Source organism: Sphingopyxis sp., from assembly GCF_965279755.1.
Classification (GTDB): Bacteria; Pseudomonadota; Alphaproteobacteria; order Sphingomonadales; family Sphingomonadaceae; genus Sphingopyxis.
Map to the genome: position 1 here is coordinate 1,892,501 of NZ_OZ257261.1, position 896,545 is coordinate 2,789,045.

Sequence of the window (896,545 nt, forward strand, 5' to 3'; positions counted from 1 at the left end):
AAGAGGTTCCAGGAAATAGCCCCTCCATTATAGACCGTACCCTAAACCGACACAGGTGGGATGGTAGAGTATACCAAGGCGCTTGAGAGAAGTCTCCTGAAGGAACTCGGCAAATTGCCTCCGTACCTTCGGAAGAAGGAGGCCCTCATTCCGGGCAACCGGTTTGAGGGGGCACAGGCCAGGGGGTAGCGACTGTTTAGCAAAAACACAGGGCTCTGCTAAGTCGGCTTCAAGACGACGTATAGGGCCTGACGCCTGCCCGGTGCCTGAAGGTTAAGTGGAGGGGTGCAAGCTCCGAAATGAAGCCCAGGTAAACGGCGGCCGTAACTATAACGGTCCTAAGGTAGCGAAATTCCTTGTCGGGTAAGTTCCGACCTGCACGAATGGCGTAACGACTTCCCCACTGTCTCCAGGAGATGCTCAGCGAAATTGAATTCTCCGTGAAGATGCGGAGTACCCGCGGTTAGACGGAAAGACCCCGTGCACCTTTACTGCAGCTTCAGAGTGGCATTAGGAAAGAACTGTGTAGCATAGGTGGGAGGCTTTGAAGCACTGGCGCCAGCCGGTGTGGAGCCATAGGTGAAATACCACCCTGTTGTTTTCTGATGTCTAACCTCGATCCATGAAACTGGATCAGGGACCCTCTGTGGCGGGTAGTTTGACTGGGGCGGTCGCCTCCTAAAGAGTAACGGAGGCGCGCGATGGTAGGCTCAGGACGGTTGGAAACCGTCTGTTAGAGTGCAATGGCATAAGCCTGCCTGACTGCGAGACTGACGAGTCGAGCAGAGACGAAAGTCGGTCATAGTGATCCGGTGGTCCCGAGTGGAAGGGCCATCGCTCAACGGATAAAAGGTACGCCGGGGATAACAGGCTGATGATTCCCAAGAGCTCATATCGACGGAATCGTTTGGCACCTCGATGTCGGCTCATCACATCCTGGGGCTGGAGCAGGTCCCAAGGGTTTGGCTGTTCGCCAATTAAAGTGGTACGTGAGCTGGGTTCAGAACGTCGTGAGACAGTTTGGTCCCTATCTGCCGTGGGCGTCGAAATTTGAGAGGAGTTGACCCTAGTACGAGAGGACCGGGTTGAACATACCTCTGGTGTACCTGTCGTGGCGCCAGCCGCGCAGCAGGGTAGCTATGTATGGACGGGATAACCGCTGAAAGCATCTAAGCGGGAAGCCTCCCTCAAGATAAGATTTCTTAGAGCCGTGGAAGACCACCACGTTGATAGATCGGATGTAGAAGCGCGGTAACGTGTGGAGCTAACCGATACTAATTGCTCTATTCGCACTTAAGAGTCCCGCCATCAACGACAAGCCTGACCGGTTTGTCCGCGAGTGACGGATGATTGATCAGACAGTATTGCACGGATATCGATTGAAACCCTTTTTGACCCTACGCCGGCTTCATTGCTTGGTGACCATGGCGTCAGTGACCCACCCGATCCCATCTCGAACTCGGCCGTGAAACCTGACAGCGCCGATGGTACTACCGCTTAAGCGTTGGAAGAGTAGGACGTCGCCAGGCATTGCAGCCGACGTAAGGTCGAAACGGAAACCCATTCACAAAGTTAGAGGCCGGCAGAAATGCCGGCCTTTTGCTGTTTTTGCGGTCCTGAAATGGCGCCGTGAACTGGTTGACGCGGGATGGAGCAGCCCGGTAGCTCGTCAGGCTCATAACCTGAAGGTCGTAGGTTCAAATCCTACTCCCGCAACCAACAATTGGCCCGCCCGGTCTTCGACTTGGCGGGCTTTTTCGTGTCCGCAATTTGCGTGCCGCGACGCCGTTCACCCCTTCAGCGTCATCGGCAACCCCGCCGCGACGAACGTCACGCGGTCGGCCGCGGCGGCGACTGTCTGGTTCATATGGCCCGCCGCATCCCGGAACGCGCGGGCGAGGGCGTTTTCGGGAACGATGCCGAGCCCGACCTCGTTTGCGACGAGCAGGATCGGGCCCGTTGCCGAGCCCATCGCTGCGACGAGATCTTGCGTTTCAGCGCCAATATCGCGGTTCGCGTGCATAAGATTCGACGTCCAGAGCGTCAGGCAATCGACAAGCAATATGCGGTCCGGGGCTGTCTCGGCGTCGATTGCCCTGGCGAGCGCGAGCGGCGCTTCGACGGTGCGCCATCGCGGTCCGCGATCGGCGCGGTGGCGCTCGATGCGTTCGGCCATTTCAGCGTCCCACGCTTCCCCCGTTGCAACGAAAACCAGATTACCGCCGAATGCTTCGGCAAGAGACTGGGCGTGGCGGCTCTTGCCCGAACGGGCGCCGCCGAGGATCAGGTGGATATGTCCCCTGCTCATGCTACGCTTCGCTCCATCGCCAGATCGATCAGCGCGTCGATCGCGATATGGCGCTCGAGCTCTGCTGCCACGGCATCTAACGCGGCGTCGACCGTCGCGGCATAGTCCTTGCCTCCGGCTTCGGCGCCAAGGCGCGCGAGAAGGGCCCGTCGGACCTCTGCACTCGCAAGCACCCCGTGGAGATAACTTCCCATAATCCGCCCATCAGCACTTGCCGCGCCTTCGGGCGCTCCCTCGATTGTCGCGAACGGCTGTCCGGTTGCCGGTCCCACAGTTTCCCCCATATGCATTTCATAGCCGGTCATCGTAGCGCCCAACGCGGTTCCCGAAACCGAGCGGAGCATTTTTACCGGCGTGAGGCGCGTATCGACGTCGAGCAGGCCGAGGCCCTGGACGCGCCCCGGAATGCCTTCGATCCCGTCGGGGTCCGCGATGCCGCGCCCGAGCATCTGATAGCCGCCGCACAACCCCAGAACATGGCCGCCGCGCCGGACATGTGCGGCGATGTCGGTATCCCAGCCTTCAGTGCGCAGCGCCGCAAGATCGGCGATCGTCGCTTTCGATCCCGGCAGGACGATCAGCGCTGCTTCGGCCGGGATCGGTTGCCCCGGCGGTACCATCACCAGCCGCACGGCCGGCTCGAGTTTCAGCGGATCGAGGTCGTCGAAATTGGAAATGCGCGGCAGGATCGGGTATGCGACGATGATCTCGCCCGCCGCCGCTTCGGCGTGACGTTCGAGGATGACCGCATCCTCGCTCGGGAGGTGTCTGACCGACGCGAGCCACGGCACGACGCCGAAACCACGCCATGCCGAGCGCTTCTCGATTTCACGATAACCGTCCTCGAACAACGTAGGATCGCCGCGAAACTTGTTGATGAGGAAGCCTTGGATCATCGCCGCATCCTTTGGATCGATTACCGCTTTCGTCCCCACGATCGCAGCGATCACTCCGCCGCGGTCGATGTCACCGACCAGCACCACAGGGACCTTCGCGGCGCGCGCGAAGCCCATATTGGCGATGTCGCCCGCGCGCAGATTGATCTCCGCAGGCGAGCCCGCCCCCTCGACGACCACGATATCGGCGGCGGCGTGAAGGCGCTCGAAGCTTTCGAGCACTTCGCCAAGCAGCGGCCGCCGCGCCTCGCGGAAATTGGCTGCGCCGAGCGTGCCGCGGACGCGGCCGTGGACGATCAGCTGTGACGTGCGGTCGGCCTGCGGTTTCAGCAGCACGGGGTTCATGTCGCTGTGCGGTGCTACCCGGCAGGCGAGTGCCTGCAGTGCCTGCGCGCGGCCGATTTCGCCGCCGTCGATCGTGACCGCGGCGTTGTTCGACATATTCTGCGGCTTGAAGGGCCGGACCGAAAACCCCCGGTTGGCGAGCGCGCGGCAAAGGCCCGCGACGAGCACCGATTTGCCGACGTCCGATCCGGTTCCTTGCAGCATCAAAGCGCCCATGCCGCGGCTCCCACTATCAGCCACAGCAACAGGCATGCGACGACATAGACACGCAGCGCGTGCCGGATGTCGAACGCCGAGGCATTTGTCTGTCCATCACCGATCCAGGGTTTGTCGTGCATGATCCCGTCATAGGGGATCGGCCCGCCAAGACGAAGCCCGAGTGCGCCGGCCATCGCCGCTTCGGGCCAGCCGGCGTTCGGTGAAGCATGCTTGTGTGCATCGCGCCACATCATGCGCCATCCGCCACCACCGGCGAGGCAGAGCAGCAAGGCAGCCAGCCGTGCGGGCACCAGATTGGCGACATCGTCGGCGCGTGCCGACGCCCAGCCGAAAGCGCGCCAGCGCTCCTCCCGGTGACCGATCAGGCTGTCCGCAGTGTTGACCGCCTTGTAGATCCAGACGCCGGGTAGCCCGAAGAGCAGAAGCCAGAACAGCGGTGCGGCGACGCCGTCGCAAAAACTTTCGGCGAGGCTTTCGATCGCGGCGCGCGACACGCCGGCTTCGTCAAGCGCCGCCGTATCGCGCCCCACGATCGCGCCGACCGCGTGGCGCGCATCGGCGAGATGCCCGGTTTCGAGCGCCGCTGCCACGGCGCGGACATGGTCGAACAGGCTCCGCTGCGCGAGCGCGGGCCAGGCGAGGATTGCAATGGCGACCCACGCCAAACTGCCGAAGACCGTCTGGAGCAGTCGATCGAGGGCGACGGCGAAGGCCCCGGTGCCGAGCACGAGCAGAAGCAGGGTCAGGATGCCGAGCGCACGGCGCTTTGCGAAACTTGCCCCGGCCCGGTTCCAGCGCGCTTCGCAGATATTGAGCATCGCCGCGAACAATCCAACGGGATGGCCGATGCGGCGATGGAGCGCTGTTGGCCAGCCGAGCGCGGCGTCGAGCGCGAGTGCTGTCAACGCGACGGGATCAGCCATGCGCCAGCGCGCCCGCGAGCCGGGCGAGCGCTTCGTCGCTGCCGGGAAGGCCAAGGCGCAGCCAGCGCGGCTGATCGGCGAACGGCCGGGTCAGGATCGCAGCGTGAGCGAGCCGCTCAAACAGCCCGCGCGCATTGTCCGTTTCGATGAGCCGGAACAGCGGGCAATCGCCGGTAGCCGCGAGGCCATGACGTAGAAGCACGGTGTCAAGCGTGACTGCCTCATGGTCGAGCTGCGCGCGCATCGCTTCGATCCAGCGCCGGTCGCGATAGGCGGCGGTACCGATGGCGATGGCGGCGGCGGAAACTGGCCAGGCACCGAGCAGGGCGCGCAGCGGATCCAGAAGGACCGGAGGACCGACGACGAAACCGAGCCGCACGCCCGCAAGGCCGAAGAATTTGCCGAATGACCGGAACAGGATGAGCCGCGCGTCGTCCGACACTTTGGGTGCGGCGCTGATCGCGCGGGTGCAGTCGGCGAAGGCCTCGTCGACGAGCAGCCAGCCTTTGCGCGCCTGCAGCTGCCCGGTATCGGTAAGGCATCCGTCAGGATTGTTCGGATTGGCGAGTAGCAGCGTGCCTTCGGTGTCCTTTGCTTCACTTCGTCCAACCGGAATCATCTTCGCGAATATTTCGCCATGGGTGCGATAGGATGGCGCAACATAATGGGCGCTTCCGCCGATGATCTGCCCGACGAGACGAAGGCCGATCTCGCTCCCCGGAACAGCGCAGACATAGTGCGGCGCGGTGCCGAAATGAGCCGCCGCCGCCGCTTCCAGATCGGCCAGCGCTTCGCGCTCGGGCAGCCGGTGCCAGTCGATCGCGATCGTATCCGAGCCCGGCCAACGGTGCGGATTGATCCCGGTCGAGAGATCGAGCCACGGCCGATCGCCGGTGCCGAAATGCCGTTTCGCGGCTTCGAGCGCGCCGCCGTGCCAGGTCCAGTCGGGGGTCATGCAATATGGGCCCAAACCAGTGCTGCGAACAGCAACAGGCTTTCTGTTATCTCGACCCCTGCGCCATGACCGTCGCCCGAAATGCCACCGATCCGGTGTTGCAACCACAAACCCCAGAGCAGGAGCGCGAGCGGTGCTGCCAGCAGTGAGGGCGATGCAAGGGCGCAAGCAACGAGCAGCAATGCCCAGGCGCCGAAATCAACCGGCCGCACGACTCCGCGGAATTTGGATCCCAACCCGCTGTGCAGATCGGGCAGCCAGCGCGACCAGACCAGGGGGCCGATCCGCGCCGCGAAGGGGACGAGCGCGATGGCGATGAAGGCTTTTGTGTCGATCAGTCCGTGCAGCAGCACCAACTTGGCGATCAACTGCAGCGCGATGGCGACGACCGCGAAGCTGCCGGCGTGCGGGTCGCCGAGTACGGCGAGCAGGCGCTCGCGGTCCTTGTGTACTGCGCCGCTCGCATCGGCGATGTCGCCAAGCCCGTCGAGGTGGAGCGCCCCGGTAACCGCAACCCAGATCAGCAGCGCGGCGAAGGCTCCCGTCCATGGGTCGATCAGCGCACCAGCCCGGCCGCCCGCAGCGACGATCCCGCCGACGATCAGCCCGACGGCCGGAAACCAGCGCATCGACGCCGCGAACTCGGCGCCCGATACCGTAAGGGGCGGCGTCGGCAGCCGGGTCAGGAACTGGATCGCGACGATCAGACCTTTCATGGCAAAGCCTTCATATGCGAAGCTCGATGATCTGGGCATCCGGCGCCTCGCCGCGCCAGATGCGGAAGGAAAGCCGTGCGGCATAGGGCAGGTCGAACCCCCAGAGCTGGCGCTGGTTGAAGCCGCAGAGATGGTGAAGCGCCGCGCGCATCGCGCCGCCATGGGTGACGACGAGCGTCTCGATCGGCGCCAGCGCACCGATCGCCCCCGACACGCGGGATACGAGTGATGACCAGCGTTCGCCGCCGGGAGGAGGGTTGGCGTCGGGATCGGCCCAGAAGCGCGCGAGGGCGTCGGCATCGACGGTGCTTGCGGCCTGCCCCTCCCACGCCCCGAAGTCGAGTTCCCGCCAGCGGGCGTCGGATGCCGGCTCCAGATTTCTTGTCTTGCCGATCGCTTCGGCCGCGCGGGCGCAACGCTGGAGGTCGGACGTGATCAGCCGCTCGAATGCAATTCCCTCGCTCTGCCGGACACAGGCGTCGATACCCTCCGCCGTCGGTGCGCCGTCGGTGCGACCCATGAACAGCCCGGGCGTTTCGGGCTCGCCGTGGCGGAGCAGGTGGAGCGTGAACCCGGTCATAGGCTGGCTGCGACCGCCGCTTCCTCGAAAGTCGCCATCTCGCCATGCGCGGCGAGCGCGGCGCGGACGATCCCGGCCGCGACCGCCGCCCCGCTTCCTTCGCCGAGCCGCATGCCGAGCGACAGGATCGGGTCGAGTCCCATCCGGTCGAGCAGCCGCGCGTGGCCCGGCTCGGCCGAGCAATGGCCAGCAAGGCAGTGCGCGGTGATCGCCCGATTATCGGCCGCGAGCGGCGCGACTGCCGAGCAGCAGATGAAACCGTCGAGCAATACCGGAATCCCGAGCTGGCGGGCGCGGACCACTGCGCCCGCGATTGCTGCGATCTCGCGCCCGCCGACGCGGCGCAATGTCTCGACCGCCGAGTTCGGTGCGGCGCCGTGAAAGGCGAGGGCCTGCGTCACGACCCCGGTCTTTCGTGCGATGCCCCCGGCGTCGACGCCGGTGCCGGGACCAACCCAATCAGCCGCCGATCCACCGAAGCTCCGTGCGCAGAGCGCCGCCGCGGCGGTCGAATTGCCGATCCCCATTTCACCGAGGACGACAAGGTCGAGGCCTTCCTCGACGACCCCGGCTCCGGCGTTCAGCGCGGCGAGGCATTCGGCGTCGTCCATTGCGGGCGCGATGGTGAAGTCAGCGGTGGGGCGATCGAGGTCGAGTGCGACGACCTTCAGCTCCAGCCCGGCCGCGCCCGACAGCGCATTGATTGCCGCTCCGCCCGCGCGGAAATTGGCGACCATCTGCCCTGTGACGCTCGCCGGAAAGGCACTGACGCCGTGAATGGTGACGCCATGGTTGCCGGCGAAGACGATCATGCTTCCGCGATCGATGCGCGGACGCTCGCGGCGCTGCCAGCCCGCGAAGAAGATCGCAATCTCCTCAAGCCGGCCGAGCGATCCGGCGGGTTTGGTGAGCGCCGCCTGCCGGGCTCGCGCCGCCGTCGTCGCCGCGCCGTCGGGCGCGCGCGCGGCGGCAAGCGCGTCTTCGAACGAGGCGATCGATGGAAAGGTCATTCGGCGACATATCCTGCGGGCGGGGTGCGGGTAATGAAGTGGCCTTTGACGCCTTCGGGCCAGACCGCATAGGCGACGCGGCCATGCTCGCTCGCGGCATAATGGACGGCATAGTCGAGGATGGCGCGCGCGGCGTCCTCGTCCGGCGAGAACCGGCCGAGGACATAGCCGACCTTGTCCGGCGCGCGCAGATGCACGGTGCAATGGTCCTGACAAGCGAAGAGGCAGGGCATCTCCTGCACCGCGATTCCTGCGTAGTGCGACTCGTCCGCCTTGAGGCGCTTCAGCAACTCGGCGAGGCGCGCGCCGCCACGCACGCCGCCTGCATCGTCCCGGGATTCGCGGCTGTGGCGGCAGGTGTTGCATACCACCACCGCGGGCCCGGGATCGACGCGCGTCAGCATCAGCCGGCCGTCGCTGCGTGCGGCGGTGCCGGAACGCCGATTGCCACCAGCGCGCGATAGAGCGCGTAGAGGCCGATCAGGATCGCAGCATTTCGCACGAATTGCTCGGCAAGCAGGTCGGGCGCCATCGCGGTGTGGAGACCACCCAGCACGAGCGCCCAGCCAAGGATGATCGCCTTGAAGGCGGTGAAGCCCGCCGCATAGGCCAAGCTCAGCCGCGCCACGACCGAACGGTAGCGCAGCGCGCCGAGCGCGGCATAGCTCGCCAGTGCCGAACCGACCGCAGCGGTGCCGAGACCGGCACCCCACGCGATCGTCGTTGCGTCGTGCGGATAGGCAAGCAGGGCGAAGCCAACGAACTGGCTGACCGCCCAGGCGAGCAGCATCAGCGCCAGCCCGTCGCGGCGGCGCATATGCACCGCCGCGAGCGCCGCGAGCGAGGGGAACGGCGTCGCGCAGCCGAGCGCGAGCGTCGTTACGCTGCTCGCCCCCGTGAGCAGCGCGACCCACAAGGTCGAGGCGCCCCGGTCCGAAAGCGCCGCCATCAGAAGCGACCCCGGATGCCGGCATAGATGCTGCGGCCGAGCGAGCCATAGCGGTAGGCGGTCATATAGTGTTCGTCGAAGACATTCTCGGCGCGCGCGAACAGCTTGACCGCGTCCGTCAGCGCATATTCGGCGCGCAGGTCGACGAGCGTGTAATCGTCGAGCCGCTGCGCGTTGCTGGCATTATCGTAGCTTTTGCCCGACCAGCGAACCGCGGCGCCGAGCTCGAGCCCGAAATCGAAGCCATAGCTCGCCGACGCATTCGCGATGTTGCGCGGACGGCGCGGCAACCACTTGCCGAAATTCGCGGTGCCCGGCGAGCGGTCCTCGGCGACGATCCAGCTGTAATTGCCGTCGAGCCGCAGTCCGCCCAGCGTCAGCGCGGCCGCCGCCTCGATGCCATGCGCCTCGCTGCGCGCGACGTTCGAATAATAGCCGAAACGGCGGGTCGTCGGGTCACCGGGTACGAAGCACAGCGGTACGGTCGAAGTCGACGAACAGCTGTTGTAGATGATCTGGTTCACCGTCTTGCGGTCGAACCAGCTTGCGCCGATCACGAGTTTGCGGTCGAACAGATGCTGTTCGATGCCGGCTTCCCAGCCATGGGCTTCCTCGGGCTCAAGCCCGACATTGCCGTATTCGCTGAACAGCTGATAGAGCGACGGCGCCTTGAAGCCTTCGCCATAGCTGGCGCGCAGCACCGTTCCGGTCGACAGGCGCCACACGCCGCCCGCCGCGAACAGCGTCTGGCCGCCATAGCGGTTGTGATCGTCGTAGCGGACGCCGCCGTTCAGCGTCAGCCCGGCAAGCGGCTCGACGCTGAGCTGACCATAGACGCTGGTGATTTCGGCCTTGCCGCGCGCAAAGGCCGGGACCGGCGTCGCGAGCGATGCGGCCGGCGAGCGGCTGCGAAAATCCGACCGCTCGTTTTCAACGCCGAAGATCGCGTTGATGCGGTCGTTGAAGGCGAAGCTGCCCTGATATTCCCAGCGCTTGTTCTGGCCATCGGCCTCGAAGCTTTGTGGCCGCGCGCGCGTCGGGTTATAATTGTCGCGGTTGGTGTCGGTGTAGGCATAGGCGACACGATTGCGGAAACGGCCGTTCAGGAGGCTGAAATTAAGCCCCGCATAGCCGACGAATTCCTTGTTGAGCCCATAGTCTGCGCTGTCGGTGTTGAAGCCGTCGAATTCGACCCGTCCGCTCGAATAATAGCCACGGACATCGGCGCTGACATTGTCGGCAAGCGCGAGCTCGGCGCGGCCCGAGACATTCGTGTTGCGATAGCCGTCGGCCTCGATACCGCCGAACGCCTTCGCGTGCGACGAAATGCCGTCGGTAAAGAAGCGCTGGCCGCCGAGACGCCATGCGAGCGGGCCGGTCTTGCCGCCGATTGCGGCGCGCGCGCTGACCGTGTCGCGCGACCCGGCCTCGATATCGAAGCTGCCTTCGAGGGGCTTTTCGGGCGACGCGGTGACGATGTTGACGACCCCGCCGATCGCCTGGCTGCCCCACAGGATCGACTGCGGTCCGCGCAATATTTCGATCCGGTCGATGTCGCCGACGAGCAGATTGGTGAAGTTGAAGCCGCCACCGGTCGATGAGGGATCGTTGAGTTTCACCCCGTCGATCACCGCGACGGTGTGGTCGGATTCGGCGCCGCGGATACGCAGCGAGGTCGAGGTGCCATAGCCGCCGTTGCGCGAGATGCTGACCCCCGGCGTACGCAACAGCAGCTCGGTGACACCGATATCCTGCGCGCGGTCGATCGCATCCTTGTCGAGCACGGCGACCGACGACGGGATCTCGTCGAGCGTCAACGGCGCCCGCGTTGCGGTGACGACTATGCTGTCGGCATCGTCCGCTTCTTCGGCAAAGGCGGGCAGCGCAGCCGCGATGGCGGCCACGGAAATGGTGGTACGAAAAACAGTCCTGAACATGATAACCCCATCGACAAGGCCGCTTGCGCGCAGGGTCGACGGAGCCCGTCCTTGCAGGACGCACGACATCGGCCCGTGCGTACGCACGGCCACCTTTGTCGTCGCTCGGGTTCACTCCCCGTCCGCCCGGCACACCCTGTCCGCACGAAAGACGACGGCGACGGGCAGGTCTCCTGGCTCGCGGGTCAATGCCGGTTCGGGCCGCCTTCTCGGGATGTAAGTCCCAATGGCATGTGGCCCGATGGCTCTCCGCTTACAGTTGCAGGGGCAGCCGGGGTTTCGCACCCCATTCCCTTTTGATCCCCTCTCGGGGAACCTGTCGCTGGCGGCGCCCCTAACGCAATATCGGGGCGGCGGTCAATTGCTGTGTTGCAAGCACGATCAGGCCGCCTTCATCCAGACGACAAGCGCGAAGCGCGTGACGCGCGCGGCCAGAGTGCGATGCGGGGTAAAGCGATCGAGGAACAGCGCCGTGCCCGCCGGACAACAGGGGCGGATGCGCGGCAGGCCGGCAAGGCGATAGTCGGGGATTTCGAAGCCATCATCGACCTGTTCGCCGAGCGGCGCGGGCTGGCGCGCCGCCACGACTTCCAGACCCCCGCTGTCCGGCCCCGCGTCGGCGAGCGGAATCCATGCGGTGACCAGCACCTTGCCGCAGCCGGTGCCGTCGTCGCGCGCGACATCGCTGTGCCAGGCGTGGCGATGCTCGGGAAAACAGGCGATGCTGGCGCGGACGCGGACGATCGTGCCCGCCAGCTTGCGCCCGCAAAGCGCTTCTGCCGTTTCGACGAGGCGCGGGTCGTTCGCCAGCGCCTGCAGCCGCGCGCCGCGATGCGCGTCGGTGCAAACCGCGACGCGCAGCAGGTTCGCGACGCTGCGTTCACGGGCATAGATCCGGTCGATGCGTTCGGTCAGCGGCGCGTCCGGGCAGCTCTGCTCGAACGGCAGGTACAGCGCGCGCGACACGCGATCGATATGCGCGGCAATGTCGTCCGCTGCCGCGCGCACGGTCGCGCGATCGAATATGGGCAGGGCGGCGTGGCCTTGGTCGGCAAACCGGGCTTCCGGGGTCATCGCGTGCGCCCGAACAAGGTGACCGTCGGCCAGTCGCCGCTGCTCTCGACCCGCGCGTCGATGCCATAGACGGCGCGCAGAAGGTCAGGGGTCAGCACATCGGCCGGGCTTCCGTCGGCGACGATCCGGCCGCCATCGACGATCAGCAGCCGGTCGCAATAGCGCGCCGCCATGGTGAGGTCGTGAAGCACCGCGAGCACGAGCTTGCCCGCATCGGCCTCGGCCCGGAGCAGATCCATCACATCGATCTGGTGACCGGGGTCGAGGCTGGCGAGCGGTTCGTCGGCGATCAGCGCCGGTGCTTCGACCGCGAGCGCGCGCGCAAAGAGCACGCGAGCGCGTTCGCCGCCCGACAATTCGGTCGCGATCCGGTCGCGCAGACCCAGCACATCGGCGCGTTCCATCGCGCGCTCGATCGCGGCTGCATCGGCGTCGCTGATCCGCGACATCGGCGCCAGATGTGGCAGGCGGCCGAGCCCGACGAGCCGTTCGACGGTCAGCGGCCAGTGCAGCGTCTGGCCCTGCGGCAGATAGGCGATACGCTGCGCGAGGTCGGCGCGCGGCAATGCCACGGCGTCGATGCCGTCGATACGCACGCTGCCACTCGCCGGAACCAGCGCCAGCATCGCGCGCGCCAAAGTCGATTTGCCCGCGCCATTCGGGCCGACGATGCCGGTCAGCGTGCCGGCGTCGAAACGGGCGTCGACCCCGCTAACGACGGTACGGCGACCGAGCGCGACGCCGACATTGTCGAGGGCGATCGTCACCACAGCCGTTTCTCCCGCATCAGATGGACAAGGAAGACCGGGACGCCGAGGAAGGCGGTCACAACGCCGAGCTTCAGCTCGTTCGTCGTCGGAATGATTCGCACGCCGATGTCGGCGAGCGTCAGCAAGGCCGCGCCGCCGATCGCCGATGGCAGCAGGATCGCCGACGGGCTGCGGTCGGTGAGCGGGCGGATCAGGTGCGGGACGATCAGGCCGATGAAACCGATCGCGCCCGACACGGCGACCGCGCCGCCGACCGCAATCGCGGTGCCGACGAGCAGACGAAGCCGCATCCGCCGGATATCGACGCCGAGCGCCTGCGCGGCATCCTCGCCGAGCGTCAGCGCGTCGAGTGCGCGGCCATTCCAGAGCAGCATCGTCATGCCGATGACGACGCAGGGCAGCGCGATCCAGACATGCTGGAACGACCGGTTCTCGAGGCTGCCGAGCAGCCAGGTCATGATCTCCATCGCCGCAAAGGGATTGGGCGACAGGTTGAGCGCGAGGCTGGTGCCGGCAACGGCAAGGGTGCCGACGGCGATGCCGGCAAGGATCAGCGTCAACGGACTTTCGGACCGCCCCGCGAGCGCGAAGAGCAGGGCGAGCGAGAGCAGGGCGCCGCCGATCGCGAGCAGCGGCAGTGCCGCCGGGTGCATCTGCGCAAAGCCGAAATAGAGCGCCGCGACCCCGCCGAGCGCTGCGGCGTTCGACGTGCCGAGCACCGAGGGTTCGGCGAGCGGATTGCGCAGATAGCCCTGCAAGGCCGCCCCCGACAGTCCGAGCGCGGCGCCGACGATCAGCGCCAGCAAGGTGCGTGGCAGGCGCAGGTCGAACAGGATCGTTGTGGCGATCGCATCGCCATGACCACCGGCGGCGACGATCAGGCGCGCGACCGACAGGTCGACGGGACCATAAAGCAATGAGGCAACCGCGGCGATCAATGTCAGCGCCACGAGCGCCGCGATCAGCATCCAGCGCGGGGTGCGCGTGCGTGTCATTGCCGGATCCCGTCGATGGCCGCGATCTGCGCCACAATGCTGCGCGCTGCGATCGTATATTCGGGGCTGCCGCATACGGTCCAGGCCTGCGGGATGCTGATGCGCGGGATGCCTTGAAGGGCAGGGTGGTGGAGCATTTCGCTGCCTTGATCGGTGATGGTGTCGGTCGCGCTCTCGACGATCAGGAAGTCGGGCTGCGCCGCAACCATCTCCTCAAGGCTGAGCTGCGACAGCGGCGGTTTTCCGAGCTTGCCGGCCAGATTGACGAAGCCGACGCGGCCCATCAGTTCGTCGATCAACGTGCCTGTGCCGGTCATATAGCCGCGCCGTTGATAATAAGCGGCGACGCGTCCGCGCCCGGGTTTCGGCAGGCCCGCGAGATCGCCGTTCATGCGTGCGACAAGCGCTTCGCCGCGCGCCGGATGGCCGACCGCCTTGGCGGTCTGGCGGATCGAGGCATAAATCTGGTCGAGCCGGTCGGCGGTGTCGAGGTCGAGCAACGGATAATGCTGGCCGGGGAGTGCGGCCAGCGCGGCGCTGCGGCTGGCGGGCATACCGACGACCAGATCGGGGTCGATCGCCAATATCTGTTCAGCCGAATTGCTGAGCAGGGGCAGGCCCCGGGCCTTCGCTGCCGCGCCCGACAGTTCGGGGTCGGCGGCATTATGCGTCAGCCCGGCAATCTGGCTGCGGTCGGCGAGCGCGAGGACGAGCTGGTCGGCGCAGAGGTTGATCGAGACGATGCGCTGCGGGACAGCAGGCGCCTTGACTGCCGGCCCCGGTACGGCCGCCCATAATGCGCCCGCGCCGCCGAGCAGCAACGCCGCACCGGCCGCATGGACCGATCTCAAAACTCGACCCCCGCCTGCGCGCGGACATTCTGTTCGCGGAAGGGGTGTTTCACCTGGGCCATTTCGGTGACGAGGTCGGCGGCGTCGATCAGCGCCTGCGGCGCGTTGCGGCCGGTGATGACGACATGCGTCATGTGCGGCTTGGCCGCGAGCGCTTCCAGCACCTCCTCGACCGGCAGATATTCATAGCGCAGCACGATGTTGAGCTCGTCTGCGATGACCATCTTGTAGGCGGGATCGGCGATCATCCGCTTCACTTCCTCCCACGCTTCGCGCGCGACCGCGATGTCGCGGCTTCGGTCCTGCGTGTCCCAGGTGAAGCCTTCGCCCATCGGCTTGAACTCGGCAAGCCCGGGGAAGCGGTCGAACACCGCGCGTTCCCCGGTCGCCATCGCGCCTTTGACGAACTGGACGATACCGACCTTCATGTCATGACCGATCGCGCGGATCGCCATGCCGAAGGCGGCCGAGCTCTTGCCCTTGCCGGGACCGGTATGGACGATCACCAGCCCCTTTTCGACGGTCTTGGTCGCCAGCTTTTTCGCCTGCGCCGCCTGCAGCTTGACCATCCTGGCCTTGTGCTCGGCGTCGGTACGCGGCGGCTTCATCAGAAGCGCACCCGCACACCGCCATAGGCCGACCGGCCATGGACCCCGTAATTGAACGCGGTCGCGTAATCGGCGTCGAACAGATTGTCGACGCGGCCGTAAAGCTCAAGATTCTGGCCGATCGGGAACGACGCGCGGATGCCGGCGAGGGCATAGCCATCGAGCCGCACGGTATTGGCCGCATTGTCGAAGCTGTCGCCGACCAGCGTCAACGTTGCACCGGTCGACAGGCCGAACGACCAGTCATAGTCGGCCGACAGGCTGACGGCATGTTCGGCACGGCGCGGCAGGCGGTTGCCGTCGAACCCCGGACGGCCCGACCGGTCGCGCGCGTCGATCAGGCTGTAGGAAGCGGTGATGTTCAGTGCATCGACCGGGCGCAACGCGATCGCCGCCTCGATACCCTTGGCACGGGTGCGGTCGATATTGCCATAGGTGAAGGTCGCGTTGTCGTAATTGATCTGGTCGGTCGTGTTGCGAAGGAACGCGGTCAGCGAGAGCGTCGCACGCCCGTCGGCAAGGCTCTGATCGATCCCGAAGTCATAGCTTTTCGAGCGTTCGGGGCGGAGCGCGGCATTGCCGCTGAATGCGTCGTAAAGCTGATAGAGCGAGGGCGCCTTGAAGCCTTCGCCGTAGCTGGCGCGGATGCTGGTCGCGCCGTCGTTCGGCGAATAATTGGCGTTGGCGCCGAAGGTAGTGGCGCCGCCGAACTGGCTGTGGTCGTCGTGGCGAACGCCGCCGGTCAGGGAAAGGCCGGCGAACGGCTGGACGATACCGAGCGCATAGACGCTGTCGATGTTCGCCTTCTGGCTGTCGGTCGAGCCGAAGCCGAAGAAGTCATAATCGGGGCGCTCATGCTCGTAGCCGAAGACCAGCTTTGCATAGTCGACGGGCGCGACGACACCCTGATATTCGAAGCGCAAATTGGTGCCCGAATAGCCATAGTCGGCCGGCGTGCCGCGGACGAAATAATAGTCGCGGTCGTTCCGCAGCCAGGTCACCGCTGCGCGGCTGGTGAAGCGGCCATCGAACAGCGCGAGGTTGAGGCCGGCATAACCCGTATATTGGTCGAGCTTCGCGACATCGCCGCTGTCTGCCGGGGCGCCGAAGAAGCTGTCATAGTCGAGGTCGGCGTGGATGTAGTAACCGCGCAGGTCGAGGCTCAGCGCATCGCTGAACGCGATCTTGAGCCGGGCGTTGCCTGCGAAATTCTTGTAGCCGTCCTTTTCGGTCCCGACCGCCGCCGACGAGATGCCGTCGGTACGGAAATAGGCGCCGCCGATGCCGCCCGAGATGCGTCCCGACGTGCCCGACACATCGGCCTTGGCGCCCAGCGTGTCGTTATAGCCATAATCGGCCGAGGCGTTCGCCGCGAAGCCTTCGGCGGGCCGGGCGGTGGTCAGGCTGATGACGCCGCCGATCGCCTGGCTGCCGTGGACGACCGAGTTGGAACCGCGCAGGATCTCGATCCGGTCGATATTGGCGGTGAGCAGATGGCCGAAATCATAGCCGTCGCCGATGCCGCTTGGGTCGTTGACCTTGACCCCGTCGATCAGCACCAGCGTCTGCGTCGTCTCGGCGCCGCGCAGCGAGACGCCCGCGACCGAGCCGGTGCTCCCGGTCCGGTTGAAGCGCACGCCGGGGGTGGTGGCAAGCAGGTCGATGATATCGACCGTCTGGCGCGTCCTGATTGTATCGGCATCGATGATCGTGATCGCTTGGCCGGTCTCGTCGCGCGGCTGCTCGATACCCGACGCGGTGACGACGATGTCATCCGGATTGTCGCCGTCCGCAGCAAGCGCCGGCGTCGAAGCCGCAAGCGCGGCCGTGGAAAGAAGAAGATGCTTCAACATGGGAAACCCCCGCACGCCACGAGCGAGGCTGGGGCCTGCCGGCGCTGCGCGACCGGCCAGTGCGCGGATCATGACGGGCGTTTGCGCCGCGATCCCTCACACCGAGGCGGCCCCGGCCGCCTGGTCGTCGCTCGACGGAGTTTTCCGTGCCTTGGCCTTTCCCTGGACCGAGGCATTGAGCGACCCACACCGGCAGGTCTCCTGGCTCGCGGGTCATCGCTTGACGCACGCCTTCCCGGGAACAGGTCCCAGTGGCTGCCCCGGACGGGTCCGGTGCGGTGCGTCGCGCTCGCCACTTACAGTTGCAGGGACAGCCATGGATTCGTCGGCCACGGAGGCCGCTTACCATGTTCCCTTTTAAGCCCCTTGCGGGGCACCGGCGCGATCATGCGGGACATCGCCCCGCGCCGCCGCCCATAGCGCAGCGTCGGATTTTCGCAATCGGCTTTCGCCTGCAACGGATTCAGGCGTCGGGTTTCCATGCGCGGTAGAAGGTGTCGACGGCATCCTCGACCTCGGCAGCGACCCGGTCGAGGTCGCGCCCCTCCGGCAGGCCGAGAATTGCGAACTGATAGAGACCGGACTGGCAGAGGCCCGAGAAATGCTGCACCGCGCGCATGGGGTTGCCCAACCGAAGCTCGCCGCGCGCCATTTTCTCGGCCACCCATTCGGCCGCGCGCGCCTTGCCGCGGCGCGGGCCGCGATCGTAGAAGGTTTCGGCGAGGTGCGGGAAGCGGTCGGCCTCGCCGACGACGAGCCGGTAGAGCGAGAGCAGCGGGGTCGAGGTCAGCTTGGTCATCAGCACATTGCCGAAATTGCGCAGCACTTCGGGAACCGGACGATCGACCGGCAGGTCGAGCGTCAGAACCTGGCCATAATGATCGACGATATCGTCGACGATCGCCGCGAACAGATCTTCTTTCGACGGAAAATAGCTCCAGAGCGTGGTTTTCGAGCCGCCGACCTTGCTCGCGATCGAGGACATGGTGGTGCCGGCATAGCCATTGGCGAAAAAGGCTTCGCGCGCGGCATCGATAAAGGCCTTGCGCCGCTGCGCGGTCGCATCGTCGGCGGGTGCCGTACTGGCTGGTATCATTTCGATTGACAACTTAGTCTCCGGGGTTCATTGGCGCATGATACCAGCTAGTATCGTTGGATTCCATGCATAATAAAATTCTCCCCTCCGCCCTTGTTTTCAGCCTGCTTTCGGCGTGTGCGAGCGTTCCCGATCTTGGGCCCAAGCCTGTTCCGGTCGCGGCCGGGGCGCTCGAGTCGTCGGCAAGCTTCGCCGATGCGCCGGGCGCCTGGCCGGTCGAAGGCTGGTGGCAGGGCCTTGGTGATGCCCAGCTCGATGCGCTGATCGCCGAAGGCCTCAAAGGCTCACCCGATATCGCAACCGCCGCAGCGCGCGTCCGTGCTGCCGAAGCGATGGCGCAGCAGGCCGGCGCCGCATTGCTTCCGCGCGTCGGCGTCGAAGGAAGCGCCGGCGGCACTCAGCAGAGCAAGAACCTGGGTATCCCGCCCGCCTTCGTGCCCGACGGCATTCAGGACACCGGCCATGTCGCCGCGACCTTCGGCATGGACCTTGACCTCTGGGGCAAGGACCGGGCAGCACTCGCTGCTGCGACCTCGGAAGCGGAGGCTGCCCGCGTCGACGAGGCGCAGGCGCGGCTGATGCTGACGACCGGGATCGCTTCGGCCTATGCCGATCTTGCCGGCTATTATCGGGCGCTGGACGTCGCCAAGGACGCGGTGCGCGTCCGCGGCGCCAGCGCCGATATTTCGGGCAAACGCGCCTCGGCGGGGATCGAGAACCAGTCCGCCGAGCGTCAGGCCGAAAGCCGTGCCGCCTCGGCGCGCGCCGACGTCGCTGCGCTCGATGAAGCGATCGCCACGACGCGCAACCGGCTCGCCGCGCTCGTCGGCGCCGGTCCCGATCGCGGCCTTGCGATCACGCGTCCGACGCTCGCTACGCCCGATATCGGTCTGCCGCCGCAGGCGGGGATCGACCTTGTCGGCCGGCGTCCCGACATTGTCGCGGCGCGGCTTCGTGCCGAAGCCGCGGCGAAGCGCATCGATGTCGCGCGTGCCGATTTCTATCCGAACATCAATCTGTCGGCGCTGATCGGGCTCCAGTCGCTCGGCCTGTCGAACCTGTTCGACAAAGGGTCCGAATATGGCAATTTCGGCGCGGCGATCAGCCTGCCTATCTTCGATGGCGGCCGGCTGCAGGGCCGTTATCGCGGCGCGCGCGCCGATTTTGACACTGCGGTTGCCAATTACGACCGCACGCTGATCGCAGCGCTGCGCGATGTTGCCGACCTTGTCGCCAGCCGCGCCGCGACGACGCGCCAGCTGACCGACCGCCGCGCGGCGCTGAAGGCTGCGACCGATGCGGCGCAGCTCGCCGGCCTCCGCTATCGTGCCGGCCTGTCGAACCAGCTCGAACAGCTCGTCGCCGAAGACAGCATGACCCAGCTCGCGCGTCAGGTCTCCGACCTCGAAGCGCGCAAACTTTCGCTCGATATTGCCCTGATCCGTGCGCTTGGCGGCGGTTATCAGACCCAGACAGGAGAATGACGATGGCCGAAGATACGGCTGCGGCGACCCCCGAAACTCCCGAAGCAAACGGCGCGGCGCCCGAGAAGCGCAAGCGGCTGCTCCGCATCCTCGCGCTCGTTGTCATCACGATCGCGTTGATTTGGGGCGTTTGGTACTTCCTTACGCAAGCTGGCCGCGTGTCGACCGACAACGCTTATGTCGGCGCGGACTCCGCCACCGTCACGGCGCTCGTCCCGGGCCCGGTGAAAGAGGTACGCGTCAGCGGGACGCAGACGGTGAAGAAGGGGGATATTCTCGTCATCCTCGACGACGCCGACCAGCGGATCGCCGTCGCCGACGCCGAAGCTGCGCTGCGGCAGGCGCGCCAGCGCTATGGCCAGTCGAGCGCGACCGCCGATGCCGCGCGGGCGCGGGTGACGGCGCGCGGCGCCGATATTTCGTCGGCCCGGGCGCGTCTTCGTGACGCCGACGCGACGGTCGCCAAGGCGCGCGCCGAACTCGCGCGGCGCGAAAGCATCGCGGGCACCGGCGCGGTTTCGGCCGAGGAACTGACCGCGGCACGGACGACACTGGCGTCTGCGGCTGCGGCGCGCGATCTGGCCGCCGCGGGCATCGCGTCTGCCGAAGCGACGCGGGGATCGGCAAGCGGCGATCTGGGCGCAGCCGAAGCGGTCGTGCGTGGCACGACGATCGATACCGCGCCCGATGTCGCTGCCGCGCAGGCGCGGCTCGAAAAGGCGCAACTCGATCTCGAACGCACGGTGATTCGCGCGCCGGTCGATGGCGTCGTGACCAACCGTCAGGTGCAGGTCGGCCAGCGGATCGCCGCCGGCGCGCCGATCATGATCATCGTCCCGGTCTCGACCGCTTATGTCGACGCCAATTTCAAGGAAAGCCAGTTCAAGAGCATCCGCATCGGCCAGCCGGTCGAGCTGACCTCTGACTATTATGGCGGTGATGTCGTCTATCGCGGCAAGGTCATCGGCATCGCCGGCGGCACCGGCGCGGCCTTCTCGTTGATCCCGGCGCAGAATGCGACGGGCAACTGGGTGAAGGTCGTCCAGCGCCTGCCGGTGCGTATCGCGCTCGATCCGGCAGACCTGAAGGCGCATCCGCTGCGCGTCGGCCTGTCGATGGAAGCGACGATCGACACGCGCGGGAACTGAGCCGACCGATGGCCAGCGCCGCCGCCCCCGCATCTGCCATCCCCGCCGAGCCGCAACCGCTTACCGGCGTCCGGCTGATCGTCGCGGCCTTTGCGCTCGCGCTCGCCAATTTCGTCGTGGTGCTCGACACTACGATCGCGAATGTCTCGGTGCCGCATATCGCGGGCGGGCTCGCGGTGTCGCCGACCCAGGGGACATGGGTGATCACCAGCTATGCGGTCGCCGACGCGATCAGCGTGCCGCTGACGGGTTGGCTTGCGATGCGCTTCGGCACCGTGCGCTGGTTCATGATCTCGATCATCGGCTTCGGTATCTTCTCGTTCCTGTGCGGCGTGTCGCGCACGCTCGACGGGCTGGTGCTTTTCCGCGTGCTGCAGGGCCTTGCCGGCGGCCCGCTGATGCCGCTGTCGCAGATTTTGCTGCTGCGAATCTTTCCCAAGGAAAAGGCCGGGGTCGGCCTCGCGATCTGGGCGATGACGACAACCACGGCGCCGATTCTCGGGCCGATCCTCGGCGGCACGATCAGCGACAACTGGACCTGGCCGTGGATCTTTTTCATCAACCTGCCCGTCGTCGCGATCTGTGCGTTCGGCGTTTACACGCTCCTGACGCCCTTCGAGACGAAGCGCGCCAAGGCGCGTATCGACGTCATCGGCCTGATCCTGCTCGTCGTGTCGGTGGGCGCATTCCAGATCATGCTCGACACCGGGCGCGAGCACGACTGGTTCGGCTCGGCGTGGATCGTCGGCCTCGCGATTGTTGCCGCGATCAGCTTTGCCGCCTTCGTGATCTGGGAGCTGACCGACGCCAATCCGGTCGTGAACCTCCGCATCTTCCGTTTCCGCGGCTTCACCTTTGCGACGATGGCGATATCGCTGGGCTTTGGCGCCTTCTTCTCGCAGGTCGTGCTGACACCGCTGTGGCTGCAACAGGTCGCGGGCTATACGGCGACGGAGACCGGATTCATCGTCGCCTGGCTCGGCGTGTTCGCGGTGCTGTTGTCGCCGGTCGCCGCCGGGCTGATGACCAAAATCGATGTCCGGATCACCATCTCGGGCGGCATCCTCTGGATGGCGTTCATGTCGATCCTTCGCGCGAGCTGGAACGCCGATGTCGGCTATTGGACGCTGGCTTTGCCGCATATCCTGCAGGGGATGGGTATGCCCTTCTTCTTCGTCGGGCTGACCGCGCTCGCACTAAGTTCGGTGCCGGCGCAGCATCAGACGTCAGCGGCGGGGTTGATGAGTTTCCTGCGCACGCTCTGCGGCGCGATCGGCACCGCGGTTGCGACGACCGCGTGGGACGATGCGAGCCGGACCTCTCGCTCCGAACTCGCCTCCTCGCTCAACAATCCCGATGCGGCCATGACGTCGCTTCAGAATGCCGGGCTGACGCTCGAACAGGCGCGCGCCTCGATCGAGCGGCTGGTCGACGTGCAGGCCTCCACGCTCGGTGTGCTTCACCTTTTCCTCGCCGCCGGGGTGGTGTTCCTGATTGCTGCGATTTCGGTCTGGTTCGCGCCGCGGCCCAAACAGATTTCCATGGGCGGCGGGCACTAGAGCGTTTCGAAGTCGGGCGAAATCGCCTGACGGCTGGGGAAATGCGGTAGAAGAGACGCGCTATCTGGCGAACAGCTGGTCCAGGTCGGCGAACGCCTTGAACTCCAGTGCGTTGCCCGCGGGATCGAGGAAGAACATCGTCGACTGCTCGCCCGGCTGACCCGCAAAGCGCGTCTGCGGTTCGATGACGAAGGCAACGCCGTGACCTTGCAGCCGGTCGGCGAGTGCCCGCCATCGGTCGGGCGGCAGGACGACGCCGAAATGCGGCACGGGCACGTCATGGCCGTCGACCGGATTATGTCCGGCAACATTCTCGCGCCGCGCGACGCGGTGCGCGACGATCTGATGGCCGTAAAGGTTGAAGTCGATCCAGTCGGTATCGCTGCGTCCTTCGGGGCAGCCAAGGACCGTGCCATAAAAATGGCGCGCGGCGGCGAGGTCATCGACGGGGAAGGCGATGTGAAAGGGTGCGATTTCGGTCATGCACCGGTTTTGCCGCAGCTGTCGATCGAATGCCAGCCCGGGCTTGGGCTGGCGCGCAGACCATGCTAGGCGCGCGGCCATGCTGACAATCAATGGAATCACAGTACGCCTTGGCGGGCGCGCCATTCTCGAACGCGCCACGGCCAGCCTGCCGGCGAAAAGCCGCGTCGGGCTGATTGGGCGCAACGGTGCGGGCAAATCGACACTGATGAAGGTGATGATCGGCCAGCTCGAAGCCGACGAGGGCAGCATTGACATGCCGCGCAAGACGCGCGTCGGCTATATCGCGCAGGAAGCGCCGAGCGGGACTGCGACGCCGTTCGACACCGTGCTCGCTGCCGACACCGAGCGCGCCGAATTGCTGGCAGCTTCGGAGACCGAACAGGATCCCGACAAGCTGGGCGATATCCACGAACGGCTGATCGCGATCGACGCCTATACCGCGCCCGCGCGCGCGGCGCGCATCCTGATCGGCCTCGGTTTCGACGAGGATATGCAGGGCCAGCCGCTCGACAGCTTTTCGGGCGGGTGGAAGATGCGCGTCGCGCTTGCCGCGCTGCTCTTCTCCGAACCTGACCTGCTGCTGCTCGACGAACCGTCGAACCACCTCGACCTCGAAGCGACCTTGTGGCTCGAGAATTTCCTGCGCGCCTATCCGGGGCAGCTCGTCGTCATCAGCCACGAACGCGACCTGCTCAACAATGTCGTCGACAATATCCTCCACCTCGAAGGCGGGAAGGTGACGCTCTACGCCGGCGGCTATGACGCGTTCGAGCGCCAGCGCGCCGAACGCGCGGCGCAGCTCGCGGCGGCCAAGGCGTCGCAGGATGCCCAGCGCGCGAAGCTTCAGGATTATGTCGCGCGCAACAGCGCGCGCGCCTCGACCGCGAAACAGGCGCAGTCGCGCGCCAAGCTGCTCGCCAAGATGCAGCCGATCGCCGCGCTCGCCGAAGACCAGACGCTGGCGTTCGATTTCCCGAGCCCGGACGAACTGAAGCCGCCGCTGATCACGCTCGACCTTGCGAGCGTGGGTTACGCGGATCGCCCGGTCCTGCAGCGTCTGAACCTGCGCATCGATCCCGACGACCGGATCGCGCTGCTCGGCCGCAACGGCAACGGCAAGACGACGCTCGCGCGCCTGCTCGCCGCGCAGCTGGCGCCGATGGCGGGCGCGATGGCGGCGTCGGGCAAGATGCGCGTCGGCTATTTTACTCAGTATCAGGTCGAGGAACTCGACGGCAGCGATACCCCGCTTGCGCATATGACCCGCGTGATGGAGGGCAAGACGCAGGCGGCGATCCGCGCTCAACTCGGTCGCTTCGGCTTCTCGGGCAACAAGGCGACGACCGAGGTTAAAAAGCTGTCGGGTGGTGAGCGCGCGCGGCTGGCGCTTGCGTTGATCACGCGCGATGCACCGCATTTGCTGATCCTCGACGAACCGACCAACCACCTCGACGTCGATGCGCGCGAGGCGCTGGTGCAGGCGCTCAACGCCTTCGACGGCGCGGTCGTTCTGGTCAGCCACGACCGCCACATGCTCGAACTCACCGCCGACCGGCTTGTGCTCGTCGACGATGGCACCGCGCGCGAATATTCGGGCAGCATGGACGATTATGTCGACCTGATCCTCGGCAAGGGCCCGTCGAAGGAAAAGATGTCGAAGGCCGACAAGAAGGAAGACCGCAAGGCTGCCGCAGCGGCGCGCGAGGCCGCCGCGAAGGTCAAAAAAGAGGTTTCGGATGCCGAGGCCGATCTGGCGAAATATCAGGTCATCCTGTCCGCGATCGACAGGGCGATGTTCGATCCGGAGGGTGCCGCGAACGAATATAAGGGTCTGACAATGAGCGAGTTGTCGCAGCGGCGCGGCAAGATCGTTGCGGCACAGGAAGCAGCGGAGCAGCGCTGGGTAGCGGCGAGTGAGGCGCTGGAGGCTTTCGAGGCGGCGACGGCGTAGCGTTCCGAGAGGGCTTGTTTCGGGCGGTTCCACGCGTGAGAAAGCGGCTTCGCTTTCCTCGAATCGCAAGGAAATATAGCCCGATGCCTCTATTGACCCTGCTCCTGTTCGCCGGCGATCCTGTCGTTGTCGCGCGCCCGCCGGCGCCTGCGCGGCCGGTCTTTTGCGCCGATGACTGTATTTCGCCGGTCGAAGCAGTAACCTATGCTTCCTATCTGGCACCGAAGGCCGGCCTTGCAGGCACCTTTCGCATGGAGGTCAAGGCGGTCGGCGAGCAGAGAGGGGTTTACTACCTCAATTCCGAAGCCGACTATCGTGATCGCAATTGCCTGACGATCGCCATTCCGGCCAAGGTCATGACCGAACTCGCGGGCGGCGAAGGGCTGGAGGCGGCGGAAAGGCGTTTCAAGGGACGCATCACGCTGGTGCGCGGCGTGGCACAACGCGTAAAGATCGTCTTTTTCGACGATGGCGGCACGCCGACCGACAAATATTATTATCAGGTCCAAATCCGGGCCGGAGACGCCGGTCAGATTTCCACGCGGGCCGGCTATTCGGACGACCGCGCGCTTTCACAAGCACCGTAGCCAGCGAGCCTCCCAGACCTTGACTCGCGCGATGGCGTGAGAGATAATAGTTTCAATTGAAACTAGATGGGAATGCGACATGGCCGACCTTTTCGACAATCCGCTGGGCCTCGACGGCTTTGAATTCGTCGAATTTTCGGCACCCGAAAAGGGCATTCTCGAACCTGTGTTCGCAGCGATGGGCTTTACCCAGATCGCGCATCACCGCTCGAAGGACGTCCAGCTGTGGCGCCAGGGCGGCATCAACCTGATCGCCAATTACGAACCCAAGTCGCCCGCGGCCTATTTCGCCGCCGAGCATGGCCCGTCGGCGTGCGGCATGGGCTGGCGCGTCCGCGATGCCGCCAAAGCCTATAGCGAAGCCGTCGAACGTGGCGCCGAGCCGGTCGAGGTCAATCCCGGTCCGATGGAACTCCGCCTCCCCGCAATCCGCGGCATCGGCGGCTCGATCATCTATCTGATCGATCGCTATGGTGACGACCTCAGCATCTACGACATCGACTTCATCTATGAGGAAGGCGTCGATCGCCACCCCGTTGGCGCGGGCATGCAGCTGATCGATCACCTGACGCACAATGTCTATGGCGGCCGGATGGCGCATTGGGCGGCTTTTTACGAGCGCATCGCGGGCTTCCGCGAGATCCGCTATTTCGACATCAAGGGCGAATATACCGGCCTGACCTCGAAGGCGATGACCGCCCCCGACGGCAAAATCCGCATCCCGCTCAACGAGGAAGGCGCGGGCGGCAAGGGGCAGATCGAGGAATATCTGCGCGCCTATAATGGTGAGGGCATCCAGCATATCGCGTTCAGCTGCGACGATCTCTACGCCGCGTGGGACAAGCTCAAGGCACTCGGCAACCCCTTCGCGCCGTCGCCGCCGGCGACCTATTACGAGATGCTCGAAGAGCGTCTGCCGGGTCATGGCGAGTCGGTCGAGGGCCTCCAGTCGCGCGGCATCCTGCTCGACGGATCGACGACCGAAGGCGATCCGCGCCTGCTGCTCCAGATTTTCGGCCAGACCGTGATCGGCCCCGTCTTCTTCGAATTCATCCAGCGCAAGAAGGACGAGGGCTTCGGCGAGGGCAATTTCACCGCGCTGTTCAAATCGATGGAAATGGACCAGATTCGCCGCGGAGCCCTGACTGTCGAGGAACCTGCCGAATGACGAGCCCGATCAAACTCGGCGGCGTCCATCACGCCGCCTATCGCTGCAAGGACGCGAAGGAAACGGTCGAGTGGTACGAGCGCATGCTCGGCATGACCTATACGACCGCGTTTGCCGAGGATCATGTGCCGTCGACCGGCGAATATGACCCTTACATGCACGTCTTCCTTGAAGCGGGGAATGGCAACATCCTCGCCTTCTTCGAACTGCCGAACCAGCCCGTCATGGGCCGCGACGAGAATACCCCGGCGTGGGTTCAGCACCTCGCGTTCAAGGTCGGCAGCTATGAAGAGCTGGTTGCCGCCAAGGCGCATCTGGAAAGCGAAGGCGTCGACGTGCTCGGCCCAACGCATCACGGCATCTTCAAGTCGATCTATTTCTTCGACCCCAACGGCCACCGCGTCGAACTGGCGTGCGACATCGGCACCGCCGAGCAATATGCCGAGCTGAAACGCGTCGCGCCGTTGATGCTCGAAGAATGGAGCCAGACGAAGAAGGCGCCGCGCCACGCCGACTGGCTGCATCAGGCGGCGAACGAGTAAAACGCTCCGTCATTGCGAGGAGCGTAGCGACGAAGCAATCTCCAGTCATCGGTCAAGCACAACGCCGGTGGCTGAAGATTGCTTCGCTTCGCTCGCAATGACGGCGATTACTTCCGGTCGAGCCCGATGCTTTCCAGCGTCGCGCCGCTGCACTTGTCGGCTTCCTTGGTCTTGCCGTCGCCCGACAGGGCACCGATCGCGAGGAAACCCGCGACCACCGCGACGAGGAATGCGCCGGTCACCCAGATCAGATATTTGTCGATGAACGCCTTGATCGGCGCCCCGAACAACCGGAACAAGATTCCGACGAGCATGAAGGAAAAGGCGCGGCTCGCGAGGCTGGCCCACAGGAAGGTCCAGAAATTCATGTGGATGAAGCCAGCGGTGATCGTCAGCAGCTTGAACGGGATTGGCGTCGCGCCCTTGATCAATATGATCTCGGCGCCGAACTCGCGCAGGTAACAGGCGGCCGGCGGAAAGGCATCGGTCAGCCCGAGTACCCCGAGAAGCCACAGGCCCACGCTTTCATAGAGGAAATAGCCGATCGAATAGCCGAGCATGCCGCCCGCGACCGACGCGAGCGTGCAGATGATCGCATAGCGCACCGCTTTCTTCGGGTTCGCCAGACACATCAGCCCGAGCAGCGGGTGCGGCGGGATCGGAAAGAAGCTCGCCTCGACGAACGCCACCAGTGCCAGCCAATATTCGGCGTGCGGGTGCGCCGACTTCTCCATCGTCCAGTTGTAGAGCCGCTGGATGATCGACGGCTTGCGGACGATTTCGGTCATGCTGGTCCCTTGGCGCGAGAATTGCGCTGCGACGTCTATGCCGCCCGGCTCGAGCTAAGTCGAGACGATCAGTGACGGAAGTGGCGCATGCCCGTGAAGACCATCGCGAGGCCGGCTTCGTTTGCGGCTGCGATGACGTCATCGTCGCGGATCGAGCCGCCGGGTTGGATCACGCAGGTCGCGCCCGCCTCGACCGCCGCCAGCAGGCCGTCGGCGAAGGGGAAGAAGGCGTCGCTCGCAACCGCGCTACCGACGGTGCGCGGCTGCGCCCAGCCGTGCGATTCGGCCGCTTCGCGGGCTTTCACAGCAGCGATGCGCGCGCTGTCGCGGCGGTTCATCTGCCCCGCCCCGATGCCCGCGGTCGATCCGCCCTTCGCATAGACGATCGCGTTCGACTTCACATGCTTGGCGATCGTCCACGCGAACAGCGCGTCGGTCAGTTCTTCCTCGGTCGGTGCGCGGTCGGTGACGATTTTCAGGTCAGCGCGGGTAATGTGGCCATTGTCGCGGCTTTGCGCCAGCCAGCCGCCGGCGATCGTCTTCATCATCAGCCCGCCGCGCGCGGGGTCGGGCAGTTCGCCGGTGAGCAGCAGGCGAAGGTTCTTCTTCTTCGCGAACACCGCGCGCGCGTCGGCGTCGGCGTCGGGGGCGCAGACCACTTCGGTGAAGATGCCGCTGATGAGTTCTGCGGTCGCGCCGTCGAGCGGCCGGTTGACCGCGATGATCCCGCCGAAGGCCGAGACATCGTCGCACTTCAGCGCCGCGTCATAGGCCTCGGCGATCGTCGCGGCGGTCGCGACGCCGCACGGGTTGGCGTGCTTTACGATCACGCAGGTCGGATCGGCTTCGCGGAATTCGGCGACCAGTTCGAGCGCCGCGTCGGCGTCGTTGATATTATTGTAGCTGAGCTCCTTGCCCTGCACCTGTTCGGCTTGCGCGATGCCGCGCGCGGCGGGGCCGGCGGGCAGATAGAGCGCGGCCTTCTGGTGCGGGTTTTCGCCATAACGCAGTTCGTTCGCGAGCTTGGCGGTCAGCGGCAGCGTGTCAGGGAACATCTTGCCCTGATCGGCAAAGGCGAACCAGCTCGCGATCATCCCGTCATAGGTCGCGGTGTGCGCGAAAGCGGTCGCGGCGAGGCGCTTGCGCAAGCTGAGCGTCGTTGCACCGCCATTGGCGTCCATTTCGGCGATCACCGCGGCATAATCCTCCGGTTCGGTGACGATGCCGACGAAGGCGTGGTTCTTCGCCGACGAGCGCACCATCGCGGGGCCGCCGATGTCGATATTCTCGATGATCTCGTCGCGGGCGGCGCCTTTCGCGACCGTCGCGGCGAAGGGATATAGGTTGACCACGACCAGATCGATCGCGCCGATTCCATGTTCCTCCATCGACGCGACATGTGCCGCATCGTCGCGCACCGCGAGGATTCCGCCATGCACGGTCGGGTGCAGCGTCTTGACGCGGCCGTCCATCATCTCGGGGAAGCCGGTGAGGTCGGAGACGTCGAGGACATTGTGCCCCGCCTCGCGCAGCGCCTTGGCGGTCCCGCCGGTCGACACCAGTTCGACGCCATGCTTCACAAGCGCGGCGGCAAGCTCGGCGAGCCCCGCCTTGTCGCTGACGGACAGGAGGGCGCGGCGGACGGGAATCAGGTCGGTCATGGAAAGGGCGGCCTTTGCAGGATGGGAAAGACGCGGCCCCCCTAGGCGGGTGGGGCCGCTATCGCAACCCTTCCGCCCCTTTTTAGAGGCCCAGCGCCACCGCAATCTGGTCCCAGCGCACCAGTTTGAAATTCTGCGCGTTCGGCGCGTTGTCGCCGTCCTGCGCCAGGAAGATGCCGTCTGGAAAGGCGGGGCCGAAATTGCCCGCTACCGCCTCGATCCCGTCGGTCTCGCTCGTCGCGCCGAACGTGCCTGCGGCAACCGCGAAGCGGCCGACATAATCCATCGAAGGCAGCTTGAAGACCGCATAGGCATTGTCGCCCTGCGACGACGCGAGCAGGTAGCGCTGGCCCTTGTGATCGATCGTCGCAAGGCCCTCGACGTCGGCGACGAGGCGCTGGTTGTCGACCGGCGCGACAAGACGTGCGGTCGCGGTGCGGCCGTCCGGAACGAGCTGCCAGATCCCGGCATCCTCTTCGCCGACATAGAGTGTGTCGCCGTCGAAGACGCAGCCTTCGGATTGGGTCGGGATCTTATATTCCCACTGCGTCGTGAAGCTCGGGGTGCCATCGACGGTCAGCGTGCCGACGCGAACCGTGCCATCCTTGATGATGAGCGCGGCGGTCAGCGGCGCGCCCGCTGCGGTCTTTTTGAGGCAGAAGCCATAGGCCTCGCCGGTGCCCGCCGGCGCGCGGCCGAGCGGCGTCAGCGCGGCGGTTGCCGGGTCGAGACGGAAGACTGCGATATGGGCGTTGATGCCATCGTTGCGATCGCTCGCGGCGACGATATTGCCCGCGACGTCGACATTGTTGACGAGCCCGCCCTTGATGAAGGCGATGTCCTTGCCGCTGAGGTCATACACATGGACACCGGCCTTCTTGTCGGTCGCGATAATCAGCGCGCGGTTCGGATTGGCGGGGTCGACCCAGATCGCCGGGTCGTCGGCGGCATCGGCCTTGCCGGTGCCGACCGGCGCGGTCTCGCCGGTTGCCGTCACCTGAACCGGGGGCAGGCCGGTGATGACAGGTTCGCTCGCGGCGCAGCCCGCGCCGGCGATGGCGAGCGCCGATACGGCAAGCAATTTCGAAATCCGGTTCATGATCATTCCCTGTTTTATTTGCCCCGCGCAACGCAGCGCCCGCCGTCGGGGCCGGTGTCGCCCGAACAGCGCCGCGCAGCAAGCGTCGGCTCGTCGATTTCGCTCAGCCGGTTGCCCTTGGCCGTCCGCTCCAGATCGAAGCCGTCATAAAGCTTGCCCGATGCGGTGAAGGTCCGGAACTTGAGGCGTTTCGCATCGACGTCGATGATCTGGTAAAGTTCGGTCGCCTCGGCGATCCTGTCGGGCTGCCATGGCGTGCGGTCGTTGAGCGTATACATCTTCGATCCGGTTACCGAGACCAGATAGACCGGCCCCTGGATCATGCCGTCGGCGCGCGCCTTCGCGCTTGCCTCGCGGCCAGCCTCGGACGTCAGGCGGCTGTAACAATGATCGTGGCCCTGCAGCACCAGATCGACCTTGCGCTTGTCGAAAACGGGCTTCCATGCGGCCTTGATCTCCGCCGTGTCGTTCGGACGCGCGCAGGTAAAGACCGGCTGGTGGAACAGCACGACGTTCCAGGTCGCCTTCGACGATGCCAGCGTTTTGTCGAGCCAGTCGGTCTGCGCCTGCATCGAGCCGAGGTCGATCGCAGCGGTGCCGTCGAGGACGATGAAGCGCACACCCTGATAGTCGGTGTAATAGGTCGTCGCCTTGACCGGATCGGCGCCGTTTGCAGGCAGCGCGAACTGAGCCGGCCAATAGGGGCCGAGGCGGCGGCTCTCTGTGCCGTCAGGCTTGATCAGGTCGACATATTCGTGATTGCCCGTCGCCGGCACCTGCGGGACGATTGCGTAGTTGTAGCCGCCCGCCTGATTCCACTCGCCCCATTCGTCGTCATGGTCGAGGTCGTCGCGCTGCGCGGCGAGGTCGCCAGCGTGAACGACGAGGCGGATGTCGCCATTGGCGTGGAACGCCTGCCGGATCACCCGGCTGGCATAGGTCAGGATGCCGTTCTGGATGTCGCCGAGATAGAGGAAGCGAAAGGGCTTCACTTCGGCCGCCGCGGTGCGGAACTGATACCATTCGCTCCAGCCCGCCGAACCTTTGACGCGATAGGCATAGACGGTGTCGGGAGTCAGATCCTTGAACCGGATCTGATGATAAAGCGCCGGGCCATAGCTGCTGTCGACAGGCATCGCCTTGCCGGTGACCAGCGCGGCCTTCTCCTCCAGCGTAGGCCCATCGACCGACACCGCAAGCTGGGCCTGGGACTCGGCCTGTGCGGTGTCGGTGCGAAAGGCGACCGCCATCTCGCGAGCCGGGTCTGCACCGGGCGTGAGGACGATGCGGTCGGGAAGATTTTTGGGCGCATAGGGAAGACCCGCAGAGCGGGGGATGGGCTGGCCATCCTCCGTCTGCGTCACGATGGGAAAGCCCGTCGAGGCGGGCTCGGCGGCGGTCGCCGCGGCGGCAGCTACTGCCGAACCAAGCGCCAGTGAAATCAACAGTTTCGCTTTGCCCTTGCCGGACATGGCATTTCCCCTGTGGTTCGATGCTCTGTGGTGCAATCGGCTGCGCCCCGTTCCAGCAAAGCATCGATCCGTCAATACAACAATATTTCCGTCACTTATCTGACATCGAACCGTCATGTGCATCGCCGCAAACTGTCACATGGCCCCCCTAGAGGCCCGGCAACCAACAAGGGGGTAACAACCATGATTCGACCTTTTAGCCTGCATTCCGCCGCCGCTCTCGCCATCGCGACGGCGCTCGCCGCCACCCCCGCCGCCGCGCAGGACACCGCGCCGATCCAGAATGAAGACGGCTCGATCACCAGCGCGCAGGACATCGTCGTCCTCGGCAGCATCGGCTATCGCAACCGTAGCGAGAATGAAGCCGAGCCGGTCGTCAGCTATGACAGCGAATTCTTCCAGCGCTTCGAACCGCTGACCGCGGGCGACGCGTTGAAGCGCGTGCCGTCGGTAACCTTTCTGTCGGACGTGATCGAGAGCGACGGCGCTCGCCTGCGCGGTCTGCCGCCAGGCTATACGCAGATACTGATAAACGGCGAGAAGGTGCCGGGCTCGAACGCCGACCGCAGCTTCTTCCTCGACCGCATCCCCGCCGAACTGATCGACCGCGTCGAGATCGTCCGTTCGTCGTCGGCGCGCCGGACCGGCGACGCGGTTGCGGGTACGCTCAACATCAAGCTGCGCGACGGTTATGAGCTCGACGGCGGATATATCCGCGCCGGGGGCCTCTATTTCGACGACAATGAACTCGAACCCAGCCTCGGCGGTGTCGTCGGCGGCGCGCTCGGGCCAGGCCGCTTCCTGATCGGCGGCAACTTCCAGGGCCGCCACAACCCGAAGAAGAAATTGTCGCTGCGTTACAGCGATTCGCCAGAGAATAATCCGAACTATGCGACCGACGATTTCGAAAACCGCGAGGATCAGAGCGATGTACGCGACGGCAAGGATTACTCGTTTAACGCGACGTACGACATCAAAGGCGACACGACCGATTTCTCGGTGAACGGCTTCTATGTTCATACCGACCGTACCGAGACCGAGCGAAGCTTCGAATATAATGATCCGACGGCGATCAACGGTCCGATCCGTGCGACGCCTCCGGGCAATCTGACCGTCGACAACGCCAATGTCGCTAAGATCAATCAGGACAATTACAGCGTCAACGGCAAGCTCGCTCACCGCTGGTCGGCCGGCGAGACGAGCCTGAAGGTCGGTTACGCCTATTTCGACGAAGATCGCTTCGAAACCGAATATGAGGTCGAGTTCGACCGCGCGCTGCCGCGCTTCACCGGCGACCAGACGCGTACCGGGATTACCGACAAGGAATTTTCGGTACGGCTTGAGCATGAGGTCGAGTTGGGCGACACCGCGAAACTGGTCTTCGGCGGGCTGTGGCAGGACAAGGATCGCGACACCTCGATCACCGAGGCCGTTCGTGACCGCTACAATCTGACCGCGGCGAACCGTCAGGGCTATGATCAGTTCACACGCAACCCGACTGAGTTCATGCGTCCTTTCGGTGCCTTCGTGCCCGCGGTCGGCGGCGTGAACACGATCCAGGAAAAGCGCCTCGACGGCTTCGTTCTGGTCGAGGGCGACATGCCCGGCGTGAAGTGGGAAGCCGGCGTCCGCTATGAAACCACCGATCTTACCATCGACGACCTCACGGTGCCCGCGGCGATCCAGCGCACGACGAACGATTATGAAAAGCTGTTGCCTTCGGCATCGGTGAAAATCGATGTCGGCGCGCGGGGCCGTATAACCGCGTCGGCGGCGCGTACCAGCCGTCGTCCCGAGTTCAACTTCCTGTCGCCCGCGACGCTGGAGGCCGAACTCGGCGACAATGATCTGCTCGGCAATCCGCTGCTCGATCCCGAAACCGCATGGGGCTTCGACCTCGGCTATGAGCAGCGCCTGGGCCGTTCGGGTATCGCCGGAATCAATGTCTTCTATCGCAAGGTCAACGACCTGATCGAAGTCACGAATACCGGCGTCGTTGGTTCGGAGGGCGCGGGAACCTTTGTCTACCAGCCGCAGAATATCGGCGACGGCAAGGTGTGGGGCGTCGAGTTCGACCTGTCGACCGACCTCGGCTTCGTCGGCCTGCCCGACACCGGCGTTTTTGGCAACGTCTCGTGGCTCGACAGCAAGATCGTCGACGAATTCGGCAAGCGTCGTTTCAACGGCCAGAGCGAATATGTCTACAACTTCGGTGTGATCCAGGATGTTCCGTCGATCGGTGCTGCCTTCGGCGCGACATATCGCAAGCAGGGCGGCGCGTTTGATCGCACGGTCGGGGAGGAAGTCTTCACCACTTATGGTGCCGATCTCGAAATCTTCGTCGAAAAGCGCTTCGGCAAAAGCTTCACGATCCGTGCCGTGGGTCAGAACCTGCTGAATGGAGCGAAGCGCGAGCGCTTCAACAAGTTCACGACGATCGAAGATCAGAATGACCGCAGCTTCGACGAATATGAACTCGAAAAGGAAACTGCCGGTCCGGTGTTCCAGCTGATGGCGCGATACGCCTTCTGACGAGATATCGGGTAGGGGGCGGATTAGTCCCGCCGCTCCCTAACCGATATGCTTGAAGATCCAGCCGATGCTCGCGCCGCCCGCCGGCGCGGTGCCGGTGACCACGAGCTGTTCGGTCGGGTGCGGACGGCCGTCGCCGTCGACCCACAGGCTCTCCTCGATATCCAGCGTGCCTTCCGAGGTACGGAACTGCCACAGCGGGCCGCCCGATATGCGAAGCAGCGCGCCGAGCTTGTCGGCGGTCAGGCTGGCCGAGATATTGCGGCCGAGGTGGAAGCGGATGATGAATTTCTTGTCGCCCTTGCGCCGGGTGCGCGGGGCGGGGAGCAGCATGTCCTCGCCGCGCAGCTCGCGGCCGTTCGGCGACAGGATCAGCAGGCGGCGGTGGATCAGACCGTGGCGGCGCCCATAGCCGTCGTGGCTCATCTCGACGCGGCTGCCCTGCGGCGTCTCGCGCCGGTCGAGCTCGACTTCGGTGACCCCGCGGCCAAGTGCGCCGCTGGCAAGGATCGCGGTCGAATTGGTGTCGCCGATCGTCAGCGTCGAATGCGCGGCGGTGGTGCGAAGCCCGCGCGCCAGATCGGCCGGGATCGTCGCGCCGGTCAGCGCCGCGCCGCCGCAATTGACGACGATGCGTTCATCGCCGTCGCTGAGTTCGAAGGCGAGGGTCGACGCGCAGCCGGCCTCGGTCACGCGCGCGATCGGCGGCGGCGCCGCATCGGCGAGCAGCACGACCTTGTTCGCGACCAGACGCTGATAGCCCCAGTCGCGCGCCTGCTTCAGGGGCCGGGTACGCACGCCGCTGGCGGTGACCACCGCCTGGATCTGCGCGGCCGCGGTCGCGCCGCTGCCCTGCCAGCTGCCCATGCCGCCGTCGCTGTGGACGAGGCCGAGCAGCGCCGGGACGGCGCGTGCGAGCACTTCATGAAGGAAGGGCGGCACCTCCATGCGGCGCATGTCATAGATGCGGGCCAGCATCGACAGCGCCATGATCGCATCAAGCTGTGCCTGCGGCGAGCGCGCGATATTGCCTCCGTCGGCGTAAAAGCTGGTTTCGATGACCTTGCGGAGCCCCGCTTCGCCGAAGACCTGCCGCGGCTCGCCGCCTGGCATCAGCAGCGAGGCCGCGACGATGCCGATCCATGCCACCAGCTGCCCGGTGCCGGGGCGTGTCTTGTCGGCGACACGGTCGAGGTGGCGAGCGGAACGCGCGAGATGGTTGAGGACTGCCGAGCGATAGACGAGGTCGCTCGACGACAGGATCAGCGGTGCGTGCGCCGCCCAGAACAGGATACGCCAGCCGGTGTTGTCGGCCTTCCACGCGGGTTCGCTCACCGTCTCGCCGTGCGTGCCGAGCCAGTGGCGGACGATTGCCTCGGCGATCGGCGCGCCGTCGGCGCGCGTGCCGGTCGCGGCGAGGTCGCGCAGCCAGGCGAAGCTGTGCAGATAGTCGGCAAAGGTCGGCGCGACGTCGAGCGCGGCGAAGTCCAGCTCGCCCAGCGAGAGCCGCAGCCCGCGGTGCAGGAAATGGCCGGCGCGGATCGCGGTGCCCGCGCGCTTGTCGCCCGGCACCGGATCGGTGGGCACGCCGAGCAGCTTCAGCGGGAAGCGGCCTTTCAGGCGAAAGGCATGCAGCGGGGTGCGCCAGGTCAGGCGGGTGATGTAATTTCCGACGCGGTCGCCAAGCGACAGGCCCTTGTCGGCAGGCAGGCGGATCAGCCGCTTGCCGGGTTCGATGCTGTCATCGATCGGCGGGGCGTCGGCGCCCGGATCGGGAATCGGACTGGACGGGGCAGAGGTCAGCGGTCTCCCCTCCATTGGATCAGGCGCCGCCGCGCAGGCGCCGGATATTGTCGGCGTAAGCGTCCGGACCGCCCTTGAAGGTCGCGGTCCCGGCGACGAGGACGTCGGCGCCGGCGGCTATCGCGAGTGGCGCGGTGGTCGCGTCGATCCCGCCGTCGACCTCCAGCCTGATGTCGCGGCCCGACTTGTCGATCATCTTGCGGACCGCCTCGATCTTGCGAAGCTGGTTCGTGATGAAGCTCTGGCCGCCGAAGCCGGGGTTGACGCTCATGATCAGCACCAGGTCGATGTCGTCGATCAGATAGTCGAGCATTTTCGCCGGGGTCGCGGGGTTGAGCGACACGCCGGCCTGTTTGCCGAGCGATTTGATATGCTGGACGCTGCGGTGGATATGCGGCCCCGCCTCGGGATGGACGGTGATGATATCGGCGCCCGCCGCAGCGAAGGCGTCGAGGAAATGGTCGACGGGGCTGATCATCAGATGGACGTCGAACGGCAGGCTGCTGTGCGGGCGAAGCGCCTTGACGACCATCGGACCGATCGTCAGATTCGGCACGAAATGGCCATCCATCACGTCAATATGGACCCAGTCGGCGCCCGCCGCCTCGATCGCGCGCACTTCCTCGCCCAGCCGTGCGAAATCGGCGCTGAGGATCGAGGGCGAGATACGGACGGGCGGCGGCGTAGCGGTCATGGCCATCGGCCTTAACCATCTGTCACGGGTCGGGCAAGCAGGCGAGGGCCGCTATCAGCGGCTGTCCACAAATAAACTTGCGGGCGCCTAGCGCCAGCGCCAGCCGCCTTCCGTTTTGGCACGATAGAGCGGCAACGGGGCAAGCCCGGCGAGGACCACGAAGACCATCATGGGAACCGGCTGGTTCCGCAGCAGCATGGTCACCCCGGTAATCAGCGCGATATGCATCGCCAGCATTACCCATCCCCGCCAGGCGATCGGCATGCCGGTGCCATAGCCGCGGCTCTTGGGGCGGAACCAGGGGCGATTGTCGAACAGAAGATGGAGCATCTCAGCTTTCCTCTTTCTTTGGCGGCCGGCCGCGTTTCGGCGCTTCGGACTGTTTGACGGTCACGCCGCGGCGGCCGAGCGCTTCGCGCAGCAGGATTTCGATCTCGGCATTGGCGCTGCGCAGTTCGGCCGCGGCCAGCCGCTCGATCGCGGCGTAGAGCGCCGGATCGAGACGAAGGGCAAAAGCTTTCTTCGACTGCGCGGACATCGGACGAACTCAGTAAAGCGAGCCGGTGTTGACGATCGGTTGGGTGTCGCGTTCGCCGCAGAGTACGACCATCAGGTTCGATACCATCGCCGCGCGGCGCTCGTCGTCGAGTTCGACCACCTGCTTTTCGGACAATTGGGTCAGCGCCATCTCGACCATCGACACGGCGCCTTCGACCAGCTTGACGCGCGCGGCGACGACCGCCTCGGCCTGCTGGCGGCGAAGCATCGCGCCGGCGATCTCGGGGGCGTAGGCGAGGTGGGTCAGCCCGCATTCGTCGACCGTGATGCCGGCGACGTCGAGCCGCTCGATCAGCGCCTTGCGCAGCTCGCCGCCGACTTCGTCGTGGTTGCCGCGCAACGTGACCTCGTCGTGCGTATGGTCGTCATAGGGGTAGCGCGAGCCGATCGAGCGTACGGCCGCCTCGATCTGCGCGAGGACGAACTCCTTGTAATCCTCGACATCGAACAGCGCCTGCGCGGTGTCGGTGACGCGCCACACGACCTGCGCCGCCATCTCGATCGGATTGCCGCGCGCGTCGTTGACCTTGATCTTTTCCGAAATGACGTTGTTTGCGCGCACCGCGATCTTCTTGCGGGTCAGCCAGGGCAGCACCCAGCGCAGCCCTTCCTCTCGGTCGGTGCCTTTGTATGCGCCGAACAACTGGATCGCCGCGGCCTCATTGGGGTTGATCAGGTAAAAACCGCACAGGATGATCGAGCCCGCGACCGCAGCCGCGATCAGCACGCCCCATTTCCATGCGACCTCGACCCCGTTGATGTTGGTGATCACCGCCCAGGCCGCCACGCCCGCCAGCAGCACCCAGATGAGCAGCATCAGATAGCCGCTCTGCGTAGCGGCGCGCGTCTCGCGGCTGCGATTCAGCGCCGGCGTTCCACTGTCGACCATATTTCCCTCCGAATCATTCGATATAATGATGATATCATATTTATATCGTTTCGCACGGCGGTCAACGGGATTCGCGCGGGCAAAACAAAAGGGGCCATAAAGACCCCCTTTGCCTTCCCCGGTTCTGTTCGAACCTATTCGGTCGGAAAACCGCGTTTGCGGAGCAGCGCCTTCACGTCGGGGTCGCGGCCGCGGAAGGCGCGATAGGCTTCGGCGCGGTCGGTCTCGTTGCCCGTCATCAGCAGTATGGTGCGGAACTTGTCGGCGACGGTGCGATCCCACGGGCCGCCGGCTTCGTTGAAGGCCGCCCAGGTGTCGGCGTCCATCGTTTCCGACCAGAGGTAGGAATAATAGCCCGCCGAATAGGCGTCGCTGCTGAACAGGTGGCCGAACTGCGGCAGGCGGTGCCGCATGACGATTTCCTTCGGCATACCCATTTCGGCCAGCGTCTCGCGCTCGAACTTGTCGACGTCGGTCACCGGCGTCTTGCGGTCGTGGAGCTTCATGTCGAGGATCGCGCTCGACAGATATTCGACCGTCGAGAAACCCTGATTGAACTTGTCCGAGGCGAGGATCTTGTCGACCAGCGCCTGCGGCATCGGTTCGCCCGTCTGATAGTGTGTCGCGAATTTCGACAGCACTTCGGGCGTCATCAGCCAATTCTCGTTCACCTGGCTCGGATATTCGACGAAGTCGCGCGGCACGCCGGCCAGCGCGGGATAATAGACGTGCTGCAGCAGGTAATGGATGCCGTGTCCGAATTCGTGGAACAGCGTCGTCGCATCGTCGAGGCTGACGAGCGTCGGTTCGCCCTTCGCGCCCTCGGTGAAATTATTGTTGTTCGAGGCTAGGACGTTGCGCTCGCCGCCAAGCCCCTGCTCGCTGCGATAGGTCGTCATCCACGCGCCCGACCGCTTCCCGTCGCGCGCGAAATTGTCGAGGTAGAGGACGCCGACATTCTCGTTCGTCTTGAGGTTATAGACCTCGAAGGTCTTCACCTTGGGATCGAAAACGGGGATCTTGCCGCTATTCTCGCGGAAGCCGAGGTCATAAAGCTGCCCCGCCGACCAGAACATCGCATCGCGCAGCTTGTCGAGCTGAAGATAGGGCTTCACCTCGCTTTCATCGAGGTCATATTTCGCCTTGCGGACCTTCTCGGCATAGAAGCGGTAGTCCCACGGCTCGATGGTGATCTTCGGACCCTTGCCGGCCTTGGCATCGGCGTCGGCGATCGCCTGCATATCGGCGACCTCTTCCTTCACGCGCGCGACTGCGGCGGGCCACACCTTCATCATCAGCTCCATCGCCTTTTCGGGCGTCTTTGCCATGGTGTCGGCCATGCGGTAATTGGCGTGCGTCGGGAAACCGAGCAGCACCGCGCGCTCCTGGCGCAGCTTCAGGATTTCGGCGATCGTCGCATTGGTGTCGTTCGCGTCGCCATTGTCGCCGCGATTGACGAAGGCTTTCCAGACCTTTTCACGAAGGGCGCGGTTGGTCGCATTCTGCAGCACCGGCTGCGCCGACGAGCGGGTGTTCTTGATCGCCCACTGGCCGGTCTTGCCCTGCGCCTCGGCGGCCGAGGCAAGCGAGGCGACGAAGCCGGGTGCGAGGCCGTCGAGCTCGGCCTTGTCGGTGACGAAGGTATAGAGCTTTTCATCGCCGAGAAGCTTCGACGAGAAGGTCGAGAACAGGCCTTCGAGCTTCGAGTTCAGGCCGACGAGCTTTGCCTTGTTCGCAGGTGACAGATTCGCCCCGTCGCGGACCATCTCTTCATAGCTGCGCTCGACGATGCGGATCTGCTGCGCATTGAGCCCGCTCGAATTGCGCTTGTCATAGACCGCCTTGTAGCGCGCGAAGAGTTTCGGTTCGAGGAACAGCTCGGTGTAGAAGGTGGTAAGCTTCGGGCTCCATTCGGCGTCGATATCCTCGACGCGGTCGTTCGACTTGTTCGAGGTCTGGACGCCCCACAGCGCGAAGACGCGTTCCATCGATTCGCCTGCGAGCTGCATCGGCACATGGGTGTTCTCGAAGGTCGGCTCCGCGGGATTGTCGATCACCGCCTGCACTTCGGCCTTCACCTCGGCCATGCCCTTGGTGAAGGCATCGGGAAAGAGTTCGGGGTCGAGCTTGTCCCACGGCGGCACCCCTTCATAGGGGCCCGTCCAGGGCGCGAGCATCGGGTTTGCATCCGCGGTTGCGGCGGCGGGCTTGGCGGCGGTTTCGGCAGCGATGGTCATCGGACTATAACCCATCAGAAAGGCAGTCGATGCAAGCAGCATCGACGAACGGACAAAAGGCTGCGCCTTGCGCGACATTCTTGTATCTCCCCGGGGAAACGGTTTCGACTGAAACCATGTTGCCCCGAGCCTTAACCCGAGATGGCAAAAAGGTGCAAGTCTAGGGGGCGTCGCAATATAGACGTCCCTCCTGCACCCAGCCGAAGTTTTCGAGAGCCGGGTCCTGCGATGCCGTGCAGAAAATGCCGATCTGCGGCACTGATCCGATGCTGATGGCTGCGACAATCAACTGGACGGCCAGCAAGGTCGCGACGGCAGCCCGCTGGCGGCCATCGGTCATGCGCCAAATCCCGGCTGCACCACGCCCGGCACATCGACCCGGAAAGTGAAGAGGCCTCCCGCGTGCGGCTGGACCTTGCGCTCCTCGTCGGTCAGATTCTTGCCCGCGCTGGTGACGAAGGCGGTCCTCATGTCGGCGCCGCCGAGCGCGATCATCGACGGGCGCTGGACGGGCAGCTCGACCGTCTGGAGCAGTTCGCCCCGCGGCGACAGCCGGACGACGCGCCAGCCGTCCCAAAGCGCCGACCAGTAACAGCCTTCGGCATCGACGGTGCCGCCGTCGGGCCGGCCGTGGCCGAACTCGAACTGGTGGAACAGGCGGTCCTCGCCAAGTTCGCCCGTTGCCGGGTCGACGTCATAGGCGCGCAGCGCATGCGTCGGCGTGTCGGCGTGGTAAAAGATGCGGCCGTCGGGGCTGAACGCCGCACCGTTGCTCGTCAGCAGCCCGCCGACCATGGGCGTCAGCGATCCGTCGGGATCGAGGCGGAAGAGCATCGCGCCGGGGTTTGCCTTGTCGCTCGTGACGCTGCCGACCCAGAAACGGCCTGCGGCATCGACGCAGCCGTCGTTGAAGCGCTGTTCGGGAATGCCCGCGAGCGCCGCCGGACCAAAGGGTCGCGGCGTGTCGCCCCACGCGTCGATCAGCGCGCAGCCGTTTTTCAGGCCCATCACCAGCCCGCCGGTCGCGCGCGGCGCGACGCAGCCGGCGGGGCCGGCCAGCTGCATCGTCTCGGTCGTGCCCGTTTCGGGGTCGGTGCGGTGAATGCGATGCGCGTCGATATCGACCCAATAGAGGCGCCCTTCGGCGACGTGCCAGCGGGGCGATTCGCCGAGCAACGCGCCGGCATCGAGAAGCAGTTCAGCCATGATCGCACCCTAGCGCGCCCCGCCGGCGCTGCCCAGCGGTCGCAAACCTATTCGGTGTGGCGCGGATCGGCGCGCGATTTGCTCGTCTTTGCTGCCGTAGCGGCATTTCTACTTGACGTGGACGTAAACGTAAGGTCAGTTGCGCAGCGAAACCCGTGCCGCAAGGGGCGGGGCATGTCGCGTACCGGTTTTCAAATCCCGGACGCCCCCGGGAAAAGGAAAGATGATGTCGCTCGATAACCTCTCGCGCACGGCCTACAGCGAGGACCATGAGGCCTTTCGCTCGACGGTGCGCCAGTTCCTCGAAAAGGAAATTGCTCCCAATCAGGCGCAATGGGCGGAGGATGGCATCGTGCCGAAGAGCATCTGGCCCAAGGCCGGCGAACTCGGTCTCCTCTGCCCGACGGTGCCCGAGGAATATGGAGGGCTTGGCCTCGACTTCGGTTACAACGCGATCGTCGATGAAGAGAGCGCTTATTATGGCCGCGTGACCACCGGCTTCTCGCTCCAGTCGGACATCGTTACCAACTATATCACGCGCTACGGCAGCGAAGAGCAGAAGAAACACTGGCTGCCCAGGATGGTATCGGGCGAGGTGATCACCGCGATCGCGATGACCGAACCGGGCACCGGCTCCGACCTTCAGGGCATGCGCACGACCGCGAAGAAGGACGGCAATCACTATGTCATCAACGGGTCGAAAACCTATATCACCAACGGCCAGAACGCCGACCTGATCCTCGTCTGCGTCAAGACCGACACCGAAGTCGAGCCGGCGTGGAAGGGCGTGTCGATCGTTCTCGTCGAAGCCGATCGCGAAGGGTTCCAGCGCGGTCGCAACCTCGACAAGATCGGACAGGACGAGGCCGACACGTCGGAGCTGTTCTTCAACGACGTCCGCGTGCCGATCACCAACTGCCTCGGCGAAGAGGGACAGGGCTTCATCTATCTGATGAGCGAACTGCCGCAGGAACGCCTGTCGATCGCGGTTTCGGCGCAGGCTTCGGCGCAGCGCGCTTTCGATGACACGGTCGAATATACGCGCGACCGCAAGGCGTTCGGCAAGCCGATCCTCGACTTCCAGAACAGCCGCTTCGTTCTCGCCGACCTGAAGGCGAAGCTGCAGGTCGGCTGGGCACACCTCGACTGGGCGCTCGCGCGTCACCTCAAGAAGGAACTGACTCCCGAAGAGGGCGCCGCGGCAAAGCTGTGGCACACCGACCTGCAGTGGGAGGTGATGGACAAGTGCCTCCAGCTGTTCGGCGGCGCGGGCTATATGAACGAATATCCGATCGCCCGTGCCTGGCGCGCGGCGCGCGTGACGCGCATTTTCGGCGGCACGAACGAAATCATGAAGGAACTGATCGGGCGCAAGCTCTGATCCGCTAATCGCAGGAAAGGAATTCTCCCATGGCTCATGCATATATCGTCGACGCCGTCCGCACCGCAGGTGGCAAGCGCGGCGGCCGGCTCGCCGGTGTCCACCCCGTCGATCTTGGCGCGGCGGTGTTCGACGCGATCGCCGACCGCAATGATTTCGACACCAACGCGATCGACGACGTCATCACGGGTTGCGTGTCGCAGGGCGGCCAGCAGACGATGGACGTCGGCCGCAACGCCGTGCTCGCCTCGAAACTGCCCGACTCGATTCCGGCCGTCACGATCGACCGCCAGTGCGGCTCGTCGCAGCAGGCGATCCAGTTCGCGGCGCAGGCGGTGATGTCGGGCACGCAGGACATCGTCCTTGCCAGCGGCATCGAAAGCATGACGCGCGTGCCCATGGGCAGCGTCGCGACCCTGTTCATGAAAGAGGGACTTGGCCACTACAAGTCGGAGCGGCTCGAGGAGAAATTCCCCGGCATCATGTTCAGCCAGTTCGCCGGCGCCGAAATGATCGTCAAGAAGCACGGCTTCACCAAGGATGACCTCGACGCCTATGCGCTCGAAAGCCATCGTCGCGGCAAGGCCGCGACCGAAGCGGGCCATTTCAAGCGCGAAGTCGTCGGCGTCGAGATCGACACGCCCGAAGGCCGCCAGATCCACCTCGTCGATGAAGGCATCCGTTTCGACGCGACGCTCGAGGGCATTGCCGGCGTCAAGCTGCTTCAGGAAGGCGGCTCGATCACCGCGGCCTCGTCGAGCCAGATCTGCGACGGTGCCTCGGCGGCGCTCGTCGTGTCGGAACAGGCGCTGAAGGATCACAACCTCACGCCGCGTGCGCGCATCCACCACATCTCGGTGACTGCGGGCGACCCCATCATCATGCTCGAAGAACCGCTGTTCGCGACCGAACGCGCGCTCAAGAAGGCGGGCATGAAGATCGAGGACATCGACGCCTATGAAGTGAACGAGGCGTTCGCGCCCGTGCCGCTCGCGTGGCTCAAATATCTCGGCGCCGATCACGCGCGCCTCAACCAGCATGGCGGCGCGATCGCGCTCGGCCACCCGCTCGGTGCCTCGGGCACCAAGCTGATGGCGACCCTGCTCGGCGTACTCGACGCGACGGGCGGCAAATATGGCCTGCAGACGATGTGCGAAGGCGGCGGTCAGGCCAACGTCACGATCATCGAGCGGCTTTGATCAAAATCTCCCCTCCCGTTTGCGGGAGGGGTCGGGGGAGGGCCTGTCGGCTTGCGTCCCCGCCAACATGCCCCACCCAAACCCTCCCCTGAAGGGGAGGGCTTAAACGGAGAGAAAAATGAAACTCGATTCCACCGTATCCGCCGTCGTCACCGGTGGCGCCTCGGGCCTCGGTGCCGCGACCGCGCGCCTGCTCGCGTCGAAGGGCGTCAAGGTCGCGATCTTCGACCTGCAGGAAGAAAAGGGCACCGCCCTCGCTGCCGAACTCGGTGGCGTGTTCTGCGAATGCAACGTCACCGACGACGCGTCGGTCGATGCCGCTTTCGAAAAGTCGCGCGCCGCGATCGGACAGGAACGCATCCTCGTGAACTGCGCCGGCACCGGCAACGCGATCAAGACCGCGAGCCGTTCGAAGGAAGACGGCAGCATCAAGCATTTCCCGCTCGATGCCTTCAACTGGATCATCCAGATCAACCTCGTCGGCACCTTCCGCTGCATCGCCAAGTCGGCGGCGGGCATGATGACGCTCGACCCGATGGAAGACGGCGAGCGCGGCGCGATCGTCAACACGGCGTCGGTTGCGGCCGAGGACGGCCAGATCGGTCAGGCCGCCTATTCGGCGTCGAAGGGCGGCGTCGTCGGCATGACCCTGCCGATCGCGCGCGACCTCAACACCGAAAATATCCGCGTCAACACGATCCTGCCGGGCATCTTCGACACCCCGCTGCTCGCCGGCGCGCCGCAGAATGTTCGTGATGCGCTTGGTGCTTCGGTGCTCAATCCGAAGCGCCTCGGCAACCCCGCCGAATATGCCAATCTCGCGCTCTGCATGATCGAGAATGGCTATTTCAACGGCGAGGACGTCCGCCTCGACGGCGGCATCCGCATGGCGCCGCGCTGATATGCCGAAACCGGAGAGCTGGCGGCTGAATGCCGCCAGCTACCCCGTCCACCTCGATCTGCAGACGCGGTTCCAGGACATGGACGTCAACGGCCACCTCAACAATGTGGCCTTCGCGGCGCTGTTCGAAAGCGGCCGCGTCTTGCTGAACCGTGAAGTCCGCCCGCTGACGGAGCGGCCGTCGAACGAGCGCACGATGGTCGCGGCGGTCGAGATCAACTATCTCGCCGAGGGCAATTTCCCCGACCCCGTGCTGATCGCGACCGGTATCGGCCGCCTCGGCACCTCGAGCTGGACGATCGTCCAGGCGATGTTCCAGAACGGCCGCTGCATCGCGACCTGCGACACGGTAGTCGTGTGCCGTACCGACGGCGAAGCGAAACCGCTGCGCGCGGAGATGGTCGCGGAGCTGAAAGCGAAGCTGGCGAAGCCGGCCTGATTTTTCGTCATTGCGAGGAGCCGCAGGCGACGCGGCAATCTCCAGCTATCGACCTTCGGAAAGATCGATTGCTGGAGATTGCTTCGCTTCGCTCGCAATGACGAGGTGAGTTACAGCTTCTTGTCCGCATCGGGCACCGACCGGATCAGGTCGCGTGCGAAGCCGATCAGCCCGATCTGGCGGCGGCGCTTCAACCGCTCGGCGCGCAGGATCGCACGGACCTCGTCGAAGCAGCCGTCGACATTGTCGTTGATCAGCACATAGTCATAGCCGTCCCAGTGGCTGATCTCGTTCGCGGCGCGCTCCATCCGTGCGGCGATCACCTCGTCGCTGTCGGTGTTGCGGCTGCGCAGGCGGCGTTCGAGTTCTTCCATCGTCGGCGGCAGCACGAAGACGCGCACGACGTCGGGGCCGGCCTCCTGATAAAGCTGCTGCGCGCCCTGCCAGTCGATGTCGAACAGGACGTCCTTGCCCGCCGCGAGCAGTTCTTCGACCGGCGCGCGCGGCGTGCCGTAACGGTGGCCGAAGACGTGCGCCCATTCGAGGAACTCGCCGTCGGCGGCCATCTTCTTGAAGGTTTCGGTGTCGACGAAATGATAATGGACGCCGTCGACCTCGCCGGGGCGCGGCGGGCGGGTGGTCGCGGAGATCGAAAGCGCGATGTCGCTGTCGGCATCGAGCATCATGCGCGAGATGGTGGTCTTGCCCGCGCCCGAGGGCGAGGAAAGGACGAACAACACGCCGCGGCGGTTCAGATGGACGCTTTCGGTCATGCGCGCTAATTGCGCGATGAGGCGCGGTGGTCAAGGGGCAGGGCGGATGGCCGGGATTTCACGAAAAGGCTGGCTGGTCGCGGGCGCGTTGCTGGCGTTGCTCGCCGCCATCCTGATCGCGATGGGCCGCCCGCCGATCTGCCCGTGCGGTACGGTCAGCCTGTGGCACGGGACGGTCCAGTCGAACCAGAACAGCCAGCAGATTTCCGACTGGTACAGCTTCAGCCACGTCATCCACGGCTTCATCTTCTTCGGGCTGTCGCGGCTGCTCATGCCGCGCGCGCCCCTCTGGGCGGCGCTGGCGGTCGCGATCGGGATCGAGGGCGCGTGGGAAATTCTCGAAAACTCGCCGATCATCATCGACCGCTATCGCGAGGTCACGATGGCCTATGGCTATTCAGGCGATTCGGTCCTCAACTCGGTGTCCGATGCCGGCTTCATGATGCTCGGTTTCCTTGCCGCAAGCCGGATGCGCTGGTGGGCGACGCTGGGAATCGCGATCGCGTTCGAGCTGTTCACCCTGTGGGCGATCCGCGACAATCTGACGCTCAATGTCCTGATGCTGGTTTCGCCCATCGAGGCGGTGAAGGACTGGCAGGCCGGCGGCTGACCCGGCGGGTGGACGCCTCCACCCCGCCGGAGGGACCCGGCGGGGCTTTGGGCGGACCCGGTTGCCAAACGGGGGATGGCATGTTCGGGGTCAGCAATTCGGATCGACGCGCGCGTCAGAGGCGGCAGCGCAGCGTGCGGTTGCCGCTGGCGCGATAGGTGTCGGTGCGCGGATTGTAGGAACGGAACTTCACCTGGCAGGCGCGAACGTGGCGATACCATTCGCCCTGCTTGGTGAAATGCTTCGGCGGCGCGGGCGGCTTGGCGCCCCAGCCGCTGTTCCACTGACCAAAGCGCGTGTCGGCTTTCGGCGTTTCCTTTTTCGGCGGGGTTTGCTGGTGGCCTGCCTGCGGCCGGCCCTGAGCCGCGACCTGCGGTGCCATGGCCAGGCCGACCGCCGTCAGGGCGCCGGCGAGCATATGCCGGATATTCATCGTCATTCTCCTTTTCGGGGGGGATCGGAGGCGCGCGCCGACGGAAGGTCGGGCGCTTCGCTGGCGGTGACCGCGCCGTCACGGTCGCGGTCCCAGGCGTCGAGCATCGCGGCAGCGGGCGCCACAAACTCGGCGCGCGAAATGAAGCCGTCGCCGTTGCTGTCTTCGGGCTGCGGAAAGGGGAAGCCGCCGCCCATGTCCGGCGGAGGGGGAGGGCCGTTGGGATGCGCGCCGTCCGGGTGTGCGCCGCCGGGTGGAGGCCCCGGCGGAGGCCCCGGAGGGCGCCCGCCGGGACCGCCCGGCGGCGGACCGCGGAATGTGCCCGCGACCCGGGGTCCACGGGGACCGCCGCCGTTTGTCTGTTTCAGCTGCTCGATAGAGATCTGGCCGTCGCTATCGGCGTCGAGCACCGAGAAGCGTGCGTGGAGAAGGGTTTCGAGTTCGTCGAGCGTCACGCGGCCGTCGCCATCGACGTCGGCGAGCATGAAGCCGCGATGGTCGGGAGGTGGTGGTGCAGGTGGAGCCGGGGGTTGCGCGGCAGCGACGGTGGCTGTCAGCAATGGTGCGAGGACGAACGGCACGCGAAGCATCGGCATTCCTTGTCAGCGACGCATCGTTGCGCCGACAGGAACGCTAGGGGCCGCACCTTGCGGCCGGATGTCGGCCATGTTTCACAATGTTGCGAAACAATGCCGCTTTGTCGCCGGAGGGCCGCGTGCGGCCGGCCTAGTGGACTGCGCTGCCGTGCCCGTTGCTCGAAACCGGAATGGCAGGCGGCAGCGCATCGCCGATCGTCTGCCCGTCGGTGGGCAGGGTCGCGGTTCCGGCATAGGTGTCGACGACGCCGGCGCGGGTCAGCTCCGGATCGGCCAGATGCGCCTCTTCGGCGGCCTTGCGGGCCTCGGCACGGTCGGCCCATTTCTTGGTGAGATAGGCGGCCGCGGCTGTCGCGGCGAGCGCGGCATAGCGCTGCGGAAACAGGCGGCGCGCCGCGAACAGCGTGCCCGCGCCGATGACAGCGCCTGCGATGGGGTGGCCACCCTTCTGGCGACCGATGGCGCTTCCGAGAACGCCGCCTACGATGCGACCGATCATCTTCATCTTCCTTCCTCCCCCCCATAATCCGCAGAAGGCCGGCTTGGTTCCGGTTCAGCGGTCCGGGCCGAGCATCGCGCGCGGGTCGACCACCCGGTCGAACGTCACGCCATCGACATAGCCGAGTTCGAGCGCGGCGTCGCGCAGCGTCGATCCGCTTTCATGCGCGTGCTTTGCGATCTTCGCGGCCTTGTCGTAGCCGATCTCGGGCGCGAGCGCGGTGACGAGCATCAGCGAGCGGTCGACAAGTTCGGCGATCCGGCCTTCATTTGCCTGCAGCCCTTCGACGCAGCGCTCGGCAAAGCCTTCCATTCCGGTCGCGAGGAGGTCGATCGAGCGCAGGATATTGGCGCCGATCAGCGGCTTGAAGACGTTGAGCTCCAGATGCCCCTGCATCCCGCCGACGGTGACCGCCTGATGATTGCCGATCACCTGCGCCGCGACCATCGTCAGCATCTCGCACTGGGTCGGATTGACCTTGCCCGGCATGATCGAGCTGCCGGGCTCGTTCGCGGGCAGATCCAGCTCGCCAAGCCCCGCGCGCGGGCCCGATCCGAGGAGGCGGATGTCGTTAGCGATCTTGGTGAGCGCGACGGCGAGGGTGTTGAGCGTTCCCGATAGCTGAACCAGCGGGTCGTTCGAAGCAAGGGCCTCGAACTTGTTGGCGGCCGATGCAAAGCCAAGCCCGGTTATTTCACTGAGCTCCGCCGCGATGTCTTCACCGAAATTGTGGGGGGCATTAAGCCCCGTTCCTACCGCCGTGCCGCCTTGTGCCAGCGCCAGAATCTCCTCCTGCGCTTGATTTATCCGGTACGCGCATCGGCTTAGCTGTTGAGCGTAGCCCGAGAATTCCTGCCCGAGCGTAAGAGGCGTTGCGTCCTGCAGATGGGTACGCCCGATCTTGACGATACCGTCCCACTGCATGACCTTTTCCATCAACTCGTGGATCAGGAGGCCGAGCGCCGGCTTCAGACGTTTTTCAACCGCGATTGTCGCCGCGACATGCATCGCCGTCGGAAAGCTGTCGTTCGACGACTGGCTGCGGTTGACGTCGTCATTGGGGTGAACGGGCGTCTTGCCGCCGCGCGTGCCGGTCAGCATCTCGTTGGCGCGGCCCGCGATCACCTCGTTGGCGTTCATATTGCTCTGGGTGCCGCTGCCGGTCTGCCAGATGACGAGCGGGAACTGTTCGTCATGCTCTCCCGCGACGACCTCTGCCGCAGCCGCCTCGATCGCATCGGCCTTGTCCGCCGTCAGCCCGTGCTTGCGGTTCACCCTTGCGGCGGCCTGCTTGACGAGCGCGAGCGCGTGGACGATCTCGATCGGCATCCGCTCGCGCGCGCCGAAGGGGAAGTTCTCGATCGAGCGCTGGGTCTGCGCGCCCCAATAGGCATTGGCCGGCACCGCGATCTCGCCGATGCTGTCGCTCTCGATCCGCGTTTCGCTCATAGAATCAACATCCTTGTCACCAGAAGCGCGCTCGCCCAGATCATCGCGACCAGACCGAGCAATTGCCAATAACCCCCGTCGCCGATGCGGCGGCGCAACCAGGCGGCGGCGAGCCACACGATCACCAGTGCGGGGGTCAGGACGATCAGGCTGAAGCGCAGCAGGCCGTCGGCGATCTGGCTTTGCGCATAGCCATCCTCGAACAGGGCATAGCCTTCGACCCCCCACCAGAAGGCGCCGGTCAGGACGAGCATCCCCGCAAGGGCCCAATATTGCCAGAAACGGCTGGGGGGCCAGTTGGCACCCACCGCGCTACCTCTTCTTGCCGAAGTCCACGGTGACGACGTTCGATCCGTCCTCGCTCGACACCTCGGGGCGATCATTGTCGGCTTCGTCATGCGGCTCGGGCGCCTCGACATCGTCGTCGGCAACCTGGAACTGCAGCCCGAAATCGACCGACGGATCGACGAAGGCGGTGATCGCGGCATAGGGAATCGTCAGGATCGACGGCGTCTGGTTGAACGACAGACCGACGCTGAAATGATCCTCCGCGACCGTCAGATCCCAGAAACGATTCTGAAGCACGATGGTCATTTCGTCGGGGAACTTCGCGATCAGATGCGCCGGAATGTCGACCCCGGGTGCCTGCGTCTTGAAGGTGATGTAGAAATGATGCTCACCCGGCAGATGATCCGATCCCTCGATCTGGGACAGCACGCGGCCGACCACGGCACGCAGCGCATCCTGCACGATTTCGTCATAGGGAATCAGGCTGTCGCGGACATCGTCACTCATGCGGCGGAAATGAACGCGGCGCGGGCGGGGGTCAAGGGGGGAGAATCGCCTTGCAACGCGAAACAGAGCCACTAAGGCGTCGGCCATGCGAACCGCCACTGTCCAGCGCACGACCAAGGAAACGGATATCGCGATTGCCGTCAATCTTGACGGAACGGGCGATTATTCGGTGTCCACCGGTATCGGTTTCCTCGATCATATGGTCGAGCAATTGTCGCGCCACTCGCTGATCGACATCTCGATGCAGGTGAAGGGCGACCTTCATATCGACCAGCATCACACCGTCGAAGACAGCGCGCTCGCGCTCGGCGAGGCGGTCGCCAAGGCGCTCGGCGACAAGCGCGGCATCGCGCGCTACGGCGAGGCGCATGCGCCGATGGACGAGACGCTGACGCGCTGCGTCCTCGACATTTCGGGGCGCCCGCACTGCGTCTACAAATCCGGCTTCTCGCAGCCGCGGCTCGGCGAGATGGATACCGAGATGTTTCCGCACTGGTTCCACAGCTTCGCGCAGACCGCCGGGATCACGCTGCACATCGAGACGCTGTATGGCGAGAACAACCATCACATCGCCGAGAGCATGTACAAGGCGCTCGCACGTGCGCTGCGTCAGGCGGTCGAGATCGACCCGCGCAAGGGCGATGCGATCCCGTCGACCAAGGGCGTTCTCTAGAGGCCGTTCATGAGCGTTGTTGCCCTGATCGACTATGGCGCGGGCAATCTTCGCTCGGTGCATAATGCGCTCGTCGCGGCGGGCGCGGAGAATGTTGCCGTCACCGCCGATCCCGACGTTGTTGCGAAAGCCGACCGTATCGTGTTGCCCGGCGTCGGTGCATTCGCCGCCTGCATGAACGGCCTGTCGGCTATCGACGGGATGATCGAGGCGATGGGCCAGCGTGTGCGCGGCGACGGCGCGCCCTTCCTCGGCATCTGCGTCGGCATGCAATTGCTCGCCGATGCGGGCGAGGAACATGGTCGGCACGCGGGACTGGGCTGGATCGGTGGTACTGTCCGCGCCTTCGATCCCGCGCCGGGGCTGCGCATTCCGCACATGGGCTGGAACGATGTCGTGCCGGGCTTCGCGCATCCGGTGATCGCGGCGGGCGAAGCCTATTATCTGCACAGCTATCATTTCGCCGATGCGGTCGATGTCGCCGCGACCAGCAGCCATGGCGGGGCTTTCACCGCTGCGGTGGCGAAGGACACGATCGTCGGCGTTCAGTATCACCCCGAAAAGAGCCAGGCCTATGGCCTTGCGACCCTGGAAAGATTTCTCGCATGGCGCCCCTGATCCTCTTCCCTGCGATCGACCTCAAGGGCGGGCAGGTGGTGCGGCTTGCCGAGGGCGATATGGCGCGCGCGACCGTCTATGGCGACGATCCGGCTGCGCAGGCGCGGCTGTTCGCCGATGCGGGCGCATCGCACCTGCATGTCGTCGATCTCGACGGTGCCTTTGCGGGTGCGAGCGTCAACGGCGCGGCAGCCGAAAGCATCATCGCGGCCTTCCCCGGCAAGGTGCAGGTCGGCGGCGGTATCCGCGACCGCGCGGGCGTTGACCGCTGGCTGGCGCTCGGCGTCGAGCGCGTCATCATCGGCACCGCGGCGCTGAAGGATCCCGAATTCGTGAAGTCCGCCGCGCGCGATTTGCCCGGCCGGATCGTCGTCGGCGTCGATGCCCGCGACGGCATGGTCGCGACCGAGGGCTGGGCCGATGTGTCGGACGTTCGGGTCGAGGATCTCGCGCGCCGTTTCGAGGATGCGGGTGTTGCCGCTCTGCTCTTCACCGACGTCGGCCGCGACGGGTTGCTCAAGGGCTGCAACGTCGAGGCGACCGTGGCGCTGGCGCAGACGGTCGATATTCCGGTGATCGCATCGGGCGGCGTTGCCGACTTGGGCGACATCCACGCGCTGCGCCCGCACGTTGCGAACGGCATCGAAGGCGTGATCACGGGCCGTGCGCTCTATGACGGCCGGCTCGATCTGGCCGAGGCCATCGCGGCGGGGGCGGCATGACCGTCCGCGTCCGCGTCATTCCCTGCCTCGACGTCGCCGACGGGCGGGTCGTGAAGGGGGTCAATTTCGTCGACCTGCGCGACGCGGGCGACCCGGTCGAGGCCGCGCGCGCCTATGACGCGGCCGGCGCCGACGAGCTTTGCTTTCTCGATATCAGCGCCAGCCATCAGGGGCGCGGCACCTTGCTCGACATGGTCAGCCGCACCGCCGAGGTCTGTTTCATGCCGCTGACTGTCGGCGGCGGCGTGCGCAGCGCCGAGGATGCGCGCGCGCTGCTGCTCGCGGGTGCCGACAAGGTTGCAGTGAACAGCGCCGCGGTCGCGCGGCCCGAACTCGTCGCCGACATCGCCGACCGTTTCGGCAGCCAGTGCGCGGTCGGCAGCATCGACGCGCGCCGCGTTGAAGACGGGCGGTGGGAAATCTTCACCCACGGCGGCCGCAAGCCGACCGGGATCGATGCGCTTGGCCATGCTGTCCGGCTCGCCACCCTCGGCGCGGGCGAGTTGCTCGTCACCAGCATGGACCGCGACGGCACGAAGGATGGCTACGACCTCGCGCTGATCCGCGCGATCGCCGACGCCGTCAGCGTGCCGGTGATCGCCAGCGGCGGCGTCGGCAATCTCGACCATCTCGTCGCCGGGGTGATCGAGGGCGGCGCGAGCGCGGTGCTCGCGGCCAGCATCTTTCACTTCGGCGAAGCAACGGTCGCCGAAGCGCACGCGCGGCTCGCCGCCGCCGGATTGCCGGTGCGAGCGCACTGAATTTTCTTCTCCCTTGATGGGCGAAGTTGGATGAGGGTGATGCCGCGTTATCGCACCGTCGGCCCGGACCGCAACCACACCCGCACCGCTGCGACTAAGCCAGCAAGCTGGCAAGTCTCGCTGCCTCCCCCATCAAGGGGGAGGGTTTCTGGATTTCTGCCGGTTGAGGGGTGGCCATGGGGGGAGGGGGCTGCAATAGAAGCCTTATGACTTCCAAACTCCGTCTCGCCGACCGCACCAACGACCTGTTCCCGATCCTCGGCTTTGTCGCCGCGATGGCGAGCTTCGCGATGCCGCTCAACGCCTGGCTCGTCGCGGTCATCCTGATGGGCGCCGTCGTCGCGGCGGTCCACCATGCCGAGGTGATCGCGCACCGTGTCGGCGAGCCGTTCGGGACGCTGATCCTCGCGCTCGCGGTGACGGTGATCGAGGTCGGTCTGATCCTGACGCTGATGCAGGCCGAACCCGAAAAGGCGCAGACGCTCGCGCGCGATACGGTGTTCGCCGCGGTGATGGTAATTCTGAACCTCTTGATGGGCCTCTGTCTGCTTGCGGGCAGCATCCGCCATCATGAACAGCGCTTCCAGCGCACCGGCATCGGCGCGGCACTCGCGACCCTGACCGTGCTGACCGTCGTGACGCTGGTGCTTCCCAACTTCACGTCGAGCGTTCCGGGGCCCTTCTATTCGGCGACGCAGCTCGGGTTCGTCGCGGCGGTGTCGCTGATCCTCTATGCGACCTTCGCGCTGGTGCAGACGGTGCGCCACCGCGACTATTTCCTTCCCGATGGCGAGGAGCATGACGAGCCTGACGCCCATGCCGCACCGCCGAGCATCAAGCGCACTGCGACCTCGGGCGCGCTGCTGCTGGCCAGCCTGTTTGCGGTGGTGCTGCTCGCAAAGAATTTGTCGCCCGTGATGGGCGCGCTGCTCGCCGAATGGGGCGCGCCGCCGGCCGTCCTCGGCGTGCTGATCGCCGCGCTGATCCTCGCGCCGGAGGGGCTCGCGGCGGTGCGTGCGGCAAAGGCCGACCGCCTGCAGACCAGCCTCAACCTAGCGCTCGGTTCGGCGCTCGCGACGATCGGCCTCACCATTCCGGCGGTCGCGATCCTGTCGATCATCACCGACCTGCCTATCAGCCTTGGTCTCGACGCCAAGTCGACCGTGCTGCTCTTCCTGTCGCTGATCGTGTCGGTGCAGACGCTCGCGAACGGCCGCACGACCGTGCTGCAGGGGGTGATCCACCTGATGCTGTTCGCGATCTACCTGTTCACGACCTTCGTGCCCTGAGCCAAGCTATAGTTGTGTGTCCCCGCAAAGGCGGGGACCCATCTCCTGCCGGTTCAAAATAGCACTATCCGGAGATGGACCCCCGCCTTCGGGGGGTACACAGCCTGTTTTTACGACTTCCGGACGAACACCGTTCCCGCCGAATAGCCTGCGCCGAACGAACAGATCAGCCCGGTATCGCCTGCGACCATATCCTCATGGTTGAGGTGGAAGGCGATGATCGACCCCGCGCTCGACGTGTTGCCATAGGTGTCGAGCACCGTCGGGCTCTCATCCTCGCTCGCTTCGTGACCCAGCACGCGGTGCGCGATCAGGCGGTTCATGTTCGTATTCGCCTGATGCAGCCACAGGCGGCGCATGTCGGCGCCCTCCAGCTTCAGCACCGCCATCTGCTCGACGATCAGGTTTGCGACCCACGGCACGACTTCCTTGAACACCTTGCGGCCTTCCTGAACGAAAAGCTTGTCGCTCTTCGGGCCCGACTGGTTGATCCCGCCGTGGCCACGGTTGAGGAATCCGAAATTGTTGCGGATGTTGTTCGAGAATTGCGTCTTCAGTTTGGTGCCGAGAATGTCCCAATGTCCGGCGGGTGCGATGGCCTTGTCCTCGACCAAAATCGCGGTTGCGACGTCTCCGAAGATGAAGTGGCTGTCGCGGTCGCGCCAGTTGAGGTGCCCCGAACAGATTTCGGGGTTCACGACGAGCACGCTCTTCGCGTGGCCGGCGCGGATATAATCGGCGGCGGTCTGGATGCCGAAGGTCGCCGACGAGCAGGCGACATTCATGTCGAAGCCGAAGCCGTCGATACCGAGCGCGTCCTGAATCTCGACCGCCATCGCGGGATAGGGGCGCTGCATGTTCGACGCGGCGCACAGCACCGCGTCGACGTCGCCCGCGTCGCGCCCGGCGCGCGCCAGCGCATCCTTTGCGGCCAATACCCCGATCTCGGCAAGGATCGACAGTTCGTCATTGCCGCGTTCGGCGATGCGCGGCGCCATATGTTCGGGGTCGAGGATGCCGGCCTTGTCGACGACGTAACGCGATCCGATCCCGCTCGCCTTTTCGATAAATTCGACGCTCGATTCAGCGAGTTCGGCGATATCGCCTGCCGAGATCGCCGCTGCATTTTCTCTATTGTGCAGCGCAACATACTGGTTAAAACTCGTGACAAGTTCTTCGTTGGAGATGCGTTCGGCGGGGGTGAAAAGGCCGGTTGCGGAAATGACCGGCTGCGGTGCGTGCGACATGCGAGTCCTGCGTGTTCTGGTTTGAATACACGCTGATTAGGCCCGCTCGTCGCGGCGTGCAACGCCCCTCGATCCGGTGAACGATCACCGACATCATGGTTAACCTGCCACTAACCATTTTTGTGGCAGATTGTCGGATGCAGGCCTCCGGGGGGATGGCTCCCTGGGCGCCGTGCGGGAGCATGACCATGGCGACGCGTTCAGGACCGGCCGCAGGCGACCTGTCCATCTCGGAAATCAAGGAATTCGCAGGCTTCCCGGCCGCGACGCAGCGGTATATCCGCCGTTCGCTCGACATCGGGCTCGAACGCGATGATGCGATCGCCCGCTGGTCGCGTGACATGGTCGAGGAAACCGCGATCCGCGTTCAGGCGCGCGTCTATCAGCGGCTGCACGACATTCGCGGACATATTCCCGACGACAGCGGGCTCGACGCGCTCGAACATTTCATGGCGCCGCTGATCGCGGTGTCGGCGTTCGATCTGGGGCAGGACCGCCTCCACGCCTTTGCGCCCTATCGCTTCCTCTATGAACGGCTGCTCGGCGCGCATGCGCGGCCGTGGCTGCCGGGCGCCTTTTGCGCAGCGGCATCGCTGCCGCACCTGCATCCCGACAAGCGCAAGGTTCTGCTCCAGTCGATCAGCGAAGCGGCCGCGACCGCGCCGGGCTGGTCGGCGCGCGAACCGAGCTTCTATCCCGAGTGGGTCGAGAAGGTCGACGAGACCAAGCCGGCGAACTGAAGTTCAGGCAAATAGTGCGCGGTAGAGGCCGAACGCACTGGTCGCGGTGAGGACGACGCCGACCAGCGTCAGCATCAGCTTCACCGAGAAGCGTTTCGCCATGAACGCGCCGACCGGTGCGGCGAGGACGCCGCCGATCAACAGGCCCAGCGTCGCGCCGGCGATGTCGGCGAAACCCAGATTCCAGATGAAGGTCGCCGAGACCGCGAGCGTCAGGAAGAATTCGACGCTGTTCACCGTGCCGACGACCTTGCGCGGCTCGGCCCCCTGGACGAGCAGGTTCGAGGTGACGACCGGACCCCAGCCGCCGCCGCCCGCGGCGTCGAGAAAGCCGCCGATAAGGCCGAGCGGCGCGATCACCGTCGGCTTCTGGACCTTCGGCGGGTAAAGCAGGCCGCGCACCAGCAGCCAGATGCCGATCGCGACGAGATAGGCGAGCACGAACGGCTTTACGAAGTCGGCGTGCAGCGATGTCAGGACATAGGCGCCGAGGACGCCGCCGATGACCCCCGGAATCAGCAGCTTCCAGAACAGCGGCCATTCGATGTTGCGGTGGATCAGGTGGCTGATCCCGGAGACTGCGGTCGTGAACACTTCGACGACATGGATCCGCGCCGATGCGGTTGCGGGCGGCACGCCCATCACCGCGACGAGCAGGGTGTTGCAGATGACGCCGAATGCCATGCCGAGCGCGCCGTCGACGAGTTGTGCGGCGAAACCGATCAGGATGAAGGGCAAAAGCGAAGAGGGGTCCAGCGCCGCCAGATCGAACATATCTACATCCCAACTATTTTAATAGAGAACCGGCTGGCGGTTTTTTCGGGGATTCGCCAGCCCAATTTTTCTGCTGGCGATGAAGGGATTTGTTTCCGCGGCCAAAAGGCTTTGCCTAGCCGGTCACATTGTCGGGCAAAAATTCGCGGACATAGTCGATGAAGGCGCGCAGCTTGGGCATGACCTGCTTCCGGCTCGGATAATAGAGGAACAGGCCCGACGTCGCGGCGGCATAGTCGGTGAGGGTCAATTCGACCTCGCCCGCCTCGACCATTGCCTTGGCGACGGGCTCGGCGGTCATGATCATCGCGATGCCGCTCCGCATCGCGACGGTGGCCGCAATCCAGTCGTTGACGATCACCGGGCCGGTCACCGCGACGTCGAAGTCGCGGTTCCCCTTCTCGAACGTCCAGGGCATCAGTCCGCCCGATGCGAGGCGGAAGCGCACGCAGCGATGGTTTCGCAGGTCCTCGGGGGTCTCGGGCCGCCCATAGCGTTCGAAATAGGCCGGCGTGCCGGCGACGACGAAGCGGAAGGGACCGGTCAGCCGGACCGCGATGACGTCGGCGTCGAGCGATTCTCCCATCCGCACGCCGGCGTCGAAGCCGCCCGCGCTGAGGTCGGACAGCGCGTCGTCGGCGTAGATTTCCAGCTCGATCTCGGGATAGGTTTCGCAAAAGCCCGCGATGATCGGCTCGAACAGTGGCTGCACCGCGCCGCGCATCAGGTTGATGCGCAGCCGCCCGGCGGGCCGGTTGCCGAGATTGCGTGCGGCCTCATAGGCGTCGGCGATCCCCGAATAGGCGGGGGCGGCGCGCTCGAGGAACATCTCGCCGGCCTGGGTCAGGCCGACGCTGCGCGTCGTCCGCATGAAAAGCGGCGCGCCGATGCGGGCTTCAAGCGCCTTGATGGTCTGGCTGATCGCGGAAGGGGAGACACCGAGGTCGGCAGCAGCCGCAGAAAAGCTCCGCCTCTCCGCAACGCGGAGGAAAGCTTCGATCCCGTCGAGCGCCCCATGGGGGATTGTTAAATCCTGCTTCAAGGCACTTGCAGATTATAGAGGATTATCTATTTGCGCAACAGCACCTAAAAAGGTTGCACAACGAAACGAAAGGAACCTCTCCCATGTCCAATCAGCTCTCCGCTTTCCGCCGCTTTCCTGCCGCCTTCGCGATCGTCGCGGGTTCGGCTCTCGCCTTCACCGGCCTGATGGCTTCGACCACCCCGGCTTATGCCCAGACCGGCAGCGACTATCGTTGCTCGGGCCTCGCCGAGCAGGCTTACACCGCCTCCAACGGCGTCGAAGGTGGCAAGCAGGCCAGCGCAAAGCGCTTCGTCGTGACCGGCAAGAAGCTTTGCGAAGCCGGTAACGAACGCGCCGCCGCCAAGCAGTTCCGCGCCGCGCTCAAGCTCGCCGGCGTCGCCGAAGTCGAAACCGACAGCCAGATGGCGTCGCGCTAAGACAAACTGACACCTAATCTCCGGTCCGTCCTCTCCCTCTCCCCGACGGACCCCACAAACTGGGGCGACACCTTATAAAGGGTCGCCCCATTTTATTTGGACTCGCAAGGATCAGGTGCAGCGCTTCCAGCCGGGACCGTGCACGGCCTTGCCGGGCGTGGCGCCGGTATGGTCGCCGTCCCGCAGCACCGCAGTCCCGTTGACGAACACGTCGCGCACACCGGTCGAATAGCGATGCGGATCCTCGAAAGTGGCGTGGTCGGCGATCGTCGCGGGGTCGAACACCACGACATCGGCATAATAGCCCGGCTTCAGCGCGCCGCGGCCTTCGATACGAAGATTCGTTGCGGGCAGCGAGGTGAGGCGGCGCACCGCTTCCTCGAGCGGGATCAGCTTCTCGTCGCGGACATAGCGGCCGAGCAGGCGCGCGACATTGCCATAGGTACGCGGATGCGCGCCCGATTTCAGGAAGACGCCCTCGGGCGCCTGCGATGCGGCGTCGGACCCGAAACTCATCCACGGCAGCTTGATCTGCCTGCGGACATTGTCTTCGGACATCAGGAAATAGACGGTGCCGACACGCGACCCGTCCTCGACGACCAGATCCATCGCGGTCTCTTCGGGCGATTTGCCGCGCATGGCCGCGACTTCGGCCAGCGTCTTGCCGGTGAGCGGTTTCAGCGCCTCGCTCTTGAAGCCCGACAGGATCATCTTGTCGGCGCCGGCGCCGAAATAGAGATTTTCCCAGTCGGTGCCGGGCTTCTTCATTTCTTCCGCGACGCGGGCGCGGATAGCGGGGTCTTTCAGTCGCGCGATCCATTGCTCGAGCCCGCCCGCCTGCACCCAGGTCGGCATCGCGGCGTCGAGCCCGGTGGCGCCGGCGGTATAGGTGTACATGTCGGTGGTGATTTTCAGCCCTTCGGCGCGGGCATCCTCGATCTTCTTCACGATCGTGTCGAGCTTGCCCCAATTGCTGCGGCCCGCCATTTTGAGGTGATAGATTTCGGCCGGCGCGCCCGACCGGCGCGCGATCTCGATCAACTCATCGACAGCGTCCTCGATCCGGTCGCCTTCGGACCGCATGTGGCTGATATACATGCCGCCGCACTTGCCCGCCTCGGTCATCAGCGCGACGAGCTCGTCGGTTTCGGCATAGGATCCGGGGGCATAGATGATCGAGCTGCCGACGCCGAGCGCGCCGTCGTTCATCGCCTGCCGGACGAGCAGTTTCATCCGCCCGAGCTGTTCGGGGGTCGGATCGAGATCATCTTCGCCCAGTTCGTGGACGCGCACCGTCGCCGCGCCGACAAAGCTTGCGACATTGGTCGAAACGCCGCGCCTTTCCAGATAGCCGAGATAATCGCCGAGGCTGGTCCATTCGATGGGATATTTGATGTCGCCCTGACGCTCGGTCTCCTGCCGCTTCATCGTGGCGTTGAGCGGCCCCATCGACCAGCCTTCGCCCATCACTTCCAGCGTCACGCCCTGCCGGATGTCGCTCTGGCTCTTCGGGTCGGCGATCAGCGATTCGGTCGCCCAGCTCAGCATGTTGACGAAGCCCGGGGCGACCGCCATGCCCCTGGCCGCGACTTCGGTCCGGCCCTTGCCCGTTACCTTGCCGATCGCAACGATCCGGTCGCCCTTGATCGCAACATCGCCGACGACCGGCGCCTTGCCCGATCCGTCATAGATCGTGCCGCCGCGGATCACGACGTCATAGGCGGGGTCCGCCGCCGCAACCGGCGCGGCGCTGCACAGCAGCATCAGGGCGAGGGTGAAGGTCCGGCCGGATGCCATGCGCGTCTCCTGTCGTTTTCGGGATTATTCAGCCGTGCAGGCTCATCAGCGAGTCCATCAGCCCGTCGTCGGCGCTTGAGCAGACGCCCAGGACGAGCGCCTCCTCGCACCCGTCAGCGACGACATAGGCGTGGCCCATCGACGAATCGATGTAGATGCCCTGGCCGACCTCGAGTGTGACGGGGTCGTAGAATTCGCTGTGCACCTCGATCCGTCCTTCGAGGACATAGATGAACTCCTCGCCCTGATGGTGGACGAGCTCGCCAAACTCGCGCGCGCTGTGGGCGCGGATGCGTGTCAGGATCGGGATCATCCGCTTCTGGCGGAGATCGGTGCAGAGATAGTGATAGTCGTAATTGTCGGTGGTTACGCGCGCCGCACGGTCGATCGTCGCGATGCTGCGCCGGCCGGTCACGCGCGGCGCCGCGTCTTCCTCATCCTCGGCGAAGAGGTCCGACATGCGGAGCTTCAGTCGCTGGCTGAGCTGCTGGAGCTTGTCGTAGCTGAGCGTCAGGCGGTCATGCTCGACCTTCGACAGCGTCGATACGGGAATGCCCGATTTCGCGCTCATTTCCTTGAGGGTCCAGCCGTTCCGCGCCCGGATTCCCTTCATCACCGCACCAAGCGTCGGCGGACTCGCCCGGTCTGCCATTAAAATGTCCATTCCATATTTGACAATTTTCTAATCAGGATCATTATGTCCCCACCGGGTCAACAGTTGTTGTCCCTTGGTAAGGGGTCGCGACGTTCGCCGCAAGAGCCAGCGAATGTGCAAGGGAAAGGGGAAAACGATGCGTTTTATCCGCAAGGCCATGATCGGGCTTGCCGCACTGGCGGCGGTGCCGCTCGCGGCGCAGGGGCCGGTCCCTGTGCCAGCCGCCAAGAAAAGTGTTGCAGCGCCCGTACCGGTGGTGGAGCCCGTCGATACCGCCGCGCTCAATCCCGCTGATCTGGAAGCATTTCTCGATGGTTTCCTCCCCTATGCGCTCGAACGCGGGCGGATTCCGGGCGCAGTCGTCGTCGTAGTGCGCGGCGATCAGGTGCTACTCGAAAAGGGCTATGGCTTTTCGGATGTCGCCAAGCGCAAGCCGGTCCTGCCCGAGACCACGCTTTTTCGGCCAGGATCGGTGTCGAAGCTCTTCACCTGGACCGCGGTGATGCAGCAGGTCGAGGCGGGCAAGCTCGACCTCGACAAGGATGTGAACAGCTATCTCGATTTCAAGATTCCGCCTTATCAGGGCAAGCCGATCACGCTGCGCAACATCATGACGCATACCGCCGGCTTCGAGGAATCGGTCCGCTATCTGATCAGCAACGATCCGAAGGCGGCGATGACGCTGAAGAAGCAGATGCCGCTGGCGCTGCCGCAGCGTGTCTTCGCGCCGGGCACGACGCCTGCCTATTCGAACTATGCGACCGCTCTCGCGGGCTACATCGTCGAGCGCGTCAGCGGCGAGGACTTCGACTCCTACGTCGAAAACCATATCTTCAAGCCGCTGAACATGACGCACGCGAGCTTCCTCCAGCCGCTGCCCGCCAATCTTGTCGCCGATATGTCGGGGGGCTATCCCGACGTCACGCAAAAGGCGCGGCCGTTTGAAATCGTGATCCCCGCCCCGGCGGGAAGCCTGTCGGCCAGCGGCGCCGACATGGGCAAGTTCATGATCGCGCACCTCAATGACGGCGCAGGGCTGCTGAGGCCCGAAACCGCGAAGATGATGCATGATTTCAAGGCCCCCGGCGTCGGTCCGCTCAACAGCATGGCGCTCGGATTCTATGAACAGCAGGTCAATGGTCACCGCGCGATCGCGCATGGCGGCGATACGGTCTGGTTCCACTCCTATCTGTGGCTGTTCCCCGACGCCGATGTCGGCGTCTTCATCTCGATGAACAGCGCCGGCAAGGAAGGTGCCGCGGGCGCGATCCGCAGCGCGCTGTTCCACAAATTCGCCGACCGCTATCTGCCCGGTCCCGCGCCGACCGGTCAGGTCGATGCCAAGACCGCGAAGCAGCATGCACAGATGATGGTCGGCAATTATGTCAGCAGCCGCGGCTCGTTCACCAATTTCATGAGCCTGTTCGGTCTGCTCGGCCAGCCGACGGTCGGCCTGACCGAGGACGGCAAGATCACCGTGCCCGGGCTCGACGGGCTGAGCGCGGGCGCGCGCGACTGGGTCGAGGTCGAACCCTTTGTGTGGCGCGACACCAACAGCGGCGAGCGCCTCGCCGCCGAGGTCAAGGACGGCAAGGTCGTGCGCTGGAGCCTCGATGCCGGATCGCCGTTCATGGTGTTCGAGCCGGCGTCGACCGGGGTGAATGCTGCTGTGCTCAATCCGGCGCTGATCTTTGCGCTGTTCATCACCGTGCTTGCGGCGCTCGCCTGGCCGGTGCGCGCGATCGTCCGCCGCAATTTCGGCGCGACCTTCGCGCTCGAGGGCAAGGCACGCCGCGCCTACCGCCTGTCGCGCGTCTTCGCCTGGCTGGTGATCGCAGCGGTTGCGGGCTGGATCGGTCTGATCGCGGCTTTCTCCGCCGATATCGGCAGCATCGGCGGCCCGCTCGACTGGCTGATCCACTTGCTCCGCGTACTGACCCCGGTTGCCGCCTTCGGTCTGCTGGCAACCGCCGCATGGCATCTGTGGCTCAGCGTCCAGGGCAAGCGCAAATGGACGATGAAGCTGGGCGCGGTGCTGCTGATCCTCGCCGCGCTGGTGCTCGTCTGGGTGACGCTCGCCTTCCACCTCTATGGCTTCGGGATGGTCTATTGATGGCCACGCAGGGCATAAGGAATCTGACGCTCGACCTTCGGGTCGAGCGTTTTCCCTATCACCAGCCTTTCCGCATCTCGGGTCATGTCTTTACCGAGACCGCGCTGCTGGTCGCCGAGCTTTCGGACGGCACGCATGCGGGACGCGGCGAGGGCGCGGGGGTTTATTATCTCGGCGACGATATCGACCATATGCTCGCCGAGGCCGAACGGGTGCAGGGCACGATCGAGTCTGGCGCGACGCGGGAGGATCTGCAGACGCTGCTGCCGCCGGGCGGCGCGCGCAACGCGCTCGACTGCGCCTTCTGGGATCTTGAGGCGAAGCAGGCCGGGCGGCCGGTGTGGGAGCTGGCGGGGCTCGATCGCCCCGCGGCGCTGCGTTCGACGCTGACGCTTGGCGCAGACAGCGCGGCGAATATGGCGAAGGCGTCGCTCGCGATCGACCCCGAGGCCCCGGTGAAGGTCAAGCTGACCGGAGATCTGGCCGACGACATCGCGCGCGTCGTCGCGATCCGCACCGCGCGTCCCGACGCATGGATCGGGGTCGATGCGAACCAGGGCTATGATCGCGAGACGCTGGAGGCGTTGCTTCCGGTTCTAGTCGACACGCGCGTCGCGCAACTCGAACAGCCGCTCCGGCGCGGGCGCGAAGCCGACCTCGACGGGCTGAAGCGGCCGCTGCCCTTCGTCGCCGACGAAAGCGCGCTGTCGCTTGCCGACACGGTCTCGCTCGTCGGTCGCTTCGACGTTGTGAACATCAAGCTCGACAAGTGTGGCGGGCTGACCGAAGGCCTTGCGATCGCGCGGCAGGCGAAGAAGCTGGGGCTCGACGTGATGGTCGGCAATATGATGGGCACCAGCCTGTCGATGGCGCCCTCCTATATCGTCGGCCAGCTCTGCGACATCGTCGACCTCGACGGGCCGACCTTCCTTGCGCGCGACCGTGAACCCGGCGTCGAATATCGCGGCGGGATGATACGCTGCCCCGACGAAATCTGGGGTTCATGACAATTTGATGTCCTAAACGGGTTGACAATTTTCCGATTAGGACAATAGTCCTGCTTCAGGGATATTCACAAAGGGAGGCTGGAATGACGTCGTCATTCCCGATGACGCGCCGCGCGGCACTCGCGGGCGCGGTCGGGGTCGCTTTGTCTGCGCCGATGATCAATCGCGGCGCCTTCGCTTTCGCGGCGGAACCGGCGCGCGCCTATTCGCGCCGCGCGGTCGATCTGGTTGCGGCGTCACTCGTCATCGACATGCTCGCGCCGCTGAAGATCACCATGTCGCCCGATTATATCGCGCATCGCCTGACCGACGCCGAGGCGGCTGAGTTCCGGGCGAGCGGCATCACCGGCTTTCACAACAGCTACGGGCTCGGCGGCCCCGACGCCAAGGCTCAGGCGCTCGAATATATGGCCGGCTGGCAGGGTTTCGCCGGCCGCAACAGCCATGTCTTCACGCTCGTCGATACGGTGGACGATCTCGACCGCGCCAAGAAGGACGGCAAATGCGCCGTCATCATGGGCATCCAGAACGCCGACCAGTTCGAGGCGGTCGAGGATGTCGCGCTGTTCCGCCGCCTCGGCCTGCGTTGCGCGCAGCTCACCTATAACAGCCAGAATATGATCGGATCGGGCAGCACCGAACGCGTCGACGGCGGGGTCAGCGACTATGGCGCGGCGATCATCGCCGCGATGGAAAAGGAAAAGATGCTCGTCGACGTGTCGCATTGCGGCGACCGGACGACGCTCGATGCGATCACCATCGCGAAAGGGCCGATCGCGATCACCCACAGCAATGCGCGCGCTCTGGCAGGCCATCCGCGGGCGAAGTCCGACGAGGCAATCAAGGCCGTCGCTGCAAAAGGCGGGGTGATGGGGATCACCGGCGTCCGCATGTTCGTCCGCGCGACCGACCCGACCAACGTCGGCCATATGGTGGACCATATCGATCATGTCGCGAAGCTGACCGGGATCGAGCATGTAGGCATCGGATCGGACGCCGACCTCAACGGCTATGACGATATGGTGCCGGAGGAATATGCCGCGCTGAAGGCGAGCTACAAGGGCAGCTATGCCTTTCGCGACAAGATCGACATCGACGGCTTCGATCATCCCCGGAAGGTCTTCGACCTGGCCGAGGAACTGATCCGGCGCAATTATTCGAATGAAAACATCACGGCCGTTCTGGGGGGCAATTTCCGCCGCCTGCTCGGCCAAGTCTGGGGGTAAGACCATGAAACATGGGTTGTTTATTGCAGGAAGCATGCTCGCTCTGGTCGCGGCGACGCCGGCATGGGCCGACGAGGCCGCGGACGAAAGCGGCGGCGAGATCGTCGTTACCGCGCAGAAGCGCGTCCAGAATGTGCAGGACGTTCCGATCTCGATCAGCGTCGTCGGCGGCGAGGAACTGCAACAGCAGGGCTCGGCTTCGCTTGTCGATTATGCGGGTTATGTTCCCGGCATGAATGTCAGCAACGGCGGTACGCCGGGTCAGACTACGATTACCCTGCGCGGCGTCGCGCCGCTCAACGCCAGCCAGACCGTCGGCATCTATCTCGACGACGCGCCCGTGGGGTCGAGCGCGCTCTACAACCGCGCCGGCGCCTTCACGATCGACCTCATGCCCTATGACCTTGAACGGATCGAGGTGCTGAAGGGGCCGCAGGGTACGCTCTATGGCGCGAGTTCGATCGGCGGCCTCGTCAAATATGTCACCGTCCAGCCCGATACGCGTCGGTTCAAGGTGCGAGCCGGGATCGAAGGCTTTGATATCAAGGGCGGCGACGGCTTCGGCTGGGGCGGACAGGTTTTCGTAAACGCGCCGATCGCGACCGACACGCTTGCGATTTCAGGAAGCTTCGCTTGGCGCAAGACGCCGGGCTGGGTCGACAGCGTCAACAATGCCGCGCTCAAGGACCAGAATGATTATGAGCAGCGCGGTGGTCGCGTCGCTCTGCTCTGGCAGCCGACACCGCAGCTCAGTGTGAAGCTCGCCGGCATCTGGCAGTCGCTCGATTCGGACGGCAATGGGCTTTACGCCGCTGATCTTTCCGGAAACCGGCTGGGCGACGGGCGCTCTTACAACAACTATGTTCCCGAATCCTACGACATCGATCTCGATTATTATGCGGCAACGATCGACTATGATTTCGGCGCGGCGACGCTGACGTCGGCAACAACCTACAGCAAGACTCAGAGCCGCCAGGTGCAGGATGCGAGCTATGCTTTCGGCGTATTGTTCCCGCTGCTCACCGGCGGCGCGATCGCGCCGGGCATCACGCCTTTCTCGCTCGATCTCGGGCTCAAGAAATGGACGCAGGAAGTGCGTCTCGCATCGCCCAGCGGTGGGCGCTTCGAATGGATGATCGGCGGCTTTTATACCGACGAAACGACGAGCAACGCGCAGCTTGTCCGGTCGTATGACATGGCGGGCAATCCGATTGCCCCGCTCGATCCGCTGGCGACCGTGGGCCTGCCCGCGACCTATAAGGAATATGCGGTCTTCGGTAATGCGACCTTCAAGCTGAGCGAGCAGTTCGAGGTCACCGGGGGCCTTCGCTGGGCGCGCAACGAGCAGACCTTCACCCAGATCAGTTCGGGTGCGATCGTCCCGACCGCCAATGATCCGGGCACCTCGGCCGAAAGTGTGTGGACCTTTTCGGTCAGCCCGCAGTTCCACATCAACGAGGATGGGATGCTCTATGCGCGCGTCGCCACCGGCTATCGCCCCGGCGGCCCGAACGTCATCGTTCCCAATGTTCCGCCCAGCGTCGATGCCGACCGCATGACCAACTATGAAGTCGGGCTGAAGGCCGATCTGGCCGACCGCATGGTAACGGTCGATGTCGCGGGCTTCTGGATGGACTGGACCGACATTCAGGTCACGCGTGCCTTTGGCGGGGTGTCGGGCGGTGCCAATGGCGGCAAGGCGACCAGTAAGGGCTTCGAGGGCAATATCGCTTTCCGTCCCGCGCCGGGCCTGACAATCACCGCCACCGGCAGCTATACCGATGCGACGCTCAGCGAGGATGTGCCCGAAATCAGCGGCCTCGACGGCGACCGCCTGCCCGCAGTGCCGAAGTTCAGCGGCGCGCTGCGCGCCGATTACGAGTTTGAACTCGGCGGTAACAAGGGTAGCGTCGGCGCCGGCGTTCGCCATGCCGGCAGCCGCCTGTCGCTGGTCGAGAGCGATCCGCTCACCGCCCGCGCGAAACCCTACACGTCCGTCGATCTCAATGCTTCGCTGACCTTCAACGATCATTGGACGCTGCGGGCCTATGCCCGTAACCTTCTCGACAACAAGGGCGAGATGGCGCGTTCGACGATGGCCGACGGGCTCAACCGGCCGAGTTTCCTCGCGATCTCGCCGTTGCAGCCGCGTACGATCGGCGTTGCACTCGACATGGCCTTCTGAGCGAACGGGAGTTGGACACGATGAACGCGCCTATCGGCAGGCTGGCCGACAGTCTGACCCTGCCGTCCCCCTATCTGCTGTTCCTCGGCGATACGACCGAGCCAAGCTATGCCAAGACGGCCTTTGGACTCGCGGACTGGGCGGGCGATCGTTGTACGGGCGAGTGGGCGATCGAGGGTTGCACCGTTACGACGGGACTCCCGCGACTGGCGCCGGCCGAAGCGCGCGCCGCCGGGGCGCGGTCGCTGGTGATCGGCGTTGCCAATCAGGGCGGTATCATCGGCGAAGCGTGGGTGGCGGTGCTCGTCGAGGCGATGGAGGTGGGGCTCGACATCGTCAGCGGCCTTCATACCAAGCTGACCGGCGTTCCCGCGCTTGTCGAAGCCGCGCGGCGTACCGGGCGGCGGCTCATCGACATCCGGACCCCGCCGCCGTCGATCGGTGTGGGCACAGGACGCAAGCGGACAGGCAAGCGGTTGCTCACCGTCGGAACCGACTGCGCGCTCGGCAAGAAATATACGGCGCTGGCGCTGCACCGTGCCTTCCTCGCGCGCGGCCTCGATGCCGATTTCCGTGCGACAGGCCAGACGGGCATCATGATCGCCGGCGGCGGCATGCCGATGGACGCGGTCGTTTCGGACTTCGAAGCTGGCGCGGCGGAGATGCTCAGCCCCGACGCCCCAGACGATCACTGGGATGTGATCGAAGGGCAGGGCTCGATCTTCAACCCCGCCTATGCTCCGGTGTCGCTCGGTCTGCTGCACGGTAGTCAGCCCGATGTCTTCATTGTCTGTCACGATCCGACGCGCAAAGTGATTCTCGGCCTGGAAAGTTTCGCGCTGCCGTCGGTGGAAGAGGTCATCGACATGACGATCCGGCTCGGCAGCCGGACCAATCCCGCGATCCGCTGTGGCGGCGTAAGCTTCAACACCTCGAGCTACGATGCCGAGGCTGCCGAAAAGCTGATGGCGGCCGAACGGGACCGCCTTGGGCTCCCGGTCGCCGACCCGATCCGCGGCGGCGCGGCGTTTGAGGCACTCGTCGAAACTATTCTCGCATGAGTGTGGGCGAGACGGGCGGCAGGGCGAGCTGGTTCCAGCGCTTCCTGCTGCCCGGTTTTGCTTTGAAAGCGGTCATCATCGGTGGCGGCTATGCGACCGGGCGCGAGCTCGCCGAATATTTCGTGCCGTCGGGGCCGTGGGGCGGGCTGGCCGCGATGCTGCTTGCGACGGTCATATGGAGCGTCGTTGCGGCGATTACCTTCGCGCTCGCCCGCAAGCTCGGCGCCTATGATTATCGCGCCTTCTTTCGCGGGCTGCTCGGTCCCGGATGGGTCGCGTTCGAGGCCGCCTATCTGATCTTCGTCGTCCTGATCCTCGCGGTATTCGGGGCGGCGGCGGGGGCGATCGGTGCGGCGACCTTCGGCTGGCCCGAATGGACCGGATCGCTGTTGCTGGCGGCGCTGATCGTCGCGGTCACGGCATGGGGGACCGGCGTTGTCGAGCAGATGTTCAAATATGTCTCGATCCTGCTCTACACCGTCTATGGCCTGTTCCTGGTCCTCGCGCTGGCAAGCTTTGGCGGATTGATCGGGCAGGGGTTCGCCAACGCGCCGCCTCCGCCTGGTGGCTGGATGGGGGGCAACTGGCTGGCGGGCGGCATCACCTATGCCAGCTATAATATCGTCGGCGCGGTGGTGATCCTGCCGGTGCTGCGGCACCTGACCAGCCAGCGCGATTCGGTCGTCGCGGGGCTGCTCGCGGGACCGCTCTCGATGCTCCCCGCGATCCTCTTCTTCGTCGCGATGATGGCCTTCTATCCTGCGATCGGGGCCGAGACCCTGCCGTCGGACTTTCTGCTCCGCCAGATGAACATGCCTTGGTTCCATGTGCTGTTTCAGGTGATGATCTTCGCCGCGCTTCTCGAAAGCGGCGCCGGCGCGATCCATGCGATCAACGAGCGGATTTCGGGCGCGGTCGAAAGCCGCGGGCGTCCGCCTCTGTCGCCGAAGGCGCGCGCGATCATCGGCGCGCTGATCCTGACCGGCTGCATGTTCGTCGCGGGCGAGATCGGCCTCGTCGATTTGATTGCCAGCGGATACCGCTTCCTTGCCTGGCTGTTCCTTGCCGTCTTCGTCGTGCCGCTGCTGACGCTCGGCACCTGGCGCCTGCTGCGCCCGTCCACCGCTCCCCATATGGAGGCCTTGCCATGAAAGCCGTTCGCCTGATCGCCCTGTCGCTGCTGCTGTCCGCCGCGACGCCCGCGTGGGCCGATCCGCCCGCCGATATCGTCACCAGTGTCGAGGCGCTGCGGCAAAAGGTAGGCGCTCCCGGCGTCTCGATCGCGATCGTCGAGGATGGCAAGACGACGCTTGCGCACGGCTGGGGCGTCCGCAAGCTGGGCGAAAGCGCGCCGATCGACGCCCAGACGATTTTCCAGACCGGCTCGACCGGCAAGGCGATGACTGCCGCCGCGCTGGCAGTGCTGGTCGATGAAGGCAAGATTGCGTGGGACGATCCCGTCATCAAGCATATGCCGTGGTTCCGCATGTATGATGCGTGGGTCACGCGCGAGATCACGATCCGTGACCTGCTCGTCCATCGCAGCGGGCTCGGCCTTGGGCAGGGCGATCTGATGTTCGTGCCGCGCACGCATTTGACGCGCAAGCAGACGGTCGAGCATGTCGCCTATCTCAAGCCCAAGACGAGTTTCCGCTCGGCCTATGCCTATGACAACATCCTTTACGCGGTTGCCGGCCAGCTGATCGAAGAGGTCACCGGCCAGACGTGGGAGGATTTCATCCGCGCGCGCGTACTGCGTGCCGGCGGCATGAAGAATGCCACGAGCGACAGCGAGGAACGCTTTGCCGTCGCCAACCGGTCGTGGCCGCACGCGCGCCTGTCGGGCGTGCTGCGCGGGATCGGACCGACAGAGGCGCTGAACGAGCGCGACGAGCTCGGCCGCAACGGCGCGCCGGCGGGCGGACTCGCGCTCAGCGCCGAGGATATGGCGGCGTGGCTCAAGATCCAGCTCGCGTATGGCGCGCTGCCCGACGGCAAACAGCTGTTCAGCCAGAAGCAGGCAGCGGAAATGTGGGCGCCGGTAACGCCGATGCCGATCAGCGAATTGCCCGATGCGCTCAAACCCGCGCAGCCGACGCAACAGGCCTATGCGCTCGGCTGGCAGGTGCAGGATTATCGCGGCCACCGCATCATCCAGCATGGCGGCGGCGTGTTCGGATCGATCACCCGCGTCGTGATGATCCCCGACAAGAATGTCGGTTTTGCGATCATGATGAACAGCGAGGACAGCGGGATGCTGCTTGGCCTCACCTATGAGCTGCTCGATCATTATCTCGGGTCGCCGGACTATGGCTGGACGCAGAAATGGGAAGATTGGTATCAGGCGCGGCTTGCCGGCGGGGTCGAATTCCTCAAGCAGGCGAAAGCCTCTCCGGCGAAGGTCGGCCCGTCGCTGAAGCCTGCCGACTATGCCGGGCGCTACCGCGACCCATGGTACGGCGATGTCGTGATCGGACAGGATGCGAAAGGGCTGACGATCGACTTCACCTCGACGCCGCGGATGGCGGGGCGGCTGAAGCATTGGCAATATGACAGCTTCGTCACAGATTTCGGCGATCCGGCGATCGAGCCTGCCTATGTAACCTTTGCGCTCGACGCCGATGGCAAGGTGACCGGCGTAACGCTGAAGCCCGTCAGCAAGATCGCCGATTTCAGCTGGGACTATCAGGATCTCGACCTGAAGCCGGTGGAGGACAAGAAATGAAACGCGCCGCCGCCCTGCTGGCCGCGACCATGCTTGCCGCCTGTTCGGGCGGCGGTGACAAGCCGAAAGTGGCCGAGGCGCCGCTGCACAGCCGGATGCTCGTGCTCGACACGCATCTCGATACTCCGCTCCATTTCGAGCGGCAGGGCTGGAACTTCGCCGACCGCCATGACCTCGCGACCGACCTGTCGCAGCTCGACATCCCGCGGATGAAGGATGGCAATCTCGATGGCGGCTTTTTCGCCATCTACACCGATCAGGGGCCGCTGACCCCGGCGGGCTATGCCGCCGCACTGGCACATGCGCGTAAACGGTCGGACCTGATCGACAAGATGGTGGCCGGCAACAGCGGCGTGATCGGCGCGGCGCGCACCGCCGATGATGCGCGGCGTCTGAACCGCGAAGGCAAGCTCATCGCCTTCAAGTCGATGGAGAACAGCTATCCGCTGGGCGAGGATCTGTCGCTGCTGAAGGAATTCTATGACAAGGGCCTGCGCCTCGCCGGCCCCGTGCATGGCAAGAACAACCAGTTCGCCGACAGCGCCACCGACAAGCCGCGCTGGAACGGCCTTAGCCCGCTGGGCAGGCAATGGGTCGCCGAGATGAACCGCCTCGGCATCGTGATCGACGCGAGCCATTCGTCCGACGCGACCTTCGACCAGCTGCTGGAGTTTTCGAAATATCCGATCCTGCTGTCGCACTCAAGCCTGCGGTCGGCGCACGATCATCCGCGCAACCTCGACGAAGGGCGGCTGAAGGCGCTCGCCGCGAAGGGCGGCGCGATGTGCATCTCGACCATCTATATGTCGGAGATGAACATGTCGCCCGCGCGCGCGAAGCTGTTCGGTGAATATGAGAAGATTGGCGAAATGACGCCCGAAGCGCAGGCGGAGCTCGCCCGCCAATGGCGCGAACTCGACAAGACCGAGCAGATGTGGGCCGCCGATTTCGAAGCCTATATGAAGATGGTGCTGCGCGCGATCGAGGTCGGCGGCGTCGATCATATCTGCTTCGGTGCGGACTGGGATGGCGGCGGCGGCCTCAAAGGGATCGAGGATATTTCGGCGCTGCCCAAGGTCACCGAACGGCTGAAGGCAGCGGGCTATTCGGACGCCGACATCGAGAAGATGTGGAGCGGCAATATACTGCGCGTCGTCGCGGCGCAGGGGAAATAGCGCCGCGCCGGCTTACTTGCGCCGGTAGCGGAAATACCAGACCTCATGCCCCTGCGCCCGGGCCTTGGCTTCGTAGCGTGTCTCGGGCCAACCGGCGGGGCGGACGAGGAAATCCCGTGCATCCTTGGCCAGCCATTCGAACTGGTGACGGTGACGCCGCATCACCATCAGCGCGTGGGCGAGATAGATCGGGTGGTCGGTGCCGAAACGGAATTCGCCGCCGGGTTTCAGCTTTGCCGCGATCAGGTCGACGGGGCCGTCGTTCATCATCCGCCGCTTGGCATGGCGCGCCTTCGGCCACGGATCGGGGTGGAGCAAATAGGCGAAGCTCAGCGCTGCGTCGGGAATGCGGCGCAGCACTTCCAGCGCGTCGCCGTGATGGATGCGGACATTGCCGAGCGGCGGATGCGCGCCGCCTTTCCCTTCCAGATGCGGATCGCCGCTGACATGGACGAGCGCCTGCGCGACGCCGTTGAGGAAGGGTTCGGCGCCGATAAAGCCATGATCGGGCAGCATGTCGGCGCGTCCCGCCATATGCTCGCCGCCGCCGAAGCCGATCTCGAAATGCAGCGGCCGGTCATATCCGAACAGGAGCTGTGCCGTCACCGGCCCTTCGGCCGGAACCGCGATCTGCGGCAGCAGCGTGTCGACCAGATCCTGCTGGCCCGCGCGCAGGGGCTTGCCCTTCGCGCGGCCATAGAGCCGGTTGAGTGTCGTCGGATCGCCTGATTTGTAAGCCGTCATGCCGCGCGCCCTAGCCGGGTGGCCGGACGCGGGCAAGCCGCTCCGCCTCCGGCAAGCGGAGGCGGGGTATATCAGCCGGCGACGGCCGCCTTCAGCTTGTCGGTGAGGTCGGTGCGTTCCCACGGGAAGGCGTCGCCTGTCGCGGTGCGGCCGAAATGGCCATAGGCGGCGGTCTGCTTGTAGATCGGCTTGTTGAGGCCGAGGTGGGTGCGGATGCCCTTCGGCGTCAGGCGGACAAGCTGAGGGATCGCCAGCTCGATCGCGGCTTCGCTCACACCCTCGGCGGCGGTGCCGTGCAGGTCGACATAGATCGACAGCGGCTCGGCAACGCCGATCGCGTAGCTGAGCTGGATCGTGCAGCGGCGCGCCAGGCCTGCGGCGACGATGTTCTTGGCAAGGTAGCGCGTGACATAGGCGGCCGAACGATCGACTTTCGTCGGATCCTTGCCGCTGAACGCGCCGCCGCCGTGCGGGCTGGCGCCGCCGTAAGTATCGACGATGATCTTGCGGCCGGTCAGGCCGGCGTCACCGTCGGGTCCGCCGATCTCGAAACGGCCGGTCGGGTTGATGTGATAGACGGTGTTCGCGGTCAGCAGCTCGGCGGGCAGCACGTCGGCGATCACGCCGAGCACATATTTGCGCAGCTCCTGATATTTCGCTTCGTCGCCTTCGCCGCCGTGGAAGAAATAACCCGGCGCATGCTGGGTCGACACAACGATCGCGGTGGCCTCGACCGGACGCTCGTTGGCGTAGCGCAGCGTGACCTGGCTCTTCGCATCGGGTTCGAGGAAGGGCGCGGTACCTGCCTTGCGGTCGGCGGCCATGCGCTCGAGGATCTTGTGGCTGTAATCGAGCGTCGCGGGCATCAGGTCGGGGGTCTCGTCCGACGCATAGCCGAACATGATACCCTGGTCGCCGGCGCCTTCGTCCTTGTCGGCGCCTTCGTCCACGCCCTGCGCGATGTGGGCCGACTGGCCGTGCAGGTTGTTTTCGAAGCGGAATTCGTTCCAGTGGAAGCCCGACTGTTCATAGCCGATTTCCTTGACCGTGTTGCGGACCGTCGCTTCGATCTCCTCGAGTGCGCCGGGCGCCCATTCGTCATTCTCGAACACGCCCTTGCAGCGGATTTCGCCGGCGAGCACGACAAGCTGCGTCGTGGTCAGCGTTTCGCATGCGACGCGCGCTTCCGGATCTTTCGACAGGAACAGGTCGACGATCGAATCCGAAATCTGGTCGGCGACCTTGTCGGGGTGGCCTTCGGAAACGCTTTCGGACGTGAAGAGGAAGCTGTTGCGCATGGGGGGCCTTTTCGTGAATCGAATATAAAGAAAAGTTTATGTGTGGGCGCTGTTAGCGTCCGCGCCGCCGGAATGCAATGGCGGCTGCGAGCAATAACAGCGCAAATCCGACGGGCAGAAGGTTCCCATAGCGCGCGAAGGGTGTCGGGGCATGCGCCTTGGGAACGAAGGCGTCGATGCGCCCCGCCTGGTGCATCGGCAGCGAGTCGAGGATGCGGCCGTTGGCGTCGATCACGGCGCTGATCCCGGTCGGCGTCGCGCGGATGACGGGCAGCCCTTCCTCGATCGCGCGGAGCCGCGCCTGCGCCAGATGCTGCGGCGGACCCCAGCCACCGAACCAGGCGTCGTTCGATGGGTTGAAGATGAAATCGGGACGATGCGTGCGGTCGACGACCTGCCCCGAAAAGATGATCTCGTAGCAGATCTGCAGGCCCGCCTTGCCGAAGGCGCCAAGGTCGAGTGTGTGCGGGCCGGGGCCGGGCCAGAAGTCGAGATCGCCGGGGGCGAGGCGCGACAGGCCGATCGCCGACAGGATCGGCCGCATCGGCAGATATTCGCCATAGGGGACAAGATGCGCCTTGTCGTAACGCGGGCCGAGCGTGCCGTCGGCATGGACGGTCATCACCGCATTACGCGCGCCGATCGCTTCGCCGTCGGAAGCGAACTCCAGCTTGAGTGCGCCAAGCAGCATCAGGTCGCCCGGGTTCATCAGACTGGTCAGCCGTCCGCGCGCTTCCGCGGGCGAGCGGTCGTAATAGACGGCCGGATACCCCGTTTCGAGATAGTCGGGAATCGCCGCCTCGGGCCAGAGGATCAGGCGCGGGGTGTCGTTTTTCGGTGTGGTCAGCCGCGCGAGCTTGGCGAAATTGGCTTCGGCCTTGTCACCCTCCCATTTGTCCTGCTGCCCGACATTGGGCTGGACGACGGTGATAGCGATATTGCTCGCCGTGGGAGTCGATGTCGAGCCGTTCGGCAGCAGATAGAGCAGACCCAGGAATCCGGCGATCGCCGCGCCCGCCCCGAGTTGGTGCAAAAGCTGCGAGCGCGGACTCGGGGCGGTGCTGAGACCGGGGTCATTAACGCGCGATTGCATGACCCAAGGGACATAGCCGGCCGCGAGAATGACCGTAGCCGATCCACCATAGGTGCCGATCAGACGCAGCAGGCCGAAAAAGTCGCCGATCGTTGCGACAAGCGGATTCCACGCAAAGCCGGTGAAAACCCAGCTTCGCAGCCATTCGGTCAGCGTCCAGAGCGCGGCAAAAGCGAGCACGAACGAAAGCGTCAGTTCCGTTCGCGGCGGGCCGAGCCGCCGCACCAGCCACGCCCCGAGCGCCGCCAGCGCCGGATAGACCGCAAGGTAGAGCGCGAGCAGCACGACCGCGACCCAGCCGAGCCACGCGGGCATCGCGGCCTGATAGGTAAAGGCGGTCGCGATCCAGTTGAGGCCGATCGTGAAGTGGCCGACGCCGAACGCCCAGCCGACCCCGAAGGCGCTGCGTTTGCGCGGACTGCGAGCCACGAGCAGCATCCAGCCGGCGAAGGCGAGCAGGGTCAGCGGCCACAGGTTCAGCGGTGCGAACCCTGTCGCCGATACGGCGCCGAGCAACAGGGCGAGGAGCTTTGGCCAGCGGTCGGCGAAAGCGGCGATGCGGGAGGAGATCGCGGTCACGCGCGCAGCTTTAGCCGCGCGTCCGCCGCCCCACAATGGCGCTTGCCAAGCATCCTGCATTTCCACAGCATGCGGTGGGGTGTGCGTTGGGGGGTAATGTCATGTGGTGGATATTTTTCGCGTTGACGGGTGCTTCGCAAAGCATTGTTTCAGCTTACGAACCGGCGACGACGGACACAGTCGAAGACGCGGCTGGCCAGGCGATGGCGGCTGCGCAACTGGCGGCGCTTTCCGAGCCGCGCCGACGCGAGGTGCGATGCGCAATGCTGGCCAATGCCGTGATGTACGATGTCGGCCGCGGCGTGTCCAAGCGCGACTATGGCCTGAGCGATGCAAAAGCCGAGGCACTTGCCGGGCGGCTTGCAGAGGCGCTCATGCAGGAAACGGGGATGGTCGAGGCGGAGGTGAAGGCCGTCTACAAACAGGATTTCGAAGATTATAGTTTTGCCGCGCTGGGCGACGGGCAAGGCCAGAAGGCCGCGCAAAAGACGCTCGACGCCGCCATGAAGGATTGCGCGCCGCTCTATGCCAGCATCGATCTGTCGGGAGACGGTGACGGCGTAGTGACGGGACTGAAGCCGGTTATGCGCGTGGACGGCGTCGCAATGCCCGATGCCGCGCAATGCTACGTCATTCTGGGCCATGTTTCGATCGGCATTCCGGCTTTCAAGGACGAAGCAAAGGAACTTGCCGCGATGAAGATGCGTCTGAAGGCGCGACTGGTCAAAAGCGTCGGCTCTGATGTCGCCGCAGCCGAATTGCTCGCAGCCGAGGGCGTTTTCTCACCTGAGGCATTCGACGCGCTGCCCGAGGAGGAAACCGAGCCGAAACTGGCGCAATGCTTCGGTCTCGCCGCCGAATGATCAGAGCATATATTTCATCTTGATCGACTGGCGCAGGTCGCCCGTCACGGCAAAGCTCGCCGCCTTGAAGCTCGGCGGACCGACGGTGATCGTCGGGTTGCGCGAAAAGCCAAAGCCTTCCTTGGGCAGGAAAATCGCGAGATCCATCTTGTTATTGCTGTTCTCGTCATGCACGACGGCGATCGCATAGGTGCCGGCCGCGGGCGCCTGAACCTTGAAATCGGCGGCATCGACTGCCTTCACCGCCATCCGGACCGAGGCCTTGTCCTTGCTGCAATCGGGAAAGGCCTTGGGATTGGTCGTCAGGCACACGAGGATCTGGCCCTTGGTGCTCCGCAGCCCGGTGATGCTGACCTCAATCGTCGGCGGCGCGCTCGCGGCGGCGAGCAGCAGGGGCAAAAGTGCCAAGCCCGATATCCGTGCCGCACGCCTTGTCCCAGAAGCGGAAGTAAAGCCCATAATTCCCCCGATAGGCCGCATGATGCGCCTCGTGATGCGTTGCGGTTATCAGCCAGCGCCCTGCGGGTCCATGAACGAGTGCGCGCGGGAACATCTCCCACCCCATATGATTGCCGACGCCCATCACCGTCATGATCGTCAGCACCAGCCCCAGCACCGCGACATGGATCGGGATCAGGAACACCAGCGCCGGGATAACGACCGCGCCGGTGATCGCCTCGACCGGATGAAAGCTCATCGCTGCCCACGCCGTCGGCGGACGGCTCTGGTGGTGGACGGCATGCGCGATGCGGAACGGCCGAGGACGGTGCATCCAGCGATGCGTCCAGTAAAACCATGTGTCGTGGATCAACAGATAGGCAAACAGGCTGACCGGCAGATACCATAGCGGTAAGGCGTCGATGTCGGTGTAGATTCGCGTCCAGCCATGGTCCTGCCATCCCCATGCGACGACGCCGGCGGGAATGCCGTAGATCGCCGCACTTGCGAGGCTCCAGCCGATCTCGCGCTGCATCTGCGGGCCGAGCCCCCGATACAGGCCGGGATGCTTCCAACGCGTCGCGAGCGCAAAACCGCCGCTGCTCAGCAGATACCGCACACCGACGATGGCGGTCATCGCGAGCGCGGAGAAAAGGATCGCAGGCATCCACGAGCCCTAGCCGCCCGCGCGCGCGGCGGCTAGGGCAGACGCATGGCTGTGCGCAATTCAGACTTCTGCGACATCGCGATCGTTGGCGGCGGGCTCGCGGGCGGGCTCGCGGCGCTGGCGCTCGCGGCGAAGCGGCCCGATCTCGACGTCCGGCTGGTCGAACCCGGCCCCGTCGGCGGCAACCATGTCTGGTCCTTTTTCGACAGCGACATCGAAAAGCGCGATCGCTGGCTCGTCGCGCCGCTCGTCCGCTATCACTGGGATCGATATGATGTCGCCTTCCCCGCGCACGGCCGGACGCTGCGCATGGGATATAAGAGCATAACCGGCGAAGCGCTGGCCGAGGCCGTCGCGGCGGCGCTGCCCGCAGGGTGCATCATCGCCGACAAGGCCAAGCATGTCGCACCCGACCATGTGCTGTTCGCGCGCGGCGGACGGCTTTCGGCGAAGCATGTCATCGACGCGCGCGGCGCGGGCAAGCTTTCGGACCTCGACTGCGGCTGGCAGAAATTCGTCGGACAGGCGCTGACCGTCGAGGGCGGTCACGGTATCGAGCGCCCGCTGGTGATGGATGCGACCGTCGATCAGATCGACGGCTATCGGTTCGTCTATCTGCTGCCCTTCGATGCCGAGACGGTCTTCGTCGAGGATACCTATTACAGCGATGCCCCCGACCTCGACGTCGCCACCGTCCGCGAGCGGATCGCCAGCTATGCCGCGCGCCGCCAATGGAATGTGACCGCGACGACCCGTGAAGAGACCGGCGTGCTTCCCGTGGTGATCGCGGGCGATTTCGATCGACTCTGGCCCGAATCCGACCGCACCGGGCGGATCGGCGTGCGCGCCGGGGTGTTTCACGCGCTGACCGGCTATTCGCTGCCCGATGCGGTGCGAACTGCGGCGGCGCTGTCCGATCTGGTCGGTAGCCCCGAATTGCCCGAGCGGCTTCGCGAGCGCGGCGCGGCGTCGTGGCGCCGTCAGCGCTTCTATCGCATGCTCGGCGCGATGCTGTTCCGCGCCGCGGCCCCTGCCGAACGCTATCGCATCTTCGAGCGCTTCTATCGCCTGTCGCCCGGCCTGATCGCGCGTTTTTATGCCGGCCGGTCGCGGGCGGCCGACAAGCTGCGTGTCCTGTCGGGCAAGCCGCCTGTCGCCGTCGGCCGCGCGCTCGCCGCGCTCAGGAGCTTCGACTGGAAATGACCCGCACCGCAATCGTCATCGGCGCCGGATTCGGTGGCCTCGCCCTTGCGATCCGGCTCCAGTCGGCGGGCGTGGCGACGACCATTGTCGAAGCACGCGACAAGCCCGGTGGGCGGGCGTATCACTGGGTCAGGGACGGCTTCACCTTCGATGCCGGCCCGACGGTGATCACCGATCCGCCGTGCCTGCAGGACTTATGGGCGCTGAGCGGACAGGATATGGAGGCCGACGTCGACCTGATGCCGGTCATGCCTTTCTATCGCCTCAACTGGCCCGACGGCACCAACTTCGACTATTCGAACGACGAGGCGGCACTCCGCGCCGAGATCGCGAAACTCCATCCCGCCGATGTCGATGGCTATGACCGCTTCCTGACCTATTCCAGGGGCGTCTATGAGCAGGGCTATGTCAAGCTGGGCGCCGTTGCCTTCCTCGACTTCGCCTCGATGATCAAGGCGGCGCCGGCGCTGATGAAATATCAGGCTTGGCGCAGCGTCTATTCGATCGTCTCGTCTTATGTGCAGGACGAAAGGCTGCGGCAGGCGTTGTCGTTCCACACCTTGCTGGTCGGTGGCAATCCGATGACGACGAGCAGCATCTATGCGTTGATCCACACGATCGAGAAAGACGGCGGCGTCTGGTTCGCGCGTGGCGGGACGAATGCGCTGGTGAACGCGATGGTGCGGTTGTTCGAGCGGCTGGGCGGGACGCTCCGCCTTGGCGATCCGGTGACCGCGATCGAGACCGCGGGCGACCGCGCGACTGGCGTGACGACCCAGAACGGCTGGCGCGGCGACGCCGATATGATCGCGTGCAACGGCGACCTGATGCACAGCTACAAGGATTTGCTCGCTCATCCGCGCGCAAAGAAGGTCGCGAAGGGCCTCGCACGAAAGCGCTGGTCGCCCTCGCTGTTCGTCGTCCACTTCGGGGTGAAGGGCGACTACCCCGACCTCGCGCACCACAGCATCCTTTTCGGCCCGCGCTACAAGGGGCTGCTCGACGATATCTATGGCGGGGTCGTGCCCGACGACTTCTCGCTCTATCTCCACCATCCCAGCATCACCGATCCGGGCATGGCGCCCCCCGGACATTCGACCTTCTATGCGCTCGCCCCGGTCGCGCATCTGGGGAAGGCGAAGGCCGAGTGGGACGGCGATTTCGGCGCGCGCTTCGCCGACGCGATCCTCGACGAGGTCGAGCGCCGCGTCGCGCCGGGCCTCCGCGCCAATCTGGTCACGCGCTTCCACTATACCCCCGCAGATTTCGGCCGCGACCTGTCGGCGCATCTCGGCAGCGCGTTCAGCCTTGAGCCCGTCCTGTGGCAAAGCGCATGGTTTCGCGCGCATAATCGCGACGATGCGATTTCCAACCTCTACTTCGTGGGGGCAGGAACGCATCCGGGGGCAGGCATCCCGGGCGTCGTCGGCAGCGCGAAGGCGACGGCTGCTCTGATGCTCGAAAGCGGATAGAGTCTTTACTTTCCCGTCATTCCCGCGAAGGCGGGAAGCCAGCTGGATCCCCGCCTTCGCAGGGACGAAAAACTAGAGCAGAGTGATCGAATGAAACGCCTTGCCGTCTATTGCGGGTCCGCGACCCCCGAAGATCCGATCTACATCGAAACCGCGCGCCACGTCGGGCGGACGCTGGCCCGGCGCGGGATCGGCGTCGTCTATGGCGGCGGCCGGCTGGGGCTGATGGGCGCCGTTGCGGACAGCGCGCTCGAAGCCGGCGGCGAAGTAATCGGGGTGATCCCCGACGCGCTCGTCGGGACCGAAGTCGCGCATCGCGGCTGTACCGAGCTGCACGTCGTGTCGGGGATGCACGAGCGCAAGAAGATGTTCACCGACCTCAGCGACGGCTTCCTGACCATCCCCGGCGGGGTCGGCACGATGGACGAATTGTGGGAGGCGATCAGCTGGGCGCAGCTCGGCTATCATGCCAAGCCCGTGGGGCTGCTCAATGCGGCGGGCTTCTACAACGAACTCATCGCCTTCAACCGCCGGATGATCGAGGTCGGCTTCATCCGCCCGGCGCACGCCGGGATCATGATCGTCGACGCCGGGTTCGACGAGCTGCTCGACAAGATGGCGGGCTATCAGCCGCACGAACCCATTTTTGCGATGAAGGCCGACGATCTCTGATGCCGGACAGGGGGGGCTATGACGCACAGGCCCTTCACGGCTTCGCGCACGACAGCATCGCGCGCGGGTCGAAAAGCTTCGCATTGGCCAGCCAGCTTTTCGACCGCATCACGCGCGAACGTGTCTGGCTGCTCTACGCCTGGTGCCGCGCCGCCGACGATCTGACCGACGGGCAGGATCATGGCGGCGCGATGACGTCCGGCCACGATGCACGGGCGGCGGTCGCGGGAATCCGCGCACTGACCGACCGCGCCTTTGCCGGAGATCCGACGGGCAATCCCGCTTTCGATGCGCTCGGCTTTCTGCTGACCGAGGTCGATATACCGCGCGTCGTTATCGACGACATCATCGCGGGTTTCGATCTCGACGCGAGGGACTGGCGCCCGCGCAGCGAGGCCGATCTGCTTCGCTATTGCTATCATGTCGCCGGCGCAGTCGGGGTCGCGATGGCGCTTGTCATGGGTATCGACCCCAAAGACGAAACGACGCTCGATCGCGCCGCCGACCTTGGCATGGCGTTCCAGCTCGCCAATATTGCGCGCGACGTGGCGGAGGACGCCGCTGCCGACCGCTGTTACCTGCCCGTCGAATGGATGGTCGAACTCGACATACCGCCCGGCCAGCATATGCACCCCGCCTTTCGCCCGCGCCTTGTGGTGATGGCGAAATGGCTGTCGGAGATGGCCGAGGAATATGAGGCGTCGGCGCGCTGGGGCGCGCGCAAGCTGCCGCCGCGCAGCCGCTGGGCGGTGCTTGCCGCCGCGGGCATCTATGGCGATATCGCGCGCGAGGTGAAGGCGCGAGGCGATCATGCGTGGGACCACCGCGCCGGCACCTCGCTTGTTTCCAAGCTCGGCTGGGTGGCGCGCGCGGGCTGGTCGGTGCTGCGCCGGCCGCCGCAGCACCGGATCAGCCGCGACGGCCTGTGGACGCGGCCGCGGCATGGCGAAGCAGCCGGCGGGGTCGCCGCATGAGCGAACTCGAATGGGCGGCGGCGGCATTCGTGCTGGTCAATGTTGCGCTCGTCGCGCTGCGGAGCGTGTGGAACTATCCCTTCGCGCTCGTCGCGGTCACCCTCTACGCCTTCGTCTTCTTCGAGGCGAAGCTGTACAGCGACATGCTGCTGCAGGGCTTTTTCTTCGCGCTCAATCTTTACGGCTGGGCGGCATGGCTGCGCGCGCGCGCTGACGACGGCATTCCGGTCGGCTGGATGACGACGCGCGCCCGCGCGATCTGGGGAAGCGTCACGGTGGTGGCCTGGATCGCGTGGAGTTCGCTGATGCACCGCTACACCGACGCGGTGGCGCCTTGGATCGACGGCGGCATCGCGATGCTCAGCATCACCGCGCAATGGCTGCTCGCGCGGCGGCGGGTCGAAAGCTGGTGGCTCTGGATTCTCGTCGACCTGATCGCGGTGCCGCTCTTTGCGTGGCGCGGCCTTTATGCGACGAGCGCGGTCTATATCGTCCTGCTCGGCCTGTCGATCGACGGGCTGGTCCAGTGGCGCCGCGCCGCCGCCACCGGGGCGACGGCATGACGCGTCACATCTGCCTGCACGGCGCCGAAAGTACCGGCAAATCGACGCTCGCGCCGCGACTGGCGTTCAAGCTGGGCGCGCTGGTCGTCCCCGAATATGGCCGCACTTATGCCGAGGCGAACGGCACCGAGTTCGACGAGATCGACCTGCTCGCAATCTTCGACGGCCATGTCGCGGCGACGAAGGCGGCGCTCGCGCAAAAGCCCGAATGGCTCGTCTCCGACACCGATCCGCTGATGACGCAGGCGTGGGCGATCATGCTGCTCGGCCGCCGCCTGCCCGAGATCGATCTGTGGGACGAGACCGCCGACCTTTATCTGGTCCCCGCGATGGACCTGCCCTGGCAGGAAGACGGCACGCGCCTCTTCGGCAGCGACCTGGCGCGGCGGCAATTCATGGACGTCGCGATCGGCGAGCTTGAGCGGCGGAATCTTCCATGGGCCTGGGTCACCGGCGACGGGAACGAGCGGCTGGAGAATGCGCTTGGAGCGATTCAGGCGGCGGGGCTGGTGTAGCGGCGGACGGATATGGTTGTCGGCTTTGGGGTGGGAAGCGGACGTTCAAGTTGACAACAAGCGCGGCGTCTTGCGAATGGCCGAGCATGATACAATTGAGTGAAGGACAGGTCTGGGAGTTTCGCGCGCGCGGAGGCGAGAAGCACGCGCTCGTCAAAATTCAGAAGATTGAATTACATCCGGATGACGGTGACGAGGTTTTCCATATTTCGATGATCGGCCTTCGATGCCTCCATGGAACGGAACTTCCGCACGCACCCGTCTCACGCCAAACCTTGGAAAACAGCATAACACGATTGGCGCAGGATTTTGGTCAGTTTCCAGACTATCGGGTAGGACTCGCGGAGTGGCGAAGGGCCAAAGGCGGCGTTTTTTCAATTTCATTGGCCGAGATCATTCAGATTGGCGATATTGACCACTCTTAGCCAACGTCCGCTACCGGTCGTTAGCCACACCTTTTTCTGCCGGGTGCTACGGGCAAACGTATCCGACCCCACCATTTTCACTACAAACCAGATAGATGCCTTCGTCGGATCGGCGCAGACGGAAGCGTCCCTCAACATTCTCGCGCCAGTACATATGTGCCAAGTATTGAATTTTGAGCACACGTGAAGGAGGTCGCCCGGACAAAACGCGGGTGACGCGTAACTCCGCCGTCGCGCTTCCGGTGGTGACCATCCAATCATTGTCAGGTCTAAAATTGAGATTCTTGAGCGTTCCGATGACGACAAGTTCGCCTTCATCGCTCACGCCGCCTTGAGACGTGACACATCCCGCACAGAGCAGAGGCAAAAGAAAAAGGGCGCGCATCATGAGGGTGGAATAGCTCATCCATCGACGTCCGCAATCGGTCGTTAGCTGTCGTTCACCCCGCGTAGGCATCCCGGAGTTCGCGCTTCAGCACCTTGCCGATTGCGCTGCGCGGCAGTTCGTCGACGACGGTGATCGCGCTCAGCCGCTGGGTCTTGCCGACTTTCGCGTTGCAGTCGGCGCGAACGCTCTCGGCATCCGCGTCCGGTTTCAGGACGACGAAGGCGACCGGCGTCTCGCCCCATTCCTCGCTCGGCATACCGACCACAGCGGCCTCGACGACGCGATCGTCGGCGAGCAAAATGCCCTCCAGATCGCTCGGGAAGATGTTGAAGCCGCCCGAGATGATCATGTCCTTCGCGCGGTCCATCAGCGTCAGGAAACCGTCCTCGTCGATCCGGCCGATGTCGCCGTGGCGATAGAAGAGATTCCCCTCGGCATCGTGCCAGTGCATCGCCTTGGTCGCGTCAGGGCGATTGTTGTAGCCGGTCATCATCGCCGGTGAGCGTCCGACGATCTCGCCGACCTCGCCCTGCGGCAGTTCGTTGCCCTCTTCGTCGATCACCTTCGCGATATGGCCGGGCGCGGGCTTACCGACGGTGTGGAGCTTGTCGGGGAACTGGTGCGCCTCGAGGATGAAGGCCGCGCCCCCCTCGGTCATGCCATAGATTTCGACGAGCCCGCCCGGCCAGCGTTGCAGCACATCGGCCTTGAGCGCTGCAGGGAAGGGTGCCGAGGTGCAATATTTCATCACGAAGCTCGACAGGTCGAAGTCGCCGAAATCCTCCAGCGCCATGATCCGCCGATACTGCACGGGCACCAGCATCGTGTTCGTCGCGCGTTCGCGCGCCGCGAGCTCGAGGAAGCCGTGCGCGTCGAACTTCTTCATCAGCACGACCTGTCCGCCAGATCCGACCGTGGGCATGAAGCTGGCCATCGTCGTGTTCGAATAGAGCGGGGTCGACAGGATCGTCACCGCCTTGGGGCCATAGGCGGGCGCGCCGCGCTGGATATGCTGCCAGCGCATCGCATGGCTGTGGACGATGCCTTTCGGCGTGCCGGTGGTGCCCGATGAATAGATGATGTTGAACCCGTCTTCGGGCTGGATGTCTACCGGTTCGGGCTTCACGCCTGCGGGCGTCATCCATTCTTCTAGCGGCACGCCCACATCGCTGCCGTCCATTGCGATGCGATCGGTCGCGGTTACCGTCTGGCCTTCGAGGCTGGCCGATGCGGCGGCATCGAGGAACAGGTGGCGCGCGCCGGTGTCGGCGATCATCGCCGCCATCTGTTCGCCGGTCGCGCTGTTGGTGATCAGCCCCGCGACGCCGCCGGCGCGCAGCGTCCCGAGGATCGCGGCCATCTGCTCGACGCTGTTGAGTCCGGCGACCGCGGTCCGGTCGCCTTTCACAAAACCGTCGGCCTGCAACCGCGCCGCGATGCGGTCCATCACTGCGTCCAGTTCGGACCAGCTCAGTCGCCGCGCCGGGTCGGCGGCAGCTATGTCGTCGGGGCGCTCGGCGGCGTAGCCGCGCACCAGATCGGGCAGGGTGGCGAAGTCGGAGTCGAGCAATGAGGCGCTGGTCATGGGGTGAGGGTTAGCACGTCAGAGGCGCGGCGCAATGCCGGGGGAACAGCGATCGGGGGGCGCGGATGGGCGAAGTCGGGGGTGAGGCGGACGCGGTTCGGATGCCGCTGATCGCGCTTTTCCATCCGGCGCGCGGCGCGGCGCTTTACGATGCCGTAACGTCGGCGGGGATGGTGGCGCATGGCCTGCCCGATCCGGTTTACGGGCTTCGGCCCTGGCTCGATTGCTGTTTCGATATTCTCGCCATCAACCCCTTTCTGGGTTGGCAGGAGCCGTTCGAGTTTGTCCGACTCGCGCGCAGCCTTGCGGGGCGCCGGCCGCTGCTGGTGCTATCGGATCGCGATTCGTTCGAGGACCGGATGACCGGACTCGACGGAGGGGCCGACGACGCGCTCGGCTGGATCGACGATCCTGCCGAGCTCATCGCCCGCATCGCGGGGCTGATACGCCGCAGCCGCCTTGCTTCGGGCCAGCTGGGCGAGGGCGAGCTTCGCATCGACCTGATCGACCGGCGTGTCGAACGGGCGGGGCAGGTGATCCGCCTGCCGCTCCGCGAATTCGATCTGCTGGCGAATCTCGCCCGCGTGCCCGACCGGCCGCTATCGCGCGCGGCGCTGTTGAAGGCGGTGTGGCGGATAGATTTCGATCCCGGGACCAACCGGGTCGAAGTGCATATGTCGCGGCTGCGCGCTAAGGTCGATCGCGGCTTTGCCTGGCCGATGCTCCAGACGGTCCAGGGGCGCGGCTATGCCTTGCGCTCGCGGCCGGATCCGGTGCTGTCGATTTGACCGATCTTTCCGGCGGATTTGACGCTTTTTGAGCTGGCGCCTGTCATGGGTTGCAGCTTGCTTGACCGAAAGTTTCAGTTTGCTACGGGTCTTGGACATAAAGATACGAACACGCCCCTTGGAGAGAGAGCCCGATGCACCCCTCAGTCCACGCCCAGACCCATCCCGACAAGCCCGCCGTTATCGTGGCCGAAACCGGCGAAGCGATCAGCTATGCCGAGCTCGACGAGGCTTCGAATCGCGCGGCGCAGCTGTTTCGCGCGCATGGTCTGGGGCATGAGAGCGTCGTTGCCTTCATGCTCGACAACACGCCGCACTATTACGGTCTGACCTGGGGCGCGCAGCGCGCTGGGCTTCGCTATGTCTGCATTTCGTCGCGGCTGACGCAGGACGAGACCGATTATATCCTCGAAAATTCGGGTGCGAAGATGCTCGTCGTTTCGGCAAGCCTCGCGCCGGCGGCGCAGCAGCTCACGACGCAGATTGAACGTTATTCGATGGGCGGCGACATCCCAGGCTGGCCGAAGATCGAGGACGAGCTGGCGAAGATGCCCGCGACCCGCATCGCCGACGAGCGTGCAGGGGTCGACATGCTCTATTCGTCGGGCACGACCGGCAGGCCCAAGGGTGTGAAGGTTCCGCTGCCCGAAGAGCAGGCGATCGACGCGGCGAACAGTCTGGTCATGCTCGCGAATGCGGCCTTCGGGATCAACGCCGACAGCGTCTATCTCTCGCCCGCGCCGCTCTATCATGCCGCGCCGCTGCGCTGGTCGATGACGGTCCACCGGCTGGGCGGCACCGTCATCCTGATGAAGAAATTCGATCCCGAGGGTGCGCTCGCGGCGATCCAGCATTATCGCTGCAACGCCGCGCAGTTCGTTCCAACGCATTTCGTCCGGATGCTGAAGCTATCCGACGACATCCGCGCGCAATATGACGTGACCTCGATGAAGAGTGCGATCCACGCCGCTGCCCCTTGCCCGGTGCCGGTCAAGCAGGCGATGATCGACTGGTGGGGGCCGGTGCTGCTCGAATATTACGCGGGTTCCGAAGGCAATGGCATGACCTTCGCGACGAGTCAGGATTGGCTCGCGCACAAGGGCACCGTCGGGCGGGCGCTCAACGGCCTCGTCCATATCGTCGGCGAGGATAATGAGACGGAAGTCCCCGTCGGTACGGAAGGCGCAGTCTTCTTCGAAAGCGACAGCGTCTTCGAATATCATGACGACCCCGAGAAAACGGCGTCGAGCCGCAATTCGAAGGGATGGTCGACCCTTGGCGACGTCGGCAAGCTCGATGAAGGCGGCTTCCTCTATCTCACCGACCGCAAGAGTTTCATGATCATTTCGGGCGGCGTGAACATCTATCCGCAGGAGATCGAGAATCATCTCGTCACCCACCCCAAGGTCGCCGACGTCGCGGTCGTCGGCGGGCCGCACGAGGAGATGGGCGAGGAAGTGATCGCGGTGGTCCAGCCTGCCGACATGGCCGATGCTACCGACGCGTTCCGCGCCGAACTGCTGGCCTATGCGCGCGAGAAGCTGTCGGGCGTGAAAATCCCGCGGCGCATCGACTTCCTCGACGCACTGCCGCGTCACGACACGGGCAAACTCTATAAACGCCTGCTGCGCGACCAATATTGGGAGAAGGCGAAGGCGGGAGCCTGAGGCATGACTGCGCGCGTCGAATTCTTTTTCGATCTTTCGAGTCCGTGGACGTGCCTTGCCTTTCACAATCTGCCCGGGGTGCTTGAGCGGACCGGCGCGCGCGCGACATGGCGTCCGATTCTGGTCGGCGGCGTGTTTAATGCGGTCAATCCGGCGGTCTATGCGGCGCGTGAGCAGGCCGACAACCGGCGGATGCAGCACGGCTGGAAAGTGCTGAAGGACTGGGCACAGCTTGCGAGCGTTCCGATGAATTTTCCGTCGCAATGGCACCCGGCGAAGAGCGTGAATGCGATGCGTTTCGCCGCCGCGATCGAGGAGGATCAGGCGGCACTGGAGCGGTTCGCGCGCGGCGCTTTCGCAAGCTACTTCGGCCGCGAAGACAATCTCGACGATCCCGACGTTCTGGAAGCCGTCGCCAACGCCGAAGGGCTTGATGGCGCCGCGATCCGCGCTGCGGCGGCGACCGATGCGGTCAAGGCTCGGCTGCGTGCCAACACCGAAGAGGTTGTCGCGCGCGGCGGCTACGGATCGCCGACGATTTTCGTCGACGGCACCGATATGTATTTCGGCAACGACCAACTGCCGCTCGTCGAGGCGGCTCTGAAACGATGAAGGACTCTCCCATGAAGGACCGCATTTCGATCACCATGCTGAAGGACGGCATCGCCGATGTCCGGCTGATCCGCGCTGACAAGATGAACGCGCTCGACGCCGAAATGTGGTCGGCCCTTGCCGAAGCGATCGATGAACTGAAGGCCAAGGAAGGTCTGCGCGTCGTCGTGCTGTCGGGCGAGGGGCGCGCGTTCTGCGCCGGGCTCGACCTGTCGAGCCTCAGCGCCGATCGCGATCCGGGCGCGAGCAGCGCGGGTGGGACGCTGTCCGACCGGATGCGCGGCCTGTCGAACAATGCCCAATACGCCGCATGGGGCTGGCGCGAATTGCCGGTTCCGGTGATTGCCGCGGTGCACGGCGTCGCCTTTGGCGCGGGTAGCCAGATCATGGCTGCCGCCGACATCCGCATCGTCCATCCCGACACGCGCCTCGCGATCATGGAAATGCGCTGGGGCCTCGTTCCCGACGTTGCAGGCATGGCGCTGTGGCGGACGCAGGTCGCCGACGATGTGCTGCGCGAGATGATCTATACCAACCGTGAATTCACCGGGTCGGAAGCGAAGATCATGGGTTTTGCGACCCATGTCTCGGACGAGCCGCTGGCGAAGGCGATGGAACTGGCGCAGGTGATCGCGAACAAGAATCCGCACGCGATCCGCGGCGCCAAGCGGCTCTGCAACATGCTCGCCGATGCGACCGACGCCGAAATCCTGCAGGCCGAGAGCGACGAGCAGGTGAAGGTCATCCGCACCCCCAACCAGATGGAGGCGGTGATGGCGCATATGGAAAAGCGGAAGCCGAACTTCGCCGACTGAAATCCTCCCTGCGGCTCAGCCGTGGGGAGGGGGACCACCGAAGGTGGTGGAGGGGCTGCAAGCGTCAGTGAGCGCTACACGCTCGGCCCCTCCGTCAGCCCTGCGGGCTGCCACCTCCTCATCGCTTCGCGACTGGGAGGATTGGTCAGAGCAGGCTTAGGAAGCGCGCGGCATTGTGCCATTCGGCCTCGCGCCGCGCGCGCGCCTTTTGCGCTTCGCTGTCGGCACCCCAGCGGCGCTCCTGATAGAGTTCGTCGAGGCTGACCGCCGTCCACAGGGCTTCGGCAGGATAGGCTTCTTCGGCGAGCGCTAGTCCGGCGACGAGCGATCCGCCAATCGTCACGAGTATGGTCAGCGGGGCGAGGCGGAACGGGGTGTGCGCCAGGACCGCGCCACGCAGACCCGCGACCGTTGCGCCCGGCTGATCGATCGGAAGCACGCCCTGCGCCAAGGCGAATTCGACGCCATAGCGCTGCTCCGCCCAGGCGAGCAAAGGGTTCCAGCTTGCTGTCTGTTCGGCCTGCAACACGGCGTCGCGGTCCTCGCGGTAGCAGAAGAGCTCGCTCTCGGCATAAGCGGCGATCGGCTCGGCGAAGGCGACGGGATCGGCACCCGCAATGTCGATCGCGGCGTTAGCCATTCCCGTCATCGGCATCGACGCGGGATCGATATCTTCGCCCTGCGCATCCCATTCGGCGGCGCTCGCATCGGCGAGTGCCCGGCTCGCAACGATCAGCGGGGCGCGGGATGGCGTACGGACCGGGCGCCCGTCGAGCGCAATGCCCCAGCCGCCATCCTCCGCGATGACGTCGGCCTGTTTCCAGAAACGCTTCATAGGGTTTTGGGCGACCGCCAGCGGCGCGCGAGGATCTTCGGCATCACCGCGAAATCGAACACGCCGACCAGCACCACGGCAACCCCGATCCAGCGATCGGTCGGTTGGCCAGCCAGCACAAAGCCGCCACGGATCAGCACGAAGCCGGCGAGAATGAAGAGCGCGCCCATCAGCCGCATCGCAGAGAGAGCGAAGAAGCGTGTCTTCGCGAGAGCATCGTTGGCCTGAGTCATGCGCCGTCCCTATCGCCTCCAAGCTGGCGCATCAAATGCGCAAGGGCGCCGTGCCCGCCCGCCTCGATCCCCGCAGCGACGCGTTCGCGCTCATCGGGTGTTTTGTTCTGCGACAGCTTCAGGGTCGAGCGCCACGCGACGATCCGCATTTCGAAGCCGGTGATCGCACCGGTCATCCGGCTGAACAGGGCGGGGTTCATCTTGTCGCGCGTCCATGGCGGGTTCGCGCCGGCGCGCGCCTCATGCTCGGTCGACAGCGTATCGAGCTGTGCGACGAGTTCGGCATCGCCCAGCTTTCGGAGCGTGCCCTCCATCTCGATCGCGACATAGTTCCACGTCGGAACCTGATCGGGCGCCGTGTACCAGCTCGCGCTGACATAGGCGTCGGGGCCCTGCACGACCGCGAGCGCCCTGGCGCCGTCGAGATGCTTCGTCAGCCCGTTGCCGCGCGACACGTGGAATTGCAGGGTCGCGGCATTGGCGCTCAGCACGACCGGTGCGTGGGCGACGCGCGGGCCGTCGGGCGTGTCCGCAAAGATTCCCGCGAAGGCGATCTCGCGCACGAACAGCGCGGGCAGATCATCCTGCCGCGGCCGGAATTTGGGGTCGGGATGCATCAGCGGGCCTTGGGCGGGCGCGGTGCCTTCGGGGCCGGGCGTTTCGCGGCGGGCTTGGCGGTTTTCGGCTTCGGCTTCGCCTTGGGCTTTGGTTTGCCGACATGATCGGTCGGTTTGCTCGTCGCCGTGCGCCCGCGCCGCTCGCCGCGGCGGGCTTTGCGGATCTGTTTGCTGTGCGCCTTCGCTGCCGCCTTGGCCGCGGCTTTCGGGGGTGGGCCCTTGGGGCCGTCGTCGGCGCCGATGTCGCCGAGCAACAGGTCGAAGCCGAGCGCGTCAAAGCTCGTGGCGAAATGTTCGGGGATTTCGGCGCTGATGTCGATGCTGCCACCGTCGGGATGATCGATGCGCAGGCGGCGGCTGTGCAGATGCAGTTTGCGGCTGATCGTCCCGGTCAGGAAGGCACCCTTGCCGCCATATTTGCCGTCACCGACAATCGGATGGCCAATCGCCGCCATATGGACACGCAACTGGTGCGTGCGGCCGGTGAGCGGTTGCAGTTCGACCCAGGCGGCGCTGTTCCCGGCGCGTTCGATAATCCGGTAGCGCGTCTTCGAGGCCAGGCCTTTCTCGTCGACATGCATCTTTTCGCCGCCCGATCCGGGCTGCTTGGCGAGCGGCAGGTCGATCTCGCCCTGCGCGATGTCGGGTACGCCGACGATGAGCGCCCAATAGGTCTTTTTGGCGCTGCGGTTCGAGAAGCTCTTCGCGAAATAGGCGGCGGCGCGCGGGGTCCGCGCAATCAGCAGCGCGCCCGACGTGTCCTTGTCGAGCCGGTGAACGAGTTTCGGCCGCACCGGTCCGTCATATTTGAGCGCGTCGAGCAGACCGTCGACATGCTGTTCGGTCTTGGTGCCGCCCTGCGTCGCGAGGCCGGGAAGCTTGTTGAGCACCAGCGCGCTCGCGTCGCGATGGATCAGCATCGATTCGGCCAGTTTGACGTCGGCGTCGGTCAGCGGGCGGCCCTTGCGCGCGGGACGGGCAGCGGTTTCGACGGGCGGGGTCGGCATGACGAGCTTTTGCCCCGTCTCGATGCGATCGGACACATCGGCTTTCTTGCCGTCGAGCGTCAGCTGTCCCGAGCGTGCCCAACGCGCGAGCAGCGCGTGCGGCGTGCCCGGCCGATGGCGCTTGAACCAGCGGTCGAGGCGGATGCCGTCGTCGTCTTCGGCAATGGTGGCGCCGTCCATGTTGTTGGCGTCCGTGCTCATGCCGGCACCTGTCGCATTATTAGCAGGCCGGCGCCGCAAACCGCGATGCCGATGACCACCGAGGCGAGAACATAGGCGGCCGCCTGCGCAACCTGTCCGCGCTCGAACAGCGACCAGAATTCCATGCTGAAGGAGGAGAAGGTGGTGAAGCCGCCAAGGATGCCGACGCCGAAAAACAGGCGCGCCGTGTCGCTGCCGCCGCTGCGCGCGAGCCAGCCGATGAGCAGGCCCATCAACAGGCTGCCGAGAATGTTGATCGACAGCGTCCACCAAGGAAAGCCGGGGCCGAGGCGCGCGAGCATGATCTGGCCGATCAGGTGGCGCGCGCCAGCCCCGATCGCACCGCCGACCATGACAGGGAAAAGTCCGTTCATGCTGCCCGCCCTAGCCGCAAATGCACGCGGCGGAAAGCGCGCGTGTCTGCCATGCCTATGCGTCGGGTGCGGCCAGTGCGCCGGCGGGGCGTTCGTGCGTGGCGCGCCAGTCGGCGGGTCGATCGAAGTGGCCTTGCCATATGCCCAGCCGTTTGGCCTGCGCCCCGGCTTCCTCGACCATATAGGCCTCATCGGCCGCGACCGCCCATCCTCGCCGCACCATCTCGGCGGCGAGGTCGACGCCCTCGGGTTCGGCGGCGGTCCGGCAGGTGGCGAGCGTGCGGCCATAACGGTCTTTCGCAGCGAATTCGCAATGGAGCGGGCCGCGTCCCGCAATTTTTTCGAGCGCGCTTCGGGCTTCGCGTCCGCACGGCCAGCGGCTGCCATCGGCGCTGGCGCAATCCTGCCGATATTCGACCGCATCGATACCGGTCAGGCGGATGGTCGTATCATCCCGATCCTGCCGGATCGTCAGGCTGTCGCCGTCGATCACGTGGGTGAGCGGGACGGGCGTGACCGATGGCGGCATTCCCGTCCAAGCCGCGACGGCAAGCGCCGCGAGCAGGAGCAGCGCTGCGGCCGACCGCAGGCGACGGCGCCAGCGCATGCGGGTGAGGGGCGAGAGCGGCATGGCCATCGACTGGCGCGCGGGCACGGCCTTGGCAAGCGTGAATAAGGAATTGACTTTGAGAACAAACAGTGTCCAAAATGGACCATCTTCCGCACGGTCGCCTCGCAACGGCTCATGCTCATTCGCTGCCTGAGTCCGATATGGCGGCAGATGCGAACGAACAAAAGGTGAATATCACCGGAATGACGACATAAGGACGCCGGGGCGGAGCAAAGGGACAGGGGACGCGATATGGACCAGGCAATTCAGATGCTGTCGGGGATGCCGACATTCCCGTCGAGCGGAATGCGAATGAGCGAGCCGGGCCATTGCGGCGGCAAATCCCGTCTTCTGTTCGTCGGACATTCGGCCATCGGCAGTGAACTCGAAAAGATCGATGGCGTCGGTGTTTCATTCGTGCCGGCTGAAACGGCCGTGGACCATCTGCGCGCGCGTCCTGTGGTCGATCTGCTGTGGCTGGCGCCGGCGGACGGCATCGACGCGGCGCTGTTGAGCGCGCTTTGCCACGCACTCGTCGACCGGGGTGCGGCACTGGTGTGCGAGACATCGCTCGACGACATCGATCGACTGGCGGCGGCGATTCCCGATGATCTCCGGGTCGAATGGCTGGTCGACGCCGATGCGACCGACCGGCGTGTGGCTTTGGCCGCCGCGCGACGCCGCGCCGACGCTCAGGTGGTGCATGAGGTGACGCGCGATCCCGCGATGGAGCGGATCGACCGGCTGCAGGAAGAGGTTGCCCGTATCTCGCGCCTGCTCGGCGAGCTTGCGGGGCAGCGCGGGGGGCTTACCGGAACGCCCGCAGCCTATGCGCCGGCGAACGAGGATTATGACGATTATGCAGGGCAGGTTCGCGCGCCCGGGCGCGATTTCGCCGCGATGCCGCGCAGCTTTGTGCCGGAGGAGCGGACGATCGATCGCCAGCGCGCCAAGGCGGTGCGCCGGATGCTGCGCCAGCGGCGGATGCGCGAACAATATTTCCCGGCCGACCTGTTCGCAGATCCGGCATGGGACATGCTGCTCGACCTTTATGCGGCGCGGCTCGAACGTCAGCCGGTATCGGTATCGAGCCTCTGCATCGCTGCTGCGGTACCGGCGACGACCGCGCTCCGCTGGATCAAGACAATGACCGATGCCGGGCTTTTCCTGCGCGAAGCCGATCCGCTCGACGGTCGGCGCATCTTCATCGCGCTGTCGGAAAGCGCTTTCGAGGCGATAGCGCGCTATTTCGAGGCGCTGGAGGAGTAGGCGGGCGCTTGCCAGCGCGCCCGGCCTGTGGCAGGGGCGCGCTTCCCGCGTTTTGCGCCGGGGCGCTTAGCTCAGTTGGTAGAGCATCTCGTTTACACCGAGAGGGTCGGCGGTTCGAGCCCGTCAGCGCCCACCACCGCCGGATCCTTCCTTTTTGCGATCAAGCCGGTGAGGCCAGTTTGGTGCCGATCACGCCGGCGATGATCAGGGCGAGAAACCCGATCTGCGTCGAGTTCAGCCGCTCGCCGAAGAGCGTCACGCCGAGCAGGGCAACGCCGACCGCGCCGAGCCCGGTCCAGACCGCATAAGCCGTGCCCGCGGGCAGTCCACGCATGGCCAGCGCGAGCAGGCCCATGTTCACGAAGCTGAGTGTCACGGGCACGATCGATGCCTGCCAACTGGCATGCGTTGCGGCCCACTTCAGGCTCAGCGCCCAGATGATTTCGGTTACGACCGCAAGGCCGAGGACGAACCACGCCATCGGATATCTCCTGTAGCGGGCTCGAAAATGAGGCAGCGGCCGGAAACCCGAAAGAGGCGGCTGCGCGGGCGCCATAGGCGAGGCGACAGGATAAGCCAATGGGGAGCCCGCCAACGGGTCAGACGGATTTGCCGCGACCCGTGTTGCGCGCGCGCCATACGACGGCCAGCGTAAAGAGGCCGATTCCGGCCCAGACGACATTGAGCACGGCCGAGGGGATCGCGCCATTATAGCCCGAATTGACGATGAAGCCCGCCGCGCCGAACACGTTCATCCATTGATAGACATAGCCGCGCGCCTCGAGCTTGCCGAGCGACAGCAGCACATAGGCCGCGAGGATCAGCACCGCGGCCGACCAGCCGATAACCTCGATCGCTATCCGCAGTGCGTCCATGTCGATCCTTTTCGGGGGTTGGCGCGCGCTCAGCGCATCGTGCGTTCGAGCGCCTCGACCGCGTCTTTCGCTTCCTTGAGGCCAAGGCCGGTCGCGTCGCGCAGCCGCTTGATCGCCTCGATCTTGCGGTTCTGGCGGATCAGCTCGCGAATGCCCTCGTCATCGATTGCGATGTCGACCGGGACGGCGGGTCTTGCGGCGACGGGCGGCCGCGACAGCGTGCGCGGCGGGCTCGTCAGATCGCGCCCGCCGCCACGACGCAGCGCAAGGACCAGTCCCGCGCCGCAGAGGAAGCCGAGGGCGAAGAGAAGAAACCCGCTCATCGCCCTGGTCTACATCAGGCCGCGAGCTTGCGCAGCACGTAATGCAGGATGCCGCCGTTCATATAATATTCGACCTCGTTCGCGGTATCGATGCGGCAGAGCGTGTCGAAGCTGAAGGTCGAGCCATCGGGGCGGGTGACGTTCACCGTCACGGTCTGGCGGGGCTTGAGATCCGCGACGCCGGTGATGGTGAACTGGTCGTCGCCGGTGAGGCCCAGCGTCTCGCGGCTCTGGCCTTCGAGGAACTGCAGCGGCAGCACGCCCATGCCGACGAGGTTCGAACGGTGGATACGCTCGAAGCTCTCGACGATCACCGCGCGGACGCCGAGCAGATTGGTGCCCTTCGCCGCCCAGTCGCGCGACGATCCGGTGCCATATTCCTTGCCGGCGATGACGACCAGCGGCGTGCCGTCGGCCTTGTGGCGCATCGCGGCGTCGTAGATCGGCATGACCTCGGCGCCGTAGCGCGACATGCCGCCCTCGATGCCGGGGACCATTTCATTCTTGATGCGGATGTTGGCGAAGGTGCCGCGCATCATGACGTCGTGGTGGCCGCGGCGGGCGCCGTAGCTGTTGAAGTCGGCCTTGCTAACCTGATGTTCCATAAGCCATTTTCCGGCCGGCGAGTCCGCCTTGATCGAACCGGCGGGCGAGATATGGTCGGTCGTGATGCTGTCGCCGAGGATGGCGAGCGGCTTGGCGTTCACGATGTCGGACACCGGCGCCGGGGTCATCGTCATACCCTCGAAGTACGGCGGGTTGGCGACATAGGTCGAGCCCGCGCGCCACTGGTAGGTGTCGCTGCCCTCGACCTCGATCTTCTGCCAGTGCGCGTCGCCCTTGTAGACATGGGCGTAGCGCGCGACGAACATGTCGCGGTCGACCGCGCCCGCAACCGCATCGGCGACTTCGAGATTGGTCGGCCAGATGTCGGCGAGGAACACGTCCTTGCCCTGCTGGTCCTGCCCGATCGGCGTGGTGGTGAAATCCTCGATCACCGTGCCCTTCAGCGCATAGGCGACGACGAGCGGCGGCGAGGCGAGGAAGTTCGCGCGGACGTCGGGCGACACGCGCCCTTCGAAGTTGCGGTTGCCCGAGATCACCGCCGCGGCGACGAGGCCATTCTCGTTGATCGCCTTCGAGATCGGCTCGGCCAGCGGCCCCGAGTTGCCGATGCACGTCGTGCAGCCATAACCGACCAGATTGAAGCCGATATTGTCGAGATGCTTCTGCAGCCCGGCCTTCTCCAGATAGTCGGTGACGACCTGCGACCCCGGCGCGAGCGAGGTCTTGACCCACGGCTTGGGCTTCAGGCCCAGCGCGTCGGCTTTCTTCGCGACCAGACCCGCGGCGACGAGCACGCCGGGGTTCGAGGTGTTGGTGCAGCTGGTGATCGCGGCGATGGTGACGTCGCCGTCGCCGATGTCGAAATCCTTGCCCTCGACCGGCACGCGCGTCTGCGCCTTTTTATAGGTGTTGACCATGTCGGCGTTGAACACATCGTCGACGTCGGGGAGCGAGACGCGGTCCTGCGGCCGCTTCGGCCCCGCGAGCGACGGAACGACGGTGCCGAGGTCGAGTTCGAGCGTGTCGGTGAAGATCGGGTCCGCGGCGCCCTCGACGATCCACAGCCCCTGCGCCTTGGCATAGGCCTCGACCAGCGCGATATTCTCGTCGCTGCGCCCGGTCAGGCGCATATAGTCGAGCGTCTTGTCGTCGACGCCGAAGAAGCCGCACGTCGCGCCATATTCGGGCGCCATGTTCGCGAGCGTCGCGCGGTCGGCAAGGCTCAGCGAGGCGAGGCCGGGGCCGAAATATTCGACGAAGCGGCCGACGACGCCCTTGGCGCGCAGCATCTGCGTCGCGGTGAGCACGAGGTCGGTCGCGGTGACGCCTTCCTTCAGCTTGCCGGTGAATTTGAAGCCGACGACTTCGGGGATCAGCATCGACACGGGCTGGCCGAGCATCGCGGCCTCGGCCTCGATCCCGCCGACGCCCCAGCCGAGCACGCCGAGCCCGTTGATCATCGTCGTGTGGCTGTCGGTGCCCACGCAGGTGTCGGGATAGGCGACGGTCTCACCCGATGCGTCCTCGCTCGACCACACCGCCTGCGCGATATGCTCCAGATTGACCTGGTGGCAGATGCCGGTGCCCGGGGGCACCGCCTTGAAGTTCGACAGCGACTTTGACCCCCATTTCAGGAAGTCGTAGCGTTCGCCGTTGCGATAATATTCGATCTCGACATTCTGCTCGAACGCCTTGGGGTGGCCGAATTCGTCGACCATGACCGAGTGGTCGATGACGAGGTGGACGGGGACGAGCGGGTTGATCTTCGACGTGTCGCCGCCGAGCTTGGCGATCGCATCGCGCATCGCGGCGAGGTCGACGACGCAGGGCACGCCGGTGAAATCCTGGAGCAGCACGCGCGCGGGGCGATACTGGATTTCCTGGTTCGAATGCGGATCCTTCTGCCAATCGACGAGCGCCTTGACGTCGTCGGTCGAGACGGTGAAACCGCCATCCTCGAACCGCAGCAGGTTTTCGAGCAGCACCTTCATCGAGAAGGGCAGGCGCGACACGTCGCCGAGCTGTGCCGCGGCCTTGTCGAGCGAATAATAAGCGTAGTTCTTGCCGCCGACGCTCAGCGTCGAGCGGGTTCCCAGCGTGTCGTTGCCCGTGGTCGTCATAGGATTGCAGTCCCCATGTTGGCGCGGCGGGGAATGACTGTCCGGTGGCGGAGCGGGAGAGCGGGGCCAACGGGAGTCGCACGCGCGGTTTATGTTGGCGCCGCCTTACGCCGGGGGTGGGGAAATGCAAGGGGGTGGGGGGGCGAGAAACTTCGCTCGAAATAAGCGGGCGGGAGACGATTGCTCATCACCCGCCCGGAGGATTAACTGTCTTTTATGGTTGTGTTGGGGCTACGCTTGCCATGTGCGGTCGTAACGAAACGTCCGGAGATGGCGCTGCGGTAGGTGCCGCCGGTGCTCCCGCCGCCGCGTGCTTCATGTACAGTGGTGCGGGGGCTGGCGCGGCCGTGCTTCGCTGTGACAAATCGTCCAGATATCGCGCTACGAAATGATCCGCCTTTTCCCTTGGCCATCAGAGTGCTCCTTCGTCTTGAAAATGAGGGGCCGCGTCAAAGCGGCCCCTGGTCAGCCGCGCGGCGGGAACGGGTCTTCGCCGTAGCTGTCGCGCTCCCGAATTTGGCCATTCCGGCCGTGGATCAGGAGTTCGCTGCTTTGGTTCCGAGCGATGTTCCGTGCCGCGTCGATAGCGGCCTGTTGCGTCTCATGAATCGAGGTCGCGCGCTCGTTGCCAGCGCCCCGTACCGCCCAGCTATCATTGTGCGGGACGACATGTTGGTTCTTGCCTGCCATTGGTATATCCTCCTTCCTCGCGTGAGGGTAAGACGGTTTGCGACACCGCTCCCGATCGCCCTGATTGGCTTTCAGGGGAGTGGGCGGCGGAAGTTGGGCCATGCGGACATCGGAAAAAAATTTTCCTACAATGTCCGCGCAACTGCTTTTTGTCGGCCTACCCCAGCGAGCAACATGGCGGAGAGCGGTGAGCGGACTCAGTTTGACCCTTGAAGAAGCTAGGCAGGCAATCGCCGGTCTGTCCGATGCCGATCTTCTTCGAGTGGAGAAGATGGGCCGAATTTTTGCGCTTCGAGCCGGTTGCGAAGTCCGACCACTACTCAATGACGCAATAGCTTCGACCTTAAGCGGGGCTCGAAAATGCCCGCGCGACATGCCGATGCTTCAGTTTCTGGTCGGCGTAATTCGAAGCAGGGCGTCTGCGCGCAAGGAATCGCAAGTTAGAGGCCCTGAGATGGTCGCCTTGGACGCCGAAGGTCCGGTCGGATTGCTGGTTCATGAAACAGTGCCTTCACATGAGCGCGACCCTGAAGACGTTTGCGCGGCTGAAGAAGAAATTGGCCTCCGGAAGGCTGCGTTGGAGGAGCTGTTTGCGGGTGATGAGCCTGCGACGCTTTTCCTTTGGGCGCTTCTGGAGGGGTTGGAGAAGGAGGAGATTATGACGATGAATAATCTTGACGAAATCGCCTACGACACGATTCGACGGCGCGTGCGCCGCCGAATTGATCGGAGGTTCCCCAATGGATGGGAATCGTGACGGGAAAGAAACCATGCGACCCCACATTCGACCCGCTTTTTGAAGAACTGATCAACGACGTCACTCGGCTAACAGATGTCGAAATCTTTGCCGAGTTTGAGGAGGAGGGGGCGAACCCAGCAATGGTTGTCGCCGATATGCGAGAGTTAATTCAGCTAGCGATTTTAGATGATGGGAAGGCGCGACTCGCCCGCGCGAAAGCGGCTGTTCAGCAGAATCGATCAAGAGCGTCTCATAACCGACGCGTGATCGGCATTCCTGAAAAAAAAGCACTGCTTGAGCGCGTTGCAGCTAACGACCCGAAACTAAAGAGCCGCCTCACCATGGCGGCCCGTAATGGTGAAGGTATTACAGAGGAAGAAATGTCATCGATATTGGAAGATTTGCTGGAGCTTGGAGCTATTGACGACACGGGTAACTTGATTTGAAACCCGTCGGTCCGGCCGAGAATTTGCTCCACTCTCTCGGAATAACCCACGCCCATGAGATCGATATCGAGGCGATCGCATGGGCGGCGGGTGCACAGGTACGGGATGGGCGTTTGGCGAGCTGTGAAGCTCGCATTATTGGCTTTCAAGATCGGGCCATTATTACCGTGCGGGGGGCAGGAGATTGGCGCCGCCGCCGATTTTCAATCGCGCACGAACTAGGCCATTGGCACTATCATCGAGGACGATCCTCCCTCTGCCGTCCTTCTGAAATCGGTAATCCTGCAAGCAGCAATTCTGCGGAGCGTCAGGCTGACAATTATGCCGCGGACCTTTTGATGCCGAGCTACATCTTTAAAGCCATGATGGGCGTGTCGTCCCCATCCTCATTCGAGGTAATAGACGATCTATCGGCGCAGTTCTCGACAAGTCGCGTTGCAACAGCCTTGCGGTACGTATCCTTGACCGAGTTGCCGTGCATACTGATCTGCCATGACGTGAGGGGAAGGCGTTGGTTTCAACGTAGCCGCACAGCGTCAGATCAATGGTTTCCGCGCAGCGAGCTGGATGCGAGTTCTCGTGCGCTAGAAGTGTTGCATAAGCGCACTCGTCAATATCGACCGTCGAAGATTGGAGCACACGTCTGGTTCGATAGGCGTGATGCCGAGCGACATTGTGTGTTCGAGCATACCCGGGCCTCCTTCGGTGGCGAAATTCTGACGCTACTCACGCTGTCCTCGAACATGATGGTCTAAGAATACCTCCAACCCTATCGCAAACTCCAAAACCCACTTTCCTACATTATCCAAATAGGTTCATAATCATTCCGATTCATTCCAGGTAATTCGGGAGATGGAGCTATGGGGCGTAAAGTGGCGCGGGGTTCGCGGGGGAAATCGGGGGTTTCTGAGGGTGGTAACGCGGCTCGCGGTGCTGGGCCCCGGATCAAGTCCGGGGTTCACGGGCGAGACAATCCCCTCATGCCCGGCCTGCGCATTCGCGAGGATGGCTTTACGGTGGCGCGGACGCGGACGTTTCTGGTTTTGCTGGCGCAGACGGGGTGCGTGACCGACGCGGCGCGGGTGGCGGGGGTCAGCCGGACTTCGGTCAATCGCGCGCGCAAATTATTCGCGCCGTTCGACAAGGCGTGCCGCGACGCGCTGGCCAAGGCGCTGCGCGGGCTGGAGGCGGTCGCCTATGAACGCGCGGTCGAGGGGCGCGAGATGGTGATCCTGCGGGGCGGCAAGGAGGTCGAGCGGCGGATCGTGCCGTCGGACTCGCTGCTGGCGATGCTGCTGAAGCGCGGCGACCTGAAAAACGGGCGCGATGTGCGGCTCACACCCGAGGAAGCGAAGACCTATGAATTGCCCGAGGCGGTGCGGCACCGCTTCCTGTCGCGCGAGGAATATTTCAGCGGCATGGTCTTCGACAAGCATCCGGGCACGGGCAAGGTGCAGGGGCCGACGCAGGAAGAAACCGACGCGGTGCTGATCAAGCGGATCGAGATGGTCAGGCGCTACGAAAGGCATCAGCGGCGAATCAAGGGACAGTGCCTCGCGTGCGGGCAGCCGATGATGCTGAGCCAATATGACATGGATGCGCGCGCGCGCGCGAAGGCGGAGCAGCGGTTACTGCCGTCGCCGCAGGATGGAGCCTGACGCCGTGCCTGAGCCGGCCGCGCGGCCCGGCTCAGCGGAGCGCGTTGGCGATCGTCGTGAAGATGGTCGCGAGGTTGAGCCCGAGCATCTGGAAGGCGATGATGCACGCGACCGAAATCAGCGCCGCGATCAGCCCATATTCGATCGCGGTCGCGCCGCGCTGGTCGCGTAACAATCCGGCCCTGCGTATCATCCTGTCGCTCCCGCTGCTGTGCCTTGCCCGGCGATAGCGGGCGGGTACGAAGCGATGGTTGGGAAAATGCGTTAACGGCGCGGCGCGCGCGGCGGATCAGGCGGTGGCGCCGAGGGGGACGGGCGCGGGGCGGAAGGCGCGGACGCGGTTGCGGCCGGCGCGCTTGGCTTCGTAGAGCGCCTGATCGGCGCCCTTCATCAGCCGCGACAGGCCCTCTCCCGGTGTGCCGACCGCGATGCCGATGCTGGCGGTCGGGCAGAGGCCCGGCGGAATGCGGTCGGCGCAGGCGGCGTGCAGCCCCTTGCGCACCGTTTCGGCCAACTGGCGGGCGGCGTCGATGGTCAGGCCGGGGACGAGCAGCGCGAACTCCTCGCCGCCGATGCGTCCCGCGACCATGGCGGCGGGGCCGACCGCGCGGACATGCGCGCCAAACGCCGCGATAATTGCGTCGCCGACCGCGTGGCCATGCGTGTCGTTGACCGCCTTGAAATGATCGAGGTCGGCGATCAGCAGCGCGGCGGGCTGGCCCGCGTCGAGGCTGCGGCGGAGCGCCGCGCCGGCCGCGGCCTCGAACCCGCGGCGGTTGAGCAGGCCAGAGAGCTGGTCGTCGTCGGCCTCGCGCCTCAGCTCGGCGATCATGTCGATCGCGACCGCGACCATCAGGCTGATCGCCGCGACGATCGACACCATCGCCTGGCTGAACTGGACCGTGGTCCAGTACACCGACTGCTGAAACCCGACATAATCGTCGAAGCCGCCGCTGAAGGTCAGGATGACGACGGGGCGGACGATGAGGTTGGCGGCCGAGAAGGCGGCGACCCAGAAGAGCAGGCGGTCGATCAGGTGCGGCTTGGCGACGGGCCACAGCGCGCGGACGACCATCAGCGCGATGACGCCGGCGCCGACGCTGATTGCATAGATGCGCGCGGGGATGCTGGGGCTGACCAGCAGGAACCAGGTGAAGATCGCGAGCGAGACCGCGGCGACAAGGCCCATGACGCGCCACGGGACGGGCAGGCCATAGCGGCGGATGATCGCGGCGGCGAAGAAAATGCCCGTCGCGAGGAAGCCGGCGTTGGCGGGCAGCCGCTGGAGCTCCATCGGCAGGACGGGCGCGACGTCCTGGATCAGGAAGGCGAGCGCGGTGAACAGATAGGCGGCGGCGGCATAGGCGACATAGCGCTCGCGCCGCTGCAACCACATCAGGAAGAAGGCGGTTGCGAACAGCAGGCCAATGCCCGGGTTGAGAAGCGAAATGAAGAGCTGTCCGTTCAACGCGACATCCTGCACCGGCCCCCGCGCGATGCTAGCCGGACCATAGATAACAAGTGGTTACGGCAGCGGGAGCGCCGCGGACAGTGTGTAACGGTTAGGAGTATGGGGTTTTCGTCGAAGCGGCACCGGCCCGCTTCCCCACCCGGCCCCCCATAGGCTACTATTGTCTGGGAGGCCGGGCGGGGGAGGGGGCCGGTGCCGTGCCCCGATGTCAGGCCGTGCCGCGGACAGCGAGGCGCACTGGAATGCGCGTGCCGCTGCGCGTGAAATCCTCATCCTCGAGCGCCATCGCGACGAGCGCTTCGCCCGCGGCGTCGAGATCGGGCTCGAGCGTCGTGAGCGCGGGGTCGGCCATGTTGCCGGCGCGGATGCCGTCGAAGCCGATCAGCGCGACATCGTGCGGCACGCGGCGCCCGGCTTCCTTGAGACCCTGCAAGACGCCGAGCGCGAGCATGTCGCTGGCCGCGAAAATCGCGTCGACCTCCGGGTGCGCGGCGAGCAGCGCGTGCGCCGCGGCGACACCCTGCGCGTGGCGGTCGGCGGCGGCGGGCGGCTCCGAAATGATCGGCGCGATGCCGTGCGCCGCGAGCGCCTCGACAAAGCCGTCGCGGCGCTCGTCGAACTGGCGCTGCGGCGAACGCTGCGGCCCGACGAAGGCGATATGCTTGCGGCCCGATGCGACGAGATGCTCCGCGGCGAGGCGGCCGCCGATGCCGTTGTCGCTGCGCATCCAGTGGAACGGATCGCCGGGACTGCCCCAGCATACGAAGTCGAACCCCGCCCCCTGCGCCTCGGCGAAATAGTCCCACGCGGCGCGGTTGCTGGTGGTGCCGATGACGATCATCGCGTCGGCGAGCCCCGAGGCGACGAAATCGGCGCGGAAATTGGCCTCGCTCTCCTGAAACGAGACGAGCAGGTTGAAACCGCGCGCCGAGGTTGCGGCGGCGATGCTGCCGAGGAGGGCGAAGTAGAAGGGATTGATCGCGCTGCGATCCTCGCCGGGCCGGCAGATGGTCACGAGCGCGAGCGTCTCGCTGCTTTTCAGGCGTAGCGACGAGGCGTGGCGGTCGACGACATAGCCGAGCTCGCGGGCGGCGGCCGACACGCGTGCGCGCGTTTCGGCGTTGACGCCGGGGCTGCCCCGAAGCGCGCGCGAGACGGTCGATTGCGACACGCCGGCGCGCTCGGCGACGTCGAACGATGTCGGGCGCAGCGTTTTCATGTGCAGTCCGTCTCCCCTCTCCGGCCGTCTCTCGCGTCCGCGCGGGGGCTTGTCAATCGGTGGTCAGAGGCCGTCGAGCGCGAGCAGCGCGAAACTCGCAAGCCAGTGCTCGCCCATATAGTCGCCGGTGACATGCGGGAGGGCGGCGGCGAGGTGGCGCGCTGCGGCGGCTTCGGCGACCGCGGCGACGGGGTGGGCCGGGCCAAGCGCTGCGGCAATCGCGCGCCAGCTCCACGCGCGGCTGAGATTGAGGCCGTCGAGGTGCGCGATCTTGCCGTCACTGCGGTCGGAGACGGTCGCGGGGGTGAAGAGGGTGGCGGGCTGTTCCTGTGTCGCGCGGGGCAGGAAGGCGTCGAACCAGCCGGTGAAATCGCCACCGAGGACGACGGCCATCAGATGCGCCTCGGTGAGCGCGGAAGAGAGGAACTCGTCGCCGCCGGGTTCCCATGCCTGGCAGTCGCGGTCTTCGCCGAACCAGTCGCGGGCGCGGGCGTCGATCTGTGCGACCAGTCCGGGATCGCGGCTCGCGGCCCAATGGCGCGCGAGGAGCAACGCGAAGGCGATGTTGAAATGGGTGCCGACGCGCAGCGGGTAGGTGAGCTTGGGCAGGAAGGCATGGAAGCGCGCGGCGAAGGCGAGGGCGAGCGGTTCGAGCGCGGCCGCCCATGGCGCCTCGTGCCGTTCGGCCTCGGCATGGAGCGTGAGGAGCCAGCCCCAGCCATAGGGGCGCTCGAACGCAGCCGAATAAGGACGATCGAGGAAGGCGAGTTCGCCCGCGACCTTTTCGGGGACGAGCATTTCGCCGGCGCGGGCGCGGATTTTGGCGGCGATGGGAAGGTCGGGGAAAAGGCGCGCGAGGCGCAGTATCTGCCACCAGCCGTGAACGCAGCTGTGCCAGTCGAAGCTGCCGTGAAAGATCGGGTGATGCTCGCGCGGGGGCTTGGCGTCCTCGGGTCCGACGAGGACGAGGTCCATCTTGTACGGATATTCGCGGCCGAGGTGGGCGAGGGTCGCGGCGGCGAAGCGCACGGCGTGGTCGGGGGTGAGGTGGGTCATGTCAGAAAGCAAACAGGTAGATGAAGAGGATGTTGACCGCGAGCAGCGGGACTGCGGTACCGATCTGTGCCTTGATCACGCCATAGGGGTTTTTGAGTTCGAGCAGCGCGGCGGGGACGAGGTTGAAGTTCGCCGCCATCGGGGTCATCAGCGTGCCGCAGAAGCCCGCGAGCATGCCGATCGCCGCGACGACCGCCGGATCGCCGCCATAATGCTTGATGAGCAAAGGCAGACCGACCGCCGCCATCATCACCGGAAAGGCGGCGAACGCGTTGCCCATCACCATGGTGAAGAGCGCCATGCCGAGCCCGAAGGCGAGCACCGCGCCGAACAGGCTGCCCTGCGGGATTGCGGTGCCGATGAGGCCGCCGACGACTTCGCCGACTCCGGCGAGTGCGAACACCGCGCCGAGGCTGGCGAGCATCTGCGGCAGGATCGCGGCCCAGCCAACCGAGTCGAGCAGGCGGCGGCCCTGTTGCAGCGGGAGCAAAGGCGGTGGTTTGAGGCGCGTCATGCCCACGGCGAGCGCGATGATCACGCCGCAGGCGAGCGAGATCAGCGTCGCCTGCTTGGGATCGGCGAGACCGGGCACCCATTTGAAGAGCAAGGTGCCCGCGAGCGCGACCGCGGGGATGATGAGGGCAACCAGCAGCAGGAAAGGACCATGCCTCTCGGCCCGTTCCGCCTGCACCTCGACAGGAACCTCGCCGCCGGCCGCGCGGCCGGTCAGGCCGGTGCCGGCGATTGCGACCAGCGCGAGGACGAGCAGGCCGTTGCCGAAATCGCCGAGATAATCGCCGCCGATCATCGACAATGCGAGAAGGCCCCAGAAGGCGGCGTTGCCGAAGCGCTTGCGATTGCCGCGATCGTAGAGGCCGAGCAGCGCGAAGGCGGCGAAAGTCCAGCCGGCGAGGATATAGACGAAATCGAGCGTGATCATGCGCCCGCCTCCTGCTTGCGCATGCGCCTGTCGAGGCGCCCGAGGCGGAAGCTGTGAATCAGGAAGGCCGCGATTGCGGTGGGGATGGCCCAGAGCGAAAGGTGAAGCGGCTCGATCTGATAGCCATAGCCTTCGAGGATACCGCGCATCAGCAGGATCGAACCGAAGGCGAGGAAGATGTCCTCGCCGAAAAAGACGCCGACATTGTCGGTCGCGGCCGAATAGGCCTTCACTTCCTCGCGCTCGTCGTCGGTGAGCGCCGGGCACTGCGCCTCGGCGGCCGCCTCGGCCATCGGGGCGACGAGCGGACGTACGGTCTGGGCATGGCCCGCGACCGAAGTGAGGCCGACTGCGGCAAAGGCCTGACGCAGGAAAAGATAGCCGGTGAGCAAACGCCCGAGCGTTGCGCCCTTCAACCGGCCGATGATGTTGCGGGCGTGCTGTTGCAGGCCGTACGCTTCGAGCAGGCCGATGACGGGAAGGACGATCCAGATGATCGAGACATAGCGCGTGTCGTTGAATGCCTTGCCGAAGGCCGCGATAATCGCGGTTACGTCGAGCCCCGCGGCGAGGCCGGTTGCGAGGGCCGAGGCCATGATGACGAGCAGCGGATTGAAGCGGAGCAGGAAACCCGCGATGATGATGGCAATGCCGATCAGGACGAGCATGGCTTAATTCCCTCCCCCTCGATGGAGGAGGCAGCGAGACTTGGCGGCTTGCCGCCTAGTCGCAGTGGTGGGGGTGCGTTGTCGACCTGAGTTGGTCGTGCGTGGACGTGCCCTCACCCTCATCCAACTTCGCCTAATCGCTTCGCGATAAGGCTGCGTATCCTTCCCCGATCGAGGGGGAAGGAGGATTTGCGCCGCTGCCGTCAATTGTCGTCCCCTGCCTTCCCATAGCCGCCGCCGCCCGGCGTTTCGATCACGAAGACGTCACCTGCTTGCACATCGGCGCTTCCGGTGGCGGCGAGCATCTCGACCGAACCGTCAACGCGTTCGACCCGGTTGCTGCCGGGCGCGGCGTCTTTGCCGCCAGCAAGGCCGGAGGGCGCGATCCGGCGGCGGTTCGCGAGAATGTTCGCGGCCATGGCTTCGCGGAAGCGGATGCGGCGGGTCGCGCCGTCGCCGCCGCGCCATCGGCCCGCGCCGCCCGAGCCTTTGCGGATCGAAAATTCCTCGACGATGACGGGGAAGCGCGTTTCCATCACCTCGGGGTCGGTCATGCGGCTGTTGGTCATATGCGTCTGGATCACGCTCGTCCCGTCGAAGCCGGGGCCGGCGCCCGACCCGCCGGCGATCGTCTCATAATATTGATGGGCGGTGTTGCCGAAGGTGAAATTGTTCATCGTGCCTTGGGCGGGCGCCATCGCGCCGAAGGCGGCGAACAGCGCGTCGGTGATGACCTGGCTCGTCTCGACATTGCCCGCGACGACCGCAGCTGGATAGGTCGGCGAGAGCATGGAATCTTCGGGAACGATCAGCGTGACCGGAGCAAGGCAGCCCTCGTTCATCGGGATCGGATCGTCGAGCATGGTGCGCAGGACGTAGAGGACGGCGGCGCGGACGACGGGTGCGGGCGCGTTGAAATTGTCGGGGAGCGTCGCCGACGAGCCGGTGAAATCGATGGTGACGTGGCGCGCCTCGCGGTCGACCTTCACGGCGACCGCGACTTCGGCGCCATTGTCCATCGCGTAGGTGAAGGCGCCGTCGTCGAGGCGCGCGATAAGCTGGCGAACAGCGGCTTCGGCCTGACGCTGGCCGTGGGCCATATAGGCGGCGACAGTCCGGGCGCCGTGCGCGGTGGAGAGGTCGGCGAGCGCGCTGGCGCCGCGCTGGCAGGCGGCGACCTGTGCCTTGAGGTCGGCGATGTTGAGCGCGGGATTGCGGGCGGGCCAGTCGCTGTCGAGAAGGTGCGCGTGGACGTCGGCGTCGAGGAAGCTTCCGTCGTCGACGATCAGCACATTGTCGAAAAGGATGCCTTCGTCTTCGATGCTCTTGCTGTCGGGGGGCATCGAGCCGGGGGCGATGCCGCCGAGGTCGGCGTGGTGCCCGCGTGTGGCGACGAAGAAGGCGGGGGTATCGCTTTCTATGAACACCGGCATGATGACGGTGATGTCGGGGAGGTGGGTGCCGCCGTCGTAGGGGGCGTTGAGCGCATAGGCATCGCCACGTTTGATACCGCGGCCATCGCCCGTGCGCTGGCGCAATATCGTGCGCACGCTTTCGCCCATCGAACCGAGATGCACCGGCATATGCGGGGCGTTGGCGACGAGGCGACCCTCGCTGTCGAAGATCGCGCATGAGAAGTCGAGCCGTTCGCGGATGTTGATCGACGAGGCGCTGTGCTGGAGCGCGCCGCCCATTTCCTCGGCGATCGCCATGAACAGGCTGTTGAAGATTTCGAGGCGGATCGGGTCGGGTGTGGCGAGATCGTCGCGTATGACCGCAGCGACATTCGCTGTGCGGGCGCGGGCGAGGAGCAGGGTGCCCTCGTGCTGCACCTCGGCGCGCCAGCCCGGCTCGACGATCGTGGTCGAAAGCGCGTCGATGATGATCGCGGGGCCGGCGATGGTTCGGCCGGCGGCGAGAGCGCCGCGCTGGTAGAGCGGGATGTTGCGTGGCCCTCCGGCGAGCCAGGCGGTGACGGTTTCAGGGGGCGTGCCGGCCGCGGCGGCAAGCGGTTGCAGCGTCGCTGGCGCATCACCGGTCTCGGTCAACTCGACACGGATGCGGTCGACGACGAGGCTGTCATGCGGGGCATAGCCGAAGCGCTGGCGGAAGGCGGCGGCGAAGGCGGACGCGACATCGGCGGGTGAGCCGGGCGGGAGTTCGATCGCATTGTCGCTGTCGGCGAGGCGGACGAAGAGCAGGGTTTCGCGGCTTGTCCGGGCGTCCGGTGCGAGATCGGCACGGGCCGCGTCCGACAGTTCTGCCTCGGCGGCGGCGAGTGTTGCGGCGCATGCTGCGTCGAGCGGTATCGCCAGCGTGCGCTCGCGGATCGCCGACGGCCGGGCGAGGCCCATGCCATAGGCCGAGAGCACGCCTGCGAGCGGGTGGAGCAGGATCTCATCGACGCCGAGCGCGTCGGCGACGAGGCAGACATGCTGGCCTGCGGCACCGCCAAAGCCGACAAGGCTGTAGCCCTGCGTCAGATCATGGCCGCGCGCGATGGTGATGCGCTTGATCGCGTTCGCCATCTGCTGGACCGCGATGCTTAGCAGGCCTTCGGCGAGCGCTTCGGGGGTGATATTGCCGACCTCGGCTGCCAGCGCCGCGAATTTCTCGACCACCACCTCGCGATCGAGCGGCTGGTCGCCGTTCGGGCCGAAGAGGTTCGGGAAATGATCGGCCTGGATCTTGCCGAGCAGGACGTTGCAGTCGGTGACCGTCAAGGGCCCGCCGCGGCCATAGGCGGCGGGGCCGGGGTTCGCGCCGGCGCTTTCGGGGCCGACGAGCAGGCGGGCGCCGTCCCAGCGGCAGATCGAGCCTCCCCCGGCGGCGACCGTGTGGATGCGCAACATCGGGGCGCGGATGCGTGTGCCCGCGACTACGCCCTCATTGTCGCGTTCGAGCCGGCCGGCATAATGGCTGACATCGGTCGAGGTGCCGCCCATGTCGAAACCGATCAGGCGGTCCTTGCCGAGCGGCGCGGCGCTGCCGACCATGCCGACGATCCCGCCCGCGGGGCCCGAGAGGATCGCGTCGCGGCCGTGGAAGGCCGATGCAGAGGCGAGCCCGCCCGAGCTCTTCATGAATTGCGGGTCGATGCCTCCATCAACGTTGGCGCCGAGCTGGGCGACGAACTGATCGACATAGTGGCGCAGCACCGGCGAGAGATAGGCGTCGGCGAGCGTCGTGTCGCCGCGACCGACGAGCTTGATGAGCGCGCTGACGTCGTGGCTGGTCGAAATCTGGGTGAAGCCGGTCTCGCGCGCGATGGCGGCGAGGCGTTGTTCGTGCGCGGGAAAGCGATAGCCGTGCATCAGCACGATCGCGATGCTGGACAGCCCACGGTCGCGCGCGGCTTGCAGCAATGCGCGTGCGGCGCTCTCGTCGAGCGGGGTCAGGATGTCGCCTTCGGGACCGACGCGTTCGGCAATTTCGGCAACCCCGGCGTGCGGCGGCGGGGTGCGGTCGAGTTTCCGCGCGAAAAGGTCTGGGCGGTCCTGATAGCCGATCGTCAGCGCGTCACCGAAGCCTTTGGTGATCGCGAGCAGGGTTGGCTGACCCTTGCGTTCGAGCAGCGCATTGGTCGCCACGGTGCTGCCCATGCGGATCGCGAGCGGGGGCAGGTCGCCCGTCCCGGCGCTGGTCAGGTCGCGGATCGCATTGACCGCGGCGTCCCCCGGGCGCGCGGGGTCTTCGCTGAGATATTTGGTGGTGACGACGGCGCCATCGGGGCCGCGCGCGACGACATCGGTGAAGGTGCCGCCGCGGTCGATCCAGATGTGCCAGCGATCGTCAGATGGTGGAGCCATTGTCCGGCCATCGAATGACGATGGCGAGGCTGTTGTCAACGGCTGTGCGCTGCCAGCTCCCCTTGAGCTGCCGTTCGATCAGCGAGCGGATGAACTGGGTGCCGAAGCTTTCGGTGCCGATCTCGGGCGTCGCGGCAAGATTGCTCTCGATCCAGCGCAGCTCAATGTCGCCGTCGCTACGCCGCCAGTCGACCGCAAGGTCGCCATTGCCCGACAGCGCGCCATATTTGATGCTGTTGGTCACGACCTCGTGCAGCGAGAGCGAGATCGTCTGCGCGGCATCGTCGTCGAGCCGGACTTCGGGGCCGGTGACGCCTGCCTGCCGTTCGGCCGACCAGCCCGCCAGTTCGAGCTCGCGCCGGATGATCGCGCCCAGCTCGACGAAGCCGACGGCGCCGGTGACGAGCATCTGCTTGGCATCCGACAGCGCGCGCAGGCGGCCGTCGAACTTCGCCTCGAAATCCTTGAGGTCGCTCGACTCGCGCAGCGTGATCCGCGCGAGCGCGCCGATGCGGGCAAAGGCGTTCTTCATCCGGTGCGCCATTTCGCCGATCATCAATTCCTTGTCTTCGGCGTGGCGTGCCTGCTCCTCGGCAAGTGCCTGCGCCGCGCCGACGCGGCGTTGCTGAACACGATGGAGCTGGGTCGCGAGGATCGCGAGGAGCAGACCGAAGACGAAGATGCCGAACGGCCGGCCCAGCCGTTCGAGCAGACGGCCATAGGAAATCCGCATCGTCCATTCGCGGTCGGCGACGCGTATTTTCTGTTCGTGCGCGTCCCAGCCGATCTTGCCGTGACGATAGAGCAGCTGCGCGTTCGGGCCGTCGCCGGCATAGACCTCGATCCCCGTGATGCCGTTGATCTGCTCGCCGAGCACCGCCTGCATCATGTCCTGCGCGCGGAACGGAGCATAGATGAACGCCTCGACCGGGCGCGTCCCGGGGCGCGTCGCTATGTTCGTCAGCGGCGAGACAGGCTGGCGCGTATAGACGGGGATATAGATCAGGAACCCCTTCTGCTTGTGGGTCGCGGCGCGTTCCTGTGCCAGCGACACGACCCCGCTCACGGCGGGCTGGCCCGTCTGCCAGGCGCGGCGCATCGCGGCGCGGCGCGTGGGGTCGCTGTACATGTCGAAGCCGAGCGCGACCTGACGGCGCGGCGTATAGGGTTCGACGAGCGTGACGACGAACCCGATTTTCTGGTCGGTCGCCGCGGGCCACACCTTGATGTCCTGCCCATAATTCTGGCGCAGCTGCGCCTCCGGCAGGTCGGGAATGCCGGCGGGCATCGCAGCGGCGATGCCGATGCCCTCCATCCCGGGGGTGCGGATCTGCGGCTGGAGCGAGGAGAGATATGCGCGGATACCGGGGCCGCTCGAGCTCGGATCGGACTGATAGAGCGCGCGGACGCCTTCGAGTACCGCGACATGATCGCGTAGGCGCATGTTGACCTGCATCGCGACCCGCGAGGCTTGATCGGCCTCCTCGGACTGGTTGTAGAGAAAGCTCGCCGCCGACGCGACGATCGCTGCGAGCAGGATGACAAGTCCGACAAAGCGGACGAGCAGCCCCATCAGCCGGTCTGCCCAGGTAGAAGGGCGCATAATATGAATCCCGCTGATTGCTGCCGCAGCAGCGCCCCCCTCCGGATGCCGTGTTCCATGCCGGGCGCGCGATAGCAAGATTATTTCGTCGCCGTTCCGGTGGTGCCCTACGGGTTGCGGCGGGCAACCTTTCGCCTATGCTGGCGGCCGGGAACGAGGAGGAGAGACGCGATGATCATCTATGGTTCGGTGGTATCGCCCTTTGTGCGCAAATTGCTGGGCTTTCTGGGCGAAAAGGGCATCGATTTCGAGCTGAAGGGCGTCGGCATCGGCGATCCCGATCCGGGGTTCCGCGCCGCCTCGCCGCTCGGCAAGATGCCCGCGATGGACGACGACGGCTATCTCCTCGCCGATTCGAGCGCGATCATCCACTATCTCGAAGCGAAATATCCCGAGCCCGCGCTGATCCCCGCCGACCCGCAGGAGCGCGGGAAGGTCATCTGGTGGGACGAGTTCGGCGACACGGTGTTCGCGGCGTGCAGCGGCAAGATGTTCTTCAACCGCATCGTCTCGCCCAAATTCCTCGGCCGCGAAGGCGATCTGGCTGCGGCGGCGCAGGCGGAGGCCGAAGAACTGCCGAAGTTGCTCGACTATCTCGAAAGCGCGATCCCCGCGTCGGGCTATCTGGTCGGCGACCGCCTCACGCTGGCCGATCTGGCGGTCGCGTCGCCGCTGATGAACTTCCGTCATTGCGGCGCATGCATCGATGCCGCCGTCCATCCGAAGGTCGCGGCGTGGAGCGAGGCGATCCTGTCGCGCCCCAGCCTCGCGCCATGGGTGGCGAAGGAGGAACGGCTGATCGCGAAGGTGCTGGCCGCCTGATCGCTGAGACTTTCTTAAGGCGGACGATCTAGCATTGGCCGCGAAGGAACCGACCGACCTTGCGACACCGATACCCCCTGCCGCTGCATCACAGCTGGCCCTTGTTCGAAAGCGCGCAGCATTTCGACCTTGGCTGGACCAACCGCGCGAGCGTGCGTCCACCCGAAGGGAAAGCCGCTGCGACCTTCGATAATGAGGAGGCGATGGCGCGGATGGGCGTCGGGCTGTGGCGATGCGATCTGGCGGACGACCGGCTGACCTGGTCGGACACGGTGTTCGACCTGTTCGGGTTTCCGCGCGAGGCCGCCATCGCGCGCGCCGATGCGGTGGCGCAATATTGCGAGGGATCGCGCGTCGCGATGGAGCGGCTACGCGCGCATGCGATCACCCACCGGCGCGGCTTCACGCTCGACGTCGAACTCGGCGGAACCTTGCCGCGCTCGCGCTGGATCCGCCTGATCGCGGCTCCCGTCTGCGAAGGCGATACGGTCGTCGCGTTGCACGGGCTGAAATTTCCGGCGCCCGACCATGGCGGCTGGCTGGACGACGATCCGCCGCCGCGTCAGCCGAGCGCGATCTCGCGCGTGATCCCGATCGCGTCCAGGAACACGGGGTCGTGACTGACGACGAGTAGCGCGCCGTCATAAGCCGCAAGACCGGACTCGATCGCCGCGAGCGAGTCGAGGTCGAGATGATTGCCCGGTTCGTCGAGAATCAGGAGCTGCGGCGGCTGCGGCGCCCCGAGCACGCAGGCGAGCCCGGCGCGAAGCATCTGGCCGCCGCTGAGTTTGCCGACGCTATGGTCGGCGGCCTCGGCCCTGAAGCGAAACCGCGCGAGGGCCGCACGGCACTGGTTGTTGGTCGTTCCCGGATTCAGCGCGAGGAAATTGCCGGCGATCGACAGCATGGGGTCGAGCAGCGAGACGCGCTGGTCGAGCATTGCGAACGGCACCGGCACCCGGACATTCCCCGCCCATGGCGTGAGCGTTCGGGCGATCAACGCCAGCAAGGTCGATTTGCCCGCGCCGTTGGGGCCGGTGATCGCGATCCGTTCGGGACCGGTGACGGTCAGCGACAGGCCATCGATGATCGGCCGGCCCTGCTCATATCCGGCAACGACATGATCCAGGTCGAGGACGGTGCGCGAGGCGGGAAGGCCGGTGGACGCGAGCCCGGCGGACAGCGGATCGACGATTTCGATCCGGCCGCGCGCCGCCTCCAGCGCCTGTTGGGCCTCGCCGCGCTGGCGGTCGGCCAGCCGGGTGGCGGAGGCGCGCGTTTCCTCGGCGCGGCGCTTGAGGCCTCCGATGATGATTTTCGGCATGTCGCCGCGCGCGGCCTTGCGGCGGCCGCCGGCGTCGCGGCGGTCCTGCTTCTCGGTCGCGGCCTGGGCCTGACGGCGGGCGTGATCGATCCGCTTTTCGGCCCCGGCAAGTTCGGCTTCGGCCGCCGCCTGTTCGATATCCTTGCGTGCGCGATAGGCGCTCCAACCGCCGCCATAGCGTGCGGCGCCGAGCGAGGTCAGCTCGACGATCGCGTCCATCGCCTCCAGCAATTCGCGATCATGGCTGACGATGATCGCCCCGCCATGCCAGCCGCGAAGCAGGCCCTGCACCGCAGCCCGCCCGGCGCGGTCGAGATTGTTCGTCGGCTCGTCCAGCAGCAGGAAATCGGGCTCGGCGAAGATCGCGCCGGCGAGCGCGGCGCGGGTGCGCTGGCCGCCCGACAGCGCCGTGAGCAGCGTGTCGGCCGGCAGCGGCAGGCCGACGGCGGCAAGCGCTTCGTCGATGCGCGCCTCGAGCGTCCAGTCGGCATCGCCGATTTCGTCGACGCTTGCCTCGCCCGCTTCGGCCTTTCGGAGCAGCACGAGCCCGGCGCGCGCGCCGAACAGGTCGGCGATGCTGTCCTGCGGGTCGACCTGCACCGTCTGGCGCAGCATCGCGACCGTCCCGTCGATGGCGATGGTGCCCGACGATGGTGTCAGGTCGCCGGTCAGCAGACGCAGCAGCGTCGATTTGCCGACGCCGTTGCGACCGACGATGCCGGTGCGTTCCGTCTGAAAGGCGAGGTCGAGGTCCGAAAGGACGGCGCGGCCGTCGGGCGTGGACCAGCTGATATTGGCGAGGGTGATCGAGGACATGGATACAGCTTTCCTGAAGGCAAGGCTTGCGGGCGATGCGGTCAGTTCAGATCCATGATCCTGTTCACTCCTTGGGGGTTGGATGAGGCGGAACTATAGGGCGGATTCGCGAATGGGCAAGGGGCGAGCGAGTGGCGACTTAGGGGTGGGGAGCGGACGTTGACCCGAAGTGCCGGCCCTCTTAGCGTGATGGATAAGAAGGGGGCGGCAGATGTCTGACTACGAAGATGCAGCGAAGATTATCGAAGACGCTTTACGAGCAGAAGTTGTGTTAACCGGGGGATTTATTCGGCTTCGACCCGCTACCGATGAAGTGATTGCACTCAATATCATGGAAGCACTTAGTGTTGCCGGATTTGAGATCGTTCGTAAGACCGACAGCGAATAGCTGTCCACAATCGGTCGCTAGCGGTCGTCACACCATGTCTATAATTCGATGATGATCCGCACCTTGGCTTCGCTGGTGCCCATCGCGAGCGCGATCTGGCGGCGGCTCCGGTCGATCAGGTCGTGGAGTTCCTCGGGCGCGTGATCGCCGAGCAGTTCGGACGCCTGCACGCCCAGAATGTCGGCGAGCGCCGCCATCCGGCCATGCTTCGGGCGCGCGCGGCCCTTTTCCCAGCCCGATACCGACGGGGCGCTGACGCCCATACGGTCGGCGACCTCGGCCTGATTGAGCCCGGCACGGACGCGGAGGCGGTGCAGGCGGGCGCCGAAGGCTTCGTCCTCCGCGCTCGGGACAGGCTCCTCGTCATGGGTGACCGCGCTGCGGAGCTGCGCCGCGCTGAGCGCCGCCTGCGAAACCGGCGCGTCGAAGCGGCATCCGATCAGGCGGTCGCTGACCCAGACCACGGTCGCAGAGCTGTCGCCGGCATGCGGCAGGTCGATCTCGATCCGGTCACCGGCCGACAGATCGACGTCGCTTTCCAGCAGCAGGCCGCTCTCGGAAATATTGTGGATCAGCACCTTGATGCCGCCGCCGCCGTTCTGCGTCCCTTCGGCGGGAAGGCTGAGCTTGCGGCGAGCGCTGCCGCGCGCGTCGGCGCCGGGCGCCGCGGGGAGAAAATATCCGGAAATGGCCATGGAAGAAGGTGTCGGGGCAAGCCGTTAAAAGAAGGTTAGCATCGGGCGCCCCGGTCCGGCACGTCGGTGTAAAATGCGCCGGAGCGCCGCAAGTTGCATCGCGCCCCGATTTTTATGCCAAACCGATGAGTCAGAGCCAGCCGATATGTTTAAATCGCCAGAAGAGAGAGCCGGAGCCGCCAAAGATCAGTGCGAGGGCGAAGGGATAGCCGAATTTCCAGCTCAGTTCGGGCATGAGTTGGAAATTCATGCCGTAAATGCCCGCGATCGCCGTCGGCACAGCAAGGATTGCGGCCCAGGCGGCGAGTTGGCGCGTGATGGCGCCCTGGCGTTGCTGTTCGAGGAGGGAGTTGGTGTCGACGACCGAGGCCGCGACCTCGCGGAGGCCCTGCAGGCGGAATTCGGCGCGTTGCACATGGTCCCATATGTCGCGGAAATAGGGACGCACCGCGTCGTCGATCCACGGCAGGTCGTCGGTGCCGACAAGGCGGTTCGCGACATCCTTCATCAGCCCGACGATGCGCTGGAAGCGGATGATTTCGTGCCGCTGCGAATAGAGGTGACGGATTTCGCCGGCATCGAGCGGCGTGTCCATGACGCTTTCCTCGACCAGCAATAGCCGGTCCTCGATCGCGTCGATCACCGGGAAATAGCCGTCGACGATGAAATCGAGGATGGCATAGAGGACATAGTCGGGGCCGTGCGCCAGCTTGTGCGGCAGCGTTTCGAGCCGCGCGCGCACTTCGGTATGCGCGCGCGCAGAGCCGTGGCGGACGGTGACGGCGAAGTGGCGGCCGAGGAAGATCGCGGTCTCGCCCCCCTGGATCGTGTCGCCGTCGAGATTGCCGGTCGCGGCGATGATGAAAAGCTGGTCGCCATACACCTCAACCTTTGGAAGCTGCTTCGCCTTCAGCGCGTCCTCGACCGCGAGCGGGTGCAGGCCGAAGCGCTTGGCGATACCGCCGAGCTCTTCCGGCGTCGGTTCGTAAAGGCCGAGCCAGAAGAAATCGTCAGTGTCGCAATCCTCTGGAATGACGTCATCGGGTCCGAGTTCGCGGACGAGTTTGCCCTGATGATAGTGGCGGGCGGCCATGATCGGCATCGGCGGCGTTTCCTTCCTTGCGTTGCGCTCTCTTAGTCGGTGGTGGTTGCGGGGGAAATGGTCTTGCGGCGTCGCCGATGTGTGTTGGTCCGATAAATCGCTTGCAAGGCATGCGCTACAAATGTAGCACGCTACAAATGTAGCGCATTGGAGTGATTCGCGATGCTGTCCAGTTTACCGCCGCGGGAACGCGAGATTGTCGATGTCCTCTATGAACGGGGCGCCTCGACGGTGACCGAAATCGGCGAGGCGCTGACCGACGAACTGTCGGGTTCGGCGATCCGCGCCATGCTGAAGCGGCTCGAGGCGAAAGGCTTCGTGGCGCGCGAGGCGTCCGAACGCGGCTTCGTCTATGCGCCGAGCGTGTCGGACAAGACCGCGCGCAAGTCGGCGTTGAGCCAGGTCGTTCGCGTCTTCTTCAACGGATCGGCGACCAGCGCCGCGGCCGCGCTGCTCGGGATGCAGGACGAGATGAGCAACCAGGAGCTCGACGATCTGGAAAAGATGATCGCGAAAGCGCGCGAAGGGAAACCGTCATGATCACCACTGCCATGCTGCTGGGCCTTGCCTGGAAATCGGCGCTAGTCGCGGGTCTGACCCTGGGCCTGCTGCGCCTTGCACGGTCGCGCTCGGCCGGCGAACGGTCGATGATCGCGCACGCCGGGATCATCGCGCTGCTCGCGCTGCCTGCCGCGATGCTGCTGCTGCCTTCGTGGACGCCGCTTCCCGAAAGCTGGAGCGTTGCGGCGGAGCCTGCCACGGTCGCGCTGCCGCCGGTTGCGACGGAGGCGATGCAGGCCGGACCCGTGGTGTCGGCCGCGCCGGCGGCGAGCGAGACGGCGGGCTTCGCGTTGCCGGAGGTCGGCGATCTTGCGCCCTTTCTCTATGCGATCCCGCTGGCGCTGCTGTCTGGAATGATGCTGATCGCGGTGATCCGGCTGTTCGCGATGCGCGGCCGTGCCGAGGTGCTGACCGAGGGGTCGTGGCTGTCGGCGCTGGCCGAGGCGCAGCGGCGGATGGGCTTCAAGCACGGCACCGCGCTGCTGGTCAGCGAGGAATTGCGCTCGCCGATCAGCTGGGGCGTGCTGCGCCCGACGATCGTGCTGAGCCCCGTCGCGGTCGAAGCGGTGGGCGAGGCCGAAGCGATCATCGCGCACGAACTGGCGCATGTTGCGCGGCTCGACTGGGCGAAGCTGCTCGGCGCACGCACCGTCTGCGCGCTCTTCTGGTTCAACCCGCTCGTGTGGATGCTGGCGCGCGAGAGCCATCAACTGCGTGAGGAAGCGGCCGATGATGCGGTGCTGATGGCTGACATCGACGGTCCCGATTATGCGACCTTGCTCGTCGGCGCGGCGCGTCACGACAATCAGGGGGCGCTTATGGCCGCGCATGGCGTCGCGCCGGGCAAGGGCAGCCTCAAGCGCCGGATCACCCGCGTGCTCGACGGCAGCCTGAAGCGCGGTCCCGCCAGCGCGAGCTGGATTCTGATGAGCCTGGTGCTGCTGGCCGGGATCACCGCGCCGCTCGCCGCTTTCTCGGCGACCGCCGACCAAAAGGCGACGGAGGTCTCCCCGGTTCCTCCGCTCGCCGCCGTCCCGGCCGTGGCGCATCCGTCCGCCACGGCCGTGGGCGCTGCCCGGAGCGAAGGCGAAGCTGCGATTGCCGCCGCGAGCGCGTCGCACAAGCCGCTGACCGCCGAACAGCTCGTCAGCATGCGCGCGGTCGGGGTGACCCCCGAATATGTCGAGCGGATGCGCGAGCAGGGCGGTTCGATGGACCCCGACGACATCATCGCCGCGAAGGCGACCGGGGTCGACGCTGCCTATGTGCGCGCGATGCGCGGGGTCTTCCCCGGCGCCGACATGGACGAGATCATCGGCGCCTCGGCGCTGCATATCGAGCCCGGCTATGCCGCCGAGATGAAGAAGCAGTTCCGCGATCTGTCGATCGACGACCTGACCGCGATGCGTGCCATGGGAATAACCGGCGACTATATCCGCAAGATGCGCGGAGCCGGCTATTCGGTGAAGGATGCCGACGCCGCGATCGAGCTGCGCGCCACCGGCATGATGGCCGGACCGAAGCGGCAGACGACGATCCGCACCGACGAAACGCGGGTCGATGTCGGACCCGGCGGGATCGAGGCGCGCGCCAACGGCCGCGTCGCGCGGATCGCGGTGCCCGAACCGCCCGAGCCGCCGGCGACCCCCGAAAACTGACGTTCGGACGTTCGTCCAACCCCGACTTCCGTTGATCGAACCCCTGTTTTGAATTGCCGTTGCGACGGCGAGCGATGGCGCTCGTCCGGCGCGCGAAGGGAGAAGTGTGCCATGAAGACCCTGATTTTTGCGACCGGCGCCGCGCTGATGACGGTGCTGGCCTGCGCCGCGCCGAGCACCGCCGCCGACCCGCTGGTGCTGAACGACGTTGCCTGGAAAGCGGCTCCGGCCGCCGGCAAGAGCGATCCGCGGCTGCGCGTCAGCCGCGGGAAATCGAACAGCGATGTCGAGCTGGACGGGTCGCGCCGCGAGCTGGGCCCTGTCGAGGCGGTGCTGCGGAGCGCGCGCGGGCCGGTATCCTTCACGATCGTCCATGCGGCCGGGACGCTCGCCTGTTCGGGCGATCTGAAGGCGCCGTATGACGGATCGGGACATTGCCGCTTTGCTGCCGATCCGGACTTCGAGGCCGGGCTGGCGTCGCGCGGACTGGCGCCCGAGGACCGCGACGACCTGCTCGCGATGTTGCTGGTCGATGCGACGATCGAACTGGCCGACGGGCTGACCGCCGAAGGCGTGAAGCCCAAGGATGACGGCGACCTGATCGCCGCCGCGGCGCTGAAGGTCACGCCCGCCTATGTCCGCGACCTCAAGTCCGAGGCGATGGCGCTGACGACGATCGGCGACGCGATCGCGTGCCGTGCGCTCGGCGTCGATGGCGCCTATGTGCGCGGGCTCGCCTCGGCGGGGTATCGAGGACTGAGTGCGGACGATGTCGTGGGTATGAAGGCGCTGGGCGTCTCGCCCGAATATGCGGCGGCGATGAACCGCGCGCGGGGGAGTGGTCAGTGAAATCTGCGATAAGCCTCGCGGCGCTGACCGCCGCGCTTTCCATAATGCCTGCGGCGGCGCAGGAGGCGGCGCCGGTCCCGACCGGCGACACGCCGCCGCCCGCCGGGGCCGAGGTTCCAGCGACCGCGAAGAGCGCGGCGCGGCAGGTCTTCACACCCGCCGACTTCGCGCGCTACGCGCCGCGCAACGCCTATGACATGCTGGCCCAGGTTCCGGGCTTTTCGATCCGCGACAATGAAAATCTGCGCGGACTGGGACAGGCGACCGGCAATGTGCTGTTCAACGGCGAGCGGCCGTCGAACAAGGCCGACGACATGTATACGCAGCTGTCGCGGATCCCCGCGGGCAATGTCGAGCGGATCGAGATCATGGATGGCGCGGCGCTCGATATTCCGGGTCTGTCGGGTCAGGTGGCCAATATCGTGTATCGCGCCGACAGTTTTTCGGGCCAGTTTTCGTGGAAGCCCGAGTTTCGTGCGCATTACACCGATCCGCTGTTCACGCGCGGCGACGTGTCGGTGCGCGGACGAACGGGCGAGATCGAATATGAGGCGGCGCTCAACAACAATGACTCGGCGCGAAGCGGTGCCGGCGGTCCGACGCTGATCTATGATGGCGCGGGCAATATTATCGAGCGGCGCAAGGATATCTGGAACACCCATTATGACACGCCCAAGCTGTCGGGGCGCATCACCTGGGATCCACCGGGCGACACGGTCGCAAACCTTGGCGGTCATTATCAGCGGAAATATGACCGCTATTATGAAGATGGCCTGCGGATCGGCCCCGGCGCGCCCGACCGCCTGCGGACCGTCTATGAAAATGCCGATAGCTGGAATTACGAGGTCAGCGGGGACTATCAGTTCGGCCTGGGCCCCGGAAAGCTGAAGCTGATCGGGCTGAGGCGTTTCAGCCACGAACCCTATAAGCAGGAAATCGTGACGACGCCGGCCGACGGATCGCCGGCGATCGGCGACCGCTTTTCACAGGTCGGCGATCTGGGCGAGACGATCGCGCGCGGCGAATATCAGTGGAAGATGTTCGGCGGCGACTGGCAGCTGTCGGGCGAGGCGGCGTTCAACACACTCGACAATGTGGCTTCGCTTGCGGTGCTCGACCCTGCCGGCGTGTTCGTCGATGTGCCGTTCGAGGGCGGCACCGGCGGGGTCAGCGAGGATCGCTATGAGGGACTGCTGAGCTTTGGCCGCAAGCTGACCGACAAGTTGAGCTTTCAGCTGATCGCGGGCGCCGAGCATTCGACGATCACGCAGACGGGGCCGAACGGCCTGACGCGGAGCTTCTTCCGGCCGAAGGGGTCGTTGACGCTGTCGTGGACACCGACAGCCGATTTCGACGCCTCGCTGAAGGCCCGGCGCCGTGTGCTGCAGCTCAGCTTCTACGATTTCCTCGCGCGCGCCTTCCTCAACGACGGCAACGAGAATCAGAGCAACAATGACCTCAGGCCCCAGCAGGACTGGAGCTATGAGCTCGAGATCAACAAGAAGCTCGGCGCGTGGGGATCGACGAAGCTCTATGTCGTCTATCGCGACGTCGAGGACCGGGTCGATGTGATCCCGATCGGCGAGGATGGCGAGGCGGTCGGCAACATCGACAAGGCCAAGGCCGGCGCGATCGAGTGGAGTTCGACGATCAACCTCGACCCCGCAGGATTGAAGGGCGTGAAAATCGATACCAGCGTGCTGCTCCAGAAGTCGTCGCTGCGCGACCCCTTCACCGGCGAAAAGCGGCAGTGGAGCGGGTTCACCGACACGGTGGCGAGCATCGACCTGCGTCACGATATTCCCGGCAGCGACTGGGCGTGGGGCGGCCATGCCGAATATTCGCACAACCAGCCCAATTATCGCCGTAGCCAGACCGACAAGGTGTGGGAAGGGCCGGTGTGGGCATCGGTGTTCGTCGAGCACAAGAATGTCATGGGGCTGACTGTCCGCGCGTCGGTCAACAATATCTTCAACGCCCGCTCGCGGCGCGATCGCACGGTCTATCAGGGGCTGCGCGGGGCGAGCGCGATCGCGTTCGTCGAGGAGCGCGACCGGTTGATCGGGCCGATCTTCGCCTTTTCGGTGCGCGGGAAATTTTAGGGTCAGGGCCCATTAATTCCCCGCTCGAGGCGTCGAAATGGCGAAGATATCGGGTCCGTGCCGATGCAGCGGATAGCATCGCGACCCGTAAGGCCGCGCGGGCGCGAGATCGAAGCCATTTCGGCGTCCTTTCGGGATTTGACCGATTTTGCCCATGGCTTCGTCGATAAGTCTGGAAATATTGACATATTCCGGCGCCTTTTCTCCTCGCCTTGAGCAAAATCGCTTCAAACCTCGATCGCGGAATCAATGGGTCCTGACCCTAAATCGGCTAAGACTGCGGGATGACCCGCCGCATCAAGATCTATTTCGACGGAGGCTGCCGGCCCAATCCGGGCGCAATGGAGATTGCGGTGGTGACCGGCGGGGTCGCGATCATCGACCGCGATGCCGGTTTCGGCAGCAGCCTCGACGCCGAATGGCTGGCGCTGATTGCGGCGCTGCGGCTGGCACGCGAACGTGCGATGGATGATTTCGTCCTGCTCGGCGATGCGGCGGCGGTCATCGCGCAGGCGACCGGTGCCGTGCGTGCGCGGGGTGCGGGCCAGCAGCATCTGGCGGCATTCCGCGGTATTGTCGGCGATGGCCCGGCCCCACGCCTCCGGCATGTCGGGCGCGCGCAGAATCTGGCAGGAATCGCGCTGGCGCGGCTGCATCCGCGCTGAGGTCGCGCGTCAGGCGTAGGCGTCGATAGCGGCGAGATGCTTCGCTTTGTCGGCGTCGCTCAGGAAAGAACCGGTGAAGCTGTTGCGGGCGAGCGTGACGAGGTCGGCCTTCGACAGGTCGAGTGCGTCGGCGACCGCCTGATAATTGGCGTTCACATAACCGCCGAAATAGCTGGGATCGTCGCTGTTCACCGTCGCGCGGAGGCCGGCGTCGAGCATGGTCTTGAGCGGATGGTCGGCGATGTCGTCGACAACGCAGAGCTTGAGGTTCGAAAGCGGGCAGACGGTCAGCGTCATGCCTTCGCTGGCGAGCCGCGCGACGAGCGCGGCGTCTTCGAGGCTGCGGTTGCCGTGATCGATGCGGTCCACCTTCAGCAGGTCGAGCGCTTCGTGGACATAGGCGGGCGGGCCTTCCTCGCCGGCGTGAGCGACGATCTTGAGGCCGAGGCCGCGCGCACGGGCGAAGACGCGTTCGAACTTCGCGGGCGGGTGGCCGACCTCGGATGAGTCGAGCCCGACGCCATCGATGCGGTCGAGATACGGCAGCGCTTCGTCGAGCGTCGCTTCGGCGTCGGCTTCGCTGAGGTGCCGGAGGAAGCAGAGGATGAGCTTCGACGTCATGCCGTAGCGCGCCCGCGCATCGTCGAGCGCGCGGGTGATGCCGCCGATCACCGTTGCGAACGCAATACCCCGTTCGGTGTGCCCCTGCGGGTCGAAGAAGATTTCGACATGGCGCACAGCATCGGCGTCGGCGCGCGCGAGGTAGGCGGCCGTCAGGTCATGGAAATCCTGTTCGGCTTGGAGGACGCCCATCCCCTGATAATAGATATCGAGAAAATCCTGAAGGTTCGAGAAGGCGTAGGCCGCCCGCACCTCTTCGACGCTCGCGAAGGGAATGGCGACCTTGTTGCGCTGCGCGAGTTCGAACATCAGTTCGGGTTCGAGCGAACCCTCGATATGCAGATGCAGCTCGGCCTTGGGCAGGCCGGCAATGAAAGCGGCGCGTTCGGCCGCCGATGTGAAACCGTCAGCCATTGGGAGCGTCCTCTTCGCGCAGGATGATCGCCGCCTCGGGCTTGTGGCGGCGGATTTCGTCGATCGTCAGCCCGTCGATCTCGTGCGGAAAGATCAGCCAGCGGTCGGTTTCGTGGACGAAATAATCGGGGCGGAGGTCGGTGACGTTGCGGCCGGGCTTGAACCAGACGGTCGCGATGCGGATGTCGCGCGGCATATTGTGGCGGCAGCGCGCCTTCAACTCGGCGATGAAGGCGCGGATGCTGCGGCCGCTGTCGAAAACGTCGTCGATGATGAGCAGGCTGTCCTCGGGGTTAAGCGTGTCGATGAGATAGCCGAGCGCGAAGACGCGGACGTGCGGATCCTGATCGTCGATGCCTTTGTAGGAGGAGGTGCGGATCGCGATGTGGTCGCAATGGTGGCCGTGATAGTCGAGCAGTTCCTGGACCGCGATGCCGACCGGCGCGCCGCCGCGCCAGATGCCGACGAGGTGCGTCGGTTTGAAACCGCTGTCGACAATCTGCATCCCGAGCCGCAGCGAATCGGCGAGAAGGTCGTTGGCGCTGATGTAGATTTTGTCGTCGCTCATGGCCCGGAATTAATCCGCCCCTCGACATTTGTCATGTCCGTCATTATGTATGGTATTGTGTATGGATATCTGGGATCGAGTCGATGACGGGCGAGCTTGAAGGCCGTGACAAATGGCTGTGGATCTATCGGACGGGATTGCACGGCCTCTGCCCGCGCTGCGGCGAGGGGAAGATGTTCCGGCGCTGGCTGAAGGTGCAGGATCGCTGCCCGAACTGCGGGCTCGACTATGATTTCGCGGCGCCCGACGACGGCCCGGCCTTCTTCTCGCTCTGCTTCATCGCCTTTCCGCTGCTGTTCCTCGTCGTGTGGTTCGAGGTCGCGTTGAACCCGCCCTGGTGGATGCACCTGTTCACGTCGATCCCGCTGATGGTCATCCCGTGTCTGGCGGTGCTGCAACCGATCAAGGGCTGGCTCGTCGCCTCGCAATATGTGAACAAGGCGCAGGAGGCGGGCACCGATGCGCTGTGGGCAAAGCTCCATGCCCGCGCAAAGGGGGAGACGGTCGACGGTGACGGCTGACAACTGGGTTCCCGACCTCGCGCGCGCGGGCGGCGCCAAATATGTCGCGATTGCCGAGGCGATTGCGAGCGCGGTCGAAACCGGCAGGCTGCGGGCGGGGGACCGGCTACCGCCGCAGCGCGATCTGGCCGCGCGGCTCGGCATCGATTTGACCACGGTCACCAAGGCCTATGAGCAGGCACGCAGCCGCGGGCTGATCGGTGCGCGCGGACGCGCGGGCAGCTTCGTGCTGCCGCAGGAGGCGATCGCGGCGGGGCCGCCGCCGCGCGATACCGGAATGAACATGCCGCCCGAGGTCGAGGGCGGAACGCTGCTCGCGGCGTGGGAGCGGACGTCGAGTGCGCTGCTGCGCGCGCCGGGCGCCGGCGGGCGGCTGCATTATCCGCCGGCGGGCGGGCGCGAGGCCGACCGCGCGGCGGGGGCGGCGATCTTCGCGCGGATGGGGCTCGTGAGCGAGGCCGGGCAGGTGGTCGTGACCGCAGGCGCGCAGAACGCGCTGCACGCGATCGTCGGCGCGGCGCTGGCGCCGGGCGATGTCGTCGCATGCGGCGCGCATATCTATCCGGGCTTTCTGTCGATTGCGAAAAAGGCCGGGCTGCAGCTCGCGCCTTTGGCGCCACTGGATGCCGAAGCCCTGGAGGCGCTGTGCCGGACGACCAGGGTCGCGGCGGTCTATGTGGTGCCGACAAATGACAATCCGACGACGGTGACGCTGGGCGAGGAGGAGCGCGCCGCACTCGCCACAGTAGCGCGACGCTATGGTGTCCAGATCATCGAGGACGACGCCTATGGCCAGCTTGCCGAAACGGCGATCGCGCCCTTGTCGCGTTTTGCGCCCGAGCTTGGCTGGTATGTTGCGAGCACCTCGAAGACCATCTCGCCCGCGCTGCGCGTCGCGTATGTCCGCGCGCCGTCGCTCTCCGCCGCGATGGCGCTTGCGACCGAGGCGCACCAGACGGGGGGTATGGCACCGCCGCTCAACGCCGCGCTGGTGACGCGCTGGCTGGAGGACGGCAGCTACGACCGGCTGATTGCCGAAACGCGCACCGAGGCGGTCGCGCGGCTGGGGCTGGCGGCCGAGATTTTGCCCGCAGAAAGTTATGCTGCGCATCCGTGCGGCTATCATCTGTGGGTGCCGCTGCCGGCAGGCCGCAGCGCAGAAAAAGCAGCGGCGGTGCTTCGCGCCGTCGGGATGATGGCGATTCCTGCACATGCCTTTGCGGCGGGTGAAGGTGACGCCGGTGCGCTGCGGGTGTCACTGGGTGGGGCGCTCGACCGCGCGGCTCTGCGGCGCGGTCTGGAGGTGTTGGCGACCGAGTTAACCGGATGATTTGATGGGCGGTTTGGGCTTAGGAAGCGGACTTTGTCGATCTTCCCCATCGCAAGTCGATGGGGAGGATTTCAATGACCGCTTCCGGTCGTTTGCCGACATCAATTCGTAGGCGTGGGTTTGGCCGTGCCGTCTGGAAAACGCCATCCCTCACCGATTTCCAGTTGAACATAATCGACGGACGGCTGCCAAGCTTCGTCAGCCTCGATCTTTCCGATGCATCCCCAGCAATCGCCCCCGCAGTCTCTCGACATAGGGTCGTTCTCAACATTGAGCGCTCGCGCACAAAGCGTGCATTCTGCGAACGTTTGCTCCGCTATCCTTGATTCGATCCGTCGCCAAGCAAACGACATCTGCCGAACCATCACAATTATCCCCAACCCAATTAGCGCTATGACTGCGCCACCCCCCGCGATGGCTCTTGTCACCTCATAGCCGCCATTTGCGGGCGGATTGAGAGTGCCGAACCATCCCCAAAGACCTAACAGTATCCCGAAGCCGAATACGACCCAGCCTATCGCTTTGCCAATTTTGGTCATCGTCGCTCCATGCGATTAGTGTCGCTTTGCGAGAGCAGGCTATTTGCTGCTTCGAACGACCGCAATCGGTCGTTTCCTGTCGTCCGGCCGCATCGGGGACGAGCCTAAAAAATCTGGTCCGACGTCTCGCAGGATTTGCGGACGGTCTCCAGTTCGTCGAAGAGCGTTTTCGTCTCGCCGCCCGAGACCAGCACGGTGATTTCAGGGAAGCGGGTCGAGCCGCGCAGGCGGACCGTGTCGCGGCCTGTGCGTTCGACCTTGCTGCCCTGACCGATGTCGATCATCTGCGCCGCAAAGCCATTGGGCATGATCCTTGTCTTGAAGGTGACGATGCAGCCATGGATTTGAATTTCCAGAACCTTCTCGCGCCTTTTCGGCCGGTCGCCCGACGCGACCAGCAGCTTGCCGGTACGGGCGAGGTCGTCGAGGGCGACCGCTGAGGGATTGGCGGCGAGGACAGTGGTCGCGAGCGCGATGCCCAACAAGACGCTCATCGATCGGACCTCCTGCTATCGGCGTGCAGCGGCGCTGCGATCGCGGATCGCCTTGAATTCGCTGTCGGGCTTCCAGCCGGGCCATTTGGCCGAGCGGGCGAGTTCATCACCGATCTGGTAAAAAATCTGAATATCCTGAACCGCGCCATCGAGGTTCCAGCTGGCATCCCACGCATCGCACGCCTGATGATAGCATTTGCCGGTATAGTCATCGACCCACTTCTGCCCCGCTTCCTTGCCGCCGGTCACAAGGTCGGACGCGCCCGCGATCCCCATCATGAGGAGGACGGGAACGCCGCGTTTGGCCATGCTGAAATGGTCGGCGCGGTAGAAGAGGCCGCGTTCGGGGAGGCTTTCGACGCTGACGGTGCGGCCTTGCGTGGCGGCGACGCGCGCAAGATCGTCCTCCAACGTGCCTTGCCCCTTGCCGACGAGGATCACGTCCTTCGCTTTGCCCGCAGTCTGGAGAATATCGAGGCCGAGGTTGGCGACGGTCTTTTCGGGCGGGTAGACGGGATTTTGCGCATAGGCTTCGGAGCCCAGCAGGCCGCGTTCCTCGGCGGTCCAGAAGGCGAAGAGAAGCGTGCGGTCGGGCGGCGGTGCGGCCCTGAACAGCCGCGCCATTTCGAACAGTCCTGCGACGCCGAGCGCGTCGTCATTGGCACCCGCGCGGTAGATGCGGCCCTGTTCGTCCGCCTTGCCTTCGCCATAGGCATCCCAGTGGGCGCCATACATCACGACCTCGTCGGGGCGCTTGGCGCCGGGGATTTTGGCGAGGACATTCTGGCTCTGCACGACTTCGTGCTTCACCGGAACTTCGGCGGCGAAGGTCGTGCCGAGATCGACGGGGCGGAAGGATTTGCGGCGCGCGGCGACGCGGAGTTTCGCCAAATCCTGCCCGGCACCGGCGAACAGCTTCGCGGCGGTCTCGCCCGAAATCCAGCCTTGCAGCACGAGACTGGTCTGCTTTTCGGCCGGAACGACGAGGCCGTAATTCTCGCCGCCGCCGCTCTTCACGACGTTCCAGCCATAGCCGACGCCGTCGGTGTCGTGGACGATCAGCGCCGCGACCGCGCCACGCCGCGCCGCCTCCTCGAACTTGTAGGTCCAGCGACCGTAATAGGTCATCGTCCGGCCGCCGAACTTGCCGAACGCATCCTCGCCCTTCGCGGCGACGAAGTCGGGATCGTTGATGAGGAAGACGGCGACCTTGCCCTTGAGGTCGACGCCCTTGAAATCGTCCCAGCCGCGTTCGGGTGCGGTAACGCCATAGCCGACGAAGACCATCGGCGCGTCGGCGACCTTCGCCACATCATTGGGCTGAAGCGTCGAGACGTAGATGTCGGTGCCTTGCACCAGCGACGGCGCCGTGCCCTTGCCGCCGAAGGCGAGCTTTGCCGGCGTGCCGAGCGCGGTGTGGAGGAGCGGCACCGGCTGGGTCCAGCCGCCGTTCGTCCCGGCAGGTTCGAGCCCCAGCGCCTGCAGCCGGCCGATCAGATAACCGATCGTACGTTCCTCGCCGATCGTGCCGGGCGCGCGGCCCTGAAACTGGTCCGAGGCGAGCGTCCGGACGGTTTGGGTCAAGTTCGCTGCGCTGATATCCTGCGCCGCGGCGGGAGCGGTGGAGGCGGTAAGGAGGAGTGCGGCGGCGGCAAGGCGCAAGGTCATGAAAATCTTTCCGGTTGTCTGGAAGGGTGAGCCTAGCCAGCGGCGGCGCCTTTGTGAACCGCCGCGCTGTCACGGGACGGCAATCTTGCCGCCATAGCGCTGTGGCAAAGGAGCCTTGCGATGGACGACAGCCTTTCCGACCTCGACCGCATCAAGGAAGAAATCGCCGACAGCTTCGACGAGGAGCTGGAGATGGAAATGGACGAGAGCAGGCTGGAGAGTTTGCTGGCTGACATGGCCGAGCATCCGGATCGCGAGTCGATCGACCGCCGCATCTATTTTCGCGAACTGTTCCGGTTGCAGCACGAACTGGTGATCCTGCAGGACTGGGTGCAGACGCAGGGGCTGAAGGTCGCGGTGCTGTTCGAGGGGCGCGATTCGGCTGGCAAGGGCGGTGCGATCAAGCGGATCACCCAGCGGCTCAATCCGCGCGTCTGCCGCGTCGTGGCGCTGCCCGCGCCGAGCGAGCGCGAGCGGTCGCAATGGTATTTCCAGCGCTATGTCCCGCACCTGCCCGCTGCGGGCGAGATCGTGCTGTTCGACCGCAGCTGGTACAACCGCGCCGGGGTCGAACGGGTGATGGGATTTTGCACCGAGGACGAGTGCGAGGAATTTTTCCGGTCGGTTCCCGAGTTCGAGCGGATGCTCGTGCGGTCGGGGATCATCCTGCTGAAATACTGGTTCTCGATCACCGACGAGGAGCAGCAGTTCCGGTTCCAGATGCGCATCCACGATCCGCTGAAGCAGTGGAAGCTGTCGCCGATGGACGTCGAATCGCGGCGGCGCTGGGAAGATTATACGCGCGCGAAGGAAGATATGCTGGAGCGCACGCATATCGAAGAAGCGCCGTGGTGGCTGGTCGAGGCGGTCGACAAGAAGAAGGCGCGCCTCAATTGCATCGCGCATCTGCTGGAGCAGATACCCTATCGCGAGGTTCAAAAGCCGGCAGTCGTCCTGCCCGAGCGTGTCCGGCACGACGATTATGCGCGGCACGAGATCCCGCCCGAAATGTATGTGCCCGAGAAATATTAGGCCCGAAACAGTTCAGGCTGCGCCCGTTTCCAGCAGATTGTCGCGCAGCGTCGCGATCGCCCGCTGCACCTTGGCGAAATCGCCGCCGAGGCCGGTCGCGTCGATCAGCTTTTCGCCGATGCATTCGTCCTGAAGGTCGCGGCCTTTCGGGGTGAGGCGGATGCGGACCTGCCGTTCGTCGGCGGGGTCGCGGCGGCGCTCGATAAAGCCCGTCTGCTCGAGCTTTTTGAGGATCGGCGTCAGCGTGTTCGATTCGAGGAACAGTTTTTCGCCGAGCGCGCCGACGGTCTGGTCGTCCTGCTCCCACAGCGCGACGAGCGCGACATATTGGGTGTAAGTGAGCCCGAGCGGTTCGAGGATCGGCCGGTAGGCGCGCCCGAAGGCGAGGTTCGCCGAATAGACGGCGAAGCAGAGATAGTCGCTGAGCGGCGGGGTCTTCGGGGTGGCGGGCTGGGTCATCGTCGGTCCTTGGGTGCGTTCCATCGCGCACGATAAGATCGCAAGGCCCGCTTGCCAACCGGGCGGCGCGCGAAGGCACCGCCCGGCAAGGCGAGGGTCAGGCGAGAGCGGGTTCGGCGAGCGTCAGGTCGATGTCGATGTTGCCTGCAACCGCCTTCGAATAGGGGCAGATCGCATGGGCAGCTTCGATCAGATCCTGCGCGACGGCACGGTCGACACCCGGAACCTGCACGGCAAGCCGGGCGCGGAGCACGAAGCCGCCGTTCTTGTGGAGCAGGTCGATCGTCGTGTCGATTTCGGGGGTCACGGGAAGCGCGACCTTCTTCTGCTGGGCAGCAAGGCCGAGCGCGCCGAGGAAGCAGGCCGACCAGGCGGCGGCGAAGAGATTTTCGGCAGCGGGATGCGGTTCGGCGAGCTGGATATCGACGACACCATTGTCGCTGCGGGCATAGCCTTCGGCGCCGCCTTTGACGTGGGTGGTGCCGGTGAAGAGGATTTTGTCAGCCATTGGTCATTCCTTTCGAGATTAAATCGGATCCGTTTAGATCGGATGCGATTTAATTAGGTCAGCCGAAGGCAGAGGTCAATAGGGCGCGATTAAATCGTATGCGATTTAATCGTCCGGCCGCGCGAAGCGATTGAATCTGCACGGAAGAAAATTACGGTCGACGGCGCAAAAGCAGCCAGGTCGCGAGCGACGAAGCGACCGCGGCGATGGCGGCGACGAAAGTCCCCGCTTCGGTGTGCGCGAAAGGCAGGCCCCCGGTGTTCATCCCGAAGAAGCCGGTGACGAGGGTCGCGGGGAGCAGCAGCGCGCTGATCACCGACAGGAAATAGAGATTCTGGTTGGTCTTTTGCGCGGCCTGCAGGTCGAGCTCGTCGCGGAGCTGGCGGAGCTGCGCCTGCGTACTCGCGACGTCGGTGTCGAGCGCGTGGAGGCGCTGGACATGGCGTTCGGCGACGGGGGCAAAGAGCACGGGCAGGTCGGGATCGCGTTCGAGCCTGACGAGCGCGGCGCGCATCCCGGCGACGAGGCGGTGGAGCCGCGCACCGCGGCGGCGCACCGCGATGAGATCGCGCGTCGCCGGGCTCATCCGCTCGTTGAGAAACTCGTCCTCGGCGGTCTGGATATCGGCCGAGAGTGCGTGGACATGCTGGCTGAGCCCGTCGACCATCGTACCGATGACGAGGCCGAGCGCATCGGCGCCGTCGGAGACGTCAAAGCCGGCAGCGATCCTTTGGCGCATCACGTCGGCGGCGCGGATCGGGTGATAGCGACCGGTGAGCATCAGCGTCGGGGTGATGACGATGTGGAGCGCGCCGATCTGCGAGGTCTGCGCGACGTCGAACTCGCGCTCGAAATCCTGGAGGACGAGGCCGACGATACCGCCCTCGACCATCACTTGCTGATGCGTGTCGCGCGCGAGCATCAGCTCGTGGACGGGCTCGGGCAACTTCGTTGCCCGTTCGAGCCAGCGCTGCGTCCGCTCGTCGGCGAGATTGAGGTGGAACCAGCGGAAGCTGGCGTCGGCGCAATCGTCGCAGTCATCGACCAGCGCGGTGCCGTCCGCCGTGCGCGCGCAGCCCCAGATCAGCCCTGGCTGCATCACGATCGCCCCGAAGTCGGGGGCCGGCGGTTCGCCCCTGCTGGCCGTGGCGCGGCTCCTTTAGAAGATGGCGTTCAGGACCGCGTATAGCGATCCCGCGAGCAGAATCGAGACTGGCAGCGTGAGCACCCACGCCATCAGCAGGTTGCGGATCGTCGCCATCTGCAGCCCCGACCGGTTCGCGGCCATCGTCCCCGCGACGCCCGACGAGAGGACGTGGGTAGTCGAGACCGGCAGGCCGAGCATGTCGGCGGCGCCGATCGTCCCCATCGCGACAAGCTCGGCCGAGGCGCCCTGCGCATAGGTGAGGTGCGACTTGCCGATCTTTTCGCCGACGGTGACGACGATGCGCTTCCACCCGATCATCGTGCCGAGTCCGAGCGCAAAGGCGACCGCAACCTTCACCCAGGTCGGGATGAAGCGCGTCGCGCTGTCGAGCGAGCCCTTGTAGGTCGTAAGCGCTTCGGTTTCCGCCTGGGTAAAGGTCAGCGTCTTTTCCTTGCCGAGCCGCTTGATCGCTTCGGAGGCGAGATACATGTCGTTGCGCATATTCTCGGTCGCCGCCGCAGGAACCTTGGCGAGCGAGCCATAGCCGGTGACCTGCGTTTCGACCTTGTCGATGAGCGCGCCAAGCGCCGGAAGGGTTTCGGGCGAGAGCTTTTTGTCGGCGATATAGGCGGTGACGGCGCGCGTGGCATCGGCGGGCGGCGCAGCGCCGGCGCCGTGCGCAGCGAGAGCGCCTTCCGCCGCGTTCGAATTGACGACGAATTCCTGCACATATTTCTCGGGCACCGCGCGGTTGAGCGCATAGGCGGTGGGGACGGTGCCGATCAGGATGAGCATGATCAGACCCATGCCCTTTTGCCCGTCGTTCGAACCGTGCGCGAAGCTGACCCCGGTGCAGGTGAAGATGAGGAGGCCGCGGATCCACAGCGGCGGCGGGGTGTTGCCCTGCGGCGCTTCATAGAGCGTCTTGTTGCGGATCAGCACCTTCATCGCGAGGAAGAGCAGCGCCGCGACGGTGAAGCCGAGCAGCGGCGAGAGGAGCAGCGCATAGCCGATCTCGGTCGCCTTGCTCCAGTCGACACCGGCCGTGCCGCTTTTGCCATGGAGCATCGCATTGGCGACGCCGACGCCGATGATCGAACCGATCAGCGTGTGCGAGGAGGAGGAGGGGATGCCGAAATACCAGGTCGCGAGGTTCCAGACGATCGCGGCGATGAGCAACGCGAAGACCATCGCAAAGCCCGCGTTCGATCCAACCTGCAGGATCAGTTCGACGGGGAGGAGCGAGACGATGCCGAAGGCGACCGCGCCGGTCGAGAGCAGCACGCCGAGGAAGTTGAAGAAGCCCGACCAGACGACGGCATAATTGGCGGGCATCGAATTGGTGTAGATGACCGTGGCGACCGCGTTGGCGGTGTCGTGGAAGCCGTTCACGAATTCGAAGCCGAGCGCGATCAGCAGCGCGAGGAAGAGCAGCGCGAACGGCAGGAACGCGGTCGCATGGACCCCGGCCGCGGCGGCGTCGGCAAAGACGCTGTAGGCGACATAGCCGAGCGCGGCGAGGATCGCGGCGGCAAAGCCGATATTGCCCGCGGCGCCGAGGCCCTTGTCGAGATCGGGGCGATCGACGGGTGCGAGGTCGGCGGCGTTGGCGGTCGTGGCATTCATCGGTGGTCCCCCGGAGTCGGAATGGCGACCAGCTATTCCCCGCCTATGACACTGATGTGACGCGATGGTTTTAGGGGCGCGGCAGCGCGATGTTCTGCGAATAATAACCATATAGGTTATTTTTTATTGACATCGTCACGCTATTATGGCACAAGCATCCCATCATGAAGAATTGCGAGTCGGGCCGGCGCCTTTCCGTTGCGGAAGGGTGTTCCGGCCCGAATGTTTTTGGGGTGCGATCTATGGCGGATTGTGAGGGAGAGGATGAAATCGCGGCATTCCAGACAGGCCCGCTTCAACGGCGCAAGGCAAAGCCGCAAAGCTGGACCAAGGTCCGGCGCGCGGCCTTTCTTGCCGAGTTGGCGCATAGCTGCAACGTGACGAGGGCCCACAAAGCCGCGGGTATGGGGGATCGTAGCGCCTATGTACTGCGTCAGCGCGACCCGGCCTTTGCACATGGCTGGCAGGAGGCGCTGCGAGTAGGTTTCGAACGGCTCGAGACTGCCTTGTTGCGGCGCGCGCTGGAGGTGGTGGGCGAGATCGAACTCGACGAGCGCGAGGAGCCGGTCGAAAAAATGTCCGTCGAACAGGCGATCGGGCTTCTGAATCAGCATCGGCGGAGTGTCCAGCAGGGCGCCGCTTATCGGCGGCGGCCGCAGGCACGGCATATCGCCACGCAGGAAGAGACCGATGCGGTCCTGCTCAAGCGGATCGCGATGGTCAAGCGCCAGCGGGCGCGGCGCTCGGCAACCGTCGACGGTGGCGAGCTGGTCGCGCGCCCGATCGACGACGGGGACAATCCGTGAAGGCCGGGAGTAGCAAGAGCGCAGCCGAACTGCGGATCGTGTCGGACCATATTACGAAAGAGTTCGACGATATGACGCGCGAAGAATTGTGCTTCATTTTGCGCGGGCTGACGCCTGCGCAGAAAGCCGAGCTGGCGACGCGTTGGTACGGGTTCGAGAATGACGGGCAGCGCGAGCCTTCGGGCGATTGGCGCATCTGGCTGATCCGGGCAGGGCGCGGCTTTGGCAAGACGCGCGCAGGGTCGGAATGGGTCAGCCAGATTGCGCGCGACTGGCCCGAGGCCCGGATCGCGCTCGTCGCGGCGACGCAGCCGGACGGGGTCCGGGTGATGATCGAGGGACCGAGCGGTCTGCTCGCGGTCGCGCGTGGCGGCGAAGAACCGCGCTGGACGAACGCGCGGCGCGAACTTGTCTTTGAGAGCGGGGCGGTCGCGACGCTCTATTCCGCCGAAGCGGGGGAGGAGCTGCGTGGGCCCGAACATCATTTCGCCTGGTGCGACGAGCTTGCCAAATGGCGGCGCGGCGAGGCGGCGTGGGACAATCTGATGATGGGGTTGCGGCTTGGCGACCGACCGCGCGCGCTGGTCACAACGACGCCGCGCGTCAACGCGGCGATGGCACGGGTGACGATGGCGCCGGGGATGGTGGAGACGCTGGGGAAAACGCGCGACAATCCCCATTTGCCCGACAATTTCGTCGTCGCGATGATGGAAAGCTATGGCGGGACGCGGCTGGGACGGCAGGAGCTCGACGGCGAATTGCTCGAGGATGTCGAAGGCGCGCTGTGGACGCGCGGGCTGGTCGAGCGGTGTCGGGTTGATGCCGACAGCATCGGCAAGCCCGTGCGGGTGATCATCGGCGTCGATCCGCCTGCGACGAGCCATGGCGATGCGTGCGGGATCGTCGTCACGGCGTTGCTGCGCGACGGGCGGCTCGCGGTGGTCGAGGATGCCAGCGTCGACAATCCGCCGCCGACGGTGTGGGCGCAGGCGGTCGCGAGTGCGGCGGCGCGCTGGGGCGCCGACCGGATCGTCGCCGAGAGCAATATGGGGGGCGAGATGGTCGAGGGCACGCTGCGCCAGGCCGACTGCGCGCTGCCGGTGGTGCCGGTGCATGCGAGCGTCGGCAAGGCGCGGCGGGCGGAGCCGGTGGCGATCGCTTACGAGCGCGGCGATGTGGTGCATGCCGGGGTATTTGCGGCGCTGGAGGACCAGCTTTGCGGATTGCAGGTTGGCGGCGGCTATGCGGGGCCGGGGCGGTCGCCCGATCGGGCGGATGCCTGCGTGTGGGCACTCGCAGCTTTGCTGGACGCGCTGCGGAAGGGGAAGGTGCCGGGGGTGCGGGTGGTTTGAGCTTTACCGCATCAAGAGATTGAATCTACATGGCGGACAACGCTGGCCTTGGGGGGCGAATGAGACATTCGATGGCAGCTCTGATCGCGATCTTGCCTACCCTTGTGGCAGGATGCTCGGCGCCAGGCGATCGCTTCGAGAATGTGAAGACCATCGCGGCTGTCGAAGCCTTGTTTCACATCGACATTTGCGAGGAGGCCAGGATTCTTGGCGGCGAACCGACCGCGTTCGGCGCGGGAACGAAGGAGCTCGTCATCGGCTTCCCGAACAGAAGCTGTGTGGAAGAGTTTTTTCGCGCCATGAAGCACGGTGGCAGGGCGAAGGACATTCGGGATGGCAAGGAATATTTCCGGATTATCGGTGGACAGGAAAATCCGTCCCTTCTGTTCGCCGTCGATCGCATCGACGATACCAGCGTGATGTTACGGCTGATCGACCCAAGCTAGGCTGTCGGGGGACGGAGACCTTGCCGGACGGCCTGAAAGGCGCGCGTGCGCCCCGGGGGATGCGAGCGTCGGCAAGGCGCGGCGCGCGGAGCCGGTCGCCATCGCCTATGAGCGCAGGCAGGTGGTGCATGCGGGGTGTTTGCGGCTTTGCTGGAGGGGCGGCGGAAGGGGAAAGGGCCGGGGGTGCGGCGGTTTTGAGACTGGTAGCCGGCTTTCATAGCGAGCGGAGGCTGGCTACACCACGTGGATCCGGAAATTATGGACCGGCATTGAAAGGACGATCTGTGAACCGTGATTTCGATGTCGAGGCTGGCCAGATATGGCTCGTGAAGCATGCCGAGAAGATAGGGAACTGCAAAGCTGTCGTTCTTTTAGTCGAAACGATTGGAGGGGATTGCATCGTCCATATCGCGCTGATCGATGAATATGGGGAAGCCGTCGTCGAACATATGCCATTCAGCAAGGCCACCTTTTGCAACAGCGTCACCGAATTGCTCGGCAAGTCCAGCGCGACTTATGACTTGAGGTCGGGATATAATTATTGGTGCGAGGAATATGAGCGGGGCGCGGCTGGAATATTCGGGACGGAGATATCCGAGTGCGCGATCCTGGATTGATTTGCCGAGTTGCGGTCATTCGTCGATCTGGGCATATCATCCCGATATTCAGCGGAGTTAACGCGATGAATTGGTAACAAGAACTGACGCTGATCTGTCTGACGCTTATTGCGGGGCGGGCCATAGACAAATGGCTCGGCGACGATGTTGTTACGGCGCTTATCGGCGTTGGTCTTGCCGTCGTTATTGCATTCCGCATTCGAGATTATCTGCGGTCGAAACGACCTCGGGACGACTTGGCTAGCCCATAAAGTTCATTATCCGCCGTCACCCCGGGCTTGACCCGGGGGCCATGAGTTCGGCGCTGCTGTGGATCCCGGATCAAGTCCGGGATGACGAACGAGCGGAATAGGTGGGCCGCGGGTCAGGCGCGGGGTGACGAGATAACGGTTCAGGCCGTCGAGCGAAACGAAGCACGCAGGAGAACATCATGAACTGGTTTGGCCGCAAGGCTGCGCAGGTGCCTGCGCGGCCTGCTTTGTCGCGTGTGTATGGGAGCTGGTCGGCGCCGGCGCCGATGAGCTGGGAGGCGCAGGTGCGCGAGGGGTATCTCGCCAATGCGATTGTGCAGCGGGCGGTGCGGCTTGTGGCCGAGGCTGCGGGGAGCGCGCCGGTCGTGGCGAGCGATCCGGCGTTGGCGGCGCTCGTGGCCGCGCCGTCGGGCGGGCAGGGTCTGGTCGAGACGCTGGCGTCGCAGCTGCTGTTGCACGGCAATGGCTATGTGCAGATCCTGACCGATGGGGCGGGGGCGCCGGCTGAGCTGTTTGCGTTGCGGCCCGAGCGGGTGACGGTCGAGGCCGATGCGCGCGGGTGGCCGGTGGCCTATCGCTACAAGGCCGGCGGGTCGGCGGCGGTGCTGCCGGCCGAGGACGGCGCGGCGCGCGTCGCGGTGGTGCATGTGAAGGCGCTGCATCCGCTCGACGATCATTATGGCGCGGGGTGCCTGGGTGCCGCTGCGGGTGCGATCGCGGCGCATAATGCAGCGGCCAAGTGGAACGCGGCGTTGCTGGAGAATGCGGCGCGGCCTTCGGGAGCGCTGGTGCATGATCCGGGCGACAAGGGGATGCCCTTGTCGGCGGAGCAAGTGGATCGGCTGCGCGAGGAGCTGGCCGAGAGCTTTGCGGGCGGGGCGAATGCGGGGCGGCCTTTGCTGCTCGAAGGCGGGCTCAGATGGCAGGCGTTGTCGCTGTCGCCGGCCGAGATGGATTTTCTGGCGCTGAAGGATTCGAGCGCGCGCGAGATCGGACTAGCGTTCGGGGTGCCGCCGATGCTGCTCGGGCTGCCCGGGGACGCGACCTATGCCAATTATCGCGAAGCGAACCGCGCACTGTGGCGGCTGACGGTGCTGCCGCTGTGCGCAAAGATATTGGGGGCGATTTCGCAGGGGTTGCGCGGCTGGTTCGACGGGGCCGAGCTGCGCGTCGATCTGGATAAGGTGCCGGCGCTGGCCGAGGACCGGATGGCGCTGTGGCGCGAGGTGTCGGCGGCCGACTGGCTGACCCCGGACGAGAAGAAGGCGCTGTTGGGGGTGACCTAGATCGCGTCGTCACCCCGGACTTGATCCGGGGTCCATGACTTCGGCGCTGCTGTGGATCCCGGATCAAGTCCGGGATGACGATATTGGAGAATGGCGATGGATGAAGACGAAGCGCTGGCGCGGCTGATCGCGCTGGCGGGGACGAGTGCGGCCGGAGCGCCCGGTGCGCCTGATGCGGCGTTGCTGCGCGCAGTCGTCGAGGAAGCGAGCGAGCTGGGGGCGCGGCGGGCGCTCGCGCGGCTCGGCCTCGCCGACGAGGCGGCGCGCGATGATGTGAGCGATTTGCGGCAGCTGCTCGGCGCGTGGCGCGATGCGAAGAAGAGCGTGTGGGCGGCGATCGTCGATTGGGCGGTGCGCGGAATGCTGGCGCTGCTCGTCGTCGGGCTGGCGATGAAGCTGGGGCTTCCGGGGCTGCTGAAGTGAGCGTGCGCTTTGCGGGCTATGCATCGGTGTTCGACCGCGTCGACCGCGGCGGCGACGTCGTGCGCAGCGGGGCCTTTGCGGCGAGCTTGCGCGAGCGGCGCCCGGTGCCGCTGCTGTGGCAGCATCGGCCGGGAGCTGTCGTGGGGACGATCGAGATGCTGGCGGAGGATGCGCGGGGACTGCGCGTCGTGGCGCGGGTGACGCATCCAGCGGCAGCGAAGCTGGTCGCGCGCGGCGCGCTGACGGGGCTGAGCTTTGGATATCGGGTGCGGGGTTCACGCGGCGACAATCCGCGCGAGCTGGTGGCGCTCGATCTGGCGGAGGTGAGCCTTGTGGCGGCGCCGATGCAACCTTTGGCGCGGGTGATTCAGGTGGTGAAGGAGTGACAAGCATGGACGATATGGAAGTGAAAGCGGACGCGCTCGACGGGGCGTTCGATGCGGTGCTGGCGGCCGAGGCGGTCGATGAGCTGAAGGCGTCGGTTGCGGCGCTGAAGGCGCAGGTCGACGCGCAGGCGGTGGCGGCGTCGCGGCTGCCGCTCGACGGCGCGAAGGCGGCCGATCCGGCGCGCGAGGCCTTTGTTGATCGCTACCTGCGGCGCGGGATCGATGCCGGCGTCGAGATGAAGAGCCTGTCGGGGGCGAGTGCCGGCGAGGGCGGCTATGCGGTGCCGCGCGAGATCGACGGGAGCATCGCGGCGACGCTGAAGACGCTGTCGCCGATCCGCAGCATCGCGACGGTCGTGCAGACGGGGACGAGCGGATACCGCAAGCTGGTCGCGACGGGATCGTTCGGTACGGGATGGGTCGGCGAGACCGCGGCGCGGCCCGAGACCGCGACGCGCAGCTTTGCCGAGATCGCGCCGCCATCGGGCGAGCTCTACGCCAATCCGGCGGCGAGCCAGGCGATGCTCGACGATGCGATGTTCAATGTCGAGGACTGGCTGGCCGAGCAGCTCGGCCGCGAGTTCGCGGTGGCGGAAGGCAGCGCCTTCGTGAACGGCAACGGTACGAACCGGCCCAAGGGCTTCCTGACCTATACGGCGACGAACGAGGTCGACAGCGTGCGTGCCTTCGGGTCGCTGCAATATCTGGCGACGGGGACCGCGGGCGCCTTTCCGGCATCGAACCCGCAGGACAAACTGGTCGAGCTGGTCCATTCGCTGAAGGCGCCGTACCGGCAGGGGGCGTGCTGGGTGATGAACAGCGACACATTGTCGCGTATCCGCAAGTTCAAGACGACCGACGGCGCGTTCATCTGGCAGCCGGGGATGGTCGAGGGGCAGGCGGCGACCTTGCTCGGCTATCCGGTGGTCGAGGCCGAGGATATGCCCGACGTCGGCGCGAACAGCCTGTCGATCGCGTTCGGCAATTTTCGCGCCGGTTACCTCGTCGCCGATCGCGGCGAGACGCGGATCTTGCGCGATCCGTTCAGCAACAAGCCTTTTGTGCATTTCTATGCAACCAAAAGGGTGGGCGGTGCGATCATCGATTCACAGGCGATCAAATTGATGAAGTTCGCCGCCAGCTAAGCAGCGCTGGTGCGCGAGGGCGCCCGGTCCATGCTCCCTTCCCTTTCGGGATCGGGCCGGGCGCCGACTTCTTCCCGACTTTCCGACATTTCGAAAGGATGGCCTTGCCATGCCGACCCCCTTTTTCGCCGATCTGGTGCGCGAGACGTGCCAGGAGGGCGGGACCGGGCCGCTGACGCCGACCGGCGCGGTGCCCGGCCATCGCCGCTTCGCCGACGCCGTTCCGGCCGAGACCCTGTTTCATTATGCGATCGCGGGGATCGCGCAGCCGGCGCAGTGGGAGACCGGCACCGGCCGGATCGACGGCGCCGGGCGGCTGGTGCGCGACAGCATCGCCGCCTCGTCGAGCGGTGGCGGTCGCGTCGATTTCTCGCCGGGGCTGAAGACACTGGCGCTGACCGTGACCGCCGAATGGTTCGCTACGTCATCGGCCGAGGCCGACGCGGCGGCGAGTGCGATTGCGGGCAAGCAACCGCTATCGACGATGCACGAGAGCGTCGCGACGGGCGCTGCGGGCGATATGGTCACCGCGCGCCGGTCGGACGGCTGGGTCAATATCCCGCTGTCGAGCCTGGCGTATCGCGGCGCCGACGGGCGTTACGCGCTCGGCGGTGCGATCACCGCGCCGCTGCATGTGCGCGCAGCCGGCGCGGGCGACGCCGCGCGGTTCGAATGCGCGGGCGGCCAGTCGCTTTACCTCTACGCCGACACCAATGTGCTGGGGCTGTTCAATGTCGCGGGCGCGTCGGCAGGGCGCGACGGAATCCGTATCGGCACCGATTTCGTTGCGTTCGATGTCAATGCCGCCGAGGCGCTGCGCTTCGATGCGGGCGGCCACTGGCTGCCCGGCTATGACAATTCGCGCAACATCGGCAGCGCGTCGCTGCGTATGGCGACGCTCTATGCCGGGACGGGGACGATCAACACGTCGGACGCGCGCGAAAAGAGCTGGCGCGACGGCGCGAGCGCGGCCGAAATCCGCGCGGCGCAGCGCATCACCGCCGCGCTGGGCTTCTATCGCTGGAACGATGCGATCGCCGAAAAGGGCGCCGATGGTGCGCGGCTGCACTTCGGCGTACGCGCGCAGGCGGTCTGGGCGATCATGGCCGACGAGGGGTTGATCGATCCGCTGGATGGCGAGACGCCGCCCGACAGCCGCTATGCCTTTCTGTGCCACGATGCATGGGAGGACGAAGGCGACAGCGACAGCAAAACGCCCGGCGGACGCTTCGGCATCCGTGTCGATCAGCTCGCGCTGTTCCTGATCGCGGGGCAGGACGCGCGGATTGCCGCGATCGAGGCGGCGGCATGATCGGCGGCGAGGCACTGGGATCGCGCGCACTGGGCGACGTCGCGCGGCGCGAGATGGCGAGCGAATGGGGCGGTCCGGCGCCGGATGTGGCGGGCGCCATGGTGGTGACGCGCGACAGGGACCGCCGTGCGGTCGTCCGCAAACCCTGAGCGGAGGGAATGACGATGACGATGATGCTGAAGGATCCAGGGTCGCGGATCGACCATGCGTTCGAATGGAGCACCGCCTATCCCGACGGGCAGACGATAATGGCGAGCGCGTGGAGCGTCGTCCCCGACGAAGCGGACGGGCTGACGGTCGCCGCGGCGGGACACGGGCTGACCGACGCCGCCGCGACGCTGACCGGCGGCATCGCCGGGCATGTGTACCGCGTGACCAACCGGGTGACGATGGGCGACGGGCAGATCGACGAACGATCGATCAGCGTGCGGGTGGAGGAGAGATGATGGCGGAAAGCGCCGTGCCGGGCGATGCTCCGGTCAATCTGAACGAGGCGCGCGGCTGGTTGCGGCTGGGTGCGACGATCGACGATGCGGTCGTCGCGCAGCTGATCCGTGCCGCGACGAACGTCTGCGAGGCGTTTATCGGCCAATGGCTGATCGTGCGCGAGGCCGGGGAGGTGGTGCCGCTGGGCGACGGCGCAATCAGGCTCGGTGTGCGGCCGGTGGTCGCGGTCGATGCGGTGGCGTTGCTGGCCTCTGACGGCAGCGAGACGGTGCTGGCCGAGAGCGGATACCGGGTGACGATCGCGCGCGATGGCAGCGCGACGATCGTCATCCACGATCGCGGTGCGGCGTCGCGGGCGCGGATCGCCTGTCGCGCCGGTATGGCGGCGGAGGCGAACGGGATTCCCGAGGCGATCCGCCAGGGCATCCTGCGCATGACGCAGCATTTGCACGAAGCGCGCGACGGCGGCGGCGCGGCGCCCCCGGCGGCGATCGCGGCGCTTTGGCAACCGTGGCGCCGGATGACGCTGGGCGGCGGGCGATGAAGACGGCCGAGCAGGCGGTTCGCGCGCGCGTGCTTGCGCTGCTGGTATCGGACGAGGCGCTGGCTGGGCGCGTCCATGGCGTGTTCGACGGCAACCCGCCGCGTGTTACGGCGCCCTATATCGTGGTCGGCGGGGCCGAGAGCAGCGGCTGGGGCACCAAGGACCGGCCGGGGCGCGAAGTGCGGCTGACGGTGACGCTGTTCGGTGCAGGCGAAAGCCGCGCCGACGAGGCGGCGGCAGGGATCGAACGGGCCGTGGGCAGCCTGCGCGGGCCGGCGGACGTATGGGCGATCGTCGGCGCGTGCGTGGTGCGGACGCGCTTTGCCTTTGCCCGCGAAGGCGGGTGGCGGCAGGAGGTGGTCGTGCGGTGCCGGTGTCTGGCGGGTTAGCGACGCGTGGGGTGACAGCTAACGACCGATTGCGGACATATTACTTTCGGCTATGATCTGGTCATGAATTTCATCGCTCTTGTAGCAGGCGCAGTAGCGTTTGCCTCATGCTTGGTAGGCCTCGCCTTGCTTTGGCGCGCGAAGGCGTATGCGGTGCTGACCTACCTGTTCGCACTACCGGTGCTACATCTGGCCGTGCTTGGATTTTTACCGAACGGTCCGCGTATTATTGCATCAGCAATGGGTGCGCTTTTGATCGCTGCCCCGGTGGCGTTCATGCAGAGGAAGGCGAAGGCGACAAAGACGGCGCTCTAGAGGACGTCCGCGTTCCACTCCAAAGCCGACAATCGTCGGCTCGGCATGTGGCTCAATCGTCGCCGGGCATCGTGTTGGTCGAGGAATAATCCTTGAACTTGTCGGTGAAGCCGGCGTGATAATCCTCGACCTGCATTTCGGCATTGTCGGCGGCGTCGGTGGCATTGTCGCCGCCCGCGCGGTTGGCGGCGGTGACGGCGGCGCGGAAGGCTTCGCGCTCGGTATCGCACGCACCCTTTAGCGACATTTCATATTCGGCCTCGCCCATCTTCGCCTCGAGCGATTTCTTGAGGTGGCCGCGAAGGCATTTGGTGAAGGCGTTGCGCGTCGTGTCGACGTTGCCGGCCGGTGCGGGCGCCATGGCGGCCAGAGCCATACTCAAAATCAGCATCCTGCGACTCCCCAATTTGCAGAAACTTTTTTGTGTCGAGGAGATTAGACGATGGCAATCGAGAATGGGAGTGCCTTTCTGTTGAAGATCGGCAACGGCGAGGCGCCGCCGGCCTTTGCGACCGTGGCCGGGCTGCGCACGACGCAGATGGCGGTGAACGGCGAGGCGGTGAACGTCACGACCAAGGATTCGGGCGGCTGGCGCGAGCTGCTGTCGGGGGCAGGGGTGCGGTCGGTTTCGGTCAGCGCGGCGGGCATCTTCACCGGGTCCGCCGCCGAGGTGCGGCTGCGCGGCCATGCGCTGGCGGGCACGATCGACGATTATGAGCTGAGCTTCGAGAGCGGCGAACGGCTGCGCGGGCGGTTTCTGGTCACGCGCCTTGACTATGCAGGCGATTATAATGGCGAGCGCCAATATACGCTGAATCTGGAATCGAGCGGCGCGGTGGTGAGCCTGTGAGCGCGGCGAATGGCCTGCGCGGCGAGGCCGAACTGCGCGTCGGCGAGGCCGTGCATGTGCTGCGCCCGAGCTTTGCCGCGCTGGTTGCGGCCGAGGCGGAGCTGGGCCCGCTGTTCGCGCTGGTCGAACGCGCAGCCGAAGGCCGGCTGGGGCTGGGCGAGCTGGCGACCCTGTTCTGGCATTGCCTGCGCGATCGGCCGACGGCGTTGACGCGCGAGGCGGTCGGCGAAGCGGTTGTCGCCGGCGGTCTGGCGGCGGTGACCCCGGCGCTGCGCGTGCTGCTGGGGCAGATATTGCAGGGACGGTGACGTGACGGAGGAAGGCTTCGGTTCCGCCGCATTGGTGCTGGCGGGGGTGACGGCGCGCGTTCTGGGCTGGCGGCCCGATGATTTCTGGATGGCGACGCCCGCCGACGTCGCCGCGGTGCTGGCGGCGTGGCGCGAGGGTCGCGGCGACGGCGGGCTGGACCGGATGGGGCTGGCGGCGATGATGGAGCAATTTCCCGATGGATGAGATCGAAGAGATGGTCGTGGCGGTGCGCGCCGACACGGGCGCTTTCCGGCGCGAGATCGCGGCGCTGCGCGGCGAGCTGGAGGGGCCGCTGGTGGCGGGCGCCGACGCGGCGGGACGCGGGATCGAGCGGGCGCTGACGCGCGCGATCCTGAACGGCAAGCTGGGGTTCGAGGATCTGAAGCGGCTGGCGATGTCGGTGATGGCCGACATCGCGCGCGCCGCAATTTCGAACGGGATCGGTGCGGCGACGGGCGGCGGATCGGGGGCGAGCGGTGGAGGCGGGCTGCTGTCGCTCGGCACCTCGATCGCGATGGCGCTGTTCGGCGCGCCGGGCCGCGCGACGGGTGGGCCGGTGAGCGCGGGGCGTGCCTATCGCGTCGGCGAGCGCGGGCCCGAGCTGTTCGTGCCGACCGCGAGCGGGCGGGTCGAGGCGGCTGGCGGCACAGTGCGCAATATCGCAATCACAGTGAATGTGCAGGGGCAGGCGGCGAGCGAGCCGCAGCGGTTGACGCAGACCGGACGGCAGTTGGCGCGCGCGGTTCGGCGTGCCGTTGCGGCGGGTGAAGACTGATGGGCTGGGCGCTGCTCGCGGCGGCCGAGCCGCATCATCGCAAGAGCTGGCTGAAGCGCTTCGACCCGCGTTTCTGGACGGTCGATTTCGCGCGGCCGATGATGGCGAGCGTGGTGACGACCGCGCCCGACGCGCTGCGGGTCGAGGCGGTCTTTTACCGGAAGCAGGATCTGGCGGGACTGATATGGGAGGCTGTGGACCGCTGGGATCATGTGCTGCTCGGCTATGAGACGAAGCGCGATTTCCGGCACACGCAGCTGAGCTTCCGCTGGCGATCGGGCGGGGTGAAGCCGCTCGACGCGCTGCACGGGCCGACCTTGACGATCGAGGGGCGCGACGCGGCGGGGAGCCCGCGCGCCTGGTATGTAAGGCTGTGGAATTATGCCGTCGGGACGGGCGAGGAGGCGATCGTCAGTCTGGATTTCGACAATCTGGCGGGCGGTTTCCTGCACCCCGGCGAGGCCGACCCGGTGTGGGCGGGCGATGTCGACCGGATGTTCATTTCGCTGGTGCCGCCGGGTTATGACGGCGGATCGGGCGGACTCGCGGCGCCGGCGGAGGGCTGGGCCGAGATGCGCGGCATCGCGGCTGCCGGGTCGGGATCGGTGCTGGCGGTCGGCGATGCCGTGCTGCCCGAACAGGGTCTGGGGATCGCGAACGGCTATGACGATGTCTATCATCTGACGCCCGCCCGCGTGGTGCGGCAGATCGTCCAGCTCGGCTATCGCGGCGACGTCGTCCATTATGTCGGGATGAGTCATTATATGCGGCTCGCGGCCGATGGCGATGCCTTTCGGACGAGCGTCGCGGGCGGGGCGATCAATGCGCCGTGCATGGCGTGGCACCGGGCGTTTGCAGGGGAATGCGCGGCGGCGGGGCTGGGGCTGATCTGGTCGCTCTCCTATGAATTGTTCGACGCCTATTGCCCCGAAGGCTGGAAGCAGCGCGACGCCGATGGCGCGCCGGCGCTGACCGGTTGGGAGCCGCCGTCGACTTTGTTGTCGCCTGCGAATGACGAGGCGATGGGCTGGGTGCAGCTTGTCGCGCGGGCGTTTGTGGGGCTGGCGGTCGAGGCGGGGATGGCGGTAAAATTCCAGGTGGGCGAGCCATGGTGGTGGGTCGCGGACGGCGGACGGATTTGCGCCTATGACGCCGCGACCACGGCGGCGCTGGGCAGCGCCAGCGTGGCGATTGGCGATGTGCGCGGGTGCCTGACGGCACCGCAGCGGGCGATGCTCGATGCGCTGGGGGCGCTGCTGTCGGCGTCGACCGATGCGCTGGTCGCGGCGGCGCGCGACGAGGCGGGCGGGGCGGTGACGAGCCATCTGCTCGTCTATCTGCCGACCGTGCTCGACCCCGCCGCGCCCGAGCTTCGCCGCGCCAATGTGCCGATGGGCTGGGCCGCGCCCGCGTTCGATGTGCTGCAGCTCGAGGATTATGACTGGGTGACCGGCGGGCGCGGCGGCGCGACCGCGGGCGCGCGGACGGCGATGGCGGTGCGGCTCGGCTATCCGGTTGAGGCGCAGCATTATTTTTCGGGCTTTGTGCTTCGCGCCGAGGAGCGCGCGCAATGGGCAGCGATTGCCGATGCGGCCGACGCGGCGCGGCGCGATGTGGCGCGGACCTTCGTCTGGGCGTTGCCGCAGGTGGCGCGCGACGGGTTTGTGGCGTTCGACGGGGAGGATGATGTGCAGGCTTTCGATGCGGTCGATTTTCCGCTGGCGATCGGGCGCGAGGCGACGGCGCTGACCGAATTTTCCACACAGGTCGTCCGTTCGCCGTCGGGGCACGAGCAGCGCGCGAGCGAATGGGCCGAGGCGCGGATGCGCTATGATGCGGGTCCAGGGGTGCGGTCGGAAGCCGACGTGCGGACGCTCGCCGACTTCTTCCGGGCGCGGCGCGGGGCGGCGCGGGCGTTCCGCTTTCGCGATCTGTTTGACTGCAGCTCGGCCGGCGATGGCGGGTTGCCGGGGCCGGGAGACCAACTGCTCGAGCTGGGCGACGGGGTGCGTCGTCAGTTCGCGCTGGTGAAGCGCTATGGCGTGGGGGACGCCGAACAGGTTCGCAGCATACGCCTGCCGGTCGAAGAGAGCGTGCGCGTGTCGGTCGACGGGATCGAGACGGCCGCTTTTGTGGTGACCGGGGACGGCGAGGTGCTGCTGGATGTGCCGCCGTCTGATGGCGTGGCGGTGCGCGCGGGTTTTCTGTTCAACGTCGCGGTGCGTTTCGCCGAGGACCGGCTCGAGGTGAGCCGCGCGACCTTTCTGGCGGGCGAGATTGCCAGCGTCCCGCTGGTCGAGGTGCGGGCGCCATGGTGAGCGCTCCGGACTGGCTGCGCGAAGAGCTGGTGTCGCTCGCCTGGTGCTGGCGATTGTCGCGGCGCGACGGGGTGGTGATCGGACTGACCTCGCACGACCGCGACCTGATCGTGGGGGGCGTGCCCTATCGCGCGGCGCCGGGGATGAAGCCTTCGGCGCTGGAGACGAGCGATAGCCTCGACGCAAGCACGATGGATCTGGAAGGTGCGGTCAGCAGCGAGGCGATTGCGGCCGCCGATCTCGATGCGGGGCGCTGGGACGGGGCGGAGCTGACGCTGTTCGTGACCGACTGGACCGCGCCTGACGCGGAGCCGGTGACCGTCGCGCGCGGGTCGCTAGGCGCGGTCGAGCGACGCGGCGCGGCGTTTACCGTGGAGTTGCAAGGCGTGACGCGCGCACTCGACCAGCCGGCATGCCCAGCGACTTCGCCCTCGTGCCGCGCGATGCTGGGCGATCCGGCGTGCCGTGTCGATCTGGCGGGTCGCACGCATGTCCGGCGTGTGGTCGCGGCGGAGGAACGGACAGTGACGCTCGATACGCCGCTCGCGCCCGGCGTGATGACGTTCGGCGAGCTTGGCTGGCTGGAAGGCGCGGTCTGCGGGCTGGCGAGTCCGGTAATCGGCGCGGACGGCGATACGCTCACCCTGGCCGAGATGCCGCCGGTGCTGCCGCCGCTACCGCTGCGCGTGCGGCTGGTTGAGGGGTGCGACAAGCAGCTTTCGACGTGCCGGGCGCGCTTTGCCAATGCAGTCAATTTTCGCGGCGAGGCGCATCTGCCGGGCAATGATCTGTTGACGCGCTACCCGGGTGGCTGACGATATCGGCGCGCGTGCCCTCGCGGCGGCGCGGGCGATGGTCGGGGCGCGGTTCCGGCCGCAGGGGCGCGATCCGGGGACGGGTCTCGACTGCGTGGGGCTGGTGTGGGCGGCCTATGCGAGGGCGGGGTGCATGCTGCGGGCGCCGCGCGATTATCCGCTGCGCGGGTGGAACGAGGAGCGGATTGTCGCTGCGCTGGCGGCGGCGGGATTTCGCGTCGTGACCGATGTCCGCGATGGCGATGTGGCGCTGATCGCGCTGCCCGCGGGGCAATTTCATCTCGGGCTGATCGGCGGGGACCGGATGGTGCACGCGCATGCCGGCTTGCGGCGGGTTGTCGAAACGCCGCCGGACGACGGGTTTGCAGACGCCACGCGCTGGCGGTTCGAATGACAGGGGGACAATCATGGCAACTCTGGTGCTGACGGTGGTCGGCGGGATCGTGGGCGGGCCGGTAGGAGCGGCGATCGGCGCGGCGGTGGGCCAGCAGATCGATGCGGCGATCTTCAAGCCCAAGGGGCGCGAGGGGCCGCGGCTCGCCGACCTGAAGGTGCAGGCCTCAACCTATGGTCAACAGATTCCGAAACTGTTCGGGACGATGCGCGTCGCGGGGAGCGTGATCTGGGCGACCGACCTGATCGAACGCCGTAACAAGCGCGGCGGCGGCAAGGGGCGGCCCTCGACGACCGAATATAGCTATGCGGTGTCGCTGGCGGTCGCGCTGTCGTCGCGGCCGGTGGGCGCGATCCGCCGCATCTGGGCCGACGGCAATCTGCTGCGCGGGGCGAGCGGATCGTTTCAGGAGCGCTGCGTCTTTCGCTGGCACGACGGGCGCGAGGACCAGCCGGTCGATCCGCTGATTGCCTCTGCCGTCGGAATGGATTCTGCGAGCGCGTTTCGGGGTCTCGCCTATGTGGTGTTCGAGGAACTGGAGCTTGGCGCGTTCGGCAACCGCATCCCGTCGCTGACCTTTGAGGTCGAGGCCGATGCGGGTCCGGTCGATAGCGGCTTCGTTGGCAACAGCCTGCTCGGCGAGGCAGAGCGGTGTGCCGGGCTGTGGCCGGTCAATGGTTATGCGGCGTCGGGCGACAGGGTGCGCGATGCGCTGGCGCCGCTGTTCGAGATCGACGGCACACGGCTGGCGAGCGATCCGGCAGGGTGGCGGCTCGCCGCGCCGGCACCGGACGCCGCTACATTCGCGCTCGACGATTTTGCGGAGAACAGGCGCGTGTCGGCGCCGGCGGACATCGCCGAGCGGCGCCGTGCGCCGCTGTCGTCGCTGCCGGGCGCAATCCGCCTTCGCCATTATGAGCCCGAGCGCGATTATCAGCTTGGGCAGCAGATGACGGCCGTCGCAGGCGGCGGGGTTCGCGAAGAGCGTATCGACCTGCCTGCGGTGCTGGCGGCGGGATCGGCGCGCGCGCTCGCCGGGAAGCTGGCGCGGTCGGCTGCCGATGGGCGCGAAACCTTGCTATGGTCGGCGGACCTCGCCGCGCTCGCGCTGCCGGTCGGCGGCCTGATCGCGTTCGGCGACGGAAGCCGTTGGCAGGTCGCGGCGCGCACGGTGCGCGATGCCGATATCATGCTGGAATTGCGGCGGCATCAACCGGCGCCGGTCGAGATGGTTGCCGCCGATCCGGGCGTCCCGGTCACGAGTCCCGACTGGCCCGATGCCGACGCGGTCGTGAGCCTGTTCGACCTGCCAAATATCGGCGGAGCGGCGGCCACGGCGCCCCGACTGGTCGTCGCTGCCGCGGGGAGCAACGACGGCTGGCGCGGGGCCGATGTCTGGATGCAGCCCGCGGCAGGCGCCGAGCCGATTGCGGTTGGTTCGGCGCGCCCCGCTGCTGCGCTGGGGATGCTCGATGCGGCGCTGCCCGCGGGGACGACCCGGCTTTTGGATCTGGCGAATGCGATCGAGGTGAGACTGGTCAATTCGTCGATGACGCTCGAATCGGTTGACGACCGGGCGCTGCTCGGGGGCGCGAACCGGGCGATGGTGGGCGGCGAGCTGCTGCAGTTCGGACGCGCCGAAATGGTCGGCGCCGACGTCTGGCGATTGTCGCGCCTGCTGCGCGGGCGTTGCGGGTCGGACTCAACAGCACATGCGGCGGGGGAAGCGTTCGCGCTGGTCGAGGATCCTTTTCTGCTTCCGATTCCCGACGATCTCGCACGGATGGCCGAAGGCGGCGGTGCGATCCTGCAATGGGCGTCGCGAACGGACAGTGCCGTCAGCGCAATCGCGGTGCCGGCGGTGGGGCTGGCGCTGCGTCCGCCGGCGCCGGTGCATGGCAGATTGCGTCGCACCGGCGATGGCGGGATCGAGATCGGCTGGGTGCGATGTTCGCGGGTCGATAGCGGGTGGCGCGACCATGTTGATGTTGCAGGCGGCGAGAGCCGCGAGGCCTGGCGCATCGACTTGATGCCCGTGCTTCCGGGTGTCGGGCCGTGGGAGACCAGCTTACCATCGCTGGTGATCGACGCCGCGACGGTGGCGGTGCTGCCGCCGGCCACGATCGTCTCGATCCGCCAGATCGGCGACTTCACCCTCTCCCCGCCGCTTTCCCTGCCGCTGAATTGATGAGGAGGCTTTGATGGCCGAACCGATGGAAACCGCACGCTTTTCCCTGCCGCTGCTCGCGATGGCGCAGGCCCAGAAGGAGGTGACGCATAATGAAGCGCTGACCCTGCTCGACGCGCTGGTTCATCTTGCGATCGAGGACGGACCGATCGCCACGCCGCCGGCCACGCCAGATTCCGGGCAGTGCTGGCTGGTAGCAGCGGGTGCGAGCGGCGACTGGACCGGGCAGGCCGACAGCATCGCGCTCTGGTGCGATGGCGGCTGGAGGTTCGTGGCGCCGCGCGCCGGCACGCGCGCCGTTCGGGTTTCCGACGGAGCGGTGCTCCGATATCGAGGCGGCGAATGGTCCGGACCGGAGGCCGTTTCGACTCCGGCCGGGGGTGTCACAATCGATGCTGAAGCACGTGTTGCCATTTCGGCTTTGATTCTGTTACTGGAGGCGCATGGCCTTCTGATTTCAGGCTGATTTTGCCTTTATTCGAATGGCAAGTGCGACTTTTTGGCAACAGATTGACGATTTGTTAGCTTGCGCGGAACCAAAGGCACAGGTAGGACGTCTGTCGAGACGTATATCTCAATTGAAAGGGGAATTCACTATGAGGAAGCTTGCCGTCGCTGTGGCGTTGGCCTCCACTGCCCTGGCGTCGCCTGCTCTGGCGCGCGACAACTCGTGGTATGTTGGTGTCGGTGGTGGTGTGATGCTGGTCGAAGATCTCGACCTGGACATTGGCACTGTCAATAACGCTGGTACGCTCGATCATCGCAAGGGCTACGACGTCGAAGGCACCGTTGGTTACGACTTCGGTGGTTTCCGCGCTGAAGTCGAAGTCGGCTATCGCGAAGCGGACATCAAGGGTGGCACGTTCGTGACCCCCGGCATTCCGCAGACTCCGAGCGGCGCTGGCCTGCTCTACACGGGTTCGCCGCGCCTTAACGGCGACAGCAACGCCCTGAGCTTCATGGTCAACGGCCTGCTTGACTTCGGTGACGATGATGGCCTTCAGGGCTTCGTCGGCGGTGGTGTCGGTGTCGCCCGCGTGTCGGTCGAACCCGTCTTCGCCGGTCCGTTCCTTGACGATTCGGACACCGGCTTCGCCTGGCAGGCAATCGCGGGCGTTCGCGCTCCGATCAGCAAGAACTGGGACGTTGGCCTGAAGTATCGCTTCTTCAACGCCAGCAACCTCGATCTGGTCGATCAGGTCGGTCGCGACGTTTCGACGCGCTTCCGTTCGCACTCGATCCTCGGCACGCTGACCTACAACTTCGGTGGTCCGGAAGTCGTAGCACCGCCGCCGCCGGTCGTGGCTCCGCCGCCGCCGCCGCCGGTCGTGGCTCCGCCGCCGCCGCCGCCGCCGGTTTGCCAGCCCGGACCGTATATCGTGTATTTCGACTGGGATCAGTCGGCGATCACGCCGGAAGCCGCTTCGACGCTGGACAACGCGATCAGCGCCTACAACCGTGGCTGCTCGGGTACGCAGGTTTGGCTCGCCGGTCACGCTGACCGTTCGGGTTCGGCCAAGTACAACGTCGGCCTGTCGCAGCGCCGCAACGATGCGGTCCGCAGCTACCTGACCGCTCGCGGCATCTCGGATGGCGTCATCTCGGCAGAAGCGTTCGGCGAAAGCCGTCCGGCTGTCGCGACCGCCGACGGCGTGCGCAACGACCAGAACCGTCGCGTGGAAATCAAGTACGGCCCGGGTTCGGGCAACTAAGATTTTCAGGCCCGGTTTCGGGTTGGAAGACAAAGAGGGGCGGTACCGCAAGGTGCCGCCCTTTCTTTTTGTCCTCGCTGTGTGACCGTCCCGCGTTCCGGCGCGCTTTTTATTTGCAGCTTCCGAAAAATGTTATACCATAACATATCCGGTCGGGAGACTGCGGTTCGGGTGCCGTAGCCCCGCCAGTAGCGCGGACGAGCGTGTGAGGCGCCTCGGGCCGCCCGACAGGGAGCGACAGGATGCGTAGACGCAGCAAGTTCCACCGCAGCATTTTCCGGGCCGATCCCAATGGCGAGCCGGCGATCAACACGACGCCGCTGATCGACGTCATGCTGGTGATGCTGGTGATGTTCATCATCACCCTGCCGCCGCCGACGCACAGCGTCGATATCACGCTGCCGACCGAGGGTGGGCACGGCAAGATCCTCGACGAAAACCGGGTCACGATCGACACCAGCGACGTCATCCGCTGGAACGGCGAAGCGGTCGATCTGGCCCAGCTCGGCCAGTTGGTCAAAACCGCGGCCGAAAGGCCCGAGCAGCCGACGCTGATGCTCGAACCCGACGCGCAGGCGCGCTATCTGCGGGTCGATCAGGCGATCGGCGCGATCCGCCGCAACGGCGGCAGCAAGATCGCCTTCCCGGGCATTCACCAATATGGCGGGCTGATCTGAGCCGCCGCGTGCGTCCGCCGGCTTAGCTGGCGGGCGCGGTTCCGGGGCGGAGATATTGCGTGAAATAGCTGACATAGTCGGCCTTGCCGAGCGGGACGCCCATGTGACGGAGGATGCCGTAGGCGGCGACGAGATGGAAGTAGAATTGCGGCTGCGCCCAGTCGCGGACATATGTGGCGGCGGTCATGTCGAAGACCATGCCATTGGGCAGGTCGAAGCTGACGGCCCTGCCGTCGTCATCGCCGAACGCGCCCGCATCGAGGCCATCGAGCCATGCGAGCGTCGCCGCGATCTGGGATTGAAGTCCGGCGAAATCGCCCGCATCCTCGCCGAGATCGGGCGCGCCGGTGGCGCCGAGGCGTGTCGCAGCCTGAATCGCTTGGGCGCAGGAAAAGCGGACCTGCGAGGCAAACGGGAACATGTCGGGCGCGAGGCGCGAAGCGATGAACTGCAGTTCGCCGACGCCATTTTGCTCTCCCCAGTCGAGCGCCCTGCCGAGCTGGCCGGACAGCGCGCGAAGGCCGTTCTGATAGGCGGGTATGGTGAGGTCGTAGATCGTGATCGGCATGGTGGCTTCCCTTGAAGGATCGCTGGGTCAGGCGGCGGCGAGATTGTCCTGGAACTGGAGCCGCGCAAGGCGGGCGTAGAGACCGTCGGCGACGACGAGCGCGTCATGCTTGCCCTCCTCGACGATGCGGCCATCGTCCATCACCACGATGCGGTCGGCGGCGCGGACGGTCGCGAGACGGTGCGCGATGACGATCGTCGTGCGGTCGTGCATCAGCGTTTCGAGCGCGTCCTGCACCAGCTTTTCGGACTCGGCGTCGAGCGCAGAGGTTGCTTCATCGAGCAGAAGCAGTGGCGCCCGGCGGAGCAGCGCGCGCGCGATCGCGACGCGCTGGCGCTGGCCGCCCGAAAGGCGCGCACCGCCTTCGCCCATGAAAGTGTCGAGCCCGTCGGGAAGTTTGCGCAGGAACTCCTCGGCATTGGCGGCGCGCGCGGCGTCCCACAGCTCGTCGTCGGTCGCGAGCCAGTTGCCATAGCGAAGATTGTCGCGCGCCGAGGCGGCGAAGATCACCGTTTCCTGCGGCACCATCGCGATGCGGGCGCGGAGATGCGCGGGGTCGAGATCGGGCAGCGGCACGCCGTCGAGACGGATCTGGCCACCCTGCGGATCGTAGAAGCGCTCGGCGAGCTGGAAGAGCGTCGATTTGCCGGCGCCCGAGGGGCCGACGATCGCGACGGTCTCGCGCGGCTGGATCGCGAGGCTGAAATCGTGGAGTGCCGGAGCATCGGGCCGCGTCGGATAGCGGAACTCGACATGGTCGAACTCGAGCGTGCCGGTCGCGGGTTCGGGCAATGCGCGCGGGCTGGCGGGCGGGGCGATGCTCGGCTCTGCAATCAGCAGTTCATGGAGGCGTTCGGCGGCGCCGGCGGCGCGGAGCAGGTCGCCATAGACTTCGGTCAGCGCGCCGAACGCGCCCGCGACGAGACCGCCGGTCAGCACGAAAGCGGCGATCGTGCCGCCGGTGATCGTGCCCGCCGCAACGCCCGCTGCACCGTACCAGAGAAGGGTGGTGATCGAGCCGAAGAGAAGACCGATAACGATCGCGGTCATTGTCGCGCGGAGGCGGATGCGGCGCTTTGCGGTCGCGAAATTGCTCTCGACGGCGCTGGTGAAACGGTCGGCCTCGCGCGCCTCTTGCCCGAAGGCCTGGACGATTTTCATCGCGCCCAATTGCTCGGCGGTCGTCGCGCCGATATCGGCGACACGGTCCTGGCTCGATCGCGAGACATTCTGCAGCCGGCGGCCGAGCAGGACGATCGGCATGATGATTACAGGAATGCCGACGAGGATGCCCGAGGTCAGCTTGGGCGAGAGCGAGAAGAGATAGACGATCCCGCCGATCCCCATGACGGTGTTGCGCAGTGCGACCGAGACCGTGGTGCCGACGGTCTGCTCGATAATTGCGGTGTCCGACGTCATGCGCGAGGCGATTTCAGACGGGCGGTTTTCCTCGAAGAAGCCGGGAGCGAGGCGGAGGAGGTTGCGCTGCACCGCTTCGCGGATGTCGGCGACGGTGCGTTCGCCGAGCCAGCTCACGAAATAGAAGCGCACTGCGGTTGCGAGCGCGAGGATCACCACGATCACGTAAAAGAAGCGGAAATGCGGGCTGACGTCGCCGCCGCCGGCGACGAACCCCGAATCGATCATTTCCTTGAACTGATAGGGGATCGCGAGTGTCGCGAGCGCCGCGACGCCGAGTGCGATCGCCGCGACCAGCAACTGGAGCGGATACCGGCTGGCATAGTGCCAGACCATGCGCAGGCTCGACAGCTTGCGGGGCGGAGCGGATTGGTCGGATTTGGTCGCCATTGCCATCGCCCCTAGCAGCCGCGCGGGTGCCGCTCAACGCCGCAGAATGGTGCACGGCTTCAAGGACCATGAAGCGGGGCTGCGTAAAGGGAGCGCGAGACCCGCTCGCGCTCCCTCGTTGCCGGCTTCAGCGGTTGTCGAGCTGCGCCCGCACCGCGCGCAGGCCCGCCTGCGTGATGCGATAGGGCGCACCGCCGTGCGAGGCGATGAAGCCGCGGCGGCGGAGGCGCCGGAACAGGCCGAGCCCGCCGCTTTCGAGCATATGGCCGTCGCGGGTGAAGCAGAGCGCTTCGATCAGGCGGCCGTCCTCGTCGCGGCGGTGACGGATCATGCCACCCTGCGCCAGCACGTGCAGCACGCGCTGTTCGGATTTCGAGATATTCATTGGAAATGTCCGGGATTTTTCGAGCAACAAAAGGCGCGCCGACACATGGGCCAGCGGCACTTGCATCATCCCTTTCGCCGGGATGTTAGCGGTTGCCCGCAATCTCAGACATAATCGCTCCGAAGGGCGCAACGGTGCCCGCCGTCCCATAATATTATCGACGAAACGGGCGCGCAATGATTTTGATGCATTGCACAATGACAGCGTTTCCCTAGACTGCTCAGGAAGCAGGCGCCGCCAGAGCGCCCCACCGGACGCAAGGAAGTTTGAACATGCTGTATCACGCCTTTGACATGCAGAAGAGCTGGCTCGCGGGGGCGAGCGCACTGGCGACCGCAGGGGCGCAGGTGATTCAGCATCCCGCGAACCCGCTCGGCTATTTCGGGGGCAGCCCGGCCTTCGCCTCGGCGCTCGAAGTGTTCGCGCACGCTGCGGCACCGCGCGGCAAGCCGGGCTTCGAATTGTATGATGCGGTGGTCGAGGGCGAAACGGTGCGCGTGACCGAGAAGGTCGAGGCGCGCAAACCCTTTGGCCAGCTCAAGCATTTCAAGCACAAGGCGAGCGAGGGCAAGCCCAAGCTGCTGATCGTCGCGCCGATGTCGGGCCATTATGCGACGCTGCTGCGCGGCACGGTCGAGCGGATGATCCCCGACCATGACGTGTGGATCACCGACTGGCGCGACGCGCGCAACGTGGCGCTGGAAGCGGGCAAGTTCGACCTCGACGATTATGTCGACTATCTGATCTCGTGGCTCGAGCATATCGGGCCGGGCGCCCATATGCTGGCGGTATGCCAGCCCTCGGTGCCGAGCCTCGCCGCCGCGGCGGTCATGGCGGCCGACAAGCACAAATGCCGGCCCAAGACGCTGACGATGATGGGCGGACCGATCGACACGCGCAAGGCGCCGACCGCGGTCAACGAACATGCGATGACGCGCCCGCACGCCTGGTTCCAGGAAAATGTGATCGTCACCGTTCCGGCCTGGTATCCGGGCGCGGGGCGCCGCGTCTATCCGGGGTTCCTGCAGCTCGCGGGCTTCATGTCGATGAACCTTGGCAATCACATGATGAGCCATTGGGGCATGTTCAAACATCTGGTCGAGGGCGACGGCGAGAGCGCCGACAAGACCAAGGAATTTTATGACGAATATCGCGCCGTCTGCGACATGACCGCCGAATTCTATCTTCAGACGGTCGACGTCGTGTTCCAGCGCCACCTGCTGCCGAAGGGCGAGATGCTCCACCGCGGCAAGCCGGTCGACCTGACGAAGATCGAGGATATCGCGATCCTCGCGATCGAGGGCGAGCGCGACGATATTTCGGGGATCGGCCAGACGAAGGCGGCGCTGACGCTCGCCAAGTCACTGCCGGCGGAGAAGAAGAAATACCTGATGGCGAAGAGCGTCGGCCATTACGGCATCTTCAACGGCAAGAAATGGCGTGACGAGATCGCGCCGGTGGTCGAGACGTGGATTTGCAGCAACGGCGGGTAACGACCGAAGGCCGACAGTTGTCGAGACTTGCGAGGCACCCGACAGCGGTCAATAATCAGAAATTAGAAAGACATCGTGGCTAACGGTTGCCGTATGTTGATGGGTGCGGTCTGTCTTGCGTGAATAGCGCTTCGGACCAGACGGTACTCATATCTCGCGACGAGATTTCCTAGGGGCGGTGCGATGAGTGAACACGTCTGGGTTAGCAATATCCTGAATAGTGAGGCCTCTCTAGGCGCTTTTGTTAGAACAAATGTAAATATAGAGCACGTTGTAGAGGCAGATCAGAAAAACAAGGACGGCGGATCTGTTTCGCAAGATCTTTTTCCCACCAGAATTTGGGCATCGTCGGGTGTTGAAGAGCATGACATGGCATTCGAAACGAGGAATCCCGATCCCGATCTGTTTTTTGCAGGAGGCTACTGGATTGTCTCAGAATTTGCTGCGGATATTCTTCGTCGGTTCGATCTCGGCGGAGGCGCGCTATACCCGGTGAGCGACGGGGTTTTTAAGAGTGACAATGAGACCCGGCTCCCGAAAGAATATTTCTGTTGGATATTCGGAAATAAGAAATCCGCGTTTCTGAGCCAAGACTCACGAAACGTCAGAGCGCCAAAGATTGAGGGGCTTTGGTGGAAAATGCCCTGGACTCCCGCTGACGATGATGTCGCGGTTTCAGGTCGGGCATTGAAAGGGCCGGATGTCTGGCTCGACGATATGTTGTTCCAATCCGTTTTCCTGAGCGGCCCATTAGGCGATGCGCTGGATGCAGCGGGCCTTAGCGAGGCGTTCCGCTTGTTCAAATGCCGGGTGATTTGAGCGTCTGAAGGGGGCGTTTTATAGATGTTGCTCGAGAAGAGCCGCCACCACCCCTAAGCAGACATGGCACGCTCCTCAATGCCAGGGCGACGTCCGCACGCTCCAATAGACAAGATAGAGCAGCCCCGCCCACAGCATCAGGATGAACGCCATGCCCGTGCGGCTCGATGGGCGGTCGCTGACGGCTTCGGCGGCGGCGTGGAGTTCGGTCCAGAGCGCGGCCGGTATCAGCCGGCGGACAAGGATCAGGCCGAGCGGGACGATGATCAGGTCGTCGAGCCAGCCGAGCACCGGGATGAAGTCCGGGATCAGGTCGATCGGAGACAGCGCATAGGCGGCGACCGCGACCGCCAGCAGGCGGGCGTACCAAGGCACCCGGGGGTCGCGCGCGGCGAGCCAGGCGGCGTGCGCCTCGACCGCCAGCCGGTGGCCGAGATCGCCGATACGCTCCGAAAGCGATTTGCCCGAAAGTGGTTTGCCGGTCATCGCGATCTACACTAGCCTTCGTTCATGGCTATCCAACTGAAAAGCGCGCGTGTCGAACGCTGGCCCGTCGCGGGGCAGTTCGTGATCAGTCGCGGCGCCACCGATCATGTCGACGTGATCGTCGCCGAGGTCGAGGGAGAGGGCGCGACCGGGCGCGGCGAGGGGACGCCGATCTATTATCTGGGCGAGGATGCGGCGGGATGCCGCGACCGGATTCTCCACGCATCGGGGCATATCGCCGACATGGGCGCGGCCGACGCGCGCGCCGCAATTCAGGAAATCATGGGCCCCGGCGCGGCGCGCAACGCGCTCGATTGCGCGCTGTGGGATCTGGAGGCGCGGCAGCGCGGACTGCGGCTGTGGCAACTTGCGGGCTGCGGGGGGGCGCCGACCGCGCGCACGACCGCCTTCACCATTTCGCTCGGTACGCCGGGGGCGATGGCCGAGGCGGCGGCGACGGCCGAGGCCGACGGCTATCACCTGCTCAAGCTGAAACTCACCGGCGAGGGCGACCGGCTGCGTGTTGCGGGGGTTCGCAAGGGCGCGCCGAATGCGCGGCTGATCGTCGATGCGAACGAAAGCTGGGGGCAGGTCGACATATTGGGCGAGGCCGAGGCGCTCGCCGATATGGGGGTCGAGATGATCGAACAGCCGGTGCCGGTCGGAACCGACGCGCTGCTCGACCAGCTTTATGCGCCGGTCCCCTTCGTCGCCGACGAAAGCTGTCACACTGCCGCCGACGTCGCGCGGATCGGGCCCTTCTATGACGGGGTGAACATCAAGCTCGACAAGGCGGGCGGGCTGACCGAGGCGCTGCGCATCGCCGATGCCGCCGACGCGGCGGGGCTGTCGATCATGGTCGGCTGCATGCTGTGCACCAGCCTGGCGATCGCCCCCGCTTTCGTGCTGGCGCAGCGCGCCAAATGGGTCGATCTCGACGGGCCAGCGCTGCTCGCGCGCGACCGCGAGGGCGGGTTCGAGTTTCGCGAGGGGCGGATCGCGCCGTCGCTGTGATTGGTCCGGAAACATTACAGTAAAGTAATTTTACTATCTGTCTTCCGGACTATATTGTTGACCGCATGAGCAACGAACCCCGTCACCACGACATCGTCATGCCCGCGCTGCTGCGCCATGCCCGCACCACCTATGGCGGCGCGATGCGCAGAGCGCTCGATCGCGCGGGTTTTGACGACATTCCCGCCAACGGCCTTTATGTGATTGGCGGGCTCGCGCTCGGCGCGGAGGATGTGCCGCTGAGCGCGCTGATTCAGGATCTGCGCATTTCCAAGCAGGCGGCGGGTCAGCTGGTCGATACGCTGGTTATGCGCGGCTATCTGGAGCGGCAGGTCGATGCCGAGGACCGGCGCCGGCTGGTGATCCGCCTGACCGAGCGTGGCGCGGCCGCCGCTGCGATACAGGGCAAGGCGCGCGCCGCGGTCGACGCCAAGCTTGCGGCGCGCGTCAGCGCCGACGACATCGCCGCGGCGCGGCGGGTGCTGTCGGCGCTGATCGATATTGCGATCGAGGCGCGCGAGCGCGCGGAAGCGGAGTCCGCCTAGAGCGCCACTTCGGCGTGCTTGCCGAGATCGCCGTCCTTCATCGTCATGCCCGTCATCAGCTTGAACAGGCCCTTAATACCGGGGTCGGCGGTCCAGATTTCGGCGTCTTCCAAGTCGAAACGCAGCAGGACGAGCTTTGGATCGTCCTTGCCGCCGGGGTACCAGGCCGCGATGCCGTTATTCCACAATTTGTCGAGCACCGCGCGGCTTTCCTCGCGGCGAAGCGTGCCCGAGATGCAGGCGAAGAGGTCGTGACCCTTCGATGAGAATTGCGCCATTGCCGGGCCGCCCGCGGCGAGGCGGTTATCGGTTGCGGTAAAGAACCACCACGCGCTGTTCGCATCCTTGTCGAGTTGCGCATTCATCGGGACATGATGTTCGCGCTCGCCGGTCAGGCCGACCATCACATAGGGGCTGGCGTCGAGCGCCTTCCAGAAGCTTTTCCTGATATCGTCGCTCATCGGTCGGCACTCCTTGTCGGCCCCCCGATGAACGATAAACGCGCGGCATCGCGCGATGTTGCGCGCTTCAGCGCAGGCGTGGCTCCGAATAGCTGACGACTTCATATTCGATACCGTCGGGATCGAAGAAATAGAAGCGTCTGCCGGGCTCGTAATCGCCATGGTTGAACGGCGTGAGGCCGACCGCCTTCACGCGCATCTCGATCGTATCGAGATCGTCGACCTGCACGCCGACATGGTTGAGCGGCTCGCCCTTGGGATAGTGCGTGTCGGCATGCTGGCCGTCGGGGCCGGTGTAGAGTGCGATGTAGGCGGCGTCGCTGCCGAGATGGATCGTACGGCCGCCGTCGCGTGCGGGACCACGCCAGCGCTCGTGCCAGCCGAAAATCGCCGACAGGATGCCGGCGGTACGGTCGGGGTCGCTGACCGTCAGGTTCACATGTTCAATGAAGGGGTGCGTCATGACTCTGGCTTTCGTGATTCGGGTTGACGCCGCGACATATGAAAGCTCAAGTGAAGTTTAGATCAAGCGTAAAGCGAAGGAGAGCGACGATGCACCGCACCGACCTGATCGCGATCGGCGAACTCGCCGCGCGTACCGGCACAGCGGTGTCGGCGATCCGCTTTTACGAGACGAAGGGGCTGCTCGAGTCGCTTCGCACGAGCGGTGGACAGCGCCGCTTTCTGCGCGCCGATATCCGCCGCGTCTCGTTCATCCTGATCGCACAGCAGATGGGGCTGAGCCTCGAGGAGATAGCGGCGGAGCTTGCGGATCTACCGGCCGGGCGCACGCCGAACGCCGCCGACTGGACGCGGATCAGCACCGGGCTGCGCGCGCGGATCGATGCGCAACTGGCGGCGCTGGCACGGACGCGGGACCTGCTCGACCAGTGCATCGGCTGCGGTTGCCTGTCGCTGAAGAAATGCGGGCTCTACAATGCGCAGGACAAGGCGGCGCAGCGCGGCGCGGGGCCGCGCTATCTGCTCGGCGACAGGGCAGGCGAGATAGCCGAGGTCGATTGACGCCCGGCCGGGGCCGGATAAAATGCTGCGATGGGAAATAATTGGAGAGGTTCGATGAAGGCGCTCTATCCGGTCCTGCTGATCGCGGGAGCGATGCAGGCCAGTCCCGCTCTGGCCGAGGAAGTGGCCGTCTCGCCGCTGATCGGCACCTGGGCGGTCGATATCGACAAGCTGCCGATCCCGCCCGAGGCGCGGCCGAAGAGCGTCACGATCACCTATAGCGACGCGGGCGGCGGCCAGTGGCGGACTTTGGTCGATGTGACGATGCCCGACGGAAAGACCGTCCGCGCGAAATCGACATGGACGCCCGACGGCAAGCCCGTCCATGTCGACGGCAATCTGGAGGCTGACACCGTCGCGACGCGGATGCCCGAACCGAATGTCATGATCACCGCGCTCGCGCTCGGCGGCGTGCCGGGATCGATGCGCGCCTATACGGTGTCGCCCGACGGCAAGACGATGACCGAGACCGTGGTCTATTTCACCAGGGAGGGCACGCCCGGGATGCGGGCGAACCTGTTCCACCGGGTCAAATAGCGCCGGGCGCCGGACGCTCAGACCGCCGCGAGGCGCTCGATCTCGGGCGCGCCGGCAAGCCAGGGGCCGAAGCGGGCGCCGATTTCGCGGAAATGCGACGCGGCGCGATGCGCCTCGACCGCCGCCGTGTCGTCATAGCATTCGAGCACCTTGTAGGTTCCGGTCTCGTCGGTGCGGAACAGGCGGTAATAGCTGTTGCCGGGTTCGTCGGCATTCACCGCGGCGGCGAGCTCGGCGAAGACGGCTTCGAAATCGGCTTCCTTGCCGGCCTGCACGCGCAGCGTTGCGATCACTCCAATGGCGCTCATGTCATTCTCCCTTGATGTCAGGCCTTGAGGTCGGGATCGACCTCCCACCCGTCTTCTACCTGGATGCCGAAGCTGTTCAGCATCATCGAAACCTGTGTGTACTGGCCGACGGTCATCACCAGATCCATGCGGCCCTTGTCGCCGAGCGGCGCAAGCGCGGCCCAGCTGGCGTCGCTGACGAAATGATTGGCGGTCAGCTCGTCGGTTGCGCAAAGCATCGCGCGCTCGATGTCGGTCCAGTCTGCGGCGTCGGGGCCGGCCTTGATCCGCTCGATTTCGTCTTCGGAGAGGCCGCTGTCGAGCCCGATGCGCTTGTGCTGGGTCCACTCATAGCCCGATCGGCAGTTATAGCCGGTGCGCAGGATGATAAGTTCGCGGTCGCGCGGGGTAAGCGCGCTGCGCTTCGACAGGATATAATTACCCCAGCCGAGGAAGGCGGTCATCGCCTTGGGCGCGTGCGCGAGGGTGCGGAAGATATTGAGGATGCGCCCGCCGCCGACGCGCCCACCGATCTTATTGGCACCATCGGTCGCGAAAAAGGGTTCGAGCGCGGCGTGCTGGTCGGTATCGAGCCGGTCGAGATCGACCGGCTCGATACGCGGATGCGTCAGACGCAAATCAGAAGACCTCGAACAGGCCCGCCGCGCCCTGGCCGCCACCGATGCACATGGTGACGACGGCATATTTGACGCCGCGGCGCTTGCCCTCGATCAGCGCGTGGCCGACGCAGCGGGCGCCGGTCATGCCGAAGGGGTGGCCGATCGAGATCGAGCCGCCGTTGACGTTGAGCAGTTCGTTCGGAATGCCGAGCTTGTCGCGGCAATAGAGAACCTGCACGGCAAAGGCTTCGTTGAGTTCCCAGAGGCCGATGTCGTCCATCTTGAGTTCGAAGCGTTCGAGCAGCTTGGGGATCGCGAAGACGGGGCCGATGCCCATTTCGTCGGGCTCGGTGCCCGCGACCGCCATGCCGACATAGCGGCCGAGCGGCTGGAGGCCCTTCTTCTCGGCAACCTTGGCTTCCATCACGACGCACGCCGAGGCGCCGTCGGCGAGCTGGCTGGCGTTGCCCGCAGTGATCGTGTGGCCTTCGCCCATGACCGGCTTCAGGCTGGCGAGCCCTTCAAGCGTGGTGTCGGCGCGGTTGCACTCGTCCTTGTCGGCGATGACGTCCTTGAAGGTGACTTCCTTCGTTTCCTTGTTCACGACAGCCATGGTGGCCGGGCAGGCGACGATTTCGTCGTCATATTTGCCCGCGGCCTGCGCGGCGGCGGTGCGCTGCTGCGACTGGAGCGAATATTCGTCCTGAACTTCGCGGCTGATGTTGTAACGCTTCGCGACGACCTCTGCCGTGCCGATCATCGGCATGTAGGTGTCCTTGTGCATCGCGATCAGCTCGGCGTCGGTCTCGATGAACACCTTGCCGCTGCCGCTGACCTTCGAGATCGACTCGATGCCGCCGGCAACCGCAATGTCCTGACGGTCGACGATGATCTGCTTTGCGGCGGTCGCGATCGTCATCAGGCCCGACGAGCACTGGCGGTCGATCGACATGCCGGGGACGGTGACGGGCAGGCCCGAACGCAGCGCGATCAGGCGGGCGACGTTCATCGTCTGCGAGCCCTGCTGCATCGCGGCGCCGAACACGACGTCGTCGATCTCGCCGCCTTCGATGCCGGCGCGCTCGACCGCGGCGCGAACCGCATGCGCGCCGAGCGTCGGGGCGAGGGTGTTGTTGAACGAGCCGCGGCCCGCCTTGGTCAGCGGGGTGCGGGCGGTGGAAACGATGACTGCGTCACGCATGGTGGAGTTCCTTCTGCTTGGTGCCGTTTATTATCTTTTCGGGGGAGGTCGGCGGGTGATCTTTGACGGGATCAGATGAAAAACTGCGTGATCCACTCGGCGATCAGTGCCGGCTTTTCCTCGCCCTCGATCTCGACGGTGATTTCGTTGGTCTGCTGCCACTGGCCGGGGCGCTTCTCGTCGAGTTCGAGCAGCTTTACATGGCTGCGCACGCGCTTGCCCGAGCGGACGGGAGCAAGGAAGCGAACCTTGTTTCCGCCATAGTTGACGCCCATCTTGATGCCCTCGATCTTCGGCGCGTCGGTTTTCGCGCCGAGCATCGGAATCAGCGACAGCGTCAGAAAGCCGTGCGCGATCGTGCCGCCGAAGGGCGTCATCTTGGCCTTTTCCTCGTCGATGTGGATGAACTGATGGTCGCCGGTCGCGTCGGCGAACTTGTTGATCATGTCCTGATCGACGAGCACCCATTCGGACGTGCCGATGTTCTCACCGACCTTGGCTTGCAGTTCCTGCGGCGTGATGGTGGCCATGTTCATCCCCTCAATAGCTGGTTCGGGGCGCGTTCTAGGCCTCTCTTGCCGCGTTGCACAAGGGCCTAGCGGCCACGCTACGGCGCCGTAGCGTCAGGTGGCCTTGGCTGCCTTTGCCGCCGCTGGCTTGGGCTTTGGAGACTCGGGATAGGGCATGATCATCGTTCCGTCGGGCGCCGCGGTAAAGGTCGTTTGCGTCGGATAGGCGAATTCATATCCTGCCGTTGCCATCGCCTCGAACAGCCGGATCGCGACATCGGTGCGCGCCGCAGCCACTTCGTCGAACTGATCGCTGAATACGTCGAAGAGCAGCTCGAAATCGAGGCTCGACGCGCCGAAGCTCAGGAAGCTCGAGCGGATGAATTCATGACCCGCGGCGGTAACCTGCTCCTCGAGCAAGGCTGGCAGGTCGCGCAGCATTTGGGGGGTCGTTTGATAGATGACGCCGATCTTGAAGGTGATCCGGCGGCGGTGGAGATGCGCGAAATTGGTGATTTCCTTGCTCAGCAAATTGGTGTTCGAGATGACCAGCAATTCGCCATTGAGCGAGCGGAGCCGCGTGCTCTTCAGCCCGATGCGTTCGACCGTCGCGGTGCTCGTGTCATATTTGATTGTCTCGCCGACGCGGAACGGCCGGTCGAAGATGATCGAGAGCGAGGCGAAAAGATCCGAGAAAATGCCCTGCGCGGCGAGGCCGATCGCGATGCCGCCGATGCCAAGACCGGCGATCAGGCCGGTGACATTGACCCCCATATTGTCGAGGATGACGATCGCCGCGATCGCGAACAGCGCGACGCTGATCAGCAGGCGGATGATTCCCATCGCGTTGCTCAGCGTCTCGTTATGCCCCTCCGCGGCGCGGCGCTGGATCAGCCCGAGGACGATCTCGCGCGCCCAGATCGCGACCTGCATCACCACGGCGATCGTGAAGACGAACTGGACGAACTGCATGATGATGGCGGGCGGCTGCGCATAACCCGCGACGAGCCGGATCGCGACGATCGCGAGGACGAAGGACTTGGTCTTGTGGATGACGCGGCCCGCGATGTGCGTGAAGGTCATCTCGCCCTCGGCCGACAGGGCGTGCTTCAGCGCAAAGCGCCGGACCATCGAAAGCAGGAAATAGATGAGGAGCCCGGCGCCGACCGCGATCCCGATCTGTAACCAGTGCGTATTTACCCAGCCGACGCTGGCATCCCAATAGTGGCGCAGGTCGGCAAGCGGGTCCGCGGCTGCCGCAGTGGTTTCGGCGGGCGCGGTTTTGGCGGCGGCGAGAAGCGTCAGGGTCATGCTTTCCTCTTGGCGGATCAGGCGGAACGAAGCAACGCCGCGGCGTCGGGCGCGCGTTCGAGCCAGGCAAGAAGACCGCGTTCGTAACGCGACAGATAGCGCGTCGCGCGCGGCAGCGGCCCCGCCTTGGCGGCAAAATCGCTCCGTTCCTGCACGGCGGCGATCATCGCGGGGTGGACATAGGCCTTGCGCGCGACCGCCGGCGTGTTGCCGAGCCCGTCGGCGACATGCGCAAGCATCGCCTTCAAGGTCGGCGGTTCGGCGGCGTCATACAGGAAGGCGAAGGCCTCGACGCTCGCGGACCAGGTTCGGAAATGTTTCGCGCTGAACTCCTCGCCCATCGCATCGCGGATATAGGCGTTCACATCGCCCGACCCGACCGCGCAGACGCCGCCGCTGTCCTGATACTGGAACAGATTCTGGCCGGGCAGATCCTGGAGGCGGCGGACGAGCGTGGCGAGGCTGCGGTCGCTGATCTTCACATCCTTCTTCGTGCCGCCCTTGGCGCGATAGGTGAGGCGGAGCGTCTTGCCCGAGATTGTGGCATGATGCTGGCGCAGCGTCGTCGCGCCAAAGCTCTTGTTCGCCGTGGCATATTGCTCATTGCCGACGCGCAGCGCGGCGAGGTCGAGCAGGCGGACGACCGCACCGACGATGCGATCCTGACAGAGCGTCCGCCGCGCCAGATCATCCTCGAGCCGCGCCCGGAGCAAGGGAAGCGCATGGCCGAAGGCGGCGCAGCGGTCATATTTTCCCGCGTCCCGCTCCAGCCGGAATTCGGGGTGGTAACGATATTGCTTGCGCCCGCGTGCGTCGTAACCGGTGGCAAGGATATGGCCGTTGGGGGCGGGGCAGAACCACGCGTCCTCATAGGCGGGCGGCAGCGCGATCGCGTTCAGCCGGTCGATTTCGTCGCGGTCGCGGATGATCTTTCCCTTGGCGTCGCGATAGCGCCAGCCGACGCCCGAGCGCGCGCGGCTGATGCCGGGCAGGCTGTCATCGACATGGATCAGGCGAACGGCGGACATGGAGGCATAGCGCCCCGTCCCCGCCGATGGTTCCCGCGTCAGTTGGCGGCGGGAAGGGTGTGCCGCGCCGGAACCTGTGCCGGGCGCGCGGTGAGCGGACGCCAGCCGGCCTCGTGCTCCCGCCGCCGGACATAGGTCGAAAGCCCCATTTCGAGCGCAAGCATCATGTAGATGAATGGCTGGAAGGCGATGCCGACGAACAGCGATCCGATCATATAGGTGATGTGACCATGCTGGAGCGCAGTCGCGAGCGGTGCGATCCATTGCTCCTCGCCGCGGCGGGTCTTCAGATAGCGTCGCCGCAACCGTTCGAGCTGGATGATACTGACGCCGTGGAGCAGCAGCCAGAGCGCGATGCCCGGATAGCCCTGTTCGCCGAGCATTTCGAAATAGCTCGAGTGATAGGCGCGCGAATGCTCCTCATAGACCGTCGGTTCGGCATTTTGCGGCGCGTTCGGGTCATAGGCGCTGGCGGCCTTTTCGACGCGGACATGGTTCTGGATATAGGCCTCGAACCCGCCGCCGAAGGGATGTTCCTTGGCATATTCCCACGTCCACGCCCACACTGCGACGCGCGTTGAGGCAGACTGGTCGGACTTGTGATCGCGAATCGTTTCCATCCGCGCGGTGAAGCTTTCGGGGAGGAACGGGACGACCGCTACGGTCAGAAGAACCGCGCCGGCGATATAGAGGAAGCGGTGCTGGACCGCGCGGAGCGACAGGATCGCGAGGATCACGAGGCAGACGAGGCCGGTGCGCGCCTGCGTCCCGATCGGCAGCAGTGCGCAGGCGAAGACGAGTGCGAAGCAGAAGGTCGAAACGCGCCAGTCGGGCGTGAATATGGTCCCGTGCTTGCGATACCAGAGGATTAGCGGGATGATCGAAATGCCGACCGCCGACATGATCGAGCCTTCGTAGAGCCCGTAATTCTCGTTGAGCAGCAGCTGAAGCTGGCCGTAACCGCCGCCGCCCGCTGCGGTCTTGATCCCGCCAGCAATCGCGATCGCCGCCGCCGACAGCAGCATGATCAGGATCAACGCCTCGATGCGGAGCTTGGTCCGGAGCGTCAATGGCAGGAAGATCGCCCAGACGAGCGCCTTCCACACCCAGCTCCATTTGTCCGCCGCCTCGACCGGGAAGTCGGCGTTGATCGTCGTCATCCAGCAATAGAAGAGCAGCGCGACGAGCAGAAATTGTCGTCCCGACCATCGCGTGTCGCGCTTGTCGTCGACGGTGAGCCAGCCGACGATCGCGAGTCCGAATACGATCAGCGAGATCGGGATCGAGTTGATGAGGAAGTAGCTGAGCCGCTGCGGCGCGACGATGTCGATGTAGCAGAAGCACAGCACGAACAGGAACGGCTTGCGAAAGCCGAGCCCGATGAAGGCGAAAAGAAAGGCGACGAAGGCAATGTCACGCATCGGACGAGCTGTCTTTTGCGCCGGCTTCGGCATCGCGGCGTTGCTGCCACAATTTGCGCGGGCTCACCTCGTGATCGAGGTCGTCGCGGTGGAGCAGGCGCCAAAGCGCGATCGCCATCAGGACGTGCGTCAGGCCAATGGAAAAATTGTCGACCATCGATACTGTTTGCCCGAAAACCCCGCATGGCCCAAGTGCCTTGCCGTGGCTCTACCCCCCTTGGGTTGACGCCGCGTTAAGGCTTATATGTCAAAGCACTGACCCGATGACCCGTATTCTCCACGTCCTTGATCACAGTCTGCCCGCGCACAGCGGCTACACCTTTCGAACGCGCGCGCTGATGAAGGCGCAGGTAACGAAAGGCTGGGCCGTTGCGGGGGTTACCGGCGTGCGCCATCCGGTGCCGGGCCCCGAAGTCGAGACGGTCGACGGGCTGACTTTTTATCGCACCCCCGCGATCGCGCCTGCACGCTCGCCGATCCGCGAATGGCGCGAGATTGCGGCTTTGGCGGCGCGGACCGAAGCGCTGGCGCGCGAATGGAAACCCGATCTGCTCCACGCGCATTCGCCGGTGCTCGACGGCCTCGCCGCGCTGCGCGCCGGCAAGCGGCTCGGCATTCCGGTGATCTATGAAATCCGCGCCTTTTGGGAGGATGCATCGGTCGGCAACGGCACGGGGCGCGAAGGCAGCGCACGCTATTTCCTGACCCGCCAGCTTGAGACGCATGCGGTGAAATCGGCCGATGCGGTCGCGGTGATCTGCGAGGGGCTGCGCGGCGACCTGATCGCGCGCGGGATCGATCCGGCGAAGATCGTCGTGTCGCCGAACGGCGTCGACCTCGACCTGTTCGGCAATCCGCCGCCGCGCGAGGATGCGCTGGCGGCCGATCTCGGCATTGCGGTAGACGATGTGGTGATCGGGTTCATCGGCAGCTTCTATGATTATGAGGGGATCGACGATCTGATCGCGGCGATGCCCGCGCTCGTCGCGGCACAGCCGGGCGCGCGCCTGCTGCTCGTCGGCGGCGGGCCGATGGAGGCCGCGCTGAAGGCGCAGGCCGCGGTATCGCCGGTCGCGGAGCGGATCCATTTCGTCGGCCGCGTGCCGCACGATCAGGTCGCGCGCTATTATTCGCTGATCGATATCCTCGCCTATCCGCGCAAGAAGATGCGGCTGACCGATCTTGTCACGCCGCTGAAACCGCTGGAGGCGATGGCGCAGGGCAAGCTGGTCGCGGCGTCGGATGTCGGCGGTCACCGCGAGCTGATCGAGGATGGCGTGACCGGCACGCTGTTCGCGCCCGACGATCCGGCGGCGATCGCCGCTGCGCTGGCGGACCTGCTGCGGCAGCGCGCGATGTGGGAAGACCGTCGGCGCACCGCGCGTATTTTTGTCGAAACGCATCGTAACTGGTCGTCAAACATTTTACGTTACGAACCGGTTTACCAACGCCTGCTCAGCGCCAAAGCGCCGCGGGCGGCCTGACGAGATCTGAACGATATGGACGATTATAGCGAAGCGCCGAAGACCAGCCGTAGGGGCGCCTTGCTGCGCGCCCTGCGTCCGGCTCTCCCCGCGGTGATCGGCGCGGCGGCACTGACCTTCCTTTTCGCCGCCGTTATACCCATGGCTTGGGTCGCGGGGATCAGCTGGAACCTCTATCTCGACCGCCTGTCCGACTTTTTCGTGCCGCCGGTCGGCAATGCCGCGCGGCTGTCGCTCGCGCTTGGCATGGCGCTGATTGCGGCGCTGATCGCCGGCTTCGTCGCGCTGCTGATCGCCGAGCCCGAGCAATCGGGCCTCGCCGCGCTCGGCCGACGCTTCAAACGCCGCGAGGCGGAGGAGCAGGATGATGATATTCCGGTGCGCCGCCGCGCCGACCTGCACCCCGATGATTTGCCGCGTTCGCCGATCCGGGCGGGTCGCGATCTCCCCGCTGAGGGGCTGGGCCCTGTGGGCGCGGCCGTCGAGTCTGCCGCTCCCGAGGCGATGGACGAACGGGAAGAGGACGAACTGATCCTCGCCGACCTTGCGCCGGTCGAAGTCGAGGAACCCGGCGCCGAGCCCTGGTTGCAGCCGGTCGAGCGCGCCGGCCCCGCTATGCCTGATCCCGCCGACAATTCGATCGCCGCGATGGTCGCGCGTCTGGAAGCGGGGCTTGCACGCCGCCGCCCTGTCGCCGCGCCAGCGATCCCGGTTCCGGGTGCTGAAGTGGTCGAAGAAGGTGAGCCCGAAATCGACTTCGCGCTCGAAGCCGCGCTCAGCACGCTCCAGCGGATGAACCGGTCGACGGCCGGCTAATCTTCCACGGTCAAAATCTCGATCCGGAAGGCCCGATCCTCACCGGGCTCGATCGCCACATCGGCGACGATATGACCCGGTAGCCGCCATTGGGCGGTATTCAGTCGCTTGCCGAGCGCCTCCAGCGAAACCCCTTCGGCGGCGCAATCGAACAGATGGCGCGCGCCGACAAAATTGGCGCTTGCCCAAGGACGCAGAGTCGACTGCCCCAGCGTGACGCCCGCGCCGAGCTCGGCGGCGAGCAGGCGGGTCAGGCGGCGATGCGGGCAGGACGGATGCGCGGGCGCGGCAGGGGACCAGCGGCTCATGCCCGGCCTCCGGCGCCGAAACGGCGGTCGCCGCATGGCGCGATCCGTCCGGCGTAATGGTCTGCCCGCCATTTGTTCATGAAATGTTCCACGCGACATGTCATGCGGCGGCCGGCCTCGCGTCCACCGCGCAGGTCGCTGACGAGTCGCGGGTCGTGCACGGCGGCGCGCCCGAAGACGCTCGGCGGCATCTGCGATTCCTTCAGAAAAGCCTCGATCCGCTGCAACAGGCTGCGCTCCATATTGTCCTCCCGATTCCGCAGTTTCCAGGCGACTCGCCCGATAGGATATTTCCTATTTGGTAGGCGTTTTCCTACTTGTCTAGGAAAATTCCTATCGCTATGTATGAAATAGGAAGGACCAGCCAGCGGTGACTCCATGACCGATTTCGACCCCGATCCGCGCATCGCGCTCGACCGACTGTTGACCGAGCGCGGCATCGACTATGCGCAGCTGTCGGCGCGCATCGGGCGCAATCCCGCCTATATCCAGCAATATATCAAGCGCGGGTCGCCGCGCCGGCTGGCCGAAGAGGACCGCGCGCGGATCGCGGCCTATCTCGGTGTGACGGAGGCGCTGCTCGGCGGACCCGAACGCCGCGTCGCAGTCCCGGCACGGCAGCGCGGCGGTGACATGGTGCTCGTTCCCAAACTGGCGATCGGCGCCTCGGCGGGTGCGGGCGCGAGTATCGAGGGCGAAGCGGTCGAGGGTCAGGTCGCGTTCGACCCCAAATGGCTGCGCGACCTCGGCGCCGATCCGCGCGCGCTCAGTATCATTCGCGTCGAGGGCGATTCGATGGCGCCGACGCTGAATGACGGTGACGACATATTGGTCGACGGCGGCGATGCGGCGGCGCGGTTGCGCGATGGCATCTATGTGTTGCGGATGGACGATGTGCTGATGGTGAAGCGCATCGCCCGCGCGCCGGGGCAGGGGCGCCTCTCGGTCATCAGCGACAACCGGCAATATCGCAGCTGGGACGATCTGCCGATGGCGGCGGTCCAGCTGGTCGGCCGGGTCGTCTGGACGGGGCGGCGGGTGCGCTGACGCGATCGCGGCCAAGCCTGCGTCTACGCGTCATCAGGGCATCGGCTGCGCCATCACCGCTTCGATTTCATGCTCGAGCACTTCGGCGCGCTCGCACTGGTCCTGTTTGCCGTCGCGGCATTTTTCGGCCGCCTTGTCGCGCTGGCGCGACAGCTTGCCCAGCCGTTCCTCGCGCTCGCGCATCGCGCGGCCGCGGTTGCGGTCAGCCTCGTCCTGGCTCGTCGTCGACCAGTCGGCGACCTGACTGACCGCCTTCACCGGAGCGGTGACGACCGTCTTGACCGCGCTGACGCAGCCGGTGAGGAGGGGGGCGGCCAGTGCCGCAACGATCAGGGCTCGCATAATTCTCTCCTCGCCGATGCCTTCTCATCGCATAGGCGCGCGAAGGTGAACAGTCGATTGCGACGGGAAGTGGCGACAATCGGCGCATCTGTCATATCACTGAAACAAATGGTTAAAGTCCCGTTTACCCAGTTTGGGTAGGTCGGCGGCGCCACACCGATCTGCTCATGGGATTATGATGAACGCTGTCGACCTTGCCCTGTCTCCTGCGTCCGGCCATTCGGCCGCGATCGGGAGCGACGCGCATCTGTCGCAAGTGATCGACATTTTCCGTACCCGGCCGCAATTGCGCGTGCTGACCGTGCTCGATGAGGAGGGCGCGCCAGCCGGCATTATACGCGAGCAGCGGGTGCGCGAACTTCTGTTCTGCCCCTATTGGTTCTCGCTGATGCAGAACCCGTCGATCGGCGGATCGATCGAATCGATGGTCGAGCCCTGCGATACCGCGGACATCGGGGAATCGACCGCCAGCCTGCTGCGCATCGCAGCGCGGTCGAAATCCCAGGAAGCGCTGGTGCTCGTCGACCGGGGACGCTTCGTCGAAACGCTCGACGGCGCGCAGCTCGCCAGGCTGGCGATGCTGCGCGAGGTTGAGCTGGCGCAGGAGAGTGCGGCGCGGGCCGCATCGGTCGAAGACGCCGGCCGGCGTTTCCGGCAGGATATCGCGGCGCTGACGAGCGCGTTGTCCGAAATGGCTCGCGAGGTCGAGGATGTGTCGCGCGGGCTTGGCGAACGCGCCGAACAGACGGGCCGCGATGCGGTATCGGTTGCCGGCGCGACCGCGCAGACGCTGACCGGACTGCAGGAGCTTGGCGATCGCGGCCGCGCGCTTGCGGCCAGCATGACGCGGATCGTCGACGACGGCAGCCGGGCACGGGTCATCCGCCGCGACGCCCACCAGAAGGTGCGGCAGGCCGGCGCGCGCGCGAGCGCGCTGCAGACCGCGAGCCACTCGATCGAGGAAATGCTCCGCCTGATCATCGACATGGCGAGCCGCACCAACATGCTTGCGCTCAACGCTGGAATCGAGGCGGCGCGGGCGGGCGACGCGGGGCGCGGCTTCGCGGTCGTCGCGGCCGAGGTGAAGACGCTCGCCACCCAGACGCGCGCCGCTGCCACCGATATCACCCCCTATATCGAGCGTATCCGCGAAATCGTCGCGCAGGTCGCCGACGGTTTCCATGAGGTCGAGCGCGCGATCGACGCGAACAACGGCTTTTCCGATGCGGTCGATGAGGCGGTCGACGGACAGAGCGCGACGACGCTTCTCATCGCAAGCTATGTCGAGCAGGCGGTGGCCGCGGGACACGAGATCGACGGGCGCGTCCACCATATCGGCCGCGGCGCCTCGGCGGTCGGGCAGGGCGCTGTGTCGCTGGGCGAGCTGTCGTCGGGGCTGACGCGCGCCGCGCTGTCGCTTCACGAGCGCGCCAACCAGTTCGTCGGGGCCATTGCAGCCGCCTGATGAAGGCTCAATCCCGGCGCGGGACATATGGTTTACAAAGACTTGCCGGCTGGCCCGACTATGCTAGCTTCCTTCTTGCGTCGGCGGCGCGCTGGCCGCCGGGGGAGGAGGGTCATATGACGAATATCCAAAAGGGTCTGGCCGAGTTCATCGGCACTTTCTGGTTGGTCTTCGGCGGTTGCGGGAGCGCGGTTCTGGCCGCGGCCTTTCCCGACGTTGGCATCGGCCTGCTCGGCGTTTCGCTCGCTTTCGGCCTGACCGTGGTGACGATGGCCTATGCGATCGGCCATATTTCGGGCTGCCACCTCAACCCCGCCGTGACCGTCGGCTTGTGGGCGGGCGGGCGCTTCAGCGCGCGCGATATTCCGCTCTATGTCGTCGCACAGGTGCTCGGGGCAATCGTCGCGGCCTTTCTGCTCTATTATGTCGCGAGCGGGACCGGAACCTTCGATCCGGCGACGAACCAGCTTGCGTCCAATGGTTTCGGCGATGCGTCTCCGGGCAAATATGATCTCTGGTCGGGCCTCATCATCGAGGTCGTGCTGACCGCCGTCTTCCTGTGGATCATCATGGGATCGACCGACGGCCGCGCACCAGCCGGCTTCGCGCCGATCGCGATCGGCCTTGGCCTGACGCTGATCCATCTGATCTCGATTCCGGTGACCAACACGTCGGTCAATCCGGCGCGCAGCACCGGGCCGGCGCTCGTCGTCGGCGGTATCGCGCTGCAGCAGCTGTGGCTGTTCTGGGTCGCCCCGCTGATCGGCGGCGTGCTTGGCGGCTGGCTCTACAAGACGATCGGGGCGGACAATTTCCCCAAGCCCAACATCGAGGGCGAATGACGATCCGGCCGGCGGGGCGCTGCTCCGCCGGTCCTATTTGAGCAAGTCGATCGCAAAGGCGCGGACTTCGTCCGCCATGTCGGGCCGCTCAAGCGCGACCGCGAGATTGGCCTGGATATAGCCGGCCTTCGATCCGCAATCGTAACGCGCGCCGTCGAAGGTGACGGCATGGAAGGGCTGCTCGCCGATCATTGTCGCCATTGCGTCGGTCAGCTGGATTTCCCCGCCGGCGCCCTTCTCCTGATTTTCGAGTACGCGCATCACTTCGGGCTGGAGGATGTAGCGGCCCGAAATGATCAGGTTCGACGGTGCCTCGGCGCCCTTCGGCTTCTCGACGAGGCCCTTGACCTCGGTCAGCGCGCCATCGGCCTTGCCGGGCGCGATCACGCCGTAACTCGACACCTGTTCGTGCGGCACTTCGAGCACCGAGATCAGGTTGCCGCCAACCTTGTGATAGGCGTCGACCATCTGCTTCATGCAGCCTGGCGAGCCGTGCATGAACTCGTCGGGCAGGAAGATCGCGAAAGGTTCGTCGCCGACGATATCACGCGCGCACCAGATAGCGTGGCCCAGCCCCATCGGCTCCTGCTGACGGACATAGGCGCAATTGCCGGGGCCTAGCCGCGTGGGTTCGAGCACCGACAGATCCTTGCCGCGCTCCAACATCGTCTTTTCGAGCTCGAAGGCGATATCGAAATGATCCTCGATCGCACTTTTGCCACGGCCGGTGACGAAGATCATCTGCTCGATCCCTGCCTCGCGGGCCTCGTCGACCGCATATTGGATCAGCGGCCGGTCGACGACCGGAAGCATTTCCTTGGGGATCGCCTTCGTTGCGGGCAGGAAGCGGGTGCCGAGGCCGGCAACGGGAAAGACGGCTTTGCGGATCGGTTTCATGAACGCGCTTCTAATGGTTCGGGGGACGACTGGAAAGCGGCGCGAGCGTGTCAGGCCGGCGGCGTGACGACAATCACGACACGGCGGTTATCCTGCCGTCCCTGTTCAGTGTCGTTGGGCGAGAGCGGAATCGTCTCGCCGCGGCCGATGATCTGTTCGGGGGTGAAGCGCATCCCGTTCGATTGCAGCACGCCCGCGACGACCCGCGCGCGAGCCTCCGACAGCGTCTGGTTATAGGCGCTGGCACCGGTCGAATCGGTATGCCCTTCGACGCGCGCGGTCGGGATGTCTACCGCGACCAGATGCTGCGCGAGCTTGCCCAGCGCGTCGATCTGATCGGGCAGGAGTCCGCTTTCATTCACGGGAAAGAGCAACCGTTCGTTGATCGTGAGCGACCATTCGTCGCCCGCTTCGACGAACCCTTCGCTCTTCAGCGCGGCAACCTGTGTCGGGCTGAATCCCTTTGGAACGGGCATGCTCTGGCAGGCGGCAAGAAGTGCGGTCAGCAGGATGAGGGCGAGGTGCCGGATCGGCGTGTGCAGGGGGTGGGTCACGATATCTCTCCGCTTGGCTCTACTTCGAGCGGTTGATCAGCTTGTCGGCATACATGGCGGCGTCGGCAGCGGTCAGCAGCGCGCGCGCATCGGCGCCATCGTCGGGATAGACGGCTGCACCGACGCTGAGGCCAAGCCGATAGGATTCGCCGCCGGGCAGTGCGATCGGCTGTGACACGCTGGCGCGGATGCGCTCGGCGAGCCCTTCGGGGCGGATGGCTTCGTCGAGCGGATCGATCAGGACGATGAATTCGTCGCCGCCGATGCGCGCCGCAAAGTCGCCCTTGCGCAGCGTTTCCTTGATCCGCTCCGACAGGGCGATCAGCACGGCGTCGCCGGCGGCATGCCCGTGGTTGTCGTTCGCCGCCTTGAAATTGTCGGCGTCGATGAACAGCAGTGCGAACCGCTGGCCCTTCGCCTCCGCCGTCTGGATGCGCAGCCGGAGTTGCTCGTCGAACGCGGCGCGGTTGGGCAGCGTGGTCAGCATGTCGTGTGAGGCGCGGTGCGCGAGCACCGCCTTTTCGCTCTCCATAGTACCCTGCCAGCCCTGCAACTCGTCGAGCAGCGCGTTGATGTCGCCGCCCAACCGGTCGAGTTCGGCGATGCCGAGCGGCTGGACGCGTTTGTCAAAGCGGCGATGGAGACGCACATCGTGCGCGACGGTCGCGATTTCGCCGAGCGGCTTGACCAGCTCATATTCAAAACGGCGTGCGAGTATGATTGTGCCGAGCGCGGTGACGAGCAGGCAGCCGAGACCCGCCAGCGCGCCGATGCGGACATAATCGATCAGCGTCGAGCTGTCGCCCCACACCTCGATCCGGCCGATCACCGACCCGTTGCGTTCGACCGTGGCGGCATAGGGCTGCGGAAAGAAAAGGCGGGTCAGAAGTGGTGCAGGATCGCTTGTCGGCGACGTCCATTGATAGAGCGACCGCTCACGATCATCGACGAGGCGCAAGCGCGCGATGCCGGGGATCCGCATCAGCGGTTCGAGCCCTTCGTGCGCGGCCTGCGGATCGTTGAACACCAACGCGGGTTCGGCGCCATAGGCGCCGAGCTTCGCTGCGAGTTCGATATTTCGGTCGGCGTAGCTGCGCAGGGTGGTGATGCCCGCAAGCAGGATCGTCATGCCCGACAACGCGACGGCGAACAGCGTAATGCCGAAATGAAAGCGCGACAGCAGCTTCTGTAATGTCGTGCGCGGTGTCGCTGGGCGTTCGGAAGAGCGGTCGGTCATCGCGCCCCTCCGTCATCGCTGCCGATCTTGAGAACGCGTGGGTCGATCCTGAGCGTGCCGCGGCCGATTGCGTCAAGATTGACCGCGAAGCTGATCTTCGTCGCGCGGGCGCTCAAACAGAACATCGCGCCGAAGCTGCAATTCGGATCGTCGTCGGAGATGGTCAGCACCGGCTTGCCACGCACCCAGCCGATCAGGCTCTGGCGATCGGAGATGGACATGCGGCCGAGGAAGAGAATGTCGCAGCCACCGGCCATCGCGCCGCCAGCGGTCGTACGGCGGACGTTGATCGCCCGTCCGCCAGGGATTGCTGGCGCGATCCGGTCGGTCAGCCGCGGCGCGCCGACAATGCACATCGTGCGCGGCGCGGGCGGTGACCAGTGGGCATAGCTGACGATACCGCCGATGATGCGATTGACGCCGCGCGTCAGCCCCTCGGGGCTGTCTTCGACGACCGTCTGACTCGCAGCCTGGATCGCCATCTGGGGCGCCGAGTAGGACGATCCGAACAGAAGAAGCGAAACCAGCACTTTGCAGCGACCCCCAACTGCATCCAGGAAGTGATCCTGCCCGGAAGCGGGGGCGTCGGCTAGTCTAAACCACCGTCAAGTCAAGGAAAAGCGGCGCATTGCGGCCATTTTGCAACAATGTTGCTGCCAGGGAGTGCTTTGAGTCAGAACCTAATCCGCGCGCAGCCTTTCGGCGAATCCCTTGCGCAGCTTCGCCAGCTTCGGGGGGATCACCGCCATGCAATAGGGATTGCGCTGACCCTCGCCGTCCCAATAGGCTTGATGATAATCCTCGGCGGGATACCAGGTCGATGCGGGTTCGATCGTCGTCACGATCGGCGCGGGCCACTCGGCGCCGGCGCGGGCGATGCCCGCTTCGGCGGCGGCGGCCTGTGCGTCACCCTGCGGAAAGATCGCGCTGCGATACTGGGTGCCGATGTCATTGCCCTGCCGATTGAGCTGCGTCGGATCGTGCGTCGCAAAAAACACGTCGAGCAGGTCGCCATAGGTAATGACGGCGGGATCGAAGGTGATGCGGATCGCTTCGGCATGGCCGGTATCGCCGCCGCAGACCTGCTTGTACGTCGGGTTCGCGACGGTGCCGCCGATATAGCCGCTTTCGACGCCGTCGACACCGCTGAGCGACTGGAACACCGCTTCGGTGCACCAGAAACAGCCTCCGGCCAGAATTGCGGTCTCACGGGTCATGGCATTATCCTCGATGGGAAAGGTATGCCCCGTAAATAGGATTGAGGAACGCCTATTCCAAGGGCGGCGGGCTGGCGATCAGCGGCGGTTCGAGCGCGAGGCCGGCGGCGCGTGCGGCATCGATCGCGCGGACCTCGGCCTCGATCGATGTGACGCGCGCCCGCCAGCGAGGGTGGGTGCCCGCCTGGAACAGGGGCTGTCCCTCATGTTTGCCGAAGCTCGTCCAGAAACGGATCGCGGCATGCGGATCGTACCCCGCGCCGGCGAGCAGCCAGGGCGACAGCCGATCGGCCTCGATCTCGGTCTGGCGGAACAGCCGCGCGCTGCGGCCGAACTGCTTGCCAAGTCCGCGATCGACACCCGCGGCATCGAGGCGGACGCGATGGCGTAAAATATTGTGCGCAAGCTCGTGCGCGACCGCGGCGGCAAGTTCATCGTCGTTGGTGGCGAACTGGACCAGGCCGCCGCTTACGACCACCAGCCTGCCGTCGGCCGCACCCTCGGGCCTGTCGCGGGCATCGACGCGGAAGTCGGTCGCACAGCCGGGGACCGGCTTGACGGACACCGCCGGACCCGACGCGCCCGATATCCGTGCCACGACGCTGGCGGGCAGGGCTGCGAAGAGCGTCTCAGCCCCCGCGATGCGCGCGAAGGGATCCTTGTCGTCACCCGACGGAACGGCGACGCCGTTGAGCGCAAGCACGGGCGTGCCAACCTTTAGTCCGGCGAGGTCGGCCGGCGATCCGGGCGCGATGGCGGCAAGGAAGGGCGCGTCGGCATCGCTTGCGCGATAGGCGGCGAGCGCCGCGGGCCGCTGTGCGGCGCTGTAAAGACGGGCATCGCCCCAGATCCAGCCGAACTGCGGCTGCAGCGCGGGACACCAGGCGGCGTTCGCAGTGGTCAGGCGAAAGCCGATCGCGGCGATCCGCCCCTCGAGCGCGGCGAGTTCGGGATAGGGCGACGAAGCCGATGCCGACGCCGCGGCGGGAACCGTCGGTGCGGCCGCGAACAACGTAGCGGCGACAAGGAGGAGAGATCGCATCCTTGCCGCATATCAATCGCGACCTTTCGCGGCCATGACTTTTCGCCGGTGCGGGATTTGCAGCGCCTCTTGCCTATCGCCCGGCAAGCGGCGATAGGGCGGCCATGTCGCGCCCCAATAACCGACCCGCCCTGCTTTCGCGCTGGCTCTGGATCGTCGCCCTGCTCGTGATCGCGGTCGTTGCGGTTGGCGGCATTACCCGCCTCACCGAATCGGGGCTCTCGATCACCGAATGGAAGCCCGTTTCGGGCGTACTGCCGCCGCTGACCGATGCGGCATGGCTGACCGAATTCGAGAAATACAAGCAGATCCCGGAATATAAGGAGATCAATGCCGGCATGTCGTTGGCCGCGTTTAAGGGCATCTTTTTCTGGGAATGGCTGCATCGCATTCTCGGCCGGCTGGTCGGCATGGCGTTGCTTGTCCCGCTTATCTTCTTCGCGTGGCGGCGGATGATCCCCGCGGGCTATGGCTGGCGGCTGCTTGGCCTTGCGGCGCTTGTCGGGCTGCAGGGCGCAATTGGATGGTGGATGGTCGCCTCGGGCCTCGTCGATCGCACCGATGTCAGCCACTTCCGGCTTGCCACGCATTTGCTGACGGCGCTCTTCCTGCTCGCCGCGCTGGTCTGGACCGCGCGCGATTTTGCGCTGATGGCGCATGACCCTGCAGCGCCCAAGGCGCGCCTGACGCGGACGGCCGGCGTTGTCATCGCGATCCTGTTCGTCCAGCTGCTGCTCGGCGCCTGGGTCGCGGGGCTTAACGCGGGCTATGTCGCAAGCACTTGGCCCGCGATGAACGATCATTTCGTTCCCGAAGGGATCGACTGGTCGCATGGCATCGGGTTCGCGCTGACCAACGATCCGTTCCTGATCCATTTTCTTCATCGCTGGTGGTCATGGGTCGCGGCGCTGGCGATCCTGCTGGTCGCCCGCACGCTAGCCCGGCAAGGCGCGCGCACCGAGGCGGCGCTGCTTGTCCTCGTCGTCGCGGCGCAAATGACGCTCGGCATTCTGACCGTCGTCACCGGCGTCTCGATGTGGATCGCGGTGCTGCATCAGGTGACCGGCGCGATCCTTGTCGCGACCGCCGCCGCATCGCTCCACCGTCTCGGCCGCCTCGCCGCATGATCGGTGCGGCGCTGCTGTTGCTGGCAAGCCAGCTCGACCCCGCGCCTCCGCCGCCGACCCCGCCGCTTTCTGCTCCATCGGCCGTCGCGCCGTTGCAGTTCGCGCCGCCGCTCGGCCAGCCGATGACCTATCGCGTGACCAGCCGGCGGCTGGGGCGCGACGGGGCGATGATGACCTATGCGCTTGTCTATGCACTGCAATGGGACCGCGCGGGGCGCGGGCTCCAGCTGACCGCAACGCTGCGCCGGATCGAAACCGATGCGCGGCCCGAACTGGCGCGGAGGCTGACCGGCCTGCTGCGGCCGCTTGTCGGTCAGCCGATGACCTATCTTGTCGCGTCTGACGGCAGCAGCATCGACCTGGTCGATCCCGACGCGCAGTGGCAACGCGTGCTGGACCGCGTCCAGGATATGGGCGCAAAGGCGGAACGGGACGAGGCGAAGCAACTGGCGGCGCTGCTTGCCGCGCTGTCGCCGGCCGATCGCGACAAGATGGTGACGGCTGACGTCCGCGCGCTCGTGGCCCCGGCGAATATGGCGATCCCCGCCTCAAATAGTGCAGCCGATGTGGCGGTGGTGCAGGAAGGCGGCCGGCGCACCGTGACGCGGGTCGAGCGGACGGCCATCGGGGCTGGCGCGCCCGACTCCCACGAGCAGGTCGAGATCGCAACCGTCTGGACGATCGATACCGCGACCGGGCTCGTCCTGAGCGAGGAGCGCAAGACGTTGGCCGGCGCGGAAGCGCGCCTTGTCGAAGAGCGGATCCGCGGCCTCACGCGCGGCGATCCAAGCTGATGGTATCATAATACCCGTCAGGAAAGCCGCTTCAAGCTTGACTTTGCGCGTGCGTGGCGCCATTGGCCCGCTCCGAAGCGCCGCTTCGTCCATTCGGGACAGGCGGCGCGGTTTATTTTCGGGCGGCGGCATGGCTGCTCGTCCTAGTCCATATCTGTCAAGGAGGTCGCCATGATGAAGGCGCTGACCAAGACGACCGCTTCGGCCAATGCCGGCACGGTCGAAAAGAAATGGGTGCTGATCGACGCCGAGGGTCTCGTTGTGGGCCGCGTTGCATCGATCATCGCCAACATCCTGCGCGGCAAGCACAAGCCGTCGTTCACCCCGCACGTCGATTGCGGTGACAATGTCATCGTCATCAACGCGGAGAAGGTGGCGTTCACCGGCAAGAAGCTGGCCGACAAGCGCTATTACAAGCACACCGGCTACGCCGGCGGCATCAAGGAAACCAGCCCCCAGAAGATTCTGGAAGGTCGTTTTCCCGAGCGCGTGCTCGAAAAGGCCATCGAACGCATGATTCCGCGTGGCCCGCTCGGCCGCCAGCAGATGCGCAACCTGCGCATTTTCGCCGGCACCGAACATCCGCATGAAGGGCAGAGCCCCGAAGTGATCGACGTCGCGTCGATGAACCGCAAGAACAAGGTGGGTGCATAATGGCTGACGAACAGACCATGACCGATCTCAAGGATCTCGCCGGCGCCGTCGAAGGCAGTGTTGCCGCTCCGGTTTCGACCACGCCGCTCCGCGAAAAGCAGGTCGACAAGCAGGGCCGCGCCTATGCGACCGGCCGCCGCAAGGACGCCGTTGCCCGCGTGTGGGTCAAGCCCGGCACGGGCAAGATCACCGTCAACGGCCGCGACCAGGAAGTTTATTTCGCACGTCCGACGCTGCGTCTCGTCATCAACCAGCCCTTCGGTCTGACCGAACGCACTGGCCAGTATGACGTGATCGCGACCGTCAAGGGCGGTGGTCTGTCGGGCCAGGCCGGTGCCGTTCTGCACGGTATCGCGCAGGCGCTGACCCGCTTCGAACCGGCGCTTCGCAGCCCGGTGAAGGCGGCAGGCTTCCTGACCCGCGACAGCCGTGCGGTCGAGCGTAAGAAGTACGGCAAGGCCAAGGCCCGCCGCAGCTTCCAGTTCTCGAAGCGCTAAGTTTCTTTCGCCGACGGGCGAAGAAGGGAAGGGCGGTCCGGCAACGGGCCGCCCTTTTTCGTGGGTTTCACGGGAGTGTAATCGGCTCGTCGCAAAGCGGTTAACAGTCTGTAACCAAATATTGTGTAATTTTTCCGCGCGGTTAAGCTGCCCCCATGTCGCCGAGTCCCGACCCGGACGAGGCGTCACCAAACTACGGGGGTAGTATATGAATAAGTTCGTTTTTTCGCGGCGCGTGCGCCGCGGAGGCCTGATGGCGTCGGTATGCGTCGCGGGTCTGATGCAGGCTGCGCCTGCGCTCGCGCAGGACATGGCCACGCTGCCGCTGACGCGCGGTGATATCCTTGCCGACCTGAAGCCCGAAGCGCAGAGTGGCGCAGGCTTCGTCACAGCGACCGATCCCGAACCGCAACAGGCCACCTTGGCTATGGTCACCCCAGGCCCGCAGATCGTTTCGATCGTCGCGGAGCCCGAACCCGAAATCCTGATCGCCAATCCGGGAACGACGGTTACCGCGCGCGATCCGAACAATGTCACCGGCATCGGCCAGATGATCATCAACAACGGCGACGGCACCGTCGGTCTTTGCACCGCGACGCTGATCAATCCGCGCACGGTCATCTTTGCCGCCCACTGCGTCAATTCGCGCACCGCGACCGCCTATGGAGCGAATTCGGGCGGCACGCCCATTGCCTTCGGGTTCGAGAACAACACGCGCGCTAATGCGGCGGGCCAGCCTGACGAGCTGCTGCTGTGGATCACGGGCGCCAACGCGAACAAGACCAATCTCGCCCAGTCCTTCTATAACTCCAACTGGGTGAATTATAACAATCTCTCGCTGGAGACTGCGGCGAACAAGTTCCTCTATGGCGATGTCGCGATGGCGACGCTCGACACGCCGGCCGCCAATGTGCCGACTTGGGCACTGCTCTTCTCGCCGCTTCCCGATCCCGGCACCATTGGCGCTGCGGGCACTGGCTATAATGTCGGTATCTTCGGTTACGGCGGCATCGGTACCGGACAGGCTGGCCAGACCGCCGGTTCGGATTTCCGTCGCCGCGCGGCCGAGAATGTCATCGGCGCGCTGACCGATCTGCAGACGTTCGAGGGCTTCCTGTTCGGCGGCGCGCCGAACGGGTTGACCCAGAATCTGTATTTCATGGACTTCGACGATCCGCGCCGCGGCATCAGCGGTGCGAGCCCGTTCGACTTCAACGCGTTCCGCGACAATGCGCGGGTGACCAATGGCACGCCGACCGAAGGCATCACGGCGCCTGGCGATTCGGGCGGCCCGCTGGTCCTCCAGACCTTTTCGAAGCAGGTTGTCGCCGGCGTTCTGTCGGGCGGCTATTCGCGCTTCTTCAACGGCCAGCTTCCCTATAGCTATGGCGCGGTCAGCTTCTACCAGCCGCTCTATCTCTATTGGGACTGGATCGCGGAGAACAATCCGTATCATTATGTCTCGGCCAAGGCCGGAAACGGCTCGTGGACCGACCCCAATCACTGGGTGACGACGCTCGACCCGTCGTACATGATCCTGTCGGGCGGGCAGTTGGTGAACGGCATTCCGACCCTGACCGGTGAGCAGAAGACCGGAACGACCGGCGACTTCGGCCAGATCTGTTTCCAGAGCGGCGGGACGAGCGACTGTTATGACACCAAGACCGGTGTCGAAACCGTCGAAACCCGGCCGATCGGAACGGGTAGCGACGCAGATGCGTCGTCGGCGGAACAGACCGCGGAGGCCAGCACGGCGGTTACACGCGACGATCTGATCCCGGGCCTTACGCCCGAGGCGCAGGCTGTTGCCGCGGCGTTGCCGCCCGCGACGCTGGCGAACGGCCTGCCGGGCGCGAGCAACTTCGTGCCGAACAATGCCGATCCGGTTCGCACTGCCGGCACGGCGCCGCGTTATTTCGACGTCACGCTCACCGCGAGCGGGCTTACCACCCTCTCGGCGGCGAACGTCACGATCGATCGCCTGACCATCGCAACGGCGGGTGCGGGGCTGCAGGTCGACTCGGGTGCTTCGCTCAGCTCGCTGATGAACGTCAATCAGCTCGCGGGCATGGTCATGGTCAACGGCACGCTGTCGTCGGTCGGCGACTACAGCCTGATGGGCGGTGCGCTGCTCGGCAGCGGCCGTGTCAACGCGCCCTTCCTGACCAGCGTTCTCGGCCAGATCGCGCCGGGAACTTCGACCACGGTCGGTACGCTGACGATCGGCGGCAATGTGGTCCTGTCATCGGGCACCGGGCTGTTCATCAATCTCGGCCCCAACGGCACGTCGGACCGATTGGCGGTCGTCGCCAACGGCACGTCGACCGGCACCGCCAACCTTGGCGGGGTGGTCAACTTCTCACCGGCGGCGGGCTATTCGATCAAGGCGGGTGACAGCTACACCTTCCTGACCGCAGCGGGCGGTGTGACCGGCACCTTCAGCAATCCTGGCTCGATGTCGGCAATCCTGACGCCAAAACTGACCTACAGCCCGAACGCCGTGTCGGTGCTGATCCAGGCGGGTCTGTATCGCGACGCCGTCAATCATGGTTCGTCGGTGCAGAATGCCTATGCGCAGCTGCTCGACCAGTCGCGCGGCAACGCCGGGCTGGCTGGCATCTATGGCACGCTCGATCTGCAGAATGCGGCGACGATCCAGGCGACGCTCGACAGCTGGGCGCCGCGCACCGAAACGCTGCGTAGCTCGCTCGCGACGGTGGCGGCCGACAATATGTCGCGCTTCTACCGCGACCGTCTCGCCAGCCTCGACGCCGGCGATATGGGCGGCAAGCTGGCGATGATCGGCAAGCCGGTGCAGCTCGCCTCGCTCAGCATGAACGCGACCGGCATGGACCAGACGCGCACCGACGCGGGCGGCGAAGTGACCGTGCAGGAAGGGCGCCTGCCCGAGAGCGTCAGCGGCTTCCTCGCCGGTGGCTATCTCGATGGTGACAGCCGTCCGATGGCCGCAGCGGTGCCCGCGGGTGGTCGTGACCAGTTCGACGGCTTTTACGTCGCGGGCGGTCTCGAAACCGCGCTCGACGACAATGCCGTCATCGGTCTGTCGCTGAGCTACACCGACATCGACGGCAACACTGCCTCGGCCGGCCAGGCTGTCAGCGGCACGCTGATCCAGGGCACGCTCTATGGCAAGGCCCAGCTCGGCGGTGGGGTCGAACTGTCGACGCAGATCAGCGCGGGCGCCTTCGATTCGAAGAGCACGCGCATTGCCAGCCTGATCGGGACGCCGTTCACGCTGACCGGCAAGGACAGCTCGCTGGTGTTCACCGGCGAGGTCACGCTCGGCAAGGACTTCGACCTCGGCTCGGTCGAGTTCGGTCCGCGTGCGGGTTTGCGCGCCAGCCACATCGGCTTCTCCGACATCAAGGAGAATGGTGGTGGTCCCGCCCTGCGGCTCGATCGCAGCGCGTTCAACAGTGCGCAGGGCCGCCTCGGGCTCGAACTGTCGGGCAAGCCGGGCGCGAGCTTCAAGCCGCATCTGCGGGCCGACTATGTCCATGAATTCATGGATGCACCGGCCTCGTTCGGCGGCACCTTCGTTGGCGGCCCCGGACCGAATGCGGTCTTCGGCCTCGCCGGCGGCGACAAGGACTGGTTTGAAGTCGGCGGCGGCCTGACGGTCTCGACCGGCAATGTCGACCTGTCGGTCGGCGCCGAGACGACGATCGGCCGCAGCGATGTCTCGTATCAGAGCTATCGCGGTACGGTGACCTTCCACTTCTGATCGAAGCGGGAAGTGAAAAAGGGGGCGGTCCGGAAACGGGCCGCCCTTTTTGTTGCGCATTGAAGCCGGACACAGGGCGACCTAAACTGGCGCCATGGTTTTCGACCTTCGCCGCGCGCTCCTCAGCAAGGAGGAAAAGGATTCGGCCCGGCTGATGGATTTCGAGTTCCGGCAGCGTGCGCGCAGTTTCAGGCTGATGGCCGAAGCACTGGGAATCGACAGCGGCGTGCTGGTGCAGTCGATCGCGCTGCACGACGACCCCGCGATTCTTGACGGGCTGGCGAACGACTTGCCTAAATCGCGCGAGGAACTCGGCGAGCTCTACGTCCGGTGCCGCACGCAGGCCTATCAGCAGCTGGCGGGCGAAATCGGCGACCCGACGCCGCACCGCCTCGGCTAGAGCAGGTCGAGGCTTCCGAGCGCGAGCGCCTGCCGCGCCGGGCGTTCGGCCATCACCGCGAACATCTCGTCGCCGCGTGTCGTGCGCTCGACGCTCATCGAGGCGAAGACCGCCATGAAATAGCCGCTGAGCGCGCCGATGCGATAGTCGGTCCAGAGGCTTTCGGTATCGGGATCGATCCCGCGCTGACGCAGCGCCGCGATCCAGTGATCGAAGGCCGGCCGATCGGCGGCCGCGCGCTCGAACGGATCGGCGATGCTGGTGCCGACCAGATAGGCGAGGTCGGTCGCGCCGCTGCCGCGTCCCAGCGTCTGCCAGTCGACGAGCCAGCAGCGGTCGCCGGCGGGACCAAAGAGAATATTGTCGATGCGCAGATCGCCGTGGACGATCGTCCGCGCCGCGGGCTGCCGCGTCAGATAGGCGTCGAGCCGCTCGATGATCCCCGCGCCGATGTCCAGAACCCCGGAGTCGAGCCGCGTCGCGTAACGCTCGCGAAAACCGGCATAGAGTTGAGGAAACATCGCACGGATCACGTCGCCATTGTCGCGCGTCAGCCAAGGCAAGGAGTCGAGCCGCGAATCGTCCCAGAGCAGCGCGTGCAGCCCGGCGGCGGCCTCGATGCAGGGAACGAGGCCGGCGAGACCGAGGCCCGCGAGCTGGTCGCCCTGACGCGCCGGGGCAAGGTCCGACAGGATCAGCACGAAATCGACCTCGTCGTCGGCGATCTCGGCATGGTGGCAGACCGGTGCGGCGACGCCACTGGTTCCCGCCAGTTCACGGTACCAGCTCACTTCCTTGATGTAGGTGCCCGTGATCTTGGCGATGTTGCGGCTCGCCTCGTCATGACTCGGGCATTTGGCGACCACCGTTGCGGGTGCGTCGACTTCGTGCGCCCAGTCGAGCGTCAGGCGAAAGCTGTCGCACATCTGCCCGGTACCGACCTTGCTTGCGGTGAATCCGCGCAGCGCGTCCGCTTCCTGTCCCAGCTTGCCGGCGAGCCATGCGGGTGACATCGCCTCGGGCGAGGTCGGGAAGCTCAAGACGCGGGATCCATCAGGCCGGTGAGGCCGGTGGGGCTGTGCGGGCCGACGAACAATTGTTCGAGCACCCCGACGCCGCGGTGGATGCTGCCGCCGTCGTCGAGTTCGGCGGCGACCAGCGCCTGGATGTGCATCGCGAGCGGATTGCCCCAGCCGCGCTCACCCTCGGCCATGCTGTCATGTGCGACCGCCAGCTCGGGGCCGTGGTCGAGACCGTGGCCCCAGACGGGGTGCGTGTAGCCGAGCCCGCTCATCGCGAACACCGGTCCCGTGGGCGACAGCGTCAGCGAGCGGCCCCTGCCGAGATCGGCGGTCATCTTCGCGATCCGGCGCGACCCGGACGCCCATGTCGCGTCGAAGGTCGAGGCGTCGAAATGTTCTTCGGTGCCGCCGTCGCGCGCGATCACCGCGCGGCGGTTCCACGGATTGCCCGCACCATCGTCGTTGCTGTGGAAGAACAGCGCGCGATCCTCGAAATTGCACGGCGTCCACAGCCAGAAGAACTGGTTGAAATTGCCCTCGGGTGGCGGCTGCGGCTCGCTCGCGCCGACGGGGCGGACACCCCAGCTGCGGTCGCGGGTACCGGTCCAGTCGCTGCCGACATCGGCGCGCTGGCCATCGACCGACAGCCAGCCCGACCAGCGGCCGTTCTGGGTCATGCGGGTGTAGTCCATGAACAGGCGGGTGCCGTTCCGGCGGATGAAGCGCGGTTCCTCGATCGGGAAATGCCGGCCGGTGAAAGTCAGCTCGGCGGTGAGGGAGCCGTCGTTCGCGCCGACGCGGAGTGTGACGACCTCCAGCGGCGCATCGATGCTAAGCGCGATCGGACCGACCGACAGGTCGAGGCGCTCGCCGCCCGAGCGGCGGCTGGCGCGAAGATTATGCTGCACGCCGTCGACGATAACGCAGAAGCTGGCGTCGACGATGCCAAGCTGCGGGTAAAAGCCCATTGCCGCGGCGAAGAAGACCGACCCGTCGGGGCTGTAGCCATTGAAGAAATAGCGGTCATAGAAGTTGCGGTCGGTCCCCGCGAACGCAATAGGTTCGCTGGTCTGATGCAACGGAAAATCGTCGCCTTTTGTCAGCATATGTCCTCATCCCGTTTTTTCTTGCAACGTAACGGGAAGATGGCCCGCGTCAATGCACGGGTGGGTCGATCGGCGGCACTGCGCCGACGGGAGCCACCGGTTCGCCGGGTGCGCGGGGCGGCAGCGCGTCGGGCGGGACATCGTCGATCTGCATGTCGGGGGTCGGAACATGCTCCAGATTGCGGACGTGCACGTCGATGCGCGCGCCATCCACGGCCAGTTCGTTGAAGCTTGGTGGGGTCGAACGGATGCGCTTCGACAGCGTCCCCGCGCCGATCATGCGGATCGGGCCGGCGGCGGTTTGCTTCACCAGATCGAAGGCGTCGTGGACATGGCCGGTCAGCACCGCCGCAACGCCGCGCGCCGCGAGCGCGGTCAGCGCCGCCTCGCCGCCGCGGGTCAGGGCACGGCCCCGTGTTCCCGCCTCGACCAGCGGGTGGTGCGCGGTGACGAGCGTGACCGTGCCGGATGGCAGTGCGTCGATCGCGGCGAGCGTCTTGGCCAAGGCGCGACCGGTCACCCAGCCTTTCGACCAGTCGAGCCGCCATTGCGCGCGCGCGGTTGTCTTCAGCGGGACGACCGCGACGCCGGCCAGATCAAGCTCGCGCTCGACGAGCCGTTCGATTCCGCGAATGCGTTCATAGGGCCAGAAAAAGCGCCCGAGCGGATTGAAATAGGGCAGGTCGTGATTGCCGACCTCGACCGTCACAGGAACGTCGAGCGCGTCGATCCAGTCGCAGGCGGCCGCGAACTCGTGGCTGCGCGCGCGCATCGTCAGGTCGCCGGTGATCAGCACGGCATCGGGCGTCTCGCGGCGCACGCAATCCTCGAACCACGCGAGTGCAGTGCGATCCTCCAGCCCGAAATGCAGGTCGCTGATATGGAAGAGCCGGGTCATAGGGTCGCGACGAAATCGACCCTGCTCATCCCCAGCGCGAAGCGCGCAGGCGAAGACATTTCGGCCAGCTCGCCATCATATTCGAGGCTGATCTCGGCGTCGCTTTCCAGGATGATCGTCTCTGCGGTCGCGAGGGACTCGCTCGGCCCCTCGCGGAAATCGCCGCCCAGCCATGCAAGCCCGTGGCGCAGCACGTCGATGCTGCCCTCGGTCAATATGCCGTCGGCGCGCAGGCCGGTTTCGGTCGGGGTCAGGATCACAGCGGGATAGGATTTGCCATGTCCGGCGACGCGAACGCCGGGCGCGTTCAGCATCGCCTCGAGCGCTTCGGGTGCCGCCCGGCTCGCCTCGATGATGCCATCCTGTCGCATTGTCTCGCGCACCTCGGCCCAGCGCGTCGCCGGCCCTGCGACGACGGTGATGAACGCCTCGCCGCCGTCCGATCGCACGGTCGGGATGGGGCGTTGCCGCGCCTTGCCGGCGAGCGCATCGGCCAGGATGTCGGGCGCGGGCCGGTCGCCGTGCAGCGCCTTCGACAGCAGGTTGAGCGTGCCGCCTGGCAATGGCAGGATCGCGCCGTTCCAGCCGGCAGCCTTTACCGCCGCGGCGTTGATCGTGCCGTCGCCGGTCCACACGAGCAGCAGATCGACGCCATGGTTGCGAAGCGCGGCGCCATCGGGAATATCCTGATCGGGAAGGGCGAAGGTCGCAACGAGCGGGGCGCCAGCCGCCTTGCAGGCGTCGGCGATCGCGGCCTCGATCGCGGGATCGTGGCTGCCGCTCCGGTTGTTGCAGAGGAGGGCGGGGCGGGAGAAGGCGCTGGTCATCGATCCATCCTACGCACGAAAGGCGAAAAGGTCGCGCTTGTTCGGGGAGGCCGGGGATTGTAGGGCGCTCGGGCTGCGGGGCGCGAAGTCAAAGGACGGCGTTTGATCAAATTCATCATCGTGGTGGTGCTTCTGCTGCTGATCTTCGGCGGCGGCACCAAGATGGTCGTCGCGGGCGGCGCCAAGTCGCTGAACATGGCGGACCGGCTGCTAGGCCCGGACGGCGGTGCCCGGCTGCTGCTCGGCGACCAGCCCTATGGCAATGGCCCGCGCCAGATGCTCGATATCTGGGTACCCGAAAATGCGGGCGCGGATGCAGCGCTGCCGGTGATCGTCTTTTTCTATGGCGGCGGTTGGGACAGCGGCGACCGCGCCAGCTATGGCTTTGCAGGTCGCGCGCTGGCGCAGAAGGGCTTCGTTGTCGTCATTCCCGATTATCGTCTGACCCCGAAGGCGCATTGGCCCGATTTTCTGGAGGACAGCGCCGCCGCCGTCGCGTGGACCCATCGCTACATCGGCGGGCTCGCTGGCGATCCCGACCGGATCGCGCTGATGGGGCATTCGGCGGGTGCCTATAATGCCGCCATGCTCGCGCTCGACCCGACCTGGCTGCGCGCCGCGAAGAGCGACCCGTCGGTGATCCGCGGCGTTGCCGGACTCGCGGGCCCCTATGATTTCCTGCCGATGGAAAAGGGCGGCCTTGCGGACAAGGCGATGGGCAAGGTGATGCCCGCCGAAAAGACCCAGCCGATCCACTATGCGCGCGGCGATGCACCCCCGCTGTGGCTGGCCAGCGGTGACGAGGATACGACGGTGCGTCCGCGCAACAGCCAGAACCTCGCCGCCGCGATCGAGAAGGCGGGCGGCTCGGCCGAACTGCGCATCTATCCGGCTATGGGCCACACCGGCATCGTGATGGCGCTCGCCGGGCCGTTCCGCAGCAAGGGACCGGTGCTCGCCGAAGCGGCCGACTTTCTGCGCGGCGTGACGGGGCGCCGAATCGCGCCGGTGGAGCAGGCCGCCCAATGAGCATTCCCGCCATCGTCATGGCCGGCAGCCGTCCCGGTCCCGATCCGCTGCTGACCGGCAGCGGCGCATCGACCAAGGCGTTGCTTCCGATCGCGGGTCAGCCGATGCTGGTCCATGTCGTGCGCGCGCTCCGCGCCTCGCCGCTTGTCGGGCCGATCACGCTGCTCGCGCAGAACAGTGCCGAACTGGCGGCCGAGGCGGGTCTTGCGGGCATAGCCGACCTGCATTTTTCGGATTCGGGGCAGGGGATCAGCAGCTCGCTCGCCGCGGCGCTTCCCGATAATGATGCGCCGGTGCTGGTTACGACCGCCGACAATGTGCTGCTCACCCCTTCGATGATCGCCGAGTTCCTGACCGGTGCCGGGGATAGCGATGTCGCGGTCGCGATGGTCGAGAAGGACGTGCTGCTCGCGCGCTATCCCGAATCGAAGCGCACCTGGCTGAAATTTCGCGGCGGCTGGTGGTCGGGCGCGAACATGTTCCGGCTGCGCGGGCGCCGCGTGCTGCCTTTGCTCGACTTCTGGGGCCGTATCGAGCGCGACCGCAAGAAGGGGCTGAAGATCATCGCCGCGTTCGGGCCGTGGCTGCTGCTCGGCGCCTTGCTGCGCCTGTTCACGATCCAGCAGGGGATCGCACGCGCCGGGCTGCGCTTCGGATTGAAAGCGAAAGTCGTGCCGATGTCGGAGGGAGAGGCGTGCATCGACGCCGACAAGCCCGTCGACATCGTGCTGATCGAAAAGATCATGGCGGCGCGCTGAGCACCACGTCATTGCTAGGAGCCGAAGGCGACGAAGCAATCTCCAGCCATCGGCATATGCAAACGATAGCTGGAGATTGCTTCGCTTCGCTCGCAATGACGGGAATTGTCAGGCCGACGCGAGCGCCTGATCGACCGCGGCAATCGCGAGCGCAAGTTCATCCTCATAGGGAATCGTCGCGTCGATATCGACGATCGGCGCGCCGTTGAAGGCGAGCAGCGGCACCGTCTCGACCTTGCGGGTGATCAGCGCGCGATCATGGTCGGGCTTGCGCGCCATCACCGTATCGACATCGACGTGGAGCCGGATCACGAGCGTCGGGACATAGGCCGCCATATCGGCATAGAGCGCGCGTTCCTCGGCCTGCATCGCGGCAAGGCGGGCGTTCGTGGCGCGGCCTGCGAGGATCGGGCCGTCGTGGAGGCCGGGCACCTCGAGCTGCGGATAACGGTCGGTGACGATCGTGATGCCCGCGCGGCGCGCATCGAGCAGGCCCTCGAACTTCGCGCGGCGCTTCTTCGACTTGTTCAGCGCGTAGCGCGCGGCGATCTGTCCGGGGATCGGCTCGCCGGGCTCGCGGAGCCTGTCCGCAATTCCGTCGAGGAAGCGGTGGAGCGGCGGGCCGACGATCGGCCAGCGGCCGATACGACGACCCTGCTCGCCCGAACCAAGACCAAGGTAGCCGCTCTCGGCAGCTCGCGTCTTCTGCACATGCGCGAGCAGGTCCGCCGACAGGGTCGACTTGCCCGATCCGTCGCTGCCGACCACCGCAATCAGGGGAGCGAGATCGCTCCCCATGCGATCAGCTCAGTTCCTTGAAGAAGCCGACCATCTTGAGCCCGCCGATGATGAAGCGGACGACGACGAGCGCGCCATAGGCATAGACCCAGGTCCACTGCTGCGGCGTCAGCACGTCGAAGTTGAAGTCGAGGCGCGCAAACCAGGTCAGGAAGACGGTCGTCGCGAGCAGGAACAGCTTGTTCTGTTCGCGCCAGATCATGCGCTTCCACCAGAAGGGATATTTGGGCTTCACCCAGCCGTGGAGGCGCGGAAGTAGCGCAGGAACGTCCTTCGCCCATTCGGCATGCGCCGCGCCGAATTTCTCGCGGAGGAATTCTTCCTCATAGATCGAGATGCGCTCGTAGATGAGGACGCCAAGCAGGAAGACGATTGCGCCGAACACCCAGCTGCCCGACAGCATCGCGAGGCCGGTGAAGTTCAGGATACGGCCGACGTAGAGCGGGTTGCGCACCAGGCTGTACGGCCCGGTCGTGTTGAGTTCGCTCGCCTCGGCGGCGACCTTGGCGCGGCCCGAGGTGCCGAGCGCGGCCCAGCCGCTGGTGAAGATGCGGACGATCGCGCCCGCGCTTGCGACGCCGAGCGACAGCCAGAACCAGGCACAGTCGCCGAATGCGGTCTGGAACGGACCCCAATCCTTGCTGCACCAGGCGATCATGACCGAGATCGCGATGGTGATGTAGATATAGGTGCCGCGAATGAAGAAGAGGCGCTTGCCGCTGCGGGCGAGTTCTTGCTGATACATGGGATTCCGCCTGTTGGCCGCAGATGCGGCAATTATCTGGCGTCCCCTCTAACCGATTTTGCGGCCAAATTAAGACCTAAGTTACACGAGCCGCAGCTTGCGCGCCGTCTTGCCCAGCGAAGCGCGGTCGGCGTGGGGTAGCGCGAAGCGCAGCGACGACCAGATTGCGCCCGCCGCGATGACGACGATCAGTGGCAGCGCGATCGCGTCGGGCAGGCGGCTGACGAGCAATGCCAGGCCGCCGGCGACCAGCGTAATCGCCAAGCCGCGCAGCGCGACCTTGGGGAATTGATGGTCGAAGGGGTGCAGTCGTTCGCTGGTTGCCAGTTGCAGCATGGGGATTCCCGCCATCACGACAAGGCCGATCGACATCGCCAGCGTGACGCCGGTCAGTTCGTTCATATGGCCGACGATCAGCCAGCCCGCGCCGAGCGCGACGACCACGCCCACGATACTCGCGGTGAGCTGATGCCGGAACGCCGCGACCACCTGAAGCACCGGCTGCGAAATGCCGAGCACGGCTTCGAGCGCGCGCGCGAAGAGCAGGATGATCACCGCGCCCTGCGCGATATGCGCCTGATGCCCGAACAGCCCGAGCAGCGACGAACTGCCCGCCGCGAGCACGGCGGCGAGCGGCAGGGCGATCGCCGCGATCAACCGCGTCGCATAGGCATAGATGTCGGAAACCTGCGCGCGGTCTTCGCGCTCGGCGCTCGCCGCGAGCGGCGCCATCACATAGACGAAGGCGATGCGGACGAGCTGGACCACGCTCGACAGCTTGCGCGCGATCGTGAAGAGCGCCGATGCGCTCGCGCCCGCCGAGCCCGGCAGCAGCAGGTTGAGGATCAGCGCCGGCGCATCGCCGAACAGCCGGGCGATGATGTTCGAAGGCAGGATCGACAACCCGGCCCAGAAGGTGTTGCGTTCGACCTCGCTGCCTCGGCCGCCGCCGCGCAGATCGGCGAAATTATAATAGCGCGCGAGCAGCCGGACGCAGAGGATCGCCGTGATCGCCAGGGAACAGAGGTGCGCGATGAACAGGCCCTTGAGGCCGAGGCCGCCCGCGAAGAACAGCCCGGCGAACACCAGCCGCATGATCTGTTCCCAGACGATACGCAGCCGGATTTCGGCGCCGAACACCATGCGTGCCCGCATCGCCGAGGTTGCAATCTCGACAAAGGCCCAGAGCGGCAGCGCCCATACGAACAGCTGGATCGCGGGGACGACGAGCGGCCGGTCATGCTCGGCGACATTGAGGAAGGGGGCGAGATCGGCCGCAAAGGCAGCGATCAGGCCTGCCACGATCAGGCACGGCCCGACGCCGAAGATCATCGCGGTGCGGAGCGCCGCAGCTGCTTCGGCATCGCTCGCCGATTGCGGCACCGTGCGCTGCATCGCGCTCGTCATCCCCATATCAAAGATATTTTCGAGCAGGTTCACCGTCGCCCACAGCACGGCGTACAGGCCGTAACCGGCAAGCCCGAACATCAGCACATAAAGCGGCTGTGCGACGATCTCGACCACCGCGCCCAATCGGGCGAGCACGGTCGTGCCGAGCCCCTTTGCGACGCTGCGGCTGGTTACTGTGGGCTGGGCGGTCTCTTCGCTCATGTTTCGCGCCCCTAGCGGTTCAGCCCCCGCCCCGCCAGCGGCTTTCGCATTTGCGAGCATCACCCTCTTGCCGACTCCCTCGTTCAGGTCTAGGCCGACCGCGACTGCATCAGGGGAGCCAGAGACATGGCCGAATTTCGTCTGCCCAAGAACAGCCGCCCGCAAAAGGGCGGACAGGTCCACAAGGCCGATGGCGCGACCAACGTCAAGAAATTCAAGGTCTATCGCTACAATCCCGACAGCGGACAGAACCCGCATTTCGACACGTTCGAGATCGACACCGACAAGTGCGGTCCGATGGTGCTCGACGCGCTGATCAAGATGAAGAGCGAGCAGGACAGCACGTTGACCTTCCGCCGCTCGTGCCGCGAAGGCATCTGCGGCAGCTGTTCGATGAACATGAACGGCAAGAACGGCCTCGCCTGCACGACCGCGATCGAGGATCTGAAGGGCGACATCCAGATCACCCCGCTGCCGCACATGGAAGTCATCAAGGATCTCGTCCCCGACTTCACCCATTTCTATGCGCAATATGCGTCGATCGAGCCGTGGCTGAAAACCAAGACGACGACGCCCAGCGGCAAGGAACGCCTCCAGTCGCCCGCCGAGCGCGAAAAGCTCGACGGGCTTTACGAGTGCATCCTGTGCGCCTGCTGCTCGACGAGCTGCCCGAGCTATTGGTGGAACAGCGACAAGTTCCTCGGCCCCGCGATCCTGCTTCAGGCGTATCGCTGGCTCGCCGACAGCCGCGATGAAATGACCGGTGAACGCCTCGACGAGCTGGAAGACCCCTTCCGTCTCTATCGCTGCCACACGATCATGAACTGCGCCAACGCCTGCCCCAAGGGCCTGAGCCCGGCGCGCGCGATCGCCGAGATCAAGAAGCTCGAGGCCGAGCGACAGGTCTGATGCGCCGGGGCGTAGCGCTCGCCGCGCTGGCGCTCGCCTCCTGCACGCCGAAACCGGTCCTTCTGGAGGCGCCGCGGCTGCCCGATGCGGTGGCGCTGGGCAGTGCGACATGGCTCATTCCGGGCGGTTTCGAGCCCGGGCGTTCGCCCGACGGAAACAGCGTCATTCTGGCTGGTCCCGAAGGCGCGATCCTCGTCGACACGGGCCGGCACCTCGGTCATGTCGAAGCGATCGAGCGCGGATTTCGTGCGCTCGGCTTTCCGCTGGCCGCGATCGTCAACACGCACTGGCACCTCGATCATGTCAGCGGCAATCCGACGCTCAGGGCCCTTCATCCGGGGGTGAAGGTCTACGGCACGTCGGCGATCGATGGCGCGCTGACAGGGTTTCTGGCCACGAGCGCGGATGCGTCGCGCAAGGCGCTGTCCGACGGCAGCGTGCCCGAAAGCGCGATTCCCGATGTCAAAGGCGACCTTGCGACCATCGCGCGCGGGGCAGAGCTTCGCGCCGATGTGGTCGTCGACGAACCGCGCGATCTGAGTATTGCAGGTCGGCCGCTCTCGCTTCGCATTGCGCGCCGCGCTGCGACCGAACGCGACCTTTGGATCTATGACGCGGCGGAGAAGCGCGCGATCGTGGGTGATCTCGTTACCCTCCCTGCCCCCTTCTTCGATACCGCATGTCCCGAGGGCTGGCTGAAGGCGCTCGACGACATCGCGTCCTCGGGTGCCAGACAGGTCGTTCCCGGGCATGGCCCCCTGATGACGATCGCCGAGTTCAACGGCTGGCATCGCGCCTTCACCGATTTTATGGCTTGCACGCGCGGGTCGGGCGCGCTTGAGGCCTGTTCGGCAGGCTGGCTTGCCGGCGCCAAGTCGTGGATCGGCGACGACACGGCGCGTGCGAAGGCGATGGCTGATTATTATGGCGGATTGATCCGCGGCGGAAAACTGGACGGATATTGCAAGGCATGAACGACGGCATCGAGGAACCGAAGCGGCGCGAGAATTTCACTGCCGAGGAACTGGCGGACGGCTGGGTGAGCTGGAATCTCAAGGACCCGAGCCGCTTCAACGCCTTCATCGAGCCACTGTCGGTGCGCGTCGAGCGGCCGACCGAGGATGGCCGCCCGCGCGCCCGCGTCCGGATGCTGCCGGAGCGCAAGCACAGCAATCTCGGCGACAATGTCCATGGCGCGGTGACGCTCGCGCTCGTCGACATTGCGCTCTTCGCTGCCTCGCACCAGTTCGGATCGCTCGATGCCGGCCATTCGGTAACGCTCGACCTGTCGACGCAGTTCGTCGGGGCGGGCCGGCTCGGCGAACCGATGGACGCGGTGGTCGAGCTGGTGCGCGAAACCGGACGCCTGATCTTCCTGCGCGGCCTGGTCGTGCAGGGCGAGGGCGACGCGCATATCGTCCTCAGCTTCGCTGGCACGATCCGCAAGGCCAGCAAAAAATGACCACAGTCCTCGCTGCCTATGATGCGCTCGTCGCGGCGGGCGAGCTGAAACCCGATGCCGAGCAACGCGCGGCGGCCGAACGGCTGAACCGGTTGCAGGAGGAGCTCGAGGCCGCGCCGCCACGCGGCAGCCTGCTCTGGCGCATCGCCGGCCGCAAGCCCGAGAGCCCGCGCGGCGTTTATCTTTGGGGTGCGGTCGGGCGCGGCAAGTCGATGCTGATGGATCTCTTCTACGACCAGCTCGCAATCCAGCGGAAGAAGCGCGTGCATTTCCATGCCTTCATGCTCGACGTCCACGCAAAGATGCGCGAGGCCCGCAAGACCGAGAGCGGCGATCCGATCCCGCAGGTCGCGGCGATGCTGGTCGAGAATGTCCGCTGCCTCGCGTTCGACGAAATGGTGGTCAACAACAGCGCCGATGCGATGATCCTCTCGCGCCTGTTCACCGCGCTGATCGACCATGGCGTTACCGTCGTCGCGACGTCGAACCGGCCGCCGAAAGACCTCTACAAGGACGGGCTCAACCGCGAGCATTTCCTGCCCTTCATCGCGCTGGTCGAAGCGAAGCTCGACGTGATGAGCCTCAACGGGCCGACCGATTACCGGCGGCACCGGTTGGGCGATGGCAAGCGCTGGTTCGTTCCCGCCGACGATGCTGCGAGCGCGGCACTTTCCGCAGCATTTTTTCGCCTGACCGACTATCCCCCCGAGGACCGCGCCAATGTGCCGACGCTCGATCTCGACGTTGGCGGCGGGCGGTTGCTGCACGTGCCTAAGGCGCTGAAGGGCGTCGCGGTATTTTCGTTCAAGCGGCTCTGCGCCGAAGCGCGCGGCGCGTCGGACTATCTGGCGGTCGCCCGTCACTTTCACACCGTGATCATCGTTGGCATTCCGCGCATGGGACCCGAAAACCGCAACGAGGCGGCGCGCTTCGTGACGCTGATCGATTCGCTTTACGAGTATAAGGTGAAGCTGCTGGCGAGCGCCGCAGCCGAGCCCGACGATCTGTATATCGCGGGCGACGGGGCATTCGAATTCGAGCGGACGGCGAGCCGGCTGTCCGAAATGCAATCCGACGATTATCTGGCGCTAGGCCACGGCCAGGAAGACGCCGCCTAATATCTTGCCCCAGCGCGAGGAGTTGACGGTGACCGCGATCAAATCGCGGACATAGCGCACTTCATGCGCCAAATGGCCGGCCGCTTGCTCGACGATACGCCGTGCGGTGCGGAACGGCTTCGGCGCCGCGACCTGGATGCGGCGGGGTTGCGCGGGCGGGGCGGGCAGCGTGGCAAAGCCGCCGCTCGTCACGCGCGGATCTTCTGCGATCGCGCGGCAGAGCGCCTCCATCCGTTCGATCGCCAGCCGGTTCGCAACCGCGCGGTCGCGGCTCAGCAGCTCGAAACTGTGGCTGAAGGCCGAGAACTGGATCGCGTCGCTGGCGGCCGAATGGTCGAGCGCGTCGCGCATTTCCTCCTCGGACATCGCGCAGAGCTGCGCGGGGCGGAAGCGGCTCGCGCGATCGAGCAGGCCGCTTACCGGCACTTCGCACAGGCCATGATGCACGCGCATGCCAAGGTTGCCGGGGTCGAGCGATATCTCGCATCCATGTCCGGCCCAAGCGCCATTAAAGCTGCTGTCGAAGCGGAAGCCGAGGCTGGCAAGCGCGCGGAGCGTATCGTCATTGGCGCCGAAATTGCCCGCGCGAAAGGCAATGGGCGTGGGGGCGCCCGCCGCGACCAGCATGTCGCGGGCAAAGCCGATCAGCTTTTTCTGCGCCGCCAGTGGGAAATCGCCGATGTTGCGTCCGGTCAGCCGTCCTGCCGGGTTGAAGCGCGCGAAGGTCAGCCATTCGGTGTGGAGATGAAGCTGCACCTCGTGCCCGCGTTCGATGATGGGGCGGACGATCGCCTCGATGACGCTCGGGCCGTGGACCAGCGCGGGCATCGGATCGACGAAATAGACGCCGGTGAGGCCGTGGCGTTCGAGCATGTCCATCTGGAAATGAATGCCGAAATCACCCTCGCGGCAGCGGCCGAGGATCGAGCTTTCGAAATTGGCGCGCGCACCGATGCCCCGCTGGTAGAGGCCGGCCGACAGCTCGGTGTCGAAACTGATGATCGCGCGCGTCACCGTGCCACCCTAGGCCTTGCCGGATAAGGGAGGGTTAAGGCGGGCCTCCGGGAAAGGTCAGAAGCGCAACGTCACGTCGACGCCCGCGCCTTTGGTGTCGCCCCACGGGAAAATCTGGACGCGGTCGTTCGCCCTGGTGGTGACCAGATGCCCGGTTGCGGTGCCGATCGCCGCACCGACAAGGACGTCGCCGACGCGGTGCTTCTTCGCCTCGACGCGGCTGAGGCCGACGAAGGAGGCGACGACATAGGCGGGAAGGCCCGCTTCCCAGCCATAGCGGTTGTGGAGTGTCGCGGCGGCGGCGAAACTGGTCGATGTGTGACCCGAGGGAAAGCTCTTGTTGTCGCTGCCGTCGGGGCGGCGCGAGGGGAAGGCCTCTTTGAGCCCTTGCGTGATTAGCATCGTGCCTCCGATGCTGCCCCCCGCTTCGAGAACGCCTTCCCAGTCGCCCTGAACCGCGGGAACGCCAAAGGCCGCGACGATCAGCGCGTTTTTTGCGACCGTCCCGGCATCGTTCCAGCCATCCTCGCTGGCGCAGGCGGGCGCTGCGATGCTAAAAGTCATCAGCGTGGCGACGCCCGCTGTCGTAAGTCTCGACATGATCTTGTCTCCCGAAAAGGCTCCCCCCTTTTCCCGGGCACCAACCGCATATCGCCTGGCGCTGGCAAGGCCAAGGCATTGTGACGCGATGGTCACAATCTTTTGCAAAACCAGATCACAGTCTCTGCTAAACCTTGTTTATCGCTATTGCGAACTATTTTCAAAAAAACCCGGAATTTCGTCCTTTTCGCGGTTGTTTCGTTAAGGGAATCGGCGTAGGGGCGACGCCAGTCTTGGGATCGATATTGCGGTTTTAGCCCGTGACCGCGCCGATCCGTGAACCACAGCCGGGCTTGCCACGAAGGGAGTGCCGCGCGCCATGGGACGCAAGAAGATCGCATTGATCGGAGCCGGGAATATCGGTGGAACGCTGGCGCTGCTCGCCGCGCAGAAGGAACTGGGTGACGTCGTCCTGTTCGACGTCGTCGAAGGCGTGCCGCAGGGCAAGGCATTAGACCTTTCGCAGGTCGGCCCGATCGCCGGCTTCGACGCGAAGATCACCGGCACCAATGACTACAAGGACATTGCGGGCGCCGACGTCATCATCGTCACCGCCGGTGTTGCCCGCAAGCCGGGCATGAGCCGCGACGATCTGCTCGGCATCAACCTGAAGGTCATGAAGGCCGTCGGCGAAGGCATCAAGGCGAACGCCCCCGACGCCTTCGTCATCTGCATCACCAATCCGCTCGACGCGATGGTCTGGGCGCTCCGCGAATTTTCGGGCCTGCCTGCGAACAAGGTTGTCGGCATGGCCGGGGTGCTCGATTCGGCGCGCTTCAGCCACTTCATCGCCGATGAGTTCGACGTGTCGGTGAAGGATGTGAACACCTTCGTGCTCGGCGGCCACGGCGACACGATGGTTCCCGTCGTCCGCTACTCGACCGTCAACGGCATCCCCGTTCCCGACCTCGTCAAGATGGGCCTGTCGAGCCAGGACAAGATCGACGCGATCGTCAAGCGCACCCGCGGCGGCGGCGGCGAAATCGTCGCGCTGCTCGGTACGGGTTCAGCTTTCTACGCCCCCGCCGCGTCGGGCATTGCGATGGCCGAAGCCTATCTGGGTGACCAGAAGCGCATCCTGCCCTGTGCCGCCTATGTCGATGGCCAGTATGGCCTTGACGGCCTGTACGTCGGCGTTCCGGTGCTGATCGGCGCCGGCGGCGTCGAGAAGATCGTCGAGATCGAGCTCGACGACGCCGACAAGGCGGGCCTTCAGGTCTCGGTCGACGCGGTCAAGGAACTGCTCGACGCGTGCAAGAATCTGGATCCGTCGCTGGCGTGAGCCTTCGCTTCGCTCTTTCTGCTGTGCTGCTTGCGGCCGGACCGGCCGCAGCAGCCGAGCAGCCGACGCTCGACCAGTTGATGGCGACGCCGTCTGCCCCGGACATCGCCGCGCAGTGGAAGGCGATCTGCCTCGACCACGCCGGCGATGCCAAGGCACAGAAGGCGACGGTGAAGGCGTCGGAACTCACTTGGCCCTATCAGGCATATTTTTTGAAGGACAAGGGCGCCCCGGCGTGCGTTTTGGCCTCGTCGATCGCAGCTTCGGACACGGTGGATAGCCTGTTCGCAGCCACCGAGGCTGCGGCTTCGCCGGCAGCGCTTGTCGATCGGAAGAATGACGCCGATCAGGCGTCGGCCGCCACCGTCATCGAGGGCATGCCCTATATGGTGACGGTCGGAATTAAGAAATCCACGGGAAATCAGGTGGCAACCGTCATTCTGACCTCCTTGAAGAAGGACTGAAAATGAGCATCCTCATCGACAAGAATACCAAGGTCATCACGCAAGGGATGACCGGTGCCACCGGCACTTTCCACACCGAACAGGCGCTCGCCTATGGGACGCAGATGGTCGGCGGCGTGACGCCGGGCAAGGGCGGCACGACGCACATCGGCCTGCCGAACTTCAACACGGTTGAAGAGGCGAAAGCCGCGACCGGCGCGACCGCTTCGGTCATCTATGTGCCGCCGCCGTTCGCCGCCGACTCGATCCTCGAGGCGATCGACGCCGAGATCGAACTGATCGTCGCGATAACCGAGGGCATTCCGGTGCTCGACATGGTGAAGGTGAAGCGCGCGCTGTCGGGTTCCAAGTCGCGCCTGATCGGCCCGAACTGCCCCGGCGTGCTGACCCCCGGCGAATGCAAGATCGGCATCATGCCCGGCAGCATCTTCTCGAAGGGAAGCGTCGGCGTCGTCTCGCGCTCGGGCACGCTGACCTATGAAGCCGTGTTCCAGACCACGAACGTCGGCCTGGGTCAGACGACTGCGGTCGGCATCGGCGGCGACCCCGTCAACGGCACAAACTTCATCGACGTGCTCGAACTCTTCCTCGCCGACGAAGCGACCAAGTCGATCATCATGATCGGCGAAATCGGCGGCGATGCCGAGGAACAGGCCGCCCAGTTCCTGATCGACGAAGCGAAGCGCGGCCGCAAAAAGCCGATGGCCGGCTTCATCGCGGGCCGCACGGCGCCTCCGGGCCGCCGCATGGGCCACGCCGGCGCGATCGTGTCGGGCGGCAAGGGCGACGCCGAAAGCAAGATTGCGGCGATGGAAGCCGCCGGCATCAAGGTGTCGGCGAGCCCGTCGGAACTCGGCACGACGCTCGCCGAAGTTCTGAAGGAACGCGTTTGATCGACCGGCCCGCCGGCGCCCTTTGCCGGCGGGCCTTCGCTCCCCATATAAAATCTACCCCAACCTCCCCGTGGAAAAGCAGATGAACCTCGAACGACAAAGCTTCGACGTCGATGAAGTCCAGGCCGGGCCCAGCTGGGCGCCGAAGAACTGGCCCGTGATCGACAGCGACGATCTGACCGCCGCGCTCGATCCGCAGCAGATGCAGGTCGCGGTGAAGGCCGCTGCGGCAAAGTCCGGCGCGCCGCTGTCGAGCGCCGAGGTCGAACGCGCGGCCGATGATTCGATCCGCGCGATGATGCTGATCCGCACCTATCGCGTGCGCGGCCATCTTGCTGCCAACCTCGATCCGCTCGGGCTGAGCACGCGCGAGCTGCCGGCCGACCTGACGCCCGAATATCACGGCTTCACCGGTGCCGCGCTCGACCGGCCGGTCTGGCTCGGCGGGGCGCTGGGTCTTGAAAAGGCGACTGTCCGGGAGATCGTGGCGATCCTGCGCGCCAATTATTGCGGCAATGTCGGCCTCGAATATATGCACATTTCCGATATCGAGGAGCGTGCGTTTCTTCAGGAGCGGATGGAAGGCGCCGACAAGATCATCGAGTTTTCGGTCGAGGGCAAACGCGCCATCCTGAACAAGGTAATCCAGGCCGAGGAGTGGGAGAAATTCCTCGCGCGCAAATATGTCGGCACCAAACGCTTCGGTCTCGACGGCGGCGAATCGATGATCCCCGCGATGGAAGCGATCATCAAATATGGCGGCCAATATGGCGTGAAGGAAATCGTCTATGGCATGGCGCACCGCGGGCGTCTCAACATGCTCGCGAACGTCATGGCCAAGCCATACAAGGTGATCTTCCACGAATTTTCGGGCGGCTCGGCCAACCCCGACGACGTCGGCGGTTCGGGCGACGTCAAATATCACCTCGGCACCTCGACCGACCGCGAGTTCGGCGGCGCGTCGGTGCATATGTCGCTCGTCCCCAACCCCTCGCACCTCGAGGCGGCCGATCCGGTCGTGCTCGGCAAGGTCCGCGCGCAGCAGGTCGTTCGCGACGATCTCGACAAGCATGAGCAGGTTCTGCCCGTGCTGATCCACGGTGACGCGGCGTTCGCCGGGCAGGGGATCGTCTGGGAATGCCTCGGCTTCTCGGGCATCCGCGGCTACAATACCGGCGGCTGCATCCACTTCATCGTCAACAACCAGATCGGTTTCACGACCAGCCCGCAATATGCGCGTTCGTCGCCCTATCCGTCGGACGTCGCGAAGGGCGTGATGGCACCGATCCTGCACGTCAATGGCGACGACCCCGAGGCGGTGACCTTCGCGTGCAAGCTCGCGATCGATTTCCGCCAGCAGTTCAAGCGCGACGTCGTGATCGACATGTGGTGCTACCGCCGCTTCGGCCATAACGAGGGTGACGAGCCTTCGTTCACGCAGCCGCTGATGTACGCCGTCATCCGCCAGCATCCGCCGGTGTCGCAGCTCTGCGCCGCAAAACTCGAGGCCGAAGGCGTGATCGACGCCGGCTGGGCCGACGCCCGCCGCGCCGAATTCGTCGCGCAGCTCGAAGAGGATTTCGAATCGGCGAAAAGCTACAAGCCGAACAAGGCCGACTGGTTTGCCGGTCGCTGGTCGGGACTGCACGCCCCCGCCGACGCCGAGAACGCCCGCCGCAATATCTCGACCGGGGTTTCGGACAAATTGTTCGATTCGATCGGCCGCACGCTGACGACGATTCCCGCCGATCTGGAAGTGCACAAGACGCTGCGCCGCGTGATCGACGGCCGCGCCGCGATGTTCGCAGACAAGAGCGACACCGAAATCTTCGACTGGGCGACCGCCGAAAGCCTCGCTTTCGGCACGCTACTCAGCGAAGGGTATCAGGTCCGCCTGTCGGGTCAGGATTCGGGTCGCGGCACCTTCAGTCAGCGCCACGCCGTCTGGGTCGACCAGACCGACGAGCATAAATATATTCCGCTGACCACCGTCCCGCACGGCCGGTTCGAAGTGCTCGACAGCCCGCTTTCCGAATATGGCGTGCTCGGCTTCGAATATGGTTATGCGATGGCCGACCCGAAGAGCCTCGTGCTCTGGGAAGCGCAGTTCGGTGACTTTGCCAACGGCGCGCAGATCATGATCGACCAGTTCATCGCTGCGGGCGAAGCCAAGTGGCTGCGCGCCAACGGTCTCGTGATGCTGCTGCCGCATGGCTATGAAGGGCAGGGCCCCGAGCATAGCTCGGCGCGCCTCGAGCGCTTCCTGCAGCTCTGCGCCGGCGACAATATCCAGGTGTGCAATATCTCGACCCCGTCGAACTATTTCCATGTCCTGCGCCGTCAGATGCTGCGGCCTTTCCGTAAACCGCTGATCATCATGACGCCGAAATCGCTGCTCCGTCACAAGCTGGCGGTCTCGCAGCGCTCGGACTTCATCGGCGAGGCGCATTTCCGTCGCATCATGTCGGACCGCACCCCGCCCGCGGACGGTGACATCAAGCGCGTCGTCCTCTGTTCGGGCAAGGTCGGCTATGACCTGATGGAGGCGCGCGATGCCGCTGACATCAAGGATACGACGGTGATCCGCATCGAGCAGATCTATCCCTTCCCGGGCGAGCCGCTTGCGGTGCGCCTGAAGCGGATGAAGAATCTCGAAGAGGTCGTCTGGGCGCAGGAAGAGCCGCGCAACAATGGCAGCTGGTTCTTCGTCGAACCCTTCATCGAGGAAGCGCTGAACGAAGCCGGCCACAAGGGTATGCGTCCGCGCTACGCCGGCCGCGCCGCTGCTGCGTCGCCCGCGACCGGCCTGATGAGCCGGCACCAGACCGAACAGTCTGCGCTTGTCGCCGACGCCCTCGGCCTTTCGGTTCGCGCCGAAATCCGCCGTGCCAAGAACAAAGCCTGAGCCAGAGCTTAAGCCCTAAGGAACTGCATGATGAGCACCGAAGTCAAAGTCCCCACGCTGGGTGAAAGCGTCACCGAAGCGACGATCGGCGAATGGCTGAAAAAGCCCGGCGAAGCCGTCGCACTCGACGAGCCCATTGCCAGCCTCGAAACCGACAAGGTCGCGGTCGAAGTGCCGTCGCCCGTCGCCGGCGTGCTGGGCCAGCAGCTTGCCGCGGTCGGTGATACCGTCAACGTCGGCGCGGTGATCGCGACGGTCGAAGCCGGCGGTGCGGCCGCTGCACCGGCGCCTGCCGCGCCCGCGCCCGCCAAGGCTGAAGCCGCTGCTCCGGCGCCTGCCGCGACGGGCAGCGAAGATGGCGTGACCACATTGTCGCCCGCCGTTCGCCGCCTCGTCCTCGAGCATGGGGTCGATCCGACAAAGATTCAGGGCAGCGGAAAGGACGGCCGTCTGACCAAGGAAGATGTGCTTGCGGCCGCCAGTGCGGCTCCCGAAGCCGCGCCCGCTCCGGCCGCAGCCTCCGCAGCGGCGCCCGTCGCCAGCGGTGCGCCCGGCCGTCAGGAAGAGCGCGTCAAGATGACGCGCATGCGCCAGACGATCGCGAAGCGGCTGAAGGCAGCGCAGGACACGGCTGCGATGCTGACGACGTTCAACGACGTCGACATGTCGGCGGTGATGGCGACGCGCGACAAATATCGCGAGAGCTTCGAAAAGAAGCATGGCGTGCGCCTAGGCTTCATGAGCTTCTTCACCAAGGCGGTCGCGCTTGCCGCGCATGACATTCCGGCCGTGAATGCCCGCATCGACGGTGACGAGATCGTCTATCACAATTATCTCGACGTCTCGGTCGCGGTCAGCGCGCCGAACGGCCTCGTCGTGCCCGTCGTCCGCAATGCCGACAGCCTGTCGTTCGCCGAGATCGAAAAGGCGATCGCCGACCTCGGCAAGCGCGCCAAGGACGGCACGCTGACGATGGACGACATGACCGGCGGTACCTTCACCATCTCGAACGGTGGTGTGTTCGGCGGCCTGATGTCGACCCCGATCATCAACCCGCCCCAGTCGGCGGTGCTCGGCCTTCACCGTATCGAAGACCGTCCGGTCGTCCGCAATGGCGAGATCGTGATCCGTCCGATGATGTATCTGGCGATGAGCTATGACCACCGTCTGATCGATGGCCGCGAGGCAGTAACGTTCCTGAAGACGATCAAGGAAGCGATCGAGGATCCGACGCGTCTGCTGATCGATCTTTGACGCCTTCCGGACCCGGTTTCACTGGCAGGGGAGTATAGGGCTATGACGGTCAGGACTGATGCAGCGTTCGGTCTCGCGATGATCGCGATGCTGTCGGGTTGCGGCGACGCCGGGAACGGCATGCAGAAAGGCTTCGAGGACGGGTTCAAGACCCAGTTCATCGAGAATTTCAACAAGTCCTGCCAGTCCGGCGCGGGCGGCGGCGGTCTGTCGGCGGACAAGATCGCCGAAGTCTGCAAATGCACCGCCGACGCGCTGATCGAAAAGCACAGCCCGGCGGATCTGATGGGCCTGAAGCCCGAGGATGCGATGCCGGTAATGAAGGAATGCGCCGCGAAGTCGGGGCTCCCCGTTTAAGCGTCCGGCGATGGCCGCGATGCAGCATTGAGGTAAATGGAAATGGCTGATTACGACTACGACGTCCTTGTCATCGGTGCCGGCCCCGGCGGTTATGTCGCGGCGATCCGCGCGGCGCAGCTGGGTCTGAAGACCGCTTGCGCCGAGGGGCGCGAAACGCTGGGCGGCACGTGCCTCAACGTCGGCTGCATCCCGTCGAAGGCGATGCTCCATGCGTCGGAATATTTCGACGCCGCCGCCAATGGCGCGATGGCGAAGATGGGCATCAAGGTGAAGCCCGAGCTCGACCTGCCGACGATGCACGGCCAGCGCATCGACGCGGTCAAGGGCCTGACCGGCGGCATCGAATTCCTGTTCAAGAAGAACAAGATCGACTGGCTGAAGGGCTATGCGCAGTTCACGTCGGCCGACACCGTCGAGGTGGCGGGCAAGAGCGTCCGCGCGAAGAATATCATCGTCGCCACCGGCTCGTCGGTGACCCCGCTTCCGGGCGTTGCGGTCGATAACGACAAGCAGATTATCGTCGACTCGACGGGCGCGCTCGAACTCGCGAAGGTGCCGGGCCACATGGTCGTGATCGGCGGCGGCGTGATCGGGCTCGAACTCGGCAGCGTCTGGCGCCGCCTCGGCGCGAAGGTCACCGTCGTCGAATATCTCGACCAGATCCTGCCCGGCATGGACGGCGACGTTCGCAAGGAAGCGAACAAGATCTTCAAGAAGCAGGGCATCGAATTCAAGCTCAAGACCAAGGTCACCAACGCCGAGGTGAAGGGCAAGAAGGCGGTACTGACGCTCGAGCCGGCGGCGGGCGGCGACGCCGAAACGCTCGAAGCCGATGTCGTGCTCGTCTCGATCGGCCGCCGTCCGAACACCGAGGGCCTCGGCCTCGACAAGGCGGGCCTCAGCCTCAACCAGCGTGGCCAGATCGAAACCGACCATGATTTCCGTACCTCGGTCCCCGGCATCTGGGCGATCGGCGATGTCATCCCCGGCCCGATGCTCGCGCACAAGGCCGAGGACGAAGGCATCGCCTGTGCCGAGAATATCGCCGGGCTGACCGGCATCGTGAACCACGATGTCATCCCGTCGGTCGTCTATACCTGGCCGGAAATCGCCGGTGTCGGCCTGACCGAAGAGCAGGCGAAGGAACGCGGCGAGGTCAAGGTCGGCAAATTCCCGATGCTCGCGAACAGCCGCGCCAAGACCAACCACGAGCCCGACGGCTTCGTGAAGGTGATCGCCGATGCCAAGAGCGACCGCGTTCTCGGCGTCTGGTGTATCGCCAGCGTTGCGGGCACGATGATCGCGCAGGCCGCACAGGCGATGGAATTCGGCGCGACGTCGGAAGACATCGCCTACACCTGCCACGCGCACCCGACGCACAGCGAGGCGATCAAGGAAGCCGCGATGGCGGTGACCGGCAAGCCGATCCACATCTGACACCTCGATGCTCGGCATCGATAATGGACTGATCATCCGCCTGCTCGATCTGGCAGGGATCGGCGTGTTTGCCCTGTCGGGCGCGCTGATGGCGGTGCGTCTGCGCCAGACGCTGGTGACCGCCTGTTTCTTTGCGCTGGTCACCGGCGTCGGCGGCGGTAGCGTGCGCGATCTGCTCATTGGTGCGCCGGTCTTCTGGGTGCAGGACGGGGCCATCGCCGCGGTCTGCATCGCGATTGCGCTGACAGTCTGGGCGACGCCCGAGCGCTGGTGGCAGCAAGGGCAGCTGCTCGAATGGGCCGACGCCGTGGGGCTCGCCGCCTATGCGGTGTTCGGCACGGCGAAGGCGCTCGCTTGGGGCGTTCCCCCGGTGCCGGCGCTGATGATGGGCGTCATCACCGGCTGCGTCGGTGGCACGATCCGCGATATATTGGCGGGGGTTCCGTCGATCATCATGCGGCCCGAAATCTATGTGACCGCGGCGGCGCTCGCGTCGGGCCTATACCTCATTCTGCTTTGGCTCGGCCTCGGAACCGCAATCGCCGCGGTAGCGGGCGCACTTGCGGGCTTTATTTTGCGCGGTGCAGCAATTCGCTGGTCATTGGGGCTTCCGACCTATAGGGGGCCTCGCGAATCGCGGTAAACAGCGGCCTAACCGAGCCGCAACGCTCCGTTTAACTTTGATCCTCTAGGATCGCGGCTGACGCGCAGGAGAGCGTGTCGTGGGGACCGTGTGCATTTTGTCGACATTGTTGATCCTGTTCGGCGCCGGTGTCGAGGCGCCCGGCTGTGCGAGCGCGTGCAGCGATCCTGTGTCGACCGGGCGCTGGATTGTCGGACTGTCGCTGATCATCTTCCTCCTGCCACTGGTCGCATCCTTCTTTGCCAGGCTTTTTCTTCGCCGCCGTCTGACACCGTTGACAGGTCGTAAACCCCGATCGCTTCGGCGCCCGTCGATCCTGTCGCGATTGATGGGCTGACAAGATGGTAAGTAATATGGCACTCTATGTGTCATGACCGCTGCGCTTGACACCATCGCCCGCCAGGTCCGCGACCAGGCCGTCGCTCTGCCCGACCTCTTTGGCCGTTTCGATTTCGATCGCCCGCCCGAGCGCTGGGCGCCCGAGCAGGAGGCGACGAGCGAGCTCAGCAGCGTGCGCGGGATAGACCGCAGCGCCTATCTGGACGATGCGGACCTTCTCGCGCGCATCCGCGAATATACTATGCTCGGCGACCGGACCGGGGATGCCTATGCGGCGCTGATGCCGAAGCTGGGCTTTCAGCGGACAGTCGCGATGCTGACCGAGGCGTGCGATAAAGGGCTGGAGGCCGTCGAGGACGCGCCGCCCGAGCTGGTGGCGCTGATCCGCGAGATGGAACAGCGTCCCGACTGGGTCGATATGGCGATGGTCGAGGAGGGCGCGGCCTATGAGCGCAACGCAACCGCCAATCTCTCGCCCTTTCTGATCCGCGGCGCCTTCATCGCGACCTTCCTCAACAAATATTCGGCGCTGCCGATGGCGCTGACCGGCACGCTCAGCCACGCGACCGCCGCGCGGCGCGTGAAGGAGACCGCGACCTTCTTTGCCACCACCGCACTGCCCGGCGCGCTCGATCGCTTCGGGCCAGGGTTCAAGGCGGCGGCGATGGTGCGGCTGATGCATTCGATGGTGCGCGTCAATGTGCTCTCGCGTCCCGGCATGTGGGATGCCGAAACCTATGGCGTGCCGATTCCGCAGCTCGACCAGATGCCTGCGGGGCTGATCCCGATCTATTTCCTGTCGCAGGATGTGCTGAAGAGCGGCCGCAAGAGCTTCAACCGGATCGAGCGCGGGCGCGTCGAACTCGCGCGCTATCGCTGCTTCCTGCTCGGGCTGCCCGAGGACTTGCTCGCCGATACGCCCGAAGAGATCGTCCGCATCTGGCGCACGCGCAGTGCGACGCTCCGTTATGAATATGACGATCCGGTCTGCGGCGGGCTCCTGCGTGCGACGATGGAGGCCGAGCTGTCGAACGACAGCTCGCCCGCCGGCCGCGTCAAGCGCCGGCTCGAACGCTCGGTCAGCCGGGTCTTCTTCGTCAAGGCCTTCCTCAACGGCAATGAGGAAGCGGCTGAAAGCATCGGCGTTCCCGTCGGCCGCCGCGACAACATTATTTACGGCGCGACGATGCTCGCGCTCGCCGGGCGCATGGTGGCGTACCGCGTCGCGTCGCGCGTGCCGGGGCTGCGCCATCTGGCCGACCGGCGCCTCGTTCGCCGGATCAACCGTCAGCTCGAAAGCTATGGCCGCGCCGAATTCCAGTCGAACGCCGCGCATTATCGTCCCGTCCCGGCTTGACCGCGCCGCGTCATCCGGCATGTTGGCCTGCTAACAGCAAGGGGCCAGCGTGGCATGACGACCGAACAGACGACGGCGAACGGCATCAGCATCACCTTTGAGGACAAGGGGCCGAAGGATGCGCCCGCGATCCTGCTCGTGATGGGATTGGGCGGGCAGTTGACGCTCTGGCCCGACGAGTTCGTCGATGCGCTCGTCGCCCACGGCTTTCGCGTCATTCGCTACGACAATCGCGACGTCGGCCTGTCGACGCGCTTCGATTCGGCGGGGGTTCCGAACCTCAAATGGATGTTCGTGAAGGCAGCGCTGAAGCTGCCGGTGCGGAGTGCTTACACGCTCGCCGACATGGCAGCCGATGGGATGGCGCTGCTCGACCATCTCGGCATCGAGCGCGCGCATGTCGTCGGGGCGTCGATGGGCGGGATGATCGCGCAGCATATCGCCGCGCGTTATCCGGCGCGTGTACTCTCGCTGACCTCGGTCATGTCGACCACGGGCAATCCGCGCCTGCCGCGCGCGCAGAAGGAGGCGATGCGCGTCCTCGCCAATCGCCCGATGAACGGCGATCCGGAAGCGCTGATCGCTTATTCGGTCAACGCCGCGCGCGTGATCGGCAGCCCCGGTTATCCGGCGGCCGAGGACCGGCTGCAGCGCCGCGTGCGGAATGACTTCGAGCGCGGCTGGTATCCGCAGGGCGTCGCGCGTCAGATGGCCGCGATTGTCGCCGACGGCGACCGCCGTGCGATGCTGAAGACCATCAAGGCGCCGACGCTGGTGATCCATGGCGAGGCCGACCCGCTGGTGCCGATCGCCGGCGGCCGTGACACGGCGGAGACTATTCCCGGCGCGCGGCTGTTGACAATCCCGGGCATGGGGCATGACCTGCCGCTCGCGCTCGTCGATACGTTGGCGGACGCCGTCGCCCAGCATGCGAACGGGGTTGCGGTCGCGGCCTGACCTCGCCCGCTCCCGCAGGCGGGAGGAGGCGAGAATTACTTCAGCAACAGCGCAAGCGTTCCCAGAAAGCCCTTCGCCTCGGCATCGCTCACCCGCGGCACCGCAGGCACGAAGGCGCGGCAATCGAGGCACGATGCCTGCACCGATCCTGCCCGGGTGAGCAGCGACATATCCTGCACAAGGCGTCGTTCGGCGAGCTGGCGGTTCATCGCGGCGATTCCGAACCAGCCGCGTGGCAGCGACGCATTCTCCTGTTGCTCGGCGCCGGTCCAGGCGGCGATCATCTTCGAAAATTCGCTCGGCTCATCCTCATAATATCTGGCGTAGTAAGCGCCATCGATCTTCGCCATCTTCGCCGCTGAGGCGAGCGCATCGGGCAGTCCGCCGAACTGGTCGACAAGGCCGATCTGGCGCGCGGTGCCGCCCGCCCAGACGCGGCCCTCGGCGATCTCGCGAATCTTCTCGACCGGCTGCTTGCGGCTCTTCGCGACAAGGCCGGTGAAGCGCGCATAGATATCCTCGACGCTCGCCTGCGCCATGGCGTTGAACTCGTCGTTCACGCCGCCGAACACGTCGGGCTGGCCCGATAGCGGGGTCGTCGCGATCCCGTCGGCGTTGATCCCGATCTTGGCGAGCGCCTGATCGAAGCTGGGCAGGATACCGAACACGCCGATCGATCCGGTGATCGTTTCGGGCTCGGCGAAGATGCGGTCGGCGGGGGTCGAAATCCAGTAGCCGCCCGAGGCCGCGACATTCGCCATCGACACGACGACGGGAAGCTTCTTCGCCTTGGCCTGAAGCAGCGCCTGCCGGATCTGCTCGGACGCGAGCACCGAGCCGCCCGGCGAGTCGACGCGAAGGACGATCGCCTTGGTGCCGCTATCGGCGACGGCATCGAGGATATGCTCGGCAATCGTGTCGCCGCCGGCGGTGCCGTTCGCGGCGTCGCCGTCGACGATCTCGCCGACCACCGGGACCACCGCGATCGCCGATCCGCTCTGCGACGGCGGGTTCGCCGCGACCCAGTTTTCGAGGGGGATCGCATTATATTCCCACGGACGGCTGCTGTCGTCGGCGCCGCTGATCTCGGCGACGCGCGCGCTGAACGCCATGCGGCTGCCGACCTTGTCGATCAGCCCGGCATCGACGCCGGCCTTCGACAGGTCGTTGCCCGCCGCCTTCACCGCGCCGGCAGTATCGGCGACGAACGCGTCGATCTTTGCCTTGGGCCGCGCCTTCTTGACTTCGGTCAGCCAGTTTTCCCACAGCGCGCCGGCATAGGCCATATCGGCCTCCTTCGCCTCGGGCGACTGGTCGCTGCGCAGATAGGGCTCGACCGCGCTCTTGAAGGTTCCGACGCGATAGATGTGCGCGGTGATGCCGAGCTTGTCCATCAGCCCCTTGTAATAGAGGCGCGATCCGCCCGGCCCGGCGATCGCGACGCCGCCGATCTCGTCCGACCAGATTTCGCTGGCGTGCGATGCAACCTGATAGCTGTCGGCGGTGTAGGCGGTCGCAAAGGCAAGCACGGGCTTTTTCGCGGCGCGCACCTTGTCCACCGCGGCGCCGATCTCGGCCAGCGAGACCTGCCCGCCGCCGAGGAAGCGGTCGAAGTCGAGGACGACCGAGGTGACGCGCTTGTCGGTCGCGGCGGTTTCCAGCGCCTGGACGACATCGCGGGTGCGAATTTCCTTGAGCTGGTTGCTGCCCGACAGCGCCGCAAGCGGATCGACGTCGGACGGCTGTTCGGTGACGATGCCGTCGAAATCGATGACGAGCGCGCCCTGGCTCACTGGCAGCGCGGCATTGGGCCGGCCCGCGAGCACGCCGAAGAGTATGGCAAAGAACAGCAGCAGAAAAATCAGCGCGAGCGCATCCTTGATCGCGACGAGCAGGTTCCAGACCTTGCGCGGGAAGCTGGTACGTCCGCCGGGCTTGTCGTCGCCGGGCAGCGGCCGGCGGACGGGAATGGCCCAGGGGCCGGCGGGATCATTGGGAGAGGTCGCGGTGGTGTCGGTCATGCGCGCGAACCTAGGGATGCGCTTCGGCCTTGGCAATGCACGCTTCGACGGGCGGGCAATGGCGCCGTACCAGCGACGTCAGAGCCAGCCTTCGCGCCGGTACCAGCTCACGGTTTCTGCCAGGGCCTTGCCGGTTTCCAGCTCGGGTTTCCAAAGCTCGACAGGCGGGCCGGCGCCTTCGGTCGCGACCCAGTCGGGATGCGCGATATAGCGCGCGCGGTCCGGGGTCAGCTTGGCATTGTCGCGGCGGACGAGCTTGTCGAGCTGCCCCGCGGTCTTGAGAATGATCGGCGGGATCGGGATAGCCGAAACGCGCGCGCGTTCGACCGCGCGTCCGATCGCTTGCGCGAAGCTTCGATACGACCAGCCGGCCGGTGTGCCGTCGTCGGGTTCGTAAATCTGCCCGATGCTGACGCTATGGTCTGCCGCGACGGTGACGAGCAGGCGTGCGAGTTCGCTCACATAGATCGCCGACATCCGGCCCGGCGGTACCAGCGCCACGCCGCGTTGCGCCATGCGGAACAGGTCGAGCATTTCGGTATCGCCCGGACCGAATACGGCGGGCGGACGCACGATCGTCCAGTCGAGGCTGCTTGCCTCCACAACCGCCTCGGCGCGCGCCTTCGACCAGCCATAGTTGGAAAGGTCGGGCTCGCGCGCGGCGAGCGAGGAGACATGGACGAAGCGGCTGACGCCAGCGCCCTGCGCTGCCTCGAGCACATTGGCGGTAGCGGTTGCGTTGCCCGCCTCGAAATCGGCGCGGGTCGGGACGTTCACGACGCCGGCGATGTGCATTACGACATCGCTGCCCGCCGCCATCCGGGCGAGGCTGTCCTTGTCGTCGAGCGCCCCCGCGATCCACGTTACGCCCTCGCGGGCATCCTGCGGGCGGCGGGTGAGCGCGCGGACGTGCCAGCCCGCCGCGATCGCCTGCGCCATGGTTGCGCGCCCTACGAAGCCGGTCGCCCCGGTCATCGCGAGCACGCGGCCGCTCACAGCAGCACCATATGGTCGCGGTGGACGATCGCGGTGCGCGGCGCATAGCCAAGCGCGGCTTCCTGCGCGTCGCGGCCGAGGCCAAGGATCGCGGTGGCGTCGGCGGCTGGATATTCGGAGAGGCCGCGCGCGATGACACGCCCGTCGGGGTCTGCGATGTCGAGAATGTCGCCGCGCACGAAGCTGCCGGTCGCGGCGGTCACGCCCGCCGCCAGCAGGCTCGCGCCGCCGCGCAGCGCCTTCGCCGCGCCCGCGTCGATCGTCAGCCGACCTTTCGCCGTCAGCCCGCCCGCGAGCCATGCCTTGCGAGCGCTCGCGCCCTTTTCGGCTACGAATAACGTATGGCGCGCTGCGGTCGAGAGCGGCCGGTCGATCCGGCCCGAGGCGATCGCGAGGTGCGCGCCCGCGGCATTTGCGATGCGCGCCGCCGAAATCTTCGACACCATCCCGCCCGATCCCATGCCCGACGCCGATCCGGTATCGGCCATCGCCTCGATCGCCGCGTCAATCCGCTCGACGCGCGCTATGTGGTTTGCACCGGGCTGAGCAGGATTCTTGTCGTAAAGGCCGTCGATGTCGGACAGCAGGATCACGCCGCCCGCGCCCGCCGCCTGCGCGACGCGCGCCGCCAGCCGGTCGTTGTCGCCGAAGCGGATTTCCTCGGTCGCGACGCTGTCATTCTCGTTGATCACCGGCACGACGCCAAGCCCGAGCAGGCGGTCGAGCGTCGCGGCGGCATTGAGATAGCGGCGTCGATGCTCGAGATCGTCGAGCGTCACCAGTATCTGGGCCGCGGTCAGCTCCTCGGCGCCCAGCACCTCGGCCCAGACCTGGCTCAGTGCGATCTGACCAGTGGCAGCCGCCGCTTGCGCGTCCTCAAGGCTCGCGCGTCCGCCTTTTGCGAGCCCCAGCCGCCGCGCACCGAGCGCGATCGCGCCCGACGAGACGACCGCGACCTGCTGGCCGGAGCGGGTGCGTTCGGCGATGTCGGCGGCAATGCCCGTCAGCCAGTCGCGCCGGACGGCGCCGTCGGTATCGACGAGCAGCGCCGACCCGATCTTGACGATCAGGCGTGAACAGGAGGCGGGCGGAAACAGGCTCATGATGCGCGCCGCTTAGCGCGCGCGGCGAGCCAACGCTATTGTTTCGTGCCGCCGCCGAAGGTGTAGCTGAGCGCGACGCCGACCGAAGGCTGGCTGCGCGTCCCGAGTTCGCGCGTGACGGGCGAATCGGCCGCGTCGCCGACGAGGCGGTCATAGCGGCCATAGAGTGCGACGCCCCAGCGCTTGCTCAACTGGCGCAGATAGCCTGCGGTGACCCCGACCGACTGGACGCCGCCCTTCGGATCATAGGCCGCAAGACCCGATGTCGCGGCGGCAGCAGGCGTCACACCGAAATAGGCACGGTGATAGCGATCGTCGCCGAAGGTCACGCGCGGGCCGATCGAGAACAGCCAGTCGTCGCCATCGCGCGTGATATAGTCGGCGCTGGCTTCGCCGACCCAGCCCTTGTGGCCACTCAGACCCTTGCGCCCTTCGATGCGGACGCGAAAGGAGGGGGTCAGCGAGACTTGCGCGAAACCGCCCGCTTCGATCGAAAGACCAACCTTGGGCAGATCGGCTCCTACGTCGGCGGCGGTTCGCTTGCCAATGAAGCCGAAGGCGGGCCCGAACGCGAATTTACCCGAATGGACAAGCGGCGAACCGAAACTCTCGTCGGGGGCTTCGAACTCGAACGGAACCCCCTCGGGCGAACGCGAGAGATCTACATACGGCCCGACCGACAAATCTTCCGATCCCGGCCATGACGGGGACAATTGCGGCCCAAGGATGATCCGGGTGCGCTTCGCGGGGGCGTCGTCATCCTGAGAGGCGTGCGCCGGCGCGCTCGCGAAAAATGCCAGCGGCATTGTGCTGAAGAGAAAGGCTAAAGATCTGCTGCGGCGGGTCATGCGGAACTCCTTGTGTTCCGTGTGAAATTCGTCGCGGCCATCTTCGTTCCTAAAGCGGCGACCAGTCGCTCGATTCCTCGCTCTCGTCCTCGCCGGGCTCGGGATAGCCGATCGCCTCGAGAAGCTTGTCGAGTACCGCTTCGATTCCCGCGCCGCTCGCGCCCGACAGCGCCATCACCGGATGGCCGCTTTCGGCTTCAAGCTCGGCCGAGAGCGCCGCGATCAATTCGTCGTCGAGCGTGTCGACCTTGTTGAGCGCGACGATCACCGGCTTGTCGATCAGGTCGCCGCCATAGGCCTCGAGCTCGTCGCGGACGATGCGATAGCTGGTGGCGACATCCTCGTCGTTCGCATCGACGAGGTGGAGCAGCACGCGGCAGCGTTCGATATGGCCCAGGAAACGATCGCCGACCCCGGCGCCTTCGGCGGCGCCCTCGATCAGGCCCGGAATGTCGGCAACGACGAATTCATTACCCTTGTGGCTGACGACGCCGAGCTGCGGGCGGAGCGTGGTAAAGGCGTAAGCGCCGACCTTGGCCTGCGCGTTGCTGACGGCGTTGATGAAGGTCGACTTGCCCGCGTTGGGCAGGCCGACAAGCCCCGCGTCGGCGAGCAGCTTGAGGCGCAGCCACACCCATGCTTCCTCGCCCGGCCAGCCGGGACCGTGCTGGCGCGGGGCGCGGTTGGTCGACGTCTTGTAGCTGGCATTGCCGCGCCCGCCGTCGCCGCCGCGCAGGAAGTGGACGCGCTGGCCCTCCTTCGTGAGGTCGGCGAGCAGGGTGCGATCCTCGTCGTCGTCGAGGATCTGCGTGCCGATGGGCACATGGATGATCAGATCGGGACCACCCGCACCGGTGCGGTCGCGGCCAGCGCCGGGGGTGCCGCGCTTTGCCTTGAAATGCTGGGTATAGCGAAAGTCGATCAGCGTGTTGAGCCCGGCGACGGCTTCGAAGATGATGTCGCCGCCCTTGCCGCCGTTACCGCCGTCGGGACCGCCATATTCGACATATTTTTCACGACGGAACGACACGGCGCCGGGGCCGCCGTCGCCGGATTTGATGAAAATCTTGGCTTGATCGAGGAAATGCATCGAGCGCCTTTAGTGGGAAGGCGCCGAAAAGGCCAGCTTTGCCTCAGCCGCGCTTGCCGATCCCGTGCGACAGCATCGATTCCAGCGCAATCTCGCGCGCGCGGCTGCGCGGGACGCCCAGCGCGCGCGACAGCGGACCGCCGAACAACGCGTCGCCGAGCGCCATCAGTACCAGCTGCATCGTCTCGTCCTCGATCGGGGCCTCTGCTTCGCTATGGTCCTCGCGCAGCTCTTCGACCAGGTCGCGGATCGCCTTCAGGATCGGATCGAGCGCATTCTCGTTGCCCGACAGGATCATCCAGCTCGCGAGCGCGCCGGCACCTCCGGTGTCGAAGGCGTCGAAGGCAAGGTCGACGACTTCGCGCGGATTCTGGTCGCTCGCACGCTGGCGGAAAATCGTCTCGCGGATCGTCGTAGTGATGAAGGCGGCCATCTTCTGGATCAGCGCCTGTTGCAGCCCCGCCGCGCTGCCGAAATGATGGAGCAGGTTTGCGTGCGTGCGGTCGACCCGCGCCGCGACGGCTTTCAGTGTCACGGCCTGCGGGCCGCTTTCGATCAGGATCTGACGGGCTGCCTCAAGCGCGGCGGCCCGGCTCTCTTCCGGACTCAGCCGCTTTTTGACTGCAATTGACACCACTGTAAGTAACCTTTAACATTCACCCCACCGGACGTCCCCACGTCCTTGCAACCCCTTTCCGACGGTGAGGATCATATGTCCAGTCTTTCGCTCTCCCCGACGCCGAATGACCTTACGATAACGCCGCGCGACGTCCGCTTCGGACGCGACGACACGCAGGGCCGCTGGTGGCTCAACGGCGACCCGATCGCTTCCGCCTTTCATACCGCGCTGTCGGTGACCTTTCCGAAGGGCGAGGCGATGTTCATCGAGGCGGTGAAGGCGCACCGTGAGGGCGTGCCCGACAAGCTGGCGCGCGAAATCCGCGCCTTCACGCAACAGGAAGTGATCCATAGCCGCGAACATGTCGTCTTCAACAAGAAGGCGGCCGAAGCCGGATATGATCTCGGCGAACTCGAGGCTGACGTCGACGAGGTGATGGCGCTGATCAAGGCTCGTCCGCCGATCGTCAACCTGATGGCGACGATCGCGCTCGAACATTATACCGCGATGATGGCGGCGGTGATGCTGAAAGACCCCAGGATGTACGAGGGCGCCGAGCCCGAATGGGGGGCGCTCTGGAAATGGCACGCGATCGAGGAAATCGAGCACAAGGGCGTCGCCTACGACACCTGGCTCCATGCGACGAAGGACTGGAGCCGCTTCCGCCGCTGGCGCGCCAAGTCGCTGATGATGCTGCTCGTCACGACGCGTTTCTGGCCGCGCCGCGTCAAGGGGATTAAGGCGCTGCTCGGGCAGGACGGCCTCACCGGCTGGCGCGTCACGGCGCGCATCTGGTGGTATTTGCTCGGTTCGCCGGGTGTCCTCCGCCGCAGCTTCCTTCCCTGGCTTTCCTATTTCATGCCGGGTTTTCATCCCTGGAACCACGACGACCGCGCGCTGATCGGAAAATATGAAAGCGATTATGCCGACGCGATCATGCCCGCGCATTCGTCGGCGCCCGATCTGGCCGTAGCTGCCGCCTGATCCAGAGGTTCCGCAAGGGCGGGCATCGGGAACGGAATTCTCTCTCTCCCCTCCTGACCCGTCCTTGCGGGGCGCACCGGACTGGACGCGCGCGGCGCTCTCCCATATTCCTTTCCCGGTGGGGAAGGGGACGTCATGCAGTCATCTCTATCGGCGGCGGAAACGATGCAGATCGAGCTGCAGCTCGCGGGCCGCGCTTCGTTGCTTCAGTTCGGTTGCGGCAACAGCACCCTCGTCGCGGCGCGGCAGGCTCAAAATATCGTCAGCGTCGACAGCGATGCCGTCTGGCTTGCCGAGGTCGGCGCGAATCTTGCGCGGGCGGCGATCGACTTCACCCCCTTCCACGCCGACATCGGGCCGACGGGCGATCATGGCTATCCGGCCGGCGACGCGCACGCACGCGACTGGCCGCGCTATCATGTCGATGTCTGGCGCCGGCTTTCGGCCAGCCCCGACGCGGTGCTGATCGACGGTCGCTTTCGCGTCGCGTGCCTGTTGCAGGCGCTGATCCACTGCAAGTCCGACTGCCTGTTCCTGTTCCGGGGTTTCGACGATCATGCGAGCTATCGGACGGTGCTGAAGCATGTCGACACGCTCGCGCGGATCGATAGCCTCGCAGTGCTGCGCGCGAAGCGACAGGTCGACGGCACCGCAGTGCTGCACGACCTGTTCGACCATTTCCTGATCCCCAATTGACCGCTGCGCCTCCGCTGCGGCATGTCGGGGTCATGTTTACATCGCCCCCCACCATCGAGACCGACCGGCTGCGCCTACGCCCGACGCGCTTTGCCGACAAGGATATCCATATCGCGATGTGGGCCGATGAACGCGTGACGCGCTACATCGGCGGCGAACCGCGTGCGCCCGACGTCAGCTGGGCCAAATATCTGAGCTCGGCCGGATTGTGGCCGGTGATGGGCTTTGGTTACTGGGTGTTTGCCGACCGGGCCAGCGACGCGCTGATCGGCATGGGAGGCTTGAGCTATTTCTGCCGCGGCATCCCCGAGCTGGAGGATTTTCCCGAAGCCGGCTGGGCGTTCGACGCCGACCATTGGGGGGCGGGTTATGCGACCGAGGCAATGACCGCGGCGCTCGGCTGGGCCGACGCCAACCTCGATGCCACGGAAGTGCGCTGCATCATCGACCATGGCAATGCTGCATCGGAACGTGTGTCGGAAAAGCTCGGCTTCCGGCACATCGGCGACAGCGACGCGCTGGGGAATGTCGTGGGCGTCTATTCGCGGCCGAAGGGCGGTTAGGCGGCCTCCACCACCAGCACGCCGCCGTCGGCGCTGACGACGCGGACCTTCGTTCCTTCGGCGGCATCGGGGCCATGTACCGGCCATTCGCCATCGCCGACCTTCGCTCGGCCGCGGCCGTCCTCGATCGCGCGGGTCACGGTCAGCACTTCGCCGATCAGACGGTGGCCGCGCTGGTTGAGATTGGGATCGGTGGTGGTGATCGGGTTCGCCTTCAGCCAGCGGCGACCGCCGTAAAGCGCGACGATCGCGAGCACTGCGAAAATGCCGAGCTGGAGCGGGATGCCCAGCGGCAATACCCACGCGAGCACCCCGGTCACGATGGCTGCGGCGCCAATCCAGATCAGGAAGAAACCGGGCGCGACGATCTCGGCGGCGACGAGCAGCACGCCGACCGACAGCCACACCCAATGCGGGTCCATTTCGGAAAGGAAGTCGGGCATGTCAGGCTCCCGTCTTGCGTTCGAGCGCGTCCCTGGCGAGTTCACCGATGCCGCCAAGCGTGCCGATCAGCTGCGTGGCTTCGACCGGGAACAGGATCGTCTTCGCGTTCGGGCTGGTCGCGAACTGGCTCACCGCCTCGACATATTTCTGCGCGATGAAATAGTTGATCGCCTGCGCATTGCCGCCCGCGATCGCGTCCGACACCATCTGCGTCGCCTTGGCTTCGGCCTCGGCTTCGCGTTCGCGCGCCTCGGCGTCGCGGAACGCTGCTTCGCGGCGGCCCTCGGCCTGCAGGATCTGGCCCTGTTTTTCGCCCTCGGCGCGCAGGATTTCCGACGCACGCGCGCCTTCGGCCTCAAGGATGTTGGCGCGCTTCTCGCGCTCGGCTTTCATCTGCCGCGCCATCGCGTTCGAAATGTCGGCGGGCGGGCGGATGTCCTTGATTTCGACGCGCGTGATCTTGACACCCCATGGCGTGGTGGCGTCGTCGACGACGTGGAGCAGGCGAGTGTTGATCTCGTCACGCTTCGACAGCGTTTCGTCGAGGTCCATCGAACCCATCACGGTGCGCAGGTTCGTCGTCGTCAGGTTCATGATCGCCAGATAAAGATCGCTGACTTCATAGGCAGCCTTGGCCGCATCGAGCACCTGGAAGAAGACGACGCCGTCGACGGCGACCATCGCATTGTCCTTGGTGATGATTTCCTGGCCCGGAATGTCGAGCACCTGCTCCATCATGTTCACCTTGCGGCCCACACGATCGAAGATCGGCATGATGAAGTTGAGCCCCGGCTGCGCGGTGTGCGTGTAGCGGCCGAAACGCTCGATCGTATAGGCATAGCCCTGCCGGACGGGTGTCAGGGCCCAGACCAGGAACACCAGAGCCAACACCACCAGCGCAAGCGCGAATTCCATCGATCATCCCCTCTCGCAAATTCAGTGCCTTCCTTATTGCGGCAATGCGCGCCCTGCGCCACAGAAAAGCGCATGACCGACTTTGCTCCGCGCTCGCTGCTCTACGTCCCCGGATCGAACGCCCGCGCGCTCGAAAAAGCGCAGGGACTCGCCGCCGACATGCTGATCATCGATCTGGAGGACGCCGTTCCCGCCGATCGCAAGGCGGAGGCGCGCGCGGCGATGCGCGCCGCCGTGAACGCGGGCTATCCGGAAAAGCGCATCGCGGTTCGCGTGAACGCGACGGGCACCGGCGAACAAGCAGATGATATTGCGGCGCTCGCTGGGTTGGCGCTCGACGCGGTGGTGCTGCCGAAGGTCGATGCGACTTCCGATCTCGATCCGCTGCGCGGGCTCGGCCTGTCGATCTTCGCGATGATCGAGACGCCGGCCGCTATCTATGCTGCGCGCGACATCGCCGCCGATCCCGCGACGCATGGGCTGATCGCGGGGCTCAACGACCTCGCGCACGAACTGAAACTGCCCGATGGCATGGACCGCCGCGCAATGAGCCATGCGATCCAGGCGATCGTCCTCGCGGCGCGGGCGGGCGGTGTCTGGTGCTTCGATGGCGTTTACAACGCGATCGACGATGCTGCTGGCTTCGCGGCCGAAGCGGCCGAGGGTCGGCGGCTCGGTTTCGACGGCAAGACGCTGATACATCCTTCGCAGGTCGATCCGTGCAACCTCGCTTTCGCGCCGTCAGCGCGCGAGATCGCCGAGGCCGAGGCGCTCGTCGCCGCAGCCACCGGCGGCGCGCAGCGGCATGAGGGGCGGATGATCGAGGATATGCACGTTGCGGCCGCACGCGCCTTGCTGACGCGCGCGGGGCGCTGAAGCCGCCGTTCGTCGTTCGACGAACGTGCCTTGCCTGCATCTTTCCGCCATGCCATGCGGCGCGTCCATGAAAATCCTGAAATTTCATGCCGCGATCGCGGCCGTCGCCCTTGCCACCATCGCTCCCGCCGTCTCCGCAGCGCCCGCCGCCGGCGACGCTCCGATTACGGAGACCGATCTCGCAAGCCATATCAAGACGCTCGCCAGCGATGCGTTCGAGGGTCGCGCCCCCGGTACCGAGGGTGAGGACCGCACGATCGCCTATGTCGTCGGCGAATGGGCAAAGGCCGGGCTCGAAGCCGTTCCGGGCAGCACGACGCCCTGGCTGCAGGGTGTACCGCTTGTCGAGACGACGGGAACCGGCGGCACCGCGACGTTCAGGGTGAACGGCCAGAATGTCACGCTCGGTGACGACAGCATCACGCTGACCGGCCGCGACCCGTCGGTGTCGCTCGCGAACCTGCCGGTTGTCTTTGTCGGCTATGGTCTGGACGGCAAGGGCAAGGTCAACGCCGATGTCACCGGCAAGCTCGCCGTGATGCTGTTCGACAATGCCCCGTTCGGCGAGAAGCTGCCGCGCTACCGCGAGCGACGCCAGATGCTTGCCGAGGCCGGTGCGGCTGGTGTGCTCGTCATTGCGACCGATGCCGTACCCTGGACCCAGCTTCGCGCTTCGGCCGGCAGCAAGGCGACGCGCCTTGCCTCGGCCAAGCCCGGCGCCCCGGTCACGGGCTTCCTGTCGGCCGAAGCGGCCGATGTGCTCTTCGGGAAAGCCGGACAGGATGGCGCCGCGCTACGCAAGGCGGCCGAGGCCGCCAATTACAAGGGCACCGCGCTATCGGTCACCGCCGATATCCAGACGACCTCGATCGTCCGCCCCTTTGAAAGCAACAACATCATTGCCAAGCTGCCGGGCGCTAGGCCCGACGGCAAGGCGGTGCTGTTCCTCGGCCACTGGGACCATCTCGGCATCTGCGCGCCCGACGATCCGAAAGACCGGATCTGCAACGGCGCCGTCGACAATGCGAGCGGTATCGCAGTGCTGATCGAGGTGGCGAAGCGTCTCGCCAGCGGCACGCGTCCCGATCGCGACATCTATTTCATGGCGACGACGGCGGAGGAAAAGGGCCTGCTCGGCGCCCATTATTTCGCCGCCAATCCCGTCGTGCCGCTTGCCGACATCACCGTCGCGCTCAACATCGACACGATCGCCATCTCGCCGCGCGGAACGCCGGTCGCGACGATCGGGCGCGGCAAGCCCGCTTATGATGCGGTGGTGCGCGACGTGGCGACGAAACTCGGCCGCAAGCTTGACGAGGATGGCGAGGCCGATGCCTTCGTCCAGCGTCAGGACGGCTGGGCGCTCGGCGCGAAGGGCGTCACATCGCTGATGGTCGGCGGCAGCTTCTCCGACATGCCGCTGCTCGAAAAGTTCCTCGAAAGCGATTATCACGGCCCCGCCGATGAATTTTCGGACAAGGTGCCGCTCGGCGGCGCGGCCGAGGATGCTGACCTGCATGTCGCATTGGGACGCGCCTTCGCCGATACGAAGCGCTGGCCGGGAAAATAAGGGTGTCGCCCCCGCGCAGGCGGGGGCGATGTTAGCTGTCACGCCGCCTGCTTGGCGCGCTCCGACATTTCCTGATTGAGCATTTCGGCGAGCAGGAATGCGAGTTCAAGGCTCTGCCCCGCGTTAAGGCGCGGGTCGCAATGCGTGTGGTAGCGGTCGGCCAGATCCATCTGGGTGACGTCCATCGCGCCGCCGGTGCATTCGGTGACATTCTGGCCGGTCATCTCGATATGGATGCCGCCGCCATGCGTGCCCTCGGCGCGGTGCACGGCGAAGAAGCCGCGCACTTCGGCAAGGATGCGCTCGAACGGGCGCGTCTTGTAGCCGTTGGGCGTCTTGATGACATTGCCGTGCATCGGGTCGCACGACCAGACGACGGGATGGCCTGATTCCTTTACCGTGCGCACCAGCTTGGGCAAATGCGCCTCGATCTTGTCGTGGCCGTAGCGCGTGATCAGCGTCATGCGGCCCGCGACATGGTTCGGATTCAGCGTGTCGAGCAGGCGCAGCAGCGCGTCGGGTTCGAGGCTGGGGCCGCACTTCATGCCGACCGGATTGCCGATGCCGCGGAGGTATTCGATGTGCGCCGAGCCCTCGAAGCGGGTGCGGTCGCCGACCCACAGCATGTGACCCGACGTATCGTACCAGCCGCCGGTCAAGCTGTCCTGCCGCGTCAGCGCCTGCTCATAGGGGAGCAGCAGCGCCTCGTGGCTGGTGTAAAAACTGGTGCCCTTGATCTGCGGGACGGTCTCGGGCGTCACGCCGCACGCTTCCATGAAGGCGAGCGCTTCGGAAATCCGCGCGGCGGTCTCCTGATATTTCTTTGCCCACGGGCTGCGGTCCATGAAATCGTGCGTCCAAGCGTTGACCTGATGCAGGTTTGCATAGCCGCCGTTCGCAAAGGCGCGCAGCAGGTTCAGCGTCGCCGCCGACTGGTTATACGCCTTGACCATCCGCTGCGGGTCGGGTTCGCGGCCTTCGGCCTCGAACGCGATGTCGTTGATGATGTCGCCGCGATAGCTCGGCAGCGACACGCCATCGACATCCTCCATGTCGGCCGAGCGCGGCTTGGCGAACTGGCCCGCCATGCGGCCGAGCTTCACCACGGGCATCTTCGACGCGAAGGTCAGCACAACCGCCATCTGAAGGAGGACGCGGAAGGTGTCGCGGATATTGTTCGGATGGAACTCGGCAAAGCTCTCGGCGCAATCGCCGCCCTGCAGCAGGAAGGCCTTGCCCTCCGCCACCTTGGCGAGTTCGTTCGTCAGGTCGCGCGCTTCGCCCGCAAAGACCAGCGGCGGATAGCCCGACAGCTCCTTTTCGGCGGCCGCGAGCGCGGCATCGTCCTTATAGGTGGGGAGCTGCCGCGCATCGTGCGAGCGCCAGCTGTGCGGTTGCCATTGTTGCGTCATATCTATCGTCTTCTGCATTTCGGGGTCCGAATCGTGCGCCGCCATGGCGCGAATGCGTCCCCGACGCAATGCAGCGAAGGATAACGCGTGCAAAAATTAGCATTTTGGTGGCTTTTACGCACCTATGCTTTTCTCGATCAGTGAAAAGTGATAAATTATTGCAACAAGGCTGCGTGGGTCGCGGCAGCCAAGGCATTCGACGCTCGGTAACGTTAAGATGCTGATGGCCTCTTGAGGGCCTCGACGCGGAAGGGCTCTATATGGCCAGTTTCGACCCCGCCTGGTTCGGTTATGGCGCGCTTCTGGTGCTTCTCGCGGCCAGTCTGGTCGCTCGCGTCGACCATGTCCGTATCGGCCTCGCGATCGCGGCCCTGCTCGCGCTGCCGGTCGCAGTCTTCGGATGGCGCGGGACCGGCTACAGCCTGCTCATCCTCGCCATCCTACTCGTCAATCTCGGGCTGATCGCGCGACTGTGGCTCAACCGTGCCAAGGTCAGCTTTTCGGCCGAGGAACAGGCCCTGCGTGATCGCCACTTCGACGGGCTCGGTGCGGTCGCGGCGCGCGCCCTGATCGATCAGGGACACTGGATTTCGGCAAAACGCGGCGAGATGCTGATCCGCGAGAATGAGGCCGCGCCCTGCCTGTTCTACCTTGCCGAGGGCACCGCGGCGATCCACCGCGACGGTCAGGATGTCGGCGCGCTCGCCGACGGGGCGCTGATCGGCGAGGCGACCGTGCTTGACGGGACCAATGCGACCGGCACCGTCGTGCTGACGAGCAATTCGCGGCTGTGGTTCATTCCCGCCGCGGGCTTGCGCGCCTGGCTGGCGGCGCGCCCAGACGTCGCGGCGGCGCTGCACGAAGGCTTTGCGCGCGCGCTGCGCGGCAAGCTTGCGACCGCCAATGCGCGCATTGCCGACCGATCGTCCATCGCATAGGCTTGCCGCCTTCGATCTGTAACAGGCGGACCCTAGGCGAGGCGCATGACACTGACACTTTATGGTATTCCCAATTGCGACACGGTGAAGAAGGCGCGCCGTTGGCTTGACGATCATGGCGTTGCCCACCGCTTTCACGACTATCGCAAGGACGGCCTCGACGCGTCGCAGCTTCAGGGCTGGATCGACACGCTCGGCTGGGAAAAGCTCCTGAACAAGAGCGGCACGACCTTCCGCAAGCTGCCCGATGCACAGAAGGAAGGCCTTGATGCCACATCGGCGAAGGCGCTGATGCTCGACCAGCCCGCGATGATACGCCGCCCGCTGGTCGACGCCGACGGCGCGCTTAGCCTGGGCTTCTCGGTCGATGACTGGCAGAAACGCTTTGCGGTATGAAGGTCTGGCGCGCCGTACTGATGCTGCTGGCGCTCGCCGGCTGCGGGGCTGAACCGATGGCCGCGCAACCCACCCTCGACGGCAAGCCGCCGATCGTCATCGCGCACCGCGGTGCATCGGGCGAACGGCCCGAACATACGCTGGCCAGCTATGAGCTCGCGATCGAGCAAGGCGCCGACTTCATCGAACCCGATCTGGTGTTGACCAAAGACGGCGTTCTCGTCGCGCGGCACGAGAACGAGATTTCGGAAACCACCGACGTCGCCGACCATCCCGAATTTGCCGCCCGCAAGGCGACGAAGACGATCGACGGCAAGGCCGTGACCGGCTGGTTCACCGAGGATTTCACGCTCGCCGAGCTCAAGACGCTGCGTGCGAAAGAACGCATCCCACAGCTGCGCGGCACCGCGCACGACGGGCAATATGAAATCCCGACCTTCGCTGAAATTCTCGACCTGCTGGTCCGCGCCAACAGGGGACGTGACCATCCCGTCGGCGTTTATCCCGAAACCAAGCATCCGACCTATTTCATAGCGATCGGATTGCCGCACGAGGCGCCGCTGCTCGCGATCCTCGAGAAATATGGCTATCGCGGCCGGACGGCGCCGGTGTTCATCCAGAGCTTCGAGGTTGCCAACCTCAAGGCCCTTCGCGCGAAGAGCGACCTGCCGCTAATCCAGCTCATGGACGGTGAGGGCGGACCCGCCGATGACCCGAAACAGACCTATGCCGCGATGGCGACGCCCGAAGGATTGAAGGCGGTCGCCGCCTATGCCGACGGGATCGGGCCGTTCAAGGAAATGATCATCCCGCGCAGCGCGCTCGGGACTCTGGGCGATCCGACCGCCCTCGTCCGCGACGCGCATGCGGCGGGGCTCAAGGTCCATCCTTGGACCTTTCGGCGCGAGAATTATTTTCTGCCGCTCGCCGACAAGGCCGGGCTCGATCCGGCGGGGCACGGAGATCTCGGCGCCGAGATCGAGGCCTATCTGAAGACCGGCATCGACGGATTGTTCAGCGACAATCCGCGCGAAGCGGTACCGGCGGTGAACGCGGGAGCAACGCAATGACCGAACGCAGCCTTGGCCGCAGCGGCTTGACGACCCGTCCCTTCGTCCTTGGCGGCAACGTCTTCGGCATGACCGCCGATCGCGCGGCGAGCTCTGCGATCCTCGATCGCTTCGTCGAGCACGGCGGCGGGATGATCGACACCGCCGACGTCTATTCCGCATGGGTTCCGGGTCACAAGGGCGGCGAGTCGGAAACCGAAATGGGCGCCTGGCTGAAGGCGAGCGGCGCACGCGACAAGATATTGATCGCCACCAAAGTCGGCATGATGCCCGGCGGGCTCAAGCCCGATTGCATTCGCGATGCGGTGCAGGGGTCGCTCGACCGGCTAGGTGTTGATGCCATCGACCTGTATTTTGCGCACAAGGACGATCCCGACGTCCCGCTGGACGAGGTGCTGGGCGCCTTTGCCGAGCTGGTCGATGGCGGGATCGTGCGGTCGATCGGCGCCTCGAACTACAGGGCCGACCGGCTTGCCGAGGCGCTGCGCGTTGCGGATGGAAGGGGCCTGCCGCGGTTCACGGTGATGCAGCCCGAACTCAACCTGCTCGACCGCGTGCAATATGAAGGGGCGCTGCAACAACTCTGCATCGATCAGGGGCTGGGCGTCATAACCTATTTCAGCCTCGCCTCGGGCTATCTGACGGGCAAATATCGCGGCGCCGACGACCTCGGTAAAAGCCGGCGCGGCGCGCGTGTCGGACCCTATATCGAGGGCAAGGGCCCGGCGGTTCTCGCCGTGCTCGACCGCATCGCGGGTGAAACCGGCGCGACGCTGTCGCAGATCTCGCTTGCCTGGGTCGCGGCACAGCCCGGCGTCACCGCCCCGATCGCAAGCGCGACGAGCGTCGCGCAGCTCGACGAGATCATGGGCAGCGTCGAGGTGACGTTGACCGGCGATCAACTCGCCGCGCTGACCGCCGCGGGCGCCTGAACGCAGCCTTCCGAGAGGGAAGGCCCGGCACGGGCAACGGGGGGGGGCGGGGGAGCCTGTACCGGGCCGGCGCGGCCGCGCGTGGGATCGGGCGGGTGCTCAGTCACCATCCCATTGAAAGACTGCCTCAAGCGGCTTGTCGAAGATGCGGGCGATCCGGAATGCGACCTCGAGCGACGGCGAATATTTGCCCTGCTCGATCGCCGCGATCGTCTGCCGCGTCACGCCGACGCGGTCGCCCAGCTCGCCCTGCGTCATCTCGCCGGCCAGAAAGCGGAGCGTGCGGATGTCGTTGGTGAAAGGCGGCTTAGCCATGTCGGCTGCCCTGCAGAACGGCGCACATGATCATGCGCCGGTCCGATAGGCGCTGACTTGGCTTGCCAGCCGCACCAGTTCGGCGACGACGATCGATGCGAGCAGGCCATTAAGGACCGTCGCCAGATCGCCCGTCCAGTAACCGAGTGCAAAACAGCAGATCGCGCCGACGATCAGCACATAATAGGCGCGGCTGGCCGCGCGGCGGGTGATGTCCCGGTCGCGTTCGTCCGCCGGGGCATTGGCATCGCGTGGGCGATGGATCGCCAGTGCGACCGACGCGACGGTCAAGACCAGCGTCATGGCGATGGCGACGACGATCAGCATGCCGCCCTGTACGGCAAGTGCCGGGGTTCCCGTCAGTCCCCAGGGGAAAACCATCGCGTACCAGCCAAAGGCGAGAGCGATTACTGCCAGCGTTAGCCAGTCGATTTTCTCACGAAATGTCATCGGGCGAATCTCCATGTTCTGTATTAATGACACTATGTTAAAAATATCTAACATTGAGTCAAGATGATTTTACATCATGGGCGTCGGGGCGGAGTTTCGCGCTTTCGCTCGTGGGCAGGACGAGCTAGACCCCCGCGCCATGTCCACTCTTCCAAAAACCCTCACCCTCGACACGTCGACAAGCCGCGCGAACCCGACGCCGCAGTTGATGAAACGCCTGACGGTGCCGCGCATCCGCCAGCGCAAGGGCGGCGAACCGCTCGTCATGCTCACGGCCTACACCGTCCGAATGGCACAGCTGCTCGATCCGCATTGCGACATGCTGCTGGTCGGCGATTCGCTGGCGCAGGTCATCTATGGCCTTCCGCATACGGTCGGCGTGACGATGGAGATGATGGCGCTGCACGGTGCCGCCGTCGTGCGCGGCAGTTATCATGCTGCAGTGATCGTGGACATGCCGTTCGGCAGCTATGAAGGCGGTCCCGAACAGGCGTTCCACAATGCCGCTCGCCTGCTGAAAGAAACCGGCGCCGCGGCGGTGAAGGTCGAGGGCGGCAAGGTGCTCGCCCCGACGATCGAATTTCTGACCCAGCGCGGCATTCCGGTGATGGGCCATGTTGGCCTGACACCGCAGGCGGTGAACATCCTCGGCGGCTATGGCGTTCGCGGCAAAAGCGAAGAGGAAGCGCGGTCGATTGTCGAGGACGCGGTTGCGGTGGCGCAGGCCGGTGCCTTCTCGATCGTCATCGAGGGCGTGCTCGAATCGATCGCGATCGAAATTACCAACAAGGTCGCCTGTCCGACGATCGGCATCGGCGCATCGGCGCAATGCGACGGCCAGGTGCTCGTGACCGACGATATGCTCGGCATGTTCGAACGCGTACCCAAATTCGTGAAACGCTATCAGGATATGGCGGGTGTCGTGAACGGCGCCGTGAAGGAATATGCGGACGAGGTCAGGTCTCGTTCATTCCCGACCGGGGATCAGACCTACGCAGGCTGAGGCCCGGGTATAGCGCGCAAGTGAATTGCTTGGCCTTTTTCGGTGCCGTCGCTAAGGAAGCCGGCGGCGCTGGGCCAATTTGAAGTCTATGGAGGTTTAATTGGCCCTGAGCCCGACGAACGATGCGGCATTGTTGCAGGAAGTCGATGAAGCGGTCCGCAAGGATCGGGTCGATACGATCATGCAGAACTATGGGCGCTGGATCGTCGGCGGCGTCGTGGCCGCGCTCCTCGCATTCGGCGGCTATCTCTATTGGGGGCACCGTCAGGACATCGCGCATGGCGAAAAGGCCGAGCAATTGCTTGCCGCTTTTGACAAGGTGAAGGCGAACCAGCCGACCGCCGCGAACGCTGCGCTCAAGACGCTCGAAGGCGAAGGCAATGCCGCCTATCGCGCCGCCGCGCTGATCGAGCAGTCGAACCTGAAAGCGCAGTCGGGCGACATGAAGGGCGCCGCCGCGCTGATGGCGAAGGTCGCAGCCGACACCAAGATCGACCAGTCGCTCCGCGACATGGCATTGATTCGCCAGACCGCGCTCGAATTCGACACGCTGAAACCCGAAACGATAATCGCGCGCCTGAAGCCGATCGTCGATGCGAAGGATCCGGTTTCGAGCTGGTTCCCCAGTGCGGCCGAACTCAGCGCCGCGGCTTATTATCAGCAGGGCCAATATGATCAGGCGGGCAAGCTTTACGGCCGTATCGCCAAGCTGCCGACCGTGACCAAGACGTTGCAGTCGCGCGCAGTCCAGATGGCGGGCATGCTCGGCGTCGATGCCGTCGCCGACCGCGCGGCGGACAGCCTCAAGGCAGAAGTGGAAGGCGCCCGCGCCGCCGCGGACACAGCAAAGGCGGCGCAAACCGCCGCAGGGGACCAGAAAGGCACGCCGGGCGCAGCGGCGGCCGCAAAGAGTGAGGAAGCCAAGTAAGATGCGGAAACGCCATTATGTGATTTGCGCGGCGCTGCTGGCGCTGCCGCTTGCGGGCTGCGGCGCGTTCAAGGGCAATGGTGGCCCCAAGACGCCGACGGTCGGCCAGCGCGTGTCGATCCTTTCGAATGACAACAGCATCAAGGTCGACCCGGTAACCGAGGCGGTCGCGGTCGTGCTCCCCGAGCCCGCCGTCAATGTCGCATGGGCGCAATCGGGCGGTAATGCTTCGAAGTCGATGGGCCATCCGGCGTTGGGCGCTGCGCGCAGCAAGCTGTGGGAAGCGCGCGTTGCCGGCAGCACCAACAAACAGCGTCTCGCCTCGTCGCCGGTGGTGGCGGACAATCGCCTGTTCGTCGTCGATACGGACGCGGTGGTGACGGCCTATGCCGCCGACACGGGCGCCAAGCTCTGGAGCGCGTCGATCGGTAGCACCGGCAAGGATTATCGCGACTCGCTGTTTGGCGGTGGCGCAGGGGTCGACGGCAACACCGTCTATGCGACGAGCGGTTCGGGCGATGTCGCGGCGCTCAACGTCGCCGACGGCAGCGTGCTGTGGAAGGCGAAGCCCGCCGGGCCGCTGCGCGGCGCGCCGACGATCGCGTTCGGTGGCGTCTATGTGATCAGCCAGGACAACCAGATTTTTGCCCTCAACCAGGCGAACGGCGCGGTGCAGTGGCAGGCGACCGCGTCGATGGAGCCCGGCAGCGTGTTCGGCGCGGCTTCGCCGGCCGCCGGGCAGGGCACGATCGTCGCCGGCTATTCGTCGGGCGAGGTTCAGGCCTATCGCTACGAGAATGGCCGCGACCTTTGGGAGGACGCGCTCGCACGCACGTCGATGGCGCTGTCGGTTTCGACGCTGTCGGACGTCGATGCCGATCCGGTGATCGACCGCGGCCGTGTCTTCGCGCTCGGCCAGGGTGGCCGCATGGCGAGCTATGAACTCGTCACCGGCCAGCGCAGTTGGGAAATCTCGATCGCGGGCATCTCGACGCCCTATGTGGTCGGCGAGTGGGTCTATGCGATGACCGATGACGGCAAGCTGCTGTGCGTCGCGCGCACCAGCGGTAAGGTTCGCTGGATTCAGCAGCTCGCGCGCTACCGGATCGAGACCGAAAAGAAGAAGAAGGATCCGGTTCGCTGGACCGGTCCGATTCTGGCCGGCGGACGTCTGATCGCGGTAAACAGCGAAGGTCAGCTCGTCGAATTCTCGCCCGCCGACGGATCAACACTGGCGACGACCGAATTCAAGGTGCCGCTGTCGCAGTCGCCGGTGGTCGCGAACAATATTTTGTATATTCTGGCAGACGACGGATCCATCACGGCCTGGCGCTGATCGCGTCCGGGCCGGGGCGGCCCGGATAAGATAGGAACCAAGCCATGGCGCGATCCGCAACGATCGCCATTGTCGGTCGGCCCAATGTCGGCAAATCGACGCTGTTCAACCGGCTGGTCGGCAAGCGCCTTGCGCTCGTCGACGATCAGCCGGGCGTGACGCGCGACCGCCGCGAGGGCGACGGCAAACTGCTGGGCCTCGAATTTCTGATCGTTGATACCGCGGGGTTCGAGGATCAGGATGCTGCGACGTTGCCCGGCCGTATGCGCGTCCAGACCGAAAAGGCGGTGCGAGAGGCCGACGCCGCGCTGTTCCTGATCGACGCGCGCGCGGGCGTGATGCCGCTCGACGAGGAAATCGCGCGCTGGCTGCGCAGCGAGAATACGCCGGTCATCCTTTGCGCGAACAAGGCCGAAGGCAAGCAGGGCGAGGCCGGGCTGATGGAGGCGTACAGCCTCGGCTTCGACACCGTGTTCGCGCTCAGCGCCGAACATGGCGAAGGACTGGTCGATCTGTTTGACGCGCTGCGTCCGATCGTCGAACCGTTCATGGACGATGCCGTCGAGGCCGTCGAAGCCGAAGAGGGCGAGGATGAACCGCTCGGCCCGATGAAGCTGGCGATCGTCGGCCGGCCGAATGCCGGCAAGTCGACGTTGATCAACCGCATGATCGGCGAGGATCGTCTGATCACCGGGCCGGAGGCGGGCATCACGCGCGATTCGATCCGCGTCGACTGGCAGTGGGAAGACGGCGGCGAGGTCCACGAAATCCAGCTGTTCGATACGGCCGGGATGCGCAAGCGCGCCAAGGTTCAGGACAAGCTCGAGAAGCTCTCGGTCATGGACGCGCTGCACGCGGTCGACTTTGCCGAGGTCGTCGTCCTGCTGCTCGACGCAACCAAAGGTCTTGAGGCGCAGGATCTCCGCATCGCCGACCGGGTGTTGCAGGAAGGCCGCGCGCTGATCGTCGCGCTCAACAAATGGGACGTCGCGGAGAATCCTTCGGCGCTCTACAACGGCGTGCGCGCCGCTCTCGACGACGGGCTCAGCCAGGTGAAGGGTGTTCCGGTGCTGAGCGTATCGGGCGCGACCGGCAAGGGTATCGACACGCTCGTCCGCGTCGCGTTCGAGCAGCGTGCAATCTGGACTAACCGCGTGTCGACCGCAAAGCTCAACCGCTGGTTCGAAGGCGCGGTGGAAACCAATCCGCCGCCGGCGCCGGGCGGAAAGCGCATCAAGCTGCGCTACATCACGCAGGCGCGCACGCGTCCGCCGACCTTCGTCGTCTTCGGCACGCGAACCGATTCGCTGCCCGGCAGCTACGAGCGTTATCTGGTCAACGGCATGCGCAAGGAACTGGGGTTCCAGGGCGTTCCGGTGCGGCTCAATTTCCGCAATTCGCGCAATCCCTATGACGAGTGACACGGCCGCCGTGGTGGTCGATGCGCGCGGAATGCGCTGTCCCTGGCCCGCGCTCCGGCTGGCCCGCGCGATGCGCGAAGCGGCCGAAGTGCGGCTGCTCGCCGACGATCCGCAAGCGGGCCGAGAAGTCGCAGCGCTGGCGGCCGAGCATGGCTGGCAAATAGGTGATCATGCCGCCGGCGGTTGGATCGTCCGCCGCGACTGACCCGAAATGGGGCGTCTTTCGTCGGAACGTCCGATCGTCGTAACGGCCTTTTAACCCACTTTGGGCAAGGGTGGCCCGGGACCACGACCGAATTTGAACACCGAGGGACAGGGCATTGGACGAGATCCTGGTCGATTGGGATGAATTCCGTGCAACGCGCACCCAGCTGGGCGCGGCGTTCGTGCGTATTCTCGGCTATTTCCGCGAGGACGGCACCAAGTCGGTGGCTGCGATCGAGGAAGCGATGCGCGCGCGCGATGCGCGCGGTCTCGTCATGCCTGCGCACACGCTGAAGAGCGAGGCGCGCCAGTTCGGCGCCGAACGCCTCGGCGCGCTTGCCGAAGACATCGAGATGTTCGGGCGTCATTGCGTTGAAGCGCAGATCAGCCCCGAGGAATATCTGCCGCACGTCGTCACGCTGCGTACTTTGTTCGAGGAAACGCTCGACGCGCTCGAGCGCGAGGCGAACCCGCTCGTCCAGCGCCGCCCGTCGGGTTTCGGTCGCGCCGTCGGTTACTGAGGCGGCGCGGTTTTCCGCATCGGTTGCGGGCTCAGGCGCGACAGGCTGCGCCAGATCCATTCGAGCGGACCATAGTTGAAGCGGTCGAGCCACGGTTTCGACCAGAGCAGCATCGCCGCCCACATGCCGAAGCAGAAGAGATAGAGCGCGGTGCGCCCGACGCTGCCGAACAGCCCGAGCCCATATCCATAGAAGATCGTCGTCATCACGATCGAAGTGGTGAGATAGTTGGTGAAGGCCATGCGGCCCGTCGCGGCTAGGCGCGCGCGCACGGCGTCGCTCGATACGGTCTTGATCAGCAGCATGATCAATGCGGACCAGCCGATCGTCATGATCACGTCGAACGGCATCGACAGCGACAGCGAGGCGCCGAAGGTCGACACGGCGCTGAACCCGCTCGCATATTGATAGCAGCCAAGCGCGACGAGCGGCGGGATCGCGATCAGAAAGCCGGCAAGCGCCCATTTTCGGTAGCGCGCGGCCTCCCATTCGCCGGTCAGCATCCGCGCTTTGAACAGCGCCATGCCGATCAGCATCAGGCCCATCGTCTCCCACAGGAACATCAATGCCTGGACAAAGGGTTCGGTCGCTTTCGGGCCGAGTTTCTCGCCTACGATGCTGCCATAGCTGCCGAGGTGGACGGCTATTTCCTTCGCATAACCCGGGGACCCGGGGCCCATGTCGGCGTTCATCCTGGCGAGGTCGTCCCGAACCTGCGCCATCGCCTCGGGCGGCAGCTTCCCCGCCTCCGCTAGCGCGAACATCAGCCAGCCCGACCCGAGGATGAGCAGCGCGACGATGAAGAAGGCGACGGCCCAGATCACCAGCGCCTTCGCCGACAGGTTGCGGAAGGCGAAGAGGATGAGACCGCATATCGCGTAGAGAAACAGGATGTCGCCGAACCAGATGAAATAGAAATGGATCAGGCCGAAGATCGCGAGCCAGACCATGCGCGAATAATGCGATCCCGCCGCGCTGCGGCCGCTTGCCTGTGCGCTCTGGATCACCAGCAGGGTGCTCGCGCCGAACAGCATTGAGAACAGCCCGCGCATCTTCGAATCGACGAACACGAAGTTGAAGAACCAGGTCGCGAGGTCGAGACCGCCGACCGGCCCGCCCGCGAGCGGGTTGACGTACGCCGAAAAGGGCAGGGCAAAGGCGACGATATTCATCGCCAATATCCCCATCACCGCGACACCGCGGATCGCGTCGAGGCTCTCGTAGCGTGCTGCGGTTGCTTGCGTTTCCATGCCGGTTCCCCCTGCGGCCGAGAAAGGAGACCTATCGGGCGGCCAGGGAAGCGTCGAGGAGTTTGTTAAGCGTCTATTGACATCTATGTCAGTAATGCTATTCCCCCAGCATCAGATGATTCGTGAAAGAGCCGCCATGACCCCGACCATCTTCTCCCACCCCGATCGTCAGCCGCAGAAGTTCCGCCCGTTCAAGGCGTTCCAGCACTTTCGCAAGCTCATCAAGGACAAGGAAGATACCGAGCAGGTTTTTCACATCTTCGAAAACCTGCCGCGCAAGGGGTTCATGGACGACGCCCGCGCCTTCGTCGAAAGCGATTTCGGCCGCAAGCTGATGGAGCGTGAGCCCTATCTGCCCGACCTGCTCGACGACCATAGCTGGATCGACGAGCTGCCCGAGGGCACGGTCGGCCACGCCTATGTCACCTTCATGCGCCGCGAAGGCCTGTCGGCGGCCGGTCTGGTCGCCGAGGCGGACAAGATGGGCCGACCCAAATTCGACGATCAGGTGCAATGGTACGCCAATCGCCTGCGCGACACGCACGACCTGTTCCACATCCTGACCGGCTACGGCCGCGATGCGCTCGGCGAACAGTGCGTGCTGGGCTTCACCTACGGCCAGACCGGCAATTACGGCAATTTCTTCATCGCCTATGCCGGCGGCTATGAAGTGAAGCGCAGCATCAAGAGCGATGCGCCGGTGATGGGCGCGATCCGCCAGGGCCAGCGCAACGGCAAGGCTTCGAAGGCGATCATCGAGCAGGACATTCGCTCGCTCCTCGCCGAACCGCTCGACGCCGCGCGCGCCCGCCTCGGGATCGGTGAGCCGACGCTGTATAAGGAAGCCCACCGCGCCTATCGCAGCCGCGGCATCGATCCGTACAACTTCCTCGCGGCAAAGGCTGCGATGGCGTGAACGGAAAAAGCCCCGGTGAAAGCCGGGGCTTTTTCGTATCAGCGCAGTTCCTTGCGGATCATCAGTTTCAGGCCCGACCATACCGCGTCGACCGCGCAGACTTTCACGTCGACCCAGCCCATCGGCAGGCAGACTTCCCGGATCACATCCTCGGTGATGTCGGTCGGGACTTTCGAGGCCTTTTTGGGCCAGCTCACCCAGACGAAGCCGGCGGGGTCGATCAATGTGCGCAGGTCGGCGAGCAGCTGTTCCAGTTCGGCGCGCTCGGTGGAGAAGACGTGCGCCGCCTGCAGGCCCGTCTCGGGGGCAGGCCGCTCGTCGAGGGCGATGTCGCCGATCTCGCTCCGCACGCTCTCCGGCATCGCGTGGAGCCACGCCGACATGCCGTCCTTCAGCGACAATTTCTTCGCGAGCGGCGTGCCCGAATAGCCGGCGGTCATAGCCGCGCGATCAGTGCCTGCGCCGCCGCGGGATTACGGACCTTCGCGCCTGCGATGAAGAAGAGGAAGACGTCGCGGTCGCCCTTGGCCCAGTCCTTTGCCTGTTTCGCCCAGCCGTCGAGCGCTTTGGCGTCGTAGCCGGTTTCGACGTCATCCCGGCTGCGCTGAAGGCGCGCATAAGTGAAGTCCGCAGTCTGCTCGTCGATGCAGGGAAATTCGTCGCTGTCGGCATAGACGATCGCCATGTTCCGTTCGCGAGCCAAGTCGATGAAGGCCTGATCGCGGAAACTTTCGTGACGAACCTCGATTGCGTGACGGAGCTTCATTCCGTCCTGCACATCGGGAAGCAGGTCGAGAAAGCCGGCGAAATCGTCGCGGTCGAATTTCTTCGTCGCCATGAACTGCCAATGGATCGGGCCGAGCCGGTCGCCGAGCCGCGTCAGCCCCTGCGTCAGGAATTTCTCGATCGATCCGGCGCCTTCCGCCAGTATCTTGCGGTTGGTCGTGAAACGTGACGCCTTGACGCTGAACTTGAAACCATCGGGGACCGACGCCGCCCAATTGGCAAAGCTCTCGGGCTTCTGGCTGCCATAATAGGTGCCGTTGATCTCGATACCGGTCAGATGCTGGCCGGCATATTCGAGCTCGCGCTTCTGCGCGAGGCCGTCGGGATAGAAAGGGCCACGCCATGGCTCGAAGGTCCAGCCGCCGATGCCGATGTGAATGCTCATAACCTCAACACCTCCGTCATCCCGGCGAAGGCCGGGATCTCATCGTCGCGCTTTTCCGCACCGGCGAGATCGTGTCAGAGTCACGTGCCTCTGAACACCCTTCGCCGGGATGACGAGGTGGGAATATCAGGCCAGCGCCGCGTCGGCTCCCATCAGGTTCGGGAAAAAGCCTTCATGGGCTTCGCGCAGCTCGGCCAGCGTCACCTGATGATCGCTGCCCTCCAGCTCGAAGACAATTCGGTCCTTGATCGTGCGGCCGACCGGGTCGACGGGCACATCGGCGCGGCCCGCGGCGTCGAGGAAGTCGGCGAGGCAGGTGTCGCAGACGGTGACGAGATAGAGGCCCTGATCCTCACCGAAGAAGCTTTCGGCGACGCCGAAGGGCTGTTCTTCGCTAATCAGCACGCCGATGTTCGACTTCAGCGCCATTTCGGCAAGCGTCACCGCCATGCCGCCGTCCGACACGTCATGGCAGGCGGTGATCCAGCCGGCGTTGATCGCGCCGCGGATGAAATCACCAGTGCGCTTTTCGCAGCGGAGGTCGACGGGCGGCGGCGGGCCTTCTTCGCGGCCGTGGATTTCGCGCAGCCACACCGACTGGCCGAGGTGCCCGGCGCGTTCGCCGACCGCGAGGACGATGTCGCCGGTGCGCTTGAAGCCGATGCCGACCGCGCGGTTTAAATCCTCGATCACGCCGACGCCGCCGATCGCGGGGGTCGGCAGGATCGCGCTGCCGCCGCCGGTGGCCTTGCTCTCGTTATAGAGGCTGACGTTGCCCGACACGATCGGATAGTCGAGCGCGATACATGCCTGTGCCATGCCGTCGAGGCAGCCGGTGATCTGGCCCATGATCTCGGGACGCTGAGGGTTCGCGAAGTTCAGGCAATTGGTGATCGCGAGCGGCGTGGCGCCGACCGCGGTGATGTTGCGCCAGGTTTCGGCGACCGCCTGCTTGCCGCCCTCGACCGGGTCGGCGTAGCAATAGCGCGGGGTGCAGTCGGTCGACATGGCGAGCGCGCGGCTGGTGCCGTGGATGCGGACAAGCGCGGCGTCGCCGCCGATCTGCAGCGTGTCGCCGCCAACCTGGCTGTCATATTGTTCGTAGATCCAACGACGCGATGCGATGTCGGGCGAACCCATCAGCGTCTTGAGGTCGGCCGCGACGTCCTTCGTCTCGGGCACGTTGGTCAGTTCCGCCTGCTTCGGCGTGGGCACATGCGGACGGTCGTAGAGCGGCGCGTCATCGGCGAGCGGCGCGAGCGGAATGTCGCAGACGATCTCGCCATGATGTTCGAGCACCATGCGGCCGGTGTCGGTGACGGTACCGATGACCGCGAAGTCGAGTTCCCATTTGTGGAAGATCGCGGCGGCGAAATCCTCGCGGCCGGGCTTCAGGACCATCAGCATGCGTTCCTGCGATTCGGACAGCATCATCTCATAGGCCGTCATGCCGGTCTCGCGCTGCGGCACATCGTCCATCTTGAGGTGGAGGCCGACGCCGCCCTTCGACGCCATTTCGACCGACGACGACGTAAGGCCCGCGGCGCCCATGTCCTGAATCGCGACGATCGCGTCGGATGCCATCAGTTCGAGGCACGCCTCGATAAGCAGTTTCTCGGTGAAGGGATCGCCGACCTGCACGGTCGGGCGCTTTTCCTCGGCGTCCTCGCCGAAGTCTGCGGACGCCATCGTCGCGCCGTGAATGCCGTCGCGGCCGGTTTTCGAGCCGACATAGACGATCGGATTGCCGACTCCGCTCGCGGCCGAATAGAAGATCTTGTCCTGCTCGGCGACGCCGACGGTCATCGCGTTGACCAGGATGTTGCCGTCATAGGCCTTGTGAAAATTGACCTCGCCGCCGACGGTCGGCACGCCGACGCAATTGCCATAGCCGCCGATGCCGTGGACGACGCCCGAGATGAGATGCTTCATCTTCGGATGATCGGGGCGGCCGAAGCGCAGCGCGTTGAGGTTCGCGACCGGGCGCGCGCCCATGGTGAACACGTCGCGCAATATGCCGCCGACCCCCGTCGCCGCGCCCTGATAGGGTTCGATGTACGAGGGGTGGTTATGGCTCTCCATCTTGAAGATCGCGGCGAGCTTCTTGCCGTCCGGCCCTTCGCCGATGTCGATGACGCCGGCATTTTCGCCGGGGCCGCAGATCACCCAGGGCGCTTCGGTCGGGAGCTTCTTGAGGTGGAGGCGCGAGCTTTTGTAGCTGCAATGCTCGGACCACATGACCGAGAAGATGCCGAGTTCGACAAGGTTGGGTTCGCGCCCGAGCGCGTGCAGGACGCGATCATATTCTTCCGGAGAGAGGCCGTGTTCGGCAACGATCTCGGGGGTGATGACGGAGGCGGGCGCGGCTGCTGTCTGAGTCATGGCGCGCCTTTAGCGACACCGGCGCAAAACGAACAGACCCCATATCGCCTTTTGGACGATATGGGGTCTGCGGTCGGAGCTCTCTTTTCAGCGCGAGGCCAGCGTCGTCGCGGGCTTGGTCAGTGGTTCGACTTCGCGGAGCGAGAAGCTGACCTGCTGCGAGCCGACGGTGCCGCGGACGCGGTGCTCGCCGATACGCAGGCGGAACGGTTTGCCGGTCTTTTCCTCGAAGCCGCTGATGATGCGCGTGTCGCCGACCTGCGTCACCGTATAGCTGTAGATATTGCCGTCATGCTCGAAGCGCTGCGCGGCGGTTTCTTCGGCATGGACGGCGCCAGGCGCGAGTGCGAACAGGGCCAGTGCGGGAAGAATGATCTTTTTCATGATGCAAGTCCTTGTTTATAAAACAAAACTTGCCTTTGGAGCCCCTCTCTTCTTGTGCGGTGCAGCATGAGCGGTGAAACACCGCCGGGCAATTGCAAAAAATCGAACCGTGATTGCGGATATGCGAACGGGTCAGGCGCTGCGGGGTAAGAAAACAAGCACCAGCCATGCCGCCGCACCCGCCGCCAGACCCGTCGCGACCGTTCCCCAGGCGATGTCGGCCAGCGTCACCTTCACCGACCAGATTTTCATCGTCGCATGATTGGTGAGGTCATAGGTCATGTAGCAAAAGAAGCCGAACAGCGCGCCATAGCCCGCCGCGATCTGCCATTTTCCGGCAGCCAGCGCTGGCTGGACCGCGAAAATCTGGATGCCCAGCATGTAGAGCGCATAAAAGACCAGCGCGGGGGCTGGGCGCCACCCGTCCATCAGCAATTCGCCGATCTCGGGGCGATAGAGTTTGGGGCCGATTTTGGTGAGCCACAGCGCATCGAGCAGGCCGAAGAGGATGGCCGTCGCGACATAGGCGGCGACCGAGGGCAACATCATGATGTCCTGACCTTTCGGTTTGCGCCCGCCCACCCCGCGACTGCGGCCAGCACCGCATAGGCTGTGAGCATCGTTGCCGGAATTGCCAGCGAATAGACCGGCTCTTTCGGCCCGAACCAGTCAATCGCCTGAAAGAGCGCAAGCAGCGCGGCGAGAATCCACAGGCGCAAATTTCCCGGAGGCGACCGCGTTCGCCGCGCATAATAAAGCAGCGCGACGCCGATCAGCAGGATTTCGAGCGGCATCGCGATCAGCGGATGATTCCACAGGCCAAGGCCGATCTTTGGCGGCGCTCCGAACAGGGTGAGGTCCGGAATATGGACAAGCAAGTCGATGAACCAGTGCGAGACGACCACCAGCGCCGCGCCGACCGCCGCTGCACGCCGTTTCGTGGCGATCTGTACCAACAGGCCGAACAGTGCAGCCCACAGCAATGCACCAAGCAGGCTATGCGTGAAGGGCATGTGATAAAGATCCATCGGGTTCATCGCGGTGATGCCGGGGACGATCCGCATCGCCTCGATGCCGGGCACCAGAAGCGCGGCGAAGCCGATGTCGACAAGCTGCGCGGCGACGAAAAGCGTGCCCAGACCGGCGGCCCTTGGCCGAGCTGCGGCGACGAACGCCGGTGCGAAATGCCCGATGAACATGCGCCGAAATTATCGCCATGCCCGGCAACGTCAAGCGCGACCGCACTTGACCATCGGGGGGCGAAGAGGCCAAAGCAGGAAGATGACGGAAACCCCCGGAACCGCAATTTCCTCCCTGTCGTTCGAGGCCGCAATGGGCGAACTCGAAACCATCGTGCGCCGGCTCGAAAGCGGCGACGTCAGCCTCGAGGAATCGGTGGCGCTTTACGAACGCGGCCATGCGCTGCGGACGCATTGCGAGGCGCGGCTCGCGGCGGCGCAGGCGCGGATCGAACAGGTCAGTCTCGGCGCCGACGGCCAGCCGGCGGGAACCACCCCCTTCGGCGAGGGCTGAGCCGATGACCCTCGTCGAAGGCGATATGGACCAGACGGCAGAATTGCTCGCCACCGCGCAGGATGAGGTGATGGCGGGAATCGACGCGCTGTTCGACCGGCTGCTCGCCGTCCCTGCGGACCCGCGCGCGCAGCTTTACGAGGCAATGCGTTACGCGGCGATCGCGGGGGGCAAGCGGCTACGTCCGTTGCTCGTTCGCGCCGCCGCCGACCTCTTCCATGTCGACCGGACGTCCAGCCTGCGCGTCGGCGCGGCGGTCGAGGCGATGCATGTCTATTCGCTGATCCACGACGATTTGCCTTGCATGGACGATGACGACTTGCGGCGCGGCAAGCCGACCGTTCACCGCGCCTATGACGAGGCAACCGCCGTGCTTGCGGGCGACTCGCTCCACGCGCTGGCGTTCGAATGGCTCTGCGATCCCGCGACGCACGGCGACCCGTTCGTGCGTTCCGAGCTGTGCTGCGAACTCGCGCGCGCTGCTGGCCCTGCCGGCATGGCGGGCGGCCAGATAATGGACCTCGTTGCCGAGACGTCCGATTTCGATCTTCCGACCGTCACCCGGCTCCAGCAGCTCAAAACCGGTGCGCTGATCGGCTTTTCGGTCGAGGCGGGGGCGATCCTGGCGCGCGTTCCGGCGGAGGGGCGGCGCCCGCTGCGCGGATATGCACGCGATATCGGGCTCGCTTTCCAGATCGCCGACGACATCATGGATATCGAGGGGGATGAGGCTCTCGTCGGCAAGGCGCTGCACAAGGATGATGCGGCGGGCAAGGCGACCTTCGTCACTCTGATAGGGCTCGACCGGGCGCGCGAACAGGCGCGGTTGCTCGTCGATCAGGCGATTGCGCATCTTTCCGGTTTCGGCGAAGAGGCGGCGCTGCTGCGCGCGATCGCACGCTATGTGGTGGAAAGGGACCATTGATGCGGATTGGGGTTTATCCGGGGACGTTCGACCCGATCACGCTCGGCCATATGGACATTATCCGTCGCGGCGCGAAGCTCGTCGACCGGCTGGTGATCGGTGTGACCACGAACATCACCAAGTCGCCACTGTTCGACGATGACGAGCGGATCGAGATGGTGCGGCAGGAGGTCGCGGATATCGATGGCGATATCCGCGTCGTCGGTTTCAACGCCCTGCTGATGGATTTCGCAGAGCGCGAAGGTGCCAGCGTGATCGTGCGCGGGCTGCGTGCGGTTGCCGACTTTGAGTATGAATATCAGATGGCGGGGATGAACCAGCAGCTCAACGACCGGATCGAGACGGTGTTTCTGATGGCCGACGTCGGCCTGCAGCCGATCGCCTCGCGGCTGGTCAAGGAAATCGCGATCTTCGGCGGCGACATCCACAAGTTCGTGACTCCTGCGGTCCGCGATGCCGTGGTCTCGCGCATCAACGAGCGCGGCCTTCGCCAGGGCGACGCCTGAACCGGTTCGCCATCGCAATCATTGAGCGTTCAGCTTTTTCCCGCTAGGTCGCCCCAAGCGGGGCGCGAATTCAGATTTCAATAAGAGGCCGATCCAGCATGACACTCACTTTCCGCCCCCTGCTTCTGACGGCAATGGCGATCGGCCTCGCGGCCTCGGCGGCCGCGCAGGACGCCCCGCCGGCGCCCGCGCCGCAGGGCAGCGAAGCGTCGCCGCCGGTCGAGACCGTGCCGCCGGTTGAAATGCCTGCCCCGGCTCCCGCGCCGGCTCCCGCCCCCGCAGCCGATACGGCTGCGCCGGCTGCCGAAGTGGCGCCAGCCGTTCCGGCGATGACGCCCGACCAGTACATCAACAACCCCGAATATATGCTCAACCTGGACCTTTCGACGGGCGGACGCGTGGTGATCCAGCTCTATCCCAATGTCGCGCCGGGTCACGTCGAGCGGCTGAAGCAACTCACGCGTGCGGGCTTCTACAACGGGGTCAAGTTCCACCGCGTGATCGACGGCTTCATGGCGCAGACGGGCGATCCGACGGCGACCGGGCAGGGCGGTTCGCAGCTCCCCGACCTCAAGGCCGAATTCAACGACACGCCGCACCTGCGCGGGACGCTGTCGATGGCGCGCGCCGAGAATCCCGACAGCGCGAACAGCCAGTTCTTCATCATGCTGCAGCCGCGCTTCAGCCTCGATCACCGTTATACGGCTTTCGGCCGTGTTATCTCGGGCATGCAATATGTCGATGCGGTGCATAAGGGCGAGCCGCCGGCAGTGATGTCGCGCATCGTCCAGATGTCGGTCGCCGCCGACAACAAGCCGCAGCCGCCTGCCTCGGCGCTGGTCGAGGATCAGCCGGCCGCGAAGCCGGCGGTCAGCGTCGACGAGCTCAGCGCGCCGATCAAGCCGTAAGCGCGAACGCAGGCGCTCCAAAAAAAGGGCAGACTCTGCCATGCGCGTCGACGCCTTCGATTTCGATCTGCCGCCCGAGCGTATCGCGCTTCGTCCCGCGCGTCCGCGCGACGCGGCGCGGATGCTGGTGGTCGAAAGCGGGGCCATGCGCGATATGGGGGTGCGCGACCTGCCGTCGCTGCTCCGCGCGGGCGATTGCCTCGTCTTCAACGACACGCGGGTGATCCCCGCGCAACTTGAAGGAAAGCGCGGCGCTCGTGAAGAGGACGGCGCGCAAGGCGCGTCGGGGGCAAAGATCGGCGCGACGCTCCACAAGCGTATCGACCTCCGCCGTTGGCAGGCCTTCGTCCGCAATGCCAAACGGCTGCGCGTCGGCGAGACGGTCGATTTCGGTGCGGGGGTCGAGGCGCTGGCCGAAGAACGCCTGCCCGATGGCAGTTTCATCCTCGCCTTTGGCGGCGAAGAGCCGGTCGAAGTCCTGCTCGAACGCGCGGGCACGATGCCGCTGCCGCCCTATATCGCGGGCAAGCGCGCGACCGACGAGGCTGACCGCAGCGATTATCAGACGATGTTCGCCGACAAGGACGGCGCGGTCGCCGCGCCGACCGCAGCCCTGCACTTCACGCCCGAATTGCTGGCGGCACTGGCGTCGGCCGGAATCGTCACCGAAACCCTGACCCTGCACGTTGGTGCCGGCACTTTCCTGCCGGTGAAGGCCGACGACACCGAAGACCACGTCATGCACGCCGAATGGGGCCGGATCGACGCCGCGACTGCCGATCGCCTCAACGCCGTCCGCGCGAACGGCGGGCGCGTCATCGCCGTAGGTACCACCAGCCTCCGCCTCCTCGAAAGCGCCGCCCGGGATGATAATATCATTGCCCCTTTTGAAGGGGATACGGCGATCTTCATCACGCCCGGCTATCGCTTCAAGGCGATCGACGGGCTGATGACCAACTTCCACTTGCCGCGCTCGACGTTGTTCATGCTGGTCAGCGCGCTGATGGGATTGGAGACGATGCAGGCGGCCTACGCCCACGCGATCGCGGAGGGCTATCGCTTCTACAGCTATGGTGATGCGAGCCTGCTGCTTCCCTGAATGGCACAACTTGCTGTGCGAAGCGGGGAAAATTTACAATATCGCAAGGCATTGCGGGCATTGCGGACCCCTGACTTAAGGGGTGGGCAAGGCTTAGTTAATGGACATGCCGTCGGGCATCGATGACAGCGACCGGGACAGCGCGGCCAGCGAGGGCACGCGCGGATTTTTCGGCAAGCTCGGCGCGCGCAAGGCGCGGCCGCGCAGCGACGCCGCGCTGCTGGCCAATCTCGACACCCGCGAGGCGCTGTTGCTGCTCCGCAATTTCGAGGAAAGTCGTCGTGGCTGGTTCTGGTCGACCGATGCAAAAGGGCGCCTGACCTATATCACCGATGCGGTCGCGCAGCTGATGGGGCGCACCGGCGGCGAACTTGTCGGCACGAATTTCACCGAGTTGTTTCTGCCCGTCGACAGCCATGGCGAACGCCAGCGGACCCTGCCCTTCCTGTTCACCAGGCAATCGAAGTTCGACGAGCTGCCACTGCGCAGCGCGTTCGAGGGCGATGACCGCTGGTGGGCGATATCGGGGCGACCGCATTTCGACAGCGCGGGCAATTTCGCGGGCTATCGCGGCAGCGGCGCCGACATCACCGCGCAGCGCCGCTCCGCAGAAGATGCCTCGCGCCTTGCGCTCTACGATTCGCTGACCGGCCTCGCGAATCGCTTCAGCATTTCGAAGAAGCTCGACACGACACTCGCTGCCTTCGCGCAGCAGCAGCGTAGCTGCGCGATCATGCTGCTCGACCTCGACCGCTTCAAGCAAGTCAACGACACCCTCGGTCACCCTGCCGGCGACGCGCTGCTCAAACAGGTCGCCGAACGCCTGCTCAAGATCGTTGGCGACAAGGAAATGGTCAGCCGTCTCGGCGGAGACGAGTTCCAGATCATCCTTCCCGACGTCGAGGATCGCGGCAAGCTCGGCGACATGGCGGCGGATATCATTGCCAGCCTGTCGCAGCCCTATTCGGTCGAGGGCAGCCGCTGCATCATCGGCGCGTCGGTCGGCGTCGCAATCGCTCCCTTCGACGGCCAGACGAGCGACGATCTTGTCCGCAACGCCGATCTTGCGCTCTATGCGGCGAAGGGCAACGGTCGCGGGCGCTTCTCCTTCTATTCGAGCGATCTGCATCAGGTGGCCGAAGATCGTCGCAAGCTGGAGGAGGATCTGCGCGATGCGCTCGTGCGCGGCGAGATGGATCTGACCTATCAGCCGGTCGTCAATGCCAAGACCAACATGGTGACCGGCGTCGAGGCCCTGATCCGCTGGACGCATCCCGACCGCGGCGTCATTTCGCCGGCGCTGTTCATCCCGATTGCCGAGGAAGCCAATCTCATCTGGCCGCTCGGCGAATGGGTGCTCCGCAAGGCATGCCAGGAGGCCATGCGCTGGCCCGGCGAACTACGTGTTGCGGTCAATGTTTCGCCGATGCAGTTCGCCAACGACGATCTGCCGAAAGTCGTGGCGAGCGCGCTCGCCGCAGCGGGCCTGCCGGCCGACCGGCTCGAACTCGAGATTACCGAAAGCGTATTCCTCGGCGATTCGAACGAGACGGCGCGGATGTTCAAGGCGCTAAAGGGGCTCGGCATCCGGCTCGCGCTCGACGATTTCGGGACCGGCTATTCCTCGCTCGGCTATCTGCAGTCGGCGCCGTTCGACAAGATCAAGATCGATCAGAGCTTCGTGCGCGGTGCGACGGTGAAGGGATCGCGCAACGCCGCCATCATTGCCGCGATCGTCGCGCTCGCCGAGGCGCTCGACATGGAAACGACCGCCGAGGGGATCGAATCGCACGATCAGCTCGACCTGATCCGCAAACTCAATGTCAGCCATGTGCAGGGTTATATCTACAGCCAGCCGGTGTCGGGCGACGAGCTGCTCGAGCATAGCGAGGCGGGATCGTGGACGATCAAGCCGTCCGGTCCGGCGCGCCAGCGCAACGACCGTTTCCAGATGTTCCGCAAGGTCGGGGCGATCCACGGCAACCATCGCTACAATGTCGTCATCCGCAACCTCTCGGCGACGGGCGCCTTTATCGAGGGGATGCTCGATGTGCCCGTCGGCACCCAGTTCGTGATCGATTTCGGCGAAGGGCAACTCGCAACCTCCACCGTCCGCCGCTCGATGAAGCATCAACAGGGTGTCGAGTTCGAGCAATCGCTGGTCAGCGACGGCAATGGCGGGCTGTGCACGCGCCACCGCGTCTCGCCCTATCTGATCGCCGCGGCCAGCCAGCAGGCGTCGTCCCAACTGGCGCTTCCCGCCTTTACGACGACGAATGACTGGAAGGCGGCCTGACAGGGAACCCGCACCGCGCATGATCCGTTTCTCTGTCAGCAATGGAGGCGGATATGACCGAAACGAAGATCTTTGCACGACTGAAGGCCGATCACGACCGGCATCGCGAACTGCTCGACCGTATCGACAAGACGCAGGGCGACAGCGACGATCGCCGGACGCTGTTCGAAATGTTCCGCGTCGAGGTGACCGCGCACGCCGCGTCGGAGGAAATGTCGCTCTATGCGACAATGCTCGCCAACCCCGACCTGCGCGACGAAGCGCAGCACAGCGTCGCCGAGCACAAGGAGATCGAGGATTTTCTGACCGAGCTTTTCGAGATGGATTTTTCCTCGACGGGCTGGCTCACGCGCTTCCGCACGATGAAGGAGCGCTATCTCCACCATATCGACGAGGAAGAGGAAGAGATGTTCCCGACCGCCGAAAAGGGTCTGTCGGACGCCAAGAAGCGCGAACTCATCAAGATCTTCGAAAAGGAAAAGCCGAAGGAAAAGGCGAAGGCGGCCGAGGAAGAGCCGTCGAGCGAGGAGGAGCGGGCTTAGGCCGCTCGGCTCGACTTTTGGCGCGCGCGGGGCCATAGGCGCGCGCCATGACCGACAGATTCGCTTTTCAGGTCGCCGCGACCGACGGCGCCGCGCGCACCGGCGTGATCCGCATGCGGCGCGGCGAGATCCGCACCCCCGCTTTCATGCCCGTCGGCACCGCGGCGACGGTGAAGGCGATGCGGCCGGTGGAAGTCCGTGCGACGGGCGCCGACATCATTCTCGGCAACACCTATCATCTGATGCTCCGTCCCGGTGCCGAGCGCATGGCGCGGCTCGGCGGTCTGCATAATTTCATGGGATGGGATCGGCCTATCCTCACCGACAGCGGCGGCTATCAGGTCATGAGCCTGTCGGCGCTGACCAAGCAGAGCGAAGACGGCGTCTCGTTCCGGAGCCACCTCGACGGCTCGCGCCACATGCTGACTCCCGAACGCTCGATGGAAATCCAGCGCTTGCTCGGCAGCGACATCGTCATGGCGTTCGACGAATGCCCGCCCAATGGCGTCGATGCAAAGCGCGCCGCCGCGAGCATGGAGCGCTCGATGCGTTGGGCGGCCCGCAGCCGCGCAGGGTTCGATGCGGGCGAAGAGCACGCGTCGCGCTCGGCGCTGTTCGGCATTCAGCAGGGATCGCTGGACGAGACGCTGCGCGCCCGCTCGGCCGGAGCGCTGACGGAAATAGGTTTCGATGGCTATGCGATCGGCGGCCTTGCGGTGGGCGAAGGGCAGGAGGCGATGTTTGGCGTGCTCGATTATGCGCCGGGTCAGCTTCCCGCCGACAAGCCGCGCTACCTGATGGGGGTGGGCAAGCCCGACGATCTCGTCGGCGCGGTCGCGCGCGGGGTCGATATGTTCGACTGCGTCCTGCCGACGCGCTCGGGCCGCAATGGCCAGGCCTTCACCTGGGAAGGCCCGGTCAACATTCGCAACGCGAAACATGCCGAAGATATGGGGCCGCTCGACGCGTCGTGCGATTGCCCGGTCTGTACGACCTGGTCGCGCGCCTATCTCCACCATCTCGTTCGCGCCGGCGAAATGCTCGGCGCGATGCTGATGACGCAGCATAATCTGCATTTCTATCAGTCGCTGATGCAGCGGATGCGCGATGCGATCGCGGCGGGGGCGTTTTCGGCGTTCCAGTCGGACTTCGCCGCCCGCTACAGGAAGTGATCAGTCGAGCTTGCTGAGCAGGTCGAGGAGCGACTGCGGAATCGTCTCGTCGACCGCAGAATCATAGGCGCGGCGGAGCGCCACGTTAATCTCCTGGCCTTTGCCAGGGAGTTTCTTTTCGGCGTCTTTTCCGGACGGCTTTTTGGGCGGCATACCGGGTTCAGACGACATCATATTGCCATTGGCTCGACATGGGCTCTTTTGCTAACCGCGCGGAAACCAAAGCGCAATGCGCCTTAGTTACTTCCCTATGAAACTATTTTACGGCTAGATCGTTCCCAAGGGGTGAAATTATGTCGGGCGATGGCGCATATATTGCTGCCCAGCCCGCAAATCCGCCGCTTCTTGCGGCTTCAGGAGGGTTCTCTATGTCTTTGGGTCAGGCGATCGCGCCGCATCTTCCGTATCTCCGGCGTTACGGCCGCGCGATTTCGGGAAGCCAGCAAAGCGGTGATGCGCTCGTCGCGCGGCTGCTCCAAACGCTGGTCGCGCATCCCGACGCGATCGACACCGGCAGCGATCTTCGCATCCAGCTCTATCGCATGGTCCACGACAATTTCGGCCTGATGGCCGATCAGGGCGCTGCGGCCGGCGAAACCGTTGCCGCCGAGATCGCGGTCGCCGACGCACGTCTTCGCCGCATTCCCTCGCTCGCGCGTCAGGCGCTACTGCTGACTGCGGTCGAGGGTTTTGGCGCCGAGGAAGCGGGGCGAATCATCGGCCGCGACGCTGCAGCGGTCGATGCGCTTATCGCCGAAGCGATGGACGAGATCGACCGTCAGACCCGCGCGCGCATCCTGATCATCGAGGATGAACCAATTATCGCGATGGATATCGAGATGATTGTGCGCGAACTCGGTCACGACGTCGTTGCGGTTGCCACAACCCACACCGAAGCCGTGGCGGAGGCGCAGAAGCACCTGCCCGGCCTCGTCCTCGCCGACATCCAGCTTGCCGACAACAGTTCGGGGATCGAGGCGGTGCAGGAGATTCTTGGTAGCATGAGCGTGCCCGTCATCTTCATCACGGCTTTCCCCGAAAGGCTGCTGACCGGCGACCGGCCCGAACCGGCCTTCCTGCTGACCAAGCCCTATCAGCCTGCGACGCTGCGCGCGGCGATCTCTCAGGTGCTGTTCTTCGACGAAAGCACGGTCCCGGCCTGAGGCGCTTGCCACCCGCGTCCGCGCGGGCGATAGCGGCGGGCGATGACTGTTACGGATGCTTCCGCGCGCCAGTCCGCGCTCGACCGCCTCACGGCCAATGCGCCCTTTCTCGCGCGGCTTGCCGAGATTAATCCGGACGACGTCGCGCGCTTTCTGGCACAGGGGACCGACGCCGCACTGGCAAAAGTGGCGCCGCCGCCTGTGGATGACGACATCATGCGGGCATTGCGTCAGTGGCGTGGACGGATGGCACTGCTGCTGGCGCTCGGCGATCTGTCGGGCGAACATGATGTGGCGACCACGACGCGGCTGCTCTCGGTCTTTGCCGACCAGGCGTGTGACGCGGCGCTCGCGGCTGCCTTCGCCGAACGCGTTCCGGACGAGGAAGCGCGCGGCCTGTCGGTGATCGCGCTCGGCAAGCTCGGCAGCCACGAACTCAACTATTCGTCCGACATCGACCCGATTCTGATCTTCGATCCAGAGATCTTGCCGCGCCGTTCGCGCGACGATCCCGATGAGGCGGCCGTGCGGATCGCGCGCCGGATGGTCGAGATATTGTCGGCGCGAACTGCTGACGGCCATGTGCTGCGCGTCGACCTCCGCCTCCGCCCGCATCCCGAGGTGACGCCGATCGTGCTGCCCGAAAGCGCCGCGATCTCCTATTATGAGTCCGAGGCGTTGGCATGGGAGCAGGCGGCCTTCATCCGCTCGCGCGCGTCGGCTGGCGACCGCGCATTGGGCGAAAACTTCCTCTCGGCGATCCAGCCGTTCATTTGGCGCCGCAGCCTCGATTTCCGGCAACTCAAGGAAATCGGCGCGATGAGCGACCGGATCCGCGACCATTTCTCGCAAGGTCAGGCGTTCGGCCCCGGCTATGATCTGAAGCGCGGACGCGGCGGGATCCGCGAGATCGAATTTTTCGCGCAGGTGCACCAGCTCATCTACGGCGGCCGCGATCTGTCGCTCCGCGTGCCGGCGACCGTGGATGCGCTCGCGGCGCTGGCGAAGGCGGGCCGCGTCGATCCCGACCTCGCTGCGCGGCTGACCGGCCATTATGCGACGCTCCGGCGGATCGAGCATCGGCTGCAGATGATCGAGGACCAGCAGACGCATTGTTTGCCGACACAGGCGGCCGCGCTCGATGCCGTCGCGCGTCTCGACGGTCATGCCGATGGCGCGGCGCTGCTCGCGGCGCTCGAACCCGTCACCAATGATGTCGCGGCCTGTTACGACCAGCTCGTCGTCGAGCGTGCAACGACGACGGGTCTGCCGCGCGAAGAGAATGAGCTTGCCGGCGCGCTGATGGCGATGGGGTTCGAGCCGCCTGACGCGGCGCTCCGTACGATCGCCGAATGGCGCGGCGGGAAGCTGCGCGCGCTACGCAGTCCCGCGGCGCTCGACGCGCTCGAAACCGTGCTGCCCGAATTGATGAAGGCGATCGGGGCTGCGGCTGATCCGCAGGCGACGCTGATCCGCTTCGACAAGCTCGTCGGCGGGCTGCCGAGCGCGATCAATTTCTTCCATCTGCTCGCCGCGCAGCCCGAACTGGCGAAGATCGCGACGCGCATTCTTTCGCTCGCCCCGACGCTGGCCGACGCGCTCGGCGCCCGGGTCGAGCTCATCGAGGGGCTGATCGACAAGCGCGCGTTCGAGGCGCCGGCCACGAAGAATGAACTGATGTCCGAATGGGCGTCGGGACTATCGGGTCTCGACTATGAACGGCTGCTCGACCGCGTCCGTGACCGCGTCGGCGAGCGACGCTTTGCCTATGGCGTCCAGCTCATCGCCGGGGCGACCGATCCGATGATGATCGCCTGCGGCTATTCCGAGCTTGCCGAGGCGGCGCTTCAGGTGCTCGCCGACGCGACCGTCGCCGAGTTCGTGGCGGCGCACGGCCGGATCGAGAGTAGCGAACTCGTCGTCATTGCGCTTGGCCGGCTCGGGGGCAGGGCGCTGACCCATGCATCGGACCTCGATCTCATCTATCTCTTCACCGGCGATCATCTCGCCGAATCCGACGGGCCGCGGCCGCTTGGTGCGACGACCTATTATAACCGCCTCGCGCAGCGCGTGACCGCGGCGATGTCCGTACCGACGGCGGCGGGCAAGCTTTACGACGTCGACACCCGGCTGCGGCCGCAAGGGGCGCAGGGCCCGCTCGTCGTCACGCTCGACAGCTTCGAACGCTATCAGCGCGAGGAGGCCTGGACGTGGGAACATATGGCGCTGCTCCGCGCGCGCCCGGTCTATGGGTCGGATCATGCCAAGGCGGAGGTGCATCGCATCATCGACGAGCTGCTCGCCGCACCGCGCGACCGCGATAGCGTGGCAAAGGACGCTGCCGAGATGCGCGACAAGATCGCCGCGCACAAGCCACCACAGGGTCTGCTCGACATCAAGGGCGGTCCCGGCGGGCTCGTCGATCTGGAATTCGCGATGCAGGTGACGCAGCTTGCGACCGGTCGCTGCCACGATCCCAATATCGGTTCGGCGCTCGCCTGCCTGCGCATCGAGGGGCTGGCGCCGGCCGAGGTGTGCGAGGCCCACGGTCTGCTCGGCCGGATGCTCGTCATGCTTCGCCTCACAGCGCCCGAGGGGGAACCCGCGACGCCCGCCGCGCGTCAACTGGTCGCGAGTGCGTGCGGCGAACCCGGCTGGCCGCAACTGCTTGCCGCGCACGATTCGGCGCGGCAGGAGATCGCCAACTGGTGGGCCTCGATTCGCCCGCCGCAGCAGGAGACAAAGCCATGACGCTTGCTATCGGGGACGCGATTCCCGCTGTGAAGCTGCTCGACGCCGACGGCGCGACGATCGATCTTGCCGCGATGAAGGTCGCGCCGCTTATCGTCTATTTCTATCCCAGGGCCGATACGCCGGGCTGCACGGTCGAGGCGCAGGACTTTACGCGCCTCGCGCCCGACTTCGCGCATCTGCACGCGCAGGTGCTTGCCGTTTCGCGTGACGCGCCGGCAAAGCTCTGCAAGTTTCGCGACAAATATGGCCTGACCGTCCGCCTTGCCTCGGACGAGGATGGCGCGGTGTGCGAAGCCTTCGGCACATGGGTCGAAAAACAGAACTATGGACGCACCTATATGGGGATCGAACGGTCGACCTTCCTTTTCGGCCGCGACGGCAGGCTCGCGAAAGAATGGCGCAAGGTCCGCGTGAAGGGCCATGCCGAGGCCGTGCTGGAGGCCGCAAAGGCCCTGTAATGCAAACGCTGGGTGAAGCCGCGCGCGCGGTTCTGCTGACGCCGGACCCGCAAGAGAAGCGCCGCGCGGCGCGCACTCTCGCCCGGGCGTGGCTGCGCGGCGATCTCGCGCATCGCTGCGACGTGGCGATGCCCGAACGGCCTGCCTGGCCGACGAAGCCTCAATTGCTGCCGCCCGGCCGGATGCCCGCGCGCCGCAAGGGTGGTTCGGCGCGCGGGCGGATCGCGATGATCCACGCGCTCGCGCATATCGAGTTCGTCGCCATCGATCTGGCCGTCGATCTCGTCGGACGCTTCGGCGGCGAATTTCCCCGCCGCTTCGTCGACGACTGGATCGGCGTCGCAGCCGACGAGGCGATGCATTTCGCGCTGCTCGACCGGCGTCTCCGCCAGCTTGGCAGCTTCTACGGCGACTTGCCCGCGCACGCCGGATTGTGGGAGTCGGCCGAGGCGACGAGCGACGACGCGCTGGCGCGGCTCGCGATCGTTCCGATGGTCCTCGAAGCGCGCGGTCTCGACGTGACGCCGGCAATGATCGAACGCTTTCGGGCCGCCGGAGACGAGGCATCCGCAAAGATTTTGTCGCGCATTTTCAACGATGAAATCCGTCATGTGACCGCCGGCACAGTCTGGTTTAACCAAAAGTGCGATGAACTGGGATTCAACGCCGTCGAAACGTGGCAAAGCCTCGTAAAATCGCGATTCCGGGGCTCGCTAAGGCCTCCGTTCAACGACTCGGCGCGCCATGAAGCCGGTTTAACGCAAGACTTCTACGCTGTTATTGCTTGGTAAGGTCTGGGCCGTCATCAACACTCGCGGGCAGGGAATATTCCCAACCGAAACAAACATCCGGCACCAGCGGCCCCCAAAAAAGGGCACTGGCGACAAGGACTGCGGGGTCGATACGTGCGATACGCTTCTCTGGCGCAAAAGTTTCATTTTGGTCTCATTTTCTGCGCGAGCGCGCTAACCGCGATCACCGCTCCGGCGGTTCACGCGGCGGAAGCCGGCAGCAATGACGCCAGCATCACGGTTCCCGACGAACCCGATCAGGACAATTTCCCGGCTGGCGTAACCGCGCCGACCGAAAATCAGGAAGCACGCGCGATCTTCCAGGCGTGGAAGCGTCTCGACACTGGTCTGGCTGCGAACATCGGCGTTTCGGTGCCGTCGCGTCGTCCGATCGAGCAGATGTCGTTGTCCTCCTCCTATGGCATGCGCGTCCATCCGGTCACCGGCAAGCTCGCGCGCCACAATGGCGTTGATATTCCTGCCCCCTATGGCACCCCCATCTATGCGACCGCCGACGGCATCGTCGGCCGCGCGCAGCGCCTTGGCGGTTACGGCAATTATGTCGAGATCGAGCATGGCAACGAGATCGAGACCCGCTACGGCCATATGTCGTCGTACATCGTCCGTCCCGGCCAGTCGGTGCGCAAGGGCGACATCATCGGTTATGTCGGCTCGACCGGCCGTTCGACTGGCAACCACCTTCATTATGAAGTCCGTATCGAGGGCGCGCCGGTCAATCCGATGCCGTTCGTTCGTTCGGACTCGATGGCCATCGCAGCGCTGACTGGCGAGAATCTCGCCATGGGTGGTCCCGAGTAACAGGTTTCTCTGGGTCGGAGAGGAGGGGCGCCCCACGGTTAAACGGCCGGGGCGCCCTTTTCATTTGAGCTGGCCCACCCTATCTTGCGCGCATGGCCACGCAGCTTTCCGATATCACCCTTTCGTCCGCCGCCGCGGCGCGCGTCCGCTGGATCGCCGATCGCAAGGGCGAGGGTGAGGCGGCGCTCCGCCTCGCGGTCGATGGCGGTGGCTGCTCGGGCTTCACCTATCGCTTCGGGCTCGCCGAAAGCATCGACGCCGACGACATCGTGACCGAGACCGACGGCGTGAAGCTCGTGGTCGACCCGATCAGCATCGATCTGGTGCGCGGCTGCGTCGTCGATTTCGTCGATTCGCTTGGCGGATCGTCGTTCAAGGTCGAAAATCCCAACGCCGCCTCGGGCTGCGGTTGCGGGTCCAGCTTCTCGATCTGACGCCTTTCACAGCGGCGCGCTTGCTGGCATAGCGAGCCCATGAAAATCGCGACCTTCAATATCAACGGGATCAAGGCGCGGCTGCCGCGCCTCGTCGAATGGCTCGAGGAAACGCAGCCCGATGTCGCCTGCCTGCAGGAACTGAAATCGAGCGACGAAACGATGCCGACCAAGGAAATCGAGGCGGCGGGCTATGGCTTCCTCTATCACGGGCAAAAGGGCTTCAACGGCGTCGCGATCCTCGCCAAGGACGCCCAGCCCGTCGAAATCCAGCGCGGCCTTGCCGGCGAAGCCGAGGATGAGCAGTCGCGCTATCTGGAGGCCGATGTGTGCGGCGTGCGCGTCGGCTGCATCTATCTTCCCAATGGCAATCCGCATCCGGGGCCGAAATTCGATTACAAGCTGCGCTGGATGGCACGGTTGCGCGAGCGGGCGAAGGATTTGCTCGCGTCCGAAATCCCGACGATCCTGACCGGCGACTATAATGTCATCCCGCACGACGACGATGTGTGGGATCCGCGCGGCTCGATGGCGAACGACGCGCTGATGCAGCCCGAATCGCGCGATGCGTGGTTCCGCCTTCTCGGCGACGGCTGGACCGACGCCGTGCGCAGCCGCCATCCGGCGGGCGGGGTGTGGACCTTCTGGGATTATCAGGCGGGCGGCTGGCAGCGCGACCATGGCTTCCGCATCGACCATCTGCTGCTCAGTCCCGCGATGGCCGACCGGCTGGTCGATGCGGGCGTCGACAAGGATCATCGCGGCCGTGAGAAGGCAAGCGATCACGCGCCGACCTGGGCGGTCTTTGCCTGACCCTCAAACGTCGGGGTACAGCGTTTTCTTCACCCGCGCCGGATCGAGCGCATAATGATGCGCCACCGCGTCCGCGATCACGCTTTCCAGGCTGCGCGTCGGCTTCAGATCGCGCCCGTCCTGGCGCGCTGCGACGGTGAGCCCCGGCCAGTCTGCCGACACCTTGCCGCCCTGTTCCAGCCCGCCGCCGAAGAACATCGCGGTCGATGCCGTACCATGGTCGGTGCCGCCGGTGCCATTGACCTCGACCGTACGACCGAATTCGGTGGCGACGATGACGAGCGTGTCGGTCCAGGCCGGGCCGAGGCCAGCTTGCAGCGCGCCGACAAGCTGGTCGAGCCCGCGAAGCTGCGCGGTCAGCCGGCCCCGCTGGCCGCTGTGGGTATCCCAGCCGCCCGTTTCGACCATCATCACCCGCGCGCCGTCGGCGGGGAGCATCAGCGATGCGGCCAGCTTGCCGAGGTCGGCGCCGTTGCGGCCGTTGTTGCCGCCGATATCGCTCGCCAGCTCCTGCGTCTTGACCGCGCTGTCCCACAACGGGCGAAGCAGCGCGTCGTCGGCGTAAAGCGCGGTCAGCCGTGCGATCAGGTCGGAGTCGGCCTGCGGCAGGCGGCTCGGCGCATAGGTGCCGACCGGGAGGCTGCCCCGCAACGCCAGCGGCACCGCAGGCGCGATCGCGATCGCATCGCGCTCGGCGGCGGGCAGCAGCGTCAGCAACCGTCCGACCCAGCCGTCATCGCGCTCATAGGGGCGCGAACCACCCCCCTCGAGGACATTCTGTCCGTCGAAATGGGATCGATCGCGATAGGCGGTCGCGACCGCGTGGGCGAAATGCGCCTGCTTCGCGCCGAACAATGTCGCGCCCGTCGCCAGCGCCGGATGCAGGGTGAACATGGCGTCGAGCTTCGCGCCGCCTGCGCTCTCGTCGGCGAGCGCGCGGCGTGCATCGGCAAAGCCAGGGTCGCCCGTCGGCGCGACCGCCGCCAGCCCGTCGGCGGCGCCGCGCTGAATCACGAAGACGAGACGTTTGGGCGTACCGGCTGCGGCGTAAGCGAAGCGCGGCAGCGCAGCGGCCGCGGCGACGGTGATGCCCGACAGGATGATCGAACGGCGCGAGAGGGTCATCATTCTATCTCCGCAGGAAGGCCGGGCTTGCGAGCAACATTGCAAGTCCCTGCCCAGGACTGTCCGCGCGCGCGATCGCCTGCGCGGTGTCGGGGGTCAGCGCGTCGGCGAGGACGAGCGGCGCCAGCTTTCGGGCATCGGCCAGGTCGCCGATCCGTCCCGCGATGCGGCTTGCGAGTTCGACGCGCTGCATCAGCGCCGCCGACCCCGCCCAGGTCGCGACGAGGTCGTCGTACCCGGCGGGGGAGCCCGGCCGCCACACCGGCTGGCCGAGCTGGCTAAAGAGCGCGGGAATATTCTGTTTATCCCCAAGCGCCGGAACCTTCAGCGCGCGCATCGTCGAGACCATCCAATCCCACGGCGATTTGAACATCGCCCGCCCATCGGCCCACGGCTCGGGCGACGCGATCAGCGTATGATAGAGCGAGTGCAGGTCGCCGCCGGTCTTGCGGAAATCGGCCGCGAGTCGCTCGACGAGCGCGGGTGGCGGCGTGTCGCCGCTGAAATGGCGGGCGAGCTTCGTCGCTATGTGCGTCGCGGTGGCGGGATGGGTGGCAAGGTCGCGCAGCACCGCCTCCGCCTGCTTCGCGCCAGGCTGGTCATAGCGTTTGCCGAGGATCGTCTGCGCGCCGGGTTCGTGGAGCGGCTGGATGAACACCGTGTCGCCGGGCCGCGCGCCTCCGGGCATCAGCCGCTGTCCTGGGCCCCCGCCGAGTCCGGCAACGGTGAGCCCGGTGAGGGCCTTTGCGAAGGACGTGACATCTGCCTGCGTATAACCCGTGCGTACGCCGAGCGTGTGTAGCTCCATGATCTCGCGGCCGAGGTTTTCGTTGAGTCCGAGTTTCGCCTTTTTCTGCCTGTTGCGCGCGCGTTCGGCGATGGGGCTGTCGGGGCCGAAGCTCTGGGCCTGGTCGAGGTAGAGCAGCATCGCCGGATGGCGTACCGCCGCGATCAGCAGATCGGAAAATTTCCCCATAATATTCGGGCGGATCGCTTCAAATTCATAATTGCCCGTAAAGCCGATTGTCGTCAGCTTGTCCGCCGACACCGCGAAATGATTTGCCCAGAAATGGGTGAGCCGCTCGGGGAAGGGGGTCGGCGTCGCGACCGCGTTGGCGAGCCGCGCGCCTGCCGCCTCGACATAATGACGCCGAATTTCGGAGCGCGATAACTTGCGAAGCTCGGCGGGCATCGCTTTCTCGTCCTCGCTCATCGATGCGTCTTCCTTTCGCATCGCCTGCTTGTCCTCGCGATAGGCAATATAGGCCGCCGCGATCGCCTCGCGCCCGGCGAGCGCCGCAAAGGCCGGCGGCGCGGGCTCATAATCGCCGAGCTGGCGCGTCAACCAGGCCTTGGGGTCGGCGACCACGGGATCGTCCCAGCGGCGACCGAGGCCGAAGCGGTTGGCGGCGAGATATTGCGGTGCCATGTCCATGCCTTTCCGGTTCAGAAACGCATGATCGACCGCATTTGTCGCAAAGCTGTCCCGCTTTTCAGAGCTTTTTGTCGTAGAGCAGATACGTCCGGTTGACCGTCGCGTTCAGCACCTCGGCAACCGCGTTCATGCCCTGATTGTCGTCGAGCACCCAGCCGATGTCGCCCTCTTCGGCGCCATAGATCGTGACGCCGTCGCGGCGGATATATTCGATCATCATGAAGGCGAGCGTGCTCGCCATACGGCTGTTCTGCAATTTCTTGACGACGCCCATCAGCGGCACGCGCAGCCGCTTGCTGCGCGGCTTCCTCAGCCACCAGAGCAGCTTCGCCCAGTTGAAGGGGAACAGCGATCCCTCCATGTCGATCAGCCGTTCGTTGATGTTCGGCAGCACGATCATGAAAGCGACCGCTTCGCCATCGACTTCGGCGACACGGATCAGATCCTCGTAGACGATGTCCTTCAGCTTCTTGCCGACATGCGCGATTTCGCTGTCGGTCAGCGGGACGAAACCCCAATTATCCGACCAGGCATCGTTGAGGATGCCCATGATCAGCGTCGCTTCGGCATCGAATTTCGACTTGTCGACGCGGCGGATGCGGATGCGCGCGTTCTTCTCGCCCGCGGCGACGATGCGGTTCACGATCGGCGGGAAGCCGTTCAGGATTTCGACCGAATAATTGTGCAGCTTCTTGACCGGGCGATAGCCTTCGGCCTCGATCCACCCTTGGTAGAGCGGGCTGTTGTGGCCGAGCATGATCGTCGGCGGTCGTTCAAAACCGTCGACCAGCAGGCCGGGTTCGTCCCAGACCGAAATCGACAGCGGACCGAGCGCGCGGTTCATCCCCTGACCGCGCAGCCAGTCCTCGGCCGCGGCGATCAGCGCGTGCGCGGTGTCGGCATCCTCGGCCTCGAGCAGGCCCCAGTTTCCGGTGCCCGGACCCATGCCCTGCGACGCGGGCTGTTCGAGCGCGAGGAAGTCGATATGCGCCGAAATGCGCCCTGCCGTGCGGCCGCCCCTTCGCGCGAGAAAATATTGCGCCTTGCCGTGCTCGAACCACGGATTCTTGCCCGGCGTCAGCAGGTCGAACACCTCACCCTTCAGCGGCGGCACCCATGCCGGATCGCCGCGATTGAGCCGGTACGCCAGCTCGACGAACTCGCGCGTGTCGGCCTTGTTCCTGACCGGATGGATGGTGATCGGGCCTTCGTTATGGGCGGTCATACTGGTTTCCTGAAAGCGGCACCCTATATTGGTGGCGCCGCATTAGGGCATTGCTATGGCACTGGCGAGCCGCATTCGGCCATTTTGCTGCCACGAAATCATGATGAAGAACCCGCTATGTTTGCGATGAACACTCTTGCAGACCGGCATTCGGCCTTGTCCGTGCCGCCGGTCCCGAAATCGGCGATCACCGACGATATGGCGATGATCCGCGCCGCGTCGGAGCTGACGCGCGATCTGGTGACCCCCAGCGCGCGCATCTACTGGACCGACTTTCTCGGATCGACTTTCGTCGGTTACGCCGGCATCGCGGCCGCCATCCTTGCGCCGTCGACGGCGTGGATGCTGGTTGCGGCCTTCGTTTCCGTGCTCGCGCTCTATCGCGCCGGCAGCTTCATCCACGAGTTGACGCATATCCGCAAGAATGCGTTGCCGGGTTTTCGCCTCGCGTGGAATATCCTCGTCGGCGTCCCGCTGCTGATCCCCTCCTTCATGTATGAGGGGATCCACAGCTTGCACCATAACCGCACCAAATATGGCACGGTCGAGGACCCCGAATATCTGCCGCTCGCGCTGATGAAGCCTTGGACGGTGCCCTTGTTCGTCGTTGCCGCAGCCTTCGCGCCGCTCGCGCTCGTCTTCCGCTATGCGGTGCTGACTCCGCTATCCTTCCTGATCCCGCCGTTGCGCCGCATTGTGCGCGAACGTTATTCGGGAATGATCATCAACCCGATGTTCCGCCGCAAGTCGCCCGAGGGCGAGTTCCGCCGCCAATGGGCCTGGCAGGAAGGCGGAGCGTGGCTCTGGTCGACCTTGCTGGTCGCTGCCGGCGTTTTCAGCTGGGTGCCGCTCCGCGCGCTGCTTATCTTCGGCGCGATCGCCGCCGCGACGCTCGTTCTCAACCAGATCCGCACCCTCGTCGCGCATCTGTGGGAAAATGACGGCGAAGTGCTGACCGTCACCGCGCAGTTCCTCGACAGCGTGAACGTCCCGCCGCCGGGCCTGCTGCCCGAACTCTGGGCGCCGGTCGGGCTGCGTTATCATGCGCTGCATCACCTGCTGCCGGGCGTTCCCTACCATGCGCTCGCGGAGGCGCACCGCCGCCTGAAGGAGGCGCTGCCGGTGGATTCGCAATATCACAAGGCGAACTATCGCAGCCTGCCGAAGCTGGTGCTGAACCTCGTCGCAGGCTCCGCGCGGGGAGCGGCGGCCTGACGCCTATTCCTCGGTCCGGATCAGGATCATCTCGCCGATCAGCGCGAACAAGATGAACGGTCCCCACGCGGCAAGGAAGGGCGTGTAGGCACCAAGATCGCCCATCGCGAGCGCGAAATTGTCGGCGACGAAATAGGCGAAACCCAGCACCATGCCGATGATCGCGCGCACGAACAGCTTGCCCGACCGCGCGAGGCCAAAGGCCGCTACGGCGCCGAGCAGCGGCATCAGGATCGACGACAGCGGCCCTGAAATCTTGTGCCACAGCACGCCTTTCAGCGAATCGACCGGCCGGCCTGCGGTCTCCAGCTCGCTGATCGCGGTCTGTAGCCGGTTGAAGGGCAGTTCGTCGCCGTCGACCTGCGCCAGCGTGAACTGGTCGGTGCGGACATCTTTCATCGCGACGATCGTGCCGAGCTGTTCGAGGGTGCCCGAGCGGCGAAGGAAACGCCGCGCGTTCGTCAGTTCCCAGCCGCCCGCGACCGGCTTTGCGCTATCGGCCTTCAGCATCGACGACAGCACGCCGCCGGTGCGCTCATAAATGGTGATGTTGCGGAGGATAACCGTCGGCCCGCCGGTTTCTACGGTCATAGCATTGATCAGATCGTCGCCCGACCGGACCCAGATATTCGCCCGCACCCCGCTGTCTTTGGGCACCTGCGCATATTCGACCTTTTGCCAGGCATTGAGCGCGGCGGTCGACCGGGTGACGATCCGTTCGTTGAAGACGAAGCTGACCCCGGCGACGAGGAAGGCCGCGAGGAACAGCGGCGCCAAGACCTGATGCGCCGACATGCCGGAGGCCTTCATCGCGATCACTTCGCTGTTCTGGTTGAGCGTCGCGAGCGTCAGGATTGTCGCGAGCAGCACCGAAAACGGCAGGAACGTCTCGACGATCTGCGGCATCCGCATCCCGACATAGCGCCAGACATCATTGTCGCCATTGCCTGCGACCGCCAGAATCTTGCCGCTTTCGCCAAGCAGATCGAGCGTCTGCAGCACCAGCACCAGCGCGAACAGGATCGCGATCGTGCGGACGAGGAAGGTCCTGCCGACGTAAACCGCCATCGTGCGCGACGGAAAGAAGCTAAGGGTCTGCATGTCAGCTGGTCCGCGGTTCGCGCCGGAAGATGCGGATCAGGCCGCGGACGCGCTGGCCGATCTTCGACGCGACGCGTTCGAGCGCGCCGATCGGCTGGCCGCCGGGAACGTGCGCGAGCGTATAGTACATCCAGACTGCAAGCGCCGCGAATAACAGGAATGGCACCCACAGCGCGATGATCGGATCGACCGACCCCCGCGCGCCCAGATCCTCGGCATATTGGTTTATCTTGTGCTGCGTCACCAGCAGCACGATCGACAGGAAGACGCCGAGCGCCGAGGTGGATCGCTTGGGCGGAATCGCCATCGCGACCGCGATCAGCGGAATCAGGAACATCGACGCGACCTCGACGATGCGGAAATGGAAATTCGCGCGCGATTCCAGCCGGGTCTTCAGCGATTCCTTCTTGTCCTTGCCGGCGACCAGCAGCTCGGGAATCGTCAATTCGCGGTCGGCTCCCCCGCGCAGGCGGAACGCCTCGATCTTGGGCAGCGGGATCGGCAGGTCGTGATTGTCGAAGGTCAGCACGCGCGGCACGGAAAATTTCGGCGATTCGTGGATCAGCACGCCCTGCGACAGTCGCAGGATGATCGTGTCGGGATCGTCGGTGGCCATGAACTGGCCGCGCGACGCGGTCGCCGAGACGGTCTGCCCGTCCTTGTTCTCGCCGCGCACGAAAATGCCGCGCAGGCTGCGGCCGTCGTCATAGCTTTCCTCGACGCGCAGCGTCATGCGCTCGCCCATCTTGGTGAATTCGCCGACCTTGATCGACGCGCCGAGCGCGCCCGAGCGCAGGTCGAACTGCAGCCCTTCGTAAGCGTAGCGGGCGTAGGGCTGCACGAATCCGACGATCGCGAGGTTGAACAAGGCCAGCGCGAAAGCAAAGGCATAGGGAACGCGCAGCAATCGCCCGAAACTCATGCCGACGCCGCGCAGCACGTCGAGTTCGCTCGATGTCGCGAGGCGGCGAAAGGCGAGCAGGATACCAAGCATCAGGCCGATCGGAATGCCGAGCGACAGATATTCGGGAATCAGATTCGCGAGCATGCGCCACACGACGCCGACCGGGCCGCCCTCGGTCGCGACAAAATCGAACAATCGCCGCATCTTGTCGATGATCAGGATGGCGAAGGCGATCGTGAGATTGGCGACAAGCGGGACAAGGATCAGTCGCGCGATGTAGCGGTCGATGGCGGGTAGCTTATTCAATCTTTCGTCGCCCCATCACCATGATTTGGCCGCAAATGGTTCCGATATCCGATTCAAGGGCAACAGGGCACCCAGGTCAGCGTGTTTGCTGGCGTGGCTATAACCACTTGGAGCTATTGCGTCATGTCGAAATTTCTATCGACTTCGCTCTGCGTGGCTCTGCTTGCCGCATCGGTAGCAGCGAACGCAGAGGGGCAGGTAATCTCGAACGATCTGGCCAAATGCCGGAGCGGCCCGTCCACCCTGGTCCAGATCAGCGGCGTCAAGGCCGGCACCGGCAAGATCCGCGTGCAGAGCTATCGCGCGAACGCTTCCGAATGGCTCGCAAAGGGCCGCTGGCTGACCCGCGTAGAGGTGCCCGCGCGCGCGGGTGCGATGACGGTATGCGTGCCGCTGCCCGAAGCGGGCAGCTATGGCATTGCGGTGCGTCACGACGTCAACGGTAACGGCAAGACCGATCTGCGGTCCGACGGCGGCGGGATGTCGAACAACCCGAGCATCAACATCTTCAATCTCGGCAAGCCGAGCTACACGAAGACTGCCTTCACTGTCGGCAATGCGCCGCGCACGATCACCATCACCATGAAATATATGTAGGGGCCGATGGCAAGCGTCGCGCTTCTTTCCAATCCGCGCTCGACGGGCAATCGTGCCCTGTTGCCGCGCGTGCGGGAATATTGCGCGGCGCACCCCGACATCTTCCACTATGAGGTCGAGGACGTCGACCAGATCGGCGAGGCGATCCGCACGATCGCGATGGTCGGCCCGCGCATCGTCGCGATCAACGGTGGCGACGGCACGGTCCAGGCCGCGCTGACCGAACTTTATTCGGGCGGTCATTTCGGTGGTTCGCCGCCGCCGGTCGCGGTGCTTCCCAACGGCAAGACCAATCTGATCGCGCTCGACCTTGGCGCCGAGGGCGATCCGCTGAAGGCGCTCGAACGTGTCGTCGAGCTGGTCGAAAGCGGGCGGCTGGACGAGCATGTGATCGAACGTCAGCTGATCTCGCTCGACGGCGGCGACACGCGGCCGGTGCTGGGCATGTTCCTCGGCGGCGCTTATCTGGCCGATGTGATGCTCTATTGCCGCAATCGCATCTACCCGCTCGGCTTGCCTAACGGGGTGTCGCATGTGCTTGCAGCAATCCTCGGCCTGTTCGCGATCATCTTCGGCCTCGGCGGCGGGCGCCTGCCGCCCAAGCCGCAACCAATGACGGTGTCGCTCGTCCGTCAGGGCGAGTTCAAGGGCAAATTCTCGCTGCTGATCGTCACCACGCTCGAAAAATTGCTACTCAATATTCGTACGAGCGAAAGCCATGGCACGAACGGCAATATGAAGCTGCTCGCGACCGACAGCAATGTCGGCGCGGTGTTCCGCATGCTCGGCGCAACCTGGCGCGGCACCTTGGGTCAAAAGCCCCTGCAAGGCGTGCATTTCCAGCAGGGTGACGAGATCCGGATCGAGGGCGAACGGTCCAACGTCATCCTCGATGGTGAGATTTATCAGGCGAAGCATGGCAAGCCGATCATCCTCACGTCGACGCAGCCGGTGCCCTTCCTGCGCCTCGCTGCCTGAGCGCCGCCATGCCGGCCCTGACCGATCTCGTTCGCGAAGAGCTTTCGGCCCCGGTCGATCCGCGTGTCGCCGCGATGGCAGCCGCGATCGCGGCGGAATATCCCGGCAGCGCACGCGCGGTGCTTTTCTATGGCAGCTGCCTGCGGGAAAGCGAACTCGACGGGCTGATGCTCGATTTCTATCTGATCGTCTCGGACTATGGCGATGCCTATCCGAAGCGCTGGATGGCCGTCGCCAATCGTCTGATCCCCCCCAACGTCTTCCCGTTCCAGCACGCCGGGCTGATCGCCAAATATGCGGTGCTGAGCGAGGCTGACTTTCACCGATTGAACAGCGCGGAGACGCGCAACGTGTCGGTATGGGCACGCTTCGCGCAGCCGTCGCGGCTCGTATGGGCGGTCGACGACACGGCGCAGGAGCGTGCGATCGCGGCCGTATCGCGCGCGGCACCGACGCTGCTCGCCGCCGCCGGACAGATCGATGGTGAGGAACTGCTCGACTGGTGGCGCCGCGCCTTTTCGCTGACCTATTCGGTCGAGTTGCGCGCCGAACGCTCGGGCCGGGCGCAGTCGGTCGTCGATGCCGAACCCGATCGCTACCGCCGCTTCGGCGAGGCCGCAGCCGCTGTGCTTCCGGCCAGCGCAGCTAGTAGCGGCGGCTGGGCGCGCCGCCGGATCGAGGGCAAGCTGCTCAGTATCGTCCGCCTCGCCAAGGCCAGCCTGACCTATGCCGGCGGGATCGACTACCTCGCCTGGAAGATCAACCGCCATGCCGGCACGAAGATCGAGATCAAGCCGTGGCAGCGGCGCTGGCCGCTCGTCGCGGCGCTGACTTTGGTCCCGCGCCTCGTTCGGGGCGGCGCGATCCGCTAAGCATTTTTCCCGGAAAATGCGGTCGCTTGATCAGCTCGCCAGTCGTTGTGCATCACCAGATCGGCGGATCGCTTGCTCAAGCGCGGTCAGCGTGAACGGCTTTCGCAGCACGTCGTGGTCGCCAAAGGCCTCGTCCTCGCTCGCATCGCCGGCATAGCCCGTGACGAACAGCACGGGCAGGGCGGGCCAGCGCTGCTTGAGTTGCGCGATCATCTCGGGCCCCGTCAACTCGGGCATCAGAACGTCGGACAGGATCAGGTCAAAGCCGCCATGCGTATCGACCAGCCCCTCGGCCTCCAGCGGATTGCTGCACGCGACCGCCTTGTGGCCAAGCTCTTCCACCGCATCGACCGTTGCTGCGAGCACGCGCTTGTCGTCCTCGACCACCAGAATGCTCAGCGCTGCGCCCGGTCCCGCGTCGGCGTCGGCATCGCCGGTTCCGGGCGCGGCGGCGCCCGCCGCCTGCGGCTTGGCGACCGGCAACAGCATCGCGACGCTCGTCCCTTCGCCTTCGGTCGATGAAATCTGCACCTCGCCGCCCGACTGGCGGCAGAAAGCGAACACCTGGCTCATGCCGAGCCCGGTGCCCTGACCCGCCGGCTTGGTGGTATAGAAGGGGTCGAATACGCGTTCGAGTACCTCGGGCGACATGCCGCAGCCGGTGTCGACCACCTGCACCGCCAGCGCGGCCGTATTTTCCGATTCATCGCGAAGGGTCCGGATCGTCAACGACCCGTGACCGTCCATCGCGTCGCGCGCGTTGACCGACAGGTTAAGCAGTGCATTCTCGAATTGCTGCCGATCGACCCAGCAGGCGAGGCCGGCAGCATGGAGATCGAGCGTCAGTGCGATACGGTCGCCGATCGTCCGTTCGATCAGCTCGGCAAAGCCCGTGATGCACTCGTCGATCGGCGTCATTTCGGGGCGTGCCGGTTCCGATCGGGCGAAGGCGAGGAGACGGCGCGTCAGGTCGGCGGCGCGATTCGCGCCGTCCATTGCATTGTTCATGTGCCGCAGCGCCTTCTCCGGCGCGGTCGTTATCAATCGCTGCGCCAGCTCCAGCCCGCCGACGGTCACTGCCAGCATGTTATTGAAATCATGAGCAATACCCCCGGTGAGCTGGCCGACGGCCTCCATCTTCTGTGCCTGACGTAGCTGCGCTTCGGCCGCTTCGCGTTCGCTCATCTCGCTGCGGAGCGCGAGGTTGGCTCTCTCCAGCTCGGCGGTTCGTTCGTCGACCGCCGCCTCCAGCTGCATCGCGCGATCAGCCTCGAACAGCGTCTCGCGCCGCGCCACGCGCCGCTCGCCTTCGGCGCGAACGAGCGAAACGGTCGCCGCAATGGCGATCACGGCGGCGACGGCACCCAGCAGCGAGAACAGCAGGATCGCCTGGTTGAGGCTTGCGCGGTCCGACGCCGCGATGCGGTTACGTTCGGCAAGGATCGCGCGCTCGTTGCGGATCAGCTCGGACAACAGGCGGTCGATACGGATCAGCGCGGTGTCATGGCCGGCGGCATTATATTTCGAGATGGCGGCGATGGTCTGGCGGTAGTTGGCGCTGAGCGCCGCGTCGCCGAGCTGCTCGCCGCGACTGGCCAATTCCTTGGTCAGCTTGCCGACCAGTTCGGCCTGCTTCGGATTGTCGCGGACGTTGCGCTGGAGCAGCGTCAGATATTGCAGCGCCAGCCCCCATTGCTGCTGATAAACGCGCCCGTCCTCCTTTTGCAGTCCGACCGCGAACCGGCCGAGCGCGGCTTCGGCACGGGCCAGCGCGGCGTCGAGGCTACGCGTCTGCGAGATGATTTCCAGGCTGTGCGCCTGCCAGCCGAGCGAACGGTCATAATCGTCGTTCGCGCGCGCGAGCAGCAGGACGAGCGCCGCGACGACCCCGGTCAGGATCGCGCCCAGCCCGATCGTCACCCAGAAGCGCAAACGCTCCTGCTGCCCCTCGCCGTCATGATCCAGATCCCGCTCGAACACGGCGTCTTTCTACCGGACAAGCGCCGCACGGCAAAGCCGCGAAGGGCTTTGCGCGCGCGCAAAGGCTCGACTCGCCGTGAAAAGGAATCCGCTGGTCGGCGCTAGCTCTCGGCTCAGCCGATGATTCCGACGCGTTTGCCCGCGCGCTCGAAGCGGCCGAGGATCTCGCTGACCTGTTCGCTCGAATGCTCGGCGCACAGCGAACAGCGCAGCAGCGTCATGCCCGCGGGGGTCGCCGGCGGGCGCGCCAGATTGACGTAGAGCCCTTCTTCCAGCAGCGCTTCCCACATCATCGCACCCTTTTCGAGATCGGGCATGATCACCGCGATGATCGCCGACTGCGGCTCTTCGGTGCCGAGCGTGAAGCCCAGATCGCGCAGGCCCTTGTGCAGCGTCTTGGAATTTTCCCACAGATGCGCGCGTTTGTTCGACCCGTGCATCAGCTTGCGGATGCTGGTCGCGGCGGTCGCGACGACGCTCGGCGGCAGCGAGGCGGTGAAGACATAGGGGCGGCAGACGAGCCGCATAATCTCGAACTTCGGATGGTTTGACACGCAGAAGCCGCCGACGGTGCCGACACTCTTGCTGAAGGTGCCGATGATGAAATCAACATCGTCGATCACGCCCTGCGCCTCGGCGACGCCGCGGCCATGTTCGCCGATAAAGCCCATCGAATGCGCTTCGTCGACCAGCACCATCGCGCCATTTTCCTTGGAGACGCGGATCATCTCCTTCAGCGGGGCGACGTCGCCAAGCATCGAATAGACGCCTTCGAGCACGACGAGCTTGCCTGCTTCGGGCGGCAGGCGCTTCAGCCGCTTTTCGAGCGCTTCGATATCATTGTGGCGGAAGGCAACGATTTCGGCGTCGCCCATCTTGCACCCGTCATAGATCGACGCATGGCTGTCGATGTCGAGGATGACATAGTCGCCCTTGCCGGCAATCGTCGAAATGATGCCGAGGTTCGCCTGATATCCGGTCGAAAATACCATGGCATGATCCATGGCGTAAAATTCCTTGAGCGCGTCCTCGCACTCCTTGTGCCCCTGATAGGTGCCGTTGAGGACACGGCTGCCGGTCGTACCCGCGCCGAATTTGTCGAGCGCATCCTTGCCCGCGGCGATGACATCCTCGTCGAAGGTCATGCCCATATAATTATAGGTGCCGAGCAGGATCGTCTCGCGCCCGTTGCAGATCGCTACGGTCGGTGAGAGCACTTTTTCCATCACCAGGTTGAACGGGTCGGTAACCCCGGTCGCGAGCAACGCCTCGCGCTGCTGGATCAGCGGGTCGAACTTGCTGAAAAGATCGGTCATTTCGGTACTTTCGTGATCCCCGGCGAAGGCCGGGGTCCAGATGTGTGGCGCGGCATGTCGGTGGACCCCGGCTTTTGCCGGGGATCACGGCAGCCTTAGCCCTGCAGCTTCTCGACCGCGGCGACGAGCTGGCCCACGGTCTCGATCTCGGCCTGCATGTTCATGCTGATGATGATGTCGAACGTGTCCTCGACCTCGGCGACGAAGTCCATCACGGTCAGACTGTCCCATTCGAGATCGCCGGCGAAGGTGGTCGCGGCGGTCAGTTCGACGCCCTTCTTGTTGAAGGGGGCGATCAGGCCGTAAATCTGGTCGGTGAGGGCGGTGCTCATGTGGTGCGTCCCATAAAGGAATAAAGTTGCGTGCGGCATGCCGCGATGGTCCCCGCATGGCAAGCGAATGCGGCGGGAATCGGGCAGCATCTTGCCGTTGATGGCGCTTCGTGCCATCCCCCCTGAAGGGCGCTGACAGGGGATGGGACTGTATGAGCAGCGAAAAAGAGGGCGTGGCGCCGGAGCGTCCGGCGATTTCCTTTCCGCCGAATGCGGTGCACCTCGTCCGCACCAATCAGCAGATCACGATGCAGCTGTCGCAGATGGCGGATCAAAAAGCGTCGATCCTGATGGGCGCGACCTTCGTGGTCTTCACGCTCGCGGTCGGACAGGCGCGGTCCGGCGCCGGGGCTTTCGCAATGCCGCTGACCGTCCTTGCGACCTTTTCCTTCCTTTCGGCGCTGCTCGCGATCTCGGCTGTCCTGCCGCGCGTCGGCAAGGCGCCGCCCGCCGTCTACAAGGACGGCAAGGACCACAGCAATATCCTGTTCTTCGGCCGGTTCGAGCAGATGGACGAGCAGGAGTTCATCGATGCAGTGAAGGCGCGCCTAAGGACCGAGGAAGACCTCTACGAGACGATGCTGCGCGACACCTATCAGAACGGCGTCATCCTTGCCCGGCGCAAATACCGCTTCCTTGCCTATGCTTACCGGCTGTTTGTCGTGGGGCTGACGCTGACCTTTCTCGCCTTCGCCTACGAGATGACTATCGTCTGGAGCAGCTGAGGCCGACATGACCGACGTCTTCATCAGCTACAAGCGCGAGGAACGCGCGCGCTGCGTCGCCATCTACAATGCGCTCGTCGACCTGAAGCTTTCAGTCTGGTTCGATGCCCATATCGAGCCCGGTACTTCGTTCGATCGCGAGATCGAGCGCGAGGTACGGACCGCAAAGGCGATCCTTGTCCTCTGGTCCGAACTCGCCTGCGACAGCGACTGGATCCGCGCCGAGGCGCGCACTGGAAAACAGGGCGAGCGGCTTGTCGCCGCGCGCCTCGACGATTGCCTTCCGCCGCTCGAATTCGCGTCGGTGCAGGCGGTCGATCTGTTCGACGCCGGCAACTTCCAGTCGGGCGAGGGGTGGCGCCAGATCGTGGGGCGCATCGGACGACTGACCGGCCGCGATGGCCTGGGCGACTATGTTCGCTGCGAACAGGCTGCGGACGCCAAGCTGTGGCAGGCCTGGATCGCGGCGAACGGCGGCGATCCGCTGGTGGCCAAGGCGCAAGAGCGGCTTGCCGCGCTGGGCGAGAGTGGTCCGGTTCCGGCGCCTGCGCCAACCCCGTCGCCCGCCCCATCGACGCCGCCGCCCGTTGTACCGGTTCCGGATGAGCGCGATCCTGTCGTTCCGACCGATGCCGCCACCGGCTTGCTTTCGGCGCTCAACCCCTATCGCTGGCCGATCGCGGGCGCTGTAGCGCTGCTGGTTGTCCTGCTCCTGTGGGTAAATTGGGGCGGCTCGAACCCGGCGACGAGCGAGGCGGCAAAGCCTGCGGTCGGAGAATCGGCCGGCTCCGCGCCCTCGGCCATCGACGAGCCCGGCGGCGCCACGGAGGGGGCGCAGCCGAAGGCGGCCGACGTCGCGGCCGCCCGGGCCGATCCGAAGGAAGAGCCCGCGGCACCGCCGCCCGCGACCAAGCAGGTCACGATCCCGGACGTGTCGCGTCTCAACTGCGATCCCGGCCCCTATATCGTCTTTTTCGAATGGGATCGGTCGAGCCTGACACCCGAAGCGGCGGGCGTGCTCGATCTTGCGGTGTCGCGGTGGCGACAGTGCGGCGGCGGCAGGGTGACGGTCGCGGGCCACACTGACACGACCGAAAGCGCCGCCTATAATGTCGGCCTCAGCCAGCGGATGGCGGCGAGTGTGCAACAATATCTCGAGGCGCACGGCATTTCCGGTGCGCTGATCACGACGCAGGGCTTTGGCGAATCGCGTCCGCGCGTAAAGACCGGTGACGAGGTGCGCGAGGCGATGAACCGCCGGGTCGAGGTAACGCTTCGCGGCAATTGATGGCGCTTCGCCGCCGCTGCTTGTTGCCATTTTGCCACCCACCAGATGGAATCGACCGGGCTGCCGCCAAAGCGATTGAACGACCGCGGGGCCGCGCCTATCCGGGCCGGCTATGCTGGAGCAGGCCCACCCCCTGACCGCGGATCGCCCGCAGGATTTCCGCGCCGAATTCCGCGCGACGCTGGCGCTTGCCTGGCCGCTGGCGGCGGCGAACCTTCTCCAGATGCTCGTCCACGCAATCGATGTGCTGTTCGTCACGCGGCTTGGCGAAACGCCGCTTGCGGCATCGTCGCTGGGTATCTCTATCTTCGGGTTGTTACTGTGGACGGGCAGCGGGCTGGTCGGCGCCGTTGCGCCGCTCGTCGCCGCGGAGCTCGGTCGCCGTAAGCATGCCGTGCGTGAAGTGCGGCGTTCGGTTCGTATGGGTCTGTGGATCAGCGGGTTGGTGTCGATCCTCTTCATGGGGGTGTGCATGGCAGGCGCGCCGATCCTTCGGGCGACGGGGCAGATGCCTGAACTCTCGTCGCTTGCGGGCAGTTTCTTGGTCGTCCTCATGTGGGCCATGTTTCCGATGATCGCGGCCGGCGTGCTGCGCATTTTCGTCTCGGCTCTTGGCCGACCGAGGATCGGGACGGTGATCACCTTTCTTGCTCTTGGCGTAAACGCACTCGGCAACTGGGTATTCGTGTTCGGAAATCTCGGCATGCCGGCGCTCGGGCTTCGCGGATCGGCGCTGTCGAGCGTGATTACCTCGATCGCCATGCTGCTGGCTTATGTGGTCGTCATTCAGACCGACCGCCGCCTTCGCCGCTATCGCCTGTTCGGAAATTGGTGGCGGCCGGAATGGCAGCGGTTCCGGGACATTTTCAACATCGGAACGCCTTTGGCTCTGACGATTCTGGCTGAGGCGGGGCTATTCACGGGCGCGGCGCTTCTGATGGGGCGGATCGGCGAGGCGCAGCTTGCGGCGCATACGATCGCCCTGAATGTCGCCGCGCTTGCCTTTCAGGTGCCATTCGGCGTCGCGCAGGCGGCGACAATCCGTGTCGGCATGGCTTATGGCGCGCGCGATCCGGTCGGCATCGGCTTCGCGGGCCGGGCATCGTTGTTCCTTGGTATCGGCTTCATGGGATTGACCGCGCTGTTCATGTGGTCATTCCCGTCATTGATTCTGTCGGCATACAGCGTCGATAAAGCACATAACCCTGCTCTCGTTGGCTTCGCGATGCAGTTTCTCGTCGTCGCCGCGGCTTTCCAGCTTTTCGACGGCGCGCAAACAGTCGCCGCGGGGGTATTGCGCGGGGTTCAGGACACGCGCATCCCGATGATCATCGCGATCTGCGGTTACTGGATCGCGGGCTATGGCACCGCAATCTACCTCGGCTTCTGGACTCCGCTTCAGGGCGTCGGCGTGTGGATCGGTCTCGCAGTGGGCTTGATCGTCGTCGCGGCCCTCTTACTTACGCGCTGGCGGATGCGGGCCCGTCTCGGGCTGCTTCCGGTCTGACGCAAAAAAGTTGATAGAGTCCGCTTGACGGTCCTTTGACTCCGACCCATATCCCCGCCTGTTAGCACTCCCGCATGGCGAGTGCTAAGGGACATCATTCGCCTATTGGAGAGAGTTTTATGACTCAGTTTCGTCCGCTGCACGATCGCGTGCTCGTCCGCCGCATCGAAGCCGAAGAAAAGACGGCTGGCGGGATTATCATCCCCGACACCGCCAAGGAAAAGCCGCAGGAAGGCGAAGTCGTCTCGGTCGGCACCGGCACCCGCGCCGACGACGGCAAGGTCACCCCGCTCGACGTCAAGGCCGGCGACCGCATCCTGTTCGGCAAATGGTCGGGCACCGAAGTCAAGGTCGACGGCGAAGAGCTGCTGATCATGAAGGAATCGGACATCCTCGGCGTCATCGCCTGAGGCATCCACTGAATTCAGAATGAAGTTGCGCAGTTTTCTGCGCCTTTGAAAGGAATAAGCACATGGCTGCTAAAGACGTAAAATTCAGCCGCGACGCGCGTGAGCGCATCCTGCGCGGCGTCGACACCCTTGCCGACGCGGTGAAGGTTACCCTCGGACCCAAGGGCCGCAACGTCGTGATCGACAAGAGCTTCGGCGCGCCCCGCATCACCAAGGACGGCGTCACCGTCGCCAAGGAAATCGAACTCAAGGACAAGTTCGAGAATATGGGCGCCCAGATGCTGCGCGAAGTCGCATCGAAGGCGAACGACAAGGCCGGCGACGGCACCACGACCGCGACCGTATTGGCGCAGGCGATCGTCCGCGAAGGCATGAAGTCGGTTGCCGCCGGCATGAACCCGATGGATCTGAAGCGCGGCATCGACCTCGCGGTCGGCAAGGTTGTCGAAACGATCAAGGCGCAGTCGAAGCCGGTTTCGGGCACGTCTGAAATCGCGCAGGTCGGTATCATTTCGGCCAATGGCGACAAGGAAGTCGGCGACAAGATCGCTGAAGCCATGGAAAAGGTCGGCAAGGAAGGCGTGATCACCGTCGAGGAAGCCAAGGGCCTCGATTTCGAACTCGATGTCGTCGAAGGCATGCAGTTCGACCGCGGCTACCTGAGCCCCTATTTCATCACCAACCCGGAAAAGATGCTCGTCGAACTCAGCGATCCCTACATCCTGATCTTCGAAAAGAAGCTGTCGAACCTCCAGTCGATGCTTCCGATCCTCGAAGCGGTTGTGCAGTCGGGCCGTCCGCTGCTGATCATCGCCGAAGACATCGAAGGCGAAGCGCTCGCGACTCTCGTCGTGAACCGTCTGCGCGGCGGCCTGAAGGTCGCGGCCGTCAAGGCCCCGGGCTTCGGCGATCGCCGCAAGGCGATGCTGCAGGACATCGCGATCCTGACCGCCGGCGAAATGATCAGTGAAGACCTGGGCATCAAGCTCGAGTCGGTCACGCTGAACATGCTCGGCCAGGCCAAGCGCGTCACAATCGACAAGGACAACACCACCATCGTCGACGGTGCGGGTGAAGGCGATGCCATCAAGGGCCGCGTCGAACAGATCCGTGCGCAGATCGAAACCACGACCAGCGACTATGACCGTGAAAAGCTGCAGGAACGGCTGGCGAAGCTCGCCGGCGGTGTTGCCGTGATCAAGGTCGGCGGCGCTTCGGAAGTCGAAGTGAAGGAACGCAAGGATCGCGTCGATGACGCCCTCCACGCGACCCGCGCTGCGGTCGAAGAAGGCATCGTCCCCGGCGGCGGTACGGCTCTGCTGTATGCGACGAAGGCTCTCGACGGCATGTCGGGCGTCAACGAAGACCAGACCCGCGGCATCGACATCATCCGTCGCGCGCTGCAGGCTCCGGTTCGCCAGATCGCCGAAAACGCGGGCTTCGACGGCGGTGTCGTCGCGGGCAAGCTGTTCGACCAGAACGACAGCAACTTCGGCTTCAACGCCTCGACCGACGTCTATGAAGACTTGGTCAAGGCCGGTGTCATCGACCCGACCAAGGTCGTCCGCACCGCGCTGCAGGATGCAGCCTCGGTTGCCGGTCTGCTGATCACCACCGAAGCCGGCATTGCCGAAACCCCCGACGACAAGCCCGCCATGCCCATGGGCGGCGGCGGCATGGGCGGCATGGGCGGCATGGACTTCTAAGTCCGTACCGTTCGGCGCTCAGCCAACGAGAAACGGGGCCGGGGGAGCAATCCTCCGGCCCTTTTCTTTGGCTGCGTGGGACCCCCGGCGAAATAGGATGGGTGGGACATTGCCAGTTCATCCTGCCGGGCATAGCTAGGGCGCCATGATCCTGCTTCTTGCCCTTGCCGCATCCGCGATCGCCGCCGACCCCGTGCCGTTCGAACGCTGCGGCTATCGCATCGTTCAGAGCTATCCGCACGACGCGACCAGCTTTACCCAGGGCTTGTTCTGGCAGGATGGTCATCTGTATGAGGCGACCGGCCAATATGGGCAGTCGCGTGTCGCCCGCCTTGACCTCGAAACCGGCAAGGCGCTGGCCGAGACGAAACTGCCCGCCGACCAGTTCGGAGAAGGCATCACGCGCTGGGGCGAGCAGATCATCGGCGTCACCTGGCAGAATGGCATCGGCCACCGCTGGTCGATCAAGGATCTGAAGCCGCTCGGCACCTTCAAATATGACGGCGAGGGCTGGGGCGTCACGATGGTCGGGGACAGCCTTGTCCTCAGCGACGGCTCGTCGGACCTCAAATTCCTCGATCCCGTAACGATGGCCGAGCAGAAGCGCGTCACCGTCCGCTTCGGCGGTCGCCCGCTGGCAATGATCAACGAACTCGAGACGATCAACGGTCAGGTCTGGGCCAATATCTGGATGACCGATTTCATCATCCGCATCGATCCCGCGACCGGCAATGTCGTCTCGCTCCTCGACCTCGCCGGGCTGAAGGCCGATGCCGGCGCGACCGGCGGCGACAGCGTGCTCAACGGCATCGCCTGGGATGCCCAGAAGAAGCGCCTGTTCGTCACCGGCAAATATTGGCCCAAGCTCTACGAGATCGCGCTCGCCGACTGCCGCTAGACTTTGAGCGCCGCCTCCATCCGTTCCGCTGCCGCGTCATAAACCCGCGCTTTCAATCCGGCGGTGACGGCATCGGGTGCCCGGTCGGGGTGGCCGCCGGCGAAGGGCGGCGCGGGATCATATTCGATCGCGAGCTGAATCGCCTGCGCCACGGCATCGCCCTTCAACCGGGCGATCAGCGTCAGCGCGAAGTCGAGGCCCGATGTCACGCCGCCGCTGGTCACGACATTGCCGTCCTCGACGACCCGCGCGGCTTCATGCACCGCGCCGACCAGCGGCAGCAAATGCGTATAGCCCCAGTGCGTCGTGGCGCGCTTGCCCTCCAGCAGTCCGGCTCGGCCGAGCAGGAAGGCGCCGGTGCACACACTCGTCACCCATGCGGCGCCAGCCGCCTGCCGCGCGATGAAGTCGATCGTCGCCGTGTCGTTCAGCGCCTCGGTCACCCCATGGCCGCCGGGAACGCAGAGGATGTCGGCTTGGGGTGCGGACCCGAAATCATGCGTCGGAAGGATGGAAAAGCCGCTGTCGGTCGCGATCGGGTCGAGGCTCTTCGCGGCGCCAATCAGCTTTGCACCGGGCATGCGGCACAGCGCCTGCGCCGGCGCGGTGAAGTCAAGCTGGGTGATGCCCGGAAAGAGCAGGAAGACGATGCTGGTCTCAGGTGTGTCGGTCATCGGATGGTCCTCGCGTTGGCAGTGGATCACCCAGGCGCGCGGCTTGCATCGACCAACTGGGCCGACCCCGCTTCCCGATGGGACTCCATCTTCATGCGCCAGTCGCGGGGCAACGCCAGCCTAGTGCGACCCGGCCCGCGAGGAAAGATTATTTGCTGGTTTCGCCCGTCTTGGCGGCGGGGCCGGGCGGCGGCGGCGTGCCGTCGCGGCTTTCGAGCATCTCGGCCGCATCGTCGAGCGCCTTTGCCTCGCTGACCGTCACGCCGCCGGGGCCGGGTTCGTTGTCGGTGCGGCTGCATCCCGCCGCAAGCAGGGCCGGCACGATGGCCAGAGGCCAGAGGTTATGCATATGCGCTCCCATAAAAAAGGGCCCCATCCGCCAGGATGGAGCCCTTCGTTATCAGCCCGAAGGCGTGCCCGCGACTTACTTCTTGTCGTTGGCTTCGGCCTTCTTGGTTTCGTCGGCGATCTTGTCGCCCGCCTTCGAGGCGGCGTCGCCGGCGGCGTTCACGGTGCCTTCGACGACATTGCCGGCCTTGTCGGCGGCGCCTTCGACGGCGGCGCCAGCATCCTTGGCGGCAGCAGCGGTCGCGTCTGCAGCGTCTGCTGCGCCTGCAGCGGCGGCATCGCCCGCAGCGGCGGCGTCGTCAGCAACCGCACCGGCGGCTTCCGAGGTTTCCTGCTGAGCCTTTTCCGAGCAGGCGGTGAGGCTGAAGGCCGCGGCGGCCATCGAAGCGAGAATGATCTTGCGCATGGGTAGTCCTTTCGAATGCAATGGCCGGGGGGCCATCGGTGAAAAAGTTTAATCGGGGTTCAGTTGCTTGGCAACTGGAGAGCGTAACGCTCCAAAAGGAAAGGGGCCGCCGGCATGACCGACGACCCCATGTTCCTTTGGCCAATGGCCGAAAGACGCTTACTTCTTGGCAGCGTCGACAGCGGCCTTCGCCTGGTCGTTCGCTTCCTTGGCAGCGCCGGCAGCTTCGGCAGCCTTGTCGGTCGCAGCGGCGGTGTCGCCAGCAGCGGCAGCGGCACCGGCGTCGGTCGCAGCGTCCTTGGCGGTCGCAGCGGCGTCGGCAGCGCCTTCGGCAGCCTGCATCGCGCCGTCGGCAGCGCCTTCGGTGGTGGCTTCAGCGGCCGGGGTTTCGGTGGCGGCGTTGTCGGCAGCCTTTTCACCGCAAGCGGCGAGGCCCATCGAAGCGGCCAGAACGAGCGACAGAGTGATCGATTTCTTCATTTGGGAATACCCCTCTCAATTAACTGATCGACCGGCATGGAACCAGATCGATCCCTTGGAATTGCCAATCGCGCGCAGAATTACTCGCTCGCGGGAAGGCGCGCAACGCTCTTTTTTCGTCTTTGCTCTCCTTTTGTCGCAATTTGACGCGTGGAGGCGAGCCGCATCGAATTTGCCACCGGCGCTTGGTTGACCAGATATAAAGAAAGCTTTATATGTTGGCCCATGGCAGAGCTGATCGACATTTTTCGCGCCCTCGCGGACCCGACCCGATTGCGGGTCGTGGCGCTTTTGCGCGAAATGGAACTCGCAATCGGCGAACTCGCGGTCGTGCTCGACCAGAGCCAGCCGCGCGTCTCGCGCCATGTCCGTATTTTGGTCGAGGCGGGGATTGTCGAGCGACAGCGCGAGGGAAGCTGGGTTTTCCTTCGGATCGCGAGCGACGGATCCGGCGCGCGCGTTGCCGCAGAGGCGGGGGAGTGGCCCTTTTCGGAACGCGAGGCGCTGGTGATTGCCTATGACGCAAGCCGCCTTGCCGCCGTCCGTGCCGAGCGGGCGGCGGTCGCCGACCGCTATTTCGCCGAGCACGCCGCCGAATGGGATGCGATCCGGTCGCGTCATGTCGCCGAGAGCGAGGTCGAGGCTGCGATGCTTGGCATGATGACCGGTCGCCCGCTCGGCCATCTGCTCGATATCGGGACCGGGACCGGCCGGATGGCGGAAATCTTTGCTCCGACGGCGCACCGTATCACGGCGCTCGATCGCAGCCCGGAAATGCTTCGCATCGCGCGCACAAAATTGGCTGGACAGACGGTGCCGATCGACCTGGTGCAGGGCGATTTCCTGAATCTTCCGATCGCCGACGCCAGCGTCGACAGCATCGTCATCCATCAGGCGCTGCATTTCGCGCACGAACCCGACCGGGTGATCGCCGAGACCGCGCGTGTGCTCCGCGGTGACGGCCATTTGCTGATCGTCGATTTCGCGCCGCACGAGGACGAGGAGTTGCGCACGCTCGGCGCACATGCGCGCCTTGGTTTCTCCGACGCGCAAATCCGTAGCTGGTTCGCAGCGGCGGGGTTGGCGCTCGAAAGCACCCAGACGCTCGAAGGGGGTGACCTGGCGGTCAAGCTCTGGCTCGGCCGTCGGCACAGTGACGAAGATCGCTCCCCTCTCTCCCATAATGATAAAAGGCTCGCAGCATGACGTCCAATCTCGATCAGCTGGCAGAGGCGCGCCGCGCCGCCGCGACTCCGCTCTTTGCCAATCTCGACGGAGATATCGGCGTCAGCTTCGAATTCTTCCCGCCGAAAACGGAGAAGATGGAAGCGCAACTGTGGGAGACCTTCCGCACCCTCGAGCCGCTCGGTCCCAGCTTTGTGTCGGTGACCTATGGTGCCGGCGGCTCAACGCGCGAGCGCACCCACGCGACCGTCGCACGCATCGCGGCTGAAAGCGCGGTGGCTCCTGCTGCACACCTGACCTGCGTCGAGGCGTCGCGCGCCGAGATCGACGAGGTCGCACAGGCCTATTGGGACGCCGGCGTGCGGCATATCGTCGCGCTGCGCGGCGATGTGCCCGGTGGCGGTCCGTATCGCGCGCATCCCGACGGCTATGCGAACGCGATCGAACTCGTTGCTGGTCTGAAAACGGTGGCGCCGTTCGATATTTCGGTCGCCGCCTATCCCGAGGTTCACCCGGACGCGTCGTCCGCCGAGGCCGATCTCGACAATCTCAAGCGCAAGCTCGACGCGGGCGCAAACCGCGCGATCACCCAATTCTTCTTCTCTCCCGATGCCTTCCTGCGCTTCCGTGACGCGGCGGCGGCGGCGGGGATCGATGCCCCGATCATCCCGGGCATCCTGCCGGTGTCGAACGTGTCACAGACCAAGCGCATCGCCGATATGTGCGGTACCGCGATCCCGGCGTGGATGGTGTCGCTGTTCGACGGGCTCGACGATCATCCTGCCGCGCGCCAACTCGTCGCCGCGACAATCGCCGCCGAAATGTCGCGCCGCCTCTATGCTGGCGGGGTGCGCGATTTCCATTTCTACACGCTCAACCGCGCCGAGCTCAGCTACGCCATCTGCCACCTGCTGGGCCTGCGCCCGAAAATCGCCCCCGCGACGGAGAAAGCCGCATGACAAGCGCCCGCGAAGCCCTGCAGGCGGCAGCGAAAGAGCGCATCCTGCTCACCGACGGTGGCTGGGGCACCCAGATCCAGCTGCGCAAGCTGACCGAGGCCTGCTACGCGGGCAACTTGGGGCTCGGCCACGATCAGAAGGGCAACAACGACATCCTCGCGCTGACGCGTCCCGACGTCGTGACCGCGATCGGCGAGGCCTATCTGGCTGCGGGTTCTGATATCGTGTCGACCAACACGTTCAGCGCGAACCGGATCAGCCAGGCCGACTATGGCGCCGAGGCGCTGGTCGGTGACATCAACCGCGAAAGCGCAAGGCTGGGTCGCGAGACGGCCGAGAAATATGAAGCCCTTGACGGTCGTCGTCGCTTCGTCGCGGGTGCGGTCGGGCCGACGAACAAGACGCTGTCGCTGTCGCCCGACGTCAACAATCCCGGCTATCGCGAGATCGATTTCGACGAGCTCAAGGACGTCTATCTGGAGCAGGTTATCGCGCTTGCCGAAGGCGGAGCGGACTTCATCCTGATCGAGACGATCTTCGACACGCTCAACGCCAAGGCGGGGATCGCTGCGACGCTGGAGGCCGAGGCCAAGGTCGGCCGCGAGCTGCCGTTGATGATTTCGATGACACTGACCGACCTCTCGGGCCGCAATCTGTCGGGGCATACGGTCGAGGCCTTCTGGTATGCGGTGCGTCACGCGCGGCCGCTGACGATCGGGCTCAACTGCTCGTTCGGCGCGTCTCAGCTGCGCCCGCATGTGAAGGTGCTGTCGGACCTCGCCGATGCGCTGGTAATGGTCTACCCGAACGCGGGCCTTCCCAATGAACTCGGCGAATATGACGAGTTGCCCGAAACGACCGCAGGCCTCGTCCGTGAATGGGCTGAAAATGGTCAGGTCAACATCCTTGGCGGTTGCTGCGGATCGACGCCGGCCCATATCGCCGCGATGGCGAAGGCCGTGCAGGGTCTGCCCGGGCGGCATATTCCCGACGTTCCCGTCCGCACGCGTCTCGCCGGGCTCGAGCCCTTCACGATGGCGGCGGCCTGACCCGGTGGACGACAATCCGACATGGACGATCCGCGAGGCCGGAGCCGCCGACGCGCCCGCACTGGCGCTCATCGGCGCGGCGACCTTTCTCGAGACCTTCGCCGCCATTCTCGACGGCGATGCGATAGTCGGCCACTGCGCCGCGCAGCATAATGAAGCTGCCTACTGTGCCTGTCTGGCCAACGGCGGGCGGGCGTGGCTGGCCGAGGTGCATCCCGGCGGCGCGCCGGTCGGCTTCGCTCTCGTCGGCAAGCCCGATCTCGCCGCCGCGCTCGATGGCGATATCGAGCTCAAGCGCATCTATTCGCTGTCGCGCTTTCACGGCTCCGGGCTCGGCGCAGCGTTGATGAAACAGGCGCTGGCGGCCGCAGCCGGCCATCGCCGCCTGCTCCTCGGCGTCTACGCCCGCAACGATCGCGCGCTCGCTTTCTATCGCAAACAGGGATTCGCCGACATCGGCACCCGTCAGTTCAATGTCGGCGGCAAGCTTTACGACGATCTCGTTCTCGCCCGCCCGCTCGCAGCCTGAAGACCGGAATTATAAAATGACTGCCCCGCAAGCCTCCTCCAGCTTCGTCAATATCGGCGAGCGCACCAACGTCACGGGTTCGGCGGCGTTCAAGAAGCTGATCCTCGCCGACGATTATACCGCGGCGGTCGAGGTCGCGCGCCAGCAGGTCGAAAACGGCGCGCAGGTGATCGACGTCAATATGGACGAAGGCCTGCTCGACGCCGAATATGCGATGACGACCTTCCTGAAGCTCATCGCCGCCGAGCCCGATATTGCGCGCATCCCGGTGATGATCGACAGCTCGAAATGGGATGTGATCGAGGCGGGGCTGAAATGCGTGCCCGGCAAGCCGATCGTCAATTCGATCAGCATGAAGGAGGGCGAGGAGCCCTTCCTTGCGCACGCGCGCAAATGCATGGCCTATGGCGCCGCGGTCGTTGTGATGGCGTTCGATGAGGTCGGGCAGGCCGACACGAAAGAGCGCAAGATCGAAATCTGCGAGCGCGCCTACAAGCTGCTCATGACGATCGGTTTCCCGCCTGAAGACATCATCTTCGATCCTAACGTGTTCGCGGTCGCGACGGGGCTGGAAGAGCATGACAATTATGCGGTCGACTTCATCGAGGCGGTGAAGGAAATCCGTGTCCGTTGCCCGCATGTGCATTTCTCGGGCGGCCTGTCGAATCTCAGCTTTGGCTTCCGCGGCAACGAGACGGTGCGCCGCGCGATGCACAGCGTCTTCCTTTACTATGCGATCCCCGCCGGGCTCGACATGGCGATCGTCAATGCGGGGCAGCTCGACGTCTATGACACGATCGACCCCGAGCTTCGGAACGCATGCGAAGACGTCATCCTCAACCGCAAGATCGAGGGCGAGGCGGAATCGCCGACGGAGCGGCTGATCGCCCTCGCCGAACGCTACAAGGGCAGCAACCCGGCGCAGGAAAAGGCGGCCGAGGAGTGGCGCGGCTGGGAGGTGCGCAAGCGGCTCGAACATGCGCTCGTGAAGGGCATCGACGCCTATGTCGTCGACGACACCGAAGAGATGCGCCTGCTGCTGCCACGCCCCATCGAGGTGATCGAGGGGCCGCTGATGGACGGGATGAATGTCGTCGGCGACCTTTTCGGATCGGGCAAGATGTTCCTGCCGCAGGTGGTGAAATCGGCGCGCGTGATGAAGAAGGCGGTCGCGCACCTGTTGCCCTTCATCGAGGCATCGAAGGAACCCGGATCAAAGGGCAAGGGCAAGGTCGTGATGGCGACCGTCAAGGGCGACGTCCACGACATCGGCAAGAATATCGTCGGCGTCGTGCTGCAATGTAATGGCTTCGAGATCGTCGATCTGGGCGTGATGGTGCCTTGGTCGAAGATCCTGGAAGCCGCGAACGAGAATGACGCCGACATGATCGGCCTCTCGGGCCTGATCACGCCCTCGCTCGACGAGATGGTGACGGTGGCCGAGGAAATGCAGCGCGCCGGAATGACGATGCCGCTCCTCATCGGCGGCGCCACCACATCGAAGGTGCACACCGCGCTTCGTATCGATCCGGCCTACAAGGGTCCGGTGCTGCATGTGCTCGATGCCAGCCGCGCCGTGGGCGTCGCGACGTCGCTGGTCAGCGACACCGGGCGCGATGTCTATGTGCAAGGCTACAAGGACGATTACGCCCATGTCCGCGACGTGCGCGCGGGCAAGGGGCAGAGCGTCCTCCATACCCTCGAAGAGGCCCGCGCCAATTATTACGACGCCTACCTCAGCGACAAGCCCGCGCCGCCGCTGCAGCCCGGTCTGCACCGCTTCGACGACTGGTCGCTCGAGGATCTGCGCGAATGCATCGACTGGACGCCCTTCTTCCGCGCGTGGGAACTGCACGGCACTTATCCCTCGATCCTTGAGGATGATGTCGTCGGTGAGACGGCGCAGGCGCTGAAAGCCGACGCCGACGCGATGCTCGACAGATTGATCGCCGAGAAGTGGCTGACCGCGCGCGGGGTTTGCGCCTTTTGGCCATGCGCGCGCGACGGCGACAGCGTGACGATCCACCTCGCCGATGAAGAGCGGCATGTGACGCTTCCCTTCCTGCGTCAGCAGATCAAGAAGAGCCGCGACCGCGCCAATATGTGCCTCGCCGACTTCATCGATCCGGCGGGCGACTGGATGGGCGGCTTCGCGGTCGGTATCCACGGTATCGAGCCTTTTTCGGAGCGCTTCCGCGCCGACAAGGACGATTATTCGGACATCCTGCTGAAGGCGCTCGCCGACCGCTTCGCCGAGGCCTTCGCCGAGCGGCTGCACCAGCATGTGCGCACCACCCTCTGGGGCTATGCGCCCGGCGAACAGCTGACCAACGAGGCGCTGATCAAGGAAGAGTATCGCGGTATCCGTCCCGCACCGGGCTATCCCGCCTGTCCCGACCACAGCCTGAAACCGATCCTGTTCGATCTGCTCGCGGCGGGCGACAATGCCGGACTGGTGCTGACCGAAAGCTTCGCGATGCTGCCGACTGCGGCGGTCAGCGGCTTCTATTTCGGTCACCCCGAAAGCCAGTATTTCGGCGTCGCGCGGATCGGCAGCGATCAGCTCGAGGATTATGCGGCGCGGCGCGGCGTCGACATTGAGACCGCGACGCGCTGGCTGCGTCCCAATCTGGACTGACCTTACCCTTTTTTGGTGTGTCCCCGCGAAGGCGGGGACCCAGAGCGTTCGGTCCCAAACGCTTGCGTGGTCACGCTCTGGACCCCCGCTTTCGCGGGGGAACATGATGGTAAGAACGGTTGGTGGCGCTGTCCGATATGGGGACAGCGCGCCGGTTAACCAGCTTCGGGAAGGACTGGCGCGCGCGAAGCTGTTATAAAGCGGCGATGTTCCAGATCCTCTTCCGTCGGCCGCTGATGCCGTTGCTCGCCCTTCCGCTGCTTCTCGCACCGGTGCCGCTGCCCGCACAGACCGCTGACGCGCCCTATGATGTGAATGGCCGCGGCTTCGGCCGGCTACAGGATGCGGTCGATGCGATCGGCGAGGGCGAGGGCACGATCCGTATCGCACCCGGCTATCACCGCGATTGCGCGATCCAGACCGCCGGCCGCATTGCCTTTGTCGCGGCCGAGCCCGGACGCGCGATTTTCGACGGCGTGACCTGCGAGGGCAAGGCCGCGCTCGTCCTGCGCGGGGCCGGCGCGAAGGTCGACGGCATCGTCTTTCAGAACATGCGCGTGCCCGACGGCAATGGCGCGGGCATCCGCCTCGAGAAAAGCGATCTCGAGGTCGCGAACAGCATGTTCCGCAACAGCGAGGAAGGCATCCTGACCGCCGACGATCCCGAAGCGACGCTGACGATCGACCGGTCGACCTTTTCGCGCCTCGGCCGCTGTGACCGCGGTCTCAGCTGCGCGCACAGTGTCTATACCGGCATCTATGGCCGCGTGGTCGTGACGCACACCCGCTTCGAAAAGGGCAGCGGCGGTCATTATCTCAAGACGCGTGCGGTGCAGGTCGATGTCAACGACAACAGCTTCGACGATACGCAGGGCAATGCGACCAACTATATGATCGACCTGCCTTCGGGTTCCGTCGGGCGCATCGTGAACAATCTGTTCGTGCAGGGCCGCAACAAGGAGAATCATTCGGCGTTCATCGCCGTCGCTGCCGAGGAACGCAAAAATCCGTCGCGCGGGCTCGCCATCGCGGGCAACCGCGCCAGCCTGTCCGACGGGGTGAGCTGGCCGTCGGTATTCGTCGCCGACTGGAGCGGCGAGCCGCTTGCGATCGGCACCAACGAACTCGGGCCGCGCCTGACGAAGTTCGAGAAGCGCTAGAGCCTCAGGCCTCGCCGCGCGTTTCGATCAGCGACGCGGCGAGCGCTTCGGCCGGGGTCTTGCCGCCCCACAGCACGAACTGGAACACGGGATAGAAGCGCTCACACTCGTCGATCGCGCTCTCGATCAGCGTCTCGGTCAGGTCCAGCGGCAGTTGCGCGTCGGCGCCGACGAGCATGCCGTGCCGATAGAGGATCGTGCCGCTGTTCGACCATAGCTCGAAATGGCCGAGCCAGAGCTGCTCGTTGATCATTGCGAGCGCTTCGTGCGCGACGCTGCGCTTGTCCTCGACGACGCGGATGTCGGGAAAGGCGAGGAGCTGGATCACCCCGTCTTCGGGGCGCCACACCGCGCGCAGCTCATAGGTCGTCCAGCTGCCTTGCGCGGTCGCGACGATCTCGTCCTCGCCGACCATCTCGTGCGGCCAGTCGTGCGCGGCGAAATAGGATGCGATCATGTCGATCGGTGCCGCTTCCTGCCCGTCATCGTCGTCGTAGATATCGTCACTCATGCGCGCGCCTTAGACCGAAAGCGGCGGAGACGCGAGTCCGCGTCCCGCCGCCTTCGGGGATCGTCCTGTGTATAAAGGTCCGGAATCAGGCCTTGGGTTTGCGCGTCGCAGGCTTTGTCGCCGGCTTTGCCGCTGCCTTCGGCGCGGCGGCGGGCTTCGCTGCAGCCTTCGGAGCCGGTGCGGGCTTCGAAACGCCTTCCAGCTTGTCGAGCCGCGCCTTCAGCGCTTCGGCTTCGGCGCGCGCCTTTGCAGCCATTTCCTTCACCGCCTCGAATTCCTCGCGGCTCACGAAATCCATCCGGCCGACGAATTCCTTCGCGCGCTCGCGCATGGCGCTTTCGGCCTCGCGGCCCGCACCCGCGACGGTTCCGGCGATGCCGTTGATCATCTTGGCCAGATCGTCGAAAATCCGGTTCTCGCTCTGCATGTCTCTTCCTTCCAGGGGGATAACCCCTTGCCCTTCAGCTTATTTGGGTGCTCGCGGCGGCGGGGACAAGGGTTTCGGCATTGGGATTGGCCTGATCGATCTGGAAATTCAGGAAAGCCGCGAAGCAGAGCCAGGCGATATAGGGCGCGAGCAGCCAGGCTGCGGCCTTGCGGATCGGCGCGAAGGCAAAGAAGGTCGCGACCGCCACCATCAGGATGAAGATGATCAGATAAAGCGCCGTCGTCACCTGATGGGCGCCGAAAAACAGCGGCGACCAGGCGAAATTGGCAATCAGCTGGACGAAGAAGAGCATCAGCGCAAAGCCGCGCCCCTTCGCGCCGCGCGCGTGCAGGACCATCGCGAGCGCCAGCCCCATCAGGATATAGAGGACGGTCCACGCGGCGCCGAACACCCATCCCGGCGGGACGATCGCGGGCAGGTCGAGCGCGGTGAACCAGCGATTGGAATAGCCGCTGTTCGACAGCAGTCCCATCAGGCTGCCGATCAGCACGATCGACGGCACGGTGACCATCGCCCATCGCCAATAGGACATGCGTAACTGGCCCGGCGTAGCGATCTCGGTCATGCGGATATGGTCCCTTTCGCGATTCTGCGGCGCACAGGTGTTGCGGCTGTTATTTCCCCCGTCAAGCGGCTCGCTTGCATGCGGCAATCAGAAATTCGACATTGCCTTCGGGTCCGGTGATCGGGCTTTCGACCGTTTCAACGACGCTCCAGCCGATCTGTTCCAGCCAGCCCGCAACTTCGGTGCAGACTCGCGCATGGACCGAGGGGTCGCGGACGACGCCCTTTTTGCCGACCTCGTGCCGTTCGGCCTCGAACTGCGGCTTGATCAGCGCGACCAGCCGCGCGCCGTCCTCCGCAAAGCCCATCGGCACCGGCAGCACCTTCGACAGCGCGATGAAGCTCGCGTCGCAGACGATCAGGTCGATCGGCTCGGGAATATGATCGGCGGTCAGGATGCGCGCGCTCGTCTGTTCGTGGACGATCACCCGATCGTCCTGCCGCAGCTTCCACGCGAGCTGATTGGTGCCCGAGTCCACCGCATAGACGCGTGCTGCGCCGCGGCTCAGCAGCACGTCCGTAAAACCGCCGGTCGACGACCCCACGTCGATGGCGACCGCGCCCGTCACGCCCCAGCCCAAATGTGTAAGCGCATGATCGAGCTTGATCCCGCCGCGCGACACCCACGGATGGTCGCGGCCCTTCACGCTGATCTCGGCATCCTCGGCGACCTGCTGCCCCGCCTTGTCGATCTTGCGGTCGCCGACGAAGGCGAGGCCCGCGAGGATCAGCGCCTGCGCGCGCGTCCGGCTTTCGGCGAGCCCGCGATCGACGAGCAGCTGGTCGGCGCGCTGCTTCGCCATCAGCCGCCCGCCTTTCCGGTGAGCAGGCCCGGGGTCAGGATCTGCGGCAGGATTTCAGGCTGCGCGGCGCCCGGTGCATACCAGAGATAGAGCGGCACGCTGTTGCGGCCATGCTCGGCGAGCGTTCGCGTGATGACAGGATCGCCGTTGGTCCAGTCGCCGACGAGGGTAATCACGCCCTTGTCCTTGAAGACCTCCTGCACCGCCTCGCGATGGATCGCGCCCGCCTCGTTCGCCTTGCACGACAGGCACCAGTCGGCGGTGAAATAGACGAAGACGGGCTTGCCGGTCGCGCGCGCCTTGGCGAGAGCAGCAGGGGAGAATATTTGCCCGTCGGAGGTAGCGCTTGTGGCGGACGTTGGCCTGTCGGCAAGCAGGACCGCATTGCTTCCATTTATATAAATCGCCCCTGTCGCTAGCAACATGAGGAGCCAACCTCCTTGCCTGCCCTTTTGATAATTCCCTAAGGCTTGAAAGGCGATGGTGCTAAATACAAGTGCCTGAAGCGCCGCTTTCCAACCGAGATCGTCCGCTTGGCGCCACAACAGCCAAGCCAAGCCAAGCGCGGTCAATCCCATCGGCACCGCCATCCACTTGCGGAATCGCTCCATCCATAGGCCCGGTTTGGGCAAGCGTTTGCGCAGCGCTGGGAGGAAGCCGATAGCGAGAAAAGGGAGCGCTAGCCCCAACCCCAATCCGCCGAAAATAGGCAGCGCAGCCCATCCAGGCAGCACGAGCGTGGCGCCAAGTGCCCCGCCAAGCAGTGGGCCACTGCAGGGTGTCGCAACGAATGCGGCCAACGCTCCGGTCCAGAATCCGCCCGCCGCACCGCCTTTTTGGGTCAACGCCTGCCCCCGCCCGAAAGACGGTAATTCATACATGCCAGCGAGGTTCAATGTTATCGCCAGAGCGAGCAGGAGCAGGACCAAAACGCTGACCGGATGCTGCAACTGGAACGCCCAGCCAATCTGTTCGCCTGCCGCGCGCAAGGCGAGTAGCGCGCCGCCGAGCAGCAAGGCGGTGAAGACCGCTCCCGCCGTGTAAGCGATGGCCTCCACCTTCGCATCGCGCGCGTCGCCGCCGGAACGCGCCAAGCTCAACGCCTTCAGGCTCAGGATGGGGAAAACGCACGGCATCAGGTTGAGGATCAGTCCGCCGAGGATCGCGCCGCCGAGCGCGGTCCAGAACAGCTCCATGTCGATCCCGCGCGCAGCGGTGACGATCGGCTGGCCTGAAAGGCGCACGGCTTCGGGTTCGAAGCGCACGGCCAGCCCGCGTCCGTCCGAGAGCTTGAGCAATCCCTGCACCGGCCCCGCCGCATCGCCCTTCACCTTGGTCTCGACGATGATCCAGTCGCCGTTGCGGCTGAAGCTCTGCGCGGCCGGATAATCGACGACATTCTGCGTTTCGAGGAACAGGTGCGGCGCATCAAGCGCCGTGCCATCGGGCAGCGGAACGCCGAAGCGTACCCTATCGCCCTTGCGCTCCCACGCGCCCGCGCGGTCGAGCGGCTGGGGCAGCTTTGCGCGCCAAGCATCGAAGCGTGCGCGTTCGGCCGGTGCGATCTTGCCGTCGCCCGCCTTCAACGCAACCGAGATCACCGCCTTTTCCGGGACGCACACCTTGTCGGTGCAGGCGAGCCAGTTGGCGATGCCGGTCAGCGTCAGGTCGGTTCCCGGCGCGACGCTCTTGTCCACCTGAACATCGGCCAGCAGCGCATAGGGATGTTCATAGACATGGTTCATCATGCCGAAGAGGGTGAGCGCTTCGGGCACCGGATAGCGGAAGGGGGTGACCGTGATCCCCTCGGGGGCGTTCCATTCGACCGACAGGCCGAACCCGGCGTCGCCGCCGTTCAGCCAATAGCCGTGCCAGCCCTTTTCGGGGGTCATCGACAGCGCGATCGCGGTTGCGCCGCCCGGTGCGGGTTTGGGCGATTCGGCGACCAGCTTTGCCGCGATGTGCGGCGCCTGCGCCCGGGCAGGGCTCAACGCCAACGCAAACAGCGCCAAAAGGGCCAATATCGCGCGCGAAACTGTCATGAAAACCTGTCTAGGCAATATCGTTATCCGCCCGCCGCCGTTCATCGTCTAAGGCTTGCCATATAGGCGGGTTTCGACGAGAGGACAGCCCGCGCTGATGCCCCCATCGGAGAAGCTGCCCGTGAAGATCAAATATCTCGCCACCGCCGCAAAACTCGCTTGCGCTGCCGCCCTTGCCGTCTCCGCCGCCGGACCGGTGGTCGCGCAAAATGCAGCCGCGCCCGCCGCGAAGGTCACCGCCGCGACCCCGGCGCCCAAGCTGGTCGTCGTGATCTCGGTCGACCAGTTTTCTGCGGACCTGTTCACCGAATATCGCAGCCACTTCACCGGCGGCCTCGCGCGGCTCGCCTCTGGCGTCGTTTTCCCGGCCGGCTATCAGTCGCACGCCGCGACCGAAACCTGCCCCGGCCATTCGACGATCCTGACCGGCAACCACCCGGCGCATACCGGCATCATCGCGAACAATTATTTCGACCTCTCGGCCGCACGCGACGACAAGAAGCTCTATTGCGCCGAGGACGAGACGGTGCCCAGCAGCAGCTCGAAGAAATATTCGGCGTCGATCAATCACCTGCTCGTCGCGACGCTCGGCGACTGGATGAAGGTCGCAAACCCGAAGGCGCAGGTCGTTTCGGTCGCGGGCAAGGACCGCGCCGCGATTATGATGGGCGGGCGAAAGGCCGACGAACTCGTCTGGCTCGTGCCGACCGGGCTCACCAGCTATCCCGGTGTCGCGCTGTCGCCGACCGCGCAGCAGGCGGGCACTGCGATCGCTGCTGCGATTGCCGCACCGCGTCCCCCGGTCGCGCTTCCCGCCGAGTGCGGCTCGCACGACATCGCGATCCCGATCGGCGACAAGGGAGCGACCGTCGGCACCGGCCGCTTCCAGCGCGACGGCGGCGACTTCCGCCGCTTCATGGCCTCGCCCGAAGCCGACGGCGCGGTGCTCGCTGCCGGCGCCGCGCTCCGTCAGGCGCGCAAGCTGGGTGAAGGCGATACCACCGACCTCCTGATCCTCGGCCTGTCGGCGACCGACTATGTCGGCCACAGCACCGGTACCGAAGGCAGCGAAATGTGCATGCAGATGCTCGCGCTCGACCGCGAGCTCGGCGATTTCTTTGCGCGGCTTGATGCGACCGGAATCGATTATGTCGTCGCACTGACCGCCGATCATGGCGGCCATGACCTGCCCGAACGCAACCGTCAGAACGCTTGGCCTGCCGCCGAGCGCGTCGACAAGGCGCTCGATCCCGATGCGATGGGAAAGGCAGCGGCCGAAAAGCTCGGTCTGTCGCAGCCCTTGCTCTATGGCGACGGCCCGTTCGGCGACATGTATCTGTCAAAGGCGCTCACTCCGGCGCAGCGCAAGGCCGCACTCGCCGATCTCGTCGCGCGCTACCGCGCGCATCCGCAGGTCGAGGCGGTGGTGACCGGCGAGGAACTGGCGAAATATCCGATCTCGAAGCGTTCGCCCGACGTCTGGAATCTGATGGACAAGCTGCGGGCCTCCTACAATCCGCAGCGTTCGGGCGATTTCATCGTCGTGCTGAAACCGCGCGTGACGCCGATCCCCGAATCGGGCCTCGGCTATGTCGCGACGCACGGATCGGTCTGGGACTATGATCGCCGCGTGCCGATCCTGTTCTGGCGCAAGGGGCTCACCGGCTTTGAACAACCGAACGCCGTGATGACGGTGGACATTTTGCCGACGCTCGCGTCGGTGATCGGCGTACCGCTCGATATGAACAAGATCGACGGACGCTGCCTCGACCTGCTCTCGGGCCCCGAGAGCAGTTGTCGATAGACGAGAAGAAAAAGGGACGATGACAAAGACTTTGCGAACTTTCGCTGGCCGGCTGCTGCTGGTCGGGTGCGGCAATATGGCGGGCGCGATGCTCGATCGCTGGCTCGCCGCGGGGCTTGACCCGGCCGCGGTCGCGGTCGTCGATCCCTTGGCCGCGCCGCGCGAGGGGATTTCGCAATTCGCGTCGCTCGCCGAATGGAAGGATGCGGGCGGCAACGCGGACTGGATCATGCTCGGCATGAAACCGCAGCAGCTCGGCGAGGTCGCCGACGATCTGGCAGCGGTCGCGGGCGGCGACACGCACCTGTTGTCGATCCTCGCGGGCGTATCGCTCGCTGACCTTGCGCTGCGCTTTCCCGGGGCGAAGGCGCAGGTTCGCATCCTGCCGAACCTCGCGGCGCGCATCGGCGCCGGCGTGTCGGCGGTCGCCAGCCTCGGCGTCGCTGACGACGGCGCGGTCCAGTCGCTGCTGAAGCCGCTTGGCACTGTCGTCGCGCTTGCCGACGATACCACGATGGATCTCGTCACCGCCTTCACCGGCAGCGGCCCCGCGTTCGTTTTCCGCCTGATCGAGGCTTATGCGGCGGCGGGCGAACGCCTCGGCCTGTCGTCAGAGGATGCGCTGAAGCTTGCGACGGCGACCTTCGGCGGCTCGACCGCGCTTCTCGCCGATAGCGGCGAAAAGCCGGGCACGCTGATCGCGCAGGTTGCGAGCAAGGGCGGTACGACCCAAGCCGGGCTCGATGTGCTCGACGAGGGCGGCCAGCTTGCGGCGCTATTCACCGGGGTCTTGCGCGCCGCGCGCGACCGCGGGCGGGAGCTCGCCGACATCGCGCGCGGCGAGGGCTAGCTCAGCTTTCGCTTCCCAGCTTGGAGACCCGCGCGCGATCGCCCGGCGTCATCAGCGCCTCGCTGACCTGCCAAAATCCGGTCACCGCCTGCTGACCCGCATGGGTATAGGCACGGCTCATCGCGTCGCGCAGCTGCTGAAAGATCGCGGCCTCGACCGCGCGGCCGGCGGGGGTCAGGCGCAGCTCCTTCTGTCGCCGGTCCCGGCCGCCCTGTCGCGTCGTCAGAAATTCGCGTGCCTCCAGCTCCTTCACCACCCGTCCCAGCGACTGTTTGGTGATCCCGAGCAGCCCGAGCAGGTCCGAAATCGTGATCCCCGGCGCGCGCGCGATGAAATAGAGGGCGCGATAATGCGCGCGGCCGAGCTCGTTTTCGGCCAGCCGCACGTCGATCGCGCGCCACAGGGCGCCATGCCCGAAAAACTGATATTCGATGCCGCGCCGGACCTCCTCTTCGCGCAAGAAAAGGGCAGAGGCGGCGGGAACTTGTGAAAGAAAATTTTCATTCGGCATAGTCGCTATCGTTGCGCCGAGCGCCTGCCTTTGGCAAGAGGCGCGCAGCTTTCACCCCCGAGTCACTCCCGAACAATAAGGGTTCTGTCATGCTTGCTCCCGCCTTCGCCCGCCTTCCGCACCCCAATCCGACGGCGGATGATGTACGCGCGGTGGCGATTGCTGATCCGGCCTTCGGGCGCGTCTTCACCGATCATATGGTGTCGATCACCTATAAGGAGGGGCTTGGCTGGCACGACGCGAAGGTCATGCCGCGCGGCCCGCTGTCGCTCGATCCGGCGACCGCCGTTCTCCATTATGCGCAGGAGATTTTCGAGGGACTGAAGGCCTATCGCCTCGACGACGGGTCGATGGCGCTGTTCCGTCCCGAAGCCAATGCCGCCCGCTTCAACGCGAGCGCACGGCGCATGGCAATGGCCGAGCTGCCCGAGGAGATGTTCATCGCCGCGGTCAGGGAAGCCGTCGCCGCCGACGCGCACTGGTTCCCGCCGGTCGACGGCGGCGCGCTGTATCTGCGTCCCTTCATGTTCGCGAGCGAGGTCTTCCTGGGCGTGAAGCCCGCGGCCGAATATCAGTTCCTCGTCATCACTTCGCCGGTCGGCAATTATTTCAAGTCGGGCGCGCCCGCGATCTCGCTCTGGGTGTCGGAGGATTATACCCGCGCCGCACCGGGCGGCACCGGCGCCGCGAAATGCGGCGGCAACTATGCCTCCAGCCTCGTCGCGCAGCGCGAGGCGATCGCCCAAGGTCACGACCAGGTCGTCTTCCTCGACGCTGCCGAGCATCGCTGGATCGAGGAACTGGGCGGCATGAACATGTTCTTCGTCTTCGACGACGGCAGCATCGTCACCCCGCCGCTGACCGGCACAATCCTGCCCGGCATCACGCGCGACGCGATCATCACGCTCGCGCGCGACGCGGGGCTGACGGTGCGCGAAGAACCCTATGCGATCGACCAGTGGCAGGCGGATGCCGAGAGCGGCAAGCTGACCGAAAGCTTTGCCTGCGGCACCGCCGCCGTGGTCACCCCGGTCGGCAAGGTTACGCGCGGCGAAACCAGCTTTACCATAGGCGCCGGCGGCCCGGGACAGGTCACCGAAATGCTCAAGGGCAAGCTCGTCGATATCCAGCGCGGCCGCGCAGCGGACCCGCACGGCTGGGTCACGCGACTCTGAGCCCACGCGCCTTGCATTAGGCGTCGCCGCGTTCTAGAGCGCGCGTCGCACCGGCCGTTGGGGCGTCGCCAAGCGGTAAGGCAGCGGCTTTTGATGCCGCCATGCGCAGGTTCGAATCCTGCCGCCCCAGCCAGCCGGTCACAGCCGCCGATACAGAATTGGGTCGCGATTGCGGCACGGCGCGGTTAGGCTGCGCTGGGCCATGGCATCGGGTGAGCGGATCGAATGAAGGGCAAACGCGCGGTCATCGTTTCGGCCGAGTTCACGAGCTTCGTCGGCCGTGGACCCTGCAGCGCCGCGCATCTGCCGCCCGACGCGCTGATCCTCGGCTTCGGCGACATCGGCGAGCCTGCGGTGAGCGTGCTCGATTTCGCCGACCTGTCGGACGACGCAAGCGGCGAACTGCTCGTCTTCGCGATCAGCCGCAGCGCCTGCGTGCGCCTTTTCGATCTTGTGCCCCGCACGGGCGGCCGCTGGTATCTGCCCGCCGATCTGCGCGGGCTGGGCCGCGCGGTGGTTGCGGTCGAGGGGGAAGGTGAGGCGGCAACGCTCCTCCGCATCGCCCGCAGCCTCGAACTGCTATGCCAGCTTTTCGCCGCGCTCGCCGCCGACCGGATGGTCGAGGTTCGCGGCGCGACGACGCTGGGCGAGGATGATATTGTGCGGGTCGCCGCCGCGCATCAGATCATTGCCGAACATTGGCGCGAGCGGCTGACAGTCGACGAGGTCGCGCGCCGCTGCGGCCTCGGCAAGGACAAGCTGACGCGGGGCTTTCGCGAACTCTATCGCTGTACGGTGGCCGAGGCGGTCAGCGCTCGGCGGCTCGAATCGGCGCGGCAGCTTCTGTCAGAAAGCGACCTGCCGATTTCCAGCATCGGCTACCGCTGCGGCTATCTCAGCAATGCGAGCTTCACCCGCGCCTTCGCTCGCCGGTTCGGTATGGCGCCGACCGAGATGCGGCGGCACGACGCGGCCGAACTGCGATCGTCGGTGAAACGCTGACGGCGGATTTCATTCGCCGCGCTGAAAGATCATCGCCATCTGTTCGATGTCGAGGTCGCGCTCCAGTTCGTGTAGCACCTCATCTTCGATCAGCCCGGCGCGGTGGATGCGGATCAGCTCTGCGCGGCTTGCCGCGATCGCCGCAATGACGATATCGAAGTGCGGGCGCAGATTATCCATTTCCGTCCCCGCATCCTGTTCATAGCGTTCCATGAACCGCATTCGCTTGCGCGCTTCTTCGAGCATATACGGATGGACCAGCGTGCCGTCCTCGTCATAGGCGCGCGCCTCGATCACCGTCATCCGCGCCCGCGCCATCGCGCCTTCCGCGGCCGCCATCGTCATTTTAGCCGGCGGGTCGGCATCGACCGGCCGGATGCGGCGGATCAGCCAGCCGAGGCTCGATCCCTGGATGACCACGGTCGCAAAGATCGCGGCGAAGGCGCAGATCAGCATCAGGTCGCGGCCGGGCATGTCGGCGGGCAGCGTCAGCGGCACCGCCAGCGTAACCACGCCGCGCATCCCGGCCCAGCTGAGAACGGTTGCCTGTCGCCAGCCGAGCGGCCGCGCCCGCTTTGCGCCCAGCCGGCGGCCAAGTTCGAGCAGCCCCTCGGCGGCGAATATCCAGACGAAGCGTGCGATGACGATCGTCAGCACGACGCCGACGATCATCTGGATCGTCGATGCCGGTATCGCGGCGATCCCCCCGAACCGCTCGATTGCGCCGCGCAGCGAGAAGCCGATCAGAACGAAGACGAAGGCTTCGAGGATGAAGACGAGCATCTGCCAGACCGAGTTGCCGACGAGCCTTGTGTCGGCGGACAGGACGACATGCTGGTACCAGCCAAGGACCAGGCCCGCGGCGACGGTCGCGATCACCCCCGACACATGCGCGGCTTCGCCCGCCAGATAGGCGACCCAGCACAGGGTGACATGCGCGATGACGACAAGGACGCGATCCTGCAGACGGCGCGTCACAAAGACCCACAATCGGCCCATTGCGGCGCCGACAACCGCACCGCCGATCGCGACAATGGTAAAGCTTTGCACCGCCTCGCCGACATGGAAGACGCCGCTCAGCGTCGCGGCGACGGCAAAGCGGAAAAGGATCAGGCCGGTGGCGTCGTTGAGCAGGCTTTCGCCTTCGAGCAGCGCGGTCACGCGCCGTGGCAGCGTGACGCCCTTGAGCACCGCGCGCGCCGACACGGCATCGGGCGGCGAGACGATCGCGCCCAGTGCGAAACAGGCGGCCCAGGGCAGGCCCGGCATGATCCAGTGCGCGACCACGCCGACCGCCAGCGTCGTGAACACCACCGCGCCGACCGCGAGCGACAGGATGCCCGGCAGGTGGCGCCGGAAACGGCCGAGCGCGGTGTAATAGGCGCCGTCCATCAGCAGCGGCGGCAGGAACAGTACCAGCGCAAGTTCGGGGTCGAGCGAGACGACCGGAAGGCCGGGAACGAAGGCGAGCGCGCCGCCGCCGACGAGCAGCGCGGTGGCCGGCGGCCAGCGCAGCTTGATGGCAAGCCAGTGCAGCCCGACGATGACCGCCAGCAGGACGAGTATCAGTTCAAAGGCCTGGACGGCATGCACCGCGTCAGGTCCGGTCGCGCGTGTTATCGAAGGATGATGTCATGGCGAGGCCCCTCCTGCCGATCGGGTCGCGCCGAAACTGGCGCGATTTTCCGCAGGAATCAATGGCGTCGGCAAATATCGGGAGAGGGCCTTTATCCCCCGCCCGCCGCACTTGGCGGCCGCGACGGGGGAACAGGTTGTGTGTGCACAAGAAGAACAATAGGTGAACAAATGTTCTTCGTCAACCCCAAGCCGTGCTTTTCCTCCTTCAGGTTGACGTTAACGTCAATTGGCGCCAATGCCGTTACGAAACAGCCGCAGGAGAGCAAGCATGGCCGCGCAACCCCAATTCGATCTGACCGGGCGAATTGCCCTCGTCACCGGCGCGTCGTCGGGGCTCGGGGCGGGCTTTGCAAGGATACTCGCTGCGTCGGGTGCGAAGGTCGTGCTCGCCGCGCGGCGTGCCGACAAGCTCGCCGAACAGGTCACGGCGATCGAGGCAGCGGGCGGTCAGGCGATCGCGGTCAGCATGGACGTGACCGACGAAGCATCGACCAAGGCGGCCTATGACGCTGCCGAAGCGGCGTTCGGCACCGTCGATACGATCGTCGCCAATGCCGGCGTCGCGACCGAGAAGATGGCGATGAGCCTGTCGGTCGACGATGTCGATTTTCTGCTCGCGGCGAACGTCCGCGGTGTGTTTCTGACCGCGACCGAAGGCGCGAAGCGGCTCGACGCTGCGGGTAGCCGCGAAAAACAGAACGGCCGCATCGTCCTGATCGGATCGATCACTGCCGACAAGGTGTTCCCCGCGACGTCGGTCTATGGCGCCACCAAGGCGGCAGTGCGCCACCTTGGCAAGGCGCTTGCGCGCGAATGGGCGCGGCGCGGGATCAGCGTCAATGTGATCCAGCCGGGCTATTTCGAATCCGAAATGACCGCCGAACTGTTCGACAGCGACGTCGGCGCGCAGATGGTGAAAAGCTTCCCGCGTCAGCGGATGCGGCCCGCGACCGACCTGCACGCGCCGCTGCTGCTGCTCTGCTCGGACGCCGCACAGGGCATCACGGGCAGCGTCATCACGATCGACGACGGACAGACGCTGTGAGTGGCGAACTGCTCGTCGAAGCGCGCGGTCCGGTCGAGATCGCGACGCTCAATCGCCCCGACCGGCTCAATGCGCTGAGCGTCGGGCTGGTTGACGAGCTCAACGACTATTTCGGCGGCCTCGCCGACCGCAAGGACGTGCGTGTCGTCATTCTGCGGGGTGCCGGGCGCGGCTTCTGCGCCGGGCTCGATATTCAGGAAGATCGCACAACCGACGAGACCGCGGTGCTGCGCACGCTGCGTACCCAGACGAGCATCGGCAATATCTATCGCAAGATGCGCGCGTGTCCGCAGCCGATCATCGCTCTCGGCCACGGCGCCGCGGCGGGTGGGGGGCTATCGCTGCTGCTCGCGTCCGACGTGCGCTATGGTACGCCGTCGTTCCGCTGCAACGCCGCCTATATCCGCATCGGGCTGGGCGGGTGCGACATGGCGTCGAGCTATTTCCTGCCGCGCCTCGTCGGTGCCAGCCTTGCGTCGGAGATGATCCTGACGGGCCGTTTCGTCGATGCCGACCGGGCGCTCCGCGCCGGGCTGATCAGCGAGATCGTTGAGGAAGAAGCCTTGCTCGACCGCGGCCTCGCGCTGGCGGACGAGATGCTGGCGACCGCACCCTGGGGTCTGCGGCTTTCGAAGCAGGCGCTCAACCTCAATATCGATGCCCAGAGTCTCGACGCCGCGATGGCGATCGAGGACCGGCAGCAGGTGATCCTGTCGGCAACCGAGGACCATAAGGAAGCGCTGGCCGCGTTCCTCGGAAAACGCGCGCCCGACTATAGCGAGCGATAGCTCCCCCGCCGTCTCATCTTGACTCTGCGATCTATTGGCATAACAAATGTCAAAATAATTGCAGGGGGAGATGGCGATGGCGGGTCGCTTGTGGGCCGGAGGGGTGCCGGGTCGCGGAAACCTGGCCCGGAACATGTTCGGGGATATGTTCCGGCGTTCGGCCTGCCTTGCTTCGATAGCCCTGCTCGCGGCGGCGCCGGCTGAAGCCAGCCAGGCGCCGCCGCGTCATCCCAATATCGTGATCCTGCTCGCCGACGACTGGGGTTTCAGCGACGTCGGCTCGTTCGGCAGCGAGATATCAACGCCGAACATCGACGCGCTCGCGCAGGCGGGGATGCGCTTTTCCAATTTCCATGTCGCGGGATCCTGCTCGCCGACCCGCGCGATGCTGCAGAGCGGGGTGATGAATCACCGTGCCGGGCTCGGCAACATGCCCGAGACGATCCCCGACGAACATCGCGGCAAGCCCGGGTACGACACGGTGATGAACCTGCGCGTCGTCACGATCGCGCAATTGCTGAAGGCGGCGGGCTATCGCACCTATCTGACCGGAAAATGGCATCTGGGGAGCGACGCGAAACGGCTTCCCGGCGCGCGCGGCTACGACCGTGCCTTCAGCCTTGCCGACGCCGGCGCCGACAATTTCGAGCAGCGCCCGATCGAGGGCATGTACGACACCGCCGCCTGGACCGAGAACGGCAAGCCTGCGACGCTGCCGAAGGACTATTATTCGTCGCACTTCGTGGTCCAGAAGATGATCGATTATATCGACGCCGACCGGGCGGGCGGTCAGCCCTTCCTTGCGTCGGTGAACTTCCTCGCCAATCATATCCCTGTGCAGGCGCCCGACAGCGACATTGCGCGTTACTCGGCGATGTATCGCGACGGATGGACCAGGCTGCGCGAAGCGCGGGCGAAACGTGCGATGGCGCTCGGCATCATGCCGGCGGGTACCGCGCTGGTCACGATGAAGACGACGCCCGACTGGGCGAAGCTCGATGCCGAGGAACGCGCCGCGGCCATCCGCGTGATGCAGGCCTATGGTGCGATGGCGACCGCGATGGACCGCGAGATCGGCCGGCTGGTCGCGCACCTCAAAGCGACCGGCGAGTATGAGAATACGATCTTCGTCTTTCTCTCGGACAATGGTGCCGAGCCGACGAACCCCTACAACCGGCTGCGCAACCGGCTGTTCCTGGGGATGCAATATGACACCTCGATCGCGAACATCGGCCGGCGCGGCAGCTTCAGTGCCGTCGGTCCCGGCTGGGCGAGCGCTTCCGCCTCGCCGTTGTCGGGCTACAAGTTCAGCGCGACCGAGGGTGGGCTCCGCGTCCCGCTGATCATCGCCTGGCCCGGCCATGCCGGGATCAGGGCGGGTGCGATCAACGACGGGCTGGCGCATGTCACCGACATATTGCCGACGCTGCTCGATCTTTCGGGCGTGCCCGGTCATGGCGGAACCTGGAACGGACGTCCCGTCGAGCGGCTTGCGGGGCGGAGCCTCGTGCCGATGCTCGCGGGTACCGAGGGCAGCGTCCATGGCGACGCGCCGCTTGGCTATGAACTGTCGGGCAATGCGGCGCTGTTCCGTGGCGATTACAAGCTCGTCCGCAATCTTGCGCCGACCGGTGACGGCACGTGGCGGCTATTCGATCTGAAGATGGATCCCGGCGAAACGAGCGACCTGTCGGCGACGATGCCCGATCGCTTCGCGGCGATGCGCGCCGACTACGCTGCCTTCGCGAGGGATAATGGCGTGCTCGAAATGCCCGTCGGCTACACCGCCGACGAACAGATCAACCTTTATGCGTGGCGGCAGCAGGGAAAGAAGCGCGCGATTCAGGCGGGTGTCGTGCTTGGCGGGGTCATTGTGTCGCTGGCGCTGATCTTCGCGGGGTGGCGCCGGCGGCGGAAACGGCAGCGCGTCTAGGCCGCGATCAGCGCCTCGATCATGTGCGCGACGACCGCGCCGGCATCCTCGACCGACAGCCCCTGATCCTGCCGGATCGCGCGCCAGTTCTGGAACGACAGCGTCGCGATCAGCGCCTCGACCCGATAGCGGTCGGCGGTCACGTCGGCGGGCAGCAGGCGCAGCACAAGATCGCGCTCCATCGTCACGACCTGCGCATATTGGCCCATCAGATAGGGCGACTGGAACCGCTTGACGTTCGCGGCGAGGCGGAAGGGCAGCATCGTCTCGAACACTCGCGCGCGGCGGCGGGTCAGGTCACGGATATTGGCGCGCCAGTCGGCGCTGTCATAAGGCGCGGTGATCGTCGGCCAGATGCGCTCGGCGACGGTCCGCGAAATCTCGCGATAGAGCGAGTCCATGTCGTCGAAATGGCGGAACACGGTGCGCAGCCCGACCCCGGCTTCCTCGGCGACGCGCGCCGCGCTCGGCATCAGGTCGCCGCCCTCGATCAGGTCCATCATCGCGGCAACGATACGCTTGTGGCTCGACCGGCTGCGCTCGCGCCGTCCGTCGACACGCTTGCCCTCTTCGGCGGCCGCGATCCCCATGTCTCCCTCCATATGCCTCCGCTGGCCCAGCTGGCGCCCCGCGTCAATGGTCCGGCTTAACCATCTTGCGCCTCGGGGAATATAATGACACATATAGTGCCATAATATGGATGGCAACGGCCGGGGTGGGGTTATGGGCGGTCAAGCGATGCTTTTGAGTGCGATATGGGGCGCCGCGCTCCTGGGTTGGGTTGGCTTCCTCTTTTTTTACGACGGACTCCGGCGTCCGCTTCGTGCGCGCGAGATCGACGATTTTCTCGCGACGCTTGGACCGCGCATGACCGAGACCGGAAATGATCTTGGCCGGTTGCGCGATTTTCTCGAAAGCGACGATGGGCGCGAGTTCGTGATGGTGAACCTCGTTCGCACTCGGCCTGGCCTGGTGACCGATCCAGCGAGCGGCGAGGCGCGCGAAGGGAGCGAATGGCTCCGCCGATATTCTGAACCCTTTGTGCGCGGCCTGATTGCACGCGGCGGGCACCCGCTTTTCGTCGGGCGCAAGATCGGCGGCTATATCGACGCGTGGAACACGCCTGCGGATCCGGGCTGGTCGCTCGCCGGGACGATGCGGTACCGCAGCCGCCGCGATCTCGTCCGGATGGCAACCGATCCAAGGTTTCGCGCCGCGCATCTCAACAAGACGCTGGGGATCGAGGCGACCTTCTCTTTCCCGACCCAGCGCCAGATCGCCTTTTACGCGAGTCCGCGTGTCATCATGGGCTTGACGCTCGCGCTTGCTGCGGCGCTCGGTCATATTCTGGTTCTGACTTTTGCGGGGGGGACGGCATGAAGAAAAGATGGGTGGCCCTCGGGGTTCTCGCCGCGCTGGGCGCAGGCGGTTATTGGGGCTTTCAGGCGAATAAATACCGCCTTCCGGGTATCATCCAGGACTGGCGCGACCCGGTGCAGCCCAACCGTCCGGTGGTCTGGCAGTCGGGGCCAGCGAAGGCGCCGGACGGAAAGCGGCCGCCGAACATCATCCTGATCGTCGCCGACGATCTCGGCTGGAACGACATCAGTCTCAATGGCGGCGGGGTCGCCGGCGGGATCGTCAAGACGCCGAACATCGACGCGCTCGCGCATCAGGGCATGAATTTCACCACCGCCTATGCCGCGAACGCGACCTGTTCGCCGTCGCGCGCAGCGATGATGACCGGACGCTATCCGACGCGCTTCGGCTTCGAATATACGGCGGTGCCCGTACAATTTGCCGAGAATCTGGCGCATGGGTCGGGCATCGGGCCGCTGAAGACGGTGTTCCACAAGGAGCTGATCACCGACGATATTCCCGACTATCCCGACATGGGCGTCCCCGCGAGCGAGGTGACGATTGCCGAGGCGGTGAAGGCGGCGGGCTATCACACGCTCCACATCGGCAAATGGCATCTGGGTGAGGCGCCGAAGCTGCAGCCGCAGGCGCAGGGCTTCGACGAAAGCCTCGCTATTCTGGCTGGCGGCGCGATGTTCCTGCCCGAGGATGATCCCGACACGGTCAATGCCAAGCTGCCGTGGGATCCGATCGACCGCTTCATCTGGGCGAACCTGCGCCACGCGGTGACCTTCAACGGCAGCACGCGTTTCCACCCCAAGGGGCACATGACCGACTATTTCGCCGACGAGGCGATCAAGGCGATCGACGCGAACAGGAACCGTCCTTTCTTCATGTACCTCGCCTTCAACGCGCCGCACACGCCGTTGCAGGCGACGAAGGAGGATTATGCGAAATTCCCCCAGATCAAGGATCACAAGACCCGCGTCTATGGTGCGATGATCGCTCAGCTCGACCGGCGGATCGGCGACGTGATGGCGAAGCTGAAAGAGGCAGGGATCGACGACAATACGCTCGTCATCTTCACCAGCGACAATGGCGGCGCCTGGTACAACGGCATCGCGGGGCTGAACGCGCCGTATCGCGGATGGAAGGCGACCTTCTTCGAGGGTGGTATCCGCACCCCCTTCTTCATGCGCTGGCCGGGGCACATTGCGCCAGACTCGCGCCGCGCCGACATCACCGGGCATCTCGACATCTTCGCGACGATCGCTGCCGCCGCGGGCGCGAAGCTGCCGGCCGACCGCATCATCGACAGCGAGAATATCCTCTCCGGTCCGGCGAAGCGGCAGGCGCTTTACTGGCGCTCGGGCGATTATCGTGCGGTGCGGATGGGCGACTGGAAATTGCAGGTGACGAAGCGCCCCGAAAAGGCGCGGCTCTACAATCTCGCCACTGATCCGACCGAACAGCGCGAACTGTCGGCAGCCGAGCCGCAGCGCGTCGCGCAGCTTCGCGCAATGATCGAGGCGCAGAACAAGGGCATGGCAAAGCCGATCTGGCCCGGGCTGATCGAAGGGCCGGTCCGCATCGATGTGCCGCTTAATACACCGTGGAAGGATGGGCAGGACTATATCTACTGGACCAACTGACTTGTGGAACCGCGCCGCCGCGCGTTAAGGGGGCGCCCATGGCAAGTGGCACCGGTTCCCGGGACGGCGGTAACGCGCGTCCGACGATGGCGGATATCGCCAAGGAACTGGGCGTTGCCAAGATCACCGTCTCGCGCGCCTTGTCGAACCATTCGACGGTCAAGGACAGCACGCGCAAGCTGATCCGCGAGACCGCCGAGCGCATGGGCTACCGGCTCAACATATCGGCGCGGAACTTGCGGCAGCGGCGGACGCGGACGATCGCGGTGGTCATCGAAATGGCGCCGTCGCACGACCGCCTGATGAGCGAGCCTTATCCGCTTTCGCTGCTCGGCGGCATCATGCAGGAACTGACTGCTGCAGGGCAGAATATGGTGCTGACGACGATCGATCTGTTCGCCGAGCACCCACCCTCGACCGATGGCGTCATCCTGCTGGGGCAGGGTGTCCATGACGACGCTGCCACGGCGGTCGAGGCGATGGGGCTGCCCTACGTGGTCTGGGGCGCTGCGCACGGACCGCCCGAGCGCATCGTCGTCGGCAGCGACAATCGCGCCGGGGGCCGGCTGGCTGCCGGCTATCTGGTCGAACGGGGACGGCGAAATCTGCTCTTCCTTGGCGAGACCCAGCATGGCGAGGTCGAGGACCGGTTGAACGGGTTCGAAGCCGGGCTGAAAGGGTCGCAGGCGGTGGTCGTCGACAAGATCGCCTGCGCCTTCACCACCTCGGCAGGGCGCGAGGCGGTCACCCGCTTGCTGGAGCGGGGCAAGGCCTTCGACGGCATCTTCGCCGCGAACGATGCAATCGCAATGGGCGCGGTCGAGGCCGTCGAGGCGCACGGGATGGCCGTGCCGGGCGACGTGTCGATCGTCGGCTTCGACGATTCCCCCGGCGCATCGATCTTCTCGCCGAAGCTGACCAGCGTCCGGCAGGACTGGGCGGTCGGCGGCGAACTGCTCGCACAAAAAGTGCTCGATCTCGTCGCCGGTCAGCCGGTCGAGTCGCGCGTCATGCCGGTCGAACTGGTCGTCCGCGAGAGCTGATTTCCCAATTGCAGAAAATCCCCGGATGAGGCCGGTCTATCACAAAATGGTATCGATATCTTGACATCGATACCATTTTGCGGGACATCGCATCCAGAAGCTGGGGCCGGTGAGCCTTGGCCACGGGTGAGGACTAAGTGGCGATTTCTGAGCATTCCCCTGAAACGATGCGGCTCGTCCGGCGCGGTGCCGACGCGGTCGGCGATCAGGCGGCGGCGCTGTTCGCGCTCGCCAATGGACTGGTCGGCGTCGGGGGCGTGATCGACGAGCTGGCCACGGCGCCCGCCGCCTATCTGCCCGATGCCTATATCAGCCGGCCGATCACCTATCATGAGAGCTTTCCCGGCTATGCGACCGCGACCGACACGCGCGTCGCCTGCCCCAGCCCGCTGTTGCTCCGCCTCCATGTCGATGGTGAGCCGGTCGACTTTGCCACAGCAGAACTGGCCGAAACCGAAAGCGCCCTCGACTTCGCGACCGGCAGCCTCTCGCGCGTGTCGCGCTGGCGGCTCGTCGACGGCCGGACGATCGAGATTGCGGCCGAGCGTATCGTGCCGCTTGGTGGCGCCGCCTGCGTCGCGTCGCGCATCCATATCCGCCCGCTCGATTTCGCCGGCAGCATCCAGGCCTCGCTGACCTATGGCTATGAAGGTGCGGGTGCCGGGGATGCCGAGGCCGACGATCCGCGCATTTCGGCCCGGCTGCGCCCGGTCTGGACCGTCCTTCCTTCGCAGCCGGGTGACACGCCGTCCGTCATCCGGTTCGCGCAGGGTGCCGTCGAGCTCGCCTATCGCCAGCATGTGATCAGCCCGGCCGCAGAGGTTGCAGCGGTGGGCGCCGGTCATGTCGTGCGAGGCGAGCTGGTCGCCGGCGGCACCCTGACGATCGACCGCGTGGTCGCACTGGCTGCGGCCCGCAGAGGCCCGGTCGATCTCGTCGCGCTGGACGACGTCACCGCGAATTTTGACGCGATTGCCGAAAGGCAGCGCGCTGCAATGCAGGCGCTGTGGGACAGCGCGGCTTTCGCGGTCAACGGCGACGATACGTTGACCGCTGCGCTGCGTTTCGACCTTTTTCAGCTCCACCAGTCGGCGAGCCGCGATCCGGGCCACAGCATCGGCGCCAAGGGCCTGACCGGCGAAGGCTATGAAGGCCATTATTTCTGGGACGCTGAAACTTTCATGCTGCCCGTGCTCGCCTTGCAGGCGCCCGCAAGGGCGAAGACGCTGCTCGCCTATCGCATCGGCAAGCTGGACCGCGCGCGTGCCCATGCGAAAGCGCTGGGTCATACGCGGGGCGCGCTTTATCCATGGCGGACGATTGCGGGCGACGAATGCTCTTCGCACTATCCGACGGGGTCGGCGCAATATCATATCAACGGCGACATCGCTTACGCGCTCGCGCTTTACGTCGCGGCGTCGGGTGACGAGGACTTTCGGACCGAAGCGGCCGAAATGCTGTTCGAAACGGCGCGCATGTGGCTGGAGATCGGTGCCTTCGATCCGCGCCGCGGCGGCGCCTTCTGCATCCATGGCGTGACCGGCCCCGACGAATATTCGGCGCTGGTGGACAATGATTTCTACACCAACGCCATTGCGTGCCGGCATTTGGCTTTTGCCGCCGACACCGCCGACTGGCTGCGCTCGCGGTGCGAGCTCGCCGCGCTTGCGAGCGCGATCGGCCTTGACGATGGTGAGGTCGCCGACTGGCGAAGGGCGGCCGACGCCATGTGGCTGCCGGTCGACCCGGCGCTCGATATCAATCCGCAGGACGATGCGTTTCTGGGTCGCCCCGAATTGCCGGGTCTTGCGGCATCGGGTGATCGCCATGGGCCGCTGCTCATGCGCTATCACCCGATGATCCTGTTCCGCCATCAGGTCGCGAAGCAGGGCAATGTCGTCCAGGCGATGGCAATGGACCTCGTCGAAACGCCGGTTTCGCGCCAGCAGCGGAATTTCGACTATTATTCGCGTGTCACCACGCATGATTCGACGCTGTCGTCGGTGTCCTTCGCGATCACCGCGGCACGGCTCGGTGACGAGGCTGCGGCGCTCGGCTTCCTGCGCGAATGCGCGTTCGTCGATCTCGAGAACCGCCACGGCAACACCTCGCACGGACTTCATATGGCCGCGCTCGCGGGAAGCTGGCTGGTGCTGGCGCAGGGCTGGGGCGGGCTCCGCCTCGACGGCGCGGTGCCGTCGTTCCGGCCCCGGCTTCCCGCCGCGTGGCAGGCTTACCGCTTTCGCCTGCAATGGCAGGGCAGCGTGATCGAACTCGCGGTCGATACGGTGGGCTGTACCTATCGCCTGCTGTCGGGCGATCCGCTCGCCATCCTCGACCATGGCCGTTCGCTGACCCTTGGCGCGGATCCTCTTTTCGTATCGCGGCCGGGGCTGAAAGGCGTCATCTTCGACCTCGACGGCGTCCTTACCGATACGGCAGAGGATCATTATCAGGCGTGGCAGGCCCTCGCCGACGCGCATGGTTTCTCCTTCGACCGCGAAGCCAACCACCGGCTGAAGGGTGTCGACCGGGCAGGCTCGCTTCGCCTGATCCTTGACCATTCGGGCGCGACGGTAGACCCCGATGCCTTCGCGGCGATGCTCGCCGAAAAGAACGACATATATCGCGCACGGCTTGCGGATTATTCGCCCGCGAACCTGTTCGACGGTGTCCGCGACCTGTTCGACGGTCTGCGCGCTGCCGGGTTGCGGATCGGGCTCGCTTCGGCCAGCCGCAACGCCCCCGACGTCGTGCGGCTGCTCGGCATCGCCGACCAGTTCGATTTCATCGCCGATGCGGGCGCGGTCGCGCATGCGAAGCCGGCCCCCGACATTTTTCTGGCCTGTGCCCAGGGCATGGGCCTGACCGCAGCGCAGTGCATCGGCGTCGAAGATGCGCGCGCCGGAATTTCGGCCATCCATGCGGCGGGCATGGCGGCCATTGGCATCGGGTCTGAAGAGGCGCTGCCCGATGCCGACCTCAACGTCCCCGCCATCGGCCAGCTTTCGGTCAGCCAGATCCTGTCGACAGAACGGGACTCGGCGTCGGGTGGCAGCCTTTCAACCAGACCAGATAAAGTGGAGGAAATCTCATGTTGAACCGGACCCATCTGCTGGCGTCGATCGCGCTCTTCGCGCTGCCGACGGCCGCCTTTGCCCAAGAAGCGCCTCAAGCTGACGACGCCGCCCCCGCGAGCGACGAAATCATCGTGACCGGTACCGCCGGGGGCGGCATCAATCGCCAGGCGGCCGCTTTCGCGATCACCAACATCACCGCCGACGCGATCGCCAAGGCGGCACCGAACAGCACCGCCGATCTGTTCAAGGTCATCCCGGGCGTGTCGGCCGAAAGCTCGGGCGGCCAGAACGGCGCGAACATCTTCGTGCGCGGCTACCCCTCGGGCGGTGACGCCGAGTTCGTGACGCTGACGACGCAGGGCGTTCCCTATTTCTCGCCCCCGACGCTGTCCTTCCTCGAGAACACGCAGCTCATCCGCATCGACGAAACGATCGCGCGGGTCGAGGCCGTGCGCGGCGGCACCGGCGCGCTGTTCGGCAACGGCCAGCCCGGACTGACCGTCAACTTCGTCCAGAAGGAAGGCGGCCGCGATTTCGAAGGCCTCGTGAAGGCCGGCATCACCGACTATGGCGATGTCCGCGGCGACCTCGTCCTGTCGGGCCCGCTGGGCGAGAATACCAGCTTCATGGTCGGCGGCTATTATTCGAGCGGTCACGGCATCCGTAATCCCGGCTTTACCGCCGAAAAGGGTGGCCAGATCACTGCGAACGTCCGCCACGATCTCGACAAGGGGTCGATCCTCGTCTTCGCGCGCTATCTCAACGATCATGGCCAGTGGCTGCTGCCGATCCCCGTCGTGCGCGACGGCAACAAGGTCCGCCAGTTCGGCAACATCGATCCCGGCACCGGCGCGCTCGCGGGCCCCGAAACACGCCTCAGCACGCTGCCCGACGGCACCCGCGCCGACCTCGCCGACGGCCGCGGCGCGAAGCTGATCAACATCGGCACCAACTTCGATTACGAACTCGGCGACGGGCTGCAACTCCGCTATCGCGCGAGCTACCTCAACGGCGATGCCGACACGACCGGCCTTGTCCCCGCCAGCACCGCGACGACCGCCAACGCCTATGCCGCGTCGCTCGGCAGCACGGTCGGCAGCCTGACCTATGTCAACGGCGGCCAGACCGTTGCCGGAACGCAGCAGGTGATCCGCGCCGGTACCTGGATCGTGCGCAAGCAGATCGAGGATTTCACCAACGATCTGAACATCGAGTGGGCGAGCGGGAACAACAAGTTCACCGTCGGCGGCTATTATTCCGACTTCTCGTCGAACGATCAGTGGAACCTCGGCAACGTCCATTTGCTGACGGCGGAGAACCACGGCCGCCTGCTCAACCTGACCCTCGCCAACGGCCAGGTCGCATCGAGCAACGGCTATACGCAGGGCAGCTTCTTCAACGTCAACGCCGCCTATGACGGCCGCGAATATGCCTTCTATGCGATCGACGAATATCAGATCACACCCGAACTGCGCTTCGACGCCGGCATCCGGTATCAGAATTACCGCGCAACGGGGTCGATCGAGAATAACAGCTCGGTCGACACCGACAACAACCCCGATACGCTCTACAACAATGGCACGGCGGTGCTGAACGGCACCTTCCGCAACATTGCCTACAAGAAGGGCGCATGGTCGTGGACGGCGGGCCTGAACTACGACTTCTCGTCGCAGGTCGGCGCCTATGTCCGCTACAACCGCGGCAACACCAACCCCTTCTTCGACAATCTGCGCGACGGCATCTTCGTCTCGCCGCGCGTCGATAACTATGAAGGCGGGATCAAGGTCCGCACCGATCTGGTGTCGCTCTATGCCACGCTGTTCCACACGAAGTTCAGCGGACTGGTGACCACGGTCATCCAGAACGGCGCGCCGGTCGCCGACATCGGCGGTGCGCGCAGCACGGGCATCGAACTCGAAGGCCAGCTGCGCCCGGTCGACAATTTCACCGTCGCCTTCTCGGGCACCTGGCTCGATGCCAAATATCGCAACTTCTTTGCGGGCGGCGGCACGATCGACCTCAGCGGCAATCGCGTCCAGCGTCAGCCGAAGTGGCAGTGGCGTGTGACCCCATCGTATGATTTCGAGTTCGGCAACGACAGCAAGGTCTCGCTCTACTCGACCTTCAGCTACATCGGCGACCGCTTCTCCGACACGGCGAACACGCAGAGCCTGCCGCATTATTTCAAGATCGATGCGGGCGTCTCCTTCGACGTCAACCGCGCGCTCAGCTTCGCGGTCACCGCCGACAATCTGACCGACAAGGTCGGCCTGACCGAGGGCGATCCGCGCACGCTGGGCCAGACCGGCGGCGAAGTCGTCAACGCGCGGCCGATCCTCGGCCGGTCGTTCCGCTTCAGCGCAGCCTATAAATTCTAAGAGGCGTGGAGGGGATCGACCTCTTTTCGTAACTCTCCTACTGGGTGGTCGCGGCCTCTTCGCGGCCACCCCTTCTTATTCAGGGCTCGGGGGACGGAAATGGCACGGACACGGCTGATCGCCGCACTTATCTTGACCTACGTCGCCTTTGCGATGCTGCTCAACAGCGTCGGGACGGTCATCCTCCAGTCGATTTCGAGTTTCCATGTCACCAAGCCCGAGGCGAGCACGCTGGAAGGCTTCAAGGACATCACGATCGCGGTGGTATCATTCCTGACCGCAAGCTATCTGCCGCGTATCGGGCTCAAGCGGGCGCTGATCGCGGCGCTCGTCCTCTCCATCGCCGGTTGCATCCTGATGCCGCTCTTCGGCAGCTTCGATGTCGCGCGGCTGCACTTCGCACTGGTCGGCGCGGCCTTTGCGGTCGCCAAGGTCGTCGTCTATTCGATGATCGGCCTCGTCACCCGCGACGCGCGTCACCACGCCAGCCTGACCAGCCTGATCGAGGGCATGTTCATGGTCGGGGTGCTGTCCTCCTATTGGGTGTTCAGCGCCTTCATCGATCCCCAGGGGCTGCGCTGGCTGGGCGCCTATTGGGTGCTCGCGATCATTCCCGCGCTCGCGCTGGCCTTTCTCCTTTCGGCGCCGGTCGACGAGCGACCCACCCAGGAAGGCGAGACGCCGGAAGAACCCGAACGCGCGCCGATGCTCGCGATGCTGCGGCTCGCCGCGTTGCCGCTGGTGCTCGTCTTCATCGTCTGCGCCTTCGTCTTCGTCCTGATCGAACAGGGGATCGGTACCTGGCTGCCGGTTTTCAACAACGAGGTGCTGCACCTGCCCGCGCAGATGAGCGTTCAGGCGGCGAGCCTGTTCGCCGCGTGCATCGCAATCGGCCGCTTCGGGGCCGGGGCGGTTATGGCGCGCTTCGACTGGTATCCGGTGCTCAACGTCTGCCTTACGCTGCTCGCGGCGCTGATCATCCTTGTCCTGCCGCTCGCCGACGGATTGTCGCCCCGACCGATCGTGAACTGGAGCGATGCGCCGATCGCGGCCTTCCTGTTCCCGATGATCGGCATCGCGCTTGCGCCCATCTATCCGACGATCATCTCGGTGATGCTGAGCGCGATGCCCGGCCGTCAGCATCCGCCGCTGATGGGCCTCGTCGTCGTCTTTTCAGCGCTGGGCGGCACCACGGGATCGCTGGTTACCGGCCAGTTGTTCGCGCATCTCGACGGGCGCACCGCCTTCACGCTGATGCTCGTGCCGACCGCTCTCCTCGCGGGCGGGCTGTTCCTGTTGCGGCGGCAGATCACGAAAAACGCAGCGGTTCAGCCTGCCGCGTAGAACAGCTTGATCGCAATAACGGCGCCCTCGATGGCCGACAGGCCGGCCGGATGATCGAGGAGTAGTGCATCGCCGGCGGCAAGATCGAAGACCGTGTCGCCGCAGGTGATCGCTGCAGATGCCGGACTGACGACTAACAGCGCGTCGGCAGAGGTAGGCCGCGCCGCGCTCCACCGGTCAAGCTTTGCCGAAACCCGTCCGCGACGGGTCATGACATTGAGCGCCACGCATCCGCCGCGCCCGGGCTCGGCATGTACGGGCTGCTCGCCACCGAAAACCAGCGGGGTAGCGTCGGCATCGATGCGCCGCGTGTCCGCACCGCCGACCGTGATCGCCAGCTCGCCGTCGAGCAACAGGAACGCGCGATCGATTCCCGGAAACGACGAGAACGGGCCCGGCGCCGCGATCGCCGCGACGCTCGTGCGCCAGAGGAAAGCCGTGTCGCCGGTGCCCTCCGGAAAGACGGCGATGTCGCGCGTGACCCCGCCGCCATTCTTCCACGGCCGCGCAATACGCTCCTTTGCGGGCAGAAAGCGGGGGCCCGTCGTCACAGGATGCCGGGCAGGTCCAGACCCTTTTCGCGCGCGCAGTCGAGCGCGATATCATAGCCGGCGTCGGCGTGGCGCATGACGCCGGTGCCGGGGTCGTTCCACAGCACGCGCTCGAGCCGCTTTGCCGCTTCGGGGGTGCCGTCGGCGACAATCACCATGCCGCTGTGCTGCGAATAGCCCATGCCTACCCCGCCGCCATGATGCAGCGACACCCAGGTCGCGCCCGAAGCGGTGTTGAGCAGAGCATTGAGCAGCGGCCAGTCGGACACCGCATCGGACCCGTCGCGCATCGCTTCGGTCTCGCGGTTGGGCGAGGCGACAGAGCCCGAATCCAGATGATCGCGGCCGATCACGACAGGGGCCTTGAGTTCGCCGCTCGCGACCATCTCGTTGAACGCCAAGCCGAGCCGGTGACGGTCGCCGAGCCCGACCCAGCAGATGCGCGCGGGAAGGCCCTGGAACCGGATTTTCTCGCGCGCCATGTCGAGCCAGTTGTGGAGGTGCTCGTTGTCGGGCAGCATCTCCTTCACCTTGGCGTCGGTCTTGTAGATATCCTCGGGATCGCCCGACAGCGCCGCCCAGCGGAACGGACCGATGCCGCGGCAGAAGAGCGGGCGGACATAAGCGGGGACGAAACCCGGGAAGTCGAACGCGTTCTCGACGCCCTCATCCTTCGCCATCTGGCGGATGTTGTTGCCATAGTCGGTGGTCGGAACGCCCGCGGCCTGCAGGTCGAGCATCGCCTGCACATGCACCGCCATCGAGGCCTTTGCCGCTTTCGCGACGGCGGCGGGGTCGCTCTCGCGCTTCGAGAACCATTCGTCGAGCGTCCAGCCGGCGGGGAGGTAGCCGTTCACCGGATCATGCGCCGAGGTCTGGTCGGTGAGCAGGTCGGGGCGGATGCCGCGGCGGACCATTTCGGGCAGCACGTCGGCGGCGTTGCCGAGCAGGCCGACCGAGACCGGCTTGCCCTCGGCGTGAGATGCCTCGATCATCGCGATCGCCTCGTCGATGCTTCCTGCCTGCTTGTCGAGATAGCCGGTGCGCAGGCGCATCTCGATGCGGCTCGGCTGGCATTCGATCGCGAGGCAGCTCGCCCCCGCCATCACCGCCGCCAGCGGCTGCGCGCCGCCCATGCCGCCGAGACCGGCGGTGAGCAGCCAGCGACCGGCGAGGCTGCCGCCATAATGCTGGCGGCCCATTTCGACGAAGGTTTCGTAAGTGCCCTGAACGATACCCTGGCTGCCGATGTAGATCCAGCTGCCCGCGGTCATCTGGCCGTACATCATCAGGCCCTTTTTATCGAGCTCGTGGAAATGGTCCCAGTTCGCCCATTCGGGAACGAGGTTCGAATTGGCGAGCAGGACGCGCGGCGCATTCTCGTGCGTCCGGAAGACGCCGACGGGCTTGCCCGACTGGATCAGCAGGGTCTCGTCGCCTTCGAGCCGCTTCAGCGTCTCGACGATTTTGTCATAGCTTTCCCAGTCGCGCGCCGCGCGGCCGATGCCGCCATAGACGACCAGCTCGTGCGGGGCCTCGGCGACGTCGGGGTGCAGATTGTTCATCAGCATCCGCATCGGGGCTTCGGTCAGCCAGCTTTTGGCGCTGATCTCGGGGCCGGTTGCCGGGCGGATCACGCGGCTGTTGTCGAGACGGGTCATGTTCGTCCTTTCGCAAAATCGAGGGTCGCGGCGATCACTTGCTCCAGCACGGGCCGGATCGCGGGATCGGGGTCGAGGGGGGAGGGCCAGTTGGCGTGGGTGATCGCGTCTGGCTCGGCCATATAGCCGCGCTGGGCGAGCTCCATCTGGATCGCATGGATACCTTCGTCGGGGCGGCCATAGTGGCGCGTCGTCCAGCCGCCCTTGAAGCGGCCGTTGACGATATGGCTGTGGCCGCTCGCGGCGCAGATGTTGGCGACGATGGTTTCGAGTTCGGGCGCGCAGGTCGCGCCGCCATTGGTGCCGATGTTGAACTGGGGCAGCTCGCCGTCAAACAGGCGCGGGACATGGCTGCGGATCGAATGCGCGTCGTAGAGCACGGCGCGGCCGTGTGCCGCCTTCAGGCGATCTAGTTCCTCGGTCAGCGTGTCGTGATAGGGTCGGTGCCAGGAGTGCAGCCGCTGCATGATTTCGGCCTCGTCCGGCCGGTCGAAACGATAGAGCGGGTCGCCGTCGAAGGTCGTTGTCGGGCACAGCTCGGTCGTCGCCTGTCCCGGATAGAGCGAGGCCCCCGACGGGTCGCGGTTCATGTCGATGACGCTGCGCGAAATGTTGGTTGCGACCAGCGTCGCGCCCATGTCTGCGGCGAAGGCGTAAAGCTCGGCGATCCACCAGTCGGTGTCGATCTGCGCATGCCAGGGCGAAACGAACTGCTCGTCGAGGCCAGCCAGATCGGTGCCACCGTGCGGAAAGGCGATGACGAGCGGCGCGTCGCCGCGATGGACGCGCAGCCAGTCCATCAGCCGACGCCCGGAAGGCCGGCGGGCACCGCGGCGACAAGGCTGCCCGAGCGGATCAGAGCGGTCGCCGCTTCCATATCGGGATGGAAATGCCGGTCGTCTTCGAGTGTCGGCACCTCGGCGCGCAGATGCTTGTGCGCGGCTTCGAGCGCCTCGCTCGACTGCAACGGCGCGTGGAAGTCGATGCCCTGGCACGCCGCGAGGAGCTCGATGCCGAGCACCGCGCTGACATTGTCGGCCATGTCGAGCAGGCGCCGTGCGCCGTGTGCAGCCATGGAGACATGATCCTCCTGATTGGCGCTGGTCGGGATCGAATCGACGCTGGCGGGATAGGCCCGCTGCTTGTTTTCGCTGACCAGCGCGGCGGCGGTGACTTGCGGGATCATGAATCCCGAGTTGAGCCCGGGGCGCGGGGTGAGGAAGGCCGGGAGGCCCGACAGCGCCGGATCGACGAGCATCGCGATGCGGCGCTCTGAAATCGAGCCGATCTCGCACAGCGCCATCGCGATCATGTCGGCGGCGAAGGCGACGGGCTCGGCGTGGAAATTGCCGCCTGACAGCGCTTCGTCGGTGTCGGCGAAGATCAAAGGATTGTCCGAAACCCCATTGGCCTCGATGCCGAGCGTCGTTCCCGCCTGCCGCAGCAGGTCGAGAACTGCACCCATCACCTGCGGTTGGCAGCGAAGGCAATAGGGGTCCTGCACGCGCGGATCGTCGATCGCGTGCGAGGCGCGGATCGCCGATCCCGCCATCAGCCCGCGCAGCGCATCGCCGACCTCGCGCTGGCCGGCGTGGCCACGCAGCGCATGAATGCGCGCGTCGAACGGCGCGTCCGACCCTTTGGCGGCTTCGGTCGAAAGCGCGCCCGTGATCAGCCCAGAGCGGAACAAGGTCTCGGCGCGGAACAGTCCCGCAAGCGCATTGGCGGCCGAAAATTGCGTGCCGTTGAGCAGCGCGAGCCCTTCCTTGGGGCCGAGGTCGAGCGGAGCGAGACCGGCCTCAGCGAGTGCATCGGCGGCGGGCAGCGTTTTGTCGCCGACCTCGATTTGACCAACGCCGATCATCGCCGCGGCCATATGAGATAACGGCGCCAAGTCGCCGCTCGCGCCGACCGAGCCCTGCGAGGGCACGACCGGGGTCAGGCCCTTGGCCAGCATCGCCTCCAGCATCGCGACCGTCTCGCGCTTGACGCCCGATGCGCCCATGCCAAAGCTGGCAAGCTTCAGCGCCATCATCAGCCGGACGATCTTCGCCGGTGACGGCGCGCCGGTTCCGGCGGCATGGCTGAGCACGATATTGCGCTGGAGCGTCGACAGTTCGTCGGCGGCGATGCGGACGCTCGCGAGCTTTCCGAAGCCGGTGTTGATGCCATAGACCGGCGCGCCCTTTGCGACGATCCGTGCAACCGCGGCGGCGCTGGCGTCGATCGCGTCCCATGCGCCGTCATCGAGCGAGGCGTTCGCGCCCTCGTAAATCGCGCGCCAGTCGGCGAGCGGGGTCGCGCCGGGAGTGATCACTATCTTCGTCATTGTCCCATCCAGATTCGTTGGTGCAGCGGGTTGAAGCCGATCCGCCCGACCAGATCGGCGGGGCGTTCGATGTCCCAGATCGCGAGATCGCAATGCTTGCCGACTTCCAGCGTCCCGACCTCGGCCCGCATCCCCAGCGCGCGCGCCGCGTGGCGTGTCACACCGAGCAGGCACTCGTCGACGGTCAGCCCGAATTGCACCGCCGCCATATTCAGCGTCAGCAGGATCGAGGTGAGCGGCGAGGTGCCGGGATTGCAGTCGGTCGCGAGGGCGATCGGAACCCCCGCGGCGCGAAGTGCGGCGATGGGTGGCAATTTCGTTTCGCGAAGGAAATAGAAGGCACCGGGCAGCAGCATCGCGACGGTACCGGCTTCAGCCATCGCGGCGATGCCGTCTTCGTCGAGATATTCGAGATGATCGGCCGACAGCGCGCCATGCCGCGCCGCGAGTGCAGCGCCATGCTGGTTCGAAAGCTGCTCGGCGTGGAGCTTGACCGGCAGGCCATGCGTCCGCGCCGCCGCGAACACCCGTTCGGTCTGCGCCGGGGTAAAGCCGATATCCTCGCAAAAGGCATCGGCCGCATCGGCCAGCCCCGCCGCTGCGATCGCGGGCAGCATCGTCTCGCAGACAAGGTCTACATAGCCGTCGGCATCGCCCGCATATTCTGGCGGCAATGCATGCGCGCCGAGGAAGGTCGTGCGAACCGTTACCGGCCGCACCTCGCCGAGCACGCGCGCGGCGCGCAGCATCTTTGCTTCGTCCGCTGCCGACAGGCCATAGCCCGACTTGATCTCGACCGTCGTCACGCCTTCGGCGATCAGTGCGTCGAGGCGGGGCAGGGCGCTAGTGACCAGATCAGCCTCGCTCGCCGCGCGCGTCGCGTGGACGGTCGAGACGATCCCGCCGCCCGCGCGCGCGATCTCCTCATAGGAGGCGCCCTTCAGGCGCAGCTCGAATTCGGCGATGCGGTCGCCGGCGAAGACCAGATGGGTATGCGGGTCGATCAGGCCCGGCGTGATCCAGCGCCCGCCGCAATCGATCGTCTCGCTCGCCGACGGCGCGTCGACCATCGACCCGACATAGGTGATCGTGCCGGCCGTCATGCCGATCGCGCCATGCTCGATCACGCCCAGTCCGGGCTGGCCCTCCTGCATCGTCGCGAGGCGGGCATTGGTCCAAAGGCGATCGCTGTGCATCGAACCCCTCTTGCTTGTTGGCGCCGACTCAATAATGTATATACATTAATTGCGAAAGCAGGACGATGTCCAGATGGGATGTTTGATGGCGCTTTGGTGCGAACAGGCATGGCTGGTTGACGGATGGCGGAACAACGTTCGCCTGACCTTTGAAAACAGACGTATTTCTTCTGTCGAAACCGACGTCGAAGCAGATGCTGGCGACGAGCGTCACGCGATCCTGTTGCCCGGCCTGCCCAATCTCCACAGCCACGCCTTTCAGCGCGGCATGGCCGGGCTTGCCGAGCGCGCGGGTCGTGGCGACGACAGTTTCTGGACGTGGCGCGAGGTCATGTATCGCTTCGTCGACCGGCTCGATCCCGAAGGCGTCCGCGGGATCGCAGCGCTCGCCTATGCCGAGATGCTCGAAAGCGGCTTCACCCGCGTCGGCGAGTTTCACTATTTCCATCATGACGTTGACGGGCGTCCCTATGGCGATCTCGCGGCGACGGCAGAGGCGATTGCCGCGGCAGCGGGCGAGACCGGAATCGGTCTGACCCTGCTGCCTGTCTTCTATGCTCATTCGGGTTTCGGCGGGGCCGCACCGACGCGCGGCCAGCGCCGCTTCGTCAACGACGTCGACCGGTTCGCGAAGCTGCTCGAGGGATCGCGCGCCGCCGTCACCGGCCTCGACGATGCGGTGGTCGGCGTTGCACCGCACAGCCTGCGTGCAGCGACCGCGGATGAACTGGCAAGCGTGGCGGCGATGGCCGCGGGCGCTCCGATCCACATCCATATCGCCGAGCAGATGCCCGAGGTCGAAGCCTGCCTCGCATGGAGTGGCGCGCGGCCGGTCGAGTGGCTCTATGATCATGCCGATGTCGGGTCCGACTGGTGCCTTGTCCATGCGACGCATATCACCGACGCAGAACGGCACGCGATCGTCGCGAGCGGCGCGGTCGCCGGCCTGTGTCCGATCACCGAGGCCAATCTCGGCGACGGCCTGTTCCCCGCGCGGGAGTTTCTGGCCGAGGGCGGGCGCTTCGGCGTCGGTTCGGACTCGAATGTCGAGATCGACGCCGCGGCCGAGCTTCGCCTGCTCGAATATGGCCAGCGCCTCGCGCATCGCGGCCGTAATCTGCTCGCGGCCGGCGCGGACGCGTCCACCGGCGCCAGCCTTTATCGCGGTGCGCTCGCCGGTGGCGGGCAGGCGCTCGGTCGGCCGGGCACGGGTCTCGCGGTCGGCGAAGCCGCCGACATCGTCAGCCTCAAGGTCGGCGATCCTTTCTTTTCGGGCCGTTCGGGCGATGCGATCCTCGACAGCTGGATTTTCGGGGGCGGCCGCCGGCTCGTCGATTGTGTCTGGCGCGGCGGCGTGAAGCAGGTTGCGGGCGGCCGGCATATCGCACGCGATACGATCGACGCGCGCTATCGGGCGACGATCGCGCGGCTGCTCGCATGAAGCAGAGCGGCGCCATCCACGCGCAGATCCGCCGCGATATCGAGGCGCGGATCATGTCGGGCGATTGGAAGCCCGGCGATCGTATCCCCTATGAGCATCAGCTGATGGCGACCTATGGCTGTTCGCGGATGACGGTCAACCGGGCGCTCCGCGCGCTGATCGAGGCGGGACTGCTCGAAAGCCGCCGCCGCGCCGGCACGATCGTTTCGCACCCGCGCATCCACCGCGCCGCGCTTGAAATCCCCGATATCCGGGACGAGATTTCCGCGCAGGGCGAAGCCTATCGCCTCGACCTCGACCGCCGCGAGATTCGCGCGGCGAACGAAGAGGACAAGCGCCTGCTCCAGATCGATGGCGGCGAGGTGCTCGCGATCGAATGCCGCCATCACGCCGGCGGCCGCGCCTATGCGCTCGAACGCCGCCTCATCAATCTGGCGGCGGTGCCGGGGGCGGCCGACGTTGATTTCGCTGCCGAGCCGCCCGGATCGTGGCTGCTCGCGCATGTCCCCTGGACCGAGGCCGAGCATCGCATCACCGCATTCAACGCAGGCGCCAAGGAACTCGTCGCGCTCGGCATATCGGCCGGTGCCGCGTGCATGGCACTCGAACGCTGGACGTGGCGCGGCGAGGAACGCATTACCTATGCGCGGCAGGTCTATCCTGGTGACCGTCACGCGCTCGTCGCGCATTTTCGACCCTGAAGGAAAAAGCCATGGATTTCTCGCGTCTCGAAACCAGCAGCAAGATCGGCGACGGCTGGGTCTATCCATCAGCGGTCGCGGCGAACAGCGGCTGGCTGGAGGTCGACGCGGAGGCGGGGCACCGCATTTATTGGGAGGAATATGGTCCCGCCGATGGCGAACCCGTCATGTTCCTGCACGGCGGCCCCGGGGGCGCCTGCTCGCCCGAAATGGCGCGCTTCTTCGATCCCGCGCGCTACCGCGTCATCCTCTTCGACCAGCGCGGCTGCGGCAAGAGCGAACCCAATGTCGCCGCCGCCGGCCCCGCTGCGGCGCTGCGCAACAACACCACCGCCGACCTGATCGGCGACATCGAAAAACTGCGCGACGCGCTCGGCATCACCGGCCGGATGCACGTCTTCGGCGGCAGCTGGGGCAGCACGCTTGCCATGGCCTATGCGATCGCCTTTCCGCAGCATTGCGCGAGCCTGATCCTGCGCGGCATCTTCCTCGGCGCGGCCGAGGATCTCGACTATCTCTATCAGGGCAATGCCGCGACATGGCACAAGGCGCCGCACGCGCTGACCGCGCCCGGCGCCTATATCAGCTATCCCGATGAATGGGGCGAACTCCTCTCGGTTCTGACAGTCGAGGAGCGCCGCGACGTCATGGCGTCGTACAAGGCGATTTTCGACATGGTCCCCGCGAACGGGGCCGAGCGTGAAAAGCAGCTTCATGCCGCGCTGACCTGGTCCTTGTGGGAAGGTGTGATCTCGAATATGATTCCCGAGGACGCGGCGACGGGGAAGTTCGGCGACGCCGATTTCGCGCTCTGCTTTGCGCAGATCGAGGCGCATTATTTCGCGAACGACCTGTTTATCGAGCCCGGCCATCTGCTGGGAAGCGCCGCTACCCTTGCGTCGATCCCGGTGCATATCGTCCACGGCCGCTTCGACCAGGTCTGCCCGCTGACGCAGGCCTCGCGGCTTGTCGACGCGCTGCGCGATGCCGGTACCGAACCCGCGACTTATGTGATCACCAATGCCGGGCACAGCGCGATGGAACGCGAGAATGCGCTGGCGTTGACCGCAATCATGGACGGGCTGCCACGTCTGTAGGATTTGGCGGGCTGCCAATGGAAAAGAGCCCCGCCAGACCGACGGGGCTCTTCCAGGCCGCTCACACACAGCATAGCTGCCGGCGAAGACCCTCGCCCTGCCGTTCGGGGTCGCGACGAACGACAGGAATTCCGGTTCGCGGTCTCTAGGGGCTGCTGCTGGTCGGAGCATCCCCCGCCGGGGGGATAGTCAGCCGAGGATCGGAGAAAGAAGCCGCATCAGCGCGGCTTCGCCATCGACATCGCATTTTAGATGGATCTGCTTGATCTGGCCGCGCAGCGTTTCGGCCGTGACGCCGCGCTCGGCGGCGATGCGTGCCCGCGACTTTCCTTCGAACAGCCGCACCGCGATATCGGCTTCGGCCGGGCTCAGGCGATAGATGGCCGACAGGAACGGGGCCACGCCCGCGCGGTCGCGCTTCGGGCCGTTGGCGATCAGGATCGCATGGGGAAGGCTGCCGAGCGACCATTCGCGCTCGGGAAGGCGAAAGCCCTCGATCACGAGCGGAGGCCGGCCGGGGGGCGTTGCGATCTTGGTGCGGACATGGCCGGGGCCATCGTCGGCGACGAGCGCCCGTACCGCGTCGCGCAGGGGAAAAGGCGCCCCGGCAGCATCGATCGACCGGCCCGAAATCCGGACGGCGCCCGCTTGCAGCATCTCCCCGGCGCCGGTGCTGTGTGCCAGCAGTTGCCCGCGCGCGTCGAGGATGAAGGCGCTGACGCTGATCGCGTCGAACGCACCTGCCAGCAGCTTGGCCTGTTCGCCCTCCAGCTTTTCCTGCAGTCGCACCGCGCGCCGCGCCGCCCGCGCGCCCGATGCAAAGGTCTTGCGCTGCGATGCTGTCGTCCGCCCGTCCTTGCGGTTTCTGAGCGTCGCGAGGCCGACGATGCCGAAATCGTCGATCACCAGATTGGTCTGGCAGCCAAAGGGAATGCCGATCTGTTCGCACCAGTCGACATAATCGGACGAAATCAGCCGGGGGATTTCGCGGTCATAATGATCCTCGTGCAGGACCGGGTCATAATATCCGCGCTCGACATGCTGGTTCGACGCCGCGACGCGAAAATTGTGCGTTTCCGCGCCCCAGCCACTGTCGGCGAAATGCTCGACCAGCCCGCCCCCGAAATTGGTCACGATGTTGAACGGTATCTCGCGTGCGCCGCCGACGCCGATCAACTGGCCATGGCTCGACCCCGTATGCTGCGCCAGCGTGTCGAGCGCGTCCAGCCACGCGTCGGGCTGCAGTGCCGCCTGCATGAAGATATCGTCCCAATCGGGTTCCGCGCGTTGCCCCATCGAATCCACTAACGGTTTCGGCCCGCTTGCGTAAAATCACAGCCCGCCCGCTGAGTCCATGACGGACCGGGACGGTTTATCGCAAAATTTTGGGGATTTAAGCCGTCGGCGCTCTGGCTGGCAGCTGAAATATTATTGCGTCGGGCGAAGCGTTCGGTAACAAACGGGTCATTCGACAGGAGATTATGATGCGCTTTGCCGTTGCCCTGATGCTGCTCCCCGTTTTGCCGCTCGTTCCGGTCAGTGCTCCCGCTTTCGCGCAGGCTGTACCGCAGGCCGGGGCGCAGGACGAAGCGCTGCTCCGCTTCCTCGATCAGGCATTCGACGAGCGGCTCACCCTCAGCCCCGAATCGCAAACGCGGCTTGGGCTCAAGACCGGCTATGACCGGCTCGACGACTATACCGATGCGGCAGCGGTGCGCGGTCAGGAGATGGCGGAGCGCCAGCTCAAGGATATGCGCGCACGCTTCAAGCCCGACCAGCTCGGCGAGAGTGCGCGCGTCAGCTACCGCCTGTTCGAATATGAAGTCGAACGCAGCCGTGAATCGCTTCGCTTCCGCAACCTGCGCTTCCCCGTGTCGACGAACGGCAGCCCGGCGGGCGCTATTCCGGTCCTGCTCATCAACAATCACAAGGTCGATAGCGTGCAGGATGCCGAGGCCTATATCGCCCGTCTGCGCGACACCGACCGCGTGATGCGCGAAGTCGCCGCGACGATGCGGACACAGGCCGCAGCGGGGATCCTGCCCAACAAGGTCAATTTTGCGCCCGCGCGCGCCGACGCGTTGAAGATCATTGTCGGAGCGCCGTTCGATGGCGGCGCCGATTCGACGCTGATGGCCGACTTTCGTAAAAAGGTCGCCGCGCTGGATGCACCGGAGGCGGCCAAGGCGAAGCTCCTCGCCGATGCCAGTGCCGCGCTGACGGGGCCGTTCAAACATGGCTATGACACGCTGGTCGCCGCGATCGATGAAATCGAGCCCAAATCGAAGGGCAATTTCGGCGCGTGGAACCTGCCCGACGGTGCCGCCTATTATGCCGACCGGCTCAAGGCCTCGACCACAACCAGCCTCACCGCCGACGAGATCCACGACCTCGGCCTTCGGCAGGTTGCGGCGATCCGGCAGGAGATGGAAGCGATCAAGCGCGAAGTCGGCTTTACCGGCACGCTCGAACAATTCTTCGACCACATCCGCACCGATCCGCAGTTCAAATATCCGAACACCGAAGCGGGCCGCGAAACCTACCTCGCCGATGCCCGCGCCGTGATCGCGTCGGTGATGGACGCCGCCCCGCGCTATTTCCGCGTGCTGCCCAAGGCGCCGCTCGAGGTGCGCGCGGTCGAGAAATGGCGCGAGGGGACGGCCTCGACCGCCTTCTACAACCCGCCGTCGGCCGACGGCACGCGCCCCGGCATCTATTACGTCAACCTCGTCGACATGAACCAGACGCAAAGGGTGCAGGTCGCCGGCATTGCCGCGCACGAAGGCGCGCCGGGCCATCATTTCCAGATCGCGCGCCAGCAGGAACTCACCGGCATTCCCAAGTTCCGCAAGTTCGGGGGATATGGCGCCTATATGGAGGGCTGGGGACTCTATTCGGAGCGGCTCGCGAACGAGATGGGGGTGTACAAGACGCCCTATGACCGCTTCGGCATGCTGTCGCTGCAGGTGTGGCGCGCGATCCGTCTCGTGCTCGATACCGGCATCCATTCGAAGCGCTGGACGCGCGAACAGGCGATCGCCTATTTCAAGGCGAACAGCTCGGTGTCCGACACCGACATCGCGCGCGAGGTCGACCGCTATTTCAACTGGCCGGGACAGGCGACGAGCTACATGGTCGGCCAGCTCAAGATCGCCGAACTCCGCAAACGCGCCGAAAGCGAGCTGGGGCCGCGCTTCGATATCCGCGACTTCCACGAAGCGGTGCTCGCCGAAGGCGCGCTGCCGCTCGATATCCTCGAGGAGCAGGTCGATCAGTATATCGCTGCGGCAAAGGGGCGGTAAAGAGGACGTGGTCGAAGTCGGGGCGCGGCGCGGCCGCCGCAGCCCGAACGTCTGGCCGGACTCATGGCAAAATAGCGCGGTCCGCTTTTGCAGCTTTGACCCTGAAGACTGCTGAAACTGTAATCGGTAAAAGCTGATCTTACCCCGGCTCTATGCCAGCGTGGGCCGGGTTCTTCCGGTTTTCGCAAGAATCTTCGCGGGCGCGAGTCCGCTTTCGGGCTATTTCCCCGTCTCTCTCCATAACCGACGCTAACGATCGCCTGCGCTTCATGCGCAGCGCCATGCGCGGTGGTTGGAGGGATATGATGAGGGATCCGCTTTTCCTGCGCACCGGCAGCTATACCGCCATAGCGGGCCTGTTTGCACTTTTGGTCGTGAACGGCGCCGCTGCCCAGACGCCGCCGCAGCGAATCCTGCGACCTATCGTGTTGCCCACGCCGGCCCCCACGCCCGCGCCGGTAGAGGAGGAGGTCCGCGTCGACAGCGCCGAAGGATCGACGCCAGCCCCGCCGCCGCCCCGCACGACGGGGCAGATCAGGCGTGCTCCTGTCGTCACCACCCCGGTCGTTACGCCGGCGACGCCCAGGATCCGGCGCGCGCCCGTGATCACCGCATCACCGCCCGAAGCCGCTCCGCCTCGTGACGAGGTCGCACCGCGGCGGCGCCTTCCCGTCGTGACTTCTCCGCCCGAAGCCTCGCCGGAACCGGTGCGGGTCGTCCCGCGAAGAAGGGTGCCTGTGATCACCTCGCCGGATACGGCTGTTGCGCCCGACGCCGGACAGCTTCGGCGTAGGCCGCCGCCGATCGAACCGACGGGGCCGGTACGACCGCGGCCCGGCATGACGACGCCGGCTCCGGCATCCGATACACCCTCCCCCGAAATGCGGCGGCGACCGCCGGTCATAACGACACCCTCCACTGACGCGGGCGAGCTTCGCCGGCGTCCCCCGGTCGTCACGGCGCCCCCGACCGGAGACGTGCGGCGGCGACCGCCGGTGATTACGACGCCGGACGACGCGCGGGACGAGGCGCCGCGTCCGGCGCCCGCCACCGCGCAACCCGACCGGCGGCCGCTGACGCCGGTGCGCCCGCGCCCCGGATCGCAGCCCGTTGTCCTGGCCAGCGAAATCGTCCCGCCGCCCGACGGGCAGACGCTGCCGCTGGCGGGTTCGGTTACCTTGCGCCCCGGCCGGTTCGGCGATGTGATCAGGAGCCTGCCGGTGACGCGGCAGATCGGCGGGGACGAGTTGCGCGTCAATCCGACCATCAAGGTCGGCAAATCGCAACTCGATTTCCGCAAGATGCTCGCCAATCCGATGGCGCTCATCAATGTGTCCAAGCGATTGGCAAGCATTCCCGATCTGGTCGCCGTCCGGCCGGGCGATCTGACGGCCTTTGAAGTGGGCAGGGGCGTCGTCGTTCGCGATTTCCTGTCCTACAGTTTCAAGCCCGGCGCCTGCAGCACCGAAAGCAATCGGGCGCGGATCGCGGCGACGGGGGTTTCCTGTTTCACGCGATCGTCACCGACCGAAATCGACAACAGCTATGCCAAGGCGGGAAGCCTCCGGTTCGTGCGCGATCCGGGTCGCCGCGCGAAAGCGCTGTCCGACGCGCGTGCGCGGCGAGCCCAGGTCGGGCAGGACATCGACACCAGCCTTGCAGAATTCCGGGCGCAGCTTGCGGACCCCGCGAAGCGCGCCGAACTGGCTGCAGCCGTCGGCGACGCCGAACTCGCGCGATTGGACGCAATGGATGACACGACCCTGACCGGTGAGCTGATCAACAGCAGCGAGCATCAGATCGAGCAGGTCTTCTATGTGCCCACCGCCGCACCGTCGCAGCAACCGGCAACGCCAGCGCCGCCGCCGCCGCCGAAGGTGGAAGATGTGAGCGCTTCCTACCCGCTCGGCACCTATAATTACCTCGCAGGTTTCACGCTGGGGCGCGATTTCGAATGGAGTCAGGGGGTCCAGACCACGATCAAATGGTGCCTCGTGGGATGCAAGAAGACCTATTATGCCAAGGTATCCGCGGGCTTCGGCTACAAGTTCGGCCTGCGTTTCCCGATCCAGCTGACCGGCACCTATAATTATGCGCTGAAAAACAATGCGCAAAGCGGCACGGTCACGACGCAGATCGCCACAATTGACGGCAGTGCGGCGGACTATGCCTCGACCGGACTGCCCGGCAACCTCGTCTATAACGGCAAGGAACTGGTCGCCAGCTTCAACGCCCATGCCGGTGTCGGTGCCAAGCTGCCGCTGGTCGGACAGATCGGACCGATCGACATCCCGCTGGTCGATTACGACCTCACCACGCTGTTGCCGGGGTCGTTCGCCAACGGCCAGTTCAAACCACCCGAGCCGGGCGTTCCGGGGCCGTCGGCGCCTTTCATCCTCGAGCAGCTCGACCTGCTCGGCGGGCGCGGCAATTTCGGCATATTGGGCGCGCAGGTCTTTCCGGCGGTCGATGTGCGGATGGATTCGACCCTGCTGTCGCTGACGCTGACCGATCGGTTCGCCGGCAACAAGGCCACCATCCTGCCGGCGGGAACCACGTCGGTCCCGGTGGCGCTAAAGAATGGCGCGGCGGAATTCCTTATCGGCAATCCGCAATATGGCATCCAGTTCACCTTGACGCCGGGCCTGAATGCGCGGCTGTTCATCGATCTGGCGGTGTGGGGCGCAAAGGTCGACTGGCCGGTCTGGTTCCCGCAGCTCGCCGTCACCGTGCCCTCGGACGGGCTGAAGTTCGAATGCCATGCGGGAACCGTCTGCTCGAACGAATTCCGGTTCACGCCGAATGGCGCCCAGTCGATCTTCCTCGGCCGGGTCGAGCAATGGGGTCTCGATTTCGAGGCGCTCTGGCTTCCGAAATGCATCGACGAGACCTGCAAGTTCGGGGTCAGGCTGGCGCAGAACACGGTCATCTTCGAAGGCAAAAAGATCGACGCCGACAATCCGGGCGGGGATGAAAAGGCGCTGTACCAGTCGATGCTGCCGCTTTTCGTCGAAGCGAAAAAGCGCGCGCAAGCCTATGTTGCCGACGCCCAGGCCCGCAAATCGCAGGAGGTTTCGAACGCGATGGGCATATTGGCGCAGGCGATCTGGACGAAGCAGTGCAAGGACAGCCTGTGCTTCGACAATGTTGCCGCGCTGGCCGCGCAAATGGGGCCGCGCGCGGCGCAGATCGCACAGGCGACGCCAAGCCTCGGGACGATGAAGATCAATCAGCAGGTGAACAAGGAATTCGTCCCGAAATTCCAGAAGGAAATCGACGATTCCAGGCTGCGCCAGTCGGCAGCGGAGGCCGCGCTGGTCACGAAGCAGGCCAAGCAGGGCAAGCAGCCGAAACTGGTCCGGTAAAAATCGGATCGATCCGTGTCCGCTTTGGACGCGCGATGCCGTCTAGTCGGGAAAGGCGACCCGACACCGTGCGTCGCTATTCGAGGGAGTGAAGACCATGCGACCCATGTTTTGGACGATCCTTGCCCTGTCGACCACCGCAAGCCTGACCGCCGCCCCCGCGCAGGCGCAGTTCGCTGCCGAAGATGCCGTCGAAGCGCCCGCTGACGCCGCCGCGAGCGGCTATGATGAACCCGCTTATGATCAAGGCGACCCCGCAGCGGACCCTTATGCCGAAGCCGCCGACCCCTATGCGGCCGATCCGGCCTACGGCACGGCGGCGCCGCAATCGATCGGCGACCGCAGCGTGGCGGATCTCGCCGCCAGCGTCCTCGGCGCCAAAGGGACCCGGCACGTTCAGGATGCCGAGACCGTCGTTCGCACCGTCATCGGGAAAGCCGGGACCAGGGGCGGAACGCCCGGATCTCCCGGCGCCGACCCCGTCGGTCTGGTTCAGGACATTCTGACCGCTGCCCGAAAGACGAAGGATCCGCAGTAGCCCGCCATCCGGCGCCAGTAGCAATCCCCGATTGAAGGATTTTCGCATGACCAGAATTCGCAAAGTATCGGCAACACTCCTCGGAGCGGCCGCATTGTTCGCCGGAACGGGCATGGCGGGCGCGCAGGCGAAGGGCGAACCCGACCTGTTCGCCTTTTCGGAGGGCGCCCGCCTCGTTGCCTATCCCGACGATGTCCAGATCAGCCAGATGGACAGCAGCCCGCTCAACCTGATCGACGGTTCGTCCATAACCGACTGGACCGGTCAGGCCTCGCCCTCGCCGGTGTTCGTGCTGGAACTGGCGGAGCAGACCGAACTCAGCCGCATCTCCTTCGACGCCGGCCCGCTCAACCGCGATGCCAAGGCGGTGCGCTCGGTGACGGTCGAGGTGTCCGACACCTCGTCGACCAGCGGGTTCGAGACCGTTGCCTCGGTCAAGCTGAAGCCGCTCAAAAACGGGCAGAGCTTTTCTTTCGACCCGGAGTTTCTGCCCGTCGGCCGCTGGGTGCGGCTGACCGTCGTCGATAATTATGCCGGTGACGAATATTCGGCGCTCACCGGCTTTCACGGCTATGGCCGGCAGCTGACCAATGTTGCCAAAATGCCCAATGTGACGGGCACCTATCAGGGGCACAGCGGCTGGGGCACGATCAGCCTGACGCAACAGGGCGATCAGGTCACCGGATGCTACGAGCTTCTCCAGGGCCGGGTCACCGGCGTCATCAAGGGGCGGACGATGATCCTGAATATGACCGAGACCGGGCTCGACGGCGCACCGATCAAGCATCGCGCCTATTTCGGGATGAGCGCCAACGGCCGCGAACTGATCGGGATGGGCCGCAACACCGACCCGTCGCTGATCGGCTATTTCGATTTCTACGCGGCCGACCGCACCAGCAATCGCGCCGGCAGCTGCGGGTGATGCGGTTCCAGAACAAAGGACATTCGATCATGAAGCACTACGCATTCTCCGCTCTTCTTGCCGGTTCGCTGGCGCTTTCCGGCTGCGGCCAATCGGGCGATACGGCAAAATCCGGCGAACAGGCCGATGCGGCGGCAGCCGCCCCGGCGGGATGGAATGCCGCCGATGCCTGCGCGATGGTCGACAAGGCGAAAATGGCCAAGACCGCCGGCAAACCCGTCGCCGAGGCCAGTCTGGGCCTTGTCCATGTCAGCAGCGGCGGCAGCGATGCGACGACGTCGGAATGCAGCTATATCATGGAGGACGGCAGCCGCGCGTCGGTGATGCTGCGCTGGTCGCCGATCGGCGACAATACGCCGCAAGCCATGGCGCTCGCGCTCAACACGGCGAAACAGTCGGCCGAAGCCTTTGGGGGCAGCGCCGAACCGGTTGAGGGACTCGGCAAATCGGCGTTCTGGATCGGCAAGATCGACGCGATGAACATATTCATCGGCGACGACAAATTCGCGATCATCACGCTGCCGAGCCATCCGTCGTCGAAGGAACAGGCGACCGCGCTCGCGCGCGAACTCGGGGCCTGAGGCTATATGATCCGGTTCGTCCGGCTGCCTTTCACGCTTGCCAAACCCCTGACCGGCCCGCATAAATCCCGCGGACTCAACGGGCGGTCTGGCAGCGCGGAGAAAGTCGATCGATCCGGATCCCGACACCGCCCCCGCCTTTCCGGGGAGTGCCGACGAACTGGTGGCGCTGCTTTACAGCGAGCTTCGGGTGATCGCGCGACGTGAGCATTTTCGGGCAGGACAGCCCCAGACGCTCCAGCCGACCGCGCTTATCAACGAGGCCTATGTCAAATTGCAGCGCCGCGCCGGCTGGGAAAGCCAGTCGCATTTCCTGGGCTGCGCCGCGACCGCGATCCGCCACATCCTGATCGACGCCGCGCGGGCGCGTATGGCGTCGAAACGCGATGCTCCGTCTTACAGCTTCACACAGAGCCTCGATTCGATGGCCGCGGCGATCCCGGAAGACGCCGAGATCGTAAAACTGGGCGAAGCGCTGCGGGTGTTGTCCGAAGTCGACACCAATCTCGCGAAAGTTGTCGACTGCCGCTTCTTTGCCGGTCTCGACGAAAAGGAAACCGCCGCGGTTCTGGGCGTGTCGGACCGGACAGTGCGGCGCTGGTGGGTGCAGGCGCGCGCGTGGATCCACGTCGAAATGGCCGCTTGAAAATATCTGTCTAGCGGCCGGCGGCGAGGCGCTTCCTCAAGGCCGGAAAGACTTTCAGATAGGTTTCGCCCGTTGGTCCCATCGCCTTGAAAATTGTCTCGGCGCGATCCGCCGACGCTTTCGCCTCGGCAATCCGCCCCATCTTCAGCAAGGTGATCGCGCGCGCGCGATCGACGATGGCGTTTACCGGTCCCGGGGGCATGTCCTCGAGGGTCGCATCGACTTTCTGGAGCACGGCATTCGCCTGCGCCGTATCGCCCGTTTCGGCGAGCGCCTCGACGAGCGTACCCGCGATGATCAGCGTCGGCTGCGCTGCGGGGCTCAGCTTCTCGCTTGCCATCGGCCAGGATTCGGTCAGCAACAGGCTGGCTTCCTTATATTTGCCCAGCGACAGTTTGACGCGTCCGAGGTGGAACAGATCGACCGCTAGCCCTGCCGACCGGCCGAATACCGCGCGGCGGCGGGCGACGACTTGCTGCAGGATCGGTTCGGCCCGCGCGGGCTGATCCAGCTTGGCGAAGCGCACGCCCCTGAGCTGATCCATCGCGAGCGCCAATGTGCTGTCGCCCTGGCCGTTGGCGGCGGTAATCTTGTCCGCGCGGGCAAAGATTTCCGGCATCGCGTCGATCTGGTTCGCCTCGATCATATAGGCGAGCAGATTATTGTAGACGGTCATCCGGTCGCGATAATTGTCGGCATAGGCGATGTCGGCGTTGTCCAGCGTCCCCTTCAGCAGCGTGATCGCGTCCTCGATCCGGCCGGTCCGGCGAAGCAGCTGCGCCCGCGTCAGGTTGACATCGACAAGCTCACGGCGAAACCGCACCGGGTCGGTCCGGAAGACCGGCTCGGCGGCGTCGATGAACGGCGCCATCGCATCGGTCTTCCCCAAGGACGCTGCAGAGGCGGCCGCGCGGATCTTGAGCTGCGCTGTGGCGACCGGATCGGTCTTGCCGATGCCGCGCGCCAGCGCCTTGGTGATCAGCGCGTCGCCGCCGACCGGGTCTTCCAGATTGACGTAAAGGTCGAACAGCGTCGACACGAGGGTGGCCGATTCCGCGCTGGTATCGACCGAATTGACCAGCCGGTCTGCGGTCGAATCGAGCATCTGCTTGACCGTGATGCTGTCGCCGACATCCGACTCCGCGGTGTCGCGCAGCATGACCTGCAGCATTTGGTTGATCGATGCCGAGCGCTGCGCCGCGTCCTGCGCCAGATCGCGCTCGATCGCGGTCTGGTGCGATTGCCAGACTATACCGCCGATCCCGACGAGCAGCGCGGCAACGGCGGCGGTGCCGGCTGTTACTGCCAGCTTGTTGCGGCGGACAAAGCGCCCGAACCGGTACCGTGTCGTTCCCTCCCGCGCCTTGACCGGTTTCAGGGCCCGATGCCGCTCCACGTCGTCGGCCAGATCGGACACGCTGGCATAGCGCTGGTCGGGGTCGCGCCGCATCGCTTTCAGCACGATCGCGTCCAGATCGCCGCTGATCGCCTGCGGCCGGGCCGTGCCATCGTCGCGCGCGGCGACCTTGCTCGGTAGCGGCGGGTCTTCCTGCAGGATGCGGCGCACCATCATGGGAATCGAACTGCCCTCGCGCTGCCAGGGCGAACTGCCCGTCAGCAACTGAAACAGCACGGCACCCAGGGCATAGATGTCGGTCGAAACGGTGACCTGCTCGCCGCCGAGCTGCTCGGGCGCGGCATAGTCGGGTGTGAGCATCGCCTGGGTGGTGTCGGCGGCAGCGAAATCGCCGTCGATCAGCTTGGCGATACCGAAATCGAGCAATTTCACCGATCCCGTCTCGTCGACCATGATGTTCGACGGCTTCAGGTCGCGGTGCACGACGAGATGGGCATGCGCGTAAGCCACGGCCGCGCAAATGTCCGCGAACATCCGGAGGCGGGTGGCAAGATCGGTGCCGCGCTCGCGGACGAATGCGTCGATCGGCTGCCCGTCGACATAGTCCATGACCATATAGGGTCGCCCGCCGGCAGACACGCCGCCGTCGATCAGCCGGGCGATATTCGGGTGATTAAGGCTGGCGAGCAAACGGCGTTCGCGCGCGAAAAGCTGCGCGCGGTCCGAGGCGTCGATGCGCAGCAGTTTGATCGCCACCTTCTGCACGAAATCGTCGGTCGTGCGGTGCGCCAGATAGACTTCGCCCATACCGCCGCGGCCGAGATAGGCATCGATCGCGAAACCGCCGATCGCGGTCCCGGGCGCAAGCGAAGCAAAGTCGCCGGCGGTTCCGGAGTCGTCGGAGAGCGGCGGCAAGCTACCGTCGAGTACTCCGGCGGCGCGGTCGGCGACGAGCATCGCCTGAACCTTGGCGACAACATCGGCAGGAGCATCGGACTGGCCGAGCAGGCGATCCTGATCGGGGTGGGGCAGGTCAACCAATTGGTCGAACAGTTTTTGTACCGCCGACCAGCTTGCTGCTCTATCGTCCATAAAACCGTCCCCCTTGGACAAGGGGTTATCAGAAGCCGGAGGAATCGCAACGAATGGGCGTGTCGGCCTCGGCTGAACACCGGTCTGTCCACGCAAGCCCTATATGGGATGGTGCCGGCTAGAGGGTTCGAACCCCTGACCCCCTGATTACAAATCAGGTGCTCTACCAACTGAGCTAAGCCGGCGCTGGCGCTCCTTTGCGTCAAATGATGCCGAAGGTCCAGCCTTCCGTTCGGGCGAGGGCCTCGGAGAGCGGGGATGGGGACCAGAGTGCTGCTTCGCCGGCAATCGTGCGCAGCCAGGCAGCGGTCAGCAGCGCATCGCTTGCATGGTCGCTCACCGGTCCGCGCAGCCCTGTTCCGGGGGAGCCCAGCGCCACAAGCGCGGCGTCGAGCGCCGCGCCGTCGCGAATCTTGCTGCGGCCGGGAACGCCGCCCGCGGCGCGCGCGGCGAGGCTCGTATAGATTTCAACGAGCAGCGGGCCCTTCGCGGGCACCGGATCGATCGGCCACAGCGGGAGCGTCCCGTGCAGCCGGTGGAGCAGCCGCATCCCCGCAAGGCTGGCTTTGCCGACCTGCGCTGCGCCGACGAGATTGAAGTTGCTGACGCTCGCCGCCTGCTTCGTTTCGCGCTGGTGTCGTTCGACGACGCGCAGCCGTCCTGCGCCCGGCTCGAACAGGTCTCCGACCTCGCCGCGTCCATGGCGGAAATGCCGCCGCGCCTCGGGGTGCGCCAGAAAGCCGCCGACCTCATAATGGGGATCGACGGCTGTCGTTCGCTCTACCAGCGCCCACAGCGCGGGCAGCTCGGCGGGACTGTCCGCCCACTCCGGAAAATAGGCGCCCCGATCCTCGAACGCAAAAGCGGCAGAAAAATCGAAGCCGATCAGCATGTCGGCGCCTGCCGCGGCAACATCTTGCAGCCATGCGAGGATTTCGGCGCGCGACCAGATATGCCCTGGCCGTACCAGTGCGGGCGCGGCCGCGCCGCTTGCCACCGCCAGCGCAATTCCGCGCTGACGCGGCCCGCGGGCGCCGGACCAGTCGAGAGCGGCAAAATGGGTGAAACGGCGCATCGCTGCGCTCTAGCCGATGCAACTGACCTTGCACAAAGGCCCATTGCGTCCCACATGCCCCCCATGCTGATCGAAACCGAATCGACGCCCAATCCCGCGACGCTCAAATTCCTGCCCGGCCGGGCGGTGATGGAGACGGGAACCCGCGATTTCGCGAGCCCCGAAGAGGCCGAGGCCTCGCCGCTCGCGACTGCGCTCTTCACGCTTGGCGACGTCACCGGCGTTTTCTTCGGCCGCGACTTCGTCTCGGTGACGATCGCGCCGGGTGCCGAATGGGCCGATGCGAAGCCCGATGTGCTCGGCATCGTGATGGATCATTTTCTCGCCGAGATGCCGCTGTTCAATGCGGGCAGCGCGGCGGGCATTTCGGTGCCTGGCGAGGACGAAGGCTTTGCCGACGATCCCGCCGATGCCGACATCATCGACCAGATCAAGGAACTGATCGAGACGCGCGTCCGCCCTGCGGTCGCCAACGACGGCGGCGACATCGTCTATCGCGGTTTCGACAAGGGCAATGTGTATCTGAAGATGCAGGGTGCCTGCGCCGGCTGTCCCTCCTCGACGGCGACGCTGAAGAATGGCATCGAGTCGCTGCTCAAACATTATGTGCCCGAAGTGACGGCCGTCCACGCCGTCTGACCCATCCAAGGAGATCAAGCCGATGAGCGAGCCGCTTTCCGACAGCGCCCTCGACCAGCTCTTTCGCACGGCGCGCACGTATAACGGCTATCTCGACAAGCCGGTGTCCGAAGCGCAGCTCCACGCGATCTGGGATCTGGTCAAATATGGCCCGACCAGCGCCAACGCGCTGCCGGCGCGCATCGTCTGGTGCGTCTCGGACGAAGCGAAGCAGAAGCTCGCGGCCCTCTCGATGCCCGCGAATGGCGAAAAGATCCTGAGCGCGCCGGTGACCGCGATCATCGGCATGGACACCGAATTTTTCGAACATCTTCCTGAGCTGTTTCCGCATGCCGACGCGCGGAGCTGGTTCGTCGGCAATGATGCGCTCGCGCACGCGACGGCGTTCCGCAATTCCAGCCTGCAGGGTGGCTATTTCATCCTCGCAGCGCGCGCACTCGGGCTCGACACCGGCCCGATGTCGGGCTTCAACAACGACGCGGTCGATCAGGCTTTCTTTGCTGACCAGCCGACAGTGAAGAGCAACTTCATCACGACGCTCGGCTATGGCGACCCGGCCAGCATCTTCGAACGCAGCCCGCGTCCGGGCTTCGAGCGTTTCAACAGCATTGTCTGAAGGGCGAACGCTCGTCATCGATAGCGCCAGCGAGGCCTGTTCGGTCGCGCTGGTCGAGGACGGGCGCGTCGTCGATTTTCGTCACGACATCATCGGCCGCGGCCATGCCGAGCGGCTCGTCCCGCTGATCGCCGAGCTGGCCGGTGGCGGGCGTGCGGGGTCGATCGCGGTCGGCTGCGGCCCCGGCAGCTTTGCCGGCGTGCGGATCGGCGTCGCAGCGGCGCGCGGTCTGGCGCTCGGCTGGCAGGTTTCCGCTCGCGGCTTCTCGACACTGGCGCTAGTGGCGGCCGCCACGGCCGACGCGATCGCCGGAGCCGATGGCGCGCTGGTGGTGATGGAGGGCGGGCATGGCCAATGGTTCGTCCAGCCCTTTGCCGCCGACCTGTCTCCTCGTGCCGACCTCCGCTCGCTGCTGCCCGATGAGGCGGTCCTCCTCGACGACGCGCTGATCGTTGGCAATCGTGCCGAAGATTTCGTCGCGCGCCGCGGTCGGGGCCAGGCGATCGCCGCGCTTCCCGACGCACGGGCCTTTCCGCGCCTTCCGGCCGCAGCGGTCTTTCCCGACCCTAGCCCGATCTATGGGCGCGCGCCCGACGCCAAGCCGATGGTGGGCGCATGAGCGAAGCGATCCGGCTTGCCACGGCGCGTATTGCCGACGTCTCGGCCGTGATGCGGGTCATGGAGGCTGCGTTCGACCCCGCCTATGGCGAGGCGTGGAGCACGGCGCAGCTGCTGACATTGTTCGCGCTGCCGTCGGCGCGCGTCTGCCTTGCATGGGATGGCGAGGTGGCATGCGGTTTTTCGGCGGCACGTATCGCCGGTCCTGAAAGCGAGCTTTTGCTGCTTGCGGTCGATCCCGAGTGGCGCGGGCGCGGTGTCGGACGTTTGCTGATGGACGATTGGCAGGCATGGGCGGCGGGCGAGGGCGCCGATGAGTATTTCCTTGAAATGCGCGCCGACAATGACGCCATTCATCTTTACGAGCGCGCGGGCTTTTCGGAATGCGGGCGTCGTCCCCGCTATTACCGCGGGGCCGACGGGGTGATCCGCGACGCCATCACGATGCGCCGGAATTAGGTTTCAGGCCGCAATCGGTCGTTGCGCAATTACATCCAGAATGGCATGAATTGCTGCCGGGCAATACAGGTAGAATATAATCGCCCTTTCTTCCGGGATCTCGCAAAAAGGAAATTCCTCCCATGTCGGATCAAGCCGATACCAATGAAATGCTCGTTACGCTGACGGCCGATATTGTTGCCGCCCATGTCAGCAACAACAGCGTCGCCATTTCGGACCTCGCCCTGTTGATCAACAATGTGCACGCGGCGCTTGCGAATCTTGGCGAAAAGCCGGTGGTCGAGGAAAAGCCGGTTCCGGCCGTATCGATCCGCGCATCGGTGAAGCCCGACCACATCATCTGCCTCGAGGATGGCAAAAAGCTCAAGATGCTCCGCCGTCACCTGATGACGCATTATGGCATGACCCCCGACGACTATCGCGCCAAGTGGGGCCTGCCCGCCGACTATCCGATGGTCGCGCCCAACTATGCCGAACGGCGGCGTGCGCTGGCGAAGGAAATCGGTCTTGGCACCAAGGGGCGCGGTGGCGGCCGCAAGCGCCGCAAGGTCTGATCTGCCAGGTCATTGACCCGTTCGGGACAGCAAGGGGGCGGCGCCGGCGGGTGCCGCCCTTGTCCTATCAGCGACGCCACCCTATACAGTTCGCATAAGAACAGACACGACTGCGTACAGCAGGAAAGGCCCGCATGTCCGGAACCATCGACCTCGAAGCATTGTGCCACGAAAAGGGGCTGCGCATCACCGAGCAGCGCCGCATCATCGCGCGCGTCATCTCCGATTCCGAGGATCACCCCGACGTCGAAACGCTCTATGAGCGCGCGTCGAAGATCGACAGCGGCATCTCGATCGCAACCGTCTATCGCACCGTCCGCCTGTTCGAAGAGGCAGGGATTCTCGACCGTCACGATTTCGGCGACGGCCGCTCGCGCTACGAAGCCGCGCCCGAAGCGCACCACGACCATCTGATCGACGTCGAAACCGGCAAGGTGATCGAATTCGTCGATCCCGAGCTTGAGGCGTTGCAGCGGGTCATCGCCGAACGTCTGGGCTTCCGCCTCGTCGATCATCGCATGGAGCTTTATGGCGTCCGCCTCGATCGGAAAGACTGACGCCGTTGCCGCCCGCGCCGCGATCGCGGCGGGGTACCCGGCACCGATTTCGCTGAGGGGGAGGGCGCGCATCCTGTGCAGGGTGGTGCTGCTTCTCCTTTCGCTCCTGATCTTGGTGCCGCTGCATTATCTCTATCGCATCTTCCGGTACGGTTCGCCGTTTCCGAAGCTGTTCCTGTTCCTCGCGGCGTGGATCGTCGGCGCGCGGGTGACGAAGCATGGCACGCCGCTCCGCCGCGATGTGTTCTTCATCTCGAACCATGTGAGCTGGGTCGACATATTGTCGCTTGCGGGTGCCAGCGGGACGGCGTTCGTCGCCAAGGCCGAGCTCGGACAAGTGCCGGTGATCGGCTGGCTCTGCCGCCTCAACCGCACCGTCTTCGTCAGCCGCGAGGATCGCGGCGGGGTCGCCGACCAGATCAATCGCCTCCGCGAAGCGCTCGCCGACAATTGGTCGGTGACGGTCTTCCCCGAGGGGACGACCACCGACGGCCAGTCGCTGCTGCCGTTCAAGACGTCGATGATGCAGGTGCTCGAGCCGCCGCCGCCTGCGGTTCTGGTCCAGCCCGTGATGCTCGATTACGGTCCGATCGCCGAATGGATCGGCTGGATCGGCGTCGAGCAGGGTATCGACAATGCCAAGCGCATCCTCGCGCGCCCGGGGACGTTCAGGCTGCACATCCATTTCCTCGAACCCTTTCATCCGCGCGATTTCCCGGGACGCAAGGCGATCACCGCCGAGGCGCGACGCCGGATCGAGGATGCTTTGGTCGCGACGCTCGGCAAGCCGCTGCGTCCGTTCCCGCACAATGTCGCGCCGGTGCGCTACGAAGCGGAACAGCCTGCCGCATGACGGGCGGAATCCCCTTCATTTCCGCGGCTCCATCCTCTATCGGGGCTGCATGACCGCTACCCCTCCCGCCAAGACTTTCCACGTCAAATCCTTCGGCTGCCAGATGAACGTCTATGACGGCGAACGCATGGCCGAGATGCTGGGCGCCGAGGGCTATGTGCCCGCCACCGACGGGGCCGACGCCGATCTTGTCGTACTCAACACCTGCCACATCCGCGAAAAGGCGGCCGAGAAAGTCTATTCGGACATCGGCCGGCTGAAGCGCGCCGACGGCAGCACGCCGACGATCGCGGTCGCGGGTTGCGTCGCGCAGGCCGAGGGGGCCGAGATCGCGCGCCGCGCGCCGAGCGTGGACGTCGTCGTCGGTCCGCAGGCCTATCACCGTCTGCCCGACCTCATTGCGCGCGCCGAAAAGGGCGAGAAGGCAATCGACCTCGACATGCCGCTCGAAAGCAAATTCGGCGCGCTGCCGAAGCGCGCCGGTGGCCAGCGTCCGACGGCGTTCCTGACCGTGCAGGAAGGCTGCGACAAATTCTGCACCTATTGCGTCGTGCCTTACACCCGCGGCGCCGAGATCAGCCGGCCCTTCGTCGACCTGATCGCCGAGGCGCGCGCGCTGGTCGCAGGCGGGGTGCGCGAGATTACCTTGCTCGGCCAGAACGTCAACGCGTGGGACGGCGAGGACGAGCGGGGCCGGACGATCGGGCTCGACGGCCTGATCCGCGAACTCGCGCGTGAGGACGGCCTCGAACGCATCCGTTACACCACCAGTCATCCGAACGACATGACCGATGGGCTGATCGCGGCGCATGGCGAGATCGACAAGCTGATGCCTTTCCTACACCTGCCGGTGCAGGCGGGCAGCGACCGCATCCTCGCCGCGATGAACCGCAGCCATTCGGTCGAATCCTATCTCCGCGTCATCGAACGCGTCCGCGCCGTGCGTCCCGATATCGCTATTTCCGGCGATTTCATCGTCGGCTTCCCCGGTGAGACCGAGGAGGATTTTCAGGCGACGCTCGATATCGTCCGCGCGACCAATTACGCGATGGCGTACAGCTTCAAATATTCGCGCCGCGCCGGCACGCCGGCCGCGACGATGGACGACCAGGTCGACGAAGCGGTGATGAACGATCGCCTCCAGCGACTGCAGGCGCTGCTCAACGAACAGCAGCAGGCGTTCAACCAGGCGACCGTCGGCCGCACGACGCGCCTGCTCCTCGAACGCAAGGGCAAGCTCGACGGCCAGCTGATCGGCAAGTCGCCCTGGCTTCAGTCCGTCCACGTCATTGCGCCCGGCCTCGTTATCGGCGACATGGTGGATGTCGAGATTACGTCGGCAGGTCCGAACAGTCTGGGCGCGATTTTGCGCCAATTGCAGGAGGCTTGATGTCCAAACGCCCGCTCGCCGCATCCCCCGCCGAACCCGGCGACCGCGTCAGACTGACCGCGGAATTCGAGCGAACGCAACTATTGGGCATTCTCTTCGGTGAGTTCGACCGCAATCTTGTCGCGATCGAAAACCGCCTCGGCGTCTATATTTCGGCCCGCGGCAACCGCGTGCAGATCGAGGGCGAGGCCGAAGCCGCCGCCCGCGCCCGCGATGTCCTCACTGACCTTTATGATCGCATCGAAAAGGGGCAGGAGGTCGACGCCGGGCTGGTCGATGGTGTGATCGCGATGTCGGCGCAGCCGACGCTCGCCGGCATCATCCGCCATGACGCGAGCGAGGCGCCGGCGGTGATGATCCGCACGCGCAAGAAGACGATTGTCCCGCGCGCGCCGTCGCAGGTGCCCTATATGCAGGCGCTCGCGCGCGACGACGTGATTTTCGCGCTCGGCCCGGCGGGTACAGGCAAGACCTATCTCGCGGTCGCGCAGGCCGTTGCGCAGCTCATCACCGGCAGCGTCCAGCGTCTGATCCTGTCGCGCCCCGCGGTCGAAGCGGGCGAGAAGCTCGGCTTTCTGCCCGGCGACATGAAGGAAAAGGTCGATCCCTATCTACGTCCGCTTTACGACGCGCTCCACGACTGCCTGCCCGCCGAGCAGGTCGAGCGCCGCATCGCGTCGGGCGAAATCGAGATCGCGCCGCTCGCCTTCATGCGCGGCCGCACGCTCGCCGACGCCTTCATCATCCTTGATGAGGCGCAGAACACGACGATCCCGCAGATGAAGATGTTCCTGACTCGCTTTGGCATGAACAGTCGCATGGTCATCTGCGGCGACCCCAAACAGGTCGACTTGCCGGTGCCGACCAGTTCGGGCCTCGCCGACGCGGTCGCTCGGCTCGAAGGGCTGGAGGGTATCAACGTCAGCCGCTTCACCAGCGCCGACGTCGTGCGCCACCCGATCGTCGGGCGGATCGTCGAGGCGTATGAAGGGCCGGGCAGCTAACCCGTCTTGCGGCCGAACATGCGCCGCACGCCGAAACCGGTCGGCTGGCTAGGCGGCGGCGGTGCAGGCGGTTGCGGGTTGCGGCTGCGGACCTCGAAGCGGCCACCGATACCCTCGGCCATCGCGCGCTTTTCCTGCCATTCGTCGAGAAGTTCCTGGCGCTCGGGTTCGCCCGGCATCAGCTCGTCGGGCGCGGTGCGATCGTCGAAGGTCCGCTCGCGCGGGACATAGTGCGGCGATTGATAGCCATGTTCGCGATAGAGCAGCGGCTCGAGCTCATAGAGCGCCACGTCATCCGCCGTCGCGGCGATGTGGCGGACGCGGTACGACAGGCTGTGATCCTCGGGCCCGAACGTATCATTGTCGGGGATGATATAGCCGTTCTGTGTCGTCGCGACGCGCAGGAACGCCAGGATCGTTTCGAAATTCGCCATCCACGGCAGTTCGTGTGGCTCGACACGGATCTCGCGATCGATGAAATGCGCCGCGCCAAAGGTGCGGATTCCCGCGAGCGGCTTGCCGTCCGGAGATTCTCCGCCGCCATAGAGATAGGGATGGATGTGCAGCATCCCGGGCGCGCTGCCCGCAGCGAGCGCGTCGAACATCTCGCCGGGGAACAACTGGTCGCTCTGCGTCCAGTGAACGGCGCTTGCCGGCACCTCGTCCATCGCGAGACGTGACAGCAACGCGCAAACCTCCAACCGGCGGAGAAACTTCGGCAGCGTCATGCCGGGCTTCTGGTAGCCGATCTGCGACAGCATCCGGTCGATGTCGGGGGTCGAGGGGATGACGCCGTCGGCCACGCCGATCAGGATATGCGATTTATGCCGCATCAGCCGCTCGCCCATGTCGGGGCAATAGATGCGCGTGATCGCCGAACTCATCGCGGGCTGGAATACTTCTGCCTTCGCGGGGCCAGCGATATATTCCAGCGTGACCATCAATTCGCCGCCGCCATAGAGGCGATAGAAGACCCCCGGCTTGGCCTCGACCAGATTATAGCCGACCCCGGTGCGCGCGGTTTCGATGTTCACGAAACTGCGCATCACCGCTTCGAGATGGGTGACCGGATGGTCGAACAGCAGTGCTGACTGGATGTCGTTCGGAAAGGGCATGGGCAGGCTCGCGCAGATGATCCTGACGCGCGTATCGCATGCCGGGTTTGAACTTTGGTTAATCCCGGCAACCCGGCCGCAGCGCCTCAGCTGCCGACTTTCTGGAACCTCACTTCGTCGGAAGGCGCAATGTCGCGGGCGCCCTTTCGCACCGTCCCGTCGGGCCAGCGAACCTGATAGATGAAGCGGCCCGACAGCGGCTTGTTGGCGCCGGTCTGGATTTCGGTCCAGCGACACCCCATCCGGTCCCACGGATCCGTCTTTTTCCGCTGGCAAACCCGGAAAGCAAAGGCACTAACCAGCCAGACTTCGGCGTTCGGCGGGCTCGTGACAAAGCTCGTGCGCAAGACGCCGTCACTGCGCACCGCGCCGGTGCGTTGTCTCCGCGTTGGCGTCGCGATCGCTGCTGCCGTTGGCTGTGCGCCAGCGTCGCCGGCTTTATAGACGCCGGGACCGGAAATCGTCCGACTATTGCCCGCGTTCACCAACACCAGCCGGTCGCCGGGACGCAAGTGGATAGGGTCGCCTTTCGCGAGCTTCCTGCCCACGGGGTAGGTTTTTGCCGAGGGGCCCGTTGACTGGGCGATCACGGAATATGTGACAGCCGCAGCGGCATCATAGGCGATCACCCGGGGTGATTTCGGCGCCAATCGTGCGCGGTTCGTCTCGATCGCGGCGGCCATCCTACGCGCCGCTTCGGCCTCTCCATCTTTGGCCCCGCTGTCCGTCGCCTTGGCGAGGAGGGCCCGCTCATAGGCCTCAAGCGGTTCGGCATAAACTGCGGTCGAATAGCCGGCCTGCTTCAGTTCCTGTCGCAGCCGCGAAACCATGAGCGCGATATTCCCGTAGCGCAGTACGGCGGGATCATTCTCGTCGGAATTGATGCGGAGCGGCAGGGGATCGACCGGGTCGAAGCACTTCCCGCCCTCCGCGCAGGCGACCAGATAGGCTTGCGGGCTGCGCGGCGCCTCGGCGACCTGCGCTTCGGCGGCAAGGCGGACGTCATAATATCCGTCGGGATACCAGCTTCGTTTTTTCACTTCGGCCGCCAGCGCGTCCATCGCCCCGGCGTCCGGCAGCATATCATCCTGCGCCGCGGCGGACGGCGCCCCCGCGAGCAACGCGACCAGCGCGACGGCCGCGCGCATCCTCAGCTTCCCACTTTCTTGAAGGTTACGATCGCCGCGACGCTCTCGTCGTCATAATTGGGGACGATATCGCGGGTGCCCTTCCGCACCACGCCGTCGGGCCAGCGCACCTGATAGACATAGCGCCCCGAAAGCTGCTTCTCGACCCCCGTCTCGACCTCGGTCCATTTGCAGGCAAAGCGATCCCACGGATCGGGCTTCTTGCGCGTGCAGACCTTGAAGGCGAAGGCGTTGATCAGTAGCACCTCGCCCTGTGGGGGCGATGTCTTGACGATCACCGCGCTGCCTTCGCCTGCGCCGCAGCCGCCGTCGGCGAGCACCTTGGGCAGCTTCGGGGCAAGCCGCTGACGGTTCGCCTCGACCGCCTCGGCCAGCGCGAAATAGGGGTCGGTATAGGTTTCGTCCCCGGCCGTCGCATCCACCGCCGCGGCAGCCGCATCGGCCGCAGCCGCCGCGGCATCGGCCACCTCGATCGCTGCCGCATCGCCCGCCATTCCTTCTTCGGCCGCTGCCGTTTCGGCCTCGGACAACGGCTCGGGTCCATTCTTCGCCTCCTCGATCTTCGCTTTTTCGAAGGCGAGCAGCGGACCGGCATAGACCGCGAGCGGATATTTCATCCGCTCGAACTCGGCGCGCAGGCGGGCGGTCTCCAATGCGACGCCGCCATAGCGTGCGGTCAGCGGATCGGTGTCGTCGAGCCGCACATATTCGGCGTTGCAGTCGATCACGTCATAATAGGGCGGCTCGCCGTCGCCCCAGTCCATCGTCAGCTTGTCGCGCGGGAAATCGGCCATCTGGCCCTCGGCGGCGATGCGGATGTCGTAATAGCCGTCGGGATACCAGCTCTGCGGCGGCACCTTTGCCTCGATCGCTTTCAGGCCCGCCGCGTCGATCGGCTCCTTCGCTGCCGTCGTGACCGGCGAGGCGAGCGCCGCCAGCAGCATCACCATCCGCGCTTTCCGCATCTCAATCCTCCTGTTTCAGCCGTCGCGGCCCGCCGAGCCATCCGGCGACGAGGAGCGCCGCCGCCGCCGTGATCGCCGCCCACGCGCCGCCGAGTATCAGCTTCACGCGCCCGATCGATGCGGCGGTCCACAAGGCCGCGGGGTCATAGGCCGCATCGGCGAGCGCGTCCGATGGCAGGTCGGGGCATTCGCGTTCGAACACCAGCTTCGCATCGGGCGTGCACTCGGTGCCGCGTACCAGCGGCGCGCCATTCTCTCCCGCGATGACATAGGAGGAGGACGCCCAGCCATAGGCACTCGCCGCCCCGAGCAGCAGCGCGAGCAGCGCGCTCTGCACGCCCCGCCGCGTCCACCATTTCGCCTGTCCGCTGCCGATCACCCCGGCCGGAATCGCAAGCGCCAGCAAGGGCGCGATCCAGCCGATCGCCGATCCGGGCGGCGCCAATCCGCCCAGCCAGGCCGCGAGCAGCAGCAGCGCCAACCCCGTGCCGCCCGCAACTGCGCGGACGAACCCGTTGTTCCAGCTCATCCGCTTCGCCCCGCGCGGCTTGCCGGGAATATAGTCGCCCTTCGGTCCCTCGATCAGCATCGCGACGACATCGCTCAGCTTTGCGATATGATCCTCGACCGGTGGCGACAGCGCGTCGAACCAGTGCGGCACGCTCATGAAATATTCGAGGCTGCGTTCGGGGACGACATCCTCGATGCGGAAGGGAAGGATGGGCAGGCCAAGATGGACCGCGCGCTCGACCTCGCGCAGAACCTGCGGCGAGCTGTTGGCATGCTGCGAAAAGACGAGGATGAAGACGCTCGCCGATTTCAGCCCGTCCAGAATCGCCTCGGCCCATGGCGTCCCCGCGACGATATCGCGCGGCGCGATCCAGCAGCGATGCCCGCGCTCTTCGAGCAGCGCACACAGCATGTTCGCGATCGTCCGGTCCCTGGACGAATAGCTGATGAAGACCTGCGGCGGCATAGTCCCTGTTCCCCCGTTGCCACCATGCCGTGCCGCGCGCAGCAGGGCAATCGGCAATGATTGTTACGCGGCGGCAAGGTCGCGACATTCGCGGGCAAGGGAGGGGGGCTATCCGGCGGACAAATAAACAGCCGGAGACTGCCCGATGCACCCCCAAGTCCAGACCCCCGACGCTGACTTCGACGGCGGCTTTGCCGAGGATATGATGGCGCTCGAACGGCTGCGCCTCGGCCGGCGGCGCGCGCTCGGGCTGATGTTTACCGCGGGCGGTGCGGCGCTCGTCGCGGGTTGCGGCGGCGGCAATGCCGAAGGGTCAACCACCACGACCCCGGTGACGGTGACTCCCACGCCGACGCCCACACCAACCCCGACGCCCACCCCGACCCCCACCCCGACGCCGACCTCGACCTGCACCGCCTATGCGAGCGAGACGAACGGGCCTTATCCTGCCGACGGCACCAATAGCTCGTCGGGGTCGACATCGAACGTCCTGACGGTCAGCGGCGTCACGCGCAGCGATATCAGGTCGAGCTTCATCGGATCGACCACCACCGCACCCGGCGTGCCCGTGACCTTCACGATCACGTTGGTCGATGCCAACAACAGCTGCGCACCGATCGCGGGCTATGCGATCTATGTCTGGCACTGCGACCGCGCGGGCAATTACTCGCTCTACAATCTGCCCGCCGAAAGCTATTTGCGCGGGCTTCAGGTGACGGACACCAGCGGCAAGGTCACCTTCACGACGATCTTCCCCGGCTGTTACGCGGGCCGCTATCCGCACATCCATTTCGAGGCCTTCACCAGCGTATCGAACGCGACGAGCGGACGCTATGCGCGACTGATCTCGCAATTCGCGCTGCCGGCGGATGCCTGCACGACGGTCTATGCATCGGCGACCGGCTATACGACCAGCCAGAGCAATTTCCGTTCGACCTCGATCGCCAGCGACAATGTGTTCGGCGACAACAGCTCGGCGCAGATTGCGGTGATGACGATGGCGATGAGCGGCGACATCACCAACGGCTATGCCGCCACCGCGACGGTCGGCCTTGCAACCTGAGATCGCTCGCTTCGCCGTTCGCGACCGCTTCATTCCGGCCGGGCCTTCTGTTAGGCCGGGGGCGAGTGAAGCGAAAGGCGGCGGCATTTTGGACCAGCAGACCCGCGTCCTGATCATCGACGACGATGCGGCGATCCGCGCGCTGACCGCCGAGTTCCTGAGCGGCCACGGGATCGAGGTCGCGACCGGCGCCGGCGCGCCCGACCTGTATGCACAGTTGAAAACCGGCCGCTTCGACGCGATCGTTCTCGACGTGATGATGGCTGGCGAAGACGGACTGACCGCGCTCTCGAAGCTGCCGATCACCGACCGGCCGCCGGTGATCCTCGTCTCGGTGCTCGGCAACGACGTCGATCGCATCGTCGGGATCGAGCTTGGCGCCGACGACTATCTCGCCAAGCCCTTCAATCCGCGCGAACTGCTTGCGCGCCTCCGCGCGCTCGTCCGCCGCAGCCGGCTGCGCGAGTCCGACGCCGGCGGATCGGTGTGGGCGTTCGGCGACTGGCGGCTCGACGCTGCGCAGTGGCAGCTGACCGCGCCCGGCGGTGCGGACGTTGCGCTCACCCCCGGCGAATTTCGCCTGCTCCTCGCACTCGTCGAGCAACGCGGTCGGCTCGTCGACCGCGACCGTCTGCTCGCGGCAACGGGCGGCGAAGAGGCCGATGTCTTCGACCGTTCGATCGACGTGCTGCTCAGCCGCCTGCGCCGCAAGCTTGCCGACCACGGTGGCCGCGACCTCATCCGCACCGTACGCGGCGAGGGATATCAGCTCGCGCTCGCCGCGCATCCGGCCGAGTAACAATGCCGCGCCGGACCATCCTGTTCCGCCTGTCGGGGCTCGTCCTCGCGGCGATCCTGATCATGGCGATGCTGTCGGTCGCAGTGACTTTTTTCAGCCCGCCGCCGTTTCGCCCGCCCGTTCGCACCTCGGACCTGCTCGGCGCCTTCGAACATCCCGCCGAGCCGGCAAAGGGCATGGGAATGCGCGAGGTCCGCTTTACCGATAGCGCGACCCTGCCGCCTCCGAACCAGGGCGAACGCTGCGACGCCGCCTTTTCGGCCGAGGTGGCCAGACTGCTCGCGCGCGATCCCGGCGACGTCCGCCTGTGCGTGACGGCGACGCCGCACGGCCCGCAGGAGGCAGGCTTCCCGCGCGATTTGCGCGACCAATTCTCGCTCGCGGTACGCAGCGGCGCGGGCTGGCGTGTCGCGACCCTGCCGCCGGCGCCGATGATCACGCCCTGGCACATCCGGACGCTCGGCTGGCTCATGCTCGCGGGGATCGTCCTGTTCGGACTTTGCCTGCTCGTCGTGCGCTCGATCACGCGCCCGTTGCAGCAGCTCGCAGCCGACGCGCGCGAGGCGGGGATCGACGGCCCGGCCTTCCGCGACGATCCCGCTGCCCCAGCCGAGGTGCGTCAGCTCGCCGCCGCCATCGACGGGATGCGGCGGCGGCACAGCGCGCTCGTGACGAATCGCGCCGAATTGCTCGTCGGCATCGCGCACGACCTCGGCACGCCGCTTACCCGGCTCGCCTTCCGTATCGAGGGCCTGCCCGATGCAGCGCGCGAGACTGCGCGCGGCGACATTGCCGAGATGCAGAAGCTGATCGCCGCCGCGCTCGAATTTGCGCGCGGGCGCGAGCGGGAGAGCGAGCCCGTCGCGCTCGACATGCTGCTCGCCGACCGGGTCGCGGTTCTCGACAGCGCCGATGCACCGGCGCGCCTGTTGTCCGCCGAGCCGCTGGTCGTCAGCGCCAACCTCGTCGATCTGATGCGCGTGATCGACAATCTGATCGTCAACGCCCAGCGTCACGGCGGCAATGCCGAACTGTCGTTGCAGCGCGCCGGGGCCTTCGCCGAACTCATCGTACGCGATCATGGTCCCGGGATCGACCCCGACGCGGCGTCGCGTCTGTTCGACCCGCTCTATCGCGGCGTCGTCGAGGATGCCGACGGGCGACCAGGCATTGGCTTCGGCCTCGGCCTTGCCATCGTCCAGTCGAACGTCGAGGCGATGCGCGGGACGATCGGCGTCGCCAATCATCCTGAGGGCGGGGCGGTGTTCACGATCTGCCTGCCGCTGATGGCCTGACCGCCGCCACGCGGTCCTGACCCACCCTGACAGGCGGTGGCCCGCCACATCGTCACCGCGCTGCGCGGACGAAGTCCTGGCCATTCCTATTAGCAAACGATTCTCAATAGCAAATCACTTGACCCTAGCATTTTCGCGCCCTAAAGCGCCGCTATTGCGAGTCAGTCGCAAATTTGCAGGGGAAGAAAATTGACTATCCTTCGTTCGTCGTCCGCCACCCGCCTCGCCGCAGGCAGCGCGCTGGGTCTTGCGCTCGCCGCCGCCGCGCAGCCGGCCGTCGCGCAGGACAATGACGGCGAATATTGGCTCGCCCGCAAGACGCAGATCGTCGTCACCGCGACGCGCATCGCGACCTTGGCCGAAGATGTTCCCGCCACCGTCACGGTGAAGACCGACGAGCAGATGGCCGACGAAATGGTCACCGACATCCGCGACCTCGTCCGCTTCGAACCCGGTGTCAGTGTCCAGCGCCAGCCCGCACGCTTCGGTGCCGCGCTCGGCGCGACCGGCCGCGCCGGCAACGACAGCTTCAACATTCGCGGCATCGGCGGCAACCGCGTCCTGATCCAGGTCGATGGCGTGCGCGTTCCCGACGGCTTCAGTTTCGGCGCGCAGGCGTCGGGCCGCGGCGACTATGTCGATCTCGGCCTCGTCAAATCGGTCGAAATCCTGCGCGGCCCGTCGTCGGCGCTCTACGGCAGCGACGGTCTTGCCGGCGCGGTCAGCTTCATCACCTCGGACCCGGTCGATTTCCTCAAGGATGGCAAGAATCTCGGCGGTCTTCTCCGCGCCGGATACAGCAGCGCCGACAATGAATTCAGCGAAACCGCGATTCTCGCCGGGCGCAGCGGCGACTGGTCGGTCATGGCCGCCTATACGCGCCGCGATTATAACGAGCTCGACAACAAGGGCACCAATCCCGGCGTCGTCCTGATCCCCGCGACCGGAACGCTGACCTCGGGTCTCGTCCCCGGTACCGGTCCGCAGCGCACGACGCCGAACCCGCAGGACGGCCGCTCGAACGCCGCGCTGGCACGGATCGTCTATGATCCCGCGAACGGCCACAAGCTGCGCCTGACCGGCGAATATCTGGACACGCATCTTTACACCAACGGCCTCACCGGCGTGACCGCAACGCGCAACGCGCTCGGCGTCGTGACTTCCAGCGTCGACCGGCTCGAAGGCTGGGACAGCGGCGAGCGCAAGCGCGTCTCGCTCGACTGGAGCTGGGAAGGCGAGGGCACGATCGATTTCGCGCGCGTCGCCGTTTACTGGCAGGACGGCGAGGATAATCAATATACCGAGGAAGACCGCACCCCCGCCGTCGACCGCACCCGCCTCAACACGTTCGAGAACCGCGTGATCGGTGCCGCCGCCGATGCCCGCGCGGACTTCGCGACGGGCGCCATCAACCACCGCCTCGTCTTCGGCGGCGACATCAGCCAGACGCGCCAGCAGGGCCTGCGCGACGGCACCGTGCCGCCAGCAGGCGAAGTCTTCCCGACGCGCGCCTTCCCCAGCACCGACTTCACCCGCGCCGGGCTGTTCGTGGGAGACGAAATCTCGATCGCCGACGGTCGCTTGCTGCTCTATCCGGCGGTCCGCTTCGACTGGTACAAGCTGTCGCCGAAAAATGATCCGCTGCTGCCGACCTTCAGCGGCGCCGGGCAAGACGGTTCGCGCCTGTCGCCGAAATTCGGCGCGGTCTTCAAGATCACCGACGAGGTGCGCCTGTTCGCCAATTATGCAACCGGCTTCAAGGCGCCAGAACCCGGCGAGGTGAACCAGTTCTTCGAAAATCTGGCCTTCGGCTACACCTCGGCCCCGAACCCGAACCTCGGTCCCGAACGCAGCGAAAGCTTCGAGGGCGGCGTCCGCTTCAATAGCGATCATGTCAGCCTCGACGTCACCGCCTTCTCGGCGCGCTACAAGGATTTCATCAGCCAGGAAGTGGTGAGCGGCAGCTTCACGCCCGCCGATCCGGCCGTCTATCAATTCATCAATCTCGATCGTGTCCGCGTCAAAGGCGCGGAAGCACGGTTCGAGGGGCGGGCGTCCTCCGGCCTCTATGCGACGCTCGCCCTATCCTATGCCAAGGGCGACGTAATCGACCCCAGCGGAGCGCGTTCGCCGCTTTCGACGATCGATCCGCTGAAGCTCGTGGCCGGCGTTGGCTACCGCGCATCGGATGGTCGTTTCGGCGGTCAGTTCATCATGACGCACAGCGCGCGCAAGGAGGCGTCGCGGACGACGGGCATCTGTACGCCCTCCTGCTTCCGCCCCGATGCGTTCACGATCCTCGATGCGACCGCCTATTTCCGTATCATCGACGGGCTGACGCTGCGCGGCGGTGTCTTCAACATCCTCGACAAGAAATATGCATGGTGGAGCGACGTCCGCGGCCTCGCGTCGACCTCGGCAATCACCGACGCCTATACCCAGCCCGGCCGCAACGCGAGCGTGTCGCTGAGCTATCGCTTCTAAAAACAAGGAAGGACTGCACCGATGAAAAAACCATATCGCTCGATCGCCGCCGGCCTGCTGCTTCTCTCGGCCGCGCTTCCCACTGTGGCGTTCGCGCATCCGCCGATCGCGAAGGAAGACGCCGCCGCCAATTTCGAGCAAGACCGCGCCGATATCCTCGCGATGGCGGGCAACTACCGCGTCAGCTTCAACATGCAGGAATCGACGCGCTGGGATCCGACCTACGAAGTCCTCGAACCCAAGCGTTCGGGCGGCAACGAAGTTGTCCGCGTGATCGAGGATACGGGGCGCGTGATCCGCTTGCAGCATATGCTCGTCATCACCGGCGACGACGACAAGTCGCACATCATCAAGCATTGGCGCCAGGACTGGGAATATGAGCCCGCGAAGGTGCTCGTCTATTCGGACCGCAACCAGTGGACCTGGGAAGATGTGCCCGAAAAGATGCGCACCGGCCGCTGGTCGCAGACGGTCTATCAGGTCGACGACAGCCCGCGCTATGGCGGCTGGGGCCAGTTCGAAACGCAGGGCGGCGTCCGCCGCTGGCGCTCGAACTGGACGTGGCGTCCGCTCGCCCGCCGCGATGCGGTGCGGAAGCCGGTCTATGACCGCTATCTGTCGATCAACCGCCACCAGCCTTCGCCCGACGGCTGGGTCCACTGGCAGGACAATAGCAAGATGGGGACGAAGGACAGCAAGCTCGTCCCGATCGTCCAGGAATATGTCCTCAACACCTATATCAAATATGACCAGTATGACGTGAAGGCCGCCGACGATTATTGGGCCGCCACCAAGGATTATTGGGCCGCCGTCCGTGCCGAATGGGACCGCGTCGCCGCCACCAAGGGCGGCATCGCGATCCAGGAAGAGGCCGAGACCGGCACCGTGATCAGCGGCCGCCTGCTCTCGATGGCCGACGAGATTCAGGACAAGAAACTGACCACCGACAAGGCGATCGCCGAAGCGAAGAAGCTGATCGAGGCGAATACGCGCAAGCTTTGACGACCTTCACCATGTGAAGCCCGGAACTGGGGGCGGCTCCGCAAGGGGCCGCCCTCTATTTTATGTGAGCGTGGCGGCGTGCCATGCAGAAGGTCCGCAGAGCGACCGCGTCATGATAGGCGTTGTGCGGCACCTTGCTGAGCTCGGCGGATGAGAAGCTGACCACTTCGGCCAGCTCGAAACTGACCGCCGAGAGGATCAGCCGCCGCCCGTCATCAGTCGCAAGCAGGCGCGCGGCGTGAACGATATCCTCGGGCCAGTCGGCGACGAGCACCGGATGCGGGTCAGCCGCCAGATAATCTGCAAAGGCGTCCTGCATCGCCGCATAGGCGACGGGCTCGGTCGCGAGCGCGGGAAGCACATGCGCCGCGACCCACGGTGTCGGGTCGCAGCACTGGACCGCCTCGTAAAAAGGCGGCAAGTTGTCGGTTTCGGGAACCAGCGCGATCGAGATCAGATCGCCACCGAAACCGTTGAACTCCGCATCGAGATAATAGCGCAACGCGCTATTTCGCGCGCGCGCCGTCGACGCTCCAGATCCCCGCGCCGCGCGTCGCGACGAACAGGAAGATGAAGCAATAGAGCGCGATCGTCTCGCCGCCGTTGACGATCGGGAAGGGCGCGTTGCTGCCGTGCGCAACCCAATAGCCGACCGCCGACATGCCGCTGGCGATAAAAGCGGCGGGGCGGGTGAACAGGCCAAGGACGATCAGGCCGCCCGCGATCAGCTCGATCGCGCCGGCTGCCTGCAGCATCGGGTTGAGCGGCATCGGGAAGGCGACCGGAAAATTGAAGAATTTCTGCACGCCATGGGCAAGGAACAGCAAGCCGGCCACGATGCGGAGCAGCGCATAGGCCTGTTCGGTAAAGCCATCGAGAAACTTCATGGATCATCCCCCTCTTGTCGAAGACCGGGCGATGCTAGTGCAGCTTGGAAGATGCGAAAAGCGCAATATCCGAAACATAATGTTTCCAGCATCTTGGTGCCGCATCGCGAAAGAATTTGCGCGCGCGGACGATTTTTTCGCGCACGATGTCACATCCTCCGGCCCTGTCTCGTCAAGCCTGTACAACCCACGACAGGAGACACGACATGACCAAGGTAACCGACCCTTTCGCCGCCTCGCCGCAGCTCATGAAGCAGTGGATGGGCGCCAGCCTCGCCGCCGAAAAGGGGCTTGAAAAGAGCCTCGTCGAACTGGTGAAGATCCGTTCGTCGATCCTCAACGCCTGCGCCAACTGCATCAACATGCACACCGCCGACGCCCGCGCGAACGGCGAGACCGAACAGCGCATCTACCTCGTCGCCGCCTGGCACGAAGCCCCGGTGTTCACCGACCGCGAACGCGCCGCGCTCGCCTGGACCGACGCCTTGACGCGCCTGTCGCAGGGGCACACACAGAAGGAAGCCAGGGCCGCGCTCGAGGCGCATTTCACGCCGGAGGAACAGGTGAACCTGACGCTGATGATCAACATCATCAATGGCTGGAACCGCATCGCGGTCGGCTTCGACCTCTGGTACGAAGGCGGCGCCCCCGCAAAGGCCGCCTGATGACGACCGAAGGCATTCAGCCGGGCGACGGCGCGGCGGCGAGTTTCGACCCGCTGCGTCCGCTCCTCACCCGCGTCGCCTATCGCATGCTCGGTTCGGTCGCCGATGCCGAGGATGTGGTGCAGGATGCCTTCATCCGCTGGCTCGGCACCGACCGCGATACGGTGCGCGAGCCCGCGGCGTTTCTTCGCCGCACCGTGACGCGGCTCTGCCTCGACCAGATCAAGTCGGCGCGCGTGCAGCGCGAGACTTACGTGGGCCCCTGGCTTCCCGACCCGCTGGTCGAGGAGGAGGAAGAGGATGATGTCACCCTGCCGCTGATGCTCGCGCTCGAACGGCTCTCCCCCCTCGAACGCGCTGCCTTTCTGCTCCACGACGTCTTCGGCGTCGAATTCGACGAGGTCGCAAAGACGATCGACCGCGATCCCGCCGCGACCCGCCAGCTCGCGGCGCGCGCCCGAACCCACGTCCGCGATGCGCGCCCGCGCTACAGGATGGAGAAAGAACGCGGCCTCGAAATCGCGAACGCCTTCTTCGCCGCGTCGCGCAGCGGCGACATGGGCGCGCTCGGCGCGATGCTCGCGGCCGATGTCGGCATGTGGGCCGACGGCGGCGGCAAGCGGCCGGCGGCGATGGGCGTGGTGACGGGGCACGACATCGTGCTGAAGCTGCACCGCAGCCTCGCCGTCCTGTTCGGAAAATATGGCTCGACCCTCGTCCACACCGGGACGATCAACGGCCTGCCGGGCTTCGTGACTCGCGAGGCCGACGGCGAATTCCAGACCACCGCGCTCGAGATCGAGGACGGCAAGATCACCGCCATCTATGTGATGCGCAATCCCGACAAGCTGAAGCATATGCATTGAGGGCGCGCGCAGAAACGACCGATTGCGGACATCTCGCCGCGTGATAAGCAGCGTTCCATGGCAGCCACATATTACTTTCTATCGGCCCCCAACGATCACGGTGTGTTGGACTGGTTTCGCTCTCAGTCCGAAACGGCAGAAGAACATTCGAACGAGGTGCGAGTGCTGCTGCATTATTGCCAGTTCGGCGCGTTAGCTGAAAACCCCGATGGGAGCTTCGACCCTTCAAGATCACCGATTGTTTCGATCTTCTTCCCGAAGGTTCGGCGAGGCGCGCTTTGGACCGTGGGCGAGGTCCACTTCATTTATAAATCGAAGGAATTTCCTGAACTTGAGCGTCTTCGCAAGCGCTTCCAAGCTTGGATCAATGAAAGCCCAGCAATTTGGGAACGGAAGCATGATGGCCGCGAAGCTTACGGATACTATCTCGATGGCACGGCCAAAAATATTGCGGATGTCGTATTCGCGCTGCCTTCGGGGCTGGCCGCTTACGAAGCCGGACAATATTTCGTTGCCGAATCCGATAATGAAGGGGTTCTAGACCGCGTATGCGGCGCACTCCGACTTCGCGGCATTGATTGCAGCTAGGGCGCGTCCGCTAACCACCCCAAAACTGCCATCATCAAACCCATTTGCCAACGCTGTGTTGCGTATGTAATACGGAAATTCGAGCATGTTCGATTTCCTGAAATCCAAGAAGGCACCGCCTCCGGCCCCGTCGCCCGAACTGCCGGGCGGTCCGTACCCCGACGCCTTCGCGCCGGCCGCCCCGCCGCCTGTGCCCGAAAGCCGGATCCGCAAATGGACGCGCCGTATCTCGCGCGGCTTCGCGATCTTCGCGTTGGTCATGATCCTGCTGATCGGCTGGCTTGCACTCACCGCGCCGCTGTCGAAATCGCTGCAGCCGATCGCGCCGCCCGAAATCACGCTGCTGGCTTCCGACGGCACCCCGATTGCGCGGATGGGGGCGATCGTCGACGCGCCGATTGATGTCGCGAAATTGCCGAAGCATGTCAGCGGCGCCTTCATCGCGATCGAGGATCGCCGCTTCTATAATCACTGGGGCGTCGATCCGCGCAGCGTCGGCCGCGCGGTCTGGTCGAACCTCACCGGCGGACGGACGCAGGGCGGCAGCACGATCACGCAGCAGCTTGCGAAATTCACCTTCCTGACCCCGAAGCGCACCCTCGGGCGAAAGGCGCGCGAGGCGCTGATCGCCTTCTGGCTCGAAGCCTGGCTGAGCAAGGACGAGATCCTCGAACGCTACCTCTCCAACGCCTATTTCGGTGACAACACCTATGGATTGCGCGCCGCGTCGCTCCATTATTTCTCGCGCCAGCCCGAAAAGCTGACCCCGGCACAGGCGGCGATGCTCGCGGGGCTGGTGCAGGCGCCCTCGCGCCTCGCGCCGACCAAAAACCCCGATCTCGCGGCCAAGCGGATGAAGCTGGTCGTCGCCGCGATGGCGGACACCGGCTATCTGACCGCGGCGGAGGCCAAGGGCATCCGCACCCCGCGCATCGACGTCCGCACGCGCAACACGCTGCCCACGGGCACCTATTTCGCCGACTGGGCGCTGCCCGAGGCGCGGCAGCTCAGCGATGTCGGCTATTCGCGCCAGACGATCCGCACCACGCTCGACGCGCGGCTTCAGGGGATCGCGCGCCGTGTCACCGCGCGCGGCGAACTCGGCAAGGCGCAGGTCGCGCTCGTCGCGATGCGCCCCAATGGTGAGGTCGTCGCGATGGTCGGCGGCCGCGACTATGCCGCCTCGCCCTTCAACCGCGTCACGCAGGCGCGGCGCCAGCCGGGTTCGACCTTCAAGCTGTTCGTCTATCTCGCCGCCCTCGCTGACGGCAAAAATCCCGATGACCTGATCGACAACCGCGCGATCGACACCGGGGCCTATCAGCCGAAGAACAGCGGCGGTGTCTATTCGGACACGATCACGCTCGAAAATGCCTTCGCGACCTCCAGCAATGTCGCCGCCGTGCGCCTGTTCCGCGAGGTCGGCGACGACAAGGTGATCCGCATGGCGCGCGACCTTGGCGTGACCTCGCCGCTCGCGAAGGGCGATCCCAGCCTCGCGCTCGGCACCTCCACCATGACCCTGCTCGAACTCACCGCCGCCTATGCCGCGGTCGCGGCGAACAGCTATCCGGTCGTGCCGCACGCCTTTGCCGAAGAGGAGCCGGGCTGGCTCGAACGCTGGGTGTGGGGCCCCGATCATTTCTCGACCCGCGTCCACGACGATATCGAACAGATGCTGCGGGCCGCGGTCAATCGCGGCACCGGCCGCGCGGCGCGCTTGCCGCAGGCCAATTTCGGCAAGACCGGGACCACGCAGGACAGCCGCGATGCGCTGTTCGTCGGCTATGCGAACGGGCTCGTCGTCGGCATCTGGATCGGCAACGACGATAACACGCCGCTTCATGGCGCCGCCGGCGGCGGCATTCCGGCGCGCATCTGGCGCGATTTCATGATGCAGGCGAGCGGCCGCGCCGCCACCCCGGTCAAAAAGGCGCCGCGCCCCGCCGACCCCGCCGGCCCGGTCCAGCCGCTCGACATTCCCGACATCCCGGAGGTTCCGATCGCCGACAAGACCAGCGTCGGGGTGAAGGACGGCAATGCGGTCATCACCACCGAGATCGGCGGGACGAAAATCGACCTCAGGCTGCCGATCGGCGACCGGCCGCCGACCGCGCCACCGGCGCAGTCTCCGCCAGCCCCCGCGCAGCGATAGATACGCGAAATTTCGCTGTCCTACTTCGGCGAGCGGCGATACCGTCCGTCATCATTCAGCTTGCCGGGTTCGCATCGGACCAATGCGAATTGCGAGTGAAGTTGCCCAGTTTTCGGCCCTTTTTCGGAGTGTCTCTTTTTCATGCTGAGCGTCGAAACCCATGAAGCCAGCCCCTGGCCCGACGCGCTCGACTGGGAAGCGCGCGCGGCGGAGGCCGCTGCTGCGGCGCTCGCGCTGACGCCCTGGGCCGGGCTCGCCGACGCCGCGCCGCTGGTCGAGATCGCCGTGCGCCTGACCGACGATGCAGAGGTTCACACGCTCAACCGCGATTTTCGCGGCAAGGACAAGCCGACCAATGTCCTGTCCTTTCCGCAGGTTCAGGCCGACCTGCTCGATACGCTCAGCAACAGCGACGACGGTGAAATCCTGCTCGGCGATATTGTCCTTGCGCGCGAAACCTGTGCACGCGAGGCGGCGGAGAAGGGGGTTTCGATCCCCGATCATGCGACGCATCTGATCGTCCACGGAACGCTGCACCTCGTCGGCTACGACCATATGGACGACGCCAGCGCGACCGCGATGGAGGCGCTCGAAGTGAAAGCGCTTGCATCGCTGGGCATCGCCAATCCATATGCGGATCAGGACTAACAGGGGAAAATGACGCACATGCCCGACGATCAGGGATCTTCGAACCGATCGGAAGAGGACAGTAGATCCGGCCTGCTGGCCGGATTGAAGACATTGCTGTTCGGCGGTGACAAGGAACCGTCGCTGCGCGAACAGATCGAAGACGTCATCGATGAGGCCGAGGAAGAGGGACAGGACCGGCGTGGCAGCAGCGCGGTCGGCGACCTCTCGCTGATCGAGCGCAAGATGGTGCGCAACCTTCTTCACTTTGGCGAGCAGACCGTCGACGACGTCGCGGTCCCGCGCGGCGAGATCATCGCAATCCCCGAAAGCGCCAGCTTCGACCAGGTCGTCGCGCTCTTCGCCGACGCCGGGCACAGCCGCCTGCCGGTCTATCGCGAGACGCTCGACGAGGTCGTCGGCATGATCCACGTGAAGGATGTGTTCGCAGTGCTTGCGGCCAAGACCGCGCCGCCGCCGTTGATCGACCTGATCCGCCAGCCGCTTTATGTGCCGCAGTCGATGGATGTGCTCGACCTGCTCGCCGAAATGCGCGCGAAGCGTACGCATCTCGCGATCGTGATCGACGAATATTCGGGCACCGAAGGCCTCGTGACCTTCGAGGATCTGGTCGAGGAAATCGTCGGCGAGGTCGAGGACGAGCATGACGACGAGCCGACCGCGCTGTTCGAGCCCGGCGAAAACGGCTGCTGGGATGCCGACGCGCGCGCCGAACTCGACGACATCGGCGAGGCGATCGACCCCCGCCTCGGCGAGGTCGACGAAGATGTCGATACGCTGGGCGGCCTTGCTGCCGTGCTTGCAGGCCATGTGCCCGAGGTCGGCGAAATCCTCCAGCATCAAAGCGGCTGGCGGATCGAGGTGACCGAGGCGGACGAGAGGCGCGTCCACCGTCTGCGTCTGCATCCGCCGGTCGCAATCGACCCTGAAGCCCCGCTGGACAAGCCCGACGACTTCTGATCGGAAACCCCGTCATTACGAGGAGCCGAAGGCGACGAAGCAATCTCCAGCTAGCGGCCTCAGCCTCAAGCAAGGCTGATAGCTGGAGATTGCTTCGCTTCGCTCGCAATGACGACTATGAATAAGGTCCAGCGTGCACCGATTGCCTTTGGCGGGGCAAGGGACTAGCGGAGGGCGGATGGAAGTTTCGGATCTTCGCATCGCGCTGTTCAGCGGCAACTATAACATGACGACCGACGGCGCGAACAAGGCGCTCAACCGGCTCGTCGGCTATCTGATCGTGCAGGGTGCCGCGGTGCGCGTCTACTCGCCGACAGTCGCCAACCCCGATTTCGAGCCGACCGGCGACCTTGTCAGCGTGCCGTCGATGGCGATCCCCAATCGCCCCGAATACCGCATCCCGCTCCATTTCTCTTCGCGGGTCCGCGAGGATATCGCGAAATTCGCGCCGAACATCCTCCACATCTCCAGTCCCGACCGCGTGTCGCGACAGGCGGCGGCGTGGGCCCGGCGACGCAAGCTTCCGGTCGCCTGCTCGGTCCACACACGCTTCGAGACCTATTTCCGCTATTATAATCTGTCGTTCCTCGAACCGATTGTCGTTGCCTGGCTGCGGAAGCTCTATCGCAAGTGCGACGCGCTGATCGCGCCGTCCGAAAGCTTCGCGCAGGTGCTGCGCCAGCAGCGGATGAACTATGACATCGGCATCTGGACCCGCGGGGTCGAGCGCGACATCTTCAGTCCCTCCCGCCGCGACATGAGCTGGCGGCGCAGCTGGGGCATCGCCGACGATGTTCCGGTAATCGCCTTCCTCGGCCGCCTCGTGATGGAAAAAGGGCTCGACGTTTTCGCCGACACGATCGACCAGCTTCAACGCCGCAAGGTGCCGCATCAGGTCGTGGTCATCGGCGAGGGGCCGGCGGGCGACTGGTTCGAATCGCGCCTGCCCGACGCGAAGTTCGTCGGCTTTCAGGGCGGCGAGAATCTCGCTCGCGCGCTGGCGTCGTGCGACATGTTCTTCAATCCGTCGGTGACCGAAACCTTCGGCAACGTCACGCTCGAAGCCATGGCGTGCGGCCTGCCCGTCGTCGCGGCGCGGGCCACCGGCAGCGCCAGCATCGTCAAACATGGGCAGACCGGCTATCTCGTCTCGCCCGGCGCGATCACGCTCTTCGCCGACGATCTCGAACGCTATTGCCGCGACGCCGGGCTGCGCGCCGCGCATGGCGCGGCAGCACGCGAGGAGAGCGGCGCCTATCAGTGGGACGCGATCAACCAGTCGGTCGCCGACACCTATCTGCGGCTGATCCGCCAGAAACAGCGGCGCGGATAATGGCGGCGGACCTGTTCGGAGGCGATGCGCCTGCGCAGGCTGCAAGCGCCGCGGGCCCGATTCCTCTCGCCGAACGGCTACGCCCGAAACTATTGGCGGAGGTTGTCGGGCAGGAGCATCTGACCGGCCCCGATGGCGCGATCGGCCGCATGGTCGCGGCGGGGCAATTGTCGTCGATCATCCTCTGGGGCCCGCCGGGCACCGGCAAGACGACGATCGCCCGCCTGCTCGCCGAGGCGGTGGGCATGCGCTTTGCGCCGCTGTCGGCGGTCTTTTCGGGCGTCGCCGATCTTCGCACCGCCTTTGCCGATGCCGAAAAGATGGCGGCGGCGGGCAAGCGCACCCTGCTCTTCGTGGACGAGATTCATCGCTTCAATCGCGCCCAGCAGGACGGTTTCCTGCCTTATGTCGAGCGCGGCACCGTCGTGCTGGTCGGCGCGACGACCGAGAACCCCAGCTTTGCGCTCAACGCTGCACTTTTGAGCCGGGCACAGGTGCTCGTCCTGAACCGCCTCGACGAGGCCGCGCTGGGGACGCTGGTCGCCCGCGCCGAAGACGAGACGGGTAAGCCGCTGCCCGTCACCGACGAGGCGCGCGCTGCGCTGATTTCCAGCGCCGACGGCGACGGACGCTTCCTGCTCAATCAGATCGAGACGCTGTTTTCGGTGACGATCGAACAGCCGCTCGATCCGGGCGAGCTTGCCGCCTTCCTGCACCGCCGGATGCCAGTCTATGACAAGGATCGCGACGGCCATTACAATCTGATCTCGGCGCTCCACAAGGCACTGCGCGGGTCGGACCCGCAGGCGTCGCTTTACTGGCTGGCGCGGATGCTCGTCGCGGGGGAAGAGCCGCTCTACGTTCTCCGCCGCATCACGCGTTTCGCCAGCGAGGACATCGGACTCGCCGACCCGCAGGCGCTGGTGCAATGCCTCGCTGCGAAGGATGCCTATCAGTTCCTCGGCTCGCCGGAGGGTGAACTCGCGATCGTCCAGGCGTGCCTCTATTGCGCAACTGCGCCCAAATCGAACGCCGCCTACATGGCGCAGAAGGCGGCGTGGGCTGCCGCGCGCGACACGGGCAGCCTCGCGCCGCCCGCGAACATTCTCAACGCGCCGACCAAGCTGATGAAGGATCTGGGCTATGGGGCGGGCTACAGCTACGACCATGACGCGCCCGAAGGCTTCTCGGGCGACAATTACTGGCCCGACGAGATGACGCCCGCAGAGCTTTATCGCCCCGTCGATCGCGGATTCGAGAAGCGGATCGCCGAGCGCATGGCGTGGTGGGACGAACGCCGCCGCGAGGTGAGGGGCGGGTAATGGCATCGCCGCGCTTCGACAGCTGGGACGATGTCGTCGCCTTTGCGTGCGGTCTTCCCGATGTCGACATGGCGCCCTTATATGGCACGCCCTGTCCGAAGGTGAACGGCAAGGCGTTCGTATCGCCGGGGCGCGAGCCGGGCAGCTTCCACATCATGTGCCCGCACGAGGAAGAGGAGGTTCTGCTTGAAACCGATCCCGACACCTTCTGGCAGACCCCGCATTATGAAGGCTGGCCCGGCCTTCTCGTCCGCTTCGGCGCAAACGACCCCGAACGGATCGCCAACGTCATTCGCCGCGCCTGGTGGGATCGCGCCAAAAAGGCGCAGCGCACGGCGTTCGGCGAGCGGCCCTGACATTATGACGACGATAAGCAACGGCTCGATATCGCGAAGCTCGTCGCCGCCATCGTCGCGGCCGACGACAAGGGGCTTTAGTCACGTGATCCCCGGCGAAAACCGGGGTTCATTGGCGCGAATGCAATCTGGACCCCGGCCTTCGCCGGGGATCACAGAGATTTCGGCCTATTTCACTCGACCCCCGGATAACGATTGAACGTCGGCATTTCGTCCAGCTTTTCCATCCAGCCGATGCGCTCGGCAGTCTGGATCTGCGCGCCGGCAGGGATCAGGTCGGGGTCGTCGAGCGTGCCCGACTGGACGTCGATCAGGCCGGGAAAGATCATATCGTTCGTATAGAAGAGGCCGGTGCCGCACGCCTCACAGAAATGGCGACGACCATGTTCGGACGAGGCGTAAATTTTGGGCGTGCCGCTAATCTCGACATCATCCGCCTTCGCCATCGCCCAGCCGACCATTGGCGCGCCGGCATGGCGGCGGCAGTCCTGACAATGGCACAGCGCGTGATGCTCGACGGTCGTCGGCATCGAATAGCGGATCGCTCCGCAATGGCATTGGCCGCTGGCGCGGGTCTCGGTCATCGCATCCTCCTCTACTTGTGATGGGAACATAACATAAACATAATATGAGTCCAGCGCGGCAAACGGTGGCGCGTTAGCGGGCTGTTAACCACGCTGCCCTAAGGTCTTCATGACCGAAGATCTGGGGAATTTTCATGCATCATCCGCGCTTCATCGCGCCGCATTCCGGTTCGCGGCCTCGTCTCTTTTTGACGGGGCGAGTGGCCGCATGACCAAGCTGATCATCCAGATTCCCTGTCTTAACGAGGCGGAAGACCTGCCGAACACGCTGGCGGCGCTGCCCCGGCGGATCGAGGGGATCGACACGATCGAAATCCTCGTGATCGACGACGGCAGCACCGATAACACTGCGCAGGTCGCGCGCATGTGGGGCGTGCATCATGTCGTGCGCCACCGCACCAACCGCGGGCTCGCCGCCGCGTTCCAGTCGGGGGTCGATGCCGCGCTGCGCGCCGGGGCCGACATCATCGTCAACACTGACGCCGATGGCCAATATGCAGGCGAAGACATTGAAACGATCGTCCGTCCGGTGCTCGAGGGTCGTGCCGATATTGTGATCGGCGACCGCGGCGTCGGCGACAACGCGCATTTCGGTCCGGTGAAGCGGCTGCTTCAGCGGCTCGGCAGCGCGATCGTTCAGCGCCTTGCCAATGTGCATGTATCGGACGCGGTCAGCGGTTTCCGCGCGATCAGCCGCGAGGCTGCGCAGCGGCTCAACATCACGACCGAGTTCAGCTATACCACCGACATGCTGATTCAGGCGGGACGCAAGCGCTTCGCCATTCTCAGCGTGCCGATCCGCACCAACGCAACGCTGCGTCCGTCGCGATTGTTCAAGTCGATCCCGCGTTTCATCGTCAACACCGGCATCACGATGGCGCGCGCCTATACGACCTATAATCCCCTTCGCGCCTTCGTCGGGTTTGGTCTTGTGATCGCGTTCTTCGGCGTCGTGCCCGTGCTGCGTTTCTTGTGGTTCTGGGTGAATGGCGGCGGCGACGGACATATCCAGTCGCTCGTCATCGGCGGCGTGCTGCTGATGCTCGGTGCGCTGGTCGCGGTCTTCGGCGTGCTCGCCGACCTGATGGCGACAAACCGCAAGCTGATCGAGTCCAGCCTGACGCGGCTGCGGCATATCGAGGCCCGGCTGCCGCAAACTGCTGAGCCGGAGGAGCCTGTCATCGCGAATCAGCGAAAAGGCGCGGCGTGACCGCGTCCGCTGTCAGCACAGCCGCTGAGGTCCGCCGGCGACGCCTGCCGACCGCCAATTCCCTGTTCTGGCCGTTGGCAGGAATCGTCGTCGTGCTGGCGGGGCATCTGTGTCTTGCGTTGACCCGGGCGATTAACTGGGACGAGTTCTATCATTACAGCCAGGTGCAAAAGCTCGCGCAAAACACGCTGACCGAACCGCTGCAGACGCTCTACACGCGTGCGTTCGTCTGGGTGGTCGATCTTCCAGGCGTCGGGGTCGACCATATTGTCGTGATCCGGCTTTTCATGTTTCTTTGCGAAATCGTCGTCGCCGCAGCCATCTTCGGCGCGGCGTCGCGTTTTGTCGCACGTGTGCCTGCCGCCGCCTGTGCGCTCATCTATCTTACCGCAGGATATGTGCTTCAGCATGGAACCTCGTTTCGCTTCGACGCACCGGCGGCGGCGCTGCTGATGACGGCAGCGTGGATCCTGCTCCGGTTCCGGCTGAGCGCCGGCGCGATCTTGGTGATCGGCCTGCTCGCGGGCCTGTCGGCAATGTTGACGATCAAGACTATCCTTTATGCGCCGGTATTTCTCGGCATCGCGTGGCTCCTCTGGTCCGAGGCCCGAGACAAGCGGCGTCTGGTGTTTCAACTTGTGGCGGTTGGTGTTGCTGCGCTCGGTTCTTTCGCGCTGATCTATCTGGCTCATGCCAGCACCCTTGCCGGAAACAGCGACGTCGAGGCGATGAAGGTCGTCTCGCGTGCGGGCGGCAAGATGTTTCACTTCGGCTATGTGACCTATTGGTGGTCGATGGTGAAAGCGGTGCAACTGTCGCCGGTTCTCGCACTGGTCATATTGGCGTTTCCGGTCGTGGTCTGGAGCACGGCGCTGTCGAAGCCCGAAAAGCTGGCGCTTACCGGATTCTACCTGCCAATCCTGACGCTGTTTTTCTATCACAACACCGCGCCCTATTTTTACGTCTACATGCTGCCGCCGGTCACGGTCGCCTGTGGCGTGGTGCTTGCGTGGCTGGTGGAACGTTATAGCGCCATGGCGGTCGCCGCGCTGTTGCTGCTGGGTGGCGGGCTTGTTTTTTACAATGAACCGCCCAACCCGATCGAACGCCAGCGGCAAATGCTGCGCGTCGCCGATACGATGTTCCCGCAAGGGGTCGCCTATTTCGATAGCTGCGCGATGTTGGGGCGCTTTCCCAAGGCGAATGTGTTCATGACGCCGTGGGGAATCGACCAGTATCTTCTCGGCGGCTTCCCGAGTCTTGAGGAGGTTATGGCGTCCAGGCCAGTGCCCCTGATCGTGAACGACGATTATATGTTCGAGGATGCCTTGAACGGAAAAGAACCCGTCCCCGCCTTCCTCCCTGGGGATCTAGCTGCGATCCGCGACACCTTTGTGCATCTGTGGGGGCCGTTCTGGATCGCCGGCGAAGACATTCCCGCCCGGTCGAACGACTATCGTTTCCAGATTCGCGTTCCGGGTTCTTACACCGTGCGCGGTACGAGTGTCGTGATCGGCGGCCGCTCGGTAGCACCCGGCCAGTTCGTCTATCTCGATCGCGGTGCTTATCGGGCCTCGACGGCGGGCGATAAGGGGGCGCGTTTGATCTGGGGCAAGGATATCAAGGTGCCGGCGCAGCCTGATGCGGGGGGGGCGCTGTTCATGCCGTTCTAGGTGTTTAGTCCCGGCACCTGGCGGCCGGATCAGTTGCGGCGTCGGCGTTGCAATGTGGCGAGTCCGTAGACAAGGTCGCCGGCGATCGACGACACCCGCAGCGCCAGCGTTGCCGCCATCAGCCCGGCGGCGGGCACGCCGCCGCCGGCCAAGGCCAGCAGCGCGGCCTCGCGAACGCCGAGTCCTCCCGGCGCCACCGGCACGATAAAACCGGCGAGCCAAGCGAGCAGGAACAGCGCGGCAAATTGCGCAAGGCTTGCGCCCGCCGGCAGCACCGCGCTGCCGACAAGCGCTGCGGCCGCCGCGAAGGCGCCGAACGCCAAAATCTGAAAGGCGAGGGCGGTCAGCAAGGGCCGCCGCATGACGAGAGAGGTGCCGACGACGAGGGTCGCAGCGCCAATTGCGGCAACGGGCGAACGGTCGAAGGTCAGACAGGCGGCGGCGACCGACATGCTGCTCACCAGATGAAGGCCAACCTCGACGACGGCCGACTTGGCGAGCGTCTTGTGCTCGATTCCGCTCTTCGATCCCTCGACCTGCCGGCTGACATATTGGAATATCGAGCCGGGAAGATATTTCAGCAGCACCCCGCGGGCATAGATGCGCCGCATGTCGGACGGTGGAAACGTGCGGTCGAGATCGGCCAGCGCGGTCCACCCGTGCGCCAGCGCGCGGTCGGCGGCGGCGAAGAGCAGGGTGCCGACGGCGATCCCGCCGACGAGACCTACCGACAGATGCGGCTGCAGCGTCGACCAGTCGAGCCCCCACAGTCGCTCGCCGATGAAGATCAGGCTCCCCCCCAGCGCAGCAGCGCCGCCCCATTTGAGGAGGCGGGCGGCAGCGGTCTTGCGAGGCGCGGAGGCGGCGTCAGCCATGCAGGATGCTGGTGTGATCCGGATAGGGCACGCAATAGGAGCGGCCGAAATAACGGGTTTCGTTCAGGCCGCAACCCTCGATCGCGGCGCGATAGCGGCGGCGACCGCTGTCGTCGAACAGGATCAGGCCGCCGGGCTTCAGATGCGGAAGCGCGCGGGCGAGACAGTCGGTGCGGCGGCGTCCATCGACCACGATCAGGTCGAACGGGCCTTCGGCCTCGGCGATCGCGCCGATATAGGCGTCGCCCTCAAGCTCGCGGTGGAGCAGGCGGATATTGCCGAACGCAGCGACCTTCGTCGTCAGCAGGCGGTGCCATTCGGCATGATGTTCGACCGACACCACGCTCGCCGCACGGCGCGCCAGCCAGACAGTGCTTGCGCCGGCGCCATATTCGAAGACGCGGGCGTCGGGATGGGCGCGAAGATAGGTATCGGCGTCGCGGGTCGCGGCGACGTTCCACCACGGCAGGCCAAGCGCGATCATGCGTTCGATATCATGGATGGCGAGCAACGAGGCGGCCCAGCGGCGCCAGCCATAGGCATCGCTCTCGCGGGCGTCGGCGGTCAGCCTTTCCATGGGACCAAGGCCCGCAATAGCGTGCATGAACCCGGCGTAGGACCGCTTGACCAATTGCATAGAAACCTCCCGCCACCAGAATGGCGACAAGACTATATTAACCAAAAAACCCCTTTTGAAAGGTTAATGGAGCGCGGATTAGTCGCCCAGATCGACGCCATGGCTCGTCGCCCAGTCGCGATATTGCCCGCGCGGGTTCGCGGTCGGCTGCGCGAGGATCGCGGGCATGTCGGCACGAAGCGCATTTAGGTCGAGCGAGCGGATCATCGCCTTGACCGGGCCGACGCCAGCCGGCGTGATCGACAGGCGCTCGATGCCAAGGCCGAGCAGCGCCATCGCTTCCAGCGGCCGACCACCCATCTCGCCGCAGACGCCCAAGGCGACCTTGGTCCCCGACACCAACTTCACCACGCGCGCAAGATAGCGCATCACGGTCGGCGACAGCCAGTCATAGCGTTCGGCGAGCCGCGGATGCGCGCGGTCGGCGGCGAACAGGAACTGCGTCAGGTCATTGGTGCCGATCGACAGGAAATCGAGGTGCGGCAGCATAAGGTCGAGCGTTTCGACCAGCCCTGGCACTTCGAGCATCGCGCCGTAGCGGATCGCGACAGGCAGCTTCTTGTTATGGCTCGCGAGCCAGGCGCGCTGCTTGACGAACAGGTCGCGCGCCGCCTCATACTCCCACGGCTCCGAGACCATGGGGAACATCACGTTGAGCGTGCGGCCGGCCGCCGCTTCCATCAGCGCGCGCGCCTGCACCTTCAGCAGGCCTTCGCGGTCAAGCGCGAGGCGTAGCGCGCGCCAGCCCATCGCAGGATTTTCCTCCTGCGCGCTGTCGTCCACGTTCATATAGGGCAGCGCCTTGTCGCCGCCGATGTCCACGGTGCGGAAGATGACAGGCCGGTCGCCGGCTGCGTCGAGCACGTCGCGATAGAGGCGCTGCTGCCGCTCGCGCTGCGGCAGCGTTGCCGACACGAGGAACTGGAATTCGGTCCGGAACAGCCCGATGCCGCGCGCGCCGGTCAGATCGAGCGCGGCGATGTCCTCGCGCAGCCCGGCGTTGATCATCAACTCGATCGGGATGCCGTCCTTGGTGACGGCGGGCAGGTCGCGCAAGGCCGCCAGATTGGCGCGGCGCTTCTGCGAAACTTCCAGCTTGGCGTCGAACGCATCCTGTACCGCCTGCGTCGGACGGACCTGTACCGTCCCGGCCGCCGCGTCGAGCAGCAGCAGGTCGCCTTCGCGGATCGAGGTGCGGACGTCGCGGACGCGGCCGATTACCGGTACACCCATGGCGCGCGCGACAATGATGACGTGCGCGGTCAGCGACCCTTCTTCCAGCACAACGCCCTTCAGGCGTCGGCGATCATATTCGAGCAGTTCGGCGGGGCCGAGGTTGCGCGCGATCAGGATCGAATCCTGGCGCAGGCCCATCTGCGCGGCGGTGCCCATTTGCCCCGATACGATGCGGATCAACCGGTTCGACAGATCTTCCAGATCGTGCATCCGGTCGCGCAGCAAGGGATCGTCGATCTGGCGCATCCGCATCCGGGTGCGCTGCTGGACGCGTTCGATCGCCGCTTCGGCAGTCAGGCCGCTGTCGATCGCCTCGTTGATCCGGCGCGACCAGCCCTCGTCATAAGCGAACATCTTGTAGGTCTCGAGCACCTCTTCCTGTTCGCCGCCGATGCCGAATTCGGCCTGGCTGGTCATCCGGTCGATCTGCTCGCGCATCTTGTCGAACGCGGCATAGACGCGGTGCCGCTCGGCTTCGGTGTCGTCGGCGACCGTATGCTCGATAGTGATACGCGGCTGGTGCCAGACGGCGATGCCGGCGCCCATGCCGTCGACCAGCTTCTGCCCCGTCAGCCGCTGTGCCGACTGGTCGGCCGCGGCGGCATCGATCCGCGCGGTCGTGTCCACAAGGTCGGCGTTGGAGATCAGTTCCGACAGCACCATCGCCACGGTTTGCAGTGTCTCGATCTCGATCTCTTCATAGCGACGCGGATCGGCATGCTGGACGCAGAGCACGCCGACCGCCTGTTCGCGGCGGATAATCGGGACGCCGGCGAAGCTGTGGAACAATTCCTCGCCCGTTTCGGGGCGGTACGAAAAGTCGGGGTGGGCGGCGGCTTCGTCGAGGTTCAGCGTCTCGATCTGCTCGGCGATCGTACCGACCAGACCCTCGCCAAGGCCAAGACGGGTTACGTGCACGGCTTCCTGCTTCAGGCCGCGCGTCGCATAGAGTTCGAGCGCGCCGTCGCGCAGCAGATAGATCGAACAGACCTCGCTATCGAGGCATTCGCCGATGATCCCGACAACTTGATTAAGCTTGCTTTGCGCGTTGGTGCGCGCCGCCATTACCTCGTGCAGCCGGGTCAGGATCGTGCGCGCGGACTGCGCTGCGGTTGTCGGCGGGGGTGGGGCATTGGTCATGTCCCACCCGTGCTAACAGATGCCGGGGGCCGCCGCCAAGGGCGCGCGCTAAATTTCCTGTCGGACTCGATCAGCCTTGCGGGCTGGAGCCCGGCGGGGTCGACGCGGTTGTCGGCGCTGCCGGCGCGGTCATAATCGCCGGCGGCGGCGCATATTTGGAGTCCCATGCCGCCACATCGATCTGATACTGGGCATAGGCCTCATAGAAATCGAGGAAGGGTTGGTCGAGCCGGGCAAGCTGCGCGGGCGACTGCTCGATGACCTGTGCCGTCGGAGTCGACGAAACGAGCTGCGCGACTTCGTTGGCGCGCGCGCAGAAAGCCCGCTGCGCCGGCGGCTGCGCGAAATAGTTGAACAGTTGGGTCGAAAGCCGGTCGCGTTCCTTGATCCCGTTCGTCTTGTTGGCTTTGCCCAGGTCGGCGATTACAGTCTTTTCAGTCGACTTGATCGCTTTCGCGTGCGCCTTGATGATCCCGTTATAGGCCGAGACGAGCGTGGCTTCCTCGGTGCCGCGGCAGCCGATTGCGGCGACATTGAGCGCGATCTTGAGTTGCCAGAAGGCCTTGTCGCCCGTCACGCCGCTGTTCGCGGTAACGAAGCGGCCGTCGACTCCACGGCCGGGAAGTATCTGGGTCAACGACGCATTCCCCGGCGGCAACGGGCGCGGCGGGATGATGATCGCTACCGGCTTGGGCGGCGGGGGAGGGGGCGCGACCGGTTTCGGAGCGCAGGCGGCCACGCTCGCGAGCAGCCCGGCGATGATGATCTTGCGCGACAAATTCATGAAATCTCTCCCCAACCGCATAGCCATGCGGCATCAACCCCGAGCGCGCAACGCATCGTCGGCCTGTTGCACCAAAGTTGCGATGATATCGGCGACGCTCTCTTCAGACGTTACCATACCGACAGATTGCCCTGCCATTAACGAACCGCCGTCGACGTCGCCGTCGATCACTGCGCGGCGCAATGCACCCGCCCAATAATGTTCGATCTGAAGCTGCGCTTCCATCATGTCGACCGAGCCTTCGTCCAGCAGGTTCGCGACTTCGCGCTGCTTTGCCGTAAAGGCCTCGGTGCTGTTGTTCTTGATGGCACGAACCGGGATCACGGGCAGGCGCGGGTCGATCTGAACGCTTGCGACGGCGTCGCGTGCGGAGGCGCGAATGAAAGCCTTCTTGAAATTGGGGTGCGCGATGCTTTCGGTCGCGCAAACAAAGCGCGTGCCGAGCTGGACGCCCGAGGCGCCCATTTCCAGATAGCCGGCAATGGCCTCGCCGCGGCCGATGCCGCCGGCAACGAAGATCGGGACCTCATTTGCGAGCGTCGGCAGGATCTCCTGTGCCAGTACGCTGGTCGACACCGGGCCGATGTGACCGCCAGCCTCCATGCCCTCGATCACCAGCGCATCGACGCCCGAGCGCACCAGCTTCTTGGCGAGGGCAAGGGTGGGGGCAAAGCAGATGACCTTGGCGCCCGATGCCTTGATCGCCTCGAGGCTGCCTTTCGGTGGTAGTCCGCCGGCAAGGACAACATGGCCGATCTTGTGCTTCGCGCAGACGTCGATCAGGTCGAACAGCTGCGGGTGCATGGTGATCAGGTTGACCCCGAAATTGCGCGTTGCGAGCGATTTGGTCGCCGCAATCTCGGCATCGAGCAACTCGGGCGTCATTGCGCCGCACGCGATCACGCCGAAGCCGCCGGCGTTGCTGATCGCACTCACCAGATTGCGCTCCGAGACCCAGCTCATCGCGCCGCAGAGAATGGCGTGGTCGCTGCCGAGAAGCTCGGTTCCGCGTGCCATCAGATCGTTAATTTTGCTCATTGGCTGCGCCTTTGCCAGCCTTGGCGCGCTGGCGCAATCACTTCGGCGACGAAGCGCATCGGCTGGCCGCAGCCCTGAATCCGTTCGGCGCGGCAACTTCACCTTTGGGCGCAGAAAGCAAATTTAGGGATTGTCTACCAAAACACTTGGGATACTAGTCTGCCCGACTCAAAACGGGAAAGGCAGATAATGAGCACTCCGAAACTACAGCCGAAGGATCAGGGCGTGGAAACGCCGCGTGCTGTCCAGACCGTGCTCGATGCACTGGAAAAGCTGAAGTTCGGCGCGATCCAGCTGACCGTCCATGAAGGGCGGCTCGTGCAGGTCGATGTGACCGAACGGCATCGCTACCCTAACTGATTTCACCAGCTCCCGACGGGGATCGTCCCCATATCTGCCGCAGACCGGACCGCCGGATGTGGCAATTTTCGTGCATCATCAAAGCAACAGGGAAATTGTCATGACCGCAAAATATCCTTCCACTCGCCATCGTTTGGGGGCGTCATCCCTAACACTTTCGCTTCTGCTCGCGCTGGGGGCCATGCCGGCTGCTGCGGCAGAGGCGTCCGCAAATACATCGGAGAATGGCACGGCGACCGTCGCCGTGTCGGCCGCCGCGACCGCGGCCACCGCAGCTGCGCAGGCTGACGACGAGGTCAGCCGCGGCGACGTGATCATTGTTACTGCGCGTCGCCGTCAGGAAACCGCACAGGAAGTGCCGGTTGCGATCTCGGTCATTCGGGGCGATTCGATCGAGGCCACCGGCAACTTCAACGTCGTGAAACTTCAGCAGCTGGCGCCGACATTGCAGGTTTACACCACCAACCCGCGCAACACTTCGGTCAATATCCGCGGTCTCGGCGTGCCTTATGGCCTGACCAGCGACGGCTTCGAGCAGGGCGTCGGCATCTATGTCGACGACGTTTACAATTCGCGCGTCGCCGCGGCGACCTTCGACTTTCTCGACGTCGATCAGGTCGAGGTTCTTCGCGGCCCGCAGGGCACGCTCTATGGCAAGAATACCACGGCCGGCGCGATCAACATCACGACGAACCAGCCGACCTTCGATTTCGAGGGGCGTGCCGAAGTGACCGTCGGCAATCTCAATTTCCGGCAGGCCAAGGCTGCGGTCTCGGGGCCGCTGACCGACAAAATCGCCGCGCGCATAGCGATCGCCACGACCAGCCGCCGCGGCACGCTGTTCAACGTGCGGACCGATCGCTGGATCAACGAGCAGGACAATCTGGGCCTGCGCGGGCAGTTGCTGTTCCAGCCGAACGATGACCTGTCGATCACGCTGTCGGGCGACTACAGCAAGCAGGATCCCGAATGCTGCGGCACCGCCTTCGTCCGCGTCGGCAGGACACAGCGCGCGCTGACGCGTCAATATGACGCGATCATTGCGCGCTTGCAGGCCGCCAACCCGAACTACAACTATATCGTGCCGAGCCGGAACGTGTATGATCGGCTGACCGACATCGATGCCCCGCTTCAGGCTGGCAACATCATCGGGGGCGCTTCGCTGCGGGTGAAGTGGGACGTCGGCCCGGGCACCTTCACGTCGATCACCGCTTGGCGCTTCTGGGATTGGAAGCCGCAAAACGACCGCGACTTTACCGGCGCCTCGGTCGTATCCGCGTCGAACAACCCGTCGCAGCAGGACCAGTACAGCCAAGAATTCCGCTATAATTACGAAGGCGACAAGCTCGATTTCGTCGTCGGCCTGTTCGGTTTCAAACAGCGGATCGACACGCAAGGTCTGGAACGGCAGGGTATCGACGCCACGCGCTACAGCCTCGCGCCGTCGAACGATCCCAATAATGTCTACAACCGGCCCGAGGTGCTGAACGGCCTGACCGCGAACAATACGCAGTTCTTGAAGTCGGACAGCGCCGCCCTGTATGGCCAGCTCAGCTACAAGCTGACGCCCGAACTGACTATTCAGCCGGGCATCCGCATCAATTATGACAAAAAGGAGGGTTTTTACCAGCGCGTGGTGACCACGGGCGCAGGGCAGGTGATCGCTAGCTGCGCGCCCTCCGCGACGGCTGGCAACGCCGTGCTGACGGCGCAGTGCGGGGTCTATCAGCCGCAGCTGACACAGCCTTCGGTCAGCGACTGGAACTTCAGCTACGATCTGAACATCAACTACAAGATCGCGCCCGACATCCTAGCCTATGCGACCTACGCCAAAAGCTTCAAGACGGTCGGCATCAATCAGAACGGCCTGCCGCTCGATACGAACAATCAGCCCGTCCTCAGCGCCAGCACGGTGGAGCCCGAGTCGGTCAATCATTACGAATTCGGGCTTAAAACCCAATTCCTGAACCGCCTCGCAACATTCAACCTTTCCATCTATCGCACCGACATCAAGAATTTCCAGGTGACCGTTAACGGTGGCCAGTTCGGAACCGTGCGCGGCTATCTCGCCAACGCCGATAAGGTTCGATCGCAAGGGATCGAGGCGGACTTCAAGATCCGTCCGTCCGATCGGTTCACCGCCTATCTCAATGGCGCCTATACCGACGCCGAGTATGTCAAATTCTGCAATGCGCCGCCGCCACCGGAATTGAGCGGCGGTTCGAGCACCGGAATCGTCGTGACGGGCCCGTGCACCTACACGGGCACGATCGGGGCGCCAGCGACACCCGGCGCCGTAAGCCCTCCCTTCGTCGACGTCTCCGGCTTCAATCTTCCCGGCGTATCGAAATATGCCTTCTCCTATGGCGCGGAGACCAATATTCCGGTCACCTTGCTGTCAAAGGACGGGCAAGTCTATTTCGGCGTCGACGGCAATTACCGGTCGCACTGGAATTCGAACGCGTCGCCGTCGATCTATACCGACGTCAAGGGCTATGCTCTGACCAACTTCCGCGTCGGTTTCCGCGCCGATGGCCTCGACATCTTCGGCTGGGTCCGCAACGCCTTTGACGTGAACTATATCGAGACCCTTCAGGTCGCACCGGGCAACGTCGGCCTCATCGCCGGCCAGCCGGGCGATCCCCGGACCTGGGGCGGGACGATCAAGGTCAGCTTCTAAAGGTATCGACGCCGCTCAAAGGAAAAGGGCCGCTCCCGCGAGGGGGCGGCCCTTTCTCATGTAGCCTGTGCGTCAGCGCTGCTGCGGGTTCTTGTCGCGGTCCTGATCGGAACGCTGGCCGCCCTGCTGGCGGTCGTTGCCGTCCTGCTGTTGCTGCTGGCGGCGTTGTTCCTCGTCGCGCTCAACCTGGGGGGGCTTCTGGTTATGTTGGTCGGGGGTGTTAGCCACTTTCCGTCTCCTTTTGTCGCGTCATGCCATCATGTCGCGACTCTTCAGCAACCCTTGCCAGATCAGTATGTTGCGCCGCTTCGCCGGGGCGTGGTGAAGTCGGGACGGGCGGCTCGTCGCCGTTGCAACCCGGCCTGTCCTTGATCGGTTCGTTCGATGACTGAATTCAGCTTATTCGTTTAGGTCGATTGAGAGGTGCGGCGTAACCTGCCCCGGTTAGAACGAAAGGATGACGCCATCGACTCGACGCCCGCCCGCGCCGACCGTCTTCAGCGGACACATTGTCGCGGCTTCGTCACGCGCTCGTCATCCCGCTGCATCACCATCGCATAACAAACATAAAAAGGAGAGACTGCATGAACGACCAGACCCCCATCGGCAGCGGCTGCCCGGTTCATCAGCCTGGCGGCGTCCGCGCCCTGCTTGGCCGCACCAACAAGGATTGGTGGCCCGACATGCTGGCGACCGAAATCCTGACTCCCAATGGTTCCTCGAATCCGCTGGGCGACGATTTCGATTATGCCGCGGCGTTCAAGTCGCTCGACTATCAGGCGCTGAAGGATGACCTGACCGCGCTGATGACCGACAGTCAGCCGTGGTGGCCGGCAGATTACGGACATTATGGTCCCTTCTTTATCCGCATGGCGTGGCACGCCGCGGGCACCTATCGCACCGCCGACGGGCGCGGCGGCGCCAACAGCGGGCAGCAGCGCTTCGCGCCGCTCGACAGCTGGCCCGACAATGGCAACCTGGATAAGGCGCGGCGCCTGCTTTGGCCGATCAAGCAGAAATATGGCAACAAGATCAGCTGGGCCGACCTGTTCATCCTGACCGGCAATGTCGCGATCGAAAGCATGGGCGGGCCGGTGTTCGGCTTCGGCGGCGGCCGCGCCGACGTGTTCGAACCCGAGCGCGACATTTACTGGGGCAGTGAGGATAAGTGGGTCAACGAGGGCGTGCAGACGCGCATTGATCCAGATAACGGATTTGAGGCGATCGAAGGGCCGCTGGCCGCGATCCAGATGGGCCTGATCTACGTCAATCCGGAAGGGCCGGGCGGCAATCCAGATCCCTTGCTGTCGGCGCGCGACATCAAGGAAACCTTCCACCGCATGGCGATGAACCATGAAGAAACCGTCGCGCTGACCGCTGGCGGTCACACCTTTGGCAAGGCGCATGGCAATGGCGACGCGTCGTTGCTCGGCGCCGCGCCGTCGGGCGGCGATCTGGCGGCGCAGGGCTTCGGCTGGGTCAGCAGCCACGAGAGCGGCGGCATCGGCGAACATGCCGTGACCAGCGGCATCGAAGGGGCGTGGGTGAACACCCCGACCGAGTGGAGCGAGAATTATTTCCGCCTGCTGCTCGATTATGAATATGAGCTCGTCCACTCGCCCGCCGGTGCGCAGCAATGGCAGCCGATCAACCAGAAGGAAGAGGATATGGCCCCCGCGGCCTGGAATCCGAACCTGAAGGTGCCGACGATGATGACCACCGCCGACATGGCGCTGAAGATCGATCCGGAATTCCGCAAGATCAGCGAAAAGTTCCGCAACGACCATGAGGCGTTCAAGGACGCGTTCGCGCGCGCCTGGTTCAAGCTGTGCCACCGCGATATGGGACCGAAGATCCGCTACCTCGGCCCCGAAGTTCCCGCCGAAGACCTGATCTGGCAGGATCCGGTTCCCGCCGGCACCATTCCGTCGGACGCCGAAGTGGCAGCGGTGAAGGCGAAGATTGCGGACAGCGGTCTGACCGTCAGCCAGCTGATCAAGACCGCCTGGGCGTCGGCGAGCACCTTCCGCAAGTCGGATTTCCGTGGCGGCGCCAATGGCGCACGCGTCGCGCTGGCGCCGCAGAAGGATTGGGAGGTCAATGAGCCTGCCGCCCTCGCCAAGGTGATCGATACGCTGAACGGCCTGCGCGGCTCTATGTCGCTGGCCGACGCCATCGTCCTCGGCGGCGTGGTCGGGCTGGAGAAGGCGGGCGCCACCAACGTGCCGTTTACCGGGGGCCGCGGCGATGCGACCGCCGAGCAGACCGACGCCGAAAGCTTCGAGGTGATGGAGCCCGAGGCCGACGCCTTCCGCAACTATGTCGGCAAAAAGAAGCTCGCGGTGAAGGTCGAGGAAATGATGCTCGACCGCGCCTCGCTGCTCGGCCTGTCGGTGCCCGAAATGACGGTGCTGATCGGCGGGCTGCGCGTGCTCGGCGCCAATCATGGCGAGCGTGGGCATGGCCATTTCACCAAGCGGTCGGGGCAGCTGACGAACGACTATTTCGTCAACCTGCTCGACATGACCAATGTGTGGAAGGCCGTCGATGGTTCGGACGATCAGGAATATGTCGCGACCGACCGCGCGGGCGGCGGCGAGACGTGGCGCGCGACGCGCGCCGACCTGATCTTCGGATCGAACGCCGAACTGCGCGCCGTGGCCGAAGTCTATGCCGAGAACGGCCATGAAGAGAAGTTCGTGAAGGACTTCGTCAAGGCCTGGACCAAAGTGATGAACGCCGACCGTTTCGACCTCGCCTGATCTTCCGGCGCCGCTGTCCCCGCATCATGCCGCGGGGCACCGGCCGCCGACAAGACGACGGGTCGTGGATCCGCCCCCGGGGACATGGGCCTGGGGGCGGGTTCTTTTTTGGAACTGAGACAAAAAAGAGGGCGCCAGAAGGCGCCCTCTTCATGACCCGAAGGTGCATCCGGCGATCAGAAGCGCTGCTGGCGCTCGTAGAGATCGCGATAATGCTGGATGCGGGTGACGCGCAGGCCCGGCATGCCGCTGCGGTCGATCGACCGCTGCCAGCCGGCGAACTCCTCAAGCGTCAGGCCATAGCGTTCGCATACCTCGTCGACGGTCAGGAGACCGCCATTGACGGCGGCGACGACCTCTGCCTTGCGGCGGACGACCCAGCGGGTCGTTGTCGGCGGCGGCAGCGAGTCGAGCGTCAGCGGTTCGCCGAGCGGACCGATGACCTGAGCGGGCCGGATTTTCTGATTCTCGATCATGTTCATTCCATATTGTCTTCGTCGTGGGGGGTCGGCGAGGCCGACGACCAAGCTGGTACATGCGAGGGGTTCAACATCGGCTGAAATCCTCTGGTAAACAGGCCGTTCATAGTTTCGGTCAGGGCGTTTGCTTCGTCGGACAGGTCGAGGAAGCGAACGGGCCGGGCCGCCGTTTGTTCCGTCGCGGCGGGCGCGGCTGCGAGAAAATGGCTGAGTGCGTTAACGCGCTCCGCATGGCGTTCACGAGTCGCGCGCTCGCGCAGCAGCCGTACCGTCGGCAGCGCCGCCTGGCGCGCCTGCGAAACCGCCAGCAATATGTCGAAGTCCGGCCCGGACAGGCGCGTCGCATCGGCAAACTGCGGAAATTTTGACGGGGCAGCGTTCATGCCACCCGTCTAACGCGGAGGGGCTAAGGTCCAGTAAATGCCCATTTCATCACCTGTTAGCGAAGCTTAATCGGCGTCAATATCTTGACGGGGCTGGCGGAAAAGCTGGCATTTCGGGCGATACATCCCTAGATGGCGCGAGCGATGATAGAGACGATTTCTTCCCCTGCTGGCGCCATCGATGCCGACTTCCACCTTGCCGAACCCCTGAAGGATCGGCGAGTCGTCGTCGCCATGTCGGGTGGAGTCGACTCCAGCGTCGTTGCCGCGCTCGCCGCGCGGTCGGGTGCCGAGGTCATCGGTGTGACGCTGCAGCTCTATGATCATGGCGCCAAGGCGAAGCGCGTTGGTGCCTGTTGCGCCGGGCAGGATATCCGCGATGCCCGGGCGGTCGCCGACCGGCTCGGCTTCGCGCATCATGTCCACGATCATGAAAGTCGCTTTCGCGACACGGTGATCGACCAGTTCGCCGACGAATACATGAACGGCCGCACGCCGATCCCTTGCGTCCGCTGCAACATGGGGGTGAAGTTCACCGATCTGTTCCAGCTCGCGAAGGATCTGGGCGCCGACTGTCTGGCGACTGGGCACTATGTCCGCCGCGTGATGGGTCCGGGTGGCGCCGAATTGCACCGCGCGGTCGATCCGGCGCGCGACCAAAGCTATTTCCTGTTCGCGACGACGCAGGAACAGCTCGACTTTCTCCGCTTCCCGCTCGGCGGGCTCGAGAAGAGCGTCGTGCGCGAGATCGCGCGCGACCTTGGGCTCGGCGTTGCAGGGAAGCCGGACAGCCAGGACATCTGTTTCGTTCCAGATGGCGACTATGCGACCCTCGTCCGCAAGCTCCGCCCCGACGCCGACGATCAGGGGGAGATCGTGCATGTCGACGGCAGCATCCTCGGCACGCATCGCGGCCTTATTCATTATACGGTCGGCCAGCGGCGCGGAATCGAGATCGGCGGACAGGCCGAGCCGCTTTACGTCGTCCGGCTCGATGCGGAGAAGAAGCAGGTCATCGTCGGGCCGCGCCGTGCGCTCGCGGTTTCGGGGGCGCGTCTCGGCGAAGCGAACTGGCTCGGCGCGGTCGAGGAGCGCGCAGTGATCGCCAAGGTGCGCAGCATGGCAAAGCCGGTCCCGGCGAAGATCGCAGGTGATCGGTTGATCTTCGCAGCGCCCGAATATGGCGTGGCGCCGGGGCAGGCGGCGGTGCTCTATGATGCGGCGGACGAAAGCCGCGTGCTCGGCGGCGGCTGGATCGAAGAGACGTTCGCCGCGGAATAGATTGCGCTTTTCCCGACGATGCCGCAGCTTGGCCGGCAAAAGAGGGAGAAGAGAAATGGTCAACTGGGTCTTGCGCGGCGCCGTCCTGCTTTGGGCGCTTCTGTTCCTGATTATCGGCGGCAGCGGCTTCCTCGATCCGATGGCATATAATGAGCAGTTCAAAATCGTCGTCGAGGGTGTGGCCGTAAACACCTTGCGCGCCGACTTGTCGGCCTTCTTCCTTGTATCATCCGCCAGTGCAGCGATCGGGGCGCTCATGCCCGGCTGGACGCGTGCCTTGTTCGTCCCCGCCGCACTATACGGAACTGCGCTGGCCGGCCGACTGTTCGGCGCCGCCAGCGGTGACATAGTCGATGGCAGCATCATCCAGGCGATGATCATCGAGGCGTTGTCGACCGGGCTGATGCTCGGCAGCTGGTGGGTGCTGTCGCGACCGGCGTCCGCCGCGGCCGGGGAATCGGCCGATACGCAGCACTGACAGTGTCGACAGCTTGTCTTTTTAACCATTCTGTGAGTAACTGGCGCCGGGTCGCTTCTGTTTCCTTTGGTGGTGGAAGGGGGAGCGTATGGCAGCCGACGACAAGCGAGGTGCCGACAGGCGAGGGGATGACAGGCGCTTAGCCGACGACCCCGATTATAACGGGCCGGAGCGTCGCAAGGGCGACCGGCGTTCAGGCAAGGATCGCCGCGAGACCGACCGGTCCTGACGCGGGGAGACCGGCCGGCAGGAGACATGTCGTGACCGCTTTACCCCGCCTTTCGGTCGATATCGTGTCCGATGTGATGTGTCCCTGGTGCATCATCGGCTGGCTGAAATTCGAAAAGGTCATGGATCATTTCGCGGGTCGGTTCGACTTTCGCGTGCAATGGCATCCGTTCGAGCTCAATCCGGACATGCCACCCGAAGGCGAGGATGCCGTCGCGCATGTGATGCGCAAATATGGCATTACGGCCGAACAAAGTCGTGCGAACAGCGGCAAGATGTCGGGAGTCGCGGCGGACCTTGATTTTACCTTCAATCGCGGACCCGGTTTCCGCATGCGCAACAGTTTCGACGCGCACCGGTTGCTGAGCTGGGCCGGAGCGCTCGAGGAGCCCGAGCAGCAGGCGGCAACGGGCGTACAAACCGCGCTGAAACTTGCGCTGTTCCGCGCGCACTTCACCGATAATCGAGACGTCAGCGATCATGGCGTGCTTGCCGATGTCGCCGCATCGGTCGGACTCGACCGCGACCGGGCCTTTACGATTCTGGCGGGTGAAGAATTTGGTGAGATGGTGCGGGTCGAGGAGGCCTATTGGGCCGACCAGAATGTGACGGGCGTGCCGGCATTTATCCTCGGCGGGCGGATGCTGATTCCGGGCGCGCAGGATCCCGAAGTGTTCATCCGGGTGATCGAGGCAAAGATACTCGCGGCCGCCGCCTGACGGAACGACAGCGCATCATGGCGCGTTTTCCGGCCACCCCCTGAAAGGAGCCGGCGATGATCGACGATCCCCGCAATAGCGATGACGAAGCCCGCGAAGCGCGCAACCGCGAGCAAGACGACGAGGACGCCCAGGCGCAGACCGTTGCCGAGGCTGCACGGCACGCTCGCCCGCTGGAAGATAGCGACAAGCCCAAGAGCAGCGACGCGAGCGGCGATGTGCAGGATCTGGTCGACCATATGCGCCAGATGGAACGGTCAGGCCGCATCGACATGGACGCCTATCGCGGCGAACGCAGCGATGATGACGAGGATGACGAACTCGGCCCCGGCGGTGTCGAGGATGACGAGCCGCGCGGGGCGCCCTGATCTGGGGTCAGGCCCTAATCGCGCGGGCTGCGAAGGACATCGGCCAGTGCGATCGGGCCCAGCGTGAACAGGAAAGCGCCCATCATCAGCGTGAAAATCAGCACCGGGGTTTGCAGCAACGGGTTGGCCATGACGATATCTCCTTGATCGTGATGCCCTGCTATGTGCCGGCTTCGCACCTCACGCATTGATCGAGGTCAAAACGGTGCCGCGTCGGATGTGATCGCTCCGACTTGCTCGCCAAAGCGGACGCGGCCCTCAGGATTCTGCCAAGGCTTCGCGCTTAGGGTCGGAACATGTCCGGACCCGATTTTCGTTTCGACAGGCGCTATGCCGTCCGCCCGCGGAGGTTGCGCAGACCTCCGATCCCGATACGCCGCAAACCATGGGCAAAGTTTCGGCTCGCTCCCGCGATGACGATCGCCTTCTTCGCGACGATCGCGTTTCTTCAGCGCTCTCCAGACACGCGGGGAGGTGTCAGCGCGCCGGTAGTGAACGACATGCTGACTGCGGACTTCGGACTTTGCCATACCGGTGGTGGACGTGACTGTGTCGTCGATGGCGACACCTTCTCGTTCGCGGGAGAAACCTATCGCATCGCCGACATCGATACGCCGGAAACACACCCGGCGCGCTGTGCCGGGGAAGCTGCGCTTGGCACTGCGGCGACGGAACATTTGAGGACATGGCTCAATGCGGGTGCCTTCAGCTTGGAAGGCGTGGACCGTGATGCCGACCATTATGGCCGCAAGCTCAGGATCGTGACGCGCGACGGCACAAGCGTCGGCGATGCGTTGATTGCCGAAGGTCTGGCGCGTCCTTGGGAAGGTCTCCGACGTCCGTGGTGCTAGTCGGCGGGCGCGGGCGGCAATTCGTCGCGCAGCGGCTTGTTCGGGCCCGCGAGCTGACGGTCGATATCGTCGGCAAGCAGCCAGGCGACCGGATCGTCGCCTTTGGCACGCAGCGCGTCACGCCGCGCGATCAGCGCTGCCTTGCGATCAGCCTCGGGCAGCGCTTCGACCTCGAGATAAAGGCGCACCGCCGCGAGCCACGGCGCATCGTCGGTCAGCACATCCTCGGCCCAGCGGCTGAACGGACCGCCCGCAGGCACCCATGCGCCATCGCGCCGGTCGAGGAAGAAAAGCAGGCGCGATCCTTTGGGCACCATATAGCGAATGCAGCCCCCTATTTCGGAGAGCGGGTGTGCATTCTCGAGGTCATAGGGATTGCTGAGCAGCGCAAAGCGGCCGGTGGCGAGCGCGATCGGTAGCGTCGTCGGGGCGGCCGCCGGGTCGCCCTTCAGGACTGCGACGGGCCGGATATCGATGCGCATCGCGTCCGGGTCGGTCGCCTCGTCCATCGCGGTACCGCCTGTAACCGTGGCGAGCAGGATCATCTCGGCCTGCCCGGTCAGCTCGATGTTCGTGGGTATCCGGTATCCCGCCACCGGCGAGCAGGCGAAGGCAGGCGGCGAGAGGGCGAGAGCTACCGTCGTGGCGAGACAAAGAAGAAGACGATGCATCGCGCGAAGCTAGCGTGACGCCAGGCAGTTGGAAAGCGGGCGCGGCTTTCGGGCGGCTCGTCGGAGCCTCTGGAGCCGACTCGCTTTCCATGCGTATGATGCCAAACGCTCCCGTCCCCTTCGGGAGCGGCAAGGAGACTCATCATGGCCGATCATGACCACAGCGCGATCAAGGAAGATATGAATGTCATCGGTGCCGACGGCGTCCATATCGGCACCGTCGACCATCTCGATGGCGAACGGATCAAGCTGACGAAGGCCGACAGCGTCGACGGCAAGCATCATTATCTGCCCGCCGGCCTCGTTGCCGCGGTCGAGGGTGACACGGTACGCCTGTCGGCGAATGCCGTAAACGCGATCGACCTGTTCGAAGAAGCCGAATAGCCGGACATAGATGGCCGGGGCCGCAATCCGGCGCCTTGGCACTCAAAACTGGCCCGTCCCCGCCACAGCGGGGGCGGGCCGTTTTCGTTGGCATTTGTGATTTTTCAAACCCTTGCCGCTAAAGCCGCGCGGCAATGGATCGAACGGGACAGAATAAGGCGCCGGTGACGCGCGGCGTTTGGTGGCGCGTCGCAGCAGGATTGCTGCTGTTCGCGGCGGGCTATGCGATCGCTAACCGGTTTCAGCTCGCGCATGGCGTTCTCTATCGCTTCGCCGCGGGCGACACCGGCGGCGGTATCGTCGCCTTCCTCTTCATGGCGTTTCAGGCGGCGGTGTTCCTTGCCGCGCTGCTGCTGTTTCCACGGCGCTGGGCGGCGGTGCTTCTTGTGCTCGCCGGCGTTTCGACCCTCGTCAACATCGGCTATACGCAGATCATCCCCGAACTCGTCGACGGCGGAACACTTGCGTGGATGATCGCCGAGGCGAGGCAGGCGGGGCACGCGGCGGGTCAGTTCGGCCCGGCCTTTGTCTGGACCGCGTGCCAGGTGGCGACGGCGCTGGCGCTGTTTGTGGCAGCGCGTTCGCTCATTCGGAGCGCCGTGACGCTGCCGTGGACGAGGCCGCTCGCCGCGCTGCTGCTGTTCCTGCTTTTCATCCCGAGCCCGATCTATCGCGATTTCGAGGTCTGGCCCGAAAGTGCCGAGCGCAACCTCTATGGCCTCGGCGTCGATCTTCTCCTCGCGCCGCCGCCGCCGCCGCGCGGCGCGGTCGATATCGTGCGAGACCGGAATGCCCTGACGCCGCGCCATGTCGTCTGGCTGGTGGACGAGAGTATCGCCGAGGCGCCGTTTGCGAAGCTTGTCAAACCGAGCCTTGCGGCGATCCCGCATCTCGATTTCGGGGTCGCGGCGTCGGTCGGCAATTGCAGCGCCCCTGCGCAGGTCGCGTTGCGCTCGGGGGTCGACGTCCGCCACACCACGCCCGCAACCGATCTTCGCCGGACCCCGTCGATCTGGGCCTATGCGCGGGGCGCCGGATACAGCACGACGCTGATCGACGGGCAGACTGCGGGAGCGCCGCAGAATCTGATGCTGCCGCCCGAGCGCGCGTTGATCGATGCCTATCGCCCGATGGTCGGCGGGATCGATACCGACCTGCGGATCGCCGACGCGATCAACGCGGAGCTGAAGACCGGGGACAAGAGCTTTACCTATGCGGTGCTCCGCGGCGTCCATTTCCAGTATCGCGACCATTATCCCCATGGCGCCATTCCGGCGGACAGCCCGGTCGCGCTGCAATATGAAACCGCGCTTCGCTGGTCGAAAGGCAAGTTCTTCGAGCGACTGCTTGCCGGTGTCGATCGCGAAGCGGTCGCGATCGTCTACACCTCCGATCATGGCCAGAATCTGACCCCCGGCGCGCTGCCGCATTGCAGCCGCGAGGCGGTCGCCGACGAGTTCCGTGTGGCGCTTCTCGCCTTCCTGCCGGCGCGCGAGGCGGCGCGTTATGCCGCCGCGCCGCGCGCCGGGCATTCGGCGAGCCAGATCTTTCCGGCGACGCTCGGCTGGATGGGCTATGATCGCGTGGCAGCCGCAGAGCGTTACGACGAGGATCTGACGAAACCCACCGCGCGCTATGTGTGGTTCGGGCGCACAGTCATCCCGCTAGCGAAGGGCGATACGATTTCGGTTACCCCCGGACCCGATTTCCCCGGCTCTCGCCGGCCCTGACAGGAACGGAGCCGGCAGGGGGGGGTATCCGGCTCCGTTCCTGCCCGTCCCTCGCGACCCCGAAGGACGGGTTTGCACCGGCACCCAGGGAGATGCCGGCGCGGGTGGGGATTAGCGGCTCGTCGCCTCCGCACCGCCCTGAACGCGGGCGCGGATTTCGGCCTTCGCCAGCTTGGTCACCAGCGGACCGGTGACGCTGTCGGCCTTGCTGTAAATCTCGGCGAGCGGGACGTTGTAGAGCTTGCCGCCGTCGACGATCACTGCGGTGCCGCCAACGACGCCGCCGACCTGTGCCAGCACGGGGGTGGCGAAAAGCGCGCCCGCGCCGGCGAGAAGAAGGATGGTCTTGCGCATGGAATCTCTCCTTGGCTGCGGGCAGCCGCATGGGCCGCCTCGTTGCGCGACAAACCCGCCGGTGCGCCCACTTGTTGCCTGGCAGGCGACGGAGCGTCGCAGCGGCGCGGCAAACCGCGAGCGCGAAACGGAGCCAGAGCGGATGCGAATGCTTTCGGGCGGCCGCGCTTGGCATGATAGACGGAGGCAGGGCGCGGACAGCAGGGGAGGATTATGCAGAAGAATCGATTTGGCCGGCCGCAGATATTGCGGACAGGCGGGCTCGTCGCTGCGGCCGCGATGCCGCTGATACTCGCGGGATGCGGGGGGAAGCCGCCGCAGGGAACGTCGCGCCCACCCGACCGGCTGGTGATGGCGAGCGCGGTCGTCAACGCGTTGAAATGCGAGCTCGCCGAAACCTTCGCCGACGGAAATTACACGCGCGACATGCTCAAGACCGATCCCGACGGGACGAGCAAGGTCGAGGTCACGCTGTCGCTGGGCGATAGCAGTGGACGGACGCGGAGCGGCGAGGCCGGGCTGGACGTCGAGGCGTTCGGGATCGGCTTTACCCCGACGGGCTCGCGCGAACGATCGGTCACGCAGGGCCAGTCAATCGACTTCGAGTTCAGCTTCGCGGCGCGCGACGGCATGGCGATTTCGCCCGAATGCGCGGCGCTGAAGGCGGACCCGAAAGCCCTTGCAGCGGCCAAGCGCGGGGAGAGGCCGAATGTCGCGGTCGCGGTGGTCCGGGACGCGCCGTTCAAAAAGCTGCTGGGCGGGATCAAGGCCGAATATGACAAGGTACGGCCGGGCGAACCGAAGGTCAGCTTCGGGGCGATCAGCTATTCGACCGAGTTCGAGGTCGCGCGCGAGGAGAGCTTCGGCGCCGAGGTCGCGTTCCTCGTGTTCAAGATCGGCGGCACGCAGACGAACAGCCGCAGCGCGTCGCAAAAGGTCACGCTGAAATTCGACCTGAGCAAGCTGCCGCGGCTGACGCCGGGGGTCTGATCGCTCAGCGCGGGCGCGGCGCTCCGGCGATCAGCCGGGTCAGCGTCGCGGCGCGCGCCCGTTCGGCTCTCCAGTCGCGCTCGGGCCGGGCGCGCATGCGTTCGAGAAGGACGGCGAGTTCCTTGCGGCGGTCGCCTTCGGTTACGGCCTGCATCGGCTTTCTCCTTTCGCCCGCCAGCATAGCAGGGCGCGGCACCGATTGAAGGGCACCCGCCGCGCCGCCGGGGCGGCTGGCCCCGCTTCGCTGCGTCCGCGCCTCAGAGGGTGGGCGGAAGCTCGCTCAGCCGCTCGTCGCGCTGCGCGCTTTCGCGGTCGCGTTGCCGCTGGATCTTGCGGTCGCGGCTGTTGTACCGCGCCCAGAAGACGGCTGCGACTCCCGCTGCGATGAGAAGGCCGATGAGCATATAGGCTAGAAGGATCCGGGTTTCGATGGTGCACACTCCGTCATGGAGCAAAACGGCACTCCGCATCCCATACGGCCCGCACACGCAAAGGTTCCTTCATGGCCCCGGATAGAGCGCGGCGGCGCCATGATCGTAGCTGAGGCTTTCGGACAGGCGAAAGCGGCCCTCGGCGGGCATCCATTGCCAGACGTGCATGTAACGCGCGCCGCCGACCATATCCCAGCGGCTCTCCTTCGCATTCCATTCGAAGAAGACATGGCTCGCCTCCTCCAGCGCCCCCCAATTGCCGAGTTGGCGGATCGTGCGCGATCCGGGGACGAGCATCCGGCGGTTCTTATACCCCGCGTCGGTGCCGCCCGGCGCGCGGTCGGCGCAACGCTTTTCCATGCCCGCGACGAAGCTGTCGCGGTCCGGAATTGCCAGCCCGTCCTTGTCGTGGAGCATGCGATATCCGGGGGTGAGCAGGTCGGGCAGGACCTTTGCATCGCACCCCTCGAACGCCGCCCAAAAGAGGCGTGCGTCGTTGGCGGCGATTTGTGAAGCGAGCGCGTCGCCCGTGGGCATCGGGGCCCACACCGGTGCGGGCGCCGACGCAGACAGCGCTGCGGCGAAGAGGAGAGAGAAAGCCATGCGATATTCCTTGCTGTATTGATATGATAATACAGTGCAATTGCGGCGTTGCAAGCCCGCACCCGTCGAGGGTGCGCGCGGACAAAGGTCGCGAACATTGTCCACGCCGCGACCGGGCGGAACGTCGCAAAGATCGCGTCAACGCGCAGAAGGATATTGACTTGGGCGGGCGAGGGGCGCCGAATACGGTGTCCCGATGTCAAGGCGAGTGCGCGCGATGATCCTGTTGGAATGGCATCACAGGCTTGCAGGAACCGGCCGGCCATGATCGCGGCGCTGATGATCCTGAGCGCGGCGTCGCCCGGCGCGCCCGACGCGCGCGTCATCGAGTGGCTCCTGATGAGAAAGGAATATTGTACCGCGACCGTCGACGGGTGCATCGATCACGACGGGCGGCAGGTGCATGCCAATACGCGCTATGCCGTCAGCAACGTCGTTTGCGAGGATCCGGAGCCGGATAGCTGGTCGTGGCGGTGCAGTTTCGATGTCCGGCAAACCCGCTGGATGGAGGGCGAGCAGGTCGGCGAGGCGGCAGACCGGAAGATGACCGGGACGTTCGACGCCGTGGGCGTCATGGGCCACAAGGGCAAGAAGATCACCGACTTCATCTGGATGCAGCGCGCGGAGGAGTGATCGCCGGATCCGGCTGGAGCGGTTGATCGGATGCGTCTGAATTTGACCGATTGCAGCCGTCTCTATCGTCGTCACCCCGGACTTGATCCGGGGCCTGCCTTCTTGAAGGAAAAGGCGGATCCCGGGTCAAGCCCGGGATGACGAAAAAGGAGAAAGCGTTCGCTAATCACCCCGAAGCGGACACCGCATGTCCCGGCATCGTCCGCGCCGCCCGGGCTGGCGCCGCGCCTTATGCGTCCCTATCTGTGCGGACGATGACTTATCAGGACCGGACAATCAGCCAGAGACCCATCGTCGTGATCGCGCGGCTGAAGGCGAAGCCGCTGGCGGCGGGGCAGCTGATCGCCGCGCTGGCCTTTGCCGGGCTGGCGCTGCGACAGGGATGGCCGGTGCGCGGCGACGGGGCGGGGCAGGTGATCCGGTCGATCCTGTTCGGCGACGCGGTGGCGACGGTCGCAATGCTCGCCGCGGCCTTTGCCTTCTGGACCTGCCTGCGGCTGTGGCGCCAGCGCGACGCCTATATCTTCCACGATGGCCGGCGGCTCTATCGCGGCGGCACGCTGTCGTGGCCGCTCGACGCGATCCGCGACGTGGTGGCCGAGCGTAACGGCATCGGCCTGACGTCGCTGCGGCTGGTGGTCGACGACGACAGCGAGGTAACGCGGTCGCTGGTCCCGCTGCCTTTGCTCGACGGCTCGGCCGAAGCGGTGCGCGGCGGCGTGCTGTTCGCGGCCGGCGGGATGCGCGGGGTGCCGCACGGGGTCACGGTGAATTGAGGCACGCGCCCCGCGCCCGCTATAGCGCGATGACCTGTTTCAGATCGTCGAAATAGCGATCCATCTGGATCCGCGCGGTATCGCTGATCCGGATGAAGATGCGGCGCCGGTCCTTCGGGTCGGCGTCGCGCGCGAACCAGCCGTTGCTTGTCATCGAATTGATCCAGCGCAACGCGGTCGTCGCGGGGACGCCGGATGCGATGCACAGGCTGGAAACGGCAACCTGCCGATGCTCGTAATGCGACGCGTAAAGATCGAGCAGCATGTCCCAGGCCGGATCGGAGAAGAGGTCGCCGGGGAAATAGCGCAGCCGTTTCTGGCGCCCGGCGAGCAAGTCGCGAACCAGTCGGGCGCGGCCGTCGGAAAAGGCGACCGGTGTTCCGCCGGCATCGGGCCGCTGCTGTTCGTCGGAGAAAGACAAGTTACCGGGTGGTAATCGCGAGCAAAGCCGGGTGACCATAGTTTCGAGCGCTGCAAGTCGAGGCCCGATTTCCTCGCCATTACTGATTCCGTGCCCGGCAAATTGTCCCATATTCACCCCCCAAGTTCACTGAGGACTTGAGAATCATGATCCGCTTTAGACCATTTTACTTGAAATGTTATGTCCAAAGCGGAGGGGATTTCTACCAAACTGGCGGGGTTCGGGATAAGTCCGTGCGAACATGCCGGAATCTGGTCAGAGGAAATATCCAGATTGGTATCGAATTCGGCACGACATAACATTCGCCAGTCTTGCGACGGTGCGTGGCGGAGCCGTGGCTGTGCGCGTCGAGCGCGGGGGTGGCGGGATCGGGCGTGGCCTCGGTCGGCTGGCACCCTCAATTCGTCACCCCGGACTCGATCCGGGGCCCATGCGGCGTGACGGTCAAGCGCAATCAATGGGTCCTGACCCCAGGGTTTATTGCGCTTGTCGCCGTAATCCATGAACTGTCACCTTAATTCCCGATCAGGCCAGCATGGCCTTGTGCGGCTTCCATTATTCCCGTCTCTCTCAGCCAGTCCTCTACCAGCGATGGCCACTTCTCTACCGGATGGCCCAGCGGTCGCATGGCGAACGCATGGCCACCCTTGGCGAAGAGATGGACCTCGGCCTTCACCCCCGCGGCATCGAGGGCGCGGGCATAGACGATGCTGTTACAGATCGGGTCGACGGGATCGTCCCATGCCTGCAACAGGAAGGTGGGCGGGGTCATTCTGCTTGCCTTGATTCCGGGGTCGAGCGTGCCACCCGCCCGGCACAGATGGCCGGGGAACATGGCGACGGCAAAATCGGGGCGGCTGCTTATCTGGTCGATCGCGTCGACCGGCTTGTACGCAGGAGTGAATATATTGCTGGTCTGCGCGACAAGATAGCCGCCAGCGGAAAAGCCGATAACGCCGATTTTTCCCGTATCGATCGACAGGGATTTTGCGCGTGACCGCACGAGCCGAATGGCACGTTGCGCATCCTGCAACGCCCAAAGATGCTTTGGGGTGACGGCGCAGTCACATTCGCTGTCATAGTGATGATTGCTCTTTGGAACGCGATATTTCACGAGAACGCACGTGATTCCCCTGGAGGTCAGCCAGTCGCAAACCTCCGTCCCTTCCAGATCGATCGCGAGCTTCTGAAATCCGCCGCCCGGAAAGACGAGCATGGCGGTGCCGTTGCCTGCAATTTTCGCAGGAAAGATCGTCATGGTCGGTTCGGAGACATTGAAGACGCCGGTGAGCGGCAGCCCGGCGAACCGGTCGGGATTGGTCGCCGTCTCGCTATATTCGGGGGGAATATCGACACCATCCATATTCGGTGCCTTGCCGGGCCAGAGCGAAACTTGCTGCCCGCCCGCCGGAGGTTGCCACACGCCGTCCTTGCGGCCATCGGCTTTCTGCGGAGCGGCGAGCTGGGGGCCGGCATTGCCACGGGGTTTTGCGGGCTCGGCTGCGCCGCAACCAGCCACCAAATATTGTACGGACAAGGCGCCGGCCAGAAGCAGGCGGCCGTGCCGGAAAAATCTGCGCATCCCCATCATACTCCTGTCCCGTCGGTCGCGGATGACCGTGCGGACCCTGCCTGCCGCAATATCGGCCTGCCGCCCAGAGGATGATTTTTCGGGTTTGCCCCTAGTTTTTCTGGGGGCGGGGCATGGATCCCGGATCAAGTCCGGGATGACGAAGAAGGGGGCTGCGGCCTGCTCCGTTTACCCACCAAGCGGTGGCAACCCCAATTCCGCCGCCAAGTCCCGCCAATCGGGATTACCCGCCTCGATCATCTCGATCTTCCACTGGCGCTGCCAGTTCTTGATCTGCTTCTCGCGCGTGATCGCCGCGTGCATCGTCCCGGCGAGTTCGAACCAGACGAGCGTCTTGAGGCCGTAGCGCTTGGTGAAGCCGTCGAAACTGCCGCCCCGATGCTGGACGATGCGCTGGATCAGGTGCGAGGTGACGCCGGTGTAGAGCGTGCCGTGTCGCGCGCTCGCCACGATATAGGCGCAGGGCTGGAAGTCGGCGTGCATGGGGGGAGGCTAGGGCGGCGATGGACCCCGGATCAAGTTCGGGGTGACGAAGATAGGGTGGGAATCGAGGCTTCTCTCCCGATCGTCATGCCGGACTTGATCGGGCATCCATGCGTGGTCGGGCTAATTGGAGATTGTCGCATGTGTCACGGAAGTCCCCCTGATCCTCATAGGCCTTAGAGGGTGAATGCCTGTATGACTTCTCCATCAGGAGTCACAACAAATTCAGATTCTTCAAGGATTTGTATTCCGTCCTGTATTAGAGAAATAAACTCTTCAGCATCAGAGAAGTAATTTCGATACGCGGATTTAATGGATTCGCCAGATCTGGAACCTACGAGAACAATATCAGCCTTGTCTGATAGAATTTCTTCTAACCTATTATATTCTGATATAGCCTGATTAACAGTTTCAAAACTTCTTATCTCAAGCTGATTCTCAGAAAATAAATCAGCCTCATAACGAAATATAAGTATGGATGCTCCGTCAAGGTTTATGGATCCTTCGCTTCTCCTTATTTCAGAGAAGAGGCGGATCATATGAGTCTTATTTTCAAGATCTTCAAATTTTTCTATAATATCTTTATTTGTATGATCTGGGAGGCAGGAAAATGATCCTTCAAACCCCCGAGACAAAATTTCGCTACAGACTTTAAAAAATTCAATGAAATCTGGATTGCCTCTATCGAACTTCGGGTCATTTTCAGTAATAAATCCAGCTAACTCAACTGCTGTAGCCCACGCATGTTGAATTGAAGTGCGATATTGAATTTCAACTAGTAAACCGTTCCATGGCTGTTTCTCACCGGCGCGACCTTTCTTAGGTTCCACATGATAGGTGTAAACGTCATGAATGCCGCGATAACCACTTGGCTTGGGGTTTTTGATGTAGTTCCATCGATCATCATCGGCGCCACGACGTTTGTGGTCAAATCTTGCTGTATGAATCAGCCTTCTAAAATGATGTAGATCGTCGATATCTTGAAATATGACCCGGCATCCTGCGATGTCGTGCATGCGAGATAATCTCATTTCCGGTTCACGACTGAGCTTATCTACTATCGTTGGCCTGCGCTTCAAGCGCTGCGCTATCTGAACATCGATGTCCTTTGCTCGGTTGTAAAGAACAGTTTTGAAGGTATTCAGAATGTTAGCATGTGATGCTCGCCAATTCTCCAGAACAACCAAATCTTCTGGCTGCTCGTTAGGTCTCCCAATACGTTGTCCAGCTCTATCCACTCGGCCTTTTGAGAACCTAGGCTCCTCGTAGGGGCGCTTGGCGCTGGTCACTACAAACCTGTATTCCTTAATAGATGCATCTTCGGTTCTTATTTTGGTAATCGTTAATTAGGTCGATTTTCTAAATCGATCAAACCGAAAACCCGCCCGAGTTGCGCCGGTTCGAGCTCGCCGCCAGCACCTTCTTGCCCGTCGGGGTCAGGGCCCATTTGGCGCCCTGTTGCACCACGAGGCCCAGCGCGACGAGTTCGTCGCGGACGGGGTCGCTGGGCATTTGCGGGCGGCGGTTCGAGAGGCCTTCCAGCGTTGCGCGCTGGGGCTGGCTGAGGATCAGGAGTTTGGGTTTTTTCTTGTCGGTCATTTCGGGGGCCTTTTGCGTCTTTTAGCGGTGTGCCGTGGCTTCGGCGTCGCTGGCCCTCCCCGCGGCGGCTAGGGAGCATAGCTCCCAAGCCTTGCTGCCCCTCCCGCAGGCGGGAGGGGATTAGATATTACTCGGCGGCGATGCCGGCCTGTTTGAACATGTCTTCGCCGTCGCTTTCGGCGTCGTTGACTGGCGCGGCGTCGTCGCTGGTCTTGGCCTTCTTGCGGCTGTCGAAGCTGGTCCACACGGTGTTCCAGTCGCCGCGCGTCGCGCCCTTGCTGTATTCGGTCGCGCGCGTCTCGAAGAAGTTGGCGTGCTCGACGCCGTTCAGCAGCGGGGCGAGCCAGGGGAGCGGGTGCTCGTCGATCATGTAGATCGGCTGGAAACCGAGCTGCCCCAGGCGCCAGTCGGCGATATAGCGGATGTAGCGCTTGATCTCCTTCGGCGTCATGCCGGGGACGGGGCCCTGTTCGAACGCGAGGTCGATGAACGCATCCTCCAGCCGCACCGTCTTCTGGCAGGTGTCGATGATGTCTTCCTTCACCGCCTTGGTCAGGCAGTCGCGTTCCTTGGTGAAGGTGTGGAACAGCTTGATGATGCCTTCGCAGTGGAGGCTCTCGTCGCGGATCGACCAGCTGACGATCTGGCCCATGCCCTTCATCTTGTTGAAGCGCGGGAAGTTCATCAGCATCGCGAAGCTGGCGAAAAGCTGCAAGCCTTCGGTAAAGCCGCCGAACATCGCGAGCGTGCGCGCGATATCCTCGTCATTGTCGACGCCGAAGGTGCCCATATAGTCGTGCTTGGCGCGCATCTCGTCATATTCAAGGAACATGCCATATTCGCTCTCGGGCATGCCGATCGTGTCGAGCAGGTGGCTGTACGCCGCGATATGCACCGTTTCCATGTTGCTGAACGCGGTCAGCATCATCTTGATCTCGGTCGGCTTGAACACGCGGCCGTATTTCTCGTGGTAGCAATCCTGCACCTCGATATCGGCCTGCGTGAAGAAGCGGAAGATCTGCGTCAGCAGGTTGCGTTCATGGTCGCTGATCTTCTGCGCCCAGTCGCGGCAATCCTCGCCCAGCGGCACTTCCTCGGGAACCCAGTGGATCTGCTGCTGGCGCTTCCAGAAATCGAACGCCCACGGATATTCGAAGGGCTTGTAGGTCTTGCGGGCTTCCAGCAATGGCATCGGCGTTTCCTCGGGTCTCTATGTCTCGGGTCGGGTGCCCCGGCTTGCGCCGGGGATCACGCGTTTATTGGCAGGCCAGACACTCGTCGTAATCGGTGCTTTCGGCGCTGAGTTCGTACTTCGGCGCTTCGGCGGTGTTGTCGGCCTCGACTCCGCCCGCGAAGCCGGCGCGCTGCACCGATTTCGAGCGGAGATAATAGAGCGATTTGATGCCGAGTTCCCACGCGCGATAGTGGAGCATCAGGAGATCCCATTTCTCTACGTCGGCGGGGATGAACAGGTTCAGCGACTGTGCCTGATCGATGTACGGCGTGCGGTCGGCCGAGAGTTCGAGCAGCCAGCGCTGATCGATCTCGAAGCTGGTCTTGTAGCAATCCTTCTCGTCCTGCGACAGGAAGTCGAGGTGCTGGACGCTGCCGCCGCGTTCGAGGATCGAGTTCCACACATTGTCGCTGTTCTTCGCCTTGTCGACAAGGAGGGCTTCGAGATGCGGGTTGCGGATCGAAAAGCTGCCCGACAGCGTCTTGTGCGTGTAGATATTCGCCGGGATCGGCTCGATGCACGCGCTGGTGCCGCCGCAGATGATCGAAATCGACGCGGTCGGCGCGATCGCCATCTTGCAGCTGAAGCGCTCCATCACGCCCTGATCGGCGGCGTCGGGGCAGGGGCCGCGTTCCTTGGCGAGCAGCATCGACGCCTGATCGACCTGCGCGCGGATATGCTTGAAGACGCGGAGGTTCGACGATTTCGCCATCGCGCCCTCGAACGGCAGGCCGCGTGCCTGCAGGAAGCTGTGGAAGCCCATGACGCCGAGGCCGACCGAGCGTTCGCGGCTGGCGCTGTACTTGGCGCGCGCCATTTCGGGCGGGGCGCGGTCGATATAGTCCTGGAGGACATTGTCGAGCATCCGCATCACGTCTTCGATGAAGCCCTTGTCGCCGTTCCACTCGTCCCAGGTTTCGAGATTGAGCGACGAGAGACAGCAGACCGCGGTGCGATCGTTGCCGAGATGGTCGCGGCCGGTCGGCAGCGTGATTTCCGAGCAGAGGTTCGAGGTCGACACCTTGAGGCCGAGGTCGCGATGATGCTTGGGCATCATGCGGTTCACCTGGTCGATGAAGATGATGTAGGGTTCGCCGGTCGCGAGGCGCGTCTCGACGAGCTTCTGGAACAGCGAGCGCGCGTCGACGGTGCCGCGGACGCTCTGGTCCTTCGGCGAGCGGAGGTTGAATTCGGCGCCGTCGCGGACGGCCTCCATGAACTCGTCGGTGATCAGGACGCCGTGGTGCAGGTTCAGCGCCTTGCGGTTGAAGTCGCCCGAGGGTTTGCGGACCTCAAGGAACTCCTCGATCTCGGGGTGCGAGATGTCGAGGTAGCAGGCGGCCGAACCGCGGCGGAGCGAGCCCTGCGAGATGGCGAGGGTCAGGCTGTCCATCACGCGGACGAAGGGAATGATGCCGCTGGTCTTGCCGTTGAGGCCGACGGGTTCGCCGATACCGCGCACCGCGCCCCAATAGGTCCCGATGCCGCCGCCGCGGCTGGCGAGCCAGACATTCTCGTTCCACGTGCCGACGATGCCCTCAAGGCTGTCGTCGACCGAGTTCAGATAGCAGCTGATCGGCAGGCCGCGGCCGGTGCCGCCGTTCGAAAGAACGGGCGTGGCCGGCATGAACCACAGCTTCGAGATATAGTCGTAGAGGCGCTGCGCATGGTCGGCATCGTCGGCATAGGCCGCGGCGACGCGCGCGAACAGATCCTGATAGGATTCGCCGGGGAGGAGGTAGCGGTCCTCGAGCGTTTCCTTGCCGAAGTCGGTCAGCAGCGAATCGCGGCTGCGGTCGACGGTGACGTCGAACCGGCGCGCGTGGACCGCAGGCTCGCCGGCATCGTTGAGCTTCGCTGCCGGCGAATCGGGCTTCGATTCGCTTGCTGCCGGAGCATCATTTTTTGCCAGTTCCATCGTCGCCACGTCGTTCATCTCCACCCGCTCGGTCTCGCGAAAATCCATCTAGATCGCCCCTGTTTCCTGACGCGCCAGCGGCGCGTTTGTTCCTGTCTTGTTCGACTCAGGGCGAAGCCCCTGTCTTAGCATCTAAACCCACCCGGCGGGCACATATTTTTGGCCGCACAAAGGGTTTTTCCGTGCCCATATGCCTTGGGCGACGGAAATCCGCCATTTACAGCCAATCACAATTTATTGGGGTGCCCCCGTGGTCTACCCACCATCTATAGTGCCACGTCTGTCGCTAGGCGCAAGACGGTAAATGACAGATTAGGGACTCGGTTCGTCGATATTTTGATTCGTCTCGTCGACGGTCCTGCACGCTTCACGGAGCGATAGCCAGCGTTTCTGCGGGGTTCGGGCGCCTGCGACGAAATTGCGCCGGCGCACCGAAAAATCCGCACCGTGCCCCCGGCGCCACACGCGCGCGCCGGACAACGAAAAAGGGCCCCGGCGATGCCGAGGCCCTTATTCTAATTCTTGTTCCGAGATTAGGCCGAAGCACCACCGTTGCCAGTGCCGCCGCCGCCCAGGAACTTCCAGAACCAACCCATGTCAGATCTCCTGTTGGCACTGCCCACGAGGAACAGTTAACGGAGCGTATACCTTAATTAGTAAGGTAAATCGAGTCTTAACTATATTGGCGACCGGCGATCAGCGCCAATCTGGCAGCTATGCGGTACGACTATGGGGTGATGCAGAAAGGCTATTCACCAGTTCGGAGAATAGTTGAGGCTTTCCAAGAAGATATCCCTGACCGACGTCGCAACCCAGTTGTTCGAGCAGGGCGAGCGTCGGCGTATCCTCGATCCCTTCGGCGACCGCGACGGCGCCGAGACGGTGCGCGAGATCGATCGTCGATTTGACGACCTCGAGGTTTCGCTGCGAATCGCGCATGGTCATCACGAATCGCTTGTCGATCTTGATCTCGTCGGCCTCGATCTCGGTCAGATATTCGAGGTTCGACTGGCCGGTGCCATAATCGTCGATCGACAGGCGGATGCCCGCGCGGCGCAGCTGCGCCAGCGTCTGGCGTGCCTGACGGCTGTTCTCGATCTGCGCGGTTTCGGTGATTTCGATCGTCAGCTTTTCGGCGGGCAAATGATGCGCGGTCAGCATGACGCGGATCGTGCCGACCAGATCGCTATGGTCGAGCAGGGTCGCCGACAGGTTCACCGACATATGGATGTCGAGCCCGCGCTGGCGCAGGTCGGACGCCGAGCGGATCGCCTGATCCATCACGAAGAGCGTGAGGCGATAGATGTCCTGGCTCTTTTCGGCCTGGACGATGAATTCGTCAGGCGGAATCGGCCCGCGCGTGGGGTGGGTCCAGCGCGCCAGCGCCTCGACCCCGGTGATCTGCTTCGTGGCAATCCGGTACTGCGGCTGGAAGGCGACCCAGATGTCGCCGCCCGTGAGGGCGTCCTCGAGCTGCGAGTGGAAGGACAGTTGCCAGCCGGCATCCTCCTTCTGGCGCGGAGTATATTTGGTCCACAGCGAGCGGGTGCGGATCGATTTTTCGGCGGCTACGAGAGCGGCGGCGAGCCGCTGCGCGTTCGATCCCTCGAACTCGTCGTTGACCCCGAAGGCGATCGCGACGTCGATGCGCAGCTCGCCGATCGTCAGCGGGGCGTTGAACAGCGCGGAGAGGCCCGCAAGCTGACCCTCGATCTGGCTATGCTGATAATAGGGCACGATCCAGGCGAAGGTGCCATCGAGATCATGATGGAGTATGGTGCCCTGCGAGGCGAGCTGCAGGCGGCGCGTGACCTGTTCGACCAGCTTGCCGATCCCGTCGCCGGGGATGAAGGCCGCGAGATCCTCGAAATTGACGACCTTGGCCGCGATCACCGTAGCGCTGCCGAACGGCGGCTGGCTGCGCAGCGCCTCGAAATTCGGCAAACCCGAAACGGGGTTTTCATGCTGCGCCGAGCGGCGTCCGCGGGTGCGCGACACATTGGTGCCGATCGCGGCGACGAGGAAGCAGGCACTACCGATCGAAAGGCTGACCAGCGAGGTCATCAGGATGAGCTTGACGGCAATGAGAACGCCGATGGTCGACACCGCCGACATGGTGAACCAGCGTGCGCGGCGGAACAACATGCCGCCGAGCATCGTGAGCGATGCCACGATCAGCGCGGGGACCCAGCCGATATCGACCGGCATGCGCCGTTTCAGCGTCTCCGCGCCGATCAGATGGATGAAGGCCCCCGGCACACGATCGTTTCCGGGCAGATAATGTGTATCCTGGAACGTCGGCGAGGTCGCGGCGAAGATCACGTCCTTGCCCGCGAGTTCGCGGCGACCGACCTTGCCCGCCATCACGTCGCTGGCGCTGTAGGTGGTGATCGTGTCGACGTTGTACGAATAGTCGAGGGCATAAACCCCCGCCTTGTCCACCTTGCGGTTTGCGAGCGTCGAGGAGAAGCTGGGGATCAGCTTGCCGCCGACATCGAAGGCGAGCGGGATGCGCCAGACCTGCCAGAATTCATATTCCCATCCGATCGTCGCTACATGGACGTCATTCCCGAAAGCCGGGCCGGGAAGGTTGACGATTTCCGCGGTCGCGCCATGGGCGTTCTTTGCCGCCGCGGCCAGCACGATCCGGCCCTGCATCCGCTTCACGGCATCGGTCAGCAGCGGCAGGTCGCGGTCGTTCTGACGCCGCTCATAGGTGAAATCGACGAACAGGCGTTTGGCCTGCGCGTCGTTGATCGCGTTGATGACGCGGGCGTGCTGGGCCGCCGAGAAGTCACCGCGCAGGGCCTGCGCCATTGTCTTGTCGTCGAGTGCGACGACGACGATCTGGCCCGAGACCGGACGCCATGCGAGACGGCCGACTGCGGCCTCGATCACGCGATCGATCGGTTCGGCCACCGACGACAGACCCGCCGCGATGCTGAGGAGCAGCGACAGGGCGATCGTGCGCCAGCTGATGATCAGGCTCTTGACCTTGATGGGCACGCACGTCTCCGCAAGATTGCGCTGACGTGCCTAGACCGGGTTGGTTAGCATCGCGTTAATCATGAACGGAGTCTTGCCGCGCCCCGTGGAGGGAGCGGCAAGCGATTCCGCAGATATCAGGCGATCGCGGGAAGCGGCGCCAGCGCGGCGTCGCCCGCAAGGACCGACGACGCAAGTCCGGTCGCCGCGGGGACGATCTGTTCGAGATAGAAGCGCGTCGAGACGATCTTCGCCTCCAGAAACGCGCTATCGCCGCCACCGGCTTCGAGAGCGGCCTTCGCGGCCTGCTGCTCGGTCGCCATCAGCCAGCCGCAGGTCGCGGTCGAGAGCATGGTGAGGTAGGGGTAGCTGCCCGCGAGCCGGTCGGGCGCGCTTGCCTGTTCGAGCCAGTCGGTGACGTGGCGGCAGATCTCTGTCAGCTCGGCGAGCTGTGGAAAATCGGCCGAGCCACGGGCAATGTCGTCGATCAGGCTGCGGACGCCGTCGCCGCCCGCGAGACCAAGCTTGCGCCCGACGAGGTCCGCGGCCTGGATGCCGTTGGTGCCTTCATAGATCGGCGCGATGCGGGCATCGCGATAATGCTGCGCGGCGCCGGTTTCTTCGATGAAGCCCATGCCGCCATGCACCTGCACGCCGAGGCTGGCGACCTCGCAGCCAATGTCGGTCGCATGCGCTTTCGCAAGCGGGATCAGGACATCGGCGCGGAGCGCCGCGGCGGCATCGCCGAGCTTGCCAAAATCGGTCTGCGCGGCGGCATAGTAAATCAGGGCGCGCGCGGCTTCGGTCTGCGCGCGCATCCGCCACAGCATGCGCTTGACGTCGGGGTGGTGTTCGATGGTCACCGGGGTGCGGTCGGCGGCGCCCGCGAGCGACGACTGGACGCGCTCGGCGGCATAGCGCGCCGCCTGCTGCAGCGCGCGCTCCGCGATCTGGACGCCCTGACAGCCGACCATCAGCCGCGCGTTGTTCATCATCACGAACATCGCCTTCATGCCGCCCATTTCGCCGCCGACGATCTCGCCGAGGCAATCCTCGCCCTCGCCATAGACCATCACAGCGGTCGGCGAGCCGTGGATGCCGAGCTTATGTTCGATCGAGGCGCAATGGACGCCGTTCGAAATCGTCGGATTGCCCTCCGCATCGAGGCGGTATTTGGGCACGAGGAACAGCGAGATGCCGCGCGTCCCCTCGGGCGCGCCGGGCGTGCGCGCGAGGACGAGGTGGACGATATTGTCGGTGAGGTCATGCTCGCCGAAGGTGATGAAGATCTTTTGCCCCTTGACCTTGTAGAGGCCCGCGTCCGGTCCGTCGGTGACCTTTTCGGCGGTCGAACGCAGCGCGCCGACGTCGCTGCCCGCGCCCGGCTCGGTCAGGTTCATCGTGCCGTTCCACTCGCCGGTCACCAGCTTCGGCAGCCACGTCTGGCGCTGATCCTCGGTGCCATAGGCCATCAGCGCGTGGATCGCGCCGGCGGTCAGGATCGGGCAGAGGGTGAAGCCCATATTCGCCGTCCCCAGCGCCTCGATCGCGACGGCGGCGAGCGTGAAGGGCAGATCCTGCCCGCCATAGGCGCCCGGACCGTCGAGGCTGCCCCAGCCGGCTTCGACGAACTGCTTGTACGCATCCTTGAACCCGGGGGGCATGGTGACCGTGCCGTCCTGCCATTTGGGGTTGGTCACGTCGCCAACGCGGTTGAGCGGCGCGTACACGTCCGCTGCGAATTCGCCGATGCCGGTGACGATCGCCTCGACCATGTCGGGGGTCGCGGCGGCATATTTCTCGTGCGCCGCCATCGCGTCGACGCGCGCGATATGGTTGAGAACGAAAAGCTGTTCGGTGGTGGGCGGCGTGTAAGTCATGGCAGGACACTTTGCTGGTGAATATCGTTGCGCGGGCGCTATAGCGCGGCATGGCCGACGGTCAAACGCGCATGACGACAGATATCCGCCCCTTTGGCGCGGAGGCAATGGCGCGCGCCGGGGGGCTGATCGGGGAGGGGCAGCCGGTCGCGGTGCCGACCGAGACCGTCTATGGCCTCGCCGCCGACGCCCGCGATTCCGCTGCGGTCGCGCGCATCTATGCCGCAAAGGGTCGGCCCGATTTCAACCCCCTGATCGTCCATGTGCCGAGCCTTGCCGCCGCCGAAAAGCTCGGCGTGTTCCGCGCGGCCGAACGCGCGCTGGCCGAACGCTTCTGGCCGGGCCCGCTGACGCTCGTCGTGCCGCGCACCCATGACTGTCCGGTGGCGAGCATCGCGACCGCGGGGCTCGACACGATCGCGATCCGCGTGCCGGCGCACCGCGCGATGCGCGCGCTGCTCGAGACGACGGGGGCGCCGCTTGCGGCACCCAGCGCCAATGCGAGCGGGCGGGTCAGCCCGACGAAGGCCGAGCATGTGCTGACCAGCCTCGACGGACGGATCGCGCTGGTGATCGACGACGGTCCGACGAGTGCCGGTGTGGAGTCGACGATCGCGCGCGTGAAGGAGGGCGCGGTCGAAATGCTGCGGCCGGGGCCGGTGACCGCGGCGATGCTGGGCGAGGCGTCGGGTCTGGAGGTGACCGGGGTCGAAGGCGCCGAGATCGTCGCGCCGGGGATGCTCGCCAGCCATTATGCGCCGGGCAAGCCGGTGCGGCTGGGCGCCGCCGGGTTCGCGGACGACGAGTTCGGGATCGGTTTCGGCGATCTGGCGGGCGACTATCAACTCAGCGCCAGCGGCGACCTGACCGAGGCCGCGGCGCATCTGTTCGACGCGCTCCACGCCGGGGCGGCGAGCGGCAAGACGAAGATTGCGGTGGCGGCAATCCCGGCCGAAGGGCTCGGCGCCGCGATCAACGACCGGCTGGCACGCGCGGCGGTCTAGGCTGCGGCCGGCTCCACGGGATCGCCGTGCGGGGTCTTGCGCGCGACGATCAGGCACGCGGCAACGATCAGTACCGCGCCGGCGATCGTCGGCAACGTCACCGGTTCGGCATAGAAATACCAGCCGAAGCCCATCGCCCAGAGGAAACCGGTATATTCGCTGGTCGCGAGGATCTGCGCCTCGGCGCGGGCATAGGCCCAGCTCAGCAGCAACAGCGACAGCGTCGCGAGGATCGCCGCGCCGACGATATGCGGCGCGTGCCCGGTGCCAGGAACCGCAAGGAACCACGGCGCGCCGAGCGCGAGGAACAGGGTCACGAACAGATTCTGGAAAAAGGCGATCTCCATCGGTCCCGCCATCTTCGCCTGCCGCCGCGCAAGGATGAGGTTGTAGGCATAGAAGACCGCCGACAGGAACACCGCGCCGACCGCCCATAGGGCCTCGGGCGCATAGTCCCCGCCGCCGAGCTTGCCCGCGACGATGACAATCACGCCGACGAGCCCGAGCATCGACGCCGCGATCGAACGCGGTCCGATCGTCTCGCCAAGGAAGATCGCGGCCATGTACAGCGTCATCAGCGGCGCGATGAAGGCGAGGGCGATTGCCTCGGCCATCGGCAGCCGCGCGAGCGCCCAGAAAAAGGTGATCGCCATCCCCGCCACGAACAGCGCGCGCCAGGCATGGATTTTCAGCGTCGGTGCATCGGGCATCGCCGGCCGCATCGCGAAATAGACGAGCCCGCTGAGCAGCGCGCCGGTGCCGGTCCGCCAGAGCACGGCGTTATAGGCGCCGATGTCGATCGACAGCCCCTTCATCAGCACATCCATCGCCGAAAAGGTCGCGATCCCCGCGCAGGCGATCAGGAAGGGGATGACGGGCGAGGGCGAATCGGGGCGCATGACGAGCGCCTTAGCCGAGATGACAGGGGGCGGCGCTACTCGATATTGTCGGTCCCCCGGATGAAGGCGGCGACGTCGCGGTGCATTTCGGCCAGCAGGTCGGGCTTTACATAGACCATGTGACCCGCCGGATAATATTTATAGGCGATATTCGCTTGGATATCCTTGGGGACAGGCAGGTGCCGTAGCTCATAACGCCCGGCGAAATAGGGCGTCGAGACGTCGAAATATCCGCCGGTGACGAGCAGTTTCATCTTCGGATTCTGTTTCATCGCGACCGCCAGATCGGGAAGCACATTGGGCAGGGCGATCAGCGCGCGGTCGGCGCCGGGCGGGCGATGCCGGTAATCCCAGCTTTCATAGACATCGAGCCCACCTTCATAATGCTGCCCTGCGCCATAGCCGAGCGTGCCACGCGCATAGTCGTTGAAGGCCGCAGTGTACGCTGCGCCGATCGCGGTCCCTTGCGGATCGTTCGAGGCGACCTTGCTCAGCGGATCGAGCGTCGCGCCGGTGAAGCGCGTGTCGAGCGTGCCGGTCGTCAGCCCCTTGTCGGCGAGCAACTCCTTTTGCAGCGCGCCATATTCGATGCGGAGATTGGTCTTCAGCAGATAATCGACCGGCAGGCCGGTATAGGTGCGCAGCTTGGCCGCGACCGCTTGCCGTTCGGTATCGGAGAGGTCGTTGCCCTTCATCAGCGCGAGCGCATAGTCGGTGGTGGCGAACGCTTCGGCCTCGGCGAGCCAGGAGGCGAGGTCGCGGCCCGCACCCGCGCGCTTGTGATACCAGGCGGTCGCAGCATAGGTCGGGAGCGAGACGATGTAAGGAAGGTCGACCCCCGGATTGGCCTGCGGATCGTCGGGAACCAGATCCCAGTTCAATATGTCCGACAGCAGGATCACACCGTTGAGGTCGATGTCCTGCTTTTGCAGCGCGAGGGTCATCCCCGCCGCGCGCATCGTGCCGTAGCTTTCGCCGTAAAGATATTTGGGCGATTTCCAGCGGCCATATTTCGACAGGAAGTCGCGGACGAAGACGGTGAAGGCGTGAATGTCCTGATCCACGCCGAACCACGCCTTGTCCTTGTCCTTTCCCGCGACGCGGCTGAAGCCCGTGCCTGGGGCATCGACGAAGACGAGGTCGCTGACGTCGAGCAGGCTCCGGTCGTTGGCGACGGTGCGATAGGGCGCGCTGCCGTGCGCCAGATCGGGCGTTTCGACACGCACAGGACCGAAGGCGCCCATGTGGAGCCAGAGCGTGGGCGAACCGGGGCCGCCGTTGAACAGGAAGGTGACCGGCCGGCTTTCGGCGGGGGCACCCTCCCTGAAATAGGCAGTGTAGAACATCGACGCTTCGGAATCGGGGACGTCCTCGGCGGCGTCCTTGTCGCGCTTGCGTTCGATCGGGACGGTGTCGTCCCAGCCCTTGGGATGAACGACGAGCGTGCCCGCGACCGCGCGATACGGGATGGCGACGCCGCCGATGGTCACCGAACCGCGACTCTCGACCTCGGTCGGGCTGAACATCGGCGCGTCGGGCGCGGGCTTTTCGGCCGCGGGGCGCGCCTCTTTCGACTGCGCGGTTGCACAGCCGCCAAGCGCGAGGGCGAAGGTCGCCGCGACAAGGATCTGTTTCATCGGAAGCTCGCCATCCCTGCGCCGTCGATATTCAGTTTCTGCCCCGAACAATAGGGGTTCGCGTCGCTGACGAACCATAGCACCGCCGCCGCGACATCATCGGGCGTCGACACGCGGCCGAACGGGAATTTGGCATCGAGGTGGTGGATATCGTCCTCTCCGGTGATCGCACGCGCCAGCTTCACGCCCATGTCGCTGACGGTGAGCGAGGGCGAGACGATGTTGACGCGCACGCCGTTCTTCATCTCTTCCTTTGCGAGCGTCAGCGCCAGCGCCTCGCCCGCGGCCTTGCCCATATTATAGGGCGCGCCATTGGCGCTGTGGCTGAGCGTCGCGACGCTGGAGATGACGATGATGTCGCTGCGCGCATGCTGGCGCAGCTGCGGCAGCGCCAGACGCGACAGGCGGTGCGGGCCGATGGCGTGGATCGCGAGCAGTTTCTCGACCTCGGCGGCGTCGGTATCGGCCACCGTCTTGCCGCGGCTCGCGACACCGGCATTGTTGATCAAGATCGACAGCGGCCCGAAATCGGTCTCGATCGCGGCGACCATCGCGGCGCTCGCTTCCTCGTCGGCGACCGACGCCTGATAGGCTTTCGCCTTGCGACCCAGCGCGATGATCCCGGCGACCGTTTCGGCGGCGGCTTCGCTGTCGCGGGTATAGTTGACCGCGACGTCGGCGCCGGCCTTTGCCAGCGCCAGTGCGATCCCGCGGCCGATGCCGCGAGAGGCGCCGGTGACGAGCGCGGTCCGGCCCGCAAGGTTCATGTCCGCCATGTCTCTCTCCCTAGTCCATCAGTTCGTTATAGATATCGTCGTCGCTGCGGCTGGCGGCGTTGCGCCATTTGGGTGCTGCCTTGCGGTTGAGCACATGGCCTTTCGCATCGAGCACCGCGACGGTCGGGGTGCCCTTGATACGGAAGCCGAAGCGCTTCGGCACCTCCGGATGCCTGCCGAGCCCGGCGACATGCGGCATGCCGATATCGGCAAAGACGATCGCGTAGCGGGCGCGAACGGGTGCGAAGCGATCGGTGCCGAGCAGGTTCGCGAGCCAGGCGCTGTCGTGGCAGCCGTTCGTGCCCATGACGAGCAGCACCTTTTTGCCCGAGGCTTTCGCGGCGGCGAGCGCGGCGTCGATGGCGGCCAGCGGATCGGCGGCGGGGTCGAAGGCATCGGTCGCATAGGGTTCGGCAACCCCCGCGATCGTCCGCGCTTCGGCGGCACCGGCGGGCGTCAGGGGGAACAGTGCGACGGCGAGGATCAGGGGGGCGAGACGCGTCATGCGGCGACGATAGGTTTTGCATGACGTTTCCGTCAACGTCAGTTAGCTTCGCCGCCATGAGCTGGAAAAAAGAAGTCGACGAACTCGGGCAGCGCCGGGCGATGGCCGAGAAGATGGGTGGCGAGGAAAAGGTCGCGCGCCAGCATGGGCGCGGCAAGATGGACGCGCGGGCGCGGCTCGCGGGCATCGTCGATGCGGGGAGTTTTCGCGAGATTGGCAAGATCGCCGGGCGCGGCAGCTATGCTCCCGACGGCGAGCTGGAAGATCTGGCCGCGAGCAATTTCATTTTCGGGCGCGCGAATATCGACGGACGGCCGGTTGTGGCCTCGGCCGACGATTTCACCGTGCGCGGCGGTGCCGCCGATGCGGCGCTGCACCGCAAATTCGTCCAGTGCGAGGCGATGGCGCATGAATATCGCCTGCCGCTGATCCGTATGATCGACGGCACCGGAGGCGGCGGGTCGGTCAAGACGCTCGAGGATATGGGGTATACCTATATTCCGCACGTTCCCGGCTGGCACGAGATCATCGCCAATCTCGATACCGTGCCGGTGGTCGCGCTTGCGCTCGGCCCGACGGCCGGACTGGGTGCGGCGCGCGTCGTCGCGAGCCATTACAGCGTGATGGTGCGCGGGCTGTCGCAGTTATTCGCGGCGGGGCCGGCGGTCGCGGCGGCGATCGGCGATACGCTAGACCGCGAGGAACTGGGCGGGGTCGATGTCCATACGCGCAACGGCGTCGTCGACGACGAGGTCGCGTCGGAGGCCGAGGCCTTCGCGGCGGCGCGGCGCTTTCTTTCCTATCTGCCCTCGTCGATCCACGAGCGCGCCGCGCGTACCGAATGCCGCGATCCCGTCGACCGGCGCGAGGAGGCGCTGCTGTCGGTCGTGCCGCGCGAGGCGAAGCAGGTCTATTCGATGCGGCGTATCGCGAATGCGGTGTTCGACGCGGGAAGCTTCTTCGAGATGGGCGCGCGCTGGGGACGCGCCGCGATCACCGCCTTCGCGCGGCTCGACGGTTATCCGGTCGCGGTGCTCGCGAGCGATCCGTCGTATCTTGGCGGCTCGTGGGACGCAAAGACGAGCGAGAAGGCCGAGCGGTTCGTGAAGATGGCCGACCAGTTCCGGCTGCCGATCGTCCACCTCGTCGACAATCCGGGCTTCATGATCGGCGGCGAGGCCGAGCGGACGGGAACGATCCGCTATGGTGTGCAGGCGATGAACGCGATCTACCGCGCGACGGTGCCGCTGGCGTCGGTCGTTGTCCGCCGGGCCTATGGCATCGCGGGCAGTGCGATGTCGAACGCCGAACGCTTTCAGTATCGCTTTGCCTGGCCGTCGGGCGACTGGGGCAGCCTGCCGATCGAGGGCGGGGTCGAGGTTGCGTACAAGAGCGAACTCGAAGCCGCCGAGGATCCGGCGGCGCATCTGGAGGCGATCCGAGAGCGGCTGAACCGCGTGCGCTCGCCGTTCCGCACGGCCGAGAAATACGGGGTCGAGGATATCATCGACCCGCGCGACACGCGGCCGCTCTTGTGCGAGTTTGCCGAACTGGCGTGGCGGGTGCTGAAGTAACCGCCCAAATTCGTCATTGCGAGGAGCGCAGCGACGAAGCAATCTCCCGCCCGCGTCATGCCGACCCGCTGGCTGGAGATTGCTTCGCGGCGCTCGCAATGACGGGGAGGGGACAGGCATGACCACCGCGCGCCATCTCGGTATGGACTGGCTACGCATCGGGGCGTTCGCGCTCCTCATCCTCTATCATATCGGCATGTATTTCGTGCCGTGGGGCTGGCATGTGAAGATCGCGCAGCCGATCGAATGGGTCGCCATCCCGATGCTGGCCACCAATGGCTGGCGTCTCGCGCTGCTGTTCCTTGTCTCGGGCTATGCGAGCGCGGCGCTCTTCGCGAAACTCGGCGGCAGCGGCGCCTTCGCCCGGTCGCGGAGCGCACGGCTGCTGATCCCGTTGCTGTTCGGCATGATCGTCATCATCCCGCCGCAACCGTGGATCGATCTTGCCGGACAGCATGGCTATCCTCATGGCTTCGTGCATTTCTGGCTGCACGATTATTTTGGCTTCCAGTTCATCGACGGCATCGCGCTGCCGACCTGGCAGCATCTGTGGTTCGTCGTCTATCTGTGGATCTATACGATGCTCGCCGCGCTGCTGCTGGCGATCGTTCCGGCGGCGCTGCGTGCACGGATTGCCGATGGCGTCGCAGCCGGACTGAACGGGTGGGGGCTTCTGCTCGTGCCGATGATCGTCTGGATCGCGATCCATGCGCTGTTCCCCGATCATGACGAGACGCACGCGCTGTTCGACGACGGGCCGTCGCACCTCCATTATCTGACCGCTTTCATCGTCGGGTGGCTGCTGCGCGTGCGGCCGGCCCTGTTCGGCGCGGTGGCGCGGTGCTGGAAGGTCGCGGCGGTGCTTGCCGTCGTCGGTTTTCTGCCGATCGCGTGGGTCGAATGGACCTGGCCCGGCGATGTCCGCGCGCCCCAGGGCATCATCCTGATCTATCATGTCGCGCGGCAGGTGCAGGGCTGGGCGACGATCGTCGCGCTCGTCGGGATCGCCGACCGTTTCTGGAACCGCGACCATCGGTGGCGCGCGACGCTCGCCGAGGCGGTCTTTCCTTTCTACATCGTCCACCAGACGATCATCGTCGTCACGGGCTGGTATCTGCGGCAGGCGGGAGTCGCCGCGCTGCCGTCCTTCGTCGTCCTGCTGGCGGCGACCGTCGCGGGGTGCTGGATTTTCTATGCGGCGGGGCGCAGGATCGGCTGGCTGCGTCCTTTGATTGGACTGCAGCGCAGATAGGGAGGACGGCATGGGCGCATTGAAGGGCATTATGGCGGTCGCTGGCATCGTTGCGATGATGATGGGCACGCTGTTCCTGCTTCAGGGGCTGGGTATCGTCCGCTGGCCGTCGGACAGTTTCATGGTCGGCGACCGCAACTGGGTTCTCTATGGCGCGATGATCGCTCTGGCGGGCGGCGTGCTGGTGTCCTTTGCGAACCGGAAGCCTGATCGCTAAGCGACTACAAGCGTAGTTTATCTGTATTGCTTTTGTGATACACCTCCGTCCACCGGGGCTGGATTGGAGAATAGAATGATTCGTTCCGCGCGCGTGTTGCCCGCCCTTTTGCTCGCCGCGACGGCGGCTGTTCCGCTGATCGTCGCTCCGGCGCTTGCTGCGCCCGAGACCGAACAGGCCATGAGCGGCGATGTCGTCGCCGAGAAATATGCCGCGCTGCTCGAGCGCGATTATGTCTATCCCGAAACCGGCAAACGCTACGCCGCGGCGCTGCGCGACGGCATCAAGGCCGGACGCTACAGGCTGCTGACCGGCGAAGCGCTCGGTGCGGCGATCGACGCCGATGTGCGCGCGGTCGCCGAGGACGGGCATCTGCGGCTGCGCGTGCCCGAGACGGCGCCGGCTGCGCCGGGTGCCGCGGCGCCCGCCCCGCGCCCGAAAAAGCCGCCGGTCGAGCAGGCAGGCTGGATCGCGCCGGGGATCGCTTTCGTGCGGTTCAATATCTTCCCCGACGACCCGGCGGTGACCGCCGAGGCGGCGAAGTTCATGACCGACCATGCGGGTGCAAAGGCGATCATCTTCGACATCCGCACCCACAATGGCGGCGGGCTCGACCAGATGGACGCGATCTTTCCCTGGCTGTTCGCGCAGCCGACGCGGCTTGTCACGATGGCGACGCGCGCGTCGGTCGATGCCGAGGGCGGATCGCCGATCGACGGCGTCGCCTCGTTACGGACGGTGAAGGGCGATCCCGCGATGGTGACGCGCGAGCATTGGGCGACCCCGAACGGCGACAAGCGGCTGCAGGCAGCCAAGGTCTATGTGCTGACCTCGGGCGCGAGCGCGTCGGCCGCCGAACATTTCGCGCTCGCCATGAAGCACACGCATCGCGGCGTGCTGATCGGGGCGCCGACCGCCGGGGCCAATCATTTCGGGCGCGGCGACGAACTCGGCGGCGGTTATGCGGCCTTCATTCCGGTCGGGCGGACTTATGATCCCGATACCGGCAAGGATTGGGAAGGTGCGGGCGTGCAGCCTGACATCGCGGTCGCACCCGCCGATGCCTTGGTGCGCGCGCTGACCGACCTCGGCATCGCGCCCGCCGAAGCCAAGGCGCTGTCCGATACGCGCATGCCGGCTTGGCCGATGGAACGGCGCAAGCCGCGCGGGGCAAAGCCCTAGCCGGCCGAACCCGCGAGCGAGGTGAGCGCGTCGCCATCGACGCGCATCACGGTCCATTCGTCCATCAGCTTCGCGCCGAGGCTCTGGTAAAAGCCGATCGAGGGGGTGTTCCAGTCGAGCACCCACCATTCGAGGCGAGCGCAGTCGCGGGTCACACAAAGCTTCGCAAGATGCGCAAGCAAGGCCTTGCCGAGGCCCGATCCGCGCGCTTCGGGGCGGACGAACAGATCCTCAAGGTAAATGCCGGGGCGCCCCTCGAAGGTTGAGAAATTGTGGAAGAACAGTGCAAAGCCCTGCGCCGTGCCGTCGATCTCGCCGATGACGACCTCGGCATAGGGGCGCGGGCCGAACAGGTTGGTGGCCAGCTTCGCTTCGTCGAAGCGGACTTCGTGCGCGAGCTTTTCATAGTCGGCGAGGTCGCGGATGAACTGCGCGATGAGCGGCAGGTCGGCGGGCGTGGCGGGACGGATCGAGAGGGTCATGGCAGCCATCTGTCGCGCCGGGCGGCGGCTGTCAAATGCGCTTTCGGGCGCGAAGGATGATGAGCGCCGCGATGACCAGAGCCGGCTGGCCGATCACGGCGGGCGCATCGGCCCAGAAAGTCGCCGGACCGCAGATGCCGGCGGCGACCTCATAGATGTGGAGCAGGCCGTGGAAGGTCAGCCACAGCCCCCGACGACCGCCGCGCGCCAGCGCAGCAGGGGGTTGGCGGCGGCGTAGAGCAGAATGAGGCCCGAGCCGAGATAGGCTAGGCCGATGTCGCGGATGAAATGCGCGTTCGGCGGGCCGGTCGTGACGACCGTCGGCACGAACACATACCAGTCGAGCGGCTTGACCAGCATGAAGAGACCGTTGGCGATGGTCGTGACTGCGGCGATCAGCAAGAGGAGCTGGGTGAGGCGGTCGAGCCCGTCATGTTTTTGCGGCATCCTCATCCTCCCCCGAAGGTGGGCCGCGATACGCAGCCCGCCCTAGATCCCGTCTTCCTCGACGCGCACGATCCGCCCGACTTCCAACTCGTCGATCCTGAGCTTGCGGATGCGCGCCTTGCCGACATGGAGGCGGCCGATCGCTACCGCGCCGACCGCGAAGGCCCCGAGGGCGAAAGCTCCGACCGCCAGCGCGAGGGCGGTGCCCGTGCCGATGGTTGCGGCTCCCGTTGCCGATGCGCCGGTCGCGACCACGCCGGTGGCCTGACCTTTGCGTGTTACCGTCACGCCGCCTTGCCGTGGAGCGTGTCCATGCTCACCGCGCTGCCCGCGTCGATCTCGGCCGCCTTGGCTTCGACGAGCTTGACGACATGGGCGATCATGTCGGCGTCCTCGATCGTGTGATCGGTGATGCCCGAAAGATAGACCATATGCTTGCCGTTGCCGCCGCCGGTGATGCCGATGTCGGTCTCGCGCGCCTCGCCGGGTCCGTTGACGACGCAGCCAAGGACCGAAAGCGACATCGGGGTCTTGATGTGACTCAAGGCGTCCTCGAGTGCCTGCACGGTGCGGATGACGTCGAAGCCCTGCCGCGCGCAGCTGGGGCAGGAGACGACGCGAACGCCGCGGGTGCGGAGGCCCAGCGCCTTCAGGATTTCGTAGCCGACGCGGATTTCCTCTTCGGGTTCGGCCGACAGGCTGACGCGGATCGTGTCGCCGACGCCGCCCCACAGCAGATTGCCGATGCCGAGCGCGCTTTTCACCGTGCCGCCGATCAGGCCGCCCGCCTCGGTGATGCCGAGGTGCAGCGGGCAGTCGACCGCATCGGCGAGCTGCATATAGGCCGCGACCGCGAGGAAGACGTCGCTCGCCTTCACCGCGACCTTATATTCGTGGAAGTCGTGATCTTGCAGCAGCTTGATATGGTCGAGCGCACTTTCGACCAGCGCCTCGGGACAGGGCTCGCCATATTTTTCGAGCAGATCCTTTTCGAGGCTGCCGGCGTTGACGCCGATGCGGATCGCGCAGCCGTTCGCCTTCGCGGCGCGGACGACTTCGCCGACACGCTCGGACGATCCGATATTGCCGGGGTTGATGCGCAGGCACGCGGCACCGGCGTCGGCGGCTTCGAGCGCGCGCTTATAGTGGAAATGAATGTCGGCGATGATCGGGATGCGCGCCGCGCGGACGATCTTGCCGAGCGCGGCGGTCGAATCGGTGTCGGGGCATGACACGCGGATCAGGTCGGCGCCCGCCTCTTCGCAGCGGCGAATCTGGTCGATCGTCGCGACCGGATCGCTCGTCAGCGTGTTCGTCATCGTCTGCACCGTGATCGGCGCGCCGCCGCCGACGGGGACGTTGCCGACCATGATCTGGCGGCTCGTCCGCCGTGCAATGTCGCGCCAGGGGCGCAGGCCGGGATTGTGGTCGCTCATGCAAAAAGCCCGAAAGAGGGGAGATATGCGTCGCTCTTTAGCGGTGCGCGAGCGACTTGGCAAAGCGCAAGCGCAGGTCCGGCGGCTGTTGCGCGAAAGACACAGTTCGTCATCTAATCGTCTCCATGGCGCAATTTTCGTTTGTGCGATGCAGCAAGATCGGCAATTTTCCGGCCGTTCGACGTTATACGCCCGGTCAAGACAGAGGTGTGAGCGCTGACGGCAGGCTGGGACGATCCGGTTATTATCATTAGGGGGATCAACCCATGAAGTTTCTCACCAAGGCGTGTTTCGGCATGCTCCTCGCCGCGTCGGCCATCTCGACTCCTGCTTTCGCGCAGGAAGAAGAGAATGAAAACGCGATCGGCCCGTTCACGCTTTCGGGTGGCATCTCGGTTACCTCGGACTACCGCTTCCGCGGTATCTCGCTTTCGAACGAAAAGGCTGAAGTCCAGCCGACCCTGACGCTCAGCCATGACAGCGGCTTCTATGTCGGCGTCTGGGGCTCGGGCCTTCCCGACAGCCCTGCCTATGGCAAGTTCGAGCTCGACGTCTACGGCGGCTATGCCACCGAGATCGCTCCGGGCACCAAGGTCGATGTCGGCGTCACCTATTACACCTATCCCGGCAGCCATGACGGCGGCGCGCCGACCGACTATTTCGAGGCGATCGGCAAGCTGACGCAGACCCTTGGTCCCGTGTCGGCGACGGGAACCGTTGCTTATGCCTGGGATCAGAAGTCGCTGGGCAGCGACGACAATATCTATCTGAACCTTGGCCTGTCGGGCGGGATTCCCAACAGCCCGGTCACGCTGCTGGCGGGCATCGGTTATACCGACGGTTCGCTTGGCCTTGTGTCGGCCGACGGCAATTATCTCGACTGGAACGTCGGCGCTTCGTTCGCCGCCGGTCCGGCCACCTTCACGGTTCAATATATTGACACCGACGTGAAGAAGACGGGCATCAAGGCCGTCGACACGCTTTACGATCCGACCGTGGTCTTTACGCTGGGCGTGGCTTTCTAAGCCTCCTTGCAGGTCAGCGACCACGCGCTCGAGGGGGCGGCTTTCGGGGGGAAGCCGTCCCCTTTTCGTTTCTGCACCGGCCTATTTTGACGCTGCGGCCTTTTTTGCGAGCGCATCGCGCGCGCCGCGCAGGCCGAGGAATTGTTCGGCGAGCATCCAGTCCTGGCGTGCGAGTTTGGGGTCGGACAGGCTGACGTTTTGCGCTTCGCCGAGCAGGCGCGCGGCCTTCGCCTGCGCTTCTCCGGTCAGCAAGGGATAGCTTTCGGCCAGCGCGTGGACCTCCCATCCCAACGGGACGTGGCGATAGGTTTCGACATAGGTCTCGCCGTTCGTGCGGATCACATTGATGTCGTTTGAGAAATTCTGGTCGGCAGGCGGCAGCTTGTCGAGGCCCGCGACGAAGGTCGCGGCGATCTCCTTCGCTTCGGCCGCATCGACGTCGGGGAGCAGCGCGAGCGTCGCCATGGCCGAGATCGAGGCCGATTCGGTGCGCAGGCTGTTGTCGGGATAATCGGCCCAATTGACCCCGGCGTTCGGCCGCCGCCGCTTGAGCCATTCGACCGCGCGGCCGCGCGCCGCCCGAACCTTTGCCTGCAACGCCGCATCGGCCTTCAGCACCGGGTCGACGTCGCGCAGCGCGATCACCGTGAGCGCGGTGATGTAAGTTGCAGCATTGTCGGGGCGGTCGGCGGCGTCCATCGCGCTCGACCACCAGCCTTCGCGGTTCTGTGCGGCGAGCAACGCGTCGACCACCGGCGCGGGGGGCGCGCGGTTCATCGCGCCATAGGCGGTGAGCGTCCAGGTCGACACGATCGTGAAGGGCGCGCCCTCGACGACGACGCAGTGGCAGGGATTGCCAAGGAATTTGGTCACCGCAGCGTCGAAGCGCTGGAGCTCCTCCGCGCTCGGCGATTTCTCGACCGCGATCAGCTGGGCGAGCGCCCAGAAAATTTTCCCGTTGGTATTGGTTTCGGCGTCGTTCAGCGCGCTGACCAGCGCATTCGCCATCACCGGTTCGGTGGACTTGACGGTCTTGTCGAAGCTCGCCGCGACAGCGGCTTGGTCGAAGGCGGGAGCGCTGTTTGCAAAATACCAGCCGCCGCCGCCGACCGCGGCGATCGCCAGCGCGGCGGCGCTGCCAAGCGCGAGCGGAGAGAAGCGGCGCTTCTTCGGACCGGCGGGGCGAATGTCGTCGGCGGTGGGCGCGGCGGTCGCCTTGTTGAGCCGGCGGTCGATCGCGACCAGCACGCGCTGCCACGCGGGATGCGCCTCGCTGCCGTCAAAGTCCGACATGTTGAGGACGTTGACGTTGTAGAATTCGGCCGGCAGCGCCTCGGGGTCGATCTTTTCTAGCGCGATCGCGACGAGCGAGCCCCGGTCAAGTCCGATGCGGCTTTCGATGCGGACCCAGCGGCGCTGGATCGCCGCGGGCGTCCAGCAGCCGAGCACGACCTTGGCGCCCTTCACCGCGCGGTCGATGACATCGGGAAATTCGGCCCCGGCATCGATGCCCTCGGCATCGAAAAAGACATGATGGCCGCGCGCGATCAACAGGTCGCGCAGCTTTACCGCATGGTCGGTGTCGGCGCGGCTGTAGCTGATGAAAATGTCATAGGGGCGCTCCAATGGCGCGCCCGACCCCTCGGCAGTCATCGTGGTCGCAACCTTCTATTCCCCCTGCGTCGCGATACCCTGATGCAGCGATAGCACCCCTGCAACACATCGCAAGTCGCTTGACGATATCGATGAACCGTTTATTTCGAGCGACGAGTTGAGCGAGGAGTCTTTCTATGACCGAACGTGCGTCCGCTTCTGCTACCCCTCCCAGTCCCCCTTCACCCCCATCGCCGCCTTCAACCCTTCGCGAGAAGGGCGAGCGGTCGCCGGGGGTGAAACTGGTCATCGCGGTGCTGATCGCGGTGGCCCTGATGGTTCCGCTACTGATGGTCTATGGCCTGCTCTGGGATCGTCAGCAGCAGGCCGAAACCGCGCAGGCGTCGATCGGGCAGGGCTGGGGCGGGCAGCAGACGATCGGCGGCCCGGTGATCGTCATCCCGTACCGCACAACCGAAACCCAGACGGTGCAGGAGAACGGCCGCGACGTCACGCGCACGGTGAACAGCATCCGCAACCTCTATCTCTCGCCGCAGGCGAACAAGGCCGACGTCGCGATCAAGCCCGAAAAGCGCAAGAAAGCGATCTATGAGACCGTCGTCTATGAAAGCCAGATCGCGGGCAGCGCCGATTTCGTGCTGCCCGCCGACATTGCCCGCTATGGCGTGACGCGCGAAGCGCTGATGCTTGACCGCGCCGAGGTGCGGCTGGGGATCAGCGATGCGCGCGGGCTCGTTGATGGCAACAGCCTCGCCGTCAATGGAACCCCGATCGCGCTGCAGCCTGGCAAGGGGCTGCTCTCGACCGGCAATTCGGGCACCTTCGCCTTCATCGACTGGACGGGCGCCGCGCCGCTGAAGGTCGACTACAAGATCGGCGTGCGCGGCCTCGGCGATTTCAAGCTGATCCCGCGCGGCGTCGATACGCGCTGGACGGTGAAATCAAGCTGGCCGAACCCGAGCTTCGGCGGCGATTTCATCCCCAATTCGCGTAGTGTGCGCAGCGATGGCTTCACGGCCACTTATACGATTCCCAACCTCGCCCTGGGGCAGGCGCAGGTGCTGACCGGCGACCTCTCGCCGCCGGTGAATACCGATTACGCCAACGGCCCACGCTATGCCGATGCGGTCGAGGTATCGGCGCCCGCCGCCAACGACGGCACGATGGAAACCTCCGGCGGCACGGCGAAAGCGGTGGCGATCAGTCTGATCGAGCCTGCCGACCTCTACAGCCAGATCGATCGCAGCATCAAATATGGCTTCCTGTTCATCGGCTTCACTTTCGTCGCCTTCCTGATGTTCGACATCGTCGCGGGCGCGCGGGTCGCGGCCGCCGAATACCTGCTGACGGGCGTCGCTCTGGTGCTGTTCTTTGTGCTGCTGCTGGCGTTCGCCGAGGTGATCGGCTTCACCCCGGCCTATATGCTCGCGTCGGCGGGGATCATCGGACTGCTGACCTTCTACAGCGCCGCGGTGCTCAAGAGCTGGAAACGCGCGCGCTTCCTCGCCGCGATGCTGATGGGGCTCTATGCCCTGCTCTATGTGCTGCTGAACCTCGAGGCTTACTCGCTGCTCATCGGCTCGGTGCTGATGTTCGTCGCGCTCGCAGGCGTGATGTACATGACGCGCAACATTGACTGGGGCGGGCTCGGCAAGAAGGAGGAGGCTTTGCCCGCCGCGTAGGCGAACGATCCTCCCTGTCGCGAAGCGATGGGGAGGTGGCAGCCCGCAGGGCTGACGGAGGGGCTGCGAGGTTGCGGCCCCTCCACCCCCTTCGGCGGTCCCCCTCCCCACGGCTTCGCCGCAGGGAGGATATTCTTACCGCCAGCGCAGATTATGGGGGCCGAGATCCGCGAGGGTCTTGGCCCCCATCAATTTCATGCCGCGCTCGATCTCGGCGCGGAGCAGGCCGACGGCACGGCTGACGCCTTCTTCGCCCGCTGCAGCGAGCGCGTAGAGGTAGAGCCGCCCGCCCGAACAGGCTTTCGCGCCCACCGACAGCGCCTTCAGCACATGCGTCCCGCGCGTGATGCCGCCGTCGCAGATCACCTCGATCCGGTCGCCGACCGCATCGACGATCTCCGCCAGCGCATCGAACGGCGAGATGCTGCCGTCGAGCTGGCGGCCGCCATGGTTCGACACCATGATCGCGGTGGCGCCAATGTCGACCGCGCGCTTCGCATCCTCGACCGCTGCGATGCCCTTCAGGCAGAAGGGCCCGTCCCATTGCTTGCGGATCGCCTCGGCGCGCTTCCAGTCGAGGCTCTGGTCGAGCATCGAGGTGAAATATTCGGCGACCGATTTGGGCACGCTCGATCCCTCGGACACATGCGTCGCGAGGTTGGGCAGGCTGAACTTCTCGCGCAGCACATAGTTTAGGCCCCAGCCGGGCTTGGCGGCATAGCTCAGCATATTGCGCGCCGCGAAGCGCGGCGGCGAGGTAAAGCCCGAGCGGAGGCAGCGTTCGCGGTTGCCGCCGACGATCGTATCGACCGTCAACGCAACGGCGTCGAATTTCGCGTCGCGCGCGGCGTCGAGCATCGCCTTGTTGAGCCCCTCGTCATGATGGACATAGAGCTGAAACAGCTTGGGGCCGTCGGTGAGCGCGCCCGCCTCGGCAAGGCTGATCGTCGCGAGGCTGGAGATGCCCGCGACGGTGCCGGCGTTCGCCGCAGCGCGCAGCACGGCACGTTCGCCCTGCCAGTGGAAGAGGCGCTGGAGCGCGGTCGGCGAGAGGAAGAGCGGCATCGCCATCTCGCGCCCGAACAGCGTCGTCTTCATATCGACACTCTCGACCCCGGCGAGCACGCGCGGGACGAGGTCGCAGCGGTCGAAAGCGTCGCGGTTACGGCGGCGCGTCACCTCGTCATCGGCGGCGCCGTCGATATAGTCGAACACCGGCCAGGGCAGACGCCGCTTCGCAAACGCGCGGAAATCGTCGATGTTATGGCAGTCGATCAGGCGCACCCTGTTCCCCCGTTTGTCTGATGTCAGGCCGGATTTCCGGTGAGCCGCGCGAAAGCCCAGCGCGGTTCGACCGGCCGCGTCGCATCCTGCACGTGCGCGGCAACGCGCGCGCCGATCGCGGGCGCCAGTGCAAAGGCGCGGCCGGCGCCGCCGCCGACCACCCACGCCCGGTCCTGTCCGGGCAGGCGGTCGAGCAGCAGGTCGCCGGTCATCGTGCGGCAGTCGTGCGCCGCAGCGCTCGCAACCACGGGCGCATCGGCGAGGCGCGGCAGCCGGGTGCCGAGCCACTGGCGAGCCTCGGCAAGCGCGCGCTCGTCGGCGCGGCGGTCGAAGCTGTCGGGATCGACGCTCGCGTCGGCGGCGCTCTTCCAGACGCGCACTCCGACGCCCTCGGCATCGGGCAGCAGATTGAAGCCATAGGCGCGGTCGACGAAGGCGGGCATCGCCGGCGGGCGAAATTGCGTGTCGCCCTGACCGGGCCCGAAATGAAAGACCTGCTGCCGGATCGCGCCGAGCCGTGCGGGCGTCAGCGTCTGCGGAAACAGCTCGGTCAGCCACGCGCCGCAGGCATAGACGATGCTGCGCGCGGTGCCGCCGTCGGGCAACTGATAGACATCCTGCTTCTTGTCGCGCAGCGGCGCGGGCATCACCACATCTTCGGGATCGATCTGCGCGTCGAGGATCGTCTCGAGCACCGCGCGCCGCCCCGCGATCATCGCGCCTTTCGCGGCGTGCAGCACCGTCTCGTCGGGATGCCAGGCGATCTGGGTGAAGCGGTCGCGCAGCCGCGCGCCGGTGACGCGGTCGACCCCGCGCGGTTCGGCCAGCATATCGGTCGCGGTCAGCGCGGTCAGGCTCTCGCACGGCAGCAGGATCGGCAGGCTCGCGGTGTCGGACAGGCGCTGCCACGCCTCGCGGCTGTCGTCGACGAGCGCTGCGTAGAGCGCGTCGCCGCCCTGCACCGGATCGAGCATCATCGACGGCAGGTTCGATGCGGCGCGGCCGTTGCCGGCGCCATAGGCGTCGAACAGCCGGACGCTCAGCCCGGCGCGGGCCAGATGCCACGCGGTCCATGCGCCGATCGCACCGGCGCCGACGATAGCCACGTCGACATGCTTTGCCGGGGCCTTCGCGCCCTTGCGGCGGCGCGCCGCGCGCGGCTCGGGCGGGGGTTTGGGCTTGGGCTCCTTCTTGGCACCACCCAGCGCGAGCGCGAGCGGCACCGCACCCATCGCGGCGATCAGGCGGCGGCGGTCCATCAGAAGCTGATACTCTTGAAATAATAAGCCTCGTCATTGCGATCGGCGGAGCCGCGCGGCAATCCAGAGCAGGCGTAAACCGCCCTGGATTGCTTCGCTCCGCTCGCAATGACGAATTTGAAGGATGGCGTCACGCTCTAGCCGCCCTTCTTGTAATAGCGATAGCCGCCGATCCAGGTTTCGAGCGGGACCATCTTGCGGATCTCGTCGGGGCTCGCGAGCAGGGGATCGCCGTCGAGGAACAGGAAGTCGGCACGCATGCCCGGCATCAGCGTTCCCAGCCGGTCCTCGGCAAAGGCGGCAAAGGCGGCGGTGCGGGTGAAGCCGTCGAGCGCGCTTTCGCGGCTGACCGTTTCCTCGGGGCGCCAACCCCCGATTGGCTGGCCGGCGGCGTCGGTGCGCGAGATCGCGGCGGCGATGCCAGGGAAGGGGTTCGCGCTCTCGACCGGCACGTCCGATCCGAAAGCCAGGCGGACCCCCGCCTTTTCCATGCTGCGCCACGCATAAGCGCCCTTCAGCCGGTCGGGGCCAAGCCGCGCTTCGGCCATCTGGCGGTCGCTTGTCTGGTGCGTGGGCTGCATCGAGGCGATGACCTTGAGCTCGGCAAAGCGCGGGATGTCGACCGGATCGACGATCTGCGCATGCTCGATGCGCCAGCGGCGTTCGCCGGGCAGGTCGCGGCTGAGGTCGCCGATCGCATCGAGCGCCTCGGCATTGGCGGCGTCGCCGATCGCGTGGATTGCGACCTGGAACTTGTCCATCGACGCGCGGACCATCTTGTTGCGGAGCTGCGCCGGGGTGAGCAGCGGCAGGCCCTTCTGCCCCGGGGCGTCGCTGTACGGTGCCTTCAGCCATGCGCCGCGCGAGCCGAGTGCGCCGTCGAGATAGAGCTTCACCCCGACCATGCGCAGGCGGTCGTCATAGAGCCACGGCGTCGGTTCTGACCCGGCGATCAGCGCCATATTGTCGATGTCGCCGCCATAGCTCAGGATGCGGACCGCGAGCTGTTTCTTGTCGCCGGCACGGCGATAGGCCTGCCATTCGGCGATCGAGGTACCCATGTCGGCGATACTCGTGATCCCCTGCGAGATCAGCTTCTGTTGCGCCAGCAGGAAGGCGCGGTCGAGGTCGCGGGCGAGCGGCTTGGGCTTGGCGCTGTCGATCAGGCTCATCGCGGCATCGACGAACACGCCGCTCGGCTTGCCGCCCGCCGCCTCGATGCGCCCACCCTCGGGCGCCTTGGTCGCGGGCGTGATCTTGGCGACAGCCATCGCCGCGCTGTTCGCCCAGCCGGCATGGCCGTCGATCCGTTCGAGCCACACGGGCCGGTTCGGCACGGCGGCGTCGAGATCGGTGGCGGTCGGGAAGCGGCCGAGGCCCCATTTCTCCTGATTCCAGCCGCGGCCGATGATCCACGGCATTTCGGGATTTTCGGCAGCATATTTCCGGATCGCGGCTTGCGCCTCGGCCAGCGAATTGGTGTCCGAGAGGTCGAGCAGCATCAGCTGGAAGCCCAGCCCCATCACATGGCCGTGCGCGTCAATCAGGCCCGGAATCATCGTCCGGCCCTTGCCGTCTTCCTTGAAGTCGGGGCGTTCGGGGCGCTTGTCCTTGCGGTCGAGCAACTGCTTCACCTTGCCGTCGCTGCCGATGAGCAGGCCAGTGAAGCGGACGACCTTGCCGTCCTTGTCGAGCGTGATGCCGTTGACATTGTCGACCAACGTGTCGGCGTGCGCGGGAACCGCGAAGGTGAGGGCGAGCGAGGCGAGGATCAGGCGTTTCATTTCGGCAACCTCGTCACGAGCGAACTGGTATCCTTGCGGCCGCCGCCGGCCTTCTGCACCTCGGCGTAGAACTGATCCACGAGGCTCGCGACGGGAAGCGTCGCGCCGTTGACGCGCGCCTCGTCGAGCGCGAGGCCCAGATCCTTGCGCATCCAGTCGACGGCAAAGCCAAAGTCGAACTCGTCCTTCGCCATTGTGCCCCAGCGGTTGAGCATCTGCCAGCTTGCCGCCGCGCCGCCTGACACCGCTTCGAATACCTTGTCGGTGTCGAGCCGCGACGCCTGCGCGAAGCGCAGCGCCTCGGAAAGCCCTTCCAGCACGCCCGCGATCGCGATCTGGTTGACCATCTTGGTGGTCTGCCCCGCGCCGGGACCGCCGATATGGACCATGCGCGCGGCATAGGCCTGCATCACCGGCGCCGCCGCCTCGAACGCCACCTTTGTGCCGCCGCACATGATCGACAGCGTGCCGTTCTGCGCGCCCGCTTCGCCGCCCGAGACCGGCGCATCGAGGCTGTGGATGCCGAGCCCTTCGGCTTCGACCGAAAGCTGGCGCGCGATCCGCGCCGAAACGGTGGTGTGATCGACGAACAGCGCGCCCTTTTTCATCGCGCGGAAGGCGCCGTCGCGGCCGAGCGTTACCTGCGCGAGGTCGTCGTCATTGCCGACGCAGGTCAGGACGACATCGGCGTCCTTCGCGGCCTCGGCGGGCGTCGACGCCGCAGCGCCGCCATAGGTGGCGACCCATGCGTCTGCCTTGGCCCGGGTGCGATTATAGACGGTCAGGTCGTGCCCCGCCTTGACGAGATGCCCCGCCATCGGTCCGCCCATGACGCCGGTGCCGATGAAAGTGACGCGCAATTTCTGTTCGCTCATGCAGGGTCCATAGCATTGTTTGCTTCACGCGCCAGATAGGCTAGGGCGCCTGTCGTTATGACCGATCAACTCACCCTGACCTCCGCGGCCGATCTTCCGGCCATCACATTGGACGATGTGCGTGCGGCGGCAGAGCGAATTAACGGCGCGGTCGTGCGGACGCCGACCCTCCATTCGCAGACGCTGTCGGAGCTGGTCGGCGCCGAAGTCTGGCTGAAGTTCGAGAATCTGCAATTCACCGCAGCGTACAAGGAACGCGGTGCCTTGAACGCGTTGCTGCTGCTCAGCGACGAAGCCAAGGCGCGCGGCGCGATCGCAGCGTCGGCTGGCAATCATGCGCAGGGCCTGGCCTATCATGGCAAGCGGCTCGGCGTGCCCGTCACCATCGTGATGCCCAGCACCACGCCGCAGGTGAAAGTTTCGCAGACCGCGAGCCACGGCGCGACCATCGTCCTGCATGGCGAGACCTTCGACGATGCCTATGCGCATGCGCGCGTGCTGGAGGTCGAACGCGGCCTGACCTTCGTCCATCCCTTCGACCATCCGCATGTCGCGGCGGGGCAGGGAACGGTCGCGCTCGAAATGCTCGAGGATGTGCCCGATCTCGACACGCTGATCGTGCCGATCGGCGGCGGCGGACTGCTCGCCGGCATGGGCACCGCGGCGCGCGGGATCAAGAATGACATGCGCCTCGTCGGCGTACAGGCCGAACTCTATCCGTCGATGTATGCCGAACTGAACGGCGTCGACATGGCGTGCGAGGGTGACACGCTGGCCGAAGGCATCGCAGTGAAGGAGCCGGGCGCCTATACGCGCAAGCTCGTCGCCGACCTCAACGACGATATCGTGCTGGTGGCCGAGCGTCATCTGGAGCGCGCGGTCAGCCTGCTGCTGCAGATCGAAAAGACGGTGGTCGAAGGCGCGGGCGCCGCGGGCCTCGCGGCGATGCTCGCGCATCCCGAAGAGTTTGCGGGGCGCAAGGTCGGGCTGGTCCTCACCGGCGGCAATATCGACACGCGCCTGCTCGCGAATGTGCTGCTGCGTGATCTGGCACGTTCGGGCCGCATCGCGCGCCTGCGCATCCGCTTGCAGGACCGGCCGGGCGCGCTGTTCAAGGTGATGAAGCTGTTCGACGAGAAGCAGGTCAACATCATCGAAATCTATCACCAGCGCATCTTCACGACCTTGCCCGCCAAGGGCCTGATCACCGACATCGAATGCGAAGCGCGCGACCGCGAGCATCTCGACAGCCTTGTCGCCGCGCTCCGCGACGCGGGCTATATGGTGACGACGGTCGAGCTGGCGTGAGGCTGCGGCCCTACTGGATCGGGGTTGAGGGCAGTTACGGCATAGGGGTCACCGCGAAGGACGAGAAGGAGGCCCTTGCCCTTGCTGCGCATGCTCTTGGCGCGTCCGACGTCAAATCGATCGATCCGCTTTCGAGCATGAGCGAGCTGGATCAGGGCCATGTCATTCCGAATATGGGCAACTGGTTCAAACGCGGCGTTTGGTTCCCGCTCGGCTTCGACTAGAGAGAGCGAGAAATGAAAGACTTCACTCTCTCCTTCACCGCCACGCCCGAGAGCATCGACGAGCTCGGCCATGTCAACAATGCCGTCTGGGTCCAATGGATCCAGCAGGTCGCGACGGGGCATTGGGATGCCGCGGCGCCGCAGAGCCACAAGGACGCCTATATCTGGGTCGTGGTGCGTCACGAGATCGACTATCTTCGCGCGCTTGGTCCCGGCGAAGCGGTGACCGCGCGGACGTGGGTTGCCGACAAGCCGCAGGGCGCGAAGTTCGACCGTTTCATGGAATTCACCGGCGCCGACGGCAAGGTCCATGTCCGGGCGCGGACAGTGTGGGCGCTGCTCGACAAGGCGAGCGGCCGGCCGCTGCGTGTTACGGACGAGATTGTCGCGCCGTTCGCGGTCTAATTCTGGTCCTCGATGCGGTCGCGCAGCGGCCTCTCCTCCAGCGCCGCCAGCGTTCTCAATATCGCGCCATGGACATCGCCGACCTCCTCGAAGAGGGTGCGATAAACCCCGCCGATCCGCTCGCTGTACGCCGCGATGCGGGCGAGTTGGTCTTGGCCTTCGTCGGTGATCCGGAACAGTTTGCGCCGTGCGTCACCGGGGTCGGCCTGCTGGGTGATCAGGCCGAGGCGGAGCAGCGCGGGGCATTTCTGGACCACCAGCTGGTGCGACTGACCGAGCGCACGGGCAAGGTCTGCGGCCGACGCCTCGCCAGCCTTGGCGAGTGCGGTGAGCAGCGAACAGGATTTTACCGGCACGACGATGCCGGCGGCGTCGAACAGGGGGCGCGTCTGGTCTTCGATGGTCGTGCTCAGCGCCTCGCTGAGCCGCCCGAGAAAGGCGACATCGTCAAGGTCGGAGGCCATGTCAGGGGAGGCGGGCATAGTCGATCGTCGTTCCGTCGCGGTTGATGCGTTGCAGTGCCGCGACCCTGCCTGCTTTGCGCAGGATACGAAAGCGGAAGTCGCGCACGCCCTCGATGGCGAACAGGTCATCACCAAGGGGGTCGAGTTGCAGGCGGAACCGGTCGCGCCAGGTATAGAGCAGCTTGCCGCCCACGATATCGATCCGTCGGCCTTCGTAGCGGCCCGCGACGGCCTTAAGGTCGGCCGGCCTGACGTCGGCCGGCGCGGCGAGCGTCGGGGCAAGCCAGTCGATATCGGCCTGCTTCGCCGGGTCGGCCCGGGCGATGTCGGCGAGTGCCAGGCGGTGCGCGACGCCCAGCGCGTCGGCCGATGCCACGGCATGATCGGGTGCGACGCCCTGGCCTTCGAAATCGCCATGGTCGACGGGGTCCATGATCTGGCCGATCGGTACCTGAACGAAGAAATCATTTCCCACCGGTTTGCGGTCGACCGGATGCGCGCCGCCCGCCGTACGTTCGCCGACCAGCGTTGCGCGGCCGAGCTTGTGGAGCGAATAGGCGAACCATTCGGCGGCCGAGAAGCTCGTCGAGGCGGTGAGGATATAGACGGGCTTGCCCGTCAGGCGCTTGGCGGGAAGGGCGGGTAGCACCCACTGCCCGCGCGCGATGCGCTTGCCGTCGTCGCTGTAATAATAATCGAAGAGCTCCTGATCCTTGTCGCCGCGAAAGAGCTGGCTCGCGAGCAACTGCGCCATTTCGAGTGCGCCGCCGTTGTTATAACGAAGGTCATAGATGACGGCGTCGCTGTTCTCGATGAAGCGCATTGCCGACGCTGCGGCGTCATAGCCGAGCTCGGGGTCGGCGAAATGCGACAGGCCGACATAGGCGACATTGCCATCCAAAATGCGAAGATCGGTAAAGCCGAAATTGTCGCGCGCCTCCGCCTGCCGTTCCTTGGCGCGAAGAACCACCGAGAGCAGCGGATCTTTCTTCGCGGCATAATCGGCGACGAAGGCGGGATCGACGCCGACGAAGAAATGGAGATCATTGCTCGCAGCGACCAGATCGCGCGTCAGTTCATCGGCCAGCGCGGCCTTGGTCCCGGCATCGTCATAATCGCCCCTGTCGAGGTGCTCGCGCAATGTCCGGGCGATGATCTTCGCCTTGTCGGGAAAGATATAATTTGCCTCGAGCGTCCGGCCGAGGTCGTCGACGACCGCGCGCCGTTCGGTGGCGGTGAGCGGCGGGTCGCCTGCCGCAGCGGTGCAGGGTAGCCACGCCGATAGAGCGATCAGAATCGACCCCATTGTCCTTGAACTCTGCACAGCATTTTCACTCCCGACTCATTTATACAATATATTGCGCAATATATTGTATAAATGAGTCGGGCAAGCGGAAGTGGCGTCGCTCAGGCGTAGGATATCCATCCGCGCCAGGTGAAAGCCGCATAGAATTGTTCGACACCGGAGAAGCCGGCCGCGCGCAGCACCGCTTCATCGTCTTCGGGGCTGAGCATCGCGACGTGCGTTGCAACCGCCTGCCGGCCCTTGGCGACCTGCTCGGGGTCGCCGCCCGAGGCGATGGCAAAGGCGGCGTAGCGGTCGAGCCAGCGGTCGCGCACGTCCGCGCCTTGCGGGAAGCTGCCATGCGCGGCAACGAACGGCGCGCCGGGCTTAAGGCGGCGGCGGATTTCGGCGGCGGTGCGGATGCGTTCTTCGGTCGCGAGGAAGTGCAGCGTCAGCAGGCAGGTCGCGCCGTCGAACGGCCCGGCGGGGGCGTCATCGATATAGCCCTCGACCAGATCGGCGCGGTGGGCGTCGGGACCAAGCACATCGGCGGCGAGGTCGAGCATCGGACCCGCGGGATCGACGCCGGTGAAGCGCCAGCCCGGATGAGCCTCGGCGAGCGCCCGGAGTTCGAGGCCGCCGCCCGCGCCAAGGACGAGGATATGCGCGTCCTCGGGCACCTGCTCGGCGAGCAACAATCCGGTCATGCGGTGCAGTCCGTCGAGACCGGGGACGAAGCGCCGCGGTCCTTCGGTATAACGCGCGACCGCTGCCGGATCCTTGAAACTGTCGAGAAAATGCTGCGCGCCATCAGCCATGGTGGGGATCCTTTTCGTGGGAAGAACGCGCGGCCATGCGCGTGTGGAAATCGGCGGCGAGCGCGGCGAGCGTGACCCCGCCTAAACGGTCCAGCAACAGCGCCTCGGCCTCGCGGAAGCTCGTGTCGAGCGCGGCGTTGACCGCCTGTTCGACGAGGCAGCCGGGTGCTTCGGTGCGGTTGCCCATCGCCATCAGATTGGGTCGCCCGATCGCATCATAGATGTCGCGCATCGTGATCGACGCCAGATCGCGCGCGATCGTCCAGCCGCCGCCATGGCCCTTTTCGCTGTGGACGAAGCCCGCGTCGCGAAGCCCGCCGAGGATGCGGCGGATCACCACCGGATTGGTCTGCATCGCCCTGGCGAGCTGCTCCGACGTCATCGGGGCGCTCTGCTCGGACATGTGAAGCAGGACGTGGAGCACGCCCGAGAGTCGGCTGTCGCGTTTCATGTAACTTTAAATAGTGCGTGATATGGCAGCGTCAAGGCCGGTGGTTGACAGCGCGCGAAGGCCGCTGCTATCCCGCTGACTACCGGGAATTTTCTGCCATTTTGGGGGTGTCATGAAATTTCTTCCGGTGCTGTTCCTTTCCCTGCTGACCGCTTGCTCTGTCAATTCGCCGCCGCGCGAGACGAGGGCTGTCGCCGCGACTCCGGCGAACGATGTGCTGATCTTTCGCGAGGGCGACGAGTGGAAGGCGCGGTTCCGCTTCGCGGCCGATGCACCGGTCTGGGCCTTCGAGCGCTCGGCGCTGCTGCAGGTCGGCGAAACGCCCTGGCGGCCCGAGAGCTGGGAGGTGTTGACGCCGGGCGTATCGCTGGTGCGGATCGGCGATTTCGACGTCTTCGTCGCGGCGAAGGGTCATGTCCCGCGCGAAGTGACGATCCGGTTCCAGCCGCTCGCGAAGGATCTGATCGCCGACTATGACCCCGCGATCATCCTCTCCGACGGCACGCTCGCCATCTATGGCGGGCATTATAATCTCTTCCCCGCGGAAAGCCGCGAGGCGGTTGAGGCGCTGCGGGAGCCACGGGAGTATCCGGCGCATATTTCACTCACCGCCGGTGGTGCGCCGCTGCTCTTTGAAGGACGGCGGGTGACCCGGGCCGACGATATCGGCGACAATTATGTCTATATCGGCGATGTTGCGCTTTCGCCCGATGATCCGGTGGCCACGATATTGGACCCCGGACTGCCGGGCTGGATCTCGGCGCGCCTTCGCGATTTTACCCCGTCGGTCTTTCGCGGGTTCGAGGCTGAAATGGGGCCGCACAAAAGCAACCGCCCGATGGTGATCGCAAGCTGGGCGGGTGCGGACTTCGCGGGATCGAGCACCGGGGGCAGCGTGACGCCGGGCCTCATCACGATGCGACTTGAGGGCAAGCAGCTCATGAAGGAGACGCCGGACGCGCTCAACCGGATGCGCTGGTTCATCGCGCACGAAGCCGCGCATTTCTGGCTTGGCCAGACGATCGGCTATGCCACGCCCGACGAGGCGTGGATTACCGAGGGCGGGGCAGATTTTCTGGCGATGCAGGTCGCGCTGCGCGCCGACCCCGCCTATGATGGCAAGGCCTTCATGGCCGATGCGCGCGGCGATTGCGTCGCCGCACTTGCCAAAGGCTCGCTCGCCGACGCCCGGCGCCGCAACGACCAGCGCGCCTATTATGCCTGCGGATCGCTTTTCGCGCAGGCGGTGGACAAGGCCGGACAGCCGCGCGGCAAGGGCTTCCCGGACTTCGTGCGCGGACTGATCGAAAGCGATGCCGACGGCAAGGTGACGGGTGCAGAATGGCTGAAGGCGGCGCGCGCTTTCGGGGTGTCGGCCGACCGGATCACACGGATCGAGACGCTGATTGCGGGCAATCTCGATGCGGCGCCGGCGATCGATGCCCTGCTTGGCGATTGACCGACGCGGGAAAGGCGCATAGACCCGCCCGCGATGACCAACGACCGATCCACTCGATTCAAGGCGTATTGGCGCTCCTTTACATAGGAGCGGCATGGCATCACCCTTTGACCATCGCCGCCGTGTTCGGAAGGCGAAGGATCATTGTTCCACCACCCCACCGGTCACGGCGTGCGTTTTTTAAGAAGACGCGACATGACCGATACCTTGCTTGCCCTGTCGACCGACCATTGCCGCATCACACCGCTGACCGCGGACGATGCGCGCGAACTGGCCGCGATCACCGATGATTCGGTGACCTCGCGGATCGACTTCCTGCCGGCGCCCTTCACCGAAGGCGACGCGCGCGCTCTGATCGCCCGGTCGGGCGGCGGGGACGTCTTTCACGCGGTGCGCGGCAGTGGAAGCGCCGAACTCAACGGCGTGATCGGCGTCCATCGCCGCGCGGGGCAGGATTACGAGATCGGTTACTGGTTCGCGGCGAGGGCGCGCGGGCGCGGCATCGCGACCGAGGCGGTGCGTGCAGTCGTCGGCGCGCTGGTCTCGTCGCGGCCGGGCTGTTCGGTTGTTGCCGAATGCCATCCCGATAATGTGCCGTCGCGCGCCGTGCTGCGCCGCGCCGGTTTCGTGTCGACGGGGCTTGCGGGGCGGCGGCCGGGGCGGATGCTGCACGCTTGGCGCCCGGCACCGCTCGACCGCATCGACGTTTGCTGAGCGGCGCGGTCAGGCCGCTTCACCGACCTCTTCGGTCAGCGCCTTGACGATCGCGGCGACCGAATTGGGCGCATAGGCAAAGCCCATATGGCCGCAGTCGACCTCGATCCGCCGGTCGCTCTCGTCGCGGGTGCCGCGCGCGCTGTTCACCGCGACGACGCCGTCATGCTTCGACCAGAGCGCGAAGGTCGGCATTTCGGGGCGCGGCGCTGGGTGGAAGTCGATCGGCGGATTGTCGACCGGGTGCCGCGCGACGAGGTGATAGAGGCGCCACGCGCGGTTGGCGCGGCGGCTGCCCGAAAAGGGCGAGCCGAGCGTCACGACGCGCGCGACCTTGTCCGGATGGTGCTTTGCATATTCGCGCGCGTAAATGCCGCCGAGGCTCCAGCCGACGAGCGCGGGGGCATAGCCGGTGCGATCGATGATCCACTGCACGCGCGTGTCGATGCGTTCGATGATGTCGGGCGTGGCGCCGCGGTTGAAGCCGAGACCCCAGGCATAGCAGCGAAAACCCGCGCGGCGGAGGTCGCCGCGCAGCGCCTTCGTCGCCCAGTCGCCCGACAGGAAGCCGGGAAGGACCATCACCGGCGGATGTTCGCTGTCGGGGTTTGGCTCGGGCGGCATCGGGCGGATGCGCCCGCCGATCGCGCGCAACACTGCCCCGACCTCGCGCCACAGCAACGACAGCGACGGCGGCGCGTCGGGGTCGGGAATGCGCGCCGGCCATTCAGCGCGCCGGGTGAGGAAACCGCGGATCATCGTGGGCCTAATCCCATATTCGTCATTCCCGCGAAAGCGGGAATCCTGCTGACCCTTGCCTGATATCGAGATGGGGAAGCGGGACCCCGGATCAAGTCCCCGGGGTGACGATATTGGTTCTAGCCTTTCGGGACGAGCTTCAAGAGCTTGCCGCCTTCGCCGTCGGTGAGCAGCCAGACGGTGCCGTCCTCGCGCACCTCGACCTCGCGGATGCGCTGGCCGAAATCCCAGCGGTCCGATTTGTGCAGCGTATCGCCGTCGATCGCCATCCGGATCAGGCCTTCGCCCGACAGCGCCCCCATCAGCAGGCTGTTCTTCCAACCCGGATAGACGTCGCCGCCGTACCAGGCGAGCCCGGCGGGCGAGACCGAGGGGTTCCACCACAGCTTGGGCGCCGCGAATTCGGGGCGCGTTGGGTGATCGGGGATGTCCTTGCCGTCATAATGATCGCCGTTCGAGACGATCGGATAGCCGTAGTTCGCCTTTGCCGCGACCAGATTGACCTCGTCGCCGCCCTTCGGCCCCATCTCCTGATTCCACAGCTTGCCGGCGCCGTCGAAGGCGAGGCCGAGGATGTTGCGGTGGCCGAGTGACCAGATCTGCGCGGTGACGCCGCCTTGCGACGCAAAGGGATTGTCCGCAGGAATGCTGCCGTCGGGCTTCAGTCGCAGGATCTTGCCGAGGTTCGCTTTCATGTCCTGCGCAGGATCGAACTTCTGCCGCTCGCCCGAGCCGATGAACAGATATTGGCCGTCGGGCGAGAAGGCGAGGCGGTGCGAAAAATGGCCGCGGCCGGGAACCTTCGGGTCCTGCTTCCAGATCGTCTGCAGACCCTCGATCCGCGGGCTCGCGCCGTTCACGAACTTCGCCTTGCCGACCACCGCGCCAAAGGTGCCGGCGTCGCCTGCCTCGACCCAGCTCAGATAGATCGTGCCGCTGGTCGCGAAATCGGGCGCGAGGACCACGTCGCCGAAACCGCCCTGACCACCATAGGCCACCGTCGGCGCGCCCGCGACGTCGAGCGTCGCGCCGCCTTCCTGCCAGAGTTTCAGCTTGCCCGACTTCTCGGTAACCAGCGCCTGCTTGCCGCGCGGCAGAAAGGCCATCGCCCAGGGCTCGTTGAACTTTGCGATCTCCTGCACCGCGAAGGGTGCGCTCGCGAGTGGGGTCGCGGGCTGTTCGCCGGTCGCGTCGAGTTTGGCGGTGTCGGCCGGGGCGGCATTGCTGGTGGTGCCGGCCGAGCAGGCGGCGACGATCATCGCCGTCGACAGGGCGATCGCGGGAATCTTCTTCATGGGGAGGCTCGCTTTGCTTGGGGGACGGACAATCAGTCTGGCGCGCCGCGATAACAAAGTCGAGAGGTGGCGGGCCGTTACCGGTTCGCCGCCTCGCGCCGCGCGGTGATTTCTTCGACGCTGTCCATGATCGAATCGATCGCTTCGCTGGCAGGCGGCGCGTCGGCGCGCTTCTGGGTGAACTGCCCGCTGTTCATGATCTCTTCGAGGGCGGAGCGGGCGCGGGAGACGCGGCTCTTCATCGTGCCGAGCGCGCAGTCGCAGATGCTCGCCGCTTCCTCGTACGACAGGCCGCCGGCGCCCACCAGGATCAGCGCCTCGCGCTGGTCCTGCGGCAATTCCATCAGCGCGCGCTGGAGGTCAGCCATCTCGCCGCTGTCCTCCTGGCTGGCGGGAGTCGAGAGCGTGCGTTCGACCGCGCCCTCGTCATATTCGCCGTGGAACTTGTTGCGGCGCATCTGCGACAAAAAGGTGTTGCGCAGGATGACGAAGGTCCACGCCTTGATCGACGTTCCCTTCTCGAACCGTTCGCGCGACGCCCATGCCTTCACCATCGTGTCCTGCGTCAGATCGTCGGCCAGATCGGGATTGCCCGACAGGCTGCGGCCATAGGCGCGAAGATGGGGAATGACGCCCGCGAGCAGCGCCTTGAATTCACCGTCCGAAAGCGAGTTATCGTCTTGCGGCGGCAGCGCCGTATCGGTTCGCGTCATTATTGCTTCGGGCTTTTCGAATGGTCGCCGTCGAGTTGCGACAACAGGTCCAGCATATCGTCGGGAAGCTGTTCCGCGACGATGTTGCCATAGATCATGCGCAGCTTTGCGCTCACCGGCTCGGGCGACTGACGCCCGGTCAGCGTGCGATGCCACTGATCGCTGCTCGTGCCGGGAAAGCTTCCATTCGCCCGGCGCGGCTCGGCGATCGGGCGAGGATGCCGCCCGTTGCCATTTGTCCGATTGTTGCCATGCGTTGCCATGACGAAGCAACGAGGAAGGCGCTTGCTGGTTCCCGCCCCGAAAGATTTTTGCGACGAATGCGTTGCCAAAATGCAACGTCAGCCCTAATTAAAACGGCGTGAGGGGTCACACTACAGTCGGTAAACGCCGATGTGCCGGGGAACCGCTCCTTGCTTTCCGTTATTTATGTGAGTGTTGCCGACCCGTTGGTCCGCGACGCCGACATTGCCGCGATATTGACGTCGGCGCGCCGTAACAATGCGCGCGACGAACTGACCGGCGCGCTCATCTACAATGGCTTCAACTTCATGCAGGCGCTTGAAGGGCCAGACGAAAAGGTCGAAGCCTGCCTTGCGATTATCCGCGCCGACGCGCGGCATAGCGGTATGGTCGAACTTCGTCGCCGGACGATCGAGACCCGAACCTTCGCCGAATGGTCGATGCTCTATGATCCGTCGTTCCAGGGACATGATCATGACCTTTCGCGGCTGGCCGCAAATGGGCATCTCGATCAACAGGACGAGCGGTTGATGGGCAATTTCCTGGCCTTGGGCCGTCGCAGGCCGGCGGCTTGAGGGCGTCCGCCTTGCATTGACGTTTCGATGCGTTAAGCCAAGGACTGTCTTCCTCTTTTCCCGACAAAGGTTTGTTTATCAGCGACGAAACGCCTCAACCGCTCGACGATGCCAGCTTCAAGCAGGAACTGGCGGCCATGTTGCCGCACCTGCGTGCTTTTGGCCGCAGCCTGACCGGCAACGCCGATATGGCTGACGATTTGGTTCAGGAAACGATGCTGAAGGCGTGGAAAGCGCGTGGAAGCTATATTCCCGGCGGGTCGAGCATGAAGAGCTGGGCCTTCGTCATCCTGCGCAACTGCTTCCTGTCGCAGATGCGGCGCAAGAAATTCACCGCCGAATATGACGAACTTGCCGCCGAGCGTCTGCTCGTCGCACCCGACGATCAGACGGACAGCCTGCATCTTGCCGACGTCCAGCGCGCGCTGATGATGTTGCCGGTCGACCAGCGCGAGGCGCTGATCCTGATCGGCGCCGGCCAGCTTTCCTATGAGGAAGGGGCGGAGATCTGCGGCTGTGCGGTGGGCACGATGAAGAGCCGCGTCTCGCGCGCGCGGTCGGCGCTGCACGACATATTGGAAGGCGGCAATATGCCGCTGCGCAGCGAAGACCCGCTCGTGCCGAGCGAGGCCTTTGCCACCATCATGCGCGATGTCGATCATCTGACCGGTGGCGGACCCTCGCCGGATTGAGGAAGGCTATGCCGCCAGCTGAGGAGTAAACAGCAGGCTCTGGCTGACCGCCGCGCGCACCGTATTTTCCCCGAAGGGCTTGGAAATCAGGAAGGTCGGCTCGACGCGGTGGCCGGTCAGCAACCTTTCCGGAAAGGCGGTAATGAAAATCACCGGCACGGGCGCGATCGCCAATATGTCCTGCACGGCGTCGATGCCCGAAGAGCCGTCGGCGAGCTGGATATCGGCGAGAACCAGTCCCGCGTCGCTGTTCTCGAAAGCCGCGACGGCATCCTCGTGCGTGGTGGCGACGCCAGCCACCTCGTGACCCAGGCCGCGCACGATCTGTTCCAGGTCCATGGCGATCAGCGGCTCGTCCTCGATGATCAGCACCGACGTGCGCGCCTCGCGATCGATTTCGCCCACCGCTTCGGCGAGCAGGATTTCGACTGTCTCGTTATCGGCGCCGGTGATTGCGGCCGTCTCTTCGACCGAAAACCCTTCGAGCGCGGTCAGCAACAGCATCTGGCGGCCGAGCGGCGTGATGCGGCGAAGCCGGCGGTTCGCGGCGCGGACCAGCGGATCCTCCTCGTCGTCGCCTTCGCCATCGGAGATGAAAGCGCTTTCCCATATGCGGTGGAAATTGCGGTAGAGATCGATGCGGGTGTCGGGGCCGGTGCGGAATTCGTCGGGTGCTGCAACGATAACTTCGAGCGTCGTGTGGACGAAATTGTCGCCATGCTGTTGGCTGCCGGTCAGCGCGCGCGCATAGCGACGCAGGAACGGCAAATGTCCGCGGATTTCTTCACCCAGGCTCATGCATGATCTCCCTCTTGTAATAGATCATACGCGGCGGCGGCGAAAGCGGTTCCCTTGCTCCATCCGAAAAGCATCGGGGCGGTTTGCAACCGTTGGCGCCGTAAAGCGTAGAGTCAGCCGGGACGCGGTTGGGCCGGCGCGTAAGGGACAGGATTTCATTCACTTACCTTGGGCAACTGCGCCACCATACTTTTACAGGAACCGTTTTTCATGGCAGAGCGCCCCATAGCGGATATCGATGCAAAGGCGTCGGCAGGAAGCGGGGGGCGGAATTTGGTGGACGGTGGGGATTTCGGTCCGGAACAGCGCGAACGCTGGCGGCTCGACACGCTGCGCGAATATCGCATCATGGATACGGGTCCGGAGCCGGCGTTCGACCGGGTGACGAAGCTGGTCGCCGATCTGTTCGAAGTGCCGATCACCCTTGTATCGCTGGTCGGCGATTGCCGTCAGTGGTTCAAGTCCGCGCATGGGCTCGGATCGACCGAGACTCCCCGCGATATCAGCTTTTGCGACCATGTGGTGGTCGGTGAGGAGGCGATGGTCGTCACCGATGCGCGCCTCGATTCCCGCTTCGCCGAAAATCCGTTGGTCACGGGCGACCCGTTCATCCGCTTTTACGCCGGCGTGCCGTTACGCGCTTATAACGGCGCAATCCTGGGGACGCTCTGCATCATCGATCGCGAGCCGCGGCCGACGCTCGGCTTTCGCGAGATGGAGCGGCTCAAGGATTTTGCGACAATCATTATGGCCGAGGCGGATCTTCGCCGGATCGTCGCCGAGCGCGACGAGGCGCGGCGGACGCTGGAGCGCGCGCTCGACTATTCGGGTATCGCCACCTGGCAACTCGACACGCGTATCGACGCGCTGCGCTGGCGCGGCGCCACGGCCGAGTTATGGGGCGCTGACTATGCAACGGCGCTCCAGACGAGCGATGCGGCGTTCGAGCGCATTCATCCCGATGACCGGGCGATGGTGCGCGCCGCACTCGACGAATCGATGGCGAGCGGCACACCTTATGCGATCGAGCATCGCGTGCTGCACCCGGACCGCGGAGTGCGCTGGCTGGGTGTGCGCGGCGACTGGGACGTGCGCGACGATGATGCGGCACTCACCGGCGTCTGCATCGACGTCACCGAACAGAAGAGCCGGCAGGAAAACGCCAATCTGCTGATGCGCGAACTGCATCACCGGATGCGCAACCTGTTCGCGACGGTCAGCGCGATCATCTCGCTGACGCGGCACGCCGCGCGCGATGTCGACGATTATGTCGAGCGGATCAGCAGCCGCCTCGACGCGCTCAACCGCGCGCAGAATGTGCTGCTCGGCGCGAACTTCATGACCGGGTCGATGCACGCGCTGATGCGCGAGGTCGAGGCGGCCTTTCCGCGCATCCGCTGGTCGGGCCCCGACCTGCTGCTTCCCGAAAATGCGCTGGTCGCGATGGCGTTGGTCTTCAACGAGCTTGCGACCAACGCCGCCAAGCATGGCGCGCTCACCGGCGAGAACGGCCTGGTCGAGGTCAGCTGGTCGCAGGATAGCGAAGGCACCGAGCCACGCCTGTTCCGACTCAATTGGGCGGAAAGTGGCGGCGCGACCGGCGTCGTGCCGCCCGCGCGGACGAGTTTCGGGACGCTGCTGATGGAACGCAGCGTGAAGAACAATCTCGGCGGCACGATCGAGCGGCGGTGGGAGCCCGGCGGACTCATTGTCGATATCGCGCTTCCGGCGCGCTGGCGCGAGGCATAAGCGCGACGACTGAACCCAAGATATTTGTTCCTTATATGTTCTCATGCTAGACATGAGACATGTCCGCCAAACCGATTCTCGAAAAGCTGGCCGTGCTGGCCGACGCGGCGAAATATGACGCATCCTGCGCCTCGTCGGGAACGGTGAAGCGCGATTCGACCGGCACCAAGGGGATCGGATCGACCGAGGGCATGGGGATCTGCCACAGCTATGCGCCCGATGGCCGCTGCATATCGCTGCTCAAGATATTGCTGACCAACTTCTGCATCTATGACTGCCGCTTCTGCATCAACCGCGCGTCGAGCAATGTCGAGCGGGCGCGCTTCAGCCCGCAGGAGGTCGTCCGGCTGACGCTCGATTTCTACAAGCGCAATTATATCGAGGGACTGTTTCTTTCGTCGGGAATTATCCGCTCCGAGGATTATACGATGGAACAGCTGGTCGAGGTCGCACGCATCCTGCGCGAGGAGCATCGCTTTGGCGGCTATATCCATCTGAAGACGATCGCCGGCGCCGATCCCGGCCTCATCGCGCTCGCCGGCCTTTATGCCGATCGGCTGTCGACCAATGTCGAACTGCCGACCGAAGAAGGACTGTCGAGTTTCGCGCCCGAGAAAAAGCCCGAGACGATCCGCAAGACGATGGCGTCGGTGCGCGTCGGCGCGGAGGATGCGATCGAGGCGGCGAAGAGCCGGCTGATCGGCAGGGCGATGCCGCCGCGATTTGCGCCCGCCGGCCAGTCGACGCAGATGATCGTCGGTGCCGACGCGGCGCGTGACGACGATATTCTCAAGACCGCGACGAACCTCTATTCGGGCTACCAGCTCCGCCGCGTCTATTATTCGGCGTACAGCCCGATCCCCGACGCGAGCAGCGACCTGCCGCCAGTGCGCCCGCCGCTGATGCGCGAACACCGCCTCTATCAGGCCGACTGGCTCCTCCGTTTCTACGGCTTCGAACGCGCCGAGATCATGGAGGGCGCGAGTGGGGGGATGCTCGACCTGAGCATCGATCCGAAGCTCGCGTGGGCACTGATGCGGCGCGATGCCTTCCCGGTCGACATCAACCGCGCGCCGCGCGAGCTGCTGCTGCGCGTGCCGGGATTGGGGACGAAGGCGGTCGACCGCATCGTCGCGGCGCGGCGGCTGGGCAATTTGCGGCTCGGCGATCTGGCGAAGCTGACCGCGTCGGTGAAGAAGGTCTTGCCCTTCATCGTCACCCCCGATTGGCGGCCGGGAAAGCTCACCGACAGCGCCGATCTGCGCGCCCGTTTCGCGCCGCCCGCCGAGCAGCTGGCGCTCGCGCTGTGAGGGAGGTGGTTCTCGCCGAGCCGGGCGACTTTGCCGAATGGCGGAGCGCCGCGCGAGGATTGCTTGCGAGTGGGGTCGCGCCCGAGGACGTCAGTTGGCGGGGCAGCGCCGAGGGGGCGTCTCTGTTCGGCGACGACGGGACGGCGGCGCCTGCGGGCGCGGTGTCATTGCCGCGCGAATTGCTCGAAATCGCCGAACGCGTGATCTGTCATCGCGACGCCGGGGTTCCGGCGCGGCTCTACCGGATCATCTGGCGCGCGGCGCGCGACCGGCACTTGCTCGCGCGGACGACCGATGCCGAGGTCGACTGGCTGCGGGGGGCTGACAAGGCGATCCGCCGCGATGTGCACAAGATGCACGCCTTCGTTCGCTTCCGCCGTCTTGGTGAAGAGGCCGGGCGCGAAAGTTTCGCCGCATGGTTCGAACCCTCGCACCGCATCCTGCGGCTGACCGCACCCTTTTTTCAGCGCCGCTTCTACGGGATGAACTGGGCGATCATAACCCCCGACGCGCGCGCGATCTGGCAGGACGAAAAGCTGGTCTATGGTCCCGGCGGGACGAAGGGCGAAGTACCCGACAGCGATATCGTCGAGGACCAGTGGCGCGCCTACTATGGCGCGATCTTCAACCCCGCGCGGGTGAAAATCGACGCGATGCGCGCCGAGATGCCGAAGAAATACTGGAAGAACCTGCCCGAGGCACAGGATATTGCGCCGTTGCTCGCGGGCGCGGAGGCGCGGGTGGAACGCATGCGCGAAGCGGCCGTTTCTCTGGCGAACCCTCTGACCGACAAATGGCGGACGCGCGTGCCCGATGCCTTGACCCTTAGTGATGATGTGAAATCGCTCGACGACCTTGCGCGCGCGGTCGATCACTGCACGCGCTGTCCGCTCTATTGCGACGCGACGCAGGGTGTGGTGGGCGAGGGGCCGGCGGCGGCGCGCATCATGGTGGTCGGCGAGCAGCCGGGCGACCAAGAAGATCTGCAAGGGCGGCCGTTCGTCGGCCCCGCGGGACAGGTGTTGAACGAAGCGCTCGAGGAAGCAGGGCTCGATCGGACGCGATTGTTTCTGACCAATGCCGTCAAGCATTTCAAGTTCGAGCCGCGCGGGAAGAGACGGTTGCACCAGAATCCGACGGCAGGCGAAATCGACATATGCCGCTGGTGGCTCGACAAGGAGCGGGCGTTCGTCCAGCCCGATTTGATCGTGACGCTGGGCGCGAGCGCGCTGCGCGGCGTGACGGGCAAGAGCGCAAGTATCAAGTCGATGCGCGGTGCGGTGCATGAACTGGAAGGGGGGAGCAAATTGATCGCGACGATCCACCCGTCCTTCCTGCTCCGGCTGCCCGACCGCGACCGCGCCGCCGAGGAGCGCGCGATGTTTGTCGCCGACCTGATCCGCGCGCGAGAACTCGCCGACTGATGGCGAAGGTGAAGACCTGGATCGAGCCGCACCCGAGCGGCATCTATGTGAAGCCCGCCGACCTGTGGATAGACCCGTCGCGTCCCGTCGAGCGCGCCGCGGTGACGCACGGCCACGCCGACCATGCGCGGAGCGGGCATGGCGCGGTCTTTGCGACCCCGGAGACGCTGGCGATCATGGCGCTGCGCTATGGCGTCGATGCCGAGGCGAGCCATAATCAGGCCTTTCCCTATGGCGACGGCTTCGAGCGCGGCGGGGTGCGTTTCAGCTTCCATCCGGCGGGGCATGTGCTCGGCAGTGCGCAGATCTTGATGGAATATCAGGGCGAGCGGATCGTTGTGACCGGCGATTACAAGCGGCGGCCCGACCCGACCTGCGCGTCGTTCGAGGTGGTGTCGTGCGACATCTTCGTCACAGAGGCGACCTTTGGCCTGCCGGTGTTTCGCCATCCGCCGACAGGCGACGAGATCGCCAAGCTGATCGGCGCGGTGCGCGCCGAGCCCGACCGTTCGGTGCTCGTCGGCGCCTATGCGCTCGGCAAGGCGCAGCGCGTGATCGCCGAATTGCGCGGCGCGGGATGGGACGCGCCGATCTATATCCACGGCGCGCTCGAACGCATGTGCCAGCTCTATGCGGTGCACGGCGTTGACCTCGGCGAATTGCGGCTCGTTTCGGAAACCGACAAGGCCGAGATGGCGGGGCAGATCGTCCTCGCACCGCCGTCGGCGCTGAACGACCGCTGGTCGCGGCGGTTGCCCGATCCCGTCACCGCGATGGCGTCGGGCTGGATGCGCGTGCGCCAGCGCGCGCGGCAGCGGATGGTCGAACTGCCGCTCGTCATCTCGGACCATGCCGATTGGGACGAGCTGACGACGACGATAGAGGAAGTGAATCCGAAGGAGAGCTGGATCACGCACGGCAGCGAGGACGGCCTGCTGCGCTGGTGCGAGCTGACCCAGCGCAAGGCGCGCGCGCTTCATCTCGTCGGCCGCGATCTGGAGGAAGAGGCTTGAAGCGCTTCGCGGCCCTGATCGACCGGCTGATCTACACGCGCTCGCGCAACAGCAAGCTAGCGCTGATCGTCGATTATCTGAGGCATACGCCCGATCCCGATCGCGGCTGGGCGATCGCGGCGCTTACCGAGAGTCTGGACTTTCCGGCGGTGAAAGCGGGGACAGTGCGGACCTTGCTCGCGACACGGGTCGATGAGGAATTGTTCCGGCTGTCGCGGCACTTCGTTGGCGATACGGCCGAGACCGCCGCGCTGCTGTGGCCCGATGCGGGGGGGATGAAGGAAGATCTCACGGTTTCGGCTGCCGTGGATGCACTGTCGGCCGCCAGCCGCAGCGATGCCCCCGCGATCGTCGCGTCGCTGCTCGACCGGCTCGACGCCGACGGTCGCTATGCGCTGCTCAAGCTCGCGCTCGGCGGGATGCGCGTCGGTGTGTCGGCGCGGCTCGCGAAACAGGCGTTCGCGCAGGCGTTCGACGTCCCCGTCGACGATGTCGAGGAGTTGTGGCACGCGATCCTGCCCCCCTATGCGCCGCTGTTTGCGTGGGGCGAGGGACGGGCGGAGCGGCCTGATCTCAAGGATGTCGCCTTCTTCCGCCCGTTCATGCTCGCGCATCCGCTGGAGGAGGAAAGCCTCGACCTTTCCGACTATGCCGCCGAATGGAAATGGGACGGTATCCGCGTCCAGATCGTTCGGGGCGGCAGCGAGACGCGCATCTACAGCCGCGGCGGCGAGGAGATCAGCGGGGCCTTTCCCGAGCTGGTCGCGGCTTTCGATCAGGATGCGGTGATCGACGGCGAGTTGCTCGTGCGCGGCGAGGTGCAGGGGGGTGAGGCGGCGAGCTTCAACGCGCTACAGCAAAGACTCGGGCGGAAGACGGTGTCGAAGAAGATGCTCGCCGACTATCCAGCGTTCGTGCGCGTCTATGACCTGCTGGCAGTCGACGGCAACGACCTGCGCGGGCTGCCGTGGACCGAGCGGCGGCGGCAACTGGAAGCCTTTGTGCCGCGCCTTGCCACCAGTCATTTCGACCTTTCGCAGGTGATTGATGCGGCCGACTTTGACGACCTCGCCGAACGCCGGGCGGGCGCGCGCGATGCCGCGATCGAGGGGGTGATGCTCAAGCGACGCGATGCGCCCTATGTGGCGGGGCGGCGCGCGGGGCTCTGGTATAAATGGAAGCGCGACCCGCTCACCGCCGACTGCGTGATGATGTATGCGCAGCGCGGCAACGGCCGCCGTGCTAGCTTCTATTCGGACTATACCTTCGGATGCTGGTCCGACGCGGGCGAACTGCTGCCCGTGGGGAAAGCCTATTCGGGTTTCACCGACGAGGAATTGAAGTGGCTCGACAAGTTCGTGCGCGACAACACCCTCAATCGCTTCGGCCCGGTGCGCGAGGTCGAAAAGTCGCTCGTGCTCGAAGTCGCGTTCGATTCGATCCATGCGTCGAAACGCCACAAGTCGGGCCTCGCCATGCGCTTCCCCCGTATTGCGCGCATCCGCCGCGACAAGCCGGCCGAGGAGGCCGACCGGATTGTAACACTGCAAGCGATGGTGACCTGAAAAATAACGGCGAAAATTGCCGTCACGGGGTTGCAACCCATGCGCGCGATACCGAGTTAAAGGCCGCAAAGACCCCAAAATAAAAAGGAGACTGCCATGACCATCGCTTTCCCGCCCCTGCCTTACGCCCAGGATGCGCTGGTGCCGCATATTTCGGCCGACACGCTGGCGACGCACCATGGCAAGCATCATAAGACCTATGTCGACAAGGTCAACGCCGCGATCGAGGGCACCGACCTTGCGAGCAAGACGCTCGAGGAAATCATCCACCACGCCGAGGGTTCGGGCAACAAGGGTCTGTTCAACAACAGCGCCCAGTCGTGGAACCACGCCTTCTACTGGAACAGCCTGAGCCCGACGAAGACGGCGCCCGCCGGCGACCTCGCCGCCGCGATTGATCGCGATTTCGGCTCGCTCGACGATCTAAAGAAGAAGCTCAAGGAAACCGCGATCAACCATTTCGCGTCGGGCTGGGCCTGGCTGGTCTCGCGCGACGGCACGCTGTCGGTCACCGACACGCATGATGCCGGCACCGAGCTCACCGCCGGCATCAAGCCGCTGCTCGTGATCGACGTGTGGGAACATGCCTATTACATCGACCGCAAGAATGTCCGCCCCGACTATGTCAACGCGGCGGTCGACGAACTGCTGAATTGGGACTTCGCCGCCGAGAATTTTGCGCGCGAAACGACCTGGACCTATCCGGCGTAAGTTTCGAATAGCCGTCATCCCGGCCTTCGCCGGGATGACGGCTATGCCGTAACGAAATTTGGCCCGCGCGGGCCTATCGGGATCGTCCGCCTTCTCCTATAGGGCCGCCATGACGATCAGCCTGTTCGAACTTTTCAAAATCGGTGTCGGTCCTTCGAGCTCGCATACGGTCGGGCCGATGGTTGCCGCACGGCGCTTTACCGTGTGGCTCGACGAGGCGGGGCTGCTGACGAAGACCGCGCATGTCGAGGCCGACCTTTATGGCTCGCTCGCGCTGACCGGAAAGGGTCACGCCGCCGACACCGCCATCGTCGCGGGCCTTGCCGGCGAAATCCCCGCCTCGACCAGTCTTGCCGCGATCAAGGCGCATTGGGACCGGGCGGAAAGCGAAGGCTTCCTCTACCTCCTCGGTCGCCAGCGCGTGCGATTTCAGCCCAAGCGCGACCTGCATTTCCAGATGCGCCAGCGCCAGCCGTTCCACAGCAATGCGCTAAGCTTCACCGCGCGCGACGGCGAGGGCGAGATCCTCGCGAAACGCATGTATTTCTCGATCGGCGGCGGCTTCGTCGTCGACGAGGACGAGGCGGGCCGCAACAGCCGCGGCGCCGAGGATGAAGTCGAACTGCCCTACCCCTTCACCTCGGGCGCCGACCTGATGGCGATGGGCAAGGCGTCGGGCCTCAGCTTTGCCGAAATGATGTTCGCCAACGAAGTGCGTCACCGCCCCCCGAACGAGGTGACGGCGGGTATCGATGCGATCGCCGAGGCGATGGATGCCTCGATCGATGCCGGCTGTTCGAGCACGGGCATTCTGCCCGGCGGGCTCAAGGTCAAGCGCCGCGCGCCGCAGATCGCCGACGACATCCGCAGCCGCCACGAAACCAATCTGATCGACCCGCTCGCGATGATGGACTGGATCAACCTGTGGGCGATGGCGGTGAACGAGGAAAATGCCGCGGGTGGCAAGGTCGTCACTGCGCCGACCAACGGCGCGGCGGGGATCATCCCTGCGGTGATCCGCTTCTACCGCCGCGGCTATCGCGGCGATGCAGCGGGTGTGCGCACCTTCCTGCTCGCCGCGGGCGCGGTCGGCGCGCTGTACAAACGCAACGCCAGCATCTCGGGCGCCGAGGTCGGCTGTCAGGGTGAGGTCGGCGTCGCCTGCTCGATGGCGGCGGCGGGGCTGACCGCCGCGCTCGGCGGCACCAATGCGCAGGTCGAAAATGCCGCCGAGATCGGCATGGAGCATAACCTCGGCCTCACTTGTGATCCTATTGGAGGGCTGGTCCAGATCCCGTGCATCGAGCGCAACGCGATGGGCGCGATCAAGGCGATCGACGCCAGCCGCATCGCGATGATCGGCGACGGCACGCATGTCGTCAGCCTCGACACCGTGATCGCGACGATGCTGCAAACCGGCCGCGACATGCGCGACAAATATAAGGAAACGTCGAAGGGCGGACTGGCGGTTAGTGTGGTGGAGTGTTGAACTCGCCAAAGTAGATAGGGAGAACTCTGTGCGCCTGCCTTTCAGAAACTATCTGTCAACACCCCTCACGATTTTCATCGAACCTGTATGCGATCAATATGATGTTCCGGCGGGTGGCGAAGCCGTCGTGACGCTAGAAGATGGCCATCCGCATTCGATCGATGTCCATCCGGATAATTGGGTGTCGATCTGGAACGAGGGTCCGGAGTTCGCGACGGTTGAACTCTTCGATGAGCATCAATTCTCGTTTCTAGGGAAAAACAAGGACTAGAGGCGGGTCTGTAGTCTGGCTCAAATTCGTTGCAACGCCCCCGGCAATTCCTCGCGCAATTTGTCGATCAGCAACCGCACCTTCGGCAGCAAATGGCGGCGCTGCGGATAGACCGCCCAGATCGGTTCCTCCTGCGGGCGGAGCGGGTCGAGGAGCGAGACGAGGGCGCCGCTCTGCAAATGGGGCATCACATAGAAATCGGGAAGCTGGCAGACGCCATGGCCTGCGAGCGCGGCTTCGGTGACCGCGGTGCCGCTGTTGCAGCGCCAGCGGCCGGCGGGGCGGTGGGTGATTTTCTTGCCCTGGGCGCGGAAATGCCAGGCGGGGGCGGTGCCGAGCAGGCATTCGTGACGCGCGAGGTCGTTGATCGACGCAGGGGTTCCGGCGCGTGCGAGATAGGCGGGCGCGGCGCAGAGATAGAGGCTGCGCGAGGCGATACGCGTCACGACCAGCCCCGAGTCCGGCAGCGTGCCGGTGCGGATCGCGAGGTCGAAGCCCTCGGCGAGCAGATCGACGACGCGGTTGGTGAGTTCGAGCGTCACCGTCACGTCGGGAAAGGCGAAGGCATAGTCGCGGGCGATCTGTGCGACGAAGCGCTCGCCCATCGCGATCGAGCAGGTCATCCGCACCTCGCCGCGCGGCGCGCCGTCGTCGCTGACCGCTGACAGCGCATCGTTGCGCGCCGCGATGAGGTTGCGGAACTGCTCGATCAGGGTGCGGCCCGCCGGGGTCGGGACGACGCGGCGTGTGGTGCGCACGAAGATCTGCGCGCCGATGCGATTCTCGAGGCGGATCACCGCGCGGCTGATGTGCGAGGTCGAGGTGCCGAGCCGCGCCGCCGCCGCGACGAAGCTGCCCGCGTCGGAGATTGCGACGACCTCCTCGATGCCGTCCCAGCTCATTATCCCTCCAATGCAACAATATATTGCCGATTGGCCCCTTTATCGTGCTTTGGATCGGTGTACAGCGGGCGCAATCATTTTCCGTGAGGAGTACCCCATGAAGACCCGCGCCGCCGTTGCGTTCGAAGCGAAGAAGCCGCTCGAAATCGTCGAACTCGACCTTGAGGGCCCGAAGGCGGGTGAGGTGCTGGTCGAGATCATGGCGACGGGCATCTGCCACACCGACGCCTATACGCTCGACGGTTTCGACAGCGAGGGCATCTTCCCGAGCGTGCTGGGGCATGAAGGTGCAGGGATCGTGCGCGAGGTCGGCGCGGGCGTGACGAGCGTCGTTCCCGGCGACCATGTGATCCCGCTCTACACCCCCGAATGCCGCCAGTGCAAAAGCTGCCTGTCGGGCAAGACCAACCTCTGCACCGCGATCCGCGCCACGCAGGGCAAGGGGCTGATGCCCGACGGCACGACGCGGTTCAGCTACAAGGGCCAGCCGATCTTCCATTATATGGGCTGCTCGACCTTCTCGAACTTCACCGTGCTGCCCGAGATCGCGGTCGCGAAAATCCGCGAGGACGCGCCCTTCCAGTCGAGCTGCTACATCGGGTGCGGCGTCACCACCGGCGTCGGCGCGGTGATCAACACCGCGAAGGTACAGGTCGGCGACAATGTCGTCGTCTTCGGGCTCGGCGGCATCGGGCTCAACGTAATCCAGGGCGCGCGGCTGGCCGGCGCGAACCAGATCATCGGCGTCGACATCAATCCCGACCGCGAGGAATGGGGCCGCAAGTTCGGGATGACCGACTTCCTCAATTCGAAGGGCATGAGCCGCGAGGATGTCGTCGCGGCGATCGTCGCGATGACCGACGGCGGCGCCGACTATACCTTCGACGCGACCGGCAACACCGAAGTGATGCGCATGGCGCTCGAAGCCTGCCACCGCGGCTGGGGCACCTCGATCATCATCGGCGTCGCCGAGGCGGGCAAGGAAATCGCGACGCGTCCGTTCCAGCTGGTCACCGGGCGCAACTGGCGCGGCACCGCCTTCGGCGGCGCCAAGGGCCGCACCGACGTGCCGAAGATCGTCGACATGTACATGACGGGCAAGATCGAGATCGACCCGATGATCACCCATGTCATGGGGCTGGAAGAGATCAACAAGGGGTTCGACCTGATGCACGCGGGCGAGAGCATCCGCAGCGTCGTGGTTTACTGAGCCATCTAACTTTCTTCTCGCCCGCGCTTGTCGAAGCGTCGTTCTTCCGCCATGCGGCAGCGCGGAAGACGGGTGAGGGAGGGAAGATGTGAGTGGACCCTATGTCCTGACGTTCAGCTGCATCGACGCGGTGGGCATCGTGGCCGCCGTGACCGGGCTGCTCGCGGATCGCGACGGCTTCATACTCGACAGCCAGCAATATGCCGACCTCGATTCGGGGCGCTTCTTCATGCGCGTCGAGTTTCGCGGCGCCGGCCCGCGCTTTCCTGATGGATTAGCCGGGGTCGAAGAAGCCTTCGCACCGATCGTCACCCGCTTTGCGATGGACGCGCGGATAAGTGACCGCGCCGCGAAGCCGCGCTTCGTCATCGCGGTGTCGCAGGGCAGCCATTGCCTCAACGACCTGCTCCATCGCTGGTCGACGGGCAATCTCGCGATCGACATCGTCGGCGTGGTGTCGAACCATGAAGCGCAGCGGCGGCTGAGCGAATGGCATGGTGTGCCCTTCCACTATCTGCCGGTCAGCGACGCGAACCGCGCCGAGCAGGAGCAGGCGATCCTCGACGTGATGGCGCGCGGCGGGGCCGAATATCTGGTGCTCGCGCGGTACATGCAGGTGCTGTCGCAGGATCTGTCGGCGAAGCTTTCGGGGCGCTGCATCAACATCCATCACAGCTTCCTGCCGGGTTTCAAGGGCGCCAAGCCCTATCACCGCGCACAGGAGCGCGGGGTCAAGCTGATCGGCGCGACCGCGCATTTCGTGACGAGCGACCTCGACGAGGGGCCGATCATCGAACAGGCGGTCGAGCGCGTCGATCACCGCGACAGCGTCGACGAGCTGATCCGCATCGGCCGCGATACCGAAGCGCAGGTGCTGGCGCGCGCGGTGCGCTGGGTGGCCGAACAGCGGGTGCTGATCGACGGGCGCAAGACGGTGGTCTTCCGCTAGGGGCGGTTCGTCATTTTCGGTGAACGCGAAGCATCATCGTGGCTGGCCCTGACCGGGCGGCCAGTATAGGTATCGATCCGCAACCAAAATCAGGAGGAGCAAAGGCGTGTACAGTCACAATATGGTGGGGGCGAACGACCTCGACGCGGCCAAGAAATTCTATGATGCGACTTTTCAGGCGATCGGCGGCAAGCCGGGAATTCAGGATGACAAGGGACGCCTCATCTATATGCACAATGGCGGCCTGTTTCTCGTCGGCAAGCCTATCGACGGAGAGGCCGCAACCGTCGGGAACGGCTGCACGATCGGTTTTGCGATGGAAGGCCCCGAACAGGCGAAGGCCTGGCACGACGCCGGCGTCGCCAATGGCGGCACCTCGATCGAAGATCCGCCGGGCGTGCGCGAAGGCGGCTTCGGCCAGCTCTATCTCGCCTATCTGCGCGATCCGTCGGGCAACAAGCTCTGCGCGCTGCATCGCGTCGTCTGAGGATCGGTGATGCGCGGCGAAGCGGGATTGCTGGACGACTTGAGCGCGCTTGCGATCCCCTTCGCCGCTTACGAGCATGTCGCGGTGTTCACTGTTGCGGAGAGCGACGAGGTGAACGCCGCGATACCCGGCGCGCATACCAAGAATCTGTTTCTCAAGGATAATGGTGGCGCCTTCTGGCTCGTCACCCTGCCGGGTGAGGCGCGCGTCGATCTGAAAGCCTTGCCCGCCGCCATCGGCAGCAAGCGCGTGAGCTTCGGCAAGGCCGAAGACATGGACCGCCTGCTCGGCATCAAGCCGGGCTCGGTCACGCCGCTCGCGGCGATCAATGCCGCGCCGGGCAGTATCACCGTGGCGCTCGACGAAGGGCTCGCCGCCGCCGATACCGTCAACGTCCATCCGTTGCGCAATACCGGCACGCTCGGGCTGTCGGGTGCGGCGATCCTCGGCCTGTTGCGTCATTGGGGCCACGTACCGCTCGTCGCAGCGATTCCGGTTCAGGCCGTCTAGCGCGCGCCGAACAGTCCGGGGTTTTTGAACCCCTTCGCCAGATGGTCGATCCATGCGCGGACGAGCGGCGGCAGGCCGGTGCGGGTGGTGAAGACGAGGTGGACGATGCCGTCCTCGCTCCGCCATTCGGGTAGCACATGGACCAGCGCGCCCGATCGCAATTCCGCAGCGCAGGCGTGATCGGGCAGCATCGCGACACCGAGGCCAGCGAGCGCGGCGGTGCGGATCGCGATGAAATCGCCGCAGCTGAGGCGAGGGGTATGGCGGACATTCTCGACCGCGCCCCCGGGCCCCTCTAGCCGCCAGATCACTTCGCCGTCGTCGCCCGATGAACTGAGCGTCGGCACCTCGCCCAGCACCTCGATCCCACGCCCCGCGATCCGGTTCGCGAGCGAAGGGCTGGCGATCAGGATGCGGCGGCTGTGTGCCAGCGTGCGCATGGTGAGCGCGGCGTCGCTGTCGAGCCTGACGCGAACGCGGAGCGCGACGTCGATGCGTTCGGCGATGATGTCGACCGGCCGGTCGGCTGCGACGATCTGGACATGGCCCTTGGGGTAGAGGGCAAGAAAGTCGGGCAGCATGTCGGCGACGATCGACACGAGCCCCGTCGGGCAGGACATGCGGACGGTGCCCCTCGGTTCGCTGAGGCTCGCCTCGACCAGTGCTTCGGCGCGCTCGGCGGCGGCGACGGCGAGCTGCGCCTGAGCGTGGAAGGCGCGGCCGATGTCGGTGACGCGGAAGCGCCGCGACGAGCGTTCGATCAGGCGCGCGCCCAGCCGCTCCTCGAGGGCGGCGATGCGGCGGCTGAGTTTCGATTTCGGCAGGCGGAGCGCGCGGCCCGCGGGGGCGAAGCCGCCATTCGTGACCACCGCGTCGAAATAGCGCAGATCGTTGAGGTCCTGCATATGATCGTTCTATTGATAGAACGATAAGTGTCAATATCGGCGACTACAGTCCGGATCGTTGCGGATTTATCTCTTTCTCATCGGACGGCGAACGGATCGCCGCCCACGAAAAGGAGAATGACCATGACTTATGATCTCAAGGGCAAGGTGGCCGTCGTCACCGGTGGCAACAGCGGTATCGGCCTCGGCATCGCGCAGGAACTCGCCGAGCAGGGCGCGAAGGTCTTCGTGACCGGCCGCCGCCAGGAAGAACTCGACGCCGCCGTGAAGGCGATCGGCCATGGCGCCGTCGGTGTTCAGGGCGACGTCACCAGCTTCGCCGACCTCGACCGCCTCTATGACGTCGTCCAGCAGCATGGCGCGCCGATCGACATCCTCGTCGCCAACGCGGGCGGCGGCAGCTTCGCCCCGCTCGGCGCGATCAACGAAGAGGATTTCGACAAGACTTTCGGCCTGAATGTGAAGGCGACCTTGTTCACGGTGCAAAAGGCGTTGCCGCTGCTGCGCGATGGCGCGTCGGTGATCCTGACCGGCTCGACCAGTTCGACCCGCGCATTGCCCGCATTCAGCGTCTATAGCGCGACCAAGGCCGCCATCCGCAACTTTGCACGCGGCTGGATTCTCGATCTCAAGGACCGCAAGATCAGGGTCAATGTTCTCGCCCCCGGCGGCACGCGCACGCCGGGTCTGCACGGGGTCGCGGGTGGCGATGCCGGCTGGGACGAATTCGAGGCGGGTCTCGCCGCCGGCGTGCCGCTCGGTCGTCTGGCCGAACCGCGCGAAATGGGCAAGGTCGCTGCGTTCCTGGCTTCGGATGCCGCGAGCTATGTGAATGGCGTCGAACTCTTCGTCGACGGCGGCTTCGCCCAGATCTGATCGGCGCAAAATTTCGTCCGGCCCCGTCGTCCGCAAGGACGGCGGGGTTGCGCCGTTCGCTTGCGCGCGGCACAAGCTTGGCATGCCCATCGAAACTCTCTCCACGGTTCGCAGCCATGGCGGCACGCAGGGCGTGTACAAGCATGCGAGCACCGTCACCGGCACCGACATGACCTTCGCGGTCTTCGTCCCCGATCATGCGCATGGCGCGAAGCTGCCGGTGCTCTGGTATCTGTCGGGGCTGACCTGCACCCACGCCAATGTGATGGAGAAGGGCGAATACCGCGCCGCCTGCGCCGAGCATGGGGTGATCTTCATCGCCCCCGACACCAGCCCGCGCGGTGAAGGCGTTCCCGACGATGCCGAGGCGGCCTATGATTTCGGGCTTGGCGCGGGCTTCTATGTCGACGCGACCGAGGAACCTTGGGCGAAGAATTACCGGATGCGGTCCTATATCGAGGACGAGCTGCCCTCGCTGGTGTTGCGCAATTTTGCGAGTGCCGACCTGACGCGGCAGGCAATCACCGGCCATTCGATGGGCGGGCATGGCGCGCTGACGATCGGCCTGCGCAATCAGGATCGCTTCCGGTCGGTTTCTGCCTTCTCGCCGATCGTGGCGCCGTCGCAGTGCCCTTGGGGCGAGAAGGCGCTGACGGGCTATCTCGGCGACGAGCGCGAGGACTGGCATGCCTATGACGCGTGTGCGTTGCTCGATCAGGGGCTACGCGTCCCCGACCTGCTCGTCGATCAGGGTGACGCCGACAATTTCCTTGTCGAACAGCTCAAGACCGAATTGCTGGTCGAGGCGTGCGAACGGAACGCGCAGAAGGCCGAAATTCGCATGCAGCCGGGATATGACCACAGCTATTATTTCATCTCGACCTTCATGGCCGAACATGTCGCGTGGCATGCGGAGCGGTTGAAGGCGTAGCGATGGTAGAGATCGAAGCGATCCGAGTCTTGTTGTGGGATGAGTGGGATCCGATCGGCGTCAACGAGACGTCCTGCTTGATCAACGAGTATGACGCTTATGCCGGCGAGATACAGACCATGATCCAGCGGGACGCCGATGCTGAAGAGATAGCTCGGCATCTTTCCCGGATCGTTAACGAAAATATGGGTCTAGACGCGGACCACGGGCGCGCTCTGGCTGTCGCAAGGAAGCTCGTCGCGCTTCGGTCCTAGATCTTCCGATTACGAGAGATTCTCCGGAATCAACAGGCTCGACCCCGTCGTGCGTCCGGCTTCCAGATCGGCGTGCGCGCGCGCGGCATCCTGCAGCGAGTAGCGCTGGCCGACGGTGATCTTCACCGCGCCGCTTTCGATCATTTCGAACACGCGCGCGGCGCCCGCAGCGCGTTCGCCGGCGTGGAGATAATAGTCGAACAGTGTCGGGCGGCTCACGAACTGCGAGCCGTGCTGCGCGAGGATGCCGAGGTGGACGCCGGTCACCGGCCCGCCGGCATTGCCATAGCTGACGATCAGGCCGCGCCGCGCTGTGGCTTTCAGCGATGTGGTCCATGTCGCCATGCCGATGCCGTCGAAGGTGACCGGCACGCCCTGACCGTCGGTAATTTCGCGGACATGCGCGGCGACATCGTCACTCTTGTAGCGGATGATATGGTCGGCGCCGGCCTCGCGCGCAGCATGTTCCTTGGCTTCGGTACTGACGGTGCCGATGACGGTGGCGCCGATCGCCTTCAGCCATTGGACAAGGATCAGTCCAACCCCGCCGGCTGCGGCGTGAACGAGCACGGGCCATCCCGCCTCGACCTTGGCGCAGCGCTCGACGAGCGCCTCGACGGTGCAGGCCTTGAGCAGCGCCGCCGCCGCCGTGTCGTCGTCGATCGAGGCGGGAAGCTTGAACAGCGACGCGGCGGGAACGATCCGCGCCGAGGCATAGGCGTTGCGCTGCGGCCCGAAGGTCGCGACGCGGTCGCCGGGCTTCAGGCCGTGGACATCGGCGCCGACTGCGACAACTTCGCCCGCCGCCTCGACGCCGAGCCCGCCGGGGAGCTCGACGGGATAGGTGCCGTCGCGGTGATAGGTGTCGATATAGTTGAGCCCGACCGCGGTCTGACGCACGAGCACCTGACCGGGCCCCGGATCGCCGAGCGTGACCTCGCGCCAGTCGATGACCTCGGGTCCGCCCTGGCTTTCGATAAAGGCTTCGATCGCTTTCATGCGCCGCTCTCCTGCTGCCCGGTCCATCTGGTGGGCCGGACAGAAGAGCGCAAGAGCGGAGCGCCCATTTCGCGCGTCATTGCGAGGAGCCCCAGACTTGATCCGGGGCGACGCGGCAATCTCCCGTTGTCGGCCATGTGCAAGGTCGATGGCTGGAGATTGCTTCCCCCGGCTTCCGCCAAGGTCGCAATGACGATGATTTGAAAGTTATTTGGGGCGGCGCGGGCTGCGTTGGCCGTAGGGCTTGGGCTTGTAGCGTTCGTTGCCGCCCGGGCCGCCGGGACCACGCGGGCCGCGTGGACCGGCGCGATCACCGAAACCGCGATCGCCGCCTGGCGCACGGCCGAGCGTGCTGCGAGGCGCGTTGTCGCGCGGACCCTTGTCGCGGCGCGGCGGATAGGTCGGACCGTCGGGTGCAGGCGTGATCGCGACGCCGCTGTCATCCTCGCCATCGGCGTTGGCGCTGCGCACCACGGCCTCGGCAAAACGGTCGGCAATCGCCCGCGGGATGTTGAACATCGTTTCCTTGGGGCCGATGCGGATCGCACCGATCTCGTTCTTGCTCACATGGCCGCGGCGGCAGAGCAAGGGCAGGATCCAGCGCGGGTCGGCATTCTGGTGACGGCCGATGTTAAGGCGGAACCACACGCTGTCCTCGAAACCGTCGCGGTGATCGCCGCCGCCGCGTTCCGGACGTTCGAACCGCTCGCCGCGTTCTCCGCGTTCGGGACGGTCGCGGCCACGCGGGCCGTTGTCGAGCAGGTCTTCTGGCGGCGGCATCAGCGCGCGGTGCGCCTGCACCAGCGATGCAGCAATATCCTCGGGCGTGCGCTCGGCCATCAGGCGCTGTGCGAGTTCGATATCTTCGGGCTCATGCTCGACCGGCGTGAGCAATTTCTCCATCAGCCGTTCCTGATCGCGCTTGCGCACGTCGGCGGCAGTCGGCGCATCCATCCACTCGGCTTCGATCCGGGCGCCGCGCAGCATGCCATCGACGCGGCGGCGACGCGGATACGGTACGATGATGACCGCCGTGCCCTTTTTGCCGGCGCGGCCGGTGCGGCCCGAACGGTGCTGGAGCGCCTCTGCATCGCGCGGAATTTCGACGTGAATGACAAGGCTGAGCGTCGGCAGATCGATACCGCGTGCGGCGACGTCAGTCGCAACACAGACTTTGGCGCGTCGGTCGCGAAGCGCCTGCAGCGCTTGGTTGCGCTCGTTCTGGCTGTGCTCGCCCGACAAGGCGACGGCGGAGAAGCCTCGCTCGACAAGGCTGGCGTGCAGGCGGCGAACATTATCGCGGGTGGCGCAGAACAGCATCGCGGTTTCCGCATCGTGCAGGCGGAGCAGGTTGACGACCGCGCCCTCGATGTCGGCGGGGGCGACGGTTACCGCCTGATAGGCGATGTCGCCGTGACCGCGGTCTTCGCCGACGGTCGAGATACGCAGCGCATCGCGCTGATACCGCTTGGCGAGCTGGACGATCGGCTTCGGAAGCGTCGCCGAGAACAGCAAGGTGCGACGCGTCTCGGGCGTGCCGTCGAGGATTTCCTCGAGGTCATCACGAAAGCCCATGTCGAGCATTTCGTCGGCCTCGTCGAGGACGGCAACGCGCAGCGCGGTGAGGTCGAGCGCGCCGCGTTCGAGGTGATCGCGAAGGCGCCCGGGGGTGCCGACGACAATCTGCACGCCCTGGCTGAGGGCGCGGCGTTCCTTGCTGGCGTCCATGCCGCCCACGCAGGTTGCGATGCGCGCCCCGGCCTTGCCGTACAGCCAGCTGAGTTCGCGGCTCACCTGCAGCGCGAGTTCGCGCGTAGGTGCGACGATCAGCGCGAGCGGCGAGGTGGCGAAGGGCAGGCGGTCGCCCTCGATCAGCTCGTCGGCCATGGCGAGACCGAAGGCGACGGTCTTGCCCGAGCCGGTCTGGGCCGACACGAGCAGGTCGCGCCCCTTGGCCTCGACCTCGGTAACCTGTGTCTGGACGGGGGTGAGCGCTTCATAGCCGCGCGCGGTAAGGGCGTCCGAAAGGACGGGCGAGAGATTTTCGAAAGACATTTTGTTCTCTTATCCTGTGCGGCAAAGGTGCCGTAGTTGCTTCTCCGCCGCCCGGGATTCGATTCAGGTCTGATGCCCGAGTCCGAACAATTGGGTCATGGATGCTGAAACGGGTTTCAGCATGACGAGGAAATATGTGGGTTTTTTCCTAAAGTGCCTGGCCCGTCGCGTGTCCGCTGGCCCAAGCCCATTGAAAATTATAGCCGCCCAGCCACCCGGTGACATCAACGGCTTCGCCGACCGCATACAGTCCCGGCACGCTTTTGGCCATCATTGTTTGCGACGACAGATTTGCGGTCGAAATCCCGCCGACGGTGACCTCGGCCTTGGCATAGCCTTCGGTGCCGTTCGGATGGAAGAGCCAGCGCGAAAGCCGCTCCTCGGCCTCGGCGAGCTTGCGGTCGGTCTGCGCGCTGAGTTCGCCGGGCAGCGCGAGGCGGTCGGCGAGCGTATGCGCGAGGCGGTCGGGGAGGGCGAGTGCGGAGGCGAGCGTGGTCCGCGGGCGATTGCGCTTCGTTTCGAGTAGCCAACCCCGCTTGGCATCGGGCAGGAAGTCGATCGTGACGGGCTCGCCATGGCGCCAATAGCTGCTGATCTGAAGGATCGCGGGGCCGGACAGCCCCTTGTGCGTGAAGAGCGCGGCTTCGCGGAAGGCGCTCTTGCCGGCGCGTGCTTCGACCGGGGTCGCGACACCCGACAGGTCGCGGAACAGCACATCGTCGCCGCCGAGCGTCAGCGGGACGAGCGCCGGGCGCGGCTCGACCACCTTGAGTCCGAACTGGCGCGCGAGGTCGTAAGCAAAGCCCGTCGCGCCCATTTTGGGGATCGACGGGCCGCCCGTCGCGACGACGAGATTGGATGCGGCGAAAGTCTGCTCGCCGAAGCGGACGGAGAAGGCGCCGTCCGCATGCGCCACGTCGGCCACCGGCTGGCCGCAGCGGACATCGACGCCGCCCTTCGCGCATTCTTCCAGCAGCATCGCGACGATCTGCTTCGCCGATCCGTCACAGAAGAGCTGACCCAGCGTCTTTTCGTGATGTGCGATGCCATAGGCGTCGACCAGCGCGATGAAATCGGCTGGCGTGTAACGCGCGAGCGCGGACTTGGCGAAATGCGGGTTCGCCGAAATATAACGGTCGGGCGCGGTGTGGATATTGGTGAAGTTGCAGCGCCCGCCGCCCGAGATCAGGATCTTCTTGCCGACCTGATCAGCATGGTCGAGCAGCAGGACGCGCCGGCCCCGTTGCCCCGCGACCGCGGCGCACATCAGTCCGGCCGCGCCGGCACCCAGCACGATGGCGTCATAGTCGGGGGCGGCCATTGCGGTGTCAGTGCAGCTTTGCGATCGACAGGCCGTCGGCCTTGGCGCGGACCTTCACCGATTCCTCGCTGCGCGTCAGCGCTTTGGCGATGGCTTTGAGCGCCATGCCCTTTTTCGCCAGCGTGTGCAGCTTGTCGATCTCCGCCGCGGTCCACGGCTGTTTGTGGCGTTCGAACTTGTCCTTCATGCCCTGACCTCCGGATCGGCGTCCGCCGCAAGGATTTCGATCGCATCCTCGCGGCCCTGAAATTCGACCATCTCGCCCGTCTCGGCGCCCATCAGCGCGCGGCCGAGGGGCGCGGTGAAGGCAATCAGCGCCGCGGCCGGATCGGCTTCGTCATGCCCGACGATGGTCACCGCGCGCTCGGCGCCGTTCAGCGTGTAGCGGACGCGGCTGCCGATGCCGACGACATCGACTTCGGGTGCGTCCTGCACCTCGGCGGTCGCATGGCGGGTGCTTGCGTAACGCAGGCGGCGTTGCAGCTTCTTGCGCGCTTCCTCGCTGGCCTCGGCCGCGATCGCGGCCTCCAGGCGCGCGACTTCCTCGCCGAGCAGCCGGCGTCCGCGCGGGGTCACCAGGTTCGCGCCGACCGGAATCGGCCATTCGAACGCGGGTTCCATATGCTCGTCGTCGCTCTCGCGGCGGAAGGCTACGCTCATGTCTCTCTCGATGGCCAACAAGGGGGCGAAGAAGGGGATGCGCGCCTGTTGCCGCACGAAGGTGGCGACAAGATGGCGCGAATTTTTGTGCGCGGCGTAACCCCGGCGCGCGCGGGTGCGAACTTGGGGACGATGCCATCCCCCGCATCATTCAATCCGTCAGGGAGACACAATATGACGAACACGCTTAAAATGTCGCTGGCCGCTTCGGCCGTTCTCGCCATGGCCGCCGGCGCGATGAGCGCGAACGCCGCCGCTGCCGAGGGCAAGACCGAAAAATGCTATGGCATTGCGCTCAAGGGCAAGAATGACTGCGCCGCCGGCCCGGGCACGAGCTGCGCCGGAACCTCGACGATCAACTATCAGGGCAATGCGTGGAAGCACGTCAAGCCCGGCACCTGCCTCAAGCTCGGCGGCACGCTGACCGCGCACGCGGGCAATGCGAAGCCGATCCCGCGCAAGGGCTGACCCTTTCGATGTCCGTCCCCTCGCTCCATTCGCTGCCGCTGCGTGCCGGCATAGGGCTCCGGTCCCGGCACTATGCCGATGTGCTGGCCGCGGCGGAGGAGGGGACGGCGCCCGCCTGGGTCGAAGTGCACCCCCAAAATTACTTCGGCGCGGGCGGGCCACCGCATCGCTGGCTGACCGCCATCGCGGCACAGAGACCGCTCAGCTTTCATTCGGTCGGCCTGTCGATCGGGTCGGCGGCGGGCGTCGACCGGGACGAGCTCGAGGCACTGGCGGCGCTGTGCGGCCGCTATGCACCCGCAATGGTCTCCGACCATCTGAGCTGGAGCCATACGCCGCACGAGCGCTTCCCCGATCTCCTACCCATTCCCTATACGCATGCGGCGCTCGCCCATTTCGCGGACGAAGTCGGCCGCGTGCAGGATCGGCTCGGCCGGGCGATTCTGATCGAAAATCCGTCGCGTTACCTCGCTTATGCGGCGAGCGATTGGGACGAAGTCGATTTTCTCCACGAGCTTTGCCGCCGCAGCGGCTGCGGTCTGCTGCTCGACATCAACAATGTCGAGGTATCGGCATTCAATCTCGGCCTCGATCCGCTGCCGTGGCTCGACGCCTTCGATCCCGCGGTCGTCGGAGAGATTCATGTCGCGGGCCATGCGGTCAAGGACGACGGCATGGGCGGGACGATCGCGATCGACGACCATGGGTCGCCCGTCGGTGTGCGTTGCTGGGATCTGCTCGCGCGCTTTCTGCGGCGCGCGGGGCCAAGGCCGGTCCTCGTCGAATGGGACACCGACACCCCCGATTATGCCGCGCTGATGGCCGAAGTCGCGCGGGCCGATGCGCTGCTGGCCCCGGTCGATGCCTGACCGTCAGCAGGCGGCGATCGCCGCAACCCTGCTGAACGGGCCGGACCATCTGCCCGCCGGCCTTTTCCTTGGCGACGAGGCGGCCATTCTGCGCGGGCTGCGCGTCCACGCAAACAGCATTTCGCATGCCCGGCTCGTCGCGCTCGAAGAGACATTTCCCCACACCCGGCACCATCTGGGCGAGGCCGAATTCAACCGGCTGTCGCGCGCCTTCGTTGACAGCGGCGCTGTCGCGGGGCGCCCGCTTGCTGCCATCGGTGCGGGCTTCGCCGACTGGCTGGAGATACCGGTCGCGGCCGATCTGGCGCGCATCGAATGGGCGTGGCTCGAAAGCTATCACGCCGCCGAGGCGCGAGCGTTCACGCTCGCCGACCTGGCCGGTCTGGATGAGGCCGGACTGCTCGCGCTGCCCGTCCGCCGCCACCCGGCGGTCCGGACCTCGAGGCTCGCGAGTGATGCCGCGGCGCTGATCGATCCGGCGTTCGCGGGCGCCGTCGCGCTGCTCGTCGCGCGGCCGGACGCCGAGGTGCGGCTGGTCGCGCTCGACCCCGCCGCCGTCGGGGCACTGGCACTAGCCCGGGAAATTTCGCCGCTCGGTAACCCGATCGCGCATCTCGCCGAACATCATCCCGACGGCGGCGCGGCGATCGCGGTGCTGATCGACGCCGGAGCTTTCGAGAGGGTTGGATGAGATGAACCGTGTAATCGCCATTTATGATCGGGGCGTGGCAATCGCCGCCTCGCGCCTGCCCGAGGCGCTCGCGCTGCTCCTGCTCCGCGTCGCGCTGGCGGGCGTCTTCTGGCGATCGGGGCAGACGAAAGTCGTCGAGGGGAGCGTGCTCACGATCAACCCCGACACCTATGATCTGTTTCGCAGCGAATTTTCGGGCCTGCCGCTCGACCCCACGATCGCGGTGCCGCTCACGACCTATGCCGAGCATTTCTTCCCGGTGCTGCTGATCCTCGGCCTTGCGACGCGCGTCTCCGCCGGGGCGCTGCTCGTGATGACGCTCGTCATCCAGATCTTCGTCTTTCCCGACGCTTGGTGGCCGGTCCACTCATTGTGGGTGGCGATGGCAGCGATCCTGATCGTGCGCGGCGGCGGACTGTTCTCTCTCGACGCGCTGCTTGCTAGGTTGCGCGGCAAATGAGCCTCGACGAACCTTCGCTGGCGCGGCTGATGGCTGCATCGCAGCGGGGGGACCGTGCGGCCTATCGGGCGCTGCTCACCGATTGCCGCAAATGGCTCGAACGCTATTTCGCGCGCCGTATCGCGCCGCACCAGATCGACGATCTGGTGCAGGAAACTCTGGTGTCGATGCACCGCAAGCTCGCGACCTGGGACAGCGGCCGGCCCTTTCTGCCCTGGCTCGCCGCCATCGCGCGCTATCGCTGGATCGATGCGCTGCGCCGTCAGCGCGACGAGGCCGAACTCGGCGACAATGACGCCGCCGTCCGTGCCGAGGACGAGGCGGTGCACGCGCAGCTCAGCATCGACCGCCTGCTCGGCTATCTGTCACCCGCGCAGGCGCAGGCGATCACGCTGGTCAAGATCGAGGGCGCGTCGATCGCCGAAGCGTCGAAAATCTGCGGCCAGAGCGAGTCGCTGGTGAAAGTGAATATCCATCGCGGGCTGAAGAAGCTCGCGCAGCTGATTGAAAGTGAATGAGATGAAGGACGCATCGATCGACGATCTGATCGAGGGCCTCGCCGGTGAACTCGAACCCGTGCGGCCCCGGCGCGTATTGCGCGGCGGCCTGTGGGTCGCGGCGGGCTGGATCGCCGGCGGCGCATTGCTGCTCTGGCTGTTCGGCATGCGCCATGACCTTGCTGCAGGACTGGCGATGGCGCCGCTGCCGATGCTCGCCTTCTGGCTGATCGTCGCGCTCGGCCTCGCTGCGGCGTGGAGCGCGCTTCGCATGGGGCTGCCGGGGGTCGGGCGCGACTATAGCGGCTGGCGCTGGGCGGGTCTCGCCGCGCTTGCACTGCCGCTGACCGCGATCTTCATGGGCTTCGGCGACAGCCACAGCGCGATGGAGGCGATGCGCCCCGACCATGGCATGCGCTGCACGCTCGACGGGCTGATTGCCGGCGTCGGCGTCGGTGCGGCGCTGTTCGCCTGGCTGAAGGGCGGCGCGCCGACCTCGCCAGAGCGCGCGGGCTGGGTGGTCGGCATAGCGGCGGGCGCCGCGGGGGCGGCCGCGGTGGCGCTGCATTGCTCGTCGGACGACATGATCCACATCGCGCTCTGGCACGGGCTGGCGATCCCGCTATGGGCGGTCGCAGGCCGCCTTTTCCTTGCGCCATTGCTCCGCTGGTAGGCCGCTGGACATCGCATTCTCTCTGTGTTATGTGAATAATACACAAGGAGATCGATGATGCGAAACTGGACGATGGCAATGCTACCGCTGGCGATGGCGCTTTCGGGCTGCAATGGCGACGGCAAGAGCGGCGAACATGGCGCGAAGCAGGATGAGCGCGCGGCGCCCACCGGCCCCGCCACGACGCAGAGCTTCGACCTCAAGGGCTTCACCGGCGTCAAGGTCGCCGGACCCGACGATGTCACCATCCGTCAGGGCGATGCGTTCGCGATCAGCGCGACCGGGCCGAAGGACGAGATCGACGAGCTCGAGATCACGCTCGACGGCGCGATGCTATCGATCGGCCGCAAGCGCGAAGGCTTCAGCTTCAGCCGCCACGACAGCGATGGCGTGAAGATCGCGATCACCATGCCGAAGCTCGACACGCTGCGCCTTACCGGGTCGGGATCGATTGATGCCGACACGCTCGATGCCGACGCGGCGAAGCTGGACGTCACCGGTTCGGGAGACCTGACGGTCGGCAAGCTTACCGCGAAGAGCGCCGACCTTGGCGTCTCGGGATCGGGCAATATCGAGATCAAGGGCGGAACGGTCGCGACCGGCGATTTCGGGATCACCGGTTCGGGTGACATCGACGCCGAGGGATTGGCCGCGCAGACGCTCGACATTTCGATCACCGGATCGGGGGATGTCGACGCGCAGGCGACCGTCAGTGCCGCCATCAACATTCTCGGTTCCGGCGACGCCAAGGTTTCGGGCGGCGGCAAATGTACGACCAAGGCGATGGGTTCGGGCACCGCGACCTGCAAATAAGGGCGATATGGCGCTGCCGTCCCGAACGCGGTAAGGCGGCGCCATGACCAGCATATTGCGCCTGACCGCCGTCGCGGCCGCCGCCCTGCTTCTGTCCGGTCCCGCTTCGGCGGCGGAGAAGCGCTATGGCCTCACCAGCTTCGAGGCGATCGAGGTCAATGTCGACGTCAATGTCGAGGTCGTGACCCGCGCACCGGTGAGCGCGGTCGCGACCGGTTCGGCCGACGCGCTCGACCGGCTGACGCTCGAAACCCGCGACGGGCGGCTGGTGATCGGCGAAAAAAAATATGCGGGCGACGAGAACCGCCGCGCCCAGTCGGGCGCGGTGACGGTGCGCGTCAACGCCGCGAACCTCAAATCGGCGACGCTGGCCGGTTCTGGAACGTTGCGGATCGACCAGTTGAAGGGCGCGCGCGTCATGATAGCGCTGCGCGGGCCGGGGCAGATTTCGGTCGGCGACATCGCCACCGACCGGCTGAACGTCGCGATGATCGGCAATGGCACGATGACGCTCGCCGGCAAGGCGAAGCAGGGGCAGATGATGCTGTCGGGGGCGGGCGTGGTCGACGCCGGCAAGCTCGCGGTCGACGACCTGATCAGCGACAGCGAGGGCGCCGGCGACCATATCTTCAACGCGGTCAAGACCGCTGCGATCACCTCGCGCGGCGTCGGCAAGGCGGTCGTCCTCGGCCGCCCCGCCTGCACGGTGCGCAACCTCGGCAGCGGAACGGTGACCTGCGGTCCGGCGAAACTGGCGCCTTAAGCACAGGCCGGTTCGATGAACGTCAGGGAATTCCGATCTCTCATGGGTGAAGCACTTCGAAAGGAAGGGCTGGAAGAGCTCCGGCTTTTTCCCAAAGGCCCAAAGGTTTGGGTGCTTCCGGGGGATTCATCGGACGATATCATCAGATTCTTCTGGCCTCACGCCTACAGGCGGCCTTGGGGATTTTCTTACTCGGGGGCCATCGGTATCGAGATACCGAAACTTCGGGAATGGCTGCGGAGTCACAAGGCAGGTAACGAAGGATTGTTCCAATCGTGTTTCGTCAACTACATGATTGCCAACGAAGATATTCTTGGGGACTTCTGCGTTACCCATAGCGATCCTGTTCCCGATGATCTTTGGGCGGGGTTGCTTAGGGACAGACTTGATAAGGTACCCACTAAGTTGTCCAACTTGGTAGCAACCTATCGGCGGAACAGAGAGGAACTTGGCTGGCTCGCGCATCCCGAGTGGCGGCACCCTTGGGATTTCCTCCTGAAATGGTGCGCTAATCCGGATCCTGCGCTGGACGTTCCGCGCATGCTGCCCGAGGGGCGCATCGGTTAAGGCCGGGCTTCCTCTCTGCAAGCGAACCGACAGGGCATCAATGCCCCGCCGACCCCAAGCCATCGACCTTCTTCGACTGGCGGACGATGAGGCCGGGGAAGAAGCGCGCGAGACGCGACAGGCGTTTCGCCATCTTGCCGACGGTGACATGGACCCTGGTGCCGTGCACCGCCTCCCACGCCGCCTCGGCGACGCGTTCGACCGGCACGATTTCGAACCCGCTCGACGACAGGCGCTCGCGTGCGGGTTCGTTGCTGTCGGCGCTGACCTGGTCGAGTAGCGGGGTGTCGATAAAGCCCGGCATCAGCGAGCGGACGCGGACGCCGTGCTTGGCGAACTCGATCTCGAGCGCCTCGGTCAGCCCGCGCACCGCGAATTTGGTCGCCGAATAGACCGCGAGCCCCGCGACGCCGTAAAAGCCTGACGCCGATCCGGTGTTGAGGATCGTCGATCCCGGCGTCGCGCGGAGCAGCGGCATCGCCGAATAGATGCCGTTGACCACGCCGCCGAAGTTGATCGCGATCAGCCGGTCGGCCTCTTCGGGCGCCATGTCGATGAACTGGCCGCCCGATCCGATGCCGGCATTGTTGAACAGCACGTCGAGCCGATCGCCGCTGGCCTTCGCGAACTCGGCGAGCGCGGCCTTCCACTGGTCGCGGTCGCGCACATCCATGATGTGGCGCGACGAGGCGCCTTCGGGCAGCAGCGCGGCGGTTTCGTCAATGCCTTGCGCGTTGACGTCGGCGATACCGACGAACCAGCCCTGGCCTGCAAAATGGCGCGCCGTCGCCCTGCCGATGCCCGATCCGCCGCCGGTGATGAAGATCGCCTTCCGTGCCACCCCGTCTCTCCCTTACATCATTGTCAGCGGGAGATGAGGCGAAGCTGGCGCGAACGTCAAGCGACAATCGCGGCGACTCCATTCCCCTAGACGCGGCGCCACTTTCACCCTATGTTCAGGGAACGGGGCGCAATAATCTGGGCTCCGGACGTATAGAGGGGCGATTCTTGCGGTTATTGCTGACCCTTTTGGCGCTGTTGACCGGTATTGCTACGGCAGACCGGGCCGCTGCCGCGCCCGCCGTTCCGATGGCGATGGGGTCGCTCGTGCTGCTTGCGGAAACCGCGGGCAAGACCGAGGTCAGCGACAGCGAACGCCGCCCCCCTGCGACCACCCCGACCCGCCGCACCACCAGTGGTGGCAGCGGCAAGCCGCGCAAGGCGGCCCCGCCGCATCTTCCCGGCCTTCTCACCGGCGCTGATCGCGCGCTCGAATAGCATTCGGCGCTGACGTCCCCTTTTGAGGGGCTTTCCCTGCGTTAGCGGGGATTTTCTTTATATTCCGCGCGGCGCGCACGCCGCCCACGCACATAAAATCCAAGGAAAATCATTATGTTCGGCAGCCTTGCCAAGAGCTTGTTCGGCTCGTCCAACGAGCGCTACGTCAATTCGATCCGCAAGATCGTCGCCCAGATCAACGCCTTCGAACCCGAACTGGAGGCCTATAGCGACGACCAATTGAAGGCGCAGACGCAGAAATTCCGCGACCGCCTCGAAGCCGGCGAAACGCTCGACGATGTGCTGCCGGAGGCGTTCGCGACGGTCCGCGAGGCGTCGAAGCGCACGCTCGGCATGCGCCATTTCGACGTCCAGATGATCGGCGGCATCGTCCTTCACCGCGGCGAAATCGCCGAAATGGCGACGGGCGAGGGCAAGACGCTGATGGCGACCTTGCCCTGCTATCTGAACGCGCTCGAGGGCAAAGGCGTCCATGTCGTGACGGTCAACGACTATCTCGCGACGCGCGACGCCGAATGGATGGGCGCCGTCTATGGCTTCCTCGGCCTTTCGACCGGCATCATCGTCCCGAACCTCAACGAGACGCAGCGCCGCGAGGCGTATAACTGCGACATCACCTATGCGACGAACAACGAGCTGGGGTTCGATTACCTCCGCGACAATATGAAGTTCGACCGCATCCAGATGGTCCACCGCGAATTCAACTTCGGCATCGTCGACGAGGTCGACTCGATCCTGATCGACGAAGCCCGCACGCCGTTGATCATCTCGGGCCCGACCGACGACAAGTCGGAGATGTATGTCCGCGTCAACGAGGTCGTGCTTCAGCTGGTCGACGAGGATTATGAGAAGGACGAAAAGTCCAAGTCGATCAGCCTGACCGAAGACGGCACCGAGCATGTCGAGCGCCTGCTCGAAGCCGCCGGCCTGCTTCAGGGCAGCAACCTCTACGATATCGAGAACACGCAGGTCGTGCATCACGTCAACCAGGCGCTGAAGGCGATCCAGATGTTCAAGCTGGACATCGATTACATCGTCAAGGACGGCAAGGTCGTCATCATCGACGAGTTCACCGGCCGCATGATGGACGGCCGCCGCTGGTCGGACGGCCTGCATCAGGCGGTGGAGGCGAAGGAAGGCGTCCAGATCGAGCCCGAGAACCAGACCCTCGCCTCGATCACCTTCCAGAATTATTTCCGCATGTATCCCAAGCTCAGCGGCATGACGGGCACCGCGGCGACCGAAGCGGCCGAATTCTTCGACATCTACAAGATGAACTGCGTCACCATCCCGACCAACCGGCCGATCGCACGGCAGGATGACGAGGATGAATTCTACAAGAATATCACCGACAAGTTCGGCGCGATCGCCAAGACGATCCGCGAAGCGCAGGAGCGTGGCCAGCCGGTGCTCGTGGGCACCGTGTCGATCGAGAAGTCGGAGCTGCTGTCGTCGTTCCTCGAAAAGGAAAATGTCGCGCACAGCGTCCTCAACGCGCGCTTCCACGAGAGCGAGGCGCATATCGTCGCGCAAGCGGGCCGCACCGGGGCGGTCACCATCGCGACGAACATGGCGGGCCGCGGCACCGACATCAAACTCGGCGGCAACGAAGAATTCCGCATCGATGACGAACTGAAGGACATGGCCGCAGGCCCCGAGCGCGAAGCCGCCGAGGCGCGGATCCGCGAGGAAGTCGCCGCCGAACGCGAAGCCGTGCGCGCCGCCGGCGGGCTGTTCGTGCTCGCGACCGAGCGTCACGAAAGCCGCCGCATCGACAACCAGCTGCGCGGCCGTTCGGGGCGCCAGGGCGACCCCGGCCTGTCGAAATTCTACCTCTGCCTCGACGATGACCTGCTGCGCATCTTCGGCCCCGACACGCTCTTCTCCAAGATGATGAACAAGAATCTGGAGGATGGCGAGGCGATCGGGTCGAAGTGGCTGTCGAAGGCGATCGAGACCGCACAGAAGAAGGTCGAGGCGCGCAACTATGACATCCGCAAGCAGGTCGTCGAGTATGACAATGTCATGAACGACCAGCGCAAGGTCATCTACGAACAGCGCGGCGAGATCATCGACAGCGAGACCGTCGACGAGGTGATGGCTGCGATGCGCGCCGAGACGGTGAACTCGATCGTCGCCGATGCGTGCCCGCCGGGAAGCTACCCCGAGCAGTGGAACATCGAGCAGATGAAGGAGCGGGTGGCGAACATCCTCGAGCTGTCGCCGCCGATCGACGACTGGATGCAGGAAGATTCGGTCGACGCCGAAGTGTTCGAGGAACGCATTCAGCAAATGGCCGACGCCGCAGCGGCCGGCAAGGCGGCCCAGGTCGATGCCGAAACCTGGCGCAGTGTCGAAAAGTCGGTGCTGATCCAGACGCTCGACCATCACTGGAAGGATCACCTCGCGACGCTCGACGCGCTGCGTCAGGCGATCTTCCTGCGCGCCTATGCGCAGAAGCAGCCGATCAACGAATATAAGCAGGAGGCGTTCGCGCTGTTCGAGCGCATGCTGCAGAATATCCGCGAGGATGTGACTCGCACCATGGCGCGGATCGATTTCCAGTATCAGGAACCCGAGGCGATGCCGCTGCCCGAGCTTCCCGATTTCCTGACGACACACATCGACCCCTTCACGGGCGAGGACAACAGTGCCGACATCGATGCGGGCGAACTCGGCGTGATCGCGAACACACTGCCGCCGATGCAGACGCCGCGTCCCGACATGCCCGAGGGTGAGAATCCCTATGCGGCGCTGGAGATCAGCCGCAACGCGCCGTGTCCCTGCGGTTCGGGGCGGAAATACAAGCATTGCCACGGCCAGCTCTGACGCTCGCCTGAGGATATGACCGGACTCGCCGCCCTCTTCGGCCTCACCGCGTTGCTCTATGCTGCGGTGGGGTTTGGCGGCGGGTCGACCTATACTGCGCTGCTGCTCCTTGGCGGCGTCGCGGTCGGGCTTGTTCCCGCGATCAGCCTTGCGTGCAATGTCATCGTCGTCAGCGGCGGGACCATACGCTTCTCGCGCGCGGGCGTGATGCCGTGGGCAAAAGCGCTGCCGCTGATCATCGTCGCCGCGCCGCTCGCCTTTCTGGGTGGGCTGACCCCGGTGAAGCAGGGTTTGCTTGTCGTTCTGCTCGGCCTGTCGCTGCTCGCCTCGGCGCTGGCGCTGCTGTTCCAGCCGCAGGCCGCGAAGCCGGTAACCCTGTCCGCGAAGCTGCTGCTGCCGATCGCGGCCGGGCTCGGCTATCTCGCGGGTGTTGTCGGCATCGGCGGCGGGATTTTTCTCGCGCCGATCCTCCACCTCCTCCGCTGGGCCGAGGCGCGCTCGGTCGCCGCGACGGCCAGCCTATTCATCCTCGTCAACAGCCTGTTCGGGCTGACCGGTCAGCTCATCAAGGGCAAGGGCAGCGAGATGGTCCACGCGATCGCGGGGCACTGGCCGTTGCTGATCGCGGTGCTCATCGGCGGGGCCATCGGGACGCAGCTTGCGGTCAAGACGGGGCCGGCAACCCTGATCCGGCGGCTCACGGCCTTGCTCGTCGGCTTTGTCGCGATCCGCCTGCTTGTTGGTTTCTAAAGCTTTTTTGCCACCTTGCTTTGCCGCACGGCGGTGCTAGCATCCTCCTCACAAGCTTGGCGGCCGCGTAGCCAGACAAGCAACGCAGCAGGCAGGAATATCGGGGCCGCGCACGCCCGACCATCGCGCGCGGCTGGACGTTGGCATGTTGCGTGGAAAGGGCTGGGGCATTTCCTTTTTCGACGAGATGACGGGACAGGTGAGTCCGGGGCAGGCGGGCGAAGTCCGTTCGCCCTATCGCGATTATTCGGACTGGTTCGACCGCGAGGATGCGGCGCGTATCCAGCGCAAGGCGCAGCAGGCCGAGGCCTTTTTCCGCACCACCGGCATCACCTTCAACGTCTATGGGCAGGATGAGGCCGACGAGCGACTGATCCCCTTCGACGTCGTTCCGCGTATCATTTCGGCGAGCGAGTGGCGCCGCCTGTCGCGCGGCATCGAGCAGCGCGTTCGTGCGCTCAACGCCTTTCTCCATGACATCTACCACCGGCAGGAAATTCTCCGAGCCGGCCGCGTGCCGACCGAACTCATCTCGCGTAACGAAGCGTTCTTGCCGATGATGATGGGCATGGACCCGCCGGGCGGCGTCTATACGCACATCAGCGGCATCGATATCGTCCGGACCGACGCGAATGAATTCTATGTGCTGGAGGACAATGCCCGCACTCCGTCGGGCGTGTCCTACATGCTCGAAAACCGCGAAACGATGCTCCAGATGTTTCCCGAGCTGTTCGCGAAGATTTCGGTGCGCGAGGTCAGCGACTATCCGCTGAACCTCCTGAAGTCGCTTTCCGCCTGCGCGCCGCCCGCGTGCAACGGGACGCCGACGGTCGCCGTGCTGACGCCGGGCATCCACAACAGCGCCTATTTCGAGCATAGTTTCATCGCGGACCAGATGGGCGCTGAACTCGTCGAGGGGCATGATCTGCGCGTGGTCGGCGGGCGCGTCGCGATGCGGACGACGCAGGGCTATACGCCTATCGATGTCCTCTATCGCCGCGTCGACGACGACTTTCTAGACCCGCTCAATTTCCGGCCGGACTCGATGCTGGGCGTGCCGGGGATCTGGGACGTCTATCGCGCGGGCGGGATAACGATCGCCAATGCGCCGGGCACCGGGATCGCCGACGACAAAGCGCTCTACAGCTATATGCCCGACATCATTGAATTCTACACAGGCGAGAAGGCATTGCTCCCCAATGTGCCGACCTGGCGCTGCTCGGAACCCGAGCATCTGAAGGAGGTGCTCGATCGCCTGCCCGAACTGGTGGTGAAGGAGGTTCACGGGTCAGGCGGTTACGGCATGCTCGTCGGCCCCGCCGCGAGCAAGAAGGAGATTGCGGCCTTCCGCGCCAAGCTGGAGGCGAACCCGCGCGGCTATATCGCGCAGCCGACCTTGTCACTGTCGACGGTGCCGATCTTCACCAAGGCGGGGCTCGCGCCGCGGCACGTCGATCTCCGCCCCTTCGTGCTGATGTCGCCGCAGGGCATCACCATCACCCCCGGCGGGCTGACGCGCGTCGCGATGGCTAAGGGGTCGCTGGTGGTGAATTCCAGCCAGGGCGGCGGCACCAAGGACACGTGGGTATTGGAAGACTGATGCTCGGGAAAACGGCCGGATCGCTCTACTGGATGGCGCGCTATCTCGAGCGCAGCGAAAATAATGCGCGCCTCATCGACGCGGGTTTTCGCATCGCGCTGACGCGATCGAGCACGGCCAAGGCCGAATGGCGCTCGGTGCTGGTAACCGCAGGGCAGGATTATGCCTTCAGGCAGACGCAGCAGGATTATACGTCGCAACGCGTGATCGACTTCATGCTGCGCGATCCCGCGAACCCGTCGAGCATCCTCTCGGTGGTCAAGCAGGCGCGCGACAACGCCCGCACCGCGCGCACCTATCTGACACGGGAAGTGTGGGAAGCGGTCAACACGAGCTGGATGACGCTGGGCGCGCTGCTGAAGCGGCAGGTGCGTGAGGATGACCTGCCCGACGTGCTCGCCGCGATCCGGCAGCAGAGCGCGCTGGTGCGCGGTGCCTTTTCAGGGACGATGCTGCGCAACGACGGCTATAATTTCGCGCGGATCGGAACGTTTCTGGAGCGCGCCGACAACACCGCGCGCATCCTCGACGTCAAATATTATCTGTTGCTACCGTCGGTTGCGCATATCGGAAGCTCGATCGACAATGTGCAGTGGGAGACGATCCTGCGGTCGGTGTCGGCGCACCGCGCCTATCACTGGCTCTACGGCACCGAGATCAGCGCCCTGAAGATCGCGGAGTTTCTGATCCTCTACAAACAGATGCCGCGCAGCCTGGCTTTCTGCTGCGAGCAGATGAACGACAATCTCGGCCTGCTTCAGCGCACCTACAATGAAGAAACCGAGGCGGTTCGGTTGGGCAGCGCGATCTGTCACGAGCGGCTGTCGCGCCCGATCCAGTCGATTTTCGATGGCGGGCTGCACGAATTCATCACCGATTTTCTTCGCGCCAATGCCGCGTTCGCGCAGCAGTTCGAGCGCGACTACCGGTTCGTGGAGTAAACATGCGCCTGCGTGTCGAGCATATCACCCGTTATCAATATGACACTCCGGTCCGCTATGCGCTGCAGCAGCTCAAGCTGACGCCGAAGGAACGGCCGGGGCAACAGCTGATTCACGACTGGACGATCGAGATCGAAGGCGGGGCGCAGCAGCTCCATTATACCGACCATCACGGCAATGGTGTCGATCTGGTGTCGGTCGACGGCGGGACGAACGAGCTTGTCCTCCGGTGCGCGGGCGAGGTCGAGCTTGTCACCTGGGACGGGGTGATCGGCGCGCACCGTGGGGCGATGCCACTCTGGACCTTTCTCCGCCCGACGCCGCTGACGCGCGCGGGCCGCCAGGTGCGGGCGTTGGCGGCGCAGCTCGGCCGCGACTATGCGTCCGACATCGAACGCGCGCATGCGTTGTCGGCATTGATCATCGACAAGCTGGCCTACCGGATCGGCGTGACCGACGCCGAGACGACCGCCGAGCAGGCGCTGGCCGGCGAAGGCGGGGTGTGTCAGGACCATGCGCATATCTTCATTGCCGCGATGCGCCACCTCGGGCACCCGGCACGCTATGTGTCGGGCTATCTGATGATGAACGACCGGACGCATCAGGATGCAACCCACGCTTGGGCCGAGGCGTATTTTGACAATATCGGCTGGATCGGTTTCGACGTGAGCAACGGCCACTCGCCCGACCAGCGCTACATTCGCGTCGCGACCGGCCTCGATTATCGCGACGCCGCCCCCGTTCGCGGGATGCGCTATGGTGCAGCGCAAGAAAATCTGGTTGTCCAATTGCAGGTGCAGCAATAAGCGAACTGAGGGCGACCGAAGATAATCCGGGCGGGGAAACGGGATTCGATGACTTATTGCGTAGGCATGCGTTTGAACAAGGGGCTGGTGTTCATGTCGGACACCCGCACCAACGCGGGCGTCGATGACATCTCGCAGGTCCGCAAGATGCGCAGCTGGACGGTGCCGGGCGAGCGCGTGATCACCCTGATGTCGGCGGGCAATCTCGCGACGACGCAGGCGGTCGTCAGCCTGCTCGACGAGCGCACCAAGGCCCCCGAAGAACGCCATCCCTCGATCCTCGCCGCGCCATCGATGTTCGCGGTGGCGACGATCATCGGCGAAACGCTGCGTCAGATCGTGATGCGCCACAATGACGAGGGCCAGTCGGCGGCCGACTCGCTGTTCCGTGCCTCGCTGATCGTTGGCGGCCAGATCAAGGGTGCCGAACCGCGGCTGTTCCTGATCTATCCCGAGGGCAATTTCATCGAAGCGGGCGAGGACAATCCCTTCTTCCAGATCGGCGAGACGAAATACGGCCGGCCGATCATCGTGCGGTCCTACGATCCCGCGATGTCGTTCGAAGATGCGGTGAAGCTGCTCTGCGTGTCGTTCGATTCGACGATCCGCGCCAACGCCGGTGTCGACCTGCCGATCGACCTCAAGGTCCATGAGCGTGACGATTTTGTCGGCGTGCGCGAACGCCGCTTCGAACGCAACGATCCCTATTTCGAAAGCGTCGCCGACGGCTGGGCCGAAGCGCTGGGAATAGCGCTGGCCGAGCTGCCGGACTTCCATTTTTAGAAACATGTCGCCCCCGGCGCAGGGGGCGACGCTTAACGGTTCTTCCGCCCTTCGATCAGCCCGTCGACGAGGCTGGGGTCGGCAAGGGTTGAGGTATCGCCGAGCGATCCGAAATCATTTTCGGCTATCTTGCGCAGGATGCGGCGCATGATCTTGCCCGACCGGGTCTTGGGCAGGCCCGGCGTCAGGTGGATATGGTCGGGCGTTGCGATCGGGCCGATTTCCTTGCGGACCTGCTGCTTGAGCGCTGCCTCGACATCTGCCGTGGGCTCGACACCGGCATTGAGCGTGACATAGGCATAGATGCCCTGACCCTTGATGTCGTGCGGGAAGCCGACGACGGCGGCTTCGGCGACCAGATCGTGCAGCACGAGCGCGCTTTCGACCTCGGCGGTGCCCATGCGGTGACCCGACACGTTGATGACATCGTCGACGCGGCCGGTGATCCGCCAATAGCCGTCGGCATCGCGTCGGCAGCCGTCGCCGGTGAAATATTTGCCCTTGTAGGTCGAGAAATAGGTCTCGGCGAAGCGCTGGTGATCGCCATAGATCGTCCGCGCCTGCCCGGGCCAGCTGTGCGTAATGCAAAGGTTGCCCTCGGCCGCTCCGCCGGTCTGTTCGTCGACGAGCACGCCGCCCTCGGCATCGACGAGCTGCGGGCGGATGCCGAAGAAGGGGCGCCCCGCGCTGCCGGGCTGCATCGGATGCGCGCCGGGCAGGGTGGTGATCATGATCCCCCCGGTCTCGGTCTGCCACCAGGTGTCGATGACGGGGACGCGGCCCTTGCCGACAATCTGGTGATACCAGCGCCACGCCTCGGGATTGATCGGCTCGCCGACGCTGCCGAGCAGCCGGATCGAGCTCAAATCATGGCGCGTCACATAATCGTCGCCCTCGCGCATCAGTGCGCGGATCGCGGTTGGCGCGGTGTAGAGGATGTTGACCTTGTGCTTGTCGACGACATGCCAGAAGCGGTCGTGATCGGGGTAATTGGGCACGCCCTCGAACATCAAGGTCGTCGCGCCATTTTGGAGCGGGCCATAGACGACATAGGAGTGTCCGGTGACCCAGCCGATGTCGGCGCTGCACCAGAAGATTTCGCCGGGGCGATAGTCGAAGCCGTACCAGAAGGTGCTGGCGGTCCACACCGAATAGCCGCCGACGGTGTGGAGCACGCCCTTCGGCTTGCCCGTCGAGCCCGAGGTATAGAGGATGAACAGCGGATCTTCCGCGCCCATCGGCTCGCACGGGCAGATGTCGCTAACGTCGGCGGAGAGCGCGTCGTACCAATGGTCGCGGCCTTCCTTCATCATCACGTCGCCGCCTGTGTGCGCGATGACGAGCACCGCCTTCACATCGACACGCTCGAGCGCCTTGTCGACATTGGCTTTCAGCGGGACGGTCTTGCCGCCGCGCAGCCCCTCGTCGGCGCAGATCACCCAGTCGCTCGCGCAATCCTCGATCCGGCCGTGGATCGCCTCGGGCGAGAAGCCGCCGAAGACGACGCTGTGGACCGCGCCGATGCGCGCGCAGGCGAGCATCGCCACCGCGCCCTCGGGGATCATCGGCATATAGATGGTGACGCGGTCGCCCTTTTGGACGCCCATTTTCTTCAGGGTGTTCGCGAAGCGGATGACATCGGCGAGGAGCGCGGCGTAGCTGATCGTGCGCGTCTCGCCGTCGGGCGCGTCGGGTTCGAAGATGATCGCGGTGCGCTCGCCATGGCCCGCGGCGACATGGCGGTCGATCGCGTTGTGGCAGAGGTTGAGGACGCCATCCTCATACCATTTGATCGATACGGGGGCGTAGGACCAGTTGGCGATCTTCGTCGGCGGCGTGATCCAGTCGAGCCGCTTCGCCTGTTCGGCCCAGAAGCTATCGGAGTCGTTGATGCTCTGCGCATAGAGCCGGTCATAGTCGGCGGCGGTGCAATGCGTGTTGGCCGCGGCGTCGGCAGGAACGGGAACCAGCGGTTCGGACGGCGGCAGTTCGGACACGAGCGAGTCTCCCTGATGGGTTTTCATTGTTCGTCCGAAGCGATAACCCGCGAGTTATAAACTGCAAGGCACATGCACGCCTATGAAGGGATGGAATATGGTTCAATTGGGCCAGCACACTGGCGAACTGCTCGATCGGCTGGGGGTCGACCGAGCCTTGTGGACCGACGGTTCCATGCCCGCGGTGACGCCGCTGACCGGCGAGCAACTGGGGCAGGTGAAGGTCGCCGACAGCGCCGATGTGGATGCTGCGCTCGATCAGGCGACCGCGGCGTTCCGTGCATGGCGCGTCGTCCCGGCGCCCCGTCGCGGCGAACTGGTGCGACTGTGGGGCGAGGAACTGCGTGCCGCGAAGGACGATCTCGCAAAACTCGTGACCATCGAAGCGGGCAAGGTCCCGTCAGAGGGCGCGGGCGAAGTGCAGGAAATGATCGACATCTGCGACTTCGCCGTCGGCCTTTCGCGCCAGCTATACGGCCTGACGATCGCGACCGAGCGGCCGGGGCACCGGATGATGGAGGTCTGGCATCCGCTGGGTGTCGTCGGTGTGATTTCGGCGTTCAACTTTCCCGTTGCAGTGTGGGCGTGGAACGCCGCGCTGGCGCTGGTGTGCGGCAACAGCGTGGTGTGGAAGCCCTCGGAAAAGACCCCGCTGACGGCGCTTGCCGTGCAGGCAATTTTCGCGCGCGCGGCGGCGCGCTTCGGCGATGCGCCCGCGGGTCTGTCGCAAGTGCTGATCGGCGGACGCGAGGCGGGCGAGGCACTCGTCGATGACCGGCGTGTCGCGCTGGTCTCAGCCACCGGCTCGACCCGAATGGGCCGCGCGGTCGCGCCACGGCTCGCCGGGCGCTTCGCGCGTGCGATCCTCGAGCTTGGCGGCAATAATGGCGTGATCGTTGCCCCTTCGGCCGACCTTGACCTTGCGCTGCGCGGCGTCGCGTTCGGCGCCATGGGGACTGCTGGACAGCGCTGTACGACGACGCGGCGCCTGTTTCTGCACGACAGTATTTACGATGGCTTCGTCGCCAAGCTGAAGGCCGCCTATGCCAGCGTGGGCGTTGGAAATCCGCTGGAGGACGAGGTGCTCGTCGGCCCGCTGATCGATCGCGCGGCCTATGAGATGATGCAGGATGCTTTGGGCGCTGCACGTGCGGCTGGCGGCATCGTGCTCGGCGGAACGCGCGTCAGCGAAGGCGCGAGCTTTTATGTCAGGCCCGCGCTCGTCGAGATGCCCGGGCAGGTCGGGCCGGTGCTCGATGAGACTTTTGCGCCGATCCTCTATGTGATGCGCTATGACGATCTGGATGCGGTGATCGATCTGCACAACGACGTCGCGGCAGGCCTCTCGTCGGCGATTTTCACGACCGACATGCGCGAGGCGGAGCGCTTCCTCGTCGCCAGCGACTGCGGCATCGCCAACGTCAACCTCGGCACCAGCGGCGCGGAGATCGGCGGTGCGTTCGGGGGTGAAAAGGAAACGGGCGGCGGCCGCGAAAGCGGGTCGGATGCGTGGCGCCTGTACATGCGCCGTGCGACGAACACGGTGAACTATTCCGACGCGTTGCCGCTGGCGCAGGGAGTCAGCTTCGACCTGTCCTAACGCGGCGGCAGCGGGGCGGTCAGATCGATCCGCGCGATCTCGCGGATCTTGCCCTGATCGATCCGCGCCTCGACCAGACTCGTTCCCATCAGGCCGAAGATACGGCCGGCCAGAAAGACCGGCCGCGAGTTGCCGTACCAGTCGATGCATGACACCTCGCATATATAGTCGGGGTGGGTTTCGACATCATCGGCGGGCGTCGCGATCAGCTCGCCCGCCGAAGCAAGCATGCCAGAGGGCGATTTGGTCAGGAAGCTGAGGTCGGAAGTATCCGATCGCCACCACCAGCGACCCGACTCCTCGCTCCCCTTCACCGTCGGCACGCCGATGATGCCATTGCCGCCTTCATCTACGACGCTGTTGAAGGCGTGGCTGCGGCCCTCGCTTTCGTAGCGGCGGGACAGGAAGGTCGAGGACAGGATGCGCGCTTCCTTGCCGAGCCCGATCAGCGTGAGGTTCAATCCTTTGTCGTCGCGATAGCCGTTGATGATGATGTCGTTTCCGACGCGTTCGGTGCGCACGACATTGTGCGGGATGTCGATCACCACAGCAGCCTGCGGCCGCTTGACCGGAACCGCGACCGCCTTGCTCGATTGCGGGCCGTTTTCGGGGTCGGGCGGGTAACCACCCCAGCTGTCGCGGCCGCCGAATACCAGCCAGTCGTCCGCGAAACGGTTTTCGACGACGCGCTTGCCGGTCGAGGGAAGCGCGGTGAAGGCGCCGTCGGGAACAGGCTCGAAGATCGTGCCGAACGTGCCGGTGCGGATCTTCAGAAAGGCATTCTCGGCCGGAGCTTCATAGTCGCCATCGCAGCGGATCGAGCGCCAGTCGACCAACGCACGAAACTCGCCGTCGCGTTCATCCATCGACAGATGGTCATAGGGAGCGCCCGACACGCCGGCGACGCTCGCCTCGCGGCTGTCGATCGGCAGGCGATAGAGCGCCCCGGGCGCGACGTCGCGGCGCGCGGGGCGGGGCACGACGCGATGGTTTCCGTCCTCGTCCTCGTCGCCGGCGCAGCTCGGCATGCGCCACGTCTCGATATCGTCGATCGACGAATTCCACAGATAGACGGTTTCGGGCGACACGAACATTTCGGCGTGGCTGGGACCAAGGAAGCCGGTCGTGCGGCATTCGAGGCTGCGTTTGCGGCCAAAATCGCCCAGCGGGCAGATCGAGATCGCGTGGATCGTCGGATCGGCCGTCCGCAGCAGCGGCTTGTAAATCGATCGCGCGTCGAGCAGCGGCGTGCCGTCGGCCTGCTTCTGCTTCCGCTCTGCCTCGGGCAGCCAGCGTCGCAGGACCGGACGTGCGTCCAGCTTTTCGAACTGCTCGAGCGAATAGGGAGTATAGACGACCAGCTTGTCGCCGACGATGCGCGTCGCATAATTGTCGACATCGTAATAATCGTCGGAGGTGATGAGGAATACGCCTTCGCTCTTCACCTTGCCGCTCGCCTGATCGAGCGTGAAGATCGACATTTCGGTGGCGCTGTCTTCATAGCTGTAAGCGGTGATGATGACATGATCGCCCTCGACCAGCATCTCGTCATACCAGTCCGCGCCTTCGAAATCGTCTTCCCACTGATGCTTCTTCGGGCGCGCGGCGGGCATGCGGCGATAGACGTCTGCCCGGTCGGTCAGTTGCATCGTCTTTACATTGATCGCGAAGATGCGGCCGTCCTGCAGGACGAGCAGATAGTCACCGATCTGCTTGACGATGTCGCCTTCGTCGACGCCCGCAGTCTGGACGTTGGTGATCGACGTCGGGGCCGAAGCCCGCGTTCCGGTCACGACGACGCTGTCGGCACTCTCCTCGGCCGGGCAATCTTCGGGCTTCTCGCATAGCGGCGGTTCGCTGCTTTGCATGACCGCGGCAACGACGATTTCATCGGTACCGCCCGCATGGGCCCGGCGTCGTTCGGTAAGCCGTTCGAGCGTCTTGAGATAGGTCCGGAACTCGCTTTCGCCGCTATATCGGACGAGTTCTGACGACGTGACCCGGTCGAACCGGCTATCCTCGATCGCGGGGATCGGAATCGGCCCCGTCCCGGTCTGTTTCGGCACCGTGGTACAGCCCGCCAACGATGCCGCGACTCCCAACAGCAACAGCCCTCGCATGATCTGACTCCCCCTTGGCCCGGAGGAAATTATATCATCGATGACGGTGACGGGTTAGCGCAAATGCAGGACGATCAGGCCGCGCGCCAGCCAAAGCCCTCATCAAGCGCGACGACCTTGCCGGCAGTGCCAACCGGCTCCGCCGTGCCGTCGGTCAGGAACGCCAGCATCGCTGCGTCGGCAACGTCGACATGCGCCAGCGTGCGCTTGTCCTCGGGCGTCCGTGCCACCACGACGCCGGCCTTTGGCGCGCCGTCGCGGCCGTAGAACACCGTATAGCTCTCGATCGTCGCCGGGCCTGCATAATCCTCGACCAGTTCGGGCACCGGCCCGCGCTTTTCCTCGGCCTCGCCCTGATAGTCGAAATCCTGCGGGAAGCTGGCCGCCGCGATCGGCTGATTGCCCAGCACGATACAATGATTGTCGGTCGCAAAGCCGCCATTGGCGAACAGAAAGCCGTAGCGCCCTTCAGAGCGTAATTTCTCGACCATCGAGACGATCGCGTGGCTCATGTAATTGGCGATCGGACCGCCGCCGAAGGTCAGCCCGCCAAAGACCGTCGCGGGCCTGTCGATCGGCCAGCCGAGCGTTCGCCGCGCCATCTTGGGCACGCAGGGGAAACAGCTGTAAAGCTCGACGCAATCGAAATCGGCGACGGTCATCGCGTTCAATTCGAGCGTGCGGTTGATCGACGTCTCCATGCTGACGCTGCCGTCATAGCGGTCGCGGTGGAGGATGCTCGCGGGTTCCTTCGCCGCGGCGCCCATACCGACATAGATCAGCCGGTCTTCGGCGATGCCTCGCCGCCGCGCTTCGGCAAGGCTGGCGACGAGGAATCCCGCACCCTGATTGACCGATGAGTTGGCGACCATCAGCTTCGAATAGGGGAAGGCGATCGGTCGGTTGCGTTCATCGACTTTCAGAATGTCTTCGGGCGTCGCGGGCTTGCGGATCCACGCGCCGTCGTTCGCTGCGGCGACCTCGGAAAAGCGCGACCAGATTTCGGCGCTCTCGGCCTGCGCTTCGCCAAGGCTTTCGCCCCACGCCGCGCGGGTCGCATTTTCATAGAGCGGATAGACATCGACCGGCGCCGACAGGCCATGCTTCTGCGCATAATTTGGCTCGCGCCGCGTCGCGACCTTGCGGATCGCGTTATAGCTCTTGTCCTCGCCCTTCGCCGCTTTGGCCGCGCGGCCGGCCGCCGTCCGCAGCGCTTCGGCACCGACGATCGCGGCGAGCTTGACCTCGCCCGCGCCGATGCGGTTCGCCGCCTCGTTGAGCAGGCGCACCGGCGTGTCGCCGTGGGGCGCCGCCGACTGATAATTGATTGCCGGGTTCGCGCCGATCGCGGCGGCGAGCGGTTCTGGTAGCTTGCCAAGGCTGTGGAAGCTGATCTGGTCGACGATCGCAAGGCTGTCGATCTCGGCCAGCGGCACGCCCGCATCTTCGGCCGCGACCTTCAGCGCCGCGACCATCAGCCCGAGCGAGTCGAGCCCCTGATCAGGATCTTCCGGGCGGTCGTTGACCTGACCGACACCGATGATGACGGGAATGCGCTCGGGATCGGCAATGCTCATGTCAGCGCGCCTTCCACTCGGGTTTGCGCTTCTGCGCGAAGGCGAGGGGGCCTTCGCGGGCATCCTCGCTCGCCATCAGTATCTTGCGCTCGCGCTTGTTGTCGTCCCAGTGCGCGTCGTCGCCCGCGATCTGGCCATCGATGATGCGCAGTGCGACGCGCTTCGACGCCTGCACCGACAGCGGCGCATTGCCCGCGATCTTTTCGGCCAGCGCGATCGCGGTCGGCATCAGATCGGCGAGCGGGACGACGCGGTTGGCGAAACCATAGCGCAGCGCGGTCGCGGCATCGAACGGATCACCGGTCAGCAGATGCTCCATCGCAATCTTCTGCGGCAATTGCTTGACGATCCGGAACGCGCCCCCGGCGGCGGCGAACAGCCCGACCTTGACCTCGGGCAGGCCGAACTGGGCATTTTCGGACGCAACGACGATGTCGCACATCAGCGCGAGTTCGCAGCCGCCTCCAAAAGCGAAGCCATTGACCGCGCCGATGACCGGCTTCGAAACCGGGTGCGCGGCAAAGCCGCCGAAGCCCCACGCCTGTTGCGCCTTGTCGTCGGGGGCCAGTTGTCCGCCGCGCGAGAGCGCGACCAGGTCGGCGCCCGCACAGAAAGCCTTGTCGCCTGCGCCGGTGATGACGACGGCGCGGATTTCGGGGTCGTTCTCCGCTTCCTCAAGTGCGGTGCCGATGCCGACATGCACGTCCGCGTTGACGGCGTTGCGTGCCTCGGGCCGGTTGATCGTGACGATCAGGATGTGGCCCTGACGAGTTGTCAGAACGGCAGGCTGAGGGGCGTCGGTCATCATGTCTCTCCCAAATGGCCGGATCGGCGAACACGCGAATCCGGCCTTCGGGAAAACTATCGTCCGAAGTTAACGTTTACGTCAACTGCCAAAAGCAGCAGAGCCGGTCAGATCGACTGGCCGGTCTTCGCCCAGTCGGCGAGGAAACCTTCGATGCCCTTTTCGGTCAGGATATGCTTGAAGAGGCCCTTGATGACCGACGGCGGTGCGGTCATCACGTCGGCGCCGATTTTCGCGGCTTCGAGCACATGGATGCCGTGGCGCACGCTCGCCACCAGAATCTCGGTCTCATAGGCATAATTGTCGTAGATCAGCCGGATGTCGGCGATCAGCTGCATCCCGTCGAAGCCATTGTCGTCATGGCGACCGACGAAGGGCGAGACGAAGGTCGCGCCGGCCTTTGCAGCGAGGAGCGCCTGCGCGGCCGAGAAACAGAGCGTGACATTGACCATCGTGCCGTCGCTGGTCAGCGCCTTGCAGGTCTTCAACCCGTCGATCGTCAGCGGCACCTTGATGCAGACATTGTCGGCGATCTTGCGGAGGATTTCCGCCTCTTTCATCATCGTTTCATGGTCGAGCGCGACGACTTCGGCCGACACCGGACCGGTGGTCAGTGCGCAGATTTCCTTCGTCACTTCCTTGAAGTCGCGCCCCGACTTCGCGATCAGCGACGGGTTGGTCGTTACCCCGTCGAGCAGACCGGTAGCGGCGAGTTCCTTGATGTCGGCGATTTCGGCGGTGTCGGCGAAGAATTTCATGGCGAGGGCTTCCTTGCGGGCAGGGTGATTCGGATTGGTTCCGGCCCTAGAACAGTGCGCGCGAAATATGAACCGCCCGCTTTCTGCGAAAGCACTGGCGTTCCATCTTTGTTCCGATTATGCGATCCGCATGGCCAAAGCGAAGCGTCAATATGTCTGCCAGAATTGCGGGTCGGTCTCCTACCGGTGGCAGGGGCAGTGCGCCGATTGCAACGAGTGGAACACGCTGGTCGAAGAGGCTGGAGAAACCGCCTTTTCGGCAAAGCACGACCTGAGCAAGGGCGGGCGCACGCTGGTGCTCGAAACACTCGATGCGCAGAGCGCGATGCCCGAACGGATGCTGTGCGGCATTTCCGAATTCGACCGTGCCTTGGGGGGCGGTTTCGTCGCCGGGTCGGCGACGCTGATTGGCGGCGATCCGGGGATCGGCAAGTCGACCCTGCTGCTGCAGGCCGCGGGACGGCTGGCGAAGGCCGGCAAATCGGTCGTCTATATCAGCGGCGAGGAGGCCGCGGCGCAGGTGCGTTTGCGCGCACAGCGCCTTGGGCTCGGCGACGCGCCGGTGGCGCTCGCCAGCGCCACATCGGTGCGCGACATCCTTGCGACCCTCGACAGCCGGACCGCCGATTTCGTCGTCATCGATTCGATCCAGACGATGCACAGCGACCTGATCGACAGTGCACCCGGAACGGTGAGCCAGGTCCGTGCAAGCGCGCAGGAACTGATCCGCTACGCCAAGGACAGCGGCGCGGCGATCGTGCTCGTGGGCCACGTCACCAAGGACGGGACGATCGCGGGGCCGCGCGTCCTCGAACATATGGTCGACACCGTGCTGGCGTTCGAGGGCGAGCGCAGCCATCAGTATCGCATCCTCCGCGCCGTGAAGAACCGCTTCGGCGGCACTGACGAGATCGGTGTTTTTGCGATGGGCGAGGAGGGGCTGGGCGAAGTATCGAACCCGTCGAGCCTGTTCCTGACCGACCGCAGCCGCGACGTACCGGGGTCGGTCGTATTCCCCGCGCTGGAAGGCACGCGCCCGGTGCTGGTCGAGGTGCAGGCGCTGACGGTCCGCCTTGCCAGCGGCGCGACCCCGCGCCGGGCGGTGGTCGGCTGGGACAGCGGGCGGCTCGCGATGGTGCTTGCGATACTGGAGGCGCGGTGCGGACTGCAGATGGGGGCGGCCGAGGTCTATCTCAACATCGCCGGCGGCTATCGTCTCACCGATCCGGCAGCCGATCTGGCGGTTGCGGCGGCGCTGATCTCGGCGTTCAGCGAGCGGCCGGTGCCGTCCGATGCGATCGTCTTCGGCGAGCTTTCGCTCTCGGGCGAAGTGCGACAGGTATCGCACGATGCCCTGCGTCTTCGCGAGGCGGCAAAGCTCGGCTTTTCAAGGGGCTGGGGGCCAAAGGGAATGAAGGCTGTGAGCGGGATCGGCGTCACCGGCTTCGGCCGGCTCGGCGAACTCGTTGACCTGATGCTCGGTCGCGACTAGCTCGCCCTTATGGGTAGTTTGACAGCTCTGGATATCCTCGTGCTGACGCTGGTCGGCGGCGGCGCGGTGCTCGGTTTCATGCGCGGTCTGGTGCAGGAGGTAACGACGCTTCTCGCCTGGGTTCTGGCGATCGCGGCGGTGCGCTTTTTCCATCCGATGGTAACCGATCTGCTTTCGGGCTGGGTCGAGGCGCCCGGCGGCGCGGCGATGCTCGCGTTCGTGATCCTGTTCGGCGGCGTGTTCGCCTTTGCCAAATGGGGATCGCGCGCGATGGGACAGCGCAGCCGTGCGTCGCTGGTCGGCGGCGTCGACCGCGGGCTCGGGGCCGGATTCGGCGCGATCAAGGGACTGATGGTCGCGACCTTGCTCTTCATGGCGGCGACGTTGCTCTATGACATCGGTTACGGCGCAGCGCAGCGACCCGCGTGGATGACCGACAGCCGTACCTATCCGGCGCTCAGCGCCACCAGCGCGGCGCTGAGCAAGGTTGTCGCCGATCGCCGCGCCGAAGCGCGGTCGGCGCAGGAAGATGCAGACAAGCAGGCGGCCGCTGCGGCGAGTGCGCCATGAGCAGCGCGCTCTACAATCGCGACATATTGTCGCTCGCGGTCGGATCGGTCGACTTTCCGCCGCGTGACGATGCGCGGTATCGCGTGTCGGCGCGCGCTCCGCTTTGCGGCAGCGCGATCATCCTCGACGTCGATACCGACGACCAGGGCCGAGTGACCGGCATCGGCATGCATGTCGAGGCGTGCGCGCTCGGTCAGGCCTCGGCAACGTTGCTCGCGCGCCACGCGATCGGCAAGGACGTTGCCGAAATTCGCGCCGCGCGCGCTGCGATTGGTGGCTGGTTTGCGGGGGAGGGCGATCGTCCCGACTGGCCGGGATTCGACCTGCTCGCCGCTGCGCGCGACTATCCCGCGCGACACGGCGCGATCCTGTTGCCGTTCGACGCTGCGGTCGCGGCGCTCGGCGAACAGGCGGCGCCGGTATGAGCCTTGCGATCCTGACCGCCGCGGCGGCGGCTGAGGCAGCGGGCGAAACCGCGACCGACGCCGCGCTGCTCGAAGGCGCGATCCTGCTCGGCGTTGCAACGCTGTTCGTGCTGATCTTCCGCCGTCTCGGCCTTGGTGCGGTGCTTGGCTATCTGATCGCCGGCGCGCTCGTCGGGCCGCACGGGCTGGGCCTCGTTGGAGGCGGCGAATCGAAACTCGCCTTCGCCGAGATCGGGATCGCCTTCCTCCTTTTCCTCGTCGGACTCGAACTCCATCCAAGACGTCTTTGGGAGATGCGTCGCGCGATCTTTGGCCTGGGTCTGGCGCAGGTGGTGATCACTGGCCTCATTCTCGCCGGACTGATTCTGCTCACGCTCGGTTTCAGTTGGCAGGCGGCGCTCGCGCTCGGCCTGCCGCTTGCGCTTTCCTCGACCGCGCAGGTGTTGCCGAGCCTCAAGAGCTCGGGCCGGATCAACTCGCCCTTCGGCGAAAAAGCCTTCTCGATCCTGCTTTTTCAGGATCTCGCGATCGTCCCGATGATCACCATCATCGCGGCGCTGTCGCGTGCACCGGCCGACGCTTCGGCGCCCCCGGGCTGGCTGATGGCGGTGTACACCGTTGGCGCGATCGCGGTGCTCGTCCTCGTCGGACGCTTCATCGTCAACCCGCTGCTTCGCCTGATCGGCCGCTATGGCGAGCGTGAACTATTCGTCGTCGTCGGCCTGCTCGCCGTGCTGGCGAGCGCGGCCTTCATGCACAGCCTGCACCTGTCGACCGCACTCGGCGCGTTCGTTGCGGGCATGATGCTCGCGGACTCGCCGTACCGGCACGAGATCGAGGCTGATATCGAGCCCTTCCGTCTCGTCCTGCTCGGCCTCTTCTTCCTCGCTGTGGGGATGGTGCTCGACGTCGGGGTGGTGGTGGCGAAGCCGATGCTTGTCATCTCGCTGGCGGCGGGGCTGGTGGCGATGAAGGTCGCCGTGCTGACGGTGCTCGTGCGCCTGTTCGGCAAGCCGTGGAGCGTCGCGCTCGGGCTCGGTCTGCTGCTCAGCCAGGGCGGCGAATTCGGCTTCCTGCTCTTCACCCAAGCGGCCGATGCGCTGCTTATCGCGCCGCAGGCGGCGAGCTTGTTCAGTGCGGTCGTGACGCTATCGATGATGACGACGCCGTTCCTGATGCTGTTCGCGCGCAATCTGGAATTTTCGCCGGGAAGCAGTGCAGATCTCGACGATCCCGAAAACGCGCCGCGCGGATCGTCGATCGTCATCGGCTATGGGCGGTTCGGCCAGATCGTCGCGCAGATGCTGCACGCGGTCGATTGCTCGGTCACCCTGATCGACAAGAAGCCGAGCCAGATCGAGCTGTCGGGCCGTTTCGATACCAAGGTCTATTTTGGCGACGGGCTTCGCGTCGACGTGTTGCGCCGTGCCGGGGCTGAGGAAGCGCGGCTGATCGTGTTCTGCACCGACGACCCGACGATCGACGCCGCGGCGCTGGCGCCGGTCGTCGCGGCCTTCCCCAACGCGCGCGTGCTGACGCGGGTATTCGACCGCCGCCAACTGCTGGCGATCGATGGCGCGGGAACGGTCGGCGCGGTGCGCGAGGTGTTCGAAAGCTCGATCGCGCTCGGAATGATGGCGCTCCAGCAGCTCGAGGTCGCGCCGCGCGAGATCGAGGATGTCGAAACCGCACTGCGCCAGCTCGACGCCGAACGGCTCGATTTGCAGATCAGCAAGGGCGACCTCTCGGCGGGGCGCGAGCATCGCTTTGTCGCGGGCGGAGGGCGGCAGGCGACCAGCGTGCTCGAAGCCCTGCGCGAACGGCGGCGGGCGGCAAAGCGCGCGCGCGAAGAAGCCGAAAGCGAAGCGGCCGCCTAACGCTCCCGCGCCATCCGTCCGGCCGAATAGACGATCGGAATCATCGCGAATTCGGTGACTTGCGGTCGCTCATCTGAACGCCAGCCGTGATGCCGAGGAAGGCGACGGTCCTCAGCCCGGCCGCCGTTGTCCTGTGGCCTCTTGCTTTCAGCTCGCCCGTATCGGCAATCGCCACCAAATTTCGGTCCCATGTGACACATATTGCAGTCATTCGCAGCAGACTGGCGCATGCGGAGGTCTGAGAAAGGGCGGATTGAAGGACGAGCAAGGGGGGGTGGGGAGCGGACATTGCCTCGCAGCGCTATCTAAAGAAGCTGATCACCTCACCATCGACCCATAACCTATTGGGCGGCCCGTCCCTTGTGAATTGAACCGTCACAGGTTTTTCGCGACCGTTCGGCACAAGCACCAGTTCGCCATGCTGCACGGCAGCCTGAACGAAATCGGGCTTATACTGTCCCACATAATGAGCGCGTTCCATGAATATGATACGCTGCCCGCCACGAACTGCGCACTCGGGACACACCGGCTTTAGTCTGTATCGATAAGCATATATCTGGAAGGTGTGGCCAAACTTTTGTACCCGCCCAAGGTGACGAACGGAGAGTTGATCCTTTTGACAATCAACTGAGCCCGAGAATCCGCCTGCCAATAAAGCAGGTCTTAGGCCATCAAGGCATTCAGTCGCGAGAGAGGGGACCGTAGCACCGGCGAAAGCCAGCGACGCAAACGATATCAAAACGTTTACCCGGTGTCCCATATGCGCAAGCTACAACGACGCCCAAACGTCCGCAATCGGTCGTTAGCGGTCATTCGACCCAGATCGGCATGAATGGAAGCTAACGATCCAATTGCGGACATTCCATTTCGTGTTATCGAACTTCCCATGGGAGCAGAGTCTCGATTTGTCATCGTCGCGATGATTGTTGCGCTCGGCGGGTGTGGCAAATCGGACCTTCCAGATGACCCACTGTTTGTCGGCGTGGAAAACTTAAACTACGCAGATGGTACAAAAATCATACAAGAGCGGCTGCAAACTCGATTTCCAAAAGGTAACGCCGAACAAGGCCTAAAGGATTTTCTTACGGAGCAAGGCTTCGAGATCAGGGCCCAAGCGAATCAATCTGCCTCCCCCAGCCGGATCGCGTCGCTCAAGTTCGGTGCTTTCTTCTGCGGAAGCCAAGTTCGCGTCATTTGGGAAGCTGATGCGGTCGGCCGAATTGAGAACATTGAAGCGCGATATGCCGATACTGGCTGCCCCTAGCCGTTGTCGACCGTCCGTTCCCACCCCAAAAGCTCCCGTTCCTCAAGTCTTCTGCCGCATCCGCGCGCGCTTGAAACCGTCGCGCGCCGTGCAGCGGCCCAGCCACGCCTTGGTCGCCTCGCCCAGCACATCGTCGGCGCCCAGCGTCGTAGCCAGAAATGCAGCATAGCCGATCGCGATGTCGGCGGTCGTGAAGCGTCCGGCGACGAGCCATTCGCGTCCGTCGGCGAGCGCCGCCTCGATGCTCTTCGCCCGTCCGCCGAAGAACGCCTTATAGTCGGCAACCGCCTGCGCCAGCCGGCGGTCCTCGGGCTCGACGCGGGTGTAGCGGATCATGATCGCAAGCGGGAAGGTCAGCGTTGCGTCGCTGCGGTGCAGCCAGTTGCGCCAGTCCCAATAGTCCGCCTCGTCGCGGGTCAGTTCGAGCGGAGTGCCTTCGGCGATGCGTTCGCAGATCGCGGCCGATTCGGTCATCAGTCGGCCATCCTCGACCCAGCCGGGAATGGTCATCAGCGGATTCACCGCGCGATAGTCTGGTTCGAAGGCGCGCGGCGGGAATTTCAGTACACGCAGGTCGACGTCGATCCCGGCTTCCTCGACCGCCCACAGACAGCGAAGCGAGCGCGCATCGGCGCAGTGATACAGGATCGGTAACGTCATGCGGCAACCTCCTTCGGGCGATCGATGTGGCGGCGATGTTCGCGCCAAGCGATGAAAAGGCCGCTCGCGATGATCAGCGGTGCGCCGATCCAGGTCGTTTCGGCGGGCAGGGTGCCGAAGAACCACCAACCGCACGCGATCGACCAGAGCAGCGCCGAATAGTCCATCGGGATCACGACGGCGACTGGCGCCAGTCGCAGGGCGCCGGTCAGCGACATCTGCACCACCGCGCCTGACAGGCCGAGCCCGACGAGGAGCAGCCATTCGTGCGCGCTGTGCGCGGTGTAGAAAAAGGGCAGCGCGATCCCCAGCGGGATCATCGACAGCAGGCTGAACCAGAAGACGATCGTCGCCGCCGCCTCGGTCCGGCCAAGGTCACGGACAGCGATGGTGATGAGGGCGGTCATGATCGCGCCGCCAAGCGCGATCAGTGTTCCCATGCCGTGGGTGCCGGCAAAGCCCGCGACAAAGCCCGCGCCGGGGTTCAGCACGACGAGCACGCCGACGAAGCCCACGATCACCGCGCTCCAGCGCTGCCAGCCCGCGCGCTCGCCGAGCAGGATGGCCGCAAAGATCACCGCGAAGATCGGCACCGACAGGTTGATGGTCGTGGCCTCGGCCATGGGAAGCAGGATCATGCCGCCGAAATTGCACGCCATACCCGTCAGCCCCATCGCCGCGCGCCGTGCGTGCGATCCGATGCGCTGCGTCTTGAGCGTCGCAAGGCCGCCGTGCGTCATCACCCAGATCAGGATGAAGGGGATGACCAGCGCCTGCCGCCAGAAAAGGCTTTCGAGGATGTGGATGCCCGCCGCGTCGATATATTTGACCAGTACGAACATGAACGACAGGCTCGCCATCGCGAGCAAGCGCAGGGCGATGCCGCCCAGATAATGCTGCGGCGGACCGGAAGGCGGAACGGTGATCATCGGCTTTTGCGCATATCAGTCAGGTTGCGCCAGGCAAGCCGTCATCCCCCTTGCCGACGGGATATAATCAAGCTAGGGGCGCACTCCGGCCTAGGGGTATAGCTCAGTTGGTAGAGCATCGGTCTCCAAAACCGAGGGTCGTAGGTTCGAGTCCTACTGCCCCTGCCAGGTCGTCCCATATCGTCCGACGGGCCGCGACGCGCCCCCATCCTCGGCGTTCAAAAAACCCTGAAAAGCCTGTCCCGGAAGATCGTCGCCGCGGACCGGCTGTTTTGACCGCTAAACGTTCCGGTCACCGATCTTTGATGCGAACCGACTGGAGCGCCGCGCCTGACATGCTATGGGCATGCTATGCTTCACATGCACGGCCGCGGCGGTACCGTCGAAATCGATGGTGTCAACTATGACTGGGAACTCCTGAGCGAGCCCCAATTGTCCTCTTCCGATGGCTGGAAGGGCATGACGGTCGCCTTGCGCCAGAGAGATATGCCACGCGAAGCCGTGCTGGAATTTCCGACGCCAAAGCGCCTGCTCAAAGGATTGCCGAAAGGGCGTTCGCACATCAACGACGCGATAGCTTCGCGAGGGGTGCGCGCGGCCTTGTCGGCAGGATGGGACCCGGCTTCTCGCGGCAAGCCCACGGTCTTCATGGTCGATGCCAACGGCGATTAAGCGCGATCGCCCAACCAATCGGCCCTGATCTCTCCCCTATGCCCCTCCGGCGCCAGCGCAGCGCGCAGGGCTTCCAGCAGAGGGGGCAGCGCCTGCGTGAAGGCGTAGGGCGGGTTGACGATGAAAAGGCCCGCGCCGTTATAAATGTCGGGCTGATCGCGATTGTAAAGCCAATGCTCGACCACCAGAAACTTCGGGATGCCGAGTTTCCGCAACTGTTGCTTCCACCGCACATGCGTCTCGCGATCCTTTAGCGGATACCAGATCACGGTCACGCCATGCGCCCATTTGCGGGTAGCCGCGGCGAGGGTGGCGGTGATGCGCGCGCGTTCATCGCTCTGCTCGTACGGCGGGTCGACCACTATCACGCCGCGTGCGGTGCGCGGCGGCACCATGGCCAGCCAAAGCTCGTATGCGTCGCGCTGATGCACGGCGGCGGGTGTGTCGCGCATCGCGCCGCGCAGGGCATAGACGTCTTCGGGATGCTTCTCGTTCAGGATCAGAAAATCCTGCGGACGCAGAAGCTGCGCCAGAAATCGCGGCGATCCGGGGTAGAGGTGAGGCTCGGCCCCGGCATTCACCGCCTGTACGGCGGCGCGGTAATCGTCCAGCAAGGGGGTCGGGTCAGCGAAGGCCCGCAGCACGCCTTGCGTGGCCTCGCCGGTGCGCCCGGCCTCCTCGCCATCAAGGTCGTACAGCCCGCAACCGGCATGGGTGTCGATCAGGGTCAGCGCGCCCGGTTTTTGCTGCAGCGCGCGCACGAGGGCGATCAGCAGGCTGTGCTTTACGACATCGGCGCTGTTGCCGGCATGGAAGGAATGGCGATAATTCATTGTTATTCAAAATCCTGGCGATCTGCTTTTATACCAACGGCTGGGCGCAAAAGCTGAGCGCGAGGCAATGGAAGCAACCAATCCAGTGCCCGTATAGATTCGGGCGCAAACCTTCAAAGCATTCTGCGCAAGGCCTTCAGCCCACGATAGCGATCATTCCGCCTCGCGAAATTCGATCAGATCCCATTTGTTGCCATAGAGGTCGAGGAACACCGCAACCGTGCCGTAATCGGCCTCCAGCGGTTCGCGCTCGATCCGCACGCCCCGGTCGAGCAGGCGCTGGTAATCGCGCCCGAAATCGTCGGTTTGCAGAAACAGGAAGACGCGGCCGCCCGACTGGTTGCCGATGAAGGTCGCCTGCTCTTCGGTCGCGGCGCGCGTGAGCAGGATCGTGGCGCCGCCCGGCGGGTTGCCCGGCGGAGCGACAAGCACCCAGCGTTTGTCCTGTGCGGGCTGATAATCGTCGGCGACCAGCGTGAAACCCAATGTCCCGACATAGAAGTCGATCGCCTCGTCATAGTCGCGCACGACGAGCGCGATGTGCGCGAGCGACTGGCGCGTCATTCGCGCAGGCCGCGGAGCGCGGCACCCGCGGCGAAAGGTCCGATCATGGTCAGCAGCAGGCTGGCCGCGGCAAGCAGCTTCACCGCGCCGCGCCCCGACGGATCGAGCATTCCGGCGCCGAAGATCAGCATCGGCACCGCGAGCGGCAGGATCAGCAGCCCGCCGATCGCGCTGCCGCCCTTGTGGTTCGCGGTCAGCGCGGCGCTGAGGACCGCGAGCGAGGCGAGGGCGGGGATGGCGATGGCGATGCCCGTCGCGAGCGTTGCGACCCGCGCGGGATCCTGCGCCAGCAGGGCCGAGGCAGGAAAGAGGGCGATGAGCAAAGGAAGCCCGAAACCAATGGCATGGGCAGCGATCTTTACGGCGGCAATGAGCTCATCGGCAAAGCCGCGCACGGCGAGTTGATCGAGCACGCCCGCATCCTTGTCGGGCTTCACCAGCCGGTCGATCGGGAGGAGCGCGGCAAGCAAGGCTGCGACCCATATCATCCCGCCGCCAGCCCGGCGCAGCAGCGGTGCGTCGGGTCCGACCGCGAAGGGAAAGGCGGTCGCGACGAGCAGAAAGAAGAGCACCGGCAGCCACAGCGCCCCGCTGCCCCACGCGCGGCGAAGGTCGCGCCAGAAGAGGGCGATCAGCGCGGTCACAACCCGGCCTCGTCATTGCGAGGAGCGTAGCGACGCGGCAATCTCCAGCCATCGACCTCGCGCAATGGCCTGCGCTGGAGATTGCTTCGCTGCGCTCGCAATGACGGATATGGGCTCAAACCAGCGCCCCCATGTCGAGCTCGGCCAGATCGGGAACCCCGAGCGCGAAGTGCGAGGCGAGCAGCACGGCGCCGCCGTTTGCGCGATGCCTTGCGATTCCCGCGACCAGCCGCGCCTGCGCGGCATCGTCCATGCCGTTCGCGGGCTCGTCGAGCAGCCAGATCGGCGCCCCGCTGGCGATGACGCGGACCATCGCGGCGCGCTTGCGCTGGCCGGTCGAGAGCATCGATACGGGGACGTCGGCAAGATTCCCGAGCGCCATCTCGCCCATCGCCCGGTCGACCGCATGGCCGTCGACGGTGTCGACCCGCGCCCAGAAATCGATCGCGCGGCGCAGCGGAAGTTCGGCGTCGAGCGCCGCGGCTTCGTCGATCAGGGCGACACGCTCGCGGCGCTCGACCGTCCCGGCGGCCGGGCGCAGCAGCCCAGCGGCGAGGCGGATCAGGCTCGACTTGCCTGCGCCGTTGGGGCCGCGCAGCCACAGCGCCTCGCCGCGGTTCAGCGTCAGTGACAGTCCCTCGAACAGCAGCCGGTCGCCGCGGATGCACGCGACATTGTCGAGCCGCAGCAGTTCGCTCATGCCCCATCTTCCAGCGCGTGCATGTCGTCGTCGGAAAAGCCGAAATGATGGCCGATCTCGTGGATCAGCACATGCCGCACCAGCCAGTCGAGCCGTTCGCCGCCCTCGATCCATTCGACGAGGATCGGAATGCGGTAGAGCGTCACGCGGTCGGGCATCCCGCCGCTCTGGTCGATGCTGCGCTCGGTCAGCGGACGGCCTTCGTAGAGGCCGGTGAGGTCATAGGGATGGTCGATGTCGAGCGATTTCAGCGTCTCGTCGTCGGCAAATTCCTCGATCTCGATCACCACATCCGTGATGTGCGGCTTGAACATATCGGGCAGTTGTTCGAGCGCGGTTTCGGCCATCGCGAACAGCGCGTCGGCATCGGGGGCGCCCGCCGTCCATCCGGGCAGGAGTTCGGCCGGGCCTTTAACGGGTTGCGTGGTCTTGTCGCTCATCGCACCCTTCCTTATGGCGACGGCACGCCCTTTACCAGCCGGAGAAGAATATGGTCCAGAAACTCGACGATGCGCAGCGCGCCGCGCTGTTCGCACGCTTTCCTGACTGGGCGCACGAGCCGGTGCGCGACGGCATCACCCGCCAGTTCAAGTTCGACGACTTCGCGCAGGCGTTCGGGTTCATGGCGAGCGTCGCGATCATCGCCGAAAAGATGGACCATCACCCCGAATGGTCGAACGTCTATAACAGGGTCGACATATTGCTGACGACGCACGACGCCGATGGCCTGTCGGAGCGCGACGTCGCGCTGGCCGAAGCGATCGAGGGGCTGCTCTGAGCCGCCGATGATCCGGTTCGATCGCTCCCATCAGCTTCTTGCGGTCGGAGTGGCGATCCTTGCGGGGTTCGTCGATGCGATCGGCTTCGTCGAATCGGGCGGCTTTTTCGTGTCGTTCATGACCGGCAATTCGACGCGTCTGGCGGTCGGCGTGGCCGAATGGCTTCCGGTTGCGCAGTTCGCCGGCGGCGTCATCGCGGTCTTTGTCGCCGGCGTGGTTGCCGGTTCGCTCGTCGGCGGACGCGCCGGCGCGGCGCGGACGTCCGCCACGCTCTTCGTCGTCACGATCCTGCTCGGGCTCGCGGCGGTGCTGCGCTGGCTTGCCGCCGATCTCCCCGGAATACTCTGTCTCGCCTTTGCCATGGGTGTGGCGAATGCCGCGATCGTCGGGCGCGACGGAGCGGTTGTCGGGGTCACTTATATGACCGGCACACTCGTCCAGATGGGGCACAAGATCGCAAACCGGCTGCGCGGCGAGGGCGACGGGCGCTGGCTCCACCACTTCGGGTTGTGGGTCTCGCTCGTCTGCGGGGCGATTGCCGGGGCCCGGACGATATTGTGGTCGGAACCGGTCGCCTATGGACTGGCCATCCTTCTCGCTGCGCTGCTCACCCTGCGCGCCGGGTGGCTGCAGCGGCGGGTGAGCTAAGCCGCGTCTTGCCTTCGCGCTGGCATGGTTCCACAAGGGCGCAATAAAGTAACAAGGGGGATCGACCGCATGTCCGACAGCCTGCTGCGCCGCAAGACGATCGTGCCGGATCAGGGACACGGACATGGTCTGGCCAGAACGCTGAGCTGGCCGCATCTTATCGCGCTTGGCGTCGGGGCGATCGTCGGCACCGGCATATTGACGCTGATCGGCGTCGGAGCCGACAAGGCGGGTCCGTCTGTCATCCTGTCGTTCGCCGTGGCGGGGCTGATCTGTGGCTGCGCCGCGCTCGCCTATGCCGAGATGGCGACGATGATCCCGGCGTCGGGCAGCGCCTATACCTACTCCTATGTCGTGATCGGCGAGTTGATCGCATGGGTCGTGGGGTGGAGCCTGATCCTCGAATATTCGCTGGTGGTGAGCGCGGTCGCGGTCGGCTGGTCGGGCTATGCGGCGCCCTTGCTTCATGCTTGGGCCGACGTGCCGATGACCTTGATGCAGGGACCGGAACTCCGCGGCATCGTCAACCTGCCCGCGATCGCGATTATCGCCGTCGTCGCGGGGATGCTGCTGTTCGGGACGCGCGAGAGCGCGACGGTGAACGCAATCCTCGTGCTCGTGAAGGTCGCGGCGCTGGTCGTGTTCGTTGCGGTTGCGCTGCCCGCCTTCGATGCCGCGAATCTCGAACCGTTCAGCCCCTATGGCTTTGCGAAGCATGTGGCGCCCGACGGAGTCGAGCGCGGTGTGATGGCCGCGGCGGCGATCATCTTCTTCGCCTTCTATGGCTTCGATGCGATCGCGACCGCGGCCGAGGAAACGAAGAACCCCGACCGCGATCTGAAAATCGGGATCGTCGGATCGATGGTTGCCTGCGTCGCAATCTATATTCTTGTCGCGATCGCGGCGGTGGGCGCGATCTCGTACAGCAAGTTCGCGAACAGCCCCGAGCCGCTGGCGCTGATCCTGCGCGAACTGGGGCAGGCGCGCGCAGCGCAATATCTCGGCATCTCGGCAGTCATCGCATTGCCGACGGTGATCCTGGCTTTCTTCTTCGGGCAAAGCCGCATCTTCTTCACCATGGCCCGCGACGGCCTGCTGCCGGCCAGCCTGGCCAAGTTGTCGGCGCGAGGTACACCGGTTCGCATCACGATCTTCACCGCGATCATCGTCGCCATCCTCGCGGGCTTCATTCCGCTCGACGAGCTGGCGGCGCTTGCCAATGCGGGGACGCTCGCGGCGTTTACCGCCGTGTCGGTTTGCATGCTGATCATGCGTCACCGGGCGCCCGACGCACCGCGCACCTTCCGTGCGCCGCTGCCCTGGCTGATCGGCATTATCGCCATCGGGGGCTGCCTCTATCTCTTCTATAGCCTGCCTGCGAAGACGCAGCTCTGGTTCGCGATCTGGAACGTCGCGGGGCTCGCGGTCTATTTCCTCTATGCGCGGCGCAATGCCGTCGCTGGCTGACGAAGCGTCTATTCCGGCGGGATAAAAGCGGTTGCATCCGGGCCGCCGGCCATGCAGGCAGCGGACGGGGCAGATTGGAATGACGGGGGAATGGGGCATGACCCGATGGGTGCGGTGGGCGCTGGCGACGACGATGCTGGTCGCGCCGGGGAGCGTGGCGATGGCAGGCGAACAGCCGCTGTACCAGCCCGCGCCCGAATGGATCACGCCGGCGAAGCTCGCCAATGCGTCGGGCACTGCGGCGGGCCTGGCGATCCTCGACATGCAGCAGCGGATCGATGGCGCGACGGTGTGGAATTATGCCGACACGGCGATGAAGCTAAACACCCCCGAAGAGCTGGCGCAATACAGCAATGTCACCGTGTCCTGGGCGCCCGACAAGGGCGATCTGATCATCCACCAACTCGTCATCGTGCGCGACGGGGCGGAGATCGACGCGCTGGCGGGCGGGCAGAAGTTCACCGTGCTGCGCCGCGAGCAGTCGCTCGAACAGCGCGAACTGACGGGCATATTGTCGGCGACGCTGCCCGTCGAGGGGTTGCGCGCGGGTGACATCCTGCGGCTACGGATGTCGACGACGGTAAAGGACGACGCGCTCGGCGGCCGGGCGCAGGCGACGATGCCGCTGATCGCCGAACCCGCGCGCGTCGGGCAGGCAGGATATAAGCTGTCGTGGCGGGGCGGCGAGGCGATGCAGTGGAAGGTGCAGGCAAAGGGCGCCGATCCGAAGGCGCGCCGCGTCGGCGATTTCATGGAACTGCCGATTCCGGTCCCGCTGCCCAAGCCCACCGAAATTCCGGAGGACGCGCCGATCCGGTATCAGCGTCTGCCGATCATCGAGGCATCGACCTTTGCCGATTGGGCCGACGTATCGAAGATCATGGCGCCGCTCTATGCGACCGAAGGAACGATCGCCGACGGCAGCCCGCTGGCGGGGGAGGTCGCCGCGATTATGAAGGCCACCGACGATCCGGTGAAGCGCGCGGCGATGGCGCTGCAACTGGTGCAGGACAAGGTCCGCTATCTGGCGGTCGGGATGGACGGCGGCAATTATGTGCCGCAGACGCCGACCAAGACGTGGGAGGTGCGCTACGGAGACTGCAAGGCGAAGACACTGCTTCTGCTCTCTATGCTGCGCGCGATGAAGATCGACGCCGAGCCGGTGATGGCGCACGCCGCGCTTGGCGACATGATACCCCAGCGCGTGCCGAGTGCGCTCGCTTTCAACCATGTGCTGGTGCGCGCGACGATCGGCGGCGAGAGTCTGTGGCTCGACGGCACGATGCTGGGTACGCGGCTTGGCGACATCCGCGACACGCCTGCACTCGGTTATGTCCTGCCGGTTCGCAGCACCGGCGCCGCGCCTGAAAAGATCGCGCTGCGTGCGCCGGCGCGGCCGGTGATCGACCTGCAGGTCGACGCCGACGAAAGTACGAGCGTCGATCTGCCGTCGGTTATCAACCTCGACATGGTCGTGCGTGGACAGCTCGCCAATCTGCTGACGCTGGCGGGATCTCAGCTCGGACCGAAGGAAGCGCGAAACCTCCATGAGCAATTCCTGCAGCATTATGTCGGCGAGGCGCAATATGACACGCTGGTCGCGACCCCCGACGCGAACGACGGCAGCGTAACGATCAAGGCGCGCGGCGTGTTCGGGTCGGGCTGGCACCGAGAGGATCTGCGGACCGAGCGCTGGATGTCGCGCGTCCCAGACATGATCGCGTTCGAGCCTGACCGCGCACGCGCGGCCTGGGCCGACATCCCTGTTGCCACCGCGGCGCCCGATCGGGCGCGATACCGGCTGCGGATCAGGCTTCCCGATGGCGGGCGCGGCTACACGATCGATGGTGAGGCACCGCTTGCCGACCGCTTCGCCGGGTTCGACGTCAATCGTTCGGCGACGCTGGCCGATGGGATATTGACGGTCGACGAGACACTGGTGACCAGCGGGATCGAGATTCCGGCCACGAGCGTGGCGGCGGAACGCGACAAGGTGGCGACGATTCTCGCGCGGACGCCGCGGCTCGTCGCGCCCGACAATGCGACGCGGCGATGGGGGCTGGCGCAGGCGGCTTCGCGCACGCAGCTTGAAGCGATCAACGCGATTTACAAAAAGAAAGCTGCCGAAGCCGACGAGGAGAATGTCACGGCGCTGACGAGTAGCGCGTCGTTCCAGCAAGGGATCGGCGACTATAAGGCGGCCGCGGCGACGTTGACGCGTCAGATCGCACTGCTGCCGTCGGCTGAAGCCTATCTCGACCGCGCCTCGGCGCGCCGCGAAATGAGTGATCTCGCTGGTGCGCTTGCCGATGCCGAGGAAGCGCGCAAGCTCGATCCCTCGTCGGTCGCGGCGATTTCGGCGATCGCAAACCTGACCGCCGAACGAGGCGACGTGACGGCGGCGGCGAAGCTGTTTGACGACCGGATCGCGCTGGGCGGCAAGACGCGCGACGATTATCGCATGCTAAAGGCGGCCATGGTCGGCGAGTTTGGCGATGCGAAGGCCGCGATCGACGAACTCGACACGCTGATTGCGACCAAGCCCGGAAACCCGGCGATGCTGAACCAGCGTTGCTGGGTCAAGGCGACGCGAAACATCCAGCTCGACACCGCGCTCAAGGATTGCACGTCGGCGATGGAACTCAGCGACAGCACCGCCGCGATCCTCGACAGCCGCGCGCTCGTCTGGATACGGATGGGCCGCGACGAGGATGCGCTGCGCGATCTCGACGCCGCGCTGTTGCAGGTGCCGGGCATGGGATCGAGCCGCTTCCTGCGTGCGATCGTCTACAAGCGGGTCGGCCGCGACGCTGACGCCGCGACCGACCTGGCGATCGCGCGCCAGATGTCGCCGTCGACCGAGCGCGACTATGCGCGCTTCGGTCTCAAGCCCTAGACGGAATTTTCGTCAGTCGAACAGGTCGCTGAGGAAGCTCTTGGTATAGCTCTTCTTCTTGTAGGGCTTCGCATAGTGCCGATCGTCGTCATGGCGCTGCTCGCGATACTGCGGCTGCGGCGCGGCCTGCCTTGGGGGAGGCGGGGCGCCAGCGCCTTCGCTGCGTTCGATGATCTTGTCGAGCTCGCCGCGATCGAGCCAGACGCCGCGGCATCGCGGGCAATAGTCGATCTCGATGCCCTGACGTTCGGACATCGTAAGGCTGACACGGCAGGATGGGCAAAGCAGCCCTTGAGGTTCGGTCACGGAATTTCCTTTCCTTCACGAAGACATGGCAAAATATGCCGAATCTCCCACCTCGCCTCCGGCTTTAGGATGAAATAGCGCGCCAGTCGAACGCCAACGGTGCTTCGCGAAAGGCGAAGCGGTCGAGGTGGCGTGCGACGACGCCTTTCATCGCCTCGACATGCTCATCGCTGCTGGCGTCGATGCGGACCGACAACGCGTCGGGCCCGGCATCGAAGGTCACCAGCGCGTCGCCCGCCCAGGTGGCACCGCGCGCATCGCTGGGAAAGGCCACGGTGCCATGCTCGGGGGTGAATTCGACCGCGAGGTTATGCTGCCAGTGCTTGCAGAGCTGCTGCAGATATTTGCTCGCGTGGGCCGTGGGGGTGTTGGCGATGACGCTCATCATCACAGGCGCTCGATCTTCTGCGCGGCCTCGTCGATCAGCGCGACGATGTCGTGCAGCGTCGCCTCTTCAAGGTCACGGTCGCCGAGCCGGTTCATCAGCACCGCCTTCAGGTTGCCCATCGCGCGGCGGACCGACGCGCTGTCGGTGCGTTGCCGTTCCTCGCCGACTTCGGTCAGGCGGGCGATCAGGCGTTCGATGCCGTCCTTGTTCGCATCGAGCTCGGCGCGGCCGGCGTCGGTAATCGCAAACAGCTTCTTGGCGCCGTCGCTCTCGGTCGCGGCGATCAGCCCCATGTCATCCAGAAGGGTGAGCGTTGGGTAGATTACGCCCGGGCTCGGCGCATAGGCGCCGCCGGTCAGCTCTTCGATCTGGCGGATCAGGTCATAGCCGTGGCGCGGCTCGTCGGCGATCAGCTTGAGCAGAACAAGCCGCAGCTCGCCGCTGTCGAACATACGCCGGCGCCGGCTGCGGCCTTCGTCATCGTCGCGAAAGCGTCCGCCAAACCCGCGGCCGCCAAAGCCATGGCCGCCGCGTCCACCACGGTGCATCCCGTGGCGCATGGCCTCATGCCCAAATTCGCGCCCAAATTCTCGCATTGCGCGGTGCATGGCATGGCGATTGTCGCAGCCATGCCGGTTCATTTCATGTCGCATCATAAACTCCTTCATGCGATTCGATGCGTCTAAGATATATCTTAATATATTTTACGCAAGGGGCGGCGGCGATTTTTCATCACGCTGGCAGTTTCGGTCAGTTTTGCGGGGAAAAGCGCAGATGAATCAGCGGATAGGCGCGGCCCTGTCCATCGCGATCCGACCGGCCGACGCGAACAAAGCCCATCTTTTCGTAGAAGCCGACGGCCTGGCCATTCTGTTCGTTGACCTCGGTCGTGATCGCCCCGCACAGCGCGATAGCATGGTCGACGAGAGTTTTTCCGACACCTTTGCCGCGCCAGTCGGGATCGATGAACAGCGCCTCCATATTGCTGCCATCGAGCAGCATGAAGGCGATCGCGCGATCCTCAGCATCGACCGCGAGCCACAATTGTGCGTCCGGCAGGAAGCCTTTGACCTCTTGCTCGATAGCGGCGCGATCTTCGGGCGTCAGGAAATCATGGGTCGCATCGACCGCACGCTGCCAGATCTCGACAGCATGTGCGCTATCGGCGGGGGTGGAGGTTCTGATCTTCATCCGGTTCCTCTAACGGGGAGTGGATCGGCGGCCAACGGCCCTTTTCCGCCGGCGCCGCTTGACTCGGACGGCGTTACTGCTATTGGCGCGTCCGTGTCGTGCGGGCTCCGGCCCGTTCGATTCCGTCCGAGACAGTTGGTGAAGGGGATTTGCCCTTCTTAATTTCCAGCCGAGACGGGGAACAGTCTTTTTCGGTCGCCCGCCTGTGCAATCAGGTGACGCGTCTTGACCGACCCCATCGGACATCGTTGCGCAAATGCAGGTGAGCCTTGGCTCGCGCCGGCTTTTGCGTGTGTTAGCCGCCCGGCGGCACGAGCGTTTCGGCGCCTCGCGCATCCGGGCAGATGAGTGGAGTATAGGCATGGATCGTACGGAAAAGGCCGAAGCCGTATCCTCGCTGAACGCTACGCTGGGATCAGCTGCTGCTGTTGTGGTCGTCCGCAACCTCGGCATGACCGTCGCTCAGTCGACGGTGCTGCGCCAGCAGATGCGCGACGCAGGGGCCGACTTTCGCGTCACGAAGAACCGTCTTGCCAAAATCGCGCTCGATGGCACGTCCTACATCGGTATCGGCGACCTGCTGACCGGTCCCACGGCCCTTGCAACCTCGACCGATCCGGTCTCGGCTGCGAAGATCGCCGTGGAATTTGCCAAGACCAACGACAAGCTTGAAATCGTTGGTGGCGGCATGGGCGACGTGGTCCTCGACGTGAATGGCGTCAAAGCGCTGGCTTCGCTTCCCTCGCTCGACGAGCTCCGCGCCAAGATCATCGGTCTGGTGCAGGCTCCGGCCACCAAGGTTGCGCAGATTGCCGCAGCCCCGGCGGGTCAGTTGGCGCGGGTTTTTGGCGCATATGCCGCCAAAGAAGCAGCGTGATTTCGAACTAAACCTGAAACTTACTGCCGGGATATCCCGGTTCTGATGGAGAATGAACATGGCTGATCTCGCAAAGATCGTTGAAGAACTGTCGGCTCTGACCGTCCTCGAAGCGGCTGACCTGTCGAAGCTGCTCGAAGAAAAGTGGGGCGTTTCGGCTGCCGCTGCTGTTGCTGCCGCTCCGGCTGCTGCCGCTGCTGGCCCGGCTGCTGAAGAGCAGACCGAATTCGACGTCATCCTGACGGGTGACGGCGGCAACAAGATCAACGTGATTAAGGAAGTCCGTGCGATCACCAACCTGGGTCTTGGCGAAGCCAAGGCGCTGGTCGAAGGCGCGCCGAAGGCCGTCAAGGAAGGCGTCAACAAGGCCGAAGCCGAAGAAATCAAGGCCAAGCTGCTCGCCGCCGGCGCGACTGTCGAGCTGAAGTAATTCGGTTCGGGTCCGGCGGGTTCGCCCGCCGTGCTTGCGATCCAAGAGAAAAGGGCGGCGCCGCGAGGCACCGCCCTTTTTTTATGCCCGGAAAGGAGCCTTAGTTGCGGGTCCAGCCCGGCTTGAACTCCTTGCGTGCATAGCCCGGTTCGAGGCGGCGCACTTCCTGCTCGGCGGGTGCGGCCGGGGTTTCGCGCTGCGAGATCTCCCATGCACTTGCAGGCTTACGGCGCATGTCCTTCTGCTCCGCTAGCGTGGCTTCATACGCGACGCGTTCCTGCCGATCGAGGAAGCGGGCGCGGGCGAGGCGCTTGTGCAGGGTCGCAAAGGGATTCTCGGGGGTCGGGCCGGTCATGGCCATTGCCTCGTGACGCCCCATGCTTCCGCTCGGCGCGGCGGCAAAGGTGGGTGTGGTCTGCGGCGCGATAGGTTCGGGCGCTGGTTCGGCAACGGTCGCCGCTGCTCCCGGAACCCATTCAGCTTCGGTGCGCGCTTCGTCGAAGTCCCAGACCTCGCTCGACGCACGGCGGCGACGCGCAAAGGCAAGGCCAACGCCGCCGGCTAACAGCAGCGCCGCAGCGCCGCCTGCAATCTGCCAAGGCAGCATATCATTACCGGCCGCGGCCTGTTCGACCGGGGCAACGGGTGCGGTATCGATCACAGGTTCGGCCGGTACTGGAACGGGGGCGGCTACGGGGGTGGCTTCGGAAAGGACCGGTTCGCTCGCGGCGGCAACCGGCGCGGCTGCTTCACGCGGCGCGGCGGGCGCCGGCGTGGCTTCGCGCGGCTTGGCAGCAACGCGCTTGGGGGCGGGCGCCGCGGCGGCCTTCGGTTCAGCCGCCTTCGGTGCGGGCTCGACCGGGGGAAGGTCCAGCGGAACGCGAATGACCGGCTGCGGCGTCGCGGTCGAAGTCGCTGGCGGTGCGGCGATCGTGGGAGCCGGTGCCGGCACCGGCACGGTCGTCGGGGCGACCGGCGGCGTCATCGTGACGGTCGGTGCTTCCTGCGCAAAGGCAGCGGGGGTGGACAGGACCAGGAACGCGGCAATCGCGCTCAAGGCGGGGCGGGAGAGGGCGTTGTTCTTCATCATAGTGAAGGGCAAACGAACGGTGCGAGCAAAGTGCTGCCCGAAACCGACGATTTCCGCGACGGAACGTGCGCGCCGGGGGACGGGGCGACTAATCCGCCCGGCCCGCCCTGTATGGCGACCGGCTTTGCGACTAGCCGATGGGGGCGGGTTGGGGCTTCGCGAGTGCCATGGAAGCCGAGGCTGAAATCGCTGCTCCGACCAGCGACATATCGCGATCGAGGCGCTCGTCGAGCACCGGCGAAGGAAGTGAAACCAGCTCCGCGATCAGCGGCATCGACAGCGACAGGCGAAGTGTTCCGGCGGGGCGCCCGTCGGACATCTGGTGAGTCTTGACCGGCTGGCCCAAGCGGATTTCATGCCCCAGCCACTGGCGTGACTGGCGCGCGATCAGGCCATGCATGGCGCGGGCGACATCGAAGTCGCAGCCGGGCCAGCGCACCGACAGATCCAGCGTCCGCAGCGTTTCGGTTGCGAGGCAGCTCGTGCCCGCGCCCGGCACCTCGGCGAGCTCGAGCCTTTTGACCAGCCGCATGACGTGGTGGCTGAAGCGCGCGATGACATCGGCAACCCGCTCTTCGGGAAGGGCCGCAAAGCGCTCTATTTCGAACAGGGCTGCCTGCAGGCGCAGGAGCAACCCGAAATTACCCGAAGCGGCGAGGACGTCAGCGCCGGGCCAGTCGGCGGGCCATTCGGCGCGCGTCGCGACGCGGCGATAGCCCTCGGGCAGCGGGTGCGCGCGATCGCGGAGGCTGGCCGGGACGAGTGCGATGCCGCTGAACGGCGGGCCACCGGCAAATTTCGATCCCGTCATCAGGACGACGCAGCCAAGCGCCAGATAGCGGCGCACGACACCCGGCGCCATGCGAAGCTGACAGGCATCGACGACGAAGGTTGCCGCATCGCCATGACTCGCAAACAGCCGCTCGACATCGCCGATGGCGGGCAGCGTCAATCCCGACTTCGATCCATGAACGACATGGACGACTGCGCGGCGGCCCCGCGCGGCTGCATTGTCGATATGGCGCGCGAGCTCGGCCGCCACCGCAGCCGAGGCGCGGGGACGTCCCGCCGCGTCGCGGACCGCGACGTCGACGAGTTCGGTTCCGGCAAAGGCGGGATCGATCGCCGACTGGGCGACGACGCGCGCGCCGATGGCGGTTTCGGCGGCGAAGAAACGGCCCGCAGCGCTGTGGATACACCCGCTGCCGACTTCGTCGCGGCCGAGCAGCACGGCGGTGATCGGCCGGCCGTTATGCGCGGCAGCCAGGCCGACATATTCGAGGTCGGTTCCCGATGCGGCAAAGACGATCGACGTATCGGTCAGGCCGAAATGGTCCGCAATCCGCAGGCGCAACATTGCCAGTGCGTCGGCATAGTCGCTTGCGGCCATCGGCCGTTCGAGCCGGTCGTGCCAGCCGTCGAGCAACGCATCGAAACTATATTGCGAAATGCTGCTGATCGTCGAGGAGCCATATGCCAGCGCATCGCTCGGCTGGACTGTCGCATGATATTGATTGCGGCCGCCGGCATCGGGCCGGATGCGCCGGTCGCCTCCGCTGGCGAGCGCGTCGGCAAGGCGGGCTGCTTGGCGCCGCGCGGGGGGCGAGCGGCGATCGTCGAAGGCGTTGGCGGCGAACAGCATGGCGGGGCATCCGGTTGGTGAGGGATACGACGGACCTACTGCGGCAAGATGACAGTGATTTTGCGCTTTGGTTTCAGCGCAGTCACCAAAGGGTCATCGCGTTGCAACCTCGGCATGGTGAAAGATGGTCATGCGAATGACACATCCCGAACCGACGCGGCTGCCCGATCGTCTGCGCGATACGCAGCGGCTCCTTTTCATCGCCAAGCATGCCCGCTGGACCGGCGGACTGCATCCCGACGACGGCAATCACGCGCTCTACCACCGCGAGACGCGCGAGATTCTCGAAGGGCTCGGCATCCCGCTTGTCGTCGAGAACGACTATGCGGCGCTGTTCACACGGCCCGAGGCCGATTTTGTCTTTCCTCTCCTGAACCGCGGGGGCTTCTATAATTCGGAGATGCTGCTGCCGCTGCTCTGCAACCGGCTCGGTCTTCCCTATGTCGGCGCCTCGCCCATCGTGCGCGGGCTGTCCGACGACAAGCATCTGACCAAACTCGAAGCGGCGGCGCGCGGCGTCCCGACAGCCCCCTGGACGCTCTTCCGCCGCGGCGCGCCGGTCGACGTGTCGCGCTGCCCGCCCGCCAAGCGCTGGGTGATCAAACCGAACAACAGTTCGGCCTCGTGGGGCATTCGCGATGCACACGACCGCCTCGAACTCGCGCAGGCCGTCGCAGAAATCCATTCGCTCGATCACGACGCCATCGTCGAACCCTTCCTCGACGGCAGCGATGTCGAGGTGCCGGTGATCACATGCCGCGGCGAGCCCACGATGCTGCCGATGATGATTTTCGAGCAGGCCGACCCGACGCACCTTCGCACCTATCAGGAAAAGCGCGATCTGGTCGATCGCAGCGCCAAATACAGCCTGAAGCTGTTCGACGCCGGCGCGCTTGCCGAACAGATCATCGATTATACCCGACGAATGGCCGAGGTGTTCCGTCCGTTCGACTATGGCCGGTTCGAATTCCGGATCGACTTCGCGACGGGCGAGGTCCGGCTGCTTGAGGTCAATCTCAACTGTAACCTCTGGTCCGACAAAGTATTCGGACGCGCGGCGGTTGCCGCTGGCTTTACCCAGGCCGATCTCATCGAAACGATCGTCGCTGAAAGCATGATCCGCCAGCTCGTCGGTTTCGCAAGGCGCGACGCGACATGAGCGGCTCGATCCTCATCCTTGCAGGTCGTCGTCCGGGCGCGGTCGATGCGCTCGCCGAAGCGCATGGTGTCGGCGACAAATGCCTTGTTCCCGTCGCAGGGCGGCCGATGATCGCGCATGTGCTCTCTAGCGCGGCGAAGACCAGCGCGACGCGCATTTTTGTCTCGACGCATCATGGCACGTTGCTTGATGATATTGCCGATCCGGTGACCGAAGAGCTCGGCGACCGGCTCGTCATCGTGTCTGCTGCCGACAATCTCGCGGACTCGGTGCTCGCCGTGGCCGACCGCGCCGAATTTCCGCTGTTCATCACTACCGCCGACAATTGCCTGCTTACGCCCGAAACGATCGCCGAGATCGGGGCCGAGGCGGCACGGCTTGGCGCGGGTGCTGGCGTGGCTCTTGCGCGGCGCGAGGATGTGCTCGCGGTGCATCCCGAGGGCCAGCGGCGCTTCTATGAATTTTCAGACGTCGCGGTGTCGAACTGTAACGCATACTGGATCGGCGATCGCGCTGCGCTCAAAGCGGCCGAAGCGTTCCGGGGCGGCGGCCAGTTCGTCAAAAAGCCGATCCGCGTGATGCAGGCCTTCGGGCTGATCAACCTGCTGCGCTTTCGCTTCGGGCTGGGGCCGATCCACCACATCTTCCAGCGCATTTCGCGCCATCTGAAAGTCGATATCGCCCCGCTGCTGGTAAGCAACGGGGCGACGGCGATCGATGTCGACAATGACCGGTCGCTTCGCGTGACCGAGGCGCTGATGAAGCGCCCCGACCTGGTCAATCCGCGACCCAGTTCCCGTGAAACCCAGGCGGAACGCGATGCGGCAGGTGAACGACAGCTTGCGGTGACCCGGTAAAATCGTCGGCGTTCAGGATGACGAGATCGGTGGTCTCGTCATTCATGTTCACGACCAGCCCGATCAGCCAGCCATCATTCTCGGCGCCGCTTTCGCTGCGCGGCACGAAGACGAACTCGCCGGGATGGCGGCCGGGGCCGAAGTCGTGCGCGTCGGTCACGCCCTTTTCGAGGTCATGGCGGAATAGCCGCGTTTCTGCGAGCTGCCATTCAGCGTCCTCGGCCTCCGGAATCGCGACGCTGTAGATGTAACGATAGGGCTGCGTCGTCAGCCGTTCGTCGTAGCGGGGAAATTCCTGGGCATGGTCATGGATGACCGCGCGCGTCGTAGTGCCGGCGGCGGGGTCGATGGTCCAGCGTTCCATGCGCGACTTCTCGCTGTCCGGACCGCGCTTCGAGGTCGCGAACATTGTTTCGTGCGCGACGACGTCGACGATGACCTTGCCGTCCGCAGTCTCATGGGCGTTGGCTGGGTGGAAGACATAGCAAGGCTCGACCGGCACCCAGACGATCTCGTCGCCGCGGCCATTCCGGGGGAGGAGGCCGACGCGCGCCGGATGCGCGTCGTTCCACGCATAGGGAAAGCGATAGCCGCCGAGCAGCATCTTCATCGAGAAGGTGACGGGCAGATCGAACACGAGCACGTAGTTCGCCGTGATCGCGCAGTCGTGGATCGAGGGGCCGTCGCTGACCGCAACCGCTTCCTCGCGGACGACATGGGCGTCCTTGTCGATGACGACGTGCCAGACCTTGTTCGGCTCGTCGCCCTTGTAGGTGACGGCGTGCAAATCGCCGGTCGCCGGGTCTTCGTGCGGGTGCGCGGTGTAGCTGCCGGCGAGCGTCCCGTCGAAGGGATTGTGCGCGATGGTGTTCAGCTCATAACCGAGCTCGACCGGCTTGCCGCCCGCCTCGACGATCGCGAAGGTGCGGCCGGCGATGCCGACGACATTGGTGTTCGGCGCGTCGCTGGTCTCGCGCGGGCCGGGAGGCAGCGCTTCGCCGAGTACGGCGCAGGCTTCGGTGCCGCGGACCCAGCGATTGCGATACCAGTCGGCCTTGCCGCCCTCGATCCGGATGCCATGGACCATCCCGGCGCCGGTGAACCAGTGGTAGCTGGCAGGGTCGGGCTGCGCGGCCGGGTTGGGGCCGTTGCGGAGGTAGCGGCCGGTCAGGCCCGCGGGGATTTCGCCGTCGACGCGCAGCGCCTCGAGCGTGAATTCCTCGGTCATCGGTTTGTGGATACCGGTGAGGAAGGGATGCGCGTCGGTGGGGCGGGGGAGGCGTTTGCGGTTGAAATCGGCGACCTTGACGATGCCCTTGGTGACGGCGCCGCGGATCAGGTTTTCGACGTTGCTGGCCATGGTGATGCTCCTTGGGCGGAAGTTTGCGAAGGTGCCGCGCAGCGTGGGGTTGCGCGGGCGACTCGAAATGTTTACGGTGCAAACATGATCGAAGAAGATAACAGTGTCAACATGGAAAATGCGCCCGCCAAGGGTGCGGGCTCCTACCATCATGGCGACCTGCGCGTGGCGGTGATCGCGGCGGGGCTGAAGCGGCTGCGCGACGGTGACGAGACCGGGCTGGGGCTGCGCGCGCTGGCGCGCGACGTCGGGGTCAGCGCGACCGCGCTTTATCGCCATTTCCCGGACAAGGAGGCGCTGCTCGACGCGCTGGCCGACGAGGGGCTCCGCCGGCTTGGCGCGCTCCAGTCGCAGGCGTGGCTGAAGGCCGGCGGCGGCCGCACGGGTTTTCTTGCGGTCGGAATCGCCTATGTCCGCTTCGCCTATGACGAGCCGGCGGTGTTCCGGCTGAGCTTCACCCGCCAGATGGCCGAACGCTGCGAGCCCGGCGTCAATGGCGGCGAAGTGGGTTACAGCCTGTTGCGCGCGGGGGTAGCGCAGACGATGCCCTATCTCGACGATCCCGACGTCGCGGCGCTCCATGCCTGGTCGCTCGTCCATGGCCTTGCGATGCTGATAATCGACCGCCGCATCGAGTGGGACGACGCGCTGGTCGAGCGGGTGGTCGGTATGACCTTTGGCGGGGTCGACTGAACCCCGGCGGGGCTGCGCGAAAGCGCATGATTTTGCGACGAAATGCGGATAGACCGCGTCAATGTTATCGGTTTATTTTCCACTTTTCGGCTAGATCGGGGGCATGAAGCACTCGGCCTCCCCCAGAGTCGAGGCGGCTTTGTGGTCGCTCCTGACGGCGCTCGGCTATTTCCTGCTGGCGAGCCTGTCGCTGCACGCGACCAAAGGCGCCGACAATATCGCGGCGATCTGGCCGCCAAGCGGCTATTTCCTGGCGCTGTTGCTGTTGATGCCCGCGCACGCGCGCGGGGCGTCTTTCGTCGGCATGGTGGGGGCCAGCCTCGCCGCAAACGCGCTGAGCGGCGCGCCGCTGTGGATGGCGGCCGCCTTCAGCTTTGCCAACGCGGTAGAGGCCCTTGCCGCCTCCTGGCTCATCCGCCGACGCATTACCGGCGAACTGTCGTTCATGAACCCGCGCGCCGTCACCAATTTCTGCATTGCGACCCTGTCCGCCAGTGCGCTCAGCGCCTCCATCGCCACGGCGCTCGTAGGCGTTGGCCTGGCAAGCCGCACGCCCGACTTCTTCCTATCGTGGCTGACCACGGTGGCGCTGGGCATGCTTATCGTCGCGCCGCCGATTGTGATGCTCGCCCGATTGTTCGAGACCAAGGCCTTCTCGAACATTTCGCACGCGATGATCATAGAGGCCAGCGCGCTCCTTGCCGTCGCGGCCGGGCTGACCGCGCTCTGCTTTTCGCAATCGCATTTCCCCGCGACCTTCCTGCCGACCGTTGCGGTCATCATCGCGGCGTACCGGCTGGGGCCTTTCGGCGCCGCGGCGGGGATGCTGATCGTCGCGATCCTCGCGGCGTGGCTGACGGGGCAGGGCTATGGCCCGATCGCGGCGATCGACGGCAGCCAGAAGAGCAAGGTCTTCTTCCTGCAATTCTATCTGGTGACCCTGCTGTTCACGACCCTGCCGCTCGCCGCGCTGCTGGTGACGCAGCGCCGGCTTGCCAAGCGGCTGGAGCAGAGCAACCGCTGGCTGACACAGGCGGAGGCGGCGGCGCATGTCGGGCACTGGCGTGTCGACCTTGTGCGCTGGACGATCCAGTGGTCCGCCCAGACCTATCGCGTTCACGGGGTAGAGCCGGGAACGCCGGTCGACGTCCGTTACAGCGTCGAACAATATGTGCCCGAGGATCGCGCCGTGGTGCAGAAGATCCTGGAGGAGGCGGTCCAGACCGGCCAGCCCTTCGAATATCAGGGTCGCATCCGGCGCACCGACGGCGAGATCCGCCATGTGAAGTCGCATGGGTCGATCGAGATGAGCCGCGGCGGCAAGGCTGTCGGCATCTTCGGCACCGTGCAGGACGTGACCGAGACGGTCGAGAATGCCCGTATCCTCGAGGCAGCACGGAGCGCGGCCGAGCGGGTCGCCAACACCGACATGCTGACCGGGCTTCCCAACCGCCGTCACACGCTGGATTTCCTCGAGCGGGCGCTGGTCGGCGCGCGCGAACATGGCGCACCGCTGGCGGTCGCGATTTTCGACATCGACCATTTCAAGCGGATCAACGACAATTACGGCCATGCGACCGGCGACGAGGTGATCCGCCGCGTGGCACGCCGCGCCAAGGCGTCGCTGCGCGACGAGGATCTGGTCGGCCGCTTCGGCGGTGAGGAATTCGTGTGCGTCCTGCAACGCTCGAGCGCGAACGCCGCCGAGATGGTCGCCGAGCGCCTGCGCAAGGCGATCGAGGCCGAGGGCGCCGAGGGAGCGGAACTGCCCCCCGCAACGGTGAGCATCGGGCTCGCGATCTATGACTGCGAAATCGACGCCGAGGAACTGCTCCACCGCGCCGACCAAGCGCTCTATGTTGCGAAGCGTGAAGGCCGGAACCGGCTTCGCATGGCGGCCTGACCGGTCAGCTCAAAACCCGCTGCACAAGCTCCTCGCGTGAGCCGACGCCGACGCGGCGGTAGATGCGGCGGCGGTAATCGTGGAGCGTGTGGGCACCGACGCCCGTTTCCTTCATGATCCGCGCGGGCGGATGCGCGAGCAGCAGGTGCTGCGCGACCTCGCGTTCGCGCGGCGACAGGTCGAAGGCGGCGAGGCGCTTCACGATTTCCAGCGGGAGCGGCACCTGTCGTTCGATCAGTGCATAGTGATGATCTGCGCTGTGAGGCGCCGCTGGCGCATCGCCGGCAACCGGGCGCGTGACGGGGTAGAGGCGGATAAGGATCCGGCCATAGGCGGTCATGCGGACGACCACAGGGTGCCGCGCCGACGAAGCGATCAGCGGTGCGAAGAGATCGGGTGCGGCGGTCGCAAAGGCGTCGCGGCTGAAACGCCCGTCGAAGCGCAGGTCCAGCAGTGCGCGGAGGAGTTGCTCGTGCCGGCCGCTCGCCTCGATAATGTGGCCGTCGCCGTCGAGCGTCAGCACCGCGCGTTCGGCATTGTCGGCGAAGGCGGTCAACGCGGGCTGGTCGAGATTGTCGGCGGCGAGCGCGTGGGCAAAGGCCGGAGCCGCGCCCATCAGCGCCTCGACGTCCCGCCGCGAATAATAGGACCGCCCGGGTTCGCGGGTCGCGAGCACGACGCCGCGCACGGTACGGCCGTCGCGCACGAACACGTCGAAGCCGTGCCCGACGCCATAGGGCCGGCACACCTCATTATAGAAAAAGGAGTCGGCGAAATTCTCCTTGCGGCAGGCCTCGGCCGCGAAGCCGAAGGGGCGGCCGCCGCGCACGAGGCTGGTGAAGCTCGGCACCTCCATATCGTAGCAGCCGAGCAGCGAACTGTTCGCCTCGATCGCCTCGGGGATGATCCACGGCAGATGGAAATCGACCGGGCGCCCGGCGGCATCGATCCAGACGAACATGCAGAAATGGCTCGGCACGAGATGCTTCAGCGTCTCGAGCATCTCGGGAATCACGGTGCGGCTGGGCAGGCCGAGACGGGCGAGCTGGGAGAGATGCGACAGCGCGCTGCTGGGGCGCATCGCGGTTCGGTCCATGGACAAGCTTTTGCTCCCTTGGTCGAAGAGGATCGATCGCGACGCCGATTGTGAGGGGATCGTTCGGGTTCGGCAGTGCCTCGGGTCACTCGCCAATTCCCCCCTGTCAGGGGGAAGAAAACCATGCCGCCGGTCCGATAGGCAAGGCGTGTCGCAACCAGAGAGCGGGCTTGCAGCGCAAATAACGGCGCGCGGCTCCGGTAGCCGTCCGACCTGTTTCCGGGTGGGACAAAATTGCCGTTTTTCCAATCATTCGAGAGGAATAGAAAATGGATAAATTGAGTTTGGAGGCCTTTCAGGGGCCGGTGAACGAAGCCGCCGAACGATCGCGCGCGCTGATCAATATTCTGGAAAAGAATATCAACCTCGACCCCCGGAGCGGCCGGGCGGATGTCGGTGACCCCGATGCGATCATCTCTGCCTACGCCAAGTTCCTGGGCGACGATGCCAAGGTTGCGGGCGAGGAAGTCGTTGCGATGGTGCAGGACGGCTTTGCCCATCTGGCCGGCGGCGACGAGAAACAGAAGATCGCCATGCCGTGGCGCGCGCTGGAGCGGCGCGATGTCGCCGGGATGCTGGGATCGTCCGACTGGCAGGCGCTCGGCTTCCGGCCGCTCGCCTCGACCGACAGCGTGCGCAAGCTGCTGGGTAGCGGCAAGTTCGGCGATCCGCCGCCCTATCTGTTCGAGGATCCCGTGATCGAACGGCTGGGCGAATGGGCGGCACGGCGCAACATCCTGGATTTCGATCCGCTGGCCCTGCCGCGTGCGGGTGGTGGAGGCGGCGGTGGCGGCGGGGGCGGTGGCGGCAGCGCCCCGCCGCCGGCGCCGCCACGGGGAGGCAATCAGGGGGGCAGTCAGGGTACGCCGCCGATCCCTCAGCAGACGCAGGACGACATCATGGCGATCATCAAGGGCACGGCGGAGTGCCTGATGAACGCGAGCTGGTCGATCGAGGGAATCTGGGGCGTACGCATCTGCCTCGACCGCAAATGCGCCGACAAGATCGAGGCTATCCTGCTGGGGCAGGGCGGCACGACGGCGTCGGCGATGATCGGCTATTTCCTCGCGAACTTCGGCAAGCTGACATGGAAGGGCGTGCTGACGTCGGCGGGGGGCTGGGTCGCGCTCGCGCTGCTGCACTTCAGCCTCTATTGGGGGCTGCTGATCCGCCAGAACAAGACCGACAACGGCGTGTGCCTGGTCCATGTGTGGCCGTGGTGGTCGGGCCTGACCGGCGGCATATTCCACGGCTGGGCGCAGGGCCGCTAAATCGGGCGAACGCAATAAGACGGGGGGCGTCGCGGCGCCGCCCGTTTTTGCTGCAAGAACAGATAGCTCGGGCTTTGGCGAGGCCCGCTTTGCTGATAGTCTGGCGCACGACCACAGAGGGAGAGGCGCCATGGACCGGGATGAGGATATGATCGCGCGGCGGATGCTGCTGGCGGGTGCGGCCGGGATGGCGATGGCGGGGCTGATACCCGTTGCCTTTGCGAAGACCGTGAAGCCGGGCGTCAAGGGACTGATCGCCAATGCGTCGGATACGGCACTCGACCGGCTGGCGCAGCCGGGGGCCTTTTATGCCGATACCGCGGTTCGTATCCTGCTGCCCGGCGCGGGCGGCAAGCTCGCCTCGAAATTGATGGGTGCGGGTGACAGGCTGGGGCTGACGACCAAGCTGACCAGGAGCCTGAACGACGCGGGCGGCAAGGCGGCGGGCGAAGCCAAGCCGATCTTCCGCGCCGCGATCGACAATCTTGGCTGGGGCGACGTGCCCTCGCTGGTGTCGAAGAATGACGGCGCGACGCGCTATCTGCAGTCGAGCGCGGGCGGGGTGCTGGGCGAAAAGGTTCGCCCGCTGATTGTCGGCGCGCTCGAAAGTGTCGGCGCATACCGCCAGCTCGACCAGCTATCGGGGAACAGCCAGCTGCTCTCGCTCGCCGGGATCAGCCATGACAGCCTGACCGGGTCGGTTACCGATCAGGCGCTGAAGGGCATTTTCCTCTATATGGGCAATGAGGAAATGGCGCTGCGCCGTGATCCGGGGAAGCTGCTCAAGAGAATATTTTGAGCGGCGACAAGTCGTTCGGGGCGCCGACCAGATCGACCTGCTTGCGGCGGGCGGCATGCTGCGCCGCGACGGTCGAGGCGCCGGTCATGGTCAGCGCGAGGAAGCCGACCGCGACCGCGTCGACGATCAGCAGCGGCCAGTCGAGCGCCGCGGGCGCGACGATTGCGGCATAGCTCAATGTATAATGGACAATCATCAGCGGCAGGACGCCGACGATCATCAGCGCGATCGTCCACCAGAAGCTGCCCGCCATGATGCCGATCGAACGGATCGGCCCGATCGCGGCATTGCCCGCGGCCCAGGCGCTGCTCCAGGCGGTGAGATAAACGCCCAATATGCTGCCTCCGGCGACAAGCGCATAGCCGGTCCAGCGCGCGGTCTCGCCGGTCAGGCCGATAAGGCCGGTCAACGGCGGGCCGAACAAGGTCCACCATTGTTCGAGCCCGTGGATCGCGAACAGGACAAGCCACAGCCCGATTGCGGGCCATTCGATCCGGCGCGCCCGGGCGGCGTCGCCGCCGAACAGGATGAAGCGCGCGAACCAGTATCCGGGCAGCAGCAGCGCGAGCGTCTTGGCAAAGCCGAACTGCATGCGCAGCGGATCGGCCTCGGCCGCCTTGGCGCCCGCGATCCCGTCGTACATGCCCGCCTGCCATTCGACGATATGCTGCGCGAATTCGACAAGGACGGGGATCAGAAAGAGGAGCGGGCAGAGGCGCGCGAAGGCCCAGGCGTGGCGATAGATGGACGCGATATCAGTCTTCATTGCCTGTTCCTTCGGGGGCTGGTCCTTCGGGGTCGAATTGAATGAGGTCGCCGGGCTGGCAGTCGAGCGCGCGGCAGATCGCGTCGAGCGTCGAGAAGCGGATCGCGCGCGCCTTGCCGGTCTTGAGGATCGACAGGTTGGCGACCGTGATGTCGATGCGCTCGCTGAGTTCGGTCAGCGTCATCCGGCGTTGCCAGAGCAGATCGTCGAGCTGGATACGGATCGCCATCAGATCGTCTGTTCCAGCTCGTCCTGCATCGCCGCGCCCCCTTCAAACACGCGCGCGAGCACGAAGAGGAGGAGGACGGCGAGCCAGCCGGTGACGCCGAAACTCCAGCCGAAATATTCCCCCGTCTCGGCGCTCGCACGGATGCTGACGAGGCCGAAGGCGAGGTCGAGGAGCTGGATGGTAAGGAGCGCCCACGCGATCTGGCGCAACCGCGCGGCGTTGGCGGCGGCAAAGGGGCGGCCGGCGCGCGCATCGTCGATCATCGCGATCAGCCGCGTCAGGATGATGTGCGCCAGCAGGATGACGGGCGCGGTGATGAAGGTGATCGCGCGCAGCCAGCCGACGGCCGCCTCGGGATGCGCGATGCGCTGGTGCAGCGCCTTTTCGATGAAGATGTCGGGCGCGAAGAAGCCCACATAACCGAGCGCGGCGACGATCAGCAGGCCGGTGACCCAGTTCAGGATATTCAGTCCGGCCAGCAGCCGACGGCTCCACAGCAACATAAGGCCCCCGCGTTATCATCCGATTTGTCATATTGATAATCGATATTATGATTATTGCAAGTCGATATGCTTCGCAGGCGAAGGACGAAGAAAAAGGCGCGGGAGCGATGCTCCCGCGCCTCTTGCTGTCTCCGATCCGGCGGGATCAGTCGGCGGGCTTCGCTGCCGTTCCGGTGTCGGTCGCGCCATCGGCGTCGGCCACCGCGCTGGGCTGGGCGCTCGGGGTGGCGCCGGCGTCGGCGATAGCGGCGGCGAACTGCTCAGCGGTGAAGCTGGTCGCAAGGCCCTGCGCACCGACAAAGAACGCCTTGCGCGGCAGGCGCACGTCGCCCTGCGCGCTCGCGACGACGACGCCTTCTGCGTCAGAGGATTTTACCTTGCCGATGACCGCACTGCCATTGACGCCGCGGATATCGGCCCCCGGCTGAAGCGCGGCGGTGAGCTGGGCCTCGAGGGCGGCTTCCTGCTGCGCCAGCGCGGCCGTCAGCTGCGCGAGGGTCAGCGTAATCGCTGTGCCCTTGTCGGTCTGCATGAAAGCGTTGGCGGGAAGGGGGGCCTGCTTGTCGCCGAGGCTCACGACGACGGTGCCGCCATCTGCGCTGGCGATCGGGCCGATCTCCTTGCCTTCGCTGTCATAAACGACGGTGCCGGGCGCAAGGTTCACACTTGCCGCCGCAGCGGGGGCGGGCGCCTGCTGCGCCAGAGCCGGCGTCCCGGCAGCGAGCGCCATGCCGAGGGTGAGAGAGGTGAAAAGGCCAGTGTACTTCCGCATTGTCTTGGTTTCTCCGGATATTGCGTAATGGAACAGAGCTTCGAACGCGCTTGGGCGGAGAGGGATCATGCCGAAATGGGCGAAGCGTTGCTCTGGCGCGGTGAATCGAATTTTTTCCGGTCGAGACGATTTTCGGGCGGGCCGCTCCGTTGACACCGCGCACCCCAAATCCTATATCGCGTCCTCACCCGACCGTCCGGGAAGCCATCTGACTTTGCGCAACAGAGGGCACGGATAGGGCGATCGGGATTTCGAGATGCGTTGGAAAGCTGCGGTAAACCGGCAACGGTTGCTTGCGGCTTTTTTGCGTCTCTCCTGCGCTCGCGAGCTATTTTATCAAGGCGAGACAATCACTTATGGCGACCAAGGCGAAGTCGGTGGGCAAGGCCCTCGAAGCAACCGCAAGCAAGCGAATCCGTAAGCTGTTCGGCAACATCCACGAAGCGGTGGAGATGCCCAACCTCATCGAGGTGCAGCGCGAATCCTATGAGCAGTTCCTGCGCTCGGATCCGTCGGTCGGCTATGTGTCGGGCCTCGAAAAGACGCTGCGCAGCGTTTTCCCGATCCGCGATTTCGCCGGCACCGCCGAGCTCGACTTCGTTCACTACGAACTCGAAGCGCCGAAGTATGACGTCGACGAATGCCGTCAGCGCGGCATCACCTATGCGGCGCCGATGAAGGTCACGCTGCGCCTGATCGTCTTTGAAGTCGACAGCGAAACCGACACCCGTTCGGTCCTCGATATCAAGGAGCAGGACGTTTACATGGGCGACATGCCGCTCATGACCGAGAATGGCACCTTCTTCGTCAACGGCACCGAGCGCGTCATCGTGTCGCAGATGCACCGGTCGCCGGGTGTCCTGTTCGACCATGACCGCGGCAAGACCCACTCGTCGGGCAAGTATCTGTTCGCCGCTCGCGTCATTCCGTATCGCGGTTCGTGGCTCGACTTCGAATTCGACGCCAAGGACATCGTCAACGTCCGTATCGACCGCAAGCGCAAGCTGCCGGTGACGTCGCTCCTCTATGCCCTCGGCATGTCGGGCGAGGAAATCCTGAACTATTTCTATGACCGTCTGGTCTTCGAGCGTGCCTCGGACGGCTGGAAGGTTCCGTTCGTCGTCGAAAACTGGCGCGGCGCGAAGCCTGCGTTCGACGTCGTCGACGCCAAGACCGGCGAAGTCGTCTTCGCGGCCGGCCACAAGATCAGCCCGCGCCTTGCCAACAAGGCTGCGAAGGATGGTCTCGACACGCTGCTGATCCCGACCGAGGAAATCTTCGGCCGTTACAGCGCCTATGACCTCATCAACGAGTCGACCGGCGAGATCTACATCGAAGCCGGCGACGAAGTGACCGCCGACAATCTCGAAAAGCTCGACGGCGCCGGGATCGACAAGCTCGTCCTGCTCGACATCGACCACAACAACACGGGCCCCTGGATCCGCAATACGCTGAAGGCCGACAAGGCCGAGGACCGCGACCAAGCGCTGAGCGACATCTATCGCGTCATGCGTCCCGGCGAACCGCCGACGCGCGAAACCGCCGAAGCCCTGTTCGCGGGCCTGTTCTTCGACGCCGAGCGCTATGACCTGTCGGCCGTGGGCCGCGTCAAGCTCAACATGCGCCTCAGCCTCGACGCCGAGGATACGGTCACCACGCTGCGCAGCGAGGATATCCTCGCCGTCGTCAAGGAACTGGTGAACCTGAAGGACGGCAAGGGCGAGATCGACGATATCGACAACCTCGGCAACCGCCGCGTCCGTTCGGTCGGCGAGCTGCTCGAGAACCAGTATCGCGTCGGCCTGCTCCGCATGGAGCGCGCCGTGAAGGAGCGCATGAGCTCGGTCGACGTGTCGACTGTCATGCCGAACGACCTGATCAACGCGAAGCCGGCGGTTGCCGCGGTACGCGAATTTTTCGGCTCGTCGCAGCTCTCGCAGTTCATGGACCAGACCAACCCCTTGTCGGAAGTCACCCACAAGCGCCGCGTGTCGGCGCTCGGGCCGGGTGGTCTGACGCGCGAACGCGCGGGCTTCGAGGTCCGCGACGTTCACCCGACTCACTATGGCCGTATCTGCCCGATCGAAACGCCGGAAGGCCCGAACATCGGTCTCATCAACTCGCTCGCGACCTTCGCGCGCGTCAACAAATATGGCTTCATCGAAACCCCGTACCGCAAGATCATCGACGGCAAGGTGACCAACGAGGTCGTCTATCTGTCGGCGATGGAAGAATCGAAGCACACGGTTGCGCAGGCGAACGCCGACCTCAACCCCGACGGCAGCTTCATCGACGAACTGATTTCGGCGCGTGAAGCGGGCGAATTCCTGATGGCGCCCAAGGCGCAGATCACGCTGATGGACGTGTCGCCGAAGCAGCTCGTTTCGGTCGCGGCGTCGCTGATCCCGTTCTTGGAAAACGATGACGCCAACCGCGCGCTCATGGGATCGAACATGCAGCGTCAGGCTGTTCCGCTGATCCGCGCCGAGGCTCCGGTCGTCGGCACGGGCATGGAAGGCACTGTGGCTCGTGACTCGGGCGCAGCGATCGCGGCACGCCGCGGCGGTGTGATCGATCAGGTCGACGCAACGCGTATCGTCATCCGCGCGACCGATATGGTCGAACCCGGCAAGTCCGGCGTCGACATCTATCGCCTGCAGAAGTTCCAGCGTTCGAACCAGAACACATGCATCAACCAGCGTCCGCTGGTGAAGGTTGGCGACGTTGTCCGCAGCGGCGACATCATCGCCGACGGTCCGTCGACCGAGCTCGGCGAACTGGCGCTCGGCAAGAATGTGCTCGTCGCGTTCATGCCGTGGAACGGCTACAACTATGAGGACTCGATCCTCATCAGCGAGCGCATCGTGAAGGACGACGTCTTCACCTCGATCCACATCGAGGAATTCGAAGTCACCGCACGCGACACGCGCCTCGGGCCGGAAGACATCACGCGCGACATTCCGAACGTCGGCGAGGAAGCGCTTCGCAACCTCGACGAAGCGGGCATCGTCTACATCGGCGCCGAAGTCGGCCCGGGTGACATTCTGGCCGGCAAGATCACCCCCAAGGGTGAATCGCCGATGACGCCGGAAGAAAAGCTGCTGCGCGCGATCTTCGGCGAAAAGGCCAGCGACGTGCGCGACACCTCGCTCCGCCTGCCGCCGGGCGTGTCGGGCACGGTCGTCGAAGTCCGCGTCTTCAACCGTCATGGCATCGACAAGGACGAACGCGCGATCGCGATCGAACGCGAAGAAATCGAGCGCCTGAAGCAGGACGCCGACGACGAACGTGCGATCCTCAACCGGGCGACCTTCTCGAGCCTGAAAGACCTGCTGATCGGTCAGACGACCAGCGCGGTACCGAAGGGCCTGAAGAAGGGCGACGAAGTCACCGAGCAGATGCTGATCGACCTCGACCGCGCCGACTGGTGGAAGCTGGCTGTCGTCGAAGACAATGCCCAGACCGCCCTCGAAGCGATCAAGGCGCAGTATGACGATGCGATCAAGCGGATCAGCGCGAAATATGAAGATCGCGTCGAGAAGCTGCAGCGCGGCGACGAACTTGCCCCGGGCGTGCTCAAGATGGTCAAGGTTTTCGTTGCCGTGAAGCGCAAGCTGCAGTCGGGCGACAAGATGGCCGGCCGTCACGGCAACAAGGGCATCATCAGCCGCATCCTGCCGGTCGAGGACATGCCGTTCCTCGAAGACGGGACACACGTCGACTTCGTGCTCAACCCGCTGGGCGTGCCGTCGCGTATGAACGTCGGGCAGATCCTCGAAACGCACCTCGGCTGGGCATCGCGCGGCTTCGGTCGCCAGATCACGGCAGCGCTCGAGGATTGGCGTCTGGCGAATCCGGACCCTGAAGCGGGCGCACCGCCCGAGGCGGTTCGCGAAGCGCTGCTTCAGGCCTATGGCGATGAATATGCGGACGAAATCAAGGCGCGCAGCACGGACGAGGTCGTCGAACTTGCCTCGAATCTCTCGGTCGGTGTGCCCTTCGCGACCCCGGTGTTCGACGGTGCACGAGAAGGCGATGTGTCGGCTATGCTGGAACGCGCCGGTCTCGACCGGTCGGGTCAGGTCGATCTGTACGATGGCCGTACCGGTGACCGCTTCGACCGCAAGGTGACAGTGGGATACATGTATATCCTGAAGCTGCATCACCTGGTCGACGACAAGATCCACGCACGTTCGATCGGGCCGTACAGCCTTGTTACCCAGCAGCCGCTGGGCGGTAAGGCGCAGTTCGGTGGCCAGCGCTTCGGTGAAATGGAAGTGTGGGCGCTGCAGGCCTATGGCGCGGCGTACACGCTGCAGGAAATGCTGACGGTGAAGTCCGATGACGTGATCGGCCGCACCAAGGTTTACGAAGCGATCGTCAAGGGCGACGACACCTTCGAGGCCGGCATTCCCGAAAGCTTCAACGTGCTCGTCAAGGAAATGCGCTCGCTGGGCCTCAACGTCGAACTCTCCTCCTATGCGGAGCAGGATCCCGACGAAGGTCCGGACGCTCTTCCCGAAGCCGCCGAATAAGATTTTTCCTCACCCCTCTCGCCACGCGCGAGAGGGGAAGATGGAGCTAGAATATGAACCAGCTTACCAACTTCATGAACCCGGTCGCGAAGCCCGAAACCTTCGACATGATCAAGATTGGCATCGCGAGCCCGGAGCGTATCCGCTCATGGTCGTTCGGCGAGATCAAGAAGCCCGAGACGATCAACTACCGCACGTTCAAGCCCGAGCGTGACGGCTTGTTCTGTGCGCGCATCTTTGGTCCGATCAAGGATTATGAATGCCTGTGCGGCAAGTACAAGCGCATGAAATACAAGGGCATCGTCTGCGAAAAATGCGGTGTCGAAGTCACGGTGACCAAGGTCCGCCGTGAGCGTATGGGCCATATCGAGCTCGCCGCTCCCGTCGCGCACATCTGGTTCCTGAAGTCGCTGCCGTCGCGCATCGGCCTGCTGCTCGACATGCAGCTGAAGCAGCTCGAGCGCGTGCTGTATTTCGAAGCCTATATCGTTCTCGAGCCGGGCCTGACGCCGCTTGAGAAGTTCCAGCTTCTGACCGAAGACGAACTGCTCGACGCACAGGATGAATATGGCGAAGACGCCTTCTCGGCCGGCATCGGTGCCGAGGCGATCCGCGTGCTCCTCGAGAATCTGGACCTGGAGCAGGAACGCGTCGACCTGTTGGACGAACTCGCGGTCACCAAGTCGGAACTGAAGCCCAAGAAGATCATCAAGCGGCTGAAGGTCGTCGAGAGCTTCATCGATTCGGGCAACCGCCCCGAATGGATGATCCTCGAAGTCGTTCCCGTGATCCCGCCCGAACTGCGCCCGCTGGTGCCGCTCGACGGCGGCCGGTTCGCAACGTCGGATCTCAACGACCTGTATCGCCGCGTGATCAACCGCAACAACCGCCTGAAGCGCCTGATGGAACTGCGCGCGCCGGACATCATCGTCCGCAACGAAAAGCGCATGCTGCAGGAAGCCGTCGACGCGCTGTTCGACAACGGCCGCCGCGGCCGTACGATCACCGGTGCGAACAAGCGTCCGCTGAAGTCGCTGTCCGACATGCTCAAGGGCAAGCAGGGCCGCTTCCGTCAGAACCTGCTCGGTAAGCGCGTCGACTATTCGGGCCGCTCGGTCATCGTGACCGGCCCGGAACTCAAGCTGCACCAGTGCGGCCTGCCGAAGAAGATGGCGCTCGAACTGTTCAAGCCCTTCATCTACGCGCGTCTCGACGCCAAGGGTCTTTCGATGACCCTGAAGCAGGCGAAGAAGTGGGTCGAAAAGGAACGCAAGGAAGTCTGGGACATCCTCGACGAAGTCATTCGCGAGCACCCGGTCCTGCTGAACCGCGCCCCGACGCTTCACCGCCTCGGCATTCAGGCGTTCGAGCCCGTCCTGATCGAAGGCAAAGCGATCCAGCTTCACCCGCTGGTCTGCGCTGCGTTCAACGCCGACTTCGACGGTGACCAGATGGCCGTTCACGTCCCGCTGAGCCTCGAGGCGCAGCTGGAAGCGCGCGTGCTGATGATGTCGACCAACAACATCCTCAGCCCCGCGAACGGCAAGCCGATCATCGTTCCGTCGCAGGATATGGTTCTGGGTCTCTATTATCTCTCGATGGAGCGTCCGGGCGAACCGGGCGAGGGCATGCTGCTCGCCGACATGGCCGAAGTGCATCAGGCGCTGTTCACCGGCGCCGTGACGCTGCACACCAAGGTGGTGAGCCGCGTCCCGCAGACCGACGAGCAGGGCAACGAGTATCTCCGGCGTTTTGAGACCACTCCGGGCCGCATGCTCATCGGCGAATGTCTGCCGAAGTCGCACACGGTGCCCTTCGACGTCGTCAACCGCCTTCTGACCAAGAAGGAAATCGGCGACGTGATCGACCAGGTCTATCGTCACACCGGCCAGAAAGAGACCGTGCTGTTCGCCGACGCCATCATGGCGCTGGGCTTCCGCAACGCGTTCAAGGCGGGCATTTCCTTCGGCAAGGATGACATGATCATCCCGGACTCGAAGGAAGGCATGGTCAACGAAACCCGTGCGCTGGTGAAGGATTTCGAGCAGCAGTATCAGGACGGCCTGATCACGCAGCAGGAAAAGTACAATAAGGCCATCGACGCCTGGTCACAGTGCGGCGACAAGGTCGCGAACGCAATGATGGACGAAATCCGCGCCGAGCCGAAGGATCCGAAGACGGGCCGTCTGGCCCCGATCAATTCCATCTACATGATGGCGCACTCGGGTGCTCGTGGTTCGCAGGCCCAGATGAAGCAGCTTGCCGGCATGCGCGGCCTGATGGCCAAGCCGTCGGGCGAGATCATTGAAACGCCGATCATCTCGAACTTCAAGGAAGGCCTGACCGTTCTCGAGTATTTCAACTCGACTCACGGTGCCCGTAAGGGTCTGGCAGATACGGCGCTCAAGACGGCGAACTCGGGTTATCTGACCCGCCGTCTGGTCGACGTGTCGCAGGATTGCGTCGTGATCGAGGAAGATTGCGGCACCGAACGCGGCATGGAAATGCGTGCGATCATCCAGGGCGGTTCGACGATCGCCTCGCTGGGCGAACGCATCCTCGGTCGTACGACGCTGGAAGATGTCGTCGACAAGGACGGCAACGTCATCGCGCCGGTGGGCACCTTGCTCGACGAGCCGACGACGCAGCGTATCGAGGACGCCGAAGTCCAGTCGGTCAAGATCCGTTCGCCGCTGGTTTGCGAAGCGACGCTGGGTGTTTGCGGCAAATGCTATGGCCGTGATCTTGCGCGCGGTACGCCGGTCAACATCGGTGAAGCTGTCGGCGTTATCGCCGCGCAGTCGATCGGCGAACCCGGCACGCAGCTGACGATGCGTACGTTCCACATCGGCGGGGCGGCGCAGGTCAACGAACAGTCGAACGCCGAAGCGATCTCGGACGGCACGATCGAATATCGTGACATGGCGACGATCGTCGACCAGCGTGGCCGCCGTCTGGCGCTGTCGCGTTCGGGCGAAATCGCGGTCATCGACAGCGAAGGCCGCGAGCGCGCGTCGCACAAGCTGCCTTATGGTGCGCAGATCCTGCACAAGGACGGCGAGAAGGTGAAGAAGGGCGACCGGATCGCCGAATGGGATCCGTTCACGATGCCGCTGATCACCGAAAAGCACGGTGTGGTGAAGTATCAGGATCTGGTCGACACCAAGACGCTTGCCGAACAGGTCGACGAAGCGACGGGCATCGCCCAGCGCGTCGTGATCGAATATCGCTCGGCGGGCCGCGCCAAGAAGGAAGACCTTCAGCCGCGCCTGACCTTGCTCGACGATCAGTCGGGTGAAGCCGCACGCTATCTGCTCGCGGTCGGCACGATGTTGTCGGTCGAGGACGGTCAGACGGTGCAGGCGGGCGACGTTCTGGCGCGTGTCAGCCGCGAAGCATCGAAGACGCGCGACATCACCGGCGGTCTGCCGCGTGTTGCCGAGCTGTTCGAAGCACGCATTCCGAAGGACAACAGCGTTATCGCGAAGATCAGCGGCCGCATTGAATTCGTCAAGGATTACAAGGCGAAACGCAAGATCGCGATCGTTCCGGAAGAAGGCGATTCGATCGAGTACCTCATTCCCAAGTCGAAGGTGCTGGAAGTGCAGGAAGGCGACCAGGTCAAGCGCGGCGACGCGCTGATTTCGGGCTCGCCCAACCCGCACGACATCCTCGACGTGATGGGCGTCGAGGCGCTGGCCGAATATCTGGTCGCGGAAATCCAGGAAGTCTACCGACTGCAGGGCGTGAAGATCAACGACAAGCACATCGAGGTGATCGTTCGCCAGATGCTGCAGAAGGTCGAGATCACCGACGGCGGCGACACCACGCTGCTGCCGGCCGAGCAGCTCGATTATCTGGAGATGATGGAATATAACGCCAAGCTTCCGAAGAATGGCCGTCCCGCCGTCGGGCGTCCGGTCCTCCTCGGCATCACCAAGGCGTCGCTGCAGACCCGCAGCTTCGTTTCGGCGGCGTCCTTCCAGGAAACGACCCGCGTTCTCACCGAAGCATCGGTGCAGGGCAAGATCGACTCGCTGCAGGGCCTGAAGGAAAATGTCATCGTCGGCCGCCTTATCCCGGCGGGTACGGGCGCTGCCATGAACCGTGTCCGCGTGACCGCTTCGTCGAAGGATGCTGCCCTCCGCGCCGCGATGCGCGCGAACCAGGAACATCTGATCGCGCCGCAGACTGCCGCAGAAGAGCATGCTGCCGAACTGGCGCAGGGCCCCGAAGCGGCGCTCGGCGACGATCCGCTGGGTACGGTCGAGGGAGAAACCCACGGCACCGATGCTGATGCCGGCGATTACCTGATCCAGGGCGACGAGGCGTAAGTCTCTTTCCCTTCGGGTAATGAAGCGAAAGACAAGAAGCCCCGCCGGAGCGATCCGGCGGGGCTTTTTCTTTGGGCGGACTGGGGGTGGGAAGTTGCAGTTGCGGATGCTCAGCGTGGCGCGAGAAATCCGCTCATGCTCTGGAACATTATAGACAACCGGACCCGCCCGTACCGCTGGCGAGAGGTCAATGCCATCGTTGAGGCCGTAGAACACGACAACAGTTGCACCGATGCCGACCAAGCGCCCGAGAGCGATCCGAGATTGACGGTGGTTTATGATGCGCTTGAAGCTGTTTCAGTCCACGAGGTAGTCGTCTGGGCAATTGAGCAGCCTTGTCCGGTTACCCTCTATATCTATGATCTTGGCGGAGGATTTGTCGGCGACGAACATTTCAATAAAATGGAGAATCGCTTCCCCGAAGAAGGCGACAGCGCCGAAAGCTGAATCACGACAATCGGCCGCCAGCAGGCAAGGAAAAGGCCCACCGGTGGAGACCGGCGGGCCCTTGGTTTTGGAAATAGGCGGGCCGGTGCGACTGCGCCTGAAAGGCGGCCGGCCCGGGCTGTCCTAGGGCGCGAGGATCGCGACGGCGAGGTACAGCAGCAGAGGCAGGCCGAAGCCGAGCAGCGTCAGGGCGACAAAGGCGACGCGCGTCCACAAGACATCGATGCCGAACTGGTCTGCCATCCCGGCGCACACGCCGAAGATCATCCCGTCGCGACGATTCTTGCGAAAACCCTGTTTCATTTCTTTCCTTTCCATCCCGGCCGAATGGCCGGCGTTTTTAGTGGGCAACGGGGTCCGGTCAGGCGACCAGACCACCGAAGTGCGCAGCGTTCGGGCCGACAGCGGCAAGGAACATCAGCGAGCAGTAGAGCGAGGCAACCGCGGCAACCGCGTAGCTCTTGAACGATTCGACGTTGAGGTGGGCCATGATATTATCCTTTTTTGTCCTCCACCCGGACCATCCGGTGGATGCCCAATCTATTGCAGGAGGCGTGCCAATTTCATTCATTGGCGGTTAACCGCCGTTTTCGAGTTTGAGACATTATATTTCAGCGGAAAATTTGCGGTACAGAGGTAAAAATTCCCGATTATGGGAAAAATTCCATATCGCCTTGCGGCGGCACGGGCTGGTGTCGCGCGAATGGCTGCGGTAGGCGAAACGGGCATGACGCTCGCCCGCCTTTCGTTGACCGATTTTCGCAACCATGCTGGCGCGGACATGGCGGCCACGCCGGGCCTCGTTGCGCTGCATGGCGACAATGGCGCGGGCAAGACCAACATACTGGAGGCGATCTCGCTGCTGGCGCCGGGGCGCGGACTGCGGCGGGCGGCGCTGGCGGACATGGTGCGCGACGGGGCCAGCGGAGGCTTCGCGATCTTCGCCGAAGTGCAGGCCGGGGCCGATTTGCCGCCGGTCGCGCTGGGAACGGGGATCGAGGCCGCGCATCCGGGGCGACGGATCGTCCGCATCAACGGTGCGTCGGCGGCGGCGGCGTCGCTCGGCGAGTGGATATCGGTGCTGTGGCTGACGCCGGCGATGGATCGGCTGTTCGTCGAGACCGCGGGCAACCGGCGGCGCTTCCTCGACCGGTTGGTGCTGGCGCTCGATCCGCGCCATGCGCAGCACAGCACCCGCTATGACGCCGCCCTGCGCGCGCGGGGCAAGCTGCTTGCCGACATCGCGACCGCCGACCAGCAATGGCTGGCAAGTCTGGAAGCGCAACTCGCCGAGCATGGCGCGGCGATGGACGCGGCGCGGCGGGCGACACTCACCGCGCTCTCGGCCGAACTTGCGGAGCAACCCGATGCGCCCTTTGCGCGGCCGCTGCTGACGCTTGTCGACAGCGAGGGCGCGCCGCGCGATGCATCGCATGGTGTCGAGGCGCTGAAGGCGCTTTTCGCGGGCCGCCGCCGGATCGACGCTGCGGCCGGCCGCGCGACCGCCGGACCGCACCGCGACGATTTGTCTGCCGTTCATGCCGGGACGGGCCGGTCGGCGGCGCGCTGTTCGACCGGCGAGCAAAAGGCGATGCTGCTGTCGCTCGTCCTCGCACACAGCGATTGCGTCGCCCGGCTGCGCGGAGCGCGTCCGGTGCTGCTGCTCGACGAGGTCGCCGCGCATCTCGACCCCTCGCGCCGCGCCGCGCTCTATGAGCGGCTGGCGGGGCAGGGCGGGCAGGCCTGGCTCACCGGGACCGAGGCGGCTCTGTTCGATGCGATGCCGGGACCGGTGACGCGCTTTCATATTGCCGGCGGGCGGATCAGTCCTTCGGCTTGACCGTGACCCAGATGCTGATCGGCGCCGCGAATTTGCCCGGCTCGGGTTTTCCGACGTCGATGCGCTCGGCAGTGACGAGCTGTCCCGTCTCCAGCGTGAAGCTGGCCCACGGCTTCGGCATGCGGTTGAAGCTCATTTTCTGGAGCGGCTGGCCGGTGGCCGTGTTCATGATCGTTGCGATGATACCCATGTGTGGCGGGTAGCGGCGGGCTTCCGATTCTGTCCAGAAGGGAATGACCGTTAACAACCGATTGCGGACGCCATGCCTCGTCAGTAACCTGAGAACATGGAAGCAGAGCTTAGATCGCTTGCAACGCAAGATGGAGAGTTTCTCCAAAACGTCCGGCCTGACGAAAATGTTTTTCGCATCTCCGTTCGCGCCGAAATCGGATCCAAGGGAAGCCGCGGAGCAGATTTGTTCGATTTTGATGTTTGTTCGCCAAGCTGGCTCGATTCCGAACTTGATCGATACGTATCTTTGCCCGGCGGAAAGCGGCTATTCATGCGCAAGTTCGACGCCAACGCTATAGAGGAATATGTCCGCAAGCGCATTCGGCATGCCACCGGTGCGACATGGAATGACGTTGCGCGCAAGATTGGCGAAAGGGCACGATGGGAATTTGCAGACATTGAAAGCTAATGTCCGCTTCCACCCCTAAGCCGACGGCGCGGCGCCTCAGAGTATCTCGCGCACCCGGTCCTGCGGGCGGCAATAGCGGACGCCCTTTTCGGTCTCGACGAAGGGGCGGTCCACATAGGCGGGATTTTCGACCATCGCGGCGATGATCGCGTCTTCGTCGGCGTCTGTCAGCCCGCGTTCCTCGGCGTCGGTGCCGCGCAGGCGCAGCGCGTCGCGTGCCGACATGCCGGCATCGCGGAAGAGCTGGCGCAGCTTGTCGGCAGTGTAGGGCGTCTTCAGATACTGGACGACCTCGACCTCCACACCCGGCGTTTCTTCGAGAATCGCGAGCGTGTTGCGCGAGGTGCCGCAGGCGGGGTTGTGCCAGATAATTGCCTTCATGCGCCGCGTCCTAATGAGAGCTTACAGCAGCGTAAACCCGCTATTCATGGCATATATGGCACATCTTCCCGCATGAAGGGGAACCACCAGCTTGCCTTTCCCGGTCCGGATACGATCTATGCAGGATCGAGGGACCGCCAGAGGCGGCCATTGCGGGGTTGCTGTTTACGTGAATGACATGATCGATCGGCGGAAGTTGCTGGGAGCCATGGCGGGCGCTGGTGCGCTGGCCGCAGCCTCGGCGCGGGCCGCCCAATTGCCCGACTGGATCGCCCAACCGTCTGCCCCCCCGGCGCCGGTGCAGGCGCCGGTCGACTATCTCGCCGTGGCGCGCAAGCAACTCGCCTTGCAGTCGCGCAATATCCACCAGAGTGACCGCGTCGGCATCGTCGATTTCGGACTGCCTTCGTCGCGTCCGCGCTTCGCGCTCGTCGATATGGCGGCGGGCAAGATCGAGATGTTCCCGGTGACGCATGGCCGCGGATCCGACCCGCAGCATGACGGCTGGCTCAAGCGCTTCTCGAACGCGCCGGGCAGCCTTGCCTCGTCGCGCGGCGCCTATCGCACCAGCGATTATTATTGGGGCGCCAACGGGTCGTCGATGCGGCTTGCGGGGCTGGAACCCGACAACAACAACGCCGACATGCGCGCGATCGTCATCCACGGCGCCTGGTATGCCGAACCGTCGCTGATCGCGACGCAGGGCAAGCTGGGGCGCAGCGAAGGCTGCTTCGTCTTCGGCGAAGAGCTGCTGCCGATGGTGCTCTACAAGCTGGGGCCTGGCCGACTGCTGTTCGCCGACAAGCTGAGCGTGCCGCCGCCGATGCCGGTCTTCCCGCTGCCCGCCGAACCGGCGCCGGGGACCGAGAATATGGTCCGCACCGGCGCGACGAGCGGGACTTTTCCGAAGACAGCGGACTGACAGTCGGAGCGAACTATCGTCAGCCTGGCGTGCAGGGTCAGTCTGGTATCCAGAAGGCGATGCTATAACGGCCCTGTGTGCGGAACGGTCTGCCTTCCGCGTCCAGTGCAGGCCGGAACTTCGCTCGTTCTTCGATTAACCTGCAAGGAACCTGGTCGAGGGCATCATGTCCGCTTGACGATTGCACAACGCAATTTTCTGCCCGCCCGGTGGTCGATATGTCGAAAGCGATAATCACATTGCCCTGAAGATTGTCGCGGAGCGCGCTACCGGGATAGTCGGTGACTTTGAACCACGCGTTCTTGTTGATCGGGGTTGCCCCGCCAAAATCTTCGGTCTTTTGCCACGGAGCGGCCGTTTGAGCACTAACCGTTGGAACGAACGCGACGCCCATAACGACGGCAGCGCAAAGGCCGAACGATACGCTCCGCGTCATGGGAATCATTGCCTCAATAAATGCCCGTCGTTGCCTGCGTCGTCGGCACCGTCGGCACCACCGCCGGCGGGTTGGGCGAGATCACCACCGCGGCCGCGCGGCCGGGCTTGGCGAAGCTCGCAACGACGGGTGCGTCGCGGCCATAGATGTCGGCGAGCTTGCTGACGCCGGTGCCCGCCGCATTGGGGATCACCGTCCAATAGGCGACATAGACCGGGAAGGGCTGGTCGAAGCTGAACTTCGTCGTCTTGCCGCTCGCGATCGCGGCGCCGAATTCCTCGGGGCTCTTGCCGGCGAAATAGACCGCCATCAGACCCGAGAAGTGCAAAGCACGCTCGGTGCGGATGCAGCCATGGCTGAACGCGCGCGCGGCAGCGGCAAAGGCGCCCTTCGACGGCGTGTCGTGGAGGTAGATGGCGTGCGGGTTCAGCATCTCCATCTTCATCACGCCCAGCGCGTTGTTCGCGCCCGGCTGTTGCACCACCGACAGCGTCTTGCCGCTGCCCGTCCAGGTGTAGCCCTGCGCGCGGGCGCGGGCCGGATTGCTGGCGATGGTGGCGCCGATGCCTTCGTTGATGATGCTGCGCGGCAGTGTCCACGTCGGGTTGACGATGATGCCGGTCGCCATCGGGTTGAGCTGCGGCGTCGGGGTCGTCGGCTTGCCAACCACCGCCTTGTGCGTCGCGATGGTCGTGCCGCCGTGGATCACGCGGGTCAGATATTCGGGCACGTTGCTGACGACATAGCGCTCGCCAAGGCTGCGCGGCATCCAGCGCCAGCGCTCCATATTGACGCGGATAGCATTGGCGTCGGCCGGCGTCTTGGCGGTCTTGAGCGAGGCTTTGAGCACCGCGAAATTGGGATGGATGGGATCGAGCGCGGTCAGCGTCGGGGCAATACCGCCCGACGTCAGCGCGGCGGTGAGGAGCGCGATCAGCGGCGTGTCCTTCGTGTCGCTGTCGGTCATGAACCACTGCTTGCGCGCCACGTTGGGCGTGCGGCCGTCGCGCAGATGCGTGGCGAGCAGCAGGAAGCTGTCGGTTGCGACCTTGTCGAGCCGCGTCTGATCGCCGCTATCGATCGCCGCCTGAAGCCCGTCGGGGTTGTAATCCTTGGCGAACAGTCCCTCGTCGCCGATCGTCTTGATGAAGGCGAGCAGCGCCTTGGCATTCGTGGCCGACCAGTCGGGCAGATTGGCTTCGGCGACGGTTTCGATGGTCGGGGCGTCGTCCTTGACCTTGTCGGGTTGGAGGACAACCGAATCCTCCTTGACGTTCGTCTGCGCGAGCGCGGGAGCCGCGAGAAGCGTCAGGGGGAGGAGCAGCGCCGCAGGATGGCGCACGAAGGGGGAAGAGTTTTTGACCATGACCAAGGCCATAGCCAAAAACTTTCCCTAGTTAAAGTGAGCTACCGCACACTCTATCGCTTGTGGGTGACGATCAGGCGGCGCCCTCGGCGTCCTGCTTCGCGAGCCACTCTTCCAGCCACTTGATCGTGTAATCGCCGTGGATGACGTCGGGGTCGGCAAGCAGCGCCTGATGCAGCGGGATGTTCGTCTTGATGCCGCCGATCACCATTTCCTCGAGCGCCCGGCGCATGCGCATCATGCAGCTTTCGCGGCTGCGGCCATAGACGATCAGCTTGCCGATCATGCTGTCGTAATAGGGCGGGATCGAATAGCCGGCGTAAAGCCCGCTATCGACGCGCACGTGCATGCCGCCGGCGGCGTGATAGTTGGTGACCTTGCCGGGCGAGGGCAGGAAGGTGCGTGGATCCTCGGCATTGATGCGGCATTCCATCGAATGGCCACGGAATTCGAGGTCTTCCTGCCGGACCGACAGGCCCATGCCGCCCGCGATGCGGATCTGTTCGCGGACGAGGTCGAAGCCGGTGATCATTTCGGTCACCGGATGCTCGACCTGGATGCGGGTGTTCATCTCGATGAAGAAGAATTCGCCATTTTCCCACAGGAATTCGATCGTGCCGGCGCCGCGATAGCCCATTTCGGCCATCGCGTCGGCGCAGACCTTGCCCATGCGCGCGCGTTCCTCGGCCGAGATGATCGGCGAGGGGGCTTCCTCGAGCACCTTCTGGTGACGGCGCTGGAGCGAGCAGTCGCGCTCGCCGAGATGGATGGCCTGGCCGTTGCCGTCGCCGAACACCTGAAATTCGATGTGGCGCGGGTTGCCGAGATATTTTTCCATGTAAACGGTCGGGTCACCAAAAGCTGCCGCCGCTTCGCTCGATGCCTGACCCATCAGGCTTTCGAGGCTGTCCTCGTCGGGAACGACCTTCATGCCGCGCCCGCCGCCGCCCGAGGCGGCCTTGATGAGGACCGGATATCCAATCTCCTGCGCGAGTCTTTTCGTTTCCTCGTTGAAGGTCACCGCGCCGGGCGAACCCGGAACGACCGGCAGACCAAGCTTCACCGCGGTGCGCTTTGCCTCGACCTTGTCGCCCATCGTGCGGATATGCTCGGGCTTCGGCCCGACGAAGACCATGTTATGCGCTTCGATAATCTCGGCAAAACGCTCGTTTTCCGAGAGGAAGCCATAGCCGGGGTGGATAGCGTCGGCGCCGGTGATTTCGGCGGCCGAGATGATCGCGGGAATGTTGAGGTAGCTGTCCTTCGCGGCCGGCGGGCCGATGCACACGGCCTCGTCGGCGAGGCGGACGTGCATCGCGTCGGTGTCGGCGGTCGAATGGACCGCGACCGTCTTGATGCCCATTTCATGGCATGCGCGGTGGATGCGCAGCGCGATCTCGCCGCGGTTGGCGATCAGCAGTTTTTCGATGGCCATTGGTGGGGCCTCAGCCGATGGTGAACAGCGGCTGGTCGAACTCGACCGGCTGGCTGTTCTCGACATGCACTGCCTTCAGCGTGCCCGCGGCGGGCGCGACGATCGGGTTCATGACCTTCATCGCCTCGATGATCAGGATGGTATCGCCGGCCTTTACGGCCGAGCCGACGGCCGCGAAGTTCGGTGCGCTCGGTTCGGGCGCCAGATAGACGGTGCCGACCATCGGCGACTTCACGGCGTCGGCGAAATTGTCGGCGGCGGGAGCTGCAACGGCAGGGGCTGCGGCCGGAGCGGCGGGTGCTGCCGCGGGAGCGGCAACCGGTGCGGGCGCATAGGCGACGGGTGCGGCGGCGGTCAGCGTGCGGGCGACACGAACCTTGCGCTCGCCATCCTCGACCTCGATCTCTGAAAGCTGCGTATCGTCGAGCAATTCGGCGAGAGCGCGCACGAACGCCGGATCGATGTTGATGCCATGGTCTTTATGGTCACCCATGAGAATTTTCCTGTTGTTGCGGCGTCCATGGAAAGGACGCTCTGACCCCGTTTTTGATGCGTCCTATTGTCAGAGTCGCGCGGCGGCGTCCAGCGCCAGCGTATAGCTGTTCGCGCCATGTCCTGCAAAATGCGCGGCGGCCGCCATGCCGACATAAGAGATATGGCGAAATTCCTCGCGTTTCATCGGGTCCGACAGATGGACCTCGATGACCGGCACCCGGATCGACTTGATCGCGTCGTGAATCGCTATCGAGGTGTGGGTGTAGCCCCCGGCGTTGAGCAGCACCGCCTTGGCGCCCTCGACATAGGCTTCGTGCAGCCAGTCGATCAGCACGCCTTCATGGTTCGTCTGGCGGCATTCGAGGCGAAGGCCCAGCGTGTCCGCCTGCGCCTCGAGCCGCGCGTGGATCTCGTTGAGGGTATCGTGGCCGTAAATCTCGGGCTCGCGCGTGCCGAGCAGGTTGAGGTTCGGTCCCGAGAGGACATAGACGGTGGGCTTATCAGGACGCTCGTTGGTCAAGGGCGCGGTCTTTCGGTTGCGGCGTTGCTCGCTCCCCCTATATGGGCTGCTCGGTAAAAGGCAAAGCGAGGCGGATTCCCACGTGATCTCGGTCATTCTCAACGGCGAACCCCGGCAGGTGCGCGAAGGCAGCATCGCCGATCTCGTTGCGTCGCTGGGCCTCGACGTGAAGAAGGTGGCGGTCGAGCGCAATCGCGCGATCGTCCCGCGCTCGACGCTTGCCGATGTCGCGCTCGCCGAGGGCGACGCACTGGAAATCGTTCATTTCGTAGGAGGCGGCTGTTGACCGACAATTGGAGTGTTGCCGGACGGACGTTCACGTCGCGGCTGATCGTCGGCACCGGCAAATACAAGGATTTCGAGCAGAACGCCGCCGCAGTCGAAGCCTCGGGGGCCGAGATCGTCACCGTCGCGGTACGCCGCGTCAATGTGTCGGACCCGACGGCGCCGATGCTCACCGATTTCATCGATCCGAAGAAGATCACCTATCTGCCGAACACCGCCGGCTGCTTCAACGCCGATGACGCGATCCGCACGCTCAGGTTGGCGCGCGAAGCGGGCGGCTGGGATCTGGTGAAACTGGAAGTGCTCGGCGAGGCGAAGACGCTCTATCCGAACATGCGCGAGACGCTGGAAGCGACCGAAGTGCTCGCGAAAGAAGGCTTCCTGCCGATGGTCTATTGCGTCGACGATCCGATCGCCGCGAAGCAGCTTGAGGATGCGGGCGCGGTCGCGATCATGCCGCTCGGCGCGCCGATCGGGTCGGGGCTGGGCATCCAGAACCGCGTCACGATCCGCCTGATCGTCGAGGGCGCATCGGTGCCGGTGCTCGTCGATGCGGGCGTCGGCACGGCGAGCGATGCGGCTGTGGCTATGGAGCTCGGCTGCGAGGGCGTGCTGATGAACACCGCGATCGCGGAAGCCAAGGATCCGATCCGTATGGCGCGCGCGATGAAGTTGGCGGTCGAGGCCGGGCGCGATGCCTATCTGGCGGGGCGCATGGGGCTGCGTCGCTATGCCGACCCGTCGAGCCCGCTGGCGGGACTGATCTAGGTCGGCATAGCGCGGCGGATCAAGGCACCCGCTTTACTGGCGGGACCAGCCAACTGCCGTCGGTCGCGCGGCGCTGCGGCAGGTAGAGGCGCAGGTTCATGCTGAACGGACCGGCGGGGGCGGGGAGCCAGTTGGCTTCCTTGTCGGCGCCGGGTGACGCATTCTGGATATAGAGGTCGAGCGAGCCGTCGGCGTTGAACGTCAGCTTGTCGCGGTCGCCGATCGCGAAGCGGTTGATCGGGTTGGCGACGAAGAACTGGTCGGCGCCGTACATGGTCAGCGACCAGAAGGCGTCGGCGGGCGGGATCTGGTCCTTTTCGAAATGCAGGACATAGTTCGACGCGCCGGTGAGCGGCTTGCCGTCGCTGTCGAGCGGCGCCATCGGATAGATGGCTTCCTCGGGCGGCAGGGCGCCGAGGCCCGCGAAGCCGATGAAGGCGCGCTGCAGATAGTCGTTGCCATAGACGCCGATGTTGCTGCCCATCGATCCCCAGCCGTTGCGGGTCAGCGAGATGGCTTTGCGGCGATTGACGATGCGCGGATAGGCTTCGGCGGCGGCGCGGGCGAGGCCGCGCTGGACGGCGGGGTCGGCCCTCGACAGGTCGAAGCTCTGTCCGGGGACGATGCCGATACGCTCCATCCTTAGCACGATCGCATAGTCGCTCGCGTGAGGCGGGTTGCGCTTCATCAATTCGGCGAAGCGCGCGAAGAAGGCTTGCGGCGCCATTTGTGCAACCTGATCAACCGGCGGCGTCTTCATGTCGACCGTCAGGTCGGGTTTCGGCATCACGGTAGCAGCGGGCTTGCCCCAGGCCGAAAGCGGCGCAGCGCCGAGGCCTGCCTGCAGCGTGTAGACATGGGCATAGTCGGCCGGGCCGTTCGTCTGGATGCGTCCGATGATCCAGCCCATCTCGGTCGGGCTGCGGACCATACGCATCCCCTTCGGCAATGTACCGTGCCAGGCTGGGCCGACGATCGCGACGGTGCCGCCCTCGTTGCCGGTCGTGCGCGTTCCGAGCGTTGCGAAGACGTCGGTCCACATGTCCATCAGCGGGATGACATGATAACGGCCCTGCGTGTTCGGGAGCGTCAGAACCAGCGGCTCCTTGCCGACGTCGAACCATAGCGAGGAATAGAGCGTGTCGGCGTTGGGTCGCACGACGTCCTTGAAGGTCGCGTCGGGGTAGGACTTCATATTGGCGAACTGGTTGACCGGCGCGCGGAGGCGGCCGGAGACGCCGGCATTGGTCGACACCCGTCGCGTCGTTTCCATCAGCACCAGCGGATAGGCGTAGGTGTAGGCCTCGATACCGATCGCATAGGCTTCTTCTTCGCTGACCGGGGCCGCATAGGCGGTGCCGGACAGAAAGGCGGTCACAAGGGTCAGGAGAGCAAGCAGGGTCTTCATCGGTCGAACCTTCGCGTCATGGAGCTCCCAGCGCCTTAGCTGGCGGGCAGGCGCCGGTCTGTCATCCTGCCGACAATCTGTTGGGAATTTTTCGGCGCGGGCGTAAAGCCGGGAGGGAAGGAATGGGCAATGGCGACACGGCTGCATCCATGGTCGCATGGCGAACGAGAGGACGCACTTCGCTGTTGTCCGCTGTTTGCCAATTGGCCCGCGGCGCAGCTCGCCGATCTGGCGGGAATCGCGCGCGCCGAATATTATCCGCGCGGCGCCGAAATCTATGCCCATGATCCCGAGAAGCGCGAGGCCTTCGTCATCGCATCGGGCGGGGTCGAGGTCAGCCGCGGCTCGGCGGCGGGCAAGAAATTCGTGCTGAGCGTTCAGGGGCCGCACGAAATTCTTGCGATCGTCCGGCTGCTCGCCGCGCCGCCGATCCATTATGTCTATGCCGCCTATGAGGACAGCGTGCTGCTCCACCTGCCGTGCGATGCGCTGGCCGCTATCCTCGACGCCGAGCCGATATTGTGGCGCGACGTCGCGATGCTGATGTGCGCGCGTCATGGCGACAGTCTGCGCCAGCTCAACGATCAGAAGCTGGGGTCGCTCGAACAGCGCATGGCGGCGATGCTGGTCGACCTTGCGCGGATCCACGGCGTCGCGGGCGCAGCGGGGATCGAACTTGGCCTCCGGTTGCCGCAGGAGCAGCTCGGCGCGATGCTGGGGGTGACACGCCAGAGCGTGAACAAGCTGCTCCGCGGGCTTGAGGAGGCGGGGCTTATCGCGGTCGACTACAATCGCATCACGATCCGCGATCCGGCGATGCTCGACACGCTTGCCGCGCGCCACGATTGAGCCGCCAGCCGGTTGTCGCCGATGCTGAACGGTCTGTCCCGTCGCGACGGAACTGCGGCCATCTCTCGCCCGTTTCTTCTGCACGAGGCCGCTCCCCCGCCTCGAAAGCAAGGAGAACCCCCGTGGGTGAACTGAAAGACAAAGCCAAAGGTCTGGCCAACGAAGCTGCCGGCAATGTGAAGCAGGCGATCGGCAAGGCGACCGACAACGAGCGCCTGCGCGCCGAAGGCGCGGCGCAGGAGCGCAAGGGTGAGGCCCAGAATCTCAAGGGCAAGGTTAAAGGCGCGCTTGGCGACAAAGTCTGACGATTAGCGTTCGTCCGCAAAGAAAAAGGCCCCGGGGATTCCCTCTCCCCGGGGCCTTTTGTATCTGATGTCGAAGCAGGCTTATTTGCCGCCCGACGCCACCAGGTCGACGTCGGTCATGCCGCCGTCGCGGCGCACGAACAGGACATAGGCGAGGTCGCCCTTCGTGCCGCCGAGCATATGCTCGTTGCCACGGATGCGGTGATCGCTGGTGTAGCCGGCGCGGATCGCCATGGTGTGGTAATAGTCGAGCACCCCCTGAACCGAGGCGGCGGTCTGGAAGTTGACGACGCGGACGTTGCACTTGCCGCCAGCGACACCCGCCGCTTCGCGCAGCGTCGCGCGTGGATACACCTTGAACGCGGCGGGCAGGCGGTCGGCCCATGCGTTGCCATAGGTCAGCTTGGCGTCGCAGGCGCCCTTTTGCTGGTCGCGGGCGAGTGCGCCGATCGTGACCGGACGCTTTGCGGCGCAATCGCCATTGCAATTTTCCTCGAACGGCAGCGCCTTGGGCGCGGCGAGCAGCTTGCCCGCGGCCTGTGCCGCCGCCGCTTCTGCCGCCGCGGTCGCCTTGCCGCCGGCGATGCCGGGAACGCCGCCGTCGACAGGGCGGTTGCCCGGCGCCGCGGCATTGCGGCTCGACTGGCCGGTCAGCTTGGGATCGACCATGATCTTGTCTTCGAGCGCGCCCTTCACTGCTGGGTCGGCATCGGTCAGCCCGTCATCGAGCGGCTTCAGATCGGCCTTTGCCTGAGGATTGTCGCGGCACCCCGCGAGCGGCATTGCTACCGCCATCATCAGGCCCGCCACCAGCCATTTTCCGCGCACCATCATCGCTAACGCTCCCTTAATATCATGCCCGGAATTGCAGGATTCTGGTTAAGAAGATGTGAGTAAAAATCGTTAATTGGTAAGACTTTATTAGTGGAAAACTGTGCCGGAGCGAGACGGATTCGCGTTTTGGGCAGGTCGCTCAGCTTTCGACCGGCCCATCGGGGCCAAGAGTGAAGCCGCAGCCGAGCTGCTTGGCATCCTCGCTGTCGGTGAGTGCCGCCACCGTTTGCCACCCGTCGGCACGCAGGCTTGCCGCAAGCGCGGGATCGTGACCGATCGGCAGCAGGATGCGCCGGTCCGCGTCATCCTCGGCGCCGAGACCGTCGTCGATCAGCGGATCGGGATAGAGCGAGAAGCCGACCGCCGATTCCTCATGATCCTCACCGACGGGGATCGCATAACCGCCGCCGCGGCCGATCGCGTCGCCCTGACCGGGGACAAATATCTGGAAGCCGAACCAGCTTTGATATGCGAAGCCGTGGCGTTCGGTCGGATCGAGCGTCAGGTTGACGCGGCCGCGGATCGGCGCCGCGATCGCCTCGAGCGCGTCGATGCGCGCCCCCAGCACGCCGGTCGTGTCGAAAGCGCGAAGGTCGGCAATCGCCCGGTCGAACGGGCCGGTCGCGCGTAGCAGCGGTAGATACGCTGCGGCGCCGAGGCGAACGAGTGCGCCGGCATCCTTGGCGTCGAGTTCGTCGCGTAGCGCCTGCCGGTCGCATGCGACAGGCAGCGGACCGTCCGCGAGCAGATCGACCGCGTCGGGCAGGGTGAAGTCGATCGTCGCGGAGCCGATGCCCGCTGCATCGAGCGCGTCGATCGCGACCGTCACGATCTCGCGCGCCGCCGCGACGCTGTCGCTGCCGATCAATTCGGCGCCGACCTGCAGCATTTCGCGCGCCGGGCGGAGCTGGCTTGCGCGGAGCTTAACCACCTGTCCGGCATAGCAAAGCCGGAGCGGACGCGGCGCATGGGCCAGAAGCGAGGTCGCGATACGCCCGACCTGCCGTGTGATGTCGGGGCGCAGCGCAAGGGTGCGCTGCGACACCGGATCGGTGAAGCGCAGCAGGTCGCGCGTCGACCGGTCATCATCGCCGCCCAGTGTCTCGCGGAATTCGGCGAGCGGCGGCGACACCCGGCCATAGCCGTGCGACCGCATCGCATCGACGAGCGCGCGCGTCACGCGCGAGGCGGCTTCCGCCTGAGCGGGTAAACGGTCGCGCAGACCTTCGGGCAGCAGGGCAGGGGCCTTGGTCATCGATTGCGGCCTTAGGCGGGTGGGAAGGCGGATTCAACAAATCTCCCCTCCCGCAAGCGGGAGGGGGACTTATGGTTTAGAACTTCAGACCCTTCACCGTCTTCACGCCGGGAAGCTGGCAAAGCTGCCACAGAAGCGGCTCGGGCATCGGCGAGTCGAGGCTGAGCAGCAGCACGGCTTCGCCGCCCGCGGCGCGGCGGCCGAGGTGGAAGGTGCCGATGTTGAGTCCTGCTTCGCCGAGCGCGGTGCCGATGCGGCCGATGAAGCCCGGCGCGTCCTCGTTGACGATGTAGAGCATATGGCCGTCGAGGTCGGCCTCGACCTTGATGCCGAACATCTCGACGAGGCGCGGGTCGCCGTTGCTGAACAGCGTGCCCGCGACCGAGCGGTCGCCCTGTTCGGTCGCGACGGTAACGCGCACGAGCGTGTGATAGTCGCCGTCGCGGTCATGGCGTACTTCGCGGACATCGAGCCCGCGTTCGCGTGCGAGATGCGGGGCGTTGACCATGTTCACGCTGTCCGAATAGCGGCGCATCAGGCCGGTCAGCACCGCGGCGGTGATCGGCTTGAGGTTCAGTTCGGCGGCCGCGCCCTCGACCTCGATCGAGATCGTCGTGAGATTGTCGTGCGCGAGCTGGCCGACGAGGCTGCCGAGCTTTTCGGCGAGGCTCATATAGGGGCGCAGCTTCGGCGCTTCCTCGGCCGACAGGCTGGGGACGTTGAGTGCGTTGGTGATGCCGCCGGTCAGCAGGTAATCCGAAAGCTGCTCGGCCACCTGAATGGCGACATTGACCTGTGCTTCGTCGGTCGATGCGCCGAGGTGCGGCGTGCAGATGAAGTTCGGGGTACCGAAAAGCGGATGGTCGGCGGCCGGCGGTTCGGTCTGGAACACATCGAGCGCCGCGCCCGCAACATGACCGCTGTCGAGTGCATCCTTCAGCGCCGCCTCGTCGATCAGGCCGCCGCGCGCGCAGTTGATGATCCGCACACCCTTCTTCGCCTTGGCGATATTCTCGGCTGACAGGATGTTGCGCGTCTGGTCGGTCAGCGGCGTGTGGAGCGTGATGAAGTCGGCCTTCGCCAGCAGGGTGTCGAGATCGGCCTTTTCGACGCCGAGTTCGATCGCGCGTTCGGGGGTCAGGAAGGGGTCGAAGGCGACCACCTTCATGCGGAGGCCCAGCGCGCGCTCGGCAACGATGCTGCCGATGTTGCCGCAGCCGATCAGGCCGAGCGTCTTTGAGGTCAGCTCGACGCCCATGAAGTCGTTCTTCGGCCATTTGCCCGCTTGCGTCAGCGTGTTGGCTTCGGGAATCTGGCGCGCGAGGGCGAACATCATCGCGATCGCATGTTCGGCGGTGGTGATGCTGTTGCCGAAGGGGGTGTTCATCACGATGACGCCCTTCTTCGACGCCTCCGGAATGTCGACATTGTCGACGCCGATCCCGGCGCGGCCGACGACCTTCAGGTTCGTCGCGGCGGCGAGGACGTCGGCAGTGACCTTGGTGGCCGAGCGGATGGCGAGGCCGTCATAGTCGCCGATCATCGCGATCAGCTCATCCTTGGTCTTCCCGGTGATGACATCGACGTCGATGCCGCGCTCCTTGAAGATTGCGGCAGCTTTGGGGTCCATTTTGTCGGAAATCAGAACTTTGGGTGCGGTCATTTCAGGTCTCCGTGTCCCGGCGAAAGCCGGAGTCTGTCGCGGAATGGGGGAATGGGCCCCGGCTTGCGCCGGGGATTACAATCAGGCGTTGAGCGAAGCGTAGGCCCAGTCGAGCCAAGGGCCGAGCGCTTCCACATCGGCGGTGTCGACGGTCGCGCCGCACCAGATGCGAAGGCCCGGAGGCGCGTCGCGATAGCCCGCGATGTCATAGGCCGCGCCTTCGGCTTCGAGCAGCCCGGCGAACTTCTTGATGAAGGCTTCGTCGGCGCCTGCGACCGACAGGCAGACCGAGGTCTTCGAACGGCTGGCGGGATCGGCGGCGAGGTGGCTCAGCCACTCGCGCTCCGAAACGATCTTGTCGAGCGCCGCGGCGTTGGCATCGCTGCGCGCCTTCAGGCCGTCGAGACCGCCGAGCGATTTCGCCCATTCGAGCGCGAAGATCGCGTCTTCGACCGCGAGCATCGACGGGGTGTTGATCGTCTCGCCCTTGAACACGCCCTCGGCGAGCGCGCCCTTCGAGACGAGGCGGAACACCTTCGGCAGCGGCCAGGCGGGGGTGTAGGTTTCGAGCCGTTCGACCGCGCGCGGACCGAGGATCAGCACGCCATGACCGCCTTCGCCGCCGAGCACTTTCTGCCAGCTGAAGGTCGCGACGTCGATCTTGTCCCACGGCAGGTCATAGGCGAACACCGCGCTGGTCGCGTCGGCAAAGCTCAGGCCTTCGCGGGTTGCAGGGATCCAGTCGCCGTTCGGAACGCGCACGCCGCTGGTGGTGCCGTTCCAGGTGAAGAGCACGTCGTTCGACCAATCGACTTGGCCGAGATCGGGAAGCTGGCCGTAATCGGCGCGGATGACGGTGGGGTCGAGCTTGAGCTGCTTCGCGGCGTCGGTGACCCAACCTTCACCGAAGCTTTCCCATGCGAGCGTCGTGACGGGGCGGGCGCCGAGCATCGTCCACATCGCCATTTCAAAGGCGCCGGTGTCGGAGCCCGGAACGATGCCGATACGGTGCGTGTCGGGGAGCTGCAGCATCTCGCGCATCAGGTCGATGCAAAGCTGCAGGCGCGTCTTGCCGATCTTGGCGCGGTGCGAGCGGCCCAGCGATTCGGTGTTCAGTTTTTCGGGGGACCAGACCGGCGGCTTGGCGCAGGGACCGGAGGAAAAATACGGGCGCGCAGGGCGCAATTCAGGCGTCGTCACTTCACTCATTATAGTCTCTCCTTGCAGAGAGCTCGCGCGGCGTTGGGACCGCGTGGCCCGGCGCCGCGTTTAGGGAGTGCGCGTGGGCTGTCAAACAAATTGCGTGGACCGCGCGAAATTTTCGATGAGCCGAGCCAAAGGTATACGGCTTGTTAACCATCTCGTCGGTAATTTGACGGTCATGCCGATCCCGACTTTCCTGAAGCCCCGGATCCTGATCACCGCGACCGCGGCGCTTGCGCTGTCCGCCTGTTTCGGTTCGCCCGAGGTGATGAAGCAAGGCGGGAGCAAGCGCCCGACCGCGAGCACGCCGCAGCGTCCGCAAGTCGTCGGCACACCCTCATTCACCAGCCCCGAGGCGCAGCAATGCGCGTTCGATCTTAAGCAGGCCGGCGTGCGGTTCACGCCGCTACCCAATCAGGATCATGGCGGCGGCTGCAGCTCGATCGATTCGGTGAAGCTGCTCGACATCGGCACCCCGGTTTCGGGTCTCGGCGCGATGACCTGTCCGCTGGCGAAGAGCTTCGCGGCCTGGGCGCGCTATGCGGTGAAACCCGCCGCGCGCCAGTATTTCGGCCAGGAGGTCGTGAAGATCGAGACCTATGGCACCTATAGCTGCCGGAACATCTACGGCGGTCGTTCGGGCCGACTGTCGCAGCACGCCTATTCGAACGCGATCGATGTGTCGGGCTTCGTGCTCGCCGACGGCCGGCGCATCATGCTCGACGGCGGCTGGAAGGGCGACAAGCCGTCGCAGGATTTCCTGCGCGCGCTGCACAAATCGGCCTGCCGCCGCTTCGGCACCGTGCTGAGCCCCGATTACAACGCGGCGCACTACAACCATTTCCACCTCGACATGAGCGGGAACGGTTACTGCCGCTAGCATCGTCATTGCGAGCGCAGCGAAGCAATCTCCAGTCGTCGGCCTTGCGCCGGACCTGGCGCTGTGGATTGCCGCGTCGCCTGCGGCTCCTCGCAATGACGGTAAGGCGGGTTGGGCCGCTGCCTGTCTTGGCAAAGTCACGCGAAACGGCTAGCCGTCCGCTAATGACAAAAGACAAACAACCCCATCGTTCGCGTTTCCACAAAGCCAAAGACGACGCGCAGTTCGCCAAGCAGGCCACCACCACCCCGCAGACCGCCGACCCGGCGTACAAGCTCGCCTTCCAGGACAATGACTTCCTGCTGCGCGAGGACCTGCGGCCGGTCCGCTTCCAGCTCGAGTTGCTGAAGCCTGAGCTTCTCCTCGACGAAGCCGGGATCGAATCGACGCTCGTCATCTATGGCTCGGCGCGCATCCCCGAACCCGATACGGCGGACGCGCTGGAAGCCGCGGCGACCGACGATGTTCAGCGCAACATCGCGCGCCACCTGAAGGCCAAGGCCAAATATTATGACGAGGCGCGCAGCCTTGCGCGGATCGCCAGCCAATATCCGTGCGACGACAGCGGCTGCCGCCACTTCGTCGTGTGTTCGGGTGGCGGGCCGTCGATCATGGAGGCCGCGAACCGCGGCGCCGACGACGAGGGGCGCGAATCGATCGGCCTCAACATCGTGCTGCCGCACGAGCAGGCGCCGAACCGTTTTGTCACCCCGTCGCTGAGCTTCCAGTTCCACTATTTCGCGCTGCGCAAGATGCACTTCCTGCTCCGCGCGCGCGCGGTCGCGGTCTTCCCCGGCGGCTTCGGCACCTTCGACGAGATGTTCGAGCTGTTGACGCTGATCCAGACGGGCAAGATCAAGCCGATCCCGATCGTGCTGTTCGGCAAGGAATTCTGGAACCGCGTCGTCAATTTCGACGCGCTGGTCGAGGAAGGCGTCGTCAGCGCGCGCGACCTCGGTCTCTTCAAATTCGTCGAGACCGCCGACGAAGCCTGGGCGATCATCCAGGACTTCTACGCGAACGCCGAACATCATTGATCCGCATCACCTCGGCGAGAGTCGGGGTGATCCTATTTCTGGCCTTCCAGATACAGGATAAGCGCCTTGCGGTCCGGGGCGTCGATGACGCCCGCGAACGCCATGCGCGTGCCCGGCGCATATTCCATGGGGCTTTTGAGGAACCGGTCGAGGTGCGCAGCGTCCCAGTTGCCGCCTTTCGCCTTCAGCGCTGACGAATAGGAGAAGCCGGCGTGGCTGGCGACGGCGCGGCCGACGACGCCGTGCAGATTGGGGCCTATGCCGTTGGCACCGCCCTTGTCGATCGTATGGCAGGCGACGCAGCGCTTGAAGATCTGCTCACCCATCGCGGCTGTCGGTTCGACGGCGGGGACGGGTTCGGCGGTTGCGGAGTCGGCCGGAGTCCCGGCGGCAGGCTGATCAGCCTTGCCGCAACCGGCGAGCATAAGCGCGCCCGCCAGCAGGGCGGACGCGATGCGCATTATTTCTTGGCTTCGGCCGGGGCGGCGGGGGCAGGCGCCGCAGCGCCCTTTTCGGCGCCTTCAGCGGCGGCGGGTGCCGCTGCCTTGTCGCCTTCCGCCGGCGCCGCGGCGGCATCACCCGCAGGGGCGGCTTCAGCGGCCGGAAGCGGCACGTTCGAGCCCATCGTGTTGAGATAGACGATCAGATTGGCGCGGTCTTCGGGGCTCGACAGGCCGGCAAACGACATCTTGGTGCCGTTGGCAAACTTGCGCGGGCTGGCGAGCCAGCTGTCGAGATTTTCGAAGGTCCAGGTGCCGCCATGGCTCTTGAGCGCGTCCGAGAAGGCGAAGCCGCCGCGGCCATGGCCGATCTCGTCGCCGACGACGGCGTAGAGGTTCGGGCCGATGCCGTTGGCACCGCCCTGCGTGTCGGTGTGGCACGCCGCGCACTTGGCAAACACGGCCTTGCCCTTTTCGACGTCAGCTGCGGCAAGCAGGTTGGGAAGCGGAACCGCGGACTTGCCGGCGCCTTCGCCGCCCTCGGCATCCTCGATCGGAAAGCCCGGCTTTTCGGGATTATGGCTGGCGTTGAGCATGCCCGAGCCGATCGACAGGCCCAGAGCGCAAATGCCGGCGAACAGCACCCAGCCGGCAATAGTATTGTTGCGATTGTCCATGCTTGCAGCCCCGTTCGCTAACGCCCGCCCATGGGCGCGTATTTGATTTGGTCGCTCCCTTACTGGGGCACGGTGCGCGGCGCAAGAGGATGAAATGGCTTGCGGTGCCGGTTGCGCGCACCCGCCCGCCCCGCTATGCGCCGCCGCGCAGTTCGGGAAGGCAGTTATGGGCAGCTATTCGGCTTCGGCGCAGCGGTTGGTGGACGAAATGAAGGCGGCAGCGCTCGGCGAGCCGGCGCGCGGCCTTGCGTTTCAGGGCGCCCCCGGCGCGAACAGCGATCTTGCCGCGCGCGAATATGATGCGAATTCGCTGCCGCTGCCCTGCTATTCGTTCGAGGACGCGATCGAGGCGGTGCGCGACGGCAGCGTCGAGCGCGCGATCATCCCGATCGAGAACAGCCTGCACGGCCGCGTCGCCGACATCCACTTCCTGCTGCCCGAATCCGGCCTTTACATCGTCGGCGAGCATTTTCTGCCGATCCGCTATGGCCTGATGAGCCGTGACCTTGGCCCCGTCACCCGCGCGATGAGCCACGAACAGGCGCTCGGTCAGTGCCGCAAATGGCTGCGCGCGAACGCTATCTCGCCGGTCGCGCACAGCGATACGGCTGGTGCCGCCGCGTGGGTCGCCGACAGCGACGAAGTCGGGCTGGCCGCGCTCGCGCCGCCGCATGCCGCCGAACTCTATGGGCTCACGCTGCACGGCACCGGCATGGAGGACGCCGATCATAATATGACGCGTTTCGTTATTCTGGCGCGCGAGCCGCTAGCGGCGATTCCGGCCGATGTGCCACTGATGACGACCTTCGTGTTCGAGGTGAAGAATATTCCCGCGGCGCTCTACAAGGCGCTCGGCGGCTTTGCGACGAACGGTGTCAACATGACGAAGCTCGAAAGCTATCAGGTCGGCGGCAGCTTTGCTGCGACGAAATTCTATGCCGATATCGTCGGCGCGCCGGGCGACGAGCGCATCGACCGCGCGCTCGAGGAACTGGATTTTCAGACGAAGTCGCTGAACCTGCTCGGCACCTATCCGCAGGCGCGGCTGCGGCCCTAACCGCCGCGCGCGCGAAGCATCCGCGCGGTCGCAAAGCTCTGGACGATAAACAGCGTCACCAGAATACTGGCAATGACGAGCCCGAACAGGTCGAAGGGCGAGAAATTGGTCCCGGGGATATCGCCGGGGCCGACGAAGGCCATCGTCGCGGTCATCGCCATCAGCATCAGCCGGAGTTCGGTCGGGCCGCCGGCCATGTAGGAGAGGCGGAATTCGCCGACGACCTTTGCCGCGATGAAGGTGTGGATCGAGAGCAGGAAATAGCCGATCACCGCCATCAGCGCGACGTCGAGCCGGAAATAGGGACTCACTCCGATCGCACCGACCATCAAGAATGTCGCGAGGGCGTCGACGCTATGATCGACGAAATAGCCGTAGTTCGGCCGTTCGATCTGCCGCCAGCGGGCGAGGCTGCCGTCGAGCGAATCGCCGAACCAGTTGACGATGTAGCCCGCGAGGCAAAGCCCCAGCCATTCGTCGTCGATCCAGCTCAGCATGTAACCGCTCGCGACCATCACCGCGCCAAGAAAACCAAGCGTCGTCAGCTGGTCGGGGGTGACCCACGCGGGCAGGCGGGGGCAGATCCAGTTCAGGAGCCGGCGCTCGCCGCGCGCGAGGATGTTCTGCTGGATACGCGTCGGCGCACCGGCGGCGGGGGTGGTCGTCATGAAAGCCTTTCACGGTCGCCGTCGCAAAAGCGTCAGCGGAATGTCATCGTGGCGTCATAGGCGTAAAAGGCGCTTTTCGCAAAGGGCCGCCGTCGCCCTTCGCGCGGCGGGCCGACGGTCTGCCGCCAAAGTAGCGCGTTTGGTCGATTGGCAGCCGTAGTGATGGGCGATAGGCCATAGCGCGAAGGGGACGAAGCATGACGGATATTTCGATCGGCCGGGCTGCGCGTCGCGGTCTGGCAGGCCTGTTTGACGCACGGGGGCGCGATGACCGCGCCCAATTCTGGTTCTTCCTGCTCCTGATCTTCGGGCCGCTGACGATCGTTCAGATGGTAATACAGACAGTGATGGCGTGGCCGTCATTCGGGGCGTCGCCGGCGGGTGACGCCGGCGCTGTGCCGGCGAATTTCGCCATGGTGGAAGGGCAGTTCCGCGCCATGGCGACCGCCGCCTATGTAGCCGCCGGGCTGTATCTGCTGGGCAGCCTGCTGCTGCTTACCGCGACGGCGCGCCGTTTGCATGATCGGGGCCGCGCGGGGTGGTGGGCGGTGATGCTGCCGCTGGCGACCTTTGCGACGGGGCAGGGACAGGCGCGACGCATGACTGAAATTGCCGAACAAGCGCCGCGGGCATTTGCGGAGTTCGAGAAAAATCCCTCGCCCGATTTTTCAGGGCTCTGGGACCTTCAGGTGAAGATGCAGGCTGGCACATCGGGACCGGACTGGACCGCGATTCTTGGCGGACTGGTCATTCTGTGGCTCGTCGTAGAACTGGCGCGGGCGGGGGCTGCCGGGCCGAACCGTTTCGGACCACCGCCCGAATGATCGGCAATCTCCCCGGCTAATCCTGCCAGGGACCGATCTCACCGACCTCGCCGATCGTGCGGTAGCGGACGCCGTCATCGACCCACGCGACCTCCCACATCGGGGCCGGCCGCGCCCATTCGCCGATCACGAACAGCGGCAGCCTGTTGGCGGCGACAAAGGCGAGGTCGTCGGCGGTCGGACCGGGTACGACGGTTTCGGAGCGCTGGCGCAGCCGGATGATCGCGAGCGTACCGGCAGGCGGCGCGGGCAGCGCCTGCCGCGTCGGGAAGCCCATGCTGGTGGCGATGGCGGGATAGCCTTTGCCGTCGCGGGCGAGCAGCAATATCTTGTCGGGGTTGGCATAGGGGCCATCGACAGGGCGCCCGACGACTTTGCGGCCGGCGACCGCCGCATATTCACGCACGTCGCTGTCGGCGATCGCGGGCGGCGCATCGGGTTGAGCGGTCGTAGGGGGCGATGCGTCGCTGGCTGTCGTGCCAGGGATGGCAAGCGCCGCGAGCATCACGGGCAGAAGTGCGAACAAGCGAATGGCTCCGAAGCGGCGTTACAGAACGGCAGGCAGAATCTTGCCGGCCTCTTTTGCAGGAATTTCGGTGAGTAGCTCGTATAAACTGCCCATCGTGCGGCAGACATCCTCTTCGGGCGCGTTTTGCGACCGAAGCGTCGCGCGCAGCCGTTCTTCGGGCACCCCCGATCGCTTGATCAGCTTGCCGATGAACTCGCCGGAGAGCGTTGCGTCCTTGGCAGCCAGTCCCCATTCGCGGTCGCCATATTGGTCGTGGACGACCGAGAACATCTGATACCGATAGTCGGGCGAGATATAGTGGACGCTGTTTCCCTGTCGCAGATAGGTGCGGGGGTTACGAATGAACTCGGCGCATTCGCGAGGATTTTCGCGCATCTTTTTGATCATTGCGGCGCGAAATCGGGCGTCGGCGACCTGCAGTTCATAGGGTAGCTTGTCGATTATCAGATAATAGGTCTCGGTCAGCTCGCGCATCATGATGCGATTTCGGGGCTCCGCCGAGCCGCTGTAGGTCGTCGAGACATTCTGCAGGGTCGAATAGGTTTTCGGACTTTTTTCGCGGAGCGTTGCAAGGGTCCGGCCATCGGCGGCCGCTTTGGGGAAGCCGTCGATGAATTCCGCGATATGCTTGTCGGCCTCTGCCGCTTGCAGTGCGGCGAGTGCGGCCGGGTTGTGATCGCTCTCGGACGCGTCGCCGCCTGCCATCCGCCCGATCGCCGACAGCGCGAAAAAGGCTAGGGCAATCCATGTCCAGACTCCGGGGCCTTTGACGCCGCCGCTCGCCGCCGCCTTTTCCCAGCGTGCGACGAGTTCGGGCTGCCAATGCTCCTGTTCAAGCCAGGGATAATCGCGGCGCACGGTCTCGATCAGGTTCGCCATGCGCGGCTTGTCGATGCCGCGCGTCCACAACATGCCCTTCGGCTTGCCCTTGGTCAGCTCGATCCATTCGCGGTGATAGGTATGTCCAGGCGTGTTCAGCTCGCGGATCAGGCTCTCGCCCTCATGCGCGTTGAACAGCCACGGAATGGCGGGATGGACGCCAAGCTCCTGCGCGCGGTCGGACCAGTGAAAATAGTCCGCGACCTTGGAAAACAGCCCGGCGCCGCGCGGATAGCGGTCGGCGAGCAACTGCGCGAGCCAGCCCTCGACACGGGCATAATGGCCGAGGTCGCCCATGCGATCGTCGGCGAACAGCGCGTCGATGTGCTGTTCGAGTTCGTCATTCTCGGCCGGCGTCAGATCGCCCTCGCCAAGGAACAGGTCGACGACGCGCTGGAAACGTTTGTCGTCATCTTCGCTGTATTCGACGTTGAAGGCGGGCTTTTCCTCGAGCTCGGGCTGGGGCGGCGGGGCGTCGTCGGCGCGCATGGCATCGTCGGGAAGCGGATTGCCGAGGCCGAAATCATCCTCTTCCGCCTCATCCTCTGCCGAAGGCGGATGAAGAAATTGTCCTGACAGCGCGGCATCGCGCGCGTGGCGCAATTCCATATAGGCTTCGGTCTCGGCCTCGTGATCGAGCGCTTTCAGCAGATGCGAATAGGCCTCACGGATCGTCTTGCGGTCGTCAGTTGGTGCGATGTGGAGGATCGTCCACGGCCAGAAATCGCCGCTCACAGCCGGTTATCCCGTTCCAGCTCCTCCAGCGCCGTTGCCATCGCGCCGCGCGCCTCCTCGATCGCGCGGGGATCCTGCGTTTCGAGCACGCCTTCGAAATGGAGGAGCATCCGCCCGATATGCTCGCGGCGATCGTCGATGAATTCCTCGTAGAGCCGCGCCGCCCACCCGACGACATACTGGTTTTCGGCGACGTCGCGCGGATGCGTCTTGAGTGCCGCGAGCTGGTCGCGCCGCGCCGCGAGCTGTTCGGGGGTCAGTGCATCGCCATCGTCGGCGATCAGCATCGACCGGGTCTCGCCGGTTTCGGGAATAGTCACATCGACATCAAGCAGACCCGAACTGTCGTAGGTGAAGCGGCAGTCGATCGAGACCTGCCCCGCCGGTTTCTTGGGGATCGGGAACTCCATCGTCCCGAGCAGGATGTTGTTCGCAACTTCGCGCGATTCGCCTTGATAGATGTTCAGTTTGATGTGCGTCTGGTTGTCGGACATCGACGAATAATTGTTCGTTCGGCTGATCGGGGTCGGGCTGTTGCGGCTGATAATCGGCGAGAAGAGTCCGCCGCGCAGCCGCCCGTGGCTGTCATATTCGGTGACTTCGACCCCCAGTGTGAAGGGGCAGATGTCGGTCAGCCGCACTTCGTCGAGCGCCGCGTTGCGCGCGACGAGCCCGGCCTGGATTGCGGCGCCGATCGCGACGGCGTGGTCGGGATGGACGACATGGTTCGGAAAACGCCCGAACATCTTGGTGATCGCCTTGCGGATGACCGGCATCCGGGTCGCCCCGCCGACGAGCACGATGTCGCTCAGTGCCTCGATGCGGAGGTTGCTGTCGCGCAGCGACCGCAGGATCGGATCGCGCAGGCGAGCGAGCAGCGATGTGGACAGCGTCTCGAACCGTTCGGTCGTGATCGACAGGTCGAACTGCCGGTCCGTCAGCGTCAGCGTGACATTGGCCTCCGCCTGATCGGTGAGCATCCGTCGCGCCGCATCGGCCGCCTGGAACAGGCGCGCGTCGAGCAGGTTGCGGCGAACGTCCGATGGAAACTCGTGCGTCTCCATCCAGTACGCGACGATCGCGTTTGTGAAATCGTCGCCGCCGAGGCGGTTGTCGCCCGACGAGGCGCGGACCTCGACGATCGCGTCGAACATCTCGACGATCGAAACGTCGAAGGTGCCGCCGCCAAGGTCGAAGACGAGGAAGGGTTCGCGATCCTCCTTGTCGGCGATGCCGAAAGCGAGCGCGGCGGCGGTGGGTTCGTTGAGCAGGCGGGCGACCTTCAGACCGGCGAGCTCGCCCGCGCGGCGCGTCGCCTTGCGCTGCTTGTCGTTGAAATAGGCAGGGACGGTGATGACCGCTTCGGTCACCTCCTGCCCGGTCGCGGCCTCGATATCCTCTTTCAGGCTGCGCAGCACGATTGCCGACAGATCTTCCGCCTTGAACGAATAGCGGCCGATCTTGATCGTGCGATTGGTGCCGATGAAGCGTTTGAAGCTGGTCACCGCCTCGGCGGGTTTCAGTACCCAGTGGTTGAGCGCGGGCTTGCCGACCAAGGTCGTCCCGTCGGGCAGGATCGCGACCGCCGAAGGGGTCAGCAGATCGCCCAGCGCATTGGGGATCAGCCGTGTCTCGCCATCTTCGAATATTGCCGCTGCGCTGTTGGTCGTACCCAAGTCGATGCCGACGATCATCGTGCCCCCAAGATCCCCTGAACCGGCGATCCTGACGACCGCGCCCCGTTACGCGACCTGCCTCAACTCGTTTCGTCGATCAACGCAAAGTTGATCCGCAAATCAATGCGCTTCGCCCCAGCTCTTGCCGATGCCGATCTCGACTTCCAGCGGGACCGAAAGCGTCAGAACCGGCTCGGCGGCGGCGCCCATGACGCGGCGGATCACGTCGCCCGCGGCTTCGGCCTTGTCCTCGGGCGCTTCGAAGACGAGTTCGTCGTGGACCTGGAGGAGCATCCTGACGTCGCCGAGGCCCGCCTCTTCGAGTGCGCCCGGCATCCGCGCCATCGCGCGCTTGATGAGGTCGGCGCTGGTGCCCTGAATCGGCGCGTTGATGGCGGCGCGTTCGCTGCCCGCGCGCTCGTTCTGGCTCGCGGCTTTGAGACGCGGGAACCAGGTCTTTCGGCCGAACAGCGTCTCGGTATAGCCCTTGGCGCGCGCGCTATCGAGTGTGTCGGTGATATAGTCGCTGATGCCCGGGAAACGCTCGAAATAGCGCGCGATCAGCGCCTGCGCCTCGTCGGGGGTGACTTCCAATCGGCCCGCGAGACCCCAGCGCGAGATGCCGTAGAGGATCGAGAAATTGACCGTTTTCGCCTTGCCGCGCGTGTCGCGATTGCTTTCGCCGAACAGCTCGATCGCGGTCGCGGCGTGGATGTCCTGCCCCTGCGCGAACGCCTCCTTGAGTTCGGGGACGTCGGCCATATGCGCGGCGAGGCGGAGCTCGATCTGGCTATAGTCGGCGGCGATCAGCACATGGCCGGGCGCCGCGATGAAGGCGTCGCGGATCTGGCGGCCGGTTTCGGTGCGGATCGGGATGTTCTGCAAATTCGGATCGGTCGACGACAGGCGCCCGGTCTGCGCGCCAACAAGGCTGTAGCTGGTATGGACGCGGCCGGTCTTTGCATTGATCTGTTGCTGCAGCGCGTCGGTGTAGGTCGATTTCAGCTTCGCAAGCTGGCGCCATTCGAGGATCTTGCGCGCGATCGGCACCCCGTCGCGTTCAAGGCGTTCGAGCTCGCTCTGGTCGGTCGACCAGTCGCCTGACTTGCCCTTGCGCCCGCCCTTCAAGCCGAGCTTGTCGAACAGGATTTCGCCGAGCTGCTTGGGGCTGCCGATCGCGAAGGGTTGACCCGCCAGCTCGTGAATTTCGCCTTCGATGCGCAGCATCTCGTTCGCGAACTCGCCCGACAGCTTCGCCAGATACTCGCGGTTCACCATGATGCCCGCGCGTTCCATCGTCTCGACGATCGCGGCGAGCGGCCGGTCGACCATCTCGTAGACACGCGTGCCGCCTTCGATGGGCAGGCGAAGCTTGAGCAGCTTCCACAGGCGCCAGGCGACTTCAGCGTCCTCGGCGGCATATTCGGTTGCGCGGCCGAGCTGCACTTCGGCGAAGCTGATCTGCGACTTGCCGGTGCCGCACACCTCCTTGAACGAAATGCAGACGTGATCGAGGTGTAGTTTCGACAATTCGTCGAGCCCGTGCTGATGCTTGCCCGCGTCGAGCGCGAAGCTCATCACGAGCGTGTCGTCGTAGGGCGCGATGGTGATGCCGTGCTGCGCGAGCACGCCGATGTCATATTTGAGATTATGCCCGACCTTCAGCACCGCATCGTCGGCGAACAGCGCATGAAGGCGGCCGATCGCGTCATTCAGGGGAATCTGATCCGGCTTTTCGGCGAACATGTCGGTGCCGCCATGGCCGAGCGGGATGTAACAGGCCTTGCCCGGGCCGGTCGACAGGCTGACCCCGACGAGGGTGCCGGTGACGCTGTCGAGCGTCGCGGTCTCGGTATCGACCGCGACGACATGCGCGGCGCGGGCTTCTTCGATCCAGCGGTCGAGCGCTTCGATCGTCGTGACCGTTTCGTAGAGCGAGCGGTCGATCTCGGGCCAGGCGGGCAGGGTGGGTGTCGAGGGGCCGGCGGGTGCGGCCGCAACGGGTGCCGAAGCGCGCGGCAAGGTCGGCGGCCCGCTCGGCGTCGCACCGGTGTCGATCTTCGCCGAGAGCGAGCGGAACCCATGCTCGTCGAGGAAGGCCTTGAGCGGCAGCGGCGGGATCGCATCGAGCTTCAGCGTGTCGAGCGCGTCGGGGAGTGCGACATCGCGTTTCAGATCGACAAGAACGCGCGACAACTCGGCCATTGCGCGATGCTCGATCAGATTGTCGCGCAGCTTCGACGGCTTCATCGTCTCCGCGCCGTCGAGCGCCGCGGTGAGATTGCCATATTCCTGGATCAGCTTGGTTGCGGTCTTCGGACCGACGCCGCGGACGCCGGGGACATTGTCGACGCTGTCGCCCATTAGCGCGAGTACGTCGCCGACGAGATCGGGGGTGACGCCGAATTTCTCGTTCACCGCGTCGAGGCCGAGGCGGACATTCTTCATCGTGTCGAGCATGTCGACGTGTGGCGAGCCATCGACGGGCTCGCGGATCAGCTGCATCAGATCCTTGTCCGACGAAACGATCGTGACGTCCCAGCCCTCGCGCACCGCGGCCTCGGCATAGGAAGCGATCAGGTCGTCGGCCTCGAATCCCTCCATCTCGATGCACGGCAGGGAAAAGGCGCGCGTCGCGTCGCGGATCAGCGGGAATTGCGGACGCAGATCCTCGGGCGGCTCGGGCCGGTTCGCCTTATACTGGTCGTAGATCTCGTTGCGGAACGACTGGCTCGAATGGTCGAGAATGACCGCAAGGTGCGTCGGCCCGTCGGCGTCGTGCAGATCCTTGGCGAGCTTCCAGAGCATCGTCGTGTAGCCATAAACCGCGCCGACGGGCACCCCGTTCGGGTTCGTCAGCGGCGGCAGGCGGTGATAGGCGCGGAAGATGTAGCTGGAGCCATCGACCAGATAGAGATGATTCTTGTCCGACATCGCGCGGATGTAGCAGGGGAGGCGCGGACGGCCTAGGGCGATGTTCCCGCTTTCGTCCCCTTACATTCGGGAAGACGACTGACGATTTTTCGGTTTAAGGCCGATGTCAGCTTTGAGGTGGGAAGCGGACGGTCCCTCTGTGATCCCCGGCTTTCGCCGGGGATCACATTAGCAGCAATCGGTCGTTACCGGCCGGTCGCTGCCACTCTGACCCCGACACTTGACCGCCGCCCGGTCACCGATAGGGGTGAGGTGAGTGTAAAATTAACCGACAGTTGAGACCTCGGGACTAAGGTCGGACGCGAAAGGGCGAGGCTTTTCAATGTTCCGATTGTTCAAACATTATGTGCCCCATGCGGTTGTCTGGCTGGCGCTGATCGAGTTCATCGCGCTGCTCGGTTCGGCCGAGGTGGCGTGGCATACCTACGCCCATTTTGCAGGTTTCGACGCCGGCAAGCTGAGCGCGCGCGCGGCACCGCTCGCGACCTTTGCGATCGCTAACGCGCTCGCGATGATGGCGACGGGACTCTACAGCAGCGAGGCGTTGCGTTCGATGCGCTTTGCGACGGCCCGCCTGCTCGCCGCGATCTCGCTGGGCGTGATCTTCCTGTCAGTGGTCGGCTTCCTCTTTCCCACCGCCACACTTTGGCGCGTGAACAGCCTGTACGCGATGGTGATCGCGATTGCGGCGCTGTTCGTCATCCGCTTGATCCTGACGCAGTCGGCGGGGGCCGATGCTTTCAAGCGGCGAATCCTAGTGCTCGGCGCCGGCAAGCGTGCCGCGCGGTTGCAGGCGCTGGCGGAAGCGCCGGGCAGCGGCCTGGTCGTTGCAGGCTTCGTCGCCATGTCGGCGAGCGAGCGGACCGTGCCGGACGCTGTGCCGCGTGAGGATATCGCGAACCTGTCCGACCATGTTGTCGCGCTCGGTGCGGGCGAGGTCGTGCTCGCGATGGAGGAACGCCGCGGATCGCTGCCGCTGTCGGATCTGCTCCGCGTCAAGACGACGGGGGTCCATGTTAACGACATCGCGAGTTTCATCGAGCGCGAGACCGGGCGGGTCGACCTTGCGACAACCAATCCCAGCGCGCTGATCTTTTCGGACGGCTTTTCGGCCGGACAGCGCATCTCGCGCGTCGGCAAGCGGTTGTTCGACATCGTCGCCAGCCTGCTGGTGCTGGTCGTCGGCCTGCCGCTGATCCTGATCGCGGGGATGGCGGTCAAGGCCGACAGCCGCGGCCCGATCCTCTATCGCCAGTCACGCGTCGGCCTGTATGGCGAGGCGTATGACGTGCTGAAAATCCGATCGATGCGGACCGACGCCGAGGCGGCAGGCAAGGCGGTGTGGGCGGCCGAGAACGACCCACGGATCACGCGCGTCGGGCATATCATTCGCAAGGCGCGCATCGACGAGTTACCGCAGCTCTGGTGCGTCCTGAAGGGCGAGATGAGCATCGTCGGCCCGCGCCCCGAACGGCCGAGCTTCGTCGAGGAACTCGAACGCGAGCTGCCCTATTATGCCGAACGCCATATGGTGAAGCCCGGCCTGACCGGCTGGGCTCAGATCAACTATCCCTATGGCGCCTCGGTCGAGGATGCGCGCGCGAAGCTCGAATATGATCTCTATTACGCCAAGAATTATTCGCCCTTCCTCGACCTGCTGATCCTGCTCCAGACGGTGCGCGTCGTGCTGTGGCCGGAGGGTGCGCGCTGACGATGGCGACGCTCGCCGCCCTGACGCAGAGTCTTTCGGCGCTGGCGCTGGCCGGATTTGGCGGTGTCACGTTGTGGCTTTTGCTGCGTCCGGCTGCGCGGATGGCTGCGCTGATGCCCGCGCCGCGCTGGTTGACGATCGCGGCAGCGGGCTGCGCGCTGTGGTGTGCCGCGCTCTATCGCTTCGCGCCCGGATCGTCGCAGGCGCTGGTGGTGCAGTCGGTTCGCGATCTCGCAATGCTCGGCTGGCTTGGCGCGACCTTCTGGCCGACGCGGGCGCCGATGCCCGGCTCGCTGCGGTTGATATTCCGTATGCTCGCGACGATCTGCGTGGTCACGCTGGTCAGCGGCGTTGCCGCCCATTGGCGGAGCGACACGGCCGGTGAGTGGCTCGGCCCGGCGCTCGGCGTTTCTTCGATGCTCGTCGCCGTGGGCGGGCTGCTGATCGTCGATGGCGCGGTGCGCCGCGCGAGCGCGGGGCTTCGCATGACCGTGATGGCGGTCGCGGGCGGCTTTGCAATGCTCTGGGCGTATGAGCTCAATCTGCAGCTGATCGGTGCGCTGACCGGCACGCGGGCATCGACGCTGGTCTCGCTTTTGCCCGCCGTCGCGCTGATGCTGCTGCCGACCTTTATCATCGCGGCAATGGATGTCGGGCGCGAGCGCATCCGCCTGTCGCGCGCCGTCACGATGCGGACGATGATCCTGCTCGGCGCGGCCGCCTATCTGATCCTGATCGGGCTGGCGGGCGCGTTCGCGCGGCTCGTTGGCGGCAATTATGGCGAGCTGGCGCAGGGTTTGTTCCTGATCGTCGCGCTGGGCGCCGGGGGGCTGCTGCTGCTGTCCGCGCGGACGCGGGCCTGGCTGTCGGTGATGATCTCGAAGCATGTCTTCGAGCATCGCTATGATTATCGCGCCGAATGGATGCGTTTTACCGCGACGCTCGCGCAGGGAGCAAAGGAAGACGGAGGGAGCGACGACCGCAACCTGCATCGTCGCGTCGCCAAGGCGCTCGCGGAATTGACGGGCAGCCCGGGCGCGCTGCTGATGCTGCCCGACGCGCAGGGCGCTTTCCGCGTTGCAGAGCAATGGCACTGGCCCGCCGGGGTGGAAGAGGAAGCGGCCTTGCCGCTGCGCTCGTCTTTCGTGCTGCAGGAGACACGGCATATCGTCGATCTCGACGCCGAACGGCGCGGGCGGGGACAGGCCGGGGAGGATCTGGCGATCCCCGGCTGGTTGCTCGCCGACCACCGCGCATGGGTCGTGGTGCCGGTACTCCATTTCCAGCGGATGATCGCGGTTGCGGTGTTGCACCGGCCGCCGGTATCGCGCGCGCTCGACTGGGAGGATCTCGACGTGCTCCGCATCGCGGGGCAGCAGGCGGCAAGCTATCTGGCCGAATCGCAGAGTCAGGCCGCGCTGTCGGAGGCGAAACGCTTCGACGAATTCAACCGTCGCTTCGCCTTCATCATGCACGACATCAAGAATCTCGCGAGCCAGCTCAGCCTGCTCGCGCGCAATGCCGAGCGTCATGCAGACAAGCCCGAGTTTCGCGCCGACATGGTCGAAACGCTGAAGATTTCGGCGGGGCGGCTCTCCGACCTGCTCGTCCGCCTGTCGCCGCGCGAGCGTCGCGCCGCCGATGCGGGGCGGGCGCTCGTCGAACCGCTGCTGAAGGACGTCGCGGCCGAAGTGCGGACACGACGCGCGCTGTTCGTCGGGTGTCAGGCGGGGCTCGCGGCATGGGGCGATGCGGGCTCGATCCGTCAGATCGTCCAGCATTTGGTCGCAAACGCGATCGACGCCTCACCCGCGGATACGCCGGTCCAGCTGATTGCGGTGGCCGAGCATGACCGGGTGCGGATCGACGTGATCGATCAGGGTGCGGGGATGAGCGGCGCCTTTATCCGCGACGAGCTGTTCAAGCCGTTCGTATCGACGAAGGATGGCGGCTTCGGGCTGGGCGCTTTCGAGGCGTTGCAGTTGGCGCAGGCGATGGGCGGGGCGATCGATGTTGCGAGCGAACCCGGCAAGGGCAGCGACTTTACGCTGTGGCTGCCGCTGGCCGACACGCGCGTCGATGCCGGCACCGGAGAGCCGATAGGGAAAGTGGCATGAGCGAGGCGGGGACCGAACAGAGAATTTTGCTGGTTGTCGAGGATGATCCGGGGCTGCAGGCGCAGCTCAAATGGGCCTATGACGATTATCGCGTGCTGATCGCCGGCGATCATGACAGCGCGCTCGAGTTGCTGCGCGCCGAGGAGCCCTCAGTGGTGACGCTCGATCTGGGCCTGCCGCCCGACGCCGATGGGACGCGTGAGGGGTTCCGGGTGCTGAAGGCGATCCTTGCGAGCAAGCCCGATACCAAAGTCATCGTCGTGTCGGGACATGGCGAACGCGCGAGTGCGCTGGCAGCGATCGCGAGCGGCGCATGGGATTTCTATCAGAAGCCGATCGACATCGACGAGCTGGGCCTGATCGTCCGCCGCGCGTTCCACGTCCGCGATCTCGAGGTCGAGAATGCACGGCTCGCGGGGCAGGGAGCGAGCGACAATCGCGTGCTCGGCGCGATGATCACCGGGGCGCCCGAAATGCTGAAGGTCGCGCGGACGATCGAGCGCGTCGCGAACCTCGACGTGTCGGTCATGCTGCTAGGCGCGAGCGGCACCGGCAAGGAACTGCTCGCGCGCGGTCTTCATGAGGCGAGCGGACGGCGCGACGGCGCATTCGTCGCGATCAATTGCGCGGCGATCCCCGAAAATCTGCTTGAGAGCGAATTGTTCGGGCACGAGAAGGGCGCCTTCACCGGGGCGGTCAAGACGACCGAAGGCAAGATCGAACTCGCGCATGGCGGCACCTTGTTTCTCGACGAGGTCGGCGACATTCCGCTGCCGCTGCAGGTCAAGCTGCTGCGCTTCCTGCAGGAACGCACGATCGAGCGGATCGGCGGGCGCAAGGCGATTCCGGTCGACACGCGGATCGTCTGCGCGACGCATCGCGACCTTGACGCGATGATCGCCGCGCAGAGCTTTCGCGACGATCTTTATTACCGGCTCGCCGAAATGGTCGTGAAGATCCCCTCGCTGGCCGAGCGGCCGGGCGATGCGGTGCTGCTCGCGCGCCATTTCCTGCATCAATATGCCCCGACGATGAATCCGGCAGTGCGCGGCTTCGCGCCCGACGCATTGCAGGCGATCGACGAAGGGCGCTGGCCGGGCAACGTCCGCGAACTGGAAAACCGCATCAAGCGCGCAGTCATCATGGCCGACGGCAAGCTGGTGATGCGCGCCGACCTTGATCTCGCCGCAGGTGAGGAGCTGGAGGGCGAGGATTATCTGAACCTGCGCGCCGCACGCGAGGCGGCCGACCGGGTCGCGATCCGCCGGGCGATGACGCAGAGCGAGGGGAATATCTCGTCGGCGGCCAAGCTGCTCGGGATTAGCCGCCCGACGCTCTATGATCTGCTCAAACAATATCGGATGCAGGCCTGAATGAAGCTGACCCGACCCCTGCTGACCGTGCTTATCGCGGCGACGGCGCTGGCCGGCTGCGACGGCGCTCGACCGGAGGGGCCGCGCCAGCGGTGGCAGCAGCAGCGCGCCGAACTGCAGCGCGCGGTTGCCGACGATCCGTCTGCGGTCCGCCCGCGTGTCGAACTGGCGCGGGCACAGCTGCGGCTCGGCGATGGCGTCGGCGCCGAGGCGTCGGTGAAGGCGGCGCTCGCTGCGGGGGCCAACGCCGACTATCTTCGGCCGTTGCTCGCGCGCGCCTATGCGCTGCAGGATGAAGGTATCCGCGCGCTCCAGACGCTCGACGAGGGGCCGATCGCGCCCGAGATGATCGGCGAGGCGGCGTGGGTCGCCGGCGACGTTCATCTGGGCAACGGGGATATCGATGCCGCGCGCGACGCCTATGACCGGGCGGTCCGCGAGCGACCCCGCGATTCGCGGCTATGGGTCGATGTCGCGCGCTTTCGCGATGCCAACGCCGACACGCTCGGTGCGCGCGATGCGATCGACTATGCGATCGAACTCGACCCCGCGAATAGCGCGGCGCTGGCTTACAAGGCGAACCTCGTACGGACGCAGGCGGGGCTGACCGCTTCACTGACCTGGTATGACAAGGCGCTCGCCGCCGATCCCGACGATGCTGACGCGCTTATCGATCAGGCCGCGACGCTGGGCGATCTCGGCCGGTACCGCGAGATGCTCGTGGCGCTCCGTCATGCCGCGGCGCTCGTGCCGCGCGATCCGCGTCCCTATTATCTGCAAGCGGTGCTCGCCGCGCGCGCCGGCAATTATGCGCTCGCGCGCAGCCTGCTCCAGCGCACACGCGGCGAACTCGACGACCAGCCCGGTTTCATGCTGTTGAGCGCGATCGTCGAGCTGGAACTGGGCGGTGAAGCGGTGGCGGCGAGCTGGGCCGATCGCCTGCTGGCCGAACAGCCGCATAACTTCACCGCGCGCCGTATTCTCGCCGCTGCCGACTGGGCCGATGGCGATGCCGACGGTGCCGCCGAGGCGCTGGCGCCGATCGCCGACCGTCCCGATGCCGACAGCTGGTCGCTGCTGCTCGCCGCGCGCACCGCGTCCGAACTCGGGCACCGCGGCGAAGCGGCCGACTATCTCGCGCGCGCCGCCGCGCTGGCTCCGGGCGATGCGACCCCCTTTGCGACCGACGACAGTTTCGGCCTGCTCGCGAGCGGGGCCGACGCCGATCCGCTCAATCCGGCCAAGGCAATTCCCGCTATCTCGGCCGATATGGCGAGCGGCAATTTCGCGAGCGCGATCGCGCGCGCGACCCGTCTGCGCGATGCCAACCGCGGGGTCGCCGACGCGCATATCCTGCTCGGTGATGCGGCGCTGGCGGGCGAGCGTTATGATCTGGCCATCCAGTCGTTCCGGGCGGCGCGCGATCTGGATGCGGGCGAGCGGACGACATTGCGGCTCGCGAACGCGCTGTTCCGTGCGGGCGACGCCGCCGGTTCAGGCGCTGCAATTCTGACGCTTCGCGACAGCCAGCCGCAGAGCATCGCGGCCGACCGGCTCGCGGGCCATCTGGCGATGGACATCGAGCATTGGGATCAGGCGATCGTGCATTTCGAACGCGTGCGCAGCCGGATCGGCAACCGCGACGTCGCGATCCTGCGCGATCTGGCGCGCGCCTATGCCGCCAAGGGACAGGGCGATCTTGCGCTGCCGTTGATCTCGGCCGCGTACCGGCTGCAACCGCTGAATGCAGAGATCATGCTGTTCTATGCCGACCTGTTGCAAAAGCAGGGGGACCGGCAGGCGGCGGCGGATCTTCGATACAAGGCCGAACAGATCGGGCGATAGGCCCGCGGCGAACTCTCAGGCGTCGGTAAGGTTGAGCAGTGTCCGGGCGTCGAGCCCGACGCGGCGCATTTGCTGTGCGATTGGCGGCCAGACGTTCGACAGGAAATCCTCGCGCATCAGATCGCGGAGGCGATCGGTCGCACCCTCGGCGACGAACATGCCGACCCCGCGCTTGACCGTGACCAGCCCCTCGTCCTGAAACGTCTGATACGCCTTGGCAACGGTGAGCGGATTGGCCCCTTCCTCGGCGGCGAGCGAGCGCACCGACGGAAGCATGTCGCCGTCGCGATAGGTGCCATCGAGGATCGCGCTGGCGATCACGTCGCGCAGCCGCTGATATACGGGTTTGGTCTGATCGAGCATGCCGCCTTAATGCCATAAGACAGCAGCACAGTCAAATCACGAAAATTAGAAAATCTGGCACTTGTTTGAAATTAAATTTCCCAAGCGCTGACAACCTCATCATATTCGGGTCGCGGTCGTTCGGACAGGTCGGCGCCTGCGGTGCCGAGGAAGAAATATCCAACGATCGTATCGCCTTCGCGGGCACCGAACGTCTTCGCAACCGCCGGACTGTAGGCGGCCCAGCCGGTAAGCCAGCTGCCGACGAAGCCGTGCGCGTGCGCGGCGTGGAGCAGGTTCATACCCACCGCACCTGCCGACATCTGCTGCTCCCACACCGGAACCTTGCTGTCCTGCACCGGAGTCGAGATCAGCACGATCAGGGTCGGCGCCTGATGCGCGAATTGGTCGAACGCCGACAGGTCCATGCCGGCCGCGCCCGGATTCTCGGCAACCCATTCGTCCTTGAGCAGCTTGGCAAGCGCGTCGCGCTGGTCGTCGGCCACAGTCACGACCCGCCAGGGCGCGAGTTTGCCATGATCGGGGGTACGGAGCGCAAGGCCGATGATGTCCCTGAGCTGCGCGGCATCGGGGCCGGGAGTGACCATGTCGCGGCCTTTGCCCGAGCGGCGGGTGGCGAGATAGGAGCGGAGCGAGGAGGTGTCGTTGAACATGCCCGCCATGTGGGCGCCTTCGTTGCCGAGTGCAAGTGTTGCGAACCGTTCGCAATAGATTCTGGCCCGGCCGGGATGGTTACACGCGCAATTAGATTCTTCCCTTGAGCAATTTTCGCGCTAGGTTGGTCCATTCGCGCGGCGGGAGGCCGCGACAAAAATATCCGGGAAAAGGGACGCGTTTACATGAAAGATATCGGCCTTTGGCAAGAGGGCGACTGGATCGCGGTTATTGCGGTGGTTCTCCTCGGGGCATTTTTGAGCGTCGGCGCGCTGATCGCGACCAGCCGGAAACCTCAATTCGCAGGGCACCCCAAGGGCCTCTACATGCTGTTCTTCGCCGAGATGTGGGAGCGTTTCTCCTACTACGGCATGCGCGCCATCCTGATCTTCTATCTGACGCAGCACTGGCTGTTCGGCGACAGCAAGTCGAACCTGATCTATGGCGCCTATACGAGCCTCGTGTATATCACGCCGGTGCTCGGCGGCTATCTGGCCGACCGGTATCTCGGCCAGCGCAAGGCGGTTCTGTTCGGCGGCGTCCTGCTCGCTGCGGGCCACAGCCTGATGGCGGTCGAGGGCGTTGGCGGGCAGAATGACCCGACCATCAACGTCTTCTGGGCCGCGCTTGCCTTCATCATCGTCGGATCGGGCTTCCTGAAAGCCAATATTTCGGTGATGGTCGGCCAGCTCTACAAGCTCACCGACACCCGCCGCGACAGCGCTTACACGATCTTCTATATGGGCATCAACGCGGGCGCCGCGCTCGGCACGATCCTTGTCGCCTATCTCGGCCAGACGATCGGCTGGGGCTTCGGCTTCGGTCTCGCCGGCATCGGCATGCTTGCCGGCCTTATCGTCTTCGTGCTCGGCAAGAAGGCGCTTAACGGCGCGGGCGAGGCGCCGGCTCCGCTCGCAAAGTCGCGCGAGATGACGATCTACGCAGTCGGCCTTGGCGCCGTCGCGGTGATCTGGGCGCTGGTGCAGTATCAGGATGTCATCCAGACGCTGCTTGCCATCTCGGGTGTCGCGCTGCTCGGTTATGTCCTCTACGAAAGCTTCAAGCTCGAAAAGGAACCGCGCGAGCGCATGTTCGCGATCCTGTTCCTGATCAGCCTCAATCCGCTGTTCTGGGGCCTGTTCGAACAGGCGGGTGGTTCGATGAACCTGTTCACCGACCGCTTCGTTGATCGCGGCGGCGTGCCGGCGGGTATCTTCCAGTCGATCAACCCGATCATCATCATCCTTGTCGCGCCGCTCTTCGCCACCCTCTGGATGTGGCTCGGCAAGCGCGGCGCAGAGCCTTCGGCTCCGGCCAAGTTCGGTCTCGCGCTTGCGCAGATGGGCTTTGCGAACCTCGTTCTCGTCTGGGGTGCGCAAGCCTATGGCGTCGCTGCGATGACGCCGGTGATCCTCGTCTTCGCCTATTACTTCTTCGCGACGACCGGCGAACTCTGCCTCAGCCCCGTGGGCCTCAGCGCGATGAACCGGCTGGCGCCGACCTTCCTCGCGTCGCTGATCATGGGCGCGTGGTTCTACATGACCGCGGTCGGAAACTTCGTTGCGGGCAAGATCGGGGAAGCCACCGGCGGCCACGACGGCCAGATGACCAAGCAGGGCCTGCTCGACGTGTATGAGCTGTTCGGCTGGATCGCGATCGGTGCGGCGGTGGTCGTGCTGTTGCTCAGCCCGATCGTGAAGCGCTGGATGCATCTCGATACGCTGAGCGATCGCGATGACGGCCTGGCGGGTATCGGCGAGGCCGAACCGCAGGCTGCGGGCGTTCATCCCGAACCCAAGGGGGCATAACATATGATCAGGGGCGTAAGGGGCAGCCTTCTGGCTGCGGTGTCGATGGCGCTTGTCGGCTGTGCGGCGACAAATGACGCGCCGGCGTCGGCGGGCGACAAGCCCGCCGCGACGGCATCGGCGGACAAGGCGGCGAAGTTCGACAAGGATCCTTATCCGTCTACCTACAAGGGATATCCGACGCGGCTGACCGTCGTCCGCAACGTCACTATCTTTGACGGCGAGGGCGGGCGGATCGACAATGGATCGATCGTCCTGTCGAGCGGCAAAATTCTGTCGATCGGCGGTGCCGATCTGGCGCTGCCGACCGATGCCGACGTCTATGACGGCACCGGCAAATATGTCACCCCCGGCGTGATCGACATCCACAGCCATCTTGGCGATTATGCCAGCCCCAGCGTCGAGGCCAATTCGGACGGCAACGAGATGACGGGCCCGGTCACCGCCGAGGTTTGGGCCGAACATAGCGTCTGGCCGCAGGACCCGGGCTTTACCCGTGCGCTTGCCAATGGCGGCATCACGACGCTGCAGATCCTGCCGGGCAGCGCCAATCTGGTGGGCGGCCGTTCGGTCGTGCTCAAGAATGTGCCCGCGCGCACGGTACAGGGAATGAAGTTCCCCGGCGCGCCCTATGGCCTGAAAATGGCGTGCGGCGAAAATCCGAAGCGCGTCTATGGTGCCAAGGGTCGTATGCCCTCGACCCGTATGGGCAATATGGCGGTCGACCGCCAGACCTGGCTGAAGGCAGCGGCGTACAAGAAAAAGCTCGACGAGGGCAAAGCCGTTGACCGCGACCTTGCGATGGAAACGCTTGCGGGCGTCCTGTCGGGCGAAATCCTGATCCAGAACCATTGCTACCGCGCCGACGAAATGGCGCAGGTCATCGATATGAGCCATGAGTTCGGCTACAAGGTTTCGGCGTTCCACCACGCGGTCGAGGCGTACAAGATCGCCGATATCCTGAAGAAGGAAGGCATCTGCGCCGCGATGTGGGCCGACTGGTGGGGCTTCAAGATGGAAGCCTATGACAGCGTGCCCGAGAATATCGCGCTGATGTACAAGGAGGGCGCGTGCACGATCGTCCATTCGGACGACGCGAACCAGATCCAGCGCCTCAATCAGGAAGCCGCCAAGGCGCTTGCCTCCGGCCGCCGCATGGGGATGCAGATCACCGACGAACAGGCTTGGACCTGGCTCGGCATCAACCCCGCCAAGGCAATCGGCCTTCAGGACAAGATCGGCAGTCTCAAGCCCGGCAAGATGGCCGACGTCGTGCTGTGGAACGGCAATCCGTTCAGCGCTTACACGCGGCCCGAAAAGGTGTGGATCGATGGCGCGCTGATGTTCGATGCCAATGATCCGAAACGACGGCCGGTGACCGACTTCGAGCTTGGGCAGCCGGGCGAAGGAGACGTGAAATGATGCGCGCTCTGCTTCTTTCCGCCGCCGCACTGATCGCGGTTCCCGCCGCAGCGCAGGACGTCGCGATCACCAATGCAAAGCTCGTTATCGGCGACGGCAGCGCGCCCATCGACGGTGGTACCGTCGTCGTGCGCGGCGGCAAGGTCGTTGCAGCCGGACGCGGTGTTGCGGTTCCTGCAGGCGTCGAACGTATCGATGCGCAGGGGCGCTATGTGACCCCGGGCATCGTTGCGGCGTTCAGCCGCGTCGGGCTGACGGAAGTCGATGCCGTTCAGGGCACCAACGACCGGTCGGCGACCCGCTCGCGCTTTTCGGCAGGGCTAGACATTGCGCCCGCGCTCAACCCGATGGGCTCGCCCGTCGCGGTGAACCGGGCTGCGGGCGTCACCCGCGCAATCGTCGCGCCGGGATCGAGCAGCAATCTGTTCGCCGGGCAGGGCGCTGTCGTCGATCTGGGTGACGACATGGACATGGTGACCCGGCCGCGCGTGCTGCAATATGTGGCGTTCGGCGAGGACGGGTCGGCGAAGGCCGGCGGCAGCCGCGCCGCTACCTTCCTGCTGTTTCGTGAGCAGTTGCTCGCGGCGCGGAGCTATGCCCGCAATCCCGCGACGCTTGCCGAATGGGGCAATGACGCGATGATCCAGCGCGCCGACGCGGAGGCGCTGGTGCGCGTGATCAACGGCACGACGCCGCTGTTCGTCCGCGTGGACCGCGCCGCGGACATATTGAACGTGCTGAAGCTGAAAGGCGAATTTCCCGCGCTGAAGCTGGTGCTCGTCGGTGCGACCGAGGGCTGGCTCATCGCGCGCGACGTCGCCGCCGCGAAAGTGCCGGTGCTGGTCTCGCCGCTCACCGATTTGCCGGGCAGTTTCGAGCAGCTTGGCGCGACGCAGTCGAATGCCGGGCGCTTGAAGGCCGCGGGCGTCGACGTGTCGGTCGGTGTGTTCGACGACGATGACGCGCACAAGATGGGCTATACGATGCAATATGCCGGCAATCTCGTCGGCCTGTCGAAGGTGCCGGGGGCGAGCGGGCTGACCTGGGATCAGGCCTTCGCCTCGATCACCAGCGCGCCCGCGCGTGCTGTTGGGATGGACGCGACGATCGGCTCGCTAAAGGCCGGCCGCGTCGGCGATGTCGTGATCTGGGACAATGATCCGCTCGAACTCGGCAGTCGTCCGACGGCGATCTGGATCGAAGGCAAGCGCCAGTCGCTCGTCACGCGGCAGGACCGCCTGCGCGATCGCTATCTGACGCCGACCGAAGGGAATCTGCCCAAGGCCTATGACAGGTAAGGGTCGCGCCTGATCGAAAGCGACTGCCGGGATTAGGAGAGGGAGAGGGCTCCAATGCAACCCATGTCGCTTTTGATCGTGACCGGCGTCTTGTTCGTCGGAACCCACTTCGCGCTGTCGCATCCGCTGCGTCACGGGCTGGCGAGCCGGCTTGGCGAGCGCGGTTTCGCGGTCGTCTATTCGATCGTGGCGATCGCGACCTTCGTGCTGATGGTGCAGGCGTTTCGCGGTATGCCGCCCGAGCCGCCGCTGTGGGCAGTCGACGACCCGCTGTGGGCGCTCGCTTCGCTGCTCGTGTTGTTCGCGAGCATATTGTTCATGGGATCGCTGATCGGCAATCCGGCGCTGCCCGCGCCGAACGCTGCGGCTGCGGCGCAATCGGCTCCGCGCGGGGTCTTCGCCATCACGCGCCATCCGATGATGTGGGGCTTCACGCTGTGGGCGCTCGCGCATGTGCTGGTGATGCCGACGCCGGGCCAGATTATATTATCGGCGATAATCATCTTCCTCGCGCTCGTCGGATCGGCGGGGCAGGACGCCAAGAAAGCTAGATTGATGGGCGACGCTTGGCGGCACTGGGCCGCACGGACCAGCTTCGTACCGTTCGGGCGGCAGGTCGCGGGGGTGACGCCATGGGGCGACACGATCCCGCGTGGACACGCCCTGTTCGGCGGGATCGTGCTGTGGCTGGCCGCGACATGGGCGCATGGCGCGATGGGATATATGGTTGCGGGGATATGGCGCTGGATGGGATAGGGGCCTGATGAACCGCGATGAAAAAATCTCCGACCTTTCGCTGCGCCTGCTGGGCCGCGCCTATGACCAACTCGACGAAGCGGAACAGCGCGTCGTTCGCGCGATCGCCGAGCGTCAACCGACGAGCCGCGAACCCGGCGACGAAGACGATGACGATGGCTTGCAGGGAAGCTTCGGCGAACGGCTCGCCGATCGGGTAGCCGCCGTCGGCGGCTCGTGGGGCTTTATCATCGCCTTCGGGCTCGTGTTGTTGGTCTGGATGCTGGTCAATTCGAAGGCTTTCGACAATCTGGGCCTGACCTTCGATCCTTTCCCCTTTATCTTCCTGAACCTGATGCTGTCGATGCTCGCTGCGATCCAGGCGCCGGTGATCATGATGAGCCAGAACCGGCAGGCGGCGAAGGACCGGTTGACCGAGAAACTGGATTACGAGATCAACTTGCGCGCGGAACTGGAGATCATGCGGCTGCACGAAAAACTCGACCAACTGCGCTTTCACGAACTACGCGAGAAGGTGGATGAGCTTTGCGACCGGCTGGATCGTAAGGAATAGCCGGGACGTCGGCTTAGGAGTGGTTAGCGGACGTTCCCTCTGTGATCCCCGGCGAAAGCCGGGGTCCAGGAAATTCCGGCGCAAAGCTGGCGTTGTGCCGCTCTGGCCCCGGCTTTCGCCAGGGTACACGCCAACGGCAACTCAAAGCCCGCTGCGACGCCGCAGTGCCCCTACTCCCACTCGATTATCCGATACCTCGTAACATACTGAAATTAATCAGGAAAAAATTATTTCATCCGAAATGGCCGACAGCGAAACTGGCAGATTTCTACGCTTATGAAATCATTGGGGAATTTCGGCTACTTTTCTTGAGCTCGCCTTCGACTACAATCGATATCAATCGGAAATCATCACTCTTTTGATCCGAGAGGATGTCCGTGCACAATCGCGTTCACAACTGCCATCAACTCTTTTGCTCCTAACGTCCAATTTGCGCCTCATGTCGGCCATTCCCATGATGCCCGGGTTCCATCTTATAGCAGACATTTGCGTCGGCGGGCTCGAATACTATTCTTCTCCCGACATCAGTGACGGCCACGCCACAGACAGACGGGCAGCCCGCTTTACAAGGTCTACACCTCCCATACGTTTTCTCGCCCACTCCCAGCCTTTTACCGGCGTTATCATTTCGTCGATAATCGGAAGCCACGATTGCGGGGGAGGCGGATAACGAAAGAAGCGGCATGCGAGAAGGAAGAAAGGCAACTGGTCGAGCTTGATTGCGGAAAGCTCGGTATAATGGCCTGTCGCTTCTGCTTCTCTCCGTACGGCCGCCAATAGCTCATTCCCGTTCGACCCGATTTTCAGTCCTCCAAGCGCGCTGCCCGTGCGCTGACCTGACCAAAGCTTTTGCTCGCTTCTGGCATTGGGCACCCAAATCTGGAAGTTACAGTGGGGCAGTTGTTCAGTCTGCAATTCGCCCAAGCGGGTGACAACGTCGTCATTGCCAAAAGATTTAGCGAAGAGCGCGAGGTGCGGATAGAGGACGCTGGCTGCGGTCAGCTCCTTGCGCACAGCCTCGTCGCTACGATCTGGCGCGCGGATAAGCGAGGCATAGTCGTGTTCGACAACGGGGTACAATTCGCCTCGATTGAAGTTGATTATCGCCGCGCGGGCCATTTGCGACACATAGTGTGCGCCGGCTTCGAACGTGTCTGGAATTATGGCGAGCAGCATCGCCGCAAGAATGACATCGATCGACTGATCTTCATGAACTGGCGTGTAGAGAGCGCGATTGGCTTCGATCATATCGGCGATGCCCTGCGCGGTATCGACTAACTTTGCACTCGGGTTGGACACGAGGCGAAGGGGCTGCCCGGCTTCAGTCTCCAGCCAAGCTCGAAACAGGCCGCCGAGTGCAAGGCGCCCCAGCGTTTCAAATAGCGCGAGATTGATATCCAGCGAGTCTCGCGAACCCACAGCATAGCTTAACGCATGCCGATTGCCGGCATGTTTGACGATTTTCTCGAGGTACAGCTCGTCCCACGTCCGCAAATAAAGATCTGCCACCTCGAACAGGCTATGACTTGCTTCGAGCTTTCTACCCTTGTCTTTCTCGATAAGCGGCCAAAGTTGCTCCCATGCCCGGAGCATCACATATTCACTCGCCCGATATGGCGCTTCGAGGTTTCCAGCCTCTCGGCCCCAGACAAGCAGAATCCAAAGCGCCAGGTAAAGGCTCCGCACTCGCTCGATGGGCTTGATCTTCTCGTCCCCCTCGACATCTTGAACAAGGCGGGCGAATTGCTGAAACGAAGAGTCTGGCTCCTCGACTAACGCCGCAGCTCGTCGAAGATATTGGCGACGCGCGGCGGGAAACACCTCTTCTCGTAGCGCACCGTCCACGATCATGCCTGTTAGAGTATCCCCAGTCCAAACCCTGTATTCTATCTGCGAGGTCCGCTCTCTACGCATGAATCCGTCGACGACCGGTTTGACATTCTGAAGGACAACCCCGCCGATCGTTATGCAGACAACGACGGGAAGTTTCTGATGTTCGGGAGCAAGCGTGTCGAGATAAGCGTCACGCAATTCGCCAAGGGAAGGCCGCACCGCTTGCGGATTCCCGTCCCAATCGGTCCTTGTTAGATCCCCCTGCTTAATTACGAAGAGAAACAGCTTCCGGGTTCCGTCGTCATCGGACCCAACTGCGGCGACATCGACGCCAAATTGCCGCGGACCCACCTGCGGTCTTGAGACGACTTCGAAACCGATTGCCGTGAGCAATTCGGGCACGATGGCGTCAAGTTCGTCCCGCTCTTTGAGGCCGCGGAAAAACTCCCGTACAATGGACCTCATTCGTCGGTCTCACCACGCAACAGGAGGTCGCGTCGATATCGAGCCCAGAAGGGCTCAAGCATATCGTAGCGAAGGATTTCGGTCGAGAAGCCTTGCGAGACCATCGGCGTTTCTTGCCTGACGATCTCCTCGTCGGCCAAATAAACGTCATGGATGGCAGCATCGCCGTATAGCATCATCGACGTCGGGAAAATTTCCCCGAAGATCGACATTTTCATGGCGTTTTTGGACATCGCCCGACTCTCCTCGCGATGCTTTTGATCTACGAGGACGCGATGATGCTCGGACGGCACCAGCTCTGTGACTTCATTGGCAGCCTCGATGTCCGATCGATACCCGTCGTGAGCAGCAAGCACGCGCTTAAGTGCATCGCGCGCGTGTCGCGGACCCGATTTAACCGCCTTTTCCAGGTACGCGCGAGATGCCGTCCAAAACGTCATGAGCAGTGGGTCGAAGATCAGATGCTCGGCTTTGCGACGGATACGGATGGGAGCGGTACGCAAGGCGCTTACCAGTATCGAGGCCAGCGTAGCCGGAAAGGCGAGCAGGATAGCAGATGCCCTCCGAATAGCGCGAAGAGACTCCTCCTCCGACCAGTCGCTCATATCGATGTCGAATTTTGGCGTGTTCTCGCCGATGCCCCGGCATATATCGAGGACGGCATCGAAATGCCGAAAGCTTGGCGAACGTAGCCAACTGCCGATTAGTTGCGATCGAATTGTCGGATCACTTTCGAGTATTGTTCTCGCGGTCGAATCGAGCTTCTTCATTCTCGTCGCGCGGCTGACAAGCAGGTGGTCGAGAAGCGCGTGGGCTTCGCCGGCGAGCGGCCCGTTCAATGTCTTAGATATTATCTGATCGATGGCATCCACCGCATCATCTTCTCCGGCGCCGATCGTCATCAATGCAGCAAAGGCCGGTTTGGTCAGCGTCACGGGCGCCTTTGAGATTGCGAACATCATTTCCGAGGCGATCGCGGATCGGACATGCTCGTCCATCCTGCTGGCGCAGTCGGCTATCGCCGCTATTCCTTCCTTCTCCCTGCCTGGAACCGTGGCAGCAACGTGGAGAAGTGAACGCATCGGCGCTACCACGCCGTCTCCAACCTCACGGCGGATAGCTGCTCGCAGGGCAGTGGTGGCGCGGTCCAACTCATTCGGTTGATAGGCATTGAATCTTCCAAGTAAGCTCGCAGCTGTCCACCGCTCATTGTTATCGCCGTTCTCGAGAATTCGGATGAGAGCAGGAAGGAAGCGCCGGCGATTTACCTTGAGACCAGAATGATAAACCGAGTGCCTGAGATGCTCGGGGGCGGATCCTGATTTAATCGCCTCTAACAGAGACCAGGGACGCGACGACTTCCCTTCACTCCATCCGCTGAACCATTCGGAAAGATAGTAAGGAAGCTGTGAGCCGTTGGAGCGTGCTGTAAGACCGGTAACTATTTGAAGTACCTGAGCTTGGTCAAACTTTAGCTTTGGAAGCACATCCTCAAGGAACTGCTGGCAACCGTAGGACAGCGGATCGTCGCTCGGATGCGCAAAGATTCCGACCAGGTCGATCTGACCAGTTCGATGCGCCGCAGCGGCGTGGCGTACGAGGCTGTCCCAATGCGCCTCGTCTCCCGGGAATGCATCCGAGACATATTCAGGTAGGCTGCCAGAAGCAGCAGCGGCGAGCATAGCGCTGCGGCTATGTGCAAAGGCTGTTTTGGTTTTCGGCACGGCCGAAACAAACCACCAACCTTGGTCGTCCGCAACGGCAAATTGATCCGACGCCGTTGGTGGGTCCAACCCGCGAGGGTCGGGGCTCGCGGTTGTCGTTATCGCAGCGCCCGTGCCCGATCCTGTAGCGCCAGCGCATAAGGCCTCTGGTCGCGGACCATGCGACTGATGACGTTATTCAACGCTTGCAAGGCTTCAAGATTGGCAACGAGTTCGGAGGCATGTTCCGCCAGCAAGACGCGGGTCAGGTCCGTCAACGCCGAGCCGGCATTCGATCGAATTCTGCCGCTCCCCGCTTCGAGCGCATCGTCGATCCAGCGGATCGCTCTCATTCGGAGCGATGCGCCCGCTTGTGCAGCGAAGAAGGAGGCAAATGCCGATAGCTCGCTATCGTCATTGGCTAAATGATCCTTGGCGAACGCTTCATAGTAGGGCGCGAGCGATTCGACATGCTTCATAACGAGCGGATTATTCGCTATCTGGTGTGCCGCATCGACGCCAAGCATGTGCCGCAAAATACTTCTGCCTCGCCACCATTGCCCGCCGTCGATCCAGCTTGGCGCAAAGACATAGGCAAGCATCTGGTTCCAGTTGGAAATGAAGTTTGCGGCGTCGACATCCTTGTAAAGTCGCAGGAAAAAGCAGTCGATCATATGCTCGACGGTGAATTCTCCGCGCGGCCCCAGAGCCAGGACGGGTTCCCAAAGAATGCGGCTATCCCCTGCCGTTGCGAGTGGAATGCAGGCCGCGATGGTCCGGATGATTGTGAGGCCGAATTCGTCGAGGCGATCGAACCCGTCTCGTTCCTCGACTGGCTCAAACGGGTCGCCGCGCAGCCGCCAATCGACGTAGTCCCACAGTATCCGGATGGTACGGCGATGCTCTGCGGCCTCCTCAACCGGCGGCACCAGATCTTCCACCAAGGCCCAATCGAGAGCGGCGCGCAGTAATTCTGTCGCCAAGCCAAATGAGTAGCGACGCAAGTTGCGCAGGCCCGTGGCGTTGAGCGCGTTACCGGTCGATCTCATATAGCGACTGCACCAAATCCGCTCGACGCGCAGCGCAAGCGCCGTCAGATCGAGTCGTGTCGGACGATCGCCGGACAGCGGTCGGCGGGCTAACCGCCCACGCCAGCGGAGGATAGCGTTTGGTGAGAGGGGTTCGCCTTCCATCCGCGAAGTCAGCGCATTCAATGCGGCAGCGAAAACGATCGCCTCGACGATGGCATAATAGGAGGCGCCCAATTCGGTTCGAAGATCGCGAGCGGCCGAAGAAATGGTACGAATTACTCCGACGTCGCCGGTTGCAATACCACGCGTCAATACTCGGTCCCACCGCGATGACGTTCCCCAGTCTGCTGCCTTTGCGTGCACCGCTGCCAAACAAGCCCAAACCATGTCCGGCCCTATTTTGATCCAGCCGTCGGCCAGCATCTCGGCTTTTTCCGGCTGGGGCAGCGCGCGCTCGATCAGACAGGTGAGCCTCTCCGCATCCTTCGGCCGACTGGTGAGCCAGTCTCGGCTCCGTACCACAAGCGTCGATGCGATCGCGGTTTCGAGAACCATGCGATCCTCGGGCACAAAAAGGGCCATCCCTTCTTCGTCGTCGAGAGCCTCAAGCAAGTCGGATGCAACATCCGTGTCGAACTTAACGCGAAGATATTGTTCCAGCGAGCCCAGCACCTGGGGCAAATTTGGCGTGATGGGACTAGCGTCTTGCTTCGCCTGAATTTCGGTAGCGATATCCTCGGGACATTCGAAGCTTTGGATCAAGGCATCGTCAGCGTCTCTATCCTCACGCCAATTCTCGGGATCGAGCTGCGCGATCAATAAGCGCTTCGACAAATTTCCGTTCCCGGTCTCTACCGGCCAGGCAGAAATCGCTTTGAGCGCTTCACGGTCGAAGCCTGTATCCGCTCGTCTGAAATCAACGATGGTCTTTCGAAGCGAAGAATTCCGGTGAGCGGCTTGCTCCCATTCGAAGCCGATTTTCCGAAGATCTTCGCCAGCACGATACCAAGCGAACATGTCTGTTCCGAAACGGAATTTCAGCCGTTGTTCGTCCAACACAATAAGTTCTGGCGACGTCAGGAGAGGCGCGAGCACTCCTCGGAGCAGATGAGGGGCGAGTTTCGCGCAATCGCATAGCACACCGAGTATCGCGGCAGATTGCGACCGCTCAAGAAGCATGGCGCATATCTCATCAACGCCGTCCCCCGACGAAATCTTCATCCATAGCCATCGCTCCAGCGCGTCAAGCGCTCCGTAAAGTTGGCTATTAGTGGATTCTCGCGTGTGCGCCCAATCAAGCACACGTCCATCACCTGCGTAGCTTCGCTCTGTGCCGTCCGGCCACCTTAGCCGAATGGAGGTAGCAGCATCGGCGTATTCGTCAGACCACCGCTCCGTGCAGAACTGCACTAGCTGTAGCAAACCGTCTATTGCTGCCTCGGTTGCGTCGAAGAGGAATGGGAAGAACGGGCTATTCCAATAGATTGTCGGCCGGTCGTCATGCTCCCATTCGAGGCCCAATCGTCGATCGAGGCTGAATGACGCTCGTTCTTCCTGCGGATTGTCGTCGATGATGCAAGCCAGGAGGACCTCAGTGGCTACCGCGGGTGCGACTTTGACGAGGGGTGCCAGGGCCGAATTCCGTAAAATGGCGCGGCGGAACCCGCTGTGAAGTCGTCCGCTCGGACCTAGCGGCCAAGGCGGGAGCTTCTTGGGCTCAAGAAACGAGCGAGGAACCGGCGCTCGATCCCGCCGCGACTCTCGTGTGCTCCCACGCGGCGGAAACCTCTCGGCACGCAAGCTTCTCACTCTGGCCTGAGAATCGTCGGGTAGGGACGAACGACGGACCATCTCAAGTGCGAAAGCGGATACTTCGGTCGGAAGCTCGTCAGCCCCGGCGAGGCCGGCAGCAAAAACATCATCGCTATCATCGTTTCTGCCGCCGTAGGATCCATGGGCCAAGCTGATTATCTGCTCGGTTCTGGCCGTCTCAAGCGCAAGACGTGCTAAACTGGATCGGCCTACTACAGGGTTCCCATTGATAAGTGGTGGTGCTTTGTTGAGCCAGAGATGGCACAGCTTCGCAACGCTGGTGGAGCCCAACGCCGCGACTTCGGAACAATGCTTTTCAAGAAAACGTATCAGCGGGGGCCAGGCAGACCAGATCGGGCGACGCATCTCCGCTTCGATATAGAGGCCAAGATCCGTCCCCTGCGCTAGGCGTTCGGGAACCGTCGCGATGTGCATAAACCGTCGAAGCAGGCGATTGAGCAGCTTGCCGCCGTCTGCGAAAAGCAATTTTGAGCGGGCTGCCATATGCTTGTCGGCGTAGGGGTCACGGCAAAGAGCATCGAGAAGAACGTCGATGGCGTCAGACGCACCGGCGACTTGGGCCGCGGCAAATGCCGAGTCCCAGCCGGATTCGGCTTGAGCCGGTTCACGCAGGAGATATTGCCCCAGTAGTCTGAGCGCTTCTACCCACAGCGGCTGACGCGCGAGTGTTGCCCAATGGGCAACGTCGTGCGCAATTTCCTTCAGATATTGATAGCGTGCCCAATCGGAAGCGAGATCGTGCTGGAAACTGAGCCTATTACGCTGGCTCAACGCCATGGGAAGGCGATTGCCGCCCGCTTTCCACGCCGCGCGTTCGGATGAGCTGAGATCGGAAATGGCGAAGCTGCGCTCATATTCTGCGTCTCGTCGAGCCAACGCGGTCATGAAGCTGTGCAGTTCGGGGTCGCCCGCCGTCCAATAACCCCATAGGCGATCCGCAATTTGCGAACGCGCCGCCATTTTGCCTGCATCGGCAGCCGCGAACAGGGACGATGCAGACACAATCCAGGCAAGCGTTCTCAGGTTGGCAACCACCGCAACGAAGGCGTTGTCGTACGCATTTTGAGCGAGTGACGGGATATTCAGCAGTGCATCTCGAACCTGGCCTGCGTCGAGAGACTGCACCTGAACGACGTGGGCGCCTAGCAAGCTGGACAGCGGATCAAGGTGAATTTCAAAGCCGGCGCGCTGCGCGACCGCAATGATCTGCCATTTCGGGGCACCCGCGGGACGAGCGTTCTTAAGGTGACGGAGGAGTTGAGCGAGCCGGGATATAGTCACGCTGTCGGCGCGCTCTACAGCATCGAGAACGAGTATGTTGTGGCTTGCCATGCTGGTCGGCAAGAGTTCGGAGAGCGGCGCTGTGAGCCCCACCTGTTCGCGAGACGCTTCGCTTAGCGCGGCTTGCAGAGCCTCCGGGCCAAGCCATATTTGACGGGCCTCAGGGTATTTCGTGTCGAGAACCGATTTTACTAGGGCTGATTTCCCGACGCCGGAATCTCCGCTGACCAAGCATGCCTCGGCACTGCTCAAGGCGGCAAGAAGACCAGAATCGTCGCGGGAAACCTCATATCCGTTTGGCAGAAGCGTTTCGATCGTTCCGCGCTGATCCGACGTTAGGGCCGTCAGTCGGTCCCATGATTTGAAAATGTCTTTGTGGCCAAATTCTTGCCAAGCCTTAATCTCGGCCTCATGGGCCGCTTTCCATTCTTGTAGTTTCGACACAGTGGCTATTGATGGATTGTCGTCGATCCATTTTGCATGGATGGCACACATCCATATGCCGTTTGCTTCGCTGCTCCTTTGATCCGCAGAAAGAGATGGATCGCTCCTCGGGCCGCGCTTCGCCGCAGCAACAATATGAGACGCGATCCCAGTCATCGTCACGCCGCTCTTCCGGTCGTCAGATGGTCCAATAGTCAGATAGTTGCACGAAGGGTGCGAACAGATATACGCGGCACGCTTCGCGATCTGCTCTTTGGTTGGTGCGCTGAAATCGTCCCTGCCCGCCATGTCTCGTATCTAGGATGTTCCTGCGCAAGTCCAAGGCCGGATTTCTACTGCAAGCTTTGTTTAGTGGTCATGCAGAGCCACCGGCGCGCCCGACACACTCGAGGGCTTCTCGTTATGATCGACAAGACGAAATCGATAATCTCGAAGTTGGCAAGAGATTGGGATTTCGCAACACCGCGGATAGGCGACACACAACATTTGCTACGCTGCATTTCAGTCCAAAAGCTGCCCTTTTGCAGTCGGCCAGCAGTCGGATCGGATCGAGGGGCAGTGGACGAGCAAGCCCGCCGCATGCCATCAAGGCCAAAGGGGAGCGATTATGGTTGATAGGGCGATCCTGGAAGTTCGCGGCGAGCGAGCATTGCGATGCGGAGAGCGCGACCGACTTGGTTTCGGGGAGGTCGCAGCGCGGATCGCCGACGCGATCACCGACCGAGCGTCGTCTGACGGTCTCGTCATAGGACTCGACGGCGAATGGGGGTCAGGAAAATCGAGCCTGCTCACCTTGATCCAACGCGAGCTTGAACGTCGGCGCGAAGAAGACCGTCCAACGATCATCAGCTTTCGCCCCTGGCTCGTCGGCAATCGCGATGCGCTTCTGACCAGCCTGTTCAGCGAACTTGCCGAGAAAATCGCTAAGGTGAATCTCACCCGCGGCGATGCCACCGCCGACACGAAGCTCAAGGCCGAGCAGGCAGCCAAGACAGTTCGCGCCTTCGCCCGCGCGCTCGGTCGGGCTGGCGAAGTTGTCGAGGTCGCGGGGGAACTGTGGGCGCCGGCCAAATATGGTGGAAAAATCTTGAAGGGCATCCGCAGTTGGGCTGAGAAGGACAAGGAAGGCGACACGACCGACCTCGCCGCGCTCAAAGACAGCATCAAGATTGACCTTCAGGAACTCGGTCACCGGTTCATCGTCACCGTTGATGATGTCGACAGGCTTGAGCCCGCCGAAGTCATCGAGGTCTTGCGGCTTGTACGTTCGGTCGCCGACTTCCCTAATGTCATCTACATCCTCTGCTACGATGTCGACCGGCTTGCCGAGGCGATCGAGAACGGCGCTGACATCGAAGAGGGCGAGCGATTTCTCGAAAAGATCGTGCAGCTCACGGTCATGGTGCCGAAGCCCGAACCCTTCGAGCTTCGACAATGGTTCGCCGATGATCTCGCGCCGCTCATCGGCCCACTCAGCGACGCGGCCGAGGAACGGCTGAAGCTGGTGATCGACCAAGAGGGCGGTAACCAGCTCCGCACGCCAAGATCAGTCGTTCGAACCCTCGATTCGATCCGCTTTTTCTGGCCGGCCATGCGCGCCGAGCAGATCGATGTTGCCGATCTCGTCTGGTTACAACTCGTAAAGGATGGCGCGCCGGCGCTTTACCGGTGGACCGAAACCTATGTTGCGAGCGTCGCGGCCACCTCGTTCGGCACCGCAACAGTGACGGAACAGACCATTGCCGCGCGCGAGAAGGATCTCGTTGAAGCCGTCGGCGACGGATTGCTCGATGACATGATGTACCGGAATTTCATTTCCGAAATATTGCCCGGGCTTGAGGCTAGACTAGGCGATGGGGACGAGCCGCCAGTCCGGATTCACCGAGGGGTCGATGCGCGGGACCGGGAGGCGGCGATTTCCGGACGCCGCCTCGCAAGTCCTGACCATTACCGTATGTATTTCGGCCTCATCGGACCATCGCACGCAGTGACGCAGCAGGGTTTCGATCTCTTCTGGGCGGCGGTCGATGACGGGCCGGAAGCAGCAGCGGCTGTGCTACTCGAATTGCAAGGTCACCAGGCGCTTGGAAGTTTGCGCAAGATTGACGTGCTGCTCGAACGGCTGCGCGGAATGGACGAGGCGCTCTGGACGCCTGCGCGAGCGCGCTCGCTCCTTCTTGCGCTCGGCACGATGATGGACGAAGCCGAGCGCCGGGCACCACCCGATCGCAATATAATCACCGGTCTCGACCGGGCCCAGCGGCTTGTGCCGATACTGCTACGCCGTCTGGACCCGGACGAAAGGGGGGCGGTGATTGATGCGCTATTCGAGAACGGCGCCGCACTCGACTGGCTGACAACGCTACTTCGCCGCGAAACCTTTGCGCAGGGCCGCTATGGCGACCGCAAGCGCCCCGAGAGCGAATGGTATTTGGCCCCCGACGAGCTCGATCGCGTTTCTGGATTGATGATTGCGCGCTATCAGGCGCTGTCGTTCGACGCTCTTGCGTCCCACCGGCACCCGATCAGCATGCTCTTCGCCTGGAGCCAAGCAGGCGATGAGGATGGACCTCGCGCACTGATTACCAAAGCGGCGGGAACCGATGCGGGACTGATCAAAGTTCTCGATACACTGACCTCGGGGATGGAATCGAGCGATCGCGGCCGATACACCGTGCTAAAGAAGGATAATGTTGAGCCGTTTCTGGACTTTGCAGCCGCGCGGGAGCGGCTCGATGCCATTGCCAAGGGCGATGACCCGGAGCTTGCCGCTGCCGCGAAACGGTTGATCGGCGCGGCTGACGACGCCAAATATTGGTAGCTGTCCGGCGTTAGGGCAGGACGCCGATATTCTCGGCATTGGCGAGTAAGGCGATTGGCAGTCCCTGATAACTAAACATCCGCCGTTCGCCCTGATTCTGCTGCATCGCGGCGATATGCGCCTTGAATGCCTCCACCGTCGCCGCGCCGACGAGCGGCGCTACACGGGAAAAATAGGCTTTGGACTCGGCGCGCGCAAACATCGGGAATGGCGCGAAGCGGCGTGATGCGTAGACGAGCGAGTAGGGATACCAGCCGCCCATCGCGGCGCCCGCCGAGGCGCGCAGGTAGAGTAAGAAATCAGCTTGCATCATCGAATCGAAGCTCGGGACGCTGCCGCGCGGGAAGGCTTCGGTGAGCATGTCGGCCTCGAGGCTGATCCGGTTCAGGTCCATCCGTTGCTTTCGTGCCTCAAGCGACTGGATATATTGGTAGAAGACTGTGAAGCTCTCGGTCGCCCTGCCTTGGGCCGAGTTGCGCTCTTCGACCAGATAGGGCCGGTCGAGTGCTGCCGCGACGAGATCGAAACGCTCCTCGTCGAGCGCCTGCGCGATGGTAGTCAGAAAGGCGTCGTGCGCCGCGATCTTGTAGCTGTCGAACTGAAAATTGTTCCAGCTGTGGAGGTCGCGGTCTCGAAACATCAACGTGCCGAGCTGTTCGTGGATCGCGAGAATGCGGTCCCAGTCGCGCGGGTCGCGGGTGAAACGAACCGCGGTCAGCACGAGCTCGGCGAACTGGCGCAGATAGGGGCGGATGGCCTCGAGCGACATCAGAACCGCCTCGTCGTAGGGCTCGCCGTCGTCTTGGACGGGCGCGAGAGCTTTGAGCTCGGTGATTAGCGCATCGCCATACTCGCGAATCAGACCTCCCGCCGCGGCTGTGCTTTGGCGGAGCGCATCCTCGGCGCGCTTGGCGCGAGAGCTGGTGCCCGAGGCCACCGGGGCGGCGGCAAGGATTGCTTCCGGGATAGCTCCGAGCTTTGGTTTAACATGCTGTGGACGGTCGAGCGCCCAGCGCAGGAGCTGCTCGTAGCTCTCGCCGAATTGCTCGGCCGAGCGGAAGTCGAAATATATGCGGCCCTTATAGAAGACCGGGATATGCGCTTGCCCTTCTTCATCCTCGTCGGTGATCAGCGCCGCATATTTGTCCTGCGCGCCCTTGCCGTAGAGCTCGGGCGAGATGATCTGGCTCTCGGTGCCGACTCCGCCCGCGCGGCTATCGGCCTTTTCAACATACTTTTTGTCGCAGATCATCAGCACTTTAGTGACGCTCTTGTCGGTCACCATCGATTCCATAAACTGGTAGCTGTCATGGCCGGGCTTCAGGTCCCAGACGTCGAGCGTCACATCGACACCGTCTTCGCGTAGCCGCGTCGCGAGCGCGATCACCCACGACTGGTGCGTCGGCGAGGACCAAGCATAGGAAATGAAGGCGCGGGGCGCAGCAGGTTTCGGTTCGGTCATCAGGGCCTTTTCGCCGAGCAAGCGGGCTCGGGCAAGGGTCAGCGGCTCGAAGTTTCGCCGGTGCGCGCAGGAGCGAGGAAGCGGTAAGCAAGGATCGCCGAAAGAAACAGCAGCGGGCCGAGGAATACGATGATCTCGAAGGCGCTGGTGGTCGTGCTGCGCGTCACCCCGAGGAGGTCGCGAAGGCCCGCCGCCGCGAGAAGAAAGCCGGCTAGCGTCGCCATGTCCTGCCATCCCTTAGGTGCTCTCTTGGCGCGCAGCAGCTCGATCCCGACGCCGAGGGTCAGGAGGACGAACCAGCCGCCGCTAATCAGGATCAGCACCTTTTCGGTCCAGGGGCGGCCTAGCGCTAAATCCCAGTTGAGCTGATCGCCTTGGTTTACGAGGACCCGGCCTGGGACCTGCTTAACGACCCGTATGTTGGTGGCGCCGTGGAAAATGGTGTCGACGCTCACCCGCGCGTCCGGCCAGAGATGGACATAGTCGAACGGGAACCCCGCAACGCTCGGATAGGCGGGAAGCGCGATCCGGCCCGTCTGGGTCGTCGGATAGGTGAAACCGTCGGCAGCGCGGCAGCTTATCTGCACCCGTTGCGGAGGGGTGACGCGATCGGGATCGCGATTCCAGACGACGAGCGTCGCGCAATTGTCACGGCCGCGCATCCGATCGGAGATTTCCGCTGGATCGACCGTTACCGTGAACGATAGCTCGGCGGCATTTTCCTCCGGGATCAGACGGTGGATGACCGCGGTGATCGTGAAGGCGGGCGTATCTACGTTCTTGCCGATGTCGACCGCATCGATTCCGCGACCGCTGAGCTCGCCATTGACGAGGGTCACAAACAAGATGGGGAGAAGCGGCAGCAGCGCCGCGGCGAGAATCAGCCAGTAAAGTTTCCGCCGCTGCGCACGCGCCAAGTCGGCCGCATGCGCCACTGTGCGGCGCATCCGCGCACGCATACTGCCTATGAATTCGCTGACGACCCCCATCGCTCCCTGCTAGGACGCGCAGACGGCATGGGCAACCCGGGCTTACGGTCGGCCGGACCGATACAGGAGGGACATCGACTTGACGCTCATCATGGGCTGGCGCGAAGGCGACCTCGATCGCGTCTGGATCGTCAGCGACAGCCGGCTGAGCCGTCCGGGCCGCATCGGTCACGAGCGGCTGACAGACAGTGGGGCGAAGCTGCTCGCCGCCGAGCTCGTGATGCGCCGGCAGACCCCGCTCCTCGTGTTCGGGACCCCCGTCGCCCGCCGGACAGTGGCGTTTGCTTATGCGGGAAGCGCGCTCGTCGCGCTTCAATCCTATGCTGCGGTGCTGCCGCTCTGGGGACACCTCCAGACGGTCGGCCAGGAGATTTTGCCGCCCATCGCAGCGCTCGCCGAACATCTCGGGCGTTTCGTTGCCGCCTACGCCCATGAGGTGTCGGGCGCGCATGGCCTTTTCCAGGCGTGCGAATGCGCCGTGATCGGCTTTGACGACCGGCTCGGTGCGATCGACGGCTGGAGCGTACGTGCCGAGGAGGGGGTGTCCGAGCAGGCGGCTCTTCGACGCCTTGATCTCGCGCCCGGTGCCATCGAAATGATCGGAAGCGGTGCCGAGGTTGCGCGGGCGCGGCTCGCATCGTTGACGCGCGAGCCTGGGGGCGCATGGCATCGAGAGCCGCTCGCGATGATCCGGGCGGCATTGCATGGGGAGGCTATGGGCCATACCGGTGCTTCCATGGGCGGCGATGTCGGTGGAGGCGTCCAGATCGGCTATGTTTCGCCGGAGGGGTTCGAGCTCATGTACGATGTAGTTCCCGGCACCCCCTTCGCCGAAATGCGGTTTCGGGGGTTCGACTTTTCGGAAATCTCGCGGGTGGGCGAAGCGTTCGTCAACCTGCCAGGACTCGCCTGAGGCCGCATGGCTGCCGTCACCTTTTTGCTGGGCCGTCGCTCGCATCATGCTGGAGATATGCGGCGCATGACGCCGACTGGCACGTAGCGGCCACACAGGCGTTCCAGACGCGGTGATTCGCTTGGATGACCGCAATAGGGTCGATATCTTCGACCTCGTGGAGATCGATGTTGACACGTATCATCGCTTTTGGAGTTCTTGCTCGAAAGCGGGGTGGCTACCATCGGACGGAGAGCAGAGGCTTAGTTCGATATGTGGAGTGCGAGACGCCGCGCGCACCGCGGTAGAGCATCTCGTTTACACAGAGAGAGTCGCCGGTCGAATGTCCGCTTTCCACCGCGAAGCGCCCAAAAGCGGCCAGACCGCAACCGGCCAGTCCCGGCGGCCAGCTGCCTGTGTGGCCCCGGATATTGGTGGAGCTTTTTGGTGGGTGGCAAGCGGCCAGTCGGAAATCCGTCATTCGCCGATTGCTCCGATCGGCACCGTTGCCAACAGCTCGGCTGGCCAAGGGTTGCACACTCTTACTCACGTGTCGTACCGCTCACTCATTGGATGCGGTTGGGATCGACCAGGCTAATTGGGATAGGAGTCACCAAGCGCATTCGATCGGACATAGCCATGTCGTCCGTCGAAGCGAACGAGGCGCCATTCTCCATTCGCGCGTTTGGAAATCTGGACCGTCGCCCCCGCAGGGATTTCGGCGATGTGCTCCGAATCGGCATCCGGCCACCGATACAAGGCCGTCGCCACGGGCAGGACCATCTCACCGGCCGGGCCGCTGGCGAATTCGATCTGACGGTCGAAGACGCGAGCATAGCTGTTCGGCAGGCCCGCTTTCCAAGACGCGAAGGGCAGAGCCGCGACGATCGCTATGGTGAGAAACGCAGCGATGATCCCGCCGCGCTTCGGCCATCCGTGGCGCGGCGGCGTCAGCGGTTGCAGAAGGTCGAGCTTTTCGGAAACAGACTGCAGGTCGCGGCGGACGAGCCAATGACCCGCGGCGCCCCAGACGATCCCGGCCACCGCCGTTCCTGCGAGAATCTGTGCCGCGACCTTGAACCATGTCTGGCTGACTTCTTCCTGCTGAAGAATCGCCGCGATTACCACGAGGGCCGCCGCAAGACCCAGCGAGGCAGCAACGCCGAGATTTTTCCGCCAGCGTTTGCGCGCCACCCGGTCCTTGAGCGGCTCGATGCCGCGAATGACCATGGTCGCGAGCGCGCTTGCGCCTGCCGGGCCTAAGAGTGCGCCGTATCGATGCGTCATCGCAGCGCGAATTTCCGCGCCCTGCGCCTCTTGATAGGCCTCTTTCGATTTCCCCTTGTGATCGGCCGCGCGTTCCTCGGTCACGTCGATCGCTTCGCGGAGCAAGCGTTTCCCCGCGAGACTCTCGGTCAGCGCGACCCAGTCCACGCGATCTTCCGCTTCGGGCAGTTGGAGCGCGCGGGCGAGAAGCGGCTCTCCTTCGACGATCAACGCGTCGGAGCCCACGGCATGGAGCGCCGCGTTCGCTTCGCCGGCTTGAACTGAAGCGCGTGCAGCATTGGCGGCCGCGGCAAAGCCGATGCTGAGGATTGCACCCGCCGGTTCGTCCGCGGCCCGGACATCCGAAAATGCGACGGCGCCGCGCGCCACTAGGTCAGACCAATTGTCCCTGACGATCTCGGCCCATCCGGCGAACCCGATCGCGCCCAACTCCAGCGTGGTGCTGCCATCGACGAGCGCCTGACGGACATCGAGATACAGCCTGCTGCCCCGCCCCTGGCAATCCGAGCAGGTTATCTGGCCTGATCCGCCGCAATTGTCGCAACCTGTCTCGCCTGATCCGCGGCAGGGCCTGCAGGTCTCGTTCACCCGTCCGCTACCCCCGCAACCCCAACAGGTGTCGCGATAATGTTCGGTCTCGTTGTTAGGGCCGGTTCGTGTTCGCGGGAAATAGCCTGGGCCGCCGCAACCCTTGCATATCACTCTGACTTCGCGGGTCCCCGAGCAATTATCGCAGGTGACACGGCCGGTGGCGCCGCAGTTGCCGCAGTTCACGGTCCTCCTGCCCCGGCAACTGTCGCATGTCTCGGTTCTGGTATGCCGGAACGCATAATCCGGCAATGGCTTTCGCGAGACCGGACGAAGCCAGTCGTTTGGCCGCGAACAGGCGCATTCGGTCAGCGCTGTATGGAGCGGCCGGGCGTCCAGGGCAGCCCTGACTTGATCCTCGATCGGATCATTCAGCAGCGGCGCATCGGCCCGCGAGCGCGTGTCTTCCCAGTCGAAGGTGAAACCGGCTTGACCAGCAAACGAGATGCGCTGTGCTTCCGGGCCTACGACATGCCACGCCTCTACATTGCCTTCCAATCTGCTCTGCAGCCAGGTCTCGAGCCCCCTTAATATCGTGTCTGGATTCTCCACCCGGTCTGCTCCCCCGAACAATGCTTCGGAAGATATGCCCTCTGTTGCCGGATTTCTTCAAGCCTTTACGAACAGTTGGCGATCTTGCTTGTCAGCCGCGATATGGCCGGCGGCGGTCTGGCCGTTTGGGCGATATCGATAGATCCGGCAGTGTGCTTTGGACGATATATCCACCGCAGCGGCCGCTCAGTGCGAAAGTGTCGGCCTTTGCGAATTACCGGAGCGCATTATTTGAAACCGGAGCGCAAGCAGCACTCGGTTTGTTGCTACAGCGACCGCCGACCATGAGATGCCATTGAAGCGCCTTGGTGGGCAAATGCGTTCGCCGGCGGCGATCCGACCGAGACGCGATGTCGGAAAGCCGCACGGCGATACGCGGGAAAAGGCACAGGTGCCAGCATACCGATCGGTCTGGGCTCGCGCTCGTGCGCCTCTCAAATGCAGCAGGCAAAGAAAGGTTTCATTCGCCGCTCGTCGGCGATTCAGCGGGCTCTCGCTGTCGCACGCACATCGGCCGCAGGGCACCAGCGAAGCGTTTCCTCCCCGAACTCCGGATCCCCCACCGCAATCCGGTCGATCCCGAGGACCCGCAGCGTCTCGCCGGTGGTCGCATCCGTGATCCATCCGGCGCCGCGCCGTTTCGCGCTGGCGACCGCGTTCATGCGGGCGGGATTGAAGGGCTGCATATCGATCCATCCGGCGCGCTTGCCGTCATAATAAAAGAGAAGCTCGCGAGCAGAGCCGCATGCAGCCGCAACTGGCGCATAGTGACCCGGGCGGATGTTGAAGGGTGCGACGGGCTCGGGGTTCGCAGCCGCCGCGGGAGCCGGCGCCGCGCCGCCCTCGGCGAGTTCGGGGCGCGCTGTCCGAACCGCTGCCTGCATCTGCGGCGACAATTGGCCGAAACTGCATTTGTTGAACGCGGTATCGTTGACGTCGACGCCGCCGCTTCCGTTGAGGAAGCTGACGAAGCGCTTCGTGAATTTGCCCGGCGCGCCGGCTTTCACGGCGAGGCTTCCGTAAAGCCCGGTGTCCTCAGCGGACCAGGCCAGCGTATATCCCTTGTAGTGACGGCTGGTCTCAGCGCTTCCGGGAGCGGGGCCCGTCCGGGTTATGCGATGGACCTTCGCATAGGCTTTATAGCCCGGTCCGCCCTGGTTCACGTCGCCGAAGCTCGTCCCATCGTAAAAGAAGAGCCCTGTCGCCTTGGCGCAGCCTTGGAAATCTTCTGCATAGAGTCCAGGCGCGATCGGCAGATTTGCCGCCGCATGAGCGGGCGTTGTGGCGAAGCCGCCGAGTCCGAGAAGTGCGAAAGAAAATCTGTGCATGGCTTGCATTGGGGCCCCTGATCTTTGCGGTCGACGAAAGAATGCATCGCGTTGTCGCCGGACGCCACATGTATTTTCCCGGAAAGCGGAGGCGGGCGCGGGTCCGATCTTGCAACCGCGGCGCGGCGGCGCGGGTGAGGGCGGCGGAAGCCCGCCGCCCTCCTTCTATCAGAAGTCCATCGCCGGCATCGGCGCGGCCTTCTCGTCCTTCGGCAGCTCGGCGACGAGCGCCTCGGTGGTGATCAGCAGCGAGGCGACCGACGCCGCATCCTGCAGCGCGGTGCGCACGACCTTGGCGGGGTCGATCACGCCGGCCTTGACGAGGTCCTGATATTCGCCGGTGGCCGCGTTGAAGCCCCAGCTATAGTCGTCGCTTTCGAGCAGCTTGCCGACGATCCACGCGCCGTCCTCGCCGGCATTGTCGGCGATCTGGCGCGCCGGGGCGCGGAGCGCGCGGCGGACGATATCGATGCCCGACTGCTGGTCGTCGTTCGCCGCCTTCAAGCCCTCGAGCGCCTTCAGCGAGCGGAGCAGCGCGATGCCGCCGCCCGGAAGAATGCCTTCCTCCACCGCCGCGCGCGTCGCGTGGAGCGCGTCGTCGACGCGGTCCTTCTTCTCCTTGACCTCGACCTCGGTCGCGCCGCCGACGCGGATCACCGCGACGCCGCCGGCGAGCTTGGCGAGCCGCTCCTGCAGCTTCTCGCGGTCGTAATCGCTCGTCGTCGTCTCGATCTGCTGGCGGATCTGCGCGATGCGGCCGTCGATGTCGGACTTCGAGCCGACACCGTCGACAATCGTCGTATTATCCTTGTCGATGACGACCTTCTTTGCGCGCCCGAGCATGTTGATCGTGACGCTCTCGAGCTTGATGCCGAGTTCCTCGCTGACGACATTGCCGCCGGTGAGCACCGCGATATCCTCGAGCATCGCCTTGCGGCGGTCGCCAAAGCCCGGCGCCTTGACGGCGGCGACCTTGAGCCCGCCGCGCAGGCGATTGACGACGAGGGTTGCGAGCGCGTCACCCTCGACATCCTCGGCGATGATCAGCAGCGGCCGGCCCGACTGGACGACGCTCTCGAGCAGCGGCAGCATCGCCTGCAGGTTCGAGAGCTTCTTCTCGTGGATGAGGATATAGGGATCGTCGAGCTCGACCTTCAGCTTCTCGGCATTGGTGATGAAATAGGGGCTCAGGTAACCGCGGTCGAACTGCATGCCTTCGACCGTCTCGAGCTCGGTCGCGAGGCTCTTCGCTTCTTCGACGGTGATCACGCCCTCGTTGCCGACCTTTTCCATCGCCTCAGCGAGAATCCGGCCGACCTCCTCGTCGCCATTGGCCGAGATCGTCGCAACCTGCGCGATTTCGCTGTTGGCGCCGACCTTCTTGGCATGCGCCTTCAGGTCTTCGACGACCTTGTTCACGGCCAGATCGATGCCGCGCTTGACGTCCATCGGGTTCATCCCCGCGGCGACCGCCTTCGAGCCTTCGCGAACGATCGCCTGCGCGAGTACGGTCGCGGTGGTCGTGCCGTCGCCGGCCTTGTCGTTCTGCTTCGAGGCGACCTCGCGCAGCATCTGCGCGCCCATATTCTCGAACTTGTCGGCAAGCTCGATTTCCTTGGCGACGGTGACGCCGTCCTTGGTGATGCGCGGTGCGCCAAAGCTTTTGTCGATCACGACGTTGCGGCCCTTGGGGCCCAGAGTGACCTTCACTGCATTCGCAAGCGTATCCACGCCGCGCAGCATGCGATCACGCGCGTCCGACGCAAATTTCACTTCCTTGGCAGCCATTTTTACCTCCTTCTTGCTGTCCTTTCAGTGGTTGGATGGATGCGGCGTCAGGCCGCCTTTTTGAGTGCCTCGGCCTCTTCGATTACGCCGAGGATGTCGCTCTCCTTCATGATGAGCAGTTCCTCGCCGTCGATGCGGACCTCGGTGCCCGACCATTTGCCGAAGAGGATGCGGTCGCCGGCCTGGACGTCGAGCGCCGTGACCGTGCCGTCCTCGGCGCGGAGGCCCGGACCGACGGCGACGACTTCGGCCTCCTGCGGCTTTTCCTTGGCGGTTTCGGGGATGATGATGCCGCCCGAGGTCTTCTCCTCGGCTTCGATGCGGCGGACGACCACACGGTCGTGCAAGGGACGGAAATGCATGCATAACCTCCATGTTGCATAACGATATGATAAGCCGGCGCGCCTGTCCGGGACGCGCGGCGCCGATGAGCTAGGAAGTGAATTTTTTCGCTTCAAGAGGGTCGGCGAAAATTTTTCGATGGCAGCTCCCGCAAGAAACTAACGCCCCTTATCAAAGGCCTGAACCTTCTTGACTCGACTCGCTTCGCTCCCAAAATCTGTCCCTGCGGCGCTTTGCCGCACGACGAGAAAGGAATGGCGACAAGGAAGGAGGCACGATCATGTCCGAGCCATTTTCCCGTTTTCTTCACCCCTTTGACGTGGCGCGTCACCCGAGCCTCGAGCCCGAGGTCAAGCGCGCCCTCCTGGCATCCTGGGCATCGGATCGCTCGGCGGTCCGAAACAAGCCCGCGCTACGCAAGCCGCCGGGCGCGCGCCGCGCTGTGCCGGTCGACGACGTGCTCGCGGCGCTCAGGTCGCTCGACGGCGGTGAGGCGCGCGCGCCTTGACCGATCGGGCGCTGATCGCCCAGCTGGACGGTTATGGGCTGACGACCGCCGAGATCCATTATTACCGGCCCGACCATCCCTCATTGCTCCAGCTCTTTGTCTGGCAGGATTATGACCTGCCGCCGGATTTTCCAGTGCTGTTCGATTTTCTGGCGATGTGGCGGCGCCAGATCGAAGCCGCGCTCCATTCAGTACGGATCGCGCACGATGCGCTGATCGGGCCCGCCGAATGGCGTGCGGCCGATATCGTCCGGGCGATCGACTGACGGATCGGGAGCGTCGCCGCGTGCCGCAACCGTTGTTGCGTATTGGTTTGTCTGAAACAGGAGTGCGGGGCCGCCGCTGAGCAGCGGCCCCCGCGAGACGTCAGGCGTTCTCGGGTGTCTTTTCCTTCGACGATCCGATCCGGCGCGGTTCGGCGGCGTTGCTGCCGATCTCGATCTTGCGCGGTTTCATCGCCTCGGGAATGACCCGGTTGAGCTCGATGGCGAGGAGGCCGTCGGCGAAGCTCGCCGCGCCGACCTCGATATAGTCGGCGAGCTGGAAACGCCGTTCGAAGGCGCGGCGCGCGATGCCGCGGTGGAGATAGGTCCTCTTCGCATCTTCTTCCGCGGGTTTGCCCGTAACGGCCAGCTGGTTCTGCTGCGCCACGATCTCGATCTCGTCGGGCTTGAAGCCCGGGACCGCGAGCGTGATGCGGAAGCGGTCGTCGGCCTCGCGCGCGATGTCGAAGGCCGGATAGCCATCCGACGTCTCGCTGCGCTGCCCTTTTTCGAGCAGGTCGAAGAGATGATCGAAGCCCACCGTCGAGCGGCGGTAGGGAGTAAAGTCAAAGTCGGTTCTCATTTCCAAATCCTCCTGATTGAAGCAATTCGGGCATGAGATGCGCCGGTACACAGAGCCGGCGCTCTCCATGTCCTGCAGACCCGGAAAATCCGGCCTCCGGCAAAAAATTAGGAAGGCATTTGCCGGTTTCAAGACCCGCGATCCATGCCGGACGGCAGCTCGTCGCAAAGCGCGGAAGGCCGGCCGCGGCCGAGGTGCGGAGCCGCGCTGAGCGGCTCCGCGATGAGTCAGGCGACGCGGCTCCCGCCGGTGTCGTTGCTCCATGCAGCGATCTGGTCCTTGACCGCCAGCTTCAGCTTCTTGAGCCGCGCGATCAGGACCTCGTCGGGTCGGCGCTGCCGCGTTTCCCGATCGATTTCGGCTTCGAGGCGGGCATGCTCGCGCCGGAAGTATTCGATATGTTTGCTGGACATCTTCTTCTCCATGCCAAGTTGAGGATGTTGCAGCCGCGTTGGCTGCGGCAGGAATGTAGGAAAGGCAGTGTTCTGATTTCAATGGGTTGAAGTGTCTATGCGCACCCACATGGGTGGGCGCGACGCCTGCGATAAGTACCACGAGCTACGAGCTCATTGGGTCGGCTATCCAAGAGCCAACTCCAAGCAGACCGTTCGCTGCCGGCTTTCCTGCGGCAGGAAATGGGACCGCCCCGTGGCCGGCCCCACTTCGGAACAGCGTTTAGCGCAGAGCTGCCAGAACGGCCTCGGCCAGCGGCAGGCTGGAGGCCGGGTTCTGGCCGGTCAGCAGATTGCCGTCGCGCACGACATAGGCGCCCCAATTGGGCCCCTTTTCATAGCGCGCGCCCGACTTGCGCAGCGTGTCGGCAAGCAGCCAGGGTGCGTTGTCGGCGGTCCCGAGCTCGACTTCCTCCTCGTCGCTGAACGATGTCATCGCGCGTCCGGCGAACGGCCAGCTCCCGTCTGGTTCGCGGGTGGCCAGCAGCGCTGCCTGGCCATGGCAGACGGGCGCGATAAGGATACCGGCACGATCGGCCTCGATGAGGATGCGGCCCATGTCCGCATCCTTGTATAAATCCTCGACCGGGCCGTGTCCCCCGGGAATGACGATCGCGTCGTAACGGCGGCCATCGACATCTGCGAGGACGAGCGGGCTGGTGAGCCGATCGGCAATCGTGTCGAGATAGCGGCTGAAATGATCGACATTCTCCTGGCCGACGACGTCCGGATTCATGCTGTGCGGGTCGATCTTCGGCGCGACCCCGCCCGGCGTGGCGATATCGACCGTGCAGCCTTCGGCAAGGAACTTCTCGTCCATCACGACGAACTCTTCGGCCCACACGCCGCTTTCATATTTGGAACCGTCGGCGCGGGTCCAGGTGTTGGCAGCCGACAGAACGATCAAAATCTTGGTCATTGCTCTTCTCCTAACAGGGGTTCTGCGAAATCGATCAGGACCCGGGCCGCGGAAGGGCACGGGATGCATCTACCGACAGGCGTGACGGCCAGACGCTGATGGCCGATCGGCGCACGAACGACATCGTGCTCGCCAGCAATCCGTAATGCGGTGGCTTATTCATTCCTCAGAGGCAGGCCTGCCTCATGCTCGGTGAGCCTCAGATATGCTATGAAATCAGGGCCCACAAAGACTTTGCTTCTGGGTCAGCCATGCCTATGAAGCATGGCTCATGGAACTGCGCCATCTTCGCTATTTCGTGGCCGTGGCCGAAACGGGCAGTCTGACCGAAGCTGCCGAGAAACGGCTGCATACGTCGCAGCCTTCATTGAGCCGCCAGTTGAAGGACCTCGAGGCCGAGGTTGGCGCCGAGTTGTTCGTCCGCGGACCCCGCGGGATCGCGTTGACGCCTGCGGGGACTGCATTTCTCGATCATGCCAGGCTCGCGCTTGGTCAGGCAGGTGAAGCCATCGCCGCGGCGCGGCGCGCGGCACGACCTGCCAAGGCGAGCTTCGCTGTCGGATTTCTCACGGGTCACGAGGTCGAGTGGCTCCGACATGTCACAAGCCTGCTGCGCGACGAACTCCAGGCGACCGACTTTCGCGTCACGAGCGACTTCTCGCCGGCGATCGGGGCTGCGGTCCAGCGGGGCGAGATCGATCTCGGCTTTTCGCGGATCGAGCCGCAGCCGAACGTGGTCTACAAGGTCATCGACTATGAGCCCATCCTCGTCATTCTGCCGCGCGAACATCCGCTAGCGGCAAAATCGAGGATCGATCCGCGCGAGATCGATCCCGCTTCTTTCATCGGCTACTCCGACACGCCGCACGTCCTGCGCGACATCGTGCGGCGCTATTTCCGCGAACGCGGGCTTGCAATGACACCGACGCACTTCCTTGACGGCTATGCCACGGGGATATCGCTCGTCGCATCGACCCGGGGAGTCACGCTCCTTCCCGCCTATGTCGAAGCGCTGCTCCCGGCCTCACTGGTCAGCCGGCCGCTCATCGAGAACGGGCCGGTAATCGAGGTCGCTGCGGGGTACCGGGCCGACAATCCGTCGCCCGTTCTGGCGGCGTTCCTGCGCAATATTGACCGCTTGGCGTCGGCGCGGCGGGCGGAGCGAGAGGTTTAGCGCGCCAAGGGAAACGACGGCCGCTTCTACCGCACCAAACCTGAAAGCAGACCGTCCGAAAGCGGCCAATGCTGTTTAAAAGTCCCAAAAGGGCTTCCGCGCAACATCAGGATCGGACCGTCACCGGGCACGCAGCAATCTTTCCTGCAGCTTTGGCGTCATTAATCAGTGTTCCGAATACTCGACGGGTGTGCATAGCGGTCGACTTTTAGAAGCATCGGCGAGCGACGGATCGACGAAACAGGACGTGCGGCCGGGACCAACTGTGCCACGAACGATTATGGCCCATGGATCGGGTCAGCCGACCTTCGTCCAAATTTTCGTGCGGCATATAAATGCGACGCAGCCTTTCAGTTCGAGTTTTCCGCCGGCAAGCAGCTTCAAATAACCGCGCGACGCGCCATCACCGGTTTCCGGGTCGTAAACTGGTCCACCTTTCCACTCGTTCGGCCCGCCTTTGAAGCCATTTAACACTACGAGGTTCTTGATCCGGCGCTGCCTGAGCCTCGTGTCGGAATTGCGGACATCGCGAAGGTCGGGGTTGGCGCGCAGGCGCGCTGCGTCGATGACCTTGCCGCAAAGAGCGGCTCCGCAACGGTAAATCTCCACGCGTCCGCCTTCGCTTCCTGTGGCCCAGACGCCGGTGATGTCCGCGGCGGAAGCGGGCGCCGATGCGATGAGGCCCACCGCGCCCACGACTATTATAACCTGCGTTCTCATGCGGCGTCCTTCGCCAGTTCGGCCTGATCGAGGATGGTCATCGTCTTCTCGAGCAGGTGCCGGTCATCAATATCCCAAGGATGGAACCCCGGACGAATATAAGTGAAGACGCCCGACAGCAGCAAGCGCATCGTTCCGGGCCGGCGATAGAGATAGGACAAGAGCGAACGCCAGGTCGCCCAGTTGTTCAGGCCGTCCTGACGTAGCAGGTCGGCCGTATTGCGGAAGATCACATAGTGGAACCGCAGCGTAGTCACGCACATGACGAGGCTGCGCTTGAGCCAGCGCCGGAACGGCGCCATGTCCCGAGTGGCATGAAGATAGGTGTCGAACGCGACCGCTTTATGTTCGATTTCTTCCATGGCATGCCATTGCCATAGGCGCTTGGCCTCGTCGGTTGCGCCGGCCAGATGCTCGGGGTCTGCTAGCGCATCGTGCGCGAGTGTCGCTGTAAAATGCTCGAGCGCACAGGTCGCCGCCAACTGCTGAAGCGGCGGACGGCGCTTGACCCAGGCGATGGTACGGCGCGCGCGCTCCTCGAGTGGCGCGATATCATAGCCCGCGTCCTCGGCCTGCCGGTTGAACACGACATGCTCGCGAGAATGCATCGATTCCTGGAAGAGAAAGTCGTCGATCTGCTCGCGTAGCGGCTCGGGCGCGCCGCTGCGATAGTGCCGGACCGCGGTCATGAAGAATTTCTCGCCGACTGGGAACGTCGAGGACAAGGCATTGAAAAAAGCCGTACGCCCCGGGTCTCCGCCGTGCCACCAACGCGGTGGCGCGATTTCCCGGCCGAATTTCCTGTCGCGTTTTTCGATCCTGAGATCGATGGGGGTAGGGGTCGGCGGCATCGTGCAGCTCCGTAATAACATTGACATCAATGTTTATATAATCTGTGCGTCGAGGATGCAAGCCGAGTTTTTCCGATGGCGGAAAGGTGCTGGCATGCGCGTCGGGACCGCATGCACAGATCATTGTGACATCGACGCGCTTTGCGCTAAGGACATTGGGAATTACGGCCCCAGGTGGGGGGCGGCCGCAAGGAACCAGAAAGATGTACAGCAAACCGCCACCGCGCCAGAAACGGCGCAAGCGGCTCGGACCCGAGGTTCGCGAAGAAGGACTGGCCGCCGCGCGCAAGCTGCTCCTGAAAGGCGGTCCCGCCGCGGTAACGCTCGCCAATATCGGCGACGAAATCGGCATGTCGCACGCCAACGTTCTCCATCACTTTGGCTCGGCCGCCAGCCTTCAGTCGGCGCTGATGGGGTCGATGGTCAACGATCTTACCGTTGCCCTGGACCATGTGGTCGAGATGCTGAAGACTGACGCGGCCGCGCCGCGCGTTATTGCGGACCGGGTCTTCGACGCGTTCGACAAGGGCGGGGCGGGGCCGCTGGCCGCGTGGATCATCCTGTCAGGCGACGTCGAGCACCTCGAACCGGTCCGGGCGGCGGTTCGCTCGCTCGTCGATGCGATCGTCGGCCAATCGGGCGACGAGGGCGCGCCGGGGCGTGTGCGCCAGGCGGTGCTGATGATGGCCGTGACGGCGTTCGGCGACGCAGTGATCGGACCTTATGTGCGCGACATGCTCGATCAGAAGGACGATGCGATGCGCGACCTCGTCGCGCGCATTCTGCCCTTGTTCCTCATCCCGTCAGGCTTGCCGCCCGCGGCGGCCTGACCAGCGTTTGCTGTCGGGAGCGATCGCGCCCGGCTAAAATTGTTTGCGCACGCTCAGGCGCACCGTCCGGCCGAGCGGGTCGATCTCGTCGCGGGAGAAGCCGCCCGGGGTAGTGCCACCGGCGATCGATATCTTGCGGTAGCCGTTCAACAGATTGCGGATATCGAGCGATATTCTGAGGCCGCCGTACCACGGCTTCTTCGTCGCATCGGTTTCGGCGGGTTCGACGAACGCGCTGAAGCCGAGGGTCATCGAGGGCTCGTACCGGAATTTCGCCGAGCCGCTTGCCGAGCTGACGCTTGCGCCGCCGCTCCAGCTCCCGTCGAGGGTCGCACCGAAACCCGGCCGACCCGCGACGAGATTGAACGCCAGGATGTGACGCGGCTGGCCACTTCCTCTAAGGCGATCGATAACGGGCAGTCCGGGGCGAATCTCCATGTCGCTTCGGAGCTGCCAGCCATGGTTTACGGTGAAGCTGAGCGTCCACGGACGGGACGTTGCGGCGGCGTCGGGCGCCGCGAACGTCGGGCGTATCCGAAGAGTCAGGCCAGTGGCGAGCGTTTCCACGCGGTCGCGCGAAATGTTCACAGGCCGGGCATCGAACGCAGTGAGACGGCCGCTCGTGTCGCGGACGACGCGGTCCGGAAACGCGGCCTCGACATCGGGGGTGAGCGCCGGGAAGGAAGCGATCGCGCCTTTCGCGTGCTGCCGGCGGTAGCCGAGCGTGAGCGTCGCTATATCGCCGGGCAAGGGGCGGAGCATCGCGTTCAGCGACAGTGTCTCGATTCGCCCGCTCGCAAGGTCCGGATTGCCCCCGAACAGACCGGTCGGTTGCGCATATTCCTGGCGCGCGAAATCGAACATCCGGCTGACAATCTCGATCCGGGGACCATAGAGCTGGTCGAACGTCGGCGCGATACGCTCACTCCCAACGTTCGCGCGCAGGTCGAAAGCCGCGATAGGACTCCAGTGAACACCGAAATTCCACTTTCGCCGCATACTCGTCCGGGTGGCCGTTCCTGCCTCGGCGGTGATATCGACCTCAAGGTCGCCGATCGGCTCGAGCGCTCCACGTCCGCGGCTGGCAACCGGCAGCAAAAGCGACCAGCGCGCGTCGGCGCGCGCGCTCGAAGAGCGTTCGCGCGCTTCGCTGCCGCTATCCCCGGTCGTGAACCAGGCGTCGTTGCGGCTCGCCTCGAGCGTGACGCTCATTGCTGCGGGGCCCGCAGGCAGTTCGAAAATCTGCCTGGTGCCGTTGACGCTTAATCCCATCGTCTCGTTTCGAAACCGGCTGCGGTCCGTGACGGGCTGCGTCCCCGGCCAATCGCCATAAGGGTCGAAAGCCGGATCGTCGGCGTCCACGCGCGCCTGCGCGGCGCTCACGTCGAACCCGCGATCATAGGCATTGGCACCGGTGCTACGCGAATAGAGGAACGAGACGTTGGTCTGCCATCCCGCGACAGCACCCGAAAGCGCCGCCGAGGCCCCCAGGGCATTGGAGCGCTGCCGGCTCTCGAGTGCGCGGATGCCCAACAATCGGCCGACGGCGACGGCCTGCGCGCCCGCATCGGTCCACCGGCTGCCCGGCGGCAAGATGATCGACCCGGCGGGTAGCCCTATGAGTTGCTTCCCGTCTCCGAACGACGCATTGAGGCCGAACGAAGCAGAGAACCGGCCGATCGGGCGGCTTACTCCGGCGTTGATATTAAGGGCACGCGCGGCCCCCACGACGGTCTCGAAGCGTTGGGGATCGAGACCTGCGCGGGAGGCAGGGGAAAGGCTGGCAACAAGCGCAAGCACGTCGTCGCGTACGGGGAGACGCCGCGCGCTCCTGCGAAGCGCGCTATCCTCCGACAGCGACGCCTGGACGGTCCAACGGGTGTCCCCGTCAATGGCGGTCCTGCCGAGCGCGGTCTGTGCCGCCCGCCTTCCGCCGGCGGTGGGGACCGTCAACCCGATATCGGTATCCCAGCTTGCATACCGGGGTTTCAGTTCGAGATTGACCACGCGCTTTCCCGACGAGAAGCCGAATTGGGCAGATGCCTCCGGGGGCAGTACCGCGACGCGCTCGAGCGCTTCTGGCGGATAATCCTTGATCTCGTTGACGCTGCCGATCCGCTTGCCGTTGACGAGGAGCTCGGGAGTCTCGCCCTTGCCGCCGATCAGGGGCGCGATATCGCCCAGCAAGGCCCCGATATTCGGCGCTCCATATGCGGCGATCTCGTCCTCGCGAAGCTCGGTTTCCGCAGCAATGGCGGCTTCTCCCCGACGCCGGCCGATGACGATAATCTGGTCCGTCGAAGAGGGCGAGGAGGGCTCCGCTGACGGCTGGGCGGGTGCCGGCTGCGGTGAAAGAGAGGCTGTTGCGGGCGGCATGGGCGAGGCTTCCGACGCACGCGCGCCGCTGGCGCCGGCGAGGAGGCTGATCGTGGCGGCGAGCCCGAAAATCGCGGCGGGCCCGGCAAGCGCCTCACCGCTCCGGTCAGGCGGGGGTTGGTGGGAAGGGGCTGAGGCAACGCCGGGCTTCAACGGCGGGCTCCGGTCCGCTTGTGCGTGAAATACGTCATCCTCGCCCCGGAACGGAAAAATGGGCGCGCGGGGTCCGCGCGCCCGAGGCTGTGGGTCCGCTGCCTATGCCATCGGCAGCGGGGAGGGATCAGCTGATATCGATCGCGCCTGCGGGTGCGGTCTTGGCAAGCGTGCCGACGATCGTGCAGGCACCGCCGCTCGTAACCTGCGGGATCGAGGTGTTGATCACCAGCGCATCGTTGGTCGAATCATTGAAGTTCGCCGTCACGTTACCGGCGCAGTTGCCGGGCGTGATGCTGGTGTTCACGAAGACGTTGTTGAGCGTCACCGTCTCGGGCGGGCCAGCGCTCCAGGTCACGGTATAGGGCGAGCCGGTGAAGGAAACGGTGAGGCAGCGGATGTCGCCGAGACCGAGCGATGCGGACGCAGTGGCGCTCGTCGCGGTCACATTGGCGGTGACCGTGAGACGGCACGTAAGAAGCGGGCCGCTGCCCTTCTGCACCTGGACGTTACCCGACCACGTCCAGGTTCCGGGCGCCGGCGAATAGGTCTGCGCGCTCGCGGGCTGGGTTCCGAGCAGGGCGAGGGAGCTCGCGACCATTAATGCAAATTTCTTCATCATCCATCTCCTAAGCATTTATAATGTTTCGGAATGCTGCACTGTAACGACTCAGTGAAGCAAGGAGATGATAGCTTACATATACATTAATGTCAAATTGAATCGTAATAAATATCAATGATATGAAATTAAAAATGAAGTAAAAATATGTTTATTATTTACCATATTATTAATCTATATTCGGATTTTGGAAGATTCATCTAAACTATCCTAAAATTCTAGAACCTTTTGGCGACACTAAACCCGATTATACGCGGATCGAGAGTGAAAATATTCGCGCTGAGGCCCGTGTCGTCGGCATTGGTGAAGACATCGGTGATCGGAGCATCGTCGAATAGATTTTTCACATAGAGCTGGAAGCTGAGGTCCGAGGCTGGGCGTGTGAGCGTCAGCGCGAGATTTGCGTTGTCCCATCCTCGGATCCGATCGTAGGCGGTGTTGTACACACGTGCATAGCTCTTCGACTGGCGGTAATAGTCGCCACGCAGCGTCAGCTCCCAGTTTCCGCCGTCGAGGAAGACCGTATATTGCGCGCCGATGTTGAAGGTCAGGCGCGGTGAGTTGGGAAGCTCGTTGCCCGACAGGTCCGCGTTGAAGCCGCGCCCCTGGTTGGGGGCACCGCTTCCGCCCTGCGCGATGTCGAGACCGATCTTGCTGGGGTCATAGGCAGCGAAGGGGTCATAGGTGAAACCGTATAGAGCCCAGAAAGGAATACCGCCGGGAACGTCCGGATTGAAACCGCCGAGACGATTGCCGCCCGGACACATTGCGGGCAGAGCGAATTGCTCGAGCCCTGTATTCGCCGCCAGAATGCGCTCGACAAGGACGCGCGGTGCCACGCAGTTGGATGGCGCCTGCAACCAGGGGCGCAGCAGAATCCAGTCTTCGTTGCCCTGCGTGCGGTCCATCACGTCGATCGACTGTTCGCCGTCTTTGAGCCTTGTGCGAAGATAGCCGAGGTTGGCGTCGACCCGGAACGCGCGCGACGGGCGCCAGGCGGCCTCGAGCTCAAGGCCATAGCTCGTCGCGTTGAAATTCTCGTTGAACGCGATGCGATCGACGATCTGCGAAATCTGATAGTCTTTATAGTCATAGTAGAAGGCGGTCGCATTCAGCGTGAAGCGTCCGCCGTCGAAGCTGTTCTTCGTGCCGATCTCGAAAGCGTTCACATATTCGGGTTTGAAGGTCTGCGGCAGCGGCAGATATTGAACGATTTCGGGGTTGATATCGACCCGCGGCGGGTTCGTCCCGCCGCCCTTGTAGCCGCGCGACGCCGAGGCGTAGATGAGCGTGTCGTCGGTGAAGGCGAGTTCGGGCTTCCAGTCGAGTACGACGCGGCCGGTGAACTTGTTCCAGCGCTGATTTATGTCGGGCTGCGCCGGATAGCCGCTGTTTACGCGCCCGCCGGTCGACGAGCCGGGGTTGGGTCCGTCGGTGCCGCCGCCGAGCAGGAGCTGGCTCGGGATCTGGGTCGATGCCTTGCGATCCTGCGTATAGCGCGCACCAACCGTCAGTTTCAGCGTGTCGGAGAATTTCCAGTAAAGCTCGCCGAAGATGGACTTCGATTTGGTACGGATTCCGTTCTGGCTCAGGAAATAATTATGCCCCTGGTTGTCGAGGCTGCCGATCGGATTAGGGTCGATATAGATGCATTCGGCGCTCTCGTCGCCAAGCGGGCAGGAGCGCGGGACGGGAATGCCGCCGGGGCCGCTCGTGCCGTAAAAATATTGTCCGATCAGCGTGAAGAAGTTGTTGAAGACATAATAATCGTCCTTCGATTTGAAATCGAGATAGTTCGCGCCGAGGTTGAAGTTGATCGGGCCGTCCCAGTCGGACTGCAGGCGCAGTTCCTGCATCCACTGGCGGTTGCGCGACTGGCTGATGTCGACAGATAGCAGCCGATCCGAGCAACCGAGCTGCGGATCGCAAAAGAGGCCGCCCGGCGTCGCGCCCGGAAACACCGACGTGTCGATCGGTTCGAAGAAGAAGTCGAGCAGCGGTTGCAGCGAGTCGTTGAAGCCCGGGTTGGCGACGAACCGATTATAGTCCTGCGACGAGTAATAGCGGTCGCGGGCGTAGGCAGTCTGCGACACCAGCTTCAGTCCGTCGGACGGCTCGAATTCCATGTTGAGCTGAAAGACGTCGTTCTTGGCCCGGAAGACGGGATCGTAGCTGGTCGCGATCTCGCGCAGGTTGCGCGACTGGGTGACGCCGGCGAACGGGTCGCCCGGGCGGATCAGGGGCACCGCTTCGAACGTGTTCGGATCCTGGCCGATCGAGATCGCATAAGGGGCCAGATAATAGGAAAGCGAATAACCGTTTGGTGCGCCAAAGGCGGCGTCGTCGTACAGCGATCCCGCGAGGCAACCCTGGCTCATCCGCCCGCGCACGAACGGGTCCGTCACGTCCACGTCGCCGACGCGGCTTGGCCCGGGATCGGTCGTGCACAGCTGCTTGCCGGTCCGCGACCGGTTGTCGTCCTCCTGGAAATGCTGCCAGATCGCGTTGATCTTGAAGCGGTCGCTCGGTTCCCACTGCAGCGACGCCCGCGTCGACCAAAGCTCGCGACCGTTCACCCGGCGATCGGTGAAGCTGTTATAGTCGAAACCATCGCGGCTGGTGAGCGCGCCGGCGATGCGAAATCCGAGCGTGTCCGTGACCGGAACGTTGATCATCGCGTTCGCGCGCATCGACTTGTAGTTCCCGACCTCCACCTTGGCGGCCAGACCGAAGTCCGGCTCGGGCAGCGCGGGTATGATGTTGACGACCCCGCCGGTCGCGTTCCGGCCGTAGAGCGTGCCTTGCGGGCCGCGCAGGACCTCGACCCGCGCCATGTCGAAGAGTTCCGACTCGAAAAGCCGGTTGCGGATCAGCGGCGTGTTGTTGAAGCTCACCGCGACCGCCGGGTCGCTCGATGCCGATATCGCCTTGGTCCCGACCCCGCGGATCGAGAAATTATACATGCTGAAATTGCTCTTCGAGAAGTTTACGTTCGGCACCGCGCGGAGCAGCTCGGAGCCGCTTTCGATCTTGTATTTATCAAGTGCCTCGGCGGAAAAGGCCGAGATAGCGACAGGCACATCCTGGATCTTTTCTTCCCGCTTCTGCGCCGTGACGATGATGATATCGGGGTCAGGGGACTGGTCGGCCTGCGGCTCTTCGCGCGATTGCTGGGCCGCTGCTGGCATTGCGAGTGCGACCCCCATTGCGATCAGACTAATAGTGCGCAACGCGGGCATCGACCGGAAATCTGCCATTTTGTCTCCCCTGAATTGTGCCGGATTGCCGGCCGGAGTTTTCTCCTGCGCCCGAAGCTGATGCATGTTCATTTCATTGTCAATATACATTGAAGCCAATGTTTATATGTCCATTCAGTCTAGGTATTTTAGTTGGTTAGCTAGATCAACGATCAGGCGGTGCGATCTACGAACTGCTCCGGCCCGCAAACAAGCCCCATGCGAAAACAAGAATCCGCAAGGCTAAGGGTTAATCACGGGCACGGCGCGAGCACCGAGGCGTGGCAGGCCGAGGACATCGCGGCGGGGCGTGTCATCGCGCCTGCGCCGACATCTGGTTTGGCCGCGGAAGTTGACCGGAGACACCAACTATTTCTCGGCAGAAATGATTGCCGGCGAAGAAGGAGCGCGACATCGCACCGCTTATTGCGGTGTTCAACAGATCCGCCTGATCGGAAGGGATCTCCGTGCTCGATGGTGTCGGCCAGTAGGATTGTCCGCGAGATAAACCGCTCAGACCTACTCGGCCAACATCCGCTTTTTTCCATTCTGTACTAAAAGCCGCCTGACCGAGAACGGCCATTTCACGAATGTCGACCGCGCTGAACTTTTCGTGGCTTGCAGGCGGCGTATCGATCGGTGGCTGCCGCAACCCCGTTCCTGAACTCGCGTTCCATCCTGCCAGTCCATATGAACCATCATAACGGGCTGAATTCGATCGTGATGAGATCGCTGTATGTCCCGGCCACATGCGCCCCCACTTCGCCCAGGCGCAGATCGAAGGGCAGCGACGATCCCGCAAGGGTGCGCGGCAGATCGAACATGGCGTCATAATGCTGGCGCAAATCGATCTCGATGCCGTTCAGGATGGCATAATAGCCGATCGAATCTGCCGCGGGACTGCCGTTTTCCAGTTTGAGGAAGCCCCGGTTGGCGGAATCGATGGTGAGCCGCGAGATGGTATTGGCGCGGACCTGGAGAAAGACGCGGCGCGCTTCATTCGCCGTCATTTCGCCGAAGTCGACGCGGCTCACCGCGGCCCCCTGGCCGAAAGCGCCCGCCGCGCCGGCAATGTTCATCTGAGCCCGCGGCGGCGAGACAAGCTTAAAAGTCACGGGATTCCCTGCGTGGCTGGACGAAATTGCACCGCTGTCGCGAAGCTCCATTTCGAGCGTCTGGGAATGCTCGCCCGCCTCGGCGACCGCATCGCGAATTGCCACGACCTCGAGTGATAGGCGGTATCGTTTGCCGGGATCCAGTTGAATGCGCCAGATTCCGGGTGTCGCGGTCGCTGCCATCGCGGTGTCGCCGGCGCCGGCATTGAAACGGACCCGCACGCCGGTATCGCCGACTTCGGTTTCGTCGAGTGGCAGACGGTCGGGGCCGAGCAAGGCGATGTCCATCGCGCAGCGCTCGGCCGAGCGGCTCTCGATGCTAAAATTCATTCTTCCCGCCGCCGGGGCGCTTGCGAACGGGTCATAGTCGAGGCGTAGCACCGATGGCTGTTCGACGACCAAAGCGTCGCAAGCTGCGGCAGAATTGGCGGTGCCGGCCGCGGTAATTCCCCATAGGGTGGCGATGGCGAGCCTATGGCGTGTTGAGCGTACCGACATCGATCAATCCTTTGGAGTCTCGGGTGATTTCGAATGTGGCGACGACGGCGCCGCCGACGATCAGTCGATAATGTCCAGGCGCCAGCCGGTCGGCGACGAAGCGGCCGCTGCGGTTGGTGAAGAAAGGCCGCGGCTCGAGCTTCTTGTCGTCCACCGCCTCGACGGTGCCGCCGACGAGCGAAAGCGGGCCTTGCGGCCCGACGAGATACCCGGTCGCGATGCGAGAGGCATCGCTGCCGATCTCGGCGCGGTAACCCGAGCCGAAGCCGGGGAATGTGTTGATGACGCCGCTGCCGATATCATAGCCGACGGGGAGCGGATCGATCTTCACTTCATAGCGGTTGATGCCATAGGCCCGGTTTACGGGAATGACTGCCGGTCCGAACAGGCCCGATCGCGCCACGATCCGGTCGCCCGATTGGATGCGCACCTGGCTTCCTGCCAATGTGTCATGGACCGGCGCGATGATGAAACCGTCGTTCACCGTCCGCCCTAGTCCGATCGCTCCGTCGGCGAAGCCGATAAATCCGCGGAGATTCCAGTCGGAAATGGTCGAACTCGGGCCATCGGGACTGCGCGATTCGATCCGGTTGTGGTTCACAACAAGGTCGAAACGATTGTTTATATAGGCGAGCCGCCCCGCCAAGGCGGTGCCCTCGCGCTCGTCGGTAAAGCGGAGATTACCGCTCAGTTCGTCGAGCCTGCCTTCGGACGACCGGCTGATCTCGACCTCCTTGCGCTGCGTGCTGCTGTCGTAACGCACATCGCCATACCAGCCCGGGCCGAGGCGCACCGAGACGCCGACCGACACGCGCCAATCACCGCCACGATCGTCGTTGATATGCGACGCTGTGCTGTTCACGCTGAACCGCCCGAAAGTGCGTCCGATATTCGCATCGAACCGCTGGATGTCGCGCCCGTCGCCGCGCATCTTCGTATATCCATATCCCAGCCCCATGCTGATCTCGAACGGCGCGCGCCACTGGAGTAGCACCGCCGACTGCCATGCCTGGAGATTGCGGGCTTCGCGCGTGAAGGCGTCCTGGAAATTGGCGCTACGCAGCACCGAAGAGATGTTCAGTCGCAGATCGCGCTCGCGCAGCAACGAGAATTCACCGCGATAGTCGAACGAAAGCGCTGTTCCGAACCCGAAACCGTTGAGGCTCCGGCTCGCCGATGCCTCCACCTGGATGAAGCCGAGCGGCGAGCCCCATAGCGCCGACCCGCCAGCCTGGACCGAGAAACTCGTCGCCTGCGCGTTGACCCCCAACGTCAGAGCATTGGAAATGCCGCGGTAGATATAGCCGGTCGCGGCGGGCGTTCCATAATGTAGCCGCGTGTCACCCTCGCGAAGCCCGATTGCGCCCCCGAATTCCGTGACCCCCGGATTGAGCAGATCGGCGCCGCTGAAGATGTTGAAATCGAGAATCTCGCGGCGTCCGCCGACATCGTCGACGACCAGCCGCACATTGTTGGGTCCTGCGGCGAAGGGAAAGTCCCCGATATCGTAACGGCCCGCCGCGAGCCTCAGTGTCTGGACACGGATATCGTTGACATAGACTTCGACGCTCGACTCGCGATCGAGAACAAAGTCCTGGCGGCCGATCGGACGCACATTCTGAAAGGGGCGTATCGTCGAAAAGGCCCGTTCGACTCCGAAGCCGAGGATGCGGCCCGAGCCCTGAAAAGATGTGCTGCCCGGGGTGAACTCGCCGAGCGTGGCGCGGACCGCGCTATCGTAGAAATCGCGCGTGGCCCGGATCTCGCGGCGCTCCCAAGGATGTTCGCGATTGTTGCCGTCATAACGCATGCCGCCTGTCACGGTAACGCCGTCGAAGCCGCCGATGTTCATGATGCCGTCGACATCGACGCTGAGTGGCTGGAAGCCCTGACCCCCGTCATGGACATAGCGCTGGGTGGCGGAGATATTGGCGCCCACAGCAAAACCCGCGGGCTGATCAAAGGTCTGCGGGACGGGCGCGCCGTCGCGCTCGACCACGCGCACCGCGGTTGCGCTGGTTGCGTCGGTCGGTAAAGTCGCCGTGACGCTCAGGCTCAGCGTATCGAAGGCGATGCTCAGCCCATCGCCGTCGAATGCGGCAAAGGCTACGATATTGCGCCCCGCGATGCGGGCTTCGATCAGGGCCTTGATTTTCGGGGTGATGACCGGACCAAGGAGCTCGAGCAAGCGCTTCGCGTCGATCTCGCCATCGCCCTTGCCGTCAACCGAGATGGAAATGGTGCCGAGGAACTTTCCGTTCAGCGTCAGCGGAACATCGAGCGGAACCCGGGCCGAAGCACCGCCTGCCGGAGCGGGCACTGCGCCCTCTGAGTCTGCGGTAATTGCGGGCGACGCGTCCGAAGGCTGAACGGTTGCAGATGCCGGGCCGGAGACGGCGCCGAGCATCGATCCGCACAGGCAGATTGAAAGGTGTCGCAGCGAGTGCTCCATGCGTCACGGTATTTCCAGCTTGGACGTAATCGTGCCCGTCAGTCCGGGGACATCCTTCGCAGCGACCGACGCCAGCCGGTCCTGGTGCGGCAAGAGCGCCGAAAAATCTCCGAGTTGAACATGGTCGGTATCGAGCTCCACGCTCTTTCCTGCGGCGTCGGTGAAGGTCCAACGCGCCGAGTTGAGCACCGCAATTCCCGTTCCGGGATTGCGGAGCCGCAGCGCCAGCCCACCATCGGCTTTGTGCTCGACGACCTCGACAACGATGTCGGACCGGGCGGACTCCGGCGAGACGATGATATGGCTGAGGAAATTGAAGCTGACCTTCACATCCGCCTGAGCATTGGCGTCGCCCTTCGCGGCGCCGGTGCGAAAATCGATCGGCAATTGCGCCACGCGCACACCATACATCCGCGCCTCGGCGAGGGCGGCATCGCCGATATAGCGTATCTGTACGGTCTGTTCGCGCCCGGGGGGAATGGCCGTCTGCGCGGGATAGACCAGCAGGTCCTTGTCCTCCGGTGCCCGGGTCGGCGTTCCGGCCTCGTCGACACTCGCACGAAAGGGGATCATTTCGAGCATGATCGGCACTTCGCCGGTGTTCTTGATCGACAATGTCAGCCGGGAATCGGGGCCCGAGGGGCGGATCGTCGCGAGCATGGGCTGGATTTGATAGCCCTGCGCCTGCGCCGGCGAGGCGTTGGCGAGAAGCCCGATAGCTGCGGCACAAAGTGAATATGCGATACGCATGAGACATGTCCCCGCCGTCAAAATGCAGCATGGGACCGCCCGTGAAGGCGATCCCATGCATGACCCGTCCGATCAGATGGACGAAGCGGTGAAGCTGAACACCTCGGTATAGGTGCCAGCAGGCGCGGCATCAGCCGGGAACACGTTGGGGGTCGAGAAATCCGGCTGGGTATTGGCGTTCTCGACGTTCACATTGAGCCAGAGCTCGAGCGGAAGGCCGTTGGCGACGCTCTGCGCATAGCCGGCCTGCTGCCGCGTGAAGAGGCCAACGGCTTCGGCATTGCCCGGCGCCGTGTCGGTTTCATTGATCACGAAATTGGCATTGGTGGGCGACTTCAGCGTCATCGCATAGTTGATGCGATTGCCGGCAGCGCTGAGCAAGTCACCGTTCAGCGGATCGGTGACCATCTTCGTTCCCGAAGCGGCATTGCACGAAAGGCGCAGGTTCGCGACCTTCTGGTTGTCGGTGAAGGCGATCGAGGCGGTGCCGCTCGAGACATTGGTGAGATTGACGTTGCAATAGGGGGCAACGACGCCCTGCACACTGAGTGTTTCCGCCATAGCGGGGGCGGCGTTGAAGCCGACCAATGCGATAGCTGCGGAAGCGAGGAATATTGAATTGCGCATGAATAATTCCCTTGATTTTAAGTGGTTACCGGGGATTTCCGGCTTCGTATGCCCGATGATCGAGCAAAGGAATTCGATCCATTGGTGAATCGAAATCGAAAATTCATAGCAACTTCAAAATAGTGAAAAGTGTTTTTACAATATCACTCAATAATCCTGATCTATATAAATTAATATAGATAGGACTTTGGAATTGTTGTGAATGCCCGATGAGATTTTTATGTCACCATATCATTCATGTTACAACTCAGGCTAATACGTCTGTATTTTTACCTATGTGCATTTCTGGTCTAGCCCGTACTCTAGGGGTACGAGATTTCGGATCGCTTGGGCCGTCATTCTCAGGATGGGGCAGCAGGCAATCTATTTCAGACAAGCTATTGCAAGCATGGGAGGCTTAATTCGTTGAATGAATCTTAATCAAAGGCTAAGAGGGCCGGTCGACGAACTCCGAGTCGCAGTCGAACAAGGGAAATCGCAATTCCCGCACGTGGGCCTGCCCAGGATCGCAAATTTGCTGAAGACCCAGCAAGAGCGATCCCCGGAGGGAAATCATGCCTTATATATTGATGCAGCCTATGACGGCGCGGGAGCTCGAAGTGCTGACGCTCGTTGCTTCGGGTGCCTCCGCGAAGGAGATCGGTCGAGAGCTCGAGATCAATTCGCGTACCGTCGAGTCCCATATCAGCCACCTCAAACTGAAAACCCGTTCGCGCAATCGCGCCCACCTTGTGGCGATGGCGCTGGAAGAAGGGCTCATCGACAACCCATGCCATGTCACTTTGGGAGTTGTCGCTAGCATAGCGCCGGTCGAAACGAAGCCTCGAAAGGGCGGCAGGAGTGCCTTGGCAGACGGAAGTGTCGCCATTTCGCGAGGTATCTCCGAACAATAAAGTCTTTGCTTATAAGAGGTCTTCCATGCTCTCAGGGCAACCGGCAGTCACGCTGACGGTTGAGTTCGAGTTATAGAGGACCAGAACACAGCGCGGCCCTGCACGCCGTCAATTGCCGGATCACTCGCGAACGATGCTGATAGGTATTGTAGCGCTTCCCAACACACCCATTCGCAAAATCGCTGGCGAGAGCTTCTGTCAGCTGATCTATCTCGTCAGCCAGCTGCTCAGGGCCTGTGACGACCACAGAAGACGGGTGTCGTAGTGGAGCAAACTCGGGGAAACGACCGCCTTCATTGTCCCAATTCTCGACAGCTGATTGTCGCTCCATCTCCGGCTTTGAAAGAACTCTTCGAACTTGGCGAACGGAAGCGAAGGAGGAAAGCGCGGTCTTCGAAAAAGTCGATACCTTTGGCATGGCGCAGCTCCACAAAATGAGCGGGAGCTTCGACGCATCTCTCAGTCGCATCGGCGCTCAGAACTGAGGGATGCGATCAGTGCTATCTGGTGCGGCATGCGGAAAAATACTAGGTCTGACCCCCAATAATCACGGAAGTTTGCCGTTTTTGCTTTGCAGGGGCGGGAGTTCGACAGAAGGCCCTTTCTCGCTGCCCCTAACTGATGAGGTGCCGTCGGCTTTGGGGGTTTCCAGAAGAAAAAGCAGACTGGCTGTTATCGGCCAGGTCCGGCAGTTGATTGCGCTGGCGGGATCGCGATAGCTCCCACGGCCGAAGTGGGTGGTCCGGTGACCGTCCGCTCTGGAACGAATGTGGGAGGTCGCGGACAATGGCGAACTAGGGCTGCCGCTTCACTGTCTGACGAACCCAACATCGGCTCAGCATGACAGGTCGAAACCCAAGCTTGGCATAGAGATGCCGAGCCTGCTCGCCAACAAGTGCGCCGAGGAATATGAAGTCGCAGCCCTGCGCGACCAACTGGCCCGAGAAATGCGCGATCAAGGCTGAGGCGATCCCGCGTCGCCGATAGGTCGGGAGCGTGAATAAATCCTCGATCATTCCGGGGCCTGATGGCGCGGCGGCGCAGGCCCCATAAGCAACGGGGATGCCATCGATGCGTGCGAGGTGGAAACGATAAGGCCCATCCTTGGCGCGATATCCCGCAACGATCCCATCGGTTACATCTGCAGAGAGGATCGTCCCACCCGTACGCGCACCTTCCTCATGATCGCGGCGAACCAATGTCGCCAGCGCCCGCCAGTCCCCATCGGTTTCGATTGGGATGATGTCGCTGCCCGGAACGGCTTGGAGTGTACGGTCCAGAACCATCTGGATGACCGCCGGTTGTTCGATATAGCCATCGAGTGCCAAACGGGCGGAGAAAGCTTCGGGCGTGAACGGGTCGGTATGGACGACGCGCCATGGCGCGTGTGCGAGGTGTTCGTCCATGCTCGCGATTAGCGCCTCGATTTCTTCAGGCTGCTCGGCCGTCACGGCGTCAGCATGGTTCGCGTCCCACACCGTCGGGTGAGCCACGTTCGCAACGATCCGTCCATAAGGGGTCGCAATGACGTTATGGCCCAGCCCCCGTTGCCAACGATAGGCTTCGATGAGCCTTCTCATGTCCATGGGCATCTCCCGCACATCACGTCGTCTGCAAACGAAGGGCAGCATATAGATGATGGTGCGTTCAGCGGCAGTGGTAATATTCGGTCGGTATCCGTCGTGGCGGCGCCGCGAGGCGTACGTCCGCTTCCTGAGTTTCCCACCTAAAAGCTGACAGGCCGCAAACGGCCATTTTCCGGCGCTCGGTAAGTCTCGCTCGTTCGCGCGGTCAGAACTGGACTGGGAGGCGGTCGGTCGGTTTTTCCAAACATCAGAATGTGAAAGCTGTCTAATACTCGGAAGGGCGTGCCCTTTCGGAGTCCGATCAGGATGGTGCCGCGCAAGTTGACGACAAACCGGCAAGACCGTATCTTTTTTCGATGGTTATGCGGAAGATCAAAGCCTCCCCAAATCTGAGAAGGCGATTGCGGCGGGCATTCACGATGGCAGCGTCCGTTGCCATCCTGCTTGTCGTGGGCGCGATATCTCCGGCTGCGGCGCAAAAATCGCCCGAGACGATCCGGCTCGCCCCTCAGTCAAAGGAAGGCGCGGTACTGCTGCGCGTCGATACAATATCGGCCGACTATCAATTATGGCTGCAGAAATCGGGCTCGTCGGGTTTCGGATCGCGCGTCTATGTACTCAAGGTCGAGCCCGGCGCGGCGCAGGAAATTTATGTCGCCCGCACGCTCAAGCCGGGGCGGTATCGCCTGGCCAGCATCTGGCAGCAAAAAAGATGGGGCCTGCTGTTCCCGGTCGAGACGGTCGAGTTCGACATTCAGGCAGGAACGATCACCTATCTGGGGAAACTCGACACATCGACGCTGCTGCGGACCCTCCAGGCCCAAGCCGTCGCGGCGGGCGAAACCGTCTCCATGGCGCCCGGATCGGGCTTCAGCACCGACAAGCACGGCCTCCGCCCGACGTTCGAAGCCCGCGATGACGCAGGACTCGCTGAAGCCCGCGCGTTCGCGGCGCGAACGATGCAGGCGGGCAACGAGATGGTCCGGCTGGGCGAGCTCCACACGGCCGCCGCAAACTAGCGGCGGCGGGTCCCGGACAGCTCTACGATTGCATTGACGCCCGGAACGGTCGGCTGACTGGCTGCAAGCGGCCAACTCTGGAGCAGGACCTATACCGATCTTCCGGCTTAAAATTATTCGGAGGCGCGTTCCATCCAGATCACTTGGGGCGCCTGTTTCTTTCTGTTCTGGTCGATGACGCTCACGGCGTCAAAAATGCGCGTCATCTGTTTGTGGTCCGCCCCGCCAACCTGTTCGCCCTCCATCCAGCGCGTTTGCCGGACGTCGAAACTGCAACGCCAGGACCACTGGTGCGCCTTCAAGGCCTGGCAAACGACGTTGCTGACGGCAAAGCGCGTGCTGGGCCGCAGCTGCCGCCCGTCATGGTCGACACACCCGTCTACTGTCGCGGTACAATATTCCTTCCGGAGCAGGAGCCATTCGATGACGGCCGCGTCCGGCGCACTGATCGACGCAGCGCTCAGGAGCATCAGCGCCGAAATCATGACGGCCGAGCTGCCAAAAGCGCTTCCATCGACTTAGCATGCACCGCGTCTCGGCTCGTCAGTTTTGAAAATGCGTGACCCATTATCCCTTGCGCTCGCTGATATCTTGATATCGCATTCGGCGCCGTTCATCAGCACAAGTCAATACCATCGCGTGAAAGCCGGAAGCCCTTCGACCTGTGATTTAACGTCAGCTCTTCTCGGTTCTCCTCTTGAAGCGGTCAGTCCGCAAGCGGCCCCCAGGGACTTTTTGCAGAAAAAGCACGCCCGCCCGATCGAAATCGGACGGGCGTAAGATGAAGAGCCGTGTTTCCTGAAAGGAAGAGCCCTCCTGGGTCGCATGGCGCGGTTAGCCTCGCTGGTAGACCTGTTATTGTACTGCGACGCCAAAAAGAGCAGCTCTCACGCCTCAGGGCTTGGCCGCAACCGGAAGGCGGAATGGTGCGCCGAGCCTGTTGAAGGCGTTCATCGCCGCAATCGCGATCGTCAGGTCCACGAGGTCTTTTGGCTCGAATGCCTCGGCTGCTGCTGCATAGGCCTCGTCGGACGCATGGGTCTCGCTGACGCGCGTGACTTCCTCCGCCCAAGCCAAAGCCGCGCGATATTGGTCTGGAAACAGATGCGGGACTTCATGCCACACCGGAAGCAGCGCGACCTTGTCGATCGACATGGTCTTGAGCAGGTCCCGGGTATGCAGATCGATGCAGTGCGCGCATCCGTTGATCTGGGAGACCCGGAGGAAGACGAGGTGGATCAGTTCCTCAGGGAGAGCTGTGCTGTTGGTGACATAATGGTGCACGCCGTACAGCGCCTTCGCTCCGGCGGGAGCGACTTCGGACCAATTCAACCGGTTCATCTGATCTTCCTTTCTTCCTAAGCCAAAATCGGCGTCACCATGCCTGACGAGCGGGATCCCTCCGCTGTGACATCCCGCGCAAATTAAAATGCCGGTTCGACCGGATGTTGGCGATAGGGATCGGAAGAAAGGTCCGAGATCAAACTAGCGCAGTGTACCGTTCAGGCCGCGCCAAGAAAGGAGGGGCCGCGGCATTGTCGTACCGCGACGGAATGTCCGCTTATCTGGAATCTAAGTTGAAAGCCGCCTGACCCCAATCGGCCAGATTCGGCTGCAACTTTAGCGGGCCAGCTCCACGATGGTCGAATGGCCGATATGGGGAGGGTTGCAGAACGGAAGCATTTGGCCCAGCCTCGAGAAATGCGATTGCTATCCTGCCTATTCTTGCTGTCGGTGAGCTCATTAGCAGCAGCTTCTATGCCCGTGAGCAAAAACTACGGCTCATGGCTTGTAACCAGCGTATCAAGTGTGGATGGTGCTAATGGCGGCGATGCTTCCGTGATATTGGCTCAGGGTGATGAGCACAATGACTTGGAGGTTCGCTGGAACGAAGGCAGCGCCTCAGTCAACGTGTCGATGTATATCGACAAGTGCATGGGAGAGGAGAGCTTTGAAGCATCCTATTCCATGGAAACAGATAAATGGCTGCAGATGTCGGATAAGGAAGTTCAGACGCGGCTGCGCGCGAACATTCTTGCCTGGTTGGATCGGGCCAACCGAACTTGTGCATCACCCCCGGCATTCAAATTGAACGCTTTGGAGGCGGCCGCCACAGATTTCACCACTCGATTGCGAGGCTTCGCAGGATATTCTGACTGAAGCTCGCTGAACGGTTGGTTTGAGCAGTCCTCGACCGTGCAGAATGTTCGGAATGGTTGGATTTCGGTCGCGGCCAAGCTGCGCGCCTCTAACGTCCGCTTTTCTCAAAATCACCCCCTAAGCTGCCCGACCGCAATCGGCCAGAATTGACCAATATGATACGACTGAATGTGGGTGGCGGGGTGATGCCAAGCGTAAATTTATCGCTTTCCTACAATATTCAGCGATGCCATTCGGGAGCGTATGCAAAAGCGCGAACCGAAATGGCGCGACCGAGCGCTCGCTGTCGAATTCTGGATCGCGACGGTTCTCGTCGGCGGCTCATTCCTCGTCGGCGCCTGGCAAGCTCTCGAATATCTGTTCTAGCGGCGCGTGCAACGCGCCGGTGGCGAGCGGTGAAGGAGCGATAACCTCGGGGGCGACGCCGTCGACATCGACCAAGTCTTCACTCACCACGATACCCGTGATGCGTACACGCTTTTCAATCTGGTCGACCGGAACGCGGTGCAAATCGAGACGCCACCGGCCGCCAAGGTCACGGCGAAGCGTGAAACCGCCCGCGTCGCGGATTAAGGTTCCCGTCTCTTCGATTCTCGTCCCGATCGTCGCCATGGCTTCCAACTACGAAACGTACCAGGATTGCGCCAGAAACTTTGGCTGACCTCTTTTTGACCCAGCCTGGTCGATCAGCGCCGCCGGAATGGTTCGCAAGCCACGCCGTCGCCGTCGCCATCCATCTCTGGCCGATATCCGGGCTGACCGCGGTATAACGGCGCGGCTCCCGAAGCCCACGCTGCATTGCAATTGCGGTAATAGACGCTGGACGGCGCCGGCGATGCGAGAGGCCGACGACTGACCGGTGCCTGCGGCTTGGGCCGATGGGTCCTGGGATTGGCGGCCCGATAGTCCGCAGGTTGCTGAAAGTCGGAAGCCCAGATGCCCAGTTTGAGTGCCTTGGCTCGCGCTTCTGCGCCGAGATAGCGATCACTAAACTGTGGCAGTGCGACCGCAAGGCCCGCTTCGACCATCGCTTGGCCCAGATCCACGTGCCGCGCGGTGCAGCTAGCGACGATCCTGTCATATTGATCGACATCATGTTGCTCGCACCGCAATTCGGCGCCATTTAACATCTGTGCCAATTTCGCCGCCGCTTCTTTCCCGCATGCCCAGCTTTGACCCTGACGCGAACATATCTGGTCAAGCTCGGGGGCATCGATTCCGTGCAAGCGGACGGCGATCCCTGCCATGTCGAGGGAGTCGCCGTCCTTTGCACGGCCGGAGCCACTAATGTCCTGCGCGGATGCGGAAAGCGGGGTCAGCGCCAGTGCGATTACAAGAAGCCATTTCATCCGAAGGAATCTAGCGCGGCTAGTTTACCAATTTCTTGAACATCCTCGAGCGATTGAGCCGAACGCCGAAAAAAAGACGCCCGCCCGATCGAAACCTGGCGGGCGTCAGATGAAGATCTCTGTTTCCTGAAAGGAAGAGCTCTCCTGGGTCGCAGGGGGCGGATAGCTTGCTGCGCTGATCGATAATTGTACCGCTGCGCCAAAAGATCGCTCCCTCGTGTCGAAGGGCGCAGTTCTTGCACGGCAGGACTCTTCAGGCCCCGCTCCGACGGGCCATTCCGATCCCCGCTCCGCTGTAGTCGGCGCGCCACCGCGCGCAACGGCTCGCGCCGTCCTTCGCTTCGCTGCGGCCCTGCGGGTGCGCCCGCCGGCCACCGCGCCGCCTGACTGGCGCGCGAGGCTCGGGAATGGCCCGGCCACGAAGCGAGGAGAAGAGTGATGGCTGCGATCGGAATTGTCACCGGCACGATCGAGACAGGTTTCAACGGACAGCTGCGGACTTTGTCGATCCGTGCGGCAATCGAAATTCGCTGCAATCGAAACAAGTCGGCCGATGTTCAGCCCGACTATCGGATTTTTTCCGACGGTGCCGAGATCGGCGCAGGCTGGATCCGCTGCAGCGAGCTTTCCGGCAAGACCTATGTGTCGCTGAGCTTCGCCGCGCCCGAATTCGGGCCGCGCCGCCTCTACGCGAACCTCGGCCGTGCGGCAGGTCAGGACGACGATAATTGCTATGCAATCCTCTGGAATCCCATGGACTGACCCAGTGTCTTGCCCGATCGGCTCCTTCGCATCCGGATTGGCGACAATCGGGGTGCAAGGGGGCCGACACCTTGTTAGGATGACCCGCAATGCGTAGCAGTCTCGATCATCTCCCGGCCCAGAAACAGCGCGAACTCGAACGCGTCGTCCAGGTCATCTTCGAGGAATTCGATGATGCGCTGGCGCTCGCCACCCAGGACTGGAAGCGCAAAGGCCGCATTTCGAAGATCATTCTCTATGGCAGCTATGCTCGCGGCGGCTGGGTCGACGAGCCGCATACCGCCAAGGGTTATCAGTCGGACTATGACCTTCTCATCATCGTCAACGACAAGCGCCTGACCGACCGCATCGAATATTGGTCGAAGCTCGACGATCATCTGATGCGCGAGTTCGGCATCTCGAAGGCGATCCGGACTCCGGTGAACTTCATTGTTCATAGCGTCGACGAGGTGAACGCCGGACTGGCACATGGTCGCTATTTCTTCATGGATATCGCGCGTGACGGGATCGCGCTTTATCAGAGTGTCGATGACGAACTGCCGGAGCCGCAGCCTAAGACGCCTCATGCCGCGCTAGAGATGGCGCTAGAATATTTTGATGAATGGCTTCCGGCTGCGCAGGGTATGCAAGAAACAGCAGATTTCAGCTTGCAGAATGGTCGCCTAAAGGACGCGGCATTTCTGACGCATCAAGCAGCCGAACGCTACTATCATTGCGTGCTGCTAGTATGCCGCTTCTACACCCCGCACATTCATAATCTCGCTTTCCTGCGCACACAGGCCGAGAATGTCGATCCGCGCCTGTTCGACGCGTGGCCGCGCGGCGAGAAGCGCGAGCGCGCGATGTTCGAGAAGCTGAAGGAAGCCTATGTGAAGGCGCGCTACTCGAAACATTATCGCATCTCGGAAGAAGAGCTGACCTGGCTCGGCGAGCGCGTCTCGGCGCTGGCCGGCATCGTCGAGTCGATCTGCCGCGAACGGATCGCGCAGCTTGAAGACACCGCGCGGGCTGCGGGCTGAGATGGAAGGGACGCCGACCGCCGCCGACCTTTTCGCCGCGCTTCGCGTGCTTGTGGCGATCGACGAGGAGCGGGGCCTTTTTGACCGCGAGGCGCCCGAGGGCGGCTACCGGTCCGAAGCGCTCGAGCGCGCGCTCGACGTCGTGCGGGCGGCGATCGCCGAATAGCATCGGGATATGGCGAACGCTTGGAGCGCCGCCTATAGCGGCGGCCCGTTCGGGATCGGCCCGGATGCTATTGGAGATTTTATATGAACCACGCCGAACTTTCGGACAGCGTTGCCGCTGCGCTCGGTCTTTCGAAGGCTGAAGGCAAGAAAGCTGTCGACGCCGTGTTTGCCGCGATTGTCGATGCCGCCGCCAAGGGCGACGAAGTGTCGGTGAACGGCTTCGGCAAGTTCAAGATCAAGGAATCGGCCGCTCGCGAAGGCCGCAATCCGTCGACCGGTGCCACGATCCAGATCGCGGCCTCGAAGAAACTGGGCTTCGGCGCCGCCAAGGCCGTCAAGGATCGCCTGAACGGTTGAGAGCTCACTCCCCGCCGGCGCGCCGGCGGGGAACAGTGCGCGGCATCTGATGGGCGCGCTCTGGCGGCGGCAGGCGCCGCCAGGGGTCGCGTGCCTTGTCCGGGCCGCGCAAGCGCACTTGGCTCGCTTTCCTTGCGGCGCGGCGGCTAAGCACAGGCCCGCGCGCACGCCGCGCCGCTGCGGGCTCGCCAAGAGCGCGTTTGTCTGGCCCTGCGGGCCGGGCGGCTTTGTGGCTCATCAGGTTTCGCTGGTTGAGATACGTGTCTCGCGCGAGCCAGCCCGTCACTGGAAATTGCGGCTGCGCTGGCGAAGCGGCTCGCGGCTGTCGGGGCCGCCGCCATTGCTGGCGCCGTCGCCGCGGCCGGGCGCGACGGCAAAGCCCGTCCGCCCGATGCGGCCGAGCATGTCGTCCTGATTGATGATGCGGTCGGCGATGACATGGATGATCTCGCCCTCCTTTTGTACCCGGCCGCGCATCGCGATCATCGAGGCGGCCATGATCGGGCGGCGGTAGATCTCGAAGCGGTCAGGCCAGAGGATGCCGTTGGCGATCCCGGTCTCGTCCTCGATCGTCACGAACAGCACCCCCTTGGCGCTGCCCGGGCGCTGGCGGACGAGAATGATGCCCGCCACTTCGATATTCTTGCCATTCGGGATGCGCTGGAGGTCGGCGCAGCGGACGATGCCCATCGCGTCGAGCTCGTCGCGCAGGAAGCTGAGCGGGTGTGCGCGCAGGCTGAGCTGCGTCGCGCGATAGTCTTCGACGACCTCGCGTCCTTCGGTCATCGCCCTCAGCATCGTCGGGGGTTCGATGCCCTCCGGGCTGAAGCGCGCTTCGCGCTCGTCGGCGGCCTGAAAGAGGGGAAGCGGGGCTTCGCCGAGGCCTTTTGTCTTCCAGAGCCCCTGCCGCCGGCTCTCGCCGATCGGGTGGAAGGCGTCGGCCTCGGCCAATCGCTCGATCGCCGCGCGCGGCACCCCGGCGCGGCGCCAGACGTCCTCGACTGCGTCATAGGGCAGGTCGCCGCGCGCGCCGACGATCGCGGCGCCATGGACGTTTGCGAGCCCGCGGACCTGGCGAAAGCCTAGCCTGACCGCGAGATATTTTCCGTGCGTGGCCTCCAGCGTGCAGTCCCAGTGGCTGTGGTTGATCGAGACCGGGCGGACATCGACGCCATGGTTGCGGGCATCGCGGACGATCTGCGCGGGCGCGTAGAAGCCCATCGGCTGGGCGTTGAGCAGCGCCGCGCAGAAGACGTCGGGGTGATGATGCTTCATCCAACAGCTCGCATAGGCGATCTTGGCGAAGGAGGCGGCGTGGCTCTCGGGAAAGCCGTAGCTGCCGAAGCCCTCGATCTGCTTGAACGTCCGCTCGGCGAAATCCTTGGGGTAACCGCGCTCGACCATGCCGCCGACGAGCTTGTCGTAGAAATGGCTGACCCCGCCGGTGAGCTTGAAGGTCGCCATCGCGCGGCGGAGCTGGTCGGCCTCGGCGGGCGTGAAGCCCGCGCCGACGATCGCGACCTTCATCGCCTGCTCCTGGAACAGCGGCACGCCGAGCGTCTTCTCGAGCACGGCGCGCAGCTCGGGCTTGGGATATTCGGGCTTCTCCTTGCCTTCGCGCCGCCGCAGATAGGGATGCACCATGTCGCCCTGGATCGGGCCGGGGCGCACGATCGCGACCTCGATCACCAGATCGTAGAAGCATTTGGGCTTGATGCGCGGCAGCATCGACATCTGCGCGCGGCTCTCGATCTGGAAGACGCCCAAGGTGTCGGCCTTCTGGATCATGCCATAGACCGCGGGATCGTCGTCCTGCAGGTCGGCCATGCCGACAGCGACGCCCTTATGCTCGGCGAGCAGGTTGAAGGCGCGGTTCATGCAGCCGAGCATGCCGAGACCGAGCACATCGACCTTCATGAACTTGAGGACATCGATATCGTCCTTGTCCCATTCGATGATCTGCCGGTCTTCCATGCGCGCGGGCTCGATCGGGACGAGGTCGTCGAGCCGCTCCTCGGTCAGTACGAAGCCGCCCGGATGCTGCGAGAGATGCCGCGGCGTCCCAATGAGTTGGCGGGCGAGGTCGAGAGTGAGTCTGAGCCGGTGATCCTGCGCGTTGAGGTTCAGCTTCTCGATCTCTTCGTCGCTGATCCCGTCAACCGACCAGCCCCAGACGAGACCGGTGAGCATCTTGGTGAGGTCGCGCGGCAGCCCGAGCGCCTTGCCGACCTCGGCGACCGCGCCGCGCGTCCGGTAGCGAGTGACCACGGCGGTGAGCGCGCTGCGATGGCGGCCGTAGGTCTCGTAGATCCACTGGATGATTTCCTCGCGCCGCTCATGCTCGAAGTCGACGTCGATATCGGGCGGCTCCTTGCGCTCGCCGCTCACGAAGCGCTCGAACAGCAGTTCATGCTTGATCGGGTCGATCGAGGTGATGCCAAGCATGTAGCAGACGCAGCTATTGGCCGCCGAGCCGCGCCCCTGGCAGAGGATGCCGCGCCGCCGGCTCTCGGCGACGATCGCATGGACGGTGAGAAAATAGGGTGCGTAACCAAGCTGATCGATGAGCCTCAGTTCATGGTCGATCTGATGGCGATAGGGCGCGGGCAGGCCGCCCGGGAACATTGCCTTGGCGGCGTCTTCGGTGAGCTGCGCGAGCGCCTCCTGTGCGCTGCGGCCCTCCATCACCTGCTCATAGGGATATTGGTAGCGGATCTCGGCGAGATCGAAGCGGCAGGCGTCCGCAATATCGGCGCTGGCCGCGATCGCATCGGGGAAGAGCGCGAAGCGCCGCTCCATCTCATGCGGCGACTTGAGGCAGCGATCCATGAAACGCTCGCGCCGGAAGCCGAGAGCGTCGATCGTCACCTTCTCGCGGATCGCGGTGACGACGTCCTGCAGCGGCCGCCGCTCGGGCGCATGATAGAGGATGTCGCCGGTCGCGACGCTGCGGACGCGCTCTGCGCGGGCGAGCGTGTCGAGCGCGCGCAGCCGCTCGGCATCGCCGGGGCGGCGGCGGAGCGAGAGCGCCATATGGGCGTCCTGACCGAAGACATCGCGCAGCTCGGCGAGGTTGAGCCTTGTCGTATCGCCCGGCTGATCGGGGAGAAGGATCGCGATCTGCCCCTCGGCATGGGCGGCGACGTCGGGCCAGTCGAGCCAGCAATTGCCTTTGCCGCCGCGCGCCTTGCCGAGGGTGAGAAGCCGCGTCAGCCGAGACCAGGCGGGGCGGTCCTTCGGATAGAGAAGCAGCGACCGCCCATCGCGGAGGTCAAGGCGCGAACCGGCGATCATCCGCGTGCCCGTCGCCTCCTGGCCGCTGAGGCCGCGCACCACGCCCGCGACGCTGCCGCGATCGGCAAGCCCGAGCGCCTTATGTCCCTGGAGCGCGGCGGCCGCGAACAGCTCCTCGGGCGCGGACGCGCCGCGCAGGAAGGAGAAATGGCTCGTGACCTGCAGTTCCACATATTGTGTCTCGCGGGGCATGGCCTCAGCCGAAGACCCCGTGCAGATACCAGCTGAGATCGCCGGTCTCGGGCGCGACCGCGTCGCCGCGGCGAAAGAGCCAGAAGCGTTCGCCGGTCTCGGCTTCGACTTTGAAATAATCCCTGACCGCCCACATCTCGCGGGTGCTGCGCCACCATTCGCCATGGATGCGTTCGGGGCCATCGCCCGCGACCACCCGGTAATCTTTGCCGCGCCAGCGGAAGCGGCGCGGTGGATGGTCGGGGAGCAGCGCGACGACGCCCGACAGCAGCTCGGGCCGCTTCAGTAATCGCGCGGGACGTGCCCAGATCGGCCAGCCCTTCGGCTCGCCGAGCGGCGCGAGCGCGCGCACCGCGCGCTCGGGGACGTCGCTCTCGATCGCGGTCATCCGGAACAGCGCGGCGTCGCCAACCCGTCCGGCGAGCTGATCGACGAGCGGCGCGATATCGGGCGCGCGCTCGCTGGCGATGAGATCGGTGGAAAAAGCCAGGGCGCCGAGCGGCTCGACGCCCGGCGCCGCAAGCCGCATCGCCTCGATGCCGAGGCCCGGCTCGATCGTCTCGATCCGCAGCGCGAACATGCGCTTGATGTGCCGGGCGTCGCGGGTGGCGCGGGCGGTGCCGAGCGCGACGACCTGCTCGCCGTCATCGACGCGCACCGAGGTCAGGACCGCGCCACGGAGTCCGAGGCCGCGTGTTTCGAGCATCGCGACGAGATCATCGACGAGATCGCCGATGACCTGCGCGATCGCCTCGGGCGTCGCGATCGGCTCGACCAGCCGGCGTTCGACCTCGGGCATCTCGAACGGGACAAGCCCGACGATCGGCTCGGGCGCGAGCCCGCGCGCCTGGTCGAGGCGCTCGACCGTCCTGAGGCCGAGGCGCCGCGCCAGCGGGCCGCGCGGCATCGGATAGAGATCGGCGATGCGTTCGATTCCGAAGCGTGCCGCCGCAATCAGCGCGTGCGGCTCGAGCCGCAGCGCCGCGAGCGGCAGGTCGGCGAGCGCCTGCGTCTCGGTGCCAGGCGCAAGTGTTACGATTGTCTCGCCCGAATAGCGCGCGAGCGCGTGCGCGGCACCTGGCGTGCCGGCGATCGCGATGCAGGCGGTGAACCCCAGCCTTTTGAGGAACCCGATCAGGCGGCGGCAAAAGCGCGCCTCGCCGCCGAACAGGTGGGTCGTTCCGCTGAGATCGAACCAGAGGCCGTCCGGCCCGGCCACGGCAGCGGTCGGCGTCCAGTGCCGGACGGCGTGGAGCGCGAGCCGGTCGAGCAGCGCCCGGTCGGCGCCGGGATCGGCCTCGCCGACGTCGAGGTCGGGCACGAGGGCGCGGGCGTGCGCCGCCGCCATGCCGACGCCTAGCCCCAGGTCGAGCGCGAGCGGGCAGGCGGCGGTTACGATCTCGCGCTGCCCCGCGCGCGCGATCAGGATGCGTGGCCTCAGGCCCCAAAGCGCGGGCAGCGCCGGCGGCGGCGTGACCGCCGCGCCCGCCTCGTCGCCCGGCGCGGGCCGGAAAGGGGAGGGAGCGGCCTCGGAGCGGCGGCCCATCTCGCGCAGGGTCGGGCGCTGGTGCGCGGGCAGCGCTTCGCTCGCGGCCTGCGCCCAGCGGGCGCCGGGGCGCCAGCCGCCGCCGCGGGGGACCGAACAGGCGCCGGGATTGTCGTCGACCGGCACCGGAAGCGGCGCCGCCGGCGAAGGGGCGCCGCGGTTAGGCCGCGTATTGGGTCGCTCTGTCCTGCGCAGCCGCTCGATCGCGAGCTGCGGCAGGAAGAGCGAGGCGACCCTGGTCATCGCACGCCTCCAGCTCGAGGGAAAAGGGCGGCCCGCCGCGCTGGCGTACGAGCTCGATGGTCCATCGCGCGCGGCCGACCCCGGGCGCGGCGAGGGGAGCGGAGGGCGCACAGCCGATCCGCCAGCGGGTCATTGCGAGCGAAGGCTCACCCAGCGGGCAGCGGCCCTGGCGCCGGTGTCGGCGGTAGAGCAGCAGCGGCGTCTGTCCTTCGGACGCCGCAAGCTGCAGGCGCCGCGTCGCGGTCTGGTCCGCCACTTTCACTTCGGCGATCACGCAGGCGAGCGAGCCGTCGCGAAGGCCGTCTTCGGCCAGGGCGAGGACATCCTTGTCGTCCTTGCCCTGCGCATAGAAGACCTGCTGGGGCGCGAGCCCCGCTTGCTCGATGCCCGGCGCGTAAAGATCGAACCGCGTCAGCGCCCACAGGATGTTGAGGCCGGGCGCCGCGGCGAAGCGCGCGGCGATCCCGGCGGCGAACAGGGTCGCCGCGGCATCGTCGCTCCAGCTCGGGCTGGCGCCGGCGATTTCATGAAGGCCCGCGCCATTGAGCCCATGGTCGGCGAGCTTATGGTCGAGCGGCCCGATGCCGAACGGGAGGATGGCGCCGCGCGCGCTGCGCACGCGCGCCACCGCCTCGCGAAGCGCGGCAAGCTCCTCGGCCGAGGGCCGGGAGACGGGTGATGGCAATGCGAAGGTCATAGGTCATCGACTCAAATGTTCCCTATATGTTCCATTGAGTCGGCTTCGCCGTCAAGGCGCTCGCGGTGAATGCTGTGGATCGTTTGGCGTTACGGAGGCTAGGCGTCCGAGAACAAACGGAATTCGCTATTTGGGTGCGCGGCCCGTGGATGTCGCCGCCGACCTTTGCGCAAGCAGATGATCCGAACGAGGTCGAATCGCTCATTCCCGGGCGGCTGGCGCCGCCATTGCGGCAAGGCTGCGCTTGTCGCGCTGGCCACCGAACCAGCGATCGAGTGCCGCCGCGATGAGCGGCGCTTCGCCCGCCGCCTCGAACAAAGTCAGCGACGAACAAAGCTTTCGGGCGTCGGTCTCACCGAAGACCGTGACCGCCGTGGTTCCCGTAAGGTCCTGGAGCGCGGTCACGCATTCGACATAGCGCGGACCGAGCACGGGATGATCGAGATAGGCTTTCGCTTCGTCGACCGACGCGATCGCATAGCGTTGCGCCATGGCGCTGCGCCCGAGCCCCTTGAGCTGCGGGAAGATGAACCACATCCAGTGGGTGCGCTTCGCGCCGCGCCGGATCTCCTCGAGCGCGCGCGGATAGAGTGGCTCCTGCGCTTCGACGAAGCGCTGGAGATCATACTCCCCGGTCATAATTTCAAAGCCCCTTGCGCCGGCGGCGCGCCATAAACCTGCGTGACGTCAAGGCTGCCCCCCGGCAGCCACTGGAGCACTTGAGCCGCCGGGACATCGGGGTCAAGCCAGTCGGCCCAGCTCTCGGGCGCGAGCGGGATGATCTGGCGGTGATGGTAGGGGGCGACATCGGGGCCCGCGTCCATGGTGAGCAGGGTGAACGCCTCGCCTTCGGGATATACGCGCCAGATGCCTGCCATGCAGAACCAGCGCTGTCCTTTCATCGTGAAAAGCCATTTATCGAGGCGCTTCTGTGTCTTGTCCGCCGGATCTGTGAACTCGTAGAAGCCGTCGCATATGACAAGGCAGCGATGCGAGGTGAAGTCGCGCTGCTCGGAGCGGAAATTATAGATCGGGTTGCCCTTCGGGCCCGGCCAGCTCCAGCGCCGGTTGACGAGTTCGCCATGCCCGCGGCCCTTGTCCGCGGTCCGGACGATCGGACCCATATCGGTGATCTTGATATCTTCGCGCGCCTCGACGTTGGGCGTGCCCTCGGGCGTGTCGAGCTTGATCTGGAGATCGTCGAAATCCTCGGCCACCGAGGCGATGTCGATGATCAGCCTATAGTCGTTGCACATATCCCGTCCTCGGTCTTGCGACTCGCTTTCGTTCCTATTATGTTCCGGTCATGGATTCAACGCCCACGCCATTTGCCGAAGATGCACCCAATGGTGCCATGCGGGCAATCGTGCGGCGCAATCCCGACAACGCCTCGGAGATCGAGATGGTTCGCGCGCTCTGGGGATCGAATCCCCGGTTCGGCGATGGCGTCGATTTTCGCTTCGTCCGATCCGAGGGCCGCGCCTTTCCGGCGCGCCGCTGCCTCGTTCCGGCGTCGGAATTTCACATGGGCGTCGGCGACAAGCGGTACCGCGCGACGCTCGACGGCGGTAATTTCTTCTACCTCGCCGCGATCTGGGACCCGCCGCTCGGCGACTTCCCTCTGTCCTACCGGATCGTCACCGTCGCCGCGAACCCGGACATATCGCCCTATCAGTCGCGGCATGGCGCGATCATCCACCGCCGCCAGGTGATGGCATGGCTCGACGCCTCGGTTCCCGAGGCCGAGCTTTTGATCTCCCCGCCAGCCAACACCTTCCTCGTCGAGCCGATCGGGGGGCAGGCGCTGCTGCCGCTGTGACGGCGATGCCTAAGCTGAGCGGGCAGGGCGACCTGTTCGGCGCGCCGCTGCTTCCGGGGCTGACAGCCGCCCCGGGCTTCATCTCGGCTGGCGAAGAGCGCGCGTTGATCGCGCACCTCGCCGCCGCCGACCTCGAACCCTTCGCGTTTCAGCAATGGACCGGCAAGCGGCTGACGCGCTCCTTCGGCTGGACCTACGACTTCAAGACCGGCCGCTTCGCGCCTTCGGACCCATTCCCGGCCTGGCTCCGGCCGATCGCCGCGCGCGCCGCGGCGTTCGCCGGCATCGATGCCGCCGATATCGCGCAGGCGCTGCTGATCGAATATGGCGAAGGCGCCGGTATCGGCTGGCACAAGGACCGCCCCGTCTTCGATCATGTCATCGGCATCTCGCTGGGCGCCGAGGCGGTGATGCGGTTTCGTCGCCGGACCAGGACCGGCTTCGATCGCGCATCCTTGCCGCTCACGCCGCGCGGCATCTATCATCTCGCCGGCGAGGCGCGGCGCGATTGGGAGCATAGCATCACCGAAATGCCCGCGCCGCGCTGGTCGATCACCTTTCGCAGCCTCTGCCGGGACGCATCGCTCTAATCCATTTCGGAGCAGAATGCGGGGTCGAGGTAGTGCAATGCACTAGTGTGCCTGATATTATTTCCGCGACCGAGGCAGGGCGAGGAACCGATGGCGTGGATATTGGACAGTGCCCATGACAGCAGGCCGCTCATCGCGCACGGCGCGACCGAATATCCTGCCGGAGATATCGGTGCGCGACATCCGGATGCGCCAGGGTCTGTCGCAGATTGCATTCGCCCGGCGCTTCGGTCTCAACATCCACACGCTTCGCCAGTGGGAGCAGGGGCTTCGCGAGCCCGAGGGCCCCGCGCGGACCTACCTTACCGTTATCGATCGCATTCCTGGCGCCGTCGCGAGTGCGCTGGAGACCCCCTGATGTACGCTGATTGCTACCCCAAGGCGTCCGGAGCCCCCCCGGCTTTGTTTCTCTTCGCCAGAGCACCCATGCCCTTTTTTGCCCAGGCGGCGTCGCCAGATAGCCGGTCATGGCTACGCGGCAGAAGCGCTATACGATCCGAACCGGCGACCGGCGCCGGACGCGACGGAGCGCGCCGAGCGAGGAAAGCTGGGTCGTCGTCGACGACCTCCCGCGCCGGATATCACTCGGCGCAGCCGAGATCGATATCTTCGAGGCGATGTTTGGCGATATTCTCGACGATCTCTTGCGGGGCGACGTCTAGGCACGGAACAGGAGATCCGCGATGACCCTCAAGCTGCGCGCGGCGCTCTATCTTCGCGTCTCGACCTCCAAGCAGGCCGAGCAGGACGTCTCGATCCCCGACCAGCGCCGGCAGGGCGAGGCTTATTGTGAATCGCGCGGGTTCGATCTCGTCGAGACCTATGTCGAGCCCGGCGCGTCGGCGACGACCGATCGCCGACCGGAATTCCAGCGGATGATCGAGGCGGGGATGGCGAAGCCGCCGCGGTTCGACGTGATCGTCGTTCACTCGTTCAGCCGCTTCTTCCGCGATCATTTCGAGCTTGAGTTTCATGTCCGCAAGCTCGCCAAGAATGGCGTCAAGCTCGTGTCGATCACGCAGGAAATCGGCGACGATCCGGTCCATGTCATGATGCGTCAGATCATGGCGCTCTTCGACGAATATCAGTCGAAGGAGAATGCCAAGCACACGCTGCGGGCGATGAAGGAAAACGCCCGGCAGGGATTCTGGAACGGCGCCCTGCCGCCCATCGGTTATCGCCTCGTGGTGGCCGAGCAGCGCGGCTTGCGCGCGAAGAAGAAGCTCGAAATCGATCCGCTCCACGCCGAGACCGTCCGGCTGATGTTCCGCCTCGCGAATGCAGGCGATGGCGACGGCCCCCTCGGCGTCAAGGCGATTGCCCATTATCTCAACTCGAGAGGGATGTTCACGCGCTCGGGTGGACGCTGGGGCGTGGGGACCGTCCATCAGATTCTGACCCGGCGCAGCTATATGGGCGTGCACGAATTCAATCGCATCGCGAAAGGCGGCCGCGTGAACCCGGACGCCGACGTGATTACGATGGCGGTGCCGCCGCTCGTCGATCCAGAACTCTTTGATGCCGTGCAGGCGCGCCTGAAGTCGCGCCGTCCCGACAGGATGAACCCGGCATTGGCGGGAACCGCCTCTCTCCTGACGGGGATCCTTCGTTGCGCCGCCTGCGGCGGCGCGATGACGGTGATGACCGGAAAGCGCGGACGCTACCGTTACTATTCTTGCGGCAACCGGCGGCGCCAGGGCCTCACGTCCTGCAGCGCCGGGGCTATTCGCCTCGATCATCTGGACGAGGTCATGGCGCGTTTTGTCCAGAATCAGTTGCTGGACGCGGATGCGATGGAAGCGATTCTGGAAGCGTTGCTCGATCGAAAGCGCACGCGGGTGGCGGAACGCCAACGTCATATCGGCGATTTAAATCGGCGCGCTGCGGAAGCGCAGCAGCGATTGAGCCGACTTTACGAAGCGATCGAGAACGGGGTCGCCGATCCCGCCGACGCCGATCTGGCCGGACGGATAGATTCGTTGAAATCAGCGCGCGATCTGGCGAATGCCGAAGCGGCTAAGGCGGGGGATGTCCTCAACGCGTCGGGTATTGGCGCCGTATCGTCGAATATGCTCGCCGAATTCACGACCCGCGCGCGGATACAAGTGCGTGCTGGCGGCCCGAAACAACGACGCGACCTGCTGCACCGGTTCGTCCAGAGAATCGAAGTTCACGACCGACTGATAAGGGTCGGAGGAAAACGAGAATCGCTGCTGAAGACGGTGGTTTCTCTAGGAAACGAACAAGTCAGTGGGCAAGTGCCCTCTGCTGTACTGAAATGGCTCCCCGGGTAGGATTCGAACCTACGGCCGCTCGATTAACAGTCGAGAGCTCTACCGCTGAGCTACCGAGGAACACGCCGCCTAAGCGGGCAAGGCGGTCCCTTTGCCGCCGGTCGCGGGATTAATCAAGCCCTCAAACGATAAATTGTTCCATCGCGATGCGTTCGTCGAGGCCCTGATCGGGATCGAAGAGCAAAGTCAGTGGCCGGCTGCGGTCGGTGGTGACCAACACCGTCTTCACATCGCGGATTTCGCGCTGGTCGGCGACCGCGCTGACCGGCCGTTTCGCGGCTTCGCGGACGTTGAAACGGATGCTCGTCGATTCGGGAACGAGCGCACCGCGCCAGCGCCGCGGGCGGAAGGGGCTGATCGGAGTCAGCGCGAGCATTGCCGAATCGAGCGGAAGGATCGGGCCGTTGGCGCTAAGATTGTAAGCGGTGGATCCTGCGGGGGTCGACACCAGCACGCCGTCGCACGCGAGTTCCTCGAGCATCGTCTTTTCGTTGATCATAACCTCGAGCTTCGCCGCCTGACGCGTCTCGCGGAGGAGCGAGATTTCGTTGATCGCGGGCAGGATGTGCCGCTCTCCGCTGATCGTGGTGATATCGCCCGACAGCGGATGGATCAGATAGGGGCGCGCCGCCGATATGCGGTCGAGCAGGCCCTCGACCCGGAACTCGTTCATCAGGAAGCCGATCGTGCCGCGGTTCATTCCGAACACCGGCAGGCTCCGCCGCTGGTCGAGGAGCTGGTGCAGCATATGAAGCAGGAAGCCGTCGCCGCCGAGCGCGATCAGCATGTCGGCCTCGCCCAGATCGACGAAATCATATAGCGGTCGCAGCTCGGCCTCGGCCTCTTCCGCTGCGGGCGCGTTCGATGCGACGAGCGCGATCTTGCGTTGCATCATGGTCCCCGTGCCCCCTCGGCCTTTGGGAGCGGCCTGTCAGCCGCCCGTTGCACTCATATGACGCGCGACCGCCGGTGTGGACTTTCGTTCGATATGAAAGTCATGCGCGCGGGGTTTGCCAGCCAATGCGACATCAATCAAGCCATCGACATCGCCGCCGTCGCGCAGCGCAGCGCGCAGGTCGACATGATCCTCCTGACCCAGGCACATATAGATACGTCCTTCGACCGTCAGACGAATGCGGTTGCAGGTCGCGCAGAAATTGTCGCTGAGCGGCGTGATGAGGCCAAGGGTGACGGGGCTTCCCTCGACCGCGAAATATCGCGCCGGACCGCCGGTGCGCTTGTCGACAGGAAATATCTCGCGTTCCGCCCGCAGCGGGGCAATGAACTGGTGGAGCGGAATATAATGGTCGCTGCGATCCTCGGCGACCTCGCCGAGCGGCATCGTCTCGATCAGTGTCAGGTCGAAGCCGTTGGCCCCGCAATAATCGAGCATCGGCGGCAGCTGGTCTTCGTTGAGCCCGGCAAGGGCGACCATGTTGACCTTCACCGCGAGGCCGGCCTCGCGTGCAGCCTCGACCCCGCGCAATGCGACATCGAGATCGCCGACGCGGGTGATATGGCGAAAGGCCACCGGATCGAGCGTGTCGAGGCTGACGTTGATCCGCCGAACCCCGGCGGCGGCGAGCATCGGCGCATGTTCGGACAACCGCATCGCATTGGTGGTCAGCGTCAGCTCGTCGAGTCCGTAGCCGATCAGCGCGCCGAGTCGCGCGGCCAGCATGTCAATGCCGCGCCGCACGAGGGGTTCGCCGCCGGTCAAGCGGATACGGCGGATGCCGCGCGCGACGAATCGTTCGGCGAGATCGCCCATTTCCTCGATGCTCAGCACCTGCGATCGCGGCAGAAAGCGCATATCTTCGGCCATGCAATAACGGCAGCGAAGGTCGCAGCGATCGGTGACCGACAGGCGCAAATAGCTGATCCGGCGGCCAATGCCGTCGATCAGGGGCGCGGATGGAGAGGAATTTGCGGCCATCGGCGATATTCTGGTGCAAAATGGAAGGGCTTGGCAAGCAATCGCTGCTATGGCGGCGCTCATGAATCGGATGATTGACTCGGGCGCCCCAAGCGTCCGGCAGATTGAATTGCTACAAAAACAGGCCGGCGCGGATATCGGGGTGATCCTGGTCCAGGTCGACCAGCTCGCGCGCATCAACAACAGCGCGGGCACCGAAACGGGTGATGCGCTGCTTGAGGAAGTGGCGCGCCGGCTCGAAAGTTTTGCCGGCGACGAATTCGGACGGGGATCATTGGTCGAGCGAACCGGCGGGCCACGTTTCGTCATCGTGCCCGCGACATCGCTGTCGCTTGGAGCCTTGCGCGTGCAGGAACGTGCGCTGCACGTCGCGCTCGCCGAACCGATGGTGGGCGATCCGAACGGCCGGCTGGCAATCCGTATCGCTTCCTCGCTGATCACCCGCGACGAGGATATCGCGGCGCAGCTTCGCATCGCGGCCGATCAGCTCGGCCGCCCCGCATCGGCGCGCGATGGCGCGATGGTCAACGCGGCGCTCTCGCATGATGAGGTCGTCGTCTTCTATCAGCCGCAATATGACGTCGCGACCGGCGAAATGACCGGGGTCGAAGCTTTGCTGCGCTGGCAGCATCCCGAGCTGGGTTTACTGGGCGCCGGGCCGCTGGTGACCGCTGCGCGGGCCGCGCGGCTCGAACGCGAACTCACCGAACACACGCATCGCGTCGCGCTTGCTGAAATGGCGCAATGGCCAAAGGCGCTCGGCAAGCTGCGCGTATCGCTCAATATCACCGCCGCCGATCTTGGCGATCCCGAATTCGCGGACCGCTTTGCGATGATGGCGAAATGGGCGGGGGTCGATCCCGACCGGATCACGCTCGAGCTCACCGAACAGGCCATGCTCAGCGATCCCGCGAGCGCCGCGGCGCAGCTCGCGCAGCTGCGCGCGTTTGGCTGCGCGATCGCGATCGACGATTTCGGCACCGGCTATTCCAGCCTGTCGCTGCTCGCGCGGCTTCCGATCGATTATCTCAAGATCGACAGCGGCTTCACTCGCAGCCTCGATGGCAGCGACCGCGACCGCATCGTCGTGCGCGCGATTGTCGATCTGGCGCGCGCGCTGGGTCTGCTCGTGGTTGCCGAGGGTATCGAGACCGAGCAGCAACTCGGCCGGCTCAAAGAGCTGGGCGTCGCGACTTGGCAGGGCTTCCTGAAGTCGGGTCCAGTGCCGGGCGATCAGCTGCTGGAGATGCTGACGTCCTAGGCGGACTGTCGCGCCAATTTCCCCAGTCCTTTCGATAGCTGTAGCGCGCCATTGAGCCGCGCACCCGTGCTGACCCAGTCGCCGCTGATCGACAGCTTGTTGTCGGGGCGCAGGCGCGCGCGACCTTTCAGCCGTTCGACATAGGTGATCAGCCCGGCGACGTTGGCAAAGGCGTCGCCGTGGAAGCTGATGAGCGCGCCCTTGGTGCCGACGTCGAGCTTCGCGATCCCCGCGAGCTTGGCGTTCGCCTTGATCTCCATCAGCTGGATCAGGTTCGCGGTTTCGGGCGGCAGCGGGCCGAAGCGGTCGATCATCTCGGCCGCAAAGGCATCGAGCGCCGGGCGGTCCCCGGCGTCGTTCAGGCGGCGATAGAGCGCCATGCGCAGCGGCAGGTCAGGGACATAATCCTCGGGGATCAGGATCGGCGCGTCGACGGTGATGACCGGTGACAGCGCTTCGCGCGGCGGCGCGGCGCCCATGCCCTCGGCCTTGGCCACCAAAATGGCTTCCTCGAGCATCGACTGGTAGAGTTCGAAGCCGACCTCGCGGATATGCCCCGACTGCTCGTCGCCGACGAGATTGCCGGCGCCGCGAATGTCGAGATCGTGGCTCGCGAGCTGGAAGCCCGCGCCGAGCGTGTCGAGATCGCCGAGTAGTTTGAGCCGCTTTTCGGCGGTGTCGGTGATCGCGCCGCCCTCCGGCGTGGTAAGATAGGCATAAGCGCGCGTCTTCGAACGCCCGACGCGGCCGCGTAGCTGATAGAGCTGCGCGAGGCCAAAGCGGTCGGCGCGGTGGACGATCAGCGTGTTGGCGCTCGGAATGTCGAGCCCGCTCTCGACGATCGTCGTCGAGACGAGCACATCATATTTGCGGTCGTAGAAAGCGCTCATCCGCTCTTCGACCTCACCAGGCGCCATCTGGCCGTGTGCGACGACATATTTGATCTCGGGCACGCGCGTGCGCAGGAACTCTTCGATGTCGGGAAGATCCTTGATCCGCGGTGTGACGAAGAAGCTTTGTCCGCCGCGATCATGCTCGCGGAGCAGTGCCTCGCGCATCACCACCGGATCCCATGGAGCGACATAGGTCCGCACCGCGAGGCGATCCACGGGAGGCGTCTGGATGACGCTCAGTTCGCGCAGACCCGACATCGCCATCTGCAACGTGCGCGGGATCGGCGTCGCGGTAAGGGTCAGGACGTGGACGTCGGTCTTGAGCTGCTTCAGCCGTTCCTTGTGGACGACGCCGAACCGCTGTTCCTCGTCGACGATGACGAGGCCGAGATTTTTGAACTCGACCGATTTCGCTATCACCGCATGGGTGCCGACGACGATGTCGATCGTGCCGGCGGCGAGGCCGTTGCGTGTCTTCTGCGCTTCGGCTGCCGGGACCAGCCGCGACAGCCTGCCGATGTTGATCGGGAAGCCTTTGAAGCGCTCGACGAAGTTCGTGTAATGCTGGCGCGCGAGCAGAGTGGTCGGAACGACGACCGCAACCTGCACCCCCGCCATCGCCGCGACGAAGGCGGCGCGGAGCGCGACCTCGGTCTTGCCGAAGCCCACGTCGCCGCAGACGAGCCGGTCCATCGGGCGTCCCGATGCCATGTCTTCGAGCACATCGCCGATCGCGCGGTCCTGATCGTCGGTTTCCTGATAGGGGAAGCGGTCGGCGAAGGCGGGATAGGCGGCATCCTGCGCCAGCACTTCGCCCGAGCGCAGCGCGCGCTGCGCTGCGGTCGCGAGCAGTTCGCCTGCGATTTCGCGGATCCGCTCCTTCATCCGCGCCTTGCGGCGCTGCCAGGCTTCGCCGCCGAGCTTGTCGAGCGCGACACCATCGCTCTCGCCGCCATAGCGCGAGAGGACGTCGAGGTTCTCGACCGGGACGTAGAGCTTGTCGCCGCCCGCGTACGTCAGCGCGACGCAGTCGTGCGGGCTGTTGCCGACCGGAATCTGGGTCAGCCCCTCATAGCGGCCGATGCCATGGTCGAGGTGGACGACAAGGTCGCCGACGCTGAGCGTCGCGAGTTCCGCAAGAAAGGCGTCGGCGCTCTTGCGGCGCTTCTGGCGGCGGACCAGGCGTTCGCCGAGGATATCCTGTTCGGTGAGCAGGCTGATCGCGTCGCTGGCAAAGCCGTGGTCGAGCGGCAGGACCACCATCGCGGTTGCACCGCCGCTTTCCGCCGATGCGGTGCCGAGCGCATCCTGCCAGCTGTCGGCAGGTGCCAGCGAGGTGACGCCATGGTCGCGGAGCAGGCCCGACAGCCGCTCCCGCGCGCCGCCCGAATAGCTGGCAATGATGGTCTTGCGGCCCTTGCGCCGCTCGTCCGACAGATGGTCGGCAACCTTGTCATAGACGTTGAGGTCGGCGGTGCGTTCGGGGGTGAAGTCGCGCGCGGCGAAGGTTTCGAGATCGATGACCGATGCCGACGGCGGCACATCGAAGGGCGAGACAAGGTGGATGGGGCGTGTGCGCTCGGCCCCGGACCATTCGTCCGGGGTCAGATAAAGCGTTTCGGGCGCGAGCGGGCGATAGCTGCCCGCTTGCTCGCGCTCGGCCGCAACGCGATTCGCATGATAGTCGCGGATCGCGTCGAAGCGCGTTTCGGCGGTCGCGTCGGTGCGGTGGCCGCGCAGCACCGGCGTCGCGGGATCGATATGATCGAACAGGGTCGCCAGACGTTCCTCGAACAGCGGCAGCCAATGGTCCATGCCCGCCTGCCGCCGGCCTTCGCTGACCGCCTGATACAGCGGATCGCCGGTCGCCTGCGCGCCGAAGATTTCGCGGTAGCTGGACCGGAAGCGCTTGATCGTTGCCTCGTCGAGCAAGGTCTCTGCTGCCGGGAGTAATTGCAATGCCTTGGCGGGGCCGAGGCTGCGCTGGTCGGCAGGATCGAAGCGGCGGATGCTCTCGATCTCGTCGCCGAAGAAATCGACACGCAGGCCGGTCTCCTCGCCGGCGGGGAACAGGTCGAGGATGCCGCCGCGCACCGCGAACTCGCCCTGGTCGGCGACGGTATCGACGCGGCTGAAGCCGTTCGAGACGAGCAACTCGGCGAGCGCATCGCGGTCGATCCGCTGCCCCGCGGCGAGCGTCGTCGCGAGTTGGCGGATACGGAAGGGCGTCAGCGTGCGCTGGGTGATCGCGGCCACGGTGGTGAGGATCAATTCGCCGCGCTTCGCCGGCGCCTGCAACGCCGACAGGGTCGCGAGCCGGTCGGCGCTGACGCGCATCGACGGGCCCGCGCGATCATAAGGCAGGCAATCCCACGCCGGAAAGCGATGGACGATCAGGTCGGGCGCAAAGAAGGGGGCCGCGTCGGCGACGGCCTGCATTGCGCTATCGTCGGTCGCGACATAGACGAGCCGCTTGTCGGTCGCCCGCGCAAGGTCTGCGAGCAGCAGCGGCAGGAAGCCGTCGGCCGCGCGCGCAAGCGTCAGCGGCTTCGAGGCCGACGCGATGGCGGCAAAAATGTCGGCAGCGGGACGCGTCATGGCAGCGGAATATAATCCAGTCGGCGCATTGCGGTGATCAACTCGGGCTTGTCCAGATGTGCCGGCGGGTGGCCGGTGCCGAGCGCCCACGCCATGATATCGACGTCGTCTTCCTCGACAACCAGCTCGTACCAGGCGATCTCTTCCTCGCCCCAGTCGCCGGAATAGCGATCGAAGAAGCCGCCGATCATATAGTCGGCCTCGCGTGTGCCGCGATGCCAGGCGCGGAATTTCAGGCGTTTGAGGCGGTCGGTGTGCGGCACGGGTAGAATCCTGACAGCCCATGCGGCCAAGAGTGGCGCACGGGGAACAATCTCTATAGTCAGCCCAGATAGTCATGCGACCTGAGATACTCAATCCGCTCTTTGCCGCGCTGACCGACCTGAAGGGTGTCGGACCGCAGCTTGCCAAGCCGCTGACGCGGCTGGGGCTGGAGCGCGTGGTCGACGTCCTGTTCCATTTGCCGACGGGACTGATCTCGCGTTTTCCGGTCGACCGGCTCGATCAGGCACAGGCGGGGCAGACGATCATCGTCGACCTGACCGCACAGGACTATCGCCCCGGTCGCAGCCCGCGCGCGCCCTTCGGCGTCGAGGCGTTCGACGACGCCGGCGACCATGTGCGCCTGACCTATTTCGGACGAACCTCGGGGCTGGCGCGCAAGCTGTTTCCCTTGGGAGAAAAGCGCCGCATTTCGGGTCGCCTCGATTTCTATGGCGACATGCGCCAGATCGTGCATCCCGATCAGGTCATCGAGCCGGGCGACGAAGCCGGGATCGCCGAGCATGAACCCGTCTATCCGCTGACCGAAGGCCTCACCAACGCGCGGCTGTCGCAACTCGGCGCGGTGGCGCTCGAACGGCGTCCCGATCTGGCCGAATGGATCGACGCGCCGCTGCTGGCGAGCCGTAACTGGCCCTCCTGGCGCGAAGCGATGGAGCGTGCGCATGCCAGCCCGCGCGACGAGGCGGCGCGCGACCGGCTCGCCTATGACGAGATTTTCGCGAGCCAGGTCGCGTTGATGCTGATCCGGGAAGGGCTGCGCGCGCGCAAGGGCAGGGCGATCGTCGGCGACGGGCGATTGACCGATGCGCTGCAACTGCCGTTCGGCTTGACCGGGGCGCAGGAGCGCGTCGGGCGCGAGATTGCGGGCGACATGGCGCAGGATCGCCCGATGCTGCGGATGCTGCAGGGCGACGTCGGATCGGGGAAAACGCTCGTCGCGCTGCGCGCGATGCTCGCGGCGGTCGAGGCGGGGACGCAGGCGGCGCTGCTCGCACCGACCGAGATCCTTGCGCGGCAGCATTATGCGACCTTGCAGCGGATGCTCGGCGGGCTGCCGGTGAACCTCGCGATCCTGACCGGGCGCGACAAGGGCAAGATACGCGAATCGACCTTGATGGGGCTTGCGGACGGCAGCATCGACATCCTCGTCGGCACCCATGCGATCTTCCAGCAGGCAGTGGCGTACAGGGATCTGTCGCTTGTCGTCGTTGACGAGCAGCATCGCTTTGGCGTTGCGCAGCGCTTGATGTTGACCGCCAAGGGCAACCGTCCGCCGCATCTGCTGGTGATGACGGCGACCCCGATCCCGCGCACGCTGCAACTGGCCAATCATGGCGAGATGGACGTGTCGCAGATCGACGAGATGCCGCCGGGGCGCACCCCCGTCGACACGCGCGTCATCTCGCTCGACCGGCTCGACGATGTGGTGGGTTCGCTCGACCGCCATCTGGCGACGGGGGCGCAGGCCTATTGGGTGTGCCCGCTCGTCGCCGAGAGCGAGGGAAGCGAACTCGCCGCGGCCGAGGATCGCGCCGCCTTGCTGCGCGCGCGACTGGGCGACGGACGCGTCGGGCTCGTCCACGGCCGGATGAAGGGCCCCGAAAAGGATGACGTCATGGCGCGCTTTCAGGCGGGCGAGATCGGCGTCCTTGTCGCGACGACCGTGATCGAGGTCGGGGTCGATGTTCCCGCCGCCAGCCTGATGATCATCGAGCATGCGGAGAATTTCGGGCTGGCCCAGCTTCACCAGCTCCGCGGCCGCGTCGGGCGCGGCACGGCGAAATCGGTGTGCTTGCTGCTCCGCTCGCAGAACCTGTCCGAAACCGCGCGCGAGCGGCTGGCGCTGATGCGCGATACCAACGATGGCTTCGTGATTGCCGAGAAGGATCTGGAACTTCGGGGCGGCGGCGAACTGCTCGGGCTCAAGCAGTCGGGCGACGCCGATTATCGCGTCGCGACGCCCGAACAACTGGTGCGGCTGTTGCCCGTCGCGCATGATGATGCGCGGCTGTTCGTCGAGCGCGATGGCGGCATGGACGGGGCGCGCGGCGAGGCGGTGCGCCTCTGCCTCTATCTCTTCGAGCGCGATGCGGCGGTGCCGCTGCTGCGGAGTGGTTAGTTGACGTCCCCGCGTGCACCCATGGCGCGGATCATCGGCAGATAATCCTCGGCGGCGATCGACTTTTCGAACTGCACACCGGTCTTGCCGCCGAGCGACCAGACCACCTTTGCGGCGGTGCGGCCGATGATCGGCATGCGGAAGACGACGAGATCGCCGATCTCCAGCCCGCGCTCGTACCGCATCAGCATACCGTCGGCGCTGATGTTGACGCAGGTGCACATTTCCTGCCGCCCGTCGGGCAGCACGAATGGCAGGCGGCAATAGACGTCGCTACGCGGCGCTATTCGCTGGTCGAGCCCGACATAATGGGCCTTGTTGGTGTCAATCTTGCGCATACGTCCCGGACCTTTGTGGTTTGTCAGGGACGTTCTACGCGATTGCTAAAGAATCGGTAAATGATGTTTGTCGTATCAGCGCGTCACCAGGCCGTGTTTCTTCGATCCCAAGCTTACCGGAACGTCGCTTTCGGAAGGCTGAATCCGATGCTGCGGATCACGGACCACGACCCCATCGACCTTGACCGCGCCCTCGTCGAGTTTGCGGCGCGCTTCCTTGTTCGAGGCGGCGAAGCCAAGCTCGCGTAGCGCTTCGACAATCGACAGCCCTTCCGCAGGCGCGGCTGCGCGCGGCAGGTCGCCGCCAATCTGTCCCTTTTCAAAGGTTTGCGACGCGGTTTGGGCTGCCGTCTGCGCCGCGTCTGCGCCGCGGCACATAGCGGTCGCTTCGTTCGCAAGGACCTTCTTCGCCTCGTTGATCTCGGCGCCTTCCAGCGCCTCCAGCCGCGCGATTTCATCGAGCGGCAGATCGGTGAACAGCTTCAGGAATTTGCCGACGTCGCGGTCGTCGCAATTGCGCCAATATTGCCAATAGTCGAAATGGGGCAGCTGTCCCGAATTGAGCCACACGGCGCCCGACGCGGTTTTGCCCATCTTGGTTCCCGCAGCGGTCGTGAGCAGCGGAGTCGTCAGGCCATAGAGGTCCGCGCCGTCCATCCGCCGGCCAAGCTCCATGCCGTTGACGATATTGCCCCACTGGTCCGATCCGCCCATCTGGAGCCGGACGCCCCGCTCCTTCGACAGATAGCGAAAGTCGTATCCCTGCAGGATCATGTAGTTGAACTCGAGGAAGGTCATCGGCTGTTCGCGGTCGAGCCGCAGCTTGACCGAATCGAAGGTCATCATGCGGTTGATCGTGAAGTGGGTGCCGACTTCCTGGAGCAGTTCGATATAGCCGAGCTTGCCGAGCCAGTCCTGATTATCGACCATCACCGCGTCGGTCGGGCCGTCGCCGAAGGTCAGGAACTGCTGGAAGATGCTGAAGATCGACGCGATGTTGTCGGCGATGGTCTCGTCCGTCAGCATCTTGCGGCTCTCGTCGCGCCCGGTCGGATCCCCGATGCGCGTGGTGCCGCCGCCCATCAGCACAACCGGCTTGTGTCCGGTCTGTTGCAGCCGGCGCAGCATCATGATCTGGACGAGGCTGCCGACGTGCAGGCTGGGCGCGGTTGCGTCAAAGCCGATATATCCGGGGATCACCTGTTTCGCGGCAAGCGCATCGAGCCCTTCCGCGTCGGTCGTCTGGTGGATATAGCCTCGCTCGTCGAGCAGGCGCAGCAGGTCGGATTTATAGTTCGTCATAGCGGGCGGGCGCTTAGCATGGGGTTTGAGATTTGGATAGCATGCGGAAAGAGCTGATCTGCCACGCCGATACGCCCGCGAGGGCGGTACGGTCGGTCGCGGTCGAGGTGGAGCTGTCGTTTGAAGACGGCTTCGCGCTTCGCTTCGTCGTCGACGGCGAGGTTGGCGGGATCGTGCTGCCGCCCGGCGAGGGCGAGCTGGTTATCGCAGACAGCGGTACCGAAGGATTGTGGCAGAGCAGCTGTTTCGAGGCGTTTCTGACCGAAGAGGGTCAGCCCGACTATACCGAATTCAACTATGCCCCCGACGGGCGATGGGCCTGCTACCAGTTCGACGATTATCGTTCGCTGCTGCGGGCCGACCAGCTGGCACCCTGGCGGATGGAGGTCGAGCGCGATCCGGGGCGCTATGCGTTTCATGTCGAACCCGGTATTTTCCCTGACACGGGGTCCAGGCTGGCCTTGGCTGCGGTGATCGAGGAGATCGACGGCACGAAAAGCTATTGGGCCCTGTACCACCCGCCCGGAAAGCCCGACTTTCATCATCCCGATTGCTTTGCGCTGACGCTTGGGGCACCCGACGCGGCATGACTATTTCCTTTGGCATCGACCGCCTGCTCGCCGATCCGGCGCTCCTGAAATCGCTTCAAGGCCAGCGCGTCGCCTTGCTTGCGCACCCGGCCTCGGTCACCGCCGACCTGACGCACAGCCTCGATGCGCTGGTCGCGGCCGGGGTGAATGTCACCGCGGTGTTCGGTCCGCAGCATGGCGTGCGTGGCGACCTGCAGGACAATATGATGGAGTCGCCCGACTTCACCGACCCGACCTATGGCATGCCGGTGTTCAGCCTTTACGGCGAGGTGCGGCGGCCGACCGGCCAGTCGATGCACACGTTCGACGTGATGCTGATCGACTTGCAGGATCTGGGCTGCCGCATCTACACCTATGTGACGACTTTGCTCTACATCCTCGAAGCGGCCGCCGAGCATGGCAAGGCGGTGTGGGTGCTCGACCGGCCCAATCCGGCGGGGCGCCCCGTCGAGGGCACGCGGCTTCTGCCAGGCTGGGAAAGCTTCGTCGGCGCGGGGCCGATGGTGATGCGCCACGGCCTGACCATGGGCGAGATGGGGCATTGGTTCATCCGTCACTTCCATCTCGACGTTGATTATCGCGTAGTCGCGATGGAAAACTGGGCGCCTGATGGTCCCGGCTTCGGCTGGCCGACCGATCGCGTCTGGATCAACCCCAGCCCCAATGCGGCAAACCTCAACATGGCGCGCGCCTATGCCGGGACTGTGATGGTCGAGGGTGCGACGCTGAGCGAAGGGCGCGGCACGACACGCCCGCTCGAACTGTTCGGCGCACCCGACATCGACGCCAAGGCCGTCATCGCCGAAATGCAGCGGCTCGCGCCCGAATGGCTAACGGGCTGCCGCCTGCGCGACATCTGGTTCGAGCCGACTTTTCACAAGCATATGAAGCAGCTCAACAACGGCATTCATATCCATGCCGAGGGTGCGTGGTACGATCATGCCGCGTTCCGCCCGTGGCGCGTGCAGGCACTCGGATTCAAAGCGATCCGCCTGCTCTACCCGGACTATCCGCTCTGGCGCGGTAAGGATTTCAAATATGAGTATACGGACGATGTGCTTGCGATCGACGTGATCAACGGCGGGCCTGCTTTACGCGAATGGGTCGACGATGCCGGGGCGGTGGCGGGCGATCTCGACGCGCTGACGCTGCCTGACGAGGCGGGGTGGCGTGAGGAGATCGGGGACCTGCTGATTTACTGAAGAAGGGTATGGCTATGCATCGGCGGCACTTCCTGGGAACGGCAGCACTGACCGGCCTCGCGGCGGGCTTGCCGGTACCGGCCTTCGCGGTCGACACGGCGGGCCTTCCCGATCTCGCGGCGAAGGCCGTCCCGATCGGCAAGGCCGAGCGTATGGCACGCATCGCCAAGGCGAAGGAACTGATGCGTGCCAATGATATCGGCGCGCTGCTGATCGAGCCCGGATCGAGCCTCATCTATTTCACCGGGGTCGAATGGTGGCGGAGCGAGCGGCTGACCGCCGCGGTGCTGACGCGCGAAGGCGAGGTCGCGATCGTCACGCCCTTCTTCGAAGAGCCTTCGGTGCGGGAAAGTCTGGGTGTCGACGCCGAGGTGCTGACATGGAACGAGGATGAGAATCCGCTGGCGGCGGTCGCGGCGTGGCTCGGCAAGCGCGGATTGGCAACGGGAAAGATCGGCGTCGAGGAGACGGTGCGTTATTTTGCGGTCGATGGCCTGCAAAAGGCGATGCACGCCGCAACCGTGGTCAATGGCGCACCGGTGGTTCGCGGGTGCCGGATGCACAAGTCGGCCGCCGAGATTGCGCTGATGCAGATCGCGTCCGACATCACGCTCGCCGCCTATCGTCACACCGCTCCGCGCGTTGAGGCAGGGATGACGCCCGCCGACATCGGCGCGATCATGAAGGCCGCGACGCGGGCGCTCGGCGGTAACAGCGAGTTCGAACTGATCCTGCTCGGCGAGGCGAGCGCCTATCCGCATGGCAGCGGCAAGCCGCAGGCGGTGAGGGACGGCGAGGTCGTGCTGATGGACTGCGGCGCCACCGTCCACGGTTATCAGTCGGATATTTCACGGACCTTCGTTTACGGCAAGGCGACGGCGCGCCAGCGGCAGGTGTGGGACCAGATGCGCAAGGGGCAGGACGTGGCCTTTGGCGCCGCGAAGCTCGGCACGCCGGCGGGCGCGGTCGACGATGCGGTGCGCGCCTATTATCAGAGCCTCGGCTGGGGGCCGGGCTACAAGCTGCCCGGTACTTCGCACCGCACCGGGCACGGCATCGGCCTCGACGGTCATGAGCCGGTCAATCTGGTGCACGGTGAAACGACGAAGCTGGCGCCCGGCATGTGTTTTTCGAACGAGCCGGGCATCTACATCCCCGGCGAGTTCGGGATCCGCCTTGAGGATTGTTTCCATATCACCGATCGCGGGCCGCAATGGTTCAGCGAACCGCCACCGTCGATCGATCGGCCGTTCGGCTAGCCCGGCACTCTCGGCCGCTGGACGAGGCTTACCAGCACGAACGAAATGATCATCAGCAGATACCAGCTACCGAGCTTTTCGAACCCGACCATATGCCAGCCATCGTTCTGGCTCGGGTAAGTCCAGGCGCGAGCGAAGGTGCCGATATTCTCGGCAAACCAGATGAACAGCGCGACAAGGCCCCAGCCGACGAGCAACGGCATCCGGCGATGCGTGTGGAGCGGGCGGAACCACACCTGGCAGCGCCAGAAGAGCAGCGCGGTCGCCGCGAACAGCAGCCATCGGATGTCATAGATCCAGTGGTGCGCGAAGAAATTGATGTAGATCGCTGCCGCAAGGACATAGCTCGTCCAGATCGGCGGATAGCCCGAATAGCGGAAGTCGAAGATGCGCCAGACGCGCGCGATATAGCTGCCGACTGCGGCATACATGAAGCCCGAGAAGAGCGGCACCGCGCCGATGTGGAGCAGGCTTGCTTCGGGATATTGCCACGACCCCGCGGCGGTCTTGAACAGCTCCATCACCGTGCCGACGATGTGAAAGATCAGGATGACGATCGCTTCCCTCGGCGTCTCCAGCCGGAAGGCGAGCATGCCGAGCTGGATCAGCACCGCGCCGATCGTGATCGCGTCATAGCGGTGGAGCGGCGCATTGTCGGGCCAGAAGAGATGCGTGCCGAGCAGCAGCGCGAGCATCAGCCCGCCGAACAGGCAGGCCCAGCCCTGCTTGAAGCCGAAGACGAGGAATTCGAGAAACCAGCCGCGCGGTCCGGGCTCGACCGCCATCGCCTCCAGCCGGGCGCGGACGGCGTGGAAGCGGCTGTGGCCGCGTGCGCCGTCGCCCGCGGGCTCAGACATGCACAGAGACGTAGGCGATCAGCATCGCGGCGGGCAGCAATAGCGCCTGCGCAAGGATGGTGCCGGCCAGGCGGCTGAGAGAGATGAAGGTGATCGCGCGGCGGAAATCGCTTTCGTCGACTTTGCCCTCGACCGCGTCGTCGGTCATCACCGAAAGCTGCGGATCGATGAAGGCGAACAGCAGGATCGTCGCGAAGCCGTTGATCAGCGCGGAGAGCTGCGACGCGGTGACGCGGAATTCGGGCGCCAGATAGCCTGCGTAGAGCGAGGCGACGACCCCGACCGCGAGCAGCGATTGCGCGAGGCAGTTCGCGATCAGCACACCCCAGCCGATTCCTTTCGGCATCTTCCAGCTTTTGAGGTGCGAGAGGCTGGGAACGGTGAGCGAGCGGCCGAAGGTCCGCAGGCCGCTGGGGCTGATCGCCTTCACCGCCAGCTTCGTCGTCGAACGGTTGTTCTGGTACCAGCCGATCGCCGCGGCGAACATGCGTTGGCCGGTGGGTACGAGCAGAATGCCGATCAGGGTCGCTACACTGGCGGCGGCGAGGACGAACTGCATATCGATGAAGAGCGAGGCGCCGCTGCCGTCGTGGATGCGCGTCTCGATCCGCTTGGCGAGGAACGGCCCGAGGAAACTGTTCGATGTGCGCGAGAAGAGCACGAGGATGTTGAACAGCGCGAACGACATCGCGATCCGCCGCGTGCGGACGCCCGCAATGCGCGCGGCATAGGCGAGCGCGCCGATCAGGTTGATGAAGCCGGTGAGCAGCAGGATGGTGACGAGGGGGAGGTCGATCATCTTCGCGCCCCTACACCCCGTCCACGCCGCGTCAATGCTTTCGCGTCAGCTCGCGCATCGCATCGTCAAGCCCGGCGAGGCTTAGCGGATACATGCGGTCGTTCATCAGCTGTTTGATCAGCTTCACCGACTGGGTGTAGCCCCAATGCGCTTCGGGCACCGGATTGAGCCAGACCGCGGCGGGATAGACATGGGTGATGCGCTGCATCCAGACCGCGCCCGACTCTTCGTTGAAATGTTCGACGCTGCCGCCCGGATGGGTGATTTCATACGCGCTCATCGACGCGTCGCCGACGAAGATCACTTTATAATCATGACCATATTTGTGGAGGATGTCCCACATCTGGTGGCGTTCGGACCAGCGGCGCTTGTTGTCCTTCCACACGCCTTCGTAGGGGCAATTGTGGAAATAGAAGAATTCGAGATTCTTGAATTCGGTCGTCGCGGCGCTGAAAAGTTCCTCGCAGAGCTTGATGAACGGATCCATCGATCCGCCGACGTCGAGGAACAGCAGCAGCTTGACCGCATTGCGCCGCTCGGGTCGCATGCGGATGTCGAGCCAGCCCTGCCGCGCCGTGCCGTCGATCGTGCCCGGAATGTCGAGTTCGTCGGCCGCCCCCTCGCGCGCGAACTTGCGCAGGCGGCGGAGCGCGATCTTGATGTTGCGGGTGCCAAGTTCCTTGGTGTTGTCGAGATTCTGGAACTCGCGCTTTTCCCAGACTTTCAGCGCGCGCTTGTGCTTGCTCTCGCCGCCGATCCGCACGCCTTCGGGGTTGTAGCCCGAATTGCCGAAAGGCGATGTGCCGCCGGTGCCGATCCACTTGTTGCCGCCCTGATGGCGCTTTTGCTGTTCCTCGAGCCGCTTCTTCAGCGTGTCCATGATCTCGTCCCAGTCGCCGAGCGACTTGATCGCTTCCATCTCCTCGGCGGTGAGATATTTCTCGGCAACCGCCTTCAGCCATTCCTCGGGCACGTCGACGGGGTTCTGACCATAGTCGGTGAGCAGGCCCTTGAAGACCTTGTTGAACACCTGATCGAACCGGTCGAGCTGCCCCTCGTCCTTCACATAGATCGCGCGGCTGAGATAATAGAATTGCTCGGGCGTGCGGTCGATGACCTCGCGGTCGAGCGCCTCGAGCAGCATTAGATGCTCTTTCAGACTGGCGGGAATGCCCGCGGCGCGAAGTTCGTCGAGAAAGCCCAGAAGCATGGCAAAGACCTATCGCGTCGGCGCGGCGGGCGCAATCACTTTACGTTTACGGAAACTTGGGTTGCGACGGAGAGTTGGAGCGACGGAAAACTGCGCAACTTCACTCGTAAATCGCATCGGAGCAGCTTGGGCCGCGCCTGCCAAAGCCACTAGAGACCCGCATGCGCGAGGGATTTTCGAGGCTTTAAGGCGACAAAAGATACGGATACGCAGCGCCCGATTGTCTCCATTGTCGCTTTTGGCGGCATGGGAGCGGCGGGCCATTCGCGTGAAGGGGGGCGAGGCGGGCAGGGGCGTCATCCAGAAGGATAGATCATTGCGGCGTATTTTAGGAAAGCGGTTTTTGGATATGCCTGGAAACGACCGGGAGCCGTCATCCACAATGTCGTCATCCCGGCGAAGGCCGGGATCTCGCCTGTGCACCCTTACGACAGGGTGAGATCCCGGCCTTCGCCGGGATGACGATTAAGTGACGGTCAGGAATCAACCCCACATCCGCTGTTCATCGCCAATCTGGATAGAAAAGGCCGAAACGTCCGATTGCTGCTAATGTGATCCCCGGCGAAAGCCGGGGCCCAGAGCGGCACAACGCCAGCTTTGCGCCGGAATTTCCTGGACCCCGGCTTTCACCGGGGATCACAGAGGGACCGTCCGCTCACCACCCCTAAGCCGACATTATCCTCACAGCAAAAATTCACCCGCCAGCGTCGTGACGCACTGCCCGGTCAGTTCGACCTGATCGCCGACCAGACGGCATCCGACATGGCCGCCGCGCGCGCTTGCCTGATAGGCGGCAAAGGCATCGCGGCCGAGGCGCGTCGTCCAATAGGGGGTGAGGACACAGTGCGCCGATCCGGTTACCGGGTCCTCGGGGATGCCCGCTCCCGGCGCGAAGGCACGGCTCACGACGTCGGCCCCCGACGGATCGCCCGCGCCCGGCGCGGTCGCGATATACAGGATGTCGCCTTCGCTGAGTGCCGCGAGGTCGGGCTTCAGCGCGCGAACTTCTTCTGCGCCGTGATAGACGATCAGCGCATAGCCGCCCTCGTGCCACAGCGTCTCGACGACATCGCCGCCCATCGCGCGGGCGATGTCGGGAAGTGGCTTTGCGGTCGGGCGATAGGAGGGAAGGTCCATCCGATACCCCTCGTCATCGCCGTTGCGGGCGACTTGCAGGATGCCGGCCTTGCGCGTGCGAAAGCGCATCTCGTTCCGCCACTGTGCCGCCGACAGCAGGACATGGCCGCTGGCGAGCGTTGCGTGGCCGCACAGCGCGACCTCGAGTGTCGGGGTGAACCAGCGCAGCTCGTAATCGGCCTCGCCGCTCTCGTCGGGAACGAGGAAGGCGGTTTCGGCAAGGTTATTCTCGGCCGCCATCGCCTGCAGCACATCGTCGGCCAGCCAGTCGTCGAGCGGCATGACCGCGGCCGGATTGCCGGTGAAGGGTCGGTCGGCGAAGGCATCGACCCGCGTGATCGGAAAGGAACGGAGCGCCGTCATGGATAGAGAAGCCCTTTCGTCCAGATGTCGCCATTGCGAACATACAGATTGCGTTCGTGCAGCCGGTGCGCGCGGTCCTGCCAGAACTCGATCCGGTCGGGGGTGACGCGCCAGCCCGACCAGCGCGGTGGGCGCGGCACATCCTGCCCCTCGAACCGCGCCTGCATTTCGGCAAAACGCGCCTCGAAGGTTTCGCGATCGGCCAGCGGGCGCGATTGCTCGCTCGCCCAGGCACCAAGTTGACTGTCGCGGCTGCGCGTTGCGAAATAGGCATCGGCGGTCGCATCGTCGACCGGCGCGACGACCCCCTCGATACGGATCTGGCGGCGCAGCGACTTCCAGTGGAACAGCAGCGCAACATGGGCATTGGCGGCGAGTTCGCCGCCCTTGCGGCTGTCGAGATTGGTGTAGAAGACGAAACCGTCGGGGCCGTGCCCCTTGAGCAGTACCATGCGAACCGAGGGCCGCCCGTCGGGCGTCGTGGTCGCGAGCGCCATCGCATTGCCGTCATTGGGCTCGCTGGCGCGGGCTTCGGTGAACCAGATGTCGAACAGGGCGAAAGGATCGTCGGTCATGCGCGCGGTCATACTGCGACCGGCCGCGATGGTCGAGCCGGGAAAGGGAACTTGACCCCTCCGCCGGATGTTCCCACATCGCGCGCTAATCAGGCCTTCACGGCCGGTCACTTATCGGGCTATTGGAGACAGATGGCAGATCCCTATTCCACCCTTGGCGTCGCGCGCGGCGCGAGCGAAGCGGAAATCAAGTCCGCATATCGCAAGCTCGCCAAGGAATTGCATCCCGACAAGAACAAGGACAATCCGAAGGCGTCGGAGAAATTCTCCGACGTCACCCGGGCCTATGACCTCTTGTCCGACAAGACGAAGCGCGCCCAGTTCGACCGCGGCGAGATCGACGGCGATGGCAATCCCGCGATGCCGTTCGGCTATGGCGGTGGTGGCGGTTTTCGTGGTGATCAACGCACAGGCCCCGGCGGTTTTAGCGGCTTCGGAAACGAGAGCTCCGATTTCGGTGACATTTTCGAGGGTCTGTTCGGTGGGCGCGGCGGCGGCGGCGGCAGCCCGTTCGGCGGCTTCGGCGGGCGAAGCGCGCCGCCGGCCAAGGGTGCGAATGTCGCCTATCGCCTGTCGGTTTCCTTCATCGATGCCGCGACGCAGGCGATGCAGCGGATCACGCTCGCCGACGGCAAGACGATCGACGTCAAGCTTCCGGCCGGGGTCGAAACCGGCACCCAGATGCGCCTTGCGGGTAAGGGGCAGGCCGGTCCCGGCGGCAATGGCGACGGGATCGTCACGATCACGGTCAAGGATCATCCCTTCTATGAGCGTGAGGGCGACAATATCCGCCTCGACCTGCCGATCACGCTGACCGAGGCGGTCAAGGGCGCGAAGGTGAAGGTGCCGACCGTCGATGGTCCCGTGATGCTCATGGTTCCCGCCGGCTCGACCTCGGGCAAGGTCATGCGCCTCAAGGGCAAGGGCTTCAGCCAGAAGGGTGGTGGCCGCGGCGACCAACTCGTGCGGCTGATGATCGACATTCCCGCAGAGGACGCCGACCTGTCGAAACTCGTCGAGGCGTGGACCGACGGCCGCGCGGTGCGGACTGATCTCGGCGTGTGATGCGTGGCTGACGGCAAGCAGCAAAAGATCGTCGCGGCGCTCGAACGCGAAGTGGCCGCCGAAGTCGGCCAGGAATTTCTTGCCGAAGGTCATTCGCCGCATTCGCCCGAAGCACGCGCCGAACGCGCAAAGCGCGTCAAGCTGCGCGCCCGGGCGCAGGGGGTCATCGAGCGCGGGCGCGAGTCGCTGGGCCCCGGCACGCGCGGTTTCAGGATCCTGCGCCGCGTCATTGTCGGCACTTATACCGATGGCTTCATCCACGCGGGCAATCTGGCCTATCTGGCGCTGATCGCGCTCTTTCCCTTTTTCATCCTTGTCGCGGCGGTGCTCAGCGTTCTGGGCGGCAGCGCGGGGGGCGAGGCGGCGATCGAGGCGGTTTTTTCGGTCATGCCGCCGTCGGTGGCCAAGGCGCTCGCCGGCCCGATCCGCGAAGTGATGTCGGCGCGCACGGGCATCTTCCTGTGGCTCGGCGGTCTCGTCGCGCTGTGGACCGTCGGCAGCTTCATCGAGACGATGCGCGACATATTGCGCCGCGCCTATGGCACGCATTTCAGCCGTGGTTTCTTCCATTACCGGCTGCTGTCGATCGGCATCATCACCGGCGCGGTCGTGCTGATGATCCTGTCGTTCAGCATGCAGGTGCTGATCGTCGGCATCGAACAGTTCGTCACCCGCATCCTGCCCGCAGCTTTTCAATCGGCGGGCACCGTTGCGATCTCGCGCGGGGTGTCTGGATTCGGGTTGTTCGTCGCCATCTACATGCTGTTCTACAGCCTGACGCCGTCGAAATATCGCACGCGGCAGTTCCCCAAATGGCCCGGCGCACTGTTCACGACGCTGTGGTGGATCGCGGTCACGCTGGCGCTGCCACCGCTGCTGGCTAGCCTGTTCAGCTATGACGTGACTTACGGCAGTCTTGCCGGCGTGATGGTCGCGCTGTTCTTTTTCTATCTCGTCGGATTGGGTATGGTGATCGGCGCCGAACTCAACGCCGCGCTCGTCGAGGTTGAGGATTTGGGCCACGACGCTATTGGGCGCGTCGACGATGTAATTATTGAAAAGACCGGAGACGAAAAATGACGGGTCTGATGACGGGCAAGCGCGGGCTGATCATGGGGCTGGCGAACGACAAGTCGCTCGCTTGGGGTATCGCAAAGGCGCTGCACGCGCATGGCGCCGAACTCGCGATCTCCTATCAGGGCGACGTGATGCTGAAGCGGGTGAAGCCGCTCGCCGACGAACTCGGCTGCGATTTTCTGATCGATTGCGACGTTGCCGACATGGACAATCTCGACGCTGCCTTCGCGACCCTCGGCGCGCGTTGGCCGACGATCGACTTCGTCGTCCATGCGATCGGCTATACCAACAAGGAGGCGCTGCGCGGCCATTATGCCGACGTGACGCTCGACGACTTCCTGATGACGATGAACATCAGCGTCTACAGCTTCACCGCGGTCGCGAAGCGCGCTGCGGCGATGATGACGCCGTTCGACCCCGAGACGGGCAATGGCGGCGGCTCGCTGCTGACCCTGAGCTATTATGGCGCCGAAAAGGTGATCCCGCACTACAACGTCATGGGCGTGGCCAAGTCGGCGCTGGAAACCAGCGTCAAATATCTCGCAAACGATTACGGCCCGCAGGGCGTGCGCGTGAACGCGATCTCGGCCGGTCCGATCAAGACGCTGGCGGCGTCGGGCATCGGCGATTTCCGCCTGATCCTGAAGTGGAACGAGCATAATGCCCCGCTCCGCCGCAACGTCACGATCGACGATGTCGGCGGCTCGGCGCTCTATCTGCTCAGCGACCTTGCGAGTGGCGTCACCGGCGAAACGCATCATGTCGACGCGGGTTATCACACCGTTGGCATGAAGCAGGAAGACGCCCCGGACATCTCGCTTGTCTGACGCAATCGGCATCCGCGCCGCAACGGCGGCGGATGCCGAAGCGGTCGATGCGATCATCCGGGCGGCCTTCGCCGGGACGGACTTCGGCCATCAGGGCGAAGCCGAACTGGTGCGGATGATCGATGCCGACGGCGACGCGCTGGTGTCGCTTGTGGCTGAACGGGACGCCTTGATCGTCGGGCATGTCCTGTTCAGCCGCATGGATATCGAAGCCGATGGTGGGGCGTTGGCTGGCGCGGGCCTCGCGCCGGTGTCGGTTGTGCCCGGGCTTCAGGGGCAGGGGATAGGCGACGCGCTGATCCGCGCCGGGATTGATGCCCTCCGCGAACAGGGCGTCGCGATCAGCTTCGTCCTCGGCCATCAGGCCTATTACCCGCGCTTCGGCTATTCGCCCGATCTCGCCGCGCGCTTTGCGTCGCGCTTTGCCGGGCCGCATTTCATGGCGATGATGCTGGACTCGGGCGCGGCTTGGCCGCTAGGCGGACGGGCGGATTACGCTCCCGCATTCGGCCGGATGGGATAGGGCAATGAGTTTCAACAGCTTCGGACGCGTTCTTCGTTTCACGACGTGGGGAGAAAGCCACGGTCCCGCTCTCGGTGCCGTCGTCGACGGCTGTCCGCCGCGCCTGTCGCTGTCCGAGGGTGATATCCAGCCTTATCTCGACAAGCGTCGCCCCGGCCAGTCGCGTCACACGACACAGCGGCAGGAGCCCGATCAGGTCCGCATCCTGTCGGGTGTGTTCGAGGGCAAGACGACCGGCACGCCGATCAGCCTGATGATCGAGAATGTCGACCAGCGATCGAAGGATTATGGCGAGATTGCTCAGGCCTATCGCCCCGGCCACGCCGATTACGCCTATGACGCCAAATATGGCATCCGCGACTATCGCGGCGGCGGCCGGTCGAGCGCGCGCGAGACCGCGGCACGCGTCGCCGCAGGCGGCGTCGCGCGCCTGATCATTCCCGAAGTGCAGATCCACGCCTGGGTTGCGGAAATCGGCGGCGATGCGATCGACCCTGCGAACTTCGATCTCGAAGAAATTGATCGCAATCCTTTTTTCTGCCCCGATCCTGCTGCGGCCCAGCGCTGGGAAGGGCTGATGGATGCGGCACGCAAGTCGGGCAGCTCGCTTGGCGCGGTGATCGAATGCGCCGCGAGCGGCGTTCCCGCAGGCTGGGGCGCCCCGATCTATGCCAAGCTCGACAGCGACCTTGCCGCCGCGATGATGGGCATCAACGCGGTGAAGGGCGTCGAGATCGGCGCCGGCTTTCAGGCCGCGCGGCTGCGCGGTGAGGACAATGCCGATCCGATGCGTCCCGCGACCGACGGCAGCAACCGCCCCGATTTCCTGTCGAACAACGCCGGCGGCATCGCAGGCGGTATCTCGACCGGGCAGCCGGTCGTCGTGCGCGTGGCTTTCAAACCGACCAGCTCGATCCTCACGCCCGTGCCGACGATCAACAAGGCCGGCGAGGCGACCGATATCGTGACCAAGGGACGCCACGACCCGTGCGTCGGCATTCGCGGCGCGCCGGTGGTCGAGGCGATGATGGCGCTGGTCCTTGCCGACCACAAGCTGCTGCATCGGGCGCAGAACGGCTGATGCCATAGTGGATTTCGTTGCCGCATTTATCGCGGAGCAAAAGGCGGTCATCGGCCTGCTCGTGCTTGCGGGGATGTTCGCGGCCTTCGTCTGGGAACGCTTCTCCCCATCGGTTGTCGCCGTCGCGGGGGCAGGGACGATGCTCGCGCTTGGCCTGCTCGACGAGAAAGGCGCGTACGGCGTCTTTTCGAACAGTGCTCCGCTCACCGTCGGGGCCATGTTCATCCTTTCGGGCGCGCTGATCCGCACCGGGGTGATCGACAAGGTCGGCAATTATGTCGTCGACCGCGCAAAACGACATCCGCGCCTGGCGGTGATCGAGGTGTTCGGCGGCGGCTTGCTCGTGTCGGGCTTCATCAACAGCACGCCCTTCGTCGTCGTGATGATGCCGGTCTGCTTCCGGCTGGCCGAGGCGCTGGGCGTATCGCCCAAGAAATTGCTGATGCCATTGTCGGTGATCGCCGTGCTCGGCGGTTGCCTGACCCTGATCGGCACCTCGACCAACCTCGTCGTCGCGGGCATCGCCGAACAGGCAGGGATCGGCGATTTTGGTCTGTTCAGCATCACGCCTTATGGTCTTGCGGTCGCCGCCGCGGGCGTCGTGGGGTTGCTGATCATGGCGCGTTTCCTGCCCTCCGACTATCCCCGCATTGCCGAAAAGGCCGACGGGACGGAGCAGCTTTATCTCACGGAGCTCGGGCTTTGCGAAGATGACCCTGCTGTCGATATGGCACTGGAAGCCGCAAGCCTCGGCATTCCGCCGGGCCAGATCGTCGGGGTGATCGCGGGCGGGCGACTGATCACCGGCCGCGACGCGCAGAACCACAGGCTCGCCGCGGGCAACCGCATCGTCGCGCGGCTCGATGGCGCGGCGCTGATGACGATCCGCAGCGAGGGGCGCTTCGCCATCGGCATCGGCGAAATCCCCGATGCGGACTCGACCGTGGTCGAGGTGACGGTGTCGCCCAGTCACCGGTCGATCGACCGTCCGCTCGCCGAGATTCCTTTTCTTCAGCGCCAGCGCGTCCGCATTCTCGGCGTCGCCCGTTTTCGGCATCTGCCCGGGCCGACGCTGTCCGAAAACCGCATTCGTGCCGCCGATCGTCTGCTTGTCGATGCCGATGACGCGAATATCGCGCTGCTCCGCGACAATCCCAATCTGATCGGCCTTGCAATGGCATCGGTCACCGCCTTCCGGCGGCGCCGCGCGTGGATCGCAATTCTCGTGATGGCCAGCGCGGTGCTGCTGTCGGCAACCGGGCTGATGTCGATCGGCATCGCGGCCTTCATTGGCGTGGGGGTCGTGCTACTCACGCGCTGCATCGACGCGTCGGAGGCGTGGGGCAGCATCGACGGCGACGTGCTGATCCTGATCTTCGCCATGCTGGCGGTGGGCGCCGCGCTCGAGCAGGCGGGATCGGTGGCTCTGATGGTCGGCGCGCTTGAGCCGGTGCTGGCAGATGCGCCGCAATGGGCCGTGATCGCGATCGTCTATTTCTCGGCGCTGCTGCTCTCCGAACTGCTCAGCAATAATGCCGTCGCCGCGCTGATGGGGCCGCTCGTGATCGGGATCGCCCAAGCGTCGGGTGTGCCGCCGCAGCCGCTGCTGATCGCGTTGATGCTCGGCGCCTCAGCGTGCTTCGCAACTCCGGTCGGTTATCAGACCAACACGCTCGTCTACGCCGCCGGCGATTATCGCTTCGTCGATTTCGTCCGGATCGGCGTGCCGCTCAACATAATGACCGGCGTTGCGGGCTGCGCCGCGCTCGCCTTCTGGACGCCCTGATTGGCCCGCGGGCGATTGCCCGCGCGCCGTCACCCTGTTACCCCCGCCTGATAGGAACCGCCACGCGCGGGACAGGGAGATTTCGATGGCACACCGCCTGACTTTGTACATTTTGATCGGCATGGTCCTCGGGATCGTCGCTGGATTCGCGGTGCGGACGTTCGTTCCCGCCGATAGCCAGGAATTCGCCTATTGGCTCCGCAGCTTCGGCATGCTCGCCAACATCTTCCTCAACCTCATCAAGATGCTCGTTGCACCGCTGATTCTCGGCACGCTGGTCGCGGGGATCGCGCATATGGGCGACAGCTCGGCGCTGGGTCGCATCGGCACGCGTGCGCTCGTCTGGTTCATCCTCGCCAGCCTGATCTCGATCAGCCTCGGCCTCGTCATGGTCAATCTGCTCGAACCCGGTGCGGGGCTGAATCTGGCGGTGGGGGCGCATTCGGCGGCGGAAGTGGGCGAAGTGAAGAAGCTCGATATGTTCGAGTTCATCGAGCATATTTTTCCGAAGAACATCATTCAGGCGATGGCGGAGAACAACGTCCTCCAGATTCTGGTTTTCGCGCTCTTCGCGGGCGTCGGGCTGACAGCGCTCGGTGAAAAGGGCAAGCCGCTCGTTCGGGGTGCCGAGGCGCTGGCCGAGCTGATGCTCCAGATCACCAACTATGTCATGCGCCTTGCGCCGCTCGCGGTGTTCGGTGCGCTGGCCAAGGTGGTCGCGCAATACGGGCTCGGGATTCTCGGCACCTATGCCGAGTTGCTCACCGAATTCTATATCTCGCTGGTCCTGCTCTGGGCGATCCTGCTCAGCATCGGTGCGATCTTCCTCGGCAGGCGGATCGTCCAGCTGATCCGCTACGTCCGGGAGCCGCTGCTGATCGCCTTTTCGACAGCCTCGTCCGAAGCCGCGATGCCGAAACTGTTCGAACAGCTCGACCGCTTCGGCGTTCCGCGCCGTATTTCCGGGTTTGTGTTGCCGCTCGGCTACAGCTTCAATCTCGACGGATCGATGATGTATGCCAGCTTCGCGACGATCTTTATCGCGCAGGCCTATGGTATCGAACTGTCGATCACGACGCAGATCCTGATCCTTCTGACGCTCATGGTGTCGTCGAAAGGGATTGCGGCGGTGCCGCGTGCCAGCCTCGTCGTCATCACCGCAACGCTGGCGATGTTCGATCTACCGGTCGAGGGGGTCGCGATCGTCTTTGCAATCGATCATTTCCTCGACATGGGACGTACCGCGACCAACGTCGTCGGCAATGCCGTCGCGACCAGCGTCATCACCAAATGGGAGGGGATGCTGGAGGTCGAGGAGCCGCTCGATGCCGAGCGTCCGCATGCGCCCGCGCATACCGCACATCGCGGTTCGCGCGGGCTGGACCTTCAGGAAGATATGGTGACCGACGAGCGGCAGAAGCCGCCCGCCGATATCTGACCCTTACCGCCGGTCGTCGGAGCCGACCGGCCGCTCGAAGCGAGTGGGCCGTTCCGCAGGGGCCTGACGCGGCGCGGCAGGTGGCGGGGCGCTTCGCACCGCCGGTGCGGCTTGCGGCGTCGGAGCGGGGCGGAAGCCCTCGGGCCGTCCGCCTGCCGGAGCTTCACGCGGCGGACGACGGACTTCGGGACCACGCGGAGTCGCGCCCGGCGACCAGTTGCGCGGCGGGCGCTGGGCCCCGCCCTGCGGACGGTCGGGCCGCGTGCCCGGCGTCGCGTCGGGACGCCATGGGCGCGTACCACCGGTGCCGGGCCCGCGATCGGGGCGTTGCGGATTGGTCGTCGTCGGGGGCGTGCCCGGCTGACCGTCATTCGGCCGGCCGTTCCAGCCGCCGGGGCGGCCCGGCCGGCCATCGCCATTGCCGTCGCCGCGCCCGGGCTGACCGTTCCAGTTGCCCGGGCGGCCCGGACGACCGTCACCATTGCCGTCACCGCGACCGGGACCGTTCCAATTGCCTTTGCCGCCATGATGTTTCCACCACGCGCGGCGCCCGCCCCAATAGTCCAGATACTGGCCACGCAGCGGATAGCGATTGCGATAGCTGTCGAAGAGCCACATGCCGTAGCCCGGATAATAATAATTGTCATACCAGCCGCCGCCAAAGCCGATCTGTGCGAAGCCGCTGCCATAATCGGCGCCATCGTAGCAGTCGTAGCCATAGCCATCGTCATAGGCGTAGCCGTCATAGTCATAATAGTCGGCGCCATAGCGCGTCGCGCAATCGCCACCGGCATAGCTGGCGCCAGAGACGTCGCCATAATAGCAGCCGCCGAGCGTCGTCGTCGCAAGCGCGCCGAGCGCGATGGAGAGAGAGCGTCCAAATGCCTTGGGCATGGCTTTATCCTTCAGGGTCCAAACGGATGTGGCCCTTCATCTTGCCATCAAATTGAGCGAGTCGACTTGAATTTGCGGTGAATGGAGTCCCGCACCGGGAAAGGCGTTACTTGCATTGGTGTCAGTAGTTCGGTAGCCAAGAGGCAAATGCAACGATGGAAGAGGCCGCCCCGATGAACGCCCCCGCGAAACTCAACTGGTCCGAAGGCCGTTTCGGCCCCGACACCGCGCACTGGTTGCCGCGCAATCCCGACAGCGGGCTCGACCATATTCCGGGCGAGGATGGCATGCCGATCATCGGCAACACGCTCGAACAATTGCGCGACTATCCGTCGTTCACCCGGCGCATGGTCGCCAAATATGGCCGCGTCTATCGCAACAACAGCTTCGGCGGGCGCAGTGTCGCGCTCCACGGGCCCGAGGCGAACGAGCTCGTCATGTTCGATCGCGAGAAGATTTTCTCGTCCGAACAGGGCTGGGGGCCGGTGCTCAACCTGCTGTTCCCGCGCGGGCTGATGCTGATGGACTTCGAAAAGCATCGGGCCGACCGCAAGGTGCTGTCGGTCGCCTTCAAGCCCGAGCCGATGCGCCATTATGCCGACTCGCTCAACGAAGGCATCCGCGACCGGGTGCAGACGTGGAGCGGCAAGACCTTCACCTTCTATCCCGCGATCAAGGAGCTGACGCTCGATCTCGCGGCAACGAGCTTCCTCGGCATTCCCTGGGGGCCGGAGGCCGACAAGGTCAACAAGGCCTTCGTCGATATGGTGCAGGCGTCGATCGGCGTCGTGCGCCGCCCGCTGCCCTTCACCGCAATGGGCCGCGGCGCGAAGGGGCGCGCCTATCTCGTCGATTATTTCGGCAAGATGGTCCCCGAGCGCCGCGAAGGGGCGGGCGAGGATATCTTCAGCCAGATCTGCCGCGCGAAAGATGACGAGGGCAAATATCTCAGCACCGAAGCCATCGTCGATCACATGAACTTCCTGATGATGGCTGCTCACGACACCATCACCAGCTCGGTGACGACCATGGTATGGATGCTCGCGAAGCATCCCGAGTGGCAGGACAAATTGCGCGAGGAGATGTTGAGCGTCGCGCCCGCCGGCGAAGGCGTCGGGCATAACGGCCTCGGCGAACTCGAGCTTACCGAGTGGGCGTTCAAGGAATCGCTCCGCCTCGTGCCCCCGGTCCCGAGCTTCCCGCGCCGCGCGCTCAAGGATTTCGAATATGGCGGCTACCGCATTCCCGCCGGCACGAGCGTCGGCGTCAGCCCCGCCTATACGCACATGATGGAAGAGCATTGGCCCGAACCCGAAAAGTTCGACCCGATGCGTTTCGCGCCCGAACAGGCGCGCGAGCGGCACAAATATGCCTGGGTGCCCTTCGGCGGCGGCGCGCACATGTGCCTGGGGCTGCACTTTGCGTATATGCAGGCGAAAATCTTCTTCCATCATGTCGTGACGACGCACCGCATCACCGTGCGCGAGGGGTATGCGCCCGAATGGCATATCCTGCCGATCCCGCGCCCCAAGGACGGACTGACAGTGACGTTCGAACCGCTCTGAGCTTGCCGGACCGGCGCGCACGCGCCATCTGGGGCGCGTGACGAGTCTGCGCCCCTATCTCATCTGGTTTGCCATCGCGGTGCTGGTCACGTTCGGTGCGATCCATGCGATGCAATGGGTGCGCGAACATCCCGAGCATTTCCCCGGCGCCCGCTTCGAATTCGAACATCCGCAGGGCTGGGCAACGCATCGCAAGCTGATGAATTTCGTCGATGAAGACGCCGCCTGTTTCGCGGCCTTTGATCGCGCCAGGGCGGGCTATGAGCGGCGGCCGGCGGTCGGCAGCGGCCAGTGCCGCGCGAGCCAGCGCATGGTGCTGACCGGCAACAGCTTCGTGCCGACGATGCGCCCTGCGAATGCCGCGCCGGGCTGCGCGGTGACGGCGGCGATGGCGCTCTGGACCCGCGACGTCGTGCAGCCGGCGGCGCGCAAATATTTCGGGCAGAATGTCGTCGAGCTGGAAAATCTCGGCAGCTACAACTGCCGCAAGATCGCCGGCAAGCAATCGCAGAGCGAGCATTCGACCGCCAATGCGATCGACATTTCGGCCTTCGTCCTCGCCGACGGGACGCGCATCACGCTGGTCAATGACTGGAAGCCGGGCGACAAGCGCAGCGAGTTTCTGCACGCGGTACGCGACGGATCGTGCGACCTCTTTTCGACGGTGCTGTCACCCGATCATAATGCGGCGCACGCCAATCATTTCCACCTCGACATGGCGGTGCGGATGGGTGGCTGGTCGATTTGCCGCTAGGCCGGGGTCAGACCGTAAAGCTCTCGCCGCAGCCGCACGCGCCCTTGGCGTTCGGATTTTCGAAGACGAAGCCTGCGGCAAAATCATCTTCCACCCAGTCCATCGTGCTGCCGATCAAGTAGAGCACCGACGCGCCGTCGATGTAGAAGACGCCGCCGGGGGTTTCGATCTTCTCGTCGAACTTCTGCTCTTCGGTGACATAATCGACCGAATAAGCGAGACCGGAACAGCCGCGGCGCGGCGTCGACAGGCGAACGCCGATCGAACCTTCGGGCGCCGACGCCATCAGCTTCGCGATGCGCGCTTCGGCGCCGAGGGTGAGCGTCACGGCGGCCGGGCGGGCCACTCTCGTCTTTTCGGGTGTTTTTACTTCGGTCATCACAGCATTCCCAGTTCGAGCCGCGCTTCGTCGCTCATATTCTGCGGGCTCCACGGCGGATCCCAGACAAGGTTGACCTCGGCATCGCCGACTCCGGGCACCGCGCCGACGCGCAGTTCGACCTCGGCGGGCATCGACTCGGCGACCGGGCAATGCGGCGTGGTCAGCGTCATCGTGACCATCACATGCCCCTCGTCGATCTCGACATTGTAGATCAGGCCGAGGTCATAGATGTTCACCGGGATTTCGGGATCGTAGATGTCTTTCAGCGCGTTGATGACGGCCTCATACAGATCTCCGCCGACCGCGCCGGGCTCGACCGCCGCGGGCTTGGCCGCGAGGAAGCCCTCCAGATAGTCGCGCTTCCGCTCCAGCTTTTCGGGTGCGGTCTCGACATCCTCCACGCGCGCCTTCGGGGGTGCCTCGACGCTCGTGACTTCTTCCACCTTGATCATGCGATCCTCGCTCATCCGAAAATCCTCTCGACGCGGGCGAGGCCATCGATCAGCGCCGCCACATCGTCCGAATTGCTGTAAACGCCAAAACTCGCGCGCGCGGTCGCAGGTACACCCAGATGCTCCATCAGCGGCTGTGCGCAATGGTGCCCGGCGCGGATCGCGACCCCGCTTTCGTCCAAGATAGTGCCGATATCGTGCGGATGAACCCCCGCCATCGCGAAACTGACGATTCCGGCGCTGTTTTCGGGGCCGAACAGCGTGATGCTGTTCTTGCGCGCCAGCGCTTCGCGCAAGCTGGTCACCAGCGCGACTTCATGAGCGTGGATCGCGTCAATGCCGATCGCCTCGACATACTCGACCGCTGCAGCGAGCCCGATCGCCTCGATAATCGCAGGTGTGCCCGCCTCGAAGCGCGTGGGGGCAGGGGCGTAGGTCGTCTTGGCAAAGGTGACGCGGTCGATCATCGACCCGCCGCCCTGCCAGGGCGGCAACGTGTCGAGCTTGTCGCTCCACAGCACGCCGATGGCGGTCGGCCCGTAAAGCTTGTGGCCCGAGAAGGCGTAATAGTCGCAGCCCAGCGCTGCGACATCGACGGGCAGGCGCGGTACAGCCTGACAGCCGTCGATCAGCAACTCGGCGCCGACGCTGTGCGCCAGCTCTGCGGCGCGCGCAACGTCGAGCGGGCTGCCGAGAACGTTCGAGACATGCGCGAAGGCAACCATCGTGTGTTCGGGGGTGAGCAGCTTTTCGGCGGCGTCGAGGTCGATGCAGCCTTCCTCGGTCAGAGGGCAGACATCGACCTGCCAGCCGGCGAGCTGCCAAGGGACGATATTGCTGTGATGCTCCAGCACCGACAACAGTACGCGGCCCCTCTTCGGGTGTGAATATGCGACCAGATTGATTGCCTCGGTCGCGCCGCGAACGAACGCAATCTCGTTCTCGCGCGCGCCGATAAACGCCGCGATCCGCCGTCGCGCTGCCTCATAGGCGAGCGTCATGTCTGCCGACCGCGCATAGACGCCGCGGTGCACGGTCGCATAGTCGCGGCCCATCGCATTCACCGTCGCGTCGATCACCGCCTGCGGCTTCTGCGCGGTCGCGGCAGTGTCGAGATAGTGCCAGCCCGGCGTCAGGCCGGGAAAGTCGGCGCGGACGTCAGTCAAGGTGCGAAGCGCGGTCGCGGTGCTCACACCAACTCTCCCAGCTTCGCGAGCGCCAACGCCTGCAGCTGTTCTTCATCGTCGGCGCCGTCGAACACGCCGGCAACGAACGCCTGCAGCATCAACTTCTTCGCCTCGCCCGGCGGCAGCCCGCGCGACTGGAGGTAATAGAGCGCCATCGCATCGAGCTCGCCGATCGCGCAGCCATGCGCGCACTTCACATCGTCGGCGAAGATTTCGAGTTCGGGCTTGGCGTTCGCGGTCGCGCTGCGGTCGAGCAGCATCGCTTTCACATCCTGCTCGCTATCGGTCTGCTGCGCATCGCGCGCGACCGCGACCTTGCCGAGGTAGGTGCCGGTCGCGGTGCCGCCGAGAACCGAGCGCACGACCTGCCGCGACGTCGCACCGGGTTCGGCGTGAGTGACCGTGGTGACGATCTCCAGATTCTGCTCGCCGCCGCCGATCTGCGCGGCGCCGAGATGGAAGTCCGCGCCTTCGTGCAGGATTACATTAAGTTCAATACGGCCATAGGAACCGCCGATGTTGAGCACATGCAGCGACGCGGCCGCACCCTTGCCGAGTACGACTTCAATCTGACGGATATCGCCCGCATCCTGCACGATCGCGCGCGCGAACTTGCCGCCCGCGGGCACGATGATGCTCTCGGGCGCAGGCAACGGCCACGCTGCGGTTACCGCGCCGATATCGCTATAGCGCCACGCTTCGTCGCGGCGAGAGGGGAGGGTGGCAGTCGTCAAACCACGATCTCCCGCACTTCGTCACCCCGGACTTGATCCGGGGTCCATGCGGTCCTGGATGCCGGATCAAGTCCGGCATGACGATGGAAGGGAAGGTGCGGGTGAATGCTCACGCCGCAATCTCCGCATAACCGTGTTCTTCCAGCTCGCGCGCCAGCTCGGGTCCGCCCGACTTCACGATCCGGCCGGCGGCAAGGACATGCACAAAATCGGGCTGCACATAGTCGAGCAGGCGCTGATAATGCGTGATCAGTAAAACCGCCTTGTCGGGGCGACGCATGATGCTGTTGATCCCGTCGCCCACGGTGCGCAGCGCGTCGATGTCGAGGCCGCTGTCGGTCTCGTCGAGGATCGCCAGCTTGGGATCGATGATCCCCATCTGCACCATCTCGTTGCGCTTCTTCTCGCCGCCCGAAAAGCCGACGTTCACCGGGCGCTTCAGCATGTCCATGTCCATCTTGAGCAGCCCCGCCTTCTCGCGCGCCAGCTTCAGGAAGTCGCCGCCCGACAGCGGTTCCAGGCCGCGCGCCTTGCGCTGGGCGTTCAGGCTTTCGCGCAGGAACTGGACGTTCGACACGCCAGGAATTTCGACCGGATATTGGAATCCGAGAAACAGGCCGGCGGCGGCGCGCTCGTGCGGATCCATTTCGAGCAGGTCGTGCCCATCGAAAGTCACCGAACCATCGGTGACTTCATAACCGGGCCGCCCGCCGAGCACGTAGGAAAGCGTCGACTTGCCCGCGCCATTCGGCCCCATGATCGCATGGATCTCGCCCGCATTGATGCTGAGCGACAGCCCCTTCAGGATCGGCTTGTCGGCGACGGTAGCGTAGAGATTTTCAATTTTCAGCATTCAATTTGACTCGTCTTCATAGAGGATGCGGCCTTCGCCCATAGCGCGGCGAATAGCATCCTCGGTATCAAAGGCTTCGGCAACGGCGCGGGAGCGAGAAGTCGCATCGGGATAGATCGGGTCAGCGATCATGGCGGTTTCGGCTTCACGGACAAGTTCGGCGCGTCGTGTTTCGCAAGCAGCAAGCGCCTTGTCGACGGCGCTTTTAAGTCCCGATGGACTTTGCAGGCTCGACATATCCATATGCTGCTCGAAGCAGCCCACATATTTATCGAACGCCGGTGCCATCGCGTTCGGAACAACCACGCCTTTCGGCGTGCGCGCACTGACGCTCCCGCTCAGCGCAACAGCCGACAGAAGCAGCGCAGAGATCGTCGGTTTGAACCAAAAACGCGTCACCCCACGCTCCCCTCAAGTGAAATCCCGAGCAGCTTCTGCGCCTCGACCGCAAATTCCATCGGCAGTTGCTGCAGCACTTCCTTGGCAAAGCCGTTGACGATCAGCGCCACCGCCTCTTCCTGCCCCAGCCCGCGCTGCATCGCATAGAAGAGCTGGTCGTCGCTGATCTTGCTCGTCGTCGCTTCATGCTCGACGGTCGCGGTCGGGTTGCGGACTTCGATGTACGGCACCGTGTGGGCGCCGCACTGGTCGCCGAGCAACAGGCTGTCGCACTGGGTGAAGTTGCGCACGCCCTCGGCGTTCGGCGCGACGCGGACGATGCCGCGATAGGTGTTGTTCGACTTGCCCGCACTGATCCCCTTGCTGACGATGGTCGATCGCGTGCGCTTGCCATTGTGGATCATCTTGGTGCCGGTGTCGGCCTGCTGATAATTGTTGGTGACCGCGACCGAATAGAATTCGCCGACGCTGTCGTCACCGTTGAGCACGCAGCTCGGATATTTCCACGTGATCGCGCTGCCCGTTTCGACCTGCGTCCACGACACTTTGCTGCGCTTGCCTTGGCACAGCGCGCGCTTGGTCACGAAATTATAGATGCCACCGAGGCCCTCGGCATTGCCGGGATACCAGTTTTGCACCGTCGAATATTTGATCTCGGCATCGTCGAGCGTCACCAGTTCGACCACTGCGGCGTGGAGCTGGTTCTCGTCGCGCATCGGCGCGGTGCAGCCTTCGAGGTAGCTGACGTACGCGCCCTTGTCGGCGATGATCAGCGTCCGCTCGAACTGGCCCGTATTCTCGGCATTGATTCGGAAATAGGTCGAGAGCTCCATCGGGCAGCGCACGCCCTCGGGCACATAAACGAACGTCCCGTCCGAAAAGACCGCGCAGTTGAGCGTGGCGAAATAATTGTCGTGCATCGGCACGACCTTGCCGAGCCACTTCTTCACCAGCTCGGGATATTCGCGGATCGCTTCGGAGATGGAGAGGAAGATGACGCCCGCGCGCTTGAGTTCCTCGCGGAAGGTCGTCGCGACGCTGACGCTGTCGAACACCGCGTCGACCGCGACCTTGCGCGCGCCCTCGACGCCGGCGAGCACCTTCTGCTCCTCGATCGGGATGCCGAGCTTTTTATAGACCTCGAGGATTTCGGGATCGACCTCGTCGAGCGACGACAGCTTGGGCTTCGCCTTCGGCGCCGCATAATAGTACGCGTCCTGATAATCGATCGGCGGGACGTTGAGCTTCGCCCAGTCGGGCGTCTCCATCGTCTGCCAGTGGCGGAACGCCTTCAGACGCCAGTCGAGCATCCATTCGGGCTCGTTCTTCTTCGCCGAGATGAAGCGGACCGTATCCTCGGTCAGTCCCTTGGGCGCGAAGTCGGTCTCGATGTCGGCCGACCAGCCATGTTCATAATCGGCGACCTTGGCCGCGGCATCGTGCGCGGCCTGGTCCTTGACGGGAAGTTCGGTGTTGTCGGTCATACTCTGATCTCGTCGCCGGCCAATGCAGGCGCGGGCCGGGTGAAGGAGGGTTTGGGTGCGGCGGCAAGGCTCGCAAGGCTTATTCCGGCCAGCGCGCCGCGCACGGCACCGTTCACGACGCCCCAGTGCGGCTGCACCTTGCAGCTTCCTTCGAGCGAACAGTCATGCCGCCCTTTGGACACGCAGGCGGTGAGGGCGATCGGCCCCTCGACCGCTTCGATGATGTCGGCAACGCTGATCGCCGCCGCGGGCCGCGCCAGCCGCACCCCGCCGCCGCTGCCGCGCGAGGCGACGAGCAGGCCGGCGCGGGCGAGGCCGCTCACCAGCTTCTGCGCGGTCGGCCCGGGGATGCCCGTCTGCTCGGCGAGCATGCCGGCGTGGATGGGCACCGATCCGCATTGGCGGGCGGCGGCGCTCATCAGCACCACGGCATAATCGGCAAGGTTGGACAGGCGCATATATTTTTCCGTCGCAGTTGCGAACGATTCTTAACTGGAGTAAATTACTCCACTTATATAGGCGAAGGGTTTTCGAGGTGCAAGCAAGCGCTATTTGGAGGCGCAAAACAAAAAGGCACCCATCCGGCCGAAGCCAAATGAGTGCCAAGATGAAGGTCTCTGTCCTCGTCAGAGGAAGAGCTCTTCTGGGTCGCAAGGCCGGATTATGTCGCGCCGGTGATTCGGGATTGTATGAAAACGCCAAATCGACATACGGCGCTATTTTGTTTCGTCCCGTCGCGGGAACCGGCGGTTTCAGGTATCCGAAACGAGTGGACTGACCTTGCCGGCGAGCTGCTTGCGGCCCCGGGTTGTCGCTTCGGTATAAGGGGTGGGGCGCGCGAGCTGGCCGGGGGTGGCGCCGGCAAAGCGCTTCATCTCGCGGATCAGGTGCGACTGGTCATAAAAGGCGTCGCCGAGCTGGGCTTCCTCAAGGCACTCGCCGCGCGCGAGCGCCGAGGCGGCGCGCACGGCGCGATATTTGCGCGCCAGCATGCGCGGTGAAAGGCCGTAATAATGTTTGGTCATCCGCTCGACCGAACGGATCGACATGCCCGTTGCCTCGACCAGATCGGGAACCTGCGGGCTCACCGACTGGGTCAGCCAGTGATCGACGGTGCGGGTGAACCAGGCCGGCGCCGGCTGGTTCTTCTGCAGGATTTCGCGGGCAATATTATTCGCGATAACAAGCCGTTCGGAGGTGTCCTTTGCGGCGATCAGCGCTTCGGCCACCTCGTCGATCCAGTCGCCGAACAGGTCCGCGGCGTCCATCGCGCGGTCGGTCAGCTTGTCGGCATGGTCGCCCATCAAGGTCGCCCAGCCCACCGGTTGCAGGCCGAAGCCATAGATACGCAGCGGACCTTTGCCGCGTGCGCGGACGCTGCCGCTGGTCGGGCCGACGATCGTCGCGCGCTTGGCAGGAAAGTAATGGCCATCGGGGAAAATATACTCGCCCTCGGCCATGCTCATGATGCGAAGCTGCGGCCGGTCAGCGCGTTCATACTCGTCGAACACCGGCATATCGAGCCGGACGAAATAGAAACTCGACACCATCTCCGCCAGATCGGGATCCGGCGGAAAATATTGCAGTTCGAACGGCGAGCCGCCGTCCGCGCCCGTTGGCGAAGAGGATGATTCCGACATGACGAGACCGACCCAGTGCAGCTTTGTTGCTGCCTTTTTCTGTCCGCCATAATTTTCGATTTGTCGTGGCGCGTCAAGCCGCAATTCCGTGTTAACGTTCCGCCGCGATCCAGGCGTCGACGCGGCGTTCGAGAATGTCGAGCGGCACCGGTCCCGATTGCAGCACGACGTCGTGAAACGCGCGATAGTCGAAGCGTGGTCCCAGCGCCGTTTGCGCCCGCGTCCGCAGCTCCATGATCTTGAGCTTGCCGATCAGATAGGCCGTCGCCTGACCGGGATAGACGATATAGCGCTCGATCGCCTTGTCGATGTCGCCCTGCGGGTTGGGGGTGTTGTCCTTCAGATATTTGATCGCCTGTTCGCGGCTCCAGCGCTTGTCATGGATGCCGGTGTCGACGACGAGCCGGCATGCGCGCCAAAGTTCCATGCCGAGGCGGCCGAAATCGCTGTAGGGATCGGTGTAGAAGCCCATGTCCTTCGCGAGTTCTTCCGAATAGAGGCCCCAGCCCTCGGTATAGGCGGTGAAGCCGCCGAAACGGCGGAAGGGCGGCAGCCCGGTCAGTTCGGTCTGCACCGCGCGCTGGAGGTGATGGCCGGGAACACCCTCATGATAGGCGAGCGCCTCGAGTTCGGTCTTCGACATGTCGCGCAGGTCATAAAGGTTCACATAATAGGTGCCGGGGCGTGATCCGTCGGGCGAGGGCGAGGAATAAAAGGCCTTGCCTGCCGACTTTTCGCGGAAGGCCTCGACCGCCTTCACCTGCAAAGGTGCCTTGGGCAGCGTGTTGAAGAAGGCCGGAAGCCGCGCCTCCATCGCCTTTACCTTCGCCGAGACTTCGGACAGATAGGCCTCGCGCGTCGTGTAATAATATTGCGGGCTCGTGCGCAGATGCTCGAAGAACTGCGGCAACGTGCCCTTGAAGCCGACCTTCTTCACGATCGCCTTCATCTCGCCATGGATGCGCGCGACTTCGGCGAGGCCGAGATCGTGGATCTGCGCCGCGGTCATGTCGGTCGTCGTGTAGTTGGCGAGCAGGGCCTCATAATAGGCCTTGCCTTCGGGCATCCGCCACACGCCGTCCTGCGTCGGTGCGATCGCCTGCTGGCGCTTCATCTCGGTCTGGAGCCGGGCATAGGCCGGGCCGGCGCTTTCGGTCCACGCTGCCTTTGCGCCCGCAACCAGCCGCGCCTTCTCGGCGGCTTCGACGTCGAGCTTGCCGACCTTCGCGGTGATATCCTCGATCACCGCATTGTCGGGCTTCAGCAGATTGTCGATGTCGGAGATGACATAGGGATAGACCCATTTCGGCGGTGCATAGCCTTTGGTCAGACGATCCGCCGACTGCGCCGACAGCGCGTCGAGCAGCGGGCCGAGCCCCCGGATTCGTTCGATATAGGCCTCGGCCTCGGCGACGTTCGCGACGCGGTGGATGTTGATCAGGAAGGCGGGAAGCTGGCTCTGCGCGCCGTTCATCTGATCGAAGATATAGACATGGTCGCGCCAGGCGAACAGCCGCTCGGCGCGGGCCGCCTGCGCGTCGAACAGCTCGAACGACAGGGCATCGTCGGTCGATAGTTTCGCCGGATCGAAGCTTGCACGCATCGCCTCGGCGCTCACCTGCTGCAGCTTGTGGCTGGCGACCGCGGCTTCGTCGCTGACGTCGTTCCATTTGCCATAGTCGGCGTCGCGGACGCCGCGATATGCCTTGCCCTGCGGCGAGAGTGAGAGCTGCGCCTCGTCATATTTGTCGAAAAATTGCGCCAGCGTCGCGCCGGCAGGGACGGCTGGCGGGGCTTCGGTGGCGGCCGTTGCAGGCGCTTCGCCGACCGCGGCGGGCGTGCAGGCGGCGGTCGCAATTGCGATCAGTGCGGCTGGCAGCGCGGTGGACAGACGGGCCATGATGCGAAGCTGCGACACTTTTATCTCCCTGTTTTCCGGATAAGGGCGGGCTTGCCATAGCGGCCTTGCGCGCGCAATGGCGGGGCATGTCGCTCTTCGCTTCCGCTGCCGATGCTGCCTATGCGCTCGTCCGCCCGCTCGTCCACGCCACTGATGGCGAGGCCGCGCATAATCTGACCCTGAACGCGCTCCAGCCGCTCCCGCGCGCGCGGCACGCATTTACCAGCCCGACGCTGGCGACCGAACTCGCCGGCCTGCATTTCCCGAACCCGGTCGGGCTTGCGCCGGGGTTCGACAAGGATGCGCGCGTCGCGCATGCGATGCCGCATTTCGGCTTCGGCTTTGTCGAGGTCGGGACGCTCACGCCGCTGCCGCAGGAGGGCAACCCTCGTCCGCGCCTGTTCCGGCTGGTCGAGGACCGCGCCGTGATCAACCGCATGGGTTTCAACAATGGCGGACAGGCGAAGGCGGCCGAGCGCATCGCATGCCTCCGCCGCTATGGTCTGCCGGTGCCGCTCGGCATCAACATCGGCGCGAACAAGGACAGCGCCGACCGCATCGCCGATTATGCGAAGGGCACCGCCGCGATGGCGCCGCTCGCGGATTATCTGACGGTCAATATCAGCTCGCCCAACACGCCAGGGCTGCGCGCCCTGCAGGACAAGGCGTCGCTCGAGGCGCTGCTCGACGGCGTTGCCGCCGCGCAGCCCTTGGGAGCCGCCAAGCCGGTGTTTCTGAAGGTCGCGCCTGACCTCGAACCCGCCGACATCGACGACATCGTCGCGGTCGCGTTCGACAAGGGGCTTGCGGCGGTGATCGTCTCGAACACCACGATCGTCCGCCCCACGCTCGCGTCGCGCCATGCCGACGAGGCTGGCGGCCTGTCGGGCGCGCCGCTGACCGGACTTGCGCTGCAACGGGTTAAGGACTTCCGCGCCGCAAGCGGTGGCAAGCTGCCCCTGATCGCCGCCGGCGGTATAGCCTCGGCCGAACAGGCATGGGCGCGCATCCGCGCAGGGGCGAGCCTGATCCAGATCTATTCGGCGATGGTCTATGAAGGGCCGGGGCTTGCGGCGCGGATCGCGCGCGGCCTCGAAACACTTGCCGCGCGCGACGGTTTCGCGCGTGTCGCCGATGCAGTCGGGGCAGGGGACTGACCCCATCGGGGTTGCGCTGAATCGAGCCCCGCGCCAATGTCGCGCGCATGATCAAACGACTCTTTGCGCCGCTCGGCCTTTTCGTCCTCGCCGTCCCGTCGCTTGCGATGGCGCAGGGCGTCACCTCCTCGGCCGACCCGCGCGCAACGGAGGCCGGGCGGCAGATCCTGCACGACGGCGGCACTGCAGCCGATGCAGCGATCGCGATGGTCGCGGTCCTCACCCTCGTTGAACCGCAATCGAGCGGCATCGGCGGCGGCGGTTTCATGGTCTATCATGACGCCAAGGACGGCAGCATTGCGACGATCGACGGCCGCGAAACCGCGCCGGCGGCGGCTAAGCCCGAACGCTTCCTGGGGCCCGACGGCAAGCCCCGCGGTTATATGGACGTGATCCCCGGCGGGCTTTCGGTCGGTGTCCCCGGCAATGTCCGCCTGATGGAAATGGCGCACAGGAAATGGGGCAAGCTTGAATGGAAGGCGCTGTTCCAGCCCGCGATCAAGCTGGCCGAGGACGGCTATCAGGTCACCCCAGCGCTGAACACCTGGCTGGTCCAGTTCGAGCCGACGTGGAAGGAATTCCCCGACGCGCGCGCCATCTATTATGTGAACGGCAAACCTGCCCCGGTCGGCACGACGATCAAGAATCCCGCCTATGCGAAAATCCTGCGTGAGATCGCGGCCCGCGGTCCCGAAGCCTTTTACGCGGGCGCCAATGCCAAGGCGATCAGCGATGCGGTGGCGAAGGCGCCGCGCAACGCGACGCAGCTCACGCTGAAGGATCTTGCGGCCTACAAGGCGAAGGAACGCCCGGCCGTCTGCACGACCTACCGCATCTACAAGGTCTGCGGCATGGGGCCGCCGTCGTCGGGCGCGACGACCGTCTTCGGCATCCTTGGCATGCTCGAAACCTATGACATGAAGGCGATGGGCAAGGACAATCCGATGAGCTGGCATTTGCTCGCCGAGGCGATGCAGCTCGCCTACGCCGATCGCGGTGCCTATCTCGGCGACGCCGACTTCGTCGATGTTCCCGTGAAAGGCCTGCTCGACAAGACGTATCTGGCAGAACGTCGCCAGCTCATCTCGCCTTTCGGCGCCGCCGGCCATTATGAGCCCGGTACCCCGCCCGGCACGAAGCCGCGCGCCGAGGCGCCGCCGGTCAAGGAACAGGGAACGACCCATTTCGTCGTCGCCGACAAGGACGGCGACGTGATGTCGATGACCTCCACCGTCGAGAGCATCTTCGGCAGCCAGCTGATGGCGAACGGTTATTTCCTCAACAACGAGCTCACCGACTTCGACCTTGCGCCGACCAAGGACGGCGTGCCGACGCAGAACCGGGTGCAAGCGGGCAAGCGCCCGCTCTCGTCGATGTCGCCGACAATCGTCTATGGCCCCGACGGCAAGGTCGTGCTCGCGGTCGGATCGGCGGGCGGCAAGCGGATCATCATGCATGTCACCAAGACGCTGATCGGCGTGCTCGACTGGGGGCTCGACGCGAAATCCGCGATAGAGCTACCTAACCTCTTCTTCGGCCAGCAGGGTGTGCTGATCGAGAATAATGCGGCCGGCGAGGCAATTGCCGCGAAGATGAAGCCCTTTGGCTACAGCTTCACCGCGACCGACCTCGGGTCGAAGCTCAACGCGGTCGAGCGCACGGCCGATGGCTGGCGCGGCGCTGCCGATCCGCGAGGGCCGGGCACATCGTCGGTAGACGGCGCGCCGGCACAGAACTAATCAGGCGATAATAACAAGATAAAACAACATACTCCCAGGAGAGCCAGAGGCATGAAACTGGAAAACCCCCATCTCGACCATTTTCCGAGTCTGGTCGCGATGTTCTTCGACCGCGCGGGTCGTGGCGGCGAAGATCCGTTCCTGTGGCGCAAGGCCGACCGCGCGTGGCAGCCGTTGAGTTGGCGGCAGGTCGCGAACCAGGTATCGGCGCTTGCCCACAATCTGCGCGAGCTTGGGCTGAAGGATGGTGACCGCGTCGTGCTGGTAAGCGAGAACCGGCCCGAATTCTGTATCGCCGACCTTGCGATCATGGCGGCCGGCTGCATCACCGTGCCGACCTACACCACCAACACCGAACGCGACCATCAGCATATCCTCGACAACAGCGGCGCCAGCGCGGTCATCGTCTCGACCGCGAAGCTCGCGCGCGTTCTGATGCCCGCGGTGCTTCGCTCGAACGTCAAGCTCGTCATCAGCATGGAGAGCATGCGCGTCGGCCAGCAGGGCGACGTGCGGGTGATCGACTGGGATCCGCTGGTCACCGGCGGCGAGGCGTGGGTCGAAGAGACGAAGGCGAAAGGCCTCGCGCTGACGCGCGACGATACCGCCTGCCTCATCTACACCAGCGGCACCGGCGGCGCCCCGCGCGGGGTGATGCAGCACCATGGCGCGATCCTGCACAATGCGGCAGGCGCGACCGAGGTGCTCGTCAACGACTTCGGCATCGGCGACGAGGAGGTGTTCCTCTCGTTCCTGCCATTGAGCCACGCCTATGAACATTCGGGCGGGCAGTTCCTGCCGATCATGGTCGGCGCGCAAATCTATTACAGCGAGGGGCTCGAAAAGCTCGTCTCGAACATCGAGGAGACGCATCCGACGATCATGGTCGTCGTGCCGCGCCTGTTCGAGGTGATCCGCGCGCGGATGATCAAGTCGGTCGAAAAGCAGGGCAAGCTTGCCAACTGGATGCTGGGGCAGGCGCTGCGCGTCGGCGAAAAGGATTATGAGCGCCGCATGGGCGTGTTCGACCGCCCGGTCGACATATTGCTCAACAAGCTGTTCCGTCCCAAGATCCAGCAGCGTTTCGGCGGCCGGATGAAGGCGCTCGTTTCGGGCGGCGCGCCGCTCAACCCCGAAATCGGGGTCTTCTTCCACTCGATCGGCCTGACTCTGCTGCAAGGCTATGGCCAGACTGAGGCGGGGCCGGTGATCAGCTGCAACCGCCCGTCGGTGGGGCTCAAGATGGACACCGTCGGCCCGCCGCTGATGAACACCGAGGTCAAGATTGCCGACGACGGCGAAATCCTTGTCCGCGGTGAGCTGGTGATGAAGGGCTATTGGCGCAACAAGCCCGAGACCGAGCGTGTGCTGATCCCCGATCCGGCCGAGCCCGACAAGGGGCCGTGGCTGCACACTGGCGACATCGGCCATATCGACGACAAGGGCCGCATCGTCATCACCGACCGCAAGAAGGATCTGATCGTCAACGACAAGGGCGACAATGTCTCGCCGCAGCGGGTCGAGGGGATGTTGACGCTCCAGCCCGAAATCCTGCAGGCGATGGTCTATGGCGACAAGCGCCCGCATCTCGTCGGCATCATCGTTCCCGATCCCGAATGGATGACCGAATGGGCCGAGGCCGAAGGGCTGCCCAAGGACCTGAAACTGCTGAAGGAACATGAAAAGTTCCGAGCGGCGGTGCGCGCCGCGGTGGACCGGGTCAATGAACAGCTTTCGGTAATCGAAAAAGTCCGCAAGTTCGACTTCGCCGACGAAGCCTTCACGATCGAGAATGAGCAGATGACGCCGTCGATGAAGATCCGCCGGCACATCCTTCGCCAGGTCTACGAAGACAAGATCGCCGCGCTCTACAAGGCCTGATCCGGCCGGGCCAATCCGCATCGGGCGAAACCCAGGCGACCGCCGAGAAGACGGGTGCAGACGGCTGCCTGGGCTTCGCACGATGCGGACGTGCGGCCTCTTGTGTGCAGGCGGGGGTGCGACCCGAAAGAGCTCGGTGCAAACCGGAACCCCGCCCGCGACTGAACCGCAGGTTCAGCCAGCGTCCCCCGCCGGTTTGCGATAGGGGACGAATGAGCCAAAGACGCAGGTCGGACCGCGAATGCCGCTTGTGCGGTCGACCAGATAAAAGAAATCACCCTCGCAGGTCGACGAGCCGAACTGGCGCACGACCATGATGTCGCTGTCGCGGGCGAGCCCGGGGCAACTGCCTTTCAGGTCATTGCGGTAAACCAGATTGCGGCCCGACCGATAAAGCAGGATATTGTCCGACACGCGGATTGTGTCGGCCGTGCGGTAATTGGGCATGCAGCGCGTTGGCTCGCCCGGCACCTTGCCGGCAAGCTGCTTGTCGAGCGTTTCGGCCTGCTTCGGGCTGAGCGCCGCAGCACCCGGTCCGGCGGTGCCGCCCGGCGCGCAGCTCGCGATCAGCGGGGCTGCAAATATCGTCAGCGCCGCGGCACCGATCGGCTTGATCCGGGTCATCGTCAGGCTCCTTGCGGCATCGATGATGCTGGCAGTGTCAAAATGAACGGGTGGTGAAGCCGCGGCATCAGGCGGCGTCCTTCAGCGCGCGGATGCGGCCGAGTTCGGCGGCACTCGGCGCGCGCAGGAACGGGTTGGTGGCGCGCTCGGCGCCGATGTTCGTCGGCACGGTCGGCTCTCCCGCCGCGCGCGCTGTCTCGACCGCGGCGAGGCGCGCCGCGAGGGCTTCGTTTTCCGGATCGACGGTCACGGCGAACTTCGCGTTCGACAGCGTATATTCGTGCGCGCAATAGACGCGCGTCGCATCGTCGAGCGTGGCTAGGCGCTGCATGTTCGCAAACATCTGTTCCGCGGTGCCCTCGAACAGCCGGCCGCAGCCCATCGCGAACATCGTGTCGCCGACGAAGATTGCGGCATCGTCCGCAAAATGATAGGCGATATGCCCTGCGGTATGCGCGGGGACGTCCCACACCTCGGCGATATGATTGCCGAGGCGGACCGTGTCGCCGCCCTTCACCTGCACGTCGAGCGTCGGGATGCGTTCGAACTCTGCGGCGGGGCCGGTGATCGTGCAGCCGCCCCAAGCCTTTGCCGCTTCCTTGATCGCGGCATTGCCGCCGGTGTGGTCGGGGTGCCAGTGGGTGTTCCAGATGTCGGTGATCGTCCAGCCGCGCGCTTTCGCGGCGTCGAGGACGGGTTCGGCAACCGCAGGATCGACGACCATCGTCGCCTTGCTGTCGGGCTCGTGGACCAGCCAGACATAATTGTCGCTGAGGACAGGAATGCGGACGATTTCGAGCGACGTGGCCATGGCAATCTCCTTTCCTTCGCGACCTCTTTCGCTTTTCAGACGGAACGACGCTCGCTCAGCCTTGGCCTTTCAGGTCGCGATGGCGTCATATCCCTTCGCGTTGAACGCAATCAGGCAGAAACCGTTGCCGAACGGGTCGGCGAACATCGCCTGTCTGCCATAGGGCAGGTCCAATGTCTCACCTTCCTGTACCGCCCCGGCGCGAATTGCTTTCAGGATGGCGGTATCGAGATCGTCGACGGTGAAATCGGGATGCACCGGCGTCCAGTGTCGGTCATAGCGGCGCACGCCGCCACCCTCGGGGCCGATGGCCGACCCATCGGGTTTCAGGATCAGATAGATGGGGGCGTCGCTGCCGATGAGTTCGACGATATCCTCATCGAACCGCCGGCCGACGATCAGGCCCAACCCCTCGGTATAGAAGTGCTCGGCTGCACCAAGGTCCGGGACGTCGATATTGATCAACAGTCCCGGCATGCCCGCTTACCAGACGCCGGTATTCGGCATCGAGGCCCAAGGTTCCTGCGGCGGCAGATGGCCGTCCTGCAGCAGCTCGACCGAAATGCCGTCGGGCGAGCGCACGAACGCCATATGGCCGTCGCGCGGCGGGCGGTTGATCGTCACGCCGGCGTCCATCAGCCGCTGGCAGGTCTCGTAGATATCGTCGACGCGGTAAGCGAGGTGCCCGAAATTGCGGCCGCCGGTATACTCCTCGGGCGCGCTGCCGTCTTCGGGCGGCCAATTATAAGTCAGCTCGACCTCGGCGACGCCGGCCTGCCCCGGCGGGGCGAGGAAGATCAGGGTGAAGCGGCCGGCCTCGCTGTCGAAACGGCGCACTTCCTCCAGCCCGACCAGCTTGAAGAAGTTGATCGTGGCGTCGGGATCCGAAACGCGGATCATCGTGTGAAGATATTTGGTCATATGGACATATTAGGCGCGAAGCGCCCGACCTTCAAACGCTTCGAACAGGGATACGAATGCATCGGGCACCGGTGCGGTCGCGCCCTGGGCTTCCTCGACATGGACGCTGACCTCCAGCCCCGTCGCGCGCAGATCGTCCTGGCCCGCACCATGCAGCTCGAACAGGAAGGTCATCGAACTGCGCCCGACGCGCGAGCAGCGGACGCAAATGTCGATTTCCTCGTCGAGCAGGATCGGTACCTTGTAATCGACCTCGGCGCGCGCGACGTGGAATTCGGGGCTGTCGTTCGCGGGCCAGCGGTCATAGACTCCCGCCGCGCGCCAATATTCGGTGATGCCGATGTCGAAATATTCGAGATAGCGGCTGTTGAACACCACAGCCTGTGCGTCGATCTCGGCATAGCGGACGCGCTTTTTTACGCTGAATTTGAAGTCGCTGCGGGCCATATCTGTCCTCTAGTTTCGGGTCGCGAGACGCGCGACCGTGTCGATCAAAAGCGCAATGTCGGTGTCGCGCGACAGCCGGTGGTCGCCGCCCTTGACCAGCGTCACCTGCACATCCTCGCTCGCGAGCGCGGCCGACAGGCGCAGGCTGACATCGGGCGGGACGTCGCCGTCTTCCTGCCCGTGCAGCAGGCGCACCGGACAGGTGAGGGGGATTTCGGCATCGAGCAGCCGGTTGGCCTCCCCCGACTGCCAGAAAGCGCGCGTCGTTACATAGGGCTGGTCGCTGTACGGCGTCTCTTCGAGCAGCGCGCCTTCGGCAAGGATGATCGCCTTTTCGGCCGCGTTGAAGCCCCAATCGGTGAAATCGGGCGCCGCTGCGATCCCGACGAGACCCGCCACGCGGCCCGGCCCGTCGCGCCGGACCAGCGCCAAGGCGGTCAGCAGCATCAGCCAGCCGCCCATCGATGACCCGACGATCAGCAACGGCCCCTCGGCCTTCGCGTCGATCAGGTCGAGCACGTCGCCGCGCCAGTCGAGTAGGGTCTGCTCGGCGAACAAGCCGTTGGACAGCCCGCATCCGGCATAGTCGAGGAGCAGGCAGGCGTGTCCTTCCGCCGCTGCCCAGTCGAACAGCGCGGTCGCCTTGCCCCCTGCCATGTCGGACATATAGCCGGGCAGGAACACGATCGTCGGACTACGGCCGGCGATATGGCGACAGGCAAGCCGCGGCCGGCCGGACCGCTCGAGGAAATCGGGAACCGCGGGGTCGCTCACGCTGGTCAGATGACCCAGTCGATCGTGCTCATCTGCATCACGGCCTGCCCCTTGGCACGCCGTTGTTCGACCATGATCTTGTTGAGCCGCTGGATCGTGTCGCTGCCGGTGGTGATGCACCAGCCGGGCACGACCGCATGGACCAGTGCGCAGAGGCCGCCATAGATCATCGTCACCCCGAATTTCGACGCGACGCCGAAATGCTCGATGTAGTTTTCATCGACGCTCTTCGGGTGATCGACGAACAGGCGCTTGAACATGGGTTGGGGCTCCTTCCGGCTGCGGCCGCCCTAGCGGGAGAGGCTTTCGCCCGCAAGGGCAGCGCGTCCGGAGGACGTCAATTCGCGAGGAAGGCGTCGACCGCTTTCGCAAAGGCCTCGGGCTGATCGAGCATGATGAAATGGCGGCTGCCGTCGATCCGCTGGAGCGTCGCGGTCTTTGCGGCCGCGAAAGCGCCCTTGTAGAGGCCGTCGACCATTTCGGCGGGCATCGAGCTGGCGTCGAGCGGGTAAAGCATCGTGAACGGCGCGGTGATCGTGCCGAGCTCGGGCCGCAGATCGGTCGTCATGTCGTCGTACATCAACTGCGCCGACACCTTGGCGTTCGCCGCCTGCGTCCAGGCTTTCACCTGCGCGCGCCCCGCATCGGTCGCCGACATGATCTGTAGCGTCCGCTCGTCGGCCTCTGCGGTATTTTTCGCGGCGAGCATCTTCTGCATCGCGGCCGCCTGCGGCTCGACGGTGGCGACGGTCGCGGTCGGCCCGAACAGCATGCCGAAGAAGGGCAGGCTGTCGACGACCATCAGCCTGCCGACTTCTTTCGGCGATCGCGCCGCGATCATCATCGCGGTCAGGCCGCCGAGCGAATGGCCGATGATCGCGGGGGCCGGGCGGCCCTGATCGACAATGCAATCGTCGATATAGTCGGCAATCTCGCGCATCATCGGTTCGAGCACGGGGCCCTCGGCATTGACGCCCGGCGCGTCGCCGCCGAAGCCGCGCACCTCGACCAGATGCAGGCGATGGGTCGCTTTCAGCCGCTCCGCAGTGGGTACCCAGACGTCGCGCGGCGACGACAGGCCGGGGATCAGCACGACGTCGGGGCCATCGCCTTCGACCTCGACGGTGATCCTTTTGCCCTCGAGCAGGCCTGCTCCACAGCCTTCGGCCGCGTCGGCGTGTGTCGCCAGATTGGCAGTCAGCAGGATGAAAAGCGCGGCAATCGAAACTCGTTTCATGGCGTCAGTCCTTCAGGAAAATATCTTCGATGGGCAGACCGAACAGGTCGGCGATGCGAAAGGCGAGGGGGAGCGACGGGTCATATTTGCCCGTCTCGATCGCGTTCACCGACTGGCGCGAGACCTGCAGCCGCTCGGCGAGATCCTGCTGGCTCCAGTCGCGTTCGGCGCGCAGGACTTTCAGGCGGTTTCTCATGCGCGGCCCGCGCGCCGTTCGGCTGATGCCATGATCATCTGTCCCAGCCCCAGGCCGATCGCCCAGACCGGCACGACCCACCATGCGGGTACATGCGGGGCGACGCCGAAGGTTTCGAGAAAGCCCCACAGCGTCCCCGCCAGCAACACGAGTGCGAGACCGATCAGCGCCGCGCTGGTCTGACGATACCGCAGATATTCATCCTCTTCCTCGATGACGTAGCGTGCGAGCGTCCACACAAAGAAGATCATCGGCGCCGACGGCAGAAGCGCGATGGCCCAAAGCAGCGGCCCTTGCGGGTCGAGATAGTTGCGAACGGTCATCGCGATCCCGAGGCACAGGACATAGCCGACGGACCAGATCAGCATCCGCCGATTGTATCGCCGTGTTGCCGGCGACAGGGCCCCCGCAGCGGCCTGCCGATTGTTCGCTGCCTTCGTCAGTGGAACCATAAGCAGGGCGGCTGCGGCGACGAACGGCAGCGACCGCCATCCGCCCAAGATACCGCGATGCTCGCAATAGGCGATCGCACACATCGCGGCCGCGAAGGCGAGCGCCCACAAGCCCGGTCGCCGACCCGCAAAGCCGGTTCCGCTTGTCGTGACCTTTTCGGGCATGTCAAACTTCCTTATCTGATGGACAAGCAAGCTTTACATATTCGCTGATATAAAGTCAAGCGACATTGACATAATGACAAGCTCGCTAATAGGCAGCTTCGGCCTTATTCCATCAACCGGCTCGGCCAGCCAATGCGGACCAGCGTCTGGTCGGGGTCGGACAGCGCGAACTCGTACATGCCCCATGGCTTGTGCGTCGGCGCTTTCTGCCGCTCGATGATATGCGCGCGCACGCGCTCCGCCAGTGCATCGACCCGTTCGGTGTAGAGATAGAGGCCGAACGGGTTTTGCCCCGGGATCAGCCAGCCGTCGGGCGTTTCGCTGGTCAGATGCAATTGCCATCCGGCACCGTCGTCGAGCAGGCGGTACGTGCCATGATCGCCGACGACGGCGAGGCCGAGTTGCTCGTAAAAGGCGGTGCTCGCGTCGAGGTTGCGGCACGGCAGGATCGCGGCGATATGATGGTTGAGGGCATCGGTCATGCTGGCAGTCTATGTCCGCCACTCCCGTGACGCCAGCGCCAGTTGACGAGATGCGCGGCGGCGAGCGTGAGCGCGCCGACCGAGGTCAGTAGCCGGTCGGCGGCTTCGGGATCGGCGGCGACGATCCAGCCCTCATGCGCCGACAGGCCAAATGCGAGCAGGCCCAGCCCCGAGGCTGCGAGCACCGCCGGTGCCAAACGCCGATGCTGCCGCCAACCATCGCGCATCGCTATCGCCGCCGCTGGCAGGGCAAGCAGCAAGATCGCCGCATGAACCCCCTCGGGCAGCGCGATCCATCGACTGAGCGCGGGGGCGAGAAGGAGGAGCAGGGGTAGGGCAAGACAGTGTATCAGGCAGGTGAACGACAGGGCGATCCCCGTCAGGTCGGCAAGGCGCGGGCGCGCGGCGGGGAGGCACATATCCGGTCTTTCGCGGGAGGGGTTCGGACACCAGATAATGATACAATGTATCATTGCAACCCCGATTGTGAATCCGCCCCTTGCCGCCCATATCGCATACTGGCAAAGGGGCGCAGTTTTGGTGCGCTTTCCGGGCACCGACCCAACCGCCAGAAAGGCCGATTTTTCTATGTCCCAGATGATCCGCGTCACTCTTCCCGATGGCTCTGCCCGAGAAGTCGCGCGCGGAACTACCCCGGCGCAGATTGCGGCGGATATCGGCCCTGGCCTCGCCAAGGCGGCGCTTGCCGCGAAGATCGACGGCGAACTGCGCGACATCATGCGCCCGCTTGAAGAGGACACGAACCTTGCGCTGGTGACGAGCCGCGACGAGGCTGACGCGCTCGAACTCGTGCGCCACGACTTTGCGCATGTGCTGGCGGAAGCGGTGCAGAACCTGTTCCCCGGCACGCAGATCACTTTCGGACCTTCGACGAACGACGGCTTCTATTACGACTTTGCGCCGACCGCCGAGCATGGCGCGTTCCGCGACGACGAACTGCCGCTGATCGAGGAGGAGATGCGCAAGATCATCGCCGCCGACCTGCCTTTAACGCGCGAAGTCTGGGAACGCGACGAGCTGATCGCCAAATGGGCAGCGGAGGGCGAGACCTTCAAGGCCGAATGGGCGCACGAGCTGCCGCAGGGCGAGGAACTGACCGTCTATCGCTCGGGCGACGGCTGGATGGATATGTGCCGCGGGCCGCACTTGGCCTCGACGGGCAAGCTCGACCCGGCGGCGTTCAAGCTGACGCGCGTGTCGGGTGCCTATTGGCGCGGCGACCAGAAGAATGCGCAGCTTTCGCGCATCTATGGCACCGGCTGGCTCAACAAGAAGCAGCTCGCCGAGCATCTCGTGCGGCTGGAGGAAGCCGCGAAGCGCGACCATCGCAAGATCGGCCGCGAGATGGACCTGTTCCACCTGCAGGAAGAGGCGCACGGCAGCGTCTTCTGGCACCCCAAGGGTTACCGGATCTATCGCGAGCTCGAGGCCTATATGCGGCGCGCGATCGACGGTGCCGACTATCAGGAGGTCAAGACCCCGCAGGTGATGGACGCGCGCCAGTGGGAGCAGTCGGGCCACTGGGGCAAGTATCGCGAGAATATGTTCGTCATCCCCGACGAGGTGCCGAATATTGAGGATGAAGGTCCGCTCGTCTCCGACGATGCGGAGTGGATGGCGCTGAAGCCGATGAACTGCCCCGCGCACGTCCTGATCTTCCGTCAGGGTATCAAGTCGTACCGCGACCTGCCGCTGCGCATGGCCGAGATGGGCTGCTGCCACCGCAACGAGCCGCACGGCGCGCTGCACGGCATCATGCGCGTCCGCCAGTTCACACAGGACGACGGCCATATCTTCTGCCGCGAGGACCAGATTGTCGAGGAAGTGCGCAGCTTCTGCCAGCTTCTCGACCGCGTCTACAAGCAGCTGGGGTTCGAGAAATATGCGGTGAAGCTGGCGCTGCGTCCCGAGATGCGCTTCGGCACTGAAGAGATGTGGGACAAGGCCGAACAGGAACTCCGCGAAGCCGTCGAACGCGCCGGCATGGCGACCGAGGACTATGGCTGGGAAGAGCTGCCGGGCGAAGGCGCCTTCTATGCGCCGAAGCTCGAATTCCACCTGACCGACGCGATCGGCCGGACGTGGCAGTGCGGGACGATCCAGTCCGACCGCGTGATGCCCGAGCGCCTTGATGCAAGCTATGTGGGCGAGGATGGCGAGCGCCACCGCCCGGTGATGCTCCACCGCGCGATCCTCGGCACCTACGAGCGCTTCATCGGCATTCTGATCGAGCATTTCGCCGGCCGCTTCCCGACCTGGCTTGCGCCGGTGCAGGCGGTCGTCGCGACGATCGTCTCGGACGCCGACGATTATGCCAAGGATGCGGTGGCCCAGCTTGCCGCGGCCGGTGTTCGCGTCGAGGCCGATCTTCGCAACGAGAAGATCAACTACAAGGTTCGCGAGCACAGCCTGCAGAAGGTCCCGTATCTGCTCGTCGTCGGCAAGCGCGAAGCCGAAGAGGGCACCGTCGCGATCCGCACCCTAGGTCAGGACGGCCAGCGCATCATGCCGCTCGCCGAAGCGATCGCAATGCTGAAGGGCGAGGCCACCCCGCCGGACCTGCGCGATTGAGCGCGAAGCCGCGGCGGCGATGGCGGACATGGGCGGCGCTTCTTGCGCTGCTCGGCATGGCACTGCTCGCCAAAGGCTATTGGAACGCGACCCGCGATCCCGTCGTCCGCACGGCGGGGGTCGCGGTCGCCGGCTGGCCGGCTGGCCAGCCGCCGCTCAAGATTTTGTTGATTTCGGATGTCCATGTCTCGACCCCCGACATGAGCCCCGCGCGGCTCACCCGGCTGGTCGGGCAATTGAACACACTGAAGCCCGACCTCGTCGTCATCGCCGGTGACCTGATCAGCGGCAAGCGCTTCGCAACGCGCCATCACACACCCGACGAGATTGCGGCACCGCTCGCGGGTTTCAAGGCGCCGCTAGGCACCGTCGCGGTCCTCGGCAATCATGATTTCTGGCATAATGCCCCGGCGCAGGCGACCGCGCTCCGCAAGCGCGGCATCACCGTCCTCGCCAACTCGGCCGTCCGGCGCGGTCCGCTGATCGTCGGGGGCATTGCCGACGAGGTGACAGGGCACGACGATGTACCCGCTACCTATGCCGCGATGGATGCCCTCGGCGCCGGCCCGCGTGTGTTGCTGACGCATAGTCCCGATGTGGTGCCAAAGCTGCCCAAGCCCGTCGCCGCCGTGCTGACGGGGCACACCCATTGCGGGCAGCTGGTGTTTCCCATGATTGGTGCGCTGACCTATTCATCCAAATATGGTGATCGCTTCGCCTGCGGCCGGATCGACGCCGGCGGGCAAGCGGTGTTCGTAGGTGCGGGCCTTGGAACCAGCATCTTGCCGCTCCGCTATGGCGCCCCGCCCGACGTCTGGCTGGTGACATTGGGGCCCAAAGAATGAACGGCATCCTGCATCTCGTCGGCCTTGGTCCGCTTGCCTTCGCCATCGCCGCCGCGATGACCTTCGGCGCCGCCTTCGTGCGCGGCCTTACGGGCTTCGGCATGGCGATCATTCTCGTGCCGCTGCTCGGCATGCTGATGCCCCCCGAACAGGCGGTCGTGCTTGGCATCATCCTTCAACTGCTGATCGGTCCGGTCGGTTTCCGGCGTATCGCGAACGATGCCGACCGACACACCGCGGTGCCGATCGCGCTCCTCGCCATGCTCGCGACCCCGCTCGGCATGCTGGCGCTGAAGGCGGTGACGCCCGATGTGGCGCGGCTGCTGATCGCGGTCATCGCCATCGGTGCCTTCCTGCTGATCCTCATGCCGCAGCACCCTGACGGACACCGGCCAAGCGCCGGGGCAATCGGCGCGACCGGCATCGCGTCGGGTATCCTCACCGGCTTTGCCGCGATGCCGGGACCGCCGGTCGTGCCCTTCTACCTGCGGCAGCGGATCGAGCCCGCGACCGCGCGCGCGTCGATGATGCTCGTCTTCTTTGCCACCGCGATCGCGGGGACGCTCGCATCGCTCTGGCTCGGCCTTGCGACGATGAAGCTTTTCACCCTGTCGCTGCTGCTCTTCCTGCCGATGGTGCTGGGCGATCAGGTCGGGACGCGGCTGTTCGGGCGCGTTCCCGTGCCGGTGTGGCGCGGGATCGTCGCGGTCATTCTGGGCGCCGCCGGCATCTCGGCACTGGTCCGCCTGCTGACCTAAAGGCTGCGCAGCGCCTGCGCCGGCTTGGCCGACAGCAGCGGCCAGCTTCCCGCAATGCCGATCAGGAACGACAGCCCCGCGCCGCCGACCAGCGTCAGCCCGACGATCAGCGGATCGGGGGCGAAGCCGAAGTCGAAGAGCTGCGTCACGACATACCATGCGCCGGCAAGGCCGAGTGCCAGCGCGAGCGCGCCGAGGATGGCGGCCAGCACCGCATATTCCATCGCCTGCGCGCCGAGGATCTGGCCGCGTGTGGCACCGAGCAGCTTCAGGATGACGCTGTCATAGACGCGCCGCTCGCGGCTCGCCGCGATCGCGCCGATCAGCACCGCGATGCCGGCGAGGATCGCGATGCTCGCCGCCGCGGCGATCGCCTGACTCATCTGGGTCAGCAACGTGGTGACCTGCGATACGACCTCGCGCACCTCGATCAGCGAGGCCGAAGGAAAGGCGCGCGGGATGCTGCGCGCGAGTTCAACCTCGGCCTTCGGCGGAACCGCGACCGTCGCGACCATATTGTGCGGCGCAGCGTCGAACGCGCCCGGCGAGAAGACGAGCACATAGTTGAGGCCGAAATTGCCCCACTCGACAATGCGGAAGGACACGACTTTCGCCTGCACCTCGACCCCCAGCACATTGACTGACAGCGTGTCGCCGAGTTTCAGCCCCAGCGATGTCGCAACCTCCTGCTCGACGCTGACCAGCGGCGGCCCCTTGTAATCGGCGGGCCACCATTTGCCGCCGACCAAGGTGCTGCCGTTCGGCAGCGCCGGGCTATAGGTCAGCCCGCGGTCGCCGCGCAGAACCCATGCGCCCTCGGGCAGTTCGGCGAGTTCGTCGACGCGCTGGCCTTTGAACTCGGTGACGCTGCCGCGCAGCGCGGGGATCATGTTCACCTGGGCATCGGGGGCGGCGTCGGTCACCATCGTGCGGAACTGGCCGGCCCGGTCACGCGGGACGTCGAGGACGAAGAAGCTCGGCGCCCGCTGCGGCACGGTGCGCGCGATCTCGGCAGTGATGCTGGTCTGGATCGCCGCGAGGGTAACGAACAGCGTGAGGCCAAGGCCGAGCGCCACGACCAGTGCGCCGGTTGCCGAGCCGGGGCGGTGAAGGTTCGCCAGCGCGAGGCGCAGCAGCGGACGTTTGGGGCGCGGCACGCGGCTCGCGCCGGTCCGCACCAGCCAGCCGAGTCCGACCAGAATTATCAGCAGGCCGATCGCGGCCCCGATGAAGGAGAGCGCAAACAGTGGCTCGCGCGCGGTCCCGACCGCCAGCGCGATGGTCGCGGCGAGCGCAGCGCCGACTGCGACGATTGTCTGCCGGTCGGTCCGCATTCCGCCATCGACGGTCGCGCGGTAGAGGCCGGCGGCGGGCACATGCCGTGTCGCCGCGAGCGGAGGCAGGGCGAAGGCGATGGCGATCAACAGGCCATAGGCCGCGCTGACGGTCAGCGGCAGCGGATAGAGCGCGAAGCCTGGCCGCACCGGCAGCACATCGCCCGCGATCCAGCCGATCAGGCTCGGCGCCAGCGCGCCGACGATCAGCCCGGCGCCGATCGCGACCGCCGCGACGGCAAGGATCTGCAGGCCATAGATGCGCAGCACCGCCGCGCTGTCGGCGCCCAGCACCTTCAGCGTCGCAAGGCCAGGCCGTTTGCCCGCCAGATAGCTGGCCACGCCGTTGCCGACGCCGATCCCCGCAATCACGAGCGCGGCAAGCCCGACCAGCGACAGGAACTGTCCCATGCGTTCGATGAAGCGCCGCGTTCCCGGCGCGCCATTGCTGCGATCGGTGATGTCCCAGCCCGCACCCGGAAACTCTGCGGTCAGCCGCTTGCCGACCGCTTCGGGATTGGCATCGGCGGGCAGGCGGACGCGATATTTGCTTTCGTAGAGGCTGCCGGGCTGGACGAGCTGTGTTGCCGGCAGATCGTTCAGGCCGATGATCGCGACCGGGCCAAGTGCGAACCCTTCGCCAAGCCGGTCGGGCTCTTCGGCGATGATGCCGTCGATCCGGAAGGTTCTTTCGCCGAACTTTACGTCGCCGCCGATCTTGAGGTCGAGCCGGGAGGCGAGATCCTTGCCGATCCAGATCGCGCCAGCAGGCGGTGGACCTTTGCGGGCGCCGGTTTCGAGACGCATCGCGCCATAGAGCGGATACGCCCCATCGACGGCCTTGAGCTCCGAAAGCAGCGCATCGCCACCGGGCGCATTCGCCATGGCGCGCAGGCGAACGGTCGAGGATGTCGTGCCGGCGCTTTGAAATGCCGCCATTTCCTTGGCGTTTGCTTCACGCTGCGGAATGCCGAATTCGATATCGCCACCAAGGATCGTCTGCCCGCGCCGTTCGAGTTCGGACGTGATGCCGCTCGTCAGGCTGCCGATCGCCGCCAGCGTTGCGACGCCGAGGAACAGGCACACCGCAAGCAGGCGAAGCCCGCGAATGCGCGTTGCAAGATCACGGCGCGCGATGCGCCAGAGCGTCGCGAGGGGCAGCACGCTTATGCGGTCCGTTCTTCGATGCGCCCGTCGTGCATCACCACGACACGGTCGCAATGTTCGGCCAGTTCGGGGTCGTGGGTAATGATGAGCAGCGTCGCGCCGAGCGCCGCGCGGCGCGCGAAGATCAGCTCGATGATCGACTGGCCGGTCGCTGTGTCGAGATTGCCCGTCGGTTCGTCGGCGAAAATGATCGCGGGGCTGCTCGCCATCGCGCGCGCAATCGCGACGCGTTGCTGCTCGCCGCCCGAAAGCTGCGCGGGATAATGGGTGAGGCGGTGGCCCAGCCCGACGGCCTCCATCTCGGCGCGCGCCTTGCCGAAGGGATCATCAATGCCGGCGAGCTCCAGCGGAACCGCGACATTCTCCAGCGCCGTCATCGTCGGCAGCAGGTGAAAGGCCTGCAGGACGATGCCGACCCGGCCGCGTCGGGCACGGGCGAGGTCGTCCTCGTCCATCGTGCCGAAATCGAGGCCCGCAACCCTGATCGTCCCGCCGCCTGCGCGTTCGAGCCCCGCCAGCACCGCCATCAGCGAGCTTTTGCCCGACCCCGACGGGCCGAGCAGCGCGACCGATGTGCCTGCCTCGACCTCCAGATCGACGCCCCGCAAAATTTCGACGGGGGCCTTGTCGCTCCCCAGAGTCAGCGTCACATTATGGGCGGCGATCGCCAATTGCGGCGCCACGGCCGTTTGGGGTCGGGAAGCGTCGGTCAAGAAGGGACCCTTTGGAAATGAAAACGGCCGGATGGCGTTCTGCCTTGATATATGGTTGCGTGATCGCTCTTTGCCAACCGCTCGCTGCTTGCGGTTCTGCCGAGGCGCCTGCGGCGTCGACGAACGACAAGGCCGGTGAAGTAAAAACCGTCGCGATCCCGGCAAACGCGCCGCTCGTCATTGCGTTTGGCGACAGCCTTTACGCCGGCTATCAGCTAGGCCCGAAGGAGGGACTCGCGCCGCAGCTTCAGGCCGCGCTGGCCGCCGATGGTGTCATCGCGCGCGTCCAGAATGCCGGGGTTTCGGGCGACACCACCGCGGCGGGCCGCCAGCGGCTCGCCTATGTGCTCGACAATGCGAAGGCGAAACCCGCGCTGGTCGTGCTCGGCCTCGGCGGCAACGATATGCTGCGCGGTATCGACGCGGCGCAGACGCGCGCCAATCTCGATGCGATGCTGGCTGAGCTCAAAAAGCGCGACATTCCGATCGTGCTCACCGGGATGGTCGCGGCGCCGAATATGGGCCCCGATTACGCCAAGGCTTTCAACCCCATATACCCCGAACTTGCCGCCAAATATGGCGCCAGCCTGTACCCGTTCATCCTCGACAATGTCGTCGGCAAGCCCGACCTGATGCTGGGCGACCATATCCACCCCAATGCCAAAGGCGTGACGGTCGTGGTGCAGGGGCTGGCGCCGCTCGTCGAGGATGCGCTGCCCGACGCGAAATAAGGTTCAGCCGAGCAATTTACCGGCACGCGCGCGCCACGTGGTCGCGAGCGCGCCCATCGCTGCAAGATCGCGCAGCGCCGCAGGCTCGCGCTTGCCCGCGCCGCCGATCAGCAGGTGGAACACGCGCTCGACGCTCCAGTCGGGCAGGGGGCGATCGACCAGGTCGAGCGTGTCACCCGCGGCGACGGCGCCTTCCTCGACCACGCGATAATACCAGCCGCTGCGCCGCGTTGTCACAACGGTCGCGGGAACGGTGGCCACGCCGAACCGGTGGCCGAGCTTCCAGCACGGCTGACGTCCCTGGCTGATCTCGACCAGCGCGCTGCCCAGCCGGTAGCGGTCGCCGACGCATGCCTCGCTTTCGACCAGCCCCTCGGTCGAGATATTCTCCCCGAACGCGCCCGGCCCGCTCAGCAGATCATGGCCGCCGAGCGCATCGGCCCACCAGTCATAATGGTCGCGCGGATAATGATGGATCGCCTTGTCGACCCCGCCATGCACCGTCAGATCGGCCTGTTCATCGCCATCGATGCCGAGGAAGCCGACGCGCAGCGCACCTTCGACGGGTGCTTTCGCGATCGCGCTCGCTTCGTCGCCGCGAAAGGCGCGCGCCTTGCCCGTCAGAACGGCGTCGATGGCATAGCTCATGCCGGTGCTCCCCGCGGGCCGAACAGGATGATCGCAGCCCCGCCCAGACAGATTGCCGCGCCGATCATATCCCAGCGATCGGGACGTGCGCCCTCGATCGCCCACAGCCACAGCAGTGCTGCGACGATATAGACCCCGCCATAGGCAGCGTAAGTGCGCCCGGCATGGTCGGCATCGACGAGGGTGAGAAGATACGCGAACAGCGCCAGTGACAGCATCCCCGGTGCGATCCACCAGATCGGCTTGTCCAGTCGCAGCCACGCCCAAAAGGCGAAGCATCCAGCGATCTCGGCGAGCGCGGCGGTGATATAGGCGAAAGCGGTCATCGGCTTACCGTGGCCGGATCGCGGGCAAAAGAAAAGGGGCGACCCTCGGGCCGCCCCTTTCCGTGTCTTTCGCTGTTCTAAAGATTAGAACGCGAAGCCGAGGCCGACAGCGAAGGTGTCGAAGTCGCTGAAGTTGCCGATGAACTGGTGGCGATATTCAGCCTTGGCGTACAGGTTCTGGCCCAGCTTGTGCTGGTAGCCGGCACCGACATAGGGATCGTCGATGTCGCTGAACGTGTAGCCGCCGGTGGCGTAAAGCTTGCCAGCGGTGCCGACCTTGGCGCCGATGCGGCCGCCGGCCGAGAACTGGACGTCGAAGCCGTCCTTCAGAATCTTGTCGCCAGCAACTTCGGCACCGACAAACGCCTTGTCGCCAAGGTTGAAGTCATAGCCGGCTGCGGCGCCGATGGTGGCGTCGTCGAGACCGCTGCCGGTCACATACCCGCCACGCACTTCGACGTGGGCTTCGCCGCCTTCGGCAGCCAGAGCGGGGGTAGCGACAACGGCCGAGAGGAGAGCGGCGGCAACTGCGAACTTCTTCATGATTTTTTCCTTTTCAGTCTTCGGACCACGCCCTTTGGGTCGCGGCCGACCCCCTAAATGGCGTTCGCGCCTGTCGCTTCAATGAACGGATCGTTCAGAATGTGACAATTTAATTACCTGTGTTATTTTTACCACACGGTATGGAATGGGTGCGCGGAAACACCACGCATTTCTGCGCCTTTCAGCTTTCGGTCATCTGAAAATCAGCCGAGGGCGGCCTGTTTTTCCTCGGCGATGCGGTCCAGTTCGGCGCGCGTCGGCTTCGTCGCCGCGCTCTTCAACTGGCCGCAGGCAGCCATGATATCGCGCCCGCGCGGGGTGCGTACCGGAGCCGAAATTCCGGCTTTGAAAATCAGGTTGCTGAACGCCTTGACCCGCTCGGGTGACGAGCATTCATAGATCGCGCCAGGCCAGGGGTTGAACGGGATGAGGTTGACCTTCGCGTGCAGACCATATTCGCGGATCAGCCGGACAAGTTCGCGCGCGTCGTCGTCGCTGTCATTCTTGTCCTTCAGCATCACATATTCGAAGGTGATCCGCCGCGAATTGCCGGCGCCCGGATAGGCGGCGCACGCCTTCAGCAGCTCGTCGATGCCATATTTGCGGTTGAGCGGGACGATTTCGTCGCGAACTTCCTTCGACACCGCATGCAGCGAGACCGCAAGGTTGACACCGATCTCTTCACCCGCGCGCGCCATCATCGGCACAACCCCGCTCGTCGACAAGGTGATCCGGCGGCGCGACAGCGCAAGGCCGTCGCCGTCCATCACGATCTTGAGCGCGCCCTTGACCTCGTCGAAATTGTACAGCGGTTCGCCCATGCCCATCATCACGATGTTGGTCAGGATGCGGCCATCGGCGGTGTAGTTGCCGCCTTCATCATCGTCGTCTTCGGGATCGGGGCCGAAACCCGCCATCGTGCCCTTGGGCCATTCGCCCAGTTCGTCGCGCGCCAGCATGACCTGTCCGACGATCTCGCCTGCGCCCAGGTTGCGGACGAGGCGCATCGTGCCGGTGTGGCAGAAGCGGCAGTTGAGCGTGCAGCCCACCTGGCTCGACACGCACAAGGTTCCGCGATCGGCGTCCGGGATGAACACCATTTCATATTCCTGGCCGTCGGCCGCGGCGAGCAGCCATTTGCGCGTGCCGTCGCTCGACACCTGCGCCTGCCGCACCGTCGGGCGACCGATGATGTAGCGGTCGGTCAGCCACGGACGCATTGATTTGGCGATGTCGGTCATCGCCTCGAAGTCGGTCACGCCGCGATGATACATCCAGTGCCAGATCTGCTTGGCGCGCAGCTTCGCGCCCTTGGCATCGAGGCCGGCCTCGACCAGCTCGGCGCGAATCGCGTCGCGGCTCAGCCCGACAAGGTCGATACGGTTGCCGCCGCGCAACGGAACGGTGCCCGTCGTGACGGGGTCGATATGGCCGGGAATCTGCATGATGCGCGGCCATATAGTGGCAAAGCGCCGTTTGCGCCAGTCCCGGCGGCAAACGGCGCTCAACCTGGTGTTTAGAGGTTTTTCAGCATCGCCAGCACCTGCGGCACATTGCCGTTCGCCTCGGCATCGCGAAGCGGCAGGACATTCTGCACCAGAATCTCCTCGGGCGTCGGCTCACCCGCGAACAATGCCGTCACCTCGTCGGCAAAGGCGTCGAGCGGCATATAGCCCTCGCGCGTCGACTGGCCGGGGGTCAGGTCGGTGCGGACGGCGGGCGGCGCGAGTTCGATCAGCTCGACCTTGCCCTCGAGCTGGATACGCAGCGCCTGCGTATAGCTGTGCAGCGCGGCCTTGGTCGCCGAATAGGTCGGCGCCTTGGGGAGGGGGACGAAGGCAAGGCCCGAGGTCACATTGACGATCGCGCTATCGTCTTGCGCCGTCAGATGGTCGATCAGTGCATCGGTCAGCCGGATCGGGCCGAGCAGGTTGGTGACGACTGTGTCCTCGGCCAGCCTCAGGTCGCGCGCCGCAGCCGCATCCTCGTAACCCATGATCCCCGCATTGTTGACGAGGACATTGAGCGCCGGGAATTTGCCGACGATGTCCAGTGCAAAGGCCTGGACCGCATCGGGATCGGTGACGTCGAGCTGGGCAGCATGCATGTTCGCGTGGCCCGCGACCGCGTCTTCCAGCTTTGCTGCGTTGCGGCCGGTGATGATGACGATGTTGCCGGCGTCGTGCCAGCGCTGCGCAAGCGCGAGCCCGATGCCCGATCCGCCGCCGGAAACAAGGATGGTGTTGCCGCTGGTCTTCATGGGGAGTCTCCTTTCGGGGGTGGTGAGAAGCCCAAAATATCCCTATACTCTCCAAAAGAAAGAAGGCACCCGAAAGTGCTATAGTTACCCGAAAGAGAGTATTGGATTTTCCGTCATGTCAGCGCCCGAAAAAACTTCCTATGATCCGGATGCGCCGGTCGATCCGCGCGTCGAACTGCTCGTTAACGAGCTGATCGGCCGAGTCGCCGACAAATGGACCTTGCTGGTCCTGGAGGAGCTGGAGGATCATGGGGTGTGCCGCTTCACCGAACTGGCGCGGCTCGTTCCGGGCATCAGCCAGAAGATGCTGACGCAGACGCTGCGGGCGATGGAACGCGACGGGCTGGTCGAACGCACCGTCCATCCGGTAATCCCGCCCAAGGTCGAATATCGGCTGACCGGACTTGGCTACAGCCTGGGTGAAGCCTTTTGCGGCGTATGGCACTGGGCCGAGGCCCATCTTTGCGAAGTCGAAAGGGCCCGCGCGACTTTCGACGCGCGGGAGTAGTCCGGCCGGGCCGCCGAGTGCCGGAGCGGCCCGATCCAGTGGTTCCTATCGTTATCGTTCGACCGCCGAAATGCGGATCGGTTCGCTGCGGCTGGCGCTGGCGATGACGACATCGGTCTGCGTCGACGCGGCGCGCAGCGTGTCGCGCTGGCATTGGCGGACGTCGTTCTTGCCCGCGAGATCGAAATCGGATGCCGCGCCGCAGACCGCAACGACCGCGCGCCACACCCGGCGTTCGAGGGTCTTGGCGTCCCTTTCGTTCGCGAGGTCGAGGTCAGCATGCGCAACGGTGACGCTGGGACGAGCGGGTGCATTCTGGGCGAGGGCGGGCTGGCCGATCGAAACGGCGGCCAGAGCGGCAAGGATCGAGAGCGTTTTCATCTTATGTCTCCATCGGCCGGCTGGAAGAGGAGGGGAGGAAGCCGGTAGGGAGAAGATAGGCCGCGCATCGACCGGTCGGGAGCAACGATGTTGCGCGACCGTTCTGCATAATTGCAGAATGCGGCGATGAGGATTATTCCTCACAAGGCATCATGTTCGACTGGAACGACCTCAAATCCTTTCTCGCGGTCGCGGAGACCGGCAGCACGCTCGCTGCCGCGCAGGCGCTGCGCGTCAGCCAGACGACGGTGGCGCGGCGCATCGCGGCGCTGGAGGAGGCAATCGGCCTCGATCTCTTCGAGCGTCGGCAGGCGGGCTATGCGTTGACCCCGGTTGGCGAGACGATGCTCGCGAGCGCGCTCGCGGTGCGCGACGCCGCCGACCGGTTTCAGGACGCGGCCGGCGCGCGCTCGCGCGACGCGGGCGGTACAGTCAGCCTGACGACAATGGAAATCTTCGCGGTGACCATCCTGCCGCCGATCCTGCGTGACCTCCGCGCCGCGCATCCCGGCATCCACATTCATCTCGATACCTCCGACGAACCGCGCGATCTCGCGACTGGCGCGGCGGACATCGCGCTGCGTAGCAGCAAGCAGCCCGCCGGCGCGGGGCTCGTCGGGCGGCGGATCGCCGACAATCCGTGGACCGTTTACAGCAGCCGCGACTATGCCGACCGCCACGGCATCCCGCACAGCCGCGAACAACTCGCCACCCACCCGTTCATCGGCGGTGGCGGCCATGTCTGGGAACCCTATCAGGCGTGGCTCAGGCAATACGGGCTCGAGGAGTCGGTGGTCATGAAATATGACAGCGCCTCGGGGCTGCTCGCCGGGGTGCGCGCGGGGATGGGGTTGACGATCCTGCCAGCCTTCCTCGCCGACCGCGAACCCGACCTCATCCGCTGCATCCCGCCAAAGGTCGAAGACACCACGGGCCTCTGGCTTCTCACCCACGAGCGCCTGCGCCGCGTCCCGCGCATCCGCATCGTCCTCGACTTCATCGCGAATGCGCTGACGAGGCTGGGGCGGGAGTAGGATCGACCGCCGACAAATCGCTGTCCTACAGTATTCCGCCGGCATAGCGTCAGCGACCATGGTCGGCCGATCCCCTTCATCGCCACGCGCAAAAGCGAATCTCGAATGAAGTTGCGCAGAAATCCGCCATTTCCTGGACCCGCCTCAGCGGATGTTCGCGCACCCCAGCGCCGCCGCGTCGATCGCGGTCGCCGCGCCGCGCAAGCGATAGGTGTCGGCGATTGCGCCGCCGGTAGCGGTGTTGCTTTCGACGCTCATGCTCGGCGCCGATCGCATCGCCGCGATGATTGCAGCGTCCATTCGCGCGTCGCTCGCCCAGCCGTGGACCCCGTTACCGGTCAGGATGAAGCGGCGGCTGCCGACGGTCAGGCGCAGTTCGCGTGCCGCACCGCGTTCCTTCGACAGGCGGATATAGAATTGGCCGCGGATGCGCGACTTCGGCCAATATCCGACGCTGGCATAGGCTTTGACCAGCGGACGGCCGATCGTCGCCGACGGCGCGGCGAGGGCATAGCAACGCGGCGTTTGCGGCTCCCGAAAGGCGCCCCAGCCATCGAAAATGCCGAGCGCGGTGCGCGGCGCTGCGAGCGCCATCGCGGGGGCGGCCGCTGCGATCAGGAAAAGGAAGGCCAGGCGCCGCATATTTCCCGTTTGCGCGAATGGGGACGCTTTGCAAGCATGGCTTGCACCGCGCCGCGCGGACGTTAAGGAAGATGGACATTTTCGGGGACGGGATTCGGGGCGAATGGGCCGCTCCACCGGACTCTCAGGGACTTTTCCCGCGGCACAGGGATGATGTGACAATATGAAAGCGACGATTGAGCGTGCGATCCTGCTGAAGAGCCTCGGCCATGTCCAGTCGGTGGTCGAGCGGCGGAACACGATTCCTATCCTCTCGAACGTCCTGATCGAAGCCGACGGCACCGGCCAGCTCAAGCTGATGGCGACCGACCTTGACCTGCAGGTCGTCGAAACCATCGCGGCGAAGGTCGAAACGCCGGGCACGACCACGGTATCGGCGCACACGCTGTTCGAAATCGCGCGCAAGCTGCCCGAAGGTTCGGAAGTCAGCCTCGCTGCGGCAGAGGGCAAGATGCAGGTCAAGGCCGGCCGCTCGAACTTCAACCTGCCTACCTTGCCGCGCGACGACTTCCCCGTGATTGCCGAGGGTGACCTGCCGACCAGCTTCGAGCTGCCGGTCGCCGAACTCATCCAGATCATCGACAAGACACGCTTCGCGATTTCGACCGAAGAAACGCGCTATTACCTCAACGGCATCTTCTTCCACGTCGCAGAGGATGCGACGGGCCCGGTGCTGAAGGCCGCAGCGACCGACGGCCACCGTCTCGCGCGCTACACCGTGACGCGTCCGGATGGCGCGACCGGCATGCCCGACGTCATCGTGCCGCGCAAATGCGTCGCCGAAATCCGCAAGCTGCTCGACGAGGCCGAAGGCAATGTCGAGATCAGCCTGTCGGCGTCGAAGATCCGTTTCCAGCTCGGCAATGCCGTGCTGACCTCCAAACTGATCGACGGCACCTTCCCCGATTACAGCCGGGTCATTCCGACCGCGAACGACAAGCTGCTCAGGGTCGATCCGAAGAGCCTGTATCAGGGCGTCGATCGTGTCTCGACGATCGCCAGCGAAAAGACGCGCGCGGTCAAGGTCGGGCTCGACAAGGACCGCATCACGCTCAGCGTCACCAGCCCCGAAAACGGCACCGCGGCCGAAGAGCTGGCGGCGGGCTATGACAGCGACGCGATGGAGATCGGCTTCAACGCCCGCTATCTCAGCGACATCCTCGGCCAGGTCGACGGCGACAGCGTCGAACTCCACCTCGCCGACGCCAATGCCCCGACGCTGATTCGCGAAAGCGAGAAGAGCCCGGCGCTGTATGTTCTGATGCCAATGCGCGTCTGATCGCATCCGTCTCGGCCCTAGGGCGCGGGGCCGCAGGCGGGTTTACCGACCAACCTGTGGGGGTATAGTGCAAAAATTGATATTGAGCGCCGCGCTGGCGTTCGGGATGGCGAGTGCGGTGTCCGCGCAGACCGTCACTGAACAGGATCGCGCCGACGCGCGCTGCTTCCTGTCGGCCCTGAACTTCAAGGTCATCAAGCCGAACGGCGAACCCGTCACCGCATCGCAGGCGGCGGTGCTCGACATGATGAGCGCTTTCTACATCGGCCGCCTGCGCAGCCGGCAGCCTGCCTCCACCCCGACTGCGGCGATCATCACGCCCGACATGGTGCGCGACGTGCAGGCGCGCTTGCCCCATGTCTTCGGTCCATGCCTCGAAGGCTGGAAGCAATATAATGTCGACCTCGGCGAAACCGCCAAGATCCTGAAGATCGTCGAAGACGCCGGCTGACGGGCCGGGCTGACGGCGGTCAGCCCGCCTTCGACACCCGCCAGATCGTGTTGCCGGTATCGTCGGCGATCAGCGCGCTGCCGTCCTTGGCAACCTTGACGTCGGCGGGGCGGCCGCGCGTCGTCTTGCCGTCCTTCGCCAAGAATTGGTCGAGGAAAGGGACGGGCAGGGCGTCGACCGGCTTGCCGTTCGCGCCGAACTTCACGAACACGACGTCATAGCCCGACACCGGCTCGCGGTTCCACGACCCGTGCAGCGCGATCAGCGCGCCGTTCGCCCAACGCTCGCCAAGGTTCAGTCCTTCGGTAAAGGTAAAGCCGAGCGGGGCGACATGTGCGCCAAGCGCATAGTCGGGCCGCTTCACATATTGGCGGCGATCCTCTTCCTCTGGCGGAACGCGCGGGTCGATATAGCCACCCCAATAATACCAGGGCCAGCCATAGAAATCGCCTTCGTCGACGTCGGTCATATAATCGGGGACCAGATCGCTGCCCAGCATGTCGCGCTCGTTGACCACGGTCCACAATTGCTTGCTGCCCGGATAGAAGGCGAGGCCGACGGGGTTGCGGATGCCCGCGGCGAAGGTGCGGACATATTTGTTCTCGGGCCGCACCTCGAGCACGCTGGCGCGGCGGACCTCGTTGCCCATGCCCTTCTCGCCGATGTTCGAATCGGCGCCGACGCCGACATACAGCCAGCCGTTCGGCGATGCCGCGAGGCTCTTGGTCCAGTGGCGGTTGGTGCCCTTGGCGGGCAGATCGACCAGCTTGGCGGGTTTGCCGCTCATCTTGGTCTCGCCCTCGACATAGGGGAAGGCGATGATCGCGTCGGTGTTCGCGACGTAGAGCGTCTTGCCGATCAGCGCCATGCCATAGGGCGAGTTGAGCCCGGTGATATAAGCGGTCCTGACTTCGGCCTTGCCGTCGCCATCGGCATCACGGAGCAGGGTGATGCGGTTCGCCGACTTGCCGCCGGCGCCAGCCTTGCTCATCAGGCTGCCCATCACCTTGTTCTCGATCCCCGAGCTGTCGCGCGGCGGGCTCTGCGCCTCGGCGACGAGCACGTCGCCGTTCGGCAGCACGAGCATCGATCGCGGATGGTCGAGGCCTTCGGCAAAGCGTGCGACGGTCAGGCCGGCGGCGGCGCGCGGGGCCTCGCCGGCGGGCCATTTCGTGGCCTCTGGCACGTTCATCGTCGGGAAGCTCTCGGGGCGCTGCGTCGCCATCACCGGCACGCGGCCGCTCAGCTCTGCCGTCGAGAAACGCGCCATATCGGGCCGCGAGAGGACATAATAGGCGATGCCGCCCGCGATGATCAGCAGGACGAGGGCGATGCCGGCATATTTGAGGATTTTGCGCATGGACGCAGTCTTACACGCCGATACGGCGACGGCAAAGGGGCGATTCGGCGGTGGTCATGGTTAACCTGCAGCCATCGTCGATTAACCTTACCTGCCTGTTCATCACGGTTGGGAACGGCACGGTTAGGGGCGGGCGCTAGGACAGCATCCATGCAACGGGCCGGGGACAGCATGCAACTGCCAGCACCTTTTCTTGCCGATCGCGGTGCGATCGACGACGCGACCATGCTGATCCGCGAACATGGCGAGGAAGCCGGCTTCGCCGCAGCCGCGCGCGCCGAGCAATATCGCGTGCTCGGCAATCATCTCTATTTCGCGCGCTGGCGCCAGATCGAGCGGCTGATCACTTATCTGTCGATCGAGACCGCGCTCGACACGGTCCACTAGGCGTCAGATCCGCAGGCCCGCCGTTTCGGGCAAACCCGCCATGATGTTGAGATTCTGGACGCAGGCGCCGCTCGCACCCTTGCCCAGATTGTCGAGCCGCGCGACGAGCCGGATCTGGCTGGCGCTTGGGTCGGCATAGAGCGTCAGGTCCATGCGGTCGGTCGCTGCGTCGCTTTGACGCAGCAACAGCTCGCTCTCGTCCCCGGCGCGGCGCACGCTGACGAGCGGCGAGCCGCCGAAATGCGCGGCGAGGGCGGCAAACGCCGCGTCGGCGGTCGCTTCGTCGAACGCCAGTGGAACCTCGACCAGCATGCCGCGATAGACCGGCACGACGGCGGGCGCGAACAGCGGCGCGTGAGCGAGGCCGGCATGCTGCTGCATCTCCGGCACATGCTTGTGCGCGAGGTTCAGGCCATAGCTGCGAAAGCCGATATCCTGATCGGCCTCGAAGCGGGCGATCAACTCTTTGCCGCCGCCCGAATAGCCCGACACCGCGTTGACGCTGAGCCGCGCATCGCGTGCGACGATACCGGCAGCGACGAGCGGCGCGACCAGTGCGAGGAAACCGGTCGGATAACAGCCCGGATTGCTCACACGCTTCGACGCCGCGATCGCATCGCGCTGCGCGATGCGAAGCTCAGGGAAACCATAGGCCCAATCGGGATCGACCCGGAAAGCAGTAGAGGCATCGATCACCCGTGTGCGGCCGTTTTCGATCATCGCCACGGCTTCGATCGCCGCTGCATCGGGCAGGCAGAGAATGACGAAATCGGCATCGTTCAGGGCTTCGCGTCGTGCCGCAGCGTCCTTGCGGCGTGCGTCGTCAAGCGTCACGAGCGAAAACTCGCTGCGCCCGGCAAGCCGCTCGGCGATTTCCAGGCCCGTCGTTCCCGCCGCGCCGTCGATGAAGACCTTTTGTGTCATGGTTTTATCGCAGTCGTTTGGTGCCGCTGACGGGCACGTCATTGCCCTTCGCGGCCGACCGCTTCGCAACCTCGGCGAGCGGTTCGACGCGCACTTCCATCCACTGGCGGCTGGCGTGGATGATGTTCTGACTATCGGCCATGATACCGACATGACCCGGGAAGAAGACGAGGTCGCCGCGCGCCAGATCGGCGGGGGCGACATCCTTGTCGGGACCGAGCGCCGCGAGTTGCAGGTCGCTATCGCGCGGCAACTGGATGCCCGCCGAGGCCCAGGCAAGCTGGACGAGGCCCGAACAGTCGATGCCCTTCACGGTGCGGCCACCCCACAGATAGGGGGTGCCGACCATGCTCTCGGCAACCGCGGCAGGATCATCATGTTCGCGGCCGACCTCGATCAGCGCGGCCAGCGGCAGATAGCCGTGCGCGGTGTGGAGCCATTCGCCTTCGGCATTGCCCATCACCAGCGCGCCGCGCGGCAGCACCGCGGGGCCGCCGCTTGCGGCGTCGGGTTCCGAATGAAGCATCGCCTCGGTCATCTCGACGCGGTGCGTGGGCGCGATCGGCGCCGCAAGCGCATCGGCAGCGAGATAGCCGACATAATGATCGGCAAGGCAATAGCCCCAAGCCCAGCCGCCGGTGAGGTCGAGCAGGGCAAAGCCCTCGCCGAACAGCAGTTCGCTTGTCTGCTCGGCGTCGAGCGACGGCGACGCGCGCATGACGGCGGCAGGCAGCACGCCGCTCATCATCATCGGCGCGGCATAATGCGGAGCGAAATGGGTGCCTGCGACCGAGATATCGGCAAGGTCGGGGCGGATGGCGACGACACGCGGATCGAATGCCTGCGACGTGCCGCTCAGCCCGAAGCGGTCGCGGCCCTGACCGGCAACGCCGGGGCGCCCCATCCGCACGCGGTTTGCCGCTGAATTCTCACCACTATTCGCTGTCACTTGTCGTCCTGTAAGAAACCGCTTTCCGCGCCGGGCGGACAATCGCGGCGCATTAGACCAGCGGGCGCCGCTTTATCAAGGACGTTCACCCTTCCTGCGCCGGTCGTAACGCGTCTGCAGCATCGCCCACGCCGCACGCAGCCCGAGCGCCGCGCCACCCTTGGGGCGCCCGTGCTTCGCCGACGGACGCCACGCGAAAGTGTCGAAATGCGCCCAAGCGGTCCCATCGGGCACGAAGCGCTTCAGGAACAACGCTGCGGTGATCGATCCCGCAAAGGCCGAACTCCCCGCATTGCCCAGGTCGGCGATGTCGGTTTCGAGCAGGTCGGCATAGCCGTCCCACAGCGGCATCCGCCACAGCGGATCGTCACGGTCGGTGCCGCCCTTGAGCAGATCGTCGGCGAGCGCATCGTCATTGGCAAAAAGGGCAGGGAGGTCGGGGCCGAGTGCGACGCGCGCGGCGCCGGTGAGCGTCGCGAAATCGACGATCAGTTCGGGCTTGTCCTCGCCGGCCTTTGTCAGCGCATCGCCGAGCACAAGGCGGCCTTCGGCGTCGGTGTTGCCGATCTCGACGGTCAGCCCTTTGCGGCTTTTCAACACGTCGCCGGGACGGAAGGCATCGGCCGAGATCGCATTTTCCGCCGCTGCAACCAGACAGTGGAGACGCACCGGCAGCCCGCTCGCCATCACCAATTCGGCGAGCGCGAGGACATGCGCGGCCCCGCCCATGTCTTTCTTCATCAGGCGCATGCCCGACGCGGGCTTGATGTCCAGCCCGCCGCTGTCGAAGCTGATCCCCTTGCCGACAAGCGCAATGCGCGGATGGTCGTCCTTGCCCCAATCGATCTCGATCAGGCGCGGCGCATGATGTTTTGCGGCGGCGCGACCGACCGCGTGGATCATCGGATAACCCTGCTCCAGTGCTTCGCCCTTTGTGACGGTCAGCTTGCCGCCATGCGCCTTGGCGATGCGCTCGGCCGCATTCTCGATCGCCGCAGGCCCCATATCGGCAGCAGGCGTGTTGACGAGGTCGCGGACGAGCGCTGTCGCGCGCATTTCGGCGACGACGGGCGCGATCGCGCCGACTTCGGTCGTGAGCAACACGCGCGGGCCTTTTACGGCCGGGTTCGATTTATAGGCGTCGAAACGATATTGTGCGCTGAGCCATCCGAACAGCGCCTTGCCGGCCTGTCCGCCTTCGACGCGGTAGCGGCCCTCGGGCAGGATCAACGCGAGCTTCGCAAGGCACCATGCCGAAAGCTCCTCGGCCTTCGCAACCGTCGTCACCACCGCCCAGCGTTCGGGATCGTCGCCCGGCAGGATCGCGTGGACAAAGGCGTCGGGTTTGAACCCGACAGCGGACAGATGCGCGCGCTCGCGAGCGCTGCGACCCTTCAGCCATTCGTCATAGCTCTTCTTGTCGACGAGGTGGATGGTGCGGGCGTCCTGGCCCTGGTCGGGCTGGATCAGGTCGGAATAGTCGGTCATGCCGATGTGCTAGGCCGATGGGGAAACTTTGTCGATTCCCGGCGTTGTTGCGGCATGACCTACCGAACGCCCCTCACAATCCTTCCTGTGATCCTCCTCATCGCGGGTTGTTCCGACGACAAGCCGACCAAGGCGGAGAAGGCGGTCGCAGCGTCGGTTGCTGGCGCGCCGCCGAATGGTGCTGCGGACGAGGTCGCGAAAAATGCGCCGGCCTCCGACGTCCGCGAAAAGAGCGAGCTGATCGAGTTTGCCTATTCCTATCCGCGTGACGCGGCGCAAATTCCCGAACTGGCGAAGTTTCTGGACGGCGACCGGCAGGCGAAACGCGATGCGCTGGTCGCCGCAGCCGACCGGGACCGGGCGGCATCGGCGAAGGGCGATTTTCCCTATCATGCCCACAGTCATCTGCAGAAATGGCTCCGGGTCACGAGCACACCCCGCTTCCTCAGTCTGTCGGCAGAAATCGAAACCTATATGGGCGGTGCCCATGGCATGACGGGTTTCGACACATTGCTATGGGATCGCAACCGCCGCACCCGGCTGAAACCGGTCGACCTGTTCACCAGTCCCGAGGCATTCGACGCTGCGATCCACGACGATTTCTGCGTGCGGATCAAGCAGGCCAAAGCCGCGAAGGGAATTCAGATGACCGATGATCCGGATAGCCCCTTTTCGGCATGCCCTCCCGCGTCGGCACAAACCGTCTGGCTCGGGTCATCGGGCGGCCGCTATCTCGATCGCATGACGATCGCGATCGCCCCCTATGAGGTCGGGCCGTTTGCCGAGGGTAGTTACAAGATCAACGTGCCGGTGACAGCAGAGCTCGTGAAAGCCGTGAAGCCTGAATATCAGCGCGATTTCCTGCCCCTGAATTGAGGAGGCGAACGATGCCGGCCAAATCGAAGGCGCAGCAGAAAGCTGCGGGAGCAGCGCTCGGCGCCAAACGCGGCGACACCCCCAAGTCGAAACTCAGGGGTGCCTCGAAAGAGATGGCGGACAGCATGTCCGAAAGCAGCTCGCGGCGCTTGCCAAGGGTTCGACCAAGGGCAAGCCCGGGCACGTCGACTGATTATTCGGCCGCTTCGAGCTCCGCGACGGGCGCAGCCTTGGCGGCAGCGCTCGCATTGGTGAAGGTCAGCACGCCGTCGGCGATCAGGCCGGTCTTCATCTCTACCCGGTCGCCCAGATAATCCTGATTGAGCCGCCAGGGCAGCTTGTCGGCATTCTTCGGCATTATGTGGATCGAGCGCTGGATATAGCCCGACGAGAAGTCGAAGATATTCTCTTCGGTCAGGCTGGCCGGATCGGCGAGCGCCGGCGTGGCGATCGTCGTGTTCGATGCCTGCATGTGGTTGAGCACGCGGCACACATATTCGGCGACGATATCGGCGCGCAGCGTCCAGCTCGCATTGAGATATCCGAACACGGCCGAGAAGTTCGGCACGTTCGAAAACATGCACGCCTTGTAATAGAAGTGCTCGCTCCAATCGATCGTTTCGCCATCGACGCGCACCGGAATCTTGCCCGCCACGGCAAGCTTCAGGCCCGTCGCGGTGACGATGATGTCGGCATCGAGATGCTTGCCCGATTTCAGCTGGATGCCGGTCGCATCGAAACGCTCGATATGATCGGTCACGACCGACGCCTTGTCGGCTTTCATCGCCTCGAAGAAATCGCCGTCGGGAACCAGGCAAAGCCGCTGCTCCCAAGGATTGTAAGGCGGGGTGAAGGCCTCGGCATCATAGCGGTCGCCAAGCGCTTCCTGCACCTTCTTGCTCAGGAAATCCCTGAGCTTCTCGGGCTTTTCGCGCGCGCGCTTGAAAACGATGTCCTGCATCTTCACATTCTTGAAGCGCGTGATCTTGTACGCGAGCCCGTCGGGCAGAATCTTGCGCAGGAAATTGGCGATCCCGTCCTTCGCGGGACGGATCGCATACCAGGTCGGGGTGCGTTGCAGCATCGTGACATGCGCCGCGCCCTTGCCATCGCCCTTTTCGGTCATCGAGGGAACGATCGTTACCGCAGTCGCGCCCGACCCGATCACGACAACCTTCTTTCCCGAATAATCGAGATCCTTCGGCCAGAATTGCGGGTGGAGGATCTGGCCCTTGAAGTCCTCACGGCCCGCGAACTGGGCGTCGAAGGGCTCATCATAGTCATAATAACCCGAGCCAAGATACAGCCAGCGCGCGGTCGTCGTCGACTTCGCGCCCTTCTCGTCTTCCATCGTCACCGTCCAGCGCGCGGTCGTGCTGTCCCAGTCGGCGCCGACAACCTTGCTGTTGAAGCGGATCTTTTCGCGGATGCCGCGCTCGTCGACGATGCGGTTCAGATATTCGAGGATTGCGGGGCCGTCGGCGATCGACTTTTCATGCTTCCACGGCTCGAAGACAAAGCCCAGCGTGTGCATGTCGCTGTCGGAGCGGATGCCGGGATAGCGGAACAGGTCCCAGGTGCCGCCAAGGTCAGCGCGGCGCTCGGCAAGGCCGAAGCTGCGGCCCGGCGAATACATCTGGAGATGCACCGCCATGCCGATGCCCGAAATGCCTGCGCCGACGATCAATACATCCTGATCCACCGGGCTCGCCGTGCCTGCCATGATTTCGTCTCCCATTTATCTTTAAGGTGCAGCTTACGCACCGCGTTGCATTTTGCAATCGAATTGACGTTTACGGAAAGTGCCGCTGCGGCTATGGGACTTTGCGATTGTCACAATGTTGTCATTATGACGTCACCAATTTGCAATTTTGAACCGCTGCGTGGGGCGGGTAGCGGGAATATCAGTCAAATTTGATGCGACAGATCGCAGTTCTTCCCTATCGATTCGGCGGCACGGACAAGGACGGGCCGACCGAGATTCTCCTCGTCACCTCGCGCGGTACGGGCCGATGGGTCGTGCCCAAGGGCAACCCGCTGACCGGGCTCGACCGCCACGCGTCGGCGGCGATCGAGGCGGAGGAGGAGGCCGGCGTGCTCGGCGCGGTCTGCCCGACCTCGATCGGCAGCTATGAATATCGCAAGCGGCGCGCGAATGGCGCCGCGATCATGTATAATGTCGAGGTGTTCCCGCTCGCCGTGACGCGCGAACTCGACGAGTGGAAGGAAATGGACGAGCGCGAGCGGCGCTGGTTCACGCTCGATCAGGCCGCGTCGTCGGTCGACGAGCCCGATCTTCAGGCGATGATCCGTTCGTTCGGCGACCGCGGCTTTCGTGCCGCCGCGCAGCGTTCGGGTGTCGTCTTCAACGTTGCGGAAAAGACAGGGGTCAATCGCATGTTTGCCTGGTTCCAGCGCCTGCTTCCCAAGCAGGGCAATTTCTTCGAGCTGTTCGAAGCGCATGCCGCCACGCTTACCGCGGGCGCCGAAGCACTCGCGCGGATGCTGCAGGGCGGCGAGGGCATGGCCGACCATGTGCAGGAAATCATCGAGCGCGAGCATGACGCCGACGCGATCACGCGCGAAGTGCTCCAGACGGTGCGTCGCACCTTCCTGACCCCGTTCGACCGCAGCGCGATCACGGACCTGATCGCCTCGATGGACGATGCGATCGACGAGATGCAGAAAACCGCGGGTGCGGTCGACCTTTACGACGTCACGGAGTTCGAGCCCGAGATGCGAGACATTGCGGGCATCATCGTCGATGCCGCCCGGCTGACGGCAGAGGCGCTACCGCTGCTGCGGAACATCTCGGCGAATGGTGCACGCCTCCACGAGCTCACCGAACGGCTCGTCCGTATGGAGGGCCATGCCGACGACATTCACGCGGCGGGTCTCAAGCGCCTGTTCAAGGAGCATGGCGAGGCGAATCCGACGCGCTTCCTGATCGCGCGCGAACTATTCCGCCATCTCGAGCGCGTCACCGACAGCTTCGAGGATGTCGCGAACGAGATCGACGGCCTGGTCATCGACCACGCGTAAGCGGGGACATTTTCGATGCACGAACTCGCTTTTCCGCTCCTCGTCGCGCTGATCCTCCTCGCGCTGGCGTTCGACTTTCTGAACGGCCTGCACGATGCCGCGAACAGCATCGCGACCGTCGTCGCGACGCGGCTGCTGCGCCCGGTGCAGGCGGTGATCTTCGCCGCTTTCTTCAACTTCGCGGCCTATTTCCTCAGCCTTGCCTTTCCCGAGTTGCACAAGGTGGCCGAGACGATCGGCAAGGGGATCATCGACAAGGATCTGGTGACCCCCGCGGTGGTGTTTGGCGCGCTCGTAGGCGCGATGTTCTGGAACGTCGTGACCTGGCTGAAGGGCATTCCTTCCTCGTCGAGCCATGCCCTCGTCGGCGGTATCGTCGGCGCTGGTGTCGCGCATGCCGGGTTCGAGGGGATCGAGTGGACCGGGCTCAACAAGACGGTGCTCGCGATCTTCCTGTCGCCGATGCTCGGGATGCTGCTCGCGATGCTGGTGATGCTGCTCAGCAGTTGGGCGCTGCGCCGCGCGAGCGCAAAATTCGCCGAAAGCACGTTCCGGACGCTGCACCTTTTTTCGTCGGCCGCCTATTCGCTGAGCCACGGGCTCAACGATGCGCAGAAGACGATGGGGGTCATCACCGTCCTTCTCTATTCGACCGGCTATCTGACCGGTGAATTCCACGTCCCGCACTGGGTGGCGATCAGCTGCTATATCGCGATCGGTCTGGGCACCTTGTCGGGTGGCTGGAAGATTATCGAGACGATGGGAGGCCGGATCACCAAACTGTCGCACCATCAGGGCTTTGCGGCCTCGACCGGCGGTTCGATCGTGGTGTTCACCGCAAGCCTGCTCGGGATTCCGGTTTCGACGACGCACACGATCACCGGCAGCATTATCGGCGCCGGCGTTGCCCGCCGCGCGAGTGCGGTTCGCTGGGGCGTTGCGAGCAATGTCGTTGCGGCATGGTTCATCACCATCCCGGCCAGCGCGGTCGTTGCCGCCGCTTTTTACGCCATCACGCGGCTGTTCTGATCAACGCGTCGGCCGATAGTTTACGGTCGCTCCACCCGTCATCCTGACGGGCAGATACAGGCCGTTGCCATAAGCCGTGATCTCGCCGGTCTCAAACCCGTCGACATGGGTGCGGATCACAAACGCGCCTTCACGCCGCTGATCGACCGCGCGCCGGATCTTGCCCTTCAGTTTTTCAAGGTCGTTGGTGAAATTCTGGGTCAGCGCGTCGGCGATGAGCGGCGCGAAGCCTTCGCTTTGCCCGATCAGAATCAACAGGTCGCCGCCGACCCCGTCGGTGTCGCCGTTGACGATGATGTCGGTGAAGCGGACCTGCGCCGATCCCGGCTCGTTCACCGGGATCGCGGTCATCCAGATCGTGCCGCGCGTCGGTTCGCCGCTGCGCGCTTCCAGCTTCGCCTCAACATCGACCCCGACGGCGATCCGTCCGCCCGGCGAACCATAGATCGTCGATGGCCCGAACTTGACCATCATCGGTCCCAGCTTCGGCAGCACGAAGGGCCTCGTGGCACGCTTCGCCAGCGCGCGATCGACCACCGGTTGTAGTTGCGCATAGTCGGCGATCACAGGCACGCGGATATCGAGATGCGGGCGCGGGGTCTCGCGGATCAGCTTTGGCAGCGGGGTCGGCTTCGGATCGTCGGGGCGTTCGGAAACAAAAGTTTCGGTGACTCCTTCAATGCCGAGGTTGAGATTGAGCTTCTGCCCGTTCAGACGGTAGCCGCCATAGAGGATCCGCTGCGGCGTCACGCGCATCCAGACCGGCGGATTTTCGCGATTGAGCTCAAGCGAGGTGAAGCTTTGCCGCCAGATGTAGGCGGCCTGACTGCGCAGGTTGATCTTGCCGATCTCGCGGTTCACCTCGCGCTCGACGCCGGCGATCACGGGCGCCAGCTTGGCGTCAGCCTGATCGGTGAAGGTGATCCGCTTGCCGAGGAAATCGATCCCCGGTGCCTTGGTCCAGCCATAGCTGATCCGCGCCTTGCCCTGCATCCGCCAGTCGGACGTCAGGTCGATGCGGATGCGCGCATGGACCATCGCCGACCCCGTCGCCGTCTCGCCCTTCAGCACGCCGCCGACGTCGCGCGCGGCGACCGTTGCGCTGATCGGCATGTCGATGACGATCTCTTGTCCTTCGCCGCGGAATCGCAAGGCACCGCGCGTGACTTGGCCGACGATCGTGCAGGCTATCGGCGGGGTGACCTTGATCTTCCTGCCGAAAACCTTGACGCGTTGCGGCTTGACGCAGGCACGCTCACGCTGGTTGATGGTCCACAGCGTCTTGGGCACCGCACGTTCGAGTTGCGCCTTGAGCGGGCCAATGTCGGCGTCAATCGGCACCGCGATCAGCGACGTCTGAGAGGGATAGGGCGCCTTGTCGGTGGCATGGGGAGGCGCCTCGGCCCCGCCTTTGGCGGGATTGCAGCCTGCCAGAAGCACCGTCAAAACTATCGCCGCCGTCAATCCTTTGATCGCGCGCATGACCTCTTCCCCGTTGATGATCCTTTCCTACTATCAACGCGTTAAAGTCGTTCCCTGCTTTTTGCGATCAGGCGGCTACCACTCCGAACAGATCATGTTCGTCGGCGTCCTCGATTTCGACGTCGACGATGTCGCCGGGTTTCAGCGTTTCCGCGACGTCGCGAAGATAGACATGGCCGTCGATCTCGGGCGCGTCGGCCTGGCTGCGGCCGGTGGCGCCGATGCTGCCGTCTTCGTCCGCTTCACCGACTTCGTCGATGATCACGGGGAGCGTGCGGCCGATCTTGGCCTCCAGCTTGGCGGCGCTGATCGCGGCGGTTTTCGCCATTATGCGCTGATAGCGCTCTTCCTTGACCTCTTCGGGTACCTGATCGTCGAGCGCATTAGCCTGCGCGCCGGCGACGGGTTCAAAGCGGAAGGCGCCGACACGGTCGAGCTGCGCTTCGTCGAGCCAGTCGAGGAGATACTGGAAATCCGCTTCGGTTTCGCCGGGGAAGCCGACGACGAAGCTCGAACGGATAGAGATGTCGGGGGCGACCTGGCGCCAGCTTTTCAGCCGCTCGAGCACCTTCGCTTCGTTCGCGGGGCGCTTCATGCGCTTGAGGACGCTCGGTGCCGCGTGCTGGAAAGGGATATCGAGATAGGGCGTCAGCAGCCCTTCGGCCATCAGCGGGATCACCGCATCGACGTGCGGGTAGGGGTAGACATAGTGGAGGCGCACCCACGGGGCGCGGCCTTCGCTTGTGCGGAGCTGGCCCAGCTCGCGCGCGAGGTCGGTCATGTGTGCGCGCACCTCGCGGCCGTGCCACTGACGCGGGTCATGGCGTATATCCACGCCATAGGCCGAAGTATCCTGGCTGATGACCAGCAGTTCCTTGGTCCCGGCGGCAACGAGCTTTTCGGCCTCGCGCAGCACCGCGTCGATGCGGCGACTGACGAGTTTGCCGCGGAGGTCGGGGATGATGCAGAAGGAGCAGCTGTGGTTGCAGCCCTCGGAAATCTTCAGATAGCTGTAGTGGCGCGGGGTAAGCTTCAGCCCGCCCTCGGGGACAAGATCGATGAACGGACCCTGGGTGGGCGGTGCGGCGTCGTGGACGGCATCGACGACCTGCTCATATTGATGTGCGCCGGTGACCGCGAGCACGTTCGGGAAGCGGGCGCGGATGACCTCGGCCTCGTTGCCCATGCAGCCGGTGACGATGACGCGGCCATTCTCGGCCATCGCTTCGCCGATCGCTTCGAGGCTCTCTTCCTTCGCCGAGTCGAGGAAGCCGCAGGTGTTGACGAGCACGACGTCGGCGCCCGCATAGTCGGGCGACAGACCATAGCCGTCGGCGCGCAGCTTGGTGAGAATCCGTTCGCTGTCGACGAGCGCCTTCGGGCAGCCGAGCGACACCATGCCGACCTTCGGCTGGGTGGGGAGTGTTTTGACTGTCATGATTGGCGGCGCGCATAGGGCATTTTGCCCGGCTTGTCACGCGCCGCGCGCTGGCGCATGGATCGCTGCAACCCTGACAGGAAGGATGGCGGCAGATGATTGGAGTTTTCGCGGCGATTTCGGCGGCGATGGCCGTGGCGGCCGGCGCGTTCGGTGCGCATGGCGCGGCGGGGCCAACCGAAGCCGAATGGCTGCGCACCGGTGGTATCTATCAGCTGATCCATGCGGTTGCGGCGCTCGCGATCATGGGCTTCGCGCGCGGCCCGGCCATCACCTTGCTGGTCGGCGCGGCGATCTTTTCGGTGACGCTCTATGCAATGGCGCTCGGCGCGCCGAAGTGGTTCGGGGCGATCACGCCGGTCGGTGGCACCCTGCTGATTATCGGCTGGCTGTGGGCCGCCTGGCTTTACTGGCGCGCCTAATCGGCCTCGCAGGGCTCGCAGCGGATGACCTCGACGATCATGTCGCCGGGTTCGAGTTTCTGCACCTCGGGCTCCCAGAAGCCATAGGGCTTGCCACCGCGATAGACGCGCAGCCCGCGGCCGCCGCTCGCCAATTGGTCGAGGCTGCGTCCGATTTCCTCGGCGCTGATCGGGCGCTCGCGTAGCTGCACCTTGCCGCCGATCGCGGCGAGGTCGGCCATATAGTCGGCGACATGCTCGCCCTGCGCCGATCCCGCGAGCAGCAGGCCGGTGAAGCTGACCGGGTTGATGACATTGTTCGCGCCCGCCTGCCGTGCGAGCAACTCATTGTCCTGGGCGCGGATGACCACGCTGATCGGCACATTCGGCGCGAGGTGGCGCACGGTCAGCACGATCAGGATCGAGCTGTCGTCCCGGCCGGCCGAGACGAGAACCGACTGCGCTTCGCCGATCCGCACATCGACGAGCGTGTCGTCGTTCGACGCATCGCCTTCCATCACGTTGCAGCCGGCCGCTTCCGCCGCGTTGATCCTGTTTCGCGCCTGATCGATCACGACGATGCACGACGGGTCGGTGCCGCGCGCGATCAGTTCGCGCACGGCCTCGGCGCCACTGGTGCCATAACCGAGCACGACGATATGGTCGGTGAGTTTTGCCTGGATGCGGGCCATACGCCATTTTTCCCATGTGCGCTTGATGACGAAATTATAGGCGGTGCCGACGAAAATGAAGAGCACCATGATGCGGATCGGGGTCACGATTACCGCCTCGATCAACCGCGACCGGTCGGACACCGGCGCGATGTCGCCGAAGCCGGTGGTGGTGACCGAGATCATCGTGAAATAGACGACGTCGAGGAAGCTGATCTGCCCGTCGTGGCTGTCCTTCAGCCCCGCGCGATCGATCCAGTGAACCAGAACGACGATCGCGATCAGGAAAAAGGCGACGCTGAGCCGTGTAATGACGTCGGCCCATATCGGCCATTTGCTAGCGCGCTTCAGCAGATGGAGGCCGCTCTGGATCTGAAGCTTCGGGTTCGGTCTTTTGCTCATCGCGCAGGCAACTGCTTGAGCGGATCGACCGGCGTGCGGTTCTTGCGGAGCTGGAAATGGAGCTGCGGCGTCTGGACTTGCCCGGTCGCACCGGACAGGCCGATGACGTCGCCGGCCTTGACCGCCTGACCGCGCCGGACGTCGATCTGCCCGGCATGGCCATAGGCGCTGACCCAGCCGCTGCCATGGTCGATCAGGATCAGCCCGCCATAGACCGCAATCTGGTCGCCGGCATAGGCGACGATGCCATTCGCCGTGGCGTGGATCGGGGTGCCCTTGGGCGCCGCGATGTTGATCCCGTCATTGACCTTGCCGGGGGCGAGTGGGCCGAACCTGCCGATGACCTTGCCCGACAGCGGCCAGACGAAGCGGCCGGTGAAGGCGGCAGGGGTGGCGATGGCGGTGGTAACCGGTCGTCGCGGCGCGGCCGATGCCGCAGCGGGCGCACTGCTCGCGGCGAGGGCGGGCTGGCTGCCGGTCGCAATATCGTCGATGTCGAGCTTGAACGCGGCTGCGCGCGAGGCGACGTCGATGCTCGCCGGATGCTGCGGCCGCGCATGGGCGGGCAGGCGCAGGCGCTGGCCGACACGCAGGATATAGGGTTCGCTGAGCGCGTTGATCGTGATGACCTCCCCCCAATCGACCGCATAGGCACGCGCGATACCGATCCCGGTCTCACCCGCGCCGACGCGGTGGTAGAGGCCGGCAGGAATACGCAGCTGCTGCCCGGCACGCAATGTGTAGGGCGCGGCCAGATCATTCTCCATCGCGATTGCTTCGGAGCCGGCACCGCTCATCTCGCCGATCGAGCGCAGCGTATCGCCCGGACGAACCGTGTAGCTCGACGCGCTCACCTGTCGGGCATCGGTTGCGACCGATTTCAGCGTCCAGGTCGGGTGCGCGTCGCCGCCGACGACGTCGACCGACTGGCGTTCATAATCGGGTGCTGCCGGATAGCCCGTCGACTGCGGGGGAACAGGGCGCGGGGCAGGCGCGGTCGAGGCCGGAATGCATCCGGCCAGCGTGGCGCTGGAAACAAGCAGGAGAAAATATCTCGGCGGCCCCATGTCACCCCTTTGCCAAAGCAATGGGATGAAAGCTAGCCAGCCTTTTCCGTGGCATAGGCCCCGCGCAACGCTGCAAGCGAAGCGTCATGCGTCAGGTCGAGCTGAAGCGGGGTGACCGAGATATGATTGTCGTCGATCGCCTCCAGGTCGCTGTCATGACCCAGGCTATGCTCAATGCCGTGCAGCCCGAACCAGTAATAGCGATAGCCGCGCGGGTCGGTACCCTCGACGATCGAGCCGCGCCCATAGTCGTGGAAGCCCTGCCGCGTGACACGGATGCCCTGCACCTCGGCGGCGGGGATCGCGGGGAAATTGACGTTGATCAGGGTGCGCGGTGCCATCGGCATGTCGAGAAGCGGGCGCAGTACCTTCGCGCCCCACGCTTCGGCCGCTTCGAACGGCACGCTGTCGCCCATGCCTTCCTTGGCATAAACCTGACTGAGCGCGATCGACCGGATGCCCGCGAGCGCGCCTTCGATCGCCGCCGAAACGGTGCCCGAGTAAGTGATGTCGTCGCCAAGGTTGGCGCCGCGATTGACGCCCGACAGGATCAGGTCGGGCTTTTCGGGCATAAGCTTGCCGATCGCCATCATCACCGAGTCGGTCGGGGTGCCGCTGCACGACCAGCGGCGTTCACCATGCTGGCGGATGCGCACCGGACGCGACAGGGTCAGCGAGTGCCCCGCGCCCGACTGTTCTTCGGCAGGCGCACACACCCAGATATCGTCGCTGAGCTGGCGTGCGATCGCCTCCAGCACGGCTATGCCGGGCGCGTGATAACCGTCGTCGTTGGTGAGGAGGATGCGCACGGTCTTGTCTTTCTATCTTCGTCACCCCGGACTTGATCCGGGGCTTGCCTTGTCTGGAAGTCGAAGAAAGGCGGGTTCCGGATCAAGCCCGGGATGACGATGGTTTAGGTTGCTGAAGTCAGCTTGGTGATCCCGCCCATATAGGGCACCAGTGCCGCCGGGATCGTGACGCTGCCGTCGGCCTGCTGATAATTTTCGAGGATCGCCACCAAGGTGCGGCCGACCGCGAGGCCCGATCCGTTCAACGTATGGACGAATTCGTTGCCCTTCACGTCCTCGCGGCGGAAGCGCGTGTTCATGCGGCGTGCCTGAAAGTCGCCGCAGTTCGAACAGCTCGAAATCTCGCGATAGCTGTCCTGACCCGGCAGCCAGACCTCAAGGTCATAGGTCTTGCGCGCTGCAAAGCCCATGTCGCCGCTACAAAGCAGCATCTTGCGATAGGGAAGTTCCAGTGCTTCCAGTATCTTCTCGGCTGCCCTTGTCTTGCGTTCGAGTTCGGCCTCGCTGTCTTCAGGACGCACGATCGAGACCAGCTCGACCTTCCAGAACTGATGCTGGCGGATATAGCCGCGCGTGTCGCGCCCTGCCGACCCGGCTTCGGAGCGGAAGCAGGGGGTGAGCGCGGTCATCCGGATCGGCAGATCGGCCTCGGGCAGGATGTCCTCGCGCACCGCGTTGGTCAGGCTCATCTCGGAGGTCGAGATCAGCCAGCGACCGTCGGTGGTCTGGAACAGATCCTCGCGGAATTTCGGCAACTGGGTCGTGCCGAACGCCGCCTCGTCGCGGACCATCAACGGTGTCGCGCATTCGACATAGCCGGGTTCTCCGGTCTGCATGTCGAGCATGAACTGGCCGAGCGCGCGTTCGAGTCGGGCCATCTGGCCGCGCAGAAACGCAAAGCGCGCACCCGACATTTTTGCCGCGGTCTCGAAATCGAGGCCGAGCGCGGGGGCGAAATCGGCATGTTCCTGCGGCGTGAAGTCGAACGTCCGCGGGGTGCCCCAGCGCGAAATCTCGACATTGCCGTCCTCGTCTTCGCCGTCGGGCACATCGGCTGCCGGGATGTTTGGCAGCGCGGCGAGGATGTCCTGCAGTGCCGCAAGCTGCTCGCGTTCGGCGTCTTCCTTGGCGGGAAGGGCCGTCTTCAGCTCGGCGACTTCGGCCTTCAGCGCTTCGGCCTTGTCCTTGTCGCCCTGCGCCATCGCCTGACCGATCAGCTTCGAGGCCTCGTTGCGGCGTGCGAGCGATCCCTGAATTTCGGTCTGCAAGGCGCGCAGCGACGCGTCTGCCGCCACGATCCGGGCGGACAGGGGTTCGAGACCGCGGCGCGCGAGGCCGGCGTCGAACGCTTCGGGATTTTCCCGGATCAGGCGGATATCGTGCATGCGCCGCGCTATGGCGGGGGCGCCCGCGCGGCGCAAGCCCGGTTTAGCGCTCGACCAGCCGCGCGAGCTGGCCGATCGCGGTGCCCCAGCCTTCGTAAAAGCCCATCTCGTCATGCTTCGCACTGTCTTCGGCGCTCTTGTGGAGCACGCGCGCGGCGTAGAGCGTACCGCCGTCCTGCGGCTCGAAGGTCAGGATCGCGGTCAGCGCGAGCCATGGCTCGACGGGCTGCCAGCCTTCGGTGAGGACAGTCGTGAAGACCAGCTTCCTTTCGGGTACAGCCTCGAGGAAACAGCCGTCGACATGCGCCTGCCACTCGCCGCCGTCTTCGCGCATTTTTGTCACAAAGCCGCCGCCGGGGTGCAGGTCGAGCGTATCGACGCGGCATTCGATGGGGGCGGGGATCCACCATTTCGCCAGATTTTCGGGAACGCTCCATGCGTTCCACACGACGGCCGGCGGCGCCTTGATCAGGCGCGAGATGGTGAGTTCGGTTTCGGTGCTCATATCCTGGTCTCCGGGGGGTGTTGGGCTTCGGCGAAGGCGGCGAGACGGTCCGTGCGGCCCTGCCAGACGGCGCGCTGCTCGGCGAGCCAGCCTTCCGCCGCCGCGAGCCGATCGGCGTTGATGTGACAGGTGCGCACGCGCCCCGCCTTCTCCGACCGGATCAAGCCAGAGCTTTCGAGTACGGTCAGATGCTTGAGGAAAGCAGGCAGGCCCATCTCGAACGGCTCGGCAAGGCGGGTCACGGGTGCTGCGCCTTTCAACAGGCGACCGATCACAGCCCGCCGCGTCGGATCGGCCAGTGCGTGGAATACAGTGTCGAGGGCGGTTTGTTGGTTCACCATATGGCGAACTATAGATAATAGTTCGCCATATGGCAAACTATTTGCGGCCGACATGAAAAGAGGGCCGTCCCATCGGGAACGGCCCTCAGTCAGGTGGTGCAGGTAGCCCCCCGCAACCGCCAGTGGATAGGTTTATGCCGCGTTGGCGTCGTCGTCGTTGCGGTTCGCGGCGCGGCGGCGCGCGACGAGCGCAGCTGCAGCGGCACCGAACAGGATCATCATCGGCGGCGCCGGCACGGGGGTCGGATCGCCCGACGAGCCGCCGTGGCTGCTGCTGCCATTCGAGCTCGACGACGAAGAAGAGGATGACGAGCTCGACGAGGACGAGCTGCTGCTCGACGACGAACCGGTGCTGCCGAAGCTGCTGCTGGTGCTGGTCGCGCCCGACGAGGTGCTGCTCGACGAAGAAGAGGATGACGAGCTCGACGAGGACGAGCTGCTGCTCGATCCGCCCGAGCTGCCGCCGCGCGACGAGCTGCCCCAGCCCGACGAACCGTGCGACGAGCCGCCCTTGGACGAGCTGCCCCAGCCCGAGCTGCCCTTCGACGAGCTGCCGCCACCCGACGAGGACGAGCTCGACGAAGACGAAGAGGAGCTCGACGACGAGCTGCTGCTCGACGAAGAGGTGCTCACGCCGCCGGTCGAGGTCGAAACATTGCCCGATGAGGTGCTGACATTACCCGACGAGGTCGAGACGTTGCCCGACGAAGTGCTGACGCCACCGGTCGAGGTCGAAACGCCGCCGGTGGAAGTGCTGACACCGCCGGTCGAAGTCGAAACGCCACCCGTCGAGGTCGAGGTCGAGACGCCGCCCGTCGAGGTTGACACGCCGCCCGAGGTCGAGCTGGTCGAGGTCGACACCCCGCCCGTGGTCGTCGAAGTGACGACGATGCTGCCGCTGCTGCCGCCGCCCGAGCTGCCGCCGAAGAAGCCACCGAAGAAACCGCCGCCGAAGCCGCCGCCAAATCCGCCACCGATCACGGTCACGCCGCCGCCGCTACCGCCGCCGCCTTCCCAACCGCGCTGCGGGAAGGGGGCATAGGGGATCGGGGGCAGGGGGATCGTCTGCGTGACGACCTGCTGCTGCGGAGTCGCGGTGCGGATCACGCGCTTCGTCGTGACGACGCGGCGGATACGCTTCACCGGCTTCTTCGCGGCATAGCGCTTGCGCACGACCGCCTTCTTCTTCGGGCCGCACGGCGTGCAGGACTGCACGGTCGATGCCCGCGCCTTCGGCACGTCGGCGATCTGCATCGCGCCGCTACCGATCAGCGCGCCACCGCAAGTGCAGGCACAAAGCTTGGCGAGGGCCATCCGGACAGACATATATTTCTCTCTCTTTCCCGTTGCAGGTGCGACAGGGGCGTCCTGTTGCACCTCCCGCTAGGGCCAAATGGCCAAAGCTTTATGAATGCGTCCATTGCGTTAACTGCGTTTGTCTGTCCGTGATCGGGAAAAGGGGTCCGGAATCAACAGAAATCAGCATTACTGTCCCAAATCAGAACGATAACGCCTTCGATTCGGCCCTATTGGTTAATTTTGAGCGCCCGGCGAGCCTCTGGGCGCCGCCTTCATCGACGCCCGGTTCAGCTTTGCTTCAGCGCTTCGTCGCTAGCCGCTGCTTCGGCGCTTGTGTCGCCCCTTGGGGCTGGTTATAGGCGCGGCGCATTCCCCTGGCTGTCCGTTCCGGGCGGCAAGGGACAGGAAAGGACGCGAAAAGCCCTTTATGCCAACCCAGATTGCCGATGTTGGCGCCGACGCGCTCCTGGAAGCGAAGTCGAACCTCGATTCGGACTATGTGCCGAGCGACACCGAAGAGTTCATGAACGAGCGGCAGCAGGAATATTTCCGCAATTTGCTGCTCGCGTGGAAAAAGTCGATTCTCAGCGAATCCGAATCGACGCTCGCCCATTTGCAGGACGGACCGCTGCGCGAACCCGATCTGGCCGACCGCGCGTCGAGCGAGACCGACTGGGCGATCGAACTCCGCACCCGCGACCGCCAGCGCAAGCTGATCGCCAAGATCGATTCGGCGATGCGTCGTATCGACGAAGGCGAATATGGCTATTGCGCGGTGACCGGCGAGCCGATCTCGCTCGCGCGACTGCAGGCGCGCCCGATCGCGACGATGACGCTGGAGGCGCAGGAACGCCACGAGCGCAACGAACGCATCTCGCGCGAGGACTGACCCGAAACGGATCAGGATCGGGGTTATCGCCCCGGCCATTTACGTTTCCGCAATTGCTGGCTTCTAGATTCGGCGTCTGACATTCAGCGCGGGGATAGGTTGCAATGGAATCGCGTGAACCTTTATCGGTCGACGAAGAGGTCGCTTCGCTATCGCGCAGCGCCGACCGCGACAGCCTGTTCATGCAGGCCAGCCTGCTTGCACCGGGGCAGCCGACGCCGCTTGTCGTGCGGGTCCGAAATCTTTCTGCGGGCGGCATGCTTGCCGAAGCGCCGACGCGCGGTATCGCGCAGGGTATGACGATCGAGATCGAACTGAAGAATGTCGGCTTCGTGCCGGGCCGGGTGGTCTGGATCGGCGAAGGCAAGTTCGGCATCGCGTTCGACCACCCCGTCGATCCGCAGGCGGTTCGTCGCCAAGTCGTTCAGAAAATGGAAGTTCCGCCTCATATTTCGGCGTTGAACGGACCTCTCTACCGCCGGCGCTGACCGTTCCGGGGGGAAGGTGTCAGCGGGGCGGTAGCGGTCAGGCGACGGTCAGGCGGTCGCGGCCATTTCTTCCTTGATACGCAATTTCTTCTTTTTCATCAGCGCCACTAACGCCGTATCGGGGCTGGGGCGGCGCTCCTCATTCGCAATTTTCTCGTCGAGGTCCGCGTGACGGGACTTCAGGGCGGAAAGGTGCGACGTGGTCATAGGCCATTCTCCTTTTCGACTCGTGTTGGCAGGTCCGAGTAAATCACGAATCGGGTTCGATGTCGTCGCGATTCGGCCAGCCGGTCCACGATGCGGACGGCCCGTTGCAGACCGCAGCCGATCGTGGCAGGAGCGGGGAGTGAACCCCGAAGAAATCACCCAACGTCTGGAACTGCTTCGGCTCGAGCATCGCGATCTCGACGCCGCGATCATCGCGCTTGGCGACGCAGGCATTCCGGATCAACTTCAGCTCGCGCGGATGAAGAAGCGCAAGCTGCGGCTGCGCGACGAAATCTCGTGGTGCGAGGATCAACTCGTTCCCGACATAATCGCCTGATTCAAAACGGGACGGCGAACCATCCATATTTCATGGTTACCGTCGTTGCGGCATTGAGGGGCCGCGTGCCATCTCTTCGCCCATGGTAACGGGTCGAACAGCCAGCGATGCGATGGGCCTTCCGGTGCAGCGGGCGCAGGTCGAAAATCTCTATGTCGACGCGATGCTCCTCGCCGACGAGGCGCATGCCGCCTTTGCGGCGCAGCGCGACCTTGGCCGTACCCCCGGCGACAGCCTGCGCCAGATCGGGCTTGCTTGCGAATCGCTGAAGACGACGACGCGGCTGATGCACATCATCGCGTGGCTGCTCCACCGCCGCGCGATGATGGCGGGAGACCCCGGTGCCGGTCCGAACGATAGCGCCGCGCGTATCGGCGAGCCTGTGACAGCCGACTGGGACATCTGCGCCGGGTTCGACGAGCCGCTGCGCCGCATCGTCGCCGCAAGCGAACGCCTGTTCGAACGGATTGCGGCAATCGAGTCGGGATGGCAGGCGCCGGCGGTGGCACCGGTGCAGGCGCTGCTCGCGCGCCTCGAAGCGCGGCTCTAGCCGCTCAGCCCTTCCATCCGATCCATGCGCCATGCGGGTGCGACTGGGCCAGCGTATGCCCGGCTTCGCCGCCCGGCCAGTGGCGAACGACCAGTTCGTGGACATGCGCCGCGCGATTGGCTTCGAGCGAGATCCAAGCCAGCGGGCGCTCGGCAGTGGCTTCGGCGCCGGCCTCTTCCATCGCCGTCGTCACTCGCATCTGCTGATCCTCGGGAACATATTGCCAGACAATCGAATGCATCAGCACGCGGGTCGTCCCCGCGGCCTGCGGCTTCTTGAGTTCGGCCTCGACAAAATCGGCGGCGTTGGCGCGGACCAGAGCGGGTTTTCGTTCGTGCGCGGCCTTGATCGCCGCCTCCAGCCGCGCGAAGCGTTCGGCCTGCTCGGGCCAGATATAGGCCTTGAGCCGAAGCGCCTGCGCCGGATCGGTCAGATCGACCGGTGCGACGTCGCAGCCTTTCAGGCCAGCGATCTCGATCGGCAGCTGCGGCGGATATTGACCTTCCCATTCGGGCTTGAAGGCAATCGCGCCCGGCACCGGGCCAACCTGCACCCCGCCAAGATCATAATGATAGCGGTCGATCATCAGGTTTATCCCCGCGCTCGAACCGATCTCGAGGCAATCAAACCGCGCTGGAAGCCCCTGTTCGGCGAGCCAGAGCATCGCGGCGATGAAGTTCGACGACCGCGCCGCCTCGTTGGTCTGCGGCGGCCCGTCGAGCCAAGGCAGCAGCGCCGCTTCATGCTGCGCGACGATGGCAGCGACGATCGTCGCGTCGTTGATATCCTCGGCATCGGCATAGATGGGCGCGAGCGCGGGCACCGCCCCGGACAGATGCAGCGCATGCAGCCCGCCCGCCGCGCGCAGCGGCAGCGCGTCGGCCAACGGCGCCCCGGTCCAGTCCGCCATGCGGCGCGCGAATTCGGTGGCGGGCTTGTCGAGCAGCGTTGCAAGCGCAGCAACAACCCGCGCCGTCACGGGCGCACCGCTGGAGCGGCAATAGGCGACCTGATTGGCAAAGGCGGTTCGCACCGCCGCGGCTCCGGTGGCGTTGATGTCGATGAACTCGTAACGCTCGCTCATTGCCCTTTCTCCCGTCGCCGCTTATGGGCGCGGTGCTTATGCCCGAACCGATCATCTTTGCCATCCCCAAGGGACGCATCCTCGACGAGGCGCTGCCGTTGCTCGCGCGCGTCGGGATCGAGCCGTCGGCGGACTTCTTCGACAAGAAGAGCCGCGCGCTGGTGTTCGGGACGAACCAGCCGCATATTTCGCTGATCCGCGTCCGCGCTTTCGACGTTGCGACCTTCGTCGCACATGGGGCCGCGCAGCTCGGCATCGTCGGGTCGGACGTCGTCGACGAGTTCGACTATTCGGAGCTCTACGCACCGGTCGATCTCGGTATCGGCCATTGCCGCCTCTCGCTCGCGGGGCCGGAGGGCAGCGCGCCGCCGGGAATCGGTGAAAGCCACATCCGCGTCGCGACCAAATATCCCGCGACGACGCGCCGCTGGTTCGCGGGGCAGGGCATCCAGGCCGAATGCATCAAGCTCAACGGCGCGATGGAGATCGCGCCGAAGCTGGGGCTCGCCTCGCACATCGTCGATCTGGTTTCGACCGGCCGCACGCTTGTCGAGAACGCACTCGCCGAGCAGACGATCATCAGCGAAGTTTCGGCGCGGCTGATCGTCAACCGCGCGGCGTTCAAGCTGCGCTCGGCCGAAGTGCCCGCGCTGGTCGAGAAATTCCGTCAGGCGGTGGGTGATGCGGCGGCTTGATGCCTCGGCGCCCGGCTTTGCGGCCGAGTTCGACGCGCTGGTCAATGATCGGCGCGAAAGCGCGTCTGACGTGTCCGCCGACGTCGCGGCCATTATCGCGCGCGTGAAGGACGGGGGCGACGCTGCGCTCGTCGACTATACCGCGAAATTCGACCGCTTCGACCTCGACGCCAGCGGATGGAGCATCTCGAAAGAGGATTGCGCCGCCGCCTATGAGGCGCTGGCGCCCGAACTGCGCGCTGCGCTGAACCTCGCCGCTGACCGTATCCGCGCCTATCACGCGGCGCAGCTTCCCGAGGACCGCGACTATCGCGATGCGGCGGGTGCACGGCTCGGCGCGCGCTGGCGCGGCGTCGATGCCGCCGGTGTCTATGTGCCGGGGGGACGGGCCGCCTATCCGTCCTCGGTGCTGATGAACATCATTCCCGCGAAGGTCGCGGGGGTCGAGCGCATCGTGATGATGACTCCGACGCCGGGTGGCGAGACCAATCCGGTGGTGATGGCGGCCGCACATATCGGTGGGGTCGATGAAATCTGGCGTGTCGGCGGGGCCCAGGCCGTTGCGGCGCTGGCCTATGGCACCGACCAGATCGCCCCGGTCGACGTCGTCACCGGCCCTGGCAATGCGTGGGTCGCCGAGGCGAAGCGCCAGCTTTACGGCGTCGTCGGGATCGACATGGTTGCGGGGCCGAGCGAGATCGTTGTCGTCGCCGACGCGAAGAACGAGCCGCAGATCATCGCGGCGGATCTTCTCAGCCAGGCCGAGCATGATCCGACCAGCCAGTCGATCCTGTTCACCGACGATGCTGCGTTTGCCGATGCTGTCGTCACGGCGGTCGCGCATGTCATTCCGACGCTGAGTACCGCAGACACGATGCGCGCAAGCTGGGGCGCCAATGGCGCGGTGATCGTCGTGCCGACGCTCGCCGATGCGATCCCGCTCTGCGACCGGCTCGCGCCCGAACATCTCGAACTCGCGGTCGATACGGCCGAGGCCGACGCGCTCTTCGCGAAGGTGCGTCATGCCGGCTCGGTCTTCCTCGGCCGCCAGACCCCCGAAGCGATCGGCGACTATGTCGCGGGTCCGAACCATGTCCTCCCAACCGGACGCCGTGCGCGCTTTTCGAGCGGGCTGTCGGTCACAGACTTCATGAAGCGCACCAGCTTTCTTGCGCTCGACGAAGCCAGCCTTGCCGCGATCGGCCCCGCCGCGGTCGCGCTTGCCGGGGCTGAAGGGCTGCCCGCCCACGCGCTCAGCGTCGCCAACAGATTGAGTAAAGACAGCCTTTGAACCCCAATCTTCGTCATTCCGGCGAAGGCCGGAATCTCGACCTGGCGTATTGACGCGCCGACGAGATCCCGGCCTTCGCCGGGATGACGAATTAAGCTAAAGCAGAGAAGCCATGAACAAACGCGCTCAATCCCGCTCCGCCGCCCGCCTTGCCGCCGTGCAGGCGCTCTATCAGCACGAGATGGAAGGCACGCCGGTCGCGCAGCTCGTCCACGAGTTCCATCAGCACCGTATCGGCGCGACCATCGAGGATGCCGAATATGCAGACGCCGACGTTCCCTTCTTCGACGATCTCGTGAAGGGCGCGCTCGCGCGGTCGGAAGAGGTCGATGCCGCGATCACGGCGCGGCTTGCCAGCGGCTGGACGATGGACAGGCTCGACCGCACGATGAAGGCGATTCTGCGCGCCGGCGCCTATGAATTGCTCGCCCGCAGCGACGTGCCGGTCGGCGCGGTGGTCAGCGAATATGTCGATGTGGCGAAAGCCTTTTTCGATACTCGCGAGGCCGGGTTCGCCAATGGCCTGCTCGATGCGATCGGCAAGGACGTCCGGAAGTAGCCATTAAATCCTCCCTGCCGCGAAACGGTGGGGAGGGGGACTGCGCGCATAGCGCGTGGTGGAGGGGCCGTGCTATCGCCTTTCCGTCAGCGCTGCACCAAGGCGCAGTTTATCCCGAGCGCTTGCAAGGCAGTCGAAGGGCGCTGCCACCTCCCCATGCCTGCGGCACAGACAGGATCGGTATCTTTTATACCGTAACGGTATTCGCTACGCCTTTCGCAATGAGCGAAACCGATTTCATCGCCCGCCTCCGGCAAATCGCCACCGATCCCGCCGCGCGCGGGCTCACAGACGATGCGGCGGTTCTGGGCGACCTCGTCCTGACCCACGACATGATCGTGGAGGGCATCCATTTTCTTCCCGACGAACGGCCGCAGGATGTGGCCTGGAAAATCGTCGCGGTGAATCTCTCCGATCTCGCGGCAAAAGGCGCGGTGCCTGTCGGGGTGCTGCTCGGTTACAGCCTCGGGGCGGACGTCGCTTGGGACGCGGCGTTCGCGGACGGTCTCGATATCGTGCTGCGTCGGTACGCCTTGCCGCTGCTCGGCGGCGATACCGTCAGCGTTCCGGCGGGCGCGCCGCGCAGCTTCGGCCTTACCGCAATCGGCCGTGCCCCGGCCGAAGGTGCTCCCTCGCGCGCCGGAATGCGGCCCGGTGACCAGCTCTGGGTCAGCGGCTCGATCGGCAATGCGGGGGTCGGGCTCGCGATGCGGCTCGGCGAGATCGAGGCAAACGAAACCTGTCTCGCCGCCTACAGCCGGCCGCAACCGCAGCTAACGCTGGGACAGGCGCTCGTTCCGCATGTCCATGCGATGATGGACGTATCCGACGGATTGCTCATCGATGCCGGCCGCATGGCGGCCGCCAGCGGCTGCGACGTCACATTGATGATCGAGACGATTCCGCTGTCGGCGGCGCTGCTTGCGGTGCGTCCCGACGTCCTCGATACGCGGCTCGCAGCGGCGAGCGCGGGCGATGATTATCAACTGCTCTTCGCGGCCGACCCTGGCAAGGCGGGAGCGATCCGCGAGATAGCGGCCGGGCTCGGGCTCGCCGTCACGCCGGTCGGTCATGCGGGGGTGGGCGAGGGGCTGACCCTGATTCACAGGGCACAGCGGATCGCGCTTCCCGAGCGTCTCGGTTTCACACATTAACCGCCAGAAGCGCGGAAAATAGCCAAAAGTGCGGGCTTGCCCTCGGCTTTCTTTATTCCCATAACTTCCGCGTCCAAATTTGGGGCGGTCGCATCAGGGGAGAGAGCGAGCCGGCAACAATAAGTCGGACGTTCGACTGTTATCTCTGCGTTCGCCCTTCTCAATGGGGAAGGAAGAGACACGCATGAATCCGGTTTTGATCGCGATAGGGTGCGGCTTTTTGGCCGTGCTCTATGGGTGGATTACCTCGCAGCAGGTGCTCAGGGCATCGGCGGGTAACGAAAAGATGCAGGAAATCGCGGCCGCCATTCAGGAAGGCGCCAAGGCCTATCTGGGCCGCCAATATCGTACCATCGCCATCGTCGGCGTCGTCGTCGCCGTCCTTGTCTGGTGGTTCCTCGGCGAAGTTTCCGCCACGGGCTTCCTGATCGGCGCCATATTGTCGGGCGTCGCCGGCTTCGTCGGCATGAATATCTCGGTCAAGGCGAACGTCCGCACCGCGGCCGCGGCGCAAACCGGGCTGCAGGCGGGTCTGACCATGGCGTTTCGCGCCGGCGCGATCACCGGCCTGCTGGTGGCTGGGCTCGCGCTTCTCGCGATTTCGCTCTTCTTCTATTATCTGACCGGCCCCGGTGGCTACACCGTCGGCGGTGACGATCGCACCGTCGTCGACGCGCTCGTCGCGCTCGCGTTCGGCGCGTCGCTTATCTCGATCTTCGCGCGTCTCGGCGGCGGTATTTTTACCAAAGCCGCCGACGTCGGCGCCGACCTGGTCGGCAAGGTCGAGGCCGGAATTCCCGAAGATGATCCGCGCAACCCTGCGGTGATCGCCGATAACGTCGGCGACAATGTCGGCGACTGCGCCGGCATGGCCGCCGACTTGTTCGAAACCTATGTCGTCACCGTCGGCGCCACCATGGTGCTGATCGCGCTGCTGCTGAAGAGCGCGGGCGACCAGCTGCTGCCGCTGATGAGCCTGCCGCTGCTGATGGGCGGCGCGTGCATCATCACGTCGATCATCGGCACCTATTTCGTCCGCCTCGGCGGCGGCAAGAATGTCATGGGCGCGATGTACAAGGGCTTTCTCGTCACCGCGGTCCTCTCGATCCCGGCGATCTGGTTCTCGACCAGCTATGTGCTCAAGGGCGACATGGATACCGCGGTTACCGGCCAGGCTTTCAACGGCTGGGATCTGTTCTATTGCTCGCTGCTCGGGCTCGTCATCACGGGACTGATCATCTGGATCACCGAATATTACACCGGCACCAACTATCGCCCGGTGCGCTCAATCGCCAAGGCTTCGGAAACGGGTCATGGCACCAATGTGATCCAAGGCCTTGCCATCAGTCTTGAATCGACCGCGCTGCCGACGCTCGTCATCTGCGCGGGCATCGTCATCGCCTATCAGATCGCGGGCATCATCGGCATCGCCTTCGCCGCCACCGCGATGCTGGCGCTCGCCGGCATGGTTGTTGCGCTCGATGCCTATGGTCCGGTCACCGACAACGCCGGCGGCATCGCCGAAATGGCAGGCCTCGACGATTCGGTTCGCGAAAAGACCGATCTGCTCGACGCCGTGGGCAATACGACCAAGGCGGTGACCAAGGGTTATGCCATCGGGTCTGCGGGTCTCGCGGCGCTGGTGCTGTTCGGCACCTACACCGCCGACATCACCGAATATTCGGCCAAGCTCGGTTTGACCGAGCCGCTGACCTTCTCGCTGTCGTCGCCCTATGTCATCGTCGGGCTGCTGCTCGGCGCGCTGCTGCCGTATCTGTTCGGTGCTTTCGGCATGACCGCGGTCGGCCGCGCGGCGGGCGAGGTCGTCAAGGATGTTCGCGAGCAGTTCAAGAACAACCCGGGCATCATGACCTATGAAAGCAAGCCCGACTATGCGCGCACGGTCGACCTCGTCACCAAGGCGGCGATCAAGGAAATGATCGTTCCGTCGCTGCTGCCTGTACTCGCGCCGATCGTGGTGTATTTCGTCATCCGCGGCGTGGCCGGTCCGGCGGCGGCGCTCGAAGCGCTCGGTGCGCTGCTGCTCGGCGTGATCGTCGGCGGGCTGTTCGTCGCCATCTCGATGACCTCGGGCGGCGGCGCATGGGATAACGCCAAGAAATATATCGAAGACGGCAACCACGGCGGCAAGGGCAGCGAAGCCCATAAGGCCGCGGTGACCGGCGACACCGTCGGCGATCCCTACAAGGATACCGCAGGTCCGGCGGTGAACCCGATGATCAAGATCACCAACATCGTGGCGATCCTGCTCCTCGCGGCACTGGCGCACGGCGCGGTCTGACCCGCGCCCCCTCTAGGGCAAGAAAAAGGCCCCGTCGGAGCGATCCGGCGGGGCCTTTTCTTTCGGGGTTGTGTCTTATCGCTGCGCCTTCATCTGCTGCGCATAGCCCGCCTGCACCATCGCGCTCATCCGGTCGAACAGCGCGTCGGGATCGCCGCGCCGTAGCGCCGGGATCGCGGCCTCGGCGCCCTCGGCGACCACCAGTTCGCGCGTGCCCGTCGCGACCGCGTCGAGAATCTGCTTGGCGGCGAAATCCGGCGACAGGCCGTTGTCGATCGCCTTGTCGCTCTCGCCTCGGGTGCTGCCATCGGCATTCAGCGCATTGCGGCTGACGTTCGTCTGGACCGACCCCGGCGCAACGACCAGCACCTTCAGCCCCAGATGCTCATTTTCCGCGCGCACGCTGTCATGATAGCCGATCAAGCCGTGCTTCGCGGCGCAATAGGCGCTGCGCAGCGGCACGCCGGCGATGCCCGCGACGCTAGAAATCGCGACGATCTGTCCGCCGCCGCCGGCGATCATCCGAGGCAGCAATTGCTGGGTGAGGGCGATCGGGGCGAGCAGGTCGACATCGACGATCTTCTGATAGACCGAGAAATCAGTATCGACCGCCAGGCTGCGTTGCGAGATGCCGGCGTTGTTCACCAGCCCGTCTATTCGTCCGCACCAGTCCCATGCCTCGTCGGCCAGCGTCGGCAGCGCGGCATAGTCGGTGGCCTCGAACGGCAGGATCATCGTGCCGGGGCCGCAATCCCTTGCGACCGCCTCCAGCGCCGCGACATTGCGCCCCGACAGGATCAGCCGCGCGCCGCGCGCCGAAAGTTCGCGCGCCAGCGCCGCGCCGATTCCCGATGACGCGCCGGTTACCCACCAGACTTGATCCTTCATAACATCCTTCCCATCTTGAACTCCGTCTCAAGGTGAAACGGACCGGAATCGTCGTCAACCCGGTGAGCCACGGTTTTCCGTGGAAGGGGTGGCAATTTTGTTGCGACTCTGTTATAATAAATATCAACACGTCGACAGTTTGCCTCTGCCCGCCGGGGCGCAAGGGCAACTGAGGGCGTCCGTATGGAGCCATATCCCTTGCCACTGTGACTGGCTAGCGCCGCCCAAAATCGCCGATCCACCTTTTCGATAAGGGCAGGATGCACTCGGCTTTTTGCGCTTCCCAGTTCGCCGGCAAGGCCAGGAAAGGAAATTGCATGTCTGCAAGCACGCTCTTGTTCGAAGTCGGTGATTATGTCGTTTATCCGAAGCATGGCGTGGGGCGCGTCATCGAGCTTCAAAAGTCCGAAATCGCCGGAATGCAGCTGGAACTCTATGTTCTGCGCTTCGAAAAGGAAAAGATGACGCTTCGCGTTCCCACGAACAAGGCCGAAGGAGTCGGCATGCGCAAGCTGTCGTCGGACAAGACGCTGAAGGAAGCGCTTCAGGTTCTGACTACCAAGCCGAAGGTCAAGCGCACCATGTGGTCGCGCCGCGCGCAGGAATATGAAGCCAAGATCAACTCGGGCGACCTCGTGTCGATCGCCGAAGTGACCCGCGACCTGTTCCGCGCCGACGATCAGCCGGAACAGAGCTATTCGGAGCGTCAGATCTTCGAAGCGGCGTCGAGCCGCCTCGCGCGCGAACTGGGCGCGATGGAAGAGAGCGACGAAAAGACCGCGCAGGCGAAAATCCTTCAGATCCTCAACGAGCATGCGCCGAAATATTATCTGGAAAAGGCCGTCTGAGCCTTTCGTTCCGGACGAAACAGGAAAGGGCGGTCCCGCGGGGCCGCCCTTTTTCGTTCACGTCATTGCGAGCGCAGCGAAGCAATCTCCAGCGATCGCCCCGCCGCATCGATAGCTGGAGATTGCGTCGTCGCCTCCGGCTCCTCGCAATGACGAGGCTTAGGAAGGGGGTCAGGGATAGCGCGCTTCGACGAAATAGAGGCCATCGGGCGGCGCATTCAGCCCCAGCGCGGAGCGGTCCGCCGCATCGAGCGCCGCCTTCAGATCGCGCGCCGACCATTTGCCTTCGCCGACCATGCTGAGACATCCGACCATCGAACGCACCTGATGGTGCAGAAAGCTGCGTGCCGCTGTTTCGATGATGATTTCGTCGCCATGGCGGCTGACGCTGATCCGGTCGAGCGTCTTCACCGCGCTTTCGGCTTGGCAATGGACCGAGCGGAAGGTCGTGAAATCATGCTGTCCGACCAGCACCTGCGCCGCGCCGTGCATCACCTCGGCATCGAGCGGTTTGGCGAACTGCCACGACAGCCCCTTGTCCCATGTCAGCGGCGCGCGGCGGTTGACGATGCGATATTCATAGGCGCGCCCGATGCACGAAAAGCGCGCGTGCCAGTCGTCGGCGACCTCGGCGCAGGCCAGCACCGCGACCGGGGCAGGGCGAAGCTGCGCGTTCAGCGCCTCCATCAGGCGAAAGGACTGGATCGCCTTTTCGATGTCGACATGCGCGCGCATCGCGATCGCATGAACCCCGGCATCGGTGCGCCCCGCGCCGTGCACCGGCGTGTTCTCACCGGTGATGCGCTTGACCGCGTCTTCCAGCGCCTGTTGGACGCTCGGACCATGGCTTTGCCGTTGCCAACCCATGAAAGGGCGGCCGTCGAATTCGATGGTGAGGGCAAAGCGCGTCATGCGATCCGCGTGCCCTTCGGGATCGCACGGCCGCGCAGCAGCTCGCCCGCGTCCATTGCCGGCTTGCCCGCACGCTGTACGCGCGTCGCGCGCACCGCACCCGGGTTGCACGCGACCGTCAGCGCGTCGTCCAGAGTCACACCCGGCACCGCGCCCGCGACCGTATCCGCAGGATGCACAACCTCGGCCGCCAGGATCTTGTAGCGCTCGCCGCCCAACTCGAAGAAAGCCCCCGGCATCGGGTTGAACGCACGCACCTGTCGTTCGACCTGCACCGCGCTGGTCAGGAAATCGAGCCGCGCCTCACCCTTGTCGATCTTCGCCGCATAGGTGACGCCTGCATCGGGCTGCGGCTCGGGCGCAAAGGCGCGCAGATCGCCCAGCACCTTCACCATCATCAGCGCGCCCATTTCGGCGAGCTCGTCGGTGAGCAGGCCCGCCGTCTTGCCGGTAATCGGCGTCGTCTCGATCAGCCGCATCGCGCCGGTATCCAGCCCGATGTCCATCTGCATGATCGTCACGCCCGTTTCGGCATCGCCCGCGAGGATCGCGCGCTGCACCGGCGCCGCGCCGCGCCAGCGCGGCAGGATCGAGCCATGGACGTTGAGGCAGCCTTCGCGCGGCGCGTCGAGGATCGCCTGTGGCAGGATCAGGCCATAGGCCGCGACGACCGCGATATCGAGGTCGAGCGCGGCGAATTCGGCCTGCGCCTCGCCATTTTTCAGGCTCTTCGGGGTGCGGACGGGCAGGCCATGGGCGTCGGCCCAGCGATGCACCGCGCTCTGCTGCAATTTCTTGCCGCGCTGCGCCGGCCGCGGCGGCTGCGTATAGACGGCCACGATCTGATGCCCCGCAGCATGAAGCGCGGCGAGCGTCGGCACCGCAAAGGGCGGCGTTCCCATAAAGGCGATACGCATGGGTGCGGCCTTTGGCGGAGGATGGGGTGCGGTGCAAGGACGATGGCGGGAGATTGCTTCGTTTCGCTCGCAATGACGAATGTTGCGGGGGACGAGCTGGCCCACTACCACCGCTCCATGGCCTCCACGGAAATCGAAGCGCTCGTCCAGCAACTCGCCCGCCTGCCGGGGCTCGGCCCGCGTTCGGCGCGGCGCGCGGTGCTGCACCTGATGAAGAAGCGCGAGAGCAGTTTTGCGCCCTTGCTCGCGGCGCTTCAGACGGTGTCCGAACGTCTCGTGACGTGCGGCATCTGCGGCAATGTCGATACGCAGGACCCGTGCGCAATCTGCGCCGACCCGCGCCGCGATGCGCGCAGCCTCTGCGTCGTCGAGGAAGTCTCCGACCTCTGGGCGCTCGACAAGTCACGGCTCTTTCCCGGCAAATATCATGTGCTCGGCGGGCGGTTGTCGGCGCTGGAAGGAGTGCGCCCGCAGGATCTCAGCATTGACGCCCTCGTCTCACGCGTCGCGGCGGGCGGGATCGACGAGGTGGTGCTCGCGATGAACGCGACGCTCGAGGGCCAGACGACGGCGCATTATCTGGCCGAGCGGCTTGATGGCTATCCGGTGCGGTTGACGCAACTGGCGCATGGATTGCCGGTCGGTGGCGAGCTCGATTATCTCGACGAGGGAACGCTGGCGCAGGCGCTTCGGGCAAGGCGGCCGGTGGGTTAGTACGGAGAAGCGAGTTGAAGAGTAAATTTTCTGTGGCGGTGATGGTCGCTTGTTCGGCGTGTTCATCCACTGCAGACTTCCAGCCGGATGAAACGGAAATTGCCAAGCTTGAGCGCAAGCTGGCTGCAAACCACTGTGTCGGGAAGCTCGACAAGTGGCAACGAGCATATGTCCGCAAAGAGTCGCTCTCGGAAAATGAGAAAGGAAAGTTCGATCGCCGGATGATCGAATTTACGCTGCAGAAAGCGGACGGGGAAGCGGTGGTATCTGGCCGGAAGTCAATGAAGCAGTATGAAGATTGGGCGATTGCCGGTGGTTGTCAGGAACCAGACTGTTTGTTCGGCGGCTATGTCATCCCAACCGACGAATTGATCCTCGAATGCGAAGCCCCACCAGCCCCTTGACCCCGCGCCCGCGCGATCATACCTCGCATCCATGGCCATCCTACCCATCATAGAGACCCCCGATCCGCGGCTGCGCGTCATTTCCAAGCCCGTCGAGACCTTCGACGCCGAGCTCAAGACGCTGGTCGCCGACATGTTCGAGACAATGTACGACGCCCCCGGTATCGGGCTAGCCGCGATCCAGGTCGGGGTGCCGAAGCGCATTCTGGTGATCGACCTGCAGGAACCCGATCCCGAGGATGAAGAGGGCAAGGCCCTGATCCGCACCCCGCGCGTCTTCATCAACCCAGTCTTCTCCGACGAGAGCGAAGATCACAGCATCTATCAGGAGGGCTGCCTGTCGGTCCCCGAACAATATGCCGAAGTGACGCGCCCCGCCGAGGTCACCGTCGACTGGCAGGACGAGGACGGCAACAAGCACCGCGAACGCATGACCGGGCTGATGGCGACGTGCATCCAGCACGAGCACGACCATCTGGAAGGCATTCTCTTCATCGACCATCTGTCGAAGCTGAAGCGCGACATGCTGCTCAAGAAGCTGGCGAAGCAGCGGAAAGCGGCGTAATTCCCTCTCCCCTTGTGGGAGAGGGTAGCGAGACTTGCGAATTTATTCGCTAGTCGCAGCGGGTGAGGGCGTTTGCCGCGATGCTTTGGCCCCTCACCCAACTCCAGCTAGGCGTCGAGTCGCCAAGCCTTCGTATCCCTCTCCCACAAGGGGAGAGGGTTTTCGCTCAGTCCGGTTTCTTCGCCACGCCGACCATCGCGGGGCGCAGCAGCCGGTCCTTCATCATATAGCCCGCCTGCATTTCCTGCACGATCGTGCCCGGCGCCTTGTCGCTCGGAATTTCGAGCATCGCCTGATGCTGGTTCGGGTCGAGCGGCAGGCCGATCGCGGCGATGCGCGTGATGCCGTTGCGTTCGAACACGCCGAGCAGCTCACGCTCGGTCGCCTCGAGGCCGGTGATCAGCGGCTTGATCGCGGCATCCTCACGCTGCTCGTCGGTCAGCGCAGCGAGCGCGCGGCCCAGATTGTCGGCGACCGACAGGATGTCGCGCGCGAATTTGGTCGACGCATAGGCATGCGCGTCGGCGACCTCCTTTTCGGCGCGGCGGCGCACGTTCTGCGTCTCGGCGCGTGCGTAAAGCACATCCTGCTGCAACGCGGCGATCTGTTCCGTCAGCTTTGCGGTCTCGTCCTGCGCATCGACGGCAGCTTCGGGGGCGATGTCTTCGGCCTGGCCGTCTTCGACCGGCGTGTCGTTTTCGATGTTCGTCATAACCCTATCGTATCAGTCTTGAGAGTGATTGTGCGGTGAAATCCACCATGGGAACGATCCGCGCATAGTTCAAGCGCGTCGGGCCGATAACCCCGACGACGCCGACGACGCGGCCATCGCTGCCATGATAGGGCGCGGCGATAACCGACGATCCCGACAGCGAAAAGAGCTTGTTCTCCGACCCGATGAAAATCCGCGTCGCGCTGCCCTCGCGCGCGCTGTCGAGAAGTCCGGCGATTTCCTGCTTGGTCTCGAGTTCGTCGAGCAACTGGCGCACGCGGTCGAGGTCGCCGACCGCGCTCTCGTCGAGCAGATTCGCCTGCCCGCGGACGATCAGAACCGGGCGGTCGGCGCCGTCCGACGACCAGATGGCCAGCCCGCGGCTGACCAGATCCTGCGCCGCGCGGTCGATGGCGATCCGCTCGGCCTCGATCTCGTGGCGTACCCGCGCCATCGCTTCGGTCAGCGTCAGGCCCGACAGGGTGGCAGAGATATAATTGCCCGCCTCGACGAGCGCCGAGGGGTTGAGCCCTGCCGGAATGTCGATCACGCGGTTCTCGACCGTCCCGTCGCCCGCGACGAGCACAACGAGCGACTGGCTCGCCGAAAGCGGTACGAAAGCGAGCTGTTTCAACACCCGCTCATGCTTGGGGACGAGAACAAGCCCTGCGCACGCCGACAGGCCCGATAGTGCCGCGGTTGCCTGTGCCAGCGCGCTTTCGATCGGCCCGCCCTCGGACAGGCTCGCTGCGATCTGCGCGCGATCCTCGGCGCTCGGTTCGGCAACCTGCATCATCCCGTCGACGAAGAGGCGGAGGCCCTGTTCGGTCGGCAGGCGTCCTGCGCTGGTGTGCGGGCTTGCGAGCAGGCCGAACTCTTCCAGATCCTGCATGACGTTGCGGATCGAGGCCGGAGAAAGGTTCAGCGCCGCGAGCTTCGACAGCGTTCGCGACCCGACCGGCTGCCCGGTTTCCAGATAGGCGTCGACGACCAGCCGGAACACATCGCGCGCGCGCGTCGTCAGTTCGGTGATCGGCGGGGTGGTCATGGGGAGGATTTAGGGATGCAAGGGGGCATGGGCAAGCTTTGCTGGCCAGCGCATCCAAGTCGCGTTAGCCTTCCCCGGTGGAGAAAGCCATGACCATACGTCCGCTGAATATCGACGACCCGCTCGACGATTTCGACCATCGCGACATCGCACTGCTCGGCCGCAAGCACCGCGTCTATGTGATGGGCAGCGGCCCCGCAGTGGTCGTGATGACCGAAATGCCCGGGATCAGCCCGCACGTCGCGCGGTTTGCGCGCTGGGTCCGCGACGCCGGGTTCACCGTCTACATGCCGCATATATTCGGCAAGGATGGCGCGGTGCCGCGTATGCCCGGCGCGGTGTTGACGATGATCGGCGGCTGCATCAGTCGCCAGTTTCGTGCCTTTCAGGCGAACGAAAGCTCGCCCGCGACGCAGTGGCTGCGCGCGCTCGCGGCGCTGGCGCACAAGGAGTGCGGAGGCAAGGGCGTCGGCGCGATCGGCATGTGCTTCACGGGCAATTTCGCGCTGTCGATGATGCTCGAACCCTCGGTGCTCGCGCCAGTCCTCGCGCAGCCTTCGCTGCCGCTCAACGATCCGGCGGGCATGCATATCGCCCCCGACGAACTCGCAGCGGTGAAGGCGCGGATGGAGGCCGAGGATCTGACCGTGCTCGCCTATCGCTTCGAAGGCGACAAATTCTGCAAGGCCGCGCGTTTCGCGGCCTATGAAAACGCCCTCGGCGACCGCTTCATCGGCCGTGTGCTTGCCGACGAACATGCAAATCCCGACAGCCCGATGAAAAATCCGCACAGCGTCGTGACCATCCACCTGATCGACGAGGAAGGCCAGCCGACCCGGCAAGCCCGTGATGAAATCCTCGATTTTTTCAAGATGCGGTTGAGCGAATGAAGGTCGCGGCCTAAGGGCTGCGGCAATCATCAATCGAAAGGATCATCCATGCGCCCCTCCGGCCGCGCGCCCGACCAGATGCGGTCGATCGCCATCGAAACCAATTTCACCATCCACGCTGAGGGCAGTGTCCTCGTCAGCTTCGGCAACACCAAGGTGCTGGTGACCGCCAGCGTCGAGGAAAAGGTTCCGCCCTTCCTCCGCGGCAAGGGGCAGGGCTGGGTGACGGCCGAATATGGCATGCTGCCCCGCGCGACGCACACGCGCGGCAGCCGTGAAGCGGCGAAGGGCAAGCAGTCGGGCCGCACGCAGGAAATCCAGCGTCTTATCGGCCGCTCCTTGCGCGCCGTCGTCGATATGGCGAAGCTCGGCGAGCGCCAGATCGTTATCGACTGCGACGTGATCCAGGCCGATGGCGGCACGCGCACCGCGTCGATCAGCGGCGCGTGGGTCGCGCTGCGCCTCGCGGTCGATAAACTGCTCGAGAGCAAGGCGCTCACCGTCGATCCGATCGAGGACAGCGTCGCGGCGATCTCGTGCGGCATCTACAAGGGCACGCCGGTGCTCGACCTCGACTATGATGAGGATTCGGTGGCCGAGGCCGACGGCAATTTCGTGCTGACCGGCAAGGGCCAGATCGTCGAAGTGCAGGCCAGCGCCGAAGGCGCGACCTATGACGAGGAAGGCTTGCTGCGCCTGCTACGTCTTGCGCGCATTGGCTGCACCGACATCTTCGCCGCGCAGGCGAAGGCGGTCGGTCGCTGACATGACCCGCAGGCTCGCCCCCGGCAGGCTCGTCATCGCGAGCCATAATGCGGGCAAGGTGCGCGAAATCCGTGCGCTGCTCGAACCCTTTGGGATCGAGCCCGTGTCGGCGGGCGACCTCGGGCTTCCCGAGCCCGAGGAAACGGGGACGACCTTCGTCGAAAATGCGCTGCTGAAGGCGCATGCGAGCGCGTCGGCCGCGGGTCTGCCCGCGCTTGCCGACGACAGCGGTCTCGAAGTCGCCGCGCTCGGCGGACGCCCCGGTGTCTACACCGCCGACTGGGCCGAACGGCAGTGGTTCGAGGGCGAAGAAGGCCGCGACTGGTATATGGCGATGGGCAAGGTCGAAGGCCTGCTTGCCGAACAGGGCGCGGACGTGGATCGCAGCGCGCGCTTCGTCTGCACGCTGGCGCTGGCCTGGCCCGACGGCCATGCCGAGGTGTTCGAAGGCAGGGCGGAAGGCAGCCTCACTTGGCCGCCGCGCGGCACGCTGGGCTTCGGTTATGATCCCGTCTTCGTCCCGACCGGTAAAAGCCTGACTTATGCCGAAATAGATCCCGCCGAAAAGCACGCGATAAGCCACCGCGCCGACGCCTTTGCGAAGCTGGTGGCGGGGGCTTTTTAAGCTTGCTCGACCGGTATACGATCCTGTGCGAATTTCGCGGCGGCACCTACGTTTCTCAGTCGGTTGCAGCCAGCGCCAGAGAAGCCGTCGATGAGTGGTGCATGGAAATGGCAACAAAACCGCCTGTCGCTGATCTGTCAGCGGCACTTGCGCAAATCTTTGAGGCGAATTCCGAGGGGCCGACCCCTTTGGACGGGTTGGAAAACGTCTGGTGCAAAAGCGGGGAATGTGACGGCGACTTGGCGCTGCTTCATATCGTAAAGACGCAGCCTGCATCGGACAATCGGAATGTTTTTGGCTGAACCTCAGGCGCGAAACCTGATCCTTCCGTCGATCTCGATGAAGCGCGACCCGTCGCCCTTGTCGAGCATATCGCGCATTGCCTGTTTGCGGCATTCGGGATTGTGGTTGATGCGGAGCGCGACGAGCCTGCGCATCTCCTCCTCAGCGAAGATCATGTCGTGGGCATCATCGATGCTCACGCCGAATTTCTCGCGCGTCCGTTTGACGAGCTGGATGAAGTCCTGATCGGCAATATCCACGGGGATCCTCCGCAGGCAAGTCTAGCCATGCAGACAATCGCTGAAAAGTGACTATATCGCCGCGCATGGCCGAACCGCTCGCCCTTTATGTCCATTGGCCGTTCTGCGTCAGCAAATGCCCTTATTGTGACTTCAACAGCCATGTGCGCGAGAGCGTTGATCAGGCGGCGTGGCGCGCGGCGCTGCTTGCCGATCTGCGGCATGAGGCGGCGCTGCTGCCCGACCGGCCCGTGTCGTCGATCTTCTTTGGCGGCGGAACGCCCAGCCTGATGCCGCCCGAAACGGTCGCGGCGGTGATAGCGGCGGCGGATGAGGCATGGGGCCTTGCCAGCGATTGCGAGATCACGCTGGAGGCGAATCCCAATTCGGTCGAGGTCGCGAACTTTGCCGCGCTTGCCAGTGCCGGGGTCAATCGCGTGTCGATCGGTGCCCAAAGCTTCGACGCCGAAATCCTACACTTCCTCGGTCGCGCGCACAGCGGCGACGAAGCGCGGCGCGCGATCGCGGCGGCGCAGGACCATTTCGCGCGGGTCAGCTTCGATCTCATCTATGCGCGGCCGGGGCAGACGCTCGGTCAGTGGGAAGCCGAGCTCAATGACGCGCTCGCCTTCGGCACCGGCCACCTCTCGCTCTACCAGCTCACCATCGAGCCCGGCACACGTTTTGCGACGCTTGCCGCGAAAGGCGACCTCGTCATTCCCGACGGCGATACGGCGGCCGACCTGTTCGACGCGACGCAGGCGATCACGCGCGCCGCGGGCCTGCCGCGTTACGAAGTGTCGAACCATGCGCGGCCGGGGGACGAGAGTCGGCACAATCTGACCTATTGGCGTTATGGCGATTACGCCGGGATCGGCCCCGGTGCACACGGGCGGCGGCTCTGCCAGGCGACCGAACGCCACAAGAAGCCCGAGAATTTTACGGCAGCGGTCACCCGCAACGGCCATGGTCTGAAGGTCGAGACCGACCTGCCGGCGCACGAGCGCGCGACCGAGGCGATGCTGATGGGGCTGCGGCTGACCGAGGGCATCGATCTCGCCCGTATCGAGGCGCGGAGCGGATTGCAGCGTGAGGCCTTCATAGATGGCGGTGCCGTGGCGCGATTGGTGGAGCAGGGGCTGATGCGGGGGGGCGGTGACCGGCTTGCGGTGACCGACGACGGTATCCTCCTTCTCGACTCGATCCTTTCCGAGGTCGTACGGACCGGCTAGGCTTGGCCCGAAGCGAGGCGAGTTTGATCGAAGGCATCATCCGCGACTGGGACGCCCATCTGGCGCACGAGAAGCGCCGGTCGGAGCATACGCGCCGCGCCTATATCGCGACGGCCGAGCGTTTCTGCGCGTTTCTGAGTCATCATCGCGGCGGTGTGGTCGACGCCCGGATGCTGACGTCGCTGACCCCCAACGATCTCCGTTCCTATCTTGCCGACCGCCGCGCCGAAGGGCTTGGAAACGCATCTGCGGCGCGCGAGCTGTCGGCGCTCCGCACCTTCCTCCGCTTCATGGGCGGGTCGAACGCCAGCGTCCCGCAAATGCGCGGCCCGCGCGTCAAGAAGGGCCTGCCGCGCCCCATTGCGCCTGCGGAGGCGCTGCAACTCGCGCAGGATGTCGAGGACAATGCCCGCGAGGGCTGGGTCGGCGCGCGCGATTTCGCGTTGCTGTTGCTGCTCTATGGTGCAGGACTTCGCATTGGCGAGGCGCTGGGCCTGACTGGTGCGGCGCTGCCGCTCGGTGAAACGCTGCGCGTGACGGGCAAGCGGAACAAGACGCGTATCGTGCCGATCCTGCCCGTCGTCGCGAGCGCCGTGGCACGCTATGTGGAAGCCTGTCCGTGGCCGATCGCGAGAGAAACGCCGCTATTCCTTGGCGCTCGCGGCGGGCCGCTCCAGCCCGGCGTCGTCCGTGCCAGCGTTCGCTCGGCGCGCCGCGCACTGGGCCTGCCCGAACGCACGACTCCGCATGCATTGCGCCACAGCTTCGCGACGCACCTGCTCGCGGGCGGCGCCGATTTGCGCAGCCTGCAGGAATTGCTGGGACATGCCAGCCTTGCCTCGACGCAGGTTTATACTGCGGTGGACGCCGCGCATCTGCTCGACATTTACCGATCCGCGCACCCGCGTGCCTAGTCGCGCGGCTTCCAGGTGAAGACGCGCCAGATATAGATCAGCACCAGCGATCCGACTGCGATCAGCGCCACCGGGCCGACGAATGCGTCGAGATTGGAAAAGCGGCTCCCGAACCAGCTTCCCGCCCCGGCCAGCGCGGCGATCCAGATCGTCGAACCCGCTGCGGTCCAGATCAGAAATTTCGCCTGATTCATCCGCACCATGCCGGCCGGCAGCGACACCATCGTCCGTGCGACGGGCATGAAGCGCGCGATGAAGACGATCGCTGGACCATATTTGACGAAGAAACCGTGCAGCCGCTCGACCTCGGCCCAGTCGAGGGTCAGCCAGCGTCCGTGCCGGTCGATAAAGGGTCTGAGCCGTTCATAGCCGATCCAGCGCCCGATTGCGTACCAGACCCAATTGCCTGCGGTCGTTCCCGCGACCGCAACTGCGATCAGCGTCCAGAAATCGAAGCGCCCCTGCGCCACCGCGATGCCGCCCAGCCCCATGATCACCTCGGACGGGATCGGGGGAAATACATTCTCGAGGAACATCAGCACGAAGATGCCGAGGTAGCCCCAGCCCTGGATCAGATCGAGAATGAAGTCAGTCATGAAGGCAGAACGCGGAAGTGCGTCAGCCGATCCGCCGCAGAATTGCGTCCCAGATCATGCCGGCGGTATCGCTGTTGTTGAACCGGTCGATCGCGACGATCCCGGTGGGCGATGTGACGTTGATTTCGGTCAGCCATTCGCCGCCGATGACGTCGATCCCGACGAACAGCAGCCCGCGGTCCTTGAGCTGCGGGCCAAGGATGTCGCAGATTTCCTGCTCGCGCGGGGTAAGCGTTGTCGCCTCGGCATAGCCGCCGACCGCAAGATTCGACCGGAATTCGCCTTCGCCGGGCTTGCGGTTGATCGCGCCCGCGACTTCGCCGTCGATCAGCACGATCCGCTTGTCGCCCTTGCTCACGCTCGGCAGGAATTGCTGGACCATGAAGGGCTCGGGCCAGACCTGTCCGAACAGTTCGACCAGCGCGCCCAGATTGCTGCCGTCGGCGTCGATGCGGAATACCGCCTTGCCGCCGTTGCCGTGCAGCGGCTTGATCACCACCGCGCCATGGCGGGCCTGAAAATCCTTCACGGCGTCAAGATCGCGGGTCACCATCGTCGGCGGCATGAACTCGGGGAAATCGAGCACGAACACCTTTTCGGGCGCATTGCGCACCGACACGGGATCGTTGACGACCAACGTCTGGCCCGCCAGCCGCTCGAGCAGCCAGGTGCCGGTCAGATAGCCAAGGTCGAAGGGCGGATCCTGTCGCATCAGCACGACATCGATATCGCGGCCAAGATCGAGCATGACCTGTTCGCCGAACCGGTAATGATCGCCCGCTTCGCGCTTCGCCTCCAGCACGCGGTGCGCTTTGGTGGTCAGCCGCCCGGCCTCCCACGTCAGCCCCCGCACGTCATAGTGATAGAGTTCGTACCCGCGTTCGAGCGCCTTCAGCATCAGGTGGAAACTGCTGTCTCCATTGATATTGATTCCATCCATCGGGTCCATTTGCACGGCGGCGCGCAGGGTCATCGACTACTCCAGATTTTGCCAGACGTGGACCAGATGGCGAGGCAATCGCTTCGGCGCAAGGAGCATCACGTCGATGCGGATGTCGTCGGTTGCCCGGGCAAAGCGCGGAACGAGCATTTCGGCCGCCGCAGCGACGCGTCGCAGCCGCCACTCGTCGATCGCCAGATCGAGGTCTTCGGCGCGGTCGCGCCACTTCACCTCGATGAAGGCAAGCGTCTTGCCGCGCCGCGCGACCAGATCGACCTCGCCGGCAGGGACGCGGAGCCGCTCGCCGAGGATGCGCCAGCCATGGAGCCGCAGCCACCAGGCCGCGCGCCGTTCCGCCTTGCGCCCGCGCGCTTCGGCGGCGGCGCGGTTCAAGCCTGCTCTTTCAACGACAGCGCGCGCGCATAAACGTCGTGCCGGTCGAGGCCATATTGCTTTGCGACCGCCTTCGCAGCCTGCGCGACGGGCTTGTCGATCATGGCGGCGCGTAGCGCGGCGTCGAGCGTCGCCTCGTCGGCTTCCTCGGTCACCGCTTCGCCCGGCGGGCCGACGATGATCACGATCTCGCCCTTTGGCGGGGCATCGGCGTAGCGCGCGGCAAGCTCGGTCAGCGTTCCGGTCACACACTCCTCGTACAGCTTGCTGATCTCGCGCGCGACCGCCGCGTCGCGGTTGCCAAGCCCCTCGGCAAGCGCGCCCAGTGCCGCCGACAAACGCGGTCCGCTTTCGTAGAAGACCAAAGTCGAGCGCAGCGCGGCGAACTCGGCGATCGTGTCGGCGCGCGCCTTTGCCTTGTTGGGCAGGAAGCCCGCGAACAGAAAACGGTCGCTCGGCAATCCCGACAACGTGATCGCCGCGATCGCCGCGCAGGGGCCGGGCAGGGTGGTGACGTGCCGTCCAGCGGCGCGCGCATCGCGCACCAGCTTGTATCCGGGATCGGAAACCAGCGGCGTTCCCGCATCGGAGACCAGCACCACGATTTCGCTGTCCATGCGCGCAACCAAGCCCGCACGGACGCGTTCGTCGCTATGATCATGATAGGGGGTCATCGGCACACGCAAACCCAGATGAGCGAGCAGCTTAGCTGTCACACGCGTGTCTTCCGCCGCGATCACGTCTGCCAGGGCAAGCGTCGCGGCAGCACGCGCGCTGATATCGCCGAGGTTGCCGATGGGCGTCGCGACGATATAGAGACCGGGCAAGGGAGATTTTGAGATGGTCGAATCCGGCATGCAGCCGAAAATGGCAGAAACTTCTGCCGAGCGCCAAGCTTATGCATCGCCGCGCCGGCAATTGCTGCGCGGGATCGGCGTTGCGGCGATGGCAGGGCTGCTTGCCGCGTGCCAGATGGTCCCCAAGGCGAACGGTCCCGCGACTCCACCGCCGCCGCAAACCGGTGGCGACAATGTCGGTCCCGGCCTGCCGACCGATACCGACCGTCATCGCGTTGCGCTGCTGGTGCCCGAGACCGGACCGAACGCTGACGTCGGCATGGCGATTGCCAACGCCACGACGATGGCTTTGCTCGACTCGCGCACCGAAAAGGTCCGCATCACCACCTATGACACCGCGCTCGGCGCCGCTGCCGCGGCGCGTCAGGCGGTCGCCGACGGGAACAAGCTGATCCTTGGCCCGCTGCTCAGCGAAGATGTCGCCGCCGTCGCACCGATTGCGCGCGAGGCGAAGGTGCCGGTGATCAGCTTCTCGAACGACAGCAGCGTCGCCGGAAACGGCGTCTTCATCATGGGCTTCGTCCCTGGCCAGTCGGTCGAGCGCGTCGTCGCCTATTCGCGTGCCAAGGGGCACCAGCGTTTCGGGGCGCTCGTGCCCAAGACCGTCTATGGCGACCGTTCGACCGCGGCTTTCCGCGCCGCGGTTTCGGCTGAGGGCGGGACGCTCGTCGCGATCGAAAGCTATGATCGCAGCGCGACCGCGCTATCGGGCGCCGCGCGCCGCCTCGCCAATGCGGGGCCGATCGACGCGGTGCTGATCGCCGACTCGGGCGGCAATGCGATCCGCGCGGTGCCGGTGGTGAAAAGCACCGGCAACAAGCAGATCCTCGGCACCGAACTCTGGAACACTGACGCGACCCTCGGCGGCAATGCCGCAATGCGCGGCTCGTGGTTCGCCAGCGTGTCGGACGGCCTCTATGGCCAGCTCGCCGCCAAATATCGCACCCGTTATGGCAAGGCACCGTACCGGCTCGCCAGCCTTGGCTATGACTCGGTGCTGCTGACGGTGCGCATCGCACGCGACTGGAAGCCGGGGACGACGTTCCCGGCATCGCGCCTGCTGGCCGAGGATGGCTTTGGCGGCATCGATGGCATCTTCCGCTTCAACAACCGCGGGATTGCGGTTCGCGCGCTCGAAGTCAGTGAAGTGGGCGCGGGCGGTTTCCGTGTGGTCGACCCCGCACCGGTCAAATGGTGATGCGATCCGGCGTTGCTTAGCCGCCACAGTCGGACGAAAAGCGTCATCTTTATGCCACGGGCAGCCTTTACGGCGCGCTCGCGTTCACTATATGAGCGGGGCGCGCGCAGATCGTGTCGATTTCGCGCGCCCGAATTCAACGATCAGGAGATACAGCTATACCACCGCCGATGACCCGCCGCTCGATGGCGCCGCTTCCGCCCAAAAACGGTCCGCGTTACAATGAATTCATCGCTTCGCCCAAGGTCCGCGTGATCGACGAGGAAGGCGAGAATCTGGGCGTCATGCTGACCGCCGAAGCAATCGAGCAGGCCGCTTCCGTCGGGCTGGATTTGGTTGAAGTCTCTCCGAACGCCGATCCGCCGGTGTGCAAATTCCTTGACGTGGGCAAGTTCAAATACGAAGCCCAGAAAAAGGCGAACCTGGCGCGCAAGAGCCAGAAGACGCAGGAAATCAAAGAGATCAAGATGCGTCCGAATATCGACGATCATGATTTCGACGTGAAGATGAAGAAGGTCTTCGACTTCCTGGGCGAGGGCGACAAGGTCAAGATGACCATGCGCTTCCGCGGTCGCGAGATGAGCCACACGCAGCTTGGTCTTAACGTCCTTCAGCGCGTTGCCGAACTGACCTCGGAAATCGCGAAGGTCGAGGCGCATCCGCGCACCGAAGGCCGCCAGATGCTGATGGTCATCGCGCCGAAATAAGCGCCCGGCGTCAGCCGATGGGAAAATTGAGGGCGGTCGTTCCAGCGGGACGGCCGCCCTTTTCGTATCGGCGCTCGACCATGTGGACGTCGCCATTCGCAGCGATTGCGACAAGGGTTGAGGCGCGCGTGCCATAGACGTCGCCGAGCAGAAACAGCGCCGGGTCGCTTTCCGCCGTCAGCGTATCGAGCAGCCCTTCGGGATCGGCTCTCGCCTCGACGACCGCCGCCAGCGCCGCGCGCAGCCGCTCGGCACGCGGGCACGGCTGGTCGACGGGTTCGTTGGCGAGCGCATGGACACCGGGCGCCAGCGCTGCGATCAGCGGCTTCGGCCGATTGGTCAGCAACCGCGCGTCGCCATTTGCCGCGAACAGGTTGAACGCGTTGAACCGGTCGAGATCGGGTGCTGCGGGGTCGGCAAACCGGCCGTCGCCGCGCAGCATGTCGACGACCAGCGCGCCGCGCGACTCCTTAGCGGGATCTGGCGTCGCCCCGCGCACATTGGTGACGACCACGATGCGTCCGCTCGGACGATGGACGCCGAGCCATGTTCCGCCTGCCTGCAGGTCGCGTCCGGCAACGATGCCGCTGCCATCGTCCCATGCGGCAAGCGCCGCCGCCGGGCGGGCATGAAATTCGTCCCGATTTCCGATCAGGATCAGCGGCCAGTCGGGGTGGACGCGGTGGGCAAGGGCAACGACGCACATGCAGGCGCATATCGGCCGTCGCGGCCGCTTTGCCAAGCCGCCGCCTCGGTGTGTTGCAACGATATGTCACTTATTGCCGAAGCGGGGGAATGATGATAATCTGCGCGCATCTTTCTGGAGGGGGAGATCAATATGACCGTAGCCGTCAAAACGCCGTGGCACCTGTGGGTGGTCGGGGGCGTATCGCTGCTCTGGAACGCGATCGGAGCGTTCGACTATGTGATGACCAAGATCGAGAATCCGGATTATCTTGCCACCTTCACGCCCGAGCAGCAGGCGTGGTTCGCCAGCTTTCCGGTTTGGGCGAACGTGGGATGGGCGCTCGGCGTCTGGGGATCGGTGCTCGGATCGATCCTGTTGCTCGTCCGCAGCCGCCACGCGGTCGCAGCGCTCCTGATCTCGCTCGTAGGGCTTGGCGTTAGCTGCATCTACCAGTTCGGCCTGCATTATGGCGACCTGATGCGGATTTTCGGGACTTTCCCGATGATCTTCACCGCGGTCATCTGGGTCATCCTGATCGCGTTGTTCGTTTACGCGCGCAAGCAGTCGGCCGCCGGCGTTCTGCGCTGACAAAGGGGAAGGGCGCCGGAAAGCGGCACCCTTTTCCTATCGCGCGCGAATGAAGGCGCGCACGTCCTGCGACAATTTATGGCGATCCTCGTCGCGGATATACATCATGTGCCCCGCGCCATAATATTTATACTCGATCCGGTCCTGCGGGATACCGGTGCGCGACAGCGAATATTCGGCGGCGAAAAAGGGCGTTGCGAAGTCATAATATCCCTGACCCACGAACACGCGCAGTCCCGAATTCTCGCGCAGCGCCTGCCCGATATAGGGCGCGACGTTCAGATAGGCGTTGGTGTCGCGCCCGCCGATCCGCCAGTCCCACGGGCCGACATTGCCGATCGACTGATATTCGCGGTCGGTCTTGAACCCCAGTCCGTCGCGGCTCCAGCTGTTGATCGCGGCGGTGTAGCTCGCGTCGATGCCATAGAAGCTCGGATCGTTGTCGGGTTCCTCGCCGGCGCTGTCATAATCCTTGCCGGTGTAACGGCTGTCGAGGCGCCCGACCGTCATTCCGCGGTCGCGTAGCAATTCCTTGTAGAAACGGCCCGGCGTCACGCGCAGATCGGCGCTTTCGAGATAGGTCTCCGAAAGGCCGGTAAAGCGGGCCAACTCGCGGCGGATCTGCGCGCGTTCCTTACCCTGCAGCTTCTGGCCTTTGAGCAAAGCGCTCGCATAGGGACCTATCGCCCACTGCCGCGCTTCCTCGACAAAGGCTTCGACCGACGGCCCGCTCGCCTTGCCGTGATAGAGCGCGGTCGCGGCCATCGAGGGCAGGTTGGTGATATAGCCAAGCTCGTTGCCCGGCGTGTCAGCCCCCGCCGCGAAGTCGAGCACGGTCGAAATCAGGATGATCCCGTTCAGCGCGACGTCGTTGTAGGTTTCGTTCATCAGCTGGTTGGCGACCGCCGCCGAGCGCGTGGTGCCATAGCTTTCACCGCCCAGAAATTTGGGGCTGTTCCAGCGGCCATTGTCGTTGAGCCAGCGGCGGATGACCTGTGCGACCAGCTTCGCGTCCTGTGTCACCCCGTAATAATCCTTGGGGTCGGCCTTGCCGATCAGGTGCGAGAAGCCCGTGCCAGGCGGATCGATGAAGACGACGTCGGTGACGTCCATCAACGCGTCGGGATTGTCGACGATGGGGTAGGGCGGAGCACCATCGTCGACGCCCGTGCCGGGGATTGCGACGCGCTTGGGCCCGAACGCCCCCATCATCAGCCAGACGGTGCCCGATCCCGGGCCACCGTTGAACAGGAAGGTCACCGGCCGGTTCGGATCGCGCGGTTCCTTGACATAGGATGTGGTGACAACGGCGACTTCGGGCACGCCATCCTTGTTCTTGATGATCGTCTCGCCGATCGTCGCGGCATAGCTAATCTTCTGCCCACCGAAGGTGCCGCTGAGCTTGGTTGTGCGGACTTGGGGTTCGACGTCGGCGGGCTTGTCGGTCTTGGCCTTGTCGTCGGGCTTGTCCTGCGCGTGGACGCCGACAGGAATGGCGGCGGCAAGCGCCAGCGCGATAAGCGACGGACCGGTTTTCATGATATTCTCCCCGTTTAGGGAGCGGACCCTAAGCGGGGCGGGAAGGGGCGGCAAGGCCGCTGGTCGGCCCGAAGTCGCGCTTGGTCGAAGCGGGGCTCAACGCCCCCACTTCGTCTTGCTCGACTTCCCGAAGCGTCCTTTGCGGGTGCCTGGCTTCCCTTCGTTCGATCGTCCGACGCGCGGCGCGACCTGTTCGTCGGCAGGCAGGCCGAGTTCGTCGGCCTCCAGCCGGCGGATTTCGTCGCGCAGGCGGCCCGCTTCCTCGAATTCCAGGTCGGCGGCAGCGTCGCGCATCTTCTTTTCCAGATCCTGGATGTAAGCGCGCAGATTGTGGCCGACCATATGATCGGGTTTGTCGTCGCCCAGGCTGACCGTCACCTGATCCTTCGACGCGACGTGGGCGATGATGTCGCCGATGTTGCGCTTGATCGTCGTCGGGGTGATGCCGTGTTCTTTGTTATACGCTTCCTGCTTTTCGCGGCGGCGGTCGGTCTCGCGCATCGCGCGTTCCATGCTGCCGGTAATACGGTCGGCGTAGAGGATAACACGGCCGTCGACGTTGCGCGCGGCGCGTCCGATCGTCTGGACGAGCGAGGTTTCGCTGCGCAGAAACCCTTCCTTGTCGGCGTCTAGGATCGCGACGAGCCCGCATTCGGGAATGTCGAGCCCCTCGCGCAGCAGGTTGATCCCGACGAGCACGTCGAACACGCCGAGGCGCAGGTCGCGGATGATTTCGATACGTTCGAGCGTTTCGACGTCGCTGTGCATATAACGGACCTTCAAGCCCGCCTCGTGGAGGAACTCGGTCAGATCCTCGGCCATCCGCTTGGTCAGCGTGGTGACGAGCGTGCGATAGCCCGCCGCCGCGGTTGCCTTCGCCTCTGCGATCAGATCATCGACCTGCTCCTCGACGGGCTTGATGAACACGGGCGGGTCGATCAGGCCGGTGGGGCGGATCACCTGTTCGGCGAACACACCCTGCGTGCGGTCCATTTCCCACGTGCCCGGCGTTGCCGACACGCTGACCGTCTGCGGCCGCATCAGATCCCATTCGGCGAAGCGCAGCGGCCGGTTGTCGATGCAGCTCGGCAGGCGGAAGCCATATTCCGCGAGCGTTATCTTGCGGCGGTGGTCGCCCTTCGACATCGCGCCGATCTGCGGGATCGTCTGATGGCTCTCGTCGACGAACAGCAAGGCGTTGTCGGGCAGATATTCGAACAGGGTCGGCGGCGGTTCGCCGGGCAGGCGGCCGGTCAGAAAGCGGCTGTAATTTTCGATTCCCGCGCAGCTGCCCGTCGCGGCAATCATCTCCAGGTCGAAATTGGTCCGCTGCTCCAGCCGCTGCGCTTCGAGCAGCCGGCCCTCGGCTTCGAGTTCCTTCAACCGTTCGGCGAGCTCGTGCTTGATCGCTTCGGAGGCCTGCTTCAGCGTCGGTCCCGGCGTCACATAGTGGCTGTTCGCATAGACGCGGACTGCATTCAGGCTTGCGATCTTCTTGCCCGTCAGCGGATCGAACTCGACGATCTCCTCGATCTCGTCGCCGAAGAAGCTGACGCGCCACGCCATATCTTCATAATGCGAAGGGAAGATCTCGAGGCTGTCGCCACGGACGCGAAAATTGCCGCGTGCGAAGGCGGCGTCGTTGCGCTTGTATTGCAGCGCGACGAGCTTGCGGATGATCTCGCGATTGTCGACGCTCTGACCCTTTTTGAGGTCGAAGATCATCGCCGAATAGGTCTCGACCGATCCGATGCCATAGAGGCACGACACCGATGCGACGATGATCACATCGTCGCGTTCAAGCAATGCGCGCGTCGCCGAATGGCGCATGCGGTCGATCGCCTCGTTTACCGAGCTTTCCTTCTCGATGTAGGTGTCCGACCGCGGCACATAGGCTTCGGGCTGGTAATAGTCGTAATAGCTGACGAAATATTCGACCGCATTGTTTGGGAAAAAGCTCTTGAACTCGCCGTAAAGCTGCGCCGCGAGGATCTTGTTCGGCGCGAGGATCAGCGCCGGGCGTTGCAACTCGTCGATGACCTTCGCCATCGTAAAGGTCTTGCCCGAACCGGTGACGCCGAGCAGCACCTGATCGCGCTCGCCATCGAGTGCGGTCGAGACCAGTTCCTTGATCGCGGTCGGCTGGTCGCCGGCGGGCTCATAGTCGCTAACCAGTTCAAATCTCTTGCCGCCTTCGACCTTTTCCGGGCGTGCGGGACGGTGCGGGACATAGGCCTCGCTGGTGTCGATTTCGTCGAGCGATGTGCGAATCTGGATTGCCATTGCCGCCAATATGGTATCGATGGGCCTCAACCACAAACAATATGCTGGGCAACCAAAAGGTCGCGGCCGAGTATTCCGAACTGCTCAACAGGAGGATGAAATCCATGAAGAAATTTGTCACGATCGCGGCCCTTGGGGTTGCGCTGGCCGTCTCGGGCTGCAGCAAGGGCGAGAATAATGCCGGCGGCACCGTGAAGCGCGAAGCGGGTAACTGGAAGACCGACGTCAAGCTGGTGAAATTCGAGATGCCGGGCATGCCGCCTGAAATGAAGGACGGCATGGCCAAGATGCTCGAAGGGGCCAGCGGCATGGACCAGTGCTTCACCGCAGAACAGGTCGAAAAGGAAGACATCGCCTCCGAACTCGCCAAGGGTCCGGGCAATGGCAGCGAATGCACGTGGTCGAAGAAGGAAGTCACCGGCGGCAAGATCGACGTCGCGGGCACCTGCAAGGCCAATGGTCAGACCGTCGAAATGGCGATGGCCGGTACCATGGAAGCCAAGAAGACCGACGTGACGATCACGACGAAGGGCAAGGCCCCGACCGGTCAGGGCGACATGGAAATGGTCATGCAGATGACCAGCACCCACACTGGCCCGTGCAAGCCGGGCGCGGCACCGGCGAAAAGCTGAGGGCAGCATCGCGGATGCTATTCGGAAGGGCGTCGGAGCGATCCGGCGCCCTTCTTTTTTTGGGAAGGGAGAGGCGGGATGCTTGGCTATGTTACGATGGGGGCGAACGATCTGGATCGCGCCCGCGCCTTTTATTCGGATCTGCTCGGCACGATCGGTGCCAGCGAATTGATGCGTATGTCGGATACCGAAGCGAACGGCTTCACCCTCTATGGCACGGGGTGGGGCCAGCCCGGAATCGCGGTGACGCGGCCATATGATGGCCAGCCCGCCGATCGCGGCAATGGTCATATGGCGGCGATCGTCGTCGACGAGCGCGCGAAGGTCGATGCGCTGCACGCAAAAGCGCTCGAACTTGGTGGAACTTGCGAAGGAATGCCGGGCCTTCGCGGCGACGGAGGCGAGCAGGCTTTTTACGCGGCCTATTTTCGCGATCCGGACGGCAACAAGCTCTGCGCGTTCCGGATCGGACCGGCCTGAACGCCGACCCGGTCGGTTCGATTGCGAAGCGGGGAGTGGTGGAGCGGACTTGCCGGACGGGATGTGGGTGGGGCCACGGACCCGTCCGGCGAAGTCACTGTTTATGGGGACACAAGATGTACCGAAAAGCGCCAGGGACCAGCTCGCGCCCTTCGATCTTGTGACCCCATTCGTCCCAACCAGGCATGCGGCCCGGCCCGGACCACGACAGCCAAAGCGTGTCGCGACGATTGCAAAGTCTCATGACAGCGCGCGCGATGGCAGTTACAATGGGTCACATCGCGGCGTGTAGCCGGATGGCAGGGCTTTCTTAACCATTAACCGCCGATTTCTGGGCCATTTGGCGGCGGGTTCTGCTTTTGCTATAAGGTTCCGGACATCTGTTACCGTTACATGGTAGCGAAATCGGTGGCCGTCTTCGTCGATTGGCGTATCACCCCCGCGCCACGCCAGAGGGCATTTGAGGGTTGCATGGACCGCACGAAAACGAACCAACTTCAGGGACGCGACGAAGACGACCGGATCATCGTCGATGAATTCGAGCGGCTTCGCACATCGCCATTGTTCACGCGCTCGCCGGTTCTGTCGCGCCTGCTGCAGTTCCTCGTCGAGCATCGGCTGCAGGGTGGGCGGAGCGCGCCCAAGGCTTATGCGATCGCGACTGAGGCATTGGGGCGCAACGCCGATTTCGATCCGGCCGTCGACAGCTATCCGCGCGTCATGGTGGGCCGGCTGCGGACGCTGCTCGACCGCTATTATGCCGAAACGCCGTGGGTGCATCGCTTGCGTGTGCCGCAGGGAAGCTATGAGATCGTTGTCCAGCACCGCTCGTCACCGCCGGGGCGATCGGTCGATGCTGACGGCGTTCCTGCCACCGGTACTCCTGCCGTACAGGCACCGCCCGCCAGCACTGCGGGCCGTGAAGCGAAGGAACGGCGCCCGCTTTCGCTGCGCTGGCTCTGGGTTCCGCTCGTCGTCCTTCTCGCGCTCGCGGTGGGCTGGTGGGCGTCCGCCAATTGGGGGCGGCTGACCAGCCCCGCTGCCGGGCAGATGCCGCTGCTGCAACTCAGCGTGCCGCAATCGGGCGAAACCCCGGTATCGCGCGCGCTGGCCCGGGCGCTGGACGCGCGGCTCCGCGACGGTTTGCGTCGGTTTGATCTGGTCGACCTGCAAAGTTCGGGGGCTGGCCGGGCGGCATCTGCCGAAAAGCCCGACTACCGGCTCGACGTGTCGATCGTGCGGATGATCGACGGTCCCGCCGACGTCACGCTCGTTCTCAATCGCGTCGTCGACCAGCGGACGATCTGGTCGCAGCAATTTCATCTGCCTGAAAGCGAAATGCCCGAATTCGCGCCCGTCGATACTGCGATCGCGCAGATCGCCGGCGACTATGGCGTGATCGTGCGCGACCAGGTTCAGCAGCACCCCGACGATTTTGCGCCGGGATATGCCTGTCTGGCGCAGTTCAACCGGATGCGGCAGATGCGTAGCCCGCTGGGCGCGCGGCAGATCGACGCGTGTCTCCGCTCGACGCTCGAGCGAAAGCCCAACGATCCGGTAGCGTTGGCCGCACTGTCACTCCTCCGCTTCGGCGACTGGCAGTCGGGGCGCGGAACGCCCGAGGCCGCCGCCGCCTTTGCAGAGGGGCGCGCGCTGGCGCTCAAGGCCTATGAAAACGGCGCTGGCACGTCGGCGGGCCTGTTCGCGATGGCACGTTCGAATTTCTACACCAGCAATTGTTCGGCCGGGCTGGCGATGGGGAATGAGGCGCTCCGGCTCAACGCCTATGACGCCGATCTCGCTGGCTTCATGGGGCTGTTCAAGCTGTCCTGTGGCGACGAAGAGGCGGGAACGCTCTTGCTGCAGCGGTCGCTGGATCTCGATGCTTCCTATCCGGGCGTGCCCGCGGTGACGCTCGCCTTCGTTCGCTCGCAGGCTGGCGATCAGGCTGCCGCCAAGGCTATTCTCGACCGCGTCCCGTCACCCAGCAAGATGGAGCCGCAATTCCTGCTCGTCCGCTCGATCGTGCTGGCGCGGCAAGGAAATGTGCCCGAAGCGCGCGCGGTGTGGCAGCGGCTGCTCAAATATACCAAGCAGCCTGCCAATGCAGCGCCGGAAGTCGTTCTCAGGCAGTTCATGATCACCCCCGCCGTCATCCTGCGTGCATCGGCGGCGGTGCGCGAGTCGGGGGTCGTCCCGTCGTCTCCGGCGACCTGACCGGCGCGGTCCGGTCTTGAACGCAGCGCCGGCATCTCCTATCTTCAGGGAATGTGCCGGAGGGCAAAAGGGGGACGCGTTCGGGCGGGAAAGCCGCCAAGGGAGCCTTGATCGACGGACACCCGGCCCCGACCGGTGCCAGCCCTCTTGCCAGCCTTGCTGCTGGGCACTAGGGCAAATTTCAACATTCACGCCATAGTCAGAAAAAAGGAACTGTGCATGAGCGATTCGGCCGAAAAGGTTAAGAAGATCGTCGTCGAACATCTGGGCGTCGAAGCCGACAAGGTTACCGAAGAAGCCAGCTTCATCGACGATCTGGGCGCCGACAGCCTCGACATCGTCGAACTGGTGATGGCGTTCGAAGAAGAATTCGGCGTCGAAATCCCCGACGATGCGGCGGAAAAGATCGCCACCGTCAAGGACGCGATCGACTATATCGAAGCGAACAAGGGCTAAAGCCCTGCGGTCCGGCCTGGCCGGATGCGGCGGCCGCGCCGTCCACGCATTTCCGGCTTCCCGGTCTCGAGCGCATGCGCGCAGTGACCGGGAAGCTTTTTTTATGCGCTAGGCTTCTCTAGAAGCGCGCCAGTGATGATGCGGGCCCCTGCGGGGACGGGGGCCGACGAAAGGAATGTCTATGCGCCGGGTTGTGGTGACGGGTTTGGGTTTGGTGACGCCGCTGGGCGCCGATGTGGAGACCACATGGGCCAACCTGATTGCCGGCAAGTCGGGCGCGGGTCCGATCACGCACTTCGACGCGTCCGACCAGAAATGCACGATCGCGTGCGAGGTCAAGGGACCCGATCATGAATATGGCTTCGACCCCGGCAAGCGCGTCGATCACAAGGTCCAGCGCCAGGTCGATCCCTTCATCATCTTCGGTATCGACGCTGCCGGTCAGGCACTCGAAGACGCCGGCCTGACGGAACTCACCGAAGAGCAGAAGGTGCGTGCCGGTTGCTCGATCGGTTCGGGCATCGGCGGTCTGCCCGGTATCGAGAGCGAAAGCTTGCTGCTCGCCGAAAAGGGCCCCGGCCGCGTGTCGCCGCACTTCGTCCACGGTCGCCTGATCAACCTGATCTCGGGTCAGGTCAGCATCAAATATGGCCTGAAAGGCCCCAACCACGCCGTCGTTACCGCCTGCTCGACCGGCGCCCACTCGATCGGCGACGCCGCGCGGATGATCAAGGACGACGACGCCGACATCATGCTCGCGGGCGGTGCCGAGGCGACGATCTGCCCGATCGGCATCGCCGGCTTCGCGCAGGCGCGCGCGCTCAACATGAGCTACAATGACCGCCCCGAACAGGCGAGCCGCCCCTATGACAAGGACCGCGATGGCTTTGTGATGGGCGAGGGTGCGGGCGTTGTGGTGCTCGAGGAATATGAGCATGCCAAGGCGCGCGGCGCCAAGATCTACGCCGAAGTCGTCGGCTATGGCCTGTCGGGTGACGCCTATCACGTCACGGCGCCCGATCCCGAAATGGACGGCGCCTTCCGCTCGATGAGCGCGGCGCTCAAGAAGGCGGGCATGACCCCCGCCGACATCGACTATATCAACGCGCACGGCACCTCGACGATGGCCGATACGATCGAGCTCGGCGCGGTAAAGCGCCTGTTCGGCGATGCGATGGGCAATGTCTCGATGAGCTCGACCAAGTCGGCGATCGGTCATCTGCTCGGCGGCGCCGGCGCGGTCGAGACGATCTTCTGCATCCTCGCGATCCGCGATCAGGTGGTTCCGCCGACGCTCAACCTCGACAATCCCGACGAGGGCACCGAGGGCGCCGACCTCGTCCCGAAGGTTGCAAAAAAGCGCAAGGTGCGCGCAGCGCTGAACAACAGCTTCGGCTTCGGCGGCACCAACGCCAGCCTGATCGTCAAGGCGGTCGATTGATGCGAGCAGCGGCGGCGCTTCTGGTACCCGTTATGCTGTGCGCCACGACGGCGTGCGGTGCTCCGGCGCCAGCCCCGTTGCAATCGCCGGTTGAACGTCGCGTCATCGAGATCGTGTCGGAACATCTGGGCCTCGCCCCGGGCAAGGTCACCGCGACCTCCAGCTTTACAGAACTCGGTGCCGACAGCCTTGATTGCGTGGAACTCATCATGGCGTTTGAAGAGGAATATGCGATCAGTATTCCCGACGATGCGGCCGAGAACCTTTGCTCGGTCGACAAGGTCGTTCAATATATCGCGAAGACCAAAGCATGATCCGTAAAAGGCTGTTTGTAACAGCCCTGATAGCATTGCTGCTCACCGCCTGTTCGGGTGGGGCACCGCGCGATACCGTCGTCGTCATTCCGCAGGGCACAAGCGTCGCCAAGGCAGGCGAGATCCTTGAGGAATCGGGCGCGGTGTCTGCGTCCAGCTTCCGCAACCAAGCGCGCTTCTTCGGATCGAGTGCGCCGATCAAGCCCGGCGAATACAAGATCGAAGAGGGGATGGGTGCGGGCGATATCCTGCGGCTGCTCCAGTCGGGCAAGACGATCCAGCGGATCGTCATGATCCCGCAGGGCATGCCCTCGATCATGGTCTGGGACCGGCTGATGGCCGAAAAGAGGCTGACCGGAACGATCCCGGTACCGGCCGAGGGCAGCATATTGCCCGACAGCTATGCCTTCACGACCGGCGAGAGCCGCGCGGCGGTGGTCAAGCGGATGCAGACCGCGATGGACAAGGCGTTCGCAGAGCTCTGGGCCAAACGCAGCCCGCGTACGGCAGCCAAGGACCGGAACGAGGCGATCACGCTCGCCTCTATCGTCGAAAAGGAAACCAGCGTAGCGGGTGAACGCCGGATCGTTGCCGGAGTCTATACCAATCGCCTCGCGACGGGGATGCGGCTGCAGGCCGACCCGACGATCATCTATCCGATTACCAAGGGCAAACCGCTCGGCCGCCGTATCCTTCGCTCGGAAATCACCGCGGTGAATGACTATAACACCTATGCTATGATAGGGCTTCCCAAGGGGCCGATCGCCAATCCGGGCAAGGCCTCGATCGCCGCAGTCCTCGACCCGCAGCCCAATGAATATCTCTATTTCGTCGCGAAGGGCGATGGGGGACATATGTTCGCGCGGACGCTCGCCGAACATAATGCCAACGTGCAGAAATGGTATCAGCTCCGCCGCGACCGGGGAGAGATGTAGGGCAGGCGGCGCAAACGGGGCCGCGAAGGAGGGAAGACGCAATGCGCCGCTTTCTGGGGCTTTCCGCCGCGATTTTCAGCCTTGCTGCCTGCATGAACGGCGGCGCAGCAGGCAAGTCTGTCGCCGATGTGCGTGTCGAGGATGGACCAAGGCTCGGCTCCCCGCGCGCAACGCATCAGCTGATCGCGACCGGGCGAGGGCAATTGCTCGCCATCGGCGGTTGCGTTCGCGCGGGCTGCGAGACGGGGCAAGCCAGCGCCACCGTTGATATCATCGACGCTGCGACGATGGAGCTTGCCGGTCGCGGTGCCCTGCTTGCCGAGCGCATTCAGCCGTCGGCGGCCGCTTTGCCCGATGGCCGCGTGCTTATCCTTGGCGGTTGGGTCGACGGGCGCGTCGCGGCGACCACCGAAATCTTCGATCCTGCGACCCTTACGTCGGTCGCGGGGCCGATGCTCGCGGCGCCGCGCAATGCGCCGACGATCGTCGCGCTTGCCGACGGCCGCATCCTGATCGCCGGGGGCTATGACGGCGGCGACGTACGCGCCGACGCCGAAATCTTCGACCCCGCGACGGGGCGCCTGCATCGGACGGGGTCGCTCGGCCTCGCGCGCAGCGGCGCGACGGGGACGCTCCTTGCCGACGGGCGCGTTCTGGTTGTGGGCGGCGGACGTCCCGACCGCGAACCGCGACGCGCACTCGCGAGTGCCGAGATCTTCGACCCGGCGACCGCCAGCTTCCGGCCAGCGGGCGGGCTCGCCACCGCGCGGTACAAGCATGGCGCGGTGCGCTTGGCGAATGGCGACGTCCTGATCGTCGGTGGATCGGACACCCGCGATTATGACGGCAAGCTCCGCTCGGTCGAGCGGTTCAACGTCGCTGCCGGGCGTTTCGTGCCGGCGGGCGACCTCGCCGATCCGCGCTTCAAGATCGCCGACGGCCTGCTCCTGCTGCCCGGCGACCGCATCCTTGTCGCGGCGGGCGATGTCGCGCCCGAGATTTTCGACGTGGCGAGCGGAAAGGGCGCGCGGGTCGATTACGACCTTGGTGGCCAGTGGAATTACATGACGCTGACGCGCGCTAGCGCAGGCACCGCGCTCCTCGCGGGCGGCTATCGCGAAGGGCGGATCGAGCCGACCGACCGTAGCTGGATCATCCATTTGCCAAAGGGAGTGTCGTGATGCCGACCGCCAAGCTTTTTCTCCACGGCGTTCCCGACAGCCCGGCGATCTGGCGCCCGTTGCTTGCGGCGCTCGACCTTGGCGATAGGCCGGTCGCGGTACCGGCGCTTCCGGGCTTCACCGCCCCGCTGCCGGCAGGCTTCGTCCCGACGAAGGAGGTTTATGCCGATTGGGCGGTAGGGCAGGCCGACGCGTTGGTCGCGATGCATGGCCCCATTGATATCGTCGGCCACGACTGGGGCGCATTGATCGCGCAGCGCGCGGCGATGCTGCGGCCCGATCTCTTTCGCAGCTGGGCGGTCTCGAACGCCGTGATCGATCCCGACTATCGCGGGCATCGCGTCGCCCGGATCTGGAACACGCCGATCCTAGGTGAAATCTTCATGGCGCTGAGCAAGCCCGCCGCGCTTGCAAAGGGGCTCACCGATCAGGGCATGCCCGCGGACATCGCAGCCGAAGAAGCCGTGCAATGGGAAAACAAGGACAAGCGCCGCGCGATCCTGAAACTCTACCGCTCGGCCAAGGGGCTGAGCTTCCGGCACGACTGGGCACTCGACATCGACCGGCTCCCCGCCAATGGCGCGCTGATCTGGGGTGCGAACGACCCCTATGTCGACCTGTCGGTCGCGCGGCGATTCGCCTCGAACACCGGAACACCGCTGACGATCGTCGAAGGGGCAGGGCATTGGGCGATCGCCGAACGCCCGCAGGAGGTCGCGGCGGCGCTCCATGCCTTCTGGAATGGCCTGTAACGACTTGATAATATTATTTCATCGTTTTGAACGATTATTGTGAATTGATAAATCGATTGGAGAGCAGGGCGGATTTCCGTCATTGCCGGTCTCACGAGAAAGGGCGTCCCATGGACGACGGCACTTCCCCCTCCCGATCGCCGCGTCCTTCCCGTCTCGAGCCAACCGACCCGGGTCTTCCCCCTCCCTCCCGGGTCTCTGGCGCCGCGCCCCTCATTGTAACCGCAGTGATGGGCGCGGCCGACCAGCGGCGCTTCGACCATCTTCGCGCCGCGCATTTTCCGCCCGAACGAAATCATCTGGCGGCGCACATCACGCTTTTCCACCATTTGCCGCCGTCGTGCCGCGATGAGCTCGATGGGATGATCCGGACGATCGCTTCGGATACGCCGCCTCCCGCTGCCCGAGTGCATGAGCTCTATTCGCTCGGCCGCGGCGTGGCCTTCCGCATCGAGAGTCCGGAACTGCTCGCCATCCGCGCCCGCATCGCCGACCGGTTCCACGGCGCGCTGACTGCGCAGGATCGCGGTGTCCCGCGCCTCCACATAACGGTGCAGAACAAGGTCGTGCCAGCGGAGGCGAAGGCCCTGCTTGCCGATCTTGCCGAAGGATTTCGTCCGCACCCGCTGGTCCTTACCGGCCTTGCGGTGCATCTCTATCGAGGTGGGCCATGGGAAGCGGCGTTCGCGCGGAATTTTCGGGGCGCGCGCACAGGATATTGACCGGCGTCAAAGCCATGCCTATAGGCGCTGCTCGCCCAAGCGGCGGCCTTTCGGGGCGGAGTAGCTCAGCTGGTTAGAGCAGCGGAATCATAATCCGCGTGTCGGGGGTTCGAGTCCCTCCTCCGCTACCAATCCCCTTCATCCCAATTCGTCCCGTTTCGTCTCGTAGCGTATTTTTTTTCGCTCGAAATCAGCGGTTTATTCGGTGCCGATGCGTGTCATTGCGTTTCGTTGAACACCAGTGCAGCGATTTGATTTTGGGGGTAAAAAGGGGGTAAATTTCGCATGTCAGCAAAACAGGCGATACCCCCATGGCGCTCAAAGAGCTCGAAGTGAAATATGCGACCAAGCGCCAGCGGCCCTATAAACTGGCCGATGGTGGCGGTTTGCACCTGCTTGTGCAGCCCACCGGCTCGAAGCTTTGGCGGCTGAAATACCGCTTCGGGGGCAAGGAAAAGCTTCTCAGCTTCGGCAAATATCCGCTCGTTACGCTCGCGATGGCGCGGCAAAAGCGCAGTGAAGCCAAAGCGTTGCTCGATGCGGGGAAAGATCCCGGCGAAATAAAGAAGCTCGCCAAAAAAGTGGCGGCTTCGCCACTGCTGTTCGAGCCGATCGCGCGTGCCTGGCACGCGAATCGGGAGGAGGGGCTCGATCCGGCCCACGCCGACCGCGTGCTGAGACGGATGGAACGGGACGTCTTTCCCCCGCTCGGTAAGCGTCTGATCGGAGATATCACCGCGCCCGAAGTTCTCGAGGTCGTCCGCGCCGTCGAAGCGCGCGGTGCTCTCGATATCAGCCGCCGCCTCAAGCAGAATATCGGGCAGGTCTTCCGGTTCGCGATCGCGAGCGGCTGGGCAACCGAGGATCCGACGACCAGCCTCGCTGATGCGCTGAGGCCGAAGCCGCCAGTGAAGCATAGGGCGCGGGTACCGCTGGCACAGCTGCCCGCGCTCGTGCAGTCAATCCATGACTATGATGGGGAGGAGTCGCCGCGCCGCCGCGAGACTACGCGCGATGCCTTGTTGTTCACGCTCCTGACCTGGGTGCGCACGAGCGAGACGCGCTTTGCAACCTGGCCCGAGTTCGAGAACCTGGACGGGGCCGAACCTCTATGGCGACTATCGCCCGAACGTATGAAGATGGCGCGGGAGCACCTTGTCCCTCTGTCACGCCAAGCCGCAGAATTGTTGTTGAGGCGGCGGCGGGCGAGCAATGACGAATTCGTGTTCCCGGGTGAAAAGCCGGGGCACCCGATTTCGGAGAATACGATGCTCTATGCCTGCTACCGGATGGGCTATCTGGGCAAGCAGACGGTGCACGGGTTTCGGGGCCTTGGGTCGACATGGGCGAACGAGGCGGAACTTTACAAGCCCGACTGGGTCGAGATGGCGCTGGCGCATGAGGATGAAGACGAAGTCCGCGGTGCTTATAACAGCGCGCTTTATCTTACGCCGCGGCGGCGCATGTTGCAGGATTGGGCGGACCATCTCGATGAGCGCACCGCTTCGGCGGACATCCCGGCGGCCATTCCCGCACGGCCAACCAGTGAAAGTCGTACTCTCGCGCCCAAGAACCCGGCACCTTTAGTCGCTGGCCGCCCGATGTTTTGGCAGCGACAGCGGCAGCGGACTTTCATCAGTCGATCTTGAAGGCGCGACGCCGAATTGCCTCCGCTTCGTGGATGAAGTTCGAACTGCGCTTATACAAGGGTCTTCGCAGATCAGTCTCCTGCTCCAAAGTTATCGAATGATTTCAGAGGAGATCGCGAATGGCCGGACCGCCGGCATGAGATAGATGGCGGCGGCTTAGCGCCTCATTGTCGCCGTTCAAGTTGCGGACTCCGGATCCCAGAACCTGCCGTTCGCGAAGGTGCCTCGTCGGTAGGCCCGAAAGACCGGGTCTGGGACATTCCTGCCGTTCCCTAGCGACGTGTCGAACGGCAGTTCCGGCCAGGAGCCGACCTCCGGCGTCTGCACGACCGGCACCGCAGAACGACAGAGATTGGCCTGCACGCAGACCGGCCGCTTCCGGGCGGCTGATCGCGGAAAGCGTACATTTGTTCAGTCGGCAAGCCGGGTACTAATATATAAGGGCTGACCCGATTGTCCCCTCCGCCGGCCTTCCCGACGCTTCGCCTGGGCCAAGTTTCTGCTTACTTTAGCGTATCCTCGCGCTACGCTTGTTGGTGGGGTAAGATTGACGGGGGGCGAGTTGAGTCAGCAGAGCGCAGAACAGGCCGAAGGCCCAGACTTGGATGCTGTTCTTGCGGCTCTTCGCCGGGACTATTCCAAACTAGGGCCGAGGATAAGAGAGCTACAGCATGAGGTACTGTGCGAGTGCTCAGGCGTCACTCTTCGATTGCATTTTCCGGCATTCCGGCAGGGCAAAACCACGGTCCATGAACTGGTGGAACTGGCATGGCTGCATCTGACGCCTTTCGCGCTGACGCGAAAGGAAATTGACGCAGTGAGAGCGCTGCAGTCGACCATGCCGTTCGACGATTTCCTGGTCAAAACCACACAGCTCAATGATGCGGCCGCCAAGCTTTTCATCAAGGCGCACAAGGCAACAAACCGGAATGGCGAAGCCGGCGAGCTACTGTTGTACCTCCTTACAGAATGGATTCTAGGCGCTCCACAGGTCATCGCGAAGATGACCTTAAAAACCAATCCGCAGATGCCCGTTCACGGCGCAGACGGGGTCCATGTTCGATACTGCCCTGAGACCGCGCGGCTTTTTCTCTATTGGGGAGAGTCGAAAATGTATGGCGACGTCGGTGCAGCCATCACGTCCGCCGCGAAATCGATCGCAAAATCTTTGGAGCCAGACGAGCTGGACCACGAACTGCAGCTTGTTCAGCGAAATATCGATTTCACAGGATTGGGCACCGAAGGCAAGGAAGCCCTTCTGCGGTATCTGGATCCGCATGAGGAAGATTATAACGACCGCAAAGACGTCACCACCTGCCTGATCGGCTTCGATTTCGACGGCTTCCAAAAGGCTAGCGCCGCTGGCGACCAAGGCGCGGAGGATGCCTTTAGAGCGCTGGCGAAGGAGCATCTTGAAGCGGTCGCTCCCAAGGTCGCCGCTGCGCTCAAGGCGGCGGGACTGGACTCTCAGGATGTCGAGCTCTTCTTCTTCCCGCTCCCGGCAGTGCAGGAATTTCGCGATCTCTTTCAGGCTCGGATTGGCTGGCTGCCATGATGCAGGAACTGGCTGACAAAGTTTGGGGGAATCCCGGATTTCACGACGCGGCCCATCGCATCGAGCTCGCATGGCTCACCAAGGAGATCGGCGGCGTCGATGACGGGCCCGCGGACATTACAGATGCCACGCGGTTGATGCGTTCAGCGGCCATACTGGCTTGCTCGGAGACAGCAGATCATCGACGCGCCGCCTTCAGGGTGGCGACTTGTGCATACGATCTGTTTGGCACCGAACAGGTGCCCTTGGATCAGGCTCTGCGCGTCGTGCTCATGCGTCTGGGCAACTTCCCATCCATCGGCACGCGAACAGACGTTGAGTCCGCACAGTCCAGCCTTCCCTTCGCGCTTGTCGCTGAAGAAATCGCGTCGGCCGACGCGCATGAGGTGACGATAAACGGGTACACGGTGCTGCTGACAGACTTCCAGCAAAAGCTGTGGCTTAGCCTTACGCAGAGTCGTCGAATCGCGCTGGCCGCGCCCACATCGGCGGGGAAATCCTTTGTATTGCAGGGGTATCTTTCGGCCCTCTTCGACAATGACCAGGCAAAATCGGTTGTCTACATCGTCCCGACCCGTGCCTTGATCGCCCAGGTCGCGGAGGATCTGAAGGTTCAGTTCGAGGGAACGACACGCGATGTTCCTGACATTGTCACCGTGCCGGTCGACGCGGAAACCACGCTTGCCGAGCGCGCCATCTATGTGATGACGCAAGAGAGGGTGCAGCTCGCTCTCGGTGCCCATCCCGACTTTGGCGCCAGCGTCATCATCGTAGATGAAGCGCATTCGATCGCGGACGGATCGCGGGGCGTTTTGCTTCAATGGGTCATCGACGATCTGCTCGTCCGCAATCGGACATCCCAGATCCTCTTCGCCAGTCCGGCAATCCGTAATCTGGATGTCTTCGGCCGGCTGTTCGGTTTGGACGACGTGATCGAGTTCTCGTCTATAGAGCCGACCGTTGCCCAGAACTTTCTGGTCACCACCATCGAGTCAGCGACCAAGGGCAAGCTTTCGATCAAGACCGCCGGGGACGGATCAAAGGCGCTACGGTCAGTCGCGACGCTGCAGCTGGATCGAACGGTCGCAAGCCGAACAGAGAAACTCGTCCATATCCCGGCGGAACTCGGGCGCGGACATTCGAACATTATCTATGCAAACGGCGCGGCGGAGGCTGAGAGCGTTGCGCTCCAACTGGCCGAGCTGATGTCTGATCGCGAGCCGACCGTCGCGCGCCTAGCTCTGTCGGACCTGGCTAAAGAAGCAGTCCACGCCAACTACGCGTTGGTTGAGTGCGTCAAGTACGGCGTCGCGTTTCACTATTCCAACATCCCCACCCAACTTCGACGCGCAATTGAAGCGGCAGTATCGTCCGGTGAGGTCGACTTCCTCGTATGCACGAGCACGCTGCTGCAGGGCGTCAATTTGCCTGCCAAGAACATCTTCATGTTTGCTCCGGAGAAGGGTCGGACCAAGGCCCTGGAGTCGACCGACTTCTGGAACCTCGCCGGTCGCGCCGGCAGACTTAAACGAGAATTCCAAGGCAATATCTTCCTCATCGACTACGAAAAATGGAAGAAGAAGCCGCTCGAAGGGCCAAAGGACTCGATCATCACTCCGGCGATCGAAACCAGCCTGAACGAACATCACGATCAGCTCATGACCGTCATCGCCGGCACGCCGAGCGCTGGCCGCAGCGATGAAACCGATCTCGAGACCACTTTCGTCCGCCTTTATACCGATTTCAAAGGCGGAGATCTCAGTCAGACATTCGAACGAGCAGGCGTCGCTGCAGGCGATGCTCAGTCGGGCCTGCTAGAGGCCGCGCTCGCCGCCGCCAGTGAAAAACTCACCCTCCCAGCAGCGGTTATCCGCCGGACTCCGAATATCTCGGCACACAAACAACAGCTGCTCTACGACCGGATAAGCGCGAAAGTGGCTCAAGGCCCCGACGTCGCTCGGACCCTCATCCCCCTGCACCCCCGCGAGAGTGAAGCTTTCCAGTCCTATGCGGATGTCCTGGAGCTTTGCCACGAGATCATTCTCGGCATCGATACCTCCAAGAATCTGCATCGGTTCCACGCTCTGATCGCGCGACGCTGGATGCTCGGTCTGCCGCTTCCTCAGATCATCGACGAGCAAATTTCGCGAAATACGTCGAAGCCTGTTCGGACGACGATCAGAAACACCCTGGATTTGATCGAGGGCGACATCCGTTTCCAAGCTGTTCGGCTGTTTGGTTGCTATAGCGCCCTTCTTGTCTACGCCCTCGACAGCGCGGGGTTGGTGGACATGGTTTCCAGCATTCCATCTTTGCCGCTTTACCTAGAGATTGGCGCATCCGACAAAACGATGATCAGCTTTATCTCGCTGGGCTTGTCGCGTGTAACCGCCATGAAACTGAACGAAATGTCCGCCCGTAAGGACCTCGACACCGCCGGTGCGCTGCAGTGGCTGCGAACCCGGCCGCTGGAGGCGCTGGGGCTTTCCCCTCTCTTGCTGGCCGAAGTACGCGCGATCGCGACCATCTCCATGCCGAATTGAACAATCGACTGGCTACGAACACATAAGCTGAACGGAGGGCCGGTGTCGATTTTCGCCGGAAAGCTGGTGTTCCGTTCTCCACCGAAGGGTTCCGGTCGATGACTTGAGCGAACGTCGGCTCTCGCGACCATGCTGCAGCCAGCAGAACGGCCGAGCTTGGGGAGCACTGCCAGTCTGTTCAATTATGTGCGAATGGCGGGTCTCGGCAGGAGCAGCCGTTCTGACTCTGACCGGGGAATGGCTCGAGTTGGTCGCCTGCTGTCGATCAGAGAACTGGCGAAAAATGGGACTTCGCGGCCATTCGCAGCGGCGCGGGCGAGTGGCCGCTCTTGCCAGGAGCGGACGTAACGCTTTTGGGCGGATGACGGCCGCATATGCGAAAGTCTGGGCCGTCAGCAGTTAGTCGGCTTTCAAAGGTCAAAGTGGCAAAGCCGCCTTCACAACTGTGCCGTGTGTGGTCGAATTAAAGCCAGATCGCGATAGGCGTGTGGCCAAATCCACAAGCGGTACGCATCGCTCCTTGAACACGAACTCGCTCTGATCCGCTTCTGATGGCAGCATGCAAAGAATGTGGAGTGGCAATTGTTCGCCGGCCGACCGCATTTCCGCTTTGAGGTTGGATAGCGTTTCACCGCCGGGGCCAATGACAAGAATGTCGATGTCTTCGCCGACCCCGTTCAGGGTCGAGCCGAACATATAGGCGTCGAAACTGACCAGGGATCCGCAACACGTCAGCAGGTGAGCTGCGATCGCGCCAGCCTTCATGATCTCTGGTGGATGTAGTCCCTCAGCTCTTCCCATTTTGTCACCTTGCATCCGAGCTCATTTCCTGCATCGATCGCTGCTTTCGATGGGCTCCCGTTCGGGTTGATGTTCCACGCGACATCCATCGGACCAAACCGGTCCCAAAGGCTGCGAACCGCATCGGCGGTGGGTTCGTACTCTGCGATCATGCCTAACCGGAAAACGACGCCGTTCTTGAGAGTGACCTGATAGACGCGATCAAACTCGCGGACGGCCTGGGCAACACGACCATATTGCCGAAGGAGGCGGTCCGAGAAGAAGTACGTCTTGTGTGACGCCGTCTTGGCCTTTCCATCCAAGGCAGCCGAAGAGAGCGTTCCAAAGCTGCCCCAGCCCACGCCATGATCCTGAAGATAGCGGATCGCGTCGCCTTCCCAGACACAGCTGGACCGATAGCCGCAGAGGAAGTCCATGGCTGGAAATCGCTGCCGGTAATATGTGGCGGTCGCAAGGTCGATTGTCTCCCCGGGCGCTATGGCAGCTAGCACGTCCGGCTGATCCGGGGTCATGACCCTGATCAGGTCGTCCTCCACATGCACTGCGGTAGATCGCCCCGGCTTTGCAAAATTCGCGAGCGCGTAGGTGATTTGCCAGTTCACGCGAAGATGCCTTCCATTGCCGGAGGGAAGCGACTTGCGCGGCCAGCGACGCCGCAGACATGGCGTTCGGACAGGCCGCGCACATGTTCTTGATATTCTGCAAAGGTCCGGCGCTCCTCGTCGCTGGCCAGTCCGAGGTTCGCCTCGATAATCGCCTGCATGCGGTAGTGGTTGGGTAGGATCACGCTCCTCACACGCTGCACCCAAGCCTTCGCCGCCTCGGCCTCCGGATCATATTCGAACTCGGCCCCGTCCACGGGGGCGTATCGCTCCCAGATCGCGCTGTTCTCGGCAAGGACCGCGGCGACTGCCTCACGCACTTGCCCGCGCTCGTCATATGCCTTGATACCCTGCTTGAGCGCCAGGTTCCCAAGATGGGCCTGCTTCCAATCCAGGAGAAGCTGGCGGGGATAGGCGTCGGGATCCTTGTCGACCATAGTATGGCAGGTCGGGCACAAGAGGAGCAGGTTGTCGAAGGAATCAGCATCGAAATCCCCTTCCGGCCTGTCCGCGTAGCGCGGGCCGGCGTCGCCATGCGGGATAACGTGCGCCATCTCCGCGATGTGCTTGTCGCCTCCCAACTCGACCGGGAACAGGGCGTCGAGACATTCCGGCCGCTGACAGTGACCCGATGCCGCAGCAAATAAGTGCAGCCGGGTGGCCGCCGGTATAGCCTTGCGTTCCGCCATCAATCCCCCGCCTGATCCGCCGATGCCCCCACCGAAGTACAGGCAAATCAATCCCACTGTCTAGCGATCCCCCGCTCAGCGCAGAAACCATATACCAGTTTCTCCGGTGGTTTCCTGCATTCGACGTGAGAGGCTTCTGCCGCCCGAAAGCGTCTGACTGATCATGCTATCGGCTCTATACCTGTTGTCAGCGCAACTTCGCGACCAAACCGCATGACCATCGCACCTTCGCAAACGTCGGAGGGCACGCCATGGCCGTGAGGTAGATTAAACTTTCTCAATCAGATGAAGCTGTACGTTGAATCCCATCCGATCGATGCGCGCGGCCGCGGCGCGTAGCGCCACTTTGCTGAAGAAGGGGAGGTTGAGGTTTTTCGACTTTTTGTGGGCATGGCGCATCACGCCATAGATTACGGTGAAATTCTTGGCGGTAGGCCTCGTGCGTCCATCTGGAATGAGGGCGGCAAAGCCCTGGCGATTATATTTCACCTCGCGCTTTGTTGCGGCCCGCCGAAAGTCGCCCCGAAATTTTGAATCGCCCATAAACGCCTCGGCGGAGATCAACGCTTGGTTCCATAAATGGCTGAGCGGGGACGATGAGTGGCCGTCCTTCAGATGGATCAGCTCGCTTTGTCGAGAGAGGAAATCGCAGGCCTCGATCTTCGCGGTGGGTGCGCCGGCCGGATTGGAGCGGGTCTGGTCGAGGCAAAGAAGTCGCTGGTCGGCGATAAGCTCCGCGATCAACGCCTGCTCAGTTTTCGCTTCCGTTTTAGTTAAGAACGACGGTTTCAGGAGGGCTTGGTAGCTGCGTTCGACGTCTTTCTGAAACTTGTCTTCAATCAGATACCATATTCCGTCAAAGAGGACGTAACTATTGTCCGCCTCGCTCGTCTCGAAGACAAAGCAGGAATACAGCTTTCGGCGATGTGTGCCATCGCTGCGTCCGTTTTTCATTACGCGAATCTCGTGCGACGGTTTGAGTGCCCGCATGTCAGTGATGGTGTCGAACTTCCCTTTTCTTAGCTCAGAAACGTAGTCCTCGATCGCCAGCTCCAGATAGCTCTCCTTGCCGGAGCTCAGCCCCAGACCAAAATAGCCAATCTCTACCGAGTCCTCTGGACCCAGTATGTCAGGGATTGCGAGATGCAGGTCGGAGACGCCGCCATCGACCAAGATCTTCAACTCCTCGAAAACCATGTCATCGAGGGCCTGGATCAGCGTACGACTGGAGACGGGCTGCACGTGGTCGATAAAGCCGAAGTCGCGTTGGTAAGACGTCTCGCCATAGAGCTCGAGCGCACGCTCGCATTGAGCCACTATGCGCGTCGGAGCGAGGTGCGCCCGGAATTTTAGCGCGTCGCGGCCGGTAAGCGCCTTAGCAAAGTCGCTCGAAGACGGAATGCCCGACGCGAGCCGAACCAAATCTCGGTCTGTATCCACTTCGAAAGCACCAAGATCTGCGTTACGGCTTGCTTGAGTGCGCTTTTGCATAACGGTCGAGTCGAGCTGTGCGCTATCAATGACACGCAGACGATCGCGCGATACTAGGTTAAGCGTAACCTTGAGGCCGAACCCCGTCTCGACGGCGCCGTCGGCTAATGCGTGATGGCCCTGCCCAAAACAAATCGCAAACAGCCGCTTGGCCGGGTGTTTGGTTTCTACGAACAGGACGGCCGAGCAGCTTTGTGTGCGGAACTCGTCGCGCGCTGCCGGTGCAATCTCTTCCAAGAAATTCACCCAACCCGGGGGGTGCGCACCGGACTGGTTGAAATAGAGCTGCCCGATACTGCTCGGCATCGGCGTGAAGTCATGATCATCCTTTAGCGCTTCTTCTGCCGTCGATCCGCGCATAAGTCGCAGCGAAATCTCAACAATGTTCGGCACTGGCCCCACGAGAGCTCCGGCATCAGCCACAGCACATCTCCCTCATCCCGGATTTATGTAATACAATCGAATGCGGTTTTAAACTGATTATGCCTAACCTTTACTGCCATAGTGATGCGAAATATGGGCATATCGCCATAGATATTTGGCGAGGATGGAGAAATCCAATTTCAGCGACCTCCATTAGGATCAGATTCGGCTGGTCCGGAAATCGTTTCGGTCTGGAATATTTCGGGAAGATTGACCGGCTTGTAATCAGGCACTGCGCCTTGCCGGTCGATCACTGACGTATGCACCCACGCGTTCGGTAAGATCGTGCGTGGCTCACCGCGAGGAAGATAATAGCCGAGAAATGACCGCCGTTCGGTCCAGTCGAGATACTTCTTGGCCTTGGGGACGATCTCGAAAGGGGTCCAGCCCCAGCTGAGCGAGCGATGCAACAGACCGGCGGGATCGGGCTTCATATAGTCTCGTGCGCCTTCGCGCGGTTGACCGCGCGCGATATGATTGACCATCGAGGTGCGAACGCGCAGGCCTTGCTTTTGGGCCTCTTCGATCATCCAAATAAGCGGATATTTGGAGAGCGCGCTTTCGGTTTCTGCAAAGCCGCCACCGACATCGGAATGACAGCCAGCGAACCAGACTTGGCGGCAATCCTGCGCGGGGAAGGTTTCGTCCTGTGAATAGCGATTGGGCCGAAATTCCTGGGGCTCGTTCCACGGGAGAATGCGGAACATGCGGCGGAACTCGTCGATCGCCATGGCGTGGCGGAACACGGCGACGGCCGGATTGTGGCGTGTGAAGGGAAGCTCCTCGAGCGTCGGGTCGGAAAGGGGGGTGCTCCCTGGGACGATGACCGAGGCCACAGTATCCCACACCCCGAGGAAATCGATGGCGGCCACCTGCGGCCGCACAACGTCGCGAAACTCGCGTGCGGTCGCATGGTCGTCGGTCTCGCTCGAACGCTTGTAAGCTTTGAGTGCATATTCCGCGAAATTGATCTGATGCTCGCGTAGCAGGCCGACGAGATAGATCATGCCCGCGAGCACGCGCACGGTGTAGGCCCCGCGGCTGAAACCGAAGAGATAGATGCGGTCCCCTTCGCGGTAGTGGCGGCACAGAAAGCAGTAAGCCGCAAGAACGTCGCGATCGAGCCCATGCCCCGTCATCATCTCGAAGAGCGACGAGGCTGTCCGCCGCCATTTTCCCCAAGTGCCCGGCATCGCAATTGTGCCAATCCCCGGGTGGTAGTAAGCGATCTGACGGTCGCTCTTCTCGGCAATCTTATAGAGCTTCAGGACATTCGAAAGCCGCGTCCCGATTTCGTTATTTGTCCCGTCACAGCATATGACGAGATTGCGCCCTTCGGTTTCGTCTTTTGCCATATTCGTCTCCGTCGGCTCCGGTTGCGGTCGGCGCTGGTCGTGGCGAATGCCCCTGCTAGTCACTCAAACTGCTGTAGTCTGCGCGGATTGAGTTGCCGGGCCCGATATCGATCAGGATATTGTCGCATCCGCCCGGCATCTCGTCGGCATCCGGCCCGACCTTACGGTCGCGCATTTCACAAGCGCGCGCATCATCTTCGAGGCGAAAGCCATCTTCGCGGTCGGTCCGCAGGACTTGGCCCCGCCGCTCAAGTTCGGAAACGATCTCGGCATCGGGTAGCCTGACGCGGTGATAGGGGTAGGGGCCTGACGAAATCGCATAGATTGATGCGCCCACCGCATCAAGAAAAGCTGTTCGGGACGAAGTGAGGCTGCCGTGATGGCCGACAATAAGGACGTCGGACTTGAGATCGGCGGCGCAGCATAGAAGGAGCTTCGCCTCGATACTGCGCGGGCTGGGAGGCGTCGCGGGGAGCTCCCGCTCACCGCCTTCGGCGTCGCCTGCAAGCAATATGCGTTTGCCGCCTAGGTCGAGGCGCACGACGACACTGTTGCCATTGGGATCGGAATAAGGATGCGCGTCGCGATAGAGAAACCGCATCCGCCCGCCCGTCCCGAGCGCGACCGGTGCCTCGCTCATCATCTCAGCCTGACGCACGGTCACGGTGCCGTTGCAGCCGCTTCCCGTGAAGGTCACGTTGCGCGTCGCGTTCGACGCAATCGCATCATGATAGTGTGCGCCCGGTTCCGCCATCGCGGCCTTGAGGAAGTGGCAATAGCCATCGGTCTTGTTGACGCGCCCTGACTCCCAGACGTTGCCGATCTGAAACGTGCCGAAGACTGCAGGCATCAACTGAAGATGATCCTTGTGCGGGTGGCTGAGGATCAGGTGATCGATCCGTGTGAGGTCGGGGCGCGCCGCGCGGATGTAGGCAACGACGCGGTTCTCATCCCCATCGTGGAGATCGTCTTGGCTTCCCGCATCGTAAAGAAGCGTGAAGCCGGGGCCTTCGACGAATACTGCGAGGCCGGTGCCGACATCGATGACATGAATCTTGTGACGGCTCTGTGCGAGCGCTTCGGTGCCTTCCTCGGCACGGATGATCGTCCACGCCTTGCTGACATAGCCGCGGGTACCGTCGGCAAGCTCGACGACGTACCAGCCGCTGATCTCGCCCACGAGCGTCGCGCTGTCGCCGGGCCGTAAGCGCGCAAGAATGGCAGTTTCTGTCGATGGTCCTTGCCGTACAAGAACCGCGCTCGAAACACGTGCGCTCGGCGCGACATCGTCTGCAGTTGCTGGCGACGACATAAATATAGCGGCGCTGAGTAACAGCGCTGCAAAACACGATCGAAGCTTCATGAGGCCCCTCCTCGGAAGGGCGAGCCTAGCGACTTATTCCAGCGCGGAACAGGGCGACTGTCCTATCGCCAGTAGAGATGTATCCAAAATGGCGGCGATCGCATCGAAGTGCTCGGGTGATAGCATCTACGGCCTAGCGCGGGCAGGATGGACGGAGCCGCGCCGCGCCGCGGCGGCCGAAGGGACGATGCTGTGTGGTTGGCATGGAATTCATCGACGTCCGCTTTCTATATAGTAGGCGCCCAAAAGCCGCCGGGCCGCAATCGGCCAATCGGGTTTTGCTATCACTAGGCGAAAAGGTCTCGGATTACGCAGTCCCTTAGATCGCCTGGGGCTTTGGCCCAGAATTTCTCGCCTTCTCCAATGATGCCGCTTGGTTAGTATCCTCTCATGGGGTCGGGGCAGCAATCGGTGGCGACCGTCCCGGCGATGCAGCTGTTCGGAATATGATGGCGCCATCATTGCGCCGGTTTGTGGAGATGATCTATGCGTTTTGCCCTCCCGGCTTTGTTGGCATTCGCCGGTGCAGTCTCCGCATCGGCCCAGTCCCGGACAGACATTCCGACCGTTCCGATCGAATCAGCGAAAGAGACCGTGCGTACGCTCGCTTCCGATGAATTTGGGGGGCGTGCCCCGGGCACGCCGGGTGAGCAAATGACCCTCGACTACCTAGTCCGCCATTTCGAGAAGATCGGACTCAAGCCCGGCAACAAGGGCAGCTGGTTCCAGGACGTACCATTGGTGGCGGTGACCAGCCAGAACCACTCGGGGCTCAGCATCACCGGCGGCAAGGTACCGCTCAAATTCGACCATGGCTCGGACTATGTCGCCGTATCCTATCGCCCCGTGCCTGCGACCGCTCTGAAGGATAGCGAGATCGTGTTCGTCGGCTATGGCATCAATGCACCCGAGAAGGGCTGGAACGACTATGCGGGGGTCGATGTACGGGGGAAGACGGTCCTCATCCTGATCAACGACCCGGATTGGCAGACGGAAGGGCTGGAGGGGCCGTTCGGCGGCCGGGCCATGACCTATTATGGGCGGTGGACCTACAAATATGAAGAAGCGATGCGGCAGGGCGCGGCCGCTGCGATCATCATCCATCAATCCGAGCCCGCCGCTTATGGCTGGGGAACGGTTCAGGTCAGCTGGAGCGGCGAAACCGATATCGCCGACATATCCGGCGACGGTGAGAAACCTCCGGTGTCGGGCTGGATCCAGCTCGAAAAAGCGCGTGCCTTGCTGGAAAATGCCGGGCAGGATCTCGACGAGCTCGCCTCGGCGGCGGCACGGAAGGGCTTCAAGGCGGTGCCGCTGACCGGCGTGAAGGCGAGTCTGAGCTTCGACAATCTCCTGCGCCGGCACAGCTCGAAGAATGTGATCGGCATCTTGCCAGGACGTAGCCGGCGCGACGAATATGTGCTGACCAGCGCGCATTGGGACCATCTTGGCAAATGCGAGCCCGCCCCCGATGGCGACGACATCTGCAACGGAGCGGTCGACAACGCGACTGGTACCGCCGCGCTGCTGGCGCTTGCCGAGATGAACAGCAAGGCCGGACCCGCCGAACGCAGCATGGTGTTCATCGCGTTCACGGCAGAGGAATCCTACCTGCTCGGGGCGGACGTCTATGCCGCCAATCCGGTGTTTCCGCTCGCGAAGACCGTGGGCGGCGTGAACATGGACTCGATGCTCCCGATGCCGCCGGCCCGCAATGTGGCGATGTTCGGACGCGGCAAGTCGGATCTCGACGCCTATCTCGACCGCGCGCTGGCGAAGCTCGGGCGGATCAACACCCCCGATCCGGCGCCGGAACGCGGAAGCTACTACCGGTCCGACCATTTCACCCTGGCGAAACGCGGTGTGCCGATGATGTTTCTGCGGAGCGGTGAAGATCTGGTCGATGGCGGCGAGGCACGGGGTAAAGCCCTGGTGAACGACTATATCCGGAACCGCTATCACAATCCGAAGGACGAGTTTGATCCCGACTGGAACTGGGACGGCTTCGTGCAGGATATCCAGCTTTACTATGCGGTTGGACGCGAGCTGGCGATGACGACCGACTGGCCCAACTGGTCGGTACAGGATGAGTTCCGCGCGACGCGTGATCGATCCCGAAAGGGTGAGTGAGGGTAGGTAAAGCGCTGTGGCAATAGGTCGGCGCGAAGCAATTGCCGGGATGGGAGCATCCCTCGCTTTGCTGCCCCTGCAGGTCGGAGCAATCAGCCCGGAATCGCCCGACCTCTCCTTCGTCCACCCGGAACTTCGCCCGGCGGTTGAAACCATGCGCGAGAGTTTTGGCGGCGAAACGCATCTGACTCTCGAAGGCCTCGAGGCGTTTCGAGAGTCGCCTTTTCCGGTAACCGAGCTGCCCAGCGGGGTTGTGAAACCATCGATCGCTGGCGTGGCCGGCAGTGCGCCCGTCACCATTTACGTTTTCAACGCTCGTCCGGGACGAAAGCGCGGTGGCATCCTCTACATGCACGGCGGAGGTTTTGTGCTCGGAAGCGCGGGACAAGATATTGGAACGTGCCAGGACCTCGCGACATCGCTCGACTGCACCGTCATCTCCGTCGACTACCGTCTTGCTCCGGAAGCACGTTATACCGCCTCGCTGGAAGACAATTATGCTGCGCTGCGCTGGGTCTATCAGAACGCCCGCGACCTGGGAATCGATCCCCAGCGCATCGCCCTTGTGGGAGAGAGCGCCGGCGGCGGTCATGCCGCCCTTTTGGCGATCGCGGCTCGCGACCGGAGAGAGGTGCCGGTCGCCTTCCAATGTCTCGTCTATCCCATGCTGGACGACCGGACCGGGAGCGCACGATCGGTGCCGGCTCCGATCGGATCGCTGGTCTGGACGGCCGAGGTCAACCGGTTCGGATGGCAATCCTTTCTTGGTCGCCAACCCGGAGATCCGGATAATGCGGCCGGGGTGCCGGGTCGCGAAAAGTCAATGTCGGGCTTGCCCCCCGCATGGCTCGGGGTCGGTAGTATCGACCTCTTCGTCGAGGAGAATATCACCTTTGCCGCGCGCCTGATCGCCGCAGGCGTTTCAACCGGGGTGACCGTCGTTCCGGGGGCCTATCATGCTTTTCAATATTTCGCTCCGGAGACCCGAGTGGCTAAGTCGTTCAAGGCGTCCATGCTAGCCGCGCTCCAAGCCGCGCTGGCATAGATTGCCGCAGATTTTTTGCTGCGAGGTCGCTATCGCCGCCGGGCTGCGACGGCGTTACCGGCGAGATGAACTGTGGTCGCAGTCCTTGCCTGCCGCGCCGACAAGACGTCTCAAGCCTGCTCCAGCGCGTAATCAAGAGCGGCAACAATTGCCGTAACTTGTGCGCGAGTGCACTCGGCAGGCGACGTTTGGCCGCTGTCGGGATAGACCTCGGTCGTCGTTGTATATGGCGCTCCCGTAATCGACGGGCAAAGCCCTAGATCACGCAGCGGATACTCGATCACCCCATGCGCGACGACGGGCGATCCGATGATCTCGCCAGCCGCGTCCGCCGGGGCGATGTGGGTGACCCTCTCCACCGCGGCGACGATCGCCTGTTGAAATGCGGGCTGCGGGTTTGCGCTGTCGTCGACCACATAGAATCCATCGGGGATCGTCTCGAGCTGATAGGGCTTCCCGTCCCGCGATGCCCGGGCAGGCGAGAATTCGGTGGCGTCGGTGTCGGTCGTTTCGTGCAGGTCGATGTGCACGAGGAAATCATCTGCCGCGCTGCGAACGAGTTGGATGAGCGCGGTCGCTTCCTTTGATGGACCATCGGCCCTGAAGTTGCGATTTGGATCGACCGCATCGAAGTTCCACCGGTTGATGCGCTCATAGCCCCAGGGGCTGACGCAGGGAACGACGAGCAGGTTCAGCCTGCCGGCATAGTCGAGTCCTTTTGTCTCAAGGAACGCCAGCGCCCCCAAGACGCCGCTGGTCTCATATCCATGGACGCCGCCCGTCACGAGGGCAGTCGGTAGCATCGCGTCCGCGGGCGAGGTGCGGACCGCCAGAAGCGGGAAGGCTTCCCCGGCATAGGCAAGTTCGCCATAGGTCAGAATCTCATAGCTGCCGGCAAGCGCCTCGATCCGCGAGACGATATCCTCGGCGTAGCTGCGATGGCGCGTCTGCCGGCGCCGCCATTGCTCGACCTCGGCCGGCCCCCATGGCTCGCCAGCTTTGCCTATGGGATAGAAATGGCCGTCGGTCATCTTGCAGTCTCGTTATTTCCGGAGGGATCCAGGCGCTATTCGCGTTAGCGGAAAGATATAGGCCGGTCGCTCGCTATGGCTAGCCGCAGCCTTTCTAACCCAAACGCCCAGAATTACTCGCGTTGCGTCGTGCTCTGCTCCTGCCGCACAGTCACCCTCGACAAATGCCGGAAAAGTGCCGGTTTCACATTTGGGGGATTGCTGCTGCCATGATCAGGACACACGCACGACTGAGCCTCATCGCTCTTGCGGGGACCGCGCTCGCCACCTCGCTGCCAGCGTTCGCGCAGGAAGCCGACGCGACAAAAGATGGGCCGGTGCTTGCCGGTGATGAGATCGTCGTCACTGCGCGCAAGTCGAGCGAACGTGTCCAGGATGTGCCGATCTCGATCACTGCAGTGTCCGCCGACGCGTTGCGCGATCGCGGGGCATCCGACATCCAGGATGTTCTGCGCAGTGTTCCGGGCCTCTCGAACTCTGGGGCAGAGCGAGGCCTTTCGCGCTACAATATCCGCGGCCTCTACACGGGCGCCTCGTCGCCGACGACAGGTATCTATCTCGACGATATCTCGCTCGTGACTGTCGCCACCACTTTCGCAGGCGCCTTCGACCCTGTCTTCTTCGACATGCAACGGATCGAAGTGCTCAAGGGGCCCCAAGGCACGCTCTATGGCGGCAGCGCGATGGGCGGTGCGATCAAATATGTGAGCGCGACCCCCGATCTCGACAATTTCGGGTTCGACGGCGCGGTCGGCGTCTCGGCGACCGCGCATGGCTCGCCCTCTTATAATGGCGAGGCCGTCGTCAACGTGCCGATCGTCGCGGGGAAGCTCGCGCTTCGCACCGGTCTCTCGTACCGCCGCGACGGCGGTTATGTCGACGCCGAGCCGGGCGATGTCGTGACGATCGCGCGATCGAGCACGTCGCAGCCGCTTTATACGCCGCTCCGTCGCCCGTCTCTGACCACCCGGTCGGACAAGGACATCAACTTTTCCGATACCTGGGCTGCGCGCGCATCGCTCGAATGGCAGCCCGATGAGAGCTGGTCGATCCGTCCGCAGATCTTCCATCAATATTATGAGCAGGCCGACAATTCGCACTTCTTCCTCGGCCGCGAGGGTTTCGTGTCATCGTTCCGCATCAAGCAACCCTCGACTGACGAAGCGACGATCTACAGCCTCAACATCGACAAGGATCTTGGCGGGGTGCAACTGACGTCGCTGACGGCCCAGTTCGATCGCCATTTCACCTTCGTGCGCGATTACAGCTATTTCGTGTCGAGCCTGTTCGGCCAAGTCCCCGGACTAAATGCGCTCGAACCGCTCGTCTATCCGCTCGTCGGCTACAATCTCTCCGATAGCCGCACCTCGACGTTCAGCCAGGAAGTGCGTCTGGCGTCCAACAATCCCGACGCGCGCTTCAAATGGACCGTCGGCGGCTATTATTCGAATCAGGACGACCGCCTTGTCCAGACGCTCGACGAGCCCGGCACCGAACTGGTGTTCGGAACCAGCCAGCTTTTCTTCGGCGACACCTTCACCAACACGAAGCAATATGCCTTGTTCGGCGAGACGAGCTTCGAGGTGGTGCCCAACCTGGAAGTCACGGCGGGTGTACGTGTTTTCGAGATAAAGCAGGTCGTCGATGCGATCAACGACGGCCCGCTCTTCGGCCCACGCGCCGAAGTGGTGGGGCGCAAGAGCAATGAAAATGGCGTCAATCCCAAGTTCGGCCTGTCATACAAGCTGACCCCGGACAATCTGCTTTTCGCCTCGGCTGCGAAGGGCTTCCGTCCCGGTGGGCCGAACCGCTATCCGATCAATCCCGTTACCTGCGGTGCATCGCTCGCAGAAGTTGGGCTGACCGAAGCGCCCGAGAGCTTCGAATCCGACAGCCTGTGGACCTATGAAGTCGGCACCAAGAACCAGTTTGGCAACGGCCGGGCGACAGTCAACGCGTCGGCCTATCTCACCCAGTGGGACGATATCCAGCAGTCGATCAGCTTGAGCTGCGGCTTCGGCTTCAGCACCAATGTCGGCAAGGCTGAGGTGAAAGGCTTCGAACTCGAGGGCAGATTCGAACTCGCGCGTGGTTTCGAGATCGGCGGGACCGCGGCCTATACCGATACCGAGATCACCGAGACCGCGCTCGGTATCGCGGGTCTGGAAGGCGATGCGATTCCGCTCGTGCCGAAATGGGCTGCGACCGCCTACGCCGGCTTCTCGACCGAGATGGGGAATGGATGGGATTTCCGACTGCGCGGCGAATATCAATATCAGGGCAAGGCGCTCTATGACTTCAACGACACGGTGACGGTCATCTACCCTGGTGCCGTCCCCGGTCCGGCCATCGCCAATCCCGGCGAGTTCCAGGAAAGCTTCGAAGTCGTCAACCTTTCCGCCGGCATGGGCAAGGACGGGACGAGCGTGCGCCTCTATGCGAACAATCTGTTCGATGTCCGGCCGCTTCTCGATGTTGATTATGTCACCGGCAGCGACCGCGCCCGGACCATCCGTCCGCGCACGATCGGCATTGAATTACGTCAGAGCTTCTAGTTGGCCGCAGGCGGCGCGGCGGATCGGGACATCGCCGCGCCGCCGCGCCAAGGCCGAGTTTGGCTGGCGCTATGGCCGAAGATTACTCGTTTGCGCAGCAAGCGGCGGAAGCGGAAAGATCAATATCAGACCCCGGCCTTTTGCCAGCCATTCCATCTGGAGTTTGACCCATGAAATTGTCGCCGCAACTGCTGAAAGAATATCAGGAAAACGGCTTCCTGATTCTCCCCGAGCTCTTCTCGGCGGAAGAAATTGCCAGCATCCGCGAGGCAATGGAGCGTGTATTCAGCGAGGAGGATGAGGCGAACATTCGCGAGAAGAAAAGCGGCGTCGTGCGAACGGCGATGGGCCTTCATCTGCGCGATGCCTTGTTCGAGAAGCTCGTTCGCCATCCGCGCCTCGTCGAGCCCGCGCAGCAGATCGCGGGCGAGGATCTCTACGTCCAGCAGGTGAAGATCAATGTGAAGGCCGCCTTCGAGGGCGAGCAGTGGCAGTGGCACCAAGATTTCTCGACGCATCACAATGATGATGGCGTGCCCGAGCCGCTTGCGCTCAATCTCCACATCTTCCTCGACGATGTGAACGAGTTCAACGGCCCGCTTTATTTCTTCAAGGGATCGCAGACATTCGGCAGCATCGCGACGCTACACGACACCGAGTCGACGAGCTATGCGCTCTGGATCGTCGAGCCCGATAAGGTGAAAGAGGTTTCCGAGAGCTGCGAGCTCGTATCTGCCACGGGCAAGGCTGGCACCGCGCTCATCTTCGGCGACTGTCTCGTTCACGGCTCACCGCCGAATATGTCACCTTGGAACCGCGCGATCTTCTCGCTGATCCTGAATCCGGTGGAGAACGCCTACACGCAGGAAAGCCGGAAGGATCATCACCATCACCGTGACCTCACTCCGGTGCGTGCGCTCGGCGACGACTGTCTTCTCGAAATGGCTGGCTGAACCGGGACTCCACGATGCTCCTTGCAACTGGCCGCGCGCGCCCTGCGCGCGGCCGATCTTTGAATGGACGACATGATGACGATATTGGCGCGGCGTGACTGGGTGGACGGCGATTGCGAGGATCTCGTCCAGCGCGTCGCCGGCATGGTTGCCGGATCGACGTCCGACGCGATCGATCGCCGCCTCACCGACCTCGTCGAGGAGAACCGGCGCATCCACGACGTCGAATCGATCAATCTCAATCCCGCCACCAATGTGATGAACCCGCGCGCCGAGAGCCTGCTGGCCTCGGGGCTCGGCTCGCGCCCGTCGCTCGGACATCCGGGCGCCAAATATGAAATGGGGCTCGAGGCCATCGAGCAGATCGAGGCGCTGACGGCGGAGCTTGCCGCAGAAGTTTTCGGCGCGCGCTATGCCGAGTTCAGGCTCGCATCGGGCGCAATGGCGAACCTCTACAGCTTCATGGCGACCTGCAAGCCTGGCGATGCGATCATCGCGCCGCCCGATACGATCGGCGGCCATGTCACGCATCACCGCGCCGGTGCGGCGGGGCTTTACGGGCTCGAAGTCCATGCCGCGCCGGTCGATCCCGAGAATTTCACCGTTGACGTCGATGCGCTTGCCGATCTGGCGCGCCGCGTCCGGCCGAAGCTCATCACGATCGGCGGCAGCCTCAACCTCTTCGCGCATCCGATCCGCGAGATCCGCGCGATTGCCGATGAGGTCGGCGCCTATGTCCTGTTTGACGCGGCGCACCTGTGCGGAATGATCGCCGGACGCGCCTGGCAGCAACCGCTCGAAGAGGGCGCGCATCTCATGGGGTGCAGCACCTACAAGAGCCTGGGCGGACCGCCCGCCGGCCTGTTGATGACGAACGACGCCGAGCTTGCCGAGCGTATCGATCGCATCGCATATCCCGGCCTGACCGCCAACTTCGATGTCGCGAAAACCGCCTCGCTGGCGATGGCGCTGCTCGACTGGAAAGAGCATGGCGAAGCCTATGCGCGGGCGATGGGCGAAACGGCGACCGCGCTCGCGGCAGCGCTCGAAGAGATGGATGTGCCGCTGTATCGGTCCGCGCGCGGCGTGACCCGGTCGCACCAGTTCGCGGTCCTCGCGGCGCGATATGGGGGCGGGCAGGCGGCAGCGAGGCAGCTCCGCGGCGCCAATCTCCTGTCGTCCGGCATTGGTCTTCCGATCGATCCCGTCGCGGGCGACCTCAATGGCCTGCGTTTTGGTACGCCCGAGATCGTACGGCTCGGCATGACCGCGGGCGACATGGGCGATCTCGCGTCGCTGATCGTCGATGGACTATCGGGTGCAGACAGTGCCGCAGCGGCAGCCCGCGCAACCGAGTTCCGTTCGCGCTTCCGATCGCTTCACTTTGTCCGAAGCTGATCGGGGGACGGCGCGCTAAGCGGCCTCGCTGCCGATCTCCGCTATCCAGCGCACAAAGGCGTCGGCTGCGGGCGAAGGCGCTGCTCCCGCCCGGGTGAGGACATGGAATTGCTTCGCTGCCGGCACGCGCTGGTCGGAAAGCGGCACGAGCCGCCCGTCGTCGAGCATATCGCCGATCAGCGAGCTATGACCGATCATGAAGCCGCGGCCCTTCAGCACAGCTTCCACCGCCATGGAATAGAGCGATATCGCCTGGACCCTGAGGCCTTTAGGTTTGTCCAGCGATACGCCCGCCAACCAGTCGGCTAGATCATGCTCCCAATAAGGATCCGAAATAAGAGCAGCACCAGCAGGAAAGCCGTGATCGTCGAGTGAGGCCGACGCGATGAGTTCCGGGCTCGCAACGGGCACCAGATCGTCCGACAGGATCGGCCAAACATTGCAGCCCGGAAAAGGCGGACGGCCATATCGGAGCGCCACGTCGAAGTTCGATGTCCGCATGTCGATCACCTCAGGGTCGGCCCAGATCTCGACATTGATGTTGCTTTCCCTGGCATGGAAAGCCTCGAGCCGGGGACCGAGCCAGAGCTGGGCAAGCGCGGGCAGGGCGGTGATGCGAACCGACTGCACGCCGCGCGTGTCGGTGATGTCGCGCGTTGCCGCCGTCAGCGCCTCGAGTGCGGGCGCAATTCGCTGCGCATAGCGTCGGCCCGCCTCGGTGAGTTTCACCCCCTGTGGATAGCGATGGAACAGTTCGACCCTCAGAAAGGCCTCGAGCGCCTTGATCCGCTGGCTGACTGCGCCCGACGTGACGCCGAGGCGTGTTGCGGCGATCACGAAGCTTTCGCTAGCGGCGGTTTCGCTGAAGACGCGAAGCCAGTCGAGATTGGGCGTTTCGCGCAGCATCAGCTTCTGCGCTCCGCACGAAATGGATATTGCATGGCTCGTTTCATTCCTCGCAAGTGCGGGTCTTGCTTGCAGAGGCGGTGATTGCTTGTCGACCCGAGCAATTCTGGGGGCGAGGGTTAGTTTTCCTCGCCCAAGCCAGAAAGTCCGCCGATTAAACGGGCTTTATCGACGGTTTTGAGGTTGCCTGCCTGAGACCCCTAGAAGTTCTGAGGCTCTGCGCGAGCTTTACTGCGTTGCGCGCCTTGGCGTTCGTCACCCATTGATGCGCCATAGGACGAGCGTCGGGGCAGGGTGATCTGCGGCAGCGCAGTCCGGCCAAGAAAATGCGCCGGCGCGAGCCGGGCAGGGGGTTCGGGGATGATGGGCTTGCGCAGTTTCTTACTAAGTTTGGTGGCGCTGACGCTCGCGGCTTGTGGCGGTGGCGCCGAGACCGGCAGCGCCTGGATGCGCGAGACCGCTTATTATTATCCCGCCTCCCAGGTGGATGCGTCCAACGTCGCAGATCTCGGGGTCGCGTGGGAGTTCAACGATTTCGTGGTTCGCGGCCGCACCAATCGCGGGGTCGAGGCGACGCCGATCGTCGTCGATGGCGTCATGTATACGACGGGCCCCTGGAGCGTCGTCTATGCGCTCGACGCCAAGACCGGAAAACAGCTTTGGGTCTATGATCCCGAAGTCGATGGCCAGTTCGCGCGGCGCACTTGCTGCGACGCGGTAAACCGCGGCATCGCGATCGATGACGGGGTCGTCTATGTGGCATCGCTCGATGGCTATCTCGCTGCGGTCGACGCCAAGACCGGCAAAGAGCTCTGGAAAACCGACACGATCACCGACCGGAGCCGCAGCTATGCGATCACCGGCGCGCCGCGCGTCGCCGGCCGCAATGTGGTGATCGGCAATGGCGGCGCCGAGATGGGCGTGCGCGGCTATGCCAGCGCGTTTGACAAGAAGACGGGCAAGCTCGCTTGGCGCTTTTTCATCGTCCCCGGCGACCCGGCGGCAGGCCCCGACGAGCATCCCGAAGTGACCGAGGCACGCAAGACCTGGGATCCGAAGTCGCGCTGGGATCTGGGCGGGGGCGGCACCGCGTGGGACTCGATCGTCTACGATCCCGACACCAATATCGTCTATGTCGGCACCGGCAACGGCAGCCCGCACCCGATCTGGCTGCGCAGTCCCGCCGGCGGCGACAATCTCTATCTCTCGTCGATCGTCGCGATCGATGCCGATAGCGGGCGCAAGAAGTGGCATTACCAGACCACGCCGAGCGACAGCTGGGATTATACCGCAACGCAGAATATGATCCTTGCCGACATCGAGTTCGGCGGAAAGCCGCGCAAGGTGATCATGCAGGCGCCGAAGAATGGCTTCTTTTATGTGCTCGACCGCGTCACCGGCGAGCTTCTGTCGGCCGAGAAATATACGACGGTGACCTGGGCCGAACGCGTCGATCTCAAGACGGGGCGCCCGGTCATCACGGCGCAATCGGACTTCTCGAAAGAGACGAAACTCGTCTGGCCGTCGGAAGCGGGCGGGCATAATTGGCCGCCGATGTCGTACAGCGAGAAAACCGGGCTTGTGTACATTCCGGTGCTCGAAGCGGCGATGACCTTCGCGGTCGCCGAGCAACCCTATCGGCCCTACAGCGTCACGCAGGGTGTCCAGACCGGGCTTCCGGCGCTTGGCGACCTCAACGACCCTGCGGTTGCCAAACTGATTGCAGGACAGCCGAAGCCGAAGTTCGAGCAGGTGCTGAAGGCATTCGATCCCAAGACCGGCAAGATCGTCTGGACCTCGAAGGTCATGCCCTTCTGGAGCGGCGGCGTCATGACCACCGCGAGCGGTCTGGTAATCCAGGGCTCGGCCGACGGATTCCTGACCATCTATGACGGCAAGAATGGTGCGGTACTGCGCCGGATCAACATCGGCACCGGGATCATGGCAGCGCCGATGGCCTATGAGGTGGACGGCGAGCAATATATCGCGGTTCCGGCGGGCTTCGGCGGCTCTTTCAACGCCTATTTTCTCCCCGGCTGGGCAGCGAAGGAGCGGGTGAACGATCCGCGGCTGATAGTTTTCAAAGTCGGCGGATCGCCGGTAAAGCTTGCCGCGCCGCGTTCGAACCTCCCGCTTCTCGCCGCTCCGGCACAATATCGCGGCAGCGCGGCAGAGGTCGCGCGCGGTGGCGCGCTCTACGGCGAGAATTGCGCGCGCTGCCACGGCGATCATACCGAATCGGGTGGCTATCCGAACCTCTGGAAGATGCCGCCGGAGACACATGCCGCCTTCGACAATATCGTGCTCGGCGGCGCCTTCTCCTATGCTGGCATGGCCTCGTTCAAGGATGTGCTGAGCCCGGCAGACGCGCGCGACATCCATGCCTATCTTGCCGCGCCGGTCGCGCCCCCGGCACCCGAAAAGCCCGCGCCCACGCGCAAATCCTTCCATTGAGGAACAGCATGATGAAAACTCTCTGGTCCAGGACCTCGGCAGCGGCGCTCGTCGCCATACTCGCCGCCAGTCCAGTGTGCGCCGAAACTTCGCCTGCGCCCATGCTCACGCTTGCCGAAGCAAAGTCGGTGGCCGCGCGTGCTGAGCGCGCTGCCGCCGAAAAGAAAGTCGACGTCGCGATCGTCATCGTCAATCGCGAGGGGCGGGTAATCCTGTCCGAACGCATGGACGGCGTTTCGTTCGTCAATCTCGCGCTCGCCGAGAAAAAGGCGGTCACTACCGCCGCGACCGGCGTCCCGACTTCGATACTCGAAAAGGCCACCGACGGCGGCAAGCCGTCGTTCCTCTCGGTTCCCGAAATTTCGGTGATCGGCGGCGCGGTGCCGCTGCTGCGCGGCGAGCGCGTCATCGGCGGGATCGGCATTAGCGGCGGCACCACCGAGGATGACGAAAAGATCGCCACGGCGGGCGCGGGAAGCTGATCGCGCCGCGATAGAAAACGCCAACAGATTGGTGATCCTTGGGTGCCAGCGGCATTCGGACGCTGATTGACCTTAGAGAATTTACAGGAAGTCCGATGCTCAAAATCGAAAATCTCGTTCATGTCTATCCCAACGGCACCCGTGCGCTCGACGGCCTCACGCTCGATATCCCGCCCGGCATGTTCGGGCTTCTCGGCCCCAACGGCGCTGGCAAGTCGACACTGATGCGGACGATCTCGACGCTGCAGGTCCCGACCTCGGGTTCGATCCATTTCGACGAGATCGACATCATTGCCGATCCGGGCGCGCTTCGCCGGACCCTCGGCTATCTGCCGCAGGACTTCGGCGTTTATCCGCGCGTCTCGGCCTATGACATGCTCGACCATCTTGCGGTGCTCAAGGGCTATGGCCAGCGCGGCGAGCGCCGCGCGGTCGTCGAGGCACTGCTGAACCAGGTCAATCTCTGGCAGGTGCGCGACAAGGCGATCGCCGGATTTTCGGGCGGGATGCGGCAGCGTTTCGGCATCGCGCAGGCGCTGATCGGACAGCCGCGCCTCGTCATCGTCGATGAGCCGACGGCGGGTCTCGATCCCGAGGAAAGCAATCGCTTCCTCAATCTGCTGGCCGAGATTTCGGAGAAGGTCGTGGTGATCTTCTCGACCCACATCGTACAGGACATTGCCGACCTTTGCCAGAACACCGCGATCATCGCGAGCGGGCGGATTATCCGGACGGGAACGCCCGACGATCTCGTCGCTGGGATGAAGGGACGCGTCTGGACCAAGACGATCGACAAGGATGCGCTCGAGGGCCATCGCCGCGACTATGACGTGATTACGACGCGCCTGTCGGGCGGACGTACGGTCATTCACGCGCTCGCCGACGCCGATCCGGGCAATGGCTTCCTGCCGATCCCGGGTGATCTTGAGGATGTCTATTTCTCGACGCTCCTGCCGCTGCGCCGGGCGGCCTGACCCGATGGGCATGTTCCGGCACGTCGCGGCGTTCGAACTGCGCTACCAACTTCGCTCGCCGGTCTTCTGGGGCACGAGCATCATCTTCGCGATCCTTGCCTATGCGTCGATCGCATCGGACGACATCCGGATTGCGTGGGGCGGTCAGGTCTTTCGCAACGCGCCGCTCGCTGTTGCCGTCAACAGCATGGTCTGGACGATTTTCGCGGTCTTCATGGTCACGGCCTTCGTCTCGACTGTCGTCCTCCGCGACACCGAAACCGGCTTCGGTCCGATCATTCACGCGACCCCGCTTTCCAAGTTCAACTATCTCTTCGGGCGCTTCGCGGGCGGATTTCTTGCGACCTGCGCCGCCTATCTCAGCGTGCCGCTCGGCCTCCTGCTCGCGGTCGCCTTGCCGGGCGTCGATCCGGAAACGGTCGGGCCGATCCACATCGGTGACTATTTCCTGAGCTTTCTGGCGCTCAGCGTCCCGACCTTGTTCGTCCTTAGCGCGGCATTCTTCTCGCTCGCGACGATGACCCGGTCGCTGGTCGCGACTTATGTCGGCGCGCTCGTCCTGCTCGCCATCTATCTGTTCACGAGCACCTATTTCAGCCGCCCGGAATTCGGGGCAGGGGCGACGCTCGCCGATCCCTTCGGCATCGCATCGGTCGAATATGCGACGCGGCATTGGAGCGCGTTCGAGCGCAACATGCTCTTCCCGCCGGTCACCGGATTGCTGCTTCAGAACCGGCTTGTCTGGTTCGGCGTTGCGTTCATTCTGCTGGCCTTGACCTGGCGCTCGTTCACGCGAGGCGTTTCGAAGCCGGCGGCCGCAAAAAAGTCGAAGACGGCGAAGCCTGCGCAAGAGAGCGCTGTTGCGGTGGCACGAGCGAGGACCGTCATCGCGCCGCCAGCCCAGCGATCGCTCGGCCGCGGGCCGCTGGCGGCGCTGACACGGCACGAACTGATCGGTGTCGTCCGCAGCCCGACGTTCCTCATCATTCTCGGCTTTGCCTTCGTTAACGCGATCGTGGTCCTCTGGCTCGCGGGCGACGACCTGACGACGACCGTCTATCCAGTGACCCGGGTGATGATCGAGGCTCTCCTCGCCTCGAAAACGATCCCGCTCTTTGTCGCGGCCTTCTACGCCGGCGAGCTTGTTTGGCGCGACCGCGAGGCGCGTATCCACGAGATCGTCGGGGCGACGCCGTCGCCCGACTGGGCCTTTCTCCTGCCCAAGATTTTCGCGGTCGCGACGATCCTGCTGGCGATGGGCCTCATGAATGTCGCGGCCGCCATCTCGGTCCAGCTGCTCAAAGGGTTCACCGAGATCGAGCCGCTCCATTATCTGACATGGTATCTCGCGCCCTGGGTTTTCACGATGTCGCTCTACGCCGTGCTCGCGGTGTTCGTGCAAACGCTTGTTCCGCACAAGTTCGTCGGCCTGCTCGTCATCCTGCTCGTCTTCCTCGCCGAGATTTCGCTGCCGTCGATGGGGTTCGAGAGCCATCTCTATCTCTTCGCGACGACGTCGTCGGTGCCGCTCTCGGACATGAACGGTCTCGGCCAGTTCGCGGCTCATGCGGCCTGGTACCGCGCCTATTGGGCGGCCTTCGCAGTCATTCTTGCGCTGCTGGCCTATGGTCTGTGGCCTCGGGGCGCGTCGGCGCCGCTCGGCGTCCGGTTGCGCAAGCTGCCGACCCGGCTGAAGGGGCCGGCAGGATGGAGCGTCGGCGCTGCGGCTACCGCGATGGCGGCGCTTGGCGGCTTCATCTTCTACAATAATTATGTGCTCAACAACTTCCCGACATTCAACGAAAGCCAGCGCTGGGCGGCCAATTACGAAAAGGCGCTGCTGCATTATGACGAAAAGCCGCAGCCGAAAATCACCGACATCACGCTCGAGGCGGACATCTATCCTGATGCGCCGAAGATCGTGTCGCGCGGGACGCTGACGTTCGAGAACAAGACGGCGGCACCGATCGGCGAGGTCTATGTCTCGTGGCCTCGCGCGCAGGTCCAGAAATCCTTTATCGGGACGCGCATCACGCCCGAACTCAAACTCAAATCGCTCATCGTCCCAGGCGCGCGGATCGCGCGCGACTATCGCGATTTCAATTTCCGTGTCTATCGGTTCGACAAGGCGATGGCGCCCGGCGAACGCCGTACGATCCGTTTCGAGGCCGTGCGTGAGCAGCGCGGTTTCCGCAACACAGGCAATGAGGAGCGCATCGTCGACAATGGCACTTTCGTCGAGAATTATGCGATCGCTCCCAGCCTTGGCATCTCGCGCTGGACTTTGCTCGAAGACCGGGCGACGCGGCGCAAATTCGGCCTGGCGCCCAACCTCGCGCCGTTGAGCGAAGAACAGGGCCGCAAGTTCAACTATATCCGCCACGACAGCGATCCCGTGAACGCCGAGATCGTACTCACCGGACCCGCCGATCAGACCCTGCTCGCGCCCGGCAAGCAGGTTGCTCGCAGCGTCAATGGCGCGCGGCAGACCGTCCGCTTTCGCAGCGAGGCGCCGATGATGAACTTCTTCTCGATCCAGGCCGCGCGCTATGCCGTTCGCAAGGACCGGTGGAAAGATGTCGCGATCGAGGTCTATCACCACCCCCCGCACGGCTATAATGTCGATCGCATGGTGAGCGTGACGAAGGACGCGCTCGACTATTATTCCCGCAACTTCAGCCCATACCAGTTCGGACAGTTCCGGATCATCGAATTCCCGGCCTATGCGAAATTCGCGCAAGCATTTCCGGGGACTGTCCCCTATTCGGAAGGCGCAGGGTTCATCCTAAAGATCGACGATTCCGCAGGTGTGGATTACATCTCCTACGTCACCGCGCACGAGCTCGCGCATCAGTGGTGGTTCCACCAGGTGACTGGCGCCGATACGCCCGGCAGCACCATATTGTCCGAAACGCTCGCACAATATTCGACGCTGATGGTGATGGAGAAGCGCTACGGTCCGGCGATGGTTCAGCGGTTCCTGAAGAGCGCCGCCAATGGCTATCTGACGACGCGCGGCAAGGACAATGTGACCGAACCGACGCTCGAGAAGGTGCAGGAGCAGGCCTATGTCCGCTACGAAAAGGGCGGCATCGTCATGTATCTGCTCAAGGACCGGATGGGCGAAGAAGCCGTCAACCGGGCGCTCCGTTCGCTCATTACAAAATTCGCCTTCAAGGGCGCGCCTTATGCCACGTCGAGCGATCTGCTCGCGGCGCTCCGCGCGGAAGCGCGGCCCGATCAGCAGCAACTGATTACCGATCTTTTCCAGAAGATCACGCTTTACGACCTCAAGGCGGACAACGCCCGTGCGGTGCGCCTGCCGGACGGCAAATGGCGGGTGGAGATGTTCGTCGAGGCGCGCAAGCGCTACGCCGACCGGAAAGGCATCGAAACTGAAGCGCCGCTCAACGAAGTTTTCGATATCGGGGCCTTCAATGTCGATCCTGCGACGGCTGCCTTCCGTCCGGTCAATGTCATCAAGGTCGAAAAGTGGCGGCTTCGCTCGGGGCGCCACCGCGTCGCGATTGTCACCGATCGCAAGCCCTCCTTCGTCGGGCTCGACCCCTATCTCAAATATATTGACCGCAATGCGCAGGACAATATCGCGCCAGTCCACTTTTAGGGGCTGATCACGGCGGGATATCGGTACTTGTCCCGGCACCCCAGATCCCTATGCTGATCCTCGCTCCGTTCGGCGTGCGTCTGTCGTGGCTTTGGGAGCGATGTTGATCGCCGCTGTCGAAGTGTGAGACCGGATGCCAAGGGAATTGCCGAACCTCGATTGGCTCCGCGTTTTCGCCTCGACAGCCGCGACCGAGAGCTTCGCGCTTGCGGCGCTCGAACTGTCGGTCACGCCGGGCGCGGTCAGTCAACGGATCAAGGCGCTCGAGGCCTTTCTCGATGTCGAGCTGTTTCAGCGCTACGCCCAAGGCGTGCGGCTGACGGAGGCCGGCAAGCGCTATGCGCAGCAGGTATTGCCGCCGCTCGATCAGCTTACGCAGGCGACGCGTGAGCTTATGTCCGCCGAAGCAAGCAAATCTGTGCGGCTCACGATCCTTCCGGCGCTAGCCCAATTGTGGCTGGGACCGCGGATCGACGAATTTCATCGAGGTAATTCGAGCGCCACCGTCGAGATCTGGGCGGACCCGGCGATCGTCGACATGCGCGCTGCGAATTTCGATGTCGCGATCCGCTACAGCCAGCCGCCTTTCGCCGGTTGCGATCACCGGCCGATGCTGGTCGACGAACTCGTTCCGGTCGCCTCGCCCGATCTCGTCGCGCGCGCGGAATTCGACGAGCAGGGGCTTCCGCTCGGCGTGCCGCTCCTGCTCGACACCTATTGGTCGGACGACTTCGACGAATGGCTTCGTCATATGGGGAAGCGGCGCCCCGCCGGCCTGATCACGCAGACTTTCTCGCTCTATTCGATGGCTGTCGACGCGGCGCTGAAAGGTCGGGGCTTCATGGTGGGCCACACGTCACTCGTCTCGGGACTCATCGCCGATGGCCAACTCGTCACGCTGTCCGATCACCGCGTGACGGCGCCCACCCAATTCTATCTTCTGACACGCGCCGGACTCCCTTTGCCGCCGATCGTGGCGGCGTTCGTCGATTGGCTACTGCTGGAAGCCGGGTCGCCGCGAGAAGGCGATGGCGCGTTGCATGAGATCTGACGCTTAGCGGTCGCGAGGGTGAGCAAAGCTTCGCCAAAGCCGCAGATTATATCGCGTTGCGCCTTGCACTGGCCTTGCCCAGTTTCGCGCTTTCGAAGATGCGATCGGAGCAGCGCGTAGACATCGATTTGCTGGAAGCCGGCCATCTTCCCTTCGGGGAGAGGGACGATAGTGAAGGGTTCGATATGGTTGTGGACGATAATGCCGGTTGCGCTTCTCGCGGCTCCTTCGGTGTCGGCGCAGCAGGCTAGCATGACGTCTATCGTCCAGCCGGGCGGCGATATCCCCGAGAATTACTCGCCCGTCCCCGCCGATGCCGATTACGACCGCCGCGTGGTGATGATCCCCATGCGCGATGGGGTGAAGCTGCAGACGATTATCTTCGTGCCGAAAGGCGTCACTAACGCGCCGATCCTGATGGATCGCACGCCGTATGACGCGACCGCCCGATCGACGCGGTCGACGAGCAAGTCGATGCTCCATGCGCTCCCCTTCGAGAATGAGGAGTTTGTCCGCAACGGCTACATCATCGTCTGGCAGGATACGCGCGGGAAATTCGGGTCGGAGGGCGACTATAGCTTTATCCAGCCCATGGCAGGGGCCCTCAACGCTTCGGGCACCGACCATTCGACCGACGCCTACGACACCATCGCCTGGCTGACCGAAAAGACGAACCTACCCGAAAGCAACGGCCGCGTCGGAATGATCGGCTCGTCTTACGAGGGCTACACTACCGCCATGGCGCTCATCAATCCGCACCCCGCGCTGCGGGCCGCAGCACCCGAGAGCCCGATCATGGACGGGTGGATCGGCGACGACTGGTTTCACAATGGCGCCTTCCGGCAGTTGATGCTCGGCTTCATCGCCCGCCAGACCGGCGCCAAGGGGTTCGCCAATATGCCGCCCCACGGCGGCAGCGATGATTATGAGGCATTTCGCGAGGCGGGCTCCGCGGGCGACTGGGCGAGGGCGCGAGGCTTCGATCAACTGCCCGCCTGGCGCCGTATAGCAGAGAACCCGGCCTATGGTCCGATGTGGAGCGGGCAGGCCGCCGACAAGCTGCTCGCGGCAAACCCATCGGATGTTCCCACGCTCTGGGTTCAGCCCATCTGGGACCAGGAGGACAGCTACGGCGCCATCCGCACGTTCGAAGCGCTGCGCGCCGCGGGCAGGACCGGAAACAATCATCTTGTCCTCGGTCCGTGGTTTCACAGCCAGGTCAACCGCGCCGCGGGTGGCCGGAAGACCGGGCCGCTCGAGTGGGACGGTGATACCGTCGCCTATTACTGGCGGGACATTGTCCTGCCGTTCTTCAACGAGCATCTGAAAGACGGCCCCGCGGCCGGGACGTCGGTGGCGACCGTGTACAACACTGGCGAGGATCGTTGGGAGAGCTTTGATACCTGGCCTCTCGCCTGTGAGACGGGCTGCCCCGCTCCGCTCACCCCGATCTACCTCGCCGCCGACGCACGCCTTAGCTTCGAAGCGGGTCCGAAAGGCAGCGACAGCTATGTGTCGGACCCGGCCAAGCCGGTGCCTTTCCTGCCGCGCCCGTTCAGCATGCAGAACAGCGTGTACAGTCCCGCTTGGCCGACCTGGCTGTTGAGCGATCAGCGGCATGTCGATGGCCGTCCCGATGTGATGACTTATGTCAGCGAAGTGTTGACTGCACCGGTCCGCCTCTCGGGCGCGCCGATCGCGGAACTTATCGCGCGTACGACGGGGACCGATGGTGATTTCGTCATCAAGCTGATCGACGTGTTTCCGTCGGAGAATGCTACGAAGCCGGAGCTGGGCGGATACCAACTGCCGCTCAGCCTCGACATCATGCGGGGACGGTATCGCGACAGCTTGTCGGATCCATCGCCGATCCCCGCAGGCGCCGTGCAAACCTATAAATTTCGTCTTCCGACGGTGAACCATGTCTTCAAGCCGGGACACCGGATTATGGTGCAGGTGCAGTCGAGCCTCTTTCCGCTCTACGATCGCAATCCGCAGCGGTTCGTCCCGAACATCTTCGATGCGAAGAAGGGCGAATATAAAGCAGCGACAGTCACGCTCGAACGCGGAATTTCTGGAAGCAGGGTTTGGCTGCCCTTGGTGCCGCACGATGCACTGGTTGCCGGGGCTGAGCCGATGCCGGTACGCCGATGACGGCCTCCCTCGTTGGCTGAACGTCAGCAATGCAATTCTGTCTGCCAAAAGCCGCCAGTCCGGAATCGGCCATTCGAAACAATATTTACGTCGAGAAGGTGGGAGCGGTCGATACGAGCAGGTGATCGAACCCCTGGCTGGCTTCGCTGACTTGAAGGAAAAAAGGGCCGGGACAAGAAGTCCCGACCCTCTCCCTCGGATGTCCCCAGCCGGAGAGCAATCGCCTACTGGGCGACCCGAAATCGATACGCTCAGAACTCGCCGGCGACTCCGACGCGCACCGCAGTGTTCTTGCCGCCGGCTTGCGAGAAGCCGAAGGTGACCGCGACCGGTGTGTCGAGGTTGAGCCGATGCGACAGCGAGAGGCCGACCGCAGCTTCCCCGCGAAAGGTTGCCAGGTTGAAGACATAGCTGGTCTTGCCGGGCATCGAGGGGACCGGGGCGTCGGACATCGCCACCGCAGCCGCGATCCCGCGCCGTGCTTCGCGCCGGTCGTGATTTACGAGGTCGAACAACTGCGTCTGCGTAGCTTGCAGCACGCCCATCTGGCTTTGCATGGCCGACATGCTGGTCTGCAGATTGCCAATAGCGGTCGTGTGCTGGGCTACCGTGGCGCTTGTCGATGCCTGGACAGTCTGCAGCGCGCCGATTTGTGCGGTCTGGGTCGTGTTGACGGCCTCGGCGGTGTCCAGTCGAGCGTCCTGCACGACCTGTCCGGCCTGCAGTCCGGCGATCTCGGTGTCATGGCCATCGAGGCGATTGTTGATCGGCGTCGGGTCGAAGGGCATGCCCCCGCCGCTGCCGCCCATGCCTTCCAGCGCCGTGATGCGGGCATCGAATCCGGCATCGACACCCTGCAGCGCGCCGATCGCGTCGCCCTGCGCCGTCTGACCGGTTTGCAACGCCGCAATCTGGCCGTCCTGGGTCATCTGCCCGGTCTGGAGATCGGTGATCGCGTTGTTGATGCCTGTCGGGTCGAAGGGGGTGCCGCTCCCCATGCCTTCGAGAGCAGTGACCCGGTTGTCGAGAGCGCCCAGCGCATTGTTGATCGACGTCGGGTCGAAGGTGGCGCCCGCGGTCGGGATGTCGGCAGTGCCGATATTGCCGTTCGCATCGGTGGTCACCATGCGCAGCGCGCCGGTCTGGAACGCATTGCCGTTGGCGATGCCCGTGACGGTGAGCGAATGCGCGGCGCCGCCGAGCGCGATCTGGTTGGCGCGCGTCGTGACCGCGAGCAGGGCCGCCGACGACGTGAAATTGGCCTTCGAGGCGACGCCGAGCGCCACCGAGCCGAATTCATGGGCCTCGGACCCGGTGCCGAAGGCCAAGGACGAAAAGCCGAAGGCGCGAGCCTCGCCGCCGATCGCCACGGAATAGTCGTCTAGGGCGCTGGCGCGGTCGCCTATCGCGATGCCTCGGCTGCCGTCGGCCGTCGCCCCATCGCCAATGGCAACGGCATAGTCATTCTTGGTAACCGAGGCGTGGCCGATAGCGATGCCGCCCAGCGTCTCGGCCGTTGCCCCGGTGCCCAGCGCCATGGTCCAGACATCCAGCGACTGGGACCCGGTGCCGAGCGCGACCGCGGTCGAACCCAGTGCCGAGGAGTCCGAGCCGATTGCAATGCTGTAGTCGGACAAGGCCCGCGAGTCGTCGCCGACAGCGATCGCCCGGCTACCCTGCGCAGCCGCATAGCCGCCGAGGGCAACAGCATAATCGCCCGAAGCTTGAGAAAATCCGCCAATGGCGAGCGTGTAGGAGTCCGTTGCCGAACTCCGCTCGCCGAAGGCGAGGGTGCCGTCGCCATTTGCGCGTGCTCCCGGCCCCAGCGCTGCCGAACGATTGCCCAAGGCCTGTGTGTCGAACCCGATCGCAGCAGAATTCGCTCCCTGCGCGAGCGATCCGGCTCCAAATGCGCTGCTCTGCGCGCCGAGCGCCCGAGCATTCTGGCCGACCGCGGTGGCATCGACTGCCTGGGCCAGCGAGCCCGCACCGAATGCCGAGCTTTGCGCGGCGAGAGCCCTCGAATTGTTGCCGACCGCCGTGGCATCAACGTCCTGTGCGAGTGCGCTGACACCCAAGGCGCTGGACCGGGTCGCCGTGGCACGGGCATTATAGCCGAACGCCGCGCTGCTGCCGCCGCTTGCCGTCGCTGTCGCGCCGATCGCGGTGGAAAAGGCTCCCGTGGCGCTCGACTGGTTTCCGAACGCGCTCGAAGCGGCACCCGTCGCCGTCGATCCGACGCCGCAGGCGAGGCGAAGGTCGTCGCCGCCGGAATTTGCGCCGCCGTCGGTGTCGGTGGTGGCGTCGGCGTTGCCGTCATCATTGGTGTCGAGGAGGCAGTCCTCGGCGTGCGCGGGGGCCGCGGTGAAGGTGGTGGCGGCGAGCGCCAATGTGAAGGCCGACGCGGTGGTCAGCAGGCTTTTGGTGATCATGGTTTGCTCTCCATTCAATTGCCGGCAAGGGTGCCGATGGAGAGCATCTGGACGGCGCCAGTAACGCGCCGATCACGCGGGATCAGGGAAATTGTCGTTGTTGTAACAGTGCGTGTAACAGGCTGTTACAAAGGCGATGGCGCGTAGGGGAAAAAGATCACTCGCCGTCGGGGACGAGCATATAGCCCTCGCCGCGCATCGTTTTCAGTACGGATGGTTTGGCCGGGTCGAACTCGATCTTCTTTCGCAGCCGCGCGATCCGCATGTCGATCGAGCGATCATAGGGATCCCACTTCTTGTGGTGCGCGAGTTCGAGCAACTGGTCGCGATTGAGCGGGCGGCGCGCGTGGGTGATGAAAGTATAGAGAAGGTCATATTCCATTGCGGTCAGCTCGACGCGCTCGCCTGCTTCATTGAACAAAGCCTTCATCTCGGTATCGACGACGCAGCGCCCCACCTTGACGCGCGCAGCCGGCCGGCCGGCGGCGAGATTTGCCGACATCGTACGGCGAAGGATCGCCTTGATCCGCGCGCGCAGTTCGCCGGCTTCGAAGGGCTTTGCCAGATAATCGTCGGCGCCCATCTCGAGCCCGACGATTCTGTCGGTGGTGGTGCCCATCGCGGTCAGCATCAGCACAGCGGCATGGCCCTCGCTGCGCAGCCAGCGCGTCAGGCTGAGCCCGTCTTCGCCGGGCATCATCAGATCGCACACGACCAGGTCGGGGCGAAAGCGAGGGACGACGCGGCGCAGCGCAATACCGTCCTCGGCCGCCTCGACCTCGTAACCGTCGCGGGTCAACAGATCGACGAGCAGGTCGCGAAGGTCGGGGTCGTCGTCGCAAACGACGATACGGGCGCGGCTGTTCATTTCGGCTCTCCCACTCCGGTATTCATCATGCCCTCTACAAGTGCCCCGAGGCTCGCCGGCGTGAACGGCTTTTCGAGCACCGGGCAGCGTGTATCGGCAAGGAAGCCGGCGACATGATTGCTCATCGTATCGCCAGTTACAAAGGCCACCGCCCCGACAAGCTCGGGACGCTCGGCGGCGACCCACGCATAAAGCGCGGGGCCGTCCATGTCGGGCATGCGGATGTCGGACAGGATCAGGTCGAAGCGGGCGCCGCGTGCCAGCGCCTTCCGTCCGGCAACGCCGCCGATTGCGACGCTGACGTCGAGCCCCATTCGCTCGAGCATGTCGGCGAGCGTCTCGGCGACATCCTCCTCGTCGTCGATCACCAGCACGCGCCCGCGGCCGCGCGCGTCGCCGGCCGGCTCGGCGCAGCTGTCGACCGCGCCCTCATCGCGCACCGGCAGAGTGACGACAAAGCGGGTTCCGATCGCGCTGTCCTCGATGGTTATCGTGCCGCCATGCGCCTCGACGATGCCCAGCGAATAAGAAAGTCCAATACCGGTGCCCGCACCCACTGCCTTGGTGGTGAAGAAGGGATCGAAGATGCGCTGCCGCGCACCCGGTTCCACGCCGGGGCCGTTATCCGAGACGGTCAGTATGACCGCGTCCCGATTATAGCGCGACGTTATGGCTATCCGCCGGTCGCCCTCGACCGTCTCAAGCGCTTGCCGCGCGTTGGTCAACAGGTTGACGATCACTTGGTGCAGCTGGTCCGGGTCGGCCTCGAGTGTCGGCAGGTCGGGCTGCAGGTCGAGGTCGATCGCGATATTGACTGCGCGCATATGATATTCGGTGAGCTCGATCGCGCCGCGCACCTGGTCGTTGAGCCGGACCGGGCGGTATTCGGGCGCCTTCTGCCGCGCCATGGCCAGAAAGCTTTGGACAATGCGCGCGCAGCGGTCGGCGGCGCGGCGGATCTTGGCGATGCGGTCGGCGTGCGGCGTCCCCTCCAGATCCTCGCCGAGCAGCGCGGCCTGGCCGATCACCGCCGCCAGCGGATTGTTGAGTTCGTGGCTGACCCCGGCGAGCATCGATCCCAGCGCGGCCAGTTTCTCGGCCTGGTGCAGGCTCTCGCGCGAGGCGGCGAGGTCGTTTTGCACGCGGCGTTCCTCGGTGACGTCGTGCGCTATATTGCCGATGAACGCGAGCGCCCCCTGCGCGTCGAGGATCGGAAAATAGGAAAAGGCCATATCGCGAATTTCACCCGACGGCATTTCGAACGGCGTGTCGACCTGTTCACTCTGTAGCGTGGTCATGACCCGGCCCAGCAACGGGGCGATCACGCTTTTCGCTTCGGGGAAGTGCGCGTGGATGTGCCGCGGCCCAGCTGCGAGCAGCGCCTCCGGCGTCATGTCATAATAACGGGCAATGGCATCATTGACCATTATGTAGCGCATGCGATGCCCCTTGGTGTCGATCAGCGCCATCGGATTGGGGGCGTTTTGCACAAAGGCCTCGAACAGCGCGCGCGACTGTTCGAGGTCGGCTTCGGCGCGGCGCTGTTCGGTCACGTCGAAGAAGAAGGCGCCGATCAGGTCGACCTCACCCTGCGCGCCCAGAATGGGAAAGGAGGTGATGCGAAAGATCAGCGTCTCGCCCGTCGGCGCATTGAATTCGGTCTCGACGGTCGCCGTGCGGCCTTGAGTAAGCGAATTCTGGAGCAGCGACGCAGCCTGATCGGGCGCGGCGGGGAAAAATGCGGTGAAATCGGCGAGGTTGCGACCGACCAGATCGTCGGCGCTCTCGCCGAAATATCGCGCACCGTAACGGTTCATCATCGTCAACCGCCCGGCCGGATCGAAATGGCTCATGCCGATCGGCGCATGGTCGAGAAACGCTTGCAGCTGCGCCTGCGTATTCTTGAGCTCGGTCAGCCGGTCGATCACGCGCGTCCAGATTTCGGGCATATCGGTCGGCGGCGGGGTCGACAGGCCGGCTTGGGCATAGTCCAGCAGGGCGAAGGCCGGCCGGTTGACCATGCGGCGGAGGTAGAAAAAGCTGGCGAGAGTCGGGATGCCGAGCGCGAGGATGAAGAGGATCGAGGCGATGTTGGCGCCAAGCGCGGCGCGCCAGATCGCGGCACGGTCGATCGCGGCGCGCAGCTCGAGGCCATCCTGTCCGAGATCGGCGCGGCGAAACTCGGTGCCCGGTGGTAGGCTTGGCAGCCCGACAACAGGCCGTCCTTCGCGGTCGGCAATGCCGAAGGCGACGCCCTCGGCGGAGTTGGCCGACAACAGCGCACCGATCCGCACCGTATCGACCTGGCCCGACCCCTGCACCACCCCAGCGACCGCGGCCTCGGCCGAGTGGACGCTGCGCTCGGCACCGGCCTCCATCTGCCCCTGGGTCACCCATACGCCCTGCATTCCCATCGCAAACATGAAGAGGAAGGCAAGGGAGTAGGTCACCGCGCGGATCGCGTTCAATCGCTGCCGCGCCTCGCGCGTGAAGCCGATCGATGGACCGCCGCGATCAGCCATGGCGGCCGATGGGATAGGGAAGGAAGGCGATGATACGATCGGCATAGAGTATCCGGGCAGATGTTCCCTTCCTTCGCTAGGGGTGCTTTGTAACAAGCGAACGGCGCGCGGCCAGCGCTTTTGTATCAATTGTAACGCAGGTCGGTGACGCCGGTCCGTCCGGAGTGCCGCGCCGTTACAATTGAGACGAAAGGCCCTTCTCAGCGACATCGTTCAGTGATGGCCGTCCACCAGAACCGCCCCATCGCCGCATCGCGGCCGTTCAAAACATGGAGTGGAAAGTGGGAAATCTCGATGCCATCACCGTCGCCGCGTGGCGCCGCCGCCGCAATCGCTGGGTCGTCTCGGTCTTGTTGCTCAACTGGGGTCTTGTTCTTGCGATGGTCACCATCGCGCCCGGGGCGGGTAGCTGAGATAGCTGTAATGGAACAACTAGCGCAAACTGTCGCTGCGGCGCTAAAAATACTCAATCCGAGCCGGCATCCGGCCGGGAACGATCCCCGGGAGAAACGTGAGTGTTCTTTGAGCAGGCCGGGCTTGCCTCAGCCGCCAGCGGGTGAAGAACGCCGAACACGACGCGAGTAGCTTGTTCGCCCAAATACAGAGCTGCTTCCCATCAACAGCAGGCAGGGCGGCCTCCGTTGTTTCCTTCTGCCCGGAGAACCGTTCGCCCTCATGGCCTCTTCGCGAAAAGCTGCCGGTTCGCCATCGGCCAATGGGCAACGGCAAGCGGCCCGCCCGCGATAGCGGACGGGCCATGAAGGGTTCAGAAATCCGTCGATATCGACACCTCGCGCCATTTGGCGAGGATGTCGGCATCCGACACATGCTTGGCCTCGATCGCGGCGACAGTGTCGCTGCCGAGCGGCAGGCGGACGGGCGGGTTCGGTGCGTCGACGAAGCCGATCAGCACATCGGCGAGTTTCGAAGGGTCGCCTGGCTGGTTGTGGCTGAGGCCCGCCGCGACGTTACGAACTTTTCCCGCCGTCGCTTCATAGTCGTCGATCTGCTTAGCGCTGATCGAGAGCGACGAAGAATCAAGAAAGTCGGTACGGAAATAGCCGGGCTCGATCACCGTGACGTGGATCCCGAGCGGTTCGAGCTCGGCATGCAGCGCTTCGCTCAGCCCCTCGACCGCGAATTTGGTCGAAGAATAGACCCCGAAGCCTGCCGCGCCGCGATAGCCGCCGATCGACGAGAAGTTCAGGATCCGGCCCGACCGGGCGGAACGCATGTGCGGAAGGATCGCGCGCGTCACGGTCAACAGGCCGAACACATTGGTGCGGTAGACGGCCTCGATCTCCGCGGCGCTGGCTTCTTCAACCGCGCCCATCAGGCCGAAGCCCGCATTGTTGAGCAGGATATCGATCCGACCGAAGCGGGCGATCGCGGAGTCGGCAGCCGCGAGCGCCTGGGTCTCGTCCGACACGTCGAGAGCGATAGCGAGAAGATTCGGATGCTCGCCGAAGCGGTCGGTGATCGCCTTGGGGTTGCGCGCTGTCGCGACGACGGCGTCGCCTTTTGCGAGAGCGCGCTCGGTGACGAGAGCGCCGAAGCCGCGCGATGCGCCGGTGATGAACCAGGTTTTCATGATGCTAGTCCTTTCTTATGCGTAGGATGAGAGGAAAGTCGGCAGGTCAGCGAGCCGGTGATGATTTGGAGGCAAACGTCAGTTCCATTTCGCGCGCCAGGAGTTCCGGGAACCGTTCCATCAGCGCCCGTGTGTAGGGCTGCTCGAAATGCGCATCGAGGTCGGCGCGCGACCGCCAGGTCTCGTAGAGTATCCAGACATTGGGATCGTCATTGTCCCGGTGGACGAGATAGTCGATCGATCCAGCTTCTGCCGAGGTCGGAGCGACCAGCTTGCGCAGTTCGTTGCCGAGCACGTCTGAATACTCAGGCCTCGCCACAAGTTTCGCGATCAGGGTCAGTTCGATGGAGCGGTCGGGCTCCGGATAAGTGACCTCCCATGGGGCCGTCTCGTCCGTCGCAAGCTGCCAGAAACGGTCGGCGACATCGACAGCTTCAGCCGATCCGGGGCTGACCAGGGTCGAAACGGTCACCATCGCGATGCGAATGCCCTTGGCGGCCAGCGGATCGACCAGGGCCTGAACGCCGTTGCGCAGCCCGGCCTTGCCGATTCCGAGGCTAGCGTAGCTCTCGTGCGGAGCGATCGCGAGCCCGCCACCGGTAACGAGGATCGTGCCGCCCCGTTCGCCGAACTGCACCGCGGCGGCGCGGATCGCGTGGAGGCCGCCGGCGACGTTGATCGCCAGATCACCCGTCACCTCGTCGTCGGACATGCTGAACAGATCCTGTTGCCGCACGATCGCCGCATTGAAATGCACTGCGGAAAGGCCGCCGGCGATCCGATCCGCCTCGGCAATCGCGGCGCGCAGGGCCGCCGGATCGGTGGCATCGACGACAAGCGCGTGGGCGTCGATGCCCGCACCGGTCAGCTCGGAAACGAGCCCGTCAAGATTTGCCTGGTTTCGTGCGGCGAGGATGACCTGCCAGCCTTGTACTCCGAATTTCTGCGCGATAGCCTGGCCGATGCCGGGGCCCGAGCCGATGATGAGAATCGATTGGGTCATGATGATGTCCTTCGGTTGCTTGAGATTGTCATTCGACCGGCGCGACGCGCGACCAGAGATCATCGAAGGCGATGGCGTCGAAGAAGGCATTCGCCTCGACAACACGGCCGCCTTCCATGCGGAAGAACCAGGCGTAGCTGTTGGCGTAGGGCCTGCCGTCGCGCGCGGTGCCGGCCGCGTCGAACAGGATGACGACGCGATCGGCTTCGGCGGTCATGGTGCGGACAGCCGGCTTGATGCCGATCGTCATCCGGGCGTTGAACGGGCGGATGACATCGCGCAGGAATGCCTCCTTGCCCGGGTAGGTCCCCGACGCGGCCGACCGGCCTTTGATCGTCCAGCTCGCATTCTCGGCCAGCAAGTCGAACGGGCTGCCGGTGCCGGCTTTCCAGGCCGCGAAGCTTTCGGCGACGATCGCCTTGTTCTGCTCGGCCGTTTGAGCGGCCGACTTCGATGGTGCGGCGAGGAGTGCAAGGCCAGCTGCTACCATGCCGAGCAAAGCCTTGCCTCCGAACGAACGCTGCTCTTTGGTCGAATTTGTCATCTTGAATTCCTTCCAAGTGAAAGCTTCGGCGCCGCGGATCAGGCCAGAACTTCGGCCAGCTCGATCAGATTGCCGAACGGATCGCAGAAGAAAGCGAGGCGGCGGCTGATCGCGGCGAGTTCGAAGGGTTCGGTCACGATGGTGACGCCGCGTGCGCGGAGGGCCTCGACGGTCTCATCGACGCTCGTCACGTTGAGGCAGAAATGATGATAGCCGCGATATTTGAGGCTATCGCCGAGATCGGTGTAGGGGCGCGTCTCGATCGGAGCCGGCTCGCCGCCGCCCAGGATTTCGATATAGAAATGATCGTCGGTCGCGGGCGCCATATAGGCGAGCTTCTCGTCGGCATAATCCCATTCGGCGACGACGCGAAAGTCGAGCTTCTCGGCGTACCAGCGCTTCGCAGTCTCGAGGTCCGGGGTGCGGACCGCGACATGATGTCCGCGCATATCTGCAAATGGCGATGCACTGTTAGGGGCGGGGGGAAGGAAGTCGGCCATGATGTGTCTCCTTTGTGGGCGGGCAGCACCTCCGCTGTCCGGTGAAAGCTATTTGCGCCTTTTCGTTTTCGCCGATTAGCGGCATAATGTTTGAAACACTCATGAGGCAGAATCAGCAATGCGAAGCACAGACCTGTCCGAACTGGCCGCTTTTGATGCCGTCGCCCGAAATCGCAGCTTCCGCCGCGCAAGCGAGGAGCGCGGGGTAACAGCCTCGGCGATCAGTCATGCGGTGAGCAGTCTCGAGGCGCGGACCGGGATACGGCTGCTCAACCGGACGACGCGCAGCGTCTCACTGACCGACGCCGGCGCCATGCTCTTCGCGCGCCTGTCCCCGGCGTTCGGAGAGATCGGGTCGGCGCTCGACGCGCTCAATCAGTTTCGCGAGACGCCGTTCGGCAAGGTGCGCATCAATGCGCCCAACTCGATCGCACCGTTCGTGTTCGGACCGGTCATGGGATCGCTCATCGCGGCGAACCCGAACCTCGAGCTGGAGATCGTCGCGACCGATCGGTTGGTCGATATCGTCGACGAAGGTTTCGATGCGGGCATCCGGCTCGGCGAAAGTCTTCGCGACGGCATGACCGCGGTGCGCATCAAGCCGCGGCTTCGCTTTGCGGTGGTAGGTTCGCCGGCCTATTTTGCCGCTCGATCGGTCCCGAAGGCTCCAGTGGATCTCCGGGATCATATCTGTATCCGGAACATCTACCCTAGCGGCACCGCCTATCCATGGGAGTTCGCGCGATACGGCAAGACGATCGAGTTCGAACCCACGGGCCCGCTTTCGCTCGACGATCATGAACTGATGATCGAAGCCGCGCTGTCTGGCGTCGCGCTTGCCTATGTCTGGGAAGACCGCGCGAGGCCCTATGTCCAGCGCGGGCAGCTTGTAGAATGTCTGGCATCCTGGTGCGCGCCCGAAGACTGGCTCTATCTTTACTATCCGGCACGCAAACATCTCTCGGCAGGCCTGCGCGCCATCATCGAGGCGCTGCGTGTATAATTTGGTCGACCGCTGACAAGCCGATGTGTCTGGTTTCTCAGGACTGCAGCGCAAAGCGGACTGGCCGCAATCGGCCAAAACCAGTCCCCCGCCCGTGCGGCCCAAGGGGCACCGGTAGCAGTAACTGAAGCCCTGAACGACCGTCGATAAGCAAGGGCCGTGCGATCGGCGCCCGCTTTGCTAGTCAGGCCTCCTTGCGGCTGACGAGCTGGCCCTCTTTTATGATGAGTCTCCTTACTGCCGCGCTTTGTACCACTGCGCTTTGGTCGGCAGCTCGGAGGGCGCACACAACTGGTGCCGTTCATTGAAGGTCAACGGAGCGCCAATCGTGCCGACGAATGTGAAGGACTGCGGACCGGTGATGACATATTCACTCAGGGAAAGGTGTCGATCCCACTGGCCGTTCTCGTCACGGTTGCGCAAAGTAATGCGAAAGCGGTTCGGAGCGACCATTTCCCATTTTAAGGCCTGCGATGAATGCCGATGGTCTGGATCGGTCAGGTCCGACTCTTCCCAAAAACGCGTCCCATCAAAGTACTTCGGCGTGATAACCGGCTTGGCGCAGGTTGAAAATGTGCCCTCGACATAGGCGTAATAGCCGATCGCTAGGGGAATGCGCGAGGGAGGGCTGGCGGCCTGTACCGAAGGTCTGGATATCTGGGCCGGCGACGATGGCTCGGGCTGCACAGGCTTGGCGACTTTCTTCCGCCTGAATTTCTTGCCGTCGCTTGGCTGCTCCAACGCCGACGGAGCAAGGGCCGCAGAGCTCTGCTGGCGCCAGCCGGGGCAAGCAGCAAATACGGGGCGCAGGGCCGCATTGACCCCTTTCTGCGGGTCCGGGCCTTGGTCGCTATATCCTTGGGTACCAATTCCCGCGATGCTTTGGCCGTTCAGCATCACGGATAGCGTGAACTCGTCATCGTTGAACAATGCGAGCGTCGCGGCACTGGGCCGCGTGACCCAGCCTCCAGTGGTTGCATCGCGAACGAAGATTTCGTCGCTCGTCCGGGCGCTTGACTGCCCTTTGAAACTAATCGTCCGGCTTCCCTGTTCCGGGTCCATGGCCAGGTTCACATAGAGAAACACCGTCCCTTTCTGGCAGGTGGCGATTAGCGCGGGAACCGCGGGTTTGCCGTCATTGTTGAAGGCAGCCATGCCACCTTCGGTGCGTGCGGATTGCCAAGCGGCGTGGGCGGGCGATGCGCCCGCAATCAAAGCAGGCGTCACGAACAGGGCCATCATTCGCGCCAGGCGTTGGTCGCTATGGTTCATTTTTGCTTCCACCTGTCTCAACGCCGTGAACGCCAGCATGAAGACAATGCCTCGCGGATAGCGGCGCTTGAGCCTGTGAGAGGTATCTCTTCGGCTCCCGCCGGCCCCATGTCGATGATGATGCGGCTCGATATGTCGAGCCTATCGGCGAGGCCGTCATCGGCCGGACCAATCCAGCGGTCATCTTCTGCAAGGTGATAAAGCGCGGTCGATAGCGCCAGACTTCCCCCGTCATGGTAGACAAGTGCCAGTCTGGTAGCGGTAACCGGTGCGGCCTTGGTAAGGCCTAGGCTGAGCTTGACCTTGTCCGGGCCAGCGTCCTTGCCGTCGCGGCAGGAAAGCGTAAATGTCTTAATTAACCCATCGCCAGAAAATTGCGCGCCCTTTGTCGTTCCGTCCAGGGCGATGGCCCAGTTCCCGTTCGCACGCCCCGGCACGTAGACCGGGTGCCGGGCCGTGCGAACAAGACCCCGCTCGACACTTGTCCGCACGGTCGGGGGAAGGGTGGCAGGCTCGCATCGGCGCAGCGTGGTCCGGCCTATCTCCCCCTCGGCAAGAGAATAGGTCCGGACGACTGCCCGGCCATCGGGCAGAGCTTTGATCTCCCACGGGCCGCCATTGATACGGACAAATCCGTCCTTTACCCGGGCAAGATTGTCGATCGGGTCAAACTGACTGCCCGCGTAGGGGTTCAGATTGGCAATACCAAAAGTGGATCCGTTATAGACCCAGGTCTCTTGCGCATTGTTGCATTTGCTTTTGGCATCCACCCATGCCCCTTCCGCAACAGGCAGGCCGGGTGTCATCGGGATCGGCGCGGGCGTCGCGTAGGCGGCCTGCGCCGAGGCAGCGCCTACGGCAAGTGCGAGGATCGCGTTTATCAGGGCGAAGGCTTGCTTCATCGCTATCATCCTCTTCGATTCGTCTTCAGACCGGTACGACAATGTTCATCCTTCGGACGGGTCGAATTCCCACGGTTCCCATCTGGTCTTTGGGGAACACCAGCTATAGCTCCCCGTCATGCCCTCCTCGATCCTCATCCGGGTCGGGGATAGGATATGCAGCTTCAGTTGATCTCCATTATCCCGGCTTCCAGTCTGAAACCGCCCTGCGCCAAGGTCCTTTACCGGCCGCAGATTCTTGTAATCCTGTACGAATAGCATCTTGTTGTCATTCAGGATGAAGGCTGGATCATTCGTTTGCATCCCCGCACAGCCCCCGGTGCGATCATCAGCCCAAAGCCCGTTTTTGACAGCCAGTTTGCCGTCGCCAGTCGCCGCGGCTCGCGATGTCAGGGGGCAACCTTCCTTGTCGACAGACTTGCCCTTGTCATCGCGCCACTCGATGACATCCATCTGCTTGCCGGCCCAACCCCAAACAGCGACGCCGATCGGGCCGCAATTGCCGTTCCAGCCGCGACGATACTCGATGATATCACGCTGGCCCCGGCGTTTGATATCCTGCGGACCAATCCATCCGTTAAATCCGTAGGCGGCCTGGTAGCCGTCGGCAGTCGAGACGATGAAGTCTTTGGGCGGCCCCATTTTGCCATGGTCCGACGCGCCCGCGCATCCCCAGTTTTCTGTAGCGACCACAAAATCAGGCCGTCCGTCGCCGTTGAATTCGCCGGTGAAGAAAGCCCCCATAGTCGCGTCAGCCTCCTGTTCCGGCGTGATGGATTGGATCGGAACAAGACGCACGGCGCTGAATCGCGAATCGGCATCGCGGCACTCGCTGCGCGCGTGGCGTTCCCACGCTGCCAATGCGGGGGCAGGCAGGGTGGTTTCGGTCAATGCGGCCACTGTCTTTTGGGCCACCGTTTCGGCAACCGGGCCGGTCGCTGCGCGGGCGTCCGTTCGATCGTCCTTGGTCGCAGGAGACTGCCCGCAAGCAGATAGATATAGCAGGGCACCAGAGAACAGCAGTCTTGTGAACAGAGGGCGATCGCAGGTGCGGCTGGTTGGGTCTTTCATCGGCTGTCTCCCGTTTAATCGTCAGTATTTGCCTGCCAGCGCTGCGTTGACGTCGGTCAGGAGGGAACAGGCGACGTTGTAGGTTAGGCCGAAGGCCAAAACCTCGTTCGCGCTGCCCGACTTCAGACGCGCCATCAGCGCATAGGACCGATTGCGTATTTCCATTCCCGTGGCGGCACCTGCGGTGCTGGCTACGCCGCTGTGGTACTGGGTCATTTCGGCGCCTCCATGATCGAAAGGCAATTGCACGACCAGTTCGCGGATGTCTTGGGATCGAAAGAAGCGCGCGCCGATCGTGATGCCGTTGCCGTTCACGACCATCTGCACCGGAACACGCTCATATCGGGCGTTCATCCGCTTGAACCACAGGATTCCCGCAACGGGAACGGCCGCCACGAATAGGCCCCCCCAGACCGCGCCGCTCCCTTCATCGCCCGCGACCATGCCAGAGAGAGCAACAAGACCGCCAAGCCCGGCTATCATGTAAAGGAAGGCCATCATGCATCCAAAGGACGCCGGCATTGATGCCGGCACGATATCGAACTGCACACCCTGTTCAGTCTCTGTCGCGGAAAAATGAGCCTCTTTCGCCATCGCATCGCCCCTCTCGGATAAAACCACCCCCCACGAATGGTCGGCAGCCCGCCAAAAGTCTTGATGGGATTCTCAAGAATTTCTAAAGTCAAAACAGGGGGAAGCTTATGCCGTCTGACAGTGGTTCTCGTCGTCGCCGCCGCCGCTGGTTTTTTGCCGGGGCCGAGTTCGACGAGGCAAGCTGGACATTGCGGGTCAACGGAGCGGCGGTTGCGCTGGAAGGCAAGCCGCTCGAGGTGCTCCATGAACTGCTGCTGCGCGCGGGTGAGGTCGTCACCAAGGACGAGATACTCGATGCGGTCTGGCCAGGGATCACCGTGGTCGAGGGCTCGCTGCCCACCGCGATATCCAAACTGCGCAAGGCTCTTGGAACGCGGCAGGACAATATCGTCGAAACCGTGCCCCGTGTCGGCTACCGTCTCAACTGTACGGTGAAGGTCGAAAGCGTCGAATCGCCGCTCGCGCCGCGCTTTGTCTTCAAGGCGGGCGATGGCGTTCCCGGGCGCAAGCAATGGAAGCTCATATGCGCGCTCGGTGAAACCGGCGCGAACGATGTCTGGCTTGGGCGTCACGACAAGACGAACGAACAGCGTGTTTTCAAGTTTGCCGACGCCCCCGATCGGCTGCGGGCGCTCAAACGCGAAGCCGCATTGTCGCGTGTCGTCTTTGCCGGAATGGGCAGCCGGGCCCCGCTTCCGGCGTTGCTCGAATGGAATTTCGAGGCGCCGCCCTATTTTCTAGAATATGCCTATGGCGGCGATGATCTGGTCGGCTGGGCCAGTGCATCCGGTGATCTCAAGAACATCCCGCTGGACCAACGGCTGCATGTTGCTGCCCGGCTCGCCCGGGCAGTTGCAAGCATTCACCAGCTCGGCGTGCTGCATAAAGATCTGAAGCCCGCGAACATATTGATCGCGGATAGCGGACAAGAAATTGTCGTCAGGCTTGCCGACTTCGGGAGCGGGCGCCTGATCGACGATGCCGTGCTCGATGATTTCAAGATCACCAACCCCGGATCACTCGATGCCGGTGACGGCAAGGACGAACCTCGTTCGGGTACACTGGCCTATCGCGCACCCGAGCTGTTCGGCGCCGCCGTGCCGACGGCGAAGAGTGACATCTATGCGCTGGGTTTGATCCTCTATCAGCTCGTTGTCGGCGACTTTGCAAAGGCTCTGGCGCCGGGATGGGAAGATGAGGTGGCGGATCCCTTGCTGCGCGACGATATACGGCAGGCCGCCGATGGCGATCCGGCGAAGCGTATCGCCAGCGCGGACCATCTCGCCGACCGGATCGAACAGCTGGAAAGGCGGCGCGATGACGCGGCAGCAGCGGCGCGGCAAGCGGCTGAACTGGCCGCGCGGGAAGAAGCGGAGGCACGGCGTGTGCAACGCCGGCCGTGGATCCGGGCGGCCGTCGGCAGTCTCGTCGTCGGGCTGGTAGCCAGCGGTGCCTTCGGGGCCTATGCTTGGACACAGCGAAATCAGGCCATTGCAGCGCAACGGCTGGCCGACACCAGCTACAGCTTCATTGCCGAAGATGTCTTGGCCAGCGTCGATCCCGCCCGCGCAAATGCTGCGGACGAAACCGTGGCGGAAGCCATGAAACGCGCGAGCGCGAACATCGCGCGGCGCTATCAGGGTCAGCCCGGCATTGCTGCGCGGCTTCACGGAGCGCTGGCCCGGGCCTTTTACGGCCGGGCAGAGTTCGACACGGCCCGATCCGAGTTCGCGCGAAGTGCAGACCTGTTCCGTCAAGCACGCGAAGCAGACAGCGACGATGCCGTGCTTGGCCGCTTGGCACTCGCCCATATGAACAGCGTTTCGGGCCAATCCGAACGCCTCGAGGAGGCCGGCGACGCGCTGGCTGCGGAACGCCGGCGCCTTGGACCTCGTGCCGAGCGAGGCAAGGTCGGATTTGCGTTCGCGCAGGCAGAAGGGGCCTATGGTTATATGGCCGACTTGGCGCTGGCCGAGCGCGCATTTCGGCGAGCTGTCGCCATCGGCACCCGCGATCGACAGGCCGCATCGCCTACCCAATTGCTCAAGGCCAAATCATCGCTCGTGCTTGTGCTGATGCGTCTTGGCAGGGCCGAGGCTGCCGAACCCCTTGCGCGCGCGGCGATTGCCGAATCCGAACGCGTGCGGGGAATTGACCATCCCGACACCCTCGTCACGCGTCAGCACCGGCTGAACGCGTTGTCGATGCTGGGAAAGCACGACGGCGTGATTAGTGACAGTCAGCGCTTGCTTGCGGCTATGGAGCAGCGTTTGGGAGCCAACCATCGCTTCACCCTTGCCCTGCGCTCAACCCGATTCGAAAGCTTTGCCGCCTTGGGGCGTTACGAAGACGCGGCGAACGAGGCCCGCTACGTGTGGCAAGGGGCCTCGGCGCAAGCCGGATCCGAATCGCATCAGGCTCTGGTGGGGCAGACCGATTATGCCTCGGCTCTTTGCCAGACGGTGCAGCGCCGCAAAGGCGCGGAGCTCGCATTACAGGCCTTGCGCAGTGTCCGCCAGACGTTCGGCGAGGATTATCCCCTCACTCACACGATCCGCTTTTACGCGGCCGAATGCCTGCTGGCCAATCGCGATCATGCACAGGCTGGCGAATTGCTGGCCGGACTGGACAGGAAAAAGGTTGCCGAACTGACCGGCCAGCCGGATTTCGGCGGTATCGTTGACTTGGCGATGGGCGAAATTGCCCTTGAAGGGGGCGACACAAAAGCGGCCGAAGCATCGTTGCGGGCGGCCCGGGCCTCGCTCGCGAAATCACAGGACCAGAAGATTCAGCGCCGGCTTGCAAACCTGCAGGGCAGACTTCATTAGGTCCGACCCAGGTCAGCGATACCAACGGGTCGCTCGCTTGCCGCTCGACCTCCATTCGAATGTCAGGGTCAGACCCCAGCTGCGCAAGTGCAACATGCTTGAGAGCGATCACTCCGAAACTTGGAAAGGTCCGCTTTTTCGTTCGGTGTCCAAAAGCAGCCTGTCCGCAAGCGGCCGGTTGATACATTTTACTGCTAACCTATCGAGAAAACGAGTGTGAACCCGCGTATTCCCGAACCCTGATGTTCGTGGCGCCGTCCCAAACATGCATCTCTTCCATCAATACGCTCCGGCGAGCGCTCGGGCATCGGGGCCTGCCGGAAAACGCATTTGTCCCCCAGTGTTATGAACGGCGTTCCACACAACTTCGGCGACGTCGCTCTCTTGCGTCGTCAGGTTCGGCGCGGCGAACGCTTCCATGATGGGATCGGCGAAGGCGGCATAAACTTCGGGGACGAGCTGATCGACCGGTATGATGGCATTGGCGCCAAACCGCGTGGTCGGTGCGTAACCGGGCTCCACCAATTTCGCGCGAATGCCGAAATAAGCCAGTTCATGCGCCAGCGATCCGGTGAATCCCTCGATCGCCTGTTTGCTTGCCGTATAAGCCGCGGCCAGGGGGAAGGCGCCAAGCGTGACGCTCGAGGTCACGTTGACGATCGTGCCCGCGCGGCGTGACCGCATTTGCGGGATCACTGCCTGACACATGGCCATCACGCCGATCGTGTTGGTCTCGAAGAGCTGGCGTACCAGCGCCATAGGCGTCGCTTCGAAGGCGCCGACCGCGCCGATGCCGGCATTGTTGACCAGCACGTTAATGGGGCCGGCGGCCTTGATCAGCGATGCAATGCTGTCGGCGTCCGTCACGTCGAGCGGCAGCACGCGAAGCCGGCTGGTCTCGCCTTCGAACGCAGCAGCTTCCGGGCGGCGCATCGTCGCGATGACATGCCAGCCTTCGTTCAAGAAATGCTCGGTGATGGCCTTGCCATAGCCTGACGAGGTGCCTGTGATGAGGATCGTATCAGTCATTGTCGGTCTCCATGATGTCGATGACCAACCGATAGACAGGGAATGGGATACGATCTATAATCAGATATCCAAATTTATTTACGGATCGTACAGATGGATCCTTTGAGCGATGCGATCTCCCTACTGCGGCCAGGCGCGGCCGTCTCCAAGCCGATCTCCGGCAAGGGGTCGTGGGGGGTAAGCTACGCAGCGCATGATGCGCCGGGCTTCACCATCATTCTAGCCGGGAGAGCCTGGTTAAGCTTCGAAGACGAAGAGCCGATTTCTCTGACGCAAGGCGATTTCCTTCTGCTCCCGACCACGCCTGCCTTTTCCCTAAGCAGCGAACCGGGCATCCGGTGCCATCCTGTCGAACCGCGTGTCGAAGAAATACGGCATGGCGAGCCGCACGGTGACCCGGATTTCGTTGCACTCGGCGGCAGTTTCGCGTTCGATCGGGTGAACGCACCGCTGCTTCTCTCCTTGCTTCCGGGCCGCATCCATATTCCGGCGTCGAAGGGCAGGGCGACGCGCTTCGGTCGGCTTGTTGACCTCTTGGCCGATGAATGCGCTAACGATCATCCTGGAAAACACCTGCTCCTTCGGCGCATGCTGGAGGCCCTGCTCATCGAGGCGCTTCGTTGGCAAAGTGAAGGGAGCGACGGCGCGGTTGCGGGTCTGTTGAGCGGGATGCGCGATGCGGGACTCGCGCGCGCGCTGGGGGCGATCCACGCTGACATCCGCGCGGGTTGGACGGTGGGCGGGCTCGCTGCCATCGCCGGCATGTCGCGCTCTGCATTCTCTGCCCGGTTCGGAGAGGTTATGGGCTGTCCGCCCATCGAATATCTGGCCCGCTGGCGAATGGCGATCGCAAAGCAGGCGCTCGCTCAAGGCGCAAAATCGCTCGACCGGATTGCCGACGAGATCGGCTATGAATCGGCAAGCGCGTTCAGTACCGCATTTCGTAAGCGACAGGGCTGTCCACCCGGCAAATTCGCAAAAGAGGCGGCAGCTTAGGTGAAAATCTGCTCCCGGTCTGTGAGGGCAGGTCCACCATAGGATGGGATCTTGCTGTCTTTGGCGCGACCTGCGTCTGGGCACGTTCTGACGAATTTGAATGAGGTCAGAGTAACCGCAGTGGGGCCAGCCTCACGAGGATGGAGCGGGAATGGCCGCATGGCCTCGTGTGTCCCCGAAACTGCCGAGCCTTAACCCGGCCAGTCATGTCGAGCCAATAGCTCCGCTATCCAGCCCTTGCAAAACGATTTGCCGAGACAAGGCTTCGTATTCATCTTGTGCATGCTCGCCGTGAGGCACTATCCCCCCTCTCGGCCGCAGCGACCATTCCGGACCCGGGCCGGCGATCGTGCGTGCGAGGAGGCTCGATGATGCGTTCATTGATCGTGATGTCACTGACGTCGCTAACGATCTGCGCAGTGCCAGCCCTGGGCCAAGCGCCGGCGCTCTTTGTCGATGAGCGAAGCACGACCGCGAACGCAACCGGAACGCTGGAAGGACCGGATCGCGAGGTTGCTTTGCGGCTCTCGAAAATCCCGTCCGCCTCATGGCTCGCATACGGCTCGCCGGAGATCGTTGAAGAAAAGGCTCGTGACATTGTCGGCCGCGCCTCCGCCCAAGGGCAGCTTCCCGTCCTGGCGATCTACAATATACCGTACCGCGACTGCGCCCTTTATTCGGCGGGCGGGGCTGCCGATAGCGTCGCTTACCATGAATGGATTCTCGGGGTCGCACGCGGGATCGGTGATCGCTCGGCAATCATCATCCTTGAGCCCGACGGGCTCGGTGTCATTCCGTGGCACCGCACCCTCGGCGGCGATCTCGAGGGCTGCCGGCCGGAGGGGAAGGGCGAGGATGCTGCGGCGCGGCGATATGAGGAACTGCGCAGTGCAATTGCGGTTCTCTCCGAGCGACCCGGGGTCAGCATCTATCTCGACGGAACCGGCAGCAGCTGGCTGGCGCCCGGCGAGGTCGCCAGCCGGCTGATCAAGGCGGATGTCGCCAAGGTGTCGGGCTTCTTTCTCAATGTTTCCAATTTCGAGAGCGATGGCCGCGTCATTCCCTATGCGCGCTGGGTCAGCGACTGTATCGCCCTCGTTACGCGCGGCGGGCTCGATCCGCGCGAATGTCCGAGCCAATACAGCCCCGCGGTTTTCGACGACGAGAAGAGTTGGGCGGCAACGGACAAGGGCTATGATCGCTTGTTCGTGCGAACGGGTCTGGAACGCGATCCATCGCGCCAGAAGCACGCGGTGATCGATACGAGTCGCAACGGTCAGGGATCATGGAAACCGGCGGCGGGTAGATATCGCGATCCGGAGGTCTGGTGCAATCCGCCGGGCCGGGGACTGGGCAGGCGACCTTCGCTTGAAAGCGGGAACCTCTATGTCGATGCCTTTCTCTGGATCAAGGTGCCCGGAGAATCCGACGGAGAATGTCTGCGCGGAACGGCTGGGCCGGCGGATCCCGAGCGCGGCGTCAAGGCCCCGCCTGCCGGGCAATGGTTCCCGGCGCAGGCGCGCGAACTGATCGAGCTGGCGGAGCCGCCGATACCGGCCGAATGACGCCGGCGCCTAGTCGGCAGGCGGTGCGGTCGAGGCGCGAACCAGCAATTCATGGGCATGGTCGCGCCGCCGCGATCCGGAAACATCGCTCTTCCCGTCGAGCGCTGCGATCAGGCGATCGGCGGCGTCCCACGCCATTTGCCGGACCGGCTGATTGACCGTCGTAAGCTGCGGCCAGGCGGTCCGCGAAACCTCCGAATTGTCGAAACCTGCCACCGATAGGTCGCCTGGCACCGCAAGGCCGAGATCGCGCGCCGCCGCGATGGCGGCTACCGCCATATCGTCATTCTGCGCGAGAATGGCTGTCGGTCGGGGTTCTTGCCCGAGAAGTTCGCGCGCCACTCGGTAACCGACATCATAGGTGAAGTCGCCGGTGACGATCAGCCGCTCGTCGATAGCCGCGCCCGCGTCGCCGAACGCGCGCCGATAGCCCTCCATCCTGCCGAGGCTGGCTGCATGCGACGGATCGCCTAGGATGATCCCGATGCGCCGATGGCCGAGCGACAGGAGATGCGCCGCGACAGCCTGACCCGCGGCCGCTTCGTCTATCGTGACGACGATGCCGCGATCCAGCTCGCTGTGCGGGGTGATCCTGCCATAAGGCAGTTTGTGCCGTTCGAGCATTTCAAGCAGTACAGGCTGGTCACAGGCGGGCGGCGCGAGCAGGACGCCATCCAGCCCGGCGCGCAGCAGGAGCCTCCCCAATTCCTCGGGTCGGCTCGCGACATGATTGAAGGGGAGGACTACAAGCCGGTAGCGTCCGTCCTCGAGACGCCCCAGCGCCCCGTTTTGCAGGTCGACAACATAGCTGGGACTCGGGCGCTCATAGGTGAGGCCGATGAGATAGGAGCGCCGCGCGATCAGGCTCTGCGCGGCGAGATTGGGATGATAGTCGAGCGCGGCCGCGGCTTCCTTGACCTTATGACGCACCGCCTTGCTCACATGCGGGGCATCGTTGAGGGCGCGGGAGACGGTCTTGGGCGTGACGCCGGCGACGCGCGCGATGTCGACGATCGTGGTTCGTTTGGAAATCTGCCCCTCCCGTCTTCGACCGAGCCGCTCGATACGCCCGATAGCGCATAATTCCATGCTTCATAGCGGCTCGCTTGACTTCTGTCGATGCACGGCGGTAAACGTTGACCGAGAATCAGTAAACGTTGACATAAAATAGGGGAGAGGGGATGAATTTGCCGCGCGGGGCTGTCATGGCGCTCGGGGTGACGTCGCTCGCGACGTTGGCTTTGGCCTCCTATATTACGATCGCCGCTGCTCAGGCTCCGATCGCTGGCACCGCAGCGAGCGCCGAGGCAAACCCTGACAACTGGCCGGCGCGTGCTGCGACGCTCGCGCCCGATCCGGCGATCGAGAGACGCATCGACGATCTGATCGCGGCGATGTCACTCGAGCAGAAGGTCGGCCAGATCATCCAAGCGGATATCGGCAGCGTCACCCCCGAGGACGTCTATCGCTATCATCTGGGCTCGGTGCTCAACGGTGGCAACTCCGATCCCGGCGGGCGCTACAATGCACCGGCAAAGGATTGGCTCGCCGCCGCCGACGCTTTTTATGCCGCTTCGATGAGGCCGAACGACAAGCTGCCGCGCATTCCGGTGATCTGGGGCAGCGACGCCGTTCACGGTCACAACAATGTCGTCGGCGCCACGCTCTTCCCGCACAACATCGGCCTCGGTGCCACGCGCAATCCCGATCTTGTCCGGCGGATCGGCGCGGCCACCGCGATCGAGATGCGCGTCACGGGGCTCGACTGGACCTTTGCTCCTACGCTCGCGGTCGTTCGCGACGATCGTTGGGGGCGGACCTATGAGGGCTTCGGCGAAACGCCGGAGATCGCGACAAGCTATGCCGCGCCCTTGATCGAGGGCCTGCAGGGCAAGATCGGCGACAAGGACTGGCTGCGCGGTCCGCACATCATCGCCACTGCCAAGCATTTTCTGGGTGACGGCGGCACATACGGCGGCAAGGATCAGGGCGACGCGCAAATGCCAGAAGCCCGACTGCGCGACCTGTTCAGCCGGCCCTATCTTCCCGCGCTCGATGCGGGCGTCCAGTCGGTGATGGTCAGCTTCTCGAGCTGGAACGGCGTCAAGATGCACGGCAACCGCTCGCTGCTGACCGGGGTCATGAAGGAGCGCTGGAATTTCGACGGGTTTCTTGTCGGCGACTGGAACGGCCATGGGCAGGTCGCAGGCTGCACCGCGAGCGACTGCACGGGATCGGCGATCGCCGGGCTCGACATGTATATGGCGCCCGACAGCTGGAAGGAGCTGTATCGCACCACGCTTGCGCATGCGAAAGACGGTACGCTGCCGATCGCGCGGCTCGACGACGCGGTGCGCCGGATCCTGCGGGTCAAGCTTCGCGCTGGATTGTTCGAGGCCGGCAAGCCGTCTTCGCGGCCCTATGGCGGGCGTTTCGAACTGCTCGGCGGCCCGGACCATCGCGCGCTGGCGCGCGAGGCCGTCCGCGAATCTCTCGTGCTCCTGAAGAATGCGGGAAGCCTGCTGCCGCTGAAGCCGGGTGCCAATATCCTCGTCGCGGGCGACGGTGCCGACAATCTCACCAAGCAGACCGGCGGATGGACGCTGAGCTGGCAGGGGACGGGAACGAAGCGGAGCGATTTTCCGAACGCCCAATCAATATGGGAAGGCATTGACGCCGAGGCCAGGGCCGCAGGCGGATCGGCGATCCTTTCGGTTGACGGCCGCTACGAGCAAAAGCCTGACGTCGCGATCGTCATATTTGGCGAGGACCCCTATGCCGAATTTCAGGGTGACCGTCCCGACGTCGGCTATGACGATGCGAAGAATCTGTCGCTGCTGCGCTCGCTGAAGGCGGCCGGCATTCCTACGGTATCGGTATTTCTCTCCGGCCGGGCGATGTGGGTGAACCCCTTCCTCAACGCTTCGGACGCCTTCGTCGCTGCGTGGCTTCCGGGTTCGGAAGGAGGCGGCGTCGCCGACATGCTTTTCGGCAAGGCAGACTTCCGCGGCAAGCTGCCCTATAGCTGGCCGAAGACAAGCGACCAGACGGCGGTCAATGTCGGCGACGCCGACTATGCCCCCCTCTTTCCCTATGGCTTTGGCCTGACCTTCGGCGACAAGGGCGATCTCGCCCCCTTGCCCGAGACGCGCGCCAGCGTCGCGGCCGCGGATCCCGGGCTTCTGTTCGCTGCGGGGAAGCCGGGAGGTGGGCGACGGCTGTTGCTCGGCGCGCCCGGCGCACTTTCCACCAATCCGGGGCCCGAACTGATCGAGGCGCGCGGCGCCGATCGCGCCGCGCAGGAGGATTCGATCCGGCTTCGCTGGACCGGTGCGGGCCAGGCAGTCGCCGCGATCGTTCAGGACGCGCCGGCGGACCTTTCGCGCCAGTCGAACGGCGACCTTGCGCTAGAGCTCGATCTCAGAGTCGACACGCCACCTTCGGCCGACGTGAGCCTCATCATGGGATGCGGGTCACGGTGCGCGGGCGGTTTTCCGCTGCGGGCCATGCTCGCCGAGGCCGCGAAGACCAAGAAATGGACCCGGATCGCGATCCCGCTTCGCTGCTTCGAAAAGGCGGGCGTCGATATGACGCGCGTCGAGACACCGCTCAGCATCGCCACTTCGGGGACGCTCGACCTTGTCCTGTCCTCGGCGCGAATCGTCTCGCCGTCGGGGCCGGCACTGCAATGCAAATAAGACTGATGGTAGGGAGGATGACATGAACAGGGGTAAATTGATGCGCGCCGCGTTGCTGGTGCTGCTTTCGACGACCGCGGCGCTGCCCGCTCACGCGCAGGTGGCCGGGCCAGCAGATAGCGCGAACGAAGACCGTGACGAGATCATCGTCACCGCGAACCGGCGCGCAGAAAATTCGCAGGACGTCTCGGGCGTCGTGCAGGCGCTGGGCGCCGATCAACTGCGCCAGGACGGCATCGCCGAGCTTCGTCAGCTTCAGGTCGCGGTGCCGGGTCTCAGCATCGCGAATCAGGAAGGCAATGTCGAAATCTTCATCCGCGGCGTCGGGTCGGCGAACAACACCGAGCTAGGTGATCCAGGCGCCGCGCCGCATCTCAACGGGACCTATATTCCGCGCCCGCGCGGGCTCGGTCTCATGTTCTACGACCTCGACCGCGTCGAGGTGAACAAGGGCCCGCAGGGAACGCTTTATGGTCGCAACGCGCTCGCCGGCACGCTCAATATCATCACAGCAAAGCCGCGGCTCGGCGAGTTCAGCGGCTATGCGCAGGCCGAAATCGCCAATCGCTCCTCCTACGGGGCGGAAGGTGCGATCAACATTCCTTTGGGCGAAACCTTCGCGCTCCGCGCGGCGGGCTATTATATCAACCGCGACTATGGCTTCAAAAATGTCTCGACCGGTGCACCCGCCAGCGGTCTCAAGCCGGCGGGCCTTGAAGAGAATTACGCTGGCCGCCTGTCGATGCTCTGGGAACCGAGTGACCGGCTCAGCATCTCGATCGTCGGCGACTATGGCAAGGAGACCGGTACCGGTTATCCCGGGGCGAACATCTTCAGCGCCGTCGCGGGCAGCGGACTTCGTCCCGACAAGTTGAACCTCAAGCATGTCGTCTACCGCGGGCTCCAGGGCGACATGGAAAACGAACTCTGGGGTGTCCAGGGCAAGATCAATTATGATTTCGGGACCTTCGGCGCCGAACTGACTGGCAGCTATCGCTCGGTCGATTTCTACCAGGTCAATGCGTCGAGCGACGGCATCGACTATCCGGGCCGCGATCTTTCGGCCGTCCAGTACGACAATTATTCGGGCAATTTCTGGCAGACCAAGTCGAAGAGCCAGGTCTATGAAGCGCGGCTGTTCGCGAACGACGACCAGCGCCTGCGCTGGAATCTCGGTGCCTTCTATTTCAAGGAAGACCAGGCTGTCGGTTATCTCGCGCTCGCCGACCGCGGCTATTGCTGTTATTCGGCGACCGAATTCACCATGCCCGACGTCAACGGCGAGAGCTATGCCTTCTACGCCGATGGCACCTACGACGTGGCCGATCGGCTCCGCCTTCTTGCTGGGATCCGCTACACCGAGGAAAAGAAGTCGCGCTACGGCATTGGCGGCAACTGGGCGCTCACGCTCGGCGGCGAGAATTTCGATTGCTGCTTTGCGACCCGCGTCGGGACCGAGGGCTTTCGGCCGGCGCTGCTCGACCGTCCCAATTTCAATGTCAGCAACATCACGACCCCGCAGGGTATGGCGCAGTTCCTGATCGAGGGGGTGAAGACGCCGGGTCTTCGCGACACGCTGATCGCGCAGATCGGCGCGATCGCCAACGGCACCAATCCAAACGGCACCTGCATCGACCGGCCCGATATCGACAATGGCTTCGTGAACTGTCCGGCGCTCAATCCGTCGAATACCAACGGTGGCTTCAGCTACGCCAATCTGACCATTCCCGGCCAGCAGAGTGGCAGCTCGAAGTTCAATTTTATCGATTGGCGCCTCGGCATCGAATATGACCTCAGCGACGACAATATGCTCTACGCGAAGGTCTCGACGGGTCACAAATCCGGCGGCTTCAACGACAGCTTCAACGGCTCGCCGATCCCTGAGACCTTCAGCCCCGAGAAGCTGCTCGTCTATGAAATCGGCACCCGCAACAGCTTCGATTTCTTCGGACGCCGTGCTGTCTTCAATCTGACTGGCTTCTATTACGATTATTCGAACCAGGTCTTCCAGGACCTCACGTGCATCAATCTTGATAGCACCCAGACGCCCCCCGTCTGTAACGGCTATTCGCTGGTCAACCGCAACATCGGCGCGTCGCGGATATATGGTGCCGAGGCCGAGATGCGCTTCAAGCTGCCGGGCAATTTCGGGCTCGACATCAACGCCGCCTATCTCGACACCAAGGTGACCCGCGGTACCGTCGCCGACGCGCGCGCGCAGGATTTCGGTGCCGGCGGCAATTCGCCGCTGATCAGCCTTGTCGGCAATCGTCTGCCGCTCGCATCGAAGATGAACATCACCGCGCGGCTGTCGCAATGGTTCGATGCGGGCCCCGGCCGTCTCGACTGGCAGGCGCTGCTTAACTATCGCTCCTCCTATTTCCTCAGTCAGTTCAACGAGGATGACATCGTCTTTCTCGACGGAACGCGGCAGAGCGCAGTGGCCGCCGGATTCCCTGATCGGCAGAAGGGCTATGCGACGCTCAATCTCGGGATCGGCTACACGATCGACAATTTCCGCCTTGAGGCCTGGGCGAGCAATTTCCTCAACGAGGAAGTGTCGCAAAAGGCGCTCGTCGGATCGTCGCTCAACATCCGCTTCCTCAATGACGCGCGCAGCTATGGTCTTCGCGTTCGTGTGAACTTCTAGCATAAGGGGGCAGCCGTCCGGGCCGCGTCGCGGCCCGGACGGCTCTGATTGGATGTGCAGGCTGAATTTGTCTCGTTCGGGGCAGGGGATGCGCTCGGGCGAGGGGGATCGGACGAGTGACAAGGGCACGAACGACCGTCGATGCAGCGCGGCAGTCTTCCGGGTTTCTCTGTCTCTACGCGCTCGCCTACGCCGGAGGCGTCGTCGCTTACACCCCGTTTCTCATGCTCGTGCTGCCGGGGCGTGTATCGGAGCTCGCCGGTGCGGAGCATATTCGCTGGCTTGGCTATATCGTTTTTGCCGGCGCCGTCGCGGCAAGCATCTCAGGCATCGTCTCGGGATGGCTGAGCGACCGGTTGCGCGGACGCAGGGGCTGCGTTGCAGCCGGGCTGGCGGCGACGATCGTCCTTCAGCTCGCAATGACGCAATGCGAGACGATCACGGCGCTGCTGTGGACGGTTGTCGCTTGGCAGCTCGCGCTCAACCTCATGCTCGTTCCCCTGATCGCCTGGGCCGGCGATATCGTACACGACGCGCAAAAAGGCGTGCTTGGTGGCCTGCTGTCGATCGCTCCGCCACTGGGCGCGCTGTCGGGCGCCGTGCTGCCGGACGGCGGGCAGCTCGGAGTGAAGCTTGCGATGATCGCGGCCATGAGCGCTGTTATGATACTGCCGCTTCTGCTGTTCGGCGCTCGCGGGCCCGAGCGCGCATGGCCCGGCGCTGCTTCGAGCCGCGATACGCTGCGCGGTCACATGGCAGTCGCACGGCGTCGCATGTGGTCAGCGCGGTTGCTGATGCAACTTTCGGGGGCAGGGCTCGCCGCCTATTTCTATTTCTGGCTTCGCGAGCTCGATCCGCGCCTCGAGGATGGCGGGAAGTCGTTCCTGTTCGCCGCCGGGCTCGTGATTTCGGTGGCGGCCGCGCTTGGTCTCGGCCGCCTTGTAGACCGTCATGGCCAAGGCTTTCGCGTCCTCGCACTTCTCGCTCTCTTCGCAAGCGCTGCCCTCGTCGCGATGGCCCTTTCGGGCACTGCGGGAAAGGCGAAGCTTGCCTATGTGCTCTTTGCCGCGGCCAACGCGACCTTCCTCGCGCTCCACGCCGGCCAGACGCTGCGCGTTCTGCCCGATGCGGCGATACGCGGCCGGGGGATCGGCATCTTCAATCTTACCAACACGGCACCTTCGCTCATCATGCCCTGGATCGCAATTTCGGTGGTGCCAGGTTTTGGTTTTGGCGGTCTCTTTCTGATCTTCGCCGCGCTCGCGCTTTTCGCAGCCCTGCTTCTCGCCGCCGTGCCGGCCGCCTCTTGACGGGCGGCTCGCTCATCGGCGTCCGGATAGGGCGCTGCGCTGCGCCGCGCGGCTGCGTACCGCGAAATCCTAGATTCGCTCATCTGCTTACGGCGCTTTCGCCGGATAATATCTGAGGAGACTATCATGGCACTCGCACCCCAGCAGAATGCGGCCGGGTCGGGGGAAACCGGCGACGGAGCGGCGCATGTCGATGCGCCTGAGCTGCGGCTCTTCGTAGTGGGCCTCTTCTTCATCTTCGGCGGAATCACCTCGCTTAACGATGTGATCATCCCGAAGCTGAAGGCGCTGTTTACGCTCAACTACACGCAGGCGATGCTGGTGCAGTTCTGCTTTTTCACCGCCTATCTGGTGATCGGCATCCCGGGCGCGAGGCTGGTCAAGAAGATCGGTTATATGCGCGGCGCTGTGGCGGGGCTGTTGACAATGATGGTCGGGTGCCTGCTGTTCATCCCGGCGTCGCAGAATGCGGTTTACGCGCTTTTCCTCTTTGCGTTGTTCGTGCTGGCGAGCGGCGTGGTGATCGTCCAGGTCGTCGCCAATCCGCTGATCTCACTGCTCGGCAAGCCCGAGACCGCGCACAGTCGCCTGACCTTTGCGCAGGCGTTCAATTCGCTGGGCATGACGATCTTTCCGGTCGTCGGGTCGGCCTTGATCCTGGGCAGCCTTGCGACGGTCACCGCCGATCAGCTTTCGGGCGCCGAACTCGAAGCCTATCGCACCGCTGAAAGTCGGGCGATCGTCCATGGCTATCTTGGCATTGCGGCGGCTCTGGCCGTGGTCGCGGCGGCAGTATGGATGTTCCGCAATCGCCTGAAAGGCGAACGGCATGAAGCGAGCGCGGGGCTCGCGGGCCTCGACTTGCTGAAGCGTCCGCACTTCGGTTTCGGCGCGCTGTGCATCTTTCTCTATGTCGGCGCCGAAGTGTCGATCGGGTCGCTTGTCGTCAGCTATCTGATGCAGGGCCATGTCATGGCGTTGCCCGAACAGTCGGCAGGCAAGCTGATCGGGCTCTATTGGGGCGGAGCGATGATCGGGCGCTTCGTCGGATCGGCAGTGGTGCGCTTCATCAGTCCCGGCAAGTTGCTCGCTTGCGCCGCGGCGGGCGCGATCGCATTGATCCTGATTTCGATCAGCACCACGGGCGTCGTCTCGGGCTATAGCCTGCTCGCGATCGGCCTGATGAATGCCATCATGTTCCCGACGATATTCAGCCTCGCGTCCGAGCGTCTGGGCAGCCGGGCGGCGGATGGGTCGGGGATTATCAATGTCGCGATCTTCGGCGGCGCGGTCGTGCCGCTCGCCACTGGCGCGCTCGCCGATGTGACCGGCAGCGTCGGGCTGGCGCCACTACTGCCCGCCGCTTGCTACGCCATCATTGCAGCGTTCGGCATCTATGCGCGACGGCCTGTAGCGGTGTGAAGTTCGGGGCGACGTTGGCCAAGTCAGCGGCCCTGGAGAATTCCGGCCAGAAAGGCGAGGACCGATTTTTCGGTGGCCGCCTTGGCAGCGGCGTTGGCCTCGATCTTCTGCCGGCTTTCGGTCGGCGTATCGTAGCTGTGGGTTGCGCCGGGGAAAGTGGTCAGATCGATGTCGCCGCCCTTCGCCCTGCTGCCCGCCACGAGCTTTTCGCACAATGCGGGAGAGACTTCCTCGTCGGCGCCGCCGATGAAGACGCGGACGGGCGCATAAGGGGTGTAGCCCCGTTTGGCGAAGCGATTCTTGAGACCACAGCCCGGATAGAGCGCGACGCCGGCGCGAAAGCCGATCGTCCGCATGTCACCGGGCTTATCGTCAGCCATCGCCGCGAGGGTGGCGCTACCGCCATTCGACCAGCCGAGCAGCGCGATACGGCCGCTATCGACGTCGGGCCGCTGTTGCAGATAACGCAGCGCGCCATAGGCGTGGAGCGGGCGGTTCGTGACTTCGTCGACCGCGGCAGGGCGGTCCTTGTACGTCCCCGCCTTAAACCCCCCCGGGTAGCCTAGAGGTCCGAAATCATCGACCATGAGCGCGATATAGCCGCTGCGTGCGAGCAGGCGGCCCCACGCCTTGTGGCGCGCCGAGAGTGTCTGGGCATCATATTTACCGTTCGCGCGCGCCGAATAGGCGCCTGCACGGCCGTGCATCATCACCACGGCGGGCGCATGTTCGGGCGCGTTTGCCGTCCTGAAGACATAGCCGTTCACCTGCGTCGTGCCGTCGCGGCTGGCGAACTGGACGGGTTCGATCGCCACCGGCTGAGCGGATGCGGGAACGGCGAAGATGATCGCGGCGGCGAGGGTGAAGAGGCGCATAGTCAGTCCTTTGGTGGAAGAGTGATGGTGCGCGCGACACCGTCGCGGCGCGGATCGGCGGCCCCGTCGAAGCCGCCATTACGGATCAGGACGGCGTGAAGGCCGGAATCTTCGCCTGATCCCGATCGCACCTTAACGCCGCGCTTCGCCATTTCGGTCAGCATCGCGGGAGTGAAGCGGTTTTCCTCTCCCGCGAAGCTCGCACCGCGCGCGACAAGGTTGGGAAGCGCGACGGCGTCTTTCATCGGCAATTTCCAGTCGATCGCGCCGACCAGCGCCTTTGACACATAACCAAGGATCGCGTTGCCGCCCGGCGAGCCGATCGCACCGGCAAGACTGTGATCGCGGTTCAGAATGATGGTCGGCGCCATCGACGAGCGCGGCCGCTTGCCTGGCGCGATCGCATTGGGGCCCGAGGGCACGAACGAGAAATCGGTCATCTGGTTGTTGAGGAAAAAGCCGTCGACCATGCGCCCTGATCCGAAGAAGCTTTCGACCGTCGTCGTCATCGACACCGCGTTGCCGTCGCCGTCGATAATGACGAAATGCGACGTACCGGCGACTTCGGCGGTCGCGTCGATGCGCGCAGGAACGATGCCCGGCGGCGTACCGGCGGCCGGGCGCGCGCCGGCGGTGTCGCCGATCAGCGCGGCGCGCGATGCGACATAAGCAGGGTCGATCAGGCCCGCGACGGGGACATTGGGCACGTCGCCGACATAGGCGTCGCGGTCGGCGTACATCAGCCGGCTTGCCTCGGCATATTTGACCCACGCGACCGGATCCGCCTGACCGCGCGCGGCGATGTCGGTGCGCTCGATCAGTGCCATCAGCTGAAGCAGGCCGACACCGCTCGACGGTGGAGGTGGCGCGCAGAGGATATAGACGCGGTAACCGCTGCAGACCGCCTCGCGCGCCACGGGTTTATAGCCCGCGAGATCAGCCTCGGTCATGCTGCCCGCGAGGTCGCCTTCGTGCAGACGCGCTACGATGCGCTTCGCGGTCTCGCCGCGATAAAGCGCGTCGGGCCCTTCGCCTGCGAGACGATGGACGAAGGCGGCATAGGCGGGGTTCTTCAGCGTATCACCCGCGCGAACCTTGCCGCCCTTTCCATCGCTGAAATAGCGGAGGACATCGGGGGCCGACGATTGCGGATACGCGCCGTGGACGAAGCGTTCGAGCCGCGCGCTGACGGTGAAGCCTGCCCGTCCGACGGATCGGGAAGCCGGTGGAGAAGTCCTGCGTCGCAGAGCCGCTGCGCGAGACGCATCGCGCTGCTCTCCGGCAGCGCGGCGGCGGCGCACAGCGATGACATCGAAAGCCGCCCGCCTTCGCATTCGTGAATGAACAGGTCGAGCAGCATGTCCCACGCGGGATCGCCGAACAGCTCGGGCACACCGACCAGCTGCCGCCGCAGGAGGAGCCGCCGCATCGCCGTACGGGCGTTGCGGAGAATGCGGCCGTCTTCATCGGCCGCCTCGGCCCGACGCGGGCTGCGCAGCAGCAGGCCCCGGGCGCGGGGTGAGGGCAAGGTTTTCGTCTTGCGGTGTCTCATATGGTGCGTCTGGGTCGCCGTGACGAAGATATGATCGACTGGAGCCGCGAGCTCGAAACTCCGGCGCCGGTCGCGCCGGACCGGCCCTTGTCCGCGCCGCAGCCTTTCTCCCCGGCAGTTCCGGCCCGTGCCGCCGCCAATATTCCATCCGGATCGCCGCTCGATCCGGGCCTCGCACCGCTACCGGCCGCGCAGCCGGTTTCTGAAGGAGAAGCTCCATGATCCGCGCCCTGATTTTCGCCGCGAGCTGTGCCATGCTCGGACCGCCCGCGATCGCCCACTCGCCCACCGGCGTCGCGACCGCCAACAAGGCCGCCCTGCGCGAGCCTTCGGCTTCGGCCTATCTGAACGCCGTCCAGGTCTATCCCTACCAGGAAGGGGCACTCTACCGGCTTTACGCGGCGCCCGAACGGGTCAGCGATATCGCGCTGCAGCCGGGCGCGACGCTGACCTCGGTCGCTGCCGGCGACACGGTGCGCTGGACGGTTGGCGATACGAGCAGCGGCAGCGGCGAGGCAAAACGCACTCATCTCCTTGTAAAGCCCTTTGCGCCCGGTCTCTCGACGAACCTCGTCATCGCCACCGACCGGCGCGTCTATCATGTGCAGCTGACCAGCACCGCGTCGATGGCGATGACCGCGATCCGCTGGACCTATCCGCAAGACGAATTGCTTGCGATCGCCCGGCAGGCCAAGGAGCTCGAGGCGGCGATGCCCGTCACGGCGGGTATCGCAGTCGAGCGCCTCGACTTTGGCTATGGCATCACGGGTGACCGGCCCGCTTGGCGTCCGCTGCGCGCTTTCGACGATGGTCGCCAGACCTGGATCGAATTTCCCGCTGACATCGCCACCGGCGAGGCGCCGCCGCTCTTCGTTCTTGGCGAGAAGGGGGAGGCTGAACTTGTCAACTACCGCGTCACCGGACGCTATTACATCGTCGACCGTCTGTTCGCGGCGGCCGAGCTCCGGCTCGGCGCGAAGCGGCAGAAGATCGTCCGGATAACCCGCACCGCCAAGCCACAGCGACAGGCGGGGAGGGGGAAATGAGCGCCGAGACTGCCATGCCCGACACGGCCCCGGCGAAAGTCGACCCCGAAACCTTGGTGCTGCGGGGGCGGCCCGCGCGCGTGACCCGCTTTCGACGCGGCGCGATCGTCGCGATCGCCGGTGTGACCGCCACTGTCGTCGCGGGCGCGGCGTGGCTTGCGTTGAAACCGGTCGGCTTCGCATCGGGCGGGCCGGGCGATGATCGCCCTCCGGTCGCGGCCAAGCTGCCATCGGACGCTTTGCCGGGCGCACCGACGGGCTATGGCGACGTCCCCCCGCTCGGTCCGCCGCTGCCCGGCGATCTCGGCAGGCCCATCCTTGAAAAGCAGCGCGCGATGGCGATGGCGACGCCCGGCGATCCTGCTGCCGAAGCAGCGGCGCGCGCCGCGCAGGACGCGGAAACCGAGCGGCAGCGACTGGCGGCTGCGGCGCGCGCCGCACGCGAATCCGGCGTGATGCTGCAAATAGCAAGCGCCGCGCCCGGTTCGCCGGCTTCCGCTGCGGGGATATCGGAACCGCCGCAGCAGCCGGGCGCGCCGCTGGCAGACGCGGGCCCGAACGGTCGGACGCGCGGCAACGCCCTCGCCGGGCGCCCGAATGGCGACGAGACTGTCAGCCCGCATCGGCTCGAGGCGCCGCTATCGCCCTGGACGCTCCACGCCGGAAGTATCATCGCCGCGAGCCTGATCACCGGCCTCAACTCCGATCTTCCGGGGCTTGTCACCGCGCAGATTACTGAAAACGCATATGACAGCGTCACCGGCAAAACCTTGCTGTTGCCGCAAGGCTCGCGGTTGATTGGCAGCTGCGATAGCGTCGTGGCGTTCGGCCAGAGCCGTGCCTTGGTCGTCTGGCAGCGCATCATTCTCCCAGACGGCTCGTCCATCCGCATCGACAATGTCCCGGCGAGCGACACCGAAGGCTATGCCGGGCTGGCCGACCGCATCGATCGACACACGTGGCAGTTGCTGAAAGGGGTCGCGCTCTCGACACTTCTCGGCGTTGGCACGGAGCTCGGCCTCGGGAGCGGCGAAAGCGACCTCGTGCGCGCCATCCGCGAATCCGCGCAGCAAAATGGCGCTCGCGCCGGCGACCAGCTCGTTGCTCGCCAACTGGACGTCCAGCCTACGCTCACCGTGCGCCCGGGCTGGCCCCTTCGAATCGTGGTCCATAAGGACCTGATCCTCAAGCCCTGGAGGTCCTGATGGCTGCCATCAAGCTCGCTCGCCTGCCGGACCGGCAACCGGTGAAGATTACGATCCAGATCACGCCGACCCTTCATCATCAGCTCGGGCAATATGCCTCAGCCTACGAAGCCGCTTACGGACAAGCCGAAAGCATTGCCGACCTTGTACCAGCGATGCTGACAAGCTTCCTCGAAAGCGACCGCGAGTTCGTCAAAAGCCGTCGGGCAAGCGAGAGCGGGCGATGAGGCGGGCTGCGCCGCTCTTCGAAAATATCACAACCTCTCACACAGGATAAGAAGATGCCCAAGGGCACCCCGGCTGACTACACCCGCACCATCCGGCGCCATCAACTCAAGGAAATGGTGCCGCTCGCCGACAGTACGATTTTCGAAATGGAGCGGCGCGGCGAGTTTCCGCGCCGCTACGCGCTTTTGCCGAGGACAGTGGTGTGGAATCTTGCCGAGGTTGAGGCCTGGCTCGCTGATCGGAGGGCGCGGCCGATCTTCCGCGCCCAGCACGTCGACGTGCGCGATCGTCGCACGCGTCCTGTCAAAGACTAGGATCCAGATCGATCAGGCCCGATGCGGGCGGAAGAATGACCGGCGCGTAGCGGCGCCCGTCTATCCACGCGTCGACGGCATTCGACCATTGCTGCATCATATGGCGGCGCTGCTGCTCATATTCGGCCTTGTTGTAGACGCCGCGGGACGAACGGCCGTCTTCATGCGCGAGGCATTTCTCGATCCAGTCACTGTTGAACCCCATCTCGTCGAGAAGCGTCGACCCCGTTCTCCTGAGATCGTGGACCGTGAAAGGCTCGAGGGGCAGGCCATCCTTCTTCGCCTGATCGACCACCGAATAGGTCACTCGGTTGAACGTGGCGCGCGACATCGGCGCATCGGCGTCGTAGCGGGACGGTAGCAGATATCTCGAGCTTCCGGCACAGGTCTTCAGCGCGATCAGGATGTCGAGCATTTGGGTGGAGAGGTAGACATTGTGCGGCCTCGACCGCTTCATCCTCTCCTTGGGGATCGACCAGACTGCGTTCTCGAAGTCGACTTCCTCCCAGACCGCATCCTGTAACTCGCTTTTTCTCACCATTGAAAGCAGGAAGAATTTCATGCCCAACCGGATGGTGGGAAGGGTTGCCACCTTCTCGATGACCTTGAATAGGACGCGTATCTCGGAAGGCGAAAGCGAGCGGTCTTTCGGCGTGAAGGTGGCGATCGATGCGGGCCCGACCTCGTCGGCGGGGTTCGCGACCTTCTCGCCATGGAGAATTGCAAAGGCATAGATCTGCTTCAGGATGTCGCGAACATGGATCGCGGTAGCGGGCGCGCCGCGGTCCACGATCTTGAGGCAGTGATCGCGCAGATCGCCGGGCGTTATCTCCGGAAGAAGGCGGTTCTTCCAATAGGGCAACAGCTCCCGCTCGAAGATCGAGCGGCGCATCGCGCGGGTGCTGTCGGCCATCGCGGCGACTTTCAGCCATTTCTCGCCAAACTCTCCAAAGCTCCTGGCTTCCTTGATGCGCCGCTTTTCCCGCTGCTTTGCGATCGCTGGAGACTGACCTTCGGCGATCAGCCGCTTCGCGTCGATGCACTTCTCCCGAGCGCGCGCGAGCGACAGGTCCGAGGGAGAATATTTTCCGAGGGTGACGGTCTCTCGGCGGCCATGCAGTCGATAGTCGACGCGAAAGGAAATTGTGCCTCCGGGGCTGACCAGCACGTATATGCCGTCACGGTCTGAGACCTTATATGGTTTTGCTTTAGGTTTCAGGTGTTTGAGTTCTGAATCAGTGAGCCTCGGGAGTCCTCCGACAGAAAAATACCGTCAGCCTCAGGACGCAGCTCTCCCGCCCGAAAAACACTGTTTTTCTGACTTTTAGAGCGCAAAAAATACCGTCACGGGCTGATGTGTCCCTGACGGTATCGACGATTTCAGCAAGAGACAAGGGCAGCCGAGGCCGTCAGCCTGTCCGTCAAATGGGAAGGCCGCCCACCGATTGTCGCCGATTGATATCGACAACAAATTAAATTTTTTCAGATATTTGGAACTCGAAGCTATCCGGAAATCTGGCGTATTTTCGTGCCCCGAATCATTCCCACTCGATCGTGCCGGGCGGCTTCGACGTATAGTCGTAGACCACGCGGTTGATGCCCTGCACCTCGTTGATGATGCGTGTCGCGCAGCGGCTGAGGAAGCTCGCGTCGAACGGGTAGATGTCGGCGGTCATGCCGTCGGTCGAGGTCACGGCGCGGAGCGCGCAGACATGGTCGTAAGTTCGCCCGTCGCCCATCACGCCGACGGTCTTCACAGGCAGCAGTACCGCGAACGCCTGCCAGATCGCGTCGTAAAGCCCGGCGTTCCGGATTTCCTCAAGATAGACTGCGTCGGCCTTGCGCAGGATATCGCAGCGCTCCTTCGACACTTCGCCCGGAATGCGGATCGCGAGGCCGGGGCCGGGGAAGGGGTGACGTCCGACAAAGATATCGGGAAGTCCCAGCTCCTTGCCGAGCAGTCTTACTTCGTCCTTGAACAGTTCGCGCAGCGGTTCGACGAGCTTCATGTTCATGCGCTCGGGCAGGCCGCCGACATTGTGGTGGCTCTTGATCGTCACGCTCGGCCCGCCGGTGAACGAAACCGATTCAATGACGTCGGGATAGAGCGTGCCCTGCGCGAGGAAGTCGGCGCCGCCGATCTTCTTCGCTTCTTCCTCGAACACGTTGATGAATTCGGCGCCGATGAACTTGCGCTTCTTTTCGGGGTCGGTGACCCCCGCGAGGCCGCTCATGAAGCGTTCCTCGGCGTCCACCACGACGAGCGGAATGTTGTAATGATCGCGGAACAGGCGTTCGACCTGCTCGCGCTCGTTCATGCGCAGCAGGCCATGGTCGACGAAGACGCAGGTGAGCTGTTCGCCAACCGCCTCGTGGATCAGTACCGCGGCGACCGCGCTGTCGACGCCGCCCGACAGGCCGCAGAGCACGCGCTGGTCGCCGACCTGTGCGCGAATCTCGGCGATCTTCGTGGCGCGAAATTCGGCCATCGTCCAGTCGCCGCTGCAGCCGCAGACGTGGCGGACGAAATTGGCGATCAGCTTCGCGCCGTCGGGGGTGTGGACGACCTCGGGGTGGAACTGCGTGCCATAATAGCGGCGCTCGTCGTCGGCGATCAGCGCGAAGGGCGCGCCGTCGCTGATCGCGACGATGCGGAAGCCCGGCGCGAACTCGGTCACGCGGTCGCCATGGCTCATCCACACCTGATGGCGCTCGCCGACGTCCCACAGCCCGTCGAAGAGCACGCAGGGCTCGGTCACGGTCAGGAAGGCGCGGCCGAATTCGCCGTCGCGTTCGCCGTCAGCGCCGCCAGGCTCGACCTGACCGCCGAGCTGCTGACTCATGACCTGCTGGCCGTAACAGATGCCAAGGATCGGAAGGCCGCTGTCGAACACCGATTGCGGTGCGCGCGGGCTGCCGGTCGCGGGGACCGAGGCGGGCGAGCCCGACAGGATCACGCCCTTGGGCTTCATCCGTTCGAGCGCGGCCTCGGCGGCGCTGAACGGGACGATCTCGCTGTAAACGCCGGCTTCGCGGACGCGGCGCGCGATCAGCTGGGTCACCTGACTGCCGAAATCGACGATCAGGATGGATTCAGGGAGGGCGGCTGCTGTGTCTGGAGTCGGCATGGCTGGCCGATAAAGAGCCGCGGTCCTGCTGTCCAGCGGCCTCTATGACCCGCTCGTAGAACAATCGTCGCTTCGACATATTGTTGCGACAATTGCGACATAGCTGAACGACCGACGAAAAACGGCGTCAGCGAGTGTTAAGCCCCGATGGGCCAAGAAAAACCGAAGACAGAAAAGAAACAAGGTCTCTCCCTTATGAAAAAATATCGCCTCTCCCTTTCCTCGCGGGCCATTTTGCTGGCCGCCGGTGCGTCGCTTGCGATGCCGGTCATGGCGGAAACCGAAACGGCGGAGGCCGCCGCAGTCGATCAGCCGGCGGAACAGGCGGCGGCGTCCTCATCGTCCGACGATATCTATGACGATACCGACGGCGACGAGATCATCGTCACCGCGCCGCGGCTCGCTGGGCAGCTCGAGACCGATATCGCGGCCGAAGCCGAGCTCGATGAAGCCGCGATCGCCAGCTATGGCGTGTCGAACGTGTCCGAACTGCTCGACGCGCTGGCGCCGCAGACGCGTTCAGGACGCGGGCGCGGCAGCGGCCGGCCGATCATCCTCGTCAACGGTCGCCGCATCGGTGGCTTCGGCGAGGTTCGCAACCTGCCGCCCGAGGCGATCGCGAAGGTCGAGATTTTCCCCGAAGAAGTCGCGCTTCAATACGGCTATTCGGCCGACGACCGTGTCGTCAATCTGGTGCTCAAGCCCAATTTCCGCCAGATCGCGGTCGAAGCCGAAGGCGGCATTCCGACGCAGGGCGGGCGGTTCCAGAGCGAGATCGACCCGAGCTTCGTCGCGATCGGCAAGAATGGCCGCGTGAACCTCAATGCCGGGTGGGAACATGCGACGATGCTGCGCGAGAGCGAGCGCGACCTTCGCTATGACGATCCGGCGCTCGCCGCCCAGGCGCCGGCGCGCAGCCTGCTGCCGGCGACCGACACCTATTCGATCGACGGCACGATCCAGCGGGGTATCGACAAGGTCACCGACGCATCGCTCAACGTCCGCTTCGATCAGACCGACAGCCTGTCGCTGCTCGGTCCCGGCGCGGGCGGCGTGAGCGATCCGCTGCGCCGCGACAGCCGCAGCCGCAACCTGACCTCGACCGCCAGCGTCAACGGGATGCTCGGTGACTGGCGATGGTCGCTGTCGGGCAATTACGCCGACGCCGATCAGCTGACCTTCACCGACCGCTACAACAGCCTGACCTCGACCTCTTCGGTTGACCGCTTCGACAGCAGCCAGCAGACCTTCGGGGGCAATGCCAATCTGTCAGGCACGGTCACCGACGGCTGGGCCGGCCCGATCCGCCTGTCGATGACGGGCGGCTATTCGGGCATCCGCTATGACAGCCGGTCGGTGACCTCGAACGGCCTGGCGACGAGCGATCTCGCCCGCGACCTTCCGAGCGTCTTCGGCTCGCTGACCGTCCCGCTTCTCGACCCTGACTATAATGTCGGCAAGGTCGGCCGGGTCTCGCTGACTTTGAGCGGGCAGGTGCAGAATCCCAGCGATTTCAATTCGCTGAAAAGCTGGGGCGCCAACCTCAACTGGGGCCTCACCAAAAATCTGTCGGTGATCGCGAGCTTCAACCATGACGAGGCCGCGCCTAGCGTCACCCAGCTTGGCGCCGCGCCGCTGGTAACGCCTGCCGTCAACTATTACGACTTCCGCAATGGCCAGACCGTCCAGATCACGACGACCACGGGCGGCAACCCGTTCCTGCTTGCCGAGCAGCGCCGCGATCTCAAGCTGGGGCTGAACTGGTCGCCGCCGATGATCGAGGGGCTCGACCTGTCGATCAATTACAACAGCAACAAAAGCTATGACACGGCGAACGCCTTTCCGCTGCTGACGCCCGAAATCGAAGCGGCGTTCCCCGACCGCGTGACCCGCGATGGCAACGGCACGCTGATCGCGCTCGACCAGCGCCCGGTCAATTTCGACCGCGCCGAAAATTCGCAGATCCGCTGGGGCATCAACTTCGGCAAGAGCTTTGGGCAGCCGGCACAGGGCGGTCCCGGTGGGCCGGGCGGTGCGGGCGGACCGCGGCCGGGTGGTGAAGGCGGCGCGCAGGGACCGCGTGGCGGCCCCGGCGGTGGTCCGGGCGGCGGCCCGCGCATGGGCGTGCGTGGGCCCGGCGGGCCCGGGGGCATGTTCGGCGGACCTCAGGGCGGCCGCTGGCAGGTGTCGCTCTATCACACGATCAAGCTGACCGACACGGTGCTGATCCGTCCGGGCGTGCCCGAACTCGACCTGTTGAATGGCTCGGCGACGGGCAGCAGCGGCGGCAGCAACCGCAACCTGCTCGAACTCGACGGCGGCGTCTTTTACAAGGGGATGGGGGCTCGCGTCAGCGCGAAGTACGACAGCGGCAGCACCGTGGTCGGCGGCAGCGCGGGCGACCTGAAGTTTGGTGACCTCGCGACCTTCAACCTGCGCTTCTTCATGGACTTCAATCAGCGGGCAGAGCTGACGAAGAAGCTGCCGTTCCTGAAGGGATCGCGCCTGCGTCTGTCGGTGGACAATCTGTTCGACGCCCAGCGCAAGATCACCGACGCCAATGGTGTCGTGCCGCTCAACTACCAGCCGGGCTATTCGGATCCGCTCGGCCGCTATGTCGAGCTGGAGTGGCGCAAGTCCTTCTAGGCGGGGTAGGGCGCGCCGATCATGCTTCCGGACGAAGGCTCGGCCGGAACGAAGGTCAGGGCGTCCAGGAACTGCGCGGTGCAGCCGGCCCAGCTATAGCGCAAGCCCAGCGCGGCGGCGTCGGCGCGGTTGCACGTCAGCGCCGCCGCGATTGCCGTATCAAGGTCTTCGTCGAGCGCGCCCGCGCCGCCGGTCACGATGTCGCCGGGGCCGGGAACCGGATAGGCGGCCACGGGCGTTCCCGACGACAGCGCCTCGATGACGACTAGCCCGAAAGTGTCGGTGCGGCTTGGAAAGACGAAGACGTCGGCGCCGGCATAGGCCGAGGCTAGCTCCTCGCCACCCATCTTGCCGAGGAAAAGCACATCGGGATAGCGCGCGCGGAGGTCGGCGAGCGCGGGGCCGTCGCCGACGATTATTTTCGTGCCCGGCTGCCGGGTGGTCAGGAACGCCTTGATATTCTTTTCGACCGCAACGCGGCCGACATAGAGCTGGATCGGCCGGGGCAGATCCCGGAAGGCTGGATGCGCCGGCCGGTCGGCGCGGAACAGCCGGTGGTCGACGCCGCGCTCCCACATCATCGTCTGATCCAGCCCCTGATCGGCGAGCTCGCGTTTCAGCGACCGCGTCGCGACCATGATGTGCCGCGCGGGCTGGTGAAACCAGCGGATGAAGCGCCAGACGAAATCGGCCGATACGGGCAGCCGCGCCGCGACATATTCGGGAAAGCGCGTGTGGTAGGCAGTGGTGAACGGAAAGCCGTTCGCCAGGCACCAGCGCCGCGCCGCAAGCCCGAGCGGCCCTTCGGTCGAAATGTGGATCGCCTGCGGGGCGAAGGCGCGGATGCGGCGGCCGACGGCGCGCCGGCCGGCAAAGGCCAGGCGGATCTCGCCATAGGTCGGGCAGGGGATCGACCGGAACAGGTCGGGCGAAATCACTTCGACCTCATGCCCCTTGGCGCGCAACTCGCCGATCGTCGCCTGCAGCGTGCGGACGACGCCGTTAACCTGCGGCGTCCAGGCGTCGGTGACGATCAGGATCCGCATCGCGGTCAGGCCGCGCGGGCGGGGGCGGGCAGGCTCAGCTGGGCAGGTGCGCTGCGGGCGGCAACCTCCTCGGCCCAGTGGAGAATTTCCATCGTGCCGTCATGATGCTCGACCAGCGCGGTGCATCCCTCAACCCAGTCGCCGTCGTTGTAATAGTCGACGCCGTCGATCTCGCGCATCTCGGCGCTGTGGATGTGGCCGCACACGACGCCGTCGACGCCGCGCGCGCGCGCAGCATGGGCGACGACTTCTTCATAACGGCCGATGAACTGGACCGCGTTCTTCACCTTGTGCTTTGCGACCAGCGACAGCGACCAATAGGGCAGGCCGAGCTTGCTGCGCACCGCGTTCACCACGACGTTGCACTTCATCAGCGCGGTGTAGGCAGCGTCGCCGACGAAGGCGAGCCAGCGGTGCGCGAGCATCACCGCGTCGAAATCGTCGCCATGGACGACGAGCAATTTCTTCCCCGTTGCGGTCTCGTGGATCGCCTCGCGCCGGATTTCGACGCCGCCGAAGTCGAAGCCGTCGAACGGCTTGATCATCTCGTCATGATTGCCGGGGACATAGACGACGCGCGTGCCGCGCTTCGCACGCTTCAGCACGCGCCACACGACGTCATTATGCTCGGGTGGCCAGAAATGCCGCTTCTTGAGCCGCCAGCCGTCGATGATGTCGCCGACGAGGTAAAGCGTCTCGCAGTCGACATGGTCGAAGAAGTCAATCAGCAGCGGCGCGTTGCAGCCGCGCGTGCCGAGATGGATGTCGCTGACCCACACCGCGCGATAATTGCGGCGCTCGCCGATTACCCGTTCGGGAATATGCGGGTCGGTCGTGAAGGGGTCGGGAAAACGGGCGGGGATGGGCAGGGTAGAAATCGATGCCATGTCTCACTCCGTAGGCAGCCTTGGCTGCCCACGGCCTAGACAGGAGTTTTGTTACAGCGTGCGGCCCGAAGCCGCGACAGTTTGAAGAAAGTTAGGCGTCACTTCGGTGACGGCTCGATCGTTTCCAATCTTCGTCATTGCGAGGAGCCGAAGGCGACGCGGCAATCCAGAGCGTGCGTAAACCGCTCTGGATTGCTTCGCTTCGCTCGCAATGACAAGGCGTAAGGATCTAAGTCCGCCTTATCACCAGATTCCTGATTTCGCTCATATCCTCGATCGCGAAGCGCACGCCTTCGCGGCCCAGCCCCGAGTCCTTGACCCCGCCATAGGGCATGTTGTCGACGCGGTAGCTCGACACGTCGTTGACGACGATGCCGCCGACGTCGAGATGGTCCCACGCCTCCAATATCTTGTGGATGTCGCGCGTGAAGATGCCGGCCTGCAGCCCGAACTTGCTGTCGTTGACCTCGGCGAGCGCCGCTTCCCAGTTCGAGAATTTCGACAGGACGACGACCGGACCAAAGGCTTCCTCGCGCACCACATCGGTGCCATCCGGAACATTCTCCAACAGCGTCGCCTCGAGCATGTTTCCGTCGCAGCCGCCGCCCGCGAGCAAGGTTGCGCCCGCATCGACCGCGGCGTCGATCCAGCCCTTCAGCCGCTGCGCTTCCTTTGCCGAAATCATCGGGCCGATGAAGGTGTCGCGGTTCTTCGGGTCTCCCGATTTCAGCGTCTTGACCTTCGCGGTTAGCATGTCGCGGAAGGTATCGTAGATATCTTCGTGAATGATCGTACGCTGCACATGGATGCAGCTTTGCCCCGACTGATAATAGCCCCCGAAGACGATCCGCGCGAGCGCATGATCGAGGTCGGCATCCTTGTCCACGATCACCGCGGCGTTGCCGCCCAGCTCGAGCACGACCTTTTTCTTGCCCGCCTTGGCTTTCAGATCCCAGCCCACGCCGGGCGAACCGGTAAACGAAAGCAGCTTAAGCCGCTCGTCGGTGGTGAACAGGTCGGCACCGTCGCGGCTTGCCGGCAGGATACTGAACGCACCCTCGGGCAGGATGTCGCACTCGGCGAGCACCTCGCCCATGATGATCGCGCCGAGCGGCGTCATCGACGCCGGCTTCATCACAAAGGGGCAGCCGATCGCGATCGCCGGTGCGATCTTGTGCGCGGCAAGATTGAGCGGAAAGTTGAAGGGCGAGATGAAGCTGCACGGACCGATCGGTACGCGCTTCCACATCCCCATATAGCCCTTGGCGCGCGCCGAGATGTCGAGCGGCTGGATCTCGCCATAATTGCGCGTGGCTTCCTCCGCGGCGATGCGGAAGGTGTCGATCAGGCGGCTGACCTCGCCCTCGGCGTCGGCGATCGGCTTGCCCGCCTCGACGCACAGCGCATAGGCGAGTTCGTCGAACCGCTCGCGAAAGCGCTTCACACAATGGTTGAGGACGTCCTGCTTCTCGAAGCTCGCGAGCCGCGCCATCGGCTCGGCGGCGCGAACGGCGCCGGCGATCGCCTCGTCGATGACATCGGGGGTCGCCAGCGCGGTGCGGAACGCGACCTCGCCGGTGAACTTGTCGATCACCGCGAGATCGGTGTTCGGCTGCACAGCCTTGTTGTTGAGATAGAGCGGATAGACGTCTTTGAGTTTCATCGCTTTCTCCATCCTCCCGCAGGCGGGAGGGGGCTTTCAGAGGCACGTGACTCTGAAAGCGGGTGGGCCAGCAGCGGCGCGGATCGCCCACCCCGCTGCGACGAGCGAGCAAGCTCGCAAGTCTCACTACCCCTCCCGCAAGCGGGAGGGGAGCTAAGTTAGAGCTCCTTCGACAGCTTCTTGATGTCGATGTTGAGGATCTGGTCATTCTCCGAATAATCGACCGGGCAGTCGATCAGGTGGACGCCGGGCGTGTCGCGCGTGTGCGCGAGCAGCTCCTTCAAATGCGCGGCGCTCTCGACACGATGGCCATGGGCGCCATAGCTTTCGGCATATTTGACGAAATCGGGGTTGCCATAGGTAAGCCCCCAATCCTTGAAGCCCATGTTCGCCTGTTTCCAACGGATCATGCCATAGCTGTTGTCGTTGAGGATCAGTACTGTCATGTTGAGCCCCAGGCGGACCGCGGTCTCCATTTCCTGGCTGTTCATCATGAAGCCGCCGTCGCCGCAGATCGCCATGACCTTGCGTTCGGGATAGATCATCGACGACATCATCGCGCTCGGCAGGCCCGCGCCCATCGTCGCGAGCGCGTTGTCGAGCAGCACGGTGTTGGGGCGATAGGCGGTGTAACCGCGCGCGAACCAGATCTTGTACACGCCATTGTCGAGGCAGATGATGCCGTCGTCGGGCATCGCATCGCGGATCGACTGCACCAGATGCGGCGGAAAGATCGGGAAGCGCTCATCCTTGGCCAGCGGCGCGGTGTGGTCGACCTCGCCCTGACGATAGGCCAGCATATGGTCGAATTTCCAGCTGCCGTTCGGGACGATGTCTTCCTTGATCTGCCACACCGCATTGGCGATGTCGCCGATCACCTCGATATGCGGGAAATAGACGGGATCGACCTCGGCCGTCTTGCTGGAGATGTGGATCACCGTCGGGCCATCTTCCTTCATGAAGAAGGGCGGCTTTTCGATCACGTCATGGCCCAGATTGACGATGCAATCCGACGCCTCGACCGCACGGTGGACGAAGTCGCCCGCCGACAGCGCTGCGCAGCCGAGGAACTTCGGGTGCCGCTCGTCGATCACGCCCTTGCCAAGCTGGGTGGTCAGGAACGGGATGCCGGTCTTTTCGATGAACTGCAGCAGCATGCGACTGGTCATCGTGCGGTTGGCACCGGCCCCGATCACCAGCACCGGCGACTTCGCATTTTCCAGCGCCTTCACCGCTTCGCGGATCGATTTGGTGTCGGCGTTGGGGCGACGCGCATGGCTGCGCTTCAGCGGACGTGAATCGGTGTGCTCGTCGGCGATGTCCTCCGGCAGTTCGATATGGACCGCGCCCGGCTTTTCCTCTTCGGCCAGCCGGATCGCCTCGCGCACGCGGCTAGGGATATTGTCGCTGCTCGCCATCTGGTGCGTGAATTTGGTGATGGGCGACATCATCGAGCAGACGTCGAGAATCTGGAAGCGCCCTTGCTTCGATTTCTTGATCGGCTTTTGCCCGGTGATCATCATCATCGGCATACCGCCAAGCTGGGCATAGGCTGCCGCAGTGACGAAGTTGGTCGCGCCGGGGCCGAGCGTGGCAAGGCAGACGCCGGTCTTGCCCGTATGGCGCCCGTAAGTGGCGGCCATGAAGCCCGCGCCCTGTTCGTGGCGGGTCAGGATCAGCTTGATCTTCTTCGACCGCGACAGGCTGTCGAGGAAGTCGAGATTTTCTTCGCCCGGAACGCCGAAGATATATTCGACGCCTTCTTCTTCCAGGCATTCGATGAACAGGTCGGATGCTTTTTTCATGTGTCAGTCGCCCCCTCAGCCTTACACCATCTGGTGCGGCTCACAGCCCGTGCCGGCGACCCTGCAGCACAATGATGATGCAGTGTTTCCCGTCGTAGCCCCGCGAGTCCCTGCTGCACCGGACGCTTTTGTAACGGGACGAGAAGGGGTTGTCACCCGTCCGCTCGGCCGCACGCATCCCGTGCCGGATCGGGGCAACCCCTGCTGGAGCGGCTCCAACTAATTCTTCGTACGTTTTCGTCGCACGCGCATTGACGCGACCAAATTCTATCATTTAGGTTGAATTTGAAATGGCGAAGACCGGTCTCATCATCCGCCACGTGCCGCACGAAGGTATTGCGGGATATCGCGAGCCGATCGAGGCGGCGGGCTTTGAGCTCGACCGCATCGACGTCGACGATCCCGCGTTCGGCCGGGTCGACCTCACCGAACCCGACCTGCTGATCATGATGGGTGGCCCGATGGGCGTGTACGAGGTCGAGGAGCATCCGTGGATCACATGCCAGCTTCGCCGGCTGGAGCGGCGGATCGCCGCCGGCCGGCCGACGCTGGGGGTCTGCTTTGGCGCCCAGATGATGGCGGCGGCGATGGGCGCGCGCGTCTATCCGGGGCCGACCAAGGAGGTGGGTTTCCACCCGCTGTCCGGCATCGATCGCGAATCTCCGCTGCGTCACCTCGCCGATGTCGCGGTGCTCCACTGGCACGGCGACACCTTCGATTTGCCCGATGATGTTGAATTGCTGGGATCGAGCGAGGCCTATCCACATCAGGCCTTTCGCCGCGGACCCAATCTGTTGGCGCTACAGTTTCATGCCGAGATGGGTCTCGACCCCCGCTTCGATGCGTGGGTCGATCAATGGCCGTCGGCGCTGACCGAGGTCGGCAGTTCGCCGGCAAAGATGCGCGCGGCGCATAGCGAGCATGGTCCTGCTGCGGTGGCGGCGGGGCGCCTTATGGTCGCCGAATGGCTGGCCGGGCTGGAATGAGGAGGAACGGAGGCAAATCTTTCCTCGGATATTTGCCCCCGCCACCGTGATTTTAGATCGGGCGCCGCCTACTCGGTTTTTGCGGCCTCGCCAGCCGGGTTCGGCAGAACCTTCGGCCCGGCGTCGTCGGTGTCGACATATTTCAGCTTCGCGCTGTCCTTGTCGAATTCCTCGGGCGTGGACGGAGCGATATTCGGACGCCCGACCATGATCCCCATCTTGATCTTGCACTTCACATAATAGGTCTCGCCGGGCTCGACCTCGAGCGTCAGCAGGTCGGTCGCTTCGCTCTTGACCGTATAGCTGTGCGATCCGGCGTCGGTCGGCAGGATGAAATATTTGTTTGCCCCAAGCGCGCTCAGCCGTTCGCCATTTTCGTTCACGCCGCAGCCGAGGGCAAAGCCCATGCCGCCCGGACGATAAAAGACGACCTGGCCTTTGCCTTCGGGCGGGGCCGGGATGACCTTCTTCACACCCTTGCCGTCGTCGGATTTTTCTTCCTTGGCGATTGCCGGCGCCATGGTTCCGGTGACGGCTACCGCCGCCACGGCGAGCAACGCCGCCCCCATCAATTTCTTCATGCCTTTGGTTCCCCCGTTTCGGTAATCGTACTGGTTTCGGATGCGGCCGGTGTTGCCGCGACCCCGGGTGCGGCGGGTTCAGCCGCAACCGGATCGGCCGTCGCCGGAGCGACAGCGGATGGATCGCCGGGAAGGGCAACTGCCAGCTTGGCGGTCGCATACATTCCGGCCGGAATATCGGCATTCTTGCCATTGAGCGCGAAGATCAGCGGCATCGCGACGAGCCCGCCGGCGACGCTCGCTCCGAAAGCCAGGCCTTCATTATTGCCGCCGACGCCGCCCAGCTTCATCCCGCGCAGCGGAATTTGCCGCCCTTCGTAATCGAGATAGCGCGCGCCGAGGATCAGTTCGCCGGCCTTGCCGCCCCAACTCGACTTCGCCGAATGCACGACCTGACCGCGCCCGGTCGTTCCGGCCGGGATAAGGATCTGGTCGCCGAACATGACTGGCTGCAGCAATGTGATGGCATACCAGTCGCCGGTCTTGTGGGTCTTGCTGTTGATATTATCGTCGACGCGGATGTGAACCAGCGTCCCGGCGGGAACGTCGGTCGGCGGCACAGGGACGGGAAGGGCCTGCGCTTCCGCGGCCACGACGGGCGCATCCACTTGCGCCACAGCATTTCCTGCAGTCAGCGCGAGCGTCAAGGTCGCCGTGCCAGCAGCACGGCGCAAAAACACCGAAGTCAGCATGGATTGCGACCCCCTCCCCAAAGCGAAGGAATATCGCGCGATTTTTACATGGCAAGCGGGAATATATCCGGCCCGCGATCGCCGCCGCCGGGATTGGTTCAGTCGATGTCGAACAGTCCCGCGAGCTGCTCGACCATCGTGCCGCCAAGCTGTTCGGCGTCCATGATCGTCACCGCGCGGCTGTAATAGCGGGTGACGTCATGACCGATGCCGATCGCGCACAGTTCGACGGGTGACCGGTTCTCGATCCATTCGATCACCTGTCGCAGATGCTGGTCGAGATAGGCGCCATGATTCACCGACAGCGTGCTGTCGTCGACCGGCGCGCCGTCGCTGATCACCATCAGGATACGGCGTTCCTCGGGGCGGCCCACGATCCGGTGGTGCGCCCACATCAGCGCCTCGCCGTCGATATTTTCCTTGAGCAGCCCTTCGCGCATCATCAGGCCAAGCGACTTGCGCGCGCGGCGATAGGGTTCGTCGGCGGGCTTGTAGATGATGTGGCGCAAATCATTGAGGCGGCCGGGGTGCGCGGGGCGGCCGGCGGCGAGCCAGTCCTCGCGGCTCTGCCCACCTTTCCACGTCCGCGTCGTAAAGCCGAGGATTTCGGTCTTCACGCCGCAGCGCTCCAGCGTGCGGGCAAGAATGTCGGCGCTGATGGCGGCGATGCTGATCGGCCGCCCGCGCATCGAACCCGAATTGTCGATCAGCAGCGTGACCACCGTGTCGCGGAAGTCGGTGTCGCGCTCGACCTTGTACGACAGCGAGCTGCCGGGCGAGACGACGACGCGCGCGAGACGGGCGGCGTCGAGCTGGCCCTCCTCCTGATCGAAGTCCCATGCACGGTTCTGTTGCGCCATCAGGCGGCGCTGGAGCCGGTTCGCGAGCTTGGTCACGGCGCCCTGCAGATGCGTCATCTGCTGGTCGAGATAGGCGCGCAGGCGGGTCAGCTCGTCGGCGTCGCAAAGCTCGGTCGCCGCGATGATCTCGTCATGCTTTTCGGTGAAGCGGATATAGTTGAAGTCGGGAACGTCGGTCGGCAGGCGGTTGGGTCGGACGGGCAGCATGCCTTCGTCGCCTTCGCCGCCCATCTCTGGCTCGCCGTCGGCCTCCATTTCCTGCGCGTCGGGATCGGATTCGCCGTCGTCGGCCTGATCGCCGGCCATTTCGGCGCGGGCGTCGACCTGGCTCTCGCCGCTGCCGCCGTCCTCGCTTTCCTGTTCTTCCTGGCTCTCGTCGGCCTCGGTCTGGTCCTCCTCGCCAGTATCTTCCGAGCCCTGCTCCATCGGCTCGTCGCTGACGATCAGATCGAGGTGGCGGAGCGCGAGCTTCGCGGTTTCGGCAAAGGCGGCCTGATCGTCGATCAGCATCGCCAGCGCGGTCAGGTCGCCGCCGGCGTCCTTGGTGATCCATTCGCGGACCAGCGACAGGCCGGTTTCGGTGCCCTGTGGGGCCTGATCGCCGGTCAGCGCCTCGCGCAGCATCAACTCGAGCGCGCTCGAAACGGGAACATCTTCCTTTGCCTGCGCGCGGCTGATCGGGTCGGAGCGCATCCGCATCGCGAGCGAGGCCGACAGGTTGGCGCGCATCCCCGCCATGTTGCGCGCGCCCAGCGCCTCGACGCGCGCGCGCTCCATCGCGTCGAACGCGGCCGCGGCCAGCGGCTCGGACGGCCGCGCGGCATTGTGGACCTTCTCGCTGTGATGCTTCATCCGCAGCGCATAGCCGTCGGCGAAGCCGCGCGCTTCGGCAACTTGGTCGCGCGGCAGGGTGCGCGACGGGGTCGGCACCTTGATCGCCTTGCCGATCTGCACCGGCGCGTCGGCGGTAAAGCCGACCTCGACCTCCGGATCGCGCGTAACGGCGCGTGCTACGCTCGACAGCGCGGTCTTGAGGTCGTCGAGGGGGGATTGGCTTGCCATTTCGACTCGGCTCTAACCAGCTTTCGGCTTCCGGGGAAGATATCTATGCTTCCTTGACCTGACCCGGGCGGAAGAGCATCGCCGCCGTATGTCCTCCGCCCCAATCTCTCCCATGAAAAAGCCGTGGATCGTCATCGTCTGCGCGGCCTTCATCGTCACGCTGGCGATGGGGGTGCGACAGAGTTTCGGCCTGTTCCTGCCGCAGATGAGCGTCGATATCGGGATCAGCCGATCGGACTTCGGCCTCGCGATGGCGCTCCAGAACCTGCTGTTCGGGCTCGTCCAACCCTTCGTCGGCGCGCTGGCGGACAAGCATGGCGCGGGGCGCGTCGTGCTGGCGGGGGCGTTGCTCTATGCGGCCGGGCTCGTCGGCGTGGCGTTCGCGACCGATGCGATCGGTCTGCATATCAGCTTCGGCCTGATGATCGGCATGGCCCAGTCCGCGACGACCTTCGTCGTCGTGCTAGGCGCGGTCGGCCGCGTGGTCAGCCCCGAGAAGCGCAGCGGCGCGTTCGGCATCGTCACCGCGGGCGGTTCGCTCGGCCAGTTCCTCGTCGTGCCGCTCGCCTCGATGCTGCTCGGCGATGTCGGCTATCACCAGACCCTGTGGATCATGGCGGGCCTCGTCGCGCTTTGCGGCCTGCTCGCGATCGGCGTCGCGGGACGCACCGACACGCCGGGCACGCTGGTCGCCGAGGAGCAGACGGCGCGTGAGGCGCTGCGCGAGGCAGCCGCCCATCGGGGATATTGGCTGCTCAACGCCGGTTTTTTCGTCTGCGGCTTCCACATCGCCTTCATCGCGATCCACCTGCCGTCCTACCTCATAGACAAGGGTCTCGGAACGGACATCGGCTGGCAGGTGCTCGCGCTGGTGGGGCTATTCAATATTCTCGGTTCTTATGTCTTTGGTCGCGCCGGTGACGTGTTGCGGCAGAAATATGTGCTGTCCGCACTCTACACCGCGCGATCGGTCGTGATTGCGGTCTTCCTGTGCCTGCCGTTGACGCACTGGACAGCGCTCGCCTTTGCGGGCGCGATAGGCTTTCTGTGGCTCGGCACCGTGCCGCTGACGAGCGGGATTGTCGGGCGCATCTTCGGCATCCGCTACCTATCGATGCTCTATGGCATCGTGTTCCTCAGCCATCAGGTCGGCAGCTTTTTCGGCTCTTGGGTGGCCGGCGTGGTTTTCGACGCGACCGGCAGCTACGACATCGCCTGGGGCTTCGCGATCGCACTCGGCATCTTTGCGGGCCTCGTCCATCTTCCGATCGCCGACGCGCCGGTCAAGCGGCTGCAAGCCGCATGAGGCTGGCGCGGCAGGACTGGATCGCGCTCGCGCTGTTCCTGACCGTGGCAGCGGGCGGCCTGTGGCTCTGGACGGGGACGGGGCCCGTCGTCTGGCTCGCCAATTTCGTGATCCTCTGCAGCTTCGGCTGAGCCGCGTTCAATCTTCCTCGTCGCCGGCGATGCGGTGACAGATCGCATTGTCGTCGGGTTTGGGATCGGCGGGATCGGGGACGAGGCGAAAGATATGCGCCCATGGCGTCGCGACCCGCTCGGGCCGTGTGCTCTTTCCGGCGATCACGTCGATGAAATCGCGGCACGCAACCGCGCTGCGCAGGAAATTGCTGTGCCCCGTCGATCCGCGCGACACCTCGGTCGTGTCGATCACCGTGACGCCCGGCACTGCCTTCACATAACAGCGCTCGGGCAGGTCCTTGGCGCGCAGATCGGCGGCGTCGAACGGATCGAAGCAATAGGGCGACCCCAATCGGGGGTAGCCGTGCAGCGCGCGCGACGCCGCAAGCGCCTTGTCCTTCAGCGAGACGTAGATCGTCATATGCCGCCCGCGCTCGACGCGCTCGGGCGCCAGCACATCGTCGACGATATCGCGCTCGAAAGTCTCGCGGTCGATGTCGGGCGAGGCGAGGATGATGTTCGAGATGTTGGTCGTTCGCCCGGCACGGCGCGACAGCCGGTCGGCGGTCGCAACTGCCGGGATCACCAATCGCGCGCCGAGCGAATGCGAGACGATGACGATCTCCTTGACCCACGGCCGGTCGGCAAGCGTGCGCAGGAAGTCGCCGAAATGGCGGACGTCATGATACATGTTGGTCTCGTCGACCGCATATTTCAGCACCTGTCCCTGCGAGGGCCAGCTATATTCGATCACCGGCCCGTCGAAGCTGGTCATGCGCGCGATCTGCGCCGCGTCTTTCGACGTCGTCTCGAACGTTTCGCGATAGCCGTGCACGTAGAGCAAGACGCGGCCCTGCTTGCGATCGGTCTCGGCCTGCAGAGCCTGCCACCAGTCGCCTTCGTTCTGGAACGCCATCGGCGTCCGCAGCTTTTTCTTGCCGCCGACTTCGGTCTCGCGCGGTGCGGCGAAGCGGCCATAACGGACGGTGTCGCCGCGATGGTTGAGCAGGCTGATCGCGCCGGTGCGGCAGTCGGGCAGGCGGCTCGTCACGAAGAACAGCGGTAGCGCCGCATCATCGACGGACGCACCCGCCACCGCCGTGCAGCGCGGGTCGGCAACATAGGCTCCGTGCGGAATCTTGCCATAGTCGACCGGTGTCACACAGCCGGTCAGCGCCAGTGCGGCGGACGCCACCAACAGGTGGCGCATCGGCGTCACTTTCCGACGACCCCTTCGGGCAGATCCTCGCCGAACACGCGCTGATAATATTCGGCGACGATCATCCGTTCGGCTTCGTCGCACTTGTTCAGGAACGACAGGCGGAAGGCGAAGCCGAGATTGTTGAAGATCGCGGCATTCTGCGCCCAACTGATCACGGTACGCGGCGACATGACGGTCGAGATGTCGCCGTTGATGAAGCCCTGACGCGTCAGATCGGCGACCTTGACCATATTGGCGACGGTCGTGTCGTCGGTGCCCGGCACTTTCTTCAGGATGATCTCGCTTTCGGTCGCGGCGGGCAGATAGTTCAGCGTGACGACGATGTTCCAGCGGTCCATCTGGCCCTGGTTGATCTGCTGCGTGCCGTGATACAGCCCGCTCGTGTCGCCGAGGCCGACCGTGTTCGCGGTCGAAAAGAGGCGGAAGTGCGGGTTCGGGCGGATCACGCGGTTCTGGTCGAGCAGCGTCAGCTTGCCTTCGGCCTCCAGCACGCGCTGGATCACGAACATCACGTCGGGACGGCCCGCGTCATATTCGTCGAAGACCAGCGCAGTGGGCGTCTGCAGCGCCCAGGGGAGCAGGCCTTCGCGGAATTCGGTGACCTGCTTGCCGTCCTTCAGCACAATCGCGTCGCGGCCGACCAGATCGATGCGGCTGATGTGCGCGTCGAGGTTGACGCGGATGCACGGCCATTTGAGCCGCGCGGCGACCTGCTCGATGTGGGTCGACTTTCCGGTGCCGTGATAGCCCTGCACCATGACGCGGCGATTGAACTTGAAGCCGGCGAGGATCGCCAGCGTCGTGTCGCCATCGAAGACATAGGCGGGGTCAAGGTCGGGAACGCGCTCGTCGGCTTCGCTGAAGGCCGGGACCATCATGTCGATATCGACGCCGAACATCTCACGCGCGCTGACCTCGACATCGGGCGCCGCGAGGAGCGTCGAGCCGTGGTGGTCGGGAAGGCTGTTCGGAATATCGGTCATGGCAAAAGTCCAGCGCAAGCAAACAGGGAGAGTCGCCGCCGGGCGGCGCTTCGCCGTCGCGGTATCTTCATGGGTTGCACGTTGCAACGTCTATTCTGGCGTTGAGGAGCCGTCGCGCCGGTCGTGCGAACGCCGGCGGCATGCTCTTACCACTCCTCTTCGTCCTCCAGCGTGTCGCTGATCGAATAGACGACCGTCCCTTCGCCGCCGCCCGAACTGTTGCAGGCCTTGATCTGATGGACGCAGCTTTCGCCGGTATAAAGTTCGGCGGAGCAGGTCTTCAGCGATTGCGCGGTCGCTTCGGTCAGCTTGGGCTCGGTCGCCCATCCGAAGGCGCGCGTTTCGAAACCGGCGTCGTTCGCCCGGTGGAACGAACCGCAGGCGCGGCCCGAAAACACCAGCACGACCTCGCAGGATGGCTGGCCGCATTTCGCCAGTGCGGCCTTCTCCGCGTCCGCACGGCTCGCCTGATCGGCAACCGCGAAGCCGCGAAAGCCGCCTTCCAGATCCTCGACCAGCGCGGCATAGCGCGGTTGCCCGGGCGCGGCAGCACCCGTCAGCGTAAGCGCCGCGAGCGCGGCCACAGTCCATTTCAGTTTCATATACGATCCCCCGATCGACCCCGCCGCAACGCTATGTCAGGCAACGTCGGCGATCAAGGCCCTATGAATGCGGGGAAATGTCAGAGGAGGCCGAGCGCCTTCATCACCGCCGACTGGTCGTAATAGGGGCGCTCGCAGACGATCTTGTCGCTGCCCGGCGCGAATTCGAAGCTCGCCGCGATCCGGATGCGGAAGGCGTTGCCAGTGGGTTCGATCGTGCGCAGGCCCAGCTTCAGCGGACCCAGATGCGTGCCGGTCAGCCAGAATTCGACCAGCACCGTATTGGTGGCCGCGTCGGCGGCGATCGCGATGACCTCGTTCGCCTGATCGGGAAAGGGTTCGCGTGAAGCTGCGAAATAGGAACGCACCGCCGTCTCGCCGTCGAAGATCGTGCCGGGGCCGAGCAGCTCGTATCGCGGATGCTCGAAGGTTGCGAGGACGCCGTCCCAGTCGTGCGTGATTTCCAGTGCCATGTGGCGGCGGACGGTTTCGATCCGCCGTTCGTCAAGGTCGCTCATCGTCGCTCTCCCGTGCGAAGACCTATGCGAAAGCCTTCGTCTTTCTCAGCAGCTGATATGCCGCAACAACCTCGCCGAGTCTCGTCTCGAAACTGCGATCGCCGCCGTTCCGGTCGGGGTGATATTTGCGGACGAGTTCGCTGTAGCGGCGGCGGAGCGCGGCGCGGTCGGCATCGGTCGGCAGCCCCATCAACTCGAGCGCGCGATGCTCTTCGCGATTGAAACGCGGGTCGGCCGCCGCACGGCGTGCCTCGTTCATCCGTTGGCGGAACCGGGCGCCGAGCGCGTCCATCGGATCCTTGAAATCGGCCCAGCGCGGGGGCAGGTCGGCGCTGCCCGCAGCGCGAAAGGCCCGGCTTTCGGTTTCCCAGCCGGCGGTAGGCGATTGCGCCGCCATGATCTGGTCGGCGCTCATGCCCTCGAAGAAATTATAGCCCGCGTTGAACTCGCGCACATGGTCGAGGCACAGGAAGCGATAGGGCGGGGGGCCATCGGGCGAGCGGTGCTGCGTTACGGGCGCACGAAATTCGCCGGCTTCGCGGCAGCCGGGAACGGCACAGGGGGCTTCGCGCGGAACGCGGCCGTGGAATCGGGGGGAGCGGGGGCTTGTCATGCGGATTGTCCGGCCCCAACATGGGGGCATGACACAAAAAGGTCCAGTGCAACGCGAGATGGAAGAGCGGCTGACCGCCGCTTTTCCCGACGCAAATTTTCTCCTCAGCAACGATAGTGCCAAGCATCATGGCCATGCCGGCGACGATGGATCGGGCGAATCGCATTTCAGCCTGAGCATCGAATGGGGCGGTTTTGCCGGCCAGAATCGGGTCGCGCGCCAGCGGGCGGTTAACAAGGCGCTTGGCGATATGCCCGGCAACCGCGTCCACGCGCTGGCGATAAAAGCGAGTGCGCCCGGAGAATAGGATCAGCGGATATGGCCGGGCATCGCATCTATTCGACGAGCTTTTCGAGCGTTTACCCCCATTATGTCGCGAAGGCCGAACGCAAGGGGCGGACCAAGGCCGAGGTCGACGAGGTTATCCGCTGGTTGACCGGCTACGACCAGACGCAACTCGATGCGCAGATCGCCGCAAAAACCGATTTCACGGGTTTCTTCGCCGGGGCGCCGAAGATGAACATTGCGCGGGCGGAAATTAAAGGCCTCGTCTGCGGCGTGCGCGTCGAAGAGGTCGCCGAACCGCTGATGCGCGAGATCCGCTATCTCGACAAGCTGATCGACGAACTCGCGAAGGGCAAGGCGATGGAAAAGATATTGCGAAGGGCCGCTTCATGACGATCGACAAGGTCAATCTCGCCGACGCCTTTGCGACGTTCCACGATCACTGGAACCCGCGGGTCGCAGGCGACATAAACAATTTCCAGGTCAAGCTGGTGAAGTTCGCCGGCAAGTTCGACTGGCACCATCATGACGCCGAGGACGAATTGTTTCTCGTCGTGTCGGGCCGGATGAAGATGGGGCTGCGCGATGGCGACGTGATCGTCGGGCCGGGCGAATTTATCATCGTGCCGTACGGCACCGAGCATTGCCCCGAGGCGGTCGATGGCGAATGCCATGTGCTGTTGCTCGAACCCGGTTCGACGCGCAACACCGGCAATGTCGAAACCGAAAAGACGAAAAAGACGCTGGAAAGGCTCGATTGATGTTCACTGTCATCACTCCCTCGACCCACGATATCGGCGCGTTCGACGTTCGGCGCACGCTACCGGACAAGGAACGGACGATGGTCGGGCCGTTCATTTTCGTTGACCAGTTCGGCCCGGCGCATTTCGATATCGGGCAGGGGATGGATGTGCGGCCGCACCCGCACATCAACCTGTCGACACTGACCTATTTGTTCGAAGGCGCGATCGACCATCGCGACAGCCTCGGCACTTATGCGACGATCCGTCCCGGCGCGTGCAACCTGATGACCGCCGGTCGCGGCATCGTCCATTCGGAGCGGACGCCGCGGGCCGAGCGCGCCACGGGCTCGCCGATCTCGGGCATGCAGACCTGGCTCGCGCTTCCCGACGGCAAGGAAGAGATCGATCCGGCGTTCGAGCATGTCGCCGCGGGCGATCTGCCGCTGGTCGAGGATGGCAATGTCTCCGCCCGCGTGATCATGGGTAGCCTGTGGGGCGCGACAGCACCGACGACGCAGCATGCCGCGACCATCTATGCCGACATCATGATGAACGCGGGAGCGAGCCTGCCGATCGAGGCCGAGGCCGACGAGCGCGCGGTCGTCGTCGCGATGGGCGACGCGACCCTCGATGGCGAGCCGCTCGACCGCTATAGCCTTTATATTCTGAAGCCCGGACAGGCGATGACGCTGCGCGCCGCCACCGACGCGCGCGTGATGCTGCTCGGCGGCGAGGCTTTCACGACGCCGCGGCACCTGTGGTGGAACTTTGTGAGTTCCTCGCGCGACCGGATCAACGAAGCGAAGCACGACTGGAAGGATCGCAAATTCCCGCTCGTCCCCGGCGACAGCGAGGAGTTCATTCCGATCCCGGAAGTGCCGAAAACGCCCGGTTATCCGTGAAGGGTAGTTGACGACCGAAAGGCGACATTTTTAGCATCGTCAACCTGAACTTGTTTCAGGATCCATGGCCGGCCTTTTCCTTAAGCTCTGCGCCGGACGAGGGCTCGGTCCATGGATGCTGAAACAGTTCAGCATGACGAGAATTGAAAGGCAGGAATCCCACCCCAGAGCCAACACAGCCTTCAAATGGGCCTTATCCTACATTATCCGGCTGTCATCGACCCGCCATTTGTTGCAGCTTGCCAGCAGCGACGACGTCCGCCAGACGGTTTCGAAACGAAACCAAAGGAGCGATGCATGAGCGGCGATTTCGAGCAGAAGAGGGTGGCGCTGTCGACCGGGGTCGAACTCGACGTCGTCGATGTCGGGCCGCGTGATGCACCGGTGCTGATCTTCCTGCACGGCTTTCCGGAATCGCACCGCACGTGGCGCTTTCAGCTGCCGCATTTCTCGGACCGCTTCCGCTGCATCGCCCCCGATCAGCGCGGCTATCGCGGATCGTCGAAGCCGAAGGATGTTGAGGCTTATACCCCCGACAAGCTGATCGCCGACATCTTCGCGCTCGCCGACGCGCTCGGCGTCGACGACTTCACGATCGTCGGCCACGACTGGGGCGGGGCGATTGCGTGGGGCGTCGCGCTCGGCGGCCAGCCGGGCAGGCTGCATCCGCAATGGGCGGGCCGCGTGACCCGCGCGGTGATCGCCAATGCGCCGCATCCGGCGATCTTTCAGCGGCTGCTGCTCACCAACCCGGAACAGCGCGAGGCGAGCCAATATATCCGTACCTTCCGCGATCCGGCAAGCGATGCAATCATCGAGGAGCATGGCATCGCAGGCATTCTCGCGCATGCCTTTGCCGGCCGCGTGCCGAGCGGCGGTATCCAGCCGCCTGACGAGATCGCCCGCCTGCTGAAGGATTGGGAGGATCGCGACACCTGTCGCGCGATGATCAACTGGTATCGCGGATCGCCCGCGAATGTCCCGGCGATGGACGAGCCCTATGCCGAGCCGGCGGCCGTTCCGTTCCCGACACTGACCATTCCGACCCTCGTCGTCTGGGCGCTCGACGACGTCGCGCTGCCCGCCTGCAACCTCGACGGAATGGACGAACTCGTCCCCAATTCGGTGATCGTGAAGGTGCCCGGCTGCGGCCATTTCGTGCCGTGGGAAAAGCCCGAAGCGGTCAATGTCGCGATGGACGAATTCCTCGCCAACCGCTGATGCGGCGCGCCTTTTAAGACCATAAAATTTAAGGAAAAAGTTGGCAGGCGGCAGGGGTGCCGCCGCCTGCCGGGAGGGGTCGGTTCTGCGGGGTTGCCGCATTTCTTCAAATCATGCACCCGTCTAGCTCGGGCGCGAGTTAACCATAAGTTTGCCCCCTATTGCAGGCTTTCAGATTCTCCCATTGCTGCCATATTTGCAGTCATGAAAACGGGCAGGCTCAGGGCGGTCACGAAGGTAGACCGGATCGACGGCCCTTCCAGCTGGACGATTGAAGGCGAAGCGCACCGGCTGATCCTGCACGAGGCGGGCAGCTACCACTGGCTCGAAACCTGGCTTGACGATCATCGTACCTCGCTTGGCGATCCGTTGCCGGGCGAGATGTGGTTCATCCCTGCGGGGCATATCTACCGCGCTGCGGCGAAGGGCGGCGGTGTACGGATCATCGAAATCGAAATTCCGACGTCGCGGCTCGCGGTTCCGAAAGATGCGCGCCCGATCGCGGCGCATCAGGACCGGATGATGGCGGCGCTGATGCGCGAGATTGCCGTCGGCGAAACCAAAGCCGGTGGCGCGCTGTTGGCGCTGCTCGCAGAAACGCTCGCGCGGCGGGTCGAGCGGCCGCTGTCGCCCGCGGTCATGGAACGCATCGATCATCTGATGGCGTCGATCCAGACGCAGCTCGAAATCCAGATCACGGTCGAGGATATGGCGGCGGAGGCGGGCATGTCGGTAAACAGCCTGATCGCGAACTTCGCGCGGGCGACCGGCTGGACCCCCGCGCAATATGTGCTGCACCAGCGGCTGCGCCGCGCCTGCTGGTTCCTTGCCAACCGCCCGCTTTCGGTTGCCGAGATCGCGTTCGCGACGGGCTTCTCCAGCCACGCGCATCTCTGTGCTGCCTTTCGCCGCAAGCTTGCTATGTCACCGGGGGAATGGCGCGCATTTGCGAAGGGGAGGGCCGAACTCGATGGCTAGGGCGAATTTATTCCGGGTGCGTGAGGGGCATGGGCACGCGCCCGTAACCAATATCGAGCTGTTCTTCGATCTGGTGTTCGTTTTCGCGATTACCCAGCTGTCGCACGCGCTGCTCGCACATCTCGGCTGGCTCGGAGCGCTCCAGACGCTGCTTATGCTTTTCGCGGTCTGGTGGGTGTGGATCTTCACGACCTGGGTCGCCAACTGGCTCGATCCCGACCGAGCGAATGTACGGTTGATGCTGATCCTTCTGATGCTCGGCGGGCTCGCGCTGTCGAGCTCGATCCCGACCGCTTTCGGCAAGAATGGCTGGCTGTTCGCCGCGGCGTACTGTTCGATGCAGATCGGCCGCACACTCTATATGGTCTGGGCGAGCCGGGGCATCCACGATGGCCGCGCCCGCAATTTCACGCGCATCCTGTTCTGGCATTTCCTGTCGCTGCCCTTTTGGGTCGGCGGCGCGCTGGCCGAGCCGGAGATGCGGCTGGTCCTGTGGGGCGCCGCCTTGCTCGTCGATTATATGGGCCCGATCACCTTCTTCCCGACCCCCGGCCTCGGCCGGTCAAAGGGCAATGACTGGGATATCTCGGGGGCGCATATGGCCGAACGCTGCGCGCTGTTCGTGATCATCTCGCTCGGCGAAGGAGTGCTGATCACCGGCGCGACTTTTGCCACGCTGCCGCAGGACGGTCTGCACTGGCTGGCCTTCGCGATCTGCTTCCTCGGATCCGCAGCGCTCTGGTGGCTCTATTTCGATACCGGCGCGGTGCGCGGCAGCGCGCGGATCGAGGCCAGCGATCAGGCCGGCCTCCTCGCGCGCAACGCCTATACCTATTGGCATATCCCGATTGTCGCCGGGCTCGTCGTGTCGGCGGTCGCGGACGAGATGCTGCTGATGCATCCCTATGGCCATATCGAGCCACAGTTTCTGGCAGTCACGGTCGGCGGCGGACTGCTGTTCCTGATCGGCAATATGGGGTTCAAAAAGACGACCAACGACCGCGGCCTGCCGCCTTTTTCGCACATGATCGGTGCGGTGCTGCTCATCGTGGCCGGTGCGGCGGCGTGGTTCCTTCACTGGCAACCGATCGCGCTCGGGATCGCGGCGGCCGCCGTCCTGACCTTCACCGCGATCTGGGAATGGAGCAGCTATAACGGCGGCTGGCGACGCTGGGCGCCGTGGATCGGCCGGTTTCAAAGCGCCGACACCTAAATCATCTGTGGGGAGTATCAGGGACCATGTCGCATACCGTTATCATGCTGATCGCCGGCGTCGCCTTGCTGATCGTGCTGCGCCTGTTCGTTCGCGACAAGGCGCGCGCGACATTTGCCTTTCTGTTCCTGTGGCTGATCGTTTCGGTCGGCAACCTGCTCGTCGGCGTGCTGTCGGCGGGCTATGGCTGGGGTGAAGAGGCGGTGGTGTGGCTGCTCGTCTTCGGCGCCCCGGCGGCGCTCGCGCTGATCACCGCGCGCCTCGGCCCTAATTCGCGGGGTTGATCAGGCAGCCGCTGGCGCCCGCGTAGCGCGCGCTGCGCGAGGCGAGCAGCGGCACGCTCCCGGTCACCGTCTTCGTCGCCGGATCGTCGCTCAGCGACACCAGCTCCATCCCCGGCTCGAAATCGCTCTGGCAGCTGTCGAGGCTGCGACCCTGCACGTATCGGCATGAACAGCCGACGCGCGCGGCATAGGCCGACCCGAGTTCCGCCTGCGCCTTGAACGAGGGGAATTTCCACACAAGGAAGATCGCGAGCAGCACCCCGAAGCCGATGATCCACGGCAAACAGCCGCCGCTTTTGCCGCCGCGGCGCTTGCGACCGTGCAGATGCGGCGGCACTTCGGGGCGCGGCGCGCCCGGACGCTGCTCGCCCGTTGCCGTATCGGGTGGGTTGGTGTTAGTCACGGTGCGTCATGATCACGAAAAAAGCCATGCTGGCAAGTGCCGCACTGCTGCTGCTCGGCGGCTGGTCGTTGACGCAGGCGGCGGGGCAGGGTGCCTTACCCGAACCCCGGCCGGTCGATGCATCCGAAGCACTGCCGGCGCTCGATCCGGCAATCAAGGGCAAAGCCGACGCCCTGTTCGCCGATGCGGGCGATGTCGGCGAGACACGCGCGCTGCTCGTGCTTCAGGATGGCGAACTGGTCTACGAACGCTATGGGCAGGGCTTCGACCGCAATTCGAAACTGATCAGCTGGTCGATGGCGAAAAGCATCACGGCGGTGCTGACCGGCTTCCTCGTCGCCGACGGCCAATTGTCGCTTGATGGGCCGGCCCCGGTTGCGGCCTGGCAGCGAAGCGGCGATCCGCGCGGCGCGATCACGCTGCGGCATTTGCTCCACATGTCCTCGGGGCTCGAGCATGTCGAAACCGGCGATCCGGTGTGGAAGGGCGATACTGTCGACATGCTCTTCGGCGGCGGCGCGGGCGACATGGCGGGCTTTGCCGAGGCCAAGCCCGCCGCCGCCAAACCCGACGAGATTTTCAACTACAGCTCGGCGACCAGCGTCATTCTGGCCGACATCGTCGCCGACACGCTGACCCCGTCGGACAATCCCGAAGCGCGCCGCGACGCGATGCTCGACTTCATGCGCGGCCGGCTGACCGAACCGCTCGGCATGACCAGCCTGACCCCCGAGTTCGATGCCAGGGGCACGATGATCGGTGGATCGGTGATGCACGCGACCGCGCGCGACTATGCGAAGTTCGGCGAGTTTCTGCGCAACCATGGCGTCGTCGACGGTCAGCGGTTGCTGCCCGAAACCTGGATGCGCTTCATGCTGACGCCGTCGCAGGACGACGCCGGCTATGGCGGCCATATCTGGCTCAACCGCCGTCGCCCGCCGGGCAGCGACGCGGCGCTTTGGCCCGACCGCGGCCCCAACGACCTGTTTGCCTGTATCGGCCATCAGGGCCAGTACATCATCGTCTCGCCGTCGCAGCGGGTAACGATTGTGCGGCTGGGTATCACCCGCGATGATGAATTCCCGGCGCTCCGCCGGCATCTGGCGGATTTGACCGCAGCGCTTTGATTCATTGGGAATTTGCCCGGACGTCCGGTAACGACCGATTGCAGACGTTCTGAGCCTCCGCTAAATCGAGCGACGCTAGCAGGGGATAAAATAATGTTACCACAACCCATGTCGCTAGAATTCGACTTAACTGCCGTGGGGTTCTTCTTACTGATAGCCGCCATGCCCCAACGCATGCTCAAAATTGCCAGCTTCGGTCGAGCAAATCCCCTGAGTCCGAAAGAAGTTATCGGATGGCGCATATTTGCAGGATTTTTCGCGATCGCGGCGGCGCTGCAAGCAATCTCAAAAATGTCGACATAAAGTCCGCTTCCCACCCCTAAGTCGCCTCGTCACGCTCACCACCCATTGACGCCCCATTAACCAATGTTCGGCATATCTTCGCGATCATTCAGGGACGTGGGTGCGCGATGAAATTCGATCCGATCAATCCGGCGGCACAGATTCTCGACCAGTCGGTCGCGAGCGATTGCGGCGAGCTGGCGGTGGGCTGCAGCGATGCGGCCGGCCGTATCAAGCGCGCCACCGACCAGATGGATCGCCAGATTTCCGAACTCGGCCGCCTGGAAGAGTTCGTCGTCAGTCTGGAGGCCGACCAGCGGCAGATCGCGGATTCCACCGACGAGGCGAAGCTGCTGTCGGCGCGCGCCTGCGAACAGCTCGATGCCGGGGCGGAGCGCGTCAATGGCGCGGTGACCGAATTCCGGTCGGTTATCGACCTGATCGCGCGACTGGGCACGCACGTCACCAATTTCGCTGCGGTGATGGAGCAGGTGCAGCAGGTCAGCCAGTCGATCGAACAGATCGCCAAGACCACAAACATGCTGGCGCTTAACGCCGCGATCGAGGCCGAGCGTGCGGGCGATGCCGGGCGGACCTTTGCGGTCGTCGCCGCAGAGGTGAAGAAGCTGGCGCAGAATACGCGCAGCGCCACCGACGAGATCCGCCGCTCGATCGGCAGCCTTGCCGCCGAAGCGGGCGGGCTGGTCACCGAGATCCAGTCGGGGGTCGAACAGTCGAGCCGCGCCGAGGCGCAGTTCGAGACGATTACCGATGCGCTGCACGATGCGACGCATCTTGTCGCGCTGCTCGACGACCAGAGCGACCGTATCGCGCAGTCGAGCGCGATGGTGCATGCCAATGGTGCACGGGTCCGCGAAGCGATGGATCGCGTCGTTCATTCGGTGCGCGACAACAGCGCGATCCTCGACGGCACGCGCTCGTCGATCCTGTCGATGGAGCATGTGTCGAACCGCATGTTCAACGCGGTGATCTCGGCCGGGGTCAGCCCCGCCGATTCCGCGATCGTCGAGCTCGCCTCGCGCGTCCGCGACCGCTTCGTCACTCTGGCCGAGGATGCGATCGCCGACGGCAAGCTGACGATGGAGCAGCTGTTCGATACCGACTATGTCCGCGTGCCGGGGTCGAACCCCGAACGCTTCCGCACGACGCTCTGCGACTGGGCCGATGCCAACTGGCGTCCGTTGTTCGACCAGATCGTTGCCGAGCATCCCGAGATCAAGATGTCGTCGGCGGGCGACATGAACGGCTTTCTGCCGACGCACATCACCGACTGTTCGCGCGCTCCGACCGGCGACGTCGAACATGACACCGCGCACTGCCGCAACGGCCGCATCCTCTATGACGAGACCGACGCGGCGGCGAAGCACAGTAACGCGCCGTTCTTCATGACCGTCTATCGCCAGGAAGGCGACGGCATCAACTACCTGACCGTCCGCAACGTCTATATGCCCGCGATCATCAACGGCCGGCGCTGGGGCGACGTCGAGGTCGCCTATCAGCTCTGAGGGGCGGGCGGAACCGGCGGCTGTGCCGGATATTGCTCCATCGCCGGATCGAGAACCGCCCACCCGGGCGCCTCGCTCGTCCAGATCGCCATCGTCGGTTTGAACTCATGTGCCCGGTCGAGCACGCCGAGCCGCACGACGCGCATCTGCGGCCGGGCCGAGGAGCCGCCGAGGATCGGCGTGCCGCAGGCTGGGCAGTGGGTGCGGGTCAGCATGTTGCCGCTATCGGCAACATAATCATATGACGCGGTCGGCCCGTCGATCGTGATATCGGCGGTCAGGAAGACGGCGTTGTTCGTCGGTCCGCCCGCCGCGATCTGCTGGCAGCGCCGGCACCAGCATTGGCGCACCGCGAGCGGTTCGCCGTCGATCCGGAGTTCGACCGCGCCGCAGGAGCAGCGGCCGGTGTAGGCCATCAGCTTCCCTGACGACGCGCCATGAAGGCGAGCTTTTCGAACAGCATCACATCCTGTTCGTTCTTGAGCAGCGCGCCGTGGAGCGGCGGGATCGCTTTGCCGACGTCGCGGTTCTGAAGCACTTCGAGCGGCATATCCTCGTTGAGCAGCAGCTTCAGCCAGTCGATGAGCTCGCTGGTCGAGGGCTTTTTCTTGAGGCCGGGGACGTCGCGCACCTCGTAGAAAATGTCCATCGCGCGGCTGACCAGCGTTTTCTGGATGCCCGGGAAGTGCACCTCGACGATTTCGGCCATCGTGTCGCGGTCGGGGAATTTGATATAGTGGAAGAAACAGCGGCGCAGGAAAGCGTCGGGCAGTTCCTTTTCATTGTTCGAGGTGATGACGACGATCGGGCGTTCTTTGGCACTGACCGTCTCGTCGGTCTCGTACACATGGAAGGCCATGCGATCGAGTTCCTGAAGCAGGTCGTTCGGGAATTCGATATCGGCCTTGTCGATCTCGTCGATCAGCAGGACGGGAAGCTTGGGGCTGGTGAATGCCTCCCACAGCTTGCCCTTGCGAATATAGTTGCGGATGTCGTGGACACGCTCTTCGCCGAGCTGACCGTCGCGCAGGCGCGCGACCGCGTCATATTCATAGAGGCCCTGTTGCGCCTTCGTCGTCGACTTGATGTTCCAGGTGATCAGCGGCGCGTCGAACGCCTTCGAAATCTCTTCGGCCAGCACGGTCTTGCCGGTGCCGGGTTCGCCCTTCACGAGCAGGGGCCGGCGAAGCATCGTCGCGGCGTTGACGGCAACCTTCAGGTCGTCGGTGGCGATATAGGCGCTGGTACCATCGAAACGCATCGGCTCTTTCCCTTAACGTGAACGTCAAGCGAAATGGCACAGCGGGGCAGGGGGTGCAAGTGAATCTCCCCGTCCCGCGACGGTCGGCGGTTACGGGTGGGCGCGGCTGGCGGCGCGGGCGGCGAGAAGATCCCACAGGCCGCTGTGCTGCGCGATGAGCTGCTGCGCGCCGAAAGCGACGGCGCGTTCGACCGCCGGGCCGTCGGCGATCTGCGCCGCGACGCGTGCGGTATCGCGCAGGTCGGGCAGGGTGCAGCGCGGTGTCGCAAGCTCGAGCCGCTGGGCGCTGATGTCGAGCAGCACGCGGATCGTGCGCCAATCGAGCGTCAAGGCGATCGCCGCGCCCATCGCGCAGCCCTGACGATCCGATTCGGCGAGCATGTCGAGCGCGCGGCGCTGGGCGGCGACGGCCGCCTCGCATTGTGCCTGACCCTGCGTGCTCGGCACGGGGCCGACCGCCGAGGCGATTTTCGAGAGGAAGGCACGTTCCTGGGCAAAGGCCTGTGCGGCCTCCTCCATCCATTTGCGCGACGCGGGATCGACCGCCTTGCGCACCGCGCTGTCGACGACACCCGGATATCGGCCGTGGAGCAGGCACAGGAAATGCACCGCATCGGCAAGGTTGCGCATCGCATCGGGGCCGCTCGACAGCGCGCCCGACTTGACATGTGCGTGCGCGCCGGTGCCTTCACTGGCGACCAGATTATCGAGCAGTTCGGCGACGCCGCGCGGTTGCAGCTTGGGCTGGGTCGACTGGCTCAACGCTTCATCCTTGCCTGTTGCAGCGGAGCGAGCGCCCGCCGCATGGATTTCGAACGTCCAGCCATAGAGCAACGTCGTAAACGTCGCGTTTATGAGCGGTCTCCGCATTTGCCCGGCGGCTGTGCCGGATAGAGACAGCGAGACCGGCAAGCCCGGGGAAGCTTGCCGGTCCGATCGTGGCGCCACGAGCGCCACGGCTGAAGGGAAAGGGCAGGAGAGAGGGAGGTTTCCGGCCCGTTACCCCGTCAAGCTGCGAGGGCGTATTCGCCCGTCTTGTCCTCGATCATCGCGGCCGGCTCTGCCGCAACCGGCGCGGCTTGGGCGGCGGCCTTGTTCGGGAAGAGGAGGCGCGAGGCGAGCACGATGCCGCCGAGCGCGAAATAGGCGGCAAAGGTCTGGACGGGAAAGAAGAACAGCGGCGCGATGAACGCTAGGCGGATGTACAGCGGGTTGAAGCCGAAGTCCTGGCCAACGGCCTCGCAGATACCGAAGAAGGTGTCGCGGCGGCGGAAGAGATTGGTGTTCTGCTGTTCCATCTTCTTGTCTTTCCTTTTGGCGGCGAGGGGGAGTGCCGCCCGATGCCCCCTGCTAAGCAACGGGCGTGCCAATTGTGGCTATCCTTGCATTTCCGGGCTTTTCGGCGCCTCGAACCGCCAAATCGCCCGGTCTTCACTGAACATTGTCCCATCGGGTGGGATTATTCGCCATTTGGCGGCGCGAAGATTAAGCGAAGCTGAAGCGCCCATCTGCCGCCGAGGCGCCATCTGGGGTGGAAAGATGAAGATTTGAAGTAGCTTGGCGAAAATAATTGTGCGGCGCACAATTAATCCGGGCACGCCAACGAAAACGCCCCGCTCGCGGATAATCGCGAGCGGGGCGTCGTGGTCCAGTGGATGGACGTTCGTTGAGCCGGGTGGCCCGTTGTTACTGGTCGAGGAAGCTCCGCATCTTGCGGCTGCGGCTCGGGTGCTTGAGCTTGCGCAGCGCCTTCGCCTCGATCTGGCGGATACGTTCGCGCGTCACGCTGAACTGCTGGCCGACTTCCTCGAGCGTGTGGTCGGTGTTCATCCCGATGCCGAAACGCATGCGAAGCACGCGTTCCTCACGCGGGGTGAGCGAGGCGAGGACACGGGTAACCGTTTCCTTGAGGTTCGACTGCACCGCAGCGTCGACCGGGATGACGGCGTTCTTGTCCTCGATGAAATCGCCGAGGTGGCTGTCTTCCTCGTCGCCGATCGGTGTTTCGAGCGAAATCGGCTCCTTGGCGATCTTCATCACCTTGCGAACCTTTTCGAGCGGCATCGACAGACGCTCGGCCATTTCCTCGGGAGTCGGCTCGCGGCCGCTTTCGTGGAGGAACTGACGGCTGCAACGGACCAGCTTGTTGATCGTCTCGATCATATGGACCGGGATGCGGATCGTGCGTGCCTGATCGGCGATCGAGCGGGTGATCGCCTGCCGGATCCACCAGGTCGCATAGGTGCTGAACTTGTAGCCGCGGCGATACTCGAACTTGTCGACCGCCTTCATCAGGCCGATATTGCCTTCCTGAATGAGGTCGAGGAACTGCAGGCCGCGGTTCGTATATTTCTTGGCGATCGAGATCACGAGGCGCAGGTTCGCCTCGACCATTTCCTTCTTGGCGATGCGCGCTTCGCGCTCGCCCTTCTGGACCATGTTCACGACGCGGCGGAATTCGACGAGGCTCATGCCCGCCGCCTGCGCGATTTCGCTGATCTCGATGCGGATGCGGTCGACGGCCCCGGCCTCATTCTCGGCGAACGCGGCCCACTTCTTGTCGATCGACCCGACGCCATCGATCCAGTTTTCTTCAAGCTCGCGCCCGACATAATTGTCGAGGAACGACTTGCGCGGAACCTTATGGCGTTCGGCAAGGCGCAGCATCTGGCCGCCGAGCGCGGTCAGGCGACGGTTGTAGCTGTAAAGCTGGTCGACCAGATATTCGATCTTGGTGTTATGGAACTGCACGCTTTCGACCTGCGCGGTGAGTTCCTCACGCAGCTTGTGATATTTCTTCTCGGAGGCCGAAGGGAATTCCTCGCCGCCCGACAGCGATTCGAGGCGCGCGTCCTGAAGCTTCTGGAACGCCTTGAAGCTCTTGGTGATGTTGGCGAACTTCTCGAGCGCGTCGGGCTTGAGCAGCTCCTCCATCGCCGCGAGGCTCAGCGTATTGTCCTCTTCGTCTTCCTCGAAGCTCTCGCGCTTGCCCGAAGAGCCTTCGCCGTCCTCGTCGTCGCCGTCAGCCGACGGTTCCTCCTCGACTTCATCCTCGTCCTTGAACGAGACGCCGGCGGTCTTCTCGCTGATCTCGCCGTCGTCCTCGGCGCCTTCTTCTTCAAGGTTCTCGGGCGCAGGGTCTTTCGAGAGCATCGCTTCCAGGTCGACGATCTCGCGCAGTTGCATGTCGCCATTGTTCAGCGCGTTCGACCATTCGATGATCGCGTTGAAGGTCAGGGGGCTTTCGCAAAGGCCGAGGATCATCGTGTCGCGGCCGGCCTCGATGCGCTTCGCGATCGCGATTTCGCCTTCGCGGCTGAGCAGTTCGACCGCGCCCATCTCGCGCAGGTACATGCGAACGGGATCGTCGGTGCGATCGACCGTTTCCTTCTTCTTCTCGATCGCGGGCGCGCTCAGCGAACCCGAGTTGGCGCTGACGTCGATATCCTCGTCGGCGTCCTGTTCGGCTTCTTCCTGAACATCCTCGTCGCTCTCGACGATGTTGATGCCCATGTCAGAGATCGCCGACATGATGTCTTCGATCTGCTCCGACGACATCTGGTCCTGCGGCAACGCCGCGTTCAGCTCGTCATAGGTCAGGTAACCGCGCTTCTTGCCGCGCGCGATCAGCTTTTTGACGTCGGCCTCGTTAAGGTCGATCAGCGGGCCGTCGGTGTCGGTATCGGTGTCGGCGGCGGTGTTCTTCGTGGCCATATGCGTTCGTTGTTCCTGCCTTGGGGCATCAAATGGTCGTTACTGGCTGCTGTCGGACAGCGCGGCCAGGCGGCGGGTCAGTTCCTCGTCCATCGCACGCAATCGTTGTTGGCGTGCCAGGCCTTCGTCGTCCATCGTGCGCTGAAAGTCCGCGGTGGCCTCTGCGAGCCGGGCGCGGATTTCGGGCTGGGAAACCAGCACGCCGATATATTCGTCGAGGTCGCGCAGCGCGACTTCGCGTGCTGCATCAGCCCCTTCGCCTTCGAGCCTTCGATTGAACGAGAAGTGCATTCCGTCGGCTCTGAGCAATGTCATCGCCCTATTATACACTTTCATTGGCTTCAATATGGCAAGCAACCCCTCGCAATCAAGCCCTTCTTGGGCATTTGCGATGTCAAGTATCGCGCCAAGCAGTTCGGCGTCGCCGGAATCGGGGATATGGAGGCGAAAAAGCTCGTCCTCATGGCGCCGGATCGCTTCCGGAAAGCGGAGCAATCCGCCGATCAGGGCGGCGGCATAGGGGGTTGCGATGCCCGACTGGCTAAGCGCGCGCGTTTCGTCGGCGGGCGGCTGGAGTCGCGGGTCGGGCTGGAAGCGGCGGCCGCCGCGCTGCGGTTGCGGCGCCCACGGTACGCGCGGGCCGCGTTCGGGGCGTTGCCGTGCGAACAGCGTGTCGAGTCTTTCGCGGAACGCCTCGCGATAATGGTGGCGGACGTCGGCGTCCTGAATCGCGTCGGCGTGGGCGAGCAAGCGGGTCTTGAGTGCGGCGCGCTCTTCGGGCGTGGAAAGCGGACCGGCGGCGACCTCATGCGCCCAGAGGCGTTCGACGAGCGGCTGGGCGTCCGCAAGAATCTCGACGAAGCCCGCAGCGCCGCGAGCGCGAACGATGTCGTCGGGATCCTGCCCGGTGGGCAGGGTCGCGAAGGACAGGCTGAAGCCAGGGCGCAATAGCGGCAGCGCGCGCATCGCGGCGCGCATCGCCGCCTTCTGGCCGGCATTGTCGCCGTCGAAGCAGAGCACTGGCACCGGCACCATCCGCCAGATCATCCCGATCTGGTTCTCGGTCAGCGCGGTGCCCAGCGGCGCGACGGCATCGGCGATCCCCGCCTCGGCGAGCGCGATGACGTCCATATAGCCTTCGACGACGATGATACGGTCGGTCTGGCGCGACGCGGGCGAGGCCTTGTCGAGGTTATAGAGCGTGCGCCCCTTGTCGAAGAGCGGGGTGTCGGGCGAATTCAGATATTTGGGTTCGCCGTCGCCGAGGATGCGCCCGCCGAAAGCGATCACGCGCCCGCGCGCATCGCGGATCGGGATCATCAGGCGGCCACGGAAGCGGTCGTAGGGCTCCTTGTCATCGACCGCGATGAGCATGCCTGACTCGACGAGCATTGCGGTCGGGAATCTCTTGAGCGCTTCCTTGAGCGCGCTGCGGCTCTCGGGCGCGAGGCCGAAGCCGAAAGCCTTGCGCGTCGCATCCGAAATGCCGCGCTTCCTGAGGTACTCGCGCGCAGGCGCCCCATTGCTGCTGTCGAGTTGCTGCGTGAACCACTCCGCGGCGCCTTGCGTCACATCGCGGAGGCTCGCCTGCTCCTCGGCCTTCTTCGCCGCCCGCGGGTCGGCAGCGGGAACCTCCATTCCGGCTTCGGCCGCGAGTTCCTTGACCGCATCCATGAACGACAGGCCGCGCTGATCGGTCATCCAGCGGATCGCATCGCCATGGGCGCTGCATCCGAAGCAGTGGTAGAAGCCCTTTTCGTCGTTGATCGTGAAGCTGGGCGTCTTTTCGTTATGGAAGGGGCAGCACGCCTTATACTCGCGCCCGGCGCGGGTGACCTTCACCGTCCGCCCGATGAGGGTCGACAGCGTGATCCGCGCGCGCAGTTCGTCCAGCCATTGCGGGGTCAGGGTCATATCGTCGATATGCCCCTGCCAGCACCCGCCCGCAAGCAGGCGGGGAGGGCGGGGCTCAGGAGAGGGCCGCCTTCACCCAGCCCGACGCCTTGCTCATGTCGAGCTGCGAGCCGAGCCGGTCCTTCACCGCGGCCATCACCTTGCCCATATCTTTCAGGCTGTCGGCGCCCAGTTCGGTCACGATCGCCTTGATCGCAGCGGTCGCTTCGTCGTCCGAAAGCTGTGCGGGCAGGAAATCCTCGATGACGGCGACTTCGCCCGCCTCGATATCGGCGAGCTCCTGGCGGCCGCCCTGTTCGAACATGGTGATCGATTCGCGGCGCTGCTTGACCATTTTCTGAAGGACGTCGGTGACGAGCACATCGTCGTCGGCCGGCGCGGTGCCGGTGCGCAGCTCGATATCCTTGTCCTTGATCTTGGCCAGCATCAGCCGGATGGTGCCCAGGCGCGCCTTGTCGCCGCTCTTCATGGCGGCAACCTGCGCAGCCTTGATGTCGTCACGAATCATGCGTGTCCCCATGCGCTGCAAATTTCGGAAAGGCCCTCTCTAGCGGCAAGATTCCAAATCCGATAGCTTGTGAATCACTTTTTTGCCTCCTACTTGGTCGGCCGTTTAGCCCCCCGTCCGGAGCATGTTGAATGGCACCTGCCAACCCCTCTGCCGCGCCCGCAAAGCAGCCTTCCGGCGCTACCGGCGTTCTTGTCCTTGCCGATGGCACCGTGCTGTGGGGCGTGGGCTATGGCGCCGCCGGTGCGGGCGTGGGCGAGATCTGTTTCAACACCTCGATGACCGGATACCAAGAAATCCTGACCGATCCGAGCTATGCCGGGCAGATCATCACCTTTACGTTTCCGCACATCGGCAATGTCGGCGCGAACCCCGAGGATATGGAGCGCGAAAAGCGCGCCGCGATCGGGTGCATCACGCGCGAGCTGCCGACCGCGCCGAGCAGCTTTCGCAGCGTCCAGACGCTGCCCGAATGGATGGCGGCGCAGGGCCTGATCGGGCTTGCGGGCATCGACACGCGCGCGCTGACGCGCCGCATTCGCGACGGCGGTGCGCCGACCGGCGTTGTCGCCCACAGCCCCGAGGGCAAGTTCGATCTCGACAAGCTGCTGATGCTTGCGCAGGGCTGGCCGGGGCTGGAGGGCATGGACCTCGCCAAGACGGTCACGCGCGAACGGCAGGGCAGCTGGGACGCAGGCGTATGGCATCTGGGTTCGGGCTATGACGTGTCGGACCACAAACGCGAGGGCGATCCCGCGCCGCATGTCGTCGCGGTCGATTATGGCGCGAAGGACAATATCTTCCGCAACCTCGTAAGGGCCGGCGCGCGCGTCACGGTGGTGCCCGCGAAAACCAGCCTGGAAGAGATCGTCGCGCTGCGCCCCGCGGGCGTGTTCCTGTCGAACGGCCCCGGCGATCCGGCGGCGACGGGCGAATATGCGGTGCCGGTGATCAAGGGGCTGCTCGAACGCAATGTGCCGATCTTCGGCATCTGCCTCGGCCACCAATTGCTCGGCATTGCGGCGGGCGCGAAGACGGTGAAGATGCATCAGGGCCACCGCGGCGCGAACCATCCGGTGCAGCGCGTCGGCGGCGACTTCGCCGACGGCGTGGTCGAGATCACCAGCATGAACCACGGCTTCGCGGTCGACGCATCGACGCTGCCCGCGGGTGTGGTCGAAACGCACAAGAGCCTGTTCGATGGATCGAACTGCGGGATCGCGATCACGGGCAAGAACGCCTTCAGCGTGCAATATCATCCCGAGGCGAGCCCGGGGCCGCAGGATAGTTTCTATCTGTTCGAGAAGTTTGTGGGTGGGCTGAAGTGAGTCTTGTTTTGAACAGCCTCGCGGCATTCATGCTCATGCAGAATGCGCCCGCGGAAGTTGTTCAGCAGGAGCAGAAGATTGCTGGCTCTGTGCCGGTGCTACGAGCCCAATGGAGGGTTTCTTGCCCAGCGGACCGTGTCGGCGCCGATGGTCAGCCTTTGTGTAGCGCGAAGCACTATGATGCGCCCTTTAGCGTGGAACGGACCGACGACGGATTAATGATGACGTTTTTGGGAGACTGCTTTTCTCGGAAATATGAGAGGAAATATACCCAATCGATTGACGTTTTCGTCCGCCTAAAGCCGGGTTCCTCTAAAGAAACTATCGTAAAGTCATTCAACCACGCATTTCGGTCGCCGCCGAAAAGTCCGAATCCAGAATGCAAATATTTTACCGATTTCGAGATCGATCAGCGCCAGTTGCCTTGGATGGTCGAAGCCGTTTTTCTTGAAAAGAAGCAGTCCTGATAATGCCCAAAAGAACCGACATCCAATCCATCCTCGTCATCGGCGCAGGCCCGATCGTTATCGGTCAGGCGTGCGAGTTCGACTATTCGGGGACGCAGGCGATCAAGGCGCTGAAGGAGGAGGGCTATCGCATCGTCCTCGTCAACTCCAATCCGGCGACGATCATGACCGATCCCGACCTCGCCGACGCGACTTATGTCGAGCCGATCACGCCCGAGATCGTCGCGAAGATCATCGCGAAGGAGCGCCCTGACGCGGTGCTGCCGACGATGGGCGGGCAGACCGCGCTCAACACCGCGCTCGCGCTCGCGCAGGATGGCACGCTGGCGAAGTTCGGCGTCGAGATGATCGGCGCCGATGCCGAGGCGATCGACAAGGCCGAAGACCGGCAGAAGTTCCGCGATGCGATGGACAAGATCGGGCTCGAAAGCGCGCGCAGCGGCGTCGCGCATACGCTCGACGAAGCGCTGAAGATTCTCGAACGCACCGGGCTGCCCTCGATCATCCGTCCGTCCTTCACGCTCGGCGGCACGGGCGGCGGCATTGCGTATAACCGCGAGGAGTTCGAGCATATCGTCCGCGGCGGCCTCATCGCCTCGCCCACCACCGAAGTCCTGATCGAGGAATCGCTCCTCGGCTGGAAGGAGTTCGAGATGGAGGTGGTGCGCGACCGCAAGGACAATTGCATCATCATCTGCTCGATCGAGAATGTCGATCCGATGGGCGTGCATACCGGCGACAGCATCACCGTCGCGCCGGCGTTGACGCTGACCGACAAGGAATATCAGATCATGCGCAACGCGAGCATCGCGGTGCTGCGTGAAATCGGCGTCGAAACAGGCGGTTCGAACGTCCAGTTCGCGGTCAATCCGAAGGATGGCCGCCTGATCGTGATCGAGATGAACCCGCGCGTGTCGCGCTCGTCGGCGCTCGCGTCGAAGGCGACAGGCTTCCCGATCGCCAAGGTCGCGGCAAAGCTCGCGGTCGGCTACACGCTCGACGAGATCATGAACGACATCACCGGGGTGACCCCGGCGTCGTTCGAACCGACGATCGACTATGTCGTCACCAAGATCCCGCGCTTTGCCTTCGAGAAGTTCAAGGGCGCCGAGGCGACGCTGTCGACCGCGATGAAATCGGTTGGCGAGGTAATGGCGATCGGCCGCACGATCCATGAATCGATGCAGAAGGCGCTGCGCGGGCTGGAGACGGGGCTTAGCGGCTTCAACTTCGTCGACCGCCTCGTCGGCGCGAGCCACGACCAGCTTCGCAGCGAACTCGCGCAGCGCACCCCCGACCGGCTGCTCAACACGGCGCAGGCGATCCGCGAGGGGCTGCCGCTCGCCGAGATCAACCGCGTCGCGGGCTATGACATGTGGTTCCTCGAACGCATCGCGGAGATCGTTGCGGCCGAGAATGAGGTGATGGCGAACGGCCTGCCGCGCGACGCCGAAGGGCTGCGCAAGCTGAAAGCCATGGGCTTCTCCGACAAGCGCCTTGCTTATCTGGCGCTCCAGTCGGCGAACCTTCACCCCGGCACCCGCCGCGCCACCGCTCGCGGTTCGGGCCTGATCCACGAAGCCGTGAAGGCAATGACCGGCGGGGTCACCGAGACCGAAGTGCGCGCGTTGCGCCACAAGCTCGGCGTGCGCCCCGTGTTCAAGATGATCGACACCTGCGCCGCCGAGTTCCAGGCGCAGACGCCCTATCTTTATTCGACCTATGAAGCGCCGACCTTTGGCGAGGCGGAGAATGAGGCGAACCCGAGCGACCGCAACAAGATCGTCATTCTCGGCGGCGGTCCGAACCGGATCGGGCAGGGGATCGAGTTCGATTATTGCTGCTGCCATGCCTGCTTCGCGCTTGAAGAGGCGGGCTATGAAACGATCATGGTCAACTGCAACCCGGAGACGGTGTCGACCGACTATGACACGTCGGACCGCCTCTATTTTGAACCGCTGACCGCAGAGGATGTGTTGGAAATCCTGCACGTCGAGCAGCAGAACGGCACGCTTGTCGGCGTGATCGTCCAGTTCGGCGGCCAGACGCCGCTGAAGCTGGCGCAGGCGCTGTCCGATGCCGGCATCCCGATCCTCGGCACCTCGCCCGATGCGATCGATTTGGCCGAAGACCGCGAGCGCTTTGCCGCGCTCGTCAACAAGCTCGGCCTCAAGCAGCCCGAGAACGGCATCGCGCGCAGCCGCGAGGAAGCCGTCGCGGTCGCGGCGCGCATCGGGTATCCCGTGCTGACCCGCCCGAGCTATGTGCTCGGCGGCCGCGCGATGGAGATCGTCGACGATCAGGCGCAGCTCGAACATTATATCGAGACTGCGGTGCAGGTGTCCGGCGACTCGCCCGTGCTGATCGACCGCTATCTGCGCGATGCGATCGAGGTCGACGTCGACGCGCTGTGCGACGGCACCGATGTTGTGGTCGCGGGCGTGCTTCAGCATATCGAGGAAGCCGGGGTCCATTCGGGCGACAGCGCCTGCTCGATCCCGCCGTACAGCCTGTCAGCTGACATCATCGCCGAGATCGAACGTCAGACCGATGCGCTTGCCCGTGCGCTGGGCGTTCGCGGGCTGATGAACATCCAGTTCGCGGTCAAGGGCGACGAGGTCTATCTGATCGAGGTCAATCCGCGCGCCAGCCGCACAGTGCCCTTCGTCGCCAAGGCGGTGGGCTCGCCCATCGCCAAGATCGCGGCGCGCGTGATGGCGGGCGAAAAGCTGGCCGATCTGCCGAAGATCAACCGCGACATCGCGCATGTCGCGGTGAAGGAAGCGGTCTTCCCCTTCGCGCGCTTCCCCGGCACCGATCCCGTGCTGTCACCCGAGATGAAGTCCACGGGCGAAGTCATGGGAATCGACAGCAATTTCAACCTCGCTTTCGCGAAGGCGCAGCTTGGCGCGGGTGACCGCCTGCCGACCGACGGGCGGCTGTTCGTATCGGTCAAGGACAGCGACAAGCCGCGCATCATCGACGCGGTGAGGCAGCTTCGCGCCTGGGGTTGGAAGGTCGTCGCGACCGGCGGCACCGCTGACTATCTGGCCGAGCAGGGGATCGAGGTCGAGCGCGTGAACAAGGTCGCCGAAGGAAGGCCGCATATCGTCGACCGGATCAAGGACGGCGATGTGCAACTGATCTTCAACACGACCGAAGGCTGGCAGTCGCTGCAGGATTCGCAGTCGATCCGGGCCTCGGCGCTCGCGGCTGACGTTGCCTATTACACGACCGCCGCGGGAAGTGATGCCGCGACCCACGCGATCGGGGCACTGCGCGCGCATAGTCTTGAAGTAAAGCCGCTGCAGGACTATTATTGATCGACCGCTCCATCTCCCCACATTGACGGAAACAGCGGCTTGGCCCGCACGGCGAGATTTTCGCTGGCGGGGAAATATTGACGAAGGACAACAGGATAATGGCAAGCGTTGAAAAGGTTCCGATGCTGCAGGAAGGCTATGAGAAGCTGAGCACCCAGCTCGCGACTCTCAAGGCCGAACGCCCTCTGATCGTCGATGCGATCGAGGAAGCGCGCGCGCACGGCGACCTTTCGGAAAATGCCGAATATCACGCCGCAAAGGAACGTCAGGGGCAGGTCGAGGCGACGATCGGCGACCTTGAAGACCGGCTGTCGCGTGCGCAGGTCATCGACCCGACGACGCTGTCGGGCGACCGCATCGTGTTCGGTGCGACGGTGACGCTGGCCGACGAAGACGACAAGCCGGTGCGCTACCAGATCGTCGGGCAAGCCGAGGCAGACGCCAAGGACGGCAAGATCAGTTACAATTCGCCGCTCGGCCGTGCGCTGATCGGCCGCAAGGTCGACGACGAGGTCGAGGTGACCGTGCCGGCGGGCGACAAATATTATCTGGTGACGAAGATCGAATTCGTCTGATCGCGGAGAACGTGCGATGAAGCCGCAGGATGCGCCGCTGGTCACCGGCTATGCGCTGCTGTGCGTGGTTCTGTTCATCCTGCTCTGGATCACCGGCTATCAGGTCGATGCCATTGTGCGCGCGGGCTTCGTTCCCGGGCGGTTCGGGGCCGACCTGATCCTGCCGCCCGGCGCGATGGTTCCCTTCGCGCTGACGCCGCTGACCTCCGCCTTCCTGCATGGCGGGTGGCTGCACCTGATCTTCAACATGGTCATGCTGCTGTATATCGGCCGCCAGCTCGAGGCGCCGCTCGGCAGCAAGGCGATCGCGGTGCTGTTGCTTCTCGGGGCCTATGCCGGCGCGCTCGCGCAGTTTCTGGCCGATCCGCAGTCGGCGGTCCCGATGATCGGCGCAAGCGGCGCGATCTCGGCGCTTGTCGCCGTTTTCGCGCTGATCTTCAGCCGCACGAAAACCTCGGCCATCGGGCCGATCCCCGCGCATTGGGTGCGCGCGCTATGGCTCGCGGCGGCATGGATTTTGATTCAGATCGCGCTGGGTCTCTCGGGCGGCGGCGGGTTCGGCGCGATCGCGATCTGGGCGCATATCGGCGGTTTCCTGGCGGGGCTGGCGCTCGCGCGGCCGCTGCTCCGCTGGCGCTTTGGCGCGCGCTAGGCGAGTAATCCCCCCACCAACAGCATCGCGACGCGGACGTCGATGCCGCAGCCTTCGGCGCGCTTCGCGGCGATGAAATCCGCAATGCCTGTCAGTGGCACGCGGTGGACGGTGATATCCTCGCCATCGACCCCGCCGCCTTCGCCGATCCTGGTCAGGCCTTTCGCAACGAGCAGCGTGAAGCTTTCGCTGACCATGCCGGGCGAGCTGTAGAATTCGCCGACTGTCTGCCATTCGGCGGCGTGATAGCCGGTTTCTTCCTCCAGCTCGCGCTGCGCCGCGATCTCCGACGCTTCGCCCGCGGTGTCGTCGCCGACCAGCCCGGCAGGCAATTCGAGGCAGCGGACCTTCAGCGGAACGCGATATTGCTCGACCAACAGGACATGGCGTCCGTCGGCGGCGTCGTCGATCGCGAGGATCACTGCGGCGTGGATGCCGCGCGAGCGCGAGACATATTCCCACGTCCCCTGCTGTTTGACCGTGATGAAGCGGCCTTCCCACCGCGTCTCGATGGGGGTGTCGGGCGAGGGGACGGGCATGGTCTTCCTTTATAGTTCGATCAGGCGGTCGGGCAGTTCGTTCGGATTTTCGCTGCCGCGCGGAAAATGCTCGGCCAGCACGATGCCCATCTGGCGCACCGCCTCGGCCATGCCTTCGCCGGGCTTGCCGCGGCGGACCAGATCGACCAGTGCCGCCATCGCGTCGCCCCAGACCTCGGGCGCGACCTTGGCCGCGATCGCCTCGTCGGCGACGATGTCGGCACGATGCTCGCGCAGGCTGACATAAAGGAGGATGCCGGTGCGCCCCAGCGTCTTCGCCTCGGTGCCGACCTTGAACAGGTCGATCGCGCGGGCGCGGACGCGGCCGGCAAGGATCGCGCGCGGGGTCAGCCACAGGCGCAAGGGACGCCAGAGCAGGATCAGCCACACGCCGATCCATTTCAGGACGCCGACCGCAATGACGGTGCCGAGCCACTGGTTGGCCGCCAGTTCATGCCCCCAGCCGCCGGTGATACGGTAATAAAGGCCCTGATAGAAATCTGGGAACAGCGCGACGACCGACATCGCAAGAAAGGCAATGACGCTGGCCCAGACGAGCGCGACATCGTCATAATCGTTCGACTGCGCGGCGATGACGGTGACGATCTCGCCGCTGGTATGCGCCTCGGCCGCGGCGACCGCCGCGGTGACGAGATCATGATCGGCTTCGCTGACGTGACTGACTTTCATGGCCCGTTCCCCCTACCAGCCGCCCGAGGCGCCGCCGCCGCCGAAACTGCCACCGCCGCCCGAAAAGCCGCCGCCACCGCCCCAGCTCGATCCGCCGCCGCCGCCCCATGAGGAACCGCCGCCCCAGCCTCCGCCCGAACCGCCGCCCCAGTCGTTATCGCCCCAGATGATGATCGGCGCGCCGCCCCACGGGCGGTTCCGGCGGTGCTTCTTGCCGCGCCGCCCGAAGGCCGAAAGCATCGGCAGGAGGAAAAAGAAAAAGACGATGAAGCCGATGAAGAAGAGGCCGCCGATATTGCCGTCGTCGGCGCGGTCGCGCTCGGCCTTGTCGGCTGCTGCCGCGCGCGCGGCGGCTTCCTCGGGCGGCAACTGGATCTGCTGCGCGATCGCATTGACGCCATCCTGGATACCGCCGGGCATGTCGCCCGCCTTGAACTTCGGGGTCACGACATCGCGGATGATCCGTCCCGACAGCGCGTCGGTCAGCACGGGTTCGAGGCCATAGCCGACCGAAATGTTCATGCGTCGTTCGTTCGGCGCGATCAGGAAGACGACGCCGTCGTTATTCTCCTTGCCGCCAATCTTCCAGTCGCGGCCCAAGCGATAGCCATAGTCGGAAATGTCATTGCCATCGAGGCTGGTCACCGTCGCGACGACGAGCTGGTGGCCGGTCGTCTTTTCCAGCTGTTCGAGCTGGATGTCGAGATTGGCTTCCTCGACCGGCGGAATGATGTCCGCCTGATCGACGACGCGGCCGGTCAGCTTGGGAAAGGTCTGTGCGGCGGCTGGCGCCGCCAGCAACAGCAGCCCGGAAAGGGCGGCCGTCGCCAGCGGGCGCAACAAGACGATAGGACGCACTTTACTGACCGAAGTCGACTTTCGGCGCGACGTTCGCGTTGGGGGTGATCGCCTTGTAGGGGGTCATCGGCTTGGCCCCATGGACGATCTTGGCGCCGATGATGTCGGGGAAGGTGCGGATCGTCGTATTATAGTCCTGCACCGCGGCGTTATAATCCTGAACGGTGACATTGATCCGGTTCTCGGTGCCTTCGAGCTGCGTCATCAGGTCGGCGAAGCGCGCTTGGCTCTTGAGGTCGGGATAGGCCTCGACGCTGACGAGAAGGCGGCCGAGCGCGCTGGATACGCCGCCCTGCGCTTGCTGGAAGGCTTGGACCTTTGCCGGGTCGTTGAGGTCGTCAGTGCTGAGTTTGACCTGCGTCGCCGAGGCGCGGGCCTGAATGACGCCTTCCAGCGTCGACTGCTCGATCTTCGAGGCGCCCTTGGCAGTTTCGACGAGGTTGGGGATCAGGTCGGCGCGGCGCTGATAGGCGGCCTCGACATTGGCCCACTTGGCTTTCGCGGCCTCTTCCTTGGTGGGAACGCTGTTGATACCGCAGGCGGACAGCGACAGTGCGGCAACCGGGACAATCAGCCAACGGGCGGAACGATAGGTCATGGTCATCAATGCTCCCTTGCGCGGCGTTTTGCCGCAACAATACACATAATAGGATCGCACTTGCCTTTGCGCAATCGTCGCGGCACGGTCGGCGCACGGAATAGATCATCCGGGGAGCAGCAAGATGTTGAGCGAATTCAGGGAATTTATCGCCAAGGGCAATGTGATGGACCTTGCGGTCGGTGTGATCATCGGCGGTGCTTTTGCGACGATCACCACCTCGCTGACCGCCGATCTGATCATGCCGCTGGTCGGCTGGATTTTCGGCGGGGTCGATTTTTCGAGCAAGTTCATCCTGCTCGGCAGCGTTCCCGACGGCATCGCCGCGACCGACTATGCCGCGCTGAAGAAGGCCGGCGTTGCGATGATCGGCTATGGCGCCTTCATCACCGCGGTGATCAACTTCCTGATTCTGGCGTGGGTCATCTTCCTGCTCGTGAAGATGGTGAACCGCGTGACCCGCAGGGCTGCCGATGCGCCCGCCGGCCCGAGTGAAGTCGATATCCTCACCGAAATCCGCGACGAATTGCGCAAGAAATAGGGATTTGATCCCCTGAAGGGATGAATGGCCCGCCCGCGCTCTTTCCAAGCGCGGGCGGGCTTCCTATATGGGTCGTGCCGGTTTCGACCGGCTATGGTGATAAATGGTGTCGTGGAATAGACACAGCGGACCCGGGGGCAGTACCCGGCGGCTCCACCACAAACCCGCGTTTCCTTGATGGGGATACGGGTTTCTGACGGGGCCGAACCAGGATCGACGTGTGTTCAAAGACGATGTTTTTGCCCGGGCTGAGTAACCCGTTCAAGGCTCAAACCTATAAGTGCTAACGATAACGAAGCACTCGCTCTGGCTGCGTAACCGATAAGCCTCACGGCCTAAGGTTATTCAAATAGAACGCGGTTCGGACCGAACCGGGCAACAGAATCGGATACCAGCGGCTGGGGACGAGCCGGGCAACAGAATCGTCCCACCTTCCCTGAATTCTAGTGCCGGCCTTCGCATTGGCCATGGTCGCCCAGCGCCTCGATCACGCGGCAGTCGCCGGCGAGGCCGCCGCGGCAGCGGCCGATGATACGCGCGAGTTCGTCGCGAAGGGCGCTAAGCTGCGCAATCTTTTCCTCGACCTGTTCCAGATGGCGCGTCGCGATGTCGTCCGCCTCGCTGCAGTCGCGATCGGGATGATCCGACAGATCGAGCAGCGACCGGATTTCCTCGATCGTGAACCCCAGATCGCGCGAATGGCGCACGAAGCTCAGCCGCGAGCGGTGCTCGCCACCATAGCTTCGGTAATTGGAGTCGGTGCGCGCGGGGGCAGGGAGGAGGCCGATCCGTTCGTAATAGCGGATGGTTTCGATATTGGTGCCGGTGGCACGCGACAATTCGCCGATCTTCATCGCTTGACCCTGTAGTTGCTACAGACTGCATATAAGAGATCGACTCGGAGAACCAAGGAGATTTCGGCGATGGCCGATCAATGCTGTGACGGAAAGAGTGGCAAGACCGCCCTCAATGACCCGAAGTGGCGGCGCGTGCTGTGGATCGCGCTGATCATCAACGCCGCGATGTTCGGGGTCGAGATCGTTGCGGGCGTGGCCGCGGATTCGCGCGCGCTGCAGGCCGATGCGCTCGATTTTCTGGGTGACAGCGCCAATTATGCGATCAGCCTCGGCGTTGCCGGAATGGCGCTGAGCTGGCGCGCACGCGCGGCGCTGCTCAAGGCGGCGACGATGCTGGCGTTCGGGCTCTGGGTCTTCGCTTCGGCTGTCTGGGGCTTCATCGTCGGCACCGCGCCGCAGGCCGAGACGATGGGGTTGATCGGTGCGCTGGCGCTCGTCTCCAACGTCGTTGTCGCGCTGATGCTTTATCGCTGGCGCACGGGCGATGCGAACATGCGTTCGGTCTGGATCTGCTCGCGCAATGACGCGATCGGCAACGTCGCGGTGATCGCCGCGGCGCTTGGTGTGTTCGGGACGGGGCAGGGCTGGCCCGACCTGCTCGTCGCGGCGATCATGGCGGCGCTCGCGATATGGGGCAGTATCGACGTGTTCCGCCACGCGCGCGGCGACCTTGCCAGCGCGGCTGCATAGGTAACGATACCGAAAAGGGTTTCCGCATCCTGTTGCGGCGCATATTGTGCGGCGCACGATGCCGAGCGAACCCATCATCCGGAAAGCGTGGAAAAGCGTTCAGGGAACCGGGGCCGACTCGCATGGCTGAAGCGCCGCCCACCGCTGCCCGGCCGGGCGATTATGTCTTCAAACCGCATGAGCGGCCGTTCATGCCGGGCTCGCCGGCGTCGCCCGACCATCCGGTGCTCCGCAAGGTCTGCTATTTCCTGATCGGCGTCTATCTCGCCATCGTCGGTGGCCTCACCAACGGTCTGCTGATCGCGAACCTGACGACGATCCAGGGCCATATGGATCTGACGCCCGCCGAAGGCGGATGGGTGACCGTCGCCTATAATATGACGAACGCGTGCATGAGCATCCTGCTCTACAAATCGCGCCAGCAGTTCGGCATCCAGCGCTTCGTGCGGGCGATCATGATCGCGCTGCTCGTTGCGAACTTCCTGCAGCTGTTCGACGCGGGTTACCGGATGGAGCTCATCGCGCGCGGCGTGTCGGGGATTGCGGCGAGCGGGCTGACGACGCTCGCGGCCTTTTATCTGATGCAGGGACTGCCGGCGGAAAAGCGTATCGCGGGCTTCCTGCTCGCGATCGGGCTGACGCAGATCGCGGTCCCCTTGGCACGGGCGTTTTCGCCCATGCTGCTTGCCGATGGCGACGTGTCGCACCTGTTCGATTTCCAGTTCGCGCTGTCGCTCGTCGCGGTCGGGCTGGTCTTCATCCTGCAGGTCCCGCCGGGCGAGACGACGAAGGCGTTCGAGAAGCTTGACCTCCTGACCTTTCCGATGCTCGCGGTCGGGGTCGGGCTGCTCTGCGCCTTTCTGGTGCAGGGACGCATCCAGTGGTGGTCGACGCCCTGGCTCGGCGGCGCGCTTGCAGCGTCGGTGGTGCTGATCGGCGCGGCCTTTCTGATCGAACATAACCGCAAGAACCCGATGCTCCAGACGCGCTGGATGGGCAGCGCCGCGCTGGTCCAGTTCGCGCTGACCGGCGCGCTGGTGCGCGTCCTGACGTCAGAGCAGAATTTCGGCGCGTCGGGGCTGCTTTCGGCGATCGGCCTCGTGAACGATCAACTCGTTTCCTATTATTGGGTGCTGACCGGCGCGACGCTGGCGGGCGCGATCCTTGCCATCCTGCGTCTCGACCCGACCGATCTGCGCCGGCCGGTGCTGGTGTCGCTCGCGGTGATCACGGTCGGGGCGTTTCTCGATACCCATTCGGGGCTGCGAACGGGGCCAACGAACCTCTATTTTTCGCAGGCCGCGATCGCCTTTGCTGCGGTCTATTTCATGGGGCCGATGATGATGGAGGGATTGCTCCGGGCGTTGAGCAACGGTCCTTCCTATATGGTCAGCTTCCTCGGGGTATTCACCCTGTCGCAGACGCTCGGCGGGCTGATCGGCGTCGCCGGACTTTCGGCGTTCCACACGCTGCGCACCAAGGCCCATCTGATGACGCTGGGGCAGGGCATTTCGACCAACGATCCGGCGGTGGCGCAGGGGATCAACAGCCTCGCCGGGGCGCTGACCGGCCAGATGACCGATCCCGTGCTGCGGAACGCGGTCGCGGGGTCGCAGGTCGTGCGCGAGGCGGCGCGCGAGGCGACGATCCTGGCGTTCAACGACGTCTTTTTCGTGATCGGCACGCTGTCGGCGCTGGCGTTCATATTGCTGTTCGTGCGCTGGGCGCGCGACCGGCAGCGCGGTTTCAACCCGCTCGCGAAAGAGCTGGAAGCATTGCAGAAGATGAGGGCGCAAAATCAATGAGCGAAGACAAGCCGGACGCACCGGAAACGCCGCAGACCGCGGCAGCCGCCGCCCCGAAAGCGGCGCGCGTGCCTGCACCAGCGCCTCCGCCTGCGGAACCCGAGCTCACGCCCGATGATCAGCTCGGTCCACCGCCCGAGGGGTGGAAGCCGCCACAGTCGCGCGGACGGATCATTCTGTTCGGCGCGATCATTCTCGCGGGCGCGCTGGCCATTCTCTATGCGTGGGGCCTGCCTCCCTTCCGTCCCGACAGCCAGACGACCGACAACGCCTATATCCGCGGACAGACGACGATCATCGCACCGCAGGTCGGCGGCTATGTCACCGAAGTGCTGGTGCAGGATTTCGAGCGGGTGTCGGCGGGGCAGGTGCTCGCGCGGATCGACGACAGCATCTACAAGCAGCGGGTCGCGCAGGGCGAGGCAAGCATCGCGGCGCAGAACGCCAGCCTTAGCAACAGCCAGCAAAGCCAGCGCTCGGCCGAGGCGCAGGTGCAGCTTCAGGATGCGGCCGTCGCCAATGCCAACGCGCAGCTCCAGCGTGCACAGGCCGACATGCGGCGCGTCAGTGAGCTGGTCGATGCGGGGTCGGTGTCGCTGCGCGAGCGCGACCAGACGCTTGCCGCGTTGCGTCAGGCGGAGGCGGCCGTCCGGCAGGCGCAGGCGCAGCGACAGATCGCGCTCGAACAGGTGCGATCGGTGACTGTCGGCCGCAGCGGGCTGGAAGCCGGGGTCGAGAATGCAAAGGCCGCGCGTGGGCTTGCCGACATCGACCTTGGCCGCACGGTAATCCGCGCGCCGCGATCGGGCCGGCTGAGCGAGGTGTCGGTCCGCGTCGGGCAGCTCGTCAATCCCGGGACGCAGCTGATGTATCTGGTGCCCGAAACGCATTGGGTCGTCGCCAACTTCAAGGAATCGCAGACCGCGAACATCCGCGTCGGACAGAAGGCGCGGATGCGGATCGACGCGCTCGGCGGTGCCGAGCTGAAAGGCACGGTCGAAAGCGTCGCCCCGGCGGCGGGCAGCGAGTTCAGCGTCATCAAGCCCGACACCGGGTCGGGAAATTTCGTGAAGGTGCCGCAGCGGATCGCTGTGCGCATCCGCATCGATCCGGCGCAGAAGCTGGCCGCGCGGCTGGGGCCGGGCATGTCGGTCGTCGCTACCGTCTATACGGATGGCGACCGGTGAGACGCGCCGCGCTTCTTTTGCCGCTGTTGCTGGGCGCCTGCGTGCCGGCGATGACGCCGCGCCCCGAGGCGAGCGCGGTCGTACCGCCCGCCGACTGGCGCACGCCGGTGTCGAGCGAGGGCGATATCGATGCCGCTTGGTGGGCGCGCTTCGGCGATCCGCAGCTCAGCGCGCTGGTCGAGCAGGCGCGCGCGAACAACAATGATCTGGCGATCGCTGCCGCCCGCGTCGCCGAGGCGCGTGCGCAGATACGCGTTGCGCGCTCGCTGCTGCTCCCGACCCTGTCGGCAAGCGTTCCGGTGTCGGAGGCGCGCAGCGTCAACGCCTTTGGCCAGCCGAGCGAAAGCACGTCGGCGCAGCCGCTATTTCAGGCGGCCTATGAGGTCGATCTGTTCGGCGGCAATGCGGCGCGGCGGGACGCGGCGCGCGACAATGCGGCGGCGGTCGCGGCGGCGCATGAATCGGCGATGCTGTCGGTCAGCGCCGCGACCGCGAGCAGCTATATCGCGTTGCTCGCGCTCGACCAGCGGCGCGAACTGCTGAAGGAAACGCTCGTCTCGCGCGGCGAGGCGCTGCGCATCGCGCGCGACCGCGCCGAGGCGGGCTATACTTCGCAGCTCGAGCTCCAGCAGTCGGAGGCCGAATATCGCGCGACCGAGCAACAGATACCGGCGATCGAGGCGGCTATCACACGGCAGGAGAATGCGCTGTCGCTGTTGGTGGGTGACGCGCCGCACGCGATCGCACGCGGCGCGGCGTTCGCTGGGCTGACGACGCCGCTGGTGCCCGCCGTGATGCCGTCCGAGCTGCTGCGCCGCCGCCCCGACATTGCGCAGGCCGAATATGCGCTCGCCGCGAGCGACGCCAATCTGCGCGCCGCGCGCGCGCAATTTCTGCCTCAGATCCGGCTTTCCGCCTCCGGCGGCGCGGCGATTTCGTCGTTGCTGGGCGATCCGATCAGCATCTGGTCGATCGGCGGCAGCATATTGGCGCCGATCTTTCAGGGCGGGCGGTTGCAGGGGCAATTCGACGCGGCAACCGCGCAGCGCGATCAGGCCGCCTTCGCCTATCGCAAGACGGTGCTCACCGCTTTTCGCGAGGTCGACGACCAATTGGCCTTGATCGACCGGCTCGGCGCCCAGGAGCAGGCCTTGCTCGCGCAGCGCGCCGCGGTCGCCGAAGTGCTGCGCCACGCGACGAACCGCTATCGCGCCGGCTATTCGCCCTATCTGGAACAGATCGACGCGCAGCGCGCGCTGCTGGCGGTCGATCTGGCGCTGATCCAGCTTCGTACCGACCGGCTGACGGCTTCCGTTGCGCTGTATCAGGCGCTGGGCGGCGGCGCGGCCTAGCGAATCCCGAAATGGATGAAGAAGGATTGCAGCCGCCAGCGGATCTGATCCTCGTCGGGAATCCCGTCCTCGACCCCGAATAGGCGGCTGAGCATCGTGTCGCCGGAGACGATCGACAGGAAAAGATGCGCGGTCGCCTCGGGGTCGTCGATTGCGACCTCGCCCGCCTCGGCCCAGCCCGCGAACAATTCGGTCACCTCGGCGATGAAGGGGAGGTGGAGGTCGCGATAGGTCTGGAGCGCGAAATCGCGGTCGCGAAGGCATTCGGATACGAGCATCCGCATCAGCGCAATTGCCCGCGGCGAGCGCCATGTGTCGCATTCGCTGCGGACATAATCCATCAGCGTCTCGACATGCGACTGGCGCGAGTCCGCGCTGCGGCCGGCGCGCTCCGCCATCGTGTCGCCGCACCAGCGGACGGCAATTGCGTGGAGCAGGCCCTGCTTGTTGCCGAACAGTTCGTAAAGCGTTGCAAGCGAGCCGCCCGAACGGCGAACGATCTCGGCCAGACTGGTCCGGTCATATCCCTGTTCGATGAACAGGGTCTCGGCCGCATCGAGGATCGCCTCGTGTCGCCGTTCGCGCGGAGTTTGTCTATCTATTTGACATAATGCCACTTCATCCTCGTCCAACAGCTTTTCTCTCCCTTGCTCTTTTTTGTAATCTAAATTACACGCATCGAATGTGCAACGGTTCAGTCCGTGCAAAGTTCAAAAAATCACCGAATTTCAGGGGTCCATATGAGTCGCGTCCGTCCCTTTGCAAGCGCCGCCGGCGCTGCGCTGGCCTTGTTGCTGGCTGCCTGCTCGTCCGAAGCGCCCCCCGCGCCGCCGCCGCCCGAGGTCAATATCGTGACTGTGGGAACGCAGGCGGTGCCGAACGTCATCGAACTGCCTGGCCGCGTCCAGGCCTATCGCACCGCCGAGGTGCGCGCGCGCGTCGACGGGATCGTCGAACGTCGCCTGTTCGAGGAAGGCAGCCTCGTCGCAGCGGGCAAGGCGTTGTTCCGTATCGACCCGCGCCAGTTGACCGCCAATGTCAACGCCGCGCGCGCGCAGCTCGCGCGCGCGCAGGCAACCGCGGCGAACGCGCGGCAGGTCGTTGGCCGTTACCAGCCGCTGCTTGCCGATCAGGCAATCGGCAAGCAGGAATATGACGCCGCCATCGCGGCGCAGCGCACGGCGGAGGCCGATGTTCAGTCGGCGCAGGCCAATCTGGAGTCGGCGCGGCTCAATCTTGGCTATTCGACCGTCACCGCACCGATCGGCGGCCGCGCGCGGCGCGCCGAGGTGACCGAAGGCGCGCTGGTCAGCGCGGCGCAGGGCACGCTGCTGACGACGATCGAACAGATCGACCGCGTTTACGTCAATTTCGGCCAGTCGAGCTCGGACCTGATGGCGATCCGCCGCGACATGGAATCGGGACGGCTGGAAGTGCCGCCGGTCGGGCGCACCGAAGTGCAACTGATCCTCGAGGACGGGACGCCCTATCCTGTGGTCGGCCATCTCGACTTTTTCGACCTGTCGATCGACGAGGCGACCGGCACCGCCGCGCTGCGCGCCGAGTTTCCGAACGCCACCAACGCGCTTCTGCCCGGCCAGTTCGTGCGGGCGCGGATCAAGGCGGGCGTGCGCCCCAACGGCATCCTGATCCCGCAGCGCGCGGTTCAGCTGTCGGCCGACGCCGCGACGGTGATGATCGTCGATGCGCAGAACAAGGCCGCGATCCGCCCGGTGAAGCTGGGCACGATGGAGCAGGGGCAGTGGGCGATCCTCGACGGCCTGAGGCCGGGCGACAGGGTGATCGTCGACGGCTTGCAGAAGGTGCAGCCGGGGCAGCCGGTCCGGGTCGCCGGAAAGGCAGCGCCAAAACCGCCCGCCGCCAAGACGCCGGTCCAGAAGCGCTGAGCCCGATATCATGACCCCCCGTTTTTTCATCGACCGGCCCATCTTCTCATGGGTCATCGCCATCGGCATCCTGCTCGCCGGGATCATCGCGTTGCGCAGCCTTCCGGTTGAGCAATATCCGACCGTCGCGCCGCCCTCGCTGACGATCGGCGTCACCTATCCGGGCGCCGACGCTGCGACGCTCGAGCAGAATGTCACCCAGATCATCGAGCAGGAGCTGAACGGGGTCGAGGGCTTCCTCTACATGGCCTCGTCCAGCGAATCTAACGGTACCGCGTCGATTACCCTGACCTTCGAGGCGGGGACCGACATCGACACCGCGCAGATGGAGGTGCAGAATCGCCTGCGCCGCGTCGAGCAGCGACTGCCCGAGGACGTCCGCCGTCAGGGCATTTCGGTGACCGAGGCCAATTCGGGCTTCCTGCTGATCGTCGCGATCACGTCGAAGAGCGGCAAGACCGACCCGATGCAGGTCAATAATTTCGCCAACACGCGCGTGCTCGACGAACTGCGTCGCGTAAACGGCGTCGGCAATGTTCAGGCGTTTGCGCCCGAATATGCGATGCGCATCTGGCTCGATCCGCAGAAGCTGGCATCCTATAATCTGTCGCCGGCCGAGGCGCTGGCCGCGGTGCAGGAACAGAACAGCCAGACGCCGGGCGGCCAGCTCGGCGACCAGCCTCTCGCCAAGGGTGCGCAGCTCAACGCCGTCATCACGACGCAGGGCCGCTTCACCAAGCCCGAACAGTTCGAGAGCATCATCCTGCGCGCCAACCCCGACGGGTCGGCGGTCACGCTGGGCGATGTCGGTCGTGTCGAACTGGGCGCTGCGAGCTATCTCTTTTCGTCCGAACTCAACGGCAAGCCGATGGCAGGCCTTGCGGTCCAGCTGACCCCGGGCGCCAATGCGCTGTCGACGGCGGAGGGCATCCGCGCGCGGATGGACGAGCTGTCGAAGGGTTTCCCGCCCGACATCACCTGGTCGATCCCATACGACACCACGCCCTTCATCAGCCTGTCGATCGAAGAGGTGGTGAAGACGCTGGTCGAGGCGATGGTGCTCGTCTTCCTCGTCATGTTCCTGTTCCTGCAGAACTGGCGCGCGACCGTGATTCCTAGCATTGTCGTCCCGATCGCGCTTGCCGGCGCGTGCCTCGGCCTCTGGATGGCCGGCTTCTCGATCAACGTGCTGACCCTGTTCGGGATGGTGCTGGCGATCGGCATCCTCGTCGACGACGCGATCGTGGTGATCGAGAATGTCGAGCGCATCATGAGCGAAGAGCATCTGTCGCCCTATGAGGCGACGGTAAAGGCGATGGGGCAGATCACCTCGGCGATCATCGGTATCACGCTGGTGCTGATCGCGGTGTTCATCCCGATGGCCTTCTTCCCCGGTTCGACCGGCGGCATCTATCGCCAGTTCTCGCTGACGCTTGCGATCTCGATCGCCTTCTCGGCTTTGCTCGCGCTGACGCTGACCCCGGCGCTTTGCGCGACGCTGCTGAAGCCGCACGACGAGGATAAACGCCAGGGTCCGGTCGGCGAATGGCTCGACCGCTTCTTCGGCCGTTTCAACAACTGGTTCGGGCGCACGACCGACCGCTATCAGGGCGGCGTCGGACGTCTGTTGTCGGCGCCGCTGCGCTGGCTCGGCGTGTTCCTCGCGCTGGTCGCCGTGACCGCTCTGTTGTTCACGCGGCTACCGGGCTCGTTCCTGCCGCAGGAGGATCAGGGCTTCCTGATCACCGTCGTGCAGGCGCCGCCGGGCGCGACGACGCAGCGGACGAATGTTGCGGCGAACGAGGTGCAGAAATTCTTCGCCGAACAGCCGCAGGTTGCGAACACCGTGCTCGTCCATGGCTTCAGCTTCTTTGGGCAGGGTCAGGCGAACGCGATCATGTTCACGCCGCTGAAGCCATGGGAAGACCGCAAGGGCAAGGAAAACAGTGCCGACGCGATTGCCGGCAAGGCCATGGGCGCGTTCATGGGGATCAAGGAGGCGTTCGTCTTCTCACTCTCGCCGCCGTCGATTCCCGAACTTGGCACCGCGAGCGGCTTTACCTTCAAGTTGCAGGATCGCGGCGGCAATGGCCGCACCGCGCTGCTTGCCGCGCGCAACCAGATGCTGGGCGGGGCGATGCAGAGCAAGCTGCTCGCCAATGTCCGCCCCGAGGGGCAGGAGGACGCGCCGGTGCTGAAGGTCGATATCGACCGGATCAAGGCGCGCGCGCTCGGCCTGTCGATCGGCGACGTCAACGCGACGCTCGCGATCAGCTTCGGCAGTGCCTATGCCAACGACTTCACCCGCGAAGGCCGCGTGCTGCGCGTGCTGCTCCAGGCTGACGCCGCGAGCCGCATGACGCCGCAGGACGTGCTCGACCTCAAGGTCCGCAGCACGACCGGAGGCATGGTGCCGTTCGGATCGTTCAGCACTGCCGAATGGACCGCACAGGCGCCGCAGCTCCAGCGCTATAACGGCTATCCCGCAATGACGATTTCGGGCGAGCCTGCGCCCGGCCAGTCGACCGGCGAGGCGATGGCCGAGATGGAGAAACTGGCACAGGGACTGCCCGACGGCTTCGCGTTCGAGTGGACCGGTATCTCCTATGAGGAGAAGCAGTCGGCTGGGCAGATCGGCATGCTGCTCGGCCTGTCGCTCGTCGTCGTCTTCCTGCTGCTCGCCGCGCTTTACGAAAGCTGGTCGGTTCCGGTCGCGGTGCTGCTGGTCGTGCCGCTCGGCGTGCTCGGCGCGGTGCTCTTCTCGATGCTGCGCGGGCTCAACGCCGACATCTATTTCAACGTCGGTCTGATCACGATCATCGGGCTCGCCGCGAAGAACGCGATCCTGATCGTCGAATTCGCGATCGAGCAGGAGGCCGAGGGCAAATCGACGCTCGATGCGGTGATGGAAGCCGTTAAGCTGCGCCTGCGTCCGATCATCATGACCAGCATGGCCTTCATCCTCGGCATGGTGCCGCTGGTGATCGCGAGCGGGGCGGGGGCGGCCAGCCGCCGCGCCGTCGGCACCGGCGTGATGGGGGGCATGATCGCTGCGACCCTGTTCGGCATCTTCTTCATCCCGCTCTTCTATCTGTCGGTCCGCAAATGGCTGAGCCGCAAGCGGCCGCCGGCACCATCGGAAAAAGGTCATCATGAGGAGCATCGCGACGGGGAGCCGAACCATGCGTAAGCCGATTCTGCTTCTTGCCGCTGCGACGATGTTGTCGGGCTGCGTCAATCTGGCGCCGGCGGACACGCGTCCGCCGCTCCCGACCGCGCCCGACTATCCTGACGGCTTTGCGAACGACGTGGCGCTGGGTCAGCGGGCGACCGAGATATCGTGGCACGATTTCTTTGCCGATCCGCAGCTCGAAGCGCTGGTCGCGCGCGCGCTCGAGCGGAACCGCGATCTTGTGGTCGCGGTGGCGCGGATCGACGAGGCGAAGGGGCTGTACCGGATCCAGGATGCCGACCGGCTGCCGACCGTCAACGCGAGCGCGGGGGCAACGCGAAGCCGCAGCTTCTCGCCGTTCGCGGTGCCGCCGGGCCCCGACACACTCAATAACTACACCGTCGGCGTCGGGGTCACGGGCTTCGAGCTCGATTTCTGGGGACGGGTGAAGAATCTGTCCAATGCGGCGCGCAGCCAGTATTTCGCGACGCAGCAGGCCGAGCGCGCGTTCCGCCTGTCGCTGATCCGCGACGTCGCCTCGACCTATTTCGCCTCACGCGGGGCCGAGGAGCAGATCGTCCTTGCTGAAGCCACCGTGACGAGCCGGCGCGAGGGGCTTCGCATCGCCAAGCTGCGGCTTGATGCCGGGGTCACCTCGGCGCTCGACTATCGCCAGTCCGAAACCTTGCTGACGCAGGCCGAGACCCAGCTTGCCAGCCTGAAGCTGGCAAAGGCGCAGGCCGACAATTTCCTGGCCGTTCTGGTCGGCGGCCCAGTTCCCGGCAATCTGCCCGCGCCGCTGGCGCTGGTCGATCAATCGCGCCCGCCTGCGCTGACTGCGGGCTTGCCGTCCGAGCTGCTCGTGGCGCGTCCCGACATATTGCAGGCCGAACAGCAGCTTCGCGCCGCGCGTGCGAATGTCGGCGCGGCGCGCGCCGCCTTCTTCCCGTCAATTTCGCTGACCGGCAATGTCGGCTTTGCTTCGGCTTCGCTCGATAACTTGTTCAGCAACAACGGCCTGACGTGGAGCTTCGGCCCTTCGATCAGCCTGCCGATCTTCGACTTCGGTCGCAACAAAGGCAACCTGACCGTCGCCGAGGCGCGTGAGAATATCGCGGTCGCGACCTATGAAAAGGCCGTCCAGTCGGCGTTCCGCGAGGTTGCCGACGCACTCGCCGGCCGTCGCCATCTGGCCGAACAGGTCGAGGCGCAGGAGCGCGGCACGCTCGCGCAGCGGCGCATCGCCGATCTCGCGCGCAAGCGTTACCGCGAAGGCGTATCGACCTATCTCGAGGTGCTCGACGCCGAGCGTAACCTGTTCGCGTCGGAACAGGCACTGATCGAACTTCGCCGCGCGCAGGTCGACAATCTTGTAACGCTGTATGTGGCGCTGGGTGGCGGGTTGGTCGAGCAGACTCGATAAGCGGGGCCAAAGCCTAGCGAAGCAGGGCCTCATAGCGGGCGTCGAGGTCGATCGCCCGCTGCTCGTCTGCTTCGGCCCGCTTGGCGTTGCCGATTTTTCGTAGCAGGACGCTGCGGTTGTAGAGCGCGCGCGCCGATTGCGGCGAATATTGCACCGCGCGGTCGAGGTCGGCGAGCGCGCGCGCGTCGTCGCCCTGCTGCGCATAGGCAAGGCCGCGGTTGAGATAGGCGGTCGATAATTTCGGCGCGACCGCGATGGCCCGGTCGAACGCTGCGATCGCCTCGTCGAGATCGCCGTTCCACGCGCGCTTCAGCCCGTCCGAAAGATAGGCCTCCGCCTGCCGGCGGACGTCTTTCTTGCTGCTGCTCGCCAGCTTCGTGCATTTGGCTGGCGCCCGATCGGGATCGTTCACCGTGCAGGCATTCCAGTCGCCGCGCCGCGCCGCCTTGTCGGGCAACCGGCGGGCTGCGCCGGTGACGACGATCGAGCCGTTGTCGTCCGACCGCTCGTCGGCCGCGATCGCCGAGACGGCGAGAGGAACGTCCTGAACTTCGCGCCGCGCCATGCGCCCCTGAACCACGATAGGCGCCGCTTCGCTGGCCTTCATCGCCGGAGCGGCGGCCGCGGGTGGGGGAGCAGGAGGGGGCGGAGGTGGTGGTGCTGGAGGCGGTGGCGCAGCGATGTCGGCCTGCGCGAAGTCCACACGCTTTTCAGCCGGAGCGGCGCCTTGCGAGGGTGCCGGACGCGCTGGCGCGGTCGCCGTAATCGTTTCGGACGGTTTCTGCGTGACCGCAGGAACCGGCGACGAGGCGTCGGCGACAACGTCCGCTTCGGTGCCGGGATCGTTGGTAGCTGGCGCGGGTTCCTCGCTGGCGGCCGGGCGGCGCTGGTCATAGGCCGTCCAGACAAAAGGCAGGGTAAGTGTCGCGATCAACGCCGCCGCCACGAGCGGACCGGCATAGGGGCGCCGGATCGAGGCCCACCAGCCGCCGGGGCGGACCGGGCGGGCGGGCGGCGTGGCCGGCGCTGCGTCAGATCCGTCGAAACGCGCCATCGCTGCGCCCATCGCCGCCTCCCGGCGCTTCGGCGAAGGCGGCGGCGGGTCCGGAAGCATTGTCCTGATGTCGTCGTTGCTCAATTACCGCCCCCCCAAATCGCCGCGCGAAGTGGCCGCGCGTGCAGCGGTGCTGAAATCGAGGGACGGGCGAAGGAACATCTGCTGGCCTTATACGCACAATCGGGCGCGGGTGAATGCCTCTCATATTCCGGCGGCATCGGCGTGATCGACGGCGGCGCAGCCTTCGCCGCGCCGCCGTCACCGTGGCCTAGCGTTCGAGCCGCGCCATCGCCCCGGCGGTCTTCGCAGCGCGAACGAGCCCGACGAATTCGTTGCGATAGCCGAAGCTGTCTTCTCCGCGCGCGGCGGTCACGATGCGTAGCACCTCGTCGAGGCTGGCCGATCCGCTATAACGGCCGCCGCGCAACAGTTCGGCGAACATCGCGACGCCGGTCGCGAAGCGGGCGTCCTGCGGCGCGTCGGCGAAGCGGGCGAACTCGACGCGACGGTCGATCGGGGTCGAGATCAGCTCGCTGCGATCCGACTTCGGCAATTTGTAGCGGATCTTCACGAAGCCATATTCGCTCGTTCCCTCAGCATTCGGATTGCGCGGGCTGCCGCGAACGACCTCGGGCGAATAGCGCAGGTCGTTCATCATGCGCGGCCCGCCGACGGGCACGATCTCATAGATCGCGGTGACAGTCTGGCCCGACCCGACATCGCCGGCATCGACCTTGTCGTTGTCGAAATCGTCGCGGTTCAGCATTCGCGTTTCATAGCCGACGAGCCGGTATTCGGCGACCGTGGCGGGGTTGAACTCGACCTGGATCTTCACGTCCTTGGCGATCGGAAAGAGCGTCGAGGTCGCTTCGTCGACCAGCGTCTTTCGCGCTTCGCCCAAGGTGTCGATATAGGCGGCGGCACCATTGCCGTTCTGCGCCAGCGTCTGCATCAGCGCGTCGTTGTAATTGCCCATCCCGAAGCCGAGGACCGAGAGGAAGACGCCCTTGCCGCGCTCGCGCTCGATATAGCCCTTGAGTTCATTCTGGTCAGTGATGCCGACGTTAAAGTCGCCGTCGGTCGCCAGCATCACACGGTTGACGCCATTGGGGTCGAAATTCTGCTGCGCCAGGGCATAGGCCTGACGGATACCCTCGGCGCCCGCGGTGCTGCCGCCCGCGCCGAGCCGGTCCATCGCTGCGAGGATTTTGGCCTTTTCGCTCGCCCGCGTCGGCTCGAGCGCGGTTCCCGCACTGCCGGCATAGGTCACGATCGACACCCGGTCGTCGGCACCGAGTTGGTCTAGCAGCAGGCCCAGCGACTGTTTGACCAGCGGCAGCTTGTTCGGCGCCTGCATCGACCCCGACGTGTCGATCAGGAAGACGAGGTTCGCGCGCGGCCGCGTCGCGCGTTCAACCGAAAAGCCCTTGATGCCGATGCGGACGAGCTTGCGCCCTTCCATCCACGGGCTGGGAAACACGGCGACGTTCGAGGTGAAAGGCTGCTGCGCGCTGCGTGGCGCGGCATAGTCATAGGGGAAATAGTTGATCAGTTCCTCGGTCCGGACGGCCGCGGGCTGCGGCAGGACATTGTTGTTGAGCGAGGCGCGGACGAAGGAATAGGAGGCGGTGTCGACGTCGATCGAGAAGGTCGAGACCGGTTCCTCGCGCGCGACCTTGAAGGCATTTTCGGGCGTCGAGGTGAATTTGTCGCGGCCGACATCCTTGTAATAAGGCATTTGATAGTCGGGACGCGGCGCGGCGCGACCGACGACAACCGACGGTGCGGGCGGCGGCGGCGGTGCGGGCGGGGCGATCCGATCGGCTGAGATCGCGCTGATCGCGACAGGCGCATCCATTCGATATTCGCTCCGCTTCGCGGCGGTGACGACGATCGATCCTTCGTCGGCGGCTTCGGCCGCCTTGGCCTCTGTCGGCGCTTCAGACGAGGGCGAAGCGATGTCGTCCGATTGCGAACAGGCGGAGAGAAGGCTGACCGACAGCCCGGCGGTGAGCATCAGAGTAAAACGGGACATGCAAAGTCTCCCTGGCAATAGCGGCGCAGAATCGCCCGCATGTCCCTTCGATGCGCGGGCGCGGGAAATCCTTGGGGAGCTTCGCGAAAAAATTTCGGGTCAGTCGTCGGCGGTGCCTGCGGAGCCGATCTGACGGCGGATTTCGTGCATCCGCCATGACACCGTGGCCTCGGCGATTCCCAGGATCTTCGCCGCCTCGGCATGCGTGAGCTGTTGCCCCGCGACCAGAACCGCCGTGTCGCGAAGATCGGGCTTCAGCCGCGCGATCGCGCTCTCGATCCAGATCGCGTCATACAAGTCGCGGCCGTCCGGCACCTCGGCCAGCCCGACCATGACGCTCAGCCGTCCGGCAAAGCGCGAGAAGGCGGACCGCCGGCGGCGGAAATCGCGGCAGGCGTTGAAGACGATTGCGCAAAGCCAGGTGGTGAATTTGGCGTCGCCGCGAAACGCACCGATCTTTTCGGCGAGGATGCAGCACACGTCCTGCGCTATATCGTCGGCGTCGGCGCGCGCGCCGGTCATCTGCCAGGCAAGGCCGTGGATGCGGTCGTAGTGGCGTCGGAGCAGCGCCGCAAAGGCATCGCGGTCACCGGCAGCCGCCGATGCGGCCAGATCACTGTCTTCGTCGCCCGGACGCATCAGGCGCACCGGCAGGACGGAAGGAACCGTCCGGCGCGATCATGGCCCTTCATGGACCCAGCCATCCCCGCATCCGCCATCGCATCGTCTGTGCCCGATAAGCGACCGCAAGACCATGCTGTTTTGCGCTGGCCGGACTTGTCCGTGAGAATGCGTAAGGCCGGGGCGCGGGTGGACTTTCCCGATTTGATTCTCGTCAGCGCGGAGGCGACTGCGACGCCCGACATTTCCTTCAAACCGCTCCAGCCCCCTGTGCCGTTCAATGTCTATGCCATCCACCTGTGGAATCGGCCTCCGTCGAAACTGGCGACCGTCTTGCTGAAGCATTTGAAGAGCGCCTTTCCGGCCTATAGAAAATTTCTTTAGGCCGTTGCTGGATAGAGATTGTCCGGATCGACGGTTGAGCGTTAGGCAGGTGACATCTGTCAGTCAGCAAAACGGATCATTGCGCTTGTCCTTCAATCTTCCTGATATCTCCAGCCAATCACCGATCATGCACCCCCCGGGCCTTCGCCCGGCGCAAAGGCGGCCGGTCGCGTTGCTGACCATCGCCGCAATCGCAATCGGCATGGGGGGAATTGGACCGACGTCGGCGCAGGTCGAGGGCGAGCCGCGCGTCCATGCCCGCGACATCGGTATCGCGCCCGGAATCTTTAAGCCCGGCCCCCTCAACTCCATTACCGACGTGGACGGCGTGCGCGTCGGCCAGGTTACGCGCATCGAGGGCGCCGACGTCAGGACGGGCGTAACCGCCATTCTGCCGCACGGGGGCAATCTGTTCCAGGACAAGGTCCCGGCAGGCATCGTCGTCGCCAATGGCTTCGGAAAATTTGCCGGCGCTACGCAGGTCGCCGAGCTGGGCGAGATAGAGACCCCGATCGTCCTGACCAACACGTTGAGCGTCGCGCCCGCGATCGATGGCATTCTCGACTGGACGCTGACGCGGCCGGGCAATGAAGAGATCGGGTCGGTCAATGCGGTTGTGGGCGAAACCAACGACGGCACCCTCAATAATATTCGCAAGCGGGCGATCGGCCGACTGGACGTGGTCGCAGCGATCGAGACCGCTACCAGCGGCCCCGTCGCGGAAGGAAGCGTCGGCGCGGGCACGGGCACCCTGGCCTTTGGCTGGAAAGGCGGCATTGGGACAAGTTCCCGCATTCTCCCCCAGGCGCTGGGTGGTTATCGCGTCGGCGTCCTCGTCCAGACAAATTATGGCGGGACGCTGACGATGGACGGCATTCCGGTCGGGAAGGCCCTCGGCCGCTATTTTCTGCGCGAGCATGGCGAGCGTGCGTCTGCCGACGGGTCCATCATTCTGATCGTGGCGACCGATGCACCGCTCAGCGACCGGAATCTGACCCGGCTTGCCCACCGCGCGATCGCCGGCCTGGCGCGGACCGGCGCTGCCTTTTCCAACGGGTCCGGCGACTATGCCGTCGCCTTCTCGACAGCCGATGGCGTTCGTCGGACGGCAGCACGGCGTGGCGTGGTCACCGCTTATCCCGAACTGGCCAATGACGCGACGTCGCCGATTTTCGTGGCCGTGTCGGAGGCGGCCGAAGAGGCGATCTATAACTCGCTGTTGATGGCCACCACCGTCGAGCGGCAGGCAACGGGGGAAGCCGGAGCGGCGAGAGGGGAGGCGCTCGACATCGCGGCGGTCAGGAAGGTGGTCGCGCGCTATCGACCGGCCGCACCGCGCGCTCCGCTGTCGGCGAAGGGGACTATCCGGTGAAGCGGATCGATGTTCTGGTGATCGGCGGCGGTATCGCCGGTGTGTCGGCGGCGGCACGGTTCGCGCAGCGTACCGACACCGTTCTGATCGAGCAGGAAAGCGCGCTTGGCTATCATTCGTCGGGGCGCAGCGCGACCTTCTATCACTTCGGGATCGGAGACGACGCCGTCCGTGGGCTGACAGCCGCCAGCCGGTTCTTCTTCTCCGATCCGCCGGGTGGGGAGGATTTGCCGCCGCTGTGGCAGACGAAATCCGCCATGTTCTTTGCAACGTCGGAAACGATGGACCAGTTGACGGCGCTCGAGGCCGAAATGCGGCGCTTCTCTGACAATATTTCGCAGGTCGGGCCGAGCGAAATGCAGGCGATCGTCCCTGTGCTGAAGGTCGGGAGCGGAGGCGCTGTTGCCGGACTGGTCGATACGGCTGGCCGCAAGCTGGACGCCGACCTGCTCCTTCAGGCGAATGCCCGCGCGCTGCGGGCCGCAGGAGGCGAGATACATTTCCATGCCGGGGTGACGGGTATCGCGCACGACGGGTCCGACTGGATCGTCGATACGGTCGGGGAAAGCTATGCCGCCCGGATCGTCGTCAACGCCGCGGGCGCCTGGGCGGATGAACTGGCGGTGATGGCCGGCGTCCGACCGCTCGGATTGATGCCGCTTCGGCGGACCATCATCGGCTTCGATCCTCCGAAAGGTCTCGATGTTTCGAACTGGCCGTTCCTCAAGACCGTCTTTGACGATGGCTTTTATATGCTGCCCGATGCGGGGCGGCTTCTGGCCTCGCCCATGGATGTCACGCCTTCGCCTGCGTGCGATGTCCAGCCCGAGGATTATGAAACGGCGCTTGCCGCATGGCGCGTCGAGGAGGCGACGACATTGTCGGTGGACCGGATCGCGCTGAAGTGGGCTGGGCTGCGAAGCTTCGTGGCGGATAAAGTGCCGACGGCCGGTTTCGCGACCGATGCGCCGGGATTCTTCTGGCTTGCCGGGCAGGGCGGTTACGGGCTTCAGACGTCGCCCGCGATGGCGCTGGCGGCCGAAGCGTTATTGTTCGATCTTCCCTGGCCCGAACTGCTTCGGGAACATGGCGTCCAGCCGCATCAGATCCGACCCGAACGTTTGTTCATTTGATACTTGCAGCCGGGTGATGGTTCAGGATTTGGGACGATCATGTCGGGAGTTTTTCTACGCGTTCTGCTTCGCCGGATCTAGGATAGGGTGCGATACGGAGTAGCGGGCTGGCGAGATGGTCGCGAGATATGTTCGCCGACATTCACCCGTCCATGCTGCCAGTATTTTAACGTGCGAGCTTTAGTGCTGTGAGCCGCGAGGTCCATTTTTTTCCGGAGCACTCATGATCCGCCTTTTCCTGTCCATTGACATGGTCGGTTCAACGCAATTCAAAGCCCGTTTTACGGGGCAGGGCAGCCAAGGCTGGCTGGAGACGTTCCGGAACTTCTTCTGCAATTTTCCGCTGATGCTCGCCGGACAGGTCGGTTTCGAGTTCATCGACAGCGATTCCACGCCGGCGATCGATGTTTGGAAAGCGATGGGGGACGAGGTAATTTTCGTCGCCGAGCCCGCGAGCGCCGAGGAGGCCGTCTCTATCTTGCGTGCACTCCTGCGGACCATGACACTCTATGAACGTAAATATTTCGAGCGGCTGCCGCTGCGACTGAAAGGAACGGCGTGGCTGGTCGAGTTCGGCGAACAGAATATCGAGCTTGATATTGCCGAATTGTCGGCGGGCGATGGCGCGCGCCATATCGATTATATCGGTCCTGATATCGACCTGGGTTTCCGCCTGTCCAAATTCGCGCGGGCGTCGAGTCTGGTGGTGTCGCTCGACCTGATGGAGCAACTGCTCGGTGCGCCCAACCGCGACCTCCTGTCGCTGCACTTGCTGGGTGAGGAGGAGTTGAAAGGGGTCATGTTCGGGCGCCCCTATCCGGTCGTCTGGGCTGCCGATGCCGAAACGGGCTTCGACTTTCTGCCGTGGGAGATCAAAAGCTGTCCGCTCGTTGCTGCCGCCGCCGCGGCGCCGCCGACTGAAATCATGAGACTGCAAGCCGCGATCGCCGACATGCGGCTCTATCTGCGCAAGATGCACGGAATCGACCGGATGCCGCTGACGATGGGCGCCAGGCCCTGACCTATGGTCCGTTCGCGGACGCGCCCTCGAAACAGATCACCAATATCGCAATATCGTCCGACTGCGGGACTTCGCCGACGAAGGCGCGAACGCTCTCGGCTAACCCCTCGGCGATAAAGCGCGCCGACGGGTCGGTCCGCGCCTGTTCGAGGGTCGTCCGGATGCGACCGGTTGCATAAAGCTCGTCGCCCGGACCCGTCGCCTCCGACACGCCGTCGGTGAAGAGCATCATCGCGTCGCCCGGCGCGAGGGTGAAGCGGTCCGATTTATATTCGACATCGTCGAAGATGCCCATTGCCATGCCTTGCTGCTTGACCAGCCGTTCGACGTCACCGTTCGCCCGCACGATGAAGGGCGCCTCGTGTCCGGCATCGCTGTACTCGACGCTGCCATCGCGCAGGTCGAGGATGCCGGCAAAGGCGGTCACGAACATTTCGGCGACGTTGTCGCGCGCCAGTTCGGCATTGACCCGGGTCATGATGGCAGCGGTCGAGGTGGCGGACAGCGCCTGGGCTTTGAACAATGTGGTGGTCATCGCCATGAACAGCGCGGCGGGCACGCCTTTGCCGGCAACATCCCCAACGACAAAAAACAGCCGGTTCTGATCGATGAGGAAATAGTCGTAAAGATCGCCGCCCACCTGTTTCGCCGGCTCCAGCATCGCAAAGACATCAAGGTCGGTGCGGCCCGGAAAGGGCGGGAACTTGCCCGGCAACATCCCGATCTGGATATCGCGCGCGGCGGACAATTCACCTTCGACGCGTTCGCGGGCGGCGGTCGCGGTCTGGACCTCGATCAGATAGCGTTGCAGGCGCGCGATCATCACCGACATCGCGGCCGCAAGGCTGCCGACCTCGTCGCCGCGTGCGCTTCCGATCCGTTGGATCGCTTCCATCTCCTGCGCGTCGGGCTCGAAGCTGCGTCGCTCGATGTTTCGTGTGAAGGCGGTCAGCTGCGCGAGCGGCTGGACGATACGGCCGACCAGCATCCAGCCGACGGCGAGAGCCAGCGCGAACATGACGATCCCGACGGCGACTGATTGTAGCATCGCCCCGCGAAGCTTGGCGTCGAGCTGGCTGAGATCGACGTCGGCGCCGATGATATAGATGCGTCCGTCCCGCGTCCGCGCGGGTTTATACACCGATCGAAAGCGCCCGAAGGCATCGCTATATTCGTCGAAGCGGATGCGGCCGTCGCGAAAGCTGGCGTGCAACGGGCGTGGCGCGGTGTCGTACAGGGCAAAATAGCGCGTCTGCGATCCCGCCTGCATTTCCCCGATCGTCGCGCTCGTCGACACCGTCCGCACCTCGGTGCCGAATTGCATGTAGGTATAGACATAGGCGAGCCTCGAACCGTTGGCGAACGCCGACAGCCGATCCTGCAGCGCGTCGAATTCCTCGGGGCTGATCGAATCGCGATCCCGAATCCGCTCGTGATAGCCGGACGGAATGATTGCGCGTGTGGCGTTGACGGCGGTGAGGAGTTGGGTGTCGATGCCCGCCAGAATTTCGGAGCGCTCGATGCGGTAAAGCACGATCGAATAGGCCGTCGCGGTGATCAGGTTCAACACGAACAGCAGCAGCAAGAGCTGGGGCTTCAGCCCGAATTTATGTTTTCGTTCCGACATTGACCCCGCCGCGCCCCTCATTGCCGCTTTCTCCGGCGCTGACAACAGTGCGACTGACTTCTTCAATATTTTGTTGCTATGCGGCGAAAGGTGACGGGGCGGAGGGCGAAATTTTGATCGACAGGCTTTCACGTCTGTTTCGCGTCGAGCGCGGCGAATGGCCGAAGCTTCTCCAGTTCGGTCTGCTCGGCTTTCTGCTGCAGATGGGAATGGGGATCGGCTTCAGCGCAGGCGATGCGGCCTTTCTCAGCCACGTCGGCGCCGACGCGCTGCCGATCGTGTTCATCCTGACGCCACTTGTAATGCTGGTCTATACCGGCCTTTTTTCCGTGTTGATGGTGCGTTTCCGGCTCGATCATCTGGTCATGATGACGCTTGGGTTGCTTGCCGCGGGGGGGCTTCTCTTCTGGCTCCTGCTTGGTGGCGGCGGCGAAGAGAAGCCGCTCTATTATGCGCTGAAGCTCTATCTCGCGATGTGGTACATCGCGCTTTACAGTCTGTTCTGGAATTACACCGACGCCTATTTCGACATTCAGGATGCCAAACGGCTGTTCCCGTTGTTCGCGGCCTTTTGTGCGCTCGGCACGGCGGCCGGCGCGCTCGTCGTCAATCTGCTTGCGGCCACCCTTTCGCTCTCCTCGTTCCTTCTTCTCTGGTCGGCGCTCGCGCTCGCGACGATCCCGCTTGCCCGGCTGCTCGGGCGGCGCTGGCGGCAGATTGCGGAAAGTGACGCGGATGCTGGCGAAGGAGCGGAAGGGGCGGGTGCGCAGCTTGCGATGCTGTTCGGCAGCTTCCGCACCTCGCGCTACACGGTGGTGCTGACGGCGACCTTGTTCGTTACCCTGCTGATGACCAATCTCGCCGAATATCAATATGCGACGGTGCTGCAGGAAGGCCGGAGCGAAGCCGAACTCGCGGCCTTGTTCGGTGCGCTTTACGCCGCTTCGAATATCTTCAACCTGATTGTCTGCCTGTTCGTTTTCAACCGGCTGGTGTCGCGGCTTGGCGTCCGCAACGTCGCTTTCATCCTGCCGCTGACCTATTTCGCGGTCTTTGGCTTTTTCTTTCTCAGCGGTGGATATGCTGCCGCAATAGCCGCCTTTTTCGCTTATCACGCGGTGCTGACGTCGATCGAGTACAACAACCAGAATCTGTTGTTCAATGCGGTTCCCTCGGCGATCAAACGGCCGCTGCGAACTGTAGTGGAGGGAATGTGCGAACCGCTCGCCAGCCTGATCGCCGGCGGGTTTCTTGTTTATGCCGTCAAATATCTCGACCTGCGCGAGCTATCGGGAATCGGGGTGATACTGGGCGTCGCGCTGATCGTGATCGTTGCGTTGTTGCGCGGGCTCTATCCGGCAGCGATGGCCGGAAACATGCGGCGCGGCTGGCTCGATTTCAGCGCTCCTCTGCCGGCGCGGATGCCGGAGGCCGAGGCAAGACTCCGCGCGGTGGCCGCAGACCCCGCTGCGCCGCTCGCACGCCAGGCGACAGAGCTGATCGCCGCCCTGGCGCCGAATGCGGCATCAGGGCATGCCGACGGGATCGATGCCATCCCCGCTTTGCTGGCATCGGCGCAGGCGCGCACGCCGCGCGATCGACGCGCGCTCGTCGACAGGTTGAAGGATTTTGGCGAGACTGCGATTCCCCACCTTGTCGCGGCACTGCGTGACGGACGGCGGGCATATGCCGAAAGGGCGTTGGCCGCCCGCGCACTCGCCGGCCTTTCCTTTGCCCAGTTCGCGGCGCAAGCGGACGGGTTGGTAAAGGCCGAATTGGGCGCGGCGCGGCGATGGGCGGATAATGCGACGCGGCTTGCCGCTGCGGCCGGAGCCGATGCCGCGGTCGGACTGCTGGGGCGGGCACAGCGCGAACGTGCCGAAGCGGCGGTGGATTTTGTCCTCGAATTGCTCGCGTTGCGCGGTTTGTTGCCCGATTTCGATTTGCTGATCGTGTCGCTCCATTCGGCCAATGCCAAGGTTCGCGCGAATGCAATGGAAGCGATTGAAGCGGGCGTCGGCTACAGGCTGTACGCCGAAATCGCCGCAGCCACGCAGGTCGAGGCGAACCGGGCCGAGGCGCCGACGGCGAACGAGATCGTCGCTCTTGTCGATGGCGTGCTCGACAATGGTGGTCCCGTCGAAGTCGCCGCCGCGCTCGATATCCTGTTCGCGCGCCTGCCCGCAGCCGACTTCGCGCGGCGTTCGCGTCGCCTTCTGGGCCCGGGCATGCCGGAGCCGCTCCGCCGCCAGCTCCTCGACCGGTTGGGAATCCTGCACGAGAATGGCCCCGGCCTCGTTGCGCTGATCGATGCGTTGCACCGGATTCCGGGCTTTGCTGCAGCCACCTCCCAGGCGCTGGCCGATCTCGCGCGCTCCGCGACGTTGCACGAGCCGAAAGAGCCCGCGTTCGGCGGCATGGCGAACCGGCGCCCCTTCTGGATCGCGCACCATGCGATCACGGAAGCAGCCTCGCGCCATCCCGATCTGGCGCTGGTGATGTTGCGGATTCAGGATGGGCGCGCCCATGCGGCCTAAAGCGCAGATTGGCATACAGGCACTGCTGCTACGCACGTTTCTGCCGGCCGTAGTCGTCGCCGCACTGGTCTTGGCGACCTTCGTATACACGATGCTTTACGACACGGTCTTGCGTCAATTCGACGACCGCCTCGTCGCGACGAGCACGATAACCGGGGCGCTGATCGATCCCGGCGATCATGACTGGCTGATTGGTCAAGCGCGGGCCGGAAGCGACCCGGTGGCCGTCGAGGCCGACCTTCGTTATCGCCGAAACGTCGAGCCGATGCGTCATATTCGCGAAAAGCTCGACCTCACCTATGTTTACACGCAGGTGCGGGGTGGCGAAGACGATGTGCTCTATATTCTCGACGGCACGGATGGCGACGAGCATACCGCGATCGGTTTTCGTGACAGCCTGCCCGCCGCGACGATGGCCGGGCTGCGCGACGTTCAGGCGGGACGCGGTCTTTATGTTTCGCCGGTCGAATATCAAAAACAGTGGGGGCTGCTGAAAACGGCTGCGGCGCCGGTTTACGGCGCCGACGGACGGATTGCCGGAACCGCCGGCGCCGACGTCAACGTGTCCGTGATCAAGGTCGCGACGCAGAATGCGCTGTTTCAGAGCGCCATGATCGGAATGGCGTCGATCATCATTTGCCTGATCGTCACGCTTCAGGTCGTGCGCCGCGTCGCGCGCCCGATCGAACGGCTGACACAGGAAGCGTTGCGCATCGCGGCGGGTGATCACAGCCCGCCGGCGGCCATTCGTCGCCCGCGCGAGGTCGGGGCGCTGCGCGATTCGCTGGCGCTTCTGGGCGAGCATGTCACCGACGAGATCGGCCAAGGCGCCGCGGAATCGGAACGCCACAACCTGGCCCAAGGCGAAATGCGTCTGCTCGCCGGTCTTGATGCGGCCACCTCGTCGGTGGTGCTGGCGGACGGACCGGAGCGTACGCTGGTCTGGGTTGTGACGGGTGACGCGGGATTGGCCGCCATGCTCGCCGCGCGGGCTATGGCGCGCCTCGCCGAGCGTGCAAAGGACAGGCCTGACCTGATCGACCGGCTCGATACGCTTGCCGATCTCGATCAAGGTGCTCTTCTTCGCTTCGAGGCCAGCACGCGCTCGCTGACTCTGGTCTCGGCGGCGACGTTGATGATTGAGGCCGATGATGAACCTGTGATGCTCGTGCCGGGGGTAGCCGTGACGCTTCCCGCGGGCCTGTCGCGCTTGCGCTATCGTGAGGCGCTCATCCCTCTGGCCGGCCAAGGGGTTCGTCGATGATGTCCCTTGATGTGATCGACCGCATGACGACACTGGCGACCGTTCCGCCTTTCGATCGGCTGTCGGGGCGCGAATTGCTGCTTGTCGCCGAGCAGATACGGCCCCGCAACTTTGAGCCGGACGCCATGTTGATCGAGAGAGGGCAGGTGGCCGACATGCTCTATGTCGTAGCCGGCGGATCGGCTGTGGCGGACGGCGCGGATGCGCCCTTACTGTTCGATGTACCGTCCCTCCTGTTCACGCTGCCTGCCGACCGGGAATATCGCGCGGGCGGAGGCGGTTTGCGCGCGCTTTGCCTGGCAAAGCCCCATCTTTTTACGATCGCGCGCGAATGTCCTGAATTTATTGCCGCACTGGTCGACCTGAGAGCGATCGCGCAATGAATATCCGGTCGATCATCCTTGCTGCCTCGATCCCGCTTTTCATCCTGCTGGCGGCGGTCAATGGCGCCCTCCTTTATTTTCAAAGCCGTGCCGAAATGATGCGCGGCCTCGACCAGCGCGCCATCGCGGCCGCCGTCACCGGCGCGGAGTTTTTTTCGCAGATGGACCGGCCGCGATTGGTCGTCGATGATCCGGTGCGGATGCGCGCTATCACGATCGCGATGCGATACCTGCCGGGACTGGACGGCTATTATCTGGTGGACCGGGATGGCGGAAAGGTGGAGCTGGCGGCCCCGGTCAGGCCTTGGAATCCCGTAGCGGCGGCGGGGGGATCGGCGGCCGTCGCGCTATCACAGGGAGAGGTCGGAGAGCGGCACGTCGTTGCGCTGGCGCCCGTCGCGGGAGGCGGTTTCGTCGCGGCACGGTTCGACGCCGAACCGCTGTTCGCACGGATCGATGATTTGCGGCGATGGATCATGTTGGGCGTCGGTCTGGCGGCGTTGATCGGTCTGGCGGCGGGTTGGTACGTCGCGCGGCGGATCGTTCGCGATCTGGCTGTGAGCCGGGCAACCATGAACGCTCTCGAAGCGGAAGGGGCGCTGCCCGACGCGGAAGGACTATCGATTTCCGAAGCGGCAGACCTTGCGGCCGCGCTGCGTCTGGTCGACGCAAATCGTCGTGCTGCGCGAAGCCGGCTCCGGAACCAGGTGGTGCAGCAGGACCGGGAACGAACCGACGTCGCGGCCTTCGCAACATGGCGTCAGTCGGTGTTCCCTCCCGTTTCGGCGACCCTCGCCGGTGCAGCCGTCGCCGCACGCATTGTCGGCGCAGCACCGCCCGGTGCTTTCTACGTGCTTTGCGAAGGCAAGGGGGGCGCTGTGCTGGTGGTCGGTGAGTGCGAGGGCGCCGATGCGGTCGATGCGCTGGCGTCGGCGATCGCGGCACGGAGATTTCTCGAGCGGCAGTGGTGGCTATCGGGCCCCGAACAAGCGATCGCGCTCGCGCGGAGTGCCTTTGCAGTCACGCGTCTCGACTATCGGTGCTGGACTGAGATTGCCCCGCCGGAGGCCGCGCTGCTTCTGCTCACCGACGACGCCGAAACGGCCCGCCGCGCCGAAATCTACGCGCGAATAGATCCCGACATTGCCCCCGACTTGCTCCTCGACGGGCTCGCGGCATTGCTCCACCCCGCCGGGATATTTGGCGCGCTGCGCCGCGCCTGATCAGCCGATCGCGGCCAGCCCGGCGTCGATATCCGGCTCGATCGCGAAGATCGCGGTGAAACCGCTGATCTCGAATACCTCGTGGACGGTTGCCGAAAGGCCGGTGAGGACCAGCTTGTGCCGGGTCGCCTTCGCCGCCTTCACCCCCTTCAGGAAAACGCGGAGACCCGCCGAGCTGACATAGGCGATGCCGGACAGATCCATGATCGTCGCCTCATGGTGCTGGACCCTGTCGGGCAGTACCGCCTCCAGTTCGGGGGCGCTATTGCTGTCGATGCGCCCCGACGCGGCGACCAGCCATGCGCCGTCAAGCTGGGTTTCGGTGATTTCCATTGTCGTTTCCCGTTTTTGAGCGGTGATGCCCGTCGTTGGCTTTCATTATGTAGCGATTGAGAAATTTTTCCACTCGATTAAGCTGGTGGCCCGCAAGCGCCAGCCTTGCATCTAGGAATGATCGGTGTCGTGGAGACGGAATTCGCCTGCACTTTGTCCGACCGGCACGCTGCTTTCCGGGCGATGATGGACAATGCGGAGACCTTTCTTGCCGGGCAGGAAATCCCCGCAGCCGTCATCGGGAAGATGATGATCGCGGTCGACGAGATCGTAAGCAATATCTTCGCCCACGGCGCGCGCGACGGTGAACCGACGGTCAGCATCCGCCTGCACGTCGGCCCAGACCGGGTGAGTGCGGAAATCGAAGACGACGGCATAGCATTCGACCCGCTGCAAAGCACGGAACCCGATACCGGATTGTCGGCGGAAGAGCGGCCGATCGGAGGGCTCGGCATCCATCTGGTGAGGAAAATGATGGATGACGCCCGCTATGATCGCGATCACGGACAGAACCGGCTACGATTCCATAAGAGATTCGCGCTAGAAGCTCCGCACGAGGGACCGGAATCGCCGTAGGGATGGGGCCGTTCGGCGCGAATGGGGGTATTTATGTTTTCGCCATCGGGTCCACCCAAGGCGGATGATGTCGATGATCGGCATCTGCTGACGATCTGTCACAGCGACGGTTTCGGACTGTGCATTCGTGCATTGCGCGACTGCGCTTCGGGGCTGGTACTTGATCATTTCAGCGGTAAGATCGGTCCGCAGATGTCGCA

Annotated in this window: 880 protein-coding genes, 7 tRNA genes, 2 rRNA genes, 1 other RNA gene, 1 pseudogene and 3 riboswitches (2 of these 894 cut by a window edge); of the genes and pseudogenes, 463 read left to right on the forward strand and 428 right to left on the reverse strand. The window is 64.7% G+C overall.

Translation table 11 applies throughout. The features are described 5' to 3' along the window. From ACQY80_RS09225 to ACQY80_RS09235, 3 genes are all read left to right on the forward strand, one after another. Positions 1-1,297 (forward strand): 23S ribosomal RNA (locus tag ACQY80_RS09225) (it extends 1,494 nt beyond the left edge of the window). A gap of 117 nt (positions 1,298-1,414) precedes the next feature. Beyond that, positions 1,415-1,529, forward strand: a 5S ribosomal RNA gene (rrf, locus tag ACQY80_RS09230). Positions 1,530-1,642: 113 nt separating this feature from the next. After that, positions 1,643-1,719 (forward strand) — tRNA-Met (locus ACQY80_RS09235). Positions 1,720-1,789: 70 nt separating this feature from the next. On the opposite strand, the gene cobU is transcribed toward ACQY80_RS09235, so the two are convergent. The 17 genes from cobU to ACQY80_RS09320 all read right to left on the reverse strand — a co-directional run bounded on the left by cobU (position 1,790) and on the right by ACQY80_RS09320 (position 18,085). Continuing rightward, entirely contained in the window at positions 1,790-2,308 is a 519-nt protein-coding gene (gene cobU, locus ACQY80_RS09240) for a bifunctional adenosylcobinamide kinase/adenosylcobinamide-phosphate guanylyltransferase (RefSeq protein WP_428678427.1), read from the reverse strand. Further along, on the reverse strand, positions 2,305-3,765 hold the full coding sequence (locus ACQY80_RS09245) for a cobyric acid synthase (RefSeq protein WP_428678430.1): 1,461 nt from the start codon (positions 3,763-3,765) through the stop codon (positions 2,305-2,307). The genes cobU and ACQY80_RS09245 overlap by 4 nt, the downstream gene beginning before the upstream one ends. Beyond that, the gene (gene cbiB, locus ACQY80_RS09250) at positions 3,753-4,691 is read right to left on the reverse strand and encodes an adenosylcobinamide-phosphate synthase CbiB (RefSeq protein WP_428678432.1); all 939 of its coding nucleotides are present in this window, start codon (positions 4,689-4,691) and stop codon (positions 3,753-3,755) included. The genes ACQY80_RS09245 and cbiB overlap by 13 nt, the downstream gene beginning before the upstream one ends. Next, a complete protein-coding gene (locus ACQY80_RS09255) occupies positions 4,684-5,646 on the reverse strand; it encodes an aminotransferase class I/II-fold pyridoxal phosphate-dependent enzyme (RefSeq protein WP_428678435.1) in 963 nt (320 codons plus the stop codon). Before ACQY80_RS09255 ends, cbiB begins: the two co-directional genes overlap by 8 nt. Then, positions 5,643-6,362: an adenosylcobinamide-GDP ribazoletransferase gene (locus ACQY80_RS09260; protein WP_428678437.1), complete on the reverse strand. Its 720-nt coding sequence runs from the start codon at positions 6,360-6,362 to the stop codon at positions 5,643-5,645. The genes ACQY80_RS09255 and ACQY80_RS09260 overlap by 4 nt, the downstream gene beginning before the upstream one ends. Positions 6,363-6,372: 10 nt before the next feature. Next, positions 6,373-6,942 carry a histidine phosphatase family protein gene (locus ACQY80_RS09265; protein ID WP_428678440.1) on the reverse strand — a complete coding sequence of 190 codons (570 nt, stop codon included), beginning with the start codon at positions 6,940-6,942 and terminating at the stop codon, positions 6,373-6,375. After that, complete coding sequence (gene cobT, locus ACQY80_RS09270) at positions 6,939-7,952, reverse strand: nicotinate-nucleotide--dimethylbenzimidazole phosphoribosyltransferase (RefSeq protein ID WP_428678443.1); 1,014 nt, start codon at positions 7,950-7,952, stop codon at positions 6,939-6,941. Before cobT (ACQY80_RS09270) ends, ACQY80_RS09265 begins: the two co-directional genes overlap by 4 nt. Then, positions 7,949-8,356 (reverse strand): DUF1636 domain-containing protein, encoded by a 408-nt coding sequence (locus ACQY80_RS09275; protein WP_428678445.1) that lies wholly within the window; start codon positions 8,354-8,356, stop codon positions 7,949-7,951. Before ACQY80_RS09275 ends, cobT (ACQY80_RS09270) begins: the two co-directional genes overlap by 4 nt. Next, positions 8,356-8,901: a hypothetical protein gene (locus ACQY80_RS09280; RefSeq protein ID WP_428678447.1), complete on the reverse strand. Its 546-nt coding sequence runs from the start codon at positions 8,899-8,901 to the stop codon at positions 8,356-8,358. The genes ACQY80_RS09275 and ACQY80_RS09280 overlap by 1 nt, the downstream gene beginning before the upstream one ends. After that, entirely contained in the window at positions 8,901-10,838 is a 1,938-nt protein-coding gene (locus ACQY80_RS09285) for a TonB-dependent receptor plug domain-containing protein (RefSeq protein ID WP_428678450.1), read from the reverse strand. The genes ACQY80_RS09280 and ACQY80_RS09285 overlap by 1 nt, the downstream gene beginning before the upstream one ends. A 146-nt stretch (positions 10,839-10,984) precedes the next feature. Continuing rightward, a riboswitch (cobalamin riboswitch) is annotated at positions 10,985-11,173 on the reverse strand. A 46-nt stretch (positions 11,174-11,219) separates the two neighbouring features. After that, positions 11,220-11,912, reverse strand: coding sequence for a hypothetical protein (locus tag ACQY80_RS09290; RefSeq protein WP_428678453.1), 693 nt, complete (start codon positions 11,910-11,912; stop codon positions 11,220-11,222). Further along, positions 11,909-12,682, reverse strand: coding sequence for an ABC transporter ATP-binding protein (locus ACQY80_RS09295; RefSeq protein WP_428678456.1), 774 nt, complete (start codon positions 12,680-12,682; stop codon positions 11,909-11,911). The genes ACQY80_RS09290 and ACQY80_RS09295 overlap by 4 nt, the downstream gene beginning before the upstream one ends. After that, positions 12,676-13,677, reverse strand: a complete 1,002-nt coding sequence (locus tag ACQY80_RS09300) for a FecCD family ABC transporter permease (RefSeq protein ID WP_428678459.1) — start codon at positions 13,675-13,677, stop codon at positions 12,676-12,678. Before ACQY80_RS09300 ends, ACQY80_RS09295 begins: the two co-directional genes overlap by 7 nt. Continuing rightward, positions 13,674-14,528 (reverse strand): ABC transporter substrate-binding protein, encoded by an 855-nt coding sequence (locus ACQY80_RS09305; RefSeq protein WP_428678462.1) that lies wholly within the window; start codon positions 14,526-14,528, stop codon positions 13,674-13,676. Before ACQY80_RS09305 ends, ACQY80_RS09300 begins: the two co-directional genes overlap by 4 nt. After that, positions 14,525-15,136, reverse strand: coding sequence for a cob(I)yrinic acid a,c-diamide adenosyltransferase (gene cobO, locus ACQY80_RS09310; protein WP_428678464.1), 612 nt, complete (start codon positions 15,134-15,136; stop codon positions 14,525-14,527). The genes ACQY80_RS09305 and cobO overlap by 4 nt, the downstream gene beginning before the upstream one ends. Beyond that, positions 15,136-16,989, reverse strand: a complete 1,854-nt coding sequence (locus tag ACQY80_RS09315; RefSeq protein WP_428678466.1) for a TonB-dependent receptor plug domain-containing protein — start codon at positions 16,987-16,989, stop codon at positions 15,136-15,138. Before ACQY80_RS09315 ends, cobO begins: the two co-directional genes overlap by 1 nt. A gap of 174 nt (positions 16,990-17,163) precedes the next feature. After that, positions 17,164-17,384, reverse strand: a riboswitch (cobalamin riboswitch). A gap of 68 nt (positions 17,385-17,452) precedes the next feature. Then, positions 17,453-18,085, reverse strand: coding sequence for a TetR/AcrR family transcriptional regulator (locus ACQY80_RS09320; RefSeq protein ID WP_428678469.1), 633 nt, complete (start codon positions 18,083-18,085; stop codon positions 17,453-17,455). A 65-nt stretch (positions 18,086-18,150) separates the two neighbouring features. Here ACQY80_RS09320 and ACQY80_RS09325 point away from each other — a divergent pair, with 65 nt between their 5' ends. From ACQY80_RS09325 to ACQY80_RS09335, 3 genes are read left to right on the forward strand one after another with little or no spacing between them, the layout of a single operon-like run. Next, positions 18,151-19,569 (forward strand): efflux transporter outer membrane subunit, encoded by a 1,419-nt coding sequence (locus ACQY80_RS09325; RefSeq protein ID WP_428678472.1) that lies wholly within the window; start codon positions 18,151-18,153, stop codon positions 19,567-19,569. Between the two features lie 2 nt (positions 19,570-19,571). After that, positions 19,572-20,717 carry an efflux RND transporter periplasmic adaptor subunit gene (locus ACQY80_RS09330; RefSeq protein WP_428678475.1) on the forward strand — a complete coding sequence of 382 codons (1,146 nt, stop codon included), beginning with the start codon at positions 19,572-19,574 and terminating at the stop codon, positions 20,715-20,717. A gap of 8 nt (positions 20,718-20,725) precedes the next feature. Further along, entirely contained in the window at positions 20,726-22,276 is a 1,551-nt protein-coding gene (locus tag ACQY80_RS09335) for a DHA2 family efflux MFS transporter permease subunit (RefSeq protein WP_428678477.1), read from the forward strand. A 60-nt stretch (positions 22,277-22,336) separates the two neighbouring features. Here the strand turns inward: ACQY80_RS09335 and ACQY80_RS09340 are convergent, their stop codons facing one another. Beyond that, a complete protein-coding gene (locus ACQY80_RS09340; RefSeq protein WP_428678480.1) occupies positions 22,337-22,759 on the reverse strand; it encodes a VOC family protein in 423 nt (140 codons plus the stop codon). Positions 22,760-22,838: 79 nt separating this feature from the next. Between ACQY80_RS09340 and ACQY80_RS09345 the strand changes: the two genes are divergently transcribed. The 4 genes from ACQY80_RS09345 to ACQY80_RS09360 all read left to right on the forward strand — a co-directional run bounded on the left by ACQY80_RS09345 (position 22,839) and on the right by ACQY80_RS09360 (position 27,010). After that, on the forward strand, positions 22,839-24,713 hold the full coding sequence (locus ACQY80_RS09345; RefSeq protein ID WP_428678483.1) for an ABC-F family ATP-binding cassette domain-containing protein: 1,875 nt from the start codon (positions 22,839-22,841) through the stop codon (positions 24,711-24,713). Positions 24,714-24,796: 83 nt separating this feature from the next. Continuing rightward, positions 24,797-25,300 (forward strand): hypothetical protein, encoded by a 504-nt coding sequence (locus ACQY80_RS09350; protein WP_428678485.1) that lies wholly within the window; start codon positions 24,797-24,799, stop codon positions 25,298-25,300. 79 nt (positions 25,301-25,379) lie between these two features. Next, positions 25,380-26,468 carry a 4-hydroxyphenylpyruvate dioxygenase gene (gene hppD / locus ACQY80_RS09355; protein WP_428678488.1) on the forward strand — a complete coding sequence of 363 codons (1,089 nt, stop codon included), beginning with the start codon at positions 25,380-25,382 and terminating at the stop codon, positions 26,466-26,468. Beyond that, positions 26,465-27,010: a VOC family protein gene (locus ACQY80_RS09360; protein ID WP_428678490.1), complete on the forward strand. Its 546-nt coding sequence runs from the start codon at positions 26,465-26,467 to the stop codon at positions 27,008-27,010. The genes hppD and ACQY80_RS09360 overlap by 4 nt, the downstream gene beginning before the upstream one ends. A 107-nt stretch (positions 27,011-27,117) precedes the next feature. On the opposite strand, the gene ACQY80_RS09365 is transcribed toward ACQY80_RS09360, so the two are convergent. The 4 genes from ACQY80_RS09365 to ACQY80_RS09380 form a co-directional block, all read right to left on the reverse strand. After that, positions 27,118-27,771, reverse strand: coding sequence for a YqaA family protein (locus ACQY80_RS09365; protein WP_428685812.1), 654 nt, complete (start codon positions 27,769-27,771; stop codon positions 27,118-27,120). A 95-nt stretch (positions 27,772-27,866) separates the two neighbouring features. Continuing rightward, positions 27,867-29,459 (reverse strand): bifunctional phosphoribosylaminoimidazolecarboxamide formyltransferase/IMP cyclohydrolase, encoded by a 1,593-nt coding sequence (gene purH, locus ACQY80_RS09370; RefSeq protein WP_428678493.1) that lies wholly within the window; start codon positions 29,457-29,459, stop codon positions 27,867-27,869. Positions 29,460-29,541: 82 nt separating this feature from the next. After that, a complete protein-coding gene (locus ACQY80_RS09375; protein WP_428678496.1) occupies positions 29,542-30,558 on the reverse strand; it encodes a phytase in 1,017 nt (338 codons plus the stop codon). A 14-nt stretch (positions 30,559-30,572) separates the two neighbouring features. Next, on the reverse strand, positions 30,573-32,030 hold the full coding sequence (locus ACQY80_RS09380) for a fibronectin type III domain-containing protein (protein WP_428678498.1): 1,458 nt from the start codon (positions 32,028-32,030) through the stop codon (positions 30,573-30,575). 183 nt (positions 32,031-32,213) lie between these two features. Here ACQY80_RS09380 and ACQY80_RS09385 point away from each other — a divergent pair, with 183 nt between their 5' ends. Beyond that, the gene (locus ACQY80_RS09385) at positions 32,214-34,562 is read left to right on the forward strand and encodes a TonB-dependent receptor plug domain-containing protein (RefSeq protein ID WP_428678500.1); all 2,349 of its coding nucleotides are present in this window, start codon (positions 32,214-32,216) and stop codon (positions 34,560-34,562) included. Between the two features lie 39 nt (positions 34,563-34,601). Here ACQY80_RS09385 and ACQY80_RS09390 read toward each other — a convergent pair whose 3' ends face one another. From ACQY80_RS09390 to ACQY80_RS09425, 8 genes are all read right to left on the reverse strand, one after another. Next, positions 34,602-36,380 (reverse strand): heparinase II/III family protein, encoded by a 1,779-nt coding sequence (locus tag ACQY80_RS09390; RefSeq protein ID WP_428678503.1) that lies wholly within the window; start codon positions 36,378-36,380, stop codon positions 34,602-34,604. 4 nt (positions 36,381-36,384) lie between these two features. Then, entirely contained in the window at positions 36,385-37,059 is a 675-nt protein-coding gene (rpe, locus tag ACQY80_RS09395) for a ribulose-phosphate 3-epimerase (RefSeq protein ID WP_428678505.1), read from the reverse strand. Positions 37,060-37,146: 87 nt separating this feature from the next. After that, positions 37,147-37,389, reverse strand: coding sequence for a hypothetical protein (locus tag ACQY80_RS09400; protein ID WP_428678507.1), 243 nt, complete (start codon positions 37,387-37,389; stop codon positions 37,147-37,149). A 1-nt stretch (position 37,390) separates the two neighbouring features. Further along, positions 37,391-37,597: a toxin-antitoxin system HicB family antitoxin gene (locus ACQY80_RS09405; RefSeq protein WP_428678509.1), complete on the reverse strand. Its 207-nt coding sequence runs from the start codon at positions 37,595-37,597 to the stop codon at positions 37,391-37,393. A 9-nt stretch (positions 37,598-37,606) separates the two neighbouring features. Further along, on the reverse strand, positions 37,607-38,506 hold the full coding sequence (locus ACQY80_RS09410) for an SPFH domain-containing protein (RefSeq protein ID WP_428678511.1): 900 nt from the start codon (positions 38,504-38,506) through the stop codon (positions 37,607-37,609). A gap of 134 nt (positions 38,507-38,640) precedes the next feature. Then, positions 38,641-40,821, reverse strand: coding sequence for a M3 family metallopeptidase (locus ACQY80_RS09415; protein ID WP_428678514.1), 2,181 nt, complete (start codon positions 40,819-40,821; stop codon positions 38,641-38,643). An 82-nt stretch (positions 40,822-40,903) separates the two neighbouring features. Then, entirely contained in the window at positions 40,904-41,083 is a 180-nt protein-coding gene (locus ACQY80_RS09420; RefSeq protein WP_428678516.1) for a hypothetical protein, read from the reverse strand. Further along, positions 41,080-41,949 carry an SMP-30/gluconolactonase/LRE family protein gene (locus ACQY80_RS09425; RefSeq protein WP_428678519.1) on the reverse strand — a complete coding sequence of 290 codons (870 nt, stop codon included), beginning with the start codon at positions 41,947-41,949 and terminating at the stop codon, positions 41,080-41,082. Before ACQY80_RS09425 ends, ACQY80_RS09420 begins: the two co-directional genes overlap by 4 nt. A 226-nt stretch (positions 41,950-42,175) precedes the next feature. On the opposite strand from ACQY80_RS09425, the gene ACQY80_RS09430 reads away from it, so the two are divergent. From ACQY80_RS09430 to ACQY80_RS09445, 4 genes are all read left to right on the forward strand, one after another. Continuing rightward, a complete protein-coding gene (locus ACQY80_RS09430; protein ID WP_428678521.1) occupies positions 42,176-43,330 on the forward strand; it encodes an acyl-CoA dehydrogenase family protein in 1,155 nt (384 codons plus the stop codon). Positions 43,331-43,359: 29 nt separating this feature from the next. Next, on the forward strand, positions 43,360-44,529 hold the full coding sequence (locus ACQY80_RS09435) for an acetyl-CoA C-acetyltransferase (protein WP_428678523.1): 1,170 nt from the start codon (positions 43,360-43,362) through the stop codon (positions 44,527-44,529). 118 nt (positions 44,530-44,647) lie between these two features. Then, a complete protein-coding gene (locus tag ACQY80_RS09440) occupies positions 44,648-45,430 on the forward strand; it encodes an SDR family NAD(P)-dependent oxidoreductase (protein WP_093510326.1) in 783 nt (260 codons plus the stop codon). Position 45,431: 1 nt separating this feature from the next. Next, positions 45,432-45,869 (forward strand): acyl-CoA thioesterase, encoded by a 438-nt coding sequence (locus ACQY80_RS09445; protein WP_428678526.1) that lies wholly within the window; start codon positions 45,432-45,434, stop codon positions 45,867-45,869. A gap of 110 nt (positions 45,870-45,979) precedes the next feature. Here the strand turns inward: ACQY80_RS09445 and gmk are convergent, their stop codons facing one another. Beyond that, positions 45,980-46,642, reverse strand: a complete 663-nt coding sequence (gene gmk, locus ACQY80_RS09450) for a guanylate kinase (RefSeq protein ID WP_428678529.1) — start codon at positions 46,640-46,642, stop codon at positions 45,980-45,982. A gap of 46 nt (positions 46,643-46,688) precedes the next feature. Between gmk and ACQY80_RS09455 the strand changes: the two genes are divergently transcribed. Further along, entirely contained in the window at positions 46,689-47,252 is a 564-nt protein-coding gene (locus ACQY80_RS09455; RefSeq protein ID WP_428678531.1) for a DUF2585 domain-containing protein, read from the forward strand. Positions 47,253-47,367: 115 nt separating this feature from the next. On the opposite strand, the gene ACQY80_RS09460 is transcribed toward ACQY80_RS09455, so the two are convergent. The 6 genes from ACQY80_RS09460 to ACQY80_RS09485 all read right to left on the reverse strand — a co-directional run bounded on the left by ACQY80_RS09460 (position 47,368) and on the right by ACQY80_RS09485 (position 51,024). Then, positions 47,368-47,685 carry a BA14K family protein gene (locus ACQY80_RS09460; protein ID WP_428678534.1) on the reverse strand — a complete coding sequence of 106 codons (318 nt, stop codon included), beginning with the start codon at positions 47,683-47,685 and terminating at the stop codon, positions 47,368-47,370. Positions 47,686-47,687: 2 nt separating this feature from the next. Continuing rightward, positions 47,688-48,275 carry a hypothetical protein gene (locus ACQY80_RS09465; RefSeq protein ID WP_428678537.1) on the reverse strand — a complete coding sequence of 196 codons (588 nt, stop codon included), beginning with the start codon at positions 48,273-48,275 and terminating at the stop codon, positions 47,688-47,690. A 136-nt stretch (positions 48,276-48,411) separates the two neighbouring features. Then, entirely contained in the window at positions 48,412-48,786 is a 375-nt protein-coding gene (locus tag ACQY80_RS09470; protein WP_428678538.1) for a hypothetical protein, read from the reverse strand. A gap of 48 nt (positions 48,787-48,834) precedes the next feature. After that, the gene (gene fumC, locus ACQY80_RS09475) at positions 48,835-50,229 is read right to left on the reverse strand and encodes a class II fumarate hydratase (protein WP_428678541.1); all 1,395 of its coding nucleotides are present in this window, start codon (positions 50,227-50,229) and stop codon (positions 48,835-48,837) included. Beyond that, on the reverse strand, positions 50,226-50,537 hold the full coding sequence (locus tag ACQY80_RS09480) for a hypothetical protein (protein ID WP_428678544.1): 312 nt from the start codon (positions 50,535-50,537) through the stop codon (positions 50,226-50,228). The genes fumC and ACQY80_RS09480 overlap by 4 nt, the downstream gene beginning before the upstream one ends. Before the next feature lie 4 nt (positions 50,538-50,541). After that, entirely contained in the window at positions 50,542-51,024 is a 483-nt protein-coding gene (locus ACQY80_RS09485; protein ID WP_428678547.1) for an SspB family protein, read from the reverse strand. 85 nt (positions 51,025-51,109) lie between these two features. Here ACQY80_RS09485 and hisB point away from each other — a divergent pair, with 85 nt between their 5' ends. The 5 genes from hisB to ACQY80_RS09510 all read left to right on the forward strand — a co-directional run bounded on the left by hisB (position 51,110) and on the right by ACQY80_RS09510 (position 55,087). Then, complete coding sequence (gene hisB, locus ACQY80_RS09490; protein WP_428678550.1) at positions 51,110-51,697, forward strand: imidazoleglycerol-phosphate dehydratase HisB; 588 nt, start codon at positions 51,110-51,112, stop codon at positions 51,695-51,697. A 9-nt stretch (positions 51,698-51,706) separates the two neighbouring features. Continuing rightward, positions 51,707-52,315, forward strand: a complete 609-nt coding sequence (gene hisH, locus ACQY80_RS09495; protein WP_428678553.1) for an imidazole glycerol phosphate synthase subunit HisH — start codon at positions 51,707-51,709, stop codon at positions 52,313-52,315. Continuing rightward, positions 52,303-53,037, forward strand: coding sequence for a 1-(5-phosphoribosyl)-5-[(5-phosphoribosylamino)methylideneamino]imidazole-4-carboxamide isomerase (gene hisA, locus ACQY80_RS09500; protein WP_428678555.1), 735 nt, complete (start codon positions 52,303-52,305; stop codon positions 53,035-53,037). Before hisH ends, hisA begins: the two co-directional genes overlap by 13 nt. Next, positions 53,034-53,798: an imidazole glycerol phosphate synthase subunit HisF gene (hisF, locus tag ACQY80_RS09505; RefSeq protein ID WP_428678558.1), complete on the forward strand. Its 765-nt coding sequence runs from the start codon at positions 53,034-53,036 to the stop codon at positions 53,796-53,798. The genes hisA and hisF overlap by 4 nt, the downstream gene beginning before the upstream one ends. Positions 53,799-54,004: 206 nt before the next feature. Next, positions 54,005-55,087, forward strand: coding sequence for a calcium:proton antiporter (locus tag ACQY80_RS09510; protein WP_428678560.1), 1,083 nt, complete (start codon positions 54,005-54,007; stop codon positions 55,085-55,087). A gap of 110 nt (positions 55,088-55,197) precedes the next feature. Here the strand turns inward: ACQY80_RS09510 and ACQY80_RS09515 are convergent, their stop codons facing one another. After that, a complete protein-coding gene (locus ACQY80_RS09515; RefSeq protein ID WP_428678563.1) occupies positions 55,198-56,334 on the reverse strand; it encodes a beta-ketoacyl-ACP synthase III in 1,137 nt (378 codons plus the stop codon). 188 nt (positions 56,335-56,522) lie between these two features. On the opposite strand from ACQY80_RS09515, the gene ACQY80_RS09520 reads away from it, so the two are divergent. Next, positions 56,523-57,074 carry a hypothetical protein gene (locus ACQY80_RS09520; RefSeq protein WP_428678566.1) on the forward strand — a complete coding sequence of 184 codons (552 nt, stop codon included), beginning with the start codon at positions 56,523-56,525 and terminating at the stop codon, positions 57,072-57,074. Between the two features lie 3 nt (positions 57,075-57,077). Here ACQY80_RS09520 and ACQY80_RS09525 read toward each other — a convergent pair whose 3' ends face one another. Together ACQY80_RS09525 and ACQY80_RS09530 are read right to left on the reverse strand one after the other, a co-directional pair. Further along, positions 57,078-57,848, reverse strand: a complete 771-nt coding sequence (locus ACQY80_RS09525) for a sulfite exporter TauE/SafE family protein (RefSeq protein WP_428678569.1) — start codon at positions 57,846-57,848, stop codon at positions 57,078-57,080. A gap of 115 nt (positions 57,849-57,963) precedes the next feature. Beyond that, positions 57,964-58,890 carry a LysR family transcriptional regulator gene (locus tag ACQY80_RS09530; protein WP_428678572.1) on the reverse strand — a complete coding sequence of 309 codons (927 nt, stop codon included), beginning with the start codon at positions 58,888-58,890 and terminating at the stop codon, positions 57,964-57,966. Between the two features lie 83 nt (positions 58,891-58,973). Here ACQY80_RS09530 and ACQY80_RS09535 point away from each other — a divergent pair, with 83 nt between their 5' ends. Then, positions 58,974-59,309 (forward strand): hypothetical protein, encoded by a 336-nt coding sequence (locus ACQY80_RS09535; RefSeq protein ID WP_428678575.1) that lies wholly within the window; start codon positions 58,974-58,976, stop codon positions 59,307-59,309. A 111-nt stretch (positions 59,310-59,420) separates the two neighbouring features. Here ACQY80_RS09535 and ACQY80_RS09540 read toward each other — a convergent pair whose 3' ends face one another. Together ACQY80_RS09540 and ACQY80_RS09545 are read right to left on the reverse strand one after the other, a co-directional pair. After that, positions 59,421-61,106, reverse strand: a complete 1,686-nt coding sequence (locus ACQY80_RS09540) for an N-acyl-D-amino-acid deacylase family protein (RefSeq protein WP_428678578.1) — start codon at positions 61,104-61,106, stop codon at positions 59,421-59,423. 28 nt (positions 61,107-61,134) lie between these two features. Next, the gene (locus ACQY80_RS09545; protein WP_428678581.1) at positions 61,135-61,758 is read right to left on the reverse strand and encodes a helix-turn-helix domain-containing protein; all 624 of its coding nucleotides are present in this window, start codon (positions 61,756-61,758) and stop codon (positions 61,135-61,137) included. A 139-nt stretch (positions 61,759-61,897) separates the two neighbouring features. On the opposite strand from ACQY80_RS09545, the gene ACQY80_RS09550 reads away from it, so the two are divergent. The 8 genes from ACQY80_RS09550 to ACQY80_RS09585 all read left to right on the forward strand — a co-directional run bounded on the left by ACQY80_RS09550 (position 61,898) and on the right by ACQY80_RS09585 (position 73,253). Continuing rightward, the gene (locus ACQY80_RS09550; protein WP_428678584.1) at positions 61,898-63,874 is read left to right on the forward strand and encodes a serine hydrolase domain-containing protein; all 1,977 of its coding nucleotides are present in this window, start codon (positions 61,898-61,900) and stop codon (positions 63,872-63,874) included. Then, positions 63,874-64,881: a dipeptide epimerase gene (locus ACQY80_RS09555; RefSeq protein ID WP_428678586.1), complete on the forward strand. Its 1,008-nt coding sequence runs from the start codon at positions 63,874-63,876 to the stop codon at positions 64,879-64,881. The genes ACQY80_RS09550 and ACQY80_RS09555 overlap by 1 nt, the downstream gene beginning before the upstream one ends. Before the next feature lie 83 nt (positions 64,882-64,964). Then, positions 64,965-66,107, forward strand: a complete 1,143-nt coding sequence (locus tag ACQY80_RS09560; protein ID WP_428678589.1) for a dipeptidase — start codon at positions 64,965-64,967, stop codon at positions 66,105-66,107. Positions 66,108-66,141: 34 nt separating this feature from the next. Continuing rightward, the gene (locus tag ACQY80_RS09565; RefSeq protein ID WP_428678592.1) at positions 66,142-68,292 is read left to right on the forward strand and encodes a TonB-dependent receptor; all 2,151 of its coding nucleotides are present in this window, start codon (positions 66,142-66,144) and stop codon (positions 68,290-68,292) included. 20 nt (positions 68,293-68,312) lie between these two features. Beyond that, positions 68,313-69,353 (forward strand): DUF1611 domain-containing protein, encoded by a 1,041-nt coding sequence (locus ACQY80_RS09570; RefSeq protein WP_428678594.1) that lies wholly within the window; start codon positions 68,313-68,315, stop codon positions 69,351-69,353. After that, a complete protein-coding gene (locus tag ACQY80_RS09575) occupies positions 69,350-70,504 on the forward strand; it encodes a YkvI family membrane protein (protein ID WP_428678597.1) in 1,155 nt (384 codons plus the stop codon). Before ACQY80_RS09570 ends, ACQY80_RS09575 begins: the two co-directional genes overlap by 4 nt. Next, positions 70,501-72,078: a serine hydrolase gene (locus ACQY80_RS09580; protein ID WP_428678599.1), complete on the forward strand. Its 1,578-nt coding sequence runs from the start codon at positions 70,501-70,503 to the stop codon at positions 72,076-72,078. The genes ACQY80_RS09575 and ACQY80_RS09580 overlap by 4 nt, the downstream gene beginning before the upstream one ends. Next, the gene (locus tag ACQY80_RS09585; RefSeq protein WP_428678602.1) at positions 72,075-73,253 is read left to right on the forward strand and encodes a dipeptidase; all 1,179 of its coding nucleotides are present in this window, start codon (positions 72,075-72,077) and stop codon (positions 73,251-73,253) included. The genes ACQY80_RS09580 and ACQY80_RS09585 overlap by 4 nt, the downstream gene beginning before the upstream one ends. A 12-nt stretch (positions 73,254-73,265) precedes the next feature. On the opposite strand, the gene trmB is transcribed toward ACQY80_RS09585, so the two are convergent. From trmB to lnt, 3 genes are all read right to left on the reverse strand, one after another. Then, a complete protein-coding gene (gene trmB / locus ACQY80_RS09590) occupies positions 73,266-73,997 on the reverse strand; it encodes a tRNA (guanine(46)-N(7))-methyltransferase TrmB (protein ID WP_428678605.1) in 732 nt (243 codons plus the stop codon). Between the two features lie 71 nt (positions 73,998-74,068). Then, the gene (gene metK, locus ACQY80_RS09595; RefSeq protein WP_428678607.1) at positions 74,069-75,295 is read right to left on the reverse strand and encodes a methionine adenosyltransferase; all 1,227 of its coding nucleotides are present in this window, start codon (positions 75,293-75,295) and stop codon (positions 74,069-74,071) included. 52 nt (positions 75,296-75,347) lie between these two features. Next, positions 75,348-76,967 carry an apolipoprotein N-acyltransferase gene (lnt, locus tag ACQY80_RS09600; RefSeq protein ID WP_428678610.1) on the reverse strand — a complete coding sequence of 540 codons (1,620 nt, stop codon included), beginning with the start codon at positions 76,965-76,967 and terminating at the stop codon, positions 75,348-75,350. A gap of 35 nt (positions 76,968-77,002) precedes the next feature. On the opposite strand from lnt, the gene ACQY80_RS09605 reads away from it, so the two are divergent. Next, complete coding sequence (locus ACQY80_RS09605; RefSeq protein ID WP_428678613.1) at positions 77,003-77,830, forward strand: hypothetical protein; 828 nt, start codon at positions 77,003-77,005, stop codon at positions 77,828-77,830. Here the strand turns inward: ACQY80_RS09605 and ACQY80_RS09610 are convergent, their stop codons facing one another. Both ACQY80_RS09610 and ACQY80_RS09615 read right to left on the reverse strand, forming a co-directional pair. Then, complete coding sequence (locus ACQY80_RS09610; protein ID WP_428678615.1) at positions 77,831-78,238, reverse strand: DUF2141 domain-containing protein; 408 nt, start codon at positions 78,236-78,238, stop codon at positions 77,831-77,833. After that, complete coding sequence (locus tag ACQY80_RS09615; RefSeq protein ID WP_428678617.1) at positions 78,186-78,935, reverse strand: sterol desaturase family protein; 750 nt, start codon at positions 78,933-78,935, stop codon at positions 78,186-78,188. The genes ACQY80_RS09610 and ACQY80_RS09615 overlap by 53 nt, the downstream gene beginning before the upstream one ends. 45 nt (positions 78,936-78,980) lie before the next feature. Between ACQY80_RS09615 and crtY the strand changes: the two genes are divergently transcribed. The 7 genes from crtY to ACQY80_RS09650 all read left to right on the forward strand — a co-directional run bounded on the left by crtY (position 78,981) and on the right by ACQY80_RS09650 (position 84,759). Continuing rightward, on the forward strand, positions 78,981-80,138 hold the full coding sequence (gene crtY, locus ACQY80_RS09620; RefSeq protein ID WP_428678619.1) for a lycopene beta-cyclase CrtY: 1,158 nt from the start codon (positions 78,981-78,983) through the stop codon (positions 80,136-80,138). After that, the gene (locus ACQY80_RS09625; protein WP_428678621.1) at positions 80,135-81,610 is read left to right on the forward strand and encodes a phytoene desaturase; all 1,476 of its coding nucleotides are present in this window, start codon (positions 80,135-80,137) and stop codon (positions 81,608-81,610) included. Before crtY ends, ACQY80_RS09625 begins: the two co-directional genes overlap by 4 nt. A gap of 90 nt (positions 81,611-81,700) precedes the next feature. Further along, on the forward strand, positions 81,701-82,282 hold the full coding sequence (locus ACQY80_RS09630) for a TIGR00730 family Rossman fold protein (protein WP_428678624.1): 582 nt from the start codon (positions 81,701-81,703) through the stop codon (positions 82,280-82,282). Continuing rightward, positions 82,282-83,256 (forward strand): phytoene/squalene synthase family protein, encoded by a 975-nt coding sequence (locus ACQY80_RS09635; protein WP_428678627.1) that lies wholly within the window; start codon positions 82,282-82,284, stop codon positions 83,254-83,256. The genes ACQY80_RS09630 and ACQY80_RS09635 overlap by 1 nt, the downstream gene beginning before the upstream one ends. Continuing rightward, positions 83,253-83,819, forward strand: a complete 567-nt coding sequence (gene pnuC, locus ACQY80_RS09640) for a nicotinamide riboside transporter PnuC (protein ID WP_428678629.1) — start codon at positions 83,253-83,255, stop codon at positions 83,817-83,819. The genes ACQY80_RS09635 and pnuC overlap by 4 nt, the downstream gene beginning before the upstream one ends. Beyond that, positions 83,816-84,334, forward strand: coding sequence for an AAA family ATPase (locus ACQY80_RS09645; protein WP_428678632.1), 519 nt, complete (start codon positions 83,816-83,818; stop codon positions 84,332-84,334). The genes pnuC and ACQY80_RS09645 overlap by 4 nt, the downstream gene beginning before the upstream one ends. A gap of 86 nt (positions 84,335-84,420) precedes the next feature. Next, positions 84,421-84,759, forward strand: coding sequence for a hypothetical protein (locus ACQY80_RS09650; RefSeq protein ID WP_428678635.1), 339 nt, complete (start codon positions 84,421-84,423; stop codon positions 84,757-84,759). A gap of 46 nt (positions 84,760-84,805) precedes the next feature. Here the strand turns inward: ACQY80_RS09650 and ACQY80_RS09655 are convergent, their stop codons facing one another. Together ACQY80_RS09655 and ACQY80_RS09660 are read right to left on the reverse strand one after the other, a co-directional pair. Beyond that, a complete protein-coding gene (locus ACQY80_RS09655) occupies positions 84,806-85,165 on the reverse strand; it encodes a hypothetical protein (protein WP_428678637.1) in 360 nt (119 codons plus the stop codon). A gap of 34 nt (positions 85,166-85,199) precedes the next feature. After that, on the reverse strand, positions 85,200-86,732 hold the full coding sequence (locus ACQY80_RS09660; RefSeq protein WP_428678639.1) for a class I adenylate-forming enzyme family protein: 1,533 nt from the start codon (positions 86,730-86,732) through the stop codon (positions 85,200-85,202). A 65-nt stretch (positions 86,733-86,797) separates the two neighbouring features. On the opposite strand from ACQY80_RS09660, the gene ACQY80_RS09665 reads away from it, so the two are divergent. The 4 genes from ACQY80_RS09665 to ACQY80_RS09680 all read left to right on the forward strand — a co-directional run bounded on the left by ACQY80_RS09665 (position 86,798) and on the right by ACQY80_RS09680 (position 90,614). Beyond that, the gene (locus tag ACQY80_RS09665) at positions 86,798-87,520 is read left to right on the forward strand and encodes a winged helix-turn-helix domain-containing protein (RefSeq protein WP_428678641.1); all 723 of its coding nucleotides are present in this window, start codon (positions 86,798-86,800) and stop codon (positions 87,518-87,520) included. A gap of 134 nt (positions 87,521-87,654) precedes the next feature. Continuing rightward, positions 87,655-89,187 carry an acyl-CoA synthetase gene (locus ACQY80_RS09670; RefSeq protein ID WP_428678643.1) on the forward strand — a complete coding sequence of 511 codons (1,533 nt, stop codon included), beginning with the start codon at positions 87,655-87,657 and terminating at the stop codon, positions 89,185-89,187. A gap of 3 nt (positions 89,188-89,190) precedes the next feature. Next, a complete protein-coding gene (locus tag ACQY80_RS09675) occupies positions 89,191-89,799 on the forward strand; it encodes a 2-hydroxychromene-2-carboxylate isomerase (protein ID WP_428678645.1) in 609 nt (202 codons plus the stop codon). Between the two features lie 11 nt (positions 89,800-89,810). After that, positions 89,811-90,614: a crotonase/enoyl-CoA hydratase family protein gene (locus ACQY80_RS09680; protein ID WP_428678647.1), complete on the forward strand. Its 804-nt coding sequence runs from the start codon at positions 89,811-89,813 to the stop codon at positions 90,612-90,614. 145 nt (positions 90,615-90,759) lie between these two features. Here ACQY80_RS09680 and ACQY80_RS09685 read toward each other — a convergent pair whose 3' ends face one another. The 6 genes from ACQY80_RS09685 to ACQY80_RS09710 are packed head-to-tail and all read right to left on the reverse strand — an operon-like array spanning position 90,760 to position 94,512. Beyond that, the gene (locus tag ACQY80_RS09685) at positions 90,760-91,449 is read right to left on the reverse strand and encodes an ATP12 family chaperone protein (protein WP_428678649.1); all 690 of its coding nucleotides are present in this window, start codon (positions 91,447-91,449) and stop codon (positions 90,760-90,762) included. Then, the gene (locus ACQY80_RS09690) at positions 91,446-91,682 is read right to left on the reverse strand and encodes a hypothetical protein (protein ID WP_428678652.1); all 237 of its coding nucleotides are present in this window, start codon (positions 91,680-91,682) and stop codon (positions 91,446-91,448) included. The genes ACQY80_RS09685 and ACQY80_RS09690 overlap by 4 nt, the downstream gene beginning before the upstream one ends. After that, complete coding sequence (locus ACQY80_RS09695; RefSeq protein WP_428678654.1) at positions 91,679-92,299, reverse strand: FMN-binding negative transcriptional regulator; 621 nt, start codon at positions 92,297-92,299, stop codon at positions 91,679-91,681. Before ACQY80_RS09695 ends, ACQY80_RS09690 begins: the two co-directional genes overlap by 4 nt. Next, positions 92,299-93,507 (reverse strand): RluA family pseudouridine synthase, encoded by a 1,209-nt coding sequence (locus ACQY80_RS09700; protein ID WP_428678656.1) that lies wholly within the window; start codon positions 93,505-93,507, stop codon positions 92,299-92,301. The genes ACQY80_RS09695 and ACQY80_RS09700 overlap by 1 nt, the downstream gene beginning before the upstream one ends. Further along, entirely contained in the window at positions 93,504-93,881 is a 378-nt protein-coding gene (gene crcB, locus ACQY80_RS09705; RefSeq protein ID WP_428678658.1) for a fluoride efflux transporter CrcB, read from the reverse strand. The genes ACQY80_RS09700 and crcB overlap by 4 nt, the downstream gene beginning before the upstream one ends. Positions 93,882-93,936: 55 nt before the next feature. Next, complete coding sequence (locus tag ACQY80_RS09710; RefSeq protein WP_428678661.1) at positions 93,937-94,512, reverse strand: thermonuclease family protein; 576 nt, start codon at positions 94,510-94,512, stop codon at positions 93,937-93,939. 231 nt (positions 94,513-94,743) lie between these two features. On the opposite strand from ACQY80_RS09710, the gene ACQY80_RS09715 reads away from it, so the two are divergent. Next, positions 94,744-95,760 carry a MarR family transcriptional regulator gene (locus ACQY80_RS09715; RefSeq protein WP_428678664.1) on the forward strand — a complete coding sequence of 339 codons (1,017 nt, stop codon included), beginning with the start codon at positions 94,744-94,746 and terminating at the stop codon, positions 95,758-95,760. Between the two features lie 60 nt (positions 95,761-95,820). Beyond that, positions 95,821-95,896, forward strand: a tRNA-Val gene (locus ACQY80_RS09720). Between the two features lie 24 nt (positions 95,897-95,920). On the opposite strand, the gene ACQY80_RS09725 is transcribed toward ACQY80_RS09720, so the two are convergent. The 5 genes from ACQY80_RS09725 to ACQY80_RS09745 form a co-directional block, all read right to left on the reverse strand. Then, positions 95,921-96,241: a DMT family transporter gene (locus tag ACQY80_RS09725; RefSeq protein ID WP_428678666.1), complete on the reverse strand. Its 321-nt coding sequence runs from the start codon at positions 96,239-96,241 to the stop codon at positions 95,921-95,923. Between the two features lie 118 nt (positions 96,242-96,359). Next, positions 96,360-96,635, reverse strand: a complete 276-nt coding sequence (locus tag ACQY80_RS09730; RefSeq protein ID WP_428678669.1) for a CBU_0592 family membrane protein — start codon at positions 96,633-96,635, stop codon at positions 96,360-96,362. A 29-nt stretch (positions 96,636-96,664) separates the two neighbouring features. After that, entirely contained in the window at positions 96,665-96,958 is a 294-nt protein-coding gene (locus ACQY80_RS09735; RefSeq protein ID WP_428678672.1) for a ribosomal protein L7/L12, read from the reverse strand. Between the two features lie 14 nt (positions 96,959-96,972). Next, a complete protein-coding gene (gene acnA, locus ACQY80_RS09740) occupies positions 96,973-99,645 on the reverse strand; it encodes an aconitate hydratase AcnA (protein ID WP_428678675.1) in 2,673 nt (890 codons plus the stop codon). Between the two features lie 465 nt (positions 99,646-100,110). After that, positions 100,111-100,335, reverse strand: a complete 225-nt coding sequence (locus ACQY80_RS09745; protein ID WP_428678677.1) for a DUF2188 domain-containing protein — start codon at positions 100,333-100,335, stop codon at positions 100,111-100,113. 187 nt (positions 100,336-100,522) lie between these two features. On the opposite strand from ACQY80_RS09745, the gene ACQY80_RS09750 reads away from it, so the two are divergent. The 4 genes from ACQY80_RS09750 to ACQY80_RS09765 all read left to right on the forward strand — a co-directional run bounded on the left by ACQY80_RS09750 (position 100,523) and on the right by ACQY80_RS09765 (position 103,178). Further along, positions 100,523-101,092, forward strand: a complete 570-nt coding sequence (locus tag ACQY80_RS09750; RefSeq protein ID WP_428678679.1) for a hypothetical protein — start codon at positions 100,523-100,525, stop codon at positions 101,090-101,092. Next, on the forward strand, positions 101,089-101,520 hold the full coding sequence (locus tag ACQY80_RS09755) for a hypothetical protein (protein ID WP_428678680.1): 432 nt from the start codon (positions 101,089-101,091) through the stop codon (positions 101,518-101,520). The genes ACQY80_RS09750 and ACQY80_RS09755 overlap by 4 nt, the downstream gene beginning before the upstream one ends. A gap of 167 nt (positions 101,521-101,687) precedes the next feature. Next, complete coding sequence (locus ACQY80_RS09760) at positions 101,688-102,275, forward strand: ImmA/IrrE family metallo-endopeptidase (RefSeq protein ID WP_428685814.1); 588 nt, start codon at positions 101,688-101,690, stop codon at positions 102,273-102,275. 225 nt (positions 102,276-102,500) lie between these two features. Further along, positions 102,501-103,178, forward strand: a complete 678-nt coding sequence (locus ACQY80_RS09765) for a hypothetical protein (protein WP_428678682.1) — start codon at positions 102,501-102,503, stop codon at positions 103,176-103,178. A 31-nt stretch (positions 103,179-103,209) separates the two neighbouring features. On the opposite strand, the gene ACQY80_RS09770 is transcribed toward ACQY80_RS09765, so the two are convergent. The 8 genes from ACQY80_RS09770 to ACQY80_RS09805 form a co-directional block, all read right to left on the reverse strand. Further along, complete coding sequence (locus ACQY80_RS09770) at positions 103,210-103,371, reverse strand: Flp family type IVb pilin (RefSeq protein ID WP_428678684.1); 162 nt, start codon at positions 103,369-103,371, stop codon at positions 103,210-103,212. Positions 103,372-103,467: 96 nt separating this feature from the next. Next, a complete protein-coding gene (locus ACQY80_RS09775) occupies positions 103,468-104,646 on the reverse strand; it encodes a GGDEF domain-containing protein (RefSeq protein WP_428678686.1) in 1,179 nt (392 codons plus the stop codon). Between the two features lie 211 nt (positions 104,647-104,857). After that, complete coding sequence (locus ACQY80_RS09780; protein ID WP_428678689.1) at positions 104,858-105,868, reverse strand: LacI family DNA-binding transcriptional regulator; 1,011 nt, start codon at positions 105,866-105,868, stop codon at positions 104,858-104,860. A 63-nt stretch (positions 105,869-105,931) separates the two neighbouring features. Next, positions 105,932-106,924, reverse strand: a complete 993-nt coding sequence (locus ACQY80_RS09785; RefSeq protein WP_428678691.1) for a DUF2891 domain-containing protein — start codon at positions 106,922-106,924, stop codon at positions 105,932-105,934. Position 106,925: 1 nt separating this feature from the next. Beyond that, the gene (locus tag ACQY80_RS09790) at positions 106,926-107,864 is read right to left on the reverse strand and encodes a DUF979 domain-containing protein (protein ID WP_428678694.1); all 939 of its coding nucleotides are present in this window, start codon (positions 107,862-107,864) and stop codon (positions 106,926-106,928) included. Beyond that, positions 107,861-108,532 carry a DUF969 domain-containing protein gene (locus ACQY80_RS09795; RefSeq protein WP_428678696.1) on the reverse strand — a complete coding sequence of 224 codons (672 nt, stop codon included), beginning with the start codon at positions 108,530-108,532 and terminating at the stop codon, positions 107,861-107,863. Before ACQY80_RS09795 ends, ACQY80_RS09790 begins: the two co-directional genes overlap by 4 nt. Before the next feature lie 203 nt (positions 108,533-108,735). Beyond that, positions 108,736-112,341: a hydantoinase B/oxoprolinase family protein gene (locus ACQY80_RS09800; protein WP_428678698.1), complete on the reverse strand. Its 3,606-nt coding sequence runs from the start codon at positions 112,339-112,341 to the stop codon at positions 108,736-108,738. After that, complete coding sequence (locus ACQY80_RS09805; protein ID WP_428678701.1) at positions 112,325-113,944, reverse strand: CHASE domain-containing protein; 1,620 nt, start codon at positions 113,942-113,944, stop codon at positions 112,325-112,327. Before ACQY80_RS09805 ends, ACQY80_RS09800 begins: the two co-directional genes overlap by 17 nt. A 171-nt stretch (positions 113,945-114,115) precedes the next feature. Between ACQY80_RS09805 and ACQY80_RS09810 the strand changes: the two genes are divergently transcribed. Together ACQY80_RS09810 and ACQY80_RS09815 are read left to right on the forward strand one after the other, a co-directional pair. Then, entirely contained in the window at positions 114,116-114,766 is a 651-nt protein-coding gene (locus tag ACQY80_RS09810; protein WP_428678704.1) for a glutathione S-transferase family protein, read from the forward strand. A 59-nt stretch (positions 114,767-114,825) separates the two neighbouring features. Further along, positions 114,826-115,386: a hypothetical protein gene (locus tag ACQY80_RS09815; protein WP_428678707.1), complete on the forward strand. Its 561-nt coding sequence runs from the start codon at positions 114,826-114,828 to the stop codon at positions 115,384-115,386. On the opposite strand, the gene ACQY80_RS09820 is transcribed toward ACQY80_RS09815, so the two are convergent. Continuing rightward, a complete protein-coding gene (locus tag ACQY80_RS09820) occupies positions 115,329-116,906 on the reverse strand; it encodes an ABC-F family ATP-binding cassette domain-containing protein (RefSeq protein WP_428678710.1) in 1,578 nt (525 codons plus the stop codon). The two genes, ACQY80_RS09815 and ACQY80_RS09820, sit on opposite strands and share 58 nt — an antisense overlap. 211 nt (positions 116,907-117,117) lie before the next feature. Here ACQY80_RS09820 and ACQY80_RS09825 point away from each other — a divergent pair, with 211 nt between their 5' ends. After that, positions 117,118-117,294 (forward strand): hypothetical protein, encoded by a 177-nt coding sequence (locus ACQY80_RS09825; protein WP_428678713.1) that lies wholly within the window; start codon positions 117,118-117,120, stop codon positions 117,292-117,294. Between the two features lie 38 nt (positions 117,295-117,332). Here the strand turns inward: ACQY80_RS09825 and ACQY80_RS09830 are convergent, their stop codons facing one another. Next, positions 117,333-117,989, reverse strand: coding sequence for a helix-turn-helix domain-containing protein (locus tag ACQY80_RS09830; RefSeq protein WP_428678716.1), 657 nt, complete (start codon positions 117,987-117,989; stop codon positions 117,333-117,335). Between the two features lie 130 nt (positions 117,990-118,119). Further along, complete coding sequence (locus tag ACQY80_RS09835; RefSeq protein WP_428678718.1) at positions 118,120-119,091, reverse strand: magnesium and cobalt transport protein CorA; 972 nt, start codon at positions 119,089-119,091, stop codon at positions 118,120-118,122. 162 nt (positions 119,092-119,253) lie between these two features. Here ACQY80_RS09835 and ACQY80_RS09840 point away from each other — a divergent pair, with 162 nt between their 5' ends. The 5 genes from ACQY80_RS09840 (at position 119,254) to ACQY80_RS09860 (ending at position 124,926) form a co-directional block, all read left to right on the forward strand. Further along, entirely contained in the window at positions 119,254-119,631 is a 378-nt protein-coding gene (locus tag ACQY80_RS09840) for a BlaI/MecI/CopY family transcriptional regulator (RefSeq protein ID WP_428678721.1), read from the forward strand. Then, positions 119,628-121,310, forward strand: a complete 1,683-nt coding sequence (locus ACQY80_RS09845) for a M56 family metallopeptidase (protein ID WP_428678724.1) — start codon at positions 119,628-119,630, stop codon at positions 121,308-121,310. The genes ACQY80_RS09840 and ACQY80_RS09845 overlap by 4 nt, the downstream gene beginning before the upstream one ends. Before the next feature lie 111 nt (positions 121,311-121,421). Beyond that, positions 121,422-122,159 carry a hypothetical protein gene (locus ACQY80_RS09850; protein ID WP_428678726.1) on the forward strand — a complete coding sequence of 246 codons (738 nt, stop codon included), beginning with the start codon at positions 121,422-121,424 and terminating at the stop codon, positions 122,157-122,159. Further along, positions 122,156-124,261, forward strand: a complete 2,106-nt coding sequence (locus tag ACQY80_RS09855; protein ID WP_428678728.1) for a TonB-dependent receptor plug domain-containing protein — start codon at positions 122,156-122,158, stop codon at positions 124,259-124,261. Before ACQY80_RS09850 ends, ACQY80_RS09855 begins: the two co-directional genes overlap by 4 nt. A 284-nt stretch (positions 124,262-124,545) precedes the next feature. After that, a complete protein-coding gene (locus ACQY80_RS09860) occupies positions 124,546-124,926 on the forward strand; it encodes a reverse transcriptase-like protein (RefSeq protein WP_428678731.1) in 381 nt (126 codons plus the stop codon). Positions 124,927-124,935: 9 nt separating this feature from the next. On the opposite strand, the gene ACQY80_RS09865 is transcribed toward ACQY80_RS09860, so the two are convergent. Both ACQY80_RS09865 and ACQY80_RS09870 read right to left on the reverse strand, forming a co-directional pair. Further along, positions 124,936-125,961 carry an adenosine deaminase gene (locus tag ACQY80_RS09865; RefSeq protein WP_428678734.1) on the reverse strand — a complete coding sequence of 342 codons (1,026 nt, stop codon included), beginning with the start codon at positions 125,959-125,961 and terminating at the stop codon, positions 124,936-124,938. After that, a complete protein-coding gene (locus ACQY80_RS09870) occupies positions 125,954-126,529 on the reverse strand; it encodes a phosphoribosyltransferase (protein WP_428678737.1) in 576 nt (191 codons plus the stop codon). Before ACQY80_RS09870 ends, ACQY80_RS09865 begins: the two co-directional genes overlap by 8 nt. A gap of 83 nt (positions 126,530-126,612) precedes the next feature. Here ACQY80_RS09870 and ACQY80_RS09875 point away from each other — a divergent pair, with 83 nt between their 5' ends. Both ACQY80_RS09875 and ACQY80_RS09880 read left to right on the forward strand, forming a co-directional pair. Further along, positions 126,613-127,050, forward strand: coding sequence for a DUF983 domain-containing protein (locus tag ACQY80_RS09875; RefSeq protein WP_428678739.1), 438 nt, complete (start codon positions 126,613-126,615; stop codon positions 127,048-127,050). After that, complete coding sequence (locus ACQY80_RS09880; RefSeq protein WP_428678742.1) at positions 127,040-128,380, forward strand: PLP-dependent aminotransferase family protein; 1,341 nt, start codon at positions 127,040-127,042, stop codon at positions 128,378-128,380. The genes ACQY80_RS09875 and ACQY80_RS09880 overlap by 11 nt, the downstream gene beginning before the upstream one ends. Positions 128,381-128,481: 101 nt before the next feature. Here ACQY80_RS09880 and ACQY80_RS09885 read toward each other — a convergent pair whose 3' ends face one another. The 3 genes from ACQY80_RS09885 to ACQY80_RS09895 form a co-directional block, all read right to left on the reverse strand. Beyond that, the gene (locus tag ACQY80_RS09885; RefSeq protein WP_428678745.1) at positions 128,482-128,919 is read right to left on the reverse strand and encodes a hypothetical protein; all 438 of its coding nucleotides are present in this window, start codon (positions 128,917-128,919) and stop codon (positions 128,482-128,484) included. A 104-nt stretch (positions 128,920-129,023) separates the two neighbouring features. Continuing rightward, a complete protein-coding gene (locus tag ACQY80_RS09890) occupies positions 129,024-129,413 on the reverse strand; it encodes a hypothetical protein (protein ID WP_428678748.1) in 390 nt (129 codons plus the stop codon). 15 nt (positions 129,414-129,428) lie between these two features. Continuing rightward, positions 129,429-131,081, reverse strand: a complete 1,653-nt coding sequence (locus tag ACQY80_RS09895) for a M20/M25/M40 family metallo-hydrolase (protein ID WP_428678750.1) — start codon at positions 131,079-131,081, stop codon at positions 129,429-129,431. A gap of 120 nt (positions 131,082-131,201) precedes the next feature. Between ACQY80_RS09895 and ppk2 the strand changes: the two genes are divergently transcribed. Continuing rightward, a complete protein-coding gene (gene ppk2 / locus ACQY80_RS09900) occupies positions 131,202-132,113 on the forward strand; it encodes a polyphosphate kinase 2 (RefSeq protein ID WP_428678752.1) in 912 nt (303 codons plus the stop codon). A gap of 12 nt (positions 132,114-132,125) precedes the next feature. On the opposite strand, the gene ACQY80_RS09905 is transcribed toward ppk2, so the two are convergent. The 4 genes from ACQY80_RS09905 to ACQY80_RS09920 all read right to left on the reverse strand — a co-directional run bounded on the left by ACQY80_RS09905 (position 132,126) and on the right by ACQY80_RS09920 (position 135,853). Beyond that, positions 132,126-132,572, reverse strand: coding sequence for a MarR family winged helix-turn-helix transcriptional regulator (locus tag ACQY80_RS09905; RefSeq protein WP_428678754.1), 447 nt, complete (start codon positions 132,570-132,572; stop codon positions 132,126-132,128). Positions 132,573-132,669: 97 nt separating this feature from the next. Continuing rightward, positions 132,670-133,080 carry an Ohr family peroxiredoxin gene (locus ACQY80_RS09910; protein WP_428678757.1) on the reverse strand — a complete coding sequence of 137 codons (411 nt, stop codon included), beginning with the start codon at positions 133,078-133,080 and terminating at the stop codon, positions 132,670-132,672. A 151-nt stretch (positions 133,081-133,231) separates the two neighbouring features. Then, positions 133,232-134,179, reverse strand: coding sequence for a CorA family divalent cation transporter (locus ACQY80_RS09915; RefSeq protein ID WP_428685816.1), 948 nt, complete (start codon positions 134,177-134,179; stop codon positions 133,232-133,234). Between the two features lie 60 nt (positions 134,180-134,239). Further along, complete coding sequence (locus ACQY80_RS09920) at positions 134,240-135,853, reverse strand: inorganic phosphate transporter (RefSeq protein WP_428678759.1); 1,614 nt, start codon at positions 135,851-135,853, stop codon at positions 134,240-134,242. 164 nt (positions 135,854-136,017) lie between these two features. Between ACQY80_RS09920 and ACQY80_RS09925 the strand changes: the two genes are divergently transcribed. The 14 genes from ACQY80_RS09925 (at position 136,018) to ACQY80_RS09990 (ending at position 145,572) form a co-directional block, all read left to right on the forward strand. Beyond that, positions 136,018-136,659 (forward strand): hypothetical protein, encoded by a 642-nt coding sequence (locus ACQY80_RS09925; protein ID WP_428678762.1) that lies wholly within the window; start codon positions 136,018-136,020, stop codon positions 136,657-136,659. A gap of 71 nt (positions 136,660-136,730) precedes the next feature. Then, positions 136,731-138,011, forward strand: coding sequence for a DNA-packaging protein (locus tag ACQY80_RS09930; protein WP_428685818.1), 1,281 nt, complete (start codon positions 136,731-136,733; stop codon positions 138,009-138,011). Between the two features lie 71 nt (positions 138,012-138,082). After that, a complete protein-coding gene (locus ACQY80_RS09935) occupies positions 138,083-138,457 on the forward strand; it encodes a hypothetical protein (RefSeq protein WP_428678764.1) in 375 nt (124 codons plus the stop codon). A gap of 284 nt (positions 138,458-138,741) precedes the next feature. Then, positions 138,742-139,074, forward strand: a complete 333-nt coding sequence (locus ACQY80_RS09940; protein WP_428678767.1) for a hypothetical protein — start codon at positions 138,742-138,744, stop codon at positions 139,072-139,074. Between the two features lie 430 nt (positions 139,075-139,504). Next, the gene (locus ACQY80_RS09945) at positions 139,505-140,611 is read left to right on the forward strand and encodes a phage portal protein (RefSeq protein ID WP_428678769.1); all 1,107 of its coding nucleotides are present in this window, start codon (positions 139,505-139,507) and stop codon (positions 140,609-140,611) included. A gap of 96 nt (positions 140,612-140,707) precedes the next feature. Beyond that, positions 140,708-141,034 carry a DUF6127 family protein gene (locus tag ACQY80_RS09950; RefSeq protein WP_428678772.1) on the forward strand — a complete coding sequence of 109 codons (327 nt, stop codon included), beginning with the start codon at positions 140,708-140,710 and terminating at the stop codon, positions 141,032-141,034. Beyond that, positions 141,031-141,420, forward strand: a complete 390-nt coding sequence (locus ACQY80_RS09955) for an HK97 family phage prohead protease (protein ID WP_428678775.1) — start codon at positions 141,031-141,033, stop codon at positions 141,418-141,420. The genes ACQY80_RS09950 and ACQY80_RS09955 overlap by 4 nt, the downstream gene beginning before the upstream one ends. Before the next feature lie 5 nt (positions 141,421-141,425). Next, positions 141,426-142,565, forward strand: a complete 1,140-nt coding sequence (locus ACQY80_RS09960) for a phage major capsid protein (RefSeq protein ID WP_428678778.1) — start codon at positions 141,426-141,428, stop codon at positions 142,563-142,565. A 109-nt stretch (positions 142,566-142,674) separates the two neighbouring features. Continuing rightward, the gene (locus tag ACQY80_RS09965) at positions 142,675-143,877 is read left to right on the forward strand and encodes a tail fiber domain-containing protein (protein WP_428678779.1); all 1,203 of its coding nucleotides are present in this window, start codon (positions 142,675-142,677) and stop codon (positions 143,875-143,877) included. Beyond that, positions 143,874-144,026, forward strand: coding sequence for a hypothetical protein (locus tag ACQY80_RS09970; RefSeq protein ID WP_428678782.1), 153 nt, complete (start codon positions 143,874-143,876; stop codon positions 144,024-144,026). Before ACQY80_RS09965 ends, ACQY80_RS09970 begins: the two co-directional genes overlap by 4 nt. A 15-nt stretch (positions 144,027-144,041) precedes the next feature. Further along, positions 144,042-144,323, forward strand: a complete 282-nt coding sequence (locus tag ACQY80_RS09975; RefSeq protein ID WP_428678785.1) for a hypothetical protein — start codon at positions 144,042-144,044, stop codon at positions 144,321-144,323. Beyond that, positions 144,323-144,868: a head-tail connector protein gene (locus ACQY80_RS09980; RefSeq protein WP_428678787.1), complete on the forward strand. Its 546-nt coding sequence runs from the start codon at positions 144,323-144,325 to the stop codon at positions 144,866-144,868. The genes ACQY80_RS09975 and ACQY80_RS09980 overlap by 1 nt, the downstream gene beginning before the upstream one ends. Then, positions 144,865-145,257: a DUF3168 domain-containing protein gene (locus tag ACQY80_RS09985; RefSeq protein WP_428678790.1), complete on the forward strand. Its 393-nt coding sequence runs from the start codon at positions 144,865-144,867 to the stop codon at positions 145,255-145,257. Before ACQY80_RS09980 ends, ACQY80_RS09985 begins: the two co-directional genes overlap by 4 nt. Positions 145,258-145,320: 63 nt before the next feature. Then, positions 145,321-145,572: a hypothetical protein gene (locus tag ACQY80_RS09990; protein WP_428678793.1), complete on the forward strand. Its 252-nt coding sequence runs from the start codon at positions 145,321-145,323 to the stop codon at positions 145,570-145,572. Positions 145,573-145,624: 52 nt separating this feature from the next. On the opposite strand, the gene ACQY80_RS09995 is transcribed toward ACQY80_RS09990, so the two are convergent. Continuing rightward, a complete protein-coding gene (locus ACQY80_RS09995) occupies positions 145,625-145,963 on the reverse strand; it encodes a hypothetical protein (RefSeq protein ID WP_428678795.1) in 339 nt (112 codons plus the stop codon). Between the two features lie 51 nt (positions 145,964-146,014). On the opposite strand from ACQY80_RS09995, the gene ACQY80_RS10000 reads away from it, so the two are divergent. From ACQY80_RS10000 to ACQY80_RS10050, 11 genes are all read left to right on the forward strand, one after another. Beyond that, entirely contained in the window at positions 146,015-146,422 is a 408-nt protein-coding gene (locus ACQY80_RS10000) for a phage major tail protein, TP901-1 family (protein WP_428678798.1), read from the forward strand. Continuing rightward, on the forward strand, positions 146,419-146,730 hold the full coding sequence (locus ACQY80_RS10005; protein WP_428678800.1) for a gene transfer agent family protein: 312 nt from the start codon (positions 146,419-146,421) through the stop codon (positions 146,728-146,730). Before ACQY80_RS10000 ends, ACQY80_RS10005 begins: the two co-directional genes overlap by 4 nt. 1 nt (position 146,731) lies before the next feature. Continuing rightward, on the forward strand, positions 146,732-146,935 hold the full coding sequence (locus ACQY80_RS10010; protein WP_428678803.1) for a phage tail assembly chaperone: 204 nt from the start codon (positions 146,732-146,734) through the stop codon (positions 146,933-146,935). After that, positions 146,928-147,506: a tail tape measure protein gene (locus ACQY80_RS10015; protein ID WP_428678805.1), complete on the forward strand. Its 579-nt coding sequence runs from the start codon at positions 146,928-146,930 to the stop codon at positions 147,504-147,506. The genes ACQY80_RS10010 and ACQY80_RS10015 overlap by 8 nt, the downstream gene beginning before the upstream one ends. Continuing rightward, a complete protein-coding gene (locus ACQY80_RS10020) occupies positions 147,506-149,824 on the forward strand; it encodes a DUF2460 domain-containing protein (protein WP_428678807.1) in 2,319 nt (772 codons plus the stop codon). Before ACQY80_RS10015 ends, ACQY80_RS10020 begins: the two co-directional genes overlap by 1 nt. Next, complete coding sequence (locus tag ACQY80_RS10025) at positions 149,818-150,639, forward strand: DUF2163 domain-containing protein (RefSeq protein ID WP_428678810.1); 822 nt, start codon at positions 149,818-149,820, stop codon at positions 150,637-150,639. Before ACQY80_RS10020 ends, ACQY80_RS10025 begins: the two co-directional genes overlap by 7 nt. After that, positions 150,632-151,033 (forward strand): NlpC/P60 family protein, encoded by a 402-nt coding sequence (locus tag ACQY80_RS10030; RefSeq protein WP_428678812.1) that lies wholly within the window; start codon positions 150,632-150,634, stop codon positions 151,031-151,033. Before ACQY80_RS10025 ends, ACQY80_RS10030 begins: the two co-directional genes overlap by 8 nt. Positions 151,034-151,046: 13 nt before the next feature. Further along, complete coding sequence (locus tag ACQY80_RS10035; protein WP_428678814.1) at positions 151,047-153,221, forward strand: phage tail baseplate protein; 2,175 nt, start codon at positions 151,047-151,049, stop codon at positions 153,219-153,221. A 13-nt stretch (positions 153,222-153,234) separates the two neighbouring features. Beyond that, positions 153,235-153,687 carry a DUF2793 domain-containing protein gene (locus ACQY80_RS10040; RefSeq protein ID WP_428678817.1) on the forward strand — a complete coding sequence of 151 codons (453 nt, stop codon included), beginning with the start codon at positions 153,235-153,237 and terminating at the stop codon, positions 153,685-153,687. A gap of 130 nt (positions 153,688-153,817) precedes the next feature. Continuing rightward, on the forward strand, positions 153,818-154,933 hold the full coding sequence (locus tag ACQY80_RS10045; protein ID WP_428678819.1) for an OmpA family protein: 1,116 nt from the start codon (positions 153,818-153,820) through the stop codon (positions 154,931-154,933). Between the two features lie 242 nt (positions 154,934-155,175). Then, a complete protein-coding gene (locus ACQY80_RS10050) occupies positions 155,176-155,610 on the forward strand; it encodes an ExbD/TolR family protein (RefSeq protein ID WP_428678821.1) in 435 nt (144 codons plus the stop codon). A gap of 22 nt (positions 155,611-155,632) precedes the next feature. Here the strand turns inward: ACQY80_RS10050 and ACQY80_RS10055 are convergent, their stop codons facing one another. The 3 genes from ACQY80_RS10055 to ACQY80_RS10065 all read right to left on the reverse strand — a co-directional run bounded on the left by ACQY80_RS10055 (position 155,633) and on the right by ACQY80_RS10065 (position 158,372). Next, positions 155,633-156,178: a DUF1993 domain-containing protein gene (locus ACQY80_RS10055; RefSeq protein WP_428678824.1), complete on the reverse strand. Its 546-nt coding sequence runs from the start codon at positions 156,176-156,178 to the stop codon at positions 155,633-155,635. Positions 156,179-156,205: 27 nt separating this feature from the next. Continuing rightward, entirely contained in the window at positions 156,206-157,987 is a 1,782-nt protein-coding gene (locus ACQY80_RS10060) for an ABC transporter transmembrane domain-containing protein (protein ID WP_428678827.1), read from the reverse strand. A 127-nt stretch (positions 157,988-158,114) separates the two neighbouring features. Next, positions 158,115-158,372 (reverse strand): YjhX family toxin, encoded by a 258-nt coding sequence (locus tag ACQY80_RS10065; RefSeq protein ID WP_428678829.1) that lies wholly within the window; start codon positions 158,370-158,372, stop codon positions 158,115-158,117. Between the two features lie 272 nt (positions 158,373-158,644). Between ACQY80_RS10065 and ACQY80_RS10070 the strand changes: the two genes are divergently transcribed. Both ACQY80_RS10070 and ACQY80_RS10075 read left to right on the forward strand, forming a co-directional pair. Continuing rightward, the gene (locus tag ACQY80_RS10070) at positions 158,645-159,865 is read left to right on the forward strand and encodes a polyhydroxyalkanoate depolymerase (protein ID WP_428678832.1); all 1,221 of its coding nucleotides are present in this window, start codon (positions 158,645-158,647) and stop codon (positions 159,863-159,865) included. A 183-nt stretch (positions 159,866-160,048) separates the two neighbouring features. Then, positions 160,049-160,684, forward strand: a complete 636-nt coding sequence (locus ACQY80_RS10075; protein ID WP_428678835.1) for a hypothetical protein — start codon at positions 160,049-160,051, stop codon at positions 160,682-160,684. Positions 160,685-160,759: 75 nt separating this feature from the next. Here the strand turns inward: ACQY80_RS10075 and ACQY80_RS10080 are convergent, their stop codons facing one another. Next, complete coding sequence (locus ACQY80_RS10080) at positions 160,760-161,170, reverse strand: YkvA family protein (RefSeq protein ID WP_428678837.1); 411 nt, start codon at positions 161,168-161,170, stop codon at positions 160,760-160,762. A gap of 24 nt (positions 161,171-161,194) precedes the next feature. On the opposite strand from ACQY80_RS10080, the gene ACQY80_RS10085 reads away from it, so the two are divergent. Together ACQY80_RS10085 and ACQY80_RS10090 are read left to right on the forward strand one after the other, a co-directional pair. Continuing rightward, on the forward strand, positions 161,195-162,184 hold the full coding sequence (locus ACQY80_RS10085) for a dipeptide epimerase (RefSeq protein ID WP_428678840.1): 990 nt from the start codon (positions 161,195-161,197) through the stop codon (positions 162,182-162,184). 65 nt (positions 162,185-162,249) lie between these two features. Next, a complete protein-coding gene (locus ACQY80_RS10090; protein WP_428678843.1) occupies positions 162,250-162,729 on the forward strand; it encodes a MarR family winged helix-turn-helix transcriptional regulator in 480 nt (159 codons plus the stop codon). Here the strand turns inward: ACQY80_RS10090 and ACQY80_RS10095 are convergent. Then, positions 162,726-163,190, reverse strand: a complete 465-nt coding sequence (locus tag ACQY80_RS10095; RefSeq protein ID WP_428678845.1) for a pyridoxamine 5'-phosphate oxidase family protein — start codon at positions 163,188-163,190, stop codon at positions 162,726-162,728. The two genes, ACQY80_RS10090 and ACQY80_RS10095, sit on opposite strands and share 4 nt — an antisense overlap. A gap of 67 nt (positions 163,191-163,257) precedes the next feature. Then, positions 163,258-163,653: a VOC family protein gene (locus tag ACQY80_RS10100; RefSeq protein WP_428678848.1), complete on the reverse strand. Its 396-nt coding sequence runs from the start codon at positions 163,651-163,653 to the stop codon at positions 163,258-163,260. Between the two features lie 89 nt (positions 163,654-163,742). Between ACQY80_RS10100 and soxR the strand changes: the two genes are divergently transcribed. Continuing rightward, on the forward strand, positions 163,743-164,213 hold the full coding sequence (gene soxR / locus ACQY80_RS10105) for a redox-sensitive transcriptional activator SoxR (RefSeq protein WP_428678850.1): 471 nt from the start codon (positions 163,743-163,745) through the stop codon (positions 164,211-164,213). A 54-nt stretch (positions 164,214-164,267) separates the two neighbouring features. After that, positions 164,268-164,750 carry a hypothetical protein gene (locus ACQY80_RS10110; RefSeq protein ID WP_428678852.1) on the forward strand — a complete coding sequence of 161 codons (483 nt, stop codon included), beginning with the start codon at positions 164,268-164,270 and terminating at the stop codon, positions 164,748-164,750. Positions 164,751-164,767: 17 nt separating this feature from the next. Here ACQY80_RS10110 and ACQY80_RS10115 read toward each other — a convergent pair whose 3' ends face one another. The 8 genes from ACQY80_RS10115 to ACQY80_RS10150 form a co-directional block, all read right to left on the reverse strand. Continuing rightward, complete coding sequence (locus ACQY80_RS10115) at positions 164,768-165,058, reverse strand: putative quinol monooxygenase (RefSeq protein WP_428678854.1); 291 nt, start codon at positions 165,056-165,058, stop codon at positions 164,768-164,770. A 17-nt stretch (positions 165,059-165,075) separates the two neighbouring features. Further along, a complete protein-coding gene (locus ACQY80_RS10120; protein ID WP_428678856.1) occupies positions 165,076-165,675 on the reverse strand; it encodes a carboxymuconolactone decarboxylase family protein in 600 nt (199 codons plus the stop codon). Position 165,676: 1 nt separating this feature from the next. Then, the gene (locus tag ACQY80_RS10125; RefSeq protein WP_428678859.1) at positions 165,677-166,858 is read right to left on the reverse strand and encodes an acetyl-CoA C-acyltransferase; all 1,182 of its coding nucleotides are present in this window, start codon (positions 166,856-166,858) and stop codon (positions 165,677-165,679) included. A gap of 71 nt (positions 166,859-166,929) precedes the next feature. After that, a complete protein-coding gene (locus tag ACQY80_RS10130) occupies positions 166,930-167,388 on the reverse strand; it encodes a MaoC family dehydratase (RefSeq protein ID WP_428678862.1) in 459 nt (152 codons plus the stop codon). A 93-nt stretch (positions 167,389-167,481) separates the two neighbouring features. Continuing rightward, positions 167,482-168,678: a mechanosensitive ion channel family protein gene (locus tag ACQY80_RS10135; RefSeq protein ID WP_428678865.1), complete on the reverse strand. Its 1,197-nt coding sequence runs from the start codon at positions 168,676-168,678 to the stop codon at positions 167,482-167,484. Between the two features lie 17 nt (positions 168,679-168,695). Continuing rightward, positions 168,696-169,706, reverse strand: a complete 1,011-nt coding sequence (locus ACQY80_RS10140; RefSeq protein ID WP_428678867.1) for a DNA topoisomerase IB — start codon at positions 169,704-169,706, stop codon at positions 168,696-168,698. 38 nt (positions 169,707-169,744) lie between these two features. Beyond that, entirely contained in the window at positions 169,745-171,127 is a 1,383-nt protein-coding gene (locus ACQY80_RS10145; RefSeq protein WP_428678870.1) for a putative O-glycosylation ligase, exosortase A system-associated, read from the reverse strand. Then, positions 171,120-171,284 carry a hypothetical protein gene (locus ACQY80_RS10150; RefSeq protein ID WP_428678873.1) on the reverse strand — a complete coding sequence of 55 codons (165 nt, stop codon included), beginning with the start codon at positions 171,282-171,284 and terminating at the stop codon, positions 171,120-171,122. The genes ACQY80_RS10145 and ACQY80_RS10150 overlap by 8 nt, the downstream gene beginning before the upstream one ends. A 106-nt stretch (positions 171,285-171,390) precedes the next feature. On the opposite strand from ACQY80_RS10150, the gene ACQY80_RS10155 reads away from it, so the two are divergent. Together ACQY80_RS10155 and ACQY80_RS10160 are read left to right on the forward strand one after the other, a co-directional pair. Further along, positions 171,391-172,611, forward strand: coding sequence for a TIGR04063 family PEP-CTERM/XrtA system glycosyltransferase (locus ACQY80_RS10155; protein WP_428678875.1), 1,221 nt, complete (start codon positions 171,391-171,393; stop codon positions 172,609-172,611). A gap of 15 nt (positions 172,612-172,626) precedes the next feature. Further along, complete coding sequence (locus ACQY80_RS10160; RefSeq protein WP_428678878.1) at positions 172,627-173,427, forward strand: hypothetical protein; 801 nt, start codon at positions 172,627-172,629, stop codon at positions 173,425-173,427. On the opposite strand, the gene ACQY80_RS10165 is transcribed toward ACQY80_RS10160, so the two are convergent. Both ACQY80_RS10165 and ACQY80_RS10170 read right to left on the reverse strand, forming a co-directional pair. After that, a complete protein-coding gene (locus ACQY80_RS10165; protein WP_428678880.1) occupies positions 173,424-173,735 on the reverse strand; it encodes a hypothetical protein in 312 nt (103 codons plus the stop codon). The two genes, ACQY80_RS10160 and ACQY80_RS10165, sit on opposite strands and share 4 nt — an antisense overlap. Then, positions 173,732-173,977, reverse strand: a complete 246-nt coding sequence (locus ACQY80_RS10170; protein WP_428678883.1) for a hypothetical protein — start codon at positions 173,975-173,977, stop codon at positions 173,732-173,734. The genes ACQY80_RS10165 and ACQY80_RS10170 overlap by 4 nt, the downstream gene beginning before the upstream one ends. 136 nt (positions 173,978-174,113) lie before the next feature. On the opposite strand from ACQY80_RS10170, the gene ACQY80_RS10175 reads away from it, so the two are divergent. Further along, positions 174,114-174,782: a S24 family peptidase gene (locus tag ACQY80_RS10175; RefSeq protein WP_428678885.1), complete on the forward strand. Its 669-nt coding sequence runs from the start codon at positions 174,114-174,116 to the stop codon at positions 174,780-174,782. A 33-nt stretch (positions 174,783-174,815) separates the two neighbouring features. Here the strand turns inward: ACQY80_RS10175 and ACQY80_RS10180 are convergent, their stop codons facing one another. Next, positions 174,816-175,124, reverse strand: coding sequence for a hypothetical protein (locus ACQY80_RS10180; protein ID WP_428678887.1), 309 nt, complete (start codon positions 175,122-175,124; stop codon positions 174,816-174,818). A gap of 178 nt (positions 175,125-175,302) precedes the next feature. On the opposite strand from ACQY80_RS10180, the gene ACQY80_RS10185 reads away from it, so the two are divergent. Both ACQY80_RS10185 and aqpZ read left to right on the forward strand, forming a co-directional pair. Further along, the gene (locus ACQY80_RS10185; RefSeq protein WP_428678890.1) at positions 175,303-176,589 is read left to right on the forward strand and encodes a methyl-accepting chemotaxis protein; all 1,287 of its coding nucleotides are present in this window, start codon (positions 175,303-175,305) and stop codon (positions 176,587-176,589) included. 116 nt (positions 176,590-176,705) lie between these two features. Next, complete coding sequence (gene aqpZ, locus ACQY80_RS10190; protein ID WP_428678892.1) at positions 176,706-177,431, forward strand: aquaporin Z; 726 nt, start codon at positions 176,706-176,708, stop codon at positions 177,429-177,431. Between the two features lie 33 nt (positions 177,432-177,464). Here the strand turns inward: aqpZ and galU are convergent, their stop codons facing one another. The 6 genes from galU to ACQY80_RS10220 form a co-directional block, all read right to left on the reverse strand. Further along, a complete protein-coding gene (gene galU / locus ACQY80_RS10195; protein WP_428678894.1) occupies positions 177,465-178,328 on the reverse strand; it encodes a UTP--glucose-1-phosphate uridylyltransferase GalU in 864 nt (287 codons plus the stop codon). 50 nt (positions 178,329-178,378) lie between these two features. Next, positions 178,379-178,882 carry an OmpA family protein gene (locus tag ACQY80_RS10200; protein WP_428678895.1) on the reverse strand — a complete coding sequence of 168 codons (504 nt, stop codon included), beginning with the start codon at positions 178,880-178,882 and terminating at the stop codon, positions 178,379-178,381. Positions 178,883-178,901: 19 nt separating this feature from the next. Further along, positions 178,902-180,119, reverse strand: coding sequence for a diguanylate cyclase domain-containing protein (locus ACQY80_RS10205; RefSeq protein WP_428678898.1), 1,218 nt, complete (start codon positions 180,117-180,119; stop codon positions 178,902-178,904). Then, a complete protein-coding gene (locus ACQY80_RS10210; protein WP_428678900.1) occupies positions 180,116-180,601 on the reverse strand; it encodes a YfiR family protein in 486 nt (161 codons plus the stop codon). The genes ACQY80_RS10205 and ACQY80_RS10210 overlap by 4 nt, the downstream gene beginning before the upstream one ends. A 198-nt stretch (positions 180,602-180,799) precedes the next feature. Next, on the reverse strand, positions 180,800-181,336 hold the full coding sequence (msrA, locus tag ACQY80_RS10215) for a peptide-methionine (S)-S-oxide reductase MsrA (protein ID WP_428678903.1): 537 nt from the start codon (positions 181,334-181,336) through the stop codon (positions 180,800-180,802). Between the two features lie 52 nt (positions 181,337-181,388). Then, positions 181,389-182,378, reverse strand: a complete 990-nt coding sequence (locus ACQY80_RS10220) for a M48 family metalloprotease (protein ID WP_428678905.1) — start codon at positions 182,376-182,378, stop codon at positions 181,389-181,391. 104 nt (positions 182,379-182,482) lie between these two features. Between ACQY80_RS10220 and ACQY80_RS10225 the strand changes: the two genes are divergently transcribed. The 6 genes from ACQY80_RS10225 (at position 182,483) to ACQY80_RS10250 (ending at position 189,595) form a co-directional block, all read left to right on the forward strand. Further along, complete coding sequence (locus ACQY80_RS10225; protein ID WP_428678908.1) at positions 182,483-183,505, forward strand: COX15/CtaA family protein; 1,023 nt, start codon at positions 182,483-182,485, stop codon at positions 183,503-183,505. Continuing rightward, a complete protein-coding gene (locus ACQY80_RS10230) occupies positions 183,502-184,299 on the forward strand; it encodes a hypothetical protein (RefSeq protein ID WP_428678911.1) in 798 nt (265 codons plus the stop codon). Before ACQY80_RS10225 ends, ACQY80_RS10230 begins: the two co-directional genes overlap by 4 nt. 174 nt (positions 184,300-184,473) lie before the next feature. Then, positions 184,474-184,953, forward strand: coding sequence for a 50S ribosomal protein L13 (rplM, locus tag ACQY80_RS10235; protein WP_428685820.1), 480 nt, complete (start codon positions 184,474-184,476; stop codon positions 184,951-184,953). Next, positions 184,953-185,450 (forward strand): 30S ribosomal protein S9, encoded by a 498-nt coding sequence (rpsI, locus tag ACQY80_RS10240; RefSeq protein WP_428678913.1) that lies wholly within the window; start codon positions 184,953-184,955, stop codon positions 185,448-185,450. The genes rplM and rpsI overlap by 1 nt, the downstream gene beginning before the upstream one ends. A 208-nt stretch (positions 185,451-185,658) precedes the next feature. Next, on the forward strand, positions 185,659-189,195 hold the full coding sequence (locus ACQY80_RS10245) for an autotransporter domain-containing protein (protein ID WP_428678916.1): 3,537 nt from the start codon (positions 185,659-185,661) through the stop codon (positions 189,193-189,195). A 94-nt stretch (positions 189,196-189,289) separates the two neighbouring features. After that, positions 189,290-189,595, forward strand: coding sequence for a hypothetical protein (locus ACQY80_RS10250; RefSeq protein ID WP_428678919.1), 306 nt, complete (start codon positions 189,290-189,292; stop codon positions 189,593-189,595). Here the strand turns inward: ACQY80_RS10250 and ACQY80_RS10255 are convergent. From ACQY80_RS10255 to ACQY80_RS10270, 4 genes are read right to left on the reverse strand one after another with little or no spacing between them, the layout of a single operon-like run. Continuing rightward, the gene (locus ACQY80_RS10255; RefSeq protein WP_428678920.1) at positions 189,592-190,635 is read right to left on the reverse strand and encodes a phosphotransferase; all 1,044 of its coding nucleotides are present in this window, start codon (positions 190,633-190,635) and stop codon (positions 189,592-189,594) included. The two genes, ACQY80_RS10250 and ACQY80_RS10255, sit on opposite strands and share 4 nt — an antisense overlap. After that, on the reverse strand, positions 190,632-191,723 hold the full coding sequence (locus ACQY80_RS10260; RefSeq protein ID WP_428678923.1) for a hypothetical protein: 1,092 nt from the start codon (positions 191,721-191,723) through the stop codon (positions 190,632-190,634). The genes ACQY80_RS10255 and ACQY80_RS10260 overlap by 4 nt, the downstream gene beginning before the upstream one ends. Before the next feature lie 49 nt (positions 191,724-191,772). Next, positions 191,773-192,621: a metallophosphoesterase family protein gene (locus ACQY80_RS10265; RefSeq protein WP_428678926.1), complete on the reverse strand. Its 849-nt coding sequence runs from the start codon at positions 192,619-192,621 to the stop codon at positions 191,773-191,775. Then, positions 192,618-193,448: a diacylglycerol kinase family protein gene (locus tag ACQY80_RS10270; protein ID WP_428678928.1), complete on the reverse strand. Its 831-nt coding sequence runs from the start codon at positions 193,446-193,448 to the stop codon at positions 192,618-192,620. The genes ACQY80_RS10265 and ACQY80_RS10270 overlap by 4 nt, the downstream gene beginning before the upstream one ends. A gap of 102 nt (positions 193,449-193,550) precedes the next feature. Between ACQY80_RS10270 and ACQY80_RS10275 the strand changes: the two genes are divergently transcribed. Next, positions 193,551-194,477 carry an alpha/beta hydrolase gene (locus ACQY80_RS10275; RefSeq protein WP_428678931.1) on the forward strand — a complete coding sequence of 309 codons (927 nt, stop codon included), beginning with the start codon at positions 193,551-193,553 and terminating at the stop codon, positions 194,475-194,477. Further along, positions 194,474-195,235 (forward strand): nucleotidyltransferase family protein, encoded by a 762-nt coding sequence (locus tag ACQY80_RS10280; RefSeq protein ID WP_428678934.1) that lies wholly within the window; start codon positions 194,474-194,476, stop codon positions 195,233-195,235. Before ACQY80_RS10275 ends, ACQY80_RS10280 begins: the two co-directional genes overlap by 4 nt. A gap of 108 nt (positions 195,236-195,343) precedes the next feature. Here ACQY80_RS10280 and ACQY80_RS10285 read toward each other — a convergent pair whose 3' ends face one another. The 3 genes from ACQY80_RS10285 to ACQY80_RS10295 form a co-directional block, all read right to left on the reverse strand. Then, on the reverse strand, positions 195,344-196,033 hold the full coding sequence (locus tag ACQY80_RS10285) for a nucleoside triphosphate hydrolase (RefSeq protein WP_428678936.1): 690 nt from the start codon (positions 196,031-196,033) through the stop codon (positions 195,344-195,346). Positions 196,034-196,037: 4 nt separating this feature from the next. Then, positions 196,038-196,778: a methyltransferase family protein gene (locus ACQY80_RS10290; protein WP_428678938.1), complete on the reverse strand. Its 741-nt coding sequence runs from the start codon at positions 196,776-196,778 to the stop codon at positions 196,038-196,040. A gap of 81 nt (positions 196,779-196,859) precedes the next feature. After that, positions 196,860-198,389 (reverse strand): lipopolysaccharide biosynthesis protein, encoded by a 1,530-nt coding sequence (locus ACQY80_RS10295; protein ID WP_428678940.1) that lies wholly within the window; start codon positions 198,387-198,389, stop codon positions 196,860-196,862. Positions 198,390-198,515: 126 nt separating this feature from the next. On the opposite strand from ACQY80_RS10295, the gene ACQY80_RS10300 reads away from it, so the two are divergent. The 4 genes from ACQY80_RS10300 to zapE are packed head-to-tail and all read left to right on the forward strand — an operon-like array spanning position 198,516 to position 201,878. Then, positions 198,516-199,298 (forward strand): succinate dehydrogenase iron-sulfur subunit, encoded by a 783-nt coding sequence (locus tag ACQY80_RS10300; RefSeq protein WP_428678943.1) that lies wholly within the window; start codon positions 198,516-198,518, stop codon positions 199,296-199,298. Next, positions 199,298-200,272, forward strand: a complete 975-nt coding sequence (locus ACQY80_RS10305) for an MBL fold metallo-hydrolase (RefSeq protein ID WP_428678946.1) — start codon at positions 199,298-199,300, stop codon at positions 200,270-200,272. The genes ACQY80_RS10300 and ACQY80_RS10305 overlap by 1 nt, the downstream gene beginning before the upstream one ends. Then, the gene (locus ACQY80_RS10310) at positions 200,269-200,760 is read left to right on the forward strand and encodes a PaaI family thioesterase (RefSeq protein ID WP_428678949.1); all 492 of its coding nucleotides are present in this window, start codon (positions 200,269-200,271) and stop codon (positions 200,758-200,760) included. Before ACQY80_RS10305 ends, ACQY80_RS10310 begins: the two co-directional genes overlap by 4 nt. Next, positions 200,757-201,878 carry a cell division protein ZapE gene (zapE, locus tag ACQY80_RS10315; protein ID WP_428678952.1) on the forward strand — a complete coding sequence of 374 codons (1,122 nt, stop codon included), beginning with the start codon at positions 200,757-200,759 and terminating at the stop codon, positions 201,876-201,878. The genes ACQY80_RS10310 and zapE overlap by 4 nt, the downstream gene beginning before the upstream one ends. Here the strand turns inward: zapE and ACQY80_RS10320 are convergent. Both ACQY80_RS10320 and ACQY80_RS10325 read right to left on the reverse strand, forming a co-directional pair. After that, on the reverse strand, positions 201,849-202,892 hold the full coding sequence (locus tag ACQY80_RS10320; protein ID WP_428678954.1) for a polysaccharide deacetylase family protein: 1,044 nt from the start codon (positions 202,890-202,892) through the stop codon (positions 201,849-201,851). The genes zapE and ACQY80_RS10320 overlap by 30 nt on opposite strands. A gap of 57 nt (positions 202,893-202,949) precedes the next feature. Continuing rightward, positions 202,950-203,492, reverse strand: a complete 543-nt coding sequence (locus tag ACQY80_RS10325; protein ID WP_428678957.1) for a phosphatase PAP2 family protein — start codon at positions 203,490-203,492, stop codon at positions 202,950-202,952. A 319-nt stretch (positions 203,493-203,811) separates the two neighbouring features. Here ACQY80_RS10325 and mdh point away from each other — a divergent pair, with 319 nt between their 5' ends. The 11 genes from mdh to ACQY80_RS10380 all read left to right on the forward strand — a co-directional run bounded on the left by mdh (position 203,812) and on the right by ACQY80_RS10380 (position 215,383). Further along, a complete protein-coding gene (gene mdh, locus ACQY80_RS10330) occupies positions 203,812-204,774 on the forward strand; it encodes a malate dehydrogenase (RefSeq protein WP_428678960.1) in 963 nt (320 codons plus the stop codon). Between the two features lie 23 nt (positions 204,775-204,797). Beyond that, on the forward strand, positions 204,798-205,238 hold the full coding sequence (locus ACQY80_RS10335; RefSeq protein ID WP_428678963.1) for a hypothetical protein: 441 nt from the start codon (positions 204,798-204,800) through the stop codon (positions 205,236-205,238). A gap of 2 nt (positions 205,239-205,240) precedes the next feature. Then, on the forward strand, positions 205,241-206,131 hold the full coding sequence (gene sucD / locus ACQY80_RS10340) for a succinate--CoA ligase subunit alpha (protein ID WP_428678966.1): 891 nt from the start codon (positions 205,241-205,243) through the stop codon (positions 206,129-206,131). Positions 206,132-206,213: 82 nt separating this feature from the next. Further along, the gene (locus ACQY80_RS10345) at positions 206,214-209,036 is read left to right on the forward strand and encodes a 2-oxoglutarate dehydrogenase E1 component (protein WP_428678968.1); all 2,823 of its coding nucleotides are present in this window, start codon (positions 206,214-206,216) and stop codon (positions 209,034-209,036) included. A gap of 30 nt (positions 209,037-209,066) precedes the next feature. Continuing rightward, positions 209,067-210,290 carry a 2-oxoglutarate dehydrogenase complex dihydrolipoyllysine-residue succinyltransferase gene (gene odhB, locus ACQY80_RS10350; RefSeq protein WP_428678971.1) on the forward strand — a complete coding sequence of 408 codons (1,224 nt, stop codon included), beginning with the start codon at positions 209,067-209,069 and terminating at the stop codon, positions 210,288-210,290. Positions 210,291-210,332: 42 nt separating this feature from the next. Beyond that, positions 210,333-210,647 carry a hypothetical protein gene (locus ACQY80_RS10355; protein ID WP_428678974.1) on the forward strand — a complete coding sequence of 105 codons (315 nt, stop codon included), beginning with the start codon at positions 210,333-210,335 and terminating at the stop codon, positions 210,645-210,647. 42 nt (positions 210,648-210,689) lie between these two features. Continuing rightward, positions 210,690-212,087, forward strand: a complete 1,398-nt coding sequence (gene lpdA, locus ACQY80_RS10360; RefSeq protein WP_428678977.1) for a dihydrolipoyl dehydrogenase — start codon at positions 210,690-210,692, stop codon at positions 212,085-212,087. A 7-nt stretch (positions 212,088-212,094) separates the two neighbouring features. Continuing rightward, positions 212,095-212,730 carry a trimeric intracellular cation channel family protein gene (locus ACQY80_RS10365; RefSeq protein ID WP_428678980.1) on the forward strand — a complete coding sequence of 212 codons (636 nt, stop codon included), beginning with the start codon at positions 212,095-212,097 and terminating at the stop codon, positions 212,728-212,730. A gap of 79 nt (positions 212,731-212,809) precedes the next feature. Next, positions 212,810-213,067, forward strand: a complete 258-nt coding sequence (locus ACQY80_RS10370) for a hypothetical protein (RefSeq protein ID WP_428678982.1) — start codon at positions 212,810-212,812, stop codon at positions 213,065-213,067. Positions 213,068-213,100: 33 nt separating this feature from the next. Next, on the forward strand, positions 213,101-214,426 hold the full coding sequence (locus ACQY80_RS10375) for an oxygenase MpaB family protein (RefSeq protein ID WP_428678984.1): 1,326 nt from the start codon (positions 213,101-213,103) through the stop codon (positions 214,424-214,426). Between the two features lie 54 nt (positions 214,427-214,480). Continuing rightward, positions 214,481-215,383: an alpha/beta fold hydrolase gene (locus ACQY80_RS10380; RefSeq protein ID WP_428678987.1), complete on the forward strand. Its 903-nt coding sequence runs from the start codon at positions 214,481-214,483 to the stop codon at positions 215,381-215,383. A 35-nt stretch (positions 215,384-215,418) separates the two neighbouring features. On the opposite strand, the gene sppA is transcribed toward ACQY80_RS10380, so the two are convergent. The 6 genes from sppA to ACQY80_RS10410 form a co-directional block, all read right to left on the reverse strand. Beyond that, positions 215,419-217,404 carry a signal peptide peptidase SppA gene (gene sppA, locus ACQY80_RS10385; protein WP_428678989.1) on the reverse strand — a complete coding sequence of 662 codons (1,986 nt, stop codon included), beginning with the start codon at positions 217,402-217,404 and terminating at the stop codon, positions 215,419-215,421. Between the two features lie 78 nt (positions 217,405-217,482). After that, positions 217,483-218,379 (reverse strand): NAD-dependent epimerase/dehydratase family protein, encoded by an 897-nt coding sequence (locus tag ACQY80_RS10390; protein WP_428685822.1) that lies wholly within the window; start codon positions 218,377-218,379, stop codon positions 217,483-217,485. Between the two features lie 17 nt (positions 218,380-218,396). Continuing rightward, positions 218,397-219,503, reverse strand: coding sequence for a glutamate 5-kinase (proB, locus tag ACQY80_RS10395; RefSeq protein WP_428678992.1), 1,107 nt, complete (start codon positions 219,501-219,503; stop codon positions 218,397-218,399). Between the two features lie 35 nt (positions 219,504-219,538). Further along, entirely contained in the window at positions 219,539-220,351 is an 813-nt protein-coding gene (locus tag ACQY80_RS10400) for a MipA/OmpV family protein (RefSeq protein WP_428678995.1), read from the reverse strand. Positions 220,352-220,400: 49 nt separating this feature from the next. Further along, complete coding sequence (gene obgE, locus ACQY80_RS10405) at positions 220,401-221,441, reverse strand: GTPase ObgE (protein WP_428678997.1); 1,041 nt, start codon at positions 221,439-221,441, stop codon at positions 220,401-220,403. 43 nt (positions 221,442-221,484) lie between these two features. Next, complete coding sequence (locus ACQY80_RS10410) at positions 221,485-222,069, reverse strand: TetR/AcrR family transcriptional regulator (RefSeq protein ID WP_428685824.1); 585 nt, start codon at positions 222,067-222,069, stop codon at positions 221,485-221,487. A gap of 84 nt (positions 222,070-222,153) precedes the next feature. Between ACQY80_RS10410 and ACQY80_RS10415 the strand changes: the two genes are divergently transcribed. The 3 genes from ACQY80_RS10415 (at position 222,154) to ACQY80_RS10425 (ending at position 224,303) form a co-directional block, all read left to right on the forward strand. Further along, positions 222,154-223,044 (forward strand): metal-dependent hydrolase, encoded by an 891-nt coding sequence (locus tag ACQY80_RS10415; protein WP_428678999.1) that lies wholly within the window; start codon positions 222,154-222,156, stop codon positions 223,042-223,044. A gap of 135 nt (positions 223,045-223,179) precedes the next feature. Continuing rightward, on the forward strand, positions 223,180-223,740 hold the full coding sequence (locus tag ACQY80_RS10420) for a hypothetical protein (RefSeq protein ID WP_428679002.1): 561 nt from the start codon (positions 223,180-223,182) through the stop codon (positions 223,738-223,740). Positions 223,741-223,772: 32 nt separating this feature from the next. Continuing rightward, positions 223,773-224,303 (forward strand): GNAT family N-acetyltransferase, encoded by a 531-nt coding sequence (locus ACQY80_RS10425; protein ID WP_428679005.1) that lies wholly within the window; start codon positions 223,773-223,775, stop codon positions 224,301-224,303. Here the strand turns inward: ACQY80_RS10425 and ACQY80_RS10430 are convergent. Together ACQY80_RS10430 and ACQY80_RS10435 are read right to left on the reverse strand one after the other, a co-directional pair. Next, on the reverse strand, positions 224,300-224,746 hold the full coding sequence (locus ACQY80_RS10430; protein ID WP_428679007.1) for an NfeD family protein: 447 nt from the start codon (positions 224,744-224,746) through the stop codon (positions 224,300-224,302). The two genes, ACQY80_RS10425 and ACQY80_RS10430, sit on opposite strands and share 4 nt — an antisense overlap. 1 nt (position 224,747) lies before the next feature. Then, positions 224,748-225,662: an SPFH domain-containing protein gene (locus ACQY80_RS10435; RefSeq protein WP_428679010.1), complete on the reverse strand. Its 915-nt coding sequence runs from the start codon at positions 225,660-225,662 to the stop codon at positions 224,748-224,750. A 72-nt stretch (positions 225,663-225,734) separates the two neighbouring features. Between ACQY80_RS10435 and ACQY80_RS10440 the strand changes: the two genes are divergently transcribed. Beyond that, positions 225,735-226,538, forward strand: a complete 804-nt coding sequence (locus ACQY80_RS10440; protein ID WP_428679013.1) for an HpcH/HpaI aldolase/citrate lyase family protein — start codon at positions 225,735-225,737, stop codon at positions 226,536-226,538. Positions 226,539-226,605: 67 nt separating this feature from the next. Then, entirely contained in the window at positions 226,606-228,108 is a 1,503-nt protein-coding gene (locus ACQY80_RS10445) for a M28 family peptidase (RefSeq protein ID WP_428679016.1), read from the forward strand. Between the two features lie 38 nt (positions 228,109-228,146). On the opposite strand, the gene ACQY80_RS10450 is transcribed toward ACQY80_RS10445, so the two are convergent. Next, complete coding sequence (locus ACQY80_RS10450; RefSeq protein ID WP_428679019.1) at positions 228,147-229,520, reverse strand: class II 3-deoxy-7-phosphoheptulonate synthase; 1,374 nt, start codon at positions 229,518-229,520, stop codon at positions 228,147-228,149. A gap of 260 nt (positions 229,521-229,780) precedes the next feature. Here ACQY80_RS10450 and ACQY80_RS10455 point away from each other — a divergent pair, with 260 nt between their 5' ends. From ACQY80_RS10455 to ACQY80_RS10470, 4 genes are read left to right on the forward strand one after another with little or no spacing between them, the layout of a single operon-like run. Beyond that, positions 229,781-230,458 carry a cyclic nucleotide-binding domain-containing protein gene (locus ACQY80_RS10455; RefSeq protein WP_428679022.1) on the forward strand — a complete coding sequence of 226 codons (678 nt, stop codon included), beginning with the start codon at positions 229,781-229,783 and terminating at the stop codon, positions 230,456-230,458. 45 nt (positions 230,459-230,503) lie between these two features. Beyond that, positions 230,504-230,854 carry an ArsC family reductase gene (locus ACQY80_RS10460; RefSeq protein ID WP_428679025.1) on the forward strand — a complete coding sequence of 117 codons (351 nt, stop codon included), beginning with the start codon at positions 230,504-230,506 and terminating at the stop codon, positions 230,852-230,854. Beyond that, positions 230,851-231,924, forward strand: coding sequence for a glycerophosphodiester phosphodiesterase (locus ACQY80_RS10465; RefSeq protein ID WP_428679028.1), 1,074 nt, complete (start codon positions 230,851-230,853; stop codon positions 231,922-231,924). The genes ACQY80_RS10460 and ACQY80_RS10465 overlap by 4 nt, the downstream gene beginning before the upstream one ends. Next, positions 231,921-232,856 carry an aldo/keto reductase gene (locus tag ACQY80_RS10470; protein WP_428679030.1) on the forward strand — a complete coding sequence of 312 codons (936 nt, stop codon included), beginning with the start codon at positions 231,921-231,923 and terminating at the stop codon, positions 232,854-232,856. Before ACQY80_RS10465 ends, ACQY80_RS10470 begins: the two co-directional genes overlap by 4 nt. A 99-nt stretch (positions 232,857-232,955) precedes the next feature. On the opposite strand, the gene ACQY80_RS10475 is transcribed toward ACQY80_RS10470, so the two are convergent. Together ACQY80_RS10475 and ACQY80_RS10480 are read right to left on the reverse strand one after the other, a co-directional pair. Beyond that, a complete protein-coding gene (locus ACQY80_RS10475; RefSeq protein WP_428679033.1) occupies positions 232,956-233,171 on the reverse strand; it encodes a helix-turn-helix transcriptional regulator in 216 nt (71 codons plus the stop codon). 30 nt (positions 233,172-233,201) lie between these two features. Beyond that, positions 233,202-233,621, reverse strand: coding sequence for a hypothetical protein (locus ACQY80_RS10480; RefSeq protein WP_428679036.1), 420 nt, complete (start codon positions 233,619-233,621; stop codon positions 233,202-233,204). Positions 233,622-233,760: 139 nt separating this feature from the next. On the opposite strand from ACQY80_RS10480, the gene panB reads away from it, so the two are divergent. The 6 genes from panB to ACQY80_RS10510 all read left to right on the forward strand — a co-directional run bounded on the left by panB (position 233,761) and on the right by ACQY80_RS10510 (position 239,034). Further along, entirely contained in the window at positions 233,761-234,624 is an 864-nt protein-coding gene (gene panB, locus ACQY80_RS10485) for a 3-methyl-2-oxobutanoate hydroxymethyltransferase (RefSeq protein WP_428679038.1), read from the forward strand. 100 nt (positions 234,625-234,724) lie between these two features. After that, positions 234,725-235,552, forward strand: a complete 828-nt coding sequence (locus ACQY80_RS10490) for a tetratricopeptide repeat protein (RefSeq protein WP_428679041.1) — start codon at positions 234,725-234,727, stop codon at positions 235,550-235,552. A gap of 1 nt (position 235,553) precedes the next feature. Further along, entirely contained in the window at positions 235,554-236,888 is a 1,335-nt protein-coding gene (locus ACQY80_RS10495) for a PQQ-binding-like beta-propeller repeat protein (protein WP_428679044.1), read from the forward strand. Positions 236,889-236,932: 44 nt separating this feature from the next. Beyond that, positions 236,933-238,309, forward strand: a complete 1,377-nt coding sequence (der, locus tag ACQY80_RS10500) for a ribosome biogenesis GTPase Der (RefSeq protein WP_428679046.1) — start codon at positions 236,933-236,935, stop codon at positions 238,307-238,309. Further along, a complete protein-coding gene (locus tag ACQY80_RS10505; RefSeq protein ID WP_428679049.1) occupies positions 238,299-238,514 on the forward strand; it encodes a sulfurtransferase TusA family protein in 216 nt (71 codons plus the stop codon). The genes der and ACQY80_RS10505 overlap by 11 nt, the downstream gene beginning before the upstream one ends. Before the next feature lie 115 nt (positions 238,515-238,629). Beyond that, positions 238,630-239,034, forward strand: a complete 405-nt coding sequence (locus ACQY80_RS10510) for an Hpt domain-containing protein (RefSeq protein WP_428679052.1) — start codon at positions 238,630-238,632, stop codon at positions 239,032-239,034. On the opposite strand, the gene ACQY80_RS10515 is transcribed toward ACQY80_RS10510, so the two are convergent. Continuing rightward, on the reverse strand, positions 239,028-240,284 hold the full coding sequence (locus tag ACQY80_RS10515) for a DUF418 domain-containing protein (protein ID WP_428679055.1): 1,257 nt from the start codon (positions 240,282-240,284) through the stop codon (positions 239,028-239,030). The genes ACQY80_RS10510 and ACQY80_RS10515 overlap by 7 nt on opposite strands. 136 nt (positions 240,285-240,420) lie before the next feature. Here ACQY80_RS10515 and ACQY80_RS10520 point away from each other — a divergent pair, with 136 nt between their 5' ends. Next, positions 240,421-241,200 carry a Coq4 family protein gene (locus tag ACQY80_RS10520; protein WP_428679058.1) on the forward strand — a complete coding sequence of 260 codons (780 nt, stop codon included), beginning with the start codon at positions 240,421-240,423 and terminating at the stop codon, positions 241,198-241,200. Between the two features lie 38 nt (positions 241,201-241,238). On the opposite strand, the gene ACQY80_RS10525 is transcribed toward ACQY80_RS10520, so the two are convergent. From ACQY80_RS10525 to ACQY80_RS10550, 6 genes are all read right to left on the reverse strand, one after another. Then, positions 241,239-241,640 carry a hypothetical protein gene (locus ACQY80_RS10525; protein WP_428679061.1) on the reverse strand — a complete coding sequence of 134 codons (402 nt, stop codon included), beginning with the start codon at positions 241,638-241,640 and terminating at the stop codon, positions 241,239-241,241. Then, positions 241,637-242,371, reverse strand: coding sequence for a DUF72 domain-containing protein (locus ACQY80_RS10530; protein ID WP_428679064.1), 735 nt, complete (start codon positions 242,369-242,371; stop codon positions 241,637-241,639). The genes ACQY80_RS10525 and ACQY80_RS10530 overlap by 4 nt, the downstream gene beginning before the upstream one ends. A 126-nt stretch (positions 242,372-242,497) precedes the next feature. Continuing rightward, positions 242,498-244,753, reverse strand: a complete 2,256-nt coding sequence (purL, locus tag ACQY80_RS10535) for a phosphoribosylformylglycinamidine synthase subunit PurL (protein ID WP_428679067.1) — start codon at positions 244,751-244,753, stop codon at positions 242,498-242,500. Between the two features lie 87 nt (positions 244,754-244,840). Beyond that, a complete protein-coding gene (locus ACQY80_RS10540; RefSeq protein ID WP_428679070.1) occupies positions 244,841-245,137 on the reverse strand; it encodes a hypothetical protein in 297 nt (98 codons plus the stop codon). Between the two features lie 132 nt (positions 245,138-245,269). Continuing rightward, positions 245,270-245,686 carry a DUF2177 family protein gene (locus ACQY80_RS10545; protein WP_428679073.1) on the reverse strand — a complete coding sequence of 139 codons (417 nt, stop codon included), beginning with the start codon at positions 245,684-245,686 and terminating at the stop codon, positions 245,270-245,272. Then, on the reverse strand, positions 245,683-246,336 hold the full coding sequence (locus ACQY80_RS10550; RefSeq protein ID WP_428679076.1) for a hypothetical protein: 654 nt from the start codon (positions 246,334-246,336) through the stop codon (positions 245,683-245,685). The genes ACQY80_RS10545 and ACQY80_RS10550 overlap by 4 nt, the downstream gene beginning before the upstream one ends. 82 nt (positions 246,337-246,418) lie before the next feature. Between ACQY80_RS10550 and ACQY80_RS10555 the strand changes: the two genes are divergently transcribed. The 8 genes from ACQY80_RS10555 to tgt all read left to right on the forward strand — a co-directional run bounded on the left by ACQY80_RS10555 (position 246,419) and on the right by tgt (position 254,118). Beyond that, positions 246,419-246,670: an exodeoxyribonuclease VII small subunit gene (locus ACQY80_RS10555; RefSeq protein WP_428679079.1), complete on the forward strand. Its 252-nt coding sequence runs from the start codon at positions 246,419-246,421 to the stop codon at positions 246,668-246,670. A gap of 4 nt (positions 246,671-246,674) precedes the next feature. Then, a complete protein-coding gene (locus tag ACQY80_RS10560; protein WP_428679082.1) occupies positions 246,675-247,595 on the forward strand; it encodes a polyprenyl synthetase family protein in 921 nt (306 codons plus the stop codon). Beyond that, complete coding sequence (gene coaD, locus ACQY80_RS10565; RefSeq protein WP_428679085.1) at positions 247,595-248,101, forward strand: pantetheine-phosphate adenylyltransferase; 507 nt, start codon at positions 247,595-247,597, stop codon at positions 248,099-248,101. Before ACQY80_RS10560 ends, coaD begins: the two co-directional genes overlap by 1 nt. Positions 248,102-248,343: 242 nt before the next feature. Beyond that, a complete protein-coding gene (locus tag ACQY80_RS10570; protein WP_428685826.1) occupies positions 248,344-249,009 on the forward strand; it encodes a peptidylprolyl isomerase in 666 nt (221 codons plus the stop codon). A 40-nt stretch (positions 249,010-249,049) separates the two neighbouring features. Then, positions 249,050-250,108 (forward strand): tRNA preQ1(34) S-adenosylmethionine ribosyltransferase-isomerase QueA, encoded by a 1,059-nt coding sequence (queA, locus tag ACQY80_RS10575; protein WP_428679088.1) that lies wholly within the window; start codon positions 249,050-249,052, stop codon positions 250,106-250,108. A 100-nt stretch (positions 250,109-250,208) separates the two neighbouring features. Further along, positions 250,209-252,404, forward strand: a complete 2,196-nt coding sequence (locus tag ACQY80_RS10580) for a putative bifunctional diguanylate cyclase/phosphodiesterase (RefSeq protein ID WP_428679091.1) — start codon at positions 250,209-250,211, stop codon at positions 252,402-252,404. Positions 252,405-252,457: 53 nt separating this feature from the next. Next, positions 252,458-252,946, forward strand: coding sequence for a hemerythrin domain-containing protein (locus tag ACQY80_RS10585; RefSeq protein ID WP_428679094.1), 489 nt, complete (start codon positions 252,458-252,460; stop codon positions 252,944-252,946). A gap of 47 nt (positions 252,947-252,993) precedes the next feature. Then, positions 252,994-254,118 (forward strand): tRNA guanosine(34) transglycosylase Tgt, encoded by a 1,125-nt coding sequence (gene tgt / locus ACQY80_RS10590; protein ID WP_428679097.1) that lies wholly within the window; start codon positions 252,994-252,996, stop codon positions 254,116-254,118. Here the strand turns inward: tgt and ACQY80_RS10595 are convergent, their stop codons facing one another. Then, positions 254,119-254,289: a NepR family anti-sigma factor gene (locus ACQY80_RS10595; RefSeq protein WP_428679100.1), complete on the reverse strand. Its 171-nt coding sequence runs from the start codon at positions 254,287-254,289 to the stop codon at positions 254,119-254,121. 197 nt (positions 254,290-254,486) lie between these two features. Between ACQY80_RS10595 and ACQY80_RS10600 the strand changes: the two genes are divergently transcribed. The 7 genes from ACQY80_RS10600 (at position 254,487) to xth (ending at position 261,350) form a co-directional block, all read left to right on the forward strand. Next, positions 254,487-255,281 carry a response regulator gene (locus tag ACQY80_RS10600; RefSeq protein ID WP_428679103.1) on the forward strand — a complete coding sequence of 265 codons (795 nt, stop codon included), beginning with the start codon at positions 254,487-254,489 and terminating at the stop codon, positions 255,279-255,281. 42 nt (positions 255,282-255,323) lie between these two features. Continuing rightward, positions 255,324-258,032, forward strand: coding sequence for a bifunctional [glutamine synthetase] adenylyltransferase/[glutamine synthetase]-adenylyl-L-tyrosine phosphorylase (locus ACQY80_RS10605; protein WP_428679106.1), 2,709 nt, complete (start codon positions 255,324-255,326; stop codon positions 258,030-258,032). After that, positions 258,029-258,493, forward strand: coding sequence for a peroxiredoxin (locus ACQY80_RS10610; RefSeq protein WP_428679109.1), 465 nt, complete (start codon positions 258,029-258,031; stop codon positions 258,491-258,493). The genes ACQY80_RS10605 and ACQY80_RS10610 overlap by 4 nt, the downstream gene beginning before the upstream one ends. Beyond that, on the forward strand, positions 258,493-259,284 hold the full coding sequence (locus tag ACQY80_RS10615) for a ferritin-like domain-containing protein (protein ID WP_428679111.1): 792 nt from the start codon (positions 258,493-258,495) through the stop codon (positions 259,282-259,284). The genes ACQY80_RS10610 and ACQY80_RS10615 overlap by 1 nt, the downstream gene beginning before the upstream one ends. 114 nt (positions 259,285-259,398) lie before the next feature. Then, positions 259,399-260,103, forward strand: a complete 705-nt coding sequence (locus ACQY80_RS10620; protein ID WP_428679114.1) for a M23 family metallopeptidase — start codon at positions 259,399-259,401, stop codon at positions 260,101-260,103. 92 nt (positions 260,104-260,195) lie between these two features. Then, positions 260,196-260,537 carry an iron-sulfur cluster insertion protein ErpA gene (gene erpA, locus ACQY80_RS10625; protein WP_428679117.1) on the forward strand — a complete coding sequence of 114 codons (342 nt, stop codon included), beginning with the start codon at positions 260,196-260,198 and terminating at the stop codon, positions 260,535-260,537. A gap of 39 nt (positions 260,538-260,576) precedes the next feature. Then, complete coding sequence (xth, locus tag ACQY80_RS10630; protein WP_428679120.1) at positions 260,577-261,350, forward strand: exodeoxyribonuclease III; 774 nt, start codon at positions 260,577-260,579, stop codon at positions 261,348-261,350. Positions 261,351-261,353: 3 nt separating this feature from the next. Here xth and ACQY80_RS10635 read toward each other — a convergent pair whose 3' ends face one another. The 3 genes from ACQY80_RS10635 to ACQY80_RS10645 form a co-directional block, all read right to left on the reverse strand. Continuing rightward, a complete protein-coding gene (locus tag ACQY80_RS10635) occupies positions 261,354-262,475 on the reverse strand; it encodes a DUF1501 domain-containing protein (RefSeq protein WP_428685828.1) in 1,122 nt (373 codons plus the stop codon). Between the two features lie 4 nt (positions 262,476-262,479). After that, positions 262,480-263,904, reverse strand: a complete 1,425-nt coding sequence (locus ACQY80_RS10640) for a DUF1800 domain-containing protein (protein ID WP_428679123.1) — start codon at positions 263,902-263,904, stop codon at positions 262,480-262,482. 64 nt (positions 263,905-263,968) lie between these two features. Then, entirely contained in the window at positions 263,969-265,135 is a 1,167-nt protein-coding gene (locus tag ACQY80_RS10645; RefSeq protein WP_428679126.1) for an N-acetyltransferase, read from the reverse strand. A 117-nt stretch (positions 265,136-265,252) separates the two neighbouring features. On the opposite strand from ACQY80_RS10645, the gene ACQY80_RS10650 reads away from it, so the two are divergent. Beyond that, positions 265,253-266,350, forward strand: coding sequence for a fatty acid desaturase family protein (locus ACQY80_RS10650; protein ID WP_428679129.1), 1,098 nt, complete (start codon positions 265,253-265,255; stop codon positions 266,348-266,350). Positions 266,351-266,353: 3 nt separating this feature from the next. Here the strand turns inward: ACQY80_RS10650 and lptG are convergent, their stop codons facing one another. Then, positions 266,354-267,451 (reverse strand): LPS export ABC transporter permease LptG, encoded by a 1,098-nt coding sequence (gene lptG, locus ACQY80_RS10655; RefSeq protein ID WP_428679132.1) that lies wholly within the window; start codon positions 267,449-267,451, stop codon positions 266,354-266,356. Between the two features lies 1 nt (position 267,452). Beyond that, the gene (gene lptF, locus ACQY80_RS10660) at positions 267,453-268,661 is read right to left on the reverse strand and encodes an LPS export ABC transporter permease LptF (protein WP_428679135.1); all 1,209 of its coding nucleotides are present in this window, start codon (positions 268,659-268,661) and stop codon (positions 267,453-267,455) included. Between the two features lie 123 nt (positions 268,662-268,784). Between lptF and ACQY80_RS10665 the strand changes: the two genes are divergently transcribed. Genes ACQY80_RS10665 through ACQY80_RS10675 form a run of 3 tightly spaced genes read left to right on the forward strand, consistent with a single transcriptional unit; the run spans position 268,785 to position 271,108 of the window. Continuing rightward, a complete protein-coding gene (locus ACQY80_RS10665; RefSeq protein WP_428679137.1) occupies positions 268,785-269,258 on the forward strand; it encodes a DUF2141 domain-containing protein in 474 nt (157 codons plus the stop codon). Positions 269,259-269,264: 6 nt separating this feature from the next. Beyond that, the gene (locus tag ACQY80_RS10670) at positions 269,265-270,236 is read left to right on the forward strand and encodes a diacylglycerol/lipid kinase family protein (protein WP_428679140.1); all 972 of its coding nucleotides are present in this window, start codon (positions 269,265-269,267) and stop codon (positions 270,234-270,236) included. A gap of 8 nt (positions 270,237-270,244) precedes the next feature. Beyond that, positions 270,245-271,108: a hypothetical protein gene (locus ACQY80_RS10675; RefSeq protein WP_428679143.1), complete on the forward strand. Its 864-nt coding sequence runs from the start codon at positions 270,245-270,247 to the stop codon at positions 271,106-271,108. 30 nt (positions 271,109-271,138) lie between these two features. Here the strand turns inward: ACQY80_RS10675 and ACQY80_RS10680 are convergent, their stop codons facing one another. The 3 genes from ACQY80_RS10680 to ACQY80_RS10690 form a co-directional block, all read right to left on the reverse strand. Then, on the reverse strand, positions 271,139-273,088 hold the full coding sequence (locus ACQY80_RS10680; RefSeq protein WP_428679146.1) for an ATP-binding protein: 1,950 nt from the start codon (positions 273,086-273,088) through the stop codon (positions 271,139-271,141). 113 nt (positions 273,089-273,201) lie between these two features. After that, complete coding sequence (gene spt / locus ACQY80_RS10685) at positions 273,202-274,404, reverse strand: serine palmitoyltransferase (protein WP_428679149.1); 1,203 nt, start codon at positions 274,402-274,404, stop codon at positions 273,202-273,204. 95 nt (positions 274,405-274,499) lie between these two features. Beyond that, complete coding sequence (locus ACQY80_RS10690) at positions 274,500-274,736, reverse strand: acyl carrier protein (RefSeq protein ID WP_428679151.1); 237 nt, start codon at positions 274,734-274,736, stop codon at positions 274,500-274,502. A 152-nt stretch (positions 274,737-274,888) separates the two neighbouring features. Here ACQY80_RS10690 and ACQY80_RS10695 point away from each other — a divergent pair, with 152 nt between their 5' ends. The 6 genes from ACQY80_RS10695 to ACQY80_RS10720 all read left to right on the forward strand — a co-directional run bounded on the left by ACQY80_RS10695 (position 274,889) and on the right by ACQY80_RS10720 (position 281,270). Then, positions 274,889-275,461 (forward strand): Pycsar system effector family protein, encoded by a 573-nt coding sequence (locus ACQY80_RS10695; protein WP_428679153.1) that lies wholly within the window; start codon positions 274,889-274,891, stop codon positions 275,459-275,461. 7 nt (positions 275,462-275,468) lie between these two features. Beyond that, positions 275,469-276,749: a TIR domain-containing protein gene (locus tag ACQY80_RS10700; protein WP_428679156.1), complete on the forward strand. Its 1,281-nt coding sequence runs from the start codon at positions 275,469-275,471 to the stop codon at positions 276,747-276,749. 112 nt (positions 276,750-276,861) lie between these two features. After that, complete coding sequence (locus ACQY80_RS10705) at positions 276,862-278,256, forward strand: MATE family efflux transporter (RefSeq protein WP_428679159.1); 1,395 nt, start codon at positions 276,862-276,864, stop codon at positions 278,254-278,256. 119 nt (positions 278,257-278,375) lie between these two features. Continuing rightward, positions 278,376-278,666: a co-chaperone GroES gene (gene groES / locus ACQY80_RS10710; protein ID WP_428679162.1), complete on the forward strand. Its 291-nt coding sequence runs from the start codon at positions 278,376-278,378 to the stop codon at positions 278,664-278,666. A 62-nt stretch (positions 278,667-278,728) separates the two neighbouring features. Continuing rightward, on the forward strand, positions 278,729-280,372 hold the full coding sequence (groL, locus tag ACQY80_RS10715) for a chaperonin GroEL (protein ID WP_428679164.1): 1,644 nt from the start codon (positions 278,729-278,731) through the stop codon (positions 280,370-280,372). A gap of 145 nt (positions 280,373-280,517) precedes the next feature. Continuing rightward, a complete protein-coding gene (locus tag ACQY80_RS10720) occupies positions 280,518-281,270 on the forward strand; it encodes a glutaminyl-peptide cyclotransferase (RefSeq protein WP_428679165.1) in 753 nt (250 codons plus the stop codon). On the opposite strand, the gene ACQY80_RS10725 is transcribed toward ACQY80_RS10720, so the two are convergent. The 4 genes from ACQY80_RS10725 to ACQY80_RS10740 form a co-directional block, all read right to left on the reverse strand. Continuing rightward, positions 281,267-281,944, reverse strand: coding sequence for a DJ-1/PfpI family protein (locus ACQY80_RS10725; RefSeq protein WP_428679168.1), 678 nt, complete (start codon positions 281,942-281,944; stop codon positions 281,267-281,269). The genes ACQY80_RS10720 and ACQY80_RS10725 overlap by 4 nt on opposite strands. 21 nt (positions 281,945-281,965) lie before the next feature. Next, positions 281,966-282,060, reverse strand: a riboswitch (ZMP/ZTP riboswitch). A gap of 32 nt (positions 282,061-282,092) precedes the next feature. Further along, positions 282,093-282,293: a hypothetical protein gene (locus tag ACQY80_RS10730; protein WP_428679171.1), complete on the reverse strand. Its 201-nt coding sequence runs from the start codon at positions 282,291-282,293 to the stop codon at positions 282,093-282,095. 75 nt (positions 282,294-282,368) lie between these two features. After that, positions 282,369-282,698 carry an entericidin EcnAB gene (locus ACQY80_RS10735; protein WP_428679174.1) on the reverse strand — a complete coding sequence of 110 codons (330 nt, stop codon included), beginning with the start codon at positions 282,696-282,698 and terminating at the stop codon, positions 282,369-282,371. A gap of 159 nt (positions 282,699-282,857) precedes the next feature. After that, positions 282,858-283,178 carry a hypothetical protein gene (locus ACQY80_RS10740; protein ID WP_428679176.1) on the reverse strand — a complete coding sequence of 107 codons (321 nt, stop codon included), beginning with the start codon at positions 283,176-283,178 and terminating at the stop codon, positions 282,858-282,860. Between the two features lie 225 nt (positions 283,179-283,403). Between ACQY80_RS10740 and ACQY80_RS10745 the strand changes: the two genes are divergently transcribed. The 6 genes from ACQY80_RS10745 (at position 283,404) to ACQY80_RS10770 (ending at position 290,698) form a co-directional block, all read left to right on the forward strand. Continuing rightward, positions 283,404-284,384 (forward strand): ArsR/SmtB family transcription factor, encoded by a 981-nt coding sequence (locus ACQY80_RS10745; RefSeq protein WP_428685830.1) that lies wholly within the window; start codon positions 283,404-283,406, stop codon positions 284,382-284,384. Next, a complete protein-coding gene (gene metF / locus ACQY80_RS10750; RefSeq protein ID WP_428679179.1) occupies positions 284,381-285,322 on the forward strand; it encodes a methylenetetrahydrofolate reductase in 942 nt (313 codons plus the stop codon). Before ACQY80_RS10745 ends, metF begins: the two co-directional genes overlap by 4 nt. Next, positions 285,319-286,371: a homocysteine S-methyltransferase family protein gene (locus ACQY80_RS10755; protein ID WP_428679182.1), complete on the forward strand. Its 1,053-nt coding sequence runs from the start codon at positions 285,319-285,321 to the stop codon at positions 286,369-286,371. Before metF ends, ACQY80_RS10755 begins: the two co-directional genes overlap by 4 nt. Positions 286,372-286,375: 4 nt before the next feature. Next, a complete protein-coding gene (locus tag ACQY80_RS10760; RefSeq protein WP_428679185.1) occupies positions 286,376-286,900 on the forward strand; it encodes an N-acetyltransferase family protein in 525 nt (174 codons plus the stop codon). A 16-nt stretch (positions 286,901-286,916) separates the two neighbouring features. After that, positions 286,917-289,538, forward strand: coding sequence for a methionine synthase (gene metH / locus ACQY80_RS10765; RefSeq protein WP_428679188.1), 2,622 nt, complete (start codon positions 286,917-286,919; stop codon positions 289,536-289,538). Positions 289,539-289,744: 206 nt separating this feature from the next. Continuing rightward, the gene (locus tag ACQY80_RS10770) at positions 289,745-290,698 is read left to right on the forward strand and encodes a right-handed parallel beta-helix repeat-containing protein (protein ID WP_428685832.1); all 954 of its coding nucleotides are present in this window, start codon (positions 289,745-289,747) and stop codon (positions 290,696-290,698) included. A 4-nt stretch (positions 290,699-290,702) separates the two neighbouring features. On the opposite strand, the gene ACQY80_RS10775 is transcribed toward ACQY80_RS10770, so the two are convergent. The 5 genes from ACQY80_RS10775 to ACQY80_RS10795 all read right to left on the reverse strand — a co-directional run bounded on the left by ACQY80_RS10775 (position 290,703) and on the right by ACQY80_RS10795 (position 295,066). Further along, positions 290,703-291,209, reverse strand: coding sequence for a YbjN domain-containing protein (locus ACQY80_RS10775; protein ID WP_428679191.1), 507 nt, complete (start codon positions 291,207-291,209; stop codon positions 290,703-290,705). Between the two features lie 85 nt (positions 291,210-291,294). Next, a complete protein-coding gene (locus ACQY80_RS10780; protein ID WP_428679194.1) occupies positions 291,295-291,636 on the reverse strand; it encodes an accessory factor UbiK family protein in 342 nt (113 codons plus the stop codon). A 34-nt stretch (positions 291,637-291,670) separates the two neighbouring features. Next, a complete protein-coding gene (locus tag ACQY80_RS10785; RefSeq protein ID WP_428679197.1) occupies positions 291,671-292,222 on the reverse strand; it encodes a TspO/MBR family protein in 552 nt (183 codons plus the stop codon). Positions 292,223-292,283: 61 nt separating this feature from the next. After that, positions 292,284-293,024 (reverse strand): TlyA family RNA methyltransferase, encoded by a 741-nt coding sequence (locus ACQY80_RS10790; RefSeq protein WP_428679199.1) that lies wholly within the window; start codon positions 293,022-293,024, stop codon positions 292,284-292,286. Beyond that, positions 293,024-295,066: a protein-disulfide reductase DsbD family protein gene (locus ACQY80_RS10795; protein ID WP_428679202.1), complete on the reverse strand. Its 2,043-nt coding sequence runs from the start codon at positions 295,064-295,066 to the stop codon at positions 293,024-293,026. Before ACQY80_RS10795 ends, ACQY80_RS10790 begins: the two co-directional genes overlap by 1 nt. Positions 295,067-295,163: 97 nt before the next feature. On the opposite strand from ACQY80_RS10795, the gene ACQY80_RS10800 reads away from it, so the two are divergent. Both ACQY80_RS10800 and proC read left to right on the forward strand, forming a co-directional pair. Further along, entirely contained in the window at positions 295,164-296,870 is a 1,707-nt protein-coding gene (locus ACQY80_RS10800) for an alkaline phosphatase family protein (RefSeq protein ID WP_428679205.1), read from the forward strand. A gap of 19 nt (positions 296,871-296,889) precedes the next feature. Further along, positions 296,890-297,720: a pyrroline-5-carboxylate reductase gene (gene proC / locus ACQY80_RS10805; protein WP_428679207.1), complete on the forward strand. Its 831-nt coding sequence runs from the start codon at positions 296,890-296,892 to the stop codon at positions 297,718-297,720. A gap of 1 nt (position 297,721) precedes the next feature. Here the strand turns inward: proC and ACQY80_RS10810 are convergent, their stop codons facing one another. After that, complete coding sequence (locus ACQY80_RS10810) at positions 297,722-298,231, reverse strand: MarR family winged helix-turn-helix transcriptional regulator (RefSeq protein ID WP_428679210.1); 510 nt, start codon at positions 298,229-298,231, stop codon at positions 297,722-297,724. Positions 298,232-298,320: 89 nt separating this feature from the next. On the opposite strand from ACQY80_RS10810, the gene ACQY80_RS10815 reads away from it, so the two are divergent. From ACQY80_RS10815 to ACQY80_RS10825, 3 genes are all read left to right on the forward strand, one after another. Then, positions 298,321-299,406: a branched-chain amino acid aminotransferase gene (locus ACQY80_RS10815; RefSeq protein WP_428679213.1), complete on the forward strand. Its 1,086-nt coding sequence runs from the start codon at positions 298,321-298,323 to the stop codon at positions 299,404-299,406. A 58-nt stretch (positions 299,407-299,464) separates the two neighbouring features. Next, a tRNA-Gln gene (locus tag ACQY80_RS10820) sits at positions 299,465-299,539 on the forward strand. Between the two features lie 92 nt (positions 299,540-299,631). After that, complete coding sequence (locus ACQY80_RS10825; protein WP_428679216.1) at positions 299,632-300,408, forward strand: helix-turn-helix domain-containing protein; 777 nt, start codon at positions 299,632-299,634, stop codon at positions 300,406-300,408. A 9-nt stretch (positions 300,409-300,417) separates the two neighbouring features. On the opposite strand, the gene ACQY80_RS10830 is transcribed toward ACQY80_RS10825, so the two are convergent. Next, on the reverse strand, positions 300,418-302,001 hold the full coding sequence (locus ACQY80_RS10830; protein ID WP_428679218.1) for a Na+/H+ antiporter: 1,584 nt from the start codon (positions 301,999-302,001) through the stop codon (positions 300,418-300,420). Between the two features lie 313 nt (positions 302,002-302,314). Between ACQY80_RS10830 and ACQY80_RS10835 the strand changes: the two genes are divergently transcribed. The 3 genes from ACQY80_RS10835 (at position 302,315) to ACQY80_RS10845 (ending at position 305,812) form a co-directional block, all read left to right on the forward strand. Beyond that, positions 302,315-303,091: an SDR family NAD(P)-dependent oxidoreductase gene (locus tag ACQY80_RS10835; protein ID WP_428679221.1), complete on the forward strand. Its 777-nt coding sequence runs from the start codon at positions 302,315-302,317 to the stop codon at positions 303,089-303,091. Next, positions 303,088-303,879, forward strand: a complete 792-nt coding sequence (locus ACQY80_RS10840; RefSeq protein WP_428679224.1) for an enoyl-CoA hydratase/isomerase family protein — start codon at positions 303,088-303,090, stop codon at positions 303,877-303,879. The genes ACQY80_RS10835 and ACQY80_RS10840 overlap by 4 nt, the downstream gene beginning before the upstream one ends. A gap of 145 nt (positions 303,880-304,024) precedes the next feature. Continuing rightward, positions 304,025-305,812 carry an arylsulfatase gene (locus ACQY80_RS10845; protein WP_428679226.1) on the forward strand — a complete coding sequence of 596 codons (1,788 nt, stop codon included), beginning with the start codon at positions 304,025-304,027 and terminating at the stop codon, positions 305,810-305,812. Here the strand turns inward: ACQY80_RS10845 and ACQY80_RS10850 are convergent. Next, the gene (locus ACQY80_RS10850) at positions 305,809-306,402 is read right to left on the reverse strand and encodes a TetR/AcrR family transcriptional regulator (RefSeq protein WP_428679229.1); all 594 of its coding nucleotides are present in this window, start codon (positions 306,400-306,402) and stop codon (positions 305,809-305,811) included. The genes ACQY80_RS10845 and ACQY80_RS10850 overlap by 4 nt on opposite strands. A gap of 277 nt (positions 306,403-306,679) precedes the next feature. Here ACQY80_RS10850 and ACQY80_RS10855 point away from each other — a divergent pair, with 277 nt between their 5' ends. The 6 genes from ACQY80_RS10855 (at position 306,680) to ACQY80_RS10880 (ending at position 316,668) form a co-directional block, all read left to right on the forward strand. Next, complete coding sequence (locus ACQY80_RS10855; RefSeq protein WP_428679231.1) at positions 306,680-307,192, forward strand: hypothetical protein; 513 nt, start codon at positions 306,680-306,682, stop codon at positions 307,190-307,192. Further along, on the forward strand, positions 307,189-308,823 hold the full coding sequence (locus tag ACQY80_RS10860; protein ID WP_428679234.1) for a sulfatase-like hydrolase/transferase: 1,635 nt from the start codon (positions 307,189-307,191) through the stop codon (positions 308,821-308,823). The genes ACQY80_RS10855 and ACQY80_RS10860 overlap by 4 nt, the downstream gene beginning before the upstream one ends. Positions 308,824-308,861: 38 nt before the next feature. Then, on the forward strand, positions 308,862-309,866 hold the full coding sequence (locus ACQY80_RS10865; RefSeq protein ID WP_428679236.1) for a LacI family DNA-binding transcriptional regulator: 1,005 nt from the start codon (positions 308,862-308,864) through the stop codon (positions 309,864-309,866). 137 nt (positions 309,867-310,003) lie between these two features. Beyond that, a complete protein-coding gene (gene pgmB / locus ACQY80_RS10870; RefSeq protein WP_428679239.1) occupies positions 310,004-312,967 on the forward strand; it encodes a beta-phosphoglucomutase in 2,964 nt (987 codons plus the stop codon). Then, positions 312,961-315,324, forward strand: coding sequence for a TonB-dependent siderophore receptor (locus tag ACQY80_RS10875; RefSeq protein ID WP_428679242.1), 2,364 nt, complete (start codon positions 312,961-312,963; stop codon positions 315,322-315,324). Before pgmB ends, ACQY80_RS10875 begins: the two co-directional genes overlap by 7 nt. 99 nt (positions 315,325-315,423) lie before the next feature. Then, entirely contained in the window at positions 315,424-316,668 is a 1,245-nt protein-coding gene (locus ACQY80_RS10880) for an MFS transporter (protein ID WP_428679245.1), read from the forward strand. Here the strand turns inward: ACQY80_RS10880 and ACQY80_RS10885 are convergent. Genes ACQY80_RS10885 through hutI form a run of 5 tightly spaced genes read right to left on the reverse strand, consistent with a single transcriptional unit; the run spans position 316,653 to position 322,405 of the window. After that, on the reverse strand, positions 316,653-317,219 hold the full coding sequence (locus ACQY80_RS10885; RefSeq protein ID WP_428679247.1) for a HutD/Ves family protein: 567 nt from the start codon (positions 317,217-317,219) through the stop codon (positions 316,653-316,655). The genes ACQY80_RS10880 and ACQY80_RS10885 overlap by 16 nt on opposite strands. Beyond that, positions 317,216-318,880 (reverse strand): urocanate hydratase, encoded by a 1,665-nt coding sequence (gene hutU / locus ACQY80_RS10890; RefSeq protein WP_428679250.1) that lies wholly within the window; start codon positions 318,878-318,880, stop codon positions 317,216-317,218. The genes ACQY80_RS10885 and hutU overlap by 4 nt, the downstream gene beginning before the upstream one ends. After that, entirely contained in the window at positions 318,877-319,680 is an 804-nt protein-coding gene (gene hutG, locus ACQY80_RS10895; RefSeq protein WP_428679253.1) for an N-formylglutamate deformylase, read from the reverse strand. The genes hutU and hutG overlap by 4 nt, the downstream gene beginning before the upstream one ends. Then, positions 319,680-321,209, reverse strand: coding sequence for a histidine ammonia-lyase (gene hutH / locus ACQY80_RS10900; protein WP_428679256.1), 1,530 nt, complete (start codon positions 321,207-321,209; stop codon positions 319,680-319,682). The genes hutG and hutH overlap by 1 nt, the downstream gene beginning before the upstream one ends. Next, positions 321,206-322,405 (reverse strand): imidazolonepropionase, encoded by a 1,200-nt coding sequence (hutI, locus tag ACQY80_RS10905; RefSeq protein ID WP_428679259.1) that lies wholly within the window; start codon positions 322,403-322,405, stop codon positions 321,206-321,208. The genes hutH and hutI overlap by 4 nt, the downstream gene beginning before the upstream one ends. A gap of 85 nt (positions 322,406-322,490) precedes the next feature. Between hutI and ACQY80_RS10910 the strand changes: the two genes are divergently transcribed. From ACQY80_RS10910 to pip, 3 genes are read left to right on the forward strand one after another with little or no spacing between them, the layout of a single operon-like run. Then, a complete protein-coding gene (locus ACQY80_RS10910; RefSeq protein ID WP_428679262.1) occupies positions 322,491-323,846 on the forward strand; it encodes a formimidoylglutamate deiminase in 1,356 nt (451 codons plus the stop codon). After that, positions 323,843-324,547, forward strand: a complete 705-nt coding sequence (gene hutC, locus ACQY80_RS10915; RefSeq protein ID WP_428679265.1) for a histidine utilization repressor — start codon at positions 323,843-323,845, stop codon at positions 324,545-324,547. Before ACQY80_RS10910 ends, hutC begins: the two co-directional genes overlap by 4 nt. Positions 324,548-324,558: 11 nt before the next feature. Further along, positions 324,559-325,644, forward strand: coding sequence for a prolyl aminopeptidase (gene pip / locus ACQY80_RS10920; protein ID WP_428679268.1), 1,086 nt, complete (start codon positions 324,559-324,561; stop codon positions 325,642-325,644). 189 nt (positions 325,645-325,833) lie between these two features. Here pip and ACQY80_RS10925 read toward each other — a convergent pair whose 3' ends face one another. Further along, a complete protein-coding gene (locus tag ACQY80_RS10925; protein WP_428679271.1) occupies positions 325,834-326,940 on the reverse strand; it encodes a helix-turn-helix transcriptional regulator in 1,107 nt (368 codons plus the stop codon). Positions 326,941-327,125: 185 nt separating this feature from the next. On the opposite strand from ACQY80_RS10925, the gene ACQY80_RS10930 reads away from it, so the two are divergent. Beyond that, entirely contained in the window at positions 327,126-328,946 is a 1,821-nt protein-coding gene (locus ACQY80_RS10930) for a DUF885 domain-containing protein (protein WP_428679273.1), read from the forward strand. A 337-nt stretch (positions 328,947-329,283) separates the two neighbouring features. Here ACQY80_RS10930 and ACQY80_RS10935 read toward each other — a convergent pair whose 3' ends face one another. Further along, the gene (locus ACQY80_RS10935; RefSeq protein WP_428679275.1) at positions 329,284-329,850 is read right to left on the reverse strand and encodes a hypothetical protein; all 567 of its coding nucleotides are present in this window, start codon (positions 329,848-329,850) and stop codon (positions 329,284-329,286) included. Between the two features lie 91 nt (positions 329,851-329,941). On the opposite strand from ACQY80_RS10935, the gene ACQY80_RS10940 reads away from it, so the two are divergent. The 5 genes from ACQY80_RS10940 to ACQY80_RS10960 all read left to right on the forward strand — a co-directional run bounded on the left by ACQY80_RS10940 (position 329,942) and on the right by ACQY80_RS10960 (position 334,998). Then, a complete protein-coding gene (locus tag ACQY80_RS10940) occupies positions 329,942-332,311 on the forward strand; it encodes a hypothetical protein (protein WP_428679277.1) in 2,370 nt (789 codons plus the stop codon). 97 nt (positions 332,312-332,408) lie between these two features. After that, positions 332,409-332,849: a hypothetical protein gene (locus ACQY80_RS10945; RefSeq protein WP_428679280.1), complete on the forward strand. Its 441-nt coding sequence runs from the start codon at positions 332,409-332,411 to the stop codon at positions 332,847-332,849. A gap of 46 nt (positions 332,850-332,895) precedes the next feature. Further along, a complete protein-coding gene (locus tag ACQY80_RS10950; RefSeq protein WP_428679283.1) occupies positions 332,896-333,771 on the forward strand; it encodes a discoidin domain-containing protein in 876 nt (291 codons plus the stop codon). A 29-nt stretch (positions 333,772-333,800) separates the two neighbouring features. Further along, positions 333,801-334,352, forward strand: coding sequence for a hypothetical protein (locus ACQY80_RS10955; RefSeq protein ID WP_428679285.1), 552 nt, complete (start codon positions 333,801-333,803; stop codon positions 334,350-334,352). Positions 334,353-334,515: 163 nt separating this feature from the next. Continuing rightward, a complete protein-coding gene (locus ACQY80_RS10960) occupies positions 334,516-334,998 on the forward strand; it encodes an ECF-type sigma factor (protein ID WP_428679287.1) in 483 nt (160 codons plus the stop codon). A gap of 10 nt (positions 334,999-335,008) precedes the next feature. Here ACQY80_RS10960 and ACQY80_RS10965 read toward each other — a convergent pair whose 3' ends face one another. From ACQY80_RS10965 to ACQY80_RS10975, 3 genes are all read right to left on the reverse strand, one after another. Continuing rightward, positions 335,009-337,447, reverse strand: a complete 2,439-nt coding sequence (locus ACQY80_RS10965) for a protein kinase domain-containing protein (RefSeq protein WP_428679289.1) — start codon at positions 337,445-337,447, stop codon at positions 335,009-335,011. 109 nt (positions 337,448-337,556) lie between these two features. After that, positions 337,557-337,632, reverse strand: a tRNA-Thr gene (locus tag ACQY80_RS10970). A 17-nt stretch (positions 337,633-337,649) separates the two neighbouring features. After that, entirely contained in the window at positions 337,650-338,522 is an 873-nt protein-coding gene (locus tag ACQY80_RS10975; protein WP_428679291.1) for a hypothetical protein, read from the reverse strand. 63 nt (positions 338,523-338,585) lie between these two features. On the opposite strand from ACQY80_RS10975, the gene ACQY80_RS10980 reads away from it, so the two are divergent. The 9 genes from ACQY80_RS10980 (at position 338,586) to ACQY80_RS11020 (ending at position 345,212) form a co-directional block, all read left to right on the forward strand. Further along, positions 338,586-339,161 carry a NifU family protein gene (locus ACQY80_RS10980; protein WP_428685834.1) on the forward strand — a complete coding sequence of 192 codons (576 nt, stop codon included), beginning with the start codon at positions 338,586-338,588 and terminating at the stop codon, positions 339,159-339,161. A 22-nt stretch (positions 339,162-339,183) separates the two neighbouring features. Beyond that, the gene (locus tag ACQY80_RS10985) at positions 339,184-339,777 is read left to right on the forward strand and encodes a malonic semialdehyde reductase (protein WP_428679294.1); all 594 of its coding nucleotides are present in this window, start codon (positions 339,184-339,186) and stop codon (positions 339,775-339,777) included. Then, positions 339,770-340,396: a tRNA (adenosine(37)-N6)-threonylcarbamoyltransferase complex dimerization subunit type 1 TsaB gene (tsaB, locus tag ACQY80_RS10990; protein ID WP_428679297.1), complete on the forward strand. Its 627-nt coding sequence runs from the start codon at positions 339,770-339,772 to the stop codon at positions 340,394-340,396. The genes ACQY80_RS10985 and tsaB overlap by 8 nt, the downstream gene beginning before the upstream one ends. Beyond that, on the forward strand, positions 340,393-340,854 hold the full coding sequence (locus ACQY80_RS10995; protein ID WP_428679300.1) for a GNAT family N-acetyltransferase: 462 nt from the start codon (positions 340,393-340,395) through the stop codon (positions 340,852-340,854). Before tsaB ends, ACQY80_RS10995 begins: the two co-directional genes overlap by 4 nt. Positions 340,855-340,976: 122 nt before the next feature. Then, on the forward strand, positions 340,977-341,408 hold the full coding sequence (locus ACQY80_RS11000; RefSeq protein ID WP_428679302.1) for a MucR family transcriptional regulator: 432 nt from the start codon (positions 340,977-340,979) through the stop codon (positions 341,406-341,408). Positions 341,409-341,542: 134 nt separating this feature from the next. Further along, positions 341,543-341,965, forward strand: coding sequence for a Fur family transcriptional regulator (locus tag ACQY80_RS11005; RefSeq protein WP_428679305.1), 423 nt, complete (start codon positions 341,543-341,545; stop codon positions 341,963-341,965). Further along, a complete protein-coding gene (locus tag ACQY80_RS11010) occupies positions 341,937-342,818 on the forward strand; it encodes a lysophospholipid acyltransferase family protein (protein WP_428679308.1) in 882 nt (293 codons plus the stop codon). Before ACQY80_RS11005 ends, ACQY80_RS11010 begins: the two co-directional genes overlap by 29 nt. Before the next feature lie 103 nt (positions 342,819-342,921). Further along, positions 342,922-344,208 (forward strand): tRNA (N6-isopentenyl adenosine(37)-C2)-methylthiotransferase MiaB, encoded by a 1,287-nt coding sequence (gene miaB, locus ACQY80_RS11015; RefSeq protein WP_428685836.1) that lies wholly within the window; start codon positions 342,922-342,924, stop codon positions 344,206-344,208. Further along, on the forward strand, positions 344,208-345,212 hold the full coding sequence (locus ACQY80_RS11020) for a PhoH family protein (RefSeq protein WP_428679310.1): 1,005 nt from the start codon (positions 344,208-344,210) through the stop codon (positions 345,210-345,212). The genes miaB and ACQY80_RS11020 overlap by 1 nt, the downstream gene beginning before the upstream one ends. Here ACQY80_RS11020 and ACQY80_RS11025 read toward each other — a convergent pair. The 4 genes from ACQY80_RS11025 to ACQY80_RS11040 all read right to left on the reverse strand — a co-directional run bounded on the left by ACQY80_RS11025 (position 345,209) and on the right by ACQY80_RS11040 (position 349,416). Continuing rightward, the gene (locus ACQY80_RS11025; protein ID WP_428679313.1) at positions 345,209-346,327 is read right to left on the reverse strand and encodes a hypothetical protein; all 1,119 of its coding nucleotides are present in this window, start codon (positions 346,325-346,327) and stop codon (positions 345,209-345,211) included. The genes ACQY80_RS11020 and ACQY80_RS11025 overlap by 4 nt on opposite strands. Positions 346,328-346,413: 86 nt before the next feature. Continuing rightward, positions 346,414-347,475 carry a hypothetical protein gene (locus ACQY80_RS11030; protein WP_428679315.1) on the reverse strand — a complete coding sequence of 354 codons (1,062 nt, stop codon included), beginning with the start codon at positions 347,473-347,475 and terminating at the stop codon, positions 346,414-346,416. Positions 347,476-347,477: 2 nt separating this feature from the next. After that, the gene (locus tag ACQY80_RS11035; protein WP_428679318.1) at positions 347,478-348,440 is read right to left on the reverse strand and encodes a hypothetical protein; all 963 of its coding nucleotides are present in this window, start codon (positions 348,438-348,440) and stop codon (positions 347,478-347,480) included. 1 nt (position 348,441) lies between these two features. Continuing rightward, on the reverse strand, positions 348,442-349,416 hold the full coding sequence (locus tag ACQY80_RS11040; protein ID WP_428679320.1) for a toll/interleukin-1 receptor domain-containing protein: 975 nt from the start codon (positions 349,414-349,416) through the stop codon (positions 348,442-348,444). A 145-nt stretch (positions 349,417-349,561) separates the two neighbouring features. Between ACQY80_RS11040 and ACQY80_RS11045 the strand changes: the two genes are divergently transcribed. The 5 genes from ACQY80_RS11045 to ACQY80_RS11065 all read left to right on the forward strand — a co-directional run bounded on the left by ACQY80_RS11045 (position 349,562) and on the right by ACQY80_RS11065 (position 356,059). Beyond that, a complete protein-coding gene (locus ACQY80_RS11045) occupies positions 349,562-350,479 on the forward strand; it encodes an intradiol ring-cleavage dioxygenase (RefSeq protein WP_428679323.1) in 918 nt (305 codons plus the stop codon). A gap of 88 nt (positions 350,480-350,567) precedes the next feature. Continuing rightward, complete coding sequence (locus tag ACQY80_RS11050; RefSeq protein WP_428679326.1) at positions 350,568-351,278, forward strand: response regulator; 711 nt, start codon at positions 350,568-350,570, stop codon at positions 351,276-351,278. Positions 351,279-351,280: 2 nt separating this feature from the next. After that, positions 351,281-352,573, forward strand: a complete 1,293-nt coding sequence (locus ACQY80_RS11055) for a sensor histidine kinase (protein ID WP_428679329.1) — start codon at positions 351,281-351,283, stop codon at positions 352,571-352,573. A gap of 189 nt (positions 352,574-352,762) precedes the next feature. Further along, positions 352,763-355,057, forward strand: a complete 2,295-nt coding sequence (locus tag ACQY80_RS11060) for a TonB-dependent hemoglobin/transferrin/lactoferrin family receptor (protein ID WP_428679331.1) — start codon at positions 352,763-352,765, stop codon at positions 355,055-355,057. A gap of 21 nt (positions 355,058-355,078) precedes the next feature. After that, entirely contained in the window at positions 355,079-356,059 is a 981-nt protein-coding gene (locus tag ACQY80_RS11065) for a DUF6607 family protein (RefSeq protein ID WP_428679334.1), read from the forward strand. A gap of 55 nt (positions 356,060-356,114) precedes the next feature. Here the strand turns inward: ACQY80_RS11065 and ACQY80_RS11070 are convergent, their stop codons facing one another. Further along, the gene (locus ACQY80_RS11070) at positions 356,115-356,561 is read right to left on the reverse strand and encodes a hypothetical protein (RefSeq protein WP_428679337.1); all 447 of its coding nucleotides are present in this window, start codon (positions 356,559-356,561) and stop codon (positions 356,115-356,117) included. Between the two features lie 4 nt (positions 356,562-356,565). Further along, positions 356,566-356,946 (reverse strand): DoxX family protein, encoded by a 381-nt coding sequence (locus ACQY80_RS11075; protein WP_428679339.1) that lies wholly within the window; start codon positions 356,944-356,946, stop codon positions 356,566-356,568. Between the two features lie 206 nt (positions 356,947-357,152). On the opposite strand from ACQY80_RS11075, the gene ACQY80_RS11080 reads away from it, so the two are divergent. The 9 genes from ACQY80_RS11080 (at position 357,153) to ACQY80_RS11120 (ending at position 365,839) form a co-directional block, all read left to right on the forward strand. Continuing rightward, positions 357,153-357,611 carry a carboxymuconolactone decarboxylase family protein gene (locus ACQY80_RS11080; RefSeq protein WP_428679341.1) on the forward strand — a complete coding sequence of 153 codons (459 nt, stop codon included), beginning with the start codon at positions 357,153-357,155 and terminating at the stop codon, positions 357,609-357,611. Continuing rightward, a complete protein-coding gene (locus tag ACQY80_RS11085; RefSeq protein ID WP_428679343.1) occupies positions 357,611-358,477 on the forward strand; it encodes a sigma-70 family RNA polymerase sigma factor in 867 nt (288 codons plus the stop codon). Before ACQY80_RS11080 ends, ACQY80_RS11085 begins: the two co-directional genes overlap by 1 nt. A 57-nt stretch (positions 358,478-358,534) precedes the next feature. Next, a complete protein-coding gene (locus ACQY80_RS11090; protein ID WP_428679346.1) occupies positions 358,535-359,065 on the forward strand; it encodes a hypothetical protein in 531 nt (176 codons plus the stop codon). An 85-nt stretch (positions 359,066-359,150) separates the two neighbouring features. After that, positions 359,151-361,220, forward strand: coding sequence for a transglycosylase domain-containing protein (locus tag ACQY80_RS11095; protein WP_428679348.1), 2,070 nt, complete (start codon positions 359,151-359,153; stop codon positions 361,218-361,220). A gap of 141 nt (positions 361,221-361,361) precedes the next feature. Then, positions 361,362-361,868 (forward strand): rRNA maturation RNase YbeY, encoded by a 507-nt coding sequence (ybeY, locus tag ACQY80_RS11100; RefSeq protein WP_428679351.1) that lies wholly within the window; start codon positions 361,362-361,364, stop codon positions 361,866-361,868. A gap of 18 nt (positions 361,869-361,886) precedes the next feature. Continuing rightward, the gene (locus ACQY80_RS11105; protein ID WP_428685838.1) at positions 361,887-362,828 is read left to right on the forward strand and encodes a hemolysin family protein; all 942 of its coding nucleotides are present in this window, start codon (positions 361,887-361,889) and stop codon (positions 362,826-362,828) included. A gap of 178 nt (positions 362,829-363,006) precedes the next feature. Continuing rightward, positions 363,007-364,161 (forward strand): glycosyltransferase family 4 protein, encoded by a 1,155-nt coding sequence (locus ACQY80_RS11110; RefSeq protein ID WP_428679353.1) that lies wholly within the window; start codon positions 363,007-363,009, stop codon positions 364,159-364,161. Beyond that, a complete protein-coding gene (locus ACQY80_RS11115) occupies positions 364,161-365,483 on the forward strand; it encodes a replication-associated recombination protein A (RefSeq protein ID WP_428679355.1) in 1,323 nt (440 codons plus the stop codon). Before ACQY80_RS11110 ends, ACQY80_RS11115 begins: the two co-directional genes overlap by 1 nt. Then, a complete protein-coding gene (locus ACQY80_RS11120; RefSeq protein ID WP_428679358.1) occupies positions 365,483-365,839 on the forward strand; it encodes an MmcQ/YjbR family DNA-binding protein in 357 nt (118 codons plus the stop codon). The genes ACQY80_RS11115 and ACQY80_RS11120 overlap by 1 nt, the downstream gene beginning before the upstream one ends. Before the next feature lie 173 nt (positions 365,840-366,012). On the opposite strand, the gene ACQY80_RS11125 is transcribed toward ACQY80_RS11120, so the two are convergent. Then, positions 366,013-366,423 carry a GFA family protein gene (locus ACQY80_RS11125; RefSeq protein WP_428679361.1) on the reverse strand — a complete coding sequence of 137 codons (411 nt, stop codon included), beginning with the start codon at positions 366,421-366,423 and terminating at the stop codon, positions 366,013-366,015. Positions 366,424-366,631: 208 nt separating this feature from the next. On the opposite strand from ACQY80_RS11125, the gene ACQY80_RS11130 reads away from it, so the two are divergent. Together ACQY80_RS11130 and ACQY80_RS11135 are read left to right on the forward strand one after the other, a co-directional pair. Further along, entirely contained in the window at positions 366,632-367,633 is a 1,002-nt protein-coding gene (locus tag ACQY80_RS11130) for a glycosyltransferase family 2 protein (protein ID WP_428679364.1), read from the forward strand. Next, positions 367,630-369,306, forward strand: a complete 1,677-nt coding sequence (locus ACQY80_RS11135; RefSeq protein ID WP_428679367.1) for an ArnT family glycosyltransferase — start codon at positions 367,630-367,632, stop codon at positions 369,304-369,306. Before ACQY80_RS11130 ends, ACQY80_RS11135 begins: the two co-directional genes overlap by 4 nt. 29 nt (positions 369,307-369,335) lie before the next feature. Here ACQY80_RS11135 and ACQY80_RS11140 read toward each other — a convergent pair whose 3' ends face one another. From ACQY80_RS11140 to ACQY80_RS11160, 5 genes are all read right to left on the reverse strand, one after another. Beyond that, complete coding sequence (locus ACQY80_RS11140; RefSeq protein ID WP_428679369.1) at positions 369,336-370,181, reverse strand: hypothetical protein; 846 nt, start codon at positions 370,179-370,181, stop codon at positions 369,336-369,338. Continuing rightward, the gene (locus ACQY80_RS11145) at positions 370,174-370,758 is read right to left on the reverse strand and encodes a class I SAM-dependent methyltransferase (RefSeq protein WP_428679372.1); all 585 of its coding nucleotides are present in this window, start codon (positions 370,756-370,758) and stop codon (positions 370,174-370,176) included. The genes ACQY80_RS11140 and ACQY80_RS11145 overlap by 8 nt, the downstream gene beginning before the upstream one ends. A gap of 138 nt (positions 370,759-370,896) precedes the next feature. Beyond that, a complete protein-coding gene (gene ptsP / locus ACQY80_RS11150) occupies positions 370,897-373,194 on the reverse strand; it encodes a phosphoenolpyruvate--protein phosphotransferase (protein WP_428679374.1) in 2,298 nt (765 codons plus the stop codon). 70 nt (positions 373,195-373,264) lie between these two features. Beyond that, positions 373,265-373,978, reverse strand: coding sequence for a hypothetical protein (locus tag ACQY80_RS11155; protein WP_428679376.1), 714 nt, complete (start codon positions 373,976-373,978; stop codon positions 373,265-373,267). 33 nt (positions 373,979-374,011) lie between these two features. Then, a complete protein-coding gene (locus ACQY80_RS11160; protein WP_428679379.1) occupies positions 374,012-375,016 on the reverse strand; it encodes an NAD(P)H-dependent flavin oxidoreductase in 1,005 nt (334 codons plus the stop codon). A gap of 189 nt (positions 375,017-375,205) precedes the next feature. Between ACQY80_RS11160 and ACQY80_RS11165 the strand changes: the two genes are divergently transcribed. Together ACQY80_RS11165 and ACQY80_RS11170 are read left to right on the forward strand one after the other, a co-directional pair. Next, complete coding sequence (locus ACQY80_RS11165; RefSeq protein WP_428679381.1) at positions 375,206-375,376, forward strand: YezD family protein; 171 nt, start codon at positions 375,206-375,208, stop codon at positions 375,374-375,376. A 181-nt stretch (positions 375,377-375,557) separates the two neighbouring features. Beyond that, positions 375,558-378,056, forward strand: coding sequence for a TonB-dependent receptor (locus tag ACQY80_RS11170; RefSeq protein ID WP_428679383.1), 2,499 nt, complete (start codon positions 375,558-375,560; stop codon positions 378,054-378,056). 72 nt (positions 378,057-378,128) lie between these two features. Here the strand turns inward: ACQY80_RS11170 and ACQY80_RS11175 are convergent, their stop codons facing one another. Beyond that, positions 378,129-378,284, reverse strand: coding sequence for a hypothetical protein (locus tag ACQY80_RS11175; protein ID WP_428679385.1), 156 nt, complete (start codon positions 378,282-378,284; stop codon positions 378,129-378,131). Positions 378,285-378,640: 356 nt separating this feature from the next. Between ACQY80_RS11175 and katG the strand changes: the two genes are divergently transcribed. Further along, the gene (gene katG / locus ACQY80_RS11180; RefSeq protein ID WP_428679387.1) at positions 378,641-380,818 is read left to right on the forward strand and encodes a catalase/peroxidase HPI; all 2,178 of its coding nucleotides are present in this window, start codon (positions 378,641-378,643) and stop codon (positions 380,816-380,818) included. 176 nt (positions 380,819-380,994) lie between these two features. Here katG and ACQY80_RS11185 read toward each other — a convergent pair whose 3' ends face one another. Together ACQY80_RS11185 and ACQY80_RS11190 are read right to left on the reverse strand one after the other, a co-directional pair. Further along, complete coding sequence (locus ACQY80_RS11185; protein ID WP_294034483.1) at positions 380,995-381,294, reverse strand: DUF1153 domain-containing protein; 300 nt, start codon at positions 381,292-381,294, stop codon at positions 380,995-380,997. 2 nt (positions 381,295-381,296) lie between these two features. Beyond that, positions 381,297-381,680, reverse strand: a complete 384-nt coding sequence (locus ACQY80_RS11190; protein WP_428679389.1) for a hypothetical protein — start codon at positions 381,678-381,680, stop codon at positions 381,297-381,299. 144 nt (positions 381,681-381,824) lie between these two features. Here ACQY80_RS11190 and mnmA point away from each other — a divergent pair, with 144 nt between their 5' ends. The 5 genes from mnmA (at position 381,825) to ACQY80_RS11215 (ending at position 385,605) form a co-directional block, all read left to right on the forward strand. Further along, positions 381,825-382,961, forward strand: coding sequence for a tRNA 2-thiouridine(34) synthase MnmA (gene mnmA / locus ACQY80_RS11195; protein ID WP_428679392.1), 1,137 nt, complete (start codon positions 381,825-381,827; stop codon positions 382,959-382,961). 55 nt (positions 382,962-383,016) lie between these two features. Further along, a complete protein-coding gene (locus tag ACQY80_RS11200) occupies positions 383,017-383,439 on the forward strand; it encodes a hypothetical protein (RefSeq protein ID WP_428679395.1) in 423 nt (140 codons plus the stop codon). 260 nt (positions 383,440-383,699) lie between these two features. Next, positions 383,700-384,386 (forward strand): DsbA family oxidoreductase, encoded by a 687-nt coding sequence (locus ACQY80_RS11205; protein WP_428679398.1) that lies wholly within the window; start codon positions 383,700-383,702, stop codon positions 384,384-384,386. A 56-nt stretch (positions 384,387-384,442) separates the two neighbouring features. Further along, a complete protein-coding gene (locus tag ACQY80_RS11210) occupies positions 384,443-384,754 on the forward strand; it encodes a hypothetical protein (RefSeq protein ID WP_428679400.1) in 312 nt (103 codons plus the stop codon). A gap of 413 nt (positions 384,755-385,167) precedes the next feature. Beyond that, the gene (locus ACQY80_RS11215) at positions 385,168-385,605 is read left to right on the forward strand and encodes a thermonuclease family protein (RefSeq protein ID WP_428679403.1); all 438 of its coding nucleotides are present in this window, start codon (positions 385,168-385,170) and stop codon (positions 385,603-385,605) included. Here ACQY80_RS11215 and ACQY80_RS11220 read toward each other — a convergent pair. Continuing rightward, the gene (locus ACQY80_RS11220; RefSeq protein ID WP_428679406.1) at positions 385,602-386,276 is read right to left on the reverse strand and encodes a hypothetical protein; all 675 of its coding nucleotides are present in this window, start codon (positions 386,274-386,276) and stop codon (positions 385,602-385,604) included. The two genes, ACQY80_RS11215 and ACQY80_RS11220, sit on opposite strands and share 4 nt — an antisense overlap. Positions 386,277-386,420: 144 nt before the next feature. Here ACQY80_RS11220 and ACQY80_RS11225 point away from each other — a divergent pair, with 144 nt between their 5' ends. Both ACQY80_RS11225 and ACQY80_RS11230 read left to right on the forward strand, forming a co-directional pair. Then, positions 386,421-386,660 carry a DUF2171 domain-containing protein gene (locus tag ACQY80_RS11225; RefSeq protein WP_428679409.1) on the forward strand — a complete coding sequence of 80 codons (240 nt, stop codon included), beginning with the start codon at positions 386,421-386,423 and terminating at the stop codon, positions 386,658-386,660. A gap of 134 nt (positions 386,661-386,794) precedes the next feature. Further along, positions 386,795-388,390 carry a sulfatase-like hydrolase/transferase gene (locus ACQY80_RS11230; RefSeq protein WP_428679412.1) on the forward strand — a complete coding sequence of 532 codons (1,596 nt, stop codon included), beginning with the start codon at positions 386,795-386,797 and terminating at the stop codon, positions 388,388-388,390. A 111-nt stretch (positions 388,391-388,501) separates the two neighbouring features. On the opposite strand, the gene ACQY80_RS11235 is transcribed toward ACQY80_RS11230, so the two are convergent. Then, positions 388,502-388,744, reverse strand: a complete 243-nt coding sequence (locus ACQY80_RS11235) for a hypothetical protein (protein ID WP_428679415.1) — start codon at positions 388,742-388,744, stop codon at positions 388,502-388,504. A 213-nt stretch (positions 388,745-388,957) separates the two neighbouring features. On the opposite strand from ACQY80_RS11235, the gene ACQY80_RS11240 reads away from it, so the two are divergent. Continuing rightward, entirely contained in the window at positions 388,958-389,734 is a 777-nt protein-coding gene (locus tag ACQY80_RS11240; RefSeq protein WP_428679417.1) for a hypothetical protein, read from the forward strand. A 4-nt stretch (positions 389,735-389,738) separates the two neighbouring features. On the opposite strand, the gene ACQY80_RS11245 is transcribed toward ACQY80_RS11240, so the two are convergent. The 3 genes from ACQY80_RS11245 to ACQY80_RS11255 all read right to left on the reverse strand — a co-directional run bounded on the left by ACQY80_RS11245 (position 389,739) and on the right by ACQY80_RS11255 (position 390,768). Further along, a complete protein-coding gene (locus ACQY80_RS11245; protein WP_428679420.1) occupies positions 389,739-389,888 on the reverse strand; it encodes a hypothetical protein in 150 nt (49 codons plus the stop codon). A gap of 103 nt (positions 389,889-389,991) precedes the next feature. Next, positions 389,992-390,204, reverse strand: coding sequence for a hypothetical protein (locus ACQY80_RS11250; RefSeq protein ID WP_428679422.1), 213 nt, complete (start codon positions 390,202-390,204; stop codon positions 389,992-389,994). Between the two features lie 30 nt (positions 390,205-390,234). Continuing rightward, positions 390,235-390,768, reverse strand: coding sequence for a DUF4440 domain-containing protein (locus ACQY80_RS11255; protein WP_428679425.1), 534 nt, complete (start codon positions 390,766-390,768; stop codon positions 390,235-390,237). A 264-nt stretch (positions 390,769-391,032) separates the two neighbouring features. Between ACQY80_RS11255 and ACQY80_RS11260 the strand changes: the two genes are divergently transcribed. Beyond that, entirely contained in the window at positions 391,033-391,401 is a 369-nt protein-coding gene (locus ACQY80_RS11260; protein ID WP_428679428.1) for a hypothetical protein, read from the forward strand. Positions 391,402-391,655: 254 nt separating this feature from the next. After that, entirely contained in the window at positions 391,656-392,177 is a 522-nt protein-coding gene (locus ACQY80_RS11265; protein ID WP_428685840.1) for a hypothetical protein, read from the forward strand. 19 nt (positions 392,178-392,196) lie between these two features. Here ACQY80_RS11265 and ACQY80_RS11270 read toward each other — a convergent pair whose 3' ends face one another. The 9 genes from ACQY80_RS11270 to ACQY80_RS11310 all read right to left on the reverse strand — a co-directional run bounded on the left by ACQY80_RS11270 (position 392,197) and on the right by ACQY80_RS11310 (position 404,288). Beyond that, positions 392,197-392,598: a winged helix DNA-binding protein gene (locus tag ACQY80_RS11270; RefSeq protein WP_428679430.1), complete on the reverse strand. Its 402-nt coding sequence runs from the start codon at positions 392,596-392,598 to the stop codon at positions 392,197-392,199. 514 nt (positions 392,599-393,112) lie between these two features. Then, a complete protein-coding gene (locus ACQY80_RS11275; RefSeq protein WP_428679433.1) occupies positions 393,113-394,318 on the reverse strand; it encodes an alpha/beta hydrolase in 1,206 nt (401 codons plus the stop codon). 39 nt (positions 394,319-394,357) lie between these two features. Further along, complete coding sequence (locus ACQY80_RS11280) at positions 394,358-394,672, reverse strand: GIY-YIG nuclease family protein (RefSeq protein ID WP_428679435.1); 315 nt, start codon at positions 394,670-394,672, stop codon at positions 394,358-394,360. A 176-nt stretch (positions 394,673-394,848) separates the two neighbouring features. Then, on the reverse strand, positions 394,849-395,961 hold the full coding sequence (locus ACQY80_RS11285; protein WP_428679437.1) for a RelA/SpoT domain-containing protein: 1,113 nt from the start codon (positions 395,959-395,961) through the stop codon (positions 394,849-394,851). Positions 395,962-396,040: 79 nt separating this feature from the next. Beyond that, positions 396,041-396,271 carry a hypothetical protein gene (locus tag ACQY80_RS11290; RefSeq protein WP_428679440.1) on the reverse strand — a complete coding sequence of 77 codons (231 nt, stop codon included), beginning with the start codon at positions 396,269-396,271 and terminating at the stop codon, positions 396,041-396,043. Positions 396,272-396,398: 127 nt separating this feature from the next. Then, complete coding sequence (locus ACQY80_RS11295; RefSeq protein ID WP_428679442.1) at positions 396,399-397,463, reverse strand: ribonucleotide-diphosphate reductase subunit beta; 1,065 nt, start codon at positions 397,461-397,463, stop codon at positions 396,399-396,401. Between the two features lie 64 nt (positions 397,464-397,527). Beyond that, the gene (locus ACQY80_RS11300) at positions 397,528-399,471 is read right to left on the reverse strand and encodes a ribonucleoside-diphosphate reductase subunit alpha (RefSeq protein ID WP_428679444.1); all 1,944 of its coding nucleotides are present in this window, start codon (positions 399,469-399,471) and stop codon (positions 397,528-397,530) included. Between the two features lie 666 nt (positions 399,472-400,137). Next, positions 400,138-402,429 carry an EAL domain-containing protein gene (locus ACQY80_RS11305; protein ID WP_428679446.1) on the reverse strand — a complete coding sequence of 764 codons (2,292 nt, stop codon included), beginning with the start codon at positions 402,427-402,429 and terminating at the stop codon, positions 400,138-400,140. 116 nt (positions 402,430-402,545) lie between these two features. Further along, complete coding sequence (locus ACQY80_RS11310) at positions 402,546-404,288, reverse strand: acyl-CoA dehydrogenase (RefSeq protein ID WP_428679448.1); 1,743 nt, start codon at positions 404,286-404,288, stop codon at positions 402,546-402,548. Positions 404,289-404,338: 50 nt separating this feature from the next. On the opposite strand from ACQY80_RS11310, the gene ACQY80_RS11315 reads away from it, so the two are divergent. Continuing rightward, entirely contained in the window at positions 404,339-405,292 is a 954-nt protein-coding gene (locus tag ACQY80_RS11315; protein WP_428679450.1) for an L-threonylcarbamoyladenylate synthase, read from the forward strand. Here the strand turns inward: ACQY80_RS11315 and ACQY80_RS11320 are convergent. Genes ACQY80_RS11320 through ACQY80_RS11335 form a run of 4 tightly spaced genes read right to left on the reverse strand, consistent with a single transcriptional unit; the run spans position 405,289 to position 409,109 of the window. Continuing rightward, complete coding sequence (locus ACQY80_RS11320) at positions 405,289-406,191, reverse strand: DMT family transporter (protein WP_428679453.1); 903 nt, start codon at positions 406,189-406,191, stop codon at positions 405,289-405,291. The genes ACQY80_RS11315 and ACQY80_RS11320 overlap by 4 nt on opposite strands. Before the next feature lie 35 nt (positions 406,192-406,226). Then, positions 406,227-407,828: a S10 family peptidase gene (locus tag ACQY80_RS11325; protein ID WP_428679455.1), complete on the reverse strand. Its 1,602-nt coding sequence runs from the start codon at positions 407,826-407,828 to the stop codon at positions 406,227-406,229. After that, positions 407,825-408,604, reverse strand: a complete 780-nt coding sequence (locus ACQY80_RS11330) for an SDR family NAD(P)-dependent oxidoreductase (protein WP_428679457.1) — start codon at positions 408,602-408,604, stop codon at positions 407,825-407,827. Before ACQY80_RS11330 ends, ACQY80_RS11325 begins: the two co-directional genes overlap by 4 nt. Positions 408,605-408,614: 10 nt before the next feature. After that, positions 408,615-409,109 (reverse strand): thioredoxin family protein, encoded by a 495-nt coding sequence (locus ACQY80_RS11335; RefSeq protein WP_428679460.1) that lies wholly within the window; start codon positions 409,107-409,109, stop codon positions 408,615-408,617. A 56-nt stretch (positions 409,110-409,165) separates the two neighbouring features. Between ACQY80_RS11335 and ACQY80_RS11340 the strand changes: the two genes are divergently transcribed. The 4 genes from ACQY80_RS11340 (at position 409,166) to ACQY80_RS11355 (ending at position 413,334) form a co-directional block, all read left to right on the forward strand. Continuing rightward, positions 409,166-410,683, forward strand: coding sequence for an acyl-CoA carboxylase subunit beta (locus ACQY80_RS11340; protein ID WP_428679462.1), 1,518 nt, complete (start codon positions 409,166-409,168; stop codon positions 410,681-410,683). Between the two features lie 118 nt (positions 410,684-410,801). Then, positions 410,802-411,935 (forward strand): acyltransferase family protein, encoded by a 1,134-nt coding sequence (locus tag ACQY80_RS11345; protein WP_428679464.1) that lies wholly within the window; start codon positions 410,802-410,804, stop codon positions 411,933-411,935. Between the two features lie 10 nt (positions 411,936-411,945). Next, positions 411,946-412,152 carry a hypothetical protein gene (locus ACQY80_RS11350; protein ID WP_428679466.1) on the forward strand — a complete coding sequence of 69 codons (207 nt, stop codon included), beginning with the start codon at positions 411,946-411,948 and terminating at the stop codon, positions 412,150-412,152. 75 nt (positions 412,153-412,227) lie between these two features. Then, a complete protein-coding gene (locus tag ACQY80_RS11355; RefSeq protein WP_428679468.1) occupies positions 412,228-413,334 on the forward strand; it encodes a S41 family peptidase in 1,107 nt (368 codons plus the stop codon). On the opposite strand, the gene ACQY80_RS11360 is transcribed toward ACQY80_RS11355, so the two are convergent. The 4 genes from ACQY80_RS11360 to ispG all read right to left on the reverse strand — a co-directional run bounded on the left by ACQY80_RS11360 (position 413,331) and on the right by ispG (position 415,699). Then, complete coding sequence (locus ACQY80_RS11360) at positions 413,331-413,816, reverse strand: N-acetyltransferase family protein (protein ID WP_428685842.1); 486 nt, start codon at positions 413,814-413,816, stop codon at positions 413,331-413,333. The genes ACQY80_RS11355 and ACQY80_RS11360 overlap by 4 nt on opposite strands. Before the next feature lie 177 nt (positions 413,817-413,993). Beyond that, positions 413,994-414,263: a hypothetical protein gene (locus tag ACQY80_RS11365; RefSeq protein ID WP_428679470.1), complete on the reverse strand. Its 270-nt coding sequence runs from the start codon at positions 414,261-414,263 to the stop codon at positions 413,994-413,996. 42 nt (positions 414,264-414,305) lie between these two features. After that, a complete protein-coding gene (locus ACQY80_RS11370; protein ID WP_428679473.1) occupies positions 414,306-414,551 on the reverse strand; it encodes a hypothetical protein in 246 nt (81 codons plus the stop codon). Beyond that, positions 414,548-415,699: a flavodoxin-dependent (E)-4-hydroxy-3-methylbut-2-enyl-diphosphate synthase gene (ispG, locus tag ACQY80_RS11375; RefSeq protein ID WP_428679475.1), complete on the reverse strand. Its 1,152-nt coding sequence runs from the start codon at positions 415,697-415,699 to the stop codon at positions 414,548-414,550. Before ispG ends, ACQY80_RS11370 begins: the two co-directional genes overlap by 4 nt. A 266-nt stretch (positions 415,700-415,965) precedes the next feature. On the opposite strand from ispG, the gene ACQY80_RS11380 reads away from it, so the two are divergent. After that, a complete protein-coding gene (locus ACQY80_RS11380; protein ID WP_428679477.1) occupies positions 415,966-416,724 on the forward strand; it encodes a TorF family putative porin in 759 nt (252 codons plus the stop codon). An 81-nt stretch (positions 416,725-416,805) separates the two neighbouring features. Here ACQY80_RS11380 and ACQY80_RS11385 read toward each other — a convergent pair whose 3' ends face one another. Beyond that, the gene (locus ACQY80_RS11385) at positions 416,806-418,377 is read right to left on the reverse strand and encodes a toll/interleukin-1 receptor domain-containing protein (protein ID WP_428679480.1); all 1,572 of its coding nucleotides are present in this window, start codon (positions 418,375-418,377) and stop codon (positions 416,806-416,808) included. Between the two features lie 236 nt (positions 418,378-418,613). On the opposite strand from ACQY80_RS11385, the gene creD reads away from it, so the two are divergent. Next, entirely contained in the window at positions 418,614-420,020 is a 1,407-nt protein-coding gene (gene creD, locus ACQY80_RS11390; protein WP_428679483.1) for a cell envelope integrity protein CreD, read from the forward strand. Between the two features lie 135 nt (positions 420,021-420,155). Here the strand turns inward: creD and ACQY80_RS11395 are convergent, their stop codons facing one another. From ACQY80_RS11395 to ACQY80_RS11410, 4 genes are all read right to left on the reverse strand, one after another. Then, complete coding sequence (locus ACQY80_RS11395; RefSeq protein ID WP_428679486.1) at positions 420,156-421,304, reverse strand: alpha-hydroxy acid oxidase; 1,149 nt, start codon at positions 421,302-421,304, stop codon at positions 420,156-420,158. A gap of 23 nt (positions 421,305-421,327) precedes the next feature. Further along, a complete protein-coding gene (locus ACQY80_RS11400) occupies positions 421,328-422,563 on the reverse strand; it encodes an NAD(P)/FAD-dependent oxidoreductase (RefSeq protein ID WP_428679489.1) in 1,236 nt (411 codons plus the stop codon). Between the two features lie 137 nt (positions 422,564-422,700). After that, on the reverse strand, positions 422,701-424,347 hold the full coding sequence (locus ACQY80_RS11405; protein WP_428679491.1) for an amidohydrolase: 1,647 nt from the start codon (positions 424,345-424,347) through the stop codon (positions 422,701-422,703). After that, on the reverse strand, positions 424,344-425,222 hold the full coding sequence (locus tag ACQY80_RS11410; RefSeq protein ID WP_428679494.1) for an NAD(P)-dependent oxidoreductase: 879 nt from the start codon (positions 425,220-425,222) through the stop codon (positions 424,344-424,346). The genes ACQY80_RS11405 and ACQY80_RS11410 overlap by 4 nt, the downstream gene beginning before the upstream one ends. Before the next feature lie 57 nt (positions 425,223-425,279). On the opposite strand from ACQY80_RS11410, the gene ACQY80_RS11415 reads away from it, so the two are divergent. Genes ACQY80_RS11415 through ACQY80_RS11425 form a run of 3 tightly spaced genes read left to right on the forward strand, consistent with a single transcriptional unit; the run spans position 425,280 to position 427,159 of the window. Beyond that, on the forward strand, positions 425,280-426,530 hold the full coding sequence (locus tag ACQY80_RS11415) for a threonine ammonia-lyase (RefSeq protein WP_428679497.1): 1,251 nt from the start codon (positions 425,280-425,282) through the stop codon (positions 426,528-426,530). Further along, on the forward strand, positions 426,527-426,754 hold the full coding sequence (locus tag ACQY80_RS11420; protein WP_428679500.1) for a hypothetical protein: 228 nt from the start codon (positions 426,527-426,529) through the stop codon (positions 426,752-426,754). Before ACQY80_RS11415 ends, ACQY80_RS11420 begins: the two co-directional genes overlap by 4 nt. A 12-nt stretch (positions 426,755-426,766) precedes the next feature. Continuing rightward, positions 426,767-427,159, forward strand: coding sequence for an acyl-CoA thioesterase (locus ACQY80_RS11425; protein ID WP_428679503.1), 393 nt, complete (start codon positions 426,767-426,769; stop codon positions 427,157-427,159). Here ACQY80_RS11425 and ACQY80_RS11430 read toward each other — a convergent pair. The 4 genes from ACQY80_RS11430 to ACQY80_RS11445 form a co-directional block, all read right to left on the reverse strand. Further along, positions 427,156-427,641, reverse strand: a complete 486-nt coding sequence (locus ACQY80_RS11430) for a MarR family winged helix-turn-helix transcriptional regulator (RefSeq protein WP_428679505.1) — start codon at positions 427,639-427,641, stop codon at positions 427,156-427,158. The two genes, ACQY80_RS11425 and ACQY80_RS11430, sit on opposite strands and share 4 nt — an antisense overlap. Next, entirely contained in the window at positions 427,625-428,929 is a 1,305-nt protein-coding gene (locus ACQY80_RS11435) for a S41 family peptidase (protein ID WP_428679508.1), read from the reverse strand. The genes ACQY80_RS11430 and ACQY80_RS11435 overlap by 17 nt, the downstream gene beginning before the upstream one ends. 101 nt (positions 428,930-429,030) lie before the next feature. Further along, positions 429,031-429,726, reverse strand: a complete 696-nt coding sequence (locus tag ACQY80_RS11440) for a class I SAM-dependent methyltransferase (protein WP_428679511.1) — start codon at positions 429,724-429,726, stop codon at positions 429,031-429,033. Then, positions 429,719-430,177: an Rrf2 family transcriptional regulator gene (locus ACQY80_RS11445; RefSeq protein WP_428679513.1), complete on the reverse strand. Its 459-nt coding sequence runs from the start codon at positions 430,175-430,177 to the stop codon at positions 429,719-429,721. Before ACQY80_RS11445 ends, ACQY80_RS11440 begins: the two co-directional genes overlap by 8 nt. A gap of 112 nt (positions 430,178-430,289) precedes the next feature. On the opposite strand from ACQY80_RS11445, the gene ACQY80_RS11450 reads away from it, so the two are divergent. Both ACQY80_RS11450 and ACQY80_RS11455 read left to right on the forward strand, forming a co-directional pair. Continuing rightward, entirely contained in the window at positions 430,290-431,636 is a 1,347-nt protein-coding gene (locus tag ACQY80_RS11450) for a M1 family aminopeptidase (protein WP_428679515.1), read from the forward strand. A gap of 195 nt (positions 431,637-431,831) precedes the next feature. Then, the gene (locus ACQY80_RS11455) at positions 431,832-432,350 is read left to right on the forward strand and encodes a GNAT family N-acetyltransferase (RefSeq protein WP_428679518.1); all 519 of its coding nucleotides are present in this window, start codon (positions 431,832-431,834) and stop codon (positions 432,348-432,350) included. Positions 432,351-432,359: 9 nt separating this feature from the next. On the opposite strand, the gene ACQY80_RS11460 is transcribed toward ACQY80_RS11455, so the two are convergent. The 4 genes from ACQY80_RS11460 to ACQY80_RS11475 all read right to left on the reverse strand — a co-directional run bounded on the left by ACQY80_RS11460 (position 432,360) and on the right by ACQY80_RS11475 (position 435,380). Further along, the gene (locus ACQY80_RS11460; protein ID WP_428679521.1) at positions 432,360-433,109 is read right to left on the reverse strand and encodes an esterase/lipase family protein; all 750 of its coding nucleotides are present in this window, start codon (positions 433,107-433,109) and stop codon (positions 432,360-432,362) included. A gap of 119 nt (positions 433,110-433,228) precedes the next feature. Then, positions 433,229-434,404: a PQQ-dependent sugar dehydrogenase gene (locus ACQY80_RS11465; protein ID WP_428679523.1), complete on the reverse strand. Its 1,176-nt coding sequence runs from the start codon at positions 434,402-434,404 to the stop codon at positions 433,229-433,231. A gap of 77 nt (positions 434,405-434,481) precedes the next feature. Beyond that, positions 434,482-435,117 carry a sigma-70 family RNA polymerase sigma factor gene (locus tag ACQY80_RS11470; RefSeq protein WP_428679525.1) on the reverse strand — a complete coding sequence of 212 codons (636 nt, stop codon included), beginning with the start codon at positions 435,115-435,117 and terminating at the stop codon, positions 434,482-434,484. Next, complete coding sequence (locus ACQY80_RS11475) at positions 435,117-435,380, reverse strand: NepR family anti-sigma factor (protein WP_428679527.1); 264 nt, start codon at positions 435,378-435,380, stop codon at positions 435,117-435,119. The genes ACQY80_RS11470 and ACQY80_RS11475 overlap by 1 nt, the downstream gene beginning before the upstream one ends. Before the next feature lie 150 nt (positions 435,381-435,530). Here ACQY80_RS11475 and ACQY80_RS11480 point away from each other — a divergent pair, with 150 nt between their 5' ends. Together ACQY80_RS11480 and ACQY80_RS11485 are read left to right on the forward strand one after the other, a co-directional pair. Further along, positions 435,531-435,935 (forward strand): BLUF domain-containing protein, encoded by a 405-nt coding sequence (locus ACQY80_RS11480; protein WP_428679530.1) that lies wholly within the window; start codon positions 435,531-435,533, stop codon positions 435,933-435,935. A gap of 71 nt (positions 435,936-436,006) precedes the next feature. Next, positions 436,007-436,627 (forward strand): sigma-70 family RNA polymerase sigma factor, encoded by a 621-nt coding sequence (locus tag ACQY80_RS11485; RefSeq protein ID WP_428679532.1) that lies wholly within the window; start codon positions 436,007-436,009, stop codon positions 436,625-436,627. A 6-nt stretch (positions 436,628-436,633) separates the two neighbouring features. Here the strand turns inward: ACQY80_RS11485 and ACQY80_RS11490 are convergent, their stop codons facing one another. Continuing rightward, on the reverse strand, positions 436,634-437,425 hold the full coding sequence (locus ACQY80_RS11490) for a response regulator (protein ID WP_428679534.1): 792 nt from the start codon (positions 437,423-437,425) through the stop codon (positions 436,634-436,636). 276 nt (positions 437,426-437,701) lie between these two features. On the opposite strand from ACQY80_RS11490, the gene ACQY80_RS11495 reads away from it, so the two are divergent. From ACQY80_RS11495 to ACQY80_RS11530, 8 genes are all read left to right on the forward strand, one after another. Further along, positions 437,702-439,174, forward strand: a complete 1,473-nt coding sequence (locus tag ACQY80_RS11495; RefSeq protein WP_428685844.1) for an HWE histidine kinase domain-containing protein — start codon at positions 437,702-437,704, stop codon at positions 439,172-439,174. Positions 439,175-439,233: 59 nt separating this feature from the next. Continuing rightward, positions 439,234-440,484, forward strand: a complete 1,251-nt coding sequence (locus ACQY80_RS11500) for a putative DNA modification/repair radical SAM protein (RefSeq protein WP_428679537.1) — start codon at positions 439,234-439,236, stop codon at positions 440,482-440,484. After that, positions 440,481-441,908 carry a UdgX family uracil-DNA binding protein gene (locus ACQY80_RS11505; RefSeq protein WP_428679539.1) on the forward strand — a complete coding sequence of 476 codons (1,428 nt, stop codon included), beginning with the start codon at positions 440,481-440,483 and terminating at the stop codon, positions 441,906-441,908. Before ACQY80_RS11500 ends, ACQY80_RS11505 begins: the two co-directional genes overlap by 4 nt. Next, positions 441,908-442,921 (forward strand): ligase-associated DNA damage response exonuclease, encoded by a 1,014-nt coding sequence (locus tag ACQY80_RS11510; RefSeq protein ID WP_428679541.1) that lies wholly within the window; start codon positions 441,908-441,910, stop codon positions 442,919-442,921. The genes ACQY80_RS11505 and ACQY80_RS11510 overlap by 1 nt, the downstream gene beginning before the upstream one ends. After that, complete coding sequence (locus ACQY80_RS11515; protein ID WP_428679544.1) at positions 442,918-444,486, forward strand: cisplatin damage response ATP-dependent DNA ligase; 1,569 nt, start codon at positions 442,918-442,920, stop codon at positions 444,484-444,486. The genes ACQY80_RS11510 and ACQY80_RS11515 overlap by 4 nt, the downstream gene beginning before the upstream one ends. A gap of 96 nt (positions 444,487-444,582) precedes the next feature. Beyond that, positions 444,583-445,197, forward strand: coding sequence for a superoxide dismutase (locus ACQY80_RS11520; RefSeq protein ID WP_428679546.1), 615 nt, complete (start codon positions 444,583-444,585; stop codon positions 445,195-445,197). Between the two features lie 109 nt (positions 445,198-445,306). After that, the gene (locus ACQY80_RS11525; RefSeq protein ID WP_428679548.1) at positions 445,307-446,686 is read left to right on the forward strand and encodes an L-serine ammonia-lyase; all 1,380 of its coding nucleotides are present in this window, start codon (positions 445,307-445,309) and stop codon (positions 446,684-446,686) included. Positions 446,687-446,714: 28 nt separating this feature from the next. Next, a complete protein-coding gene (locus tag ACQY80_RS11530) occupies positions 446,715-446,957 on the forward strand; it encodes a hypothetical protein (RefSeq protein WP_428679550.1) in 243 nt (80 codons plus the stop codon). 20 nt (positions 446,958-446,977) lie between these two features. Here ACQY80_RS11530 and ACQY80_RS11535 read toward each other — a convergent pair whose 3' ends face one another. Next, positions 446,978-447,859, reverse strand: a complete 882-nt coding sequence (locus tag ACQY80_RS11535; RefSeq protein WP_428679552.1) for a LysR family transcriptional regulator — start codon at positions 447,857-447,859, stop codon at positions 446,978-446,980. Positions 447,860-447,956: 97 nt separating this feature from the next. Between ACQY80_RS11535 and ACQY80_RS11540 the strand changes: the two genes are divergently transcribed. From ACQY80_RS11540 to ACQY80_RS11555, 4 genes are all read left to right on the forward strand, one after another. After that, positions 447,957-449,069, forward strand: a complete 1,113-nt coding sequence (locus ACQY80_RS11540; protein WP_428679555.1) for an S-(hydroxymethyl)glutathione dehydrogenase/class III alcohol dehydrogenase — start codon at positions 447,957-447,959, stop codon at positions 449,067-449,069. Positions 449,070-449,157: 88 nt separating this feature from the next. Then, a complete protein-coding gene (gene purU / locus ACQY80_RS11545; RefSeq protein ID WP_428679557.1) occupies positions 449,158-450,018 on the forward strand; it encodes a formyltetrahydrofolate deformylase in 861 nt (286 codons plus the stop codon). A 106-nt stretch (positions 450,019-450,124) separates the two neighbouring features. Then, positions 450,125-450,505, forward strand: a complete 381-nt coding sequence (locus tag ACQY80_RS11550; RefSeq protein ID WP_428679560.1) for a VOC family protein — start codon at positions 450,125-450,127, stop codon at positions 450,503-450,505. A gap of 9 nt (positions 450,506-450,514) precedes the next feature. Beyond that, positions 450,515-451,015, forward strand: coding sequence for a prolyl-tRNA synthetase associated domain-containing protein (locus ACQY80_RS11555; protein WP_428679563.1), 501 nt, complete (start codon positions 450,515-450,517; stop codon positions 451,013-451,015). On the opposite strand, the gene ACQY80_RS11560 is transcribed toward ACQY80_RS11555, so the two are convergent. Beyond that, entirely contained in the window at positions 451,012-451,920 is a 909-nt protein-coding gene (locus tag ACQY80_RS11560; RefSeq protein WP_428679566.1) for a LysR family transcriptional regulator, read from the reverse strand. The two genes, ACQY80_RS11555 and ACQY80_RS11560, sit on opposite strands and share 4 nt — an antisense overlap. Positions 451,921-452,043: 123 nt before the next feature. Between ACQY80_RS11560 and ACQY80_RS11565 the strand changes: the two genes are divergently transcribed. The 3 genes from ACQY80_RS11565 (at position 452,044) to ACQY80_RS11575 (ending at position 453,981) form a co-directional block, all read left to right on the forward strand. Then, the gene (locus ACQY80_RS11565; RefSeq protein WP_428679568.1) at positions 452,044-452,796 is read left to right on the forward strand and encodes an SDR family NAD(P)-dependent oxidoreductase; all 753 of its coding nucleotides are present in this window, start codon (positions 452,044-452,046) and stop codon (positions 452,794-452,796) included. An 82-nt stretch (positions 452,797-452,878) separates the two neighbouring features. Then, positions 452,879-453,727, forward strand: a complete 849-nt coding sequence (gene fghA, locus ACQY80_RS11570) for an S-formylglutathione hydrolase (RefSeq protein ID WP_428679571.1) — start codon at positions 452,879-452,881, stop codon at positions 453,725-453,727. A gap of 2 nt (positions 453,728-453,729) precedes the next feature. After that, complete coding sequence (locus ACQY80_RS11575; RefSeq protein WP_428679574.1) at positions 453,730-453,981, forward strand: hypothetical protein; 252 nt, start codon at positions 453,730-453,732, stop codon at positions 453,979-453,981. Between the two features lie 9 nt (positions 453,982-453,990). Here the strand turns inward: ACQY80_RS11575 and ACQY80_RS11580 are convergent, their stop codons facing one another. From ACQY80_RS11580 to ACQY80_RS11600, 5 genes are all read right to left on the reverse strand, one after another. Further along, positions 453,991-454,980 carry a quinone oxidoreductase family protein gene (locus ACQY80_RS11580; protein ID WP_428679577.1) on the reverse strand — a complete coding sequence of 330 codons (990 nt, stop codon included), beginning with the start codon at positions 454,978-454,980 and terminating at the stop codon, positions 453,991-453,993. A gap of 207 nt (positions 454,981-455,187) precedes the next feature. Beyond that, positions 455,188-457,035, reverse strand: coding sequence for a DEAD/DEAH box helicase (locus ACQY80_RS11585; protein WP_428679580.1), 1,848 nt, complete (start codon positions 457,033-457,035; stop codon positions 455,188-455,190). Positions 457,036-457,183: 148 nt separating this feature from the next. Continuing rightward, the gene (locus ACQY80_RS11590; RefSeq protein ID WP_428679583.1) at positions 457,184-458,356 is read right to left on the reverse strand and encodes an NAD(P)/FAD-dependent oxidoreductase; all 1,173 of its coding nucleotides are present in this window, start codon (positions 458,354-458,356) and stop codon (positions 457,184-457,186) included. A 7-nt stretch (positions 458,357-458,363) separates the two neighbouring features. Beyond that, positions 458,364-458,543 (reverse strand): hypothetical protein, encoded by a 180-nt coding sequence (locus tag ACQY80_RS11595; protein ID WP_054724496.1) that lies wholly within the window; start codon positions 458,541-458,543, stop codon positions 458,364-458,366. Continuing rightward, entirely contained in the window at positions 458,540-459,016 is a 477-nt protein-coding gene (locus tag ACQY80_RS11600) for a GreA/GreB family elongation factor (protein WP_428679587.1), read from the reverse strand. The genes ACQY80_RS11595 and ACQY80_RS11600 overlap by 4 nt, the downstream gene beginning before the upstream one ends. A 174-nt stretch (positions 459,017-459,190) precedes the next feature. Here ACQY80_RS11600 and ACQY80_RS11605 point away from each other — a divergent pair, with 174 nt between their 5' ends. From ACQY80_RS11605 to ACQY80_RS11645, 9 genes are read left to right on the forward strand one after another with little or no spacing between them, the layout of a single operon-like run. Next, complete coding sequence (locus ACQY80_RS11605) at positions 459,191-459,484, forward strand: DUF2282 domain-containing protein (protein ID WP_428679590.1); 294 nt, start codon at positions 459,191-459,193, stop codon at positions 459,482-459,484. Positions 459,485-459,492: 8 nt separating this feature from the next. Further along, positions 459,493-460,353 (forward strand): DUF692 domain-containing protein, encoded by an 861-nt coding sequence (locus ACQY80_RS11610; RefSeq protein WP_428679592.1) that lies wholly within the window; start codon positions 459,493-459,495, stop codon positions 460,351-460,353. Next, a complete protein-coding gene (locus tag ACQY80_RS11615; RefSeq protein ID WP_428679595.1) occupies positions 460,346-461,044 on the forward strand; it encodes a putative DNA-binding domain-containing protein in 699 nt (232 codons plus the stop codon). The genes ACQY80_RS11610 and ACQY80_RS11615 overlap by 8 nt, the downstream gene beginning before the upstream one ends. 1 nt (position 461,045) lies before the next feature. Beyond that, positions 461,046-461,504: a DoxX family protein gene (locus ACQY80_RS11620; protein WP_428679598.1), complete on the forward strand. Its 459-nt coding sequence runs from the start codon at positions 461,046-461,048 to the stop codon at positions 461,502-461,504. Beyond that, a complete protein-coding gene (locus ACQY80_RS11625) occupies positions 461,501-462,022 on the forward strand; it encodes a sigma-70 family RNA polymerase sigma factor (RefSeq protein ID WP_428679600.1) in 522 nt (173 codons plus the stop codon). The genes ACQY80_RS11620 and ACQY80_RS11625 overlap by 4 nt, the downstream gene beginning before the upstream one ends. A gap of 1 nt (position 462,023) precedes the next feature. After that, positions 462,024-462,674, forward strand: a complete 651-nt coding sequence (locus tag ACQY80_RS11630) for an NrsF family protein (RefSeq protein ID WP_428679603.1) — start codon at positions 462,024-462,026, stop codon at positions 462,672-462,674. Between the two features lie 54 nt (positions 462,675-462,728). Next, positions 462,729-463,487 (forward strand): head GIN domain-containing protein, encoded by a 759-nt coding sequence (locus ACQY80_RS11635; protein WP_428679605.1) that lies wholly within the window; start codon positions 462,729-462,731, stop codon positions 463,485-463,487. Positions 463,488-463,530: 43 nt separating this feature from the next. Next, positions 463,531-464,250, forward strand: coding sequence for a head GIN domain-containing protein (locus ACQY80_RS11640; RefSeq protein ID WP_428679606.1), 720 nt, complete (start codon positions 463,531-463,533; stop codon positions 464,248-464,250). Positions 464,251-464,292: 42 nt separating this feature from the next. Then, positions 464,293-464,817: a hypothetical protein gene (locus tag ACQY80_RS11645; protein WP_428679608.1), complete on the forward strand. Its 525-nt coding sequence runs from the start codon at positions 464,293-464,295 to the stop codon at positions 464,815-464,817. A 37-nt stretch (positions 464,818-464,854) separates the two neighbouring features. Here the strand turns inward: ACQY80_RS11645 and ACQY80_RS11650 are convergent, their stop codons facing one another. Continuing rightward, positions 464,855-465,658 (reverse strand): SDR family oxidoreductase, encoded by an 804-nt coding sequence (locus tag ACQY80_RS11650; protein WP_428679611.1) that lies wholly within the window; start codon positions 465,656-465,658, stop codon positions 464,855-464,857. A gap of 167 nt (positions 465,659-465,825) precedes the next feature. On the opposite strand from ACQY80_RS11650, the gene ACQY80_RS11655 reads away from it, so the two are divergent. From ACQY80_RS11655 to ACQY80_RS11685, 7 genes are all read left to right on the forward strand, one after another. Further along, on the forward strand, positions 465,826-466,095 hold the full coding sequence (locus ACQY80_RS11655; RefSeq protein ID WP_428679614.1) for a hypothetical protein: 270 nt from the start codon (positions 465,826-465,828) through the stop codon (positions 466,093-466,095). A gap of 114 nt (positions 466,096-466,209) precedes the next feature. Continuing rightward, positions 466,210-468,945 (forward strand): preprotein translocase subunit SecA, encoded by a 2,736-nt coding sequence (gene secA, locus ACQY80_RS11660; protein WP_428679618.1) that lies wholly within the window; start codon positions 466,210-466,212, stop codon positions 468,943-468,945. 15 nt (positions 468,946-468,960) lie between these two features. Then, entirely contained in the window at positions 468,961-469,695 is a 735-nt protein-coding gene (locus ACQY80_RS11665; RefSeq protein WP_428679621.1) for a TSUP family transporter, read from the forward strand. A gap of 145 nt (positions 469,696-469,840) precedes the next feature. Continuing rightward, entirely contained in the window at positions 469,841-471,295 is a 1,455-nt protein-coding gene (locus tag ACQY80_RS11670) for a circularly permuted type 2 ATP-grasp protein (RefSeq protein WP_428679624.1), read from the forward strand. Further along, positions 471,295-472,236, forward strand: coding sequence for an alpha-E domain-containing protein (locus ACQY80_RS11675; RefSeq protein ID WP_428679627.1), 942 nt, complete (start codon positions 471,295-471,297; stop codon positions 472,234-472,236). Before ACQY80_RS11670 ends, ACQY80_RS11675 begins: the two co-directional genes overlap by 1 nt. A gap of 2 nt (positions 472,237-472,238) precedes the next feature. Continuing rightward, positions 472,239-473,042: a transglutaminase family protein gene (locus ACQY80_RS11680; protein WP_428679629.1), complete on the forward strand. Its 804-nt coding sequence runs from the start codon at positions 472,239-472,241 to the stop codon at positions 473,040-473,042. Positions 473,043-473,090: 48 nt separating this feature from the next. Then, positions 473,091-473,825: a peptidase gene (locus ACQY80_RS11685; protein ID WP_428679631.1), complete on the forward strand. Its 735-nt coding sequence runs from the start codon at positions 473,091-473,093 to the stop codon at positions 473,823-473,825. Between the two features lie 32 nt (positions 473,826-473,857). Here the strand turns inward: ACQY80_RS11685 and acs are convergent, their stop codons facing one another. After that, a complete protein-coding gene (gene acs, locus ACQY80_RS11690) occupies positions 473,858-475,849 on the reverse strand; it encodes an acetate--CoA ligase (protein ID WP_428679633.1) in 1,992 nt (663 codons plus the stop codon). Between the two features lie 70 nt (positions 475,850-475,919). Between acs and amaB the strand changes: the two genes are divergently transcribed. Further along, on the forward strand, positions 475,920-477,422 hold the full coding sequence (gene amaB, locus ACQY80_RS11695; RefSeq protein WP_428679635.1) for an L-piperidine-6-carboxylate dehydrogenase: 1,503 nt from the start codon (positions 475,920-475,922) through the stop codon (positions 477,420-477,422). On the opposite strand, the gene ACQY80_RS11700 is transcribed toward amaB, so the two are convergent. From ACQY80_RS11700 to fsa, 4 genes are all read right to left on the reverse strand, one after another. After that, on the reverse strand, positions 477,419-479,542 hold the full coding sequence (locus tag ACQY80_RS11700) for a beta-propeller domain-containing protein (RefSeq protein WP_428679637.1): 2,124 nt from the start codon (positions 479,540-479,542) through the stop codon (positions 477,419-477,421). The genes amaB and ACQY80_RS11700 overlap by 4 nt on opposite strands. 74 nt (positions 479,543-479,616) lie before the next feature. Then, the gene (locus ACQY80_RS11705) at positions 479,617-481,119 is read right to left on the reverse strand and encodes an acetyl-CoA acetyltransferase (RefSeq protein ID WP_428679640.1); all 1,503 of its coding nucleotides are present in this window, start codon (positions 481,117-481,119) and stop codon (positions 479,617-479,619) included. Between the two features lies 1 nt (position 481,120). Beyond that, entirely contained in the window at positions 481,121-481,924 is an 804-nt protein-coding gene (locus ACQY80_RS11710; RefSeq protein WP_428679642.1) for an enoyl-CoA hydratase-related protein, read from the reverse strand. A 107-nt stretch (positions 481,925-482,031) separates the two neighbouring features. Beyond that, complete coding sequence (gene fsa, locus ACQY80_RS11715; RefSeq protein ID WP_428679644.1) at positions 482,032-482,682, reverse strand: fructose-6-phosphate aldolase; 651 nt, start codon at positions 482,680-482,682, stop codon at positions 482,032-482,034. A 130-nt stretch (positions 482,683-482,812) separates the two neighbouring features. On the opposite strand from fsa, the gene radA reads away from it, so the two are divergent. From radA to ACQY80_RS11740, 5 genes are all read left to right on the forward strand, one after another. Further along, positions 482,813-484,174 (forward strand): DNA repair protein RadA, encoded by a 1,362-nt coding sequence (gene radA / locus ACQY80_RS11720; protein WP_428679646.1) that lies wholly within the window; start codon positions 482,813-482,815, stop codon positions 484,172-484,174. A gap of 9 nt (positions 484,175-484,183) precedes the next feature. Then, entirely contained in the window at positions 484,184-484,744 is a 561-nt protein-coding gene (locus ACQY80_RS11725; RefSeq protein WP_428679648.1) for a CvpA family protein, read from the forward strand. Next, positions 484,741-485,169, forward strand: coding sequence for an iron-sulfur cluster assembly scaffold protein (locus ACQY80_RS11730; RefSeq protein ID WP_428679651.1), 429 nt, complete (start codon positions 484,741-484,743; stop codon positions 485,167-485,169). Before ACQY80_RS11725 ends, ACQY80_RS11730 begins: the two co-directional genes overlap by 4 nt. Next, a complete protein-coding gene (locus ACQY80_RS11735) occupies positions 485,166-487,046 on the forward strand; it encodes a cation:proton antiporter (protein ID WP_428679653.1) in 1,881 nt (626 codons plus the stop codon). Before ACQY80_RS11730 ends, ACQY80_RS11735 begins: the two co-directional genes overlap by 4 nt. An 832-nt stretch (positions 487,047-487,878) precedes the next feature. After that, the gene (locus ACQY80_RS11740) at positions 487,879-488,310 is read left to right on the forward strand and encodes a hypothetical protein (RefSeq protein ID WP_428679656.1); all 432 of its coding nucleotides are present in this window, start codon (positions 487,879-487,881) and stop codon (positions 488,308-488,310) included. 42 nt (positions 488,311-488,352) lie between these two features. On the opposite strand, the gene ACQY80_RS11745 is transcribed toward ACQY80_RS11740, so the two are convergent. After that, complete coding sequence (locus ACQY80_RS11745; protein WP_428679662.1) at positions 488,353-488,970, reverse strand: glutathione S-transferase family protein; 618 nt, start codon at positions 488,968-488,970, stop codon at positions 488,353-488,355. Further along, positions 488,967-489,899, reverse strand: a complete 933-nt coding sequence (locus tag ACQY80_RS11750; protein ID WP_428679664.1) for a DMT family transporter — start codon at positions 489,897-489,899, stop codon at positions 488,967-488,969. The genes ACQY80_RS11745 and ACQY80_RS11750 overlap by 4 nt, the downstream gene beginning before the upstream one ends. A 92-nt stretch (positions 489,900-489,991) precedes the next feature. On the opposite strand from ACQY80_RS11750, the gene ACQY80_RS11755 reads away from it, so the two are divergent. Together ACQY80_RS11755 and ACQY80_RS11760 are read left to right on the forward strand one after the other, a co-directional pair. Beyond that, a tRNA-Trp gene (locus tag ACQY80_RS11755) sits at positions 489,992-490,067 on the forward strand. 183 nt (positions 490,068-490,250) lie between these two features. Further along, positions 490,251-490,571, forward strand: coding sequence for a hypothetical protein (locus ACQY80_RS11760; protein WP_428679667.1), 321 nt, complete (start codon positions 490,251-490,253; stop codon positions 490,569-490,571). On the opposite strand, the gene ACQY80_RS11765 is transcribed toward ACQY80_RS11760, so the two are convergent. The 5 genes from ACQY80_RS11765 to ACQY80_RS11785 form a co-directional block, all read right to left on the reverse strand. Then, positions 490,568-491,404 carry a 23S rRNA (adenine(2030)-N(6))-methyltransferase RlmJ gene (locus tag ACQY80_RS11765; protein ID WP_428679670.1) on the reverse strand — a complete coding sequence of 279 codons (837 nt, stop codon included), beginning with the start codon at positions 491,402-491,404 and terminating at the stop codon, positions 490,568-490,570. The two genes, ACQY80_RS11760 and ACQY80_RS11765, sit on opposite strands and share 4 nt — an antisense overlap. A 153-nt stretch (positions 491,405-491,557) precedes the next feature. Then, on the reverse strand, positions 491,558-491,968 hold the full coding sequence (locus ACQY80_RS11770; RefSeq protein WP_428679672.1) for a VOC family protein: 411 nt from the start codon (positions 491,966-491,968) through the stop codon (positions 491,558-491,560). Beyond that, positions 491,965-492,612, reverse strand: coding sequence for a heme exporter protein CcmB (locus ACQY80_RS11775; RefSeq protein ID WP_428679675.1), 648 nt, complete (start codon positions 492,610-492,612; stop codon positions 491,965-491,967). The genes ACQY80_RS11770 and ACQY80_RS11775 overlap by 4 nt, the downstream gene beginning before the upstream one ends. A gap of 115 nt (positions 492,613-492,727) precedes the next feature. Then, the gene (ccmA, locus tag ACQY80_RS11780) at positions 492,728-493,312 is read right to left on the reverse strand and encodes a heme ABC exporter ATP-binding protein CcmA (protein WP_428679678.1); all 585 of its coding nucleotides are present in this window, start codon (positions 493,310-493,312) and stop codon (positions 492,728-492,730) included. Beyond that, entirely contained in the window at positions 493,309-493,752 is a 444-nt protein-coding gene (locus ACQY80_RS11785; protein ID WP_428679680.1) for a metallopeptidase family protein, read from the reverse strand. Before ACQY80_RS11785 ends, ccmA begins: the two co-directional genes overlap by 4 nt. A 50-nt stretch (positions 493,753-493,802) precedes the next feature. Here ACQY80_RS11785 and ACQY80_RS11790 point away from each other — a divergent pair, with 50 nt between their 5' ends. The 4 genes from ACQY80_RS11790 to ACQY80_RS11805 all read left to right on the forward strand — a co-directional run bounded on the left by ACQY80_RS11790 (position 493,803) and on the right by ACQY80_RS11805 (position 499,102). Further along, positions 493,803-494,090, forward strand: a complete 288-nt coding sequence (locus tag ACQY80_RS11790; RefSeq protein ID WP_428679683.1) for a 4a-hydroxytetrahydrobiopterin dehydratase — start codon at positions 493,803-493,805, stop codon at positions 494,088-494,090. A gap of 7 nt (positions 494,091-494,097) precedes the next feature. Beyond that, positions 494,098-494,739 carry a YoaK family protein gene (locus tag ACQY80_RS11795; RefSeq protein ID WP_428679685.1) on the forward strand — a complete coding sequence of 214 codons (642 nt, stop codon included), beginning with the start codon at positions 494,098-494,100 and terminating at the stop codon, positions 494,737-494,739. A gap of 69 nt (positions 494,740-494,808) precedes the next feature. Further along, positions 494,809-496,206: an amino acid permease gene (locus ACQY80_RS11800; protein WP_428679688.1), complete on the forward strand. Its 1,398-nt coding sequence runs from the start codon at positions 494,809-494,811 to the stop codon at positions 496,204-496,206. Positions 496,207-496,303: 97 nt separating this feature from the next. Beyond that, positions 496,304-499,102 carry a DUF3857 domain-containing protein gene (locus ACQY80_RS11805; RefSeq protein ID WP_428679691.1) on the forward strand — a complete coding sequence of 933 codons (2,799 nt, stop codon included), beginning with the start codon at positions 496,304-496,306 and terminating at the stop codon, positions 499,100-499,102. 12 nt (positions 499,103-499,114) lie between these two features. Here ACQY80_RS11805 and ACQY80_RS11810 read toward each other — a convergent pair whose 3' ends face one another. The 4 genes from ACQY80_RS11810 to ACQY80_RS11825 form a co-directional block, all read right to left on the reverse strand. After that, the gene (locus ACQY80_RS11810) at positions 499,115-499,357 is read right to left on the reverse strand and encodes a zf-TFIIB domain-containing protein (protein WP_428685846.1); all 243 of its coding nucleotides are present in this window, start codon (positions 499,355-499,357) and stop codon (positions 499,115-499,117) included. Between the two features lie 115 nt (positions 499,358-499,472). After that, the gene (locus tag ACQY80_RS11815) at positions 499,473-499,796 is read right to left on the reverse strand and encodes a DUF2218 domain-containing protein (protein ID WP_428679694.1); all 324 of its coding nucleotides are present in this window, start codon (positions 499,794-499,796) and stop codon (positions 499,473-499,475) included. After that, positions 499,796-500,344 carry a PadR family transcriptional regulator gene (locus ACQY80_RS11820; RefSeq protein WP_428679697.1) on the reverse strand — a complete coding sequence of 183 codons (549 nt, stop codon included), beginning with the start codon at positions 500,342-500,344 and terminating at the stop codon, positions 499,796-499,798. The genes ACQY80_RS11815 and ACQY80_RS11820 overlap by 1 nt, the downstream gene beginning before the upstream one ends. A 202-nt stretch (positions 500,345-500,546) precedes the next feature. Beyond that, positions 500,547-500,987 carry an acetyltransferase gene (locus ACQY80_RS11825; RefSeq protein WP_428679700.1) on the reverse strand — a complete coding sequence of 147 codons (441 nt, stop codon included), beginning with the start codon at positions 500,985-500,987 and terminating at the stop codon, positions 500,547-500,549. 361 nt (positions 500,988-501,348) lie between these two features. Here ACQY80_RS11825 and rplJ point away from each other — a divergent pair, with 361 nt between their 5' ends. Further along, positions 501,349-501,864, forward strand: a complete 516-nt coding sequence (rplJ, locus tag ACQY80_RS11830) for a 50S ribosomal protein L10 (RefSeq protein ID WP_428685848.1) — start codon at positions 501,349-501,351, stop codon at positions 501,862-501,864. A gap of 58 nt (positions 501,865-501,922) precedes the next feature. After that, entirely contained in the window at positions 501,923-502,294 is a 372-nt protein-coding gene (rplL, locus tag ACQY80_RS11835; RefSeq protein ID WP_428679702.1) for a 50S ribosomal protein L7/L12, read from the forward strand. 100 nt (positions 502,295-502,394) lie between these two features. On the opposite strand, the gene ACQY80_RS11840 is transcribed toward rplL, so the two are convergent. Then, positions 502,395-503,384: a hypothetical protein gene (locus tag ACQY80_RS11840; RefSeq protein WP_428679705.1), complete on the reverse strand. Its 990-nt coding sequence runs from the start codon at positions 503,382-503,384 to the stop codon at positions 502,395-502,397. Positions 503,385-503,514: 130 nt separating this feature from the next. Then, positions 503,515-505,026: a hypothetical protein gene (locus ACQY80_RS11845; protein WP_428679707.1), complete on the reverse strand. Its 1,512-nt coding sequence runs from the start codon at positions 505,024-505,026 to the stop codon at positions 503,515-503,517. A gap of 136 nt (positions 505,027-505,162) precedes the next feature. Between ACQY80_RS11845 and ACQY80_RS11850 the strand changes: the two genes are divergently transcribed. Both ACQY80_RS11850 and ACQY80_RS11855 read left to right on the forward strand, forming a co-directional pair. Continuing rightward, the gene (locus ACQY80_RS11850; RefSeq protein WP_428679709.1) at positions 505,163-506,185 is read left to right on the forward strand and encodes a D-alanine--D-alanine ligase family protein; all 1,023 of its coding nucleotides are present in this window, start codon (positions 505,163-505,165) and stop codon (positions 506,183-506,185) included. Beyond that, a complete protein-coding gene (locus ACQY80_RS11855) occupies positions 506,182-507,042 on the forward strand; it encodes an NTP transferase domain-containing protein (RefSeq protein ID WP_428679712.1) in 861 nt (286 codons plus the stop codon). Before ACQY80_RS11850 ends, ACQY80_RS11855 begins: the two co-directional genes overlap by 4 nt. On the opposite strand, the gene ACQY80_RS11860 is transcribed toward ACQY80_RS11855, so the two are convergent. Continuing rightward, positions 506,963-508,402 carry a carotenoid oxygenase family protein gene (locus tag ACQY80_RS11860; RefSeq protein ID WP_428679714.1) on the reverse strand — a complete coding sequence of 480 codons (1,440 nt, stop codon included), beginning with the start codon at positions 508,400-508,402 and terminating at the stop codon, positions 506,963-506,965. The two genes, ACQY80_RS11855 and ACQY80_RS11860, sit on opposite strands and share 80 nt — an antisense overlap. Positions 508,403-508,486: 84 nt before the next feature. Here ACQY80_RS11860 and ACQY80_RS11865 point away from each other — a divergent pair, with 84 nt between their 5' ends. Then, the gene (locus ACQY80_RS11865; RefSeq protein WP_428679716.1) at positions 508,487-509,095 is read left to right on the forward strand and encodes a TetR/AcrR family transcriptional regulator; all 609 of its coding nucleotides are present in this window, start codon (positions 508,487-508,489) and stop codon (positions 509,093-509,095) included. Positions 509,096-509,234: 139 nt separating this feature from the next. Continuing rightward, positions 509,235-510,998 (forward strand): diguanylate cyclase, encoded by a 1,764-nt coding sequence (locus ACQY80_RS11870; protein ID WP_428679718.1) that lies wholly within the window; start codon positions 509,235-509,237, stop codon positions 510,996-510,998. A gap of 4 nt (positions 510,999-511,002) precedes the next feature. Here ACQY80_RS11870 and ACQY80_RS11875 read toward each other — a convergent pair whose 3' ends face one another. Next, positions 511,003-512,100 carry a helix-turn-helix transcriptional regulator gene (locus ACQY80_RS11875; RefSeq protein WP_428679721.1) on the reverse strand — a complete coding sequence of 366 codons (1,098 nt, stop codon included), beginning with the start codon at positions 512,098-512,100 and terminating at the stop codon, positions 511,003-511,005. Between the two features lie 263 nt (positions 512,101-512,363). Here ACQY80_RS11875 and ACQY80_RS11880 point away from each other — a divergent pair, with 263 nt between their 5' ends. Next, positions 512,364-513,365: a hypothetical protein gene (locus tag ACQY80_RS11880; RefSeq protein WP_428679723.1), complete on the forward strand. Its 1,002-nt coding sequence runs from the start codon at positions 512,364-512,366 to the stop codon at positions 513,363-513,365. A gap of 130 nt (positions 513,366-513,495) precedes the next feature. Then, positions 513,496-514,164, forward strand: coding sequence for a DUF4197 domain-containing protein (locus tag ACQY80_RS11885; RefSeq protein WP_428679726.1), 669 nt, complete (start codon positions 513,496-513,498; stop codon positions 514,162-514,164). Here ACQY80_RS11885 and ACQY80_RS11890 read toward each other — a convergent pair. The 4 genes from ACQY80_RS11890 to ACQY80_RS11905 all read right to left on the reverse strand — a co-directional run bounded on the left by ACQY80_RS11890 (position 514,148) and on the right by ACQY80_RS11905 (position 516,434). Beyond that, a complete protein-coding gene (locus ACQY80_RS11890) occupies positions 514,148-514,930 on the reverse strand; it encodes a hypothetical protein (protein WP_428679729.1) in 783 nt (260 codons plus the stop codon). The genes ACQY80_RS11885 and ACQY80_RS11890 overlap by 17 nt on opposite strands. Then, positions 514,920-515,159, reverse strand: a complete 240-nt coding sequence (locus tag ACQY80_RS11895; protein ID WP_428679732.1) for a helix-turn-helix domain-containing protein — start codon at positions 515,157-515,159, stop codon at positions 514,920-514,922. The genes ACQY80_RS11890 and ACQY80_RS11895 overlap by 11 nt, the downstream gene beginning before the upstream one ends. Next, entirely contained in the window at positions 515,159-515,659 is a 501-nt protein-coding gene (locus ACQY80_RS11900; protein WP_428679734.1) for a DUF2975 domain-containing protein, read from the reverse strand. Before ACQY80_RS11900 ends, ACQY80_RS11895 begins: the two co-directional genes overlap by 1 nt. Before the next feature lie 148 nt (positions 515,660-515,807). Beyond that, positions 515,808-516,434 (reverse strand): hypothetical protein, encoded by a 627-nt coding sequence (locus tag ACQY80_RS11905; protein WP_428679737.1) that lies wholly within the window; start codon positions 516,432-516,434, stop codon positions 515,808-515,810. 356 nt (positions 516,435-516,790) lie between these two features. On the opposite strand from ACQY80_RS11905, the gene rpoB reads away from it, so the two are divergent. From rpoB to ACQY80_RS11920, 3 genes are all read left to right on the forward strand, one after another. Next, complete coding sequence (gene rpoB / locus ACQY80_RS11910; RefSeq protein ID WP_428679739.1) at positions 516,791-520,969, forward strand: DNA-directed RNA polymerase subunit beta; 4,179 nt, start codon at positions 516,791-516,793, stop codon at positions 520,967-520,969. A gap of 53 nt (positions 520,970-521,022) precedes the next feature. Then, complete coding sequence (gene rpoC, locus ACQY80_RS11915; protein WP_428679741.1) at positions 521,023-525,303, forward strand: DNA-directed RNA polymerase subunit beta'; 4,281 nt, start codon at positions 521,023-521,025, stop codon at positions 525,301-525,303. Between the two features lie 135 nt (positions 525,304-525,438). Then, positions 525,439-525,750: a hypothetical protein gene (locus ACQY80_RS11920; protein ID WP_428679744.1), complete on the forward strand. Its 312-nt coding sequence runs from the start codon at positions 525,439-525,441 to the stop codon at positions 525,748-525,750. A gap of 123 nt (positions 525,751-525,873) precedes the next feature. Here the strand turns inward: ACQY80_RS11920 and ACQY80_RS11925 are convergent, their stop codons facing one another. Further along, positions 525,874-526,053 carry a PspC domain-containing protein gene (locus tag ACQY80_RS11925; protein ID WP_428679746.1) on the reverse strand — a complete coding sequence of 60 codons (180 nt, stop codon included), beginning with the start codon at positions 526,051-526,053 and terminating at the stop codon, positions 525,874-525,876. Positions 526,054-526,111: 58 nt separating this feature from the next. After that, positions 526,112-526,240 (reverse strand): hypothetical protein, encoded by a 129-nt coding sequence (locus ACQY80_RS11930; protein ID WP_428679749.1) that lies wholly within the window; start codon positions 526,238-526,240, stop codon positions 526,112-526,114. A gap of 237 nt (positions 526,241-526,477) precedes the next feature. Here ACQY80_RS11930 and recF point away from each other — a divergent pair, with 237 nt between their 5' ends. Continuing rightward, the gene (gene recF / locus ACQY80_RS11935; protein WP_428679752.1) at positions 526,478-527,590 is read left to right on the forward strand and encodes a DNA replication/repair protein RecF; all 1,113 of its coding nucleotides are present in this window, start codon (positions 526,478-526,480) and stop codon (positions 527,588-527,590) included. Here recF and ACQY80_RS11940 read toward each other — a convergent pair. Then, the gene (locus ACQY80_RS11940; RefSeq protein ID WP_428679754.1) at positions 527,574-527,780 is read right to left on the reverse strand and encodes a hypothetical protein; all 207 of its coding nucleotides are present in this window, start codon (positions 527,778-527,780) and stop codon (positions 527,574-527,576) included. The two genes, recF and ACQY80_RS11940, sit on opposite strands and share 17 nt — an antisense overlap. A 96-nt stretch (positions 527,781-527,876) precedes the next feature. Between ACQY80_RS11940 and ACQY80_RS11945 the strand changes: the two genes are divergently transcribed. Next, on the forward strand, positions 527,877-528,230 hold the full coding sequence (locus tag ACQY80_RS11945; RefSeq protein ID WP_428679757.1) for an Imm8 family immunity protein: 354 nt from the start codon (positions 527,877-527,879) through the stop codon (positions 528,228-528,230). A gap of 36 nt (positions 528,231-528,266) precedes the next feature. On the opposite strand, the gene ACQY80_RS11950 is transcribed toward ACQY80_RS11945, so the two are convergent. Continuing rightward, complete coding sequence (locus tag ACQY80_RS11950) at positions 528,267-528,611, reverse strand: arsenate reductase family protein (protein WP_428679760.1); 345 nt, start codon at positions 528,609-528,611, stop codon at positions 528,267-528,269. Between the two features lie 208 nt (positions 528,612-528,819). Between ACQY80_RS11950 and ACQY80_RS11955 the strand changes: the two genes are divergently transcribed. Continuing rightward, positions 528,820-529,533, forward strand: a complete 714-nt coding sequence (locus ACQY80_RS11955) for a murein L,D-transpeptidase catalytic domain family protein (RefSeq protein ID WP_428679763.1) — start codon at positions 528,820-528,822, stop codon at positions 529,531-529,533. Between the two features lie 37 nt (positions 529,534-529,570). On the opposite strand, the gene ACQY80_RS11960 is transcribed toward ACQY80_RS11955, so the two are convergent. The 5 genes from ACQY80_RS11960 to ACQY80_RS11980 all read right to left on the reverse strand — a co-directional run bounded on the left by ACQY80_RS11960 (position 529,571) and on the right by ACQY80_RS11980 (position 533,785). Next, entirely contained in the window at positions 529,571-529,969 is a 399-nt protein-coding gene (locus ACQY80_RS11960; protein ID WP_428679766.1) for an energy transducer TonB, read from the reverse strand. Between the two features lie 13 nt (positions 529,970-529,982). Beyond that, entirely contained in the window at positions 529,983-531,335 is a 1,353-nt protein-coding gene (locus ACQY80_RS11965) for a L,D-transpeptidase family protein (protein ID WP_428679768.1), read from the reverse strand. Positions 531,336-531,408: 73 nt separating this feature from the next. After that, the gene (gene accC, locus ACQY80_RS11970) at positions 531,409-532,770 is read right to left on the reverse strand and encodes an acetyl-CoA carboxylase biotin carboxylase subunit (protein ID WP_428679771.1); all 1,362 of its coding nucleotides are present in this window, start codon (positions 532,768-532,770) and stop codon (positions 531,409-531,411) included. A gap of 10 nt (positions 532,771-532,780) precedes the next feature. After that, positions 532,781-533,263 carry an acetyl-CoA carboxylase biotin carboxyl carrier protein gene (gene accB / locus ACQY80_RS11975; protein ID WP_428679773.1) on the reverse strand — a complete coding sequence of 161 codons (483 nt, stop codon included), beginning with the start codon at positions 533,261-533,263 and terminating at the stop codon, positions 532,781-532,783. Positions 533,264-533,332: 69 nt separating this feature from the next. Continuing rightward, positions 533,333-533,785: a type II 3-dehydroquinate dehydratase gene (locus tag ACQY80_RS11980; protein WP_428679775.1), complete on the reverse strand. Its 453-nt coding sequence runs from the start codon at positions 533,783-533,785 to the stop codon at positions 533,333-533,335. A gap of 82 nt (positions 533,786-533,867) precedes the next feature. On the opposite strand from ACQY80_RS11980, the gene thiS reads away from it, so the two are divergent. Further along, the gene (thiS, locus tag ACQY80_RS11985; RefSeq protein WP_409741530.1) at positions 533,868-534,071 is read left to right on the forward strand and encodes a sulfur carrier protein ThiS; all 204 of its coding nucleotides are present in this window, start codon (positions 533,868-533,870) and stop codon (positions 534,069-534,071) included. Further along, entirely contained in the window at positions 534,068-534,838 is a 771-nt protein-coding gene (locus tag ACQY80_RS11990) for a bifunctional sulfur carrier protein/thiazole synthase protein (protein WP_428679779.1), read from the forward strand. Before thiS ends, ACQY80_RS11990 begins: the two co-directional genes overlap by 4 nt. Before the next feature lie 19 nt (positions 534,839-534,857). Here the strand turns inward: ACQY80_RS11990 and ACQY80_RS11995 are convergent, their stop codons facing one another. Next, positions 534,858-536,246, reverse strand: coding sequence for a DUF1254 domain-containing protein (locus ACQY80_RS11995; protein WP_428679782.1), 1,389 nt, complete (start codon positions 536,244-536,246; stop codon positions 534,858-534,860). A 129-nt stretch (positions 536,247-536,375) separates the two neighbouring features. Between ACQY80_RS11995 and ACQY80_RS12000 the strand changes: the two genes are divergently transcribed. Both ACQY80_RS12000 and ACQY80_RS12005 read left to right on the forward strand, forming a co-directional pair. Then, positions 536,376-537,095 (forward strand): Crp/Fnr family transcriptional regulator, encoded by a 720-nt coding sequence (locus tag ACQY80_RS12000; protein ID WP_428679785.1) that lies wholly within the window; start codon positions 536,376-536,378, stop codon positions 537,093-537,095. Positions 537,096-537,217: 122 nt separating this feature from the next. After that, positions 537,218-537,400: a CsbD family protein gene (locus tag ACQY80_RS12005; RefSeq protein ID WP_428679788.1), complete on the forward strand. Its 183-nt coding sequence runs from the start codon at positions 537,218-537,220 to the stop codon at positions 537,398-537,400. An 81-nt stretch (positions 537,401-537,481) separates the two neighbouring features. On the opposite strand, the gene ACQY80_RS12010 is transcribed toward ACQY80_RS12005, so the two are convergent. The 4 genes from ACQY80_RS12010 to ACQY80_RS12025 form a co-directional block, all read right to left on the reverse strand. After that, positions 537,482-538,234 (reverse strand): hypothetical protein, encoded by a 753-nt coding sequence (locus ACQY80_RS12010; protein WP_428679791.1) that lies wholly within the window; start codon positions 538,232-538,234, stop codon positions 537,482-537,484. 139 nt (positions 538,235-538,373) lie between these two features. After that, on the reverse strand, positions 538,374-539,489 hold the full coding sequence (locus ACQY80_RS12015; protein ID WP_428679793.1) for an ATP phosphoribosyltransferase regulatory subunit: 1,116 nt from the start codon (positions 539,487-539,489) through the stop codon (positions 538,374-538,376). A gap of 76 nt (positions 539,490-539,565) precedes the next feature. After that, entirely contained in the window at positions 539,566-541,152 is a 1,587-nt protein-coding gene (gene serA / locus ACQY80_RS12020) for a phosphoglycerate dehydrogenase (RefSeq protein WP_428679796.1), read from the reverse strand. Positions 541,153-541,233: 81 nt separating this feature from the next. After that, entirely contained in the window at positions 541,234-542,361 is a 1,128-nt protein-coding gene (locus tag ACQY80_RS12025) for a phosphoserine transaminase (protein WP_428679799.1), read from the reverse strand. Positions 542,362-542,533: 172 nt separating this feature from the next. On the opposite strand from ACQY80_RS12025, the gene ACQY80_RS12030 reads away from it, so the two are divergent. Then, positions 542,534-543,235: an extensin family protein gene (locus ACQY80_RS12030; protein WP_428685850.1), complete on the forward strand. Its 702-nt coding sequence runs from the start codon at positions 542,534-542,536 to the stop codon at positions 543,233-543,235. Between the two features lie 164 nt (positions 543,236-543,399). Beyond that, positions 543,400-544,272 carry an LOG family protein gene (locus tag ACQY80_RS12035; RefSeq protein WP_428679802.1) on the forward strand — a complete coding sequence of 291 codons (873 nt, stop codon included), beginning with the start codon at positions 543,400-543,402 and terminating at the stop codon, positions 544,270-544,272. A gap of 32 nt (positions 544,273-544,304) precedes the next feature. Here the strand turns inward: ACQY80_RS12035 and ACQY80_RS12040 are convergent, their stop codons facing one another. Together ACQY80_RS12040 and ACQY80_RS12045 are read right to left on the reverse strand one after the other, a co-directional pair. Continuing rightward, on the reverse strand, positions 544,305-544,733 hold the full coding sequence (locus tag ACQY80_RS12040; RefSeq protein WP_428679805.1) for a c-type cytochrome: 429 nt from the start codon (positions 544,731-544,733) through the stop codon (positions 544,305-544,307). Beyond that, positions 544,733-545,389, reverse strand: coding sequence for a c-type cytochrome (locus ACQY80_RS12045; RefSeq protein WP_428679808.1), 657 nt, complete (start codon positions 545,387-545,389; stop codon positions 544,733-544,735). Before ACQY80_RS12045 ends, ACQY80_RS12040 begins: the two co-directional genes overlap by 1 nt. A 166-nt stretch (positions 545,390-545,555) precedes the next feature. Between ACQY80_RS12045 and ACQY80_RS12050 the strand changes: the two genes are divergently transcribed. Beyond that, complete coding sequence (locus ACQY80_RS12050; RefSeq protein WP_428679811.1) at positions 545,556-546,446, forward strand: prephenate dehydratase; 891 nt, start codon at positions 545,556-545,558, stop codon at positions 546,444-546,446. On the opposite strand, the gene ACQY80_RS12055 is transcribed toward ACQY80_RS12050, so the two are convergent. After that, a complete protein-coding gene (locus ACQY80_RS12055; RefSeq protein WP_428679814.1) occupies positions 546,443-547,114 on the reverse strand; it encodes a CDP-alcohol phosphatidyltransferase family protein in 672 nt (223 codons plus the stop codon). The genes ACQY80_RS12050 and ACQY80_RS12055 overlap by 4 nt on opposite strands. Before the next feature lie 197 nt (positions 547,115-547,311). Here ACQY80_RS12055 and ACQY80_RS12060 point away from each other — a divergent pair, with 197 nt between their 5' ends. Then, complete coding sequence (locus ACQY80_RS12060; RefSeq protein WP_428679817.1) at positions 547,312-547,938, forward strand: DUF805 domain-containing protein; 627 nt, start codon at positions 547,312-547,314, stop codon at positions 547,936-547,938. A 16-nt stretch (positions 547,939-547,954) separates the two neighbouring features. Here ACQY80_RS12060 and ACQY80_RS12065 read toward each other — a convergent pair whose 3' ends face one another. From ACQY80_RS12065 to polA, 4 genes are all read right to left on the reverse strand, one after another. Then, the gene (locus ACQY80_RS12065) at positions 547,955-548,464 is read right to left on the reverse strand and encodes a hypothetical protein (RefSeq protein ID WP_428679820.1); all 510 of its coding nucleotides are present in this window, start codon (positions 548,462-548,464) and stop codon (positions 547,955-547,957) included. 21 nt (positions 548,465-548,485) lie between these two features. Next, complete coding sequence (locus tag ACQY80_RS12070) at positions 548,486-550,081, reverse strand: hypothetical protein (RefSeq protein WP_428679823.1); 1,596 nt, start codon at positions 550,079-550,081, stop codon at positions 548,486-548,488. Beyond that, on the reverse strand, positions 550,078-551,775 hold the full coding sequence (locus ACQY80_RS12075) for an Hsp70 family protein (protein WP_428679826.1): 1,698 nt from the start codon (positions 551,773-551,775) through the stop codon (positions 550,078-550,080). The genes ACQY80_RS12070 and ACQY80_RS12075 overlap by 4 nt, the downstream gene beginning before the upstream one ends. A 102-nt stretch (positions 551,776-551,877) precedes the next feature. Then, positions 551,878-554,691 (reverse strand): DNA polymerase I, encoded by a 2,814-nt coding sequence (polA, locus tag ACQY80_RS12080; protein WP_428679830.1) that lies wholly within the window; start codon positions 554,689-554,691, stop codon positions 551,878-551,880. 322 nt (positions 554,692-555,013) lie between these two features. On the opposite strand from polA, the gene ACQY80_RS12085 reads away from it, so the two are divergent. The 4 genes from ACQY80_RS12085 to ACQY80_RS12100 are packed head-to-tail and all read left to right on the forward strand — an operon-like array spanning position 555,014 to position 561,737. After that, complete coding sequence (locus ACQY80_RS12085; protein ID WP_428679833.1) at positions 555,014-556,402, forward strand: TIGR03013 family XrtA/PEP-CTERM system glycosyltransferase; 1,389 nt, start codon at positions 555,014-555,016, stop codon at positions 556,400-556,402. A 2-nt stretch (positions 556,403-556,404) separates the two neighbouring features. Further along, positions 556,405-558,519 (forward strand): XrtA/PEP-CTERM system histidine kinase PrsK, encoded by a 2,115-nt coding sequence (gene prsK, locus ACQY80_RS12090; RefSeq protein ID WP_428679836.1) that lies wholly within the window; start codon positions 556,405-556,407, stop codon positions 558,517-558,519. Continuing rightward, positions 558,516-559,892: a PEP-CTERM-box response regulator transcription factor gene (prsR, locus tag ACQY80_RS12095; RefSeq protein ID WP_428679839.1), complete on the forward strand. Its 1,377-nt coding sequence runs from the start codon at positions 558,516-558,518 to the stop codon at positions 559,890-559,892. The genes prsK and prsR overlap by 4 nt, the downstream gene beginning before the upstream one ends. Continuing rightward, positions 559,893-561,737: a tetratricopeptide repeat protein gene (locus ACQY80_RS12100; RefSeq protein WP_428679842.1), complete on the forward strand. Its 1,845-nt coding sequence runs from the start codon at positions 559,893-559,895 to the stop codon at positions 561,735-561,737. A 15-nt stretch (positions 561,738-561,752) separates the two neighbouring features. Here the strand turns inward: ACQY80_RS12100 and ACQY80_RS12105 are convergent, their stop codons facing one another. After that, positions 561,753-562,100 (reverse strand): GntR family transcriptional regulator, encoded by a 348-nt coding sequence (locus tag ACQY80_RS12105; protein ID WP_428679845.1) that lies wholly within the window; start codon positions 562,098-562,100, stop codon positions 561,753-561,755. 71 nt (positions 562,101-562,171) lie between these two features. Then, positions 562,172-562,753, reverse strand: coding sequence for a nitroreductase family protein (locus tag ACQY80_RS12110; protein ID WP_428685852.1), 582 nt, complete (start codon positions 562,751-562,753; stop codon positions 562,172-562,174). Positions 562,754-562,939: 186 nt separating this feature from the next. Here ACQY80_RS12110 and ACQY80_RS12115 point away from each other — a divergent pair, with 186 nt between their 5' ends. Genes ACQY80_RS12115 through ACQY80_RS12135 form a run of 5 tightly spaced genes read left to right on the forward strand, consistent with a single transcriptional unit; the run spans position 562,940 to position 568,591 of the window. Then, a complete protein-coding gene (locus tag ACQY80_RS12115; RefSeq protein ID WP_428679848.1) occupies positions 562,940-564,562 on the forward strand; it encodes a peptide MFS transporter in 1,623 nt (540 codons plus the stop codon). Between the two features lie 3 nt (positions 564,563-564,565). Further along, positions 564,566-565,984, forward strand: a complete 1,419-nt coding sequence (locus ACQY80_RS12120; protein WP_428679851.1) for an amidohydrolase — start codon at positions 564,566-564,568, stop codon at positions 565,982-565,984. Further along, on the forward strand, positions 565,981-567,282 hold the full coding sequence (locus ACQY80_RS12125; protein WP_428679854.1) for an amidohydrolase family protein: 1,302 nt from the start codon (positions 565,981-565,983) through the stop codon (positions 567,280-567,282). Before ACQY80_RS12120 ends, ACQY80_RS12125 begins: the two co-directional genes overlap by 4 nt. A 54-nt stretch (positions 567,283-567,336) precedes the next feature. Next, positions 567,337-568,038 carry an NnrU family protein gene (locus ACQY80_RS12130; RefSeq protein ID WP_428679857.1) on the forward strand — a complete coding sequence of 234 codons (702 nt, stop codon included), beginning with the start codon at positions 567,337-567,339 and terminating at the stop codon, positions 568,036-568,038. Between the two features lie 7 nt (positions 568,039-568,045). Further along, on the forward strand, positions 568,046-568,591 hold the full coding sequence (locus ACQY80_RS12135) for a DUF1003 domain-containing protein (protein WP_428679859.1): 546 nt from the start codon (positions 568,046-568,048) through the stop codon (positions 568,589-568,591). A gap of 507 nt (positions 568,592-569,098) precedes the next feature. On the opposite strand, the gene ACQY80_RS12140 is transcribed toward ACQY80_RS12135, so the two are convergent. The 3 genes from ACQY80_RS12140 to ACQY80_RS12150 form a co-directional block, all read right to left on the reverse strand. Next, positions 569,099-570,889, reverse strand: a complete 1,791-nt coding sequence (locus tag ACQY80_RS12140) for a hypothetical protein (protein ID WP_428679862.1) — start codon at positions 570,887-570,889, stop codon at positions 569,099-569,101. Next, positions 570,886-572,571 (reverse strand): hypothetical protein, encoded by a 1,686-nt coding sequence (locus ACQY80_RS12145; protein WP_428679865.1) that lies wholly within the window; start codon positions 572,569-572,571, stop codon positions 570,886-570,888. The genes ACQY80_RS12140 and ACQY80_RS12145 overlap by 4 nt, the downstream gene beginning before the upstream one ends. Before the next feature lie 140 nt (positions 572,572-572,711). Next, the gene (locus ACQY80_RS12150; RefSeq protein ID WP_428679868.1) at positions 572,712-577,469 is read right to left on the reverse strand and encodes a hypothetical protein; all 4,758 of its coding nucleotides are present in this window, start codon (positions 577,467-577,469) and stop codon (positions 572,712-572,714) included. Positions 577,470-577,788: 319 nt separating this feature from the next. On the opposite strand from ACQY80_RS12150, the gene ACQY80_RS12155 reads away from it, so the two are divergent. Then, positions 577,789-580,002 carry a KAP family P-loop NTPase fold protein gene (locus ACQY80_RS12155; protein WP_428679871.1) on the forward strand — a complete coding sequence of 738 codons (2,214 nt, stop codon included), beginning with the start codon at positions 577,789-577,791 and terminating at the stop codon, positions 580,000-580,002. A gap of 10 nt (positions 580,003-580,012) precedes the next feature. Here the strand turns inward: ACQY80_RS12155 and ACQY80_RS12160 are convergent, their stop codons facing one another. Next, positions 580,013-581,464, reverse strand: a complete 1,452-nt coding sequence (locus ACQY80_RS12160) for a toll/interleukin-1 receptor domain-containing protein (protein WP_428679874.1) — start codon at positions 581,462-581,464, stop codon at positions 580,013-580,015. 38 nt (positions 581,465-581,502) lie between these two features. Beyond that, positions 581,503-582,411: a hypothetical protein gene (locus ACQY80_RS12165; protein WP_428679877.1), complete on the reverse strand. Its 909-nt coding sequence runs from the start codon at positions 582,409-582,411 to the stop codon at positions 581,503-581,505. 121 nt (positions 582,412-582,532) lie between these two features. Here ACQY80_RS12165 and ACQY80_RS12170 point away from each other — a divergent pair, with 121 nt between their 5' ends. Beyond that, positions 582,533-583,366, forward strand: a complete 834-nt coding sequence (locus ACQY80_RS12170) for a hypothetical protein (protein ID WP_428679880.1) — start codon at positions 582,533-582,535, stop codon at positions 583,364-583,366. A 573-nt stretch (positions 583,367-583,939) separates the two neighbouring features. Here the strand turns inward: ACQY80_RS12170 and ACQY80_RS12175 are convergent. The 4 genes from ACQY80_RS12175 to groES (ACQY80_RS12190) form a co-directional block, all read right to left on the reverse strand. After that, positions 583,940-585,772, reverse strand: a complete 1,833-nt coding sequence (locus ACQY80_RS12175; protein ID WP_428679882.1) for a hypothetical protein — start codon at positions 585,770-585,772, stop codon at positions 583,940-583,942. 482 nt (positions 585,773-586,254) lie between these two features. Continuing rightward, positions 586,255-587,100, reverse strand: a complete 846-nt coding sequence (locus tag ACQY80_RS12180) for a hypothetical protein (protein WP_428679885.1) — start codon at positions 587,098-587,100, stop codon at positions 586,255-586,257. A 168-nt stretch (positions 587,101-587,268) separates the two neighbouring features. After that, a complete protein-coding gene (gene groL / locus ACQY80_RS12185; RefSeq protein WP_428679887.1) occupies positions 587,269-588,888 on the reverse strand; it encodes a chaperonin GroEL in 1,620 nt (539 codons plus the stop codon). 47 nt (positions 588,889-588,935) lie between these two features. Next, complete coding sequence (gene groES, locus ACQY80_RS12190) at positions 588,936-589,250, reverse strand: co-chaperone GroES (RefSeq protein WP_428679890.1); 315 nt, start codon at positions 589,248-589,250, stop codon at positions 588,936-588,938. A gap of 260 nt (positions 589,251-589,510) precedes the next feature. On the opposite strand from groES (ACQY80_RS12190), the gene ACQY80_RS12195 reads away from it, so the two are divergent. Together ACQY80_RS12195 and ACQY80_RS12200 are read left to right on the forward strand one after the other, a co-directional pair. Continuing rightward, positions 589,511-589,738 (forward strand): hypothetical protein, encoded by a 228-nt coding sequence (locus ACQY80_RS12195; RefSeq protein WP_054727955.1) that lies wholly within the window; start codon positions 589,511-589,513, stop codon positions 589,736-589,738. Next, positions 589,735-590,004 (forward strand): usg protein, encoded by a 270-nt coding sequence (locus tag ACQY80_RS12200; protein ID WP_428679893.1) that lies wholly within the window; start codon positions 589,735-589,737, stop codon positions 590,002-590,004. Before ACQY80_RS12195 ends, ACQY80_RS12200 begins: the two co-directional genes overlap by 4 nt. 100 nt (positions 590,005-590,104) lie before the next feature. Here ACQY80_RS12200 and ACQY80_RS12205 read toward each other — a convergent pair whose 3' ends face one another. From ACQY80_RS12205 to ACQY80_RS12215, 3 genes are all read right to left on the reverse strand, one after another. After that, the gene (locus ACQY80_RS12205; protein ID WP_428679896.1) at positions 590,105-590,584 is read right to left on the reverse strand and encodes an Hsp20 family protein; all 480 of its coding nucleotides are present in this window, start codon (positions 590,582-590,584) and stop codon (positions 590,105-590,107) included. A 227-nt stretch (positions 590,585-590,811) separates the two neighbouring features. After that, positions 590,812-590,997: a YdcH family protein gene (locus tag ACQY80_RS12210; protein ID WP_428679899.1), complete on the reverse strand. Its 186-nt coding sequence runs from the start codon at positions 590,995-590,997 to the stop codon at positions 590,812-590,814. A 262-nt stretch (positions 590,998-591,259) separates the two neighbouring features. Next, positions 591,260-591,955, reverse strand: a complete 696-nt coding sequence (locus ACQY80_RS12215) for a type 1 glutamine amidotransferase domain-containing protein (protein ID WP_428679902.1) — start codon at positions 591,953-591,955, stop codon at positions 591,260-591,262. 271 nt (positions 591,956-592,226) lie between these two features. Here ACQY80_RS12215 and ACQY80_RS12220 point away from each other — a divergent pair, with 271 nt between their 5' ends. Further along, positions 592,227-593,129 carry a LysR substrate-binding domain-containing protein gene (locus ACQY80_RS12220; RefSeq protein WP_428679905.1) on the forward strand — a complete coding sequence of 301 codons (903 nt, stop codon included), beginning with the start codon at positions 592,227-592,229 and terminating at the stop codon, positions 593,127-593,129. Between the two features lie 297 nt (positions 593,130-593,426). On the opposite strand, the gene ACQY80_RS12225 is transcribed toward ACQY80_RS12220, so the two are convergent. Together ACQY80_RS12225 and ACQY80_RS12230 are read right to left on the reverse strand one after the other, a co-directional pair. Further along, complete coding sequence (locus ACQY80_RS12225) at positions 593,427-593,849, reverse strand: DUF2147 domain-containing protein (protein ID WP_428679908.1); 423 nt, start codon at positions 593,847-593,849, stop codon at positions 593,427-593,429. Next, entirely contained in the window at positions 593,846-594,700 is an 855-nt protein-coding gene (locus ACQY80_RS12230; RefSeq protein ID WP_428679911.1) for a metal-dependent hydrolase, read from the reverse strand. Before ACQY80_RS12230 ends, ACQY80_RS12225 begins: the two co-directional genes overlap by 4 nt. A gap of 203 nt (positions 594,701-594,903) precedes the next feature. Between ACQY80_RS12230 and ACQY80_RS12235 the strand changes: the two genes are divergently transcribed. Beyond that, on the forward strand, positions 594,904-595,530 hold the full coding sequence (locus ACQY80_RS12235; protein WP_428679914.1) for a TetR/AcrR family transcriptional regulator: 627 nt from the start codon (positions 594,904-594,906) through the stop codon (positions 595,528-595,530). Positions 595,531-595,563: 33 nt separating this feature from the next. Here ACQY80_RS12235 and ACQY80_RS12240 read toward each other — a convergent pair whose 3' ends face one another. From ACQY80_RS12240 to ACQY80_RS12275, 8 genes are all read right to left on the reverse strand, one after another. After that, on the reverse strand, positions 595,564-598,059 hold the full coding sequence (locus ACQY80_RS12240) for a hypothetical protein (RefSeq protein ID WP_428679917.1): 2,496 nt from the start codon (positions 598,057-598,059) through the stop codon (positions 595,564-595,566). 127 nt (positions 598,060-598,186) lie between these two features. Next, positions 598,187-598,660, reverse strand: a complete 474-nt coding sequence (locus ACQY80_RS12245; RefSeq protein ID WP_428679920.1) for a hypothetical protein — start codon at positions 598,658-598,660, stop codon at positions 598,187-598,189. Positions 598,661-598,896: 236 nt separating this feature from the next. Further along, entirely contained in the window at positions 598,897-601,935 is a 3,039-nt protein-coding gene (locus tag ACQY80_RS12250) for a TonB-dependent receptor (RefSeq protein ID WP_428679923.1), read from the reverse strand. A gap of 292 nt (positions 601,936-602,227) precedes the next feature. Continuing rightward, positions 602,228-602,566 carry a hypothetical protein gene (locus ACQY80_RS12255; RefSeq protein WP_428679926.1) on the reverse strand — a complete coding sequence of 113 codons (339 nt, stop codon included), beginning with the start codon at positions 602,564-602,566 and terminating at the stop codon, positions 602,228-602,230. Between the two features lie 46 nt (positions 602,567-602,612). After that, positions 602,613-603,431, reverse strand: coding sequence for a hypothetical protein (locus ACQY80_RS12260; RefSeq protein ID WP_428679929.1), 819 nt, complete (start codon positions 603,429-603,431; stop codon positions 602,613-602,615). Between the two features lie 70 nt (positions 603,432-603,501). Next, positions 603,502-605,847, reverse strand: coding sequence for a hypothetical protein (locus ACQY80_RS12265; RefSeq protein ID WP_428679931.1), 2,346 nt, complete (start codon positions 605,845-605,847; stop codon positions 603,502-603,504). A 135-nt stretch (positions 605,848-605,982) separates the two neighbouring features. Further along, positions 605,983-606,729 (reverse strand): fimbrial biogenesis chaperone, encoded by a 747-nt coding sequence (locus ACQY80_RS12270; RefSeq protein ID WP_093509555.1) that lies wholly within the window; start codon positions 606,727-606,729, stop codon positions 605,983-605,985. A 72-nt stretch (positions 606,730-606,801) separates the two neighbouring features. Then, a complete protein-coding gene (locus ACQY80_RS12275; protein ID WP_428679934.1) occupies positions 606,802-607,356 on the reverse strand; it encodes a hypothetical protein in 555 nt (184 codons plus the stop codon). Positions 607,357-607,910: 554 nt separating this feature from the next. On the opposite strand from ACQY80_RS12275, the gene ACQY80_RS12280 reads away from it, so the two are divergent. Next, a complete protein-coding gene (locus ACQY80_RS12280; protein ID WP_093509553.1) occupies positions 607,911-608,249 on the forward strand; it encodes a response regulator transcription factor in 339 nt (112 codons plus the stop codon). A gap of 794 nt (positions 608,250-609,043) precedes the next feature. Here ACQY80_RS12280 and ACQY80_RS12285 read toward each other — a convergent pair. Then, the gene (locus tag ACQY80_RS12285) at positions 609,044-609,835 is read right to left on the reverse strand and encodes a GNAT family N-acetyltransferase (RefSeq protein ID WP_428679937.1); all 792 of its coding nucleotides are present in this window, start codon (positions 609,833-609,835) and stop codon (positions 609,044-609,046) included. Positions 609,836-610,254: 419 nt separating this feature from the next. Between ACQY80_RS12285 and ACQY80_RS12290 the strand changes: the two genes are divergently transcribed. Beyond that, complete coding sequence (locus ACQY80_RS12290; RefSeq protein ID WP_428679940.1) at positions 610,255-610,854, forward strand: hypothetical protein; 600 nt, start codon at positions 610,255-610,257, stop codon at positions 610,852-610,854. 113 nt (positions 610,855-610,967) lie between these two features. Here ACQY80_RS12290 and ACQY80_RS12295 read toward each other — a convergent pair whose 3' ends face one another. Beyond that, entirely contained in the window at positions 610,968-611,339 is a 372-nt protein-coding gene (locus tag ACQY80_RS12295) for a hypothetical protein (RefSeq protein WP_428679943.1), read from the reverse strand. A 409-nt stretch (positions 611,340-611,748) separates the two neighbouring features. Continuing rightward, positions 611,749-612,195 (reverse strand): carboxymuconolactone decarboxylase family protein, encoded by a 447-nt coding sequence (locus tag ACQY80_RS12300; RefSeq protein WP_428679946.1) that lies wholly within the window; start codon positions 612,193-612,195, stop codon positions 611,749-611,751. A gap of 306 nt (positions 612,196-612,501) precedes the next feature. On the opposite strand from ACQY80_RS12300, the gene ACQY80_RS12305 reads away from it, so the two are divergent. Further along, entirely contained in the window at positions 612,502-613,014 is a 513-nt protein-coding gene (locus ACQY80_RS12305) for a hypothetical protein (RefSeq protein WP_428679949.1), read from the forward strand. A 321-nt stretch (positions 613,015-613,335) separates the two neighbouring features. On the opposite strand, the gene ACQY80_RS12310 is transcribed toward ACQY80_RS12305, so the two are convergent. Both ACQY80_RS12310 and ACQY80_RS12315 read right to left on the reverse strand, forming a co-directional pair. Then, positions 613,336-613,626, reverse strand: coding sequence for a DUF5818 domain-containing protein (locus ACQY80_RS12310; RefSeq protein ID WP_428679952.1), 291 nt, complete (start codon positions 613,624-613,626; stop codon positions 613,336-613,338). Positions 613,627-613,700: 74 nt separating this feature from the next. Next, a complete protein-coding gene (locus ACQY80_RS12315) occupies positions 613,701-614,363 on the reverse strand; it encodes a thermonuclease family protein (protein ID WP_428679955.1) in 663 nt (220 codons plus the stop codon). A 438-nt stretch (positions 614,364-614,801) separates the two neighbouring features. Between ACQY80_RS12315 and ACQY80_RS12320 the strand changes: the two genes are divergently transcribed. The 4 genes from ACQY80_RS12320 to ACQY80_RS12335 all read left to right on the forward strand — a co-directional run bounded on the left by ACQY80_RS12320 (position 614,802) and on the right by ACQY80_RS12335 (position 616,669). After that, positions 614,802-615,125, forward strand: coding sequence for a DUF736 domain-containing protein (locus ACQY80_RS12320; protein ID WP_428679958.1), 324 nt, complete (start codon positions 614,802-614,804; stop codon positions 615,123-615,125). An 89-nt stretch (positions 615,126-615,214) separates the two neighbouring features. Then, entirely contained in the window at positions 615,215-616,144 is a 930-nt protein-coding gene (locus tag ACQY80_RS12325; protein ID WP_428679961.1) for a HEPN domain-containing protein, read from the forward strand. A 1-nt stretch (position 616,145) separates the two neighbouring features. Then, positions 616,146-616,310 carry a hypothetical protein gene (locus ACQY80_RS12330; RefSeq protein ID WP_428679964.1) on the forward strand — a complete coding sequence of 55 codons (165 nt, stop codon included), beginning with the start codon at positions 616,146-616,148 and terminating at the stop codon, positions 616,308-616,310. 83 nt (positions 616,311-616,393) lie between these two features. Next, on the forward strand, positions 616,394-616,669 hold the full coding sequence (locus ACQY80_RS12335; protein ID WP_428679967.1) for an HU family DNA-binding protein: 276 nt from the start codon (positions 616,394-616,396) through the stop codon (positions 616,667-616,669). Between the two features lie 282 nt (positions 616,670-616,951). Here the strand turns inward: ACQY80_RS12335 and ACQY80_RS12340 are convergent, their stop codons facing one another. The 5 genes from ACQY80_RS12340 to ACQY80_RS12360 all read right to left on the reverse strand — a co-directional run bounded on the left by ACQY80_RS12340 (position 616,952) and on the right by ACQY80_RS12360 (position 623,897). Then, positions 616,952-620,155: an error-prone DNA polymerase gene (locus ACQY80_RS12340; RefSeq protein WP_428679970.1), complete on the reverse strand. Its 3,204-nt coding sequence runs from the start codon at positions 620,153-620,155 to the stop codon at positions 616,952-616,954. Positions 620,156-620,159: 4 nt separating this feature from the next. After that, complete coding sequence (locus ACQY80_RS12345) at positions 620,160-621,944, reverse strand: DUF6504 family protein (protein WP_428679973.1); 1,785 nt, start codon at positions 621,942-621,944, stop codon at positions 620,160-620,162. Continuing rightward, positions 621,862-622,641, reverse strand: a complete 780-nt coding sequence (locus tag ACQY80_RS12350) for an ImuA family protein (protein ID WP_428679976.1) — start codon at positions 622,639-622,641, stop codon at positions 621,862-621,864. Before ACQY80_RS12350 ends, ACQY80_RS12345 begins: the two co-directional genes overlap by 83 nt. A 201-nt stretch (positions 622,642-622,842) precedes the next feature. Further along, entirely contained in the window at positions 622,843-623,280 is a 438-nt protein-coding gene (locus ACQY80_RS12355) for a DUF1810 domain-containing protein (protein ID WP_428679979.1), read from the reverse strand. After that, the gene (locus ACQY80_RS12360) at positions 623,277-623,897 is read right to left on the reverse strand and encodes an SOS response-associated peptidase (protein ID WP_428679982.1); all 621 of its coding nucleotides are present in this window, start codon (positions 623,895-623,897) and stop codon (positions 623,277-623,279) included. The genes ACQY80_RS12355 and ACQY80_RS12360 overlap by 4 nt, the downstream gene beginning before the upstream one ends. Positions 623,898-623,947: 50 nt before the next feature. Here ACQY80_RS12360 and ACQY80_RS12365 point away from each other — a divergent pair, with 50 nt between their 5' ends. From ACQY80_RS12365 to ACQY80_RS12385, 5 genes are all read left to right on the forward strand, one after another. Beyond that, positions 623,948-624,460 (forward strand): SOS response-associated peptidase family protein, encoded by a 513-nt coding sequence (locus tag ACQY80_RS12365; protein ID WP_428679985.1) that lies wholly within the window; start codon positions 623,948-623,950, stop codon positions 624,458-624,460. A gap of 5 nt (positions 624,461-624,465) precedes the next feature. Next, entirely contained in the window at positions 624,466-625,050 is a 585-nt protein-coding gene (locus ACQY80_RS12370) for an alpha-ketoglutarate-dependent dioxygenase AlkB (RefSeq protein WP_428685854.1), read from the forward strand. Between the two features lie 115 nt (positions 625,051-625,165). After that, positions 625,166-625,408: a helix-turn-helix domain-containing protein gene (locus ACQY80_RS12375; protein WP_428679988.1), complete on the forward strand. Its 243-nt coding sequence runs from the start codon at positions 625,166-625,168 to the stop codon at positions 625,406-625,408. Between the two features lie 109 nt (positions 625,409-625,517). After that, positions 625,518-625,712, forward strand: a complete 195-nt coding sequence (locus ACQY80_RS12380) for a hypothetical protein (protein WP_428679991.1) — start codon at positions 625,518-625,520, stop codon at positions 625,710-625,712. Positions 625,713-625,733: 21 nt separating this feature from the next. Then, complete coding sequence (locus ACQY80_RS12385) at positions 625,734-627,344, forward strand: recombinase family protein (RefSeq protein ID WP_428679993.1); 1,611 nt, start codon at positions 625,734-625,736, stop codon at positions 627,342-627,344. Here the strand turns inward: ACQY80_RS12385 and ACQY80_RS12390 are convergent. The 3 genes from ACQY80_RS12390 to moaA all read right to left on the reverse strand — a co-directional run bounded on the left by ACQY80_RS12390 (position 627,330) and on the right by moaA (position 629,280). Next, positions 627,330-627,404 (reverse strand) — tRNA-Asn (locus tag ACQY80_RS12390). The genes ACQY80_RS12385 and ACQY80_RS12390 overlap by 15 nt on opposite strands. Positions 627,405-627,465: 61 nt before the next feature. After that, a complete protein-coding gene (locus ACQY80_RS12395) occupies positions 627,466-628,236 on the reverse strand; it encodes an NAD kinase (RefSeq protein WP_428685856.1) in 771 nt (256 codons plus the stop codon). Between the two features lie 39 nt (positions 628,237-628,275). Continuing rightward, on the reverse strand, positions 628,276-629,280 hold the full coding sequence (moaA, locus tag ACQY80_RS12400) for a GTP 3',8-cyclase MoaA (RefSeq protein ID WP_428679996.1): 1,005 nt from the start codon (positions 629,278-629,280) through the stop codon (positions 628,276-628,278). A gap of 61 nt (positions 629,281-629,341) precedes the next feature. Here moaA and ACQY80_RS12405 point away from each other — a divergent pair, with 61 nt between their 5' ends. Continuing rightward, positions 629,342-630,541, forward strand: coding sequence for an EAL domain-containing protein (locus tag ACQY80_RS12405; RefSeq protein WP_428679999.1), 1,200 nt, complete (start codon positions 629,342-629,344; stop codon positions 630,539-630,541). Here ACQY80_RS12405 and mfd read toward each other — a convergent pair. Together mfd and ACQY80_RS12415 are read right to left on the reverse strand one after the other, a co-directional pair. Further along, on the reverse strand, positions 630,538-634,032 hold the full coding sequence (gene mfd, locus ACQY80_RS12410; protein ID WP_428680002.1) for a transcription-repair coupling factor: 3,495 nt from the start codon (positions 634,030-634,032) through the stop codon (positions 630,538-630,540). The genes ACQY80_RS12405 and mfd overlap by 4 nt on opposite strands. Next, complete coding sequence (locus ACQY80_RS12415) at positions 634,029-634,295, reverse strand: succinate dehydrogenase assembly factor 2 (RefSeq protein WP_428680004.1); 267 nt, start codon at positions 634,293-634,295, stop codon at positions 634,029-634,031. Before ACQY80_RS12415 ends, mfd begins: the two co-directional genes overlap by 4 nt. 74 nt (positions 634,296-634,369) lie before the next feature. Here ACQY80_RS12415 and recG point away from each other — a divergent pair, with 74 nt between their 5' ends. Continuing rightward, on the forward strand, positions 634,370-636,436 hold the full coding sequence (recG, locus tag ACQY80_RS12420; RefSeq protein ID WP_428680007.1) for an ATP-dependent DNA helicase RecG: 2,067 nt from the start codon (positions 634,370-634,372) through the stop codon (positions 636,434-636,436). Here recG and ACQY80_RS12425 read toward each other — a convergent pair. Together ACQY80_RS12425 and tyrS are read right to left on the reverse strand one after the other, a co-directional pair. After that, the gene (locus ACQY80_RS12425) at positions 636,433-636,774 is read right to left on the reverse strand and encodes a PilZ domain-containing protein (RefSeq protein ID WP_428680010.1); all 342 of its coding nucleotides are present in this window, start codon (positions 636,772-636,774) and stop codon (positions 636,433-636,435) included. The genes recG and ACQY80_RS12425 overlap by 4 nt on opposite strands. 75 nt (positions 636,775-636,849) lie before the next feature. Continuing rightward, positions 636,850-638,076 (reverse strand): tyrosine--tRNA ligase, encoded by a 1,227-nt coding sequence (tyrS, locus tag ACQY80_RS12430; RefSeq protein WP_428680013.1) that lies wholly within the window; start codon positions 638,074-638,076, stop codon positions 636,850-636,852. A gap of 41 nt (positions 638,077-638,117) precedes the next feature. Here tyrS and ACQY80_RS12435 point away from each other — a divergent pair, with 41 nt between their 5' ends. Genes ACQY80_RS12435 through ACQY80_RS12445 form a run of 3 tightly spaced genes read left to right on the forward strand, consistent with a single transcriptional unit; the run spans position 638,118 to position 641,127 of the window. Next, positions 638,118-638,666 carry a DOMON-like domain-containing protein gene (locus ACQY80_RS12435; protein ID WP_428680016.1) on the forward strand — a complete coding sequence of 183 codons (549 nt, stop codon included), beginning with the start codon at positions 638,118-638,120 and terminating at the stop codon, positions 638,664-638,666. A 2-nt stretch (positions 638,667-638,668) separates the two neighbouring features. Then, positions 638,669-639,868, forward strand: coding sequence for an exo-beta-N-acetylmuramidase NamZ family protein (locus ACQY80_RS12440; protein WP_428685858.1), 1,200 nt, complete (start codon positions 638,669-638,671; stop codon positions 639,866-639,868). 14 nt (positions 639,869-639,882) lie between these two features. Then, positions 639,883-641,127 (forward strand): M24 family metallopeptidase, encoded by a 1,245-nt coding sequence (locus ACQY80_RS12445; RefSeq protein WP_428680019.1) that lies wholly within the window; start codon positions 639,883-639,885, stop codon positions 641,125-641,127. Here the strand turns inward: ACQY80_RS12445 and ACQY80_RS12450 are convergent. The 5 genes from ACQY80_RS12450 to pdxH form a co-directional block, all read right to left on the reverse strand. Further along, positions 641,124-641,984 carry a DUF817 domain-containing protein gene (locus tag ACQY80_RS12450; RefSeq protein WP_428680022.1) on the reverse strand — a complete coding sequence of 287 codons (861 nt, stop codon included), beginning with the start codon at positions 641,982-641,984 and terminating at the stop codon, positions 641,124-641,126. The genes ACQY80_RS12445 and ACQY80_RS12450 overlap by 4 nt on opposite strands. Beyond that, the gene (locus ACQY80_RS12455; RefSeq protein ID WP_428680025.1) at positions 641,977-642,783 is read right to left on the reverse strand and encodes a lipid II flippase Amj family protein; all 807 of its coding nucleotides are present in this window, start codon (positions 642,781-642,783) and stop codon (positions 641,977-641,979) included. Before ACQY80_RS12455 ends, ACQY80_RS12450 begins: the two co-directional genes overlap by 8 nt. A 31-nt stretch (positions 642,784-642,814) precedes the next feature. Then, complete coding sequence (locus ACQY80_RS12460) at positions 642,815-643,993, reverse strand: vWA domain-containing protein (protein ID WP_428680028.1); 1,179 nt, start codon at positions 643,991-643,993, stop codon at positions 642,815-642,817. Between the two features lie 681 nt (positions 643,994-644,674). Further along, positions 644,675-645,493 (reverse strand): PhzF family phenazine biosynthesis protein, encoded by an 819-nt coding sequence (locus ACQY80_RS12465; protein WP_428680031.1) that lies wholly within the window; start codon positions 645,491-645,493, stop codon positions 644,675-644,677. Next, complete coding sequence (pdxH, locus tag ACQY80_RS12470; protein WP_428680034.1) at positions 645,490-646,068, reverse strand: pyridoxamine 5'-phosphate oxidase; 579 nt, start codon at positions 646,066-646,068, stop codon at positions 645,490-645,492. Before pdxH ends, ACQY80_RS12465 begins: the two co-directional genes overlap by 4 nt. 132 nt (positions 646,069-646,200) lie before the next feature. Here pdxH and ACQY80_RS12475 point away from each other — a divergent pair, with 132 nt between their 5' ends. The 7 genes from ACQY80_RS12475 (at position 646,201) to ACQY80_RS12505 (ending at position 653,865) form a co-directional block, all read left to right on the forward strand. Then, positions 646,201-647,133 carry a DnaJ C-terminal domain-containing protein gene (locus ACQY80_RS12475; protein ID WP_428680037.1) on the forward strand — a complete coding sequence of 311 codons (933 nt, stop codon included), beginning with the start codon at positions 646,201-646,203 and terminating at the stop codon, positions 647,131-647,133. A 3-nt stretch (positions 647,134-647,136) separates the two neighbouring features. Further along, the gene (locus ACQY80_RS12480; protein ID WP_428680040.1) at positions 647,137-648,213 is read left to right on the forward strand and encodes a YihY/virulence factor BrkB family protein; all 1,077 of its coding nucleotides are present in this window, start codon (positions 647,137-647,139) and stop codon (positions 648,211-648,213) included. Beyond that, positions 648,210-649,037 carry an enoyl-ACP reductase FabI gene (gene fabI, locus ACQY80_RS12485; RefSeq protein WP_428680042.1) on the forward strand — a complete coding sequence of 276 codons (828 nt, stop codon included), beginning with the start codon at positions 648,210-648,212 and terminating at the stop codon, positions 649,035-649,037. Before ACQY80_RS12480 ends, fabI begins: the two co-directional genes overlap by 4 nt. Further along, positions 649,030-649,560 carry a GNAT family N-acetyltransferase gene (locus tag ACQY80_RS12490; protein ID WP_428680045.1) on the forward strand — a complete coding sequence of 177 codons (531 nt, stop codon included), beginning with the start codon at positions 649,030-649,032 and terminating at the stop codon, positions 649,558-649,560. The genes fabI and ACQY80_RS12490 overlap by 8 nt, the downstream gene beginning before the upstream one ends. A 4-nt stretch (positions 649,561-649,564) precedes the next feature. Then, on the forward strand, positions 649,565-650,641 hold the full coding sequence (gene aroC, locus ACQY80_RS12495; protein ID WP_428680048.1) for a chorismate synthase: 1,077 nt from the start codon (positions 649,565-649,567) through the stop codon (positions 650,639-650,641). A gap of 7 nt (positions 650,642-650,648) precedes the next feature. Continuing rightward, the gene (locus ACQY80_RS12500) at positions 650,649-652,427 is read left to right on the forward strand and encodes an SLC13 family permease (RefSeq protein WP_428680051.1); all 1,779 of its coding nucleotides are present in this window, start codon (positions 650,649-650,651) and stop codon (positions 652,425-652,427) included. Between the two features lie 85 nt (positions 652,428-652,512). Next, positions 652,513-653,865 carry a dicarboxylate/amino acid:cation symporter gene (locus tag ACQY80_RS12505; protein ID WP_428680054.1) on the forward strand — a complete coding sequence of 451 codons (1,353 nt, stop codon included), beginning with the start codon at positions 652,513-652,515 and terminating at the stop codon, positions 653,863-653,865. A gap of 3 nt (positions 653,866-653,868) precedes the next feature. Here the strand turns inward: ACQY80_RS12505 and ACQY80_RS12510 are convergent, their stop codons facing one another. Continuing rightward, entirely contained in the window at positions 653,869-654,759 is an 891-nt protein-coding gene (locus ACQY80_RS12510) for a hypothetical protein (protein WP_428680057.1), read from the reverse strand. Between the two features lie 173 nt (positions 654,760-654,932). Between ACQY80_RS12510 and ACQY80_RS12515 the strand changes: the two genes are divergently transcribed. After that, a complete protein-coding gene (locus tag ACQY80_RS12515) occupies positions 654,933-656,324 on the forward strand; it encodes a cytochrome P450 (protein WP_428685860.1) in 1,392 nt (463 codons plus the stop codon). A 37-nt stretch (positions 656,325-656,361) separates the two neighbouring features. Continuing rightward, complete coding sequence (locus ACQY80_RS12520; RefSeq protein WP_428680060.1) at positions 656,362-657,078, forward strand: extensin family protein; 717 nt, start codon at positions 656,362-656,364, stop codon at positions 657,076-657,078. A 7-nt stretch (positions 657,079-657,085) separates the two neighbouring features. Here ACQY80_RS12520 and ACQY80_RS12525 read toward each other — a convergent pair whose 3' ends face one another. The 10 genes from ACQY80_RS12525 to ACQY80_RS12570 form a co-directional block, all read right to left on the reverse strand. Next, the gene (locus ACQY80_RS12525; RefSeq protein ID WP_428680063.1) at positions 657,086-657,457 is read right to left on the reverse strand and encodes a HesB/IscA family protein; all 372 of its coding nucleotides are present in this window, start codon (positions 657,455-657,457) and stop codon (positions 657,086-657,088) included. Continuing rightward, positions 657,457-657,927, reverse strand: coding sequence for an SUF system Fe-S cluster assembly protein (locus ACQY80_RS12530; RefSeq protein WP_428680065.1), 471 nt, complete (start codon positions 657,925-657,927; stop codon positions 657,457-657,459). Before ACQY80_RS12530 ends, ACQY80_RS12525 begins: the two co-directional genes overlap by 1 nt. Further along, a complete protein-coding gene (locus ACQY80_RS12535; RefSeq protein ID WP_428680068.1) occupies positions 657,924-659,105 on the reverse strand; it encodes an aminotransferase class V-fold PLP-dependent enzyme in 1,182 nt (393 codons plus the stop codon). Before ACQY80_RS12535 ends, ACQY80_RS12530 begins: the two co-directional genes overlap by 4 nt. Next, positions 659,102-659,833: a SufD family Fe-S cluster assembly protein gene (locus ACQY80_RS12540; RefSeq protein WP_428680070.1), complete on the reverse strand. Its 732-nt coding sequence runs from the start codon at positions 659,831-659,833 to the stop codon at positions 659,102-659,104. The genes ACQY80_RS12535 and ACQY80_RS12540 overlap by 4 nt, the downstream gene beginning before the upstream one ends. 109 nt (positions 659,834-659,942) lie before the next feature. After that, positions 659,943-660,686: a Fe-S cluster assembly ATPase SufC gene (gene sufC, locus ACQY80_RS12545; RefSeq protein WP_428680073.1), complete on the reverse strand. Its 744-nt coding sequence runs from the start codon at positions 660,684-660,686 to the stop codon at positions 659,943-659,945. Then, a complete protein-coding gene (locus tag ACQY80_RS12550; RefSeq protein ID WP_428680076.1) occupies positions 660,687-661,085 on the reverse strand; it encodes a hypothetical protein in 399 nt (132 codons plus the stop codon). Next, positions 661,082-662,569, reverse strand: coding sequence for a Fe-S cluster assembly protein SufB (gene sufB / locus ACQY80_RS12555; RefSeq protein WP_428680078.1), 1,488 nt, complete (start codon positions 662,567-662,569; stop codon positions 661,082-661,084). Before sufB ends, ACQY80_RS12550 begins: the two co-directional genes overlap by 4 nt. Further along, the gene (locus tag ACQY80_RS12560; RefSeq protein ID WP_428680080.1) at positions 662,566-663,027 is read right to left on the reverse strand and encodes an RrF2 family transcriptional regulator; all 462 of its coding nucleotides are present in this window, start codon (positions 663,025-663,027) and stop codon (positions 662,566-662,568) included. Before ACQY80_RS12560 ends, sufB begins: the two co-directional genes overlap by 4 nt. 294 nt (positions 663,028-663,321) lie before the next feature. Continuing rightward, positions 663,322-664,209, reverse strand: a complete 888-nt coding sequence (locus ACQY80_RS12565) for a helix-turn-helix domain-containing protein (protein ID WP_428680083.1) — start codon at positions 664,207-664,209, stop codon at positions 663,322-663,324. Positions 664,210-664,300: 91 nt separating this feature from the next. Further along, positions 664,301-666,109, reverse strand: coding sequence for a DUF885 domain-containing protein (locus tag ACQY80_RS12570; RefSeq protein ID WP_428685862.1), 1,809 nt, complete (start codon positions 666,107-666,109; stop codon positions 664,301-664,303). Between the two features lie 86 nt (positions 666,110-666,195). On the opposite strand from ACQY80_RS12570, the gene ACQY80_RS12575 reads away from it, so the two are divergent. From ACQY80_RS12575 to ACQY80_RS12585, 3 genes are read left to right on the forward strand one after another with little or no spacing between them, the layout of a single operon-like run. After that, complete coding sequence (locus ACQY80_RS12575; protein WP_428680086.1) at positions 666,196-667,266, forward strand: quinone-dependent dihydroorotate dehydrogenase; 1,071 nt, start codon at positions 666,196-666,198, stop codon at positions 667,264-667,266. Positions 667,267-667,313: 47 nt separating this feature from the next. Further along, positions 667,314-669,005 carry a gamma-glutamyltransferase gene (gene ggt, locus ACQY80_RS12580; RefSeq protein WP_428680089.1) on the forward strand — a complete coding sequence of 564 codons (1,692 nt, stop codon included), beginning with the start codon at positions 667,314-667,316 and terminating at the stop codon, positions 669,003-669,005. A gap of 51 nt (positions 669,006-669,056) precedes the next feature. Continuing rightward, complete coding sequence (locus ACQY80_RS12585; RefSeq protein WP_428680091.1) at positions 669,057-670,886, forward strand: AMP-dependent synthetase/ligase; 1,830 nt, start codon at positions 669,057-669,059, stop codon at positions 670,884-670,886. 174 nt (positions 670,887-671,060) lie between these two features. On the opposite strand, the gene ACQY80_RS12590 is transcribed toward ACQY80_RS12585, so the two are convergent. The 12 genes from ACQY80_RS12590 to ACQY80_RS12645 form a co-directional block, all read right to left on the reverse strand. Beyond that, positions 671,061-671,510, reverse strand: coding sequence for a hypothetical protein (locus tag ACQY80_RS12590; protein WP_428680093.1), 450 nt, complete (start codon positions 671,508-671,510; stop codon positions 671,061-671,063). A 67-nt stretch (positions 671,511-671,577) separates the two neighbouring features. Further along, the gene (gene gloB, locus ACQY80_RS12595; RefSeq protein WP_428680096.1) at positions 671,578-672,321 is read right to left on the reverse strand and encodes a hydroxyacylglutathione hydrolase; all 744 of its coding nucleotides are present in this window, start codon (positions 672,319-672,321) and stop codon (positions 671,578-671,580) included. A gap of 69 nt (positions 672,322-672,390) precedes the next feature. Next, positions 672,391-672,798 (reverse strand): VOC family protein, encoded by a 408-nt coding sequence (locus ACQY80_RS12600; protein ID WP_428680098.1) that lies wholly within the window; start codon positions 672,796-672,798, stop codon positions 672,391-672,393. 6 nt (positions 672,799-672,804) lie between these two features. Continuing rightward, on the reverse strand, positions 672,805-673,242 hold the full coding sequence (locus ACQY80_RS12605) for a VOC family protein (RefSeq protein WP_428680101.1): 438 nt from the start codon (positions 673,240-673,242) through the stop codon (positions 672,805-672,807). A 9-nt stretch (positions 673,243-673,251) separates the two neighbouring features. Beyond that, the gene (locus ACQY80_RS12610; RefSeq protein WP_428680105.1) at positions 673,252-673,689 is read right to left on the reverse strand and encodes an acyl-CoA thioesterase; all 438 of its coding nucleotides are present in this window, start codon (positions 673,687-673,689) and stop codon (positions 673,252-673,254) included. A 9-nt stretch (positions 673,690-673,698) separates the two neighbouring features. Then, positions 673,699-674,463 (reverse strand): alpha/beta hydrolase, encoded by a 765-nt coding sequence (locus tag ACQY80_RS12615; protein ID WP_428680108.1) that lies wholly within the window; start codon positions 674,461-674,463, stop codon positions 673,699-673,701. Between the two features lie 5 nt (positions 674,464-674,468). Continuing rightward, positions 674,469-674,723, reverse strand: a complete 255-nt coding sequence (locus ACQY80_RS12620; RefSeq protein ID WP_294030188.1) for a DUF6356 family protein — start codon at positions 674,721-674,723, stop codon at positions 674,469-674,471. A gap of 77 nt (positions 674,724-674,800) precedes the next feature. Continuing rightward, the gene (locus ACQY80_RS12625; RefSeq protein ID WP_428680111.1) at positions 674,801-675,700 is read right to left on the reverse strand and encodes an alpha/beta fold hydrolase; all 900 of its coding nucleotides are present in this window, start codon (positions 675,698-675,700) and stop codon (positions 674,801-674,803) included. 4 nt (positions 675,701-675,704) lie between these two features. Continuing rightward, positions 675,705-675,896 carry a helix-turn-helix transcriptional regulator gene (locus tag ACQY80_RS12630; RefSeq protein WP_428680113.1) on the reverse strand — a complete coding sequence of 64 codons (192 nt, stop codon included), beginning with the start codon at positions 675,894-675,896 and terminating at the stop codon, positions 675,705-675,707. Then, positions 675,893-676,513 carry a hypothetical protein gene (locus ACQY80_RS12635; RefSeq protein WP_428680116.1) on the reverse strand — a complete coding sequence of 207 codons (621 nt, stop codon included), beginning with the start codon at positions 676,511-676,513 and terminating at the stop codon, positions 675,893-675,895. The genes ACQY80_RS12630 and ACQY80_RS12635 overlap by 4 nt, the downstream gene beginning before the upstream one ends. A 104-nt stretch (positions 676,514-676,617) precedes the next feature. Continuing rightward, positions 676,618-676,995 (reverse strand): VOC family protein, encoded by a 378-nt coding sequence (locus ACQY80_RS12640; RefSeq protein ID WP_428680118.1) that lies wholly within the window; start codon positions 676,993-676,995, stop codon positions 676,618-676,620. After that, entirely contained in the window at positions 676,992-677,414 is a 423-nt protein-coding gene (locus ACQY80_RS12645) for a MerC domain-containing protein (protein WP_428680121.1), read from the reverse strand. The genes ACQY80_RS12640 and ACQY80_RS12645 overlap by 4 nt, the downstream gene beginning before the upstream one ends. A gap of 169 nt (positions 677,415-677,583) precedes the next feature. On the opposite strand from ACQY80_RS12645, the gene thrS reads away from it, so the two are divergent. From thrS to ACQY80_RS12660, 3 genes are read left to right on the forward strand one after another with little or no spacing between them, the layout of a single operon-like run. Beyond that, positions 677,584-679,587 (forward strand): threonine--tRNA ligase, encoded by a 2,004-nt coding sequence (gene thrS, locus ACQY80_RS12650; RefSeq protein ID WP_428680124.1) that lies wholly within the window; start codon positions 677,584-677,586, stop codon positions 679,585-679,587. Further along, positions 679,584-680,432: a metallophosphoesterase gene (locus tag ACQY80_RS12655; RefSeq protein ID WP_428680127.1), complete on the forward strand. Its 849-nt coding sequence runs from the start codon at positions 679,584-679,586 to the stop codon at positions 680,430-680,432. The genes thrS and ACQY80_RS12655 overlap by 4 nt, the downstream gene beginning before the upstream one ends. Further along, on the forward strand, positions 680,429-681,190 hold the full coding sequence (locus tag ACQY80_RS12660; protein WP_428680130.1) for a sulfite exporter TauE/SafE family protein: 762 nt from the start codon (positions 680,429-680,431) through the stop codon (positions 681,188-681,190). The genes ACQY80_RS12655 and ACQY80_RS12660 overlap by 4 nt, the downstream gene beginning before the upstream one ends. Here the strand turns inward: ACQY80_RS12660 and ACQY80_RS12665 are convergent. Next, positions 681,187-683,688 (reverse strand): ABC transporter permease, encoded by a 2,502-nt coding sequence (locus tag ACQY80_RS12665; protein ID WP_428680133.1) that lies wholly within the window; start codon positions 683,686-683,688, stop codon positions 681,187-681,189. The two genes, ACQY80_RS12660 and ACQY80_RS12665, sit on opposite strands and share 4 nt — an antisense overlap. A gap of 2 nt (positions 683,689-683,690) precedes the next feature. After that, a complete protein-coding gene (locus tag ACQY80_RS12670; RefSeq protein ID WP_428680136.1) occupies positions 683,691-684,404 on the reverse strand; it encodes an ABC transporter ATP-binding protein in 714 nt (237 codons plus the stop codon). Positions 684,405-684,421: 17 nt separating this feature from the next. Here ACQY80_RS12670 and ACQY80_RS12675 point away from each other — a divergent pair, with 17 nt between their 5' ends. Beyond that, entirely contained in the window at positions 684,422-685,135 is a 714-nt protein-coding gene (locus ACQY80_RS12675; RefSeq protein ID WP_428680139.1) for an arylesterase, read from the forward strand. 3 nt (positions 685,136-685,138) lie between these two features. Here ACQY80_RS12675 and ACQY80_RS12680 read toward each other — a convergent pair whose 3' ends face one another. The 5 genes from ACQY80_RS12680 to ACQY80_RS12700 form a co-directional block, all read right to left on the reverse strand. Then, the gene (locus ACQY80_RS12680) at positions 685,139-685,783 is read right to left on the reverse strand and encodes an MOSC domain-containing protein (protein ID WP_428680142.1); all 645 of its coding nucleotides are present in this window, start codon (positions 685,781-685,783) and stop codon (positions 685,139-685,141) included. Then, positions 685,780-686,109, reverse strand: coding sequence for a YnfA family protein (locus ACQY80_RS12685; RefSeq protein WP_428680144.1), 330 nt, complete (start codon positions 686,107-686,109; stop codon positions 685,780-685,782). The genes ACQY80_RS12680 and ACQY80_RS12685 overlap by 4 nt, the downstream gene beginning before the upstream one ends. Before the next feature lie 84 nt (positions 686,110-686,193). Continuing rightward, the gene (locus ACQY80_RS12690) at positions 686,194-686,652 is read right to left on the reverse strand and encodes an outer membrane protein (RefSeq protein WP_428680147.1); all 459 of its coding nucleotides are present in this window, start codon (positions 686,650-686,652) and stop codon (positions 686,194-686,196) included. Between the two features lie 203 nt (positions 686,653-686,855). After that, a complete protein-coding gene (gene rlmN, locus ACQY80_RS12695) occupies positions 686,856-688,097 on the reverse strand; it encodes a 23S rRNA (adenine(2503)-C(2))-methyltransferase RlmN (RefSeq protein ID WP_428680150.1) in 1,242 nt (413 codons plus the stop codon). Between the two features lie 71 nt (positions 688,098-688,168). Next, entirely contained in the window at positions 688,169-688,912 is a 744-nt protein-coding gene (locus ACQY80_RS12700; RefSeq protein WP_428680153.1) for an SDR family oxidoreductase, read from the reverse strand. A gap of 115 nt (positions 688,913-689,027) precedes the next feature. Between ACQY80_RS12700 and ACQY80_RS12705 the strand changes: the two genes are divergently transcribed. Continuing rightward, complete coding sequence (locus ACQY80_RS12705; protein WP_428680156.1) at positions 689,028-689,420, forward strand: winged helix-turn-helix transcriptional regulator; 393 nt, start codon at positions 689,028-689,030, stop codon at positions 689,418-689,420. Between the two features lie 51 nt (positions 689,421-689,471). Here the strand turns inward: ACQY80_RS12705 and ACQY80_RS12710 are convergent, their stop codons facing one another. Next, a complete protein-coding gene (locus ACQY80_RS12710; protein WP_428680159.1) occupies positions 689,472-689,801 on the reverse strand; it encodes a UrcA family protein in 330 nt (109 codons plus the stop codon). Positions 689,802-689,953: 152 nt separating this feature from the next. Here ACQY80_RS12710 and ACQY80_RS12715 point away from each other — a divergent pair, with 152 nt between their 5' ends. Beyond that, positions 689,954-690,835, forward strand: a complete 882-nt coding sequence (locus tag ACQY80_RS12715) for a LysR family transcriptional regulator (RefSeq protein ID WP_428680162.1) — start codon at positions 689,954-689,956, stop codon at positions 690,833-690,835. 144 nt (positions 690,836-690,979) lie between these two features. Here ACQY80_RS12715 and ACQY80_RS12720 read toward each other — a convergent pair whose 3' ends face one another. Continuing rightward, positions 690,980-691,477, reverse strand: coding sequence for a hypothetical protein (locus ACQY80_RS12720; RefSeq protein WP_428680165.1), 498 nt, complete (start codon positions 691,475-691,477; stop codon positions 690,980-690,982). Positions 691,478-691,640: 163 nt separating this feature from the next. Here ACQY80_RS12720 and dnaN point away from each other — a divergent pair, with 163 nt between their 5' ends. Then, positions 691,641-692,756, forward strand: a complete 1,116-nt coding sequence (dnaN, locus tag ACQY80_RS12725) for a DNA polymerase III subunit beta (protein WP_428680168.1) — start codon at positions 691,641-691,643, stop codon at positions 692,754-692,756. An 82-nt stretch (positions 692,757-692,838) separates the two neighbouring features. Then, positions 692,839-693,207, forward strand: a complete 369-nt coding sequence (locus ACQY80_RS12730) for a hypothetical protein (RefSeq protein ID WP_428680171.1) — start codon at positions 692,839-692,841, stop codon at positions 693,205-693,207. 19 nt (positions 693,208-693,226) lie between these two features. Here the strand turns inward: ACQY80_RS12730 and ACQY80_RS12735 are convergent, their stop codons facing one another. Further along, a complete protein-coding gene (locus tag ACQY80_RS12735) occupies positions 693,227-694,567 on the reverse strand; it encodes a PQQ-dependent sugar dehydrogenase (RefSeq protein WP_428680174.1) in 1,341 nt (446 codons plus the stop codon). Between the two features lie 150 nt (positions 694,568-694,717). Here ACQY80_RS12735 and ACQY80_RS12740 point away from each other — a divergent pair, with 150 nt between their 5' ends. After that, entirely contained in the window at positions 694,718-694,954 is a 237-nt protein-coding gene (locus ACQY80_RS12740) for a hypothetical protein (RefSeq protein ID WP_428680177.1), read from the forward strand. 3 nt (positions 694,955-694,957) lie between these two features. Here ACQY80_RS12740 and argC read toward each other — a convergent pair whose 3' ends face one another. The 3 genes from argC to ACQY80_RS12755 all read right to left on the reverse strand — a co-directional run bounded on the left by argC (position 694,958) and on the right by ACQY80_RS12755 (position 698,315). After that, positions 694,958-695,878, reverse strand: a complete 921-nt coding sequence (gene argC / locus ACQY80_RS12745) for an N-acetyl-gamma-glutamyl-phosphate reductase (RefSeq protein ID WP_428680180.1) — start codon at positions 695,876-695,878, stop codon at positions 694,958-694,960. Between the two features lie 4 nt (positions 695,879-695,882). Continuing rightward, positions 695,883-696,827, reverse strand: a complete 945-nt coding sequence (locus ACQY80_RS12750; RefSeq protein WP_428680183.1) for an NlpC/P60 family protein — start codon at positions 696,825-696,827, stop codon at positions 695,883-695,885. Positions 696,828-696,902: 75 nt separating this feature from the next. After that, complete coding sequence (locus tag ACQY80_RS12755; RefSeq protein ID WP_428680186.1) at positions 696,903-698,315, reverse strand: leucyl aminopeptidase family protein; 1,413 nt, start codon at positions 698,313-698,315, stop codon at positions 696,903-696,905. Between the two features lie 87 nt (positions 698,316-698,402). Between ACQY80_RS12755 and ACQY80_RS12760 the strand changes: the two genes are divergently transcribed. Next, a complete protein-coding gene (locus tag ACQY80_RS12760) occupies positions 698,403-699,191 on the forward strand; it encodes a DUF4163 domain-containing protein (RefSeq protein ID WP_428680192.1) in 789 nt (262 codons plus the stop codon). Between the two features lie 11 nt (positions 699,192-699,202). Beyond that, positions 699,203-699,286 (forward strand): annotated as a pseudogene (locus ACQY80_RS12765) (DUF3008 family protein); the annotation flags it as partial. A 98-nt stretch (positions 699,287-699,384) separates the two neighbouring features. Here ACQY80_RS12765 and ACQY80_RS12770 read toward each other — a convergent pair. Beyond that, positions 699,385-700,914 carry a flavin-containing monooxygenase gene (locus ACQY80_RS12770; RefSeq protein WP_428680194.1) on the reverse strand — a complete coding sequence of 510 codons (1,530 nt, stop codon included), beginning with the start codon at positions 700,912-700,914 and terminating at the stop codon, positions 699,385-699,387. Positions 700,915-701,108: 194 nt separating this feature from the next. On the opposite strand from ACQY80_RS12770, the gene ACQY80_RS12775 reads away from it, so the two are divergent. Continuing rightward, positions 701,109-702,233: a DUF47 family protein gene (locus ACQY80_RS12775; RefSeq protein ID WP_428680196.1), complete on the forward strand. Its 1,125-nt coding sequence runs from the start codon at positions 701,109-701,111 to the stop codon at positions 702,231-702,233. Between the two features lie 15 nt (positions 702,234-702,248). After that, positions 702,249-703,262: an anion permease gene (locus ACQY80_RS12780; protein ID WP_428680199.1), complete on the forward strand. Its 1,014-nt coding sequence runs from the start codon at positions 702,249-702,251 to the stop codon at positions 703,260-703,262. Here ACQY80_RS12780 and ACQY80_RS12785 read toward each other — a convergent pair whose 3' ends face one another. Next, a complete protein-coding gene (locus tag ACQY80_RS12785; protein ID WP_428680201.1) occupies positions 703,263-704,744 on the reverse strand; it encodes a DUF4403 family protein in 1,482 nt (493 codons plus the stop codon). A 67-nt stretch (positions 704,745-704,811) separates the two neighbouring features. Next, positions 704,812-706,182: a 30S ribosomal protein S12 methylthiotransferase RimO gene (gene rimO, locus ACQY80_RS12790; protein WP_428680204.1), complete on the reverse strand. Its 1,371-nt coding sequence runs from the start codon at positions 706,180-706,182 to the stop codon at positions 704,812-704,814. Between the two features lie 95 nt (positions 706,183-706,277). Here rimO and ACQY80_RS12795 point away from each other — a divergent pair, with 95 nt between their 5' ends. Next, positions 706,278-706,604 carry a DUF423 domain-containing protein gene (locus tag ACQY80_RS12795; protein WP_428680207.1) on the forward strand — a complete coding sequence of 109 codons (327 nt, stop codon included), beginning with the start codon at positions 706,278-706,280 and terminating at the stop codon, positions 706,602-706,604. On the opposite strand, the gene ACQY80_RS12800 is transcribed toward ACQY80_RS12795, so the two are convergent. From ACQY80_RS12800 to ACQY80_RS12825, 6 genes are all read right to left on the reverse strand, one after another. Further along, on the reverse strand, positions 706,601-707,656 hold the full coding sequence (locus ACQY80_RS12800) for a potassium channel family protein (protein WP_428680210.1): 1,056 nt from the start codon (positions 707,654-707,656) through the stop codon (positions 706,601-706,603). The two genes, ACQY80_RS12795 and ACQY80_RS12800, sit on opposite strands and share 4 nt — an antisense overlap. Next, a complete protein-coding gene (locus ACQY80_RS12805) occupies positions 707,653-708,723 on the reverse strand; it encodes a peptidoglycan DD-metalloendopeptidase family protein (protein ID WP_428680213.1) in 1,071 nt (356 codons plus the stop codon). The genes ACQY80_RS12800 and ACQY80_RS12805 overlap by 4 nt, the downstream gene beginning before the upstream one ends. Positions 708,724-708,755: 32 nt before the next feature. Then, a complete protein-coding gene (surE, locus tag ACQY80_RS12810) occupies positions 708,756-709,532 on the reverse strand; it encodes a 5'/3'-nucleotidase SurE (protein WP_428680216.1) in 777 nt (258 codons plus the stop codon). A gap of 104 nt (positions 709,533-709,636) precedes the next feature. Continuing rightward, the gene (gene serS, locus ACQY80_RS12815) at positions 709,637-710,917 is read right to left on the reverse strand and encodes a serine--tRNA ligase (protein WP_428680219.1); all 1,281 of its coding nucleotides are present in this window, start codon (positions 710,915-710,917) and stop codon (positions 709,637-709,639) included. A 43-nt stretch (positions 710,918-710,960) separates the two neighbouring features. Further along, complete coding sequence (locus ACQY80_RS12820) at positions 710,961-711,422, reverse strand: SRPBCC family protein (RefSeq protein WP_428680221.1); 462 nt, start codon at positions 711,420-711,422, stop codon at positions 710,961-710,963. Beyond that, positions 711,419-711,763, reverse strand: coding sequence for an ArsR/SmtB family transcription factor (locus tag ACQY80_RS12825; protein WP_428680224.1), 345 nt, complete (start codon positions 711,761-711,763; stop codon positions 711,419-711,421). The genes ACQY80_RS12820 and ACQY80_RS12825 overlap by 4 nt, the downstream gene beginning before the upstream one ends. 157 nt (positions 711,764-711,920) lie before the next feature. Here ACQY80_RS12825 and ACQY80_RS12830 point away from each other — a divergent pair, with 157 nt between their 5' ends. From ACQY80_RS12830 to ACQY80_RS12840, 3 genes are all read left to right on the forward strand, one after another. Next, entirely contained in the window at positions 711,921-712,805 is an 885-nt protein-coding gene (locus ACQY80_RS12830) for a hypothetical protein (protein WP_428680226.1), read from the forward strand. Between the two features lie 684 nt (positions 712,806-713,489). Continuing rightward, entirely contained in the window at positions 713,490-713,951 is a 462-nt protein-coding gene (dksA, locus tag ACQY80_RS12835; protein WP_428680229.1) for an RNA polymerase-binding protein DksA, read from the forward strand. A gap of 104 nt (positions 713,952-714,055) precedes the next feature. Continuing rightward, on the forward strand, positions 714,056-714,439 hold the full coding sequence (locus ACQY80_RS12840; protein ID WP_428680231.1) for a PilZ domain-containing protein: 384 nt from the start codon (positions 714,056-714,058) through the stop codon (positions 714,437-714,439). A 48-nt stretch (positions 714,440-714,487) separates the two neighbouring features. Here the strand turns inward: ACQY80_RS12840 and ACQY80_RS12845 are convergent, their stop codons facing one another. Then, entirely contained in the window at positions 714,488-714,646 is a 159-nt protein-coding gene (locus ACQY80_RS12845; protein ID WP_428680234.1) for a YdcH family protein, read from the reverse strand. Between the two features lie 139 nt (positions 714,647-714,785). Here ACQY80_RS12845 and ACQY80_RS12850 point away from each other — a divergent pair, with 139 nt between their 5' ends. After that, complete coding sequence (locus ACQY80_RS12850) at positions 714,786-714,983, forward strand: YdcH family protein (protein ID WP_428680236.1); 198 nt, start codon at positions 714,786-714,788, stop codon at positions 714,981-714,983. A 112-nt stretch (positions 714,984-715,095) separates the two neighbouring features. Next, complete coding sequence (locus ACQY80_RS12855; RefSeq protein WP_428680238.1) at positions 715,096-715,533, forward strand: DUF1465 family protein; 438 nt, start codon at positions 715,096-715,098, stop codon at positions 715,531-715,533. 4 nt (positions 715,534-715,537) lie between these two features. On the opposite strand, the gene ACQY80_RS12860 is transcribed toward ACQY80_RS12855, so the two are convergent. Beyond that, entirely contained in the window at positions 715,538-716,617 is a 1,080-nt protein-coding gene (locus tag ACQY80_RS12860; RefSeq protein WP_428680240.1) for a DUF2332 domain-containing protein, read from the reverse strand. A gap of 38 nt (positions 716,618-716,655) precedes the next feature. Here ACQY80_RS12860 and hisG point away from each other — a divergent pair, with 38 nt between their 5' ends. The 5 genes from hisG (at position 716,656) to ACQY80_RS12885 (ending at position 722,618) form a co-directional block, all read left to right on the forward strand. Continuing rightward, positions 716,656-717,312 carry an ATP phosphoribosyltransferase gene (hisG, locus tag ACQY80_RS12865; RefSeq protein ID WP_428680241.1) on the forward strand — a complete coding sequence of 219 codons (657 nt, stop codon included), beginning with the start codon at positions 716,656-716,658 and terminating at the stop codon, positions 717,310-717,312. Beyond that, positions 717,299-718,603 (forward strand): histidinol dehydrogenase, encoded by a 1,305-nt coding sequence (gene hisD / locus ACQY80_RS12870; protein WP_428680244.1) that lies wholly within the window; start codon positions 717,299-717,301, stop codon positions 718,601-718,603. The genes hisG and hisD overlap by 14 nt, the downstream gene beginning before the upstream one ends. 112 nt (positions 718,604-718,715) lie before the next feature. Further along, positions 718,716-719,162, forward strand: coding sequence for a transcription antitermination factor NusB (nusB, locus tag ACQY80_RS12875; protein WP_428680247.1), 447 nt, complete (start codon positions 718,716-718,718; stop codon positions 719,160-719,162). A gap of 221 nt (positions 719,163-719,383) precedes the next feature. Continuing rightward, the gene (gene thiL / locus ACQY80_RS12880) at positions 719,384-720,316 is read left to right on the forward strand and encodes a thiamine-phosphate kinase (RefSeq protein ID WP_428680249.1); all 933 of its coding nucleotides are present in this window, start codon (positions 719,384-719,386) and stop codon (positions 720,314-720,316) included. Between the two features lie 184 nt (positions 720,317-720,500). Then, positions 720,501-722,618 carry a sodium-translocating pyrophosphatase gene (locus ACQY80_RS12885; protein WP_428680252.1) on the forward strand — a complete coding sequence of 706 codons (2,118 nt, stop codon included), beginning with the start codon at positions 720,501-720,503 and terminating at the stop codon, positions 722,616-722,618. 75 nt (positions 722,619-722,693) lie between these two features. On the opposite strand, the gene ACQY80_RS12890 is transcribed toward ACQY80_RS12885, so the two are convergent. Further along, complete coding sequence (locus tag ACQY80_RS12890; RefSeq protein WP_428680254.1) at positions 722,694-723,506, reverse strand: SDR family NAD(P)-dependent oxidoreductase; 813 nt, start codon at positions 723,504-723,506, stop codon at positions 722,694-722,696. Between the two features lie 317 nt (positions 723,507-723,823). Here ACQY80_RS12890 and ACQY80_RS12895 point away from each other — a divergent pair, with 317 nt between their 5' ends. Further along, entirely contained in the window at positions 723,824-724,354 is a 531-nt protein-coding gene (locus ACQY80_RS12895) for a CarD family transcriptional regulator (RefSeq protein WP_428680257.1), read from the forward strand. Between the two features lie 171 nt (positions 724,355-724,525). On the opposite strand, the gene truA is transcribed toward ACQY80_RS12895, so the two are convergent. Further along, positions 724,526-725,266 carry a tRNA pseudouridine(38-40) synthase TruA gene (gene truA, locus ACQY80_RS12900; protein WP_428680259.1) on the reverse strand — a complete coding sequence of 247 codons (741 nt, stop codon included), beginning with the start codon at positions 725,264-725,266 and terminating at the stop codon, positions 724,526-724,528. Next, positions 725,263-726,183, reverse strand: coding sequence for a methionyl-tRNA formyltransferase (gene fmt, locus ACQY80_RS12905; protein ID WP_428680262.1), 921 nt, complete (start codon positions 726,181-726,183; stop codon positions 725,263-725,265). The genes truA and fmt overlap by 4 nt, the downstream gene beginning before the upstream one ends. A gap of 117 nt (positions 726,184-726,300) precedes the next feature. Here fmt and recR point away from each other — a divergent pair, with 117 nt between their 5' ends. From recR to def, 3 genes are read left to right on the forward strand one after another with little or no spacing between them, the layout of a single operon-like run. After that, the gene (gene recR, locus ACQY80_RS12910) at positions 726,301-726,897 is read left to right on the forward strand and encodes a recombination mediator RecR (RefSeq protein ID WP_428680265.1); all 597 of its coding nucleotides are present in this window, start codon (positions 726,301-726,303) and stop codon (positions 726,895-726,897) included. Positions 726,898-726,911: 14 nt separating this feature from the next. After that, a complete protein-coding gene (locus tag ACQY80_RS12915; RefSeq protein ID WP_428680267.1) occupies positions 726,912-727,301 on the forward strand; it encodes a hypothetical protein in 390 nt (129 codons plus the stop codon). Between the two features lie 31 nt (positions 727,302-727,332). Beyond that, the gene (gene def / locus ACQY80_RS12920) at positions 727,333-727,866 is read left to right on the forward strand and encodes a peptide deformylase (protein ID WP_428680270.1); all 534 of its coding nucleotides are present in this window, start codon (positions 727,333-727,335) and stop codon (positions 727,864-727,866) included. A 166-nt stretch (positions 727,867-728,032) separates the two neighbouring features. On the opposite strand, the gene grpE is transcribed toward def, so the two are convergent. Both grpE and hrcA read right to left on the reverse strand, forming a co-directional pair. Next, a complete protein-coding gene (gene grpE / locus ACQY80_RS12925) occupies positions 728,033-728,578 on the reverse strand; it encodes a nucleotide exchange factor GrpE (protein WP_428680272.1) in 546 nt (181 codons plus the stop codon). A 4-nt stretch (positions 728,579-728,582) separates the two neighbouring features. Further along, a complete protein-coding gene (gene hrcA / locus ACQY80_RS12930) occupies positions 728,583-729,626 on the reverse strand; it encodes a heat-inducible transcriptional repressor HrcA (protein WP_428680275.1) in 1,044 nt (347 codons plus the stop codon). A gap of 89 nt (positions 729,627-729,715) precedes the next feature. On the opposite strand from hrcA, the gene ACQY80_RS12935 reads away from it, so the two are divergent. From ACQY80_RS12935 to ACQY80_RS12950, 4 genes are read left to right on the forward strand one after another with little or no spacing between them, the layout of a single operon-like run. Next, entirely contained in the window at positions 729,716-730,516 is an 801-nt protein-coding gene (locus ACQY80_RS12935) for a dienelactone hydrolase family protein (protein ID WP_428680278.1), read from the forward strand. A 48-nt stretch (positions 730,517-730,564) separates the two neighbouring features. After that, entirely contained in the window at positions 730,565-731,281 is a 717-nt protein-coding gene (gene rph / locus ACQY80_RS12940; protein ID WP_428680281.1) for a ribonuclease PH, read from the forward strand. A gap of 1 nt (position 731,282) precedes the next feature. Then, positions 731,283-731,906 carry an RdgB/HAM1 family non-canonical purine NTP pyrophosphatase gene (gene rdgB, locus ACQY80_RS12945; protein WP_428680283.1) on the forward strand — a complete coding sequence of 208 codons (624 nt, stop codon included), beginning with the start codon at positions 731,283-731,285 and terminating at the stop codon, positions 731,904-731,906. Positions 731,907-731,908: 2 nt separating this feature from the next. Then, entirely contained in the window at positions 731,909-732,208 is a 300-nt protein-coding gene (locus ACQY80_RS12950; RefSeq protein ID WP_428680286.1) for a hypothetical protein, read from the forward strand. A gap of 3 nt (positions 732,209-732,211) precedes the next feature. Here ACQY80_RS12950 and ACQY80_RS12955 read toward each other — a convergent pair whose 3' ends face one another. Continuing rightward, a complete protein-coding gene (locus ACQY80_RS12955) occupies positions 732,212-732,448 on the reverse strand; it encodes a hypothetical protein (RefSeq protein ID WP_428680289.1) in 237 nt (78 codons plus the stop codon). Between the two features lie 65 nt (positions 732,449-732,513). On the opposite strand from ACQY80_RS12955, the gene hemW reads away from it, so the two are divergent. Together hemW and ACQY80_RS12965 are read left to right on the forward strand one after the other, a co-directional pair. After that, on the forward strand, positions 732,514-733,659 hold the full coding sequence (hemW, locus tag ACQY80_RS12960; RefSeq protein ID WP_428680291.1) for a radical SAM family heme chaperone HemW: 1,146 nt from the start codon (positions 732,514-732,516) through the stop codon (positions 733,657-733,659). 23 nt (positions 733,660-733,682) lie between these two features. Beyond that, positions 733,683-734,573: a tyrosine recombinase XerC gene (locus ACQY80_RS12965; RefSeq protein WP_428680294.1), complete on the forward strand. Its 891-nt coding sequence runs from the start codon at positions 733,683-733,685 to the stop codon at positions 734,571-734,573. Here ACQY80_RS12965 and ACQY80_RS12970 read toward each other — a convergent pair. From ACQY80_RS12970 to rsmI, 4 genes are read right to left on the reverse strand one after another with little or no spacing between them, the layout of a single operon-like run. Continuing rightward, entirely contained in the window at positions 734,570-735,169 is a 600-nt protein-coding gene (locus ACQY80_RS12970) for a DedA family protein (RefSeq protein ID WP_428680297.1), read from the reverse strand. The two genes, ACQY80_RS12965 and ACQY80_RS12970, sit on opposite strands and share 4 nt — an antisense overlap. A 22-nt stretch (positions 735,170-735,191) precedes the next feature. Next, on the reverse strand, positions 735,192-736,142 hold the full coding sequence (gshB, locus tag ACQY80_RS12975) for a glutathione synthase (RefSeq protein ID WP_428680300.1): 951 nt from the start codon (positions 736,140-736,142) through the stop codon (positions 735,192-735,194). 3 nt (positions 736,143-736,145) lie between these two features. Further along, positions 736,146-736,502, reverse strand: coding sequence for a YraN family protein (locus ACQY80_RS12980; RefSeq protein ID WP_428680303.1), 357 nt, complete (start codon positions 736,500-736,502; stop codon positions 736,146-736,148). After that, on the reverse strand, positions 736,499-737,359 hold the full coding sequence (gene rsmI / locus ACQY80_RS12985) for a 16S rRNA (cytidine(1402)-2'-O)-methyltransferase (protein ID WP_428680305.1): 861 nt from the start codon (positions 737,357-737,359) through the stop codon (positions 736,499-736,501). Before rsmI ends, ACQY80_RS12980 begins: the two co-directional genes overlap by 4 nt. A 10-nt stretch (positions 737,360-737,369) precedes the next feature. Here rsmI and ACQY80_RS12990 point away from each other — a divergent pair, with 10 nt between their 5' ends. Together ACQY80_RS12990 and infC are read left to right on the forward strand one after the other, a co-directional pair. Then, positions 737,370-738,557 carry a penicillin-binding protein activator gene (locus ACQY80_RS12990; protein ID WP_428680308.1) on the forward strand — a complete coding sequence of 396 codons (1,188 nt, stop codon included), beginning with the start codon at positions 737,370-737,372 and terminating at the stop codon, positions 738,555-738,557. Positions 738,558-738,727: 170 nt separating this feature from the next. Beyond that, complete coding sequence (gene infC / locus ACQY80_RS12995) at positions 738,728-739,264, forward strand: translation initiation factor IF-3 (RefSeq protein ID WP_428680310.1); 537 nt, start codon at positions 738,728-738,730, stop codon at positions 739,262-739,264. A 10-nt stretch (positions 739,265-739,274) separates the two neighbouring features. Here the strand turns inward: infC and ACQY80_RS13000 are convergent, their stop codons facing one another. Continuing rightward, positions 739,275-739,970 carry an NRDE family protein gene (locus tag ACQY80_RS13000; RefSeq protein ID WP_428680312.1) on the reverse strand — a complete coding sequence of 232 codons (696 nt, stop codon included), beginning with the start codon at positions 739,968-739,970 and terminating at the stop codon, positions 739,275-739,277. 132 nt (positions 739,971-740,102) lie between these two features. Here ACQY80_RS13000 and ACQY80_RS13005 point away from each other — a divergent pair, with 132 nt between their 5' ends. Beyond that, entirely contained in the window at positions 740,103-740,540 is a 438-nt protein-coding gene (locus ACQY80_RS13005) for a hypothetical protein (protein WP_428680315.1), read from the forward strand. Positions 740,541-740,576: 36 nt separating this feature from the next. On the opposite strand, the gene ACQY80_RS13010 is transcribed toward ACQY80_RS13005, so the two are convergent. Together ACQY80_RS13010 and uvrB are read right to left on the reverse strand one after the other, a co-directional pair. Continuing rightward, positions 740,577-742,079 carry a S10 family peptidase gene (locus ACQY80_RS13010; RefSeq protein ID WP_428680317.1) on the reverse strand — a complete coding sequence of 501 codons (1,503 nt, stop codon included), beginning with the start codon at positions 742,077-742,079 and terminating at the stop codon, positions 740,577-740,579. 96 nt (positions 742,080-742,175) lie between these two features. Then, positions 742,176-744,362 carry an excinuclease ABC subunit UvrB gene (gene uvrB / locus ACQY80_RS13015; RefSeq protein WP_428680320.1) on the reverse strand — a complete coding sequence of 729 codons (2,187 nt, stop codon included), beginning with the start codon at positions 744,360-744,362 and terminating at the stop codon, positions 742,176-742,178. 104 nt (positions 744,363-744,466) lie between these two features. On the opposite strand from uvrB, the gene ACQY80_RS13020 reads away from it, so the two are divergent. The 14 genes from ACQY80_RS13020 (at position 744,467) to ACQY80_RS13085 (ending at position 759,239) form a co-directional block, all read left to right on the forward strand. Beyond that, complete coding sequence (locus ACQY80_RS13020) at positions 744,467-744,994, forward strand: DUF3617 domain-containing protein (RefSeq protein ID WP_428680322.1); 528 nt, start codon at positions 744,467-744,469, stop codon at positions 744,992-744,994. A gap of 78 nt (positions 744,995-745,072) precedes the next feature. Next, positions 745,073-745,474 carry a VOC family protein gene (locus tag ACQY80_RS13025; protein ID WP_428680324.1) on the forward strand — a complete coding sequence of 134 codons (402 nt, stop codon included), beginning with the start codon at positions 745,073-745,075 and terminating at the stop codon, positions 745,472-745,474. Positions 745,475-745,945: 471 nt separating this feature from the next. Continuing rightward, the gene (locus ACQY80_RS13030) at positions 745,946-747,691 is read left to right on the forward strand and encodes a tetratricopeptide repeat protein (RefSeq protein ID WP_428680326.1); all 1,746 of its coding nucleotides are present in this window, start codon (positions 745,946-745,948) and stop codon (positions 747,689-747,691) included. 219 nt (positions 747,692-747,910) lie between these two features. Beyond that, positions 747,911-748,147, forward strand: coding sequence for an acyl carrier protein (locus ACQY80_RS13035; RefSeq protein WP_003039428.1), 237 nt, complete (start codon positions 747,911-747,913; stop codon positions 748,145-748,147). 181 nt (positions 748,148-748,328) lie between these two features. Further along, positions 748,329-749,588, forward strand: coding sequence for a beta-ketoacyl-ACP synthase II (gene fabF / locus ACQY80_RS13040; RefSeq protein WP_428680328.1), 1,260 nt, complete (start codon positions 748,329-748,331; stop codon positions 749,586-749,588). Between the two features lie 32 nt (positions 749,589-749,620). After that, complete coding sequence (gene acpP / locus ACQY80_RS13045) at positions 749,621-749,902, forward strand: acyl carrier protein (RefSeq protein ID WP_428685864.1); 282 nt, start codon at positions 749,621-749,623, stop codon at positions 749,900-749,902. Continuing rightward, a complete protein-coding gene (gene mltG, locus ACQY80_RS13050) occupies positions 749,899-750,837 on the forward strand; it encodes an endolytic transglycosylase MltG (protein ID WP_428680330.1) in 939 nt (312 codons plus the stop codon). Before acpP ends, mltG begins: the two co-directional genes overlap by 4 nt. A gap of 41 nt (positions 750,838-750,878) precedes the next feature. Then, positions 750,879-752,018 (forward strand): Kelch repeat-containing protein, encoded by a 1,140-nt coding sequence (locus ACQY80_RS13055; RefSeq protein ID WP_428680333.1) that lies wholly within the window; start codon positions 750,879-750,881, stop codon positions 752,016-752,018. After that, complete coding sequence (locus ACQY80_RS13060) at positions 752,018-752,770, forward strand: alpha/beta fold hydrolase (RefSeq protein ID WP_428680336.1); 753 nt, start codon at positions 752,018-752,020, stop codon at positions 752,768-752,770. Before ACQY80_RS13055 ends, ACQY80_RS13060 begins: the two co-directional genes overlap by 1 nt. 230 nt (positions 752,771-753,000) lie before the next feature. Further along, positions 753,001-753,492 (forward strand): 2'-5' RNA ligase family protein, encoded by a 492-nt coding sequence (locus tag ACQY80_RS13065; protein ID WP_428680338.1) that lies wholly within the window; start codon positions 753,001-753,003, stop codon positions 753,490-753,492. A gap of 54 nt (positions 753,493-753,546) precedes the next feature. Continuing rightward, positions 753,547-753,623, forward strand: a tRNA-Met gene (locus ACQY80_RS13070). A gap of 180 nt (positions 753,624-753,803) precedes the next feature. Next, entirely contained in the window at positions 753,804-755,141 is a 1,338-nt protein-coding gene (locus ACQY80_RS13075) for a tyrosine-type recombinase/integrase (protein WP_428680340.1), read from the forward strand. A gap of 562 nt (positions 755,142-755,703) precedes the next feature. Continuing rightward, positions 755,704-756,696 carry a HamA C-terminal domain-containing protein gene (locus ACQY80_RS13080; protein ID WP_428680343.1) on the forward strand — a complete coding sequence of 331 codons (993 nt, stop codon included), beginning with the start codon at positions 755,704-755,706 and terminating at the stop codon, positions 756,694-756,696. Next, positions 756,693-759,239, forward strand: coding sequence for a DEAD/DEAH box helicase (locus tag ACQY80_RS13085; RefSeq protein ID WP_428680346.1), 2,547 nt, complete (start codon positions 756,693-756,695; stop codon positions 759,237-759,239). The genes ACQY80_RS13080 and ACQY80_RS13085 overlap by 4 nt, the downstream gene beginning before the upstream one ends. Before the next feature lie 417 nt (positions 759,240-759,656). Here the strand turns inward: ACQY80_RS13085 and ACQY80_RS13090 are convergent, their stop codons facing one another. From ACQY80_RS13090 to ACQY80_RS13115, 6 genes are all read right to left on the reverse strand, one after another. Continuing rightward, complete coding sequence (locus ACQY80_RS13090; RefSeq protein WP_428680348.1) at positions 759,657-760,004, reverse strand: nucleotidyltransferase domain-containing protein; 348 nt, start codon at positions 760,002-760,004, stop codon at positions 759,657-759,659. Then, positions 760,001-760,642, reverse strand: coding sequence for a hypothetical protein (locus ACQY80_RS13095; RefSeq protein WP_428680351.1), 642 nt, complete (start codon positions 760,640-760,642; stop codon positions 760,001-760,003). The genes ACQY80_RS13090 and ACQY80_RS13095 overlap by 4 nt, the downstream gene beginning before the upstream one ends. Continuing rightward, entirely contained in the window at positions 760,639-761,331 is a 693-nt protein-coding gene (locus tag ACQY80_RS13100) for an HNH endonuclease (RefSeq protein WP_428680354.1), read from the reverse strand. The genes ACQY80_RS13095 and ACQY80_RS13100 overlap by 4 nt, the downstream gene beginning before the upstream one ends. 267 nt (positions 761,332-761,598) lie before the next feature. After that, entirely contained in the window at positions 761,599-763,245 is a 1,647-nt protein-coding gene (locus tag ACQY80_RS13105) for a DUF6119 family protein (protein WP_428680357.1), read from the reverse strand. Between the two features lie 140 nt (positions 763,246-763,385). After that, positions 763,386-764,600, reverse strand: a complete 1,215-nt coding sequence (locus ACQY80_RS13110; RefSeq protein WP_428680360.1) for a DUF2235 domain-containing protein — start codon at positions 764,598-764,600, stop codon at positions 763,386-763,388. Positions 764,601-764,655: 55 nt separating this feature from the next. Further along, positions 764,656-765,963 (reverse strand): MBL fold metallo-hydrolase, encoded by a 1,308-nt coding sequence (locus ACQY80_RS13115; RefSeq protein ID WP_428680363.1) that lies wholly within the window; start codon positions 765,961-765,963, stop codon positions 764,656-764,658. Between the two features lie 486 nt (positions 765,964-766,449). Here ACQY80_RS13115 and ACQY80_RS13120 point away from each other — a divergent pair, with 486 nt between their 5' ends. Next, positions 766,450-768,093 (forward strand): M28 family peptidase, encoded by a 1,644-nt coding sequence (locus ACQY80_RS13120; protein WP_428680366.1) that lies wholly within the window; start codon positions 766,450-766,452, stop codon positions 768,091-768,093. Positions 768,094-768,142: 49 nt separating this feature from the next. Further along, positions 768,143-769,138 carry an alpha/beta hydrolase gene (locus ACQY80_RS13125; protein WP_428680368.1) on the forward strand — a complete coding sequence of 332 codons (996 nt, stop codon included), beginning with the start codon at positions 768,143-768,145 and terminating at the stop codon, positions 769,136-769,138. A 110-nt stretch (positions 769,139-769,248) separates the two neighbouring features. Here the strand turns inward: ACQY80_RS13125 and ACQY80_RS13130 are convergent, their stop codons facing one another. Then, positions 769,249-770,169 carry a M14 family metallopeptidase gene (locus ACQY80_RS13130; RefSeq protein WP_428680371.1) on the reverse strand — a complete coding sequence of 307 codons (921 nt, stop codon included), beginning with the start codon at positions 770,167-770,169 and terminating at the stop codon, positions 769,249-769,251. Positions 770,170-770,378: 209 nt separating this feature from the next. Here ACQY80_RS13130 and ACQY80_RS13135 point away from each other — a divergent pair, with 209 nt between their 5' ends. The 3 genes from ACQY80_RS13135 (at position 770,379) to glyA (ending at position 775,075) form a co-directional block, all read left to right on the forward strand. Beyond that, positions 770,379-772,724: a TonB-dependent receptor gene (locus ACQY80_RS13135; protein WP_428680374.1), complete on the forward strand. Its 2,346-nt coding sequence runs from the start codon at positions 770,379-770,381 to the stop codon at positions 772,722-772,724. Positions 772,725-772,894: 170 nt separating this feature from the next. Further along, entirely contained in the window at positions 772,895-773,677 is a 783-nt protein-coding gene (locus ACQY80_RS13140) for a phytanoyl-CoA dioxygenase family protein (protein WP_428680377.1), read from the forward strand. 72 nt (positions 773,678-773,749) lie between these two features. After that, the gene (gene glyA, locus ACQY80_RS13145; protein WP_428680380.1) at positions 773,750-775,075 is read left to right on the forward strand and encodes a serine hydroxymethyltransferase; all 1,326 of its coding nucleotides are present in this window, start codon (positions 773,750-773,752) and stop codon (positions 775,073-775,075) included. A 15-nt stretch (positions 775,076-775,090) separates the two neighbouring features. Here glyA and ACQY80_RS13150 read toward each other — a convergent pair whose 3' ends face one another. Continuing rightward, positions 775,091-775,981, reverse strand: coding sequence for a LysR substrate-binding domain-containing protein (locus ACQY80_RS13150; protein WP_428680382.1), 891 nt, complete (start codon positions 775,979-775,981; stop codon positions 775,091-775,093). 393 nt (positions 775,982-776,374) lie between these two features. Between ACQY80_RS13150 and ACQY80_RS13155 the strand changes: the two genes are divergently transcribed. From ACQY80_RS13155 to ACQY80_RS13180, 6 genes are all read left to right on the forward strand, one after another. After that, positions 776,375-778,435 (forward strand): PQQ-dependent dehydrogenase, methanol/ethanol family, encoded by a 2,061-nt coding sequence (locus ACQY80_RS13155; RefSeq protein ID WP_428680385.1) that lies wholly within the window; start codon positions 776,375-776,377, stop codon positions 778,433-778,435. An 8-nt stretch (positions 778,436-778,443) separates the two neighbouring features. Further along, positions 778,444-778,917, forward strand: coding sequence for a GlcG/HbpS family heme-binding protein (locus ACQY80_RS13160; protein WP_428680387.1), 474 nt, complete (start codon positions 778,444-778,446; stop codon positions 778,915-778,917). Between the two features lie 95 nt (positions 778,918-779,012). After that, the gene (locus ACQY80_RS13165; RefSeq protein ID WP_428680389.1) at positions 779,013-779,891 is read left to right on the forward strand and encodes an ABC transporter ATP-binding protein; all 879 of its coding nucleotides are present in this window, start codon (positions 779,013-779,015) and stop codon (positions 779,889-779,891) included. Between the two features lie 4 nt (positions 779,892-779,895). Then, positions 779,896-783,516: an ABC transporter permease/M1 family aminopeptidase gene (locus ACQY80_RS13170; protein WP_428680392.1), complete on the forward strand. Its 3,621-nt coding sequence runs from the start codon at positions 779,896-779,898 to the stop codon at positions 783,514-783,516. Between the two features lie 133 nt (positions 783,517-783,649). Further along, positions 783,650-784,567 (forward strand): LysR substrate-binding domain-containing protein, encoded by a 918-nt coding sequence (locus ACQY80_RS13175; protein ID WP_428680395.1) that lies wholly within the window; start codon positions 783,650-783,652, stop codon positions 784,565-784,567. 252 nt (positions 784,568-784,819) lie between these two features. Then, positions 784,820-786,721 carry a CocE/NonD family hydrolase gene (locus ACQY80_RS13180; RefSeq protein WP_428680397.1) on the forward strand — a complete coding sequence of 634 codons (1,902 nt, stop codon included), beginning with the start codon at positions 784,820-784,822 and terminating at the stop codon, positions 786,719-786,721. 251 nt (positions 786,722-786,972) lie between these two features. Here the strand turns inward: ACQY80_RS13180 and ACQY80_RS13185 are convergent, their stop codons facing one another. From ACQY80_RS13185 to ACQY80_RS13195, 3 genes are all read right to left on the reverse strand, one after another. Next, a complete protein-coding gene (locus ACQY80_RS13185) occupies positions 786,973-789,153 on the reverse strand; it encodes a hypothetical protein (RefSeq protein ID WP_428680399.1) in 2,181 nt (726 codons plus the stop codon). 157 nt (positions 789,154-789,310) lie between these two features. Then, the gene (locus tag ACQY80_RS13190; protein ID WP_428680401.1) at positions 789,311-790,021 is read right to left on the reverse strand and encodes a response regulator; all 711 of its coding nucleotides are present in this window, start codon (positions 790,019-790,021) and stop codon (positions 789,311-789,313) included. Beyond that, positions 790,018-792,543 carry a hybrid sensor histidine kinase/response regulator gene (locus ACQY80_RS13195; protein WP_428680403.1) on the reverse strand — a complete coding sequence of 842 codons (2,526 nt, stop codon included), beginning with the start codon at positions 792,541-792,543 and terminating at the stop codon, positions 790,018-790,020. The genes ACQY80_RS13190 and ACQY80_RS13195 overlap by 4 nt, the downstream gene beginning before the upstream one ends. Positions 792,544-792,824: 281 nt before the next feature. Between ACQY80_RS13195 and ACQY80_RS13200 the strand changes: the two genes are divergently transcribed. Beyond that, positions 792,825-792,956, forward strand: coding sequence for a hypothetical protein (locus ACQY80_RS13200; protein ID WP_428680405.1), 132 nt, complete (start codon positions 792,825-792,827; stop codon positions 792,954-792,956). A gap of 353 nt (positions 792,957-793,309) precedes the next feature. Here ACQY80_RS13200 and ACQY80_RS13205 read toward each other — a convergent pair whose 3' ends face one another. Genes ACQY80_RS13205 through ACQY80_RS13220 form a run of 4 tightly spaced genes read right to left on the reverse strand, consistent with a single transcriptional unit; the run spans position 793,310 to position 796,181 of the window. Beyond that, positions 793,310-794,134 carry an SDR family NAD(P)-dependent oxidoreductase gene (locus ACQY80_RS13205; RefSeq protein ID WP_428680408.1) on the reverse strand — a complete coding sequence of 275 codons (825 nt, stop codon included), beginning with the start codon at positions 794,132-794,134 and terminating at the stop codon, positions 793,310-793,312. Between the two features lie 46 nt (positions 794,135-794,180). Next, positions 794,181-795,137, reverse strand: coding sequence for an SDR family NAD(P)-dependent oxidoreductase (locus ACQY80_RS13210; protein WP_428680411.1), 957 nt, complete (start codon positions 795,135-795,137; stop codon positions 794,181-794,183). A gap of 28 nt (positions 795,138-795,165) precedes the next feature. Beyond that, positions 795,166-795,681, reverse strand: coding sequence for a nuclear transport factor 2 family protein (locus tag ACQY80_RS13215; protein ID WP_428680413.1), 516 nt, complete (start codon positions 795,679-795,681; stop codon positions 795,166-795,168). A gap of 38 nt (positions 795,682-795,719) precedes the next feature. Beyond that, positions 795,720-796,181, reverse strand: coding sequence for a VOC family protein (locus ACQY80_RS13220; RefSeq protein WP_428680416.1), 462 nt, complete (start codon positions 796,179-796,181; stop codon positions 795,720-795,722). A gap of 118 nt (positions 796,182-796,299) precedes the next feature. On the opposite strand from ACQY80_RS13220, the gene ACQY80_RS13225 reads away from it, so the two are divergent. Beyond that, entirely contained in the window at positions 796,300-797,184 is an 885-nt protein-coding gene (locus tag ACQY80_RS13225) for a LysR family transcriptional regulator (RefSeq protein WP_428680419.1), read from the forward strand. Between the two features lie 234 nt (positions 797,185-797,418). Here ACQY80_RS13225 and ACQY80_RS13230 read toward each other — a convergent pair whose 3' ends face one another. From ACQY80_RS13230 to ACQY80_RS13245, 4 genes are read right to left on the reverse strand one after another with little or no spacing between them, the layout of a single operon-like run. Next, the gene (locus ACQY80_RS13230) at positions 797,419-798,495 is read right to left on the reverse strand and encodes a hypothetical protein (RefSeq protein WP_428680422.1); all 1,077 of its coding nucleotides are present in this window, start codon (positions 798,493-798,495) and stop codon (positions 797,419-797,421) included. Next, on the reverse strand, positions 798,474-799,358 hold the full coding sequence (locus ACQY80_RS13235) for a hypothetical protein (RefSeq protein ID WP_428680424.1): 885 nt from the start codon (positions 799,356-799,358) through the stop codon (positions 798,474-798,476). Before ACQY80_RS13235 ends, ACQY80_RS13230 begins: the two co-directional genes overlap by 22 nt. Before the next feature lie 45 nt (positions 799,359-799,403). Beyond that, complete coding sequence (locus ACQY80_RS13240; protein WP_428680427.1) at positions 799,404-800,429, reverse strand: hypothetical protein; 1,026 nt, start codon at positions 800,427-800,429, stop codon at positions 799,404-799,406. Between the two features lie 21 nt (positions 800,430-800,450). Beyond that, complete coding sequence (locus tag ACQY80_RS13245; protein ID WP_428680430.1) at positions 800,451-801,023, reverse strand: hypothetical protein; 573 nt, start codon at positions 801,021-801,023, stop codon at positions 800,451-800,453. A gap of 107 nt (positions 801,024-801,130) precedes the next feature. Between ACQY80_RS13245 and ACQY80_RS13250 the strand changes: the two genes are divergently transcribed. Further along, positions 801,131-803,851: a protein kinase domain-containing protein gene (locus tag ACQY80_RS13250; protein ID WP_428680432.1), complete on the forward strand. Its 2,721-nt coding sequence runs from the start codon at positions 801,131-801,133 to the stop codon at positions 803,849-803,851. Between the two features lie 279 nt (positions 803,852-804,130). On the opposite strand, the gene ACQY80_RS13255 is transcribed toward ACQY80_RS13250, so the two are convergent. Beyond that, positions 804,131-804,880 (reverse strand): SDR family oxidoreductase, encoded by a 750-nt coding sequence (locus ACQY80_RS13255; RefSeq protein WP_428680434.1) that lies wholly within the window; start codon positions 804,878-804,880, stop codon positions 804,131-804,133. Positions 804,881-804,973: 93 nt separating this feature from the next. Between ACQY80_RS13255 and ACQY80_RS13260 the strand changes: the two genes are divergently transcribed. Beyond that, a complete protein-coding gene (locus tag ACQY80_RS13260; protein ID WP_428680437.1) occupies positions 804,974-805,876 on the forward strand; it encodes an AraC family transcriptional regulator in 903 nt (300 codons plus the stop codon). 368 nt (positions 805,877-806,244) lie between these two features. Next, positions 806,245-807,441, forward strand: a complete 1,197-nt coding sequence (locus ACQY80_RS13265; RefSeq protein ID WP_428680439.1) for a glycoside hydrolase family 6 protein — start codon at positions 806,245-806,247, stop codon at positions 807,439-807,441. Positions 807,442-807,450: 9 nt separating this feature from the next. On the opposite strand, the gene ACQY80_RS13270 is transcribed toward ACQY80_RS13265, so the two are convergent. Continuing rightward, positions 807,451-808,530, reverse strand: a complete 1,080-nt coding sequence (locus ACQY80_RS13270) for a LacI family DNA-binding transcriptional regulator (RefSeq protein ID WP_428680441.1) — start codon at positions 808,528-808,530, stop codon at positions 807,451-807,453. Between the two features lie 92 nt (positions 808,531-808,622). On the opposite strand from ACQY80_RS13270, the gene ACQY80_RS13275 reads away from it, so the two are divergent. The 4 genes from ACQY80_RS13275 to ACQY80_RS13290 all read left to right on the forward strand — a co-directional run bounded on the left by ACQY80_RS13275 (position 808,623) and on the right by ACQY80_RS13290 (position 816,521). Beyond that, entirely contained in the window at positions 808,623-811,139 is a 2,517-nt protein-coding gene (locus ACQY80_RS13275; protein ID WP_428680443.1) for a glycoside hydrolase family 3 protein, read from the forward strand. A 22-nt stretch (positions 811,140-811,161) separates the two neighbouring features. Next, positions 811,162-813,789 carry a TonB-dependent receptor gene (locus tag ACQY80_RS13280; RefSeq protein WP_428680445.1) on the forward strand — a complete coding sequence of 876 codons (2,628 nt, stop codon included), beginning with the start codon at positions 811,162-811,164 and terminating at the stop codon, positions 813,787-813,789. A gap of 116 nt (positions 813,790-813,905) precedes the next feature. Then, positions 813,906-815,099, forward strand: coding sequence for an MFS transporter (locus tag ACQY80_RS13285; protein ID WP_428680448.1), 1,194 nt, complete (start codon positions 813,906-813,908; stop codon positions 815,097-815,099). A 126-nt stretch (positions 815,100-815,225) separates the two neighbouring features. Then, positions 815,226-816,521 carry a sugar MFS transporter gene (locus tag ACQY80_RS13290; RefSeq protein ID WP_428680451.1) on the forward strand — a complete coding sequence of 432 codons (1,296 nt, stop codon included), beginning with the start codon at positions 815,226-815,228 and terminating at the stop codon, positions 816,519-816,521. 23 nt (positions 816,522-816,544) lie between these two features. On the opposite strand, the gene ACQY80_RS13295 is transcribed toward ACQY80_RS13290, so the two are convergent. Both ACQY80_RS13295 and ACQY80_RS13300 read right to left on the reverse strand, forming a co-directional pair. Further along, complete coding sequence (locus ACQY80_RS13295) at positions 816,545-817,396, reverse strand: dienelactone hydrolase family protein (RefSeq protein WP_428680454.1); 852 nt, start codon at positions 817,394-817,396, stop codon at positions 816,545-816,547. 2 nt (positions 817,397-817,398) lie between these two features. Beyond that, on the reverse strand, positions 817,399-818,730 hold the full coding sequence (locus ACQY80_RS13300; RefSeq protein WP_428680457.1) for a gamma-glutamyltransferase family protein: 1,332 nt from the start codon (positions 818,728-818,730) through the stop codon (positions 817,399-817,401). 2 nt (positions 818,731-818,732) lie between these two features. Here ACQY80_RS13300 and ACQY80_RS13305 point away from each other — a divergent pair, with 2 nt between their 5' ends. From ACQY80_RS13305 to ACQY80_RS13325, 5 genes are all read left to right on the forward strand, one after another. Then, a complete protein-coding gene (locus ACQY80_RS13305) occupies positions 818,733-818,918 on the forward strand; it encodes a hypothetical protein (protein ID WP_428680460.1) in 186 nt (61 codons plus the stop codon). Between the two features lie 248 nt (positions 818,919-819,166). Beyond that, the gene (gene trbG, locus ACQY80_RS13310; RefSeq protein WP_428680463.1) at positions 819,167-819,994 is read left to right on the forward strand and encodes a P-type conjugative transfer protein TrbG; all 828 of its coding nucleotides are present in this window, start codon (positions 819,167-819,169) and stop codon (positions 819,992-819,994) included. After that, positions 819,991-821,199, forward strand: a complete 1,209-nt coding sequence (locus ACQY80_RS13315) for a TrbI/VirB10 family protein (protein WP_428680465.1) — start codon at positions 819,991-819,993, stop codon at positions 821,197-821,199. Before trbG ends, ACQY80_RS13315 begins: the two co-directional genes overlap by 4 nt. After that, complete coding sequence (locus ACQY80_RS13320; protein ID WP_428680467.1) at positions 821,199-821,426, forward strand: DUF2274 domain-containing protein; 228 nt, start codon at positions 821,199-821,201, stop codon at positions 821,424-821,426. Before ACQY80_RS13315 ends, ACQY80_RS13320 begins: the two co-directional genes overlap by 1 nt. A 54-nt stretch (positions 821,427-821,480) precedes the next feature. Next, positions 821,481-821,741, forward strand: a complete 261-nt coding sequence (locus ACQY80_RS13325; RefSeq protein WP_428680470.1) for a helix-turn-helix transcriptional regulator — start codon at positions 821,481-821,483, stop codon at positions 821,739-821,741. On the opposite strand, the gene ACQY80_RS13330 is transcribed toward ACQY80_RS13325, so the two are convergent. Then, complete coding sequence (locus ACQY80_RS13330; RefSeq protein WP_428685866.1) at positions 821,731-822,960, reverse strand: tyrosine-type recombinase/integrase; 1,230 nt, start codon at positions 822,958-822,960, stop codon at positions 821,731-821,733. The genes ACQY80_RS13325 and ACQY80_RS13330 overlap by 11 nt on opposite strands. A 319-nt stretch (positions 822,961-823,279) precedes the next feature. Beyond that, positions 823,280-824,869: a glutamine-hydrolyzing GMP synthase gene (gene guaA / locus ACQY80_RS13335; RefSeq protein ID WP_428680473.1), complete on the reverse strand. Its 1,590-nt coding sequence runs from the start codon at positions 824,867-824,869 to the stop codon at positions 823,280-823,282. 195 nt (positions 824,870-825,064) lie between these two features. Between guaA and ACQY80_RS13340 the strand changes: the two genes are divergently transcribed. Then, the gene (locus ACQY80_RS13340) at positions 825,065-827,515 is read left to right on the forward strand and encodes a TonB-dependent receptor plug domain-containing protein (protein WP_428680476.1); all 2,451 of its coding nucleotides are present in this window, start codon (positions 825,065-825,067) and stop codon (positions 827,513-827,515) included. On the opposite strand, the gene ACQY80_RS13345 is transcribed toward ACQY80_RS13340, so the two are convergent. The 4 genes from ACQY80_RS13345 to ACQY80_RS13360 all read right to left on the reverse strand — a co-directional run bounded on the left by ACQY80_RS13345 (position 827,512) and on the right by ACQY80_RS13360 (position 832,916). Beyond that, positions 827,512-828,561 (reverse strand): glycosyltransferase family 4 protein, encoded by a 1,050-nt coding sequence (locus ACQY80_RS13345; RefSeq protein WP_428680479.1) that lies wholly within the window; start codon positions 828,559-828,561, stop codon positions 827,512-827,514. The genes ACQY80_RS13340 and ACQY80_RS13345 overlap by 4 nt on opposite strands. A gap of 5 nt (positions 828,562-828,566) precedes the next feature. Continuing rightward, entirely contained in the window at positions 828,567-829,448 is an 882-nt protein-coding gene (locus ACQY80_RS13350) for a UDP-2,3-diacylglucosamine diphosphatase (RefSeq protein WP_428680482.1), read from the reverse strand. A gap of 229 nt (positions 829,449-829,677) precedes the next feature. Further along, positions 829,678-831,111 (reverse strand): aldehyde dehydrogenase family protein, encoded by a 1,434-nt coding sequence (locus ACQY80_RS13355; protein WP_428680485.1) that lies wholly within the window; start codon positions 831,109-831,111, stop codon positions 829,678-829,680. A gap of 158 nt (positions 831,112-831,269) precedes the next feature. Continuing rightward, positions 831,270-832,916: an acetolactate synthase large subunit gene (locus ACQY80_RS13360; protein WP_428680488.1), complete on the reverse strand. Its 1,647-nt coding sequence runs from the start codon at positions 832,914-832,916 to the stop codon at positions 831,270-831,272. Positions 832,917-833,206: 290 nt separating this feature from the next. On the opposite strand from ACQY80_RS13360, the gene ACQY80_RS13365 reads away from it, so the two are divergent. Then, complete coding sequence (locus tag ACQY80_RS13365) at positions 833,207-833,902, forward strand: glutamine amidotransferase (RefSeq protein WP_428680491.1); 696 nt, start codon at positions 833,207-833,209, stop codon at positions 833,900-833,902. A 68-nt stretch (positions 833,903-833,970) separates the two neighbouring features. Here the strand turns inward: ACQY80_RS13365 and ACQY80_RS13370 are convergent, their stop codons facing one another. The 3 genes from ACQY80_RS13370 to cobT (ACQY80_RS13380) all read right to left on the reverse strand — a co-directional run bounded on the left by ACQY80_RS13370 (position 833,971) and on the right by cobT (ACQY80_RS13380) (position 837,097). Beyond that, positions 833,971-834,483, reverse strand: coding sequence for a DUF2846 domain-containing protein (locus ACQY80_RS13370; RefSeq protein ID WP_428680494.1), 513 nt, complete (start codon positions 834,481-834,483; stop codon positions 833,971-833,973). After that, positions 834,480-835,175, reverse strand: coding sequence for a hypothetical protein (locus ACQY80_RS13375; RefSeq protein WP_428680497.1), 696 nt, complete (start codon positions 835,173-835,175; stop codon positions 834,480-834,482). Before ACQY80_RS13375 ends, ACQY80_RS13370 begins: the two co-directional genes overlap by 4 nt. A gap of 98 nt (positions 835,176-835,273) precedes the next feature. Next, positions 835,274-837,097, reverse strand: a complete 1,824-nt coding sequence (gene cobT, locus ACQY80_RS13380) for a cobaltochelatase subunit CobT (protein WP_428680500.1) — start codon at positions 837,095-837,097, stop codon at positions 835,274-835,276. A gap of 112 nt (positions 837,098-837,209) precedes the next feature. On the opposite strand from cobT (ACQY80_RS13380), the gene ACQY80_RS13385 reads away from it, so the two are divergent. After that, positions 837,210-838,403, forward strand: coding sequence for an MFS transporter (locus tag ACQY80_RS13385; RefSeq protein ID WP_428680502.1), 1,194 nt, complete (start codon positions 837,210-837,212; stop codon positions 838,401-838,403). Further along, positions 838,400-838,534 (forward strand): hypothetical protein, encoded by a 135-nt coding sequence (locus ACQY80_RS13390; RefSeq protein ID WP_428680505.1) that lies wholly within the window; start codon positions 838,400-838,402, stop codon positions 838,532-838,534. The genes ACQY80_RS13385 and ACQY80_RS13390 overlap by 4 nt, the downstream gene beginning before the upstream one ends. Positions 838,535-838,541: 7 nt before the next feature. On the opposite strand, the gene ACQY80_RS13395 is transcribed toward ACQY80_RS13390, so the two are convergent. The 5 genes from ACQY80_RS13395 to ACQY80_RS13415 all read right to left on the reverse strand — a co-directional run bounded on the left by ACQY80_RS13395 (position 838,542) and on the right by ACQY80_RS13415 (position 842,454). Continuing rightward, positions 838,542-839,726, reverse strand: a complete 1,185-nt coding sequence (locus ACQY80_RS13395) for an alpha/beta hydrolase (protein ID WP_428680508.1) — start codon at positions 839,724-839,726, stop codon at positions 838,542-838,544. A 5-nt stretch (positions 839,727-839,731) separates the two neighbouring features. Then, positions 839,732-840,721, reverse strand: a complete 990-nt coding sequence (cobS, locus tag ACQY80_RS13400; protein WP_428680511.1) for a cobaltochelatase subunit CobS — start codon at positions 840,719-840,721, stop codon at positions 839,732-839,734. Positions 840,722-840,867: 146 nt separating this feature from the next. Beyond that, positions 840,868-841,323 (reverse strand): DUF4189 domain-containing protein, encoded by a 456-nt coding sequence (locus tag ACQY80_RS13405; protein WP_428680514.1) that lies wholly within the window; start codon positions 841,321-841,323, stop codon positions 840,868-840,870. An 80-nt stretch (positions 841,324-841,403) separates the two neighbouring features. Further along, positions 841,404-841,841 carry an ester cyclase gene (locus ACQY80_RS13410; RefSeq protein ID WP_428680517.1) on the reverse strand — a complete coding sequence of 146 codons (438 nt, stop codon included), beginning with the start codon at positions 841,839-841,841 and terminating at the stop codon, positions 841,404-841,406. A gap of 22 nt (positions 841,842-841,863) precedes the next feature. Beyond that, entirely contained in the window at positions 841,864-842,454 is a 591-nt protein-coding gene (locus ACQY80_RS13415) for a J domain-containing protein (protein ID WP_428680520.1), read from the reverse strand. 28 nt (positions 842,455-842,482) lie between these two features. Between ACQY80_RS13415 and ACQY80_RS13420 the strand changes: the two genes are divergently transcribed. The 8 genes from ACQY80_RS13420 to ACQY80_RS13455 all read left to right on the forward strand — a co-directional run bounded on the left by ACQY80_RS13420 (position 842,483) and on the right by ACQY80_RS13455 (position 848,080). Continuing rightward, positions 842,483-842,761 (forward strand): BolA family protein, encoded by a 279-nt coding sequence (locus ACQY80_RS13420; protein WP_428680523.1) that lies wholly within the window; start codon positions 842,483-842,485, stop codon positions 842,759-842,761. Between the two features lie 11 nt (positions 842,762-842,772). Next, complete coding sequence (locus ACQY80_RS13425; protein ID WP_428680526.1) at positions 842,773-843,132, forward strand: DUF2200 domain-containing protein; 360 nt, start codon at positions 842,773-842,775, stop codon at positions 843,130-843,132. Beyond that, positions 843,129-843,500 carry a cupin domain-containing protein gene (locus tag ACQY80_RS13430; protein ID WP_428680529.1) on the forward strand — a complete coding sequence of 124 codons (372 nt, stop codon included), beginning with the start codon at positions 843,129-843,131 and terminating at the stop codon, positions 843,498-843,500. Before ACQY80_RS13425 ends, ACQY80_RS13430 begins: the two co-directional genes overlap by 4 nt. Further along, positions 843,500-844,384, forward strand: a complete 885-nt coding sequence (locus tag ACQY80_RS13435; RefSeq protein WP_428680532.1) for a pirin family protein — start codon at positions 843,500-843,502, stop codon at positions 844,382-844,384. Before ACQY80_RS13430 ends, ACQY80_RS13435 begins: the two co-directional genes overlap by 1 nt. A 297-nt stretch (positions 844,385-844,681) precedes the next feature. Further along, positions 844,682-845,605, forward strand: coding sequence for an alpha/beta fold hydrolase (locus tag ACQY80_RS13440; RefSeq protein WP_428680535.1), 924 nt, complete (start codon positions 844,682-844,684; stop codon positions 845,603-845,605). Between the two features lie 204 nt (positions 845,606-845,809). Further along, positions 845,810-846,583 carry a helix-turn-helix domain-containing protein gene (locus ACQY80_RS13445; RefSeq protein ID WP_428680538.1) on the forward strand — a complete coding sequence of 258 codons (774 nt, stop codon included), beginning with the start codon at positions 845,810-845,812 and terminating at the stop codon, positions 846,581-846,583. Beyond that, positions 846,576-847,796, forward strand: coding sequence for a low temperature requirement protein A (locus ACQY80_RS13450; RefSeq protein ID WP_428680541.1), 1,221 nt, complete (start codon positions 846,576-846,578; stop codon positions 847,794-847,796). The genes ACQY80_RS13445 and ACQY80_RS13450 overlap by 8 nt, the downstream gene beginning before the upstream one ends. A gap of 26 nt (positions 847,797-847,822) precedes the next feature. Next, positions 847,823-848,080: a hypothetical protein gene (locus tag ACQY80_RS13455; RefSeq protein ID WP_428680544.1), complete on the forward strand. Its 258-nt coding sequence runs from the start codon at positions 847,823-847,825 to the stop codon at positions 848,078-848,080. Here the strand turns inward: ACQY80_RS13455 and ACQY80_RS13460 are convergent. Then, positions 848,064-848,483 carry a hypothetical protein gene (locus ACQY80_RS13460; protein WP_428680547.1) on the reverse strand — a complete coding sequence of 140 codons (420 nt, stop codon included), beginning with the start codon at positions 848,481-848,483 and terminating at the stop codon, positions 848,064-848,066. The two genes, ACQY80_RS13455 and ACQY80_RS13460, sit on opposite strands and share 17 nt — an antisense overlap. An 8-nt stretch (positions 848,484-848,491) precedes the next feature. Here ACQY80_RS13460 and ACQY80_RS13465 point away from each other — a divergent pair, with 8 nt between their 5' ends. Continuing rightward, the gene (locus ACQY80_RS13465) at positions 848,492-849,610 is read left to right on the forward strand and encodes a serine hydrolase domain-containing protein (RefSeq protein WP_428680550.1); all 1,119 of its coding nucleotides are present in this window, start codon (positions 848,492-848,494) and stop codon (positions 849,608-849,610) included. A 410-nt stretch (positions 849,611-850,020) separates the two neighbouring features. After that, positions 850,021-851,418 (forward strand): methyl-accepting chemotaxis protein, encoded by a 1,398-nt coding sequence (locus ACQY80_RS13470; protein ID WP_428680553.1) that lies wholly within the window; start codon positions 850,021-850,023, stop codon positions 851,416-851,418. Here the strand turns inward: ACQY80_RS13470 and ACQY80_RS13475 are convergent. The 7 genes from ACQY80_RS13475 to ACQY80_RS13505 form a co-directional block, all read right to left on the reverse strand. Then, a complete protein-coding gene (locus ACQY80_RS13475) occupies positions 851,409-851,834 on the reverse strand; it encodes a GFA family protein (protein WP_428680556.1) in 426 nt (141 codons plus the stop codon). The two genes, ACQY80_RS13470 and ACQY80_RS13475, sit on opposite strands and share 10 nt — an antisense overlap. After that, entirely contained in the window at positions 851,834-852,679 is an 846-nt protein-coding gene (locus tag ACQY80_RS13480; protein ID WP_428680559.1) for an AAA family ATPase, read from the reverse strand. Before ACQY80_RS13480 ends, ACQY80_RS13475 begins: the two co-directional genes overlap by 1 nt. 90 nt (positions 852,680-852,769) lie before the next feature. Further along, positions 852,770-853,441 (reverse strand): DUF6975 family protein, encoded by a 672-nt coding sequence (locus tag ACQY80_RS13485; RefSeq protein WP_428685868.1) that lies wholly within the window; start codon positions 853,439-853,441, stop codon positions 852,770-852,772. Between the two features lie 245 nt (positions 853,442-853,686). Further along, positions 853,687-853,977, reverse strand: coding sequence for a PspC domain-containing protein (locus ACQY80_RS13490; protein ID WP_428680562.1), 291 nt, complete (start codon positions 853,975-853,977; stop codon positions 853,687-853,689). Positions 853,978-854,365: 388 nt separating this feature from the next. Beyond that, entirely contained in the window at positions 854,366-856,393 is a 2,028-nt protein-coding gene (rpoD, locus tag ACQY80_RS13495; protein ID WP_428680565.1) for an RNA polymerase sigma factor RpoD, read from the reverse strand. A 39-nt stretch (positions 856,394-856,432) separates the two neighbouring features. Continuing rightward, positions 856,433-858,307 (reverse strand): DNA primase, encoded by a 1,875-nt coding sequence (gene dnaG, locus ACQY80_RS13500; protein ID WP_428680568.1) that lies wholly within the window; start codon positions 858,305-858,307, stop codon positions 856,433-856,435. Positions 858,308-858,362: 55 nt separating this feature from the next. Continuing rightward, positions 858,363-858,815 carry a GatB/YqeY domain-containing protein gene (locus ACQY80_RS13505; protein ID WP_428680571.1) on the reverse strand — a complete coding sequence of 151 codons (453 nt, stop codon included), beginning with the start codon at positions 858,813-858,815 and terminating at the stop codon, positions 858,363-858,365. Positions 858,816-858,946: 131 nt separating this feature from the next. Between ACQY80_RS13505 and carA the strand changes: the two genes are divergently transcribed. The 5 genes from carA (at position 858,947) to ACQY80_RS13530 (ending at position 865,160) form a co-directional block, all read left to right on the forward strand. Further along, on the forward strand, positions 858,947-860,143 hold the full coding sequence (gene carA, locus ACQY80_RS13510; protein WP_428680574.1) for a glutamine-hydrolyzing carbamoyl-phosphate synthase small subunit: 1,197 nt from the start codon (positions 858,947-858,949) through the stop codon (positions 860,141-860,143). 8 nt (positions 860,144-860,151) lie between these two features. Then, positions 860,152-860,610, forward strand: coding sequence for a hypothetical protein (locus ACQY80_RS13515; RefSeq protein ID WP_428680577.1), 459 nt, complete (start codon positions 860,152-860,154; stop codon positions 860,608-860,610). A gap of 2 nt (positions 860,611-860,612) precedes the next feature. Further along, entirely contained in the window at positions 860,613-863,933 is a 3,321-nt protein-coding gene (carB, locus tag ACQY80_RS13520; RefSeq protein WP_428680580.1) for a carbamoyl-phosphate synthase large subunit, read from the forward strand. Positions 863,934-864,031: 98 nt separating this feature from the next. Beyond that, positions 864,032-864,508, forward strand: a complete 477-nt coding sequence (gene greA / locus ACQY80_RS13525; protein WP_428680583.1) for a transcription elongation factor GreA — start codon at positions 864,032-864,034, stop codon at positions 864,506-864,508. A 16-nt stretch (positions 864,509-864,524) separates the two neighbouring features. Next, positions 864,525-865,160, forward strand: coding sequence for a rhomboid family intramembrane serine protease (locus ACQY80_RS13530; protein ID WP_428680586.1), 636 nt, complete (start codon positions 864,525-864,527; stop codon positions 865,158-865,160). On the opposite strand, the gene ACQY80_RS13535 is transcribed toward ACQY80_RS13530, so the two are convergent. The 4 genes from ACQY80_RS13535 to ACQY80_RS13550 are packed head-to-tail and all read right to left on the reverse strand — an operon-like array spanning position 865,157 to position 867,851. Next, entirely contained in the window at positions 865,157-865,699 is a 543-nt protein-coding gene (locus ACQY80_RS13535) for an NUDIX hydrolase (RefSeq protein WP_428680589.1), read from the reverse strand. The genes ACQY80_RS13530 and ACQY80_RS13535 overlap by 4 nt on opposite strands. Before the next feature lie 9 nt (positions 865,700-865,708). After that, positions 865,709-866,389, reverse strand: coding sequence for a TPM domain-containing protein (locus tag ACQY80_RS13540; RefSeq protein WP_428680592.1), 681 nt, complete (start codon positions 866,387-866,389; stop codon positions 865,709-865,711). A 12-nt stretch (positions 866,390-866,401) separates the two neighbouring features. After that, complete coding sequence (locus ACQY80_RS13545; RefSeq protein ID WP_428685870.1) at positions 866,402-867,238, reverse strand: TPM domain-containing protein; 837 nt, start codon at positions 867,236-867,238, stop codon at positions 866,402-866,404. A gap of 10 nt (positions 867,239-867,248) precedes the next feature. Next, positions 867,249-867,851, reverse strand: a complete 603-nt coding sequence (locus ACQY80_RS13550) for a LemA family protein (protein ID WP_428680595.1) — start codon at positions 867,849-867,851, stop codon at positions 867,249-867,251. A 118-nt stretch (positions 867,852-867,969) separates the two neighbouring features. On the opposite strand from ACQY80_RS13550, the gene mscL reads away from it, so the two are divergent. Together mscL and ssrA are read left to right on the forward strand one after the other, a co-directional pair. Beyond that, positions 867,970-868,386, forward strand: coding sequence for a large conductance mechanosensitive channel protein MscL (gene mscL / locus ACQY80_RS13555; RefSeq protein ID WP_428680598.1), 417 nt, complete (start codon positions 867,970-867,972; stop codon positions 868,384-868,386). A 37-nt stretch (positions 868,387-868,423) separates the two neighbouring features. Next, positions 868,424-868,779: a transfer-messenger RNA gene (gene ssrA / locus ACQY80_RS13560) on the forward strand. Between the two features lie 50 nt (positions 868,780-868,829). Here ssrA and ACQY80_RS13565 read toward each other — a convergent pair. After that, a complete protein-coding gene (locus tag ACQY80_RS13565) occupies positions 868,830-869,240 on the reverse strand; it encodes a MerR family transcriptional regulator (protein ID WP_428680601.1) in 411 nt (136 codons plus the stop codon). Positions 869,241-869,309: 69 nt separating this feature from the next. On the opposite strand from ACQY80_RS13565, the gene ACQY80_RS13570 reads away from it, so the two are divergent. From ACQY80_RS13570 to ACQY80_RS13585, 4 genes are all read left to right on the forward strand, one after another. After that, positions 869,310-869,933 carry a cation transporter gene (locus ACQY80_RS13570; RefSeq protein WP_428680604.1) on the forward strand — a complete coding sequence of 208 codons (624 nt, stop codon included), beginning with the start codon at positions 869,310-869,312 and terminating at the stop codon, positions 869,931-869,933. Positions 869,934-870,055: 122 nt separating this feature from the next. Beyond that, positions 870,056-871,738, forward strand: coding sequence for an MFS transporter (locus tag ACQY80_RS13575; protein WP_428680607.1), 1,683 nt, complete (start codon positions 870,056-870,058; stop codon positions 871,736-871,738). Then, positions 871,735-872,925, forward strand: coding sequence for an HlyD family secretion protein (locus ACQY80_RS13580; RefSeq protein ID WP_428680610.1), 1,191 nt, complete (start codon positions 871,735-871,737; stop codon positions 872,923-872,925). The genes ACQY80_RS13575 and ACQY80_RS13580 overlap by 4 nt, the downstream gene beginning before the upstream one ends. 50 nt (positions 872,926-872,975) lie before the next feature. Then, entirely contained in the window at positions 872,976-874,277 is a 1,302-nt protein-coding gene (locus tag ACQY80_RS13585; RefSeq protein WP_428685872.1) for an efflux transporter outer membrane subunit, read from the forward strand. On the opposite strand, the gene ACQY80_RS13590 is transcribed toward ACQY80_RS13585, so the two are convergent. Further along, complete coding sequence (locus ACQY80_RS13590) at positions 874,274-874,909, reverse strand: TetR/AcrR family transcriptional regulator (protein WP_428680613.1); 636 nt, start codon at positions 874,907-874,909, stop codon at positions 874,274-874,276. The two genes, ACQY80_RS13585 and ACQY80_RS13590, sit on opposite strands and share 4 nt — an antisense overlap. 108 nt (positions 874,910-875,017) lie before the next feature. Here ACQY80_RS13590 and ACQY80_RS13595 point away from each other — a divergent pair, with 108 nt between their 5' ends. From ACQY80_RS13595 to ACQY80_RS13605, 3 genes are read left to right on the forward strand one after another with little or no spacing between them, the layout of a single operon-like run. Then, on the forward strand, positions 875,018-876,184 hold the full coding sequence (locus ACQY80_RS13595; RefSeq protein WP_428680616.1) for an efflux RND transporter periplasmic adaptor subunit: 1,167 nt from the start codon (positions 875,018-875,020) through the stop codon (positions 876,182-876,184). Between the two features lie 10 nt (positions 876,185-876,194). Next, positions 876,195-879,374, forward strand: a complete 3,180-nt coding sequence (locus ACQY80_RS13600) for a multidrug efflux RND transporter permease subunit (RefSeq protein ID WP_428680619.1) — start codon at positions 876,195-876,197, stop codon at positions 879,372-879,374. Beyond that, positions 879,367-880,779: an efflux transporter outer membrane subunit gene (locus ACQY80_RS13605; RefSeq protein WP_428680622.1), complete on the forward strand. Its 1,413-nt coding sequence runs from the start codon at positions 879,367-879,369 to the stop codon at positions 880,777-880,779. Before ACQY80_RS13600 ends, ACQY80_RS13605 begins: the two co-directional genes overlap by 8 nt. Before the next feature lie 13 nt (positions 880,780-880,792). Here ACQY80_RS13605 and ACQY80_RS13610 read toward each other — a convergent pair whose 3' ends face one another. The 3 genes from ACQY80_RS13610 to ACQY80_RS13620 form a co-directional block, all read right to left on the reverse strand. After that, the gene (locus tag ACQY80_RS13610) at positions 880,793-881,917 is read right to left on the reverse strand and encodes a tetratricopeptide repeat protein (RefSeq protein WP_428680625.1); all 1,125 of its coding nucleotides are present in this window, start codon (positions 881,915-881,917) and stop codon (positions 880,793-880,795) included. Positions 881,918-882,104: 187 nt separating this feature from the next. Beyond that, entirely contained in the window at positions 882,105-883,871 is a 1,767-nt protein-coding gene (locus tag ACQY80_RS13615) for a vWA domain-containing protein (RefSeq protein WP_428680628.1), read from the reverse strand. Between the two features lie 99 nt (positions 883,872-883,970). Further along, a complete protein-coding gene (locus ACQY80_RS13620; protein ID WP_428680631.1) occupies positions 883,971-884,510 on the reverse strand; it encodes an RNA polymerase sigma factor in 540 nt (179 codons plus the stop codon). Positions 884,511-885,048: 538 nt separating this feature from the next. Between ACQY80_RS13620 and ACQY80_RS13625 the strand changes: the two genes are divergently transcribed. The 3 genes from ACQY80_RS13625 to ACQY80_RS13635 all read left to right on the forward strand — a co-directional run bounded on the left by ACQY80_RS13625 (position 885,049) and on the right by ACQY80_RS13635 (position 888,402). Further along, positions 885,049-886,248 (forward strand): P1 family peptidase, encoded by a 1,200-nt coding sequence (locus ACQY80_RS13625; protein ID WP_428680634.1) that lies wholly within the window; start codon positions 885,049-885,051, stop codon positions 886,246-886,248. Next, entirely contained in the window at positions 886,245-887,381 is a 1,137-nt protein-coding gene (locus tag ACQY80_RS13630; RefSeq protein WP_428680637.1) for an NAD(P)/FAD-dependent oxidoreductase, read from the forward strand. Before ACQY80_RS13625 ends, ACQY80_RS13630 begins: the two co-directional genes overlap by 4 nt. A gap of 223 nt (positions 887,382-887,604) precedes the next feature. Next, positions 887,605-888,402, forward strand: coding sequence for a hypothetical protein (locus ACQY80_RS13635; protein WP_428680640.1), 798 nt, complete (start codon positions 887,605-887,607; stop codon positions 888,400-888,402). Between the two features lies 1 nt (position 888,403). On the opposite strand, the gene ACQY80_RS13640 is transcribed toward ACQY80_RS13635, so the two are convergent. Continuing rightward, positions 888,404-890,029: a PP2C family protein-serine/threonine phosphatase gene (locus ACQY80_RS13640; protein WP_428680643.1), complete on the reverse strand. Its 1,626-nt coding sequence runs from the start codon at positions 890,027-890,029 to the stop codon at positions 888,404-888,406. A gap of 47 nt (positions 890,030-890,076) precedes the next feature. On the opposite strand from ACQY80_RS13640, the gene ACQY80_RS13645 reads away from it, so the two are divergent. From ACQY80_RS13645 to ACQY80_RS13660, 4 genes are read left to right on the forward strand one after another with little or no spacing between them, the layout of a single operon-like run. Beyond that, positions 890,077-892,566, forward strand: a complete 2,490-nt coding sequence (locus ACQY80_RS13645) for an MFS transporter (RefSeq protein ID WP_428680646.1) — start codon at positions 890,077-890,079, stop codon at positions 892,564-892,566. Then, positions 892,556-893,830, forward strand: coding sequence for a HAMP domain-containing protein (locus ACQY80_RS13650; protein ID WP_428680649.1), 1,275 nt, complete (start codon positions 892,556-892,558; stop codon positions 893,828-893,830). Before ACQY80_RS13645 ends, ACQY80_RS13650 begins: the two co-directional genes overlap by 11 nt. Then, entirely contained in the window at positions 893,827-894,213 is a 387-nt protein-coding gene (locus ACQY80_RS13655; RefSeq protein WP_428680652.1) for a Crp/Fnr family transcriptional regulator, read from the forward strand. Before ACQY80_RS13650 ends, ACQY80_RS13655 begins: the two co-directional genes overlap by 4 nt. Then, positions 894,210-895,436 (forward strand): hypothetical protein, encoded by a 1,227-nt coding sequence (locus tag ACQY80_RS13660; protein WP_428680655.1) that lies wholly within the window; start codon positions 894,210-894,212, stop codon positions 895,434-895,436. Before ACQY80_RS13655 ends, ACQY80_RS13660 begins: the two co-directional genes overlap by 4 nt. On the opposite strand, the gene ACQY80_RS13665 is transcribed toward ACQY80_RS13660, so the two are convergent. Next, entirely contained in the window at positions 895,437-895,769 is a 333-nt protein-coding gene (locus ACQY80_RS13665) for an STAS domain-containing protein (protein WP_428680657.1), read from the reverse strand. Positions 895,770-895,886: 117 nt separating this feature from the next. Here ACQY80_RS13665 and ACQY80_RS13670 point away from each other — a divergent pair, with 117 nt between their 5' ends. Further along, on the forward strand, positions 895,887-896,345 hold the full coding sequence (locus ACQY80_RS13670; protein ID WP_428680660.1) for an ATP-binding protein: 459 nt from the start codon (positions 895,887-895,889) through the stop codon (positions 896,343-896,345). A gap of 33 nt (positions 896,346-896,378) precedes the next feature. After that, a protein-coding gene (locus ACQY80_RS13675; RefSeq protein ID WP_428680663.1) for an SET domain-containing protein-lysine N-methyltransferase crosses the window boundary here: on the forward strand, positions 896,379-896,545 show its 5' end (the start). It continues 325 nt past the right edge of the window; the window shows 167 of its 492 coding nt (coding positions 1-167); its start codon is at positions 896,379-896,381; its stop codon lies beyond the right edge, outside the window.

Bases quoted from the DNA above. Each gene is read 5' to 3' on its own strand.
- ACQY80_RS10230 (WP_428678911.1), top strand. From the start codon at position 183,502: ATGATCGGTGCGGCGCTGCTGTTGCTGGCAAGCCAGCTCGACCCCGCG.
- ACQY80_RS13270 (WP_428680441.1), bottom strand. From the start codon at position 808,530: ATGGAATTATGCGCTATCGGGCGTATCGAGCGGCTCGGTCGAAGACGG.
- ACQY80_RS13290 (WP_428680451.1), top strand. From the start codon at position 815,226: ATGGCACTCGCACCCCAGCAGAATGCGGCCGGGTCGGGGGAAACCGGC.
- ccmA (WP_428679678.1), bottom strand. From the start codon at position 493,312: ATGAGCGAACTGCTGCGGCTCGACAATGTCGCGTGCATCCGCGGCGAC.
- ACQY80_RS09830 (WP_428678716.1), bottom strand. From the start codon at position 117,989: ATGGCCATTTCCGGATATTTTCTCCCCGCGGCGCCCGGCGCCGACGCG.
- tyrS (WP_428680013.1), bottom strand. From the start codon at position 638,076: ATGACGAACTATAAATCCGACCTGCTGCGCCTGCTCGACGAGCGAGGC.
- ACQY80_RS12530 (WP_428680065.1), bottom strand. From the start codon at position 657,927: ATGAGCGAGGATCGCATGATCAAGGTGGAAGAAGTCACGAGCGTCGAG.
- ACQY80_RS13170 (WP_428680392.1), top strand. From the start codon at position 779,896: ATGGGCATGTTCCGGCACGTCGCGGCGTTCGAACTGCGCTACCAACTT.
- ACQY80_RS11455 (WP_428679518.1), top strand. From the start codon at position 431,832: ATGACCGATACCTTGCTTGCCCTGTCGACCGACCATTGCCGCATCACA.
- mltG (WP_428680330.1), top strand. From the start codon at position 749,899: ATGATCCGTAAAAGGCTGTTTGTAACAGCCCTGATAGCATTGCTGCTC.
- ACQY80_RS11045 (WP_428679323.1), top strand. From the start codon at position 349,562: ATGCACCCCCAAGTCCAGACCCCCGACGCTGACTTCGACGGCGGCTTT.
- ACQY80_RS10420 (WP_428679002.1), top strand. From the start codon at position 223,180: ATGCAGTCATCTCTATCGGCGGCGGAAACGATGCAGATCGAGCTGCAG.
- hisB (WP_428678550.1), top strand. From the start codon at position 51,110: ATGCGAACCGCCACTGTCCAGCGCACGACCAAGGAAACGGATATCGCG.
- ACQY80_RS13160 (WP_428680387.1), top strand. From the start codon at position 778,444: ATGATGAAAACTCTCTGGTCCAGGACCTCGGCAGCGGCGCTCGTCGCC.
- ACQY80_RS09405 (WP_428678509.1), bottom strand. From the start codon at position 37,597: ATGTCCGCGCAGTCGAAGAAAGCTTTTGCCCTTCGTCTCGATCCGGCG.
- ACQY80_RS10425 (WP_428679005.1), top strand. From the start codon at position 223,773: ATGTTTACATCGCCCCCCACCATCGAGACCGACCGGCTGCGCCTACGC.
- ACQY80_RS11950 (WP_428679760.1), bottom strand. From the start codon at position 528,611: ATGAAGGCAATTATCTGGCACAACCCCGCCTGCGGCACCTCGCGCAAC.
- ACQY80_RS09660 (WP_428678639.1), bottom strand. From the start codon at position 86,732: ATGACCAGCGCCTCATTGCTCGACTCCGACTTCGCCACCCTGCCCGAT.
- ACQY80_RS10295 (WP_428678940.1), bottom strand. From the start codon at position 198,389: ATGAGCGAAGAGACCGCCCAGCCCACAGTAACCAGCCGCAGCGTCGCA.
- ACQY80_RS12685 (WP_428680144.1), bottom strand. From the start codon at position 686,109: ATGACCGCTTTCGCCTATATCACCGCCGCGCTCGCCGAGATCGCTGGA.
- ACQY80_RS11855 (WP_428679712.1), top strand. From the start codon at position 506,182: ATGAGCGGCTCGATCCTCATCCTTGCAGGTCGTCGTCCGGGCGCGGTC.
- ACQY80_RS12885 (WP_428680252.1), top strand. From the start codon at position 720,501: ATGAATCCGGTTTTGATCGCGATAGGGTGCGGCTTTTTGGCCGTGCTC.
- ACQY80_RS09265 (WP_428678440.1), bottom strand. From the start codon at position 6,942: ATGACCGGGTTCACGCTCCACCTGCTCCGCCACGGCGAGCCCGAAACG.
- crcB (WP_428678658.1), bottom strand. From the start codon at position 93,881: ATGAACGGACTTTTCCCTGTCATGGTCGGCGGTGCGATCGGGGCTGGC.
- rpsI (WP_428678913.1), top strand. From the start codon at position 184,953: ATGGCTGACGAACAGACCATGACCGATCTCAAGGATCTCGCCGGCGCC.
- ACQY80_RS11335 (WP_428679460.1), bottom strand. From the start codon at position 409,109: ATGACGCGTCTCGCCCCCCTGATCCTCGCCGTCGCACTGTTCCCCCTG.
- ACQY80_RS13010 (WP_428680317.1), bottom strand. From the start codon at position 742,079: ATGAAAACCGGTCCGTCGCTTATCGCGCTGGCGCTTGCCGCCGCCATT.
- ACQY80_RS13360 (WP_428680488.1), bottom strand. From the start codon at position 832,916: ATGAAAAAAGCATCCGACCTGTTCATCGAATGCCTGGAAGAAGAAGGC.
- ACQY80_RS12845 (WP_428680234.1), bottom strand. From the start codon at position 714,646: ATGACCACGTCGCACCTTTCCGCCCTGAAGTCCCGTCACGCGGACCTC.
- ACQY80_RS12770 (WP_428680194.1), bottom strand. From the start codon at position 700,914: ATGGCAGGCACGGCGAGCCCGGTGGATCAGGATGTATTGATCGTCGGC.
- ACQY80_RS09635 (WP_428678627.1), top strand. From the start codon at position 82,282: ATGCCGGACAGGGGGGGCTATGACGCACAGGCCCTTCACGGCTTCGCG.
- ACQY80_RS11160 (WP_428679379.1), bottom strand. From the start codon at position 375,016: ATGAGCAAAATTAACGATCTGATGGCACGCGGAACCGAGCTTCTCGGC.
- ACQY80_RS12625 (WP_428680111.1), bottom strand. From the start codon at position 675,700: ATGAAACGAGTTTCGATTGCCGCGCTTTTCATCCTGCTGACTGCCAAT.
- ACQY80_RS12300 (WP_428679946.1), bottom strand. From the start codon at position 612,195: ATGAACCGGTTGAATTGGTCCGAAGTCGCTCCCGCCGGAGCGAAGGCG.
- ACQY80_RS12720 (WP_428680165.1), bottom strand. From the start codon at position 691,477: ATGCGGCGCCTGGCCTTCCTTTTCCTGATCGCAGCGGCCGCCCCCGCG.
- ACQY80_RS10310 (WP_428678949.1), top strand. From the start codon at position 200,269: ATGAACGACGGCATCGAGGAACCGAAGCGGCGCGAGAATTTCACTGCC.
- ACQY80_RS13440 (WP_428680535.1), top strand. From the start codon at position 844,682: ATGAGCGGCGATTTCGAGCAGAAGAGGGTGGCGCTGTCGACCGGGGTC.
- ACQY80_RS11185 (WP_294034483.1), bottom strand. From the start codon at position 381,294: ATGATCGAGAATCAGAAAATCCGGCCCGCTCAGGTCATCGGTCCGCTC.
- ACQY80_RS11010 (WP_428679308.1), top strand. From the start codon at position 341,937: ATGGCGTCCGCCTCGATCGGAAAGACTGACGCCGTTGCCGCCCGCGCC.
- ACQY80_RS09555 (WP_428678586.1), top strand. From the start codon at position 63,874: ATGGCCACGCAGGGCATAAGGAATCTGACGCTCGACCTTCGGGTCGAG.
- amaB (WP_428679635.1), top strand. From the start codon at position 475,920: ATGGTTCAATTGGGCCAGCACACTGGCGAACTGCTCGATCGGCTGGGG.
- moaA (WP_428679996.1), bottom strand. From the start codon at position 629,280: ATGGCCGCAAATTCCTCTCCATCCGCGCCCCTGATCGACGGCATTGGC.
- ACQY80_RS10560 (WP_428679082.1), top strand. From the start codon at position 246,675: ATGACCCTCGTCGAAGGCGATATGGACCAGACGGCAGAATTGCTCGCC.
- ACQY80_RS12215 (WP_428679902.1), bottom strand. From the start codon at position 591,955: ATGACCAAGATTTTGATCGTTCTGTCGGCTGCCAACACCTGGACCCGC.
- rimO (WP_428680204.1), bottom strand. From the start codon at position 706,182: ATGACAGTCAAAACACTCCCCACCCAGCCGAAGGTCGGCATGGTGTCG.
- ACQY80_RS12405 (WP_428679999.1), top strand. From the start codon at position 629,342: ATGAATCGGATGATTGACTCGGGCGCCCCAAGCGTCCGGCAGATTGAA.
- ACQY80_RS12855 (WP_428680238.1), top strand. From the start codon at position 715,096: ATGGGCCTTCCGGTGCAGCGGGCGCAGGTCGAAAATCTCTATGTCGAC.
- ACQY80_RS12150 (WP_428679868.1), bottom strand. From the start codon at position 577,469: ATGGCGGGCAGGGACGATTTCAGCGCACCAACCAAAGAGCAGATCGCG.
- pnuC (WP_428678629.1), top strand. From the start codon at position 83,253: ATGAGCGAACTCGAATGGGCGGCGGCGGCATTCGTGCTGGTCAATGTT.
- ACQY80_RS10025 (WP_428678810.1), top strand. From the start codon at position 149,818: ATGGTGAGCGCTCCGGACTGGCTGCGCGAAGAGCTGGTGTCGCTCGCC.
- ACQY80_RS10075 (WP_428678835.1), top strand. From the start codon at position 160,049: ATGAGTGAACACGTCTGGGTTAGCAATATCCTGAATAGTGAGGCCTCT.
- ACQY80_RS10555 (WP_428679079.1), top strand. From the start codon at position 246,419: ATGACGGAAACCCCCGGAACCGCAATTTCCTCCCTGTCGTTCGAGGCC.
- ACQY80_RS13215 (WP_428680413.1), bottom strand. From the start codon at position 795,681: ATGACAAATTCGACCAAAGAGCAGCGTTCGTTCGGAGGCAAGGCTTTG.
- ACQY80_RS11630 (WP_428679603.1), top strand. From the start codon at position 462,024: ATGAAGGACGCATCGATCGACGATCTGATCGAGGGCCTCGCCGGTGAA.
- ACQY80_RS13315 (WP_428680465.1), top strand. From the start codon at position 819,991: ATGAGCGCCGAGACTGCCATGCCCGACACGGCCCCGGCGAAAGTCGAC.
- ACQY80_RS12045 (WP_428679808.1), bottom strand. From the start codon at position 545,389: ATGGACAATCGCAACAATACTATTGCCGGCTGGGTGCTGTTCGCCGGC.
- ACQY80_RS12205 (WP_428679896.1), bottom strand. From the start codon at position 590,584: ATGAGAACCGACTTTGACTTTACTCCCTACCGCCGCTCGACGGTGGGC.
- ACQY80_RS10140 (WP_428678867.1), bottom strand. From the start codon at position 169,706: ATGTCCGCCGTTCGCCTGATCCATGTCGATGACAGCCTGCCCGGCATC.
- sucD (WP_428678966.1), top strand. From the start codon at position 205,241: ATGAGCATCCTCATCGACAAGAATACCAAGGTCATCACGCAAGGGATG.
- ACQY80_RS13345 (WP_428680479.1), bottom strand. From the start codon at position 828,561: ATGCGGATCCTGATCGTCACCGACGCCTGGACGCCGCAGGTTAACGGC.
- ACQY80_RS12085 (WP_428679833.1), top strand. From the start codon at position 555,014: ATGTTCCGATTGTTCAAACATTATGTGCCCCATGCGGTTGTCTGGCTG.
- ACQY80_RS10380 (WP_428678987.1), top strand. From the start codon at position 214,481: ATGACGACCGAACAGACGACGGCGAACGGCATCAGCATCACCTTTGAG.
- rdgB (WP_428680283.1), top strand. From the start codon at position 731,283: ATGACCCGCAGGCTCGCCCCCGGCAGGCTCGTCATCGCGAGCCATAAT.
- ACQY80_RS11435 (WP_428679508.1), bottom strand. From the start codon at position 428,929: ATGGGGTCGATTCTGATCGCTCTATCGGCGTGGCTACCCTGCACCGCT.
- ACQY80_RS13320 (WP_428680467.1), top strand. From the start codon at position 821,199: ATGGCTGCCATCAAGCTCGCTCGCCTGCCGGACCGGCAACCGGTGAAG.
- hisD (WP_428680244.1), top strand. From the start codon at position 717,299: ATGCGGCGGCTTGATGCCTCGGCGCCCGGCTTTGCGGCCGAGTTCGAC.
- ACQY80_RS13125 (WP_428680368.1), top strand. From the start codon at position 768,143: ATGGGAGCATCCCTCGCTTTGCTGCCCCTGCAGGTCGGAGCAATCAGC.
- ACQY80_RS09550 (WP_428678584.1), top strand. From the start codon at position 61,898: ATGCGTTTTATCCGCAAGGCCATGATCGGGCTTGCCGCACTGGCGGCG.
- ACQY80_RS12330 (WP_428679964.1), top strand. From the start codon at position 616,146: ATGGAAGGGACGCCGACCGCCGCCGACCTTTTCGCCGCGCTTCGCGTG.
- groL (WP_428679164.1), top strand. From the start codon at position 278,729: ATGGCTGCTAAAGACGTAAAATTCAGCCGCGACGCGCGTGAGCGCATC.
- ACQY80_RS11605 (WP_428679590.1), top strand. From the start codon at position 459,191: ATGACGAACACGCTTAAAATGTCGCTGGCCGCTTCGGCCGTTCTCGCC.
- ACQY80_RS11250 (WP_428679422.1), bottom strand. From the start codon at position 390,204: ATGCGGAGTGCCGTTTTGCTCCATGACGGAGTGTGCACCATCGAAACC.
- ACQY80_RS12630 (WP_428680113.1), bottom strand. From the start codon at position 675,896: ATGAGAAACCGCCTGAAAGTCCTGCGCGCCGAACGCGACTGGAGCCAG.
- ACQY80_RS11815 (WP_428679694.1), bottom strand. From the start codon at position 499,796: ATGATGAGCGTCATCGCCAACACCCCCACGGCCCACGCGAGCAAATAT.
- ACQY80_RS09790 (WP_428678694.1), bottom strand. From the start codon at position 107,864: ATGATCACGCTCGATTTCGTCTATATCCTCGCCGGCTGGACTTTCGCC.
- ACQY80_RS12600 (WP_428680098.1), bottom strand. From the start codon at position 672,798: ATGCCGGGACTGTTGATCAATATCGACGTCCCGGACCTTGGTGCAGCC.
- ACQY80_RS11995 (WP_428679782.1), bottom strand. From the start codon at position 536,246: ATGAAGACCCTGCTTGCTCTCCTGACCCTTGTGACCGCCTTTCTGTCC.
- ACQY80_RS13465 (WP_428680550.1), top strand. From the start codon at position 848,492: ATGATCACGAAAAAAGCCATGCTGGCAAGTGCCGCACTGCTGCTGCTC.
- ACQY80_RS12350 (WP_428679976.1), bottom strand. From the start codon at position 622,641: ATGACCTTCGCATTGCCATCACCCGTCTCCCGGCCCTCGGCCGAGGAG.
- spt (WP_428679149.1), bottom strand. From the start codon at position 274,404: ATGACCGATCTTTTCAGCAAGTTCGACCCGCTGATCCAGCAGCGCGAG.
- ACQY80_RS11840 (WP_428679705.1), bottom strand. From the start codon at position 503,384: ATGATGAAGAACAACGCCCTCTCCCGCCCCGCCTTGAGCGCGATTGCC.
- ACQY80_RS11445 (WP_428679513.1), bottom strand. From the start codon at position 430,177: ATGAAACGCGACAGCCGACTCTCGGGCGTGCTCCACGTCCTGCTTCAC.
- ACQY80_RS12270 (WP_093509555.1), bottom strand. From the start codon at position 606,729: ATGCGTATCGCATATTCACTTTGTGCCGCAGCTATCGGGCTTCTCGCC.
- ACQY80_RS11565 (WP_428679568.1), top strand. From the start codon at position 452,044: ATGACTTATGATCTCAAGGGCAAGGTGGCCGTCGTCACCGGTGGCAAC.
- ACQY80_RS09730 (WP_428678669.1), bottom strand. From the start codon at position 96,635: ATGGACGCACTGCGGATAGCGATCGAGGTTATCGGCTGGTCGGCCGCG.
- ACQY80_RS12130 (WP_428679857.1), top strand. From the start codon at position 567,337: ATGCAACCCATGTCGCTTTTGATCGTGACCGGCGTCTTGTTCGTCGGA.
- ACQY80_RS12220 (WP_428679905.1), top strand. From the start codon at position 592,227: ATGGAACTGCGCCATCTTCGCTATTTCGTGGCCGTGGCCGAAACGGGC.
- infC (WP_428680310.1), top strand. From the start codon at position 738,728: ATGACCCGCCGCTCGATGGCGCCGCTTCCGCCCAAAAACGGTCCGCGT.
- ACQY80_RS12970 (WP_428680297.1), bottom strand. From the start codon at position 735,169: ATGACTGACTTCATTCTCGATCTGATCCAGGGCTGGGGCTACCTCGGC.
- ACQY80_RS12590 (WP_428680093.1), bottom strand. From the start codon at position 671,510: ATGACCCGGATCAAGCCGATCGGTGCCGCGGCGCTGACGATATTTGCA.
- ACQY80_RS09700 (WP_428678656.1), bottom strand. From the start codon at position 93,507: ATGAGCACGGACGCCAACAACATGGACGGCGCCACCATTGCCGAAGAC.
- ACQY80_RS13100 (WP_428680354.1), bottom strand. From the start codon at position 761,331: ATGGCGGAACGCAAGGCTATACCGGCGGCCACCCGGCTGCACTTATTT.
- ACQY80_RS13065 (WP_428680338.1), top strand. From the start codon at position 753,001: ATGGGCGCGGCCGACCAGCGGCGCTTCGACCATCTTCGCGCCGCGCAT.
- dnaG (WP_428680568.1), bottom strand. From the start codon at position 858,307: ATGACCCTGACCCCGCAATGGCTGGACGAACTGCGCGCGCGGATCACG.
- ACQY80_RS09425 (WP_428678519.1), bottom strand. From the start codon at position 41,949: ATGGCTGAACTGCTTCTCGATGCCGGCGCGTTGCTCGGCGAATCGCCC.
- ACQY80_RS12160 (WP_428679874.1), bottom strand. From the start codon at position 581,464: ATGACCGAACCGAAACCTGCTGCGCCCCGCGCCTTCATTTCCTATGCT.
- accC (WP_428679771.1), bottom strand. From the start codon at position 532,770: ATGGCCATCGAAAAACTGCTGATCGCCAACCGCGGCGAGATCGCGCTG.
- ACQY80_RS10675 (WP_428679143.1), top strand. From the start codon at position 270,245: ATGCCGGCCCTGACCGATCTCGTTCGCGAAGAGCTTTCGGCCCCGGTC.
- ACQY80_RS11170 (WP_428679383.1), top strand. From the start codon at position 375,558: ATGCCGGCTGCTGCGGCAGAGGCGTCCGCAAATACATCGGAGAATGGC.
- cobU (WP_428678427.1), bottom strand. From the start codon at position 2,308: ATGAGCAGGGGACATATCCACCTGATCCTCGGCGGCGCCCGTTCGGGC.
- ACQY80_RS11030 (WP_428679315.1), bottom strand. From the start codon at position 347,475: ATGCGCGCGGCCGTCGCGCTGGTCGCGTTGCTCGCGGGGGCGCCGTCC.
- ACQY80_RS10390 (WP_428685822.1), bottom strand. From the start codon at position 218,379: ATGACCGGGGCGACCGGCTTCGTAGGGCGCGCAACCATGGCGCAGGCG.
- ACQY80_RS11105 (WP_428685838.1), top strand. From the start codon at position 361,887: ATGCCCGACGATCAGGGATCTTCGAACCGATCGGAAGAGGACAGTAGA.
- ACQY80_RS10935 (WP_428679275.1), bottom strand. From the start codon at position 329,850: ATGACCGGCGGTCGCCGCCGCATTTCGGGGGAGGGTGTATCGGATGCC.
- ACQY80_RS11410 (WP_428679494.1), bottom strand. From the start codon at position 425,222: ATGAGCGAACAGAAATTGCGCGTCACTTTCATCGGCACCGGCGTCATG.
- ACQY80_RS09920 (WP_428678759.1), bottom strand. From the start codon at position 135,853: ATGAATGCCACGACCGCCAACGCCGCCGACCTCGCACCCGTCGATCGC.
- ACQY80_RS11905 (WP_428679737.1), bottom strand. From the start codon at position 516,434: ATGCGGAAGTACACTGGCCTTTTCACCTCTCTCACCCTCGGCATGGCG.
- argC (WP_428680180.1), bottom strand. From the start codon at position 695,878: ATGACACAAAAGGTCTTCATCGACGGCGCGGCGGGAACGACGGGCCTG.
- ACQY80_RS13300 (WP_428680457.1), bottom strand. From the start codon at position 818,730: ATGCGAAGGCGGGCGGCTTTCGATGTCATCGCTGTGCGCCGCCGCCGC.
- ACQY80_RS13420 (WP_428680523.1), top strand. From the start codon at position 842,483: ATGACACAAAAAGGTCCAGTGCAACGCGAGATGGAAGAGCGGCTGACC.
- ACQY80_RS10435 (WP_428679010.1), bottom strand. From the start codon at position 225,662: ATGGAATTCGCGCTTGCGCTGGTGGTGTTGGCTCTGGTGTTCCTGGTC.
- ACQY80_RS12820 (WP_428680221.1), bottom strand. From the start codon at position 711,422: ATGAGCACCGAAACCGAACTCACCATCTCGCGCCTGATCAAGGCGCCG.
- rplJ (WP_428685848.1), top strand. From the start codon at position 501,349: ATGGATCGTACGGAAAAGGCCGAAGCCGTATCCTCGCTGAACGCTACG.
- rsmI (WP_428680305.1), bottom strand. From the start codon at position 737,359: ATGCCGGATTCGACCATCTCAAAATCTCCCTTGCCCGGTCTCTATATC.
- crtY (WP_428678619.1), top strand. From the start codon at position 78,981: ATGGCTGTGCGCAATTCAGACTTCTGCGACATCGCGATCGTTGGCGGC.
- ACQY80_RS10265 (WP_428678926.1), bottom strand. From the start codon at position 192,621: ATGACCCGGCTCTTCCATATCAGCGACCTGCATTTCGGGCTGGAGGAT.
- sufB (WP_428680078.1), bottom strand. From the start codon at position 662,569: ATGACCGACAACACCGAACTTCCCGTCAAGGACCAGGCCGCGCACGAT.
- ACQY80_RS09950 (WP_428678772.1), top strand. From the start codon at position 140,708: ATGGATGAAGACGAAGCGCTGGCGCGGCTGATCGCGCTGGCGGGGACG.
- ACQY80_RS10670 (WP_428679140.1), top strand. From the start codon at position 269,265: ATGGCAAGCGTCGCGCTTCTTTCCAATCCGCGCTCGACGGGCAATCGT.
- ACQY80_RS09525 (WP_428678569.1), bottom strand. From the start codon at position 57,848: ATGTTCGATCTGGCGGCGCTGGACCCCTCTTCGCTTTTGCCCTTCATC.
- ACQY80_RS13375 (WP_428680497.1), bottom strand. From the start codon at position 835,175: ATGCTGACTTCGGTGTTTTTGCGCCGTGCTGCTGGCACGGCGACCTTG.
- ACQY80_RS09860 (WP_428678731.1), top strand. From the start codon at position 124,546: ATGACCCGCCGCATCAAGATCTATTTCGACGGAGGCTGCCGGCCCAAT.
- ACQY80_RS10600 (WP_428679103.1), top strand. From the start codon at position 254,487: ATGTCTTTGGGTCAGGCGATCGCGCCGCATCTTCCGTATCTCCGGCGT.
- ACQY80_RS12705 (WP_428680156.1), top strand. From the start codon at position 689,028: ATGTCAGCGCCCGAAAAAACTTCCTATGATCCGGATGCGCCGGTCGAT.
- ACQY80_RS11770 (WP_428679672.1), bottom strand. From the start codon at position 491,968: ATGACGCGCCAGTCGCTCGCGCACATCGCGCTCGTCGTGCGCGACTAT.
- rlmN (WP_428680150.1), bottom strand. From the start codon at position 688,097: ATGCAGATTCCCGGCCATATCGACCCCGTCACGACGGGCACCGTTCCG.
- ACQY80_RS10445 (WP_428679016.1), top strand. From the start codon at position 226,606: ATGAAAATCCTGAAATTTCATGCCGCGATCGCGGCCGTCGCCCTTGCC.
- hrcA (WP_428680275.1), bottom strand. From the start codon at position 729,626: ATGACCACCCCGCCGATCACCGAACTGACGACGCGCGCGCGCGATGTG.
- gmk (WP_428678529.1), bottom strand. From the start codon at position 46,642: ATGACCGAAAGCGTCCATCTGAACCGCCGCGGCGTGTTGTTCGTCCTT.
- ACQY80_RS10065 (WP_428678829.1), bottom strand. From the start codon at position 158,372: ATGAATATCTCGAAATCCGAACAGCGCGTGCTGCACGTGCTGGCGCAG.
- ACQY80_RS11385 (WP_428679480.1), bottom strand. From the start codon at position 418,377: ATGACTGCCGAGGGGTCGGGCGCGCCATTGGAGCGCCCCTATGACATT.
- ACQY80_RS11005 (WP_428679305.1), top strand. From the start codon at position 341,543: ATGTCCGGAACCATCGACCTCGAAGCATTGTGCCACGAAAAGGGGCTG.
- ACQY80_RS10090 (WP_428678843.1), top strand. From the start codon at position 162,250: ATGAGCAACGAACCCCGTCACCACGACATCGTCATGCCCGCGCTGCTG.
- ACQY80_RS09995 (WP_428678795.1), bottom strand. From the start codon at position 145,963: ATGCTGATTTTGAGTATGGCTCTGGCCGCCATGGCGCCCGCACCGGCC.
- rpoB (WP_428679739.1), top strand. From the start codon at position 516,791: ATGGCGACCAAGGCGAAGTCGGTGGGCAAGGCCCTCGAAGCAACCGCA.
- ACQY80_RS11450 (WP_428679515.1), top strand. From the start codon at position 430,290: ATGAAATTTCTTCCGGTGCTGTTCCTTTCCCTGCTGACCGCTTGCTCT.
- metF (WP_428679179.1), top strand. From the start codon at position 284,381: ATGACGTCCAATCTCGATCAGCTGGCAGAGGCGCGCCGCGCCGCCGCG.
- ACQY80_RS10610 (WP_428679109.1), top strand. From the start codon at position 258,029: ATGACGCTTGCTATCGGGGACGCGATTCCCGCTGTGAAGCTGCTCGAC.
- ACQY80_RS09275 (WP_428678445.1), bottom strand. From the start codon at position 8,356: ATGCTGACGCGCGTCGATCCCGGGCCCGCGGTGGTGGTATGCAACACC.
- ACQY80_RS11120 (WP_428679358.1), top strand. From the start codon at position 365,483: ATGGCATCGCCGCGCTTCGACAGCTGGGACGATGTCGTCGCCTTTGCG.
- ACQY80_RS11805 (WP_428679691.1), top strand. From the start codon at position 496,304: ATGACCCGATGGGTGCGGTGGGCGCTGGCGACGACGATGCTGGTCGCG.
- ACQY80_RS12680 (WP_428680142.1), bottom strand. From the start codon at position 685,783: ATGAGCTATGCCATCGACGCCGTTCTGACGGGCAAGGCGCGCGCCTTT.
- ACQY80_RS12565 (WP_428680083.1), bottom strand. From the start codon at position 664,209: ATGTCGGAATCATCCTCTTCGCCAACGGGCGCGGACGGCGGCTCGCCG.
- prsK (WP_428679836.1), top strand. From the start codon at position 556,405: ATGGCGACGCTCGCCGCCCTGACGCAGAGTCTTTCGGCGCTGGCGCTG.
- ACQY80_RS10355 (WP_428678974.1), top strand. From the start codon at position 210,333: ATGACGGTCAGGACTGATGCAGCGTTCGGTCTCGCGATGATCGCGATG.
- ACQY80_RS11115 (WP_428679355.1), top strand. From the start codon at position 364,161: ATGGCGGCGGACCTGTTCGGAGGCGATGCGCCTGCGCAGGCTGCAAGC.
- ACQY80_RS13135 (WP_428680374.1), top strand. From the start codon at position 770,379: ATGATCAGGACACACGCACGACTGAGCCTCATCGCTCTTGCGGGGACC.
- ACQY80_RS10305 (WP_428678946.1), top strand. From the start codon at position 199,298: ATGCGCCGGGGCGTAGCGCTCGCCGCGCTGGCGCTCGCCTCCTGCACG.
- ACQY80_RS12645 (WP_428680121.1), bottom strand. From the start codon at position 677,414: ATGTGCCTCCCCGCCGCGCGCCCGCGCCTTGCCGACCTGACGGGGATC.
- ACQY80_RS11110 (WP_428679353.1), top strand. From the start codon at position 363,007: ATGGAAGTTTCGGATCTTCGCATCGCGCTGTTCAGCGGCAACTATAAC.
- ACQY80_RS10185 (WP_428678890.1), top strand. From the start codon at position 175,303: ATGAACGCTGTCGACCTTGCCCTGTCTCCTGCGTCCGGCCATTCGGCC.
- ACQY80_RS12525 (WP_428680063.1), bottom strand. From the start codon at position 657,457: ATGACCGAAGTAAAAACACCCGAAAAGACGAGAGTGGCCCGCCCGGCC.
- ACQY80_RS11310 (WP_428679448.1), bottom strand. From the start codon at position 404,288: ATGACTTACACGCCGCCCACCACCGAACAGCTTTTCGTTCTCAACCAT.
- ACQY80_RS11920 (WP_428679744.1), top strand. From the start codon at position 525,439: ATGCTCTGGAACATTATAGACAACCGGACCCGCCCGTACCGCTGGCGA.
- ACQY80_RS13150 (WP_428680382.1), bottom strand. From the start codon at position 775,981: ATGCTGCGCGAAACGCCCAATCTCGACTGGCTTCGCGTCTTCAGCGAA.
- ACQY80_RS12225 (WP_428679908.1), bottom strand. From the start codon at position 593,849: ATGAGAACGCAGGTTATAATAGTCGTGGGCGCGGTGGGCCTCATCGCA.
- ACQY80_RS13395 (WP_428680508.1), bottom strand. From the start codon at position 839,726: ATGCGCCACCTGTTGGTGGCGTCCGCCGCACTGGCGCTGACCGGCTGT.
- ACQY80_RS09685 (WP_428678649.1), bottom strand. From the start codon at position 91,449: ATGAAGCGTTTCTGGAAACAGGCCGACGTCATCGCGGAGGATGGCGGC.
- ACQY80_RS12335 (WP_428679967.1), top strand. From the start codon at position 616,394: ATGAACCACGCCGAACTTTCGGACAGCGTTGCCGCTGCGCTCGGTCTT.
- ACQY80_RS13220 (WP_428680416.1), bottom strand. From the start codon at position 796,181: ATGGCCGACTTCCTTCCCCCCGCCCCTAACAGTGCATCGCCATTTGCA.
- ACQY80_RS12195 (WP_054727955.1), top strand. From the start codon at position 589,511: ATGTCCGAGCCATTTTCCCGTTTTCTTCACCCCTTTGACGTGGCGCGT.
- ACQY80_RS09375 (WP_428678496.1), bottom strand. From the start codon at position 30,558: ATGAACCGGATTTCGAAATTGCTTGCCGTATCGGCGCTCGCCATCGCC.
- miaB (WP_428685836.1), top strand. From the start codon at position 342,922: ATGAACGTCTATGACGGCGAACGCATGGCCGAGATGCTGGGCGCCGAG.
- fabI (WP_428680042.1), top strand. From the start codon at position 648,210: ATGACGGGTCTGATGACGGGCAAGCGCGGGCTGATCATGGGGCTGGCG.
- ACQY80_RS11380 (WP_428679477.1), top strand. From the start codon at position 415,966: ATGAAGTTTCTCACCAAGGCGTGTTTCGGCATGCTCCTCGCCGCGTCG.
- ACQY80_RS10695 (WP_428679153.1), top strand. From the start codon at position 274,889: ATGAGCAGCGAAAAAGAGGGCGTGGCGCCGGAGCGTCCGGCGATTTCC.
- ACQY80_RS13280 (WP_428680445.1), top strand. From the start codon at position 811,162: ATGAACAGGGGTAAATTGATGCGCGCCGCGTTGCTGGTGCTGCTTTCG.
- ACQY80_RS10260 (WP_428678923.1), bottom strand. From the start codon at position 191,723: ATGCTGACAAAAGGCGACGATTTTCCGTTGCATCAGACCAGCGAACCT.
- ACQY80_RS10245 (WP_428678916.1), top strand. From the start codon at position 185,659: ATGAATAAGTTCGTTTTTTCGCGGCGCGTGCGCCGCGGAGGCCTGATG.
- ACQY80_RS12155 (WP_428679871.1), top strand. From the start codon at position 577,789: ATGGTTGATAGGGCGATCCTGGAAGTTCGCGGCGAGCGAGCATTGCGA.
- ACQY80_RS13235 (WP_428680424.1), bottom strand. From the start codon at position 799,358: ATGAAGCAAGCCTTCGCCCTGATAAACGCGATCCTCGCACTTGCCGTA.
- ACQY80_RS12305 (WP_428679949.1), top strand. From the start codon at position 612,502: ATGGCCGATATGGGGAGGGTTGCAGAACGGAAGCATTTGGCCCAGCCT.
- ACQY80_RS11080 (WP_428679341.1), top strand. From the start codon at position 357,153: ATGACCAAGGTAACCGACCCTTTCGCCGCCTCGCCGCAGCTCATGAAG.
- ACQY80_RS12700 (WP_428680153.1), bottom strand. From the start codon at position 688,912: ATGAAGACCAGCGGCAACACCATCCTTGTTTCCGGCGGCGGATCGGGC.
- ACQY80_RS13620 (WP_428680631.1), bottom strand. From the start codon at position 884,510: ATGCGTCCGGGCGACGAAGACAGTGATCTGGCCGCATCGGCGGCTGCC.
- ACQY80_RS11025 (WP_428679313.1), bottom strand. From the start codon at position 346,327: ATGCCCTTTCCGAACGACATCCAGTCAGCACTGCTGTTCGACCATCCG.
- ACQY80_RS10720 (WP_428679165.1), top strand. From the start codon at position 280,518: ATGATCCTGCTTCTTGCCCTTGCCGCATCCGCGATCGCCGCCGACCCC.
- ACQY80_RS10250 (WP_428678919.1), top strand. From the start codon at position 189,290: ATGGTTTTCGACCTTCGCCGCGCGCTCCTCAGCAAGGAGGAAAAGGAT.
- groES (WP_428679890.1), bottom strand. From the start codon at position 589,250: ATGCATTTCCGTCCCTTGCACGACCGTGTGGTCGTCCGCCGCATCGAA.
- ACQY80_RS09570 (WP_428678594.1), top strand. From the start codon at position 68,313: ATGAACGCGCCTATCGGCAGGCTGGCCGACAGTCTGACCCTGCCGTCC.
- ACQY80_RS12575 (WP_428680086.1), top strand. From the start codon at position 666,196: ATGTCGCTCTTCGCTTCCGCTGCCGATGCTGCCTATGCGCTCGTCCGC.
- ACQY80_RS09535 (WP_428678575.1), top strand. From the start codon at position 58,974: ATGTCCAATCAGCTCTCCGCTTTCCGCCGCTTTCCTGCCGCCTTCGCG.
- gloB (WP_428680096.1), bottom strand. From the start codon at position 672,321: ATGGCCACGTCGCTCGAAATCGTCCGCATTCCTGTCCTCAGCGACAAT.
- ACQY80_RS10945 (WP_428679280.1), top strand. From the start codon at position 332,409: ATGCGACCCATGTTTTGGACGATCCTTGCCCTGTCGACCACCGCAAGC.
- ACQY80_RS13075 (WP_428680340.1), top strand. From the start codon at position 753,804: ATGGCGCTCAAAGAGCTCGAAGTGAAATATGCGACCAAGCGCCAGCGG.
- ACQY80_RS10530 (WP_428679064.1), bottom strand. From the start codon at position 242,371: ATGAGCATTCACATCGGCATCGGCGGCTGGACCTTCGAGCCATGGCGT.
- ACQY80_RS11125 (WP_428679361.1), bottom strand. From the start codon at position 366,423: ATGACCGAGACCCGCGCCAGCGGCCAATGCCATTGCGGAGCGATCCGC.
- ACQY80_RS13470 (WP_428680553.1), top strand. From the start codon at position 850,021: ATGAAATTCGATCCGATCAATCCGGCGGCACAGATTCTCGACCAGTCG.
- ACQY80_RS13665 (WP_428680657.1), bottom strand. From the start codon at position 895,769: ATGGAAATCACCGAAACCCAGCTTGACGGCGCATGGCTGGTCGCCGCG.
- accB (WP_428679773.1), bottom strand. From the start codon at position 533,263: ATGGGTGACCATAAAGACCATGGCATCAACATCGATCCGGCGTTCGTG.
- ACQY80_RS09840 (WP_428678721.1), top strand. From the start codon at position 119,254: ATGCTGTCCAGTTTACCGCCGCGGGAACGCGAGATTGTCGATGTCCTC.
- ACQY80_RS13445 (WP_428680538.1), top strand. From the start codon at position 845,810: ATGAAAACGGGCAGGCTCAGGGCGGTCACGAAGGTAGACCGGATCGAC.
- carB (WP_428680580.1), top strand. From the start codon at position 860,613: ATGCCCAAAAGAACCGACATCCAATCCATCCTCGTCATCGGCGCAGGC.
- ACQY80_RS12050 (WP_428679811.1), top strand. From the start codon at position 545,556: ATGGGCAGCTATTCGGCTTCGGCGCAGCGGTTGGTGGACGAAATGAAG.
- ACQY80_RS11500 (WP_428679537.1), top strand. From the start codon at position 439,234: ATGTCCGCCAAACCGATTCTCGAAAAGCTGGCCGTGCTGGCCGACGCG.
- ACQY80_RS13035 (WP_003039428.1), top strand. From the start codon at position 747,911: ATGAGCGATTCGGCCGAAAAGGTTAAGAAGATCGTCGTCGAACATCTG.
- ACQY80_RS13615 (WP_428680628.1), bottom strand. From the start codon at position 883,871: ATGTCCCGTTTTACTCTGATGCTCACCGCCGGGCTGTCGGTCAGCCTT.
- ACQY80_RS11645 (WP_428679608.1), top strand. From the start codon at position 464,293: ATGGGTGAAGCACTTCGAAAGGAAGGGCTGGAAGAGCTCCGGCTTTTT.
- ACQY80_RS10375 (WP_428678984.1), top strand. From the start codon at position 213,101: ATGACCGCTGCGCTTGACACCATCGCCCGCCAGGTCCGCGACCAGGCC.
- ACQY80_RS10865 (WP_428679236.1), top strand. From the start codon at position 308,862: ATGGCAAGTGGCACCGGTTCCCGGGACGGCGGTAACGCGCGTCCGACG.
- ACQY80_RS10985 (WP_428679294.1), top strand. From the start codon at position 339,184: ATGAGCGAGCCGCTTTCCGACAGCGCCCTCGACCAGCTCTTTCGCACG.
- ACQY80_RS11960 (WP_428679766.1), bottom strand. From the start codon at position 529,969: ATGACGCGGAGCGTATCGTTCGGCCTTTGCGCTGCCGTCGTTATGGGC.
- katG (WP_428679387.1), top strand. From the start codon at position 378,641: ATGAACGACCAGACCCCCATCGGCAGCGGCTGCCCGGTTCATCAGCCT.
- ACQY80_RS12805 (WP_428680213.1), bottom strand. From the start codon at position 708,723: ATGGGGCCGCCGAGATATTTTCTCCTGCTTGTTTCCAGCGCCACGCTG.
- ACQY80_RS10495 (WP_428679044.1), top strand. From the start codon at position 235,554: ATGCGGAAACGCCATTATGTGATTTGCGCGGCGCTGCTGGCGCTGCCG.
- ACQY80_RS09680 (WP_428678647.1), top strand. From the start codon at position 89,811: ATGAAGGACCGCATTTCGATCACCATGCTGAAGGACGGCATCGCCGAT.
- ACQY80_RS13190 (WP_428680401.1), bottom strand. From the start codon at position 790,021: ATGAACAGCCGCGCCCGTATCGTCGTTTGCGACGACGACCCCGACCTT.
- thrS (WP_428680124.1), top strand. From the start codon at position 677,584: ATGTCCCAGATGATCCGCGTCACTCTTCCCGATGGCTCTGCCCGAGAA.
- acnA (WP_428678675.1), bottom strand. From the start codon at position 99,645: ATGACGACCACGGGCAACGACACGCTGGGAACCCGCTCGACGCTGAGC.
- ACQY80_RS10635 (WP_428685828.1), bottom strand. From the start codon at position 262,475: ATGACCCTCTCGCGCCGTTCGATCATCCTGTCGGGCATCACCGTCGCC.
- fumC (WP_428678541.1), bottom strand. From the start codon at position 50,229: ATGAGCGAAACGCGGATCGAGAGCGACAGCATCGGCGAGATCGCGGTG.
- ACQY80_RS11620 (WP_428679598.1), top strand. From the start codon at position 461,046: ATGAACCGTGTAATCGCCATTTATGATCGGGGCGTGGCAATCGCCGCC.
- ACQY80_RS11225 (WP_428679409.1), top strand. From the start codon at position 386,421: ATGGCCGATCATGACCACAGCGCGATCAAGGAAGATATGAATGTCATC.
- ggt (WP_428680089.1), top strand. From the start codon at position 667,314: ATGATCAAACGACTCTTTGCGCCGCTCGGCCTTTTCGTCCTCGCCGTC.
- ACQY80_RS13000 (WP_428680312.1), bottom strand. From the start codon at position 739,970: ATGTGCGTCGTTGCCCTTGCCCACCGCGTCCACCCCGACTGGCCGCTG.
- hutG (WP_428679253.1), bottom strand. From the start codon at position 319,680: ATGGACTGGCTGCGCGTCCATCGCGGCGACGCGCCGCTCGTCATCGCC.
- ACQY80_RS11945 (WP_428679757.1), top strand. From the start codon at position 527,877: ATGGAAGCAGAGCTTAGATCGCTTGCAACGCAAGATGGAGAGTTTCTC.
- ACQY80_RS09350 (WP_428678485.1), top strand. From the start codon at position 24,797: ATGCCTCTATTGACCCTGCTCCTGTTCGCCGGCGATCCTGTCGTTGTC.
- hisF (WP_428678558.1), top strand. From the start codon at position 53,034: ATGACCGTCCGCGTCCGCGTCATTCCCTGCCTCGACGTCGCCGACGGG.
- ACQY80_RS11415 (WP_428679497.1), top strand. From the start codon at position 425,280: ATGACCGATCAACTCACCCTGACCTCCGCGGCCGATCTTCCGGCCATC.
- truA (WP_428680259.1), bottom strand. From the start codon at position 725,266: ATGACGCGCTTTGCCCTCACCATCGAATTCGACGGCCGCCCTTTCATG.
- ACQY80_RS13275 (WP_428680443.1), top strand. From the start codon at position 808,623: ATGAATTTGCCGCGCGGGGCTGTCATGGCGCTCGGGGTGACGTCGCTC.
- ACQY80_RS12460 (WP_428680028.1), bottom strand. From the start codon at position 643,993: ATGCTTCTGGGCTTTCTCGACGAACTTCGCGCCGCGGGCATTCCCGCC.
- ACQY80_RS10995 (WP_428679300.1), top strand. From the start codon at position 340,393: ATGAGCGAAGCGATCCGGCTTGCCACGGCGCGTATTGCCGACGTCTCG.
- ACQY80_RS09800 (WP_428678698.1), bottom strand. From the start codon at position 112,341: ATGGCTCCACCATCTGACGATCGCTGGCACATCTGGATCGACCGCGGC.
- ACQY80_RS11810 (WP_428685846.1), bottom strand. From the start codon at position 499,357: ATGTCCGAACGTCAGGGCATCGAGATCGACTATTGCCCGCGATGCCGC.
- ACQY80_RS12245 (WP_428679920.1), bottom strand. From the start codon at position 598,660: ATGGTCGCGAGCTCCCTCGCCCTGCTCGGAACCCAGCCCGCGAGCGCG.
- ACQY80_RS11680 (WP_428679629.1), top strand. From the start codon at position 472,239: ATGCGCCTGCGTGTCGAGCATATCACCCGTTATCAATATGACACTCCG.
- rpoC (WP_428679741.1), top strand. From the start codon at position 521,023: ATGAACCAGCTTACCAACTTCATGAACCCGGTCGCGAAGCCCGAAACC.
- purH (WP_428678493.1), bottom strand. From the start codon at position 29,459: ATGACCGACCTGATTCCCGTCCGCCGCGCCCTCCTGTCCGTCAGCGAC.
- ACQY80_RS13005 (WP_428680315.1), top strand. From the start codon at position 740,103: ATGACCGTAGCCGTCAAAACGCCGTGGCACCTGTGGGTGGTCGGGGGC.
- ACQY80_RS11615 (WP_428679595.1), top strand. From the start codon at position 460,346: ATGCCTGACCGTCAGCAGGCGGCGATCGCCGCAACCCTGCTGAACGGG.
- ACQY80_RS13605 (WP_428680622.1), top strand. From the start codon at position 879,367: ATGCGTAAGCCGATTCTGCTTCTTGCCGCTGCGACGATGTTGTCGGGC.
- ACQY80_RS13020 (WP_428680322.1), top strand. From the start codon at position 744,467: ATGAAGAAATTTGTCACGATCGCGGCCCTTGGGGTTGCGCTGGCCGTC.
- ACQY80_RS10520 (WP_428679058.1), top strand. From the start codon at position 240,421: ATGACCCCGACCATCTTCTCCCACCCCGATCGTCAGCCGCAGAAGTTC.
- ACQY80_RS12010 (WP_428679791.1), bottom strand. From the start codon at position 538,234: ATGATGGTGCGCGGAAAATGGCTGGTGGCGGGCCTGATGATGGCGGTA.
- ACQY80_RS12465 (WP_428680031.1), bottom strand. From the start codon at position 645,493: ATGACGGCGCTCCGTTCCTTTCCGATCACGCGGGTCGATGCCTTCGCC.
- ACQY80_RS12230 (WP_428679911.1), bottom strand. From the start codon at position 594,700: ATGCCGCCGACCCCTACCCCCATCGATCTCAGGATCGAAAAACGCGAC.
- ACQY80_RS09260 (WP_428678437.1), bottom strand. From the start codon at position 6,362: ATGAAAGGTCTGATCGTCGCGATCCAGTTCCTGACCCGGCTGCCGACG.
- ACQY80_RS09810 (WP_428678704.1), top strand. From the start codon at position 114,116: ATGATCATCTATGGTTCGGTGGTATCGCCCTTTGTGCGCAAATTGCTG.
- ACQY80_RS09285 (WP_428678450.1), bottom strand. From the start codon at position 10,838: ATGTTCAGGACTGTTTTTCGTACCACCATTTCCGTGGCCGCCATCGCG.
- ACQY80_RS12285 (WP_428679937.1), bottom strand. From the start codon at position 609,835: ATGGACATGAGAAGGCTCATCGAAGCCTATCGTTGGCAACGGGGGCTG.
- ACQY80_RS10040 (WP_428678817.1), top strand. From the start codon at position 153,235: ATGGCCGAACCGATGGAAACCGCACGCTTTTCCCTGCCGCTGCTCGCG.
- ACQY80_RS13030 (WP_428680326.1), top strand. From the start codon at position 745,946: ATGGACCGCACGAAAACGAACCAACTTCAGGGACGCGACGAAGACGAC.
- ACQY80_RS09400 (WP_428678507.1), bottom strand. From the start codon at position 37,389: ATGCTCCATCTTCTGTTCGACAATCGCCCCTGGTTCCGCCCCAAGAGC.
- ACQY80_RS12060 (WP_428679817.1), top strand. From the start codon at position 547,312: ATGACGGATATTTCGATCGGCCGGGCTGCGCGTCGCGGTCTGGCAGGC.
- guaA (WP_428680473.1), bottom strand. From the start codon at position 824,869: ATGCCGACTCCAGACACAGCAGCCGCCCTCCCTGAATCCATCCTGATC.
- ACQY80_RS13635 (WP_428680640.1), top strand. From the start codon at position 887,605: ATGATCCGCCTTTTCCTGTCCATTGACATGGTCGGTTCAACGCAATTC.
- ACQY80_RS13650 (WP_428680649.1), top strand. From the start codon at position 892,556: ATGCGGCCTAAAGCGCAGATTGGCATACAGGCACTGCTGCTACGCACG.
- ACQY80_RS13410 (WP_428680517.1), bottom strand. From the start codon at position 841,841: ATGAGCGACCTTGACGAACGGCGGATCGAAACCGTCCGCCGCCACATG.
- ACQY80_RS11360 (WP_428685842.1), bottom strand. From the start codon at position 413,816: ATGACCCTCTCGATCCGTCCCGCCACGCCCGCCGACCTGCCGCTCATC.
- ACQY80_RS13350 (WP_428680482.1), bottom strand. From the start codon at position 829,448: ATGGCATCGATTTCTACCCTGCCCATCCCCGCCCGTTTTCCCGACCCC.
- ACQY80_RS11155 (WP_428679376.1), bottom strand. From the start codon at position 373,978: ATGAATTTGTCGCGCAAGATCATCATCGCCGGGCTGCTCGCGAGCGTG.
- ACQY80_RS11240 (WP_428679417.1), top strand. From the start codon at position 388,958: ATGCAGAAGAATCGATTTGGCCGGCCGCAGATATTGCGGACAGGCGGG.
- ACQY80_RS09735 (WP_428678672.1), bottom strand. From the start codon at position 96,958: ATGAGCGGGTTTCTTCTCTTCGCCCTCGGCTTCCTCTGCGGCGCGGGA.
- greA (WP_428680583.1), top strand. From the start codon at position 864,032: ATGGCAAGCGTTGAAAAGGTTCCGATGCTGCAGGAAGGCTATGAGAAG.
- ACQY80_RS11940 (WP_428679754.1), bottom strand. From the start codon at position 527,780: ATGGGTATCATCGCAACGATCATGAACACGGCCACCGGCCAGCCGCTC.
- ACQY80_RS11345 (WP_428679464.1), top strand. From the start codon at position 410,802: ATGACCACCGCGCGCCATCTCGGTATGGACTGGCTACGCATCGGGGCG.
- ACQY80_RS09575 (WP_428678597.1), top strand. From the start codon at position 69,350: ATGAGTGTGGGCGAGACGGGCGGCAGGGCGAGCTGGTTCCAGCGCTTC.
- ACQY80_RS13390 (WP_428680505.1), top strand. From the start codon at position 838,400: ATGAGGCTGGCGCGGCAGGACTGGATCGCGCTCGCGCTGTTCCTGACC.
- sufC (WP_428680073.1), bottom strand. From the start codon at position 660,686: ATGCTGAAAATTGAAAATCTCTACGCTACCGTCGCCGACAAGCCGATC.
- rplL (WP_428679702.1), top strand. From the start codon at position 501,923: ATGGCTGATCTCGCAAAGATCGTTGAAGAACTGTCGGCTCTGACCGTC.
- ACQY80_RS12785 (WP_428680201.1), bottom strand. From the start codon at position 704,744: ATGCGCGCGATCAAAGGATTGACGGCGGCGATAGTTTTGACGGTGCTT.
- ACQY80_RS09785 (WP_428678691.1), bottom strand. From the start codon at position 106,924: ATGACCCACCTCACCCCCGACCACGCCGTGCGCTTCGCCGCCGCGACC.
- lpdA (WP_428678977.1), top strand. From the start codon at position 210,690: ATGGCTGATTACGACTACGACGTCCTTGTCATCGGTGCCGGCCCCGGC.
- ACQY80_RS12280 (WP_093509553.1), top strand. From the start codon at position 607,911: ATGCCTTATATATTGATGCAGCCTATGACGGCGCGGGAGCTCGAAGTG.
- ACQY80_RS10300 (WP_428678943.1), top strand. From the start codon at position 198,516: ATGGCCGAATTTCGTCTGCCCAAGAACAGCCGCCCGCAAAAGGGCGGA.
- ACQY80_RS10145 (WP_428678870.1), bottom strand. From the start codon at position 171,127: ATGCGTGACATTGCCTTCGTCGCCTTTCTTTTCGCCTTCATCGGGCTC.
- ACQY80_RS10505 (WP_428679049.1), top strand. From the start codon at position 238,299: ATGACGAGTGACACGGCCGCCGTGGTGGTCGATGCGCGCGGAATGCGC.
- ACQY80_RS09390 (WP_428678503.1), bottom strand. From the start codon at position 36,380: ATGGAGGGGAGACCGCTGACCTCTGCCCCGTCCAGTCCGATTCCCGAT.
- ACQY80_RS12320 (WP_428679958.1), top strand. From the start codon at position 614,802: ATGGCTGCGATCGGAATTGTCACCGGCACGATCGAGACAGGTTTCAAC.
- cobT (WP_428678443.1), bottom strand. From the start codon at position 7,952: ATGACCTTTCCATCGATCGCCTCGTTCGAAGACGCGCTTGCCGCCGCG.
- ACQY80_RS10880 (WP_428679245.1), top strand. From the start codon at position 315,424: ATGGCACGGACACGGCTGATCGCCGCACTTATCTTGACCTACGTCGCC.
- ACQY80_RS09770 (WP_428678684.1), bottom strand. From the start codon at position 103,371: ATGATACGCAGGGCCGGATTGTTACGCGACCAGCGCGGCGCGACCGCG.
- ACQY80_RS09585 (WP_428678602.1), top strand. From the start codon at position 72,075: ATGAAACGCGCCGCCGCCCTGCTGGCCGCGACCATGCTTGCCGCCTGT.
- ACQY80_RS11880 (WP_428679723.1), top strand. From the start codon at position 512,364: ATGGATAAATTGAGTTTGGAGGCCTTTCAGGGGCCGGTGAACGAAGCC.
- ACQY80_RS12450 (WP_428680022.1), bottom strand. From the start codon at position 641,984: ATGTCTGAGCCCGCGGGCGACGGCGCACGCGGCCACAGCCGCTTCCAC.
- ACQY80_RS09540 (WP_428678578.1), bottom strand. From the start codon at position 61,106: ATGGCATCCGGCCGGACCTTCACCCTCGCCCTGATGCTGCTGTGCAGC.
- radA (WP_428679646.1), top strand. From the start codon at position 482,813: ATGGCCAAAGCGAAGCGTCAATATGTCTGCCAGAATTGCGGGTCGGTC.
- ACQY80_RS13435 (WP_428680532.1), top strand. From the start codon at position 843,500: ATGTTCACTGTCATCACTCCCTCGACCCACGATATCGGCGCGTTCGAC.
- ACQY80_RS13140 (WP_428680377.1), top strand. From the start codon at position 772,895: ATGAAATTGTCGCCGCAACTGCTGAAAGAATATCAGGAAAACGGCTTC.
- ACQY80_RS13060 (WP_428680336.1), top strand. From the start codon at position 752,018: ATGCCGACCGCCAAGCTTTTTCTCCACGGCGTTCCCGACAGCCCGGCG.
- ACQY80_RS09255 (WP_428678435.1), bottom strand. From the start codon at position 5,646: ATGACCCCCGACTGGACCTGGCACGGCGGCGCGCTCGAAGCCGCGAAA.
- ACQY80_RS10955 (WP_428679285.1), top strand. From the start codon at position 333,801: ATGAAGCACTACGCATTCTCCGCTCTTCTTGCCGGTTCGCTGGCGCTT.
- ACQY80_RS10925 (WP_428679271.1), bottom strand. From the start codon at position 326,940: ATGGGGCAACGCGCGGAACCCGATTGGGACGATATCTTCATGCAGGCG.
- carA (WP_428680574.1), top strand. From the start codon at position 858,947: ATGGCACCTGCCAACCCCTCTGCCGCGCCCGCAAAGCAGCCTTCCGGC.
- ACQY80_RS09445 (WP_428678526.1), top strand. From the start codon at position 45,432: ATGCCGAAACCGGAGAGCTGGCGGCTGAATGCCGCCAGCTACCCCGTC.
- sppA (WP_428678989.1), bottom strand. From the start codon at position 217,404: ATGACCGACACCACCGCGACCTCTCCCAATGATCCCGCCGGCCCCTGG.
- ACQY80_RS09485 (WP_428678547.1), bottom strand. From the start codon at position 51,024: ATGAGTGACGATGTCCGCGACAGCCTGATTCCCTATGACGAAATCGTG.
- recR (WP_428680265.1), top strand. From the start codon at position 726,301: ATGGCCTCCACGGAAATCGAAGCGCTCGTCCAGCAACTCGCCCGCCTG.
- ACQY80_RS11490 (WP_428679534.1), bottom strand. From the start codon at position 437,425: ATGAGCCTGGGTGAAGAAATCCGCGGACATTTGCCGTTCCTGCGTCGC.
- ACQY80_RS12640 (WP_428680118.1), bottom strand. From the start codon at position 676,995: ATGACCGATGCCCTCAACCATCATATCGCCGCGATCCTGCCGTGCCGC.
- ACQY80_RS10785 (WP_428679197.1), bottom strand. From the start codon at position 292,222: ATGACCGAGATCGCTACGCCGGGCCAGTTACGCATGTCCTATTGGCGA.
- ACQY80_RS13205 (WP_428680408.1), bottom strand. From the start codon at position 794,134: ATGAAAACCTGGTTCATCACCGGCGCATCGCGCGGCTTCGGCGCTCTC.
- ACQY80_RS12425 (WP_428680010.1), bottom strand. From the start codon at position 636,774: ATGCGCAAGATTGACACCAACAAGGCCCATTATGTCGGGCTCGACCAG.
- ACQY80_RS10015 (WP_428678805.1), top strand. From the start codon at position 146,928: ATGGATGAGATCGAAGAGATGGTCGTGGCGGTGCGCGCCGACACGGGC.
- ACQY80_RS09580 (WP_428678599.1), top strand. From the start codon at position 70,501: ATGAAAGCCGTTCGCCTGATCGCCCTGTCGCTGCTGCTGTCCGCCGCG.
- ACQY80_RS12275 (WP_428679934.1), bottom strand. From the start codon at position 607,356: ATGCGCAATTCAATATTCCTCGCTTCCGCAGCTATCGCATTGGTCGGC.
- ACQY80_RS09430 (WP_428678521.1), top strand. From the start codon at position 42,176: ATGTCGCTCGATAACCTCTCGCGCACGGCCTACAGCGAGGACCATGAG.
- aqpZ (WP_428678892.1), top strand. From the start codon at position 176,706: ATGACGAATATCCAAAAGGGTCTGGCCGAGTTCATCGGCACTTTCTGG.
- ACQY80_RS11685 (WP_428679631.1), top strand. From the start codon at position 473,091: ATGACTTATTGCGTAGGCATGCGTTTGAACAAGGGGCTGGTGTTCATG.
- ACQY80_RS12295 (WP_428679943.1), bottom strand. From the start codon at position 611,339: ATGATTTCGGCGCTGATGCTCCTGAGCGCTGCGTCGATCAGTGCGCCG.
- cobS (WP_428680511.1), bottom strand. From the start codon at position 840,721: ATGACCGATATTCCGAACAGCCTTCCCGACCACCACGGCTCGACGCTC.
- ACQY80_RS12690 (WP_428680147.1), bottom strand. From the start codon at position 686,652: ATGAAGAAGTTCGCAGTTGCCGCCGCTCTCCTCTCGGCCGTTGTCGCT.
- ACQY80_RS11520 (WP_428679546.1), top strand. From the start codon at position 444,583: ATGACCATCGCTTTCCCGCCCCTGCCTTACGCCCAGGATGCGCTGGTG.
- ACQY80_RS13595 (WP_428680616.1), top strand. From the start codon at position 875,018: ATGAGTCGCGTCCGTCCCTTTGCAAGCGCCGCCGGCGCTGCGCTGGCC.
- ACQY80_RS10540 (WP_428679070.1), bottom strand. From the start codon at position 245,137: ATGAAAAAGATCATTCTTCCCGCACTGGCCCTGTTCGCACTCGCGCCT.
- recG (WP_428680007.1), top strand. From the start codon at position 634,370: ATGCGACCTGAGATACTCAATCCGCTCTTTGCCGCGCTGACCGACCTG.
- hisA (WP_428678555.1), top strand. From the start codon at position 52,303: ATGGCGCCCCTGATCCTCTTCCCTGCGATCGACCTCAAGGGCGGGCAG.
- ACQY80_RS10365 (WP_428678980.1), top strand. From the start codon at position 212,095: ATGCTCGGCATCGATAATGGACTGATCATCCGCCTGCTCGATCTGGCA.
- ACQY80_RS11320 (WP_428679453.1), bottom strand. From the start codon at position 406,191: ATGCGCCCCGATTCGCCCTCGCCCGTCATCCCCTTCCTGATCGCCTGC.
- ACQY80_RS12015 (WP_428679793.1), bottom strand. From the start codon at position 539,489: ATGACCAAGGCCCCTGCCCTGCTGCCCGAAGGTCTGCGCGACCGTTTA.
- ACQY80_RS09715 (WP_428678664.1), top strand. From the start codon at position 94,744: ATGGACCAGGCAATTCAGATGCTGTCGGGGATGCCGACATTCCCGTCG.
- prsR (WP_428679839.1), top strand. From the start codon at position 558,516: ATGAGCGAGGCGGGGACCGAACAGAGAATTTTGCTGGTTGTCGAGGAT.
- ACQY80_RS11460 (WP_428679521.1), bottom strand. From the start codon at position 433,109: ATGATCCGCGGTTTCCTCACCCGGCGCGCTGAATGGCCGGCGCGCATT.
- ACQY80_RS13240 (WP_428680427.1), bottom strand. From the start codon at position 800,429: ATGAAAGACCCAACCAGCCGCACCTGCGATCGCCCTCTGTTCACAAGA.
- ACQY80_RS09560 (WP_428678589.1), top strand. From the start codon at position 64,965: ATGACGTCGTCATTCCCGATGACGCGCCGCGCGGCACTCGCGGGCGCG.
- ACQY80_RS10280 (WP_428678934.1), top strand. From the start codon at position 194,474: ATGAGCATTCCCGCCATCGTCATGGCCGGCAGCCGTCCCGGTCCCGAT.
- ACQY80_RS11330 (WP_428679457.1), bottom strand. From the start codon at position 408,604: ATGGCGGACATGAACCTTGCGGGCCGGACCGCGCTCGTCACCGGCGCC.
- ACQY80_RS09455 (WP_428678531.1), top strand. From the start codon at position 46,689: ATGGCCGGGATTTCACGAAAAGGCTGGCTGGTCGCGGGCGCGTTGCTG.
- ACQY80_RS10595 (WP_428679100.1), bottom strand. From the start codon at position 254,289: ATGTCGTCTGAACCCGGTATGCCGCCCAAAAAGCCGTCCGGAAAAGAC.
- ACQY80_RS11145 (WP_428679372.1), bottom strand. From the start codon at position 370,758: ATGGAAAGGCTGACCGCCGACGCCCGCGAGAGCGATGCCTATGGCTGG.
- ACQY80_RS13225 (WP_428680419.1), top strand. From the start codon at position 796,300: ATGCGAAGCACAGACCTGTCCGAACTGGCCGCTTTTGATGCCGTCGCC.
- ACQY80_RS09515 (WP_428678563.1), bottom strand. From the start codon at position 56,334: ATGTCGCACGCACCGCAGCCGGTCATTTCCGCAACCGGCCTTTTCACC.
- ACQY80_RS12825 (WP_428680224.1), bottom strand. From the start codon at position 711,763: ATGGTGAACCAACAAACCGCCCTCGACACTGTATTCCACGCACTGGCC.
- ACQY80_RS12560 (WP_428680080.1), bottom strand. From the start codon at position 663,027: ATGCGCCTGTCCAACCTTGCCGATTATGCCGTGGTGCTGATGAGCGCC.
- ACQY80_RS10060 (WP_428678827.1), bottom strand. From the start codon at position 157,987: ATGGCGACCAAATCCGACCAATCCGCTCCGCCCCGCAAGCTGTCGAGC.
- ACQY80_RS12435 (WP_428680016.1), top strand. From the start codon at position 638,118: ATGCGGAAAGAGCTGATCTGCCACGCCGATACGCCCGCGAGGGCGGTA.
- ACQY80_RS09460 (WP_428678534.1), bottom strand. From the start codon at position 47,685: ATGAATATCCGGCATATGCTCGCCGGCGCCCTGACGGCGGTCGGCCTG.
- ACQY80_RS10855 (WP_428679231.1), top strand. From the start codon at position 306,680: ATGACCGAGACCGGAAATGATCTTGGCCGGTTGCGCGATTTTCTCGAA.
- trmB (WP_428678605.1), bottom strand. From the start codon at position 73,997: ATGACGGCTTACAAATCAGGCGATCCGACGACACTCAACCGGCTCTAT.
- ACQY80_RS11510 (WP_428679541.1), top strand. From the start codon at position 441,908: ATGGCGAAGGTGAAGACCTGGATCGAGCCGCACCCGAGCGGCATCTAT.
- ACQY80_RS12605 (WP_428680101.1), bottom strand. From the start codon at position 673,242: ATGACCAAATATCTTCACACGATGATCCGCGTTTCGGATCCCGACGCC.
- ACQY80_RS11705 (WP_428679640.1), bottom strand. From the start codon at position 481,119: ATGAGCATTGCCGATCCCGAGCGCATTCCCGTCATCATCGGTGTCGGT.
- ACQY80_RS10605 (WP_428679106.1), top strand. From the start codon at position 255,324: ATGACTGTTACGGATGCTTCCGCGCGCCAGTCCGCGCTCGACCGCCTC.
- ACQY80_RS09885 (WP_428678745.1), bottom strand. From the start codon at position 128,919: ATGACCAAAATTGGCAAAGCGATAGGCTGGGTCGTATTCGGCTTCGGG.
- ACQY80_RS13405 (WP_428680514.1), bottom strand. From the start codon at position 841,323: ATGAAACTGAAATGGACTGTGGCCGCGCTCGCGGCGCTTACGCTGACG.
- ACQY80_RS09345 (WP_428678483.1), top strand. From the start codon at position 22,839: ATGCTGACAATCAATGGAATCACAGTACGCCTTGGCGGGCGCGCCATT.
- ACQY80_RS13475 (WP_428680556.1), bottom strand. From the start codon at position 851,834: ATGGCCTACACCGGCCGCTGCTCCTGCGGCGCGGTCGAACTCCGGATC.
- ACQY80_RS10130 (WP_428678862.1), bottom strand. From the start codon at position 167,388: ATGGCCACCATCACGCCGCAGGAACTGCAAGCCAAGGTCGGTGAGAAC.
- ACQY80_RS11075 (WP_428679339.1), bottom strand. From the start codon at position 356,946: ATGAAGTTTCTCGATGGCTTTACCGAACAGGCCTATGCGCTGCTCCGC.
- ACQY80_RS13195 (WP_428680403.1), bottom strand. From the start codon at position 792,543: ATGGCTGATCGCGGCGGTCCATCGATCGGCTTCACGCGCGAGGCGCGG.
- proC (WP_428679207.1), top strand. From the start codon at position 296,890: ATGACAAAGACTTTGCGAACTTTCGCTGGCCGGCTGCTGCTGGTCGGG.
- hutI (WP_428679259.1), bottom strand. From the start codon at position 322,405: ATGCACAGCGATCGCCTTTGGACCAATGCCCGCCTCGCGACGATGCAG.
- ispG (WP_428679475.1), bottom strand. From the start codon at position 415,699: ATGAGCGACCACAATCCCGGCCTGCGCCCCTGGCGCGACATTGCACGG.
- ACQY80_RS12345 (WP_428679973.1), bottom strand. From the start codon at position 621,944: ATGACCAGGGTCGCCTCGCTCTTCCTGCCGCAGCTCGCGATCGAGCGG.
- ACQY80_RS11425 (WP_428679503.1), top strand. From the start codon at position 426,767: ATGAAAGACTTCACTCTCTCCTTCACCGCCACGCCCGAGAGCATCGAC.
- ACQY80_RS12740 (WP_428680177.1), top strand. From the start codon at position 694,718: ATGCAACGGGCCGGGGACAGCATGCAACTGCCAGCACCTTTTCTTGCC.
- ACQY80_RS10910 (WP_428679262.1), top strand. From the start codon at position 322,491: ATGGCGCTTTGGTGCGAACAGGCATGGCTGGTTGACGGATGGCGGAAC.
- polA (WP_428679830.1), bottom strand. From the start codon at position 554,691: ATGTCGGACAAGAATCATCTCTATCTGGTCGATGGCTCCAGCTACATC.
- ACQY80_RS09325 (WP_428678472.1), top strand. From the start codon at position 18,151: ATGCATAATAAAATTCTCCCCTCCGCCCTTGTTTTCAGCCTGCTTTCG.
- ACQY80_RS10080 (WP_428678837.1), bottom strand. From the start codon at position 161,170: ATGACCGGCAAACCACTTTCGGGCAAATCGCTTTCGGAGCGTATCGGC.
- ACQY80_RS12125 (WP_428679854.1), top strand. From the start codon at position 565,981: ATGATGCGCGCTCTGCTTCTTTCCGCCGCCGCACTGATCGCGGTTCCC.
- ACQY80_RS11365 (WP_428679470.1), bottom strand. From the start codon at position 414,263: ATGCCGCAAAAACATGACGGGCTCGACCGCCTCACCCAGCTCCTCTTG.
- ACQY80_RS11555 (WP_428679563.1), top strand. From the start codon at position 450,515: ATGCGCGGCGAAGCGGGATTGCTGGACGACTTGAGCGCGCTTGCGATC.
- fghA (WP_428679571.1), top strand. From the start codon at position 452,879: ATGCCCATCGAAACTCTCTCCACGGTTCGCAGCCATGGCGGCACGCAG.
- ACQY80_RS10460 (WP_428679025.1), top strand. From the start codon at position 230,504: ATGACACTGACACTTTATGGTATTCCCAATTGCGACACGGTGAAGAAG.
- ACQY80_RS09845 (WP_428678724.1), top strand. From the start codon at position 119,628: ATGATCACCACTGCCATGCTGCTGGGCCTTGCCTGGAAATCGGCGCTA.
- ptsP (WP_428679374.1), bottom strand. From the start codon at position 373,194: ATGACCAATGCCCCACCCCCGCCGACAACCGCAGCGCAGTCCGCGCGC.
- ACQY80_RS11675 (WP_428679627.1), top strand. From the start codon at position 471,295: ATGCTCGGGAAAACGGCCGGATCGCTCTACTGGATGGCGCGCTATCTC.
- ACQY80_RS09340 (WP_428678480.1), bottom strand. From the start codon at position 22,759: ATGACCGAAATCGCACCCTTTCACATCGCCTTCCCCGTCGATGACCTC.
- ACQY80_RS12315 (WP_428679955.1), bottom strand. From the start codon at position 614,363: ATGAAATGGCTTCTTGTAATCGCACTGGCGCTGACCCCGCTTTCCGCA.
- ACQY80_RS10050 (WP_428678821.1), top strand. From the start codon at position 155,176: ATGCGTAGACGCAGCAAGTTCCACCGCAGCATTTTCCGGGCCGATCCC.
- ACQY80_RS10640 (WP_428679123.1), bottom strand. From the start codon at position 263,904: ATGGCACCGCAATATCTCGCCGCCAACCGCTTCGGCCTCGGTCGCCGC.
- ACQY80_RS10430 (WP_428679007.1), bottom strand. From the start codon at position 224,746: ATGCCCGACTTCCTTTCCGAAATGGACCCGCATTGGGTGTGGCTGTCG.
- ACQY80_RS11765 (WP_428679670.1), bottom strand. From the start codon at position 491,404: ATGAATTATCGCCATTCCTTCCATGCCGGCAACAGCGCCGATGTCGTA.
- ACQY80_RS11800 (WP_428679688.1), top strand. From the start codon at position 494,809: ATGTCCGACAGCCTGCTGCGCCGCAAGACGATCGTGCCGGATCAGGGA.
- dksA (WP_428680229.1), top strand. From the start codon at position 713,490: ATGCCAACCCAGATTGCCGATGTTGGCGCCGACGCGCTCCTGGAAGCG.
- ACQY80_RS13530 (WP_428680586.1), top strand. From the start codon at position 864,525: ATGAAGCCGCAGGATGCGCCGCTGGTCACCGGCTATGCGCTGCTGTGC.
- ACQY80_RS13580 (WP_428680610.1), top strand. From the start codon at position 871,735: ATGAGCGAAGACAAGCCGGACGCACCGGAAACGCCGCAGACCGCGGCA.
- ACQY80_RS11235 (WP_428679415.1), bottom strand. From the start codon at position 388,744: ATGCGCAAGACCATCCTTCTTCTCGCCGGCGCGGGCGCGCTTTTCGCC.
- ACQY80_RS12000 (WP_428679785.1), top strand. From the start codon at position 536,376: ATGGCGACACGGCTGCATCCATGGTCGCATGGCGAACGAGAGGACGCA.
- ACQY80_RS12145 (WP_428679865.1), bottom strand. From the start codon at position 572,571: ATGCTCGCCGCTGCTGCTTCTGGCAGCCTACCTGAATATGTCTCGGAT.
- ACQY80_RS13340 (WP_428680476.1), top strand. From the start codon at position 825,065: ATGAAAAAATATCGCCTCTCCCTTTCCTCGCGGGCCATTTTGCTGGCC.
- ACQY80_RS11585 (WP_428679580.1), bottom strand. From the start codon at position 457,035: ATGTCTTTCGAAAATCTCTCGCCCGTCCTTTCGGACGCCCTTACCGCG.
- ACQY80_RS10735 (WP_428679174.1), bottom strand. From the start codon at position 282,698: ATGCGCAAGATCATTCTCGCTTCGATGGCCGCCGCGGCCTTCAGCCTC.
- rplM (WP_428685820.1), top strand. From the start codon at position 184,474: ATGAAGGCGCTGACCAAGACGACCGCTTCGGCCAATGCCGGCACGGTC.
- ACQY80_RS10525 (WP_428679061.1), bottom strand. From the start codon at position 241,640: ATGACCGCCGGCTATTCGGGCACGCCGCTCGCGAAGAAATTGTCGCTG.
- ACQY80_RS12075 (WP_428679826.1), bottom strand. From the start codon at position 551,775: ATGATCGTCGGCATCGACTTGGGTACGACCAACAGCGCAGCGGCAATA.
- fabF (WP_428680328.1), top strand. From the start codon at position 748,329: ATGCGCCGGGTTGTGGTGACGGGTTTGGGTTTGGTGACGCCGCTGGGC.
- ACQY80_RS12025 (WP_428679799.1), bottom strand. From the start codon at position 542,361: ATGAGTGAAGTGACGACGCCTGAATTGCGCCCTGCGCGCCCGTATTTT.
- ACQY80_RS11405 (WP_428679491.1), bottom strand. From the start codon at position 424,347: ATGAAACGCCTGATCCTCGCCTCGCTCGCCCTCACCTTCGCGGTTCCC.
- ACQY80_RS12140 (WP_428679862.1), bottom strand. From the start codon at position 570,889: ATGAGGTCCATTGTACGGGAGTTTTTCCGCGGCCTCAAAGAGCGGGAC.
- ACQY80_RS09825 (WP_428678713.1), top strand. From the start codon at position 117,118: ATGTCTGACTACGAAGATGCAGCGAAGATTATCGAAGACGCTTTACGA.
- ACQY80_RS10800 (WP_428679205.1), top strand. From the start codon at position 295,164: ATGCCCCCATCGGAGAAGCTGCCCGTGAAGATCAAATATCTCGCCACC.
- ACQY80_RS11255 (WP_428679425.1), bottom strand. From the start codon at position 390,768: ATGGCTTTCTCTCTCCTCTTCGCCGCAGCGCTGTCTGCGTCGGCGCCC.
- ACQY80_RS09795 (WP_428678696.1), bottom strand. From the start codon at position 108,532: ATGCTCGTCCTGATCGGCATTGCCATCATCATCGCGGGTTTCCTGCTC.
- ACQY80_RS13565 (WP_428680601.1), bottom strand. From the start codon at position 869,240: ATGAAGATCGGCGAATTGTCGCGTGCCACCGGCACCAATATCGAAACC.
- ACQY80_RS11325 (WP_428679455.1), bottom strand. From the start codon at position 407,828: ATGAAACAGATCCTTGTCGCGGCGACCTTCGCCCTCGCGCTTGGCGGC.
- ppk2 (WP_428678752.1), top strand. From the start codon at position 131,202: ATGGACGACAGCCTTTCCGACCTCGACCGCATCAAGGAAGAAATCGCC.
- ACQY80_RS12180 (WP_428679885.1), bottom strand. From the start codon at position 587,100: ATGCACAGATTTTCTTTCGCACTTCTCGGACTCGGCGGCTTCGCCACA.
- ACQY80_RS10570 (WP_428685826.1), top strand. From the start codon at position 248,344: ATGCCTGCCCCGGCTCCCGCGCCGGCTCCCGCCCCCGCAGCCGATACG.
- ACQY80_RS11540 (WP_428679555.1), top strand. From the start codon at position 447,957: ATGAAGACCCGCGCCGCCGTTGCGTTCGAAGCGAAGAAGCCGCTCGAA.
- ACQY80_RS13230 (WP_428680422.1), bottom strand. From the start codon at position 798,495: ATGCTGGCGTTCACGGCGTTGAGACAGGTGGAAGCAAAAATGAACCAT.
- ACQY80_RS11925 (WP_428679746.1), bottom strand. From the start codon at position 526,053: ATGAAACAGGGTTTTCGCAAGAATCGTCGCGACGGGATGATCTTCGGC.
- hisH (WP_428678553.1), top strand. From the start codon at position 51,707: ATGAGCGTTGTTGCCCTGATCGACTATGGCGCGGGCAATCTTCGCTCG.
- ACQY80_RS10165 (WP_428678880.1), bottom strand. From the start codon at position 173,735: ATGAGCCGCTGGTCCCCTGCCGCGCCCGCGCATCCGTCCTGCCCGCAT.
- ACQY80_RS10755 (WP_428679182.1), top strand. From the start codon at position 285,319: ATGACAAGCGCCCGCGAAGCCCTGCAGGCGGCAGCGAAAGAGCGCATC.
- ACQY80_RS12030 (WP_428685850.1), top strand. From the start codon at position 542,534: ATGCCGATCCCGACTTTCCTGAAGCCCCGGATCCTGATCACCGCGACC.
- ACQY80_RS12895 (WP_428680257.1), top strand. From the start codon at position 723,824: ATGTCTGCAAGCACGCTCTTGTTCGAAGTCGGTGATTATGTCGTTTAT.
- ACQY80_RS09655 (WP_428678637.1), bottom strand. From the start codon at position 85,165: ATGAGCTATTCCACCCTCATGATGCGCGCCCTTTTTCTTTTGCCTCTG.
- obgE (WP_428678997.1), bottom strand. From the start codon at position 221,441: ATGCATTTCCTCGATCAAGCCAAGATTTTCATCAAATCCGGCGACGGC.
- ACQY80_RS10100 (WP_428678848.1), bottom strand. From the start codon at position 163,653: ATGACGCACCCCTTCATTGAACATGTGAACCTGACGGTCAGCGACCCC.
- serA (WP_428679796.1), bottom strand. From the start codon at position 541,152: ATGACCGCACCCAAAGTTCTGATTTCCGACAAAATGGACCCCAAAGCT.
- hutU (WP_428679250.1), bottom strand. From the start codon at position 318,880: ATGACCCGTCTCGACAACAGCCGCGTGATCCGCCCGGCAACCGGCCCC.
- ACQY80_RS09420 (WP_428678516.1), bottom strand. From the start codon at position 41,083: ATGACCGATGGCCGCCAGCGGGCTGCCGTCGCGACCTTGCTGGCCGTC.
- ACQY80_RS10845 (WP_428679226.1), top strand. From the start codon at position 304,025: ATGTTCCGGCGTTCGGCCTGCCTTGCTTCGATAGCCCTGCTCGCGGCG.
- mdh (WP_428678960.1), top strand. From the start codon at position 203,812: ATGGGACGCAAGAAGATCGCATTGATCGGAGCCGGGAATATCGGTGGA.
- ACQY80_RS13430 (WP_428680529.1), top strand. From the start codon at position 843,129: ATGACGATCGACAAGGTCAATCTCGCCGACGCCTTTGCGACGTTCCAC.
- ACQY80_RS09330 (WP_428678475.1), top strand. From the start codon at position 19,572: ATGGCCGAAGATACGGCTGCGGCGACCCCCGAAACTCCCGAAGCAAAC.
- tgt (WP_428679097.1), top strand. From the start codon at position 252,994: ATGACCGACAGATTCGCTTTTCAGGTCGCCGCGACCGACGGCGCCGCG.
- ACQY80_RS09360 (WP_428678490.1), top strand. From the start codon at position 26,465: ATGACGAGCCCGATCAAACTCGGCGGCGTCCATCACGCCGCCTATCGC.
- ACQY80_RS10470 (WP_428679030.1), top strand. From the start codon at position 231,921: ATGACCGAACGCAGCCTTGGCCGCAGCGGCTTGACGACCCGTCCCTTC.
- ACQY80_RS11640 (WP_428679606.1), top strand. From the start codon at position 463,531: ATGACCAGCATATTGCGCCTGACCGCCGTCGCGGCCGCCGCCCTGCTT.
- ACQY80_RS12115 (WP_428679848.1), top strand. From the start codon at position 562,940: ATGAAAGATATCGGCCTTTGGCAAGAGGGCGACTGGATCGCGGTTATT.
- pip (WP_428679268.1), top strand. From the start codon at position 324,559: ATGGATTTCTCGCGTCTCGAAACCAGCAGCAAGATCGGCGACGGCTGG.
- ACQY80_RS10580 (WP_428679091.1), top strand. From the start codon at position 250,209: ATGGACATGCCGTCGGGCATCGATGACAGCGACCGGGACAGCGCGGCC.
- ACQY80_RS12375 (WP_428679988.1), top strand. From the start codon at position 625,166: ATGACAGCAGGCCGCTCATCGCGCACGGCGCGACCGAATATCCTGCCG.
- ACQY80_RS12715 (WP_428680162.1), top strand. From the start codon at position 689,954: ATGTTCGACTGGAACGACCTCAAATCCTTTCTCGCGGTCGCGGAGACC.
- ACQY80_RS10035 (WP_428678814.1), top strand. From the start codon at position 151,047: ATGGCAACTCTGGTGCTGACGGTGGTCGGCGGGATCGTGGGCGGGCCG.
- ACQY80_RS11290 (WP_428679440.1), bottom strand. From the start codon at position 396,271: ATGACCGACAAGAAAAAACCCAAACTCCTGATCCTCAGCCAGCCCCAG.
- ACQY80_RS11130 (WP_428679364.1), top strand. From the start codon at position 366,632: ATGACCAAGCTGATCATCCAGATTCCCTGTCTTAACGAGGCGGAAGAC.
- ACQY80_RS11795 (WP_428679685.1), top strand. From the start codon at position 494,098: ATGATCCGGTTCGATCGCTCCCATCAGCTTCTTGCGGTCGGAGTGGCG.
- ACQY80_RS11260 (WP_428679428.1), top strand. From the start codon at position 391,033: ATGATCGCGGCGCTGATGATCCTGAGCGCGGCGTCGCCCGGCGCGCCC.
- ACQY80_RS11190 (WP_428679389.1), bottom strand. From the start codon at position 381,680: ATGAACGCTGCCCCGTCAAAATTTCCGCAGTTTGCCGATGCGACGCGC.
- ACQY80_RS09565 (WP_428678592.1), top strand. From the start codon at position 66,142: ATGCTCGCTCTGGTCGCGGCGACGCCGGCATGGGCCGACGAGGCCGCG.
- ACQY80_RS13455 (WP_428680544.1), top strand. From the start codon at position 847,823: ATGTCGCATACCGTTATCATGCTGATCGCCGGCGTCGCCTTGCTGATC.
- ACQY80_RS10000 (WP_428678798.1), top strand. From the start codon at position 146,015: ATGGCAATCGAGAATGGGAGTGCCTTTCTGTTGAAGATCGGCAACGGC.
- ACQY80_RS09335 (WP_428678477.1), top strand. From the start codon at position 20,726: ATGGCCAGCGCCGCCGCCCCCGCATCTGCCATCCCCGCCGAGCCGCAA.
- ACQY80_RS10055 (WP_428678824.1), bottom strand. From the start codon at position 156,178: ATGCCGATCACGATCTACGACCTCACCATACCCGCCTATCAGAACGGC.
- hppD (WP_428678488.1), top strand. From the start codon at position 25,380: ATGGCCGACCTTTTCGACAATCCGCTGGGCCTCGACGGCTTTGAATTC.
- metK (WP_428678607.1), bottom strand. From the start codon at position 75,295: ATGCGCAACAGCTTCCTCTTCACGTCCGAAAGCGTTTCCGAAGGCCAC.
- ACQY80_RS11525 (WP_428679548.1), top strand. From the start codon at position 445,307: ATGACGATCAGCCTGTTCGAACTTTTCAAAATCGGTGTCGGTCCTTCG.
- ACQY80_RS12055 (WP_428679814.1), bottom strand. From the start codon at position 547,114: ATGACGACCACCCCCGCCGCCGGTGCGCCGACGCGTATCCAGCAGAAC.
- ACQY80_RS13480 (WP_428680559.1), bottom strand. From the start codon at position 852,679: ATGCGTTTCGATGGTACCAGCGCCTATATCGCCACCGACGACCTGAAG.
- ACQY80_RS09545 (WP_428678581.1), bottom strand. From the start codon at position 61,758: ATGGCAGACCGGGCGAGTCCGCCGACGCTTGGTGCGGTGATGAAGGGA.
- ACQY80_RS09895 (WP_428678750.1), bottom strand. From the start codon at position 131,081: ATGACCTTGCGCCTTGCCGCCGCCGCACTCCTCCTTACCGCCTCCACC.
- ACQY80_RS12235 (WP_428679914.1), top strand. From the start codon at position 594,904: ATGTACAGCAAACCGCCACCGCGCCAGAAACGGCGCAAGCGGCTCGGA.
- ACQY80_RS09985 (WP_428678790.1), top strand. From the start codon at position 144,865: ATGAAGACGGCCGAGCAGGCGGTTCGCGCGCGCGTGCTTGCGCTGCTG.
- ACQY80_RS13265 (WP_428680439.1), top strand. From the start codon at position 806,245: ATGATGCGTTCATTGATCGTGATGTCACTGACGTCGCTAACGATCTGC.
- ACQY80_RS09725 (WP_428678666.1), bottom strand. From the start codon at position 96,241: ATGGCGTGGTTCGTCCTCGGCCTTGCGGTCGTAACCGAAATCATCTGG.
- ACQY80_RS11035 (WP_428679318.1), bottom strand. From the start codon at position 348,440: ATGCGGAAAGCGCGGATGGTGATGCTGCTGGCGGCGCTCGCCTCGCCG.
- ACQY80_RS10210 (WP_428678900.1), bottom strand. From the start codon at position 180,601: ATGGCGATCCAGGCTGCGAGTCAGACGGTCGTCGAAGACAGCCCCGAG.
- ACQY80_RS12475 (WP_428680037.1), top strand. From the start codon at position 646,201: ATGGCAGATCCCTATTCCACCCTTGGCGTCGCGCGCGGCGCGAGCGAA.
- ACQY80_RS09670 (WP_428678643.1), top strand. From the start codon at position 87,655: ATGCACCCCTCAGTCCACGCCCAGACCCATCCCGACAAGCCCGCCGTT.
- ACQY80_RS11300 (WP_428679444.1), bottom strand. From the start codon at position 399,471: ATGGATTTTCGCGAGACCGAGCGGGTGGAGATGAACGACGTGGCGACG.
- galU (WP_428678894.1), bottom strand. From the start codon at position 178,328: ATGAAACCGATCCGCAAAGCCGTCTTTCCCGTTGCCGGCCTCGGCACC.
- ACQY80_RS11295 (WP_428679442.1), bottom strand. From the start codon at position 397,463: ATGCCATTGCTGGAAGCCCGCAAGACCTACAAGCCCTTCGAATATCCG.
- ACQY80_RS13570 (WP_428680604.1), top strand. From the start codon at position 869,310: ATGGCCGATCAATGCTGTGACGGAAAGAGTGGCAAGACCGCCCTCAAT.
- ACQY80_RS10725 (WP_428679168.1), bottom strand. From the start codon at position 281,944: ATGACCGACACACCTGAGACCAGCATCGTCTTCCTGCTCTTTCCGGGC.
- uvrB (WP_428680320.1), bottom strand. From the start codon at position 744,362: ATGGCAATCCAGATTCGCACATCGCTCGACGAAATCGACACCAGCGAG.
- ACQY80_RS10325 (WP_428678957.1), bottom strand. From the start codon at position 203,492: ATGTCGAGACTTACGACAGCGGGCGTCGCCACGCTGATGACTTTTAGC.
- ACQY80_RS13115 (WP_428680363.1), bottom strand. From the start codon at position 765,963: ATGAAGCTTCGATCGTGTTTTGCAGCGCTGTTACTCAGCGCCGCTATA.
- ACQY80_RS11865 (WP_428679716.1), top strand. From the start codon at position 508,487: ATGATCGAAGAAGATAACAGTGTCAACATGGAAAATGCGCCCGCCAAG.
- ACQY80_RS11670 (WP_428679624.1), top strand. From the start codon at position 469,841: ATGTTGCGTGGAAAGGGCTGGGGCATTTCCTTTTTCGACGAGATGACG.
- ACQY80_RS11825 (WP_428679700.1), bottom strand. From the start codon at position 500,987: ATGAAGATCAGAACCTCCACCCCCGCCGATAGCGCACATGCTGTCGAG.
- ACQY80_RS13670 (WP_428680660.1), top strand. From the start codon at position 895,887: ATGATCGGTGTCGTGGAGACGGAATTCGCCTGCACTTTGTCCGACCGG.
- ACQY80_RS13250 (WP_428680432.1), top strand. From the start codon at position 801,131: ATGCCGTCTGACAGTGGTTCTCGTCGTCGCCGCCGCCGCTGGTTTTTT.
- ACQY80_RS12445 (WP_428680019.1), top strand. From the start codon at position 639,883: ATGCATCGGCGGCACTTCCTGGGAACGGCAGCACTGACCGGCCTCGCG.
- ACQY80_RS09695 (WP_428678654.1), bottom strand. From the start codon at position 92,299: ATGCATCCCGACCCCAAATTCCGGCCGCGGCAGGATGATCTGCCCGCG.
- ACQY80_RS11710 (WP_428679642.1), bottom strand. From the start codon at position 481,924: ATGACCGACGCCCCTCAGCCTGCCGTTCTGACAACTCGTCAGGGCCAC.
- cbiB (WP_428678432.1), bottom strand. From the start codon at position 4,691: ATGGCTGATCCCGTCGCGTTGACAGCACTCGCGCTCGACGCCGCGCTC.
- ACQY80_RS13640 (WP_428680643.1), bottom strand. From the start codon at position 890,029: ATGTCGGAACGAAAACATAAATTCGGGCTGAAGCCCCAGCTCTTGCTG.
- ACQY80_RS13110 (WP_428680360.1), bottom strand. From the start codon at position 764,600: ATGGCAAAAGACGAAACCGAAGGGCGCAATCTCGTCATATGCTGTGAC.
- ACQY80_RS10745 (WP_428685830.1), top strand. From the start codon at position 283,404: ATGGCAGAGCTGATCGACATTTTTCGCGCCCTCGCGGACCCGACCCGA.
- ACQY80_RS13365 (WP_428680491.1), top strand. From the start codon at position 833,207: ATGGCGAAGACCGGTCTCATCATCCGCCACGTGCCGCACGAAGGTATT.
- ACQY80_RS10465 (WP_428679028.1), top strand. From the start codon at position 230,851: ATGAAGGTCTGGCGCGCCGTACTGATGCTGCTGGCGCTCGCCGGCTGC.
- ACQY80_RS13210 (WP_428680411.1), bottom strand. From the start codon at position 795,137: ATGACCCAATCGATTCTCATCATCGGCTCGGGCCCCGGCATCGGCCAG.
- ACQY80_RS11885 (WP_428679726.1), top strand. From the start codon at position 513,496: ATGGACCGGGATGAGGATATGATCGCGCGGCGGATGCTGCTGGCGGGT.
- ACQY80_RS10345 (WP_428678968.1), top strand. From the start codon at position 206,214: ATGAACCTCGAACGACAAAGCTTCGACGTCGATGAAGTCCAGGCCGGG.
- ACQY80_RS13090 (WP_428680348.1), bottom strand. From the start codon at position 760,004: ATGAAGGCTGGCGCGATCGCAGCTCACCTGCTGACGTGTTGCGGATCC.
- queA (WP_428679088.1), top strand. From the start codon at position 249,050: ATGCGCGTCGACGCCTTCGATTTCGATCTGCCGCCCGAGCGTATCGCG.
- ACQY80_RS11625 (WP_428679600.1), top strand. From the start codon at position 461,501: ATGAGCCTCGACGAACCTTCGCTGGCGCGGCTGATGGCTGCATCGCAG.
- ACQY80_RS11000 (WP_428679302.1), top strand. From the start codon at position 340,977: ATGTCGGATCAAGCCGATACCAATGAAATGCTCGTTACGCTGACGGCC.
- ACQY80_RS09925 (WP_428678762.1), top strand. From the start codon at position 136,018: ATGAAGAATTGCGAGTCGGGCCGGCGCCTTTCCGTTGCGGAAGGGTGT.
- ACQY80_RS12040 (WP_428679805.1), bottom strand. From the start codon at position 544,733: ATGCGCATCGCGTCCGCCCTGCTGGCGGGCGCGCTTATGCTCGCCGGT.
- ACQY80_RS10175 (WP_428678885.1), top strand. From the start codon at position 174,114: ATGACCGATTTCGACCCCGATCCGCGCATCGCGCTCGACCGACTGTTG.
- ACQY80_RS11065 (WP_428679334.1), top strand. From the start codon at position 355,079: ATGAAAAAACCATATCGCTCGATCGCCGCCGGCCTGCTGCTTCTCTCG.
- ACQY80_RS11430 (WP_428679505.1), bottom strand. From the start codon at position 427,641: ATGCCCGCCTCCCCTGACATGGCCTCCGACCTTGACGATGTCGCCTTT.
- ACQY80_RS11265 (WP_428685840.1), top strand. From the start codon at position 391,656: ATGACTTATCAGGACCGGACAATCAGCCAGAGACCCATCGTCGTGATC.
- ACQY80_RS11790 (WP_428679683.1), top strand. From the start codon at position 493,803: ATGGTCCAGAAACTCGACGATGCGCAGCGCGCCGCGCTGTTCGCACGC.
- ACQY80_RS12675 (WP_428680139.1), top strand. From the start codon at position 684,422: ATGAAAACGGCCGGATGGCGTTCTGCCTTGATATATGGTTGCGTGATC.
- ACQY80_RS10180 (WP_428678887.1), bottom strand. From the start codon at position 175,124: ATGCGAGCCCTGATCGTTGCGGCACTGGCCGCCCCCCTCCTCACCGGC.
- ACQY80_RS11750 (WP_428679664.1), bottom strand. From the start codon at position 489,899: ATGATCACCGTTCCGCCTTCCGGTCCGCCGCAGCATTATCTGGGCGGC.
- ACQY80_RS11200 (WP_428679395.1), top strand. From the start codon at position 383,017: ATGGTCAACTGGGTCTTGCGCGGCGCCGTCCTGCTTTGGGCGCTTCTG.
- ACQY80_RS11730 (WP_428679651.1), top strand. From the start codon at position 484,741: ATGAGCAGCGCGCTCTACAATCGCGACATATTGTCGCTCGCGGTCGGA.
- hutC (WP_428679265.1), top strand. From the start codon at position 323,843: ATGAAGCAGAGCGGCGCCATCCACGCGCAGATCCGCCGCGATATCGAG.
- hutH (WP_428679256.1), bottom strand. From the start codon at position 321,209: ATGACGAAGATAGTGATCACTCCCGGCGCGACCCCGCTCGCCGACTGG.
- ACQY80_RS13600 (WP_428680619.1), top strand. From the start codon at position 876,195: ATGACCCCCCGTTTTTTCATCGACCGGCCCATCTTCTCATGGGTCATC.
- ACQY80_RS13660 (WP_428680655.1), top strand. From the start codon at position 894,210: ATGAATATCCGGTCGATCATCCTTGCTGCCTCGATCCCGCTTTTCATC.
- ACQY80_RS12310 (WP_428679952.1), bottom strand. From the start codon at position 613,626: ATGGCGACGATCGGGACGAGAATCGAAGAGACGGGAACCTTAATCCGC.
- ACQY80_RS10965 (WP_428679289.1), bottom strand. From the start codon at position 337,447: ATGGACGATAGAGCAGCAAGCTGGTCGGCGGTACAAAAACTGTTCGAC.
- ACQY80_RS11020 (WP_428679310.1), top strand. From the start codon at position 344,208: ATGTCCAAACGCCCGCTCGCCGCATCCCCCGCCGAACCCGGCGACCGC.
- recF (WP_428679752.1), top strand. From the start codon at position 526,478: ATGACGCTCGCCCGCCTTTCGTTGACCGATTTTCGCAACCATGCTGGC.
- fmt (WP_428680262.1), bottom strand. From the start codon at position 726,183: ATGCGTATCGCCTTTATGGGAACGCCGCCCTTTGCGGTGCCGACGCTC.
- ACQY80_RS09605 (WP_428678613.1), top strand. From the start codon at position 77,003: ATGGCGCTTGCCAAGCATCCTGCATTTCCACAGCATGCGGTGGGGTGT.
- secA (WP_428679618.1), top strand. From the start codon at position 466,210: ATGTTCGGCAGCCTTGCCAAGAGCTTGTTCGGCTCGTCCAACGAGCGC.
- ACQY80_RS13055 (WP_428680333.1), top strand. From the start codon at position 750,879: ATGCGCCGCTTTCTGGGGCTTTCCGCCGCGATTTTCAGCCTTGCTGCC.
- ACQY80_RS10545 (WP_428679073.1), bottom strand. From the start codon at position 245,686: ATGATGTTGCCCTCGGTCGCCGCCTATGTCGCGACGGCCATCCTCTTC.
- ACQY80_RS09380 (WP_428678498.1), bottom strand. From the start codon at position 32,030: ATGTCCGGCAAGGGCAAAGCGAAACTGTTGATTTCACTGGCGCTTGGT.
- ACQY80_RS11215 (WP_428679403.1), top strand. From the start codon at position 385,168: ATGACGATCGCCTTCTTCGCGACGATCGCGTTTCTTCAGCGCTCTCCA.
- ACQY80_RS09315 (WP_428678466.1), bottom strand. From the start codon at position 16,989: ATGTTGAAGCATCTTCTTCTTTCCACGGCCGCGCTTGCGGCTTCGACG.
- ACQY80_RS12755 (WP_428680186.1), bottom strand. From the start codon at position 698,315: ATGACCGACTATTCCGACCTGATCCAGCCCGACCAGGGCCAGGACGCC.
- ACQY80_RS12505 (WP_428680054.1), top strand. From the start codon at position 652,513: ATGGCACACCGCCTGACTTTGTACATTTTGATCGGCATGGTCCTCGGG.
- ACQY80_RS11475 (WP_428679527.1), bottom strand. From the start codon at position 435,380: ATGGCAACGCATGGCAACAATCGGACAAATGGCAACGGGCGGCATCCT.
- ACQY80_RS10285 (WP_428678936.1), bottom strand. From the start codon at position 196,033: ATGGGGAGCGATCTCGCTCCCCTGATTGCGGTGGTCGGCAGCGACGGA.
- ACQY80_RS10125 (WP_428678859.1), bottom strand. From the start codon at position 166,858: ATGCGTGACGCAGTCATCGTTTCCACCGCCCGCACCCCGCTGACCAAG.
- ACQY80_RS11210 (WP_428679400.1), top strand. From the start codon at position 384,443: ATGATCGACGATCCCCGCAATAGCGATGACGAAGCCCGCGAAGCGCGC.
- ACQY80_RS13370 (WP_428680494.1), bottom strand. From the start codon at position 834,483: ATGAAGAAATTGATGGGGGCGGCGTTGCTCGCCGTGGCGGCGGTAGCC.
- ACQY80_RS11850 (WP_428679709.1), top strand. From the start codon at position 505,163: ATGACACATCCCGAACCGACGCGGCTGCCCGATCGTCTGCGCGATACG.
- ACQY80_RS09990 (WP_428678793.1), top strand. From the start codon at position 145,321: ATGAATTTCATCGCTCTTGTAGCAGGCGCAGTAGCGTTTGCCTCATGC.
- ACQY80_RS10700 (WP_428679156.1), top strand. From the start codon at position 275,469: ATGACCGACGTCTTCATCAGCTACAAGCGCGAGGAACGCGCGCGCTGC.
- ACQY80_RS10070 (WP_428678832.1), top strand. From the start codon at position 158,645: ATGCTGTATCACGCCTTTGACATGCAGAAGAGCTGGCTCGCGGGGGCG.
- ACQY80_RS12210 (WP_428679899.1), bottom strand. From the start codon at position 590,997: ATGTCCAGCAAACATATCGAATACTTCCGGCGCGAGCATGCCCGCCTC.
- ACQY80_RS11575 (WP_428679574.1), top strand. From the start codon at position 453,730: ATGGTAGAGATCGAAGCGATCCGAGTCTTGTTGTGGGATGAGTGGGAT.
- ACQY80_RS11095 (WP_428679348.1), top strand. From the start codon at position 359,151: ATGTTCGATTTCCTGAAATCCAAGAAGGCACCGCCTCCGGCCCCGTCG.
- odhB (WP_428678971.1), top strand. From the start codon at position 209,067: ATGAGCACCGAAGTCAAAGTCCCCACGCTGGGTGAAAGCGTCACCGAA.
- ACQY80_RS11595 (WP_054724496.1), bottom strand. From the start codon at position 458,543: ATGAAGGACAAGTTCGAACGCCACAAACAGCCGTGGACCGCGGCGGAG.
- ACQY80_RS12585 (WP_428680091.1), top strand. From the start codon at position 669,057: ATGAAACTGGAAAACCCCCATCTCGACCATTTTCCGAGTCTGGTCGCG.
- ACQY80_RS11055 (WP_428679329.1), top strand. From the start codon at position 351,281: ATGCCGCGCCGGACCATCCTGTTCCGCCTGTCGGGGCTCGTCCTCGCG.
- aroC (WP_428680048.1), top strand. From the start codon at position 649,565: ATGAGTTTCAACAGCTTCGGACGCGTTCTTCGTTTCACGACGTGGGGA.
- erpA (WP_428679117.1), top strand. From the start codon at position 260,196: ATGGCCACGCAGCTTTCCGATATCACCCTTTCGTCCGCCGCCGCGGCG.
- ACQY80_RS11610 (WP_428679592.1), top strand. From the start codon at position 459,493: ATGTCCGTCCCCTCGCTCCATTCGCTGCCGCTGCGTGCCGGCATAGGG.
- ACQY80_RS10950 (WP_428679283.1), top strand. From the start codon at position 332,896: ATGACCAGAATTCGCAAAGTATCGGCAACACTCCTCGGAGCGGCCGCA.
- ACQY80_RS11600 (WP_428679587.1), bottom strand. From the start codon at position 459,016: ATGAGCGTAGCCTTCCGCCGCGAGAGCGACGACGAGCATATGGAACCC.
- ACQY80_RS13535 (WP_428680589.1), bottom strand. From the start codon at position 865,699: ATGCCCGTCCCCTCGCCCGACACCCCCATCGAGACGCGGTGGGAAGGC.
- proB (WP_428678992.1), bottom strand. From the start codon at position 219,503: ATGAGCCTGTTTCCGCCCGCCTCCTGTTCACGCCTGATCGTCAAGATC.
- groES (WP_428679162.1), top strand. From the start codon at position 278,376: ATGACTCAGTTTCGTCCGCTGCACGATCGCGTGCTCGTCCGCCGCATC.
- ACQY80_RS09280 (WP_428678447.1), bottom strand. From the start codon at position 8,901: ATGGCGGCGCTTTCGGACCGGGGCGCCTCGACCTTGTGGGTCGCGCTG.
- ACQY80_RS12775 (WP_428680196.1), top strand. From the start codon at position 701,109: ATGCGACAGATCGCAGTTCTTCCCTATCGATTCGGCGGCACGGACAAG.
- ACQY80_RS12385 (WP_428679993.1), top strand. From the start codon at position 625,734: ATGACCCTCAAGCTGCGCGCGGCGCTCTATCTTCGCGTCTCGACCTCC.
- ACQY80_RS09710 (WP_428678661.1), bottom strand. From the start codon at position 94,512: ATGCCGCTCTCGCCCCTCACCCGCATGCGCTGGCGCCGTCGCCTGCGG.
- ACQY80_RS10020 (WP_428678807.1), top strand. From the start codon at position 147,506: ATGGGCTGGGCGCTGCTCGCGGCGGCCGAGCCGCATCATCGCAAGAGC.
- soxR (WP_428678850.1), top strand. From the start codon at position 163,743: ATGCACCGCACCGACCTGATCGCGATCGGCGAACTCGCCGCGCGTACC.
- ACQY80_RS09665 (WP_428678641.1), top strand. From the start codon at position 86,798: ATGGGCGAAGTCGGGGGTGAGGCGGACGCGGTTCGGATGCCGCTGATC.
- ACQY80_RS10665 (WP_428679137.1), top strand. From the start codon at position 268,785: ATGTCGAAATTTCTATCGACTTCGCTCTGCGTGGCTCTGCTTGCCGCA.
- ACQY80_RS12370 (WP_428685854.1), top strand. From the start codon at position 624,466: ATGCCTAAGCTGAGCGGGCAGGGCGACCTGTTCGGCGCGCCGCTGCTT.
- ACQY80_RS12635 (WP_428680116.1), bottom strand. From the start codon at position 676,513: ATGCCCGAAAAGGTCACGACAAGCGGAACCGGCTTTGCGGGTCGGCGA.
- rpoD (WP_428680565.1), bottom strand. From the start codon at position 856,393: ATGGCCACGAAGAACACCGCCGCCGACACCGATACCGACACCGACGGC.
- ACQY80_RS11560 (WP_428679566.1), bottom strand. From the start codon at position 451,920: ATGCAGGACCTCAACGATCTGCGCTATTTCGACGCGGTGGTCACGAAT.
- ACQY80_RS10815 (WP_428679213.1), top strand. From the start codon at position 298,321: ATGCTTGCTCCCGCCTTCGCCCGCCTTCCGCACCCCAATCCGACGGCG.
- ACQY80_RS10645 (WP_428679126.1), bottom strand. From the start codon at position 265,135: ATGACCGCCCATAACGAAGGCCCGATCACCATCCATCCGGTCAGGAAC.
- ACQY80_RS10875 (WP_428679242.1), top strand. From the start codon at position 312,961: ATGTTGAACCGGACCCATCTGCTGGCGTCGATCGCGCTCTTCGCGCTG.
- trbG (WP_428680463.1), top strand. From the start codon at position 819,167: ATGATCCGCGCCCTGATTTTCGCCGCGAGCTGTGCCATGCTCGGACCG.
- ACQY80_RS10740 (WP_428679176.1), bottom strand. From the start codon at position 283,178: ATGAAGAAATCGATCACTCTGTCGCTCGTTCTGGCCGCTTCGATGGGC.
- ACQY80_RS13450 (WP_428680541.1), top strand. From the start codon at position 846,576: ATGGCTAGGGCGAATTTATTCCGGGTGCGTGAGGGGCATGGGCACGCG.
- ACQY80_RS12380 (WP_428679991.1), top strand. From the start codon at position 625,518: ATGGCTACGCGGCAGAAGCGCTATACGATCCGAACCGGCGACCGGCGC.
- ACQY80_RS10515 (WP_428679055.1), bottom strand. From the start codon at position 240,284: ATGGAAACGCAAGCAACCGCAGCACGCTACGAGAGCCTCGACGCGATC.
- zapE (WP_428678952.1), top strand. From the start codon at position 200,757: ATGACCACAGTCCTCGCTGCCTATGATGCGCTCGTCGCGGCGGGCGAG.
- ACQY80_RS10205 (WP_428678898.1), bottom strand. From the start codon at position 180,119: ATGACCGACCGCTCTTCCGAACGCCCAGCGACACCGCGCACGACATTA.
- ACQY80_RS12860 (WP_428680240.1), bottom strand. From the start codon at position 716,617: ATGAGCGAGCGTTACGAGTTCATCGACATCAACGCCACCGGAGCCGCG.
- ACQY80_RS11165 (WP_428679381.1), top strand. From the start codon at position 375,206: ATGAGCACTCCGAAACTACAGCCGAAGGATCAGGGCGTGGAAACGCCG.
- lptG (WP_428679132.1), bottom strand. From the start codon at position 267,451: ATGCAGACCCTTAGCTTCTTTCCGTCGCGCACGATGGCGGTTTACGTC.
- ACQY80_RS09945 (WP_428678769.1), top strand. From the start codon at position 139,505: ATGAACTGGTTTGGCCGCAAGGCTGCGCAGGTGCCTGCGCGGCCTGCT.
- ACQY80_RS12510 (WP_428680057.1), bottom strand. From the start codon at position 654,759: ATGCCCAAGGCATTTGGACGCTCTCTCTCCATCGCGCTCGGCGCGCTT.
- ACQY80_RS10585 (WP_428679094.1), top strand. From the start codon at position 252,458: ATGACCGAAACGAAGATCTTTGCACGACTGAAGGCCGATCACGACCGG.
- ACQY80_RS10415 (WP_428678999.1), top strand. From the start codon at position 222,154: ATGTCCAGTCTTTCGCTCTCCCCGACGCCGAATGACCTTACGATAACG.
- ACQY80_RS12120 (WP_428679851.1), top strand. From the start codon at position 564,566: ATGATCAGGGGCGTAAGGGGCAGCCTTCTGGCTGCGGTGTCGATGGCG.
- ACQY80_RS09630 (WP_428678624.1), top strand. From the start codon at position 81,701: ATGAAACGCCTTGCCGTCTATTGCGGGTCCGCGACCCCCGAAGATCCG.
- ACQY80_RS12515 (WP_428685860.1), top strand. From the start codon at position 654,933: ATGAACGCCCCCGCGAAACTCAACTGGTCCGAAGGCCGTTTCGGCCCC.
- cobO (WP_428678464.1), bottom strand. From the start codon at position 15,136: ATGAAGCCGCCGCGTACCGACGCCGAGCACAAGGCCAGGATGGTCAAG.
- ACQY80_RS13245 (WP_428680430.1), bottom strand. From the start codon at position 801,023: ATGGCGAAAGAGGCTCATTTTTCCGCGACAGAGACTGAACAGGGTGTG.
- ACQY80_RS13025 (WP_428680324.1), top strand. From the start codon at position 745,073: ATGCTTGGCTATGTTACGATGGGGGCGAACGATCTGGATCGCGCCCGC.
- grpE (WP_428680272.1), bottom strand. From the start codon at position 728,578: ATGACGAACATCGAAAACGACACGCCGGTCGAAGACGGCCAGGCCGAA.
- hemW (WP_428680291.1), top strand. From the start codon at position 732,514: ATGGCCGAACCGCTCGCCCTTTATGTCCATTGGCCGTTCTGCGTCAGC.
- ACQY80_RS10850 (WP_428679229.1), bottom strand. From the start codon at position 306,402: ATGGGGATCGCGGCCGCCGAAGAGGGCAAGCGTGTCGACGGACGGCGC.
- glyA (WP_428680380.1), top strand. From the start codon at position 773,750: ATGATGACGATATTGGCGCGGCGTGACTGGGTGGACGGCGATTGCGAG.
- ACQY80_RS12360 (WP_428679982.1), bottom strand. From the start codon at position 623,897: ATGTGCAACGACTATAGGCTGATCATCGACATCGCCTCGGTGGCCGAG.
- ACQY80_RS10135 (WP_428678865.1), bottom strand. From the start codon at position 168,678: ATGACCCTGACGCTTCTCGCCGCCGCCAAAACCGCGCCCGCCGAAACC.
- ACQY80_RS12660 (WP_428680130.1), top strand. From the start codon at position 680,429: ATGAACGGCATCCTGCATCTCGTCGGCCTTGGTCCGCTTGCCTTCGCC.
- ACQY80_RS10450 (WP_428679019.1), bottom strand. From the start codon at position 229,520: ATGACGCAACAATGGCAACCGCACAGCTGGCGCTCGCACGATGCGCGG.
- metH (WP_428679188.1), top strand. From the start codon at position 286,917: ATGACTGCCCCGCAAGCCTCCTCCAGCTTCGTCAATATCGGCGAGCGC.
- ACQY80_RS09465 (WP_428678537.1), bottom strand. From the start codon at position 48,275: ATGCTTCGCGTGCCGTTCGTCCTCGCACCATTGCTGACAGCCACCGTC.
- ACQY80_RS11895 (WP_428679732.1), bottom strand. From the start codon at position 515,159: ATGGCGATCCGTATCCAGCTCGACGATCTGCTCTGGCAACGCCGGATG.
- ACQY80_RS12290 (WP_428679940.1), top strand. From the start codon at position 610,255: ATGGCAGCGTCCGTTGCCATCCTGCTTGTCGTGGGCGCGATATCTCCG.
- ACQY80_RS11725 (WP_428679648.1), top strand. From the start codon at position 484,184: ATGGGTAGTTTGACAGCTCTGGATATCCTCGTGCTGACGCTGGTCGGC.
- ACQY80_RS09415 (WP_428678514.1), bottom strand. From the start codon at position 40,821: ATGTCGCGCAAGGCGCAGCCTTTTGTCCGTTCGTCGATGCTGCTTGCA.
- ACQY80_RS10045 (WP_428678819.1), top strand. From the start codon at position 153,818: ATGAGGAAGCTTGCCGTCGCTGTGGCGTTGGCCTCCACTGCCCTGGCG.
- ACQY80_RS10975 (WP_428679291.1), bottom strand. From the start codon at position 338,522: ATGCGCCGTTTCACCCATTTTGCCGCTCTCGACTGGTCCGGCGCCCGC.
- ACQY80_RS09870 (WP_428678737.1), bottom strand. From the start codon at position 126,529: ATGAGCGACGACAAAATCTACATCAGCGCCAACGACCTTCTCGCCGAT.
- ACQY80_RS12135 (WP_428679859.1), top strand. From the start codon at position 568,046: ATGAACCGCGATGAAAAAATCTCCGACCTTTCGCTGCGCCTGCTGGGC.
- ACQY80_RS09650 (WP_428678635.1), top strand. From the start codon at position 84,421: ATGATACAATTGAGTGAAGGACAGGTCTGGGAGTTTCGCGCGCGCGGA.
- acpP (WP_428685864.1), top strand. From the start codon at position 749,621: ATGCTGTGCGCCACGACGGCGTGCGGTGCTCCGGCGCCAGCCCCGTTG.
- ACQY80_RS11635 (WP_428679605.1), top strand. From the start codon at position 462,729: ATGATGCGAAACTGGACGATGGCAATGCTACCGCTGGCGATGGCGCTT.
- ACQY80_RS13415 (WP_428680520.1), bottom strand. From the start codon at position 842,454: ATGACAAGCCCCCGCTCCCCCCGATTCCACGGCCGCGTTCCGCGCGAA.
- ACQY80_RS09510 (WP_428678560.1), top strand. From the start codon at position 54,005: ATGACTTCCAAACTCCGTCTCGCCGACCGCACCAACGACCTGTTCCCG.
- ACQY80_RS11040 (WP_428679320.1), bottom strand. From the start codon at position 349,416: ATGCCGCCGCAGGTCTTCATCAGCTATTCGTCCAGGGACCGGACGATC.
- ACQY80_RS11400 (WP_428679489.1), bottom strand. From the start codon at position 422,563: ATGGACCGCCGCCGCCTGATCGCCGCGATGGGTGCGGTGCCGCTCGCG.
- ACQY80_RS09820 (WP_428678710.1), bottom strand. From the start codon at position 116,906: ATGTCCTCGATCACCCTCGCCAATATCAGCTGGTCCACGCCCGACGGC.
- ACQY80_RS09780 (WP_428678689.1), bottom strand. From the start codon at position 105,868: ATGAAAACGCTGCGCCCGACATCGTTCGACGTCGCCGAGCGCGCCGGC.
- ACQY80_RS09470 (WP_428678538.1), bottom strand. From the start codon at position 48,786: ATGAAGATGATCGGTCGCATCGTAGGCGGCGTTCTCGGAAGCGCCATC.
- ACQY80_RS11860 (WP_428679714.1), bottom strand. From the start codon at position 508,402: ATGGCCAGCAACGTCGAAAACCTGATCCGCGGCGCCGTCACCAAGGGC.
- ACQY80_RS11820 (WP_428679697.1), bottom strand. From the start codon at position 500,344: ATGCACCGTGGTGGACGCGGCGGCCATGGCTTTGGCGGCCGCGGGTTT.
- ACQY80_RS10440 (WP_428679013.1), top strand. From the start codon at position 225,735: ATGACCGACTTTGCTCCGCGCTCGCTGCTCTACGTCCCCGGATCGAAC.
- pdxH (WP_428680034.1), bottom strand. From the start codon at position 646,068: ATGACCGACGATCCTTTCGCCCTGTTCGACATCTGGTTCACCGAAGCC.
- ACQY80_RS10225 (WP_428678908.1), top strand. From the start codon at position 182,483: ATGTCGCGCCCCAATAACCGACCCGCCCTGCTTTCGCGCTGGCTCTGG.
- xth (WP_428679120.1), top strand. From the start codon at position 260,577: ATGAAAATCGCGACCTTCAATATCAACGGGATCAAGGCGCGGCTGCCG.
- ACQY80_RS10085 (WP_428678840.1), top strand. From the start codon at position 161,195: ATGGCTATCCAACTGAAAAGCGCGCGTGTCGAACGCTGGCCCGTCGCG.
- ACQY80_RS09410 (WP_428678511.1), bottom strand. From the start codon at position 38,506: ATGGTCGACAGTGGAACGCCGGCGCTGAATCGCAGCCGCGAGACGCGC.
- ACQY80_RS13550 (WP_428680595.1), bottom strand. From the start codon at position 867,851: ATGACCATGACCTATCGTTCCGCCCGTTGGCTGATTGTCCCGGTTGCC.
- ACQY80_RS12735 (WP_428680174.1), bottom strand. From the start codon at position 694,567: ATGCGCAAAATCCTCAAATATGCCGGCATCGCCCTCGTCCTGCTGATC.
- ACQY80_RS12110 (WP_428685852.1), bottom strand. From the start codon at position 562,753: ATGTTCAACGACACCTCCTCGCTCCGCTCCTATCTCGCCACCCGCCGC.
- ACQY80_RS09615 (WP_428678617.1), bottom strand. From the start codon at position 78,935: ATGCCTGCGATCCTTTTCTCCGCGCTCGCGATGACCGCCATCGTCGGT.
- ACQY80_RS09245 (WP_428678430.1), bottom strand. From the start codon at position 3,765: ATGGGCGCTTTGATGCTGCAAGGAACCGGATCGGACGTCGGCAAATCG.
- ACQY80_RS09765 (WP_428678682.1), top strand. From the start codon at position 102,501: ATGCCCGGCCTGCGCATTCGCGAGGATGGCTTTACGGTGGCGCGGACG.
- ACQY80_RS09930 (WP_428685818.1), top strand. From the start codon at position 136,731: ATGACGCGCGAAGAATTGTGCTTCATTTTGCGCGGGCTGACGCCTGCG.
- ACQY80_RS12100 (WP_428679842.1), top strand. From the start codon at position 559,893: ATGAAGCTGACCCGACCCCTGCTGACCGTGCTTATCGCGGCGACGGCG.
- ACQY80_RS12840 (WP_428680231.1), top strand. From the start codon at position 714,056: ATGGAATCGCGTGAACCTTTATCGGTCGACGAAGAGGTCGCTTCGCTA.
- rpe (WP_428678505.1), bottom strand. From the start codon at position 37,059: ATGACCGCTACGCCGCCGCCCGTCCGTATCTCGCCCTCGATCCTCAGC.
- ACQY80_RS10480 (WP_428679036.1), bottom strand. From the start codon at position 233,621: ATGACATTTCGTGAGAAAATCGACTGGCTAACGCTGGCAGTAATCGCT.
- ACQY80_RS11955 (WP_428679763.1), top strand. From the start codon at position 528,820: ATGGCGGGCGCTGGTGCGCTGGCCGCAGCCTCGGCGCGGGCCGCCCAA.
- ACQY80_RS09320 (WP_428678469.1), bottom strand. From the start codon at position 18,085: ATGATACCAGCCAGTACGGCACCCGCCGACGATGCGACCGCGCAGCGG.
- ACQY80_RS12250 (WP_428679923.1), bottom strand. From the start codon at position 601,935: ATGGCAGATTTCCGGTCGATGCCCGCGTTGCGCACTATTAGTCTGATC.
- ACQY80_RS11740 (WP_428679656.1), top strand. From the start codon at position 487,879: ATGGAAGCTAACGATCCAATTGCGGACATTCCATTTCGTGTTATCGAA.
- ACQY80_RS10290 (WP_428678938.1), bottom strand. From the start codon at position 196,778: ATGTATCAGCAAGAACTCGCCCGCAGCGGCAAGCGCCTCTTCTTCATT.
- ACQY80_RS13165 (WP_428680389.1), top strand. From the start codon at position 779,013: ATGCTCAAAATCGAAAATCTCGTTCATGTCTATCCCAACGGCACCCGT.
- ACQY80_RS11700 (WP_428679637.1), bottom strand. From the start codon at position 479,542: ATGCGAGGGCTGTTGCTGTTGGGAGTCGCGGCATCGTTGGCGGGCTGT.
- ACQY80_RS12620 (WP_294030188.1), bottom strand. From the start codon at position 674,723: ATGTTCAAGCGCCTGTTCGTCGATCACCCGAAGAGCGTCGATGAAAAC.
- ACQY80_RS10930 (WP_428679273.1), top strand. From the start codon at position 327,126: ATGATGCGCTTTGCCGTTGCCCTGATGCTGCTCCCCGTTTTGCCGCTC.
- ACQY80_RS09675 (WP_428678645.1), top strand. From the start codon at position 89,191: ATGACTGCGCGCGTCGAATTCTTTTTCGATCTTTCGAGTCCGTGGACG.
- ACQY80_RS11965 (WP_428679768.1), bottom strand. From the start codon at position 531,335: ATGGTCAAAAACTCTTCCCCCTTCGTGCGCCATCCTGCGGCGCTGCTC.
- ACQY80_RS12165 (WP_428679877.1), bottom strand. From the start codon at position 582,411: ATGCGCCGCACAGTGGCGCATGCGGCCGACTTGGCGCGTGCGCAGCGG.
- ACQY80_RS09625 (WP_428678621.1), top strand. From the start codon at position 80,135: ATGACCCGCACCGCAATCGTCATCGGCGCCGGATTCGGTGGCCTCGCC.
- ACQY80_RS11930 (WP_428679749.1), bottom strand. From the start codon at position 526,240: ATGGCCCACCTCAACGTCGAATCGTTCAAGAGCTACGCGGTTGCCGCG.
- ACQY80_RS11140 (WP_428679369.1), bottom strand. From the start codon at position 370,181: ATGGCTGACGCCGCCTCCGCGCCTCGCAAGACCGCTGCCGCCCGCCTC.
- ACQY80_RS10095 (WP_428678845.1), bottom strand. From the start codon at position 163,190: ATGAGCGACGATATCAGGAAAAGCTTCTGGAAGGCGCTCGACGCCAGC.
- ACQY80_RS11580 (WP_428679577.1), bottom strand. From the start codon at position 454,980: ATGAAAGCGATCGAAGCCTTTATCGAAAGCCAGGGCGGACCCGAGGTC.
- ACQY80_RS09435 (WP_428678523.1), top strand. From the start codon at position 43,360: ATGGCTCATGCATATATCGTCGACGCCGTCCGCACCGCAGGTGGCAAG.
- ACQY80_RS10780 (WP_428679194.1), bottom strand. From the start codon at position 291,636: ATGCAGAGCGAGAACCGGATTTTCGACGATCTGGCCAAGATGATCAAC.
- ACQY80_RS11440 (WP_428679511.1), bottom strand. From the start codon at position 429,726: ATGGCTGATGGCGCGCAGCATTTTCTCGACAGTTTCAAGGATCCGGCA.
- ACQY80_RS11085 (WP_428679343.1), top strand. From the start codon at position 357,611: ATGACGACCGAAGGCATTCAGCCGGGCGACGGCGCGGCGGCGAGTTTC.
- ACQY80_RS13175 (WP_428680395.1), top strand. From the start codon at position 783,650: ATGCCAAGGGAATTGCCGAACCTCGATTGGCTCCGCGTTTTCGCCTCG.
- ACQY80_RS11090 (WP_428679346.1), top strand. From the start codon at position 358,535: ATGGCAGCCACATATTACTTTCTATCGGCCCCCAACGATCACGGTGTG.
- ACQY80_RS10550 (WP_428679076.1), bottom strand. From the start codon at position 246,336: ATGTTCATCGGGCATTTCGCACCGGCGTTCGTCGCCGCAGCTCGGCCA.
- ACQY80_RS09910 (WP_428678757.1), bottom strand. From the start codon at position 133,080: ATGGCTGACAAAATCCTCTTCACCGGCACCACCCACGTCAAAGGCGGC.
- ACQY80_RS11590 (WP_428679583.1), bottom strand. From the start codon at position 458,356: ATGGCCGCCCCCGACTATGACGCCATCGTGCTGGGTGCCGGCGCGGCC.
- ACQY80_RS10810 (WP_428679210.1), bottom strand. From the start codon at position 298,231: ATGCCGAATGAAAATTTTCTTTCACAAGTTCCCGCCGCCTCTGCCCTT.
- ACQY80_RS13540 (WP_428680592.1), bottom strand. From the start codon at position 866,389: ATGAAAGTCAGTCACGTCAGCGAAGCCGATCATGATCTCGTCACCGCG.
- ACQY80_RS12455 (WP_428680025.1), bottom strand. From the start codon at position 642,783: ATGATCGACCTCCCCCTCGTCACCATCCTGCTGCTCACCGGCTTCATC.
- ACQY80_RS13385 (WP_428680502.1), top strand. From the start codon at position 837,210: ATGAAAAAGCCGTGGATCGTCATCGTCTGCGCGGCCTTCATCGTCACG.
- cobT (WP_428680500.1), bottom strand. From the start codon at position 837,097: ATGGCAAGCCAATCCCCCCTCGACGACCTCAAGACCGCGCTGTCGAGC.
- mscL (WP_428680598.1), top strand. From the start codon at position 867,970: ATGTTGAGCGAATTCAGGGAATTTATCGCCAAGGGCAATGTGATGGAC.
- ACQY80_RS12935 (WP_428680278.1), top strand. From the start codon at position 729,716: ATGACCATACGTCCGCTGAATATCGACGACCCGCTCGACGATTTCGAC.
- ACQY80_RS12395 (WP_428685856.1), bottom strand. From the start codon at position 628,236: ATGCAACGCAAGATCGCGCTCGTCGCATCGAACGCGCCCGCAGCGGAA.
- mfd (WP_428680002.1), bottom strand. From the start codon at position 634,032: ATGACGCGTCCCGCTGCCGACATTTTTGCCGCCATCGCGTCGGCCTCG.
- ACQY80_RS09960 (WP_428678778.1), top strand. From the start codon at position 141,426: ATGGACGATATGGAAGTGAAAGCGGACGCGCTCGACGGGGCGTTCGAT.
- ACQY80_RS10155 (WP_428678875.1), top strand. From the start codon at position 171,391: ATGACCCGTATTCTCCACGTCCTTGATCACAGTCTGCCCGCGCACAGC.
- ACQY80_RS11760 (WP_428679667.1), top strand. From the start codon at position 490,251: ATGCTTCACATGCACGGCCGCGGCGGTACCGTCGAAATCGATGGTGTC.
- ACQY80_RS10825 (WP_428679216.1), top strand. From the start codon at position 299,632: ATGAAGGGCAAACGCGCGGTCATCGTTTCGGCCGAGTTCACGAGCTTC.
- ACQY80_RS13295 (WP_428680454.1), bottom strand. From the start codon at position 817,396: ATGCGCCTCTTCACCCTCGCCGCCGCGATCATCTTCGCCGTTCCCGCA.
- ACQY80_RS09690 (WP_428678652.1), bottom strand. From the start codon at position 91,682: ATGACTCAGGCCAACGATGCTCTCGCGAAGACACGCTTCTTCGCTCTC.
- ACQY80_RS10705 (WP_428679159.1), top strand. From the start codon at position 276,862: ATGCTGGAGCAGGCCCACCCCCTGACCGCGGATCGCCCGCAGGATTTC.
- ACQY80_RS10860 (WP_428679234.1), top strand. From the start codon at position 307,189: ATGAAGAAAAGATGGGTGGCCCTCGGGGTTCTCGCCGCGCTGGGCGCA.
- ACQY80_RS09875 (WP_428678739.1), top strand. From the start codon at position 126,613: ATGACGGGCGAGCTTGAAGGCCGTGACAAATGGCTGTGGATCTATCGG.
- ACQY80_RS11315 (WP_428679450.1), top strand. From the start codon at position 404,339: ATGGCCGACGGTCAAACGCGCATGACGACAGATATCCGCCCCTTTGGC.
- ACQY80_RS09440 (WP_093510326.1), top strand. From the start codon at position 44,648: ATGAAACTCGATTCCACCGTATCCGCCGTCGTCACCGGTGGCGCCTCG.
- ACQY80_RS11535 (WP_428679552.1), bottom strand. From the start codon at position 447,859: ATGAGCTGGGACGGCATCGAGGAGGTCGTCGCAATCTCCGACGCGGGC.
- ACQY80_RS13185 (WP_428680399.1), bottom strand. From the start codon at position 789,153: ATGATCACCAAAAGCCTGCTGACCACCGCGTCGGCCTTCACATTGGCG.
- ACQY80_RS12570 (WP_428685862.1), bottom strand. From the start codon at position 666,109: ATGGCCCGTCTGTCCACCGCGCTGCCAGCCGCACTGATCGCAATTGCG.
- ACQY80_RS10650 (WP_428679129.1), top strand. From the start codon at position 265,253: ATGTTTGCGATGAACACTCTTGCAGACCGGCATTCGGCCTTGTCCGTG.
- ACQY80_RS10730 (WP_428679171.1), bottom strand. From the start codon at position 282,293: ATGCATAACCTCTGGCCTCTGGCCATCGTGCCGGCCCTGCTTGCGGCG.
- ACQY80_RS09805 (WP_428678701.1), bottom strand. From the start codon at position 113,944: ATGCGCCCTTCTACCTGGGCAGACCGGCTGATGGGGCTGCTCGTCCGC.
- ACQY80_RS12325 (WP_428679961.1), top strand. From the start codon at position 615,215: ATGCGTAGCAGTCTCGATCATCTCCCGGCCCAGAAACAGCGCGAACTC.
- ybeY (WP_428679351.1), top strand. From the start codon at position 361,362: ATGCTGAGCGTCGAAACCCATGAAGCCAGCCCCTGGCCCGACGCGCTC.
- nusB (WP_428680247.1), top strand. From the start codon at position 718,716: ATGAACAAACGCGCTCAATCCCGCTCCGCCGCCCGCCTTGCCGCCGTG.
- ACQY80_RS09645 (WP_428678632.1), top strand. From the start codon at position 83,816: ATGACGCGTCACATCTGCCTGCACGGCGCCGAAAGTACCGGCAAATCG.
- groL (WP_428679887.1), bottom strand. From the start codon at position 588,888: ATGGCTGCCAAGGAAGTGAAATTTGCGTCGGACGCGCGTGATCGCATG.
- thiL (WP_428680249.1), top strand. From the start codon at position 719,384: ATGAGCGAAACCGATTTCATCGCCCGCCTCCGGCAAATCGCCACCGAT.
- ACQY80_RS13120 (WP_428680366.1), top strand. From the start codon at position 766,450: ATGCGTTTTGCCCTCCCGGCTTTGTTGGCATTCGCCGGTGCAGTCTCC.
- ACQY80_RS10775 (WP_428679191.1), bottom strand. From the start codon at position 291,209: ATGAGTGACGATATCTACGACGACGATGACGGGCAGGAAGCGGCACCG.
- ACQY80_RS10835 (WP_428679221.1), top strand. From the start codon at position 302,315: ATGGCCGCGCAACCCCAATTCGATCTGACCGGGCGAATTGCCCTCGTC.
- ACQY80_RS10980 (WP_428685834.1), top strand. From the start codon at position 338,586: ATGCTGATCGAAACCGAATCGACGCCCAATCCCGCGACGCTCAAATTC.
- ACQY80_RS13130 (WP_428680371.1), bottom strand. From the start codon at position 770,169: ATGACCGACGGCCATTTCTATCCCATAGGCAAAGCTGGCGAGCCATGG.
- ACQY80_RS12340 (WP_428679970.1), bottom strand. From the start codon at position 620,155: ATGCCCCGCGAGACACAATATGTGGAACTGCAGGTCACGAGCCATTTC.
- ACQY80_RS13575 (WP_428680607.1), top strand. From the start codon at position 870,056: ATGGCTGAAGCGCCGCCCACCGCTGCCCGGCCGGGCGATTATGTCTTC.
- ACQY80_RS10475 (WP_428679033.1), bottom strand. From the start codon at position 233,171: ATGGCTAAGCCGCCTTTCACCAACGACATCCGCACGCTCCGCTTTCTG.
- ACQY80_RS09850 (WP_428678726.1), top strand. From the start codon at position 121,422: ATGAAGACCCTGATTTTTGCGACCGGCGCCGCGCTGATGACGGTGCTG.
- ACQY80_RS11665 (WP_428679621.1), top strand. From the start codon at position 468,961: ATGACCGGACTCGCCGCCCTCTTCGGCCTCACCGCGTTGCTCTATGCT.
- def (WP_428680270.1), top strand. From the start codon at position 727,333: ATGGCCATCCTACCCATCATAGAGACCCCCGATCCGCGGCTGCGCGTC.
- ACQY80_RS09835 (WP_428678718.1), bottom strand. From the start codon at position 119,091: ATGCCGATCATGGCCGCCCGCCACTATCATCAGGGCAAACTCGTCCGC.
- ACQY80_RS09865 (WP_428678734.1), bottom strand. From the start codon at position 125,961: ATGGCTGACGGTTTCACATCGGCGGCCGAACGCGCCGCTTTCATTGCC.
- ACQY80_RS10270 (WP_428678928.1), bottom strand. From the start codon at position 193,448: ATGACCAGCGCCTTCTCCCGCCCCGCCCTCCTCTGCAACAACCGGAGC.
- ACQY80_RS12800 (WP_428680210.1), bottom strand. From the start codon at position 707,656: ATGAGCAAAAGACCGAACCCGAAGCTTCAGATCCAGAGCGGCCTCCAT.
- ACQY80_RS10790 (WP_428679199.1), bottom strand. From the start codon at position 293,024: ATGGCGAAGCAGCGCGCCGACCAGCTGCTCGTCGATCGCGGGCTCGCC.
- ACQY80_RS12610 (WP_428680105.1), bottom strand. From the start codon at position 673,689: ATGGCCCGCAGCGACTTCAAATTCAGCGTAAAAAAGCGCGTCCGCTAT.
- ACQY80_RS11735 (WP_428679653.1), top strand. From the start codon at position 485,166: ATGAGCCTTGCGATCCTGACCGCCGCGGCGGCGGCTGAGGCAGCGGGC.
- ACQY80_RS11465 (WP_428679523.1), bottom strand. From the start codon at position 434,404: ATGAAGAAGATTCCCGCGATCGCCCTGTCGACGGCGATGATCGTCGCC.
- ACQY80_RS12890 (WP_428680254.1), bottom strand. From the start codon at position 723,506: ATGAAGGATCAAGTCTGGTGGGTAACCGGCGCGTCATCGGGAATCGGC.
- ACQY80_RS11350 (WP_428679466.1), top strand. From the start codon at position 411,946: ATGGGCGCATTGAAGGGCATTATGGCGGTCGCTGGCATCGTTGCGATG.
- ACQY80_RS13085 (WP_428680346.1), top strand. From the start codon at position 756,693: ATGATGCAGGAACTGGCTGACAAAGTTTGGGGGAATCCCGGATTTCAC.
- ACQY80_RS12365 (WP_428679985.1), top strand. From the start codon at position 623,948: ATGGATTCAACGCCCACGCCATTTGCCGAAGATGCACCCAATGGTGCC.
- ACQY80_RS11890 (WP_428679729.1), bottom strand. From the start codon at position 514,930: ATGAAGACTGATATCGCGTCCATCTATCGCCACGCCTGGGCCTTCGCG.
- ACQY80_RS11785 (WP_428679680.1), bottom strand. From the start codon at position 493,752: ATGAGCGACAAGACCACGCAACCCGTTAAAGGCCCGGCCGAACTCCTG.
- ACQY80_RS13505 (WP_428680571.1), bottom strand. From the start codon at position 858,815: ATGATTCGTGACGACATCAAGGCTGCGCAGGTTGCCGCCATGAAGAGC.
- ACQY80_RS13260 (WP_428680437.1), top strand. From the start codon at position 804,974: ATGGATCCTTTGAGCGATGCGATCTCCCTACTGCGGCCAGGCGCGGCC.
- ACQY80_RS10150 (WP_428678873.1), bottom strand. From the start codon at position 171,284: ATGGTCGACAATTTTTCCATTGGCCTGACGCACGTCCTGATGGCGATC.
- serS (WP_428680219.1), bottom strand. From the start codon at position 710,917: ATGCACGATATCCGCCTGATCCGGGAAAATCCCGAAGCGTTCGACGCC.
- ACQY80_RS13490 (WP_428680562.1), bottom strand. From the start codon at position 853,977: ATGGAACAGCAGAACACCAATCTCTTCCGCCGCCGCGACACCTTCTTC.
- ACQY80_RS09385 (WP_428678500.1), top strand. From the start codon at position 32,214: ATGATTCGACCTTTTAGCCTGCATTCCGCCGCCGCTCTCGCCATCGCG.
- ACQY80_RS11745 (WP_428679662.1), bottom strand. From the start codon at position 488,970: ATGACGTTACCGATCCTGTATCACTGCGCCGATGCGCGCTCGCTTCGC.
- msrA (WP_428678903.1), bottom strand. From the start codon at position 181,336: ATGACCCGTGAGACCGCAATTCTGGCCGGAGGCTGTTTCTGGTGCACC.
- purL (WP_428679067.1), bottom strand. From the start codon at position 244,753: ATGACTCAGACAGCAGCCGCGCCCGCCTCCGTCATCACCCCCGAGATC.
- ACQY80_RS11245 (WP_428679420.1), bottom strand. From the start codon at position 389,888: ATGCAGGCCGTAACCGAAGGCGACCGCCGCAAGGAACTCGCCGTCCTT.
- der (WP_428679046.1), top strand. From the start codon at position 236,933: ATGGCGCGATCCGCAACGATCGCCATTGTCGGTCGGCCCAATGTCGGC.
- coaD (WP_428679085.1), top strand. From the start codon at position 247,595: ATGCGGATTGGGGTTTATCCGGGGACGTTCGACCCGATCACGCTCGGC.
- ACQY80_RS11280 (WP_428679435.1), bottom strand. From the start codon at position 394,672: ATGCACGCCGACTTCCAGCCCTGCGCCTATATCGTGGCGAGCGCGCGA.
- ACQY80_RS10170 (WP_428678883.1), bottom strand. From the start codon at position 173,977: ATGGAGCGCAGCCTGTTGCAGCGGATCGAGGCTTTTCTGAAGGAATCG.
- ACQY80_RS12355 (WP_428679979.1), bottom strand. From the start codon at position 623,280: ATGACCGGGGAGTATGATCTCCAGCGCTTCGTCGAAGCGCAGGAGCCA.
- ACQY80_RS12795 (WP_428680207.1), top strand. From the start codon at position 706,278: ATGATTGGAGTTTTCGCGGCGATTTCGGCGGCGATGGCCGTGGCGGCC.
- hisG (WP_428680241.1), top strand. From the start codon at position 716,656: ATGCCCGAACCGATCATCTTTGCCATCCCCAAGGGACGCATCCTCGAC.
- ACQY80_RS09975 (WP_428678785.1), top strand. From the start codon at position 144,042: ATGACGATGATGCTGAAGGATCCAGGGTCGCGGATCGACCATGCGTTC.
- ACQY80_RS10160 (WP_428678878.1), top strand. From the start codon at position 172,627: ATGGACGATTATAGCGAAGCGCCGAAGACCAGCCGTAGGGGCGCCTTG.
- ACQY80_RS11845 (WP_428679707.1), bottom strand. From the start codon at position 505,026: ATGCTGTTCGCCGCCAACGCCTTCGACGATCGCCGCTCGCCCCCCGCG.
- ACQY80_RS09970 (WP_428678782.1), top strand. From the start codon at position 143,874: ATGATCGGCGGCGAGGCACTGGGATCGCGCGCACTGGGCGACGTCGCG.
- ACQY80_RS10615 (WP_428679111.1), top strand. From the start codon at position 258,493: ATGCAAACGCTGGGTGAAGCCGCGCGCGCGGTTCTGCTGACGCCGGAC.
- ACQY80_RS13355 (WP_428680485.1), bottom strand. From the start codon at position 831,111: ATGAAACTCAAAGACGTCTATCCGCTCTATCTCAACAACAAGGCTGTG.
- ACQY80_RS10455 (WP_428679022.1), top strand. From the start codon at position 229,781: ATGGCCAGTTTCGACCCCGCCTGGTTCGGTTATGGCGCGCTTCTGGTG.
- ACQY80_RS10690 (WP_428679151.1), bottom strand. From the start codon at position 274,736: ATGAGCACCGCCCTCACCGACCAGATTTACGGCCTGATCGCCCCCTTC.
- ACQY80_RS09890 (WP_428678748.1), bottom strand. From the start codon at position 129,413: ATGAGCGTCTTGTTGGGCATCGCGCTCGCGACCACTGTCCTCGCCGCC.
- ACQY80_RS10110 (WP_428678852.1), top strand. From the start codon at position 164,268: ATGAAGGCGCTCTATCCGGTCCTGCTGATCGCGGGAGCGATGCAGGCC.
- ACQY80_RS13585 (WP_428685872.1), top strand. From the start codon at position 872,976: ATGACGCCGCGCCCCGAGGCGAGCGCGGTCGTACCGCCCGCCGACTGG.
- ACQY80_RS09745 (WP_428678677.1), bottom strand. From the start codon at position 100,335: ATGGCAGGCAAGAACCAACATGTCGTCCCGCACAATGATAGCTGGGCG.
- ACQY80_RS10400 (WP_428678995.1), bottom strand. From the start codon at position 220,351: ATGACCCGCCGCAGCAGATCTTTAGCCTTTCTCTTCAGCACAATGCCG.
- ACQY80_RS13425 (WP_428680526.1), top strand. From the start codon at position 842,773: ATGGCCGGGCATCGCATCTATTCGACGAGCTTTTCGAGCGTTTACCCC.
- ACQY80_RS13325 (WP_428680470.1), top strand. From the start codon at position 821,481: ATGCCCAAGGGCACCCCGGCTGACTACACCCGCACCATCCGGCGCCAT.
- acs (WP_428679633.1), bottom strand. From the start codon at position 475,849: ATGAAAACCCATCAGGGAGACTCGCTCGTGTCCGAACTGCCGCCGTCC.
- ACQY80_RS12990 (WP_428680308.1), top strand. From the start codon at position 737,370: ATGGCAGAAACTTCTGCCGAGCGCCAAGCTTATGCATCGCCGCGCCGG.
- mnmA (WP_428679392.1), top strand. From the start codon at position 381,825: ATGATAGAGACGATTTCTTCCCCTGCTGGCGCCATCGATGCCGACTTC.
- fsa (WP_428679644.1), bottom strand. From the start codon at position 482,682: ATGAAATTCTTCGCCGACACCGCCGAAATCGCCGACATCAAGGAACTC.
- dnaN (WP_428680168.1), top strand. From the start codon at position 691,641: ATGAAAGCGACGATTGAGCGTGCGATCCTGCTGAAGAGCCTCGGCCAT.
- ACQY80_RS09980 (WP_428678787.1), top strand. From the start codon at position 144,323: ATGGCGGAAAGCGCCGTGCCGGGCGATGCTCCGGTCAATCTGAACGAG.
- ACQY80_RS09290 (WP_428678453.1), bottom strand. From the start codon at position 11,912: ATGACCCCGGAAGCCCGGTTTGCCGACCAAGGCCACGCCGCCCTGCCC.
- ACQY80_RS09520 (WP_428678566.1), top strand. From the start codon at position 56,523: ATGGCGACGCGTTCAGGACCGGCCGCAGGCGACCTGTCCATCTCGGAA.
- ACQY80_RS10115 (WP_428678854.1), bottom strand. From the start codon at position 165,058: ATGAGCGCCATTGGAGTGATCGCAACGCTGCGCGTGCAGGCCGGCAAG.
- ACQY80_RS12710 (WP_428680159.1), bottom strand. From the start codon at position 689,801: ATGAAAACGCTCTCGATCCTTGCCGCTCTGGCCGCCGTTTCGATCGGC.
- ACQY80_RS09905 (WP_428678754.1), bottom strand. From the start codon at position 132,572: ATGACCCAGCCCGCCACCCCGAAGACCCCGCCGCTCAGCGACTATCTC.
- ACQY80_RS10795 (WP_428679202.1), bottom strand. From the start codon at position 295,066: ATGACAGTTTCGCGCGCGATATTGGCCCTTTTGGCGCTGTTTGCGTTG.
- ACQY80_RS10770 (WP_428685832.1), top strand. From the start codon at position 289,745: ATGTTCCAGATCCTCTTCCGTCGGCCGCTGATGCCGTTGCTCGCCCTT.
- ACQY80_RS12035 (WP_428679802.1), top strand. From the start codon at position 543,400: ATGACAAAAGACAAACAACCCCATCGTTCGCGTTTCCACAAAGCCAAA.
- gshB (WP_428680300.1), bottom strand. From the start codon at position 736,142: ATGACCCTGCGCGCCGCCGTGCAAATGGACCCGATGGATGGAATCAAT.
- ACQY80_RS11340 (WP_428679462.1), top strand. From the start codon at position 409,166: ATGAGCTGGAAAAAAGAAGTCGACGAACTCGGGCAGCGCCGGGCGATG.
- ACQY80_RS09915 (WP_428685816.1), bottom strand. From the start codon at position 134,179: ATGCAGCCAGGGCTGATCTGGGGCTGCGCGCGCACGGCGGACGGCACC.
- ACQY80_RS09935 (WP_428678764.1), top strand. From the start codon at position 138,083: ATGGCAGCTCTGATCGCGATCTTGCCTACCCTTGTGGCAGGATGCTCG.
- ACQY80_RS12105 (WP_428679845.1), bottom strand. From the start codon at position 562,100: ATGCTCGATCAGACCAAACCCGTATATCAGCGGCTGCGCGACGTGATC.
- ACQY80_RS13655 (WP_428680652.1), top strand. From the start codon at position 893,827: ATGATGTCCCTTGATGTGATCGACCGCATGACGACACTGGCGACCGTT.
- ACQY80_RS09300 (WP_428678459.1), bottom strand. From the start codon at position 13,677: ATGACACGCACGCGCACCCCGCGCTGGATGCTGATCGCGGCGCTCGTG.
- ACQY80_RS13180 (WP_428680397.1), top strand. From the start codon at position 784,820: ATGACGTCTATCGTCCAGCCGGGCGGCGATATCCCCGAGAATTACTCG.
- ACQY80_RS10220 (WP_428678905.1), bottom strand. From the start codon at position 182,378: ATGCGATCTCTCCTCCTTGTCGCCGCTACGTTGTTCGCGGCCGCACCG.
- ACQY80_RS11470 (WP_428679525.1), bottom strand. From the start codon at position 435,117: ATGACGCGAACCGATACGGCGCTGCCGCCGCAAGACGATAACTCGCTT.
- panB (WP_428679038.1), top strand. From the start codon at position 233,761: ATGTCCACTCTTCCAAAAACCCTCACCCTCGACACGTCGACAAGCCGC.
- ACQY80_RS13255 (WP_428680434.1), bottom strand. From the start codon at position 804,880: ATGACTGATACGATCCTCATCACAGGCACCTCGTCAGGCTATGGCAAG.
- ACQY80_RS09965 (WP_428678779.1), top strand. From the start codon at position 142,675: ATGCCGACCCCCTTTTTCGCCGATCTGGTGCGCGAGACGTGCCAGGAG.
- ACQY80_RS11220 (WP_428679406.1), bottom strand. From the start codon at position 386,276: ATGCATCGTCTTCTTCTTTGTCTCGCCACGACGGTAGCTCTCGCCCTC.
- ACQY80_RS12780 (WP_428680199.1), top strand. From the start codon at position 702,249: ATGCACGAACTCGCTTTTCCGCTCCTCGTCGCGCTGATCCTCCTCGCG.
- rph (WP_428680281.1), top strand. From the start codon at position 730,565: ATGCGCCCCTCCGGCCGCGCGCCCGACCAGATGCGGTCGATCGCCATC.
- ACQY80_RS11355 (WP_428679468.1), top strand. From the start codon at position 412,228: ATGATTCGTTCCGCGCGCGTGTTGCCCGCCCTTTTGCTCGCCGCGACG.
- ACQY80_RS11230 (WP_428679412.1), top strand. From the start codon at position 386,795: ATGGATCGAACGGGACAGAATAAGGCGCCGGTGACGCGCGGCGTTTGG.